This window comes from Pseudomonas silesiensis (assembly GCF_001661075.1).
GTDB classification, from domain to species: domain Bacteria; phylum Pseudomonadota; class Gammaproteobacteria; order Pseudomonadales; family Pseudomonadaceae; genus Aquipseudomonas; species Aquipseudomonas silesiensis.
Genome location: NZ_CP014870.1, coordinates 4903504 through 5826249 on the forward strand (window position 1 = coordinate 4903504; position 922746 = coordinate 5826249).

Here is a 922746-nt window from a genome sequence, read left to right on the forward strand (position 1 = left end):
AAAGAAACTTGAACCATATGACAATGGAGTTCATAGCCAAGCCCCACATATTTAGATCCGTGATCATCAGACAATTTGGCTCCACCCCTTCCGCAAATAAAGTACGTCCTCGAGCTTTTGAGGCTCCGTTTTAGAATTTTGTGTTTTCCAAACGTGAAGAACAGGTTTATGCGAAGATTTTTCAATGCCAGAGCCGGCCAGCCGCTTCAAGATCAAAAGATCGCAGCCTTCGGCAGCTCCACAGGTACTGCGACATCCTGTAGGAACGGCCAAAGGCGGCGACCTTTTTGACTTTAAACACCGATGTTTAATCGACATCTCCAGACACTTACAGAGCCTACACAAGCTTGCGCCGCAGCCTACGACTGCTTCAGAATCCGCCGGCTTGTGCGCCTGAGGGTCGGGCTCTATCGTTTCGTGGTCGCTGAAAACAGTGATCGGGTTTGGTAGCCCGCCGCTCACACATGGCGCACAGCGTCACCTTGTCCAAGTGCTTTATCGGCACTTGCTTTCATGGTGGCTGTGCGCAGGGTGCCCTCGGGCACGCCGGTTTTTCCATGTGGGCCGGTCTACCAACCTGCGTACGGCCGCCACCTTTCGTTTGGTAGCGAAGGTGATGGCTCTTCCAATACATATGGAGTTCCATCTATGTTCAAAGTAACGCCCAACCCGCCGGAAGCCGAAGACGTTTCCCCAGACACCTCAATCAAACCGCAAAAACTCCAAGAAGCCGCCGACCGCGCCCTCGACGAGTACATCAACCGTTGCGCCCAAATAAACGCCATCGCGCGAAAGCCCAGCACGATGTTCGTCGTTGCACCCGGCATCGATACCGAGAGCCTGTTGGCCCATGCCTGTGAATCCCTGGCGTCGGCCAGTGTGTTGGCCAGTGATTTCGCGGGAGGTCTGGAGGGGTCGCAGCGCAATACGATGTTGGCGATTCAGCAGGTCATCATGCTGGGAGAACTGGCGGTGAATCGAGCGCTGGATAACATTGATCCGCAGGGCTAGTTAAGGATTCAAGTAAGGCATAACTCATGTGGGAGCGAGCCTGCTTGCGAAGGCGATGTGCCAATCTAGATCTTTATCGGCTGGGATGGCCTCTTCGCGGGCAAGCCCGCTCCCACAGGTTTTGTGTGTTGGCTGATGTGGGAGTGAGGCTGCTCGCGAAAGCGGTGTGTCAGTTGAGATCTTTGTTGGCTGGGATTGCCTCTTCGCGAGCAAGCCCGCTCCCACAGGTTTTGTGTGTGGATTGGCTGACTGGGTTGGACTTGTCAGGAATCGCGGCGCAGATCCGGCGGAATCGGGAGGTCATCCTTGAGCGGATCCGGGCGCTTGCCCTTGCCTGCGCGGTGCTGGCGGATCTGGTAGACGTAGGCCAAGACTTGGGCAACGGCTAGATAGAGTCCGCCCGGGATCTCCTGCTCCAGTTCGGTGGAGTAGTAGATCGACCGCGCCAGCGCCGGGGATTCGAGCAGCATCACTTCGTTGGCCACGGCAATCTCGCGCATCTTCAACGCCAGGAAGTCGCTGCCCTTGGCCACCAGCATCGGTGCCCCGCCCTTGTCCGGGTCGTATTTGAGCGCCACGGCGTAGTGGGTCGGGTTGGTGATGACCACGTCGGCGTCCGGAATGGCGGCCATCATCCGCCGCTGGGACATCTCGCGCTGCAGTTGGCGAATCCGTTGTTTAACTTCTGGCCGCCCTTCCTGATCCTTGTGTTCGTCGCGAATTTCCTGCTTGGTCATCTTCAGTTTCTTGGCGCTTTCCCACAGCTGCACCGGAACGTCCACCGCGGCGATGATGATCAGGCCGCAGGCCATCCACAGCGTGCTCCAGCCGACCACTTGCAGGCTGTGGATGATGGCCATGTCCAGCGGTTCATGGGCGATGCGCTGCAGGTCGTCGATGTCCGAGGACAACACGGCCAGCGCCACGAACAGGATGATGAAAAACTTGGCCAGGGCCTTGAGCAGTTCCACCACGGCCTTGGACGAGAACATGCGCTTGAGGCCCGCACCGGGGTTCATGCGGCTGAACTTGGGGGCCATGGTGCCGGCGGAGAATAACCAGCCGCCCAGGGAAATCGGGCCGATCAATGCCGCCAGCAGCAAGGTGATCATCACCGGCTGGATCGCCAGCAAGGCAATCAGCCCGGAGTGCAGCAGGTAGGTGCCCATGGCACGCTGGTCCAGCACCACTTCCCGTGACAGCGAGAAGTTCATCCGCATCAGCTCCATCAACTCCTGAGCCAATGCGCCGCCGAAGATCAGCAGCGCGCTGGCACCGGCGAGCATGATCGCCAGGGTGTTGAGTTCCTTGGAACGGGCAATCTCGCCCTTCTCCCGGGCGTCCTTTTTCTTTTTCTCCGTGGGGTCTTCTGTCTTGTCCTGACCGCTTTCGCTCTCTGCCATGACTCAGCGCGCCCGTGCCAGTTCGCGTAACCACTGCAAGGCTTCGGAAGCCAGCGGTTGATACTGGTTGATGATGTCCGCCAGCCCGACCCAGACGATGAACAGCCCGAGCACCAGGGTCAGGGGGAAACCGATGGAGAAGATGTTCAGCTGCGGGGCGGCCCGGGTCATCACGCCAAACGCGATGTTGACCACCAGCAACGCGGTGATCGCCGGCAGCACCAGCAGCAGCGCAGCGCCCAGGACCCAGCCGAGCTTGCCGGCCAGCTCCCAGAAATGATTGACCACCAACCCGCTGCCGACCGGCAAGGTGGTGAAGCTCTCAGTGAGGATTTCGAACACCACCAGGTGGCCGTTCATGGACAGGAACAACAGCGTGACCAGCATGGTGAAGAATTGCCCGATCACCGCCACCGAAACGCCGTTGGTGGGGTCGACCATCGAGGCGAAGCCCATGCCCATCTGAATGGAAACGATCTGCCCGGCGATCACGAAGGCCTGGAAGAACAGCTGCAAGGCGAACCCCAGCACCGCGCCGATGAGAATCTGCTCGGCGATCAACAGCAGCCCGCTCAAGTCCAGCGCGTTGACCGGCGGCATCGGCGGCAGGCCCGGGACGATCACCACGGTGATGGCCAGCGCGAAGTATAGGCGCACACGCACGGGCACCAGGGTCGTGCCCACGATCGGCATCACCATCAGCAACGCCCCCACGCGAAACAGCGGCAACATGAAGGTCGCGACCCAGGTGCTGATCTGGGTGTCGGTCAGCTGCAACAGCGACATGGTCTAGCCGATGACCTGGGGAATACTGCCGTACAACTGCAGGATGTATTCCATGAAAGTCTGCACCAGCCACGGGCCGGCGACGATCAGCGTCACCAGCATCACCAGCAGGCGCGGCAGGAAGCTCAGGGTCTGTTCGTTGATCTGGGTCGCGGCCTGGAACATCGCCACCAACAGCCCCACCAGCAGGCTCGGGATCACCAGCACGGCCACCATCAGGGTGGTCAGCCACAGCGCTTCGCGGAAGATGTCGACCGCCACTTCCGGGGTCATGGCGACACACCGCCGAAGCTGCTGGCCAAGGTGCCGATGATCAACGCCCAGCCATCCACCAGCACGAACAGCATGATCTTGAACGGCAGGGAAATGATCAGCGGCGACAGCATCATCATGCCCATGGCCATCAGCACACTGGCCACGACCAGGTCGATGATCAGGAACGGAATGAAGATCATGAACCCGATCTGGAACGCGGTTTTCAGCTCAGAGGTGACAAAGGCCGGTACCAGGATGGTCAGCGGCGCCTGGTCCGGCGAGGCGATGTCGGTGCGCTTGGACAGGCGCATGAACAGCTCCAGGTCGCTGCTGCGGGTCTGGGCCAGCATGAAGTCCTTGATCGGCACCTGGGCCTTGGCCACGGCATCCTGGGCCGTGAGCTTTTCCGCCAGATAGGGTTGCAAGGCATCCTGATTCACCCGGTCGAACACCGGCGCCATGATGAACAGGGTCAGGAACAGCGCCATGCCCGTGAGGATCTGGTTCGACGGGGTCTGCTGCAGGCCCAGGGCCTGGCGCAGGATCGAGAAGACGATGATGATCCGGGTGAAACTGGTCATCAGCATGACGAACGCCGGGATGAAACTCAGCGCGGTCATGATCAGCAGGATCTGCAGGCTGACCGAGTATTCCTGGGCACCCTCGGCATTGGTGCCCAGGGTGATCGCCGGGATCGACAACGGGTCGGCGGCGTACGCCAGCGGCGCGGCCAGCATCAGGGCCAGCGTCAGGACGATGCGTAACGCAGCCATCACTTCTTATCCTTGTGATCCTTGCCCATCAGCTCCATCAGGCGCTGGGCAAATTCAGGGGTGGTCTTCTCGGTGCTCGGCACCTGCACCGGCTCCTTGAGCACATGCAAGGCGGTGATGCTGCCGGGGCTGAGGCCAAGCAGAATCTGCTCGTTGCCGACCTGCACCAGCATCAGCCGGTCGCGCGGACCAAGCGCGCGGGAACCGATCAGCTCGATCACCTGCCCCTTGCCGGCCGGCCCGGCCTGCTGCACCCGACGCAGCAGCCAGGCGAGGAAAAAGATCAAGCCCAGCACCAGCAGCAAACCGAACACCAGCTGGGTCAATTGCCCGGCCACTCCGCTGCTGACCGCCGGTGCCGCCGCCGCGGCGACAGTCGCCACCGGCTCGGCGGCCAGCACGCTGAACGGCAAGGCCAGCGCCAACCCTGGTAAAGCCATCAGAACCCTTTTCACTCAGCGCAGCTTCTTGATGCGTTCGCTTGGGCTGATCACGTCGGTCAGGCGGATGCCGAACTTCTCGTTGACCACCACCACTTCGCCGTGGGCGATGAGCGTGCCGTTGACCAGCACGTCCAGCGGCTCACCGGCCAGGCGGTCGAGCTCGATCACCGATCCCTGGTTGAGTTGCAGCAGGTTGCGGATGTTGATCTCGGTACTACCGACTTCCATGGAAATCGACACTGGAATGTCGAGGATCACATCCAGGTTCGGACCGTCGAGGGTGACCGGGTTGTTGTTTTTCGGCACGCCGCCGAACTCTTCCATCGCCAGGCGGTTGGACGGAGAGCTGGCGGCATCGGCGGCCAGCAAGGCGTCGATGTCGGCCTGCCCGTCGCCGGCTTCTTCGAGGGCCGCAGCCCATTCATCAGCCAGTGCCTGGTCGTCCTGGGTGTGCATATCGTTAGCCATCATGTGTCCTCGGCGGGCACCCCGTTCAACGGGGAGCCGTCAGTTAAAAGCGAATGTGCAACGCGCCGGTCAACGGCGCACGATCGGCTCGATCACTTGCAACGCGAGGTTGCCTTTGTGCGAGCCCATCTTGACCTTGAACGCAGGCACGCCATTGGCGCGCATGATCATTTCTTCCGGCATGTCCACCGGGATAATGTCCCCCGGCTGCATGTTCAGGATGTCCCGCAGGCGCAACTGGCGACGGGCAACCGTGGCCCCGATCGGCACGTCGACATCCAGCACGTCCTGGCGCAGGGCGTTGACCCAGCGCTCGTCCTGATCGTCGAGGTCCGACTGGAAGCCGGCGTCGAGCATTTCGCGCACCGGCTCGATCATCGAATAGGGCATGGTCACGTGCAGGTCGCCGCCACCGCCATCGAGCTCGATGTGGAAGGTCGACACCACAACGGCCTCGCTCGGGCCGACGATGTTGGCCATGGCCGGGTTCACTTCCGAGTTCATGTACTCGAAGTTCACCTCCATGATCGCCTGCCAGGCTTCCTTCAGATCGACGAAGGCCTGCTCGAGCACCATGCGCACCACGCGCAGTTCGGTCGGGGTGAATTCACGCCCTTCGATCTTGGCGTGACGGCCGTCGCCGCCGAAAAAGTTGTCCACCAGCTTGAACACCAGCTTGGCATCGAGGATGAACAGCGCGGTGCCGCGCAAGGGTTTGATCTTGACCAGGTTGAGGCTGGTCGGCACGTACAGCGAGTGCACGTATTCGCCGAACTTCATCACCTGCACACCACCGACGGCCACGTCCGCCGAACGGCGCAGCAGGTTGAACATGCTGATGCGGGTATAGCGGGCGAAGCGTTCGTTGATCATCTCCAGGGTCGGCATGCGTCCACGGACGATGCGATCCTGGCTGGTCAGGTCATAACTTTTGACAGTGCCGGGTTCGGCAGCGATATCGGTCTGTACCAGCCCATCGTCGACACCGTGCAACAGCGCGTCGATCTCATCCTGGGACAGCAGGTCCTGCACGGCCATGTCGTGTTCCTACTGCAGTACGAAATTAGTGAAAAGCAATTGTTCGATGACGACTTTGCCGAGTTCCTTGTGCGCCACTTCCTGGACGCTGGCCGTGGCTTTCTGCCGCAACATTTCCTGGCCGACCGGGGATGCCAGCGTGGCGAAGTCCTGCCCGGAGAACAGCATGACCAGGTTATTGCGGATCACCGGCATGTGCGCCTTGAGCGCGTCCAGATCGGCTTGATCGCGACCCTGCAGGGTGATGCTCACCTGCATGTAGCGCTGGCGGCCGTTCTGGTTGTAGTTGGCAATGAAGGCCGGAATCAGGGGCACGAAAACCGCCGGCTGTTTGCCGACAACCACGGTTTCCGGTGCGGCGGCTGGCTTGCTCTGGGGGCTGTGCATGAAGTACCAGGTGGCCCCTCCGGACAAGCCTATCGCCAGCAGCAGGGCGCCCGCTATCGCAATGATCAACTTGATCTTGCCTTTGGTTGCGGGGTCTTTAACTGCGTCGTCGCTCTTCGCCATGCCAATAATCCGTCACTAATCGGGGTTTCACGGTTGCAGGCTTGGGAAGAGCAAGTGTTATGCCAGAAATGTCATGGGGCCAGGGAGACGGCAGGCCCTCCTGTAGGAGCGAGGCTTGCCCGCGAAGCAGACAATGCGGTTTATCATTTAAACCGCGTTACCCTTCTTCGCGGGCAAGCCTCGCTCCTACAGGAAGGGTTGTGTTTGGTCAGGCGTAATAGTCGACGGCGCTGGAGCCGATGATGCTGGTCGTGCTGGCTGCCACTTCGGCGACTGTGGGCGCACTCTCGTCATCCATGGCGTCAAGGCGACCACCGCTGGAACCGGTGCGACCACTTTCCCCCTGCCTGGCCTGTTCCTGCCCCTGGCCCTGCCAGCCACGAGACTGATCGGACACATTGACATCAACCTGCCCCATGCCCTGCTGCGCAAACATCTCGCGCAAGCGATGCATCTGCCCGTCCAGCGCTTCGCGAACACCTGGATGCGCGCTCATGAAGGTGACCTGGGTCTGCTGATCCGGAACCATGTTCACGCGAATGTCGAGGCGTCCGAGTTCGGCCGGTTGCAACTGGATGTCGGCGGCCTTGAGGTTGGCGCTGGACAGGTACATGACCCGGTTTACCACTTCTTCGCTCCAGCCACTTTGATGCATGGCGATCGGCTGGTTCACCGGCAGCGCGTTAGCGGTTTTCGGCGTGGCCGCCTGGGTCAGCGCCGCCAGACGGCTGGCAAAATCGTCGACACGGGTATCGCTGCCGGCGGCCTTCAAGTCTTTCAAACCGTCATCGAGCAGGCCGCTGAAGGCCTTGTCACCGCTTTCGGCACTGTCCTTTTCGGCCTGCACGTCAAGCATGCCCGCCTTGCCGACGACCAGGTTTTGCGCTGCGGCCGGCTCGCCATCGGCCTTGGTCGAGGTCGAGGTCGGCAACGCGGGTGGCTGGGCCTGGCTGGAAGCGGAAACGTGCCCGCTTTGCTCCATGGCCATGCGCAAGGCTGGCAGGGCATCGAGGGGGTCGGCCTGGGGATCGAATCCGGCATCAGCGGTGACGGCGGCGGTCATTGCCACAAGAATCGGCTGCTCGTCTTGGGGTGGCACGGCATCTGCCACTGGTGGAGTTTGCGCACCGAGTGCGGGATCTGCAGCATCGGTGGTCGGGTCAACCGCCGCCTCGGTGACAGAGGTGACAGAGGTGTCAGCGGCATCCGCACCTTCGCTGGCAATCTTTTCATCGGCCGCCGGTTTATCAGCGGGCAAGGATTTGCCGCTATCGGCAACGGGCGGTTTCGCGGCGGCAGCCTTGTCGTGGCTGACGTCCTGTTTGACCGGCCCATGCGCTACGTTGTCGCGCATTGGCTTGACCGGTCTTTCGTTCACCGCCGAAGGGGTATTGCGAGCCTGATTGGCGTAGACATGAGCGAAGCCGGATGCCTTGCCCCCGGGCTCGGCGACCTGCGCCGGTGGATTGGCGAAAGCCGCTTTGGCCTTGGACCGGGCGGCGGCCTGGAGAAGAATATCGGGGGTTACGGGCATGGAACGGTCTCCGCCGCACTGGGATTGTAAGTACAGTGACGGAGATGAAAGCAAAGGTCGCGCCAGGTTTAGTACCAGGCGTTAAAAGCGTGGGACGATCGCCTTGGTCGGCGAACTACGCCGACATTCCGCCTCATACAGCGGCCGGACCAGGGCGAATTCACCGTCGATGTCACCGACCAGTTTTTCCACGCCCGAAAGGTTTTTATTCTTGGCACGCTGTTCCAGCTCATGGCAGAGCGCAGCCAGGCGAACGGCCCCCATATTGCTGCTGCTACCCTTGAAACTATGGGCAGCATTCATCAGCTCCAGGGCATCGTCAGCCTTGCGCAATAAAACCAGACGCTCTTCGGCATCGGCAAGAAAGGTCTCCAGCAACTCCGGATACCCATCCTCCATGACTTCTTGCAACGCGCTCAGCACGTCGCGGTCCAGATGTGTGTCAGCCACTTGCTCACTCCTTGATCAAGAATGCGTGGATTATGCCAGAGCCTCCCAGAAAAATTCCACGCGGGCACTTCGACCATCGTCGGACCAGCTGGCATTGCGGCTCAATTGACGGATCAGACCGACGCCACGTCCCGACAGCCGGACACCATCAGCGGGGCGCTGCATCACCCGTTCGACATCAAACCCCTTGCCACTGTCTTCGACGCGAACCGTCAGGCAACCGCCCTCGCCCTTCGGTGTCACCTGCAAATGTACCCGGATGAAGCCATCGCGCAATTCATCCAGGCGCGTATTGCGCTGTTGATAATAGCGGGCAAAACCCGACGCATCCCGTTTAAGGCCGGAGTCCAGGCCCAGTACGCCATGCTCCAGGGCGTTGGAGTACAGTTCAGCCAGCACCGTGTAGAGCGCCCCGCTCTGCGCCCGCAGCCCATGGACCTCCAGCAGCAACTGCAACAGATAGGGCAGCGGGTTGAAGCGTTTGAGCGTGGCCGCGCGAAACTCGAAACTCACCGACCAGTCCAGCGGACAGCACTGGCCACTGTCGGAATACACCAACGCCGGCGGGCTCACCTGCGCCGCCTCCAGCAAACTGACCTCGACCATGCTCACGTCGTCACGGGCTTCTCCGCGAAAATCGCGCAGCGCCTGCTCGATCTCTGCGAACAACGCATCAGGCTGACGATTGGCGGCAAACACCCGCTGCAGTCGCTCGACACCGAACAGTTGTTCGTTGGCATCGCAGGTATCGATCACACCGTCGGATAACAGAAACACCCGATCGCCGACCGCCATCGGCAACACGTCGGTGCGATCGTCAAAGGTTTGCGGGCTCAGTACGCCGAGGGGCAAGTGCTGAGCCTTGAGGGGCGTGCGCTTACCGCTGGCGATGGCGTGCAGGTAACCGTCCGGCATCCCGCCGTTCCACACTTCCACCGAGCGCCGCTGAAAACTCAGGCACAGCAGCGTGGCACAACAGAACATGTCCACCGGCAGGATGCGCTTGAGCTTGGCATTCATCTCGCGCAGGATTTCAGACAGACCGTAACCCTTGGCCGTCATGCCATAGAAGACTTCAGCCAGGGGCATGGCCCCGACCGCCGCCGGCAACCCATGGCCGGTGAAATCTCCGAGCAATACATGCATGTCGCCGGCCGGGGTGAACGCCGCCAGCAGCAAGTCGCCGTTGAACAGCGCGTAGGGCGATTGCAGGTAGCGGATATTCGGGGCACTCAGGCAACCGGAATGGGCCACCTTGTCGAATACGGCCTTGGCCACCCGTTGCTCGTTGAGCAGGTAATGGTGATGCCTGGCGATCTGGTCACGCTGCTGCAACACGGTGGCCTGCAAACGGCGCAAGCGGTCCATCGCCTTGATTTTGGCGGCGAGGATCACCTGGTTGTAGGGTTTTGCCAGAAAGTCGTCGCCCCCGGCTTCCAGACAGCGCGCCAGGGCTTCGCTTTCGGAGAGCGAGGTCAGAAAGATGATCGGCACCAGGGTTTCCCCGGCCAGTGCCTTGATCTGCTGCGCCGCCTCGAAGCCGTCCATCACCGGCATCATCGCGTCCATCAACACCAGTTGCGGGCGTTGCTGACGGAACGCTTCGACGGCCTCGGCGCCGTTGGCGGCCGTCAGCACTTCATGCCCCTGGCGCCGGACGATGCTCGACAGCAGCATGCGATCGGCCGCGCTGTCTTCGGCGATGAGGATCGTCAGTGATTCGAGCGGCGGCTGCATGGCCGTCACGCGACGTCGAAGATCTGTTCGAAGTTGGAAATGGCGAGGATCTTGCGCACATCTGGATTGGCGTTGGTCAGCGTGATCTCGGCATTGTCGCCGCCAGCGTGATCACGTAGCAGCAACAACATGCCGAGTGCAGAACTGTCGAGGTAGGTGGCGTCCTTCAAGTTCACTTCGAAGGAGTCGGGTTTTGGCTGAAGATTTTCATAGGACTCACGAAACTCCTGATGCTTGGCGAAATCGAATCGCCCCTTGATCGAAATCGTCAGCTTTTGCCCACCTTGGGATACTTCTGTCACGACTGGCATGAACGGCTTCCTTGTCATTGGGGAACGTACGTGTAGAAGGTTTAGCACTTGGCGAGGGTGGGGGCAAGGCTGGTAGTTGTGGTGGGGCCGAGGACGCCTTCGCGGGCAAGCCTCGCTCCTACAGGGTTTTGTGTCGTTCGTAATTTCCGTGAACGACTCAGCCCCTGTAGGAGCGTGCGGTGCGGCGATCCGACTTGCCCGCGAAGAACGATAACGCGGTCTCACTGACTCAATATGGATCCTGCCGCGGCAACCGCTGGGACAATTCATCCAGCAGCTTCTGCTCGCGCTTGTCTTCCAGTCGTCGCGCCTCATCCATGTAGCGCTGCACCAGCTTGCGCAACCCTTCGACCCGGGCATACGCCTGCTGCCAGGTTTCCCGCGCCTTGTTCAGATTGTTCTGATGCCAGGCGAGGCTTTGTCGCTGCTGATCAATGGCCGTGCCCAGCTGCGCCAGGAAGCCTTGATAACCCAACAACCATTGACCGGAAACGCCGCTGCTGCCGCGCACGATCCATTGCTCCTGATAGTCGAGCCGAAACGCTTCGAGGTCGGCGAGTTTACTTTCGGCCAGGCGGACCTGCCCCTGGAAGTGCCCAAGGCGCTGGACCGCGGTTTTCTCGACCTTTTCGGCCATGTCCACCACCGGTGCCAGGCGGGCTGCGCGACTCTGGGACATGGCCGGTTAACCGCCGGCCGCAGGCGCGAAGATCGAACCCAGGTAGGCTTCGCTTTCACCCAGGCTGATGCTGTCGTTCAGGCCCTGGCGCTGGTACTTGACCAACTGCGGTTGCAGGGCGATCGCCAGGTCGGTTTCCCGATCACCGCCGGCGACGTAGGCACCGACGCTGATCAGGTCGCGGCTTTGCTGATAACGCGACCACAATTGCTTGAAATACTGGGCGCGGGCCATGTGTTCCTTCGACACCACCGACGGCATGACCCGGCTGATGGACGCTTCGATATCGATCGCCGGGTAGTGACCTTCCTCGGCCAGGCGCCGGGACAGCACGATGTGCCCGTCGAGCACGCCCCGGGCCGAGTCGGCAATCGGGTCCTGTTGGTCGTCCCCCTCGGACAACACGGTGTAGAACGCCGTGATCGAACCGCCGCCCTTCTCGGCATTGCCGGCGCGTTCCACCAGTTTCGGCAATTTGGCGAACACCGACGGCGGATAGCCCTTGGTCGCGGGCGGTTCGCCGATGGCCAGGGCGATTTCCCGCTGGGCCTGGGCGAAACGGGTCAGGGAGTCCATGAGCAACAGCACGTTCTTGCCCTTGTCACGGAAATATTCGGCGATGCGCGTGCAGTACATGGCCGCGCGCAGACGCATCAGCGGCGCATCGTCCGCCGGTGAGGCCACCACCACCGAACGCTTGAGGCCTTCTTCACCGAGGATGTGCTCGATGAATTCCTTGACCTCACGACCGCGCTCGCCGATCAGCCCGACCACGATGATGTCGGCCTCGGTGAAGCGGGTCATCATGCCCAGCAGCACACTCTTGCCCACACCCGTACCGGCAAACAGCCCGAGGCGCTGGCCGCGACCGACCGTCAACAAGCCGTTGATGCATCGTATGCCCACGTCCAGCGGCTCGCTGATCGGTTCACGCTTGAGCGGGTTGATGGTCGGGCCGTCCATCGGCACCCAGTCTTCGGCCTTCATCCCGCCCTTGCCGTCCAGCGCCCGACCGGCGCCGTCGAGCACCCGCCCGAGCATGCTCATGCCCATCGGCAGGCGACCGGTATCCGCCAGCGGCACCACGCGCGCACCGGGGGCGATCCCGGCGACGCTGCCGACCGGCATCAGAAAGACTTTGTTGCCCGAGAAGCCCATGACTTCGGCTTCGACCTGCACCGGGTGATAACTGTCGTCGTTGATCACCATGCAGCGGCTGCCCATGGCGGCGCGCAAGCCTTCGGCTTCGAGGGTCAGGCCGACCATGCGCAGCAGGCGGCCTTCGAGGATCGGCGCGCCGGCCAGCGTCGCGGCCTCGGCGTAACTGCCCAGGCGCTTGGCGAAGCTGGTGCGGTCAAGGCGCATCGGGCAGGTCCGGTGCGGGGGCGGCTGCCGGAGTATTGCCTATCGGCAGTTCCAGGCTCAGGTCCGGCGCAGCCGGGTGTAGCGATTGTTCATGCAACTGATCGAACAGCTTGTCCATGACCCGCGCAATCCGGGTTTCAACCGTGGCGTCAATGCGACTGTGCTCGGTCTCGACCCGGCAACCTCCCGGTAACAAGGCCTCGTCTTCGACGATGCGCCAGGTTTCTTCATGCCGCTCGCGCAGGGCCTTGACCTGTTCGAAATCCTGCGGATTGATGTACAGCCGCACGTTGCCCACGCCCAATGGCAACAACTTGAGGGCATCGCGCATGACGTGTTCGAGCTGTGTCGAGTCGATGGCCAGTTCACGCTGGATCACCTGCCGGGTGATGTGCTGCACGAGGTCGACCAGGGACTTCTCGATCTGGGTGTCCTGCTCGGCAATGGGTTCCAGCAGGTGGCCCATGAGTTTTTCCAGGGCGGCAAGCTTCGCCGTCAGCGCCACTTCGGCTTCCTGGCGGACCTTGAGCGTGGTGCTGTGAAAGCCCTCCCGCTCGCCGGTGGCGAAGCCTTCGTTGTAGGCTTCCTGGCGAATGCTTTCGAGCTCTTCGAGGGTCAGCGGCTGGACGTCCTCCAGCGGCACTTCCTGCATTGACGGCGGCTCGGGTTCAGGCTCCGGCTCGGGCTCGGGCACGTACGGATCGAAACTGGGCAACGACCAGATATCGACACCCCTGACGTCCTTGGCACGGATCAGGTCGGACTGGGACTCATCATGTTCGGTCGCCATAGTGATATCAGATCATCTCTTCGCCGCCCTTCCCGCCGAGAACGATTTCTCCGGCTTCGGCCATACGGCGGGCAATGGTGAGGATTTCCTTCTGCGCGGTTTCCACGTCGCTGACGCGCACCGGGCCCTTGGCCTCGAGGTCGTCGCGCAACAGTTCGGCCGCCCGCTTGGACATGTTCTTGAAGATCTTTTCCTTGACGTTTTCGTCCGACCCCTTGAGGGCCAGCACCAGCACATCGGAGGACACTTCGCGCAGCAACGCCTGAATCCCGCGGTCGTCGACATCGGCCAGGTTGTTGAACACGAACATCAGGTCTTCGATCCGGCCGGACAGGTCTTCGTCGACTTCGCGGATCGAGTCCATCAACTGGCCTTCCATCGAGCTGTCGAGGAAGTTCATGATGTCGGCCGCGCGCTTGATGCCACCCAGGTTGGTACGCGAGGCGTTCGAGGCGCCGGAGAACTGCTTCTCGAGAATCTGGTTGAGTTCTTTCAGGGCGGCCGGCTGCACAGTGTTGAGCGAGGACACCCGCAAGATAATGTCCAGGCGCACCTTGTGATCGAAGTTGCCCAGCACCTCGCCGGCCTGGTCCGGGTCGAGATAGGCGACCACGATCGCCTGGATCTGCGGGTGCTCGTAACGGATCACGTCCGCGACGGCGCGCGGCTCCATCCACTTCAGGCTGTCGAGACCGCTGGTGTTGCCGCCCAGCAGGATGCGGTCGATCAGGCCGTTGGCCTTCTCCTCGCCCAGGGCCTGGGTCAGCATCTTGCGCACGTAGTCGTCGGAGCCGACGCCCAGGCTGGTCTGGTCGCCGACGATCTCGACGAACTCGCTCATCACCTGCTCCACCTGCTCGCGGTGCACGTTGCCCATCTGCGCCATGGCCACGCCCACGCGCTGAACCTCTTTCGGGCCCATGTGGCGCAACACCTGGGCGGCGTCGGTGGAGCCCAGGGACAGCAGCAGGATCGCGGCTTTGTCGACCTTGGACAGTTTCGCGGCAGCGGCTTTATCATTCATCTGCGTTAATCCACTCTTTCACGACCTGGGCCACGCGACCCGGATCTTCTGCCACCAGACTCTTGATTGCATTCAACTGGGCGTCATAGCCTTCGCTCGGGCTCGGCAACAGGATGCTTTGCGGCCCGCCGAGACTGACGCGATCGTTGGCCAGTTGGCCATCCAGACCGGCCATGCCACCCAATTCGACATCACTGCCGACCCCGACCAGCTGCTTGCCTTTGCCGCCATTGGTGATGTTGTTGAGGACCGGACGCAGCACACCGAAGACCAGCACCAGGATGAACAGCACACCCAGCACCTGCTTGATCACATCCCAGAACCACGGCAGGGAGTAGAACGGCACATCGGCGATCACTTCACCGCGCTCGGCGGAGAACGGCATGTTGATCACGCTGACGCTGTCGCCACGGCTGGCGTCGAAACCGACGGCGTCCTGCACCAGACGGGTGAAGCGCGACAACTCATCGGCGGTCCATGGCGCACGGCTGGTTTCGCCGTTGGCCGGGTTGATCCTGACCTGATCGTCCACCACCACCGACACCGACAGGCGATTCAAACGGCCCTGCTGCTGTTTGGTGTGGCTGATGGAACGGTCGAGCTCGAAGTTTTTGGTGGACTGTGAACGCTTGTCCGCCGGGTACGGGGCGAGCATCGGCTGGCCGGTGGCCGGGTCCATGATTTGCTGACCGTTGGCGTCGAGCAGTGGCTGGCCAGGTTGCACCATGCCGGCCGACGCGGTGCCGCCACCGGTGGTCGCCGGCGCGGAAGCCGGCGATGGCGGCTGGTTGCTCAGGGCACCCGGCACGCCTTGCGGGCCATTGCTGGTGGTGCGTTGTTCGTCCACCGATTGTTCGCTGCGCAACGCCGGCTGATCCGGGTTGAACTGCTCGGAGGTCGACTCGACGGCACTGAAATCCACGTCGGCCGAGACTTCGGCTTTGTAACGATCGTTGCCCAGCACCGGCTGCAGGATGTTGTGCACGCGCTGGGTGAGCATGCTTTCCATGCGGCGGCTGTAGTCGAATTGCTTGCCGGCCATGGTCAGCTCGGAGTTTTCCGCCTGGTCCGACAACAGGTTGCCCTTCTGATCGACCACGGTGACCTGGGATTTGCTCAGCTCAGGCACGCTGGTAGCGACCAGATTGATGATCGCCAGCACCTGGCCGGGCTCCAGGGAGCGGCCGGAATACAGCTCGATCAGCACCGATGCACTGGGCTTGCGCTCATCGCGCACGAACACCGAGCTTTTCGGAATGGCCAGGTGCACCCGGGCACCCTTGACGTTGTTCAGGCTGGAGATGGTCCGCGCCAGTTCGCCTTCAAGGCCGCGCCGATAGCGGGTCGCTTCCATGAACTGGCTCGTGCCCAGGCCCTGGTCCTTGTCGAGGATTTCAAAACCGATATTGCCGTCGCTGGGAGTGACACCAGCGCCCGCGAGCTTGAGGCGCGCGCGGGACAGGTCTTCGGCCTTGACCAGCAAGGCGCCGGAATTGGGTTCGACGGAGTAGGCAATATCGGCGGCCGCGAGGGTATCCATGACCTGCTTGGCGTCCATCCCGGCGAGGCTGCCGTACAGCGGCCGGTAGTCCGGTTGCTGGGACCACAACACCACGGCAAAGCCAATCGCCACGCTCGCCGCCAGACCGACCAACAGGCCCACCTGACGCAGCATGGTCATCTCGGAGAGATTTTCCAGAAAGGACAAACCGAACAGCGGCGGTTTGCCGCCTGCCGGAGTGGCCCTGGCCGGAACGTTATCAGCGCCTGGTTCTGCCATGACTCGCTATCGTCCTTTAAACCGGCATCTGCATGATGTCTTGGTAGGCCTGAACCAGCTTGTTACGGACTTGGGTGATCGCCTGGAAAGACACACCGGCTTTTTCCTTGGCAATCATCACGTCGGTCAAGTCGACACCGCTTTTGCCGATCTCGAACGCCGTGGACAACTGGCTGGAAGCCTGCTGGGTTTCATTCACTTTATTGACGGCCTGACCGAGCATGTCGGCAAAGCTGCTGCCCGGCAGTTGCGGGACGGCAGCCGTCGGTTTCGGCGCAGACATGGCGTCCATTTGCATGGCCCGCATATCCAGCATCAACCGATTGAATTCAATACCTTGGCTCATCGTCTACTCTCTCTGGCGACCCGCAATTTTTTGACGCTCACTCGGCGGGTAGTCAGGTGTTAGCAACAAGGGTGCCAGCTCCATGGCCCTGAAAAACAAAAGCCCCGAACGCTGATCGCGCCCCCTGTAGGAGCGAGCGGTGCGACGATTCGACTTGCCCGCGAAGAACGATGACGCGCAATGCCTGAAAAACCGCGGTGTCTGTTTCGCGGGCAAGCCTCGCTCCTACAGGGGGTTGTGTTGCGGCAGGATTGGGTGAATCAGGTCGCGAACAGACAGGCTTCCACATCCATCCCCGCATCGCGCATCTGCGCCAGCTTGTAACGCAAGGTGCGCGGACTGATGCCCAGGCGTTCGGCGGCTTCCTTGCGACGGCCACGCTCGGCGCGCAGGGTGTCGATGATCATCTGGAACTCACGGCGCCGCAGATCATCGCCCAAGCCCCCGGCGGATTCCGCTTCGACCTCCGGCGCGCGCACCGCGACAGGCGCCAGGGCCGGCAACGGCGCACAGGCCACCGGCCCGGCCAGGCAGAAATCCTGAGGCTGAATCAACCCGCCCTGCTGCAAAATCAGCGCCCGCTGAATCGCGTTATCCAGCTCGCGCACGTTGCCGGGCCATGGATAACCGATCAGGCACGCCTGCGCCTCGGGCGACAGGCGGGCCGCGGCATGCTTCATCTTGTGAACGTGCTTTGCCAGCAACCGCTCGGCCAGCGGCAGGATATCCGCCGTGCGCTCGCGCAACGGACGCCAGGCCAGCGGAAACACCGACAGCCGATAAAACAGGTCTTCCCGAAACCGCCCCGCCGCCACTTCAGCGGCCAGGTCACGGTTGGTGGTGGCAACCACGCGAATGTCGAGAATGATCGGCTTGCGCGCACCGACCCGCTCGACCTCCCGCTCCTGCAACACGCGCAGCAGCTTGGCCTGCAGGCCCAGGGGCATTTCGGAAATTTCGTCGAGCAGGATGGTCCCGCCGTCCGCCTGTTCGAACTTGCCGGCCTGCGCCGCGATGGCACCGGTGAACGAGCCCTTCTCGTGACCGAACAGCGTGGCCTCGAGCATGTTGTCCGGAATGGCGGCGCAGTTGATCGCAATGAACGGCTGACTGGCGCGATGGGAGTGCTGGTGGATGTACCGCGCCAGCACTTCCTTGCCGGTCCCGGACTCACCGGAGATCAGCACCGTGGAATCACTGCGCGCGACCCGCGCCGCCAGTTCCAGCAATTGCGCACTGGCCGGCTCGAACGCTATCGGCCCCTCGCCTTCGCTCGCACCAAGACTGCCAAGCGCATGCCGCGCGACCAGATCCAGCAAGGTCTTGGGCTCGAACGGCTTTACCAGGTAATCCGCCGCGCCTTGACGCATCGCATCGACCGCCCGCTCCACCGCGCCGTGAGCCGTCATCAGCAACACCGGCAATTGCGGCTGACGCGCCCGCAGCAATCCGAGCAGTTGATGGCCATCCATGCCCGGCATGTTGACGTCGCTGAGCACCAGGTTGAACGCCTCGACACTGACGGCAGCCAACGCCTCCTCTGCCGAACCGACCGCGGTGTAGGCGTGACCGCCGAGCAGCAGCGTATCCGCCAAGGCTTCGCGCAAGGCACGGTCGTCCTCGACCAGCAACACCTTGATCGCCACGTTGTTCATTGCGCCCCCTGAACGCTGGGCTTGTCCGCCGAAAAAAGCGGCAGGCTCACCAGCGCGCAGGTGCCGCGACCCAACCGCGAGCGCAGCTGCAATTGACCCTGATGGGCCCGCGCCACCGCCTTGACTACGGTCAGGCCGAGGCCGGTGCCGGTGGTCTTGGTAGTGAAAAACGGCTCGCCCAGGCGGGCCAGCACCTGGCTGTCGATGCCACTGCCGCTGTCACTGACCGCGACGCGCAAGCTGTCGTCGCGGGTATAGAGATGGACCTTCAAACGCACATCACCGGCACTGGCCTGAATCGCGTTTTCAATGAGGTTCAGGAGCGCGCCGACCAGGGTGTCGCGATTGCACAGCAGCTCGCCCGCATGGCTGTCGCACTGCCAGCGGATGGGCACATCCTGCACCTGGGTCAGCGCTGCCGCCTGCAGCGCCTGCAAGAGCATTTTCGGGGTGATGCGATCGGTCAGCGGCAGCTCGCCGCGGGCGAACACCAGCATGTCGCGCACTTGATGCTCGAGCTCATGCAAACGTTCCTTGAGGCGGCCGGCAAACCGTTGCTGGGTCTCGACCGGCAGCGCTTGCTCAGTCAAATGACTGGCATAGAGCAAGGCCGCGGACAAGGGCGTGCGAATCTGATGGGCCAGCGAGGCGACCATGCGCCCCAGGGATGACAGACGCTCATGGCGCGCCAGTTGATCCTGCAGGTGTCGGGTTTCAGTCAGGTCGTTGAGCAACACCAACTGGCCCGGCTCGGCATCCAGCGAACGGGTGGCGATCGACAGGCGCCGGCCATCCTTGAGGGACACTTCATGGCCATCGTCCTCCCGGGGCGCGAAGCACCGGGCAATGACCTGCCGCCACAACTCGCCTTCGAGGGGCAGCCCCAATAGCTCACAGGCCGCGGGATTGGCCTCGCGCACGATGCCCTGGGCATCGATGACGATCACGCCACCGGGCAACAGATCAAGGAGGTTTTGCAGGCGGTTGGCCAGGCGTTCTTTTTCCGCCAGTTCCTGCATGCGCTGGGCGCTGACCACTTCCAGCTCACCCTTGAGCTCGGTGACCCGGGCTTCGAGCAGGCTGTAGGAGTCGGTCAATTGGCTCGACATCTGGTTGAACACGGCAAACGACTGCTCAAGGCCAAGCCGGCTGGCCTGCTCTGCGGACGGGTACCCCGAAGCGTCAGGGACAGGAGAGATCTGGGCGGCTTGGGGCATCGTGTGCTCACTCGCTGGGCTGGACCGTCAGATAAACGGAACGTTGCGAGAGCTATAGCAATACCCGTGCCTGAAAACACCGGAAACTGTAGGAGCGAGCTTGCTCGCGAAAAACGCAAGGTCAACGCAGGCATCCTGGAAGAACGCGTTATCGTTAACGTCCATCGTCGGAACGCCGCCCGGAGCAAGCTCGCTCCTACAAGGGGGGGCAGAACAGGCGTCAATCCTCCGCCTGTTCATCACCCTCACGCCGGCTCATGCCGTACTTGCGCATCTTCTCCACCAGGGTGGTGCGACGAATACGCAGGCGTTCCGCGGCGCGCGCGACGATGCCATTGGCATCATCCAGCGCCTGCTGAATCAGCCCCTGCTCCAGACCACCCAGGTAGTCCTTCAAGTCCAGGCCTTCCGGCGGCAGCAGCGCACTGGCACTGAAATCCGGGGCATGCCCGTTGATGGCCACCCGCTCTTCGAGATCACTGCGCAGGCTGTCGACCAGCTGCTCGTCTTCATCGTCGACATAACGAAACTTCTTCGGCAACTCGACCACGCCAATCACCCCGTAGGGATGCATGATCGCCATGCGCTCCACCAGGTTGGCCAGCTCACGGACGTTGCCCGGCCAGCCGTGACGGCACAGCGACATGATCGCCGCGGAATTGAAACGGATCGAACCGCGCTTCTCGTGCTCCATGCGCGAGATCAACTCGTTCATCAGCAGCGGGATGTCTTCGACACGCTCGCGCAGCGGCGCCATTTCAATCGGGAATACGTTCAGGCGGTAATACAAGTCTTCACGGAACGAGCCGATCTCGATCATGCTTTCGAGATTCTTGTGGGTCGCCGCGATGATGCGCACATCGACGCTCTGGGTCTTGTTGCTGCCCACGCGCTCGAACGTGCGCTCCTGCAATACGCGCAACAGCTTGACCTGCATCGGCAACGGCATGTCGCCGATTTCATCGAGGAACAGGGTGCCGCCGTTGGCCAGCTCGAAGCGCCCGGCCCGACTGGTGATCGCCCCGGTGAAGGCGCCCTTCTCATGCCCGAACAGTTCGCTTTCCAGCAATTCCGCCGGAATCGCCCCGCAATTGACCGGCACGAACGGCGCGTCACGCCGCTTGGAGTGGTAGTGCAGGTTGCGCGCGACCACTTCCTTGCCAGTACCGGACTCCCCGAGGATCAGCACACTGGCATCGGTGTCGGCAACCTGCTGCATCATCTGCCGCACGTGCTGGATCGCCCGGCTGGTGCCGACCAGACTGCGGAAAAGATTCGGTTCGCGGTGTCGACCGCGCTCGCGCGCCTGGTCATACATCTCGCGATAGACCTGGGCACGGTGCAACGAGTCGAGCAATTTGCTGTAGCTGGGCGGCATTTCCAGGGTCGACAGCACCCGACGACGCAAGTCTTCGGGCAAGTCAACGGAAGAATTATCGCCCATTAACAACACCGGAAGGAACTCATCCCAGGTAGAGAGTGTCTTTAACAAGCCCAAAAGTGCACCAGGCGCATTGACCGTCCCGATGAGAACACAGATCACTTCACGACTTGATGACAACGAGCCGACAGCCTGCTGCCAGTCATGGCTGCCGCAGGGCAAATTTTCTTCACCAAGAAAATTCAAAATCACCGCCAGATCCCGGCGGCGAACGCTATCGTCATCGATCAGCAGAATTTTGGTTTCACGCCACATGCAATTGCAACTTCCCTAGTCAACTCGGTGCCCGAAATGAGTGGGCAAGCTAGACGCTCGCAGACCGAAAGGCCCGTAAACGCCTGAAATGTGCGAACAGCCACTAGTTAAGTCAAAAAACCGTGCACAGTCAAATTTATGGCGCACTGCATTGTGGACTGCCGGTTTTTCAACCGAACAGATGGTAAACCTTTGCCGCGCTCTTCGCTTGGGTGATCTGGGACATTTCGTCGACTATCGACTGGCGCTCGCCCGTCGTTACCTGTATCAGTTTCTGGTAAACCACCAGCAGGCTCTCCAACTTCTCCCGCACGGCGTTTTCGTCCACCGGTGCTTCGCTGAGCACTTCATCGATGCAGACGCGGCACGTCTCGTCCAGCTTGCCAATCGCATCCCAATCCCGATCGCTCAAAGCGCTGATCAGGGCTTCGCGGGTATCGTCAATCCGTTGCAGTGCATGGCTCATGACATCATCCTCGGCCGCCAGGCCTATTCAGCTACACCAATCGCATCCCAGCCACTTTTGACAGTGACCAGCAATCCCAATACCTCATCCATGATCGTGACGTCGTTCTTGACGTTGGCTTCCATCAAGCGATTGGTCATGTACACGTAGAGGCTTTCCAGTTGCTGCACGTACGCCGGGTCTTCGCTTTTCCCGGCATCCAGGCCGTCACGCAGTCCGATGATGATGTCGATCGCCTTACCCAGCATCAGGCCTTTTTCCGCGATATCACCCCGAGCCAGGGCGCCCTTGGCCTGGGCGATGCGATCCAGCCCGCCTTCCATCAGCATCTGCACCAGGCGATGGGGATTGGCTTCCGAGATCTGCGCATGGGAATTGACCTTCTGGTATTGGCGAAGGGCTCTCATGGGATTCATGTTTCTACCTCGTGACAGACAACAGCTTGAATAGGTGTGCTCTGATCTTTATGTCGACTGGTCGACAGAAAACTTTAATGCCGGACTCAGCCCCGGGAAAAAGCCAGGCGCTGTTTTGACAGCATCCCCGGGGTTTTCAAGCCGGACCTGGATCAGTCGTCTTTCGGATTGTTGAGCGCGTTGAGCGTGGTCATGATGCTGTCGCTTTGCGCACGCAGCCTGGCCACCAGGGAGTCCATGGCGTTGTACTTGGCCGACAGGCTGCTCTGCAACAGCGTCATGCGTTCATCCAGGGAGTCCTGCTGCTTTTTCAGGTCGTTCAAACTATCGCTCAGCGACTTCGTACGCTCCGCCAACGTGCCGGTACTCGCCTTGGAATAACCGTCCGTGGCCGTCGTCAGGCGCGCCAGCAGGCCGGTCTTGCCATTGAAGATACTGCCGACGTCCGCCGAATTGGTGGTAATCGCCTTGTCCCATTTCTTGTCGTCAAGCGTCAGCAGGCCCGTCGTCGAATCGGTACTGATACCAAACTGCGCCAAGGATTTCAGGGTGCCTGTACCGGACATCGCGTTCAATTCATTGCGGATCGAACTCACCAGGGTACGCATCGACGCATCACCGGTCAGCGCGCCCGCTGTCGGCGTGCCATCGGCGTTCATGGTGACTTTGGTCTCCGCGCTGATCGCCTTCATCAGCGCGTTATAGGTATCGACAAAACCTTTGACCCCGGACTTCATCACCGTGTTGTTGGTGCTCACCGCAATCGTGGTTGCCGTCGGCTCGGTGGCACCCGCTGCCGTTGGCGAGACCGCTACCAGCTTGATGCTCACGCCACTGACCGCTTCGGCGATTGTGTTGGTCTTGGATTCCATCGCGATTCCGTCGATGGTGTACTTGGCGTTCTTTGGTATCTCGACCACGGTTGAGCCGGTATTGATGCCGGAGTCGCCCGACATGGTCAGGTCCGAACCGACCCCGCCATTGGTAGAGGTCAGGACTAGGCGCGAACCCGTGGAGTCACTCAGGATGTTGGCGCTCAACCCAGCCGTGGAAAATTGAGTGTTGATCGAATCCCGCACTTGTTGCAGCGTCGCCCCAGGGGGCACACTCAAGTCGTAGTTTTTGCCGGATTGCGTAATTGTCAATGTGGTTGGGTTGGCGCTGGCATTAACCACCGACGAGGCACCACCGGTAAAGTTCCTGGTGGATAACTTAGAAGCGCTGGCCAACTGCGAGACCACTAATCTGAAGGTGCCCGTGGAAGCGCCATTGCCCGCCGTCATCGTTGCGACTTTTTCGTCGGTCGAAGAACCCGTCAATCCAGTGAAGCTGCTTCCAGTACTCATCGTCGTCAAGGCGCCACGGAAGGCATCCAGCGCCGCCTGGATCTTGCCGATAGACGATAGCGAGGTGGTTGCCTTGAGCGTCTGGGTGTTGATCTGTGCTTGCTTGGGCGCTTTTTCTGCGTCAACCAAGGACTTCACAATCGCTTGGGTATCGATGTTCGATCCAATACCGCTAACCGTTGAACCCGCCATCAGCTTTCTCCTAATCCATTGGCTGCCGCTTTCTTGACGAAGTGCGCCTTAAGCGCAGGACAGCAACAAAATTCATGCCAGCTCAGACTTTGTCATCAAGCAACAGACTGCTGACTTGGCTCAGGCTTTGCGCCAGTTTCAATGCGGTTTCCGACGGAATCTGGCGAATCACCTCACCGCTATCGGTGGCAATGACCTTGACCACGACCCGACCGCTGGAATCATCAATCGAAAAGTCCAGCTTGCGCTGGCTTGCTTGAACGAACTCGCGAATATCTGTGACGGCCTGTTCCAGTTCGTGACGCTTGGGTTCCGCCACGGGCTTTGCAATCGCTTCGACTCTGGGTTTGTCCGTCAGTTCGGCAGGTGCAGCCGGGCTTTGAGGTGCAAGCGTTGGATAAGACAAGTTCAACTTGATGTTCATATCCATGTCCAACTCTCCTCATCACGAAAAAAACGAAAGGGCACGTAAATGCGCCCTTCCGTTAGCGACCAAGTGCCGTTATTACTGAAGCAGTTTCAGTACAGAGGATGGCAGTTGGTTCGCTTGCGACAGGATCGCGGTCGAAGCCGATTGCAGAGTTTGTTGCTTGGTCAGCTCTGCGGTTTCAGCAGCGAAGTCCACGTCTTGAATGGTGCTTCGAGCAGCCGTGGAGTTCTTCTGGATGTTCTGCAGGTTGTCGGCAGTTGTGGTCAGACGGTTTTGGGTAGCACCCAAATTCGAACGAGTGCTGTCAATGGTGCCGATGGCCTTGTCAATTACGGCCAACGCGTTTTGGGCGTTGGTAGCGTCAGTCACGTTGGTATCCGAAATAGCAGTTTTGGCCGACGACACGGTAGCTTGGCCGAACAGACCGGTCACACCATCAGCGGTGCCCGCACCCAAGGCATAGCTTTTCGCGGAGTCTAAGGAAATCTGGCCAGTGACGATAGCATCGGTAGCAGCAGCCAAAGCCGTTGGAGTCTCCACGCCAGTTGTGGCATCAGCAGCGTACTTGCCTGAGCCATCTTTAACGTTTACAGAGATCGAGGCTGAGCCAGCCTCACCGGTAAATTTCAGATTTTCGCCCGTATCGGACTTGACTTCCAAGGTGCCTTTAGTCTCGTCGTAGTTAACGCTAATACCCAATTTGGCAGCGTTGGACTTCAACTGGTCAGCCAGGTCGGCTGTGCTGGTCACGCCGACAAAGCTGACCTCAGAACCATCACCCACGGTCAGTTTGAAGTTGGCCGGAACACCTGGAGTAGTAGTATCACCTTTGGTTACAGCTTCATCGACGGAGAATTTGACTTCGGTGCTGGCAGTAGCGCTCAGACCACCGACAGCGCCGTTCATTTTCTCTGCGATGGATTTCGCGGATGCGCCTATACCGTAGCTGATCGATTTGGTCTGACCGTTTCCAGTAATGGTGACATCACCAGCAGCCAAACCAGTGGTGCTAGGAGTGATCGCCGAACTCTTGAGCTGTTGCGAACCAATGTTGCTGGCCGCTACGTTTTCCAGACTCAGGTTGATGGTTTCGTTCGCGTTGGCGCCTACCTGGATGGCCTTGGTACCGTAAGAGCCATCCAACAACTTCTGACCGCCGAAAGTTGTGGTTTGCGAGATACGGGTCAGTTCCGAAGTCAGAGCTTGGTACTCGTCATTGTTCGACTTACGGTCGTCGGCGCTCAGGGAGCCAGTGGACGAGGACAGAGCCAAAGTACGCATTTTCTGCAGGATGTCGGTCGAGGCCTGCATCGCACCTTCAGCAGTTTGCGCGATGGAGATGCCATCGTTCACGTTCTTGACCGCTTGACCCAGGCCGTTGATCTGGCTGGTCAGACGGTTGGAGATCTGCAGACCGGCAGCGTCATCTTTAGCGCTGTTAATGCGCAGGCCGGAAGACAGGCGCTGCATAGAAGTGGCCAAGGCGCCGCTGGCTTTGTTCAGGTTGCCCTGAGTAGTAAGCGACGCGGAGTTGGTGTTTACGGTTAAAGCCATGACGAAATCCTCACTGGATGAATACTGCGGCTTCCGGCCCTGGCGACCGCCGGGTGTGGCCTAGAGAACCTTCGTAATAGTTATCGTCGTGAAAACGCTTTGCTTGAGGGTTTTTTTCGAAATGTTTAGTGGCAGGGTGCCAGTCCTTTCATTTTCAAGGGGTTAGTGGCACAACGCCGACGTCCTAAAACGCAAAACGCCCGGCAACTGAGGTTACCGGGCGTTTTTATGCAGATCGCTAAAGCGAAGTCAGTCAGCCGCGAAAGAGAATCGCCGAGCCCCAGGACAGGCCTACACCGAAACCACTGATGGCCACCCGCGTCCACTTCGAATCGAACACGTGGTTCTGCAGCAGCAGCGGAATGCTGGAAGACACCGTATTCCCGGTCTCGAGCATGTCCTTGATGAACTTCTCCGGCTCGCCTTCTTCGAAGCGCCGCGCCACGGCATCGACGATCGCCGCGCTGCCCTGGTGAATGCAGAAGGCATCGATGTCGCCGGCCTGCAAATTGGACTCGTCCAGCAGCTCATGCAAATGCGCCGGGACTTTCAACAGCGCGAAGTTGAACACCTGGCGCCCGTTCATGAAGAACACGCCGTCGGTGACCTTGAGGTGCGGTGCTCCGGAACCGTCGGTGCCGAACTTCGACTTGCCCAACTGCCAGACCGCGTTTTCGCCCATCCAGGTCGCGGTGGCGGCATCGCCGAACAGCATGGTGGTGTTGCGGTCTTCCGGGTCGACGATCTTCGAATACGGGTCGGCGGTGACCAGCAGGCCGTTTTTCAGCCCCGTCGCTTCCATAAACCCCTTGAGGGCATAGATGCCGTAGACGTAGCCGGAACAGCCCAGGGAGATATCGAACGCGGCCACGTGCGTCGGCAGGCCCAGTTTGTCCTGAACGATGGCAGCGGTGTGCGGCAAGCCTTCCTCATCACCGTTCTGGGTGACGACGATCAGGCAGTCGATGGATTCACGCTTGAGCTCGGGACTGGCGGCGAACAGCGCATTGACCGCTTCGACGCACAGATCGGAGGTTTCCTGGTCGGCGCTTTTGCGCGGCAGGAATGCCGAGCCGATCTTGCCAAGGATAAAGGTTTCGTCCTTGTCGAACTTTGCACCCTGGGCGTAGTTGTCAACCCCGGCTGTCGGCACATAACTCGCTATATTTTTTATGCCAATCATTATGGCTTCCCAATAATAAACAGCTGAATATCACCGCTCGCAGAAGCAAGGGCGTCTACAGTCAGGGCTTGGCCCCCATTGGAGGCACCGTCGGAACTCAAGGGTCCGCCACCTTCACCGCCCGCAGACAGGATACAGTGAAGATGCGCGTTTTGACCCACGGGTCACTTAGAGATCGCGGCTTTATTTGATTTTGTGCTCCAGCCCCTTCTCTTCCCTGCCAAAAAGAAGCAAAAAAAAGGCCAGCCTCCTTGACGGGGCTGGCCGCGAGCGGTCACGACCGACTCAAAGCTTGTTGAAAAGCCCCAGCTGGGAAATTTTCGAGAACGCCAGTTGCGCCGCTTGCAGCATGGTCTGTTGCAAGGTCAGGCGCGTCAGCACCTCCGCCGGGTCCGTGTCTTCGATCGAGGCCTGGGCGGCGGTATTGAGCAGGTTGCTGCTTTGGATCTGATCACGCTGCATAGCCATCACGTTGCCCCGGGCGCCGATCGCGCCACGCGCCAGATCAACCTGGTTTTTGGCATTACTCAGGTTGGAGATGGTAGAGGCCACCACATTATCCAGATTGCGCTGGGCAGCGGGATCGCCCTGGACCGGTGTCTCCAGGGCCTTGCGCAGCTGACTGAGCGTATCCAGCGGGCTTTGGGTCTGATGCGAGTTGACCGATACATCGAACTGATCGTTCGCCGCCGGCGCGCCATCCAGGGTAAAGCTGACACCGGCAGCCGTGGCCACGCCGCCGGCCACGGAACCGGCAGTGACCACCGGTACACTGTCAGGGGTCAAGGGACGAGCGTACAGGTCAAAGGTCGTCGGGCTGGTGAACTTCAGCACCGCCCCGCCCTCTGGGAAAAAGCTTTGGTATTGCGCCGCATTGGTCACCGAAGCCTGGCTGACCAGTGCGGTCGAGGTGTTGCCCGGTGCGCGGGTGCCGACGAAACTGTCCGGCTTGGCCGCCAACTGGAAGCTGTGACCGGTGATCACGGCATCGGCGTTGGCCGGTGTGTCGCCTGCCTGATAGGTGATATCCAGCGCAAACGTCACCCCGCGGAAAGTGATATCGGAACCGCCCTTCGCATCGGGATCGAACTTGCCGCCCTGGCTCGCCTCCGCGGTCACGTCATTGCCCGCGGCATCCTTGATCACGAACTGGGTGCTGCTGGTGAACGCCAGGGTATAGGGCTCGCCGCTGCGGAAGCTCGAATCAAAAGACGGGCCCGGGTTCACCACGCCGGGCGACAGCGAGACTCGCCCGTCATCGACCGCTGGCGCGGTCAGGGTGGTCGAACTGCGGCTGGCGTTGATCGCCTGCTGGAAAACCTCCCAGCCCGTATCGTTGAGCCCCAGCGCCATCGAGTCGCCGATCTTCAGTTGCAACTGGGTCTGGTCACCCTGATAGCTGTAGGTACCATCGCTATTGCGCGCAAAAGGCGGAGTGTTGTTGCTGGCGCCGGAAAAGATGTACTTGCCGTTGGCATCCTTGCTGTTCATCAAGTTCAGCAGTTGCTCTTCGGCCTGGCCGACTTCCGCGCCGATGGATTTGCGGTCATCGTCGTTCAAGGACGCGCTGCCAGCACGCACCGTCAGCTCGCTGACTTTCTGCAGCAAGTCGTTGATGCTGTCCAGTACGCTTTCTTCCTGGGCCTGGGCCGTGCCCAACGCGCTGATGTTGCTGGAGTACTGATCCAGCATCGATTTCTGCTGATCAAGCTGCAGCAACCGGGCCGCACCCACAGGATCATCCGCGGCCGTCGTCAGTTTCACACCGCTGCTGGCCTGCTCGGCCGATTTCATCAGGTTATTGAGGTTGCGCTGATAATTGGCGGCCGTCGTCGCATAGTACTGTGCAGTAGAAATACGCATGGTCTACGGCTCCTTAAAGGGCATTGAGCAGAGTGCTGAAGATTTCCTGCGCAGACTTGATGATCTGCGAAGAGGCCGAGTAGTACTGCTGGTATTTGATCAGGTTGCCGGTCTCTTCATCGAGGTCGACACCCGACAGCGAATCGCGCGAATCCCTGGCCTGGGTCAGGATGGCGCCGGTAGCGGTGGCGTCCATTTGACCCTGCTTGGTCTTGGAGCCGACCGACGACACCAGGCCGCCATAGGCGTCGGTCAAACTGATGCCCGGGCTGGTGGCCGTAGCACCGACCGTGGCCTTGGTTTGCAGGCCGAGCAGCGCTTGAGTGTTGCGGTTGTCGGTACTGCCGGGCGCGGTCATCGCGATATTGAAACTGTCGTCCCTGGCCGGGCTGCCACTGAGGGTCATGGCCACGCCAAAGGTTTTCGCCGCGCCGGAGCCGTCGGTGTAGGGCACCTGGATATTCAGGTCGTTGTTCTGGCCGGGCACGATGCTGCCGGTGCCGATGCTGGCACCCTTGGCGTCGAACACCTCATACGCGGTGCCGCTGGTCATCATCAGGCGAATCGGCATTGCGGCCTTGACCGCATTTTGCACTTCCTGACGCTGGACCGGATCATAGATGTCCAGGCTGGTGCTCAGGTTCGGCTGGCTGACGGTACCGGTGCCGTCATTGCCCTGGGCATTGGTGGACGTCAGTGGCGCGGCCGTGGCCAGGCGCTTGATGTCGGTCATGACGGTGGTCATGTCGGCTGCGGCACCACGGGTCGGGGTGATCTTGAAGGTGTCGCCGGCAGTCACCGGGCCGCTGTCGAGGCTGAGGCTGAAACCGTCGATCACCGGTGCGGGCGTCGCACCCAGGGTAAAACTGCCCATGTCGGAGTTGTCCGACAGACGCCGCACGCTGTAGCCCGTGGCGCTGGTGAAGGTCACCTGATAATCGCTGGCCGCCAGCTTGCCGGTGTCCTTGATGGTCACGTCCAGGTTGCCGGACGCCGGATTGTTGTGGGCACTGGCTATGCTGCGCTGGCTGATGGCGAGCGCACTGTTGATGTCGTTGAACAGTGCCGAGCCAAAATTGCCGCTCTGGTCCAGCCCCTGCCCCAACTGCTTGTTGACCTGGTCAGCCACCACCATGGCGATCCGGCCGAGCCCGTTGACCGCTGGCGTCAGGACGTCTTCGCGGTAACGCAACAGGCCGCCCATCTCGCCGCCGCTGACCACGCTGGTGATATCGATCGTGGAAGAGCCACGATCCATGATGATCGCGGAACGGGTCGGGTCAGCCTTGTCGGCCTCTACACGTAACGCGTTGACAGTATTGCCGATGACCAGCGGCTGGCCGCTGCCCAGGTAAATATCCAGGCTGCCATTGTTTTCGGTGACCTGGGTGCCGACCAGCTCGGAGAGCTGGCGCACGGTTTCGTTGCGCTGGTCCAGCAACTCGTTGGGCGTACCACCCGAACCGCTGACTTCGCTGATTTTCTTGTTGTAGGAGGCAACGGTAGCGGCCAGCTTGTTGACCTGTTCAGCCATCGAGCCCAACTGATCGTTGATGTACGAGCCCTGCTGAGTCAGTTGCTGCGAGATGGCATTGAAGCGGCTGCTCAACCCTTGCGCGTTGGTCAACAGCGCTTGCCGCGCGGCAGTGTCGTTGGCGTTGCCGGACAGCGTTTGCAAGGACGAGAAGAATGATTGCAGCGTCTTGGAGATGCCGGTGCTGCCGTCGGACAGCAGCTTGTCCACCTGCGTGGCCTGGCCCAGATAAGCCTGTGCATCACTGTTGAGCGAGGTGGTGGTCTGCAACTGCGCGTCGAGGTAGCTGCTGTAGACCCGACGCACGTCGGACAAGGTCGTGCCGGAGCCGATGAATACATTGCCGTACTGATTGGAGCCTTTGCTGCTCTGCACAGTTTGCTGGCGTGAATACCCGGCGGTGTCGACGTTGGCAATGTTATTGCCGGTCGTCAGCAACGAAGCATGGCCTGCAGCCAGACCCGACATCCCGATATTGAGCAAACTCATGATTCAGACCCTTATGCCTATATAGGCGTGGTGGAAACGCCCGCCGCAGCGTAGTTCTGGTAACTGGTCATCTGCCTGGCTATCTGCGAAATCTTGCTGGCGTAGTCCGGGTCGGTGGCGTAACCGGCCTTCTGCAACTCGCGCACAAATTGTTCCGGGTTATCGGCGGATTTCACGACGTCTTGATAACGATTGTTCGATTGCAGCAAGGTCACCAGGTCATGGAAGCTGTCCTTGTAGGACGCGTAGGAACGGAACTGCGCCGTCTCCTTGACCATGGCGCCATTTCTGAATTCGCTGGTGATCGCCCGCGCCGAGTCGCCCTGCCAGCTGCTGCCGGCCTTGATGCCGAACAGGTTGTGGCTGCTGCTGCCGTCCTGGGCGCGCATGACCGATTTGCCCCAGCCGGTTTCCAGGGCGGCCTGGGCCACCAGGTAACGCGGATCGACGCCGATGCGGTCGGCGGCTTCCTTGGCCATGGGCAGCATGGTGTTGACGAATTCGTCGGCGGAGCTGAACGCCTTTTTCGCCGGTGCCAGGGGGATTTGCGCCATGGCACGACCCTGGATCTGCAGGCGCCCGGTGGCGGCGGTATCGGTTTGCGCGGTCAGCCAATCGCCGTTGTACAGGGGGCCGGCCCCGGTTGGAGTGCTCGCCGTCACCGGGGCCTTGTTCAGTGCTGTGATGGCGGACGGCGCCGTGGTCGATGGCTTGGTCGATGCTGATGGCACCAGCCCGGCGAGCAAGCGGTCGGCCAGTTTCGGTGGCAGGGCCAGGCGCCGCTGATTGATCAGGGCCATGTCGTTGTGATGCGCACCCTCCCCCGCGCTCGCCGCCGATTTCACCGAGCGCGAAGCCCACAAGGGTCGCTCGCCATTGAGGCGCGACAACGGCCCTTGGGTGGCGACAGTGCCAGCGCCAATCGGTGTTTCCACCGCCGCTTTCGCTGCGGCCTGCTTGGCGGCGGACGCTGCTGCGGCTTCGCCCGGCGCCAGGGGTTTGTTCTTCGCCATCTGGCGCATCAACACGTCCGCCAGGCCGATGCCGCCGCCTTCGCGGGACATGGAAACGGCCAGTTGCTGGTCGTACATTTCCTGGTACTGCTTGGCCGCCGGGGTGTTGAGCGGATTGTCCTGGCCCAGCGCATCGGTGGCCGAGCGCATGGACTTGAGCATTTCGCCGAGGAACAGCGACTCGAATTCCTGCGCGACCTTACGCAGGTTGCCGTCGCTGTTCTTGTCGCCGACCTTGAGCTGGTTCAGGCGATTGAGGTCCGAATAAGACCCCGAATCGCTGCTGCTGACCCCCAATCCTTTGCGCATGTCCATGGTCGTTATCCTCAGATCACGATCAAGTCGGCTTGCAAGGCGCCGGCCTGTTTCAGTGCTTCGAGGATCGCCATCAGGTCACCCGGCGCGGCGCCGACCTGGTTCACCGCCCGGACGATTTCGTCGAGGGTGGTGCCCGGGCCGAACTTGAACATCGGCTTGGCTTCCTGCTCGGCGTTGACCCGCGAGCGCGGCACGACCGCCGTCTGCCCGTTGGACAGAGGGCCGGGCTGGCTGACGATCGGGTCTTCGGTGATGGTCACGGTCAGGCTGCCGTGGGTCACGGCGGCCGGGGACACCTTGACGTTCTGGCCGATCACGATGGTGCCGGTGCGGGAGTTGATGATGACTTTCGCCACCGCCTGGCCCGGGTCGACTTCGAGGTTCTCGAGGATCGACAGGTAGTCGACGCGCTGGCTCGGGTCCAGCGGCGCGCTGACCCGAATCGAGCCGCCGTCGATGGCCTGGGCGACGCCGGGGCCGAGCAGGTCGTTGATCTTGTCGACGATGCGCTTGGCGGTGGTGAAGTCCGAACGGTTGAGGTTCAGGGTCAGGCTGTTGCCCTGGTTGAAGCCGCTCGGCACCGAACGCTCGACCGAGGCACCGCCGGGGATGCGCCCGGCCGAGGGCACGTTGACGGTGATCTTGGAACCGTCGCGACCTTCGGCATCGAAGCCGCCGACCACCAGGTTGCCCTGGGCGATGGCGTAGACGTTGCCGTCGATGCCCTTGAGCGGGGTCAGCAGCAAGGTGCCGCCGCGCAGGCTCTTGGAGTTGCCGATGGAAGAGACAGTAATGTCGATCTGCTGACCCGGCTTGGCGAACGCCGGCAAGTCGGCACTGATCGACACGGCCGCGACGTTTTTCAATTGCACGTTGCCCGACCCCGGCGGCACCTTGATGCCGAACTGCGAGAGCATGTTGTTGAAGGTCTGCAGGGTGAACGGAGTCTGGGTCGTCTGGTCGCCGGTACCGTTAAGCCCGACCACCAGGCCGTAGCCGATCAATTGGTTGGAACGCACCCCGGAAATGCTGGCGATATCCTTCAGCCGCTCGGCCTGGGCGCTGGACGCTGCACACACCATCAAGGCCGCAACGATGAGACTTCTCAAATTCAACGTGGCCACCTAAAAAGGGAACAGCGGGCTGAGGAAGAAACGGTCGAACCAGCCGGGCTGACTCGCATCGGCAAAGGCACCGGTGCCCGAGTAAGTGATGCGCGCGTCGGCGACCCGGGTCGAGGACACGGTGTTGTCGGTGGCGATGTCATCGGCGCGCACCAGGCCGGCAATCCGCACAAGCTCGTCACCGGTATTGAGGGTCAGCCACTTCTCGCCGCGCACGGCGATGATGCCGTTGGGCAAGACGTCGGCGACGGTCACCGTGATCGAACCGGTCAGGCTGTTGCTCTGGCCGGACTTGCTGTCGCCCTTGGTCGCGCGGTCGCCGGCGTAACCGACGTCCAGGCTCAGGTTACCGCTGCCCACCGGGTCGTTGGTGCTCAGGCCGCCGCCGAAAAACGAACTCAGGCCGATGTCGGTCTTGCTGTTCTTGGCGGTTTGCGAATTGGCGTTCTTGCTGGCCTGGGTGCGCTCGTTCAGGGTGATGGTGATGATGTCACCGACCCGGAACGCCTTGCGGTCGCTGTACAGGTTCTGTTCGAAACCGGCCTGGTAGATCGAGCCGTTGTTGGCCGCAGCCGGCAGCGGCGTGCGCGGCAACACCGGGGCGTAGTAAGGGTCATTGGGCTTGGGCGGCGGGGCGACACAACCCGCGAGCGCGGTGATCGCACCCAGTGCCAGGACAGATATAAAGCGATTCATGACCCTACCTCACGGTGTTGCCGGCGACCTCGTGGCCGCCCCATGGACTTGATTACAGATTCTGCGTGACGAACGAGAGCATCTGGTCGGCGGTGGAAATCACCTTGGAGTTCATCTCGTAGGCGCGTTGAGTGGTGATCATGTTGACCATCTCTTCAACGGTGCTGACGTTGGAGGTTTCCAGGGTGTTCTGCAGCGTGGTGCCGAAACCGGCCAGGCCCGGGGTGCCGACTTGCGGCGCGCCGCTGGCGGCGGTTTCCAGGAACAGGTTGTTGCCCACGGCCTGCAGGCCGGCCGGGTTGATGAAGTCGGCGGTTTGCAGGTTGCCGATCACCTGGGCGGCCGGGTTGCCGGCAACGGTGATGGACACGGTGCCGTCGCGACCGACCGTGAAGGTCTGGGCGTCGTTGGGGATGACAATCGCCGGTTCCAGGGCGAAGCCGCTGGCGTTGACGATCTGGCCGTTGGAGTCGAGGTGGAAGGTACCGTCACGGGTGTAGGACGTGGTGCCGTCCGGTTGCAGGATCTGGAAGAATCCGCGGCCGTCGATGGCCATGTCCAACGGTTGCTCGGTGGTCTGCAGGCTGCCGGCGGTGAAGTTTTTCTGGGTGCCGACGATACGCACACCGGTACCCAGTTGCAGACCCGACGGCAGTTCGCTGTCCTGGGTCGACTGGGCGCCTGGCTGGCGCTTGATCTGGTAGAGCAAGTCCTGGAACTCGGCGCGGTCACGCTTGAACCCCGTGGTCGAGACGTTGGCCAGGTTGTTGGAAATGGTCGTCAGGTTGGTGTCCTGGGCGGACAGACCTGTTTTGGCAACCCATAGAGCCGGAAGCATTCGATTCTCCTCGTGCGCCTGTTTAACGGCGCGACGTTCTGATGATTATTAGATCTGCAAGACCCGAGCCATGGCCTGGTCGTCTTCTTTGGCGCTGTTCATCATCTTGACGTGCAGTTCGAACTGCTTGGCCAGGGCCAGCACCGAGGTCATTTCTTCCACGGCATTGACGTTGCTCGACTCGAGAAATCCCGACACCAGCTTTACGTTGGCATCGGCCTGCGCCGGCTGGCCGTCCTTGGTATGGATCGAACCGTCCAGGCCTTTGGTCATGTTCTTGAAGTCCGGGTTGACCAGTTTGATGCGGTCGACTTGCGCCATCACCCGCGGGCCCTCACCCATCGCGCGAATACTGATGGTGCCGTCCTCGCCGACTTCGATCTGCTGCTCGGGTGGCACGGCAATCGGCCCGCCATTGCCCAGCACCGGCATGCCGTTGCCGGCCCGCAGCACGCCGAGGGCGTCGACGTTCAGGCTGCCGGTGCGCACGTAGCTTTCGCCGCCGTCGGGGTTCTGCACCGCAATCCAGCCGTTGCCTTGCACCGCGACATCGAGGTCGCGGCCGGTCTCTACCAGCGCGCCAGGGGAAAAGTCAGTTGCCGGCCGCTCGGACAGGGCAAACGCACGCGCCGGAAAGCCGTCACCGAACACCGGCATCGAACGCGCCTGCTCCAGGTCTTTCTGGAAGCCGTTGGTGGAGATGTTCGCCAGGTTGTTCGCATGAGCCTTTTGCGCCAGTGCATTCTGGCTGGCGCCGGTCATTGCCACATAAAGGTACTTGTCCACACTCTTTCCTCTGCATGCCGGACGTTTGCCGCCCAGTGCTGTACTGCTGAGCGATAAGCAATTTGCAGACCAACTTTTTTCTGGCGGCGTGGGGGCCGGGAAACAAAGGGTTTGAGGGGTTCCGAGGGGATTGGGGAATGGGTTGGAGACGAAAAACCGGCGGTGTCATGCCGCTTTGAGGCAAGGCTTGGCGTGGGCGTTGGATGTTCCTGCCCCTTCGCGGGCAAGCCCGCTCCCACAGGGATCTTCAGGGTTCACACTATTCATGAACAACCGACAACCCTGTGGGAGCGGCGGTGCGACGATTCGACTTGCCCGCGAAGGGGCCGGCACCTCCACAACAAGAGTCAGCTATGACTCCGTCTTGCCCACCTCATACTCGCGCAACTTATTGGCAATGGTGGTATGCGAAACCCCCAACCGCTTGCCCAGTTGCCGACTGCTCGGATGCTCGGAATACAAGCGCTCCAGCACCGCCTTCTCGAAGCGCCCGACAATCGCATCCAACCCACCCTCCAGCGAGAAATCGCCAAGGGGCTGACGCACCCCGTAATCCGGCAGTCGAATGTGCTCGGCCTTGACCGTCCCGCCTTCGCACAACGAAACCGCCTGGAACAACACGTTCTCCAGCTGCCGGACATTGCCCGGCCAATGGTAGTGACTGAGCCGCTCCATCGCCGCCGGCGCCAGTTTCGGCAGCGGGCAACCGATCTGCCGGCTGGCCTGATCGAGGAAGTGTTCCACCAGCGGGGTCAACCCGTCGAGACACTCGCGCAATGGCGGGATGTGCAACGACAGCACGTTCAGGCGGTGATACAGATCCTGGCGAAACTCCCCGCGAGCGCACAGTTCGGACAGGTCGACCTGGGTTGCGCAGATCACCCGCACGTCCAGATAAACCTCTTCATCGCTGCCGACACGACGGAAGCAACCGTCCTGCAGGAAGCGCAGCAATTTCACCTGCAGGCGCGGGCTCATTTCCCCGACGCCATCGAGAAACAGCGTACCGCCCGCCGTCAGCTCCAGCAGCCCGAGTTTGCCTTCGGCCCGCGCCCCTTCGAAGGCACCGGGGCCGTAGCCGAACAATTCGGTCTCGGCCATGGATTCCGGCAGACCGGCGCAGTTGAGCGCCATCAGCGGTGACTGGCCACGGGGGCTCGCCAGGTGGCAGGCGCGCGCCAACAACTCCTTGCCGGTGCCGGTTTCGCCTTCGATCAATAGCGGCGCATCCAGCGGCGCCATGCGTCTGGCTTCGCGCACCACGGCCGCCATCACTTTGGAGCTCTGGAAGATGCTGTCGAACCCGCGCAGTTCCTGCTTGCGCACGTTATAAATGCGCTCACCCACCCGATCCGCGCGATGCAAAGTCAGTACCGCGCCGGCCATGGCTTCGCTGTCGTCATGCTCCGATTGCAACGGCGCAATGTCGGCGAGAAACACGTCGCCCTTGACCTTGACCCGCAGCCCATTGATTCGCGACTTGTTGGCGCGCACCAGTTCCGGCAAGTCGAAATCCTCGGCGTAGCGCGACAACGGGATCCCCGGCACCTCATCGACGCGCACCCCGAGCAACTGCGCCGCCGCGCGGTTGGCCGCGACGATCGAGCCGCCCATGTCGATCGACAGCACCGGAAATTCCAGCGCGCCGAGCAAGGCATTGAGCTCCATGTGCCGACGCTCGCTGGGCATCAGCCCTACACGCTTGACCCCGAAGACCCCGGCAATCGATTCGAATTTCGGCCGTAGCGCCTGGAACTGGATGTTGATCAGGTTCGGGCAATGCAGGTAGATGGCATTGCCATGCTCACCGCCGACCTCGCCGCGAGCGACGTTGATCCCGTACTCCACCAGCAGATTGAGAATGTCGCGCAGGATGCCGATGCGGTTCTGGCAGTGGACTTTGATACGCATATAAAGGCCCGAAAAAGCGGTGGATGGGTTGGATACCTAAAGTGCAGCCTGTGGGAGCGAGCTTGCTCGCGATGAGGGTGTGTCAGGCGACATTAATTGCGTGACCCACCGCTATCGCGAGCAAGCTCGCTCCCACAGGTTTCGCAGTGCTCCCGGCCCTATTTATTTGCCGAGGCGCTCAGATAGTCGTCAAGATTATGTGACACCTGGACGCCATTTCAAACCCGCAGATCTCAATACCTGCGCGACACCCGGGAAACCGTAACGAATACTTTACGAAAATCAAAGATTTTTCCTACGATCACGGCAAACCATCTGCTGCAACGCCGAACACCTTGGAGTATTTCTAAGTCCATAGCAGGACATAACAAGAACGAAATCCCCTAGCAGGAGAGCAGCATGAAGCAGACGCACTACGTGGCTCGCGAGCCCGATGCGCAAGGTTTTATCGACTACCCCGCCGAAGAACACGCGGTGTGGAACACGCTGATCACTCGCCAACTGAAAGTGATCGAAGGGCGTGCGTGCCAGGAATACCTGGACGGAATCGAAAAACTCGGTCTGCCCCACGACCGCATTCCGCAACTTGGCGAGATCAACAAGGTTCTCGGTGAAACCACCGGCTGGCAAGTCGCCCGGGTACCTGCACTGATTCCCTTCCAGACTTTTTTTGAATTGCTCGCCAGCAAGCAGTTTCCGGTGGCGACCTTTATTCGTACCCGCGAAGAGCTGGATTACCTGCAAGAGCCGGACATTTTCCACGAGATTTTCGGTCACTGCCCGCTGCTGACCAACCCCTGGTTTGCCGAATTCACCCACACCTACGGCAAACTCGGCCTGCAGGCGACCAAGGAAGAGCGCGTGTACCTGGCGCGTCTATACTGGATGACCATCGAGTTTGGCCTGGTCGATACGCCGCAAGGTATGCGCATCTACGGCGGCGGCATCCTCTCCTCGCCTAAAGAAACGGTGTACTGCCTGTCGGACGAACCTGAGCATCACACGTTCGATCCGCTGGAATGCATGCGCACGCCGTATCGCATCGACATTCTGCAGCCGCTGTACTTTGTCCTGCCGAACCTCAAGCGCCTGTTCGATGTGGCTCATGAAGACATCATGAGCATGGTCAAGCAAGGCATGCAGCTGGGCTTGCACACCCCGAAGTTTCCGCCGAAAGCCGCGTGATCCGCAGCTTTTAGAATCAAGTGAGCCTGTCCGGAACCCACGCTTTGGTTTAGCGTGGCGAGACTGACGGCCGATTTCCAATAATTCGATTTCAGGAACCCATCATGTCCACATTGAACCAAGCCCACTGCGAAGCCTGCCGCGCCGATGCCCCACAAGTCAGCGACGAAGAACTGCCGGTACTGATCAAGCAGATCCCTGACTGGAACATCGAAGTTCGCGACGGCGTGATGCAGCTGGAAAAAATTTTCCTGTTCAAGAATTTCAAGCACGCCCTGGCGTTCACCAACGCCGTCGGTGAAATCTCCGAGGCCGAAGGTCACCACCCGGGCCTGCTGACCGAGTGGGGCAAAGTCACCGTGACCTGGTGGAGCCATTCCATCAAGGGCCTGCACCGCAACGACTTCATCATGGCCGCGCGCACCGACGAAGTGGCCAAGGACGCCGAGGGCCGCAAATAATGCATTTCGACGCCATAGGTCGAGTACCCGGTGACCCGATCCTCGGCCTGATGGAGGCCTATGCGCTGGACCCGAACCCGCGCAAATTCGACCTCGGCGTGGGCGTCTATAAAGATGCCCAGGGCCTGACCTCGATCCCTCAGGCGGTGAAACTTGCCGAGGCGCAGCTGGTGGATCGCCAGGCCACCAAGACCTACATCGGCGGTCACGGCGACCCTGCGTTTGGCAAAGTCATCAATGAGCTGGTGCTGGGTGCCGACTCTGCGCTGATCGCCGAACAACGGGCCGGTGTGACGCAGACGCCGGGCGGCACCGGTGCGTTGCGCTTGAGCGCCGACTTCATTGCGCAGTGCCTGCCGGGCCGTGGCGTGTGGCTGAGCAGTCCGACCTGGCCGATCCACGAAACCATCTTCGCCGCGGCGGGCGTCAAGGTCAGTCACTACCCTTACGTGGGCAGCGACAACCGTCTCGACGTCGACGCCATGCTGGCGGCACTTGAAGCAGCGCCCAAGGGTGACGTCGTCCTCCTTCACGCCTGCTGCCACAACCCGACCGGTTTCGACCTGTCCCATGACGACTGGCGCCGGTTGTTGAAGGTGGTGCGCAGCCGTGACCTGTTGCCACTGATTGACTTTGCCTACCAGGGCTTCGGCGATGGCCTGGAACAGGATGCCTGGTCGACCCGGCTGTTCGCTGCAGAACTGCCGGAAGTGCTGATCACCAGTTCCTGCTCGAAGAACTTCGGCCTGTACCGCGACCGTACCGGCGCGTTGATTGTCTGCGCTAAAACCGCTGACAAGCTGGTGGATATCCGCAGCCAACTGGCCAACATCGCCCGCAACCTGTGGTCGACACCGCCGGATCACGGTGCCGCTGTCGTGGCGACCATCCTTGGCGATCCGCAGCTGAAAAGTCTCTGGGCTGATGAAGTGGAGACGATGCGCTTGCGTATCGCCCAGCTGCGCAGCGGCCTGGTGGAAGCGCTGGAGCCGCATGGATTGCGCGAGCGCTTTGCGCACATTGGCGTGCAGCGCGGGATGTTTTCCTACACCGGGCTGACGCCGGAGCAGGTTAAAAAACTGCGTGATCAGCACAGCGTGTACATGGTCGGTACTGGCCGGGCCAACGTGGCGGGGATCGATGCGTCGCGCCTGGATCTGCTGGCCGAGGCGATCGCTGACGTCTGCAAATAACTATCTGCCCCCCTTGTAGGAGCTGGCTTGCCAGCGAAGGCGGTGCGTCAGTCAATACATGTATTGGCTGATATAGCGTCTTCGCTGGCAAGCCAGCTCCTACACGGGGCGGTGTATCAGTCGATGTATGTATTGCCCAGCCGCGCAACGCAACAGACCTGTCTATACAACCCCATCCGTCGAAACAAATGGATATAAAAGTCTATTTGTCTTTTCTACTGCTGTATCCTTCCCAGGCTTTTTAAAAGCGCGGATCTACCCAGATCTATCAACAGACTTTGCGAGGAGCGCGATATGCACGAGATTCCTAATCTCCCCTTCCCAAGCCTGCACGAAACTGAGCAGACGACCACGCAACAAGCCGGTGCCCAACAGCCCGAGAAGGAAGAAGCAACTGAACGCCGCCAGGCCGACAGCGAAGACTGATACACCTGCAATACCAGACCGTGTGGAAAGCGCTAACATGCGCTTTCCACACCGCCTGAACCCCAGAGCCCCGCCCCATGACCAATGAATTCAACGAGAGCCAGGCCAGCGTCCTGATCGGCACCGCCGAGAAGATGATCGAGATCTGGAATCGCCTGTCCCCCGAGAAACAAGCCGCCTTGCTCGCCCGTTTCGGCAGCGAGGAAAACGCGCTGGCCGCCCTGGTCACGACGCAACTTGTTGCGCCGCAGACCCCTGAATAAGCCTCTACGGCAAATAGTTTTACTTTTTCACGGTCCGCGGCCGCTCGCGCCGCTATCATAAGCAGCCTATCTATCCTGCTTTACCGTGGACCTTTACCCCATGCCTGAAAACCCGCGCCCCCTGGCGGTCACGCTGCAAGTCGTCTCCATCGTCCTGTTTACCTTCATCGGCTACCTCAACGTCGGCATTCCCCTGGCCGTATTGCCGGGGTACGTCCACAGCGACCTGGGTTTCGGCGCGGTGATAGCCGGACTGGTGATCAGCGTGCAATACCTGGCCACCCTGCTCAGCCGGCCTTATGCCGGCAAGATCATCGATAACAAGGGCAGCAAACGCGCAGTGATGTACGGCCTCGCCGGTTGCGGCCTGAGCGGTGTGTTCATGCTGCTGTCGGCCTGGACCCAGAGCCTGCCGACCTTGAGCCTGATCAGCCTGTTGATCGGCCGACTGGTGCTTGGCAGCGCGGAAAGCCTGGTCGGTTCGGGCTCGATCGGCTGGGGCATCGGCCGGGTCGGCGCGGCGAACACCGCCAAGGTCATCTCCTGGAACGGCATCGCCAGTTACGGCGCGCTGGCGATCGGTGCACCGCTGGGTGTGTGGCTGGTCAGTCGACTGGGCTTGTGGAGCATGGGCGTGAGCATCATGCTGCTGGCGGCCTTGGGCCTGATGCTGGCCTGGCCGAAAACCGCGGCGCCCATCGTGGTCGGCGAACGGCTGCCGTTCATGCATGTGCTGGGGCGTGTGCTTCCCCATGGCTGTGGACTGGCATTGGGTTCCATCGGTTTCGGTACTATCGCAACCTTCATCACCCTGTATTACGCCACGCAACACTGGGATAACGCGGTGCTGTGCCTGAGCCTGTTCGGTGCCAGCTTCATCGGCGCGCGCTTGCTGTTCGGCAACCTGATCAACCGCCTTGGCGGCTTTCGCGTAGCGATCGCCTGCCTGTCGGTAGAAACCCTGGGCTTGCTGTTGCTGTGGCTGGCGCCGGACGCGAATTGGGCGCTGGCCGGCGCGGCATTGAGCGGTTTCGGTTTCTCGCTGGTGTTCCCGGCGTTGGGGGTGGAAGCGGTCAACCTGGTCCCGGCCTCCAGCCGCGGCGCGGCGGTCGGGGCTTATTCGTTGTTCATCGATTTGTCGCTGGGGATTACCGGGCCGTTGGCGGGTGCGGTTGCGGCAGGTTTCGGTTTTGCCTCGATCTTCCTGTTCGCCGCCCTCGCCGCCCTGAGCGGCCTGGCACTGAGCGTTTACCTGTACCGGCAGGCGCCAAAGCACTTTGATGAGAAGCATCGCGAACAGCGGGACGCGCGCTAGAAGTCGACCTTGCCACGCCCGGCCTTGATGCTGCCACGCTTGGTCTTGGATTCAAGCCGACGCTTTTTCGAACCGAGGGTCGGCTTGGTCGGACGGCGTTTCTTTTCGACCTTGGTGGCGCTGAGGATCAATTCGGTCAGGCGCTCCAGCGCATCGGCGCGGTTGGCTTCCTGCGTGCGGTATTGCTGGGCCTTGATGATCAACACGCCTTCGCTGGTGATCCGGCTGTCCCGCAGCGCCAGCAGCCGCTCCTTGTAGAAGTCGGGCAAGGACGAGGCCGGAATGTCGAAGCGCAGGTGCACCGCACTGGAGACCTTGTTGACGTTCTGCCCGCCCGCACCCTGGGCGCGGATGGCGGTCAACTCAATCTCGGCATCCGGCAGATGCACGTTGTTGGAAATCTTCAGCATCGGATTCTCACTCAAATTTTTCAAAGCTCGCCGCAGTAGGAAAACCCTTTTAGGGTAGGCCGTTAGCGACTGCCTTCCATTATCCTGCATTGACAGCGCTTGGCGGGGTTGGCTGCACACGAGAAAGCAATTAACCCATTTGCCAAAAATAACCTATTGGGTTAAATTCAGTTAATGGAAAAAAGAACCCCTCACTGCAAGCTATCTACCGTCAAAATCTTGATCGAGGAGGGTAAGGTACGCACAACGCAAGCGGCGCGAGTTGGAGCGAATGAGCTGGGGCTTGATCTGTCTGAAATGCTGAGGGTGGTAATGGCGCTCACACCAACTGATTTCTACAAAAGCATGACCACTCATGCCGATCACACGATTTGGCAAGACGTGTACCGCCCAAGCACACAAGCAGGCGACGTGTATCTGAAACTGACGGTTATTGATGACGTGCTGATCGTATCCTTTAAGGAGCTATAAACATGAAATGTCCTGTTTGCGGCGCCGCTGAACTCATCCATGACACCCGCGACCTGCCGTATACCTACAAAGGTGAAACCACTTTCATTGCGGCGGTGACTGGCGATTTTTGCCCAGCCTGTGCCGAGTCTGTCCTGGATGCAGTTGAGTCGGATCGTGTCATGCGTGAAATGCGTGGGTTCTCGAAGCAGATCAATGCGGCCATTGTCGACCCGGGCTTTATCACGACCGTGCGCAAAAAGCTCGATCTTGACCAGCGTGAGGCGGCAGAAATTTTCGGGGGCGGAGTTAATGCGTTCTCGCGCTATGAGAATGGCAAGACCAAGCCCCCATTGGCCCTGATCAAGCTGCTCAAGGTGCTTGATCGTCACCCCGAACTGTTGAACGAAGTCAGGATGGCATAAGCGTCTTAACCCGGTTGATATACCCCAACCGGGTTTCATGCTGAGCCCTGCCACGAAAGCGGATGAAGCACCTCACCAGCCATCGCGCCTGACTCTGTATCAGTATGAAGGTATTAAAGTCAGTATTGATCAATTACATCCTGGAACACAATCGAGGGAAGTACTCAAGGGTTTCACGTCTATCCTGAGCCGTGAAAAAAGTACCCGCTCAATCCTGGAGATCATTATCAATAATGAATATCTACATAGTGTGTGCACACCCGGAATCCGCATCGTTCAATAACAGTCTCGTCACTGCTGCCACCGTTTCTTTTGAAAACCTGGGACATAAAGTCAAAGTAACCGACTTGTATGCGCACGACTTCGATCCTTGCGAGCACGCCAGGCACTTTCACCCACGCAAGAACAGCCATCGGTTCGACGTACAGGCCGAACAGCGCTTTGGCTACGAAAATGACGCCCTGCCCGCGCAGGTGGAGAGTCAACTGGCGGCCATTCACTGGGCGGATCTGGTGATTGTGCAGTTTCCGCTGTGGTGGTTCGGCGCACCCGCGATGCTCAAGGGATGGATGGATCGGGTACTGGTGTACGGCGGCCTTTACTCCAGTGAACAGCGCTTCGAACAAGGCGTGTGTCGGGGAAAGAAAGTGCTTTTGTGTGTAACGACCGGCTCGTCGGCGGACGAATGCGCGCCGAACGGTCGCGAGGGCAACACCCACTTGCTGTTATGGCCGATCCAGTATGCCTTTCGTTATGTTGGTTTCGATGTGCTGCAGTCGTATCTGGTACACGGCATATGGGCAGACTGTACGGCATCGGGACGCGACTTGAACGAGGAACTGCTGCGCTACAGTTCGTTCTGCGCCGATATTGATCAAGCAGCGGTACTTCCATTTAATTCGCCCACCGATTGGGATGAGCACGGCCAGTTGAAACAGGGGGCACCCAGTTACACTCCTTTTATCCAGCACCCCGGCAATCGAGATTCAGCAACTACATTGATAGCGGAAAAGTAAATCCTACAGACAATATTGATAATTCCTACAAACAATAAACCCGGCCATCGCCGGGTTTATTGTTTTCAAGTTATATCTACTTCACGGCTGGAGCGGTATTCGTTACCTGCTGCGCGCTGCGCTTGTTCTTGATGCCGTAGCAGACCCACATGAACGCAACCCACACCGGAATTGCGTACACCGAGATCTGGATCCCCGGGATCAACAGCATCACGCCCAGAATGAACACCACGAACGCCAGGCACACATAGTTGCCGTACGGGTACCACAGGGCCTTGAACAGCGGCGTCTGTTTGGTTTTGTCCATATGCTGGCGGAACTTGAAGTGCGAGAAGCTGATCATTGCCCAGTTGATCACCAGGGTTGCGACCACCAGCGACATCAACAGCTCCAGGGCGCTATGGGGAATCAGGTAGTTCAGCAGCACGGCGATCAGCGTCACTGCCGCCGACGCCAGGATCGAACGCACAGGCACACCGCGCTTGTCGATCTTCGCCAGGGCTTTGGGCGCATCGCCCTGCTCCGCCATGCCCAGCAGCATGCGGCTGTTGCAGTAGGTGCCGCTGTTGTACACCGACAATGCCGCGGTCAGGACCACGAAGTTGAGGATGTGCGCGGCGGTGTCGCTGCCGAGCATCGAGAACACTTGCACGAACGGGCTGCCGCTATAGGAATCGCCAGAGGCGTTCAGGGTTGCCAGCAGGCTGTCCCACGGGGTCAGCGACAGCAGGATGACCAGCGCACCGATGTAGAAAATCAGGATGCGGTAGATCACCTGGTTGATGGCCTTGGGGATCACGGTTCTTGGCTGGTCGGCTTCTGCCGCAGTGAAACCGAGCATTTCCAGGCCGCCGAAGGAGAACATGATGATCGCCATGGCCATGACCAGACCGCTGACGCCGTTCGGGAAGAAGCCGCCGTGGGACCACAGGTTGGTCACCGACGCTTGCGGACCACCGTTGCCGCTGACCAACAGGTAGCTGCCGAGGGCAATCATGCCGACGATGGCCACGACCTTGATGATCGCAAACCAGAACTCGGCCTCGCCAAACACTTTGACGTTGGCCAGGTTGATCAGGTTGATCAGGACGAAGAACCCCGCGGCCGAGACCCAGGTCGGGATGTCCGGCGCCCAGTAATGGATGTATTTGCCGACTGCGGTCAGCTCCGACATGCCCACCAGGATGTACAGGATCCAGCAGTTCCAGCCCGACAGGAAGCCGGCGAAACCGCCCCAGTACTTGTGCGCGAAGTGGCTGAAGGAACCGGCCACCGGCTCTTCGACAATCATTTCGCCCAGCTGGCGCATGATCATGAAAGCAATGAAGCCGCAGATGGCGTAGCCGAGGATCATCGACGGGCCGGCGGATTTCAGTACGCCGGCCGAGCCGAGGAACAGTCCGGTACCGATCGCGCCACCGAGGGCGATCAGTTGAATATGGCGATTTTTCAGGCCGCGCTTCAGCTCGCCTGAATGCGAGTTTTGTCCACTCATGAAAAGGGTCTCACGCAAGGTTTGATGATGTTCGTTAGACGTTGCTGCTCGGTTACGGCTTCAAGCAGCGCCGATCAAACCCCAGCGCAGGCACCGGGAGTCCAGCGTTTTTACAACGGTCATGCGTCACCTGTTTGTTTTTATCTGTGACGAAATCGGACCCGACACGCTCGTGACGTGGCGGAGTGAACAAGGCGGATAACCTTGAGGTTTGCGCAGATGCGCAGGAGGTCACAGTTAAAACGCGGCGCATTGTACACCTGTAACCCCCTGCTGCCAGACACCGTTGGATCAACGTGTCGTTTGCCGGGATTGCCTGTGTCCGCCCCGAGTGTCTCGGGCGGCTGCAAAAAAAGAGTCAGACCTTTGCGGGTCATCGACGGAGGCGCCAGAAAAATCGCCCCGAGGGAAGAGATGGAATCGAGTCACGGCGTACATTGCGCCTCCTTCTTGTTATGCACCTGCACGACAGGCATGAGGCGCATCTGATCCTTGATGAGGCTTTGAAACAAGCGGGCCAGAGGGCTGGGAAGGGTTCGACATGGCAAGTGGATGGAAGCATTTCCTTACAGTGTCTGGACAATCCCGATTCCACAGGACTGAGCAGTAGATTTCGTAAGATTTTCGTTACAGGACGTAACGCTGGTTTTCCAGTCCGAGTCTGGTGGAGTTGCCACTGGCGTCTTCGTCGGAACGCCGCCCGGACCAAGCCCGCTCCCACAGTGTCCGGGGGTGCATGCGGACCTTGCGTACACCCGCTCACCCTGTGGGAGCGGGCTTGCTCGCGAAGAGGCCCTGACATTCACCACATCACTAACGCCAGAGAAAAAAAAACGCCAACCCGAAGGTTGGCGTTTTTGATGAAGCGTTTACCGCTTACTCAGGCTTGCGACGACCGAAACCCGGACGCTGGCCGGAACCGGCTGGCGCACCGCGGCGTTTGCCCGATGGCGCGTCCTTGTCGACCAGGACGATCCCCGGGCGCTTCTTCGGTGCCGGCTTGGCCGGACGCTTGGTGTCGGACGGACGGTCCGCCACTGGCGTACCGCGACTCGCATCACCACGAGGTTCACCACGACCTGCCGGGGCGCCGCGATCACTGCGACCACCGCTTGGCGCACCACGGCCTTCACCGCGCTCGGTGCGACCGTTGGCCGGACGTGGCGTGCGTGGACCGCGCTCGCCGTCAGCACGAGGTGCTGCTGGCTTGCGGGCTGGACGCTCGCCTTCGATTTGCGGTTCACGGGAGTCACGCGGCGTAGCAGCGGTCTGGTTACCGATGGCTGGACGCAACGAACGCACGCGCTCGGTCTTGCCCATCGGACGCGACGATTTACGCTGCATGCGATCGAGCTTGTCTTTGCTCTTGGCGTTCATCTGCGGCATGGCCACCGGCGTCAGGCCCACTTCAGCACTCAGAATGTCGACTTCGTACTGGCTCATTTCGCGCCAGCGACCCATCGGCAGGTCGGAGTTGAGGAACACCGGACCGAAACGCACGCGCTTCAGACGGCTGACCACCAGGCCCTGGGATTCCCACAGACGACGGACTTCGCGGTTGCGACCTTCCATGACCACGCAGTGGTACCAGTGGTTGAAACCTTCGCCACCCGGGGCTTGCTTGATGTCGGTGAACTTGGCCGGGCCATCTTCGAGGACGACGCCCGCCTTCAGGCGCTCGATCATTTCGTCATCGACTTCGCCACGCACACGAACTGCGTATTCACGGTCCATTTCGTAGGACGGGTGCATCAGGCGGTTGGCCAGTTCACCGTCGGTGGTGAACATCAGCAAACCGGTGGTGTTGATGTCCAGGCGGCCGATGTTGATCCAGCGACCTTCTTTCGGGCGCGGCATCTTGTCGAAAACGGTTGGACGGCCTTCCGGGTCGAGGCGGGTGCAGATTTCGCCGTCGGGCTTGTTGTACATGATCACGCGGCGTACCGACTCGGCGGCTTCTTCGCGCTTGATCACCTTGCCATCGATGGTGATGGCGTCGTGCATGTCGACGCGCAGGCCGAGGGTGGCGTCTTTGCCATTGACCTTGATGCGGCCGTGGCTGATCCAGGCTTCTACGTCACGGCGCGAGCCGACGCCGATACGGGCGAGGACTTTCTGCAGTTTTTCGCCTGCTGGGCCGATTTCCTGGTCGTCTTTCTGGTCTTTGATACTCATCTGGGCACCTCCCGGTGTGGTCTGTTCAGGCAGCCCTGAAGTGAGGGGCCTGAAGCGTGAAAGCTGGGCACTCGGGCGAAGGGATCGCCGGAGGGTCGCGAATCATACGCTCATGGAAGCATTCGCGCATCAGAGACTAGTCGATGAAGGCCAGGTTATTTGCTTTTCCGCCGGCCGGTGGCACCGAGCTTGATCAACCGCAACGCCGCCTCAGCCAGCACCGTGCGCTTGTCGACCTTGTCGAGTTTCTTCCAGGCCTTGATCTCGCGCTTGCTGCGGCCGCAGCCGATGCAGATGTCGTCGGTGAATTTGCAGACGCTGATGCAGGGGTCTTTGGTTGAGCTCATCGATAACTCCAAACAACACATGACCCCCTGTAGGAGCGAGCTTGCTCGCGATGGTGTGTCAGTTAACGTTGATTTGACTGACACACCATCGCGAGCAAGCTCGCTCCTACAGGGGATTTGGAGTGTCAGCAGAGTGTGGGTCAGTCTTCGAATTCTCGGCGTTCGGCTTCGATAGCTTCGGCGAGGGCTTTGGCTTCAGCCTCTTCGTCGGTCAATTCGGGCTCGGGATTCGCTTGTTCGAGCGCGGCAACAGCGGCCAGGAGTTTTTCGCGAGCTTCGGCGACGCCAAGCACATCATCTTCCCGCTCTTCTTCCTGCACTTCTTGCCGCGTTTCTTCCCGCTCTTCTTCAACTGTGGTCTCGGCCTCGACCTGAAGTTCAGCTTCGATCTCAGGCTGTTCCTCCACCTCTACGGAATCAGTCACCGCACCATCGCGCAGGATGTCGTCGAAATCGGTCTTGAGCCCCTCCTCCATCGTGTCCAGCTCCTGCAACAACGTATGGAAACTGGTTTCTTCCTTCGGCTCTTCCGGCTCGGCACTGGCGTCGGCCAATTCCTGCAACCCGGCAGGCACCGGGGCGTCGTCGAAATCCAGCACCGGATCAGGTTCCAGTTCGCGCAGCTCGGCAAGCGGTGGCAGATCGTCGAGGTTCTTCAGGTTGAAGTGATCGAGAAAGACTTTGGTGGTGGCGAACATCGCCGGTTTGCCGGGCACGTCGCGGTAGCCGACGATGCGAATCCACTCGCGTTCCAGCAGGGTCTTGACGATGTGAGTGTTGACCGCCACACCCCGTACGTCTTCGATTTCGCCCCGGGTAATCGGTTGGCGATAGGCGATCAGGGCCATGGTTTCGAGCATGGCGCGGGAATAGCGTTGCGGACGCTCTTCCCACAGACGCCCCACCCATGGCGAGAACTTTTCGCGGATCTGCAGGCGATACCCGGAAGCCACTTCCTTCAACTCGAAGGCGCGGCCGTCGCAGGACTTGGCCAGAATCGTCAGCGCTTTCTTGAAGACAGGCGGCTCCGGTCGTTCGGCCTCTTCGAAGAGTTCGAACAGGCGTTCAAGCGATTGCGGTTTTCCCGAGGCCAACAAAAAGGCCTCAAGCAGTGGCGCGAGCTCGCGGGGTTCACTCAGGTTCATGATTCAACTCGTTATTCGGCTCGGGCCCGGACGTGGATCGCCGCGAACGGCTCATTCTGCACCAGCTCGACCAGGGATTCCTTGACCAGTTCGAGGATCGCCATAAAAGTCACCACCACCCCGAGGCGTCCTTCCTCAGCGGTAAACAGCTCGACGAAGGGCACGAAACCGCCGCCCTTGAGCCGTTCCAGCACATCGCTCATGCGTTCGCGGGTGGACAATGCCTCGCGACTGACCTGGTGGCTTTCGAACATGTCGCCCCGGCGCAGGACCTCGGCCATGGACATCAGCAATTCTTCCAGACTCACATCCGGCAACAGCTTGCGCGCACGGGCCTCCGGGGCATCCAGCTTGGGCACCACCACGTCTCGGCCGACGCGACTCAAGCCATCGATGCCTTCAGCGGCCGCCTTGAAGCGTTCGTACTGCTGCAAGCGCCGGATCAGTTCGGCGCGGGGGTCGTCTTCTTCGGCTTCGATGGTTTCGGCACGGGGCAGCAACATCCGCGACTTGATTTCGGCCAGCATCGCGGCCATCACCAGGTATTCCGCGGCCAGCTCCAGGCGCACCGACTGCATCAATTCGACATACCCCATGTACTGACGGGTGATTTCCGCCACCGGGATGTCGAGGATGTTGATGTTCTGTTTGCGGATCAGGTACAGCAACAGGTCGAGGGGGCCTTCGAAGGCTTCGAGAAACACCTCGAGCGCGTCCGGCGGGATATACAAATCCAGCGGCATCTCCATGACCGCCTGGCCATAGACCATCGCGAAGGGCAGCTCTTGCTGGGCTCCGGCCTGATCGTCGACGGGTTCTACCGCGGACATCTAGGCTTCGGCCATGAAGGGCGCGGGGTCGCCACAACCGACGCGGATCACTTCCGGCTCGCCATCGGCGAGGTTGATCACGGTGGACGCCTTGATCCCGCCGAAACCGCCGTCGATGATCAGGTCGACCTGATGCTCGAGCAACTGGCGCATTTCGTAAGGATCGCTCATCGGGTCGGTGTCGCCGGGCATGATCAGGGTCACGCTCATCAACGGTTCGCCGAGCTCTTCCAGCAGTGCCAGGGCAATCGGATGGGCCGGCACGCGCAGGCCAATGGTGCGTTTTTTCGGGTGCAACAACAGGCGCGGGACTTCGCGGGTGGCGTTGAGGATGAAGGTGTAAGGCCCCGGCAGATGCGCCTTGAGCAGCCGGAAAGTGCCCGTGTCGATCTTGGCGAACAGCCCCAACTGCGACAGGTCGCTGCAGATCAGCGCGAAGTTGTGCTTCTCGTCCAGTTGACGCAAGCGGCGCACGCGCTCCACGGCGTTCTTGTCACCGATCTGGCAACCAATGGCGTAGGAAGAGTCTGTGGGATAAATCACCACCCCGCCTTTGCGGATGATCTCGACAGCCTGTTTGATCAGGCGCGCTTGCGGGTTTTCCGGATGAATCTGGAAAAATTGACTCACATTCTCTACCTGTTCAGACGGCGGCAATAATTGGCTCATGTTTGAATCGACACCACAATGGCGGCAGATCCTCCGGGAGCGGGCGATATTCACCGATCTCGGACCAGCCTCCAGGGCCATGAAAATCACTGCCGGCGCTGACCAGCAGACCGAACTCCCGGGCTAGAATCGCCAGGCTGCCCACTTGCTCGGCGGGCTGATGGCCATTGACCACTTCGATCGCGTGGCCCCCTGCTTGAATATAGTCGGCAATCAGCCGGCGACGTTTGCTGCGAGTGAAATCGTAATGCCAGGGATGCGCCAGGCTGACCCAGGCTTTCGCCGCGCGCAGGGTTTCGACGGTGTCTTCCAGGGTCGGCCAGTGTTGCTTGACGTCCCCCAGCTTGCCGGCACCCAGCCATTTGCGGAACGCCTCGGCGCGATCCTTGACGTAACCCTCGCGCACCATCCAGTCGGCGAAATGCGGACGGGCCGGCGCGTTGCCGCTGTCGCCCAGTTCCTGCTGAATGGCCCGGGCACCGTCCAGCGCTCCCGGCATGCCTTTCAACGCCAGCTTGCGGCTTATTTCTTCGGACCGTAGCCAGCGGCCATCGTGCAATCTGGCAATCGCCTCGACCAACGGTACTGCATTCACATCGAATCCGTAGCCCAGCACGTGGATGGTCGCGCCGCCCCAGGTGCAGGATAATTCGACGCCATTGACCAGTTGCATGCCCAGCGCGGACGCCGCGCTGCGGGCCTCATCAAGGCCCTCGAGGGTGTCGTGATCGGTCAAGGCCAGGACTCGCACGCCTTTTTCGAACGCACGCGCAACCAGGACCGCAGGCGCCAAGGCGCCATCGGAGGCCGTGCTGTGGCAGTGCAAATCAACATTCACGGGGATGTGTTACCTCAAATCAGCTGGCGCTATCGCGCGCCCATATGTTTGTTATTATGCCGCCACATCCTGCTTCTGGCTGCCACTGTGAAACAATTCATCGATTTCATCCCGCTTCTGCTGTTCTTCATCGTGTTCAAAATCGAGCCCCGGGTGGTCGATATCGCCGGTCATCAACTGACCGTCGGCGGTATCTACAGCGCCACCGCGATGCTGATCGTCAGCTCCCTGGTGGTCTACGGCGCGCTCTATATCAAGCAGCGCAAGCTGGAAAAGAGCCAGTGGCTGACCCTCATCGCCTGCCTGGTCTTCGGCAGCCTGACCCTGGCGTTCCACAGCGAAACCTTCCTGAAATGGAAAGCCCCGGTGGTCAACTGGCTGTTTGCCCTGGCGTTCATCGGCAGCCATTTCGTCGGTGATCAATTGTTGATCAAGCGCATCATGGGCCACGCACTGACCCTGCCGGAGCCGGTCTGGACCCGACTGAACATCGCCTGGATCGGGTTTTTCCTGTTTTGTGGCGCCGCCAACCTGTTTGTCGCGTTCACCTTCCAGAGCTACTGGGTCGACTTCAAGGTCTTCGGCAGCCTGGGCATGACCTTGCTGTTCCTGGTCGCACAGGGCATCTACCTGTCCCGCCATCTGCACGACGCCGATACCACAACGCCAAAAACCGAGGACTGACATGCTTTACGCAATCATTGCCACAGACGTCGCCAACTCCCTGGAAGCCCGCCTGGCCGCACGGCCTGCCCACCTTGAGCGCCTGCAAGTGCTCAAAGGCGAAGGTCGCATCGTACTGGCCGGGCCGCACCCGGCGGTCGACAGCAATGATCCGGGGGCCGCGGGTTTCACCGGCAGCCTGATCGTCGCCGAATTCGATTCCCTGAGCGCCGCCCAGGCCTGGGCCGACGCCGATCCGTATATCGCCGCAGGCGTCTACGCCAACGTGTCGGTCAAACCGTTCAAGCAAGTCCTCCCGTAATATCCCCTTCGCGATGAACCTTCCCGGTTCGTCGCGCTCTCAACGCTCATTATTCTCTTTCACCGGCCGACAACCTGCCCAGTACCCGTATTGGAACCAGGCGTCGCGATACGCAAAGGGCCGTTGTGTCTGATGCCGGTCATGTCAGCCACCCCCCAGTGCGCTGCCGCGTCCATTGACTGACCGGCAACAATGGTTCGTCATCGGTGCGGTTGGCCCTGCTCTGCGGTATCTTCGCCAGTGGTGCAAGCAGAACGTCGGCAATGGCTAAATTGAGTGATTCATGAGCGAGTTGTTATTAATTGATGATGATCAGGAGCTGTGTGAGCTCTTGAGCAGTTGGCTGAGCCAGGAAGGCTTCCACGTCCGCGCCTGCCACGATGGCCGCAGCGCACGTCGCGCGCTGGCTGAAACTTCGCCGGCGGCGGTGGTACTGGACGTGATGCTGCCGGACGGCAGCGGCCTGGAACTGCTCAAGCAACTGCGCAGCGATCATCCGGATTTGCCGGTGTTGATGCTCTCGGCCCGGGGCGAGCCCCTGGATCGTATCCTCGGCCTGGAACTCGGCGCCGACGATTACCTGGCCAAACCTTGCGATCCACGGGAACTGACAGCGCGCTTGCGTGCCGTATTGCGCCGCAGTCATCCGACAGCGGTGTCCAGCCAGCTGGAACTGGGCGACCTGTGTTTCAGCCCGGTGCGCGGCGTGGTCAGCATCGATGAACAGGAATTCACCCTCACGGTTTCCGAAAGCCGCCTGCTTGAAGCGCTGCTCAAGCAACCCGGTGAACCGCTGGACAAACAGGATCTGGCGCAGATTGCACTCGGCCGCAAACTGACCCTGTACGACCGCAGCCTGGACATGCACATCAGCAATCTGCGCAAAAAAATCGGCCCGCACCCCGATGGCCGGCCGCGCATCGTTGCCCTGCGCAGCCGTGGTTATTACTACAGTCTCTGAACCCCGCCCCTACAGGGCGACGGCGGTGTATCTCATACATCGCGTCGTCTGCTTCGCCGGCAAGCCTGGCTCCTACAGACCGCGTCGCCTGGTTCGCCGGCAAGCCGGCGTCTGCCGGAGGGGCTTTTGTCAGGACGGTACAAAATCGTCTTTACCCAAGCTTTACGCTTCGCTGACCGCCGCTGACCTTGATATGCGTAATCTGCACTCATCCGGAACGTACCGGGAACGAGACAAGGAGATTCACCATGCGCAAGACTCTTATCGCTCTGATGTTCGCTGCCGCTCTGCCAACCGTTGCCATGGCCATGCCTGAAGGCGCCGGCCCGATGGGTCCGATGGACGGCTCGCACCACGGCGGTCAGATGCACGGCATGCACGGCAAAGGCCCGTACAGCCAGCTGGACCTGAGTCGCGAACAGCGCGAACAGATCCGCAAGATCATGGGCGAGCAGATGCACGAGCGTAAGCAAGTGGTCGACAAGTACCTGGAAAAACTGTCGCCAGCCGACCAGAAAGCCATGAAAGACGAAATGGCCGCCAACCACAAGAAAGCCGAAGCCGACGTGCGTGCCCTGCTGAAACCGGATCAACAGAAGCAATTCGACGAGATCCAGAAGAAAAAGGCCGAGCGCCGCGCGGAATGGGCCGAATTCAAGGCCTGGAAGGCGCAACAACCGCAAAAAGCGCAATAATGCGCTAACCCCGGACCCAACGGCTGAACACCGTTGGGTCGATTCCCACTCAATCCAATGTAGGAGCGAGCTTGCTCGCGAAAAACGAACAGACGAAACGTGCTGCCTGATGCCGCTCGTTATCGTTGACGTCCATCGCGAGCAAGCTCGCTCCTACATTGGTTTTGTGTTTGTTCGAGGATTATCCGTGCGCTCATTGTTCTGGCGTATCCTGGCCAGTTTCTGGCTGGCCATCGCTCTGGTTGCGGGTTTATCGATTCTGCTCGGGCACATGCTCAACCAGGACGCGTGGATTCTCAGCCGCCATCCAGGCCTCAACACCCTGGCCGAACAGTGGACGCAAACCTACGAAGCCCAGGGAGAAGATGCAGCCCAGGATCTTCTGCAGCAGCGCAAGCGCCAGTACCACATCGACGTTCAGGTGCTCAACGAGAGCGGCGATCCGGTGGTGCGCGGCACCTTCCCCCGCCGCGCCGCCGCGTTTGAAGCGCGGCAGAACAACGACGATCGCCGCCTGCCATGGCGTCGCCTGACCGATGAATACACCAGCGCAAAAACCGGTGAAACCTACCTGCTGATCTATCGAATCCCGCACCCGGAACTGGATGCCTGGCACCGTGAAAGCCTGCTTTGGCCGTTGAGTGCATTAGGTATCGCGCTGGTGGTGCTGACCTTGTTCAGTCTGCTGGTGACCTTTTCGATCACCCGACCGCTGAGCCGCTTGCGCGGTGCCGTGCATGATCTGGGGCAAACCACCTATCAGCAGAACAGCCTGGTAAAACTGGCCAACCGACGCGATGAGTTCGGTGTGCTCGCGAATGATTTCAACCGCATGGGTGCCCGCCTGCAAAGTCTGATCGGCAGTCAGCGGCAACTGTTGCGCGATGTATCCCACGAACTGCGCTCGCCCCTCGCCCGACTGCGCATTGCGCTGGCACTGGCCGAAAGAGCCAACCCCGAGGAACGGGAAAAACTCTGGCCACGCCTGACCCGTGAGTGCGACCGGCTGGAAGCGCTGATCAGCGAAATCCTGGTGTTGGCCCGGGTCGATGCCGACAACGCCAGTGCCGAAGAGGTGGACCTGAATGCCTTGCTCAACACCCTGCAAAAAGATGCGCAGCTCGGTTCGCCGGAGCAGAACGTACGCCTTCAGGCCGAGCCGCAACTGAACCTCAAAGGCTGGCCGACCATGATCGAACGCGCGGTGGACAACCTGCTGCGCAACGCGCAGCGCTTTAACCCCGTAGGGCAATCGATAGAAATGCAGGCCTCACGCCAGGGCGAGCGCATTGTCGTCAGTGTGCGCGACCATGGCCCCGGTGTGGACGCCGAGCATTTGAGCCAGTTGGGGGAGCCGTTCTATCGGGCACCGGGACAGACGGCGGCGGGGCATGGCCTGGGGTTGGCGATTGCCCGTCGTGCGGCGGAGCGGCATGGCGGGAGCCTGGTGCTGGCCAATCATCCGCAGGGTGGGTTTATCGCCAGCCTCGAATTGCCGTTGGTGCCGGGGGCTGTGGTCCAACCCTGAACCCCTGTGGGAGCGGCGGTGCGACGATTCGACTTGCTCGCGAAGGCGGTGTGTCAGGCTAAGCATGTGTTAATTGACACACCGCCTTCGCGAGCAAGCCCGCTCCCACAGTTGATCAGTGTGGTCAGGACTTGCCCGGCCAGGCGCTGACAAACTCGGCCAGATCAACCTTCTCCGCCACCCGCGGCTCTTTCTGCGGCGTACCAAGGTAAAGAAACGCAATCACCTCTTCCCCTTCCGCCAGTCCCAACCCCTTGGCCACATGCGGCGAATAAGCCAGCTCACCGGTGCGCCATACCGCGCCGATCCCTTGCGCATAGGCCGCCAATAAAATCCCGTGCGCTGCGCAACCCGCCGCCAGCAGCTGTTCGGACTTTGGATATTTGACGTGGTCCTGCAAACGAGCGATCACCACGACCACCAATGGCGCACGCAGCGGACCGTTGCGCGCCTTGTCCAGTGCAGCTTCGGACACTTCGCTGTCCTGCAGCCTCGCCGCTTCGGCCAGCAATTCGCCCATCTGCTCGCGCGCCGCGCCTTCGACGGTCAGAAAGCGCCAAGGCTGCAGGTGGCCATGGTCCGGTGCCCGCATCGCGGCGGCAAACAGCACTTCGCGCTGCTCCGGGGTGGGTGCCGGTTCAAGCAGTCGTGGAACGGAAACACGGTTGAGCAACGCGTCGAGAGCCTGCATCGGCCACCTCCTGTAAAAATGATTGGCTATTCTAGCTGCAAGTGCGCAGACCCTGCCGGTTTACATGCCCTGCGTCGCAGGTAGAATGGCGCCCTTCCCTATTTCAGCCCGAGCGGACTTCATGGCGTTGCCGACCTTACGGACCATTGGTTTCATCATCGGCATCTTCCTGATCACGCTGGCCGTTGCCATGGTCGTGCCCATGGCCACGCTGCTGATCTTCGAGCGCACCGGCGACCTGCCGTCGTTCCTCTGGGCGAGCATGATCACCTTTGTCGCCGGTCTGGCCCTGGTCATCCCCGGGCGCCCGGAACATGTGCACCTGCGTCCGCGGGACATGTACCTGCTGACCGTCAGCAGCTGGCTGGTGGTGTGCATTTTCGCCGCGCTGCCGTTTCTGCTGACTCAACATATCAGCTACACCGACTCGTTCTTCGAAAGCATGTCCGGCATTACCGCCACCGGGGCGACGGTACTCAACCGCCTGGATGACATGTCCCCCGGCATCCTGATGTGGCGCTCGTTGCTGCACTGGATCGGCGGCATCGGGTTTATCGGCATGGCGGTAGCGATTCTGCCATTGCTGCGCATCGGCGGCATGCGCCTGTTCCAGACCGAATCGTCAGACCGTTCCGAGAAGGTCATGCCCCGCTCGCACATGGTGGCGCGCCTGATCGTCGCGGCCTACGTCGGCATCACCATTTTCGGCAGCCTGGCGTTCTGGTGGGCCGGGATGAGCCCCTTCGATGCGATCAACCACGCGATGTCGGCGATTTCCACCGGCGGATTCTCCACCTCCGACCAGTCCCTGGCCAAATGGACGCAACCGGCGGTGCACTGGGTAGCCATCGTCATCATGATTCTCGGCAGCCTGCCGTTCACCCTGTACGTGGCGACCTTGCGCGGTAATCGCCAGGCCCTGATCAAGGATCAGCAGGTGCAAGGCTTGCTCGGCATGTTGCTGGTAACCTGGCTGGTGCTCGGCACCTGGTACTGGTGGACCACACAGCTGCATTGGCTCGAGGCGCTGCGGCATGTGGCGCTGAACGTGACCTCGGTAATAACCACGACAGGCTTCGCGCTTGGGGACTACAGCCTGTGGGGAAATTTCTCGCTGATGCTGTTCTTCTATTTGGGCTTTGTCGGCGGCTGCTCGGGGTCGACCGCTGGCGGGATCAAGATTTTCCGCTTCCAGGTCGCCTATATCCTGCTCAAGGCCAACCTTAACCAATTGATTCACCCGCGCGCGGTGATCAAGCAGAAGTACAACGGTCACCGTCTCGACGAAGAGATCGTGCGTTCCATTCTGACCTTTTCGTTCTTCTTCGCCATCACCATCTGTGTGATCGCGCTGCTGTTGTCGCTGCTCGGCGTGGACTGGATGACCGCCCTCACCGGCGCGGCCGCCACGGTGTCCGGCGTCGGTCCGGGGCTGGGCGAGACCATCGGCCCGGCAGGTAACTTCGCGTCCCTGCCGGACGCCGCCAAATGGATTCTCTCGGTCGGCATGTTGCTGGGCCGACTGGAAATCATTACGGTATTTGTCCTGTGTATACCGGCGTTCTGGCGTCATTGACCGGGTTCGGCGTTTCCATCAGCCGCATCCGGTACTCGCCGGGAGTGGCATCGAACCAGCGTCGAAAAGCGCGGAAAAAGTTGCTCGGATCGGCGAACCCCAACAGGTAGGCAATCTCCAGCAGGGTCATGTTCGGCTGCGTCAGGTACTGCTCCGCCAGTTCGCGCCGGGTGTCGTCCAGCAGCGTCTGAAAGCTCGTGCCCTCTTCCTGCAGGCGGCGCTGCAAGGTTCGTTGCGACAGGTGCAGCGTCTGCGCCACGGTATCGCGCTTGGGTTCGCCCTGGGGCAGCAACCGGCACAACACCTGCCGCGCCTTGTGGGTCACCCGGCTTTCAGAAAAGCGCGCCAGGTATTCGCCGGCAAACCGGTCATGCAGCAGCGCCATCGCTTCGTTGGCCGTCGGCAGCGGCGCCTCCATATCGGCGCGCTCGAAGATCAGGGCGTCATACGGCGCGCTGAACTCCATCGGCGCGTGGAAGGCTTGTCTATAGGGTGCGAGGTCGATGGGTTCATCGCCCTGAAACAGCACCTTGCGCGGCTGCAGGATTCGCCCGGTCAACCAGCCACACAACGCCAGGGCACAGGCCAATGAAGCTTCGGCGCTCTGCCGGGTGGGCGGCAGATGGTCGCCATGGACCGTCAGAATCAGCGCGTAACCTTCATCCAGCAAGCGGAAGCTCAGGTCGGCACTTTCGGCGATGATCCGCTGATAACGCACCAGCCGCCGAAAACCCTCGGCCAGGGTCTGGCTGGACATCAGGGCATAGCCCGCCACATGGAAGGAGGCCGGCCGCACCACCTTGCCCATGTTCAGGCCAATCGCCGGGTTGCCGGACAGCTCGACCGCACGCTGCCACAGCCGCGTCATGGAATCCTGCGGAAAGCGCGCGTCCGGATCATCCAGCGCCGCATAGTCGAGCCCCAGCTGCTTGAACAGCATCCGGCAATCCAGGCCGTCCATTTCCAGTGCCTTGACAATCCCCATTGCCCAGCTTGCAGATGTCGTTCGTTCGCTCATGGCGTTTTCTTAAATGATGAGCCGCAGGCTACGGCGGCCGGTTTTCCGAAGGATACTAAAGTGGCGCCCATTGTCAGTGGCTGATGCCACTGTTCACTCTAGACTTAAATAAGCTACCCGCAGCACAACTTGCAGTCAGAACAATAACCACAGAGATCGCAGGCGTGGAAAACATCAGACGTTTCAATAGTTTCGCTGAGTTTTACCCGTATTACCTCAGCGAACACAGCAACAGTACCTGCCGACGACTGCACTTTATCGGCACGACGCTGGTGATCTTCATTCTGGGCCTGACGATCGGCAAAGGCGCCTGGCTGATGTTGCTGGCCTTGCCGCTGGCGGGTTACAGCTTCGCCTGGGTCGGGCATTTCTTTTTCGAAAAAAACCGTCCTGCGACCTTTCAGCATCCGCTTTACAGCCTGCTCGGCGATTTCGTCATGTACCGGGATATGATCCTGGGTCGCGTGCCGTTCTAGGGGCAATCCGTTATAAGAGGACAACCGATGAATGCCAACGCCCGTTTCACCCACATGAAGGACGGCACGCAGGAAGACTGGGCGATCATCGCCGCAGACTTCAGCGCCTACGCCCGACAACTGCCGACGCGGATCTTGGCGCACCTGAAATTGCTCGAGGGTGATTTCGGCGGCTTCCCGGTGGATCGCCTGACCCACTCCCTGCAAACCGCCACCCGCGCCTGGCGCGATGGTCGCGACGATGAATACGTGGTCTGCGCCCTGCTTCACGACATCGGTGACACCCTGGGTTCCTACAACCATCCGGACATCGGCGCGGCGATCCTCAAGCCGTTCGTCAGCGCCGAGAATTTGTGGATGGTGGAAAAGCACGGGATTTTCCAGGGTTATTATTTCTTTCATCACCTGGGCATGGATCGGCATTTACGCGAGCAGTTCAGCGGCCATCCGCAGTATCAGGCGACGATCGAATTCTGCGCCAAATATGATGCGGCGGCGTTTGACCCGGCGTATGACACGCTGCCGTTGAGCTTCTTCGAGCCGATGATGGAGCGGTTGTTTGCGCAGCCGAAGAATTCGATTTACAAGGCGGCGATGGCGGAGCATGCGCCAGCCTGATAAATCTGGAGTGTTCGGGCTGGCCCCATCGCGAGCAAGCTCGCTCCCACAGGGTTTTCTGGCGTTCACAAATTCTGTGTTCACCTCGCTCACTGTGGGAGCGGCGGTGCGACGATTCGACTTGCCCGCGATGGGGCCAGCCCGAACACCCTGACTTTCAGGCCGGCTCTGCGACTTCCACCGCCTTCAACTGCGCCTCCCGCGTCTGGGCATCCGCCAACCGATACAACTCGATCGAGCCGTCCCAATGCTCGATCAACGCCGTGCACGACTCCACCCAATCCCCGCAATTGAGGTAATCCACCTCGCCCACCTTGCGAATCTCGGCATGGTGAATGTGCCCGCACACCACGCCATGCAGTCCGCGCTTGACGCATTCGTGGGCAATGGCCTCTTCAAAATCGCTGATGAAACTGACCGCTGTCTTCACCTTGTGCTTGAGATACGCCGACAACGACCAGTAGCCATAGCCATAACGGGCGCGCCAATGATTGAGCCAGCGGTTGAGGGTCAGGGTGAATTCGTAGGCGGAGTCGCCGAGAAAGGCCAGCCAGCGATGGTACCGGGTGATCACGTCGAACTGGTCGCCATGGATCACCAGCAGATGGCGGCCATCGGCGGTGACGTGTACGGCTTCGTCCACCAACTGGATGTTGCCCAGAATCAGCTTCGAGTAACGGCGCAGGAACTCGTCATGGTTGCCGGTGACGTAGATCACCTCGGTGCCGCGCTTGCTCATGGTCAACAACCGGCGAATCACATTGGTGTGCGCCTGGGGCCAATACATGCCGCCACGCAGTTTCCAGCCGTCGATGATGTCGCCGACCAGGTAGACCTTGTCCGCATGGTAGCCCTTGAGAAACTGCGACAGATGTTCGGCCTGGCAATCCCGGGTACCCAGATGCACATCGGAAATCCACAAGGTCCGCACACGTTGCTTGCGACTGGGTTTGGCGAACTCGGCGCTGGTCATGGGCAACCCTCTGCGATTGTTTGGGCAAGCTTGCGCCGGCCGGATTAATTGCCCATGACAATGGCAAGTCAGTCCCGTGACAGCTAACGCCTATGCCCCCGGTGTAGACTGGCAGCCTAAATAGGGAGACCTGCGATGAGACCGATCCTCACGCTACGCCAGTACAGCCACGAGCTGATCGTCCACAGCCACGACCACGCGCAATTGGTGTTCGGGCTGTCGGGCGCGCTGGATTTCGAGGTCGACGGGCATGGCAGCCAGGTGGTTCAACAGAGTTTCGTGGTGGTGCCGTCCGGTTTTCATCATGCCTGTGGCAGCGCCAATGGCAGCCGTTGCCTGGTGCTGGATGTGCCCGGCGATGAGTGGGTCGTGCAGTCACTGGGCGATCATGCGCAAGCCAGCCGGCGTTTGCTCGACAACGCCGGGCGCTTGCCGCTGGATGCCGGGCAAAGCCAACTGGTGAACTGGCTGGCGGCCAGTCAGGTCAATGATCCAGTGATCGCGCAACAGGGTGCCGTGCTGTTGCTGGCCAGCCTCAACAATGCCCAACCGCAGGTCGTGGGTGGTCGGCGCCTGCCCTATGCGGCGCTCAATGCTCATATTGATCAGTATGCTGCCTACCCGCTGCAAGTCGCCGACCTGGCACGTATTGCCGGATTGTCCAGTGCCCGGTTGCATGCGCGGTTCGTTGCCGAATGCGGGCAGACCCCGATGGACTATATCCGTAGCCGACGACTGCACATGGCCGTAGGCATGCTGCGGGATTCGGCGTTGCCCATCGGCGAGATTGCCAGTCGGGTCGGCTACAGCTCGCAGAGTGCCTTCGCTGCCGCGGTATTGCGCGAATTTGGCGCCTCGCCTGGTAAGTTGCGGCGCGAGGCTGGCGACAAACAACGATAGTTTGCCGACAGACACAGCGGCCCTCACAGGGTTCAATGCAGGAACTGCCACAGGCGGCGCTCAGCGTTGATGAAGTCGTCCGCCGGGTTCAATACATTCATCAAGGATTGCAATGACTCCCCGTACCGCCCTTGGCGCCCTGCATATCGGCGCACTGATGTTTGGCCTGACCGGCGTGTTCGGCAAACTCGCCGCCGCCTCCCCCGCCGTCATCGTTTTCGGGCGTGCCGCGTTTGCCGTGCTGGCGTTGGCGTTTTTTGCGCGGTTCGCCAGCACTTCGCGCTGGCAGAAGCTCGAGGCCGTGGACTGGCGCCGGTTGTTGCTCAGCGGCTTGCTGCTGGCCGCGCATTGGGTCAGTTTTTTCATTGCGGTGAAGGTCGCCGGCGTAGCGATCGCCACCCTGGGCTTTGCCAGTTTCCCGGCGTTTACCGTGATCCTCGAAGGGCTGATCTTCCGCGAGCGGATTCGCGCCAACGAAATCCTGCTGGTCGTGCTGGTGAGTATCGGGCTGGTGCTGGTCACGCCGGACTTCGATCTGGCAAGTGGCGCCACCACCGGCCTGCTGTGGGCAGTGGCTTCCGGCTTGCTGTTCGCCCTGCTGTCGTTGACCAACCGCGCCAGCTCCGGGCGCATTCCGCCGGTGCAGGCGGCGCTGTGTCAGAACGTGGTGGTCGCGCTGTGCCTGTTGCCGGCGGCGGCACCGCAGTTGAGTGAAGTGCGCGCCCTCGACTGGCTGTGGATCGGTCTGCTCGGGGTGTTCTGCACCGGCGTCGCGCACAGCCTGTTCGTCGCCAGCCTGGCAGTGATCAAGGCGCGAACCGCGGCGGTGGTGTTCGCCCTGGAGCCGGTTTACGGGATCACCATGGCCTGGCTGCTGTTCGATGAAAATCCGACGTTGCGTATGTTGATCGGCGGTGCCTTGATCATCGTCGCCATTGTGGTATCCAGCCGGCTCTCGGGCGGTTCAAGCAAAAAGACCGTTGCGGTACAAGCCCCGTCTCACTGAGACCGGTCGTTGTGCCCCAGGTCGCGGTCCGGATCGATCCGGTCGCGGACCCGCTGCTTGAGCACCTTGGCCTCGGGAAAACCACCGTCGGTCTTGCGCTCCCAGATCTGCACCTCGTCACAAAAAATGTGAAAGACCCCGCCGGTGCCGGGCACCAGGGACACTTTGCCCAAGTCGTCGCCAAAGGTACTGAGCAGTTCCTGGGCCAGCCAGGCGGCACGCAACAGCCATTGGCATTGCGTGCAGTAAGTGATGACGATTTCCGGTTTGTGCGCGGTCATGATGGGCAGGATTCCTGAGCCAGAGGGCGTCGCTATCATAGCCGGCTCCTACAGATCTTTTGATCTTCAGCGGATGCCGGCCAACAAATTCCGGGCGGTTTGTCTGAGTGGCTCGTCTCCGTCCTTGAGCAGTTCGTTGAGCAGTTCGATGGCGCTGTCCAGGTCGCCGTCATCGATGCAGGTCTGGGCCTGTTCCAGTTTGCCTGCATTGCTCGGTTCGGACGGCTCAAGATCCATCGTTTCAATCTCCAGCGGTTCAAGCTCCAACGACCCGTCGACATCAGCGAATTCGTTGAGAAAGTCGTCATCCAGAGGCTGTGCATCAGGTTCGGCCACCCACTCGAACGCGGGTTCATCCAGCGTCGGCTCGTCAGGCATTTCGAAGACATCGGGCAAGACGTGCAGATTCGAGGCGAATTCAGGCTCGTCGGTGCGTGACGTCCGATTCGGAAATTCGGCAGCGGGCGGTGAAGGGTCGAAGGGGCTGATCAAGTCCCAGTTCGAATCCATCGACAGGTCATCCAGGTTCAACTGGAACTCATCGCTGGCGGCGGCTGCCTGGGGCTGCGCAACCGCGGGCGGCGTGATGGAGGGAGCGATGGCCAAGGCAGCGACAGTGTCCAGCTTGGGATACCGGTCACGCATCTCCTGAAGCTTCTGCAGGTCGAATCCAGCGTCACGCAGGCTGGTTTCCTGCGCTTCATAGGCGGATACGTCACCCTGTTTGCCCAGGACTTCCAGTAGCTGCACGGCCAGATCGGTACGGTTTGGCTCCTTGATCAACGCCTCCCTCAACAAACCGGCCGCTTCGGAAAAACGGCCATAGGCCAGATAGATGCCGACCCCTTCGAGCACGTCGCCCGCCGACGACTCTTCGCCCTGGCCGGATGCCGGAGCAGGCGGCTGCGCTTCCCGATTCAGCACCGGCTCATGCCGTAACGGTAAGACAGGTAACGATTCAGGTACTTCCTGGACCGGCTGTCGCTGACGGCGGACGAACAGTCCGAGCCACGCCAGGGCCACCAGCAACAGCACTCCGAAGATCAGCGGCCAGTGGGTCGTTTCGATCTTTTCATCCACAACCGGCGCTGAAGCCGCGACGTCTGGCGCGACAGGTTCCACCGAAGCCGAAGCCTGTTTGACTTGCGCCAATTGCGTCTGCAACTCGGTGACCTGTTTCTTCTGGCCGGCAATGTGTTCGTTTTGAGCCTGCAATTTTACATTCAGCTCATCGATCATGGTTTGCAGCGCCTGGTTCTTCAGGACGCTGACGGCCAGTTGCTCGGCAACAGCATCATTGACAGGCGCGGCAGCAGATTGATCGACGGGCGGGGTGGGCGGCTTTTTGCTCTTTACCGCAGGTGGCGCTGCAGCAGCCGGCTGGACGCTCGGGAATGCGGACGATTGGGTGCTGGCATCCGGTTCGTCAGCCACCGGCACAATCCCCGGCGAGCCCGGCGGGTCGATCAATACCGTGTATTCGCGCAGCACGCGTCCGTTGGGCTGATTGATCTGCACCAGGAAATTGAGAAAAGGTTCATTGACCGGCTTGTTGGAGCTGACCCGGATCAGCCTGCGGTCGCCCCGCAGGATCGGCGTGAACTTCAGATCGTTGAGGAAGAACACCCGATCGACGCCGGCGCGGCTGAATTCTTCCGCCGTGGCCAGGCTGACCGACAACTCGCCCTCCGCAAGGTCCGCGGCGTCCATCAGGGCGATGTCGGCCCGAAGCGGCTGATTCAGCGCCGAATGCAGGGTGATTTCCCCCAAGCCCAGCGCGGGCGCCGATGCCGACCAGGAAACAGCACCACCGACCAGCAGCAGCCTGGCGCAACACCGCAATACCACGTGCAAACTCTCGAGCATGAGCATCCCTTGGATAACCGCAACCAACCTTGTACGTGTTCGCACATCCGGTACGAACACGATATTGCCGACTAGTTCTTTATAGTCTGCCCAACGGGGTATCTCAAAGGACCGGTACGCGGTTATGCCTCAAGATTTTTCCAGGTTGGCCAGTATGTGTCCGTGGACCCGCATGCATATTTTCAGATCCGCTTCATCGACGCCATCGAACAGTTCGTGACGCAACTGGGTGGCAATGGTTTCAATTTGTTCGATCAGGGGACGAGCCGGGGCACAAAGAACGATTTTTTTCGCCCGACGGTCTTCCAGTACCGATTGACGTTGCACCAGCCCCTGGCTTTCCAGGCTGTCGAGCAACCGGGCCAGGGTCGGCCCTTCTACGCCGACGCTTTGTGCCAGTTCGCGCTGGGTAGGTGCATCGTCGAAACGCGCCAGGTGCAGTAGCACCAGCCAGCGTGCCTGGGACAATCCGAGGCCAGCCAGGCGGCGGTCCAGTTCGGCACGCCAGCCCCGCGACATCTGGGCCAGTTGCATGCCAAAGCGGTGTTGATCGGTAAACGGCATAAAACACTCATGATCAGCTGAAATAGAGAAATACTAATTATTAGTCAGCTAAGCATGCCCCTTGGCTATAGGCAAGGGTCGCCATGTACTGAATCGTTACATCTGTGTACCAGATCATTCAGATTTCAAATTCCGACTGCAGAGCGGCACGAACACAGTACAAAACACCTTCCGGCACTCGCCCGGCGAACAGCGCGGCAATCTCCGATACGGGTGGCAATTCACCCTCGCCGTCAAGGAACGCGTCCTGGACTTCGCCCATCAGGTCTTCGGGCAGATCCAGCGCCTGCTCCAGCGACAACTGCTGCTTGCCGATCGCTTCGGCGAGCATGGCGTAGACGTTCTTTTCCGAGCATTGCAGTTGACCGGCGATCTGCAGCGGCGTCATGCCGGCCCGCGCCAGGGTGATCAGCTCATGGCGTACGTCGGCCACCACGGTCGGCGCCTCGGCCCGACCGCCAAGCACTTCGAGGAAGGCCTGGCCATAACGTTCCAGTTTGCGTGCACCGACGCCGCTTACCGTGGCCATTTCCGCCAGCGAGGTCGGCTGGCTGCGCAGCATCTCCAGCAGCGTCGAGTCGGGGAAGATGACGTACGGCGGCACACCATGCTCTTCGGCGAGTTTGCGACGCAGGGCGCGCAAGGCTTCCCACTGTTCGCGCTCTTCGCCGCGAACCAGCTGGCTCGCCTGGCTCTTGCTGCTTTTGGCTGTGGTTTGCGGCTTGAGGTCGCGGCGCAGTTCCAGGGCCACTTCGCCCTTGAGCAATGGCCGGCAACTGTCACTGAGGCGCAAGCCGCCGTACCCTTCGAGGTCGATATCGGCCAGGCCGCGGGCAACCAGCTGACGGAACAGGGAGCGCCACTCGCCTTCGGCCATTGCCTTGCCGACACCGTAGACCGACAGGTGCTGATGACCGATGCTGCGGATCTTTTCGTTGTCCTTGCCCAGCAGTACGTCCACCAGATGCCCGACGCCATAACGCTGGCCGGTGCGGTAGATCGCCGAGAGCGCCTGGCGGGCCGGCTCGGTGGCGTCCCAGGTCTGCACGCCGTCGACGCAGTTGTCGCAATGGCCGCAGGGTTCGGGCATGTCTTCGTCGAAATAAGCCAGCAGCGTCTGGCGGCGGCAACGGGTTTCTTCGCAGAGCGAGAGCATGGCGTCGAGCTTGTGCTGCTCCAGACGCTTGTGGCGTTCGTCGCCCTCGGAGTTCTGCAACATCTGCTTGAGCATCACCACGTCTTGCAGGCCGTAGGCCATCCAGGCATCCGCTGGCAGGCCGTCACGGCCGCCGCGACCGGTTTCCTGGTAATAAGCTTCAAGGGATTTGGGCAAATCGAGGTGAGCGACGAAGCGCACGTTGGGTTTATCGATGCCCATGCCGAATGCCACGGTGGCGACCATGATCAGGCCTTCCTCGTTGAGGAAGCGTTTCTGGTGGTGGGCCCGGGTCTCGTTGGCCAGGCCGGCGTGATAGGGCAGCGCCGGGAACCCTTGTTCGCTGAGAAACACCGCAACCTCATCGACTTTCTTGCGCGACAGGCAATAGACGATGCCCGCATCGCTGCGCCGTTCGGCCAGGAACGCCAGCAATTGCTTGCGCGGCTGCTCCTTGGGCACGATGCGGTAGAAAATGTTCGGGCGATCGAAGCTCGAGAGGAAACGCTCGGCGTCCTGCAGATGCAGGCGATCGACGATTTCTTCCCGGGTGCGCTTGTCGGCGGTAGCGGTCAGGGCAATGCGCGGTACATGGGGAAACAGCTCCGCCAGCTGGCCCAGTTGCAGGTATTCACGGCGGAAGTCGTGGCCCCATTGGGAGACGCAATGCGCTTCATCAATGGCGAACAGGGCGATTTCAAGGCTTTGCAGGAACGCCAGCATGCGCGGCTGAACCAGGCGCTCGGGCGCGAGATACAGCATCTTCACTTCACCGCGCTTGATCCGGGCGGCCAGGTCCCGTTGCTGCTCGGCGCTCAGCGTGGAATTCAGTGCCGCCGCGGCAACACCCAGTTCTTCGAGGGTCGCGACCTGATCGTCCATCAGCGCGATCAGCGGCGAGACCACCACCGCCAGACCTTCGCGCAGCAGTGCCGGCACCTGGAAGCACAGGGACTTGCCGCCACCGGTAGGCATCAGCACCAGGGCGTCGCCGCCGCTGGCCACGCGCTCAATGATTGCACCCTGGCGGCCACGGAAACTGTCGTAGCCGAAGATGTCCTTGAGGACGCGTTGAGCCTGTTCGAGCATAAAAACTCCAGAAATCACCAAAAACATCCCTGCAAGACTGGTTCAGAACCACGCAGGCTGCACTGACGAATAGTAAGTGCACATTGCATGACGCTTCACATCTCAGCCGTGGCGCCAGCAGGGCATCACAAAACGCGCGAGTATACCCGAGCACAGTCCGGCGAAGGGCACCGCTGAGAAGACATACGAATGCCAATGCCATGCAAAACCTGTGGGAGCGAGCCTGCTCCGGGCGGCGTTCCGACGATAGCGGTGGGCCAGTCAATATTGATGTTGAATGTAACGCCGCCATCGCGAGCAAGCTCGCTCCCACAGGGAATGCGGTGTTCTGAGGCTTCAAATATGCCGCGCGGCTGGCCCAAGCGCTCAAGAAGGCCTAGAATTCCCGCATCTGTTTAATTCCCCAAGGTAGCCCTTTAATGTCCTTCGCTGAGCAACTAACCCGTTTGCAAGTCTTCCTCGACGCCGACGAACTGCATGACGAGGCGCTGGACTACGTGGCCGCCCACGGCTACCTCACCGCGCTGTCGATTTGCTCCGAAAGCGTTCCGGACCGTGAATGGATCGACGCGCTCTTCGCCGAAGAGCCGCATTACGCCGACGACACCGAGCGTGAAGCGATCGAATCCACCCTGCTGGCCCTCAAGGCTCATATCGCTCGCCAACTGGCGTCCGATGAAGAGTTCGAGCTGCCCTGCGACCTGGACCTGGGCGAAGAGCCGGATGATTCCGACCTGCGCGGCTGGTGCATCGGTTTCATGGAAGGCGTGTTCCTGCGCGAAGCGGCCTGGTTCGAAACCGCCGAAGACGAAGTCAGCGAAATGCTGCTGCCGATCATGGTCGGTTCGGGTCTGTTCGACGAACAGCCTGAGTTCGAAGACATCGCCAAAGACGCCAACCTGATGGACGACATGATCGTGCAGATCCCGGAAGCCCTGACCGCGCTGTACCTGCTGTGCCAGGCGCCAGACGAAAAACCGGCGATCCTCAAGCCTCGTCACCACTAAGGTTTTGCCTATGGACAACCCCATAGGCAACCGCTCCCTGATGTTGCGCTACGTACTGCTGGCCATCGGCTGGCTGAGCGTGGCGCTGGGGGTGATCGGAATTTTCCTGCCGGTGTTACCCACCACGCCCTTCCTGCTGCTGGCGGCAGCCTGCTTCGCCCGCAGTTCCCCGCGTTTTTACCATTGGCTGGTGGAGCACCCGCGGCTTGGGCCCTGGATTCGCAACTACCTCGACGGCAATGGCATCCCGCTCAAGGGCAAGGTCTATGCCATCGGATTGATGTGGGCGAGCATCCTGCTCTCCTGCTACCTGGTGCCCCTGCCTTGGGCTCGCGCGTTCATGCTGACCAGTGCGGTGCTGGTGACCGTTTATATCCTCCGGCAGAAAACCTTGCACAAACCCTGAAACATTCCAGTGCTCGCAGTCGACCCCCATCGCCTTTGGCACGGGCTTATCTCGTGTCGGGAATGGGGGGGGGTAGATAACGTCAAACACGCCGAGAATATTCTATACATCAACTGAAGATGCCGCCCGTCGTACCTGTCATTTATGACAGTAGGCAAACACATTATGATAAGCGTTGAATCCCTCCGATGGCCTCTGAACTAAAAAAATTTCCGGCCAAAGGAGCATTGACATGTACCGTTCTTCCGAGAGAAGCCGGAAAAACCTCACCCGATTCCGGGGTATCTGGTTAACACTCACTGTTAAATTCAAGGCGATTACAACACATAGCCAATCACTCGATCGTTCTCCATCTGGGCGGGCGCAAACACTCCATACATTATTTTTCTGCCTGTTTTTTCTTCCCCTTTCAAGTAATGCCGCGTCACCTGAAAGTACCCAAAGCGGGCCAGACACCGAATCCAATGCAATTGAATCGACACTCGGCGTAATGGCCGGCGTTACCAACTACGACAAACCATTCAATGAGTATACATGGGTCACTGCGCACAACGCTTACCTGGACAATATGCAGAGCCAGCTCGATCGTGGAGTACGAGCATTTATGCTGGATCTTTACCGCATTTACAAACCGCCACTCTTAACCTATGTGGGCATGTGTCACGGCAGTGGAGGAGCTGACCATTATTGCCCGCACGAAGGTACGACGAGATTTGCGGATGCGATGAACAATACATTTATTCCTTTCTTGAAAAGCCATCCCAATGAGGTCGTCACTCTGATTCTGGAGGCGTACGTTGACAAGGAAGCCTTTGTGAACGAACTGAAAGCGATTCCCGGCATTGAAAACATGATATTTCAGCCAACCGCTTTCTCACAAAAGGATAGTTGGCCTACCCTGCGGGAAATCATTTCCAGCGGACGAAGAATCATAATAACTTCCGCTGGATACTTGAACGGTGCATACACAATAAACGGTTCCACCTTTGAGGTTTTGAACGACGCAAATATTCAGATTCAGAATACATATGACCTCGGTGCGAATGCCTTGGATCACAACTGGGTATGCGAAACGCGATGGAAACCCGGTGTTGTTCCCGCCGAACCAGAAAAACCTTGTACAGGCCCGAATGAACCGGAAGGCTGCCCTATCCCGGCGATACCGGAAAGGCCATATCCAGGCGTTCCGCTGAAACGATCGCAAGCAACCGGCTCCATGGCCGGAAAGGAGCGGCTATTTGTCATGAACCAGATCCATGCATGGATGAAATCCGAAGCGGACGCCGGCAACATTGATAATAACCTGACTTACCTGGAGCGCCGCGTCGAACGCTACTGCAGGGCGACTGCCGGCGAGCGACTTGTACCTAATTTTATTGCTATCGACTATTCCAACGTAGGGGATGCTATTCCTTATGCGGCGGCGCTCAATAATGGCGGATACTATTTTTACGAAGATAATAATGCAAACACCGACCAAGACACTGTCTGCGTACTCCCGGCCGGCCAGGATTACAACATAAAGCTGGCATCACATGGCTGTGAAAACGACGAGGCCCGTTCGCTGGTGCTTCGCGGTATTGCCAGTGGCTCTCGATTAACCGTCTATGACAGCCCTGAAGGCAATCGACAAGATGACTATTCAATCATTGATGTCAAACGTGACATTGGCTTGAATGAAAGAATCGTAGTGAATAGCTTCGAACGGACACAGAACACAGATGATTACTCTGTTCGCCACTTCAATAACAATGGCCTGGACGGAAAAATATCGCGCATTCATATAGAAACACATCCAGCCGAATTTTCTGAAGCAGCCATTGTTTTGCACGAAGGTAATAATGGCAGCCAGAATATCGTGTGCTCGGTAGGGCTGACCCACGCCACCACGTTCGATTTTGGCGGCGACTGTGATAACGATGAAACACGATCTGCCACCCTCAGCACAGCCCGAGCGGGAACAATGATTACTGTCTATGGCAATTGGGGATCCAGCAATTGCGATCAGGGTTGCTCAACGATTGAAGTCAAGAGAAATATTACTTGGCCAAAAACCATTGGTACTTATGAAAACCATTATGAAGACGCGGATATCAAAGTTTCCCGTAGCGGTGGCACACAACAGCTTGATGGAAAAATTTCTTCCATTCGAGTAGCTTTCAAGCCTGACACAACTCCACCATCTTCGCCGGCAGTCAATCCAAGCCCTGTGAACCTGAGTGGCTCTTCGGCAACAGTGGAATGGGCTGCTTCCACCGACAATACATCAGTTACAGGCTATATGGTCTCTATCAATAACGCGCTTCCAGTCACTGCCAGTGGTACCCGTCATATTTTTACCGGCTTGAATGATTTCACCTTGTTCAATGGCGTGGTCACAGCGCAAGATGCTGCTGGAAACCATTCTGAACCAGCCTATTTTAGTTTCCGTACCCTGGACGAAACTGCCCCCACCCAGCCCGGCGCACCCGTTGCCAGCGATGTCACCGGCACATCTGCAACAATCAGTTGGCCCGCGTCCACTGACAATGCGGCAGTGACGGGCTATACGTTCTCCACTAATAACGAACCTCCAGCAAACATCACCAGTGCCCGTCAGATTCTTACAGATCTGAGTGAAACCACCTCATACACGGTCGAAATCAAAGCGCTCGATGCTGCGGGATACCAATCCACTCCAGCAATACTGAATTTCCAAACACGTGACGTAACTCCCCCGACAAAACCCGGAAATCTTCAAGCACGGAATGTCGGACTAAAAAATGCGACATTTAACTGGAATGTGTCGACCGATAACGTTGCAGTGACAGGATACAAAGTCTACCTCGAAGCTTCGCTTCTCGACACCGTAACTGATACTACGTACGCTTTAGCCGACTTGACCGTAGGTAAATCCTACACGTTAAGAGTTGTTGCATTGGACGCTGATAATAATGAATCAGAGCCAGCAACGCTTATCTTTAGCACATTATCTGACACAACCCCACCTGACAAACCGTCAGCGTTAAATGCCACTAACGTTTCCAGCAAGACTGCTTTGCTTCTATGGAATAGATCAACTGATGATGTAGGAATAAATCATTACGAAATATTGAGGGATGAGGTCGTTATAGGTCGAACAGAATCAAATGCTCCTGGCTATCTTGCGACTGATCTAACCGCGGCGACAAACTACAAATTTTCCGTGCGGGCACTCGATTCCGCAGGCAACCGCTCTGCACTCAGCGATCCTTTAGCGATCGAGACAAGCCTTTTTGGCCCGCCGACAAATCCCCGCGTCCTGAACGTAGGACGCAACCGCGTAGATTTTGCCTGGAACAGGCCTGTCGACGCAGGTGTCAGGATGCTCAGCTACAAAACCACTATTACAATGATCGGTGGGGGAGGCACAACGACTTATGATTTCCCTGCGCTGCAAGTGAACGCTTTAGGACTGAGAGCAGCCACTCGATACCTCGTGAGTGTCAGCGCTTATGATCTTTCCAGCACTTACTCCGCAGAACCTCTGGTTTTCGAAATAGCGACCGAAGGCGCCACGCAATAAAAAGATAAGAGTCTTACAGGTACAGAGGGAACCGCCCCTCGATTGATACAGTTGTACTACCAGCAGGGATGTTCAAGGGAGCGGCTTACGCCAGGATCCTTGCTGGTAGCTATTCGATATAACCGACCCTGCTTGTTACCATCGCTGTCCAACATTTTGATCGATCCAATTTCATCCACGCTCGGCGCGACCTCTCGTCATTTCACATAGCCAGGCAGGTGCTTTCCATCCCCCAACTAACTCGTAGTCAAACGATCTACCCTCCTCCACCGAAAACACCACCTAGACTTCTCCCATCTGCACCCGAGCAGCCCGACATGCCTCGTCGCCGGCGTAGTCCAGGATGGTCAAGGTTCCGGCTTCGGCTCGGCGGATGGCTGCTGCTGGGCAGTTTTCTGTTGGCCGGACCGGGCAGCATCCGGGCCGATCGCGATTTTGCGCTGATCCTGCAAACCGCCGAAAAACGCTACGGGCCACTCGGCCCGGCTCAGGGGCGGATCGAGGCCTGGAGCCAGATGCTGCACAGCGAACTCGACGCACCCGTGCGCGAGCAACTGAACGCAGTCAATCACTTCTTCAACCAGCAACTGACCTTTCAGAACGATACGCGCATCTGGCACCAGGCCGATTACTGGGCCTCGCCCGTCGAATCCCTGATCAAGGGTGCCGCCGACTGCGAGGACTATGCCCTGGCGAAGTATTTCAGCCTGCGTCACTTGGGCATTCCCAGCGAAAAACTGCGTATAACCTATGTCAAAGCCTTGAGCCGGAATCAAGCGCACATGGTGCTGACCTTCTACAGCAGCCCCACGGCCGATCCACTGGTCCTGGACAACCTGATTGGCGAAATCCGCCCCGCCTCCCAACGCCAGGACCTGTTGCCGGTGTACGCTTTCAATGCCGAAGGCCTGTACTTGCCGGAGCCAGCGGCGGCAAACCCGGCCGCGACCCGAAAAGCCTGTCGCGCTGGCAAGATGTGCTGAAAAAGATGCAAGCCGAAGGGTTCGCCATGGGCAGCGGCTAGTCGCCACAGCAAGGAGCGTGTTCATGTCACTGCGCAAACAATTGTTTCTCGCCATTTGCCTGTTCCTGCTGGTGGCGTTCAGCGGCAGTTTTTTTGTCGGCCTGGAAAGCTCCCGGGAACAGATACTTGGTCAGTTGCGCTCCCACGCCCAGGACACCGCCACGGCGCTGGGGTTATCGCTGACCGCGCAAATCAACGACCCGGCGATGATCCAGTTGATGGTCAGTTCGATTTTCGACAGCGGTTATTTCAGCAGCATCCGGATCATCGATATCGAGAATGAACAGGTGCTGGTTGAACGCAGCGCTGCGGCATTGGTCGAGGATGTTCCCGCCTGGTTTGTCAGTCTGGTCAACCTGCAGCCACAGGGGGGCGACGCACTGATCATGCGCGGCTGGGAACAGGCCGCGCGCGTCGAAGTGCTGAGCAATCCGAAGTTCGCCCTGACCAGACTCTGGGACAGCACGCTGGGCAGCCTGATCTGGTTGTTGTTGTGCGGATTGCTCAGCGCGGTATTCGGTGGCTGGTTGTTGCGCCGGCAATTTCGTCCGCTCGAGGCCATGGTCAGACAGGCCGAGGCCATCAGTAAACGCGAGTTCCTCAGCCTGCCAAAACTGCCGCGCACACCGGAACTGAAACGCGTCGTGCTGGCCATGAACCAGATGGTCGAGAAACTCAAGGCGCTGTTCACCGAAGAGGCCACCCGCAGTGAAAAACTGCGGGTGCAGTCCTATCAGGACAGCCTGACCGGCCTGGCCAACCGGCGCTTGCTGGATGAACGGCTGGCCGACCACTTGCTGGTTGGCGAGCAGAGCAGTGACGGCCATTTGCTGATGCTGCGGATCAACGATCTGGTCGGCCTCAACCAGCGCTTCGGTGGCCAGCGCACTAATGCCTTGATCAGCGCCGTCGGTGAATTGCTGACGCGTCTGACTCAAGTCCCGGAGCGTCGTACCTGGCTCGCGGCGCGTAATCGCGGTGGCGAATTCAGCCTCCTGACACCGGGTATGGACCGCCAGGATGCCGCACGCCTGGTGGCCGAAATCAGCGCCACTCTGGAAAACCTGCGACTGACCGGCGCCAGCGATTGCATGCCCGTGGCGCATCTGGGAATGGTCGCCTTCAAGCCCGGCGAATCGGCCAGTGATGTGCTTTTGCGCCTGGACCAGGCGCTGGCGCAGGCACAGCTCCATCCCGAGCGGCCATGGATACTCGCGAGCCTCAGCGATAGCGCGCCGGCCGCGTCCCAACACGACTGGCGAACCTGGATCGACGAGGCCCTGATCGAAGGCAAGTTGAAGCTGTACTTTCAACCCGTCGTAGAATGCGCCGACACCAGCCAGGTGTTGCATCACAAAGTCCTGGCGCGCCTGCTCGACCCACACGGCACGGCGATTGCCGCCGGACAATTCCTGCCATGGATCGAACGTTTCGGCTGGTCGGCACGATTCGACCTGGTCATGCTCGAAGCCACCCTCGACTATCTCTTGATCAACCGCTGGCCCCTGGCGTTGAGCCTGTCCGGCAGCACCCTGCGCGATCCGGCGCAACTGCACAAAATCCTCGACATGCTCGAATCGCTGCCTGAACTGGCCCCACTGCTGACCCTGGAAATCGACGAACGCCAACTGCCTCCTCCAGAGCAATTGCAGCGTCTGAGCCATGGTTTGCTCAACACCGGCTACCGCATCGGCTTGCAGCATTTTGGCGGCAACTTCAGCCAGATCGGCAACCTCACGCAACTGGGGCTGGCTTACCTGAAGATCGACGGGGTCTACATTCGGGGTATCGATGAACAGCAAGACAAGCGGCTGTTCATCGAGGCGATTTTTCGGGCGACGAACAGTATCGATTTGCCGCTGATTGCGGAAATGGTCGAGAGCAAGGGCGAGCTGGAGGTGATCAGGGAGTTAGGGGTGTTTGGCGTGATGGGACGGTTGATCGGGCCGCCGGAGCCGATGTGATTCATCAATTGAACCGAGTCATCGTTCTTCGCGAGCAGGCTCGCTCCCACAGTTGATCTGAGGTGTTCACACACAGTGAGTCCGGTGAGGTGGATCCGGTAAGTGGCGTCCGCCCATCGTGGCGAAACCAAGCGCGTCACTCGCAGGCAACCTGTGCGGACGGGATTAACCCGATGCAATCAACGGCATCGGAGTCCACTTGCGCAACAGCCTGCCTGCGAGTAATGCGTAACGGTGTTGAAGCACCAGAGTGACAAAAAACCGTCACCCTGAAACCGTCACGCCTCCCTCCCCTTCCAGCACTTTCCCGCCCTATGTCGATAAATGGATTGAACATTCTTCTAGCCCTGAGAAGCGCCCTAACGCTCCTGAATCAAGGGTTTTCGTAACAAACAATGTGCTGGATTTTGCAAACCGCATAAGTTTTTTTTGGCATAGGTTTTATGAGAAATCTTTCTTAGGTCGGCTCTGGAATGTTCTTAGCTTTTTTGATGCAAGCATAAGACGGCTTGGACGATAAAAGTCGTCAAGTATTTGGCGACTTACCAGCGCCATCCAGGACTTCAGGGATATGCAAATGCGCGTTTTGACCCCTCTTTGCAGCGCTATTCTTCTGGCCTTGGCCTGTACGGGTCAGGTGCAGGCGATGTCATTGACCGAAGCGATCCAGAGCACCATTGCGACTCACCCGGAGCTGGCATCCCGGGTGGACAGTCGCCTTTCGGCCGATGAAGACGTGAAAGTCGCCAGAGGGGGCTTTTATCCATCGGTTGACCTGAATGCCGCCTACGGGCGCGGGTACAGCGATAACACCAACACCAGGGCGTTCGGCAATCATCACAAGGAAATCCTCACCTATACCCAGTCGGAACTGCGTCTGCGCCAGATGCTCTTCGACGGTTTCAATACCGCCAATGAAGTCGAGCGCACCAAAGGCGTGGTCAACGCCCGGGCCTATTATGCCCAGGGCACCGCTCAGGACCTGGCCCTGCGCACCATCGAGGTCTACCTCGAAGTGCTCAAGCGCCGTGAACTGGTGACCCTGGCCAAGAACAACCTGCAAGCGCACCTGCGGGTCAACGACCAGATCGGCCTGCGCACCCAGCGCGGTATCGGCAGCAACGCCGACGCCGATCAGTCCACCGCCCGTCGGGCTCTGGCGGAGAACAACCTCGACACCGCCGAGGTCGATCTGGCCGATGCCGAATCGAACTTCTTCGCCGTCGTGGGCCGCATGCCCGATGAACTGGAAACGCTGCCGTCGATCCGCGGCGAATTGCCCCCCAGCCTGTCGGACGCCCAGCAGAGCATGGTGGATAACAACCCGTACCTGAAATCGGCCCAGGCCGATGTGCAATCGGCCGAAAGCCAGTACGAAGTCTCCAAGGCGCCGTTTTACCCGCGCTTCGATGCCGAAGCCGCGGTGGGCGCGAACAACAACGTGCAAGGCGAGGAAGGTCACGACAACGAATGGCGCGTCGGGATCGTGATGAACTACAACCTGTTCCGCGGCGGCAGCGACAAGGCCCGCCTGGCCGGCAACGCGCACCGGATCAATCAGGCGATGGATATCCGCAACAACGCCCTGCGCCAGCTCAACGAGAACATCCACCTGGCGTGGAACGCCATGGTCAATGCGAAGAAACAAACCCCGACCGCCCGCGAATACGCCGAGACCACCACCCGGGTTCGGGCTGCCTATCAGGACCAGTTCGGCCTTGGCCAACGGACCTTGCTCGATGTACTCGACAGTGAAAACGAGCTGTACAACGCCAACCGTCGCTACACCGAAGTGCGCTACGTCGAGGAGTACTCGATGTACCGCGTGCTGGCGAACATGGGCCAGTTGCTGAGCAAACAGCGTGTGGTGCTGCCCGCCGATGCGATCGCCCAGGCCGAAGTGAAAAACGAAGCTCGCCTGCCTGAACTGAGATAGCGCGATGGGGCCCGCACAGGCGATGATTATCTCGGCCCATGATTACGCTGAAAGGTCTCCTCCCCCATCGCCGCAATCTGCCCTTCGATCAACGCTTCGAACGGCTTTAACAACGGCTCAAAACTGACGGGCGCTTCCAGGATCTGCAACGCCTGCACGATCGCCTCCACCGTCGACAACGCTCCCGGCCCCGGCGCCTTGCGCAGCCGATACCGGGACACGCCACCCTCCGCCAGGGTCACTCTGGGCAACCCCGCCAACAATGGATTGAGGTGCAACATCTTGCGGGCCTTGCGCCAGGTGCCGTCCGGAACCACCAACAACAGCGGCTCCTCGGTTTCGGTGTATGCCTGCAACGGCTGCGCATCATCGGCAGGAAACAACAGCCGCGCCCGGTAGCCCGATTGATTCAACAACGCCGGCAAATCCTCGAACACTTCGCCCACGATCAACTCGGCATTGTTCAAGCCCAACGCGGCCAGGCGCGCAGTGTTCAACGCATGGTTCACCTCGCTGGGATGCTGCAACAGCAACACGCGGGTGCGGCTATCGATGCTCGGGATCAGCGGGCACAGGCAGTGACTGTGTGGCCGCAGGCAGCGCGGGCATTGGATTCTGGACATTTTCTCAAGCCTGATTCAGTTGTGCTTTAAGCAAGTCGCGAAAGGTCTGGATCAGCGGCTCGCGACTGCGGCCACGGCGCACGATCATGGAAAACGGCGCCTGATAACCGAAGGTCGCCGGCAGCAGCACCCGCAAGTCGCCCTTGTCGGCCCAGGCCTGGGCGTAGTGTTCCGGCAGATAACCGATGTAGGCGCCGGAGAGCACCAGAATCAACTGGGCTTCCATACTCTCCACGGTCGCCGCGCTGTGCTTGAAGCCGTGGCGCGCCAGTTCCGCCTGGCTCCAGTAACCTCGGCCGACCATGCGCTGCTGGGTGATGACCTGCTCGGGAATACGTCGCTCGGTGAACAGCGGATGCCGACTGCTGCAATACAACCAGTGCTGCTCACGGTACAGCGGCATGTAGACCAGCCCGCTCATGCGCGTGGAGAACGCGCCAATGGCCAGGTCGAGGCGATTGTCCTGCACGCCGAGCTGCAGTTCGTACGGGCTCATGACCGACAAGTGCAAATGCACGGCCGGGTGCTCCTGGGTGTAGGCGCCGATGGCTTCGGCGAACGGCAAGGCCTTGTCGCTGACGGTGGAATCGATCACCCCAAGGTTCAATGTACCGCGCAGTTCGCCCTTGAGGGCGGCGGCGTACTGCTCGAAACCTTCAAGCTCGCCGAGCAGACGCAAGGTTTCCTGATGGAACAGCTCACCCTTGCTGGTCAGGCTGAAGCCGCCGCGACCGCGATGGCACAGCACCAGGCCGAGGGCGGCCTCGAGCTGGCTCATGTAAGTGCTGATGGCCGAGGTCGAGAGGTTGAGCTCCTGCTGGGCGTTGGCGAACCCCTGATGGCGGACCACGCTGACGAAGATGCGCAACAGTTTCAGGTCGGGTAAAGCGTTGGCCATGGGGGGCTCCGATCTCGGGGTGACGCGCAGTGCTCGTATCAATGCAAAACCTTGTGGGAGCAAGCTTGCTCCGGGCGGCGTTCCGACGATAGCGGTGGGTCAATCAATGTTGATGTTGACTGTCACTCCCTCATCGCGAGCAAGCTCGCTCCCACAGGTATTGCACAAATCGACCCATCGCAGGATATGAGAGAAGTCTATCTCCGCAGTCGCCATTAGTTTAGAAAAATCTGAACTAAGTATTTGCCCGTAGCGATTCTTCCCGGCCACTACATTTCGCAGAATCGGCCCACAGCGGTGCCCGCCTCTCCCCGAGCGGAGCAACCGACATAAATAAAACAACGACGATGAGGCCTTACCCGTGGACAAGATTCTTCACCAACCACTGGGCGGCAACGAAATGCCGCGCTTCGGCGGCATCGCCACCATGATGCGACTCCCCCATGTGCCAACCGCTGCCGGTCTGGATGCTGCCTTCGTTGGCGTCCCACTGGACATCGGCACCTCCCTGCGTCCCGGCACCCGTTTCGGGCCTCGTGAAATCCGCGCCGAATCAGTGATGATCCGCCCGTACAACATGGCCACCGGCGCTGCCCCGTTCGACTCGCTGTCGGTGGCCGACATCGGTGACGTGGCGATCAACACCTTTAACCTGCTGGACGCCGTACGGATCATCGAAGAGTCCTACGACAATATTCTCGAACACAATGTGATCCCGCTGACCCTGGGCGGCGACCACACCATCACCCTGCCGATCCTGCGTGCCATTCACAAGAAGCACGGCAAGGTCGGCCTGGTGCACATCGATGCCCACGCCGATGTCAACGATCACATGTTCGGCGAGAAAATCGCCCATGGCACCACCTTCCGTCGTGCCGCCGAAGAAGGCCTGATCGACTGCGATCGCGTGGTGCAGATCGGTCTGCGCGCCCAGGGCTACACCTCCGAAGACTTCAACTGGAGCCGCAAACAAGGCTTCCGTGTGGTACAGGCCGAAGAGTGCTGGCACAAATCCCTGGCCCCGCTGATGGCCGAAGTTCGCGAGAAAGTCGGTGGCGGTCCGGTGTACCTGAGTTTCGACATCGACGGCATCGACCCGGCCTGGGCGCCCGGTACCGGCACCCCGGAAATCGGTGGCCTGACGACCATTCAGGCGATTGAAATCGTGCGCGGCTGCCAAGGCCTCGACCTGATCGGCTGCGATCTGGTAGAAGTCTCGCCCGCGTACGACACCACCGGCAACACCTCGCTGCTGGCCGCCAACCTGCTGTACGAAATGCTCTGCGTACTGCCGGGCGTGACCCATCGCTGAGGATCGGTCATGAACGAACGCGACCAGGTACTCAAGGCCGCTGCCGATCTGGTGGCCGCCTTTGCCCGTAACGATCGCGAAGCCTACTTCGGCGCATTCAGCGTTGATGCCAGCTTCGTGTTCTACACCCTCGAGCAGCCGCTGCTGTCACGCGATGCCTATCAGGCGTTGTGGGACAGCTGGCGGACCGAGGATGGCTTCGAGGTGCTTTCATGCACGTCGAGCAACGCCTTCGTCAGCCTGCAGGGTGACGTGGCGATCTTCATCCATGACGTGGCCACCGAGCTGCGCATGCAAGGGGAGCAACACTTCAGCCAGGAGCGCGAGACGATTGTGTTTCGCCGACAACAACAAGGCCCATGGCTGGCCTGCCACGAACATTTGTCCGCGATGCCGGAAGGGCTGCCACCCCCTTAGCCAAACAGGTGACGCTCACGCACGATGAGCGCGCCTTTATGATCGGAGCAGATCATGAATAACAACAACAACGACCAAAGCCTTACGCAAATTGAAACCCACGGGGTCGAACAGATCCCGGACAACGAACGCACCGCGGGCCCGACGGACTTGTTCCGGATGATCTTCGGCGGTTCCAACACCTTTGCCACCGCCGTGCTCGGCAGCTTCCCGGTGCTGTTCGGCCTGTCATTCCAGGCCGGCGTCCTGGCGATTGTGCTCGGCGTGCTGCTGGGTTCGCTGATCCTCGCGCCCATGGGCCTGTTCGGCCCGCTCAATGGCACCAATAACGCTGTGTCTTCCGGTGCGCATTTCGGCGTGCACGGGCGGATCGTCGGGTCGTTCCTGTCGTTGCTGACCGCCATCGCGTTCTTCTCGCTCTCGGTGTGGAGTTCGGGAGATGCGCTGATCGGTGGCGCCAAACGCCTGATCGGTCTTCCGGAAACCGACCTGACCCTGGGCCTGGCCTACGGTCTGTTCGCGATCCTGGTGCTGACGGTTTGCATCTATGGCTTCCGCTTCCTGCTGTGGGTCAACAAGATCGCAGTGTGGAGCGCCAGCCTGCTGTTTCTGCTGGGCATCTTCGCCTTCGCCGGGCCTTTCGATGTGAACTACGCCGGCACCGTCAGCCTGGGGCAACCGGGTTTCTGGGCGGCCTTCATCGGCGCAGCGCTGGTGGCGATGAGCAACCCGATTTCCTTCGGCGCGTTCCTCGGCGACTGGTCGCGCTACATTCCCCGTGACACCTCCAAGCGCCGGATCATGGCGGCGGTGGTGATCTCGCAGATCGCCACTTTCATCCCGTTCCTGTTCGGCCTGACCACCGCCACCATCGTGGCGATCAAGGCGCCGGACTACATCGCGGCCAACAACTACGTCGGCGGGCTGCTGGCGGTCTCGCCGAGCTGGTTCTTCCTGCCGGTGTGCCTCATTGCAGTGATCGGCGGCATGTCCACCGGCACCACTTCGCTCTATGGCACCGGGCTGGACATGTCCAGCGTGTTCCCACGGGTGCTGTCGCGGGTCAAGGCCACGCTGCTGATCGGCGTAATGTCGATTGCCTTCATCTTCATCGGGCGCTTCGCCGCGAACCTGGTGCAGAGCGTGTCCACCTTCGCCGTGTTGATCATTACCTGCACCACCCCGTGGATGGTGATCATGATCATCGGTCTGCTGGTGCGTCGCGGCTTCTACTGCCCGGATGACCTGCAGGTGTTCACCCGCGGCGAGAAAGGCGGTCGCTACTGGTTCACCCATGGCTGGAACTGGCGTGGGTTGGGGGCATGGATCCCGAGCGCACTGGTGGGTTTGTGCTTTGTGAACCTGCCGGGGCAGTTTGTCGGACCGCTGGGGAATCTGGCCGGCGGCATCGACATCAGCCTGCCGGTGACCCTGGGCCTGGCGTCGCTGGTGTACCTGGCGTTGTTGAGCCTGTTCCCGGAACCGGCCGCGGTGTTCGGCCCGAATGATTCACGCAGCAAGGGCACGGATTCGCTCGGTAAACCGGCGTTGGTGTAGGAGCGAGGCTTGCCCGCGAAGAACGATAACGCGATCGACCTGACCGACCGCGGTGCTTTTTTCGCGAGCAAGCATCGCTCCTGCACAAAAAATTGATTTTCGCCTCACCATAAAAAAGACAATCGGAGACACGCCATCATGGCTTTGGATTTATTCGTCGTACTCATCTACGCCGCCGCGATGCTGATACTCGGCTACTACGGCATGCGCAAGGCCAAGACCCACGAAGACTACCTGGTCGCCGGTCGTAACCTCGGCCCGAGCCTGTACATGGGCACCATGGCCGCCACCGTCCTCGGCGGCGCGTCCACCGTGGGCACCGTGCGTCTGGGTTACGTACATGGCATCTCCGGTTTCTGGCTGTGCGCGGCCCTCGGTTGCGGGATCGTCGCGCTTAACCTGTTCCTCGCCAAACCGCTGCTGAAACTGAAAGTGTTCACCGTCACCCAGGTGCTGGAAAAACGCTACAACCCGATGGCCCGTACCGCCAGCGCCACCATCATGCTGGCCTACGCCCTGATGATCGGCGTGACCTCGATCCTGGCCATCGGTACCGTGCTGGAAGTACTGTTCGGCCTGCCGTTCTGGATTTCCGTGCTGCTCGGTGGTGGTATCGTCGTGATCTACTCGAGCATCGGCGGCATGTGGTCGCTGACCTTGACCGACATCGTGCAGTTCGGTATCCAGACCGTCGGCCTGATGTTCCTGCTGCTGCCGATCTGCCTGTACCGCGTGGGTGGCTGGGATCAACTGGTAGCGCAATTGCCGGCGGCGAGCTTCAGCTTCACCAGCATTGGCTGGGACACCATCATTACCTACTTCATGATCTACTTCTTCGGCATCCTGATCGGTCAGGACATCTGGCAACGGGTATTCACCGCCAGGAGCGAAAAAGTCGCGAAGTATGCCGGTACCTCGGCAGGCATCTACTGCATCATCTACGGTCTGGTCTGCGCCCTGATCGGTATGGCCGCTCACGTGCTGATCCCGGATCTGGACAACGTCAACAACGCCTTCGCCGCTATCGTCAAAGTCTCGCTGCCGGATGGCATCCGTGGCTTGGTGATCGCCGCAGCCCTGGCCGCCATGATGTCCACCGCCAGCGCCGGCCTGCTGGCCGCGTCCACCACCTTGACCGAAGACCTGCTGCCGAAACTGCGTGGCGGCAAACAGTCGAACGTGACCATCAGCCGCTTGTTCACCCTGTTGACCGGTATGGTCGTGCTCGGTATCGCCCTGGTCGTCAATGACGTGATCAGCGCCCTGACCCTGGCTTATAACCTGCTGGTAGGCGGCATGCTGATCCCGCTGATGGGCGCGATCTTCTGGAAACGCGCCACCACCGCTGGCGCCATTGCCAGCATGGGCCTGGGTTTTGCCACCGCGCTGGTGTTCATGATCAAGGACGGTATGGACGCCAACACCCCGATCTACTACAGCCTTGGCGTCGGCCTGGTGAGTTTCGTCGTGGTCAGCTTGCTGTCCCGCCGTCCGGCACCGCTGGCGAGCTCTGTCTAAACTGAAAAGAATGGTTTAACTTTTTCTTCGACGAGTGTGGCGTCGGTTGCCACACTCGTTTTTTTTCGTCTGAAGGAAACTGCTTATGAAGATCGTCAGCCGCGATCAGTGGTTCGAGGTGAAACAGCTCAGTGACGGGATTCGCCTGATTCACGAGCCTTACATCCGCCCCTTCTATCGCTGCAATCTCTGGCACATCCAGGGCCGCGACAAGGACTTGCTGCTGGACAGCGGTTCCGGACTGGTGAGCTTGCGCGAGCAATTGCCGTGGATCACCGAGCGGCCGTTGGTCGCCGTGGCCAGTCATTGCCATTTCGACCATATCGCCGGCCATCACGAGTTCCCGGAACGCCTGGTGCACCCGGCTGAAGCGCAGATCCTCGCGGCGCCCGATGGTGAAAATACACTGAGCACGGCGTTCGTCGGTGATGACATGTTCGAGGCTCATCCCGACTGCCCGTTGTGCTATGTCGAATATCGGGTCAAGGCCGCACCGGCCACGGGAATGATTGAAGAAGGCGACGTGCTGGATCTGGGTAACCGCACGCTGCAGGTGCTGCACACACCCGGGCACTCACCGGGCGGCATCAGCCTTTACGAAGCGGCGACCGAGACACTGTTCAGTGGCGACATCATCTACGACGGGCCGCTGATCGAGGACGCTTATCACTCCAACCTCGACGACTACGCCCGCAGTCTGCAGCGCTTGCGTGCCTTGCAGATCCGCACCGTGCACGGCGGGCATTTCGGCAGTTTTTCCGGGGAGCATTTACGCACGATGATTGACGAGTGGCAGCGCTCCCATGGCTGAAGCCTGCTGTACTCAAGCGCAGGGACAACAACAAAAACGCCCTCGAAGAAAACCATGAAAAAAGCCGCCGTTCGTGCCGCCGTGCATCGCCTCATCAGCCGCCTGCTGGAGGGTCAGGATGACTTCGACGACAACACCAGCCTGGCGCAGTTGGGATTGGATAAGGAAGATATCGAAGAATTGATCTTCCATTTGGAAGATGAGTTGGATTTGACGGCGTTTACCGCCGAAGAAGATCACATGCTCAAGACTGCCAGGACGGTGAGTGACTTGAGCCGGTTTTTGCTGAAGATCGGGCGGCACTGACCGCCCGCATTGTCCAAGCGCGGCCCAAGCCTGCGGCAACGCCTACAACTGCGGATACACCCGCAGTCGCAGCATCTGCACAACGCCCTTCAGGCGCTGCCGAAGGCTGCGATCATTCGGGTTTTGACGCATTACCGGCGACGCGGCTGGCGTCGGCGCTGTTCGTCGTCAGTACGAATAGGCACAGGTTGCAGAGGCGGTTCGATCAAACCGAGTGCGACACCCAGGTCATGCAGCCAGTTTTGGATTTTCTCTTTCATGGTGCCCCCTTCAGGGTAGTGCCGAGCGGCTGAAAATTCTGTAGCCCCTTCGCACTGATAATAGTCCGAAGTCCTGCGCAATGCTCGCCAAATGTGGCAATGATCTGTTACTGAATTGATCCAAATACCTGACCGTTAGTTCAAGCAATCAAACGACCGCGAGTCGGGGCCGCCGGATAGACCGTCTGTCGGCGCTTGATCCACGCATTCGGATCGGCCTGCAGCACGGTCAGTCCTGCCCCAGTGCTTTGCGCAAACGACGGCGCACCCACTGCTCGGCACTGACAAAGGTGATGCCCAACAGCACCAGCACCGCGCCGACGATGAAGTTGAGACTCAATTCTTCACCCAGCAGCACCACGCCGAACGTGACGCCAAACAACGGCGTCATGAAGGAAAACACCGCCAGGTTCGCCGCCAGATAACGGCGCAGCAGCCAGAACCAGGTCAGGTAACTGAAGAACGACACCACCAATCCCTGGAACAGCACGCTGGCCACCGCCACCGTGGTGAGGCTGACGTGGCCAACCTGGCCACTGAGGATTGCGATCAGCAGCAGGCCGACGAAACCGACGATCAGTTGATAAAACAGGGTCAGGGTTACCGGAGCCTCCGACAGGCGCGAAGCGCGCACCACCACAGTGGTCGCCCCCCAGGACGCGCCGGCCAGCACACCCAATGCATCGCCCAGCAGCATGCGCCGATCGAGATTGTCCCAAGACACTCCACCGGCAAATGCGATGGCAATCCCGATGAAAGCCAGGAAAATGCCCAGCCACTGGACAGGTCTCAAGCGTTCACTCGGCAACAGCCAGTTGACACCCAACGCGGTAAAGATCGGCGCCGTGTAAAGGAACACCGACATGTGCGCGGCCGTGGTCAGTTGCAGGCCTTCGGAAATGAAGAGGAACTCGAGGCCGAACAGTGAACCGGCCAGCAAACCGCCGCGCCAGGTACTGCCGACCTGATCCCAGCCACCCTTCCAGCACAGCAAAAGGCCTACGAGCAACGCGGAGATACCCGATCGCCCCGCCGCTTGCATGACCGGGGCAATATCGGGCGCCGCCCATTTGATCATCACCTGCTGGACACCCCAGATCAGGCACAGCCCCATCATCACTTGCAGGGCAAACCCATCGGCGCTACGCCGGGTGGCGCTCACCGGAATACCTCGACAACACAATCCATGGCAGTGACTCGACAGTAAAAGCAAAGCCCCGGTTTTTTGCTGAGTAAGCGCCGGGGCGAAAAATCATGCTGCCGATTATTAACCAGATAGCCAGAAAATGCCGTCTGCCAGAGACCTTTGGCTTCCTGGTTGCGTCATTTTCTGGAAGTCATTGAGGGGGGCCGACGATTACCTGGAGGTGCCGCGCCGTTCAGCGTACGCGCCCTCCCCCTGTAGGAGCGAGCTTGCTCCGGGCGGCGTTCCGACGATGGACTTCAAGTCGCCGCGTTTAACCAGAAAACCCGCGTCATCGTTGACGACCATCGCGAGCAAGCTCGCTCCTACAGGGGGGGTCGACCGGGTCAGCTCAATTCGATGCGGTCGGCATGAATAACGATCTGGCCGTTCTTGTACAACGCACCAATCGCCTTTTTGAAGTTGCCCTTGCTGACGCCAAACATGCTGGTGATCACTGTTGGATCACTCTTGTCGCTGACCGGCAATGTGCCGTTGTTTTCGCGCAACCTGGCGAGGATCTTCGAGTTGAGGCTGGTGGCAGCTTCCTCGCCAACCGGTTGCAGGCTCAGGCTGATCTTGCCATCGGCCCGGACTTCTTTGATAAAGCCCTTTTCTTCTTTCCCGGCGCGCATGAACTTGAAGATTTCGTTCTTGTGGATCAAGCCCCAGTGCTTGTTGTTGATGATCGCCTTGAACCCCATATCGGTGGCTTCGGCAACCAGCAGGTCAACTTCCTGGCCCGGGGTGTAGTTGGCCGGGGTCTTGTCCAGGTAGCGGTCCAGACGCGCCGTCGCCGTGATGCGGCGGGTGTGTTTATCGAGGTATACGTGCACCACGACATATTCACCGGCGGTCATCTGGCGCTTTTCTTCGGAGTACGGCAGCAACAGATCCTTCGGCAAGCCCCAATCCAGGAAAACCCCGATGCTGTTGACTTCAACGACTTTCAAACTGGCGAATTCACCGACCTGCACTTTCGGCTTTTCGGTAGTTGCAATGAGTTTGTCATCGCTGTCCAGATAAATAAAAACGTTGAGCCAATCTTCATCTTCACTGGGAATATCTTTGGGAATATAACGATTGGGCAGAAGGATTTCCCCTTCCGCGCCGCCGTCCAGATATAAACCGAAGTTAGTGTGTTTAACCACTTGCAAACTGTTGTAACGCCCGACTAAAGCCATGTCCAATACCCTCATTGCGTGGGCAGCATTCTACCCGGTTTTGCGGATTGCGTTCGGCGGCCAGCCCGATGGCGCCGGAAAATCCTCTGAAGGCCTTAATTTTCCTGATTTTTTATCCTGCGTACCTGGCCACTCGTCAGGCCATACCGACGCTGTTCGCACCCGTCAGCCAGGCAAAAACCGCTAATTTCCTTCTGTACTTTTAAGTTAAAACAGCAGCTTAGGGGTATTTTCCGAATAATTACCCGCGATACACCACCGACTTGCGACTTGTATTTCGGGAGGATATTTATCAAGCAATTGTCAAGTATTTCCTGTACTATGCCTGGCCAAGTTAATTTCTACAGGTTAATGGCCGCCATGCGTGTAAAAGCATCCAACAGCAAAGCAAAGCCAGCTCCAGCCGTTGAAACCAGCGAATCGATCAACAATCAGATTGCTGCGTTCCTCAAGTCTGGCGGCGAGATCCAGCAAATTGCCAAAGGCGTCAGCGGCCAGACATTCGGCCCGTCCAAGCAGATCACCTTGGGCAAAAAGTAAGCTACAAGATCTCCCTGCGATAACTGGTCCCTAAGCGCTTTGAGCTTCGAAGCGCTTGGACTGGAACCTTCTGAAACACCCCGCCCAACATCCATCCATCAAAAATCGACGAACGGCCTTCGGCGCCGGACATTCGCCGGTATCCTTGCACACGTCTAGATCAAGCGTTTCAGCAGGTTTTTTTCCTGCTCCTCGCTGTTCATGGAGTGACGCATGCTCAAACCCTTTCTTTTCCTGCTCGCCAGCCTGCTGGCCTGTTCGGTCGCCAATGCGCAAATCTTCCAGCGTGAACTGGGTGACTTCGATCTCAAACTGGGCACCTCCCCCAGCCGCAGCATGGCCCAGGGCCTGGTCAAACCTTCCAGCACCGGCTCGTTCCACGGCGGTCTCGACCTGAGCCACGACAGCGGATTTTACGTCGGTCAATGGTCACCAAGCGTGGGCTTGAGTCCGGGTAACAACCTTGAAGTCGATTCCTACGTCGGTTTTAAACAGCCTTTCGATCACAGCCTCGGATACGAAGTGGGTATGATCCATTACAGCTACCCAACAGTGGAAACGCTCGACAGCCAGGAGTTTTTCGGTGGTCTGACCCTGCTGGGCAGCCGCTTCGGCGCGGCGTTCAGCAACGATCCGGACAAACAGAACAGCACTGTATTCGCCGACCTGAGCGGCAATCAGCCATTCGGTATCGGGGTCAGCATGAAATACACCACGCACCAGCTCAATGCCCCGGTATCTGTCGAAGGTGGCTATGTCGGCAGCTTCACCGACTGGTCAGTGACGCTCTCCCGTCCATTCATGGGCATCGACCTGGACCTGATCTACAGCGACTCCAGTCTCAGCGGCAGCGACTGCTCAGCCTATTCCGGGCATAACAGCCAGTGCGATGGCCTGGTCACCCTGAAGGCTCAACATGCCTTCTATTGATTGGCTGAACTGGCGGGCTCATCCCGCGTCCACATGAGAACCTACGCTTTCGCAAGGACTTGCCCATGTCGCGCTGGTTGAAGTGTCTCACCGTCGTTATCACCCTCTGTTTTGCCCTCGGCGCGTGCAGCCGCGTGGGCCTGGCCTATCGCAATCTCGACATGATCATCCCGTGGACGCTCAGCGATTACCTGAGCATGAACGGCGGGCAGAAAGACTGGTTCAACGAACGCCTTGCAGAGCACCTGAGCTGGCACTGCACCACGCAACTGCCGGGCTACCTCGACTGGCTGGACCGTTTGCAGGACATGGTCGAGCGCAACCAGGTGACCGACGCCGCGCTGCAGGCCCGCACGCAGGAAGCCAAACAAGCCATCGCCCAGACTGCCAGGGAAATCACCCCCTCAGCCATCGAGTTGTTGCAGGGGCTCGATGGCAAGCAAGTCGCGGAAATGAATGACGCCTTCGCCAAGGACCAGCGCAAACGCCAGGAGCAATACCTGAAACCGTCGCTTGATCAGCAAATCAGGGAGCGTGGCGAACGTATGGAAAAACGCTTGAATGACTGGCTCGGCCCGCTCAGCCCTGGCCAAAAGCAACGAGTGGTCGACTGGTCGAAAGCATTGGGTGATCAGAACACCCAGTGGATCGCTAACCGCGCCCATTGGCAAAAGCAATTCAGTGCGGCGGTTGCACAGCGCCAGAGTCCGCAATTCCCACAACGCATCGAGACGCTTCTGGTCAATCGAGAGACGTTGTGGACGCCGACCTATCGCCAGGCCTACGCCAACACCGAAGCCCAGGCAAGGTCGCTGTTCGTGGACCTGATGGCCGAGAGCACGCCGGAGCAACGGCAGCGATTGCTGAAGAAAATCGAGGGCGTGCGCAAGGATTTCAATGATTTGAAATGTTTGAAGGCGGCAAAACAAAGTTAAGCGTCCAACACAAATCCCCTGTAGGAGCCGGCTTGCCGGCGAATGCGACTTCAAGGCTTACACCGCCCATGAAGACGCCTTCGCCGGCAAGCCCTCCTACAGGGTGCGGCATCTGACCACAATCCATCGGTACGCCGGGGATCATCGGGGATCATGTAGATGCCGACGTAATGTTCAGGCTATCTGCGCCTTCGACGCCACTTCGTCAAACGTCACCTCGTCCAGCGCATCTTCCTGCTCATCCAGCACTTGCCGCGGATGGTCATTGCCCGGAATGCTGCTATCGATCAGGCTCAACAAACTCGAGCCCCGTGGCGTCAATATGTAGTTCGAGCCAGTGCCACCCTGTTCCTCGGGCCGAGGCTCGATATAGCCGCGCGCCAGCAGTAACTTTTCGTACTCGCCAGCCACCGCTTTCAGGTGATCCAGGTTTTCCGTCTGCTCGCCCTCGGTCGCCTTCTCTGCCGCGAATTGTTCGGCATAAGGCCGTGGCGTAAAGCTGCTGGCACCGTTTTGTACTTCGTGCAGCAAGCGTTCTATCAAATCCCAGTTATAAGTCGTCATCCTGATCAACCTCCAGCGCCCGTGAGTGAAATGGCCTACATAGGTTGTGACCTAAAGCGTGCGCAGCCGTTCAGCCCAGGTTTTGAACAGCACCGACCGGCGGTATGTCGAATTGGGCACAGACCGAACGACTAGCTATGTCAGTTACCTCCCAGCATCCCGCAGGAGAACACCAATGAACATTCACAACCATCCCGTCGTCTCCCAGGAAGAATGGCGCGCTGCCCGCAAACAACACCTGGCCAACGAAAAAGCCTTCACCCGGGCACGGGACAAGCTCAGCGCCGAACGCCGCGCCTTGCCCTGGGTGAAAATCGACAAGGACTACCGCTTTCAGGGCCCTGATGGCAAGTTGAAACTGGCCGATCTGTTCGGCGATCGCAGCCAGCTGGTCATTTACCACTTCATGTTTGCCAAAGGCTGGGACGAAGGCTGCTCTGGCTGCTCGTTCCTCTCGGACCATATCGACGGGGCCAACCAGCACCTGGCCCACCATGACGTGGCGGTGGTCGCGGTGTCCCACGCACCCTTCGCCGAATTCCAGGCGTTCAAACGGCGCATGGGCTGGAAATTCGATTGGGTCTCGTCCGAGGGCTGCGATTTCAACTACGACTTCGGCGTCTCGTTCCGAGCCGAAGATGTCGCCGCCGGCAAGGCGACCTACAACTACGAAAAATCCGACGGCGCCGAAGAAGAACTCCCCGGCCTGAGCGTGTTTTATCGCAACGAAGGTGGCGAAATCTTCCATACCTACTCCACCTACGCCCGCGGTCTCGACCTGTTGGTTGGTGCCTACAACTATTTGGACCTGACCCCGAAGGGCCGCAATGAAGAGCAAATCATGGAATGGGTGCAGCTTCATGATCGGTATGAAGAGAAGGCGTCATCCAGCTGCTGTCATAGGGGATAGATCGCGCAGATCGAGTCGCGGCGATCCGACAAGCCAGCTCCAGCTGCCAGAGGCGCTCTTAATAGGTCAGCTTGAAAGGGGCAATCTGCAATTGAGCGCTTGCGTCGCTGAACTTTTCCATGCTCGAGCCCTCAACCGGATAACCCGCCTTAACCGGAACTGAGGCTCGCCCTATGAAAACCCTGTTGAAACTCACCCTGGTTGCCACTTTCGCCTGCGCTCTTCCCGTTTGGGCTTGCACGCCCGAAGAAGCCACGGCCAAGCGCGAACAACTGGCCAGGGAAATCACCAAGCTCACCGAGCAGAATCCAGCCAAAGCCAAGGAGATCAACGACGAGCTGCAAAAGATGGACCTGGGCACCGCCAGCAAGGATTTGCCCGACAAGTGCCAGTTGATCGACCAGCGATTGAAGGAGCTGGGAACGGCTGAGAAGAAAGCCGAGGGTTGAAGGCACGATCAAAGGCGTGCAACGAGGCTGCGATCTTTTGATGTTAAAAGGCCAAACAGATTTCCAGGCATAAAAAAACCCGGACGCTGTCCGGGTTTTTTTATTGGATCGCTATGGCGCCTTACTCGGCAGCCGGCGCTTCCGGCTTGCGGCGCTTGAGCGGCGCCATGCCGTCCTTGCTGACCAACGACAGGGCGTCGGTCTTCGGGCGGTTGGCGATCTTGCGCTTGGTCGGGGCCTTGGCGCCGGTTTTCTTCTTGTCGCCCTTGGCGTCGACCTTTTTCTTCTTCACGCCGACCGCTTTACCCGAGGCCTTGACCTTTTTCGGTCCGCCGTAGGTGCCTTTGACTTCCTTGATGGTGCGGCGCTCGAAGCTCTGCTTGAGGTAGCGCTCGACGCTCGACATCAGGTTCCAGTCGCCGTGGCAGATCAGCGAGATGGCCAGGCCATCGTTGCCGGCGCGGCCGGTACGACCGATGCGGTGCACGTACTCGTCGCCGCTGCGGGGCATGTCGAAGTTGATCACCAGGTCCAGGCCGTCGACGTCCAGACCGCGAGCGGCGACGTCGGTGGCAACGAGGATTTTCACGCCGCCCTGCTTCAGGCGGTCGATGGCCAGCTTGCGGTCTTTCTGGTCCTTGTCGCCATGCAACACGAACGCTTTGTATTCCTGCGCCACCAGGCGGCCGTAGATACGGTCGGCCATGGCGCGGGTGTTGGTGAACACGATGGCTTTCTGATAGGTCTCGTTGGCCAGCAGCCAGTTCACGATCTGTTCTTTGTGCTGATTGTGGTCGGCGGTGATGATCTGCTGTCGGGTGGTCGCGTTCAGATCGCTGACGTTGTTCAGCTGCAGGTGCTCAGGGTTGTTCAAGACCTTGGCGACCATCTCGCGCAAGCCCGAACCCCCGGTGGTGGCCGAGAACAGCATGGTCTGCTGACGGTTGGTGCACTCTTGCACCAGGCGCTGCACGTCTTCGGCAAAGCCCATGTCGAGCATGCGGTCGGCTTCGTCGAGCACCAGCACTTCGACTTCTTTCAAGTCGAGGTTGCCGGCGTTCAGTTGTTCGATCATCCGGCCCGGCGTACCGATCAGGATGTCCGGCACCTTGCGCAGCATGGCGGCCTGGACCTTGAAGTCTTCACCGCCGGTGATCAGGCCGGACTTGATGAACGTGAACTGGGCGAAGCGCTCGACTTCCTTGATGGTCTGCTGGGCCAGCTCGCGGGTCGGCAGCAGGATCAGGGTCTTGATGCTGACGCGGACTTTGGCCGGACCGATCAAGCGATTGAGGATCGGCAAAACGAAGGCGGCGGTCTTGCCGCTACCGGTTTGCGCTGTCACCCGCAGGTCACGCCCTTGGAGCGCCAGCGGAATGGCCGCTGCTTGCACAGGCGTTGGCTCGACAAATTTAAGCTCGGCCACGGCTTTGAGCAGGCGTTCGTGCAGGGCGAATTGGGAAAACACGGGTGCTACCTCGAAGAAATACAAAAAAACAGCTGCATAGGGTAACGGTTTCGAGCGCGAAGGCCGAGTTTCTTTATACAAACGGCGCTAAACAGTGGTTTTTTTGTTGCGCCTTTTGTCATCAAACGTCATCCAACGCGTCTTAAATGCTCTAATCGCTCCGTCGCATCCAATAGAAGACCCCTTTTTGCCCATGGATATCAAACAGCTCTGGCTCAACGTCCAAGACCTTTGGGGTGCGCTCGATCAGCATCCGCTCCTGCATTCCAGCCTCGGGCTGCTGCTGTTGCTGGTGATTGCGCTGATCCTCGGACGAGTGGCGCGCTACCTCATTCTCCACACGACCAAATTGCTTGGCCGCCAGCCCGCGCTGCACTGGATCAACGATTTTCGTCATAACAAGGTATTTCACCGCCTGGCACAGATGACGCCCTCGCTGGTGATCCAGTTCGGCCTGCACCTGGTGCCTGAGCTGGGCAAGACCAGCCTGACATTTCTCGGCAACGTGGCGCTGGCGTTCACCATCCTGTTCCTGGTGCTGGCCATCAGCGCCCTGCTCAGCGCCCTGCTGGACATCTATGCCCGCACCGAGCATGCCCGCACCCGCTCGATCAAAGGCTACGTGCAACTGGCGAAAATGGTCCTGTACGTGTTCGGCGCGATCATCATCGTCGCGACATTGATCGACCGTTCGCCGCTGTTGCTACTGTCGGGTCTGGGCGCCATGTCAGCGGTGATTCTGTTGGTCTACAAGGATACCCTGTTGTCATTCGTTGCCAGCGTGCAGCTGACCAGCAACGACATGCTACGGGTCGGCGACTGGATCGAGATGCCGCAAGTCGGTGCCGATGGCGACGTAGTGGACATCACCTTGCACACGGTGAAAGTACAGAATTTCGACAAGACGATCGTTTCGATCCCGACCTGGCGCCTGATGTCCGAGTCGTTCAAGAACTGGCGCGGCATGCAGCAGTCCGGTGGCCGCCGGATCAAGCGCAGCCTGTTCATCGATGCCAGCGGCGTGCGCTTCATTCGCGACGACGAAGAGCAGAAGCTGGCCCAGGTGCATTTGCTGACCGATTACATCAGCCGCAAACAGGCCGAACTCAAGGCCTGGAACGCAGCCCAGGGTAACGTCGCGGCAATGTCGGCCAACCGGCGGCGAATGACCAATATCGGGACCTTCCGCGCCTATGCCCTGGCCTATCTGAAGAGCCACCCGGAAATCCAGCCGGACATGACGTGCATGGTCCGCCAGATGCAGACCACCGCCCAGGGTATTCCGCTGGAAATCTACTGCTTCACCCGCACCACCGCGTGGGCTGATTACGAACGGATCCAGGGGGATATCTTCGATTATCTGCTGGCGGTGCTGCCGGAGTTTGGCTTGAGCCTGTATCAGCAGCCCAGTGGTGGGGATCTGAGGGCCGGGTTACTCCCGGCGATACTGGGTGCAAGCCACATTCCCGAGCTCGAAAAACACGTAACGTAACATTACAGGTCCTTCGCGAATGGTTTGCATCAGAACGCGGTAAAGCGTTCCGGACTAGGCAAATCCAACTTGAACACTCAGAAATTCAAGCCAAGAAATTTAACTCGTAATCGAACGCCTCCATTTTGCATAAATGATGGCCAAGCTACCGAGTCACAGACGCATCCGGGAACATGGCGCAAGGCTAATACTCAACTGATTACAATTTTTAACTTTTTCCCGACAGCTCTGGGACGCGGATTATTGCAGCCTAACTCGCCTCCCTAAGAAGCCCCGGGTTGACGTAGAAAATAATATTTGTTACTCATTAGATTCTGATCAAGTCCAAGGTAGGCAAAAATGATAAGAACGCCCATATTCCGACATCGGCATGATATCTACTCCACAAGAAGCCCCCTCAACTTGTTTGAGATTGAAACCTCCCTACTCAACCGCCAAACAATCGCTATGGCTAGACCTTTGCGGCCATCGTAATTCAACCGCCCATTAAAGAACGACAACAAACTCCTCCGAAAAAATAAGAACCGGAACCTTGTGCAGCAGCGGGTTACTGATTTTCAAAGTTACCAGCCTACACATTACACCCCCCCAAAAAAAACCATAAACATAAGGATTAGTTTATGCTTCGCGCCACTCACCACGACTCAATTCTTGATCTCATATTAAAATTCTGCCACACCACCCCCAATAGTGTCGCGATCGTAACGGATGACAAAACCGTCAGCTATCAAACATTGGAACTCGAACTTTACAAGGTATCTGCCTACATCCAGAGCAAAGGCATAGAACCAGGCAGCGTCATTGCCATTATGCAAGATAACGTCAGCAGTGCACTAGCGTCATTGTTGGGATGCCTGCATGCGGGCTGCATTTACTGCCCGATAGACCCATTGATGACCCCGACAAAAATACAACGCACCCTAATCGTAGCTAACGTTGAACTCGTTCTATCAGCACCTGATCTTCCATACACCCGGCAAGACAACGATCCCGAATTTGTCCATTATAATGATCTATCTGCACCTGCCTTCGATACCTTCATCACACAACGGTATCACCCCTTGGCCTATATCATGTTCACTTCTGGTTCTACCGGAGATCCAAAAGGAGTAGCTATAGGCCACGTTAACCTAATTGAGACATTCAAGAGCTGGAATGACATCTATCAGTTGAACAGCATCAAAAAGCATCTGCAATTTGCCAGCCTTTCCTTTGATGTATTCGCGGGTGACTGGATTCGTGGGCTGTGTTCAGGCGCGTCCATCTTTGTGCCTACATCAGCCAAGAAGCACGTCGCTGGAAGCCTAGCCAACTTCATAGCTACTCACAAAATCGAATGCGCCGAATTTACACCGATCATTCTCAGAGAGCTTTATACCTACGCATTGAACAATGGAATCATTCTTAATAGTTTCAAATTGCTGATTGCCGGATCTGATGTAATGCGAGCCAGAGAGTTCAAGGATATCCGTAAAATTATTGGTGACGATTGCCGCCTGGTATTTTCTTACGGAACAACCGAAACAACCATTGACAGCACTTTCTTCGAACCAACCAAAGAAGACTTGGCAAATCTTCGCGATGATGCCCCTCTCCCTATTGGCGTTCCGTTCCCCAGCGCTCAGATTGCCATTCTGAAAAACGACGGCAAGCACGCCAATCAGCATGAGATAGGTGAGTTGTATATAGGGGGTGCTGGCGTGGGCCTAGGATACTTGCACCATGACAGCAGAACAGCAGGTCGATATCTGCGCCGACTGCCTCTCGGCCGCCATGAGCGATGGTATCGGACGGGTGACCTGGCTTCTTATGACGGCAAAAATTTCAGTCTCCATGGGCGAGCCGATGCACGGGTTAAGGTTCTTGGAAAACTGATCGATCTCACAGAATTGGAATCTCATTTGCGCGACCATGAAGACATATTAGAGTGCGTCGCCACTGCCACACTGCACGAAATAGACAAGAAAATAATACTACTGATAAAACTTAATACTCACTGCAAAGCACCCAACCACGAATCAATAGCTCGGCATATATCCCATCTTGATGATTACCCGGTCCACAACGACAATATTTACTTCATCAGAAATTTGCCGATGACCATGAGCGGTAAAATCGATCGCACGGAAGCAAACAAGATAGCCGTAAAATTGCTGGCAGGAGCGTCGAAATGAGAGTTCTACAAATTGGTGCCGGACCAACAGGCGTTTGCCTTTTCAACCAACTCTATTCTGAACTGGAAAAACGGAACCCGGCACTTGAGTACGTCATTGTCGACAGCCGAAAACCAGGCACAGGGCTAGCCTTCGGCACACATTATAAAAACCACCTTATTAATCTGCCCGCTTCAATCATGAGCATCAACCCCAATAACCCCCTAGAGTTTGTCGAATGGAGAGCAAAAAACCAGTCATTATGGTGGGAGGCATCCATCAACTATGAACAGGCATGGTCAGATTTCCCTCCAAGGAAACTATTTGGCATGTATGTTGGCCACCAGTTGCAAAATGCGTTAGACAATGCAATGCACGCCGAACTTATTAACGCTTCTGTGACCTGCGTTACGCCAATCAGGTCCGGCGGAAAATTCATCGTTGAATTTGATAACGGCACCAACGAGCTCTTCGACAAGGTGATTATCTGTATTGGGCACGCGCCTAAGGCACCATTATTAAGCAACACATCCAAAAAACTTTTCCACTCTCCCTACCAAGACATGGACATACCTGGCGATGCAACGGTAGGCATTATCGGCACTCGGCTTACCGCGATCGACGCAGTCCTGGCACTTCAGGAAAATGGCCATACCGGTAAAATAATCATGGCTTCCAGAGCGGGCAAGCTACCCAAGATCATCGCTGAACACTCCGGTTATGATTCGAGCGCGTTCCTCACCGCTCTGTTGGACGAACAGACTCAGACGCTGGAGTCGATACTTGCGCTCCATAAGAAAGAACTTGATATTGTCACCAACCATCGCATTGACTGGAACGGCTTCGGACAAACCGACGCAACACAAGCCGAGGAACTTGATCAAGAGCTCAAAAGCTGTTCACAATGCAATCATCTTTGGCAAAGCGTTTTGTTAGCCTCCTACACCATTGTGGATAAGCTCTGGACAAAACTAAGTACCGAAGATAAAGCCACCTTCATGACTAAATATCATGGACCCTGGATGACATATCTGGCGGCATTTCCTGCATTCAGTGCCGCGCGAATATTGCAGTTGATGGAATGTCAACAACTGCAAATTTTCTCTAATCTGCGAGGAATCGAAGCTACCGACCTGAGCTTTGACATTTATCATGGGCAAAACAATTGCCTGAGTGTCGACTATTTGATCGATGGGCGGGGTGTTGGTTATGAAGAGGCTGACCTCAAACAGTTGCCCCTGCTGAAGAATATGTTGGCAAACGGCTCGATTACGACTCACTCGCTAGGCGGGATTTCCATCAACACGTTAACCTATCAGGCACTTTCTAGCCGTCGCAGTGAAGTCACCGGACTTTTTATTGTCGGTGACCTGACAAAGGGCGAATTCCTGGCAACGACCGATGTAGTGCGTAACGTCATGCACAGCGTCGCTGCTGCATCCGCGATTCTTTCGAGAGACCAGTGACATGGGCGCGCCGATACAAAACGCTTCTCAGGTCCAAAAATCAGGGTTGGCTAGCCTCTCACAAGCCATCCTGGCGAGTCTGGATGTGCCTTCATTCAAGCCGGGCTTCAACCTGCAACCTGCAGACACGACAGTCGTTTTCATGGTTGACGGATTGGGGCATCTATTGCTCGACGAGCATCGCTCTCGAGCACCGTTCCTTCGAACACTGCTTGGTCACAGCCAGTTTTTCAGGGTCGGATTTCCAGCCACTACCGCGACCAGTCTGGCTTCCTTTGCGCTTGGCCGAGAAAGTGGCCAGCACGGTATTGTTGGCAGCCGTTTTGCGCTGGAGGGTCAGACCCCGTTTTCACCTCTGCCATGGATGATCGGTAATCGTTATCAAGATCAAACACCCACTCTTCCCCTCGTTGAACCACCGATTTTACCAACCGCAAAGACCGCTTGGGAGATTGCCGGTGAACGGGGTGTGAATGTCGAATGCATACTCCCAGCGAACATCGCGAACTCCCGCTACAGCAGAGAGATCTACCGAGGAGCCACAATCACGCCCTATGCAGACTACTCGCACTGCAGCCTGCAAATCAGTAGCGTCCTGAGCAAGTCACCGCGGCAGATGATTTACGTCTATCTGGGCGAACTGGATTATGCGGGGCATATCTACGGCACGGGGTCAGAGTCCTGGCTGAACAGCCTGCAGAATATCGACACTTTGATCTCAAAGACAGTTGGCATGCTTGCTCCAGGGACGAATCTGCTGATCACTGCCGACCACGGCATGACAACCCTGTTGCCTGAACTCACCTTCGACTTCGACACTAACCGATATCTGCAAGAGGGGGTCGCGTGGATTGCGGGCGATATCCGCGCGAGGCATGTCTACGTACAGGATGATCAAGTCAATAACGTACTGGAGCGATGGAGAAACACGCTCGGCGACGATTTCACGGTGCTCTCGCATGAGCAAGCGGTCAGCAACGGTTTGTTTGGTTGCGTCGTAGAAGCGATCTTCGAACAACGCCTCGGAGATCTGATTGTGTATCCGACAGGACGGGGCGGCATCGTGCAAAGCACCACGGAAAAACACCAGACGTCATGGAAAGGGCATCATGGCGCTTTGACAGAGGCGGATCAGCTTTCGCCGCTTCTAACCTGTTCCAACAGGTAAAATCACAGGCCGAGGCTCGTCTTCGGAGCTACAGACTATTCGATCAGAATTCGAATAACACATCCTGTAGCACCATCATTCCATATAGGAGCGAGCTTGCTCCGGGCAGCGTTCCGAAGATGGACTCCAGAGCACCGCATGTTATCCGGCAAACACGCGTTATCGTTGACGACCATCGCGAGCAGGCTCGCTCCCACGGGGGATTTGTGAACGGCACAGATCCCCCGTAGGAGCGAGCTCGCTAGCACAGGGTTCAGTGTGCGACTGCTGGTTGGCGTATACCCAACCGACTTATCCACACCGCCATCAGAATCACCGACCCGCCCAGGAACAACCGCCCCAGCTCTTCATCCTGATTCCAGATCAGCAAATTGATCAGCAACCCCACCGGCACGTGCAAATTGTTCATCACCGCCAGCGTCCCGCCGTTCACCAGGCACGCGCCTTTGTTCCACCAGTACAAGCCCAACGCCGTCGAGACCAGGCCGAGGAATAGCAGCACGCCCCATTGCAACGGTGCTTCCGGCAAAAAGTTCTGTTTGCCGAACAGCAGAAACGCCGGCAATGCCACCGCCAATGCGCCGAGGTAGAAGTAACCGAAGCGGCGGTAGTGCGGCAGGTCGCTCGGGTGACGGGCCACCAGGTGTTTATAGAGCACCTGCCCGGCGGCGTAGGTGAAGTTGGCCAGTTGCAACAGCAAAAAGCCCATGAAGAAGTCCGGGTTGATCCGGTCAAAGCGAATCACCGCCGCGCCCGCCACCGCCACCAGTGCCGCGATCAAGGCCCAGGGGTTGAAGCGCCGGCTCAGGGCGTCTTCGATCAGGGTCACGTGCAACGGGGTGAGTATGGTGAACAGCAACACTTCCGGTACCGTCAGTACCCGGAAGCTGAGGTACAGGCAGACGTAAGTCACGCCGAACTGTAACGCACCGATCAGCAGCATGCCGCGCATGAACGCCGGTTCCACCGAGCGCCAGCGTGTCAGCGGGATAAACACCAGGCCCGCCAGCACCACGCGCACCAGCACCGCGAAGTAACTGTCGACATGCCCGGCCAGATATTCGCCGATCAGGCTGAAGGAAAACGCCTGGATCAGCGTGACAAAAAGTAAATAGCCCATGCTCGCCTCGTTTTTGGATGGCGGCGACGATAGCGGGTTTTGCTCGTTATCGCGAACAGTCAGCCGTATACAAAACCCTGTAGGAGCGAGCTCGCTCGCGATGGACACAAGAGCGCCGCGTTTAACCAGCAAACACGCGATATCGGTTACGACCATCGTCGGAACGCCGCCCGGAGCAAGCTCGCTCCTACAGGTTGATGTGCACATCCATCAGATTGCACGCAAAAAAAAGCCCGATCTCGCTAAAGCGTTCAATCGGGCTACAGCACTCAGGAGCAACAAGTGCAAAAGGGAGGTTTGATGCGCGTTCAGGCTTGAGGGTTGCGCCAGGTCACTAGACCATCCAGCGATTATCTGGCGATTAACGTCTCAGGCGACCTGGGAAAGTTTGGCGTTGGCCTGGTTCAGGCCTTTCTCCTGGAAGTCACCGCCCAGGTTCATGCCTTCGGCGTGGATGAAGGTCACGTCGTGAATGCCGATGAAGGCCATGACCTGGCGCAGGTAGGGTTCCTGGTGATCTGCCGGACCGCCGGCATAGATCCCGCCGCGAGCGGTCAGCACGTAGGCACGCTTGCCGCTGAGCAGACCTTGCGGGCCGGTTTCGGTGTACTTGAAGGTCACACCGGCACGCAGCACGTGGTCGAGCCAGGCCTTGAGGGTGCTCGGGATCGCGAAGTTGTACATGGGCGCGGCCATGACCAGCACGTCGGCGGCCAGCAGTTCGTCAGTCAATTGGTTGGAACGTTCCAGCGAAGCCTGTTCGATGTCGTTGCGCTGTTCGGCGGGTTTCATCCAGCCCCCCAGCAGGTTGATATCCAGATGCGGCACCGGGTTGGCGGCCAGGTCACGCACGGTGATCTGATCGTTGGGGTGAGCGGCTTGCCACTGGCTGATGAATGTCTGGGTCATTTGACGGGAAACCGAGTCTTGCTGACGGGCACTGCTTTCGATGATCAGAACGCGGGACATGGGCTGTAGCCTCCATCTGAGAATGCTGTAGGTCGATGGAGTGAAGGTTAAACAGAACCATATCGATGAAAAAGCGCAAATAACTGCTATAACCCATCAATAAATTCGTTTATAAGCTGAGCATATCCTGCAGGAGGGGCTTGCTCCGGGCGGCGCTCCGACGAAGGCGGCGTATCAGTGAATGGCACACCGCATTCGTCGGAGCGCCGCCCGGAGCAAGCCCGCTCCCACAGGGGATATCGATATTATTTCGGGCTGCAACTCAGGTTGATGCGCATCTTGATGATGGTCCGGGTGAACTTGGCGGTGGCATTGGTGTGTTTGCCGGCAGGCACGTGGATCGTGCGGGTGCGCGGCGCTTCCGGACCGTTGTTGAACACCACCTTGCAGATCGCATCGGTCGTGCCGTAGTTGTTGACCTGAATGGACGCCATGTCGCTGTCGGTATCGTAGGCGTTGTAGTCGATGCTCAAGCCGTTCAACTGCTTTTGCACGTCGATCGGATAGGCAAACGCCGTCAGTGGCAGCAGCGCCAGCATCACACAACAGAATTTTTTCATTCAGCAGTCTCCAGAAGGGATTGCCAGCTTAGACAAGAGGAGCTGTTCATGAAAGCGCCCCGCGTGACCCTTGATCAATGGCGAACGCTGCAGGCCGTGGTCGACCACGGTGGTTTCGCCCAGGCCGCCGAAGCGCTGCACCGCTCGCAATCGTCGGTCAGCTACACCGTGGCACGCATGCAGGACCAGCTCGGCGTCCCGCTGCTGCGCATCGACGGCCGCAAGGCGGTGCTGACCGAAGCCGGCGGTGTGTTGCTGCGCCGTTCCCGGCAACTGGTGAAACAGGCCAGTCAGCTCGAAGACCTGGCCCACCACATGGAACAAGGCTGGGAGGCGGAAGTGCGGCTGGTGGTCGATGCCGCGTACCCAAGCGCCCGTCTCGTGCGCGCGTTGACCGCGTTCATGCCGCAAAGCCGCGGCTGCCGGGTGCGTCTGCGCGAGGAAGTATTGTCCGGCGTGGAGGAGGTATTGCTCGAGGGTGTGGCCGACCTGGCCATCACCGGTTTCAGCATTCCCGGTTACCTGGGCGCGGAATTGAGTGACGTCGAATTCGTCGCGGTGGCCCACCCCGACCATCCCCTGCACCGACTCAATCGCGAACTGAATTTCCAGGACCTGGAAAGCCAGATGCAAGTGGTGATCCGCGACTCCGGTCGCCAGCAGCCACGGGATGTCGGCTGGCTCGGTGCCGAGCAGCGCTGGACCGTCGGCAGCCTGGCCACCGCAGCCACCTTTGTCGGCAGCGGCCTGGGTTTTGCCTGGTTGCCGCGACACATGATTGAACGGGAACTCAAGGAAGGTACGCTCAAGCTGCTACCTTTGGATCAGGGTGGCAGCCGTAATCCGAGCTTCTACCTGTATTCGAACAAGGACAAACCCCTGGGCCCGGCGACACAGATCCTCATCGAATTGCTGCGCACCTTTGATACCGCGCCGCTGGATGCGCCGTTCGCCGCCCCTGAACAAGCCTGACACGGAGTGTGAACATGGCCTATTTCGAACATGAAGGTTGCAACCTGCACTACGAGGAATATGGCCACGGCGCGCCGTTGCTGCTGGTCCACGGCCTGGGTTCCAGCACCCTGGACTGGGAACAACAGATTCCGGCCTTGTCGACGCGCTACCGGGTGATCGTCCCGGATATACGCGGCCACGGTCGCTCCGATAAACCCCGCGAGCGCTACAGCATCGCCGGGTTCACTGCCGACCTGGTCGCGCTGATCGAACATTTGAACCTTGGCCCGGTGCACTATGTCGGCCTGTCCATGGGTGGCATGATCGGTTTTCAACTGGCGGTGGACCAGCCACAGCTGCTCAAGAGCCTGTGCATCGTCAACAGCGCCCCTGAGGTCAAATTGCGCAGCCGCGACGATTACTGGCAGTGGTTCAAGCGCTGGAGCCTGATGCACGTGTTCAGCATGGGTGCCATCGGCAAAGCCCTGGGCGCCAAGCTGTTTCCTAACCCCGAGCAGGCTCAATTGCGACAAAAAATCGCCGAGCGCTGGGCAAAGAACGACAAGCGTGCTTATCTCGCCAGCTTCGATGCGATCATTGGCTGGGGGGTTCAGGAACGACTTTCCAGGGTCGTCTGTCCAACCCTCATCATCAGCGCCGACCGTGACTACACACCGGTGTCGCTGAAAGAGGCTTACGTAAAACTGCTGCCCGATGCGCGGCTGGTGGTGGTCGCCGATTCGCGCCACGCCACCCCGCTGGATCAACCCGAACGCTTCAACCAAACCCTGCTCGAGTTTCTCATCGCAGTCGACACAAACCCAATCAGGATCACTGACCCATGCTGAAAAAAATCGCCCTCGTCGCCGGCTCCGTGCTGTTTGCCGCCAATCTGATGGCCGCAACGCCCGCCAACAAGGCGCCGCACGTGCTGCTGGAAACCACCAACGGCCAGATCGAGATCGAGCTGGACGCGGTCAAGGCGCCGATCAGTACCAAGAACTTCCTTGATTACGTCAATAGCGGTTTCTACAACAACACGATTTTTCACCGTGTGATTCCGGGCTTCATGGTCCAGGGTGGTGGTTTCACTCAACAAATGCAGCAGAAAGAAACCAAGGCACCGATCAAGAACGAGTCCAAGAACGGCCTGCATAACGTCCGTGGCACGCTGTCCATGGCCCGCACCTCTAATCCTGATTCGGCCACCAGCCAATTCTTCGTCAACGTCAAGGACAACGACTTCCTCGACAGCGGTGACGGCTATGCTGTCTTCGGTAAAGTCGTCAAAGGCATGGACGTGGTGGACATCATCGTCAACACGCCAACCACCACCCGCGGCGGCATGAAAGATGTGCCGGCCGACCCTGTGTTCATCAAGTCGGCCAAAGTCATCGACTAAGCTACACAGCAAGTATTGAGCGGCTGCCGGAGTGCGCCGCTCACACTGTTCAAGGGAGAGCCCGCGCGCGGGCGGAGAACTGATGCTTTATCGCCGTTTCGAGAAACTGATCGACATTTTCCGCGATGCACCGACGGCCGCTCCGCCGGATCGGGTTCTCCCCTTCTATACCTATTACCTCAAGCAGGTCTGGCCGAGTTTCGCCGTCCTGCTGATCGTCGGCCTGATCGGTGCGCTGATCGAAGTGGCGCTGTTCAGTTACCTGAGCCGCATCATCGATTTGACCCAGGGCACGCCGAACGTCAATTTCTTCAAGGACCATGGCATCGAACTGGCCTGGATGGCGGTGGTAGCCCTGGTTTTCCGGCCGATTTTTGTTGGCCTGCATGACCTGCTGGTGCACCAGACCCTGAGCCCCAGCATGACCAGCCTGATCCGCTGGCAGAACCACAGTTATGTGCTCAAGCAGAGCCTGAATTTTTTCCAGAACGACTTCGCCGGGCGCATTGCCCAACGCATCATGCAGACCGGCAACTCGTTGCGCGATTCAGCCGTGCAGGCGGTGGACGCGCTGTGGCATGTACTGATCTATGCCATCAGCTCGCTGGTGCTGTTCGCCGAAGCCGACTGGCGCCTGATGATCCCGCTGCTGACCTGGATCGTCGCCTTCATCAGTGCCCTTTATTACTTCGTGCCGCGGGTCAAGGAACGCTCGGTGGTGTCCTCCGATGCGCGCTCCAAACTCATGGGGCGCATTGTCGATGGCTATACCAATATCACCACCCTGAAGCTGTTCGCCCACACCAACTTCGAACAGCAATACGCCCGCGAAGCGATCAAGGAGCAAACCGAAAAAGCCCAACTGGCCGGCCGGGTGGTGACCAGCATGGACGTGGTCATCACCAGCATGAACGGCTTGCTGATCGTCTGCACCACCGGCCTGGCCCTGTGGCTGTGGACGCAGTCGCTGATCACCGTGGGAGCGATTGCGCTGGCCACCGGCCTGGTGATCCGTATCGTCAACATGTCCGGCTGGATCATGTGGGTGGTCACGGGCATTTTCGAAAACATCGGCATGGTCCAGGATGGTTTGCAGTCCATTTCCCAGCCGGTCAGCGTCACCGACCGCGAGCAGGCCAAGCCTCTGGTCGTACCCCGTGGCGAAGTCCGCTTCGAGCATGTGGATTTCCATTACGGCAAGAAGAGCGGGATCATCGGCGACTTGAACCTGACGATTAAACCCGGCGAGAAAATCGGCCTGATCGGCCCGTCCGGCGCCGGTAAATCGACCCTGGTCAATTTACTCCTGCGCCTGTACGACGTGGAGGGCGGGCGCATCCTCATCGACGGCCAGAACATCGCCGAGGTCGGCCAGGAAAGCCTGCGCGAGCGCATCGGCATGATCACCCAGGACACGTCCCTGCTGCACCGCTCGATCCGCGACAATCTGCTGTACGGCAAGCCCGACGCCACCGACGCCGAGCTGTGGGAAGCGGTACGCAAGGCCCGGGCCGACGAGTTCATCCCGTTGCTGTCGGACTCCGAAGGGCGCACCGGTTTCGACGCACATGTCGGTGAGCGCGGGGTTAAACTCTCTGGCGGCCAGCGTCAGCGCATTGCGATTGCCCGGGTGCTGCTCAAGGACGCGCCGATCCTGATCATGGACGAGGCCACCTCGGCACTGGACTCGGAAGTCGAAGCGGCAATCCAGGAAAGCCTCGAAACCCTGATGCAGGGCAAAACCGTGATCGCCATCGCCCACCGGCTCTCGACCATCGCCCGGATGGACCGGTTGGTGGTGCTGGAAAAAGGCAAGATCGCCGAAACCGGCAGCCACGCCGAACTGCTGGCCCATGGCGGGTTGTATGCGCGGTTGTGGCAGCACCAGACGGGTGGATTTGTCGGCATCGATTAATTGAATTCACCCCCAAACCTGTGGGAGCGAGCTTGCTCGCGATAGCGGTGTAACAGTCAACATTTATGTCGACTGAAACTCCGCTATCGCGAGCAAGCTCGCTCCCACATGGATCAACTACACCCCGATAACCGCCACAATCCTTTAACCACGGGCCCTGGCGGTTTTTTATGGCCACTGGAAATCCATCAAAACCCTGCTGTAATCAGCCAAGGTTCTGGAGATGAGCCTGTCGTAAATGTGCAGGATGCATCACTCGATACAGTCTCGATAGGAAGCCTATCAAGGACACTCTCATGTCTCTGTTCAAACGTTCAGTCACTGAGTTGTTAGGTACGTTCTGGCTGGTGTTGGGGGGTTGCGGCAGTGCGGTCCTGGCCGCGTCTTCTCCGCTGGGGATCGGGGTGCTGGGTGTGGCCCTGGCCTTTGGTCTGACGGTACTGACCATGGCATTCGCCATTGGCCATATTTCCGGCTGCCATCTCAACCCCGCCGTTTCGGTCGGTTTGTTCGTTGGCGGTCGATTCCCCGCCAAAGAGCTGCCCGCCTACATCATCGCTCAGGTCATTGGCGCGATTATCGCGGCGGCCTTGATCTACTACATCGCCAACGGCAAGGAAGGCTTCGAGCTCGCCAACGGTCTGGCTTCAAACGGCTATGGCGAGCATTCTCCCGGCAAATACTCGATGGCCACAGGCTTTGTCTGTGAGCTGGTGATGACGGCGATGTTCGTGCTGATCATCCTCGGCGCCACCGACAAGCGAGCCCCCGCCGGGCTGGCGCCGATCGCCATCGGCCTGGCCCTGACGCTGATTCACCTGATCTCGATTCCAGTCACCAACACTTCGGTGAACCCGGCCCGCAGCACTGGCCCGGCGCTGATCGTCGGTGGCTGGGCCATCGCGCAATTGTGGATGTTCTGGGTGGCGCCGCTGCTCGGCGCGGTGATCGGCGGCGTGACATATCGATGGTTAAGCAAGGAAGGCAGCTGAAGCCCAGGGCGAGGATCAGTCTTGCCGGTAAGGCAAGGCCGTCCTCGCTTCCTCGGCATACGCCAACACACCGACGCGCTCTTGCCGCAGGAAGTCTTTGACGGCCGCTTTCAGGCCGGGATGGCGCAAGTAGTGCCAGGAATGCGTGATCACCGGCTCGAACCCGCGAATCAACTTGTGCTCGCCTTGGGCACCGGCATCGAAACGCTGGAAGCCATTGGCAATCGCGTAGTCCATGCCCTGATAGAAGCAGGTCTCGAAGTGCAGCCGGTCGAACTCCGCCAGGCATCCCCAATAGCGACCGTAAAAGCTGTCGCCCCCCACCAGACTGAAGGCCATGGCCACCGGCCGTGAGCCTTGCTTGGCCAACACCACGCGAATCGCTTCCGGCATCCGTTCGGCCAGCAGACTGAAGAACTCTCGGGTCAGATAGGGCCGTTGCCGCCGCACTGCGTAAGTGTTGGCGTAGCAGGCATAGACAAAATCCCACTGCGCCTGATCCAGCTGCCGACCTTCAAGCCATTCGAAATCAATCCCCTGCCCCGCCACTTGCTCGCGCTCCTTGCGCATCTGCTTGCGCTTGCGCGAACTGAGGACGTCGAGGAAATCCTGAAAATCCCGATAGCCGCGATTCTGCCAGTGGTACTGACAGCCGATGCGCTGCAACCAGCCCGGCTGTTCGGCCAATGCGGCGTCGGTGAAGGGGTCGGTGAAGTTGATGTGCGCACTTGAGAGCTGTTCGATCTCAAGGTAGCCGGGCAGGCTTTGCAGCAGCTCGAAACCGTCCTCGACCCTGGCCGCCAGCAGGCGCGGGCCGCTGACCGGGCTAAACGGTACGGCGCTCAACAGTTTGGGGTAATAGTCGATGCCGGCGCGCTCGCAGGCATCGGCCCAGGCGTGATCGAACACGTATTCGCCGTAGGAATGCCACTTGCGGTAACCGGGCAACGCGGCGATCAGCCGATCACCGTCGACGTGCAGTAAATGTTCGGGCTGCCAACCGGAATGAGGCCCGATGCTGCCACTGTCCTCCAGCGCGCTCAGAAACGCGTGACGCAGAAAGGGCTGAGTCTCCGGAACCAGGGCGTCCCAGCGTGGCGCGGCAATTTGCGACAGGCTTTGCAGGCATTGCAACGGCATCACCATCCTCACTCATTCATGGTGTGAAAGCCTCGCGAGTATCGCCTATCGGTACCCGATTGCACACGAGCATTTTGCTGACAGCGCTCTAGTTCAATGGTTCGCAGCACCTTCGTATCGTCATCGACCTGACATCATCCTGCCACCACACTGAAATAATCCATCGCGATACTGGCGCCTGTTTTTAGAACGCCTGGATCTAACCAGGCCATTGTCGTTCCGTCCACCCCGATGGTCGGTTGTGCCCAGGATGGTTCAACCATCCACTCTTATCTTTCGGAGATTGATATGCGTCTTGCTTCCAAGAAAACTGCGGCGGCCCTGTGTGGCGGCCTGTTGTTGGCCATGAGTATTCCGGCCAATGCCGCAGTCGACGCCAAACTGCTCGACATGCTCAAGGCCAACGGTTCGATTTCCCCGGCGCAGTACGCTGAATTGCAGGCCGAACTGGCCAAGGATAAGAAGGAGCAGCAGATTGCGCGTCAGGCTCAGCAAGAAACCAATGAGCAGATCGCAGCGACGGCGAAGAAAACCAATGAACTGAGTACCTTCGACCAGAAACTGGCGTGGGCGGCCAAGACCCAGTTTAAAGGTGACGTCCGTTTCCGCCAGGAAACGGTCAAGAACGATGGCGTATCGAACACCGGCGACCAGGATCGTCAACGTATTCGTGCCCGCCTGGGTGCCTACACAGAAATCAATCCGCAGGTGGACACCGGCATTCGTATCGCCACTGGCAACAACAACGATGCTCGCTCCACCAACCAGAGCCTGGAAGGCAACTTCTCCAAGAAAGATATCTGGCTGGACCAGGGCTACGTCGACTACCACCCGACTGCCATCAAGAATTTGCACTTGATCGGCGGCAAGATGCCGCAACCCTGGGTGAGCATGGGCGACATTATCTGGGACAGCGACATCAGCCCGGAAGGTCTGGCTGTGACTTACAAATACCCGCTAGGCAGCTCGACCGAGCTGTTCGGTAGCGCCGGCCATTACACCCTCCAGGACAACGTCGACGGCGAAGGCAAGCAGTTCCGTCACGACTTGCGCCTGTACGCAGGCCAGTTGGGCGCACGCTTCGCAATCACCGACAACCTGAAAATGACGCTGGGTGGCAGTCTCTACGCTTACGACAATGACGAGGACACCGCTTCCCTGGCCATCAACGGAAACAGCCCGGGCGAAGAATTCAAAGTGTGGGAAGGCTTTGGTTCGCTCGACATCGGCGGTCTGCCAATGCCACTGTCGCTATACGGTCAAATCGTCAACAACGACAGTGCGAGCAACGATCAGGACATGGGCTGGCTGGCGGGCGTCAAGACCAAGTTCTACGGTTTCGGCCTGGACTACAACTATCGCGACATCCAGCGTAACGCCGTGGTCGGTGCTTTCACCGACTCCGACTTCGCCAACGGTTTCACCGGTTCGCGCGGCAGCAAGTTGAAAGTGAGCTACGAGATCGACAAGAACTTCGCCCTCGGTGCGACGTACTTCATGGCTGACTCCGACTACACCAACGCCACCCTGCGGGACTCGAAAATCAACACCCTGCAGCTGGATGCAGAAGCCAAGTTCTGATCCTGCGTTATACGACTCGGGCAAGGACGCCCGAGCGGCATTTTTTACAGCCTGGCGTTGCGGTATCGGTCCCCATCATCCGTCCGATACTGTAGCGCGAGTTTTTTATTGCCCTCCCCCTGAACCCTGTAGGAGCGAGCTTGCTCGCGAAAAACCTGAGAGCGCCGCGGGGTGTCAGGTTTCCAGCGTTATCGTTGACGACCATCGCGGGCAAGCCTCGCTCCTACAAAAGCGGATTCAGCGTTTGCGCAGAATCACGCTGCCAATCGAATAACCGGCGCCAAACGAGCTGAGCACCGCCAGCGAACCGGCCGCCAGATCATCCTGATGTTTGTGAAAGGCAATCACCGAACCGGCAGAGCTGGTGTTGGCGTAGGTGTCGAGAATCACCGGCGCTTCTTCTTCGGTCGCTTCGCGGCCCAGCAGTTTCCTGACGATCAAATGGTTCATGCTGAGGTTGGCCTGGTGCAGCCAGAAGCGCTTCACGTCGGTGACGTTGAGCTGGTTTTCTTCCAGATGTCTGGCGATCAGTTCAGCGACCATCGGGCAGACGTCCTTGAACACCTTGCGGCCTTCCTGGACGAACAGTTTGTCCTTGGCACCGATGGCTTCTTCCGCTGCGCGATTGAGGAAGCCGAAGTTGTTACGGATATTGTTGGAGAATTTGGTCAGCAGCTTGGTGCTGACCACGTCGAACTGGTACGGGGAGGTGGCCAGGTCGGCACGTTCGATGATCACCGCGGTGGCGGCGTCGCCGAAGATGAAATGGCTGTCGCGGTCGCGGAAATTCAGGTGACCGGTGCAGACTTCCGGGTTGACCATCAGGATCGCCCGGGCCTGGCCCAGTTGCACGCTGTTGGCGGCGGCCTGAATGCCGAAGGTCGCCGAGGAGCAGGCTACGTTCATGTCGAAGCCGAACCCCTGGATGCCCAGCGCCTCCTGGACTTCGATGGCGATGGCCGGGTAGGCGCGCTGCAGGTTGGAACAGGCGACGATCACGCCGTCGATGTCCGCGGCGGTCTTGCCCGCACGCTGCAGGGCTTGCTCGGCGGCGCCGATGGCCATCTGGCAGAGCACCGACCATTCGTCATTCGAGCGCTCCGGCAGGCGTGGCGCCATGCGTTGCGGGTCGAGGATACCGTCCTTGTCCATGACAAAGCGGCTTTTGATGCCAGAAGCTTTTTCGATGAACGCCGCGCTGGATTCGGTCAGCGCCTCGATTTCACCGCGGGCGATCGCTTCGGCGTTATCGGCGTTGAACTGCCCGACGTAGGTATTGAAAGACTGCACCAGCTCTTCGTTGGAAATGCTGTTGGCCGGGGTGTACAAGCCGGTGCCGCTGATGACGACGTTATGCATGGTCGTTTCTCTGATCTGTTCAGGCAGAAAGCGTTGGCACTGGCGTACCAACACGCAAAGGGTCTACTCCAGGTCCGGACGCAAAACCTGGTATCGCTTATTCCGGTCCGCCCGGGCCCGCGAAGGCTCAAAACCGCTGGGCTGGTGTTTATAGGCGCGAAGTTTGCCATAAACCTTGGGTTTTGGCGCCTTTTGCGAACCGGGCACCATCACGCAAACCCTGTAGGAGCCCGGCTTGCCGGCGAAAGCGTCTTCGAGGGCGATGCAAGGCTTGAGGCCGCTTTCGCTGGCAAGCCAGCTCCTACACGATCTCCGGTATGCAGATGGAGAGTGGTCAACGCCAATCCCTGTAGGAGCCCGGCCTGGCGAAAGCGTCTTCGCGGGCGATGCAAGGCTTGAGGCCGCTTTCGCCGGCAAGCCTGGCTCCTACAGTTCGACCTGGCTCCATTGCTTGCCCAGGCGCTTGTCGGAGATCGGCACCTTGGTTCCCAATTGCTGGGCGAACAACGAAACCCGGTATTCCTCCAGCCACCAGCGATACAGCTCCAGTTGCGGGTCGCGCTTGCCTTCCTGGGCGTGTTTGTTGGCGCGGGTCTGGTATTGGCTCCAGAGGCCGGACAACTCGCCGCTCCAGACCCGGTCCTTCTGTACCTGAGCGCCAAGTTTTTCGAAGCGTTGCTCGATGGCCTTGAGGTAGCGCGGCAGTTCCTTGAGCCACTGCATCGGCGTTTCACGCACGAACCCCGGATACACCAGCTGGCTGAGCTGCTGCTTGATGTCGTTCAGGGCCACGGCTTGCGCCAGGTCGATCTTGCCCTTGAAGCGCTTTTGCAAACCGTGCCACAGCTTGAGAATCTCCAGGGTCAGCTTCGCCAACCGCTCGGCGTGCTCGGTCCAGCCGCCACGCTTGCGCTCGGCCAGTGCCGCCAGTGCGGCGCCGTCGCGCGGCATCGGGTCTTCGCCGTCGAGGATGCAGCTGTCGAGGCTGGCCAGCAGAATATCTTCTACCAGGCTGTCGATACGCCCCATGTCGCGGTACATCAGGCCCAGCTCGGTCAGCCCCGGCAACTTGCCGCGCAGGAACTTCGCCGGCTCGGCCAATTGCTGCATCAGCAAACGCTGCAAGGCGCGGCGATGCTGGAATTCGGCTTCGGCCGGCGTCGAGAAACGCCCTTCCTTGACCGTACCGCCCTCTTCCACCAGCGCCGGATACACCGTCATCGACAGCCCGGCGATCTTCTGTTGAGTCTTTTCAGCGACGGCGGCAAAGACTTTCGCCTCCACCGGCTGCTGGCTTTTCGCGGTTTGCGGCACGGCCAGGGCTGCCTGGCTGGCCTCGGCAAAGCGGGCGGTCAACTCGGCCAGGTCCCGGCCTTCACCGAGAAACTTGCCCTGGCCGTCGACGATTTCCAGGTTCATCCGCAAATGGCTTTCAACCTGCTGCGCCGCTTCGGCCCAGGCTTCATCGCTGACCCGCGCCCCGGTCATGCGCAGCAATTCACGACCCAAGGCCTGGGGCAACGAGCCCTCGGCGAAGGTCATGCGCTGCAACGCGGCCTTGACGAAATCCGGCACTGGCACGAAGTTCTTGCGCAGGGCCTTGGGCAGGTTGCGCACCAGTGCAATGCACTTGGCCTCGATCACACCTGGCACCAGCCACTCCAGGCGTTCCGGCGGCAGCATCGGCAACAGCGGCGCCGGCACCCGCAGGGTGACGCCGTCCCGTGGATGGTTGGGCTCGAAGTGGTAACTCAGGGCCAGTTCCAGATCGCCGATGTGCAAGGTGTCCGGGTAATGCGCGGCGGTGACTTCACTGGCCTCGCGGGCCAGCACGTCTTCTTCGCGCATGATCAGCAGCTGCGGGTCTTTCTGGCTGTTGACCCGGTACCAGCTGTCGAAGGTCGCGGTCTGGTGAATCTCGGCCGGCAGTCGCGCGTCGTAGAAGGCGAACAGGGTTTCTTCGTCGGCCAGAATGTCGCGGCGACGGGCCTTGGCTTCGAGTTCGTCGAGCTGTTCCAACAGTTGTTTATTGGCAATCAGGCATTTGGCTTTGGACTGAATCTCGCCACGCACCAAGCCTTCACGAATGAACAACTCACGGGACGTCGCAGGATCGATCGGTCCGTAGTGCACCGGCCGGCGACCGACCACGATCAACCCGAACAGGGTGATCTGTTCGAACGCCACGACCTGGCCGCGCTTCTTCTCCCAATGGGGTTCGAAGTGGTTTTTCTTGATCAAGTGCCCGGCGAGCGGCTCGATCCAGTCGGCATCGATCTTGGCCACCATCCGCGCATAGAGCTTGGTGGTTTCCACCAGTTCGGCGGCCATAAGCCATTGCGGGCGCTTTTTACCCAGCCCGGAGGACGGGTGAATCCAGAAGCGTCGCTGGCGGGCACCCAGGTAATCGCCGTCTTCGGTTTTTTGCCCGATCTGGCTGAGCAGGCCGGAGAGCACGGCTTTGTGCAGCTTCGGGTAATCCGCCGGCTCTTTATTGAGGCTCAGCTGCATGTCGCGGCAGATCAGGCTCAACTGCCGGTGAGAGTCGCGCCACTCGCGCAGGCGCAGGTAATTGAGGAAATTCTTGCGGCACCAGTTGCGCAACGGACTCGCCGTCAGGGCCTGACGCTGTTCTTCAAAACCACGCCACAGGTTGACAAGCCCGGCGAAGTCCGAGTCGATGTCTTTCCATTGCGCGTGGGCCTGGTCCGCCGCTTGTTGACGCTCCGGCGGACGTTCGCGCGGGTCCTGAATCGACATGGCGCTGGCGACGATCAGCACTTCCTGCAGGCTGCCGAGCTTCGCCGCTTCCAGCAGCATGCGGCCCATGCGCGGGTCTACCGGCAACCGCGCCAACTGGCGACCGAGCGGGGTCAACTGGCTGTTGCGATCCACTGCCGAAAGCTCTTGCAGCAGGTTGAAACCGTCGCTGATGGCCTTGCCGTCCGGCGGCTCGATGAACGGGAAGTCGGTGATCTCGCCCAGGCGCAGGTGCAGCATCTGCAAAATCACCGCCGCCAGGTTGGTGCGCAGGATCTCCGGGTCGGTAAATTCAGGACGACCGATAAAGTCCTCTTCGCTGAACAACCGCACGCAAATGCCCGGCTCGACCCGCCCGCAACGGCCTTTACGCTGGTTGGCGCTGGCCTGGGAAATGGCTTCGATGGGCAGGCGCTGGACCTTCGCCCGGTAGCTGTAGCGACTGATGCGCGCGGTGCCGCTGTCGATTACATAACGAATGCCCGGCACCGTCAGCGAGGTTTCGGCGACGTTGGTTGCCAGCACCACGCGCCGGCCAGGGTGCGACTGGAAAATTCGCTGCTGCTCGGCGGGCGAAAGCCGCGCGTACAGCGGCAGGATTTCGGTGTGTTTGAGCTGGGCCTTACGCAACATGTCGGCGGCGTCACGGATCTCGCGTTCGCCGGGCAGAAACACCAGCACATCGCCCGGGCTCTTGCGCTCGCTGCGTTCGAACGCGGCGATTTCGTCGAGGGTGGCGAGGATCGCCTGATCCACCGTCAAGTCATCCTCGACACGGTTGCCCTCCTCGTCCTGCTCCAGGGTCAGCGGGCGATACCACGTCTCCACCGGGAAGGTGCGGCCGGAGACTTCGACGATCGGCGCGTCATCGAAGTGCTTGGAGAAACGCTCCAGGTCGATGGTCGCCGAGGTGATGATGACTTTCAGGTCCGGGCGACGGGGCAGCAGGGTTTTCAGGTAACCGAGCAGGAAGTCGATGTTCAGGCTGCGTTCGTGGGCTTCGTCGACGATGATCGTGTCGTAGCGTTCGAGGTAGCGGTCGTTCTGGGTTTCCGCCAGCAGGATGCCGTCGGTCATCAGCTTGATCAGGGTGTTGGCATCGCTCTGATCCTCGAACCGTACCTGATAGCCGACCAGCGCGCCCAACGGCGTGCCCAGTTCCTCGGCGACCCGACTGGCCACGCTGCGCGCGGCGATCCGACGGGGTTGGGTGTGGCCGATCAGGCCATGCTGGCCGCGACCGATTTCCAGGCAGATCTTCGGCAACTGGGTGGTCTTACCCGAACCGGTTTCGCCGGCGATGATCAGCACCTGGTGCTTGAGCAGCGCGGCCTTGATTTCATCGCGCTTGGCGGCGATCGGCAGGCTGTCGTCGTAACGCACCACCGGCAGGCTGGCACGCCGCGCCAGCACCTGATCGCAGGAGGCTTGCATGCGCGCCACCCACTGGGCCAGCTTGGCCTCGTCAGGTTTCTTGCGCAGCTCGAGCAACTGCCGCCGCAGCCGGTGGCGGTCGGCGAGCATGGCGTGATCGAGGTTTTTCAGCAGTTTGTCGATGGAAGGCGATTCGTCAGTCATCAGGTACGCAATAAGTCGTCTAGTGGCGCAGGGGGGCGATTGTCGCAGATTTGAAGGACTATTGTAGGAGCCGGCTTGCTGGCGAAGGCGGCGTAACAGTCACATCATCGGTGTCTGTCAGGCCACTTTCGCTGCGGTGCGGCGATCCGACAAGCCAGCTCCCACAGGGGTTAGCGGTGGGGCAGTTACGGTGTGGGTGTCTGCCGGGCCGCCTTCGCCAGCAAGCCGGCTCCTACAGGGGTCATTCGTTATCGAGGCCCTTGCGCCGGTACGGGAACACATCGATCACTTTGCCCGCCCGAATCGCCTCCTGCAGGCTTTTCCAGTAATCGGCGTTGTACAACTCGCCATGCAACTGATCGAACAACTTGCGCTGCCCGGCATCGGCAAACAGAAACGGCGGAAACTCTTCGGGAAACACATCCAGCGGCCCGATCGAATACCACGGCTCGGAGGCCATTTCGTCTTCCGGGGTTCGCGGTAGCGGAATATGGCGGAAGTTGGCCTCGGTCAGGAAGCAGATTTCGTCATAGTCATAAAACACCACGCGCCCGTGGCGGGTGACGCCAAAGTTCTTCAGCAGCATGTCGCCAGGAAAGATGTTCGCCGCCGCCAGTTGCTTGATTGCCAGGCCGTAATCCTCCAGCGCCTCGCGCACCTGCGCCGGGTTGGCATGTTCCAGGTACAGGTTCAGCGGTGTCATGCGCCGCTCGGTCCAGCAGTGACGAATCAGCACCGTATCGTCCTCCACCGACACCGTGGACGCGGCCACTTCGAGCAACTCTTCCAGGCACGCCGGCTCGAACTTGCTCAACGGGAAACGAAAGTCGGCAAATTCCTGGGTATCGGCCATGCGCCCGACCCGGTCGACGCTCTTCACCAGGCGGTACTTCTCGATCACGGTGGCGCGGTCGACGTTTTTCGACGGCGAGAAGCGGTCCTTGATGATTTTGAACACGGTAGTGAAACCCGGCAGGGTGAACACGCTCATGACCATGCCGCGCACGCCGGGGGCCATAATGAACTGGTCGTCGGTGTTGGCCAGGTGGTTGATCAGCGCCCGGTAGAACTCGGATTTTCCGTGTTTGTAGAAGCCGATCGAGGTGTACAGCTCGGCGATGTGCTTGCCCGGCAGGATGCGTTTGAGGAAACCGATGAACTCCGCCGGCACCGGCACATCCACCATGAAATACGAACGGGTGAAGGAGAAGATGATCGAGACGTCCGCTTCATCGGTGATCAACGCATCGATCTGAATCCCTCGGCCTTCGCGGTGCAGCAGCGGAATCACCAGGGGCCACTGCTCGTCCTGGGTGTAGATGCGCCCCACCAGGTACGCCCCCTTGTTGCGGTAAAGCACCGAGGAAAACAGTTCGACGCTCAGCTCCGGGTCCTTGCACACCCAGTCCGGCAGGTTCTCGCGCAATTGCGCTTCGAGACGGCGCAGGTCGGCGGGCAGGTCGGCGTACTCCTCGCTGAAGCGGTAATCGGCGAACACGCTGGCGAGCATGCCCGCCAGCTTGCCTTGAGGTTTGTAGGTGCGGGTTTGCGCGGCGCGGGCCCGGCGCAGGCTGGGCCGGGTGGTGTGGATGAACATGCAGCCATCGCTGATCAGGTCATGGCTGAACAGCCCGCAGAAAATCGAGTTGTACCAGGTCTCGGATAATTCATCGTCGAAGCGCAGGTCGATCAACGTGATGTAGGCGCTCTTGACCAGCGGCCAGCTACTGTCGTCCATCAATGTGTCGACTTCGAAGGATGAGCGCAGTCGCGCCACGGTTTCGCCGACTTTTTCTTCGTACAGATTGATCCGCGCAGCCGACGCGATTTGCGCCTCCTGCCACTTGGCCTGTTCGAATCGGGCTCGGGCGCCGTCAGTGATCTGACGGAAATGCTCGCGGTAATCGTCAAAGCCGTCGAGGATCATTCGGGCGATGTTGGCGGCTGGCCAATGCTGCGGCATAGGTAAAACCTCGGCGGCTGATGCTGATCTTTGGAGCCTGAGCTTAGTGGCCCTGTGTGACGCAACGCAACCATTGCCTTGCGCCCTGACTGGCGCGACACTTGCGCGCCAATCATGGAAGGAAAATGTTGTGAACCCCGTCGATACTCTGCGTTTGCTGGCCCTTGCCGCCATTTGGGGGGCGAGCTTCCTGTTCATGCGCATCATCGCCCCGGTCATTGGCACGATCCCCACGGCTTTTTTCCGCGTGTCGATTGCGGCGCTCGGGTTGCTGGTAATCCTGGGCCTGATGCGCATCAGCTGGGACTTCAAAGGCAAACTCAAGACGGTGATGCTGCTGGGGATGATCAACTCCGGGATTCCCGCGACCCTCTATTCGGTCGCCGCCCAAGTGCTGCCGGCCGGTTACTCGGCGATTTTCAATGCCACGACGCCGCTGATGGGGGTGTTGATCGGCGGTTTGTTCTTCCATGAAAAACTCACCGCCGCCAAGCTCGGCGGGGTATTTCTCGGCCTGTTCGGCGTCGGCATCCTGACCCGGGCCGGGCCGGTGGCGTTCGACATGGACCTGTTGATGGGTGCCCTCGCCTGCCTGCTCGCCACCACTTGCTACGGTTTCGCCGGGTTTCTGGCACGCCGTTGGCTCGACCAGGCCGGCGGTCTCGACAGTCGTCTTTCGGCGCTGGGCAGCATGCTGGGCGCGACGCTGCTGTTGCTGCCGCTGTTTGGCTACAGCGTGATCAGCCAGCCGCCGGTGAGCTGGGGCGGCTGGAGTGTGTGGCTGTCGTTGCTCGGGTTGGGCCTGGTGTGTACTGCGTTGGCGTACATCATTTACTTCCGCCTGCTCAGCTCGGTCGGGCCGGTGAAGTCGATGACCACGACCTTCCTGATTCCGCCGTTTGGAGTGTTGTGGGGCGCGATGTTGCTGGATGAGCCGTTGTCGATGGCTCACATTTATGGCGGGGTGTTGATTGCGGCGGCGTTGTGGTTGGTGTTGAAGCCTTCGGTGGTGAAGGCTTCAGCGGTGGCTGCCAAGTAGATTTTTGGTGCCGTTGATGACGCCTTCGCTGGCAAGCCAGCTCCCACAGGATCAAGTGTTGCACACAGAATCCGTGTACGACACCAGTGGGAGCGGCGGTGCGGCGATCCGACTTGCCCGCGATGGCGTCAGTCCAGACACGGACAATTACAAAGGCAGGTCACTCACCTCCCCATCCACCAACCGCCGAATCCCCAGCGGATTAGCGTCCTGCAACGCGTCGGGCAACATCGCATCCGGATAATTCTGGAAGCACACCGGCCGCAGGAACCGGTCGATCGCCAGGGTGCCAACCGATGTCCCGCGCGAATCCGACGTCGCCGGGTACGGCCCGCCATGCACCATTGCGTCGCAGACCTCGACCCCGGTCGGATAGCCATTGAGCAGAATCCGCCCGACCTTTTCCTGCAGTGATTCGGCCAGCCAGCGGTATTCCAGCAATTCATCCGCCTCGCCGATCAGTGTCGCGGTCAGTTGCCCGCGCAGGCCCTGCAGCGCCGCCGTCAGCTGCGCCCGATCCTCGACTTCAACGATGATGGTGGTCGGTCCGAAAACCTCTTCCTGTAGCAGCTCATCGCCCTTGAGCAACAAACTGACATCCGCCTGGAACACCTGCGGTTGAGCCTGACTGCCCTGTTGCGGCTTGCCCGCCAGATGCGTCAGCCCCGGATGTTCGTGCAGCTCGCCCAGGCCCTTGCTGTAGCTGTCCAGCGCGCCGGCGTTGAGCATGGTCTGCGGTGGTTGCTGGTTCATGCTGGCGCAAAACGTTTCGACAAAGGCGCTGAACTGCGGCGAGCGCAGGCCGATCACCAGGCCCGGATTGGTGCAGAACTGACCGCAACCCAGGGTCACCGAACCGGCCAGTTGCGCGGCGATATGCTCGCCACGCACCGCGAGGGCTTCGGGCAGCAGGAACACCGGGTTGATGCTCGACATCTCGGCAAACACCGGGATCGGCTGCGGCCGTGTCGCGGCCATGTGGCTCAGGGCATTGCCGCCCTTGAGCGAACCAGTGAAGCCCACGGCCTGGATCGCTGGGTGCTTGACCAGCCATTCACCGACGCCACCGCCGTAGATCATGTTGAACACGCCGGCCGGCATGTCAGTGCGCTCGGCGGCGCGGATGATCGCATCCGCCACCCATTCGGCGGTCGCCATGTGGCCGCTGTGCGCCTTGAACACCACCGGGCAACCGGCGGCCAGCGCGGACGCGGTGTCACCACCGGCGGTGGAAAATGCCAGCGGAAAGTTACTCGCGCCAAACACCGCGACCGGCCCTAAAGCGATGCGATACTGACGCAGGTCCGGACGCGGCAACGGCTGACGATCCGGCAGCGCCCGGTCAATGCGCGCGCCATAAAAATCACCCCGGCGCAGGACCTTGGCGAACAGGCGCATCTGGCCGCTGGTGCGCCCGCGCTCTCCTTGAATGCGCCCGGCCGGCAACGCCGTTTCACGGCACACGGTGGCGACGAAATCATCGCCCAAGGCATCGATTTCATCGGCGATGGCGTCGAGGAACAGCGCACGTTTTTCCGCGCTGAGGTTGCGGTAGATCGGGTACGCAGCGGCGGCAGCGTTGGCGGCCGCATCCACTTCGGCTTCGGTCGCCTGGAAGAAGCTGCCGGGCAGTGGTTCACCGCTGGCTGCGTCGAGGCTTTGCAGCTGCAGGGTGCCGTTGGCGCTGCGCCGGCCGCCGATGTAATTGTGTCCGAGTGGCGTGGTCATTTCAGATTCCTTGATCGATTGCGGACCTGTAGGAGCCGGCTTGCCGGCGAAGGCCATGGCAGGGCAAACATCAACGTCGCGTGCCAGATAGCTATCGCCGGCAAGCCGGCTCCTACAAGGTTCAGAGTGTGCGCACCTGGCCGATGGCCAATGGCTGGGCGCTTTCGCCGATGCCGTTTTCCAGTGGTGCGCCGAACTCATCGAGGCTGACCTGGAAACGATCCCCCGGCTGGGTTTTCACCCCGTCGGCGAACGACAGCGTGGCGGTGCCGAAGTAATGTACGTGGACATCGCCCGGACGCAGGAACTGCGCATATTTGAAGTGGTGGAATTCGAGATTGGCGAGGCTGTGGCACATGTTGTCTTCGCCACTGAGAAACTCTTTTTCCCAGATCGTTTCGCCGTTGCGCATGATGCGGCTGGTGCCCGCCAGGTGCCGGGGCAGTTCACCGACCCGCAGCTCCGGACCATAGGCACAGAAGCGCAGTTTCGAATGGGCGAGGTACAGGTAATTGCGGCGCTCCATCACATGGTCGGAGAACTCGTTGCCCAAGGCATAACCGACCCGATAGGGCTGGCCCTCGTCGCCGATCACGTAGAGACCGGTCAACTCCGGCTCTTCGCCAGCGTCCTCGGCAAACGGCGGCACGGGGAAGTCCGCGCCCGGGCGCACGACGATGCTGCCGTCACCCTTGTAGAACCATTCCGGCTGTGCACCGACTTGACCGGCCGCCGGTTTGCCGCCCTCCAGGCCCCACTTGAAAATACGCATGGTATCGGTCATGCCCGCTTCGACCGCACCCTCCTGCTGGTGCATCTTGTCCCGCGCCGAGGCGCTGCCCAGGTGAGTCAGGCCGGTACCGCTGATCAGGCAATGGGCCGGGTCTTCATGGTCCAGCGGCGGCAGCACCTTGCCCTGTTGCAACAGTTGCGTGTAATCCGGGCCCGGCTCGGTGCCGCGCAAGGCGACTTCTTCTTGCAGGCTGCGCTGGGCGCGGATCGCCGCGAGTGCCAGTTCACGGGTGCTGCGGGTATCGCGCAATACCTGGACCTGTGAACCCTCGACGAGTCCGACCTGGCGCTCCCCGGCAGTGTTTTCAAATTGAATCAGGCGCATGTCCGGCCCTCCAGAAAGTCGTGGATGGCGCCGTTGAAAAACGGCGCCTCAAGGTCACTCGATGATGTTGAAGTCGCTCAAGTACTCATCGGAGATTTCCAGGCCCAGGCCCGGCTTGTCGTCGTCGAGCTGGATGTAGCCGTTGACCGGTTGTGGCTCGCCCTTGAACACGTAGTAAAACAGTTCGTTGCCGACTTCGACGTCGAACACCGGGAAGAACTCGGCCATTGGCGAGGCGGTGGTGGACATGGTCAGGTGGTAGTTGTGCATCTGCCCGGCGTGCGGGATGACTGGCACCGACCAGGCTTCGGCCATGGCGTTGATCTTGCGCGCGGCGGTGATGCCGCCGACGCGGTTGGTGTCGTACTGGATCACGTCGATGGCGCGGCGTTCCAGCAGGTCCTTGAAGCCGTAGGAGGTGAACTCATGCTCGCCGCCGGAGATCGGCATGATCCCCATTTTTTTCAGCTCGATGTAGCCCTCGATGTCGTCGGCGATCACCGGTTCTTCGAGCCAGCGTGGTTCGAACTCGGCGAGTTTGGGCAACATGCGACGGGCATATTCCAGGGTCCAGCCCATGTAGCACTCGAGCATGATGTCGATGTCCGGGCCGGCCAGTTCACGCAGCGCCCGCACTTGTTCGATGTTCTTGCGCATGCCCGCGGGGCCGTCTTTCGGGCCGTAGCCGAAACGCATTTTCAGCGCGGTGAAGCCTTGGTTCAGATAGCCCTGGGCTTCTTCGAGGAACAGGTCGAGGTTGTCGTTGGCGTAGAGTTTGGAGGCGTAGGTCCAGATTTTTTCCTTGGTCCGCCCACCGAGCAGTTTGAACACCGGCTTGTTCACCGCTTTGCCCATGATGTCCCAGATGGCGATGTCGATCGCCGAGATCGCCGCCATGCCGATGCCTTTGCGGCCCCAGGCGTGGCTTTGGCGGTACATTTTCTGCCAGATGTATTCGTTGTCGAACGGGTCTTCGCCAATGGCGATCGGTGCCAGGTAGGTGTCGATGATTTCCTTGGCCACACGCGGCGCCAGGGCGCAGTTACCGATGCCGACAAGACCGGTGTCGGTCTCGACTTCCACCACCAGCCAGCCATGGAAACGGAACGAGCCCATGGCGTCGCCGCGCTCGAACAGGATGTCGCTGGCGTTGGTGCAGAAGTGCGCTTGCGGTGGGACGACTTTGCCTTTCCACTCGAAAACGCGGGTACGGATGGCTTTGATTTTCATGAATACAGTTCCTTGCGCTGCCGGCTTTTTGTCGTTGTCGGGTCGCTGCGCGGAGCCGCTCGTGTGGGTCGGCCCGGGCATTCGATGGAGCGACTTTAGCCAGCGCCTGGGGGTGGCGGATAATCACTTATGCGCATCCATCGATAACCTGGGGTGATAGCAAAAACCGGTTATCAGGTAGATCGGGTTATCAGCCACAACGCAAAAAACTGTGGGAGCGGGCTTGCTCACGAAGAGGCCGTGTCAGTCGACATTAATGCTGACTGACACACCGCCTTCGCGAGCAAGCCCGCTTGTATGCTAGGACTTGNAGGGAGGAGAAGGGACAAAGCCCGATTCTGACTGTTGACGCAGTACAGATCCGTGGGAGATTTCGCCCCTCCTCCTTTCACTCAAGCGCCGATAAAGAATGCATCAGGCTAAGACCGACGATAGGAACAAGCCTGCGCCCCTGGGTGAGCCCTTCAAGTGTTCAAAACCATATCTCGGGGGAATTTCAATGGCAATGCCAGTTTCTGTCCTGATGCCAATCGTTGGCGTCGATGTCGCCAAGAATGAGTTGGTGATCTTTCAAGCTGAGCTGGATCTGCTTGAGACGATTCCCAACAACAAGACGGCGATCAAGCAATGGCTGAAGGGCTTGCCAGGGGCTGTCGAAGTCGCCATTGAGTCCACCAATATCTATCACTTAGAGTTTGCCGATCTGGCCCATGAGGCCGGCTGCACGATCTACATGGTGGATGGCTATGAGCTGAGCCATTACCGCAAAGGCGTGAAAATTCGTGCGAAGACCGATGCGCTGGATGCCAAATTGCTCGCTCGCTACCTGAAGAACGAACACGAAGAGTTGCATCCATGGATCCCGCCTTCCCCCCTGTATCGCAGGCTTTTGAGTCTTTTTCGCCGTCGTTCTGCATTGGTTCAGGCCCGAGTTGGCTTGGTGCAAAGCTGGTCGAATGAACCGCTCCTCAAAACAGCCTTTGCCGCGCAAGTAGCATCAATGCAGAAGCTTGAGGTGCTGGTTGAAAAGATGATCAATGATCACTTGAAAGAGGCTGGCTTACTCGCTCAGTTAAAGCGCTGCATGAAAGTTGAAGGGATCGGATTTCTGACGGGCGCTCGCCTGATCGCGGCATTTCAACGAGGCGACTTCAGAAACGCGGACGCATTCATCGCTTTTCTAGGAATGGATTTGCGAGTCTCGAAATCAGGACAGAAAGACGGTCGAAGGAGCTTGACCAAACGTGGAGATCCCGAGGCACGCCGACTTCTGCACAACGCGGCCATGTCGGCCAGCCGTACGTCAACCTGGAACGGGTTTTACCAGGAGCAAAGGGATCGAGGATTCAGTACCACGCAAGCGCTGGTGATACTGGCTCGCAAACTCGCTCGAATCGTATTCGCCCTGCTGAAAGGGCAGAGCGAATACCAACCGAAAGCAGGTTGAGGCTTCCCCTCAACCATAGAATCTCCCACATTGGAGTTGTGTTGTTTTACAGATCGCGGATCAGTAGCTGTTGGCCCCCATCCGGCACGCAATCTCGAACGCTTGGCGGATCGCCCCGACATTCGCCTTACCCTGCCCCGCGATGTCGAACGCAGTGCCGTGGGCCGGTGTAGTGATCGGGATCGGCAACCCGCCCTGCACCGTCACGCCACGGGAGAAACCCATCAGCTGATCGCGATCTGCCCCTGGTCGTGATACATGGTCACCACCGCGTCGAAGGCGCTGGCGTCACCTTGCACCTTGAGGAAAATCGTATCGCCGGGATACGGTCCTTCAGCCGCAATCCCCAGCGCCTGAGCCGAGCGAACAGCCGGGCCGATGATGTCCAGCTCTTCGCGGCCGAACGAGCCGTTGTCTCCGTTGTGTGGATTCAACCCACACACACCGATGCGCGGTTTCTCCAGGCCGTTGCGCTTGAGCGCCGTGTCGATCAGCTGGATCGCTTCCACTACCCGCGCCTGGGTGAGCATGCCCGGCACATCGGCCAGGGCGACGTGGGACGTCACCCGGGAAGTCCAGAGGTTGTCGAGCACGTTGAATTCGCAGAACGGCCCGTGGAAATCCAGCAGCTCGGCGAACCAGTGCAGTTCGTCGCTATGGGCCATGCCGGCCATGTGTAATGAGGTCTTGTTGAGCGGCCCGAACAGCACCGCGTCGGTAGCGCCGGCCTCGGTCAGGCGCAAGGCTTTTTCCAGGGTGTCGAGACTGTAGCGGCCACCGATCACACTGGCTTCACTGCGCGCAAATTCGCCAATGGTGTCGCCACGAAAGTCATAGAACAGCGGCGTGTCATCGAGAAAATCCAACTGGTCCAGAGACTCCACCCGACGATACGGAAACTCTGTCCCGGCGATGCGCATGCCGCGGCGCAATTCCGCCTCGTCGGCAATCAGAATCACATTGGCCTGCCTGCGCACGTCGGGCTCGCCGAGCAGGCGGGCGATCAGTTCCGGGCCGATGCCCGCCGGGTCGCCCAGGACCATGGCGATGGTTGTCTTGTTCATGCTTCACTCCTCAAGGGTTCTGGCCGTGTCCGGTCAATGGCGCCAGGCTCGCAACGATAAACCCGCTGCGCGTTGCTGTAGAACAGTTGCTCCTGATCGGCCAGCGGCAGATCGGCAACGATGGATTTGAAACCGGTGTAAATGTCATTGAATGAGCCGCACAGGCCGTCCACTGGAAAGTTGCTGGCGAACATCACTCGACCGGGACCGTACATCGCGATCACTTCGCGCACGATCCAGGCATTGTCTTTGGCGCGCCATACCTGGCCGCGCTGACCAAGGCCGGAGATTTTCACCTGCACGTTCGGCCATTCGGCCAGCCGCGCCATCGCCAGTCGCCAACCTGCCAGCCCCTCGGCACTGCGATCACTTGGCAACCCGGCATGGTTGAGAATCAGCGTAGTGCCGGGAAAGTCCCTGGCAAGCCGTTCGGCTTCGTGCAGGTTCCACCAGGGTGTCTGCAAATCGAAATGCAGCCCCAATCCTTGCAGTGCAGCGTAACTGCGCCGCCAATGCTCGTCGCTCATCAGGCTGCGCACATGGCCTACCTGCGCAAGCGCGGTCGGGCCACCGGGTTTGTGGCGAACGCTGCGCACGCACTTGTAACTCGCTTGCTCGGTCATGACCGCGATGGCGTCGGGATGGTCCAGCCAGGCTTGCGCCACGATTGCATTCGGTACGCCGTAACGGGCGGCCAGTTGCTCGATGAAGCGGGTTTCGCCGATCGGGTCTTGCGGGTTCCATTCGGTCTCGATGTACACCGTCTTCACGACGTCATGACGACCGGCATCGGCGAAGTAATCCTCGGGAAAATAGCGACGCTTGAGCGCACTGTAGTCACCGTAGCGAAACGGGATGCTGGCCTCGGGCGCCAACCAGGGATGGTCATTGATCGACGGATCCCAGAAGTGATGATGGGCGTCGATGATCGGCCCACTCCACAGCTCACCCATAAGGCACCTCGTTGAGGTTAATGATCGGTACTGACGAGCACTATCGAAGGCACAGTGATAACCGTCCAATCAAAACTTGAAATAAGGCGATAGCCTTGGGTTATGTCAAACCCTGATTTCAGGTGGCTTGCGGGGTATTGCGCCTATGCCGACTTTCCACTCAAATGGCTCTGGCGCGGGACTCCTGGCGAGACAGGCGATTTAGATCGTGGCGACCTATAACCCCAGGCTATCGGCGTATGTATTGTTTTGACTAGACGCGCAGGCACTGTCTTCCCACACTCACTCCAGGCTTGCAGCTTTCACCACCGACAAGTCATTTATAACAACTACAAAAACGAGGCCCTTCCATGCGAAATGCATTCGTCCGTCGCACGTCCCGTCTGGCTCTTGGTTGCACACTGGTCGCAGCAGGGATCCTCCCGGCTCTGGCTCACGCCTGGCAACCGGACAAGAACGTCGAAATCGTCGTCGCCGGTGGCCCCGGTGGCGGTACCGACCAGCTCGGTCGCCTGATCCAGTCGATCATCACCACTCACAAGTTCCTCGACGTCAACACCATCGTCCTGAACAAAGGCGGCGGCAATGGCGCCGAAGCCTTTCTCGACCTGAAAATGAACAAGGGCGATCCGGAAAAACTGGTGATCGGCACCAACAACATCTACCTGTTGCCGCTGGTGTCCAAGCTCGGTTATCAATGGCAGGAACTGACCCCGGTAGCGGCCGTGGCCGAGGATGACTTCATTCTCTGGAGCTACAAAGGCGCACCGTGGAAAGATGCCAAGGGCTTCTACGAAGCCGCCAAGGCCGACCCGTCGAAACTGCGCATGGGCGGCAGCCAGTCCAAGGATGTCGACCAGACCCTGACCCTGCTGTTGAACCAGACCAACAACAGCAAACTGGTGTACATCCCGTTCAAGAGCGGCAGTGAAGCCGCGACCCAACTGGCCGGCAAGCACATCGCCGCCAACGTCAACAATCCCAGCGAAAGCATCAGCCAATGGCGTGGCGACCAGGTCGAGCCGCTCTGCGTGTTCAGTAAGGAGCGCATGAGTTATACCGAGAAAGTCGCCGGCGAAAAATCCTGGGCCGACGTTCCGACCTGCCATGAACAGGGCCTGGGCATCGATCAGTACCGCTTCCCGCGCACCGTGTTCATGCCCGGCGAAGTCACCGCCGAACAGCGCGCGTTCTATGTCGAGTTGATGCGTAAAGTCACCGAGACCCCGGAGTTCAAGGCCTACGTCAAGCAGAACGCGCTGGTGCCGACTTTCCTCGAAGGCGAGCCACTGACAGCCTACATCGAAAAAGACACCGCACGCGTTACCCCGGTGTTCAAAGAAGCCGGCTGGCTGAAAAACTGAGTTGACCGCGGCCGTCCGCCTGCGCACGGCCGCCACCTGCTGGAGGTGCTTTCATGTCCCAATCTTCGGATTCACCGGCGCTGGTCGGTACCCGCTGGGTCGAACTCGGTCTGACACTCTTCACCACGCTGATCGGCGTGGTGGTGATGTACGGCAGCGTCGAACAGGGTATCGGCTGGGGCGATTCCGGCCCCGAGCCGGGTTACTTCCCCTTTTACATCGGCCTGCTGTTAAGCGCCGCGAGTGTAGGCAACGGCGTATTGACCCTGGTGCGCTGGAAAGCGCTAAGCATCTCATTCGTCAGCCGCAGTGCGTTCAGGCAAGTGCTGTCGGTGTTCATCCCGATTGCGCTGTTCGTGGCGGCCATGCCGTTCACCGGTATTTACGTGGCCTCGGCCTGCTTCATCGCCTGGTTCATGTGGCATGACAAAACCCGCGTCAAACCCTATGGCAAGTTGATGATCGCTTCTATATCCCTCGGTGCAGTCCTCGCCAGCTACCTGATTTTCGCACTGTGGTTCAAGGTCCCGCTGGATGCCGGCCCTGTAGGCGACTGGATTGCCCTGGCCGGGAGACATTTCAAATGAGCGAGTTCGATTCCCTGCTGCAAGGCATGAACCTGATCCTGACCCCCGGCCATATCGGCCTGATGGTGATCGGCGTGCTGCTGGGCATTCTGGTCGGCGTATTGCCCGGCCTCGGCGCCCCCAATGGCGTGGCGTTGCTGCTGCCGCTGACGTTCACCATGTCGCCGGTGTCGGCGATCATCCTGTTGTCGTGCATGTATTGGGGCGCGCTGTTCGGCGGCTCGATCACCTCGATCCTGTTCAACATACCCGGTGAGCCCTCATCGGTGGCGACCACCTTCGATGGCTACCCGATGGCCCGCGAAGGCCGCGCCGCCGAAGCGCTGACCGCGGCCTTCAGCTCGGCGCTGATCGGTGCGCTGGCCGGGGTATTGTTGCTGACGTTCCTGTCGACGCGGATTGCCGAATTCGCCATGTCCTTCAGTTCGCCGGAGTTCTTCGCGGTGTACCTGTTGGCGTTCTGCACCTTCATCGGCATGAGCAAGAACCCGCCGCTGAAAACCGTGGTGGCGATGATGATCGGTTTCGCCATGGCCGCAGTCGGCATGGACACGGTCTCGGGCAACCTGCGCCTGACCTTCGACCAGCCGACCCTGATGACCGGCATCAGCTTCGAAGTGGCGGTCATCGGCCTGTTCGGCATTGGCGAAATCCTTTGCACGGTCGAGGAAGGCCTGGTGTTCCGCGGCGAGCATGCGCGCATCACCCCGATGGTCATCCTGCGTACCTGGGCCAAATTGCCCCGTTACTGGTGGACCATTGTGCGCAGCACCCTGGTCGGCTGCTGGATGGGCATCACCCCTGGCGGGCCGACAGCTGCATCCTTCATGAGCTACAGCCTGGCGCGACGTTTTTCAAAGAACCGCGAGAACTTCGGCAAGGGTGAACTCGAAGGTGTGATCGCCCCGGAAACCGCCGACCATGCGGCCGGGACCAGCGCGCTGCTGCCGATGTTGACCCTGGGCATTCCGGGTTCGGCCACCGCCGCCGTGATGCTCGGCGGGTTGATGATCTGGGGCCTGCACCCTGGCCCGACGCTGTTCGTCGAGCAACATGACTTCGTCTGGGGCCTGATCGCGAGCATGTACCTGGGCAACGTGGTGAGTCTGATCGTGGTGCTGGCCACCGTGCCGCTGTTCGCGTCGATCCTGCGCATTCCGTTCTCGATCATTGCACCGATCATCATCATGGTCTGCGCCATCGGGGCCTACTCGGTGCACAACTCGTTCTTCGACGTGGTATTGATGCTCGGCTTCGGTGCGCTGGGTTATCTGTTCAAGAAACTCGGTTACCCGATCGCACCGCTGGTTCTGGCCGCGGTACTGGGGGACAAGGCCGAAGATGCTTTCCGTCAGTCGATGCTGTTCTCCGACGGTCACATCGGGATCTTCTGGTCGAACCCGTTGGTGGGCGGCCTGACCACGGCAGCGCTGCTGATGCTGTTCTGGCCACTGATTTCCAAAGCGCTGCAAACCCTGATGGGCCTGCGCAAACCCCAGCTCGCCAAGCCAAAATCGGTGCTGTGATACAGCAATGCTGGCAACGCCTGACATTTGTTGTCAGGCTTGCCGCAGTCCTTTTTCGCGAGCGCGGCCATGACCCGAATTCCCGTTGCCAATGTGATCCACAGTCGCCTGCGTCTGCGCCAGCTACGGCTGATGCTGGCGTTGCAGGAATTCGGCTCGTTGCGCCGGGCCGCCGACCACATCGGCATGACCCAACCGGCAGCGACCAAGATGCTGCACGAAGCCGAGGACCTGCTGGGTGTGGAGCTCTTCGAGCGGCTGCCCCGGGGCATGCGCTCCACCCCGTTCGGAGAAACCGTCACCTATTACGCACGCATGGTGTTCGCCGAACTCAGCGGCATGCGTGAAGAGCTGGTCGCACTCGAATCTGGCAACCTGGGCCGGGTTGCGGTCGGCGCAATTCCGGCGCTGGCTTCAGGGTTGTTGACCCGCACCATTGCCACGTTGAAACAAAGTCATCCACGGTTATCCATGAGCATCCAGGTCGACACCAGCGACGTACTGGTGCAGGCGCTGTTGCAGGATCAACTGGATATCGTGCTGGGGCGGATTCCGGCGGGTGCGCGGGCCGAGGAATTACTGTTCGACAGCTTGGGTGAAGAAGCGCTCTGCGTGATTGCCGGTGCGCAAAATCCCCTGGCGAAAGAAAAGCAATTGAGTTGGGCGGAACTGCAGAACATGACATGGGTGCTGCAGCAGCATCCAAGCCCGATGCGCGCGATCATCAATCAGGTGTTCCACAACGCGCGGGTCGACATCCCCAGCAGCATTGTCGAAACCACCTCGATCATGACCTTGCTGTCATTGATTCAGCAGACCGACATGCTCGGCGTAACACCGGTGTCGGTGGTCGAGGACTATCCGGGCCGTGATCTGCTGGCCGTGTTGCCGATCAAGTTCGAAGCCCGGTTGCCGCCCTATGGGCTGATCACCCGGCGTCATCGCATTCAGTCGTCGGCGATGCAGGCGTTCATGAATTCAGTGCGGGCGGAACATGCGCGGGTGTTGGCGTAGGAGCGAGCTTGCTCCGGGCGGCGTTCCGACGAAAATTTCAAGGGCGACGCTCTGATTCAGGAATTACGCGTCATCGTTAACGTCCATCGCGAGCAAGCTCGCTCCTACAGGGGACCGTGTTTGATTCGGGAATATGCATCAACCAAACAACCAATACCCCAACAACGTCAAGACAACGACCGCCAATACTGGCCGCATTACGCGGTATGCCTTGGGGTTACGACGCTTCCACTGTCTGATCCCGCCACTGAACCTGTCACCGAAGTGCTTGGTCCGGGCATAGGCCTGGTTGATCCCGCCAACCCGTTCGTCATCCAGGTTCTGCGGTGCGGTGGCGCGGCCCAGAAAGCCACTGACCCAACGGTTGATACGGGTCATGAAGCGGTTACTCAGCGGACGTTCGACATCGCAGAACAGGATGACCCGGGGCATTTGCGTTTCGTTCTTGACCCAGTGCACATACGTCTCGTCGAACATCACGTCCTCGCCATCACGCCAGGCGTAAATCTGACCATCGACGAAAATGCGGCAGTCGTCGGAGTTAGGCGTCGACAGCCCCAAGTGATAACGCAGGGAGCCGGCAAACGGGTCGCGGTGCGGGTTGAGGTGACTGCCGCCCGGCAGCAAGGCAAACATGGCGCCTTTGACGATGGGAATGCCACTGAGCAGGGCCACGGTTTTCGGGCACAGGGTTTGTGCCGAGGGCAGCGGTTTGTCATACCACTTGAGATAGAAACGCTTCCAGCCCTTCTTGAAGAACGAGCCGAACCCCGCATCGTTGTTCTTCTTGGCAGCCCGGATGTAACCCTCGTCGAACAGGTGCATCGCTTCGTCGCGGATGACTTCCCAGTTGTCCTTGAGTACATCCAGTTCGGGGAATTTTCTGCGGTCCAGATAGGGTCTGGACGGCACGCTGGAGAACAGGTACATCAAGGCGTTATAGGGGGCAAACAGCGCCGAGTGGTTGACGAACTGACGCAGGACCGGCAACCGCGCCTTGCCGCGCAAATGCACATAAAGAGTACTGCCCAGAAACAGCAGCAACAGCGACGCCTTCGCGGCAAGGGAAAAGGTCATCAGCAACTCCTTGATAGTCGACAACTCTGCACAACGCCATTTACCCAGCGTTGCAGCCGGCATGATAAACACTACCGGCGTCGGGAAAACCTGCAAGAATCAACATTCACTGTTGAGGAATATGCAACAAAGCACTTCTAACACAAGGCTCCTGAACGGGGGCTGACCTGAGTCATCCCCCCCCTTTTCACAAGATTGAAAGATCGCAGCCTGCGATCGTTCGATTGTTACTGCTGAGTCTCCTGCTCGGTAAACAGATCACTGAACAACATGCTCGACAGGTAGCGCTCGCCGGAGTCGGGCAGGATCACCACAATGGTCTTGCCCTGCATTTCAGGGGTTTCTGCCAGTCGGACCGCTACAGCCATCGCCGCGCCAGAGGAGATCCCGCACAAAATCCCTTCTTCCTGCATCAAACGCAGGGCCATGGCCTTGGACTCTTCATCGCTGACCAGCTCGACCCGATCGACCATCGACAGGTCCAGATTTTTCGGCACGAACCCGGCCCCGATACCCTGGATCTTGTGCGGGCTTGGTTTGATCTCCTCCCCGGCCAGGGCCTGGGTGATGACCGGCGATGACACCGGCTCCACGGCCACCGAAATGATCGGTTTGCTCTGGGTATTCTTGATATACCGCGAAACCCCGGTAATGGTTCCACCTGTTCCAACGCCAGCCACCAATACATCGACCGCACCATCGGTATCGTTCCAGATTTCCGGGCCAGTGGTTTTCTCGTGAATGGCCGGGTTGGCCGGGTTGTCGAACTGCGCGGGCATGAAATAGTTGGACGGGGCGCTGGCAACAATTTCAGCTGCTTTCTCGATCGCACCCTTCATGCCCTTGGCCGGTTCAGTCAAGACCAGCTCTGCGCCGAGGGCCTTGAGCACTTTGCGTCGCTCGATACTCATGGAGGCCGGCATGGTCAGCATCAACTTGTAACCACGCGCCGCGGCAACAAACGCTAGCCCGATACCGGTATTGCCCGACGTCGGCTCGACGATGGTCATGCCCGCTTTGAGTTTGCCGGAGCTTTCGGCGTCCCAGATCATGTTCGCGCCGATCCGGCACTTGACCGAATAACCAGGGTTGCGCCCCTCGGTCTTGGCCAGGATGGTCACGCCGCGCGGGGCGATGCGGTTGATCTGCACCAGCGGCGTATTGCCGATGGAATGGGCGTTGTCAGCGAAAATACGGCTCATGGCTGGGTCCTTGTACAGCGTTGAATAAGCCCTCCAAGGTAAGCCTGTTGCCTGTGGTCGTCCAGTCAGTCGAACGTCCTGTTACAACAACAGTCAATGGCTTTACACCGCCAGAGATTTGCCATCATGAAACGGAGATACCGTTGGCCGCTGTGGATGCTAGCCGGCCTGGTCGTGCTGCTGGTTGCCCTGCATTTCGCCCTGCCCTACATGGTGCGCAACTACCTGAACGACAAGCTGGCGGACATGGGCGACTACCGTGGCCAGATCGTCGATGTAGACCTGGCCCTGTGGCGCGGCGCTTATAAAATCAACGGGCTGAAAATCGTCAAGGTCGACGGCAAGGTCCCGGTGCCCTTCGTCAACGCGCCGCTGATCGACCTCTCCGTCAGTTGGCACTCGCTCTGGTACGACCACGCGGTGGTGGCCGAGGTGCAGTTCATCAAGCCGGAAGTGAACTTCGTCGACGGCGGCGCCAACAAGCAAAACTCCCAGACCGGCCAGGGCACCGACTGGCGGGCGCAACTGGGCAAGTTGCTGCCGATCACCTTGAACGAAGTGCGCATCAACGACGGCAAGATCAGCTTTCGAAATTTCAATTCGAAACCACCCGTCAACATGAACGCCACCCAGGTCGACGCCAGTATCTATAACCTGACGAACGTGGCCGACACCGAAGGAAAACGCGACGCTCGCTTTGAAGGCAAGGCGATGTTGCTGGGACACGCGCCCCTGGAAACCACCGCCACCTTCGACCCGTTGAGCAATTTCGAAGACTTCGAGTTCCGGCTGCGGGCGAGGAACATCGAACTCAAACGCATGAACGACTTCGCTTCAGCCTATGGCAAGTTCGATTTCAACGCCGGTCATGGGGATGTGGTGATCGAGGCGCAGGCCAAAAAGGCAAAATTGACGGGTTACATCAAACCGCTGTTGAAGGATGTGGACGTGTTCAATTGGCAGCAGGACGTCGAGAACAAGGACAAGGGGATTTTCCGTTCCATCTGGGAGGCCATCGTCGGCGGCTCCGAAACCGTACTGAAAAACCAGGGCAAGAACCAGTTTGCAACCCGCGTCGAACTGAGTGGCAATGTGCATCGGCAAGATATCAGCGCGTTCCAGGCGTTTTTACAGATTTTACGCAATGGTTTCGTTCAGGCGTTCAACGCCCGGTATGAACGACCGAAGCCCGATGCGGGTTAAGGTTTGCGCGTGACGGTATAGCGACCGGTCTCCTCAGCCGCTCGCGCCGGGTCTCGCTGCTGCAGAAAATCCCAGCCCAGACACGCCAGGGCCAACGACCGCGGCACCGCTTCACGGCCACTGCTGTAGCGGGTGATGCTTCGTGCACTGACACCCAGCGCCTCGGCAGCCTGATTGAGCGCTAACCCGGTGCGAGCGCGCCAATCGATGAAAATCCGGGTGTTTTCGTCCGAAGCGTTTTGTGCCAGGGCATCCAGGTAGAGCGTGTCCGCGCCAATCTGGATATCCAGTTCAGGCCACTCGACACTCCAGCCATCATCGCCCAGGGTTGCACCTTCGAAAGCGCCGGACTCCAGCAAGGACTGCAAGCCTGGATAGGCGCGCAGGTCACGACTCAAATCGAGGGTCAGTTGCTGACCGTCGATAAAGGTCAGTGCGAGGCGATAATCTGGCAATGACTGCACGACCGACAGCCGCGGGCGTTTCATGGGTAACATCGTTTCCAGTCCTCCAACAATTGCACTTGATGAGCCCTTACCCACTCCAGCGCTTCCTTGATGATCAGCGGCGGCGCCTGGCCCACCAACACTTCGACGGTTTCCAGGCTCAACATCACATCCAGCCCGCCACCGGTAAGGTGGACATGGGGAGGCGGATGATCCTTCTCGCGCAACTGGATGCGGTACTTATCGCGAAATCGATATTTAGTAGACATGCCCGGCACGCTATCGCCAAAATGGCGATAGCTCAATACTGGCCCGGAGCCGAGACTGAGTCAAGATGTGACGCCCCATTCAGAGACTGAATAGGCCGTCTGCGTTCACAGTGGCCCGGGCACCGCGTTATAGTCGGGGTACTACACATTATTGCGCCCCGCCCTGCCTCGTTCAGGTCGGCGTTAACGTTCGAGGATTAGCAGATGAAGTTCGAAGGCACCCAGGCCTACGTTGCCACCGATGACCTGAAGCTGGCGGTCAATGCCGCCATTACCCTGGAGCGTCCGCTGCTGGTCAAGGGCGAACCGGGCACCGGCAAGACCATGCTCGCCGAGCAACTGGCCGAGTCCTTCGGCGCCAAGCTGATCACCTGGCACATCAAGTCCACCACCAAGGCGCATCAGGGCCTGTACGAGTATGACGCGGTCAGCCGCCTGCGCGATTCGCAGCTGGGCACGGAAAGGGTCCACGACGTTCGCAACTACCTGAAAAAGGGCAAGCTCTGGGAGGCTTTCGAGTCCGAAGAGCGGGTGATCCTGCTGATCGACGAGATCGACAAGGCCGACATCGAGTTCCCGAACGACCTGCTGCAAGAACTCGACAAGATGGAGTTCTACGTTTACGAGATCGACGAGACCATCAAGGCCAAGAAGCGTCCGATCATCATCATTACCTCCAACAACGAAAAAGAGCTGCCGGACGCTTTCCTGCGCCGTTGCTTCTTCCACTACATCGCTTTCCCGGATCGCGTCACGATGCAGCGGATCGTCGACGTGCACTACCCGAACATCAAGAAGGACCTGGTCAGCGAGGCGCTGGATGTGTTCTTCGACGTGCGCAAGGTGCCGGGCCTGAAGAAAAAGCCGTCGACCTCCGAACTGGTGGACTGGCTGAAGCTGCTGATGGCCGACAACATCGGTGAAGCGGTGCTGCGCGAGCGCGATCCGACCAAGGCCATCCCACCGCTGGCCGGTGCCCTGGTGAAGAACGAACAGGATGTGCAGTTGCTGGAGCGTCTGGCGTTCATGAGCCGTCGCGGCACTCGCTGATCCCTCTGTTTAACCAGATAGAGGGCGATAGCCATGCTGCTCAACCTGTTCAATGAAATGCGCGCAGCCAAGGTGCCGGTCTCGGTGCGCGAGCTGCTGGACCTGATCAACGCGCTGAAACACCGGGTGACGTTCGCCGACATGGACGAGTTCTATTACTTGTCCCGGGCGATTCTGGTGAAGGACGAAAAACATTTCGACAAGTTCGACCGCGCGTTCGGTGCCTACTTCAATGGCCTGGAAAAACTTGACGACCACCTTCAGGCCTTGATCCCGGAAGACTGGTTGCGCAAGGAATTCGAACGCTCCCTGAGCGATGAAGAGCGTGCGCAGATCCAGTCCCTCGGCGGCCTGGACAAGTTGATCGAAGAATTCAAGAAACGCCTGGAAGAACAGAAGGAACGCCATGCCGGCGGCAACAAATGGATCGGCACCGGCGGCACCAGCCCGTTCGGCTCCGGCGGCTTCAACCCGGAGGGCATTCGGGTCGGCGATGCCGGCAAGCGCCAGGGCAAGGCGGTCAAGGTCTGGGACCAGCGCGAGTACAAGAATCTGGACGATTCGGTGGAACTGGGCACGCGCAATATCAAGGTCGCTTTGCGTCGGCTGCGCAAATTCGCGCGCCAGGGTGCGGCGGAAGAGCTGGACATCGATGGCACCATCGACCACACCGCACGCGATGCCGGGCTGCTGAACATCCAGATGCGGCCGGAGCGGCGCAACACCGTCAAGCTGTTGCTGTTGTTCGACATCGGCGGTTCGATGGACGCCCACGTGAAGATCTGCGAGGAATTGTTCTCGGCCTGCAAGACCGAGTTCAAGCACCTGGAGTACTTCTACTTCCACAACTTCATCTATGAATCGGTGTGGAAGAACAACATGCGCCGGACTTCCGAGCGCACTTCGACCCAGGATTTGCTGCATAAGTACGGCGCCGACTACAAAGTGATCTTCATTGGCGACGCCGCCATGGCGCCCTATGAAATCACCCAGGCCGGCGGCAGCGTCGAGCACTGGAACGAAGAAGCGGGTTATGTGTGGATGCAGCGGTTCAAGGAGAAGTACAAGAAGCTCATCTGGATCAATCCGTATCCCAAAGATACCTGGGGGTATACGTCGTCGACCAATATCGTGCGGGAACTGATTGATGACCAGATGTACCCGTTGACGTTGCGGGGGCTGGAAGAGGCGATGCGGTTTCTTTCCAAGTAATCCTGGTTGTCTGGTCGGACGCCATCGCGGGCAAGCCCGGCTCCCACAGGGATTGATGTCGTTCACACAATATGTGAACCACCCCAGTCCCTGTGGGAGCGGGCTTGTCGGATCGCCGCACCGCCGCGATGCTTTTAGCTGTTTGAAAACTGCTGCAAATACTCGACTTGTTGGCGATGCGCCACCTCCTGCACCACCGGCCTCAATCTCACCTTTGATCCGGGCAAACACTGCGCCAGTCGCGCCAGCGCCAACGGCGATAACGCCCCCAACCGCGGATACCCGCCGATGGTCTGCCGATCATTGAGCAACACGATCGGCTGCCCGTCCGGTGGCACCTGGACCGCGCCCAGCGGGATGCCTTCGGAAATCATGGGTTTGCCCTGGTACTCCAACGCCGTTCCCAGCAAGCGAATGCCCATGCGATCGGCACGGCTGTCGAGGGTCCAGACGCTGTTGAACGCGTCGAACAGACTCTGCCCGCTGAACTCACCGATCTGCGCGCCGAGCACCAGGTCAAGCGGCGCAGCGAGATTGAGGTCCGGCCGCTGATCGGCAGGCAACTCCCGCAGCAGCATCAGCGAGCTCCCCGAATAACTCAACGACCGACCCTGGGTCAGCGGGCGCCCCATACCATCCTGACCGCCGAGCTCTTCGCGCACCACCGTCGCCCGGCTGCCCAGGACCTGGGGCGCGTCGAATCCCCCCGGTGCCGCCAGATAGGCCCGCGCGCCGAGTAACGGCTGGGTGAATTGCAGCCGTTGACCTTTGTGCAATCTGAAACTGCGCCACGGCGCCAACGCCTCGCCATCGATTTTCGCCCCCAGGTCTGCGCCACCCAGGGCCAGCACGCAATCCTCTTCGGCCAGCACGCTGAAACCGCCGAGGGTAATCTCGATCACCGGCGCATCCAGCGCATTGCCCAGCAACCAATTGGCCCAGGACATCGAGCGCCAATCCGCCGCGCCGCCCTGGGTCACGCCCAGATGCCGCACACCGAAACGGCCAGCGTCCTGCAACAGGCACAGCGGAGTACTCGTTTCTATCGATAGACGGCTCATGCCTGCGCCTCCAGTGGCGTGTCGTCACCGCCCAGGTTGATGAATTCGGCATGACTGACGGCTTCAAAGCGCACGGTATCGCCCGGTTGCATCAGGCTGTAGCCGTCGCGCTCGCGGTCGAACAATTTGGCCGGGGTCCGGCCGATCAGGTTCCAGCCACCCGGCGACACCACAGGGTAAGCCGCCGTCTGGCGTTCGGCGATGCCGACACTGCCGGCAGCGACCTTTTTACGCGGCGTGCCCAGACGCGGTGCGGCCAGCGCTTCTTCCACCAGGCCCATGAAGGCGAAGCCCGGCGCGAAACCCAAGGCGAACACCTGATACTCGCGTTCGCTATGGCGGCGGATCACTTCATCGACCGCCAATCCGCTGCGCCGCGCCAACAGGCTCAGCTCCGGACCGACACTCAAGTCGTACCAGACCGGCAGCACATGGCATTTGCCAGGGGTGCGGGCGTTGGGCGACAGATCGATCAAGGCTTCGGCAATCAGCTCCCGAGCCTGGGCCGGACTCAGCGCGGTCAGGTCGTAATGCACCATGATCGTTGTGTAGGACGGCACCAGATCGATCAGGTGCCCGGCGAACGCGGCGCGTAGACTCTCGCTGGCAGCGAGCAGCCACGGCATGTTGGCCTCGGCGATTTCATCGAACAGACGCACCATCAGGCAGTCCAGCGCGACCACTTCCACGCGCAGTTTCATGATGCGCCCTGCTGATCGAGTCGATAGCAGGCGATTCACGGTGAATGGAATGGCGGTGGTGTCGGGCGCACTCATGGCAAATCTCCACGCTGGTTTTTATTGGTATTGTTCTGAGCCCCGACGACGCCTATCGTGGGAACCGGATGGCCTGATTCTTGGGCGCAGGGCCCTGCCGCGTCCAACTAATAAAATCCCGCCCTAGACATAAGAAAACTTTATCCACGAGCTGATCCCATGAACCTGAAGTTTCTCGAGACCTTCGTATGGGTCGCCCGACTCAAGAGTTTTCGTCTGACGGCAGACAAGCTCTTCACTACCCAGGCCTCGATCTCCAGCCGAATCGCGGTGCTCGAAGGCGAGCTCGGCGTGAAGCTGCTCCTGCGCGACTCCCGCGGCGTGAGCCTGACGCCCGAAGGCCTGAAAGTGCTCGACTATGCCGAGCAGATGATGGACACCATGCAGGCGCTCAAACAGTCGATCGAGACGCGCTCGAGCAAGACCGGACGGGTGCGGATCGGCGTGATGGACACGGTGATTCACACTTGGCTGAGCCCGTTGGTGGCCCGGATGATGGATCACTATCCGCTGGTAGAGATCGAACTTGTGGCCGATACAGCGCTCAACCTCTGCGATCAGCTGCAAAAAGGTTTTCTCGATCTGATCCTGCAAACCGACCTGTTGCGCCAGGAAAGTGTGCGCAGCCTGGAGCTGGCCAGTCACCCGATGGGCTGGATCGTTGCCAGTAACTCGATCTACAACCGCGAGTATTCCGGCGTGGCCGATCTGGCGCACGAGCGGATCATTACCTATTCGAAGAACTCCCATCCGCACCAGGAGGTTCTCGCGTTGATGCAGGCCAATGGCGTGATGGCGCCAAGGCTGAACTGCGTGAATTCAGTGTCGGCGATCACCCGGTTGCTGCGCGACGGCTTCGGCATTGGCGCGCTGCCGCCGGTGTTGGTCGCGGAGGAACTGGCGCGGGGAGAACTGACCTTGCTGGCCATCGAGCAACGACCGCCGAATCTGCAGGTGGTGGTGTCGTGGCGAACCGGGGTGGAGTGGGTCGAGGAGATTGTGGCGTTGTGTCAGCAGGTGTTGGCGGCGTATGCCCGCAAGGTGGGAGAGGATTACGTCGTCCTGGCCAGATAGCTGCGGGTATGCAGGAAGCCTGGTGGCGAGGGGGCCTAAAGGCCCCGCACATCCCGGTCTTCAATCGGCCGGCTCTGGCGCAGGCGTTTGCCGCCCAGCACCACCCAGTCGATCAGCCGGAACAGGCATTCAATGCCAAAGGACAGCAACAGCGCGCCGCTCATGCCCCAGATCATCGCTTCGGGGGTCAGCAGGATCTGGTAGCTGTAGCCATTCCAGGTTTCCTTGCGAATATCCGGATCGGCCGCCAGGACCACCTGCAGGAAGCGGATATACCACGGCCCCTGCATGGCCTGGAACTGTTTATCGAGGGCCTGTCGACGGGTCAGCAGGGTGTTCAGGCTGTCGGCGTCACTGCGAAAAATCGGGTCTTCGCTGGCGCGGTAATGGGCCACCAGCGCCTGGATGTCACCCTTGAAAAACTGATTCGCCGTGCCCTGGAAACCGCTCAGGCCGGTCTGCGCCTCGATCAGGTGCGCTTCGACCCGTTTGGCGTAATCGCTGATGAACCCCGGCACCTGGACACCGATCAACAGGCCCGCCGCAAACAACACCAGCCGTAGGTAACTGAGCAACATGCTTGAGTGTCCTTATTCGGTCTTGCCCTGGCTGACGCATTCACCGCGCCGCCACAGGCTCCATTGGCCCGGTTCGTAGCGGGTCCAGGTTTCGTTTTCGGTCAAGGGTTCGGTGGCAATCACCGTGACCACGTCGTTGGGCGTGGTTTCGGCCTGGAAGTCGACGATCACATCGACATCCTTCAGGCGCGCCGGGCCGAACGGTGCGCGGCGGGTGATCTGCGCCAGTTTGGTCGAGCAATAGCAGAACAGCCAGTCGCCGTCGCTGAGCAGGCAATTGAACACCCCTTTGCTGCGGTATTCGGCGCACGCGGCCACCAGGTCCGGCAGCAGTTCTTCGACTTCCACCGGTTCCGGGAAGGCGGCACGCACCCGATTGAGCAGGTCGCAAAACGCCGCTTCGCTATCGGTATCGCCGACCGGGCGGTAGAAACTGGTGATGGGTTGAAAGTCCGCCAGTTGGCCGTTGTGGGCGAAACACCAGTTGCGCCCCCATAACTCGCGCACGAACGGATGGGTGTTGGACAGGCAGACCTTGCCGACGTTGGCCTGGCGGATGTGCCCGATCACCACTTCGCTCTTGATCGGATAGCGCTGCACCAGGTTCGCGACTTCCGATTCGCAGCTCGCTGCCGGGTCCTGAAACAAGCGCAGGCCTCGGCCTTCATAGAAGGCGATGCCCCACCCGTCGCGGTGCGGACCGGTGCGGCCGCCGCGCTGCATCAGCCCGGTGAAGCTGAACACGATATCGGTCGGGACATTGGCGCTCATGCCCAATAACTCACACATGTTCTGACTCTCGATTCAATGCAGGGGCAAGGTTACAAACGCGGTTCGACCCGCAAACGCTGAGGGTTGCTCGGCACCGGCGGGCGACCGTAACGATCGTCGCCGGCACCGCCGAAAGGCTGGTCTTCTTCAGGTTCGTCGGTCCTGGCCGCGGCTTGGGCGGCGGCCGCCTGGTCCTTGCGAGCGTTGGCGCTGCGCTCGATCATGAAACGGATCGCCACGAACACCAGGTAGAGGCCGAACGCGAGGATGCTATACATGAACAGGTCGGAAATCGCCCGCCAGGCGTTGTTGCCGACCTTGAACAACAGATCCAGGGCCGTGATGGCGATAGCCGGGGCGACCTTTTCCTTCACCGGGTCGATGATGGTCGGGCTGAACAGCAACACGACCATCAGCAGCCGCAGCGGCTCACGCAGCCAGCGCCACATCCAGCGGGTCATGCGCATCCACACTAACAGGCAGCCTAAAGCGGCGAAGGCGTAGAGGCCCCAAGCGATCAGATAGTCGTTCTCGGTCATGGTGTCCATGGCAAGGCAGGCAAAGAGGCGCTTATAGTAACGACTTTTCGCCCATCAGGCTTGCTCCCTGTAGGAGCGAGGCTTGCCCGCGAAGAACGATAACGCAGTGCGACAGATACACCGCAGCGCTCGGTTCGCCGGCAAGCCTGGCTCCTACAGGGGCTGCAGGGCACCAGACATTGCCCGCAAACCCTATTCCGCACATTGCACGAGAGCCCTTCATGCCCCTATCCGCCAACGTTTCCAACGCCCCGATCGCCCGCAAGGCCGAAGGCGATGACCCGTATGCCTGGCTCCAGGACCGCGACACCGACTCGGTGCTCGACTACCTGAAAGCGGAAAACCATTATCAAGAGGCGCAAACCGCCGATCAGGCCGGGCTGCGCGAGACCCTGTTCGAAGAGATCAAGGGCCGGATTCTCGAAACCGACCTGTCGCTGCCCTCCCCCTGGGGGCCGTACCTGTATTACACGCGCACCACGGCAGGTGACGAATACGCCCGTCACTACCGCTGCCCGCGCCCGGCCGACGACAGCCTGCAGCTCGACGAAAGCCATGAGCAACTGTTGCTGGACCCGAACGAACTGGCCAAGGGCGGCTTCTTTTCCCTGGGCGCGTTCAGTATCAGCCCGGACCACCAACGCCTGGCGTACAGCATCGACTCCACGGGCGATGAGATTTTCACGCTGTTCGTGAAGGAATTGTCCAACGGTCGTGTCAGCGAACTGGAATTCCAGGACTGCGACGGCAGCATGACCTGGGCCAACGACAGCCTGACGCTGTTCTTCGGCGAACTGGACGACACCCACCGCCCGCACAAACTGTACCGCTATCGACTCGATGGCACGGCGGCCGAAGAAGTGTTCCATGAACCGGACGGTCGATTCTTCATGCACTGCTACCGGTCCAGTTCCGAGCAGCAATTACTGCTGTCCCTGGGCAGCAAGACGACCAGCGAAGTCTGGGTGCTTGACGCGTTTCAGCCGCAGCAGGGCTTTGCCTGCGTAGCGCCGCGGGTTGAAGACCATGAATACGATGTCGACCATGGTGTGCTCGACGGTGTCTGGACCTGGTTCATTCGCACCAATCGCGACGGCATCAACTTTGCCCTGTACACGGCCGTCGATACCGGCGTCGCGCCAACCCTGGCCGACTGGCAGAACCTGATCCCCCACAGCGACACCACGATGATTGACGGCATGAGCCTGAATGCCGAGGCCATGACCCTGAGCCTGCGGGTCGGTGGCTTGCCGGTGATCGAAGTGCATCCGCAAGACCTGCCGAGCTACCGTGTGCAACTGCCGGATGCGGCCTACAGCCTTCACGTGCAGAACAGCCTGGAATTCGTCAGCGACAGGATTCGCCTGCGTTACGAAGCGTTGAACCGTCCGGCGCAAATCCGCCAGCTGGGACTGGCCACCGGCGAGCAGAAAGTCCTCAAGCAAACTCCGGTACTGGGCCCGTTCGATGCCGACGCCTATGTCAGCCAGCGTCTGTGGGCGACGGCGCCCGACGGTACGCAAGTGCCGATCAGCCTCGTCGTCAAACGCGAAGCCCTCGGAAAGCCGACGCCCCTTTATTTGTACGGCTACGGTGCGTATGGCGAAAGCCTCGACCCGTGGTTCTCCCACGCGCGCCTGAGCCTGCTGGATCGTGGCGTGGCGTTTGCCATCGCTCACGTGCGGGGTGGCGGTGAGCTGGGCGAAGCCTGGTATCGCGCCGGCAAACAGGAACACAAGCACAACACCTTCAGCGACTTCATCGCCTGCGCCGAGCACTTGATCGACAATGGCTTCACCACATCGAGGCAACTGGCGATCAGCGGCGGTAGCGCCGGTGGATTGCTGATCGGCGCCGTCCTCAACATGCGGCCGGAGTTGTTCGGCGCAGCGATTGCCGAAGTGCCGTTCGTCGACGTGCTCAATACCATGCTCGACCCGGATCTGCCGTTGACCGTCACCGAGTACGACGAGTGGGGCAATCCACAGGAAGCGGACGTCTATGAGCGGATCAAGGCTTACGCCCCGTACGAAAACGTCACCGCGCAGGCTTATCCGGCGACCCTGGTGATTGCCGGCTACAACGACAGTCGCGTGCAGTACTGGGAAGCGGCCAAGTGGGTGGCCAGGTTGCGTGCGACCAAAACCGACACCAATCCCCTGTTGCTCAAGACCGAATTGGGCGCCGGGCACGGCGGGATGAGCGGGCGGTACCAAGGGTTGCGTGACGTCGCACTCGAATATGCATTTGTTTTTAAAGTCTTGGGCATTGCCTGAGAAAACTGGCCCTGTTGCCCGATCTCGGACCAGGGCGGACGGCCAATCGTCCTCGCTTTAACCGCCCGGCGACTTGATCTTGGTGCCGTTCTGCTCAAGCCCCGGCAACGTCTGGTCCTTGGGCGGGTTGGGCATTTCGATCGGCGGCAACAACGGCGGACCGCCACTGCCGGGTCCGGCCTTGGGCACGCTGATCGGGGTGATTTGCGGGTATGGCGTCGGCGTCGCGGTGCCCGGCGACCCGGGCAATGGCCCGGGGCTGGTGGGAATGGTGGGTTGTTCCTGGGCCTGCACTGCAGTTATCGAGAGCGCGGCCAGGGCAATGACCGTTAGAATGGTGCGCTTCATCAATGGCTCCGTTGGCCTTGTGTCTTTTTGCAGGCTACTCTCAACCGCCGCTGTTTGCCTGCCCCTGATTGTCGAATTCCCCTCAAGAGTGCCCCAATGAAACGTTTCGTCCTGCTCGACACCACTCCGATTCCTGAAAATGGCGGTGCCTTGTGCCTGTTTGAATACGGTGAGGATTTCGTCATCAAGATTCAGGGAGGCGATGGCGGGCAGTTGATGAACACGCGCATGCACGGGTCCGAAGATGCACTGGCCGAGATCCCGTGCCGCAAGGTCGCCGGGCGGCCGGCTTCACGGGTGCTGATCGGCGGCCTGGGCATGGGCTTCACGCTCGCCTCGGCCCTCAAGCATCTGGGCAAGACGGCTGAAGTGGTGGTCGCCGAACTGGTGCCCGGTGTGGTTGAGTGGAACCGTGGCCCCTTGGGCGAGAAAGCCGGCAACCCACTGCTCGACCCGCGCACGGTGATCCGCATGGAAGACGTGGCCAAGGTGCTGCAAGCCGAGCCACAGGGCTTCGATGCGATCATGCTCGACGTCGACAACGGCCCCGAAGGCCTGACCCAGAAGGCCAACAGTTGGCTCTACTCCGCTGGAGGCCTGAGCGCATGCGCCAAGGCCCTGCGCCCCAAAGGCGTGCTGGCGGTGTGGTCGGCCAGCGCTGACCGGCAGTTTTCCGACAAGCTGAAAAAAGCCGGCTTCAAGGCCGAGGAAGTGCAAGTCTTCGCCCATGGCAACAAAGGCACCCGCCACACCATCTGGATTGCCGAGAAGCTCAAGGGCTGAGCTAAACTGGGCTCATAACCGTCATTAGTCTTTTTACAAAGGTGAACCCATGAGTTCGTCCACCCCAACCAATACATCGAAGCTGGACCGCATCCTCGCCGACAACCAGCGCGACAAGGAAATGGGTTACCGCGACAAGGCCCTGAAGATGTACCCGCATGTGTGCGGCCGCTGCGCCCGCGAGTTCTCTGGCAAGCGCCTGAGCGAACTGACCGTGCATCACCGCGACCACAACCACGACAACAACCCGCAGGACGGTTCCAACTGGGAACTGTTGTGCCTGTATTGCCACGACAATGAACACTCGCGGTATACCGACCAGCAGTACTTTGGTGAAGGCTCGCTGAGCTCGCCGAAGATCGCCAAGGCGACGCATAACCCGTTTGCGGCGTTGGCTGGGCTGATGAAGAAAGACGAGTAATATCTTCAGCGCCTGAACCGGCCCCTTCGCGAGCAAGCTCGCTCCCACAAGGTTCTGCGGTGTAAGCAAAATTTGTGATCCACATCAATCACTGTGGGAGCTTGCTCGCGAAGGGGCCGGTTCAGGCACCACAAGTTTCAATCTGACCACCCCTCCCCCAATCCCCGTATAATCGCGCTTTTTCCCCGAAGGCACCCCGCTCGTGGCAGACAAACGGTACAGCTGCATTGGTTTGTATAACCCCAAATCACCGGAAAACGTCGGTTCGGTGATGCGCGCCGCCGGCTGTTATGGCGCCGCGTCCGTGTTCTACACCGGCAAGCGTTATGAACGGGCCGCGGACTTCGTCACCGACACCAAGCGCGTGCACTACGACATTCCGCTGATCGGCATCGACGACCTGAAGAAAATCCTGCCCCTGGGCTGCGTCCCGGTCGCGGTGGAACTGGTCGAAGGCGCCCGTTCGCTGCCGGAATACACCCACCCGGATCGTGCGCTGTACATTTTCGGCCCGGAAGACGGCTCGCTGGATCAAGATATTCGCGACTGGTGCGAAGACGTGGTCTACATCCCGACCACCGGTTGCATGAACCTGGCAGCCACCGTCAACGTCGTGCTGTACGACCGGATGGCCAAGGGCCTCAACACCCGCTCGGGGCCTAAATTTCGTTGAATCACTGCACATCCGATGGAACAAGCCGCCCGCCTCGGCAGTCAGCTTAATTATCTATTCTTGAAGCAGCCAATCAGCCAGGAGACAGATCATGAGCGAACTGACACGCGTAGAGCGCATCGAATCCACCCCGTTCCAGACTCATTCCGACCATAACGTACAGGGCTGGGAGCGCATCGGCTCCGTGGCCGGTGGCGTGGTGATGGTCACCAAGGGCCTGCGTCGCGGCGGTGTGTTCGGGTTGATTCAAGTGGCGATCGGCGGCGTGGCGCTGGCGCGCGGGATTACCGGGCACAGTTCGGTCAAGAGCCTGCTGGAGAAAAGCCGCCAGGATATGAATAACGTGCGGGCGAAAATCGAGCGGGCCGGGGAAGAGTTGGGGCGGTTGAAGGCGAATGCCGAGGCGGCGACCAAGACGGCTACGGTGACGGGTAATGAATCTTTGACGTCGCCTAAGACCGGGGTTTGATCCCGGATTTGCGCTGAGGCACAGGGCCTCTTCGCGAGCAAGCCCGCTCCCACAGTATGCGCGGTGATCACATATTATGTGTGCACCGCCGAACCCTGTGGGAGCGGGCTTGCTCGCGAATGGCGGTATTACTGAAGCAACCCGATGTCGAGGACCTTGGAAGATTCGCCAATGACACTCTCGGCTAACTGAACGAACTCCTTGGTATCGACACTTTCCAAACGCATCGCCCCACGCATCACATCATCCAGCGAACGCTTGTTGCGGGTCTGCAGGCGAATCTCGCGATCCAGCTCTTGCAGCAACAACACCGCCTTGGAAACCTGTGCCGGGTTCACTTGCTCACCGCGCAATGTCGTCACCTTCTGGCTGGCCTTGACCAGTTTGCCGTGCAAACTCTCATAGCGCTCATCACTCATGCCACCCGCCCGGCGCATCAGTTCGATCGCGTAATACTCGGCAAAGCCTTCACTGATCCAGTCACTGCGCTGCCGGTCGTTGACCCGGCCGAACACCTGAGCCAATTCTCGCACCACCGCGCTGGTACCGCTTTCGCTGACCAGCGGCAGGCGTGTGTTCAGGTAAATCGACTCGCGCAACCCCAGGCTGCCGCGCCACATCGGGTCATTGGCACCGACGATCAGCAGCTTGGCGGGATGACGGGGGAACACCGCCTGCACTTGCGGCCAGACAAAGGTCAGCAACGTCAACACGTCCATGCGACGCATGCCCTGGCCGCGGGGCGAGGCGACCGTGACTTCGGTTTCCCCCAACCGCGTGCGACGGCTGCCAAGGTGGCCGGCGAGCATCCAGCCGGTGGGCCGGTCGAACAATCGGGAGACGTTATCGATGCGAAATTTATTCTTGCCGATCCGCGGCCAGGCGGTTTCGACGCTTTTCCAGCCGCCGGGCAATTCGAATTCCAGGCGTGAAACCAGTTCGATGCCGTCCTGCTGATCGAGTCGGGCGGCCGGCACCAGATCGTCGCCGCGCATCAACGCCCAGGTCGGGGTCATGCGGGTGTCGAAGCTGCCGCTCTTGCGGCCGTGGCTGACCCGCACGCGGTAGGTCAGGCTGGCCTTGTCGGTGGCGGGTTGCCAGACACCGCGCACCGGCTTGCCCGGCGTGAGTTGCCATTGGCCGTCAGCCTTGAAGTCGCTGTAGTGGCTACCATCGCCCAGGTCGAAATCCAGACTGCGCACCGCCGAGCCCTGGGCCAGGGTCAGGCGCACCTCGGCCTGATCGCTTTGCGGCAACAGGCGCACGTGATAATCCAGATCGACCTTCTTCGCCGCCCACACCGGCGAGCTCAGGGCCAGCAGCCCGATGGCCAACGCCCGGCGCAATCCCGTAGCCATACACGCTCCTTGGTGAAACCTTAACCCGCCCGGAAAATCAGATGGTCTTCCCAATCCTCTTCGGCCACGCTGCCTTCGGCGAGCATGCGCCCGGATTGTGAAATTCGTTCGTGGTGCACGGCGTCGCGATCGCCGCACACCAGGTGGTGCCAGAGCGGCAGGTCCTTGCCCTCGCTGACCAGTCGATAACCGCAGGTCGGTGGCAGCCATTTGAACTCGTCAGCCTTGCCTGGCGTGAGCTGGATGCAGTCCGGTACGAAGTCGCGGCGGTTGGGATAATCGGTGCACTGGCAGGTTTTCAGGTCCAGCAGTTTGCAGGCAATGCGCGTGTAATAAACCGAATTATCGTCTTCATCCTCAAGCTTTTGCAGGCAGCACAGGCCACAGCCATCGCACAGCGATTCCCATTCCTCTGGATCGAGTTGATCGAGGGTTTTGCGCATCCAGAACGGTTCGACTTTAGCGGCCATGGTTCAACATCGACATCAGGTGGTGAAAAGGCCGCCAGTCTAGTGCCAAGGCCCTTGCGGGCCAAGCATTGGCGACTGCCGGTCGACAGGGCTTGTCAGTTTTTGCGCCGCCCAGTAGCTTTGCCAGTCGCAAGGAGCCAGACCCGCGTGCCATTAACGCTCGACCGCGTTGCATTCAGGCGAACTGCCCAGGCTCTCGACAAACCTTAACGCTCAGCTCAACTGCGCCCGCAGGTTTCAGACGACCCTCATTTCCAACCGTAGCAAGGAACCTCTTGATGAGCGCTAATCCACGCGTTGCCGACCATGCCATCCATCCTCAGTTCACCGATCGCTGGTCGCCCCGCGCCTTCACCGGCGAAACCATTCCTGTCGAAACCCTGTTGAGCTTCTTCGAAGCGGCACGCTGGGCACCCTCGGCCTACAACTCGCAACCCTGGCGCTTTCTCTACGCGCGCCGCGACACGCCCAACTGGGAGCGTTACCTGGGCCTGCTGAACGAATTCAACCGCAGCTGGGCGCAACACGCCTCGGCGCTGGTGATCGTCATTTCGAAAACCACTTTTGTGGCGCCTGGCGCCAGCGAAGAAACCCCGGCCTTGTGGCACACTTTCGACACCGGTTCGGCCTGGGGCCATCTGGCGCTGCAAGCGAGCATCAGCGGCTGGCACACCCACGGCATGGCGGGTTTCGATCAGGAACTGGCCCGCAAAGAGCTGAACATTCCCGAAGGCTACGCGCTGCATGCAGCGGTGGCGATCGGCAAATTGGGCGACAAGGCAAGTCTGGCGGAGTACCTGCAAGCGCGTGAAGCGCCAAGCCCGCGTCGTCCGTTGAGCGAATTGGCGGCCGAAGGCGATTTCACCCTCTAAGCCACAAGGTAGAACCCCCTGTAGGAGCGAGCTTGCTCGCGAGGGTGTGTCAGTAAACGTCACCGTGTCTGACACACCCTCGCGAGCTTGCTCGCTCCTACAGGGGTTTTACACGCGGTCTCAATACCCGCGACTGAAATCCACTTCCCCGCGCAACGCCTCACCCGCCTGATACGCCCGCACATTCTCGACAAACAACTTCACCATCATCGGTGGCGAAGTCGGTGCCGAACTGTGCCCTGTCAGCAGCAAGCCCCAGGCGGTCCAGAACGGATGACGTTGCGGCAGCGGTTCCTGACGGCAGACGTCGATCACGGCGCCTGCCAGATGCCCTTCCTTCAAGGCCGCCACCAGATCCGCATCGACCACCGCCACGCCGCGTCCGGCATTGATGAACAAGCCGGTCGGCTTGAACAGCTTGAACAGCGCGGCGTCGTACAGATCATGGGTATTGGGCGTGTTCGGCAACAGATTGATCACGTAATCGACTTCACCGACCAGACGCGGCAAATCAGCTTGCGCCCCTACTTCGATAAACGGCGCCTGCTCACGGGCTTCGCTGGCGATGCCATACAGCTGCACGCCAAACGGCAGCAGGAACTGCGCCACGGTCTGGCCGATGTCACCGGTGCCGACGATCAACACCTTGCGCCCTGCCAGGCTCTGCCCCTGGCGGCTGTCCCACTTGCGCTCGACCTGGCTGACCAGTCGGGGCAGCACTTCGCGCTCGTGGCCGAGCATGTAGGTGAGCACGTATTCGGCCATGACCTGGCCGAAAATCCCCACCGCCCGGGTCAGGCGATAATGCCGTGGCAAGCCGTCGGCCAACAGCGGCGTGATACCGGCCCAGGTCGATTGCAGCCACTGCGGTTGGTGGCCCTGGCGCAACAGGGTCGCCAGCAAATCCGGCTGGCCCAGCCAGATCGGACAATCGGCGGCCTGGCTGGCCAGTTCGGCGGAATCGCCGCTGGTCAGCACTTCCAGGTCGGGCGCTGCCTGACGTAGCAGTTGGGCGTATACGGGGTGGTCGTGTTCAGCAATCAGAACGCGCATGGTTCAAACCTTTCGAAAACAGTGCAGACGACCGCCGATGAAGTAACGCTCCATCGCCCTGGCCCGCCAAATTCAATTCCAGTGATTCAAGAGCAGACTCTTCACAGGAGCTCTTCACAGACGCTTTGAACAGAAGCCCTGCCGATCACATCGGATCATTGCGTCGCAGCAATTCTTCCGGCAAATGTTCGATGTATTCGTCCTCGGCCGGCGGCATTTGCAGGTGATAGCCCTGCTTGTCGAGGTTTTCCAGAACCAGGGTGATGTCTTCGCGCGACAGTTTGCGCTCGGGGGTCAGCACCAGGTCGAAGGCGTGATGGGGTTTGCCGAAAGCAGCCATCAGGCTTTCCGGGACGCGTTCCAGTGCATCGCTTTTGAGCACGTAGAGATACATCTCGTTTTTCTTCAGGCTTCGGTAGATGGAGCAAATACGTTTCAAGGCTGTTCTCCGGCGGTGGCCAGGCTGTCGAGCAGCGCCTGGCCCATCAATTCGCGGCGCCAGCCACGCAGCGAATCAGGCAATTGATAGGGACCATTGGGGAAACCGCTCTTGAGCAGCGCTTCCAGGGTTTTCTTGCGCAGCATCAGTTCCGGCGCAATGTTCAGACGCTCGGCTTCGGCCTGGCCGATCGACCGCAGTTGCTTGACCAGCGCGGCGGCCTCCACCGGCAACGGCTCCGGCACGGCAGCCGGCCATTGATCCGGCGACACACTGCCAGAGCGCTTGATCAGATCAAGCAGAAACTCGCCGTCCTGACGCACGGTACGCGGGTGCATGTCTTCGATTTTCGCCAGCGCGCCCAGGTTGTCCGGCTGAGTTCGCGCCAGCGGCCACAGGGAGTGCTCACGGACAATGCGATTGCGCGGCAGATCGCGGGCGCGGGCCTCGCGCTCGCGCCAGGCGCAGAGTTCACGCAATACGGCGAGTTGGGCGCGGGACAGTTTCCAGGCCAGCTTGGCATCGCGATAGACCTCGTACGGGTCGATTTCGCGGCGCAGGTTGGCCACCAGCTCGGCGCCGTCTTCCAGAACCCAGGCGTACTTGTCGTCAGACAGCTTCGGACGCAACTGTACGAAAACTTCCGCCAGGTGCAGGGCATCTTCGGCGGCGTAGCTGATCTGAGTCTCGGAAAGCGGGCGTTGCAGCCAGTCGGAACGGGTCTCGCCCTTGGGCAGGTCGATACCGAGCACTTCCTGCACCAGCCGCGAATACCCCATGGAGAAACCCAGGTTCAGGTAAGCGGCGGCCAGTTGGGTGTCGAACAGCGACGCCGGCAGGCTACCGGTCAGGCGCAACAGGACTTCGAGGTCTTCGCTGCAGGCATGCAGGACTTTGACCACGGCCGGGTTTTCCAGCAACGCGGCCAGCGGCTGCCAGTCGTCGATGGTCAGCGGGTCAATCAGGTAAGCGCGTACGCCATCGCCGATCTGCAGCAGGCCTGCAATCGGATAAAAGGTGTCGACCCGCATGAATTCGGTGTCGAGGGCAACGAACGGCAGCTGCTGCCACTCGGTGCAAAACCGACCGAGGCTATCGTTGTCGCGAATCCAGTGAATATCGATGGCCACACGGCTCTCCCTTGAAGAATGGCGCGCAGTATATATCGCCACAGGCGATTTCCACGCATCCACTGAACAAGAGCTTTAGCGAAAATACCTACCTGTTAGCAAGAATTGTCTGACAAAGGGAGGTTATCTGGTCTTAGGCAGCACATGGACCCGCATCAAATCGATGGTGATCGAGAACCAGGCCCGGCTCGCCCGCCACCTTGAGCGCGTTGCGCACCCACTGCTCGTCGCGCCAGAACGTCCAGCGCCGCCCCAGGTCATGCGGGCGGCACCCGGCTCATGGCAGACAGATCCAAGGGTTCGACCTTGCTGTGGACCGGGCATCGAATGAAGCAGGTTGTCCTCAGGCCTGGTTCAGGTACCAGCGCCAATCCTGCTCACCAACCTCGCCCATGAACTGTCGATACTCGGCACGTTTCACCGCCAGGTACACGCCGAGAAACTCGCCGCCGAATGCGTCCCGCGCCCAGCTCGAACCTTCCAACGCCCGTAACGTCGTCAGCCAGTCCGTCGGCAACAGTTCCGTGGCCTGGGCGTAGCCATTGCCCTCCACCGGTGCGCCCGGGTCGAGTTGCTCGCGAATGCCGCGATGGATACCGGCCAGGATCGCCGCCGCCGCCAGATACGGGTTGGCGTCGGCGCCACAGATACGATGCTCGATATGGCGCGAGAACGCCGGCCCGCCGGGTACACGCAAACTCACGGTGCGATTGTCCACGCCCCAGGTCACCGCCAGCGGCGCGTAGCTGTTGCTCTGGAAACGGCGGTAAGAGTTGGCGTTGGGACAGAACAGCAACAACGAATCGAGCAAGGTGCCGAGCATCCCCGCCACTGCCTGTTTCAGCAGCGGCGTGCCATCCGGGGCTTCGCTGGCGAACAGGTTATTGCCGTCCTTGTCCGCCAGGCTGACGTGCATGTGCATCCCGGTGCCTGCCAGGTCATCGAAAGGTTTGGCCATGAAACACGCCACCATCCCGTGCTTGTGCGCCACGCCCTTGACCAGCCTTTTGTAACGCACCGCTTCGTCCATCGCCTGCAAGGCGTCAGTACGGTGTTCGAGGGTGATCTCCACCTGCCCCGGCGCGTATTCGGAAATCGCCGTGCGCGCCGGAATGCCCTGGAGTTTGCAGGCACTGTAGAGGTCGGCCAGGAACGGTTCGATCTGCTCCAGCTCACGCAAGCCGTAGACCTGAGTCGCACGTGGCCGCCCGCCATCGACATCCCGCGCCGGCTGTGGCCGGCCGTTGCTGTCGCGCTGCTGATCCAGCAAGTAGAACTCCAGCTCCGCGGCCATGACCGGGTAATAACCGTCGGCCTGCAAACCTTCGATCACTTTCGCCAGCAGATGTCGTGGATCGGCGACGGTCGCGGGCATGCCCTCTTTCGGGTGCATGCTGACCTGCACCGCCGCCGTCGGGATCAACCGCCATGGCATGCGCGTCAGACTGCCGCTGATCGGGTAGGCCCGGCAATCGATATCACCCACGTCCCAGACCAGCCCGGAATTTTCCACGTCATCGCCGTTGATGGTCAGGCCGAGGATAGTGCTTGGCAAAGGTCGCCCGCTTTCATACACAGCCAGCAACTCATCGCGGTGCAGCAACTTGCCCCGGGGTACGCCGTTGTTGTCGAGGATGAACAACTCGAACATCTCGATATCCGGGTTCTGTTCGAGAAAGGTCAGGGCTTCTTGCGTGGAGGCAAAGGAGGTCGTGGCACAACGCATGGGAATTCTCTTTTTCCGTGTCAGGAGGCGCGCAAAAGCACCCACACTTTAATCTCGCGCATCGCTTGAGATCTGTAAGGACAATCAGCAGGAAATGTAAGAATCCGGTGGGCGCGCGTGACGACAATGCCACAGCGCCCAGAAGGCGAGTTCGGAAGGGAGTGCGACTGGACAAACGTCCATAGAGAAGACCGCGTTAAACAGATGAGCAGCAGCGTCCCATGGGTGGTTGAGTCGTTAAATCGGGATTTGAAGAACTTTGGATGTGGGTTGGCTAAACATTCACAGATCATTGTAGGAGCGAGCTTGCTCCGGGCGGCGTTCCGACGATGGTCTTTAACGATAACGCGTGCTTACTAGCTAAACGCGGCGCCCTGTAGGAGCAAGCTTGCTCGCGATGGTCCTGAACGATAATGCGTATTCACTGGTTAAACGCGGCGCTCTTGAGTCCATCGTCGGAACGCCGCCCGGAGCAAGCTCGCTCCTACAGGGTGCTGTTTTCCCACAGTGGTATTTAGTTTTTAAATACCGTCCCGGACTTTCTGATTTGCAGCCCCCAGTCCTCCCGCGCCTAATTGATCCCTTGTCATCCAGGGCCCGATTGATGGAAAACGTCCGCGCAACATCCCGCCCTGCCTTCTGGCTGATGGCCGGCATCCTTCTCGTCGCCCTGAACCTGCGCCCCTCCATGGCCGCCGTGGGTCCATTGTTGTCCGCCATTCGCGGCGACATTGCACTGAGTTTCAGCCTGGCCTCGCTGCTGACCATGCTGCCCGTGATGGCGATGGGGCTGGCGATGTTCTTCGGTCTCGGGGTCAGCCAACGACTCGGGGAACAGCGCACCGTGACGCTCTCGTTGCTGATTATCGGCGTGGCCACCGTGTCGCGCCTGTTCCTTGATACGGCAGTCGAACTGATCCTCAGCGCCGTGCTGGCCGGTATCGGTATCGCGCTGATCCAGGCCGTGATGCCAACGCTGATCAAGTCTCGCTTCAGCGATCACGTATCCGTGTGCATGGGCCTCTACGTCACCTCGATCATGGGCGGTGCCGCCATCGCCGCTTCGTTTGCGCCGCTGGTGATGACCCGGACCGGGAGCTGGCGCGTGGGCCTGGCGATCTGGGCGTCGCTCGCGCTGATGGCGCTGCTGTTCTGGTACGGCCGACGCTTGGGGATGTCGACGCCAGTTTCGGCGTCATCACCTAACGAATCCTTCTTCGGCAATTCCCGCGCCTGGTTGCTGGCGATCTTCTTCGGTCTCGGAACAGCGTCCTACACCTGTGTGCTGGCCTGGCTGGCGCCGTACTACGTGGAAAAGGGCTGGAGCGAACAGAATGCCGGGTTGCTCCTGGGTTTCCTGACCGCCATGGAAGTGTTGTCCGGCCTGTTGACGCCGGCCATCGCCAACCGCAGCCGCGACCGACGCAGCGTGTTGGTGGCGTTGCTGGCACTGATCATGGCCGGGTTCTGCGGGCTGATTCTCTGCCCGCAACACCTGAGCCTGTTGTGGCCATGTCTGTTGGGGCTGGGCATCGGCGGGTTGTTTCCAATGAGCCTGATCGTGTCGCTGGATCACCTGGACAACCCCCGGCGAGCCGGTGGCCTGACCGCCTTCGTGCAAGGCATCGGCTACCTGATCGCCGGTCTCTCGCCGCTGATGGCCGGGATCATCCGCGATCGACTCGGCAGCTTCGAATGGGCCTGGTGGTCACTGACCGGCGTCATGGCGCTGATGATCCTGATGGTCCTGCGCTTCGATCCACGGCATTACGCCAGACACATCAGCTAATCTGGAACAGGCGATCGGGGTCATGCATTGGCACGCCGCCACTGTCGATGGCCAGGCGCCGCGCAGTGCTTGCCGCCGTTCAAAAGCTCAAAGCTTATGGCAACCGCCTCACAATTATCAGCGAAACTTCCCACAAGGCATTTTCCTGGCACCATCGTTCCGCTAGGATCTTGCGCACACGTTTGCGCATGTTCAGCGCAAAGAACGCAATGAGACGCAATGGATGCTGAACAGCAATTTGCTTAGAAAGCTCGACATGCAGGACCTCATGGTATTTGTCGCCGTGTACGAGCAAAGCAGCGTTACCGGTGTAGCCGAGACACTCTGCGTCAGCCAGTCCACCGTGAGCTACTGCCTGAAAAAGCTGCGCACCAGTTTTGAAGACGAGCTGTTCATCAATACCCGCGCGGGCATGTGCCCCACCTGCAAAGCCAGCACCATGTACACCCACGTGCTGAAGATTCTCGAAAGCATCAACCTGTGTCACGCCGGCACCCAGACGTTCGACCCGACCTTGCAGCCGGTCACATTCAACATCTGTGCCCCGGAGTACTTCGAGCAACTGATCTTGCCGCGCCTGCTGAAACGCTTCGATTTCGCCAGCCTGCCGGTGATGTTCAACATGCACAAGTTCGAAACCGACATCCCGGCCGAGGCACTGCGCGATGGCAGCCTGGACCTGCTGATTTGCTTCGGCCCCAACTTTCATCGCAGCCACAGCGACCTCAAATCCCGGGTATTGCTGGAGGATGACCTGGTCTGCGTCTTCGACAAGCGCGCCACACCGTTGGAGCCGCGTCTAAGCCTGCAAGCCTTCGTCGCGCGCCGCCATGTGTTCCCGACACCCTGGACATCCAACACCAACATGGTCGATGGCTGGCTGGCGCAGCAGGCGCAAAAAAGGCAAATCGTCGCCCGCGCCAACAGCTACAGTGCGGCGCTGAAAATGATCACCGGCACCGACTTCATCGTGACCTTGCCCCGACGCATCCAGCCGTTGCTGGCCAACGAGGCGATCTTCAAGCATTGCGAAGCGCCCAACGGCCTGCCGGGCTTCACCCTGGACATGCAGTGGACTCAAAGTGCCGATCAGGACAGCGCCAATACCTGGTTACGCGAGCAAGTGGCCCAAGCCTGCATCGAGGCCTGAAACTCAGTGACCGATGGCGATCTTGGTGTAGGACTCGCGATCGATATCGAGAATTTCCACGGCCAGCTGGACTTCAATGCCAGTTGGCCATTGATACTGTCAGCGTAACGCCTTGCGTCAATCCAAGCGGCGACACAGATAGGCCTGGGTTTGATACGGAAACTCAATAGTTTCACGCCCGCGCAACGACGGGTGGGTTTGGATCAGACTCTGCAACTGCTCGGTAACTTTCGCCTTTTCGGAGGGAGGGAGAGCTGCGATGAAACTCACCGACAGAATCCGGTCAATGATGACTTCCTTGGCACTACCAGAATGGGTGTGGCCAAAACAGGTCAGTTCAGGGTCAGAAAAGTAATGCCCCTTGAATGGCAATCGCCAGGCGCCGGTATGAAAGCGTGGGGTATCGCCTTCGTAGGGAGTAATGATGTCAGTGATGGCCGCCACCCAGTCCACCGACTCATCGCGTACGTTCCAAATCAGCCCCAGTCGGCCGTTCGGTTTGAGCACTCGATGGATCTCGGCTAGGGCTGTTTCATTCGCAAACCAGTGGAAGGCTTGGGCGCATATCAATGCTTGCGCCGTTCCTGACTCTACCGGGATAGATTCAGCCGTGCCCTTCAGGACTTTTATGTTCGGCAGATCCTTTGCAAACTCGGCTCGCATGGCATCGACGGGCTCGACCGCGACAACATCGCTCTCCATGGAGCTCAACAGTCGAGTGAATTTGCCAGTGCCGGCCCCCAAATCAATAACCGTTGCTCCCGTATGGATGTCCAGTGCATCTCTAAGCCAAGCTTGTAGTTCGATGGGATAGCTTGGGCGGCCCTTGGCATAGGTGCTGGCTTGCGATGAGTAGCCGAGTTGGGCAACTTTTTGAATACCTGCCATGAGTAGCGACCCGCGTAGTTAATTGAAGAGGAGCTGATCACCCTGACCAGCGAGGCGAAACAGGTCAGTGGTTAATAGCCGTCTTCACATAAGACTCGCGATCGATATCGAGAATTTCCACGGCCAGCTGGACCTCAACGCCCGTTGGCCACTGACACAGGTCCTGCAACACCGCCAGCAGGCTGTCCGACAACTGCTTCTTGATCTGCCCTGAGCGACCGCTCAACAACGCCAGCTTCACATGCACGAACGCCCGCTCAGCCATTGCAGTACCGACCTTGAACGTCTCGACCTTCACCGCCCGGCTCTTGATGTCGAATTCGGCAGCGAACTGACCGGAAGCCACCAGCGCATTGTTGAGCCGGATCAGGGCCACGTCGGCATTCAGCTCGGGCAGGTTGGCGGTGTATTCCATGTGCAGATGAGGCATTACGTTGCTCCTGAAAGTGGGTGAAAGGTTTTACATATAGCACAGCGGCGCCCTGCTCACTCGGGCAGCGGCAGCAACGCGCGCTCACTCATGAACGCCTCCAGTCGCGACCGCAACCAGCGCTCGGCCGGGTCGGTGTCGACATGGCTGAGCCAGACCATCGACAGGTCCAGGGTCGGCGTCTGGAACGGAAACGGTTCCCTGAATAACACCCCGGACGCTGCCATCGCTTCGGCGGTGTAATCCGGCAGGCTGGCGATCAGGTCAGTCCCGGCGAGCAAGGCCGGCAACGAACTGTATTGCGGCACCGAGAGCACTACATGGCGCGTGCGGCCAATTTCCGCCAGCCACTCATCGGCGTAGCCACTGACATTGGCGGTATGGGACACCAGCACGTGGGGACGCTGGCAATATTCATCGAGGGTCAGCGGCGTGTCGCAAGCATCGGCGCGCAACACATTGGGCTGGATATGCCGCAGCAACTTGCGCTTGGCATTGGCCGGCAGCCCGCGGGTCTGGCTGATACCCACGGTGATATCGCCGGACGCCAGCAAATCCGGAATCCGCCAGTAATCGACATGCTGCACCACGAACACCACTTTCGGCGCTTCCTGGCGCAAGGCCCGCAGCAACGGCGGCAGCAGGCCAAACTCGACATCGTCCGACAGCCCGATACGGAAGGTCATGGCGCTGCTGACAGGATCGAAATCATGGGTCAGGCTCAAGGCCACCGACAACGAATCCAGCGCCGGCGACAGGTGCCGAATGATCTCCTCGGCCCGCGCCGTCGGCTCCATGCGATGGCCGACGCGAATGAACAGCGGATCGTTGAACATCGTACGCAAGCGGTTGAGCGCCGAGCTGATGGTCGGCTGACCGAGGAACAGCTTCTCCGCTACCCGCGTGACATTGCGTTCGAGCATCAAGGTCTCGAACACCACCATCAGGTTGATATCGGCCTTGCGTAGTTCATTGCGATTCATCCACTGATCCCGATCCCTGTGTCTGCCGACAGTTTAGGTAGGTGTCGCAATCGGCGTCTATGCGGCGATGAGAATAGGCTGATGCGGTTGGCGCTTGAATTTCCGAAAAATGGCTGATGTCGGTTACTGATTTTTCCGCTGAGCTGGATCGTCGGCAGGCAGGGTCGGAGGAGATCCGGGCATCGGCGGCGCATCTTCCTCAGGTGTTGTTTGAGACTTAACCTCTGCTCTGGGGGTGACCGGATCAGGGAAAGGCAGGAAAAGTCGTGCAATCCATCCGATCACAGAGAGCAGTACGAAGGTAACGAAGCCGAAGATCAGCCCGACAACCAGAATGCTCAAAGGGTGAATTTGATCGGCGTCAGGGCTTTCCAGCATGTAGCGAGAAGCCAGGACAGCGACGTACAGGCAGACCGCCACGGCTGCCAGCAGCTTTACGACCAACCAAAGCCGTTGCCATCTGTTCATGCACTACCCCGTCAGCAGGTGATTTGCTCTGTATTGCATGATAGCTAATGAGCTGGATGCGCCTTCTCTTGATCTGAAAAACAACAAAACCCCATAACTTGTCCAGCTACGAGGCTTTTCTATGTATTACGTTATTCAGTCGTATCGACAATCGCCCGCAGGATCGGCTCGATACTGACGAGCATGGGAACTCCTCCCCTGGTATCGGGCCCGCTCAGGGATCGAAAACCCAAAGACTCGTAATACGAAACTGCATTCGGCGCCGCGTCCAGATACAAACCTCTGATAGGCACCTCGTTGTGAACCTTGGCCGCCTGGATGAATGTATGTCTCAGGATTTCCTGTCCAATTCCAAGCCCTTGATATCGACGGTCCACACCGAACATCACCATCCGCACCACGGGGGCCGAGGTGTGCAATGCAGCTTCAGATAAGCCTCCTTAGCTCTGGAACGACCGGATTCAAATTTGCAGTGTCCCCCTTACCAAGGCTTCCAGCCTGGGCAAAATGCTCGCTTCGTCATTGCCCAAAATGGCAATCGAAGAACCACGCAACCCTGCCGATGAAGCGGCGGCTGCGTCGCCGGCCAACGCCACTGGGCACGTAACGCCCATTTGAAGGGCACGCAGGCGCTGGTGCGCATCGGCCTGCAGTGGCACCTGGACCCATAACACCAGCGCGGCGGGCTGAATGGCCTTACACAGCAACGGCAGTTCTTCCAGGGGTTGCCCCGTGCCCAGCACCTCGATGCGCAGCTGGTCATTGCTCATCGACAAACCGGCACACAACAGCTCCAGTTCGCGCGCATGGCCCGAGCCGTCTGCCAGCAGCACGCAAGCACCGTTGCTCTGATTCATCTGCAGTCGCAATAACATCCGCGCACGCAAGAAGGTGTCCAGGAACAGCCACTGACTGCGGCGGCCGAAAGCATTGCCGGATACCAGGCTGCGCCAGACCGGCAGCAGAATGGCCTCCAGCACCGTAGCCTTCGGGTAGATGGTGAACAGTTGCCCGTGAAGGCGCTCCAACTCGGCGCCATCAAAAGCCTGGGTGGCGCGATGAACGGCCTCTTGCCATTGGACCAGGGGGGCTTCGGCCGAGCCTGATGCAGCGATACCGGGTGTGTTCTGCTGCTGGACGAGCAATGCGCCGATCTTGCTGATAGGCAGGCCCCGGCTGGTCCAGAGCATGATGCTGCGGATATGTTCGATGTCCTGTTGCGAATACAGGCGATGCCCGCCCACCGTGCGTACGGGTCGGATCAGCCCGTGGCGGCGCTCCCAGGCCCGCAGGGTGATCGGGTTGACGCCGGTCAGGCTGGCGACTTCCCGCATGGGGAGCAAAACGTCGTCGGAGGCGGATTCGATGGGCTCGGTCATTAAAAGTTGTTGCCTCCTGAGTGTGTCGGCATTCTAAACCAGGCATGACACGTTTTAACCAGCCTCCATCGATGTCCGGTCCCTGCGCCCTGCCATCTAGGCATGGCTGTCGCTGACGACTACGCTGTGGGGCAAACCTGCGAACCACAGCGAGCCCAGCCCATGATTGACGCCAAACTCCTGCAACTGATGGTCGAAGCCTCCAATGACGGCATCGTCGTGGCCGAGCAGGAAGGCGATGACAGCATCCTCATCTATGCCAACCCTGCCTTCGAGCGCCTGACCGGCTACAGTGCCGACGACATTCTCTACCAGGATTGCCGTTTCCTGCAGGCAGACGATCATGCCCAGGCCGGCCTGCAGGCCATCCGCGACGCCATCCGCCTCGGTCAGCCTTGCCGTCAGGTACTGCGCAACTATCGCAAGGATGGCAGTCCGTTCTGGAACGAGCTGTCGATCACGCCCGTGCACAATGAGGCCGACCAGTTGACCTACTACATCGGCATACAGCACGACGTCAGCGACAAGATTGCCGCCCTGGAAAGGATCCAGTCACTTGAGAGCGAAGTGGCTGAGCTGCGCCGCCAACTGGCCAAGACCGGTGGCTGATACCCGTTACGTTACGACCGGCACAAAAAGTGTACAAGAATATTGACTTGTACAATTTTCGACGTAGTCTTCAGGTAAACCTGTACAGTTTTCTCGACTTGTACAATTTTGCCTGGAGCCTGCCATGTCCGCGTATCTGCGCCATTTCGCTGACACGTTCGCAACGCTGAACGCTGATAGCCTGCACCGACTGGGCGAGCTCTACAGCAACGACGTGCAGTTTCGTGATCCCTTGCATCAGCTGGACGGCCTGCCGGCACTGCGCCGTTACTTTGAAAAGCTGTACACCCACGTCGAGGATATCCGCTACGACCTCCTTGACGTGGATGAAACCGCGCCTGGCCACGGTTACCTGCGCTGGAACCTGCATTTCCGTCATCCACGCCTGTCCCGCGGCCAGCCGATCAGTCTGCAAGGCTGCAGCCACCTGCGCTGGGCGCAACAGGTCTACCTGCACCACGACTACTTCGATGCCGGCGCCCTGCTCTACGAGCACGTCCCGGTTCTTGGCGGGGTGATCGGCTGGCTCAAGGGCAGGCTCGCATGAGCCGCTGCTGGCTGACAGGCGCCAGCAGCGGCCTCGGTGCGGCCCTGGCTGAACGGCTGCTGGAGCAAGGCCATGAAGTAGCCCTGGGTGGCCGGCGCCCGGAGGCACTGATGCCGCTGGTGCTGCGCTACCCCGGGGCCCTGCTCGCGATTGGTGATGTGACTGACCCACACCATGTTTCGGCCATCTGCGAGAACATCGAGCATGCGTGGGGCGCGCTGGACCTGGTGATCCTCAACGCCGGCACCTGCGAATATCTTGTGCCGGGCCTGTTCGAAGCCGAGACAGTCGAGCGTGTGATGCGCACCAACCTGCTGGGGGTCAGTTACTGCCTGCAGGCGGCCCTTCCCCTGCTGCGCCGCGGGCAACGACCACACCTGGTAGTGATCGGCAGCTCGGTGACCTGGCTGGCGCTGCCGCGGGCTGGAGCCTATGGCGCTTCCAAGGCGGCCCTGCGTTATCTGGTCGAATCCCTGCGCCTGGATCTATACGCCGAAGGCATCGATGTAACGCTGGTCAGCCCGGGGTTCATCGACACACCCCTGACCCGGCGCAATGCCTTTGCCATGCCCCAACTCTGGAGCGCCGACCGCGCCGCGCGGCATGTCCTCGCGCGCCTGACGCGACGTCCGCTGGAGATCAACTTTCCACGCCTCTTCATTCTCGTCCTGCGCCTGCTTGGCGCCCTGCCAGCGCGTTGGCGCCTGGCACTGGGCCGTCGCCTGGCGCGAACCGAACAGGAATAGCGTCACATGCGTATCGCCATCATCGGTAGCGGGATCTCTGGGCTGACCTGTGCCTATCTACTGTCACGTCGCAATGAGGTGACCGTGTTCGAAGCCGCTGACTGGATCGGCGGTCATACCCATACCGTCGACATCGAATGGCACGGCCAGCGCTATGCCGTGGACACCGGTTTCATCGTCTTCAACGACTGGACCTACCCCAACTTCATTCGCTTGCTGGATAGCCTGGGAGTCGTCTCGCGCCCCACTGAGATGAGCTTTTCCGTGAACGATCCGGACAGCGGCCTGGAATACAACGGCAATAGCCTGGACTCCCTGTTCGCCCAGCGCGGCAATCTGCTGTCGCCGGGCTTCTGGGGAATGTTGCGCGATATCGTGCGCTTCAACCGGCAGGCGGTGGCCGACCTTGACGGCCACCGCATCGAGCCCGGCATGGGTCTTGGCGACTACCTGCACACACGAGGCTACGGGCAGCGATTCATCCATCACTACATCGTCCCCATGGGTTCGGCCATCTGGTCGGTATCAAGGGCCGATATGCTGCGCTTCCCGCTGCACTTCTTCGTGCGTTTCTTTCGTAACCATGGCCTGCTCTCGATCAGCCGGCGGCCACAGTGGCGAGTGATCGAGGGGGGCTCGCGCAGCTACGTGGAGCCGTTGTGCAAGACCTTCAGCGAACGCATTCGGCTCAATTGCCCGGTGACGAGCGTCCGTCGGGACGACACCGGCGTGGTGATCACTAGCGCCGCAGGCCAGGAGCGTTTCGACAAGGTCGTGTTCGCCTGCCATAGCGACCAGGCTTTGGCCCTGCTGGAGAAACCGACGACCAGCGAGCACGAGGTACTTGGCGCCCTCGACTATGCCGCCAACGAAGTCTTGCTGCACACCGACACCCGCCTGCTGCCCAGCCGGCGCAAGGCCTGGGCCAGCTGGAACTATCGCCTCGGCGGACCCGCCCACGCTCCGGCGGCCGTGACCTATAACATGAACATCCTGCAAGGCCTCGACGCCCCGGTGACCTTCTGCGTAAGCCTCAATCAGGGCGATAGCGTGGACCCGTCGCAGGTGCTGGCACGCTTCAATTATGCCCATCCCCAATACAGCCTTGCCGCCATGGCGGCCCAGGCGCGCCAGGGTGAGCTACAAGGAAACCGGCACAGCTACTTCTGCGGCGCTTATTGGGCAAACGGCTTCCATGAGGATGGCGTGGTCAGCGCACTGGACGTGGCGCAACGGTTCGGGGAGCGCCTATGAACAGCAGCCTTTGCTACGGTTGGGTCAGCCACCGGCGCCTGGCGCCGCGGCTCCATGCATTCCGCTATCGCAGCGGCATGTTTTACCTGGACCTAGACGAACAGCAACAGTTGCTGGGCCTGTCCCCGCTGCTCGGTGCCTCTCGCCTGGCGCCGTTGTGCTGGCGAGAAACCGATTACCTGCCAGCCTGGACTCGTCGCGGCATGCCCTTGAAGGACGCGGTGCGCGAAGTGGTGGCCAAGGCCCTGGGCCAGTCGCCGTGCGGCGCCATTTATTTGCTGACCCAGCCGCGCAGTTGGGGGATTTCATTCAATCCGGTCAGTTTCTATTTTTGCCACGACAGCGACGGGCGCCTGGCGGCGATTGTGCTGGAGGTCCGCAACACACCCTGGCGTGAGCGCTTTCACTACGTGTTGCCGGTGCTGCCCGGTCAGCCCCGGCAATTCTCGGTCACCAAGGCCTTCCATGTCTCGCCGTTCCTGCCGATGGACATGCAGTACCACATGCGCTTCCACATCGATGGCGAGCACCTGCGCATCCACATGGAAAACCGCCGCGAAGGGCAAAAAGTCTTCGAGGCCGACCTGGCCCTGCGCCGCCAGCCACTGGATGCCGGCGCGCTACGACGGCACGTACTGGCCTTCCCCTGGATGAGCCTGCGCACCCTCGGCGCCATTTATTGGCAAGCCATGCGCCTGTTGCTCAAGCGCACCCCGCTCTACGCCCACACGACCCGTCAGAGCAGCCAAAACCCTGGCCACCCTGTCCACGAGGAGTCCGAGCATGTCCGATCCAACTCTGAGCGTTAGCAAATCCTTTGGCCTGGCGCCGTTGTTCGGCGGCCTGGCCAGAAGCGCCGTGCTCGCGCAACTTCGCAACCTGCGCCAAGGCCGTCTGCGCCTGATCTGCAAAGGCCGGCAGTGGCTGTTCGGCGATGCCGGCAGCGCACTGCATGCCGAGGTCGAGATCTTCGACGACGCAGCCTGGAGCATGGTGGCGGCCAACGGCTCGATCGGTGCCGGCGAAGCTTACATCCACGGCTACTGGCGCAGTCCGGACCTGGCCGCGGTCACCCGCCTCTTCGTTGCCAACCTTGAGGTGCTCGACGCCCTTGAAGGCGGGATCGCGCGCCTGGGCCGTCCGGTCCTGCGCTTGCTGCACTGGTTCAACCGCAACAGCCGGCGCGGCTCGCGGCGCAACATCCTGGCCCATTACGATCTGGGCAATGCCTTGTTCGAGCGGCTGCTGGACCCGACCATGATGTACTCGGCAGCCATGTTCGACAGCCTGGAGCAGAGCCTGGAGCAGGGCCAACTGAACAAGCTCGAGCGTATCTGCGACAAACTCGCGCTGCACCCCGACGATCATCTGCTCGAGATCGGTACCGGATGGGGTAGCCTGGCGATCCATGCCGCCACCCGCCACGGCTGCCGGGTGACCACCACCACGTTGTCCGAGGCGCAGTACGCCCATACCCTGCAGCGCGTCCGCGATCTTGGCCTGCAAGAGCGCATTACCGTCCTGCGCGAGGACTACCGCGACCTGGGCGGACGCTTCGACAAGCTGGTCTCGATCGAGATGATCGAGGCGGTCGGGCACCGCTATCTGCCGCTTTACTTTCGCCGCTGCGCCTCGCTGCTCAAGGATGACGGCTTGATGCTGCTGCAGGCCATCACCATCCGCGACCAGCGCTATGAGCAGGCCCAGCGGTCGGTGGATTTCATCCAGCGTCATATCTTTCCCGGTGGTGCCCTGCCCTCCTTGAGCGTCATGCTTCAGACTGCCAGTCGCCACACCGCGTTGAACCTGGTGCACATGGAGGACTTCGGCCTGGACTATGCGCGCACGCTCAAGCACTGGCGCGACAACTTGCGCCAGTCGCGCAGCGCCTTGGTCGAGCTGGGGTATGACGACACCTTTCAGCGCCTCTGGGAGTTCTATCTGTGTTACTGCCAAGGCGGTTTCGAGGAGCGCGCTATCGGCGTCGCGCAACTGCTCTGGGCAGCCCCGGCCGCCCGCCGCGCATCGCTGCCGGCCGCCTGACTTGAGCCGGGCCTGGTTGATCGGCAACGCGCTATGGATGCAGGCCGCCTGGTGGGCTTGCGTGCTGAGCGAACGGCATCCCTGGCTGCTACTGCCAGTGGTGGCAGGCCTGTTGGTGCATGTGGCTGCTTGCCCACGGCCGGGAGACGAAGCAACCGCACTGGTCTGCGTGGGGCTGACAGGCTGGATGCTGGATGCCGGCCTGGGTGCGCTGGGCGTCTTCGATTTTGCCCGGCAACCCCTGCCCCTATGGCTCGCCCTGCTCTGGTTGGTGCTGGCCAGTGGGCTTCGCCACAGCCTGGCCTGGGCTCGACGCCCTGTGTGGTACGGCGCGCTACTGGGCCTGTGCGGTGGACCTCTGGCTTACCTCGCCGGCGCACCGCTGGCCGGTGTCGGCCTGCCTTGGGACACCCTTGGCACGGCCCTGCTGCTCGCGCCACTGTGGGCGGTCTGGATGCCGCTCATCCTGCGAATGGCTGCGCCCCGCTCATGAATCTGTTTGCCCGGGAACGCAAACGCCTGCCTCGGCCCGTCATCGAGGGTCACGGAAGCGACTGCGGCTGGCGGCGGAAGAACAGGGTCACTTGTCCCAACTCGACGCCAAGCTTGCTCATGCTCGAGCGATTGATCATCGTGTCTTCGTCCATCAAGTACATCCAGTCGTCCAGATCAACTTCCCAATGCCTGCCGTCAACCGGCAGGTCAAGACGATAGCGCCAGCGCAGCGCGTTGCCAGCGACCTCGCCCCTGGCCTCTCCGATTACGTCGTCCGCACGACCACGCCAATGCCCGGCGCCGGCCGGTTCCAGCGTCCAGACGCGCCGCTGACGCGTGCCATCGCTGTAGAGAAAACGCTCGTCGAGGATCAGCTGCCGACCCTCGACGCGGCTTTCGATCCGGACATGGAAACGCTTGACCACCTCGCCCGAGCGATTCTGGAACATACCCCAGGCCTGTACCGGCCGGGAGAAGAACGCCACCAGATCCAGGGTCGGTCGCTCCCTTGCGTAGTGCTCCACGCCAATGTTGTTACAGCTGACCAGCAACAGGCTAACGAGCAGTACCAGTATTTGACGCATCTCAACCTCCTCACTCCGCCGGCCCGACTATCCCCAGCAGTTGTTGACGCAATTGCTGATCCCGGGTGCGCGGATCAAGCCAGATGTCGAAGAAGGCGCGGGCGAATGCAGGGTCCTCGACCCGCCGACGCAGCTGGCCGTCGACGAAGAAACTGCAGCCAAAGCCTGGATGGTAGACCCCGGTAATCCGCATTCCGGGCCGCACATCGACGAAGGCGCCACGCATTTCACTGGACCAGCGTTGGAGAGTTGAGTCCTCTGGACGAGCCCCTGCCATGCGACGCATTTCCTTGAGACTGGCCTCCACCAGCGTGTCCCTGGAAAAGGCACGGTGGTAAGTCAGTTCGAGTGCAAAGGGCTGATCCCAGGTCAGCGGCAACCCAGCGCTCCACAACCGCGCGGTGTATAGATTTACGCCGAACCAGGTGAAGTCGCCGCTGCCCACCAGACGCCCATCGGGCAGCGCGGGATTCCCATCCGCCCAGGCAGGTAAGGCCAGTACTAGCGCGAACAGCCAGCATCTCGACCGACGATGTACGAGAAAGCGTCTGGAATCAGCCACGTTCATCAACGTCTCGACCTTTTTTTGAAATACTATACAAGACTAGCTCAATGTATAGTTTTTGCGCGATAAATAGAGAACATGTACAGCTTTTTTGGGTATGCATTTAGTGCCCAGCCCAAGGCCCTCGGGCGTCTTCGCTGGCGCCATCGCAGGTCAGCGCTGCCGAGTGGAAGGCGACTTTTGCCCTGAAAATCCCTCAAACAAAACTAATAGAATCGGCATAGGGGCGATCTCATAGGCCACGTCCCTGCTACATCGCCCGGCATGCGGGTCCACACCGGTCGCCAAGGGAAGGATTTATACCCTGGGCATTTCGGGTCGAGACCACTGCGAAAACCCGGAGTGTCAAGCAGTTTGTGATATTCTTGCTATTCAACAGGAGCAGCACCGTGACTAAGCAAGCACAGAACGAACAACTGCCACCAACGGCAACCAAGAAATCGCCTGTCATCGCCCGCCGCGATGACGGTCGCTTTGTGGCTGTGTCTTCGCTCGCAAATGAAGTGGTGGAGCGACAAGCCGCAAAGGCTTTTGCCGGCAGTGCTCTGAGCCAAACGGGCGCATATAAAGCCCCTCGCGCTCCGCGAGTCCCGCATCTTCAGAATCTGGAGCGCGAGCTTCGCGATCTGAAAAAAGTCGTCGACGCACTCGCCGTCCGCTCCGTTGTGCACGATCAGTCGGCTCAGCTTTCCGACTCTGTTGATTTCGAGGGCATGACGGTGCTCGATGCTGATACTGCATACCAGATGCTCGACAATCCCCCTGAGCCCAACAAGGCGCTCCGCAACCTGCTTGCCTTGCGCTAAGGGTTTTCGATGGATTTCATCACTGTCGACTTCGATAAGTCGATTGATCGCACTGCGTTCGATTGCGAAGTGCATCCGGCCCTCAATGCATACATTGCCCAGCAGGCTAGCCAGGACGAAAAGCGTAACGTCTCCAGAACATTCATGTATCTGCAAGACGGCATTTTGCTGGGCTACTACACGCTGGCCAACGCCGCTGTAGCGCTCGATCAGCTCAGTGATGAGATGAAAAAGAGAATGCCCCGGTATCCGATGCCGGCAGTGCTGTTGAGCCGACTGGCCGTCGACAAGAGCATGCAGAAGAAGGGGCTTGGTCAGCGGTTGATGGCTGATTTCTTTCGCCGCGTGTACGCGGTGTCGAAGCATTCTGGCGTGGCTTTCATCGTTGTTGATGCGAAAGATGAGGCTGCTGCAGCTTACTACCAGAACCTGCAGTTCGTGCCCTCGAAGGACAATCCGCTACGCCTTGTTTTGTCTGCGTCTACGATCATCCAAGGGATGCGTGAGCAGGAAGCCAAGTAGACCTGATTGATTTTCAAAACAGCCGATTTGATTCGTATAGGGTAATTTTGTCGACCGCAAACATCTGTCAAGCAACGTAGCAAAGTCCTACATCACTCCCGGAAACCCCCTCCCCACCAATCCCTTGCACAGCCTTCGCCAGGCGGCTTATAGTCCGCCCGTCGCCCAAATGGCGACCGGGTTTGGCGACCCGCAGTGGGGTGCAAAAGCGTTTGCTTCGTTGCAGGCGTTTTTGCATCTGTAGAGTTGCCATTATGGCAGCTGTGCGCGGGAGACCTTCGGGTCTGCCGGCTTCCACTCCGGTTCGCCAACCTGCGCACAGTTGCCACCCTTTCGTTTGGCGACGTCAGGTTGGTAAACCTATAAAAGAGTGGAGTTTACCCATGAATGACTATATGGCTTTAACCAGCAACGCCGACGACCTTCCTTCTCTGTACGTGAATACCACGCAGCCTCTTCATTCATTGCTCAGTACGGCAAGATATCGAATTGGCGCCGTCACCCAAATTCTGGAAAATCTCGCAATGCGCGGTGATATCACCACTGACTCGGTGATCCTTAGCGACTTCGCATTGCTCTGCAGCATTCCGTTACGCGATGGCTACGATTTGCTGGATGTCATTGCACGACGATTGGATACGGAGCCTTGTCCCTCCAGCGACTCCAGAGCCCCGCACACGAGCGCAAATGAATTTACGCCCTCTTATGCAACATAGGCTTCCGGCAGAGAGAGCTAAGCCTTCCTGGCCCTCGTAGAAACGAAGCTATTAGCCATAGCGACAGAAACGAAAAAGCCCCGTAACTTTTCAGCTACGGGGCTTTTCTATGTAATGGCGGAGAGATAGGGATTCGAACCCTAGGTACCGGTGAAGGTACAACGGATTTCGAATCCGTCCCATTCGGCCACTCTGGCATCTCTCCAACGGCGCGCATCATAACAACACTTTCGCCGGAAGCGAACCCCCTAAGCGAAATATTTCTGTTCTTTCAGATGCTTGCGTCGATTAAAGCGGTACGCCCAGACGATTGGCGACTTCTTCGTAGGCTTCGATGACGTCACCGAGGCCCTGGCGGAAGCGGTCCTTGTCCATTTTCTTGCCGGTGGCCTTGTCCCACAGGCGGCAGCCGTCCGGGCTGAATTCGTCGCCCAGGACGATGGAGCCGTCGCTGAACACGCCGAATTCGAGTTTGAAGTCGACCAGCAGCAGGCCGGCGTCGTCGAACAGTTTGCTCAGGACTTCGTTGACCTTGAGCGACAGTTCTTTCATGCGAACCAGTTGCTCGGCGGTGCCCCAACCGAAGGCCACGACGTGGGATTCGTTGATGAACGGGTCGCCCTTGGCGTCGTCCTTCAGGAACAGTTCGAAGGTGTAAGGGTTGAGCTTCATGCCTTCTTCGACGCCCAGGCGCTTGACCAGGCTGCCGGCGGCGTAGTTACGCACAACGCACTCGACCGGGATCATGTCGAGTTTTTTTACCAGGCATTCGTTGTCGCCCAGCAGTTTGTCGAATTGGGTCGGCACGCCGGCCGCTTCGAGTTTCTGCATGATGAAGGCGTTGAACTTGTTGTTCACCATGCCTTTGCGGTCGAGCTGCTCGATGCGCTTGCCGTCGAACGCCGAGGTGTCGTTGCGAAACAGCAGGATCAAGCGGTCAGCGTCGTCGGTCTTGTAAACCGATTTGGCTTTGCCGCGGTAGAGTTCTTCACGTTTTTCCATGATGGGCTCCGCTTGCTAAGTAGGTGGGCTAGGCGATGTGTCGCCAGTCGAGCCCTGAATCTTGATCGGCCAGTTGCAGCCAGTCCGGGTCGCACCCGAGGGTGTCGACAAAACATTGCCGGGCCAGCTGCGGCAGGTTGTTCTTGCTGCTCAGATGGGCCAGGACCAGGTGTTGCAGGCCTTGCCAGCCCAACTCGGACACCAGGAATGCCGCCTGGTGGTTGTTCAAATGTCCCAGCTCGCCGCCCACCCGCTGCTTGAGAAAGTAGGGGTAGTGACCGCGAGCCAGCATGTCACGGCAATGGTTGGACTCGATCATCAATGCATCGAGGTCCCGATAGCCGTCCAGCACCTTGTTGCAATAGGAACCCAGGTCGGTCAGCAGGCCGAAGCGCCGCTCACCGTCACTGAAGACGTATTGCGTCGGCTCCTGCGCATCGTGGGCCACGGCAATGACACCGATGTTCAGGTTGCCGATCTGCAGTTGCTCGCCGCCCGCCAGGAGACCGGCCGGTTCAATCGGTTTGCGCATCCCGCGCAGTGTGCCGCGACTGAGGTAGACAGGCAGATTGTAACGCCGAGACAGCAAACCCACGCCATGCACATGATCGGCATGTTCGTGGGTCACGAGTATCGCGCTCAGTTGCGCCGGGTTTACACCCAGGCGCAACAGGCGTTTTTCGGTTTCCCGCAGGGAGAAACCACAATCCACCAGCACGTACGTGTCAGCGCTGGCTATCAGCGTGCCGTTCCCTTGGCTACCGCTGCCGAGAACGGCAAAACGCATGAGATCAGCCCAGGTTGTCCTGAATCACGCTCAACACTTTGCGCGCCACGTCAGCCGGCGCCACGGTGTTGATGTTCTTCTCGACGGTGACCTGGACGTTTTCGCCAACCTTGCTCAGGCGAACCTGATAACGCTCGGCACGGGCTTCGACGGCTTCCTTGTCCGGCGCGCTGCCGAACAGGCTGCTGAAGAAGCCAGGCTTGTCGTCTGCCTTCTCGGCTTTTTCCGCCAGGTTGATGTAGTACAGGCCCAGGCTGCGGTTGATGTCTTCAACCCGCCATTCGCCCTGCTCCAGCGCACGACCGACGCTTGACCAGGCACGATCCAGGTCCGTACCGACGTTCAGTACAGGGTTGCCGCTGCCGTCTTCGCTCAGGCTGACGCGACTTGGCGTATCGAAATCACGGGAAGCCAGCATGGAGACCGAACCGCCCTTCTCCGACGTACGGCTCATGCTTGCGAGCATGTCGTCGACCAGTGCCGCGTCCAGGCCAGTGTTGACCGAACGGTTGGTGAAGGCCACGTCGGCGGTGCTGCCGGCAGGACGCTGGGCGCTGACCACATAGACTTCACTGGTGTTGCGCTGAACGCCTGGCTCGATGCGGACCCGCACGCGGGTTTCGCCGTCAGTGCCGACACCGGCGGCGCTCAGGCGCTTGGCCATCGCAGCCGACAGTTCATCGGAATGTTGCCAGGTGGTGGTGAATTCACCGGTTTGCGGGCGCTGTTCGTCCAGACGGAAACCGTTGTCCTGGAAGAACTGCACGGCCACTGGCCAGACTTCGGCCGGCGGGCTCTGGGCCACGATCCAGCGCGTGTCACCGGTCTTCTGCAGCGAGTAGGCGCCAGCGGCGTCGGCTCCGGCGGTCAGCGGCTGTGGACGCGGCACGACGTATTCGCCCTTGGCGGTGTCGTCGGCCACGTTGCGCGGGATCGGCAGCAGTGGATCCAGACGTTTGGCGGTGGTGACGTCCGGCGGCAATTGCATCGGGGCAGTCTGTTGCGCTTCCAGGTAATCGCTGCCACGGTCACGGAAATAACCTTCCGGGCCCCAGACCCATCCACAGCCACTGGTGCTGGAGATAATCAAGGCAAGTGCGGAAAGTCCGGCCAATCGCTTCATGCGTAGTGCTTCCTCAATTAAACCAGGACGCCGGACTGGCGCATGGCCTGCCGCAGCGGTTCGTGACAGGCAGCACTGAGCCAGGTGAGCGGCAGACGGATACCGTCCGGCATCAAGCCCATTTCATGCAGCGCCCACTTCACGGGAATAGGGTTGGATTCGATAAACAGGGTTTTATTGAGCGGCATCAGCTTTTCGTGGATCGCGCGGGCGGTGACGGCATCGCCCTTCAGCGCGGCATTGCACATGTCGGCCATGTCGCGCGGCGCAACGTTGGCGGTCACCGAGATATTGCCTTTGCCGCCCAGCAGCATCAGCTCGACGGCGGTAGCGTCGTCGCCGGATACCACCAGGAAGTCCTTGCTGACGCCATCGATGATGGCTTTGGCACGGGACAGGTCGCCGGTGGCTTCCTTGATGCCGATGATGTTCTTCACGGTCGACAGGCGGATCACGGTCTCGGCCAGCATGTCGCACGCGGTGCGGCCAGGCACGTTATACAGGATCTGCGGGATGTCGACGGCTTCGGCGATCGCCTTGAAGTGCTGGTACAGGCCTTCCTGGGTCGGCTTGTTGTAATACGGCGTCACCAGCAGGCAGGCATCGGCACCGGCCATCTTCGCATTGGTGGTCAGCTCGATGGCTTCGCGAGTCGAGTTCGCGCCAGTCCCGGCGATCACCGGAATGCGCCCTGCAACCTGCTTCACCACGTAACGAATCACTTCGATGTGCTCGTTCACGTCAAGGGTGGCCGATTCACCTGTAGTGCCGACCGCCACGATGGCGTGGGTGCCGTTTTGCAGGTGAAAGTCCACCAGTTTGCTCAAGCTGTCCCAGTCGAGACGACCTTGTGCATCCATGGGTGTGACCAGTGCCACCATACTGCCCGCAATCATGCAACCGCTCCTGCCGGAAAAAGAGAGCGGTAATGGTACTGGCGCCAAGATGCTTGTACAAGCGAAGTACTGCGCTGCTGCCATTCCCCTTGGCGCTGCTTTTCGCTACCCTTCAGACTTTGATCGGTACTGATAAGCTCGCAAGCCGGGTTCCAGCCTCCATTTTCGGCATCACAAGCCCCGATCCAGCGTTGCCACCCCTCGCTCTTGCCACTCTGGAGCAGGTTGCAACCTTCCGGCTCGGGTTTTTTGAATTCGCATCCGCAGGCTCGCCCCGGCAAAAAAAGCCCATAAAAGTATCGACCGCTCATCGCTTTAGGAATGCTGCATGTCCACCCCCACAGTTCGCGAACAATTCCTTGTCATCAGTGCCCTCGGCGCCAACCCCATGGAGCTGACTAACGTCCTGTGCCGCGCCAGCCATGAAAACCGCTGCGCCGTGGTTACCTCTCGCCTGACCCGTCATGGCGAGTGCAGTGCGTTGGTCCTTGAGATCTCCGGCAGCTGGGACGCCCTGGCGCGCCTCGAAGGCAGCCTGTCGAGCCTGGCCAAGAAGCACGCCTTCACCGTCAATGTGGTGCGCAGTGCGGCGCTGGAGAATCGTCCCCAGGCGCTGCCGTACGTCGCTTATGTCAGCTCGGCCTACCGCTCGGACATCATCAACGAGCTGTGCCAGTTTTTCATGGACCACAACGTCGAGCTGGAAAACCTGACCTGCGACACCTATCAGGCACCCCAGACCGGCGGCACCATGCTCAATGCCACGTTTACCGTGACCTTGCCGGCCGGCGTGCAGATCAGCTGGCTGCGCGATCAGTTCCTGGACTTCGCCGACGCGCTGAACCTGGACGCCCTGATCGAACCGTGGCGCCCACAAAACCCAATGTAAGGAAGCTTTCATGGCCGTTGCCATCGACCAACCGGTTGCCGATTTCGAAGCATCCGCCACCAATGGGCAGACCGTCAGCCTCGCCAACCTGAAAGGCAAGCAAGTCGTCATCTACTTCTATCCGAAGGACAGCACGCCGGGCTGCACCACCCAGGGCCAGGGTTTTCGCGATCAGCTTGACGCTTTTAAAGCGGCCAATACCGAAGTCTTCGGCGTGTCCCGCGACAGCCTGAAATCCCACGAGAACTTCAAGGCCAAGCAGGCGTTCACCTTTGAGCTGATCAGCGACAAGGAAGAAGCGCTGTGTCAGCTGTTTGATGTGATCAAGTTGAAGAAGCTGTATGGCAAGGAATACATGGGGGTTGATCGCAGCACGTTCCTGATTGATAAGGATGGGGTGCTGCGTCAGGAATGGCGCGGGGTGAAGGTGCCGGGGCATGTGGATGCCGTTCTGGCGGCGGCGCAGGCGTTGAACGAGGCCTGATTATTTGGCGTCCTTTCGGACGCCTTCGCGGGCAAGCATCCAGCACAGCCTTGAACAACGTCGCCAGGGGAATCGCAAAGAACACTCCCCAAAACCCCCACAACCCGCCAAACAACAGCACCGCGCAGATAATTGCCACCGGGTGCAGGTTGACCGCTTCCGAGAACAACAACGGCACCAGCACGTTGCCGTCCAGGACCTGGATAATGCCGTAGACCGCCATCAAATAGATGAACTGATCGCTCCAGCCCCACTGGAACAGCGCGATCAGCAGCACCGGCACGGTCACCACCACGGCTCCGACATAGGGCACCACCACCGACACGCCCACCAGTAGCGCCAGCAGCGCCGCATAGTTGAGCCCCAGCACCACGAAACCGATGTAGGTCGCGCCGCCGCAAATGACGATCTCGATGCCTTTGCCGCGAATGTAGTTGGCGATCTGTCGGTTCATCTCCCGGGCAACGCGGGTGAGCAATGCCCGCTCGCGAGGCAGGTAACCGCGCACCCACTGGCCGATCATTTCCCGGTCCTTGAGAAAGAAAAACACCAGGATCGGCACCAACACCAGGTAGATCATGATGTTCACCAGCAGCGGCAGGCTCGACAGCGAGTACGTCAGCGCCCACTGGCCGAAATTGCCGATCTCGCCCCGCGCCACTTCGATGGCCCGCAGCACCTGCTCATCGGACACCAGATGCGGGTAACGCTCGGGCAGCAGCAATAACAGTGACTGCCACTTGGCGAGCATGCCGGGCAGTTCGTTGAACAAGGTGATCAACTGATGCCAGAGCAACGGCACCACGACCACGATGAACACCAGCAGCAGCCCCATGAATAACGCAAAGACCAGCCCGACCGCCGCGCCGCCCGGCACACGCAAGCGCTCCAGCGTCGCCACCAGGCCCTGCATCAGATACGCCAGCACCATCCCGGCGAGCACCGGCGCGAGCATGCCACCGAGCGTCAGTACCGCGGTGAACGCCAGCACCAGCAGCACGGCAAGCACCACGGCTTCTTCGTCGGAAAAATAACGCTGAATCCAGTCGCGTAACACCTTGAACATCAATAATCCCTTAGAAACGAACGCAGCGGGTTCAGGCTTTTTTCAACCAGTAGCGGTAAACACCCGCCTCATCTTCTTCGCGCAGCAGCGTATGACCGGCCAATCGGGCAAAGGTGCGAAAGTCGCGCTGCGAGCCCGCATCCGTGGCGATTACCTTGAGCACCGCGCCGCTGGCCATGCGATTGAGTTCCAGCTTGGCCTTGAGTAACGGTAGCGGGCAATTGAGGCCGCTGGCGTCGAGTTCGGCGTCATGGGCTACAGCGTCGGTCATTGCATCACTCCGGTCAGGTGGTTAAGGGGCTTAGAATATCTGGTCCCGAGCGTACTGTCCGGCTACAGTAAGGTCTTTGTCGACTAAGGCTTTGTGCATGACATTTCTGCGCCCTACCCTGCTGACGCTCGCTTGCCTGCTCGCCTCTCCGGGCTTCGCCGACGACCTGCCGTCACTCGGCGACGCCAGTTCTGCCATCGTCTCGCCGCAACAGGAGCACCAGTTGGGCCGGGCCTGGCTGGCGATGTTACGTAGCCAGGTGTCCCAGCTAAACGATCCACAGCTCAAGGACTACGTCGAATCCAGCGTCTACCGCCTGGTGGAGACCAGCCAGGTCAATGACCGGCGCCTGGAATTCATTCTGATCAACAGCCCGCAGCTCAACGCCTTCGCGGCACCGGGGGGCATTGTCGGGGTCAACGGCGGTTTGTTCCTCAATGCCCAGACCGAAGGCGAATACGCCTCGGTCATGGCTCACGAATTGGCTCACTTGTCGCAGCGCCACTTTGCCCGTGGCGTCGAAGCCCAACAGCGGATGCAGGTACCGATGATGGCCGCCCTGCTGGCCGGGATCGTGATTGCCGCTGCCGGCGCCGGCGATGCCGGGATCGCCGCCATTGCCGGTTCGCAGGCGGCGGCGATCCAGGAACAGCGACGCTTCTCGCGGCAGAACGAACAGGAAGCCGACCGTATCGGCATCCTCAATCTGGAAAAGGCCGGTTACGACCCGCGCTCGATGCCGACCATGTTCGAGCGCTTGTCGCGCCAATACCGCTTCGACGCCAAGCCACCGGAATTCCTGCTGACTCACCCGGTGACCGAATCGCGGATCGCCGACACCCGCAACCGTGCCGAACAGGCCAAGCCGGGCGGTATTGAAGACAGCATGCGTTACCAGCTGATTCGTGCCCGGGTCCAACTGATCTACGAAGAAACCCCGGGCCTGGGGGCCAAGCGCTTCCGTGCCCAGCTGGATGAAAATCCGAAAAACGATGTCGCGCGTTACGGCCTGGCAATCGCCCAGATCAAGGGTGGCCAGTTGAACGAAGCCCGGGAAAACCTGGCGTCGCTGCTGGCCAAGTCGCCGAACGAGATCATCTATAACCTGGCCCAGGTCGATCTGGACATCACCAACAATCGGCTGCCCGATGCTCAGTCCCGGGTGGACCGGATGTTGACCCAGTATCCGGGCAACTATCCGCTCAACTCAGTGCGTGTCGACTTGCTGCTCAAGCAAAACCGGGCGCCCGAAGCGGAGAAAGCCCTGGAGAGCCTGCTCAAGAATCGGCCGTACGATCCGGACGTCTGGTACATGGTGGCCGAGACCCGTGGTTTGTCGGGCAACATCATTGGCCTGCACCAGGCCCGCGCCGAATACTTCGCCCTGGTCGGCGACTACCGCCAGGCCATTCAGCAACTGGACTTCGCCAAGCGCAAGGCCGGCACCAACTTCCCGTTGTCGTCGCGGATCGACGCGCGGCAACGGGAGTTGATGGAGCAGGAGCGCATGATCAAGGACATGATGGGCTGACGCTTTTGCGAACGCGTAAAAAAACCGCCCTTTCGAGGCGGTTTTTTTATGCTGGCAACAACTGACATGTCTTGCCTTTTGTAGGAGCAAGCTTGCTCCGGGCGGCGTTCCGACGATGGACGTCAACGATAACGCGTTCTTTCTGCATGAACGCGTCGCCCTTGAGACCATCGCGAGCAAGCTCGCTCCTACATTCCTACATTCCTACATTCCGACAACCGGACTATTCAGCCAGCTTGAAGGTGATGAAGCTGGCGCGACCTTGACGCAGAACCCGCATCGATACCGAACGGTTCTTTGGCAGTGCCTCGGCGATGTCGGTGAACTCCTTGGTGGAGCCAATCGCCTGATTGTTCAGGTGAGTGATCACATCGCCAGGCTGCAAGCCGATCAGGGCAGCAGGACCGTCCTGAACTTCCTTGATGACCACGCCACCCTTGAGGTCGTAGGTTTTCTTCTGCTCGGCGGTCAGCTCGGCCACGGCAACGCCCAGGCGATTGCTGCTGCGCTCGACACTGGATTTTGGCAGGGCGTCCAGCTCTTTGCCCTCTTCGGGAATAGCGCCCACCGTCAGCTGGACATTCTTGCGCTTGCCTTCGCGGATCACTTCCAGATCAGCCTTCGAGCCGGACTTCAGCGCGCCGACCAGGTGCGGCAGATCGGCAGACATGACGATCGGTTGGCCGTTCATGCTCAGGATTACGTCGCCGACTTGCAGGCCACCCTTGGCCGCCGGGCCGTCATCCTGGATCTGCGCTACCAGCGCACCGGCAGGCTTCTCGAGACCGAACGACTCGGCCAGGTCCTTGTTCACTTCCTGAATGACCACGCCCAACCAGCCACGACTGACTTTGCCGCCGGTTTTCAGCTGGTTGGAAACGTCCATGGCCACGTCGATCGGAATCGCGAACGACACGCCCATGAAGCCGCCGGAACGGGTGTAGATCTGCGAGTTGATCCCTACTACCTCGCCCGCCAGGTTGAACAGCGGACCACCGGAGTTACCCGGGTTGATCGGCACGTCGGTCTGGATGAACGGCACATAGTTTTCGTTCGGCAGGCTACGACCGACGGCGCTGACGATGCCCTGGGTCACAGTGTGGTCGAAACCGAACGGCGAGCCGATCGCCACTACCCATTGGCCGGCCTTCAGGTCCTGGGATTTACCGAGCTTGAGCACCGGAAGGTCCTTGCCTTCGATTTTCAGCAGGGCCACGTCGGAACGCGGATCGGTGCCGACCAGCTTGGCTTTCAATTCGCTGCGGTCAGCCAGGCGGACGAGGATTTCGTCGGCATCGGCAATTACATGGTTGTTGGTCAGGATGTAGCCGTCGGACGAGATGATGAACCCCGACCCCAGGGACTGGGCTTCACGCTGACGATCACCCCGTGGCGTACGTGGTTGAGGCGGCATGCCGCGCTCGAAGAACTCACGCAGCATCGGCGGCAAGCCCTCAAGGTCGGGCATCTGCTCGTTCACTTTTCGGTCTGGCAGTTTCTGCGTGGTACTGATGTTCACGACCGCCGGCGAGGCCTGCTCGACCAACTGCGTAAAATCAGGCAGTTCGACCGCTTGCGCAGGAACCGCCTGGCCAAGCACCAGGACGGTGGCAACAACGGAGAGATAAGACTTCAAACTGAGTATCGACATACAGCTCCCATTACGACGAGCAGGGTTAAGCGATATGGAGCATAAAACACCGGTCACGACAGGTCGGCATTTTTGTTCCGGGAACAACAAACAAGGCCAGAGCCGAGATGCTCTGACCTATAAAAAATTTTCGGGATATTTGCAAATGAAAATGCTCAGCAAACATTTCGACGTCTGGCCGACGAAGTGAAAATCGCCGAAGTCAGTTCACTGCTTGCTGGTGGCAGCACTATCGCTACGCATGGACAGCGCAATGCGTTCAGCGGTGCCGGCGGGAATTTCACCGACCACGGTGACCATCATTTCGCCTTCAGAGGTACTCAAGCGTCGGGATACAGCCACGGTAGGGCCTAACTGGACGCGAGTATCGATGACGGTTGCGCCATTCAATGGCTCTAGAAAGACCGAGAAACGGGCAAGGCCGTCGCCATACATCAGGCTATTGACCTGCGCCTTGGTCTCGGGATCCTTGCGCGTGGTGCTGCTGGTCAGCTCGAAACCGGGCGGCAACCAGTCCGAATGCCAGGCCTGGGCAACCTTGGCGGCGGAGGCCTTGTCGCTAACGACAGCAACGGCCTTGCAGTCATCGCCCGGCTGCACGTCTTTGTCTGCCGGCATGTCAGTGGTATCGAGCTGCGTGAACTGGAATCGCTCCAGCAACTGCCCTTTGTCATTGAGCAACAATGACTTGAGAGGCAGGCCGGTTTCTTTATCCAGATGCAGTTCGAATCCATAGCGATGCTGGTCTCGAGGCGTCAGGGAAATGATCACTGCCGAACGCCCGGCCACACGCGACTTGCCAATGACGGCAAGGTCATACCAATTCTTGAGCTTTTGAGGATCGAGTGCACGAGCAGTGGAATTCGGGGTGTCCCCGAGTCCTGCAATCAGGGTGCCGCTGACGCATTGAGTCTGTCCATCAATGCGCACGACTTCCTGGGCCGAGCCATCGAGCTGGAGTAAACGCTCGTGGACCTTGCCATCCTGGACGCGGTGCCAGATGTTGTGGGTAGAAAAACTACCGTTACGCTCGTAGACGAATGTACCGTGAAAGCTTTGCTGTTGCTCGGCCTGGCCCAGACGGGTCAACCAGTCCTGGGCTTCATCGGCATGGGCTGGAACAATGAACCAGCCACCGAGCAGAAGCGTAAGTAGAGGTATGGAGCGCATGGTCCTCCTTAACGGTTTTCCAGACTTGCTGCACGAGCGTACGGCAACGCGCTTTCAGTACCTTTCAGTGCGGCCTGCTGAGCATGTTGGCGCAAGTAGCCTGGCAAACGCTGATCGTGCCAGCCTGGCTGGCCTTGCAATACGCCATTGGCCATGGGACCGGTGGCATCCGAACTCTCACTATAGCCTGCCAAAACAGCTGGACCCTTGACCTGAGGAGCGGCCAGGCCTTGCTGAGTGGATTGCTGGGCCAGTTCGACACCGGCGATCTCGTCCTGGTTGTACAGACGAACACCTGCCAATACTGCAACGGTGACCGAAGCGGCGACTGCCAGGCGACCCAGGCTGCGCCATGGACCACGGGAAGCTTTTGCCGGTACCGCTTCTTCCGCCAACGCAGCGGAAACTGCCGCGGCAATGTCCAGGCGTGGAAGCAGCAGATCCTTGTGCATCACTGCCCGAGCGATTTGATAACGAGCCCACGTTTCACGGGTTTCAACATCGTCAAAGGCATTCAGTACCCGACGCAATTCCAGTTCGTCCGCTTCGTTATCCATCACCGCGGACAGCGATTCCTGCAGGGCTTCACGACTCATGGCGTTCCTCTCTTGGCTATCGCCGCTGTCTTCAGTTTTCCTGCAACAACGGCTGCAGGGCTTTATCGATGGCTTCCCGAGCGCGGAAGATCCGGGAGCGCACGGTACCCACCGGACATTGCATGACGGCTGCAATGTCCTCGTAACTCAGACCATCGAATTCACGTAAAGTTAAAGCCGTACGCAAATCTTCTGGAAGTTGCTGGATGGTTCGATGGACAGTGCCTTCGATCTCATCGCGCAGCAATGCACGCTCTGGCGACTCGAGATCCTTGAGGCCATGATCGCCATCGTAGAACTCTGCATCCTCGGAACTGACATCGCTATCAGGCGGCCGGCGGCCGCGTGAAACCAGATAGTTTTTCGCCGTGTTAATGGCGATGCGGTAAAGCCACGTATAAAACGCGCTGTCTCCGCGAAAATTTCCAAGTGCACGGTACGCCTTGATGAAGGCTTCCTGTGCCACATCCTGGGCTTCATGGGTGTCGTGCACGAATCGCACGATCAACCCGAGAATTTTGTGCTGGTATTTCAGCACTAGCAGATCGAAAGCTCGCTTGTCGCCGCGCTGAACGCGTTCGACCAGCTGCTGATCCTCTTCCTGGGTTAGCATGAACACTCCTCGATAAGCTCGGAGGAGGCTTGCATGACTAAACGACCAGGCTTGCAAACATAGACTCGGGCTTTTCGCAAAAGTTCTCCCCCTCCAAGCAAGTTTCCTGCGGGCTCTGATTTGGCACGCACGAAAAGCGCAGCGCGAGTTAACCCGGCTGCGCGAATAATCTTGTCATCGGTTTCGCCGGTAAGGACCAGACCACGATCCAACACAGAAGCCGACACTGTCCCTTGATTCAGGCAACCGTCTATTGATCTTGGGCCTTTGGCAAAAGTTCAAATATTTATAGCCGTACCAACCCGACATTGTGCAACCGTGGAGCGAAAAAGAGTGTTAAATCCACGATACAGTGCCGTCGTCGCCGAACCGGAGGAGAAAGCATCCGACGAAGCGTCCCCTTTTTTACGTCACAGTAGTTTCACAATGCCATACAGGCTCGGCTATTGTGCCGCTCCCCCCCTCTATATACTAGTGGGCTGAGTGGCTGTCTTGACTCGCCGACCCCGGTGTCATGCGCCAACCCCGACCCGGGTCGCTTTGAGCGGAATCCTGAAATGAGCCAACAGTTTCAACATGATGTTCTGGTAATTGGCAGCGGCGCTGCCGGCTTGAGCCTTGCGCTGACCTTGCCCGATCATCTGCGCATCGCCGTCCTGAGCAAAGGCGACCTCGCCAATGGCTCGACGTTCTGGGCCCAGGGCGGCGTCGCAGCCGTCCTGGATGACACCGACACCGTTGAATCCCACGTCGATGACACGCTCAATGCCGGCGGCGGCCTGTGTCACGAAGACGCCGTGCGCTTTACTGTCGAGCACAGTAAAGAGGCGATTCAATGGTTGATCGACCAGGGCGTGCCGTTCACTCGCGACGAACAGTCAGGCACCGAGGACGGTGGCTTCGAGTTTCACCTGACCCGTGAAGGGGGTCACAGTCACAGGCGCATCATCCATGCCGCCGATGCCACCGGCGCCGCGATTTTCAGGACCTTGCTCGACAAGGCCCGGCAGCGACCGAACATCGAACTGCTGGAACAGCGGGTCGCGATCGACCTGATCACCGAAAAACGCCTGGGCCTTGAAGGCGACCGTTGCCTCGGCGCCTACGTGCTCAATCGGGGCACCGGAGAAGTCGACACCTACGGTGCGCGCTTTGTGATCCTCGCGTCCGGCGGCGCCGCCAAGGTCTACCTCTATACCAGCAACCCCGACGGCGCCTGTGGTGATGGCATCGCCATGGCCTGGCGTTCCGGCTGCCGGGTGGCGAACCTGGAATTCAACCAGTTCCACCCCACCTGCCTCTATCATCCGCAAGCCAAGAGTTTCCTGGTCACCGAAGCCCTGCGCGGCGAGGGTGCGCATTTGAAGCTGCCCAACGGCGAACGCTTCATGCAGCGCTTCGACCCACGCGCCGAACTGGCCCCCCGGGACATCGTCGCCCGGGCCATCGACCATGAAATGAAGCGCCTGGGTGTCGATTGCGTTTATCTGGACATCAGCCATAAGCCCGAAGCCTTCATCAAGGCTCATTTCCCGACGGTGTACGAGCGCTGCCTCGAGTTTTCCATCGACATCACCAAGCAACCGATTCCGGTGGTTCCGGCGGCGCACTACACCTGCGGCGGCGTGATGGTCGATCAGCAGGGCCGCACAGACGTGCCAGGCCTGTACGCCATCGGCGAGACCAGTTTCACCGGCCTGCACGGTGCCAACCGCATGGCCAGCAACTCCCTGCTGGAATGCTTCGTTTATGCGCGCTCGGCGGCGGCGGACATTCTTGAGCAATTGCCCCTGGTGTCGATTCCTGTCGCCCTGCCCGTCTGGGATGCGAGCCAGGTCACCGATTCCGACGAAGACGTGATCATTGCGCACAACTGGGATGAGCTGCGGCGATTCATGTGGGACTACGTGGGTATCGTGCGCACCAACAAGCGCCTGCAACGGGCCCAGCACCGTGTGCGACTGCTGCTGGACGAAATCGACGAGTTCTACAGCAATTACAAGGTCAGTCGCGACCTGATCGAGTTGCGCAACCTGGCCCAGGTGGCCGAGCTGATGATCCAGTCAGCCATGGAGCGCAAGGAAAGTCGCGGCCTGCATTACACCCTCGACTACCCGAACATGCTGCCAGATGCCCTGGACACTATTCTGGTGCCGCCCACCTACGTCGACTGAACTTGAGCCGGACCCGCAGGCGTCGGTGCAGATCCGCCGCCTGCGAGTCCCGGGGCACACAGATCGATCGGTCATACCGCTCACCCCGCAGGCGAAAACGCAGCACCACGATCAAGGGCAGCGCCAGGCTGTCCGGCCGCAGTTGCACCGGTTGCCAGCCCGCTGCCTGGTTCCACAGTTGCCAGCCATCCCCATCGCGACGCAAGCCGCGAAACGCCCGGGGATGCGTCAGCAGAATCTGCCGTGGCAACGCCCACACGCCATGAGCCACGCACAGCGAAGCGCCGAGCAGAGTGGCCCAGAGCGGTATAGACAGAAGAAACAACGCAGCCAGCGCGAACAGCTGGGCCGACAGATACACCGCCAGCAGCTGCCGTGAGGCCTGCCAGCGGCATTCGAACGAGTTACTTGGGCTGGACACGATCCAGGATCATGCGCACCATGCGCTGCAGCTCCGGATCTTCCGATTCGGCGCGTTCCATGAACCAGCCGAACATGTCCTGATCTTCGCATTCGAGCAGCCTGACGTAGCAGGCACGGTCAACTTCGTTGAGGTGCGGATAAACCTCTTTCACGAACGGCACCAGCAACACGTCAAGTTCAAGCATGCCGCGACGGCTGTGCCAGTAGAGGCGATTCAGTTCAACAGCTTCGACCATGGAGCGCTCCTCAAATAGGCGGCAAGTATACAGCCCCATGCTCGGTCGAACACTCGGCTTTGGTCGGGCAACAGGGTCTTTTGTGAACTACCCATTTCATGGGCGCCCCCTTATGATGTCCCCCAGACTCTTTATCCTGCGATGACCCATGGCCGATTCTGCTTTTTTCTGCACCCTGTCTCACGAAGGCGTTCTCGCGGTCCGCGGCGCGGATGCGGGTAAATTCCTGCAAGGTCAGTTGACCTGCAACCTTGACTACCTGGGCGACACCCGGGCCAGCCTTGGCGCGCGCTGCACGCAGAAAGGCCGGATGCAGTCGAGTTTCCGCATCCTGCTCGAAGGTGACGGCGTGCTGATGGCCATGGCCACCGAACTGCTGGAACCGCAACTGGCGGACCTGAAAAAGTACGCAGTGTTCTCCAAATCGAAACTGACCGATGAAAGCGCCGCCTGGGTGCGCTTCGGCATCGAGCAGGGCGATGCCGCACTGCGCGGCCTGGGCCTTGAGTTGCCGGCAGAAACCGACAGCGTCGTGCGCAATGGCGGGCTGGTTGCCATCCGCGTTTCCCCTGATCGCGTCGAACTCTGGGCCCCCGCCGATCAAGCGGACGTCCTCAAGGGCAAACTCTCGGCGCTGCTGGCCGAAGGCGATCTGAATCAGTGGCTGCTGGGCCAGGTCCGCGCAGGCATCGGTCAGGTCATGCCGGGCACGCGTGAACTGTTCATCCCGCAGATGCTTAACCTGCAGGCAGTCGGTGGTGTGAGCTTCAAGAAAGGTTGTTACACCGGCCAGGAAATCGTTGCGCGGATGCAGTACCTGGGCAAACTCAAGCGCCGCTTGTATCGCCTGAGCCTGGATGCCGGGGAATTGCCGCAACCCGGTACGCCGCTGTTTTCGCCGACCCATGGCAGCGCTATTGGCGAAGTGGTGCTGGCCGCCCGCACCGCGCAAAACATTGAACTCCTGGCGGTGCTGCAGGCCGAAGCAGCAGAAGGTGGCGATATTCATCTGGGCGCGCTCGAAGGGCCCGCCCTGCACCTGCTCGACCTGCCTTATCAACTGGATCGCGATCGCGAAATCCAGCGCTGAATGCAGCACTTGTCGCAATACCCAGAGATACGAAATGAGCAATCTGGCGGATAAGGTCCAACAGGATTTGGTTGCGGCCATCGATAACGATGACCTGGTTCTGCCAACGTTACCGGAAGTGGCCTTGCAGATTCGCAAGGCCGCCGAAGACCCGGAAATCAGCGTCAGCACCCTCAGTAAAGTGATCGCCCGGGATACCGCGTTGTCGGCGCGCCTGATCAAAGTGGTCAATAGCCCGCTGCTGCGCGCGACCCGGGAAGTCACTGACCTGCACACGGCGATCACTCGCCTGGGTGTCAATTACAGCAGCAACCTGGCGATCGGCCTGGTGATGGAGCAGATTTTCCATGCCCGCTCCGAGGTCGTGGAACAGAAAATGCGCGACGTCTGGCGCAAAAGCCTGGAAATCGCCGGGATCAGTTACGCGCTGTGCCGCCGTTACACCCAACTCAAACCCGACCAGGCCGCACTCGGCGGGCTGGTGCATCAGATCGGCGTGCTGCCGATCCTGACCTACGCCGAAGAACACAATGAACTGTTGTCCGACTCGATCAGCCTGAACCATGTGATCGACCAGATCCATCCATTGATCGGCGACAAACTGCTCAGGGTCTGGGAGTTTCCGGAGATGCTGATGCAGTTGCCCGGGAAGTACCTGGACTTCGAGCGCCAGTCGGTGCGGGTCGATTATGTCGACCTGGTGCAGGTGGCGTGCCTGTTTTGCTACAGGGGCACGGACCACCCGCTTGGCGGAATCGACGCGTCCAGCGTGCCGGCGCTCAAGAAGCTGGGAATCGATCTGGAGAACGAGGTGCAATGCAGGGCGCTGGAAGAATCGCGGTCGATGTTTTATTGATCGAGACCGCGTCGCGCCCTTCGTCGGAACGCCGCCCGGAGCAAGCCCGCTCCCACAATTAATCGCATTTCTCCAGGAGGAACTCTATCAATTGTGGGAGCGGGCTTGCTCCGGGCGGCGTTCCGACGAAGAGGCCGGCACAAACACCCTCAATCTCCGGCAATAAAACTCACCCGCACCTTCAACCCCGCCTGCTCGCCATCATGCAAGCTGATCTGCGCCAGATGTGCGCGGCAGATTTCGCCGACAATCGCCAGGCCCAACCCTGATCCGGCCACCTGCTGATTGCGTCGATAGAAACGCTCGAACACCCGATCGCGCTCTTCAAGCGGGATCCCGGGGCCATCGTCCTCCACCTCCAGCACGGCCGGCGCGGTCACCCGCAAAATCACATTGCCGCCCGGAGGCGTGTGGGCCAGGGCGTTATCCACCAGATTGCTGAGCAATTCATTCAACAGCGTCGGTTCTCCGCGCAGCCACACCGGTTCATCCGCTTCCAGCGCCAGTGCCACGCCACGCTTGTGCGCCAATGGCGCCATCGCCATGCCGAGTTCGCGCGCCAACTGGCTGAGGTCCAGCAGCTGTGCGCCGCCCTCGGCGATTGCCCGCGCGCCATTCTCCACCCGTGCCAGGGACAGCAGCTGGTTCGCCAGATGGGTCAAGCGATCCGTGCCTTGGGCCGCCGTTTCCAGGGTACTGCGCCAGGTCTGCGGCTCGGTCGAGCGCAGGCCCAGTTCGAGGCGGGCCTTGAGCGCCGCCAGTGGCGTACGCAATTCATGGGCCGCATCGGCAATGAACTGCGCCTGCCGCTCGAACTGCCCGCGCAGGCGTTCGGTGAAATGATTGAGCGCACGCACCAGCGGCCACAACTCGTGTTGCACTTCCACCAGCGGCAACGGCCGCAAATCATCGGGCTGACGCTCTTCCACCGCCGTGCGCAAGCGCTCCAGCGGGCGCAGGGCCGCGCTGACCGCGAACCACACCATTAACAACGCACCGATCGCCAGCATGCCCAGGCGCAGCAAGGTGTCCGCCGCCAGGCTGCGCGCCATGCTGACCCGCGCTTCGTCGGTTTCCGCGACGCGGATTTCCGCCATGCCGTTCATGTTCGGCTCGCTCACGGGCTTGAGCAGGCTGACCACCCGTACGTTCTGCCCCTGGTATTTAGCGTTGTAGAAGCGTGCCAGCGCCGGGTAGTCGTCCGTGCGCGGTGTACCCGGCGGCGGTGGCGGCAGGTTTTCGTAGCCGGAAATCAGCTTCTGGTTGATGTCGTTGACCAGGTAGAAAATCCGTCCCGCGCTGTCGTAGGCAAAGGTATCGAGGGCCACGTAGGGCACATCGGCACTGAGGCTGCCATCGCGCTGGGACACCCCGGCGGCGATGGTCCGGGCCGAGGCCAGCAACGTCCGGTCATAGGCGGTGTCGGCGGCTTCGCGACCGTTCCAGTAGGCACTCAAGCCACTGGCCAGCATCAACACCACCAGCAACAGCGCGAGGTTCCACAGCAACCGCCAGCGCAGGCTGCTGGGCTTATGCATCGCGGCTTTCCAGCAAATAGCCGAGACCGCGGAAGGTGACGATGGCGACCGGTTGCCCGTCGAGTTTCTTGCGCAGGCGGTGAACGTAGATCTCGATGGCGTCGGGGCTCGCTTCTTCGTCCAGGCCGAACACCTGGGCGGCCAATTGTTCTTTGCTCATCACCCGGCCGGGACGGGCGATCAGGGCTTCGAGCACCGCCTGCTCGCGGGAGGTCAGGGTCAGCAGTTCATCGCCGAGGGTAAAGCGCCGGGTGTCCAGGTCATAAGCCAGCACCCCGCAGGTCTGCTGACGTTCGCCGCCGAGCACACTGCGGCGCAGCAAGGCTTTGACCCGGGCTTCGAGTTCGGTCAGCTCGAAAGGTTTGGCCAGGTAGTCGTCGGCGCCGAGGTTCAGGCCATGAACCCGGTCCTTGACGTCGCTGCGGGCCGTCAACATCAGCACCGGCAGGTTCTTGCCCCGGGCCCGCAGGCGCGCCAGCACCTCAAAACCGTCCATGCGCGGCAGGCCGACATCGAGGATCGCCATGGCGTATTCCTCGCTGCTCAAGGCCAGGTCGGCCGCCACGCCGTCATGCAGCACGTCCACGGTCAGGCCAGTGCTCTTGAGCGCCTGGGCGACACTTTCAGCCAGCTGCAGATGGTCTTCGACGAGCAGAACACGCATGGATATTTACCTCATTCAGGGATGTTCGACGCCATTCTTTGGCGCGGAGTTTACAGCCGCATCCGCCACTGTGAAGCCCGAAAACCGTGAAAGCCCACTGAAAGGTTAGCGAAAGGTTCGACCGTTAGAGTCGGCCCACGGATGGTTTCGACAGGCCATCACATCGTGCTTTGAAATGTAGCTCTCGAAAAACGCCTTGATGCGTTTTCGCCAATAAGAACAATAACGAGGTACTGCACCATGCTGTCATTACAGCTCCAGGCTCACCCTCCCCTTCCTTTCCCATCGTTCACGCTCGCCAGCGCCAAACCCGGCTGCACGGCGCAACACCGTCGCTTCTGAAACATCCCCAAAAACAACAACTCCCGTGGAGACAAAAAAATGAATCGATCACTGCGCCGTATCGCCCTCGCCGCCGGCTGCATGCTGTTTGCCGGCCAACTGATGGCCGAGCCCAAACGCCCGGAATGCATCGCCCCGGCCTCGCCAGGCGGCGGTTTCGACCTGACCTGCAAACTGGTGCAAAGCGCGCTAGTGAACCAGAAGTTGCTGAGCAAACCGATGCGCGTGACCTACATGCCCGGCGGTGTCGGCGCCGTGGCGTACAACGCCGTGGTGGCGCAACGTCCGGCCGACGCCGGGACGCTGGTCGCCTGGTCCAGCGGTTCGTTGCTGAACCTGGCCCAGGGCAAATTCGGTCGCTTCGATGAAAACGCCGTGCGCTGGCTGGCGGCGGTCGGCACCAGCTATGGCGCCATCGCGGTGAAAAACGACTCGCCATACAAAAACCTCGACGACCTGGTCAAGGCGTTGAAGAAAGACCCGAGTACCGTGGTCATCGGCTCCGGCGGCACTGTCGGCAGCCAGGACTGGATGCAGACCGCCCTGATCGCCAAGGCCGCCGGGATCAACCCGCGGGACTTGCGTTATGTCGCCCTCGAAGGCGGCGGTGAAATAGCCACCGCGTTGCTCGGCGGCCACATCCAGGTCGGCAGCACCGACATCTCCGACTCCATGCCGCATATCCTGAGCGGCGACATGCGTCTGCTGGCGGTGTTCTCCGAGAAGCGTCTGGACGAGCCGGAAATGAAGGACATCCCGACCGCCAAGGAGCAAGGCTACGACATCGTCTGGCCAGTGGTCCGCGGGTTCTACCTCGGGCCAAAGGTCAGCGACGAAGACTACGCCTGGTGGAAAGACTCTTTCGACAAACTGCTGGCTTCCGACGAGTTCGCCAAGCTGCGCGATCAGCGCGAACTCTTCCCGTTCGCCATGACCGGCCCGGAGCTGGACACCTACGTGAAGAAGCAGGTAGCGGACTACAAAGTGCTGGCCAAAGAGTTCGGCCTGATCCAGTGATCGCCTCTGTCTAGCGGCCGCGGCCCCGGTTCTCGGGGACGCGGCCCAGGAGTTTCTCATGCTCTTACAACGCATTTTCGCTTCGGTGCTGTTGCTGGCCTGTATCGGCCTGGCACTGATGGCGTGGCCGTATCAAGCGGCTTTTTCCTACGAACCGGTGGGACCTCGGGCCTTTCCGCTGCTGATGCTCGGCCTGATGGGCCTTGGCCTGCTGTACATGGTGTTTCGCCCGACACCGATCATCCACAGTGATGACGACCCGAAACTGGACCGCGAAACCCTGACCAAAATCGGCATTTGTGTAGTGCTGTTGCTGATGTTCGCCGGGACTTTCGAACCCCTTGGTTTCATCGTCGCCAGCATTCTGATCGGAGTTCCCATGGCTCGCCTGTATGGCGGTCGCTGGCTGCCCAGTGCGGTGATTATCAGCGTGATGGCCGTCGGTCTTTATCTGCTGTTCGACAAAGTGATGGACGTGCCACTGCCGCTGGGCGTGCTCGACGTTCTGGAGAACTGATATGGATACTCTTGGCTATTTGGGTCAGGGCTTCGGCGTCGCGCTGAGCCCGTACAACCTGGTGACCGCGCTGTGCGGCACCCTCATCGGCACCGTCGTTGGCCTGCTGCCGGGCCTGGGCCCGATCAACGGCGTGGCGTTGCTGATTCCGATCGCGTTCGCCCTCGGCCTGCCACCGGAGTCGGCGCTGATCCTGCTGGCGGCGGTGTACCTGGGTTGCGAATACGGCGGCCGGATCAGCTCGATCCTGCTGAACATCCCGGGCGAAGCCTCCACCGTGATGACCACCCTCGACGGTTACCCGATGGCCCGCAAAGGCCTGGCCGGTGTGGCCCTGTCGCTGTCGGCGTGGAGCTCGTTCATCGGTGCGTTCATCGCCACCTGCGGCATGGTGCTATTCGCCCCGCTGCTGGCGAAATGGGCGATTGCCTTCGGACCGGCGGAATACTTCGTGCTGATGGTGTTTGCCATCGTCTGCCTGGGCGGCATGGCCGGTGATCGACCGCTGAAGACCTTTATCGCGGCGTTGATCGGGCTGTTTCTGTCGACCGTCGGCATCGATGCCAACAGCGGCGTGTACCGTTTCACCGGGGACAACATCCATCTGACTGACGGCATTCAGTTCGTCGTGCTGGTATTGGGCCTGTTTTCCATCAGCGAAATCCTCCTGCTGCTGGAAAAAACCCATCGCGGCCAGGAAGCGGTGAAAGCCACCGGGCGGATGATGTTCAACTTCAAGGAAGCCTCGGCAGTGTTCGTGGTGAACATCCGGTGCGGTTTGCTGGGCTTCATCATGGGCGTGTTGCCGGGTGCCGGCGCGACGCTGGCCAGTGCTGTGGCCTACATGACCGAGAAACGTATCGCCGGCGCCAAGGGCACGTTCGGACAAGGCGACATGCGTGGCCTCGCGGCACCGGAAACCGCCATCGGTGGTGCAGCCTGCGGCGCCCTGGTGCCGATGCTGACCCTGGGCGTCCCGGGTTCGGGCACCACCGCGGTAATGATCGGCGCACTGTCGCTGTACAACATCACCCCCGGCCCGCTGCTGTTCCAACAGCAACCGGACATTGTCTGGGGCCTGATCGCTTCGTTGTTCGTCGCCAACATCATGCTGGTGATCCTCAACATCCCGATGATCCGCATTTTCACCCGCATCCTCGCCGTGCCGAACTGGGCGCTGGTGCCGGTCATCGCCATCATCACCGGGATTGGCGTCTACGCGGTGCATGCCACCACCTTCGACCTGTTCCTGATGATCGGCATCGGCATCTTCGGCTACATCCTGCGCAAGCTGGACTTCCCGTTGTCGCCCGTGCTGCTGGGCTTCATCCTCGGCGGCCTGATGGAACAGAACCTGCGGCGCGCGCTGTCGATCTCCAACGGTGCGCTGGAAATCCTCTGGTCGAGCCCGATTACCTTCGGCGTCTGGATATTGACCGCGTTGATGCTGTTGATGCCGCTGCTGCGGATCTGGCGTAAGCGTTCGGTCGCCCGGCGCGCCCTCGCCGATGTCTGATCGAGTTCCGTTCAAAGCCTGGTGGGGAACCCCGCTGGTCGGTCTGCTGGGCGGTTACCTCGCCAGCCAGGTCGGCTGGCCGCTGCCGTGGATGGTCGGCTCGTTGCTGGCGATCATCCTGGTGCGGTGCTTGACCCCTTGGCAATTGGCGGAAATCCCTGGCGGACGCAAGGTCGGCCAGTGGATCATCGGCATCGGTATCGGCCTGCACTTCACCCCGGTGGTGATGGAGCAGGTGCTGAGTCACTTCGGCTTGATCTTCTTCGGTGCGTTGATCACCAGCCTGTCTGCGGTGGTCGGGGTCTGGTTGATGCGGCGGACCGGCGAAGATCGCGCCACGGCGTTCTTTTCCAGCATGCCCGGTGGCTCCGGGGAGATGGTCAACCTCGGCGCGCGTAATGGCGCGGTGCTCAGCCGCGTCGCTGCGGGGCAAAGCTTGCGGGTGTTGGTGGTGGTGCTGTGCGTGCCGGCTGCGTTCAAGTATTTGCTGGGCGATGGTGTACCGGTGTTCCATCCGGGCGCCGTCGACTGGCGGTGGCTGGCCTTTCTATTACCGGCAGGCGCGTTGGCTGCGTGGCTGTGGGAGCGTCTTCGTCAACCCAATCCGTGGCTGTTCGGGCCGTTACTGGTCAGCGCAGCGGTGAGCATCGGCTGGGATCTGCACATCGGCTTGCCCAATGGCGGCAGCCAGATCGGTCAATGGCTGATCGGCAGCGGGTTGGGGTGTCACTTCAATCGGCAGTTTTTCCGTCGCGCGCCGTCGTTCATGGGCCGGACATTGATCGGCACTGTGTTGACCATGTTGATCGCTACGCTGGCGGCGTTGGGATTGAGTGCGTTGACCCATCTGGATCTGCGTTCGCTGACCCTGGGCATGATGCCCGGCGGGATTGCGGAGATGAGCCTCACTGCTGAAACCCTGCAGCTGTCGGTGCCGTTGGTGACGGCGATGCAGGTGATGCGGCTGTTGTTTGTGTTGTTTCTGGCGGAGCCGTTGTTCAGGTATTGGAATCGGGAACCGGAGTCAGTCTAAAGACCGAGTCGACCCCATCGCGAGCAAGCTCGCTCCCACATTTGGAATGCATTCCCCTGTGGGAGCGAGCTTGCTCGCGATGGGGCCCTGCCAGTCAGCCCATCAAACCGGCGGCAACCGCCACTCGATCGGCGTCTCGCCATTCTGCTCCAGAAACTTGTTGGCCCGGCTGAAGTGCCCACAGCCGAGAAAACCGCGATAGGCGGACAACGGTGACGGATGTACCGAGGTCAGCACCAGGTGCTTGGTCGCATCGATCAGCTTCTGCTTGCTCTGGGCATGAGCGCCCCACAGCATAAACACCAGATGCGGCTGCTGCTGGCTGACCACTTCAATGATCCGGTCGGTGAAGTATTGCCAGCCCTTATCCTTGTGCGCATTGGCATTGGCGCGTTCCACCGTCATGGTGGTGTTGATCATCAGCACCCCCTGGTCGGCCCAGCTTTGCAGGCAACCGTGGCTCGGGATATCGATGTTCAAGTCGCGCTTCAACTCTTTATAGATGTTCACCAGCGACGGCGGTGCCGGCACGCCCGGTTGCACCGAGAAGCACAGGCCGTGGGCCTGGCCCGGGCCGTGATACGGGTCCTGGCCGAGGATGACCACCTTGACCTTGTCCAGCGGCGTCGAGTTGAGCGCGTTGAAAATCATCGGGCCCGGCGGATAGATCTCCTTGCCCGCCGCGCGCTCCTGTTGCAGGAAGTTGCGCAACTCTGCCATGTAAGGCTGGTCGAATTCCGCACGCAGTGCCTCCTTCCAGCTCGGTTCAAGTTTGATACGGTCGTCAGCAGTCATGGTTACATCCGGCAAAAACAATGGGGCGAACCCTAGGAAAGCCGACCATGCTTGTCAATTGATCTGACGCAGATCCGGCACTTTCCTGAACAGCGATCATACTGAACGCTCAAATTCCCGATCGAGGTCACGATGAATCTGCACTTCGAAGAACTCACCGGCACCGACGGCGCACGCATCGGCGTTGCCAGCCTGGATGCCGAAAATTCCCTCAACGCCCTGTCCCTGCCAATGATAAACGCCCTGCGCGATCAACTGGAGGCCTGGGCCAAGGAACCGCAAATCGTCTGTGTCGTGTTGCGTGGCAACGGCACCAAGGCTTTTTGTGCCGGTGGCGAGGTCCGCAGCCTGGTGGAAGCCTGTCGCGCTCAACCGGGTGAAGTGCCGCCCCTGGCCGCGCACTTCTTTGCCGCGGAATATTCCCTGGACTACATGCTGCACACTTACCCCAAACCGCTGATCTGCTGGGGGCATGGTTACGTGCTGGGCGGCGGCATGGGGCTGCTGCAAGGGGCGAGTATCCGCATAGTCACCCCGAGCAGCCGCCTGGCGATGCCTGAAATCAGCATCGGCCTGTACCCGGATGTCGGCGCCAGCTGGTTCCTGTCGCGGTTGCCCGGAAAACTGGGTTTGTTTCTCGGCCTGACCGGCGCCCAGATGAACGGTCGTGATGCGATCGATCTGGACCTGGCTGACCGTTTCCTGCTCGATGAACAGCAGGAAGAGCTGCTCCAAGGCTTGCTGCAGTTGAATTGGCAGGAACAGACGGCCATGCAACTCAACAGTCTGCTCAAGGCCTTGCAGCAGGAGGCGATCGCGCAGATGCCCGAAGCCCAATGGTTGCCCCGTCGACAGCAGATCGACGAGTTGCTGGATGTCAGTGACGTGTGCTGCGCCTGGAAAGCCATCAGCTTGCAGCGCGACAACACCGACCTGCTACTCAGTCGCGCAGCGAAAACCATGAGCGAAGGCTCGCCCGTGACCGCTCATCTGGTGTGGGAGCAGATCACCCGCGCCCGGCACATGTCCTTGGCTCAGGTCTTTCAGATGGAATACACCATGAGCCTCAACTGCTGTCGTCATCCGGAATTCAGCGAGGGGGTGCGGGCGCGGTTGATCGACAAGGATCAGAAACCGCACTGGCACTGGCCGGACATCAACAATGTGCCTGATGCGGTGGTGGATGCGCATTTTCACAAGGCTTGGGAAGGCCGGCATCCCTTGGCAGATCTGTAGGATCGCCAAACAACTGTGGGAGCGGGCTTGCTCGCTAAGAGGGTGTGTCAGATGACATTAATGCCGTCTGACACACCGCCTTCGCGAGCAAGCCCGCTCCCACAGTGATTGCGTTTAACGTCTATTAACGGTGGCCACCCCGGTCACCGTGTTCGCCGCGGCCGACGTGTTCGCCTCGCCCGCCTCGGTTGTCGCGCCCGCCACGGCTGCGATTGTCGTTGTCCCGACCGCCGCGGTTACGACCGTCCCAACCGCCCCGACTGTGTCCCTCCCAACTGCGACTCTGATGAGCCCGGTAGTCGGCTCGCGGCGCCGACTGGTAATAACGCGGTGCTGGCTGATACACCCGCGGCTGATGGTAATACCGCGGCGTTGGCTGATAGTGCCGTGCGGGCGGCGAATAATACCGGCGCGGCGCCGTGTAATAACCGCCGTTGGAATAGTAAGGCCCGCCCCCGGAGTAATACGGCGCAGGGGATGTGTAGACCTCGGACCGGTAGTAGCTGGCTCCTCCATCGGAATAGGGTACGCACGCACCAAGAGACAATCCCGATAAAGCAATCAGCAGAATCTGGCGGAGCTGTTTTCGACAGAGCATGGCGGCCTCCTGGACCGCGAGTGAGCCACACCAGCGACGCTGGCAGGCGACAGTCAATTATTCGGTGACTGTCGAGAGATCAGACATCGAATTCGAAATCTGGTGCGTTTGTGAAACACATTGAAACAAGTGGCCGATGAAAGGTTTTTCATTTCTGACCTGCAGATCAAGGGTGCCAGCGGTGATAGCCACTCCGATAATGCGGACCATGGCCGCCAAGGTACCAGCCAATCCGTTCCATTGCGGTGCACTCACGCACCATCACAAGGCAACCCTTTACCTTTTCCTGCAACGACTGCAGCTGTTTCCTGCGACCTAGAGCGCTTGCGCCAACTTGGCACGGCTCTCGCTTTAGCAAAGGCGTGCAGGAGTCATCACAGGTTCGCGGCACCACAATTTGCAATGGCTGACTAGGGTTCCGGCTCGCTAAGGCGAGTGGCTGGTCCGAGAGTTGGCGACCTCCAGTTGAGGTTACACGGCGGGACAAAAGCCCGGGAGACAAGCCACCGTTCGCGGTGCCGCGTTGACTCCTGCCCGCCCCTGATCAACTGGAGAACCATCCCATGTCCCGACTTCGATTACCCGCCCTGCTCGCCGCTGCCTTTGCAGCCCTCATGAGCGTCTCCTCCCAGGCCGCCCAGAAAGATCACTTCAGCGTCTGCTGGACCATCTACGCCGGCTGGATGCCCTGGGAATACGCCGGCAGCCAAGGCATCGTCGACAAATGGGCGAAAAAGTACGGCATCCAGATCGATGTGGTGCAGCTCAACGATTACGTCGAATCCATCAACCAATACACCGCTGGCCAGTTCGACGGTTGCACCATGACCAACATGGACGCACTGACCATTCCGGCGGCCGGTGGCGTCGATAGCACCGCACTGATCGTCAGCGACTTTTCCAATGGCAACGACGGCATCGTGCTCAAGGGCGCCGGCAAGAAAGTCGGCGACCTCAAGGGCATGGACGTCAATCTGGTGGAGTTGTCGGTGTCCCACTACCTGCTGGCCCGGGCCCTGGATTCGGTGGACCTCACCGAAAAAGACCTGAAAGTGGTCAACACCTCCGACGCCGACATCTCGGCCGCCTTCAACACCGATCAAGTCAACGCCGTTACCACCTGGAACCCGATGCTGTCGGACATCAAGGCCAAGCCCGGCGTGACCGAAGTCTTCAACTCCAGCCAGATCCCCGGCGAAATCATGGACATGATGGTGGTCAACAGCGCCACCCTCAAAGACAACCCGGCCCTGGGCAAGGCACTCACCGGCGCCTGGTTCGAAGTGGTCGAGTTGATGAACGCGAAAAACGCCGCCAGCAAAGCCGCCCTGGAACACATGGCCAAAGCCTCGGGCACTGATCTGGCGGGTTTCCAGGCGCAACTCGACACCACCCGATTGTTCGCCACGCCCAAAGAAGCCCTCGTGTTTGCCACCAGCCAGCAACTGCCGGAAACCATGCGCAAGGTCGCCGAGTTTTCCTTCCAGCATGGCTTGCTCGGTGAAGGCGCCAAGGACACCAGCGCCGTCGGCATGGCCTTCGCCAACGGCGTCACCAGCGGCGACAAGGGCAACCTCAAGCTGCGCTTCGACCCGACCTTCGTGCAGATGGCTGCCGACGCCAAGCTGTAAACAGGAGGACTGGCCATGCGCCTGATCAATCGCCACCCGGATCGCCCGAGTCGCCTGCTGTTGGTGATCCTGCCATTCGCCCTGGTGCTGTTCGCCTACTTCATGGGTTCCGCCGAGCGACTGGCGGACAATCCCAACGACAAGCTGCTGCCCAGCGCGGTGCAGATGAGCGACGAAGTGAAACGCCTGGCGTTCACCGCCGATACCCGCACCGGTGACTACCTGCTCTGGCAAGACACTGCTTCCAGCCTGCGCCGGCTGGCCATCGGTCTGGGCATCAGCGCGTTGGCCGGGCTGTGCCTGGGCATCGCCGCCGGGACCCTGCCGCTGTTCGGCGCGCCGTTGTCGCCGTTGTTGACGGTGCTGTCGATGGTGCCGCCGCTGGCGATCCTGCCGATTCTGTTCATCGTGTTCGGACTGGGGGAGTTGTCGAAAGTGATGCTGATCGTGATCGGCATCACCCCGTGCCTGGCGCGGGATCTGGAACAGCGCGCCCGGGAGATTCCGGTCGAGTTGCTGATCAAGGCCCAGACGCTCGGGGCTTCGACCTGGACCTTGATGCTGCGGGTGGTGCTGCCGCAATTGTTGCCGCGCCTGTTGATTTCGCTACGACTCATGCTCGGCTCGGCCTGGTTGTTCCTGATTGCCGCCGAAGCCATTGCCTCCACCGACGGCCTTGGTTACCGGATTTTCCTGGTGCGCCGGTACCTGGCGATGGACGTGATTTTGCCCTACGTGGTGTGGATCACCCTGCTCGCCTGGCTGATGGACTGGGGCCTCAAGCGCCTGACCCGACGGACCTTCCCCTGGTACGAAGGTGCCCCTAAATGAGTGATGAAGGAGCGCGGGCATGAGTTTTATCACGGTAAAAAACGTCTGGCAGCAATACGCCGATCAGGTGGTGCTCGAAGGGCTCAACCTGAACGTCAACGAGGGCGAGTTCTGCACGCTGGTCGGCGCTTCCGGTTGCGGCAAATCGACCTTCCTGCGCCTGCTGCTTGGCCAGGAACGCGCCAGTCGCGGCGAGATTCTGCTCGATGGCCAGGCGTTGGCCGGCGAGCCGGATGCCAGCCGTGGCGTGGTCTTCCAGCGCTATTCGGTGTTCCCGCACCTGAGCGTGCTGGACAACGTCGCCCTCGGCCTGGAACTGCCGCGTTCGCCATGGCTCGGACGGTTATTCGGCAGCGCCAAAAAAGACGCACGGGAACAGGCCTCGGTGCTGCTGCACAAGGTCGGCCTCGGCCATTCGCGGGACAAGTACCCGGCGCAGTTGTCGGGCGGCATGCAGCAACGGCTAGCCATCGCCCAGGCGCTGATCATGAAACCCCGGGTGCTGCTGCTCGACGAGCCGTTTGGCGCCCTCGATCCAGGTATCCGCAAGGACATGCACGGCCTGCTGCTGGAACTGTGGCGCGAGACGCAACTGACGGTGTTCATGGTCACCCACGACCTGTCCGAAGGCTTCAGCCTCGGCACGCGCCTGCTGGTGTTCGACAAGGTCCGCCTCGACCCGCACACCCCCGGCGCCTATGGCGCGCGCATCACCTACGACATCCCGCTGAACAGCGACCGCCACATCAATCGCGCGGCCGTCGACGCCCTGCCGGCTCAGCAGGCGGGCACGCTTCGCATCGCTTAGGAGTTCTGAAATGACTGATTCGACCCAACTGTTCCCGCCCTTCGCCGAAGAAATGCTCCCCGGCGGCGGTCATCGTTCTTTCGTATTGAAGCGCGGCCAATTGCTGCGCCTGACCGACCTGCGCGGTGGCGCCAACGTCAGCCTGACGCTGCTCAATGCCAACGAAAAAACCGAGCGCCTGAACCTGCCCGACAGCCTCAAATGCCAACACACCGCCAAGCTCACCACCGGCCATTGCCTGTACTCGGACATGGGCCGGGTGCTGGCTGCCATCACCGCCGACACCTGCGGCTGGAGCGACAGCCTCGGCGGCGTGCTGTGCGCTGAAGAGGTCGCACAAAAATACGGGCAGGGCCGCTATCAGGAACTGCGCAACGGTTTCTTCCGCAACGGCACCGACAACCTGCTGGTGGAACTGGGCAAGTGGGGGCTGGGCCTGTCCGATCTGTTGATGACGCTCAATTTGTTCAGCCGGGTGAACGTCGATGAGGGCGGACGTTTTCACTTCGTCGAAGGCAACTCCAGGGCCGGCGATTACATCGAGTTGTATGCGCCAATGGACACGCTGGTGGTGCTCACCGCCCTGCAACACCCGATGGACCCGTCGCCGCAATATGCCCCCCAACCCCTGAAGCTCAGCTGGATGAACGCCGACGCCAGCGTCGCCGAACACTGCCGCACCTCGCGCCCGGAAAACGAGCGCGGCTTCATCAACACCGACCGCCTGTTCGCCTGAGGATCGCTGCCATGTCACTCGCCATCGCTACCGCTGCCGCTTCTGATGACAATGCCGCAAACAGGCAGCCAGACACCGCGGTCTACCGCGCCACCATTCCCGCCGGCGAACCCTGGCTGACGGAGGTCAAGGCCGGCCAGACCTTGCGCATTCTCGACCTGGAAGGCAACCAGGCGATCGACACCCTGTTCTACAGCGTCGCCAACCCCAAGGAACGCTACGACGTGCAACGCACCTTGCGCCGGCAGAACAGCGTCTACCTGAGTACCGGCAGCGTGCTCTATTCCAACCTCGGGCAACCGATGCTGACCATTGTCGCCGACACCTGTGGCCGGCATGACACCCTCGGCGGCGCCTGCGCCCAGGAGAGCAACACCGTGCGTTACGCGCTGGAGAAACGCTACATGCACAGTTGTCGCGACAACTACCTGCGTGCCTGCGTCCACGACGGGCGATTGGGTAAGGGTGACATCGGACCGAACATCAACTTCTTCATGAACGTGCCGGTCACGGCCGAGGGTGGGTTGACCTTTGAAGACGGGATCTCGGCACCGGGCAAATACGTTGACCTGCGGGCGGAGATGGACGTGATCGTACTGATTTCCAATTGTCCGCAACTGAATAACCCATGCAACGCCTACAACCCTACGCCGGCGGAGGTGTTGGTATGGAACTGAAAATGGCGCGATTGCGGCGGTGGTTGTTTGCCCTGTGTCAGGCCCGTTCCGGCCAGTGCCTCAAACAGTAAGAACACCACAGCCCTAATGTGGGAGCGGGCTTGCTCGCGAAGGGGCCAGCACATTCAACATTGATGTCGACTGACACTCCGCTTTCGCGAGCAAGCCCGCTCCCATAGGGGTCAGCAGTGGTTTCAAGTTCAGTGATTCTGCCGCCGGGGACGACCCCGGCGCCCATCGAAAAACTGCGGGACGGCCCGCAACCCAGGTCGAGGCTGATGCGTTATCGCCTCCGGGGATTTTGCCATGTTCGAAAAAGTCCTGATTGCCAACCGTGGCGCCATCGCCTGCCGCATCCTGCGCACCCTGCGCCAATTGCAGGTCCAGGGTGTCGCCGTGTATTCCGAAGCAGATGCCGCCAGCCTGCACATCCTGCAGGCCGACGAAGCCCACAGCCTGGGTGACGGCGCCGCGGCCGGCACCTATCTGATGGTCGACAAGCTGCTCGCCATCGCCAGATCCACCGGCGCGACGGCGATTCATCCCGGCTACGGTTTTCTCTCGGAAAACGCCGCGTTCGCCGAAGCCTGCGAAGCGGCCGGTATCGCCTTCATCGGCCCGACGCCGCAACAGCTGCGCGTGTTTGGCCTGAAGCACACCGCCCGTGCCCTGGCCAGACAACACGGGGTGCCGCTGCTCGAAGGCACCGAACTGCTCGACAGCCTCGACGCCGCCCTGATTGCCGGGGAACAGGTCGGCTACCCGGTGATGCTCAAAAGCACCGCCGGTGGTGGCGGTATTGGCATGCGCGTATGCCGCAGCGCGGCGGAACTGATTGAATCCTTTGAAGCGGTCAAACGCCTCGGCCAGAACAATTTCAGCGACGCCGGGGTGTTCATCGAGAAGTACATCCAGCGTGCCCGGCACCTGGAAGTCCAGGTGTTCGGCGACGGCCACGGTGAAGTGATTGCCCTGGGTGTACGTGACTGCTCGGTACAACGCCGTAACCAGAAGGTCCTCGAAGAAACCCCGGCGCCGAACCTGCCCGACGGCATGGCCGAAGCACTTTGCGCGGCGGCGATCAAACTGGCGCAGGCGGTGAACTACCGCAGCGCCGGGACTGTGGAATTCGTCTTCGACAGTGAAGATCAACGCTTCTACTTTCTGGAAGTGAACACCCGCTTGCAGGTGGAGCACGGCGTCACCGAGCAAGTGTGGGACGTGGACCTGGTGCGCTGGATGGTGCAACTGGCGGCCGGTGAGCTGCCACCGTTGAACGAGTTGAGCCGAGAGTTGAAAGCTTGCGGTCATGCGATTCAGGCGCGGCTGTATGCCGAAGATCCGGGCCGGGATTTTCAACCGAGTCCCGGCCTGCTCACGGCCGTGGATTTCCCTGTCGCCGATGGCAAACATTTAAGGATCGACACCTGGGTCGAGGCCGGTTGCGAGATCCCGCCCTACTTCGATCCGATGATCGCCAAGGTCATCAGTTGGGCCCCGAGCCGCGAACAGGCCCGCGCCGATCTGCACCAGGCCTTGGGCGACAGCCTGCTCTACGGGGTGGAGACCAACCGCGATTACCTGCGCCAGATTCTGCTCGACGCCCCCTTCGCCAGCGGCCAGGCGTGGACCCGTTGCCTGGAAGGCCTGGTCTATCGGGCCAACACCTTCGAAGTGCTCAGCGCCGGCACCCAGACCAGCGTTCAGGACTATCCCGGCCGCCTCGGCTACTGGGCGGTGGGCGTGCCGCCGTCGGGGCCGATGGACAGCCGCGCGTTGCGCCTGGGCAACCTGTTGCTGGACAACGACGAAGGGGCGGCAGCGCTGGAAATCACCATGAGCGGCCCGTTGCTGCGCTTCAATTGCGAGGCGGTGGTAGCGGTGACCGGGGCGGTGATTCCACTGACGTTGGACGGTGAAACCGTCGCCATGAATACGGCGTTGCGGATTCCGGCAGGCGCCACGTTAAGCCTCGGCACCATTACCGGGGCTGGTGCCCGCAGCTATCTGTGCCTGCGCGGCGGTCTGCAAGTGCCGGCGTATCTGGGCAGCAAAAGCACCTTCACCCTGGGTCAATTCGGTGGGCATGCCGGTCGGGCGTTGCGCGCTGGGGATGTGCTGCATGTTCCGGCCTTGAATGACGTTGGCGCCGGGCAACAACTGACTGACGAGCAGGTCACCGAGTTGCCCGCCGTGCGGCAAATCCGGGTGATCTACGGCCCCCATGGCGCTCCGGAATACTTCACCGAAAACTACATCGCCACCTTCTTCGCCACCCAGTGGGAAGTGCATTTCAACTCCAGCCGTACCGGCGTGCGATTGATCGGGCCGAAGCCGGAATGGGTCCGCGCCGACGGTGGTGAGGCGGGTTTGCATCCGTCGAATATTCATGACAATCCCTACGCTATCGGCGCGGTGGATTTTACTGGAGACATGCCGGTGATCCTCGGCCCCGACGGCCCGAGCCTGGGTGGGTTCGTCTGCCCCGTGACAGTGATCGAGGCGGATCTTTGGCAGCTGGGGCAGCTCAAGGCTGGCGATAAAGTGCAGTTCCTCCCCGTCGACCTGAAGACCGCCCGCAAACTCGCCTTGAAATGGAATCACTGTGGGAGCGAGCTTGCTCGCGATGACGGCGGCACATCCAGCATTGATGTGACTGACACAAAGCTATCGCGAGCAAGCTCGCTCCCACAGGGGATTGTGTCGCCTGTGGTGTTGGATTTGGGTCAGGGGGATACGCGGCTGGTCGCAAGACTGTCCGGCGACACTCATCTGCTGCTGGAAATCGGCGCCCCGGAACTGGATCTGGTCCTGCGCTTCCGCGCCCACGCCCTCATGCAGGCCCTGGAAAGCAAAAACCTCCACGGCGTCATCGACCTCACCCCAGGCATCCGCTCACTGCAAGTCCACTACCAACCCGAACAACTGCCACTGGCCGATCTGCTCGGCATCGTCGCCGGCGAATGGGACGCGGTGTGCGCCGCCAGGGACCTGCAAGTGCCCTCGCGCATCGTTCACCTGCCACTGTCCTGGGACGACCCGGCGTGTCAGTTGGCGATCGAGAAATACATGACCACCGTGCGCAAGGACGCGCCCTGGTGCCCGAGCAATCTGGAGTTCATCCGCCGCATCAACGACCTGCCGAACCTCGACGAAGTGCAGCGCACGGTGTTCGACGCCAGCTACCTGGTGATGGGCCTGGGGGACGTCTACCTCGGCGCACCGGTCGCCACCCCGCTCGACCCACGGCATCGCCTGGTCACCACCAAGTACAACCCGGCCCGCACCTGGACTGCGGAAAACTCCGTGGGCATCGGTGGCGCCTACATGTGCGTGTACGGCATGGAGGGCCCGGGTGGGTATCAGTTCGTCGGTCGTACCTTGCAGATGTGGAATCGCTACCGAGAGGTCGCGGCGTTCGACGGCAAACCGTGGCTTCTGCGCTTCTTCGACCAGATCCGGTTTTATCCGGTGAGCGCCGATGAGCTGCTGCGCATTCGCCGGGATTTCCCCCTGGGGCGTTTCGATTTGAACATCGAGCACAGTCAGCTGAATCTGGCGGATTACCAGGCCTTCCTGAACAAAGAAGCCGAGACCATTGCCGCGTTTCGCGATCAGCAACAAGGCGCGTTCAACGCCGAGCGCGAGCGCTGGATCGCCAGCGGCCAGGCACATTTCGACAGCGAAGAACCGACCCCGGAGGTCACCGCAGACGCACCACTGGCCGATGGTCAACAGAGCGTCGACAGCCACATCGCCGGCAACCTCTGGCAGGTGCAGGTAGAGGCCGGCAGCCGGGTCGCCGCCGGTGATGTGCTGGTGATTCTGGAGTCGATGAAAATGGAAATCCCCCTGCTCGCGCCCATGGCCGGCGTGGTCCGGGAAATTCGCGTACAGCCGGGGTCGCCCGTGCGTGCCGGCCAGCGCGTCGTGGTGCTGGAACTCGAGTGAACCCATTTCAACAAGGATTAAACGCCATGAACATCAATCTGCAACTCGACGCCCTGCGCAGCGCCTACCGCGACGGCAGCATCACACCCCGGCAACTGCTGTTGAGCCTGCGCGATAAAGCCGCAGCGTTGAACCCGGACTATCACCTGTTCATCCACTTGCTCAGCGTCGAGGAACTGGAACCCTACCTCGCCGCCCTCGACGGTCGCGACCCGGACAGCCTGCCGCTGTACGGCGTGCCGTTCGCGATCAAGGACAACATCGACCTGGCGGGCATTGCGACCACGGCGGCGTGCCCGACGTTTGCCTACGTGCCGCAGTCTTCGGCGACCATCGTCGAGCAGTTGCTCGCCCTGGGCGCGATTCCGCTGGGCAAGACCAACCTCGATCAGTTCGCCACTGGCCTCAACGGCAGTCGCTCACCCTATGGTGCGTGTCCGAACAGCGTGTTGCCGGATTATCCCTCGGGTGGTTCCAGTGCCGGTTCTTCGCTGGCGGTGGCGTTGGGTGTCGCGAGCTTTTCGCTGGGCACGGACACGGCAGGTTCCGGGCGAGTGCCGGCGGCCTTGAATAATCTGGTCGGGTTGAAAGCGACCAAAGGGTTGATCTCCACGGCGGGCGTGGTGCCGGCCTGCCGCACGCTCGATTGCGTCACGACCTTCACCGCCACCGCCCGGGAAGCCAGCCAACTGCTGGCGCTCACTGCGCAACTCGATCCTCGGGATGAATACAGTCGAAGCAATCCGCTGTGGAATGACGGCTCGGCGTTCGGTACACCGCGTCCGTTCCGTTTCGGTGTGCCGCGCACCCAAGACCTGGAGTTCTTCGGTTGCCCTGAAGGTCCGTCGTTATTCGCCGGTGCCGTCGATCAGCTCACCGCGTTGGGTGGTGAGGCGGTGACGCTGGATTTGTCGCCGTTTTTGGAAGCGGCGCGACTGCTCTATGAAGGGCCTTGGGTGGCCGAGCGCTACAGCGTCGCCGGCGAGTTGATGGAGCAAAATCCCGACGCCGTGTTGCCGGTGATTCGTGCGGTGCTGGCCAAGGCGCCGGCGGTGAGCGGCGTGAAAACCTTCCGTGCCCAGTATCGCCTGCAAGCCTTGAAGGCCCTGTGCGACCAGGCGCTGGACGGACTCGATTGCGTGCTCACCCCAACCATCGGCCGCCCGGTGACCCTGGCGGAACTGGCGGCCGAACCGGTACTGCGCAACTCGGAACTGGGCTACTACACCAACTTCATGAACCTGCTCGATTACGCCGCCGTCGCCGTGCCCGCCGGCTTCATGAGCAACGGCCTGCCGTGGGGCGTGACGCTGTTTGGCCGGGCGTTCACCGATCAGTATTTGTTGGGGGTGGCGGATGCGTTGCAACGTCGGCAAGGTTTGGCGGCCTCTGCACCCACCACCGTCGCGCGCAATGATCGTGCGCGGCTGGTGGTGTGCGGTGCGCATCTGGACGGGTTGGCGTTGAACTGGCAACTGAAGCGGCGCGGGGCGCGGTTGATCGAGACGACGTTCAGCTCACCTGACTACCAGCTGTATGCATTGGCCGGCGGCCCACCGCTGCGCCCAGGGATGGTTAGGGTGAAGGAAGGTGGTGTCGCAATCGCCGTGGAAGTCTGGGAACTGCCGAGCAGTGAACTGGGTTCGTTCCTGACCGGCATTCCGGCACCGCTGGGGTTGGGCAAGGTGCAGCTGGCGGATGGGCGCTGGGAGAGCGGGTTTATCTGCGAGGCGTATGGGTTGGAGGGGGCGGTGGATATCAGTCATTTGGGCGGGTGGCGGGCGTATCTGAAAGATCGGCGTTGATCTTACGATTCGCTGGCAAGCCAGCTCCTACAGAGGACCGCGCTCCCCCTGTAGGAGCGTGGCTTGCCCGCGATGGCGCCCGCCCAGACGCCACCGCCCCTGATCCATACCGATTCACCCCACAAATCCCGCAGTTATTTCCGCAAAGTGCCACTAGAATGCTTGCATCGGATTACTGCAACGGAATCGCCATGCCGCTTCGCTCGCCGCTGTATTCGCAACGTTCGTTGGTGCTCACGCTGATCGCGCTGCTGGGCGCGGGGTTTCTGGCCACGTCCCTGCTCAGCTACTACGCCTCGCGGGCGTCGATCCGCGACAATATCGTCAATACCGAATTGCCGCTGACCTCGGACACGGTCTACTCGGAAATCCAGAAAGACCTGGTCAGACCGATCCTGATTTCCTCGATGATGTCCCGCGACACCTTCATGCGCGACTGGGTGGTCAACGGCGAAAACGACCCCGGGCAGATGACCCGCTACCTCGACGAGGTCATGACCCACTACGGCGCCTACACCGCGTTTTTCGTCTCCAACGGCACGCTCACCTACTACCACGCCAAAGGCGTGCTCAAGCAGGTCAAGGTCGATGAGCCCCGCGACGCCTGGTACTTCCGCGTACGCGACATGGCCGATCCCTATGAAATCAATGTCGACCCGGACCTGGCCAACAAGGACAACCTGACCTTCTTCATCAACTACAAGGTCTACGACTACAACAACCGCTTCATCGGCGCGGCGGGTGTCGGCCTGACGGTTGACGCGGTGATCAAGCTGATCGACAAATACCAGCAGCGCTACCAGCGCAGCGTGTATTTCGTCGACACCTTCGGGCGCCTGGTGCTCACCGGCGCCGAGGGTGGCCCGCAAGGCGCCCAGGTCGGACAGACCCTCGGCGAACTCGACAGCATGAAAAGCCTGGTCAGCCAACTGCCCAAACCCCACAGCGGCAGCTACGAGTATTCTGGCCAGGGCCAGGGCCACTTCCTCAACGTGCGATTCATTCCGGAGCTGAACTGGTACCTGTTCGTCGACAAGCGCGAAGATGGCGCCCTCAGCGAGATCCGCCAGTCGCTGTACCTCAACCTGCTGATCTGCCTGATCGTCACCCTGACCGTGCTGGCCCTGCTCAACCGGGTGATCAAGCGCTATCAGGGCAAAATCCAGACTCAGGCAACCCTCGACAGCCTGACTGAATTGCCCAACCGGCGCGGTTTCGACCTGCTGGCCGCGCAAGCCATGCACGAAGCCCAGCGCGAGCCAAGGCCGCTGACCGCGCTGCTGCTGGACCTGGACCACTTCAAGGCGCTGAACGACACCCACGGTCACCTCGCCGGCGATCAGGTGCTGATTGGCTTCGCACGGGACCTCGAGAGCTGCCTGCGGCACTCCGACATCGTCTGCCGCTGGGGCGGTGAAGAATTCATCGTGCTGCTCAAGGACACCGACGGTGACAACGGCAAGATGATCGCAGAGAAAATTCGCCGACATGTCGAAAAGCAGCGTTATGCCTACCATGGCAAGCAACTGCAAGTGACGGTCAGCATCGGCCTGACCACCCTGCAAGCGGATGACACCTTGCACACACTACTGTCCCGGGCCGACCAAGCGATGTATCGTGCCAAGCATTCCGGGCGCAACCGCACCTGCGTGGAAATGCCTCACTCCAGTTATGCATAGTCCTACATGAACAAGCCAGAATTCTGCCCGGCCTGCGGCGCCTCCAACGACTGCACCCTGGCCGACCCTCGAACCGCCGATCGGGCCTGCTGGTGCTACGGCGTCAGCATCGACCCGGCGGTGCTCGAAGCGCTGCCGCCGGAACTGCGCGACACATCCTGCCTGTGCCCGCGCTGCGCCCAGGTCGAGGCGCAGTTGTAAAAGCAACCGCGCGACCAATCACGTAAGATGCGCACCCCATTTCCCCCACCGACCTCCTGTCATGCGCGTTGACCGTTTCCTCAGCAACCTGCCCCGCTTCAACCGTCAGCAGGTGCGCCTGTTGCTGGTGGAAAAGCGCGTCAGGATCGACGGCAACATCGTCAGCGCCCCCCACGCCGAGGTCTCGGTGTTCAGTCGCGTCGAGGTCGACGAGGACGTACTGCAAGTCGGCAAGCCCGCCCGCTACTTCATGCTGCACAAGCCGGCCGGCTGCGTCAGCGCCACCCGCGACCCGGAACACCCGACCGTACTCGACCTGATCCATGAACCGGACAAGCACGAGCTGCACATCGCCGGGCGCCTGGATTACAACACCACCGGCCTGATGCTGATCACCAATGACGGCAGTTGGTCACGACGCCTGACCCAACCGCAGACCAAACTGCCCAAGGTCTATTACGTCGAGACTGAACAGGACATCGGTCCCGACTACGCGATCACCTTCACCGAAGGCCTGTACTTCGCATTCGAAGACCTCGTCACCCAACCCGCCGAACTGGTGGTGCTCGGGCCGAAATCCGCGCGCCTGAGCATCGTTGAAGGCCGGTATCACCAGGTGAAGCGGATGTTCGGCCACTTCGACAACAAGGTGCTGCGCCTGCACCGCGAAAGCATGGGGCCGCTGGCGCTCGACAATGCCCTAAAACCGGGCGAGTACCGCGCGTTGTGCACCGAAGAGATTCTTTTGTTCTAAGCAGACGACCGCTCAGCAGAAGTTGTCGAACAATTTACGAATGATACTTGCGCGCAGACGTGACCCCTGCTTGAATCAGGACGTCGGCCGAAATGTGACCGGCGAGTCACAACATACTTCTAAGAAACTTTTTGCCGGTAGAGAACCCTCAGGTTCCGCTGTCCCCCGGCAAACTGCCCGCCAATAACAATACCCGTCGACCGGACTGTACAGGATCGACATGGGCTCCAGAATTCCAGGCGTATGCCTACCTGTCATAAAGCTCGTGCAATCTCAGTTGCGCGCATACCCGCTTGCTTGGAGTCTGATGACATGAGGCCAGAAATCGCTGTGCTGGATATACAGGGTCAGTATCGGGTTTACACGGAGTTCTATCGCGCAGACGCCGCAGAGAAGACCATTATCCTGGTCAACGGCTCACTGGCCACGACTGCGTCGTTTGCACAAACCGTGAAAAACCTTCACCCGCAGTTCAATGTGGTCTGCTACGACCAGCCCTACGCGGGCAAGTCAAAAGCCCACAACCTGCATGAGCAATCGCTGACCAAGGAAATCGAAGGGCAGATCCTCCTGGAGCTGATCGATCACTTCGCCGCCGAACACGTGCTGTCGTTTTCCTGGGGTGGCGCCGCGACCCTGGTCGCCCTGGCCCACCAGCCACGGCGCATCGAAAAAGCCGTGATCAGCTCGTTCTCGCCGGAGATCAACTCGCACATGCTCGACTACCTCGAGCGCGGGATCGACTACCTCGGCAGCCGGGATGGCGACCGGGTCGGCAACCTGGTGAACAGCACCATCGGCAAACACCTGCCGACCCTGTTCAAGCGCTTCAACTATCGGCACGTCAGTTCCCTGGCCGAACATGAATACGGGCAGATGCACTTCCACATCAGCGACCTGCTGCACAGCGATCGCCAGTGCTTTTTCAAAGCGGCTGAAAAGATCAACGTACCTGTGCTGTTCATGAACGGCGAATGGGACGAATACACCGCCACCGATGGCGCCCGGTTATTCGCCAACCACGTGCAAGACGCCACCTTCAGCACCCTGCAGGCCACCGGTCACTTTCTCGACATGGAACACAAAGCCGCCTGCCGAGACAGCCGCAACGCACTGCTGGGCTTCCTGAAACCGGCGCCACAGTCGAGCCGACCGCGGTACCACTACGTCCAGGACCAACATGCACTGTCCATCTGAAACAGCGTCATCGCGAGCACGCCCCGCCCTACAACGTTAAACGCATCCTGTAGGCGCGAGGCTTGCCCGCGAACGACCGTCCCGCGGTCCCTGTTTTTGCTTTATCCGCTGCTAAATGCAACGCGCACAAAGAAAAACTTCAAATTCATGCGCACATCTGGTACAAAGTCAGCCGCTCTGAGCGGGTGTCGTATAATGGCATTACTCCAGCTTCCCAAGCTGATAACGAGGGTTCGATTCCCTTCACCCGCTCCACTATTTTCAAGGCCTGCAGCGTTGTTCACCCTTTACCACCTTCCTCTGGGGGACGTAGTGGGGGACGTCTGATGCGAGCCGACGCAACAAGCTACAAAGCCTGATCCCAGCCCCCATCCAGGTGCCAATCCTGAATCCTTGGGGGTCCGAAAAAGTAATATCAGCAATATCCCCAGCCAAAAAACGCTACAGCCCTCGCAGATCAAGGCTTCCATCGGCGTTGTGGAAAAGCGATAGTTGAGCGAAAGGAAGGCGAGAGTATTACCTTTCTAGAAAGCTATATTTCTATTCCTTAAGACCCAATGAATTCGGGGCTTTGGGAGAAATACTACTTTCCATATCGCTTAATATTACTTCGCCATGACGGAGTCATCGATGAACCCCAGCATTTTGTATGCGCTGGCCGCCGCTGCGTTATTTGGTGCCAGCACGCCGCTTGCCAAGCAGCTTGGCGTCAACGTCTCCCCTGTATTGCTTGCAGGCCTTCTGTATCTAGGTAGTGGTCTGGGTCTGACAGTTGTCCGCTTTGTGCGTGACCATGGATGGAAAAAGGTAGGCATCGCTTCGTCTGAATGGCCTTGGCTTATCGGCGCCATCGCGTTCGGGGGCGTCCTTGGGCCCGTTGCGTTGATGTTTGGATTGACTAGAACGTCCGGCGCAACCGCTTCTCTGATGCTGAACCTGGAAGCAGTGCTTACTGCGTTATTGGCTTGGGTCGTGTTCAAGGAGAACGCTGACCGTCGCATCGTGGGGGGTATGGTTGCGATCATTGCCGGAGGTGTGGTCTTGGCATGGCCTCAACAAACCACCCAAACTCATGACTTGCTGGGGCCGTTGGCGGTCTCGCTGGCCTGTTTGTGCTGGGGCATCGATAACAACCTGACACGCAAGGTGTCCGCGTCAGACGCGGTCTTTGTGGCCGGTTTCAAAGGCTTGGTCGCCGGGCTGGTCAACTGTTCGCTGGCACTGCTTCTGGGCGCCAGGTGGCCTGATTTCTCGGTACTTGCCCCAACGCTGGTGCTTGGTTTTGTGGGCTACGGCATCAGCTTGGTGCTCTTTGTCCTGGCTCTGCGAGGCCTCGGTTCAGCGCGTACAGGGGCGTATTTTTCAACCGCACCGTTCTTGGGGGCGGCCATCGCAATCCTGGCCCTGGGCGAGCCTGTGTCATTGTCGTTCTGGGCCGCCGCCGTATTGATGGGCATAGGGGTCTGGCTGCACCTTACCGAAAGCCACGCGCATGAGCACCAGCACTTACCGATGACCCATGAACATCGCCACGTTCACGATGAGCACCACCAGCACGAACACTCGTTTGAGTGGAACGGGACAGAAGCACACAGCCATGTTCATGACCATGCGCAGATCCAACACAGCCATCCACACTTTCCGGATATCCACCACAGGCATACACATTAGGTGCTCGGCTGAAAATCTTAATTGATTTCAAGCGAAGCCTTTGGGCGGCACTGTGCAACCGCGGTTCATTTTCTTCGCAAAACTTTGCACTAAGCACCCTGCCCTGCCTGCGCTCTTGCCGAAGCGAAGATCCTGACGCTTCCATCTACCAATACGTGCGGGAGCAAATCAGCGCGAAGACGCCGCCAGATCCTCTTCGACGAAGCGCAGCATCGCCTCCGCCAGCGCCTCGCGCGGGTAGGCATTCTGTGTCACCAATAGTGAACCGAGGGTCGAATGCGATCGGGCGATCGGCACTGCCAGTGCCCAATGATCGGCGTTGATATAGCCCATCAGGCGGCTGCCAGGCACAACCTGATCGTAGAAGATCACTTGGCTGTCGTTGCGGGCATCGATGCGCGCCAGCTTGTTGTAACTCGATTTCAGCACGGCCGAGATGTGATCCGGCTGCGGGAAGGTCACGAGCGAATAGTAGTTCAGTTCGGACGGCAGCTGGTTCTGCGCCAGCCAGTTCTTGCGCGTTGCGGGTCGAAGGCTGTGGATCGCGCCACCGTCACCCGAATCGCAGGTCGCACCGGGAAAGTGCCGCAACAGGTCCGCCTGGTACTGCTCGGCATCGTTGGCCAGCGCCGAGCCGCCGACCGAGCCGGCTGCGCTGATCACTGCCGCCACGCGGCCGCGGACTTCCGGGTAAGCGACCATCGCTTCGAGGATGTCGGGCGCTCCCTTCGAATAGCCGATGAGGACGAGGCGCGGCGGTCCGGCGTCGGCGGGCATCGCCATGATCGCGTCGCGTATTTGCCGAGCGTTCTTTGCGGAACTCGATAAGGCATCGACCTTGATCTGCACCAGGTCATATCCGAACTGGCGCAGATGAACCGCTACGCTGCCCGGCGCTTGCAGCCATTGCTCGAAGCATTCGTAGCCGACGCCGGCCACCACAGCGCCAACCAGACGGCGTTTCGATTGACCGAGATCGACGGGTTTGCCGGTGCCACCCGGTTCGCTACCGACGCGCGTCAATGCCTCCTCGCAAGGGCGACTATCGGGCAGGACGCTTCCTCGGGTGTCGAGGATCGAGCAGAAAATCTCGCGAAAGCGCCCCCGCTGGTCCTTCACGCCGGCCTGCGACGCAGGGACCAGCACCAGCGGCGGTGTGTCCGTCGAGTAGGCAATCAGCGGCGCGGGGGTGCAGGCGGTGAGCGCATGGCAGCCAGCGATCATCAGCCATGCCATGCCAGCGCTGCACAACAATGGGTGGGTACCGCACAAACGGCCGGCCGAGCCATCCGGCCTGCCGAACAGGTCACTTGCGGGCATCGTCGACCTCCTTTTGTGCAGGCGAGTCGCGCCGGTCCAGATACGGTTCCCAATCGAGCATCTGCACCTGCGACAGGCTGAGCGGCCGCGTCGCAAAGAACATGACCGCACGCAGACCGTCGCTGAAGTAATGGGCGCCGCTGAACGTCGTTCGCGAGTGTGCCTGGGACGCGGGACCGACGCCGGTGACGAACCCGAGCTTGTCCAGACCGGCCGAATACATCATGTCCTGGATCAGGAGATTTCTCGCCTCATCGACATCTTCGTGCAAGACGAGGTTTTGCGAATCGCGCGGTGCAAAGCGTCCGCCGGTCGGTCTTGCGACCTGCGCGAGATAGACGGAGTGACCTTCGAAGCGCATTGGCGTGTTCCACACGCGCACCCAAGTCGCCGGCGCTCCGGCTTGCGATCGCTTGCGAACCACGGCATCGGGCATGCGGCCGAACACACGTTCGGCCGCATCCGCGGGGTTCGCGGCACGCCGGTAGCCGCGACGCACAAATGCGGCGGCGATATCGGCGAACTCGCCGACGAGAATGGCATTGATCGGATCGCCGGACGCCTTGCCGTTCGCGTCAGTGGCGCAGCAGGGAAGGCGCTCCAACGCGGAACGCAACGCGGCCAGATCGTCATAGTCCTTGATCTCGGAACCCTGATGCTGGAACAAGCCTTCGGCAAACCATTTTTCCCCGGCATCGTCCGGCACCCGCAAGAAGAGGGAGAACGGGATCAGCGTCTTTCTCTGCAGCAGATCGATATTCAGCAGCCGCGTAACGCGCTCCGGGTTGATGAACAGCACGCCCGCTTTCGTTTCGCCAGGCAGGACGGGATTCTTGAACCCCAATTGGTCCAAGTGTGCATTGATGCGCGCGTTCGCTGCCGGGGCGAATATCCCGTGCATGGTCCAGGCGACTTCGAGTGGCGAGAAATAGTCGGGATCGGTGCCCGGTCGCAGCAACAAGAGCGGATCGGCAGTCTGGTTCTGGACTTCGACCCACACGGGCTGCACGCGTGTCTTGTCCAACTCCACACCCAGCATGCGCTGCCTGTCTTCGGCACTGAGCACGGCGGCGCTGACGCGCACCTGGTGCCTGGTGGCCGTCTGCGCACGTTCACGCAACTCGGTAGTACTGAAATCGGCAGGTGCCTGCCAGGTCGTACAAGCAACGACGAGCGCAAGAATCGCTGCACAACCCAGGGTGCACAAGCCGCGCATTGCACACCGCAGAGTCCCCCTGGCGGGTGGCGCCGACGGCAAGCGGCTCATGGCTTGACCCGCCCCGGTGATTGTCCGTCATTCTCATAGATGCCCTTCGATAGAAAGAACTCTATTTGCGCCAGGGAGGTGTGCGTGGGATCGAATACCAGGACACAGCGCAGCCCATCCGTGTAGTAAGGATCAGTCGTCAGGTTCTCGCGCGGCGCGCTCTTGGGCGCGGCCCCCACACCCTTCACGAATCCGAACTTGGCCAGCGTCACCGAATACGCCATATCCTGTGTCAGCGCACTGCGCGCTTCGTCGACATCAGGGTCGATCTTGTGCGTCGTCAGCGTCGCGGTATGCACGGTCAACCGGCTGCCGATATCACGGCTGATCTGTCCGATCCACACCTTCTTGCCGTGATATTGCATCGGACTCAGCCACAGCCTCAGATGATTACGCTGGTGGACGTTGTCACGCGCCTTTTGCAAGGCAAGGTCCTGGGCTCGCCCGAACAGATAGAGATCGCTCACCGGCGCATAGGGATAGCGCTCGCCGGCAAGCGCCGAATGAACCATTTTCATGATCGCCCCCGACCACTTTTCCTCGGTTCCACGCCAGCCGCGACGCGCGAATGCGGGGAAAGCATCATCGAGGCCGCCGACGATCACCAGGTTCAGCGGATCGCCGTTCCTGGAACCCTCCTCGTTGGTGACGCAGCACGGCAGCGCCTCCAGCGCCGCCTGGAAACTGGCGTCATCGGTGTAGTTCACAATGTCTTCGGGCGGATAGATGCCCTGCCTGAACACTTCGCTGATGTGGTAATCGGTGCGCAGGCCCGGCACGATGGCCAGGACAGAGAAATGCCTCGACCGCCCGTCGGCCACCAGATCGAGGTTAACGAACTTGAACCCCTCGTCGAGATTGGTCAAAACGAAGCCCGAAGTTGTCGCGCCAGGTGCGACAGGGTTGCGGAAGGCCAGCCGACGAAAGTGCCGGTCGAGCGCCGTCCGCTCGTCCTGCGTGCCCCCCGGGAAAAATGCTTCGGCCGCCTCGGATGCAGGGAAGAAATTTGGATCGAGGCCCGGCGAAAGCAGATAGTAGGCGCGGTCTTCCCGATTTTTGACCTCGACCCAGACGGGCTGTATCGATTTATTCGCCAGAGGCACGCCGTAGACCGCTTCGCTTTCCGCGGCCGACAGTACGGCGGTCGACACCCCCAGGCCGCCATCGCTGCGCGTCACGGCGCGGCTTTTGTAGTCAAGGCTCGTCGTTGATTGAGGCTGGGAGGCGCAGCCGACGAGCGCGGCTGCGATGGCCATTGCTGCGAGCGCGTGTCTCACCATGCGATGCATCGCGTAACCTCATCAACTGAGCTTCGCTGCCCTGCCTGGGTAATCCGTGGCTACTGCGCACATCAGTTTCCATGTCTCAGCCTTTCATTATGAACCGCCCCGGGAATTGCGCAGGTTTTTTGTATCTGTAGCAGGGACGCTGTCATCTACACTGAAGTCTGTTAGCGTTTTTTTCACAAATCACGGATTTAGTATCAAATTTCATCCAGCATTAGCGTTTTCACAGCTACGAAAATTATCGTTTTCGTATAAAACTGCTGTTTTGTTAGCGTTTTTCTTGCCTCAGTAAAGGATTTCGTCAATGCAAGTCGGTTTCAGGCACCTTGCGAACCGTTACGACATCGCACTGGTTAAGAAAAGGCTATCCGCAGCTTGAAGATGGGGGCATGGCGAAACGCGTCGTGGAGGCCGTGCGTTCCGTTCGAGAATCGGGAGATGGGGGCCGACGAAGAGTGATTTTCGGCGGATCCGGGTAAGGCGTTCAACGGCAGCTCGGCTTCATACGATTCGTCGGCACCCGCGCCCAGTACGATTAGATCAATGTAGAGACCGTGTGATGAACATTAAGCCTATTCGCAGCCAAGAAGACCTGACCGCTGCTATTGCTCGAGTTGAGCAGCTGTGGGAGGCAGACATCGGTTCGCCTGAAGGCGATGAGCTGGAAATTCTGACGCTGCTCATCGAAAAATATGAAGACGAGCATTACCCGATGCCGCCCTCCGATCCGGTTGAGGCCATTAAATTTAGAATGGATCAGCAAGGCCCATTTTCAGGTCCTTTTCAGAACGGTTTAGACGGGAGACATTAGATAAAAACCGCTCCATTGTTACCGGATTTTGGAGCGGGATTGGGTTGGTCTAGCCACAGAATTATCTGGCAGAGCTCAGTCGAATCCTGAACGGATGTGCATTTTAGCCGGGAGGGGAAGCCTGGATCAGGTTGTCGGAGCTGCGGCCCGTGCGGCTTTGATAGCCTCTGCTTTCTGTATGACATCACGTTGAGAGGCATTAGCCTTGCTAATTACGCCCATCAAGATCTCTCGCCTGGTCTCGGCAGGCGTGTTGGAGAAAAACTCAGTCAAAGCGCTGATTTTCTCGACCTTAGCTGTACTCATTGATTTCCTGCCTCTGTTAACAGCTCAACGAGCTGAACCTGATCATAGGTCCGGGGGATCAGAGCGTCAATCATATCGCCACTTGCGTCTAGCTCTACCCATTGGCTGCCGCCATCAAGGTTTTTGATCAGCAAATCAATATGGATTTGGTTATCGTACAATCGCTTGAGCTCAATGACATTCTTTCTCGCTGCGATGAACTGTCTGGCGAACTCCTCCAACGGAATATTCCTGCCCTCGGTGAGCTCCCTAGCCTGAACAAATTGCCAGGCGAGTTCTGGCCGCTGGTAAACGTACATAATCTGAGCGTTCCTGCGGCTTCCCAAGACCCGATCAATATTGCGCTTCGCAACATCAAAATTGGCCATTGTTCCGTCCAGAATAAACGACAGGCGTTTTTCAAACGCCCGATCCAGAACCTTTTCCAGAATCTTGGTAACCGCGCGCTGGAACAAGTACGAGTTACCTCCTACATAGCCGGGGATCAAACTTCTAAAATCATCAGGATCAATACGAAGCACGCGCTTCGCTTGAAGGCTCATGCTCCTCTCATCCAAATCCTCAGCAATGGCTTTAGATACTTCCGTCTTGCCAGCTCCGGGCGAGCCTGCCATGAACACCGTAAATGGTTTCTCCTCACTGAAGTACACTGCGATATCTGCGATCTGCCGGGCTAAAGACGCCCGATTCGCTCTGGCGAACTCAAAGGCGATTCGCTCGATTGTCTTCTCTTCTGGCGTCATACCTGACTCAGCCCATGCTTTGCTGGGCTCAAGATTACAACATAACTGTGGCCATACTGGATTTGGAACGGCGCCAATTCTCAAAAAAGGCAACGTCCTACACTACTCTGGGAATTTTCCGTAGACTTGCGCATTGCCGTGCCTTTGTCACGAGGCCTATAGTCCGATCCGCGTCCACATGACGTATCGGGTTTGGCGACTCGATGACAACGATTCAGAAAGCTCCGAGTTTATTCGGAGCTTTCTGACTGCACTTTGCTGCGCTTTTTTGGTGGCTGTGCGTGGGAGACCTTCGGGTCTGCCGGTTTTACCGTTGTCCGGTTCGCCAACCTGCGTACAGCTACCACCCAATTGTTTGGCGACGATTGAGTGGTAGGTCTTCAACCTACAAACGGTAAATCACTCATGAAAGAATATATGGCTTTAACCAGCAACGCCGACGACCTTCCCTCGCTGTATGTAAACACCACCCAGCCGCTGCATTCACTGCTCAGCACCGCCCGTTACAGAATTGGTGCGGTGACACAGGTCCTGGAAAACCTGGCAATGCGCGGCGACATTTCCACGGACTCGGTGATACTCAGTGACTTCGCCTTGCTTTGCTGTATCCCCTTGCGCGATGGCTGCGATGTTCTGGATATCGTTGCGCGACGGATGGATGCGCAACCGTCTTGATGTCATCACGCGACAATTAATGCGATAAAACCCAAAAAAGGGCAGATGACCTTTAGCGTCACCTGCCCTTTTTTGCATCAGCGAGTCGAGACGGTAACCAACCGCGGGAATGGCACGATCAGAACCAGGTTTCCATCTGTATGCCGTACTGCCATACACCGCCGGCATTGAAGTCCGACTTGCCGAAGTTGTCTGTGGAACTGTATCTGTCCAGATCCGAAGACCAGTCCATGAGACTTGCAAACACTCGCAATTCGGGGCGTGTGAGGAGGTCTCCAACGTCGGGTTTGAATGTCGGGGCGATCGTGAATTTCCAGAAGTTACCGTCGACCGCATTACGTTGCATGTAGCCCTTGGGGTCGAGGTCCATGGTTTGCCAGCTCATCTCGTAGGCCATCTCGAAATTGCTGTTGATTGCATTGGCCAACCGCACGTTCAGGGTCATCCAGCGGTAGTCGTCACCCTTTACGTATCTGTCCTTGCTCTGTTCTGCCAACAAGCTGGGGCCGATGCGCCAGCCGGGTGCAATGGGTGTCTCACCGTAAAGCGCCAGGCGCAGCGCGCGCGCATCGTCGATCAGTTCGCCATCCGAGCCGATGTTCTTGACCTCGGCTCCCAGACCTTGACCATAGAGCAGTGCCGTCTTGAAGAAGCCTTCCCTGCCGAAAAAGTCTTTCTGGTGATTGGCCAGCATGCTGTGCAAACCAGAATCCGCAGGCGTCAGCCCCGCTTCATTGGTGCGGGTGCCGATATCGTTTTTCTTTGAGCCAATGCCATTGAACATCCACTGCCACTGACCACTGTCGAAGAACTGGTTGGAGGTCAGGATGTAGCTTTCCACATCGGCATTGATACCGCCCTCACTAAAGTCCCCGTAGTTACGCCCGACCAAGGAGTAGTTCGAGCGCCAGTTCTTGTTCATCTGCACATCGTAGATTCCACCCCCGGTGCCGGCCAGAAAGACGACATCCGAGTCCAGCCAGTGGATATCGAAATTGTCCCTATCGAATCGCTTGCCTGCCCACAGCGTGGAATTTTCGAACACGGAGTTACCCTTGAAGGCGGCGAGATGATCGAGTTCGGTAAATACCTGACGCACGTTCAGGTTGCTCTCGTCGGCCGTCCAGTCATTGGAGCTCTCCACACCGTCGGCGATGGACACCGTGAATTTGGAGCGGGTGCCGTTCTGCGCAAGGATTTCTTTCGAGAGATCGATGCGCATGTAGGTGTCGTCTTCGTTACCGAGGCGCCCGACTGCACCACCGACTGAACCGGCAGGGGTTGTGTAAGGGCCGCCACGACCACCACCCAGCTCATCATTCATCAGCAATCCGGAACGCGCGTAGCCCTTGAAGCTGAAGCCGTCAGTCAGGTGTCCGCTGCTGCCCTGCTTTTCGATGCTTTGCTGACGGGCTTCGATTTTTGCCAGTCGGGTGTCCAAAGCTGGTGCCGATATAACCGCTGCAGTAGACGCAGCGGGCTGCAAGGCGGGGGTGGACAGTTTGATCTGCTGCAATTCCCTGGCGAGTGCCCGGGTTTGCTGTTCGGCTAGGGCTGCACGATTTTCCGCTGCGCTGGCACGGGCTTCAAACGCGGCCATGCGTTCTTCCAGAGTCGCGGCCTGAGAGGTCGCCGCCGATGTGCCGAGCACGCCTGCGAGTAGCCAGCTTGATGCTTTTTGCATGTGGATTTCCTGTTTTGTTTTTATTGTGTTGTTCCCGCGACCGGCCATTTTTCGTGAGTTGCGAATTGTCGCAATCGACGAAAAAAAGGGTGCCACATCGCAAATACGCTGCTACATTTGGCGATGTTAACGTTAACTTTTCTAAAAACAAAAATAAAGGGGGCTCTATGAAACAGCTGAAATCTCTCCTTCCAGCAGTACTGCTCACCCTCTGTGCCGGACTTCCATCCGTGTCGAGCGCGGTGGATTTGACGATCTCGTGCGGTGCGGTGGGTGCGGAGCTGCAGCTCTGCAAGGAGGCTGTCGAGGCGTGGTCGAAACAGACCGGCCACAACGTCGAGGTGGTTTCCACGCCTAATTCGGCGACCGAGAGGTTGTCGTTTTACCAACAGATCCTCAGTGCGCAGTCCGCCGACATCGACATCATTCAAATCGATATGGTGTGGCCGGGAATGCTGGCCAAACATCTGATGGATCTGCGCGAGGTGCTTCCCGCCAACGCTACCCAAGGCTATTTCCAGGCACAGGTCGATAACGCCACGGTGAACGGTCGGCTGGTGACGATGCCGTGGTTCACCGATTCAGGCCTGCTGTACTACCGCAAGGACTTGCTCGATAAGTACGACAAGCAGGTTCCCCAGACCTGGGAGGAAATGACCGCGACCGCCAGGGATGTTCAGCAAGCCGAGCGCAACGCCGGGAACACCAATGTGTGGGGTTACATCTTTCAGGGACGCGCCTACGAGGGCCTGACGTGTAATGCGCTGGAGTGGATCAGCAGCCAACCGGAAGGCGGACTGGTCAATCCACGAGGAGACATCGTGGTCAACAGTCAGGCCTCAAGGGCTGCTTTGACCCTGGCGAAAAGCTGGGTGGGTGACATCTCCCCGCGCGGCGTACTCAATTACACCGAGGAAGAAGGACGTGGCGTATTCCAGTCGGGAAATGCGCTGTTCATGCGTAACTGGCCTTATGTCTGGGCCCTGGTGCAAAGCCAGGACAGTGCCGTAAAAGACAAGGTCGGGGTCGCTCCCCTGCCCCGGGGCGGCACGACCGGCACCCATGCTTCCACCCTCGGTGGGTGGGGCCTGGCGGTGTCGCGTTACAGCGCCCATCCAACACTTGCCGCAGAGTTGGTGAGCTACCTGACCAGTGCGCAACAGCAAAAACATCGTGCTCTGGTTGCCGCCTATAACCCGGTGATCGAGTCGCTGTATCAAGATCCCGAGCTGCTCGCGGCAATGCCTTATTACAGTCAGCTCCACAGCATTCTCAACGATGGGGTGATGCGCCCCGCCTCAATCACCGCCGATCGCTATCCAAGGGTCTCCAATGCGTTCTTCGATCGAGTGCATGGCGTGCTGGCGGGCGAGTTGCCTGTCGATCAGGCGCTGGCCGAACTGGAAAGCGAACTCACGCGCATCAAACGCCGGAACTGGTAAGCCACAAGGAAGGAAATCACCATGTCTGTCTCTACTACCCACGCCCCCTGCGACGAGCGCCTGCTCACCAGGGAAACGCCTGTACAGCGTCGCCGAGTACGCGCCGCCTGGCTGTTTCTGACACCGATGTTGCTGTGTCTGGCCCTGGTGGCGGCCTGGCCGCTACTGCGGACATTCTGGTTCAGCCTGACCGATGCCAACCTGGCGGACACCCGTGGCGGATCCTTTGTAGGCTTGAGCAATTATCTGTTCCACAACGGTTCCAGCTGGTCGGGCATCCTGGTCGATCCACAATGGTGGAACGCTGTGCGCAACACCTTGCATTTCACCGTGGTGTCGGTGGGACTGGAAGTCGTCCTGGGACTGCTGGTGGCGTTGCTGCTGAATATCAGGTTCACCGGCCGTTCCCTGGTGCGTGCGTTGATTCTGATTCCCTGGGCGATTCCTACCATCGTCTCGGCGAAGATCTGGTCATGGATGCTGAACGACCAGTTCGGCATCATCAATCACATGATGCTGAGCGTCGGCCTGATTGATGCCCCCCTGGCCTGGACGGCAGATGCGGATCTGTCGATGTGGGCGGTGATCATCGTCGACGTCTGGAAGACCGTACCTTTTGTCACGCTACTGATGCTGGCTGCCTTGCAGATGTTGCCGAGCGATTGCTACGAAGCCGCCAGGGTCGATGGCATTCATCCGCTGAAAGTGTTCTGGCGTGTCACGCTTCCACTGCTGATGCCTGCATTGTTGGTGGCGGCGATCTTCCGCATCCTCGATTCCCTGCGGGTATTCGACGTCATCTATGTGCTGACCTCGAACTCTTCGAGCACCATGAGCATGTCGGTCTATGCCCGCCAGCATCTGGTGGAGTTCCAGGATGTGGGCTATGGCAGCGCGGCCTCGACCCTGCTGTTTCTGGTCGTTGCGGTGATCGCCATGCTTTATCTCTACCTCGGACGCCGTCAACTGGAGGTTCGCTCATGAACCAGCGCCTACTCAAAAAAGCGCTGTTGCGCATCGGCTTCTGGTGTCTGATCGGGGTTTTGCTGCTGTATGCGGTCTTCCCTTTCTATTACGCCATCGTGACTTCGCTGAAGCCGTCCAGTGCCTTGTTCGAGGTGAGCTACTGGATCGCAAGCCCCGACTTCTCCAATTACGCGGCGATACTCCACCAAGCCTCATTCCTGCGGGCTATCAGTAACTCGCTGTTGGTTGCGCTGTGCGTGGTGACGCTGGCGCTGTTCCTGAGTGTGACTGCCGCCTATGCCTTGGGAAGGGTGAAGTTCCGTGGGCGTGGCACGGTGTTGATGATGGTTTTAGGCGTGTCGATGTTTCCCCAGGTCGCTGTGCTGTCGGGGCTGTTCGAAGTGATCCGCGCCCTGGGACTGTACAACACGTCTTTGGCGTTGATCCTGAGCTACACGATTTTCACCCTGCCCTTCACCGTCTGGGTGCTGACCACGTTCATGGGACAACTGCCCCATGAACTGGAAGAAGCGGCAATCATGGATGGCGCTTCGCCTTGGGTCACGCTGACCCGGGTGCTACTGCCGCTGCTCTGGCCCGCACTGGTCACCACGGGCTTGTTGGCCTTCATCGCCGCATGGAACGAGTTCCTGTTTGCCCTGACCTTCACCCTCACCGACACGCAACGCACGGTGCCGGTGGCCATCGCCTTGATTTCCGGTGGGAGCCCCCATGAGCTGCCTTGGGGGCTGTTGATGGCCGCATCGGTGGTGGTCACCGTCCCACTGGTGATTCTGGTGCTGATCTTCCAGCGCCGAATCGTTTCCGGTCTCACTGCCGGCGCGTTAAAGGGTTGATGCCCAACAACTACAAGGAACAGCATCGTGATCAAGTTGAAGCTAGACAACGTGAACAAACAATTGGGCGGCGCGCGGATTCTTCGCGACGTCAGCCTGGAGATCGCCGCGGGTGAATTCGTGGTGTTCGTTGGTCCTTCGGGCTGCGGCAAGTCGACGCTGCTGCGACTGATCGCCGGACTGGATTCGATCTGCGGCGGCGACCTGCTGATCGACGGGCGACGGGTCAACGACCTGGAGCCGCGCGAGCGTGGCGTCGGCATGGTGTTTCAGTCTTATGCGCTGTACCCGCACATGAGCGTCTACGACAACATCAGCTTTGGTCTCAAACTGGCCAAGACGGAAAAGAGCAGCCTGCGCGAGCGCGTGCTGAAAACGGCGCAAATCCTGCAGTTGGACAAACTGCTGCAACGCAAGCCAAAGGAACTGTCTGGAGGGCAGCGTCAGCGCGTGGCCATGGGCAGAGCCATGGCGCGGGAACCGGACATTTTGTTGTTCGATGAGCCGCTTTCCAACCTGGATGCGTCCTTGCGCGTGCAGATGCGCAACGAAATTGCCCGGCTGCATGCCCGACTGGGCTCGACCATGATCTACGTCACCCACGATCAGGTCGAAGCCATGACCCTGGCCGACAAAATTGTCGTGCTCAACGGTGGTCGCGTAGAACAGTTCGGCTCACCGCGCGAACTCTATGAACGTCCGGCCAGCCGCTTTGTCGCCGGTTTTCTCGGTTCGCCCCGGATGAATTTTCTGCCGGCACGCCTGCAAGCGCCAGGCGAAACCAGCCTGGTCGATACCCTCGTATGGGGTATCACGCCCCTGCCCTTCGACAGCTCGAAGCTGGCGGCAGGTACGCAGCTGACCTTGGGGATTCGCCCAGAGCACCTGTCGCTCAAGGCGGCGGATGGAACCGCCGGCGTGGTCGTGACCGCCGTCGAATACCTGGGCAGCGAAACCTATGTGCACCTCGAGACAGGTCAGGACGAGTCACTGATCTGTCGTTGCGAGGTCAGCGCCGGATGGCAGGCAGGCGATCGGGTCGAGCTGCAGCTGGACATCGACAACCTGCACCTGTTCGACGCCGACGGCATGGCCTTGAAGCGCCACCCACAAGCCATTGAGATCCTGCCGGATGGCGTCTCTGCGCGCCCGGTACGAGCACGCGCCCTATGACCTTGTCTTTGAATACCATGAGCGATCCAATGCCTTCTTCCCTTGACCTGGCCCAACGTGCGCTGAGTGACGGCCTGTCTCGCGTCATCCACGATTATCGACCCGGTTATCATCTTGCCCCTCAAGTGGGCTGGATGAACGACCCTAACGGGGTGGTGTACTTTCGTGGCGAATATCACGTTTTCTATCAACATTACCCCTTCGAAGCGAAATGGGGCCCGATGTATTGGGGGCACGCCAAGAGTGCCGATCTGGTTCATTGGCAGCACCTGCCCATTGCGCTGGCACCCGGCGATGACTTCGACCGTGACGGTTGTTTTTCCGGTAGCGCGGTGGTGTGTGGAGATACCCTGGCACTGATCTACACCGGACACACCTGGCTGGGGGACGTGGGGGACGAACGCTCGATCCGTCAAGTCCAGTGCCTGGCCACCAGCGTCGACGGCATCCGGTTCGTCAAGCATGGCGCAGTCATCGAGACCGCGCCGCAAGACACGATCATGCACTTTCGTGACCCCAAGGTATGGCAGGAGGATGACTATTGGTACCTCATTGCCGGCGCACGTCTGGGCGATATGCCGCTGCTCCCGCTGTACCGTTCCACGGATCTGCACGTCTGGGAGTTCCTTGACTATGTGTCCAGCGGCAGCGAGGGCGATGGCTATATGTGGGAGTGTCCGGATCTGTTTCGACTGAACGGACGCGATGTGCTGCTGTACTCCCCCCAAGGCATGCCACCCCAAGGTTACGATCGGCTCAACAAGTACCAGACGGGTTACCGGGTGGGCCGACTCGACAACGAGTGGCACTTCACTGGCGGGCCGTTTATCGAGCTGGATAACGGCCACGATTTCTATGCAGCGCAGACGCTATTGGCCGCCGATGGTCGGCGCCTTGTGTGGGCGTGGCTCGACATGTGGGAAAGCCCGATGCCGAGCCAGGCCCATCACTGGTGCGGCATGCTCGGTTTGCCGCGCGAACTTGAACTGCACGCCGATCGTCTTTGCGTGTATCCGGCACGGGAACTTACCGATCTGCGCAAGGCGCCATTGCCGAGCACGCCGTGGTGGGAGGAGTCGGGAACCCGGTGGGTGCCGGAAGTGAATGGCGATATGCTCGAAATCCATGTGCACCTGGATGTGCTCGGCTGCACCGACGGCCACCTGGGAATCGCCTTGCGCTGCAGCGACGATGGCCATGAACAAACCCTGCTCTACTACGATGCGGCGTTGCAGCGCCTGGTACTTGACCGCAGCCGCTCGGGTGCGCAAGTCACAGGTCAGCGCAGCGTGTCGATAGACCCGACACAAGAGCGACTGGCACTGCGTGTGTTCCTCGATCGCTCGTCCATTGAGGTGTTCGACGAAAACGGGCGCTTCAGCCTCAGCAGTCGCCTCTATCCGCGGCCCGACAGTCTGGGCGTGAAGCTGTTTAACCACGGGAGTGGCGGGCGTGTCTCGATTCCCAAGGCATGGCCTCTCGACTCTGGATGGTTGTGAGCGGTGGATGGCTGTGAGCGGTGGATGGCTACGAGCAGCGTCATTCGAGTCGCGAGAAGCCCGGGCCCTGTGTCATGATCCTGCGTCAACCTGACCGGCCTTGCCTCGCATGACTTCAGTGAAAGACGTTGCACAGCTGGCCGGCGTGTCCCTGATGACGGTTTCTCGAGCGCTCAACAATCCGGAAAAACTGAGCCCCGAAACCCTTCAGCGGGTGCGTCGCGCCATTGATGAACTGCAATTCGTACCGAGCCTGTCGGCGCGCAAGATGCGCGGCGACAACCTCCAGTCGCGCACCATCGGTGTGTTCGCGCTGGATACCGCGACCACACCGTTCGCGGTCGAGTTGCTGCTGTCCATCGAACAGACCGCGCAGCAAGCTGGCTGGAATGTCTTTATCCTTAACCTCTTGAGCAACCCGCCCACCGACCAGAACATCGACCTGATGTTGTCGCACCGTCCCGACGGGTTGATCTTCAGCGCCATGGGTTTTCGCCAGGTGTGCATTCCCGAGCGCTTGAAGAGCAAACCCCTGGTACTCGCCAATTGCCTGGCCGATGACAGTAGCCTGGTGAGTTATGTGCCAGACGACGAAACGGGGCAGTATCGAGCCGTACATCACGCGTTGAGCCAGGGCTATCGGCGGCCTCTGTGCATCAATCTGCCAAAACAGAGTCTGGCCTGGGATCTGCGACAAAAAGGCCTGCAGCGTGCCTGTAAGGCATTCGGACTGGCGCCTGACGCGCTCCTGCAATACGACCTTTCCGATCATGACGCCTATGGTGAAACCGCAGCCATCCTCGACCGGCACATCATTGATGGTCGCCCCCAATTCGATATTCTGATCTGTGGAAACGACCGCATTGCCTTTTGTGCCTATCAGCTGTTGTTGGGCCGTGGCCTGAAAATTCCCGACGATGTCGCCGTGCTCGGCTATGACAACATGATCGGTATTGCCGAGCTGTTCATCCCGCCGCTGACCACGGTGCAACTGCCGTACTACGAGATCGGTCGCCAGGCTGCCCGGCACCTGATCGAGACCCTCGCCGTATCCGGAGCCCAGCCAGTTGATTGTCCATTGGTGGTCAGGGCATCGCTATAAGATTTGGTTGATTCTGCGTGACGAGTGGCCTTCACCCACGCCACTCCATTTTCAGTCACATCTCAGGATGGTTTTGACGGTCCTTTCGCGTCACCTGTCCTTTTTTTGCATAAGCGAATCACGACGGTAAACAACCGCGGGAACGGTAGCAGTCCCAAGCCATCGTCCTACTTCTGAACCGTGTCGCCTCTGGTAACAAGTTACTTTGGTGAGGGTGTATCAGGTTTGACATAATTTTGACTCATAGAAATAGAAGGCCTTGTAGCCAGGGCTTTCGGCGCATGTTTTGGGAGTGGGTGGGTGTCACAAAGCACTACGGCTGTAAGCGAAAAAATTGAATTTGCGGTGGATGACGTTTATTGCATATCTCTCAGGGATCGCTCGGATCGACGGGAATTGTTCAGGCAATCAGTGCAAAGCCTGATTAAAAACCGGGTGACCTTTCACGTCGTGGAAAAGCATCCTGACCCTGTTCGTGGCTGCTATGAGTCGCACCAAGCGCTGGCCAGGCTTGCCCTGGAGCGCGGACTGGCCAGGATTTTGATCTTTGAAGACGACGTAGCACCGTATGAGTTGAAGTCTGCACCTGTGCGCTGGATCAACCGATTCATACTGACCCGCCGTTTCCAGGCGCTGCACTTGGGCTACAGCATGGGCCGAACCTGGCTGACCTGGTTCCCGTTCATCGCCCGAGGACGCGTTGTGGCTCTGCACGCTTACATCCTCTCGCGGGAAGGTTGCCAAGTCTTGGTGGACACGCCCTACAGCGGCATGCCCGTTGATGTGATGTTCAAGAAGCGCATCAAGCAGCACTGCGCGTTTCCCATGTTATTTCGTCAGCATGGCGCGGCCCGGACGGGTAGCGACATCGAGACTGAGGTGAAAAACGAGGATGAATGGTGGCAGCGTAATTGGGACAAGCATCGGGTATCGCCTGTTAAAAACTTTTGGCGAACGATGCTCAGATTGAATTTTTGATGGTTGATGTAGGAGCGGTATCAACGGGTCGCGACGATAAACAATCGCGGGAACGGCAGTAGCACCGAGCCATCGGCCAGCGCCGGGTAAGCCCGCTCGATGGCCGCCTGATATTGCTTGAGGTACTGCGCCCGCTCCACCTCATTCAGCGGCTCGAGAAACGGCCGCAAACCGCTGCCCTTGAACCACTCGACCACACCAGAAGCGCCGCCCGCGAGCGGGTGGTGGTACGTCGTGCGCCACACATCGACCCGGGAACAATGAGGTCGCAGCATCGAGTAGTAATCGCTGGCACTTTCCATTTCCGCCCGCTGCCCGGCGACGCCCGCCAGTTTGCCGACCCAGGGGCCATCGGCTGCGACTTCGCGCATCAAGTGGTGGGAGGGTTCATTGAGGTTGTCCGGCATCTGGATCGCCAGGCTGCCACCGGGCGCCAGTTTGTTCACCAATGCCGGCAGCAGCTTCCCGTGATCCGGCAGCCATTGCAGCACTGCGTTGGCAAAGATCACATCGAAGGGGCCACTCTCGCTCCAGGTATCAATGTCAGCGGTATCGAATTGCACCTGCGGCAAACGCTGGCGGGCGGCCTCGATCATGTCGGTCGAACTGTCCAGCCCGCGCACCGTGGCGTTGGGGAAGCGTTCCACCAGCAATTCGGTGGAGTTACCGGGGCCGCAACCGATGTCGATGGCCGAGCGCACGCCAGTGCCGGGAATGGCAGCCAGCAGGTCACGGGCCGGGCGCGTGCGTTCATCTTCAAAAGCGACGTATTGTTTGGCGGACCAACTCATTGCGTTCTCCTGACGGTGCGTTTCTGCAAAACGGGGTCACCAAGATACAGCGCTCCCGTCGATCTGACCTCCCCTGAAGATGTATGGGTTGATTGCAAGGCGCGCCATCGCGCCCGGCCATTCAGTTTGAAAAAACCGGCCTGATGGGCTGGTCTTGCAGTTCGTCGCGATTGATCGCTCTGACGCGATGAGCGTGGAGGCCTTTGGGAAACCGATTTGGACGAACGAGAAATGTAAGCAGAATTTTCAGCATGCCGGCGCTGTCACAAAATCAGGCGCATCCCTATAAGGAACACGGCAATGAAATTCGCAAAAATCTCGCAGAAACTCGCTCTGTGGGCCGGTAGCCCCAAGACCTTCATGGGCGCGTTGATCCTGATTGGTCTGTGGGGTCTGAGTGGGCCGATTTTCGATTACAACGATACCTGGCAACTGATCATCAACACCTCCACCACCATCATCACGTTCCTCATGGTGTTTCTGATCCAGAACACGCAGAACCGTGACACCGACATCCTGCACCTCAAAATCGATGAGTTGTTGCGGGTCAACAAGGAAGCGCGAAATGCGATGCTGGGGCTCGAATTGCTCGATCTCAAGCAACTGGAAGCGTTGCGCAAGCACTATCGCGCCATGGGCGAGAACGAAGTCTTCGAGCTGGAGGGCCTCGTCTCCAACCGCAAGCAAAAGCCGAAGTGGGATGAATGCTGAGCAACAAAAAAACGGCGCCTGACCTGAGTCACGCGCCGTTTATGTTTAACACTGCCAACTCTTAGCGACTGGCTTGCAGTGCCCTGGCCATCTGCAGATGGTTTTGCAGCTTGGGCAGGGTTTCTTCAGCAAAGGCTTTGATTTGCGGCACGTCGGTCGTTTGCGCAGCCTGCTGCAGCTGCTCGATGGCTTCCTGGGTGGTTTTCACCTGACTGGCCGCGTAGGCCTGGTCGAAGCTTGCGTCAGCCTTCACTTCCGGCATCAAGGCCTTGGCCTTGTCGACCACTTCTTCGCGCGGGGCCACAGGCAAATCCAGTTGCTTGGCGATTTTCGCCAGATGCTGGTTGGCGGTGGTGCGGTCGTTGATGACGACGATGGTGTAATCCTTGACCTGTTTGGACTCGGACAACTGGTGCGCCAGGCGACTGGCTTCGATGTCGGCCATGCCTTTGGCCGAGGCATCATTGATGAATTCGGCAGGGGACTGGGCAAACGCACTGCTGGCGAACAGGCCCAGTAACGTGGCAAAACTGGCATTACGTAATCGGGTGGCCATCCGGCTCATGGTCGCGCCCTCCTCTTGAAAAATTCAAGCGGGAGCTTGCGCCCCCGCCTCTCGATCAAAACTACCTCAGCGACTATTTCGATTTCTGACCGCCTTTGCGGCCCATATCGGGTTTCGCAGGGTCTTTTTCGACAGTCGTAGTGGTAGTTTTCCCACCTTTGCGACCCGCTTCAGACGCCTTCGTTCGATCGTTGGCGAAGTTTCCCGAGTTCGAGTTTCTTGAGTTAGGCATGATTCTCTACCTCTTTTGATGAGCGCAACGAGCAAAAGCCCGCCTAGAATCAGAATTTCGAACACCGCAAAGGTTTAGAAAACATAAGATCGCCGCGACGAACGGTGGTGAATGCTCACTCACCGAGTCGCAGGTGCTGCTGGCGTTTGGCGCTGTACATCGCCTCGTCGGCATGCCTGAACAACTGGCTTTCTTCGGTGCCATGCTCGGGGTAGTGCGCAACGCCGATGCTCGGCTGGATATTCACGCTGTGCCCGTCCAGGCGCAAAGGCTGTGAGAGGACCTGGCGGACTTTTTCCGCCACGCTGCCGGCGTCTTCGCTGGCGTGGATGCTGTGCAGCAATACGACAAACTCATCACCGCCGATGCGCGCCACGGTGTCGGTTTCGCGCACGCAGTGCGTGAGCCGATTGGCGACCGCTTGCAGCAGCATGTCGCCCACCGCGTGGCCGTGGGTGTCGTTGACTTCCTTGAAGCGGTCGAGATCGATGTACAACAATCCCATCAGGCCGCCGTCTGCGCGGGCCAGGGCCAATGAAGCCTTGAGCCGCTCACGGAGCAACTCGCGATTGGGCAACTGGGTGAGTTGATCGTACTGGGCCATGCGCTGCAGCCGGGCATGCAATTGCTTGCGTTCGATGGCTGTCGCGACCTGGGCGCAAACGTACTGCAGCAGTTCCTTGTCCTGTTCCGTGTAACGCTCGCCACCGGGCACGCTTTTGACGATCAGCGCACCGATGGTGCCGTTTTGCGAGCTCAACGGCACGCCCAGCCAACAGGACGATTGCTGGTTCGCGACCAGCGCCTCGTACCCGTCAGGCACATTGTCCAGTTCCGGGGTCAGCAGGATCGGCTGACCGCTGCGAATGACTTCGGCGCACAGGCGCCCGGTGATGGTTCCGGGTTGTTCGGGTTGCAGTTCGTGGTCGTCGACGTGATAAGGAAAATTCAGCTGCCCGCAGTGTTCGTCATACAAGGCGACCGAGAAATTCAGTGCCGGCAGCCATTCGCCGATCAGCAAATGGATACGCTGGAACAGCGCCAGCAAATCTTCCGTGGCGTGGGCGGCTTCGGAAATCGCGTACAGCGCCGCTTGTCGGGCTTCGGCCTGTTTGCGTTCGGTAATGTCGCGGGCCACGGCGATACGCAGCTGGTCGACTTCCGACCAGCGGGCCGACCAGAGGATGTGCACCACCTGGCCATCCTTGCGCAGGTAGCGATTCTCGAAGTTGAGCTTGGGCTCGCCGTCCATGATTTCCCGAGCGGCATCGAGGGTGCGCTGCCGATCGGCGGGATGCACCAGATCGATCATCGGCTGCCCGATCAACTCGTCGGGGGTATAGCCGAAAATGCGCTCGCAGGCTGCGCTGACAAAAACGAAGCGACCTTGTTTGTCGACCGCACAGACGGCGTCCAGCAAGAGATCGATGTAGCTCGCCTGGGGCGCTGAATTTCTGGTTGCCATGGTGCGGTGGGCGCTTCCGGACAATGCAGCAATAAAAAACCATCCCTGACCGATCATTACCGCTGACGCGTCCGTGCAATCAGCCTCACGCCTTGTTCGGCATCAGCCCCGGCAATGCATGCACCAGGGCGTTGATGGCGAAACCGATGAACATTACTCCGCACAACCGGGTGATTGCCAGTTCATGCCGTTGATACAGGCTGCGCACCTGCCGCGCGCCGACGATGCCAATGAGGATAGCGTAGGCCATGAGGCCGCCGATGAAGCTCAGGACAATCAACCACGGCAACATTGACCAATGCAACAGTTCTGCCCGGCTCGAGAGCAGCGCGGTAAACGTCGCCACCGCCACCGGATAGGCTTTCGGATTGGTCAGGCCAAACAGAATGCCATGCCAGAACGGCTGCCGCGCCGGGCCTTGAGGCGCTTCGACATGACTGCGACGAGCACGCACCGCGCGCACGCCGAGCCAGAACAGATAGAGGCCGCTGAGCACGCCCAACACATCGAAGGCTGTACTGCCGATTTCCCGCGCACCGACAATCGCGATCAATGCGGTACTGCACCAGACCACATCCCCCAGCAAATGCCCGCAGAGAAACCCTGCCCCGGCCCGCCGGCCATGCGCCGCACCGATGCCGAATACCGCCAGCACCCCCGGCCCTGGCGTAATGCCATAGATAAAGCCCGAGGCGAGAACGGCCATTAGTAGCGATGGGGTCATGGGAAGTCCTTGTCGAGCCTGGATGAATGCGCGCCAGTCTATCTCAGGTCTCCGGGACGGTGGGGCGTTCCTCAAGGTCGGTCTTGACCTGGGGATGCCGCTCGGTTGAACCGAGGGAGATCGGAGGTGTGGTCGTAGGGGTTACAGCGGGGATACGTGCGGTCGAGCGGTCAGGTCGATGCCAAGGGCTCGCATAACGACCAACATGGTTTTGAGCGTGGGATTCCCTTCTTCGCTGAATGAGCGATAAAGCTGCTCACGGGAAAGACCGGTTTCGCGGGCCAACTCGCTCATGCCTTTGGCGCGTGAACGAATAAAAAATTGGCCGGTTCACCGGTCGGCGGCGCGTATGCGATGGCGTTGAGCGGTTTCATTCACCAACTGATGGCTGCGGTCATCGGCGGGATCGCCAGCTTGATCGCCTGGCCGCAGGCCTGGCCACTGTCGTTGTTATGCACCTTGTTGGCGGTGGGCGCGATGCTCTGCGTGGTGCTCGCGCCCAGGGGTAAATCCATCTAGAACGCGCTGCGGAAGATCTCCTCGATCTGCCGCTGATCCGCCACCCGCGGATTGGTCAGGCCACAGGCGTCTTTCAAGGCATTGCTGGCAAGGAGCGGGATGTCGTTGAGTTTGGCACCGAGTTCACGCAAACCGGCGGGGATTTCCACGTCCCTGGACAGGCTGCGGATGGCTGCTATGGCGGCTTGAGCACCCTTTTCCGGGCTGAACCCATGGGTGTCGACGCCCATTGCCCCGGCAACATCGGTCAGGCGATCGGCGCACACCAGCGCGTTGAAGCTTTGCACATGAGGCAAGAGTACGGCGTTGCAGACCCCATGGGGCAAGTCGTAGAAGCCGCCCAGCTGGTGAGCCATGGCGTGGACGTAGCCCAGCGAAGCGTTGTTGAACGCCATGCCGGCGAGGAACTGTGCATACGCCATGTTTTCCCGTGCCGCCAGGTCGCTGCCATTGCTGACGGCCAGGCGCAGGTTGTTGCTGATCAAAGTGATGGCCTTGAGTGCGCAGGCATCGGTGATCGGGTTGGCGGCGGTGGAGACGTAGGCTTCGATCGCATGGGTCAACGCATCCATACCGGTGGCCGCGGTCAGGCCTTTGGGCATGGCGACCATCAGCGCCGGGTCGTTGACCGACAGCAGTGGCGTGACGTTGCGGTCGACGATGGCCATTTTCACGTGTCGGGATTCGTCGGTGATGATGCAGAAGCGGGTCATTTCGCTGGCCGTGCCGGCGGTGGTGTTGATGGCGATCAGCGGCAGTTGTGGTTGGGTGGACTGATCGACGCCTTCATAGTCGCGGATCTGTCCGCCGTTGGTCGCACACAAGGCGATGCCTTTGGCGCAATCATGGGGCGAGCCGCCACCGAGGGACACCACGAAATCACAGCGGCTTTCCTTGAGCAGCCCCAGACCCAGCTCGACGTTGGCGATGCTCGGGTTAGGCTTGGCGCCATCAAAGATCACCGAGTCGATGTCCAGCATCGCCAGCTTCCCGGCAATCATCTTCGCCACGCCGGCCTTGGCCAAGCCGGTATCGGTGACGATCAGCGCCTTGCGAAAGCCGTATTTGCCGATGGCGACCATGGCTTCGTCGAGGCAATCGATGCCCATGATATTCACGGCGGGGATGAAAAACGTGCTGCTCATGAGCGAGTCTCCAGGCTGGGGCCGAATCGGAGGGCCGATCCAGCGGGTACCCACAGGATCGACCCTTCGGTCGCGCAGTAACTTGATCTGGCTCAAGTCCCGGTCGTGATAAAGTCGCCACCCATCAGACCTTTTGCTTTGAGACGCCGAATTGCAATGACCGATTTCCAGGATGTCGACGCCCAACTTGAAGACTGGAACGCCTTGCGCGGCACCGGCTCGTTCAGCGGCCTGCTGGTGGGCAATGGCGCCAGCCGCGCAGTGTGGGATGACTTCGGTTATGACTCGCTGTTTGAAAACGCCCGCACCGTCGAAGAAAAACCGATGAGCCAGTCCGAACTGAGCGTGTTCGACGCCATGCAAACGCGCAGCTTCGAGCAGGTGCTCAGTGCGTTGAAAATCACCAGCCGGGTCAACAAGGCCCTGGCCGTCAGCTCTGCCGCGCCGCGTAATCGCTATTACGCGATCAAGGAAGCGCTGATCAATACCGTGCATGCGGTGCACATTCCGTGGCGTTTGGTGGTGCCTTCGACTCTGGCGACGATCAATCGGGAGCTGGGCAATTATCGGACGGTATTCACCACCAACTACGATTTGCTCAATTACTGGGCGATCCAGCACCAGCCGGATGCAATCACTGATCTGTTCCAGGGTGCCGAGCCAAGATTCGACCTGAGCGTCACGGCCACCGATAAAACCCGGCTGCTGTACCTGCACGGGGGCCTGCATCTGGTGCGTAACCAGGACGGCACGGCACGCAAGCTGATGTCGACCGAGGGCACCCTGCTCGGCAGTTTCGCCATCAACAACACGATCAAGACCCTCGACGATGTGCCGCTGTTCGTCAACGAAGGGCCGGCTCAGGACAAGCTCAAGACCATTCGCAGCTCGGATTATCTGTCGTTCTGCTATGACCAGTTACTGGGGCATGGCGATGGGTTGTGCATCTTCGGCCATGCGTTGGGCGAGCAGGACAGCCACATCATCCATGCGTTGCGTCAGGCGAAACCGAAGCGCGTGGCGGTTTCGATTTATCCGCGCAACAAGGCGTTCATCCAGCATCAGAAGCGGCATTACGCGAAGGTGTTCGAGGGGACGGGGGTTGAGTTGCGGTTTTTTGATTCGAAGACCCATGCGCTGGGGAGCCCGAAGCTCACGGTTCCAGTCGAAGTTTAGCGGCGACGCGGCTGCCCCGGCAGGCGCTGGTTTGTCGGATCGCCGCATCGCAGAGAAGGCGATCTTTAGATCACCGCAAAATCCAGCGGCCTCTTCGCCGGCAAGCCGGCTCCTGCAGAAGGATTGTGGGGTAGTTAGAGCACCGGCAACGTCTTGTCCTTGATCACCTTGGTGGAGCCATTGGCCTTCACACTGGCGATGCCTTTTTCCATCGCGGCATCGGAAGGGTAAGCCTCGCTGCTGCCAATCGTCTCGTGGTTAGCGGCCTTGAGATTGAAGTAAGGATGGCCATCCCGGGTGGTTTTCTTTTCGTAGCGTTCATCCAGCGGGCTATTGGCCTGAACGGATGCGATACCTTTGTCGGCAGCGGCGTGGGTGGTGTACAGCTCGCTGGTCAGAATGGTTTCGGCGTTGGCGGCCTTCAGGACAAATTTGAACTGACCATTGCTGCTTTTGCTCACTTCGTACCATCCAGACATGTTCGTGCTCCTTGGTGATTGAGAGGTTTCGCGTTTCAGAGTAAAGACCAGGCCAGGATTTTTGTCGCCTGTACCGACGCCTTCGCGGGCAAGCCCGCTCCCACAATGACCGGCGTACACAAATCTACTGTGGGAGCGGGCTTGCCCGCGAAAGGGCCGGCATGGTCACCGCAAAACCACCCTACTTCACCCCCGCCCGCACCACCGACAACGCCGGCACCTGCCCCCGTCGCTGACTCAGGTATCGCGTACAGCTCACCCGCAAAAACGAAGCAAAATTGACCACCTCACCGCGATAATCCATCACCTCTTCATACAGTTTGGCGATCAACTGATTGGTGGTCATGCCGTCGACCTCGGCGATTTCGCTGAGGATGTCCCAGAACTGATTCTCCAGGCGCAAGGTGGTGACCACCCCACGGATACGCAGCGAGCGGGAGCGCGATTCGTAGAGAATCGGATCGGCTTTGACGTAGAGCTCGCACATGCACAGGTTCCTCGTTACAGCGTGATTTTGGTGCCCAGCAATCCGAGAAAACCGGCCAGCCAGCTCGGGTGGGCCGGCCAGGCCGGGGCGGTGGCCAGATTGCCTTGAACATGACCTTGAGTCACCGGGATATCGATGAACGTACCGCCCGCCAGCCGCACTTCCGGGGCGCACGCCGGGTAGGCGCTGCATTCGCGACCTTCCAGAATGCCCGCCGCCGCCAGCAACTGCGCGCCGTGACACACGGCAGCGATCGGTTTGCCGGCCTTGTCGAACGCTCGCACCAGTTCCAGGACTTTTTCGTTCAGGCGCAGGTACTCCGGCGCACGACCGCCCGGTACCAGCAGGGCGTCGTAATCGGTTTCGGCCACCTTGGCAAAATCGAAGTTCAGGGCAAACAGGTGGCCGGGTTTTTCACTGTACGTCTGGTCGCCTTCGAAATCATGGATGGCTGTGCGCACGGTCTGGCCGGCGGTTTTGTCCGGGCAAACGGCGTGCACCGTATGACCGACCATCAGCAGTGCCTGGAAGGGCACCATCACTTCATAGTCCTCGACGTAATCGCCGACCAGCATCAGGATTTTCTTGGCAGCCATGGGGTGAACTCCTCTGGGGAACAGGTGGGTTTGCAGGAGTATTCAAGGTAGTCCTTATCCGGGGGGGTGGGTAATAACCAGCTACTACCTGATAGACCGCGTTATCGCTCTTCGTCGGATCGCCGCCCGGACCAAGCCACGATCCCACAGGTTTTGCATCGGCCGTAAGAACGACACAGAACCTGTGGGAGCGTGGCTTGCCCGCGATAGCGTCCTCAAACTGTACGGATAATTCCGCGTTCAGCTGTAACAGAGCAACGTCCTTGGTTTATGGCTAGATGAAGGCCTTCCCGCCCCCCTGAATTCTGGTCGCCATCATGTCCTCGCGCGAAAATACCGGCATGGCCCTCGGCCTGCTTGGCGTTGTGATCTTCAGCCTCACTCTGCCCTTCACACGGATCGTCGTGCAGGAACTCCATCCGTTGCTCAACGGCCTGGGCCGTGCACTGTTCGCGGCGGTTCCGGCGGCGATGCTATTGCTGTGGCGTCGGGAACAATGGCCCACATGGAAACAGGTCAAGGGGTTGAGCCTGGTGATTGCCGGAGTGATCCTCGGCTTCCCGGTTCTCTCGGCCTGGGCCATGCAGACCTTGCCGGCGTCCCACGGCGCGCTGGTCAATGGTTTGCAACCGCTGTGCGTGGCGCTGTATGCCGCCTGGTTGTCCCATGAACGACCGTCGAAAGCCTTCTGGGCCTGCGCCGCACTGGGCAGCGCGCTGGTGCTCGGGTATGCGTTGATCAGCGGAGCCGGCAGCATTCAGGCCGGTGATTTGCTGATGCTGGGGGCGATCGCCGTGGGTGGCCTGGGGTATGCCGAAGGCGGCCGGTTGGCCAAGGAGATGGGCGGCTGGCAGGTGATCTGCTGGGCACTGGTGCTGTCGACCCCGCTGCTGATCGGCCCGGTGCTGTACCTGGCGCTGCAACATCAGGGCGAGATTTCGACCAGGACCTGGTGGGCGTTCGGTTACGTCTCGCTGTTTTCGCAGTTCATCGGCTTCTTTGCCTGGTACGCCGGGCTGGCCATGGGCGGCATTGCCCGGGTCAGTCAGATCCAGCTGTTGCAGATCTTCTTCACCATCGCGTTTTCGGCGTTGTTCTTCGGGGAGCACGTCGAGCCGATTACCTGGCTGTTTGCCGCGGGGGTGATCTTGACCGTGATACTGGGGCGCAAGACGGCAATCAAACCTGCCCGGATTGCCACCGCATGATCCTGGAGCCGGCCTGGCGAAGGCGATCGGCGCGGACACCTTTGCCAGGCCCGCTCCTACAGGGTCAGAGGTAGCCGTCAGCCCGCAACAGGGATTCCAGGCAATGCTCGCTGATGTGATAGAAATCCTTCAGTTCCTGAATCTTCACCAACAGCTGAGCCGGGTCCACCGGTTCGGCGCGCTTGACCGCCAGGATCATCTTGTTCTTGTTGGTGTGCTCCAGTGAAATGAACTCGAAGACCTTGGTTTCATAACCGCAGGCTTCCAGGAACAGCGCACGCAAACTGTCGGTGACCATTTCCGCCTGCTGGCCCAAGTGCAGGCCGTATTGCAGCATCGGCTTGAGCAGCGCCGGGCTCTGGATCTGCAGGCGGATCTGCTTGTGGCAACACGGCGAGCACATGATGATCGAGGCCCCGGAACGAATGCCGGTGTGGATCGCATAGTCGGTAGCGACGTCGCAGGCATGCAGCGCGATCATCACGTCCAGTTCGCTCGGCGCAACGCTGCGCACATCACCGCATTTGAACACCAGACCCGGATGCTCCAGCCTTGCAGCCGCGGTGTTGCACAGGGTGACCATGTCTTCACGCAACTCGACCCCGGTCACCTCGCCTTCGGCTTTCAAGGTATTGCGCAGATAGTCGTGGATCGCGAACGTCAAATAACCCTTGCCCGAACCGAAATCCGCAACGCGAACCGGCTTGTCCAGCGCCAGGGGCGACGAAGTCAGCGCGTGGCTGAAGACTTCGATGAATTTGTTGATCTGCTTCCACTTGCGCGACATCGCCGGGATCAGCTCATGTTGCTTGTTGGTCACGCCGAGGTCGGCAAGGAAGGGTCGGCTCAGGTCGAGGAAGCGGTTTTTCTCGCGGTTGTGCTCGGCGGACGGCACTTCGCGTAATTGCTGAGGTTTGCTCTTGAATAGCGAAGACTTGCCCTTTTTGCTGTATTCGAGCTGGACTTCGTCAGTCAGTGCCAGCAAATGCGCATTTTTGAACGAGGCCGGCAGCAACCCGGCGATGGTCGCGATGCCTTCGGCAAGCGCCAGGTTCTTGGTGATGTCGCGGGTCTTGTAACGGTAGACGAACGACAGGCAGGGCTGATCCTTGACCATCAATTGCTTGATGATCAGCCGCTGCAGGTCTGTCTCGGTGCCAACGTACTTGGCCAGCACCAGCTTGATGAAAGCGTTCTGCTTCAGACTGGTCGCCAACAGGTCGATAAACTGCGCGTGATGATCCTGCGTGAGGCTGGCGGTAACGGACATGTAAAAGACGTCTCGGCGTGGAAAATCGGGGAATGAACGGCATTTTAAGGGGGATAGGGGTTTTCGGCACGGGGTTATTTTGCGACAGGTCCCGGCCACGCCCTCCAGGACCTGAACTCCCCCACTGAACCCTCAGGGTTCCACCAACCGCAGTTTACGGTTGGCGGGCGAGTTGATGACGTACTTGACAATCAACCCCACCGGTACCGCCCAGGTCAGGCCGTTGGCCGGATCGGTGACCACGGCGACGGTTTCGGAGCTGGCCGAGATGTCCAGACGCCGGCGATCATGGCTGGACTTGAGCACACCATAGGCATGGCTGACCAACCTTTGCGCCAAATGCATTGGCACGTCGATACTTACCAGGTGCTTCACCGCACGACAGAACAGCACCTGATCATCGATCCATCCGTCGCCCTCATGGCGGGCCAGAAATGCCTGGGCGATGGCCAGCAACTCCTCATTCAAGGCCTGGCTTTCATCGCCTTCCTTCATGCCAGTGACTCCTGTGGCGTTTCCGCCAGCGGGGTCGTCTCCGCGACAGGCCGGGCGGCGCGACGCAGGTCGGCCCCCGCGCAGGGCAAGTGCACGGCCGGATTGGGCATGCCACTGGGCGAAAGTTCATGGGTCATTTCGAACTCGGCCCGAACCGACCAGCCGCACGCCTCCGACGTACATTGTAAATACGCCACCCGCAGGAAAATATGACGCCCCTCACTGGTACGAATACGCATCCGGCTCAAGCAGTGCGGACACACCATTTTATAGGTACTCATGCTTGACTCCCGGCGGTGATCGGGTGGCAATCAACAGGAGCAGACGCAATACTGCTTGAAACATTGATCACCCCGCCCCGATCTTGCAAATAACGACGGCCAGACAAAAGGAAGTGCGATAAGCGGCTCCGTATCAGGCACGAGTCAAGCTCGTAGGAAATCACCCTGATACCATTAGGAAGTTTCGACATCGTATTGTTCTGATTCATAGTTGACAATTGAACACTCACAAGAAAAAAAGTACGCACTATGCGTAATCTAGACACTCAAAATGCATGTGTCAAAAGGAAGAGGCTAGAATTGAGTAGCAAAAAATCACAAGATGTCCTGACTCGTCTGAAGCTGATAACCGGCACCAAAACCGATGCCTCATTATCTACCGCGCTGCAGGTCAGCCCTCAAACACTGAGTAGCTGGAAAGGACGCGACAGCACACCATACTCATTATGCGTAGATATCGCACAAACGCGCGGCATCTCGCTGGATTGGCTGTTACTGGGTGAAGGCCCCATCCTGCGACATACACTGGCCGCTTCCGCCGATGACACTCAAGAAAGCAAAACCCGGGAAAACACTATTCTCGCGCTCTGGCGATTGCTCGGCGAAGATGATCGCTGCGCCATACAACATGCACTGGAAGAAAAATGGCGACTGCGCGATATGGAGCTCAAACTGTCGGAAATGACCTCCATCCTCGCCGCACTACAGCATTCGAACGACGCATGAAGCCCCCCTGTAATCCGCCATTTCGCTACGTCAAGGCATCCCACAACAGCATGATGTCGTCACGCTGATAACTGGCAAACCTGAACGCGCTCAGCAATTGAGCCACACCGATGACGAAGACCAGCGCGATCATTTCATCCCCCATCATCGCCGTCCTCGCAAGTGTCGAATGATTTCGCCGATACCGGCCCCGTCAACCCACTGCATCAGCTTGACGCTGATCGGGATGACGATCAGTGCGCAGAAAAAGGCGGTCACGCCTTCGGTCAAGAACGGGGCCAACTGCAATGCAACAGGGGTGAACAGATAGCCGACGCCCGCCGACAGCAACCAGGAGCCTAGACGTTGCCAGGACTTGAAATGGCTCCCGGTCGTTGTGACAAGCCATGCGCCCAGCGCCGCACCGAACAGCGCTTCGCCATCGATCGAGGGCAGCGTCGCGATGCCCAATCCCAGCATGAGCCCACTGAGGCTGTTGTAGATCGAGTCAGTGAGGTTCATGGGCGCCTCGCGAATTGATCTCTTCGATAACAATGACGCCTGTCTCGATGGCTTTGAGCAAAGCGGTCCTGCGTGAGCTGACGGAAAATTTGCGGCGGATATTGGAGAAGTGAAAATTGATCGTGGATACCGAGCAATGCTGAATCATGGCGATCTCCCAGGAAGTTTTCCCTTGGTAGCACCAGATCAGGGCTTGCTTCTCTTTTGCGGTCAGTCGGGCCGATGGGTCATTACCTGCGCCACCGGGTACTGCACAGTTAAAAGAGTCGAACGGTTGATGTGTTGACATGACAAGAACTCCCTCTATGTCAGAACACCCGTTACCGGGCGCTCACTGTTAGAGAGAGATGTTGAAGATTGGCCTGCACTCAAACAACTTGCCGGGGTTGTAGCGTCGCGCGCTACACAAACGGACCTGCGCAGGTCCTCAGCCAAGCACCACCAACCGGTTGGGCAACTCATTGCGCACATGGGTCACCGGCACATGCACCTTGAGCAATTCGCCGCAGGCGTCGACGCAGGTGACAAACCCCTGCAAGGTCTGCCCCTGTTTCACCTGCTCAGTGAACGCCGTCACAATCGTGTCCCAGTTCGAGTTATCCAGGCGCTTCGAAATGCCCTCATCCACCAGAATCTCGACATAGCGCTCGGCCTCCGAGACAAAAATCAACATGCCGGTGCTGCCCAGTGTGTGGTGCAGGTTTTGCTCAAGGAACTGCCGACGGGCCAGGTTCGAGGCGCGCCAGTGACGCACCGAGCGCGGGATCAGGTGCGTAGTGACTTTGGGAATCCGAAACAACAGGCACAGCACGATGAAGGAGCCCCATTGCACCAGCAGCAGGCTGTGCAGGGTCAGCCATCCGGTCAGGTAGTGCACGACACCGGGCACCACCAGCGCCAGCAGACTGGCCCAGAGCAACGGGATGTAGGCGTAGTCGTCGGCGCGGGCCGCGAGCACTGTCACCAGTTCGGCGTCGGTGTCGCGCTCGACCCGGGCAATCGCCTCGGCGACTTTGCGTTGTTCGTGTTCGGTCAGTAATGCCATGTTGAAAATGCCTGCTCGCTAATGTTTTTTACCGCCAGCGTCATCACCAGCCGCCCGACGAACCGCCGCCGCCGAAACTGCCCCCACCGCCACTGAAGCCCCCGCCGCCGCCACCAAAACCGCCACCGCCACCGCCAAACCCGCCTCCCGAGCTGCCTCGGCCACCACCGCCACCACTGGGCAGGATACCGAGCATCTGGCAGACGAAAATCGTCAGGATGAACAGCATCACCAGAAACACCAACAACCCCGGATGCCGCGAAACGAAGTCGCTGTCCTGATCGCCCCGGGGTTCAAAGACCGTGGACGGCTCATCCAGCGGGTTACCCCCCAACACCACCAGCATCGCCGCGACCCCGTCGCTGATACCCTTGCTGAAGTTGCCGGCCTTGAACGCCGGGGTGGTCACCTGATTGATGATCACCGAACTCTGCGCATCGGTCAGGCGCTCCTCCAGACCATAACCGACCTCGATGCGCAATCTGCGCTCGGCCCGGGCGACGATCAGCAACGCGCCGTTGTTCTTGTCCTTCTGGCCGATTCCCCAGTGGCGCCCGAGCTGATAACCGAAGTCCGCGATGTCAGTGCCCTGCAGATCCGGCAACGTGACCACCACCAACTGCTCACCGGTAGCCTTTTCATGGGCGTCGAGCTGCTGGATGAGCTGTTCGCGCACCGACGGCTCGATCATTGCGGCGTTGTCCACCACCCGCCCGGTCAGTTGCGGAAACTTCAATTCGGCCTGGGCCGTCAGGGCCAGCACCCAGAGCAACAGCACCAGGCCAACTTTCATCAAACGCATTGGCAACCTCATCCATGGTGACGCACCCAACCTGAACCGGCGCTTACTGGAATTTCACTTCCGGCGCTTTTTGCGCATCGGCGCTGGTGGCCTCGAAGGTCTCGCGCACAGGTAGGTCGCTATACATCACCGTGTGCCACAGGCGACCAGGGAAGGTGCGAATTTCGGTGTTGTACTTTTGCACCGCCAGAATGAAATCCCGTCGGGCCACGGCGATGCGGTTCTCGGTGCCTTCAAGCTGCGATTGCAACGCGAGGAAGTTCTGGTTGGCCTTGAGATCCGGATAGCGCTCGACGACCACCATCAAACGACTCAATGCGCCGGTCAGCTGATCCTGGGCCTGCTGGAACTGTTTAAGTTTCTCCGGGTTGTCCAGGGTGTTGGCATCGACCTGAATCGAAGTCGCCTTGGCCCGGGCTTCGACCACCGCGGTCAAGGTCTCCTGTTCATGCTGCGCATAGCCCTTGACCGTTTCCACCAGGTTGGGGATCAGGTCGGCGCGGCGCTGGTACTGGTTCTGCACCTGGCCCCAGGCGGCTTTGGCCTGTTCGTCGAGGGTCGGAATATTGTTGATGCCGCAGCCGGCCAGCAAGGCGCTCAGCAACATCAAGGCTGCCAGCTGCAGGCGGGTCCGATAGTGGTGTCGTACGTTCATCTGGTTGACGCTCCCTTGCACATTCCGTTGAAAAAACAACCTGCGAACTTTGAAGACGGCTCTTGGGGCATAATCTGCGCCGCCACTGGATTGCATCGAGCCAATGGGCTAAAAGATGCCCCAGCGCTAAAACACTATAGAACTGTGCTGCATTTACCTGAACAACAATAGTCGCTCCCTAAATTTTGGCTGACCGGCGCGTATTCACTGCCGTTTAGGCTTTAGAGAAAACCATTCATGAAGAAGCTGTGTTTGCTGGGCCTGTTCGTCAGCCTGGCCAGTCATACCGTATTGGCCGCCACGACGCCCGCACCTCTGGAGAACAAGGACGCCTTCGTCAGCAACCTGATGAAGCAAATGACCCTCGATGAAAAAATCGGCCAGCTGCGCCTGATCAGCATAGGCCCGGAAATGCCCCGGGAGCTGATCCGCCAGGAAATCGCCGCCGGCAACATCGGCGGCACGTTCAACTCGATCACCCGCCCGGAAAACCGTCCGATGCAGGACGCGGCCATGCGCAGCCGGCTGAAGATCCCGATGTTCTTCGCCTACGATGTGATCCACGGCCACCGCACCATTTTCCCGATTCCGATAGCCTTGGCGTCGAGCTGGGACATGGACGCCATCGGCCTGTCCGGGCGCATCGCCGCCAAAGAAGCCGCGGCGGACAGCCTCGACATCACCTTCGCGCCGATGGTCGACATCTCCCGCGACCCACGCTGGGGCCGCACCTCCGAAGGCTTCGGCGAAGACACTTACCTGGTGTCGCGCATCGCCGGCGTCATGGTCAAAGCCTTCCAGGGCGCGGGCGCAAACGCGGCCGACAGCATCATGGCCAGCGTCAAGCACTTTGCCTTGTACGGCGCGGTCGAGGGCGGTCGCGACTACAACATCGTCGACATGAGCCCGGTCAAGATGTACCAGGACTACCTGCCGCCGTACCGCGCCGCGATCGACGCCGGAGCCGGTGGGGTGATGGTTGCGCTGAACTCGATCAACGGCGTGCCGGCCACCGCCGACACCTGGCTGATGAATGACCTGTTGCGCCAGCAATGGGGCTTCAAGGGCCTGGCCGTCAGCGACCACGGGGCGATTTTCGAACTGATCAAGCACGGCGTAGCCCGTGACGGTCGAGAAGCCGCGAAGCTCGCCATCAAGGCCGGCATCCACATGAGCATGAACGACACGCTCTATGGCAAGGAACTGCCAGTGTTGCTGAAGGCCGGCGAGATCCAGCAGAGCGACATCGACAATGCCGTGCGTGCCGTGCTGGGGGCCAAATACGACATGGGCCTGTTCAAGGACCCGTACCTGCGCATCGGCAAGGCCGAGGATGACCCGGTCGACACCTACGCCGACAGCCGCCTGCACCGCGCAGAGGCCCGCGACGTTGCGCGCCGCAGTATGATATTGCTGAAGAACCGGGGCGAAACCCTGCCCCTGAAGAAAACCGCGAAAATCGCCCTGGTCGGCCCGCTGGCCAAGGCGCCGATCGACATGATGGGCAGCTGGGCGGCCGCGGGCCGGCCGGCTCAATCGGTGACCCTGTTCGACGGCATGACCCATGCGTTGGGCGCACAGTCGACGCTGATCTATGCCCGTGGCGCCAACATCACCAGCGACAAGAAAGTTCTCGACTACCTGAACTTCCTGAATTTCGATGCCCCGGAAGTGGTAGACGATCCACGCTCGGCGCAAGTGCTGATCGACGAGGCCGTGAAGGCCGCCAAGGATGCCGATGTCGTCGTCGCGGCAGTGGGCGAATCCCGTGGCATGTCCCATGAATCGTCGAGCCGTACCGACCTGAATATTCCGGTCAACCAGCGCGAGCTGATCAAGGCATTGAAAGCCACGGGCAAACCGCTGGTACTGGTGTTGATGAACGGCCGGCCGCTGTCGATTCTCGAAGAAAAGGAACAAGCTGACGCGATCCTGGAAACCTGGTTCAGCGGCACCGAAGGCGGCAATGCCATCGCCGACGTGCTGTTCGGCGACTACAACCCGTCGGGCAAATTGCCGATCACCGTCCCGCGCTCGGTGGGTCAGATTCCGACCTACTACAACCACCTGAGCATCGGCCGGCCGTTCACGCCGGGCAAACCGGGCAACTACACCTCGCAGTATTTCGATGACACCACAGGCCCCCTGTTCCCGTTCGGTTTTGGCTTGAGCTACACCGACTTCAGCCTGACTGACATGGCCTTGTCCTCGACCACGCTGAACAAGACGGGCAAGCTCGACGCCAGCGTCATGGTGAAAAACACCGGCAAGCGCGACGGCGAAACCGTGGTGCAGTTGTACATCCAGGACGTGACCGGCTCGATGATCCGACCGGTCAAGGAATTGAAGAATTTCCAGAAAATCATGCTCAAGGCCGGTGAACAGAAAGTCGTGCGTTTCACCATCACCGAGGATGACCTGAAGTTCTTCAACGCCCGGCTCAAGTACGCAGCGGAACCGGGCAAGTTCAATGTGCAGATCGGCCTGGATTCCCAGGATGTGACGCAGCAGAGTTTTGAATTGCTGTAACCGTCCAAACACTGCAAAAACCTGTGGGAGCGAGCTTGCTCGCGATGAGGCCGTAACATCCAACATCTATGTTGACTGTTACACCGCCATCGCGAGCAAGCTCGCTCCCACAGTGATTCTGGGGTGTTGCGGAAATTGGGTCAGCCCCGCCGATCCAGCACGTTCACCACCAACCGATCCACCCACCCCCACACCCTCTGCTTCACCCGGCGCCACAATGGCCGGCGTTGCCACGCCTCGAGGCTGACCTCCTGGCTCAGGGCAAAGTCCTGCTCGAAACTCGCCGCCACCGCACGTGTCAGCCCTGCATCCAGTGCTTCAAGGTTGGCTTCCAGGTTGAAACGCAGATTCCAGTGATCGAAATTGCACGAGCCGATACTCACCCAATCATCGACCAGCACCATTTTCAGGTGCAGGAAACACGGCTGGTATTCGAAGATTTTCACCCCGGACTTGAGCAATCGCGGGTAGTAGCGATGCCCGGCGTAGCGCACCGATGGGTGATCGGTACGCGGCCCGGTCAGCAGCAGGCGCACATCGACGCCGCGGGCGGCCGCCCGGCGCAGTGAGCGACGGACTTTCCAGGTCGGCAAGAAATAAGGGGTGGCCAGCCAGATCCGCCGCTGGCCACTGTTCAGTGCGCGAACCAGCGATTGCAGGATGTCCCGGTGCTGACGGGCGTCGGCATAAGCGACCCGGCCCATGCCCTCGCCCATGGCCGGCACGCGCGGCAAACGCGGCAAGCCGAAGTTCGACGCCGGTTTCCAGGCACGGCGATGACGGTTGGCAATCCACTGACGATCGAACAGCAACTGCCAGTCGATGACCAGCGGGCCGCTGATTGCCACCATCACTTCATGCCATTCGCTGGTGTCTTCTCCCGGCGTCCAGAATTCATCGGTGACACCAGTGCCGCCGACGACCGCCAGACACTGGTCGACCAGCAACAGCTTGCGGTGATCGCGGTAGAAATTGCCGACCCAGCGTCGCCAGCTCAGACGATTGTAGAAACGCAGCTCGACACCCGCCGTCGTCAGCCGCTGTCGCATGGTCAGCGTGAACGCCAGACTGCCGTAATCATCGAACAGGCAACGTACCCGCACCCCACGCTCGGCGGCCTGGACCAGCGCCTGGACCATGGCCTCGGCACAGGCGCCCGCCTCCACCAGGTACAGCTCCAGTTCTACCTGTTCTTCGGCGCGGGCAATCGCCACCAGCATCCGGGGGAAAAACTGAGGGCCGTCGATCAGCAGTTCAAACGCATTGCCTTCACGCCAGGGGAAAATTGCGCCGGCCATGTCAGCGCGCCGTGAAAATCAGTACCGCACCCACCGGCACCGACAGACTGATGGCCGACAACCCGGCGACCTTGCGCAAGCTTTCCAGGCCAGGTGCCAGGTCGAAATCTTCGGCGTTGATCACCAGCGGTTCGAGGGTCACGACCTGAAAGCGTCGATCATCGAGGCGGGTCGCCAGCAGTTCGGCGCTGTATTGGTGTTGCTTGCCGTGCAGATTGACCGTCAACGGCAAACGCAATTCCAGTTGCGCACCGGGCGCGAGATCGTTGATCGGGCGCAGATCGATTTGCGTGGTGATCAGCGCTTCGGGGAATGTCTGGATCTGGAACAGCTCCTTGCGCATGCGTTCGTCGCGCAAGGGGATGCCGCTGTTCACCGACTCCAGTTCGACTTCCACCTCGGCCAGGCCCGTGGGGCTGACCTTGCCGTGCAGTACCAGAAAGCGTTGCACTTCGGAGATGTTGGCGTTTTTGGTGCTGATGAACGACAGCCGCGAGGATTCGCCGTCCAGGTACCAATTGGCCCGGGCCGATAACGAGGCGCCAGCCAGGAGCAGGATAGCGAGGGTTTTGAACAGGGAGCGGTTGAGCATAAAGACTCGTGGGGGCAAATAAACCTGAGCGAACCTTAACCGCCCGTGAGCCAGATGCAAACTGTCCGTTACTGACACTCGCCACAAAAGATCGTCATCGTATTCAAGGTTGCAGGCGGCAGCCCAGGCGTTCACCGACCCACACTGCGCTATTGCTGCGCCCCATGCCGCTGACCGTCACGCGCCTGCTCGCCGCGTCATCGGTAAACCCGCTGACCGGCATCCACTGCTTCACGTAACCGAGGCAATACTCGGCGTCGTTAGCCATCACGTACCGGCATGAGCAATATTCCTTGGCGGTGTAGGCGCTGATGATGTCCGGGAACGCCCACAGTGCCACCCGCTCCTGCCAGGCCCAGCCGAGCAACACGATCAACAGGACCCACCACACCGTGTAGAACGGTCGGCGATGAACAAAACCGTGGCGGTTCATGGCTGCACCTTCGCGACAAAGGCCTTGAGCGCGAGCTTGAGCAATTCGTTGTGTCGATAGCTGCCATCGCGATCATCGCCGTAGCGCACGATTACCAGGTTTTCGCCGGGAATCACGTACATCGCTTGCCCCCAGTGACCCAGGGCGGCGAACGTGTCGGCGGGAGCGTCGGGCCAGGGCGTTGCGCTACCCGCTATCGAGCGATTGAGCCACCAATGGCCGCCGGGCACCGCTTCGTCCTGGCTGGCCTGATAGCGGGCGAAAGGTTCGCGGTTGAATGCGACCCAGTCCTTGGGCACCACTTGTCGATCACCCCAGCGTCCGTCGCGGGCCATCATCAGGCCAACGCGTGCCAGGTCCCGGGCGGTGAGGTAGGCATAGGACGAGGCGACGAAGGTGCCGCTGGCGTCGGTTTCCCAGACTGCGTGGCCAATCCCCAAAGGTTCGAACAGCGCGACCCATGGATAGTCCGGGTAGCGGGTCGGACCGACGATGGTTTTCAATGCCGCCGACAGCAGGTTGGTGTCACCACTGGAATAACGGAATGCCTGGCCAGACTGGGCGTAGTCGTCGTGGTCTGCGGTGAACGCGGCGGTATCCCGGTGGCCCCGGGTGTAGAGCATGGCCACCACCGACGACTTCAACGGTGCGTATTCATAGTCTTCCTGCCAGTCCAGCCCCGACGCCCAGTGCAGCAGGTCGGCCATGGTCAGGGTGGGATGCCTGTGCAGCGGCGGATAAAACTTCACCACCGGGTCCTGCAGGTTGAACCGGCCCTCGCCATAGGCCACGCCGAGGACCGTGGCCATCAGGCTTTTGCTGATGGACCAGGTCAGGTGCGGGGTATCGGCGGTGGTCGGGCCGGCGTAGCGTTCGTAGATCAATTGACCGTCGCGGATCACCAGCAAGGCATCGGTGCGAATGCCTTGGCGGGTGGTGTCGTCGCGGGGCGGGAAGGCGTAAGCCTCCAGGGCTTGAAGTGCCGGGCCGGTGGCTGCCGGGCCGGTTGACCATTGAGCGCCAGGCCAGTTTTCGGCGTGGGCCGGGAGGCTGAGCAGCAGCAGGAAAAGCAGGGGCAAGCCTTTGAACATGATGGGGGCTCGAGGGATTGGCCTGCTGAGCCTAGTCGAGGTTGATGACAGTTCTGAATATGTGCGGGCCGGGAGGCCGCCTTCGCGGGCAAGCCCGCTCCCACAGGATTTGCGTAGTACACAATATTCTGCACACCAGAGATCCCTGTGGGAGCGGGCTTGCCCGCGATGGGGCCCGTCAACTCAGCGAAGATCCGGTAAGTGCCTTGGCCAGTCGCTTTCCCCTTGCCCCCGCCGCCAAATCCATCACCGCCCGGTCCCGCTGCCACATCGCCGCCCACTGCGGCGGGCCATCGGCCAGTGCCTGATCCACCTCGACCTTGAGCCCATCGAACTGCGCAAACAATCCGCCAAGCAACACATGCCCGGCCAGGTTGTTGGGGGCCTGGCGGCTGGCTTCCGCGCACCCGGCCAGCAGCGCCAGCAAGCGCAATTGCAGCGATTGCGGCCAGTCGCTATCGTGGCCGACGCCATACAGCCAGGCCGTCATTGCGCTTAATACGTAGACGTCTTCGAGGGTGCGGAAGGGTTTGACGTAAGCATCCCAGCCATCCCCGGCCAGCAATTCGCATGACGCGCCATCGAGCATCAACCGGCCGTGGCTGATATCGGGCATCAGAGGAATCGCCGGCAGTTTTTCCAGGCGCACGCCCGGTTCATCGGGATAGACCACTGCCAGGCTCAGGCGCGGTGTTTCGCCGCTGTCTTCACTGCGGGCCGCCACCAGCAACCAGTCGGCCGCATCCCCAGCGGTGACGAAATCCTTGCGCCCGCTCACGCGCAGGCCACTCAGGCGGGTCTGCATGTCCGCCACCCGCAGGCTGCGCTGTTCCGTCGCGCATAACGCGCCGAGGCTCGGCGGCGCGCTGGGCCAGAGCATGCGCAAAGCCGCCTGATACCCCACCAGAAATGCCAGCCCCGGTGTTGCCATCAGGCGCCCGCCAAGCACTGCCAACTCAAATGGCGTCACCGCGCCGAGCCTGTCCTGCAAGTGCGCGAATCCTTCGCCCAGATCCGGGTTGGCGAGCAAGCGATCGCGGTGGTTCAACAGGGTTTGCCAGGGCATAAGAGGCTCCTTGTGGGCTGTCATATAAGCATCACCAAAGCTTCATGGCGATGACACCGGGGCTACATAGCCTGACTTTGCACAACACGGCTGCATAAAGAAAGTCGATCGGCTGCAACCCACGACGGGTGAACAGCCCGTACGGAGACTCGCAATGACTCAGATCGCCCGCATCAGCGACACCGGCAATGAACGCCGCCTGCAAGCCGAACGCCTGGTGGGCGCCGAGGCCTTGCAGGAAGCCCAGGCCCTGCGCTTCAACGTGTTCAGCGGCGAATTCAACGCCAGGCTCAAAGGCGCGGAGCTGGGACTGGACATGGATGACTATGATGTTCACTGCGCCCACATCGGCGTGCGTGACCTGAACAGCGGGCGCCTGGTGGCGACCACCCGTTTGCTCGACCATACAGCCGCCAGCACGCTGGGCAAGTTCTACAGCGAAGAAGAATTCAGCCTGCATGGACTGGTCCATCTGAAGGGGCCGATCCTGGAAATCGGCCGCACCTGCGTCGACCCGGCGTACCGCAACGGCGGCACCATCGCCGTGCTCTGGGGCGAACTGGCCGAAGTGCTGAACCAGGGCGGCTACAGCTACTTGATGGGGTGCGCGAGCATCCCGATGCAGGACGGCGGCATCCAGGCCCACGCAATCATGCAGCGCCTGCGCGAACGTTACCTGTGCACCGAACACCTGCGGGCCGAACCGAAAAAACCACTGCCGAGCCTGGACATCCCGTCCAACGTCATCGCCGAAATGCCGCCGCTGCTCAAGGCTTATATGCGCCTGGGCGCGAAGATCTGCGGTGAGCCGTGCTGGGACGAAGACTTCCAGGTCGCCGACGTTTTCATCCTGCTCAAGCGCGACGAACTTTGCCCGCGTTACGCCAAGCACTTCAAGGCGGCCGTGTGATGAGCCGGTTGCGGGTGTACGCGCGGATTGCGCGAGTGTTGGTGGTGGTGGCGCTGGGGTTGACCATGGCCGGGGTGTTCGGGCTGTTCGAACGCCTGGGGATCGCCCATTCGATGGTCCGCCGCCAGCGTTGGTCGCGGTTCTTCATGGCGCGCCTGGGCAATGCCCTGCCCTTTCGCGTGACCGTGCACGGTGAATTGCCGAAAGCGCCGATGCTCTGGGTCAGCAACCATGTGTCCTGGACCGACATCCCGTTGCTGGGCATGCTCACGCCACTGTCATTCCTGTCCAAGGCAGAAGTGCGCACCTGGCCCGTAGCGGGCTGGTTGGCGGCCAAGGCCGGCAGCCTGTTCATCCGTCGCGGGTCGGGCGACAGCCAGTTGATCCGCAAACAGATGACCCGCCATCTGGCGCAGGAACATCCACTGCTGATGTTTCCGGAAGGCACCACCACCGATGGCCGCTCGTTGCGCACCTTCCACGGGCGATTGCTGTCGGCGGCGATCGATTCGCAAGTGAAGCTGCAGCCGGTGGCAATTCGTTATCTGCGCGCCGGCGAGCTCGATTCCCTGGCCCCCTTCATTGGCGATGATGATTTGCTCTCGCACTTGATGCGTTTGTTTGCCAATGATCGGGGCGAGGTGGAGATTCATCTGCTCGAGCCGATCGCTTGCGAAGGTCGCGAGCGGGCCGCACTGGCGTTTGAAGCGCAGCAGGCGGTGCAGAAGGCGTTGTTTGGCGAAGTGGCGAGACCGGCAGAACCGCGGCGTGCGGGCGAACTGATCGCCGCCTGAATCTGCTTCTGGCGAACTCACCACCGCGTAACGCCGCAATCCGTAGGAGCGAGGCTTGCCCGCGAAGAACGATAACGTGGTGCATCAGATACACCGCGGCGTTCCCTTCGCGAGCAAGCCTCGCTCCTACAGAGATTGTGTCAGCCGATCGTGTAACCGGTTCTGTGCGAAATCCTGAAGCTGCGGATAGAACAACCGGAAATCCTCGCTCAACGGCTCATACAACACCCGCAACTCCTGCATCGCCGCCGCCAGCTCCTCCGGCCGCGTCAGCCTCCGCGAAATCCCCCGCAACACCTGCTCCAACACTGCGAATTCCCGATAAGACCCCAACCAGTCATTGGCCACCATGTGCGGCGCGATCATCGCCAGGCGTTCCGGCAGCTGCGGCTCAGCCGACAGTACCCGATACACATTCGATGTGAATTGCTCGAGCGGCCGATCAGCGTAAAGCGTCCAGTCCCGCGCCAGGCAATGGTCGAAAAACACGTCGAGCACGATCCCGGCGTAACGCCGACGAGTCATGGAAAATCGCGACAATGAGATATCCACCAACGGATGGCGGTCGGTAAAGACGTCAATGCGGCGATGCAGCTGGATGGCCGCCTCGATCTCCGGATCGAACGCCCCTTGCAGCCGTCCCTTGACGAAATCGCCATACAGGCTGCCGAGCAATTGACCGGGGCGCTGGCCACCGAGGTGCAGATGTGCGAGATAATTCATGGACGCAGCTTAGCACTGCGGCTTTACATCTGGACAACCAACATATCGTTATAACCCGATATACCGATTTACGCGGTCGTCAGACCAAAATCATATTGGTATATCGCGAAGTACCGATTTAAAGTTCGCCTCATCGCGATATAGCGTTTTACTCATCACGAGCCCAAACCCATGACCATCGACCTCGACGAAATAATAAAAGCGCTGGCACACCCAGTACGCCGAGACATCCTCATCTGGCTGAAAGATCCCAAAGCGCAGTTCCCGGAACAGCTGCACAACCACGAGTACGGCATTTGCGCCGGACAGATCGACCAACGCTGCGGCCTGTCGCAGTCGACCGTGTCCGCCCATTTGGCGACCTTGCAGCGGGCGGGACTGATCAGCAGCCAGAAAGCCGGTCAATGGCACTTCTTCAAACGCAACGAGGACGTGATCCAGGCGTTCCTCGACGCCATCGTCAAAGAGCTCAGCGCTCCGACAAGGAACTGAAACAATGCCCCTCTCGCTACTCATCCTGGCCTTGAGCGCCTTCGCCATCGGCACCACCGAGTTCGTCATCATGGGCCTGCTGCCCGAGGTGGCGGCCGACCTCGGCGTGTCGATCCCCGGCGCCGGCTGGCTGGTGACCGGTTACGCCCTGGGCGTGGCCATCGGTGCGCCGTTCATGGCAATGGCCACTTCCCGGCTGCCACGCAAGGCCGCCCTGGTAGCGTTGATGGGCATCTTCATCGTTGGCAACCTGCTCTGTGCAGTGGCCAGTGACTACAACGTGCTGATGTTCGCCCGGGTGGTCACTGCCCTGTGTCACGGTGCGTTTTTCGGCATCGGTTCGGTGGTGGCGGCTGGCCTGGTGCCGGCGAACAAGCGCGCTTCGGCCGTGGCCTTGATGTTTACCGGCCTGACCCTGGCCAACGTGCTGGGCGTTCCACTGGGTACCGCGCTCGGCCAGGAAGCCGGCTGGCGCTCGACGTTCTGGGCCGTGACCGTGATCGGTGTGATCGCGCTGATCGGCTTGATCCGCTTCCTGCCGGCCAAGCGTGACGAAGAGAAGCTCGACATGCGCGCCGAACTGCGCGCCCTCAAGGGTGCCGGGATCTGGCTGTCCCTGAGCATGACGGCATTGTTCGCGGCGTCCGTGTTCACCCTGTTCACCTACGTCGCCCCGCTGCTCGGCGAGGTCACCGGGGTCTCGCCCAAAGGCGTGACCTGGACCCTGATGCTCATCGGCCTTGGCCTGACCGTCGGCAATATCATCGGCGGCAAGCTGGCTGACAAAAGCATGGCTGCAACGCTGATTGGTGTCTTCATCTCAATGGCGGTGATCTCTACCGTGCTGACCTGGACCAGCGTCGCGCTGATCCCCACCGAAATCACTTTGTTCCTCTGGGCTACCGCGTGCTTTGCCGCCGTACCCGCCCTGCAAGTGAACGTCGTGACCTACGGCAAGGCCGCGCCGAACCTGGTGTCGACCTTGAACATCGGCGCTTTCAACGTCGGCAACGCATTGGGTGCCTGGGTCGGCGGCAGCGTCATCGCCCACGGTTTCGGCCTGACCCGCGTGCCGCTCGCGGCAGCCGCACTGGCGGTACTCGCCCTGCTGGTGACCCTGATTACGTTCCGTCAGCGCGGCAATCCCGAACTGGCCCCTGCTACCTACTGATCAACTGATACCTCACGAGGGTTGTATTTTCATGACGACTATTTTCGATCCGATCAAACTGGGCGACCTCGAGTTGGCCAACCGCATCATCATGGCGCCGCTGACCCGCTGCCGCGCCGACGAAGGCCGGGTGCCGAACGCACTGATGGCCGAGTACTACGTGCAACGTGCCTCGGCCGGCCTGATCCTCAGCGAGGCCACCTCCGTCACGCCGATGGGCGTCGGCTACCCGGACACCCCGGGCATCTGGTCCAACGACCAGGTGCGTGGCTGGACCAACGTGACCAAAGCGATCCACGGCGCAGGCGGCAAGATCTTCCTGCAACTGTGGCACGTCGGCCGGGTTTCCCACGCGTCGTACCTGAATGGCGAAGCGCCGGTCGCACCGAGCGCCATCCAGCCCAAGGGGCACGTCAGCCTGGTTCGTCCACTGGCCGACTACCCCACCCCGCGCGCCCTGGAAACCGCTGAAATCGCCGACATCGTCGACGCTTACCGCGTCGGTGCCGAAAATGCCAAGGCCGCCGGTTTCGACGGCGTGGAAATCCACGGCGCCAACGGTTACCTGCTCGACCAGTTCCTGCAAAGCAGCACCAACCAGCGCACCGACCACTACGGTGGCTCCCTGGAAAACCGTGCGCGCCTGTTGCTGGAAGTGACGGATGCCGCGATCGAAGTCTGGGGCGCCGGCCGCGTCGGCGTGCACCTGGCCCCGCGCGCCGACTCCCATGACATGGGCGACGACAACCTGGCCGAAACCTTCACCTACGTCGCTCGCGAACTGGGCAAGCGCGGTATCGCCTTCATCTGCTCGCGCGAAAAAGAAGCCGGCGACAGTCTCGGCCCACGCCTCAAGGAAGCCTTCGGCGGCCCGTACATCGCCAACGAACGCTTCACCAAGGACAGCGCCAACGCCTGGCTGGCCAGCGGCAAGGCCGATGCGGTCGCCTTTGGCGTGCCATTCATTGCCAACCCGGACCTGCCCGCTCGCTTGAAGGCGGATGCACCGTTGAACGAGGCCCGCCCTGAATTGTTCTACGCCAAGGGGCCGGTCGGTTACATCGACTACCCAGTGCTGTAAGCGCCAGTCTCTGCAACGCAAAAAGCCCCGACTCGAAAGAGCCGGGGCTTTTTTTGTGGTTATTCACCCAATCCCGGGGAACACTGACCTGTAGGAGCCAGCTTGCTGGCGATGGACTCAAGTGCGCCGCGTTTAACCAGATCGCACGCGTTATCGTTAACGATCATCGCGAGCAAGCTCGCTCCTACAAGTCAGAGTTTGAGTACCATCTCATGCCATTCCATTCCGCCATGGTCGGAGGCGGAAGGCTTGATGTAGGCGAAGCCAAAACCGGCGTAGAACGGAATATGCCGCTCCTTGCACATCAGGTTGACGCTGGCCTTGTTCAACGTGCGCATCCGCTCGATGAACTCAGCCATCAAACGTTTTGCCACGCCTTGCCCCTGGAAATCCGGATGCACCACCACGGACATGATCACCACGTGCGGGCCGGCCGGGTCGTGGCCGATCAGCTCCTTGAACGCCTCGTCCGACATTTGCACTTCAAATGCCGCCCCGGAGTTGATGAAACCGGCGACGACGCCGTCCACTTCGGTCACGATAAACCCCTCGGGCCAGGTGGCGATGCGGGTGGCTATTTTCTCCCGGGTCGCGGCTTCGTCACCTTCGTAGGCAAGGGTTTCGATGGTGTAGCAGCGGTCCAGGTCAGCGGGGGTGACGTGGCGAATGACGGTGTTCATGTCGGCTCGGATCAGCGGGGGGAAAGACAGGGGATCATAAAGCAGCGTCAGCTCGACAGCGAGAGGCGAATCGCCGATCCGCCTCTCGGTCCAGCCTTTACGCCTTGAGCGGCAACCAGATTTCCAGCACGCCGGTGTTGAGCTTCGGGTTGAAGTCTTCGCTGTAGCGTTCGAACTCCGGGGCATCCGCCGCCTGATAACCGGACTGTGGCAGCCAGGTTTTCCAGATGTACTGGAAGGTCTGGGGCAAGGTGTCCAAGGCTCCCTTGTGCTCGAATATGGCGTAGTGCTGAGGCTGAACCTCCACCCAACGATATTTGTCAGGCAGGTCGTCGAGTTTGCTGATTTCGACGCCGGCGATGTACTCGAAACCACCCTTGCCATCCGGGTTGCAGCAGATGCCGTAAGTCACTTCGCTTTTTTGACCAGGAATTTTGCCGATCTCGGGAATGAATTGCTCCCAGAGCGCGGGGATCCCACCCGTAGTGGAGGCGGTAAATCGCCCGCCAAACCCTGCAATGAGCAGGAAGTGACCGTTTTCGAAGCGTGGCTCGACCGGTTTGACGCCTGTTTGCTCATCCATGACTCGACTCCTGATACAAAAAGTGGGTTCGGCTGGGAGTATAGAAGCCAATCCCGATTCGCCCAATTACAGTGCGTGAAGCTGTTCGACGGCGCCAGACCCGATGAACTCGTTGTAACCAGATAGAATCACGTAGACCGCGAAATAGCAGAAGATCGCTGCAGATGCCAGGTACGAGTAACGCAGCAGTTTGTCGCCCAGCAACTTGCCACCATGGCTCGCCGCGAAGCACAAGCCAACGCACCAGAGCACCCCGGCGCAGAGAAAACCACCGAGAAACAGCGCCGAACTCAGGGCACCACCACCGCCGGAACGCGCAATCAATGTGCCGCCCACGGCAGCGAACCAGAGAATGGCGCTGGGGGACGACATGGCGAGGAATATTCCGCGGAAAAACTCCTTGCGATGGGAGTTGTGCCCGACCTCGGCAGTCTCGGCCAGCAGCGCCTCGTGGTGAATCGCCGAATAGATCATCTTCGCCGCGAAGTACACCAGCAATACCGAACCACCGATCCACAGCACCCAGCGAACAGTCTCGTACTGCAGCAAAACCGTCATGCCCGCCAGCGCCAGCACCGCATAGATCAGGTCACCGACGCAGGTCCCCAACCCCAGGGCAAAGCCCTGGAAATAGCCGCGCTGCATCGCCAGGGTGATCATCGCGATATTGGCCACGCCGATATCCAGGCACAGCGAAAGGCTCAGCAAAAAACCACTGGTAAATTCCATCAACCGATTTCCTTCGGACAAATTTGTTTACATAGACGCTGGACAGTGTGCCACAGCTGCCCGTACATTCCGCCACAGGCCACCGCAGTGGCCAGCGTCGCTCGGACGGTTCCGGGCGCTCACGTTATCCGAGGCAACAATGGCTAACCCAGGTTCGCCGCGCCGCTTTGCGCGCATAGATCGACTCCCCCCTTACGTATTCAACATCACTGCCGAGCTGAAGATGGCCGCCCGTCGTCGTGGCGAAGACATCATCGACTTCAGCATGGGCAACCCCGACGGCGCGACACCGCCGCACATCGTCGACAAACTTGTCACCGTCGCCCAGCGCGAAGACACCCACGGTTATTCCACGTCCAAGGGCATCCCGCGTCTGCGCCGGGCGATTTCCAACTGGTACAAGGATCGCTACGAGGTCGACATCGACCCGGAAAGCGAAGCCATCGTCACCATCGGTTCCAAGGAAGGCCTGGCGCACTTGATGCTGGCGACCCTCGACCAGGGCGATACCGTACTGGTGCCGAACCCGAGCTACCCGATCCACATCTATGGTGCCGTGATTGCCGGCGCCCAGGTGCGCTCGGTGCCGCTGATTCCGGGCGTGGACTTTTTCGCCGAACTGGAAAGCGCGATTCGCGGTTCGATCCCGAAACCGAAAATGATGATCCTCGGCTTCCCGTCCAACCCCACCGCCCAGTGCGTGGAGCTGGATTTCTTCGAGCGGGTGATCGCCCTCGCCAAGCAGTACGACGTGCTGGTGGTGCACGACCTGGCCTATGCCGACATCGTCTACGACGGCTGGAAAGCCCCGTCGATCATGCAAGTGCCCGGCGCCAAGGACATCGCGGTGGAGTTTTTCACCCTGTCCAAGAGCTACAACATGGCCGGCTGGCGCATCGGTTTCATGGTCGGTAACGCCGAACTGGTCAACGCCCTGGCGCGGATCAAGAGCTACCACGACTACGGCACCTTCACCCCGCTGCAAGTCGCCGCCATTGCCGCACTGGAAGGCGATCAACAGTGTGTCAAAGACATTGCCGAGCAATACCGCCAGCGGCGCAATGTGCTGGTCAAGGGCCTGCATGAACTGGGCTGGATGGTGGAAAACCCTAAAGCCGCGATGTACGTCTGGGCCAAGATTCCCGAGGCCTATGCGCACTTGGGCTCTCTGGAGTTTGCCAAGAAAATGCTCGCCGAGGCCAAGGTCTGCGTCTCGCCGGGTGTAGGGTTCGGGGAGTATGGGGATGATCACGTGCGATTTGCGCTGATCGAAAACCAGGACCGGATTCGTCAGGCCGTGCGCGGGATTCGCGCAATGTTCCGGGCTGATGGGCTGGCCGCCAAATCCAACGCCTGACACAAAAACCTGTGGGAGCGAGCTTGCTCGCGATGAGGGCTTAACATTCAACGAAGAGGTTGGATGTTAGTCAGTCATCGCGAGCAGGCTCGCTCCCACATTTGTTTCGTGGTGAACACAAGAGCTGTGTCACCACCTGTGTTTTGCAGTGTGCTTAGACGAACATCGACAACAACAGGATAAAGCCCAGCGCCACGATGGACAGGATGGTTTCCATCGCCGTCCAGGTCTTGAAGGTTTCGGCTACGGTCATGTTGAAGTACTGCTTCACCAGCCAGAAACCCGCGTCGTTGACGTGGGACAGGATCAACGAACCGGCACCGGTGGCCAGCACCAGCAGCTCACGGTTCACACCCGGAATCATCCCTACCACCGGCACCACGATGCCTGCGCCGGTAATGGTCGCCACGGTGGCCGAACCGGTCGCGATACGGATCACCGCCGCCACCAGCCACGCCAGAAGGATTGGCGAAATCTGCGCTTCAACCGCCATGTTACCGATGACATTACCAACGCCGCTGGTCACCAGCATCTGCTTGAAGCCACCACCGGCACCGATGATCAGGATGATTGCGGCGGTTGGCGCAAGGCTGGCATCCAGCCATTTGAGCATCTGGTTGGAGCCAATGCCCTGCTTGTAACCGAAGGTGTACAGCGACAGCAGCAACGCCAGCAGCAGTGCCGAGATCGGATGACCGATCAGGTCCATGAAAGTGCGGAAGAAGTTGCCTTCCGGCAGCACCACATCGGCAAAGGTCTTGAGCAGCATCAGGAACACCGGCGACAGCACGGTAATCAAGGTGATGGCGAAGCTCGGGAGATCGGCTGAATCGTTATCACGCGCCAGTTGATCGACCAGTTCCTGATTAGGATGACCCGGAATGTACTTGGCAATGAACGTGCCGTAGATCGGGCCGGCGATGATGGCGGTCGGCAGCGCAACGATCAGACCGTACAGAATGGTTTTACCGATGTCGGCACCGAACACGCCGATTGCCAGCAGCGGGCCCGGGTGTGGCGGAACCAGGCCGTGCACGGCGGACAGACCGGCCAGCAGCGGGATACCGATCTTGATGATCGACACGCCGGTACGCCGGGCGACGATGAACACCAGCGGGATCAGCAGCACGAAGCCGATTTCGAAGAACAGCGGAATGCCGACCAGGAAAGCGGCGAACATCATCGCCCACTGCACCTTGTCCTTGCCGAAGGCTCGAATCAGCGTCTGGGCAATCTGATCCGCCCCGCCCGATTCGGCCATCATTTTGCCGAGCATGGTCCCCAGCGCCAGGATGATCCCGACGAAACCGAGCACCCCACCGAAGCCGTCCTGGAACGCTTTGATGATGGTGCCGATCGGCATGCCGGAGGTCAGCCCGAGGAAAGCTGCGGCGATGATCAGGGCAATGAAGGGGTGGAACTTGAACTTGGTGATCAGGACGATAAGCCCGATCACCGTGACCACTGCATCGAGCAGCAGGAACGTCTCGTGGGACATGCCAAACATTAGGGGTGTCTCCTGGTTGTTGTTGTTATTAAAGCGGGTAACTCGCGAGCCATCAGGACAGCGCTATCTTTTCGAGGCAAATTCATACGGCGCGTTTCAGGCCATGCGCCTGCCACCAGTCATGTGCTTGTTTCGCCAATTGGTCGACGCTGTGGTTCGAAGCGTCCAGAGCCAGGGTCAGGGGCTCACCAACGGGTGATTCAAGGGTCGCGAACTGACTGTCGATCAACGTTGACGGCATGAAGTGGCCCGGACGATGAGAGACACGATCGGCGGCGACTTCAGGCGTCAGCTCCAAGAATACGAAGCCCAGGCCCGGCAAAGCGCTGCGCAGACGTTCACGGTAAATGTGTTTGAGAGCCGAGCAGGTGAGTACCGGGCGTTCGCCCTTGGCGTCAATGCGGCGCAGCTCGGCGCACAGGCTGTCGAGCCAGCCGGCACGGTCTTCGTCGTTCAGAGGGATACCTGCGCTCATCTTTTCGATATTGGCGGCAGGGTGAAAGGAGTCGCCTTCAATGGCGGTCGCGCCGCTGAGCTGGCACAAGGCCTCGCTGACGCACGTCTTGCCGCAACCGGCAACGCCCATGATGACCAGGGCTGTGATGGGATGATTCATGTAACACCTCAGCGCGCAGACAGCGCTACCTTTGCTGGTTATGACACTGGAGCAAAAGCAGAAGTTGCCGACGCCTTCTTGTCATTTTTGTGGGTTGCAGCATGTTCGTTCCCAATGCCAAAAAACGGAAATCAGGCAGACCCCGCTCACGCATTTGCAGCTGCATCGAGACAGCGCTACCTTAGTGCCTTGAATTTTGTTTGGCAAGCCGCCCGATGACCTCTCCTAAAAACGATAAAAATACCCGCACCACTGGCCGCCCTACCCTCAATGAAGTCGCACGCCTGGCCGGTGTCAGCCCGATAACCGCGTCCCGCGCCTTGCGCGGCGTCAGTACGGTGGCCACCGAACTGGTGGAAAAAGTCCAGAAAGCCGCCCTTGAGCTCAACTACGTGGTCAACCCCGCTGCCCGCGCGTTAGCCTCGGCCCAGAGCCATTCCGTGGTGGTTCTGGTGCCGTCGCTGTCCAACTTGCTGTTCATCGAGACGCTGGAAGCCATTCATCAGGTTTTACGCCCAAAGGGCTTCGAAGTACTGATCGGCAACTTCCACTACTCGCGCGACGAAGAAGAAAACCTGCTGCGCAATTACATGGCCTATCAACCACGCGGCTTGCTGCTGACCGGGTTCGATCGCACCGAAAGTTCGCGACGGATGATCGAGGCGAGCAACATTCCGTGCGTGTACATGATGGAACTGGACAGCGCCGCCGGGCTCAACTGCGTCGGTTTCTCGCAGCTCGCGGCCGGTGAAACGGCGGCGGAACATTTGCTCTCTCGGGGTCGCAAGCGCCTGGCCTACATTGGCGCGCAGCTGGACCAACGCACGTTGCTGCGCGGGGAAGGTTTTCGCAAAGCCCTGCAAAAGGCCGGTTTGTATGACCCGGACCTTGAAGTACTGACTCCGCGCGCCTCCTCCGTCGGTTTGGGCGGCGAGTTGTTCCTGCAGCTGATGGCCAGTCACCCGGACGTCGACGCAATCTTCTTCGGCAACGACGACCTGGCCCAGGGCGCATTGCTCGAAGCGATGCGTTGCGGGATCAAGATTCCGCAGCAGGTAGCAATCCTCGGCTTCAACGATTTGCCGGCCTCGGCCCATATGGTCCCGCGGCTGAGCAGCATCAGCACACCTCGCGAAGCCATTGGCCGGCGTTCGGCGGAGTTGATGCTGACCCTGCTGGCTGGCAACCCGGTGGCCAAACCGGTGCAGGACATGGGGTTTGAGTTGAAGGTGCGCGAGAGTACCTGACCGTTTTCTGACTTGATGTCTCCCGTTGGCAGGCACACTATTAGATCCCCGAAGCCTTGATCCGCTAACGGAGTAGCCCGATGGAACATTCACTGAAAATCCTGGGTAAAGCTTCATCAATCAACGTCAGAAAAGTCCTGTGGACCTGTGAGGAACTGGGCGTTGCCTACGAACGCGAGGATTGGGGCGGCGGTTATGCCTCGACTCACGCGCCGGAGTTTCTCCGGCTCAATCCCAACGCGCTGGTGCCGGTAATCATCGATGAGGCCGGCGTGCTGTGGGAATCCAACACCATCTGTCGTTATCTGGCCGGCAAACACCAGAACACCGATCTGCTGCCGCACGACCCGGCTGCCCGCGCCCGGGTGGAGCAGTGGATGGATTGGCAAGCCACCGAACTCAATGCGGCCTGGAGCTATGCGTTCACGGCGCTGGTGCGCAAGGATCCGGAGTTCCAGGACCCCCATCACATTGCCGCCGGCGTGCGCGGCTGGAATCAGAAGATGGGCATCCTCGAGCATCAGCTCGCGACCACCAAGGCTTATGTCGCCGGACCACGATTCACCCTGGCCGACATTGTCATCGGGCTGTCGGTCAATCGCTGGCTGATGACGCCGATGGATCGACCCGATTACCCGGCCATCGACGAGTACTTCCAGCGTTTGGCACAACGTCCGGGGTTCTTGAAATACGGCTGCAACGGCCTGCCTTGATGCCATGCCTGGCGTCGACCGCTGCCGGCCGGCGGCAAAAGGTTTCCCGCAAACCGGCAGCGACCGCCTGCCAGGTACAACTTAACTGATTTTCCCGTTCGCCAATGCCCCCTTGGCCCCGTTTCGTAAACGTGCCTGACAACATCCTTTATTAATTGCCCGGGACGCTTTTCTAAGTACTCTAGCATCATGCGCGTTAATAACGACTGACTCAAACGACACCTGTTACTTCTGCCAGTAGATATCTTCATAGCTCCGAGCGATTATTTGCTCAGATGTTTCATGTTTCTCAATAAACGCGTGACGTGCGCTTCATGTCCTTTAAGACAATCGCTCAACAGAACGATGAAGAGGCATCGCTTGCCACTTATTTATCGAATTTCATTTCAAGGAAGACCGGAGCAGTATATGAAAAGAGTACCCATGATTTGTAAAATTGCATCGAGCGTCATGGCCATCACCAGTATGGTCATGCCCCTGATCGGTGTAGCGCAAGAGCCCAAAGTATCAAGCAAGTACACTTTATTTGCTCCATCGATGAACAAGCAGCAGACAATCGACATTCAGAAAAAAATCGACACGCAGTTACTTCTCAAAACTGGCGGCCAGCAAATCAGCCCTACTCAGGTTGCCTATGACAATGGGGGCGCGGTGATCACATTTGCTGTAACAAGCACCCCAAACACGACTTGCGACTTTGGTTATGTGTGTTTCTGGGAGCATAATAATTACGTGGGAAAAAAATTGTCACTTAGAAGCCACCCGACTGCAATCACTGTGAACCTCGCGCAATACGACATGAGCAACAAAATTTCATCCTGGAGACATAATAACAATTTGTTCTACGTAGCCATCGGTGGAGCATCGCAGGCAAATGGCGGAGGTCAAATGGTCATGGCCAACACCATGGATGACTATCTTGGAGGCGGGTGCTGCCCATTTGCTATCGAGCACTCAACCCGGCATGCAACACCACCGGAGTTTTACTTTCGGCCGTCATTGAAATATGACAATGCAATGGTAAGCGTCGTCTTTAAGCCCTATCCATGGTAGTCAATCGCTGCCCTTGAACGGTGCGGACATGAAAAGGCCAGCTACTGGGCAACCAAAATAAACAAGGGCGAAAAAGCGACGCTGACTATCCTGTCGTTGTGCTCGACCAGCCTGCTCTGGGCATTGAGTTCGGTCCAGGTACCTTTGGTGCTGGCCTGTTCGGGAATGCTGAACGGACAGCAGCCCCTCCCGAGGACGATTTCTTTGATATTGCTCATGACCATGTTGCCCTTCGCGCCTGGCCCATCTACTCCGAACACCTTCACGGCGTGAGCTTTATTATTATGCTGCCAGGATGACACCTGATGGCTCATGTTGTAGTCCGCCAGGTTAACGGGACGGCTGACCGGTGTGCTGGCCAGCGACAATTTCCTGCCCGTGTAATCCCAGCCATCCCAGACACAAAAATAACCATAGTCACACACGGGGTCAGTTGGATTGGCGTCACCGGGCACCGGAAATGTCATCACGACGGCACCGTTGTCATAAACCACTTGAGTGGCACTGACCTGGCGTCCGGCGGGCTTTCGACTGAGTTGTTGATCGATCTGCAGCTGAATAGCTGCTGTTTGTTCGGCAGTCATCGCGGGAATGAACAATGCGTACCCGCTCTGCTTGCCCGACGCCTGATTGGCATAAAAATAGAACAGCGCGCCCAGGCCAAGGCATAACGCAATGCAGTCAACGAACCCTATGGCTTTCATGAAAAAAACTCCGTCCCTGAAAGCGCTGAGAAGACCCAGCGCGAGCACGAACAGAGTTCAGTTTTTGCCATGGCCTGTCTACTGACAGAAATGACAGGTTCGACCATCGGCGCAGTCAGGCTTGCCCTTCAGTGCAATGGCGCAGGAAAATCTTGCAGCTTATTTTCGGTTAGATGATCGCCGCATATCAGTGCCCGAACACATCCACCTTCTTGGCCTTCTTGTCCGCACGCTTTTCATCGGCGGTTTTCGCCGGTTTCTTCTTTGCCGCTTTTTTTGAATCCATGCCTTTGGCCATGATACGTACTCCACTCATACGGGATGTGAGATCAGGTATACACCTATCCTCACGCGCGCGTTCTTTTATAATCGCCCGCTTTGCGCACCGACAGTCGAAGACCATGCCCAACATCCAGTACACCTTGCTCGCCGAGCCCTTATGGCCGTTGATGAACAAGTTCTATCGCGCCCATCAATCGTCGATGAAAGCGGTCCGCGATGCTCGGCTGTGGGTCGCCAGACGCGACGACATCGTGGGTGCGCTGTGTTTGCGGCCGGTCTCGGGCGGGCATTGGTTGACGGGGTTGTTCGTGGATCCGGCCTGCCGGGAACAGGGCATCGCCGCCGCGTTGATCGCCGAAGCGGTCAAAGGCCTCGACAGCCCGGTGTGGTTGTTCTGCCATCCGGACTTGCGGGGTTTTTATGAGCGGCGTGGTTTTACTTTCGACCCGCCTATGCCTTACGCCATGGTCGAACGGTTGAGCCGCTATGCGCGCAGCAAACCGATGATTGCCATGGGCCTGGAGGTGGATGGTTTTGTGGTGGATTCGGTTTAATCGTCCGCAGCGGGATCAAGCTCCGGAAACATCACTTCGGTAAATCCGAACTTGCGGAAATCGGTAATGCGCGACGGATACAACCGACCGATCAGGTGATCGCATTCATGCTGCACCACCCGTGCATGGAACCCCTCGGCGATGCGCAAAATCGGCTGCCCCTTGGGATCGACACCTTCGTAGCGAATCTGCTGGTATCGATCCACCGCGCCGCGCAGGCCGGGTACCGACAGGCAGCCTTCGAATCCCTCTTCGAGGACAGGGCTCAACGGCGTGATCAGCGGATTGATCAGAATGGTCTGCGGCACCGCTTCGGCATCCGGATAGCGTTCGCTGTGCTCGAAACCGAAGATCACCAATTGCAGGTCGACGCCGATCTGCGGGGCCGCCAGGCCGACGCCGCCGACGCTTTCCATGGTCTGGAACATGTCGTCGATCAGTTGCCACAACTCGGGGCTGTCGAACATTTCTGCCGGTACCGGCGGGGCGATGCGCAGCAGGCGCTCGTCGCCCATTTTCAGAATTTCACGGATCATTTGGTGACTTCGTCTGTGCTCGGCTTGATCGAGTGATCCCGACCCAGTCCCGAAACGTGGTGTTTGGGCTCCGGCTCGCCGGCGACTTTTTCGCCAGCATTCTTGCCTTCGGTCGACATGTGTTCGATCACCGCATTCATTTCAGCACCGAGCAGCAACACGGCAGCGGAAATATAGAAGTACAGCAACAGCACGATGATCGCGCCGATACTGCCATACATGGCGTTGTAGTCGGCAAATGTTTTGACGTACAGGCCGAAGCCTACCGATGCGAGGATCCACACCACCACCGCCAGCACCGAACCCGGCGTGATAAAGCGAAACTCCTGTTTAACGTCGGGCATGACGTAATAGATCAGCGCCACCGCCACCATCATCAGGATCACGACCACCGGCCAGCGGGCAATGGTCCACACCGTGACGATGAATTCCTCGACGCCGACTTGCGCAGCGATCCAGCCCATCACCTGCGGCCCGAGCACCATCAATGCGGCAGCGACCAACAGCATGCCGGCAATGCCAATGGTATAGATAATCGACAGCGGGAAACGCTTCCACGCCGGACGACCTTCAACCACATCGTAGGCGGCGTTCATCGCACTCATCATCAATCGCACGCCGGCGGACGCGGTCCACAGCGCGATCACGATACCGATCGACAGCAAGCCACCCGTGGACTGCTGGAGTTGATCAATCACCGGGTTCACCTGCTCCAGTGCCTGGGGTGGCAGGACCAGTTCCGATTGCAGGCGCAGCCAGGAGAAGAAGTCCGGCAGGTGCAGGAAACCGATCAGGGCAATCAGGAACAGGATGAAGGGGAACAGCGAGAACAGCATTTGATAGGCCAGCGCCGAGGCATAGGTCGACATCTCGTCGTCGATGAACTCGGTGACCGTGCGCACCAACACACGATGAATGGGCAGACCTTTCATGTCCGGGAAAATCATACGCGTCTCCTTTCGCCGCAAAATTGGTGAAGTCGTGGCGACTCAGGGGCCGTTTTTTACATCAAAGTAACCGACTTGGCGACTTTGAAACAATTTTCAGGCTCAAGTTCAGGCTGACACAAAAACGGCCATCCGTGGATGGCCGTTCCTGACAGTCAGCAAAGGCCCGATCAAGCCTTGTCGACACCTTTCTTCACCGCGTCCTTGACCTTGCCCACTGCTTGCTGTGCTTCGCCTTTCTTTTCCTGCACCACGCCTTCGGCGCGCATTTTGTCGTTACCGGTGGCCTTGCCGACGCCTTGCTTGACGTTGCCGACGGCTTCGTTGGCCATGCCTTTTACTTTATCGCCAGTGCTGCCCATGGTGTTTCTCCTGTGAACAATTGAACGGGAAAAGTAGTTACACAAGGATTGACCGGGGTCGTTTGCGCGGAGTTTCATTTATTTTCACCGCGACATTTCATCGTTCAGTGCAGGTTGGGCTTTATGTTTGCCAAACAACCCCCGAGAATGCGCAACGTATTCAGGCCATGGCGCTGAAGATCCAATCCCGTAGGAATGTTATGAAACTCGATAAAAAGCAGGCCATTGCCCGCAGAAACCAGGAACTCGGCGGTGCTGTGCTTGGCGTCAACAACTGCCACTTCACCGAATTGAACCGCAACCGCAACATCTGGTGGTTCGATATCCCGGTGGCACGCCTGGCCGTCGGTCAGTACGAATGGGTTCACCTGCTGATGCACACTCCGGATACCGACGAACTGCTGCATTTGAAAGTGCCGACAGTGTTCCTGCGCGAGAAGCTCGAAGGCCTGGTCGTGCGCAACCAGGGCAAGCGCAAGGCGGCGTTGAGCCTGGAACTGAGTGCGGACAAGGACTCGTACTTGCAGGACATGCGCCCGGCGGGGACCAACGTCAATTTCGCGCAGTTCCGCCTCTAAAGGCAAAAGCTTCGTCGGAGCGCCGCCCGGAGCAAGCCCGCTCCCACAGGTGACCGTTTTCCTTCAGAAAAAACGCGGTCACTGTGGGAGCGAGCTTGCTCGCGATGGCGGCATGACAGGCGCCGAACATTTCCAGCCTGATAAAAAAAGCCCCGCATCCGCGGGGCTTTTGTTTGTTATGCGCTGACCTTCTTCGCAGCCAGCTTCTTCAGCTCTTCATCGCGCAACTCGCGGCGCAGGATCTTGCCCACGTTGGTGGTCGGCAGCGCATCGCGGAACTCGACAGACCGAGGAACCTTGTAGCCAGTGACATTGGCGCGCATGTGCTCCATCACCTGCTCCTTGGTCAGGGTCACACCCGGTTTGGCGACGATGAAAATCTTGATCGCCTCGCCCGATTTCTCGTCCGGTACGCCGATAGCCGCGCATTGCAGCACACCCGGCAGGGTCGCCAGCACGTCTTCGAGCTCGTTCGGGTACACGTTGAAGCCGGACACCAGGATCATGTCTTTCTTGCGATCGACGATGCGCATATAGCCATCAGGCTGGATCACCGCGATGTCACCCGTCTTCAACCAGCCTTCACTGTCGAGAATTTCGTCGGTGGCTTCCTGGCGCTGCCAGTAGCCTTTCATGACCTGCGGACCTTTCACGCACAGTTCGCCGATTTCGCCCAAGGGCAGTTCAACGCCGGCGTCGTCGATGATCTTGCACAAGGTCGACGGCACGGGAATGCCAATAGTACCGATCTGGATGTTCTGGATCGGATTGACCGTGGCCACCGGGCTGGTTTCGGTCATACCGTAACCTTCGCAGATGGCGCAGCCGGTGACCGCTTTCCAGCGCTCGGCTGCAGCCAGTTGCAAGGCCATCCCGCCCGACAGCGTGATTTTCAGCGCAGAGAAATCCAGCTTGCGGAAGCCTTCGTTGTTGCACAGGGCGACGAACAGCGTGTTCAGCCCGACAAAGCCGCTGAACTTCCACTTCGACAGTTCCTTGACCATCGCCGTCAAGTCACGCGGGTTGCTGATCAGGATGTTGTGGTTGCCGATCAACATCATCGCCATGCAATGAAAGGTGAAGGCATAGATGTGGTACAGCGGCAGCGGCGTGATCAGGATCTCGCAGCCTTCGTTGAGGTTGGACCCCATCAGCGCCTTGCACTGCAACATGTTCGCCACCAGGTTGCGATGGGTCAGCATCGCGCCCTTGGCGACGCCGGTGGTGCCGCCGGTGTATTGCAGCACCGCGACGTCGCTGCTGGCCGGGTTGGCTTCAGCCACTGGCTGGCCGTGGCCCTTGCGCAGCACGTCGTTGAACTTGATGGCCTTGGGCAAGTGATACGCCGGGACCATTTTCTTCACGTACTTGATGACGCTGTTGACCAGCAAACGCTTGAGCGGCGGCAACAAGTCGGCCACCTCGGTGACGATCACGTGCCTGACACCGGTTTTCGGCACGACGGCCTGGGCCAGGTGCGCCATGTTGGCCAGGCAGACCAGCGCCTTGGCACCGGAGTCGTTGAATTGGTGTTCCATTTCCCGCGCGGTGTACAACGGGTTGGTATTGACCACGATCAGCCCGGCGCGGATGGCGCCGAAGACGGCGACCGGGTATTGCAAGACGTTGGGCAGTTGTACGGCGATTCGATCGCCTGGCTGCAAGTCGGTATGCTGTTGCAGGTAAGCGGCAAAGGCACCGGACAATTCGTACAGTTCACCATAGGTGATTGTCTTGCCCAGATTGCTGAATGCCGGTTTGTCGGCAAAGCGTTGGCAGGACTGCTTCAATACCGCCTGAATATTCGGATACTCGTCGGGATTGATCTCGACAGCAATCCCGGCAGGGTACTTATCCTTCCAAAAGTCTTCGATCATGGAAGCCCACTCCTCAGCAACGCGAATTCATCACCGCATTTGATGCGATTATTATTGGTGTGTGTTTTTGGTGTCTATTGTGTTGGTGAGTCTGGCATTTTTCTAAGGCCGAGATGTCACAAAGCGGGCCGAGAGTAGCAGCTTTGCCGAGGGTCGACTAGAGCCAAAAGCAGGCTCTACGGTCACATTAGTGACTCAAGACCTACAACCAGTCATTTTAGAGCAAAAAACCTAAAAGTCACTGAAAGCCCCGTAAATCGTGGCGTTAGGCGAAGCCTGTAGGAGCGAGCTTGCTCGCGAAAAACCAGAGGCCGCCGCTGGGCATCTGGTTTTACGCGTTATCGTTCACGACCTTCGCGAGCAATCGAGCGTCGACCGGCTGCTCCTACAGGGGATCCATGCGCAGCGCGGTGATTACCACTCAGGCAATATCGCGCAACTCCCGCCGCAAAATCTTGCCCACCGGCGTCATAGGCAACGACTCACGCAACACGATGTGCTTGGGCACCTTGTACGCCGTGAAGTTTTCCTTGCAGTAGGCCTTGAGCTCTTCAAGGCTGACCCCCGTTTCCCGGGCCACCACGAACAGCTTCACCGCCTCCCCCGACCGCTCGTCCGGCACGCCGATCACCGCACAGTTGGCGACTTTCGGGTGGGCCATCACCACGTCCTCGATCTCGTTCGGGTACACGTTCAAACCCGAGACGATGATCATGTCTTTCTTGCGGTCGACGATGCGCACGAAACCGTCCGGGTCGATCACCGCAATGTCGCCGGACTTGAACCAGCCCTCGGTATCCAGCACTTCGGCGGTGGCTTCGGGTTTCTGCCAATAACCCTTCATGATCTGCGGGCCCTTGATGCACAGTTCGCCGCGCTCGCCCAAGGCCTGCTCGACGCCGTCATCGTTGATCACTTTCAATGTGGTGCCCGGCACCGGTAGGCCGACCGTGCCGATGCGCGATTTGTCGCCGTACGGATTGGTGCAGGCCACCGGCGAGGTTTCGGTCAGGCCGTAACCTTCGGTGATGCGGCAACCGGTCAGCTGTTCCCAGCGTTCGGCCGTGGCCTTGACCAGCGCGGTACCGCCGGAGTTGGTGAGTTTCAGGCTGGAGAAATCCAGGGTCTTGAAGTCGGGATGGTCCATCAGCGCGACGAACAGCGTGTTGAGCCCCAGCAGCGCCGAAAACCGCCAGTTCTTCAGCTCCTTGATGAAACCGCCGATATCCCGTGGATTGGTGATCAGCACGTTATGGTTACCGGTCACCATCATGCACATGCAGTTCGCCGTGAAGGCATAGATATGGTACAGCGGCAATGGCGCGATCATCACCTCCTGCCCTTCGCGCAGCAGGGGTTGACCATCGGTGCCGAACTGCCCCAGGCAGGCCCGCGCCTGCTGCATGTTGGCGACGAGGTTGCCATGGGTCAGCATCGCGCCCTTGGCCAGGCCGGTGGTGCCGCCGGTGTATTGCAGCACTGCGATGTCGTCCAGACCGGCATTCAGCGGCTTGATGCCCAGGCCCCGGCCCAGACGCAGCGCGCTCTTGAAGGAAACGGCCTGGGGCAAGGCGTAGGCCGGGACCATTTTCTTGACCTTGCTCACCAGGGTATTGACCAGCCAGCCCTTGGCCGCGGGCATCAGGTCGCCCATCTTCGCTTCGATCAGGTACTGGATGTCGGTGTCGGCCAGCACTTCCTGGACCTTCTGCCCGAACATGTTCAGGTACACCAGCGCCCGGGCACCGGAGTCCTTGAATTGATGGCGCATCTCCCGAGCGGTGTACAGCGGGTTGGTGTTGACCACGATCAGCCCGGCACGCAAGGCGCCGAACACGGCAATCGGGTAATGCAGGACGTTGGGCATCTGCACCGCGATGCGATCACCCGGCACCAGGTCGGTGTGGGCTTGCAGGTAACCGGCGAACGCGGCGCTGTAGCGTTCCAGTTCGGCGTAGGTCAGGGTGATGCCCATATTGCTGAAGGCCGGGCGGTCGGCAAATTTCTTGCAGGAACGCTCGAACACCTCGATCACCGACTGATAGGCCCCTTGGTCGATGTCCAGGGGCACGCCGGCCGGGCGTTTGTCATTCCAGAAATCAGGTTGCATTGTTCTTGTCCTCTTTACCTGAGCCTATCCGGGGACCGCTTTGTGCCGCTTCTGAAAACAAACAGCGAAAAGCGGAGCTCCCCGGACACTAGCAGCTATGACGAAACAGGCAAATATGCCAATAGCCGTCATTGACCGTATGAATCTTCCTGCAGTGGTGTGGGCTGTTCGGACGGCAAGCGACGGATGCGCTATACAATGCAACGACGCCCATGCCACATGCAGCCCTATGCAAAGGAATCGCCATGATCCACGACACTTTCTGGCTGACCGCGAGTGACCACAGTCGACTCTTCGTCAACCAGTGGCTGCCCATCGCGCCTTTGAAAGCCGTGATCCTGCTGGCCCATGGCATGGCGGAACACAGTGCCCGCTACGCCCGCCTGGCGGAAAAATGCTGTGAGCAGGGCTACGGTGTGTATGCCCCGGACCTGCGTGGACATGGCAAAACTGCCGAAAACGGGACCCTGGGGCATTTCGCCGACGACGACGGCTGGTGCAAGGTGGTCGGTGATCTCGCCAGCCTCAACCAGCACATCGGTCAACACCATCCCGGCATGCCGATCGTCTTGCTGGGGCATAGCATGGGCAGCTACCTGGCCCAGGCGTATCTGCTGCACCACAGCGCCAGCCTGCACGGCGCCATACTCAGCGGTTCCAACTTCCAGCCGGGGGCGCTTTATCGAGCGGCCCGCCAGATCGCCCGGCTCGAACGGTTGCGCCAGGGCCCCAAGGGCCGCAGCGCCCTGATCGAATGGTTGTCCTTCGGCTCGTTCAACAAGAAATTCAAACCGGAGCGCACACCGTTCGACTGGCTCAGTCGCGATCCGGCCGAGGTCGACAAGTATGCCAATGACCCGCTCTGCGGCTTCCGTTGCACCAATCAGTTCTGGATCGATCTGCTGGGCGGCTTGCAGCAAATCAGCAAAGCGTCCAATCTCGCTCAGATCGATCCGGGCCTGCCGCTGCTGGTGATGGGCGGCGAATGTGATCCGGTGAGTGAGGGCAAGCGTCTCAAGGATCTGGCTCATGCTCTGCGCGCCGCCGGTAGCCAGAACCTGCAACTGAACATTTACCCGCAGGCACGGCATGAACTGTTCAATGAGAGCAACCGCGATGAAGTGACCGCCGATGTACTGAACTGGATCGCCCAGGCGCTGAGCCATCGACGGCCACCCCGATCCGAATAGTTTTTTTGTGGATTTTTTAGTTCGTCACAGGAATCGAGACAGATGACCCAGGTTACCAACACCCCTTACGAAGCCCTCGAAGTCGGCCAGACCGCCAGCTACAGCAAGACGGTCGAAGAGCGCGACATTCAGTTGTTCGCCGCGATGTCCGGCGATCACAACCCGGTACACCTGGACGCTGAATACGCCGCCGGCACCATGTTCAAGGAACGCATCGCCCACGGCATGTTCAGCGGCGCGCTGATCAGCGCGGCCGTGGCTTGCGAGCTGCCTGGGCCGGGGACGATTTATATCGGTCAGCAGATGAGCTTTCAGAAGCCGGTGAAGATTGGCGACACCCTGACCGTACGCCTGGAGATTCTCGAGAAGCTGCCCAAGTTTCGTGTGCGGATCGCCACTCGCGTGTTCAACCAGCGCGATGAGTTGGTGGTGGATGGCGAGGCGGAGATTCTGGCGCCGCGCAAGCAGCAGACTGTGACATTGACGACCCCGCCGGCGATCAGCATCGGCTAGGATCGCCGGTCTGTAGGAGCCAGACTTGCCGGCGAAGGCGTCCTTGAGATCGCCTTCGCCGGCAAGCCTGGCTCCTACGGGTGTACACAAAACCCTGAGCTGCCGCAGGCTGCGATCTTTTGATCTTACGGCCCTTCCTGCACCTGCACACTCGCCGTCATCCCCGAACTCATATTGATCCCCTCCGGGATCTTGTCCAGTTTGATCCGCACCGGAATCCGCTGGGCCAGCCTGACCCAGTTGAACGTCGGTTCCACCTCCGCCAGCAACTGCCCATCCGGTGTGGTGTTGCGGTCGGTAATCCCGCGACTGATGCTTTCCACGTGCCCCTCCAACGCCTCCCCGGCGCTCATCAACCAGACCTTCACCGGGTCGCCGATGCGAATCCGCGGCAGTTTGGTTTCCTCGAAATAGGCCTGCACATAAAACGTCGAGTCGTCGATCAGCGCCATCACCGGTTGCCCGGCGTTCACGTAGTTGCCCTGGGCCAGGCGCAGGTTGGTGATGTGGCCACTGCGCGGCGCATGGACCTGGCTGCGGTCCAGGTTGAGTTGCGCGACCTTGGCTTCGGCCTGGGCTTCACGCAGTTCGCCACGGGCGATGCCGGCGTTGATTTGCGCATTTTCACGCAGCTCGGCACTGATCGCCTGCGGCCCGAGGCTGGCGCGGCGGCTGGCCTCGTGCTCTCGCAGATTAAGTTGTTGCTGGCGGGTGTGGACCACCGCTTGCGCTTTCTCCAATGCTGCTTCGAAGCGGTCGCGGTCAATGCTCAACAACAGATCGCCGGCCTTGACCTGCTGGTTGTCGAAAGCCTTGAGCTCACGCACCCAGCCCGACACATCAGGGGCGATGACCACCACGTCGGCCCGGATCCGCGCGTCGCGGGTCCAGGGCGTTAACATGTAGTACTGCCACAAGTGGAAACCGGCAAAGATCGCCACCGCCACCAGGCACAGGGTGACGCCTACACGTACAGGTGTACGCATGTTCAACTCCTTATAAAGGTCCGAGGACGACGGTGATCAGGGTCAATACACAGACGTACAAGGCGCAATCGAATAATGCTTCGTGCCAGATCCAGCGGCCGACCGGGGTCAGGCGCAACAACAGGCGCAAGCCGCCGGTCACCAGCAGTGCCAGCAACACATAAATCAGAAACGGGCTGAGCAGCACGCCACCCACCGACCACTCACGCAAGCCCATGAGGCTCCTCCTGCTGACGACACCAGGCACGCCAGCTGCTCTGCAATTGCAGCACCGCACCCTGGGCCAGTTTCACCGCATCGCTGGCGGGCAACGCGTACAAGGTTTTCAAGAATTCTTCGCTGGGGTGTTCCAGTGCATCGGCACGACTGCCGGCCGGGCCTTGCTCGAGGACTGTCTCCAATTGATCGAGATAACGCCGTTGCGCCGCACTGACGGGTGTCTGCGCCACCGCCATGCTCAAACGTAAATGCAGCAGTTCGTCGCCGATGTCCAGACCCAGCAACCCGTCGTCCCAGCGGCTGCGCGCCGGTTCAGGCAATTCGGGATAGTGCCGCGCCAGTTGCAGCAAACGATCGGCCATCCGCCCACCGAACCAGCTTTCGGCACCGCGCAGATTGCGCCGGGTCAGGCGCACCAGATCATGGAGTGTCGCCACCAGCAGGCGGCGGCCATGCCACGCCGGATTGCGCAGGATCAACAGCCGGAACGCCAGGACCGCCGCGCCCACGCCGATTACCATCGCCTGGGCACTGTTGAAGAAATTGGCAACATCGAACTTCATCGCGTTGAGCGGCGAAATCAAGACAATGAAGTGCAGGCAGAACGAGGTCGCCGTGGCACCGATCTGCGGATTGGCCATGCCCAGCGCACCGAAGAATAAAGGCACGCCCATCCCGAGGCAGAGCAAGGCAAAGCTGCTCCATTGCGGCAACAGGATCTGCCCGACGAAAAACGCCGCCGGAATCGCCAGGAAAATCCCGCGCATAAAACTCATGCCGATCTGCGCACCGTTTTCGCGGCTGGCAAACAGGCTGCACACCACACAGGTCAGTAGCAATGCGCCCGAGGCGGCGGGCCAGGCAGTCGCCAGCCAGAAGCATGACACCACCAGAAATGCCAGGGCGCTGCGGGCACCGAATACCAGCGCCAATGACAGGTCGCGATGCGGGGCCAGGGTTCGCGGCGGATCGACCGTTTCCTTGCCCTCCTCCACCGCTTTCAGTGCCGCGCTCGCCGCCAGGGCGGTATCGAGCAGCAAGGTAAAACGCGCCAGGCAGAAACTCTGCGCGGAACTGATCAGCGGGTCATGGCTGGCATCGAGCAACCGCGGGCGCAGGGCTTGCAGGGTCGCGTTATCCGGACTGGCGAGCGCCTCCTGGACTTCGCTCATCCACGGCCTCAGTTGCTCGGCCTCTCGCGGTTCCAGCTGCTTCCACTGGCGGCGCACCGAACGGGCGATGCGCAGCAACATCAACAGCTTCTGGCTCAGGCCACTGATGGACCGCGCGCGCTGGCGGCCAAGACTGCCTTCGAACCAGGCATGTTCGCGCTGGGCATCCACCGCGACGATCCTGCCGAGGATCTCCAGCAGGCCTTTGCGCGCCTGGCCGTCGCCGGCCAAGGTCGCTCGTGCGGCATTCATCCCGCTCTGCCATGCCGCCCGCGCCTGATCCGCCAGTTGTTGCTCGACCCGCATCGGCCACAGCAGCGCACTGGTGGCGGTGGCGCACAGAATGCCCAGGCAGATTTCCGTGCAGCGAGCCACGGCTTGATCAAACACTGTCAGCGGATGGGCAAGGGCCGGCAAGGCGATGATCGCCACCGTATAGCCGGCCAGCACGAACGAATAGGACCAGGCACTGCGCAACATCGTCGAACTGGCCGTACACAGACCGAGCCACAACGCCAATGCCAACAGAAACAGCCACGGTGTCTGGGCAAACAACCCCATGAACACCACCGACATGATTGTCCCGACCAGGGTCCCCAGCAAACGTGCCAGCCCCTTCTGAACCACCATCCCGGACAGAGGTTGGGCGACGATGAAGGCGGTCATCAGCGCCCAGGCCGGTTGCTCCAGTCCCCAACGCAATGCCAGCCACAGCGCCAGGCCGCCGCCGAGCAAGGTCTTGATCGCGAACTGTAGGGCGCGGCGGTCAGGCGCAAACAAAGCCTGCAAGGTGATAGGCACGTAAAACACTCTAATAAGGACGATTTAACGATAGACGTGATCGGTGAGGTAACTTCGAGAACAAATTATTAGCTAGCTAACTATATGACGTCCAGCACTCATTCCCAGACACAAAAAAACGCCAGACTGGCTGGCGCTTTTGACAGGCAACGGGCGTTTACGAGCGCGCGCGAGCCTGATTACGCAGGGCTTTCACCTGATCGTGGTTACGTTGCACGCCGTGGTACTGACGCTCAACCACGTCACGAATGCCCACCAGGTTGTGCTTGGTGATTTTTTCCAGGGCTTCTTTGTAAGCCTTCAGCGCATGGTCTTCACCGCGCTCGGCTTCGTTCAACACGGCTTCTTCATCCTTGCCGGTGAACATGGACTTAACGTCGACCCAGCGACGGTGCAGGTCACCGCTGACACTGGTGGAGGTTTCCGGATCGCCGCCCATCGAACGCACGGCTGCTTGCAGTTCGGCCGCTGCGGCGGCGCAGTCGGCGGAACGCTGCACGAACAGCGTTTTCAGTTCCGGATTCTTGATGTCTTCAGCGCAAGTCTTGAACCCTTCCTGACCGTCTTTGCTGGTTTCAATCAGGTCGTTGAGTACAGAGATGGCTTCTTTATTCATGTCGGTCATTTTCAATTCCTCGCGGGTTGATGAAAGATGCAGTAGCTATTGCACCCTGCATGCCAGCTTTGAATTGACAACTTAATCCTTATATTTCATATAGTTATGTTTAATCCGCAAATCTGTATCCGCGTTTTTTGCATGATCTGTCATTTGGCCTGCATGCAGAATGCCTGTATTTTCCAGATTGATTGAATCCAGACGGCTGATAGATGAATCCTGAAAAGCTCGAATTGCTGGTCACCCGTGAGATGCCCTTCGGCAAATACAAGGGTCGAATCATTGCCGACCTGCCCGGCCAATACCTGAACTGGTTCGCCCGGGAGGGTTTCCCCCGCGGTGAACTGGGTGGCTTGCTGGCCCTGATGCAGGAAATCGATCACAACGGCCTGTCGGAGTTGCTCGAACCGCTGCGCGCCAAACATGGCAAACCCGCCCCTCGCCACTGAACCACCCCTCACCTGCCCCTGATGAGTAGCCCATGCCCGATAATACCCGCCGCGCCCGTGATGAAGCCTTCTGGCTGACCTTTGCCGACCGCTACGCTATCGAACCCGGCCCGGTCAATCTGGAGAACGGTTACTTCGGGCGCATGTCGCGCACGGTGGTCGAGGAGTATCAGCGCAACATCGAATTGATCAACCGCAGCAACTCGGTGCACGCACGCCAACGCTTCGATCGGGACGAAAGCCTGGAAATCCGTGCGCAAGTGGCCGGGCTGGTTGGCGTCTGCGCGGACGCCGTCGCCCTCACCCGCAACGCTTCGGACGGCTTGCAGTCGCTGATCCGCAACTACAACCGGCTCAAGCCGGGCGATCAGGTCCTGATCTGCGATCTGGAATACGACACGGTCAAAAGTGCCATGCGCTGGCTGGCACGCTATCGCGGGGTCGAGGTGATCGAGATCGAACACGGCCACCCTGCCAGTTTCGACAGTTTGCTGGCCACTTACCGCGACGCCTTCGTGCGTTATCCGCGCCTCAAACTGATGGCTCTGACCCACGTCACCCATCGCACTGGCCTGGTGATGCCGGTGAAGGCGATTGCCGCCGCGGCCAGGGAACATGCCGTCGATGTGATCCTCGACGGCGCCCATGCATTGGGCCAGATCGAGTTCGATTTCGAGGACCTGGGTGTCTCCTTCGCGGGTTACAACCTGCACAAATGGATCGGCGCGCCGCTGACTTTGGGGTTTATCTACATCAACCCCGAGCGCCTGGCCGACATCGACCCGGACATGGGCGAGATGCACTTCCCGACCACCGACATTCGCGCCCGCACGCCACACAGCACGCCGAACATTCCGGCGCTGCTGACCCTGCCGCTGGTATTGGAGGAACACCGGACCATGGGCGGTTCCGCCGCCAAGGGCGCACGCCTCAACTACCTGCGCAACCGCTGGGTCCGCGCGGTACGCGAACTGTCGGGCGTCGAAGTCATGACTCCGGATGACCCGCGCCTGTATTGCGGCATCACTTCTGTGCGTTTTACCCGGCATGCCGATCAACAGGCGATGGCCGAGCGGTTGCTCAAGGACTACAACCTGTTCACCATTGCGCGCAGCGGCGCCGCGAGCGGTCCGTGCATTCGCATTACGCCGGGCCTCACCACCACCGCTGCGGACATTGATCTGTTGATTCGGGCGCTGAACGAGCTGCGTTGACGTCACACGGTAAACTTGTCGAAGTCTTCGGGCTTGATCTGCGTCGACACCGCGAACGTGTCGATGCCGATGGTCATCTGCCCGAAGAAGCCATCTTCTTTCGAGTCTCGACCGAGCGTGTGAACGTTCAGCGTTGAAGCTTCACCGCCCATGGTTTCATAGAAAAAATCCTCACCGTTGGTCAGCGGCGAAACGGATCGACCGCTGTATTCCCTGGCGTTGAGAACCGAGCGCGAGGCCACTTCGGGCAGGTACAGCTGACCGACCCAGGCGACGTGTCGCTCTTGCAGATAGTTATTGCCGGCCGTGATGCGGATGGCGACATGAATGTGCAGGGCCCGGCCGGCATAAAACCCCGGATAGATCGTGGTAAACCGAACGATGCCCTTCTTGTCCGTAAATTGCCCGCCACGCAGGTAGGTATCATCGTCGGTGCGCTGGATCGAGCCGATGCGGTCGACGTCGACCTCTTTGTCCGGATCGATCTTGCTCCAGCCTGAATAAGCCCCGCGGGCATTGCAATGCCAGATATCCACCAGCGCATCAGGCACCGGCCGGCCCGTCGTTGCATCGACTACCGTCAGCCTCAGCACCAGGGGGATGCCATCCATCCCTTCGCTGATGTTTCTTCTGATCAGTTTCGGATTGCGGAAATACGGGCCGGCGATCTGTTCGGGTGACAGCAGATAAGCCGGTGTCGAGGGTACTGCTGAGGTGTTGTCGTCCATGACGTTCTCTCTTGGATAGGAAGAACGCAGGTTAACGCTGGGCGAGGGGTGAGAGGCGGTAACTATGTATCGCATGGTTTCCCGTAGGGGTTTCTGGCGGGCAAAAAAAAACGGTGCACCGACCAAGCGCACCGTAAAGCCGTAGAACACACAACGAGGTGTTTGGTGAAAGCCGATCAGTCCAGCAGCGCCAGTGCCTCGGCGGTGCATTCCTGAATGCGGGCCCAGTCGCCGTTCTTGATCCACTCGGGATCAAGCATCCAGCTACCGCCCACGCACATGACGTTTTTCAACGCCATGTAGCTCTTGATGTTGGCCGGGCTGACGCCGCCGGTCGGGCAGAATTTCACTTCGCCGAACGGGCCGCCCAGGGCCTTGATGGCTGCCACGCCGCCGCTGACTTCCGCCGGGAACAGCTTGAAACGGCGATAACCCAGGCCATAGCCTTCCATGATGCCCGAGGCATTGCTGATGCCTGGCAACAGCGGGATCGGGCTGTCGACGCTAGCTTCGAGCAGATCACGGGTGATGCCCGGCGTGACGATGAACTGCGAACCTGCGGCTTCGGCCGCCGCCAGCATCCTGCGATCAAGCACCGTACCGGCACCGGTCACCAGCTCCGGACGCTGTTCGCGCAGAACCTGGATGGCCTTGAGGCCGAATTGCGAACGCAGGGTCACTTCCAGGGCGGTCAGGCCACCGGCCGCGAGGGCGTCGGCCAGCGGCAGGATGTCCTGTTCGCGAGCGATGGTGATCACCGGCAGGATCCGCGCCTTGGCGCAGAGACTGTCGATCAGGGCAACTTTGTCCGCCATGGAAACGGTCGGGGATGTGTTTGTCATAGCGGCTGATCCTTGGCTCATGGGCACCAGTAAATCTCTAACGTAGGTTGCAGAAACGCGCGAATCGGCATGGCGGCGACATCGTCACCGGCCAATGCGGCACTCAGGGTGGTCAGTTTGGACTGACCGGAAATCGATAAAACGGTGTTCGTCGCCGAAGCCAGCAGCGCGCGACTCATGGTCAGGCGCTGATGCGGCACGGTCGGCGCCAGCATCGGCCAGCAGCGCCGGCTGCCATCGACTTTCAAGGCATCGGCCAGGTTCGGGCTGTTCGGGAACAGCGAAGCGGTGTGGCCATCGTCGCCCATGCCCAGGATCAGCACGTCGATCGGTGGCAACTCACCCAACAAGCGATCAGCCTGCTCGGCCGCCTGTTCGAGATTGGCGGTGGCGCTATAGAGGCTCAAAAACTGAGCCTTGGCCGCCGGGCCTTGCAACAGGTAGCGCTTGAGCAGACCGGCATTGCTGTCGGCGTGTTCCACCGGCACCCAACGCTCGTCCGCCAGGGTCACCACGACGTTGGACCAGTCCAGTGTCTGCTTGGCCAGGTGCTGGAAGAACGCCACCGGGCTGCGACCGCCAGAGACCACCAGCGTTGCGGTACCCCTGGCATCGATCGCGTCGCTCAATTGCCTGGCCACTTTCAGCGCCAGGCCTTCGGCGAGCAACACCGGGCTCTTGAACTCATGGGCGCTGACGCCCTGAGGCAGTTTCAATTCAGATATCGCCATACCACGACCTCCCGTCCCGCGTGATCAGTGCAATGGAGCTCATCGGTCCCCAGGACCCGGCCGCGTACGGCTTGGGCGCGTCACCGGATTTTTTCCACCCGGCGATCAACTGGTCACACCAATTCCACGCGGCTTCGATTTCATCTTTACGGACAAACAGGTTCTGATTGCCGCGCATCACTTCCAGCAACAACCGCTCGTAGGCATCGGGAATCCGTGCGCTACGATAAGTGTCGGAAAAATTCAGCTGCAACGGACCGCTGCGCAGCTGCATGCCCTTGTCCAGGCCTTGTTCTTTGGTCATCACCCGCAATGAAATGCCTTCGTCCGGTTGCAGGCGGATGATCAGCTTGTTGCTGATCTGCAAGCGCTGCTCGGGCGCGAAGATGTAGTGCGACGGCTCCTTGAAGTGGATGACGATCTGCGACAGCTTCTGCGGCATGCGCTTGCCGGTGCGCAGGTAGAACGGCACACCGGCCCAGCGCCAGTTGCGAATGTCGGCACGCAGGGCAACGAAGGTTTCGGTGTCGCTCTGGGTGTTGGAGTTCGGCTCTTCCAGGTAACCGGGGACCGATTTGCCTTCGCTATGGCCGGCGATGTACTGGCCGCGCACCACTTGCGTGGTCAGGCCTTCCGGGCTGATCGGCGCCAGGGCCTTGAGGACTTTGACTTTCTCGTCACGAATGCTGTCGGCGGACAGGTCGGCCGGCGGGTCCATGGCGATCAGGCATAGCAGTTGCAGCAGGTGGTTCTGGATCATGTCCCGCAGCTGACCGGCCTTGTCGAAGTAGCCCCAGCGACCTTCGATCCCGACTTTCTCGGCCACGGTAATTTCCACGTGGGAGATGTAGTTCTGGTTCCACTGGGTCTCGAACAGGCTGTTGGCAAACCGCAGGGCGATCAGGTTCTGTACGGTTTCCTTGCCCAGGTAGTGGTCGATGCGGTAGGTGCGGTTCTCCGGGAAGAACTGCGCTACGGCGTCGTTGACCTTGCGCGAGGATTCCAAGTCCGAACCGATGGGTTTTTCCAGCACCACGCGGGTGTTTTCAGTCAGACCGACCTTCGACAGGTTCTCGCAGATCGCGCCGTAAACCGCTGCCGGTGTCGCGAAGTAGGCGATCACGCGCTGGGCGCTGCCGGCCCTTTCGGCCAGGGCGACGTAGTCGTCAGCCTTGAGGAAATCGACGTGCAGGTAGCTCAGGCGAGCCAGGAAGCGTTCGACGACCGCTTCGTCCAGCTCTTTGTCATTGACGTACCGACGCAGCTCGGCGGCGATGAACGCCAGATGCTGCTGCTCGCTGCCGGGTTCACGGGCCAGCGCGATGATGCGCGTATCCTCATGAAGCAGGCCCGCGCCATCGAGTTGATAGAGGGCAGGAAACAGCTTGCGCAGGGCCAGATCGCCGAGGGCGCCGAACAAGGCAAAGGTGCACGGTTCAACCGTAATCGAAGGCATGATGTTTGTTCTTTTATCAAGTTAAGCTACAAATACCTTTTTTCAAGGCATGATTCAAGGGAAAATGTAGTAATAACCACAACATTTTACCAAAATAGAGATTCCGAGTGGTGGTCGGTCGGAGCCATCAGTAGGATAGGCCACCGTGACGGGCCCGATCAAAGTCCCAATTTGCATTAGCCCGGGCCCTTATTTGCATTGCTCTCTTGTTTGCAGAGCCAAGGAACCTATATGGACCGCGTGCGAAATTTACTGGAGCAGATCCAGAATCGCCTTGAAGACCTGAACAAGGCAGAACGTAAAGTCGCCGAAGTGATCCTGCTCAACCCACAGCAGGCCACCCGGTTCAGCATCGCCGCCCTCGCCCAGGCCTCGAAGGTCAGCGAGCCGACGGTCAACCGTTTTTGCCGGTCGTTCGGTGTCAGCGGTTACCCCGAACTGAAACTGCAGCTGGCCCAGAGCCTGGCCAGTGGCGCGGCGTATGTCAGCCGTGCGGTCGAGGCCGATGACAACCCTGAAGCCTATACCAAGAAGATTTTCGGCAGTGCCATCGCCTCATTGGACAGTGCCTTGCAGGCGCTGGATCCGAACCTGATCAGCCGCGCCGTCGACCTGTTGATCCAGGCCCGGCAGATCCACTTCTTCGGCCTCGGCGCCTCGGCTCCGGTGGCGCTGGACGCGCAGCACAAGTTCTTCCGCTTCAACCTGGCCGTCACCGCCCATGCGGACGTGCTGATGCAGCGCATGATTGCTTCGGTCGCCCATACCGGCGAGTTGTTCGTGATCATTTCCTACACCGGCCGCACCCGGGAACTGGTGGAAGTGGCGCGCCTGGCCCGGGAAAACGGCGCTTCGGTGTTGGGCCTGACCGCTGAAGGTTCGCCATTGGCCAAAGCCAGCACCTTGAGCCTGAACATTCCGTTGCCGGAAGACACCGACATCTATATGCCGATGACGTCGCGGATCATTCAACTGACCGTGCTGGACGTGCTGGCGACCGGCATGACCTTGCGCCGGGGGGTGGATTTCCAGCCGCATTTGCGCAAGATCAAGGAAAGCCTGAATGCCAGTCGGTATCCGATTGGGGATGAGTTTAACTAGGCCAACATTTTCACTGCCTGTTCGGGCCTCATCGCGGGCAAGCCGCTACACCGCAAGCCTTGAGCTAAACTCCAACCCGCGCCTGCAAACTCAAATGCGCTTTCTGCCCCGGCGCCAGGCTCAGGCTGTCGGTCCCGCCGCTCGCCGCTTCGACACAGACAAACTCGCCCATTTCGTTCCAGCTCACCCCCAGCAACGGCCGTGACCCGGGATGCCAGACCACCGTGTCCGCATCGTCGCCGGTGTCGATGCACAACGCCCGCTGCCAGGCGTGATCCTTGAGCTGCAACTCCCCTTCCTGCTGAAACACTCGCTGACAGCCGCCCTCGACTCGCAACTCGCCATCCTGCTGGCAAACCTGGCGGTTCAAATGGTCGTAGCCGTGCGCCCCGTCAAGGCCAGACAGCGCTACCTCACCAACGTCGCCAATACGCCAATACGCGTGCAACGCCTGACTCAACTGGCACGGCAGGCTGTCCTGATGCTCGGTGCACAGGCGCAACTCCATGCGCTCCCCCAGGTGCGCATGCAAGTCCACTTGCCAGTCACACAACTGCAGTTGCCAGTGCAGACGTACGCCGTCGTCGTCACTGCTACTGTCCAGCAGCTTCCAGTCGAGCAGCCGGGCCCAGCCATGGGACGGCCAGGCGTTTTCGCTCGGATGGCGACCATACCAGGGCCAGCACACCGGTACCCCGCCGCGAATCGCCCCGACATGCGGCCATTTTGCCGCGCACCAGAGCCAGGGTTTCTGGTCCCGGGGCTGAAAGTGCAACAATTGCGCGCCCTGCCGACTGAACACCGCCTGACACAGCGGATGATCGATCACCAGCACATCGCGCATCTGATAGCGCTCCCACGCGAATACCGGCCGTTTGCGCAAGGATTTGTAGAAGCGTTGTAGCGGATGCTCATGCATGTGCCACGGTCCTGAAAATCATCCTGTTCCCCGGGGTGCGCCGCCCCCAAAAAAAAGCGGACAGCCTTGGCCGTCCGCAAAAATGCGCATATGGAGAGGAGCTTATCGCAACAACGTTAGAACACCGACTGAATTTTCAAGCCGGCCACCAGCGCATTGTCCACTTCGTCCACACCGCCCGGGTGAGTAATGTATTGCAGGTTAGGTCGCACGGTCAGCCAGTTGGTAACGTGGAAGCCGTAGTTGATCTCGTAGTTGTACTCGGTGCTACGCAGCGGCGAGAACAGTGGATCCTCGTACTCGGTAACACCATTGGAGGCGTTGACCAGCTCGGCGTTTTTCTTCACGTCATCATTGACATGGATACGGGCGAAACCGATACCCATGTCATCTTTTGGACGTGCATCGAACGGGCCTTTGTACACAAACATCAGCGACTGGTAGTTGTCGACGAAGTTGGTGTCCTTGTCGTGAAAAGTGGCGTTCGCTGCGATGTTCAGACCGCGGGACGCGTCACCGTTGTGGCTGGTGAGTTGTTGCTGCGCCACGAACCAGTAGCCGTGCTTGCTATCGTGGCTGCGATAGGCGTTACCGCTGGTTGCTGCATCATTGCCGTCGGCATCTTTACGGACGTCATCGGCATTGGCCGTACTTTTGTAGTAACCGACACGGTATTCGCCCGGCAGGTTGCCAGGGTTCGGCAACCAGACCAGTTCCACCGGCAAGACGGTGCCCTCGGTACCACTGCCGCTCAGCTTGAAACCGTTACCGTGCTCCAGTTGCGAGGGGTTCTGGTTGTACGCGCCGATCTGCGCATACCACTCGGGCGAGATGTTGTACTTCACGCGGACCGCAGCTTGCATGACCGGCCAGTTGTACCAGATGTTGGTCGCCCAGTTACCCACCTGGGACCCGCAGAACGCCAGGTTCTGGAACTCGCAGGGGAAGGTGTTGAAGTCTTCGCCTTCGCCGAAGTAACCGGCCTTGACGTCCAGTTTATTGTCGAGGAACTGGTGCTTGATCCACAACTGGGTCAGACGGACCATATGGCCACGGCCGTAGACTTCCTGGGAGGAACTCAAGGTACCGGCACGCGGGTCGCCGACACGGTCATTGGAGATGTTCTCGCCATTACGGTTGGTGAGCTGGAACTTGGCCTGGGTGTTATCCCAGCCCCACAGCTTTTGCAGGTCCAACGCCACGCCCAGGCCAAACTGGTCGGCGTAACGCGCCGTCTTGTCGTCGTTGTAGCCGCCATGGAGGTTGCCACCCACTTCGCCGACGTAGTCCATCTTGATGTCGATACCCTGCTCGATCAGCCGGGTCCGCTCACCACCCCAATCACCGGTCATCCATTCGGAATCGGCGCTGAACGCGTCAGCCGCCTGCACACTGCCGGCCAGCGTCATTGCCGCAATCGCTGATAACTGGCAGATAAGCTGAGCGTTGTTGTTCTTCTTCATCCCTACATCCTCGTTTTATTGTTATTAACTTTTTTTATCTAACGCGGTGACATCGGTTGCGGTGGACGACAGGCTGTCCGCCGCATATCCCCTTGTAGGAGCCAGGCTTGCCGACGAAGGCGTCCGTGAAATCGCCTTCGCCGGCAAGCCTGGCTCCTACGGGCGAAGGCGTCACTGAAAGCGCGTTCGCCGGCAAGCCTGACTCCTACAGTTTTGATCTTCAGCGGCCTTTGAATTGGGCTACGTTGGCAGTGTGGGCCTCGGTTTTCGGCAGGACGGCCACCCCCAGCCGCTCACCGGTTTTCGCATCGAACAGCAACACTTTCGATGGGTCGAACTGCAGGGTCAGGGTCTCGCCCACGGCCGGCGCGACGTCCGGCGCAAGGCGGCAGCAGACCTTGGTTTCGTTGAGGTTGACGAACACCAGGGTGTCGGGCCCGGTCGGTTCGGTGACCTGGACTTCGGCGCGGATGGTCGGCAACCCGTTCGGCTCGCTGCCCGCCAGCACGATCTGCTCCGGGCGCATGCCGAGGATCACTTCGCGGTCTTCGAGCCCGGCGTCCTGCATGCCCAGCGGCAACTCGCAACGCGCCTGGCCACTGTCGAGCAGCGCCACCAGACGACCGTCCTTGCGCTGCAGACGCAGGGGGATAAAGTTCATCGGCGGCGAACCGATGAAGCTCGCCACGAACAGGTTGGCCGGGTTGTTGTAGATGTCTTTCGGCGTGCCGAACTGCTGAATGATCCCGTCCTTCATCACCGCCACCTTGTCGCCCAGGGTCATGGCTTCGATCTGGTCGTGGGTCACATAGACCGTGGTGGTTTTCAGGCGCTGGTGCATCAGTTTCATTTCGGTGCGCATCTCGACCCGCAGCTTGGCGTCGAGGTTGGACAGCGGTTCATCGAACAGGTAGATCTTCGGCCGCCGCGCCAGGGCCCGGCCCATGGCCACACGCTGTTGCTGGCCGCCGGAGAGCTGTCCGGGCTTGCGGCTGAGCAGGTGTTCGATCTGCAGCAGCTTGGCGACGCGGGCGACTTCTTCGTCGATCTCGGCGGCGGGCATCTTGCGAATCTTCAGGCCGAACGCGATGTTGTCGCGCACGCTCATGGTCGGGTACAGCGCGTAGGACTGGAACACCATGGCGATGTCGCGATCCTTCGGGCTCATGCCGCTGATGTCGGCGTCGTCCACCAGGATCGCCCCGCCGCTGATGTTTTCCAGACCGGCGATGCAGTTCATCAGCGTGGATTTACCGCAGCCCGAGGGGCCGACCAGGATCAGGAACTCACCGTCATCGATCTTCAGTTCGATGTTCTTCAGGGTGTCCGGCAAACCGGCGCCGTAGGTCTTGTTGACGTTGCGTAATTCGAGAGTTGCCATGTTTTACCCCTTGACCGCGCCGGACGTCAGCCCACGCAGGAAATACTTGCCAGCGAATATGTAGACCAGCAGTGTCGGCAGCCCGGCGATCATCGCGGCGGCCATATCAACGTTGTATTCCTTGGCCCCGGTGCTGGTATTGACCAGGTTGTTCAGGGCCACGGTAATCGGCTGGGCGTCGCCACTGGCGAAGACCACGCCGAACAGGAAGTCATTCCAGATCTGGGTGAACTGCCAGATCAGGCAGACCATCACGATCGGGATCGACATCGGCAGCAGGATCTTCCAGAAAATCGTGAAGAAGCCTGCGCCATCCAGGCGTGCGGCCTTGACCAGTGCATCCGGGATGCTCACGTAATAGTTGCGGAAGAACAGCGTGGTGAACGCCAGGCCGTAGACCACATGCACCAGCACCAGGCCAGTGGTGGTATTGGCCAGGCCGATCTTGCCGAGGGTGAACGAGGCTGGCAGCAGGACAGTCTGGAACGGCAGGAAGCAGCCGAACAGCAACAGGCCGAAGAACAGTTGCGAACCGCGGAAGCGCCACATCGACAGCACGTAGCCGTTCATTGCACCGATGAAGGTGGAGATCAGGACGGCGGGCACCGTGATTTTCACCGAGTTCCAGAAATAGCTGCCGACACTGTCCCAGGCCTTGATCCAGCCGATGCCGTCGATCACTTGCGGCCAGCTGAGCAAGTTGCCGGTGCGGATGTCTTCCGGGGTCTTGAAACTGGTCAGCAGCATCACCACCAGCGGGATCAGATAGACCGCAGCGGCCAGCAGCAACGTGGCGTAGATGGCGACGCGGCTGAAACTCAGGGCCGGTTTGCCAAGTTGATTACTCATGGCGTTTGCCTCGCAATTCGGAGTACAGGTACGGCACCAGAATCGCCAGGATCGCGCCGAGCATCATCATGGCGCTGGCCGAACCAATGCCCATCTGGCCCCGGCTGAAGGTGAAGGAATACATGAACATCGCCGGCAGGTCGGACGAGTAGCCAGGGCCGCCCGCCGTCATGGCCGCCACCAGGTCGAAGCTCTTGATCGCGATGTGCGCGAGGATCATGAAGGCGCTGAAAAACACCGGGCGCAGGCTCGGCAGCACGATCTTCAAATAGATGGTCGGCAGGCTCGCGCCGTCGACTTGCGCGGCACGGATAATCGACTGATCGACACCGCGCAGGCCGGCAAGGAACATCGCCATGACAAACCCTGAGGCTTGCCACACGGCGGCGATCACCAGGCAGTAAACCACACGATCCTGATCCACCAGCCAGTCGAGACGAAAGCCTTCCCAGCCCCAGTCACGCAGCATCTTGTCCAGGCCAAGGCCTGGGTTGAGCAGCCACTTCCACGCGGTGCCGGTGACAATCATCGACAGCGCCATCGGGTACAGATAGACGGTGCGGATGAAGCCTTCCTTGCGAATGCGCTGGTCCAGCAGCACGGCAAGGAACACCCCCAACACCAGGCTGATGCCGATGAACATGCCACCGAAGAGCGCGAGGTTCTTGCTCGCGACCCACCAGCGATCGTTGTCCATCAGGCGGATGTATTGCTGCAGGCCGACCCATTTGTAGCTCGGCATGAAGCTGGAATTGGTGAAGGACAGTACGAATGTCCAGATGATGTAACCGTAGAAGCCAACCAACACGATCAGCATGCTCGGCGCGAGTACCAACTTGGGTAACCAGCGTTGCAGCGCATCGAACGGTGAGGCTTTGCTGAAAACCGCCACAGAGCTCATCGGGATAATCCAGTTGAAGAGGAATCGGATCCGCACGGCGATCCCTTGTAGGAGCGAGGCTTGCCCGCGAAGGCGGTGTAACGGGTGACAAATGTGTTGAATGTCAGATTGCTTTCGCGGGCAAGCCTCGCTCCTACAGGGGAACGCGTTCAGATATGTACCGCAGATTACTGGGCAGCTTTCACAGCCGATGCCAGTTGCGCGCTGGCCTTGGCCGGGTCAGCGTTCTTGTCGTTCATGAAGTTGGTGACGACGTCGAAGATCGCGCCTTGCACGGCCAGGGAGGTCGCCATGTTGTGCGCCATGCTCGGCTGCAGGCCGCCGGTCTTCTCGTCCGCCAGGAAGTCCTTGGCCGCGGCTTGCGCGCAAGCATCGAAGCCCAGGCCGCTCATGTCGTTGAGCATGTCGGTGCGCACCGGGATCGAGCCTTTGTTGATGCTGAAGATTTTCTGGAAGTCTTTACCCAAGGCGACCTTGGCCAGGTCTTGCTGGGCGGCGATGTCGCCTTTGCGGTCAGCCTTGAGCTTGAACACGGCCAGCGAGTCGATGTTGTAGGTGAAGGCTTTTTCGGTGCCCGGGAACGGCACGCACTCGTAGTCCTTGCCCGCGACTTTCTTCGCCGCGGTCCATTCGCTCTTGGCCCAGTCGCCCATCATCTGCATGCCGGCCTTGCCGTTGATGACGTCGGCGGCGGCGATGTTCCAGTCACGACCGGCGCGGTTGGGGTCCATGTAGCCGGTGAGTTTTTTCAACTCGGTGAAGGCCTTGGTCATTTCGGCACCCGAGAGGGTTTTCTGATCCAGGTCTACCAGGGCTTTTTTGTAACCGTCGGCGCCCATGACCGAGAGCACCACGTCTTCGAACACGGTGCTGTCCTGCCAAGGCTGGCCACCGTGGGCGAGCGCGATAAAGCCTGCGGCCTTGAGCTTGTCGCCGGCGGCATAGAATTCTTCGAGGGTGGTGGGGGCTTTGTCGATCCCGGCTTTCTTGAACACTTGCGGGTTGATCCACAACCAGTTGACGCGGTGGATGTTCACCGGCACCGCAACGTAGTCACCTTCGTATTTTACGGTGTCGGAGACTTTCGCAGGCAGCAGGCCATCCCAGTTTTCCGACTTGGAAACGTCTTTCAGCGCATCAGTGCTGAGCAGGCCCGTGCTGCCCCACTCCTGGATGTCGGGGCCCTTGATCTGGGCGACGCCTGGCGGGTTACCGGCAACGGCGCGGCTTTTCAGCACGGTCATGGCCGTGGAGCCGCCACCACCGGCGACGGCGCCGTCCTTCCAGGTGAAGCCGTCTTTTTCGACTTGAGCCTTGAGCACATCGACTGCTGCCTTTTCACCACCGGAGGTCCACCAGTGAACGACTTCCACCGAGCCTTTGGCATCGGCGGCAAGGGCACTCAGCGGGAATGCAGACAGGGGAAGCAGTGAAGCGAGAGAAATGACAGTAGCGAGGCGAGAAATCGCATTCATCTGGAAGTACCTTTCTTGTTGTTATGCATGCAAGTCTGGTGCTTGCGCTGCATGGATTTTAAACAGGAGTCATGCCTTCGCAGGTAACGAAGGGACGCAGGAATGTCACCACATGGTTACACAGGAGCGCTCTGGGACAACTGCCCCAGCGCAGTGGCCATGCTGGGCGCCAGCGGCAGGCGCGGGATCAGCACGGCTTGCCAGGCGTGATACAGGTCGGGTTTGCCAGCCCAGATATCGGCACTCGGGCGGTTCTGTGGATCGAGTTCGTGATACCAGCTGCCGTCGCGACGGTCGATGAAATGACTGTCACAAAACTCCCAGAACAGCCGGTACCAGTGCTCGTAGCGTTCGTCGCCCGTGCGCTTGAGCAGAGCGCTGGCGGCGGCGCTGGCTTCGCAATGGGTCCAGTGCAGGCGATGACGAACCACGGCGCGATTGTCCCAGTCGAGGGTGTAGACAATGCCCGGCGCACCGTCGACGTTCCATCCGTCACGGCAGTTGTTGTCGAACAGTTTTTGCGCATCCGTGGCGAGCCAGCCTGGCGCCGGCATCCCGGCCCGGACCCGCGCCGCTTCGAGGTGCAGCAACAGCCGCGCCCACTCGAAACCGTGGCCGGGCGTGGTGCCGTAGGGGCGGAACCCGTCGGCCGGATGGTCGTGGTTGTACTCGAGCAGCGGTTGCCAGTCGCGATCGAAATGCTCGACCACCAGAAAGTCATTGGCGGCGGCGTGCGTATGGATGACGCGCTCGACGATGCGCTGGGCGCGGACCAGCCAGCGGTTGTCACGGGTGACGTCGGCCAGGGCGAGGAAGGCTTCGGTGGCGTGCATATTGCTGTTGGCGCCGCGATAGGCTTCCTCGACGTGCCAGTCGCGATTGAAGGATTCGCGCATAGCGCCTTCCTCTTCGCTCCAGAAATACGTGTCGATGATGTGGATGGCGTCATCGAGCAAGGCCAGGGCGCCGGGGCGTTGCGCAACGACCGCGGAACTGGCGGCCAACGCGACGAACGCGTGCAGGTAAGCCGCCTTGCCGGTATCGCCATCGCGATGATGGGCGGTGGCGAACCAGCCACCGTGCCCGGCGTCGCGCAGCGGACCGCCGAGGGCTTTGACACCGTGATCCACCAGCTCAGCAAAACCCGGCAGCCCCTGGATGTGGGCCATGGCGAAACTGTGGGTCATGCGCGCGGTGTTCATGGTTTCGGCGCGGGCGTTGGCCGGCAGGCGGCCCTTTTCATCCAGGTTGCCGAAGCCTTCGGGAAGCTTTGCGGCCTTGGCGAACGCCAGCAGGCGCAGACCTTCGGCGGCGAGCCATTGCTGATGGGCAGGTGCATTCAGCCAACTGCTGAAGGCGGGTTGGAAGGTGTCCATGGGGGGCCTTTTTTTGTTGTTATGACTGAGGGCAGTCTAAACAACGGGCGGGGGCGGGCTTGTAACGAAGGGGGTGGGTTATGTCACCAACCTGTGACATTTGCCTTGAGATATGTGTTGAATGGTCTGACGCCATCGCGGGCAAGCCCGCTCCCACAAGGTTCTGCACATATTTTCAGAAGGTAGGTAATCCTGTGGGAGCGAGCTTGCTCGCGATGGGCGCGACGCGGTCTGACTAATCAATACTGCGAGGCAATTGAAGGGTCACGCGCAACCCGCCTTCACGCAGGTTTTGCAGGCTGACTTCACCGCCATGACTATGGGCAATATTGCGCGCAATCCCCAACCCCAACCCATAACCCTGCTGCTGCCCCGCCAACCTGAAGTGCGGCTCGAACACCTGCTCCAGCCGCTGCTCCGGCACCCCCGGCCCTTCATCATCGACATGCAGGACAAACGCGCTGTCATCGTCATCGATGTGCAGGTGCGCGTTCTGCCCGTACTTCAACGCATTGTCGATCAGGTTGCCAATGCAGCGCTTGAGCGCCAACGGCTTACCCGGATAAGGCGCCAGCGCCCGTCCTTGCTGGGTCACCCGGCCATTGCCATTGGGCGCCAGGTACGGTTCCACCAGACAATCGAGCACATGATTGAGGTCCACCGGCTCGATATTCTCGTGAATGTCGGTGTCTTTCACGCATTGCAGCGCGCCTTTGACCAGCAACTCCAACTCATCCAGATCGCGCCCGAACTTGGCTTGCAGTTGTTCGTCCTCCAGCAGTTCGACCCGCAGGCGCAAGCGGGTAATCGGCGTACGCAGGTCATGGGAAATCGCGCTGAACAACTGGCTGCGTTCGGTGAGATAACGGCTGATGCGCTCGCGCATGGCGTTGAAGGCACGGCCCACTTCGACCACTTCACTGCCACCGCCCTCTGCCACCGGTTCGACTTCGGCCCCCAGCGACATATCGCGCGCCGCCCGTGCAAGACGTTTGAGCGGTCGGCTCTGCCAGTGCACCAGCAGGCCGATGAACAACAGCAAGAAGCCGCTCGTGAGCACGATGAACCAGACCTGCTGCGCCGGCAGCCCCTGTTCTTCAAGGCTGGTGTAGGGCTCGGGCAACAGCGAAGCGATGTACAGCCATTCCCCCGGCGCCATCTGGATCTGGGTGACCAGCACCGGCGGATTGACCGGTTCCAGGGTCAGCGCGTAATGCGCCCAGGAGCGAGGCAACTCGTCGAGTTTGAGGCCGCCGTTGAAAATCCGCAGGTCTTCGGGGCTGACAAAGGTCACCGAGATATCCGTGTCCTGGCCCAGGGACTGGCGCAGCACTTCGTCAACCGCTTTGAGCACTGCCGCTTTGCGCGGGGTAATCGGCAGCACTTCCATGCCCAGGGGCTTATCGTTGAGGGTCACCACGAACCGGGTGCCGCCCATGCTGCGCAACTGATCGAGCACCAGCGGCCGGAACGCCACCGGCAATGAACGGAAGTAACTGACGCTGGCGGTCATCGAATGCGCAAGGCTGCGGGCGCTGGTGACCAGCCCTTCGAGCTGGGTCGCGCGCAGCTGCGAGACCCAGATCACGCTCGACAGCGCCTGGGCGAACAGCACCGCCAGCAAGGTCAGCAGCAACATCCGTCCCAGCAGCGAACGCGGCACGGGCACCTTGGCCGCGAGCTGGCGGAAAAACTCAGTGGCCATTACTGGCAACCACGGTGGCTGCCAGTTGGTAGCCGCTGCCGCGCACGGTACGGATCAGCCGCGGCGGTTTTTCGGTGTCGCGCAGACGCTGACGCAGGCGGCTGACGGCCATGTCGACGATGCGATCCAGTGGCATCAGATCGCGGCCACGGGTGGCATTGCCGATGGTGTCGCGGTCGAGGATTTCCTGAGGGTGATCGAGGAACAGTTTCAGCAGGGCGAAATCGGCACCGGAGAGAATCACTTCTTCGCCGTCGATGTGGAACAGGCGGTGGCTGACCATGTCCAGGCGCCAGTCATCGAAGGCCAGCACTTCACCGCCGGAGCGTTCCTGGCCGAATTGCGCGCGGCGCAGCAGTGCTTTGATGCGTGCTTGCAGTTCACGGGGACTGAAGGGTTTGCCCAGGTAGTCGTCGGCGCCCAGTTCCAGGCCGATGACCCGGTCGGCCTCGTCGGAACTGGCGGTGAGCATGATGATCGGCACCTGGGCCTGACGCGGGTGCTGGCGAATCCAGCGGCACAGACTGAAACCGTCTTCGTCGGGCAGCATCACGTCGAGAATCACCAGATCGCTGGGTGCCTCGTTCATGGCCTGGCGAAAGCCTGCGCCATCGGGCGTGGTCCGGACCTGGAAACCGGCACGGGTCAGGTAGGTGTCCAGCAACTCGCGTATCTCTTGATCGTCATCGACCAACAAAATCGACTTGTTGACTGAGCTCACGGGAGGCGTCCTTGTTATTTGAGTTGGGACGGATTATGCCTGATCGATCAAAGATCTATGTTGTCTGTGAGGGCCTCATCGCGGGCAAGCCCGCTCCCACAAGGTTATGCGCACATTTTCAGAATCTAGGTCCCCCTGTGGGAGCGTGGCTTGCCCGCGATGAAGGCGACGCGGTTTCAAGCCTGATCCAGCGCCACCCCCGCCCCCATCAGCCCCGGATACGGCGCCGTCACCAGCCACACCGGAATGCCCTTGAAGTAATCGCTCATGCAGCCCTTGTCGGCAAAGCACCGCGCAAAACCGCTTTCGATGAAGAAGTCGGCAAACCGCGGAATCACCCCGCCCACGATGTACACGCCACCGCGCGCACCGGTGGTCAGCACGTTGTTGCCGGCCACACGACCGAGCCAGCAGCAGAATTGCTCAAGCACTTCCAGGGCAATCGGATCCCCCGCCAGACCGGCCGCCGTAATCGACTCCGGGGTATCGAGCACCGCCTCGTGGCCGTCCACCGCACAGATCGCCCGATAAACCCGCGGCAAGCCACTACCGCTCAATGCCGTTTCAGCGCTGACATGCCCGATCTCGTTGAAGATGTGTTGCCACAGTTGGGTTTCGCGCAGACTGCTCAGGGGCAAATCGACGTGACCGCCCTCCCCTGGCAATGCGGCGAACCGGCCTTCACCCAGATCCAGCAACGTGCCAACGCCCAAACCTGTGCCGGGGCCGATCACCACCGCGGGGCGCAAGGGTTCCGGGGTGCCTTCGCAGACCACCCGGAATTCGCCCGGCTGCAACCGGGTCATGCCCAACGCCATCGCAGAGAAATCGTTGACCAGCAGCAGTTGGTCGACCTGCAAGATCTCGCAAAACTCTTTGCGACCGAGCCGCCAGTGATTGTTGGTGAACTTGAATTCATCGCCGCTCACCGGGCCCGCCACCGACAGGCACACCGAGCCGATCGAACCCGGCGCCAGGCCGAGTCCGCTCAGGTAGAGGCCGATCGCGTCGATCGGGCTCGCATGGTCTGCCGTCGCCAGCACCTGGATCGATTCCAGCTGCTGGTTTTTCCACAACGCGAAACGGGCGTTGGTCCCTCCGATGTCACCGACCAAAGCCAGTTTCAATTAAGCGTCTCCAGGGCAGAAGTAAAGGCGCTGGCGCCCTGCTCTGCGGAGCTGAAGGCCATGCGCATGAAACCGAACAGTTCGCGACCGCTGCCGATGTTATTGGCCAACAGGCCCTTGGCAGGTTCGCGCGCTGCAAATTCCTCGGCGTCCACCTTAAGCTCCAGAGTGCCGGTGACGCCATCGACGCGGATGATATCGCCCTCTTGCACCCGTGCCAAAGCGCCGCCCACATAAGCTTCGGGGCTGACGTGAATCGCCGCCGGGATTTTCCCCGACGCGCCGGACATGCGCCCGTCGGTCACCAGTGCGACTTTGAAGCCACGATCCTGCAGCACGCCGAGGAATGGCGTCATCTTGTGCAGTTCCGGCATGCCGTTGGAGCGCGGGCCCTGGAAGCGCATCACGGCGACGAAGTCCTTCTCCAGCAAACCGGCCTTGAACGCATCGGCCAGGTCCTGCTGATCCTGGAACACCATGGCCGGCGCTTCGACGACCTGATTTTCCAGGGCCACCGCCGAGACTTTCATCACTCCGCGACCGAGGTTGCCTTCCATCACGCGCAAACCGCCCTCTGGCGAGAACGCCCGAGCGACCGGGCGCAGGATGGCTTCGTCGAGGCTTTCGATCGGGCCTTCGCGCCAGACCAATTCGCCGTTATCGAGGAAAGGTTCCATGGTGTAGCGGCTCAGGCCGTGGCCCAGCACCGTGTTGACGTTTTCGTGCAGCAGCCCGGCCTCCAGCAGTTCGCGGATCAGGAACGACATGCCGCCCGCCGCCTGGAAGTGGTTGATGTCGGCTTTGCCGTTTGGGTAGACGTGGCTCAGGGTCGGCACCACCTCGGAGAGGTCGGCCATGTCCTGCCAGGTCAATTGAATGCCCGCCGCCATGGCGATGGCCGGCATGTGCAGGGTGTGGTTGGTCGAGCCGCCGGTCGCGTGCAGCGCCACGATCGAGTTGACCAGCGAACGCTCGTCGACGATTTCGCCGATCGGCATGAAGTTGCCGTTCTGCTTGGTCAGGCGCGTGACCTGATGCGCCGCTTCACGGGTCAGGGCATCGCGCAACGGGGTGTTCGGGTTGACGAAAGAGGCACCCGGCAAGTGCAGGCCCATGACTTCCATCAGCAACTGATTGGTGTTGGCGGTGCCGTAGAAGGTGCAGGTGCCGGGGCTGTGGTAGGACTTCATTTCCGATTCCAGCAACTCTTCGCGAGTCGCCTTGCCTTCGGCGTAGCGCTGACGCACGTCGGCTTTCTGCTTGTTGGAAATGCCGGAGACCATCGGCCCGCCCGGGACGAAGATCGTCGGCAAGTGACCGAAACGCAGGGCGCCCATCATCAGGCCCGGCACGATCTTGTCGCAGATGCCCAGCATCAGCGCACCGTCGAACATGTTGTGGGACAGGGCCACGGCGGTGGACAGCGCGATCACTTCCCGGCTGGGCAGGCTCAGCTCCATCCCCGGCTCGCCCTGGGTCACGCCATCGCACATGGCCGGGGTACCACCGGCGAACTGGCCGACGGAGCCGATTTCGCGCAGGGCTTTTTTGATCTGTTCAGGGAAGACTTCGTACGGCTGATGCGCCGAGAGCATGTCGTTATATGACGAAACAATTGCGATGTTGGCGGCATTCATCATCCGCAGGCTGTGCTTGTCATCGCTGCCGCAACCGGCCACGCCGTGGGCGAAGTTGGCGCACTGCAGCTTGCCGCGCATCGGCCCGTCGCTGGCGGCACCACGGATCAGTGCAAGGTAAGCCTCACGTGTTGCACGGCTGCGGGCGATAAGCCGTTCGGTGACCTCAAGGACGCGGGGATGCATGTGTAGAACTCCAGGCTAACGGATGTGGCGACCTGATTGTCTATGCAGAACAAGGACCGTTGTCGATGGGATGACAGACGGTTTTCTTGATCGGTTGGACCAGTTGATTCAGGTCGCTCGTTGTAGATTAAACAAAATATTGCCATTAAAAAGGCTTGTTTTCTATTTTTATGCGAATAATCTTGTAATTCCAACAACAAAACGACGGCGGCCCTGTTAAATGACTCTTCGAATCGCAATCAATGGTTTTGGCCGAATTGGCCGTAACGTGCTTCGTGCACTGTATACCCAAGGCTATCGCCAGGACCTGCAGATCGTTGCCATCAATGATTTGGGCGACAGCGCGATGAATGCTCATCTGCTCAAGTACGACACTGTTCATGGCACGTTCGACGCGCAAGTGCAGCACGATCAGGAAAGCCTGACCGTCAACGGCGACCGCATCTCGGTCAGTGCCATTCGCAACCCGGCCGAGCTGCCCTGGGCGGCGGAAAAGATCGATGTGGTATTCGAATGCACCGGCCTGTTCACCGACCGGGAGAAGGCCGCCGCGCATATTACCGCCGGTGCGCGCAAAGTGATCATCTCGGCCCCGGCCAAAGGCGCCGACGCAACGGTGGTGTATGGGGTCAACCACGATATCCTGCGTCAATCGCATCAGATCATTTCCAATGCTTCATGCACCACCAACTGCCTGGCCCCGGTGGCCCAGGTGCTGCATCGCGAGCTGGGTATCGAAAGCGGCTTGATGACCACGATCCACGCCTACACCAACGACCAGAACCTGACCGACGTCTACCACAGCGACCCGTACCGCGCCCGTTCCGCCACCCAGAACATGATCCCGAGCAAGACCGGCGCCGCCGAAGCGGTTGGCCTGGTGCTGCCGGAGCTGGCGGGGAAACTGACCGGCATGGCCGTGCGTGTACCGGTGATCAACGTATCGCTGGTGGACCTGACCGTGCAGCTCAAGCGCGAAGCGTCGGCGGCTGAAGTGAACGCCTTGCTCAAGGAAGCCAGCCGGCATTCGAAGATTCTCGGTTACAACACCCTGCCGCTGGTTTCCAGCGACTTCAATCACAACCCGCTGTCGTCGATCTTCGACGCCAACCACACCAAGTCCAGCGGCAAGCTGCTCAAGGTCCTGGCCTGGTACGACAACGAATGGGGTTTCTCCAACCGCATGCTCGATAACTGCCTGGCGTTGTGCAACGCGGAATAACCCATGATCGGTATCAGCTTTACGCAAAAGACCCTGGCGGCGCGCAAGCGGATCGCCCTGGTCGCCCATGACCACTGCAAGGTGTTCCTGCTGGACTGGGCCGAGCGGCACAAAGACCAGCTTGCACAACACGAACTGGTCGCCACCGGCACCACCGGATTGTTGTTGCAACAGCGTCTGGATTTGCCGGTGGAGAGCATGATCAGCGGCCCGCTGGGTGGCGACCAACAGCTCGGCGCGCGGATCGCCGAGCAGCGGGTCGACATGCTGGTGTTCTTCTGGGACCCGTTCGAACCGCAGCCCCATGACCCGGACATCAAGGCACTGCTGCGGGTCGCGGCAGTCTGGAACATTCCTGTCGCGTGCAACGAATGCAGCGCCGATTATCTGCTGAGCAGCCCGCTGATGGATCAGGCGCACCCGCACCGGATCCCGGATTACGCCACCTATCTGCTGGGCCGCGCATAAACCTTCACAAATGAGTCCTTGACCACTCGAGCGGATGATAAGCATTATCATTCGCTCGACATGGATCAGGTCCTCCCGTGAGTCAATCGCGCTTCAATCACGTCTTCATCGCCCAGCGAGTCTCTCTGCTGCGCACCCTGGAGCGGATGGTCAACAATCACAGCACCGCCGAAGACCTCCTGCAGGAGACCTACCTGCGCGTCACCCGGGCGCTCGGTGAACGGGCGATCGATCACCTCGAACCCTTTGTGTTCCAGACCGCCCGCAACCTGGCGCTGGACCATTTGCGTGCGCGTCGCATCCACTCGCGCACCCTGCTCGATGACGTGCCGCTGGACGTGGTGCAGGCCGTCGCCTCCCCCGTGAGCAGCGCCGAGGACGCCGCCCACGCCGAACAATTGCTGGAGCGTTTGAACGTGAGCCTCAACCGACTCAGCGCCCGCCAGCAGCAGATTTTCATGCTCAGCCGCCTGCACGGGCACAGTTATCTGGAGATTGCCGAGAAGCTCGGCGTGTCGTTGAGCACCGTGCAGAAGGAACTGAAGCTCATCATGGCGATCTGCATCGGTGTTGCACAAAGGCACGACGGCAGCGGTAAGCCCTAAGCTGCAAGCTAAACGCCGAACCGAGCTTGAGCTTGCAGCTTGTGGCTTGAAACTTGAAACTGCTTCACCTGCCACTGCCGAGGAAACACCGTGACGGACACCCACCGCTCCCCTGCGCCCTCCCCGGCACAGGACCCCGCCAGCGCAATGGACCAGGCTTTGGACTGGCTGATCGTGCTGGGCAGTCCGAGCGAGGAACAGACCCGACAATTCCATGCCTGGCTCGCCACCGATCCCAAGCATGCCGAAGCGTTTGCCAGGGCCCAGGCGATCTGGGACGGCCCGCAAATGCTGCAATGTGCGCAAAACCTGGCCACCCGACCGCCAAAGGTGACGGCCCTGTCGCGCCTGCAATCGCACTGGAAACCCTTGGCCACCGCCGCCGTGCTGATCCTCGGCATGTTCAGCTTCAGCAACCTGCCAATGCGCCTGCAGGCCGATCACTTGACCGTGGTCGGTGAGCGCCAGCGCCTGCAGCTGGAAGACGGTTCGACAGTCCTGCTCAATACCAATTCGGCCTTCTCCAGCACCATCGACGATCGGCAGCGCGTGGCCCGTTTGTATCAGGGCGAGGCCTTTTTCGACGTGTCGGCCAATCGCAGCCAGCCGCTGCAGATCGACGCCGGCCCGGTCAAGGCCAGCGTGCGCGATACCGCGTTCGCGGTGCGCTACCTCGATGGCGTGGCCCAGGTACGTGTGCAGCGGGGCGATGTCGACCTGCAGGCAACCCGCAGCGATGCGCGGGTCCGTTTGTCCGCCGGGGAAAGCATCCGCATCGGGCCCAACGGGTTCGATCGCCCGGCGAAACTCGATGCCGCCACCGACCTGGCCTGGGTCCAGGGCCGGCTGGTGTTCGAAAACTGCCCGCTGAATCAGGTGCTGGCAGAGCTGCGTCGCTACTATCCCGGCTGGATCATCAACAACAACGAGCAGTTGGCCAACGTGGCAGTGACCGGTAATTACCGCCTCGATCAACCCCTGGATGTCGTACGCTCGCTGGCCCACATCACTTCGGCACGGCTCCAGGAATTCCCGGCGCTGGTGATACTTAACTAGGGGCCGTTCTCAATCAGTTTCCCCGGCGCAGCGGGGAAACCAATTGAGAACGCCCCCTGAATGAGAATTATTTTTACTCGATAGCTGAAGGTCGTTCGTCTCGTTATAGCCAATGCAATTGATTCGCATCTCGACATGCCAATCAGCACCTATAAAGATTCGTGCGACACGGAGCGCTATCGATGTCCCCTCGCCTTTCCCGCCAGTCCTCTTCACCGTCCGGCATGCTGTCGCTGCTGACCGCCGCCATCCTGATGGCCGGCAGCGTCCCGCTCATGGCGGCTGCCGCCGACGGGCAGCCGGCCCGCAACATGGGTGACTACTCGTTCGCCATTCCCCAGCAGTCACTGGTGTCGGCGCTTAATGCGTTTACCGCGGTGACGGGCTGGCAGGTCGGCTTACCGGCCGAATTGGCGCAAGGTGTGGCTTCGCCGGGTGCGCGCGGCTCCCTGCCACCGGAAAAAGCCCTCGATCGCCTGTTGGTGGGGACCAACCTGAGCTATCGCAAACTGGGCGACAACAACATCGTCCTGGAAAAGCGTAGCACCGGCAGCGCCATCAACCTGCAACAGATGACCATCAGCGCCACTCGCCAGGAACAGAGCGTGGAAAGCGTGCCGGGCACCGTCACCGTTCACACCCGTGAAGAACTGGACCGCAACAACGTCAACACCATCAAGGATCTGGTGCGTTACGAACCGGGTGTGTCGGTGGGCGGTGCAGGTCAGCGCGGCGGGATCAGCGGCTACAACATTCGTGGCATCGACGGCAACCGGATCCTGACCCAGGTCGACGGCGTCGAAATCCCCAACGGATTCTTCAACGGCCCTTACGCCAAGACTCAACGCAACTACGTCGACCCGGAAATCATCAAGCGCGTGGAAATCCTCCGCGGCCCGGCCTCGGTGCTCTACGGCAGCAACGCCATCGGTGGCGCGGTCAGTTACTTCACCCTCGACCCGGACGACATCATCAAGCCGGGCCAGGACGTCGGCGCACGCCTCAAGACCGGTTACAGCTCCGCCGATGAAAGCTGGCTCAAGTCCGCCACCGTCGCCGGTCGGGCCGAGCGGTTCGACGGCTTGCTGCATTACAGCCAGCGTGACGGTCACGAAACCGAGTCCTACGGCAGCAACAATGGCACCGGCCTGGCACGCACCGCGGCCAACCCGGAAGACGTGCGCGCCAGCAACGTGCTGGCCAAAATCGGCTGGAACTACAACGACGATTCGCGCGTGGGGCTGACTTACGAGAAGTACAAGGACGACCGCGACAGCGATCTGAAAAGCGCGTACGGCGGTCCATTCTTCAACGGCCAGCCGACCATTCCCGACCGCATCCTCCCGGGTGGCATGTACCAGTGGCGCACCGGTAACGACACGGTGACCCGCGAGCGCTTCGGCCTGGAACACCGCTTCGCCCTCGACAGCCTTCTGGTGGACAACGTCAAGTGGAGCCTGAATCACCAGGTCGCCAAAACCGATCAGAGCACCGCCGAGTTTTACTACCCTGTCTCCCGCCAGGTGCTGCGAACCCGCGAAACGCTCTATGAAGAGAAGCAGTGGGTCGTGGATGCGCAACTGGATAAAGGCTTCAGCCTTGGCGATACCGAGCACCTGTTCACCTATGGCACCACCCTCAAGCAGCAGAAGGTCACCGGCTCGCGCAGCGGCAACGGCACCTGCCTTGCGGTGTTCGGCAGCTGCCGGGTTATCGGTGCGGTCAGCCCGAGCGATGTGCTGCGAAAGTCCAGTGACTTCCCGGACCCGACCATCAACACCTACAGCCTGTTTGCCCAGGATCAGATCAGTTGGGACAAATGGACCTTCCTGCCAGGTGTGCGCTACGACTACACGCAACTCAAGCCGCATATTACCCAGGAGTTCCTCAACACCGTGGCCGCCGACGGTCTGGGCACCGTGAGCGATAAGAACAAAACCTGGCACAAGGTCTCACCCAAGTTCGGCCTGACCTATGCCCTGACCGATCATTACACCTGGTATGGCCAGTACGCCGAAGGCTTCCGTACGCCGACCGCCAAGGCGTTGTACGGGCGCTTCGAGAACACCACCCCCGGCTACACAGTGGCGCCGAACCCGGACCTGGAACCGGAAAAAAGCAAAACCTACGAGACCGGACTGCGCGGCAACTTCGAATCCGGTTCATTCGATGTGGCAATGTTCTATAACAAGTACCGCGACTTCATCAACGAAGATGCGATCACACCCGGCGACAACGAGCTGACCTTCCAGAGCCACAACATCAAGCACGCCACCATCAAGGGCGCGGAGATCAAGGGGCGCTTGAACCTCGATGCCTTCGGTGCGCCACAGGGGCTCTATACCCAGGGTTCGGTGGCCTACGCCTACGGCCGCAACGACGACACCGGTCAACCGCTCAACAGCATCAACCCGCTGACCGGCGTGTTCGGCCTCGGTTATGACCAGGACAACTACGGCGGATTGCTCAGCTGGACCTTGGTGAAGAACAAGGATCGCGTCGACGACAGCAACTTCAAATCGCCGGATGGCGTCAGCAGCCAATTCAAGTCGCCCGGTTTTGGCGTGCTGGACCTGACCGGTTTCTACAAAGTCACCGACGACGTCACCGTCAGCGCCGGCCTCTACAACCTGACCGACAAGCAGTACTGGCTGTGGGATGACGTGCGCGGTTATGACGGCGTGGGCGAGGCAGCCGTGATCAACCCGGCCAACCTCGATCGCCTGACCCAGCCAGGTCGCAATTTCGCAGTCAATCTGATCTGGGACATTTGAACCTCTGTGCCTCGCTGCGCGGTTGTTCATCGCCGCACAGCGAGGATTTTTTACTGTCCGGCGCCTGCCCGTTCGTCTCGTTACCAGGCGCCTCTTTTTTATCAAGGATTCCTCATGACCACCCAGGACACCGCTCAACGCCCTGCTCTGCGTTCGCAACGCTTGAACCAGATCACCCACGAGCCTCATGGCAAACTCGATGCGCTGGTCAAAACCCACGCACCGTTCGCAACCCAGGCCAACTTCGCCCGTTTCGTGGTGGCGCAGTATTTGTTCCAGTCGGAGTTGGTGGCGCTGTACAACGATACCGAGCTGACGGCCATCGTCCCGGACCTGCCGGATCGCTGCCGCGCTGAAGCCGCCAGGGCCGATTTGGACGATCTGGAAGCCGAATTGCCGGAACCGGTCGCCGGTGCGGTGAAGAATCCAACCAAAGCCGAGGCCCTGGGATGGTTGTTTGTTTCCGAAGGTTCAAAGCTTGGCGCCGCGTTTCTGATCAAGCGCGCCGTTGGCCTGGGCCTGAGCGAAACCTTCGGCGCCAGGCACCTTGGTGAACCCGCCGGCGGCCGTGCTGAAGGCTGGAAAAGCTTTGTGAAAACCCTCGACGGTCTGGCGTTCACGGCACAGGAAGAAGCCGAAGTGGAAAAGGCGGCGGTCGATGCGTTCAACCGGTTTACCGTGTTGCTGGAACAGGCTTACGCCCCTGAACTCGCCTGAAGGAATGCGATCCCCTGTGGGAGCGGGCTTGCTCGCGAAGGCGTAGGGTCAGTCGACATAAATGTTGCCTGTCACACCGCTTTCGCGAGCAAGCCCGCTCCCACAAGGACTATGTCAGCCTGCAAGATCTCCTTATAGACTCCAGTCATTCATCCAAAACCCATGCCTCAACCAGCCACCTCCAGACTCGCCCGCATCCTCTTCGGCCTGCTGGCCTACATCAGCCTCGGCATTGGCCTGATCGCCATTGTCGTACCGGGCCTGCCGACCACCGAGTTCATCATCCTCGCCGCCTGGGCCGCGACTAAAAGCTCTCCGCGCTTGAGCGCCTGGCTGGAAAACCATCGGCTATTCGGGCCGATCCTGTGCAACTGGCGCAACGGCAAAATCATCGCCCGTCGAGCCAAGGTCAGCGCCACTGTCAGCATGCTGCTGTGCGCCGGCTTGATGTTGTTCATGCTCGATCATGGCTGGCCGATTTACCTGGCCATCGCCGGCATGAGCCTGGGGAATGCGTGGATCTGGTCACGACCGGAAAGCTTATCCAATCCATCCTGACAGACCGCATCGCCAGCCTTCGTCGGAACGCCACCCCGGACCAGGCTCGCTATCTTCAGCGAGCACAGAATCCATGTAATGTGGGAGCGAGACCGGCTTGCCGGCGAAGACGCCAGCCCAGGCACCATAAAACCCGCGCAAACGCTCGCGACTACCATCCGTCGGCTTGTCCTCATGCAACCCTGCCCCGCGCCGATGGTTCAGGATTGGCGCTGAATGGACTTGGCGAACCGGGTCTACCCCCCGACCCGCAGCCAACACCTCATCCATTCGCGAGTTCGCCCTATGTTCGACGCTCTCTCCATCCGCCTCAAAATCGTCTTGTTGTCTGGCCTGTGTCTGCTGGGCGTGGTCCTCCTGATCGTCGGCATGAACATCTACCAGACCAATCAGAACGACCAGTTGGTCAGTGCCTCCAGCAGTAAAATGCTCACCGCCAGCGTGCAGGATCTGCTCCAGGCCAAGGCGGCCGGGCAAGCCGTGCGGGTGCAGAAGACTTTCGGCGAAAGCCTGCTGGTGGTGACCGCCCTGGCCGATCAGATCAAGGACATGCGCAGCATGGCCGCCAAGCGTTCGCTGGAGGCCGGCGCCCTGCGTGAAGAGTTGAACCAGAGCCTGAAAACCGCCTTCGAGCGCAACAGCAAAGTGCTGGGGATCTGGCTGGCCTTCGAACCCGATGGCCTGGACGGCAAGGACAGCGAATTCGCTAACGATGCGGCGCGTCAGTCCAATGAGACCGGTCGTTTCGCCAGCTACTGGAGCCGTGCCGGCGGTACCGGGATCAACACGATCATGGTCGAAGCCGACATGACCAAGACCACCTTGAGCCTCAGCGGCACGCCTTATAACAGCTGGTACACCTGCCCCCGCGACAGCAAGCGCACGTGCCTGCTGGATCCGTATGCCGACACCGTCGCCGGCAAGGAAATGCTGATGACCACCATTGCCGTACCGCTGCTGGTGGATGGCAAATCCATCGGTGTGGTCGGGGTGGATATCGCCCTCGACGCCTTGCAAGCGGCGTCTGTCGAATCACAACGCGAGCTGTTCAATAGCGCCGGGCACATGCTGATCGTCTCCGGCAGCGGCGTACTTGCTGGCTACAGCGTGGACGCGAGCAAGGTCGGCAAAAGCATCGGCGACACCCTGGGCGCAGACGGCAAGGACGTTCTGCAATTACTCAGCGGTGGGACGCCGAAAATTCTCGAACAGGGCGACCTGATCCGTGCGGTGTACCCGGTCAGCCCGATTGCCGACGCCAAAGCCTGGGGCGTGGTGATCGACCTGCCGAAAAAAGTGTTGCTGGCCGACTCGGTGAAATTGCAAGCGGTGCTCGATGATGCCCAGCACAGCGGCACGATCAAGGCGGTGCTGGTGGCGGTCATTGCCGGCCTGATCGGCCTGGTGCTGATCTGGCTCACCGCGTCCGGCGTGACCCGACCGATCAATAGCGTGGCCGAAATGCTCAAGGCGATTGCCAGCGGCGACGGCGATCTGACTCAACGCCTGCACTACAGCAAAAAAGACGAATTGGGCGAGCTGGTAAGCTGGTTCAACCGCTTCCTCGACAAGCTGCAACCGACCATCGCGCAGATCAAACAGAGCATCACCGACGCCCGCGGCACGGCCGACCAATCCTCGGATATCGCCCGCCGGACCAGCGAAGGCATGCAGGTGCAATTCCGCGAAATCGACCAGGTCGCCACCGCGTCCAACGAAATGAGCGCCACCGCCCATGACGTCGCCAACAGTGCGTCCAATGCCGCGAGCGCAGCCAAAGGTGCCGATCAGTCGGCTCGCGATGGCCTGTCGATCATCGAGCGCAGCACCCGCGACATCAATCAGCTCGCCGAGGAAGTCAGCAAGGCCGTGACTGAAGTTGAAGCCCTGGCGGTCAACAGTGAACAGATCGGCTCGGTACTGGAAGTGATCCGCAGCATCGCCGAGCAAACCAACCTGCTGGCGCTCAACGCGGCAATCGAAGCGGCCCGTGCCGGCGAGAGCGGTCGCGGGTTTGCGGTCGTGGCCGACGAAGTGCGCAACCTGGCCAAACGCACGCAAGACTCGGTGGAAGAAATCCGTCAGGTGATCGAGCGCATCCAGAGCGGCACCCGCGGCGTGGTGGCCACCATGCACTCGAGCCAGACCCAGGCCCACAGCAACGCCGGACAGATCCAGCAGGCGGTGCAGGCCTTGAGCAAAATCAGCGACGCAGTCACCGTGATCAGCGACATGAACCTGCAAATCGCCAGCGCCGCCGAACAGCAAAGCGCCGTCGCCGAAGAGGTCAATCGCAACGTCTCGGCCATCCGCACCGTTACCGAAACCCTGACCGGCCAAGCCACCGAATCGGCGCAGATCAGCAGCCACCTCAACGCCCTGACCACCCAGCAGATGAAATTGATGGATCAGTTCCGCGTTTAAAGCTGCACCGCAGATCCCCTGTGCGAGACCGGCTTGCCGGCGAAGCATTGTCACATCCGATAAAGATGTTGACTGAAACGCCGTCTTCGCCGGCAAGCCGCTCTCGCTCCCACAAGGGGATTTCATCCGGCTTGCACTTTTTTGATTTATGCTCGGCTCTCGCTCCGGAGGGCCTTCGATGACTGATCTACTCACGTCCATTCAAGCCGCACTCGGCTTGCCTCACACCAGGATTTCGTTCACCTCCAGTGGCGCGCTGCCCTCGGCGTTTGCCGTGACTGACCTGGCGTGTGCCAGCATTGCCGCCGCCGGCCAGGCCATCAGCGAATTACTTAATCAGCAAACCGGGCGCTTGCCCCACCTTGAAGTCGACCGGCGCCTGGCGTCCTTCTGGTTCTCGACGTCGATTCGCCCGGTGGGCTGGAGCGTGCCACCGCTGTGGGACCCGGTCGCGGGCGATTATGCGACCAAGGATGGCTGGATCCGCCTGCACACCAACGCCCCCCATCATCGCGCCGCCGCTGAACGCGTGCTCGGTGTCTGCGCCGACCGCGCAGCAATGGCGAGCAAGGTGGCTCAATGGGCCAAAACCGACCTGGAACAGGCGGTGGTCGACGCCGGAGGCTGCGCCGCCGAAATGCGATCCTGGGCGCAGTGGCAAGCCCATCCCCAGGGGCAGGCCGTAAATGCCGAACCGCTGATTCAGTTCGCTGCCAACAGGAGGCAAAACGCAAAGCAGTGGCAAGGTTCGGTGGCGCAACCCCTGGCCGGGATCAAGGTACTGGATTTGACACGCGTACTCGCGGGACCGGTCGCCAGCCGTTTTCTCGCAGGGCTCGGCGCCGACGTACTGCGTATCGATCCACCGACCTGGAACGAACCGGGCGTGGTGCCTGAAGTCACCCTTGGCAAACGCTGCGCGCGTCTGGACCTGCAGGTCAAGGCCGATCGCGAGCTGTTCGAAGGCCTGCTCAAGGACGCCGACATCCTGCTGCACGGTTATCGCGCCGATGCATTGGAGCGCCTGGGTTATGGCCTCGCCGAACGCCAGCTATTGGCCCCCGGACTGATCGACGTCTGCCTGAACGCCTACGGCTGGAGCGGCCCGTGGCAGAACCGCCGCGGCTTCGACAGCCTGGTGCAGATGAGCAGCGGCATTGCCGAAGCCGGCATGCACTGGCAGCACGCGGACAAACCGACGCCCCTGCCCTTGCAAGCGCTGGATCATGCCACCGGGTATTTGATGGCGGCCAGCGCGATCAAGTTGCTGGTGCAACGGTTGAGTGACGGACTCGGCGGCTCGGCGCGATTGTCGCTGGCGCGGACGGCGAAGTTGTTGATCGAGGCTGGCGCCGGGACGGATGAGCCGTTGAGAGCGGAGGAAGAAAGCGATCAGGGGTTGTTGGTTGAGCAGACGCCCTGGGGGCCGGCGCATCGGTTGCAGGTTCCTTTGAGAATTACCGGGACGCCACTGCAGTGGGCGATTCCGGCTGGGGAACTGGGTTCACATCGACCGTTGTGGTGGTGACGATACCGGCCCCTTCGCGAGCAAGCCCGCTCCCACATTAGTACGCGTTCGTCCAGGTAAACTCGATCTCCTGTGGGCGGGCTTGCTCGCGAAGGCGGCGGCCCAGTCAATATCGATATCGCCTGACACACCGTTTTCCGAGCAAGCCCGCTCCCACAGGTCCAGCGCTCTCCACCCTTAAGTCCTGCGCAGGATTTCATCATTGGTCCGCGCCAAGGCATACTTGCCACCCTCCGCACGCCAGAACCAAAAACCGCCCCATGCGTATCCACGTCAGCTTTATCGACCGCGTCGGCATTACCCAGGAAGTCCTGGCCTTGCTCGGCGGGCGCAATCTCAACCTGGATGCGGTGGAAATGGTGCCGCCCAACGTCTACATCGATGCCCCGACCCTGAGCCCGCAAGTTCTCGAAGAGCTGCGCGATGCCTTGTTCAATGTACGTGGCGTGCAAGCGGTGACGGTGGTCGACATCCTACCCGGGCAGCGTCGGCATTTGCAGCTCGATGCATTGCTTGCGGCAATGACCGACCCGGTGCTGGCGCTGGACAGCGCCGGCAAGGTGCTGCTGGCCAACCCGGCGTTGATCGCCCTGTACGGTCGGGAACCGGCCGGTGAAAGCGTCGCCGACCTGTTCGCCGACGCGGCACTGCTGGATGCCTTGCTGGAAAACGGCTTTCGTTTGCCGCTGCGCGAGGTCACTGTCAACGGCCAGACCCTGTTGCTGGACGCCACCCCCATCACCGACGCCGGCGCCCTGCTCACGCTGTATCAACCGAACCGCATCGGCGAACGCCTCTCGGCGCTGCACCACGACCATGCCGAGGGCTTCGATGCGTTGCTGGGCGAGTCGCCGACGATTCGCACGCTCAAGGCCCGCGCCCAACGGGTCGCGGCGCTCGATGCGCCCTTGTTGATCCAGGGCGAAACCGGCACCGGCAAAGAACTGGTGGCCCGTGCCTGTCACGCCATCAGTGCCCGGTACAGTTCACCGTTCCTGGCGCTGAACTGCGCGGCATTGCCGGAGAACCTCGCCGAAAGCGAGCTGTTCGGCTACGCCCCCGGCGCGTTCACCGGCGCGCAGCGGGGCGGCAAGCCGGGGCTGATGGAGCTGGCCAACCAGGGCACGGTATTTCTCGATGAGATCGGCGAGATGTCACCTTACTTGCAGGCGAAACTATTGCGCTTCCTCAATGACGGCAGCTTCCGCCGTGTGGGGGGTGATCGTGAGGTCAAGGTCAACGTGCGGATTCTCAGCGCGACCCATCGGGACCTGGAAAAGATGGTCAGCGAAGGTTCCTTCCGCGAAGATCTGTTCTATCGCCTCAACGTCCTGAACGTCGAAGTCCCGCCGCTACGCGAACGCGGCCAGGACATCCTGCTGCTGGCGCGCTATTTCATGCAGCAGGCCTGCGCGCAGATCCAGCGCCCGGTCTGTCGCCTGGCGCCGGGCACCTACCCGGCACTGCTGGGTAACCGCTGGCCGGGCAATGTGCGGCAACTGCAGAACGTGATTTTCCGCGCCGCAGCGATTTGCGAAAGCAGTGTGGTGGACATTGGCGACCTCGACATTGCCGGCACCTCCGTGGCGCGTCAGAGCGACAGTGAAGTCGATAGCCTCGAGCAAGCCATGGAAGAGTTCGAGAAGACGCTGCTGGAAAAACTCTACGTCAGTTATCCCTCGACTCGGCAGCTGGCCAGCCGTCTGCAGACGTCCCACACCGCGATTGCCCATCGGTTGCGCAAGTACGGGATTCCCAACAAGCCGTAAGGCTGAGAATACGACTTAACTACCCATACAAATCCCCCTGTGGGAGCGAGCTTGCTCGCGATAGCGGTCCTTCAGTCGACAACTATGGTGAATGTCAGACCGCTATCGCGAGCAAGCCCGCTCCCACAGGTTTTTGTGTCCAGTCTGCAAACCGCTTCAAAAGCGACCTCCACCTGTACGGAAAGCGCTACAGCGGAACGATATCGCTACACCCTCCTCTGATCGCCGCTGTGCAAGGCTTTGATCCACCTAGGCTTTTTTCTTCGCCTCCAGCTGTAGCGATTTCGCTACAGCCATAGGATGCCTTCGCCTCAAAAAACAACATAACTATTTGATTTATAAGGAATAAACGACATTGGCAGCAAACTTGCTTAGTAACCACTCATAAAACAGGGCATTGCCCCAGCATTCCAACCGCGTCCACCAGACGAGTCTGGCCCCCTTAGGAGTTTCCATGAGCGAATTGCGTTTTACTGAAGATCACGAATGGCTGCGCACCGAAGCTGACGGTAGCGTCACAGTTGGCATCACCGCTTTCGCACAGAACGCCCTGGGCGACGTGGTTTTCGTACAACTGCCTGAGCTGCAGTCCTACGCCAAAGGCGCTGAAGCCGCCACCGTGGAATCGGTGAAAGCCGCCAGCGGTGTGTACATGCCACTCGACGGTGAAGTGTTGGAAGTGAACCCGGCACTCGACAGCAGCCCGGAACTGGTCAACGAAGATCCCCTGGGCGAAGGCTGGTTCTTCCGCTTCAAGCCAACCGACGCCTCGGCTGTCGGCCAACTGCTGGATCAAGACGCCTACGACCGCCTGATCATAGCCGCCGAAGCCTGAGGAGCGCTGACATGACTCAAGTACCTTCTGTCAATGTGACAACCGCCAACGAATTCATCGCCCGCCACATCGGCCCGCGCGCAGGCGACGAGCAAGCCATGCTCAACAGCCTCGGTTTCGATTCCCTGGAAGCCCTGAGCGCCAGCGTCATTCCGGACAGCATCAAAGGCACCAGCGTCCTGGGCCTCGAAGACGGCCTGAGCGAAGCCGATGCACTGGCCTTGATCAAATCCATCGCCAGCAAGAACCAGCTGTTCAAGACCTACATCGGCCAGGGCTACTACGGCACCCACACGCCGTCGCCGATCCTGCGCAACCTGCTGGAAAACCCGGCCTGGTACACCGCCTACACCCCGTACCAGCCGGAGATTTCCCAGGGCCGTCTCGAAGCGCTGCTGAACTTCCAGACCCTGATCAGCGACCTGACCGGCCTGCCGATCGCCAACGCCTCGCTGCTGGATGAAGCCACCGCCGCCGCCGAAGCCATGACCTTCTGCAAACGCCTGAGCAAGAACAAGGGCAGCCACGCGTTCTTCGCGTCGGTGCATTGCCACCCGCAAACCCTCGACGTGCTGCGCACCCGTGCCGAGCCGCTGGGCATCGACGTGGTGGTCGGCGACGAGCAGGAACTGACTGACGTGACGCCGTTCTTCGGCGCCCTGCTGCAATACCCGGCGAGCAACGGTGATGTGTTCGACTACCGCGAACTGACCGAGCGCTTCCACGCCGCCAACGCCTTGGTCGCGGTCGCCGCCGACCTGCTGGCCCTGACCCTGCTGACCCCGCCGGGCGAATTCGGTGCCGACGTGGCCATCGGCAGTGCGCAACGCTTCGGCGTGCCGCTGGGCTTCGGTGGCCCGCACGCGGCGTACTTCTCCACCAAGGATGCGTTCAAGCGCGACATGCCGGGCCGTCTGGTCGGCGTCTCCGTGGACCGTTTCGGCAAGCCGGCCCTGCGCCTGGCGATGCAGACCCGCGAGCAACATATCCGTCGCGAGAAAGCCACCAGCAACATCTGCACCGCCCAGGTGCTGTTGGCCAACATTGCCAGCATGTACGCCGTCTACCACGGCCCGAAAGGCCTGACGCAGATCGCCCGGCGCGTGCATCACCTGACCGCGATCCTTGCCAACGGCTTGAGCGAATTAGGTCTGACTGTCGAGCAAGCCAGCTTCTTCGACACCCTGACGGTCAAGACCGGCGCGCAAACCGCTGCCTTGCACGACAAGGCCCGCGCCCAGCGCATCAACCTGCGCGTGGTAGATGGCGAGCGTCTGGGTCTGTCCCTGGATGAAACCACCAGCCAGGCCGACGTTGAAACCCTGTGGAGCGTGCTGGCCGACGGTAAGGCGCTGCCGGACTTCGCTGCCCTCGCCGCCTCGGTCGACAGCACCCTCCCAGCCGCGCTGGTTCGCCAGTCGCCGATCCTCAGCCACCCGGTGTTCAACCGTTACCACTCGGAAACCGAGTTGATGCGCTACCTGCGCAAGCTCGCCGACAAGGACCTGGCACTGGATCGCACCATGATCCCGCTGGGTTCCTGCACCATGAAACTCAACGCCGCCAGCGAAATGATCCCGGTGACCTGGGCCGAATTCGGCGCCCTGCACCCGTTCGCCCCGGCCGAGCAAAGCGCCGGTTACCAGCAATTGACCGACGAGCTGGAAGCGATGCTCTGCGCCGCCACCGGTTACGACTCGATCTCGCTGCAACCAAACGCCGGTTCCCAAGGTGAATACGCCGGTCTGCTGGCGATTCGTGCCTATCACCAGAGCCGTGGCGAAGACCGTCGCGACATCTGCCTGATCCCGTCGTCCGCCCACGGCACCAACCCGGCCACCGCCAACATGGCCGGCATGCGCGTGGTCGTCACCGCTTGCGATGCCCGCGGCAACGTCGACATCGAAGACCTGCGCGCCAAGGCCATCGAGCACCGCGAGCATCTCGCGGCATTGATGATCACCTACCCTTCGACCCACGGCGTGTTCGAAGAAGGCATCCGTGAAATCTGCGGCATCATTCATGACAACGGCGGCCAGGTGTACATCGACGGCGCCAACATGAACGCCATGGTCGGCCTCTGCGCACCAGGCAAGTTCGGCGGCGACGTGTCGCACCTGAACCTACACAAGACCTTCTGCATTCCCCATGGCGGTGGCGGCCCGGGCGTCGGCCCGATCGGCGTCAAGTCGCACCTGACCCCGTTCCTGCCGGGCCACGCCCAGATGGAACGCAAAGAAGGCGCGGTCTGCGCCGCACCGTTCGGCAGCGCGAGCATTCTGCCAATCACCTGGATGTACATCCGGATGATGGGTGGCGCGGGTCTCAAGCGTGCTTCGCAACTGGCGATCCTCAACGCCAACTACATTTCCCGTCGTCTCGAAGAGCATTACCCAGTGCTCTACACCGGCAGCAACGGTCTGGTGGCGCACGAATGCATCCTCGACCTGCGTCCGTTGAAAGACAGCAGCGGCATCAGTGTCGATGACGTCGCCAAGCGCCTGATCGACTTCGGATTCCATGCCCCGACCATGTCGTTCCCGGTCGCCGGCACGCTGATGATCGAGCCGACCGAAAGCGAATCCAAGGAAGAACTGGATCGCTTCTGCGACGCCATGATCCGCATCCGCGAAGAAATCCGCGCGGTGGAAAACGGCACCCTGGACAAAGACGACAACCCGCTGAAAAACGCCCCGCACACCGCGGCGGAGCTGGTGGGCGAGTGGACGCACCCGTACAGCCGCGAGCAAGCGGTATACCCGGTCGCGTCGCTGATCGAAGGCAAGTACTGGCCACCGGTCGGCCGGGTCGACAACGTGTTTGGCGATCGCAACCTGGTTTGCGCCTGCCCGTCGATCGAAAGCTACGCTTAAACGAATAAGGGGGCGGGTTCGCTCGCCCCCCATTTCAAGAACACCACAAAACCCTGTGGGAGCTGGCTTGCCTGCGATGGCGGTGGATCAGCCAACCGAGATGCTGACTGACCCACCGCCATCGCAGGCAAGCCAGCTCCCACAGGATCGGATTTAGTCAAAAGATTTTCGCCAATTCCCATAACAAGAAAACCGGAGAACAACCATGGCTTTAAGCGTGTTCGACCTGTTCAAGATTGGCATCGGCCCCTCCAGCTCTCACACCGTCGGCCCGATGCGCGCAGCTGCACGTTTCGCCGAAGGCCTGCGCCGTGAAGGGCTGCTGGCCGCGACCACTTGCGTCAAAGTCGAACTCTACGGATCCCTCGGTGCCACCGGCAAAGGCCACGGCAGCGACAAGGCGGTGCTGCTCGGCCTGGAAGGCGAACACCCGGACACCGTGGACACCGAAACCGTCGCGGCTCGCCTGCAAGAAATTCGCGGCAACGGGCGCTTGAACCTGCTCGGCGAACACAGCATTGCCTTCAACGAAAAAGAACACCTGGCGATGATCCGCAAACCACTGCCGTATCATCCCAATGGCATGATTTTTCGCGCGTTCGACGCCGCTGGCCTGCAGATCCGCAGCCGCGAGTACTACTCCGTCGGGGGCGGTTTCGTCGTCGATGAAGACGCCGCCGGCGCCGACCGGATCGTCGAAGACGCAACAAATCTGACCTTCCCGTTCAAGAGTGCCAAGGACCTGCTCAGCCATTGCAGCACCTACGGCTTGTCGATCAGCCAGGTGATGCTGACCAACGAAAGTGCCTGGCGCCCGGAAGCGGAAACCCGCGCCGGCCTGCTGAACATCTGGCAAGTCATGCAGGACTGCGTCGCTGCCGGTTGCCGCAACGAAGGCATCCTGCCCGGCGGCCTGAAGGTCAAACGCCGGGCGGCGGCGCTGCACCGGCAGTTGTGCAAGAACCCGGAATCGTCCTTGCGCGACCCGCTCTCGGTGCTGGACTGGGTCAACCTGTACGCCCTGGCGGTCAACGAAGAAAACGCCAACGGCGGGCGTGTGGTCACGGCGCCCACCAACGGCGCGGCGGGGATCATCCCGGCCGTATTGCATTACTACATGCGGTTTATTCCCGGCGCGAATGACGATGGCGTCGTGCGTTTTCTGCTGACCGCCGCCGCCATCGGCATTTTGTACAAGGAAAACGCCTCGATCTCCGGCGCCGAAGTCGGCTGTCAGGGTGAAGTCGGCGTGGCGTGCTCGATGGCGGCCGGCGCCTTGTGCGAAGTGCTCGGCGGTACCGTGCAGCAAGTGGAAAACGCCGCCGAAATCGGCATGGAACACAACCTCGGCCTGACCTGCGACCCGATCGGCGGCCTGGTGCAAGTACCCTGCATCGAGCGCAATGCCATGGGCTCGGTCAAGGCCATCAATGCGGTACGCATGGCCCTGCGCGGCGACGGCCAGCACTTCGTCTCCCTCGACAAGGTCATCCGCACCATGCGCCAGACCGGCGCCGACATGAAAAGCAAATACAAGGAAACCGCCCGTGGCGGTTTGGCGGTCAACATTATCGAGTGCTGATGCCCACGCGCATCCGCACACTTTTTCAGGAGCTGAATATGTCCACCGAACCATTGCTGAAAACCCCGCTGCACGCCCTGCACATCGAACTCGGCGCGCGCATGGTGCCGTTCGCCGGCTATGACATGCCGGTGCAATATCCGCTGGGCGTGATGAAAGAACACCAGCACACCCGTGAGCAGGCCGGGCTGTTCGATGTCTCGCACATGGGCCAGATCCGCCTGACCGGCGCCAATGCCGCCAAGGCTTTGGAAACCCTGGTTCCGGTGGACATCATCGACCTGCCGGTGGGCATGCAGCGCTACGCCATGTTCACCAACGAGACCGGGGGCATTCTCGACGACCTGATGGTCGCCAACCTGGGTGACGACGAACTGTTCCTGGTGGTCAACGCGGCCTGCAAGGATCAGGACCTGGCGCACCTGCAACAGCAGATCGGCGACCAGTGCACGATCGAGCCACTGTTCGAAGAGCGTGCCCTGCTCGCCCTGCAGGGCCCGGCTGCCGTCACCGTGCTCGCACGCCTGGCGCCTGAAGTTGCGAAAATGACATTCATGCAGTTCGCCCGCGTGAAGCTGCTGGGAGTGAATTGCTTTGTCAGCCGTTCGGGCTACACCGGCGAAGACGGGTTCGAAATTTCCGTGCCGGCTGCCAGTGCCGAAACCCTGGCTCGCGCCCTGCTTGCCGAACCTGAAGTGGCAGCCATCGGTCTTGGCGCCCGCGACTCCCTGCGCCTGGAGGCCGGCCTGTGCCTCTACGGCCACGACATGAACACCGAGACCACCCCGATCGAGGCGAGCCTGTTGTGGGCGATCTCCAAGCCTCGCCGTGCCGATGGCGCGCGGGCCGGTGGTTTCCCTGGCGCTGAAAACGTATTCGCCCACCAGCAAGCCGGTGTCAGCCGCAAGCGCGTGGGTCTGCTGCCGCAGGAACGTACGCCCGTGCGCGAAGGCGCAGAGATCGTCAACGAGGCAGGTGACATTATCGGTACCGTTTGCAGCGGCGGTTTCGGGCCGACCCTGGGTGGCCCGCTGGCCATGGGTTACCTCGACCAGGCTTATACCGCTCTCGATACTCCGGTATGGGCGATTGTGCGTGGGAAAAAGGTGCCTTTGCTTGTAAGCAAAATGCCATTTGTTCCACAACGCTACTACCGCGGCTGATTGACTGTTTCTATAAGTAACGCGGTTGCGTTAATAGTGCACTAATGTGTAACGCAACCGCCATAAAACAGTGCACCTGCGCTGCTCTAAGCTTCGTTTATGAACCTTGCTTATAACGTTTGAAAACAACTGAACACCTCTAACGCATAAGCCAGCACTAGTTGCGCCCCATACGGGTCGACGCTAGCAAATCCGGGCCCTTCACAGGGCTTGTTTTTTCTCCCGTAGTTGGCGTAGAGTTTGTTCACTGTGTTTGCATGGGTCGCTTGGAATCGTGACCTGGGCAGTAGCCTACAAGTTAGCTACATCCCGTTCGACGTCTTCTTACTCTCCTGCAACCAGCCCCAGTACTCTTTCATGAGAAGGAGACTGTCATTAATTTTTTGCGTCAAGGAAATAAGAAATGTCCCAACGTCAGAGCGGTACCGTCAAGTGGTTTAACGACGAGAAAGGTTTTGGTTTTATCACTCCTGAAAGCGGTCCGGATCTGTTCGTGCATTTCCGCGCCATCCAGGGCAACGGCTTCAAGAGCCTGAAAGAAGGCCAGAAAGTGACTTTCGTTGCTGTGCAAGGCCAGAAAGGCATGCAGGCTGACGAGGTACAGGCAGAAGCCTGATCTTCTGTAACGAAAAAGCCCCTGATGGTGACATCAGGGGCTTTTTTGTGCGCATAAATCCGTAAAATGGCTTCTTTTTTCCGCCGAGAGCCCTGTCATGTCGAAACACCTGCTCAAACCCCAAGGCGAGTTTCCCGCCGCTGGCCTGGGGCGTCGCCTGGCAGCGATGTTCTATGATTTCCTGCTGTGTACCGCCCTGCTCATCGTCACCAGCGGCGTTTACAAGATCATTCAGATGGCAATTATCGGCGAAGACAGAATGCGCGCCTTGACCGAAGCGGGCGCACTGGACGGTGACCCGCTGCTGTCGACGGTGCTGCTGTTCGTGCTGTTCGGCTTCTTCGCCAAGTTCTGGACCTGGTCCGGCCAGACCCTGGGCATGCAGGTCTGGGGCATCCGCGTGCAGAACGTCGACGGCACATCCATCAGCCTGTGGCAGGCGCTGTTGCGCTTTGTGGTGTCGATTGCATCCTTGCTATGCGTCGGGCTGGGGTTCTTCTGGTCGCTGTTTGACAAGCGCAAGCGCAGCTGGCATGACATGTATTCCGACACGCAGCTCGTTCGTATCCCGAAGAAGACCAAGTAATTCAGCCATACAAAAACCACTGTGGGAGCGGGCTTGCTCGCGAAAGCGGTGTGTCAGTCGACTTTGAAGTTGTCTGACACACCGCTTTCGCGAGCAAGCCCGCTCCCACAGGTTCTGTGACTTGTCTGACAGATCTCAGGCGTTACCGGCCAACTTCATCCGCGCAGCCTGGGTAAAGTCGAGCATCCGCTTCAACGGCCGAATCGCCTGGGGAATCAACGCCGGATCGACAAAGATCTCGTTCGTCCCCTCCTTCAAGCTCTTCAGCGTGCGCTCAAGGGTGTTCATCGCCATCCACGGACAATGTGCGCAACTGCGGCACGCTGCGCCGTTACCGGCCGTTGGCGCTTCGATAAAGACCTTGTCCGGGCACAGCTGCTGCATCTTGTAGAAGATGCCGCGGTCGGTGGCGACGATGAGGGTCTTGTTCGGCAGGCTTTGCGCCGCCGCGATCAGCTGACTGGTGGAACCGACGGCATCCGCCAGTTCGATCACCGCGGTCGGCGATTCCGGATGCACCAGGATCGCAGCATCCGGGTACAGCGCCTTCATGTCTTCCAGCTGCTTGGATTTGAACTCCTCGTGAACGATGCAGGCACCGTCCCACAGCAACATGTCCGCACCGGTCTGGCGCTGGATGTAGGTGCCCAGATGCTTGTCCGGGCCCCAGATGATGGTTTCGCCGTTATCCATCAGGCTTTCGACGATCTCCAGGGCGCAGCTGGACGTCACCACCCAGTCCGCCCGCGCCTTGACCGCCGCCGAGGTGTTGGCATACACCACCACAGTGCGTTCAGGGTGCTGATCGCAGAACGCCGAGAACTCGTCCACCGGGCATCCCAGGTCCAGGGAGCAGGTGGCTTCCAGGGTCGGCATCAGGATGCGTTTTTCAGGATTGAGGATCTTGGCCGTCTCGCCCATGAACTTGACACCGGCGACCACCACGGTCTTGGCCGGATGAGCATTGCCGAAGCGGGCCATCTCCAGCGAGTCGGAGACACAGCCACCGGTTTCTTCGGCCAGGGCCTGAATCACCGGATCGCAATAGAAATGCGCAACCAGCACCGCGTCCTGAGCCTTGAGCTCGGCAGCAATGGCAGTGCGATAGTAGGCCTCTTCCTCGGCCGTCAGCGGCTTGGGCTGCTTGGCATCGAGGTGGGCTTGAACCAGAAGGCGTTCGGAAATCTGCGTCATGTTCGCAAGACCTGCAGGCGCTTTCGCGCGAAAGTCGAGTATACACCCGGCTCCGGACCCTTCAGGGTACCGCCGGGAGAGTGAGTGTCATCAGGCATGGACAACGTAGAAGCTGCGCAAGGCTACAGAATATCCCGTGGATGCAAAAGATGATTCTGACATGTGTTACACGGTGCAGCCCGGACCGAGCCGAACTCAAATCGCGGGCAAAAAAAAATCCGGAAATCCTCACTTGCGTGGGCCTTCCAGACTTTTAAAACTGCTACAAAAATGGTGGGTCGTGTGGGATTCGAACCTACGACCAATTGGTTAAAAGCCAACTGCTCTACCAACTGAGCTAACGACCCGCTGTGTGGTGGCGCGTATAATACTGATTTTTAAGGACTATTCAACACCTAATTTAAAATAAATCAAAAATAAGGGGTTGGGTCGCTGATACCGGCCGCCGCGAAGCCTTCTGCACGCAGGCGGCAGCTGTCGCATTTGCCGCAGGCACGGCCATTATCGTCGGCCTGATAGCAGGAAACCGTCAGGCCATAATCGACACCCAACTTCACGCCAGCCTTGACGATCTGTGCCTTGCTCAAGTTCTGCAGGGGTGCCTGGATACGGAAACCGTTCCCTTCTACACCGGCCTTGGTCGCCAGATTAGCCATGCGCTCGAAGGACTCGATGAACTCGGGACGGCAATCCGGATAGCCGGAGTAATCCACGGCGTTCACACCGATAAAGATGTCACGCGCGCCGAGCACTTCAGCCCAACCCAGTGCAAGGGACAGAAACACCGTGTTGCGCGCCGGCACGTACGTTACCGGGATGCCCTCGCCCGCCACTTCCGGCACGTCGATGCTGCTGTCGGTCAGTGCAGAACCGCCGATACCGTTCAGGTTCAGGCCGATCACCTTGTGTTCGACCACACCCAGGTCGCGAGCCACACGCTCTGCGGCATAGAGCTCTGCATGGGACCGCTGGCCGTAGTCGAAGCTCATGGTGTAGCAGCTGTAGCCTTCAGCACGCGCCATCGCTACGACAGTGGCCGAGTCCAGGCCGCCGGACAGCAGGATGACCGCACGTTTTTCCGTAGTGTTCAGTTGCTCAGTCATTTCAGCGCCCCGGCTCGTCATTCCAAAGATATTTATGCAGCTGCAATTGCAGGCGCACTGGCAGGTTGTCCGCCACCACCCAGTCCGCCAGGTCCCTGGCGTTCAGGTCATGATGGCTTGGTGAGAACAGCACTTCGCCGGCACGCTGATCCAGACCGTACTGAATCAGCTTGGACACGGCCCAGTCATAGTCTTCCCGCGAGCAGATGACAAACTTCACCTGATCGTTGCGAGTAAGCAGTTCGATGTTCTCGTAGCGGTTGCGGTGTGCTTCTTTCGAACCCGGGGTTTTCAGATCGACGACGCGACTGACCCGCGGATCGACCGCCGAGATATCCAGGGCGCCGCTGGTTTCCAGCGACACCTCGTAACCGGCGTCACACAACTGCTTGAGCAAAGGGATGGCATTGGGCTGTGCCAACGGCTCGCCACCGGTGACACACACGTAGCGCGGCCGAAAACCGGCCACTTGCTCGAGGATGTCATCGAGCGGGCGAACGGTGCCGCCCGTGAACGCGTAGGCGCTGTCGCAGTATTGGCAACGCAATGGGCAACCGGTCAGGCGCACAAAAACAGTGGGCAGCCCGGCAGTCCGCGTTTCACCCTGCAACGAGTAGAAAACTTCGGTGATTCTCAATGTGTCTTGCATAGTCGCCACGGGCATGACAGCTAAACAGGCTGTCCGCCTCCGTCAGGCACTTCAAGGAACCCCGCCAACGCGCAGATCCCAAAAAGCGTGTTTCATAAAAAGGGCGTGAATTCTAACGAAAAAACCCGCGGCAAGCGCGGGTTTCTTCGAAACAGGTCAAGCAGCCTTACATTTTCTGCAGATCGCGCTGGGCCAGCTGAGCAGCGGAAGTGCCCGGAAACTGCGACACAACCTGTTGCAAAATGCCTTTGACCTTGTCGGGATGACCAAGGCGACGTTCCACATCAGCGAGCTTGTACAGCGAATCAGGCACTTTGTTGTGCTTTGGGTACAGCTGCGAAACCTTGGCAAATGCCTGGCCAGCGCCTTGCAGATCGCCTTTGGCCAGGTTCACTTCGCCCAACCAGTACTGGGCGTTGCCCGCGTACTGGCTGTTCGGGTATTTGCGCAGGAATGCGGCAAAAGCCTGGCTGGCCTTGTCGAAATCCTTGGCCTTGATCAGGTCGAAGGCTGCATCGTAATACAGTTTTTCCTTCGCCGGATCCGCCGGTTCGCTGCCCGCCGCTGGCGCTTGAGCAGCCGCTCCCGCACCTGCGCCGGCTGCTGCACCGGGGGCGTTCAAATCGCCACCGGTGGAAGAATTATCAGGAGTCGCGGCTGGTGCAACGCCGGATCCTATGCGCCGATCAAGATCCTGATATCGCTCCAGGCTTTCTTGCTTCATGCGCGCTACATCATTTTGCAGAACTTCGATGACGCCTTGTTGGCGCGAGATCTGCTCCTGCATCGATTGCAGTTGGTTGAACAGCTCGCCCTGTGCCGAGACAGGGGCCGAAACCCCTCCCCCGGCATAGGCGCCGTTCGTACCGTAACCTGCAGGCGGATAACTGCTCCCGCTATTGTTATAGCCGGAGTTGTCCTCGACCACAGGAACCGCAGCCCACACCGCAAGCGGGGCGAGGCTGAGAGCCAAGACAGTTACAGCACGACGGCACGTTCGCATGGCGAATTACTTACGCAGTTCGACGCGACGGTTTTGAGCCCAGGACTGCTCGTCGTTGCCGGTAGCAACTGGACGCTCTTCGCCGTAGGAAACCAGTTCCAGCTGAGCTGGGGAAACGCCTTGCAGTACCAGGTAACGCTGAACGGCTTTCGCACGACGCTCGCCCAGTGCCATGTTGTACTCACGAGTACCACGTTCGTCGGTGTTGCCTTCCAGAACAACGCGAGCGCCGTTTGCTTTCAGGTCCTTGGCGTGAACGTCCAGAGCGCGCATGGCTTCTGGCTTCAGGTCCGAACTGTCGTATTCGAAGTAGAAAGTGGTGATGGCGCGCAGAGCAGCTTCTTCGCTCAGGGAACCATCAACGGCACCGGTGTTTGCGCCGTAACCAGCGTTTGGATCAACAGCCACTGCGCCTTCACCGGCATTGTCGCCGCCTTTGGACGAGCAACCAACGGCTACGGACAAAGCCAGTGCCAGAGCAGCAAACTTACCAAACTTCAGCATTTCCATCGTGAAACTCCTAATGAACCCCAATGTGTTAAGTACAACGTGTAGCGCCGCGTCAGTTCAGGTAAGGGGACCAGGACGGTTCTCTGACTTCGCCTTGTGCGGTAGGAAGCGGGAGCCTCACGCGTCCATTAATGGACACGAGCATCAAGACTCCCCGGCCCTGCTGGCGGGTGGCGTAGATTACCATGGTGCCGTTGGGCGCAACAGTAGGCGACTCGTCCAGAGTGCTATCAGTGAGTATCTTTACACTGCCGCGCTGCAAATCCTGGGCCGCCACCTTGAAATTGGTGAAGCCTTCCTGGCGATGGATCATGACCAGGGTCTTTTCGTCTGCCGACAGTTTAGGGTTGGCGTTGTAGTTACCGATGAAGGTCACACGCTCCGCACCACCGCCACCGGCGCTGGTCTTGTAGATCTGCGGCTTGCCGCCACGGTCGGAGGTGAAGTAGATGGTCGAACCATCCTTGCCCCAGAACGGCTCGGTGTTGATGCCCGGACCATTGGTGACACGGGTGATCTGGCGCGAACCCAGGTTCATCACGTAGATGTCCGGGTTACCGTCCTTGGACAGTACGAACGCCAGGCGATTGCCATCCGGCGACCAGGCTGGCGCACCGTTCAGGCCTTCGAAGTTGGTGATCTGCTCACGGCGACCGGTGTCGATGTTCTGCATGAAAATGCGCGGACGCTTCTGCTCGAACGAGACATAGGCGATGCGCTTGCCATCCGGTGCGAAACGCGGCGACAGGATCGGCTCGCGCGACTGCAGCAGGGTCACGGCGCGTGCACCGTCATAGTCCGAACGTTGCAGGGTGTAGCGCGTGTTCTTCTCGGAGAAGCGCTCGGCGGTCACGTACAGCAGACGCGTCGAGAACGCACCTTTGATACCGGTGAGTTTTTCGAACGACTGGTCGGCGATGTAGTGCGACATGTCGCGCAGTTGATCGACGCTGCCCGAGACGCTGCCGGTCAACACTTGCTGTTCGGTGGCGACGTTGAACAGTGCGTATTGAACCTGCAGGCGACCGCCCGCCGGTGCAACGCTGCCGACCATGACGTACTGGGCACCCAGCGCCTTGAAGTCACGGAAGATGATTTCGCTGGCCTGGCTCGGCTGGCTGATCATGTTCTGCTTTGGAATCGGCGAGTAATACCCCGAGTTGCGCAGGTCGTTACCGATGATTTCAGCCATGTCGTCCGGCAGCAAGCTGCCGCCCTGGTTGCCGAATGGAACGACGGCGATCGGAGTAGCCCGATCGCTGCCGCTGGTAACCAGAATGTTTTTTTCATCTGCTGTCGCCATACCTGCCAGGCAGCAGATAACGACAAGCATTCCTCGAAGAAGGTTTCTCACAAGGCTAGATCCTCAGGTGTGAATGTCATCTTGAATGAACGATAGGGAGCGAAATCGCTCGGTTTCATTCCCTGCATTTCTGTCAAACGTCCAATATTCTTGACCGCTGCAACCGCCGAAGCGTCGAACGGACCATCGCCGCTGGACCTGGCCACGCTGACCGTCGCCAATGTGCCGTCCGGCAACATGCCGATTTGCAACACGACCGTCATGCCTTTGCGCGCCGAAGGTGGACGAGCCCAGCCTTCCGCTGCACGAGCACGAATCAGGTCATCGAAACTGCCGGCGACTTCGTCACCCTGCTCATCCGCCAAGGCCTGCTGACGCTGCGGCGTGTCGGAAAGCAAATCTGCCAAGGCCTGGGCCTTTTTGTCTTCGGCGGACTTGCGCGCCGCTTCCTGCGACTTTTTCTTCGCCGCATCGGCAGCAGCAGCTTTCTTCTTCGCGTCTTCGGCGACTTTCTTCTTCGCCTCTTCAGCTTCGGATTTTTTCTTGGCGTCTTCCGCGGCTTTCTTCTTCGCGTCTTCGACGATCTTTTTCTTGGCTTCTTCAGCGGCCGCTTTCTTGGCCTCTTCTTCAGCCGCTTTCTTGGCTTCTTCTTCAGACTTCTTCTTGGCTATATCAGCCAATTGTTTCTCTTCGGCCTTTTTGGCTTCGGCGGTCTTCTTCGCTTCATCGGCTTTCTTGGCTTCATCGGCTTTCTTGGCCTCATCAGCCTTTTTTGCCTCTTCCGCTTTCTTCGTCTCGTCGGCCTTCTTGGATTCTTCGGCTTTTTGAGCGGTGTCTTCCTTCTTTTGTTCCGCGGCCTTGATCGCTTCCTGCTCGATCTTTTTCTGTTCCATCTGTTCGACTTCGGTCTGGCGCGCGGCGGATTTCTTCGCCTCACCCGCAATCTTCTGATTGGTCTGGGTGGTCGCCTGACTTTTCGATTTCAATTGGTACAGGGTCGCCTGGACAATAGGCTTGGCCGGCGGCAGTTCCGGTGTGAAGGCAAAACTGACGAACAGCATGCCAAAAACCAGCACGTGCAAGACCAGCGCCCAGACACTAGGCCAGAAATAGCTTTCCGAGGCGGACGGCTCTCGCATTTGCTGCATCAGGGTGCCTCGGTAATCAAGCCAACATTACCGACCCCGGCTTTCTGCAGCCCGCCCATGGCACCCATGACGGCACCGTAATCGACAGTCTTGTCGCCACGAATGAACACCTGGGTACGCTTGCCGTTACTGTTGCCGGCGCTGATGATCTTGGTCACCGCGCTGGTCATCTGCGGCAAGGTCATGGCCTTGTCCTGCTGCTTTTCGGTGTCGACTTCGCTGCCAAGGTTCCAGTAATAGGTCTTGTCAGCCTTGATCGAAATGGTCAGGACCTGGGTGTTGTTGTCCTGCGGCAAGGCTTCGCTGGAAACCTTGGGCAGATCAACTTTCACGCCCTGATTGAGCATCGGCGCGGTCACCATGAAGATGACCAGCAGTACCAACATCACGTCGATGTAGGGCACCACGTTCATCTCGGCGACCGGCTTGCGCTTTTTGCGAGCTCGAGCGATTAAAGCCATTGGAAATTACCTGCTTATTCTTCGCTGGTGTGCACTTTGCGGTGCAGGATCGCCTGGAATTCATCGGCGAAGGTGTAGTAACGGCCCAGCAGGGTTTCGCTGCGGGCAGCAAAACGGTTGTAAGCGATAACGGCCGGGATCGCGGCGAACAGACCGATCGCGGTGGCGATCAGTGCTTCGGCGATGCCTGGCGCGACAGTTGCCAGGGTCGCTTGCTGGGCAGTGGCCAGGCCACGGAAGGAGTTCATGATGCCCCAGACCGTACCGAACAGACCGATGTACGGGCTGACGGAGCCGACGGTGGCGAGGAACGGCAGGCTCTGCTCGAGCTTTTCTTCTTCACGGGAAATGGCGACGCGCATGGCACGGGCCACGCCTTCCATGACCGCTTCCGGATCGACGCCAGCCTGTTGGCGCAGACGGGAGAACTCCTTGAAACCGGCGCGGAAGATCTGCTCGACGCCCGAATCCGGGTCAGGGTTGCTGCCCGCCTGGCGGTAGAGTTTGGACAAGTCGATGCCCGACCAGAAACGCTCCTCGAAGCTCTCCAGGGCACGTCGACCGGCGCGCAGCAAGTTGCTGCGCTGAAAGATCATGATCCATGAAGTCACCGATGCGGCTACCAGGATCAGCATTACCAGTTGCACCACGATACTGGCATTGCTGACCAGGCTCCACATGGAGGAATGGTCGACGACGTTAGCTTCCACGCTTTATCTCCTGCTTTGAGTGTGTACCCGCGCCGCTCACGACGGCAAAGGCCGTACGTAGAGCTTCGGGAATGGCCCGGGGTTTTAAACTGTCAGTGCGCACACAGGCCACCAGAAACTGCCCTTCGCAGAGCAGCACATTATCCGTAGCCCGCCTGACCTGCTGCTTGAAGCGCAAGCTGGCACGGTTCAATTCGATTACCTCGGCGCTTACCAGCAGTTCGTCGTCCAGTCGCGCCGGCGCGTGGTAACGCGCTTCGCTGGAATGCACGACAAACAACAGGTCCTCACCTGCCAGCGCCGACTGGGCAAAGCCCAGCTCCCGGAGCCGCTCGGTTCGAGCCCGTTCCATAAACTTGAGGTAATTGACGTAATACACGATGCCGCCCGCATCGGTGTCCTCGTAATAAACGCGACAACGAAATGCGAAAGGCCCAAGCCCGTTTTGCGCGCGCATACTCTAGTGCTTACTCCTCAGGTTGCCAATCCGGCCAGGCAACTGTTTTTCATTGTTCTGCGGCTTTCTCGCGAAAGTACGGTCCTAGGACAGCACAATGCCCGAAAATTCAGCGCGCAAAAGTTAATTAATCGTCCACGGCATCGAGGAATTCGTCTACCACGGGCATCTCGCCCAATCGTGACGGAATGTTTAAGCCGAAATGCAGGTATGCATGCCGCGTCACCACCCGCCCCCGCGGTGTGCGCATGATGTAGCCCTGCTGGATCAGGTAGGGCTCCAGCACGTCTTCGATGGTGTGGCGCTCTTCGCTGATCGCCGCGGCGAGGCTATCGACCCCGACCGGGCCACCGTCGAACTTCTCGATCATGGTCAACAGCAGACGCCGGTCCTGGTGATCGAAGCCACGTTCGTCGACATCCAGCAGGTTCAACGCCAGGTCGGCGATCGGCTTGGTGATGTGGCCCTTGGCGCGAACCTCGGCAAAGTCCCGCACCCGGCGCAGCAGGCGATTGGCGATCCGCGGGGTGCCGCGGGCACGGCGGGCGATTTCAAAGGCGCCTTCCGGGTCCAGCGGCAAGCCGAGGATGGTCGCCGAGCGGCTGACAATCGTTGCCAGGTCGGCCGTGTTGTAGAACTCCAGGCGCTGGACGATACCGAAACGGTCACGCAACGGATTGGTCAGCATCCCGGCCCGCGTCGTCGCACCGACCAGGGTGAACGGCGGCAGATCGAGCTTGATCGAACGCGCGGCCGGCCCTTCGCCGATCATGATGTCGAGCTGGAAATCTTCCATTGCCGGGTACAGCACTTCTTCGACGATCGGCGAGAGCCGATGGATTTCGTCGATGAACAACACATCGTGAGGCTCAAGGTTGGTCAGTAGCGCGGCCAGGTCACCCGGGCGTTCAAGCACGGGCCCCGAAGTGCTTTTGATCGACACCCCCATTTCCTGGGCGATGATGTTGGCCAGGGTGGTTTTACCCAGGCCCGGCGGGCCGAAAATCAGCGTGTGGTCCAGGGACTCCTTACGTCCACGGGCCGCCTGGATGAACAACTCCATCTGCTCGCGAACAGTCGGCTGGCCAATGTATTCGGCCAGGCTGACGGGGCGAATGGCCCGGTCCTGGACTTCCTCGCGGTCACGGGGAACACCCGTGGCGGCGATCAGACGATCGGCTTCAATCACTTAAATCATTCCCTTCAGGGCACGACGAATCATGTCTTCACTGCTCAAACCTTTCTCCTTGATCGCAGAAATCGCCTTGCTGGCTTCCTGCGGCTTGTAGCCCAGGGAAATCAGCGCGCTGACCGCGTCATTTTCGGCGGTGGCGACCGGAGCCGCGTCTGGCCCGCCCGGCTGGTTTGGCACCAGGGCGAACATCGCCGGTACCGTTTCCCAGGCCTTGAAGCGGTCCTTGAGTTCCACCAGCAAGCGCTCGGCGGTCTTCTTGCCCACGCCAGGCACCTTGGTCAGGGCCGAGGTGTCCTGGGACTGCACGCAACGCACCAGCTCGTCGACTTCCAGACTCGACATCAAGGCCAGGGCCAGCTTCGGGCCTACACCATTGAGACGAATCAACTCGCGAAAAAAGTCTCGCTCACGCTTGCCGAAGAAGCCATAGAGTAACTGCGCGTCTTCGCGTACGACTAAATGGGTGTGCAAGGTCAGCGGTTCACCGACCGACGGCAAGCGATACAGCGTGGTCATGGGCACTTCCAGCTCATACCCCAGACCATTTACATCCAGAATCAGGTGCGGCGGCTGTTTCTCAGCCAGTGTGCCGCGCAAGCGTCCAATCACGTTTCAGATCCTTGAGCGTTGGCCAGATCAGTGCTGGCGACTGACAGAACAAGGGGTTTGCGCCGACGACCCAGGCGCAAAACCCTCACTCCATAAAAATGATTGCTGATGCTATCAGAGACGCAGGCGCCCGCCACGACTGCGTGCGGCGCCCAGGCCATGGGGTAACAGGCTGGAACGGGTGTGAGCATGGCAAATGGCAATGGCCAGGGCGTCCGAGGCATCGATTTGCGGCTTGCTGGTCAACTTCAGCATGTGCATGACCATCATCTGCACCTGCTCTTTATTCGCAGCGCCGGTGCCGGTCACGGCCTGTTTGACCTGGGTGGCGGTGTATTCGGCGATCTCCAGGTTTTCTTCGGCGCCGGCAACGATAGCTGCGCCGCGGGCCTGGCCGAGCTTTAACGCCGAGTCGGCGTTGCGGGCCATGAACACCTTTTCGATGCCCATGGTCACCGGGCCGTAGGTCTGGATGACTTCGCGCACGCTGCGATAGACGATTTGCAGGCGCTCGTGCAACTCGCCAGAACCGGTGCGGATGCAACCCGACGCCACGTATACGCAGCCACGGCCGGTATCGGATACCACGCCATACCCGGTAATGCGCGAACCGGGGTCGATACCAAGAATTAAAGTCATAACGCCTGCGGGTTCAGAAAAAACACGGTATTCAATACACGAATAACAAATGTGGGAGCGGGCTTGCTCGCGAATACGGTTCCACATTCAGCAACAATGTTGCCTGAAAATCCGCATTCGCGAGCAAGCCCGCTCCCACATTGAATAATAGTTGCCCTTATCCGAGCTGTGCGGCCACTGACTCTGGAATGTCGGCATTGGAATAGACGTTCTGCACATCATCCAGGTCTTCAAGCATGTCGATCAGCTTGAGCACCTTCTCGGCGCCCTCCAGGTCCAGTTCGGCACTGGTGGTCGGCAGCATGACGATTTCCGCGTCATCACCTTTGAACCCGGCGGCTTCCAGGGCGTTACGCACCGAGTAGAAACCGGCGAACGAGGTGAACACGTCGATGGACCCGTCTTCGTGGGTAACCACGTCATCGGCGTCGGCCTCCATGGCCGCTTCCATCAGCGCGTCTTCATCGACGCCCGGCGCGAAGGAGATCTGGCCCTTGCGCTCGAACAGGTAAGCCACCGAACCGTCGGTACCAAGGTTGCCGCCGCACTTGCTGAACGCATGGCGAACAGCGGCTGCGGTGCGGTTGCGATTGTCGGTCATGCACTCGACCATCACCGCCACGCCACCCGGGCCGTAGCCTTCGTAGGTCAGTTCGACCATGTCGTCGGTGTCGGCAGCACCGGCGCCGCGAGCCACCGCACGGTCGATGATGTCCCGGCTCATGTTCGCGCCAAGGGCCTTGTCCAGCGCCAGTCGCAAACGCGGGTTGGAACCCGGATCGCCGCCACCCTGACGGGCGGCGACAGTCAGTTCACGAATCCACTTGGTGAAAATCTTGCCTTTCTTGGCATCCTGACGTTCTTTGCGGTGCTTGATGTTCGCCCACTTGGAATGACCCGCCATAACTCGCTCCGAATTCTCTTTGAAACATTGCCCGCCGCGCCATGATGCGCCAGCCGGCAAACAAAAATCTCGACCTGTCTAAAAAGAAAGGGCGCATCCGAAGAGGCGCCCTTCAGGTCAGCCTTACTCAGCTTTTGGCGTTTCGCGCAGACGAATGTGCAATTCGCGCAATGCCTTGGCATCCACCAGACCCGGAGCCTGAGTCATGACGCAAGCCGCGCTCTGGGTTTTCGGGAAGGCGATCACTTCACGGATCGACTGGGCGCCGGTCATCAGCATCACCAGACGGTCCAGACCGAAGGCCAGGCCACCGTGCGGCGGCGCGCCGTATTTCAGGGCGTCGAGCAGGAAGCCGAACTTCTCTTCCTGTTCCGCTTCGCTGATACCCAGCAGACGGAACACCGACTGTTGCATTTCCTTGCGGTGGATACGGATCGAACCGCCACCCAGTTCGGTGCCGTTCAGCACCATGTCGTAGGCACGGGACAGCGCGGTCGCCGGGTTGGCTTCCAGTTCTTCCGGCGTGCACTTCGGCGCGGTGAACGGGTGGTGCAATGCAGTGAAGCTGCCGTCGTCGTTCTCTTCGAACATCGGGAAGTCGACCACCCACATCGGGGCCCACTCGCAGGTCAGCAGGTTCAGGTCGTTACCGACCTTGATCCGCAGCGCGCCCAGGGCTTCGCTGACGATCTTGGCTTTGTCGGCACCGAAGAACACGATGTCGCCGTCAACCGCGCCAACGCGATCCAGGATCACATTGAGGTTGGCTTCAGGGATATTTTTGACAATCGGCGATTGCAGCCCCTCGACGCCCTTCGCGCGCTCGTTGACCTTGATGTACGCCAGGCCCTTGGCACCGTAGATGCCGATGAACTTGGTGTAGTCGTCGATCTTGCTGCGCGGCATGCTTGCCGCACCTGGAACGCGCAGAGCGGCAACGCGGCATTTCGGGTCGTTGGCAGGGCCGCTGAACACCTTGAAGTCGACTTCTTTCAGTTGATCGGCAACGTCAACCAGTTCCAGCGGGTTACGCAGGTCCGGCTTGTCGGAACCGTAACGACGCATAGCCTCTTCGAAGGTCATGTGCGGGAAGTCGCCGAACTCCAGGTCCAGCACTTCCTTGAACAGGTTGCGGATCATTTGTTCGGTGATGCCCATGATCTCTTTTTCATCGAGGAAGCTGGTCTCGATGTCGATCTGGGTGAATTCCGGCTGACGGTCGGCGCGCAGGTCTTCGTCGCGGAAGCACTTGGCGATCTGGTAGTAACGATCGAAACCGGCAACCATCAGCAGCTGCTTGAACAGCTGTGGCGATTGCGGCAGGGCGAAGAAGCTACCGGCGTGAGTACGGCTCGGCACCAGGTAGTCGCGAGCGCCTTCTGGCGTGGCACGGGTCAGAATCGGCGTCTCGACATCGAGGAAGCCGTTCTCGTCCAGGAAGCGACGGATGCTGGTGGTCATGCGCGAGCGCAGACGCAGTTTCTCGAGCATTTCCGGGCGACGCAGGTCGAGGAAGCGATAACGCAGGCGGGTTTCTTCGCCGACGTCGGAGAACTCGTTGAGCGGGAACGGCGGGGTTTCCGCTTCGTTCAATACTTCCAGCTCGTAGCCCAGCACTTCAATCATGCCCGACGCCATGTTGGCGTTGGTGGCACCGGCCGGACGCAGGCGAACCTTGCCGGTGATCTTGACCACGTATTCGCTGCGCACGCGATCGGCGGCGGCGAAGGATTCGGCGCGGTCCGGGTCGAACACCACCTGGGCCAGACCGTCACGATCACGGATATCGAGGAAAATCACCCCACCGTGGTCACGGCGTCGGTGAACCCATCCGCAAAGGGTAATTTCCTGGCCTTCCAGGCTTTCGTTCAGTTGGCCGCAATAATGGCTGCGCATCATGGTAGTGGTTTCGCTTCTCGTAATTCGAAATTCGTTTGGAGACCTTGCTCATATCCGCCCTTGTGAAAGGTGCCAGAGGGTGCAAGAGCTCACGCGTAGTCGTTCAACTCAGGTCTTGAACCCTAGTCAGCTTTGTCGCCGCCGGCCAGGTTCTTCTTCGAACCGGTCTTGAAATCGGTTTCGTACCAGCCGGTGCCGCTGAGGCGGAAGCCCGGCATGGACAGCATCTTCTTGAGCTCTGGCGCCTGGCAGGCAGGGCAGTCGACCAGCGGTGCTGCGCTGATCTTTTGAATGGCTTCCAACTGATGACCACAGGAAGCACATTGATAGTCGTACATCGGCATGGGGGTTGTCTCGGCGATCAGATTGCTACCGCACACGCTGGGTTTTGCGGCAAAGAGCGGGATTATATCCATTAAATGCAGCCTGTGCAGCCGTAAGACTGCACAGATCGACACTCGACGCGTTCCACCGCCACCGTCAGGCCGTAACCGGGCAATTCCCCTCCTTCAAGCTGTGTACCACACAGACAACCCGCACCAGCGCGCTGAAATTCTTCACCCCGCCGTGCCGCAAATGCACTTGACGGTCCACGTGAGACAGCAGCGCACTGACCGAACAGCGATTGACCTTGGCCATTTCGCCTAAAATATCCCAATAAACCTGTTCAAGCCGCAAACAGGTCGCAAAACCATTCAAACGCACTGACCGGGATAATGGCTGGGCCAGCCCCATGTCAAACTCGCTGACAAACGGATCGATCCTTATATCCTTGGATGGAGGACCATCCCTTACCTCGCTTTGCCTGCCTTCATTAACCATACCGTTGACACTCCTTTGCCATGCCGGGTTTTTTTAAGAGCCCTGTTGCGATTCTTATAAAAACGCAGGTGCAAAGTTATCTCCAGATGACTTTATGACCATCGACGTAGGATAAGCCAACAGATGAAGACAGATCATGGAGTTTGTCTTGGTCAGAACCTTTTCCCACACAACCTGGTGCCGAATCATTCAAGCGCGAACGACACCTGCCCGATATCGATTGCCATGCGAGCCCCTATAAGGTGGTGAAATCCATCCGACAGCTGCAGCATCACGCTCAAGCCCGTCGCCACGCCGCAGCCCTGGATGTCCCGGCGATCTGCGACAAATCGTCCCCGATCGACCACCGGACTCCTTGATTTGAGTAGCCTGCAGCTTTGCTGTTAAATAGGCAGTGTGTCGTCGGCCTCTATTTTTCCGGGTGCTGCGCATAGGCTGATAGCGGGTACGTGTCCAACGCCTCTTATTGTTCTGAAGCGAACCGTGCTTCGTCAGCTCTTCCTTGTGATCCGTCTTAACGTGAGTTAATCAAAATGTTGAAAATCGTCCACCTGCTAATGGGCGCAGCGGCCCTGCTGCTGTCCTTCATCCCTAGCCTGCAACCCGAAGCTGTTCCTTACCTGCAACAACCCGATGCGCTGTACCTGGCCTTTTTCGGCCTGCTCAACCTCACCCTCGCACCTGTCATTCCTTACTGGAACAAAGGTGCGCGTCATCAGTTGCAAAACCTGGTCAGCGCCCTGTTGGTGCTGGCTGTCGTCTTGCAAACCCTGACGCTGATCGCGAAGATGCCTGTCATCGCCGGTCAACCTGCCGTTCTGTTCAGCCTGATCGCTGCCCTGATCGCCGTTCTTCTGCACCTGGCCATCAGCTTTTACAAATCGTCACCGGCCGCCGCGACGCCAAGCTATGACATGAGCAACCGCGATACGGGTACCGTCAAGTGGTTCAACACTTCCAAAGGCTTCGGCTTTATCTCCCGTGACTCCGGCGATGATATTTTCGTGCATTTCCGGGCTATTCGGGGTGAAGGCCATCGTGTCCTGGTCGAAGGCCAGCGCGTTGAGTTTTCTGTCATGAATCGTGACAAGGGCCTGCAAGCCGAAGATGTGATCGCCGCTTTGCCGCGACGCTGATCCAAGGCTGAAAAAAACCGCGAACAGCCAGGCTGTTCGCGGTTTTTTATTGCGCACCCATTGGGCCCCGCGGGTTCAATAGTGCGGTGGTGGCGCTTCTTCTTCGAAGGATTCGAACTGGCCGACCATTTCCTCCTGGCGCTTGAGCAACGCCTCCATCTGCAATTGCAGGCGCTCAACAACCCGCTGCTGTGCCGCCAGCACATCATTCAATGCCTGGATGGTGTCATCCTGAAACGCCATTTGGCTCTCCAGATCGGTAACGCGTGCTTCCAGGCTCATGATTCAGCCCTCCAAAAACGTGAAATCATCGGTTAAAACCAGACGCAGCCGTTCACGTATCACCGCGATCTGCTCTGCACTGTAAGGCAACGCCGGGTGCTTGCCCCAGACTGGAGCTGGCCACGCGGCGTCCTCACGCTTGCGCACGATCACATGCATGTGCAGCTGACTGACGACGTTACCCAGGGCCGCGACGTTCAATTTGTCCGCGTCGAACGAGTCCTTGAGCGTTTCCGCCAGCGCAGTCGTTTCCTGCCACAGCTGCTGTTGATCTGCGACATCCAACTGAAATATCTCGCTGATATCCTCGCGGCGTGGCACCAGGATGAACCAGGGATAGTTCGAATCGTTGGACAACAGCAGCCGGCAGAGAGGGAAATCCCCGATCGGTAGCGTGTCTTGTTGAAGTCGTGGATCTAAAGCGAACATCGCGCGCACTCCCGCCTGGTCATTCATTTTCAGCTTAGCGCCCGCCCCGTGAGACGGCGCACCAAGCGACAGGACGGCAGCATACCTGCGATCGGCGCGGGCTTCACGCCGAACCCCGCCAAGCGAGCCAGAACATGAACAAGAGACCCATCTTGGAACATTTTTCATCGAGCCGCACCAACACAGAACCAGCTTGAATGAAAAAACGCCGAAATGACTGATTAACAAGAATGTGTTCAAATTTTCCCGAGGGCGGCACTGTGTGAAATCAGTACAGCTAGAAGATTTTTTGCACCAAAACCGCACAGTGCGTCTACGCTGAGTGCGACGGGCATCCGCCGTTTACTCAACGGCGGGGTGAACCGGTAACGTTTTTGGTTTCACGCAGTCGGCCAGGGTGACGCAACACCATGCGTACCATGGCGTCAAGGCCTCACAAAACAGGCTTGAACCCCAGGTTTCATGAGGTTTTTATTGCGACAGGCTGGTTTTCAGAAAAAAACCGCAACAGATTTCTGATTTGTGCACGCTTGTTGCATTCACACCCACATCGCCTCTGAAGCGTCCGCTGGAAGCGGAAGCCTTCAAGGCACATAAAAACAGTGGCAGGGTTGCCCGATGGAGATTCAAACGTTTCACCAGGGACTCTTTTTACCGATACTCAAGCCCGGAAAAACGACGCTGAAGTTGTCATTCCACTTGCGTCGGGGCTGTAAATTTGCGACATCTACCAAGCCATTTGCGACAGGGCCGTAAAGAAGCTGAAAGGTGGGGTACGCAAGTATCGCCAACATGGTCGGCGTGATATAAGTTTGCGCCGACACAAAAAGAAAGAGCCGCCCAGATAATAAAACAGGTGGGACGGCAGTACTCTTCTAAAACCAAAGGAGCAAATCACGATGCGCGTGATGAAGTGGAGCATGATCGCACTGGCAGTTGCAGCAGCAGCCAGTACTCAATTGGCAACAGCCGCACCTTTCGTAGGCGACCAGGCCGAAGCCAAAGGTTTTGTTGAAGACGCAAAATTCGACTTGCTGCTTCGCAACTACTATTTCAACCGTAACAAGAAAGATGGCGCAGTCGACGATAAAGACTGGACCCAGGGTTTCCACGGTGTATTCAGCTCCGGTTACACCCAAGGCCCAGTAGGTTTTGGCGTTGACGCCTTCGGTTACCTGTCGGTCAAACTGGACGGTACCGACGAGCACTCCGGTTCGGGCAACCTGAGCACTAACGCTGCTGGCGAAAACAATGACAGCCAGGGCAAGGCAGGCGGCGCAGTCAAGGCTCGCATTTCCAAAACCGAACTGAAATTCGGTGAAATGCAGCCGAGCACCGCACCAGTATTCGCTGTTGGCGGCTCCCGTATCCTTCCGCAAACTGCTACCGGTTTCCAACTGCAGAGCAGCGAAATCAAAGACCTTGACCTCGAAGCCGGTCACTTCTACTCGGCAAGCAGCCAGGACAAAAACTCCAGCAAAGGTGGCTTGTACGCCAACTACGCAGGCGTTGAAGCCAACAATATCGATTATTTCGGCGGCAAGTACGGCATCACTGAAAACCTGAGCGCATCGCTGTACGGCGCCCAGCTGCAAGACATCTGGGACCAGTACTACGCCAACCTGAACTACACCATCCCGATGGGTGAAGATCAGTCGATCAACCTGGACGGTAACATCTACCGCACTGACGATTCCGGCGACGCTGAAGCGGGCGACATCAGCAACACCACGTTCTCGCTGGCAGCCGCTTACTCCTTCCTGAAAGCGCACACCCTCACCGTCGGCTTCCAGAAAGTCAACGGCGACACTCCGTTCGACTACATCGGCGTGGGCAAGAACAACCGCGGCGGCGACTCGATCTTCCTCGCCAACTCCATCCAGTACTCCGACTTCAACGGTCCGAACGAAAAATCTGCACAAGTTCGTTATGACCTGAAAATGGCCGAGTACGGCGTTCCGGGCCTGAGCTTCATGACCCGCTACGTGAAAGGCTGGGATATCGACGGCTCCAGCACTTCGACCAACAGCGCCTACGCGGGTCTGTATGGTGAAGATGGCAAGCACCACGAAACCAACTTTGAAGCCAAATACGTAGTGCAGACTGGCCCGGCCAAAGATCTGTCCTTCCGTATCCGTCAAGCATGGCACCGCGCCAACACTGACCAGGGCGAAGGCGATATCGACGAGTTCCGTCTGATCGTCGACTACCCGATTTCGGTCTTGTAATCGAAAGCAGTTAGTTTGCGCTAATAAAAAGGCCCATCTTCGGATGGGCCTTTTTTATTGCCACTGCAGTGTGCTTAACGAACCGGGTTCTCGTGTACACCCCTGACCGAAGGGTCAAACATGAACTGAACCGTTCATTTACGCCGTTGCGGAGTCCTGAACGACTCGAATAACCCGCTGTGGAAACGGAATATCGATCCCCGCTGTTTTCAGACGATCACGGGATTGTTCATTGAACATGAACATCACACTCCAATAATCGGCAGTTTTCACCCATACGCGCAGGGAAACAGTGATCGAACTGTCGCCCAAGGTGGAAATGACGGCTTCCGGAGCAGGCTCGGTCAATACACGCGGGTCCTTCGCCAGTTCCAACAGTACTTCACGGGCTTTCTGCAAGTCCGCTTCGTAATCCACACCCACATCAAACACAACCTTGCGGGTCGGCTGACGGTTAGTGTTGGTGATGATGCCGTTCGACAGATTGCCGTTAGGGACGATAATGGTTTTGTTATCGCCGGTGCGCAGCACGGTATGGAAAATCTGGATGCTGTCGACGGTGCCGGCCACACCCTGGGCCTCGATCCAGTCGCCAATGCGGAACGGACGGAACAACAGAATCAGCACGCCGCCGGCGAAGTTCGCCAGGCTGCCCTGCAACGCCAGGCCGATGGCCAGACCGGCCGCACCGATGGCGGCAACGAACGAGGTAGTTTCCACACCGATCATCGAGGCCACGCTGACAATCAGCAGCACCTTGAGAATGATGTTCGCCAGGCTGCTGATGAAGCCTTGCAGCGCCAGGTCGGCGTTACGCAGCGCCAGCAGTCCGCCGAGCTTTTGCGTCACCTTGTTGATCAGCCACCAGCCGATGGCCAGGGTGATGATCGCCAGCAGCACACGACTGCCATATTCCATGATCATCGGAATCCAGGCTTGGGATGCCTTGACCAGATTGTCCACTTCAGCATTCAAATCCATCTTCTTTCTCCTGATTCCCGGCTACCCGGCACGCGAAAAATGAGCGGCAGAAAAGACGCGCCCGATGCGGGCTCACCGTTTCTGCCATCGGGCCTCGGACGCCGAAAACGCCGATAGGTTCCCGCTTGAAAGTCAGTCGCGGAAGTTGTTGAACTGCAGCGGCATGTCGAAAGTTTTAGCGCGCAAGGCGGCAATGGCTTCTTGCAGGTCGTCACGCTTCTTGCCGGTGATGCGCACCTGCTCGCCCTGAATCGCAGCCTGGACCTTGAGCTTGGCGTCCTTGACGTGAGCGACAATCTTCTTTGCCAGCTCTTTGTCGATGCCTTCCTTGAGGACCGCTTCCTGCTTCATCAGCTTGCCGGAGGCATAGGCATCCTTGACTTCAAGGCACTGCACGTCGATTTTGCGCTTGACCAGGGCCAGTTTGAGGATCTCAATCATCGCTTCAAGCTGGAAATCGGCCTCAGCGGTCAGGTTGACCGTCAGCTCCTTTTCCTTGAACTCGAAGCTGCCTTTGCCTTTCAGGTCATAACGACGATCGAGTTCCTTGACGGCGTTCTCGACCGCGTTGGTGACTTCGTGTTTGTCCAGTTCGGATACCACGTCGAACGACGGCATGTAATCTCTCCAATAAAAGGGCGCGCTTGATCACGATGGAGCACGCCTGGCTTGCGGTTAAAATCCGCGCTGATTATAACGGGTCTTTCCCATCATTCACTGCGAGCGTCCCATGCACGCCTTAAACAGAGCAAAAAGCTGATGCCCACCACCTGGCATGTTCTGGGCGCCGGCAGCCTCGGCACCTTATGGGCTACCCGCCTGGCGCGAGCCGAAGTACCGGTTCGGCTGATTGTGCGCGACGCCGCGCGCCTGCAGGCCTATGGAGTGGCAGGCGGATTGACCCTGGTCGAGCACGGTGAATCCCAATGCTACCCCGTACCCGCCGAGACGCCCGACAGCGGCGAGCCGATCAATCGACTGCTGGTGGCCTGCAAAGCCTACGACGCCGAGCAGGCCGTGGCCCGAGTGGCGCCGCGCCTGGCCCCTGGCGCAGAGCTGATTCTGTTGCAGAATGGTCTTGGCAGTCAGGATGCCGTGGCGGCACAGGTGCCGCAGGCACGTTGCATTTGCGCTTCGAGCACCGAAGGTGCCTTTCGCGATGGCGACTGGCGCGTGATATTCGCCGGACATGGTTACACCTGGCTGGGGGACGCCGGACATCCGGTGGCACCGATCTGGCTGGACGATCTGGACGCCGCGGGCATTCCCCACCAATGGAGCACTGACATTCTGACCAGGCTGTGGCGAAAACTGGCGCTCAACTGTGCGATCAATCCGTTGACCGTGCTGCACGATTGTCGCAACGGCGGTCTGCAGGACCATCATTGCGAAGTCGCCACCCTCTGCGGCGAACTGACGGAACTGCTCGAGCGTTGCGGACAACCGGCAGCCGCCGAGGACCTGCAATCGGAAGTCGAGCGGGTGATCCACGCCACTGCCGCCAATTATTCGTCGATGTACCAGGACGTCAACCACCGCCGTCGGACCGAAATCAGCTACCTGCTGGGTCACGCCTGCAAAGTGGCTTCCCGGCATCAGTTGAACCTGCCGCACCTCAATCAACTTCAGCAACGGTTGAGGACCCATCTGCATAGCCTTGGATTGCCCAGCGACTGAGCAGCGGCTACGCTGGCCACTTGTTCCTGATCAGCGATGAACCTGATGCCATTGCGCCAGCGCCTCGAAAACCTTCCCGTCGGCCAGAAATTGCTGGCCGCCCTGCTGGTGCTGTTGACCACAGTCCTGCTGGTCGCCAACCTGACGTTTATCAGCGCCGCGTACTACATTTCCCAGGAAAGCATGGCCCCCCAGGCCTTGCAGACCATCGGCCGCCTGGTGTCCAACCCGAGCCTGGTGTCCGACGCCCTGAAGTCGCCGCAAAGCGCCGAACGCCTGCTCAACGAACTCAACAGCTATTCCCCCCTGCGCGCAGCGGCCCTTTATGACGGCAAGGGCGAGCGACTGGCGCAGCTGCAGCATGGTGAAAATCTGAAGCTGCCAGAGCGCTACCGGCACATCGAATCCTGGCAGGCCACCGAGTTTCGCAGCAATCAAGTGATCACCCTGCCCCGCCCGGGCACTGCGCCAGGGCACCTGCTGCTGGTGGCCAGCAGCGAATTGCCGATGGCGTTCTACACCGGCACCCTGACCGCCAGCCTCGGGATCCTGATCTTCAGTGTGCTCTTGTGGCTGGTGATTGCCCGGCAGATCAAACGGTTGATCACCCGGCCGATCCATCAACTCGAAGAATTGTCCCGGCAAGTGACCCGGGAGGAGAACTACGCCCTGCGCGCCTCTCGCGGCAACCATGATGAAATCGGTAGCCTTGCCGAGGCGTTCAACACCATGCTCTCGCGCATCGAGGCCAGGGAACAGCAACTCAAACGGGCTCGGGACGATTCCCAGGCCGCGTACGACCAGGCCCAGGGCCTGGCCGAAGAAACCCGTCATACCAATCGCAAGCTGGAACTGGAAGTCCAGGTGCGCAGCAAGATCGAAAAGAAGCTCACCGGATTCCAGAACTACCTCAACAGCATTATCGACTCCATGCCCTCGGCATTGATTGCTCTCGATGAACAACTCTATGTCACCCAGTGGAATCAGGAGGCCAGCGCCCTGTCCGGCACGCGCCTGGACGAGGCCTTGAACCAGCCGATCTTCCTCGCCTTCGAACCGCTCAAGCCGTTTTTGCCACAGCTCAAGCTAACCGTCGAACAGCATACGGTGGCCAAGATCGAGCGCGTGACCTGGTTCAAGGACGAAGAACCCAGGCACTACGCCCTGACGTTCTATCCGCTGATGGGCGGCGCCGGGCGTGGCGTGGTGATCCGGATCGACGACATCACCCAGCGCCTGTCCCTGGAAGAAATGATGGTGCAGTCGGAAAAAATGCTGTCGGTTGGCGGTCTCGCCGCCGGCATGGCCCACGAGATCAACAACCCGTTGGGGGCGATCCTGCACAACGTGCAAAACATTCGTCGACGCCTGTCCCCCGACCTGCCGAAAAACCTTGAACAGGCCGAGCAAATCGGCGTTCAACTGGAAACGGTCAACCGGTACCTGCAAGCGCGGGAAGTGCCGCAGTTGCTCGATGGCATTCAACAGGCGGGGGCCCGGGCGGCGAAGATCGTTACCCACATGCTCAGCTTCAGCCGCCGCAGCACCCGGCAGATGGCGCCGTGCGACCTGCCGGCGTTGATCGATCAAGCGGTGGAAATTGCCGGAAACGACTTCGACCTGGCGATCGGTTTCGATTTCAAGGGCCAGGCGATCATCCGCCAGTTCGATCCGCAACTCGGCCCGGTACCCGGCACCGCCAACGAACTGGAGCAAGTGTTGCTCAACCTGTTGAAAAACGCCGCCCAAGCGATTCACCAACGCGAAGACGACCGGGAACCGGGGCGGATCATTTTGCGCACCCGGCTGAATCCTCCCTGGGCGGAAATCCAGGTCGAGGACAATGGCATCGGCATGAGCGAGAGCGTTCGCAAGCGTACCTTCGAGCCATTCTTTACCACCAAGGAAATCGGCCAGGGCACCGGCCTTGGCTTGTCGGTTTCATATTTCATCATCACCAATAACCACAAGGGCCAGATGGAAGTGCAATCGACCCTGGGCCAAGGCACCTGCTTTACCTTGCGCCTGCCCTTGGCGGGCACCCCGCTCGTCTCTCAAGAACTCAATCAGCTATCGAGGTAACCATGGGCTTTCGCTTGTCGAAGATTTACACCCGCACCGGCGACAAAGGCGAAACCGGACTGGGCGACGGTCGCCGCGTGCCCAAGGACCATCCGCGGATCGAGGCCATTGGCGAAGTCGATACGCTGAACAGTCAGGTCGGCGTGCTGTTGGCCGGGTTGGCGGCGGAAAGTGACGTATATCCTGGGTTGAACGAGGTCATCGAGGTCTTGGCGCCTTGCCAGCATCGCTTGTTCGACTTGGGTGGCGAACTGGCGATGCCGGTGTATCAGGCATTGAATCTGGCGGAGATCGAGCGGCTGGAAACGGCGATCGACCTGTGGAATGAAGAGCTCGGGCCGCTGGAGAACTTCATCTTGCCAGGTGGCTCGGCGTTGATAGCCCAGGCCCATGTCTGCCGCAGCCTGGCGCGCACGGCCGAGCGGCGGTGTCAGCAGTTGAATGCGGTCGAGCCGTTGGCCGGCGTCGGGCTGGCCTATATCAATCGGTTGTCGGATTTGTTGTTTGTGGTGGCGAGGTTGATTGCGAAGCGGCAGGGGGTGGCGGAAATCCTTTGGCAGCCCGCGGCGAAACCAGGGGGTTTAGTCGACGCCTGACAGGCCGCCATCGCGAGCAAGCTCGCTCCCACAGTGGATCGCATTTCTTCAGGAAGAACTCGGTCCACTGTGGGAGCGAGCTTGCTCGCGATGAGGCCGGCAGCCTCACAGCAGGATCAAGCCCCAGGCCAGAACGCCCGAATCCCCGCCACACCCTGCGCCCCGGCTTCCCAGGCTTTCTGTTGCTCCGCGGGGCCAACACCACCGAGCAAGAACACCGGCCTGCTGAAACCTTCGATCAACGCCGAGGCCTGTTCCCAACCCAACGGCAGTGCATCCGGATGGGTCATGGTCGGCTGCACCGGCGACAGGGTCACAAAGTCCACCCCCATCTGTTCGGCCAACGCCAGTTCTTCAGCGTCATGGCATGACGCCGCCAACCAGCGCGATGCCGGTAGCGGGCGGCCCGCCGCCGCGTACTTGCGCAGTTGCTTTGAGGTGATGTGCCAGCCGGCAGACGGAAAATCGCCCAGCCATTCGAACGGCCCCTTGATCATCAACTGCGCCTTGCCGGCACAGAGCCCTGCAGCATCTACCGCCAGATCGCGGTACTTCGGATCGTAGCCGTTGGGTGCCCGCAGCTGGATCAGCTTGATGCCGCTCGCAATGGCTTTCTGGATGCCCCGCAGCAGCGCCGGCGTTTCCAGGTTTTCAGGGGTGATCAGGTACTGCGCCGGAAGCCGTGCCGCGGCAACGATTGGCTGGTTGGCCGCCGGGAACTCGTAGTTCGGCAGGTCGCGGGGCGCTACCCATTCCAAGGGCTGGCCTTCGGCGCCGTGAGGCTCCCCGGAAAAGCCCGAGACTTCCCAGACATCCAGCAACACCTGCTTGTCGGGGTAATCGTGCCGCACCTTGATCAACGGGCGCGCCACGCTGACCACGATGCCCAACTCTTCATGGAGTTCGCGGGCCAGGGCAATTTCAACGGATTCGTCGTCCTCGACCTTGCCACCTGGAAACTCCCACAGCCCACCCTGATGCTGGGTATCGGCACGGCGGGCGATGAGGATCTTGCCGCTGCTATCGCGGATGACGGCGGCGGCTACGTGCACTCGCTTCACTGACCGACCTCCTCCAGACCTGCTTTCTGCCACGCCTTGAAGGCTGGCCATTGGTAGATCGTGTTGATGTAGGTTTCATCCGCGGGGGGCAGCTTCACCCGATAAGTGCGCAGGCGTACCGCGATCGGCGCAAAAAACGCGTCGGCCAGGGTCGCGCCGCCAAACAGGAATGGACCGGTTTCGGCCGCGACGGCGCGGCATTCGGCCCACAACGCCAGCATGCGTTCGATGTCTGCCTGCACGTCCACCGGCATCGGCGATAGCGGGGCGTCGTGGCTCAGGTCGAATGGCATATGGTTGCGCATGGCGAAGAACCCGGAATGCATCTGCGCACACGCCGAACGCGCCTGGGCGCGGGCGGCGGTGTCTTTGGGCCAGAGCCCGGCGTCGGGGAACTGTTCGGCCAGGTATTCGGCAATCGCCAGGGAATCGGCGATGGTGCCGTGCTCGGTTTTCAGCAGCGGCACTTTCGCGGTGGGCGAATGCTTGAGCAGGCGTTCACGGGTGTCTGGTTGGTTGAGCTTGATCAGTTCTTCGGTGTAGGGGGCGCCGGCCAGGTCGAGGGCCAAGGCGCCGCGCAGGGACCAGGAGGAATGCAGTTTGTCGCCGATGATCAGGTGGAGGCTCATGTTCGGGACCTTTTGATGAGGGGTACGGGCCAGAAACTTTGTGTCTGGTCGTCCGCCTTCGCGAGCAAGCCCGCTCCCACATTTTGACCGAGTTCCTCCAGAAGAAATGCGATCGAATGTGGGAACGGGCTTGCTCGCGAATGGAGCGACTCGGTCTAGAGAGTATTAAGTGCGGTACTCAGCGTTGATCTTGACGTACTCGTGGGACAAATCAGTGGTCCAGATGGTTTCGCTGCAATCGCCGCGACCCAGTTCGATGCGGATGGTGATTTCTTCCTGCTGCATCACCGCCGCGCCCTGGGCTTCGGTGTAGGTCGATGCGCGGGCGCCATGGCTGGCAATGCACACTTCGCCGAGGAACACGTCGATCTTGCTCACGTCCAGGTCCGGAACCCCGGCACGGCCGACGGCGGCCAGGATACGGCCCCAGTTAGGGTCGGAGGCGAACAGCGCGGTCTTGATCAACGGCGAGTGAGCCACGGTATAACCGACATCCAGGCATTCCTGGTGATTGCCGCCGCCGTTGACTTCAACGGTCACGAACTTGGTCGCACCTTCGCCGTCGCGGACGATGGCCTGGGCGACGTCCATGCACACTTCGAACACCGCCTGTTTCAGCTTGGCGAACAATTCTCCGCTGGCCTCAGTGATTTCCGGCAGCGCAGCCTGACCAGTGGCAATCAGCATGCAGCAGTCGTTGGTCGAGGTGTCGCCATCGATGGTGATGCGGTTGAACGACTTGTTGGCGCCGTCCAGCATCAGGTTTTGCAGGACCTCACGCGCGACTTTGGCGTCGGTGGCGATGTAGCCGAGCATGGTCGCCATGTTCGGACGGATCATCCCCGCGCCTTTGCTGATGCCTGTGACGGTGATGGTCACGCCGCCATGCTCGAACTGGCGGCTTGCGCCTTTTGGCAACGTATCGGTGGTCATGATGCCGATGGCGGCAGCTTCCCAGTTGTTGACCGACAGATCATCCAGCGCAGCCTGCAAGGCGCCTTCGATCTTCTCGACCGGAAGCGGCTCGCCGATCACGCCGGTGGAGTACGGCAGCACCTGGCTGGCATCGACGCCGGTCAGCTCAGCCAGTTTGGCGCAGGTGCGCTCGGCGGCGGCCAGACCGGGCTCACCGGTACCGGCGTTGGCATTGCCGGTGTTGGTCAGCAGATAACGCACCGGACCTTGCACTCGCTGCCTGGCCAGGATCACGGGCGCCGCGCAAAACGCGTTCAGGGTGAACACGCCTGCCACGGTGGAGCCTTCGGCACAGCGCATGACCACGACATCCTTGCGCCCGGGGCGCTTGATGCCGGCCGAAGCGATACCGAGTTCAAAACCGGCAACCGGGTGCAACGTTGGCAAAGGACCAAGACCAACAGCCATGAAAGCGCTCCTTAAAAATGATGTCTTCACCGCTTTCAGGAAGACGGTGGTGTTAAATGGCAAAACGCCGCGACGGCTGAAGCCGGTCGCGGCGCGGGTATTTCAGCGTACAAACGGGTGTTACTGGATCTGCCCGTGGCAATGCTTGAACTTCTTGCCCGAACCGCAGTAGCACAGTTCGTTGCGGCCCAGCTTCTGTTCGTTGCGGACCGGCGCGGTGGCGAGGGCTACATCGACCTCTTCACCCAGCAGTTGCGGCTGCTCGAGACCCGGTGCTTCGTCGTGCTGGAACTGCATGCGCGCCGCCAGTGCCTCGGCTTCCTGACGCAGGCGTTGTTCTTCTTCGATCGGGTCTTCGCGGCGCACCTGAACGTGGGACAGCACACGGATCGAATCGCGCTTGATCGAATCCAGCAGCTCGGAGAACAGCGTGAACGACTCGCGCTTGTATTCCTGCTTCGGGTTCTTCTGGGCGTAGCCACGCAAGTGGATGCCATGACGAAGGTGATCCATGGTCGACAGGTGGTCTTTCCACAGGTCGTCGAGCACGCGCAGCACGATCTGCTTCTCGAAGGTGCGCAGTGCCTCGGCACCGGCCTGGTCTTCTTTCTCGTTGTACGCCGCGATCAGCTCGTTCAGCAGTTTCTCGCGCAGGGTCTCTTCATACAGGTGATCGTCTTCGTCGAGCCATTGCTGGATCGGCAATGCCACGCCGAAATCGCTCTGCAGTGCCGCTTCCAGACCGGCCACATCCCACTGCTCAGGCAGCGATTGTGGTGGAATGTGCGCACTGACCGTGGCGCTGAGCACGTCCTGACGGAAGTCGGAGATGGTTTCGCCGATGTTGTCCGCGGCCAGCAACGTATTACGCATGTGATAGATCACTTTACGCTGTTCGTTGTTGACGTCGTCGAACTCGAGCAGTTGTTTACGAATGTCGAAGTTGCGACCTTCAACCTTGCGCTGTGCCTTCTCGATGGCGTTGGTCACCATGCGGTGCTCGATCGCTTCACCGGACTGCATGCCCAGGGCCTTCATGAAGTTCTTCACCCGGTCCGAGGCGAAAATACGCATCAGGCTGTCTTCCAGCGACAGGTAGAAACGGCTGGAACCGGCGTCGCCCTGACGACCGGCACGACCACGCAACTGGTTGTCGATGCGGCGCGATTCGTGACGCTCGGAAGCGATCACCTGCAAGCCGCCCGACTCCAGCACTTGCTGGTGACGTTTCTGCCAATCGGCCTTGATCTGGGCGATCTGCTCAGGGGTCGGGTTTTCCAGGGACGCCACTTCCACTTCCCAGTTGCCGCCCAACAGGATGTCGGTACCACGACCGGCCATGTTGGTGGCGATGGTCAGTGCGCCCGGACGACCGGCCTGAGCGATGATCTCGGCTTCTTTTTCGTGGAACTTGGCGTTCAGAACCTTGTGCTCGATGCCTTCCTTGTCGAGCAGATCGGACATGTGCTCGGACGTTTCGATGGTTGCAGTACCCACCAGCACCGGACGGCCCTGGGTCATGCATTCCTTGATGTCGTTGATGATTGCCGCGTATTTCTCTTCGGCGGTCAGGAACACCAGGTCGTTGTAGTCTTTACGCGCCAGCGGCTTGTTCGGCGGGATCACCATGACCTGCAGGCCGTAGATCTGGTGGAACTCGAACGCTTCGGTATCGGCGGTACCGGTCATGCCGGACAGCTTGTTGTACAGGCGGAAGTAGTTCTGGAAGGTGGTCGAGGCCAGGGTCTGGCTTTCGGCCTGGATGTTCAGGTTTTCCTTGGCTTCGATGGCCTGGTGCAGGCCTTCGGACAAACGGCGACCCGGCATGGTACGACCGGTGTGTTCGTCGACCAGGACCACCTGGCCATCCTGCACGATGTATTCGACGTTGCGATTGAACAGTTTGTGCGCGCGCAGACCGGCATAGACGTGGGTCAGCAGGCCCAGGTTGTGGGCCGAGTACAGGCTTTCGCCCTCGGCCAGCAGGCCGACGCCGGTGAGCATGTCTTCGATGAACTGGTGACCGGCTTCGTTGAGTTCGACCTGGCGGGTCTTCTCGTCGACGGTGTAGTGGCCGGCCTTGGTGACTTCGCCCTCGACTTCTTCGACGTGCAATTGCAGCTGCGGGATCAGTTTGTTGATCTCGATGTACAGCTTGGAGCTGTCCTCGGCCTGACCGGAAATGATCAGCGGGGTACGGGCTTCGTCGATGAGGATGGAGTCGACTTCGTCGATCACGGCAAAATTGAGTTCGCGCTGGAACTTTTCTTCCATGCTGAACGCCATGTTGTCGCGCAGGTAGTCAAACCCGAATTCGTTGTTGGTGCCGTAGGTGATGTCGGCGGCGTAAGCGGCGCGCTTCTCTTCCGGCGGCTGGAATGGGGTGACCACGCCGACCGTCATGCCGAGGAATTCGTAGAGCGGACGCATCCAGTTGGCGTCACGGCGGGCCAGGTAGTCGTTCACCGTCACAACGTGCACGCCCTTGCCGGACAGCGCGTTGAGGTAAACGCCCAGGGTCGCCACCAGGGTCTTGCCTTCACCGGTACGCATTTCCGCGATCATGCCTTCGTGCAAGGTCATGCCGCCGATCAGCTGGACATCGAAGTGGCGCATACCCATGACGCGCTTGCCGGCTTCGCGGGCGACCGCAAAGGCTTCGGGCAGCAGCTTGTCGAGGGTTTCCCCTTTGGCGATGCGGGCCTTGAACTCGTCGGTCTTGGCACGCAATTGATCGTCCGAAAGGGCCATCATTTGCTCTTCGAAGGCATTGACGAATTGCACCGTCTTGAGCATGCGTTTGACTTCACGCTCGTTCTTGCTTCCAAAAAGTTTCTTTAACAAAGGCGCAAACATATCGGCAGGATCTTCCACACTAAAGGGATGGAGGGCGGCCCCGTGAGTCGCCCGTGCAGCCCTCATGGCCGCATGCGAACGAGCATTCTACCCGGAAACGATGGTGAGGAAAGTGGCGTTATTCCACGATGCCGGCACAGCGCTGTGACGGGGCTCCCTTAAAATAAGGGCTTTTTGCTGAACTTCAAGCCGTTCACCACATAAGTTACTCGTTGATTTAATGGGTAAAGCGCTCGCAACGCAATGGCTCGGGCGCATGCGGCGCTTTCTGCTACCATGGCCGCTCTGTTACTTCAGGTGTCTGATCATGGCATTTCGCCCTCTTACGGCCAGAGCACCCGCCGTTCTGCTTCGCGAAGCCAAACCGCTCAAAGCCATCTTCGGCCACGCTCAACGCCTGGGTCATTTGCAACGCCTGGTGGAAAGCCAGTTGCAGCCCGCGGCTCGCGAACACTGCCATGTGGCGTCGTGGCGCGAAGGCAGTTTGTTGCTGATTGTCACCGACGGTCACTGGGCCACTCGTTTGCGTTACCAGCAAAAGCGTCTGCAACGGCAATTGCAGCTGTTCGATGAGTTCGCCAGCCTGACGCGGATTCTGTTCAAGGTGCAGCCGCCCACGACTCAGCAAGGCGCGGCCGGCCATACCATCAGCTTGTCAACCGATGCGGGCGCGACCATCCAGGCCACGGCCGACGGGATCACTGATCCGAATTTGCGGGCAGCGCTGGAGCGCCTTGCGGCCCACGCCAAACCAAAAACCTGAAATCGACCCCCTCTATGCAGGAGCGAGGCTTGCCCGCGAAGATGGCAGCGCGGTTTAACTGAATGACCTCGTTATCGTTCTTCGCGGGCAAGCCTCGCTCCTACAAGGGGGGGTATCCAATGATTTTATCGGCGTTTGCTGCCGCCGAGCAATGAGCCCATCAACCCGCGTACCAATTGTCGGCCCAGCTGATTCGCCGCCTGTCGCATCGCCGATTTCAGTGCCTGCCCTGCCGCCGTGCCGAGGAATTCCCCGGCCTTGTCGGTGAAGCTCGGCTCCTCGGGCACGGGTTTGCCGGGTGCCGCGTCCGGCTCTGGCGCCAGCCCCTTACGCCCCATCAATACTTCATACGCCGATTCGCGATCGATCGGTTTGTCGTAGCGCCCCTTGAACGGAGAACCGGCGATCAGCAGCGTGCGTTCGGCCTCGGTAAGCGGTCCGATCCGCGATTGCGGCGGTGCAACCAGGACACGCTGGACCATTCCCGGCGTGCCCTTGTCTTGCAGGGTACCGACCAGCGCCTCGCCGATGCCCAACTCCGTCAACACCGACAAGGCGTCGAATGCCGGGTTCGGCCGGAAGCCATCGGCCACCGCGCGCAGGGATTTCTGCTCCTTGGCCGTGAACGCGCGCAAGCCATGCTGGATGCGCAGGCCCAACTGAGCCAGGACGTTATCCGGCAAGTCGCCCGGCGATTGGGTGACGAAATACACCCCGACACCTTTGGAGCGAATCAGCCGCACGACCTGCTCCAGTCGGTCCTGCAAAGCCTTGGGCGTACCGGCGAACAACAGATGCGCCTCATCGAAAAACAGCGCCAACAGGGGTTTGTCAGCATCCCCGCGCTCCGGCAGTTGCTCGAACAGTTCCGCCAGCAGCCACAACAGGAACGTTGCATAGACCTTCGGCGCTTCGTGGACCAGACGACTGGCATCGAGCAGGTGAATACGCCCGCGACCATCGGCGCCCGGCTGCAGGATATCTTCGAGTTGCAGCCCCGGCTCGCCAAACAACGCTTCCGCCCCCTGTTGCTCCAGGGTCGCCAGACGCCGCAACAGGGCCTGGCTGGAACCGGTGGTCATCAGCGCGGCGTCGTCGCCCAGCAATTGAGGTTGATCACGCAGGTGATTGAGCAGCGCCTTCAAATCCTTCAGGTCCAGCAGCAACAGCCCTTCGCGGTCCGCGACCTTGAAGGCGGCATACAGCGCCGACTGCTGGCTGTCGGTCAATTCCAGCAGGCTGCCCAGCAGCAACGGCCCCATTTCACTCAAGGTGGTGCGCAAGGGATGCCCGGACTCACCGTGAATATCCCACAGGGTCACCGGATACGCCTGGGGCCTGTGGTTCAGCCAGGGCATCCCGGCGATCCGCTCGGCGACCTTGCCCTGAGGGGTTCCGGCAGCGCCAAGGCCGCACAGGTCGCCTTTGATATCGGCCGCAAACACCGCCACGCCGGCATCGCTGAAGGCTTCGGCCAGGCGTTGCAAGGTGACGGTCTTGCCGGTGCCGGTGGCGCCCGCCACCAGGCCATGACGGTTGGCCAGGCGCATGGCCTGGGCGATCGGCTGTCCCGTGAGATCGGCACCGATAACGAGTTGCAGTGAATCAGGCATTTTGTCACCCCATGATTAATCTTTGATCCTTCACGGCCGATATAAAAGACTGAAAAGCGTCGGTAATTCCCTAAGGAGAGTACGGAAATATCAGCTTGTTTTCACTGCCGCCCATTGTGCGCTCCTTAATAAAAGCACGCCTTTGGCACCAAGACCTAAGCGGAACCCCAAGCCATGAACAAAAACCTGCGTTTCAGCCATAAAATCCTGCTTGCCGCCGCCCTCATCGTCATGGCCGCCTTCGCCTCGTTCACGCTGTACAACGACTATTTACAGCGCAACGCCATCCGCGAAGACCTGGACAACTATCTCAATGAGATGGGGGATGTAACCGCCAACAATATCCAGACCTGGCTGACCGGTCGGATCTTGTTGATCGACAATCTCGCGCAGAACATCGCGATCAATCCTGAACAGTCCACCGTCGCCAGCCTGCTCGAGCAGAAAGCCCTGACGTCGACCTTCATGGCGTCTTACCTGGGCGACGCCACCGGCAGCTTCACCATTCGTCCCGACGCCAAAATGCCCGCCGGTTTCGACCCACGGGTGCGCCCTTGGTACAAAGGCGCCGAAAGCAGCAGCACCGCGACCCTGACCGAACCTTATATCGATGCGGCCACGGGCCAGACCATCATTTCCATCGCCAGCGCCTCGAAAAAAGCCGGGCAAAGCGTCGGCGTGGTGGGTGGCGACCTGAGCCTGCAAACCTTGATCGATACCCTTGGCGCCCGCAACTTCGACGGTATGGGGTACGCCTTCCTGGTCAGTTCCGACGGCAAGATCCTGGTTCACCCGGACAAAGCCCTGGTGATGAAGACCCTGAGCGAGGCGTTTCCGGACAGCACCCCGCGGATCAGCGGCGACTTCAGTGAAGTACAGGTCAACGGCCAGACCCGCATCGTCACGTTCACCCAAATCAAGGGCCTGCCCTCGGTCAACTGGTACATCGGCCTGTCCGTGGACAAGGACAAGGCCTTCTCGATGCTGACCGAGTTCCGCGCCTCGGCGGTCATCGCGACCCTCATCGCCGTGGCCATCATCATCGCCCTGTTGGGCATGCTGATCCGGATCCTGATTCAACCGTTGCATGTCATGACCCGCGCCATGGCTGACATCGCCGACGGTGAAGGTGACCTGACCAAACGCCTGACCATCCAGAGCAACGACGAATTCGGCGTTCTCGGCACCGCATTCAACCGCTTCGTCGAGCGTATCCATGGCTCGATCCGCGAAGTGTCCTCCGCCACCGGGCAAGTCAACGAAGTGGCGTTGCGCGTGGTAGCAGCCTCGAACTCGTCGATGTTCAACTCCGACCAACAGGCTTCCCGTACCAACAGCGTCGCCGCGGCCATCAACCAGCTCGGCGCCGCCGCCCAGGAAATCGCCCGCAACGCCGCGCAAGCGTCGAGTCAGGCCAGCGATGCCCGCAGCCTGGCTGAAGATGGCCAGCAAGTGGTGGAGCGCAGCATTGCCGCGATGAACAAGCTGTCGAGCATGCTCAGCGCCTCGAGCACCAACATCGAATCGCTCAACAGCAAGACCGTGAACATCGGGCAGATTCTGGAAGTGATCACCAGCATTTCCCAGCAAACCAATCTGCTGGCGCTCAACGCCGCCATCGAAGCGGCGCGCGCCGGTGAGGCCGGTCGTGGTTTTGCGGTGGTGGCCGATGAGGTCCGCAACCTCGCCCACCGTACGCAGGAGTCGGCGCAGCAGGTGCAGACCATGATCGAGGAACTGCAAGTCGGCGCCCGCGAATCCGTCAGCACCATGAGCGACAGCCAGCGTCACAGCCAGGACAGCGTGGAAATCGCCAACCTGGCGGGCGAGCGCCTGAACAGCGTGACCTTGCGCATTGGCGAAATTGACGGCATGAACCAGTCGGTGGCGACGGCGACCGAGGAACAGACGGCGGTTGTGGAATCGATCAACGTCGACATCACCGAGATCAATACGCTGAACCAGGAAGGCGTGGAAAACCTGCAATCGACCTTGCGTGCGTGCGCCGACCTGGAACAGCAGGCGGTGCGCTTGAAGCAGTTGGTGGGCAACTTCCGGATTTAGTGACGGTAACGACGCCTTCGCGAGGCTCGCAGATACAGCTGGCAGGCAGTATGCCAGCCAACATCTCGAGCCGGTTTTTTGGCCTGTCGGCAGCTTTCACGCTCGCGGACGCTCACGAATGGAAAATGAGCGTCCCTCCGGCAGGATCGTTGCCTTCGCCAAGGCTTCAATTCGACACCCGTCAAAAAAAGGGGCAAACAACCAATGCCAGTCAGTTAATAGAATGCGGCACCTGTAGGAGCGAGCTTGCTCCTACAATTTCCTTAACTGACTGGCATTAGGCAAACAACGCATTTGCGGTACCGCTACAGGGCGTAAAGCTCGGTATCGCAACATGTAGTATAGGTTCCAGGAACAACGCCCAAGCCCCCGGGATCAGTGCGTAAATGAGGCGAAAAATTTCTTGTAACGCTACTGCAGTCGATCTAAAAACAATACTTGCTTAACATGACCACCGGATAACGGCACCCAACACCTGGCGTCAGACGAACAAGTGCACTCCATCTCCAACCCCTCTGATACGCCTGACTTATTGATCATTGGCAGTGACGTTACGATACAAAGCAACATTGGCAAACAAAAATTGTTCAACGCGCATTTAGCTTGAATGCGGCAGCACGACCTGACCGCTCTATTTATGAATCGCACGCCCAATAACCGAAACAGCCTGATGATATTGATGGGTATTTCATTACCTGTTCGCTCACCGTGAAGGCCACGCCACTCGCCAGGAGGTCATAATGAAGGAAATCTCTGGAGTATCCGAACACCCCTACCGCTACGACTCTGTCAGCCGGGGCCTGCATTGGTTGATGGCACTGATGTTTGCCTGGATTTATTGCTCGGCTGCTGCCCATTACCTGCTTTCTGACTCAGTGCTGGATAAAACCCTGTGGCCTTATCACAAACCCGTGGGGTTGTTATTGCTGGGGCTGTTTGCGCTGCGTGCCAGCTGGAGCTTGCTGAACCGGCAACACCGTCCGCCGAGCATGAATGTGGCCGCCAGCGTAGGACATGGGACGCTCTATGGGTTGATGTTACTGATTCCCCTGATCGGTTTGTTACGTCAGTACGGCTCCGGTCGGGCCTTTTCGGCGTTTGGTGTACCGGTAATGGATGGGTTCGAAGGGGAGAAGATCCAGTGGATGATTGACCTGGGTAGTAACTTTCATAGTTTGCTGGGCTGGACGATGCTGGTGTTGATCGTGGGCCATATCGGAGCGGTAGTCTTGCATCATCGACAGGGCAATTCGCAAGTGTTGCGACGCATGACTGGAAGAACCCACAAGGTTTAAAGACCGCCAACGGGCCACAAAACCCAGCCGAACATCTATCCTTCATAAAGGTCAACCAAGGGAGAACAAACGACCGGAGGGATGTTCATCGTGCATATCGCTGACATAACCATGTTCTACGCCCCTGCCAGCGGTGGCGTGCGCACTTATCTGGACGCCAAGCACCGTCGCCTGGGCAACAAGCCGGGCATTCGCCACAGTTTACTGATCCCCGGCTCCTCCTTGAGTGAGCAGGATGGCGTTTACACGGTTCCAGCACCTGCCCTGCCCTTCGGCAAAGGCTATCGTTTCCCCCTCCGCCTCGCGCCCTGGCGCAATGTCCTGCAGGATCTACAGCCCGACCTGATCGAAGTCGGCGACCCCTACCTCACGGCCTGGGCCGCGCTGGATGCCCGCAGGCAACTCGATGTTCCGGTCATCGGCTTTTATCATTCCGACCTTCCGCTGCTGGTCAGCAATCGTATGGGCAACTGGGTCACGACCAATGTCGAAGCCTATGTCCGCAAGCTCTATGGCAACTTCGACCGGGTCCTTGCGCCGAGCCGGGTGATGGCCGACAAGCTGATCGGGCTCGGGGTCAGAAACGTTTTCGTGCAACCCCTGGGCGTCGACTTGCAAACCTTCCATCCCTCGGCGCGGGACCCGGGTCTGCGGGCTGAACTGGGGATCGATGAAAACACTCACTTGCTGATCTTCGCCGGTCGCGGTTCCAAGGAAAAAAACCTGCCGGTCCTGCTCGACTGCATGAAACGACTTGGTCGGCGTTATCACCTGCTGCTGGTGGGTTCGTCGATGCCGGCCCTGGTGCCGGATAACGTCACCGTGGTCGATGAGTTCTGCCCGGCGCCGCAAGTCGCCCGGCTGATGGCCAGCGCCGATGCGCTGCTGCATGCCGGCGATCAGGAAACCTTCGGCCTGGTGATTCTTGAAGCCATGGCCAGCGGCATTCCGGTGGTGGCCGTGGCGGCCGGGGCCTTTCAGGAAATCGTCACCGAGCAATGTGGCCTGTTGTGCCCGCCGAACAACTCAATGGCGATGGCCAACGCCGTACGCGAACTGTTCGGTTCGGGAAGCGCCGTCCTGGGCAGACAGGCCCGCCGCCATGTCGAGCAGCATTACTCCTGGGATACCGTGGTCAACAGCTTGCTGGGGCACTATCACGCCGTGCTCGGCAGCCATTGGCCGCTGACGGCCAATGGCTGAGCCCATGAACCGGCCCAGCCTGTTACTGGTGCTGCACGACGTGGCGCCACAAACCTGGGCCGACTACCAACCCTTTGTCGCCGCCGTCGACGCCTTGGGCGTGGTGCCGATGACCTGGCTGGTGGTGCCCGATTTTCATAAACACAATAATCTGGACGCCCATCCGGAATTTCGACGTATGCTCGCCGGCCGGGTCATCCGTGGCGACGAACTGGCGCTGCACGGCTACTTTCACTGCGATGAAGGCCCTATGCCCAGCACGCCACGAGACTGGTTCATGCGCCGGATCTACACCCACGAAGGCGAGTTCTACAGCCTGTCCCAAGATGCCGCCCTCGCCCGACTTCGCGCCGGCATCGAGGTGTTTCGCCGTTACGACTGGCCACTGGCAGGTTTCGTCGCCCCGGCCTGGCTGATGAGCGAGGGCACGCGCCAGGCCTTGCGCCAACTGCCGCTGAGTTACACCAGCGATCCGCAACATTTGTACCGACTGCCTGATTTCGCTGCGGTCGACGCCCCCGGGCTGGTCTGGAGTGCACGCAGTGCGTGGCGTCGGGGCTTGTCGAAACTGCTCAGCGAGCAACGCGAACGACGCTGGCGGCAGGCACCCGTGATTCGCCTCGGCCTGCACCCGGTGGACATGCGCCATGAGTTTTCCCGTCATTACTGGCTGCAGACGCTCAAGCGCCTGCTCGACGAGGGGCGCATACCGATGACCAAGGCGCATTGGCTGTCGTTGCGCGCCGACCGTGTCGGATGCGCCGCATGAGTCGCGGGATACTGCTGCTCCTCGCACTGCTCGCGGCGGTGTTGATTCCGTCACTGCTGGGCGGCAACGAAACCTGGTCTCGACTGCAAAAATTTCCGCTGCAATGGCTGCTGATCATGTTCGGCATGATCCTGCTGTGCTGGGTGCTGAATACGATGCGCTTGCGACTGTTGCTGGGGGATCAGCGCGACAAGGTCGGCCGGGTCAAAAGCCTCGGAGTGGTCATGGCCGCCGAGTTCGCTTACTGCGCCACGCCCGGCGGCAGCGGGGGGCCGCTGACCATCATGGCGTTGCTGGCGCGCCATGGCGTGCGTCCGGCCAGGGGCAGTGCCGTGTTCGCCATGGACCAACTGAGCGATCTGCTGTTTTTCCTCTGCGCACTGAGCGGGATTCTGATTTATGCCCTGTTCCAGCACTTGAGCGAACGCATGGAGTGGCTGCTGACCGTCAGCGCGGTGTCGATGTTTGGCGGCTTGCTGACCTGTGTGGTGGTGGCACGCTATCACCGTTTACTGATTCGTCTGAGCGGTCGCCTGCTCGTGCGTCTCAATGTCAAAGGCGCCACACGCGTGCGCTGGGCGCGAAAACTCCTGCACTTCCTGGCAGCCTTCACTGACACCTTGAAGTTGCCTTTTCAGACATTGATCACGGTGTTTGCCCTGACTTGCCTGCATTGGCTCCTGCGCTATAGCGTGCTGTACCTGGCGTTGCGCGGGCTCGGAGCGGATTTGCAGTGGGCCTGGAGTTTTCTGATCCAGATGCTTTCATTGAGTGCCGGGCAATTCAGCCTGTTGCCCGGTGGTGCCGGGGCGGCGGAGCTGACCTCGGCGGCGTTGCTGGCGCCGATGGTGGGTAAATCCACGGCGGCGGCGGCGATTCTGATCTGGCGGGCGGTGACTTATTACTTCTATTTGCTGGTCGGCGGGCCAGTGTTTCTGTTGATGCTTGGGCGACCGTTGTTGAAGAAGTTATTGAATTTCAGGCAGGCGTGAAGGCTGAGGCCCTGTGCAAGATTTGACGGCCCCTTCGCCGGCAAGCCGGGCTCCTACAGGAGGTGCAAGATTTGACGGCCCCTTCGCCGGCAAGCCGGGCTCCTACAGGAATCTTCAGCGTGCCGCCCATTCAGGTCCGCCCCCGATCGATTGGATCTCCTCAGGTCAGAAGCGGCGAAGGGCCTGAAGCGCTTGAACGCCCAGGCCCTTCGGATTTCAACCGCGCACTATCGCTGTCAGAACACAACGGTCTTGTTGCCGTGCACCAACACCCGATCTTCCAGGTGATAACGCAGGCCCCGGGCCAATACCATCTTCTCGACGTCGCGGCCGAAACGCACCATGTCTTCGATGCTGTCGCTGTGGCTGACGCGCACCACGTCTTGTTCGATGATCGGACCGGCGTCCAGCTCTTCGGTCACGTAATGGCAAGTGGCGCCGATCAACTTCACGCCACGCAAGGATGCCTGGTGATACGGCTTGGCACCGACAAACGACGGCAGGAAGCTATGGTGAATGTTGATGACCTTATGGGCATATTCGCTGCACAACGCGGGCGGCAGGATCTGCATGTATCGGGCGAGCACCACCACTTCGGCGTCGTGCTGTTTGACCAGGCGCGAGACTTCGGCGAATGCCGGTTCTTTATCCTGCGCATTGACCGGTACATGGTAGTAAGGAATACCGTGCCACTCGACCATGCTGCGCAAGTCGTCATGGTTGGAAATCACACAGGAAATTTCGCAATCCAGTTCGTCGCTGTGCCAGCGATGCAGCAAATCAGCCAGGCAGTGAGATTCGCGACTGGCCATCAACACCACGCGCTTCTTCTGTTCGGTATCAGTGATGCGCCAGTCCATCGAGAACTCTTCGGCAATAGGGGCAAACGCTTCGCGAAAGGCCTCGATACCGAAAGGCAGTGAATCGGCACGAATTTCGTGACGCATGAAGAACCAGCCACTGAGATTGTCCGAGTGGTGGCTCGCTTCAGTGATCCAGCCATTGTGTGACGCCAGAAAGTTACTGACTTTAGCAACGATGCCGACGCGGTCCGGGCAAGCAATCACCAGCCGATATGTGCGCATGAGGGTCAAACTCCAGAACTTCGCAAAGGCCGCCATTCTAGCGATTGCGCAGCAAAACTGCAGTATTGATGACGCCCTGCGTTGCGCGAAGGTAGCGAATACGATTCTCGCGGCAACCGCTTCCCGCGCGATGGTGATCTTATAGCCATTCTTCAAGTGCCAAAATGTGACTGTCTGTGATGCCCGGTTGACGATCATTACACTGCGCCTCCAATCCGGCCCCGTTCAACGCAACTAAATTAAATAAACTCCGGTTAAATGTTTACTTGATGAAACAGCCTGACTATTATTGCCGCACTGTCACCTGCACCCCGCGTCCAACATAAGGTAGTCCTCATGTCCTTGATCAACGAATATCGTGCCACCGAAGAAGCTATCAAAGAGCTGCAAGCCCGTTTGAAGAATCTGTCCCAAGACGACAAACTGCAAACCGAGCTGGAATTCGAAGGCAAACTGCGCACCCTGATGGGCGAGTACTCCAAGTCCCTGCGTGACATCATCGCGCTGCTGGATCCTGAGTCCAAAACCAAAGCCCCACGCGCTGGCGCAGTAAAAACTACCGGCACCAAACGTGCTCGCAAAGTTAAACAATACAAAAACCCGCACAACGGCGAAGTCATCGAAACCAAAGGTGGCAACCACAAAACTCTGAAAGAGTGGAAAGCCAAGTGGGGCGGCGACGTGGTTGAGGGTTGGGCTACCCTGCTGGGCTAAGCCGCAGCGTTTTGTCAAAGACTCGTCCGCGACAAAAGATAACGCCAGCAAATGCTGGCGTTTTTTATGCCCGACTTTCAGGCTAAAGATATTTTCGTTTTCAAAGATTCAAACGTTGGCGTAATTCCTGAACATAATTATGCCAATCATTCAACACCCCTCGCTGAAAGGATGTAGCAGTAGCGCTCAATTGGGCTGCGGCTTCTACGAAAGTTTCCAGGGTATTGGGCGCCCCCCACTCGGGGGCTGACAGACGTTTCTGACAGAATATTCTCCACCGCTGTTGCTCTTCGGAACTCAACGTATCGGGGAAGTTACGTGCGCGATAACGAAACAATAATTCTGGCAAGCGTTCATCATCGAAAGGCCACTGTGCTTGTGCCAATTGTGCCGGGTCCGACGCCCGGACTTGCTCACAAAGACGCCGATCGCGATCACCGATAAAACCATCGTATAACTGTTGCTCGGGATCCTGGCTCGGCGTGAATTCCTCGCTGGCATAAATGGCCTGAACTTTATCTCGCCAGACTGATTGTGCGTCACTGAGTCGCAGCGCGCGCGCCTGGTAGAGCGCCATGTCCAGTCCCAGGCGTTGCTGATCTTCGGGACGCAGCACCGACAGCGGCGCCACCACGGGACATTTATTGATGTGGATGAGCTTGAGCGGTGCAGGCAACTCGCCATCGGCCAGCTCATCGCGACGGGTATACAACCGCTGGCGCAAGGCTTCGGCACTCAGGTCAAGCAAGCCCTGGGGATCCATGTGCAAGTCGCAGACAATCAGGGCGTTCTTGTTGCGCGGATGCCATGCCAGGGGCAGCACCACCCCGACATAGTTGCGCGCGGCCGAAAAGCGTCCGGAGATATGTACGATCGGCTGCAACAGTCGAATCTGATCCATCACCTTCTGTTTACCGCGCAATTGAAACAGCCAGTCGTATAACTTCGGCTGCTTCTCGCGGATCAGCCGCGCAAGGGCGATCGTGGCGCGAACGTCCGACAGCGCTTCATGGGCATGGCCGTGATCGATTCCGTTGGCGGCGCTCAGGCGCTCCAGCTTGAGCGTCACCCGGCCCTCGTCGTCCGTCGGCCAAACGAGGCCATCGGGGCGCAAGGCGTAAGCCGCACGCACCACATCGATCAGGTCCCAGCGGCTGTTGCCGCCTTGCCACTCACGCGCGTAGGGGTCGAAAAAATTGCGGTACAAGCTGTAACGGGTCATCTCGTCGTCGAAACGCAAGGTGTTGTAGCCGGCCCCGCAGGTGCCGGGCGCAGCCAGCTGGGCGTGCACCCGGGTCATGAAATCGGCTTCGCTCAAGCCCTGCCCGGCCAGTTGGCTCGGCGTGATCCCGGTGATCGCGCAGGCGGCGGGGTGAGGCAGGATGTCATCACTGGGCTGACAGTAAAGATTGACTGGCTCGTCTATTTCATTGAGTTCAAAGTCAGTGCGAATGCCCGCCACTTGCAGCGGACGGTCGCAACGGGGGTTGATGCCAGTGGTTTCATAGTCGTACCAGAAGATGGAGGTCACGGGCTGTTCCTGAACTGAAGATCGGCGAAGTCCAGGCGTTCGCATCCCGCCCGGCCCCATCATCTTGCCATTCAATCACCTCGGCTGCTTAATCGTGCCATACATAGTTATGTCGTATTCCCCCGGGAGGCTGCTAGCATCACACGGACAGAGACTCCCGATCAGGCCACATCATCAGGTTGCCCATGCTCGAGACCACAGCACGGCCACGGAACGCGACGCTGTCCCCGCCACTGGATACGCGGTACCCGATCGAAACGCCGGAAGGCATCGACTTGCCAGTGCGCCCGGCCGGGTTGATGGTGCGGGCGCTGGCGTTCTCCATCGACCTTGGCCTGCGCGGACTGATCCTTGGCCTTCTGTTTATGGTCCTGGCATTTCTCGGCAAGCTCGGCGCCGGTCTTGGCTCGATCCTGCTGTTCGTGGTGAGCTGGTGGTACATGGTGCTGTTCGAGGTGCTCAATCAGGGCCGCTCGCCAGGCAAGCAGTGGATGGGGCTGCGGGTGGTCCATGACGATGGCACGTCCGTCGGCTGGTCTGCTTCGTTGCTGCGTAACCTGCTGCGAGTTGTCGACATGTTGCCGTTTGGCTATTTCCTGGGGGCCATCAGTTGCCTGCAGCATCCCAACTTCAAGCGTCTCGGCGACCTGGCCGCCGGCACGCTGGTGATCTACCGCGAACAACCGCTCTCCCGCCCCCAGTTACCCGCCGCCGAGCCGCGGCGCCCGGCTTTTGCCCTGGCGCTGGCCGAGCAACGCGCCATCCTCGGGTTTGCCGAACGCCAGGGTGAACTCTCCGAGGCGCGGGTGGCTGAACTGGCGGCCATTCTCGCGCAACCCTTGCAGCTTTCAGCGCCTCAGGCGGTCGCCGAGCTCAACGGGATTGCCCGCGGCTTATTGGGCCCCGCATGAAGCAAAGTCTTTTCGAGAGTCGCCACAAGGCCGAATGGGCGCAGTTTTCCCTCCTGCTTGAAAGACTGGAACGAAACAGAGAAGCCTCGCGTGCCGCCAGTTTCCCCGGTGATTATCGACGTCTTTGTCATCACCTGGCCTTGGCCCGGGAGCGCGGTTACAGCAGCTTCCTGATCGACTCATTACAGCAACATGTCCTGCGCGGGCACCAACAGCTTTATCGGCATCGCAGCCGACCGGGTGCCGGGGCATTGAGTTTCATCCTCGCGGACTTCCCCCGACTGGTGCGAGAACAGTGGCGCTTCGTGCTCGCGGCCGGCCTGATGTTTTTTGGCAGCCTGATCGGCATCGCCCTGCTGGTGATGCTGTTTCCGGACCTGGTCTACAACCTGATCCCGGCCGAGCAGGTCAGCGAAATGCAGAGCATGTACGACCCCAACGCCGGTCACCTGGGGCGCTCGGCGGAACGGGCGGCCAGTGAAGACTGGGTCATGTTCGGCTACTACATCATGCACAACATCGGCATTGCCTTTCAGACCTTCGCCAGCGGCCTGCTGTTTGGCCTGGGCAGTGCGTTTTACCTGTTCTACAACGGCTTGATGATTGGCGCGGTGGCCGGACACCTGACGCAAATCGGCTACGGCCAGACCTTCTGGTCGTTCGTGATCGGCCATGGTGCCTTCGAACTCAGTGCCATTGCCCTGGCGGGTGCCGCCGGCCTGCAACTGGGCTGGGCATTGATCGCGCCGGGGCGCCTGCGGCGCGCCGAGGCCTTGCGATTGGCGGCGCGTAAAAGTGTGCTGCTGATTTGTGGAGTGATGGTGTTTCTGCTGATTGCAGCGTTTATCGAAGCCTATTGGTCGTCAATGACCGGGGTCGCGCCGATGACCAAATACCTGGTCGGCGCAGCGCTCTGGTTACTGGTGGCGGTGTACCTGCTGTTTGCCGGACGGACCCGCCATGCGCCTGAGTGACGCCTGTGTGGCGATTCGCCCGCGCCTCGGTTGGGAAGCCATGGACATGGGCGTTCTGCTGAGTCAGCGCCACCGACGCCTGCTGATGACCAGTTGGGCCATCGTGACCCTGCCGGTCTTCGCCCTGCTCAGCCTGCTGCTATGGGATTCACCCTCCCTCGCCGTGTTTATTTTCTGGTGGCTGAAGCCGGCGTTCGAACGCCTGCCGCTGTTCATTCTGTCCAAAGCCATGTTCGGCGAAACACCGACTTTGCAACAGGCGTTGCGCCAATGGCCGCGCTTGCTCAAGCCGCAACTGCTGGCCAGCCTGACCTGGCGACGCCTGAGCCTGAGCCGCAGCTTCCTGATGCCGGTCATGCAACTTGAAGGCCTCGAGGGCGACGCGCGGGAGCAGCGTTTGCAGGTGCTGTTGCAGCGTAACGCCGGCGCCGCGAAATGGCTGACGATCATTGGCGTGCATCTGGAGGTCGCCCTGTGGATCGGCCTGATGGTGCTGTTCTACCTGTTCCTGCCGCAACAGGTAGAACTCGACTGGAGCTGGCAGACACTGATCACCGCTGCCACACAGGACTGGCGCTGGCTGGAACACCTGACCAACCTGTTTTATGCACTGGTGCTGGTGATCTGGGAACCGGTCTATGTGGCTTGCGGTTTCAGCCTTTACCTGAACCGGCGCACCGTGCTGGAGGCCTGGGATATCGAGCTGGCGTTCCGCCGCCTGCGCCAACGCCTGGGCAGCGCCGCGGTCACGCTGATATTGGCGGCGTTCCTGCTGGCACCCACCGCACAAACTGCCTGGGCTGCGGAGCCGATGGCCTCACCCGAAAGCCCGCGTCTGCTGGATCAGTCCCTGACCAGCCAGGCGTCCCGGGACAGCATCAAGGCGATCCTCGACCAGCCTCCATTCAAGAACAGGGAAACGGTCACGCGCTATCGTTTTGGCGAAGACACGCCGAGTGCCGTCGACCCGCGCAGTGACCGAACACCTGAATGGCTGATGGCGTTGCTCAACCTGTCGACCTGGCTGATCGAGGGGGTGTTGTGGGGGATAGTGATCGGCGCCATCGGTTTTTTGATCTGGCATTACCGGGACTGGCTGCAGGCCTTCGTCAGTCGTCGCCCGCGGTTGAACAGTAAAGTCCCGCGACCGTTACCACGGCAGGCGTTCGGCCTGGACCTCGACTGCGAAACCCTGCCCGCCGACATCGCCGCCAGCGCCGAACGCCTCTGGCAGACCCATCCTCGCGAAGCCCTAGGCTTGCTCTATCGCGCCCTGCTCAGCCACTTGCTGCATGACTTCAACATGGCATTGAAACCCGCGGACACCGAAGGTCAGGTACTGGAACGCGTCGAACGATTGCAACGGCCCGAGTTGCTGGCCTTCAGTAAAAAGCTGACCGGACACTGGCAAAACATGGCCTACGGACATCGCCTGCCCCCCGCGCCCGCGCAACAGGAACTCTGTGACGGCTGGCGTGCCTTGTTCGACCAGGGAGCGGTCCATTGAACCGACGGTACTGGCTTGCGGCCAGTGTCTTGTGCGCGGTGCTACTGGGCGCGCTGAGTATTTATCTGTACCTGAAGGCGACGCCCTATCAGCAAGTGATCGACCACGGCCCCGCGCCCGAGGTCCAGGCCAATCCTTATCTGGCCGCCGAGCATTTCCTGCGCAAACAGGGCCTGACCGTCAGGCATGCCAACGGTCTGGACGTCTTGCCGTCGATCGAGCCGCGCCAGCACAGCCTGTTATTGCTCGGTGACCGGTCCGACATGACACCACGCCAGATCGATCAAGTGATGAACTGGACCCGGGCCGGCGGGCGCCTGTTGTTCGTGGCCCAGTCGCTGTGGGATGAAAAACTAGGTCAGAGCAGTGACCTGCTGCTCGACCGGGTCCAGCTGCATCAGTTGCTGAGCAAAAATCTCAAGGGCCCGCCACCCGACAGCAGGGCCGACTCCTACCCCAGGTTGACCAAGCTGTACCTGGAAGACGAAGACGCGCCAGCCTACGCCGGCTTCGACACCGCTTTCCATCTGGAAGACCCGAATAACCTCGCCCAGGCCTGGGCCAACAGCGCCAAGGCCACCCACATGATGCAGCTCAATCACGGGCTCGGTTCGATCATCGTGGTCACCGACGCCGACCTGTGGAAAACCCCGGCCATCGACCAGTACGACAACGCCTGGCTGCTCTGGTACCTGACTGCGGATACCCACGTGACCCTGTTGTTCAACACCGATCACGACAACCTGCTGACCTTGCTGCTGCGCTATTTCCCCCAGGCGCTGGTAGCGCTGATCGCCCTGATCGGTGCCTGGTTCTGGCAGGTTGGCGTGCGCCATGGCCCGGCGCTGGAACCGGTGCCGCGAGCCCGTCGGCAACTCCAGGAACACCTGCGCGCCAGTGCCGATTTCCTGTTTCGGCGCAAGGGTCGGGACCACCTGCTGCACGTCTTGCAACTGGACATACTGCGCCGCGTGCGGCGCCGTCATCCCGGCTTTGAACAACTCGGCATCGCCGAACAATGGCAGGTGCTCGCACGCCTGACCGGCCAATCCACACGCGCTATCAGCCAGGTCATGAGCCCGCGACCGAAGCAACGGCTTTCCAGCGGTGAATTCAGCCGTCAGGTCGCCCACCTGCAAATCTTGAGGAACACCTTATGAGTGAACAGATCGAGCCCGACGCCGCCAGCCACGCCGACCAGCAACGCCAGCGCGCCAGTCGGTTGGCCCAGGCGGTGCGTAGCGAATTGCAGAAGGCGGTCATCGGCCAGGACGCGGTGATCGACGACGTGCTCACGGCCCTGATCGCCGGTGGCCATGTGCTGCTCGAAGGCGTGCCGGGGCTGGGCAAGACCTTGCTGGTGCGGGCGCTGGCGCGCTGCTTCGGCGGCGAGTTCGCGCGCATCCAGTTCACCCCGGACCTGATGCCCAGCGATGTCACCGGGCACGCGGTGTACGACTTGCAGACCGAGCAATTCAAGCTGCGCAAGGGGCCGTTGTTCACCAACCTGTTGCTCGCCGACGAAATCAACCGCGCCCCGGCGAAAACCCAGGCGGCGCTGCTCGAAGCCATGCAGGAACGGCAAGTGACCCTCGAAGGCCGCGCCCTGCCCATCGCGCAGCCATTCATGGTGCTTGCCACGCAAAACCCCATCGAACAGGAAGGCACCTACCCGCTGCCGGAAGCCGAACTGGATCGCTTCATGCTCAAGGTCCGCATGGATTACCCCGACGACGACCAGGAGCTGGACATGGTCCGCCAGGTCACTCGCTCGACCCGGGCCGACATGCTCGACGTGCAACCGCTGCGCACGGTGTTGCAGGCCAAGGACGTGCTGGCCTTGCAACGCATCGCCAGCGATTTGCCGCTGGACAATCAGGTCCTCGACTATGCCGTGCGCCTGGCCCGCACCACTCGCAACTGGCCCGGGCTGACCCTCGGCGCCGGGCCCCGGGCCTCGATCGCGCTGGTGCGTTGCGCCCGGGCGCGGGCGCTGTTGCGCGGTGGCGCGTTCGTGATTCCGGATGACATCAAAGGGTGTGCCCTGGCGGTGTTGCGTCATCGCGTACGCCTGGCGCCGGAGCTGGACATCGAAGGGCTCGAGGTCGATCACGTGCTGCGCCAACTGCTCGATCAAGTGCCGGCGCCGCGGTTGTGAAACCCTCGCGCCTGCTGTTGATCTGGCTCGCGATCCTGCTGGCCATCGGCATCGTCCTGGGCTCTTTGCGGGCGCTGGGCATCGCGATGCCAGCGAGTCTGCCGTCGATCACCTGGGGTTTACTCCTGGCACTGCCGGTCCTGGCGATAATCGACGCCATTCGTCTCAAACGCCTGCCCTCGCCCCGCCTGCAACGACAAATGCCCGGCAGCCTGGCGCTGGGCCGTTGGGGCGATGTGCGATTGGAGGTCGAGCATGACTTTGCCCAACCCCTGACCATTCAGCTGTTCGATCACGTCCCCCACGGCCTGAGCTTCGACAACCTGCCCCTGTCGGTCGAACTGCAACCCGGCCTGCGCAGCCAGATCGGCTACCGCCTGCGCCCGCTCAAGCGCGGCCACTTCAGTTTCGAACGCTGCGAAATCAACCTCCCCAGCCCCTTTGGCCTGTGGTCCGACAAACGCCTGCTAAGCGTGACCGACGCGACCCGCGTCTACCCCGACTTCGCCCGCCTCTACGGCGGCCAGCTGCTGGCGGTGGACAACTGGCTCAGCCAACTCGGCGTACGCCAGCGCCAGCGACGCGGCCTGGGCCTGGAGTTTCATCAGCTACGAGAATTTCGCGAAGGCGACAGCCTGCGCCAGATCGACTGGAAAGCCACCGCCCGCCAGCGCACGCCGATTGCGCGGGAGTATCAGGACGAGCGAGACCAGCAGATCGTTTTCATGCTCGATTGCGGCCGGCGCATGCGCAGTCAGGACGATGAACTGTCGCACTTCGACCATGCGCTCAATGCCTGCCTGTTGCTGAGCTATGTCGCCCTGCGCCAGGGGGATGCCGTAGGCCTTTGCACCTTTGCGCACGAGCAGCCGCGCTACCTCGCCCCGGTCAAAGGCGCCGGGCAACTCAACCGACTGCTCAACCAGGTCTATGACCTCGACAGCGGCCAACGCAGTGCCGACTACCAGGGCGCTGCAACCGAGCTCTTGGCTCGACAGAAACGCCGGGCACTGGTGGTCGTGGTCACCAATCTGCGGGACGAAGACGACGAAGAACTGCTCACCGCCGTCAAACGCCTGGGCAAGTCACATCGGGTGTTGGTCGCCAGCCTGCGCGAAGACGTGCTCGACCGCTTGCGTCAGGCACCGGTGCAGACCTTTGCCGAGGCGCTGAACTATTGCGGCACCGTGGACTTCCTCAATGCCCGGGCCGAACTTCATGAGCGATTGAACGCCCATGGGGTGCCGGTGGTGGATACGACTGCTGTCGGGTTAGGTGCCGCATTGGTGACGCGCTATCTGGAATGGAAGAAGGCCGGGGTGTTTTAGTGGCTGGATGCGCAGCACCCGCGTACAGCCTTTAATTATCAGTTGCTTGATCAGACGCTTTCGCGAGCAAGCTCGCTCCCACAGTGGATTTGCTGTGAACACACCATTTGTGATCACCACCAATCTACTGTGGGAGCGAGCTTGCTCGCGAAAATGATCGCCTGGGCGCCGCAGACTTCAGGCCGAAGCCGGCAACGGTTGAAAACTGAAGTATTGCTTCAACGCATCGACCAATTGCCCATACTCCGGCGGTGCCCGTTGCAGGCAAAACCCGGCGTCGTAATGGTGGGGGGTGGTGTCTTCATGGCACCACAGGCAGCAGGCATTGAGGTCGATCACCTGGTGGCAGCCACCGGCCATAGGGATTTTCAGGCGCAAATCGAAATCGGCACCGATCATCATCGGCAACTGGCTGATGAGCATCAGCCCGTCTTCGGAGACGTTACCCAGAAAGCCAATGGGTTTGTCGGTAACGCTGTTGAACACTCGAAGAAAATACGGCAGTTGATGCCGCTCGATACGGCGGACGGTGAACATGTTGAATTCGCTACGCAAGGCCCTTAAGCAGAGCCGCACTAATGCTTCGGAACGGGCCTCCCACTATAAAGAAAGACACGCTCTCCCTGATCCTGGTGCGACAGTCTTTGAACCGCTGCCGCTTACTCCTGCCGATCACAGGTGTTTCCCCGGTTTAGAGGCACGGCTCTAAAACCGATCCATTCGACTATAGCTCACCACCGCCGCTGATCCAGTCTTCAATATAGCGACCGCCATCAGAACCGGGTCGGGCGAACGACCTCGGCACTGCGCAGCGGATAATGACCCAGCGATTGCAAGGTTTCCAGCCGGGCGCTCGCGCGAAAGGCGTATTCACTCTGCGGGTACGACGCGATGATGAACTGATAAGTCTGAGCGGCATCAACGAACAGTTTCTGACGTTCAAGACACAAACCGCGCATCATCGACACTTCCGGCCACACATAGGGCCGCGCCCTGCTTGCGCGTTCGACTTTGGACAGTTCGAGCATCACCTGCTCGCAATTGCCGCGATCATAGGCGCTGTAGGCGTTATTCAAATGATGGTTCATCGACCAACGGGTGCAGCCCGTGACACTGAGGGCAAGGGCGGCCATGAGCACGAATCGCATGAGGAGTCTCCTGTCTTGAGCCCTGTATCGACCCGCTGACGGAAATCTTCAGGAATGTTCGATTTAAAGAAACAAGCGAATCACAAAGTTCTTCACAAAAAGTAGTGCACACGAACAATGACTACACCTGCAGAGCATAGTAGCCTCACTCAGCGCTTGAACTCAGGAGTCTTTGCATGTCCGTCCGTCGTACCAAAATCGTCGCTACCCTTGGCCCGGCCAGTAACTCGCCGGAAGTTCTCGAACAGCTGATTCTGGCTGGCCTGGACGTCGCCCGTCTGAACTTCTCCCACGGCACCCCCGACGAGCACAAGGCTCGCGCGAAGCTGGTGCGTGACCTGGCAGCCAAGCACGGCCGTTTCGTCGCCCTGCTGGGTGACTTGCAAGGCCCGAAAATCCGTATCGCCAAATTCACCAACAAGAAGATCGAGCTGAAGATCGGTGATCAGTTCACCTTCTCCACCAGCCATCCCCTGACCGAAGGCACCCAGACCGTGGTCGGCATCGACTACCCGGACCTGGTCAAGGATTGCGGTGTGGGCGACGAGCTGCTGCTCGATGACGGTCGCGTGGTCATGCGCGTCGACACCGCCACGGCAACCGAATTGCACTGCTCAGTACTGATCGGTGGCCCGCTGTCGGACCACAAAGGCATCAACCGTCGCGGCGGTGGCCTGACGGCACCGGCGCTGACCGAAAAAGACAAGGCCGACATCAAGCTCGCCGCAGAAATGCAGGTGGACTACCTCGCCGTGTCCTTCCCCCGTGACGCCGCCGACATGGAATACGCCCGTCAACTGCGCGACGAAGCCGGCGGCACTGCCTGGCTGGTGGCGAAGATCGAACGCGCCGAAGCCGTGGCCGATGACGAAACCCTCGACGGCCTGATCCAGGCTTCCGATGCGGTCATGGTTGCCCGGGGTGACCTGGGTGTGGAAATCGGCGACGCCGAGCTGGTGGGCATTCAGAAGAAGATCATTCTGCACGCGCGCCGCCACAACAAGGCCGTGATCGTGGCGACCCAGATGATGGAGTCGATGATCCAGAACCCGATGCCGACCCGCGCCGAAGTGTCCGATGTGGCCAACGCCGTGCTCGACTACACCGACGCCGTGATGCTGTCGGCCGAAAGTGCCGCCGGTCTGTATCCGCTGGAAGCTGTGCAGGCCATGGCCCGCATCTGCATCGGCGCTGAAAAGCACCCGACCGGCAAGACCTCCAGCCACCGCATCGGCAAGGAATTCACCCGCTGCGACGAGAGCATTGCGCTGGCAACCATGTACACCGCCAACCACTTCCCTGGCGTGAAAGCGATCATCGCATTGACCGAAAGCGGCTATACCCCGCTGATCATGTCGCGCATCCGTTCTTCGGTGCCGATCTATGCGTTTTCGCCGCACCGTGAAACCCAGGCGCGCGCAGCGATGTTCCGTGGCGTGTACACCGTTCCGTTCGACCCGGCCTCGCTGGAGCCACACGAAGTCAGCCAGAAGGCGATCGACGAGCTGGTCAAGCGCGGCGTCGTGGAGAAAGGCGACTGGGTCATCCTGACCAAGGGCGACAGCTACCACACCACCGGCGGCACCAACGGCATGAAGATTCTGCACGTGGGCGACCCGCAGGTCTGAGTGATCGGCTGTTGAAAAACAAAAGCCCTGCCATGTGAATGGCGGGGCTTTTTGGTTTCTGGTCCGGTAGATGTATTGGCTGGGCGGACGCCTTCGCTGCGGTGCGGCGATCCGACAAGCCAGCTCCTAAATTGGTCGGAGTCGTTCACAGATCCCCTGTAGGAGCTGGCTTGCCAGCGATGAGGCCGGACGATTCAGCGAAGATTCAATGCCGGTTGATAAACCCCGACAACGCCGCAATCGCTTCCGGCGAACGCAAACGCTGAGTGAACAATGTGCCCTCTTCTTCTATGGCCTTGCGCAATTGCTCCCGGTCCGGGGCTTTCATCAATTGCTTGCTGATCCGTACCGCTTCCGGTGGCAACTTTTCAAACCGCAACGCCATCTCCCGCGCCTTGGCCAACGCCGCTTCACCACTGTCCAGCGCTTCGGTCGCAATGCCCCATGCGGCCGCTTGCTCACCACTGAAACCTTCGCCCAGCAGCAACAATTGCGCGGCTTTGGCCTGCCCCAGCAACCGCGGCAGGATCAGGCTGGAACCGAATTCCGGGCACAAACCGAGGTTGACGAACGGCATGCGCAAGCGCGCATCCGCGCTGATGTACACCAAATCGCAATGCAGCAGCATGGTCGTGCCAATGCCCACCGCAGCACCGGCCACGGCGGCAATCACCGGTTTGCGGCATTCGAGCAGGCTGAGCATGAAATGAAACACCGGGCTGTCGAGACTGGTCGGCGGTTGCATCAGGAAATCGGCGATGTCGTTGCCGGCGGTGAAACACTCGGCAGACCCGGTGATCAGCACGGCGTTGATTTCCGGGTCCCTGTCGGCCTGTTCCAGCGCTTCGGCCAGGTGGCTGTACATGGCGCGGGTCAGGGCGTTTTTCTTGTCGGGGCGGTTCAGACGCAGGGTCAGCAGGCCGCGTTCGCGCTCAAGTTGGATGGCATTGGTCATGGAGGTCTCGCGTCCGAAAAAATCAGCGCTCAACCGCGCGGCAGAAAAACATCGGCCAGCAGTTGATTGCGCGGCAGTCCCGCCAGGTACAGGCGCCTGGCAAAGGCGTCGACACTGTCGGGGGCCCCGCAGAGTAAAGCCTGGGTTTGCCGGGAAACAAGCCTCAGTTGCGCCAAAGCCGCGGGCAACTCGGCAGGGGTCCACAGTTCGACGCTGAGGTTCGCGCGATTGGCGGCCATGGCTTGCAGGGGTTTGGCCAGATAATGCTCATCGGCATCATGGGCCAGGTGAATGACACGGATCGCGCCCTGGTGGTCCTGACGCAACGCTTCACGCAAGATGCCGAACAACGGACCCAGCCCGGTACCGGCGGCCATCAGCCACAACGGCCGGGTGTTCCAGTCCACATCGTAATGCAAGGCCCCGCCGCGCAACTCGCCGAGACGGATCCCATCGCCGATCTTCAATAGACGGGCCGCATCGCTGAATTCCCCAGGCTGGCGACAGTCGAGGTGAAACTCCAGGAAGCGGTCCTCTTCCGGCAGGCTGGCGAGGGAATAGGGCCGCGCGACGTTGCCCGCCCACAACACCAGATGCTGCCCGGCGCTGTAGCGCAAAGGACGTTCGGGGGTCAGGCGCAAACGCAATACACTGTTGCTCAACCAATCAACGGCGGCCACCTGGGCCGGTCGTCCGTCCTGCTGCGGGTCGAAGGTGTGTACCTGCAAGTCCTCGACCACCTGACACTGGCACGCCAGGCGCCAGCCTTGCTGACGCTGGTCCGCGGTCAAGGCGTCGGGACGGCTATCGCTCGGCAGCCCTTGTACACACTGCACCAGGCAGGCATGACAGCTACCGGCGCGGCAGCTGTAGGGCACTGCCACACCGTTGCGATTCAAGGCATCGAGCAGATTGCTACCGGCCGCAACCGACCATTGGCGCGCGCCGACTCGTAATTCAGGCATCCACATTCTCCTATGCCGTCGGCATCAATAACACATCCCTTACCCCGCTGTAGTGTACCTATGCGACCAACGTTTGACCGAGCAGGCGTGTGCAGGGCATCGAGGCGCGGTATACTGCCGCGCCTTTTTAGCGTCGCGCCAGCTTGCCCGGCGTGCCTTGAAAGGTGCTTGCAACCGACCGATGCACCCAAGCTGCAAGCACCTTATTGAATGTTCCCGTCTTTTAGAGGAGCGCGACTCATGACCGTGATCAAGCAAGACGACCTGATTCAGAGCGTTGCCGACGCCCTGCAGTTCATTTCCTATTACCACCCCGTCGACTTCATCCAGGCGATGCACGAAGCCTACCTGCGCGAAGAATCGCCAGCGGCCCGTGACTCCATGGCGCAAATCCTGATCAACTCGCGCATGTGTGCCACCGGCCACCGCCCGATCTGCCAGGACACCGGCATCGTCACCGTCTTCGTCCGCGTGGGCATGGACGTGCGTTGGGATGGCGCCACCATGGGCCTGGACGACATGATCAACGAAGGCGTGCGCCGGGCTTACAACCTGCCGGAAAACGTCCTGCGCGCTTCGATCCTCGCCGACCCGGCGGGCGCTCGCAAGAACACCAAGGACAACACCCCGGCCGTTATCCACTACTCCATCGTTCCGGGCAATACCGTGGAAGTGGACGTGGCGGCCAAGGGCGGCGGTTCCGAGAACAAGTCGAAAATGGCCATGCTCAACCCGTCCGACTCGATTGTCGACTGGGTGCTGAAGACCGTCCCGGAAATGGGCGCCGGCTGGTGCCCACCGGGCATGCTCGGCATCGGCATCGGCGGCACCGCCGAGAAAGCCGCAGTGATGGCCAAGGAAGTGTTGATGGAATCCATCGACATTCATGAGCTGAAGAAGCGCGGCCCGTCCAACCGTATCGAAGAGATGCGCCTGGAGCTGTTCGAGAAGGTCAACCAACTGGGCATCGGCGCCCAGGGCCTGGGTGGCCTGACCACCGTGCTCGACGTGAAAATCATGGATTACCCGACACACGCAGCTTCGTTGCCGGTGTGCATGATCCCGAACTGCGCCGCCACCCGTCACGCGCACTTCGTGCTGGATGGCTCCGGTCCGGCCTCCCTGGAAGCGCCACCGCTGGACGCCTACCCGGAAATCGTCTGGGAAGCAGGCCCGTCGGCCCGTCGCGTCAACCTCGATACCCTGACCCCGGAAGACGTGCAGAGCTGGAAGCCGGGCGAAACCGTCCTGCTCAACGGCAAGATGCTCACCGGTCGCGACGCTGCGCACAAGCGCATGGTCGAGATGCTGAACAAGGGTGAAACCCTGCCGGTGGACCTCAAGGGTCGCTTCATCTACTACGTCGGCCCGGTTGATCCGGTGCGCGAAGAAGTAGTGGGCCCTGCCGGTCCGACCACCGCGACGCGGATGGACAAGTTCACCCGTCAGATCCTCGAGCAAACCGGCCTGCTGGGCATGATCGGCAAATCCGAACGCGGCCCGACCGCGATCGAAGCGATCAAGGACCACAAAGCCGTCTACCTGATGGCGGTCGGCGGCGCGGCTTACCTGGTGGCGCAAGCCATCAAGAAATCCCGCGTGGTGGCTTTCGCCGAACTGGGTATGGAAGCGATCTACGAGTTCGACGTGAAAGACATGCCGGTAACCGTTGCGGTGGATAGCAAGGGTGAATCGGTGCACATCACCGGTCCTGCCATCTGGCAGAAAAAGATCAGTGAAAGCCTGGCAGTAGAAGTGCAGTAAGCGCTTCGACTGACAAAGAAAAGGCGACAGGAGCAGGCTCCTGTCGCCTTTTTTTTTGCCACGCATCACCCTGTAGGAGCGAAGCTTGCTCGCGAAGGACGTGAACGACTACGTGTTTATTCTGATTTGACGCGTCGCACTCAAGTACTTCGCGAGCAAGCTCCTACAGGAGGCACGGTGCTCATGTTATGGTGCGCGCCCTCCGTATACATTGTGTAATGCCCCGCATGTTCGAGTCTTCCCGCCCCCTGCGCCTGACGCTGTACGTCTTTTTAATCCTGGCTGGCGCAGTCCTCGCAGCCACCCTGGCCATACGTCACGCCGAACGCCAGGCCCTGGTGGAAGACGCTGCCCGCGCGAACCAGCAATTGGGTCTCTATGCCACATCGCTGCACACCCTGATCGAACGCTACCGCGCCCTGCCCGTCGTGCTCGCCCTGGACCCGGAACTGCGTTCGGCGCTCAAGGGCCCGCTGAGCCCTGAGCAGCAGGATGCGTTGAATCGCAAACTGGAACAGATCAACGGCGCAGCCCAATCCTCGACCCTGGAACTGCTCGATCACACCGGCCTTGCCATCGCCGCGAGCAATTGGCGCTTGCCCAGCAGTTACGTCGGCCACAACTACAGTTTTCGCCCCTATTTCAGCCAGACCCGCACCCAGGGCACCGGGCGCTTTTATGCGGTGGGGGTGACCAGCGGCATTCCAGGTTACTTCCTGTCCAGTGCGGTCACCGATGACGATGGCCGGTTTCTCGGCGCGATGGTGGTGAAGCTTGAATTTCCGGAGCTGGAACGCGAATGGCGTCAGGGCAGCGACACGCTGCTGGTCAGTGACGCCCGCGGAATCATTTTCATCGCCAATCAGCCGGGCTGGCGCTATCGCCTGTTGCAACCGTTGAGCGATAGCGATCACGCCGAGTTGAAAGCCACCCGCCAATACGACAAGCAGCCGCTGACCCCGTTGAAGTTTGAATCGCTGCACCGCTTCGATGACAACAGTGACCTCGCCCGAGTCGAGGGTCCGGAGGGCAACGCCGACTATCTGTGGGAATCCCTGCCGCTGACGGCCGAAGGCTGGACCTTGCATCTGTTGCGCCGCCCGCAAGTCGCGTTCGAAGACATTCGCAACGCCGCGCTCGCCGCTGCCGGTTCGTGGCTGGCACTGGTGTTCCTGCTGCTGTTCCTCAACCAGCGCTGGCGTCTGGCAAAAATGCGCCAGCGCAGCCGCGAAGAGCTCGAACAATTAGTCGAAGAACGCACCCGCGACCTGCGCACCGCCCAGGACGGCCTGGTGCAATCGGCCAAACTCGCCGCCCTCGGCCAGATGTCCGCCGCATTGGCCCACGAAATCAACCAACCGCTGACCGCGCAACGCATGCAGCTTGCCACGCTGCGACTGTTGCTCGATCACGGCCGGGTCGACGACGCTTACAAGGCGCTCAAACCGGTGGATGACATGCTGACGCGCATGGCCGCCCTCACCGGTCATTTGAAAACCTTCGCCCGCAAAAGCCCAAGTGGCTTGCGCGAACGCCTCGACCTGGCGGCGGTGGTGGACCAATCCCTTGAGCTGCTCGATACCCGGCTGCGCGATGAGCAGGTCAGCACCGTGCTGCACCTGACACGTCCGGCCTGGGTACGCGGTGATGCGATCCGCCTGGAACAGGTGCTGATCAATCTGCTGCGCAACGCCCTCGACGCGATGCGGGACAAACCCTGCAAACGCCTGGAAATCCGCCTCGAAGCAGACGAACAACAGTGGCGTCTGAGCGTGATCGACAATGGCACTGGCATCGCCGAGGAAAATCTGGCGAAGGTGTTCGATCCGTTCTTCACCACCAAACCGGTGGGCGATGGCCTGGGCATCGGTCTGGCGGTATCCTTCGCCATCGTGCACGAATCGGGTGGACGCCTGAGTGCCGATAATCACGTCAACGGCGCGGTATTCACCCTCACCTTGCCGATCGATCCAGAGGCCAATGGCGCATGCTGAATTCAGTGATAGTGGTCGACGATGAAAGCAGCATCCGCGACGCCGTCGAACAATGGCTGAGTCTGTCGGGTTTCGAGGTGCAGCTGTTCAGCCGTGCCGATGAATGCCTGGCGCAGTTGCCGGAACATTTCCCCGGGGTGATCCTCAGCGACGTGCGCATGCCCGGCATGACCGGCCTGGAACTGCTGGCCGAAGTGCAGCGCCGGGATGCCGATCTGCCGGTGATCCTGCTGACCGGCCACGGCGATGTGCCGATGGCGGTCGAAGCGATGCGCGATGGCGCCTACGATTTCCTCGAAAAGCCCTTCAGCCCCGAGACCCTGCTGGGCAGCCTGCGGCGCGCGCTGGACAAGCGCCGGCTGGTCCTGGAAAACCGGGCCCTGCACGCGCAGGCAGACAATCGCGCCAGACTCGATGCCACGTTGCTGGGTGTATCCCGGAGCCTGCAGACCTTGCGTCGACAGGTGCTGGACCTGGCGGCGCTGCCGGTCAACGTGCTGATCCGCGGTGAAACCGGCAGTGGCAAGGAGCTGGTTGCCCGTTGCCTGCATGATTTCGGACCACGAGCAGCCAAGCCCTTTGTGGCGTTGAACTGCGCGGCGATTCCCGAACAGTTGTTCGAGGCCGAGCTGTTCGGTCATGAAAGCGGCGCGTTCACCGGCGCTCAGGGCAAGCGCATCGGCAAACTCGAATACGCCGATGGCGGCACGCTGTTTCTCGATGAAATCGAAAGCATGCCCCTGGCCCAGCAGGTGAAATTGCTGCGGGTGTTGCAGGAGCAGAAGCTCGAGCGACTGGGCTCCAACCAGAGCATCCGCGTGGATTTGCGGATCATTGCCGCGACCAAACCCGACTTGCTGGACGAAGCGCGGGCCGGACGTTTTCGTGAGGATCTGGCCTATCGCCTGAACGTGGCCGAATTGCGCTTGCCACCGTTGCGCGATCGGCGCGAAGACATTCCACTGTTGTTCGAGTCGTTTGCGCACAGCGCCGCCGAGCGCCTGGGGCGCACCTTCCCCCCGTTGAGCGGGCCGCAGTTGAGCCATCTGCTGAGCCACGACTGGCCGGGCAACGTGCGTGAACTGGCGAATGTCGCCGAGCGGCAGGTGCTGGGACTGGACGAGCCGGAACCACCGGGCGTCGAGCCCGGGCAATCGCTGGCGGCGCAGCAGGAAGCGTTTGAGGCGCACTGCCTGCGCGCGGCATTGACCCGGCACAAAGGTGATGTGAAAGCGGTGCTCGAAGAACTGCAACTGCCGCGCCGAACCTTCAATGAAAAGATGCAGCGGCATGGTTTGACCCGCGAGATGTTTGTGCCCGACAGCTGAGTTTTGTGGCGCCTGTACCGGCCCTTTCGCTGGCAAGCCAGCTCCCACAGGTATTGTTTGTGAACACAAAATTTGTGGTCGACAACAATCCCTGTGGGAGCGGGCTTGCCCGCGAAGAGTCCGGTACAGGCAGAATAAATCCCGCCCCCCTGATAAGCAATTTTCCGCTCACACCCTCTCTGCGATGAGCGGATTTCCGCTCATATAGTCCTGCAAACCCCTCTAAACCGGCCCTCCCCCAATTGGCACAGCTCCTGCTATAGCCCCTGCAGGCCGCGTTTAATCGCGCTCCACAAAAACAATTAAACGAAGGATCCTTCAATGGATAACTCCAATACCCTGCCCCTTGGGTCGGTTGCCGCGCCGGTCAAAGCAAGAACCACCGCCAGCCGCATCAAGTCGATCTTCAGCGGCTCTGTGGGCAACATGGTCGAGTGGTATGACTGGTATGTCTACGCTGCCTTCTCCCTGTACTTCGCCAAGGCCTTTTTCCCCAAAGGCGACACCACCGCCCAGCTTCTGAACACGGCCGCCATCTTCGCCGTGGGCTTCCTGATGCGCCCGATCGGCGGCTGGCTGATGGGCCTGTATGCCGACAAAGTCGGGCGCAAAGCCGCGTTGATGGCGTCGGTCTACCTGATGTGCTTCGGCTCGCTGCTGATCGCCCTGAGCCCCGGCTATGAAACCATCGGCATCGGCGCGCCGATCCTGCTGGTGTTTGCCCGCTTGCTGCAGGGCCTGTCGGTCGGTGGCGAGTACGGCACCTCGGCGACTTACCTCAGCGAAATGGCCACCAAGGAACGTCGCGGCTTCTTCTCCAGCTTCCAGTACGTGACCCTGATCTCGGGTCAGCTCATCGCGCTGGGCGTGCTGATCGTGCTGCAAAACACCCTCACCACCGAAGAGTTGTACGCCTGGGGCTGGCGCATTCCGTTCGCCATCGGCGCGCTGTGTGCCGTCGTTGCGCTGTACCTGCGTCGCGGCATGGAAGAAACCGAGTCGTTCACCAAGAAAGAGAAGGCCAAGGAAAGCGCCATGCGCACCTTGATGCGCCATCCGAAGGAACTGATGACCGTGGTCGGCCTGACCATGGGCGGCACCCTGGCGTTCTACACCTACACCACCTACATGCAGAAATACCTGGTGAACACGGTCGGCATGAGCATCTCCGACTCCACCACCATCTCGGCTGCCACGCTGTTCCTGTTCATGTGCCTGCAACCGCTCGTTGGCGGGCTGTCGGATAAAATCGGTCGTCGGCCAATCCTGATTGCCTTCGGCATCCTGGGGACGCTGTTCACCGTGCCGATCCTCACCACCCTTCATACCATCACCACCTGGTGGGGCGCGTTCTTCCTGATCATGGCGGCACTGATCATCGTCAGCGGCTACACCTCGATCAACGCGGTGGTCAAAGCCGAACTGTTCCCGACGGAAATCCGTGCGCTGGGCGTTGGTTTGCCGTACGCACTGACCGTGTCGATCTTCGGCGGCACCGCTGAATACATCGCGCTGTGGTTCAAGAGCATCGGTATGGAAACCGGCTACTACTGGTATGTCACTGCGTGCATTGCCGTGTCGCTGCTGGTCTACATCACCATGAAAGACACCCGCAAGCATTCGCGGATCGAGACGGACTGATCCTGATGTAAACAAACTGTCACACAAGCGCGAAGCCGGATTAATCGTCGGTTAATGCCCTCCATGGACCCTCCAGGTGTCTGATTTATAAGCACCTGGAGTGCCCCATGAAAACCAAACTGTTCCTCTCCCTGATCCTTGCCGTTCTGGCAGCCAACACCTACGCCGCCGACGGTTACGACAAAACCGGCTCGGCCGCCTTCACCGCCCAGGCCCACACCCCCGCGGAAAGCACCCGGTCGGGCACTTATGCAGTTGAAGATTCAGTTAACACCGACAAAGCAAAAGCCAGCGACGGATAATGGATGGAAGGTTCACAGCCCGGCTTCGGCCGGGTTTTTTCATGTCTGGAGGAACACAAAACTCCAGGCTCAACGCATCCTCGTAGGAGCGAGGCTTGCCCGCGAAGGCGGTATGTCTGGCAATAAATAGTTGGATGAAATGGCCTCTTCGCGGGCAAGCCTCGTTCCTACAAGGGCACGTCGACTGGAAATAACGCGCTCGTCCTTGCACTATGGCCCGGTCCGCGAATCAGCCTCCAGGAACCCTCTCCATGCCCGACGACATCCACTTCTACGAACCCGCCAATGGCCACGGCCTGCCCCACGATCCGTTCAATGCGATCGTCGGCCCGCGCCCCATCGGCTGGATTTCTTCACAGGATGCCAGCGGCCATTTGAACCTGGCCCCCTACAGCTTCTTCAACGCCTTCAATTACATTCCGCCGATCATTGGTTTTTCCAGCGTCGGGCGCAAAGACAGCCTGAACAACATCGAACAGACCGGCGAGTTCGCCTGGAACCTGGCGACCCGGCCACTGGCCGAGCAAATGAACCAGAGCTGCGCCATGGTCGCGCCAGAGGTCAATGAGTTCGAACTGTCCGGATTGACGCCCGCCGCCTCGAAAATCATTCAGGTACCACGGGTAGCGGAAAGTCCGGTGTCGTTCGAGTGCAAGGTCACCCAGATCATTCAGTTGCAGCGGGCCGACGGAAACGTGGTGCCCAGCTGGTTGATCCTTGGCGAAGTGGTCGCCGTGCATATCGCCAAATGGTTGTTAAAGGACGGGGTGTACGACACCGCCGCGGCAGAACCGATTCTGCGCGGTGGCGGGCCAGCGGATTATTTCCAGCTGGGGCCTGAGGCATTGTTCAAGATGTTCCGCCCGGGGGCGGTCAAATAATTACCAGATCAGGTCGCCGTCTTCGCTGACGTCCCTGAGACGGGTCAGCTCTTTGGCTGCGGCCTCATCGGCTTCATGGGCAGTTTTGAAGGTCTGTTCTTCGAGCAGTTTGTGAAAGCGCGGTGCACCCGAACCACCGATGGCCTTGGTGGCGATTGCGGCGTGATAACCGCCTTCACGGGGTACTACGGCAGATACGGCTTCGAAGGTTTCAAAGGCTTTGCGTGCCATGTCGCGGATCCTGGCTGAATGGAGAATTGAGCCATTAAACCCTCAACCGGCCAGTTTGTGTACCGGTGCCTGTGGGTGGCTGAGCGCCTGGCCCACCGAGACGTCCTTAAAGGTATGGAAATCCAGGCTGTTGACCACCATCTCCTGAACCAGCTCGGCAAAAATATCCATGGCCGGGCTACTGAAATAGGCCGTCATGGCCTGCTGATTAACCCAGAAACCGGACACCAGCCACAACTCGGGATCGCATTGCGAATGCTGCAAGGCAAAGCTCAGGCACCCCGGTGCGCTGCGTGATGGCTCGATCAAGGCACTCAGGCGCGCACCGAGTTCTGCCGAACGACCGGCGCGGGCGCGGACAAAGGCCATATGACTGACGGGGATCTGCGTAGACATGTTCAACCCTCCCAGGTAGTCGACCGCAGCCGTGGGACGGGCTGCGACAGGATCCAAGGTTAAGCGCCCGGGCGCCGCCCCGTTAGTCGATTCCTGCCGGCTTGTTGCACAATCCTGCGCGGCTGCATCCGGCACCTGTAACAACGTGTAAAACACGTCACAGGGCTGTCATACGACTTTCAAGCAAGTTTTACAGGCATTGAACGGACATGGCAGCGCACCCTCTCCAGCCCGTGCAGAATCAGGCAAGCTTTTCGCAGGATGTGTCTACCGCAGTGTCTTGCACAAACTTAAGCTTTGCTCATTACCCACGCCTCAAAGAGGATGCCTGCATGTCGTCACTCGATCAGTTTCAGGCTCCGCTGGACGCCGACATGGAAAAGCAGCGTACGGAACTGGCCGCCATCATCCGCCGCAACACCCAGGACGATGGCACGTATGCCACGGCCGTCGGCTCGCTGTTCATGTCGCGCCACAGCCAGTCCCATGAGTTTGCCCCGGTGCTGGCGCAACCGGCGTTGTGCATCATGGCCCAGGGGCGCAAGGAAGTACGGCTGGCCAACGAGTTCTTCAACTACGACCCGCTGAATTACCTGGTGGTGTCGGTGTCGATGCCCTTGAGCGGACGGGTGGTGAATGTGTCCCCCGAGGAACCCATCCTCGCCGTGCGGCTGGATATCGACCCGGCGCAAATCACCGCCCTGATTGCCGATGCAGGCCCGCTTGGCGTGCCCACACGGCCCACGGGGCGCGGCCTGTATGTCGAACGGATAGACACGGCGATGCTTGACGCCGTATTGCGCCTGGCTCGCCTGCTGGACACACCGAAAGACATCGCCATGCTCGCACCGCTGATTCGCCGGGAAATTCTCTATCGACTGTTGCGCAGCCAGCAGGGCCATCGACTGTACGAAATTGCCATCGCCAACAGCCAGAGCCATCGCATCAGCCAGGCGATCAAATGGCTCAACGGCAACTATGAGCAACCGCTGCGCATCGATGACCTGGCCAAGGAAGTGAACCTGAGCGTGTCGACCTTGCATCATCGGTTCAAGGCCATGACGGCGATGAGTCCGTTGCAGTATCAGAAGCAGTTGCGCTTGCAGGAGGCGCGGCGGTTGATGCTGGCCGAAGGGCTGGAAGCGTCGGCGGCGGGGTATCGGGTGGGGTATGAAAGCCCCTCGCAATTCAGCCGGGAGTACAGCCGGTTGTTCGGGGCGCCGCCGTTGAGGGATCTGGCGCGGTTGCGGTTGACGGTTTGATCTGATTCACACACGACCCTAATGTAGGAGCGAGCGGTGCGGCGACCCGACTTGCCCGCGAACGGTCCGCCGCGGTCTGTCTGAATAACCGCGTTATCGTTCTTCGCGGGCAAGTCGGGTCGCCGCACCGCTCGCTCCTACAGCGTCAGGCGCCGAGCACGCGGCACGCCTCAGCCGGCAAGGTCACCGACACCGGATTGCCGATGCTCAACCCAAATCCCTGGCACGGCGTGCTCAACGCCGTAAACGACACCCCGGAACACTCCACGGTGGTTTCAATCGTCGCGCCGATATCACGCACGAACGTCACCTTGCCCAGCAACCGATTGCCCGCCGTCGCTTGCGGCTGCGACAGTTGCAGGTCTTCAGGGCGGATCAGCATCCTGACCTTCTCCCCCACCACGATGCTGCTGCAGATCGGCACTTGCAGCGCATCGCCACCCGGCAAGCTCACCCTGCCATTGCCCAGCGCGGTGGCCGGGAAAATGTTGCCCGAGCCGATGAAGTCCGCGACGAATTCGTTGGCCGGATGGCGGTAGATCTCGATCGGCGTCCCCACTTGCTGCACGCGATGCTCGCCCAGCACGACGACGATATCCGCCATGGTCATGGCTTCACGCTGATCATGGGTCACCATGATGGTGGTGATGTTGAGGCGCTGTTGCAGTTGGCGGATTTCCACCTGCATGGATTCGCGCAGCTTGGCATCCAATGCCGACAACGGTTCATCGAGCAACAGGATTTTCGGGTGATTGGCAATCGCCCGGGCAATCGCCACGCGCTGGCGTTGGCCGCCGGAGAGTTTCGACACCGGGCGGTCGATCATTTCCTGCAGTTGAATCAGTTGCAGCAGCTCCACCACCCGCGCCTGCTGCTCAGCCTTGCCGACCCCGCGCAGTTTCAGCGGATAGGCGATGTTTTCCCCCACGGTCATGTGCGGGAACAGCGCCAGGGATTGAAACACCATGCCGAAATTGCGCTGGTGCGCCGGGGTGTGGCCGATGTCTTCACCGTCCAGGCGAATCTCGCCACCGCTCAGGGTTTCAAGCCCGGCGATCATGCGCAGCAAGGTGGTTTTGCCGCAGCCCGACGGGCCGAGGAAACACACCAGTTTGCCCTCGGGCAAATGCAGGTTCACATCCTTTACCGCGCAGGCCGAGCCGTAATGTTTCTCGACGTTTTCCAGAATCAGACCAGACATATGAATCACCTCAAGAAATCAGAACGAAACGCCGCCTTCACCGACCAGCTTCTCCAACGCCCAGATCAGGACGAAGTCGATCAGCACGATCAGCACGGCAAACGAGAAAACGGTAGGGTCGAGCGAAGACACGGTGCGGCTGTACATCCAGATCGGCACGGTCATGACGTCGATGGTGTAAAGGAAATAGGTCACGGTGAATTCGTTGAACGAGACGATGAACGCCAGCAGCATCCCCGCGAGGATCCCCGACTTCATCAACGGCACCACCACATCGACAATCGCCCGCAGCGGTGAAGCGCCGAGCATTTGCGCGGCCTCTTCGACTTCGCTGCCGATGGAGAGCATCGCGGCGGTGCAGTTTTTCACCACGAACGGCAACGCCAGGATCACGTGGGCAATCACCAATCGCGAGGTGGTCATCTGGAATGGCAGGCTGTCGAACACCAGCAGCAACGCCAGGCCCAACACCACCATCGGGAACACCAGGGGCAACGACATCAGCTGCAGTGCGACGGCCTTGCCGCGGAACTCGCAACGGGTCAGCGCATAAGCGGCCGGCACCGCGACAATGGTGGCGAAGACCATGGTCAGGCAAGCGACCATCAGGCTGGTGCTCATGGCCTTGCCCAGGCTCAGCACATCGCTGGAGTCCGGCGAGACAAAGGTGTGCCAGGCGGCCTTGTACCATTGCAGGCTGTAGCTGCTCGGCGGGAAGTCGAGGTTCGACGCTCCGCTGAACGACATCACGATCATGGTCAGGATCGGCAATACCGCCAGCAGCAGGATGAAGCCCGACAGGATGCCGGCAAACTTGCCGGTCTCCCCGGGCAGCAGCCCATAACGTTTCTTGGTCAGGGTGCTCATTGGGAAGCCTCCAGCATGCGCCGACGACGGCCGGTGATAAATTCGGACAAGGTCATGATCGCGAGCGTGGTGACGATCAACACCACACCGGCAGCGGAGGCGGCAGGCCAGTTCATCAGCGGGGCGATCTGGTCATGCACCATCACCGCCAGCATCGGCACGCGCCGGCCACCGAGCAGCAGCGGTACCACGAAGCTGCTGGCGTTGTAGGCGAAGACCAGCGTCGCGCCAGTGATGATCCCCGGCATGCTCATCGGCAACACCACTTGACGGAACACCTGCCAGCGGCTCGCACCCAGGGTTGCAGCGGCTTCTTCATAAGTACGGGCGACGCCGCGCATGGCGCTGGCAATCGGCAGCACCGCCAGCGGGAAGGCCGTCTGCACCAGGCCCATCAGCACGCCATTCTGGTTGTACAGCAGCATGATCGGCCGCTTGATCAGGCCCAGGCCCATCAGCGCCTGGTTGAGCATGCCGCCAGGACCCAGGATCACCAGCCAGCCATAGCTTTGCAGCAGCAGGTTGACCAGCAACGGCAACAGCACCGCCGCGAGGAAGATCCGGCGCGCAAAGGGCGAGGTCAGCCGCGACATGGTGTAGGCCACCGGGATCGCCAGCACCACCGCGATCACCGCGCTGATCAGGGCCAGGCGCAGGGTCAGCAGCAAGGATTTGAGGTAATAGGGTTCCAGCAGCTGGGCGTAACTGGCCAGGCTGAACCCGGTCCATTCCGCGCCCTTGGTGCCCACGCTCATGCGCAGGACCAGCAGGCTGGCGGCAATCAGCACGCCCAGAAACAGCATCGACGGCGAGAGGAATAACCAGGCGCGGGTCGTCGGCGAAACGCCCCGGTTGATGCGCACAGGTGCCGCGCTTATCGGGTGTGTCAGAGGTTGGTGTTCCATGGCAGTGGTCTCGTCAATGGAAAGCAGCTGGCAAACACAGCCCTCAAAACCACTTCGGCCCCTGTGGGAGCGAGCTTGCTCGCGATAGCGGTGTATCAGTCGACATCAATGTTGAATGACAGTCAGCAATCGCGAGCAAGCTCGCTCCCACAGGGGATCTTCGGTGGTTGAAGATCCTGTGTTCGCCACTCGATCAGGAAGAAAAGATTTCCGTATAACGACGAATCCATTGGTCATGCACGGAGGCCAGGAAGGCGTTGTCGTGCATGATCGCCTTCTCGGCAATCTGCTCCGGCGTGAGGATGTACGGGCTCTTGCGCGCTTCGGCGGAGATGATTGCCTTGGCATTGACCGGACCGTTGTAGATGTCCTCGGCCATCTTGCCCTGCACCAGCGGGTCCAGGGAGTGGTTGATGAAGGCGTAGACCAGGTCGGTATCGCCCGGGCGATTCTTCGGCATCACCGACAGCATCAGGTCGGTGTAGAAGCCTTCCTTCATGCCAAAGGTGGCGCCCAGACCGTAAGCCGGATCGCGGATCTGTTTCGGGAAAAACGCCGGTGCGTACAACCCGCCCATGTCCAGGGAACCGGTGCGGAACAGCTCGGCGATCTGGTTCGGGTTTTCACCCAGGGTCACCACGCGATCCTTGAGTTCGGCGAGCTTCTTGAAGCCCGGCTCGATGTTGTGTTCGTCACCACCGGCCAGTTTGGCGGCGATGATGATCAGGTCCATCGCCTCGGTCCAGTTCGGTGGCGGCAGGAAGATGTTCGGCGACAGGTCCGCGTCCCACAGGGCGGCATAGCTCTGCGGCGCCTCCTTCACGGTGCGGGTGCTGTAGACCAGGCTGTTGCACCACAGCAGGTAACCGATGCCGTGGCCACTGGCGCCGGTGCGGTATTTCTCCGGCACGTCGACCAGGTTGGGAATGCGGTTGAGGTCGGGTTTTTCCAGCAGCCCGGCGGCGGCCAGGCCTTCGGCGCCGACGCCGGCCAAGGTGATGACGTCGTACTGTGGACGATCACCGGCAGCCTTGAGTTTGGCGACCATTTCCGAGGTGCTGCCGGTGCGGTCGGCGATGACCTTGCAACCGTACTTGTCTTCGAAGGTGGCTGCGATGTTGCGCAGTGCGGCCAGGCCGGTGTCGTCGGACCAGGTCAGCAGGCGCAAGGTCTTGCCCTGGAAGCGCGTGTCGCTGGCATTGGCCCGGACGAAGGGCAGGCTCATGGCCGCGGCGGCTACGGACGCCACACCCACGGTTTTGATGAATTGACGTCGGTTCAGATCATGCTCGCCCATGAAGGACTCCCTTTGTTTTTGTAAGTATGAGGTGGGTCGCAACCCTTGCATCCGCGCGGTCGGAGCTGCTTGAAGCCCCCGGTTTCAAAGGGCAAGGGCGGCGCCGACAGCTTCATCCTGAGGTCGTGCAAAACAGCTGACTATCGATAAAAACTCATTGAAGCCATGACGCCAGTGCATGCCTCATCACGAGGCATGCACTGACCGTTTTCGAGCCGTCAGAGCGCCCGAATCACGTGTTTGATTTCCTGAAAGGCCTGCAAGCCCCACGGGCCCAATTCACGGCCAATGCTGCTCTGCTTGTAGCCACCCCAGGCGGTCTGCGGGAAGATCACTTGTGGCGCGTTGATCCACACCAGCCCCGCCTGCAAGGCATTGGCGACCCGATCCGCAGCCTCGGTGTCGCGAGTAACGACACTGGCCACCAGGCCGAACTGGCTGTCATTGGCCAGGGCAATCGCCTCGGCTTCGCTGGCAAAACTGCGCACGCAGATCACCGGACCGAAAATCTCTTCACACCACAGCGCACTGTCCAGGGGCACATCGCTGAAAATCGTCGGCTGCAAAAAATAGCCGCGCGGCAGGTCCGCCGGACGATTGCCGCCGCAAATCAGTTTGGCGCCGGCACTCAGACCGCGATCGATGTGACCGAGCACCCGCTGGTATTGCGCCTGATTGACCAGTGCGCCCATTTCCACGTTCGGGTCGAACGGATCCGCCACACGAATCGCTTCGGCGCGGGCTTTCAGTTTCGACAGGAACTCATCGGCCAATTCATCGGCGACCAGCACCCGGCTGGTGGCCGAACACATCTGCCCGGCGTTGAAGAAACCGCCGCCACAAGCCACTTCCACGGCCAGTTCGAGATCGGCATCGGCGAGCACCAGCAGCGAGGATTTACCTCCCAGTTCCAGGCTGACGCCCTTCACCGTTTCCGCTGCCCGTTGCATCACTTGCACACCGACCGCGTTACTGCCGGTGAAAGAAATCTTGGCGATGCGCGGATCAGCCGACAGCGGCGCACCGACCGCCAGGCCCGTGCCGCAGACCAGGTTGAACACGCCCTTGGGCAGGCCCGCCCCGGCGATGATCGCCGCCAGTTCCAGCTCCGGCAGAGGGGTGACTTCCGAGGGTTTGAGCACCACGCAGCAGCCAGCGGCCAACGCCGGGGCGAGTTTCCAGGCGGTGGTGACCATCGGGAAATTCCACGGCACGATCAGGCCGACCACACCGCAGGGTTCGCGACGCAGGCGGGCGCTGAAATCGTCGGTAGGCAACTCGACCGCACTGTCCTGTTTCCCGTCGAGGGCTTCGGCCAGCCCGGCGTAATACTCGAACGTGGCGATCACGTCATCGACGTCGATGGCCGCTTCGAACAGTGGCTTGCCGTTGTTGCTCGACTGCAAGTGCATCAACTGCTCGCGACCGGCCTGCACGCCCGCGGCGATTTTGCGCAGGATCGCACCACGCTCGGCGCCGGTGGTGGTCGACCAGCCCTTGAAGGCTTCGGTCGCCGCGCTGACGGCTTGATCGACAGCGCGTTCATCGCCGCCGTTGACGGTGGTCAGCAAGGCTTCGGTCGCGGGATTGATCACCCGCAGATGTTCGCTGCCGGCCGACCATTGGCCATTGATGTACAGGCCATCGAGCGTCGTAGGAAAACTCATTTCGACACCGCCTGCATCCACTGGGCCTGGTCGATTTCGATCAGCGTCGGGCCTTGGCGATCGGTGGCGACGCGCAGTGCGCTGCGCAGCTGCTCGACCCCGTTGACGGCTTCGGCGGCACAACCCAGCGCCTTGGCAACGCCAATGAAGTCCGGGGTATAGATGTCCACACCGACCGGCTCGATGGCGCGGTTGACCATGTATTTCTTGATCTCTTCGTAGCCCTGGTTATTCCACAGCAGGACGATCACCGGGGTGCGCGCTTCAACGGCGCTGGCCAGTTCCGGCAGGGTGAATTGCAGGCCGCCGTCACCGATCAGGCACACCACCGGGGGGCGAACACCCTTTTCAACACTGCCGCCGAGCCAGGCGCCAATCGCCGCTGGCAACGCATAGCCGAGGGTGCCGTAGCCGGTGGACGAGTTGAACCAGCGACGCGGACGCTCCGGGTTGAAGGTCAGGTTGCCGGTGTAGACCGGTTGGGTCGAATCACCGACAAAAACGGCGTCCGGCAGTTCATGCAGGACGGTTTCCAGGAACCGGGTCTGGGCCAGGGTCGGCGCGTCCCAGCTGGCGGCGAGTTCTTCGCGCAAGCGTGCGGCACGGACCTGTCCCCAATCGTTGCGGCGCTCGGCCAGCGACTTGTGGGACAGTGCGCTCAGCAAGGCCTGGGCCGCATTTCGCGAGTCCGATACCAGCGCCACGTGCGGCGGATAGTTGCGCACGGTCTGGTCCGGGTCGATGTCCACCCGCAGCAATTTGCCAGGAATCTCGAAACCACCGGCGAAGGTGATGTCGTAGTCGGTCTCGGCCAGTTCGGTGCCGATCGCCAGCACGACATCGGCCTCTGCCACCAGGGCGCGGGTCGCGACCAGGCTCTGGGTCGAACCGATCAGCAACGGGTGGTTGGATTCGAGCATGCCTTTGGCATTGATGGTCAGGGCCATCGGCGCGTCCAGCAGCTCGGCCAGTTCAGTCAGTTCGGCAGCCGCATCGATGGCGCCGCCACCGGCGAGAATCAACGGGCGCTTGGCACCGGCGAGCAACTCGGTCATGCGGCTGATCGCGCTCGGCGAAGCACCGGCGCGGTCGATGTTCACCGGCACGCTGGCGAGCAGGTCATCGGCTTCTTCGACCAGCACGTCCAACGGGATTTCGATGTGCACCGGACGCGGACGACCGGCCTGGAACAGGGCAAAGGCACGGGCCAGCACGCCCGGCAACTCGGACGCCGACATCAGGGTGTGGGAAAACGCCGCGACACCGCCAACCAGGGCGCTCTGGTTCGGCAGCTCATGCAGCTTGCCGCGACCGCCGCCCAGCTGGTTGCGGGTCTGTACGCTGGAGATCACCAGCATCGGGATTGAATCGGCGTAGGCCTGGCCCATGGCGGTGGTGATGTTGGTCATGCCAGGGCCGGTAATGATAAAGCACACGCCCGGCTTGCCGCTGGTACGCGCATAGCCGTCAGCCATGAAACCGGCGCCCTGTTCGTGGCGCGGCGTGACGTGGTTGATGCTCGAACGGGCCAGCCCGCGGTACAGCTCCACGGTGTGAACCCCGGGAATGCCGAACACCTGCTCCACCCCATAATCTTCGAGTAATTTGACCAATACTTCGCCGCACGTCGCCATGTCATTGCCCTTCTTGTTCGTTTGAGACGCCGGGCCTGCGCAGTGTTTATGATGGATCGGCAGGTCCAGGGATGGCCTCATTGGAACGGGCGACACCTAGCCGCAACAATGGATAAAAAGTCATACTAGCCATGACCTCACGTCATACCTTGGATCCCAATGAAACGATTGCCACCCCTGCCGGCACTGCACACTTTTCTGATCACCGCGCAGTGCTGCAACTTCACCAGGGCCGCCGAGCAGCTGTACATCACCCAGGGCGCGGTCAGTCGGCAGATCGCCGGGCTGGAAGATCATCTGGGTTATGAACTGTTCATTCGCCAGGCCCGGGGTCTTGATCTCACGGCCGAAGGACGGGAGTGGCTGCCCCGGGTGCAGCAGATTTTCGGCTTGATCGACGCGGCGGTGGAGCAGATCGGCGAGAAACGCGAAACCCTGCAACTCAAGGCCCCGACCTGCGTCATGCGCTGGTTGTTGCCGCGCCTTTTACAGTGGCAAAGAGAGCGTCCGGATGTGCCGGTGGAGTTGACCACTACGGTCAAGCACGGCGTGGATTTTCATCGCGAGCAGTTCGATGCGGCGGTGATGTACGGAGCGCCGCCCGACAGTGCGCTGGCCTCCTGTCACCTGTTCGATGAGCAACTGACGCCCGTCTGTTCCCGGCCGATGCTGGAAGGGCCGATGGCCTTGCAGACACCTGCCGATCTGCAACACCACTTGCTCCTGCACCCCACCCGCGATGAGCGCGACTGGAACGCGTGGTTGAAAGCAGCGAATCTTCAGTTGGGCAACGTCAGCAAAGGGCAGCATTTCGAAACGCTGGACCTGGCGATGTCGATGGCGTCTCAGGGAACTGGCGTGGCGATTGGCGATTGGTCGTTGATTGGCGACGACCTGAGCGCCGGAAGGCTGGTCATGCCGTTTGAATTGAAGGTGAAAACCGGGCTGGCGTATTACCTGGTTTTCCCCGACAAGCCCGGGCCTTCGCCGAAATTGCGCGAGTTGATGGGCTGGCTGGTGGAGCAGGCTCAGGCGCGCTGAGCCCGAAGGCTTGGCGCACAACCCTGTGGGTGGCACCAATGATTGCGATCTTGTTCATGACGTTCTCCAGTTGGATTTTGGTGAGTCAGTACAAATCTGGATGATGAAAGGACATTACTCATTCACCCCACTTCATCTCGCCCTTGGCGACTTTGGCACTCAGTTCAAGCGAGCTTTCTTCGCCCAGCTTCGGGTAGCGTTTTTTCATCGCGGCTATCAGCGCGGCAGCGTCCTTTGCCTTGGCGGTTTCTTCATCGAACGCCTTGATGTAATCGGCGGTGAACTGCACGGCGGCCAGCGAACGGGCGCTCTCACCGAGGTAATGACCCGGCACGATGGTTTTCGGTTTCAAGCTTTCGATGGCGTGCAATGTGGTCAGCCAATCGGCGTGGGACTGCGGCGTCTGGGTGTCGGCCATCCACACGTGGATGTTTTCCGCGACGACGACGCCACCGACCACAGCCTTGATCGACGGAATCCAGACAAAGGCGCGATCCGGCTGCTTGCCGTCCAACCCCACCACCTGCAACTTCTGCCCTTCGAGCATCAGGCTGTCGCCTTTGAGTACCTGCGGCACGATGGTTTTGGCCGGTACGTCGGCGCCCATTTTCGGCCCCCAGAACGCCAGTTTGCCGTCGACGGTTTTCTGGATGTGATCCACGGTCGGCTGTGAGGCGAGCACTTTGGCGTTGGGAAATGCGGCGGTCAGGGTGTCGAGGCCGAAGTAGTAATCCGGGTCACCGTGGCTGATGTAGATGGTGGTCAGTTGCTTGCCGCTGGCGCGGATCTTCTCGACCACTTGCTCGGCCTGGGATTTGCCAAATTGTGCATCCACCAAAATCGCTTCTTTCTCGCCGCTGACCAATACCGAGGTCACCGGGAAGATCGCCTTGTCGCCCGGGTTGTAGACATCCAGGGTCAGTGTCGATGCAGCCGCTGCGTGGGCGGCGAAACCGAGGGTGGCGGTGGCCAGCAAAATACGTTTAAGCGAGGTGAAGCCGATCATCTGTTGCTCCGTTGTCCGAATGCCGTGCTTGGCGATGGGACAGAGCTTAGTTGCATGACTCAGTACAAAAAATGCGATGCTGGAACATAGTTTGTTTCTGAAAGCGGGCAAATGATGGATCGTCTACAAGCAATGCGGGTGTTCGTCACGGTGGTTGACCTCGGCAGCCAGTCCGCCGCCGCCGATCACCTGGACCTGTCACGGCCGGTGGTTTCGCGCTATCTGGCGGAGCTGGAGGATTGGGTCGGCGCACGCCTGATGCACCGCACCACGCGCAAGCTGAACCTGACAGCCGCCGGCAGTGAAATCCTGCCTCGATGTCGGCAGATGCTCGACCTGTCCACTGACATGCAAGCCGCCGTCAGCGAACCGGACGAGGCACCGCGCGGCCTGTTGCGGATCAGCGTCAGCACTTCGTTCGGTCAGGCACAACTGGCGGATGCCATGGCCGCCTACGTCAAACGTTATCCCGGCGTGAGCATCGACATGCAGATGCTCGACCGCACGGTGAATCTGGTGGATGAGCGCATCGATCTGGCGATCCGCACCAGCAACGACCTGGACTTGAACCTGATCGCGCGGCGGCTGACGGTCTGCCGCTCGGTGATCTGCGCCTCCCCCGCTTATCTGCTCGAACACCCGACGCCGCTGCGGGTCGAGGATCTGAGCCAGCACAATTGCCTGACCCACTCTTACTTCGGCAAAAGCCTCTGGCATTTCGAGGAGGACGGTGAGCAGGTTTCAGTGCCGGTGCAGGGCAACATCAGCGCCAACGAAGCCAGCACGTTGTTGCGCGCGGCGATGGCCGGCGCCGGGGTGGCGATGCTACCCAGCTATCAGGCCGGCGTGCATATCCATAGCGGCGACCTGATCCGCCTGCTGCCCCATGCCGAACCCCGACAGATGAACATCTACGCAGTGTATGCCTCACGCAAACACATGCCGGCGGCGTTGCGCAGCATGCTGGATTTTCTGGTGCTCAGATTTCCCGAGGAGCCGGAGTGGGATATCGGACTTTAAGGTGACCCCTGTGGGAGCGAGCTTGCTCGCGATAGCGGTGGGTCAGGCAACACCGTTATTGAATGATCAACCGCTATCGCGAGCAAGCTCGCTCCCACAGGGGGTATCAGCGTGCTGAATACCGGGTTACATACAAATGCCGCTTTGGTGGCAACTCACTGGCGCTGACCTATGCTCAAAGTAATACCGAAGGGTATTCGTTCAGAGGTCAACGCCATGAACATCAAAACAAGAAGATACCTCGCTATTTTCATCACCTGCGCGGCCACGCTCGCGCTATATGGCACAGCAGCCTGGCGGGTCGAGCAGTTGCGTCAGTTGCCCCGTGAAGCCGCGAGTTGCAACTTCGAGCGCTGCATACCCCACAACACGACCTTCAACGCCCTCCGTTGACGAAGAGGATCAGGTCTCGTTGCCCTGATCGGCCTTCAAGCGGTCGCGAAAAGCCTTGGGCGAGATCCCTACCCGGCGTCGGAACAGGCGCGTGAAGTTGGTCGGATCGGAAAACCCCAACACGTCGGACATTTCATAAATGGTCATGCTGGTATAGGTCAGCAAGCGCTTGGCCTCCAGCAACTGACGCTCGTGCATGATCTGCAACGCCGGTTGCCCCGCCAGTTCACGACACGTGCCGTTAAGGTGGGACACGGAGATCCCCAGACGATGCGCCAGGTCTTCGACCTTGACGTGCTGGCGATAGGTTTCTTCCACCAACTGGATAAAACCGTTGAGGTATTCCCGGGCTCGCTGGGGGCGCTGGCTGGCGGAGCGGCGTTGGATCACCTGACGGCTGACCCACACCATGATCACGCTGACCAGCGAATGCATCAGCATTTCCCGGGCCGGTTGATGGCCGGTGTACTCGTTTTGCAGCGCGGCAAACAAGCTGTTGAGGTACTCGCCTTCCTTGCCCGCCGGATAACTTTCAGCCTCGGCCAGGGCATTCACCGAGTTGCCCAGTTGCGCCTGCAGATGGGCGACCAGCGGCGCGGCCAGGGTCACGACAAAACCTTCGACATCTTCAGAAAACCGAAAGCCGTGCACCGATAACGGTGGCAGGATCTGGATCGCCGGCTCGGTCAGTTGCGTACGTTTACCTTCGATTTCAAGCTCTGCCTGACCTTTGAATACGAAGAGCAACTGGCATAAATCGGCGTGACGGTGGGGTTTGATTTCCCATTGGTGTTCGCGGCTGCGGTTGGAGATGGTTTCACAGTGCAGCAAGTCCGGGGTCGGCCAGTCCAGGCTTTCACCGTAGAGCTTGAACACTGGAATCGAACGCAGGTCAGGCTTGTTCATCACTTCAATCCAGGCCTCAGGGGGTGGCGGAAGATAATCGCACCGATTCGCAGAATGTACAGGTTTCGCGCAGTTTTCACCTTCAATTGACCGACCCGCAAGTGAAAAATGCAAGTACTCGGTCCATAAAAATCATCAGCGCATCGCCGAGCCGGAACCCCGGTCTTATATCGGGGCCGAAGCGCGTCGAACAACCCTTTCATAAAATGACGCCGGACTTCCGTACGAGGCTATCGAATAGCCTACTACCGACTTACACTGGCGAGCACTGACCCGCTCGCCTCGCGCCTGGCGGGTGTCCATCACTGCCCGCAGGTTATACCGTGACCAACCTCAACCAGCCTGATACGCCCAAGCCGGCCATTCGCAGCGTGTTGATCGCCCTGATGCTGGCCATATTTCTCGGCGCGCTGGACCAGACTATCGTCGCCGTTTCAATGCCCGCCATCTCCGCGCAATTCAAGGACGTCAGCCTGTTGGCCTGGGTCATTTCCGGCTACATGGTGGCAATGACAGTGGCAGTGCCGATCTACGGCAAATTGGGCGACCTGTACGGGCGCCGCAGGTTGATGCTGTTCGGCATGGGCTTGTTCACGCTGGCTTCGTTGTTTTGCGGCCTGGCGCAGAGCATGGAGCAGTTGGTGCTGGCGCGGATTTTTCAGGGTATTGGTGCCGGCGGGATGATTTCGGTCAGCCAGGCAATCATCGGCGACATCGTGCCACCCAGGGAACGCGGTCGTTATCAGGGCTATTTCAGCAGCATGTACGCGGTCGCCAGCGTCGCCGGTCCGGTGCTCGGGGGTTATATGACCGAATACCTGTCATGGCGCTGGGTGTTCCTGATCAATCTGCCACTGGGCCTGGGCGCGTGGCTGGTGGCCCATCGCACACTGGTGGGGCTGCCGGTGCCGCAACGCAAACCGATCATCGATTACGTCGGCACGTTATTGATGATCATCGGCTTGACCGCCTTGTTGCTGGGCATTACCGAGGTCGGCCAGGGCCATGCCTGGCGCAGTGCCGAAGTGTTGGGCCTGCTCGCCTGCTCGGTCGTGGTCCTGGGGTTGTTTGTCTGGCATGAGCGTCGGGCGCGGGAGCCGTTGCTGCCGATGCATCTGTTCGCCAACCGCAATGCGGTCCTGTGCTGGTGCACGATTTTCTTCACCAGTTTCCAGGCGATTTCGCTGATTGTGCTGATGCCGCTGCGCTTTCAGAGCGTCACCGGTGCCGGGGCCGACAGCGCCGCGCTGCATCTGCTGCCATTGGCCATAGGCTTGCCGATCGGGGCGTACTTCGCCGGTCGCCGGACCTCGGTGACCGGGCGATACAAACCGATGATCCTGACCGGTGCCGTACTGATGCCGGTGTCGATTCTGGGCATGGCGCTCAGTCCGCCCCAGGCCTTTGTGCTGAGCAGCCTGTTCATGCTACTCAGCGGTATAGCTTCAGGCATGCAGTTTCCGACTTCGTTGGTGGGGACGCAAAACGCGGTGGATCAGCGGGACATCGGTGTGGCCACCAGCACTACCAACCTGTTCCGCTCATTGGGCGGTGCTGTGGGCGTGGCGATGATGTCGGCGCTGTTGCTGGCGCTGTTGCAGGATTCCGGTTTCGCCCACCTGGCGGGCTCGTCGATGGTTGCCGAGGGCAGTTCGGGGAATGTCTTGCTGGATGGTTTGAACGCTGCGCCGGGGGAGGCACAGAATGCCTTGCGGGCGGAGTTGTTGCTGACTTTCAGGCATTTGTTGATGGTCAGTGCGGCGGTGTCGCTGCTGGGGCTGGCCGCGGCGATTGTCATGCCGAACAGGGTGTTGCGGGGGCGGGAGGATAAGGTTCGGTAGTAGGAGCCAGGCTTGCCGGCGAAGAGCGATGACGCGTATTACAGAGATACCGCAGCGCCTGGTTCGCGGGCAAGCCTCGCTCCTACAGGCGAAGAACAATGACGCGGGACAACAGATACACCGCGGCGCCTGGTTCGCCTGTAGGAGCCAGGCTTGCCGGCGAAGAGCGATGACGCGGTGCAGCAGATACACCGCAGCCCCTGGTTCGCGGGCAAGCCTCGCTCCTACAGGCGAAGAACAATGACGCGGGACAACAGATACACCGCGGCGCCTGGTTCGCCTGTAGGAGCCAGGCTTGCCGGCGAAGAACGATGACGCGGTGCAGCAGATACACCGTAGCGCCTGGTTCGCGGGCAAGCCTCGCTCCTACAGGCGAAGAACGATGACGCGTATTACAGAGATACCCGGCGCCTGGTTCGCTACAGCCTCGCTCCTACGGCCGGGCGCGCAGCTGCTGCGCCAGCGTCTGAATCTGCGCCTGCAGGGTGTTGATGTTGCGCGTGACCTGGCCACGGAAGGCGTCGAATTCGGCAGTGGTGGCGCCTTGTGCCGCACCCGGACGATTGTCCTGCTGGCTTTTCAGGACAAGCACGTCTTGCTCCAGACGATCGATGGCAGCACTCGGATTGCCTTGCTTCTTCAGCGCGGCGATGTCGGCGCCGAGGCTTTTCAGCTGAGCGTCAAATTTGCTGGTGTCGGTCGGGGCACTTTTCAGTGCAGCCAATTCACCGTTCAAGGCTTTGACCTGCGCCTGCAATTGCGTATCAGTGCTCTGTTGTTCAGTGTTCTGGGTGGTCAACTGCGCGAGTCGCTTATCCACCTCGGTGGTTTGCGCGGTCATCTGCGCCAGCCGCTTATCCAGCTCGGTGGTTTGCGCAGTCATCTGCGCCAGACGCTTGTCCAGCTCTGAGGTCTGGCCGACGACACCCTGCTGCTGCTTGCCCTGATCCTGAAGCTTGCTTTCCAGCTGTTTGATCTGCAGTTTCAGGGCTTCGCTGTCGCTGCTGACGTTGGTCTGGCTGGCGACCACCTTGCCGGAGATGTCCTGCAGGCGCCCCGCCGCGTCCTCACTGATACGGGCGAAGCTTTCCTGGGTCGCCACCAGTTGCTGCTCCATCAGCGAAATCTGCTGAAAGCTCCACCAGGCAAGGCCGGCGAACGCGAAGAACAAGGCGCCGACCAGCGCCCACAACGGGCCGGTGCTCGGGCCTTTGACCTTGACCACCGGCGTCGAGCGCGAACGCACCGCAGTGCGGGTGGTGGGCACAAAATCATCGTCATCGAGGCTGTCGGCACGCAGGCTCGGTACATCGTCGAAGTCGTCGTTGGCATCGTTACGCATGGACATTGAGTCAACCTTTGTGGAACGCGGTGATGGCTTGATGCGGCGAGTATAACCTCCACTGCCGCACCGATTGACCCTGAACCCCCGGACTCGGTTCATTACCGGCTTTTTCAGTGGATGTCCTGAGCCTTCCACCAGCCACAGAACTCGTCCAGCGCCGTCCAGAGACTGACCTTGGGATCGTAATCCAGATAGTGCCGTGCCCGGCTGATGTCCAGGGTGAAATTTTTGTTCATGACCTGCATGCCCAGCCGCGAGAGGGTCGGCTCGGGACGACCCGGCCACAGTTTGCACGCGCCTTCGTTGAGCGCCGCCACGGTGTAGGCCAGACCGAAGGAACGGTAGCGGGTGACCTGTGGCACGTCCATCTTGCGCATCACGTAATTGACCACATCCCATAACGGCACCGGGGCACCGTTGCTGATGTTGTAGGCCTTGCCCAAGGCTGAGCCCGTCGCCAGCAAGCTGCTGAGCAACGCCTCGTTCAGGTTCTGCACGCTGGTGAAATCCACCTTGTTCAAACCGTTGCCGATGATTGCCAGGCGACCTTTGCGTTGCATGTTCAGCAACCTTGGGAAAATACTCATGTCGCCGGCACCCGTCACGAAGCGCGGGCGCAAGGCCAGGGTTTCGAGGCCGAATTCCTGGGCACCGAAGACCTTTTGTTCGGCCAGGTATTTGGTCGCCGCGTAGGGGTGCCTGAAGCGCTTGGGCACCTGTTCTTCGGTCAGGCCCAGATGGTCGCGGCCATCGAAATAGATCGATGGCGACGACAAGTGCACCAGCCGCCGAACCCGCTGTTTCAGGCAGGCTTCGACCACGTTTTCGGTGACCTGGACGTTGCCCTGATGAAAGTCCTGGTAGCGTCCCCACAACCCGACAGCGCCAGCGCAATGGACCACCGCTTCGACGTCGCGGCACAGGTCACGCGCCAGTTGCGGGTCGCTCAGGTCGCCCTGAATGAACTCGGCGCCACGGCGCACCAAATGCTCGACACTCTCGGCCCGGCGACCGTTGACCCGCACGTCCAGGCCCTGTTCCAAGGCAAAACGCGCAAAGCGCCCGCCAATGAAACCGCTGGCGCCGGTAACCAGAATCTTCATGAATTGCTCCGAATATTTCGTTTTGCGTAGTGCGTGAGGTCTTGACGCTGGCCATCAGTCCAACGGCACCAGCCATTGCTTCGATGAGCGCACCAATTGATCGGTGAGCAACCCCAACAGCTGCCCGCCATTGCGCCAATGATGCCAGTACAGCGGCACATCGATCGGCTTATCTGGCAAAAGCTCGCGTAAAACACCTCGCTCCAGTTGATCGCGCACCTGCAGCTCAGGCACCAGCCCCCAACCCAGGCCCGCCTCCGTGAGACGGATAAAGCCTTCGGACGATGGACATAAATGGTGCTCGAAACCGCCGTCCACCCCCAGAGAGGCCAGGTAGCGATGCTGCAGGAAGTCGTCCGGACCGAAGACCAGCGCCGGGGTCCGGGCCAACTGGTCGGCTCGCACACCTTCGGGAAAATGCCGGGCAATGAAGGCCGGGCTGGCCAGCGCGCGGTAACGCATCGCCCCCAGCAACTCACTGCGCGCGCCAGCCACCGGGCGCTCGCTGGCGCAGACGCAGGCCGCCACCTCGCCTGCGCGCATGCGCTTGAGGCCGACGGTCTGGTCTTCGACCACCAGGTCCAGCAACAGATGGTGTTCGGCACAGAAGTCGCCCACCGCCACCGCCCACCAGGTGGCCAGGCTGTCGGCGTTCAGGGCGATGCGCAGGCGTTCCGGCAGCCCTTCCTCGTCCAGGGCCGGTACCAGGGTCTGCAGATCGCGCTCAAGCAAACGCACTTGCTGCACATGGTTGAGCAGCCGTCGGCCGATGTCCGTCGGGGCCGGTGGCGACACTCGTACCAACACCGGCTGGCCAACCCGCGCCTCCAACAACTTGATGCGCTGGGAGATGGCCGATTGGGACAGACCCAGCACCTGCGCCGCACGTTCGAATCCGGCCTGCTCGACCACCGCAGCCAGGGCAGAAAGCAATTTATAGTCGAACATCAGTTTTCCTAATGGGCGATCAGCATTATTGGTTTTTCTTATACAACGATGCACCGCAGAATTGCCAGCAAGCACTTTGAACAAGGAACATCGACATGGCTGGCGAAACTTCACTGGCAACCCTGCTGCGCAGCATGAGCCCGCAACTCAACGCTGGCGAATACGTGTTCTGCACCCTGCGCGACGGCAAATTGCCTGGTGGCCTGGAGATCGTCGGCAGTTTCCGCGAACAGGAAGGACTAACGGTGATTCTCGAACGCTGCCACGCCGAGAAGGCCGGCTTCAGTTTCGACTACCTCGCGGCCTGGATCACCCTGAACGTGCACTCGGCCCTCGAAGCCGTCGGCCTGACCGCCGCGTTTGCCAGCGCATTGGGCCAGGCCGGGATCAGCTGCAACGTGATCGCCGGCTACTACCACGATCACCTGTTCGTCGGCCTGGCCGATGCCGAACGGGCCATGCAGGTACTGCGCAATCTTGCGGCCAACGGGGAGTAAACCTTATGTGGCAAAGCTATGTGAACGGCCTGTTGGTGGCCGCGGGGCTGATCATGGCGATCGGCACCCAGAACGCCTTTGTGCTGGCCCAGAGCCTGCGCCGCGAACATCACCTGCCAGTGGCCGCGCTCTGCGTGACCTGCGATGCCTTGCTGGTGGCCGCCGGGGTATTCGGCCTGGCGACGGTGCTGGCGCAGAACCCGACCCTGCTGGCCTTTGCCCGTTGGGGTGGCGCGGCGTTTCTGCTGTGGTACGGCAGCCTGGCGCTGCGTCGGGCCTGCTCGAAACAGAGCCTGCAACAGGGCGAAAACCAGACAGTCCGCTCACTTCGGGCCGTCATGCTCAGCGCTCTGGCCGTGACCTTGCTCAACCCCCATGTCTATCTGGATACCGTGCTGCTGATCGGCTCCCTTGGTGCCCAACAAACCGAACCTGGCGCTTATGTAGTAGGCGCGGCGAGCGCTTCGTTGCTGTGGTTTTTCACCTTGGCGCTCGGTGCTGCATGGCTGGCGCCGTGGTTGGCGCGACCGAGCACCTGGCGAATTCTTGACCTGTTGGTGGCCGTGATGATGTTCACCGTAGCGTTCCAGTTAATCAGCGCCGGCTGATTTATTCCAAAAGGCTCTGGAACCTCTATTCCACACAGTTGTTGCGTGGTTATGCCGCACCCCCGGTGCTATGATCCGAACCCTGCGCCGCAAAGAGTACAAACTCCCCGGCGCATGTTTGGCCGCCCGTGATCGGCCTTGCGCTCACCGCAACTGACCTGATTAGGAGAATCATCATGGCTTTCGAATTGCCGCCGCTGCCGTACGCACACGATGCCCTGCAGCCGCACATTTCCCAGGAAACCCTGGAATTTCACCACGACAAGCACCACAACACCTATGTCGTGAACCTGAACAACCTGGTGCCAGGCACCGAGTTCGAAGGCAAGACCCTGGAAGAAATCGTCAAGACTTCCTCGGGCGGCATCTTCAACAACGCCGCTCAGGTCTGGAACCACACCTTCTACTGGAACTGCCTGGCGCCAAACGCCGGCGGTCAACCAACTGGCGCACTGGCTGAGGCAATCAACGCTTCCTTCGGTTCGTTCGACAAGTTCAAGGAAGAATTCAGCAAGACGTCCATCGGCACCTTCGGTTCCGGTTGGGGCTGGCTGGTGAAAAAAGCTGACGGTTCCCTGGCCCTGGCCAGCACCATCGGCGCCGGCAACCCGCTGACCAGCGGCGACACCCCGCTGCTGACCTGCGACGTCTGGGAACACGCCTACTACATCGACTACCGCAACCTGCGTCCGAAGTATGTTGAAGCGTTCTGGAACCTGGTCAACTGGAAGTTCGTGGCTGAGCAGTTCGAAGGCAAAACCTTTACTGCTTAAGATCGATGCCAGTCAGAAAACCCGGCTTATTGGCCGGGTTTTTTATGTGCGAATCTTGAGTCACCCCATCTGACCGTATTATCCGCCGCAAACAAAGCGTCGATTAACGTCCGGTAGAGCTCGTAAAATTCACTCTCTCTGAAAAAACGATTATCCGGTTTCGTTACAATCACAATGATCTAATTAAGGGTTCGCACTGAATCTCAAAATTGACGGAATTGGCCAAAAAGCACTCACGGTGAGCCTGTTCATGTAGTTTACTGGCGAGCATTCTGTCTGAATTCAAAGTAATCTCAACTTCCGGATGCAATATCACCTTGGTGAAATGCCCTTTACGAGTAGGGTGTTCATCCACCATGAAGCCCACCGCGTTATCAACGTAACCAGTGACTACAATCTTATTGATGGCACATAAATGCAAATACCATAACTTGTGGCAAGCAGAAATCGACGCTACCAGCATATCTTCTGGATTCCATTTGGCGGGATTGCCCAAAAATGCTGGGTCTGACGATCCTTGCAGGACAGGTTTGCCTTTGGATGTGACGGTATAATCTCTATCGTAAGCGCCATAAGCAGACGTGCCCTCGCCGCGATTGCCGGTCCAGCGGATTTCGACTTGGTAGCTGTGTTCACTCATGTAGTGCTCTCTGGCGGGTCAACATTTGGAACTGGTTTAGGCGATTTTTTGGTTCCGCACCGATTAAACATAGTATCAGAGTAGCTATAAAATACTGCAAGCCTATGATTTTTTTCAAACCCGCCCTGCAAGTATTTTTAAACATTTACATCATTAAGTGCAAAATCAATAATAGGCGTAACTGGAAGTAGGTCAATCGAAATCCTCGTAAGACATTTCGCACAATTGTGTAGTTCAACTCCTACAGATTAGCCATCCAAAAGCAAACAATTAATAAAGGCAAGGTTTACGCTCGAACAACTGAAGGGTACGCTGATTCTAGTAGGTCCGATTTCACAAGAAAGTCGGACCGGTAAAGACGATAACGGGTCAAGCAGACTTTATGCTTACCCCTGCGGATCGATGTTATCCAGCGCCCGATTCACCGCCAGCTCCGCCAACATGATGATCTGCGCGATGGCTAGCGCAGTATTGCGTTGGGGGCCGCTCAAGTAGGTGGCGAAATCACTGGCGATGACGTTGGCTGAAGCTAATGACTCGCAGGCATGGGCGAGGAGGGATTCGGTGTCCGTGTCGGGGACGATCATGAACAGGGTGTTGGGGCTGTAGGGTTTGGTGGTGTTGCAGGGGGGATCGGGGATTAACTTATTCACTGAAATATTCCTATGCATGCGGTGGGTGCCACCCATTGCCGTTTCTCACACGGCGAAGAGGTGGCAGCTATGTGCGAGGTGAGAAAACCGGTCATAGGTACCCGGCCAGACAAAAGTCTGCCCGCACACAGCCGCCATAACGCATTTACAGACAGCGGATAGGCTGGCGGCAATTATGCGGATACTGGCACTGGATGACTATGACCTGCCGGGTTCTCACGCCCGATCGCTGAGTATTCAGCGACAGTAAGAGGCTATTGAGTCCGCTTCCGACGGGCAACCTGAAAACTGTGTGGGAAAGATCTGGTGTTTTTACATGTGCTTAAACACGTAAAAGCGGGATGCGGAGCGTCCTTTGCGGCTTTGCCATGCGGGAAGGTGGCTATGTGATCAATCGGGTACAACGGGAATTGATTGGTCGGCCTTCAGGCCGTCATCGCTGGCAAGCCAGCTCCCACAGGGTTTTGGGTACATCTGCAGAATCAAGTCGGCTGGCAGGCCGTCTTCGCGGGCAAGCCTCGCTCCTACAGGGGGTTTCGTGTACATCTGCAAAATCAGTGCGGTGGGCAAGCCTCAATGCCGGTCAGGAAATTGTAGGAGCGAGCTCGCTCGCGATGGACTCAAGAGCGCCGCGTTTAACCAGTAAACAAGCGTTATCGTTCACGACCATCGCGAGCAAGCTCGCTCCTACAATGGATCGGCGTACACCGATGCCCTTCACCACTCATCAGGCCGAGCGTTAGCTCGCCTGCAGTTCTTGATCTTGATCCACCCGCCCCTATATCGGGAGGCTGAGTGGAGGTGTTCATCCGGGGAGTGGCGCGCAGCGCCGTTCGACGCAGTCGAACACGCTGCATGTAGGTCGTCGCGAAGCCAACCTGCGGGCTGTGTCCCCGGATGAATACCGGAGCGAAGGAACGCCGAGCCTTAGCGAGGGGCCGGACGCTGGGGCGAGACCTTTTGGTTCCTTTTGGGCTGGGCCGGCACTCCGGCGTTTGCCAAAAGGGACTCGCCGTAAGGGCGAAACCATAGGCGGCCGTTACCGCAGCAACGGATATGTTCACAATCAACAAGGAACCTGGTCGGCTACCAGGCCGCCAAGATCAAAAGCTCGAAGCCTCGGGAAAAAACCACGCCAATTTCCCACAATGAAACCAGCATTCCCCCCCTTGCCCCAGCGCCACAGCCGTCTAACATCAACCAAAAGGAAAATAAGTCAAAATCCCCCCTCAAGTTGAAGGACTCAACAACCGACACAGTACCAATAGGCAAAATATCGCCCGGCAACAGCATTTCGGCCAAGCCACAGGCAAATACCCCTGTGCTTGATTGTCCCTTTGACTGCCATCACCGGATTGCCAATACTCGTGGCAACTTGATGCTACCCGCACGGAACAAGGAATGACTCTTTGAAGCTGGAACTCAAGAACAGCTTGTCGGTGAAGTTGCTCCGGGTCGTGCTCCTGTCGGCATTGATCGTCGGCGTGGTCTTGAGCTGCGCGCAGATCGTTTTCGATGCTTATAAAACCCATCAGGCCGTGGCCAGCGATGCCCAGCGCATCCTCGACATGTTCCGCGACCCCTCGACCCAGGCCGTCTACAGCCTGGACCGGGAAATGGGCATGCAGGTCATCGAAGGCCTGTTCCAGGACGCCGCCGTGCGCCAAGCCTCCATCGGCCATCCCAACGAGGCCATGCTCGCGCAAAAGTCCCGCGAGTTGCAGCAATCCAACAGTCGCTGGCTGACCGACCTGATCCTTGGCAAGGAACGCACCTTCACCACCCAACTGGTGGGTCGCGGCCCCTACAGCGAATATTACGGCGACCTGAGCATCACCCTCGACACCGCGACTTACGGCCAGGGGTTTATCGTCAGTTCGGTGATCATCTTCATCTCAGGCGTATTGCGCGCCTTGGCCATGGCGCTGGTGCTGTACCTGGTCTATCACTGGCTGCTGACCAAACCGCTGTCGCGAATCATCGAGCACCTGACCGAAATCAATCCGGATCGTCCCAGCGCCCACAAGATCCCACAGCTCAAGGGCCACGAGAAAAACGAACTGGGGCTCTGGATCAACACCGCCAATCAGTTGCTCGAGTCCATCGAACGCAACACCCATCTGCGTCACGAAGCGGAAAACAGCCTGCTGCGCATGGCCCAGTACGACTTCCTCACCGGTCTGCCCAACCGTCAGCAATTGCAGCAACAACTGGACAAAATCCTGGTCGACGCCGGCAAATTGCAGCGCCGGGTCGCGGTGCTCTGTGTCGGCCTCGATGATTTCAAGGGCATCAACGAACAGTTCAGCTACCAGACCGGCGACCAACTGCTGCTGGCCCTGGCCGATCGCCTGCGGGCCCACAGCGGTCGTCTCGGCGCCCTCGCCCGCCTGGGTGGCGACCAGTTCGCCCTGGTTCAGGCCGATATCGAACAACCCTACGAAGCGGCCGAGCTGGCCCAAAGCATTCTCGATGACCTGGAAGCGGCGTTCGCCCTCGATCATCAGGAGATCCGCCTGCGCGCGACCATCGGCATCACCCTGTTCCCCGAGGACGGCAACAGCACCGAGAAGCTGCTGCAAAAGGCCGAGCAGACCATGACCCTGGCCAAGACCCGCTCGCGCAACCGGTATCAGTTCTATATCGCCAGCGTCGACACCGAGATGCGCCGCCGTCGCGAACTGGAAAAAGACCTGCGCGACGCCCTGGCCCGTAACCAGTTCTTCCTCGTCTACCAACCCCAGATCAGCTACCGCGATCACCGGGTGGTGGGCGTCGAGGCGTTGATTCGCTGGCAGCATCCCGAGCACGGGTTGGTGCCACCGGACCTGTTCATCCCACTGGCCGAGCAGAACGGCACCATCATCGCCATCGGTGAATGGGTCCTGGATCAATCCTGCAAGCAGTTGCGCGACTGGCATGACCAGGGTTTCGCCGACCTGCGCATGGCGGTCAACCTGTCCACCGTGCAGTTGCACCATGCCGAGCTGCCGCGGGTGGTCAACAACCTGCTGCAGATGTATCGCCTGCCGCCTCGCAGCCTGGAGCTGGAGGTCACCGAAACCGGCCTGATGGAAGACATCAGCACGGCCGCCCAGCACTTGCTGAGCCTGCGTCGCTCCGGCGCACTGATCGCGATCGACGACTTCGGCACCGGTTATTCGTCACTGAGTTATCTGAAAAGCCTGCCGCTGGACAAGATCAAGATCGACAAGAGCTTCGTGCAGGACCTGCTCGACGATGACGACGATGCGACCATCGTTCGGGCCATCATCCAGTTGGGCAAGAGCCTGGGCATGCAGGTGATTGCCGAAGGCGTGGAAACCGCCGAGCAAGAGGCCTACATCATTTCCGAAGGCTGCCATGAAGGGCAGGGTTATCTTTACAGCAAACCCTTGCCGGCGCGGGAGTTGAGCGCTTATCTCAAGCAGGCTCAGCGCAGTAACGCGGCTATCTTGTAGGAGCAGCCGGTCGACGCTCGATTGCTCGCGAAAAACCTGCAGGCGATGCGTTCTTTCAGGCAGCACGTGTCATCGGTCACGTCCTTCGTCGGAACGCCGCCCGGAGCAAGCTTGCTCCTACAGGCAGGGTTCGATGGTCGTGTGAATAAGAAATATTTCCAGGTACAACCCTTTACACATAATGCGAAAGATTTGCATTATGTCGCAGTTTTGCGCCTTTATTGCGCCATTCCACCCCCTCTCGAAGCAGGATGTTCGCCATGATTCGTATGCCTCTGGCTACCGCCAGTCTGTTGGCCATCGCTATTTCCCTCGCCGGCTGTGGCGAAGGCAAAGACAAGGCTGCCGCTCCGCAAGCACCTACTCCAGCCGCCACCACCACGGCGCCGGCGCCGGCTGTTGCGCCTGCTGCTACGGGTAAAGTCGACGAAGCCGCTGCCAAAGCCGTTGTCGCGCATTACGCCGACATCGTCTTCGCCGTTTACAGCGATGCCGAATCCACCGCGAAAACCCTGCAAACCGCCGTCGACGCCTTCCTCGCCAAGCCGGACGCCGATACCCTGAAAGCCGCCAAGGCCGCCTGGGTCGCTGCTCGCGTTCCTTACCTGCAGAGCGAAGTGTTCCGCTTCGGCAATACCATCATCGACGACTGGGAAGGTCAGGTGAACGCCTGGCCACTGGACGAAGGCCTGATCGATTACGTCGACAAATCCTACGAACACGCACTGGGTAACCCGGGCGCCACGGCCAATATCATCGCCAACACCGAAGTCCAGGTCGGCGAAGACAAGATCGACGTCAAGGACATCACCCCGGAAAAACTCGCCAGCCTGAACGAGCTGGGCGGTTCCGAGGCCAACGTCGCCACCGGTTACCATGCCATCGAATTCCTGCTGTGGGGTCAGGACCTGAACGGTACCGCCCCTGGGGCCGGCAACCGTCCGGCTTCCGACTACCTGGAAGGCACCGGCGCTACCGGCGGCCACAACGAGCGTCGTCGCGCTTACCTGAAATCCGTGACCCAACTGCTGGTCAGCGACCTGGAAGAGATGGTCGGTAACTGGAAGCCGAACGTGGCCGACAACTACCGCGCCACCCTGGAAGCGGAACCGGCTGAAAGCGGCTTGCGTAAAATGCTGTTCGGCATGGGCAGCCTGTCCCTGGGCGAACTGGCGGGCGAGCGCATGAAGGTTTCCCTGGAAGCCAACTCCCCGGAAGACGAACACGACTGCTTCAGCGACAACACCCATAACTCGCAGTTCTACGACGCCAAAGGCATCCGTAACGTCTACCTGGGCGAATACACCCGTGTCGACGGCACCAAGATGGCCGGCGCCAGCCTGTCCTCCCTGGTGGCCAAGGCCGACCCGGCTGCCGACACCGCACTCAAGGCCGACCTGGCGGCGACCGAAGCGAAGATGCAGGTCATCGTCGATCACGCCAACAAGGGTGAGCACTACGACCAACTGATCGCCGCCGGCAACACGGCCGGCAACCAGATCGTCCGTGACGCTATCGCCTCCCTGGTCACGCAGACCGGCTCGATCGAAGCGGCCGCCGGCAAACTGGGCATCAGCGACCTGAACCCGGACAACGCCGATCACGAGTTCTGATCACCGCTGGCTGAACAAAAGGCGACCTCCGGGTCGCCTTTTTCATGCCTGCCTGATGCGGTCCCTTGTGGGAGCGAGCTTGCTCGCGATAGCGGTCGTACACTCAACATCAATGCCAAATGTGATGACGCCATCGCGAGCAAGCTCGCTCCCACATTGGATTGTGGTCCACAGGGGATCACCGTGGCCAAGGAAACCCTGCCCCACATCAACCAAACGATAATTCCTCTTATTCAATCCCCCCTGCCCTGTTAGACTTTGCGCCCTTGTTTTGCTCGTCTTGCAGGATGTCTGATGCCCTCGCTGCCTCTTCGCTTGTCCGCACTGTTGCTGGCCTTGGGCCTGAGTGCCTGCGATGACGCCCCGAAGTTCACTCAGGCCGAACCCGGTGAAGCCCGCTCCGGTGGCAGCGCGACCGTGCGCAAGACCGATCAGAATGCATTTTCCCTGCCCTCCGCCAACCTGCCGCCCTCCCGGCGCGTGGACTTCAGCGTCGGCAACAGCTTCTTTCGCAACCCGTGGGTGATCGCCCCGTCGACCACCACCGCCCGGGACGGCCTCGGCCCCTTGTTCAACACCAACGCCTGCCAGAACTGCCACATCAAGGACGGCCGCGGTCATCCGCCCGCGCCTGACGCGCCCAATGCCGTGTCGATGCTGGTGCGCCTGTCGATTCCCGACGCGCCGGCCTACGCCAGGGTCATCGAGCAGCTCGGCATCGTCCCGGAGCCGGTCTACGGTGGGCAATTCCAGGACATGGCCGTGCCCGGCATCGTTCCGGAAGGCAAGGTGCGGGTCGAGTACACGCCGGTGCCAGTTCGCTTCAAGGACGGCACCGAAGTCGAGTTGCGCAAACCGACGCTGCAGATCACCCAACTCGGCTACGGCCCGATGCACCCCGACACGGTTTTTTCGGCGAGGGTGGCGCCGCCGATGATTGGCCTGGGTTTGCTCGAAGCGATTCCAGAAGAGGCAATCCTGGCCAACGCCGAGGCCCAGGCCCGCGAGAAAAACGGCATCGCCGGGCGCCCGAACCGGGTCTGGGATGACGCGCAGCAGAAAACCGTCTTCGGGCGCTTTGGCTGGAAGGCTGGCCAACCGAACCTCAACCAGCAGAATGTGCACGCGTTTTCCGGCGACATGGGCCTCACGACCAGCCTGCGCCCTGTCGATGACTGCACCGACGGGCAGACCGCTTGCAAGCAGGCGCCCAATGGCAACGGCCCGGATGGCGAGCCGGAAGTCAGCGACAACATTCTGCGCCTGGTGCTGTTCTACAGCCGAAACCTCGCCGTACCGGCGCGCCGCGATGTCGGTGCGCCTGAAGTGCTGGCCGGCAAGAATCTGTTTTTCCAGGCGGGCTGCCAGTCCTGCCACACCCCCAAGTACACCACCGCCGCCAACGCCGCCGAACCTGAACTGGCCAATCAAGTGATTCGCCCGTACAGCGATCTGCTGCTGCATGACATGGGCGACGGCCTGGCGGATAACCGCACCGAGTTCCAGGCCGGCGGCCGCGACTGGCGTACGCCGCCGTTGTGGGGCATCGGCCTGACCCAGGCGGTCAGCGGCCACACCCAATTCCTGCACGACGGCCGCGCCCGCAACCTGCTCGAAGCCGTGCTCTGGCATGGCGGCGAAGCCAAGGCGGCGCAGCAACAGGTTTTGTCTTTCGATGCCGGGCAGCGTGCTGCGTTGCTGGCGTTTCTGAATTCCCTTTAATACCTATTCCTCAAGCGGGAGCCCGACATGTTTCGTCCCAAATTGTTGTTCACCAGCCTTGCCGCGCTAGCCCTGGGCGCCTGTTCGCCCCAGGACCCGCAGGCCGTCACCTCGGCGGCCATCGCCAAGTCGGTGATCCTGCCCACCTACACGCGCTGGGTCGAAGCCGACCGCCAACTGGCCGTCAGTGCCCTGGCCTACTGCGAAGGCAAGGCCAACCTCGACACCGCCCGCGCCGATTTCCTGCATGCGCAAAAAGCCTGGGCCGAGTTGCAACCGCTGCTGATCGGGCCGCTGGCCGAAGGCAACCGTGCCTGGTCGGTGCAGTTCTGGCCGGACAAGAAAAACCTGGTTGGCCGTCAGGTCGAGCAACTGGTCACCGCGCAGCCGCAGATCGACGCCACCGCACTGGCCAAATCCAGCGTCGTGGTCCAGGGCCTTTCCGCCTACGAATACATCCTGTTCGACAGCAAGCCCGACGTGGCCAACGACGCGCAGAAGTCCCGGTATTGCCCACTGTTGATCGCGATTGGCGAACATCAGAAACAACTGGCCGAAGACATTCTCAAAGGCTGGAACAACACCGACGGCATGCTCGCGCAGATGAGCAAGTTCCCGAACCCGCGCTACGCCGATTCCCACGAAGCCATCGCCGACTTGCTGCGGGTGCAGGTCACCGCCCTCGACAGCCTGAAGAAAAAGCTCGGCACGCCGATGGGCCGCCAGAGCAAGGGTGTGCCGCAACCGTTCCAGGCCGATGCCTGGCGCAGCCAGTCTTCCCTGACGGGCCTGGAAGCCAGCCTCGCCGCGGCCCGGACTGTGTGGGAAGGGGTCGACAACAAAGGCTTGCGCGGCCTGTTGCCGAGCGAGCAGAAACCTTTGGCCGACAAGATCGACGCCGCTTACGCCGCGTCCCTGAAACTGTTCGCCAGCAACCAGCGTTCGCTGACTGAAATGCTCAACGACGATGCCGGGCGCCAGCAACTCAACGATATCTACGACAGCCTCAACGTCGTCCATCGCCTGCACGAAGGCGAACTGGCCAAGGCGCTGGGCATCCAACTGGGCTTCAACGCCAACGACGGTGACTGATGAGGGCAAGTGCCATGCTGCGACGACAGGCGCTGACGTTAGGGAGTTTGCTGCTGGGAGCAGTGACATTGGGCGGCTGGACGCTGTTCAGGCAGAAGGACAAGAGCCCGCTGCTGCTCTCGGCGCGGGACGATGGCGACGGCAAGCACTTCGCCGTCGGTTATCGGCTGGATGGCACCCGGGTGTTCGCCACCCGGGTTGGCCAGCGCTGCCACGACATCATCAATCACCCGACGCTGCCGATGGCATTGTTCGTCGCCCGCCGCCCGGGCACCGAGAGTTACCTGGTCGACCTGCGCGACGGCACGCTGCTGCAAACCGTGGCCTCGCAGCCGAACCGGCACTTCTACGGTCATGCGGTGATTCACCAGAGCGGCGACTGGCTGTACGCCACCGAGAACGACACCTCCGATCCGGGGCGTGGCTTGCTCGGCGTGTACAGGTTCGAAGGTGAACGGCTGGTGCACAGCGGCGAGCTGTCGACCCATGGCATCGGTCCGCATCAGGTGTCGTGGATGCCCGATGGCGAAACGCTGGTGGTGGCCAACGGCGGCATCCGTACCGAGGCCGAAAGCCGGGTCGAAATGAACCTCGACGCCATGGAACCGAGCCTGGTGCTGATGCAACGCGATGGCACATTGTTGAGCAAGGAAACCCTGGCCCAGCCGATGAACAGCGTGCGCCACCTGGGGATCGCCAGCGACGGCACTATCGTCGCCGGTCAGCAATTCATGGGGCCGTCCCACGAATCCTCGGAACTGCTGGCGATCAAGCGGCCGGGGCAGCCGTTCGTGGCCTTCCCGGTGCCCGAGCACCAATTGCAGGCCATGGGGCATTACACCGCCAGTGTCGCGGTGCATAGCGAACTGCGGCTGGTCGCCTTGACCGCGCCACGGGGCAATCGGTTTTTCATCTGGGACCTGGACAGCGGCGAGGTGCGCCTGGATGCGCCCCTCCCCGATTGCGCCGGGGTCGGTGCGGTGGCTGACGGGTTTGTCGTGACCTCGGGTCAAGGACGGTGCCGGTACTACGATTGCCGTCAGACAGATCTGGTTGCCAAACCGCTGGAGCTGCCTGCGGGGCTTTGGGACAACCACCTGCATCTGATGGCGTAACGCCGCGCCCACGGCGTGCGCATTCCCCTGTAGGAGCAGCCGGTCGACGCTCGATTGCTCGCGATGGACGTCAACGATAACGCTGGATGCCTGGCACCCTGCGGTATTCTCAGGTTCTTCGCGAGCAAGCTCGCTCCTACAGGGGGTCGGGGTGACCCGGAAACATCCATTGGAATCAACTGCGCACTCGGAGTAATGTTCCAGACTGAATGCCCTGATTTTCTCCAAGGAAGTGGAAATATGCTGCGTCGCCGCATGTTGATCATGTTGGGTGTTGTTCTGCTGATCGTGCTGGTCCTGGCCGGTTACAAAGCCTTCTCCATCTACACGATGATCCAGGGCTTTTCCGCGCCGAAACCGCCGATCAGTGTCGCTGTGGCCACGGCCACCGAACAGCCGTGGCAAGCCCGACTGCCCACCGTTGGCACGCTCAAGGCGTTGCAAGGCGTGGACTTGAGCCTGGAGACCGACGGCACCGTCATCGATTTGCAGTTCGAGTCAGGCCAGAAGGTCAAGGCCGGTCAGCCTCTCCTGCGACTCGACAGCGCCGTGGAAAGTGCTTTGCTGGAAACGGCTCTGGCCGACCTTGGGCTGGCCCAACTCGATTACGGTCGCGGTAGCCAACTGGTCGGCAGCCAGGCCATTTCCAAAGGTGAATTCGACCGACTTTCAGCGGTGCAGAAAAAGAGCAAGGCCTCGGTCAATCAACTCAAGGCTGCGCTCGGCAAAAAAAGCATCGTCGCGCCCTTCAGTGGGACCATCGGCATTCGTCAGGTGGACATCGGTGACTATCTCGCCAGCGGCACCATGATTGCCACCCTGCAAGACCTCAGCAGCCTCTATGTAGACTTCTTCGTGCCCGAGCAATCGATACCGAAGATCGCCCTCGGCCAACCGGTGCAGATCGTTGTCGCGGCCTACCCAACACAAACCTTCCCCGGCACCATCAGTGCGATCAATCCGAAAGTCGAAAACAGCACGCGCAACGTTCAGGTCCGCGCCACACTGGCCAACCCCGATGGCAAGCTGCTGCCAGGGATGTTCGCCAGCCTGCAGGTGATGCTGCCCGACCCTCAGCCGCGCATTGTCGTGCCGGAAAGTGCAATCACCTACACGCTGTACGGCAATTCGCTCTACGTCGTCGCACAGAAAAAAGCCGAAGACGGCAGCCTCGAAAAAGACGACAAGGGCCAGCCGATCCTGATCGCTGAACGGCGCTTCATTGAAACCGGTGAGCGCCGTGATGGGCAGGTGATGATTATCAAAGGTCTGCGGAACGGCGAAAAAGTGGTCACGGCCGGCCAGATCAAACTGGACAACGGCGCCCACATTGCCATCAGCGACGACAAGACTTTAGCCGAGAAGAACAGTCCGCCGCCCGTGGACTGATCAAGGAACCCCCATGGCTTTTACCGACCCGTTCATCCGCCGTCCGGTGCTCGCCACCGTGGTCAGCCTGTTGATTGTGCTGCTGGGCTTCCAGGCCTGGAGCAAACTGCCGCTGCGCCAATACCCGCAAATGGAAAACGCCCTGATCACGGTGACCACCGCTTACCCCGGAGCCAACGCCGAAACGATCCAGGGCTACATCACCCAACCGATGCAACAGAGCCTGGCCAGCGCCGAAGGTATCGACTACATGACCTCGGTCAGTCGCCAGAATTTCTCGGTGATCTCGATCTACGCGCGCATCGGCGCCAACAGCGACCGCTTGTTCACCGAGCTGCTGGCCAAGGCCAACGAGGTGAAAAACCAGTTGCCCCAGGACGCCGAAGACCCGGTACTGAGCAAGGAAGCCGCCGACGCCTCGGCGCTGATGTACATCAGCTTCTTCAGCAAGGAGTTGAGCAATCCACAGATTACCGACTATCTGTCACGGGTCATCCAGCCAAAACTGGCAACCCTGCCGGGCATGGCCGAGGCCGAAATTCTCGGCAACCAGGTGTTCGCCATGCGCCTGTGGCTGGACCCGGTAAAGCTCGCCGGTTTCGGCCTGAGCGCCAGCGACGTCACCGACGCCGTGCGCCGGTACAACTTCCTCTCCGCCGCCGGCGAAGTGAAAGGCGAATATGTGGTCACCAGCATCAACGCCAACACCGAACTCAAATCCGCCGAAGCCTTCGCCGCGATTGCGCTCAAGGTCGACGGCGACAGTCGGGTGCTGCTCGGCGATGTGGCGCGAGTTGAAATGGGCGCGGAAAACTACGACTCCGTCAGCTCCTTCGGCGGCACGCCCTCGGTGTACATCGGCATCAAGGCCACCCCCGGCGCCAACCCCCTGGATGTGATCAGGGAAGTGCGCAAGATCATGCCGGACCTGGAAGCCCAGCTGCCACCGAACCTCAAGGGTGAAATCGCCTACGACGCCACGCTGTTCATCCAGGCCTCGATCGACGAAGTGGTGAAAACCCTGTTTGAAGCGGTGCTGATTGTGATCGTGGTCGTATTCCTGTTCCTCGGTGCGCTGCGCTCGGTGGTCATCCCGGTGGTCACCATCCCGCTGTCGATGATCGGCGTGATGTTCTTCATGCAGATGATGGGTTACTCGATCAACCTGCTGACCCTGCTGGCAATGGTGTTGGCCATCGGCCTGGTGGTGGACGACGCCATCGTGGTGGTGGAAAACATTCACCGCCACATCGAAGAGGGCAAGACGCCGCTGGATGCGGCCATCGAAGGCGCCAGGGAAATCGCCATGCCGGTGGTCTCGATGACCATCACCCTGGCGGCGGTCTATGCCCCGATCGGCTTCCTGACCGGGCTCACCGGGGCGTTGTTCAAGGAATTTGCGCTGACCCTGGCCGGGGCGGTGGTGATTTCCGGCATCGTAGCGCTGACCCTGTCGCCGATGATGTGCGCCTTCTTGTTGCGCCACGACGAAAACCCCAGCGGCCTGGCCCATCGGCTGGACCGGATTTTTGAAGGACTCAAGCGCCGTTACCAGCGGCTGCTGCACGGCACGCTCAACACCCGGCCGGTGGTGCTGGTGTTCGCGGTGATCGTGCTGTGCCTGATTCCGGTCCTGCTCAAGTTCACCAAGTCGGAACTGGCCCCGGATGAGGACCAGGGCGTCATTTTCATGATAGCCAACGCCCCGCAAACGGCCAACCTCGACTATCTGAGCGCTTACACGGATGAATTCATCGACATCTTCAAGGCGTTTCCCGAGTACTACTCCTCGTTCCAGATCAATGGTTTCAACGGTGTGCAGTCGGGAATCGGCGGCTTCCTGCTCAAACCGTGGAACGAACGCAGCCGAACACAGATGGAAATCCTGCCCGAGGTCCAGCGCAAACTGGAGAGCATTTCCGGGTTGCAGATCTTCGGCTTCAACCTGCCCTCCCTGCCCGGTACCGGTGAGGGGTTACCGTTCCAGTTCGTGATCAACTCCGCCAACGATTACGAGTCGCTGCTGCAAGTGACCGACCGGGTGAAAAAGCGCGCGATGGAATCCGGCAAGTTCGCTTTCGTCGACCTCGACCTGGCGTTCGACAAGCCCGAAGTGGTGGTGGATATCGATCGCGCCAAGGCCGCGCAGATGGGCGTGTCCATGCAGGATCTGGGCGGCACCCTGGCGACCCTGCTCGGTGAAGCGGAGATCAACCGGTTCACCATCGAAGGACGCAGCTACAAAGTCATCGCGCAGGTCGAGCGGCCATTCCGGGACAACCCCGACTGGCTGAACAACTATTACGTGAAGAATACCCAAGGTGAACTGCTGGCCCTGTCGACCCTGATCACCGTGACCGACCGCGCGCGTCCACGGCAGCTGAACCAGTTCCAGCAACTCAACTCAGCCATTCTTTCCGGCGTGCCGCTGGTCAGCATGGGTGAAGCCATCGATACCGTGCGCCAGATTGCCCAGGAGGAAGCGCCGGTGGGTTATGCCTTCGACTATGCCGGTGCATCCCGGCAATACGTCCAGGAAGGCAGTGCGCTGTGGGTCACCTTCGCCCTGGCACTGGCGATCATTTTCCTGGTCCTGGCCGCCCAGTTCGAAAGCTTCCGCGATCCGCTGGTGATTCTGGTCACCGTGCCGCTGTCGATCTGCGGCGCGTTGATTCCGCTGTTTTTGGGCTGGTCGAGCATGAACATCTACACCCAGGTCGGCCTGGTGACCTTGATCGGGTTGATCAGCAAACACGGGATCCTGATCGTCGAATTCGCCAACCAGTTGCGCAAGGACAAAGGCCTGACGGCGCGCGAGGCGGTTGAGCAAGCCGCAGCCATTCGCCTGCGTCCTGTGTTGATGACGACCGCAGCCATGGTGTTCGGCATGGTGCCGCTGATCATCGCCACCGGTGCGGGCGCGGTCAGCCGGTTCGACATCGGCATGGTGATCGCTACGGGCATGTCGATCGGGACATTGTTCACGCTGTTTGTGTTGCCGTGCGTGTACACATTGCTGGCAAAACCCGACAAACCTGAAGAGCACCCGTAACCCCCTGTAGGAGCGAGCTTGCTCGCGATGGTCGCCAACGATAACGCGTGTTTGCTGGATAACACGCGGTGTTCTTGGATCCATCGCGAGCAAGCTCGCTCCTACAGGGGGTGGCACAAGTTTTGAGACACGGGAATAAAAAAGGCCTCGCATTTGCGAGGCCTTTTATTTGGGCTTCAATCTGATCAACTCTTTGGCCTCAGTCCTTGAGAAAGTCCGAACATGAACAGCAATAAATCATGATCGGGTTGGGTAACCACGGTTGCCTTGGCAACCCGTGGCAATGGACAACGCGCATCCGCGTTAATCGAACTGAGGACGCGCGGGCGAGGCTGCTCCCAAACCGCCAGCGCCAGTGAGGCAACTGCCAAGGCTCCTATCAAAAACAAACCTCGTGCAATTTCGAGTTTCATTACTATAAACCCTTGATAGCGCTGCCAAACGCCTTGTCATAAAAGTAGACGAGTTTTTGCCAGTCCGTTGTGCTGAACGACGAGTGGCGACGCAATTGCTTCAGGTCATGCACTGCCGCATAACGGGCGGTCAACCGTTGGCGGCACTTCTCCAGATCGATCAAGGCAACCTCGACCCTGGCCGCATCGCCTTCACCGGTTACACGGACGAAGACGTGCTTGCTGTAGAGACAGCTGTGCTGCCAACGCCCCTTGTGCATGCGGGCCAGATTCTCGGCCAGCTCCTTGAGCACGCGGTCATGTATCGACTCACCGTGACGTTCGCGACCGCCACCGGCGTACCAGTGGTCGATTTCCTCGAATCCGTCCAGCGACTTGGTCACCAGCAAGGCGCGCCACTGGTGCTCGGGATCGCGTTGTGCGCCGCAGTAGATTATGTCCGGAACGCTGACATCGATCAGGCGCAGGCCGATCAGAGCGTCACGCTCGCGCAACACCGTCGGCCGCCCGAACGGGTACCGCAAGCTGCGATAGATATGCCCGACCTGACGTTTGGTGTAGAGCAACTGCCCATCGCTGCCCATGACGCGCTCCACGCCACTTTCTCCACCGCGGCGGACATTGGGTTCTTCAACCCATTCCCCGCGCAGGTTCCAGAAGTAGTCGAAACGATCCTGGGACACGACATCTGTTTCTGCCGCACAGTGCGCTGCCATCCGTTACCTCTTGCGTAATACGTAAACTCGCCACATGGCATAGAACGGTAAGAAATCCAGGCGTTGCTGGATGCGGAACCCCGCCTGCTCGAACTCCTTTTCGACGGTAGCAGCCGGTAACACAAATCTGTTTTGGTAACTTTCATGCCCGCGGTGTCCCTCGAGCCGCTTGCGTTTCCAGGCTTTGAAGTTGCCGTCCACCCACAGTGAAAGAATCACGCTGTCGCGGGTGACGCGCTCGAATTCACGAAAAATGGCCAATCGATGTTCGGCTTCACCGATGTGGTGGAGTAAGCGCATGCAGAAAATGCTGTCGACCGCGTTATCGGGCAGAGCGATCTCGAAAGCAGAAGTGTGCAAGGGTTGTACCCGTTTCACCACGTCGGCGGGTTGCGCCTGCAGGGCCGTCGCGATCATCGACTCGGAGTTGTCGGCCCCGATGATGGCGCGATTGGCTTTTTCCGCCAGCAATGGCCAGAAACGCCCCGCCCCACAGGGTAAATCGAGGACCAGCCCCGGTTCCCCAACCAGCTTGAGCGCCTGTCGCGCCAATTGCTCGTCACGCCAGTGCGACAGGCGGCGAGCGAAGCTAGCCTGATGTTTGCGCAAGTAGCGCTGAGCGTGTTCATCGTCGTACTTTTTCGAAAAATCGAGTTTGATCGGGCCATCCATCATCAGGTCTCCAGAACATCTGATGGACCTACGATAGGCAGTGCCGTGTCGGCGTCAGGTCATGCCTTTGTGAAAAAATCGTCATGTAAAACGTAAAATTATTTCGAGATTTTACATGATGGCAGCGCTAGCACTGGGCCACCACGGAAACCCTTGATCAAATCGCGCTCCGGCTCAATTCCACTTGAAAGCGGCAGCCATTGGGTTCCATGTTCGTCAGGCTGACGGTCCAGCCCTGGTTTTCGCAAATCCGCTGCACCAGCGAAAGCCCCAGCCCCAGGCCTTCGCCGCGCTTCTCGTTGCCCCGCACGAACGGCTGGAACATCGCTTCGCGTTTTTCCTCGGGAATGCCGACGCCGCTGTCCTCGACCACGAAACCGGTGGTCGTCAGGGTCAAGCGAATGAACCCTTGTTCGGTGTAATGCAGGGCGTTACGCAGCAAATTGCCCATGACCGCTTGCAGAAGGGTGGCGTTGTAGCAGGTGGCTGCCGGCTCCCCCGCGTCGAAGATCAGGCTCAACCCCTTGGCCTCGATCGGCTCGCGCCAGATCTGGAGCAGTCCGTCGGCCACCTGGCTCAGGGTTTGCTGCGGTGAGACGCTGGCGTCGTCACGTTGCGCGCGGGCCAGCATCAGGAATGTTTGCACCAGCTCACGCATTTCTTCGCAGGCTCGGGCGATTCGCTCGACCTGAGCACGACCCCGTTGATCGATACCAGGATTTTCCAGCAACAACTCACAGGAACTGGCCAGCACCATCAACGGCGTACGCAGTTCATGGCTGACGTCACTGGTGAACAAGCGCTCGCGGGACAACGCCTGGCGCAAACGCCCCAAGGTAGCGTCGAAAGCGACGGCCAGCTCCCCGACTTCATCGGCGGCGTAATCCGGTGCCAGCGGTGGTGCCAGCCCCAACAACTGGTCGCGGTGACGGACCTGACGGGCCAGCCGCACCACCGGCGCCATGACCTTGCGCGCCAGTACCCAGCCGAGAAATACCGCCAACGCCAGGCTCAGCACGAAACCCACCAGTACCACGGCAAACAGCACCCGCTCGCGCTCCTCGAAATCGCTCTGGTCCTGCATCAGCACGTAATGTCGGCCGTCGACGACCTCGACCATCGCGTGGTACGACAGCTGCTCGCGAAACACTTCGTGAAAACCAGGCGCCAGGGGGCGCAGATCCTTGGGTAATTCGAAGTCACCCGGCCCGCCACTGAAATAGAACAGCTGGTCCGGCTCCGGGCGATGGCTCCAGTCCGACACACTGTCCATCAGCAACAGGCGTTGCAGATCACCGCCCAGACCCGCCGAAATCAGTTTTTCTTCCACCAGGTGCACGGTCGCCACAATGCCCATGGCGAAGGCCCCTGCCACCAATGCGCTCATCAGCGCAAAGGCGATGATGATCCGTTGCGCAAGGCTCTGTCTAAACTCCATCACGGCCCTCGGCCAACCGATAGCCCACACCGTGCACGGTGTGCAGCAAGGGCTTGGCGAACGGTTTGTCGATCACCTGGCGCAATTGGTGGACATGGCTGCGCAAGCTGTCGCTGTCCGGGCAGTCGTCGCCCCACAGCGCTTCTTCGAGAATTTCCCGGCGAAGGACGTGAGGACTTTTCTGCATCAGCACGGCCAGCAACTTCAGGCCTACCGGATTGAGTTTCAGCAACCGCCCTTCGCGGGTGACTTCCAGGGTGTCGAGGTCGTAGCTCAGATCGCCAACTTGCAGGGTGCGGCGACCGCCACCCTGGGCCCGCCGCATGACCGCTTCGATGCGCGCCGCCAGTTCGGACAGGGCAAAGGGTTTGATCAGGTAATCGTCGGCACCGGACTTGAAGCCTTGCAGGCGGTCGTCCAGTTGATCGCGAGCGGTGAGCATGATCACCGGTGTGTCGCGGCGGGCGTCTTCGCGCAGGCGCTTGCACAGGGTGTAGCCGTCGATGCCGGGCAACATGATGTCGAGCACGATCAGGTCGTAATGCTCGGTGGCCGCCAGGTGCAGACCTGACAATCCGTCCTGCGCGCAATCCACGGTATAACCCTTGAGCCCCAGGTAATCGGCCAGATTGGCCAGGATATCGCGGTTGTCTTCAACCAATAGAATTCTCATGGGAACCTCCTGCGTACACAGTAACAGCCGTCTTGGCCCGCGCAGCTTAAGGCCAAGCGAGGCGCAGGGCCAGAACTGCGTGCAGATGAAAATCCCGCGGCGCATCGGTGCGACCACCAAAAACCGGACAATAAAAAACCCCGCCTGCTTTCGCAGGCGAGGTTTTCATATACGGGGTAAGGCTGGCTTACATCATGCCGCCCATGCCGCCCATACCGCCCATGTCTGGCATACCGCCGCCAGCTGGGCCGTCTTCCTTGATCTCGGCGATCATGGCTTCGGTGGTGATCATCAGGCTGGCAATCGACGAAGCCGCTTGCAGAGCCGAACGAGTCACTTTGGCCGGGTCCAGGATACCCATTTCGATCATGTCGCCGTATTCGCCGGTCGCAGCGTTGTAACCGTAGTTACCCGTACCCTGCTTGACCTTGTCGACAACTACGCTTGGCTCGTCACCGGAGTTGGCAACGATCTGGCGCAGTGGCGCTTCAACAGCGCGACGCAGCAACTGGATGCCCACGTTCTGGTCATCGTTGTCGCCTTTGAGCTCGGAGATAGCCTGCAGAGCGCGAACCAGTGCCACGCCGCCGCCAGGTACCACGCCTTCTTCAACGGCTGCACGGGTAGCGTGCAGGGCGTCTTCAACGCGGGCTTTCTTCTCTTTCATTTCAACTTCGGAACCGGCGCCAACCTTGATCACTGCAACGCCGCCGGACAGCTTGGCCAGACGCTCTTGCAGTTTTTCACGGTCGTAGTCGGACGAAGTATCAGCCACTTGCTGACGGATCTGCAGAACGCGAGCCTGGATGTCAGCCTCAACGCCGGCACCGTCGATCACGGTGGTGTTTTCTTTGGACAGGATCACGCGCTTGGCATTACCCAGGTGTTCCAGGGTAGTGCTTTCCAGGCTCAGACCGATCTCTTCGGAGATAACGGTACCGCCAGTCAGAACAGCGATGTCCTGCAGCATGGCCTTGCGACGGTCGCCGAAGCCTGGCGCCTTGACGGCTGCGACTTTAACGATGCCACGCATGTTGTTCACAACCAGCGTCGCCAGGGCTTCGCCTTCAACGTCTTCAGCCACGATCAGCAGTGGACGGCCGGCTTTGGCAACGGCTTCCAGCACTGGCAGCATTTCGCGGATGTTCGAGATCTTTTTGTCGACCAGCAGGATCAGCGGACCGTCCAGCTCGGCAGTCATGGTCTCTGGCTTGTTGACGAAGTACGGGGACAGGTAGCCACGGTCGAACTGCATGCCTTCAACGACCGACAGTTCGTTTTCCAGGCCCGAGCCTTCTTCAACGGTGATCACGCCTTCTTTACCGACTTTTTCCATGGCTTCGGCAATGATGTCGCCGATGGAGGTGTCGGAGTTGGCCGAGATGGTGCCGACCTGAGCGATGGCCTTGGTGTCAGCGCAAGGCTTGGACAGGGCTTTGAGCTCTTTGACGATCGCGATGGTCGCTTTGTCGATACCGCGCTTGAGGTCCATCGGGTTCATGCCGGCAGCGACGGCTTTCAGGCCTTCGTTGACGATCGATTGAGCCAGAACGGTAGCGGTGGTGGTGCCGTCGCCTGCGTCATCGTTGGCACGGGAGGCAACGTCTTTGACCAGCTGCGCGCCCATGTTTTCGAAGCGGTCTTTCAGCTCGATTTCTTTGGCAACGGACACGCCGTCCTTGGTGATGGTCGGAGCGCCGAAGCTCTTCTCGATGATCACGTTACGGCCTTTAGGGCCCAGGGTCGCTTTTACTGCGTCAGCCAGGACGTTGACACCGGCGAGCATTTTCTTGCGGGCGGAATCGCCGAATTTAACTTCTTTAGCAGCCATGATCGATATTCCTTAAATACTTTGTAGTAGCGGGAAAATGAGCGGGGATTCAGCCTTCGATAACAGCGAGAATTTCGCTCTCGCCGATGACCAGCAGGTCTTCGCCGTCGACTTTGACGGTGTTGCTGCCGGAGTACGGGCCGAACACAACCTTGTCACCCACTTTCACGGCCAGTGCGCGCACTTCACCGCTATCCAGTGCTTTGCCCGGACCTACGGCGAGGACTTCACCCTGGTTTGGCTTTTCAGCAGCCGAACCTGGCAGGACGATACCGCCAGCGGTTTTCTTTTCTTCTTCGCTGCGACGGACGACGACGCGGTCATGCAGAGGACGAAGCTTCATTGTCGATCTCTCCTAATTGTGGTTTTCATCGGCCGGTGTAGTCCCGGCGGGTTTAACAAATCCGGCGACGCCGGGTGCGGTTCGGCAAGCGAACCGCGGAAGTCTGTCTGGCGTAATTGCCAGAAACCTTGCGGTGACAGTTACATAAGGGCGGGCAAGCCTATTACAAGGGCGGGGGTCAAAAATTTTTCACGTTGCCGCACCGAAAACGAACACGGCACCCGAAGGTGCCGTGTGCTGAAACGACTACTTGGGATCGCGGTGTTCGAACTCGCCTTCGATCACGTCCGGTTCACGCCCCAGTGGCTGACGCGGGGCCGGACCGCCGCGGGGTTGCAGGTCATCGGCGAACGCACGCTGGCGGATCGCCTGCTCCTCGGCTCGCTGGCGCATCTTGTTGGCCAGCAACCGACGCGAGATCGGCAACAGCATGATCAAACCCAGCACGTCAGTGACGAAGCCCGGCAGGATCAACAGACCGCCGGCCAGGGCCAGCATCAGGCCTTCGAGCATGGTCTGGGCCGGCAGCTCGCCGCGGTTCAGGCTTTCACGGGCACGCAGTGCAGTGGCCAGACCGGCGACACGCAGCACGAACACGCCGAACATCGAGCCGAGAATGACCAGCAGCAGGGCCGGGAAAAACCCGATCGCCCCGCTCACCTTAACGAATACGAACAGCTCCAACACCGGAAACAGTACAAAGAGCAATAAAAAAGGGCGCATCAAATGGTTCCTCAACGCAAGAATGCCTTGCCAGTCTTCCCTAGATGACGTCGCCGTTTCGTGAATTCAAGCGTCGGCCACTGCATTTTTCGGCCAATGCTCGGCGTGAGCCAGGAAAACCAAGGCTTCCCGGACTTGTGTCGGCGTATTACACGGCGTCTGGAACGGCAGCCAGTACAGCCCCTGGCCGATGCGCAGGTGCATGCCTTCGGTGTCGATACCCGCCAGTTGCGCCGGTTCGGTCTTGGGCAGACCGGCCAGTTCGACGTAGTGGGCGATGGCCTTGGCGTGATCGGCATTCATGTGCTCGACCATGCTCACCTCGGCCTTGCCGGCGAACGGGTTGGCCAGGGTCAACTGGTCGACCCAGTGAATAGCGCCGAAACCGCCGATGTAACGGTGACGCACAGGCTTGAGTACCCAGAAATCGAAATCGTGAGCCTTGTGGTAGCTCTGCGAATCCGGGAAATAACGATAGTAACGGACAGCCGCGGCTTCGATCGCAGCCTCATCCTCGAGCTTTTCCGCTTCGGCGAGGTAGGTCAGGCGACCAACGGCTTGCACGTCTTCAGCCCCACGCTCGCCCACGAACAGTGAGCATTTTGGGTCTTTCTGCAGATTGTGGGTGTGCTGGGCGATACGGCTGATAAGGATCAGCGGCCAGCCCTGTTCATCCAGACAGTACGGAACCACGGAGCCAAACGGGAAACCGGGCATCGCCTTGGAATGCGTCGAGAGCACTCCACGGTATTCCTTGAGAAGCAATTGTCGTGCATTCTTGGCCGCTTCAACGCTCAATTTATGACTCCTTATATAGAATCCGTCAAAAAAAACGGACGGGCACCTGGGGTAAGTCCCAGCACGCCATCGGGCCGTTCTCATGTGCAACCAGGCCACATCAGGTGCAATTCGAGAGGGCCTCCAGGGAGGAAAACCACTCTGACTGCTATTGGGGCATACGAATGCAACTCACTGACAAAGTAATCATTATCACGGGCGGTTGCCAGGGTTTAGGCCGCTCCATGGCCGAGTATTTCGCCGGCCTTGGCGCGAAGCTGGCGCTGGTGGACCTGAACCAGGAAAAACTCGACGACGCCGTTGCCGCGTGCCAGGCCAAGGGCGTCGAAGCCCGCGCCTACTTGTGCAACGTCGCCAACGAAGAGCAGGTGACGCACATGGTCGCCCGGGTGGCCGACGACTTTGGTGCGATCCATGGCTTGGTCAACAACGCCGGGATCCTGCGCGACGGTCTGTTGGTCAAGGTCAAGGACGGCGAGATGACCAGGATGAGCCTGGCTCAATGGCAGGCGGTCATCGATGTCAACCTGACCGGCGTGTTCCTGTGTACCCGGGAAGTCGCGGCGAAAATGATCGAGCTGAAGAATAGCGGCACGATCATCAATATTTCGTCGATCTCACGTGCCGGCAATGTCGGCCAGACCAATTACTCCGCCGCCAAGGCCGGGGTGGCTGCGGCGACCGTGACCTGGGCCAAGGAGCTGGCGCGTTATGGCATTCGCGTGGCGGGCATTGCACCGGGCTTTATCGAAACCGAAATGACCTTGAGCATGAAACCGGAAGCGCTGGAGAAGATGACGTCAGGGATTCCGCTCAAGCGCATGGGCAAGCCTGACGAGATCGCTCATTCGGCGGCGTATATTTTCGAGAACGATTACTACACCGGGCGGATTTTGGAGCTGGATGGCGGGATGCGCATTTAAGCAACACCCAAAACAACTGTGGGAGCGAGCTTGCTCGCGATGAGGCCATAACATTCACCATTGATGGTGACTGTTACACCGCTATCGCGAGCAAGCTCGCTCCCACAGGTTTCAGTGTTGATTGATAGATATCAATCGTCGCTGATGGTGATGTTCGGCATCGCCGGCGATACCGCTTCCTGCAGCACGATCCGTGCGCCGACATGACGGGCCAGTTCCTGATACACCAGTGCAATCGGACTGTCCGGCTCGGCGATCACCGTTGGCTTGCCGCCATCGGCCTGCTCGCGGATGGCCATCGCCAGTGGCAACGAGGCCAACAGTTCGACGCCGTACTGGTTGGCCAGCTTCACACCACCGCCCTCCCCGAACAGATGCTCGGCATGTCCGCAGTTGGAGCAGATGTGCACGGCCATGTTTTCCACCACGCCCAGCACCGGGATGTTGACCTTGCGGAACATCTCCACACCCTTGCGCGCGTCGAGCAATGCCAGGTCCTGCGGCGTGGTCACGATTACCGCACCGGCCACCGGGACTTTCTGCGCCAGGGTCAGCTGGATGTCACCGGTGCCTGGCGGCATGTCGATGACCAGGTAATCCAGGTCGCCCCAGGCCGTTTGAGTGACCAGTTGCAACAACGCACCGGAGACCATCGGCCCGCGCCAGACCATCGGCGTGTTGTCGTCGGTCAGGAACGCCATGGACATCACTTCGACGCCATGGGACTGGATCGGCACGAACCATTTCTGATCCTTGATCTGGGGTCGGGTGCCTTCGGGGATACCGAACATGATGCCCTGGCTCGGACCATAGATGTCCGCGTCGAGAATTCCGACCCTGGCGCCTTCGCGGGCCAGGGCCAGGGCCAGGTTGGCGGCGGTGGTGGATTTGCCCACGCCGCCCTTGCCGGACGCCACGGCCACCACGTTCTTGACGTTGGCCAGGCCCGGAATCTGTGCCTGGGCCTTGTGCGCGGCGATCACGCTGGTGATGTCGACACGGGCAGTGGTCACGCCATCCAGGCCTTCGATGGCCATTTGCAGCATCTGTGCCCAGCCACTTTTGAACAGGCCGGCGGCATAACCCAACTCCAGCTGGACGCTGACGCGATCGCCCTGGATGTCGATATTGCGCACGCACCCGGCGCTGACCGGGTCCTGGTTCAGGTAAGGGTCGGTGTATTGGCGAAGGACGGCTTCCACCGCTGCGCGATTGACGGCGCTCATGGGCAACTCCGATAGCAAGACTGGAAAATCAGGCGGGTATCGTACCTGTTCTGATGGTCTGGCGGGATGCCCAAACCGTCACGCTCTTTGTTGGAGCCGGCTTGCTGGCGAAGGCGCCCCTTTGTAGGAGCGAGCTTGCTCGCGATGGTCGTTAACGATAACGCGTGTTTGCTGGGTAAACGCGGCGCTCTTGATTCCATCGTCAGAACGCCGCCCGGAGCAAGCTCGCTCCTACAAAGGGCCCCTCCGCCGGCAAGCCCTGCTCCTGCAAGTTACATCCAATGAAACAGGCTCACGGGGTGAAAAATATCCGCCAGCGCTTTATAGTGGCCGACCTCCGTTTCATCAAGTAGCCGAGCCCCATGTCCGAGCCACGCAAGATCCTCGTCACCAGCGCCCTGCCCTATGCCAATGGTTCGATCCATCTTGGCCACATGCTGGAATACATCCAGACCGATATGTGGGTGCGTTTCCAGAAGCACCGCGGCAATCAATGCATTTATGTCTGCGCCGACGACGCCCACGGTTCGGCCATCATGCTGCGCGCGGAAAAGGAAGGCATCACCCCGGAACAACTGATCGCCAACGTCCAGGCCGAACACAGCGCCGACTTTGCCGAGTTCCTGGTGGACTTCGACAACTTCCACTCCACTCACGCCGAAGAAAACCGTGAGCTGTCGAGCCAGATCTACCTGAAGCTGCGCGACGCCGGGCACATTGCCACGCGCTCGATCACTCAGTACTTCGACCCGGAAAAGAAAATGTTCCTGGCCGACCGCTTCATCAAGGGCACCTGCCCGAAATGCGGCACCGAAGACCAATACGGCGACAACTGCGAAAAATGCGGTGCGACCTACGCGCCGACCGACCTGAAGGATCCGAAGTCGGCCATCTCCGGCGCCACCCCGGTGCTCAAGGATTCCCAGCACTTCTTCTTCAAGCTGCCGGACTTCCAGGAAATGCTGCAAGCCTGGACCCGCAGCGGCACCCTGCAAGACGCCGTGGCCAACAAGATCGCCGAATGGCTCGATGCCGGCCTGCAACAATGGGACATTTCCCGTGATGCGCCGTACTTCGGTTTCGAGATCCCAGGTGAGCCGGGCAAGTACTTCTACGTCTGGCTGGACGCGCCGATCGGCTACATGGCCAGCTTCAAGAACCTCTGCGACCGCACGCCGGAGCTGGATTTCGACGCGTTCTGGAACAAGGACTCCACCGCCGAGCTGTACCATTTCATCGGCAAGGACATCGTCAATTTCCACGCGCTGTTCTGGCCAGCCATGCTCGAAGGTGCGGGTTTGCGCAAACCGACCGGCATCAACGTGCACGGCTACCTGACGGTCAACGGTCAGAAAATGTCCAAGTCCCGGGGCACCTTCATCAAGGCCCGGACCTACCTCGATCACCTGTCGCCGGAATACCTGCGCTACTACTACGCGGCCAAGCTCGGCCGTGGCGTCGACGATCTGGACCTGAACCTCGAAGACTTCGTGCAGAAGGTCAACTCCGACCTGGTCGGCAAGGTCGTCAACATCGCCAGCCGTTGCGCCGGTTTCATCCACAAAGGCAATGCCGGCGTGCTGGTGGAAGGCAATGCCGCACCGGAGCTGACCGAAGCGTTCCTCGCCGCTGCGCCAAGCATCTGCGACGCCTATGAGGCTCGCGACTTCGCCCGTGCCATGCGCGAGATCATGGGCCTGGCCGACCGCGCCAACGCCTGGATCGCCGACAAGGCGCCGTGGTCGCTGAACAAGCAGGAAGGCAAGCAGGACGAAGTCCAGGCCATCTGCGCCCTGGGCATCAATCTGTTCCGCCAGCTGGTGATCTTCCTCAAGCCGGTATTGCCGCTGCTGGCCGCCGATGCCGAGGCGTTCCTCAACGTCGCGCCGCTGACCTGGAACGACCACGCGACCTTGCTCAGCAACCATCAGCTGAACGAGTTCAAGCCGTTGATGACCCGTATCGATCCGGTAAAAGTGCAAGCCATGACCGACGCTTCGAAGGAAGACCTGACCGCCAGCCAGACCGACACCGGCGATGCGGCACCTGCCGGCAACGGCGAACTGGCCAAGGATCCGCTGTCGCCGGAAATCGAGTTCGATGCCTTTGCCGCGGTCGACCTGCGCGTCGCCCTGATCGTCAAGGCCGAACACGTGGAAGGTGCTGACAAGCTGCTGCGCCTGACCCTGGACATCGGTGACGAGCAACGCAACGTGTTCTCCGGGATCAAGAGCGCTTACCCGGATCCGTCGAAGCTGGATGGTCGCCTGACCATGATGATCGCCAACCTCAAGCCACGGAAAATGAAGTTCGGCATCTCCGAAGGCATGGTGATGGCCGCCGGTCCTGGCGGTGAAGAAATCTATCTGCTCAGTCCTGACAGCGGTGCCAAGCCGGGCCAGCGCATCAAGTAAGGTTCTGCTGTAAATCGATCCCACAGTCGTGCCTGGCGCGCCTGTGGGATTTTCATGTCTGGCCCACCCTTCGTCCTTGCCGGATAATGCCTAACCTTGTTAGACAGCTCCATTGGAAAGCCCCGTTCTTACCGGCACGATCATGACCGAGATACTGCTTACGCTTATCAGCGCCGCCCTGATCAACAACCTCGTGTTGCACTGGCCCCTGGGCGTCGATCCGCTGCTGGGCACCGAGCGCCGCCAGGTGCATGCGCTGGGTATTGCGACGACGAGCCTGATGCTGATTGTCGGCATGGCGAGCTACGCGCTTTACCACGGGTTGCTGGTTCCTTTTGGGCTGACGCCGCTGCGCCTGTTCGTGTTTCTGCCATTGAGCGTGCTGTTGATCGCACCCTTGTTGAAGTTGCTTGCCCGGTTGCTTAAGAAGCTTTCGTTCGAAGGCCTCTGGCCGCTGCTGCTGGGCAACGCCGGCGTGCTCGGCCTGGCGCTGATCAATGTTCAGAACGACAAGGGATTCTTCCACACCACGGCGGTGAGCCTGGGTGCCGGGTTGGGTTTCTGGCTGGTACTGAGCCTGTTCAGCGACTTGCGCCAGCGCACTCTTGATAACGATGTCCCCCTGCCCTTTCGCGGCCTGCCGATCGATCTGATCGGCGCCGGTCTGATCGCAGTGGCTTTTCTCGGATTCAGCGGGCTGATCAAAACATGAGTCTGATTCAACGCATCGACGCCCTCCTGCCGCAGACCCAATGTGGCAAGTGCGGCCATCCTGGATGCAAGCCCTACGCCGAAGGCATCGCCAGCGGTGAGCCGATCAACAAGTGTCCGCCGGGCGGCAGCGAAACCATCGCGGCCCTGGCTGAACTGCTGAAGGTGCCGGTGCTGGAGCTGGACGTGAGTCGCGGTGCGGCGCCCGCGCAAATCGCCTTTATCCGCGAAGCCGAGTGCATCGGCTGCACCAAATGCATCCAGGCGTGCCCGGTGGACGCCATCGTCGGCGCAGCAAAGCTGATGCACACCGTCATCGTCGATGAATGCACCGGTTGCGACCTCTGCGTAGCGCCCTGCCCGGTGGATTGCATCGAGATGCGACCACTGCCGCTGTCTACGGTAGTGCCGGTGGTCGGCGGCCTGGCGTTCAGTCTTGAACAGCAACAAGCTCGTGCCGCCAAACGCAATCACGCACGGCGCCGGTTCGAACGGCGCAACGACCGCCTGCGTCGTGAAGAAGAACACAAACTCGCCGAGCGCCAGGCCCGGGCGCTACGCGCCGCGTCGCAGCACAGTGACGCGGCGCTCGACCCGGTGCAGGCAGCCCTTGAGCGCGTGCGCGCGCAAAAGGCCGCCAATGCCGATGCGGCGTTGAAAAAGGCGAAGATCGATCTGGCGATGAGCCGTGCGCAACTGAACAAATCACTCAAGGCTTTCGGGCATCCGCCGACGTTCGAGCAGCAATCGCAACTGATCGTGTTGCAACAGCAGTTCGAAGCAGCCGAGCAGGCTTTGGTCAAACTGGAAAGCAGTGCGCCAGCAGTTCCGGCGCCTGCTGCCCCGATGAAACATGCAGATCTGAATCGGGCCAAGATCCAGTTGGCCATGCGCCGCGCCGAACTCAAGAAAGCTCAAGCCAGCGAAGCTCCAGCCGAACACATTGCCGCACTGGAGCGTGCTGTCACTGAAGCCGAGCATCAGGTGGACGCCCATGCCACTGCCTGAATCGGTCGACGAACGCCTTCAGCAGGCCATGAAACAGGTATTGCTGGCCACAGTGCCGGGGCTGCTGGTGTTGTTCTGGTGGTATGGCTGGGGCGTCTTGATCAACCTGATTCTGACGGGTGTGACCGCACTGACGGTTGAAGCGCTGGTGTTGCAGCTGCGCAAGCGCCCCATCCAGCCAACCTTGAGCGATGGCAGCGCCCTGGTTAGTGCCACGCTGCTGGCACTGGCGTTGCCCCCTTATTGCCCATGGTGGCTGACGGTCAGTGCTGCCGCTTTCGCGCTGTTGTTCGGCAAGCACTTGTATGGCGGCGTCGGCAAGAACCCTTTCAACCCGGCCATGCTCGGTTTTGCCATGGTGATGGTGACCTTTCCCCAACAGATGACCCACTGGCCGTCATCCCATGGCATGGACCTGCTCGGTGGTTTGCAGCAGGTGTTCGGGTTCAGTCTCGACCAGACGCCGGATGCCTGGGCTCAAGCCACGGCGCTGGACAGCCTGCGGATCAACAACAGCCTGACCATGGACGAACTCTTCGCCGGCAACCCGGCGTTCGGCCAGTTCGGCGGGCGCGGTATGGAATGGGTCAACCTGGCCTTTTTGGCGGGCGGCGCGTTTCTGCTGCAACGACAGGTATTCAGCTGGCATGCGCCGGTCGGCATGCTGGCCAGCCTGTTTATCATCAGCCTTCTGTGCTGGAACGGCTCCGGCTCCGATTCCAATGGCTCACCCCTGTTTCATCTGCTGACCGGTGCGACCATGCTGGGTGCATTTTTCATCGTCACTGAACCGGTGTCCGGCGCAAAAAGTCCCGTCGCCAAGCTGCTGTTCGGCGCGGGCGCGGGATTGCTGACGTATGTGATTCGCACATGGGGTGGCTATCCGGACGGCGTGGCCTTTGCCGTACTGCTGATGAATCTCTGTGTACCGACCCTGGAGCGGTACAGCGCCTCCAGGCAGGAGCGGGCTGCGTCATGAATCGTGCGCCTGGCGTGGTGATCCTGGTGTTGCTGACGGGTCTTGGGATCGGCGCGACATACTTCGTGCAGCACATCAGTGCGCCGCGCATTGCCGCCGAACAGCGCTTGATCGACAGCCGCAACCTGCTCGACCTGCTTCCCCCCGACAGCTACGACAATCAGCCTCTGGAACAGCCACTGGGCCTGGCCGGCATTGTCTTGCCCAGCAGCACACTGCTGGGTGGCTACCGGGTGACCAAGTCGGGCCAACCCAGCGCCGTATTGCTGCGCAGCCAGACCCTGGGTTATGAAGGTTCGATCGAGCTGCTGATCGCCATCGGCGCAAATGGCCGGTTGCTGGGCGTCAAAACCCTCAGACAATCGGAAACGCCGGGGTTGGGTGGCAGGATTGCCGACTGGCCAAACGCCTGGCTTCAGGTCTTTGCCGGCAAATCGCGAGCCGAACCCGGCGATGCAGGCTGGGCCCTGAAAAAAGATCAGGGAGCATTCGATCAGATCGCGGGCGCGACCATCACTTCAAGAGCGGTGATCCACGCCATTCATGACGCGTTGAGCTACTTCGATGAACACTCGCAACAGCTGATCGGGAGCAGTGCCCATGAATAACTCATCGACGCTGCAAAATTCGCTGATGCTGGCACCCCTGATCGGCGCGACGGACTCACTGATGAAGGCGCTGGGCCTGTGGCTGATGTTCATCGTGGTGAGCAGTGTCTTTGGCCTGTGCATGGCCGCCTTGCGCGCTCGACTGATGCCCGCGGCACAGGTAGTGGCTGGCGTCGTGCTGGCGGCAACGCTGACCAGTTGCGCCGAACTCGGCGCGCAGGCCTGGTCGCTTCAATGGCATCAACATATGGGGATCTATGCAGGATTGATCGCCCTGCAATGCGTCGTCATGGACCAAACCGGTTTTTTCCAGCGTACAGGCCCTGATCGCCTGCGCCTGTGCGCCCTGTTCGGCGCGTTGTTAACGGGTATGGGCCTGCTGCGAGAGCTGATCGGCAGCGGCACACTGGGCAACCACCTGCCCTGGCTGGCTGGCGCCACATCACCGGACTGGCAAGGCTGGGTCCTGACCGCCGACGGTGGCATGCGCCTGGCTATCCTGGCGCCCGGCGGGTTCATTCTGCTCGGGCTGCTGCTCGCCGCCTGGCAGGCCTGGGCGCGCCCGACGCCTTCACACTGACTGTCCTCGAGGAAACTCACTGCCCATGAATGCTGCAAAACGCCGGGAAATTTTCCGCAGGTTTCACGAAGACAACCCGGAACCGAAGACCGAACTGGCCTACTCGTCGCCGTTCGAATTACTGATCGCCGTGATCCTTTCGGCACAGTCGACCGATGTCGGCGTCAACAAGGCCACCGCCAAGCTCTATCCGGTGGCCAATACGCCGGCTGCGATTCATGCCTTGGGCGTCGAAGGCTTGTCGGAATACATCAAGACCATCGGCCTGTTCAACAGTAAAGCGAAAAACGTGATCGAGACCTGTCGTTTGCTGCTGGAGCGTCATGGCGGCGAAGTGCCGCAAACCCGCGAAGAGCTGGAAGCGCTGCCCGGCGTCGGTCGCAAAACGGCCAACGTGGTGCTTAATACCGCATTCCGTCAGCTGACCATGGCCGTGGACACCCACATCTTCCGGGTCAGCAACCGAACCGGGATTGCTCCGGGCAAGAATGTGGTCGAGGTTGAAACAAAACTGATGAAGTTCGTGCCGAAGGAATACCTGCTCGATTCCCATCACTGGCTGATTCTCCACGGTCGCTACGTCTGCCTGGCTCGCAAGCCCCGCTGTGGCAGTTGCCGGATTGAAGACCTCTGCGAATACAAGCACAAGACTTCGGACGATTGAGGCGCTATTAGGTTTATTGATTTATCGATTGAAAAAATCTTTTTTACCCGCCGCTCGAATGTCGATATAAGGGGCCCCAAAGGCAGTCTTAGCCTGGAGTTGACCCTATGAGTACTGGCAAAGAGCAATTGGACGTAGAAGACGACTTCACCCCCGTTGAGGCTGATGACGCCGAACCTGTGGTTGAAGTGGCAAAGACCAACCTCAGCAAACGCCGCACCATTGACAATCTGCTGGAGGAGCGCCGACTGCAAAAGCAATTGGCCGATTACGATTTTGACCTATGACACCTTAAAAGCCTCCCTAAACGGAGGCTTTTTACCAAGCGCCGCCCCCGATAAACGCCTCTAACGCTTAACGTCAACGCTGCCGCCGTTACACCAGACCATTGCGTTGCGCCAATTCGATCAGATCAACCAGGGAGCGCGCATTGAGCTTCAATAACAAGCGAGTCTTGTAAGTGCTGACGGTTTTGTTGCTGAGGCACATTCCATCGGCAATCTCCTTGTTGGTTCTTCCCTGGGCCAATTGCTGCAACACCGTCATTTCCCGCCCCGACAGACGATCCACCATATCGGACTCACTGGCATTCCCCAGACTGCAACGCACAGTGTGCAGGGCTTGATTCGGGAAATAACTGTAGCCTGACAACACGGCCTTTATTGCACTAAGCAACTCCGTGAGATCCTGTTGCTTGCAGACATATCCGGCTGCCCCCGACTGCATGCAACGCATGGAGAAATGACCCGGTGCCTGGGACGTCAATATCAATACTTTCATTGGCATTGCCGCCGATGTCAGACGTGCAATGACTTCCAACCCATCGAGTTTCGGAATGCCAATATCGAGAATGACAATATCGGGCAGGAGTTCGCGAGCAAGTTGTAACGCATCCACGCCATTATCTGTTTCTGCAATGACTTCGTAGCCATGACGTTCCATCAGCATACGTACCGCGAGACGAATGACGGGGTGATCATCCACGATCAGCACTTTATTCATGGGCAAGTCCAATTTCGCTGTTCGAATTTTTAGAGCCCGCACAATAGCCTAGTCGTTTCACCCATGGCATGCCGCCCCCCCCGGCCACCCACAGCAAGAGACATTCCCTACACACAACACAGATTATTCCTACAAAAATTCTTCGAATACACTGCTTCCGAAAACTCATCAGCTGCCCGATCTGTCACGCCTCGACAGTTTTTTGTATCTATATGCGACCACATAACAAACGAAAAGACTCAGGAGCCAAAAATCAGGCCTGCAACGATACTTGAACTATCTTGAAAAGTAACCGATATTTTCCAAACCAGAGCGCACATCAAAAACCATATCTTTCCAACCCCCCATTCACACAGCCAAATAACAATAAAGAACCTAATATAATGTAACAGATATACCCGAAACACTAATAAGCAGTTACCCTCTTGAGTAGCAGACCTAAACCTTTCCCACAAACCCATGAGCAAAGACAAACTTAAATGAGAATAAAACATGGAAAATATCAAACAAAGGATCACCAACCCCCTGACACTCATTGCGATATTCGCAACACTGTCTGAAACTTCAGCGGCTATCTCCCTGCCCTTCCTTGATGATGAAGAAAGAGATACCTACATCTGGTTCTTGATCAGCTTTCCTTTTTATTTGCTCTTTCTTTTCTTTGCCACACTCAACTTCAATTATCGGTCGCTTTATGCACCCTCCGATTTTGAAAACGGCGAACACTTCATCAAAGCCATGAACAATGCCGATCGCCCGGGCAAGACCGACTCCAGGCTGACATCAAAAAAAACGGCACGAAGGCAACCGAAGATTGATCCCGACCCCACACCCCCACCCTGTTGCGCACAGGACCTTCCAGGGACGGATCTGCAAACTGCGGCGGAGCACCACGTCCGCCTGCCGGAGCGGTTCAAAGACCTGTACATCGTCGATGTACGCGGGATGAGCCAAAAAATCGAGCTGGGCGCCTCGGTGGAGAAGATTCAACAGGAACAGGGAAAACCTGCGCACGCAATCGTGTTCATCACCTGTACTGAGTCAGAGAAACTACTGAAGGAGAGCTCATTCAAACAGGTAAAAAACACAAAGAAGCACAGTGGTGCGTCGCTCTATGTTGCTTACAATTTGAATTCAAATGGCGTGACGGTCATTGATCAAACGCGTCCCTGACGCAGAGCGGTCAATGGCGAATGAAAACCGGTAGAGGACTGGCAGGAAAGTCAGCACGCTGCATCGCAATGTCAGGCAGAACATCCCCCATTCAGAACTGTGGCCTTGTCGACGACAAGGCCACAGATTCAATCACGGCGCAGCAGCAAGCGCTCTGACATCTCAGAACAGCTTGCGGCCTTTGTTCGCCGCAATACGCATGCGCAAGGCGTTGAGCTTGATGAAGCCCGCCGCATCGGCCTGGTTGTAGGCGCCGCCATCTTCCTCGAAGGTCGCAATGTTGGCGTCGAACAACGATTCGTCGGACTTGCGGCCAGTGACGATCACGTTGCCCTTGTACAGCTTCAGGCGCACGACGCCGTTCACATGGGCCTGGGAGGCATCGATCATCTGTTGCAGCATCAGACGCTCAGGGCTCCACCAGTAACCGGTGTAGATCAGGCTGGCATATTTAGGCATCAGCTCATCCTTGAGGTGAGCCACTTCGCGGTCCAGGGTGATCGATTCGATCGCACGGTGAGCGCGCAGCATGATGGTGCCGCCCGGGGTTTCATAGCAGCCGCGGGACTTCATGCCGACGTAGCGGTTCTCGACGATGTCGAGACGGCCGATACCGTGTTCGCCACCGATACGGTTCAAGGTCGCCAGCACGGTGGCCGGGGTCATTTCGACGCCGTCCAGCGCGACGATGTCGCCGTTGCGGTAGGTCAGTTCCAGGTACTGCGCCTTGTCAGGAGCCTTCTCCGGGGAGACGGTCCATTTCCACATGTCTTCTTCGTGCTCGGTCCAGGTGTCTTCCAGCACGCCGCCTTCATAGGAGATGTGCAGCAGGTTGGCATCCATCGAGTACGGGGATTTCTTCTTGCCGTGACGCTCGATCGGGATGTTGTGCTTTTCAGCGTAATCCATCAGCTTTTCACGGGACAGCAGGTCCCATTCGCGCCACGGCGCGATGACCTTCACGCCTGGTTTCAAGGCGTAGGCGCCCAGTTCGAAACGCACCTGGTCGTTACCCTTGCCGGTCGCACCATGGGAAATGGCGTCGGCGCCGGTTTCGTTGGCGATTTCGATCAGGCGCTTGGCGATCAACGGACGGGCGATGGAAGTACCCAGCAGGTACTCGCCTTCATAAACGGTGTTGGCGCGGAACATCGGGAACACGAAATCACGCACGAATTCTTCGCGCAGATCGTCGATGTAGATTTCTTTTACGCCCATGGCCTGAGCCTTGGCGCGGGCCGGTTCGACCTCTTCGCCCTGACCCAGGTCAGCGGTGAAGGTCACGACTTCACAGTTATAAGTATCCTGCAGCCACTTGAGGATCACCGAAGTGTCCAGGCCGCCGGAATACGCCAGAACGACCTTGTTTACGTCCGCCATGCCATCACTCCACGGGGTTCTACGGAAAGCCGTCAAGTCTACCGGTCATGCAGAATAATTTACAGGGGCGCGACAGCTTATGACGACGAAGCGACAGATTATGTCAAGCGAGCGACTATGGCAGCGTTCTCAGGACGTCGATGCCGCGCTCACCGTCGCCGTGGCGCGAGGGGCCGGCTTTTCGGTCGGCGCCATCCGCGCGAGGTGGACATTGACCCGACGGTTTTTCGCCCGGTTGGCGGCAGTGGTGTTGGGCGCCAAGGGGTAACGTTCGCCGTGGAAGCGCAGGGTGATCTGCGACTCCTGGATACCGTTGGCCTTGAAGAACTCCATGACCGCCAAGGCCCGGCGTCGCGACAGGTCCCGGTTGGTCAGGCGGTTGCCGCTGTTGTCGGAGTGACCGTCGAGTTCGATGTGATTGACCGTCGGGTCGGCCTTCATGAACTCCAGCATCTCCTGCAATTGGGCCTTGGCCTGCCCATCGAGATCGATGCTTTGGCCGTGGAAGCCGATCCGGGATTGTTTGACCTGTTCGAAATTCTTCGGCAACAGCCTCGCTACACAGCCCTGATATTCGCTGAAGGCCTTGCTGAACTTGACCGGCAACAGACGCACTTCCGATACCCGGCCATCGCCCGAAGAGTGCCGCAGAACCGGACTGCGGCCATCCATCAAGCCATTGATCAAGCGAGCGGCCTGCACTTGCGAACTCCTGAACAGCACATTGCCGCTACCGATTTGCACGGCACCGAGATTGATGTCGCCACGCCCCGGCTGCCATGGCGCCGCAGCCGCCAGCAAGGTCGCCGAACCACCGCCGATGATCGCGTTATAAGCCTTCAGTCGAAATGTTGCCTGCTCACCGGCGCGACGCACGAACTCACCCGCGCCAAAATCGGTGATCGGCTGACTCAGGCGGCATTCGAACTTGTCACCTTCGACCGTCCACTCGATGCTCTCCAGGCGAGTCTGGAACGTGAGCGCCATCGCAGGAAGGCTGGCAAACACACTGAGCAAGGCTAAATACCACTGGCGCACGGGAGGCTCCACAGACTTCCACAACAAAAAAGACCGACACACAAATGTTCACGGCATACCCGTTGAATATCGGAAGCTTCCCGTAAAACTTGATAGCGAGTGCCTGAAAGTGTCTTTTCCGGTAGCATTCCCCAGAGTTTGACCCGCCTGGAATCCCCTCATGTCCGACCGCCTGACCCTGCTGCGTCCCGACGACTGGCACATTCATCTTCGCGATGGTGCCGTGTTGACCAATACCGTTGCGGATGTTGCGCGCACCTTTGGTCGCGCCATCATCATGCCCAACCTGGTACCTCCGGTGCGCAACGCCGCTGAAGCCGACGGCTATCGCCAGCGGATTCTCGCTGCACGCCCGGCTGGCAGTCGTTTCGAACCATTGATGGTGCTTTACCTGACCGACCGCACCCAGCCCGAAGAAATTCGCGAGGCCAAGGCCAGCGGTTTCATTCACGCCGCCAAGCTGTACCCGGCCGGCGCGACCACCAATTCGGACTCTGGCGTCACCAGCATCGACAATATCTTCCCTGCACTCGAGGCCATGGCCGAAGTCGGGATGCCCTTGCTGGTCCACGGTGAAGTCACCCGTGGCGATGTCGACGTGTTCGATCGCGAAAAAATCTTCATCGACGAGCACATGCGTCGTGTGGTCGAGCGTTTCCCTACGCTCAAAGTGGTGTTCGAACACATCACCACCGCTGACGCCGTGCAGTTCGTCAATGAGGCCTCGGCCAACGTCGGCGCGACCATCACCGCCCATCACCTGCTGTACAACCGCAACCATATGTTGGTGGGCGGGATTCGGCCGCATTTCTACTGCCTGCCGATTCTCAAGCGCAATACGCACCAGGAAGCGCTGCTCGACGCCGCCACCAGCGGTAGCGACAAGTTCTTCCTCGGCACCGACTCGGCGCCCCACGCCCAGCATGCCAAGGAAGCCGCGTGCGGCTGTGCCGGTTGCTACACCGCTTATGCCGCGATCGAGATGTACGCCGAAGCCTTCGAACAGCGTAACGCGCTGGACAAGCTCGAAGCCTTTGCCAGCCTGAACGGCCCGCGTTTCTACGGCCTGCCGGTGAACACCGATCGCATCACCCTGGTCCGCGAAGAGTGGACCGCCCCGACCAGCCTGCCCTTTGGCGAGCTGACTGTAATCCCGCTGCGCGCCGGTGAAAAACTGCGCTGGCGCCTGCTGGAGGAACACGCGTGAGTGAAGACCATTTCGACGACGAACAGGACGGTCAAGGCGGCGGAGGTGGTTCGCGCCACCCGATGGCTGAGCGCTTCCGTGGGTACCTGCCAGTTGTTGTCGACGTTGAAACCGGGGGTTTCAACTCTGCCACTGACGCCTTGCTGGAAATTGCCGCAACTACCATCGCCATGGATGAAAAAGGGTTTGTTTACCCCGACCACACCTACTTCTTTCGCGTCGAGCCGTTTGAAGGCGCGAACATTGAAGCAGCGGCCCTGGAATTCACCGGGATCAAGCTCGATCACCCGCTGCGCATGGCTGTGAGTGAAGAAGCGGCGCTGACCGATATCTTCCGCGGCATCCGCAAGGCCCTGAAGGCCAACGGTTGCAAGCGGGCGATTCTGGTCGGGCACAACAGCAGCTTCGATCTGGGCTTCCTCAACGCGGCGGTTGCGCGTCTGGACATGAAGCGCAACCCCTTTCATCCGTTCTCCAGCTTCGACACGGCAACCCTGGCTGGCCTGGCTTACGGCCAAACCGTACTGGCCAAGGCCTGTCAGGCAGCCGATATCGATTTCGACGGTCGCGAGGCCCACTCGGCTCGTTATGACACCGAGAAGACGGCCGAGCTGTTCTGCGGCATCGTCAACCGCTGGAAACAGATGGGCGGCTGGGAAGACTTCAACGACTGACCGTAACGACCATAAAAAAACCGGCCTCCAGGGCCGGTTTTTTTATGCCTCGAACCTGCCTTACAGCGCAGCAGCGTTCTCGGTCAGGTAAGCCGCAACGCCTTCGGTCGAAGCGGTCATGCCCTTGTCGCCTTTTTTCCAGTTGGCAGGGCAAACTTCGCCGTGCTCTTCGTGGAATTGCAGAGCGTCGACCAGACGGATCAGCTCTTCGATGTTACGGCCCAGCGGCAGGTCGTTGATGATCTGCGAGCGGACAACGCCTTTATCGTCGATCAGGAACGCGCCACGGAATGCCACGCCGCCTTCGGACTCAACGTCGTAGGCCTTGGCGATTTCGTGCTTCAGGTCGGCTGCCATGGTGTAACGGACTTCGCCGATGCCACCATTGTTGACCGGGGTGTTGCGCCAGGCGTTGTGAGTGAAGTGCGAGTCGATCGAAACGGCGATCACTTCAACATTGCGTGCCTTGAAGTCGGACATGCGGTTGTCCAGCGCGATCAGCTCGGACGGGCAAACGAAGGTGAAGTCCAGTGGGTAGAAGAACACCAGGCCGTATTTGCCTTTGATGGCCGACGACAGGGTGAAGCTGTCTACGATTTCGCCATTGCCGAGTACGGCCGGTACGGTGAAGTCAGGGGCTTGCTTGCCTACGAGTACGCTCATTGGATATCTCCTGGTGTAAAAACGTGAAGTTCCGGGTTTGCGCCAGCCTGCCACCGTCAGGCGACAGCCCTGTGACACGCACCCGCTTCATAAGGACCGGCCATCATACACTGCGTTTTTGAGCTGTCCTTAACGGTTTTTCGCAGACAGGTTAAAATGCTTCCCGGCGCTTACTGGCACATTGCTTTGGAAAAAACCGTTCGTCGGTCGCGCGCCCTCATAACGCGAAGCTGTCAGAAACCACTTTGACAATCATTCTCGTTAACATTAAGATCCATCGCAATTGAGTCACAACCAGCGACGGTTTTCACTTATGTATGTCTGCCTCTGCACTGGCGTCACCGACGGCCAAATCCGCGATGCAATCTATGAAGGATGCTGTAGCTACAAGGAAGTCCGCCAGGCTACCGGTGTTGCCAGCCAATGCGGCAAATGCGCCTGCCTTGCCAAGGAAGTGGTCCGCGAAACCCTGACCAAAATACAATCGGCCCAGGCTGCGATTCCTTATCCTGTAGAATTTACCGCTGCATAAATACCGTATTTCAAAGAACCGGACAGATGTCCGGTTTTTTTATGCCTGAAAATCAATCAGTTACGCTCTAGACGCGGAATACAAACATTCTTATTCCGATTAATTTTCACTTAACTTTCAATAACTTAGGTTTGACACTCTTACTTGTGCGGCTCAAACTCTGACTTATAGACAGCTAATACAGGGCAGGACCCCATCATGAAAGGCGACATTACAGTCATCCAGCATCTCAACAAGATCCTTGCCAATGAGCTGGTCGCGATCAATCAATACTTTCTGCATGCGCGCATGTACGAAGATTGGGGTCTGAACAAGCTCGGCAAGCACGAATACCACGAATCCATCGACGAGATGAAGCACGCGGACAAGCTGATCAAGCGCATCCTGTTCCTCGAAGGTTTGCCTAACGTCCAGGACCTGGGAAAGCTGCAGATCGGCGAACACACCCAGGAAATGCTTGAGTGCGACCTGCGTATCGAAAAAACCGGGCATGCCGATCTCAAGGTGGCGATCGCGCATTGCGAAACCGTTGGCGACTTCGGTAGCCGTGAACTGCTCGAAGACATTCTTGAGTCCGAAGAAGAACATATCGACTGGCTGGAAACCCAACTGGGCCTGATCGATAAAGTCGGTCTTGAGAACTATCTGCAATCGCAGATGGGCGAAGAGTAAACCAGCGCCCCCGCTCTTGCTCCTACAGCCAAAAAAAGCCCCGCTCTCTTTTAAAGAGGCGGGGTTTTTTATGCCTGCTCTTGTAGGAGCGAAGCTTGCTCACGAAGAACGATGACGCAGTATTTCCTGTAGAACGAGGCACCCTGTTCGCGGGCAAGCCTCGCTCCTACAGGAGGGACCGGATCAGGCTTCGCTCTTGTTCGCAGCAGCAGCTTCGACAGCAGCCTTGATCGTGGCCTGCAACGAACCGTCTGCAGCCATCTCGGTCATGATGTCGCTACCGCCGACCAGCTCACCACCGACCCACAGTTGCGGGAAGGTTGGCCAGTTGGCGTATTTTGGCAGGTTGGCGCGGATTTCCGGGTTCTGCAGGATATCCACGTACGCAAACTTTTCGCCACACGCCATCACGGCCTGCGCGGCTTTCGCGGAGAAGCCACACTGCGGGGCATTCGGCGAACCTTTCATGTAAAGCAGAATGGTATTGTTGGCAATCTGCTCTTTAATCGTTTCGATGATATCCATGGAGCACCTCGGCTGAACTTTCCGACTCGATGGTCGGCACGGTGGCGCATTGTAACGGAAACCCGAGCGCCATGCTCGGCCTCCCCGACAGACTTGATCAAGCCGCCGCCACGGTGACAGGCACACCGTTCAACGCCGCATTGCCCGACAACTCGTCGAGCTGACATTCATCCGTCAGGTCGTTGGCACTGGCGCCTGGCTGGCCACTGGCGATCGTCATCTGCACGCCCGGCCGCGCATGGCCCCAACCGTGAGGCAGGCTGACCACGCCTTTCATCATATCCAGGCTGCCCAGCACTTCAACTTCGATGACACCGACCCGCGAACTGACCCGAACTCGTTGCCCGTCGTTGAGCCCACGACTGGCCAGATCGTCCGGGTGCATCAGCAACTGATGGCGCGGCTTGCCCTTCACCAGACGGTGATAGTTATGCATCCACGAGTTGTTGCTGCGAACATGACGGCGGCCGATCATCAGCAGCTCATCGAAGGCCGGGACTTGCAAGGCGGCGAAACGCGCCAGGTCGGCAAGGATCGCCGCCGGTGCAGCCTGAACTCGCTGGTTGGCGGTTTTCAGACGTGGAGCCAGGTTGGATTTCAGCGGCCCGAGATCGACACCATGCGGATGATCGAGCAGGGTCGCCAGCGACAGCCGGTGTTGCGACGCATCGCCATACAGCCCCGCCCGCAAGCCGCGATCGATCATCTGCGCTGGCGGGATCGTCGGTTTCAGTTCCTTGCCGGTCTTCGCGGCAAACGCCTTGGCCAGCCCGACGAAAATCTCCCAGTCATGCAACGCACCTTCCGGTTTGGCCAGAATCGCGCGGTTGAAGCGCGTCACGTTACGTACCGCAAACATATTGAAGGTGGTGTCGTAGTGATCGTTTTCCAGCGCCGAGGTCGACGGCAGGATCAGGTCGGCATACCGCGTGGTTTCATTGATGTACAGGTCGACGCTGACCATGAACTCCAGCCCGTCGAGCGCCTGTTCCAGTTGCCGGCCGTTGGGGGTGGAGAGCACCGGATTGCCCGCCACGGTGATCAGCGCCCGAACCTGCCCTTGCCCTTCGGTGAGCATCTCTTCGGCCAGCGCCGACACCGGCAGTTCGCCAGCGTATTCGGGACGCCCGGACACCCGGCTCTGCCACAGATTGAAATGCCCGCCCGAAGTCGAGGCCACCAGGTCCACGGCAGGCTCGGTGCACAATGCCCCGCCCACTCGATCAAGATTGCCGGTCACCAGATTGATCAGCTGCACCAGCCAATGGCACAGGGTGCCAAACGCCTGGGTCGAAACGCCCATGCGCCCGTAGCAGACCGCTGTCGGCGCCGCCGCGAAGTCCTGCGCCAATTGACGGATCTGTTCAGCCGGTACGGCGCACAGCGGGCTCATGGCCTCGGCAGTGAACCCCTTCACCGCTGCACGCACCTCCTCCAGACCGTCTACAGGCAAATGACTGTCGCGGGTCAGGCCCTCAGCGAACAGGGTATTGAGTAACCCGAACAGCAACGCCGCATCGCCACCCGGACGCACGAACAGATGCTGATCGGCCATCGCCGCCGTTTCGCTGCGGCGCGGATCGACCACCACCACTTTGCCGCTCCGGGCCTGAATGGCCTTCAGGCGTTTTTCCACGTCCGGCACGGTCATGATGCTGCCGTTGGACGCCAGTGGATTGCCGCCGAGGATCAGCATGAAATCGGTGTGATCGATGTCCGGGATCGGCAATAGCAAACCGTGGCCGTACATCAGGTGACTGGTCAGGTGATGGGGCAACTGGTCGACCGATGTCGCAGAAAAGCGGTTGCGGGTTTTCAACAGGCCGAGAAAGTAGTTGCTGTGGGTCATCAACCCGTAGTTGTGCACGCTGGGATTGCCTTGATAGACCGCCACCGCGTTCTGCCCGTGACGCTCCTGAATCGTCGCCAGGCGTTCGGCGACCAGGTTGAAGGCGTCTTCCCACTCGATAGGCAGCCATTCGCTGCCGACCCGCCGCATCGGCTGCCGCAGGCGATCCGGATCATTCTGAATATCCTGCAGCGCAACGGCCTTGGGGCAGATATGCCCGCGGCTGAACGTATCCTGGGCATCACCCTTGATCGAGGTGATCTGCACGCGGCCTTCGACCTCGGTGGTTTCGATGGTCAGGCCGCAGATGGCTTCACACAGGTGGCAGGCACGGTGATGGAGAGTCTTGGTCATGGCCAGTCTCTGTCTTGTTCTGGGCGGGCATTGTCGGCCGCGGGAACAAAACTATGGCGCGTGCCCCGTCGCTACGCCAGCGACGTTCGTCTTGTGAATCGGCAGCCATCAGGCCAGCCGATGGCTGCCCCGAATCAGTTGGGCGGGGGGCCAGGCGGGGCCTGCAATTGAATTTCCTGAACGGTTTCGATCTGCTCCTGGGCAAGATGCACGCCAGTCAGCTCGCCGATCAGTCGCCAGTGCTCGTCGAGGCCGGTGCTGATGGTCGCCATGCGGTCGATCATCCGCCGGCCGGCGCCCTTGGTGACTTCATCGTTACTGCGCATCAACTCGAAGGACATCGAGGTCATGGACGCGGTGAGATGGGTCAGGGAGCGGGCCGTGAGGCTGAGTAATTCCATTAACTGCTGTTCTTTCGATTCCATTCCAAAGCCTTCCCTGCGTCGCTTGAACCTTAGTTATAACCCAGCCCTCTGCTTTATCAAATGTTTCAGACCGCCAAAGCTCGACTGGAGGCCAGAAACCGACCGTCGCCCTGCCCTCGCCGCCCGGTTTTATTGCAAAGCCCTGCAAGCCCAGTGTACAAATGACGGGCTGCTGTCAGGAAACCGGCTTCAAAAGCGCTACTGCGGTCACCCCGTAGCCCCTCTGAAATCCCCGTACACCGTAGCCCATTGGAAAAACGCGACATTTAATGTCAATATCGCGCCTTCCCCTATTTCGTCGCCCCGTGCGGCTTACGCCGCAGGTCTCGCCCGTTTTTTTAATTAAACAAGGCTTTGAGTATCTGCGGTCTGTTGCAAAAAGGTAGTCAATGATGAGCGCAAGGCACTTTCTCTCCCTGATGGATTGCACGCCCGAAGAGCTGGTCAGCGTGATCCGTCGAGGCGTTGAGCTCAAAGACCTGCGTAACCGCGGCGTACTGTTCGAGCCCCTCAAAAACCGCGTGCTCGGGATGATTTTCGAGAAATCCTCGACCCGCACCCGTATTTCGTTCGAAGCCGGCATGATCCAGCTCGGTGGCCAGGCGATCTTTCTGTCGCCGCGCGACACGCAACTGGGCCGTGGCGAGCCGATCGGCGACTGCGCCATCGTGATGTCGAGCATGCTCGATGCCGTGATGATCCGCACCTTTGCCCACAGCACCCTGACCGAATTCGCCGCCAACTCGCGCGTGCCGGTGATCAACGGCCTGTCCGACGACCTGCACCCCTGCCAGTTGCTGGCGGACATGCAGACGTTCCTCGAACATCGCGGCTCGATCCAGGGCAAGACCGTGGCCTGGATCGGCGACGGCAATAACATGTGCAACAGCTATATAGAAGCGGCGATCCAGTTCGACTTCCAGTTGCGTGTCGCGTGCCCGGAAGGCTTCGAGCCCAATCCGGAATTCGTGGCCAAGGCTGGCGATCGGGTGACCATCGTCCGCGATCCGAAGGATGCCGTGCGCGGCGCCCACCTGGTGAGCACCGACGTCTGGACCTCCATGGGCCAGGAAGAAGAAACCGCCAAGCGCCTGAAGCTGTTCGCGCCGTTCCAGGTGACCCGCGCCCTGCTCGACCTGGCTGCCGAGGACGTGCTGTTCATGCACTGCCTGCCCGCTCACCGTGGCGAGGAAATCAGCCTTGATGTGCTCGATGACAAGCGCGCCGTCGCCTGGGATCAAGCGGAGAACCGTCTGCACGCACAAAAGGCCCTGCTCGAGTTTCTGGTCGAGCCGGCGTATCACCACGCATGAGCCATCCCTTACTGCTTAACCTGCGCAACCTCGCTTGCGGCTATCAAGACCAGCGGGTGGTACAGAACCTCAACCTGCATTTGAATGCCGGCGATATCGGTTGCCTGCTCGGCTCTTCGGGCTGCGGCAAGACCACCACCCTGCGGGCGATTGCCGGTTTCGAACCGGTGCACGAAGGTGAAATCCAGCTGGCCGGGGAAACCATATCCCGGCCCGGCTTCACCCTCGCTCCGGAGAGGCGCCGGATCGGCATGGTGTTCCAGGACTACGCGCTGTTTCCGCATTTGAGCGTGGCCGAGAACATTGCCTTCGGGATCCGCAAGCATCCGCAGAAGAATCGCGTCATCGAAGAGCTGCTGGAACTGGTCAACCTGAAAAACCTCGGCAAACGCTTCCCCCATGAGCTATCCGGTGGCCAGCAGCAACGTGTCGCCCTGGCCCGTGCCCTGGCGCCGGAGCCGCAACTGCTGCTGCTCGACGAACCCTTCTCCAACCTCGATGGCGAACTGCGACGCAAGCTCAGCCACGAGGTGCGCGACATCCTCAAGACCCGTGGCACCAGCGCGATCCTGGTGACCCATGACCAGGAAGAAGCCTTCGCGGTGAGCGACCATGTGGGGGTTTTCAAGGAGGGTCGCCTGGAACAATGGGACACGCCCTACAACCTGTATCACGAACCGCTGACGCCTTATGTCGCCAGTTTCATTGGTCAGGGCTATTTCATTCGCGGTCAGCTGAACAGCCCGGAGTCGGTGCAGACCGAGCTCGGCGAGCTGCGCGGCAACCGGGCCTACACCTGGCCGATCGGGGGGGCCGTTGACGTGCTGCTGCGTCCGGATGACATCGTTTATGCACCGGACAACGGCTTGAAGGGGAAAATCGTCGGCAAGTCGTTCCAGGGGGCGTCGACCTTGTATCGCCTGCAGATGCCGACGGGGGCGCAGCTGGAGTCGATTTTCCCCAGCCATGCCGATCATCAGGTGGGTGACGAAGTCGGCATTCGTGTTGCGGCTGAACACCTGGTGCTGTTTCAGGCCACCGGCAGTATCGCGGCGCAGATTCCGGCCAGCGAATCTGGTGTCCGTCGGTACAGCGCTGCCAGTTGAAATCTGAAATCTGACATGGAATTGGAGATCTGTAGGAGCGAGGCTTGCCCGCGAAGGCGTCAGTCCAGCCACTGATGATGTCGCCTGACACGACGTCTTCGCCGGCAAGCCGGCTCTACAGGGATCGGAGTCAACCCAGGATCAGCGTGCCGCTCGCAACAAGCGTCGCATCCCCGCCAATCTTCACCCGACCCCCTTCCAGCCGGCAGAACAACTGCCCTCCCCGCGCCGAACATTGGTAAGCCGTCAGGTCCGACTTGCCCAAACGTTTCGACCAATAAGGAATCAGGCTGCAATGGGTCGATCCGGTCACCGGGTCTTCGTTGATGCCGATCGCCGGGGCGAAGTAACGGGAAACGAAATCGTGCTTGTTGCCCCGTGCGGTCACAATGGCGCCCAGCCATGGCAGTTTCGCCAGGGCGACCATGTCTGGCTGGCAATCGAGCACCGCTTGTTCCGACTCCAGCACCACAAACAATTCATTCGAACCCAGCACATCGACCGCTTCAACTCCGAGCGCACGCTCGACGTCCAGGGTCACGCCCACTTCCGACGGGAAGATGGCGGGGAAATCCAGCCATAAGCGCCGACCCTCACGGCTGACACTCAACGGGCCGGACTTGCAGATGAAGTCCAGACGCTCGACCGGCTCCCTGTAGATCTCAAACAGCACGTAAGCGCCGGCCAACGTCGCGTGACCGCACAACGGTACCTCGGTACTCGGGGTAAACCAGCGGATGTGCCAGTGCTGCCCTTCACGCACCACAAAGGCGGTTTCGGCGAGATTGTGCTCGGCGGCGATCTTCTGCATCAACTCGTCGGCGAGCCAGGCATCGAGCCGATAAACCATCGCCGGGTTGCCACTGAACAGTCGATCACTGAACGCATCGACCTGATGAAACTCAAGCTGCATAACCACCTCCCTTTGTTTGTTTACCAAGCATGCAACCGCGGGAAACCAGGCGCCAGTGACAGAGCCGGGCAATTTTCACCAGACAGCGCCTGTCGGATTGCCCTGCTCAGGCGCGGCCGATATCAGCGAACTGCGCCCGGGTGTGTTCGGCCAGCACGGCAGGTGCCAATTCGACTTCCAGCCCCCGTCGACCGGCGCTGACAAAAATGCTCGCGAAAGGCTGGGCCGATTTATCGATAAAGGTGCGTAAACGTTTTTTCTGCCCCAGCGGACTGATCCCACCCAACAGGTACCCGGTAGATCGTTGTGCCGCCGCGGGATCCGCCATTTCGACTTTTTTGACGCCCGCCGCATGCGCCAACCCCTTCAAATCGAGACTTCCGACGACCGGCACCACCGCCACCAGCAATTCACCCTTTTCACTGGCTGCCAGGAGTGTCTTGAACACCTGCGCCGGGTCCAACCCCAATTTCTCCGCTGCCTCCAGCCCATAGGACGCTGCCTTTGGATCATGTTCGTAACTGTGCACGCGATGTTCGGCACGAACTTTTTTCAACAAATCCAACGCAGGGGTCATGGCAGCTCCAGGCTTGTCGACAGAGGAAAAATACTGCGCTGGATTCTAGGACATTGCTCGACAAATGGCTCTATTGCAGTGGTGTTTCACCTGTTTGGTGCAGGCTTGTGCCGTTCGTCCATGTTCAGCCCGCAGCGTGAACGATGTGGTCATTCATGTGACTAACAGTTCGATTGTGACTGACGGTTCACTTTCGACCTTTGACAGCAGCGTTTCTTGTCTATATTTTTTCGAATACGAATACGGTACAAATGTCCCATCGCTGTACCCAGCAGCAGGCCGAGAACAGGATGGGGATCCTGCCTTGGTGAAAATCGCGCTTTATGAAAAAGCGCCAGACAACAACAAAAACGAGGTTTTCAATGACAACTGCTTTACAACAACCGTCGCTCTCGAGCCAATGCATGGCCGAATTCCTGGGTACTGCGCTACTGATCTTCTTTGGTACGGGTTGCGTTGCCGCGCTCAAGGTCGCGGGCGCCAGCTTTGGCCTTTGGGAAATCAGCATCATCTGGGGTATTGGCGTGAGCATGGCGATCTACTTGACCGCCGGTGTTTCCGGGGCGCACCTCAATCCTGCCGTCAGCATTGCCCTGAGCATTTTCGCCGATTTCGAAAAGCGCAAACTGCCTTTCTATATGCTCGCCCAGATCGCTGGCGCTTTCTGTGGCGCGTTGCTGGTGTACACGCTGTACAGCGGTTTATTCTTCGATTATGAACAAACCCACCATATGGTGCGTGGCACTCAAGCCAGCCTCGAATTGGCGTCAGTGTTCTCAACCTTCCCCAACCCGGTCTTGACCACGGCTCAAGCCTTCCTGGTGGAAGTGATCATCACCGCCATCCTGATGGGCGTGATCATGTCCCTGACCGACGACAACAATGGCCTGCCGAAAGGCCCGCTGGCCCCATTGCTGATCGGCCTGCTGATTGCCGTGATCGGCAGCTCGATGGGACCGCTGACCGGTTTCGCGATGAACCCGGCACGTGATTTCGGCCCCAAGCTGATGACTTTCTTCGCGGGCTGGGGTGAAATTTCCCTCACCGGCGGACGCGATATCCCGTATTTCCTGATTCCGATTTTTGCACCGATTGTCGGTGCCTGCCTCGGTGCTGGCGCCTATCGCGGGCTGATTGCCCGTCATCTGCCCAGCCCCATGCCTGGTACAACGGACGCAGCACCCGCCATTGACGGCAAACCAAGAACTTCTTGATAGCGTTGGCGTGCGATCCTGCCCACTTCGATCCCGCGCCTGATCCCACTCCCTTATTTCGTCCAAGGCAATCGACATGACCGACATTCAGAATAAGAACTACATCATTGCCCTCGACCAGGGTACGACCAGCTCCCGCGCGATCATTTTCGACCGTGACGCGAATGTGGTCTGCACCGCACAGCGCGAATTCGTCCAGCATTACCCCCAGCCCGGCTGGGTCGAACACGACCCGATGGAAATCTTCGCCACCCAGAGCGCGGTGATGGTCGAGGCCCTGGCTCAAGCCGGCCTGCATCACGACCAGGTAGCGGCCATCGGCATCACCAACCAGCGTGAAACCACCGTGGTCTGGGACAAGATCACCGGCCGCCCGATCTACAATGCGATCGTCTGGCAGTGCCGGCGCAGCACCGAAATCTGCCAGCAGCTCAAACGCGATGGTCATGAGCAATACATCAACGACACCACCGGCCTGGTCACTGACCCGTACTTCTCCGGCACCAAGCTCAAGTGGATCCTCGATAACGTCGAAGGCAGCCGCGAGCGCGCACGCAAAGGCGAATTGCTGTTCGGCACCGTCGACAGCTGGCTGATCTGGAAATTTACCGGCGGCAAGGTGCACGTCACCGACTACACCAACGCCTCGCGCACCCTGCTCTTCAACATCCACACCCTGGAGTGGGACGCGAAGATGCTGGAGGTACTGGATATTCCGCGTGAAATGCTGCCGGACGTTAAGTCCTCGTCCGAGATCTACGGCCACACTAAAAGCGGGATTGCCATCGGCGGTATCGCCGGCGACCAGCAAGCCGCCCTGTTCGGTCAGATGTGCGTCGAGCCGGGCCAGGCGAAAAACACCTACGGCACCGGCTGCTTCCTGCTGATGAACACCGGCGATAAAGCCGTGAAGTCCAAACACGGCATGTTGACCACCATCGCGTGCGGCCCCCGCGGCGAAGTGGCTTATGCGCTGGAAGGTGCCGTGTTCAACGGCGGCTCAACCGTTCAATGGCTGCGTGACGAACTGAAGGTCATCAACGACGCCCATGACACCGAATACTTCGCCAACAAGGTCAAGGACAGCAACGGCGTGTACCTGGTACCCGCCTTCACCGGCCTGGGCGCGCCCTACTGGGATCCGTATGCCCGCGGCGCATTGTTCGGCCTGACTCGCGGCGTGCGCGTGGATCACATCATTCGTGCCGCATTGGAGTCGATTGCCTACCAGACCCGCGACGTACTCGATGCCATGCAACAGGACTCCGGCGAACGCCTCAAGTCCCTGCGTGTGGACGGCGGCGCAGTGGCGAACAACTTCCTGATGCAGTTCCAGGCCGACATCCTCGGCACTCAGGTCGAGCGTCCGCAAATGCGCGAAACCACGGCATTGGGCGCCGCCTACCTGGCCGGCCTGGCCTGTGGCTTCTGGGGCAGCTTGGACGAGTTGCGCGGCAAGGCGGTGATCGAGCGCCAGTTCGAACCGACCCTGGAAGAAAGCGCCAAGGAAAAACTCTACGCCGGCTGGAAAAAAGCCGTCAGCCGCACGCGCGATTGGGAACCGCACGAAGGCGCCGAATAAGCCAACCCGGGTATTCGTATCGGTATGTAACTGGCAGGGAGCAGATTCCTCCGGCATCATGGGCAAATTTTGCACGGCAGCCCAAAGGACGCCCCATGAATCTGCCTCCCCGTCAGCAGCAAATCCTCGAACTGGTCCGCGAACGCGGCTATGTCAGCATCGAGGAAATGGCCACGCTGTTCGTCGTTACACCGCAAACCATCCGCCGCGATATCAATCAGCTCGCGGAAGCCAATCTGTTGCGTCGCTACCACGGCGGCGCAGCCTACGACTCCAGCGTCGAAAACACCGCCTACGCCATGCGTGCCGACCAGATGCGCGATGAAAAACAGCGTATCGGCGAAGCCATTGCCGCGCAAATCCCCGATCACGCCTCGTTGTTCATCAATATAGGCACCACGACCGAATCGATTGCCCGGGCGCTGCTCAATCACAATCACCTCAAAATCATCACCAACAACCTGCACGTGGCCTCGATGCTCAGCGCCAAGGACGATTTCGACGTGCTGCTGACGGGTGGCAATGTGCGGCGTGACGGCGGTGTGGTCGGCCAGGCCAGTGTCGACTTCATCAACCAGTTCAAGGTCGACTTCGCCCTCGTGGGTATCAGTGGTATCGATGAGGACGGCAGTCTGCTGGACTTCGACTACCAGGAAGTACGGGTTTCCCAGGCGATCATCGCCAATGCGCGCCAGGTGATTCTGGCGGCAGACTCCAGCAAGTTCGGGCGCAATGCCATGATTCGTCTGGGGCCGATCAGTCTGATCGATTGCCTGGTGACCGATCAGCAGCCGGTGCCGGCGCTGGCGCAGTTGTTGAGCCAGCACAAGATTCGGTTGGAGGTCGTTTAACCGCGAAAGCGGTTAAACGACCTGTAGGAGCCAGGCTTGCCGGCGAAGGCATCCTCGAGTACGCCTTCGCCGGCAAGCCTGGCTCCTACAAAGATTGCGTGAAACCTGTGGGAGCGGGCTTGCCCGCGATGACGATCGCCTACGCAATACACCTCTTGCGCCTTATCGCGCACTTAAATGTTCGAAAATTTTCCTTTCCTAGCCCTTCGATTAGTATTTTCAATCGAAGTTAACTGGCTGTGGGCGACTTTATGGGCTACCATTTTCGCAAATGAACATTAATGTTCGAAATCAAATACCGAAAATAAAGCCCGAGGCCAGCCGATGCCCACTTCTACCTTGCCTACGCCCCCTCTCGCCGAGGTTTACGATATCGCCGTCATCGGCGGCGGAATCAATGGCGTGGGGATCGCAGCGGATGCCGCCGGTCGCGGTCTTTCGGTGTTCCTTTGCGAAAAGGATGATCTGGCCAGCCACACCTCGTCGGCCAGCAGCAAGCTGATCCACGGTGGCCTGCGCTATCTCGAACATTACGAATTCCGCCTGGTGCGCGAAGCCCTGGCCGAGCGCGAAGTGCTGCTGGCCAAGGCGCCGCACATCGTCAAGCAGATGCGCTTCGTGCTGCCGCACCGACCGCACCTGCGTCCAGCCTGGATGATCCGTGCCGGCCTGTTCCTTTATGACCACCTGGGCAAACGGGAAAAGCTCGAAGGCTCGAAGAGTCTCAAGTTCGGCCCGGACAGCCCGCTGAAAAGCGAAATCACCAAAGGCTTCGAATATTCCGATTGCTGGGTCGACGACGCGCGCCTCGTGGTGTTGAACGCCATGGCCGCCCGCGAGAAAGGCGCCCACGTTCACACCCAGACCCGTTGCGTCAGCGCTCGTCGCACCAAGGGTCTGTGGCACCTGCATCTGGAACGTGCCGATGGCAGCCTGTTTTCGATCCGCGCCAAGGCACTGGTCAATGCGGCAGGCCCGTGGGTCGCCAAGTTCATCCGTGACGACCTGAAAATGGAATCGCCGTACGGCATCCGCCTGATCCAGGGCAGCCACCTGATCGTGCCGAAACTGTATGAAGGCGAACACGCGCACATCCTGCAAAACGAAGATCAGCGTATCGTGTTCACCATTCCGTACCTGAACCATTTCACCCTGATCGGCACCACCGACCGCGAGTACACCGGCGATCCGGCCAAAGTGGCGATCACCGAGGGCGAAACCGATTACCTGCTCAAAGTGGTCAACGCTCACTTCAAGAAACGCATCAGCCGCGACGACATCCTGCACAGTTATTCCGGCGTTCGTCCGCTGTGCAACGACGAATCCGATAATCCGTCGGCCGTGACCCGCGACTACACCCTGGCATTGTCGGGCACTGGCGAGGAAGCGCCGCTGCTGTCGGTGTTCGGCGGCAAGCTGACCACCTACCGCAAACTGGCCGAGTCGGCGCTGGCGCAGCTGGCTCCCTACTTCAGCCAGATCAAGCCAAGCTGGACCGCGACGGCCACCCTGCCCGGCGGCGAAGACATGACCACCCCGCAAGCCTTGTGCGCGAAGATCCGCGACACGTTCGACTGGGTGCCGACCGAGATCGCCCGCCGCTGGGCCACCACCTACGGTAGCCGTACCTGGCGCATGCTTGAAGGTGTGCAGAGCTTGACTGATCTGGGCGAACACATCGGCGGCGGTCTCTATACCCGCGAAGTCGATTACCTGTGCAGTGAGGAATGGGCGACCACCGCGCATGACATTCTGTGGCGTCGCAGCAAGCTCGGCTTGTTCACCACACCGGCAGAACAGCAGAAGCTGGCGGACTATCTGAGCAAGGTCGAACAGAACCGCAGCAAGATCGAAGCGGCCTGATCGGCAAGCCGGTTGAAGCAAAGCCCCTGAATCCTGCGATTCAGGGGCTTTTTTTGCATGCTGGATGACTCCAGCGCCCCCCTGTAGGAGCGAGGCTTGCCCGCGAAGGGATCGCCGCGGTCTGCCTGAATATCCGCGTCATCGTTCTTCGCGGGCAAGCCTCGCTCCTACGGGGGCGCGTTGCGTTCGCATTCGGTTTTCCGAACGCGACCTGCCGGTCAATTCGGTTTACCGGATCTTCGGCCACAGAAAACCATGCCATTAATATTTAATACCCTTATAAATCAATAGGTTGACCTGTAGCGCCTGGCCTGGCACGAGTCATGCTCTACACTCTTGGACGAATGCCTGTTGCGCGGACTCTTCAGTAGCCGGCAGCCATTCGAAGCACAAAAGGGCCGATGAACTGGCTCCATAAAAAAAACAATGTCGAGGAAAATTTGATGCGCATCGTTCCCCATATCCTGGGCGCAGCCATTGCTGCCGCTCTGATTAGCACTCCAGTTTTTGCTGCCGAACTCACCGGCACACTGAAGAAGATCAAGGAGTCCGGCACCATCACCCTCGGGCATCGTGACGCTTCCATCCCGTTTTCCTATATCGCGGACGCTTCCGGCAAGCCAGTTGGCTACTCCCACGATATCCAGTTGAAAATCGTTGAAGCCATCAAGAAAGACCTGGACATGCCCAACCTCCAGGTCAAATACAACCTCGTGACTTCGCAAACCCGTATCCCGCTGGTGCAGAACGGCACCGTGGACGTCGAGTGCGGCTCCACCACCAACAACGTCGAGCGCCAGCAGCAGGTCGACTTCTCTGTCGGCATCTTCGAAGTCGGTACTCGCCTGCTGTCCAAAGCCAATTCGGAGTACAAGGACTTCGACAATCTGAAAGGCAAGAACGTCGTGACGACCGCCGGCACCACGTCCGAGCGCATCCTCAAGTCGATGAACGCCGACAAGCAGATGGGCATGAACGTGATCTCCGCCAAGGACCATGGCGAGTCCTTCCAGATGCTGGAGACCGGCCGCGCGGTGGCCTTCATGATGGATGACGCCTTGCTGGCCGGTGAAATGGCCAAGGCCAAGAAGCCTGCCGACTGGTCTGTGACCGGCACTGCCCAGTCCTACGAAATCTACGGCTGCATGGTCCGCAAAGGCGACGCACCGTTCAAGAAGGCGGTCGACGACGCGATCATCGCCACCTACAAGTCGGGCGAGATTAACAAGATCTACGAAAAATGGTTCATGCAGCCAATCCCGCCTAAAAACCTGAATCTGAACTTCCCCATGAGCGACAAGATCAAGGAATTGATCGCCAACCCGACCGATAAAGCGGCTGACGAAAAGAAATCCTGATTTCTGACTAACCTTATCTCCTGAGAGGGCCGCTGCCCTTTCAGGGATGGTCACTCCCTGCTGGCATTTTCTGGAAACACTCGAACCGGTGGCTGTCGAGCCGCTCGTGTGTGCCTGATCTTTAGATCGGGCGGGAACGGAGCTTCCCCTGGCGGGCATTTGTACATCGATCGAATCCGAGGGGAGACCCTAATGAATTACAACTGGGACTGGGGCGTATTCTTCAAGTCCACCGGCGTGGGCAGCGAGATTTATTTCGACTGGTACCTCTCCGGCTTGGGCTGGACCATCGCCATCGCCGTCGCCGCCTGGATCATCGCGCTGCTGCTGGGCTCGATCCTGGGTGTCATGCGCACGGTGCCGAACCGCATCGTGTCGGGCATCGCGACCTGTTACGTCGAACTCTTCCGTAACGTGCCGCTGCTGGTGCAGCTGTTCATCTGGTACTTCCTGGTACCCGACCTGCTGCCGCAAAACCTGCAGGACTGGTACAAACAGGACCTGAACCCGACCACGTCGGCCTTCCTCAGCGTCGTCGTGTGCCTTGGCCTGTTCACCTCTGCTCGCGTTTGCGAACAAGTGCGTACCGGTATCCAGGCGTTGCCTCGCGGCCAGGAATCCGCTGCCCGTGCCATGGGCTTCAAGCTGCCGCAGATCTACTGGAATGTGCTGCTGCCCCAGGCTTACCGGATCATCATTCCGCCGCTTACCTCGGAATTTTTGAACGTGTTCAAGAACTCCTCCGTGGCCTCGCTGATCGGCCTGATGGAACTGCTGGCGCAAACCAAGCAGACCGCCGAGTTCTCCGCCAACCTGTTCGAAGCCTTCACCCTGGCGACGCTCATCTACTTCACCCTGAACATGGGCCTGATGTTGCTGATGCGCGGTGTCGAGAAGAAAGTTGCCGTACCGGGCCTGATCTCCGTAGGGGGTAAATGATGGAATTCGACTTCTCGGGCATCATCCCGTCCCTGCCGGGTTTGTGGAACGGCATGGTCATGACCCTGCAACTGATGGCGCTGGGCGTCGTCGGCGGGATCATCCTCGGCACTATCCTTGCGCTGATGCGCCTGTCCCACAGCAAACTGCTGTCGAACATCGCTGGCGCCTACGTCAACTACTTCCGTTCGATCCCGCTGCTGCTGGTCATCACCTGGTTCTACCTGGCGGTGCCGTTCGTGCTGCGCTGGATCACCGGCGAAGACACGCCGATCGGCGCGTTCGCCTCGTGCATCGTGGCGTTCATGATGTTTGAAGCAGCGTACTTCTGCGAAATCGTCCGGGCCGGCGTGCAGTCGATTCCCAAGGGCCAGATGGGTGCTGCCCAGGCGCTGGGCATGAACTACAGCCAGATGATGCGCTTGATCATCCTGCCACAAGCGTTCCGCAAGATGACCCCGCTGCTGCTGCAACAGAGCATCATCCTGTTTCAAGACACCTCGCTGGTGTACGCGGTCGGCCTGGTGGACTTCCTCAATGCCTCCCGTGCCAGTGGCGATATCATCGGGCGCTCCAACGAGTTCCTGATCTTCGCCGGTTTCACCTACTTCATCATCAGCTTTGCCGCCTCGCAGCTGGTCAAGCGTCTGCAAAAAAGGTTCGCCGTATGATCTCTATCAAGAACGTCAACAAGTGGTATGGGGACTTCCAGGTACTGACTGATTGCAGCACCGAGGTCAAAAAAGGCGAGGTGATCGTGGTGTGCGGGCCGTCCGGCTCCGGTAAATCCACCCTGATCAAATGCGTCAACGCCCTGGAACCCTTCCAGAAAGGCGATGTGGTGGTCGATGGGACTTCCATCGCCGACCCGAAGACCGACCTGCCGAAACTGCGCTCGCGCGTCGGCATGGTGTTCCAGCATTTCGAACTGTTCCCGCACCTGAGCATCATGGATAACCTGACCATTGCGCAGATCAAGGTGTTGGGGCGGAGCAAGGACGAGGCCTCCAAGAAAGCCCTGCAATTGCTTGAGCGCGTCGGTCTTTCGGCCCACGCCAAAAAGCATCCCGGGCAACTCTCCGGCGGTCAGCAGCAGCGCGTGGCGATTGCCCGTGCGCTGGCGATGGACCCGATCGTCATGCTGTTCGACGAACCGACTTCGGCGCTCGACCCTGAAATGGTCAACGAAGTGCTGGACGTGATGGTGCAGCTGGCCCACGAAGGCATGACCATGATGTGCGTGACCCACGAAATGGGCTTTGCCCGCAAAGTGGCGGATAGGGTGATCTTCATGGATCAGGGCAAGATCATCGAAGACTGCAAGAAAGAGGAGTTCTTCGGCGACATCAACGCGCGTGCCGAACGGACGCAGCACTTCCTTGCCAAGATCCTGCAGCACTAGAAAGGGCACCGCTCCCCCCCTGTAGGAGCTGGCTTGCCAGCGAAGGCGGCTTCAAGCCTTGCGGCGCCCATGAAGACGCCTTCGCCAGCAAGCCGGCTCCTACAAAAGCGGAAACGGTTTGTCTGGCACACCGCGTCGTCTGCTTCGCCAGCAAGCCGGCTCCTACAAGGGAATGTGTTGTGGTTGACCCAAGGCATCTGTGATGAAATGCGACCCCACTCTTTACCGCGCCGCGCCGCCATCACTCGCCGTGAAACCTCGTCTGATTCGCCATCTGTTCCTGCCGCCGCTGGTCATCGCCCTGATGATCGGCTTGGGTTACCTCGGCTTCTGGATCAGCGAGCACTACGGGATCCGCAGCCTCAGCGAGAACGGCCAGCGACAGCTGGAATTGCACGCCCGCGCCGTCGAGAGCGAGATCAGCAAGTACACCTACCTGCCCAGCCTGCTGGAACTCGAATCCAGCGTTTCCAGATTGCTGGCCGACCCGTCAGCCGAACACCGGCAAACGGTCAACGAATACCTCGAAGGCCTGAACCGGCGCAGCCGCAGTCGGGCCATCTATGTGATGGACACCACCGGCCGCGTCATGGCCACCAGCAACTGGCGCGACGTCGACAGTTACCTGGGCGAAGACCTGTCCTTTCGCGCCTACTTCCAGAACGCCGTTCGTGGTCAGCCGGGACGCTTCTATGGCATCGGCAGCACCAGCGGCGAGCCGGGTTATTACCTGGCCCACGGCCTGGAAGAACGCGGCAAGATCATAGGCGTGGCGGTGGTCAAAGTCCGCCTCGAAGCCATGGAAGAACGCTGGCAGCGGGCACGCCTGGAGGCCTTCGTCAGCGACGAGAACGGCATCATCATTCTTTCCAGCGATCCGGCGCGTCGCTTGAAATCGGTGATACCGCTCAGCGAACAGACCAAGGAAAAACTGGCCCGCAGCCTGCAATACTACTGGTTCCCGCTGAACGAGCTGCAACCGCTGGCCCGGGAAAAACTGGCCGAAGGCGAAGAAAAACTGACCTTTCCGGCCAACAGCGAGCTGGAGTCCGAAGAAGAAAACATCAGCTACCTGTCGCAAACCCGCCCGCTGAGCGACACCCCGTGGAATTTCACCCTGCTCACCCCCCTGCAGGATTTACGGCGTGAAGCGATCAATCAGGGGATTCTGGTGGCGGTGGCATTTGCCCTGGTGGCGTTCCTGCTGATCGCCTGGAACGAGCGGCGCAAAGTGATCGCCACCCGCCTCGCTGCCCGGGAAGCCTTGCAGGAAGCCAACAATCAACTGGAGCGTCGGATTACCGAACGCACCACCGACCTGCGCGCCAGCAACGAACGGCTCAAGGGCCAGATCCGCGAACGCCGGCAGGCCGAAGAGACCTTGCGCCGCGCCCAGGATGAACTGGTGCAGGCCGGCAAACTCGCCGCCATCGGCCAGATGTCCACCAGCATCGCCCACGAATTGAACCAGCCGCTTGCCGCCCTGCGGACCTTGTCCGGCAACACCGTGCGGTTTCTCGAGCGCGGTCAGCTGGACGTTGCCAGCACCAACCTCAAGACCATCAACGAACTGATCGACCGCATGGGCCGGATCACCGCCAGCCTGCGTTCCTTTGCCCGTCGTGGCGACGACAAAGGCCAGGCCAGCGTCGGCAAGGCGGTGGACGCGGCCCTGCAAGTGCTTGGCAGTCGGGTGGAAGGCGCGCACCTGCAACTGCACAGCGACTTCGCCGACAGGCAGGTGCAGATCGACCAGACCCGACTGGAGCAGATCCTGGTCAACCTGATCGGCAACGCCCTCGATGCCATGCAGGCCCAACCCTTGCCGGAGTTGTGGCTCGAAGGCGAAGTATTCGATGGCAAATACCGCTTGCGCGTGCGCGATAATGGCCATGGCATCGACGCCGAGGCGCGCAAGCATCTGTTCGAACCCTTCTTCACCACCAAACCCGGCGAACAGGGCCTGGGCCTCGGCCTGACGCTGTCGGCGAGCCTGGCCGCGGCCACCGGCGGCCACCTGGGCGTCGAACACCCGGCCAGCGGTGGTACCACCTTTGTCCTCAGTTTACCGTTGGTAAGCCCCCTTCACGCCGAGCCAATATGAATAACGACCTGAGTGTGCTGATCGTCGAAGACGACCCCCATGTGCTGCTCGGCTGCCAGCAGGCGCTGACCCTGGAAGACATTCCCTGCGTAGGTGTCGGCAGCGCCGAAGAAGCGCTGGAGCGCGTCGGCGATAACTTTGCCGGGATTGTCATCAGCGACATCCGCCTGCCGGGCATCGACGGCATGGAGCTGCTGACCCGGCTCAAGGCCCGTGATCGCAGCCTGCCGGTGGTGCTGATCACCGGTCACGGCGACATTTCCATGGCCGTCGGCGCCATGCAGAAAGGCGCCTACGACTTCATGGAGAAACCCTTCTCTCCCGAACGTCTGGTGGATGTCGCCCGCCGTGCGCTGGAACAACGCAGCCTGGCGCGGGAAGTCTCGTCGTTGCGCCGGCAACTGGCGGAACGCGATTCCCTGGAAGGCCGCATCATCGGCCGCTCGCCGGCCATGCAGAACCTGCGGGAACTGATCGCCAACGTCGCCGATACCTCGGCTAACGTGCTGATCGAAGGCGAAACCGGCACCGGCAAGGAACTGGTCGCGCGCTGCCTGCATGATTTCAGCCGCCGACATACCAAGCAGTTCGTGGCGCTGAACTGCGGCGGCCTGCCGGAGAACCTGTTCGAAAGTGAAATCTTCGGCCATGAAGCCAACGCGTTCACCGGCGCCGGCAAACGGCGGATCGGCAAGATCGAACACGCCGACGGCGGCACGCTGTTCCTCGATGAAGTGGAAAGCATGCCCCTGCCGTTGCAGATCAAACTGCTGCGTGTGTTACAGGAACGCACCCTCGAACGCCTGGGTTCGAACCAGAGCGTGGCGGTGGATTGCCGGGTGATCGCGGCGACCAAGTCCGACCTGGACGAATCGAGCAAGGCCGGCGAATTCCGCAGCGACCTGTATTACCGCCTGAACGTGGTAACCCTGGAACTACCACCGCTGCGCGAGCGCCGCGAAGACATCCTGCAACTGTTCGAACACTTCCTGCAGCAGTCGTCCCTGCGCTTCGATCGCGTCATGCCGGAGCTGGACAACCAGACCCTGTCGAACCTGATGAGCCACGACTGGCCAGGCAACGTGCGCGAACTGCGCAACGTCGCCGAGCGTTTCGCGCTCGGCCTGCCGGCCTTCAAGAAATCCGGTAACAGTGGCAACAATCAGGGCCTGGCCTTCGCCGAAGCGGTGGAAGCCTTCGAACGTAACCTGCTGGTCGACGCCCTGCAACGCAGCGGCGGCAACCTGACCCAGGCCAGCCAGGAACTGGGGATGGCCAAGACCACGCTGTTCGACAAGGTGAAGAAATACGGGTTGAGTCACTGAGGGAGCTGAGCCGCGGCCGTAGCTGGCTTGTCGGGGGTACACAAAAATCCAATGTGGGAGCTGGCTTGCCAGCGAAGAGGCCGGCACATTCAATATCATTGTCGCCTGACACGCCGCCTTCGCTGCGGTGCGGCGATCCGACAAGCCAGCGCCTACAGAGGGTTCAGGGGGTTCAGGGGGTTACAGGAGATTTGGCGCCGGCAGCGGATCAATCTGCGCCCAATGCGAAGTATCTTCGCGGTGGGCCTGCAAGTACGGCAACACCGCTCCCAGCAACGGCGCCTTGAACGCTTCCTGGAATCGATGGGCCAGGCCCGGAATCAGCTTCAACCGACTGCCGCGGATATGCGCCGCCAAGTGGACGCCATGCATCACCGGCAACAGCGGATCGGCAGTGCCATGCACCACCAACGTCGGTACCCGTAACCGATTGAGCAGCGTCACCCGGCTCGGCTCCGCGAGGATCGCCATGATCTGGCGCTCCACGCCCTGGGGATTGAACGCCCGGTCATAAGACTGCGCCGCCTGATCCAGCAAAGCCTGTCGATCATCGCTGACCGTCGGGCTGCCCAGTGCTGCCAGCAGATCGGCCTGCTGCTCGAGCGCCACTTCGCGATTGGGCGCGCTTCGGCGTGAAAGGAGCTGCACCAGCGCCGCACTCGGTGCCGGCAAACCTTCGGCACCGGAGCTGGTCATGATCAGGGTCAGGCTCTCGACCCGCTTTGGCGCCATGGCCGCCATATGCTGGGCGATCATGCCGCCCATGCTGGCGCCCAGCACGTGGAACTGCTCGACGCGCAAGGCATCCATCAGCCCGAAGGCATCGTCGGCCATGTCGGTCAGGGTATAGGGCGCCGCCACCGGCAGACCGAGTTTGTAGCGCAGCACTTCGAAAGTCAGGTTGGCATCGACGGGCGTTTGCCGCCAGGTTGAGAGGCCGACATCGCGATTGTCGTAGCGGATCACCCGAAAACCCTGCTGACACAACGCGACCACCACCTCGTCCGGCCAGTGGATCAACTGCCCGCCCAGGCCCATGACCAACAACAATGCCGGATCCGATGCACGGCCGATGCTCTGGTACGCCAGGCTCACCTGCGCCAGATCGACCCGTTCGGTTGGAACGTTCACCTCACAACGAGACGCCGCCAAGGAAGGCAGGCTGAACAACGCGGCCAGAAATACGGCCGCCGACAGAAACAAAGCATGCATGAAAAAACACCAAAACGCAGAACCCCAGTAGAGCGCGAGTCTGATGATATTCGTTCAATCGCGCTGCCACAGTTGCGTGACAGTTTGATGAATGTCGCCGAATGGTCGGTGCGGTAACTATGTAGTGCCTATGCCCCGCCGGACTTGCCTTAAATGGCTCGCTCAAGGAGTGGAAACCGCCGCTCCACCACTGTGAGCCCTATTGCCATGACCGAAAGACTGCTCTTCGACGACCCCTTTGCGTCACCGACTGTCCTGCCATCCTTCTCCCCATTGCCGTCCCTCCCCGACGAAAGCCTGTTTCTAAAGGCCTGCGCACGCTGGCGCGAAAGCAGCCAAGGCTTGCGTGAGCTGATGGCCGACAGCCCGGGCATCCGCGACACGCTCGAGCAACGGCTCAAACAGCAACTGGATCTGGGCGGGCAACACGCCGGCTTGCTGTTTGCCGCCACCGATCAGCAGCCGCAACGATTTGTCAGCTTTACCCAGGCCTGCGCCTTCGTTCTGCAACACCCGACACTGGAGACCACGCTGGATCAGGACTGCACTGTGACCGGCCTGAATCAAAGCCACGCCTTGTCGTCCCTGACCCCGCTGCAAATACTCGAACGACTGAAGACGCTTGACCCGGTACAGGCACACAGCGAACGCTGGACAACCTTCTGGGAGCAGCGTGCTCCCGGCACGGCAGTGTCGCGAAAAGAGCGGGCCACGCAGCTGTACCGTCAGCATTTCGAAGCGGCCGCCCACCTGGCTCTGGCCCGAAAATCTCTGACCGCAGAACAGTTCAAACCCCTGCAGTTGCTCCTCGACCCGCCCGTTGGCGCGCTGACGCTGGACAACCAGCCCGTCCACACCGAGCAACTGGCGCTGATCTTGAGCAACGGCAGCAGGATCAAACCCAAAGGCGCGTGGGTCATCAGCGTGGGAGACCCGGCAACGGTCGCCCAATGGCTGTATCTGCCCAGCCGGCCCGTCGCCATCCAGCGATTCGACACCCGCAGCGACATGGAAACCTGGCTGTCCCGGCAGACCCTCGTCCCTACCGGCTTGCCCACCGACAACATTCGCTATGAATACACCGTCAGCACCGACCCCATGACCGTGGGTGCCAGCGAGCTGTTTGCGGATCGGTCGCAATCCCAGGTCACCAGCCTGCGTCATGGAACGCCCGGCCAATCCGGGCTGGCGGCGCATGGCGCGCAATCGCTGGTCCAGGCCGACCGGATAGACCAACAGCGCAGCCACCTCACCGTCTTCGCTTCCCCTCCCAAGCTGGAAGCTGCCGATGGCAGTACCGGAACCGATCAAGCATCGCTGTTCGGCAGCCTGTATGCCGATATCCCCTGGTCGTTGCGTCAGGCGGCACTGAAACAACAGCGCGATGCACTCGAAACACTGGTGGAAGAAGTGGGTGAAAGCGCGGCCCTGCAACAGATCAAGGCTTCCCTTGGCGCGTTGGAAACCGCCGAACAAGCCGCTGACAAGGCTGCTTCCGGATTACTCAATCGGTCGCGAGTAGCGGATCTGGTCACTTTCCAGAGCGAATTCACCGCCCTGCACAGCGCCCACAAGACCGGACTGCACGCCGAGGCCGCACTGCAATTGGCGCTCAAACAACTGGATGAGGATGAGTACACGCTGCTCAAGGCCCTGCTGGATACCCCCGACGATCCCGGCCCGGACGCGGTAGCGGCCAGTGTGACCCTGTCGATGAGTCAACAGGACGGCGACAAGACCACGCTCAATACCCAGGAACTCAACGGTGTATTTATCGTGACCCACGCGGATGCGCTCGCCGATGCCAACGCGCCGCACAGCGTGCTGCTCTACTGGATCGGCACCGGTGGTGGCTTGCAACGGTTCGCCAACCGTCGCGAGCTGGAGCGCCAGATATTCAAGATCCACGATCAGAACAACGGATTGACGGTGCGGGCGAAAAAAATCACCGGCGACGCGCTTTTGTATGGCCTGGATCAATTGACCAGCGACTTCGAAGAACAAGCCGGTGCAATACGCCAGCGTCACGCCGCGGCGACCGCGGACGCCCAGCGTGACGAACAACTGGACATTCTGCGCAAACGCGCACTTGCCACCTTGCAGGTACCGGTGCATGCCGCCAGAGGCTTGGCCCTCGCTCATTTGCTGGAGCAGAACCGCAGTGGCACCCTCGCTTCCAACCTGCCCGACTGGCTCGGAAAATTGAGCCAGGCTGACCGAACCGGGCTCAAAAGCCTGGTCGAGGCCTACATTGTGGCGATGCGCCAAAGCCACGCGCTCATGACCATCGCCCTGGAACCGCGTGACGACTTCACCCGCAAGCACCTGCACGCCCGTCTGAGCAAAGATTTCTCGCTCAAGGGCCATTTCGACGTGCACCTGCAACTGCCCGATTCCGTCTCGTGGGAAAAGCAATACAGCTCGACGCCAACCGGGGTGCAGGAAAATTCAGTCATGGTGCCCGGCACCAAGTCCAGCCAAATGTCACTTGCGGACCTGGCCCAACTCAATATCGACAACGTTAAATCGGTGCAACAGGATCCGCTGTCGCAGCGTTTGGTCTTCATGCAGCTGCAGGTCACGGCAGCGAATCGAAAAGAACGTAATGCCTTGCTGAGTGGAATCAATCTGACCTATTTGCGCAAAACCCTACCCGATCTGGATTTGCCCAAGGTCTACGAACAACTGATCCGCGACGCCTTTGTGGGCAAGTTCAGCGAACCCGCTTTCGTAAAAGAACATCGCCGTGAAAGCCTGATCGAGCCTTGGCGCCTGATGCTCAAGTTGCAAGCAGAATGCGCACGCCTGCAAAAACAGCTCGGCAGCGACGCATTGAGCGTGCTGAACATCGCCATCGACGCCAACACGGCTGACGCCTGGCGCGCCGATAACAAACGCATCGTCATGCTTGCCGCCTACCTGGGAGTGGGCGGCAAGGATACGCCCAACAATGGCCCCGTCAGCTTGTCCGGTGTGACCTTCATCGAGGAGCAAGTCAGCGGGCTGACACTGCTGTATTTGCCAGACAGCCCTGATGGGCAATTTGTGCGTCGCTACGACAGCCTGGAAGCCGCGCGCAAGGGCCTGTACAACCTGTGCGGCAATGACAAGTGGGTGAGCTATCTGGCCGGCCGAGCCTTGCAGGGTAACGTGCGGTCACATGTAAGCCGCATCAATCAGGCTGTGGAAAAGTACTTCGATGCCGTGATCGGTATTGGCGAACGTTGGCCGGCCACCACTTCGCTGGCCGCGCATTTGCTTGATGCGCATATGGGGCGCCTGATTGAAGCCCATCGCGATACCTCCCGCTCCAACGATGCGCTGTACATGGAGCGGTACGCCTTGAAAGGCCCGCGCGCCTTCAACTATATAAAAATGGCCATGGGGATGGTGCCATTTGTCGGTACGGTGCTCGCTCTTTACGATGCCTGGACCGCCGCGAACCAGGCAACGGCGGCGTTTTTACGCGGCGAGGTGGGCGACGGCCTGGCCGAACTCAAATCGATGCTGTTGTCATTGATCGATGCGGCCATGGACCTGCTTCCCGGCGAAGCGATTACCTCGCAGCTTTCCCGGACGGCCCGTACCCTGACGCGCACCCGCCAGGCTCATCAATTGCTCAGCAATGTCGCTGCACTGCAGGGCGTCTCATTGCGTGAGGCTCGGCATATCGTGAAACGCTTCAGCGGTTACGAGTACGAAAAACCGATCTCCCTGTCCGCCTTGCAACCCGGCGATCAAGGTCTCTACCGAGGCATCTACCGCCACGCCGACGGTAACTTCATTGTCCGCCAGGGACGCATCTTCCAGGTGGAACTCAGGGACGCCCGCAGCTGGCGTTTGTATGGCAATTCCCGAAAAACCTACAAGCAGCCCATCGCCCTGGATGAAACAGGCCATTGGGACACCTGGTACGGCGTTTATGGGACGACCCTCGAAGGCGGCGTACTCGGTGGCGGGCAGGTATTCGGGCGCTTGGCCGATGCACTCGATCCCGTATGGCCGCTGGTTATCCGCGAACGGTTGCCAAGCTGGTGGGCCGATCGGGTCGTACGCCGCACTGGTCAGTTGGAAAACACAAGTAATGATCTTCGGCGTCTATATAACACCCATGGTCCGCAAACCAATGCGGCAATCACAAAGTTCAATGAAACCAATGAAGCTTACACCCTTGCCCGTGGAAAAAACCCTGCTACCGGTGCTCCACTCAGGCCACTTACCGAAGCTCAGCGAACAGATCTTTCCAAACTTGCACAGGCTGCCGACACCAGGTGCGTTCGCGATATCGAACTGAGCATCCAGCGATACAAAGCATCGGAGGAGTTGCGAGGCCTGGCCAGCGGCGATACAAGAAACCAAGCGATCCGCGCGCAAAACGAGTGCGCCTGGGTGGCGGCTGACCGGTTCCATTTGCGCATATTCTTTGCCGGTAAACGCATAGAATCATTGGCGGATGAGGCTGCAGATCTGTCGCGCAAACTGGACAACTTGCCGGAAGGGTCAGGTCAATATTTTGTCGTTCGAGAGGAGGTGCGCAAGATACGAATAAAAATCGTGAGTGAACAAGACCAGATCGAGGAATTGATAGAGCAAGCGAAACAATGGTTCCGTAAGATCACCCCCCCCCAAAAAAACGCGAAAACCCCAACGTCTGACCAAATAAATTTCGAAGAACTGCGAGAGAAAATTGAATATTCGAGTCAAGCCAGTGGTCTCAATGCAGAAGTTGTGAAAACGGGCCATCTGTTAGAAATAATGAAACGTGTTGACATTACCAGCGACAGGTCCTGGCTCGATCTGCAACAGCAGACGAAAAGCCTGCGCGTGAAGTTCGAAGAAGCTGTATTTACTCATTATGATCTGCCGGAAGTCAGGGCTACGCGAAGGGAGCGTGAACGGATGCTGCGCGATTGCCTCACTGTTTACACGCAATTCCATCGCGAACTGCAGGCCTGGTCCACCAGTTTTCCTCAACATTTCCATCTGGAAGCCATTGACCCGCTGCTGACCACTATCAATAAGCTGGCCGAGCGAGCGCGCGAAGGCATTGCCAAGCCTACGGTCGCCAAACCGATCAGGCAGAGCACAAAAAAAATCTTCACCACCGAAGACGATCGACTACTCATCGGGACTGAGCGATGGGAAAACACCACTCAGAAGCGACAATACGTCATGAGTGGGCTGGGTGGCACCGAGATAGTCCTGGAGCAAGGCAGCAACGGCAAATTCAGACTGCTGAACCCGCCCGCCGAGGCCCCGGTGCCGACTCAAATAGACCTTGCGACCTTGGTGAGCGATGCCGAGAAGCGCATGAAAGACCTGCCGTCACACCAGGCCAGGGTTCAGCAGTATGCCAAACCGGCCAGCGCTCCCGTCGAACAGGAAGAGATGATGACATTCGAAGCGGACGTGTTGACCCGTATCGCTCTGCAAATCGAAACGTTGGATGCTGCCAACCCGACCATCCGGAAACTGCGCACCAAGGCCGCCGAACATCGACGAGAGGGCCGGAAAATGCGTACCGCGCACTCTCTGGTCAATACCAATCCTACCGACGGCATGCTGGATGACCTGATCGGCCAAAACGCAGTGGAAATCCGTAAACGCGCGCCGATCCAAAATTTGACCAAGCCAAAAAAGCGAACCGACTATATGCAGGAATACGAAGTCTGGGACATAACGCAAACATCACCCGAGCTGCTGTGGTACGCCCACTTCCATTACACCACGGCCACACCCGCGTTCCGCACATTCGAGAAAGGCCACTTGAAGCTAAAGAAACACCGCGGGCTGACCCATGCTGACGACCCCAGCCTGCCTCTTGGGGACATCGGTAAAAAATCGGTGGTGCTGCCGCACTTCGAAAATCTCTGATGTTGCGACATGGGCGGGTTTGCCTGACGCCATGAGGCAAGCAGGACCTGTGGGAGCGAGTTCGCCCCACAGGTTTTGCACTTCAACCGCCACGCCTGGAGTGACCCGCCGCGTTGCGGTGCTTTACGCCAGCTGACTGCGCAACTGCCGCGCCGCCGCCACCATGTTCACCAACGCGGCCTCCGTCTCAGGCCATGCGCGGGTTTTCAAGCCGCAATCCGGATTCACCCATAACCGCTGCGCCGGGATGCGCTTCACCGCTTTTGTCATCAACTTGACCATTTCGGCCGTGTCCGGCACCCGTGGCGAGTGGATGTCGTAGACGCCCGGGCCGATGTCGTTCGGGTAGTCGAAGGCTTTGAAGGCCTCGAGCAATTCCATGTCCGAGCGCGAGGTTTCGATAGTGATCACGTCGGCGTCCATCGCTGCGATGGCCTTGATCACGTCGTTGAATTCGCTGTAGCACATGTGGGTATGGATCTGGGTTTCGTCCCGTACGCCGGACGCGGTCAGCCGGAAGGCTTCCACTGCCCAGTCCAGATACTCCTGCCATTGTGCCTGGCGTAGCGGCAGGCCTTCGCGGAACGCGGCTTCGTCGATCTGCACGATCTTGATGCCGGCGGCTTCCAGGTCCAGCACTTCATCACGCAGGGCGAGCGCCAGTTGTTGCGCCTGGATTTTGCGCGAGACGTCTTCCCGGGGGAACGACCACATCAGCATGGTCACGGGCCCGGTCAGCATGCCTTTCATGACTTTGTCGGTCAGGCCCTGCGCGTAGGTGATCCAGTCGACAGTCATGGCGGCGGGCCGGCTCAGGTCGCCATAGATGATCGCCGGTTTGACACAGCGCGAGCCGTAGCTCTGGACCCAGCCGAACCGGGTGAAGGCATAACCATCGAGCTGCTCGGCGAAGTACTCGACCATGTCGTTGCGCTCGGCTTCACCGTGCACCAGCACGTCCAGTCCCAGGCGTTCCTGGACTTGCACCGCGTGACGGATTTCGCTGTGCATCGCGTCGGTGTAATCGTTGGCCGACAGTTTGCCTTGCTTGAACGCCTGACGCGCCAGACGGATCGAAGCGGTTTGCGGGAACGAGCCAATGGTCGTCGTCGGGAACGCCGGCAGTTTCAGCCGGGCACGCTGCTGCTCGATACGTTCGGCAAACGGCGTATGGCGTTGGCTGTCCGCGGCGCCAATGGCGTTGATGCGCGCTTGCACCTCGGCCTTATGGATACGCGGCGACTCGGCACGACTCGCCTGAACGGCGCGGCTTTCGGCCAGCGCGGCTTGCACCTTGGGTGATTGCGGATCGTTGAGGGCATCACGCAGCACCGAAATTTCACCGCATTTCTGCACTGCAAACGCCAGCCAGCTTTTCAGCTCCGGGTCGAGTTTATCTTCGCGCTCCAGATCCACCGGACTGTGCAGTAGCGAGCAGGAACTGCTGACCCACAGGTTGTCGCCGAAACGTTCCTGGGCAAATTGCAGTTGCGCCAGCACCGGCTCCAGCTCGCACCGCCAGACGTTGCGCCCATTGACCAAGCCTACCGAGAGAGTCTTGTAGGTCGGCAGGCGATCGAGCACGTGCAGCAGCTGGTCGGGGGCACGCACCGCATCGATGTGCAGGCCTTGCACCGGCAGGCCGACCGCCAGGCCGAGGTTGTCTTGCAGACCGCTGAAGTAGGTCGCCACCAGCTTTTTCAGCGGCGAGTATTGCAGGATGTGATAGGCGCGCTCGAAGGCGTTTTTCCAGTCCTGGGGCAGGTCGAGGGTCAGGATCGGCTCATCGATCTGTACCCATTCCACACCTTGCCCGGCGAGGCGGCCGAGGATTTCGTTGTAGACAGGCAGCAAACGTTCCAGCAGGTCGAGTTTGTCGAAGTCGTCGCCTTTGGCCTTGCCCAGCCACAGGTAAGTCAGCGGGCCGATGATCACCGGTTTGACGTTGTGACCGAGGGCTTTGGCCTCATCGACCTCATCGAACAGCTGCTCCCAGCTCAGTTTGAACTGCTGATCAACGCTGAATTCCGGGACCAGGTAGTGGTAGTTGGTGTCGAACCACTTGGTCAGTTCCTGGGCGTATTGCGCTGTGGCATGTTCGCCGCCGCAGCAGCTGGCGGTAGCGCCACGGGCCATGGCGAACAGGGTATCGAGCGTCGGCAGGCCGCGTTCATTTCGGGTGCTGTCGAAACGCTCGGGGACCACACCGAACGTCAGGGAATGGGTCAATACCTGGTCGTACCAGGCAAAGTCGCCCACTGGCAGCAGGTCGATCCCGGCGTCTTGCTGCACTTGCCAGTGGTTGGCGCGCAGCTGGCGGCCGACGCTTTTCAGCGCATCCTGGTCGAGATCGCCCTTCCAGTAGGCTTCAAGGGCTTTTTTCAGTTCGCGATCAGCGCCGATGCGCGGGAAACCCAGTGTATGTGCCAAGGCCATGTTGAAATTCTTCCTATAAAGATTCGGTAAAACATGGCGCTATTGTCGACAGCCAACCCAACATGAGACAAACTCAACCTTTTCGTGTTGATCACAAGTTTTCCTCATGGAGCCCCCGGTGCTTGAAATCCGTCACCTGAAGACCCTGCATGCCTTGCGCGAAGCTGACAGCCTGGTCGATGCCGCCGATCGGCTGCACCTGACCCAGTCGGCTCTGTCCCACCAGTTCAAGGAGCTGGAGGAGCGCATGGGCATGCCGCTGTTCGTGCGCAAAACCAAACCGGTGCGCTTCACCAGCGCCGGATTGCGCCTGCTGCAGTTGGCCGATGCCACCCTGCCGCTATTGCGTGGCGCCGAGCGCGACATCGCGCGGCTGGCCGGTGGCACTGCCGGGCGCTTGCACATGGCGATCGAGTGCCACAGTTGCTTCCAGTGGCTGATGCCGACCATCGATCAGTTCCGCGATGCCTGGCCGGAAGTCGAACTGGACCTGGCCTCGGGCTTCTCCTTCGCCCCGCTGCCGGCCCTGGCCCGGGGCGACCTGGACCTGGTAGTGACCTCCGATCCGCTGGAACTGGCCGGGATCACCTATGTGCCGCTGTTCACCTATGAAGCGATGCTCGCGGTCGCCAACCAGCACCGATTGGCGGGCAAGGCCTACATCGTTCCTGAAGATCTGGTGACGGAAACCCTGATCACCTACCCGGTGGAGCGTGACCGGCTGGACATCTTCACCCGCTTCCTCGAGCCGGCCGACATCGAACCGGCCCAGGTCCGCACCTCGGAACTGACGGTGATGATGATGCAACTGGTGGCCAGCGGACGCGGAGTGTGCGGCATGCCGCATTGGGCGCTGCATGAATACAGCTCACGGGGTTATGTGAAGGCCAAGCGCCTGGGTGAGAAAGGGTTGTTCGCGACCTTGTATGCGGGGATTCGCGCCGACATGCTGGATGCGCCGTATATGCGCGACTTTTTGCTGACGGCCAAGGACACGTCGTTTTCGACCCTGGATGGCGTCAGCGCCGTTCGCTGATTCCCCTGTAGGAGCAAGCTCGCTCCTACAAGGGGTCGGTGGTGTTTCAGATCTCGCGCCACATGTGGAGCTTGTCGAAATACACCTCGCCTACCCGCACAGCCATCGGTTCGAGGCCGAACTGGATGAAGCCGCAACGCTTGTACAGGTTGATCGCCGCACCGTTGCCGGCGGTCACGGTCAGTTGGACCAGCCTCAAGCCCTGACGGTCCTGTGCTTCAGTCAGTGCCGCCTGGACCAGCTTGTAACCCAACCCGCGCCGGCGGGCGCTGCCGGACACATACATGCCAAACAATGTCGCCTTGTGCCGGGCCTTTTCCCTGGGTTCGAAGGCCAGGCCGACGATGCCCGCCAGACCGCCCTCTTCGAACGCGCCGAACATCGCGTCGAGTTTGCCGGTCAGGCGCGATTCCCACCAGCCCAACGGCATCACCGCACGCTCGCGCACGGTGGAGGTAAAGGCCTGGGGATGCAGGTCATAAGCTTCGAGCATCAGTGCCCGATAAGCCAGGGCATGCCTGGTATCCAGCCGTTCAATCCACACGATCAAGCCACCCTGCGTTGCTCGAGCATCAGCCGCACCGCCAACGCGGATAGCACGAAGCCCATGAAATAACGCTGCAGCGCCAGCCAGGTCGGGTTATTCACAAACCATGACGCAATGCCGGCCGCGAACAGGGCGATAAGCAGGTTGACGCAGAAACTGACGCTGATCTGGGTCAGGCCCAGGATAATGCTCTGGGTAAACACCGAGCCATGCTCAGGCGTAATGAACTGCGGAAACACCGACAGGTAAAACACGGCGATCTTCGGATTCAGGGCGCTGGTCAGAAAGCCCATGGTAATCAGTCTGCGCGACGAATCCGGCGGCAACTGCTGCGCCTCGAAGGGCGATCGCGCCCCGGGCTTGATCGCCTGCCAGGCCAGCCACATCAGGTACAGCGCGCCGGCCCACTTCAGCACTTCGTAAGCCATTGGCACCGCGAGGAACACGGCGGTCAACCCGGCAGCTGCCGCGAACAGGTGCACGAAGAATCCCGCAACCACGCCAAGCAACGACGTCACTCCGGCCTTGCGCCCCTGGCAGATCGAACGGGAGATCAGGTAAATCATGTTCGGCCCCGGCGTCAGCACCATCAGCAACGCGGCGGCGGCGAAAATCAGCAAGTCTTGAAGCGGGATCATGGCAGTTCCCTGGCGTGAATGATCAGGCGATCGCGGTCAGCGAGGCTCGATAAAACGGCAGGATCAGGTCCCGTGTCAATGGCGCCAGGATGAGTTCGCCGTCGGTGGCCGGATCGATCCAGCGCACCTCTTCGATCTCCGCCGCCGGGGACACGTTTGAGTCAATGGTCAGCTGGAAGAGTTCGGCCTGGACGACAAAACCCGGCTCGTTGGCGGCCGGTGCCGAAAATTGCCCCAGCCAGGTGGCGTGCGCCGGATCGATGACCAGGCCCAGCTCTTCATCCAGTTCACGGGCCAGGGCGTGGACCGGTTGCTCATGGGCTTCGATCTTGCCGCCCGGTTGCATGAAGGCTTCGGTGCCGCGCTTGCGGACCAGCAGGGTGCGGCCGTCGGGGCCGATCAACAGGGCGGCGGCGATGCGGATGAGACGGGGCGAGACGCTGGCTAGGGTCATGGGGCGGATCTGGCCTTGGGTAAAAAGGTGCAAGGATCACATGACGGCCGAGGCGTCGTCACGCGGAAAAACATCTGCAGAGCACTGCTGCCCATCTGTAGGAGCGAGCTTGCTCCGGGCGGCGTTCCGACGATGAACGCAAGGGCGCCGCGTTCATCCAGACAGCGCGCGTCATCGTTCACCACCATCGCGAGCAAGCTCGCTCCTACAGGGGGTCAATGCAGGGCTGGGGCAACCTTGTCCGCCTCGAGAGTTGCGCCGTTCAGATCCTCAGGCACCGTCACAAAAATAGCGTACTTCGCGCCTTCCATGGCTTCGAAAGCGATCAACTTTTCCACCAGTGCCCCGTTCAACACCTTGCCGGCATTGAGCAGCAACATGCCATTGTCGGCATTGAGATTGCGCGCCAGGATCATGCCCGCCGCCACATCCCGGGTGGTCAGCACCTTGACCGAAGGATCGGCCAACGAGACATCGCTCAGGTACGCCGCACAGACCTGGATGAAATCCTCCACCATCCCGGGATCATAGAGCCGCCCGGCATAATTGCGGATATAGACCAGTGCTTCATCGCTGTTCATCTGCCGCTCGAGAATCAGCCCACGCTGCAACTCGATGAAATCCACCGCCAGTTTCAGCAGCCGTGCACCGAACGGAATCGCCTCGCCCTTGAGCCGGTCGGGAAAGCCGTTGCCATCCCAGCGCTCCTGATGGTGAAGAATGAGCCGCGCCGCATCCTTCATCGGCTCGAGCGTCATCAACAGCGACTCGCTCTGTTTCGGATAACCGCGGTAGCGCTCCCGATCGTTGTGATGCAGCAGGTCCGCCGGCGCGGTCATCATGCGGTCGGTCCAGCTCAGCTTGCCAATGTTGTAGAGCGCCGCGGCCATGGTCAGGTCACGACCGGTGCCTTCATCCAGGTGATGCCGTTGGCAGTAGACCCGCACCAGCTCGATGATCTGGCGGTTGGTTTGTTTGGGCGGCGGCAGCCGCAGGTTGGCCAGTAGCGAGAACACCTCGGTGCTGGTGACGTAGCTGTGCTTGAGTTCTTCGTAGGCCAGGTCGAGCATGTCCGCGGTCTGCTGCAGCTCGGCGGTCCGGGAGGCGACGTGTTTCTCGAGGGTGGCATTGAGCAGCTTCAATTGCTCGTTCTGATCCCACGCCTGCTGCACCAGACGCAAGCGTTCACGCTCGGAGTGCTGGTAGGCCAGGGATTGTCGCAACGTCAGCAGCATGTCCTCATCGTGCCAGGGTTTGCTGATGTAACGATGAATCTGTCCCTCATTGATGGCTTTGATAATGACCGACGGATCGGCGTAACCGGTCAGCATGATCCGGGTGGTGTCGGGGTAGCGCTGATGGACATGGGCCAACAGCGTGGCGCCGTCCATATTGGGCATGCGCGCATCGGTCATCACCAGGTCGATGGGCTGTTGCGCCATGATTTCCAAGGCCTGGGCACCGCTGGTGGCCAGTAGCACGTCGTAGGGTTGGCCGCGCAACAGGCGACGCAGGCTGTTGAGGATCGACTCCTCATCATCGACCAGCAGCACCTTGGGTTTATCGTTCTGTGGCGTGGGGAGTTGCTCTTCCATGGCGTCACCTCAAGTGAAACGACTGTATCGCGGCCAGGATCCGGACAAACATCCCCTATTGTCGGAGCCTGACCTTCAGGCTAGATGATTTTGCGCATGATCCGGAAATGATTCGGTTCATTCAATCGCGCGAAGTGCTGGACAGAGGTCTATGCTCAGCTGACTCGGATCCATTATCTGTACGTTCGGCCAGGTGATCAGGGAAAGGATGCCCCCTATGAACACACTCCACCCTAAAGCCGCCGGTCCCGGGGCATGTCGATGAATTCATTGCTGGCGCGGACCAACCGGCGGATTCTGATCGTCGACGATACCGCCTCGATTCATGCCGACTTCGCGAAGATCCTCAGCCCGCCCTCGTTAGACGACGACAGTCTGATCAGCGCCGAACAGGCCCTGTTCGGCACCTCCGCGGCCATTTCACTGCAAAGTTTCCTCCTCGATTCGGCGTTTCAGGGCCTGCAGGCACTGGACAAGGTCGAGACGGCACTGGCCAACGACCTGCCCTACGCCATGGCCTTCATCGACATGCGCATGCCACCGGGCTGGGACGGGCTGGAGACCATCGAACGGCTCTGGCAAGTCGATCCCAAGCTGCAAGTGGCGCTCTGCACCGCCTATTCCGACTATTCCTGGGAAGACATCGACGAGCGCCTGGAGCTGGGCGATCGCTTGCTGATTCTGAAAAAACCCTTCGATGCCATCGAAATCCGCCAGATGGCGAGCGCGTTGACCGCCAAATGGCAGATGACCGAAGACGCGGCATTGAAAATGTCGCTGCTGGAGCAGGCCGTCGAGGAACGCACCCGGGAGCTGTCCGATGCCAATATCATCGTGCAGAACAGCCCGACCATCCTGTATCGGTTGCGGGGCGAGCCGTCGTTTCCGTTGATGTACATCTCCCACAACATCACCAAATACGGGCACATCGCCGCAGCCCTTGTGGCGTCGGCCAACTGGGCCCAGGAACTGATCCATCCAGACGATCAATCGAAGGTCGACACCGCCATGGCCCGGGTGCTCGACCGCCATGCGGCAGGCGCCTCCATCGAATTCAGGATGCGCACCGGCAATGGCGCCTGGCGCTGGGTGGAAAACCGCTACATCCCGGTGCGCGACAATGAGGGCCGCTTGCTGGAAGTCGAAGGCATCATCATCGACATCACCGAGCGCAAACTGGCCGAGGAGAAAATCGCCCTGCTGGCCCGCACCGACGGGCTGACCGGGCTGGCCAACCGCGCGACGCTGATCGAGCGGCTGCACCAGGCGTTCGCTGCCGCGCGACGGGGCGCGGCCACCTTTGCCATGTTTTACCTGGACCTGGATCACTTCAAACGCATCAACGACTCCCTGGGTCACCCGGTGGGCGACCTGCTGCTGCAAGAGGTCGCCCGCCGGATCAAGGCCTGTGTGCGGGAAAACGATGTGGTCGCACGCCTGGGCGGTGACGAGTTCGCGATCCTGCAACTGGATGTCAGTGACCCGACCCAATCCGCAGGGCTGGCCGCCAAGGTCCGGGATGCGCTGGTGCTGCCCTACTCCCTGGCCGACAATGATGTGCGGGTCTCGGTCAGCATCGGCATCAGCAGTTACAGCCCCGCTAGCACCAGCGCCGACGGCCTGCTGACCCAGGCCGACATGGCGCTGTATCGCTCCAAGGAAAAGGGGCGCAACCAGTACCACTTCCACTCCGAGGAGATCAATCAGGAGGTGGTCGAACGCATGGCCATCGCCAGCGACTTGAGGGCCGCCATCGAACACGGGGAACTTGAACTGCATTACTGGCCGGAAGTGGACCTGAGCAGTGGCAGGATCCTCGGCATGGAAGCGCAGGTCAGCTGGAACCACCCCGAGCGCGGACTGCTGGAAGCTTCGGCGTTTTTGCCCGCAGCGGAAAAGACCGGCACCATCGTCGCCCTCGGTCACTGGGTACTCGATCGTGCCTGCCGGCAAATGCGCCAGTGGCGCGACGAAGGCATGGCACCTCCGGTAGTTGCAATCAAGCTGTCCCTGGCCCAGCTCAAGAGCGGTCCCGAATTGATCTACGACGTGCTGCGCACCACCGCACGCTGGGAACTGTGCCCCTGGGACCTGCGCTTCGACGTCACCGAAGCGACGCTGGCCCAGACCAAATGGACCCATAACGATGTGTTGCCACGCCTGCGTGAGCTGGGGGTGAAGATCGCCATCGACGACTTCGGCACCGAATATTCCTCCTTCGACTACCTCAAGACCTACCAGGTCAATCACCTGAAACTGGCCCAGGCGTTCATCGACACCGCGGCCCGCGACCCGGCCAGCGCGAACACCTTGCGCGCCATCATCAACTTCGCCCGGGAGGTAGGGATCGGCATCATTGCCGAGGGCGTCGAAACCCAGGAGCAGCGCAGCTCGCTGATGGCCACCGGTTCGCCGATGAACGCCCAGGGCCATTACTTCAGCAAAGCCGTCAGCAGCCAGCAGGCCGCCGAGTTGCTGAAGGCAGGCAGCATCGCGCCCGCGAGCCATGATATCGGGCCGATGCTGGACAATCCGCAACGCTCCTCGGGGGACAAAGGATGAAAACCCCTTTTGTGCGAACCAACCGGCGCATTCTGATCATCGACGATACGCCCTCGATTCATGAGGATTTTCGCAAGATCCTTGGCGCGCAAAGCGAAGATGATCAGAGCCTGGCCGGCACCGAAGCAGCCCTGTTCGGCACCGTGCAGCAAGATCGACTGTCGTTTCAGCTCGACTCGGCCTACCAGGGTTCGGAAGCACTCGAACGGGTCCAGTGCGCACTGGCCGAAGGTCGACCTTATGCCATGGCCTTCATCGACATGCGCATGCCACCGGGCTGGGATGGCCTGGAGACCATCGAACAGCTGTGGAAGGCCGACCCGCACCTGCAAATTGCCTTGTGCACCGCCTATTCCGATTACAGTTGGGAAGACATGGCGGAGCGGCTGGAATTCGGCGACCAACTGCTGGTGCTGAAAAAACCCTTCGACAGCCTGGAAATCCGGCAGATGGCCAGTGCCCTGACCTGGAAATGGCAGATGACCCAGGACGCGGCCATGAAAGTCCTGAGCCTGGAGCAAACCATCGAGGCCCGGGTCCACGAACTGCTCAAGGTTTCGCATCTGTTGCAGTACGACGTCCTGACCGAGCTGCCCAACAGTACGTTGCTGGGTGACCGTTTGAACCAGTCACTGGCGCTGTCCCGGCGCAATGACAAACAACTGGCGGTGATGTTTCTGGGGCTCGATCGCTTCAAACGCATCAACAACGCCCTGGGCCATCCGGCCGGTGACCAGATGCTCAAGCAGGTCGGGCGCAATCTGCTGGCCTCGGTGCGTGAGTCCGATTCGGTGTTTCGCTACGGCTCGGACGAATTCGTGGTGATCCTCGCCGACATCCGCCACCCCCAGCAGACCAAGGGCATCGCCGAAAAGCTCCTGAAGGCCATCCGTGAGCCCCAGCACATCGCCGGCCACGATCTGAGCGTCACCGCCAGCCTGGGTATCAGCGTTTATCCCGACGACGGCTTCGATGCCATCTCGCTGATCAAGAAAGCCGAAACCGCGATGCGCAACGTCAAGGAAAGCGGCCCGAACGACTTCAGTTTTTTCATCGACGAAATGAACCAGCGGGCCCGGGACCAGCAAAGCATCGAGACCGGTATTCGCCTGGCGCTGGAGCGCAACGAATTTGTCCTGCATTACCAACCCAAACTGGACTTGCGCAGCGGTCAGGTGGTCGGCGCCGAGGCCTTGATCCGCTGGCATAAACCGGGGCATGGCTGCGTCTACCCCTCGGATTTTATCGGGGTGGCCGAAGACAGCGGCCTGATCGTCCCGTTGAGCAAATGGGTATTGGCCCAGGCCTGTCGACAAGCCTGTGCGTGGCAGGCGGCCGGGCTGCCGAAGATCTGCATGTCGGTGAACGTATCGGCCATCGATTTTCGCCAATGGGACTTTGTCGACGGCATCGAGCAGATACTCAAGGACACCGGTCTGGACCCGGCCTTGCTCGAGCTGGAAATCACCGAAGGGGTGCTGATGCAAAACATCGATGCCACCGTCACCGCCCTGAACCGGATCAAGGCATTGGGGGTGCGACTGGCCATCGATGACTTCGGTACCGGTTATTCCAGCCTGAGTTACTTGCGGCGTTTTCCCGTCGACGTGCTGAAAATCGATCAATCGTTCATTCGCAGCCTGGGCAGCGACAGCAATGACGCCGCGCTGGTCAGCGCCATCATCAGCCTGGGCCGCAGCCTCAAGCTGACCATCATTGCCGAAGGGGTCGAAACCCTGCAACAGCTGGATTTTCTCAAGGCCCATCAATGCGAGGAAGGCCAGGGTTACTACTTCAGCAAAGCCGTGGAGCCGGAGGCATTCGTCCGGTACCTGCGGTCGGTGCAGCCCTCCTCATCCGTCGCCACGTGAACGATGCGCAAAGACACTCAGGCCTCAGGCCAAGGAATCATCAGATGTCGCCCTTCTTTCACCGCCTGATTCTGGTGCCGTTGTTCGGGCTCTGTCTGAGCGCCGGTGCCGCCCCTTTGGATGAACCGCTCAAACCATTGCCGGCGGCGCCCAAACAGAACCCGCTGCGGGTCGAACTCGGGCGTCAGTTGTTCAACGAACCACGCCTGTCGGTCAACGGCTCGATATCCTGTGCAAGCTGCCACCAACTGGACAACGGCGGTGCCGACAAGCTGGCATTTTCCATCGGCTTCGCCGGTCTTCCGGTGGCGATCAACACCCCCAGCGTATTCAACGCCAGCCTGAATTTCAGGCAATTCTGGAACGGTCGGGCCGACACCCTCGAAGCCCAGATCCACGAAGTGGTGCAGAGCCCCAGCGAAATGGGCAGCAACTGGCAGCACGTGGTGCAGACGCTGTCCGCCGATCCGGCTTATCAAGCCTCATTCGCCAACGCCTACCCGGACGGCGTGACCATGACCAATGTGCAAAACGCCCTGGCCACCTACGAACGCACGCTGCTCAGCAGCAACTCACGCTTCGACCAATACCTGCTGGGCGATACCGATATTCTTACCAGGGAGGAGAAATACGGTTACCAGCGCTTCAAGGAATACGGCTGCATCGCCTGTCATCAAGGGGTGAACATCGGCGGCAACATGTTCCAGAAGTTCGGGGTGATGGGCGATTACTTTCAGTTTCGGGGCCTGGCGGTGGAGTCCGATCTGGGGCGATATCTGGTGACCCGGGACGAGGAGGATCGCAACGTGTTCAAGGTGCCCAGCCTGCGCAACGTCGCCGTGACCGCACCGTACTTTCACGATGGCTCGGCCAGAACCCTCGAAGACGCGGTGGACGTGATGTTCAAGTTCCAGCTCGGGCGTATTCCTTCCTCCGAGGATAAAACCCTGATCATCAAATTCCTCAAGACCCTGACCGGTGAATGGGGAGGCAAACCCTTATGAGGATCTCTCACCGCCGCAACCTGGCGCTGTTGGGCATCGTCGCCGTGATGCTGGCCTCGACGCTGCTGTTCCTGTACCTCAAGTCCAACTCGAACCAGACCACCACCTACGCCGAGTCCCGGGACCTGATCGGGCGGATCAAACAGTTGAATGCCCAGTGGGAAACCGAGATCCTCAAGGCCAGGATCGCCATCAGCCACAACTACGACCCGCTCGTCACGCCGCTGACCGAGATGACTGACCTGTGGCAACGGTTCGATACGATGGAATCCAGCCACGGCCGCAACGACTCGCCCACCTGGCGTGCCAGCCATGATGCCTACCAGAAAACCCTCCAGGAAAAGACCCGGCTGGTGGAGCAGTTCAAATCGCACAACGCGGTGCTGCGCAACTCCCTGGCCTTCCTGCCCACTGCCGAGGACGACATACAGGAACAGCTGGCGCAGATGGTGGACGGCGACAAGCTGCAACTGCAGAACATCGCCACCGACACCTACGATTTGTTGCTGAGCAGCCTGGAGTTCGCCCAGGTCACCTCCGACGACAAGGCGGCCGACATCCTGCTCGGGCTGAGCAAACTGGCGGTCAATAAAGAACGTCTGCCTGAACAGTTCCACAGTCCGATCGATGTTCTGAGCAATCACATTTCCCTGATCCTGCGCGAGCAACCGGTGGTCAATCGGCTGCTGCAGAATATCGAAGCCATTCCGGTGTCAGAACGCCTGGACGACATTACCAACCTGCTGAACACGGACCAGCAGCGGGCCGACGCGGTCGACCAGCGCTATCACTTCTACATGCTGGTGTTTTCAGTCCTGCTGGTGCTGTTGCTGGTGTACCTGGCCATTCACCTGATGCGCAGTTTCACGGTGATCCAGCGCGTCAACAATGCCCTGCAAACCGCCAACGACGATCTTGAATTGCGGGTGGAAGAGCGCACCCGCGAACTCAAGGACACCCAAAGCGAACTGCTCGACACCGCGCGCCAGGCCGGCATGGCCGAAATCGCCACCAACGTGTTGCACAACGTCGGCAACGTGCTCAACAGCGTGAATATTTCCGCCGACCTGGTCAGCCGCAAACTGCGCGCCAGCAAGGCCCAGGGCCTGGGCAAGGCCATGCAATTGATCAACGGGCATCCAGGCGACCTCGGTACCTTTCTCACCCAGGACGAGAAAGGTAAATTGCTGCCCGGCTACCTCAATCAACTGGTGGACGCGATTGCCCTGGAACAACAAGGCATGACCGAGGAACTGGCGCAGCTGAGCAAAAGCGTCGACCACATCAAGGACATCGTCGCCACCCAGCAATCCTATGCCGGCGCCAACAACCTGATGGAACCGCTGCACATCAGCGAATTGCTCGAAGACGCCCTGCGCATGAATGCAGGCGCCTTGACCCGGCATCACGTCAAGGTGATCAAGGAGTACAGCGAGGTGCCGCAGGTCATGGGCGACAAGCACCGGCTGCTGCTGATCCTGATCAACCTGATCAGCAACGCCAAGTACGCCATGTCCGATCTGGGCAATCGCCCGCGGCAAATGACCCTCGGGGTGAAAATAATCGAGGATTCGATCCTGCAAGTCAGCGTCAAGGACGATGGCGAAGGCATCGCCGAAGAGAACATGACGCGCATCTTTGCCCACGGTTTCACCACCCGCAAGGAAGGTCATGGCTTCGGCCTGCACAGCTGCGCCCTGGCCGCGATCGAGATGAACGGTCACCTCACCGCCCATAGTGACGGCCCGGGCAAGGGCGCGCTGTTCACCTTGCAGATCCCGCTTAAAACCGTCCCGGAGCCTGCATGAGCGAGCGTTCAAACCGGCGCATTCTGCTGATCGACGATACACCGTCCATCCATGTGGATTTTCGCAAGATACTCATGCCGGCACCGGTACTGACCGGCGAACTGGACGAGATGGAAGCGGCGCTGTTCGGCAGTGAAATAAAAACCGCCAGCGCCCTGTTCGAGCTGGACTCGGCGTATGGCGGGCAGGAAGGGTTGGGCAAGCTCAAATGGGCGATGCAGCAAGACCGTCCTTACGCCCTGGCCTTCGTCGACATGCGCATGCCCGAAGGCTGGGATGGCGCGCAGACCATCGAACATTTATGGCAGCACGACCCGCGCCTGCAAGTGGTGGTGTGCACCGCCTATTCCGATTATTCCTGGGATGAGCTGCTCGATCGCTTGCAGGCCCATGATCGCTTGCTGATTCTGAAAAAACCGTTCGACAATATTGAAGTGCAGCAGATGGCCAACACCCTGCTGACCAAATGGGACATGACCGAACGGGCCAGTATGCAGGTCGACCAACTGGCGCAGATGGTCGAACGCCGAACCCGGCAGCTCACGGAAACCAGCGTTGAGCTGCAGCGGGAAATCGACGAACGCAAACAGCTTGAATCGCAGCTGGTGCAATCGGAAAAACTTGCTTCACTGGGGCAACTTGCGGCGGGCGTCGCCCATGAAATCAACAATCCCATCGGCTTCATTTCTTCCAACCTTGGCACCCTCGATGGCTACTTCAAGCAGTTGCAGGAAATGCTCGACGCCTATCGGGATGCTGAAAAAGCGATCGGCTCCAGCGAGCTGGTCGAATGTTTGCAACAGCTGCGCGAACGGGTCGAACTGGAGTTCCTGCGCGACGACATTCCGTTGTTGATCAAGGAATCCAAGGACGGCATCAACCGGGTCGGGCAGATCGTCAAGGACCTCAAGGATTTCTCCCGCGTGGACTCCAATCAGGAATGGCAGTGGGTCAACCTGCAACAGGGCATCGAATCGACGCTGAACATCGTCGCCAACGAACTCAAGTACAAGGCCGATGTGATCAAGGAATATCAGGAGCTGCCCGACATCGAATGCCTGCCTTCGCAGATCAACCAGGTGATCATGAACCTGATCGTCAACGCCTCCCAGGCCATCGGCCCCGAACGCGGCACCCTCACCCTGCGCACCGGGAATGAAGTTGAAAAGGTGTGGATCGAGGTGCAAGACACCGGCGCCGGCATCGCGCCGCAAACTCTGCAGAAAATCTTCGACCCGTTCTTCACCACCAAACCGGTGGGCCAGGGGACGGGGCTGGGTTTGTCGCTGTCCTATGGCATCGTGAAGAAGCACCGGGGGGAGATTTCGGTGCGTAGCGAGGTGGGCGCAGGGACCACGTTCAGGGTTGAGTTACCCATACACCAGACGAAACCGGCGGCCTGAAACACGATCCCGGCTTGCCCGCGAAGACGTTATAGGCCGTGTCATTGTCACGGACCGGCAATTGGGCGAGTTTGACTTTCATACGGGGTCCTTATTCCAAGCACCTCCCCGGAAAAGATTGCCCGGTCGGTGTCTGCGCGCCAGTATGCGCAGCAAGCCATCGCAGGGAAATCACTCCGCTTGGGTCCTGCCGCAAGAGGGGCTGGTGCTGCATCGAGAATGAATAGACTGGCTTCGACTCCCCCCCCATCAAGTCTCAACGTTTGTTTCCAGTGTTTTGGAAACAATCTGGCGTGGTTTGCGTTGACCTTGCCTGTAACCCACCAGATCCTCCCGGCATTGAGTTTTAAAGTAGAAATATCATCGAAATACCTTCCGGCCCCGCGCTGAAGGGCCAGAGCCCAACCTCCAAAACTGTAGGGTTCCCTGGATTCGTCGGTCGGGTATCTATAAACATAAATTCTTGGCTGGATGCCAGTCGCGTTGTAATACTTGAATGGTAAATACCAAAACATACCGTCGACAACTATCTCGTCATCCGGCCGGACCTCTCGAGCAATTCTCGCCGCCAGTATGTCCAGTCTGGTCTCTCGGCGAACGGCAGTACCATTCAATCCGTCTGTTTGTTGATAAACCGCTAATAGTCCTTGCGTTTCTCCCACGAGAAAAAAAAACATGGCAGCAACGGTGAGGACGCGGCGACGTATTCCCCATGCATCCAAAGCCACCGCAACTATCAATGGCAAACCGACCGCCGCGAACGTCAGGTATCTGGCGCTGAATATCGGAACCCACAAAGAGAGTATATAAACAATCAGTACTGGCACAAAAAAATAGCCGACTAGCAGAATGTTGTATCCGCGCTCTTTCGGGTCTTTCACCAGTAGCGTTGCTGCACAAACAAGGATTAATAGTGTCGGCACCACGCGCCACCAAGATGTCACCGGCACTGAATCGTTCATCACAGTAAACGGCCAAACGGTATTTAGCACTGTTTGCCATGTAAGGGGCGGTATCCAATCTAGACCGTCCCTCCTCTGCAATTGTCGAATGAAGTGTGACATCCAAGGCAGGAACAGCACGACAATTGCACTATTAGCCAATACCCATGCACGAACGGGCAATACCGCTGCCCGGACATGGCGCACTCGAAACCAAAACAGCCAATGCACCAATACACACAGAGCAGCGAAATAATGCGTATAGAAAGCAGCCGTCATCAGCAGCACGTAAAGAGTAGCAAAACGCTTTTTATCGGGGGCCTTGACCCAGCACACCAGCGCCACAGTCGCGCCCATCAGCCAAAAGCTGACCATGGTGTACATCCGAACTTCCTGACTGTAGCGAATCGAAATCGGTAGCAATGCCAATAGCAACGCAGCTATCCAGGTCGCCCTTCGCGTCGCCACCAGGCTCATTAGTTTAATGCTCAGCAATAACGTGCCAACATCCGCCAGAACACTCAGGGACCTAGCGGACAAAACATCATCACCTACCAACAGCATCCAGTAATGCAACAAGACATAGTAAAGAGGTGGATGAACGTCCCGTGCAGTAATCGGCCAAATCTCCCACGGTGTTTCCCTGGCAAGCAGCAGACTGAAAGCCTCGTCATACCAGACGGCCGGTATGGTGATAGCATGAAATCGCATCAATAGAGCAAGGATGACCACCGCGATCAATCCAACAGTGTCAATGAGCAGGCTCGATGATCCGATGCGGTCTGCGCAGTGACGGTTCATCTTTAAATTTTCCTTTTCAAACAACTCGGCTCGCCGTGCTGAGGGGGGCGCGCCTCAATACTTCTGATCACATACCTGGGGCGGTGTTTGGATTCCAAATAGATCCGACCGATATACTCCCCCAATATTCCGATGCCAATCAGTTGCACCCCCCCCAAAAACAAAACGGTGGCAATCAGGGACGGATAACTTGGCACTTCGTTACCATACAGAAGTTTGTCCAGCATCATATAGGCCGCATAGACCAGAGCCGGCAGCGAGATGGCACCACCGATATAGCTCCACACCCGCAACGGCACAGTGCTGAACGAGGTAATGCCTTCCAGCGCCAGATTCCATAGCTTCCAGCCATTGAACTTGCTCTGGCCGGCGGCACGTGGGGCACGGTCGTATTCGATGGTCACGCTGTTAAACCCAGCCCAAGACAACACACCTTTCATGAACAATTGCTGCTCCGGCAATTGCTTTATGACATCCACCACTTTGCGATCCATCAAACGAAAATCGCCGACGTTTTCTTCAATACGGGTGTAGGCAATTTGGTTCAGCAGGTGGTAGAACATCGACGCACATTGACGTTTTAGATAGCTGTCGGACGAGCGATCGCGACGCTTGGCCAAGACCACTTCCGCACCGTTCTCCCATTCGCTGATGAAACGTGGTATGACGTCTATCGGGTCTTGCAAGTCCACATCCATGGGGATGACGACATCGCCACTGGCATATTCCAGTCCTGCAAATAACGCCGACTCCTTGCCGAAGTTGCGAGAGAAGTTGATCAGCAACACGTCGCTATCAACCAGCGTAATGGCTTGGGTGAGATCCGCCGTTCTGTCCGTGCTGCCATCGTTGATGAACACGATCTCGATCTGGTAACTACGCAAGGATGGCTCCTGACGCACTGTCTGATAGAAACGCCTGATAGCCAACTCTTCATTGAGCACCGGAACAACCAACGAAATCTTCATGCCTCACCCTCGCGAAACACGACAAACCTCGAGAAAAAGAACCCGCAAAACAGGCTTAGAAGTGAAAACGAAGCAACTGTCAGCAACCCATGAATTTGCCACCAATCAGCGAAGAGCCCGACGCCGAAGCTCAATACGCCCATAAATCCCACAAAGAGCAGGTATTGGCGTACCGACAACCCGGTATCAAACGTATAAAGCGCATTCGCATAGAAGGAAAACGATGCGGCGACGCAAAATGCCGCTAAATTACTGGCCGCCTGACGGAGGTGGGCAGCGGTGGTGAGCACGAAAAAAATCTGCCAATGAATGAGCGTATTAGCCACTCCAATCATTGTGTAGCTAAAGAATCCTTTCCATAAAGCTTTCATGCCGGCACCTTCCAAAAAATCCCTATTTCAGGCGCCTTTCAAACTATGTGATGCTGGGGTAACGGTCTACTGTCACAAATAACAGGTAACCCGCTAATCCCGACAAATGGTCCGGTGAGTGATCATTTACCAGTGAACTTTAATGGTCGGCACAGGCTCTTTCATGACGATAAAACCGTAGTCGCCCAGCAGATAAATCCGGTAGTACTGATTCTCCAGGAACGGTGGGTAACCCTGATACCCCACCCTGGTTGCGTTGCGTCGATCCCTCTCGGATACCACGTTGGTGATGCCCAGTTTCGGCAGGTTTTCCGCCAATACCAAAAAGTCGATGTTCAGCAGGTAGTGCAACACCGGCATCTGCTTGAACGAGCCTGCAGCGCCCACCAGCCAGCGATCGGAATAGGTCACCGACAGGTAGATGCGCTTGGCCTCGCGCAATTCCTTACGGGATGCAATGTCGTACGCCATGCTGGATGCCGCGCTGGCAGCGAAGACTTTTTGCACCGTCTGCACCCGACCGTAGGCATACGACAACGACAGCATCGCCAACAGGGGAATCACCAGCAGCAACGGCAGCCGCTCGTGGATGTGTGCCAGCGCCAGGTGGCTCAAATAGAACAACAGCAGCAACAGGACCGCGAAGCCCATCAGCGTCCTGGCCCCTTCATTGAAATCGCGGAAAAACAGCGCCATCCCCGACACCAGCAGAGTCAGCGCCGGCACTGTCAGCACACAGACCAGGCCGATCAGCAGATTCTTCCCCGGGCTGTCCTGACGCGCCGCGACCTTGAACCCCAGCCGAATCGCACCGGCCACGGCACACAGCAGCAACCCGGCGAACACCCAGGTCAATCCACCATGAAACAGCAGCACGACTTTCTCCAGCACCCGGCCGATGTTGATGTGCAGTTGCAGCAGCGGCTCCGCCGACCAGTTCAGCAAGGACGTACGATTGTATTGGATGAACGGATAAGCGCTGACGGCGTAAATCAGGCAGCCAAGGATCGCCTGCGCCAGTTTCCAGCCGAGCAGACCGCACCACTGCGGCCAGGCCAGTTTGTCATTGGCGCCTTTGAGTGCCTCCAGGCAACACAACCCGAGAAACACATTGAAACTCACTTGATACAGCCCTAGCGCCAGGGCAATCAGGAAGGACGGCACCAGCCACTGCACAATGCGCGAGGGGTGCCGAAAGGTGATCGCGTAGATCACCGCCACCAGGCTCAAGGTCATGGCGGGAGCGTCGTATTGATAGGACAGGTTTTGCAAAAAGAAGGGGTTGTACCAGAGCGGTAACACCACCAGGCAGCAGGCAAGCGTCGGCTGCGGGTAGTAATGAAATGTCAGGCGGGTCAGCGCCGCGGCCATGGCCAGCGTGGCAATCAACAGCGGCAATGGAAATATGTACGGCGCGCCGCTGCTGAACGTCAGCAGGTTGTAAAACAGTTCGGTAAACAATCGCCCCTGCTCCGCCCAGGCCATACCCGCCGAGAGCGAACGCCAGTTATCGTCGATATACGGATAGTCGGCGAGGATCAGCGGCAGGACATACACCAGGAGTGCGAGCAGAAAAAACAACCAGACCTGGCGACCTCCAAGTTCTTCGCTGACCAGTCGCTTGAACCGGCCCATGCTAAAGCCCGAGCCGGTTTTTGCCGCCGACGATGTCCTTGACCACATAGCGCGGCCGATGCTTGGCTTCGATGTAGATGCGGCCCACGTACTCGCCGAGGATGCCGATGCCGATCAGTTGTACGCCGCCGAGAAACAGAATCGCGGTCATCAACGATGGATAACCGGGGACGCTGTTTCCGAAGAAAATCTTATCCAGCACCATGTACACCGCGTAGAGCACCGCGAAGATCGAAATGCCGCCACCGATATAGGTCCACAAACGCAACGGCACCGTGCTGAAGGAAGTCACGCCTTCCAGCGCCAGGTTCCACAGTTTCCAACCATTGAACTTGCTGCGCCCCGCCACTCGCCCGGCCCGCTCATACTCCACGACCACCGTGGTGAACCCGGCCCACGACAGCACCCCCTTCATGAACAACTGATGTTCCGGCAGTGCGCGAATCACATCGACCACCTTGCGGTCCATGAGTCGGAAATCACCGACGTTTTCTTCGATCCGGGTGTAAGCGATCCGGTTGAGCACCTGGTAGAACAGCGCCGCGCTGAGGCGTTTCAGGATGCCGTCGGCGGTGCGATCGCGGCGCTTGGCGAGCACCACATCGGCGCCCTTCTGCCATTGTTCAATCAACCGCGGGACGACGCTGATCGGATCCTGCAGGTCAACATCCATCGGGATCACCGCATCGCCGCTGGCATATTCCAGGCCTGCGAACAGTGCCGGCTCCTTGCCGAAATTACGTGAGAAGTTGATCAGCAATACCTGCTCATCGGTTCGCGCCAGCGCCTTGATCTGCTCGGCCGTGTGGTCGGAACTGCCATCGTTGATGAACACGATCTCGAACTCGACCTGTTCCAGTTGCAACTCACGCCGCACCGCTTGATAAAACAGGTCGATCGCCTGTTCCTCATTGAATACCGGGACGATCAACGAGATTTTCATTGCTCACGCTCGCGAAACACCACGTATTTCGAAAACAGGAAACCCAGCACCAGGCTCAAGACCGAAAACAGGGCCACTGTCAGCAGGCCATGAAACCGCCACACGTCACCGGCATGGCCGATGGCCAGACTCAGGGCCCCCATGGCTCCCAAGAATAGAAGATAACCGCCGACCGACGCCCTGGTATCGAAGGTGTACAACGCGTTCATGTAGAAGGAAAACGAGGCGGCAACGCAGAAGGCTGCCAGGTTGCTCAGGGCCTGACTGAAGCCGGCGGCCTCACTCAGCAGGAAGAAAATCTGCCAGTGGATCAGCGTATTGGCGACCCCGACCACCGTGTAACTGGAAAATCCTTTCCATGAGAGCCTCATGGTGCCCCTCCGTTTCACGTCATAAAGCTTTGAGCCTGTCTACTGTCAGAAATCACAGGCCTGACGTTCTTTCGGACCAGCGGTTGCCGGGTCAATGATTGCAGCCTGCGTTTGCAGGGCTGCCGCAGGCTGCGACCTTTTGATCCTCCTTGAATGCAAAAAGCCCCGATCTCTCGATCGGGGCTTTTTGCATTTCATGCATTACGACTCAGGAAGCCGAACGCACCGCGCCTTGCGACACATTGGTCGGTTGCAGCTTGAACACGTAGAACAACACCGTCAGCAACACCAGGAACGCAGGTCCCACGTAGAGTGCCACGCGAGTATCCGGGAAGTACGCCATCAGCCCGACCACCAGCACCAGGAACGCCAGCGCCAGGTATGAGCTGACCGGGAACAGCCACATTTTGTATTTCAGGCCGGCACGTTCGCTGGCGCTCAGGCCTTGGCGGAACTTGAGCTGGGCCAGCAGGATCATCACCCAGGTCCAGATCGCGCCGAAGGTGGCAATCGCGGTGACCCAGACGAAGACCTTCTCCGGCACCAGGTAGTTGAGCAGCACACCCAGCAGCAAGGCACCGATCGACAGCAGCAGCGCACGGCGCGGCACGCCGTTGCTGGAGGTCGTGGCAAAACCGGCCGGGGCCTGGCCGTTCTGCGCCAGGCTGTAGAGCATGCGCCCGGTACTGAAGATGCCGCCGTTGCAGGACGACAGAGCGGCAGTGATCACCACGAAGTTGATGATGCCGGCGGCTGTCTTGATGCCCAGACGCTCGAAGGTCATCACGAACGGGCTGCCCTGAGTGCCGATTTCGTTCCACGGGTAGATCGACAGGATCACGAACAGCGCGCCGACGTAGAACAGCAGAATCCGCCAGAACACCGAGCCGATCGCGTTGGGAATGGTCTTCTGCGGGTTCTTCGCTTCACCGGCGGTCAGGCCGATCATCTCGACGCCGAGGTAGGCGAACATCACCATTTGCAGGGACATCAACACGCCTTGCACGCCGTTGGGCATGAAACCGCCATGGGCCCAGAGGTTGGAAATCCCCAGTGCCACGCCGTCGTTGCCGAAGCCGAACGCGATCACACCGATACCGCCGATCACCATCGCAACGATGGTGACGATCTTGATCAGGGCGAACCAGAACTCGAACTCACCGAAGGCTTTCACCGCGATCAGGTTGATCGAGCCCATGCTGATCAACGCCGCGAGCGCCCAGATCCAGCGCGGCACGTCGGGGAACCAGACGCCCATGTACACCGCCACCGCCGTGATTTCCGCGACGCAGGTCACCAGCCACAGGAACCAGTAGTTCCAGCCGGTGAGGAAGCCCGCCAAGGGGCCGAGGTAGTCTTGGGCATAACGGCTGAAGGAGCCGGCGACCGGGTTATGCACCGCCATCTCGCCGAGGGCGCGCATGATCACCAGGATCGCCAGACCGCCGATGATGTAGGACAGCATGATGGCCGGGCCGGCCATTTCGATGGCCTTGGCCGAACCGAGGAACAGGCCGACGCCAATACAGGCACCGAGCGCCATCAAGCGAATATGCCGTTCGCCGAGTTCGCGTTTAAGCGGGCCGCCCTGAGCGGTCTCGCCGTGGGGCAGGTGATTGCCGACTGGCATAGGGGTTCAACCTCGTCTTGTTATTGGATATGACCACCGAGCCTCCAAGCGCTGGCCGGTGAGCCATTGCTTGTTTGAAACCGGACCTGCTTCGTGAGCAGAACCGTCTTGCAGGGTCAAACCTGCAAGATCCGCGGGGCGTGCAGTATAAAAAGCTTCCGACAGGGGTTTTCACTCTATAAACCACAACATTCAGCGAGAACTCTCGGGAAAGCCGCGGTTTGCGGAGGGGCATTACCTGGTTTACGTAGGATTATTCGCCGAGGAAACGGGCGCGCAGTATTGCACGGTAATGGTGCATCGTCATGTTCACCCGGCTTGTAGACCGGGTGAACGATGCGCTGGGGAGAGGTACGAAACTTGTAATCGCGTTCACTGCACGTATGCCGCAACAGTGTTTACAGGCCTGTCAGGTCAACTGATATCAGCCGAGCCTTCAGAGAATGCCTGCGTCATCAGTCCCATTTATAAGTTGGACCATAATCAAGAAGTAACTCTTCGCCCTTTTGTATGTCTTGCCAGGCAACAAAGAAGGTCATGTATCGGCCCACATTGATCGTGGCCACGTTTTCATGTCCAAAAGGCTCGCCACGGGTATAATAGCTGTTAACCAGGCTCAGGACATTACCGCTACCATGGGCACTCAAGGTTCCATCATTGGAGAACGTGGAAAACGAGAAACTTTCGACAGCCTTGTAACCTTTGTTATTAAGTTCTTTAGTCAGCGTTGAATTGCCACGGTGCAACTTGCCAGAATACGGGCCCAGTACTTCGAAGCGACGGATATCACGATTGGCCACCACCGACAAACCTCTTTCCGGCCCGGCCTTGAGCTTTTCAACCTTCAGCAATTGATCGAACCGGAAAGCCAGATTGTCTTCGTTTCTGATCCAGTCGCGCACCTCCGCAACGATGGCGTCCGCCCATTCCAACCGTTCGATGGCAGGCTCGATATCATCAAGTAATCTATTCCAGTACGTCACCTCGATTTCGTTGATGTTTGCTGGCGGGCCACCCACGCCTTCCGGCCCTTCTGCCGACAAAGTGAGGCTGCGAGTGACATCGTTCGGATCCTGCAGAATCGGTAACCTGTTGTCGATTTGATGACCAAATTGAGGCGAATGTTCGCCCATGGTAGAACCGGACACCGTCGCGCGGTCATCGAGGCGGCGACGCTTATTATGCTCGGCCGCGTCGTCCTCTGCAGTGCGCTTGTCGCCAACACGCCTTCGTAAGGACTTGCGCGCCATTGGGGGCTTGGGTGACGTCGCATTCGCGCGATTTACCGATGCAGATTCGTCGAAATCCCCAAATATGAGTCGATCGGTCCCGGATGGAGTGAAACGCCCGTCTTCGTTGACGTAATGCGCCCATTCCAATGGATCAATCTTGCTAAACTCAAGGAAATTGTTCATCCCGATGCCAACGTCAGGGTCGTGATAAATATCCCACCATCTTTTCAGATGTTCATTGGTAACAGGCGTGAACTCATCGAGCCCGAGTACCAGTACATTATTGCCAGCCACTGTAAAATTCCCATTGGGCTTTACATAGCGCTCCCAGAGCAAAGGATTAAGGTTGTTTCGCTCAACGTAGTCCATCATCGCAATGTCGTTATCCGGCAATTGAGCCAGGGTGTACCAGTCCTGCAGATGTTCTTCGGTGATTCTGTTGAATCGCTTTCCTGCGAGCGCCTTTCCTGCCAGGTCGAGCGTGCCATCCTGCTTCACATGTTTCATGAACGACTCGGTGTCGAGCCGGTGGCGGTTGGCGAACCCTTCACGCGTCAACTCATGACGCTGTCGCGCGCTCAGCCGCTCCCACTCTGACAGATGTGCCGCGGTGACCTTGTTTCTTGATCCGTTGCCGCTGGCGAGGAAGTCGGCGCCTTCAGCGGTAATGGTTCCATCCGCCAATACATAACGCTCCAACGTTTTAAGGAAGAGCCCGCGCTCCTTGGCAAATGAGTTCAAGGTTATTTTTTGCCGGCTTTGAGCTGGCAAGCGGTTCCAATCCCGAACATCCGCTGTCTTGATGAGCCTGCGTTCGCTGGCGCCGCCTTTCAAGGACAGTGGCTGCCATTGATCAGGCCCGGCCCGCCACAGCCACAGAGGCGAATAGGCGTCATTGCCAGGATCAACGACATTGACATCCACTGTGTCGGCAGTGAGATTGAACGAGTCTCTGATCCGATAGACCGCTGTCGTGCCCGACTCATCGATATTGCGGATATAAAACCGTTGTCCGTCGAGGCTTCGATAAATGCCTTTTACGGGGCTCAATCCAGCAATCACTGACTCCTGAGTGGCATACCGGACATAGGTGATATTGCTGAACCCCTCGAATGTCGCAGATGAAGGGTCAAATGGATCCTCGCTCCGAGTCATCGATTCGCCGACAGGGTCTTTATCCCTCAGGGCATGAGGGGTGTCAGTGCCAGAGTTTTCCAACGCCGCTCCACTCACATGCTTGTCCAGCGTGTGGCGCCAGACGCCTCTGCTGCTTTCCTCAAGCACCGGCTGATAGACTGCCGCGTTGGTCGGGTGTGCGACTCTCCATTGACCCGTCAACGGATCAAGGCGCGTCTCAAAGAGATCGCCGTCAATCCTTACATAATGCCTGTCGGCAATCGGGTACTGCCCTCGGGAATTGGGTTCGATGCCCTCCAGAGACACTTCACTGCGGTAAGGGCAAAGGTCAGGTTTCCACAGGCGCTTCCCCCCGTTGGTGAGTTCTATCGGGATGAAATCCGGATGTACAAGGGCGAACACCGGAGCGGTCTCTGCACCAGCTCTAATGTTCTGCAACACATCAGTAATATGCTGCCAACCGGCTTCTTTATCACCCAGACTGAGGTCGTCAAGCCCCTCCACAACCTCATACATCAGCTGTACAGCCGCGACACCCAGCATCACCGCGCCCAAGGGCGGAACTGCAAAGGAGAGCAGATTAAGGGCTGTCAGGCCACTGTCCAACAGATCGGCGATCAACACCCGGCGCTCATTGGCATCCGCATCCTCTGTGGAAACTGCCTGGCTGCGGGCATCCCGTAACAGCCCGTCCCGGAACTCCTGGTAAAGCGTGCTCCAGATATCAAAATGCTGTTGCCAAGGCTCTCCCGACGGATCCAGTACTCTGAACTGCAGCAGAAAATCAGGCGCCTCCTTTTGACGACGCTCGATATAGTGAATGTGACGACGCGCCTCTTGCGCAGGGGTCGGAACTTGTTCGGTGAAACTGTAGAAATACTTCGCCCGGCCCTTATGTCGTACGAAACGGCTGAAGAACCGTTGATAGACAGTGGGGGCGCCCGGTGAGTCGCCCGCATTTTTTTGTACGAACTGGCTGATCAGGCGAGCTTTGAACTCGGCGACCGTTGCGTAATGTTTCACTGGGTGATCGGGATCATCGGGAATGTAGGCAATGAAATCGCCTTTGGATTGACCATCGACTGTTGGCCAAAGTTTATCCAGGGCGTTTTCTAGAATATTATCGTTATTCGGGTCGGCCATTTCGAAAACGATACAGCCGTGCAACGGCATCCTCATGAAACTCAACCCGCGACACCACACAGGTTTCCCGTCGACGCGTACTGTCTTGCTCCCGGAAATAATTTGCAGAATGGCGCGTTGGTGCTTCAGTTCAATATCGCCTTTGCGCAGAGCGATATACGTTGACGCTTTCAAAGCGGCTTTTTGACAGCTGACGAACACTTCGCGTAGTTTGTCTTGTGCGGCCGCATCATCCCATTTCAAACTATTCTTTATGTGTGCCTGATACTGCTTGCCGATGTCCAGTTCCCGGCACAACTTGGCGAAACGCTCAACATCGAGCGCAATCTTCGATGAAACGGAGTCAACCCTATAGGCGTAGGTTTCAGAATCCAAAAAGCGTTCCGATCTACCGAAGTTGTGAAGGGCCGCCTCCAAAAGACTGAGATATCGGGACTTCCTTGCTAAAAACCCCTGCGACTCAGTGAGTCTGACGCGCGTACCATTGACATCAAGCTCCATCCCAAACACGTCACTGATTTTTTTCTTCAGCAGCGGTTCGGCAAATTCAACAAGCTCCGTCATTCCCGCCATCGCTTCGCTCAGTGCCGTATGCGCAGTCACACTCGCCTCGACAAGTCGCCTTGCTTCGGCGCGCTGCTCTTGCGAAGCGATCCTCAACCAATCGGGCAAAGCGGGGGTAAAACTTTTCAACGTGGCGTGATTATGCTTCGACATATTCAACAGTGCCGGAGGCGTTGCCGCCTTGATGATTTCCAGATATTGATCACCCCTCGCGTTGAGGGTGTCGACGGACGCCGGACCGGCATTTTTTATTGAAGTGGACTGATCAGCCATAACATCATCCTTGATGTAAAAAAAGTAATTCGAGTAAATACCCTCCTTGCCGAGACAGACAGTCCTGGATGATTACCAAATATTATTCATCCGTTTTTTGACTGATGATTGACGCCAGCAGCATCCCCGTTGGACTTGAATATTGATTGTTTGCCAAACAGAATGTCGAACGAAGGCTATCCAGTCGTTGTCGAGCCGGCAACGCCTCCCTCGTGACCTCCACGTTTCGATCCCGACGCCGGCCCCCGCCTTTTTCCCCCACGCGCCGGATCGAAAAAAATCGACAACGCTCACAATTTTTTCACCAACGCCAACCACCGTCTAAGCTTCAATCAAGTCAGATCAATCTGCGGGAATGGATCAGTCGACTATGGGTGTTTTATGGCAAACCGATTCGAGTAAAACTGTGGTTCCGACTGAACGAGTGGATGAAGCGCCTTTACCTGAAAAACCTGGTCGTTCCCGGCACGGCTGGGGGGCATTTTGGTTGTTGCTGCTAATTATCGCGATTGTCGTGGGGTTGGCTGCCGCCAAGGAAATGCGCACCTCGAAATTTCAATCCCGGGAAGTCAGCAAATTTGCCGCGTCCCTGACATACGGCATGCAACCCGGCCCCAGCAACGCCATTCACTACCCTGGCGCAGGCCCGTTCGACCTGCGTCTGGGCTACAGCTCGCTGGATGAGTTCCTGCCACGGCTGCTCAAGCGCGACTACGTGATTGCCTCGCAGACCCGCTTTTCCGATGCGCTGATGAACTACAGCGACAAAGGCTTTTTCGTGCCCTATCCAGAGAAGATTCAAGCTGGATTGTCGATCACCGATTGCCGTGCGGCGCCGCTTTACCAGTACAACTACCCGCAACAACTGTACTCAAGCTTTGAGGCGATCCCGCCAGTGGTGGTGAACAGCCTGCTATTCATTGAAAACCGTTTCCTGCTCGACCCCCGTCAGCCCCAGGCCAACCCCGCGGTGGATTGGCCTCGGTTCGGCATGGCGGCCTGGTCCCAGGTCGCTAAATTGCTGCACCTGCCGGGCCAGTCGGCGGGGGGCAGTACCCTGGCGACGCAACTTGAGAAATACCGGCACTCGCCCGATGGCTTGACCGTTTCGGGCGCGGAAAAAATTCGCCAGATGATTTCCGCCAGCGTGCGCGCCTATCAGGACGGACCGGATACCCTCGTGGCCCGGCAGAAAGTGGTTCGCGATTACCTCAACAGCGTGCCCCTGTCGGCCGTACCGGGTCACGGTGAAGTGCATGGCATGGCCGAAGGTTTGCGCGTCTGGTACGGCGCCGACTTCAATGAGGCCAACGAGCGGCTGAACAGCGCCGCGACAGACCCGAAAAGCATGGCGGAAAAAGGTCTGGCCCTGCGTGAAATGCTGTCACTGATGATTGCCCAGCGCCGCCCTTCCCATTATCTGACCAAGGGCCATGATGAATTGGCCAGCCTTACCGACAGCCACCTTCGCCTGCTGGCCCAGAATGGCGTGATCGATGCGCCCCTCGCGAAAGCGGCATTGGCCAGCCAGGTGACCTACCGCGACTGGCTGACCCAACCCACTATCCAGCCGATCGAAACCAACAAGGGCATCAGTGTGGCGCGCAGTCGTCTGGCCGGATTGCTCAATCGTCCGCTGTACGATCTCGACCGCCTCGATCTGTCGGCGACCAGTACCTTGCAAGGCGAGCTGCAAACCCAGGCCACCGAGTACCTCAAGCGCCTGGCCGACCCGGAGTTCGCGGCACAGACCGGCTTGATCGGCGAACGCCTGCTGACCCCCACCAGCACCACGCAGGTGCGCTACAGCTTCACCCTGTTCGAGCTGACACCGGACGGTTCGCGGGTGCGGGTGCAGACCGACAGCACCGACCAGCCGTTCGACATCAACGAAGGCAGCAAGCTGGAACTGGGCTCCACGGCAAAAATGCGCGTGCTCACCACTTATCTGCAGATCATTGCCGAACTGCACGATAAATACGCCACGATGAGCGTCCCGGAATTGAAGAAAGTCGATGTCCCGGACCAGGATCGCCTGAGTCGCTGGGCGGTCGATTACCTGATCCAGAATAAAGACCGCAATCTGTCGGCCATGCTCGGCGCCGCGCTCGACCGCAAATACTCCGCAAGCCCCGGGGAAGCTTTTTTCACCGGTGGCGGGCTGCACACCTTCGTCAACTTCCGCAAGGAGGACAACGGCCGCCTTCCGACGCTGCGCGATGCCCTGCGTGAGTCGATCAACCTGCCGTTCATTCGGCTGATGCGTGACGTGGTGCGCTACACCACTTATTCAGGTCCCAACAACAGTGCCGAACTGCTCAAGGACGATCACGACCCGCGACGACAGGAATACCTGGCCTCGTTCGCTGACCGAGAGGGCTCCTCGTTCCTGCTGAAATTCTGGAAGAAGTACAAGAACAAGGACACTCGCGCGCGGCTCGAGACGTTTCTTGACGGCATGCGCCCGACCCCGATTCGCATGGCCGCCGTGCATCGTTATCTATTCCCACAGGCCGACCAGGCAAGCTTCAACAGCTTCGTGCGCTCGCACCTCAAAGGCGCCAAGCTCACCGAAAAACTCACCGACGAACGTCTTGAGCGGCTGTACCTGAGTTACGGGCCCGGCGCCTATGACCTGCCGGACCAGGGCTTCATTGCCAAGGTGCACCCGCTGGATTTGTGGCTGATCGGCTACCTGTTGAATCATCCCGACGCCAAGTTCAGCCAGGTCGTCAAAGCCAGCCAGTTCGAACGCCAGGAAGTCTACAGCTGGCTGTTCAAAAGCCGGCACAAGGGTGCCCGCGACAGTCGCATCCGCACCATGCTGGAAATCGAAGCGTTCCTCGACATTCACCAGCGCTGGCAGAAAGTCGGCTACCCCTTCGATCACCTGGTGCCGTCACTGGCCACCGCCATCGGCAGCTCGGGCGATCGCCCGGCGGCGTTGGCCGAACTGATTGGCACCATTCTCAACGACGGGGTACGGATGCCGACACTGCGCATCGACAGCCTGCACTTCGCGGCGAACACCCCGTATGAAACCAAGCTGATCAGTAATCCGGACGCCGGCAAACGGGTGATGCCGTCCGAGGTGGCCACGGCCATGCGCGAAGCCTTGTCGCAGGTGGTGGACGCCGGCACGGCCAAACGTGTCTCCGGCAGTTTCATCACGCCCGATGGCAAACCGTTGGCCATGGGCGGCAAGACCGGCACCGGCGACAACCGCATCGAAGCCATCGGTTCCGGCGGGCGGATTCTCAGCTCGAAATCGATCAACCGCACCGCGACCTTCGTGTTCTTCATCGGCGATACACACTTCGGCACCATGACCGCGTTCGTGCCCGGGCGCACGGCCGAAGCGTTCAAGTTCACTTCGGCGTTGCCGGTGCAGGTGCTCAAGGGCATGGCGCCGATTCTGACGCCATATCTGCAACCGGGCAGCGCTTCAAATTGCCGCCCGGTGGAGGGTTCGTCCCTGGCGGCGGCCGGTGCGAAACCGCAACCCTGAGTTTTTCTTGCCGAAGGCGGTAATTAATTATTTTTCAGATTCGAATATTCAAAGGTTTACCCGCAAAAGACGCCGATTGAGCGCAGTTATTCAGACTTTTTTTTTGAGCGTCGTCCGATAGGCTGGTCATCCTTAAAACCAATCAAGGATGATTGTCATGACCGACACCACCACGCCTGCCCAAAACACCGATAAAGGCCGGCACTACGCGTTCATCAAGAACACCACCAGCGACCACTTCAAAACCGCTACCCTCGGCAGGGGGCTGGCTCTGGCGGCCACCCCACTGGCAATGCCGTCGTGGTACACCACAGCGCCCGCCTCCCACCATGACAAGCTCAAAGCCGCCAACCTCAAGGCGTGGGCCTCGCAAAACCAGGTCGACAAACTGTTCGGGAATCTGCAGGACGTCCATTCGTTCGCGGCGCCCCTGCTCCAGGCGAAACTCAAGGAACGCTACGGGATCGAGCATGACGTCAGCACGACCTACCTGCGCCTGTACCTGCCCGCGAAATTGCCTTGGTATGCGATTGATGTCACGGGCGGCGCCACCCTCCGGACCGTCTCCCTGCTGGAGGCGGCACTGCACAACTTCGCCAAGTCCGAAACGGTCCTTGCCGACTCGCAATACATCACCAAACCCGACGATCTCGGGCACTTCGATGTCATTGCGATCAAAGACAAAATGACCATCAGCCAGTTCCAGGCGCTGTGCCGTGAGCTGGACATCGGCGCGTTGTACAAGAAACATCTCGAAAGCTTTCTGCTTCCCGGCGAACCCGTAGCCGAAGCCGTCATCAAACTCAGGGTCACCGAAAGCCAGAAAGACGCCCTCATCGTCGCCGCGCAATTGGCGTTGACCCTCGAGGATATCCAGTACGACGCCTACAAGCTGATGCTGAGCCTTGCCCAGGATGAAGCACCTGAGCTGCTGCTCAATGGCAGAAAAATGCTGTGCTGCGACCTGTCGTTGATGGAGACCCGTCTGACCGGCATTCTCCTGCTGACTCCTGCCGTGAAGGACAGCCGAGGGATTCAGCGCCTTATTGCCTACGTGCCCCATGACCCGGATCACCCGCTCAAGGAATACGACTCCACCAAAGCGTTCATGGATGAATTGTCGCGTCAGCTGCGCGAAGACAAGGTCGGCGCCTCATCGAAGCAGCGTTATCGACAATTTTTCAGTCAATTCGTCGATCAGCAGCAACGCGGGCATTTTTTCGCCGATCTCGATCAACGCCTGGTGACGGTCAGGTGGCATGAGCAAGAGGATACGACGGATCAACGCCCCACCTGGCGCGAAGACCCTGTGTCCAGCCCGCACCTGCAGTTCCAGGCCCTGCCGGTGTCACGGGATTACTGGACACATGCCTACCGGCAAAAGCTCAACAAGATTCTTAACGACGCACGGGAAATCGCCGTGTCCACCGCCGACACGGACAGCAAGGCGCGTTGGGCCTGGTGGGACAACTTCAAGAAAATCGTCTCGGACATCTTCAATGTCGCGCTGTTGGTTGCCACACCGTTCGTGCCGGGGTTGGGCGAGCTGATGATGGCCTACACCGTTTACCAGATGACCACTGACGTCATCGAAGGCATCGTCGATCTGGCCGAAGGCCTTGGCCTTGAAGCCGCCGAACATGTGATCGGTGTGGTCACGGACGTGATTCAACTGGCGGCGTTTGGTGCGGGCGCTGAAATAGGCAACGCTTTCAAGCTGAAACTGTCACCGCTGGTCGACGGCATGAAACCGGTCAAGTTGCCTGACGGCAAACAAACCCTGTGGCACCCGGATCTCGCCCCTTACGAACAAAAAAACCTCACCCTGACGCCCGATTCGAAACCCAACGAACACGGCCTGCATCAACACGCCAATCAGCACATCCTGCCACTGGACGACAAACTCTACTTCGTCGACAAGGCGTCGCCAGAGCCGACCATCACGACTCACCGTGTCAAACATCCCACTCGCTCCAATGCCTATTCGCCCGAAGTCGAACATAACGGTCACGGCGCCTGGGTACACGAGGCGGAAAATCCGGGTGACTGGGAAGGCGAAACATTGATGCGTCGCCTTGGTCACAGTGTCGATCGCTTTACGCCCACGGAACGGGAGCAGATCCGCATCAGCAGCGGCACCGACGACAATGCGCTGCGCCGTATGCATGTCGAGAACGCTGCGCCTCCCCCCATGCTGACCGACACCATCAAGCGCTTCAGTGCTTATGACGACGTCGGGATCGCGAGTGCCAATATTCGCAAAGGGCAGCCCATCGATGCCTCCTCCAATTGGTATGAAACGATACTGACGGCGTTGCCAGGCTGGCCTTCCGAGCGGGCACTGGAGGTGTTTGAAAGCGCTGACCTGACAGGGATGTCGCACAGGTATGGCAACGCCGATGCAACCCCTGCCAATACATTGAGCATCAGTGTCGCCGAGCTCACCTCAGGCAAACTGCCTGAACGTGTGCTGGGCTTTTTGAATGAAAGCGAGATCAACGCCTTGCTGGCCGACGCTCCGGACGCCGAACGTACCCAGGCATTGCGAGATCGATTGGCCGACGCCGTCGACGCCCGTAAAGGCGAGATATCAAAACGCATGTATCAGGCCAAGGAAAGGTCTGGCAAGGCGCAGGTCCGCCTGCTGCGGCAACCCTTCCCGGACATGCCGCTCACCCTCGCTGAAACTGTTCTGGCTAATGCCAAGGCCGATGAGCAAAAGATAATGGCCGATGAAGATCGCCTGCCGCTGCGCTTGAAAACCCAGGCCCGCGAATTCAATTTCGAAGCCTCGACCGCCCGCGCTTACGACGGTTTCTATCACGACAAGCTCGTGACCCCGGATACCGAACGGCTTGCACTCAACACCCTCAAATTCAACACCGACACGTTCAGCGACCTGCGCATCGAAGTGCGTGACGACACCTATGACGGCACATTGCGTTGCAGCGCAGGCCCGGATGACGCCGCAACGGTTCGCCGACTGATCAGGAATGAACAGGGCCAATACGAGGTGCTCGACAGGGACAATAAGCAACTGCACAAAGCCGACGACTTCTACGAATCGATCCTGCGCGCCCTGCCTGAAGACAAACGCGCGGCATTGGGTTACCAACGCGGTCAGGGTCATCCGTTCAAAGTCTGGATCATGGAGAAATCCGCGGCACCTGCCGAACGCCGCACGGCGCTGGCAGAACCGCCTATTCGTGCCGTGGCGGACATTGAAACCGTTAAACTGCTGCGTGGGCCGTCGAGCTCCAAAAACGCGGCAACGCCGCAAGAAAGAGTCATGAATCTGTATACCGACTTTAGCGAACAGCAAGCGCAAGCCTTCGTCGAGGCCTTACGGGCCAAGGGCGATCCTGATCAGGCAATTGACAGGCTTAGGGATGAACTCCAGGCATTGCGCGAAACGTTACGCGACTGGAGTTATAACTATCATCCCAGCCTGGAGACCGTGGATGCACTCAACTCCAACAGTGATTGGCATGACTTCAAGTTCAACGGCGGCAGCTTCATTCAAGAACGATTGATTGATTGCTTCGAACGCAAAGGCCAGGCATTCGGTGAAAGCAGCATCCATCCGGAAAACGGCTACACGCTGGACTTGTCGTCCGACCTGATGGGCCCCCAGCTCGATCGTTGGTGGGCAGACCTGAAAAAACAGCCAAAAATCAAAAAATACCTCGACCAGGTCACCGTGCTGAATCTGGACAACGCGCGTTTTTCCACCGACGCCGGGGGCCTGCTGAGCGACTTCTCCAATGTTCGTCACTTGAGCGCCCGGTACAGCGATCTGAACGCCCTGCCGCCCGCTATCGGCAAGATGCATCTTCTCGAAACCTTGCGTTTGTCCAACAACAGAATCCGGTTGACGCCCGACTCCGCCAGACAACTGGGAGGCCTGACCCGCCTTGAAACGTTGAGACTGGATGGCAATCCCTTGATGCAGCCGTTGGATGTCGGCCGCATGCCTGGATTGCGAGTGTTGAGCCTGAGGACAACGGGGCTTGATACCTGGCCGGAACGCCTGTTCATGGACGGCGTATTCAGAAAGTCCCGCCCACGCGGTTTTTCTCTCGACCTGCGGGGCAGCCCGATCACCACCGTCCCTGACGTAGTGCCTGGCTCGGACCATGCGCTCATCGTGGCACGTGCGCGCCTCGACGCGACGAAGCTTTCCGATCTCGACCGACTTCGCTTGGGAACGTACCGCGAGTCCGTGGGCCTGGCCGCTCAACAGGTTTATGAGCCGGCGGCGACCGATGAAATCAAGCACTGGAGAATGTTACCTGACGACACGGCACCTTACAGTGCCTCGACGGGAGTCGGCACCTACAGGGATGAATCGTGGCACGACCTGGCGTCCGAGCCTGGCGCTGCTGATTTTTTCAGAGTCATCAGAAAGCAAAGAGAAAGCCAGGATTATCAGTACAGTGACTCACGCCAACAACTGACGAAACGGGTCTGGGAAATGGTCGATGCCGCCGCTCTGGACGCCGACCTGCGCGTAGAACTGTTCCAGCTGGCCAGCCAACCCGATACCTGCGGTGACGCCGGGTCGCAACTGTTCAACAGCATGGGACTGAAAGTACTGGTATCGAAGGCGCGCACAGAGTCGACGTCGGCTCTGGAACTGGAAAACCGACTGGTCAAATTGGCCAAAAGCACTGCTCGCCTGGAAAAGGTTGGAGACATTGCCAGAGAGGAGATTCTCGCTCAGCGCGACATGAGTCAACGTGTTCCGCCCATACCGGATTACCACGCACCCGATGAAGTGGAAGTTCACCTGGCGTACGAAACGGGGCTGGCCAAGCGACTGGATTTACCTTGGCAGTCTGACGGCATGTTGTATCAGGGTACCTCGCGGGTGACCCCGAGCATGATTGACGCGGCCTATAAGAAAATCATCGCCGATGAAGCAGGCGACGGACTGGTCAACTCAATGATTAACTCCTTCGAAAATCCGTTTTGGGAACGCCATTTAAAAAGTACTCATCCTGGCGAAATCGAGGCTGATGAACGCTCTTTCGCGTCAAAACACCTTGATCTGGAGTCTTTGCGCGAGGCCCAAAACGATTTGGCGAACGAAACGGACCCGATGCAATTGGCCTCACGCCAGAAAACGCTGGAGGACTTGGCCAATAAGATGAATATTGCTCACACCGACGTCTTTACCGGGGAAGAAATGAGCAACGACTTCTATGATCCGCTGATCTTTGAGTTGGAAAAGGAGCGAAACCAGGTAGCCAGAAAACTGACCCGCGAAGCAATGGCCAGAGCCGGGCTCTGACCTAGACTGCCTCAGCGTGAGGTCAGCCAGCCCCTGCAAGGGCTGGCTGACCGGCAACACGACCATCCCGCTTTCTGCCTGATGCGTTCACACTTGCGCATCCCAAATCACGGTGATGTCGCCTTTGTAAGGTCTGTCTTTGGCGTTTTTTATCAACCAGTCTAGAGTGAACAACGCTGGGGGCGCAGGAACCATCATGCGTCCGGCGCTGTTGCGTTGAAGAACAGGAACACGTTGCCGTGGTAATCCCCGGCTCGGTAACCACCGAGCGGCTTGACCGGATCGATTTGAAGCGGCACGCGCTTGCCCGTCGCCGCCTCTTCCCGGGAGAGCACTTGTTGGGCCGAGGTCTGCAACTCCACACCATTGAAGCTGACCCGCAACTGGATCTCTTCCCCAGGCCGGCCATTGGTCAAGTAAGGCATGGCGTCCAGACGCGCTTCAATGGCGCTGCTCTCATGCCGTACATCGAAGTTTTTTTGCACACTGCCCATAGTTGCAGTGGGGTAATCCCATTCCAGCCGCTGAGGGCGGTGAATCCAGTCCGGCTCCGCCGGGATGACGTAAAACGGGCGGCTGGGGATGGTCAGGGACACCTCGAAGGTGTGCTCTTCCCGGGCTGCCCACGCCACAGCGCCGGTCAGGCCGGTGGCAGCCAGCAGCGCGACGGCGGTGCATTGCTTGATCATGTTGGTTACCCGATGCGTCAATGGAAAACAGACCTAACGGCTGGCGGTCTTCAGGACTTTTTTATCGGTGCCCTCGATCAGGAAGAAGCGATACTCGCGGCCCTTCTCCTTGTCGAAGGCGAATGTCTTGCCCGCCAGCACATGGTGTTTGGTGGTCGCGCCACAATCGGTTTCTTTGGTCAGCGAGCAGCTTTTGAACTCGTCGACGATCACCACCGTGTTGCCGTTGTTGCGTAGCTCGTAGCGATTGTCGGTGTCATTGATGACTGTGGCGAAACGTGCGTCTTTGGGCCGCACGAAGAAAATCGTGCCGAAGCCGGTCATCACGTTGACCCCTGCTGTCAGTGACTTTTTGTACTCTTCACGCTCTTCGCCGCTGACCACAAAATCGTCTTCCTGTTCGGGCACGACCGGGACGAAACGCACGCGAAAATAACGTTCGCGATCACGCTCGCCCATGTACAACAGGCGGGTGCCCTGCATGCCCTGGGCCGGTACGATCAGACGTGCCGGGCTGGCCATCAAGCCGTTGCGCGAGGCACCGTCGGCGGCGTTTTCGACGGGAATTTCCTGCGGTGTACCATCGGTACCGTAGACAATTTCCAGCACGTTGACCTTGACGAAAGCGGTGCTGTCGCCGCTGTTGAACACCCGCTTGAGGTAGGTGCTTTTATCGGCATCCAGATAGTCGTATACGGTGCCGACATTGATCTGTGGACCGGCCTGCGCCGTCAGGCACAACACGCTGAGCACGCCCAGCAGAAAACCACGGTTCATCGTCTTCAACTCCCTGAGTATTGGAAATGGCTTGTGCGCAGCGATCATGCTTCCGAGTCCCAAATAATGGTGATGTTGCCGCTCAGCCTGTCGGCCATGCCGGGACGAAGGAGAAAATCGATAGAAAACGGGGTCATCTCGAAAAGCAGCGATCCGGCCTTGCGGTCAACATACAATCCTGGCTGGAAAGGTCCGGCCCAGTTGTTGTAGCGCAATGGAAGTCTAGTGACGTTGCCGTCGGGGCCGCCGGGGCCGGAGATACCCGCAGGTAAGGTAAGGAAGACTTCGACCCCCGTGGTATTACCCTTCGGGCTGCCCAGCTTGCATTCCGTACCACCCGTTGAATTGCACAGCATCAGCACCTTGAAGCGTGACGACGCAGAGAGGTAGAACGGTTGTTCGCGGTAGATCCTCGTAGGCTTTCGCCCGCCTTCGATCCAGCGCGTCCATCCGCCTTCGGGTTCCAGCGCCACTTTGTTACCACCCGGCGGCAGATCGACCTTCAAGGTGTGCTGCACATCCAGGACAAAGTCGAGGGTCAGGTTGGCGTCATCCGGTGTCATCAGCGGCCCCAGATCGAAATCGCCGAGAGATCCAAGGGTGTAGGGCATAGAGCCGGTATAAAGGCCAGAAGACATGCCCAACGGGTTGGGCGTACGCAGCTCATAGGCGAAATCGAGGGTCTCGAAATACATCGACGGAATGGGGTAAGCCGTTCGCTTGACACAAGATTCCTCTGCCGGTGTTTTCCAGAAAAACCGGTAGCGTTCAGGGCCGTATGCCCCGACGCCGCTGTACTGGCAGGGTGCGGGCGCATAGACCCAACTGCTGCTGGTCCATAACTTACGATGGCCCTCAATGACGTCGCTGATCCCCACCAGCTCGTGAGCCGGATGACTCAGAACATAATTCGAACCGATGCCGGTGATGCGCACTTCAACGGTTTCCGTTTCCTGCGTTTCAGCATTGGTCACCGTCAGTCGCCGCCAGTTGGCGGGAACCTTGATCGGGATCACTTCACCTTGATAGAGCGCGCGCGTGGAACTGAAACGAACAGGCAGTTGAATACTGAACATATTGTGTTGCTCGCATTCGCCCGGATAGGTCGCGCAATAACCACTGTTCGGCGTTTTGTTGATAAACACGTTTTTGCTCGGCTGCGCCGGATCCGGCTGAAAAGTCGCGCGGATTTCCCGATTCACCGCCTCAACGTCAGGCACGATCAGCGCAAGGAACAACCCCAGGGAACACATAGACTTTTTCATAGGGTCAGCCCGCCGTCCGTTCAATATTCATCACATCCGCCAGGGTGTCCGGCGTGCAGCGCAGATCCCCGATCATCAACACGTTGTTTTCACTGCGATGTCGGCTGGCATCGAGACGGAACTGGCACAGCAACTGATTGCCCTGGCGCACTTCCAGCGTCGGTGAGCCGGCATTCATTTCCATTGAAAAGAAACCATCGACTTCCGTCACCCCGCGACTGGCGTGGTTGATCACGTGATGGCCCTTGAGCGGCTGCCCTTTGGCATCGACCAGCCGGCCGAGCACGGTCAGGGTTTTCATCACGCGGACCTTGCGGTACTCCACCCCGCCCTTGTTCAGGTGATAGCGGGTACGCGCCGGTTCGATGGTCGCCGCCGGAACGTGGTTACCCTCGAAGTCGAAACTCACCGAACTGTTCTGATACGCGGTGATCGGGATGAAGTTGCGTCCGGGCTTCAACGCCGCACCGCCGCCGCTGTAGTCGTCTGCGCGCAGGATGATGTCATCGATGTCCGACTCCACATCGACAATCAGTCCCGCGCCGCGCATCTCATGCTGACTGGTCAGCATCATTTTCTGTGCGCCGATGGCCAGCGTGCTGTCCAGGTTCAGGCCACCGGTGTAGTTGCCGTTGTAGGACGAACGCTGGACAAAAGCATCGCCATTGATTTGATCGGTGCGAAAATTCGCCAGGCTGGACATGCCGACACCGTAGGTGTCGGTCAGCGCGGTCACCGATACGTTTTGCAGTACATGGTCTTTGAGATCCTTGCGCCAACCGATCGAGCCATTGTTGTCGCGGCTGCCATCGCGGGCCGTGCGCGAACCGATGCTGCCGGTGATCTGCTGGCCGGGCGCGCCCACTGCCAGGTTGACGCTCAGGTCCACCCCACGATTGCGCGCACTGCCACTGCTGTAGCTGCCCGGCCGGTCGAACACCGACAGTCGCCAGTTGCCATCGCTGCCAAACAGCGTGGTGCGCTGGTTCCAGCCCAGGTCCAGGCCGACGCCTTCGACATTGCCCTCGCTGTGTGAAACCCGGGCGTTGATCGAGCTTTTGCTGTTCAGCCGATGGTTGAGCGCCAGGGATGAGTTGCTGGTCTTGCCGACGAACACATTTCGCTGGCGTATCCGCGTGCCGTCCGGCAGGGTTTCATAGAGGTCCGTGGTGTCCAGCCAGCTGCGGTTGTGGCTGACCACCAGGCTACCGGATCCATAGTTGAAGAGGCTTTGCAGATCCACGCCGGTGCCATGATCCTGCGTCTGGTACACGTTGGCGAACAGGCTGATGTGATTGGCCAGGGTCCAGTCGATGGAGCTGCCGTATTGCAGTTTTTCGCGAATCTGCCGCGCCGACAGCCCGAGAATCACCCGAGGGTGCATCAGGTAATTGACTGCGGCGCCTGGGCACTACGTAGAAACCGTTGGTCGGCACGTGCGCAATGACGCTGATCGAGTGAGCCGCTTCACCGGCAGCAAATGCCCCGGACGAACCCAGTGCCAGAAGAGCCAGAGGAGCAGCGATTGCGAATTTCTTGAACATTGTTAAGTACCTGTTTTTTAGTGGGATCGATTCATTGAAAGTTGAAACGTGCCGCCTCTGGTCGGGCCGCTTTATTTCAACTTTCAACGCCGGTGCATCTTCGGCTACACGACCCGGAAAGTAAGCAGGCAACTTCCGATGAGCGCGTAGTTCAACCGCCTCACGACTGGAAGGAAAAAGATACAAAAAAACCAAATACTAAAAGATGACTGTAAGTTGCGACCTACAGACAGTTTGGTAGAAAAAACCATACAGCAGTTTGCACTATATAACATAGTAACCTGGCGACTTTTAGAATACTAACTCTAAACCTATTAGAGTAATAACTTCAACTTTCCAGAAAAATCCTTCCGTGCGAAATATCCTGCCGGCCCCTTCTAATTTCCATCGGTTGGTGCAGCGCCGCTGGTCAGCTGACGTCGGCGTTGCTGAAAAAACGTCTTCCGCCTCGATAAGATATATCTTACGCTGTATCTAAAAACGACACAGAGAAGGAAAAAATGAGAGACCATCATTCCCCCCACCGCGAACACGGTGACGGCCGCGACGGCTTTGAGAAACGCCCGGGCCGCGAACGCGGTGGACGCGGCCCGCGGGTATTTGCCCCCGGCGACCTGAAATTGCTGCTGCTGGCGCTGATTGCCGAACAGCCGTGCCACGGCTACGACCTGATCCGCCAGATCGAGGGCATGTTCGACGGCGCCTACAGCCCCAGCCCCGGTGTGATCTACCCGACCCTGACCTTTCTGGAAGAAAGCGAAATGATTCAGGGCGACGCCGAGGGCGGGAAAAAATGCTACCGCGTGACCGACGCCGGTCGCGTTTCCCTGGAGGAGCAAGCCATTGCCCTGGAGGGCGTACGCATGCGCATTGACGTCAGCAAACGTTCATTGCGCGGCTATGACCGCCCGGCCGAGATCCACGAAGCCGTGCATAACCTGCGGCATGCCCTGCAACTGCATCACGGGCGCTGGAGCGCGGAAGAAATCCACCGGGTGGCCGCCTTGCTCAATGACACCGCCAAAGCCATCGTCGACGGCCCCGCCGTTGTCACTGCATCGGAGAAAAGCGAATGACTGAAGTGATCGCGCACACCATTCACCGCGTCATGCATGAAATCAAACGTCGTCGCCTGGAAGTAGTGCGGGTGGTCGACCTGACCCCGAGGATGCGCCGGATTACCTTGGGCGGCCCTGAGCTGGCAGGTTTCGTCAGCCTCGGCACGGACGATCACGTCAAACTGTTTTTTCCACAGAACGCAGCGGAGCAGGCGACGCTGGAAACCCTGGTGATCGGCGCCGGCAAAGACAATGGACCGATGCCAGCGATGCGCGACTACACCCCGCGGCGCTACGACCTTGACACGCTGGAGCTGGACATCGACTTCGTGCTGCACGGCGACGGCCCGGCCGCCACCTGGGCCGAGCAAGCCAGGCCCGGTCAGTTCCTGCACATCGGCGGGCCACGGGGTTCGATGATCGTGCCGGATATGTTCGACAGCTACCTGCTGATCGGCGACGAAACCGCCCTGCCCGCCATTGCCCGGCGCCTGGAAGGCCTGGCGGCCAACCGGCGGGCACTGGTCATTGTGGAAGTGGAGAACGGCGCCGAACAGCAAAAACTCGAAAGCCCGGCGCAGGTCAATGTGATCTGGGTCTTGCGCGAAGGCGGCCGGAATAACCTGCTGACCACGGTGAAAGAACTGCAAGTGCCCAGTGGCAATCTGTACGCCTGGGTGGCGACCGAAAGCAAAGTGTCGCGGCAGATTCGCCGGGTGCTGCTGGATGAGCATGGGCTGGACGAGCCGTTCGTCAAGGCGGTCGGCTATTGGCGGCTGGACGACACCACCGAAGAATAAACCCGCCCCCCCCTGTAGGAGCGAGCTTGCTCCGGGCGGCGTTCCGACGATGGTCGTCAACGAAAACGCTGGGAAACTGACACCCCGCGGCGTTCTCAGGTTTTTCGCGAGCAAGCTCGCTCCTACAGGGGCCTTGGTGATTCAGGGATTACGCCGCCACCGATCCAGGCCAACCACCAGCAAGCCAATCCCCACAAACCCCACCAGCAATCCCCCCGCATTGATGAACACCTGTGGATAACCCAGCTTGTCGACATTGATGAACGGATACGGATACGCGGCCAGCATATGCCCACGCAGCAACGCATAAGCGAAGTACACCAGCGGATAAATCAACCACAGCACGATGTGCCACAGACGCAAGGTGCCTTTGGGCACACAGCACCACCACCAGCCCAGAAACAGCAGCGGCATCACATCATGCATCAACTCGTCAGCCAGGAATTGCCAGCCTTCGGGGTGCCATAAATGGCGCAACAACAGGCTGTAGGCCAGCCCCACCAAAGCCATGCTCACCGCTATGCCACTGCTCACCCCCGGCAGCAAAAACCAGCGTCGCGCCGCCGACTCGCGGGACGTCAGCTCACAGGTCAGCACAGTGGCCACCAGCGTGTTGGTCAGCACCGTGAAATAGCTGAAGAAACTCATCAACCCGCCCAGCAGGCTGGCTTCGATACTCCAGCGCAGGTAGAGAATCAGGTACAACTGAATGCTCAATCCCGCCCAGCCGAGGAAGGCCGCCACGGCAACGAAACGACGTCGCGCAACGGAGGGTTTGAGCATGCTCAGACCGGGCGCTTGGTGCGCATCAATTTCACGTACAAGCGTTCGACCTTCTCCCGTGCCCAAGGGGTTTTGCGCAGAAAGGTCAGGCTCGATTTAATGCTCGGGTCGCTTTTGAAGCAGCGGATATCGATGCGCTCGGCCAGCCCCGGCCACTCATAGTGCTCAACCAGGGCATTGAGGATCTGCTCCAGCGTCACGCCGTGCAGCGGGTTGTTGTTCTGTTCGGTCATGCCAGGCCTTCGAGCGAAGTGGGAATTGGAAGCCGCGCACATTAGCCGAGGGCTTCGTTGGGGGGAAGCGATGTGTGTCCGTCTGTTAAATGTAGTCCGATCCAACATCATTCAACTGTAGGAGCGAGCCTGCTCGCGAAAAATCTGCAGGCGGCGCGGTCATCCAGACAGCACGCGTCATCGTTCACGCCCATCGTCGGAACGCCGCCCGGAGCAAGCTTGCTCCTACTGTTACCAATTCCGAAACGCTGCATGTCAGTAAAAGCCCTTTCTCTATTTGTAACAGGACATTATCCTTACACCCGCCAAGCTGAAACGCTTCTGCCGCCCGCTTCATCCTGCTGCTTTCAGTTCATCCCCAGAAAAAGATCAAGAATTCCTTCTCTATGCCTTATTTTCAATCTACGCGAGACAGCGCTGTCTGCACGACTGTTGCCAGCCGAAAAGTCCTGAACCTGATGGGCGGTTTCGCCGCTTTAAGCCTCGCTACCTGCGTCCAGGCTGCCCCGGCTTTCGACAGTGACTCACCGTGGATGCTCGGCGACTGGAACGGCACGCGAACCGAGCTATCGGAAAAAGGCTACGACTTCAAAGTCGATTACACCGGTGAAATGGGCAGCAACCTGCACGGCGGCTACGACCACGATCGCACCGCCCGCTACAGCGATCAGTTCGGCTTCGGCACCCATCTGGACCTGCAGAAAATCCTCGGGTGGGACGACGCCGAATTCCAGCTGACGATCACCGAGCGCAGCGGCAACAACATCAGCAACGACCGGATCAATGATCCACGGGTCGGCGGCTTCACTTCGGCCCAGGAAGTCTGGGGCCGTGGCCAGACCTGGCGCCTGACGCAGATGTGGTATCAGCAGAAATTCTTCGACCAGAAGCTCGACATCAAGGTCGGCCGCTTCGGTGAAGGCGAGGACTTCAACAGCTTTCCCTGCGATTTCCAGAACCTGGCGTTCTGCGGCTCCCAGGTCGGCAACTGGGTCGGGGGCATCTGGTACAACTGGCCGGTCAGCCAGTGGGCGATGCGGGTCAAATATCACCTGACACCCGAGCTTTACGCACAGATCGGCGCTTACGAGCAAAACCCGTCGAACCTGGATCGCGATAATGGATTCAAGCTCAGCGGCAGCGGCACCCAGGGTGCAATCCTGCCGGTGGAGCTGGTGTGGTCGCCGAAGCTCAATGGCCTGCCGGGGGAATACCGCGCCGGTTACTACTACAGCAACGCCGACGCCACTGATGCCTACAAGGACAGCAATGGCCAGCCGGCCGCCCTGAGTGGCGAGGCTTACCGCAGCGCATCCAGCAAGCATGGCGTGTGGCTCGGCGTGCAACAGCAGCTGACCAGCCGCGCCAGCGACCATTCTCGCGGCTTGAGCGTGTTCGCCAACGGCACGATGCACGACAAGAAGACCAACGCCATCGACAACTATGTCCAGGCCGGCGTCGTCTACAAAGGCCTGTTCGATGCCCGCGCCCGGGACGATATCGGTTTCGCCCTGGCCCGCGTCCACGTCAACCCGGCCTACCGCAAGAACGCCGAGGCGACCAACCAGGCGCGTGCGGTATCTGATTACAACGACCCGGCGTTCCTGCCACCGCAAGACACCGAATACAGCGCCGAACTCTATTACGGCGTGCACGTCACGAACTGGCTGACCGTGCGCCCGAACCTGCAATACATCCGCCACCCCGGTGGCGTGGACCGGGTCGATGACGCGCTGATTGGCGGGATCAAGGTCCAGTCATCGTTCTGATCCACACGAAACCCCTGTAGGAGCTGGCTTGCCAGCGAAAGCGGTGTGTCAGCCAGCGCAGATGTCGACTGACAGTCCGCTTTCGCTGGCAAGCCAGCTCCTACAGGAGGCCGCATTCAACCGAAGCATTTTTATATGAACCCTGCCCGCACAGGATCGTCATCTACAGTGAACTTGCGCGGGACTACTTGAAACGTCACGGAGAACCACACTATGAGCACTGATGGTGCTTTGAGTCGAAGCCGTCTGCTGCCGAGCCTGCTCGGCATCCTGCTTCTGCTAATGGGCCTGGCCATGCTGGCCGGGGGAATCAAGCTGAGCCTGCTCGGCGGCTCGCTATATTACCTGCTGGCCGGCATCGGCCTGGCACTCACCGGCGTGCTGCTGATTGCCGCGCGCCGCGCTGCGTTGGGCCTGTACGCACTGGTGCTGTTCTCCAGCACGGTGTGGGCCCTGTGGGAGGTCGGCCTCGACTGGTGGCAACTGGTGCCGCGCCTGGCCATGCTGTTTGCGCTGGGCATCGTCATGCTGCTGCCATGGTTCCGTCGTCCGCTGTTGCGCGCAGGCGCCGCGCCGATGGGCACCGGCGCACTGAGCGTGGCCGTGGTGCTCGCAGGTGCCACTGCATTGGCCAGCCAATTCAGCAACCCCGGTGAAATCAAAGGCCAACTGGACCGCGACAGCGTGCCGGGCATGACCAACACCGCCCCGGCCATGCCGGACGGCGACTGGAATTCCTACGGCCGCAGCGCCCACGGCGATCGTTACTCGCCCCTGGCCCAGATCACCCCGCAGAACGTGAACAAACTGGTACCGGCCTGGACCTACCGCACCGGCGACCTGCCAGGGCCGAACGACCCGGGTGAAACCACCGCCGAAAACACCCCGCTGAAAGTCAACGGCATGCTTTACGTGTGCACGCCGCACAGCCAGGTGATCGCCCTGGACCCGGACACCGGCAAGGAAATCTGGCGTTTCGATCCGAAGCTCTCCACCCAGAACGCGGAGAACTTCAAGGGTTGGGCGCACATGACCTGCCGTGGCGTGACCTATCACGATGACGCCGTCTACGCCTCCGAGCAGAGCCCGACCGGCACCGCCAGCACGACGCCCGTCAGCACCGTCTGCCCACGTCGCATCTTCCTGCCGACCGCCGATACGCGCCTGATCGCCCTCGACGCCGACACCGGCAAGATGTGCGAAGACTTCGGTGACAAAGGCCAGGTCGACCTGCGCGCCAACATCGGCGGCTTCACCGCAGGCGGTTACTACTCCACCTCCCCTCCAGCGGTCACCAAAGACCTGGTGGTGATTGGCGGCCACGTCACCGACAACGTCTCCACCGACGAGCCCAGCGGCGTGATCCGCGCGTTCGACGTGCACACCGGCAAGCTGGTGTGGAACTGGGACAGCGGCAACCCGGACGACACTACCCCTATCGCTGCAGACGAGGTCTACACCCGCAACTCGCCGAACATGTGGTCCATGTTCGCGGTCGACGAAAAGCTCGGCATGCTCTACCTGCCGATGGGCAACCAGACCCCGGATCAGTTCGGTGGCGATCGTACGCCTGAATCGGAACTGCATGCCGCGGGCCTCACCGCCCTCGATATCGCGACCGGCCAGGTGCGCTGGCACATGCAGTTCACCCACCATGACCTGTGGGACATGGACGTCGGTGGCCAGCCCACCCTGATGGACCTGAAAACCGCCGACGGCGTGAAGCCGGCGGTACTGGCGTCCACCAAGCAAGGCAGCATCTACGTGCTGGACCGCAGCACCGGCGAACCCATCGTGCCGATCCACGAAGTGCCGGTGCCACAAGGCGCTGTCGAAGGCGATCGCACCTCGCCGACCCAGCCGAAATCCGAGCTGAACCTGATGCCGCCGCCGCTGCAAGAGCGCGACATGTGGGGCGTTACGCCGTTCGACCAGTTGATCTGCCGGATCGACTTCAAGTCCATGCGCTACGACGGCCCGTTCACCCCGCCATCGCTGCAAGGCTCGATCGTGTATCCCGGTAACTTCGGCGTGTTCGACTGGGGCGGCATCGCGGTTGACCCGGTGCGCCAGATCGCTTTCGTGAACCCGAGCTACATGGCGTTCAAATCGAAAATGATCCCGGCATCGGAAATCGCCGCCCAAGGCCCGCGCAAGAGCGAAACCGAAGGCGTGCAGCCAAACAAAGGCGCGCCATACGGCGTGGTCCTCGAAGCACTGCTGTCGCCCATGGGCCTGCCATGCCAGGCGCCAGCCTGGGGTTACGTGGCGGCGATCGACCTGACCACCAGCAAAACCATCTGGATGCACAAGAACGGCACCGTGCGCGACAGCTCACCGGTTCCAATCCCCCTGAGCATGGGCGTGCCAAGCCTGGGCGGGACCGTCACCACCGCCAGTGGCGTGGGCTTCCTCAGCGGTACGCTTGACCAGTACCTGCGTGCCTATGACGTGAAAAACGGCAAGCAGTTGTGGGAAGGCCGCCTGCCAGCCGGCGCACAAACCACGCCGATGACTTACACCGGCAAGGACGGCAAGCAATATGTGCTTGTGGTCGCCGGCGGTCACGGGTCGCTGGGCACCAAGCAGGGTGACTATGTGATTGCGTACAAACTGTCCGAGTAAGTTTTAGCGGCAGTCAAATCAAAGGCGACTCCTGCGAGGGAGTCGCCTTTTTTATGAACTCAATTTTTTGCCACACTGCCGAATTAATGTGGGAGCGGCGGTGCGGCGATCCGACTTGCTCGCGAAAGCGGTGTGTCAGCCAACTCAGATGCGGAATGTTAAACAGCCTTCGTCGGAACGCCGCCCGGAGCAAGCCCGCTCCCACATTTGATCGTGATCGGCTCGAAATAATTTGCGCACGTCCTACAGATTTAGCGGTTACCGGGAAGTATTCCGACAACTTCTATCGGTTGCCGCGTCGGAAGTCGGCGAGATAGGCTTTGGAAGTCGCTGAAAATCAGCGACCGGGCGTCGCGGCTCGAATTAGCTTACTTGGTGCATAATCACCCACCCCAATCGACAATCCTTCAATGCTTGTCGTTTGGTCTTATGGTGGCTGTGCGTGGGATACCTTCGGGTATGCCGGGTTTTCCAAGTAGCTCGGTCCGCGAACCTGCGCACAGCTGCCACCTTTGATTGCGTCGCGGCGATCAATGGCAGCTCCATTACCTACTTGGAGCTTCACCATGTTCAAACCCTCCCCGAATCCCCCCGAAAACGACGCCGTCTCCCCCTACGCCGCCGATTCGAACAAACTCAACGAAGCCGCCGAACGCGCCCTCGATCTCCACTTCCCGTCGACTGCCGACATCAAAGCCACCCCGCGCACGCCCAACACCCTGTTCACGGTGGACCCAAAGGCCACGACCGAAACCCTCGTGGTTTATCTGGTCGAGACGCTGGCATCGGTCGATGTGATGGTCCATCACCTGGTGGATCATCTGGACGGCGGATCGCGCAATGCTCTTCTGGGTATTTCAAATAGCATCATGCTCGCGGAGATCACGGCGAATCGGGTGCTGGATCAGATCGAGTCACCTGCATCGGCACGGTGACAATAACCAGTTTTTGCCGCTTCTAATTTGAATGATTTGCTGCCCTTATGTAGGAGCGAGACCGGCTTGCCGGCGAAGGTCGTCAACGATAACGCGTCGTGCCTGATACCCCGTAGCGTTCTGACGTTTTTCGCCGGCAAGCCGGTCTCGCTCCCACATTTGTACGTGATCCGTCTGAAAAATTTGCGCACGTCCTACAGATTTAGCGGTTACCAGGAAGGATTCCGACAACTTCTATAGGTTGCCGTGTCGGAAGTCGGGAGGATAGGCTTCGGGGTCGCTGCAAATTCAGCGAACGGGTTTGGTCGCCCAGGTTTAGAATGGCGCACTTTTCGTGCTTGCTTCATGGCGAGCTGTGCGTGGGAGGGCTTCGGCCCTGCCGGGTTCCATTCCCTGGTCGACCAACCTGCGTACGGTTCGCCACCCAACTGCTTGGTCGCAGTCGTGGCGAACTCTCTTTCTTCGAATGGAGCTTCACCATGTTCAAACCAACCCCGAATCCCCCCGAAACCGACGCCGTCTCCCCCTGCGAATCCGCCGATTCAAACACACTCAACGAAGCCGCCGAACGCGCCCTCGATCTCCATTTCCCGTCGACTGCCGACATCAAAGCCACCCCGCGCACGCCCAGCACCCTGTTCACGGTGGACCCAAAGGCCACGACCGAAACCCTCGTGGTTTATCTGGTCGAGACGTTGGCATCGGTCGATGTGATGGTCCATCACCTGGTGGATCATCTGGACGGCGGATCGCGCAATGCTCTTCTGGGTATTTCAAATAGCATCATGCTCGCGGAGATCACGGCGAATCGGGTGTTGGATCAAATTGATCCATCGCAATAAGCGTTCAATAACCAATCGATCTAAAAAACTGGCAACAATGACAGTAGCTGTCGTCTGCGCCCCCAAGGAAGATCCATAGCAAGCGCACAACCGTTCGCACTCGCTGATCCTCGGAGCCCGCCATGTCCCACACCCAATTTCGCACTCATTGGACAGAGGCGTTGGTCAAGGGTGATATCGGCTTGCACCAGTTGCCTGCGACGCTGTCACGCAAGGAAGCCTCACGCGTGCGCCGTGAGGCTTTGCAACGTATCACCGGATCGCCGCTCGGCACGATCGGTGACTACACCTTCGATCCGCAGTCCGCCAAGTGCGAGAACTTTATCGGTGCCATCCAGATTCCCGTGGGGGTCGCCGGCCCCCTGCGGGTCAATGGCCGGGCCATCACCGCTCGAGAACCGGTCTTTGCACCGCTTGCCACCACCGAAGGCGCGTTGATCGCCAGTGTTTCCAGGGGGTGCAGCGCGTTGCGTGCTGCCGGCGGTGCGGTAGTCCGGGTCGACGATGTCGGGATTACTCGAGCACCGGTCTTTCGCTCCAGCGGCATCATCCAGACCCAGGCTTTCCTGGCGTGGGTACACACCCACTTCGACGAGATCAAACAACTGTGCGAGCGGGACAGCCATCACTTGACGTTGCAGGACATCGCACCGGCTACGGTTGGCTGCACGATCTACCTGCGTTTTCGCTTCAACAGCGTCGATGCAATGGGCATGAATATGGCGAGCATCGCTTGCGACAGAGCCATTACTGAACTGATCAGCCCGGCAACGGGCGTACCCTGCATCAGCATCTCGGGCAATTACTGCACCGACAAAAAACCCGCCATGGTCAACTTCCTCAATGGTCGGGGCAAACGCATTTATGCCGAAGCCTGCCTGAGCGCCGACATCGTGCGCGACATCCTGAAAACCGATGCCGCATCGCTGTGTGAAGTCCAGTACCGCAAGAACTTGCTCGGTTCGGCCATGGCGGGTGCGATTGGCTGTAACGCCCATCATGCAAATATTCTTGCAGCCTTTTTTATCGCCACCGGACAAGACGTTGCCCAAGTGGCGGAAAGTGCCATGGGCATTACCTGCATCGAAGACAGGGGAAACGGGGCCCTGTATGCGTCGATCCTGTTGCCGGATACGCCCCTGGGCACCGTCGGAGGCGGCACCGGCCTCGGGACTCAACGAGAAGCGCTGGCGTTGATGGGGATCGTCCCCGGGGCCAAGGCGCCGGGCGTCGACACCTTGCGCCTGGCCGAAATACTCGGCGCGCTGGTGTTGGCCGGGGAACTGTCGATCATGGCGGCCCAGGCGTCTCATCATCTGGTCCAGGCCCATGTGCAACTGGGCCGCTGAACAATGACATCGATGACCATCCAGGCGCGCGCGCCCGGCAAGATAATCCTGATGGGCGAGCACGCCGTCCTGCATGGATGCCCTGCCATTGCCACTGCGCTGGGCCTGTATTGCACGATCAAGGTGCAACCGCGCGGGGACGGGCAGATAGAGCTGCAATTGCCCGACCTCAACCTTCATCGGTGCTACACCTTTCAAACCCTGCTCGACTACGTGGGGCGCGTGCGCCAATCGTCCGCACAGGGTTTTGCCTATGAAGTGGCCACCGACGCCGACCATCTGATCAAATGCGCCATCGGCGAACTCCTGCTCAGGCTGGCGCCTGAAGACTGGCGAGGTTTTTCTCTTCGAGTGGAATCGAGCATTCCGGCCAACGCCGGATTCGGCAGTTCGGGTGCATTGGCCGTCAGCCTGGCAGCGGCGCTGTTGCGTTTTTTCAACCTGAAACCGCCCCGGCACCCGCTGGAGCCGCTGGCGATGAGTATCGAACGCTACCAGCACGGCCAACCGTCGGGGATCGATCACAACACCAGCCTCCGAGGTTCGACAATCGAACGGCGCCCCATGGCAAATGGCAGTTTCAAGCTGATTTCCTGGCCCAAAAGTGCGGCGTGGCTGCAACTGCGCGACGTCGAGCTCTACGACACCGGTCCCGCTCGCGAGAGTACGGGACAGGTGATCGCCGCCACCCGCTACCGGCTCGAAGGCCCCGACAATCCGCTGCTGGAAAGCATGCGCCACAGTGCCGAACGCTTTCGAAGCCTGTTGCAACGGCCCGTCCTGATGCCCGAAACCCTCAAGCACCTGCTACGTGACTATGAACAGGCGCTGGAGTGTCTTGGCGTGGTGCCGAAGAAGATTGCCAAGGTCATTCGGGCCATCGAAAGGGTCGGCGGTGCGGCAAAAATCTGCGGCGCCGGTGCACTCTCCGGCGACCAGGCGGGCGCGCTGCTGGTGATCGGCGCACCGGCCCTTCCGGAACTGGCGCAATTTCGCAGAATCAACGCGCCACTGGCCGTCGATGGTTTGGAGGTCTGCGAAACATGAATAAGGTGAGCGTGTCCTCGCCCAGCAATATTGCGCTGATCAAATACTGGGGCATGAGCGATGCCCAACGGACTTTGCCCAACAATGCCTCTCTCTCGATGACCCTGAACCAGTGCGTCAGCTATTGCACGTTAGCGCGACAAACGAGCGGCACGAGCGATGAGATTTTGTGGAAAACAGCCAGCGGTTCACTGATACCTGCTCAAGCGTCCATGCGCCGCGGGATCGAACAGCATCTACAGCAATTGCGTCAACACTTCGACGATTGGCAGCCGTTGCGCATTGCAACCGTCAACAGCTTCCCGACCGGTGCGGGCATTGCCTCATCGGCCTCCGGGTTCAGTGCGCTGGCACTGGCGTTCGCGTTGCGTTGCGGGCAATCGTTCAACAGTCCCGACCTCAGCCAACTGGCACGTCTGTCCGGCTCCGGCTCGGCAGCGCGCTCGGTCATAGGCGGGTTCGTGCAGTGGCCAGGCCATCCTGGCCAACTGCACTGCCCCGCAGAACAGTTCGCACCCGCGCAGCATTGGCCCCTGCATGACCTGATCGCTGTCGTCGATGCCGGGCACAAAAACATCAGCTCCCGAGAAGGCCATCGCCTCGCCGCCAGCAGCCCTTTTTACGCGGCTCGCCTGACCCAGTTGCCCGAGCGACTCAATACCCTGCGCGAAGCCATCCTGAACCGCGACTTCGACACATTGGCCGATACCGTGGAGCGCGAAGCCGTGGAAATGCACATGATCGCCATGACTTCAAAACCCGCGATCTTTTACTGGCAACCGGTGACGCTGGAGATTCTGGCGCGGGTTCGACAACTGCGGCGCGACGGCTTGCAAGTGTGCTCGACGGTGGATGCCGGCCCTAACGTGCATGTGCTGTGCACGTTGCAAGATGTCTCGGCTGTCTACACGGCCTTACGAAAATTGCCGGGGGTGGAGCAATGGATCTTCGATCAGGCGGGCGATGGCCCGAGGCAACTGGCACGCCATCTGTTTTGAACCCGCCACACCGACGATTGACGACCTGTCCAAACCCTGAACAGAGCGCACGAATTGCCCCTGCCATTGAAACCACCCTCCACCTGCCCCATCTAAGACCCATACTCCATTGCGCAGGTGCCCCATGAGCGACCAGCAAGAATTCCCTGAAGACCCCAGCGAATACGCCGACCCGGAGAACGTTGAACATCATTCCACCGGCAAAGGCCTCGCCCTGCCAGGCCAGAACCTGCCGGACAAGGTCTACATCATCCCGATCCACAACCGCCCGTTCTTCCCGGCCCAGGTACTGCCGGTTATCGTCAATGAAGAACCCTGGGCTGAAACCCTGGATCTGGTGAGCAAATCCGATCACCACTGCCTGGCCCTGTTCTACATGGACACGCCCCAGGAAGATCCGCGCCATTTCGACACCTCGGCCCTGCCGCTCTACGGCACGCTGGTCAAGGTGCACCACGCCAGTCGCGAAAACGGCAAACTGCAATTCGTCGCCCAGGGCCTGACTCGTGTACGTCTCAAGACCTGGCTCAAGCACCATCGCCCGCCGTATCTGGTGGAAGTCGAGTACCCGCACCAGCCCACCGAGCCGACCGACGAGGTCAAGGCCTACGGCATGGCGCTGATCAACGCGATCAAGGAGTTGCTGCCGCTCAACCCGCTGTACAGCGAAGAGCTGAAGAACTACCTCAACCGCTTCAGCCCCAACGACCCGTCGCCGCTGACCGACTTCGCCGCCGCGCTCACGTCGGCAACAGGCAGCGAACTGCAGGAAGTGCTCGACTGCGTGCCGATGCTCAAGCGCATGGAAAAAGTCCTGCCCATGCTGCGCAAGGAAGTCGAAGTCGCGCGCCTGCAGAAAGAGATTTCCGCCGAGGTTAACCGCAAGATCGGCGAGCATCAGCGCGAATTCTTCCTCAAGGAACAACTCAAGGTCATACAGCAAGAGCTGGGGCTGACCAAGGATGACCGCAGCGCCGACATCGAACAGTTCGAGCAACGTCTGGAAGGCAAAGTGTTGCCGGCCCAGGCGCAGAAACGCATCGACGAGGAAATGAACAAGCTGTCGATCCTCGAGACCGGCTCGCCGGAGTACGCGGTGACCCGCAACTACCTCGACTGGGCGACTGCAGTACCGTGGGGCGTGTACGGCGAGGACAAACTCGACCTCAAGCATGCGCGCAAGGTGCTGGACAAACACCATGCCGGTCTCGACGACATCAAGGACCGCATCCTCGAATTCCTCGCGGTGGGTGCCTATAAAGGCGAGATCAGCGGTTCCATCGTGCTGTTGGTAGGCCCGCCGGGCGTGGGCAAGACCAGCGTCGGCAAATCCATCGCCGAATCCCTGGGCCGGCCGTTCTACCGCTTCAGCCTCGGCGGCATGCGCGACGAAGCCGAGATCAAGGGCCATCGCCGCACCTACATCGGCGCGCAGCCGGGCAAACTCGTCCATGCGCTGAAAGACGTCGAAGTGATGAACCCGGTGATCATGCTCGACGAGATCGACAAGATGGGCCAGAGCTATCAGGGCGACCCGGCCTCCGCGCTGCTGGAAACCCTGGACCCGGAACAGAACGTCGAATTCCTCGACCACTACCTGGACTTGCGCCTGGACCTGTCGAAAGTGCTGTTCATCTGTACCGCCAACACCCTGGATTCGATCCCGGGCCCGTTGCTGGACCGGATGGAAGTGATTCGCCTGTCGGGTTACATCACCGAAGAAAAAATCGCCATCGCCAAGCGACACCTGTGGCCCAAGCAGCTTGAAAAAGCCGGCGTGTCCAAAGGCAGCCTGGCCATCAGCGACAGTGCGTTGAAAGCCTTGATCGATGGCTACGCCCGTGAAGCCGGGGTGCGCCAGCTGGAAAAACAACTGGGCAAACTGGTGCGCAAGGCCGTGGTCAAGCTGATCGACGACCCGAAAGCGGTGATCAAGCTCGGACCGAAAGACCTCGAAGCGTCCCTCGGCCATCCGGTGTTCCGCAACGAGCAGGTACTGTCGGGCACCGGTGTCATCACTGGCCTGGCCTGGACCAGCATGGGCGGCGCGACCCTGCCGATCGAAGCGACGCGGATTCATACCTTGAACCGTGGTTTCAAACTCACCGGGCAGCTGGGTGATGTCATGAAGGAGTCGGCGGAAATCGCCTACAGCTACGTCAGTTCCAATCTGAAGTCGTTTGGCGGTGATCCGAAATTCTTCGACGAAGCCTTCGTCCACCTCCACGTTCCTGAAGGCGCCACCCCGAAAGACGGCCCGAGCGCGGGCGTGACCATGGCCAGCGCCCTGCTGTCCCTGGCCCGTAACCAGCCACCGAAAAAAGGCGTGGCCATGACCGGCGAACTGACGTTGACCGGGCATGTGCTGCCGATTGGCGGGGTGCGCGAGAAGGTGATTGCGGCGCGGCGGCAGAAGATCTTTGAGTTGATCTTGCCGGAGCCGAACCGTGGCAGTTTCGAGGAATTGCCGGATTATCTTAAGGAAGGGATAACCGTGCACTTTGCCAAGCGCTTTGCGGATGTGGCGAAAGTGTTGTTCTAAGCCGGCAAACCCGACACTAAAAAGGCCAGGCTATTGCCTGGCCTTTTTTTGCCTTGAACAATACCCTGCAAACTGAAACATCCTTACGTACAACCTGTTAATTCCAATAGTATTCCGGATTCATCATTGACGGTAAATTCAAGGCTCCAACGATCCTTGAAAGAGATGAACCCCATGAATATCCAACTACGAAGAAGCCTTGTCGATCAGTGCATCAATGACGAAAGAGCGTTCCACCGTTGCTGCCAGAAAAACTATTTGAGTGCCACCGTTCAGGACCGTGGCCCATTCGACTCTGAAGAGTTTTACAGCAGCGTCGGCTCCCGGGAAATCCTGGCTATTTTCAAAGCCGGTGAAAAATACACCCCTGAAGATCGTGCCTTAGATATTTACCTGCCGAAGAACATTGAAACCGGCACTTACCCATTAAATTCGCCCGATCAATTGATCGAGATCGCTTTTACAGAGTTCCTGCCGCCTTATACCAGCTACTGGGCATCTGAGGGTGTCATGAACCTGTCCGTGAACGCTGACACGCGAGAATATGCCGGCACATTCGACGTCAAATTCAAAGACAGACAAAATCATGAGTTTGTAGCCGAAGGCACGTTTTGTTTCTGCCTGGAAAACTAACCAAGTTATTTTCCACCTCTATCGAAATTGCCACTTCGCATAAAAACCGGCAAATTACCGAAATTTAAATATAAAAAACTAGCACAATTGACAGTATCCATTCAAAAAGAGTGATGCTAAATTTTCAATTCAAACTTAATTCCTATTTATTCACAGGCCCACTCATGACCCACCTAAAACCGACGACTCGATCACAGGCTACCGGTTACTTCAAAGCCAAAAGAAACGATCAAGAATTCTTCAATTCCGAGATGGTTTTCGCAAGCCGCTCTGGCAAATGGATTGTCATTGAGGCGCATGTCAACCCAGGCTTTCCAGACGGGATGTCTTTCGAGTTGGATATCGATGAAGCCACGCCAGGCGGAGAACAAAACTTTGTGCGTGAAGGGTATTTGCGTTCCGTTAAGTATTACAGCGGCAGCATGATGCAATCCGCGTACGCCGGAACGTTCACCGCCACCTTAAACAATGCCACTAAAAGGTATCAACTAACGTTTAACCTGAAGTTCTATAGCCCGGACAACCTCGAGATTGAAGGCGAGCTCGACATTACGGGCTAAATGCTTAATCAGCTCCACAGTTTCCCCCGCTCCAGAGCCTGATCCACCAGCATTCTCTTCCAAGGCTCTGGTCACACTTTGTATCGTCTTAAGCTATGCTCGCCGTTCGTCGTGAACGCCGGAGCTGCTGACTTATGTCCCCTACCCGCTTGTTAGTTCCCCTCGCCCTCACCCTGCTGGCCGCTTGCGCCACGCAACCGGCCCAAAACGTGACCGTGGAGAAACAAAGCGAATGCCCGGTGCAACTGCACAGTGGGCAAAATTTGATCGTGATCCTGCCGAGCAACCCGACCACGGGTTACCGCTGGGCGATACAGGATTCCGCCGGTGGCGTGTTGCGCTCACTGGGGCCGGAGGTATATCGGAACCCGGAGGATGCGGGCGTTGTCGGTGCCGCCGGTGTGTCGACCTGGCGCTTTCAGACATTCGCTACCGGCACGGGACGCTTGCGTTTGACCTCCCAGCAGCCCTGGGCGCCGGAAGTATTGCCGGTGGAAACCTTCGACTGCGCGATCTCGGTTAACTGATTGTGGGCTGGCTGATTCTGGCGTTGATGGGCGCGATAACGTTTCTTTACGGCCTGAGCGTGCACGCCACCTTGATGTGCCTGTTGGTGAAGCCGCTGCCGGTACTCGCCTTGCTCGGCTGGCTGCACGACGCACCGCCTGGCGAGTATCGACGCTGGATCAGCCTTGGCTTGATGTGCTCCCTGCTCGGCGATGTGCTGCTGGCGTGGCCGGGGGATTTGTTTGTGTTCGGCCTCGGTGCGTTTCTCCTGGCTCACCTGGCGTATCTGAAAGCCTACTTGAGCGATTGTCGGCGGTTGGCGGTGGTGCCGCTGATCCTGGCGCTGGTTGTCGGTGCAGCACTGCTGGGGGTTCTGATTGCTCACGGGTTGGGGACATTGCTGATCCCGGTGATCATCTATGGCCTGGCCATCACTGCAATGCTCTGGAGGGCGCTGGCCCGACTCGGCAGCGACGTACCCCAACGCTCGGCGCTGCTGGCGGCGGCGGGCGCGGTGGCGTTTGTGTTTTCTGACAGCGTAATTGGCATAGACAGGTTTGTCGCGCCGTTCCATTCGGCGCCTTATGTGATCATCCTCAGCTATTGGCTGGGGCAATGGGGAATCACAGCGTCGGCGTTCACTCAGAAACCGCGCTGAAGGGTAAACACGGTTTATCAGACAACCCGCGCATCCCCGCGCCAAGTTGGCTAAAATGCCGGCCTTTTCCACCTACGCCGCTGGAACCGCCGTGAGCAAAGAACCCGATCGCCTATTCGCCCAGCCTTTGGCCCAGGTGCCCGACTTCGCCTTTAACGAGGACGTGGTGCGGGTGTTCCCGGACATGATCAAGCGCTCGGTGCCGGGTTATCCGACCATCGTCGAAAACCTCGGTGTGCTCGCCGCGCAGTTCGCTCAGCCGAACAGCGTGCTTTACGACCTGGGTTCGTCCCTCGGTGCCGTGACCCAGGCCTTGCGCCGCCATGTGCGCACAGACGGTTGCCGGGTGATCGCTGTGGATAACTCCGCCGCCATGGTCGAGCGCTGCCGCGAGTATCTCAACGGCCAGGACTCGATGTTCCAGGAGTTGCTGCCCGTCGAAGTGATCGAAGGCGACATCCTCGCCCTGCAATTCCAGCCAGCCTCGGTGGTGGCGCTGAACTTCACCCTGCAATTCATTGCCCCGGACCAGCGCACCGCGTTGCTCGCGCGCATCCGCCAGTCGCTGCTGCCCGGCGGCGCGCTGATCCTTTCGGAAAAGCTGCGTTTCAATGATCCGCAAGAGCACGCGCTGCTCACCGAGTTGCATGTCGCCTTCAAACGCGCCAACGGCTACAGCGAACTGGAAATCGCCCAGAAGCGCAGCGCCATCGAAAACGTCATGAAGCCCGACAGCCTCGAAGAACACCGCGAACGCCTGCTGGCGGCCGGGTTCTCGAAAGTCGTGCCGTGGTTCCAGTGTCTTAACTTTGCCTCGTTGATTGCCTTGCCATGATTGATCTGTCCCCCCTCGCCCGCCGACTGGCCGGTACTCCCCTGGCTGCCTGGGCCAACACCCTGCAAGCGCAACTCGACAAGAAAATGGAAAAGGGTCATGGCGACCTGGAGCGTTGGCAGAGCGCGCTGGACGCCTTGCCGAAGATCCAGCCGAGCGAAGTCGATTTGTTGAACGGCTTGACGCTGGACACCGATTGCGACGTTGAAACCCGCACGCAGATGCGCACGGCCTTGATGGGTTTGTCGCCCTGGCGCAAGGGGCCGTTCGATCTGTTTGGCGTGCATGTCGACACCGAATGGCGCTCGGACTGGAAGTGGTCCCGGGTCGCGCCGCACTTGAACCTCAAGGGCAAACGCATCCTCGATGTCGGTTGCGGCAACGGCTATTACATGTGGCGCATGCTCGGTGCCGGGGCTGACAGCGTGATCGGCGTCGATCCGAACTGGCTGTTCTTCTGCCAGTTCCAGGCGGTGCAGCGCTACCTGTCCGAGCCCAACGCGTGGCACCTGCCGTTTCCCTTTGAGGATCTGCCGGCCAATCTGGAAGGCTTCGACACGGTGTTTTCCATGGGTGTGTTCTACCACCGCCGCTCGCCGATCGAGCACTTGCTGGCGCTGAAGGATTGCCTGGTCAAGGGTGGCGAACTGGTGCTGGAGACGCTGGTGATCGAAGGTGATCGGCAGCAGGTGCTGGTACCGGAAGATCGGTATGCGCAGATGCGTAATGTGTGGTTCCTGCCGTCGGTGCCGGCGCTGGAGTTGTGGTTGCGACGTGCCGGGTTCAGCGATGTGAAGTGCGTGGATGTCAGCGTGACCACGGTCGAGGAACAGCGCGGGACGGAGTGGATGAAGTATCAGTCGTTGAGCGATTTCCTGGATCCGCAGGACCACAGCAAGACGATTGAAGGGCTGCCGGCGCCGATGCGGGCGGTGATTGTCGCCCGCAAATAAATTCAGCACCCCAGACACTGAAAAACCCTGTGGGAGCGAGCTTGCTCGCGATGGCGTCCCGTCAGTCAACGATGATGTTGAATGCCAGTCCGCTATCGCGAGCAAGCTCGCTCCCACAAGGGTTTGGTGTTCAGTCTGCGGGTTTTGCGCGGCGGGCCTTGAAGAACTCGCTTAGGGCCGCCCCACACTCCTCCGCCAACACCCCGCCTTCAAACAGCACCCGATGATTCAAAAACCCTTGGGTAAAAAACTGCCCCTGGCTCTGCACAATCCCCGCCTTGGGCTCCAGCGCGCCATACACCACCCGCGCGATCCGCGAATGCACGATCAACCCGGCGCACATGCTGCACGGTTCAAGCGTCACGTAGAGCGTGCTGCCCGGTAAACGGTAATTGCTCGCGGCCTGGGCGGCGGCGCGGATCGCGACCATCTCGGCGTGGGCGCTGGGATCGTTGCCGCTGATCGGGCAGTTGAAGCCGCGACCGATGATCTTGCCGTCCTGCACCAGCACCGCGCCCACCGGCACTTCGCCCAGCGCTGCGCCTTGGGCGGCGAGCGCCAGGGCTTCACGCATGAAATCACGATCACGGCTGCGATCGATGATCGCCACGGGACGAATCTGCCGCATCACGCCACCTCGATAGCGGCCATGAGGCCGGTTTCCATGTGGTCGATCACATGGCAATGGAACATCCACACCCCCGGATTATCCGCCACCAGCGCCACCTGGGCGCGTTCGTTCTTGCCCAGCAGGTAGGTGTCGGTGAAGTACGGAATCACCTTGTGCCGGTTCGAAGCGATCACTTTGAAACTCATGCCGTGCAGATGAATCGGGTGCTGGTACTGAGTCATGTTCTTCAATTCGAAAATGTAGCTCTTGCCCTTTTCGAGCTTGGCGATCGGGCGGTCGGCGCAGGTCTTGTCCGTAATGTCCCAGGCCTTGCCGTTGATCTGCCACAGGCTCGGCGGCCGGCCATTGTCGACGTTCACCGATACCGAGCCCACCCATTCGAAATTGAAGTTGAGTTTCTCCGCATTGGCCAGGTCCGGCTCGGCCACCGGGTTGGCGGGCAGCGCCGGTGGCCATGCGGTCGGTGCATCGGTGTTCGCCACCGAACGCAAGGTGCCCAGGCGTACCGGGCCGTTGCGCAGGGACAGTTCTTCACCGGCTGGCGGCGCCTTGATCGCCAGGCAAATGCGCATGCCGGGGCCAAGCCAGTATTCCTTGCCCAGTGGCCGCGGCTCGATGGGGTTGCCGTCCAGCGCGTAGATCTGCGCTTCAACCCCAGGGATGTTGAGGCGGTAAGTCAGGGTGTTATCGAGATTGAGCAGACGCACACGGGTGATCTGCCCGGCGGGCAAGTCGATCACCGCTTGCGACACGCCATTGATCGTCGACAGACGCCCCGCCGTACCGCCGCGGGCCGCTTCGCGAGGAATGCTGAACGCGACGAACGCGCCCGCTTCATCGACGTGCCAGCTCTTGAGGCTCAAGGTCTTCTCGTACTTGAAACCGGTGGGCTCGCGCTCTTCGACGATCAGCGGACCGACCAGCCCGCGACCCAGTTCTTCGCTGCTGTTCACATGCGGGTGATACCAGTAGCTGCCGGCGTCGGGCACGCGGAATTTGTAGTCGAAGTATTCCCCCGGCAACACTGGCAGCTGCGACACGTAGGGCACGCCGTCCATTTCCAGCGGCAGGCGGATGCCGTGCCAGTGGATGGTGGTCGCGACCGGCAGGTGGTTGATGAAACGCACCCGCAGCCATTCACCCTGACGCACGCGCAACTCGGTGCCCGGCGCCGACGGGCCGAACGCCCAGGCTTGGGTTGTGTGCCCGGCCACCAGTTCGACGTCCAGCGGTGCCGCGATCAGCTCATAGTCATGACCCGCGTCGGCGTCGGCCATTTTGCCCAGCCAGTACCGCGACGCGCCCCCCGCTCCGACGCCTACGACAACAAGACCGGCCAGGCCACCGAGGATTTGGCGACGGGTAAAGGACATGAACTCAACTACCTCACGTATCAGCGACAGGCGCGGGGCCTGTAAAAGGCGAATACGATACACCTGCGGATGAGAAACAGTAAGGGTGGCGCGGCGGTTGGTCACATCACGTCATGGCAGATGCCCGGTGGGAGCGAGCTTGCTCAGGGCGGCGTTCCGAGGATGGCGTCTTCGGGAACACCAAAAGCATCGCGAGCAAGCTCGCTCCTACAGGAATACCTTATGCTTGCAGGCCGGTGATCAGATGCACGACACCGCCGTCCAACGTCATCACCCCCGGTATCCCCGCCGCCGTCAAAGCCTGCCGATCCACCCGCGCCACATCCCGCAACTCCACCCGAACCCGGGTCAGCGCCACGGCCTTCTGCGACTTGAGGTTATCCACACCGCCCAGCGCCGCCACGATGTTTGCGGCCAACCCGGCAACCGATTGCGGTATCACCTTGGGCTCGTCCACCACCAGATCCGGGGTCAACGCCTTCCAGAACGCCCGCTGCATTTTCTCGAACATGTTCAGTTCTCCAGAACCAGTGAAGTATCGACCGTTGCCTCGTGGTACAACCGCAGCGCCTCGCGCACCTGCTGGGCGCTCTCCAGGCCCAGCACCTGCTGGGCGATGGCCTGGCAGTCCACCAGGTCCACTTCGCGAACCGCGGCCTTGATCGCCGGAATCAACGGCACGCTCACCGACAGTTCGTCCACCCCAAGGCCCAGCAACAACGGCACCGCCAGTGTCTCGGAAGCCATGGCCCCACACACGCCGACCCATTTGCCGTGGGCATGGGCGGCCTTGACGGTGCTGGCGATCAGGCGCAGCACCGACGGATGGAAGCTATCGGCCTGAGCGGCCAGCCGTGGGTGATCGCGGTCCATGGCCAGCGTGTATTGGGTCAGATCGTTGGTACCGATCGAGAAGAAATCCACCTCCGGCGCAAACAGGTCGGCCATCAGCGCCGCAGCCGGTACCTCGATCATGATCCCCAGCTTCGGCAGTTCAGCGAGCCCCAATGCCATCGCCTCTTCCTCAAGCAGCTGCCGGGCCAGTCGCAGCTCCGACAGCTGCGTGACCATCGGCAGCATGATGTGCAGTTGCGCCAGCCCTGCGCAGGCAAGGATGGCCTTGAACTGATCGCGCAACAGTTGCGGACGCTCCAGACACAAGCGAATGCCACGCATGCCGAGGAACGGGTTGGTTTCGGCGTCCATCGGTACGTAGGCCAGAGGTTTGTCGCCGCCAACATCCAGGGTGCGCACTACCAGGCTGCGAGTGGGTCCCAGGGCACGCGCGATGGCGCTGTAGGTGGAGGCCTGTTCTTCATGGCTCGGCGCGTGGTTGCGATCCAGATACAGAAACTCCGAACGCAACAGACCGACGCCCTCGCCGCCCAGGGACATGGCCTGCTCGGCCTCGCCCAGCGAGGCGATGTTGGCCGTGACTTCGACGTGATGACCATCTCGGGTGCAGGCGGCCAGCGTTGCGTGCGCCAGGACATGCTGATGGCGTTGCTCCTGGCGCTGGCGATCGACCCGCAGTTGCTCGATGGCGGCCAGTTCCGGGTCCAGGTGCAGTTCGCCCTTGTCGGCGTCGAGCAACACCAGGCTGCCGTTCCTCAGCGAGAGTACCTGGATGGGCAAGCCGCAGATCGCCGGCAAACCGGCAGCCCGTGCCAGAATCGCGACGTGACTGGTGGCACCACCACCGACCGTGGCAAAACCCAGGACCTTGCGGGTATCGAGCCCGGCGGTCTGGGATGGCGTCAGTTGATCGGCGATCAGAATCGCCCCTTCGGGCAGCTCGATCGCTTGATCCTGCACGCCAAGGATCAGCTTCAGCACCCGCTGGCCGACATCCGCCAGGTCCGCCGCCCGCTCGGCCAGCAACGCACTGCCCAGACCTTTGAACAAGGCTGCCGTCGCCTCGGTCGCGGCGCGCCAGGCAAACGCCGCGCTCTTGCCTTCGCTGATCAGCACATTGGCCTGATCCAGCAGGCTCGGGTCTTCGAGCAATTCCTGATGGGCCTTGAAGATCTCTACCTGGGCATCCCCGGTAGCCTTGTCACGCAAAAGCTGCAAAGCCAGATCCGCTTGGGCCAAGGCACGCGAGAGTTGCTCGCGCTCAACCTGCGCCCCTCTGCCGGGCTCGCTCACCTCAAGCCGCTGTTCAGCGATCTGCACCACCTGACCAAAGGCCGACCCCGGTGACGCACACACGCCGCGCAACACCTTCGAGGATGAAGGCTCCAGCGCCTCGACTTGCGCCGACACCGACACTGTTTCCCCACAGCCAGAGGTCAGCAATTTCTCCAGCGTATCGATCGCCTTTTCAGCATCCTGGCCCGCCGCGCTGACTTGCACGGTGTCGCCAAAAGCCGTCTGCAACGCCATGATTGCCACCAGGGATTTGGCGTTGGCGCTCTCCTGCTGTTTATGCAGATAAATGCTCGCCGAAAAACCTTTGGCAGCCTGGGCGAACACTGCGGCGGGACGGGCATGCAAGCCATTTGGATTGGCCAGCGTCACGGTCCTGGAGAACAGCGCCTCGCCCTCTTCCGGTGCCGGCTCATCGGCTATCTGCTCGACGCAATGCAAGCTCAGCAGCGGCTGGCCCCCGTCCACCATGCCGGTTTCAGGCGATAACCACGCAAAGGGCTCACCGCTGACCACCAGCATCAAGGTCAACAGACTACGGGCGTGCAAGGCGATGTAATCGGCATCGAATTCGATCAGCGCCTGCCCTGCCTCAACCCGCTGGCCTTCCTCCACCAACCGGGTAAAACCCTTGCCGGCCAGGTTCACCGTGTCGAGCCCGATGTGCATCAACACCTGCACGCCATTGTCGTCGGTGATGCTGATGGCATGCCCACTGGCCTGGACATTGCTGATCACCCCGGCCAGCGGCGCACTAAGGGTTTGCGAGGTTGGGTCGATGCACAGGCCGTCGCCGATCACCCGGGTCGAGAATACCGGGTCCGGTACCTGATCCAGTGGCATCAGCACGCCGGACAAAGGTGCCAGCAGTTGTAATAGTTGGGGTGTAGCCATGACGTCACCTGCTGTTTGTTCTTTATAAAAGACTGGCGGTTGCGGGTAGGCGGCCTTCAGTTCCACCAGTATTCGACCTGCAATCCCACATTCGCACCGTGTCGCGCCGTGCCAAAGGCGCCGGTGTCCGACAAGGCCGACCCCTTCGCCAGCTCATTGGCTGCCCGTTTGGCCGCCTGGTTCCAGCTGGCATAGGTGTAATACAGCCGCACTTCGGGCCGCGCCCAGAATTCCGGCCCCTTGGGCGACCAGGTCGGGGCGAAGGTGAACTTGCTCAGCTTGCGCGTGCCGCCCATGGCGTCCACCTGATCGTGTCCCAACTCGGTGACCAGTTTGAACTGCTCGGTGAGCGCGTAGGCCGGACGAACACCCACGGACATCCAGTTCTGATCCCTGCCATCCGGACGCACATCTTTCTGGTAAACGGCCTGGACCTGGCCGCCAAACCGCGGCGTCACTTGCCAGTCGAAGAACTCCACGACCCGGTAGCTTTTGTTGCTGTCATCGAGCTGTACGTTACCGGTATAGCCCAACCCGGTGCCGGGGCCTTCGCCGTACTGGAAGGCCAGTTTGTTCTTGCCGCCCAGAAAACCTTGCTGCACATGCTGGGTGGCGATGGCCCAGCCACGGTGTGCGTCGCGACTGTCGGGTTTGTCGATGTAGCTCAGGCCGAACTCCAGTTCACCGCCGGGGTTGGTGTCGAAGCCGGCGACATTGAAATCGTGACGGTTGATGTAGTCCTTCTGGTACAGGTTGTCTTTGCGCGAGAAGGCGTAACTGTATTTCAGGTCGCCGATCAACACGTCCTCGATCCCGCCGCCGGTGGCGCTCTGGTTCCAGTAGTAGAAGTCGGAAATATGAATATCGTTCCGCTTGTAATAACGCCGACCGGCCCATAGCGAACCGCCGTTCAGGCTGGGCAGATTCGACCATTGCGCGTACAGCTGCGGCAGGCGCACCGAACCGTTATCGCCCTTGAATGTCAGGCGGCGATCGTACTTGTTATACAGCGAGGCCATGCCGTCGACGCTGAGCACCGACCCGTCGTCCAGGGTGAACAGATCCTGACGCAACTCCAATTCTCCATATTGCTCACATTCGTTACCCAATCGATATTTCGTTTGTGCACCCGGCAACTGGAAACACGATTGGGAACTGCTGTTAACCGAAGTACCAACGCCGCTGCGCAAGTAACCGCCGAACTCCAGCGCCTGGGCTGAAAGAGGCAATGCCAGGCATACGCACGCCAGCGCAAGACTGCGATTTATTATTGTTTTCAAGAGCCACCCCATTATTTTTATTGTGTGCAGCCACAAAAACGGCGCGCAAAAATCCCCCGCGCAGCGTTCTGCGTGTTTTTTAAAACCGGTGTTTTTTTAGCGGTCGGTCAGTCGGTCAGGTGTAAAACCAGCGACTCATAAGGCCGCAAAGAGACCTGCCGGTTTCGCGGCGGACAGTCCGGGTAGTTGCTGATGACCAGACGCTGGGCCATCGCCTCGCTGATCACTTCATCCGGCAGCAGGACTTCGCAGGACGTGCCGTAGAAGTTGTTCAGCACCAGTAAACGCTCGCCCTGGCCTTCACGCAGATACACCCAAAGTTGCGGATGTTCCGGTAACAATTGCCGGTAGATGCCATCGGATATCAGCGCTTCGGTGCGACGCAAGGCGATCAGCCGACGGTAGTGATGCAGCACGGAATCGGGGTCATCGAGTTGGCTGGCGACGTTGATCTGTGCCGAGTTGGCCGGCACGCCGATCCAGGGCTCGGCCGCACTGAAGCCTGCGTTCGGCTCGGCGTTCCAGTGCATCGGCGTACGGCCGTTGTCCCGGGACTTCTGCATGATCGCCGCCATGTTGTCGGCGTCACTGGCACCCGCCTCACGCTTGAGCCGGAAGATATTCAGCGTCTCGACATCACGGTACTGATCGATGTGATCGAAGCCCGGATTGGTCATGCCCAGCTCTTCGCCCTGGTACACGAATGGCGTGCCCTGGAGGAAATGCAGCGCGGTGCCGAGCATCTTCGCCGACATCACCCGATATTCGCCGTCATGGCCAAAACGCGAGACCACCCGTGGCTGGTCGTGGTTACACCAGAACAGCGCATTCCAGCCACCGCCGGCCTGCATGCCGGTCTGCCAGTCAGAGAGGATGCGCTTGAGTTCGAGGAAGTCGTAGTCGGCGCGAATCCACTTCTGCAGGTTCGGGTAATCGACCTTCAGGTGATGAAAGTTGAAGGTCATCGACAGTTCTTTCGACTCCGGCCGCGAGTAACGAATGCAGTGTTCCAGGCTGGTGGACGACATCTCGCCGACGTTGATCAGGTCATGGCCCTCGAACACTTCGCGGTGCATTTGCTGCAGGTATTCATGGACGTTCGGGCCGTCGGTATAGAAGCGTCGACCATCGCTGTCGTCGTCGGGGAAGTCCGCCGGTTTCGAGATCAGGTTGATCACGTCCAGGCGGAATCCGCCGACGCCCTTGTCCCGCCAGAAACGCATCATCTTGAAGACTTCGGCGCGCACCTGGGGGTTGTCCCAGTTCAGGTCGGCCTGGGTGTGATCGAATAGGTGCAGGAAGTACTGACCGGTCTGGGCCTCGTACTCCCAGGCCGAACCGCCGAACTTGGATTCCCAGTTGTTCGGCTGGTCGCGCCAGATATAGAAGTCACGGTACGGGTTGTCGAGGCTGCTGCGGGCCTGCTGGAACCAGCTGTGTTCGATGGAGGTGTGGTTGACCACGATATCGAGCATCAGCTTGATCCCGCGCTTGCCGGCCTCGGCGATCAGCAACTCGCAGTCGGCCATGGTCCCGTAGCTCGGATCGATGGCGTAGTAATCACTGATGTCGTAACCGTTGTCGCGCTGGGGCGAACGCAGGAACGGGGTGATCCACAGGCAATCGACGCCCAGCCAGCGCAGGTAGTCGAGCTTGGCCACGACACCGAGCAAATCACCCGTGGGGTTGCCGGCGTGGCTGTGGAAGCTTTTCGGGTAGATCTGGTAGATCACCGAACGTTGCCAGTCTTGCATGGGGCTATTCCTTCAGTAAGTTTTGTATCGGCCTTGGGGCCTCTTCGCGAGCAGGCTCGCTCCCACAGGTGATCGCATTCCCATGTGGGAGCGAGCTTGCTCCGGGCGGCGATCCGACGATTGCGATCTATCAGGCGACGCGATAGCCAGGTCGGACAATCTTCATGCTCAACCCACAGGTCAAAACAAACGGTACGACCATGGCAATCACCATCCCGATCACGAACACCGGAATGAACTGCGGAATGATCGAGATGAAACCCGGTAACCCGCCAACGCCGATCGCCGAGGCCTGGACCTTGTTCAGCGACAGGAAGATGCTTCCCAGGGCCGAGCCGATCAGCGCGGCATAAAACGGGAACTTGTAGCGCAGGTTGACCCCGAACATGGCCGGTTCGGTAATGCCGAAGTAAGCGGAAATCGCCGAGGTCGAGGCCATGCTCTTGTCCCGCACATTACGGGTCATGTAGAACACCGCCAGTGCCGCGCTGCCCTGGGCGAGGTTGGACATGACGATCATCGGCCAGATGAACGTGCCGCCCTGGGTGGAGATCAGCTGCAAGTCGACCGCGAGAAACATGTGATGCATGCCGGTGATCACCAGCGGCGCATAGAGCAGACCGAAGATCGCGCCACCAACCATCGGCGCCAGGTCGAACAGCATGACCACCCCTTCGGTGATGAGGATGCCCAGGTGTCGCGTCACCGGGCCGATAACAGCCAGCGCCAGCACACCGGTGACGACGATGGTGGTGATCGGCACCACCAGCAATTGCACCGCGTTCGGCACCCGCGCCCGCAGCCATTTCTCGATGACGCTCATGACGTAGGCGGCCAGCAGGATCGGCAGGATCTGCCCCTGATAGCCGACCTTCTCGATCTGGAACAATCCGAGGATGTCGAAGTACGGCAGGCTCTGCCCTTCCAGCCCGGCCACCGCCTTGCCGTAGTTCCAGGCGTTGAGCAGGTCTGGATGCACCAGCATCAGGCCGAGCACGATGCCGAGGATTTCGCTGCCGCCAAACCGCTTCGCCGCCGACCAGCCCACCAGCGCCGGCAGGAACACGAACGAGGTGTTGGCCATCAGGTTGATCAGGCTCCATAGCCCGTCAAGTTTCGGGTAGGCGTCCAGCAGGGTCTGACCCTCGATGAACATGCCCCTGGCGCCGATCAGGTTGTTGATGCCCATCAGCAGGCCGGCAATGATCAGCGCCGGCAGGATCGGCATGAACACATCGGAAAACACCCGAACCAACCGTTGCATGGCGTTGATCTTGTCGGCGCTTTTCTGTTTGACGTCGGCGATGGTCGAGGCTGCGAGACCAGTTTGACGGCGCAATTCGGCGTAGACCTTTTCCACCTCGCCGGGACCGATGACCACCTGGAACAGCCCCCCGGTAAAGAACGACCCCTTGACCAGGTCAATCCGGTTCAGCGTGGCGCTGTTGACCAGGCTCGGGTCCTTGAGGGCCAGGCGCAGCCGTGTGACACAGTGCGCGGCCTGCTCGAGGTTGTCGCTGCCACCGAGGCTGTGCAGCAGCTCGGTGACGATGTTCGGATAGTCGTGGCTCATGCTTGATCTTCCGCTGTAGTTTTTTGTTATTGGCAGCACGCCGAGATGAAAAGTACTCGTCTGTACGAGTTAAAGCAACAACTCGTACAGACGAGTTTCAATTTGTTTAAAATCCCCCAAGCCTACAGACCATGAAATTTCCTACGCCCGAAAGGGATGAAATCCAAACCCGCATGGACAATTCCCTACCCTACCCTTAAGGTTCAAACCCTTGAGCATTGCGGCACAGAGCCATCCCCATGAGTAAATACAACCAGATCTACAGCGATCTGCTTGCCAGTATCACCACCGAACGCCTGGAACGCGGCGCCCGCTTGCCTTCCGAAACCGAATTGATGGACAGCTACCAGGCCAGTCGCGGCACCGTGCGCAAGGCCATCGAACAACTTCAGGAGCGCGGTTTCGCCCAGAAGGTCCACGGCAAAGGCACCTTCGTGCTGTCGACCAACCCGATCGAATTTCAGCTCGGGGGCATCGTCAGCTTCCAGGAGACCTACCCGCGGCTGGGCAACGACGTCAGTACCGAGGTGGTGGAATTCACGCAGTTCCCTCTTGAAGGTACTCTGCTGGAACACATCCAGGCTGAAGAAGGCAGCCTGATCACCCGGATCAAACGCGTGCGGCGGATCGACGGCAAACGGGTGATCCTCGACATCAACCATTTCGTCAGCGACGTGATCCCCGGCCTGTCCCGCGACATCGCCGAGCACTCGATCTACGCCTTCATCGAGCAGACCCTGCAACTGCAAATCGCCTATGCCCAGCGCACCATCGAAGCGGTGCCGCGGAGCAAGGATGACCAGCAACACCTGGACCTGGATGGCCAGAGTCATGTGATCGTGGTCAGCAACCAGACGTTTTTGCAGGATGGCAGGCAGTTCGAGTACACCGAATCGCGGCATACCCTGGACAAGTTCTACTTTTCGGATGTGGCACGGCGCTGAGAGGGTGACCTCAAACCAGGGCCTGCCACTCGGCGCCCAGGGCGACGACCCGGCGCGATTCCTTGACGAGATTGACGCTTTGCGCGATACGGGCGACCTCGATGACCGGTTGCTCAAGGTTGTAGCCGCCCTTGGCATCCAGCCAGCTCAGTACCTCAGCCAGGTGCCAGACCGAGGCCTTGCCCTCATGCACGGCCAACGGGAAGCTGCTGCCGTGAGTGAGCATCAGTTTGCGCATGTTCTGTCGCGAAACGCCGACGATGTCGGCAATGTCCGTCAGACCGACGAAGTCCGGCGCTACCTCCACCAGACGCGCGTCAGGAATGATGCGCTTGATGTCCATCAGCGCGCTCAACAGCGCCGCCTCGGCAGTCGCGGCCTCGCGGGTAAACTCCAACGCCAGTCGGCCGGGTAAACCGACACCGACCAACGCGTCATCGCATCCTTCGGTGTATAGGCGTTCGACCAATACGTCAGGATCGCTATCGCCCTGGGCGAGTTGATATTTGAGGGTGAAAATGTAGTCCATTGAATTACTCCTTGAGCCGAGGTGCCGACTTCCCGTCAATCACCTGCTGCGTCGTACAGTTATCGACCACTCGCCGTAGTGCCCTCGCGTGGTTGAAAGGATTCCTCGGCGTGCTGCACACACTGGTGATACAGAATTCGCCACAGCGACAAAGGTCATGCCTGAAAGGGCAGTAGATCTTTCCCCAGGCGTGACTGCCGCCAACTTCTATCCGCCAGCCTCGTTCTTCGGCGTGACGCAGGGCCATTTCGATTTCTTTTTTCGGGTGAGATGCACGAGCCATCCATAGCCTCCAGTCTCCGCAGTATTTCAATGGTTGTCAACTGACAACCTTGAACAAAAAATCCACCTGCCTTCCTCGGACGGCAACGGCAGTCCGGACAGGCCAGGAAGATTGTCCCGAAGAGAGTACAGACGAGGCTGCGAATAGGGATGACGCATGTCTTTCAGGGCATTGCCAAGGTATTTTCTGCTTACACATAACCGAGTCTAGTGCCTGATTTTTGCCTGACCGACAAAACAAAACCCCGGCCTGAGCCGGGGTTTTGTGTGTCGGTTAACGACCTGTTTGCCAGGGCGTCAGCGCGGGATCACTCCCACTCAATGGTCGCTGGCGGCTTGCTCGACACGTCATAAGTGACGCGGGAGATGCCTTCGATTTCATTGATGATCCGGCCGGAAACAGTTTCCAGCAGTTCGTAAGGCAGGTGTGCCCAACGCGCGGTCATGAAGTCGATGGTTTCCACGGCACGCAGGGCCACGACCCAGGCGTAACGACGGCCGTCGCCGACCACGCCAACCGATTTCACCGGCTGGAACACCACGAAGGCCTGGCTGACCTTGTGGTACCAGTCGGCCTTGCGCAGTTCTTCGATGAAGATGTGGTCGGCGCGACGCAACAGGTCGGCGTATTCCTTTTTCACTTCACCGAGGATCCGCACGCCCAAGCCCGGGCCTGGGAACGGGTGACGGTAGACCATGTCGTACGGCAGGCCGAGTTCCAGGCCCAGACGACGGACTTCGTCCTTGAACAGCTCGCGCAGGGGTTCAACCAGCTTGAGGTTCATTTCTTCCGGCAGGCCACCCACGTTGTGGTGCGACTTGATCACGTGGGCCTTGCCGCTTTTGGCGCCAGCCGACTCGATCACGTCCGGGTAGATGGTGCCCTGGGCGAGGTACTTGATGTTGTCCAGTTTGTTGGACTGGGCATCGAACACGTCGATGAAGGTACGGCCGATGATCTTGCGCTTCTTCTCCGGGTCGGACTCGCCGGCCAGGTTGTTCAGGAACTGGTCTTCGGCGTTGGCACGGATCACCTTGACGCCCATGTTCTCGGCGAACATGGCCATCACTTGCTCGCCTTCGTGCAGTCGCAGCAGGCCGTTGTCGACAAAGACGCAGGTCAACTGGTCGCCGATGGCTTTGTGCAGCAGTGCGGCGACCACCGAGGAGTCAACGCCACCGGACAGGCCGAGCAAGACGTTGTCGGTGCCCACTTGGGCGCGAATATTGGCGATGGCGTCTTCAGCGATCTTCGACGGCGTCCACAGCGCTTCACAGCCGCAGATATCGAGGATGAAGCGCGACAGGATGCGACCGCCCTGCTTGGTGTGGGTCACTTCCGGGTGGAACTGCACGCCGTAATAGCCGCGGGCATCGTTGAACATGCCGGCAATCGGGCAGCTCGGGGTGCTGGCCAGGATGTGGAAGTCTTCCGGCATCTTGGTGACCTTGTCACCGTGACTCATCCACACGTCGAGGCCGAACAGGCCGTCGGCGTCGATGTGGTCTTCGATGCCGTCGAGCAGGCGGCTCTTGCCGACCACGTCGACACGGGCGTAACCGAACTCACGCAATTCGGAACCTTCGACCTTGCCACCCAGCTGTTCAGCCATGGTCTGCATGCCGTAGCAGATACCGAAGACCGGTACGCCCAGGTCAAACACCGCTTGCGGGCAGCGCGGGCTGTCGGCGACGTGCACGGACTCGGGGCCGCCGGCGAGAATGACGCCTTTGGGAGCGAATTCGCGAATCGCTTCGTCATCCATATCGAACGGATGCAGTTCGCAGTACACGCCGATTTCACGCACGCGGCGAGCGATCAGCTGGGTGTACTGGGAACCGAAGTCGAGGATCAGGATGCGGTGGGCGTGAATGTCGAGGGCCATGATTCAGTCTCGTCTAGAAATTCAGAAACAGTCGTGATTCAGAAACAACTCGGGGCTGAATAGAACAGCCCCGGTTGCTTGATGATTTGCTTGAAGCCTCAACCTACGCGGTAGTTTGGCGCTTCCTTGGTGATCTGTACGTCGTGGACGTGGGACTCGGCCATGCCGGCACCGGTGATCCGCACGAACTCAGGCTTGGTGCGCATTTCTTCGATGTCGGCGCTGCCGGTGTAACCCATCGAGGAACGCAGGCCGCCCATCAGCTGATGGATGATCGCACTCAGGCTGCCCTTGTACGGAACACGCCCTTCGATGCCTTCCGGAACCAGCTTCTCGGCACCCGCGGAGGAGTCCTGGAAGTAACGGTCGGAGGAACCCTGGGCCTGGGACATGGCGCCCAGCGAACCCATGCCGCGATAAGCCTTGTACGAACGACCCTGGAACAGTTCGATTTCACCTGGCGCTTCTTCGGTACCGGCGAACATCGAGCCCATCATCACGCAGGAAGCACCGGCCACGATGGCCTTGGACAGGTCACCGGAGAAACGGATGCCGCCGTCGGCGATCAACGGCACGCCCGTGCCTTCAAGGGCAGCGGCAACGTTGGCAATGGCACTGATTTGCGGGACGCCGACACCGGCGACGATACGGGTGGTGCAGATCGAGCCCGGGCCGATACCGACCTTGACTGCGTCGGCGCCGGCTTCGGCCAGGGCCTTGGCGGCAGCGCCGGTGGCGATGTTGCCGCCGATGACCTGCACTTCAGGGAAGTTCTGCTTGACCCAGCGCACGCGGTCGATCACGCCTTTGGAGTGGCCGTGAGCGGTGTCGACCACCACCACGTCAACACCGGCGCTGACCAGGGCAGCGACGCGATCACCGGTGTCTTTGCCGGTACCGACTGCAGCACCAACGCGCAGACGACCTTGATCGTCCTTGCTGGCCAGCGGGTAAGCCTTGGCTTTTTCGATGTCGTTGACGGTCATCATGCCTTTGAGGGCGAATTTGTCGTCGACGATCAGCACGCGTTCGATGCGGTGCTTGTGCAGCAACTCGCGAACGTCGTTCTTGTCGGCGCCTTCCTTGACCGTGACCAGGCGCTCTTTAGGCGTCATCACGTCACGGACGGTGGCTTCCAGACGGTTTTCGAAACGCACGTCACGGGAAGTGACGATGCCGACCAGGTCGCCATTGTGCAGCACCGGAACGCCGGAGATGTTGTGCTGGCGGGTCAGTTCGAACAGTTCACGCACCGTGGCGTCAGCCTCGATGGTGATCGGGTCCTTGACCACGCCGGCTTCATAACGCTTGACCTTGCGCACTTCGGCAGCTTGCTGCTCGATGGTCATGTTCTTGTGGATGATGCCGATGCCACCTTCCTGAGCCATGGCGATTGCCAGACGGGCTTCAGTAACGGTGTCCATGGCGGCAGAAACCAGAGGAATATTCAGCTCGATGCCACGGGTAAGGCGGGTCTTGAGACTGACTTCGTTAGGAAGCACCTCGGAATAACCGGGCACTAGGAGAATGTCGTCGAATGTCAGAGCTTCTTGGCTGATACGCAGCATCGCGGGGGCTCCCGAGCGGGAAAATGGAAGCGCGCCATTATAGTCAGACACCCCCTCGGGTTCAATGTAAAACTCTGGCTAATATCAATACGGTGATCGACGGGGATTTTGTTATACAAATCCCGTAGGAGCGAGGCTTGCCCGCGAAGGCGTCATCACTGGCGCTAAAAGCTTCGCGGGCAAGTCGGATCGCCGCACCGCTCGCTCCTACGGGTTTCGGTTTCGGTTTCGGTTTCGGTTACGGTTACGGCGACGGTTACGGTATCGCTATCGGCATCGGTTTCGCCTTCGGTTTCGGTTTCCGTTACAACTCGACCTTAACCCAACTCACCGGCTGATCCAGCCAATCGGCAAACTCGTCGATAAAGCTCTTCTTGAACCCGGCCTCGGCCCAATTGTTGAAAATGAACCCCAGGTTGGAAAAGCCGCACTCCTGCAGGAACAGGAAGCCGTTGATGTCGTCTTCATGCCCGCACTCGGGGCAGGTGAAATTATCGGTGCGCCCCGGCATCCAGTCTTCCAGGCTTTCGAACAACGCTTCGCCGACTTCCTTGCGGCACTCGGCGCAGCCGGCTTCTTCGAGGAAGCCCTTGGCCGGTGTATAGATGCAGCGCTTGGTGATGATCTCCAGGCCATTGATCGGCTCGCCGAACGGCAGGGCTTGCGGATGCAGCACCACGGCGCGGGCGCCGTCCGCGATGGCGTGGGCCATGCGGTTGCCGGTGCGGCCGCAGGTGGTCAGTTCTTCCTTGATGATGTTCTTGCGCACCAGCCAACGCACGACCGCCCGGGCCCGGGGTTCGTGCACCGGCAGCGTGGAGATTTTCGGGACGATGATGCTTTGAGAGTTCATGGTGCAAGCCTACTGCATAAAATGGATGTTTCTGCGGTGTGTCGTTTGACGCCTTCGCGGGCAAGCCCGCTCCCACAGGATCTCGGTCGTACACGCGGGTGTGCTCACCTGAGATCCCTGTGGGAGCGGGCTTGCCCGCGAAGGCGCCAGGGCGGCCGGCAGCTTAATCCCTGACGAAATCCGGTCAAGTGCTCAAATACCGCCCGATCAAGGCAATCCCGCTGGCAAGCACCAACCAGGTCACCAGCCGCACGAACGCCTCGCGGGACAACCTCATGGTCAACCGCCGACCGATCCACAGCCCCACTGCCATGGCCGGCAACAAACACAGCGCCAGTACCAACAAGGGTAGCTCGGCATACACACCCGCGACGGCAAACAGGCTCAAACGCACCACGGTGCTGCAACTGATCAGCGCGCTCTGCGTCGCCCTCGCCGCCTCCTTGGGCAGCCGGCTGTTCAAATAGATCGCATATAAAAAGCCGCCACTGCCAAACAACGCCCCGAACATCCCGCCCACCGTCCCCATCGGCACCGCCCAGGCGACAGACAGTTGCGTCGGACGGGTTTTGACCCACAGGCTGTAAATCGCATAGGCGCTGATAAACAACCCCATCAACAGCAGCAGCACATCGGAATGCAGGTTCAGCAGGAAAATCACCCCCAGGGTGCAGCCCACTGCCATGCAGGGCAACAAACGCAGCAACTCGGGCCTGGCCACATCCCGCCGTGAGGGCAGCAGGTTGCCAAAGGCCGCGACGAAATCCAGCAGCACCAGCAGCGGCACGATCTTCGACAGCGGCATGAACAGGATCAGTATCGGCCCCGCCACCAGTGCGGTGCCAAAACCGGCGATGCCGAACACGATATAGGCCAGGGCGATGCCGAGGCCGATCACCAGCCAGTCGGTGGCGCCGAAGGGCCATTGGTGCAACAGTTCAAACACGTCCATTCCCGATCTTCCTTGAATTCAGCGCCTGACTGTATCCCTTGTAGGAGCGAGCTTGCTCGCGAAGGTGTGTCAGCCAGATCAGTGTCAACTGACACACCTTCGCGAGCAAGCTCGCTCCTACAAAGGGATTTGCGTTGACTCATGGAGATTCAGCGCCGAATGCCTTTAAACTGCGCCCCATGATTAAAGATCCCTTTGCAAGACTCGGCCTGGACCGGGAAGTCCTGACTGTCAGCCAGCTCAACGGCCGCGCGCGGGTGTTGCTCGAAGACGTGTTCAGCAATATCTGGGTCGAAGGCGAAATCTCCAACCTCGCGCGCCCGGCGTCCGGCCATGTGTATTTCACCCTCAAGGACAGCGGCGCCCAAGTGCGTTGCGCGCTGTTCCGGCAGAACGCGGCGCGGGTGCGCCAGGCGTTGAAGGACGGCCTGGCGGTCAAGGTGCGCGGCAAGGTCTCGCTGTTCGAGGGCCGTGGCGATTATCAGCTGATCCTCGACACCGTGGAGCCGGCCGGCGACGGCGCACTGCGCCTGGCCTTCGATGCGCTGAAGGAAAAGCTCAGCGCCGAGGGCCTGTTCAGTGCCGAGCGCAAGGTGCCGCTGCCGGCGCATCCGCAACGCATCGGCATCATCAGTTCACCCACTGGCGCAGTGATCCGCGACATCATCAGCGTGTTCCGCCGCCGCGCGCCGCAGGTGCAACTGACATTGATCCCCACCGCCGTACAAGGCCGCGAAGCCACCGCGCAGATTGTCCGCGCGCTGAAACTGGCGGATGCCCGTGGCTTTGACGCACTGATCCTGGCCCGTGGCGGCGGTTCGCTGGAAGACCTCTGGTGTTTCAACGAAGAAGCCGTGGCCCGCGCCGTGGACGCTTGTGTGACGCCGATTGTCAGCGCCGTCGGCCATGAAACCGACGTGTCGATCAGCGACTTCGTGGCCGACGTTCGCGCCCCGACGCCTTCCGCTGCCGCCGAACTGCTCGCGCCGGACTCCAGCGACCTGGTGCGTCGGGTGGAGAGCCTGCATCGACGGCTGGTGATGCGTATTCGCGACCGCTTGATGCGTGATCGGCTGCGCCTGGAAGGCATGTCCCGCCGCCTGCGACATCCTGGCGAACGCCTGCGTCAGCAAGCGCAGCGCCTGGACGACCTGGACATGCGCCTGCGCCGCGCGTTCGAACGCAGCCTCAATACCCGTCGCGAACGCCTGATCCGCCTGGAAACCCGCCTGGCCGGGCAACATCCCGGTCGGCAGCTGGCGATGCTGCGCCAACGCCTCGACAGCTTTGCCGAGCGCCTGCCCCGGGCCATGCGCGAAGGCCTCAAAAGCCGCCGCTTGCAACTGCAAAGCCAGATGCAGACGCTGCATGTGGTCAGCCCGCTGGCGACCCTCAGCCGTGGCTATAGCATTCTGCTGGACGAGCGCGGCAACGCGATCCGCAACGCTGCGCAAACCCACACTGGCCAGCGCCTCAAAGCCAGATTGGGCGAAGGCGAACTGCAAGTCCGGGTGGAAGACAATCACCTGACGCCTGTCACCCTCTCTTTACTGGATTGATCCATGCCGCGCTTTCTCGCTCCGCTGCTGTTGCTGTGCCTGACCTTCAACGCCCATGCCGACAGCTACATCACCCGCCTGTTGAACAAACCGGTGCCGGGGGGCGTGGCGGTCGTGGATCTGGGCTCCGCCGCCCAAGCGCCGAAGGCCAGCTATCAGGGCAAACCGGTATTAGTGGTCAAGGAACAGAACAATTGGCTGGCGATTGTCGGCGTGCCGTTGACGGTCAAACCGGGCACGCAGCAAATCAGCAGCGGTCATCGCAATCTGAGTTTTACCGTTGGCAACAAGAAATACCCGGAACAGCGCATCACCCTGAAGAACAAACAGCAGGTCAATCCGGACCCGGACAATCTCAAGCGCATCGAGGGCGAGCTGGCCGAACAGCTCCAGGCCTACCGCAGTTTCAGCCCGAACACCCCGAGCAACCTGTTGCTGGACAAACCGGTCAACGGGCCGTTGTCGAGCAAGTTTGGCGTGCGCCGCTTTTTTAATGGTGAAGAGCGCAATCCCCATGCGGGCCTGGACTTCGCGGTGCCGGCGGGTACGCCGATCAAGACCCCGGCGGCGGGCAAGGTGATTCTGGTCGGCGACTACTTTTTCAATGGCAACACGGTGTTTGTCGATCATGGGCAGGGCTTTATCAGCATGTTCTGCCATATGTCGAAGATTGATGTGAAGGTTGGGCAGCAGTTGGCGCGCGGTGGGGTGGTCGGGAAAGTCGGGGCCACCGGGCGGGCGACCGGGCCGCATATGCACTGGAATGTCAGCCTGAATGATGCGCGGGTGGATCCGGCGATCTTTATAGGTGCGTTTCAGCCCTGAATGTTGAGTGAAGCGGCTGGCCTCTTCGCGAGCAAGCCCGCTCCCACAGTTGATCTTTGGCGTTCACAAAATTTGTGCTCACAGAAGATCAACTGTGGGAGCGGGCTTGCTCGCGAAGGCGGCCTCATTAGCGCCGTTTATTCCGCCTCCAGATCCTCGATCCCATGAATTTCCCTATGCGCCAGACACTCCTCGATCCAGGCCCGGGTTTCCTCGGAGAAGCCAGCCAGTTCCTCAGAGGTGATCAGCTCATGCGTACACAACCCCAGCAAATGAGCCGGCGCTTCACTGCGTGAATGACTGAAAACCCCAAACGCCCAATACAGCTCCTGCTGACCGGCCTTCAGCCTCTCCTCACTGGCTTCGATACGCTCATAAGGCGTCAGGCTTTTATCCAGCACCATACGCTCGACCTCTTCCATGATCCGGATGCACATCCGCTCATGAGCCACCGGACGCAGCGCGCTATATAACTTCCAATCCGATTCGTTCATTGCCGACCCCGTGCTTTCCAAGTCGCCTGATTCAGGCTTTAAGCATAGCTGCGTCGACTGGAACAAAAGGTTGAAACTTTCAATTGCGCATCGCTCAAACCTCGCGCAAACATCAATACGATCAGCATCATTTGCCGCAATAAAATCTTGATAAGCTCACCTTTTCGAGTATTCCTCTCAATTTTTTCCCACTGCTTGCCATCCTTTCTTCCCGCGGTTAGGGTTGAAGACATGAAAACCTCTCACACCCTCATTCAGCGTCGCCAGCACCGCAGCCTGTGCCTTGTCAGTGCACGACTGCCGGGCTGAATCGCGGTGCCTCGCCCCACGCTTTCCCCAAGAACATTTTGATCCACCGGCAGGCCGCCTCTTTTCGGCCCACACAACAAGGATTTCCCGATGAGCATGCTCAAAGACCCGTCTTCGAAATACCGCGCGTTCCCGACCATCGACATCCCGGACCGCACCTGGCCGTCGAAAACCATCACCGCGGCGCCGATCTGGTGCAGTTCCGACTTGCGTGACGGTAACCAGTCGCTGATCGAGCCGATGGACGCGACCAAGAAGCTGCGTTTCTGGAAAACCCTGGTGCAAGTGGGCGTGAAAGAAATCGAAGCCTCGTTCCCGGCCGCTTCGCAAACCGACTTCGACTTCGTGCGCAGCCTGATCGAAGGCGGCCACATCCCGGACGACACCACCATCCAGGTGCTGACTCAAGGCCGAGAAGACTTGATCGAGCGCACCTTTGAATCCCTGCGCGGGGCGAAGAAAGCCATCGTTCACCTGTACAACGCGACCTCCCCTTCCTTCCGCCGGATTGTCTTCAATCAGGACAAGGACGGGATCAAGGCCATTGCCGTGGACGCGGCCAAGCTGTTCGTCAAATACGCCGCCCAGCAGCCGGACACCGAGTGGACTTTCGAGTACTCGCCGGAAACCTTCAGCGCCACTGAACTGGAGTTCGCCAAGGAAGTGTGCGACGCGGTGATCGAAGTCTGGAACCCGACGCCCGAGCACAAGATGATCCTCAACCTGCCGGCTACCGTCGAATGCGCCACCCCGAACATCTACGCCGACCAGATCGAATGGTTTGGCCGTCACATCAACCGTCGTGACAGCGTGATCATCAGCCTGCACACCCACAACGACCGTGGCACCGGCGTTGCCGCCACCGAGCTGGGCCTGATGGCCGGCGCCGACCGTGTCGAAGGCTGCCTGTTCGGCAACGGCGAGCGCACCGGTAACGTCGACCTGGTGACCGTGGCCCTGAACCTTTACACCCAGGGCGTGCACCCTGAGCTGGACTTCTCCGACATCGACGGCGTGCGCAAAGTCGTCGAAGAGTGCAACCAGATCCAGGTGCACCCGCGTCATCCGTACGTCGGCGACCTGGTGCACACCGCGTTCTCCGGTTCGCACCAGGATGCGATCCGCAAGGGCTTCGCCCAGCAAAAACCGGACGCCCTGTGGGAAGTGCCATACTTGCCGATCGACCCGGCCGACATCGGCCGCAGCTACGAGGCGGTGATCCGCGTCAACAGCCAGTCGGGCAAGGGCGGCATCGCTTACTTGCTGGAACAGGAATACGGCATCAGCCTGCCGCGTCGCATGCAGATCGAGTTCAGCCAGGTCGTGCAGCGTGAAACCGATCGTCTGGGCCTGGAAATGACCGCCAAGCAGATCCACTCGCTGTTGATCAGCGAATACCTGCAAGCCAATACCCCGTACGCGCTGGTCAGCCATCGCCTGCAGGAGGAAAACGGCAACAGCGCCGTCGAAGTGGAAGTGGCCAGCAAAGGCCAGGGCGAAACCAACCTGCACTGGCGCGGCAAGGGCAATGGCGCCCTGGAAGCACTGGTGGCCGGCCTGCCGATCCCGGTGGAAATCATGGACTACAACGAACACGCCATCGGCGCGGGCACCAATGCCAAGGCCGCGGCCTACATTGAACTGCGAGTGAACGGTGAGCGTGCGGTGCATGGTGTGGGGATCGATGAGAACATCACTACCGCCAGCTTCAAGGCGCTGTTCAGTGCGCTGAACCGCTCGTTGAGCCAGCCGGAAGCGAAAGCGGCGTAAACACCGTCACTGAAATGCAAAAGGCCCCTTGGTGAAAACCTTGGGGCCTTTTTGTTTGCCTGCGGGTTTGTATTGGCTGTCAAGGCCTCATCGCGAGCAAGCTCGCTCCCACAGTTGATTGGTGTGAACCCAGATCTTGTGTACACACAAGATCCACTGTGGGAGCGAGCTTGCTCGCGATGACGGCAGATCAGACAACGAAGGCTTCAGGTGAACTCAAAGGTATCGGCATCCAGATTCGCCGGAAACCGCGTACGGTAGGCTTGCAGATCCGCCGCATTGAGCACCACCTGAAACACCCCATCCGCCTCCCCCGCACTCAGCAACGTCTCACCCTGGAAATCCAGCACCTGACTGTCGCCGGTATACGCAAAACCTTTGCCATCAGTCCCTACGCGATTCACCGCCGCCACATAGCACAGGTTCTCGATCGCCCGTGCCGGCAGCAACCGGTTCCAGTGCTGACGTCGCGCCCCCGGCCAGTTGGCGGTGTACAGCAGCAGGTCGGTGTCCTGGGCGTCGCGGCTCCACACCGGGAACCGCAGGTCGTAGCAAATCAGCGGCCGGATGCGCCACCCCTTGAGCTCGAACTGCACTTGGCGCTCGCCGGGGGTGAAGTGGTTATGCTCGCCGGCCATGCGGAACAGATGGCGCTTGTCGTAGTGCAACACCTCCCCGTCCGGCCGCGCCCACAACAGGCGATTGCGATGACTGCCGTCGGCGGCCTGGACGATAAGGGTGCCGGTGATTACCGCGTCGAATTTCGCCGCCTGCACCCGCAGCCATTTGCTGGTCGGACCGTTTTCTGGCTCGGCCAATGTTTCCGAGTCCATGGAGAAACCGGTGGTGAACATTTCCGGCAGGATGATCAGGTCGGCACCGCGAGCCTGTTCCAGCAACTGCTCGAAATGCTCCAGGTTGGCCTGGCGGTCGTGCCAGGCCAGGGTTGTCTGGATCAATGCAATGTTCAGATTGGGCAGTGCACTCAGATCACGCATAATTTTTCCGCTGCTTCACGCAGGGTCTCCTCGCGTTTGGCGAAGCACAGGCGCACCAGGCGCTGGCCGACCGGTGGAGTCTGGTAGAACACCGAGATCGGGATGCTCGCCACGCCGTGCTCGCGGGTCATCCACAGCGCCATCTCGACGTCATTGAGGTCCGGGCGGATCTGCGAATAATCGACCAGCTGGAAGTAAGTGCCAACCACTCGGGTGAAGCTGAAGCGCGATGGCGTCAGCAGGTCGCAGAACAGATCACGCTTGGCCTGATAGAAACCCGGCAGTTCGTCCACATGTTCCGGGTGTTCGGCCATGTAATCGGCCAAGGCGTATTGCAACGGCGTCACGCCGCAGAAACTGACGTACTGGTGCACCTTGCGCAGTTCGGCGGTGAGGGCTGGCGGTGCGACCACATAGCCGGTTTTCCAGCCGGTGACGTGATAGGTCTTGCCGAAGGAGCTGACCACGAATGCACGCTGATACAGCTCTTCATGGGCCAGCACGCTGGCGTGCGGCACGCCGTCGAACACCAGGTGTTCATAGACTTCGTCGCTGACCACATAGATGTCACGGTCGCGGATCAAGGTCGCCAGCCGATCCAGCTCGGCATGACTGATCAGTGCACCGCTGGGGTTGTGCGGGGTATTGAGAATGATCATCCGCGTGCGCGGTGTGATGGCTTCGGCAAGTTTCTGGAAGTCGATGGAGAAGTCCTTCAGGCCCAGCTGTACATGCACGCAACGACCACCGGCCAGCTCCACCGAAGGCTCATAACTGTCGTAGGCTGGATCGAACACGATCACTTCGTCGCCGCTGTGGATAACTGCCTGAATGGCACAGAAAATCGCCTGAGTCGCGCCGGGCGTGACCGTCACTTCCTCGTCGGCATCGACCTCGACGCCATAGCTGCGGGCAATCTTCGCCGCAATCTGCTGGCGCAATACCGGCAGGCCGGTCATCGGTGAATACTGGTTGTGGCCAATGGCGATATGCCGGCCGACTGCATCGCGCAGGGCCTGCGGGCCATCGAAATCGGGGAAACCCTGGGACAGGTTCAACGCTCCGGTCTGCGCCGCGAGCTGAGACATCTGCGTGAAGATAGTGATGCCGACATTCGGCAGCTTGCTGGTGATCATCGGTAGCCCCTTGCAGGTGAGCTGCAAGTTTCAAGCTGCAAGCTGCAAGTGGTCAAGCAGCAAACCATCAGACACAAAAAAGGGTCCCTGACAGGACCCTTTATTGCTTTAGCTTGAAGCTTGCAGCTTAAAGCTGCTTCTATTTCTTGTCGCGGCGCTTTTTGTCGGCCTTCTTGTGGTGCGACATCATGCGGCGCTTCTTGTTGACCTGACGGTCGGTGAGCGAGTTCTTGTTGCCTTCGTACGGGTTCTCGCCACCCTTGAACTCGATGCGGATCGGCGTACCGACCAGCTTCAAGACACGACGGTAAGTGTTTTCCAGATAACGGACGTACGACTTCGGCACTTTTTCGATCTGGTTACCGTGGATCACGATGATCGGCGGGTTCGCACCACCCAAGTGGGCATAGCGCAGCTTGATCCGGCGGTTGTTGACCATCGGTGGCGCGTGCTCACCAACCGCATCTTCCAGAATCGTGGTCAGGCGGTTGGTTGGCCAACGGGTGACCGCAGACTTGAACGAGTTCTGTACGGAGGCGTAGAGGTTGCCCACGCCCGTGCCGTGCAGGGCCGAGATGAAGTGAATGTCGGCGTAATCAACGAAGAACAGTCGACGTTGCAGCTCGACCTTCACGAAGTCGCGCTCGCTCGGCGTCATGCCGTCCCACTTGTTGATCGCGATCACCAGCGCACGACCCGACTCAATGGCGAAGCCCAGCAGGTTGAGATCGTGATCGACCACGCCTTCGCGGGCGTCCATCACGAAGATCACCACGTTGGCGTCTTTGATCGCCTGCAGGGTTTTGACCACGGAGAATTTTTCGACTTCTTCGTGGATCTTGCCGCGCTTGCGCACGCCGGCGGTGTCGATCAGCGTGTACTTCTCGTCGTTACGCTCGAACGGGATGTAGATACTGTCGCGGGTGGTGCCGGGCTCGTCATAGACGATTACCCGGTCTTCACCGAGCATGCGGTTGACCAGGGTCGACTTGCCGACGTTCGGGCGACCGATGATGGCGATCTTGATCCCGTCTTTTTCGCTCGGGCCAGGAATGCGCTTGGCTTCCTCGCCTTCGGCAACGATCTCTTCCTCGCCTTCTTCCAGTTCGTCATCGTCTTTCGGGAAGTCGCTGAGGGCGATTTCCAGCATCTGGGTGATGCCACGACCATGGGCACCGGCGATCGGGATCGCGTGGCCCATGCCCAACGGGGCGAATTCGGCGCGGGCCATTTCCGGGTCGATGTTGTCGACCTTGTTGGCAACCACGTAGGAGCGCTTGTTACGTTTGCGCAAATGCTCGGCGATCATCTGGTCGGCGGCGGTGAAACCGGCCTTGGCATCTACCAGGAACAGAACGACATCCGCTTCTTCAATGGCCAGCAGCGACTGCTCGGCCATTTTTTCGTCCATACCGTGCTCGTCACCGGAGATACCGCCGGTGTCGACCAGAATGTAGGAACGCCCTTGCCACTTGGCCTCACCGTACTGGCGATCACGGGTCAGACCGGACAAGTCGCCGACGATGGCGTCGCGAGTCCTGGTCAGGCGGTTGAACAAGGTGGACTTGCCGACGTTCGGTCGGCCCACCAGGGCGATTACGGGAACCATGCGGCTCTCCACTTCGTTATTTCAGAAAATACAAAAGCCGCTGCTAGGCAGCGGCTGGTGCTCGGGGCAATCACCATGGGGCTTTTTGTGGGAGCGAGCTTGCTCGCGATAAACGCATAGGCACCGCGTTCATCCAGGACGCAAACGTAATCGTTGACGTCCTTCGCGAGCAAGCTCGCTCCCACATTAATACCCACAAGTGAAGCCGCTTGGGGGTTAAACCCCAAGCATAGTTGTTACTTGATGGTCAGGGCTTCCAGTTTGCCACTGTTGCCATATACATAAATCATGTCACCCACCACCAGCGGACGGGCGCGCAGGCCGTCGCTGTCGATGCGTTCGCGGCCGACGAAACGACCGTCCACCTGACTCAGCAGGTGCAGGTAACCTTCCAGGTCACCGACTGCCACGTAGCTGGAGAACACCTCTGGCGCCGACAGTTGACGGCGAGCCAGCGAATCGTTGCTCCACAAGGCTGTGGTGGAACGTTCGTCGATGCCTTCAACAGTGCCCGAAGACAGGCTCACATAGACGCTGCCAAACCCCTGGGCGACACCGGCATAGCTGGAAGCATCACGCTGCCAGAGCTGACGACCGCTATCGAGGTCCAGTGCCGCAACGCGACCCTGGTAGCTGGCGACATACAGCGTACTGCCGGACAACAGCAGCCCACCGTCGATATCGACCACACGTTCCAGTTCCGAACGGCCTTGCGGGATCGCTACACGCTGTTCCCACACCGGCACGCCGTTGGAAATATCCAGAGCGACCACTTTACCAGTCGACAGGCCAGCCACCGCAAGGCGATTGGTGACGATCGGCGCACTGGTGCCGCGCAGGGTCAGGACCGCTGGCGTGCTGTCATACAACCAGCGTTGGGTGCCGGTAGCGGCGTCCAGGCCGATCAGACGGTCGTCCTGAGTCTGGACCACCACCACGTCGCCGTTGTTGGCCGGCGGCGCGAGCACTTCACTGGACACGCGTGCGCGCCATTTCTCTTCGCCGCTGCTGGCGTCCAGGGCAACGATTTCACCCTTGAGCGTGCCGATCGTGAGCAACCCGTAAGCCACGCCAACGGCGCCGGAAACAGGCAGATCCAGATCTTTCTCCCATTTGACGTCGCCATTGCTGCGATCCAGCGCCATCACCTCACCGGTGACGTCGGCGGCATAGATGGTATCGCCATCGATCGCCGGAACCAGCATGTTGTAGGTTTCGCCCTGACCGTCACCGATCGAACGACTCCACTGCTTTTGCAGAACCACTTCTTCCTTGAAGTCGGTCAACTCGGCCGGCGGCAGTTCTTTCTTGCTGTTGCTGCTGCAACCCGCGGCCAGTACGGCCAGAGCCAGCAATGCTGCATGTTTCCAACGAATCACGTCACGCATCCCCTTTGGCCAGATCGTCCAGCTTGATTTGCAGGCCGCCTACCGCCGCTTCATCCGACAGTGCCGCCTTGGCTTTTTGATACGCCGCGTTCGCTTCGTCGGTACGACCCAACTGCACCAGCAGGTCGCCCTTGAGTTCCTCGCGAGTAGCCAGGAAAGCGGTATCGGCATCGCCTTCGAGCAGTTTCAGGGCTTCATCGGCCTTGTCCTGCGCAGCCAGCACCTGCGCCAGGCGCTGACGGGCGATTTCGCCCAGTGCCGGGTTGGCCGGTTTGGCGACGATGGCTTTCAGCTCGGTGGCGGCATCGTCCAGCTTGCCGCTGTCGACCGCGACTTTCGCCACGAACAGGCTGCCATACTGCGCGTAAGCGCTGCCGCCGAACTCGCTGTTGAGCTTGCCGGCCAGGTCCGAAACTCGGGCGGCATCGGGCTTGCCGCTTGGCGTCAGCGTGGTTTCCAGCAACTGTTGATAGAGAATCGAGGCGCCTTGCGACTGATTGCTCTGATATTTCTGCCAGGCCTGCCAGCCGAACACGATGACCAGCGCCAACAGGCCGCCAGTAACCAGGGGCTTGCCGTTGCGTGTCCACCAGTCCTTCAAATCCGCCAGCTGTTCGTCTTCGGTACTCGACACCCCAATACTCCTTAATCGCTAAATCGGCTGTTTGACAGCTTCAACCCTGCACGATGCAGGTGGCCAGGTGTGCAGCAAGCGCATCCCAGGCAATGCTTTGTTGTTCGCCCTGGCCACGCAGGGGTTTGAAACCTACCACTTGCTGGGCCATTTCGTCGTCACCGAGGATCAGCGCATACAGCGCACCGCTCTTGTCGGCTTTCTTGAACTGGCTTTTGAAGCTGCCGGCGCCGGCATTGACTTGCAGGCGCAGGTTGGGCAATTGGTCACGCACCCGCTCGGCCAAAGCCAGACCGGCCAGTTCGGCGGCTTCGCCGAAAGCGCACAGATAAACGTCGACCTGCCGGGAGATCTCTTCCGGGATCTGCTCCAGGGTTTCCAGCATCAGCACCAGGCGCTCGATGCCCATGGCGAAACCGACGCCCGGGGTCGGCTTGCCGCCCATCTGCTCGACCAGGCCGTCGTAGCGACCACCGGCACACACGGTGCCCTGGGCGCCCAGCTTGTCGGTGACCCATTCGAAAACGGTCTTGCTGTAGTAATCCAGCCCGCGAACCAGCTTCGGGTTGATCACGTAAGGAATGCCGACCGCATCGAGGCGAGCCTTGAGGCCCTCGAAGTGCAGGCGGGATTCTTCGTCGAGGTAGTCGGCCATTTTCGGCGCGTCTGTCAGGATCGCCTGGGTATCGGCGTTCTTGGTGTCCAGGACCCGCAACGGGTTGGTTTTCAAGCGGCGCTGGCTGTCTTCGTCCAGCTTGTCCAGGTGCGTGGACAGGAACGCGACCAGCGCTTCGCGATAGCGCCCGCGGGATTCGCTGGTGCCGAGGCTGTTGAGTTCGAGCTTGACCGCATCACGGATGCCCAGCTCGCCCCACAGGCGCCAGGTCAGCACGATCAGCTCGGCGTCAATGTCCGGACCGTCGAGGTTGAACACCTCCAGGCCGATCTGGTGGAACTGGCGATAGCGGCCTTTCTGCGGACGTTCGTGGCGGAACATCGGGCCGACGTACCAGAGTTTCTGTACCTGGCCACCGCCGGTGATGCCATGTTCCAGCACCGCACGCACACAGGCCGCCGTGCCTTCGGGGCGCAGGGTCAGGGAGTCGCCGTTGCGGTCGTCGAAGGTGTACATCTCTTTTTCGACGATGTCGGTCACTTCACCGATCGAGCGCTTGAACAGCTCGGTGAACTCGACGATCGGCATGCGGATCTGCTTGTAACCGTAGTTATCCAGCAGACGCGCGACGGTGCCTTCGAAATGACGCCACAGGGGTGTCTGTTCGGGCAGGATATCGTTCATGCCACGGATGGCTTGCAGGGACTTGCTCACTTTAAATCCTTAAATTCGTTCGGCGCTTCAGTCGGGCTTAGCCACGCGCGATAACGGCTGCGTCGGCTTCGACCTTTTCGGCCGCTTTCTGGCGGATCAAGCGTTCAAGCTCATCCACCAGATTGTCATTGGTCAGTTTCTGCGACGGCTTGCCGTCGATGTAAATCAGGTTGGGCGTGCCGCCGGTCAAGCCGATATGGGCTTCCTTGGCTTCGCCCGGCCCGTTGACCACGCAACCGATGACCGCGACATCCAGCGGCACCAGCAGGTCTTCGAGGCGCCCTTCCAGCTCGTTCATGGTCTTGACCACATCGAAGTTCTGCCGCGAGCAGCTCGGGCAGGCGATGAAGTTGATGCCACGGGAACGCAGATGCAGGGACTTGAGAATGTCGTAGCCGACTTTCACTTCCTCGACCGGGTCGGCCGCCAACGAGATGCGGATAGTATCGCCAATCCCTTCGGCAAGCAGCATACCGAGGCCCACGGCGGATTTCACCGTGCCTGAACGCAAACCACCGGCTTCGGTGATCCCCAGGTGCAGCGGCTGGACGATTTCCTTGGCCAGCAAGCGGTAAGCGGCGACGGCCATGAACACGTCGGACGCCTTCACGCTGACCTTGAAGTCCTGGAAGTTCAGGCGCTCCAGGTGCTCGACGTGACGCAAGGCGGACTCGACCAGCGCGGCCGGGGTCGGCTCGCCGTATTTCTTTTGCAGGTCTTTTTCCAGGGAACCGGCGTTGACGCCGATACGGATCGGAATCCCGCGATCGCGGGCCGCGTCGACCACCGCGCGCACACGGTCTTCGCGACCGATGTTGCCCGGGTTGATCCGCAGGCAGTCGACGCCCAGTTCGGCTACGCGCAAAGCGATCTTGTAGTCGAAATGGATGTCGGCCACCAGGGGCACCTTGACCAACTGCTTGATCTTGCCGAACGCTTCGGCGGCGTCCATATCCGGTACGGAAATCCGCACGATATCGACGCCCGCGGCTTCCAGGCGGTTGATCTGGGCCACGGTGGCGGCCACGTCATTGGTGTCGCTGTTGGTCATGCTCTGCACAGCGATAGGCGCATCGCCGCCCACAGGCACGTTACCGACCCAGATCTTGCGGGATTCGCGACGTTTGATTGGAGATTCGCCGTGCATGACTTATTGACCCAACTTCAGGCGAGCAGTCTCGCCACTGGTGAACGGAGCGGCATCGACCACCTGCCCGTTGTAACTGACCTGCGCGCCACGGGCATAGCCCAGGCGCACGGTGAACGGCGGCTTGCCACTGACGGAAACGTTTTCGCCTTTGCGCTTGAGACCACTCAACAGCACCTTGCCGGTACCGTCGGTGACTTGGGTCCAGCAATCGGCGGTGTAACGCAATTGAACCTGGCCCTGCCCGGCCACTGGAGCCGCGGCGGCTGGCGCCGGAACGGTCGGCGCCACCGGCGCGGTGACCACCGGTGCCGGCACCGCGGGAACAGCCGGCGCTGGCGTTGCCGGCGTAGCGACAACCGGCGCGGCGCTGCGTGCCGGTGCGGCAGGCGCTTGAGCAGCGGGGGCGGTAGCTTCAGCGGCGGTCGAAGTGTCAGTCGACGTCTCGGCCTGCGGCAAGGCGAGCGCGGTGGCGCCTTCGGCCTGGCCCTGCGCGACGGCCTGGTCTTCCGGCTCGTCCAGCGGATGAATCTGGGTCGTGCCGTCGGCGCCTTCGACTTCCACGTGTTCCGGGCTCAGCGTGACCGGCTCCTTGGTGCGCGAGGACGTCTGATCCTGCCACCAGATGAAACCGCCACCGATCACCGCGATCAGCAACAGCAGGCTGACGATCCGCAAAATGGTGTGGGACACCCGAACCGGCTCTTCGATACGACCCAGGCTGTGGACGTCGCTGCCCCGGGAGTCGGAGCCGGTGGACTGGTCGAACTGTTGCACCAGCACGGTTTGATCCATGCCCAGCAATTTGGCGTAGGCGCGGATGTAACCGCGGGCGAAGGTATGCCCCGGCAGCTTGTCGAACGCGCCGGCTTCCAGATTGCTCAGGGAATTGACGGTGAGGTTGAGCTTGAGGGCCACTTCGGCCAGCGACCAGCCATTGCTTTCGCGAGCCTGGCGCAATGTCTCACCGGGATTAACGCGATTCGCTGCTACAACTTCGGGATGCGCCGCTTTCATCATTGCTCCGACAGGTATTGCTGATATTCCGGCGTACCGGGATAGAGTCGTTTTAGTTGCAGGCCAAAACTGGCAGCCTTGTCGCGATCTTCGAACACTTTTGCCAGCCGGACGCCGAGCAATAGACTACGTGCATTTTGCTCGGTGAGCTGGCTGAAACGGTCGTAGTAGTCACGCGCGGGCACATAATGCCTGTCTTCGTAAGACAACTCAGCCATTTCCAGCAAGGCACGTGGCTGTTGGCGGTTCAAGCGCAGGGCTTTTTCCAGTTGTTGCTGGGCCAGATCACGCTGGCCAAGCTTGGAAGCGGTCATGCCCAGGTTTTCGAATACTCGCGAACGCTCAGGATACAGGGTATCGGCGGCGGCCTGCTCGAAGCGTTCGTAAGCCTCTTTGTAACGTTTCTGTTCGAAAAGAAAACTGCCGTAGTTATTGAGGATTCGCGCATCGTCGGGACGGCCGGACAGCGCCTTGCGAAAATGCTGGTCGGCCAGTTCCGGCTCCATCTCCGCCTGGAACACCAGACCCAGCGCCGCGTTGGCGTCGGGGTCCGAGCTGTCCAGCTCCAATGCCTTCTTCAATGGCACCTTGGCGCGTTCGGTCATGCCCTGTTGCAGGTAGCCGAGCCCCAATTGCACGTAGGCGACCCGCGCTTCATCACGGCCCTTGCTGGTCTTCATCGGGTTGAAATCGCCCGACAGGACACAACCAGTACACAGACTGGCCAGCAGCAACAGCAGCGCTAAGCGCAGGGACATAGAGATCCTCTCTTAATTATTGTTCGCAGCGTTCTGTGCAATATCGTTTTCGGCGCTCAACTCGCGCACGGCGATATAACGTTCGCTACGACGGGTGCGATCCAGCACCTGCCCTACCAATTGGCCACACGCGGCATCGATGTCTTCGCCGCGGGTGGTGCGCACGGTGACATTGAAGCCGGCATGGTGAAGCTGATCCTGGAAACGACGAATCGCGTTATTGCTCGGACGCTCGTAACCGGAATGCGGGAACGGGTTGAACGGGATCAGGTTGATCTTGCACGGGATGTTCTTGAGCAGCTCGATCATTTCGACCGCGTGCTCGACCTTGTCGTTGATGTCCTTGAGCAAGGTGTACTCGATGGTCAGCACGCGCTTTTCGCCCAGGGACGACATGTAGCGCTGGCACGACTCAAGCAGCATCTTCAGCGGATACTTCTTGTTGATCGGCACCAACTGGTTACGCAATGCGTCATTCGGTGCGTGCAGGGACAACGCCAGGGAGACGTCGATGTGCTTGGACAGCTCATCGATCATCGGCACCACGCCCGATGTGGACAGAGTCACGCGGCGCTTGGAGATGCCATAGCCCAGGTCATCCATCATCAAATGCATGGCGGCCACGACGTTGTCGAAGTTCAGCAGCGGCTCACCCATGCCCATCATCACCACGTTGGTGATGGCACGGTCGGCGGTCGCCGGGATGCTGCCGAACGATTTATTGGCAATCCACACCTGGCCGATGACTTCGGCGGCGGTGAGGTTGCTGTTGAAACCTTGCTTGCCGGTGGAGCAGAAACTGCAATCCAGGGCACAGCCTGCCTGGGACGAAACGCACAATGTGCCGCGCTTGCCCTGGGGAATGTACACGGTCTCGACGCAGCTGCCGGACGCCACGCGCACCACCCACTTACGGGTGCCGTCGGTGGAAATGTCCTCGCTGACGACTTCAGGACCGCGAACCTCGGCAATGACCTTGAGCTTGTCGCGCAAGGCCTTGCTGACGTTCGTCATGGCGTCGAAATCATCGACGCCAAGGTGGTGAATCCATTTCATTACCTGACCGGCACGGAAACGCTTCTCCCCGATCGAGTCGAAGAATTTTTCCATTTCCTGTTGAGTCAGACCCAGCAGGTTGGTTTTTACAGTCGATGTAGTCATGGATTCACCTTCACTCTTTAAGCCAATGCTTAGCGAGTGGTTACTTCAGTAGCTGCGAAGAAGTACGAGATTTCGCGAGCGGCAGCGGCTTCGGAGTCCGAACCGTGTACAGCGTTGGCGTCGATCGATTCAGCGAAGTCAGCACGGATGGTGCCGGCAGCAGCTTCTTTAGGGTTGGTAGCGCCCATCAGCTCACGGTTCAGAGCGATAGCGTTTTCGCCTTCCAGAACCTGAACGACTACTGGGCCGGAGATCATGAAAGCAACCAGATCGCCGAAGAAACCGCGCTCTTTGTGCTCAGCGTAGAAGCCTTCGGCTTCGGCTTTGGACAGTTGCTTCAGTTTCGAAGCTACAACGCGCAGGCCTGCTTTTTCGAAACGAGTGGTGATCTCGCCGATAACGTTTTTAGCAACAGCGTCAGGCTTGATGATGGAGAAAGTACGTTGAACAGCCATGGTGTAACTCCAGAAACGGTAATTTGTGAAAAATTAAACCCGCGAATTATACGCGGGTTCTTGGGTATTGCCTAACTGCGTACGGTGCAGAATCAATCTGCTTCTTCGATCCAGGCGGCCTGAATGGCTTCAAGCACCTTCTCGCCACCGCGTGTCGGATCATCGCTGAACTCCGGCAATGCCAGCACCCATTTGTGCAGATCGACGAAGTTCACGTAACGCGGGTCCACATCCGGCTTGGATTCAGCCAGCTGGATCGCGATTTCCAGCACATCAACCCATTTCAGACTCATGTCGGTTCCCTTGAATCAGTGCGGCGCTTCGGCTGCATGGTTGAGCGAGTACTTCGGAATTTCGACCGTCAGGTCTTCAGTCCCGACGATCGCCTGACAGCCTAGACGCGATTGCGCTTCCAGGCCCCAGGCCCGATCGAGAAAGTCTTCTTCCAGTTCATCCGCCTCTTCCAGCGAGTCAAACCCTTCGCGGATGATGCAATGACAGGTGGTGCAGGCACAGACGCCGCCACAGGCGCTTTCCATCTCGATATGGTGTTCATGGGCCAGCTCGAGAATGGAGATACCCGGCTCAGCCTCCACAACCATGCCGTCCGGGCAAAACTTCTCGTGAGGCAGAAAAATGACCTGCGGCATCAGATATCCTCGATTTCATTCAGGTTGCGCCCCGACAGAGCGGCTTTCACCGTCAAATCCATGCGGCGGGCAGCAAAGGCATCGGTCACTTGCGACAGACGCTTGGTCTGCTGCTCGATGGCGTAGCCATCGGAACCTTTCATCAGTTCGGCCAGTTCCTGCATCTGCAACTCGATGACCATGCGCTCTTCGGCGTCGAGCAGGCGCTCGCCGTCGACATCGAGGGCAGCCTGCACCGCTTCGATCAGGCGCTGGGCATCGACCTGCTGTTCACGCAGGACACGGGCGACCTTGTCGTCATTGGCGTGCTGGAACGAATCCTTGAGCATCTTGGCGATTTCGCCGTCGGTCAGGCCGTAGGACGGCTTGACCTGGATGCTCGCTTCAACGCCCGAACCCAGCTCACGGGCCGCGACACTGAGCAGACCGTCAGCATCGACCTGGAAGGTCACGCGAATCTTCGCCGCACCGGCCACCATCGCCGGAATGCCGCGCAATTCGAAACGTGCCAGGGAGCGGCAGTCGCTGATCAGCTCGCGCTCGCCCTGCAACACATGGATCGCCATGGCCGACTGGCCGTCTTTATAGGTGGTGAAGTCCTGGGCGCGGGCAACGGGGATGGTGGTGTTGCGCGGAATCACCTTCTCCATCAGGCCGCCCATGGTTTCCAGCCCCAGGGACAACGGGATCACGTCAAGCAGCAGCAATTCGTCACCGTCGCGCTTGTTGCCGGCGAGGGTATCGGCCTGGATCGCGGCACCAATGGCCACCACTTGATCCGGATCGATTTCGGTCAGCGGTTGGCGACCGAAAGCTTCAGCGACGGCTTCGCGAACACGAGGTACGCGGGTCGAGCCGCCGACCATGACCACCGCATGCACTTCTTCGAGCTCGATGCCGGAATCGCGCACGGCGCGGCGGCAGGCCTTCAGGCTGCGCGCAACCATCGGCTCGATCAGCGCATTGAAGGCTTCGCGGGTCAATTCGGCTTTCCAGTCGCCATACGTCACTTCAACGGACGAGGCGTTAGTCAGGGCTTCCTTGGCCGCACAGGCGGTTTGCAACAGATTGCGCTGCACACCCGGGTCCAGATCGTCCGACAGGCCAACGCCCTCGATGATCCAGCGAGCGATCGCGTGGTCGAAATCATCGCCACCCAGGGCGCTGTCGCCACCGGTAGCCAGGACTTCGAACACACCGCCGGTCAGGCGCAGGATCGAAATATCGAAGGTGCCGCCACCCAGGTCGTAAATCGCCACCAGGCCTTCGGCATGCTGGTCCAGGCCATAAGCCACAGCGGCAGCGGTCGGCTCATTGAGCAGGCGCAGCACGTTCAGGCCGGCCAGCTTGGCCGCGTCCTTGGTGGCTTGCCGCTGGGCATCGTCGAAATAGGCCGGAACGGTGATCACCGCGCCGACCAGTTCGCCGCCCAGCGCAGCCTCCGCGCGCTGACGCAGCACCTTGAGGATATCGGCGGAAACTTCGACCGGGCTTTTCGGGCCTTGCACGGTGTCGATGAACGGCATGTGCGACTCGCCGCCGACAAAGCGGTACGGCAGTTGATCGCCCAGCTGCTTGACGTCGGACAGACCACGACCCATCAAGCGCTTGACCGACAACACGGTGTTCAAGGGATCGGTGGCGGCAGCCAGTTTGGCCGACTCGCCCACTTCGACGCGATCAGCGTGGTAGCGCACGGCAGACGGCAGGATGACCTGCCCTTCTGCGTCGGCCAGAGGCTCGGAAAGACCACTGCGCAATGCAGCGACCAGCGAATTGGTAGTGCCCAAGTCGATCCCCACAGCCAGGCGACGCTGGTGCGGTTGAGGACTTTGGCCGGGTTCGGCGATCTGCAGTAGGGCCATCGTTATCAGGACTTATCTGTATATCAGGCGTGCGACCGGAGCGGCACTGGGTTAATCGTCGAGGCGCTCTTCTAACTGGCGCACTTCGTAGGTGAGCTTGTCGAGGAACTGCATGCGTCGCATCAGGCGTTCGGCCTGTTCACGCTGCACTGCATCATCCCAACAGGCTGCGAAGCTTTGGTTCAGTTCATCCTGAGCGGTTTTCAGGCGACGCTTGAACGCTGCAATACCGGCCATGTCGGCGCTGTCTTGCAGGTCTTCGAGCTCTTCGCGAAGTTCCATCTGCTGCAACAGGAACTCCGGGTCATGCACCGTGACCTCCAGCGGCAACTCGCCACCATTCAAGGCGAGCAGGTAACGCGCGCGCTTGGGGGGACTCTTGAGCGTCTGGTAGGCCTCGTTGAGGCTCGCGGATTGCTCTAGCGCCAGCCGCTGCTCTCGCTCGGAAGCGTCGGCAAAGCGGTCTGGATGAACACCGCGCGCCAACTCACGGTAGCGCGTGGCCAGCTGGTCGAGGTCCAGATTGAAACTCGGCTGCAGCTCAAATAAAGCGTAATGACAAGGAGTACCCACAAGAAGCCTCAGATATTGAAGCTTTCGCCGCAGCCACATTCACCGCGCACGTTGGGGTTGTTGAACTTGAAGCCTTCGTTCAACCCTTCCTTGACGAAATCGAGCTCGGTGCCGTCCAGGTAGGCCAGGCTTTTCGGGTCGATGATCACTTTCTCGCCGTGACTTTCGAACACCTGGTCCTCTGCAACCACCTCGTCGACGAACTCCAGCACGTAGGCAAGGCCGGAACAGCCTGTGGTGCGCACACCCAGACGAATCCCTTCACCTTTGCCGCGCCCGTTGAGGGAGCGTCGCACGTGTTGAGCTGCCGCTTCTGTCATGCTGATAGCCATCGGTGACTCCTTACTCGTCGCCAAAACTTGAAAGTCAGATCAAGCCTTTCTTCTGCTTGTAGTCGCGAACGGCCGCCTTGATGGCGTCTTCGGCAAGTACGGAGCAGTGGATTTTCACTGGCGGCAAGGCCAGTTCTTCGGCCAGCTGAGTGTTCTTGATCGTCTCTGCTTCATCCAGAGTCTTGCCTTTCATCCACTCGGTCGCCAGGGAGCTGGAGGCGATGGCCGAACCGCAACCGTAGGTCTTGAACTTGGCATCTTCGATGATGCCGGCTTCGTTGACCTTGATTTGCAGACGCATCACGTCGCCGCACGCCGGAGCGCCGACCATGCCGGTGCCGACATCAGGATCTTCCGCGTCCATCTTGCCGACGTTGCGCGGGTTTTCGTAGTGGTCGATGACCTTTTCGCTGTAAGCCATGATTCTTAATCCTCACTCATCAGAGAGTCGCTCTTGAAGCCCTGTGCCCGAAGGTTGCAGGGCTGTTTTGCGGCGACTTGAAATCAGTGTGCCGCCCACTCGATTTTCGAAATGTCGACACCGTCTTTGTACATGTCCCACAGCGGCGACAAGGTGCGCAGCTTGGTAACGGCCTCGCAGACTTTCTGCGCGGCGTAGTCGATTTCTTCTTCGGTGGTGAAACGGCCGAAGGTGAAGCGAATCGAGCTGTGTGCCAGTTCGTCGTTGCGGCCCAGGGCGCGCAGTACGTACGAAGGCTCAAGGGACGCCGAGGTGCAGGCCGAACCGGACGAAACCGCCAGATCCTTGAGCGCCATGATCAGCGACTCGCCTTCGACGTAGTTGAAGCTCAGGTTCAGGTTGTGCGGGACGCGGGCGGTCATGCTGCCGTTGACGTACAGCTCTTCCAGGTCTTCGACCTGCTTGAAGAAACGGTCGCTCAGGGCTTTGATGCGCACGTTCTCGGCAGCCATGTCTTCCTTGGCTACACGGAAGGCTTCGCCCATGCCGACGATCTGGTGGGTCGCCAGGGTGCCGGAACGCATGCCACGTTCGTGACCGCCGCCGTGCATGGTCGCTTCGATGCGAACACGCGGCTTGCGGCTGACGTACAGCGCGCCGATGCCTTTGGGACCGTAGGTCTTGTGGGCAGAGAACGACATCATGTCGACTTTCAGTTTCTGCAGGTCGATCTCGACCTTGCCGGTGGACTGAGCAGCGTCGACGTGGAACAGAATGCCCTTGGAACGGAGCAACTCGCCGATGGCGGCGATGTCGTTGATGGTGCCGATTTCGTTGTTCACATGCATGATCGAAACCAGGATGGTGTCGTCGCGCAGGGCGGCTTCGACCATCTCAGGCGTAACCAGACCATCGGTGCGAGGCTCGAGGTAGGTCACTTCGAAACCTTCACGCTCCAGTTGGCGCATGGTGTCCAGGACAGCCTTGTGCTCGATCTTGGTGGTGATCAGGTGCTTGCCTTTGGTGGCATAGAAATGTGCCGCACCCTTGATTGCCAGGTTGTCGGATTCGGTGGCACCGGAGGTCCAGACGATTTCACGCGGGTCGGCATTGACCAGGTCAGCGACCTGGCGACGGGCGTTTTCGACGGACTCTTCAGCTTTCCAGCCGAACACGTGGGAACGGGACGCCGGGTTACCGAAGTTTCCGTCGACCAGCAGGCATTCACTCATCTTTTGCGCGACACGCGGATCAACCGGGGTGGTCGCAGAGTAATCAAGGTAAATCGGCAATTTCATGGACTATCTCCTAAATCAGGCTGGCTGGCGTTCCGCTAGCTCTTTGGCTGTCATTCGACGGCGGACGCTTCAATCTTGTCCAGGCGTGGCACCTTGCTGTTGCAACGGCGCTGATCCTGACGCTGGGCTACTTCTTGTACCTCACGGCGAGTGACAAGGTCAGCCAAGCTGATACCGCTCAGAAATTCGTGAATCTGCAGGCTCAGGTCGCACCACAAATGGTGGGTCAGGCAGGTATCGCCGTGATGGCAATCGCCCTGGCCCTGGCACTTGGTGGCATCGACCGATTCGTTCACCGCATCGATCACCTGGGCGACCTGGATGCCCTGCATGTCGCGCGACAGCTGGTAGCCGCCGCCCGGACCGCGGACGCTGGAGACCAGGTTGCTGCGACGCAGCTTGGCAAACAGCTGCTCGAGGTAGGACAGGGAGATGCCTTGGCGCTCGGAGATATCGGCCAGGGACACCGGCCCGTGCTGCGCGTGCAACGCCAGGTCAAGCATGGCGGTCACGGCGTATCGGCCTTTTGTAGTCAGTCGCATGGACAATTACCACGGAGTTCGGAATGGGGCGAGTATGCAATTCCCGAGTATTTAAGTCAACTATAAGACCTAGTGATTTACTCGGGATTACCCGCGAAAGAGCGGCCGCATCATAGCAAAGGCTGGCGGCGTACAGCCAGTAGTACCGCGTTATCGTTCTTCGCGGGCAAGCCTCGCTCCTACAGGAGCGAGGCTTGCCCGCGAAGGCGTCGGCACGGTCTAGCTGGCCTGACTCTGATCCTTATCCTTCACACACGCAAAATCCTCCTCGCGCAGCTCAGGCAGATCCTTGGCACAGTAATTACTGCCCAGATCCTTCAACGCCCCGCACATCCCCTCCAGACGCCCATCGACTGCCTGCAGGTGATCGAGCAACTGGTTGATGGCGCGCGCCACCGGGTCCGGCATGTCTTCGCCGACGCCATAGGCATCAAAACCGATCTTCTCGGCCATGGCCTTGCGCTTGGCGTCCTGCTCTTCGTCGGACTTGACGATGATCCGCCCAGGAATGCCGACCACAGTCGCCCCGGCAGGCACCGCCTTGGTCACCACGGCATTGGAACCGACCTTGGCCCCCGCCCCCACCGTGAACGGGCCGAGCACCTTGGCGCCCGCGCCGACCACCACACCATCTTCCAGTGTCGGGTGACGCTTGCCTTTATTCCAGCTGGTGCCGCCGAGCGTCACACCTTGATAAAGGGTGACGTCGTCGCCGATCTCGGCCGTTTCACCGATGACAATGCCCATGCCATGGTCAATGAAAAACCGTCGACCCACCTTGGCCCCCGGATGAATCTCGATCCCGGTCAACCAGCGACCGAAGTTCGACACCAGCCGCGCCAGCCATTTCAGCTCGGCGCGCCATAAGGCCGCCGACAGCCGATGGATCCAGATCGCGTGCATCCCGGGGTAGCAGGTCAGCACTTCAAAGGCATTACGTGCCGCCGGGTCTCGGTGGAAAACGCTCTGGATATCTTCACGCAAACGCTCGAACATCATCAATCCTTCCGATTTAGAAGCTCGCCACGGGCCGCTTTCTGGGTTTCCGTGAGGATGCCACGCAATATATTCATTTCCGCCCGGCTGACCGAGCTGCGTCCGTACAACCGGCGCAGGCGCGCCATCAAGTGCCGCGGTTTTTCCGGATCGAGGAATTCGATGGCCACCAGGGTCTGCTCCAGGTGCTCATAGAATCGCTCCAGCTCATCCATGGTCGCCAGTTCACCACTTTTGGTGGACGCCACTTCATCCTTCTCGACCTTGCTCGGCTGGCCTTGAGCCGCGAGCCAGGACATGCGCACTTCATAACTCAACACCTGCACCGCCGCCCCCAGGTTCAGCGAACTGAACTCGGGGTCTGAGGGGATGTGCACGTGATAATGACATCGCTGCAGCTCGTCATTGGTCAAGCCGGAATCTTCACGACCGAACACCAGGGCAATCTCGGTGCCTTGCGCGGCCTCCTCGACCACCCTCGTCCCGCATTCGCGCGGATCGAGCAATGGCCAGGGAATCCGCCGATCGCGGGCGCTGGTGCCCAACACCAGCGTGCAGCCCACCAGGGCATCTTCCAGGGTGGCGACGACTTGCGCGTTTTCAAGGATGTCACCGGCACCGGAAGCACGGGCATCGGCCTCGTGGTGCGGGAACAACCGCGGTTCGACCAGTACCAGCCGCGACAGGCCCATGTTCTTCATGGCACGCGCAGCCCCGCCGATATTCCCGGGGTGGCTGGTATTGACCAGGACGACACGAATGTTTTGCAGCAAGGGAGGCACTCTCGAACACGTCAAAGGGGAGCAAATCTTACAGTTCCTCCTACCGTTAAGCTATGAAAGCGCACACTGTCCTTCACCTGCAGAAACTTTCTGATAGAATGCCCGGCTTTCTTTAACAACCTTAGGTGACACATCCATGCAGCCCATGCTGAATATCGCGCTGCGCGCCGCCCGCAGCGCCAGTGAATTGATCTTCCGCTCCATCGAGCGCCTGGATACCATCAAGGTCGACGAAAAAGACGCCAAGGATTACGTATCCGAGGTGGATCGCGCCGCCGAGCAGAAAATCATCGACGCGCTGCGCAAGGCCTACCCGAACCACTCGATCATGGGTGAAGAAACCGGCATGCACGCCGGCAACGGGATCGAAGGCGAAGAATACCTGTGGATCATCGATCCGCTGGACGGCACCACCAACTTCCTGCGCGGCATTCCTCACTTCGCGGTCAGCATCGCTTGCAAATACCGCGGTCGCCTGGAGCACGCAGTGGTTCTGGACCCGGTTCGCCAGGAAGAATTCACCGCCAGCCGTGGTCGCGGCGCTCAACTGAACGGTCGTCGCCTGCGCGTCAGCGGTCGCACCAGCCTGGACGGCGCCCTGCTGGGTACCGGCTTCCCGTTCCGTGACGACCAGATGGACAACCTCGACAACTACCTGGGCATGTTCCGCGCCTTGGTGGGCCAGACCGCCGGCATCCGCCGCGCCGGTTCGGCGAGCCTGGACCTGGCCTACGTGGCTGCCGGCCGTTTCGATGCATTCTGGGAGTCGGGCCTGTCCGAGTGGGACATGGCCGCAGGCGCCCTGCTGATCCAGGAAGCAGGCGGCTTGGTGAGCGATTTCACCGGCGGTCACGACTTCCTTGAGAAAGGCCATATCGTTGCTGGTAACACCAAGTGCTTCAAGGCAGTGCTGACGGCGATCCAGCCGCACCTGCCGGCCTCGCTGAAGCGCTAAGCGAGCCGCCACAGAAAAAAGCACCCTCCGGGGTGCTTTTTTTATGCCTGGAATACGGGTTCGAACTCACCACAAGACCCTGTGGGAACGGGCTTGCCCGCGATGGCGTCATCACCCGCACCATCAATGGAGACTGATACACCGCTATCGCGGGCAAGCCCACTCCCACAGGGTGATGTGGTGATTTGAGGAAGTGGGTTTCAGGCATAAAAAAAACACCCCGCAGGGTGCTTCTTTTGGAATTTGAATGTCAGCTCTTACTGAGCCGGCTCATTCTGCGACAGGATCAACTTGCCTTCCTTGTCCACCGGAATCTGATTACCCGGATCCCGATCCATCCGCACTTTACCTTCCTTGCCATCCAGCGAATAACGCACGTCGTACCCTACGACCTTGTCACTGATGTCATTCACCGTGTTACAGCGGGTCTGGGTCGTGGTGTAGGTATCGCGATTCTGCATACCTTCCTGCACCTTGTTGCCCGCGTAACCGCCACCGACCGCACCGGCCACCGTGGCAATTTTCTTGCCCGTGCCGCCGCCGACCTGGTTACCGAGCAAACCACCCGCAACGGCACCGATGGCGGTACCGAGAATCTGGTGTTGATCTTTGACCGGCGCCTGCCGGGTCACCGCTACATCCTTGCAAACTTCACGTGGCGTCTTGATTTGTGTCTTGACCGGTTCAACGGCCAGTACTTGCGCATATTCAGGGCCGCTTTTAACCAGCTTGTAGGTGGCCACAGCACCCCCGGCAGTCACACCGACAGCACCCAATACCGCACCAACCAGCATCGACTTGTTCACATGAACCTCCTGACCATCACATGCGGGACACGCCCGCGCTTCTCCCAGCCTTGGAGCATAAAAAAAGGCGCGAGTTCAACTCGCGCCTTTTTGGCTGACATCACTGGAGGACTGCCGTGGAATCGAGAGCCCCCTTCAAGGACGGTCGTCGATTTCCTTGTCGGTAGCTACCGGCGGAATCAGGTCTTCGGTACTCAGGTTCAGCCAGATCAACACCACGTTGGCGATGTAGATCGACGAATAAGTACCCGCCATCACCCCGACGAACAGCGCGATGGAGAAGCCCCACAGGTTGTCGCCACCGAAGATCAACAGCGCGCCGATCGCCAGCAAGGTGGAGATCGAAGTGGCCATGGTCCGCAGCAGGGTTTGCGTGGTCGAGATGTTGATGTTGTCGATCAGGGTCGCCTTGCGCAGCACCCGGAAGTTCTCGCGAACCCGGTCGAATACCACGATGGTGTCGTTCAACGAGTAACCGATGATCGCCAATACCGCGGCCAACACCGTCAAATCGAAGGTGATCTGGAAGAACGAGAGGATCCCCAGGGTCACGACCACGTCGTGGATCAGCGAAACGATGGCACCGACCGCAAACTTCCACTGAAAGCGGAACGCCAGGTAGAGCATGATGCCGCCCAGCGCCATCAGCATGCCGAGGCCGCCCTGGTCGCGCAGCTCTTCACCGACCTGCGGGCCGACGAATTCGACGCGCTTGACCACGGCCGGGTTGTCGCCACCGGCCTTCTGCAAGGCTTCAGCCACCTGGTGACCCAGTTGCGGGTCTTCGCCAGGCATGCGCACCAGCAGATCGGTGGTCGCGCCAAAGCTCTGCACGATGGCGTCGTTGTAACCCGACGTCGCCAGCTGCTCACGCACCTTGGTGACATCGGCCGGACGCTCGTAGGTCAGCTCGATGAGCGTACCGCCGGTGAAGTCCAGGCCGTAGTTCAGGCCCTTGCTGAACCAGCTGAACAACGCCAGAACCGTAAGGAGCAATGTGACGCCGAACGCAACGTTGCGAACGCCCATGAAGTTGATTGTACGTAACATGGCAGCCCCTTAAATCCACAACTTCTTGAAGTCACGACCGCCGAAGATCAGGTTGACCATCGCGCGGGTCACCATGATGGCCGTGAACATCGAGGTAAAGATCCCGAGGGACATGGTCACTGCGAAGCCCTTCACCGGGCCTGTGCCCATGGCGAAGAGAATCCCGCCGACCAGCAAGGTGGTCAGGTTGGAGTCGAGAATCGCGGTGAAAGCCCGGCCGAAGCCTTCGTTGATTGCCCGTTGCACGGTCATGCCCGCGGCAATCTCTTCGCGTATCCGCGAGAAGATCAGCACGTTGGCGTCGACCGCCATGCCCATGGTCAAGACGATACCGGCAATACCCGGCAGGGTCAGCGTGGCACCCAGCAGCGACATCAAGGCCAGCAGCAACACCATGTTCACCGCCAGCGCGACGGTGGCGATGATGCCGAAGAAGCGGTAGATGGCGATGATGAACAGCGAGACGAACAGCATGCCCCACAGCGATGCATCCACGCCCTTGACGATGTTGTCGGCACCCAGGCTCGGGCCAATGGTGCGCTCTTCAGCGAAGTACATCGGCGCCGCCAGACCGCCGGCACGCAGCAGCAGCGCCAGCTCGGACGACTCGCCCTGGCCGTTCAGGCCGGTGATACGGAATTGAGCACCCAGGGGCGACTGAATGGTCGCCAGGCTGATGATCTTCTTCTCTTCCTTGAACGTCTGAACCGGTACGTCTTTTTCGACGCCGTTGACCACTTGTTTGACGTAAGTGGTCACCGGGCGCTGCTCGATGAAGATCACCGCCATGCTGCGACCGACGTTGCTGCGAGTCGCGCGACTCATCAGCTCGCCACCATGGCCATCCAGGCGGATGTTCACTTCCGGCGTGCCCTGCTCGCCGAAACCAGCCTTGGCGTCGGTCACCTGGTCACCGGTGATGATCAGGCCACGCTCGATCTGCGCCGGAGGACGATTGCCTTCGCGGAACTCGAAGGACTCGGAAGTGGCTTTCGAAGCACCCGGCTCGGCGGCCAGGCGGAACTCGAGGTTGGCCGTCTTGCCGAGGATACGCTTGGCTTCTGCGGTGTCCTGCACGCCCGGCAGCTCAACCACGATGCGGTTGGCGCCCTGGCGCTGAACGATAGGCTCGGCAACACCCAGCTCGTTGACGCGGTTACGGACCGTGGTCAAGTTCTGCTTGATGGAGTATTCGCGGATTTCCGCCAGCTTGGCCGGGGTCATCGCCAGACGCAGCACCGGCTGGCCATTGAGGTCGGCCGGAACAATGTCGAAATCGTTGAAGTTCTTGCGAATCAGGGTGCGGGCTTGCTCGCGGGCGGCTTCATCGGTGAAGCCCAGCTGAATGGAACCTTCGAATTGCGGCAGGCTGCGATAGCGCAGTTTCTCTTTACGCAACAGGCTCTTGACGTCGCCTTCGTAGACTTTCAGGCGTGCATCGAGGGCTTTGTCCATGTCCACTTCCAGCAGGAAGTGCACACCACCGGACAAGTCCAGACCCAGCTTCATCGGGTGCGCGCCAAGGCTGCGCAGCCATTGCGGGGTGGTTTGCGCCAGGTTCAGTGCAACGACATAGTCATCACCCAATGCCTTGCGCACAACGTCCTTGGCCGGCAACTGGTCTTCAGCCTTGGTCAGGCGCAGCAGACCGCCCTTGCCGTTTTCCGCCAGCGTGGCCGCCTTGACGTTGATCCCGGATTCCTTGAGCGCTGCGCTCACGCGATCCAGATCAGCCTGAGTGACCTGCAGCGAAGTGCTTGCACCGCTGATCTGAATAGCCGGGTCATCAGGGTATAAATTGGGAGCGGAATACACCAGACCGATCGCCAGCACCGCCAGGATCAGAATGTATTTCCACAGAGGGTATTTGTTCAGCATCACGCCGCCCGCTTATGACGCGGGGCGCCTTGCGCGCCCCGTCGATTGAGTAGAAGTTGAAACTTAGATCGCTTTGAGCGTGCCTTTTGGCAGCGTGGCGGCGATGGCGCCTTTCTGGAATTTCATTTCGACGGTGTCGGAAACTTCCAGAACCACGAAGTCGTCGGCCACTTTGGTGATCTTGCCGGCGATACCACCGGTGGTCACCACTTCGTCGCCTTTTTGCAGGCTGCTCAGCAGGTTTTTCTGCTCTTTGGCGCGCTTGGCCTGTGGACGCCAGATCATCAGGTAGAAGATGACCAGGAAACCGACCAGGAAAATCCACTCAAAGCCGCCGCCCATAGGGCCTGCAGCAGGTGCAGCAGCATCAGCCATGGCGTTAGAGATAAAAAAGCTCATTTAGCACTCCAGTTGCAAATGTTGAATCTTGGGGTCAGAAAACTCAGTCCAAAGGCGGAACGGGAAGTCCGCGTTTGGCGTAGAAGGCATCGACAAAGGCGGCCAATGTACCCTGTTGAATAGCCTCGCGCAAACCAGCCATAAGCACCTGGTAATGGCGCAAATTGTGGATGGTATTCAACATGCTACCCAGCATTTCGCCGCACTTGTCCAGATGGTGCAGATAAGCACGGGAGAAGTTCTGGCAGGTGTAGCAATCGCAGGTTGGATCCAGTGGCGAATCATCATGGCGATGGAACGCGTTACGGATCTTCAGCACGCCTGTATCAATGAACAGATGCCCATTGCGGGCATTACGGGTTGGCATCACGCAATCGAACATGTCCACACCGCGGCGCACACCCTCCACGAGATCTTCCGGTTTGCCAACGCCCATAAGGTAACGAGGTTTGTCAGCCGGCATCTGGCCCGGCAGGTAATCCAGCACCTTGATCATCTCGTGCTTGGGCTCGCCCACCGACAGACCGCCGATGGCCAGGCCATCGAAGCCGATCTGGTCGAGGCCTTCCAGGGAGCGCATGCGCAAATCCTGGTGCATGCCGCCCTGCACGATGCCGAACAGCGCCGCCGTGTTGTCGCCATGGGCCTCTTTCGAACGCTTGGCCCAACGCAACGACAGCTCCATCGACACCCGCGCGACATCTTCGTCGGCCGGGTACGGCGTGCATTCGTCGAAAATCATCACGATGTCCGAGCCCAGGTCACGCTGGACCTGCATCGACTCTTCCGGGCCCATGAACACCTTGGCGCCATCGACCGGAGAAGCGAAGGTCACGCCCTCCTCCTTGATCTTGCGCATCGCCCCCAAGCTGAACACCTGGAAACCGCCGGAGTCCGTCAGAATCGGGCCTTTCCACTGCATGAAATCGTGCAGGTCGCCGTGCTTCTTGATCACTTCGGTGCCAGGACGCAGCCACAAGTGGAAGGTGTTGCCCAGAATGATCTCCGCGCCGGTTGCGGTGATATCCCGCGGCAGCATGCCCTTGACCGTACCGTAGGTGCCCACGGGCATGAAGGCAGGGGTCTCGACGGTACCGCGCGGGAAGGTCAAACGACCGCGACGCGCCTTGCCGTCGGTGGCCAGCAGTTCAAACGACATACGACTCATACTGTTTCCTCTGGGCCGCGCGGCGCCGGATTACGGGTGATAAACATCGCATCACCGTAGCTGAAAAAGCGGTAACCATGCTCGACGGCGGCTTTGTAGGCGGCCATGGCTTCGGGATAACCGGCGAACGCCGAAACCAGCATCAACAGCGTGGATTCGGGCAAATGAAAGTTGGTGACCAGGGCATCGACCACATGGAACGGCCGGCCCGGGTAGATAAATATGTCGGTATCGCCGCTGAACGGCTTGAGCACGCCATCGCGCGCCGCGCTTTCCAGGGAACGCACACTGGTCGTCCCCACCGCCACCACCCGACCGCCACGAGCGCGACAGGCGGCCACCGCATCCACCACGTCCTGGCCGACTTCCAGCCATTCACTGTGCATGTGGTGGTCTTCGATCTTCTCGACCCGCACCGGCTGAAAGGTCCCCGCACCCACGTGCAAGGTCACGAACGCCGTCTCGACGCCCTTGGCGGCAATCGCCTCCATCAGCGGCTGATCGAAATGCAGCCCCGCCGTCGGCGCCGCCACCGCACCCAGACGCTCGGCGTACACCGTCTGATAACGCTCGCGGTCCGAACCCTCGTCCGGGCGGTCTATATAAGGCGGCAACGGCATGTGCCCGACGCGATCCAGCAGCGGCAACACCTCTTCGGCGAAGCCCAACTCGAACAACGCATCATGACGCGCCAGCATCTCGGCCTCGCCACCGCCGTCGATCAGGATCTTCGACCCAGGCTTGGGCGACTTGCTGGAACGCACATGCGCCAGCACCCGATGGCTGTCCAGCACCCGCTCCACCAGGATTTCCAGCTTGCCGCCGGAAGCCTTCTGGCCAAACAGCCGCGCCGGAATCACCCGGGTATTGTTGAACACCATCAAATCGCCCGGGCGCAAATGCTCGAGCAAATCAGTGAATTGACGGTGTGCCAGGGCGCCGCTGACCCCATCCAGGGTCAACAGACGACTGTTGCGTCGCTCGGCCAAAGGGTGGCGGGCGATCAGCGAATCAGGGAGCTCGAAGGTAAAGTCAGCAACGCGCATGATGGGGTTCGTCTAGCAGGGCCGCAAAGTCTAGCGGAAACCTCAAAAATTTTCCATGAAAGCTGATTGACCAACGGTAATCTCATCTCTATACTTCGCCGCCATTGAGCCCTGATGGCGGAATTGGTAGACGCGGCGGATTCAAAATCCGTTTTCGCAAGAAGTGGGAGTTCGAGTCTCCCTCGGGGCACCAAAATTAAGAAAGGTCTTGCTTTGCAAGGCCTTTTTTTTCGCCTGCGATAAAGTGGCTGACACCCCGCCGACCTGTAGGAGCCGGCTTGCTGGCGATGCTTTTGATCCTGCTTTCCACACCACCCGCACCGCTGGAACATTTCACGAGGATTCCCCCTATGGAATTGCTGCTGGAAACCGTTGCCCTGTTCTCACTCAAGCTTGCTTATGAGGCGGAAGATTCGAGTCCGATTCTGCGGGATGATTTGGTGATGAGTGATTATGAGCGGGAGGTTTTTGGGTTGTTGGTGCGTCGGGGGGATGTTGAGGCGATTCAGGTGAAAGTGGATGAGTGTGTGGGGTTGGCGCTGGAAGCCGTTGGTGGTGGGGACAAGCCGCTGGGACGTGAATTGCAGAGACTCGCAGCCGAATTTGCCAGTAGCCAGACGATCGAGCAGCTTGATGCCCCGCTCATCGCGCTCAACGATTATCTAAAAGATATTCAATAAATGAAAGCGAGGAGCCTGAGAATGGTAGTGCCCGATAGCCAAACCGACGTTGGTCGCTCGTCTTAACCGATAAAAATTCTGTCCCCTTTTCCTTTTCCGCCCCCTTTTTCCACGTCTCCTTTCCCCAGTTTTTTACTGTCTACCAGCGTTTTCCAAGTCTACTTCCGGCCAGAAGCTGACGTCGGCTCATGACAAGCTAACGGCAAATAGTAGACATTTGGTCCACCAGCCAAGCCTAGGAAACCAACTGATGTTACTGGCTATTGTCCATATCAAAAGTCAAAGCCATACTGCGGAAGATAAGGAGGCCTTAAAGTAGATGGCTTACCAGAAAAAAGGAGACTTCAGTGCTGACCGAGCTACGGGTACAAAATTTCAAAGCCTGGAATGATACAGGCAAAGTGCGTCTCGCCCCATTGACAGTTATTTTTGGAACTAACAGCTCGGGCAAGTCTAGTCTTGGACACTTGCTATTAGCGCTTAAACAAACCGTGCAGATGGCCGATCGCAAACGAGCTTTTCAACTGGGCGATGATCATTCTTTAATTGACCTAGGTACTTTTGCCGATTGCTTGCATGGCCACGATTTATCGCGAGAACTGGGAGTTAGCCTAAGCTGGAAACTGCCCCGTGCCATTACTGTAAAAAATGCCTCAGTCCATGGAGAAATTTATAGCGGAAATGAACTCTCGCTGTCTGCAGCGTTGGTAGCGGATCGCTCTGGTCAGCCGCGGACGAAAGAAATTCGCTATATCCTGACTCAAGATGGCGAAAAGACACTCGATGTTTTACACACAGGTACTGGTTCACGTGGGAATCTCGAATGCTCTCCAATGCGCTTGGTCCATGCGAGTGGCCGAAAGTGGCCAGCTGAACCACCTGAGAAATTTTATCGTTTTGCTGACCGCACACTTCTGCGTTATCAAAATGCTGATTTTCTAGCTGAATTTGCATTGGAAACAGAACGAGTCCTCGATGCACTGTATTATTTAGGCCCATTGCGCAGCCCGGCGAAAAGAGTTTATCAATGGTCAGGGGACACTCCACCGGACGTCGGAGCTCAAGGTGAATCGAGTATTGCCGCGCTTCTAGCAGCGACTGAGCAAAAAAGAGAACTTAACCGAGGTTACCGGAAACATCGACAGCGCTTTGATAGCTTTGTCGCTGGCTGGTTAGTTGATCTAGGAATTATAAAAGAATTTCGTGTAAAGGCCGTAGCTAGGGGCCGGAAAGAATACGAGGTGCTGGTGCGCACCTCTACGGACTCCCCCGAAGTGAAATTGACTGATGTGGGGTTTGGGGTGTCTCAAGTATTACCCGCACTTGTTCAAGCATTCTACTGCCCGCCAAATTCAACCCTATGGATGGAGCAACCAGAAATACACTTGCATCCGATGGCGCAATCAAATCTAGCCGACGCCATGATAAGTGCAGTTCAGTCTTATGAAAACGGACAACCTCGCGGCACTCAACTTATAATCGAAACACATTCAGAACACTTTCTCAATCGCCTACAACGACGAGTAGCCGAACGAATAATACCAGCCGAGGATATTGCGGTATATTTTGCCAAGAACAAAAAAGGAGGAGCTGAGCTTGAGGAGTTGAAGCTAGACAGTTCAGGTGAAATTCTTAACTGGCCTGATAACTTTTTTGGCGACGAAATGGGTGACATCGTAGCTCGAACACTTGCGGCGATTCAGAACTCAGACACAGGAGTCCAATGAATGCCCGCAACTGTAATTGATACAAATGTGTTGCTTGTCGCCAACGGTAGTCATGCTGATGTTTCAAATGCTTGTCGAGTAGAATGCATTTCTCGATTGCAAGCACAGCAGCATGGTGTAACTGTAATTGATGACAAGGGTTTAATACTTCGGGAATATCATAATAAAACACAACCTAACCAACCCAAGGGGGTCGGTGATGTTTTCCTAAAATGGTTATTGCGAAACCAACGAAATACTAAGTATGTGCATCAAGTAAGTATAACCGAGCAAGCGGGCAACACTTTCGCTGAGTTCCCATGTGTTTCTTTGCAAGCTATATTTGATCCGCCTGACCGTAAGTTTGCTGCGGTCGCCAACGCACACCCTCAGAAACCCGTAATCTGGCAAGCTGCGGACTGTAAGTGGTTAGACTGGTGGAAGGAGTTAAGCAAGTCTGGTATAAAAGTTGAATTTTTATGTGCCGATGATGTATGTCGATTCTATAAAAATAAATTTCCAACGAAGAAACAGCCAGAACTACCAAAATCATGAGAGATTTTTTCAGATTTCCGCACACACCTCATTTAAAGTGGCTGGCTCCAGGGATCCCCCGTGGAGATAAGGTATTAAGTGATACTGCCCTCGACTTCTTGTTGGAAAAAATCGTAATTATTGAGGAAAAGCTTGATGGGGCGAATTTAGGAATCTCCCTAGCGTCGGACGGTCAGTTTCAAATTCAAAACCGAGGTCAATATCTAGTGCCTCCCTACACCGGTCAATTCTCTCGACTGCCTGGCTGGCTGATGCAACACGGCGAAAAAATTCGAGATGCATTAAAGCCCGGCCAGATAATTTTTGGTGAGTGGTGCGCCGCTAGGCACTCTTTAGATTACACGAGACTACCAGATTGGTTTTTGGTTTTTGATATATTTGATAATTCGGCGAATCAATTCCAGAGCTGCGTTAAGCGCAATAACACGGCATCGAAAATTGGCTTGTATACTGTGCCTTGCTTATTTACTGGCCATGTTAATATTAAACAGCTTGAAAAGATTCTTATGAGTGAGAGGAGCAGATTCCGGCATGGAAAGGTCGAGGGCTTGATAGTTCGCCGAGATTCAGAGGAATGGTGCGAGGCTAAAGCGAAACTGGTACGACCTGATTTTACTCAAGCCATAGAAGAACACTGGCGCACAAGGCCAATTGAATGGAATTCCATCTCCCGCTGAATGAAGTGGACGTAGTTTTTGAGGGAGGGGGGAAGGAAGGGAAAAAGGGAAAAAGGGAAAAGGGACGGATTTATTTTCCGGACCACCCAATAAATCCGCCCCATCCCCCCCATAACAACTAAGGACAAATTTTCGATGCTGAGTACTGGAGTTTTTCTTTTCGCCATTTTCATATATGGAACGCTGGCGTACATCGTCAAACGTAGAATTTACAACTCTCTGAAAATTGAACGATGCCAATCTTTCGACTGGGAACCTGGACATGAATGGGCTCTAATTTTAAGCCCCGATTTTTGGTGGGCTATTCGTTTCAAATCACGCATAAAATCCTTATGCGCGGAATATTCGAAAGAAAAGCTTAAGACATTCGTCACACTCAGCAACACCTACAATTTTTGGTTTAGTCTAGCATTTGGGGTAGTAACCCTAATTTTTGCAAGTCACTTTCCCACTTCATATACCGCACACCTCCTATTATCACTGGCGGTCATACGCTTTGTATCTCGTAGCCTTGAAATCACCTATGCCTTTGTCACAGATGCATTTCAAGACTCAGAATCGACTACTGGCCTTACCAGCAAAGAACGAATCATTTTGGCCATGAAGAGCTATGTAGAGATATATCTCTACTCTGCACCTGCCTACCTTATTTTCACGAAGTGCAATGATGCATGGGCAGCGATAAGCCTTTCAATGAACGTTGGCACATTAACAAACGTAGGCCAAGCATTTGGAATGGTTGGTATGGGTTTCGAAATTAACATGGTTTTCATCCAGATTTTTACAACATTGAGCCTAGTAATTCTTAGTCTAGCATCGTACCTATCCAGATCGGACAGAATTAAATAGCACCGTTAAAAAAAAGGAAAAAAAGGGAGACGGATTTATTGTAAAATTTACGGAATTTGAACGAAAAATAATAAATCTGCCCCATTTCCAGCCCCCATTTCCACTCCCGTTTCTCCCCCAAATGACTTTAGTGTCTGTAGCACTTGGACGGAGATGCGTTCACGAGGTGCTAACCTCCATGCTTGCAATCGCTTTGGGATCGCAGAAAGGGGCGATCTCATAGAAGCTCACCCATATCCTCTGCTCTCCTTCTGCATAGCAGGCAATCCTGTACTCCGGAAAGGTAAACGTGAGGCCGTGTTGCTCTATGTTGAACAGAGAAAAGTTTTCCAAAGTCGGTTCGGTTCCCGTGATCAGCCAGTCTGTCTTGTAGCGACCGGTGTCTGCCAATTTTTGGCGGATGTGGTCAGCTAGACTTGGTAGGCGGGTAATGTCGCCAAGCACATACTCCAAGGTGATTGGATTGAATGGCTTTAACAAATAGTTGAGTACTCGGGTACTTCGTCCTCCATGTGCTGCACCTGAGTAATAGTAGTCAATGGTGTACCGGATGCTGATAATCCGATCATCTCGGCGAATAACTTGATAATGACCATCCAACAGGTTTTTTAAATGGGATAGCGGATAGTCAGCAGCTGACGCGTCGGAGTCATCACTCTCCTGAGCTTCTTGAAAGGAGGCGAGAAGCTCACACCCCCAAGCCTCAATGTTTCTTGAGACTATGCGCTCTACCACAGACGGAAAGTCAGGAAAGTCAAATTGAAAAGAAAAACCAGGAGTACCGTGGTTCTCCTCCTTCATTCGACGCCGGAGTTCGATAACACCTGCTTGAAAAGTACCGTTATCGTGTATACCAAACTCCTTGGCAAGATTTTCCTTGTAAATCATTAGAGATTTGCGATCAATGTCCCCATTGTGAGCTCGACGATGGCAAATAGGGCAAAGCGCAATCAGGTTCAAGTATTCGTGGGTTTGGCAGGTTTCCCAAGGCACGATGTGGTGTATATCGAGTTCAGTCTGGTTGCATCGGGGTATGGCACAGCGGTGGCCACATTCGACTAAAACAGCGCGCCGGATTTCTGCGGGTATGGCGGGTCTAGCCAAGGGATGCCTCTCTGAAAAAAGCGACGAAACATTGAATTGAGGGTACCGAAGGAAAATACGCCTTCCCTCAGAGGCTGTCGAGATCGGGCGATAGCTCTATAAAAAAGGTGGCAGACTACGTTTTCTGATCGTACAGATGATGAGAAGGTGGTCTATTCCCTTACTTCTGCCACATTCGCCACTATGGACACCACACGAACCATTAGTGGAGAGCAACCTCTTTCATTGCATGCAGCATCGTTGGCTTTTCGAGCCTTCGCTGGATGCAGGACTAGTGGCAGAGAGGGAGAGGTCGAGCGATTCCGAAATAACGGTGGAGTTATTTTCTGCGATGCCCAAAGGAGGCGATTGTCAGCCGCAGAACTTGAACGTGGGGCTGCAAATGTTGCAGGAGCGGGATCTGCAAGATACTCTCCCACCGTCGCTGCCAATTCAGCGACCGGGTGTGGTAACCCGAGTTATTCAAGGCGCTACAGCGCCCCATCACGTCTGCCGGCGCTTTTTTTATGCCAGCGGCGTGAGTTATGGCAGCTGTGCGTGGGACGCCTTCGGGCGTGCCGGTTTCCTTGATTCCCGGTTTACCACCCTGCGCACAGCTGTCACCCATTCGTGTGGTAACGAACGTGGCAGCTCCTCATATCAAGGAGTCTGATAATGCGCAGCATCAATCCGTACAAAATTTGGGTTTTCCCTCAACGCGACTTCCAGTTGCGTAACGCCCCACCATTCACCCTCACCCTCCGCCTCTCCGTTATCGGAGGTGGCCAATGACCGAACAATCAGAGCTGAAAACAATCGGCTTAACACCCGCCATCTACCGCTCCGATCAACCGCTATTCCATGTCACCCGCGGAGTTCCTCTAGCCGATGCATTATCCATGGCGTCCGATTTTCTATTCTTGGCCAAAACGCTCACCGAAGATGCCGCCTACGCCACAAACACTGACCGTCACGCCTGGGCTGCGCATTATTTGACGGCGATGAGCAAGGCGCTGGTTGATGATGCGGTGAAGGTGCTTACGCGGGACCGGAATGTTGCGCCGATGTCCAAGCGTTCAGCGGAGGCTCAAGGCTAGCTTCCGGGGTTTAGGCGTCAGGTATAACGCTTGTTGGGACGGGTTTGGTCGCGGTGGGCTTGGGCATTCAGCGGAGTGGTGGTTGCCTTAGGTTTTTCGCGAGCAAGCTCGCTCCTACAGGGGGTGGTTTGGAAGGTTTTGGAAGAGTTGGCTTGGGCTACTTCCATGTTCCATAAACAAGAAGGCCCGAACGTAATGCCGGACTGAGCCAGCACCAGAGGATCGGGCGCGATTGGGGTAAATCGCTGCCGAAGCCAAATGACCAAGTCAATGTGTACGGCACATAAAGCGCCGCGGTGACGGTGCTTACACGAGGCCACGCTTCTGCACCGACAGCTATGCGGGCGGCGGCGCAGTCTGAAGAGTAGTGGTTGGAAAATGGGGGATGGTTCTGATGCTGGTTGGTGAGGTATGACGCCTGGGGCAGCGGGTTGCTTGGGATGATCGCAGGGCTTTCATATTGATGTTGGCTGGTCTGGCGCTTTCGCTGGCAAGCCAGCTGCTACAGGGGTTGAGGTGAGCGACTGGTATTGTTTGCCCCGATTTTTCGGGGCTTTTGATCATTCGGTTCAGAGCACGTGCTGGGAAATCAGCTTCGATATTTCTACCATCGATGTCCTGCCGGTGAATTCGAATTTCACCTTGCCCAACGACGAAAAATAGATCTCCAGCTCGGAATCCAGGTCGAACGTCCCCGAGGTTTCCACCGAGTAGGCCACGATGTTTTTGTACGGCAACGAGGTGAAGTCTTTCTTGCTGCCGGTGAGGCCCTGCAGGTTGACGGCGATGATGCGTTTGTTGGTAAACACTACGCCGTCGCGCATGGATTTGTACGAGTCGATGACCTGTTCCCCGTCGAGCAATAGGGCGGAAACGCGTTCGGCGTATTCTTCGTTTTGCTTGAGCTTGAAGAATCCCTTGTTGTTGAAATCAATCATTTGCCGCTCCTGGTTTTAAATGCACTTCAACGCTTAAAGACGCCTCAACGGCTACTCAATCTGAATCGGCCCCTTGGTCCCGGCATCGCTGTCCATCCAGTAGTCTTCATTCTGCAGTCGCCGATCGCCCTGAATGGTGAAGAGGACCTTGCCCTGGCGAAACTGCAGCGTGCCGTCGGTGCGCTTGGCGTCGACCCGTTGGCCGTTGACCCAGACTTGTTCCTTGGCATCGATGCGGATGGTGGCTACGGTGTCGCCTGAATCGCTCTTGGCCACCCACTGTCCGGCATAGGGGGTCTGGGTGGTTGCGCTGTCCGCGGCGGGATTGGTGAAGCCGGCCTTGGCGTTTTCCGCCTTGGTCTTGTGGATATCGCAGCCTTGGGTTTCGCTGACCTGGGTGCAGCCGGATTGTTCGAGTTGCTGGCGGTATTTTTCGTTGATGGCGTACGCCGGGGACTGGGTCGCGATCAAGATGGCCAGCGCCGGCAGGATGAGTCTATTCATGTGGGCTCCTTTGCGATCTGTATCGAACGGCATCGCACGTTCACTGTAGCTGGCTGATCACGTCCTTCACAGCACCTGTGGATAACTCTACCAGCGCTGCGGCACGCCTTGCTCATCCGGACCAGGCATGACTTCACGCCGTCGGCTTATCCGACTCGTCCTGCCCCGCCGCCCGCACTGCTATCTCAATCGCCCGAACACTGATCGCCGCAAATATCGCTGTCATCAGCACCCCGTTGAACCCCAGAAAAATCGCCAGAACCCGCGAAACGCCAAGTTTCGGCACGAGTTCTCCATAACCAATGGTCAAACCGGTCACGAAGCCGAAATAGATGCCGTCAAAAGGATCCCATCCCTCCAAGTGGCTGATGATGAGGCCGATCAGCACGATCAGAAAAAGCAGTATGGAAAAGATCGGCCAGACAACGCGAAAGTAAAACCCGACTGCTTTGTAGAATTCTCGACGGACGTGCGACGCATGACTGGGGTTCATGGCATGAGCTTCCTGAGGTTTGTCTGAGCGGCAGGCGTATTGACCCTCCATCAGCTTGGCACAAGCGCTGGAAACTGGTGGCCAACTGATCCACTCCCCGTCCGTCTTGTTCACATTCTTGATGCGGTCCTTGAATTTCACCCCTCCCATGGCGTCGGCCAGTCGGCGCGGTGCATCCGCAGCAGGTTTGGGGTGGTTCGAACTTTATTCGCGATAGCGCTGAACATAGCGCCCCGACCATTCAGGGACGACGCCTCGGGCCGCACTCTTCTAGACTCAATAGAAGGTCGTGGAAAGAACCGGGCACGTCGCTTTGGTGCAGATGAATTGAAAGCCCCGTGGCAAGCTGATTTATGCCCTTTAAGAGGTGCGGCAAAGACCGCGCCGGGCAATAAGATGCCCGCTCAGGGTGCCCTGGCCAACGGTCCGAGAATGCCACGATACCGTGACGTGGTGTGAATGCCGCAGCCGACACTTTCGGACGACCGACAACCGCCTGGTTTGTCCGTGACCGTGAGGATTGCTGAATGCCTGATGAGACGTTGCACCTGCCGATGGTCAACAGCCTGTTGGAGCGCCACAAGGGCACTCCCGGCGCACTGTTGCCCATCCTTCATGATATTCAGGAACGCATCGGCTATATCCCCGATGCGGCCATCCCCGAGATTGCTCACGCGCTGAACCTGAGTCAGGCCGAGGTTCGCGGGGTGATCAGCTTTTACCATGATTTTCGTACCGCGCCGCCGGCGCGGCATATCCTGCGGCTGTGCCGGGCCGAGTCCTGCAAGAGTCGTGGCGCCGAGCAGTTGGCCGCCCAGTTGCGCGAGCGTCTGCAACTGGATGATCACGGCAGCAGCGCCGACGGCAGCATCAGTTTGCGTCCGGTGTATTGCCTGGGTGCCTGCGCCTGTTCGCCCGCGCTGGAGCTGGACGGCCGGGTGCATGCGCGGCTCAGTGCCGAGCGCCTGGATGCCTTGCTTGACGCTTGCCGGGAGGATGCATGATGTCGGCTCTCTATCTGCCCTGTGATTCGCTGGCCCGTGCCGTGGGGGCCGATGAGGTGGCGATGGCCCTGATCACTCAGGCCCGTGAGCGCAATCTGCCCCTGGAGCTGCAGCGCACCAGCTCGCGCGGCCTGTATTGGCTGGAACCGCTGCTGGAAGTGGACAGCCCCCAAGGCCGTATCGGTTTCGGCCCGCTGACCGCGGCCGATGTGCCATCCGTGCTCGAAGCGCTGCAAGGCGAGCCGTCCGCGCATCCACTGGCCCTGGGCCTGGTGGAAGAATTGCCGTATCTGAAGACTCAACAACGCCTGCTGTTCGCCCGGGCCGGTATTACCCGGCCGCTGTCGCTGGACGATTACCGGGAGCACGGCGGTTTCGAGGGTTTAACAAGGGCCGTCAACATTGGCGGCGAGCAGACCGCGACGGAAGTGTTCGATTCCGGCCTGCGTGGCCGTGGCGGCGCGGCTTTCCCGGCCGGGATCAAATGGCGCACGGTGCGTGCCACCCAGGCGGCGCAGAAATACATCGTGTGCAACGCCGACGAAGGTGACTCCGGCACCTTTGCCGATCGCATGTTGATGGAAGGCGACCCCTTCCTGCTGATCGAAGGCATGGCCATTGCCGGCATCACCGTCGGCGCCAGTTACGGCTACATCTATGTGCGCTCGGAATATCCAGACGCCGTGGCCATTTTGCGCCAGGCGCTGAACATCGCCCGATCCGCCGGTTACCTGGGCGCCAATGTCGGCGGCAGCGGCCAGGCTTTCGATATGGAAGTGCGGGTCGGTGCCGGCGCGTACATCTGTGGTGAGGAAACCGCGCTGCTGGACTCCCTCGAAGGCAAGCGCGGCGTCGTTCGCGCCAAGCCGCCGATCCCTGCCTTGAAGGGCCTGTTCGGCCTGCCGACCCTGGTGCACAACGTGCTGACCCTGGCCTCGGTGCCGCTGATCCTGGCAAAAGGTGCGCAGTTCTATCGCGATTACGGCATGGGCCGCTCCCTGGGCACCATGCCCTTCCAGCTGGCGGGCAATATCCGTCACGGCGGCCTGGTGGAACGGGCCTTTGGCCTGACCCTGCGGGAACTGGTGGAAGACTACGGCGGAGGTACCGCCAGTGGCCGGCCGCTGAAGGCTGCGCAGATTGGCGGGCCTTTAGGCGCCTGGGTGCCGCCAAGTCAATTCGACACGCCGCTGGATTACGAAGCCTTCGCCGGCATCGGTGCGATGCTAGGTCACGGCGGTGTGGTGGTGGCTGACGACAGCCTGGACATGGCCCATATGGCGCGCTTCGCCATGCAGTTCTGCGCCGAGGAATCCTGCGGCAAATGCACCCCATGCCGCATCGGTTCCACCCGTGGCGTGGAGGTGATCGACCGTCTGCTGGCCGCGCCGGACCAGAGCGGTCGCGATGAGCAGGTCATCATCCTCAAGGACCTGTGCGACACCCTGCAATACGGTTCGCTGTGCGCGTTGGGCGGCATGGTCTCGTTTCCGGTCGCCAGCGCCCTCAAGCACTTCCCCGCCGACTTCGGCTTGCAGCCCTCGGAGGCCGAGCAATGATCACCCTCTTCGACCCGAAAACAGACATCGACCTTGGAACGCCTGCCCGCGACAGCCAGGTGCAGGTCACCCTGAACATCGATGGCCGCAGCATCAGCGTGCCCGAAGGCACCTCGGTGATGCGCGCCGCCGCGCTGCTGGGCACCACCATTCCCAAACTCTGTGCCACCGACAGCCTGGAAGCCTTCGGCTCCTGCCGCATGTGCCTGGTGGAGATCGACGGGATGCGCGGCTACCCGGCGTCCTGCACCACGCCGGTCACCGAAGGCATGAGCGTGCACACCCAGACGCCCAAGCTCGCGACCCTGCGCCGCAACGTCATGGAACTGTACATCTCCGATCACCCGCTTGACTGCCTGACCTGCTCGGCCAACGGCAATTGCGAGTTGCAAACCGTCGCCGGCCAGGTCGGCCTGCGGGAGGTGCGTTACGGCTATGAAGGCGACAACCATCTGGCCGACGTCAAGGACACCTCCAACCCCTACTTCGACTTCGACCCGAGCAAGTGCATCGTCTGCAACCGCTGCGTGCGCGCCTGCGAAGAAACCCAGGGCACCTTTGCCCTGACCATTACCGGGCGCGGTTTCGAATCCCGGGTGGCCGCCGCCGGTGGCGATAACTTCCTCGAGTCGGAATGCGTGTCCTGCGGCGCCTGCGTGCAAGCCTGCCCCACCGCGACCCTGATGGAAAAAAGCGTGGTCGAACTGGGCCAGCCGGAACGCAGCGTGATCACCACCTGTGCCTATTGCGGCGTGGGCTGCTCGTTCCGCGCCGAGATGAAAGGCGACAAGCTGGTGCGCATGGTGCCGGACAAGAATGGCCAGGCCAACCACGGCCACTCCTGCGTCAAAGGTCGCTTTGCCTGGGGCTACGCCACCCACCCGGATCGCATCACCAAGCCGATGATCCGCAAAAACATCAACGACCCGTGGCAGGAAGTCAGCTGGGATGAAGCGGTGACCTACGCCGCCAGCGAATTCCGTCGGCTGCAGCAGACATACGGCCGCGATTCCATTGGTGGCATCACCTCCAGCCGTTGCACCAACGAAGAAACCTACCTGGTGCAGAAACTGGTGCGCGCCGCCTTTGGCAACAACAACGTCGACACCTGTGCGCGGGTCTGCCACTCGCCGACCGGCTATGGCCTGAAACAAACCCTGGGCGAGTCCGCCGGCACCCAGAGTTTCGACTCGGTGATGCAGGCCGACGTGATCCTGGTGATGGGCGCCAACCCCAGCGACGCCCACCCGGTGTTCGCCTCGCAGCTCAAACGCCGCCTGCGTGAAGGCGCGCGGCTGATCGTCATCGACCCACGCCGCATCGATCTGGTGGACTCGGTGCACGCCCGCGCCGAAGTGCACCTGGCCCTGCGCCCGGGCACCAACGTCGCCATGCTCAACGCCCTGGCCCATGTCATTGTCACCGAGGGCCTGCTCGACCAGGCGTTTATCGACGCCCGTTGCGAGGGTAACGATTTCGCCCGCTGGAGCGAGTTCGTCAGCCGCGCAGAAAACTCACCGGAAGCCCTGGGCACCATCTGCGGCGTAGACCCTGCCGACATCCGCGCCGCTGCCCGCCTGTATGCCACCGGCGGCAACGCGGCGATCTACTATGGCCTGGGTGTCACCGAGCATAGCCAGGGCAGCACCGCGGTGATGGGCATAGCCAACCTGGCCATGGCCACCGGCAACATCGGTCGCGAAGGCGTGGGCGTTAACCCGCTGCGGGGGCAGAACAACGTTCAGGGCTCCTGCGACATGGGCTCCTTCCCCCACGAGCTGCCCGGCTACCGGCATATCTCCAACGAGGTGGTACGGACGCAGTTCGAACAGGCCTGGAACGTCACCTTGCAACCCGACCCGGGCCTACGCATTCCCAACATGTTCGAAGCGGCCCTGGGCGGCAGCTTCAAGGGCCTGTATTGCCAGGGCGAAGACATCGTCCAGAGCGACCCTAATACCCAACACGTCACCGCCGCGATGTCGGCCATGGAGTGCGTGGTGGTGCAGGACATTTTCCTCAACGAAACCGCCAAGTTCGCCCATGTATTCCTGCCAGGCTGCTCGTTCCTGGAAAAAGACGGCACCTTCACCAACGCCGAGCGACGCATCTCCCGGGTGCGCAAGGTCATGGAGCCACTGGGTGGCAAGGCCGACTGGGAAGGCACCATTGCACTGGCCAACGCCCTGGGTTACCCGATGAACTACCGGCACCCATCGGAAATCATGGATGAAATCGCCCGCCTGACGCCGACCTTCACCAACGTCAGCTACGCCGAACTGGATCGCCACGGCAGCCTGCAATGGCCGTGCAACGCCGAGGCACCGGACGGCACGCCGACCATGCACATCGAGGAGTTCGTGCGCGGCAAGGGGCGCTTCATGCTCACCGGTTACGTGCCCACCGAGGAAAAGGTCAACAACCGCTATCCTCTTCTGCTGACCACCGGGCGCATCCTCAGCCAGTACAACGTCGGCGCCCAGACCCGGCGCACCGACAACGTCGCCTGGCACGCCGAAGACCGCCTGGAAATCCACCCGACCGACGCCGAGAGCCGTGGCATCAACGAAGGTGACTGGGTCGGCATCGGCAGCCGCTCCGGCCAGACCGTACTGCGTGCGCGAATCACCGAACGGGTCGCCCCGGGCGTGGTGTACACCACCTTCCACTTCCCGGAATCGGGGGCCAACGTCATCACTACCGACAACTCCGACTGGGCCACCAACTGTCCGGAATACAAGGTCACCGCCGTGGAAGTCAGCCGCGTCTACCACCCTTCGGAGTGGCAAAAACGCTACCAGAGCTTCAGCGAGGAACAGGACCGTCTGCTCAAGGAACGCCGTCAGGCCCGTGGCGCTCAAGTGGAGGTACGCCGATGAGCACTGCCAACCTGATCAAAATGGCCAACCAGATCGCCCAGTACTTCGCCAGCGAACCGGACGAGCAACTGGCGGTGCTCGGCGTGCGTAATCATCTGCAACTGTACTGGGCGCCGACCATGCGCAAGGAGTTGCTGGCCTGGCAGACCGAGCATCAGGGGGCCGACTTGCACCCGCTGGTGCAGGCGGCGGTCAGTGGGGCGGGTTGGGAGGCTTAGGTTCGCACGAGCGTGATAATTGCTGGGTAATCGCGCCTGAACCTCTGGTGCTGGCTTGGTCCGGCACTATGTTCGGGCCTTCTTTTATCCGGTATTCGGACCGTTGCAAGACAAGTGCAAGAACCCGACATAAGTCAGCAACGATTCATTTACACCAGCTGCGTTATCATCCGGCGTTTCTGCACCTCGAGTCTTGAAACGGATGCCCATGTCTTCACCCTTGTCTGACGCTGATCAATCCCTGCCCCCTGTCCTCGTCGGCCCGCTGTTGCGGCGTCTGGAGCCCACGCGGCTGGTGTTGTGGCTAGTGGGGTCGAGGGCGTTGTCGCTGACGTTGCGGCTGCAGGATGTCGGCGATATCCGCCTGGACGATACGCAGTGCACGGTGGTCCCGGTCGGCACTCACGCCTTCGTGCATTTGATCGATGTGCCACTGGACAGCCCCCTGCCCTGCGACACGCTGATCGACTACGACCTGTTGATCGATGACGATGGCACCGAGTCAGGCATCGCCGACTGGGCCCCGCACTTGCTGTACGGCGAGGCCGGTTGCCCGAATTTCGTCCTGCGTTCACAAGTCGATCAACTGTTGCACGGTTCCTGCCGCAAGCCGCACTTCCCGGCGCCGGATGGTCTGCTCTGTGTCGATCGCTTGCTGGAGGCCGAGCCGGAGGCAGAGAAACGACCAGCGCTGTTGATGATGAGCGGCGACCAGGTGTACGCGGACGATGTCGCGGGGCCGACGTTGCGGGCCATTCATGCCTTGATCGAGCGGCTGGGACTGTTCGAGGAGTACCTCGAAGGGGCGGTGGTCAGCGACAGCGCCAAGCTCTATAACCACCCGGCCAGTTACTATCATCGGGCGGATCTGTTGCCGGCGCTGCAAAGCAACGACACCCTGCGTGACCGGTTTTTCGGCGGCGCGCGCAAGCCGATTTTCACCAGCAGCAGCGCCGACAACCACCTGGTGACCTTCGCCGAGGTCATGGCCATGTACCTGCTGGTGTGGTCGCCGACGCCCTGGACCCTGATCGCGCCGAAACCGCCGAAATTGATCCCCGAACGGCGCGAGCGGTATGCGCTGGAGCAGACCCGGATCGATGGCTTCAAGGCCGGTCTCGGCAACGTGGCCCGAGCGCTGGCGCATCTGCCGAGCCTGATGATTTTCGACGATCACGACATTACCGATGACTGGAATCTTTCCGCGCAGTGGGAGGAAACGGCCTACGGCCATCCGTTCTCCAAGCGCATCATTGGCAATGCGCTGATTGCGTACATGCTGTGCCAAGGCTGGGGCAATAATCCGGATGCATTCGGCGAGGTGCTGGAAAAGACCCGATCGTTGAGTGCCACGGGGCAGGATCACTACCTCGACAGCGATGTCCAGGACGCGTTGATCGACGAGCTGTTGAGGTTCCAGAACTGGCATTTCGTGCTACCCACCACCCCGGCAATCGTGGTGCTCGACACCCGCACCCGGCGCTGGCGCAGCGAGATGACGCTCAAGCAGCCATCGGGTCTGCTGGATTGGGAAGCACTCAGCGAACTGCAACAGGAACTGCTGGATCATCCCTCGGCGATCATCGTTTCGCCGGCACCGATCTTCGGCGTCAAACTGATCGAAACCGTGCAGCGCGTCTTCAGCTGGTTCGGCTACCCCTTGCTGGTGGACGCGGAAAACTGGATGGCCCATCGCGGCGCGGCGCAGGTGATCCTGAACATTTTCCGACACTCGCGTACACCTGGTAACTACGTGGTGCTGTCGGGCGATGTGCATTATTCCTTCGTCTATGAAGTGCTGATCCGACATCGCAAGGCGGGGCCGCGGATCTGGCAGATCACCAGCAGCGGCATCAAAAACGAATTTCCGCCGCGCCTGCTCGAGTGGTTCGACCGGCTCAACCGCTGGCTCTATTCGCCACGCTCGCCGTTGAACTGGCTGACCAAACGCCGGCAGATGCGCATTGTTCCGCACGTACCCGAGGATGCCGAAGCCGGTGAACGGCTGTGGAATTCGGCGGGGATCGGGCAGGTGTTCTTTAATGAAAAAGGACAGCCGCAGGAGATTTATCAGTTGAATGCGGATGGCGCGCCGAAGACGCGGATGGTGGCGCCTGAGGAGAGTGACTGACCGGGTGGGACAGAGTCGCCTGCTTCGTCGGAACACCGCCCGGCGCCGGCTCGCTCCTTCCGTTGAGATTGGCTCTGCGAAACGTTTGATCGGTGTCACTTATGGACTTCACCAGAACCCTGATCATTGGCAATTCCGGTTCCGGCAAGAGCTGGCTGGCCGAGCGATTGGCCAGGCATCTGCAAGTGCCGTGGGTTGATCTGGATTCGATTCACTGGTTATCCGACGAACACAGTATCGCGCGGCCCCGGGGCGAGGCATTGGCGATGGCGCGGATTGCGGCCAGTGAAGAGCGCTGGGTGATCGAGGGGGTTTACGGCTGGATGGCCAGCGAACTTGTCCACCGGGCCACGGCGCTGATCTGGCTGTGTATTGAAGATGAGGAATGCCTCGTCAATATTCGCCAGCGAGAAGCCGGGCGCGATGATAAGGATGAGTTGTTGATCGCCCTGCTGGACTGGGCCGGCAGTTATCGGATGCGCGATGACTCCAGTGGATTTGCCGTGCATCAGCGACTGTTCGAGGGGTTTACCGGTTCGAAACTTCAAATGAAGGACCGCACTGAGGTGATGGCTTTCGCGAGTACGATGCGACGAACCAACTGATATCACCGCCCTTACCCTTTTATGGCCGGAGCTTGGCCAATATTTCGCACCTGCACTAATGTCCGGCGTTTAAATCGGATCGGGATTACAACGTTCACGGAAAAGTCTTCTGGAAAACGGATCCATACTGCACGCCTATCGGAATGCGGAGAAGAGGATGCGAACCATGAAACAACCAGATAGCGACCACCTTGGAAAAGGCTCTGCGGCCAATTCCAAAGCATTTGATGAAACCGCATACCTCTTGAGTTCAAAAGCCAACGCGCATCGATTGCTCAAGTCGATCGCTAACCTACGGGCAGGAAAACTGACGACACTGAAGGAGACACCAATCCTGTAGATACCGTCTTGAACCTCACCGGGCAAGCACTAACCGGCCCGACAGGCCTTGAACCATGGGTGCCATGCCTCTGCCTGCTCACATCCCCGCCTTCACCAACACCGGTTTTTCCTGATACCGATCCGGATACAGCCGCTTCAACTGCGCCACCTTCGGCAGGTCGTTGATCACGATGTAGGGATAGGTCGGGTGCTCGGTCAGAAAGTCCTGATGCTCCTCCTCCGCCGGGTAGAAACCGTTGTAGCTTTCCAGCCGGGTCACAATAGGTTTTTTGAAGGAGCCGGCGGCGTCGAGCTGGGCGATGTAGGCCTGAGCCACCCGCTGCTGCTCGCTGCTTTGCGGGAAAATCGCCGACCGATACTGGGTACCGGTGTCAGGCCCCTGACGATTGAGTTCGGTCGGGTCATGGGCCACCGAGAAGTAAATCTGCAGCAAGGTGCCATAGCTGACCTGGGTCGGATCGAAGGTCACTTCGACGGACTCCGCATGGCCGGTATCACCTTCGCCGACCCGCTCATATCGAGCCGTGTCGGCTGTACCGCCAGCGTAGCCGGAGACGGCCTGCTTCACGCCTTTGACATGCTGGAACACACCCTGCACGCCCCAGAAGCAGCCGCCGGCAAGGACTGCGGTTTCGCTACGGGCCTGGGTAGTTTCGTCCAGGGCCGGAGGAGGAATGAGCACCGCCTCTTCAGCGGCCCCGAAAGAGAACGCCGCGCATTGACCGATGACGCCAGCGGCGGCTAGCCCTAGCAAGGCGCGACGCCAGGTGAAGAGGATTTTCATGAGGCTGACTCCTGGGTGAATGGATGGCAGGCTGCACAGGCGGTTGAGAAAAAGAATCAGGCCACCTGCGGCTTGAAGGTCAGCGCCAGACCGTTCATGCAGTAACGCAGGCCGGTGGGCTTGGGCCCGTCATCGAAGACATGGCCCAGGTGGCCGCCGCAGCGTCGACAGTGAACCTCTTCGCGCAGTACGCCGTAGGAGCGGTCCTGACGGGTGGCCACGGCTTTGTCCAGCGGCGCCCAGAAGCTCGGCCAGCCGGTGCGGCTGTCGAACTTGGTCGAGGAGGAAAACAACGGCAGATCGCAGCCGGCACAAACAAACATGCCGTCACGGTGTTCATTGTTCAGCGGGCTGCTGTAAGCCCGTTCGGTGCCTTCTTCACGCAGGATTTCGTACTGCTCGGCGCTGAGCATGGCGCGCCATTCGCTGTCGCTGTGGACCACCTCGAAGACCTGCGCCGCGCTGGCATCACTGATGATTGCGGAACTTGCGGCAAATTTTGGCAATACACCGATCACCAGGGCTGCAGCCCCCAGCCCGCCGCTCGCTACGAGAAACTGGCGCCGTGAAAACATGATCTTCTCCGATTAATTCAGGTGCCTGACATGGAACACAGCGTAGGCTTGGTTTGATCGCCGAATCCTCACGCAGAGTTAAACAATTCGTGATAACTCCAGACGAGGAAAAACCGCACAATGCACCTATTGCGCCGAAGGGTTGAGATTGATGGAACAAACCAAACGGGTCCTCGTGGTTGAGGATGACCTGCACATCGCCGACCTTATCTGCCTGCATCTGCGCGATGAGCAGTTCGAGGTGGTGCACTGCGCCGATGGCGACGAGGGCATGCGCCTGCTGCAGCAAGGAAGCTGGGATGCGCTGATCCTCGACCTGATGCTGCCGGGAGTCGACGGCCTGGAAATCTGCCGCCGCGCCCGCGCCATGGCCCGCTATACACCGATCATCATCACCAGTGCGCGTTCGAGCGAAGTCCATCGGATTCTCGGCCTCGAACTCGGTGCCGACGACTATCTGGCCAAACCTTTTTCCATCCTTGAGCTGGTCGCCCGGGTCAAAGCCCTGCTGCGACGGGTCGACGCCATGGCCCGCAACCTGAAGATGGACGCCGGCAGCCTGCTTGTCGACGGCCTGGCCATCGACCCGATTACGCGCGAGGCGTCCCTTAAGGGCACCCGCCTGGACCTCACGCCACGGGAGTTCGACCTGTTGTATTTCTTCGCCCGCCAGCCCGGCAAAGTGTTCTCGCGCATGGAATTGCTCGACGCCGTATGGGGTTATAGCCACGAAGGCTACGAGCACACGGTCAACACGCACATCAACCGCCTGCGTGGGAAAATCGAGAAGGAGAATCAACCACCGGCACGCATCCTCACGGTGTGGGGTCGTGGCTACAAGTTCGCGGCGAAGGAGTAATGGCGCTCATGAGGCTGACCCTGACGCAACGCCTGTCCCTGGTGTTCGCCGTGCTGTTGATGCTGTGTTGCGGCACCTCGGCATGGCTGCAGGTGCGCTCCAGCCAGATGCATGAACTGGAGGTGGTGCAGGGTTTGTCGCGCAATCTGGCGCAGCATATTGCCCACGACACGGTGCTGATGGATGCGAATGGCCTGATGCCCGATGCCGTGCGCGAGCTTTTCGGCAAACTGATGCAAGTCAACCCTAGCGTCGAGGTCTATCTGCTGGACACCGAAGGCACGATTGTCGGCAGCGCGGCACCCGAGGGGCGGATACGCCGGCAGCAGGTCGACCTGGCGCCGATCCAGCGTCTGCTCAGGGGAAATGCCTTGCCGATTCTCGGCGATGACCCGCGCAGCGCCGATGGCCGCAAGGTGTTCAGCGCCGCGCCGTTGCAGGTCAACGGTAAACCGGCCGGCTACCTGTATGTGGTGTTGCTCGGCGAAGAGCGCGACCGCCTTGCCGAACAGGGCGCCACCAGCGCAGCGCTCAATACCGCCCTGTTGTCCATCGCGCTGGTGGCGCTGCTATGCCTGATCGCCGGCCTCACGGCTTTCGCCCTGATCACCCGCCCCTTGCGACGTTTGACCGAGACAGTCAGCCAGTTCGACATCGACGCAGTACCGGTCTCACCAACCGCGCCCGCCCCGGTAGAAAAAGCTGCCAGCCACGATGAAATCGCGGTCCTCGACGCCGCCTTCCGGCAGATGCAGGCACGCCTCAGCGAACAATGGCGCTCACTGACCCGCCAGGATCAGGAACGCCGCGAACTGGTGGCCAATATCTCCCACGACCTGCGCACGCCCTTGGCCTCGCTCCACGGCTACCTGGAAACCCTGTCGCTCAAGGATGCCACCCTGTCCCCCACCGACCGTCGCCGCTACCTGGGCATCGCCCTGGATCAAAGCCGCAAGGTCGGCGGCCTGGCGCAGTCGCTACTGGAACTGGTGCGCCTGGAACACGGCTTCGTGCAACCGGTGCTGGAGTGTTTCTCCCTGACCGATCTGGTGCAGGATATTTTCCAGAAGTTCGAACTGACGGCCGAGGCGCGCCGGGTCGAACTCAAAGCCAGCTTTACCCCCAATGTGTCGACCGCCTGCGCCGACCTGGGGTTGATCGAACGAGTGCTCACCAACCTGTTCGACAACGCACTGCGACATACCCCACCCGGTGGAGAAATCGAACTCAGCCTGCGGCCTCACGGGTCCTTGGTCGAAGTCACCGTCAGCGATACCGGCCCCGGCATTGCACCTGAACTGCGCGAGGGCCTGTTCCTGCGTCCGTTCAATATGGGGGGCGCGCGGCGCGATGGCGGGCTTGGGTTGCGCATCGTCCATCGGATCCTGCAGTTGCACGGTCGCGACATTCAGCTGATCGACAGTCCCGGAAGAGGCGCGAGCTTTCGCTTTTCGCTGGCGATGGATGAGCGAACCGCGTCCGCCATGGCGGTGCACTCAATGAACCTGAATACACCGGGACAAGCGTGAAGGACCGTGGCGCCTGCATCGTTGTAATTTGAAAGAACGTGCCCCTCTTCAATCAAAAAAAATCCCTCAAACTGTCAACTTTGACAGTATCACGCCCCTGAAAACCCACGTTCAATGGCAAGTGACAGCTGTGGCCCGATGAGGGCAGTAAGCACAACGCTTCGAACTGCCCCCATCCGCTTCGTTCTCTGCATCTCTTCCACAAGGAAGCGGCAAAATGCTCAACACCCTGCAAAACACCCCGCTGTGGGTCTACGCAATATTTCTGCTGCTGTGTTACTTCGGCACCAGGGCCCTCTACCCAACCCGCGAAAGTAAAACATCGTTGTTGATCACTCCGCCGATTTTGCTCGGCTGGTCGCTGTATTCGCTGGGACTGACCATCAATCCGCTGCTATCGATCAGTTGCTGGATGGCCGCGGTGATGTTCGGCAGCATTGTCGCGCTGGTGATTTTTTCCCGCGAAGGGGTCGAGCTGGATAACACGGGAACCGGGTTGATCCTGCCGGGCACACTCAATACCCTGGTGCTCTATCTGATGTTTTTTGCCGTCAGTTACTACTTTGGCTACGCAGCCGAGGTTGACCCGGACCATGCGGCGACGCTTCCGATGGTGCTGCTCAAGGCCTGTGCGTCAGGCCTTGCCTGTGGTTTGTTTTGCGGACGTTCGGCGAGGTTCTATCAGATTTTCCTGTCCCTGAAGACGGCTCCCCTTGCAGGAGCGAGCTCCGGACGGCGTTCCGACGAGGGTCGTCAACGATGACGTTACAGGCCTGACACCCCGCGGTGTTCTCAGGTTTTTCGCGAACGAGCTCGCTCCTGCAGGGGTATCCGCTCGCCTATTCATCCGTGACAACGCAGCGCAGGTCCAATAGATTAGGCGACCTGAAAAGGCCCTGTGCTTTCTCGCCTCAACCCAAGTTAAAAGAAGTAGTGAAATTTCAATGTCCGATTCCAACACCGCTGAATCCGTAGTCACCTTGTCGTCCAAAGCGGAATACGAAAACTCCATCAATCTTTCACAGCATGTACCCCAGGCCAAAACCATCAGCGAAATGGTCCTGGACGCGTTCCAGTCCACCCGGGAAAGCGACCAGATCCGCGAGCTGCGCGCCGCGATTCGCCAGGCTCACGACCGTTTCGACGACGACAAAGCCTACGAACTGATGGGCGAACTCAAGCAACTCAAGGACGCCGAAGCCGCCGATATCGCGGCCCTGGAAGACCTGAGCAGCAAATTCCCGATCAGCCGGATTCTCTCCAGCTTCAAGGACGATCCGGCCTTCCAGGAAATCGTCTATGGCCTGGCGCTGAAGGTGCTGAACCAGACTCACCAGGCCATCAGCAACCCGACCAGTGGCAAGAGCAAGGCAGCCCGGGCCAAGAAAGAAGGCGAAGTGTTCACCATCAGCAAGGACGGCGTAAGCGTCACGCTGCCGTTGCGCACCCCGCGTTCGCGTCTGAACGTAGACCGTAAAGCCCTGGAGTTCCTGGGCCTGACCTTCGTCGGCGAAGGCGATGAGGCAGAGCTGGAAAACGAGACCTTCCTGGACAATGCCGGGGCCGAGCAAGCGGTCAACCGTAAAAACATCATCACCGCGCTTCAGCAGCAAACCGCGTTCGATGGTTACAGCATCGCCGCCCAGTAACACCCCCTGCCAGCGGCGCTTCAGACGCCGCCGAGCCAAGAGCCTCACCCAGGAGCCCCGCCCTAGAGCGGGGCTTTTTATTGCCCGCGACTCCAGCAAAAGCACGATTACTCTCTCAGTATCGACACCAGAAAAAACACTTCCCTTAACCCTTGAACACCACGGGTCCGCCTGCGGGGAGCGTCAACTCACTTTCCAGCCCAAGACTTCAGTGGTGCGATTGCTGAGGTCATCATGCACACGCCCCCCTTGTACCGTCAGTTAGCCGACCACTACCTCGATGCGATCCGCAGCGGCACCTTGAAAACCGGGGAACGGTTCCCCTCCATTCGGCTGATGATGGAAAAACACGCCGTCAGCCTGTCGACCGCGGTTCAGGTCTGCCGGGAACTGGAGGACTGCGGCGTGCTGGAAGCCCGTCCGCGCTCCGGCAACTACATTCGCCAGCCTGACGACTTGCCCAAGCCTGGCGCTCTCCCCCCTCCCGCGCCCGTCGACACCGATGTGTATGTCGGCATCCACGAAAAGGTGTCGTGGGTACTCAGGGCCAGCCAGCGTGCGACGATCAAGGTCAACTTCGCCAGTGCCTACTGCGCCCCGGAACTTTATCCGCTGAAGACGTTGCAGGACCATATGATCAAGGCGCTGCGCCAGAATCAGCATCTGCTCGGCGCGCAAGGGCCGAACTGCGGTCACAGCGCATTGCGTAACATCCTTGCCCGCCGGGCGCTGACCGCCAAGGCCAACCTCCCCGCAGAGCGGATTGTCATCACCAACGGTGCGACCGAAGCGCTCAACCTGGCCTTGCGCGCAGTGACCCGACCCGGCGACACCGTGGCCGTGGAATCGCCGACCTTTTACGGCCTGTTGCAAATTCTCGAAAGCTTGAACCTGCGGGTGCTGGAGATCCCGGCGACGGCGCATGCCGGGATCAATCTGCTGGCCCTCGAACAACTCTTGCAAGGCGCCGAGCGAATCCAGGCGCTGATCGTCACTCCCAACCTGCAAAACCCGTTGGGCAGCATCATGCCCGACGCCAACAAGTCCCGGCTGGTGCAGCTGTGTGCGCAGCACACTACCGTGCTGATCGAAGACGACACCTATGGCGACCTGGTGGATACCGAACAGCCGTTGTCCACGCTCAAACACTGGGACCGTACCGACAACGTGATCTATTGCGCGTCGCTGAACAAAACCCTGGCACCGGGCATGCGCCTGGGCTGGATCAGTGCGGGAAAATGGCACGAGCGCGTGGAAATGCTCAAGCACACCCAGTCCCGTGGTTGCGAAGCCTTGTCGCAACTGGCGGTCAGTGCGTTCATGAAGACTCCGTCCTACGAACGTTACCTGCGCCGCTTGAGGAAAATCCTGACGCAACAACGCCAGCAGATGAGCGCGGGGATCGCCCGTTACTTTCCCCCGGGCACCTGCGTGACCACCCCACAGGGCGGGACATTGCTGTGGGTGGAACTGCCCCGCCACCACTCGTCCCTGGCGCTTTTCCATGAAGGGCTGAAGGCAGGCATCCAGATTTCACCTGGGGATATCTTTTCCAATACCAGACGCTTCGATCACTTTGTGCGCATTGGTTGCGGCGCGCCGTATTCACCCAAGATCGACGAAGCACTGGCGACCCTCGGCCAATTACTGAAAAACCAGGGCTAAGCAATTCCTGTGGGAGCGTGGCTTGCCCGCGATGGCGGCGTATCAGATACATTAGTGCTGGATGTGCTGACGTCATCGCGGGCAAGCCACGCTCCCACAGGGAATTGTCAGTGAACAAAAATCGGTGTTCGACCGCTCCCACCGGGGTGAATCGTCAAGCTGGGCGTTGGTGCAGACAGATGATGTGCGGATCATCACTCCAGCGTGGGAAACGTTCGGCGATCAGCGGGTCGTGGCCAGGAATGACGTGGTCTTCGCTGTCGGCCAGACGATCGATTTCGATGAACGCTTCCAGCGTCTGCGACAGATCATCCAGGATCGGAAACGGACTGCGCTGGCGGATATTGGCCCACAAATGCGCAGCATCCGAAGCCAGGACAATCCATCCCCGTTCGGTGTTCACCCGCACCACCTGGCTACCCGGCGTATGCCCGCCCACCGGGTGCAAGGTCACCCCGGGAATCACCTCGACAACACCGTTATGCAAACGCATCCGCCCTTCGAACAGCGGTGGCAGCGCCGACATCACATCATCGACCTCGTAGGTTTTGTTTACCGTGCGATGGGCCATTTTCGGCCCGGTACAGAAGCGCAATTCCGCTTCCTGCAGATGCACGGTGGCCTTCGGAAACAGCCCGAGGTTACCGGCGTGGTCCCAATGCAAATGGGTGAGGATCAGGTTGTCCACATGCGCCGGATCGATGTCCAGCTGGCGCAGGGACTCTTCCGGCAGGCGATACATCTGACGGTTGCGCCGATCCGCCGTGGCCGGTTGAAAACAGGTGTCGACCACAATCACCTGCTGCGCGTTTCGGATGACCCAGAAGTAGTAATCCAGCGGCATGGATGCATCGGGATCACCGCAGCAGGCATCGTAGAGAAAATTCTCCCGGGCGGTGCGCTGGGCATTGGCGCCGACACGGATGGCGAACACTTCGTACACGGGAACGGACATATTCACCTCCTGATTCAAGCCGCCGCGGGGGCGTTGAGAGTCGGACGAAAATCGAAATCGATCTCGTCGCTGATGCCCAGGTCCTGGGCCAGACGATGCAGGCCGCTGTAGTCACGCATGATCGTGGCGTTCTTGTTGCTCTCCCGGGTGTCGGCCATGATCAGCGCGGCGTCCTCGACCCCGAGCTGCGTCAGAATCGCCTCCCACATCGAGTAGTCCTGGGCGACAAAGGCACTCAGCGCTACCGACAAGGTCTGTGCGAAAAACGTCCGCTGAACCGGCTGCATGTTGGCGTACATGACCTTGGCCACTTCGGCGAGAATCTTGCTGTGGGCATACTCGTCGCGATTATGCAGTTCGGCCACCCGACGGTTTTGCGGCTGAATGCTCTGATCATCGGCCAGCAAATCCAGGTAGGCGTTGACGCTGATCTCGGCCACCACTGCAAAGGTGATCGCCGCCAGATCCCGTTGCCATTGCTCGGGCAGTTCTTCATGCAGGGCAAGCAGGCGCAGGTAGGTCACCGACGGCGGCAAGTCCAGATCCTGATCCAGTGCACGTTCCTCCCTGGTTCGCTCAATGGCCCGCAGGTGCATGAGCGTGTGGTAGTGCTCGTCGATCAGTGTCTGCTGCATGGCCTCGCGAAAATGCCAGTCGTTCTTGCCCAGGTATTGATTGGCAATGACGCTCAGCGCCGGGTTCACCACATGTTCTTCGGCGGTCACCGTGCGCAGGTTGTAGCCGATCCAGCCCCAGGTCACCACGGTGCTCTTGAGCTCATCGCTCAGGGCCTGGAACTTCGGATGATGGAAAAACGGCACCATGGACTCGGGATAATCCGGACGCGTCGGATCGAACGCTTCGCTGGCCCCGGCCTTGTCCGGTGCACACACCGTGGCTCTTTTGGTCCAGGCCTGATTGAGCCGCACGACCAGTTGATGATCGACCTTGGCGATCTCGATTGCTGTTTGCATGACGCGATACCTGTAGGACGCGTACCCGCCAAGGGGTACGCAAAAGGAATAATGGGGGACGGATGAATCAGGCCAGCCAGTAGCGGGTCAGGTTGCGCGCGGGGTCAGTGTATCGACTGCGGGCGTGGATCATTCGCCAGTTGTCCCAAATCAGCATGCACCCGTCGGGAATCAGCACCGGGGTGTTGTGCTGCACGAAATACGCTTCGCCCAGGATCGCGAACCTGGCCAGCGGCGAAGAACTGTTCGCGACCTTCGATTGCTGCAGATCCTCCCTGGAAGGGTTCACGTCGCCGTAGTGGAACTGGTTGTAGCTGAAGCGGAAAATGTCCCCGTCTTCGGTAGGCGTCAGGATGTATTCCTTGACCCGCCGCTGTGCCGCCTCGCCGGGTTTGGCGGTGGCGACGAATTCGACAGGGGTGTCGTCGATCCACTCGCGCAGTTCGGGATCGGTACGTTCGAGGTGCGCCAGCAACTCGTATCCGTCCACCAACCCCGTATGCCCGCCACCGCACGTGGCCTGTCGATGACAATGCAACGCCAGGTAGCGCGGGGGCGGCCCATAGACCGGCGCTTCGGTGTGCGGGCCGATCCCGTTCATGCTCTGGGAATACGGCAAGTCTTCGTACCCCGGCTTGCGGGTGATGGCGAAGGCGGTCTGCCCATTGAATTGCGGAATGACCGGGCCGAACTCATGCAGCGTGCCGAGCACATCGTAGGCGAATTCGTCCGGCGTCAGCACCGTCCAGCCGCGCGCAGACAACTCCTCATGGCGGTGGCCCAGTGAAACGTAAGGTGTAGACGCAACAATCCCTTGATCTGACATGGTGAGGTTCCTGGTTGTTTATCAGGCGTTGACGGTTGAGGTGTAAGCGGCAATGAAGTCGCGGCAGGCGCGGCCCGGTCGATAACGCTGCTGATCGATGCTTTGCACCGGGGTGATTTCGGCGGCAGTACCGGTAAGAAAACACTCGTCGAAGTCACCAAGCTCCGTAGGAAGAATGGTGCGTTCGATGACCTGGTAATCCAGTGCCCGGGCCAGCTCGATGACGGTCTGGCGGGTGATGCCGTTGAGGAAGCAATCCGGCAGCGGTGTGTGCAGTGTCCGGTCTTTGACGAAGAACACATTGGCGCTGGTGGCCTCGGCGACGTGGCCCCGCCAGTCGAGCATCAGCGCATCGTGAAAGCCGTTGTTTTCCGCGTCGTGCTTGCTCAGTGTGGCAATCTGGTAATGCCCGGACGCCTTGGCTTCGAAGGGGCTGCAGCTCGGAGGTGGACGGCGCCACTCGGCGGTCTTCAAACGGATGCCGGCCATGTGCCCGGCCGGGTCGAAGTAGTTCGGCCACTGCCAGCAGGCAATCGCCACATGCACCCGATTGAAGCGCGCCGAGGTGGAAATCATTTCACTGCCGCGCCACGCCACCGGGCGCAAATAACCCTCGACCACGCTGTTGCGTTGCAGCAGTTCGACACTGGCCGCTTCCAGCTCGGCCAGCTCATAGGGAATGACAAAATCCATCAATTGCGCCGAGCGGTACAACCGCTCGCTGTGTTCACGCAGTTTGAAAATCTTGCCGTTGTAGACGCGCTCGCCCTCATACACCGTGCTGGCGTAATGCAGACCGTGGGTCAGCACATGCAGCCGCGCCTGGGACCACTCGACGAACTCGCCGTCGAGCCAGATAAACCCTTCTCGCTGATCAAACGCAATACCGCTCATATCCCTATCTCCTGAAGAATCGTCCTACGCTGTCTCGAGCAGGACCGGTATCAATTCGGGCGCTGCCACAGGCTCCGGCTGAAAGAAGAACGAGCGCTCGCCAAACGCCGGCCTCAAGTCGTCGAACCAGGTCGCCTGCGCATCGAATCGCGCATAGAAGGTGCGCAACACCCATTGCGGGTTACGGGCCTGGAGGAACTGCAACACGAAGACCTTTTCCCCGGCCACGGTTTCGATGCCGTTGATCAACACCTTGCCGTAGAAGGTGCTCATGGACGGCCCGCGCACCGTGCGGGCCAGCCCGGAGACCGTGCGATAGGCCGCCTGGAAAATCTCGAACGCCCGGGCCAGCGGCATCGCGAAGTAATGGCTGGGCCCGGTGTCGCGCTCGACGAACATGTAATAAGGCACGGCCCCCAGCCGCACGCCTTCGGTCCAGAGCGCCGCCCAATCCGCAGGGTTCTCGTTGATGTGCCGGATCACCGGCGCCTGCATGCGCAGAGTGGCCCCGGTGGAGCGAATGCGTTCGACGGCCTGGCGGGCAATCTCCTGGCGGATTTCCACCGGGTGGCTGTAATGCCCCATGATCGACAGGTTTTTCCCCGCCGCGACAATCCGTCTGAACAGTTCGAGCAGCTCGGGCGCATCCTTGTCGCTGACAAAGCGTTGCGGCCAATACGCCACGGACTTGGTGCCGATGCGAATGCTTTTCAGGGCAGGCAATTGCAGCAACGGTTCGATGTAGCCGGCCAGCGAGCGCGTATTCATGATCATCGGATCGCCGCCGGTGATCAGCACATCGGTGACCTCGGGGTGCACCCGCAGGTAGCTCACCAGCTCCTGGGATTCACGGGCATTGAACTTGAGCTCTTCCTCACCGATGAACTGCGCCCAGCGGAAACAGAAGGTGCAGTACGCGTGACACGTCTGACCGGCACCGGGGAAAAACAGCACGGTCTCGCGGTACTTGTGCTGAATGCCCGACAGGACTTTTCCGTCGAGGGTCACGCCGTTGTGTGTCAGTTGCCCGGCCGGATGGGGGTTCATGCGCAGCCAGATCGCCTCGATCCGGCGCTTGATGGCGACGGCGTCATCCTGCTCGATCAGTTGCTTGAGCGAGGCGTACTCGTCCGGCAACAACATGTCCTTGTGGGGAAAGGTCATGCGAAAAATCGGATCGTCAGGGATGTTGTTCCAGTCGATCAGCGTGCTCAGCACGTATTCATTGGTGCGAAACGGCATGACCCTGGCGACCACGGTCATGGCCTCTTGCAGCGCTGGCGTCAGTTTCTGCCAGTACGGCGTGTCGCGGATGGTGCGTGAATTATAGGGTTTGTATCTTTCCTGCTCCGACAGTCCCTGCATGGCAGCGCTCCTGGTGATTGCCTGGCGGTGGCTTTGGACATTTCAGGGTGCGATGGCCGGCGCTACGCGCGCCATGTCCATCCACGCCCGAACGCTGTCGCGATCCCATTGGCGGCGCACATACGCCGCGAGTCGCGCAGGCACCTGATCGCCATTGGCGAGCAGACGGTTGAGCATGATTGCCAGGTCGGTGTCGGCAATGCTCCAGTCGCCGAACAGGTGATCGGCGCCCTCTTCCAGCAACCGGTCAGCCACGAAGAACAATCTGCCGACAGCGGCCAGGGCCTCGTCGGACAGCGGGTTATCTTTTTTGCCGAAGTAGATGAGGTCCGCCGGACGCTCCTTGCGTATCACCAGCAGATCGCTGCGCAGCCAGGCCTGGAGTTGACGAGCGCGGGCGCGCTGCCTGATGTCCAGCGGGAATAATTTGTTATGCCCCGGTATAACTTCCTCCAGGTATTCGGCAATGGCCGAAGATTCCGACAGGGCAAAACCTTCGTGAACCAAGGTGGGAATCTTGCAAGTCAGCGATACATCACGATAACTGGCCTGATAGTTTTCTCGCGCCTTTAAATCCAGCGTGACAAGATCAAATGAAAGTTGCTTTTCTTTTAGCGCCACAAATGCCGACATTGCAAAAGCACTGACAAAATCCGCGCCAACATACAGTTTAAACCTGGTACTTTCCATAGAACGCTCCCTTGCATCAAGCCCATTAATCCGTTGCCTTGGAAGTTATCCTAGTTAGTTGCCCAGGCGCTGAACAGATACAGAAATTCTCTGTTTCTATCGATACAGAAACTCGAAAATACGGATGACCGGGAGGATTCGGCTGGGGCAGCAAAAAAGAAAAAGGGAGTCAGCAAATGCGGACTCCCTTTTTGTGAAGCAGAGGGAAAATGACGGCGGGCGGGTGATCAGGCCATGGCTGAACCGGCGAGCAGTTCCATCTGCGGCATGTTGCTCATGTTCAGCATGGCCAGCGGTTCGGTGGCGCTGGTGTTGACGAAGCCGTGGCGGGTCCAGGCCGGCACCAGCAACACGTCGCCGGTGCTGACGCCCACTTCATCGGCCTCGCCCAGGGTCAACGCGCCGCTGCCGGACTGTATGATGAACAGGTGCCACCAGGCATGAACGTGGCCGTTCAACACCGTACCGGGTTTCAACCATTGCATGGACACCGCCATGCCCGGCGTGAGCTTGCAACCTTCGATAGTTCTTTCATGGGCCAGCGCGACAATATCGACTTCGCTGCTCTCGAGACTCTGGCGCACCCCTGCAAGTTCGGCCGCCTTCCATACCCGTGCACTGGCCGGCGGCTGGTGCAAACTCTGGCGAAAGTCCTTATATGAAAAAAACGCACCTTGAACGTTATTCATCCGCGAGTTCCAACTTGTTTGGTCGACTTGAATGACCGAACCTTAGGCCAACCCCTCAGGACTGTAAAGCCGCCGACCCCATACTTATAACACCGAGGGTCTCAGGGCTGCGATCATGTCAACTTCCACCGCGGCATTCTTTGGCAATTGATAAACACCCACAGTCGTTCGAGTATGTTTACCGGCGTCCCCCAGGACATGGCTGAATACATCCGACGCACCGTTGGCCACTTCGCTCAGGTCTACAAAATCCGCCGTGGATTTCACATAGACCGTTATCCGTATCAGCGACTTGATCTTATCCAGCGAACCAATGGCGTCGACTATCAGCGCCAGCCCGCGCATCGCGCTGATACTGGCGGCCGATTGCGCATCCGTCAGGCTGAGCTCCAGCCCGACTCTGCCCGGATACTGCATCTTTCCGTTCATGCGCGGCACCAGGCCACTGACGTACAGTTCGTCATGATGCCGAACCAGCGGAGCATAATGCCCACCGGCGGTGTTCTCGCCATAGATGTCGTAGCCGAGTTCTTTTGCCAGGGCGATGAAACGTTCATCACAGCTCATGTGCTCAATCATTTACCAACCCTCATGCTCAATAATGCAAACAACATCGATGCCGACGGCTCAGCCCACCGCTCTCGACGGCGCTGCCAGGCAGGTGACCTCGACGCGTGACTCGATCGCTTCTGCCAAACGCAGCAGATTGGCACTGAGCTGCCCGTAGTCCTCGCTGAACAACACGATGTGGCCGATGAACGAGGTGTTGTCTTTCACCAATGCCGTTACCGAATCCGTGAGGCGCTTGGCGTACACCGCTTCCACCAGCTTGATATCGAGTTCCCGGGCCAGGGACTCGATGTCCGGCACGTAGCGCAACAGACCGCCGGCCGGGGCGCGGAGCAGACGAATACCGCAAAAGCCCCGGGCGACGGGGTCGTGATGGTCGGTCTTGCCCTCCACCGCCCATCGAACCCAGCGCTCCCAGGGGTCGAAGTCGACAAAGGCCAGGCGGGCCAGGTCCCAGATGTGCATGCCGCCAGGGCGCATGTTGGTTTCCACCGCCGAGGTCAGGCCGTCGCTGCGCAGGAAAATTTCGTTGTGGTAAGCGCCGTTATCCAGCGAAACCAGGCCGGACATATGCTGGCCGGCTGCCGCCAGGCGCGCCTGCACCTCAGTCGTCAAGGGTGCGGGCACCACTTGCTGGATTTCCGCGCGATAGGCACCTTCGGTGGTAGTTTTCTCGGTCACCCAGGTGCTGCCGGCCACGTAGTCCCAGCTGTATTCCCGGGCGTTCTGGATCAGTTCTTCGAGGACGATGCCACCTTCGCGGTAGGGCTTGAGCGCCAGCCACGCCTCATCGCATTCGGACGGATGACGGATGACCCGGCAGCCTCTGCTCGCGCCTTCGCAAGCAGGCTTGATGAAGGCTCGGCCGCCGAGCTCGACGACCCGCTGGCGCAATTCGCCCAGGCTTTCGATCCGGGCGGAAAACACCGGTCGGTAGTGATCTGGCGACGTACGCGCCGTCGCTTCCAGATGGCGAAAAATCTGTTTATCCAGCCCCGCCCGAGCCGCGCCGGGGGTGATGCCGGGCAAGCCGTAGTAGGTCGCCAGCGCCGCGCCCAGCAGCACGCCACGATCGGAAAAGGGCAGCACCCCGATCAACTTCCAGCGGTCTGCTGCCAGGCAGCCCGCCACCAGTTCGAGCGAGTCCGCCACATCGTCCGGCGCCAGGGAGGTGCAACACACGTGATCCGCCACCTGATCGTCATCCGGCTGAATCTGCTCGACCAGCAAAATCAACCGCGCGTTATAGCGCTTTCGGCAAAGGTCGCGCAGCTTCTGGATATCGTGAACCCGATTGCCGTTGTACCCGACCACTACCACGCAAGACGTCGTATTCATGAAACACCCGACCAGTGAAGAAAAAAACGGACACGCGATGACTCAGTCCTGCAGCGACGCGTTGGATTTACGGTTGAGCCAGTACCAGGCCAGAATCCCGCCCGCGCCGATGGCGGCCAGCACCAGGGCGTTGTACGGCGCCGGCACAACCCGCATGATCAGCACCGTCAGGCCGGCACCGACGCCCAGGGATACTTCCTTGACGAACATGTTGTTCTGCTTGACCGAGAAGTAATCGAGGTAGCTGAACGCACATTCGGCGACGGACAGCAGCGCCACCCAGATCAACGCGCCAACCAGGGTCTCGACGTGGAAGGCGGCCGGGGACGACAGCACGGCGAAGCCGCCGATGATGATCCCGATCACCGCCACCACCTTGAAGCGCCCGGTGCGTTCGATCAGCTTCATCACCGGCACCTGGGCAAATACCACCACCGCGCTGTTGAGGATCAGCATCAAGCCGTACCAGGCCGGCAACTCACCGGTCTCGAGCAGGATCGCCTGGGGCAGGATCGAGAACACGCCAAACAGCTTGATCCCCATGATGATGCCGGCAATCGCCCATGGCAGTTTATTGCGCCAGCCACTGCCGTCGTGGGTTGCCGGACGGGCCACGGCCGATTCGGTGGTGAAGGTGGCGCCCATGGCGATGGGCAGGCACAGCAGGACGAAACTCGCGGCGCCAAGGAAAAACATGGTCGGAGTCAGCAGCGGCGACAGCAGGATCAGCCCCGCCAGCAGGCTGCCCATGTTCATGGCGACCCGGTTGTAGGCCGCACCTTCCTTGGTCTGGGCCGCTTCGCTCTTGATCAGGTAACCGGCGATGGCGATGCCATAGGCAAACAACGCCGCGGCGAACATCACCATGCCCTGATTGCTGGTCACCGCCAACAGCACCAGCCCGAGGGCGGCGCACAACAGCGTGACGCTCAGGGAGCGACGGCCGAGCACCAGCAACGTCAGGGGCAAAAGCAACAACAAGGCCCGATAACCGAGGGCGAGAATGCTGTTGGTGGCGGTGTCGAGCCACACGTTGGCCTTGCCCAGCACGGCAAACAGCGACACGGCGGTGATGATCCTGATCGTGAACAGGCGGATGTTGATCACCGGTTTGGCGACGGCGACCGTTGTTTGAACACTCATGCAACACCTCTGGAACCAGGCGATCGCCAGGGCCAAAAGGCGCCGACAATCCGGAAAGTCTGTAAGGTGATGGTAGAGATGAAGGCTTGTTCTGATCAGGGCAAGTTCGTATAGAATCAAACGAACTTTACTGTCGGAGAGACCAGTAAAATGCAGGTTCAACGCGCAGTCATCGCCGCCATCGAATTCCAGCCCGGCGCACCGCTGGTGCAGCAGATCGTCGATCAACTGACCGCTGCGATCAGCCAGGGCGGCCTGCCCCACGGCTCCAGGCTGCCGCCGATTCGCGAACTCTCCGATATGATGAACGTCGGCAAGTCCACGGTGGTCGATGCCCTGGACCGCTTGCGGGCCAAGGGATTGGTGGTGTCACGCCAGGGGTCGGGGCATTACGTGCACCGCTCCAGCATCCCGACCCAGACCGATGCCGGCCCCGACCTGCAACCTCAAGACACACTCAGCGTGGTCCGCCGCGCGGTGTTGCTGGACAATGGCGCGCTACGCCCTGGCGCCGGTTTCCTGCCTTCCTCGTGGTTGCCGGCCGACGAGTTGCTTAAAGCCGTGCGCGGCACCCTGCGCGCAGCCTCCCTGCGTATGGGCGAATATGGCGTTGCCGGCGGCTACCTGCCGCTGCGCGAGGCGTTGCGGGTGAAGCTGTCGACCCACGGCATCGAAGTCCCGGTGGACCAGATCATCACCACGGCCAACACCGTGCAGGCCATCGACATGCTGATGCGCCTGCTGCTCAAGCCCGGCGACACGGTGCTGCTCGACGACCCCTGTTACTTCACCATGCACGCCAACCTGGCCTTGCACGGTGCCAAGGTCATCACCATTCCCCGGGATTGCGACGGCATGGACCTGGACGCCTTCGAGCAATTGCTGATCGCCCATCGTCCCGTTCTCTACATGACCAACAGTACCCTGCACAACCCGACCGGGCACTCATTCTCCCCCGCGCAGGTTTATCGCCTGCTGGAGTTGAGCCATCGTTACGGTTTCCACATCCTCGAAGACGACTTGTATTGCGACATGCAGCAACGCATGACGCCACGCCTGGCAGCGGGTGGCCTGGATAATGTCAGTTACGTGTCCGGTTTCTCCAAGACCCTGACGGCTAACAGTCGGGTCAGCTATGCGGTGCTTTCGCCACAACTGGCCGCACGGATGATCACCCTGAAAATGACCTGTGGCGGCATGACGTCGGAACTGGCGGAGCAGATTATCTGCACGATGCTCAGTGATGGCAGCTACGCCAAACATACCCGGCGCACGGTGGATCGGCTTTACGAGTCCAGCAGCCGGGTGACCAGCTGGCTGCTGGAGGCCGGTTGCTCGGTGTCATCGCTGCCCCATGAAGGGTTGTTTATCTGGACGCGTTTGCCGGAAGGGCATCATGCCGAAACTTTAGCGAGGAAAGGTCTGGAGATCGATCTGGTGCTCGCACCCGGCACGTTGCTCAGTAAGGCGCCGGATGCGAGCCACTACCTGCGCTTCAACGTCGCTCACAGCGATAACACCCAGGTGCGCGAGCGGTTCTTGCGATTGCTCGACAGCTGACACCCCCTGTCGACGCTAGAGATTGTCCAGATAGGCTGTTGGTGATTGCCCCAATATTCTACGAAACATTGTTGAAAACGCAGCAGGGCTTTCATACCCAAAATCAAGGGCTATCCGTGTAATGGACGCTCCGGCGGACAACCTTGCCAATGCAAGGACAACGCAGGCACGCTGACGCCACTGACCGAAGCTCATCGTAGTCTGCTCGCGGAACAGACGGCTGAACGAGCGCTCACTCATATATAGGTCACGCGCCCAGTCTTGCGGCGATTGATGAATGTCGGGCACCTGAAGAAATGCCTGGCAACGGGACAATAAACGCGGATCAATCGGTAGCGGGATATGAAAAGGTAATTCTGTGGCCCGGGCCAATTCATGTAGCAAAAGACTCATCAACGCGCCATCCCGGCCCTGTTCTTCATATTCAAGCGGCACGTCTACGGACTCCATCAGCAACTGGCGCAGCAACGGTGAGACGCTGATGACCTGGCAGTCGGTTCTGGTTGAAGGAATGGAAGCGGGTTCAATATAGAGGCTTCTGGTACTCACCCCAAAGTACAGCACCTCATGCGCAACCTGCGGCGGAATCCACACTGCACGCTGGGGTGGAACGATCCAGTTGCCACCCTTTGTCACGACCTTCATTACCCCTTTGGCGCCATAGAGGAGCTGTGCGCGCCGATGAGTATGGCTGGGGTGCAAAAATCCATCGGGATAGTCGGATCCGATGGCAACAACGGAGCGAGGGGTAGCATCCAGCACGTGGATCGGAATGTTTCGCATGGGATGTCTTATCAGAAAGTGGCCGAAACTCAAACATAGTTGGCTCGAATGCTCAAGCCGCTCGCAATCGAGTGACCTATCTTACGCCGCGATTCTTATTGGATTAAGCGTAATGAGCTATATTCTGCTGGGTTTTTTTGGTTGTTTTGCAGGCGTCACCACCGTTTTATTCGGATTTGGGGGCGGTTTTGTAATAGTGCCTGTCCTCTATCGGGTTTTGTTAGCCATGCATGGTGCCGATGACATGATCGCCCAGTCAGCAATGCATATTGCTGTGGCTACCTCTACCTGCGTCATGATCGTGAATGCATCCATCAGTACAAGAAAACATGCGCGTTCCGGTACTCTATTAATGCCCTATCTGTGGCCTCTTGCCGGGTACATTGGTCTCGGGGCAATTGCCGGAGCTATTACCGCGGAACTGTTTGATAGCGAAATGTTACGCATGGCATTCGTTATATATTTAGCGATTACTATTGTTGATTGCCTGTTTCGCCGCGGTTTCATTGAGCAAATAGCAAATAACCAACCCAAAGGGCTAAGCAAACTCGCCACGATACCGGGCGGCATGAGCATTGGAGCCATTGCAACCGTCCTCGGGGTCGGCGGCAGTGTCATGACGGTTCCCTTGCTTCGGCGCTGCGGCTTGAGTATGACTCAGGCCACCTCAATGGCCAATCCACTTAGTTTACCGGTAGCGCTGGCAGGAACAGTGACATACATACTGGTAGCGGAAGTTGGAGGTTACGACTTTGGAGCCGGATACCTCGGGTATGTCGATCTTCTCGCGTTTGCTATATTAACGCTGGGGGCTGTGTTTGGCATCCGGCTGGCGACCCCATTGATCGGGAAGACGCCGGATCGAATTCACGCGATTGTGTATATAAGTCTCCTCGTGCTTGTCCTGTTGAGCATGGTATTTAAGTAATGTAATTACACGCTCCGAACATTTAACGTCGAGCACAGCACTTGCTCGCAAAATTCACGTGCGCGACAAACACGAAAATCAATTCTTGATGGAATTCCAAGTCTGGGGATCCACGCACATCATTGAAAAAGGCATAGAGCATGAGCCACATCAGACCTCAGATTTTACATCTACTGGATCAACTACAACAGTTGAACATCGCCCACCTTCCCATTGAAGAGCGGATTGGAAAACTGGTCGAACTAAAAATCCATTCGCTTCCCGTTACTTTTCACAATATGACGGCCGAAGAATACCTGGCTGTGATTGCGAATCTGGCGCAATTGGATGCATCGTCTGCCCTGAGCCTATCCATGCATCTTTATACGTTATGGGGCATCGCCACGCGCCAGGGAGAAACATTCTCCAGCGTCCTCGATGATGTATCAACTCATGGACATCTGATGGGCTCGCTAAACGAGCCAGGTTTGTATTTTTTGACGCCTGGTCAGTTGAACATAGAAACGTACCCCATTAGGGCCAGAAAAGTCGAAGGCGGGTATCGAGTAACGGGGTTAAAGAAATTTGTATCGCTGGAGCCCTTTGTTTCTTACCTGCCAGTGTACTGCATGGTCGAAAACTACTCGGGGAACGACCTTGGTGTCATTGCGTTGATGTTAAGCAAAAATGGCGAGGGTGTTTCAGTTCTTGAGGACTGGAACAGCGTTGCCATGCAGGATACTCACAGCAATAGTGTGAAATTTGATAACGCATTTTGTCCTGATGCGTTTGTAATCTGTAACGAAAACACCCCTATATCCACGCTGGCCGTCCAAGGCTACCTGTTCCGTTTTAACGTGTGCTGCGTGTATCTCGGCATCTCGCGTCAAGTACTCGACTTGGCAATCAATACAGCCAGCACAAAACGCCCACCCAACGGAAACAATGTCCTGGCGAAGTACCCGGGCGTGCAATTCTCAATAGCGGAAATGCTGATTTCAATGGAAGTAATGGAGTCGCAGATGCGCTCCTTCTGTTCGGTGCTGGATGATTTCCTGGCCAGCAAGGAGGATGTAGATTTAAACGTCAACAGAATCAGTCTCATTGCCAAGGAAGTCATCGCCCGCGAGTCAGAGCTGTTAGTTTCAAGCGCCATGAAAATAACCGGGATCAACAGCCTGTCAAATGAAAATCCATTATCAAGCATCTTCAAGGATATAAAAGCTGCGCAATTTCATCCACCACAACGCGATGTAACGTATGAAATCCTGGCCAAAGAAAAACTCGGCGTAATATCTTACAAACAACGGTGGATGTAAAAATGAATATGTTTGCAAAGCAGATTTCAAGCAGCGACTTGAACCAAATAAAAGCGGCATTACCCGCTAAAATCATGAATGGGCGACTGAGTGAGTTGCTGGAGCGCATTCCGTACATCAGCGAATCGGTGAAAAGTGTTAAATACCTCGAAGGTGAGCACGCCACACTAATCGATATTGACACTCAAGATCTGGCAGAACGGGACAAGATCAACGTTGATCTGGACGAACTCATCGACGCTTTGCTGGTTTCGAAAATATCTGCTCAAAAAAAATTAAAAGTCCATGCGCGCCCGAATGGCCAATCCCAGGCAACATACCCTGACAACTCCGCAGCCTATTACGATGGAAATGATGTACGCCTGATGGAGGCCATAGACAGGTTACTGCTTGAAGTAGCGGTTCGTCACGGCGCCCATGTGCGGGATTATGCATCGATTTATACAGCCGACATAATGGAAAGAAATGGCTACCATAAAAATTTCCCTCAGAACGTTTATGGCGTCACGCAAATACCCCATAACTACACCCTGATTAAAGAAATTCGCGAATCTCAGTCATCGACCATTCCTGCTAATTTATTCCAAAATCATGGCGCCTTCTTACAGCCATGTGTTTGCTACCACTGTTACGCAGAAATCCAGGAAACCGTGCAATCGGAAATCATGTTTACGTTGAAGGGGCGATGCTTTCGACATGAAATTCAGTGGCGACTCAACACCTTCCGTCGCAACGAGTTCACCATGCGTGAAATAGTGTTCATGGGCAGCCAAGCGTATGTGGAAAGCAAGCGACTGGGCATCATGGATGAAATTTGGGACCTTTTTTGCTCGCTTGGTCTTTATGGTCAGGTCGTGACCGCTCGCGATCCCTTTTTTCATTATGACGACATGAAAACCAAAGGTGCGGTGCAATTAATGGCGGACGCAAAGTACGAACTGGAATTCATTTCTGCCAACGGCAACGCGAGTTCCATAGCTTCGTTCAACAATTGCCAGGATACGTTATGTGAAAAATTTGAAGTCACGAATGATGAAAAAAGCTTTTTGCATTCTGGCTGCGTAGCTTTCGGAATTGATCGGTGGCGTGCAGCTTTGTATGAACAGTATGGTCCCGATAATCGTAACTGGCCTGAAAAACTAAAAAATGCGTAACGCCATCTAAACAGGAACATCGTGCAATGGACTTAATTCAAGAAACCGTATTCCGGGTCATCGGCAACGTTATAGGTTCTGAGCTGACGGTCGATATGGATTCGTCCCTATCCGAAATGCGGGTCAACTCTATAAAAATCATCCAAATCATTGCCATGCTGGAGAACGAACTCAACTTCGAACTCGACGAGGAGGATTTGCTCATGAGCAATTTTGCTACACCTCGGCAAACAATCAACTTGCTTCGCGAAAAATACGGCTCGGTAGAATCAGCATGACCTGTCGCATCGCCTACATATGCGGAGTACAGGGATTGTCATTGGTCCCCCTCTTACGGGGCATCACTGAGCCTGAAGACCTGATGGTTTTTGCCTCGCAATCTGCCTTTAACGAATGGGAGGGTGATACCCAAAATATAGAGCCTATTGAGTGCGCCGAGATGTTAAGAGCGGCCTTAGTGACTTTCCGCCCTGACATAATTCTTGTAATGACTTATCTTTCGAAATTAGATGTATCACTTTCGAAATCAAGCAAGTACGGCATGGTTAACATCCACCCTTCCCTGTTACCTGAATATCGCGGAGGAGCACCGATTTTTTATGCACTGAAAAATGGAGAAGAACACGTAGGCGTGACTTATCATTTCATGACCGAGGTGTTTGACCAAGGCGATATTATTGAACAAGCATCCATAAAAGTAACCCCCACGGACTGTGCCAGCTCGGTGTGGTTAAAGGTGATAAAGAAGATATTCGCTGGCCTGCCAAAGATTATTGAAAATCGAAGCCAGTGGACTTCAATGGCAAGAAAGCAGGATGAAAACATTGCCACTTCGATAGGATTTCCTTCGCTGGGGGAACGAAGTTTAAGCAAACTAAAAACCGTATCAGAGAACCTTAGCATCATCAGAGCGTGTGGGCGAGCTACGGGTGCACGTTTATCCCTGGAAGGCCATATAGTTTTTGTCACCGAAGCAAGTGTGGCGCCGGCAAACGCCGCATTGAATGAAAGCCCAGAGAGCTGGATAGAAAATGAAAGTACGCTTCTATTCAAGGTGCTGGACGGCTGGCTGGAAATTAACGCAGCGAAGCTCGACGGAATAACAATTTCTTCGTGGAGGTTTTTGATGGAAGCATTAGCCCATGGCGCTTAATCAGGACACATTGAACATCGAAAGTCAGCCATTCCCCTACGACACTGAACATTATGACAGGCGTTTTCTGGATTGCTGGCGAAGGCAAGCCGTCGTATTTCTGGAGAAGTGTGGCGCCGACGTCGATCTGCTATTTTATAATTCACTTGCTTCGACAGACCGGATTTTTGAAGACCATATTCTGAATCACAAACCCAAGTATGCTTTTTTGACGCCCTCAATAGATAACGAGGGACTGTCTTTGACAGGCTGGCAACAAAGCCTGAAGACATACGAAACGTTCGAGTTGGCGGGCGACGACCTAAGTGAGCACTTGGAGAAGATTCCATTTGCCATCGTCATGGGCAGTGTATTTTATTTACCACATTGCCCCGAATACCAAATGGAACATCTTAACCACTCGATTGTGCTATCCGGACAATGCGCTCACTCCGTTTGGGAGGTGATTGATGATGACCCCTCCTCTATATTGAGAACGTATCGCTACGATCAAAGCTACATCGAGAGATATTTCAACAACAATGGCGCACGCCTGATCAGATATTTCAAGCCGATCGAGATCGACACAACTGAGAGCGGACGTGACATTGCCATACAAAAGTGTGCAACTTACTTATCCTCAATGGAGGACAGTTACAAACTGCTTACTGAAATAGAATGGATTGCGAACAACCCATACGAATCCGTTAGCATTCGCGCAAAAAAAATACATGAGGCATTTTCAATATACTCCGGCTCGCGAAGTTTGTTTTCAAGATTTGCCGAACGTGTCTTGGGCGATCAAGTCGCTGCTTCCCACTTAAATGACATCGCTGCTGAGGCAATGGTCATAAAATACGCCATGGCCAAGGCTGAAATCACACACCGCATAAATGTCGGATCAATCGTATCAAGATGCGAAAAGCTGGCAGTTCATGAACGCCGCACCCTTTCGCTGTTAAGAAAAAACCTGGGATGTTCCTAAATGGCTTTAGACATAGAACTGGAAACGGACGAGTTAAGTTACAGAAAGCTTCTTGGACAACCGAACTTCACAAGATTTTTTCTAAGCCAGGTCCTGGTAAGCGTTGGCGACGGCTTTTTTGGAGTGCTGGTAACATTTTTAGCGCTGTCGATGGGAGCGTCAGCAAGTACATTGGGTATCGTTGCGTTCTGTGTGACGTTTCCAAGAGGTATCTTGGGCATTTTAGGCGGCGCGGTTGCCGACCAATATGATCGCAGAAAACTGATGGTATTTTGTGATGTAGTCCGTGGGTCAGGTGTACTGATTCTAGCGTTGCTTTTGTTCATGAATGCTCTGGACATCTTCTTTCTTACGCTCATTGGCGCCGTTGTGACATCCACCTATGCGCTGTCGAAACCGGCGAGCAAAGCCTATGTTCCCAGTATTGTGGAAAAGAAAGAGTTAATACTCGCCAATGGGCTGGTGCAAAGTGTGCTTTGGCCTTGTTTTTTTCTGGGAGCTGGTTTAGTAGGCGTTTCAGGCGCGCTAAATGTAGCGCCGGCCAACGCCCTGATTGTCTGTGCGTTAATATTCTTTTTCTCGCAAATGTCCCTGACGAGCATCAAGGGGCACGTGACGCGCACTGCCGCTCGAACTGCATTTTCCATGCTGCAACAGTTACGCAGTGGCTGGGAAGAGTTACTCACGCATCGAGCGTTAATGGTAAGAATCACCAGCTATTTTCTTTACACAGTGTCCTGGCGCGGCACCCTGCAAATAGCACTCCCACTGTATGCAGTCAATACACTGAATCAACCCGCTACATTTTATAGCAGCCTGATGGTAGCTTGTGGGATTGGAGAGCTTATTAGTTCGTTGATAATAGGTAAATTGCGGATCTCGAATAACTTGAGACTGGCGTTCTGCGGAGAAATCATTCTTGCTCTGGCACTTATCATTCTCGTCGTTAATTCTTTTACTGGTCTGCCTGCTTTGGTACTGGCGCTTATTGCCAGCCTATTGATAGGGCTCTCAGCTACTGTCATTGACATACCCCTGATCACAGCCATTCAGCACGAAATAGACGACGACAAATCCGGAAAAATATTTAGTTACTGGAGCGCGCTAGGTGCACTAGGAGGAAGCGTAGGCACCTTGATAGTCAGTGGACTCATCTATTTTATTGGTCTTCAAAATGCAATTATTTTCATGACGGCCTGGCTGACGCTCTCAGCAGTGGTCGCTTATGGAATTGCTTATACCAAGGTGCGCGGTGAGGGAAAGCAATAAACTCACGCTTCCAGCGCGCGAACTACCGCTCATTTGGCATCAACCACTAAACACCTCTATGCCTGACCTGAATTTATTCGCAGTAGCCGCCCCCACTTTCAAGCTCAAGCACTGCGGCTTGCCCTCGCATCTGGAATCGCTTTTATCAGATGATGAGTTGCTTCGAGCCCATGGCATCAAAGACGAAACAAGCAAAACAGAATTCATGCTGGGAAGAGCCCTCCTTCGCAGTGTGATAGCCAGTTTACTCAGCTTGGTGCCGCGCCATTTACCCATTCTTATCGAACGAAATGGCAGGCCCTATTTAGATGGGTACAGCCTGGAGTTCAGCTTGAGTCATGCTTGTGGGTACGTCTGTGTTGCAGCGTCAAGGAACAGCAGGATTGGCGTCGATATCGAGGGCGGGGGTCTGTTGGAAGGGAGCGGTGTTTTGAGCAAGTATCTTCGCAAGACATTCCTTGACGACGAGGGCTCATGCCTGACCTCAGCCGACTGCGATATCGTAGGCCATTGGTGCATGTGCGAAGCCTACGCCAAGTGTTCAGGCCAGGACATGCTTACCGCAATGCGTTCTCAAGAGTTACGTAAACTGATCCGGCAGCCACCCAGGTCTAATTGGCATGTCGGTTCGAATCACTCAATATGCCTGACGTCCGTTGCTAATGGCCAAATACCGCTCGCCCTGTGTGTGGATGCACTTCCAATGCCTTTCAGCGTTCTGGAAATTGACCTATCCGATGAGTTGTTCTTGAGCAAGCTACATCAGGAGTTGCACCAGACGGCGTAATATTTATTCACAGTCCCACTGAACGAAAACGCGTCCCTCGCCATGCGCTTGTCCCACCAGCCTTTAGAAATAAAAAAACCCGCACGTTTTTCGATGCGCGGTTTTTTAACGAACCCGAGCTATCAATTCAGCCATTACAGATCAGCAATCTTGGCCCCTTCCTTTTCCTCTTTCTGATCCCGAAGCATGGTCTGCGTGACCTGCTCAATGTAATCAAACACTTCCTCCTGAACCGAATACTTGTACTGCTTGCGCCGGTGCTTCGAGACCGTGCCATTTTGCGACAGACACATCATTACCAGATTGGCCAAGTCACTGCCTCGGACGTCGTAGCGCTCATCAACCGCCTTGACGATCTTGTCGTAATTTTGGAGAAAAACTGTCTCTTCACGAAGCTCCACTTCAAGAGCTCGCTTGGCCATCTCCAGAGTGAATCGCACACCTGGCGTGGCATCCCAGAAGCGGTATATTGCCGGATGCCCCGTGAAGTTGAAGGACATGTTTCCCTGGTCAATCCAGCGCACGTCCCAGAATTCACGCGCTGGCCGAGAGAACTCCTGCAGGGTTTCCAGATACAGACGCTCCTCGCGCTTCATTGCCACCGACACCGGAAGCAGCAAGCCATTTTCCAATGCCCCCGCACGGCAAAGTGTCTGGTGTATGAGGAAGCGGGAAAGGCGACCATTCCCATCCATGAAAGGGTGAAGGAAGACGAATCCAAATGAAATGATCCCGGCGGCGATCAGAGGGTCAATACGCTTTACCGCGTCATTCCCCAATGCCATCAGCTGTTCCATCAACTCCCGACATAAGTCCGGTGCAGGTGGGACATACGTTACACCTGCGGCACCATGCAGACCGCTTGCCAAATGGTTCTGTTCATGGCGGAACGCAGCAGCCATATCGTATGGATTGGAGATCGTTGCATTCTGGAGGGTCACCAAGTAATCCTCACTCAATGGAATGCGTTCATGGGCCTGCCGGAGCAGCTGAATGAAACGCCGGGACTTGTCTTCGCTTGGCGACTCTTTCTCGATGGCGAATGAGTCCTGGGCTTCGCTCAGATAGGCCCAGTTGATTGCCCGATCCATCATTCCTGATGGCAGGTTCTGAATGAATTGCTGCGCACGCGCCAAGATATCGTGTTGTAGCAACACCATAATCTGAGGTGTTCGTTCAACGGTGGCGCAGTAAGCTAGTGTTCCAATACCATTGAACTCAATCCGCCAGCGGGAATTACGTTCCCCTGGCATCGTCAAGTACTGCTCCGGGTCAAACAAGGGGATGAAGCCTCCCTTCACGGGGGAGTGTTGGGTCAGCTCCTCACCATTGAATGCTTCGTAGAGAAAGCAGGCCTTGCGGATGTAGATCCCGTTTGGAGCTTTTCGCAATTCGGCTTCGAGCGCTTGTGCCGGAATTCGAGGTAACGCCTGAGCTAGAATGGTGAGATTGATCCCTTCATGCTTCAACGCGAAGAGGACATGCCCGAGCAGATCATCTGGCGCAGGTGCAATTGCAGGCGGGACTGCCAATATGTCGCCGATTCTTTCAAGCCGTGTAACAGGCTGAACTCTGGCAGGTTGGCGCAGAGGAAACGCTGAAAGCTGCAGTGCATCTTGCAGACAGGCATATCCAGCTGAGTTCATCGCGCAAATCCTCATTTTTGAGCAGGCCACGCGATTTTTCTTTAGCGGTCCAATAAAATCTTAAGATTCTTAGAATATCTCGATTTTTTCTTAACTGACCAGTGCTATCTCGTTACTCGTAGTTATAGTGATTTACCCCTATAACTGTTGATAACTTCGTATGAGTTCAGACGCGGCGGGATGGCAGAACAGAATTGAACGTGCTCCAGCGCCAGCAATAAAAAACCCCGCTCTTCTGTCGAAGGCGGGGTTTTTTTGATGCAGCGTCTAAAGCCTATGGCGCGTAAGTCAGCAACAACTCACTCGGCACCTTGAAATCCAGCGACATCATCACGCTCAACGCGGTAATGGTGAAGATCGAGAACACGAACAGCTTGCGTGCCCAGACCCTGTCATCCACTGCCTTGTAGCCGGTCCAGGCCATGTACAGCCAGTACATGCCCATGGCCGCGGCGACGGCGAGGTAGCTCATGCCGGCGTAGCCGCTGAAGGTCAGCATCAAGGTCGCCACGAGGAACGCCAGGATGTAGAGCAGGATGTGCTTCTTCGCCACTTCAATCCCGCGCTTGACCGGCAGCACCGGAATCGATGCAGCCAGGTAATCGTTGAAGCGAAAGATCGCGATGGCGTAGGAATGCGGCATCTGCCACAGGCTGAACATCACCAGCAGCGTCAGTGCGGCCATGTCGAAGCTGTTGGTCACAGCGACGTAGCCAATCACCGGCGGCATGGCGCCCGACAGACTGCCCACCAGCGTGCCGTGAACCGACTTGCGCTTGAGGTACAGACTGTAGAAGCCGACGTAGATGACGAAGCCGATCACCGCGAACAAAGCGGCCAACGGGTTGGCCACCTTGTACAACAGTGCAACGCCGAAAACACCCAGAATGGTCGCAAAGGCCAGGGCCAGTTTCAGGGAGATCAAGCCCTGGACCAGCACCCGGTTCTTGGTGCGTTCCATCTTCAGGTCGATGTCGCGGTCGATGCAGTTGTTGAACACGCAACCGGAAGCCACCACCAGGGACGTGCCGATCATCGCAGCCAGGAAGATGGCCAGATCGACATGCCCTTTGGAGGCCAGGAAAAATCCGCCTGCCACTGAAAGCACGTTACCGAAAATGATCCCCGGTTTGGTGATTTGGATAAAGTGCTTCAAGGACATCCGGACTTACCTCAGTGCGCCATCATGTTGGTGTGGATGCTGAACATGATCCACAACGACAGGCCTACCAACAGGACGATTACCAGTGCGGCGAAAACAAACGCGATCACGTTGTTACGCTGGGCGGCGGAGCGGTCCAGGTGGAGGAAGTACACCAGGTGCACCAGCACCTGGATCACTGCAAAGATCAGGACGATCCACAGGGTCATGGCTTTCGGCAGCGACGGGTACATCACCAGGCCAAAAGGAATGACGGTCAGGATCACCGACAGAATGAAACCGATGGCGTAGGACTTGACGCTGCCATGGTTCGCATCGTGGGTATCGTGGGCATGAGCGTTAGCCATTTACATAGTCCCCATCAGATAAACAACGGTGAATACGCAGATCCACACCACGTCCAGGAAGTGCCAGAACAGGCTCAGGCAGCTCAGACGGGTCTTGTTGGTCGCCGTCAGGCCGTTTTTCTGCACCTGGTACATCATGATCGCCATCCAGATCAGACCGCTGGTCACGTGCAGACCGTGGGTGCCGACCAGGGTGAAGAACCCGGACAGGAAGCCTGAGCGGCTAGGGCCGAAGCCCTCGGAGATCAGCAGGTGGAACTCGTTGATCTCCATGGCGATAAAGCCGGCGCCAAGCAGGAAGGTCATGCCCAACCAGGTCAGCACGCCCTTCTTGTTACCCTTGAACAACGCCAGCATGGCGAAGCCGTAGGTGATCGAACTGAACAACAGCAGAGCGGTTTCGCCCAGCACGTAAGGCAGTTCGAAGATGTCGGCTCCCGATGGGCCGCCCGCTACGTTGTTAACCAGTACCGCGTACACCGCGAAGATCGACGCAAACAGGATGCAGTCGGTCATCAGGTAGAGCCAGAAACCGAATACGGTCATCTCGCCCGAGTCGTGGTGATGGTCATCGTGCCCATGTCCATCGACATGGGTGTGTCCAGCATTGGTCACTAAGTTCGACATGGTTTAAGCCTGTTCCAACGAGGTTTCAACACGGGTGGCGTTGGCTGGGACTTTCCCGGCCGCTACCAGACGTTTGTGCTGCTCGGCTTCGATGCGCTCGATGACATCCACCGGCACCATGTAGCCCTGATCGTCACGGGCGGCATGGATGGTGAAATACACCACGGTGCCGACCAGGCCGACGATGGCCAGCCACCAGATGTGCCAGATCATCGCGAAACCGAACACGGTCAACAGTGCGCCCATGACCACACCGGTCGCGGTGTTGTTGGGCATGTGGATCGGCTCGTACCGGGCCGGAGCCTTGTACGCGGTGCCGTCTTCCTTGGCTTCGGTGAACGGGTCGATGACGTCGGCTTTCGGCAGCACGGCAAAGTTGTAGAACGGAGGTGGCGACGAGGTCGACCATTCCAGGGTATGGGCATTCCACGGGTCGCCGTGTTCGCACATGTTCTCTGGCTTGTTGCGGTCACGCACGCTGACGTACAGCTGGATCAGCTGGCAGGCGATACCGACGGCGATCATCACCGCACCGAACATGGCGACGTACAGGTACGGCACCCACTCAGGGTTGGTAGTAGCGTTCAAACGACGGGTCATGCCCATGAAGCCCAGGACATAGAGCGGCATGAACGCGACGAAGAAGCCGGTGATCCAGAACCAGAATGCGGCCTTGCCCCAGCCTTCGTGCAGCTTGAAGCCGAACGCTTTCGGGAAGTAGAACGCAAAGCCTGCGATGTAGCCGAATACCGCGCCGCCGATGATCACGTTATGGAAGTGCGCGATCACGAACAGGCTGTTGTGCAGAACGAAGTCAGCACCCGGGATGGCCAGCAGTACGCCGGTCATGCCGCCGATGGCGAAGGTCACCATGAAGCCCAGGGTCCACAGCACCTGGCTGGTGAAACGCAGACGGCCCTGGTAGATGGTGAACAGCCAGTTGAATAGCTTCACCCCCGTCGGGATCGAAATCAGCATCGTCGCCAGGCCGAAGAAGGCGTTGACGCTGGCACCCGACCCCATGGTGAAGAAGTGGTGCAGCCAGACCATGAAGCCCAGGATCGAGATCGCGCCGCTGGCGTAGATCATCGAGTGGTGGCCGAACAGTTTCTTGCCGGTGAAGGTCGAGATGACTTCCGAGAAAATGCCGAACGCTGGCAGGATCAGGATGTACACCTCGGGGTGACCCCAGGCCCAGAACAGGTTGACGTACATCATCGGATTGCCACCAAGTTCATTGGTGAAAATGTGGAAATCCATGTAACGGTCAAGCGTCAGCAGTGCCAGGGTAGCGGTCAGGATCGGGAACGAAGCCACGATCAGGACGTTGGCCCAGGTGCAGGTCCAGGTGAAGATCGGCATGTCCATCAGCTTCATGCCCGGGGTACGCATTTTCAGCACGGTGGCCAGGAAGTTGACCCCCGTCAGCGTCGTACCTAGCCCGGATAGCTGTAGCGCCCAGATGTAGTAGTCCATCCCCACGCCCGGACTGTATTGCAGGCCCGACAACGGCGGATAGGCAACCCAACCGGTCTTGGCGAATTCGCCAACGCCCAGGGACAGGTTGATCAGCACCACGCCCGACACCAGCAGCCAGAAGCTCAGGGAGTTCAGGAACGGGTACGCAACGTCACGGGCACCGATCTGCAGCGGCACTGCCAGGTTCATCAGGCCGGTGAAGAATGGCATCGCCATGAAGATGATCATGATCACACCGTGGGCGGTGAAGATCTGGTCATAGTGTTCAGGTGGCAGGTAGCCAGGCGAACCCTCGGTGGCCATGGCCAGCTGGGTACGCATCATGATGGCGTCGGCAAAACCGCGCAGCAGCATGATCATGGCGACGATGATGTACATCACGCCGATTTTCTTGTGGTCGACCGACGTCAGCCACTCGGTCCACAGGTAGGTCCACTTCTTGAAGTAGGTGATTGCAGCGAACAGCGCCAGACCACCGAGTGCGATCATGGCGATGGTTATCATCACGATCGGTTCGTGGAACGGGACCGCTTCCCAACTTAATTTACCAAACATCGTTTACTCCTCTGCCCCGGCAGCTGAATGCGAACTCATGTCCATCCCTTCCATATGGGCCACTTCTTTCTCTTTCTTCTCGTGGTGCATCGGCTTGCCCGGTTTCATGCCTTCGTACTTGTCGACGATGATCTGGAACAGGTTCGGCGTGACCGAGGAGTAGAGCTCGACTGGGTTGTTCTGGCTTGGCTTGGTAAGGGCTTCGTATTCAGCTGATTCCAGCTGTTTAGGTGCCTTTTTGACTTCGCTTACCCAGGCGTCGAAATTTTCCTGAGAGGTTGAGATCGCTTTGAATTTCATGCCGGTAAAACCTGCGCCGCTGTAGTTGGCGGAGATGCCTTCCATTTCAGCGTCACGGTTGGCAATCAGGTGCAACTTGGTCTGCATGCCGGCCATCGCGTAGATCTGGCCGCCCAGGCCCGGGATGAAGAACGAGTTCATCACCGAGTCCGACGTTACCTTGAAGTTGACCGGTGTATTGGTCGGGAACACGATCTTGTTGACGGTGGCGATGCCCTGTTCCGGATAGATGAACACCCACTTCCAGTCCAGCGAGACCACTTCGATGGTGATCGGCTTGACGTCGGATTCCAGCGGACGGTACGGGTCCAGTTCGTGGGTCGACACGTAAGTGACGTAACCCAGGGCAATGATGATCAGGATCGGAACGGTCCACACCGCGATTTCAATCTTGGTGGAGTGGTTCCATTTCGGGGTGTAGGTCGCGTTGGTGTTGGACGCGCGGTATTTCCAGGCGAACAGGAAGGTCATGACGATGACCGGGATCACGACCAACAGCATCAGCAGCGTCGCGGTGATGATCAGGTTTCGCTGCTCCAGGCCGACCTGGCCCGTAGGATTGAGCAAGGTCATGTTGCAGCCTCCCAGCAACAACGTGCCGAGCAGCGGCACTATGCCTAGTAGTCTTGGGTACCTGTTTTTACTCATCTCACGACCTCTAAAGCAGCTTGCGCAATGCAGTTGGTTTTTGATCGCCAACACTTCACCCTGCCAAGGGTTGGCATTTTTCTTGGATTGAATAAGGGCTGCCCGTCGCGCGTCAGACGCTGTTCGACAAATCCTGGGACAGCGGTGAGTTCTTATTCGAATTCGTGGTCAAAGGCCTTGTTAAAGACCAATTCCATTTGGTGCGGATAGTGGAAGGCACCGACACCTGGGAGTCGCATGAAGCCATCCGGCCTCTCGACGCCCTATTCCTGCTCGTGCACCTGTGTAAGGGTGAGCAGTGCCGGGAATTCAGTGCGGGCGATTGTAGTGACGTAGCGATTCATAAACCATGTCTCATCCCGAAATAATTTTTATCCATTTCAGCAACAATCAATCACGAATTTCGCAAAAGTCCGGCATGTTATCGAAATTAATTCTCAACAAAAACACCAAAAATAGTAGGTCTACCGCACGCGGTTCAGACAGTATCGAAGGCTCTACACCCTCCTTCGACCCGGCCCAAGCCCCTATGCGACAAGGGCTCCGCCAATTCGCCAGGCCCTGTTAAAACTGCCTGTTCGGGTGTTTCAGGGTCTAAGCCGCCCGCCATTGAAAAAGCCGCTTTTTGTTGCGTAGAGGGGCGCGAATTCACGGCTTTGAAATGCCCTGCGACACTCGCGCTGTGACAACGTGTCGCACATGTGTCGCCCCCCGACTTGTCGCGCATCAAGGTCTTTTTACCCGCCCCCTGCCATGCAAAACGCCCCGGTGCTCTCAACGAGGACCGGGGCGTTTTTTGCTTTACACGGGAGGCGCGAGATGGGCTCAGCGCAGCGCTTTGCGATTACGCGAAGTGAGCAGCGGCACCAGGATGACCACCAGTACAAAGGCGACCAGCGCCCATTGGGCGAGGGACAGACCGAGAATCGGCGGGTACGGCGTCGAGCAGAAACCGTCGACCTGGAAGCCCAGCGGGAAGATCTTCGCCAGCGGCAAGCCGTCGACTATCGGTTGCAACACATCGATGCCGCAGCTGACGGTCGGATAGAACTGGGTGTAGACGTGATGCCCTGCCACTCCGACGCCTGCCACGGCGCAGATCACCACCAGGGTTTCAAACACCGTGATGCTGCGGCGGGTGCGCATGGCCGCGCCGATGAAGGCGAAGATCGCAATCAGCAGCAAGGCGTAGCGTTGCAGGATGCATAGCGGGCACGGCGCCTCGCCCAGGACGATTTGCATGTACAGCGCGCCGCCGATCAGCGCCAGGCAGATGGCGCCCAGTAACACCAGGTAGCGCCGTTCACGACCCAACCGCATTGTTTCCTCGCTCATTGCGTTTCCCTTCTGAATATCGATTGCCCAAAGTCTACACGCTGGCCCGGACCTTGGAGAGTCTGGCGCGCGTGGGTGGGTATCGGGGAATAGACGATAAGCGGGTTAAGAAGGGATTAAAATTTCGGCGATCGGGTTGAATTTTGACCAGGCCGATGGCGTCTTCGTCGGAACACCACCGGGAGCCGGCTCACACATTTTCCATGGGCTTTGTGAGCGCCGCGGCCCCCCTGTAGAAGCTGGCCTGTCGGATCGCCGCACCGCAGCGAAAGCGGTCCATCAGTCAACACTTCTACTGAATGTGCCGCCGTCTTCGCCAAGCCGGCTCCTACACGAAATCAGCGTCGTTCACCGACTTGGCGCGTTCGATCAGTCGCCGTAGATATCAGACTTGAAGTACTTCTCGGAAATCTTCTGGTATTCACCACTGGCGCGAATGCCGTCGATGGCCGTGTTCAGTTGGGTCACCAATTCGGTGTTGCCCTTGCGCACCGCGATCCCGGCGCCCTCCCCCACGTATTTCGGATCCTTCAGCTCCGGCCCGACAAACGCATAGCCTTTGCCACGGGGCATCATCAGAAAGTCATTCAGCGGAATGGTGTCGGCAAAAATCGCATCGAGGCGACCGGCCGCCAGATCCATGTAGATCTCTTCGTTGTTGCTGTAACGCTTGACGTTAACGCCCTTGGGTTCAAACACCTCGGTGGCATAACGATCAGTAGTGGTGGCACGTTGCACGCCGATCGTCTTGCCTTTGAGGCTGGCGTACTGGTCATCCACCACCGCCCCTTCCTTCATCACCAGGCGCGATGAGGTGAAGTAGTACTTGTGGGTAAAATCCACCGACTTCTTGCGGTCTTCGTTGATGGTCATGGACGACAGCGCCATGTCGATTTTCTTCACCTTCAGGGAAGGAATCAGGCCATCGAACTCGCCTTCAACCCACTGGCACTTGACCTGCATCTGCGCGCACAGGGCATTGCCGATGTCGTAGTCGAATCCGACAATCTTGCCGTCCGAGCTTTTCGAGGCGAACGGCGGGTACGCCGCCTCGATGCCGATGCGCAGGGTCTTCTCGGCGGCGAACAGGGTGCTGCACGCCAACAGGCTCAGGGCCAGACCGGTAATGAGGGGGAATTTCTTCATGTTCGTTCTCTCGCGGGTTGTTGTTGGTTTGGCAAGACAGAAGAAAGAGCTGAAACGGGGGCGGCCTTTTTTTGTACTTATAAATCCATACTGGACTTTTATGTATGAGTCGTCAATCCGGGGCGAATGAGATGGGTCGGCCGGCGGTCGGGAGGTGGGTCGGGGAGATTTTGGGTGTAGCGGATGGCCTCTTCGCGGGCAAGTCGGATCGCCGCATCGCTCGCTCCTACAGGGTTCTGAGTCGTTCACACAACATATGCATGCACAGAACCGTAGGAGCGAGGCTTGCCCGCGAATGCCTACTTGAATGCGCCGCAGGAATCACTGCTTCCAGCGATCCGCCGCCGCATGATCACTGTCGCGCCCTTCCACCCAGCGCGCACCATCGCTGGTGTTCTCTTTCTTCCAGAACGGCGCGCGGGTTTTCAGATAGTCCATGACGAAAGAGCAGGCGTCGAACGCCGCCTGGCGGTGGGCGCTGGCGGCGCCGACGAAGACGATCGGCTCACCCGGCTCCAGGGCGCCGATGCGATGCAGCACTTCCAGCTTGAGCAACGGCCAGCGTTGCTGCGCCTCAACGGCGATTTTGCCGAGGGCTTTTTCGGTCATGCCCGGATAGTGCTCCAGAAACATCCCGGCCACTTCGAGCCCGTCATTGAAGTCGCGCACATAGCCGACAAAACTCACCACCGCACCGACGCCGACATTGGCCGCATGCATGGCGTTGACCTCGGCACCCGGATCGAACGCAGTGGACTGCACACGAATCGCCATGGCTCAGCCTCCGGTCACAGTCGGGAAAAAGGCGACTTCATCGCCATCGCTCACCGGCTCGTCGAGCTGGCACAGGTCTTCATTGCGGGCGCACATCAGGTTCTGTTCGCTCAGCACCTCGGCGCCGTCGCGTTGAGCCAGCAACGCGCGCACGTCATCGACGGTCGCGAAATCCCCTTCAACCTTCACCAAGTCGACGCCGAGCGCTTCCCGGTAACGGGCAAAAAACTTCACGGTGAGGTTCATGGCTGATCCGCCTGGAAATGGCCGCTCTTGCCCCCAAGTTTCTCCAGCAGCCGCACGCTTTCGATGGTCATGCCGCGATCCACGGCCTTGCACATGTCATAGATCGTCAGCGCCGCGACGCTGGCCGCGGTCAGGGCTTCCATTTCGACGCCGGTCTGTCCGGACAACTTGCAGCGCGCGACGATGCGCACGGTATCGTCGCCTTCGGCACTGAGTTCGACCTTGACGCCGGTGAGCAGTAATGGATGACACAGGGGAATCAGATCGCTGGTTTTCTTCGCCGCCTGAATGCCGGCGATACGCGCCACGGCAAACACATCACCCTTGGGATGACCGCCGCTGACGATCATTTGCAGGGTGTCGGGCAGCATGCGCACCAGCGCCTGGGCCGTCGCTTCGCGGAACGTCACGGCTTTTTCGGTGACGTCGACCATGTTGGCGCGACCTTGGGAATCGAGATGAGTCAGCACAGGGATACTCCTGATCAGGAGCCTCGATTGTAAACCTGTGGGTCAGATTTCCGCACGCTTCATTATCGGATCATCACAGCCCCCTGTAGGAGCGAGGCTTGCCCGCGAAGCTTTTGGCGCACTTGAGGACGCCTTCGCGGGCAAGCCTCGCTCCTACAAAGGCGGGGATTTATGTTGGACATAAAAAACCGGGCAGCTTTGGGCAGCCCGGTTTTATGAGGGCTACAAATGCGATTCGGCGTATTCGGCCAGAATCGAACGCGGTACCCCTTGCAGGGTGATGTGCACACCGTTGGGGAAATCCTTGAAGCGTTCGGTCAGGTACGTCAGCCCGGAGCTGGTCGCGGACAGGTAAGGGGTGTCGATCTGCGCCAGGTTGCCCAGGCACACCACTTTGGATCCGGCGCCGGCACGGGTGATGATGGTTTTCATCTGGTGCGGCGTGAGGTTCTGGCATTCATCGATCAGGATCAGGCTCTGTTGGAAACTGCGGCCCCGAATGTAGTTGAGGGATTTGAACTGCAGCGGCACTTTGCTGAGGATGTAGTCGACGCTGCCATGGGTGTTTTCGTCATCCATGTGCAAGGCTTCGAGGTTGTCGGTGATGGCGCCCAGCCACGGCTCCATTTTTTCCGCTTCGGTGCCCGGAAGGAAGCCGATCTCCTGATCCAGGCCTTGCACGCTACGGGTGGCGATGATTCGCCGATAGCGCTTGCTGACCATGGTCTGCTCGATGGCCGCCGCCAGGGCCAGGATGGTTTTACCCGAGCCGGCGGCGCCGGACAGGTTGACCAGGTGGATGTCCGGATCGAGCAAGGCGTACAGCGCCAGGCTCTGGTAGATGTCACGGGGTTTCAGGCCCCAGGCCTCCTGGTGCAACAGGGGTTCCTGGTGCAGGTCGAGAATCAGCAGCCGGTCTTCCTCGATTTCCTTGATCCAGCCGACAAAACCCTGTTCGTCGATGATGAACTCATTGATGTGCACTGCCGGCAGGTTGTCGATCAATTGCACCTGGTGCCAGGTGCGACCGTGGTCCTGACGGGTTTCGACATTCTTCACGCGGTCCCAGAAGGAGCCGTCCATGTTGTGATAACCATTGGGCAGCAGCGAGACGTCGTCTACCAGTTGGTCGGTGCTGTAGTCCTCGGCCGCGATCCCGCACGCCCGGGCCTTGAGGCGCATGTTGATGTCTTTGGTGACCAGCACCACGGGCAGCTTGGGCTCGCGCGCATGCAGGTCGATCAGCTGGTTGATGATGATGTTGTCGTTCAGGTGCTCAGGCAGAATGATGTTCGGTTCGGCACGCTTGCTCATCAGGATCGACAGCAAACCCTTGGGCCCGCTTTTGCCCCGCTGGATCGGCACACCCAGTTCAACGTCTTCAGGGCTGGCGTCGCCCAGGGTCTTGTCGATCAGGCGAATGGCCTGGCGGCATTCCGCAGCCACGCTGTGATGCCCGCTCTTGAGCTTGTCCAGCTCCTCAAGCACGGTCATCGGGATGGCGACGTGGTGTTCTTCGAAGTTAAGCAGGGCGTTTGGATCGTGGATCAATACGTTGGTATCGAGTACATAAAGGATTGGCTGGTTGGAGGAAAAACTACGTCCGTGATCATCCATACTCGGTCACCTTTGTGGGAGCCAGTCGACGCAATACCGTGACAGTGCTGCGCCTCGAAGTGGCCACCGAATTCACCTGCGAGGGTTCAAGTGAACTTGCACACAAATGGGAGTCTTGGAAGACGCCACCTGTCTGCAGGTTTCGGCGGTCTGTCTTCGTAATACTCCAAAACCTGTGACAGGAAAAAGTACTTTGACGCTTTTTTGAAGTTTATTTTTCAGAGTGACGAATAGCCCTTGGCGTGCAGGCAATGTGCCGTTAAAGTCGGAAGTCCGCCTGTACCGAATTCTCCCCCGAAATCGCCCCTCGCCCAATGTTTACGGCCTTTGGCCATTTTCAGCGAAACCCGTCCTGACAGTCCTCCCAACCGATCCCGCTTTGCGCCGTTTGCGTGATGAGCCAGGGCATCGCCGTTTTCACTCCATCCTGCTTGATGTTGAAGTTGATCACGCCGTGGCGCCATAACAGCATCAGGGTCAATACGCGTTGCGCGCTTTGGTCGGGCTGGAGCTTGCCGGCGCCATCCTGGGCATCGATGTCCCACAGCGCCACTTGCAGGCCCTGGGCCCTGAAGAAGCTTTCGGCGTCCCCACGACGCTGACCGTCGGGCGGCCGAAACAACGGCATGTAATTCTCCGGCAATTTGCCTTTGACCCGTTCGACGCTGCGTCGTACCGAGTCCTGCCAGTCCAGCCAGTGGCTGTGGGAACGGAACTCCCAACCTTGCACGCCGATGCACTGCATTGAATACGTGGCTTGCAGGCTGGCGACTGAGCGTTCATTCAAACGTGCCTGAATGTCCTTGCCGAGGACAAAGAAGGTGCCGCTCATCTTTGCCTTGCGCAGGTATTCAGCCACCCAGGCGGTGTTGTCCGGAGTGGCATTGGCGGCGCTGTCGAAGGTCAGCAGGAACAGCCGGTCATTCATCGTGGCGCCGTTGCGTTCGTGGTCGCCAAAACGATCGACTTCGCTGCTCGATTGTGGAAACAGCGCGGCCTTGCGCAATTGCTCGTCCAGGTACCGGGCATGGAACAAGCGACTCGGCTCTGCCCACTTGATGTAGTAGCTGTCGTCACTGAGCTGAAACTTGGCCGCCTGCTGGCGCAAGGTGTCCATGTCCTCGACCAGGAAACAGAAGGAAGCGTCTTGATCGCAGCTTCGCTGGGCGAAGCTGTAGTTGCTCAGCAGACGTTGCCACAGGCGTTGGCGCAGGTTGTTGACCGCCTCCAGGTTGATCGTGCGCAGGCCCAGTCGTTGGGCCAGGCTCGGTTCATCCAGGGATTCGCTGGCCAGCAGGACTCGGGCGAACATCAGGATTTCGGCGCGCGACGCGACGTCGAACAGGGTCGGGCTGTCGAGCTGTTCGGGCCAGGTACTGCGGTCGAGCGTCGCCACCTCGCCCGGTGCGGCCAGGGCACCGAAACTCAAGAGCCAGGTCGCGAATAGAAAAGCGATGCGCAATGGGATGTCTCCATAACAAAACCCGGGCGGCACTATAGCTGATGCTGCCATGATTTCTGTAGGAGCGAGGCTTGCCCGCGAAAGCGCTGTATCAGGCAGATTGATGTTGGATGCGCCGCCTTCGCGGGCAAGCCTCGCTCCTACGAGTTTTGCGGATAGCCACCGATCACCTATCACACCCATAGCTGGAGTCAACACAGACAACCCCCTAGAATCGCCCCCACGATTAAAGGAGACGACTTCATGCTGATGGTGATTTCCCCCGCCAAGACCCTCGACTACGAAACACCGCCGGCCACCCAGCGCTTCACCCAGCCGCAATACCTTGACCATTCCCAGGAGCTGATCCTGCAACTGCGCGAGCTGAGCCCGGCGCAGATCAGCCAGTTGATGCATGTCTCCGACAAGATCGGCGGGCTCAATGCCGCCCGTTTTGGCAGCTGGACGCCGGCCTTTACCCCCGCCAACGCCAAACAGGCGCTGCTGGCGTTCAAGGGCGACGTGTACACCGGGCTGAATGCGCAAACCTTCAGCGAAGCCGACTTTGACTACGCCCAGCAGCATTTGCGCATGCTGTCGGGCCTCTATGGCCTGTTGCGTCCACTGGACCTGATGCAGCCGTACCGGTTGGAAATGGGCACCCGGCTGGCCAACGCCCGCGGCAAGGACCTGTATGCCTTCTGGGGTACGCGAATCAGCGAATGGTTGAACGAAGCCCTGGCCGAACAGGGCGACGACGTGCTGCTGAACCTGGCCTCCAACGAGTACTTCTCGGCGGTCAAGCGCAACGCCCTGAACGCGCACATCATCAATACCGAGTTCAAGGACCTGAAGAACGGCCAGTACAAGATCATCAGCTTCTACGCAAAAAAAGCCCGGGGCATGATGAGTCGGTTCGTCATTGAAGAGCGGGTCAACGACCCGGCAACCCTCAAGCAGTTCGACGTGCAGGGCTATCGCTACAACGCTGAGCAATCCTCGGCGGACAATCTGGTCTTCCTGCGCGATCACGCGCCAGAGCAGTGACCCGGTCGGCGCATGACCCTTCAAGACGTCTCATGCGCCGACGTCCGATCGTCGAACAATTCCTCGCCTGCATCGACGTCTTATTGACGCCATAAATCCAGCACTCAATTTGCTAACTTTAGTTTCACTCGACTTCGCTGATTTTTTTCAGTAGTGGCACCGAAAATTTTAAACAGTAGTGGCACATTCCTATCTTTCACGCCCATACCCCCATGTATCAAGGGTGAAACAGACGTTGCTATCAATATGAAAGCAGTGCCATCTTTGCCAATATTTCAAGAAATTTCAGGATTCGCGATGAGCGGGCCGGAACTATGTCCAAATGCGTAGTTCATACCACCGGTAACGATTCTCACGGAGCATGTGCGAGATAACTTACGCAGAGAAGCGATTCACGTAGCAAAGTTGTCACACGAAACTTGCGCTACTAATCCCTGATTTGGGCAGCACCTGAAGGACAGGAGATAACGCATCAATACTATCCCCTGCCAGGCCAAGGCCACGCCCCTATAAACGTGCTCATCTGAGCACCCAACCGCTTGATTTACGGGCTTTTTGCCTGGCATCGAGCGCGCAAGACCCTTGCACCCGTGACTTCCACAGAGAAGCTCGGCTGCAAGACAGGGCAAATCATAATAACAAGGCCTAGTTGCGCACATCCTGAGTGCACTTATATAGACACTCGGAACTTATTATGCCTGCGCGCTGCATTTTGGCGTCTGCAAGGCCGCACTTGCGAGTGCATTACGACCGCATAACACCATTAATTCCGGCCATGTAATGGCTTGATGAAACAGACTTGATTAACTGAGAGGTAAATGCGATGCGCATCAGCATATTTGGTTTGGGTTACGTCGGTGCAGTCTGTGCCGGTTGCCTGTCTGCACGGGGCCATGACGTCGTTGGCGTCGATGTCGCCAAAGACAAGATCGATATGATCAATGCCGGCAAATCGCCGATCGTTGAACCGGGTCTGGGCGAACTTCTGCAGAAGGGCATCGAGACTGGCCGCCTGCGCGGTACGACCAACTTCGCCGAAGCGATTCGCGACACCGACCTGTCGATGATCTGCGTCGGCACGCCGAGCAAGAAGAACGGCGACCTGGAACTGAACTACATCGAAGCCGTGTGCCGCGAGATCGGTTTTGTCCTGCGTGACAAGACCACCCGCCACACCATCGTGGTTCGCAGCACCGTGCTGCCGGGTACCGTAGCCAATGTCGTGATCCCGATCCTCGAAGACTGCTCCGGCAAGAAAGCCGGCGTTGATTTCGGTGTTGCGGTGAACCCTGAGTTCCTGCGTGAAAGCACCGCGATCGCCGACTACGACCTGCCACCGATGACCGTCATCGGCGAGTTCGACAAGGCTTCCGGCGACGTTCTGCAATCGCTGTACGAAGAACTCGACGCACCGATCATCCGCAAGGACATCGCTGTTGCCGAAATGATCAAGTACACCTGCAACGTGTGGCACGCCACCAAGGTGACCTTCGCCAACGAAATCGGCAACATCGCCAAGGCTGTCGGCGTCGATGGTCGTGAAGTGATGGAAGTGGTCTGCCAGGACAAGACGCTGAACCTGTCCCAGTACTACATGCGTCCTGGTTTCGCGTTCGGCGGCTCTTGCCTGCCAAAAGACGTGCGCGCCCTGACCTACCGCGCCGGTTCCCTGGACGTGGAAGCGCCGCTGCTCAACTCGCTGATGCGCAGCAACGTGTCCCAGGTGCAGAACGCCTTCGACATCGTTTCCAGCCACGGCAAACGCAAAGTCGCCCTGCTGGGCCTGAGCTTCAAGGCCGGCACCGACGACCTGCGCGAAAGCCCGCTGGTTGACCTGGCGGAAATGCTGATCGGCAAGGGCTACGACCTGAGCATCTACGACGCCAACGTCGAATACGCCCGCGTTCACGGTGCGAACAAGGATTACATCGAGTCGAAGATCCCTCACGTCTCGTCCTTGCTCAACGCCGATTTCGACAGCGTGATCGACAACTGCGACGTGATCATCCTCGGCAACCGTGACGAGAAGTTCCGTGCACTGGCCCAACAGGCGCCACAGGGCAAGCAAGTGATCGACCTGGTCGGTTTCATGTCCCAAGCCACCAGCGTCAGTGGCCGCACCGAAGGCATCTGCTGGTAACACACCTTCCCATAGGAGCCAGGCTTGCCGGCGAACCAGACGACGTGATGTGTCAGGTACGCCGCCTTCGCTCCTGTAGGAGCCAGGCTTGCCGGCGAACCAGGCACACCGCCTTCGCGGGCAAGCCTCGCTCCTACGGTTTTTATGCCTGCCTTAACCCCATCGGGCCACCCCACAGGCTCGCCCGAGATAGAGACGGATGCAGATTATGCACAGGCTAAAGCACGGCCTACTTCAGGCCGCCGGTTGGCTGTTTTACCTAAGTTTATTGATGGGCATCGCCATGGCGTTGCCTGCGTCCACGTTCGACTCCGAGTCGAGGGACTTTATCTTCCTGATCGGTATCGTCGGTATCTGGCGCTACTCGATGGGTGCCACGCACTTTCTGCGCGGCATGCTGTTTCTGTACGTGGTCTATCCGCACCTGCGGCGCAAAGTGCGCAAGCTGGGTAAAGCGGCAGACCCGTCCCATGTGTTCCTGATGGTCACCAGTTTCCGTATTGACGCGCTGACCACCGCCCAGGTCTACGCCTCGGTGATTCGCGAAGCGATCGACTGCGGCCTGCCGACCACCATGGTCTGCTCCATCGTGGAAATGTCCGATGAGAAGCTGGTGAAAAGCCTGTGGTCGCGGATGAACCCACCGGACCGCGTCAAGCTCGACTTCGTGCGCATTCCCGGCACCGGCAAGCGCGACGGCCTGGCCTACGGTTTCCGCGCCATCTCCCGCCACTTGCCGGACGACCGCGCCGTGGTTGCAGTGATCGATGGCGACACCGTGCTGGCCGAAGGCGTCGTGCTCAAGACCGTGCCGTGGTTCCAGCTGTTCGGCAATGTCGGCGGCCTGACCACCAACGAGTTCTGCGAAGTGCGCGGCGGCTACATCATGAGCGAATGGCACAAACTGCGCTTCGCCCAGCGTCACATCAACATGTGCTCGATGGCCTTGTCCAAGCGCGTACTGACCATGACCGGCCGGATGTCGGTATTCCGCGCCTCCGTGGTCACCAACCCGGACTTCATCGCCGACGTTGAAAGCGATTCGCTGCAACACTGGCGCCTGGGTCGCTTCAAGTTCCTCACCGGTGATGACAAGTCGAGCTGGTTCAGCCTGATGCGCCTGGGCTATGACACCTTCTATGTGCCGGACGCTGCGATCCACACCGTGGAACACCCGCCGGAAAAAAGCTTCATCAAAGCCAGCCGCAAACTGATGTTCCGCTGGTACGGCAATAACCTGCGCCAGAACTCCCGCGCCCTGGGCCTGGGGATGAAACGTCTCGGCCTGTTTACTTCGGTGGTGCTGTTCGACCAGCGCGTGTCGATGTGGACGTCGCTGCTCGGCCTGACCGTCGCGCTCATCGCCACCTTCAAGTACGGCGCCGCGTTCATCCTGGTTTACCTGCTGTGGATCGGCATTACCCGCCTGATCCTGACCGTGCTGCTGTCGTTGTCCGGTCACACGATCGGCCCGGCCTACCCGGCGATTCTCTATTACAACCAGATCGTCGGCGCCCTGGTGAAGATCTACGTGTTCTTCCGCCTCGACCGACAGTCCTGGAGTCGCCAGCCCACTTCCCTGACCCGTGATCTCGCCAGCTTTCAAGGTTGGTTCAACACTTGGTCGTCTCGGACCATGACCTTCTCCGCCGGCAGCATTTTTGTTGCCGTGCTGCTGCTGATGGTCTGACCGAACTCGCCTGAATTAACTAGGAAAACGTCTATATGAATACCGCCGTCAACGCCAACGTAGTGCATGAATCAGAAGCCCAGCGCCAACACGCCCGAGTGAAAATCCCGGCCAAGCTGCGTTTCTTCGGTCCTGACCGGACTCCGGTTGAAGCCCGGGTCATCGACCTCTCCGCTGGCGGCCTGGCCTTCAACGCCGGTCAGTTGCCACTCAAGGTCGGCGAGGTTTACAAGGCTCGCCTGCAATTCGTCATCGACAACCTCGGCCTGGCCATGGACGTGGAGCTGCAAGTACGCTCCTTCGATCGCGAGACCGGCCGCGCCGGTTGCCAGTTCCAGAACCTGGAACCGCGGGACATTTCCACCCTGCGCCACCTCATCACTTCGCACCTGGCCGGCGACATCGTCAGCGTCGGCGAGATGCTGGCGACCCTGCAGCGCGACAACTTCACCAAGGCGCGCAAGGTCAAGGATGGCGGACACGGCATGACCGCGTTCGGTCGTCTGCGCGCAGTGACCTTCAGCCTGGCGATTTTCCTCGTCGGCCTGGTGGCCTTCGGTTTCATCTTCAAGTCGGTGTACGGCATGTACTTCGTCAGCCACGCCCAGGCCGGCCTGGTCAGCGTACCGGCGATGAACATCACCATGCCGCGCGACGGCACCGTGCAGAGCCTGATCAAAGACGACGGCGTTGCTGCAAAAGGCGCCCCGCTGGCGACCTTCAGCACCAGCATGCTCGACGTGCTCAAGGGCCATCTGGACGACAATCAGCTGCAGCCAGCCAAGGTTGAAGAGCTGTTCGGCAAGCAGATGACCGGCACCCTGACCTCGCCATGCGATTGCACCGTGGCGCAGCAACTGGTTGCCGACGGTCAGTACGCCAGCAAGGGTGACGTGATCTTCCAACTGGTGCCGCGCAACAGCGAAGCCAACGTTGAAGCGCGCTTCTCCTACCGCCAGTTCGGCGAAGTACTGCCAGGCAGCACGGTCAGCTTCCAGATCGCCGGCGAAGACAAAATCCGCAGCGGCAAGATCGTCAGCAGCACCAGCCTGAACAGCGCCGACCTGTCGTCCGACATCCGCGTACAGATCAAGCCTGACGAGCCGCTGAACAGCGCTTTCGCCGGTCGCCCGGTTGAAGTGAACAGCACCCGTGGTCCGAACCTGAACTGGCTGATCGACAAAGCCATGGCCGCCGGTCTTTAAACAGAGGACATGCCCGTGACGACTCCAAATATCCTCAGCACACCGCATACCCTGTGGGAGCGAGCTTGCTCGCGATGGGATCGGCGCGGTCTGTCTGAAGCACCGAGCCGGTCGAGCGCGACCCCGGCTGATCGCGAGCAAGCTCGCTCCCACACTGGTTATGCATTCTGTGCAATCGCGTTGGCAGTCAGCCTCAGCGGTTGCGCCGGCCTGCCCGACCAGCGCCTGGCCAACGAAGCCCTCAAGCGCGGCGATACCGCGCTGGCGGCGCAGAACTACAAGCAACTGGCAGACCTGGGTTACAGCGAAGCCCAGGTCGGTATGGCCGATATCCAGGTCGACAGCCGTGACCCGGCGCAGATGAAACAGGCCGAGGCGACTTACCGCGCCGCGGCCAGCGTCTCGCCGCGGGCTCAGGCACGCCTGGGTCGTCTGCTGGTAGCCAAACCCGGCTCCACCGAAGCCGAACAGCAGGAAGCCGAAGGCCTGTTGAAGAAAGCGTCCGCCGCCGGAGAAGGCAATACCCTGATCCCGTTGGCGATGCTGTACCTGCAATACCCCCACAGTTTCCCCAACGTCAACCCACAGCAGCAGATCAGCCAGTGGCGCGCCGAAGGCAAGCCGGAAGCGGGCCTGGCCCAGGTGCTGCTGTATCGCACCCAGGGCACTTACGACCAGCATCTGGACGAAGTGGAAACCATCTGCAAGGCCGCGCTGGCCACCACCGACATCTGCTACGTCGAGCTGGCCACGGTCTATCAGAAGAAAGCTGCGCCTGAGAAACAGGCCGAGCTGATCAAGCAAATGCAAGCCGCCCAGGCTCGCGGTGCGGTGTCCGCTCAGCGCGTGGACAGCGTGGCTCGCGTTCTGGGTGATGCTTCCCTGGGCACGACCGACGAGAAAACCGCGCAGTCGCTGCTCGAAGGCATCGCACCGGGCCACCCCGCTTCCTGGGTCAGCCTGGCGCAACTGCTCTACGACTTCCCGGAACTCGGCGACGTCGACACCATGATGAAGTACCTGGACAACGGCCGCGCCGCCGACCAGCCCCGCGCCGAACTGTTGCTGGGCAAGCTCTACTACGAGGGCAAGATGGTCCCGGCCGATGCCAAGATCGCCGAAGAGCACTTCAAGAAAGCCGTCGGCCGGGAAGTGGCCGCCGATTACTACCTCGGCCAGATTTACCGCCGCGGTTACCTGGGCAAGATCTATCCGCAGAAAGCACTGGATCACTTGCTGACCGCTGCGCGCAACGGCCAGAACAGCGCCGACTTCGCGATCGCCCAATTGTTCTCCCAAGGCAAGGGCATCAAGCCCGACCCGCGTAACGCTTATGTCTTCAGCCAATTGGCCAAGGCCCGGAACACCCCGCAAGCCATCGAGCTTGCACAAACACTCGAAGCCCAGCTGCCGCCTGCCCAGCTTGCCGAGGCCCAACGCCTGTTGAAACAAGAACAGGCCGTTCGTGGTGCCTCGAGCCAGAACACCCTGGAACTGCATGCCCTGGAAGAAGAAGACGGCGAGGAATCCCTATGAAGTTGAATCCATTCGTTAAGGCCGGCATCGGCCTGTCGTTCGCCCTGTTGTGGTCGTGCCCGACCCTGGCAGCCTTGACCGAAAGCAAGAACTACGGCCTTGACGTGAAAGTCACCGCCCAGTCCGAAGACGATACCGACCTGGGTACGGCGAGCGGCGGCGACGTCAATGGCGTCGGCCTCGACCTGCGTCCATGGATCTATGGCGAGAGCGGCGCGTGGAGCGGTTACGCCATGGGTCAAGCCGTGACGTCGACCGATATCATCGAGACGGACACCCTGCAACAGTCCGACAGCGACGGCACCCAGGCCACCGACAGCGGTGATCGCAAGAGCAAGAAAAACTACCTGGCGATGCGTGAGTTCTGGGTCGGCTACAGCGGCCTGACGCCCTACCCCGGCGAGATCCTCAAGCTCGGTCGTCAACGCCTGCGCAATGACGACGGCCAATGGCGCGACACCAACATCGAAGCCCTGAACTGGACCTTCGACACCACACTGTTGCGCGCCAACGCCGGTGTGGCCGAACGCTTCAGCGAATACCGCACCGACCTCACCGAACTCGCACCCAAGGACAAGGATCGCCTGCACGCTTACGCCGATGCGGCGTATCAGTGGACCCCGGGAAACTGGGTCGGCATTCGCGGTCATCACACCCACGATGACGGCAAGCTGGACTACGCGCAGCCGGGTGTCGCCGCCGACTCCCTGGACAAGCAAGAGAACGGCGACCTCAGCTGGATCGGCCTCACCGCCGATAGCGATGCCTACAACTGGCGTAACACCAACACCGTCAACTACTGGGGCAGCATCACCGGCATGACCGGCGACCGCGACAAGGTCAACCCGCTCAACGCCGACGGCACCGCGCCGGCACAAGCCAAGACCGGCAACGACGTCGATGGCTGGGCCACTGACCTGGGCGTGCGCCTGCGCCTCGATCCGCAATGGCAAGTCGGTGCAGCCTATGCCCGCGCCAGCGCCGATTACGAACAGAGCGGCCTGCAAAGCAACCGCTCGAACTACACCGGTACCCGCTCGCGTGTGCACCGTTACGGCGAGGCCTTCCGTGGCGAAATGAACAACATGCAGAGCGCTACCCTGTTCGGTTCGTGGATGCTCAACGACGAATACGATGCCAGCGTGATCTACCACAAATTCTGGCGCGTCGACGGCAACAAGCCGGTCGGCAGCAACGGCATCAACGCCGTGCAGAACGATACCGATGACGTGACCGGCGCCGTGCTCTCCAGCACCTCGCTGCCGCTGGAAGATGGCAACAAAGACCTCGGCCAGGAAATGGACGTGGTCGTCACCAAGTACTTCAAGCAGGGCCTGCTGCCCGCCGCCTTGAGTCAATCGATCGATGAGCCTTCGGCCCTGGTGCGTTTGCGTGGCGGTGTATTCAAGCCGGGCGATGCCTACGGCAAAGGCGTCGACTCGTACATGCACCGTGCGTTTGTCGACGTGATCTGGCGCTTCTGATGCGAACCGCGAAGGGAGTTCCTCACATGAACAGTCCGAAGAGAGGCTCGATCACCTTGCTGGCCGGCGCGATGCTGCTGGCAAGCTCGGCGGCCTTCGCCCGCGTGGAGCCGGCAACCCCTCCACAAGGGAAGCCGGCCACCGTGGCCAAGGAACTGCAACAGGCCAGGACGTATACCGTCAACAGCGCACCCACTGCGCCGCTGGAGATGGAAAAGCCGAAACTGCCGGACACCTCCGGCTACACCGCCGAAGCCATCGCCGCGAAAATCGTGCGCACCAAGCCAGGCAAAATCAGCGTGCGCCGGATGATGCAGGAAGACGCGCTGAAGGACTTCATCGGCGGCGACAACAAGATGGCCGAATGGGTGGTGCGTCAGCACGGCATCCCCCAGGCGATCTTCATCGACGACGGCTACATGAACCTCAAGGACCTGGTCAAAAAGGTGCCCAAGCAGTACTTCAGCGAAACCTCGCCGGGCGTGTTCCTGGCGAAGTTGCCGATCGTGGTCGGGAACAAGGGCATCCTGGAAATCGACAAGCAGACCCAGGAATTGCGCCTGTCCCAGGAGGCCGGTTCGTTCCTGGTCAACGACGGCCAGCTGTTTGTGCGCGACACCAAGATCACCGGCTGGCGCGAGAAGGAAAACGGCCCGGCGACCTTCAAGTCGGCGAATGAATTCCGTCCGTTCCTGCTGTCCTGGGGCGGCACCCAGACCTACATCGCCAACAGCAAGATGGCCAGCTTCGGCTACGCCAACAGTAAGTCCTACGGCGTGAGTATCTCCCAGTACACGCCGAACATGGCCAAGGTGCTCAAGCGCCCTGAACCGACCGGCTGGATCATCGGTTCCGAGTTCTCGGACATGTGGTACGGCTTCTACTGCTACGAAACCGAAGACTTCGTGGTCAAGGGCAACACCTACAAAGACAACATCGTCTACGGCATCGACCCCCATGACCGCTCGCACGGTCTGATCATCGCCGACAACACGGTGTACGGGACCAAGAAGAAGCACGGGATCATCATTTCCCGTGAGGTCAACGACAGCTTCATCTTCAACAACCGCAGCTACGACAACAAGCTCTCGGGCCTGGTGATCGACCGTAACAGCGTGAACAACCTGGTCGCTTACAACGAGATCTACAAGAACCACACCGACGGCATCACCCTCTACGAGAGTGGCAACAACCTGCTGTGGGGCAACAAGGTGATCAGCAACCGGCGCCACGGCATCCGGATTCGTAACAGCGTGAACATCCGCCTCTACGAAAACCTGTCCATCGCCAACGGCCTGACCGGCGTCTACGGCCACATCAAGGATCTGAGCGACACCGACCGGGACATCGACCTCGATCCGTTCGACGCCCAGGTGTCCCTGATCATCGTCGGTGGCGAACTGGCCGGCAACGGCAGCGGACCGCTGTCCATCGACTCGCCGCTGAGCGTCGAGTTGTATCGCGTGTCCATGCTCGCGCCGACCAAATCCAGCGGCATCAGCTTCAACGGGATTCTTGGCGAGCGCCAGGATGAAATTCTCGACCTGCTGGTGCGCCAGCAGAAAGCCGTGCTGATCGACCCTGTCGAACGCCAGACCGAAATGCAGGACTGAGGATAATTTTATGCGCCCACACTTGATCAAATTACTCAGCCTGTCGGCCCTGACCGCCGGCATTCTCGCGGCCAGCGGCGGCGTTCGCGCGGACGAAGCCAAGGCGCCCGCTTTCAGCGCCGAGCCTTGCTGCAACCTGTGCCCGGAAGCCCACGACGCCAAGAACTACACCACGCGCTACCAGCAGAACTTCACCACGCTGGTACAGGCCCAGGGTGACTGGCTGTTCCGGACCCAGGAAGACTTGCGCACCGAATTCGATACCACCCCCGCCGGCTACAAACGCATGAAAGAGCTGCACGATGCGTTCAAGAGCAAAGGCGTGGAGCTCGTTGTCGTTTATCAACCGACTCGAGGCCTGGTGAACCGCAACAAGCTCAATCCGCAAGAGAAAGCGCAATTCGATTTCGACAAGGCGCTGAAGAACTACAAGACCATGCTCGGCCGCTTCGCGCAGATGGGTTACGTCGTTCCAGACCTGTCGCCACTGACCAACGAATCGCTGCCCGACACCCTGCCCGCCCACGACTTCTACTTCCGCGGCGACCAGCACTGGACACCGTATGGCGCCCAGCGCACGGCGAAGATCGTGGCCGATAAGGTCAAGCAGATTCCGGGCTTCGCCGACATTCCCAAGCGTGAATTCGAGACCCATAAGTCGGGTCGCATGGGCAAGACCGGAACATTACACAATATGGCCGGTCAACTCTGTGGCACCAGCTACGCGATCCAGTACATGGATCAATTCACCACCGAGCCCAAGGGCGAAGCCGGCGATGGCGATCTGTTCAGTGATGCCGGCAATCCGGAGATCACCCTGGTCGGCACCAGCCACAGTGGCAAGAACTATAACTTCGCCGGTTTCCTCCAGGAGGCCATCGGCGCCGACATCCTCAACGTGGCGTTCCCCGGCGGTGGCCTGGAAGGTTCGATGCTGCAGTACCTGGGCAGCGAAGAGTTCCAGACCAAGCCGCCGAAGATCCTGATCTGGGAATTCTCGCCGCTTTATCGCCTCGACCAGGAAACCACCTACCGCCAGATGATGGCGCTGCTGGACAACGGTTGCGAAGGAAAGGATGCACAGATGACCGGCAGCACCACGTTGAAACCGGGCAAGAACGAATTGATGGTCAACACAAAGAACCTGAACCTGCAGAACAGCAGCCACCAGGTTGATATCCGTTTCGCCGATCCGTCGGTGAAAACCCTGCAAGCCACCCTCTGGTACATGAACGGTCGCCACGAGGACATCAAGATCGAAAAACCGGAAACCTCCGACACCGACGGGCGTTTCGCCTTTGAGTTGCGCACGGACGAAGACTGGGGCTCGCAGAACCTGCTGGCCGTCGAAGTCCAGGGCCCTGAAGCAGGTGCCGCGCCGCAGAAAGTCGAAGCGAAGATATGCAAACGCAACGTGTTCCCTGGCACTGGGCAGCGTACCGCTCAAGCCGGGCAATAGAGGCAACTATGCAAACCCGAACTTTGAAAAGATTGATCGCACCGTCCCTGTTGACCCTGGCCATGTTTGCCGGGGCGACTCAGGCCGCCGCGCCCCTGCGTCCACCCCAGGGTTATTTCGCGCCGATCGAAAAAGTCAAAACCGGTGACAAGAGCGAAGGCTGTGATGCAACGCCAACGCCCTACACCGGCTCACTGCAATTTCGCAGCAAGTACGAAGGCTCCGACAAGGCCCGTTCGACCCTGAACGAGGCCTCGGAAAAAGCCTTCCGCGACACCACGGCCGACATCACCAAGATCGAGCGCGCCACCAGCAAGCACGTGATGCAGTACATGCGTGACGGGCGTCCGGAACAGCTGGAATGCACCCTGAACTGGCTGACCGCCTGGGCCAAGGCCGATGCGTTGATGTCCAAGGATTTCAACCACACCGGCAAGTCCATGCGCAAATGGGCGCTGGGCAGCCTGGCATCGTCCTATGTCCGCTTGAAGTTCTCAGACTCTCAGCCGTTGGCGAACCATCAGCAGGAATCGCAACTGATCGAAGCCTGGTTCAGCAAGATGGCTGATCAAGTGGTCAGCGATTGGGACAACCTGCCGCTGGAAAAAACCAACAACCACTCGTACTGGTCCGCCTGGTCGGTGATGGCAACCTCCATCGCCACCAACCGCCGCGACTTGTTCGACTGGTCGGTGAAGGAATTCAAGGTCGGCGCCAATCAAATCGACGCCGAGGGTTTCCTGCCGAACGAGCTCAAGCGCCAGCAACGTGCCCTCGCCTATCACAACTATGCCCTGCCGCCGCTGGCGATGATCGCCAGCTTCGCCCAGGTCAACGGTGTGGACTTGCGTCAGGAAAACAACGGCGCGTTGAAACGTCTGGCTGACCGGGTGCTCGCCGGGGTTGAAGACCAGGACGAGTTCGAAGAGAAGAGCGGCAAGGAACAGGACATGACCGACCTCGAGGTCGATTCGAAATTCGCCTGGCTCGAACCGTTCTGCACGCTCTACACCTGCTCGCCGGATGTGCTCGAGAAGAAACACGAGATGCAGCCGTTCAAGACCTTCCGCCTCGGGGGTGACCTGACCAAGGTCTTCGACCCGGCTTACGAGAAAGGCAAAGGCTCTTAGAGCAAACACACCCCTGTAGGAGCGAGGCTTGCCCGCGAAGAACGATGACACGGTTCATCCGTTCAACCGCGTAACGGCCTTCGCGGGCAAGCCACGCTCCTACAGGGTCAGTGAAAGATTTGAGTTGAGTGTTATTCCCCCGTTTTCTGGTGGGGGGTTTGGGGGGGCTGCGGCCCTTGACTGTTGGTTAAACACGGAGAGATCGGGATGGTATTTTCGTCCAATGTATTCCTGTTTTTGTTCTTGCCGATCTTTCTCGGCCTGTACTACCTGAGCGGAATACGCTATCGCAACCTGCTGCTGCTGCTCGCCAGCTATATGTTCTATGCCTGGTGGCGTGTGGACTTCCTGGCGCTGTTCGCCGCCGTCACGCTGTGGAACTACTGGATCGGCCTGAAAGTCGGTGCGGCAGGCGTCAGGACCAAACCGGCACAGCGCTGGTTGCTCCTGGGCGTGGGCGTCGACCTGTGCATTCTCGGCTACTTCAAGTACGCCAACTTCGGCGTCGACAGCATCAACGCGATGATGACATCGGTCGGCCTGTCGCCGTTCATCCTGACCCACGTGCTGTTGCCGATCGGGATCTCGTTCTACATCTTCGAGTCCATCAGCTACATCATCGACGTCTACCGTGGTGACACCCCGGCGACCCGCAACCTGATCGACTTTGCGGCGTTCGTGGCGATCTTCCCGCACCTGATCGCCGGCCCGGTATTGCGTTTTCGCGACCTGGCCGATCAGTTCAACAACCGCACCCACACCCTCGACAAGTTCTCCGAGGGCTGCACGCGGTTCATGCAGGGTTTCATCAAGAAGGTCTTCATCGCCGACACCCTGGCGGTGGTGGCGGACCATTGCTTCGCCCTGCAGAACCCGACCACGGGCGATGCCTGGCTCGGCGCCCTGGCCTACACCGCGCAGCTGTATTTCGACTTCTCCGGCTACAGCGACATGGCCATCGGCCTGGGCTTGATGATGGGTTTCCGCTTCATGGAAAACTTCAAGCAGCCGTACATCAGCCAGTCGATCACCGAGTTCTGGCGTCGCTGGCACATCAGCCTGTCCACCTGGCTGCGTGACTACCTGTACATCACCCTCGGCGGTAACCGTAAAGGCACGCTGATGACCTATCGCAACCTGTTCCTGACCATGCTGCTCGGTGGTCTGTGGCACGGCGCGAACATCACCTACATCATCTGGGGTGCGTGGCACGGCATGTGGCTGGCGATCGAAAAGGCCCTGGGCCTGAACACTTCGCCGCGCAGCATCAACCCGATCCGCTGGGCGCTGACGTTCCTGCTGGTGGTGATGGGCTGGGTGATCTTCCGCGCAGAAAACCTGCACGTCGCCGGCCGTATGTACGGCGCGATGTTCAGCTTCGGCGAATGGTCGCTGTCGGAACTCAACGCGGCCAGCCTCACCGGCCTGCAAGTGGCGACTCTGATAGTGGCGTACGCAACCCTGGCGTTCTTCGGCATCCGTGATTTCTACAGCAACCTGCCACCGGAAAAAACCAAGCCGGCCGTGGACGTCGAGGCCAATGGCCCGGCCACTGCACAGCCAGGAATGATCAAGGCCGTACCGGGCGACAACCCGGCCAGCATCCATGAACCGGGTTACACCGTCGGCGTTGAAGCGACCGTGCAACCGGCCTACTGGACCGCCAACTGGTCGCGTTATGTGATGCGCGCCCTGGTCCTGCTGCTGTTCATTGCCTCGATCCTGAAACTCTCGGCGCAAAGCTTCTCGCCGTTCCTTTACTTCCAGTTCTGAGGGATCTGACCATGACCCGCTCATTACGCATTTTCTACATCGCCCTGTTCATGCTGACCCTGTTGGCATTGGGCCTGTGGTCTACGCGCAGCTTCCTCGGTTTCAGTACCAACGCCGATGCGACGGTGCTCAACGGCCGCTGGTCCAAAGCCGTGGAAACCCACTACGACGAAGAGTTCCCGATCAAGCGCCTGGGCACCAACCTCTGGGCCGCGCTGGATTTCAAACTGTTCAACGAAGGTCGTCCGGGCGTCGTGCTCGGTCGCGACCAGTGGTTGTACAGCGATGAGGAATTCAACCCGATCGTCAACGAAGAGCTGAACCTGCAAGGCAACTACGCGCTGGTCGAAGGCGTGCGCCAGACCCTGAAAGAGAAAGGCGTGAAACTGGTGATGGCGATCGTGCCGGCCAAAACTCGCCTGTACCCGGAGCACTTGGGTGAGGTGAAGCCTTCGAGCATCCACGCCAACCTCTATCAGGACTTCCACGCCCAGGTCGCTGCCAACAAGGTGATTGCCCCCGACCTGCTCGGCCCGATGCTCAAGGGCAAGCTGGACGGTCAGCAAGTGTTCTTGCGCACCGACACCCACTGGACTCCGGAAGGCGCGCAAATCGCTGCCCAGACCCTGGCCAAGACCATTGCCGACAAGACGCCGCTGAGCGGTGAGCCGCAAAACTTCGTGACCGAACCTGCGGAAAAGGTCACGCACAAGGGCGACTTGCGTCTGTTCCTGCCGCTGGATCCGCTGTTCGAAAACATGATGCCGGCCACCGAGCCGTTGCAGAAGCGCAACACCGTTGTTGCCGATGATCAGGCGGGCGGTGATGACGCACTGTTTGCCAACACTGAAGTACCGGTGGCCCTGATCGGCACCAGCTACAGCGCCAACCCTAACTGGAACTTCGTCGGTGCGCTCAAAGAAGCCCTGCACAGCGACGTGGTCAATTACGCCGAAGACGGCCACGGCCCGATTCTGCCGATGCTCAGCTATCTCCAGAGCGATGCTTTCAAGAACAGCCCGCCACAGGTGCTGATCTGGGAGTTTCCTGAACGTTATCTGCCTGTGAACAACGAAATCGGTGACGCCGACCCGAAGTGGGTCGCAGAGCTCAAAGAAGCCGGCGTTCGCCAACAAAACGTAGCCGCAAACACTAAATCCGAGACGCCCGACCGGGCGCAAAACTGAAAGAGAGGTAACTTCCATGACTTTCACTACTACTCCTCGCCGTCTCGCCAAGACTTTCGCACTCGTCGCTGGCATGAGCGTGTTGTCGATGCAGGCTTTCGCCGGTGACGCCGCGCTCTACGGCCCGACCGCGCCAAAAGGCTCCAGCTTTGTGCGGGTCTACAACGCCGCCAACGCTGAAGTCAGCGCCACGGTCGGCAGCACCAACCTGGCCGAAGTCGCACCGCTGTCCAGCACCGACTTCAGCTTCATGCCTGGCGGCGACTACAGCGCCAAGGTCGGCAGCCAGACCCTGCCGGTGAAACTGGCCGGTGATCACTATTACACCCTGGTCAACAACGCCAGCGGCGCGCCGCAATTGATCGAAGAGCCGCCATTCAAGAACAAGCAGAAGTCCCTGGTTCGCGTACAGAACCTGAGCGACAAGGCCCTGACCCTGAAAACCGCCGACGGCAAGACCGAAGTGGTGCCGAACGTGGCCGCCAAGGGCCGTGGCGAGCGTGAAATCAACCCGGTCAAAGTCAGCCTGGCGCTATACGATGGCGCCAAGAAAGTCGGCGACGTGAAGCCGGTTGCCCTGGAACGCGGTGAAGCCGCCGTGCTGTACGTCACCGGCACCGGCAGCAGCCTGTCGCCAGTCTGGGTAAAACGCCCGGTTTCGACGCGCTAATCAATTTTCCCGGTTGACCCCGCCTCCTGTGGGAGCCGGGCTTGCCCGCGATGCAGGCGACTCGGTGTATCAGATACACCGAGGTGATGCCATCGCAGGCAAGCCAGCTCCCACAGGGACCGAGGTGTCAGTTGGGACACGAAACAAGAAAAAGAGTGAAACGACAGAACGCAGTAGCTCTGACCCAAACGATTTTCAAGGAGTAACAACATGATTCCGGTGATCTTGTCAGGCGGTAGCGGCTCACGTCTTTGGCCGCTTTCGCGTAAGCAGTTCCCCAAGCAATTCCTCGCCCTGACCGGCGAACACACGCTGTTCCAGCAAACCCTGGAACGCCTGGTGTTCGAAGGCATGGACACCCCGATCGTGGTCTGCAACAAGGACCATCGCTTTATCGTCAACGAGCAGCTGGAGGCCCGTAACCTGGACACCCAGCGCATCCTGATGGAACCCTTCGGCCGCAACACTGCGCCGGCGGTGGCCCTGACCGCGATGATGCTGGTCAATGAAGGTCGCGATGAATTGATGCTGGTGCTGCCGGCCGACCACGTGCTCGAAGACCAGAAAGCCCTGCAACGCGCCCTGGCCCTGGCCACCGTCGCTGCCGAAAACGGCGAAATGGTGCTGTTCGGCGTACCGGCCACTAAACCGGAAACCGGCTACGGCTACATCAAGTCGACCAACGACTCGCTGCTGCCCGAAGGCGTCAGCCGTGTCTCGCACTTCGTCGAAAAACCGGACGTGAAACGCGCCACCGAGTTCGTCCAGTCCGGCGGTTACTTCTGGAACAGCGGCATGTTCCTGTTCCGCGCCAGCCGCTTCCTCGAAGAGCTGAAAAAACACGATCCGGACATCTACGACACCTGCGTCCTGACCCTGGAACGCAGCCAGCAGGATGCCGACACCGTCGACATCGATTCCGCGACCTTCGCCTGCTGCCCGGACAATTCCATCGATTACTCGGTGATGGAAAAAACCCAGCGCGCCTGCGTCGTGCCGCTGACCGCGGGCTGGAGCGATGTCGGCTGCTGGTCGTCGCTGTGGGAAGTGAACAAGAAAGACGCCAACGGCAACGTCACCAAAGGCGACGTGGTCATCCAGGACAGCAAGAACTGCATGATCCACGGCAACGGCAAGCTGGTGTCGGTGATCGGCCTGGAAAACATCGTGGTCGTCGAAACCAAGGACGCCATGATGATCGCCCACAAGGACTCGGTCCAGGGCGTGAAACAGATGGTCAACACCCTCAACGCGCAGGGCCGCAGCGAAACCCAGACCCACTGCGAAGTCTATCGTCCGTGGGGCTCCTACGACTCGGTGGACATGGGCGGCCGCTTCCAGGTCAAGCGCATCTCGGTCAAGCCGGGCGCCTGCCTGTCCCTGCAGATGCACCACCACCGCGCCGAACACTGGATCGTGGTCAGCGGCACCGCCGAAGTGACCTGCGACGAGAACGTGTTCCTGCTGACTGAAAACCAGTCGACCTACATCCCGATCGCTTCGGTCCACCGCTTGCGCAACCCGGGCAAGATTTCACTCGAGATCATCGAAGTGCAATCGGGCAGCTATTTGGGCGAAGACGATATCGAGCGGTTTGAAGATATCTATGGTCGTTCCAACCCGATCGAGCGTGGCGTGTCGGTGAAAACCATCGCGCAGTGATTGATCGGCAATACTGCTAAACAAGAAGCCCTCCTCCAGTCGTTGCGTACCTATCCGCAATGGATTGGTTGGAGGGCTTTTTCGCTAGCCGAGTCAGTTTTTGGAAATATTATTCCTGGCCAACGCTTTCCATTTAGTTAGCGATTGATCGGGCATCGGTTTCAACTTACCTGTTCCAAAATAAGCATTCACCAATTCATGTTCCCCAACATGACCTGAATCAATCATAAATTTCGCCATATTTCCTCCCCACTGTACAAACCCCCCATCCAGATTTTTTGTAAAGTAGCCGGTTTTATAGGTCGAGCCGGGATACATTGCATTAAATACTTTTTCGGCAAGATAATCGGTCACATACTCATCATAGTTACTATTGGTTATAGCTGTATCTGTTCCAGCTTGGAACCCAACATGCTGATGGGAAAAAAAATGTAAACTTTCATGAACAACTGTAGAGCGAATTTTATCTACATCCAAACTACCACCCTCAGAGTAATCCGGCGCGGTCACTCCCATATAAACCACGCCTTTAGGCGACGTCCAAGCAGCTGGATGTTCACTGCGCTTCTCCTTATCGAATTTTATTTCGCCTTGCCCAGTGTAAGAATTTATTTTTTCAAAAAGCGCTTCATGCGATACGTCCGCTATAACAATGGGTCTCTCAGGCACTCCAAACATGTGACTGATGGTGTTGGCCAATTTTCCGATATCTACGTAGTCCGTTGACTTCCAAGCTTGTGAGGGTTCATTGCCTGGTAGGTTGGGAGGACTCAATACGATAGGTGAAAATTGATACTGGGCAAGCGACTCTTGAACCTTTCCAGACGAAAACTGCGGTGATCTATCCAGTTTGGATGGCGGTGGAGGTGGAGGTGGCGGTGGAGGTGGCAACGACAATGCAACTGGTTTAGTTGGCGCCAACCCATCGCTATCAATCAACGTTAATGGGTTATTTCTAACCATGCGAAACAGGTTTAACCCATCAATTGTCCCCGCTGGATCAGGACTTGCCCACCGCTGCAACCACGGCACGTAATACCTGAACCCATAATAATAAAGCCCCGTCGCATCCCGCTCCTTGCCCGAGTACCTCAGCGTCTTATAACCGACCTCAACCTCCCCTCTTTCAGCAAACCACGCCGTCGTGCCAAAAGGGTGATAACCCTCCTGGCTGATCACCTCGCCCGCGCTGTCGAGTTCCAGGCTGCAGGAGCCCAGATGATCATTCAGGCTGTAGCGGTATTGATCGCTGACCGTGGCCCTGGAAGGCGCTTGTTCCCAGTGCAGCACCCGTATAGTGCTGCGCCCGGCCTGGACGCTGATCACCTGCAACACTTCACCCGTGCCGCTGTGGGTGCGCAGTTCCAGGTTGGGGAGATAACGCACCTCGGCGCGCAGTGTGAGCGCGTTGGTTTGCGTCAAACTCACTTTGCGCACGCGCATGCCGTCGGCACCGTAGACATAACATTCAACGTCATCAGGACCGGCGTCGCGCGCTACCGGTCGCACTTCGCGCAACTGGTTGCGCAGGTCCCAACTCAAGACTTGCCCCGGTTGCAGACTTAGCAAGTTGCCATTGGCATCAAAGCCTCGGTGAAAATCTTCTTCACCCGGTTCCACACCCTCGTGCACCGGCAAACAGCGATTGCTGTGGACCTGCGCGACCAAGCGATGGCCATGGCTTTGCGGGCCTTCGTGAATCAACTCCAACAAATTTCCGCCCGCATCGTAATGGTAGGTCTGACGGTAATTGGCACGGGGGGCAGGATCGTTAAACGACGAAAACCCTGGACCTCGATTAGCCTCCCCCGCCTCCCACCCTGTGGCTTCGACCAACTGGTACAGGCTGTCATAGCCATACCGGCTGACGGGCTCGATACGCTGGTTGGCGAAGTAGCGAATCGGTTGGGCGGCGTCTTCGATACTCAGCACATTGCCTGCCGCGTCGTACTCATAGCGCAGGTCTTGCAGGGGGGTGTTGCCACGCTTGGCTAGAAGCCGGCTCAGGCGACCGTCCTCGGGCGCGTAGTCCAGCGTGGTGATCACGCCATTGCCGGCGACTTCCCGTGCGGTCTGGCCGTGGGCGTTGTACTCAATGGAGCTGACCAAGGTGATCGGTGCCGTTTCGCTCGCCACTTGCAGGCGAACCTCGCGTAACTGACCGGCGATGGTCTGACTGAACAACTGCCGGTTGTCTTTGGCATCGGTCTGGGCAATCACTTCGCCCAGCCCGTTGTAGCTCGACCGGGTCATTGCCTCTGTGTCGGGTTCCAGCAAGGCGTCGCGATCCGTCTCCCGTTCAGGCCAGTCGGGGGACGCCAGGTCACGCAGCAATTGTCGGGTTTGCTGCAACACCCCGCCGATCACACCATACTCCGCGAACAACTGCGTACCCGCCGGATCGTCGTGACGAATCAATTTTCCGCACTGGTTGTGCGAAGCGCAGGCAGGATCAGCGCCGCCATAGCGGTATCGCTCCGTGCACACGCGCGGGTCATCAGCCCTCTGCTCGAACACTGCTTGCGCACGTAATTGTTCGTCGTATTCCATCCAGCGCTGGCTGCCTCTGCCATCCCAATCCTGCACGGCCTGATCCGCTTCACCCAACAGACTGACACGCCACCCCGCATCAACGCTGGTCGTGCTCAGTACCTTGCCGGACAGGGAGTAACTCGTGGCCAGGTTGGCGGGGGCCGAAGCGTCCGTCACCAACCGCGGGTCCTGCTGGGCAATCGCTCGCCCCGCGGCGTCATGCTGCCGGACAGTCACCCGCGCCTCCGGAAGCAGACTGGTATCCCGTCGCCAGTACGCCACCTGACGTACCGGCAGGCTGCGATTGTCGATGACCGCCAGTCGTGGAGTATGTGAATGAATGCATGGGTTTAATGACTGCATGACGGGCTCCGTTTCTGGAGCGGTGGCTCAAACAGATCATTCTCATCGAAGGCGACGCTGCACCAGACCCAATACCAAGTCTCTCGACGCAACGGTTTCAATTGCGGCGCAGTTCCTTGCAGCATTTGCCTGGCCAATATCGTTTCGGTCGGACGGCCTGCCGCGTCATAAAACTGCTGGTCGTGACAGGCACGTTCGCGCATCGACCGGTCGTTGACGTAACGCGGTTGGTCGGAGAAGTACGGCCTGTAGATCCGCACTTTCTGTCCCTTGTTGTTGTACTCGACCGGTTCACTGATCCGCCAGCGACGCGGCACGTCAGCCTCCTGAGGCGTACCGTCGGGATTGAGCATCAGCTCGCCGTTGTCATCGACCAGCCATGCCATGCCCGGTTCGACTTCATGCCTGGTTTGCAGCACCCTGCCAAAACCATCCAGGCACGAAATGCTCATCCGGACTTGCCGCTCATCGTCGCCGCAGTATCGGTCAGCCAACAGGCCAACGGCGTACACCGGTTCCCGATGCGCCGCGTCGATCTGCGCTTTGAGGACCTGCTCATTCGCATCCGGGTTTTGCAAACCTTCACAATGAAGCCGGGCCCGGTTACAGAGGTGTCCGCTGGGCAACACAAAGCCCTCGGTCCTGGCCCAGACCAACCACTCGGGCGACGGGGGTGCCGTTTGGGAAATGCGGCCCATCCAGCTGAACGTATCCCAGAAACTGGCGCTGGCGAATGGGCCGATGGCGGCTTCAGGATCGGCAATGGCGAGCGCGGGGTCGCGGTTGTCTGGCGGCAAGTACAGGCGCAATGATTTGAAACCGACCGGTTCTCCCAGTTCTGTACCGTAGAAACTGGTTACCTGGGGTTCACCGAATGCGCTGTAACGAGCTTCCTGAACAGTGTGGTTGGCGTCTTCGATGGCAGTTGGCAACAGTGAACGGTAGTCGATGCCGAGGGTGTGGGTGGTGCAGCCGTCTGGCAAGGTGAGCGCCTTGACCAGGCATACGTAGTCATCATAGGTAACCCGGGTAACGCCGTGGGTTTGGGTTTCTTGGAACTGCTTGATGTTAAAAAAACCGTCCAACCCATGGTAAACGGGGAAGCCTCGGTAGACGGACCACAAGTAGTCTTTGGCATCCTCCGGGTTCAGGCGCCCCGTTTCCCCGTCGGGAAGGAACAGCTCCATGATGTGGTAACCCACCTCTTCAAGCTTTTCCTTGAGGTTGAAAGGCGGGTCTTCACGGACGACCCGTTGTGCCAGCACAGCCTCAACCTTGAATGGGACGAGTACGGCAACGTCATCCATGGTGTCGTCGTGCACTACGCCAGGCGTAAAACTGCCGACGACCCGCCGCCCTTCAGTGACGACTTCCAGAAAACCTGGTGGCGGGATGCCCATGACCCCGCTCAACAACACTGGTATCTGACGCAAACCAAAGTGCGCCACATACACCACCTCGGCGAGGATGCACCGAATCCTCAGGCTTGGCGCCTCGGCCTGCCATACCAGCAGCGCACCAATGCACTGGTGCTGGAGAACAAAGCCGCGTTGAGCCCGAACGCCATTCATCATGAAACCATTCTCGAGCGATTCAACGAAGGCGGGGAATGGGCAGCAAAATCGACGCTGACGGGTTTGTCCTTGCAGCGCTACATGGACTCCATCAGCGGTCAGGTCCTGGCCCCGGGCAAGGCGACGTTCGAAGCGTTACCCGCGTATGTGGAAATGGCGGAACTGGACGAAGTTGCGCTGAGCGCTTACGACAGGCTCAAAAACGATGAGGGAGAGGGGCTCGTACTGATAATCGATCGACTCCAGAACCATGGGCTGAAGTACGGCATAGGGCTGATACGTACCACTGGGGTGCAACACGCGCACCAGATAGCGATGCTCTTTGACGGTGTAGGGCACGGCAGTGACCGGATCGTCATCCGCTGCATAGACTTCGGTGCGCAATACCCTGCCACTCAGGGCACGGGCTATTTCGCGGCGGGTTTGCTCGCTGGGTGACAGAAGTGTCTGCGCGGTGCGGTCGTTGAAGTGGTAGTTCTGCAGCAAGGTCGGTCTGAGCGCAATGGCTGAAGGATCGAGCGCGAAGTAACCGTCCCTCGATCCCTCCACGGACTCGCCCGTATGGAACCAGGTCTTGCTCAGGATCGGTGCGGTGAAGCCGGTGCTCGCGCGTTCGGCATGCGTACCTTCCGTATCGGTCTGTGCCAGAAGGTGAAAGCCCCGAAACTCTCGTTCGAAACGGTCGTAATAACCGCCTCGGTATTTGAAACCCTGGGTCAGTCGGTTGCCGGTGATGTCATCGACCTGGGTTTGTCGACTCACCAGATGCATGGCGAACGGCAGATGAGAGACAGGTTGTTCCACTCCATCATCAATTTGCTCCTGCTTCTCGTCCAGCCATTCCTGCGCCGAGCTGCGATAGCTCACGCTGCTGCTGGCGCCCATGTTGTTGCAGGTTCCGTTAAGCAGATAGGGCTTGGCCTCAACGAAATCGTAACGCCAGTGCCGAGGCGTCATGTGGGGCACCGTCAGGATCAGACTGGAACAACCCAGCCCTTGCAGGTCGGCCGTGCTGACCTGGCAGAGCCTGTCGTACCTCACACCTTCTGGCCAGGGAAGATCGACGGAGGTCGGGGGTTTTCCATTCCCGCCGTGGTTGTCGTAGCCGTGACCGGGATGGTTCATGAACACCCGCAGGCGATCGGGTTCCAGATAAATCAGATCGGCCGCACCCGAACCATCGAGATCAGCCAGCAGCACCTGTGAGGCATTGAATTCGGCGTATGCAAAAGGTAAGGCACACAATTTGAAGCCCTTGCCAAAACGCCCATGGCCCAGGTTTGGCCAACATTTGACTTCGTTGTAACGGATGCGCACCAGGTGCTGCTGTCCGCTGCCGATCACATCGGCAAAAGCCACCAGTTCGGTGGGCGTGTTGCTCAGCAGCGGCAGATCATCTTCATCCCGCTCGGCCGATATTCCCCGGCGAGGCACATCGATGCCATCGGCAAATCCTGCTGAGCGACGGTTGGCGTACAGGCGCACGCTGCGAGTACCGATCAGCGCCATGTCACTCAGGCCATCTCCGACCAGGTCGGCCATGCGCGCCATGGGGTGAAAGAACTCGCTGGGGAACGCATCGAAACTCACGAAACCGGACCAGTTGCGGTCCGGGTCGAGCGTGAAAAATCCGCTCAGCCCTGGCCGGGCGATCAGCCAGTCCAGCTTGCCGTCGCCGGTCAGGTCGGTCAGCGACTGGTGAGCGGGCTGGCGGCTGTCAGCCACTGGAATAGACTCCAGCCGTTTCCAGTCGCTGTAACCGACCCCGTCGCCACCCTGCGCGCTGCGCAAGGGTTCGCGGTAGTACCAGGCCTGGTCATATCGACACAGCATTCCGGGCATACCTTCGCCGTACAGGTCCACCATCTGGTATTGCTGCCCATCGTTGAGCCCGGGCATGTCCGGGAACTGCGTGAATCCCCGGTGCGGTGGGTCGAGGTCGAACGCGTTATAGCTGAACTCCATCGGCGGTCGGCTTTCGACCTGGCCCAGGCCGTCATAAGCCTGAACGTGGGCGGCCGTGAGGTGACTGTAGCCCAATGGGCTGGCCCTGAATTCCAGTAACAGGCGCTGAACCAGCACCGGTGTTTCCCCCAATTCGCTGGGGAAATGATGGAACATCAGCACCTGTCGGCACAGGCGCCGGGTGCCCAGTTCGAACCCGTAGGCACAATTCCAGAATACGTCGCTGCGCGGGGTCCACGCTTGGGTTTCCTCGAAAGACGGCGCCGTCTCGAGCTCACCGGGCACCAACACGGTCAAAGTTGTGCAAACCGTGAACGGAATGACTTCCGACCCGAGCGAGCTTTGCACATTTGCAGCGAAACCGCCCCTTCCGGAAATCGATCACCCTGAATATATGGAAGTCACCGACCCTACGACGACGGCTTCAGGTACCGGCCTCGCTGGCGCGACGTTGACACTAACGGTCGATACAGAAGAAGTGTTATCCACTGAAGTGTGTCCCGACGGCACCTGGTCCGGGGTCACTAAACCCCTGCCTCCGGGGTGGTGCGCAATGCCTGTCGTTCAGACCCTGAACGGGCAGTCATCCGACGCGCTCGGGCGTGTTCGCAATTTCAAGGTCAAACCGCCCAAACCATCGATCACCGCTCCCACCGACCCCGTCGCAGCGGATGACCCACTGACCATTACCGGTGTTTATAACGGCACCGTCGCCCTGCAAATGCGCAGTGCGACAGGTACCGAGATACCCGGCTTCTTCAGTCCCACAGGCGATACCCGCACCTTCACGCCGGAAGAGGAATGGGCGCCGGGCACCAACAGGGTCACGGTTGTGCAAACCGTGAACGGCGCGACGTCCGATCCAAGCGATGAATGCATCTTCACTGTCGAAGAAGGGGATAAACCCGAAGCGCCCCGATTCGAGCTGCCTTACGCACACACCAAAACCTCGACACGTCCGACCATCAAGGTTACCGGCCTGCCGCTTGCGCTGATAACCGTTCGGCTCGCGGACGCAGCAGTGCTGCACTCAGAGGCTGCGGATGCCGATGGCATCCTCGAGTTCAGGGTCGATCCGCCCTTGATACCTGGCGATAACGCTCTTGAGGTCAAACAGAAAGGTAATGGCCCGGAATCCCACTGGAGTGAACCTCATCCGTTCATCGTAAAAGAGCCGCCGAGCATTCCCGTGATCAAAGCGCCGGGAAATGGCCAGTCTACCCCGCGTAAACCTGTGATCAGAGGCGAAGGTGAAACGCGAGGGCACATACTCCTGCGCCATGAGAATGACCCCGAGAACCTGATTGACACCATCGTTGGCCGGCGTAACTGGACCTGGACGGCCAAGGAGGCTTGGCCCGTCGGTGATTACTCCATTCAGGTCAAGCAGACAGACGACGGTGACAGTTCTGAATGGTCGCTACCGCGCAAGTTCAAAGTCGTCCAGGCTCTGTTCGGGATTGGCGACGCCGGCCCGGTCCTCGGCCAGCCCGTGGTGGGCACCGGACAGAGCACGCTGTTGCGGGTTCAGGTAATAGTGGGTGACACCGGTGCGGTGGCCGGAGGAGTGACGGTCGAATGGCGCATCAGCGGCGAGCAGGACGTCATCGCGACGACAGAGACCGACCAACAAGGCTGGGCCCGTTATCTCTACACGCCTGACGCCGCCGGCAAACACGAAGTGCTGGCCGATATCACCACTGCGAATCAGGGCGTGGTAATGACACAGCTCTTTGAAGTGACCGCCTTGGCGCAAGACGCGTGGGCGCAGGAAGCTCAGCTTTATCTGGACGGTGAACGGGTTGATTTGGCCATGGGAGACCTGGTTCTGTTAAGGGGCAAATCCAGTGAGCTGGAGCTGAGGGTCAACACTGGCAGCCGGCTGATTGGCTCCAGTGTCACGCTGCAGGACCTGTGGGGCGCGGCGGAACTGGACCTCAAATGTGTTCCGGAGCTGGGAGCGCCGCAGCCGGTAGAGGAAGGGAAACCCGTACGTTGGTCCATTGTGTCCGAAGCGCGGGAAAGCGGCTTTTTCGGCTTGAACCTGACCAGCCCTGCCCTGCCGGACTGGCAGTTGCCGGGGCGGGTGGAAACTGGAGACTTTGCGCAAGCCCTGGATGTTGAGTTTGATACGTTCCCTGCGGCGTTCGGAGGCGATCCGGTCTATCCCTGCCACGGTGCGACGCATACCTTTATTGTGCAGCCTAAAAGCGGCAGTCCATTGCTTGGCAAACATGTGACACTGGAATTGACTCAAGAAACCGCGGATCTCGGGGTCATTGTGAGCCCTGGGCCGGACGCGCCTCAAGAGGTGGGTGCAAACGGAGTCAGCTGGACGCTGGATTGCGTCGGTAGCAGTAATAACGGCGACTTTGCAGTGCGCTTGAAGGTACAGGAGTGGGATTTCAGCTCTTCAGCGTTGCCAATGTCTCTGGGGCATAACAAAGTAAAAATAACTGAAAGGTTTGGCCCTAAGGAGATGGGAGGGGCTGCGGGTTACTGGAGGTATGGCATTCGTGCAACGTCAACATTTACGGGGGTGCCGGCAGCGCGTGTACCGGTAACGATCCTGTCGTCAGATGGCCCTCCGACCGAAACTGTTACTAACAGCAATGGTTGGTGTTACATCAACTATTACAAAGAGGCACCCAAGTCTTTGAAAATTACTAACCGGTATGACGGAAGTACCGCCTGACCATCGCTACAGCCCTGAAACAATTAGCGCCCTTTTCGCAAGACAAGGGCGTTTCTTTTTAATGGTCAATAGCGACTGCGCTTGGGTAGGATGACTGTCTCCCTCTCGAGGTTTCGCGTCATGTTCATCGGCGTCCTGCTGGTCATCACCTGGCTGATCCTGTTACTGCGCTATCCGGCCAAGGCCTTGCCTGTCTCCGTGGCCGCCGCCATCGGATTGGGCGTGGTGGCCACCTGGGTGATCTGGGCGGACAACCGCGAGGTCAAGCAACTGGCGAGGCTGGAGTTGCGCATCACCTACGCGCCTGAACAGTGCCCGGCGGATCGTCCGCTGAAGCTGACCATGAACAATGGCAACGACGTGCCCCTGACCGAGTTGCGCTGGCGTGTTGCGGCTTACGCGCCGGGCGATACGGTGAACCTGGCCGACAATCAATACGCCGCGCCCCGCTATCGTGGGCCTGGGGAACTGCAGGCTGGTGCAAGCTGGGACGATTGCTTGCCGATCCCGCCATTGCGCCCCGGCTATCGCCCGCAAACCCTGGAGTTTCGCGCCGAGCGCTTGCAGGGTAATTTTGCTGACTGATCGCATTATCGTTCATCGCGAGGTCGGATCGCCCGCGCCTGCACATCACACCTTTCTATTGCACAAGGACCGCGCCATGCCCGTTGCGTTGATTACCGGATGTTCCAGCGGCATTGGCCGCGCCCTGGCCGATGCCTTTAAAGGTGCCGGTTACGAAGTCTGGGCCAGCGCCCGCAAGGCTGAAGACGTCGCGACTCTGGCGGCGGCCGGGTTTACCGCCGTGCAACTGGACGTCAACGATGGCGCGGCACTCGAACAGTTGGGCAAACGGATCAACCAGCAACGTGGCGGTCTTGACGTGCTGATCAATAACGCCGGTTACGGCGCGATGGGCCCGCTGCTCGATGGCGGTGTGCCGGCCATGCAGCGCCAGTTCGAAACCAATGTATTCGCCATTGTCGGCGTGACCCGCGCGATGTTCCCGGTGCTGCGTCGCGCCAAAGGATTAGTCGTGAATATTGGCAGTGTGTCCGGGGTTCTGGTGACGCCATTCGCCGGTGCTTACTGTGCGTCAAAAGCCGCCGTGCATGCCTTGAGCGATGCACTGCGCATGGAACTGGCGCCCATGGGTATTCGCGTCATGGAAGTTCAACCGGGGGCTATCGCGTCCAGTTTCGCCAGGAATGCCGGGCATGAAGCCGAGCAATTGATCAGCGAACAATCGCCGTGGTGGCCCCTGCGTGAAGGCATACGGGCACGGGCCAAGGCGTCCCAGGACAACCCGACCCCGGCGGGTGAATTTGCCGCCGGTTTGCTCAAGGCTGTGCAGCAAGGCAAACCGCCAAGGCTGGTGCGCCTGGGCAATGGCAGCCGGGCGTTGCCGTTGTTGGCGGGGTTGGTGCCCAAGGGGCTGCTGGAGTCGGGGTTGATGAAGCGGTTCGGGTTGAGGGGGCAGCTCTGAGACCGAGTCGCCGCCATCGCGGGCAAGCCCGCTCCCACAAGGTTCTGCTGGATGGCACAGATAGTATTACCACCAAAGATCCCTGTGGGAGCGGCGGTGCGACGATTCGACTTGCCCGCGATGGGCGCGACTCGGTCTACCGGTTATGCACCATCGCCTTGCTTGACCACCACCGTACACGTAATCCCCGCCGCCAACAGCACCCCCTCCGGCACTTGATCGATGTGAATCCGCACCGGCACTCGCTGGGCCAGGCGCACCCAGTTGAAGGTCGGGTTCACATCCGCGATCAGCTCACGGCTCTCAGGGTTATCACGGTCATAGATGCCCCGGGAAATACTCTCCACGTGTCCTTTCAACACTTCTCCGCTCATCAACTGCATGTCGGCCTTATCGCCCACTCGCACGTGGGGCAATTTGGTTTCCTCGAAGAAGCCATAGACCCAGAACGAATTCATATCGACCACGGCCATTTTCGCTTCACCGATGCGCGCGTAATCGCCGCGATGCACGTTGAGGTTGGTCACGTAGCCGTCCACCGCGGCGCGCACTTCGGTGCGTTTGAGGTTCAATTGTGCGGCTTCGAGCTGGGCCTGGGCGTGTTGGTAATCGGCCAGGGCCGAGTCGGCGATGTTGCTGGCGTCGTCGCGGTTTTCCCTGGAGATCACCAGGTTGTCCATGTCGGCACGGCGATGGGCGTTGACCTTGCGCATTTCCCAGGTCGACTTGCGTGAGGCCACCAGGGACTGCGCCTGTTTCACCGCAATGCGGTAGTGCTCGGGATCGATGCGCATCAGCAGATCGCCCTTCTTCACCAACTGGTTATCGCGCACCGGTACATCCACCACTTCCCCGGTGACGTCGGCGGCGACGTTGATGATGTCGGCGCGTACCCGGCCATCACGGGTCCATGGCGTATTCATGTAGTGCTCCCACAGGGTGCGGCCGATCCAGATCGCGAGGACCAGCACCAGCAAGGTGGCGAGCAGGCTGAAAAGCTTTTTCATCAAGGCCTTCTTCAGTGATAGAGAGTCAACGGTAGACAGTCAGCGCCAGGGCGCCGAACAGACAGGTAAACAGGCTCAGGCGCAGCAGTGCCGGGTGCCAGAAGAAGCGGTACAGATCGAACCCGGACAGGAATCGGTCCAGCGCCCAGGCCAGCGCCGCGGCGATGAAGAACATCAGCGTCATGGTCGGCATGTAGACGCCGTGGAAGGCGATTTCACGGGGCATGTTCAAGTCCTTGAGGCGGGGTGCTGGCGTAAGCCGCGAGCGGCGATTGCGGATCGAGCAGCGAGGTGCGGATGAAGTGCAGGTAGCTCTTTACCCGGCGCAATGCCGAAGTGTCGAAGTGCGGGGCGAAGGGTTCGTCGGTGGCTTGCACGCGGCTGATGGCGTGGTCCACGGCGATCAACCCGCGTTGCAGATTGCTCTGGCTCGGTTGCAGAAACAGCCGCACCAGCGAGCGGCCCATCACCCGGATCGCCTGACGCCACGGCTGCGATTCGGCGTAGGCAGGATGCACCGGCAGAATTGCCTGCTCCTTGCGCAACTCGATGATTGCGTGACCGACTTCCAGCACCACGAACATCCAGCGCAGCAAGTCCCGTTGCACCTGCGGCTGACCCGTGGCGAGACCATAGGCCTGGTGCAGCAAATCCCGCGTGCTGCTTTCAAAACCCGACGCCAGGCCTTTGAGCTTGCCGCTGATCGCATACACCACTTGCCCGCGCAGATCCTGCTCCAGCCGACGCCACAACCAGCGGCTGTTGGGCGGCAGGATGATCGCCCCGGCTGCGGCGCAGACCAGCATGCCGAGCACCATGGCGATGTAGTCGTTGATAAAGGCGTAGGGGTTGTAGACGGTGAGGTTGTCCGGCACCGAACCGGTGCTGAAGAAGATCAACAAACCCAGACCGACACCGGCGTATTGCGGCCGCGACGACAGGAACGAACCCAGCACAATCACCGGTGCGAGCATCACGCACAGCAAGGGAAAACCATCGATCCACGGGAAGATGAAAAACATCTCGACGAAGCCGATCAGCGCCCCCAGGAAGGTGCCGCAAGCCATCTGGAACGCCATGCGTTTCGGGTTCGGTGTCGCGGCGGACAGTCCGACCGTAGCCGCCGCGATGAGGGTCATGGTCGCCCCGCTCGGCCACGCCGTCGCCACCCAGTAACTGCCCAGCACCACCAGAATGAACGCCGCGCGAATCCCCGATGCGGCGGATGCCAGCCAGTTGGTTTGCGGGGTGAACGGTTCGTCCCATTGTTCCCGTTCATGGGTGTGATCGGCCAGGGAGGCATGGGTCTGTGCATAACCGTGCAGATCGTCGACGAAGCGATAGAGCAGTTCGTAGGCGGTGTGAAAATCCAGCTGCTCGGCGTCGCTCGGATCGCTCTGCTGAAACGTCGCTCGCAGGCTGCGGACTTTCGCCGGCAAGTCTGCCTTGTAACTCGTCAATGCAGATGTCAGCCGTGCGGCGTCGGGACTGGTCAGGGCGCGCCCGCTGAAACCGTCGAGCAATTCGGCGAGGTCCTGCAGACCCGGCTTGATCGCCGCGACCACGTGATCGGTGCCATTGCTGCGCAAGCGTTCGAGCAATTGGTGCAGAGCGTTGAACCGGGTGGTGATACCCATGAACTCACTGTTCAAGCGACTGAGCCGACCGTTGCGCCGACGCATGTGCGGATCTTCGAAAACCGTGACGCTGCGCAGCCCTTCCAGGCCTACAGCCTCGGCGATAAAGCGCACGTTGCTCGCTTCGAACGCGTCGCGCTGGCTGCGCCCGCGCAAGCCATCGGTGACGAACAAGGCGAACACGCCGAAGCGCTGATACAGGGCATTGCGCATCGCGGCGCTGGCGGTTTGCGGCAGGATCGCGGCGCTGACCACGGTGGCGCAGAGAATCCCCAGGGAGATTTCCAGCACCCGCCACACGGCGGCCATGAACGCGCCGTCCGGGTGTGCCAGCGCAGGCAGTCCCACCATCGCGGCGGTGTACCCGGCGAGTACAAAACCATAGGCGCGAAAGTTGCGATAACGCGCCGCGCCAGCCGAGCAAATGCCCACCCAGATCGCCAGCGAACCGAGGAACAATTCAGTGTTTTGCGCGAACAAGGCAATCAGCGCAACCATCACCGCCGAGCCGGTCAATGTGCCGAGGAAACGATAGAAACTCTTGGCGAACACCTGGCCGCTTTGCGGCTGCATGACGATGAACACGGTGATCATCGCCGTGCGCGGTTGCGGCAATTCCAGGCGCATGGCCAGCCACAACGTCAGGAACGCCGCCAACAGCACTTTGAAAATGTACACCCAGGTCACGCCATCGCTGCGTGCCCAGTCGAAAAAGCCCCGGCGCCATTCCAGGGAATACAGCCAGCGCAAGGGTGCGGGCAAGGGGGTCATCAGATCCTGCTTATTGGACGAGGTTTATGCGGCGAAAACAGATCCCCTGTAGGAGCTGGCTTGCCAGCGAAGGCGGTGTGTCAGTCGATACATGTTTCAACTGACACACCGCTTTCGCTGGCAAGCCAGCTCCTACAGGGACTATGTTCAATTCGAGAGGCTCTTAAGCAGGGCCGGGGTTTTCGGTGCGGCGGTCTGGCTGTCTTTCGGCACGTCGTTACCCGCGCCCAACCCACCGCCGAGCGCTGTCACCAATTCGGCATGGGCGCTGAGGCGCGAGGCCTGGACCTGTTGTTGGACTTGCTGCTGCTTGAACAACAGGGTCTGGGCGTTGAGCACGTTGAGGTAATCGGTGAGCCCGCGTTGGTAAGCGATCATCGCGATGTCATAGGTCTTCTGCGCGGCGGCCACCGATTCGGCGGCGAAGCTTTTCTGCTTGTCCATGGACTCGCGGCGGATCAACTGGTCGGAGATGTTCTTCAGCGCATTGACCAGCGTCTGGTTGTACCTGGCCACGGCGATGTCATACCCGGCCGAAGCTTCGCCCAGCTCCGAGCGCAACCGACCGCCATCGAAGATCGGCAACGAGATCGCCGGGCCGACGCTGTAGTTGAGTTTCTTGCCGGTCAAAAACTCCAGCGCCCCGCCGCCGGTGGCCATGTAGCCGAGGCTGCCAACCAGGTCGACGTTGGGATAGAAGCCGGCATGGGCGACATCGATACCCCGCGCCTGGGCCGCCACTTGCCAGCGGCTGGCGACCACGTCCGGACGCTGTCCGAGCAGTTGCGCCGGCAACGACGACGGCAGTTTCAGCGCCGCGCCCAACGACAGCGTCGGCCGTTGCAACTGCGCGCCCTCGCCCGGCCCTTTGCCAGCCAAGGCGGCCAGTTGATTACGGCTCAGGGCGATTTCCTCGTCCAGCGCATCGATCTGGCGATGGGTTTCCGGCAACGGCGTTTCAGCCTGGCTGACTTCGAAATGCGTGCCGATGCCGCCGTCCAGGCGTTTTTGGGCGAGGTCGAGAATTTGCTGCTGCTGTTTCAGCGTCGCGGCGACGATGTCCCGTTGCGCGTAATGCAATGAGAGTTCGATGTAGGCGCGCACCATGTTGTTCTGCAGTTCGAGCCGGGCCAGGCGCGCTTCGGCGGCACTCATGTGGGCCAGGTCCACGGCGCGTTCGGTGGCATTGCTTTCGCGCCCCCAGAGATCGAGTGCGTAACTGAAGCCCAGCGCCGCATTGTTGTCCCAGGTGGTGGTGTCGGCCAGGTCGCCGGGGCCGTAAAACTGATCGGTGGGCCAGTTGTGGCGCTTGAGGGTGGACTCGCCATTGACCTGCAGCGACTCGGCGGACTGCGCGATACCTGCCAGGGATTTGGCCTGACGCACCCGGGCAGCGGCCATGGCGATGGTCGGGCTGCCTTGCACGGCGAGGTCGATCCAACGGTTCAGTTGCGGGTCGCCATACGCCTGCCACCATTGCGCGGTGGGCCAGTGAGCGTCCTGCGCAGCGCTCTGGATGGCTTCGTCGGTGGCCAGTGAGTCGGCCTCCAGTGCCTTGCCCTGGGGGGCAATACCTCCGGTTCCGATGCAGCCACTGATTGCCAGGGTTAAAGCCAAAACACTGAGCGTCTTTAGCGCTCTGTTGATGCGACGGGGCACTGCTGCGATTTCCTGAAAGAAGAGGGTGCCCCTGTAGGAGCCAGGCTTGCCGGCGAAGAACGATGACGCGGTGCATCTGTTGTACCGCGTCATCGTTCTTCGCCGGCAAGCCTGGCTCCTACAGAAGCAGGCGCAATTCTAGGGTGCGGCGGGAAAGGCGATAAGTCGGGATTCTTGCGAATCTTTGTTACCGTTAACGCGATAATCCCTTTGTCGGGGTCTCAGCCACTGAAACTTCGTGTCACAATTTGCCATCGAACCCGAGAGCACCCCATGGACACTTTGCAAAACATGCGCGCCTTCAGTTACGTGGCCGAGGCCGGCAGCTTCACCGCCGCCGCCGTGCAACTCGACACCACCACGGCCAACGTCTCGCGCGCGGTCTCCAACCTGGAAGCCCACCTGCAAACCCGCCTGCTCAACCGCACCACTCGCCGCATTGCCCTGACCGAAGCCGGCAAACGCTACCTGTTGCGCTGCGAGCAGATCCTGGCCTATGTCGAAGAAGCCGAAGCCGAAGCCAGCGACGCCCACGCGCGCCCGGCCGGGCAACTCAAGGTGCACACCATGACCGGCATCGGTCAGCACTTCGTGATCGACGCCATCGCCCGCTACCGCAAGACTCACCCGGACGTCACCTTCGACCTGACCCTGGCCAACCGCGTACCGGACCTGTTGGACGAGGGCTACGACGTGTCCATCGTCCTCGCCAGCGAACTGCCGGATTCGGGTTTCGTCTCCCAACGCCTGGGCATCACCTACAGCATCGTTTGCGCCTCGCCGGCCTATGTAAAAGCCAACGGCTGCGCCCATAAACCCAGCGACCTGCTCAACCACGCCTGCCTGCGCCTGGTCAGCCCGGTGATCCCTCTGGAAAAATGGAGCTTCGACGGCCCGGAAGGCCAGGAAATGGTCACCATCAATAGCTCGCCGTTTCTGGTGAACTCCGCCGACGCGATGAAAACCGCGATCACCAGCGGCATGGGGGTTGGCGTGTTGCCGGTGTATGCGGCCATTGAAGGGCTGCGCAATGGCACGCTGGTGCGGGTGATGCCGAACTACCGCTCCCAGGAATTGAACCTGTATGCGATCTACCCGTCGCGACAGTACCTGGATGCGAAGATCAAGACCTGGGTCGAGTACTTGCGCGGGTCGTTGCCGGAGATATTGGCGGCGCATCAGGCGGAACTGGCGGCGTATGAGTTGAGTGGGAGTCTGGGTGGGGTTCGGTTGGCGAATTGACCACCGATTACTGTCGTACTGACCACCGACTACTGGCGTACTGACCACCGACTACTGGCGTACTGACCACCGATTACTGTAGGAGCGAGCTTGCTCGCGAAGGACGTCAACGATGACGCGGGTAGTCTGAATGCACGCGGCGCCCTTGCGTTTTTCGCGAGCGAGCTCGCTCCTACAAAAGGTGTGGTGTCCTAGGATGTTTCCGACACGTTCTGTCGGTTGCCGGGTGGGAAGCGAAATCGGTAGGCTTTGGGGGTCGCTGACGAATCAGCGACCGGGTCTGGAAAACCCGAATTTGGATTGCAGCACATGACATAATGCGGCGCTTTTTGCTTCGTAGTTGTAAGTCATGGCGGCTGTACGTGGGAGACCTTCGGGTCTGCCGGGTTCTATCCTTCTCGGTTTTTCCAGTCCGCGTACAGCTGCCACCCTTTGTCTGGAAAACGAAAAGTGGCAGCTCCTAGTCTCTAAGGATATTTGCCATGAAAAAGCCATCACCTAATCCGCCAGATGCAGAAATCACCTCGCCCCAAAAACCACTCACCCTAAAAGCCTCCATCCCGCCCCACACACCCAGCCATCTATTCGTCGTTGCCCCCAACATCAACACCGAAACCCTATTAGTTCACGCCACCGAATCCCTCGCCTCGGCCAGTGTCATGGCCAGTGACCTCGCCGGATTCCTCGAAGGCCCGCATCGCAATACCCTGTTGGGCATCCAGCAGGTGATCATGCTGGGTGAACTGGCCGTCAATCGCGCGCTGGACAATGTCGATCCGCAGGATTAAAAATCCGCGTCAGACCCTGTAGGAGCCGGCTTGTCGGATCGCCGCACCGCAGCGAAGACGGCGGCACATCCAGCATTGATGTGACTGACAGGACGCCTTCGCTGGCAAGCCAGCTCCTACAGTTGATTTTCAGCGAACATAAAATCGCTAAACAACACCAATCCCCTGTAGGAGCCGGCTTGCCGGCGAAGGCGTCATCACGGCCGCCACAAGACTCAAGGACGCCTTCGCTGCGGTGCGGCGATCCGACAAGCCAGCTCCTACAGGGAATGCGTACATCCGACGCATTCAGGTACTCGCACAACGTCCGGGAAGAATGTTAGCGTGCTTGGCATTCACCAAGCCCGACGAGCCCTTCCCCCCATGAAAAAGACCGTCCTCGCCTTCAGCCGCGTCACCCCGGCAATGATCGAACGCCTCAAGCAGGACTTCGACGTCATCGTGCCGAATCCGAAAAACGGCGACATCAATGCCCAGTTCAACGAAGCCCTGCCCCACGCCCACGGCCTGATCGGTGTCGGTCGCAAACTCGGTCGCGCCCAGCTGGAAAATGCCGCCAAACTGGAGGTCGTCTCCAGCGTCTCGGTCGGCTACGACAACTATGATGTCGCCTACTTCAACGAACGCGGGATCATGCTCACCAACACCCCCGACGTCCTCACCGAAAGCACCGCCGACCTGGCCTTCGCCCTGCTCATGAGCAGTGCCCGGCGCGTTGCGGAACTGGACGCCTGGACCAAGGCCGGCCAATGGCAAGCCACCGTCGGCGCGCCGTTGTTCGGATGCGATGTACACGGCAAGACCCTGGGCATCGTCGGCATGGGCAACATCGGCGCCGCCATTGCCCGCCGCGGGCGCCTGGGCTTCAACATGCCGATCCTCTACAGCGGTAACAGCCGCAAGACCGAACTGGAACACGAATTGGGCGCACAGTTTCGCAGCCTGGACCAATTGCTGGCCGAAGCCGATTTCATCTGCCTGGTGGTGCCGCTCAGCGAAAAGACCCGACACCTGATCAGCCACCGCGAACTGGCGCTGATGAAACCGAGCGCCATTCTGGTCAACATCTCGCGCGGTCCGGTCGTCGACGAGCCGGCGTTGATCGAAGCCCTGCAGAACAACCGTATTCGGGGCGCGGGGCTGGATGTCTATGAGAAAGAACCGCTGGCCGAATCGCCGCTGTTCCAATTGAAGAACGCTGTCACGTTGCCGCACATCGGCTCTGCGACCCATGAAACCCGCGAAGCGATGGCCAATCGGGCCCTGAGCAATTTGCGTAGCGCCTTGCTGGGTGAGCGCCCGCAGGACCTGGTCAACCCACAGGTCTGGAAGGGCTGAAAACACCACGGCACGTCCGGATGGACGTGCCATCTCCATAATGGCCACTTCAATGCTTGGCAACTGACAACGACCTCCCCAGTCGATTTCTCGGCGATGTAGCGATATCCATCGCCAGAAGACATAACTTGCAACTGAGTTCCTTATTGGACTTATTCACAAACGTTATAAACTTGGAAAAATATGGAAGCAGTACCCAAACGGATATTTGGAGATCACTTGAATGAATCATTTCACCACTGTCTGTGCCATCAGACGGAGCAAAGTACTGATTGTCTTGATGGCGGCGCTCTTCGGTATAGCCACCCTTATCAATAACTTTACCGACTATGCGGCATACACAGAGTACATCGGGCGAATCATCAGTATGAGCGATACTGTGGGCAATGATTCCCGACGTTACAGGGCTGTCACTTCGACCCTGTTCCACCACCGTTTTTACTGGGCGATCATAACGCTTGAGGTCATATTCACATTCAGTTGTCTGTACGGGACTTTTCATCTTTATAGGAAAATCAATGCGCCACGCAACGACTTTCACGAGGCCAAAAAGTTCGCCATAGTCGGTTTGACCACCGCCATTTTCGTTTACTACATTTTGTACGTCATCATACTTAACGAATGGTTCGACGTGGAGTATTCCGCTCAGCGCAATGCCTTTGACTGGGCACGAAGCAACATTCAATACATGTTCTTCGCGCTGATATACCTGGTACTGCCAAATGATAAATAATCACTGTCGGCTCACGCCAACTTGCCCGTCATCGGTTTGCCTCTCGCATCGGGTTTGCGAAAAACCAGTACGTTCCCCAGCATAACCATCACCAGGCCTGCCAGCGCCGGGGCGGTCCACTGATAACCCTCGACAACAGCCGACACATTGAGCGCCACCACCGGGAACAGCACCGTGCAATAGGCGGCCCGCTCCGGGCCCATGCGCCCGACCAGCGTCAGATAGGCAGTGAAACCGATGACTGAACCGGGAATCACCAGGTACAACAACGAGCCGATGTAACGGGCATTCCACTCCATATCGAATGGAATGCCTTTGACCAGGCACCAGGCCGAGAGCATCGCTGCGCCATAGGCCATGCCCCAGGCATTGGTGGTCAGCGGCTTCAGGCCGGCTTTCTGCTGCAGGCTCGACAGCATGTTGCCGGCCGAAAAACACAGGGTGCCGAACAAGGCCAGACCCAGCCCGAGCAAGGTTTCCGGGCTGGCGGTATGACCGGCGAGTTCAGGCCAGAACAACAGGCCGAGCCCGAGCAACCCGAGCGCACCGCCCATCAGCACATTGCGCGCGATTTTCTGGCCAAAGAACACCCGCGCATTGAAGGCGTTCCACAGCGTCGCGGTGGAAAACACCACCGCCACCAGGCCGCTGGGGATCCACTGGCTGGCGGTGAGGAAACACATGAAATTGATGCAGAACAGACACAGCCCCTGCGCCACGCAGATCAGATGCCCGCGGCGATTCATCACTTGCAGCTTGCGGCTGAGCAGCAACATCACAAACAGCACCAGCGCGGCGAGGCCGAAGCGATAGACAATCGACACCGGGATGGCCACCACGCCCAGTTGCCATTTCAGGGCAATCCAGGTGGTGCCCCAGATCAGCACGGTCAGCAAGTACAACGAAAGGTTCATGACAAAGGCTCCGGGGTGGGGCAACGCTGTTCGCTTCTGGGCGAGCGAGCAAGCTCCCTCGCCACAGGTCATTGCCTGGTCAGGTGCCCCAGTGTCCTGCGCCAAACCTTTTCGCACTTGCATAAACTTGCGCTTTTATCGGCCCACGGGCTGGCAGGTCAACCTCTACGGAGTAGGATGCAAGGCGTTGGAGAGAACCGATCATGCCCGCACTGGAAAGCCTGCACGTGTTTCAAGCCCTCAACCGCTCGCCCAATGCTCGCCTCGAGCACAGCGCCGAGCTCGGTGACGGCATGGCTGCAGCCTTGTGGAGCAACCATCACGACGCTCAGGATTACGAAGCGCCGAGCCACCACACGCTGTCGTGCTATATCGCTGGCGGCACCGGCACTTATCGCCGCGACCGGCCCGGTACCAAGGGCGGCCCGGACAAGCTGTGCATCCTGCCGGCCGAACACCGGTCAGCCTGGGTGATCAACGGCGACATTCGCCTCGCCCATGTTTATTTCAGCCCTGAGCAGTTTGCCCTCGGCTGCGTCACGCTGCTGGACCGTGAACCGCGCGAACTTCAGCTACGGGAAAGCACCTTCCTTGATGACCCACAACAAGCCCGACGCTTTCGGCAGTTGATCACGCTCAATTGGCAGGAGCCCGGCGAACGCCTGCTCACCAGCAGCCTGGCCCATGAGATGCTCAGTCACGTGTTGCTCGGCCAGGTCGGCATGCGCGAGGGCTTGCGGCTCAAGGGTGGATTGGCGGCGCATCAGCGTCGGCAGTTGGTCGAGTTCGTCGACAGCCAACTGGCAGAAGCCATCAGCCTGGGGCAACTGGCGGGGTTGTGCGCGCTGTCGGAGTATCACTTTGCGCGGATGTTCAGGGAGAGTTTCGGCTTGCCGCCGCATCAGTATGTGTTGGCTCGCCGACTGAACCGGGCGCAGGAGTTGTTACGCACAACATCACAGCCGTTGGGGGACATCGCGTTGGCGTGCGGGTTTGCCAGTGCCAGTCATTTTACCAACCGGTTTCGTCAGGCGCTGGGCGGGACGCCTGGGGAATATCGGCAGGCGTTTTTGCGCTAGACCCAGGATTTTCGGCGCCTGTCAGGCCGCCTTCGCGGGCAAGCCTCGCTCCTACAGTGATCGCATTCATTCAAACAACCCGGTCGTTTGTAGGAGCGAGGCTTGCCCGCGAAGAACGATGACGCGGTCTACCGTCAGAATTCCAGGGTGCTGGACAACGTCACCTGCCGCGCATCCCCCATCGACACAAAAAACCGGCTCGCCGCCGAGGTGTAATAAGTACGGTCAAACAGGTTCTTCACATTCAGCTGAAACTTGACCTTCTGCCCTTCAACCCTGGTGTCGTAGCTGGCAAATGCATCGGCCACCGTGTAGCTCGGCAGGTCGAAATCGTTCACCGCGTTACCCGCCCGCTCTCCCACATACCGCGCACCCGCGCCGACCCGCAGCTGATCACCACCGATGACAGTGCCGAAGTCATAGACCGCCGACAGCGAGCCAGTGTTTTTGGCGACGTTCTGTAGTTTCTTGCCTTTGTAGGTCGGGTCTTGCGTGACCTCGGCATCGGTATAGGCATAGCTGCCGATCATGCTCCAGCGGTCGCTCAGCTGGCCGGTCAAATCGACTTCCAGGCCACGGGAACGTACTTCGCCGGCCGCGCTGTAGAGCGTCACCGGGCCTTCGGAGTTGGCCACCAGCACATTGCGCTTCTTGATGTCGAACAGCGCGACGTTGCCGGTCACCCGGCCAGGGATATCGAGCTTGGCCCCCACTTCCCAGGACTTGGCTTCTTCCGGTGCGATGCTGCCGTCGAGCACGGTAGTGCTGCCACTCAGCGGGGCGATGGTCGAGTTGGGCTTGAAGGATTCGGTGTAGCTGCCGTAGAACGACAACTCATCGGTGTAGCGATAAACCAGGCCGGCGCGCGGTACCCATTTCTGCCCATTGCTGTCGGTGTTGGCCTGGAACGGTACGCCTTTGCCGGCGTACTGGTCGTATTCCTGGAAGCGTGCGCCAGCCACCAGGATCCACTGGTCGGTGAGGTGGATCGAGTCCTGCACGAACACCGAATCGCTGCGCAGCTTATCAGTCTGGGCGCTGTCGGCCGGGCTGACGGTGGTGCCGGCGACCTCGCGGCCGTAAACCGGGTTGGTGTAGCTGAAGGTGCTCAGGCTTTTCTGGCGGATCAGGTCTTCGCGGTAAATCTTGCGGTACTCGTCATCGATGCCGAACACCAGGTCATGCTGCATGCCCGCAACCTTGACCTTGCCTTCGAGGCTGACGGTGGTGAAGCGGTCGGTGCTGATGGCGTTCTGCGTGCCATCCATGCTCCGGGTCAGCGTGCCTGCGTTGGTGTCGATGGCCGTGATGCGCACCTGGCTGGCATCGTAGGTTTCGCGGTTCCAGCTGTAGCCGAAGTGGGCGTTCCAGTCATCGTTGAGCGCGTGATCGGCCTCGAAGTGATACAGGTCCGAACGCCCTTCCATGTTGTTGAACGGCTCATCCAGGCGACGATCACGGGAGATGTCCAGCGGATGGTTGTCACGCGGATCGATGACCGTGCCACGGTCGAACGGGGTCAGGAACTCGCGGTGTTCATAGGCGAACAACAGCGTGGTGCTTTCACCGAACCAGGCCAGGGACGGCGCCACCAGCGTCTCGCGATGGGTGCCGTAGTTGCGCCAGTAATCTTCGTCCTCATGGTCCAGGATCATGCGATACGCCAGCCCGGTATCGCCCAGGGCGCCGGTGCTGTCGAGGCCGCCACCGCTGCCGTTTTTGCCTTCACCATAGGTCGAGCCGCGCAGGGTCACTGCGTTGTATTGCTCTAGCTCGGGCTTCTTGCTGACCATGTTCACCACACCGCCCGGGTCCTGGATGCCGTAGAGCAAGGACGCCGGGCCCTTGAGCACTTCAATGCGCTCGACACTGGCATTGAGCCCACGGCCCTGCACCACCGGCATGCCGTCGCGCATGATCGAGCCGTTGCGGTTGTCGCCGAAGCCGCGGGTCATCACCGAATCCTGGGTGCTGCCCAAGGTATTGCCCTGGGTGATGCCGCTGACGTTGGCCAGCGCATCGTCCAGGTTACGGGGAGCCTGATCGCGAATGACCTGGGCCGGGATCACGTTGACGGTCTGGGGGATTTCCTGGAGCAAGGCCGAGGAGCGCATCACCGAACTGGTGGGCGGCGGCTGGTAGCTCATGGATTGATCCATCACCGAGGTGATGGTGGTCGCGTCCAGGTTCAGGGTGCCTTCGCTGGGCAAGGGTTCCAGGACCAGGGTGTGGCCGTCGGTGCGACGGAAGGTGAAACCCGAGCCGCCGAGCAATCGCTGCAGCGCCTGCTCGGCACTCATCTGCCCGCTGACGGCCGGCGCGGTGATGGCGTAGGGCGCCTCATCGGTGTAGACCACGCTGATGCCGGTGACCCGGCTGAAATCGCTCAAGGCCTGGGGCAGTGGTTTGGCGGCCAGCGCAAAGCTGAATTGGGTACGCTGCTGGTCAGTGCCGGCCTCAGCTGCCAGCGCCACGCTCAACGGCAGCAACGCCAGCGTCGAAAAGCTCAACGCAGATACACCCAACCATTGTTTGACCAAACCCGATTTTGCCCTGGACTTCATTGCTCATGACCTGTGTGGAACCTACGGGATGCGAATGAATCGCAGTTTCAGTCACTACACGGATTGGGATCGGGTTTACCTCACAAGAAAGTTGAAAATATTTTTATTGGAGAGATATGGTGTTTGATCCGACGTCTTCGTCGGAACGCCGCCCGGAGCAAGCCCGCTCCCACATTTGGACCGCATTCCTCTGAGAGAACTCGGTCAAAATGTGGGAGCGGGCTTGCTCCGGGCGGCGTTCCGACGAAGAGGCCAGCAGTCTCACCGCAAAATGATCAGTTGCCCCAAAGTGTGCTGCTCAAACCCCAACACCCCCTGCAACGAACTCAACACCGCCTGCGGGTCCTTGCTCGGAAAACTGCCACTGACCCGCCGTGCCGCCAGTTCATCGTCAAGCAACAGGATCCGCCCCGGGTAATAACGCCCCAGGTCCTGCACCACCTCGGCCAGTGTCGCCTTGTAGTAATTGAGCCAACCCTGACGCCAGGCCAACTGTGCTTCGCTGTCGACGCTGTGGAGTTTTTCCGCCAAACCATCGCCATAAGCCACTTGCTGGCCGGCCGTGAGAATCTGTTGCCCGGCCTGTTTATCCGCCGTGACGCCAACCCGCCCGGACAACACCGTGACCTGCGCGCCGTGGGGTTGCAGGCGGACTTCGAACTGCGTGCCCAGCACCCGCGCCTGCCCCTTTTCAGCGTCCACCACAAACGGATCGCCAGTGTGCGTTACGTTGAAAAATCCGGCACCGCGACGCAACTGGACATGCCGCTCGCCACGACTGAAATCCACGGCAATCGCACTGTCGGCATCCAGGGTGACTTGCGACTGATCCGCCAGGGTGACGGTGCGGATTTCCCCCGGCGCCGAGACATAGTCTGCCCCCAGGTCATCCACCCAGCGCGACGGCTGCCAGCCCGCGCCGAGGCTGATCATCAACACCAGGCACGCCGCCATTGCCAACGCACCGGACCAACGCCGCACGCCGGGCCGGCGCGAGCGGTTCATGGCGTTGAGGTAACCCTGCAAGGCCAGGGCGTCTTCATCGGCCAGGGTTCTCGCCGGTGCTTCGGTCAGCTCCCACATCACTTGTACCTGGGCATACGCCTCGGCATGGGCGGGGTCCGCCTGCAACCAGTGGCTGAAGGCGGCCTGATCGCTACTGTCGGGCTGGTCATGCAACAGACTCAGCCAGGCCAATGCCGCCTGCTCCTGAGCCGGCGTCGGGGTGACGCGTTCGATAGTGTTCACGGTGCTTTCCCTGGCGTGCGCGGTGGGGGTTCGCGAAGGCTGGCCTTGCAGGCTTCGAGGGCGCGCATCATATGTTTTTCCACGGCGCTTTGGGACAAACCCATGGCCTTGGCGATTTCCGCGTATTTACGCCCGTGGATGCGGTTGAGCAAAAAGATCTGGCGGGTGCGCTCGGGCAAGGCGCGCAACGCGGCTTCGACGTGACGCAAATCGTTGCCCGCCTCGAGTGCGGCTTGCGGTTCACTGCCGTGACTGTCCGGCGCATCCGGCCTCCAGCCTTCGTTGACCCGTACCCGCGTGCCTTCGCTGCGCAAATGGTCGATGGCGATGTTGCCGGCGCACCGCAGCAGGTAGGTGCTGAGTTCTTCGACCTGCACCAGCGGCCGGCGCCAGAAGCGCAGGAACAAATCCTGCACCAGGTCCGCCGCCGTCGCCCGACAACCGACGCGCCGACTCACCAGCGCTTCCATTTGCGAGCGCTGGGATAGAAAAACCTGGAGGAAATGCGCACGGGCGCCCCGATGCTCATCATCGCGGGATTCCGGAGGGCGGGTGATCATCCGGTCAGTACTGCGCAAACGCGGCAACGGGGCTGGCGAGCAGGCTCACCCCGGCCAACGACAGGGCCAGGCGCGGGCGATACGGCAGCAACAGCACCAGCAGCAACCCACTGAGCATCAGCACCGCAAACCATTGCACCAGCCCCAGTCCCCAACCCGCCGCCGATACCGCCGCCCACAAGGACAAGGCCAGTAACAGCCAGCCAGTGATGCGCATGCCTTGGCGGCGTCGGAACGAGGGTGTGCGGCCCAGCAGTTCGGTGTGATGCCGATCCATCGACAAACAGAGCGCGGTGAACCCGCCATAGCAAAGCAAAAAGCCCAGCAACATCAGTGCGCCCCTCGCTCAAGGGCGATCGATTGCCCACGCGGGGTTCGGATAACACTTCGAACGTGCCCCGAGCGCTGCATTTTCCACGCAGCCCAGGCGAGAAATACCCCGCTGCCCAGGCACGTCAGATCAAAACCGGCCAAGGCCCAGTCACCCTGCGCCAAGGTGACAGCCAAGTGATAGGGCGTGGTCATGGCGTTCAACAGCGGCACCGCGCAAAACAGCAACGCTGCCAGCGCCAATTGATCGACCCACGCCGCACGACCACGGCGAGCCATGGCATGCAGCACGCTCAAGCCCCAGACAATGAAGAAACTGTTCACCTCCCAATCCGCGCGCCCCGCCATGTCGACCGGCAGCAAGCGATTGGCCCAGAAGAACGCCGCCACCGCGAGCAACAGCCCCGACATGCTGGCAATGTTCAGCACTTCCACCAGCCGCAACTCGAAGGGCATCACCGCGCTTTTCGCATGTTTGAGCTGACGCTTGCCGAGCCAGATCACCAGCCCGGTGCCGATCATCGCCGTGCCTGCCAGCCCGCAAATGAAGTACAGCCAGCGCAAGACCGGGCCGGCGAAGTGGCCCATGTGCAAACCGTAAAAGGCTCCGGAGATCGCCATGGGCAACCGCTGTTCCGGCGTCGAGCCAAGGATCTGGCCGGTGACGCCATTGAAGGTCAGCGCACTGCCGAAGTCGTGGACCACGCGGTCGGCGCCATCCCGGAAAAGCACGACCGTGGCATTCGCATCCCCCGGATTATTGACCGTCAGCCGCCCCACCCCACCGCCCGACCATAATTCGCGGGCCTGTTCCAGCAGTGGCGCCATCGCTGCCAACTGACCCGGTTTACCCGCGGGCTCAGGCGTATTGGCGGCCGGAAATACCTCATCGTAAAACACCCGCACATCGCCCTTGTACGAAGCAAGAATGCTTGCCGGCATCACCATCGCCATGAAAATCACCAGACTGCTGTAGGTGATCATCAGGTGGAACGGCAACACCAACACCCCCACGGCGTTGTGCCCGTCGAGCCAGGAACGCTGGCCTTTGCGCGGGCGGAAGGTGAAGAAGTCCTTGAAAATTTTCTTGTGGGTGATGATCCCGCTGATCAATGCGACGAACATCACCATGGCGGCGATGGTCGACAACCAACGGCCCCATGGGTACGGCATCTGCAGCTGGAAATGGAAGCGATAGAAGAAGTCGCCGCCCCTGGTTTCCCGGCCCTGCACTTCGGCGCCGGTTTGCGGGTCGAGGCGTTTCTCGGTGAACTGACCCCGCTCGCCACGTTTGGCCGGGGCTTGCTGCCACCGCACCGAAAGGCCGGGCTCCCGCGCATCGGGCAAATCGATGAGCCAGCGCGAAGCACTGGCGGCGTGCTGCTGCAGATACTGCTGGGCCAGCGTCAGGCTGGCCTCGGATGTCACGGAGCGGGCGGGAATTTCCGGTTGCATCCAGTGACTGATCTCATCCTTGAAATAGGCCAGGGTGCCGGTCAGGAAAATGGCGAACAGCAGCCAGCCGAAGATCAACCCGGCCCAGGTGTGCAGCCAGGCCATGGCCTGGCGAAACCCCTCTTTCATCAATGGCCCACCCAATACGCCAGGCCCGACAACGCTGCCAGCACCAGGCTCGGCACGATCAGTCCCAGCCAGGCCTGCCATGCGCTGCGACAGGCAAAACACCACAGCACCGAGACGAGGTAGGCCAGAAACGAGGTCATCATCCCGATCACCACGGCTTCGGCGCGGGCCATGGGCAACCACAGGCCCAGGCTGACACTGGCCAGCGCAGCCACGACGTAACCGCCCAGCACCGCGGCCAGCACCCGCGAAGTGACCGCCAGTCGATAGGAAACGGGGAGACTTTTGCCTTTCATGTATCGACCTTGGAGCGAGGGTGGGATCGCGTGAAGTCACGGGACCTGCAAGGTCGCAATATTAATGATAAATATTCTCATACGCAAAACAGATCCGATGAGATCGTCACTCTCGATCAGCGGAGCCTAGGCGTTTTGAAAGACAAGTCACGATCATGCAGGGCGCACAAACGCGAACGGGCCTGCATTAGCAGGCCCGTTCTGTGTGGGACGGTAAAAGTGAATCAGGCTTCAGCCGTTTTGCGCAGCCTGTTCGTTCTCGAGAAACTCTTCTTCCAGAAGCACATCTGCGTGTGCCCCCCTCTCGAACGGCACCACCGCGGCACGTGGTTTGCCCCGCAGTTTGCCGAACAGGTGATCCAGCGCATGTTCCAGTTTGGTGGCCGCCCCGTCGATCGCCAGTTCCAGGGAGTCGGCTTTATGGGTTACGGAAATCGGTTGGTGGCCTTTTGGCCGCGCTTCCAGCTGGCAGCGCATGTCGTGCGGTCCGGGCTTGTCGCCGTTTTCGTCCCGCAGGTGGACCTCGACACGGGTCAGGTCCTCTTCATAACGTTCGAGCGTGCTCTCAATGGTAGTACGTACCCACTCCTCCAGTCGGATGCTGCTTTGAATATGGTTATCACTGTTGACTTGGATTTGCATAGTTCATCCCTTATTTCAGCTAGCTCGCGAGAGGCACATCGGCTGGCCCTTGGGCGTCATCACCGTGACCTCTTACTTACACAATCGGTGTGCGCGCGAAACAATTCAACCCCTGAATAAAGATAAATATGGATTTGCAAAAAAAGTCGGACAACCGGTAAAAGCGCTGCTAAGGTCGGGAGTTGGGTCGCGTCGCTCCGATGTCCCGAACGGCTCACACCTGCCCCTCCCCCAGCGGGTGCAGGCTCCGAAACATCCCCGCCTCTTCCACCAGCCAGTCATGCACCGCACGCACGCCCGGATGACTCAGCGCGCCCGGCGCATAGAGCAGCACGTACCGCTTGTGATTGGGCACCGCCAGGCCAAACGGCACGATCAGCGTCCCGCGCTCCAGCTCATCGTTGAGCAGCGTTCGCCGCGCAATCGCCACGCCCATGCCGGCAATCGCCGCCTCGATGGTCAGGTGATTGCGATTGAAGGTATGCCCGCGCCGGACGTCCGCGCCTTCAAAACCGATGGCATTGAGATAGAACTCCCATTCCGCGTACTCGTAGCTGCCGCGCCAGGCGGTGATGTCGTGCAGCAACGGAAAGTGCACCAGGTTCGCCGGGCCATGCAGCGGCGGGCGACCACGCAACAAACCCGGGGCACAGACCGGAAAGATCTGCTCGTCGAGCAGGGTTGTGGATAACAAGCCGGGATAACTGCCGTCGTTCAGGTCGATGGCCAAATCGAAGTCGCCCTCGTGCAAGGGCACGCTGCTGTCCTCGGCCACCAGGCGTAATTGAATATCCGGGAAACGCTGCTGCAAACGCGGCAACCGCGGAGTCAGCCACTTGCTCAGGAAGGAGGGGATCGAGCGCAGCCGCAAAATCCCGCTGATCATTCCCGCGTCCAGTCGGCGTAATTCCGCATCGATGCTGCCGTAAGCCTCGTTGACGGTGATGGCCAGTCGCTGGCCTTCGGCGCTCAATTCCACCCCGCGCGCACGACGATGGAACAGGCGAAAACCCAGCCGCTCCTCCAGCTGTCGGATTTGCTGACTGACCGCACCCGGTGTGATGTGCAGTTCTTCGGCGCATCGGGTGAACGACAAGTGCCGCGCGGCACAAGAAAACACGTGCAGCCAGACATAAGTCTGGGCGTGTAATTGACGACTCATCGTTTAGTCCTGCTAAAGGCTGTCTTAGGAAGTTTCGTTGGTCATGTAGGACCGAGGGAGGCAGTATCGCCGAGATTGCGCTTGTCCTACAAAAATGGCAGCGATTTCTCCTCCATTGCTTGTATAGGCTTTAGCATGGCTATCAGTGTTTTTGATCTTTTTAAAGTTGGCATCGGTCCGTCCAGTTCCCATACCGTCGGTCCGATGCGCGCCGCCGCGACCTTCGCCCAGGCCCTGATTGACCAGCATTTGCTGAACGACGTACGGCGGGTAGAAATTCGTCTTTATGGCTCCCTGTCGGCGACCGGCGTCGGTCACGCCACCGACCGCGCCTGTGTCATGGGCCTGATGGGCGAATGGCCCGACAGCATCGATCCCGCGTCCATTGATAGCCGGATCCAGACCCTGCGCGAAACCGGCGAGCTAAACCTGGCCGGCAAAACCACCATCGACTTCAGCTGGCAGCATGATCTTTTGTTGCTGGACGAGAGCCTGCCCTATCACCCCAACGCCATGTCCCTGACCGCCTTCGGCGACACCGGAGAGCTGTGGGAGCAAACCTATTACTCGATCGGCGGCGGTTTCATCATCGAGGCGGCCGAAGCCGAATCCGGCATTGCGCCGGCCAGCGATGTCGTGCTGCCCTACGATTTTTCCAGCGCCGCCGAACTGCTCAAGCTCTGCAACCAGCATGGGTTGCGGGTTTCCGAGTTGATGATGGCCAATGAATTGGCCTGGCGCCGCGAAAGCGAAATCCGCCAGGGCCTGCTGCACATCTGGTCGGTGATGCGCGAGTGCGTCGAGCAAGGCTTGATTCATGAAGGCATCCTGCCCGGCGGTCTGAATGTCCCGCGTCGCGCCGCGAAACTGCATCGCAGTCTGTTGGAAATCGGCAAGCCGAATGTCATCACCTCGACCCTGTCGGCCATGGAGTGGGTCAACCTGTTCGCCCTCGCCGTGAACGAAGAAAACGCCGCCGGCGGACGCATGGTCACGGCTCCGACCAACGGCGCGGCCGGGATCATTCCGGCGGTGCTGCACTACTACATGAAATTCAACCCGGACGCGTCGGACGACGACGTGGTCGCATTCTTCCTGGGCGCTGCCGCGGTCGGCATCCTCTGCAAGAAAAACGCGTCGATCTCCGGCGCCGAAGTCGGCTGCCAGGGCGAAGTCGGCTCGGCTTGCGCGATGGCCGCCGCCGGCCTGGCAGACGTGCTTGGCGCCACCCCGGAACAACTGGAAAACGCCGCCGAAATCGGCCTGGAACACAACCTCGGCCTGACCTGCGATCCGGTCGGCGGCCTGGTGCAGGTGCCCTGCATCGAGCGCAACGCAATCGCCGCGGTCAAGGCGATCAACGCCACGCAAATGGCCCTGCGCGGCGACGGCAAACACTTCATTTCCCTGGACCGGGTGATCCGCACCATGCGCGATACCGGCGCCGACATGCATGACAAATACAAAGAGACTTCACGGGGCGGTTTGGCGGTGAGCTGGGTGGAGTGCTGAGGCGCATTCCCTGACCGTCCGTAACGCGTGAGCCCGAGCAAGAACAATAACGAGGCCTGAACGATGACCGATGTACGTACACCTGCTGCCGATAATCCCGCTGTAGACCTGACACGCAATACCGAAATCACCCACAAGGGCTGGACCAAACACGACACCACCTGGATGCTCGGACTCTACGGCACGGCCATTGGCGCCGGTACGCTGTTCCTGCCGATCAATGCCGGAGTCGGTGGTTTCTGGCCCTTGCTGATCCTGGCTGTCCTTGCATTTCCGATGACCTTTTTCGCCCACCGCGGCCTGACCCGTTTCGTGTTGTCCGGTCGTTCCGGAGACATCACCGACGTGGTAGAAGAGCACTTCGGCGTCGGCGCCGGCAAACTGATCACCCTGCTGTACTTCTTCGCCATCTTCCCGATCCTGCTGGTGTACAGCGTGGCGCTGACCAACACCCTGAGCAGTTTCATGGAGCATCAGTTGCACATCGCCCCGCCACCGCGAGCGATTCTGTCCCTGGGGTTGATCCTCGGCCTGATGGCCATCGTTCGTTGCGGCCAGGGTGTCATCGTCAAATGCATGAGCGTGCTGGTCTACCCGTTCGTTGCGGCGTTGCTGCTGCTCGGCCTGAGCCTGATCCCGAACTGGAACGGCGCCTTCTTCGCCACCGCCAGTGAAGGCATGCCGCTGCCGATGTTCTTCCAGACGCTGTGGCTGGCGATCCCGGTGATGGTGTTCTCGTTCAACCACTCGCCGATCATCTCCGCCTTCGCCGTCGATCAGAAGCAACGCTATGGCGAACAGGCCGAGCGCAAAAGCAGCGGCATCCTGGCCATCGCCCACGGGATGATGGTCGTCACCGTGATGTTCTTCTGCTTCAGCTGCGTGCTGGCGCTGTCCCCGGCCGACCTGGCCGCCGCGAAGGCACAGAACATCTCGATCCTGTCGTACCTGGCCAACCACTTCCAGACCCCGGTGATTGCTTACGCCGCACCGCTGATTGCGCTGGTGGCAATCACCAAATCCTTCCTCGGCCATTACATCGGTGCCAGCGAAGGCTTTCAGGGCCTGATCGTGAAGAGCCTGCGCGGCCGTGGCCGGGTGATGTCGTCGAGCTGGCTGAACCGGGTGACGGCGCTGTTCATGATCCTCAGCTGCTGGGCCGTGGCGACCTTCAACCCGAGCATCCTGGGCATGATCGAAACCCTCGGCGGGCCAATCATCGCGTGCCTGTTATTCCTGATGCCGATGTACGCCATCCGTCGTGTGCCGGCATTGCGCCAGTACTCGGGCCAGGCCTCGAACGTGTTCGTGGTGCTGATCGGTTTGATTGCACTGTCTGCGATCATTTATTCATTCATGCCCTGAAACGGGCAGCCCCCCTGTAGAAGCGAGCTTGCTCGCGATGGACGTTAACGATAACGCGTTACTGCTGAATAAACGCGTCGCCCTCTAGTCCATCGCGAGCAAGCTCGCTCCTACAGTGGTGTCAGCGACAGTCCCTCCCACATTCATTGTCCGACAATGTTCCCGGCATGCCCCTTGCTTTGCTTCATGGCCATGGGATGCCAATGGTCTGGTGTTGCGAACCAATCCGATCACGGCAGGTCAACCACTGCACGTTCAATCAGGCGGTAACGCATCATGGACAACCCTTTTCAGCTCATTACCGATGCCTTTGCACCGGATTACCAGATCAACCTGAGCATTCAGGGGCTGGACGGCAGCATCATGCTGACCCTGTCCAACAACGGCCACGTGGTTGCCAAACGGATGATCAGCGCCGATCAACGCAATGACCCCAAGCGCCTTAAACGCCTGGTGGAAAGCATTCAGTTCGGCATCGCCATCGAACAGGGTCACAGCGCCGTGGCCATCCTCGAAGCCATGACCGACGGCGATAATCGCAACCTGCCGCCACCCCAGGTCAAAAGCCACGGCCGGCCGGCCATGGGGCTTTAAATCTCGCCCTTCTCCACCTCGGGATGCTCACCGGAACCCGCACCGATCTTGCGTTGCGGGTGTTCGATCTTCACCGAAGGGAATTGCGACGAGGCATAACGCACCACCAGGATCGAAAACGCCAGCAGCAGAATCCCGCCACACAGGTAGATGATCCCCACGTCGGGCGGATTGTGGTGAGAGACATTGGAGATCAGCAGTCGCGTCAGCGCGGTGATCGCCACATAGATCAAAAAGCGCACCGGCATGTGGTTGGTCTTGAAGTAAATCCCGACCATCGCCCCGAGCTCCAGGTAGATGAACAGCAGCAAGATGTCATCGATCTTGATGTGCCCTTCTTCGAGCATCCCCAGAAACTCCATCACCGCCGCCCACGCGGTCACCGCACCGATGGCGAACAGCGCCAGGTAGTGGAAGGTCTCGACGAACAGATTGCCCAGGGACTCGGCCAGTTGATGCACGTTCTGCCGCAGCTTCTCGGCCCAGTTGATTTTCACGGTGATTCTTCCTTAGCTCGGTTCGAGCGGATAATGCGGGTTGGACGTGACAGTTGTTCTGCATGCAGAAAAAAGGCCAGAGGCCTTGGGTGAGATGATGGCTGCGGGAAATGAGGCACGTCTGTGGTGTCTGGACGGACGCCTTCGCTGTAGGAGCGAGGCTTGCCCGCGAACCGCTTGACGCGGTTTACCTGAAAAACCCTGAATCCGGTCTAAATTGAAAAGTCACTACCCAAAGCGACGGGATTCGCTTATCCTTTCGCTGTATATAGATACAGTAGTCGATACAGACAACTTAATGTGAAGGCATGTGAGGTGGTGAATGGCCGTCGAAGTGGTATACCGCAGCAGCCGAGATCTGGAGCGTTTGTTCATGGATAAAGCCGAAGCTGACCGTCATGACAAAATGCTCGAACTGGCTGAGTTGCTGGCCGAGGTGTTGCAGAAAGCCGTTCCGTCCCTGACTGAACAGCAAGTGGAAGAAGCCGGGATCTACATGGCGAAAAATCGCGACGTGTTCGCCAAGGCATTCAAGAGCCAGCCGGATGCGTTGTCCGAATTGCTGAATGCGCCTGCTGAAGTCGTTGAGCCTGATGAAGTGACTGCACCTGTTGAAGCGGCTGCACCGGTCGAAGTGCCGAGCGCTGCGCCGACCAAGCCAGCCAAAGCTGCCAAGACGCCGAAGTAACCAGCGCCCGAATTGAATAGGCCCTGAATCGAATGATTCAGGGCCTTTTTCATGCCCATAAGATCAAAATTTTCAGCGGTACAACACTTTCTCCGCCAACTCATCCGCCACCCGCGCCGGGGAGCGTTTTTCCGCCTGGGCATGGGCGAAGACTTCGGTCAGGCGCGAGCTGATTTTCGACAGGTGCGCGGTGATGGTCGCCAGCGCTTCGCCGCGGTGCTTGAGCGAAACGTAGATCAGCCCACCGGCATTGATGACATAGTCCGGCGCATACAGGATGCCCCGCCGTTCCAGTTGATCGGCGACATCCAGATGGGTCAGTTGGTTATTGGCGGACCCGGCCACCGCAGCACAGCGCAGTTGCGTCACACTGTTGCTGTTAAGCACCCCGCCCAGGCCGCAGGGCGCAAGGATGTCGCACGGCGTGCTGAGCAATGCGTCGTTGGCGATCGGGTGCGCACCCAGTTGCTCCATCGCCAGCTGTACCTTGCCGTGATCGATGTCGCTGACCAGCAGTTCGGCACCGGCGGCATGCAGCTGCTCGGCCAGGGCAAACCCCACATTGCCCAGCCCTTGAACCGCCACGCGCAGGCCTTCGAGGTTATCGCTCCCCAGGCGGGCCATGGCGGTGGCACGAATGCCGGTGAATACGCCCATGGCCGCATGGGGCGCCGGGTCACCCGCCGAGGTGGTGCTGGTGACGTGCTGGGTCTGTTGGGCGATGCAATCCATGTCCGCCACCGAGGTGCCGCTGTCGATGGCCGTGATGTAGCGGCCATCGAGCTGATTGATGCAGCGGCCGAATGCCTCGAACAACGCGGCGCGGTTTTCCACATGCACCGGGCGCATGATCACCGCCACGCCGCCGCCCTGAGCCAGGCCAGCGAGCGCGGCCTTGTAACTCATGCCTTGCGCCAGTCGAACAGCGTCCTCGACAGCGGACTCGTCGTTAGGATAGGCCAGGTAACGACAGCCGCCCAAGGCAGGTCCGAGACGACTGTTATGAATGGCAATCACCGCCTTCAACCCGGTGACCGGGTCGACGCTCAAATGCAGCGATTCAAGGCGAGTGCTTTGCATGAGAGCGAACATCGCAGGGCTCCCGAATGACTACTCGTAGTCGCCAGTATAGGCTTGCGCTCAAAAATTGCAGAAGCGCGCCGGAATAAGCGCAGTCGCCAAACAGGCTTTCGGAAATAACCGCAAAGCGCTTGCGCGGGGTACTGGACGAATGTCGCAGACGAGGCTAAAACGAGGCATACCCCGGAGATTTTGATGACCCCGCGCCAATGCTTTTTTGCCTGTCTGCAACGATCACCGCCCGCGCTGTTCGAGGCGGCAGTGTGGATCGCTGCCGAACACGAAAAAGAGGTGAATACCGAGGCGGTCCTGAAAAATTTCAAGGACCTGCAGCAACGAGTCAGTTATGGCTTGCCGATGTTGCCGGTCAGCGAATTGGCCCAGCCACTGTTGCGGCGCATGAATGACCTGGGCTTCGCCCAGGACGACTTCACCCCCTTGCGCCCGCACGTGGCCTTGGTCAACAAAGTGCTGGAACGCCGGCGCGGCCAGCCGCTGGCACTGGGGTTGATTGCGCTGGAGTTGGCCAGAGGGCTGGAAATTCCCCTGGTCGGGGTCAACTTCCCCGGGCATTTCCTGCTGCGCGTACCGGGTGCCGATCACCTGCTCGACCCCTGCGGTGGCCGTCGCCTGTACCCCAATGATTGCCGGGAACTGCTGCAACGCCAGTACGGCCCAAACATGAAACTCAACGCCGAGCACTTGCTGACCGCCGAGCCGGTGCAAATGCTGCAACGGCTGTCGCGCAACCTGCGTCAGTTGCACCTCTCCAACGATGACTACATCGGCGCCCTGATCGATGCCGAGCGAGTGCTGGAATTGGGCAACGCCAGCGCCGCCGATTACCTGGCTCGGGCCAGCCTTTATCAACGACTGGACTGCCCGAACGCCGAACGCTTCGACCTTGAGCATGCGTTGCTGCTCAGCGACGACCCGATCCAGCGAATCCGGCTGACGGAGCGGTTGGGGCATCTTCCCCCTAACTCCATCGTGCATTGATCACCGGCCTCCTGTGGGAGCGGGCTTGCCCGCGATTCAGGCGATGCGGTTTATCAGGTAAACCGCGTTATCGTTCATCGCGGGCAAGCCCGGCTCCCACAGGGTTCGTGGTGAGGCGCTTCAAGGGGTGTCGGGCTGGTTTGCCGGATGCGCCTTGATGAATGCCGGGTGTGTCGCGGCGAGTGCCGCCACTCGACGAATCCGCGGATACGCCTCAAGCGAGATGTTGAAGCGCTCCGCCGCGTACAACTGCGGAATCAGGTAGGTATCCGCCAATCCGGGCTGCGGACCGAAGCAATAACCCTCATCGCCGATCAACTGCTCCACCGCCGCCAGCCCCTGGCTGATCCAGTGGCCGATCCACTCGACCACCTGGGTTTCATCGTGGCCCAGTTGCCGCAGCTTGTTGAGCACGCTGACGTTGTGCAACGGGTGCACGTCGCAACCGATCAGTGACGCGACGCCACGTTCACGGGCGCGTGCGGCGAAGTCTTTGGACAGCAGCGGCACCTGTGGATAACGTTCTTCCAGGTACTCGATGATCGCCGGTGACTGGATCAACAGGTCACCTTCATCCGTGCGCAACGCCGGCACCCGGCCTTGCGGATTGATGTCCAGGTATTGAGGTTGTCGGTGCTCGCCACCCGGCGGGGCGATCAGGTTGATCGGCAGCGCCCGATAGTCCAGGCCCTTGAGCGCCAACGCGATCCGTACCCGATAGGACGAGGTCGAACGGTAATAGGTATAAAGTTCCATGAGCCGATCCTCTTAGCGCGCCGGCAGCACTTTGCCGCGGCATTCGCCGAAACCGATCGAAGCAACGCCCTCGCGGCTGCAGCGGGCGCGCAGGATGATTTCGTCGCCGTCTTCGAGAAATTTACGCACCTCGCCCGACGCCAGTTCAATCGGCTTTTTGCCACCCTCGGTGATTTCCAGCAGGCTGCCGAACTGACCGCTTTCCGGTCCCGACAAGGTGCCCGAACCAAACAGGTCACCGGCCTGCAGCTGGCAGCCGTTGACGCTGTGGTGCGCGACCAGTTGCGCCACGGTCCAGTACATGTGCCGGGTGTTGCTCAGGGTCAGGCGATGGGCCGGCAGGTTCTGCTCGCGCATGGCTTCGGTGAGCAGCAGCACTTCCAGTTCGATGTCGAAGGCACCGGCGGCTTGATCGCGTTTGTCAAACAGGTAGGGCAGCGGCTGCGGATCGCCTTCGGGACGGGTCGGTTGCTCGCGACGGAACGGCTCCAGCGCTTCGGCGGTCACCACCCACGGCGAAATGCTGGTGATGAAGCTTTTCGACAGGAACGGCCCCAGTGGCTGGTATTCCCAGGCCTGGATGTCCCGCGCCGACCAGTCGTTGAGCAGGCAGAAACCGGCGATGTGATCGGCGGCGTCGCCGATGGCGATCGCATCGCCCATCTCGTTGCCCTGGCCGATCCAGATACCCAGTTCCAGTTCGTAATCCAGGCGAGCGCAGGGGCCGAAGGTCGGCTCTGTCTGACCGGCCGGCAGGGTCTGGCCTTTCGGACGGCGCACGTCGGTGCCGGACGGGCGAATGGTCGAGGCGCGGCCGTGGTAACCAATCGGCACGTACTTGTAGTTCGGCAGCAGCGGATTGTCCGGACGGAACAGTTTGCCGACGTTCTGCGCGTGCTCGATACCGACGTAGAAGTCGGTGTAATCGTTGATTTTCGCCGGCAGGTGCATGTCGCAATTCGCCGCCAGCGGCAGCAGTTTCGAGCCTTGGGCTTCGATCTTGCCGTGCAGGGTGCTGCCTTCGGTGAACAGTTCCAGCAGACGTTCGCGCAGGGCAACACGAGCGTCACGGCCCAGTTCGAAGAACGCATTCAATTGACCGCCGCGGGTGGCTTCGACTGCAGTCTTCGCCGCGCCGTCGAACAGACCGGCATCGAGTGCCGCTTCCAGATCGAAAATATGCTCGCCGATGGCCACACCACTGCGGGGGGCCGCGCCCTTCACGCTGAACACGCCCAATGGCAGATTCTGCAGCGGGAAATCAGCATGGCCGTTGGCGGAGGCAACCCAGCTACGAGTGATGGAAGTCTGAGTCATGGCTTATCTCCGGGTCGGATCGAAAGTGGCGGGCAGCGTGGCCCAGCAGGCATCGTAAGTGGTTTGCAATTGCGCGCAGTCCAGGGCGAAACGGCTCGGGCGCAGCACCTGGCTGGTCTCGAACATGAAGGCCATGGTGTTGTCGATTTTCGCCGGGGCCAGGTTGGCGTTGATCGCCCTGGTGCAGGTTTCGCCGTCCGGGCCGTGGGCGCTCATGCAGCTGTGCAACGACGCGCCGCCGGGCAGAAAGCCTTCAGCCTTGGCGTCGTATTCGCCCTGGATCAGGCCCATGAACTCGTTCATCAGGTTACGGTGGAACCACGGTGGACGGAAGGTGTTCTCGGCGACCATCCAGCGTGGCGGGAAGATCACGAAGTCGAGGTTGGCCAGGCCGTGCACGCTGGTAGGCGAGGTCAGGACAGTGAAGATCGAAGGGTCCGGGTGATCGAAACTGACCGTACCGATGGTGTTGAAGCGGCGCAGGTCATATTTGTACGGCACGTTATTGCCATGCCAGGCGACCACGTTCAGCGGCGAATGATCGAGCTCGCAACCCCACAACTCGCCGAGGAATTTCTGCACCAGGGAGGTCGGTTGCTTCAGGTTTTCGTACCGGGCGACCGGGGTCAGGAAGTCCCGCGCATTGGCCAGGCCGTTGCTGCCAATCGGCCCCAGGTCCGGCAGGCGCAGCGGCGCGCCGTGGTTCTCGGCGATGTAGCCGCGGGCTTGCGGGTCGAGCAGCTCGACACGGAATTTCAGGCCACGCGGCAACACGGCGATTTCCAGCGGTTCCAGTTCCAGTACGCCCAGCTCGGTGGCGATGCGCAGGCGCCCCAATTGCGGCACCAGCAGCAGTTCGCCGTCGGCGTTGAAGAACACCCGCTCCATGGAACGGTTGGCGCGGTAGCTGTAGATGCTGATCCCGGACGGTTTTTCCGCGCCCGAGTTGGCCGCCATGCTCACCAGCCCGTCGATGAAATCGGTGGGCTCGCTCGGGATATCCAACGGGTTCCAGCGCAGGCGGTTGGGGGTGACTTCACCCAAGGGGCCGCCGGCCAGTTGCCGATCCAGTTTGACGAACGCCGGGTGGTTGGCCGATGGCTGAATGCGGTACATCCAGGTGCGCCGCGCTTCGCTACGAGCCATGGTGAACGCCGTGCCGGAGAACAATTCGGTGTAAAGGCCATAGGGGGCTTTCTGCGGGGAGTTTTGGCCGACGGGCAGTGCGCCGGGCAACGCCTCACTGCTGAATTCATTGCCGAAGCCTGACTGATAAGCCAGCGCGGGCGCCGTTGAATCGAGGTTCATGGAGCCTCCTGAACAGGGAGAGGGCAGTCGTCCGTCGCTCCGTTGAAGAGGTCTCGGCGCGCCCGGGTTATTTTTATCGTAATTCGATTACGCATAACGTAATTTGATTGGTATTGACCGTCAAGTTATAAAGACGTCCATTTGTAACGGGATCACCTCGATGGGCAGCGAAAGCAACGGCAAACAGAAAGTCCGCTCGGCCGAGGTGGGGACCGACATCCTCAAGGCATTGGCGCAATTGTCACCCTCGACGTCCCTTTCGCGCCTGGCCGAACATGTGCAGATGCCGGCGAGCAAGGTCCACCGCTATCTGCAGGCCTTGATCGCCAGCGGGTTTGCCGAGCAGAACACCACCACCAACCATTACGGCCTGGGCCGCGAAGCCTTGCGCGTCGGGTTGGCCGCCCTCAACAGTATGGACGTGCTCAAAGTCGCCGCCCTGCCCTTGGCCGAGTTGCGCGATGAACTGAACGAAACCTGCTTTCTGGCGGTATGGGGCAATCAGGGCGCAACCGTGGTGCATATCGAGCCTGCGGTGCGCGCGGTGACGGTGGTCACGCAATTGGGCTCGGTGCTGCCATTGCTCAGCTCATCGACCGGGTTGGTCTTCGGCGCTTTCCTGCCCAAGCGGGAAACCGTGGATTTGCGCGAGCAGGAACTGCAAAACGACAGCGCTCACGCCCTCGCCGACGATCAGACCTATGAAACCCTGTTCGGGCAGATCCGTGACCGCGGCCTGCATCATGTCCATGGATTACTGATGCCCGGTGTCGATGCGCTGTCGGCACCAGTGTTCAACGCCGTCGGGCACGTGGCGGCAGTGATCACCATTGTCGGCCCGGCCTCGTTGTTTCATGCCGATGAAAACGGTCCGGCGGCCCGGCGATTGCTGGCGGCGACGCAGGCCGTGAGCTGGCGGATGGGCTATGAGTCACCCGCCGTCAAATGACAATGCCCAATACTTTCGCCCTGGCCACCGCTTGAGTCCTGCGTTCCACCCCCAACTTGCCGTTGATGCGTCGCGCGTGGGTTTTCACCGTATGCAACGAGATGAATAACAGATCGGCAATTTGCTGGTTCGAATTGCCCTGTGCCACCAGGGTGAGTACTTCGATTTCACGTTGACTCAGTGGGTTCTGGATGGCACCCGCCACCTCGCAATAATGACCCGGCTCCGCGCGCCCGATGGCTTGCGGCAACCGTGGCTGACGCAACTGCAAATCGCGCAAGGCTTGTTGCAGGTTGCAACGCTCGACCAGGGCCAGGCCTTCATGCATCGATTGCCGGGCAGCTGTCGAGTTGTCGGTCAGCCAGGCGACTTCGGCCAGGGCCAGGTGCAATTGCGCCTGCAGCGCCGACATCCCCCGTTGTCTTGCCCACTGCAATTGCGCCTCGAGCCGGGCCAGAGGCATCTGCGCCCGGCCCAGATAAACGTCGGCCAGTACCAGCAGATATTCCAGGACCGGAATCAGCTCCAGCGTGGCCGGTGGAGGCTGTCGCCCGTGGGGCCCTTGATAATGGCGCAGCACCCGGGTCAGGGCTTCGTGGGCCAATTGCGCCCGTCCCTGCTGCAGCCAAAAGTGGCAGCTCATTTGCAGCAGGACACTGCGGTACACCGTGTCTGGAATTCGCCGTTGTTGCATCAACCGTTCGGCGTCACGCAGCAGCACAAAAGCCTGAGCGTAATCCAGCCGATTGGCCGCCAATTGTGCCAGGCCGAGGAACCCATACAGCGCGCGTTTATCCTGGTTGCGCAGGCAGATCTGCAGACCGGTCTCGAAGTGCGCCGCCGCTTGCATTTCCCGGCCCTGACTCAAGCTCAGACGCCCACGATGCAGGGCAATCCGTCCCAGCAAGGGTTCGGCCAGCGGTTGCTGCCGGCCGAGCAGGTCGTCCATGTTGGCGAGCAAGTGCTCGGCTCTGCCGCAGGCGCCCCGTTGTTCGAGCAACTGCGCGTGATCGAGCTCCAGCAGGCCTTCAAACACCAGCGAGCCTTGCGCCCGGGCCAGGCACAACGCGTCTCGGTTGAGCGCCTGTGCCACTTCGAGTTCGCCCCGGACCAGGGCCTGTTGCGTCAAACCGGACAGGCACATCAACCGGGCGGGCCAGAACTGCGGACCCAGCTCGTCGAGCGCTTCAAGAAAGTGTGCCCGTGAGGCGTCCATGCGCCCCTGTAAATGCAGCAACCAGCCTTGCTGCGCCTGCCAACGCGCGATCAATTGTCGTTGATGAAACGCGCAGGGTTGCGGCAGGAAGCGGGACAAATGGGCGATGCACTCACCCGCCTGCTCGAAGCGTCCGGCAAACAACAAGGCCGCGGTGATCAGTCCGACCAGTTGCGGCGAGCCGAGCATCAACTCCTCGGCTTGTTGCTCATGCAGTCGCAACAACAGCACGACGGTCTGCTCTTCGAACAACTGCTCGAAACTGAAATGCTGCAACAGGCTGACGGCAACCTCGTACTCTTCGGCCAGCAGGGCCTGTTCGAACGCGGCCTTCCAGTCCAGTTCGGCGGCGAACCACTGACAGGCACGTCGATGCCAGGAGCGCCCGGCCGGCCATTGCTCGTCGCGCATCAACCGGGTCAGGGGAGCGAAAATCTGCAGCCAGTCTGCCGAATCTTGCCAGGGCTCGATGAAACAGCCCAATTCCTGCAGCGTGCTCAAGCATTGAGCGCCCTCCCCCGCGCCGAACAGGTGATCGCAGAGCCGGGCATTGAAGCGTGGCAAGTGGGCCAGCACCCGCCAGGCTTCGGCGAGCTCCGGGGTCAGGTGGGCGAAGAGCTCATGTTCCAGGTAATCGTGCAGGGTGTCCGGCCGAGCGGGGAGCTTGTCGTTGCGTGACCAGTCGCATTTTTGCAGCAGCGCGATCCGTACCGCGGCACACCAGCCACCACTGCGCCGAAAAATCATCTCGGCAGCTTTCGCAGCCTGGGCTGGTTCCAAGTGATGCAACAGCTGCGCAATTTCAGCTTGATCGAACGCCAGCGTGGCGCGTTCGCAGTCGTACAGTTCGTCATCCAGCAGCAGACGCGGCCAATTGCATTGCGGACGGCGCCGACCACTCAACCACCAGGTGACACGCGGGCTGCTGATGGCCAGCAACCGGTCGAGCAACTGATCCAGATCCGGATGGGGAATGCGGCAATAGTCATCGAGAAACAGCCAGGTAGCTGTCTGCAGCCGAGCCAGATACTCCAGCAATGCCGGCTCATCCGATGCTGGCAGCCCCAGGGTTTGCGCCAGGCGCTGGCGAAAATCGACCACACTGATCGCCTCCCCCGCCAACGGCAGCCAATGGACCTGACACTGCGCGGGCGCCTGCAGCAGGCATTCGACGAGCAGCGCACTTTTGCCACTGCCCGCCGGTGCGCAAAGCAATTTCACCCGCGCCGTCGATATCAGCAAGGGTTCGATCAACCGGTCGCGCGACTGGTGGTGGCAAGACAAACGGGGCAGGAATCCAGGACGGTCCAGACACAGCGTCATGGCAGTCATAGTGGTGCGCCTTTTTATAATTGTGGCGCCACCCTAGCCCTGTCCTGACAGCTTATTGAAGAAGTATTCAACACACTGATCGACACGTATAAAAAAGGTGACCTTATGTCACCTTTTTCTGTAGGAGCACTGTAGGAAAGTTACCTCACCCCCGTACTCCGCAAGGCTGCCGGCGTGTAGTCCCCTGCTTTGGCGACAACACCGAACTCGAAGCTGCGTTTCTCCTCGTTCTTCATCCCCAGGGCAATGTAGCGCCCGGCAATCAGGTCATACAGCGCTTCGACGGTATAGGCTGGAACCTGGTGATCGTAGTAGAACTGCGCGTGCCCTTCGGCGACACGCCACAGCTGGCCGCGACCGTCGTAGTGATCGGCCAGCGCGACTTGCCAGCTGTCTTCGTCGATGTACATGTGACGTTTGGCATACACGTGCCGCTCGTTCGGCTTGACCGTCGCGACCACCTCCCAGACGCGGTGCAATTCATACCGGGTCAGGTCCTGGTTGATGTGCCCGGCCTGGATCACGTCGGTGTACTTGAGCTTGGGCGAGTCAAGCTTGTAGCTGTTGTACGGGATGTACATTTCTTTCTTGCCGACCAGTTTCCAGTCGTAGCGATCCGGTGCCCCGGAAAACATGTCGAAGTTGTCGGTAGTCCGCAGCCCGTCGGACGAGGTGCCCACGCCGTCATAGGCGACTTGCGGCGCACGGCGCACACGGCGCTGGCCGGCGTTGTAGATCCAGGCCTTGCGCGGTTCCTGGACCTGGTCGAGGGTCTCGTGAACCAGCAATACGTTGCCCGCCAGCCGCGCCGGTGCGGTGACTTCCTGCTTGAAATAGCTGAGCACGTTCTCATCGCTGCCCGGTTTCAGATCCCCCAGCAGCGAGGGCACGGCGACCTCGTCCTTGAACCGGATGACGGTGAAATCACCATTGGACTGGGGCGTTGCCTGGGTGATGGTGCGGCGCAGGTTACCGCCGTGGTAACGGGTGACGTGGTTCCAGATCACCTCGACACCGTTCTTCGGGATCGGAAAGGCGTAGTAGCGATTGCCGGTGAAATTGGCCAGGCCGTTACCGTCATTGATCGGTGTCACGTTCAGGGCGCTGCGCTTGGCCGACTCGTTGATATCCGCCGGTACGGCCACGGTTCGGTGGGTTGGATAAACCGGGATTTTATACGTCTCGGGATAGCGCTTGAACATCGCTATCTGGCCATCGGAGAGTTTGTCCTTGTACTGGTCCACGGTCGCCGCGGTGATGGTGAACAACGGCTTTTCATTGGCGAACGGGTCCGCCAGGAAACCCTTGCTGTCCACGGCTCCGGCGTTTTTCGGCAGGCCACCGGTCCAGGCCGGGATCGAGCCATCGGCATTGCCGGCCTTCTCGCCGCCCAGCGGGGTCAGGCTGGTGCCGAGCTTGTTCGCCTCTTCCGGCGACACCGCAGCCATGACGTTGACAGCCAGCAGGCTCAGGGCCAGGGCGCCGCATTGCAGAATCGTCTTGCGCATTGATTTCATCCTCTCAGCCAGATCAGAAGTTCACGCCAAAGCTCAACGCCATGAAGTCGCGGTCTTCCAGGGTGTTGTAGTCACCGCCGAAAAAATCGGTGTAACTCAAGCTCGCGGTATAGGTATTGCGGTAGTCGGCATCGACGCCGACGCTGATCGCCTTGGCGCCTTCGTTGAACAGCCCGTTGGGGCCGTAACCGGCGACGTCATGGGACCAGGACAGGTTGGGTTTGAAGTTGATCCCGGCGATGACGTTGTTGTAGTCAAGGATGGCGCGGGCGCGGTATCCCCAGGAGGTCGACGTGACGAAGCCGTCGGTATCGCCGCCGAAACCGTATTGGCCGTACACCGAGTCGCGGCCGTAGCGCAGCCTGGAGCGACCCTCCAGCCCGCCAACGTGGACAACCGCCGCTTCACCCACCAGGGTCAGTCGGTCCGCACCCATCACCTGGTCGACGAAGTGGGTCAGGGTGCTCTGGATCTGCGTCACTTCCTTGCGGCGATAGCCTTTGTTGTCAGCCCCGGGCGTCGTCGCGATCGGCGATGCCGCGCCACCGGCGATCGGGTTGAGCATCGCCAGCGTCAGGTCGGTGCTGTTGAGCTGCACCGGCGCATTGGGGCGATAGCTGATTTCGCCGGTCCACGCGGTGCCGGTCGGCAAGGTGGTAGAGAAGCTCGCGCCATAGAGGCGAATGTCTTCCGGATACTCGAGATAGTATTGGCCGCGACCAAGCATCACACTCTGGGCCAGCGCCGATCCGGTGCCGGGCGCAATAGCGTTTGCAGCACCGACGATGCCCGGGATTTGCGACAACGTGCCCAGGCCGGCCGTGGTGGTGCCGCCGTTCGGCGTGCGGCTGTGGTAGTTCATGAAGTACAGGCCGTATTCGGTATCGTCGCCCAACCAGCGCAGCGCCGTACCCCATTGCCCGGAGTCACGGGCGTCGCGGTCGCCGCCCCGGGGCACGATCACCCCTTCCTTGCCGACCTGGAAGCCCTGGCCAAACGCGGCGGCGATCGGTTGCAATGGCGCGATGGCAGGGCTGCCCACGGTGTAGCCCGTGGTGCAACCGTCTGCAGCGACGTCACCGCCGAAGAAGGTGCCGCAGTTGTCGAGAACGGTCTGGTCCCACTCCAGTTGATAGAAGCCTTCCACCGTGAGTTTGTCGGTCAGGCCCTGGGAGGCGAACAGCATGTTCACCGGGATCAGGCCTTCCTTGATCTCGGCCCCAGGGCGGCGGAACGCCGACACATCGACCGGGTTGATGCTGTTGATCGAGTTGCCGATGAAGGTGCTTTCGCCCCAGCTGACCACCTGCTTGCCGGCACGCACGGTGCCCGGCAGGTCGGAGATGGAATAGTTGTGATAGACGAAGGCGTCGAGTATCTGCGCACCGGCAGACTTGGAACCTTCCTTGCGATTTTTATCGCTGATCGGCTTGAACTCGCGGCCCTCGTCCTTCAGTTCGAAGTCGTACCAATACTTGCCTCGGACAAACACCCCGGTGTCGCCATACTTCAGTTCGAGATCGTGGATCCCCTTGAAGATCTTGGAGAAGGTTTCGCCCTTCTTGAAGTTCAGCCGCCCGTCGTCACCGGTCGACGCCTGGCCGGTCCCGCCATTGACGGTGCCCACCAGCGCCTTGTCGGCATCGCGCATGCCCCAGCTCGCGCCGACGGACAACGAGGAGTCGAAGGTCCCCTCGATTTCGCCGATGTTGAATGAAACGGCCTGCGCCTGGGCGCAACAACCCAAGGCCACCGCGGCGGCCAGGGCCTGCGGTGTGAAGATGGCGCGCATTGTTGTTTTTGTCATGCGTCTTCCCCGGTGAGTGACAGAAGGCCACACCCTACTGCTGCATGACAGGGGCGATAAGCGCACCAAGGAGGTATTCGCGGTGTCGCTCTAAAGGATGAATGGCCGCACCAGGCGGGGGGTCTGCTCGCAATATGGATGAACTGGATGGAGGATCATCAGCGCAAGGCATGGCGCAGCGGCGAGCAGGTAATGACTGTTACTCAATTCGCAACAGTTCATGCCTGAAATCACTATTTTTCCTATGCGGCCAAAGGCTTATTCTTGTCGGGCTTTCACGGCGAACAGCCTGAAAGCAGACCAATGGCCTGTGATCGATCCATTCCATTGGCGACGGATTTCAGATGAATTGAAGATTTTCGACTCGTCACCCTGTGTTCACTGACGTTGATTTGTTGCTCCTTGATCCAACGTCTTACTTTGGCCGCTGCGTTTGCAGCGGCCTTTTTTATGGGCGTAAATTGTAGGAGCGAGCTTGCTCGCGATGGACTCAAGGGCGCCGCGTTTAACCAGTAGACTCGCGTTATCGTTAACGACCATCGTCGGAACGACGCCCGGAGCAAGCTCGCTCCTACAGGGGTCAGCATTCGCTTTCACCTACGCAATTTCCAGAAAGTGACTACATGAATCGGTAAACATACGAAGCACCCGATGATTAAAGGTATTAGCTGCAGGCACTCATCTGCGTCGCACGCTACTTCAACTTTTATTCATCAAGAGCGTTTCCTTATGATACCTACCGATGCCACTACCTATCGCTCCATCAAGGGCTTTAACAGCCGGGTCCGCTTTCTGATTCTTCATTACACAGCCGGCAACTTCTCCAGTTCGGTCAATGCGCTGATTGGCCCGGATGTCAGCGCCCATTATCTGGTGCCCGACATTACCGATCAGAGTTATATAAAGGCAGGTCATACCCATCAGGTAATATTCAATCTCGTCGACGAAACCCAGCGCGCGTGGCATGCGGGCGTCAGCCAATGGGGCAATCGGAGCAATCTGAATGACACTTCTATCGGCATAGAGATCGTCAACGTGGCTTCTTTCAACCAAGGGAAGTTTACTTTTCCACCCTATCATCCAAAACAAATCACGGCGATTGAAGAGCTGGCGCTGAACATCCTTGAACGCTATCCCGATATCACCCCGACCCAAGTCCTGGGCCACTCCGATATTGCGATCGGCCGCAAGACTGACCCGGGGCCACAATTTCCGTGGCATGCACTGTACTTGAAAGGTATCGGTGCCTGGTTCGACGATCCCACTCGAAATGCCATTGAGCAGCAATATGTCAAATCCGGCATTCCTGCCCGCACGGAACTGCTGAAGTTGTTCAAGACTTACGGGTACGACGTGTCCGGCGCGACGACCGAACAAGGCTTCAACCAGCTTGTCCGGGCATTTCAGTTGCACTTTCGGCCGGAAAAATATGATGGGGTAATTGACGCGCAAACGGCAGCGAATCTGGCGGCGTTGGTGCGTAAGTATTTTTCTTGATAGCCCTGACCTGGCCGCTGAGTTCGCTGCGGCCATTCTCTGGCATTTGTGAATGCATCGATAGCATGAGCAACAAAAAATGACACCCCAAGCCGTGTTCAACGGCTTGGGGTATCACAGTCTTTAAAGCGAATACCTCTGCAAATTCCCCATCATCTCCTTCAACGCCTCAATATTGTCCTTCGGATGCGCCGCCCCCTCGAAATCACAAATCTGCTGCCAATGCGCCGCCACATCCTCCGGTGAGAACCCCACCCGCGGATCAAACCCGGCGCCCAGGCTGCGTTCCCAGCGGACCTTGCCCATCCAGCCGCCACCGACCTCAAACAGCCCGGAGGTTTCCTGGCAGTTTTCGCTGCCCAGGTACACCACCAGCGGGCTGACCAGTTCCGGTTTGAGTTGTTCGAACACCTGCGGCGGGATCAGGCCTTCGGTCATGCGGGTGCCGCCGGTGGGGGCGATGGCGTTGACCAGGATGTTGTTCTTGCGGCCTTCGATGGCCAGGGTGCGGGTCAGGCCGTAGAGGCCGAGTTTGGCCATGCCGTAGTTGGACTGGCCAAAGTTGCCGTAGATACCCGAGGTCGATGCGGTGAAGATCACCCGGCCGTAGTTTTGCTCGCGCAAGTGCGGCCAGGCGGCGCGGGTGACCTTGTAGGCGCCTTCGACGTGGACCCGGTAAACCAGGTCCCAGTCGCCATCGTCCATTTTATGGAAGGTCTTGTCCCGCAGGATCCCGGCATTGTTGACCACGACGTCGACCCGGCCAAATGCGTCGAGGGCGTTCTGGACGATTTTGTCGCCGTCGGTGACGGAGTCATGGTTGGCCTCGGCAATGCCGCCCGCCTCGCGGATTTCGGCCACCACACGGTCCGCCGCCGAGGCGTTTGCGCCTTCGCCCTGGGTCGAGCCACCGAGGTCGTTGACCAGCACTTTGGCGCCTTGTTTTGCGAACAACAGCGCATGCGCCCGTCCCAGGCCGCCACCTGCACCAGTGATGATCACGACTTTATCTTCGAAACGCACAGATTCGTTCATTGGGGGGACTCCAGCAGGCCAGGGACAATGGAGCCGAGTGTCAGGCACGGCGATGCTGGTCACAATGAACACGGGGGAGGCTGAATGGTGTGCGATAAGGCTGGGGGATGATGAGTGCGTCAGCCGGTTGGCGAGGGAGCTTGCTCCCTTGCCACAGTAGACATCAGGAACATGCCACCTTACGCGGCGGCGACACCTGCTGATCGCGAAATTCCAGATAGTGCTTGAGCACCAGCCCCGGCGCTTCGGTCTGCGGGTAGTGGCCGATGCCGGGCAACAGGACCGTGTCCGGGTTCGGGATCAGCTGCCGATAGCGCTCGACCATATGCGCGCCGGAGACCGGATCGACTTCGCCATCGATCACCCGTAGCGGCACTTCACCGCGCTGCATCGCGTCGACCCAGCGCTCACGCTGCACACGCCGCTCGGGAATATAGTTGATCAACTTGTGCATGATCCGTGTCCCCTGATTGGTCTCGATCAGGCTCCAGAAATCATCCATCTCGCTCTCGGTGGGACGGCTCTGCGGGCCGAATATCTGGTGGAAACTCTTCACCAGGCCGTCGCGGGAAAAGGCTCGCCCGATCATCCAGCCCAAGGGGCTGAGCAATAGTTTTTGCATCAGGACCGGGCGATGGGTTTCGGGAAAAAGGCCTCCGTTGAGGAATACGCAACTGGCGATATGAACGCGCGTTTCGTAATGCCTGGCCAACAGTTCCTGGGCGACACTGTCACCATAATCGTGTGCGAGCACATGTACCGGCTGCTCGACGTTCAAATGAGCCAGCAACGCCTGCTGCAGATCAGCCTGCTCGAGCAGGCTGTATTCATGGTCCAGCGGTTTGGCGGAGTCGCCAAAGCCGAGCATGTCGCAGGCAATCACTCGATACCGCTGGACCAGGGGTTGCCACAGGTAATGCCAGTCCCAACTGGCGGTCGGGAAGCCATGGATGAGCAACAGCGGCTCACCCTGCCCCGCCGTCCAGTAACGGATGGTCTGGCCACGGAATACCAAGGTTTGGGCGCGCTTGCGCCAGACACAGAGGGGGATCTCGGCGAGAGGCATCAAAGTTTATAACCCGGGTCGAGTTTATCGAGTTTGCGCAGCAACGCTGGCCCTTTGACACTGGAGGATGAATGCACGGGGGTTACGCTCACGGCAAGGAACCTCGACTTTTTATTATGGAGTGTTACCAATGACTACCGAGTCTAGTCACCCTCTAGAGATCGTGTAGTTGCATTGGCAGCCAGCTTGATGGCCGAGCGAGTCAGGGTGCTGGCAGGCTGAATAAAGTCAAAGTACCTTGCTGTGCGAGCGGCCGGTCAGCCCCGCAGGGCGCTGACCAACTCCGCCAGCCAGGGCTCGGCGTCGGTTTCCGGAGTGACGCTTTCGCTGGCGTCCAGGCGCAGCATGGGCAGGACTTCGCGAATGCCCAGTTCGCCGAACAGTTCACGCATCAGCTCACCACCGCCACAGAAGGTGTCGCCGTAGCTCGCATCGCCCAGACCGATCACGGCGCCCGGCAAGCCACGCCAGGCCGCCGGCAACTGGTCGCGAATGGTGAAATACAACGGCTGCAGGTTGTCCGGCAGCTCGCCCATGCCAGTGGTCGAGGTCACCGCCAGGAAGGCCTCGGGGCCAAAAGCCTGAACATCGGCGAGGCTCGCCCGCGGGTTATGGAAGGTTTCGAAGCCTGCTGTCTTCAAAATGTTCGCAGCGTGGCGGGCGACTTCTTCAGCCGTGCCGTATACCGAGCCGGAAAGGATGGCGACTTTCATCAATCTGATCCTGAAGGTGAGTAAAAAGAGTGGGATATTAACAGCCGCAGCAAAAAAGCTGCGATTAGCTCTCATTCAGCCTTGATGGCCGCTAGAGTTCTTTTAGAATGCTGCGCTCAATCAATCTGGAAAGGATCCTCCGATGATCAACGCTCAACTGCTGCAAATGGTGATCAACGCTTCCAACGACGGCATCGTGATTGCCGAAAAGGAAGGCGAGCAAGATAACATTCTGATCTACGTCAATCCGGCATTCGAGCGGCTGACCGGTTATACCAGCGAAGAAATCCTCTACCAGGATTGCCGTTTTCTTCAGTCCGGGGACCGCGATCAGGAAGCCCTGCCATTGATTCGAGAGGCACTGAACAGTGGCGGTTCCTGTCGGGAAATCCTCAGGAATTACCGCAAGGATGGCACACCGTTCTGGAACGAACTGTCGCTGTCGACGGTGAAGAATCCGAGCGACGGGCAGACTTATTTTGTCGGTGTGCAGAAGGACGTCAGCGTTCAGGTCAGGGCGCAGCAGCGCGTAGCGCAGTTGGAGGCGCAATTGGCTGAGGTCCAGGCCGAGCTCGCCGCACTCAAAGCGACGAACGGCGAAAACAAAACCGCGAATTAATGGTCAGTTACTACAATCACCGATGACTATGTAACTATTTCCTTCGAGCAGATCATGCAGCGCGACGCACTCCTGACGCAGGATGAACTGGATTTTATCCAGACCATGCAGCATAACCCTCAGCTAAATGTGCGGGATGCAACGTCGAGCCTGCTCGTCAACGGTGGTTCGCAGATCCGTGACTTGCTCACGCGCCTTGCCGCCCATGAGCAAGTCACCCTCCAGGCCACGTTCGAAAACCAGCAGATGACCTTTCCGCTGCAATTGGTGGAAGACGAGTTTCACGCGCTGCATTTACGTCTCGGCGTGCCCAGCATCTATGAAGACGGACCCAAGGTGCGGCCCTGGCGCCTGGTGCTCGATGAGCCGGTCGCGCTGGAAAACGCCCGCGGCCATCCTGGCCCGATGCGGGTACACGAAGTGTCGTTCAAAGGGGTGTTGCTGGAAGTTCGCAACAAGACCAAACCGCCCAGGCATTTCGCCTTGTGGTTCAGCCCGTCAGGCTATGAGCGGATTGCGTTGCGCGGCACCTTCGAGAAAGAAACCGAAAACGGCCTCTATGCCTATCAGTTGAACCAGGACGCCAAGGACGAAACCGAACGTCTGCGCCAATTCATCCTGCAACAGCATCGGCTGACTCATCCCGCCCTGCATCAGTGACTCAAGTATCGAGATTGCCGGCCAGGAACTGCTTCAACCGCTGGCGCATCACCGTTCCCTCGCTACCCAAAATACCGATCGACGATCCGGACAGGCTCTCCTGCGCCAGATCAGACGCCCCCCCAGCCAGCATCAACTGACAATCCAGGCTCATGGCCAGGCGATTCAAGCGTCGTGGCAACTCGGGAGCTGGCATATGATTGGAAAACAGCACCAGCGCCTGGGGCTGGATCCTTTCGCAGACCAGGGTCAATTCATCGAACGGCTGACCCAGCGCCAGCACTTGAATGGCCGAATCGACACTGCTTAGAAACAGCGCCGTGACCAGCAGCTCGAGCTCCCGGCACTGATCGTTCAGCGGGCAGACAATCACGCGTCGCGGTTGCATGACCCGCGCCAGCAGCAGACGTTGCAACACGCGAGACCGCAGAAAACCATCCAGGAACAGCCATTCGCTGGCCTGGCCAAAGGCATCCTGGCGGTGCAGGAGCAGCTTCCACAGCGGCAGCAGGATGCTCTGAAACACCACGGTCAGCGGGTAACTGGAAAAAATCTGCCCATAGATCTGCTCCAGGAGAGCCTCATCAAAGGCACTGACCGCCGCCTGGACTTGCTCCTGCCACTGCGCGTAGTCCGCTTGCACCAACTCACTGGGGATAATGTGCGACAACGCCTGAAGCGGTGCGGTCTTGGCCAGTATCTTGCCGACCTTGCTGACCGCAACGCCGCGCTCGATCCAGCCGAGAATATTTTGAATCCGCTCGATATCGTTCATTGAATACAAACGATGCCCACTGTCGGTGCGCGTAGGCTGAATCAGGCCATAACGTCGTTCCCAGGCGCGTAGCGTGATCGGATTGACACCGGTCAGACGCGCCACTTCACGAATCGGAAACAGTTCTTCCCGTTCAAGCGAGGCGGCGCCTTGAACAGTCTGGACAACGTCTGTCAACACTGGCATGTACAGGTTACGTCCATGTTATTTGGATCCCATTGTACCGCGCTTGCCCTATCTGTATTCAAGACCTGCGCAAGACACTCCCGTAATAGATGTAGGCGCCCCGTTCGCTGGTATAGTTTTGCTCACACCACGACGCGAGCCGTTCATGACCTCTTCCACCGCCCCGATCCTGATCACCGGTGCCGGCCAGCGAGTCGGCCTGCACTGTGCCCGGCGCCTGCTCGAAGATGGCCACCCGGTGATCTTCAGCTACCGCAGCGAACGCCCCGGCGTGCAAACCCTGCGCGACCTGGGGGCGACAGCGGTGTTTGCGGACTTTTCCACCGAAGCCGGGATCTTCGCCTTCATCAGCGAACTGAAAACCCACACCGACAGCCTGCGGGCGATCGTCCATAACGCCTCCGAATGGCTGGCCGAAACCCCGGACACCGACGCTAGCGCCTTTACCCGCATGTTCAACGTCCACATGCTGGCGCCCTACCTGATCAACCTGCATTGTGCCGACTTGCTGGAACGCTCATGCCCCGCCGATATCGTGCACATCGGCGATGATGTGACCCGCAAGGGCAGCAGCAAGCACATCGGCTATTGCGCCAGCAAAGCCGGGCTCGATAGCCTGACCCTGTCGTTCGCCGCCAAATACGCGCCGACCATCAAGGTCAACGGTATCGCGCCAGCCCTGCTACTGTTCAACCCCGACGATGACGACGCGTACCGCGCCAAGGCATTGGCCAAGTCCGCGCTGGGCATCGAACCTGGCAGCGAAGTGATCTATCAAAGCGTGCGTTATCTGCTCGACAACCCTTATGTCACCGGCACGACCCTGACCGTCAACGGCGGACGGCACCTCAAATAGGTGCCCCCGCGAGGATGTACCATGACGTTATCCCTGTCCCAGAGCTATCGCGAGATCCTCATCGGTCTCGGTGAAAACCCCGATCGTGAAGGCCTGCGCGACACCCCGGTGCGCGCAGCCAAGGCCATGCAGTACCTCTGCCATGGCTATGAGCAGAGTGTCGAAGAGATCGTCAACGGTGCGCTGTTCATGTCCGACAACGATGAAATGATCATCGTCGACAACATCGAGCTGTACTCGCTGTGCGAACATCATATGTTGCCCTTCATCGGCAAGGCTCATGTGGCTTATATTCCAACGGGTAAGGTGCTGGGCCTGTCGAAGATTGCGCGGCTGGTGGACATGTTCGCCCGTCGCCTGCAGATCCAGGAAAACCTCACCCGGCAAATCGCCGAAGCCGTGCAGCATGTGACCGGCGCGGCGGGCGTCGCGGTGGTCATCGAAGCCCGGCACATGTGCATGATGATGCGCGGCGTCGAGAAACAGAATTCGACCATGAACACCTCGGTGATGCTCGGCGCCTTCCGCGAGTCGAGCAACACCCGCCAGGAGTTTCTGCAATTGATCGGACGGAGCAAGTAGCAATGCCACAACTTCAACCAGGAATGGCGCGCATCCGGGTCAAGGACCTGTGCCTGCGCACCTTCATCGGGATCAACGAGGATGAAATCCTCAACAAGCAGGATGTGCTGATCAACCTGACCATCCTTTATGCCGCCCAGGAAGCGGTGCGTGACAACGACATCGATCACGCGCTCAACTACCGGACCATCACCAAGGCGATCATCGCCCACGTGGAGGGCAATCGCTTCGCCCTGCTCGAACGCCTGACCCAGGAAATTCTCGACCTGGTCATGGCCAACGAGTCGGTGCTGTATGCCGAGGTCGAAGTCGACAAGCCCCATGCCCTGCGTTTCGCCGAGTCGGTGTCGATTACGCTAGCGGCGAGCCGCTAAGCTTCAAGCTTCAAGCTTCAAGCGGTAAGCTAGAAGCCACCGCAATCCAACCTGCAGCTTGAAGCTTGCCGCTTGAAGCTGTCTCGCAGAGACCCCCATGACCGATCAACAACGCCTGGAACTCGAAGCCGCCGCCTTTCGCCGGCTGGTCGCCCACCTGGACAGCCGCAAGGATGTGCAGAACATCGACCTGATGAACCTCTCCGGTTTCTGCCGCAATTGCCTGTCCAAGTGGTACAAGGCCGCAGCCGACGAACGCCAGATCGAGGTCAGCCTCGATGACGCCCGCGAAGTGGTCTACGGCATGCCGTACGCCGAGTGGAAAGCCCAATACCAGCAAGAAGCCAACGCCGAACAACAAGCGGCGTTTGCCAAAGGAAAACCCAATGAGTGATTTGAACACCCTGCGCGCCAGCCTCAAGGGTGGCGAACATGTTTTTGCCGATACCCTGGCCTTTATCGCCGCCGGCTACGACTATCAACCTCAGGCATTCAACAATGGCGGCGTGGAAAACGCCGCCGGGCAGAACGAAGGTTCGTGCAAGACCCTGGGTCTGGCACTGCTGGAAGGCCTGAGCGATGAAGAAGCGCTGCTGGCGTTTGGCGAGCATTACCGTTCGGTGGTGGCGACGCCTGAAGGCAGTGATCATGGCAATATCCGCGCGTTGATTGCGCATGGATTGGCTGGCGTCAAGTTCACACAGCAACCACTGACCCGCCGGTAACCCCCCTTGTAGGAGCGAGCTTGCTCCGGGCGGCGTTCCGACGATGGACGTTAACGATAGCGCGGGCTGTCTGAATATACGCGGCGCCCCTGCGTTTTTCGCGAGCGAGCTCGCTCCTACAGTTGTTTGAGCGCACATCTCGACACCTGAGATTGACCCGGTGACCTTATTTCGTTGCCGGCTGCCGCTGCTCACAACCCTCCTGAAAAGCAAACTACGATCAGGGACTGACGTAGCGAATTATGTTCGCTTGCGGTCCCCGATTTTGCGCCGTAATACTGGCCAAAGACTTTGATGCCGAACGGTTAAAGGAGCCCCGTAGGAGCCAGGCTTGCCGGCGAATGCGTCCTCAAGACCGCCTTCGCCGGCAAGCTTGGCTCCTGTAAAAAGCGTTCACCTGACCGTTCGGATTAACCCCTTTCATGAAGCGAGATCACTGCCACCTACACGCCTGAGGTCGTCATGTATCACGACAATATAATTTATAAGAAAAAGTCCAACGATCCTCAATTCCTGCTTGGCGTCGCCGTGGTGTTGTTTCTCGGCTCCTACCTGATGAACCTGGGTAACAGCGCCCTCAGTCACTTCCTGCACCCGCTGCTGGGCAATGCCCCGGACAGCCTGACCGCACGCAACATCGCCATCGGCCTGGGCATCGCCGCACTGGGCACGCTGAACTTCCACGTCCTCGGGCGCTTGAAGTTCAAGGTGCAGACCACTGTGGTCTGGATCGAACTGTTGATCCTGTTCCTGGCGTTCTTCGACACCTTCGACCTGTCCTACAGCTTCATCCTCGACAAGATCGGCTTCCTGATCATCCAGGGCGCTGCCACCACGCTGTACATTTCCGCCATCGCGATTGTGATTGCCTTCGTCCTGGCGTTGATCGGTGCCGTGGCCAAGCTGTCGAACAATGGCCTGGCCAATGCCATCGCCTCGTTCTACACCTCGTTCTTTCGCGGTGTGCCGCTGCTGATCCAGATCTACCTGATTTACCTGGGACTGCCGCAACTGGGTTATGTGGTCGACGCGGTGCCGGCCGGCATCCTCGCATTGTCGTTGTGCTACGGCGCCTACATGACCGAGATTTTTCGCGCGGGCATCCAGAGCATTCCGGTAGGCCAGTGGGAAGCTTCACGGGCGCTGGGCATCAACCCGTTCAAGACCCTGAGCCGGGTGATCATGCCGCAAGCCTTGCGGGTGATCATTCCGCCCACCGGCAACCAGTTCATCGCCATGCTCAAGGACAGTTCGCTGGTGTCGGTGATCGGCGTCTGGGAACTGATGTACCTGGCCAAGACCCAGGGCCGCGCGGACTTCCGTCACCTGGAAATGCTGATCACCGCCGCGATGATCTACTGGGCCCTGTCGTTCATCCTCGAACGGGTGCAGGCGCGGATCGAAAAACGGGTCAATCGATCCATTGCAAGGGGTTGATGGCTGATGACTCGGACCAATACCGCGCAACTACCGGACCTGGCACCTGCTGCGCAGACCAGCCCTTCAATGATTTCGATCATCGGTTTGAACAAGTGGTACGGCAATTTTCACGCCTTGCGCGATGTCGACCTGAACGTTGCCACCGGTGAAATCCTCGTGGTGTGCGGGCCATCCGGCTCGGGCAAGTCGACGATGATTCGCTGCATCAACCACCTGGAAAACTTCCAGAAAGGCCAGATCAAGGTCAACGGCATCACCCTCACCAGCGAGGCCGAAAGTGTCAGCGCCGTGCGCAGGGAAATCGGCATGGTGTTCCAGAGCTTCAACCTGTTCCCGCATTTGAGCGTGATGGACAACCTGACCCTGGCCCCGCAACTGGTGCAAGGCGTGTCGTCCGCCGAGGCAAAAAAACGCGCTCAGGTGTACCTGGAGCGCGTGCGCATCGCCGAGCATGCCGACAAGTACCCGTCGCAATTGTCGGGCGGCCAGCAGCAACGCGTGGCAATTGCCCGGGCGCTGTGCATGAACCCCAAGGTCATGCTGTTCGACGAACCGACCTCCGCCCTGGACCCGGAGATGGTCCACGAAGTGCTGGACGTGATGGGCGAATTGGCCACCGATGGCATGACCATGATTTGCGTGACCCACGAGATGGGTTTTGCCAGCAAGGTCGCCGACCGCGTGCTGTTCATGGACCAGGGCCAGGTTATCGAGCAAGCCACCCCCGCCGAATTTTTCAACAACCCGCAGACCGAACGCGCACAACAGTTCCTGTCACAGATCATTGGTCACTGAGCACCGCTTTGCCGCCCCAAAACAATAACGATAAGTGGAGATGGACATGATCAGCAAAAAACACCTGTTAGCCGCCGCTCTCTCGCTGGCGTTCGTCGGCGCCGCCAACGCCGGAGCCGTCCTGGACAAGATCCAGAGCAGCAAAACCATGACCGTCGCCACGTCGGCGACCTGGCCGCCCCAGGGTTTTATCAACGACAAGAATGAAATCGACGGGTTCGATATCGACGTCTCCAAGGAGATCGCCAAGCGTCTCGGGGTCGAGGTCAAGTTCATCACCCCCGACTGGGACGTGATCACCGCGGGCAAGTGGAACGGGCGCTGGGACATGTCGGTGGGCTCGATGACCGCCACCAAAAGTCGCGCACGGATCCTCGACTTCCCCGCGACCTACTACTACGTGCCGTATGTGTTTGCGGTCCATACCAAATCGGCGCTGACCGACCACAAAGCCCTCAATGACAAGACCATCGGCGTCGAAGGCGGCACCACCTCCGAGGACTATTTCAGCCAGTCGCTGGCCATCGAAACCACTGACGTGCCACCTGTGGTTTATGACGTGCAGACCAAAAAAATGAAAACCTATGCCGGCTCCCTCGGCCCGCTGGACGACTTGCGTCTGGGCGACGGTGTTCGTCTTGACGGCATCCTCACGCAACGCAGCACCCTGGAAGCGGCGATCAAGAAAAATTACCCGCTGCGCGCCGTCGACAACAGCATCGTTTTCTACGAACCGCTGGCGATCGCTACCGATAAAGGTGACCCGGAGTTGAAGGCCAAACTCGGTGAAATCATCGGCGCGATGCACAAGGACGGCACGCTGAGCAAGCTGTCGAACAAGTGGTATGGCGTGGATTACTCGACCATCAAGTAAACACGTGCCCCCTGTAGGAGCGAGCTTGCTCGCGAAGGACGTCAACGATGACGCGGGCAAGCCTGAATGCACGCGGCGCCCTTGCGTTTTTCGCGAGCGAGCTCGCTCCTACAGATACCGCCCTGTGTAGGAGCAAGCTTGCTCGCGATGGACGTGAACGATGACGCGGGCAACCTGAATACACACGGCGCCCTTGCGTTTTTCGCGAGCGAGCTCGCTCCTACAAAGGATTGACCATGTCTTTCCCCACCACCTGGTACTCCAAAACCTCGCTGCCCCGCGCAGCCAGGCCTGAACTGAACACCGATGAAACCTGCGACGTCTGCATCGTCGGCGCCGGGATTGCCGGCCTTACCGCCGCCCTGGAACTGACCCGTCGCGGCAAGCGCGTGATCATCCTTGAAGCCCAACAGGTCGCCTGGGGCGCGTCCGGGCGCAATGGCGGCGTGGTCTCCCCGGGCTGGGCCGAAGGCTCGGGGGCGATCCGCAAGAAGCTTGGACTGGAACACGCCAAGGCGCTGTTCCTGATGTCGGTGGAAGGCGTGGACATCGTCCGGCACAATATCGCCGAACTGGCCCTGCCCGGCTGCGCCCCATCCGCCGGTACGATTCGGGTCAAGCGTTACGACGACAGCGCGGGCGTGAAGAACCACATCGATAGCATGCGTCGCGACTTCGGCTATGCACTCAACTACCTCGACACCGCCCAGGTCCGCGAACGGGCGCACACCTTGCGCTATTTCCAGGGTGTCGAAGACCCGAACGCCCTGCACTTCCACCCGCTGAATTATTGCCTGGGCCTGGCGCTGGCCATCGAAGCGATCGGCGGACGGATTTTCGAGCAGTCAAAAATGCTGGCCTGGCGTCGCGAAGGCGCCGACAAGATCGTCCAGACCGCCCAGGGTAGCGTGCGCTGCCAGGATCTGGTGTTCTGCGCCGGCGGCTACGGCGGCCCGGAGCTGCAAAAACTCAGCCGCGCCTACCTGCCCATCGCGACCTACGTGGTGCTGACCGAACACCTGGGCGACTCGATCAAAACCGTACTCGACTCCGGTGCCGCGTTTTCCGACGACCGCCGCGCTTCGGACTACTATCGCATCGTCGAAGGCGATCGCCTGTTGTGGGGCGGACGCATCACCACCCGCAACGAACAGAACGAACAAGCGCTGGCGGCGATGCTCAAGGCGGACATGGTCGCGGTCTATCCGCAACTGGTATCGGTAAAGATCGAACTGGCCTGGTCCGGCCTGATGGGCTATTCCACCAACAAAATGCCCAACCTGGGAGGGCTCGAACCGGGCGTCTGGGCCTGCACCTCGTTTGGTGGCCATGGTTTGAACACCGGCTCGATTGGCGGACGGGTGATTGCCGAGGCAGTGTGCGGGGAAAGCGCTCGGCATGAATTGTTCAAGCCGTACTTGCTGGACTGGAACGGGGGGCCATTCGGCCGGGTTGCGGCGAATGCGATCTATCAGTCGTTGAAGGTGATGGATTTTGTCCAGGAGCGGTTGCGCGGTTGATCGCAATCCAGTGCGGCCACCGCAAACCCTGTGGGAGCGAGCTTGCTCGCGATAGCAATTTATCATTCAACCTATATGTCGACTGACCCACCGCTATCGCGAGCAAGCTCGCTCCCACAGGTTTTTTGATCGACCATTAAATCGCGCGCACAAAAAAACCGGCCGAGGCCGGTTTTTTCATGGCGACGAAATCAGAACTTGGCGTTCTGCAGATCGTCCAGGTAACGCTCGGCATCCAGTGCCGCCATGCAACCGGCGCCGGCCGAGGTGATGGCCTGACGGTAAACGTGGTCAGCCACGTCACCGGCGGCAAAAATACCTTCGAGGCTAGTGGCCGTCGCATTGCCGTCACGGCCGCCCTGCACCACCAGGTAACCGTCTTTCAAGGTCAGCTGGCCTTCGAACAACGAGGTGTTCGGGGTGTGGCCGATGGCGATGAACACACCATCGACTGTCAGCTCGTCGAAGCTGCCGTCGTTGTTCTTCAGGCGAGCACCGGTCACGCCCATGTTGTCGCCCAGCACTTCGTCCAGGGTCGCGTTCAATTTCAGGATGATCTTGCCTTCGGCAACCCGGGCATTGAGCTTGTCGATCAGGATCTTCTCGGCGCGGAATGTTTCGCGACGGTGGATCAAGGTCACGGTACTGGCAATGTTGGCCAGGTACAGGGCTTCTTCCACAGCGGTGTTGCCGCCACCGACCACGGCCACTGGCTTGTTGCGATAGAAGAAACCGTCGCAGGTCGCGCAGGCGGAAACGCCTTTGCCCATGAACGCTTCTTCCGACGGCAGGCCCAGGTAACGAGCGCTCGCACCGGTGGCGATGATCAGCGCGTCGCAGGTGTAGGTCGCGCTGTCACCGGTCAGGGTGTACGGCTTGGCAGCGAAGTCCACGGCATTGATGTGGTCGAAGACGATCTCGGTTTCAAAGCGCTCGGCGTGCTCTTTCATGCGTTCCATCAGCGCCGGGCCGGTCAGGCCATGGACATCGCCCGGCCAGTTGTCGACTTCAGTGGTGGTGGTCAGTTGACCGCCGGCCTGCATGCCGGTGATCAGCAAAGGCTTGAGGTTGGCACGGGCGGCATAAACGGCGGCGCTGTAACCGGCAGGGCCGGAACCGAGAATAATCACTCGCGAATGACGGACTTCAGACATGACCTGCTCCTGTTGACCGGCCTGGAATACCTGGCGCGGAACGCCGGATTGCCGGCGGGAATAAAAAAGGACTATGGAAAGCACTTGGGGAAGGCTTGGGCTCGACAGTCCTGTAAAAAGATTGGGTGCAGCGTATCGAGGGGGCGAAGATTAAGGAAATACGGTTTAACAATCCAGCTCATAGGCAGTCTCTATTCGATCGCGTTGGATACCTGAGCGCCTTTGTTACAGTTAATGTCGATACCGCTGCCGCGCTTTCGCCTGTCAGGCAAAGCCGGTAAGGTCGGCGCGTTTCCCTTTGCTTGGAGCACGTTATGCCCGCCCCCGTTCTGTCCGGCCCGCAATACCTGCGCGAAGGCCTCAGGCTGGTCCTCACCCCAAGCCTGCGTTTGTTCGTATTGTTGCCGCTCGCGATCAACCTGGTGCTGTTCGTCGGATTGATCTATTTGGCCAGCCATCAATTCAGCCTGTGGGTCGATACCTTGATGCCGTCCCTGCCGGAATGGCTGAGCTTCCTCAATTACGTCCTCTGGCCGCTGTTCGTGGTGCTGGTGGTGTTGATGGTGTTCTTCACCTTCACCATGCTCGCCAATGTCATCGCCGCACCGTTCAACGGCTTCCTGGCGGAGAAAGTCGAAGTGGTGGTGCGCGGCACTGACGACTTCCCGGCCTTCAGTTGGGGTGAACTGATTGCCATGGTTCCCCGCACCTTCGCCCGGGAACTGCGCAAGCTGGGCTACTTCCTGCCCCGCGCCATCGGTTTGTTCATCCTCTCGTTCATTCCGGTGGTCAACATCATCGCCGCGCCGCTGTGGCTGCTGTTCGGGGTATGGATGATGGCAATCCAGTACATCGACTACCCGGCGGATAACCACAAGCTGGGCTGGAACGAAATGCTCGCCTGGCTGCGGCAGAAACGCTGGCAGAGCCTGGGTTTCGGCGGCAGTGTGTACCTGGTGCTGCTGATTCCGGTGGTCAACATCCTGATGATGCCGGCGGCCGTGGCGGGAGCGACGCTGTTCTGGGTCCGTGAGCGCGGCGCGGAAAACCTGGTGGTCCAGCGCTGAACGGGTCATAAATCCATCATCAAACTGCCACAATGACGACATGGCCCCAGCCGATACTGGGGTCATGACGACAACTCTGCATATCACTCTGATCACCGAAACCTTTCCTCCGGAAATCAACGGCGTGGCCAACACCCTCGGCCGCTTGTGCGACGGCCTGCGCGCGCGCGGGCACCAGGTGGAACTGGTGCGGCCACGACAGGTGGGCGACGAGCAGCTGGGCAGCGACGATGAATTGCTGTTGTGTCGGGGCTGGCCGCTGCCGGGTTATCCCGGTTTGCAATGGGGTCAGTCATCGATGCACAAGTTGCTGCGACGCTGGAAACGCCATCGACCGGACGTGCTGTACATCGCCACGGAGGGACCGTTGGGACTGTCCGCATTGCGCGCGGCACGGCGCCTGGGGATCTCGGTGGTCAGTGGCTTTCACACCAATTTCCAGCAATACACCAGCCAGTACGGATTGGGCTTGCTGACGCGCCTGCTGACCCACTACCTGCGCTGGTTTCACAACCGTTCGACCCTGACCCTGGTGCCGAGCATCAGCCAGCGCCTGGAACTGGAGCGCCGGCATTTCGAGCGCCTGGCGTTACTGTCGCGAGGTGTCGACAGCCAGTTGTTTCATCCGGCCAAACGGCTGCAGTCACTGCGCGAACAGTGGGGACTGGCCGAGAACGACATCGCCGTCATCCACGTAGGACGCCTGGCACCGGAGAAGAATACCGGGTTGCTCAGGCGCAGTTTCGATGCGCTGAAAGCGGCTTATCCACAGCGTACGATCAAGTTGATCGTGGTGGGTGACGGTCCGCAACGCGTGGTTCTGGAGAAAGAACTGCCCGAGGCGATTTTCTGTGGCTCGCAACGCGGCGAAGCCTTGGCCAGTCACTATGCGTCGGGGGATCTTTTTCTGTTTCCGAGCCTGACCGAAACCTTCGGCAATGTGGTGCTTGAGGCGCTCGCTTCGGGGCTGGGGGTGGTGTCCTACGATATGGCCGCGGCCGCTCAGCATATTCGCCATGGCTACAATGGCGTGCTGGCGATGCCGGGGGATGAAGAGGCGTTTTGCGAAGCAGCGGTGTGGTTGCTGGAGAAGGAAGAGACCTTGCGCTGCGTACGGCTCAATGCGCGCCAGCATGCGAGTCGCCAGGGGTGGGCGGCGATTATCGAGCAGTTCGAGGGGCAGTTGCGGGGGGCTTGTGTGGGGGAGGTGGTGGTGCCGAATGCACCGATCGTGCCCTGAATCTTTGCTGACCTTGAGGCCGTCTTCGCTGGCAAGCCAGCTCCCACAGGGTTCCGGGGTGTTCACATATCATGTGATCACCACAAAACCTGTGGGAGCGAGCTTGCTCCGGGCGGCGTTCCGACGATGAGGCCAGTGCAGGCGCCGCTTAAACCAACGTCATCAACGCCTCACGACTGAACGGCAAAATATCTCCCTCACGCCCATCTCGCACTTTCTGCGCCCAATCCGGATCCACCAGCAACGCACGCCCCACCGCCACCAGGTCGAATTCATCGTTGTTCAACCGCTCCAGCAGTTTTTCCAGACTGGCCGGCTGGGCGATCTTGTCGGTGTTGACCATGAACTGCAGGAATTCGCCGTCCAGGCCAACACTCCCGACCGTGATGGTCGGCTTGCCGGTGAGCGTGCGCGTCCAGCCCGCCAGGTTCAGTTCGGAACCGTCGAATTCCGGCTCCCAGAATCGGCGCGTCGAGCAGTGGAAAATGTCCACGCCAGCCTCGGACAACGGCTTGAGGAACTCGCCCAAGGCTTCTGGTGTTTGCACCAGACGCGCGGTGTAATCCTGCTGCTTCCACTGGGAGAAACGGAAGATGATCGGGAACCCTTCACCGACCGCAGCCCGCACCGCCTGAATCAGTTCGATGGCGAAACGCGAACGGTTAGCCAGGCTACCGCCGTATTCGTCAGTGCGCTGGTTGCTGCCTTCCCAGAAGAACTGGTCCACCAGATAACCGTGGGCGCCGTGGATCTCCACGCCGTCCATGCCGATGCTTTGGGCATCTTTGGCCGCCTGGGCGAACGCAGCGATCACGTCCTGGATGTCCTGGCGGGTCATGCCGTGAACCACGACCTGACCGTCCTTGAGTTTTTCCGACGGGCCATAACCCGGCACGCTGGCATCCGGCTCGGTACCGATGCGGCGTACGCTGCCGACATGCCACAGCTGAGGCACGATCTTGCCCCCTTCGGCGTGGACAGCGTCGACGACTTTCTTCCAGCCGGCCAGTGCGGCTTCACCGTAGAAGTGCGGCACGTTGGGATAGCCGTTGGATGCTTTGTGCCCGACGGTGGTGCCTTCGGTGATGATCAAGCCAACGCCGGCGGCGGCGCGGCGACGGTAGTACTCGATCACTTTGGAATTGGGCACCCCACCCGGTGAAAACGAACGGGTCATTGGGGCCATGACGACGCGGGTCGGCAGTTCGAGGGTGCCGAGGTGGAACGGTTTGAACAGGGCTTTGACGGGCATGGGGGCGCTCCACGGGAATAGACTATATGACGGGGATAATATGGAGCGCGCGACGGATTGAACAGCACTATTGATTGCGGTGATTAAGGTCTAAAAGGTACGCAAAACCTGTAGGAGCCCGGCTTGCCGGCGATGGCGATTTAAAGGACGCCTTCGCGGGCAAGCCTCGCTCCTACAGAGGAGGTGTCAGCCCAGGGCTTTTTCGATCGCCTGGATGACCGCAGGATCTTCCGGCAGTGTACGCGGCGAGAACCGCGCCAGTACGCGTCCATCCTTGCCGAGCAGGAATTTCTCGAAGTTCCAGGTGATGTCACCCGGGAACTCGGCGCCCTCGCCCGCCAGCAGACGGTACAACTGATGGCGCTCATGTCCGTTGACTTCCATTTTGCTGGACAACGGAAAGGTCACGCCATAGTTCAGGCTGCAAAACTCCTGGATTTCTTGCCCGGTGCCCGGTTCCTGCCCGGCAAACTGGTTGCACGGCAAGCCCAGCACGCTGAAACCCTTACCCTTGTATTTCTGATAAAGGTTTTCCAGCGCCGCATACTGTGGGGTCAAGCCACATTTGGAGGCGACGTTGACCACAAGCACGACGTGCCCCTTGAGGGGTGCCAGCGGTAGCTCCTGACCATCCAGGGCTGTCAATTTAAGGTCGTGAAAAGCACTCATGACGAACTCCAGATTCCCGTTCTTCTCAAAACAGCCACTTGGCGGTGCCCTCAAGGACGGCCGCGGACTAAAAAGGCGCCCTCGGGCGCCTCTCCAGTTCTCGAAAGCTTAGCGCAGAAAATCAGTGGTGATGGCCACCTTCGCCATGGACGTGGCCATGGGCAACTTCTTCCTGGCTGGCTTCACGGATGTCGATGATCTTGACCTGGAAATTCAGGCGCTGACCGGCCAACGGGTGGTTGCCGTCGACGGTGACGTCGTCGCCGTCCAGATCGCGAATGGTGACGATCTGCATCTGGCCGTCCGGAGCGGAAGCGTGGAACTGCATGCCCACTTCCAGCTCGTCGACGCCTTCGAACATGCTGCGGCTCAGGGTGCTGACCAGTTCGGCAGCGTACTCGCCGTAGGCATCTTCAGGTTCTACGGCGACGGTCAGTTCGTCACCGACGGCCTTGCCTTCCAGTGCCTTTTCCAGGCCCGGAATGATGTTGCCTGCGCCTTGCAGGTAGACCAGCGGCGCGCCGCCGGCGGAGCTGTCGATGACCTCACCAGCGTCGTTGGTCAGGGTATAGTCGATGGAGACAGCCTTATTGGCGGCGATCAGCATGGGGCGAGACCTTTTGCATAAGAATATTGAAAGACCCAGTTTAGCGAAGCCATCGCCCGAAAGCGAACACAACCCGGACAGACGGAACGCGGCGAAAGGCTCGACGGTGACAGGGTTTCATCAGGACGAAGACGGCCACTGGGTCGCCGAGCTTTCCTGCGGGCACACTCAGCACCTGCGCCATCAGCCACCGTGGCAGTCCCGGGCCTGGGTACTGAACCCTTTGCTACGCAATGAAAAAATAGGGCAGCCCTTTGCTTGCGGTTGGTGTGCACAAGGCTCGGTTAGCGATAACCTTGGCGACTGAAATTCGGTAGACGACCCGTCATAAGTTGTCACCATTGCCATGCCCCCCCAGAGAATCCGCATGCAGACTTTTTTTATCGCACCCACCGATTTTGGTGTGGGTCTGACCTCCATCAGCCTCGGGCTGGTGCGTACCCTCGAGCGGGCCGGCCTCAAGGTGGGCTTTTTCAAACCGATCGCCCAGCCCCATCCGGGTGATACCGGGCCTGAGCGCTCCACCGAACTGGTGGCCCGTACCCACGGCTTGAAACCGCCGCAGCCCTTGGGCCTGGCCCATGTCGAGCGCATGCTCGGCGACGGCCAGCTCGACGAGCTGCTCGAAGAAATCATCACCCTGTATCAGCAGGCGGCCATCGGCAAGGACGTGCTGATCGTCGAAGGCATGGTCCCGACCCGTAGCGCCAGTTACGCCGCGCGGGTCAATCTGCACCTGGCCAAAAGCCTCGACGCCGACGTGATCCTGGTCTCGGCCCCGGAAAACGAAGTGCTGGCCGAACTGTCCGGCCGTGTGGAATTGCAGGCGCAATTGTTCGGCGGGCCGAAAGACCCGAAAGTCCTCGGCGTGATCCTCAACAAGGTCAAGACCGACGAAAGCATGGAGGCCTTCGCCTCGCGCATGAAGGAACACTCGCCCTTGCTGCGCAGCGGCGATTTCCGCTTACTGGGTTGCATCCCCTACCAGCCGGAACTGAACGCGCCGCGCACCCGCGACGTCGCCGACCTGATGGGCGCACAGATCCTCAATGCCGGCGATTACGAAACCCGGCGCATGACCAAAATCATCATCTGCGCCCGCACCATGCGCAACACCGTGGAGCTGCTAAAGCCCGGCGTGCTGGTGGTGACCCCCGGCGATCGCGACGACATCATCCTCGCGGTCAGCCTCGCGGCCATGAATGGCGTGCCCCTGGCCGGCCTGCTGCTGACCAGCGACACCCTGCCCGACCCGCGCATCATGGACCTCTGCCGCGGTGCGTTGCAGGCCGGCCTGCCAGTGTTGTCGGTGAGCACCGGCTCCTACGAAACCGCCAATCAGCTGAACGGTTTGAACAAGGAGATCCCGATCGACGACCGCGAACGTGCGGAGATCATCACCGATTTCGTCGCCAGCCACCTCGACGCCAACTGGCTACACCAGCGCTGCGGCACGCCACGGGAAATGCGCCTGTCGCCAGCGGTGTTCCGCTATCAACTGATCCAGCGCGCCCAGGCCGCGAACAAGCGCATCGTCCTGCCCGAAGGCAGCGAGCCGTTGACCGTGCAAGCCGCGGCGATCTGCCAGGCCCGTGGCATTGCCCGCTGCGTATTGCTGGCCAAACCCGCGGACGTCGAAGCCGTGGCCCGTGCCCAAGGCATCGAGCTGCCACCGGGGCTGGAGATTCTCGACCCGGACCTGATCCGCGAGCGGTACGTCGAGCCGATGGTGGCGCTGCGCAAGAGCAAAAGCCTCAACGCGCCGATGGCCGAGCAACAACTGGAAGACACCGTGGTGATCGGCACCATGATGCTGGCGCTGGATGAAGTCGACGGCCTGGTGTCCGGAGTCATTCACTCCACCGCCAACACCATCCGCCCGGCGCTGCAGTTGATCAAGACCGCGCCGGGCTGCACCCTGGTGTCGTCGGTGTTCTTCATGCTGTTCCCCGAAGAAGTGCTGGTCTACGGCGACTGCGTAATGAACCCGCACCCGAGCGCCAGCGAACTGGCCGAGATCGCCCTGCAAAGCGCCGATTCGGCCGCGGCATTCGGCATCACCCCGCGCGTGGCGATGATCAGCTACTCCAGCGGGGAATCGGCCAGCGGCGAAGAAGTCGAGAAGGTGCGCGAGGCCACATTGCTCGCCCATGAACAACAGAACTCGCTGCTGATCGACGGCCCGCTGCAATACGACGCCGCCGCCAACGAAAACGTGGCCCGGCAACTGGCGCCGAACAGCCAGGTGGCCGGTCGCGCCACGGTGTTCGTGTTCCCCGACCTCAACACCGGCAACACCACCCACAAGGCCGTGCAACGCAGCGCCGACTGCGTCAGCCTCGGGCCGATGCTGCAAGGCCTGCGCAAACCGGTGAACGACCTGCCCCGCGGCGCTCAGGTCGATGACATCGTCTACACCATCGCGTTGACCGCGATTCAAGCGGCCAACCGACCTGTGGACCTTTAAATGCTGGATTTCCTGCCCGCCGCCGTACGCGGCGTGATTGCATCATTGCTGCTGGCACTCAATACCATCCTGCTGTGCTCGTTCCTGTTCTGCGTGGCGATCTTCAAGGTATTGCCCTTCGCCCTCACCCAGCGCTTCACGCGCTGGTTGATGAGCCACACCCACGAAGCCTGGATCAGCAACAACAAAGCCTGGATGGACCTGGTCTGCCGCACCCGCTGGCACCTCAGCGGTCTGGAAAGCCTGGACTATCGCCACTCGTACCTGATCACCAGCAATCACCAGAGCTGGGTCGACATCATGGTGCTGCAATACGTGCTCAACCGTCGCATCCAGCCGCTGAAGTTTTTTCTCAAGCAGGAGCTGATCTGGGTGCCGGTGATTGGCCTGGCCTGGTGGACCCTGGGCTTTCCGTTCATGAAGCGCTACTCCAAGGCCTACCTGGAAAAGCACCCGGAAAAGAAAGGCAAGGACCTGGAAACCACGCGCAAAACCTGTGCGAAATTTCGCCATGACTCGGTGGGGATCTTCAACTTCGTCGAAGGCACGCGCTTTACCGAAGGTAAGCATACGCAGCAGAAATCACCGTTCAAGTATCTGCTCAAGGCCAAGGCGGGTGGCATCGCGTTTGTGCTGGATGCGATGGGTGAGCAGCTGGAGTCGATCGTCAACGTGACGATTCACTACCCGGGCGGGCGTCCGGGGTATTGGGATTTGCTCTGCGGGAATGTGAAGGATGTGGTGGTGCATTTCCAGGAGCTGAAGATTCCGCCGGAGTTCATTGGCAAGAATTACGACCAGGATGGGGAGTATCGAGTGCAGTTCCAGGGGTGGATCAATCAGTTGTGGCTGGATAAGGATGCGCTGCTGGAGCAGATGCATCGGGAGTATCCAGCGAAGTAATCAGGTGGCTGTACCGGCCCTATCGCGAGCAAGCCCGCTCCCACAGGAATCGAGTCGTACGCAGTAGCTGTGCACACTACAAAACCCTGTGGGAGCGGGCTTGCCGCGAAGGCGTCCGACCAGACACAAAAACCCGCCGACGAACACTCATTGGCGGGTTTTTATCTTCTACTCAGGCAGCACTCGCCACCAGAACCGGGTGCACCGACCTTGGCTCCATCGGCATGAACGACAACCCAGCAGCCTCCTGCGGCGCAAACATCGCCATCGCCTGAACCAGCGCGTCAGCCCGGTATTGCTGCGCGAACGTGGCCGAATCGCCTGCCTGATTGCCCGTGGAAACCCCCTCGGCCGAAAAATCGCCCGATGGGGTGCTCAGCAACTGTTCAGCAACCGGCAGGCGTTCCGCCATTGGATTGAGGATTGGCACGGCCCCAGGGCGAGCGAATATGAAGTCGGAGGCACTCAACTGAGATACTTCCAAAGCATCCAGATACAGCAGTTTGATCGTCGAATCCGGATCTGCTGCGCCAGTACTGATCTCCACGCCATGAACCAGCACAATATCGTTGATCGTGGAACGGTTCACCTTACTGATCGTCAAGGCGCTGAAATCAGTGATGCCGGTCTGACTCAGATCTATCTTGTCGGCACCTTGCCGAAAGCCACGCAACGCATTCTTGTAGTTCGACACACCCTCTTGCTTCGCCACGACAAAGACATTGCTTGCTTCGCCATCGTGGCTATACACCTTGCCCGACAACGAGGCGACAAAGCGTCCGGTGGCATCCGATGAAAGGCTTATACCTCCTGCGCCACCGTTCAAGGTCACTGTGCCTGGCACGTCTTGCACAATCCCGGGAGTAACGGGAGGCGGGTCAATGGTCGGTGTTTCAGTCAGGACGACCGGTGGAATAAAGGTAGTCTGGAACTTGAAGTGGCTTGCGCCTATCGCGGTCGTCAGTTGATTTTTCAGCAGAAGACTTTGCCCATCGCCCAGCTCCACCAACACGTCCGCCTCTTGCTGGGTGAGCCGCAGATCGCCGAATTTTTTACCTTTGAAGCCGACCAGGTTGATCACCTCGGCGCGGGCGGGATCAAAATTGACCAACGTGTCGAGCCCACTGCCACGCCGGTGCACGACGAACAAGTCTTTACCTGCGCCACCAACCAGGGTGTTGTTGCCACGGCCGCCGTTGAGCAGGCTGTCGGAGGGCCCGGCTATCAGCGTGTCATTGCCGTCGCCGCTGAGCAGATTGTGGATCGCTTGAGCATTGTTCACCGTCAACGCGACACCGCCGATCACCGCCGCGCCTGTACTCAGATCAACCGAGACATCGCCGCTGACGGCTGCCGCATTGATCGTATTGCGTCCCGATCCGTCATTGAGAACGGCGCGTTCCGCCTGACGCTTGACCGAGTCGGCAAATTCATCGGTATAGAAGTAGCTGTCGTGACCCGTCGCATCGGCACCGAACAGGCGCAACGACCAGTTATTGAGCGTAACAGGCAAGCCATTGGCCGTATTGGTCACCTGTAGTGTCCAGTCGCCCGCCATGTCTTCACCCCAGGCATGAGTCGACATAAAGGTGTATTTGAAGGTGCCCTCCTGGGTGCCGCCAACGTCCGCGTCGCTGGCTCCCGGTGCGGTCAGCGGAACCTTTCCCGCCCGGTCAAGCAGCACGCTTTGAGTGCCGTTGGGCGAAATCAGTCTGACCACTAGATCGCCTAACCGCCCGACCTGTGCGTCGAAATCGATTTCCACATGCTCGATGTCCAACCCTCCGGGCATCGCCAGTTTGGGCGCGATACTCTCGCCAGCACCGGCAACCTGTCCAAGCGCACCGCTGGACGCTGAAACGGTCATCAAATTGTCTGCCGTACTTTGCGTCATCCAGCTTTCAGCCAGGCGCACAGCCGCCCGTGCATCCACTTTGCCGAAGCCATAATCGTGACTGGCGTGCATCCCTCCCCCATTCCAGTTCCGCGCGCCGTTGTCGTTCCATTGCGTGGCCCCACCCTCGACCTTGCGCGCGGACACCGCGAGTATCTGTTGCACATCGCGGTAACCCAGGTTCGGGTTGGCCTGCAGCATCAAGGCAATCACCCCGGAAACGATCGGTGCGGCGAAGCTGGTCCCCTTCATGGCGCTGTAGTCATTGCCAAAAGTCGAGCCGCGTTCGGTTTCCAGCTTGTAACTGGTGGACCAGACGTTACTGCCAGGCGCCGAAACCAACAGGCTCGCGCCGGGGTTGGAAAAAGGCGCCGAACCCGTCTCCAGCGTCGACAGATCCCCTTGGGCATTGATCGCGCCGACCTGAATCGAAAAGCGGTTGTTGTTGAGCAACGAGCCTTGAGCGCTGCCGCCGGTCGCACGCTCGTTCCCACCGGCCGTGACGATCACTGTACCCAGCCCCCCTCGACCGCTGTCCGCGGCATACTGGGCATTGGTCATCAACGCACTGGCGGTGTTGACCAACCCGCCTTGCAGATTGCTCAGGGCGAAGTCCTTGCTGAAGCCCCAGCTATGGTTGGCGATGTCATAGCCGAGCATTTTGCCCAAGCCGGTCAGGTCGGCACCGCTATTGGTCAGGTAGTGGCCGCCGAGGGTCGCCTCATGGGCGATTCCGATGCCGCCCAACTCGTTTTTTGCCGCCACCATGACGCCCGCGACCATCGTTGCGTGATCAGAAGCCAGCGCCGGCAACGTCTGGCCTTGCGCCTGCAGCCAGGGTTGATCGACATTCGGCGCCAGATCCGGGTGCCGAATATCGAAAATTTCTGGAGCGGTGGAAAACTCCCCACCAGGTTCGAACTGACCGATGCGCACGCCCTTGCCGGTGTAGTCCTTCCAGACCGGCAGTACATTGATGTCGCTCAGATACCACTGCTGTGCAGTCAATGGATCGTTCGGCACGTCCGGGGTGAGCAGCGTGACCGTCGCCCGCAGGGGCGCCAGTTCACCGGTCTGCAAGTCCACCACCGAGGCTGCCGGGTGACCGGCTGCGTCCACCAGCCCGTACTTGAAACTGGCAATACCAGTGAAGCGCGGATCAGGGGTAAACAGCACATCGCCTTGTTCAGTCAGGCTCACACTGCCGCCCAGCGAGTCGCCAACCGAAGCAATACGCAAATCGCCCTGACTGTTGAGCCGCTGGTCGTTGGCCAGGATGCTGGCGGCTGAAATCAACTGAGGCTGAGTACGATCAAAGGCATTCCCCGCTTGATTGACCCGCAATGCATCCGCCACGGGCATCGCGTTGGGCTGCTCCAGGCTTACCGCTGAAATATCGGCGAAATTCAATTTCTGGATCCGGCTCAGGGTCAAGGTACCATCGCGGCCCGCCACCGCGTCCGAGACGGTGTAACCGGTCTCGGTGCGAGTGATTTTGTAGTCGCCATACTTACCGTGCAGCGTCACCAGGTTGACCCCTGCGCCGCCGTCGATGATCGCGTCGCCGTGACCGGCTTCGATCACATCATGACCGGCACCGCCATAAATCCGGTCCACACCGGCCCCGGCGTGAATGATGCTGCCCCCGGCCGATGCCATGATCGCGTCACCCTTGGGCCCGGCGTAGATAACCGCCTTGCCGCTGCCACCGATGATGTTATTGCGCCCCGTGCCGCCGACCAGCACGTCGTTGCCTGCGCCGCCAATCAGCGTCGAACCGCCAGACCCGCCCTTGATGAAGACACTGGAGTGCCCGCCGCCGACAATGTAGGCATAACCGCGGCCACCCTGGGCGATCGTCAGCCCGGCCTTGGCCATGTTCAGCGCCATGCCCTCATCGCCGACGATGATCGCGGTATCGCGCCCGCCATTGCCATGGATATTGTTCGGATTGTCACTGGCGCTGACCACAAACACATCGTCACCGGCCCCACCGTTATACGTATTGCTGCCGGCGCCACCCACCAGCCAACTGCCGGTCGCCGCAGCGGTCAGGGAGTCGTTGCCGCTGCCTGCATACACATTCGTCACACCCAACTGGCCCGCATCGAGGGATTCGTCGGCGGTGCTGCTACTGGCGTATGCAGTGGTGGTGGTCGCGCCGGTCGTCGACACCACTTTGCTGCCGCTACCTTCGACCGTCAGCGTGCTGCTGACCGGATCGCCGAGGAAATTCACCGCCAGGGCTTCGCGCGTCGCGCCATTGATCACAAAGGAGCCACGAGCGATCACGCTGTTACCTTGGCGCACATCACCGCTGACCGGAGTTGCCGCGACATTGATCTGCGTGATGCCAAGCTCGGCCAGCGTCTTGAGTTCGCCGGCATCGCTTTTACCGTCGTGAGACGCATCGACCCACACCCGCAACTGACTCCAGATGGCATCACTCGCATCGATCACCTTATCCGCATTGCCATCCACACTGGCCAGCGCCGCAAACCCGTCCTTGTACAACACCTCCCCCGCCTGTCCATTCCCCCCCAAAGCCCCCCGGAAATACTCGGAGAACATCTGGCTGACATCCTTGATCTGCCCGCTGCCATCATCGACCACCAACATCCCGGTACTTCGATCCGCCCAACCGCTGCGCTTGAGCGTGCCGCTGTGATCGGTGTCGAACAGCACGCCATCGCTGATGGGTGTCATCTGCACGCCGTTGCCGGTCAGGTCCAGCAGCAAGGGATCGACGTAGGTATTGACGGTGGTCAGTGCTGCCAGACCGTTCAAGGTCACTGCATTGCGCAAACTGAAATCCGGCTCGCTGCTGCTCGGGCTGTCGAGGTAGAACTGCGACAGGTACTCGTTCGGGCGCACATTGGGATCAAGCTGGATTTCACCGGGGCGGATGCCGCCGGTGGCCAGGGTGCCAAGCTGGACGGAGGTGAAGTCGGTGTTGTTCAGGGTTGGGTCGGTGAAGAACACGCGGTGGGTGGAGGCGTTTTGGGTGAAGCCGTTGGAAACGTCTTCGCGGGCCTGGTTTTCGCCGGGAATTTGTTGTTGGGGTTGGGGGTCGGGGGTGATTTCGATTTGGATTAGGTTGTTGGTGTTGGTGTTTTCTACACCATTAATAATGTTCCGTATTTGTTCGGAAATAGTTTCTTCAATTAGCGATCTTGCAGCTGGGCCAGCAAAGCCCAACACACTTTCCCCTAAACTACCGCCTTCACTTCTTAACGAAGAAGATTTATCACGAACATACTTCCTGAATTCACCCATGGTAGCATGCCATTCATCTAGGGAAGGCGAGGCCCCATAATCTCGCTCTCTTATTTTTTTAACCTCGACATCAACTGAACCTATAAGGTAGAGCAACCTATCCAAGGCTTCCTTATTACCCTCCTCACCACTAAAAAAACTCAATAAATATTTCCACGCACTAATACCATTATCCAACAGGACGTCGAACGGGCCGAGATTAAGATCCTTGACCGACTCCAAAAATTGTTGATCCGCCTCAGTACTACTGCCTTTAAACTCATCAGAAAACAAGTAAGCTATACGCCCTTGAGCCACTGTTAATCCCAATATTCGGTCGAGACGACCGACAATGGTTTGATCAATGCCGCTTGTTTTACTGAGCAAATCCATATACGACCTGACTTTATTAATTTCATCAAGCTTTTCAGGAGTGCTCTTCTCCAAAATACCACTTTGCGATCCGGCTTGAGACTTACCCATATCAAAACCTCGCTTTTATTTAACATTCAAATGCTTACTTGGCATGACCGCCAACGTTGACTGTATACTTCGCATAGCTCCTAAGTACCTCCATGATGCCGCAAACCTCCCCTCTGCAACTTCCATTAAAAACGTAAGATGCCCAATATACCCTCTAGCAAAATAGGGCTTCTTCCGGAAAAATCTCTTACATGCCGGAGTATCCAATGAATAAATCAGCCCTCCATCCTCCTTGATTTTTTTCATCTTCTCTCGCGCGACAGCCCGAGCTTTCCTGGCAGAAAGCTCACGAAGTGCAACCACCTCTTTTACAACCATTGTTGTTTCCAATACAATCGGGCACCCTCCTTCAAAAAAATTGACATCCGCTTCATATTTCCCAAAAAAATCATCCATATAGTCCAGTACTACACCTGTTTTATTAAGATGTAGATTAATTACTGCAGAATCAAGCTGCATACAGTATTGATTAAAATCCAAGCATGGTTCACGAGCTTCTAAAAACCGTACGACATCCTGCTGAGGCTTTAAATAGAGCGACCTCATATAAATACGATCAATCCCCTCTGGAGAGATGCTTTTATCGTTTATTACCTCCATCCCACCAAATCGCTCTACAACCCACCAAGCTTCTTTGGCTTCAGAAGCAAACCAATACACCCCGTATAAAATCACAAGCAAACAAACCGCGATAAAACAAAGTATATTTTTGATCAACGGAACGATCATCCAATACCTCCTAATTATTACATTCAGACCACTAGCAACTCTTCAAACGTTACCAATCACACCTCCCTATATTCACGCAGCCAATTTCCGACAATTACCAACGAGAGAACATCATAAAAACAGTATCCCCTCTGCTTCTCCGTGCGAGCTCCAACCAAGTGAGGAACCGTGAATTTTTCTTCGTTAACTTACGTGCACAGATACAAACTGTAATAGACACAGCATTCATTTAGATGCTTGGATAGATTTCATTGACCGATCATAGATACCGAACCAAACACTTGAATTTGTGCCAATTCGGATGAGGCGGTCGTGAGAGTCAACAACATTTTTCGTGCCGTTTTTGGAAGTGACAATTCGTAAGAAATAGTTTGTATTTTTCCGTTTAAGTCTGTTTGCGCTTGCTCGTTTTTCACTTGCTTTGCAGTGATCGGCGCGGGCGGGGTCGCGAACAACTCAGTAAAGAATTTAATTGCGGTCTCAGTACTTGCCTTGCGAGCATGCACTGCGCAAAAACTCTTCCCAATCGGAAGGATCAGCACAAACTTTCCATTTTTGTCTGGAATTGGCCAAGCGTCTCCTGGATAACCTGCCAGAAACATTGCAGCCTGTTCAGGAGGAAGCTTTGGCATAAGCTTCATCTTTTGTCGAAAAACCTCAAGGTTTAAAATATTCTCAAGGCAAAGCGACGTGTAAACTTTAAAAAACGAGTGGGTTTGATCGTCACCTTCGCTACCAAAGCAAACGTTTGACGTCAGGATGAGCACAAATATAACGGCGATAATTCTGGGCATGGAAAATCTCCGTAAATCTAACAATTAAGCTAAGGACGACCCCAACGTTTACTAATGCAGTGCCACATAAAGAACATAATTTTCATACTACTACCAACCATACAAAAGTCATCAATCACACTTCCTACAATTACGTAGGCCTCTTCTGATAATCGGCCCCAATCCCGTAGGAGTCTTCGCACAATTATTCACAAAAATAATAACTATCATTGAAGGGCGACCCGTTTTTACTATCAAATAATTTCAGACTGGCATTATCTGCGCGCTACTATCGTGGACGCCACTGCTACGCTGAAGCGATCCGCATGACTGCTGTGTCGCTGATGCTCAGGCTATCCAGATAAAACTGCGCCAATTTATCACTGGGTGGGACATTCGAATCTAGCTGCACTCCGGCCGCCGAATTCGGAAAAACGTACGCCAACATGCAGTTAAACGTGTCGCACAGTTCCGTTTGATCACTGGGTAAGACTTCATTGACGGATGACCGCCGCCGAACCCAGCACTTGAAGTTCTGCGGAATCGGATGGGGTTGTCGAGAGAGTGAACAACAATTTTAGCGGCGCGCCTGGAGTTGACCACTCGTAGGAAACAGTTTGTACTGGCCCATTTACGACGTCTTGTGTTTGTTCGTTTTTCACTTGCGTTGCGATGAGCGGATACGGCGCGTCTGCGACCAGGCTAGTGAACCTCTTTATTGCAGTCTCAGTACTTGCCCTGTGAGCATGCACAGCGCAAAAATTCTTGCTGCTATGAATGGTAAGCACAAACTTTCCATGTTTGTCTGGAACAGGCCAAGCGTCGCCGGGACGCCCCCCCAAGAATGGCGCTGCCTTTTCAGGAGGAAACTGTGGCATAGGTTTCAACTGTTCTCGGAGCGCCTCAAGATTTAAAAGATTCTTCATGCAAAGCAATGCGTAGATATTAGCGAACGAATTGGCTTGAGCGTCACCTTCGCTGCCAAGACAAACATTCGACGTCAGTGCAAGCATAAGTATAACGACGATAAATCTCGGCATTGAAAATCCCCCCAAGGCCCAAAATTCAAGATAAAAATGATCCGAAGAAGCTATCATTCAAAACACATTACCCATCTGCGCGACAGGCCAACGACTTCACGAAAACAAGTACTTTCAGATTAATTTTCGAGCTAATAAACCGAAAAAAGGTCAAGACCCAACGAATCCCGGCAAAATCAAGCCCATACCTTATCCAAAACTTGATCATGTAATGCCTCCTCAAATATCAGACAACGAAAACCTTCACATTGGTGACATAACAATCAGATTACTAGCAACTCACCAAATGTCATTACTCACGCTTCCCACAATCTTGTAGGCATCATCCGATAATTATTGCCACTTGTAGGACGTGCCTTACATGTGCGCTCCAACAAATGCAATCACTGCCCCACCCGAAAAAACAATCTCTTTTCCAGCCTGAAAACTCACCGCTCCCTCAAACTCTCATTCGCGTACTGCTGCAACGGACTCAAGAAATACTCAATCACCCTCCGCTCATCCGTCTTCACTTCAGCCGTCACAGACATCCCAGGAGACAACGAGACCTTCTCCCCTCTAACGATCAGATGATCCGCCTTCAGCCGTATCCGACTGCCATACACACGCCCCTTCTTCTCATCCTCAATCGCATCACTTGAAACGCTGACAACCTCGCCCTCCACCGTCCCATACTTGGTAAAAGTGAAGGTCTCCACCTTGACCGTGACGGCCTGCCCCGCTCGAACGAATCCGACGTCCTTGTTCTCCAGGAACGCCTCGACTTCCACCGGCTGGTTATCCGGAACGATCACCATCAGTGGCTGGGCCGCGGTGACTACGCCGCCGACGGTGTGAATCGCCAGTTGCTGAACGGTGCCCGCTACCGGAGCGTTGAGCAGGGTCAGTGATTCCTGGTAGCGGGCCTTGGCCAGTTCCTGTACCAGTCGTGCGACTTTTTGATCGGCCTGTTGCTGCAGGTCGAGCATGGCCCGGCGGGTCTGGGCGACGACGCCTTCACGGCGGCGCTGGGCTTCTGCCCGGGCGGCGGAGTATTGCAGCACGCTGGCCTGTTGCACCCGCAGGTGGCGCTGCAGGTCCAGGCGGGCCTGTTCTTTTTCCAGGTATTCGTGACGGGCCACGTATTGCTCGGTGAGCAAGCGTTGATAGTCTTCGGCCAGTTGGGTGGCGATCGGCAGGGTTTTCAGCAGGTTCGAGACCTGCGCCCGGGCGGCCTGTATTTCGGCGCTGCGCTGGAGGATTTCCGCATCGACCAGCTCGAGGCTGCTGCGGTATTCCTGGTATTGCCCTTGGAGCCAGCGCTGTGCGGCCAGCACTTGCTCGGGGTTGGCGTGCTCGATGGCGCCGATCAGGGAGTCCGGGGGCTGGCGGTGGTTGATCGCATCGAGCATTGCCGTGCCCCGGGCGCTGTCGATGCGCGCGGCCAGCAGGTCGCTCTGGATGAGTTTGACGTCGGCATCGGCGGACGTCGGATCGAGTTCGACCAGGCGCTCACCGACCCTGACTGTCTGGCCGTCGCTGACATGGATGGCTTTGACCACGGCGGTTTCGCTGGATTGAATCAACTTGATTTTACCGCTGGGGACGATCTTGCCCGGTGCGATCGCGACCACTTCTATCTTGCCGATCGAGGCCCACAGCACTGTCAGCATGGCGAAGGCCATGATGCTCCAGAGGAAGACCCGGGGAGCCGGGTGCACGGGCTTGTCCTGGAGCGCCAGGGCCGCGGGTAGAAACTGGATTTCATGGGGCAGGCGCCCCGCCGGCGCGTCCATCTGTCGGCGCTGGCGCCAGGACTGACGCCAGGCGTCGCGGTAGCGCTGCAAAAGATCAAGGCTTGCGGTCATGTGACAATCACTCCGTGAGTCAACAACAGGCGGGGTCGGCGATGCTTCAGGTGGCTGGTCGTTCAGCCTTGCTGCAGGCGGTGCAGCCGGCAGTAGTGCTCCGCCTGTTGGGCGATGAGTTCGGCATGTGAGCCCTGTTCGACGATTTGCCCGCGATCCACCACGAGGATGCGATGGGCATCCCGCACGGCGGACAGTCGGTGGGCGATGATGATCACGCTGCGCCCCTGGCAGATGGTCTGCATGTTCTGCTGGATGATCCGCTCGGACTCGTAGTCCAGGGCGCTGGTGGCTTCGTCGAAGATGAGGATGCGGGGGTCGCCCATCAGCGCCCGGGCGATGGCGATGCGCTGTCGCTGGCCGCCGGACAGCGAAGCGCCGTGTTCGCCGACGACGGTGTCGTAGCCTTCCGGCAATTCGAGGATGAAGGCATGGGCACCGGCCATTTTTGCGGCCTCGATCACCGCTTCGAGGGGAGCGCCCGGGTCGCTCAGGGCTATGTTTTCGCGGATGCTGCGGTTGAACAGCATGCTGTCCTGCAACACCACGCCAATCTGCCGGCGCAGGGATGAAACATCGGTCACCGCCAAGTCCATGCCATCGACCAGCACCCGGCCACGCTCGGGGACGTACAAGCGCTGGAGCAGGCGAGTCAAGGTGCTTTTGCCGGAACCGGACCGACCGACAACCCCGATCACTTCACCGGCTTCGACCTGCAGGTTTACCCCACGCAACACTTCGGAGCCATCGGTGCGATAGCGAAAATGCACCTGGTCGAACTCGATATGGCCTTTGAGCGGCGGCAGCGTGCTGCGGGTGCCCTGGGTCAACTCGGTGGGTGTATTGAGAATGTCACCCAGGCGCTGGACCGAAACACCCGTCTGCTGGAAGCTGGTCCAGAGCTGCGCCAGGCGCATGATCGGTTGCGATACGCGCCCGGCAAGCATGTTGAAAGCAATCAACTCACCCACCGACAACTGGCCGTCGATGACCAGCTGGGCACCCAGCCACAGTGTTGCCACGGTGACCAGTTTGCCAATCAGGGACACGCTTTCGTTAGCGATAGCGGACAGGTTCTGGGTCTTGAACCCGGCCGCGACATAGGCCGCCAACTGGTTGTCCCACTTGCGCATGATCTGCGGCTCGACCGCCATCGACTTGAGCGTATCGATACCGTTCACCGTCTCCACCAGAAACGCCTGGTTCTCGGCACCGCGCGCAAAACTGTCTTGCAGCCTCGATCTCAACAACGGCGTGATCAATAGCGAGACCAGCACATACAGCGGTAACGACAGGAGCACGATCAAGGTCAACCAGCCGCTGTAACAGAACATCACGACGATGAAGGCTACTGAAAACAGCACGTCCAACAGCAAGGTGATGGCATTGCCCGTGAGGAAGCTGCGGATGTTTTCCAGTTCACGCACACGGGCCACCGAGTCGCCCACGCGCCGCGCCTGAAAATAAGCCAAGGGCAAGCCGATCAAATGGTGGAACAGGCGTGAGCCCAGTTCCACATCGATGCGGCTGGTGGTGTGGGCAAATACGTAGCTGCGCAAACCGCTGAGGGCGGACTCGAAGACCATCACCGCCAGCAAGCCGGAGGCGATGACATCCAGGGTGGTCAAGCCCTGATGCACCAGCACCTTGTCCATGACCACCTGGAAGAACAGCGGTGTCACCAGTGCGAACAGTTGCAGGACAAAGGAAACCACCACGATTTCGCCCAGCAGCTTTCGGTGTTTGACGATGGCCGGGATGAACCAGGTGAAGTCGAAGCGCGAGTTCTCCCCGGGCAGTGCGGATTCGGAACGAACCAACAGCAACCCCCCGCTCCATCGAGCTTGCAGCTGGTCAAGGCTGATCACCTCGGGTCGGCTGGCGCGAGGATCCTGGATCAGGGCTTTTCCCTCATCCAGTTTGGCGATGATAAAAAAGCCGCCGTCACGATCCGTTGCAATCGCCGGTAGCGGGGTACGGTCAAGACGGGCAATCGTTGTTTTCACCGACTTGGCCTTGAAGCCCGACTTGCGCGCAGCCAAGAGCAATTCGGATTGTCCGAGCGCTTGCCCTTGGGTAGAAAACAGGTAGCTAAGGTGTTCGGTCGACGCCGCCACATTATGGAAGCGGGCCAGCATGACCAGGCAGGCAACACCGCTGTCGATGTCCGCAGTGGATTCAATCTTTTCTTCTTCGCTCATGAGACATCCTGGTCAATCGGAATGAAGCACTGAATGAGATAAAAACTGCCGATGTATCACCGGATCAAGTTCGCGCGGGACTATCGGGAGGAAGGAAATCCTGTTCAAAATCATAATTCCCGGACAGATAACTGTTCAGGCTTACAAGATCGTCCGGACTTAACAGTCCCGCCGCCTGTTTCAGTTTCAGGGTATTGATGATGTAGTCATAGCGCGCGTTGTTGTACTCCCTGACGACGTTATAAAGCTGGCGTTGCGCATTAAGAACATCCGCAAAGTTTCGAGACCCCATCTCCCAACCTACCTGGTTTGCCTGTACCGACGCTCGACTGGACTGAATGGACTGGCGTCTGGCTATTACCTGTTCGATATCGGAATTGACGGTGCGATGCAGATTACGAGTCACCAGCACTGTTTCCCGAAGCCGGTCTTCTTTTTCATATTGGCTTCGCGTCAACTGCTCGGTGGCTTCGCGCACTTGCGAACGGACCATGCCGCCTGAATACAAGGGAATATTAAGTTCAAGTGCGATGCTGCGTTGGGTAATATCATCCCGGTAGTTAGCGCCGCTCGTGACTTCACTGTTGCCTTTGCGATAGGAGACCACCGCATCCAGGGTGGGGGCGAATCCGGCCTTGCGTTGCCGCAAGGTATGTTCCGCCGCGACTACCGAAAATTGGCTGGCTTGCAGATTCAGGTTTTGTTGTACCGCCTGATTGACCCAGGCGTCCGCTTGCCCGGGTGCTGGCGCCACAATGGGCAGCCGGTGCTGGAGACCTTCAATCGCCGAATAGTGTCTGTTGGTCAGACGAGACAAGTCCCCGAACGCATCATGCACCTTGCGCTCCGCCAGCTTGCGGTTGGCGTTGGCATTGTCGTACGCCGCCTTGGCATCCAACAGGTCGGTGATGCTGGCCGCCCCCCTGGCAAGTCGGCCCTGGGCCTGCTGTAGTTGACGCTGCAGAGCGGTTTCCTCTGCCTTGGACGCTGCCACCCTGTCCAGTGCTCGCAAGGTTTCGAAATAAGCTTGTGCCACGTTGAGGATCAGTAATTGTTCTTTTGCCAGCAGCTCGAATTGATCTTTGCTCAGCGTCGCTTGCGTGGCGTCCAGCTGGAACCAGCGATCGGCACGAAACAACGGTTGAATCAAGTTGGCCTGAAGGGTTGAATCATTGCGAGAACGACTTGGAGAAGATCCGGTTTGGGTAACGGCAGCGGAGCGTGCCGAGGAGTTCAGGGTTGGTAATAACCCGGCGCGCGCCTGGGGTACTTTTTCCTTGAGGGATTCATAATGATGCCTGGCGGCCAACAACTGGGCATCACTCATTAACGCTTCTTCATAAACAGACATCAGGTTCGCGCGACCAGCATCTACATCTGCTCGCAGCGAAGATGGAAATAGTGAAAGCAAGACGACAAGTCCGATGATCTTCATCAGTACAATGTGTGCGCTCCAATTTCTAGCCCTCTCCCTCGGCATACTTTGACCCCCACTGGTTAAAACGTTATCTGAGTTGAATCCGTGCGATGGACACAAGGTGTTTCATCTGCTGACAAGATTACCCAGACGCTTGAATTAATGTGAGATACCGACTTCCGAGGCAGTTGTAATACTCATCCGGTAAATGATGATCAATTGGATAGTCACGTATAGGAAAAGTTACAAATGGAGTTTTCCTACAATGTTGAAATATTCGGACTACTTTTGGTTGGGGAAGGTTGGGGGATTGCGACAGGTGCAGTGTGAGTATTCTGGGTATTGAGTTGTTTGTGCCGGCCTCTTCGCTGGCAAGCCAGCTCCCACAGTGTTCTCTATGGAATGCAAATTTTGTGTTCACTGAAACAGTGTCGGAGCGGGTTTGCTCCGGTCGGCGTTCCGACGAAGGCGTCCGACCAGACACAAAAAAACCCGCCGATAATCACTCATCGACGGGTTTTTTATTAACGGCTAACGCTTAGATCGCGCCACGCTGACGCAGCAGGTCCAGCACTTGCTTGACGCTTTCTTCCAGGGACAGCGACTGGGTGTCGACCACGAGGTCGGCGTCCAGCGGCACGTCGTACGGGAAGGAATCGCCCGGGATGTTATCCCCGGCCGCCGCGTACAGGCCTTGCGGATCACGCTCGGCACAGACCGTCGGCGAGGCCTGGACGTAGACCGTCAGCAGACGCTCCTTGCCGATCAGTTCCCGGGCCTGCTCACGACCTTCGGCACTTGGCGCCACGAAGGCTGCCAGGGTCACCAGACCGGCTTCGTTGAACTGACGCGCCACGTGGGCGGCACGACGCCAGTTCTCGGTACGCCCGGCGCGATCCTGTGGCAGACCTTTGTTCAGGTCGTGACGCAGGTTCTGGCCATCGAGTACAAACACCGCACGGCCCATGTCGAACAGCTTACGTTCAACCGCGTAGGCCAGGGTGCTTTTGCCGGCGCCGGACAAACCGCTGAACAGCACGGTGGCCGGTTGCTGGCCGAAGCGCTGGGCGCGTTCTTCGGTGGCGACGTGGGCCAGTTTGCCGTGGTGGGTGCTGCTGCCATGGCTCAACGGCTGAGCGATGATCATGCCAGCGGCGACGGTGCCATTGGTCAGACGATCGATGACGATGAACGAACCGGTGGTGCGGTTGCTCGCGTAACCGTCCAGCGCGATGGCCGCGTCGAGGCTGACCTTGACCCGACCGATCTCGTTCAGTTGCAACGAACTGGCCGGGCCTTCTTCCAGGGTGTTCACGTCAACGCGGTTGACGATGCTGGTGATCGAACCCGGTACGTAACTGGTGGCGCGCTTGATGTCGTATTTCTTGCCCGGCAGCATCGGCTCTTCCGCCATCCACACCAGCATGGCGTCGAAGGCGTCGGTCACTTGCGGCTGGTTGTCGGCGTGCACCAGCAAGTCGCCGCGGGAGATGTCGATCTCGTCTTCCATGGTCAGCGTGACAGCCTGACCGGGACCTGCGTGTTCCAGTTCACCTTCGAAGGTGACGATGGATTTCACGCGGCTGCTCTTGCCCGACGGCAGGACGACGACTTCATCGCCCTTGTGCACGATGCCGCTGGCCAGGGTGCCGGCAAAACCACGGAAGTTCAGGTTCGGACGGTTGACGTACTGCACCGGGAAACGCAGGTCGGTGTAGTTGCGGTCGCTGGCGATTTCGACGGTTTCAAGGATTTCCATCAGCGACTGGCCGGTGTACCACGGCGAGCGCTCGGACTTGTTCACCACGTTGTCGCCTTTCAAGGCCGACATCGGCACGAAGGCCATGGTGCTCGGCTTGAAGGCGATACCGTCGGCGAACTTCAGGTAATCGGCCTTGATCGACTCGAAAACTGTTTCGTCGAAGCCGTTGAGGTCCATCTTGTTGATGGCGACCACGATGTGCTTGATGCCCAGCAACGAGGCGATGAAGCTGTGGCGACGGGTCTGGGTCTGCACGCCGTAGCGGGCGTCGACCAGGATGATCGCCAGGTCACAGGTGGACGCACCGGTGGCCATGTTGCGGGTGTACTGCTCATGGCCGGGGGTGTCGGCGATGATGAACTTGCGCTTGGCGGTGGAGAAATAGCGGTAGGCGACATCGATGGTGATGCCCTGCTCCCGCTCGGCCTGCAGGCCGTCGACCAGCAAGGCCAGGTCGACGTCTTCACCGGTGGTGCCGACTTTTTTCGAGTCGCGGGTGATGGCTTCCAGGTGATCTTCGTAGATCATCTTGGAGTCGTGCAGCAGGCGCCCGATCAGGGTGCTCTTGCCGTCGTCGACGTTGCCACAGGTCAGGAAGCGCAGCATTTCCTTGCGTTCGTGCTGGCCCAGGTAGGCGAGGATGTCCTCGCTGATCAAATCAGATACGTGCGACATGACAACCCCTTAGAAATAACCCTGACGTTTCTTTTCTTCCATCGAGCCTGCGCCATCGTGGTCGATGACCCGGCCCTGGCGTTCGGAAGTTCGCGTCAGGAGCATTTCCTGAATGATGTCGGTCAGGCTGGTAGCCTCGGACTCGACCGCACCGGTCAACGGGTAGTCGCCGAGTGTACGGAAGCGGACCTTCTTCTTGACGATGCGCGCCTTGTCTTCATCGCTCAGGTGATTGAGCAGGCGTTCGTCGTCGATCATGATCCAGGTGCCATTCATCTCGATGACGTCGCGTTCGGCGGCGAAATACAGCGGCACGATCGGGATGCCTTCGAGGTAGATGTACTGCCAGATGTCCAGTTCGGTCCAGTTCGACAATGGGAACACACGAATGGATTCGCCCTTGTTGACGTTGCCGTTGTAGACGTTCCACAACTCCGGGCGCTGGTTTTTCGGATCCCAGCGGTGCTTGGTGTCACGGAAGGAGTACACGCGCTCTTTGGCACGGGATTTCTCTTCGTCGCGACGGGCACCGCCGAACGCGGCATCGAAACCGTACTTGTCGAGGGCCTGCTTGAGGCCTTCGGTTTTCATGATGTCGGTGTGCTTGGCACTGCCGTGGGTCAGCGGGTTGATGCCTTGTGCCACGCCCTCGGGATTGACGTGCACCAGCAGGTCCAGGCCGAGCTCTTCGACCATGCGGTCGCGGAACGCGTACATTTCCTTGAACTTCCACTGGGTGTCGACGTGCATTACCGGGAACGGCAGTTTGCCCGGGAAGAATGCCTTGCGCGCGAGGTGCAGCATTACGGCGGAGTCTTTACCGACGGAGTACAGCATCACCGGGTTATCGAACTCGGCGGCGACCTCGCGGATGATGTGGATGCTTTCGGCCTCCAGCTGTTTCAGATGCGTCAGTTTGTCGACCATGGCTACTCACGAAAACGATCTTATGGACGGCCAGCGGGCCGTGTTCGAGCGGGGAATCCTAGCACAGCGACCTCTTCTAATCAGGACGCCGGCTAGATCGAAAGGGTATATGAATATACCCCCTCGTTTGGGCGCTACGGACCCGTAGGAGCGAGGCTTGCCCGCGAAGAACGTTAACGCGGTGTACCTGATCAAACCGCGTTATCGTTCTTCGCGGGCAAGCCTCGCTCCTACGGGGGAGAAATCGGGGGTATTCAAATCGGATTCGGGCAATCGATGAAGATGTGTTCCAGGGCAAAACGCCGCGCCAGGTAATCGCCCAACGCCTGCACACCATAACGCTCGGTGGCGTGGTGACCGGCGGCAATGAAGCTGATGTCATTTTCCCGGGCGCTGTGGAAGGTTTGTTCGGAGGCTTCACCGGACAGGTACAGATCGACGCCGGCCAGCACCGCCTGGTCAATGTAACCCTGACCGCCACCGGTGCACCAACCCACCCGACGAATCATCTCGCTGCCTTCGATCAACAACGGCTCACGGCCCATGACTTCCTGCACCCGGCGCGCGAAATCCCGCGGGGTCACCGGTTCGTTCAATGAGCCGACCAGGCCGACCACCTTGAGGTTGTCCGGGTCCAGCGGGCCTTCGACGGTGATGTCCAGTTGACGCGCCAGCTGCACGTTGTTCCCGACTTCGGGGTGCAGATCCAGCGGCAGGTGGTAGGACAGCAGGCTGATATCGTGCTTGAGCAGGGTCTTCAAGCGACGCTGCTTCATGCCGGTGATGCACGGATTCTCGCCTTTCCAGAAGTAGCCATGATGCACCAGCACCAGGTCGGCGCTGGCTTCCACGGCGGCGTCGAGCAACGCCTGGCTGGCGGTGACGCCACTGACGATGCGCATCACCTGCGGCCGGCCTTCAACCTGCAAGCCGTTGGGGCAGTAATCGGCAATCCTGGCGCTGTTGAGGTAACGGTCGGCTTCTTCGACCAGGGTGCTCAAGGCGACGGCCATAAAAGACTCCTAAATATCCCGTTCAGAGGCACGCTTGGCCTCGTATAATGCGCGACATTATGGGCGGTCTCATACCGCCTGCAACCTCTCAGGACGTGCTTAATGCTCAAGGCGCTGCGTTTTTCCGGCTGGCCGCTGTTGGCCGGCGTGCTTATCGCTCTGTTGATCATCCAGCGTTACCCGCAGTGGGTCGGCCTCCCGAGCCTCGACGTCAACCTGCAGCAAGCACCGCAAACCACCATCATGCAACAGGGCCCGGTGTCCTACGCCGATGCGGTGACCACGGCCGCGCCGTCGGTGGTCAACCTGTACACCACCAAGGTCATCAACAAACCGAACCATCCGCTGTTCGAGGATCCGCAGTTCCGCCGCTTCTTCGGCGACAACTCGCCCAAGCAGAAGCGCATGGAGTCGAGCCTCGGCTCGGGCGTGATCATGAGCCCGGAAGGCTATCTGCTGACCAACAACCACGTGACCAGCGGCGCCGACCAGATCGTGGTCGCCCTGAAGGACGGCCGGGAAACCCTGGCCCGGGTGATCGGCAGCGACCCGGAAACCGACCTCGCGGTGCTGAAGATCGACTTGAAGCATCTGCCCTCGATCACCGTCGGCCGTTCCGACAATATCCGCATCGGCGACGTGGCCCTGGCCATCGGCAACCCGTTCGGTGTCGGCCAGACCGTGACCATGGGCATCATCAGCGCCACCGGGCGCAATCAGTTGGGCTTGAACAATTACGAAGACTTTATCCAGACCGATGCCGCGATCAACCCGGGCAACTCCGGCGGGGCACTGGTGGATGCCAACGGCAACCTGACCGGCATCAACACGGCAATCTTTTCCAAATCCGGCGGTTCGCAAGGCATCGGTTTCGCGATTCCGGTCAAGTTGGCCATGGACGTGATGAAGTCGATCATCGAACACGGCCAGGTGATTCGCGGGTGGCTGGGGATCGAAGTGCAGCCGTTGACCCAGGAACTGGCGGAGTCCTTTGGTCTGTCCGGGCGTCCGGGAATCGTAGTGGCGGGGATTTTCCGTGATGGCCCGGCGCAGAAGGCTGGCCTGCAATTAGGCGATGTGATCCTCGCCATCGATGGCGAACCGGCTGGCGATGGTCGCCGTTCGATGAACCAGGTGGCGCGGATCAAGCCGACCGACAAGGTCACGATTGAGGTGATGCGCAACGGCAAGGAGCTCAAGCTCGTGGCGGAAGTCGGACTGCGTCCGCCGCCTGCGCCGGCGCCGGCCAAAGAGAAAGAACAAGAGTAAGCAGCAACACAAAACCCTTGTAGGAGCGAGCTTGCTCGCGATAGTCGTCAACGATAACGCTGTTGGCCTGACACCCCGAGGCGTTCTCAGGTTTTTCGCGAGCAAGCTCGCTCCTACAAGGACCGCGGCGTGGTTTAGAGGTCGGCCAGGCCGTCGATCAGCGCCTGATTCTGCTCTGGCGTACCGATGCTGATCCGCAGGAACTGGGCAATCCGCTCCTGCTTGAAGTGCCGGACGATCACACCCTGCTCGCGCAACTTCGCCGCCAGGCCCGCCGCATCGTGCTGCGGATGACGCGCGAAAATGAAGTTCGCCGCCGACGGCAACACTTCAAAGCCCTTCGCCTCCAATTGCCCGACCACCTTGTCGCGACTCTCGATCACCCACCGGCAGGTCTTGTCGAAGTGCTCGCGATCCTCGAACGCCGCCGCCGCGCCGACAATCGCCAGGCGATCCAGCGGATAGGAGTTGAAGCTGTTCTTGATTCGCTCCAGAGCTTCGATCAGGTCCGGATGGCCCACTGCCAGCCCCACGCGCAAGCCCGCCAGCGAGCGGGACTTGGACAACGTTTGAGTGACCAGCAGATTGGGATAACGGTCCACCAGCGTGATCGCCGTCTCGCCACCAAAGTCGATGTAAGCCTCATCCACCACGACCACCGTATCCGGGCTGGCCTTGAGGATTTGCTCCACGGCGTCCAGCGCCAGCAGGCAGCCGGTCGGTGCGTTCGGGTTAGGGAAAATGATCCCGCCGTTCGGCCTGGCGTAGTCCGCCGGATCGATCTGGAACTGCTCGTCCAGCGGTACCGCGTCGAAGGCGATTCCGTACAAGCCGCAGTAGACCGGATAGAAGCTGTAGCTGATGTCCGGGAACAGCAGCGGCTGATCGTGTTGCAGCAGACCGTGGAAGATGTGCGCCAGGACTTCATCGGAACCGTTGCCGAGGAACACCTGATTGGTCTGTACGCCGTAGTAGTTGGCGACTGCGTTTTTCAGCAGATCGCTGTTCGGGTCCGGGTACAGGCGCAGGTTGTCGTTCAGTTCGGTCTGCATCGCCGCCAGGGCCTTGGGCGATGGACCGTACGGATTTTCATTGGTATTGAGCTTCACCAGCTTGGCCAGTTTCGGCTGTTCGCCGGGCACGTAAGGCACCAGGTTCTTGACGAACGGGCTCCAGAATTTACTCATGTTCAGTTCCCCTGCCCTTGTGGAAAGTCTTCGTCAACGATGCGGTATTCGGCACTGCGCGCGTGCGCGGTCAACGACTCGCCACGGGCCAGCACGGAAGCGGTCTTGCCCAGTTCGGACGCCCCCTGCTCGGAGCAGAAGATGATCGACGAGCGTTTCTGGAAGTCGTACACCCCCAGCGGCGAGGAGAATCGCGCGGTGCCGGAAGTCGGCAGCACGTGGTTCGGGCCGGCGCAGTAGTCGCCCAGGGCTTCGGAGGTGTGACGGCCCATGAAGATCGCACCGGCGTGACGGATCTGCGGCAGCCAGGCTTGCGGATCGGCGACCGACAATTCCAGGTGCTCCGGCGCGATGCGGTTGGCCACTTCGATGGCCTGATCCATGTCGCGGACCTTGATCAGCGCGCCACGGCCATTGATCGAGGTTTCGATGATCTCGGCGCGCTCCATGGTCGGCAGCAGTCTGGCGATGCTGGCGGCGACCTGGTCGAGGAACCCGGCGTCCGGACTGACCAGGATCGCCTGGGCGTCTTCGTCGTGCTCGGCCTGGGAGAACAGGTCCATGGCGATCCAGTCCGGATCGGTCTTGCCATCGCACACCACGAGGATTTCCGAGGGGCCGGCGATCATGTCGATACCGACCTGGCCGAACACGTGGCGCTTGGCAGTGGCGACATAGATGTTGCCCGGCCCGACCACCTTGTCGACCTTCGGCACGCTTTCGGTGCCATACGCCAGCGCAGCGACCGCTTGCGCGCCACCGATGGTGAACACGCGGTCGACACCGGCGATGCAGGCCGCAGCCAGCACCAGCTCGTTGATTTCACCGCGCGGGGTCGGCACGACCATGACCACTTCGGTCACGCCGGCCACCTTGGCGGGAATCGCGTTCATCAGCACCGAGGACGGGTACGACGCCTTGCCGCCCGGGACGTACAGGCCGGCGCGGTCCAGCGGCGTGACCTTCTGGCCGAGCACGGTGCCATCGGCTTCGGTGTAGCTCCAGGAATCCTGTTTCTGCTTTTCGTGGTAGCTGCGCACACGGGCCGCGGCTTTTTCCAGGGCTTCGCGCTGGGGCACGGTGATCCGCGTCAGGGCCAGTTCCAGGCGTTCACGCGGCAGGATCAGGTCGGCCATGGAGGCAACGTCCAGGCCGTCGAATTGCCGGGTGTAGTCCACCAGCGCCGCATCGCCACGCTCGCGCACGGTCTTGATGATGTCCAGCACGCGCTGATTGACCGAGTCGTCGGACACACTTTCCCAGCTCAGCAGATGATCCAGATGATGTGCGAAATCCGGGTCAGCAGCGTCGAGTCGGCGAATTGCAGTCGGTGCGGTCATAGCGAGAGCCTCATAGAATTGGCAAAAACTCAGGCGCCCTAACTTAGCAGTCGTTTCCGCTTGGGCACCTGAGAATTCTGGCTATGAGGCGGATAGACGGGCGCGACTCAGCGTCGCGCAGGTGAATCAGCCGCGGTGTCGAGACTCCACTGCCTTGCGCAGGGTGTCGATCAACGCCTGGATACGGGCGTGCTGCATTTTCATCGAAGCCTTGTTGACGATCAGGCGGGAGCTGATGTCGGCGATGAAATCCTGGGGTTCCAGGCCATTGGCGCGCAGGGTGTTGCCGGTGTCGACCACGTCGATGATCTTGTCTGCCAGACCGATCAGCGGCGCCAGTTCCATCGAGCCGTAGAGCTTGATGATGTCGACCTGACGGCCCTGTTCGGCATAGTAGCGTTTGGCAACGTTGACGAACTTGGTCGCCACCCGCAAACGGCCCTTGGGCTCGACATCGCCAACACGGCCAGCGGTCATCAGCTTGCAGAGGGCAATCCGCAGATCCAGAGGTTCGTACAAACCCTGGCCGCCATATTCCATCAGCACATCTTTACCGGCGACACCGAGGTCGGCGGCGCCATGCTCGACGTAAGTCGGCACATCGGTGGCGCGCACGATCAGCAGGCGGACATCGGCCTGGGTCGTGGGGATGATCAGCTTGCGGCTCTTGTCCGGATTCTCGGTCGGCACGATGCCCGCTTCAGCCAGAAGCGGCAAGGTGTCGTCAAGGATGCGGCCCTTGGACAGTGCGATGGTCAACATGGGAAACGTCAGTCCTTATCAGGCTACTGATGCCCGGTCGCAAATGGCGCCGGACACACATCGAGCCTGAAACAGGCTCGACTTGAAACGAAACCAACGGGCACGTCCCTGTGCCCATGCAACAGAAACTAGCCCGGTACGCGGCGGATCTTGGCGCCGAGCATCTGCAGCTTCTCTTCGATGCACTCGTAACCACGGTCTATGTGGTAGATGCGGTCGATCAGGGTGTCGCCTTCGGCGATCAGCGCCGAGATGACCAGGCTGGCTGATGCACGCAGGTCGGTGGCCATCACTGGCGCGCCCTTGAGCTTCTCGGTCCCGGTAACGATGGCAGTGTTGCCCTCGACCTGGATCTTGGCGCCCATGCGGTGCAGTTCGTACACGTGCATGAAGCGGTTTTCGAAGATCGTCTCGATCACGGCACCGGTGCCTTCGGCAATGGCGTTGAGGGAGATGAACTGCGCCTGCATGTCGGTCGGGAACGCCGGGTACGGAGCCGTGCGCACGTTGACGGCTTTTGGCCGCTTGCCGTGCATGTTCAGTTCGATCCAGTCTTCGCCACAGGTGATTTCGGCACCCGATTCACGGAGCTTTTCCAGGACGGCTTCGAGGATGGTCGGATCCGTGTCCTTGACCTTCACCCGACCGCCGGTGACCGCCGCGGCCACCAGGTAGGTGCCGGTCTCGATACGGTCGGGCATTACCTTGTAGGTGGTCGGGTGCAGACGCTCGACGCCATCGATGGTGATGGTGTCGGTGCCGGCGCCAGTGATCTTGGCGCCCATGGCGTTCAGGAAGTTCGCCAGGTCGATGACTTCAGGCTCGCGAGCGGCGTTTGCCAGCACGCTGCGGCCCTTGGCCAGTGCGGCGGCCATCATGATGTTTTCGGTGCCGGTCACGCTGACGGTATCGAAGAAGAAGTGCGCACCGCGCAGGCCGCCTTCAGGCGCCTTGGCCTTGATGTAGCCGCCTTCGACGTCGATGATGGCGCCCATGGCTTCAAGACCGCGGATGTGCAGGTCAACCGGACGCGAACCGATGGCGCAACCGCCAGGCAGTGCGACTTCGGCTTCGCCGAAACGGGCAACCATCGGGCCCAGCACCAGGATCGACGCACGCATGGTCTTGACCAGTTCGTACGGGGCGATCAGGGTCTTGATGGTGCGCGGGTCGATTTCGACGCTGAGCTTCTCGTCGATCACAGGCTCGATGCCCATGCGACCGAACAGCTCGATCATGGTGGTGATGTCGTGCAGGTGCGGCAGGTTGGCAACGGTCACCGGGCCATCGCACAGCAAGGTGGCCGCCAGGATCGGCAGGGCAGAGTTCTTTGCCCCGGAGATGCGGATTTCGCCATCAAGACGAACGCCACCGGTAATTATCAATTTATCCATAAGAATCTCGACGCCCTTGGGCTCAGGTGCGCTCGGCCCAGGCCGCGCTGCTGAAAAATTTCATAGTGACCGCATGGATGCTGCCATCGGTGATCCATGGGTTCAAATGGGCATAGATCTGCTGCTGACGCTTGACCGGGCTCAACGCCGCCAGTTCATCGCTAATCACGTTCAGCTGAAAGTTGCAGCCTTCGCCCTCAACTTCTACCAGCGTTCCGGGCAGCTTTCCTTCAAGGAAGCTCTTCACTTCTACGGCCTGCATGCTCAACCTCAATCGGCGCCCTGTGCGCGCGGGTCGGACATCATACAAAAAAGCCCCGCGCCTGCGAACCCCGCGAAGCAGGACTCTGACGGGGGGCTTGTTCATAGATGCTGGTTAGGGTTGCGCCAACAGCTCGGTCAATTCGCTGACCTGAGCGATTTCACGCATGTCTTCGGGCATTCCACGGATGCTCCACGCCTTGCCGGCCGCCTCTGCATCACGCATGAAGCACAGCAACAGCGACAAGCCGACACTGCTGGACTTCAACACGGCCGAACAATCGACCACCAGCGTAGCGGCCTTGCTGGACTTGATCAGCGCCTGGCCCTGCTTGCGCAGGCCGGGACCGGTGCGGTAGTCCAGCATGCCGCTGAGCAGCAGCTCGCCGGCGTCGCTCATGCGAATGGCCGACACACTCATTGAGTTTGCTTCTCGGCGGCTTTTTCCGTGGTTTCCTTGGCTTTGGCGACTTCTCCGGCCCAATTGTCGATGGTCTTGTCCAGGTCGTTGCCATTGCGCTGCATCGCATCAGTGAACTGATCGCGGAACAGCTTGCCGATGTTGATGCCGTTGATGATCACGTTGCGCACCTTCCACTCGCCGTTGATTTTCTCGAGTGTGTAGGACACAGGATAGATCGAACCGCTGCTGCCCCTGACCTGCATGTCGACGCTGGTCCGGGTGCCGCTTTCGTCCTTGGCCGGCGAAACGGTGATGCCCTGGTTGTTGTATTCGAGCAACGCGTTGCCATAGAACTGCATCAGGCTGCGCTTGAAGTTTTCCTGGAAGCGCTGCATTTGCTCGGGCGTGGCCTTGCGCGAGTACTTCACGGTCATGATGCTTCTGGATATCCCCTCGGCATCGACCACCGGCCCGACGATACCGTTCAGCGCATCGTAGAAGTCCTTCGGGCTTTGCTTGTATTTTTCCTTGTTGGCAGCCAGGTCGGCCAGCAACCGGGTAGTCGTGTCCTGAATCAGTTCGTGCGCCGACGGCGCCGCCACAGCGTTAGCCATCAACGGCACGGCCGCGAGCAATATCAACAGGCCACGTCGCAGGATAGAGATCATTCAAAAACTCCTTATTTGGCTTCTTTGCTAACGGTATTGAGCAGGAATTTACCGATCAGGTCCTCGAGCACCAGCGACGACTGGGTGTCGTGGATGGTCCCACCCTCCTTGAGCAAGCCTTCTTCGCCGCCCACGCTGATACCGATGTACTTCTCGCCCAACAGGCCAGCGGTCAGGATAGATGCGGTGGAATCGGTCGGCAGATTATCTACCGTCTTCTCCAGCTGCATGGTCACCCTGCCGGTGAAACTGTCGCGGTCCAGATCGATCGCCGTGACCTTGCCGATGGTCACACCGGCCATGGTCACTTTAGCTCTGACCGTCAAACCGGCGATATTGTCGAAATAGGCATAAAGTTTATATGTATCGGTCGTTGCGCTCGGGGACAGGCCACTCACCCGCAACGCCAGCAACAGCAAAGCCAGGATGCCAGCCAGCAAGAAAAGGCCGACACCGATTTCCAGGGTGCGGTTTTGCATCAGAAATCTCCAAACATCAAGGCGGTCAGAATAAAGTCCAGGCCGAGCACTGCCAAAGAGGCATACACCACGGTCTTGGTAGTGGCACGACTGATCCCCTCGGAAGTGGGCTCGCAGTCGTAGCCTTGGAACACGGCGATCCAGGTCACGACAAAGGCGAAGACAATGCTTTTGATGATGCCGTTGAGCACATCGTCGGCAAAGGTCACGCTGTTCTGCATGTTCGACCAGTAGGAGCCTTCATAGACACCCAGCCAGTCGACGGCCACCCACGAACCGCCCCAGATACCCACCACGCTGAAAATCATCGCCAGCACCGGCAGGGAAATGAAGCCGGCCCACAGGCGCGGGGCAATGATGTACTTGAGCGGGTCGACACCGATCATTTCCAGGCTGGACAATTGCTCGGTGGATTTCATGTTGCCGATTTCGGCCGTCAGGGCCGAACCTGCGCGCCCGGCGAACAGCAAGGCGGTGACCACCGGCCCCAGTTCACGCAGCAACGTCAGCGCAACCATCTGCCCGACCGCCTGCTCCGATCCATAGCTGGACAGGATGTTGAAGCCTTGCAGCGCCAGCACCATGCCGATGAACACTCCGGAGACCACGATGATCACCAGGGACATCACGCCCACCGAATGCAGTTGCTTGACCAGCAGCCCGAAACCGCCGCCAATGCCGCCACGGCCGAACAAGGCATGAAACAGGAATATCGCCGAACGACCGAACACTGCCAGCACGTCAATTCCGGAGTGGCCGAAACGGCGCACTCTTTCTATCAGTGAAATCTTGCGCATCAACGCTTCCCCAGAAGATCTGCGCGGAAATCCGTCGCTGGAAAGTGATAGGCGACCGGACCGTCGGGTTCGCCGGTCATGAACTGGCGAATCCGTGGCTCCTGGGAGTTCATCAGTTCCTCGGGCGTGCCCTGCCCCAATACCTGCCCTTCGCCCACCACATAGATGTAGTCGGAAATGCTCGCGGTCTCGGCCAGGTCGTGGGACACCACGATGCTGGTGATGCCCAGCGCATCGTTGAGCAGGCGGATCAGGCGCACCAGCACGCCCATGGCGATCGGATCCTGACCGACAAAGGGCTCGTCATACATGAGGATCTGCGGATCGAGGGCAATCGCCCGGGCCAGCGCGACACGGCGCTTCATGCCGCCGGACAGCTCGTCAGGCATCAGGTCGATGGCGCCACGCAAGCCCACGGCCTGCAATTTGAGCAGGACGATGTCCCGGATCATTTCTTCCGGAAGCTCGGTATGAACCCGTAGCGGAAAGGCGACGTTCTCGAACACATCGAGATCGGTGAACAGCGCGCCGCTCTGAAACAGCACGCCCATGTGCTTGCGCGCATCGAACAGGTCGCTGCGCGACAGCTTCGGCAGGTTCTGACCGTTGACCCAGACCTCGCCCTTGGTCGGGCGCAATTGGGCGCCCATCAAACGCAACAGCGTGGTCTTGCCACACCCGGAAGGCCCCATTATGCCGGTGACCTTGCCGCGCGGTATACGGATATCGACGTTATTGAAAATGCTGCGCGCACCGCGCTTGAAGGTCAGTCCCTTCAGCTCGACCGCGTAGGCGTTATCGGCACTCATCTAAACTCCTTGCGATGCAGCCTCTCACTCGGACGCCTGACTTTCTTGCGAAAGCACATGCCTCCCCGGGCAGGGCCGAACTGGCGGCGAACTATATCACTGCAAAGGCCAAGCGCCCAAGGCCCACGCCGGTTCATGTTCCGCAACATGACAGGGCAAAAGCGTGTATTTGCAGGGATTAAGTAACAGGGAGTGACAAAGCGCGACGAACTTGCGTGAGGCTTTCGATCATAACCGTTATAATCGCCGCCTTTTCATCAGGCTATACGATTTCCGACATGAGCCAATCCAGCGACCTGATTCAGTCTGCACAACGCACCGTCCGCCTCGAACTGGAAGCCGTCACCGGCTTGTTGCCCCGTATCGACGCGGATTTCGTACGCGCTTGCGAGATGATTCTGGCCAGCAAGGGCCGCGTGGTCGTGGTCGGCATGGGCAAGTCAGGGCACATCGGCAACAAGATTGCCGCCACCCTGGCGAGCACCGGCACCACGGCTTTTTTCGTGCACCCGGCCGAAGCCAGCCACGGCGACATGGGCATGATCACCCGCGACGACGTCATTCTGGCGCTGTCGAACTCCGGCTCGACCAATGAAATCGTGACCCTGCTGCCACTGATCAAGCGCTTGGGCATCCAGCTGATCAGCATGACCGGCAACCCCGACTCCCCGCTGGCCAAGGCTGCCGAGGTCAATCTCAACGTGCACGTCGAACACGAAGCCTGCCCGCTGAACCTGGCACCGACGTCGTCGACCACTGCGGCCCTGGTCATGGGCGATGCCCTGGCCGTTGCGCTGCTCGAAGCCCGGGGGTTTACCGCTGAAGATTTCGCCTTTTCCCATCCCGGCGGCGCCCTTGGCCGACGCCTGCTGCTGAAAGTGGAAAACGTCATGCACGCCGGGCAGGAACTGCCGCAGGTGCAGCGCGGCACCCTGCTCAAGGACGCGCTGATGGAAATGACCCGTAAAGGTCTGGGCATGACGGTGATCCTGGAAGCCGATGGTAAACTCGCCGGGATCTTCACCGACGGCGATTTGCGCCGCACCCTGGACCGCGCCATCGACATCCATCACGCCACCATCGACCAGGTCATGACCGTGCATGGCAAGACGGCTCGCCCTGAAATGCTGGCCGCCGAGGCCCTGAAAATCATGGAAGACCATCGAATCAACGCACTGGTGGTGGTGGACAAGGAGGACCGTCCGATCGGCGCCTTCAACCTGTCCGATCTGCTGCGTGCAGGAGTAATGTAATGAGCACCGATCTGCTGGAACGCGGCAAGAACATCAAGCTGGCGATATTCGACGTCGATGGCGTACTGACCGACGGACGCCTGTATTTCCTGGAAGACGGCAGCGAATTCAAGACGTTCAACACCCTCGACGGCCAGGGCATCAAGATGTTGATGGCAGCCGGCGTGCAGACCGCTATCATCAGCGGACGCAAGACCCCGGTGGTCGAGCGACGGGCGAAGAACCTCGGCATTCCACACCTGTACCAGGGTCGCGAAGACAAACTGGTGGTGCTCGACGAGCTTCTGGCGCAACTCGACCTAAGCTATGAACAGGTCGCCTACCTCGGCGACGACTTGCCGGACCTGCCGGTCATTCGCCGCGTCGGCCTGGGCATGGCGGTGGCCAGTGCCGCCAGTTTCGTGCGTGAACACGCCCACGGCATCACCCTGGCCCGTGGCGGCGAAGGTGCCGCTCGCGAATTCTGCGAATTGATCCTGCGCGCCCAGGGCCGTCTCGATGCGGCCAACGCCGCGTACCTGTGAGCCCACTATGCTGAGCAAAACGATTCGCAAATTCCTGGTGTTCGGGTGCATCGCCGCCATTTTCGCGGCGGTCGGTTACTGGAACATCAGTCCGGAGCGCTTCCTCGACAAGCCGGCCGCCAAGGCCGATGAAACCCGGATCGACTGGTACGCGACCAACACCCATACCGTGCAGTACCTGCCAGATGGCAAATTGCAGTACGACATGACGTCCGACAAGGTCGAACACCTCAAGGCCACTGACGTGACGCTGGTCAGCAAGCCGGACCTGAACATGTTCCGCGGCACCGAGTTTCCGTGGCACGTGCAGAGCGAACGCGGCGAAGTCAATTCCGGCGGAACCGAAGTCGAACTGATCGACTCGGTACGTATCGCCCGCACCGACGAAAAAAAGCGCACGACCATTATTACCAGCACTCGCATGACCGTGTTCCCGCAGCGGCAATATGCGCAGACCGAGCAACCCGTTAGAATCGACGGCGCGGGTGGTGTGTCGACCGGCACGGGCATGAAAGCGTATTTGAAAGAAAGCAGGATACACCTGCTATCGAACGTAAGAGGACAGTATGAGGCTCGTTAAAACCCTCCCTATTTTGCTCAGTCTGGGCGCAGCACTGGGAAGCGTGAGCGCCTGGGCTCTGCCGAACGATCAAGAGCAGCCTATCCGCATTCAAGCCGACGATGCCCAACTGGACGACAAGAATGGCGTTGCCACCTACAAGGGCGACGTGATCATCACCCAGGGTTCGATGAAGGTCACCGGCAACACCGTGACCATCACCCGCACCCCGGCCGGCGATATCGACGTGGTGACCTCGGTGGGCAACCTCGCCTACTTCGAGCAACTGCAGACCGCCGGCGACACCAAGCCGGTTCAGGGCTATGGCGTCACTATCCAGTACCACGCCTCGCAAAACCGCGTCGTGCTGATCGATCGCGCCAAAGTCATCGACAAGGACAACAACGTCACCCAGGGCGAGAAAATCGTCTACGACACAGAGAAGAAACTGGCGAGCGCCGGTCGCGCTACAGGCAACAAGGTGACCGAGTCGCGCCCGCGCATCGACATGGTGATCCAGCCGAAAAAGAAAACCGACGAGCAAAAGGCCCAGTAATGGCAACTCTGAAAGCTCAGCATCTGGCCAAGAGCTACAAGAGCCGCCAGGTCGTGCGCGACGTCAGCCTGTCGATCGACAGCGGTCAGATCGTCGGCTTGCTCGGCCCTAACGGCGCCGGCAAAACCACCTGCTTCTACATGATCGTCGGCCTGGTACAGGCCGATCAGGGCCGCGTACTGATCGATGATCTGGATGTCAGCCATCAGCCGATGCACGGTCGCGCGAAAGCCGGTATCGGCTATCTTCCGCAGGAAGCGTCGATCTTCCGCAAGCTCTCGGTGGCCGATAACATCCTGGCGATCCTCGAGACCCGCAAGGAGCTCGACAAGGCTGGTCGTCGCAAGGAGCTGGAAAGCCTGCTGCAGGAATTCCATATCCACCACATCCGCGACAACCTCGGCATGAGCCTGTCCGGTGGTGAGCGCCGCCGCGTGGAAATCGCCCGGGCACTGGCCACCAATCCGAAATTCATCCTCCTCGACGAACCCTTCGCCGGCGTGGACCCGATTTCGGTAGGCGACATCAAACAGATCATCCATCACCTCAAGGCCAAGGGCATTGGTGTGCTGATCACGGACCACAACGTCCGCGAAACCCTGGATATCTGCGAAACCGCCTATATCGTCAACGATGGCCAACTGATCGCCGAAGGCGACTCCGACACCATCCTGGCCAACGAGCTGGTCAAGGAAGTGTATCTGGGCCATGAGTTCCGCCTGTAGGCGCTGAGGTGTCCAGCTGTCGCTCAAGCGCTTGTCTCGATAAAAAATCAACACTTTTTTATTGTTACAACGCTCTAGGCAAACGCTAAAGTTTCGGGCATATAATTTGCTTATGTTTGGCGCTCCGGCGCCCTGTAGTGGATGGCGCATGTGCGCCGGCGAATAAGGTGTTAAGCCCCTGCCATGAAACCATCGCTAGTCTTGAGAATGGGCCAGCAGCTGACGATGACACCGCAGCTGCAACAGGCCATCCGCCTGCTCCAATTGTCGACCCTGGACCTGCAACAGGAAATCCAGGAGGCCCTGGAGTCCAATCCGATGCTCGAACGCCAGGAAGAAGGCGACGACTTCGATAACGCCGACCCCTTGGCCGACAAAGCCGAACAGCAACCCAACGCCGATGTGACGGAACCCTCCTACCAGGAAACCGCCCCGACGGTGGATAACCTCGAGGAAGGTGACTGGAACGAGCGCATTCCCAACGAACTGCCGGTCGATACCGCCTGGGAAGACGTTTACCAGACCAGCGCCAGCAGCCTGCCGAGCAACGATGACGACGAGTGGGACTTCACTACCCGTACATCGGCCGGTGAGAGCCTGCAAAGCCATCTGCTGTGGCAACTGAACCTGGCACCGATGTCCGACACCGATCGCCTGATTGCCGTGACCCTGATCGACTGCATCAACAATCAGGGCTACCTGGACGAAACCCTCGAGGAAATTCTCGAAGCCTTCGACCCGGAACTGGACATCGAACTGGACGAAATAGAAGCCGTCCTGCATCGCATCCAGCAATTCGAACCCGCCGGCATCGCCGCCCGCAACCTGGGCGAATGCCTGTTGCTGCAATTGCGCCAATTGCCCGCCAAGACCCCGTGGCTGGCCGAGGCCAAGCGTCTGGTCAGCGATTACATCGACCTGCTTGGCAGCCGCGACTACAGCCAGCTGATGCGCCGCATGAAGCTCAAGGAAGATGAACTGCGCCAGGTGATCGAGCTGGTGCAGAGCCTCAACCCGCGTCCTGGCTCGCAGATCGAGTCCAGCGAAGCCGAATACGTCGTCCCCGATGTCATCGTGCGCAAGGACAACGAGCGCTGGCTGGTGGAGCTGAACCAGGAATCGGTGCCACGGCTGCGGGTCAACGCCCAATACGCCGGTTTCGTGCGCCGCGCCGACACCAGTGCCGACAACACCTTCATGCGCAATCAGTTGCAAGAAGCCCGCTGGTTCATCAAGAGCCTGCAGAGCCGCAACGAAACCCTGATGAAGGTGGCCACCCAGATCGTCGAGCATCAGCGCGGCTTCCTGGAGTACGGCGACGAAGCCATGAAGCCGTTGGTGCTGCATGACATTGCCGAGGCGGTGGGCATGCACGAGTCGACGATTTCCCGGGTGACCACGCAGAAATTCATGCATACCCCCCGGGGCATCTATGAACTGAAATACTTTTTTTCCAGCCACGTCAGCACCTCGGAAGGCGGTGAATGCTCGTCCACGGCGATCCGCGCGATCATCAAAAAACTGGTTGCAGCGGAAAATCAGAAAAAGCCGTTGAGTGACAGCAAGATCGCTGGTTTACTGGAGGCACAAGGCATTCAGGTGGCTCGCCGCACCGTCGCCAAGTACCGCGAATCCCTCGGGATCGCGCCTTCGAGCGAACGCAAGCGGTTGATGTAGAGCCACGCCACAGCGTTCCAGTGGCAGGCATTTCTGCCTGCCGCTTTATGCACTGGCAACGAAGGAGAAGCTGTATGCAAGTCAACATCAGTGGACACCAACTGGAAGTGACCGAACCTCTTCGCACCTACATCGGCGAAAAACTCGAACGATTGGAGAGGCACTTCGACAAGATCACCAACGTGCAGGTCACGATGACGGTCGAAAAGCTGAAGCAGAAAATCGAAGCCACGCTGCATATTCCCGGCAATGAAGTCGTCGCCAACGCGGAACATACCGATATGTACGCGGCCATCGACGCATTGACCGACAAGCTGGATAAACAACTCAAAAAGCATAAGGAAAAGACCCAGAGCCTCCTCCAGGGCGCGACCGGTCGTTAACACTCCCAACCCATGATCCGACTTGAAAGCATCCTGACCCCCGGCCGTTCCCTCGTGAACGTGCCGGGCGGCAGTAAAAAGAAAGCCCTCGAGCAAATTGCCAACCTCATCCATAAAGAAGTGCCGGATCTGGAGATGCAAGATGTCTTCGAGGCTCTGATTGCCCGTGAAAAACTCGGCTCGACCGGTTTTGGCAACGGCATCGCCATCCCCCATTGTCGGCTCAAGGGCTGCACCTCACCCGTCAGTGCCTTGATGCATCTGGACGCTCCCATCGATTTCGACGCCATCGACGGTGCCCCGGTTGACCTGCTGTTCGTGCTGCTGGTCCCGGAAGCCGCTACCGATGCGCACCTGGAGCTGCTGCGCCAGATCGCCAGCATGCTCGATCGCAAGGAAGTACGCGATAAGCTGCGCAGCGCCCCGAGCAATGAAGCCTTGTATCAGGTTGTCCTGGACGAGCAAAACGGTCATTAATCATGCGCTTGATCATCGTCAGTGGCCGTTCCGGCTCAGGTAAAAGTACCGCGCTCGATGTTCTCGAGGACAACGGCTTCTACTGCATCGACAACCTGCCTGCCGGGCTTCTGCCGGAGCTGGCCGAACGTGCGTTGATCCACACCGAGCTCGCCCAGCCGCTGGTTGCCGTGTCCATCGACGCGCGTAACTTGCCGAGCCACCTTTCACGCTTTCCCGAGCTGCTGGAAGAAGTCCGCAGCCGGCATATCCAGTGCGATGTACTGTATCTGGACGCCGACGAAGAAACCTTGCTCAAACGTTTTTCGGAGACCCGCCGGCGTCACCCGCTGAGCAATGCCAACCGTTCACTGGCGGAGGCGATCAGCGATGAGAGCATGCTGCTCGGGCCGATTGCCGACCTCGCCGATCTCAAGGTCAACACCACCAACCTGAACCTGTATCAGTTGCGCGATACCATCAAGCTGCGTTTGCTGAATCAACCGGAACCCGGTACGGCGTTCCTGGTGGAGTCGTTCGGTTTCAAGCGTGGCATGCCGGTGGACGCCGACCTGGTATTCGACGTACGTTGTTTGCCGAATCCCTACTGGAAGCCGGAATTGCGCGAACAGTCCGGGCTCGATAAGCCGGTCGCCGACTACCTGGCAGCACAGCCGGACGTCGAAGAAATGTTCCAGGACATTTCTACCTACCTGCTCAAGTGGCTGCCCCGCTTTGCGGCCAGCAATCGCGCTTACGTCACCATCGCCATTGGCTGCACCGGCGGGCATCACCGCTCCGTCTACCTGACCGAACGCCTGGGTCAGGCCCTGCAAAATACCCTGAAGAACGTCCAGGTTCGCCACCGCGACCTCAGCTAAAGGATTCACATCGCGATGCCTGCTCTGGAAATCGAAATCATCAACAAGCTGGGCCTGCACGCCCGTGCTTCCGCCAAATTTGTCGGGGTTGCCGGTCAGTTCAAGGATTGCACGATCAGGGTGGGACGCACCCCGGACTCGGTAGTCGATGGCAAAAGCATCATGGCGATGATGATGCTCGCGGCTGGCAAGGGCACCAGGATTCATTTGAGTACCGAAGGCGAGCAGGCCGATGAGGCGCTGAATGCGCTGGTGTCGCTGATCAATAACTACTTCGACGAAGGTGAGTAAACTCGCCCTTGTAGGAGCGAGGCTTGCCCGCGAAGAACGATGACACGGTTCATCAGTTCCACTGCGTAACGGCATTCGCGGGCAAGCCTCGCTCCTACACAGGCCGTATTACGCCAAAGCCGTATCCATCACCATCATCAAACAAAACCCGATCAACAATCCAAGACTGGCCAGCTTGTCATGACCGTGTCGACGCGACTCGGGAATGACTTCATGGGTCACCACCAACAGCATTGCCCCCGCCGCCAACGCCAAGCCCAACGGCAACAGCATCTCGGCCAGGCTGACCAGCCAGGCGCACAACAGCGCAAAGACCGGCTCGACCAACCCTGACGCCGCGCCAATCAGGAATGCCTTGACCCGGGACATCCCCGCCCCGGCCAACACCAATGCAATCACCAGCCCTTCCGGCACATCCTGCAAGGCGATGCCCATGGCCAGGCTGTCGGCCTCTGGCATCCCGCCACCGGCCGAGACGCCCACTGCCATGCCTTCCGGAATGTTGTGGGCAATGATGGCAAACACGAACAGCCAGATTCGCGGTGGAATCACCGGATGTTCGACGGTACCCACGAGCATTTCCGACGACGCACCGGACACCTTGCGATCCACCAGGAACAACCCTAACGCACCGAGCATGATGCCGAAACTGATCATGCCGCTGGCTGCCCAAGGTGTCAGCCCCAGGTTTTCCGCGGCGGTGATCCCCGGAACGATCAGTGAAAACGCCGTCGCCGCGAGCATTACCCCGGCTCCGAAGCCCAGCAGCGTATCGCTGACAGTCTGGGGCATGCGTCGAATCACCAACACCGGCACCGCGCCCAAAGCCGTGCCCAGGGCACAGATTGCCCCGCCTTGCAGCGCACGCATCAGTTTCGGTTCCAGCTCCAGCCAAACCAGCCCCTGGGCACCCAACAAGGTCATGCCCGCCAGCAGTAACAGCGATCCCAGCGCGTAACGAAACATTCGTCCGTTTCCGATCGCCAGTGTTTCAGTGCCCATAATCAGCCTTGGAAGATTTTATAGAAGACTCAAACCAGTGCAGCTTGATAGCGCGCGCTGACTTCTGGCCAATTGATCACGTTGTAGAACGCATTGATGTATTCCGGGCGGCGGTTCTGGTATTGCAGGTAATAGGCGTGCTCCCAGACGTCGAGGCCGAGAATCGGCGTATTGCCGTTCATCAACGGGCTGTCCTGATTGCCACTGCTTTCAACGATCAGTGTCTGTTGCGGCGTGACGCTGAGCCATGCCCAGCCGCTGCCGAATCGGGTCAGTGCGGCTTTGGTAAAGGCCTCCTTGAAGCTGTCCAGGCCACCCAGTTGCTGATCGATCGCCTTGGCCAGCGCACCTTCGGGGTGACCACCGCCGTGAGGCGCCATCACTTCCCAGAACAACGAATGATTGGCGTGGCCGCCGCCCTGATTGATCACCGCCGCGCGCAGTTTTTCCGGCAGCTGCTGGATGCTTGCCACCAGTTTCTCCACCGGCCACTCGGCGTACTCGGTGCCTTCCACTGCGGCATTGAGGTTGTTGATGTAGGTCTGGTGGTGCTTGGTGTAGTGGATTTCCATGGTCTGCGCATCGATGTGCGGTTCCAGGGCATCGTAGGCGTAGGGCAAGGCAGGCAGGGTAAAAGCCATGTTCAATGGACTCCATGATGAAGAGGTGCAGGCGAGGCCGCATCCATGTGCAGCAAACGATGGGTACGCGGGTACTCGCCGTGCTCGCTGATGAAATTCAGCAGTTCGACGTAGGTCTTGCTGCTCTGTCGCAATGCCGCTTCACGCAAGGCCGGCGCCAGGCGCGGGTCCTGCATGGTCTGCAATAACCGCTGATGGATGGCGCACAAATACTCGGCGCTCTCCTCCGGCTGGTTCAGCCGCAGATGCAGGTCTGCCAGGTTGTGGTGGGAAATCACGCAGGCCGCCACCGCTTCATCGGCATCCGCCCAGCGCTCGAACAACACCTGGGCCAGGGCCAATGCCTGCAAGTAAGCTTCGCGGGCATCGACCAGTTCGCCCAGCATGAAACAGCGATTTGCTCTTTCGATCGTGCGTTTCCAGTGCTCCATGACGAGCCTCCAAAGCGTTGGCGGTGACTACACGCCGCCTGCGGTGAGTTTTTCCGGATCAAGCAAAACCTCAAGCTGGCTACGAGTGAGGTCGGTGTGCTCCAGGGCGACATCGATCACCGGTCGCCCCTGCTGATAGGCCTTCTTGGCAATCTCGGCGGCTTTTTGGTACCCAATGATCGGGTTGAGTGCGGTGACCAGAATCGGGTTGCGGGACAGCGCTTCCTTGATCCGGGCCTCGTTGACCTTGAAGCTGGCAATGGCCTTGTCACCCAACAGACGGCTGGAATTGGCCAGCAACTCGATGCTGCTCAGCAGGTTCTGGGCGATGATCGGCAGCATCACGTTCAGTTCGAAATTGCCCGACTGACCGGCAATGGTGATGACGGTGTCGTTGCCGATGACTTGCGCGGCTACCATGGCGGTGGCTTCCGGGATCACCGGATTGACCTTGCCCGGCATGATCGAAGAACCCGGCTGCAAGGCCTCGAGCTCGATCTCGCCGAGACCGGCCAGAGGGCCGGAGTTCATCCAGCGCAGGTCGTTGGCGATTTTCATCAGCGAGACTGCCGTGGCTTTAAGCTGCCCGGACACTGCAACCGCGGTGTCCTGGGAGCCGATCAGCGCAAACAGGTCCTTGCCCGGCGTGAACTGCACCTGGGTCAGGCGGGTCAGTTGTTGACTGAAACGCGCCGCAAACTGCGGATGTGCATTGATCCCGGTGCCCACCGCCGTGCCGCCCTGAGCCAGGGATTGCAGGCTCGGCAGCAGGTCCTGCAGATGGCCAATGTTCGCCTTGAGCTGTTGCGCCCAACCGTTGAGCACCTGGCTCATGCGCACGGGCATGGCGTCCATCAAGTGCGTGCGCCCGGTTTTGACATGGTGATGAACCTCCTCGGCCTTGCACTCGATCACCTGCACCAGATGCACCAGCGCGGGGAGCAATTGCTCGTGCAACGCCAGCGCCGCGCTGACATGGATGGTGGTCGGGATAATGTCGTTGCTGCTCTGGCCGCAATTGACATGATCGTTAGGGTTCACCGGCTCGCCGAGCAGACGGCTGGCCAGGGTGGCGATCACTTCGTTAGCGTTCATGTTGGAACTGGTGCCGGAGCCGGTCTGGAAGATGTCCACGGGGAAGTGCTGCATGAAGTCCCCTTCGAGCAGGCTTTGGGCCGCATCGACAATGGCCTGGCCCTGGGACGCGCTGATTTGCTTGAGCTCGACGTTGGCCCGGGCGGCGGCAGCCTTGGCCAGAATCAACGCACGGATGAATTGCACCGGCATCGGCTTGCCGCTGACAGGGAAGTTGTCCACCGCCCGTTGGGTCTGCGCGCCGTAGAGCGCGTCTACCGGGACCTGGAGTTCGCCCATGCTGTCGCGCTCAATACGTGTCTTGGTCATCTGAAAATCCTTGCATCAGTTCTATAAGAGGAATCGAGGGGTGCAACTCGCAGGTCGCCAGTTGCCAGGTGTAGCTCTGCCAGCGCTTGAGGCGGCATTTGCACAGCGAGAGACGCTCCAGTTCGCGCAGCGGACGCCAGGCCTGATCCAGGCAATAGGTGCGCCAGTGCCACGGCAGCGCGACGTCGGCGGCGGTGTCGAGCAATAAGCGCAAGGAAGTTTCGGCGATGGTCCAGGCTGAAGTCGCCGTGCAACACGCCAGGTACCGGCCTTCAGCCAGGTAGTGATCGATCAGGCGTGGCTCGTCGGGGTCCATCGCGCAACGGATCTGGCGACTCATCCAGCGCCAGCTTTCGAGGTAAGGCTGCTCGTGCAAGGCAGAACTCATGATCCGGGCCCGTTCGGTAATGAGATTTATTATTAGATAATAATGAGAACCAACACAACCCCAGAGATAGGCACTGATCCATGTGGGAGCGGGCTTGCTCGCGAAAGCGGTTTAACATTCAACAATGATGTCGACTGACACTCCGCTTTCGCTAGCAAGCCCGCTCCCACAGGGGACTTGTGCAATGCATATAAAAAAAGGCGCGCCACCCGATTGGGTGGCGCGCCTTTTTGTGTAGCGGCCGGGGTTTAGCTACCCGCCACCATCATCTTCTCGATCAACACCGACCCGGTGCGAATATTGCTGCGCAGCTCCAGGTCATTACCCACCGCGACGATCTGCTTGAACATGTCGCGCATATTGCCGGCAATGGTCACTTCCTGGACCGCAAACTGAATTTCGCCGTTTTCGACCCAGTAACCGGCCGCACCACGGGAGTAATCGCCGGTGACCATGTTCAGGCCCTGCCCCATCAGTTCGGTCACCAGCAGGCCACGCCCCATGCGCCGCAGCAGGGCAGCCTGATCCTCGTCGCCATGGGTGACGAACAGGTTGTGCACGCCGCCGGCGTTGGCGGTGCTCGGCATACCGAGCTTGCGCCCGGAATAGGTGCCCAGGATATAGGACACCAACTCGCCTTTTTCGACGAACGGCTTGGCATAGGTCGCCAGGCCATCACCATCGAACGCCGCGCTGCCCAGCGCGCGCATCAAGTGCGGACGCTCATCGATGGTCAGCCATTCGGGGAACAGTTTCTGCCCCAGCGTGCCCTCGAGGAAGGACGATTTGCGGTACAGGCTGCCGCCGGAAATCGCCGAGAGGAAACTGCCGAACAAACCACCGGCCAGCTCCGCGGAAAACAGCACCGGCACTTCGCAGGTGGGCACCGGGCGGGCGCCAAGACGGCTCGCCGCCCGCTGCGCGGCATGCTGGCCGATGCTCACCGGGTCGGCCAGCAGGTTGCCCTGGCGGTTCACGTCGTACCAGTAATCGCGCTGCATTTGACCGTCGGCCTCGGCGATCATGACGCAGCTGAGGCTGTGACGAGTCGATGCGTAACCACCGACAAACCCATGACTGTTGCCGTACACGCGGCAACCTTGGTGGGTACTGAGGCTGGTGCCATCGGCGTTCCTGATCCGGCTGTCGGCGGCAAACGCCGCCGCTTCACAGGTCAAGGCCATCTCGATGGCTTGTTCCGGGGTGATGTCCCACTGGTGGAACAGGTCGAAATCATGCAGGTCCTTGGCCATCAGCGCGGCATCGGCCAGGCCCGCGGCTTCGTCTTCCGAGGTGTGTTTAGCGATGGCCAGCGCCGCGGCAACGGTTTCGCGAATCGCCTCAGGGCCACTGGCCGAGGTACTCGCCGAACCTTTGCGCTGGCCGACATACAGCGTGATGCCAAAACCCTGGTCGCGGTTGAATTCGACGGTTTCGACTTCACGCTGGCGCACGGTCGTGGACAGGCCCTGCTCCAGGGACACCGCCACTTCACAGGCACTGGCACCCTGGCGCTTGGCTTCAGCGATGATCTGCTCGACTTGTTCTTGCAGTGCCGGCAACGCTTGTGGGCCGACGCTTTCAACTGCACTCATGCTGTTCTCCACTCAAATTCTGCTTTCGGTAAGGCCTTCGAGCGACCGGGCCGGACAAGCGGCCCCCGACTGGTTATCATGGCGGCGTTTCTTTGCGGACGGCCACCATGGTTGATTCTTACGACGACTCCCTCGATACGGGAGAAAAAAGCAAATCCCAGGTCAAACGCGAGCTGCATGCTCTGGTTGACCTCGGCGAGCGCCTTACAACGCTCAAGCCTGACTTGCTGGCAAAACTGCCGTTGACCGACGCCATGCGCCGGGCCCTGGCCGATGCGCCCAAGCACACCGCGAATATCGCGCGTAAACGGCACCTCATGTTCATCGGCAAACTGATGCGCGATCAGGACACTGACGCCATTCTGACTCTGCTCGATCAACTCGATGCCTCCACTCGACAGTACAACGAACGTTTCCATGGCCTGGAACGCTGGCGCGATCGCTTGATCGCAGGCGACGACGGCGTCCTGGAGAAGTTCGTACTCGACTACCCGGAGGCTGATCGTCAGCAATTGCGCTCCCTGATCCGTCAGGCCCAGCACGAACTGGCGACCAACAAGCCACCGGCATCGAGCCGTAAAATCTTCAAGTACATCCGTGAGCTGGACGAGACTCAACGCGGCCTGCGTTAAGTCCCGAATCGGGTGAGTTGCCACGCAACTCACCCGAAGCTCCATTTCTTACGATCCTGTGCCACCCACAGTGATCGCATCGATTTTCAGCGTTGGCTGGCCGACACCCACCGGCACCGACTGCCCATCCTTGCCACATGTCCCCACACCGCTGTCCAGCGCCAGGTCGTTACCGACCATCGACACCTTGCTCATCGCTTCCGGGCCGTTACCGATCAAGGTCGCGCCTTTGACCGGAGCGGTAATCTTGCCGTCTTCGATCAAATAGGCTTCGCTGGTGGAAAACACGAACTTGCCACTGGTGATGTCGACCTGGCCGCCGCCGAGGTTGGCGCAGTAGATGCCCTTCTTCACCGAGGCGATGATTTCCGCCGGGTCGCTTTCGCCCGCCAGCATGTAGGTGTTGGTCATGCGCGGCATCGGCAGGTGCGCGTAGGATTCACGGCGACCGTTACCGGTGCGGGCCACGCCCATCAGGCGGGAGTTGAGCTTGTCTTGCATGTAGCCTTTGAGCACGCCGTTTTCGATCAGCGTGGTGCACTCGGTCGGGGTGCCTTCATCGTCGACGCTCAGCGAACCGCGACGGCCGGCCAGCGTGCCGTCATCGACGATGGTGCAGAGCTTGGAGGCAACCATCTCGCCCATGCGCCCGCTATAGGCAGAGCTGCCCTTGCGGTTGAAATCGCCTTCCAGACCGTGCCCGACCGCTTCGTGCAGCAGCACGCCGGACCAGCCCGAGCCCAGCACCACCGGCAAGGTCCCGGCCGGCGCCGGAATGGCTTCAAGGTTGACCAGTGCCTGGCGCAGCGCCTCACGGGCGTAGCTCATGGCACGGTCTTCGGCGAGAAAATAACGGTAGTCGGTACGCCCGCCACCGCCATGACCGCCGCGCTCGCGGCGACCGTTCTGCTCGACGATCACGCTGACGTTGAAGCGCACCAGCGGCCGCACATCCGCCGCCAGGCCACCGTCGGTGGACGCCACCAGAATGCGTTCCCAAACGCCGGCCATGCTGACGGTCACTTGCTGGATGCGCGGATCGAGAGCGCGGGTCGCGACGTCGATGCGCTTGAGCAACTCGACTTTCTCGGCGCGGGTCAGCACTTCCAGTGGGTTGTCCGGCCCGTACAACTGGGCAACGTCCTGGGTGGTGAACGCCTGTACCGTGCCGTTCTGACCGGCGCGGGAGATCGAGCGCGCTGCGCGTGCCGCCGCACCCAGGGCTTCCAGGGTGATTGCATTACTGTAGGCAAAACCGGTTTTTTCACCCGATTGCGCCCGCACGCCGACACCTTGGTCGAGGTTGAAACTGCCTTCCTTGACGATGCCGTCTTCCAGCGCCCAGGACTCGGAAATCTGCCCCTGGAAATACAGGTCGGCCGCATCGATGCCTGGACCGGCCAGGTCGCCGAGCACCCCTTGCAGGCTCTCGATCGTTACGCCACCGGGCGCCAGGAGGTGTTCACTGACTGAGGACAACAACTCGCTCATATGCTTTACGCCTTAAATTCGTCGTTCCGGGCAGGTCGCTGTGCGCCCTGCGAGAAAAAGCGCCGGTGACTGGACACCGGCATCCGCGCCCTGATGGACGCCTGTTCGCTGCTATCGCGTTCGGCCAGCAGCACGGCCTCGCCTTGATCCTGTTGTGCCAGCACTCGCCCCCAAGGGTCGATGATGGCGGCATGCCCCCAGGTTTCCCGCGGCCCCGGATGGGTCCCACCCTGGGCGGCCGCGAGCACATAACATTGAGTCTCGATGGCCCGTGCGCGAATCAGCACCTCCCAATGGGCCGCGCCCGTCACCGCGGTAAAGGCCGACGGCGCGGTAATCAACTCCGCGCCGGCGGCACGCAATTCACTGTACAGCTCTGGAAATCGCAAGTCGTAACACACCGTCAGGCCGACTCGACCGACGGGTGTGTCCGCCACCACCACACCACTGCCATAAGCATAGTCATCGGATTCGCGATAACGCCCACGATTATCCGCCACATCCACGTCGAACAGATGCAGCTTGTCGTAGCGCGCCACCGTTTCGCCGCAGTCGTTCACCAGCAACGAGCAGGCGTGCACTTTCGCCGTCGGTTGATCCACAGGCGGCAGCGGCAATGTGCCGGCCACTATCCATAAGTTGAGGTCGCGTGCGGTCTGTTTCAACCATGGCAGGATCGGCCCTTCGCCCATGGCCTCGGCGCGGCCGATGTCGGCAACGTCGCGGCGGCCCATGGCGGCGAAGTTTTCCGGCAGCACGGCCAGCTTTGCGCCACCGGTCGCCGCTTGTTCAAGCAGATGACGGGCCCGGGCCAGATTGGCCAGCACATCGCTCTGGCTGACCATTTGAATTACCGCTACAGACATGGTTTTTTTCCTGATCTGGAATCAACGCATACCTGTAGGAGCGAGCTTGCTCGCGATGGACGTGAACGATGACGCGTGTTATCTGAACAAACGCGTTGTCCTCACGTTTTTCGCGAGCAAGCTCGCTCCTACAGGGATTGCGTCGCTTCGGCCATGCTACTCCATCGAGCCAGGGACGTGATTTCAAAACGGCTTGTCGAAGGTGATTTTCGGATCTTTCCACGGCCCTTTGACGCTGTACTGCACACTGGCAAAACGCGCCACCCGATCACCGATCAGCTTGTCGATCAGGAACAGCGCTCCGCCAATGGCCGGTGCGCCAACGATCAGTGCGGCAATCGGCAAGTTGTTGGTCACCGGCAAGGTCACCAGCAGCTTGGCATCCACCCTGTCCCCTACCAGGTCCAGGGTGCCGTTGAGTTCAATATTGCTCGACGGACCGGTCAACCGGATGGGTTCACGGGTGACGTACACGCCGTTGGTCGCCACCAGCAGGCCTTTGACGCGGTCGTAACTCAGGCCTTTGCCAAACAGGTCGGAAAAGTCCAGGCGCAGACGGCGGCCAATGGAGTTGAAATTGAGCAGGCCAAAGACCCGCAACGCCTGTGCGCTGCCCTCGACCTCAACGAACTGACCTTTATTCAGCGAAGCATCCAGGGTTCCGGAAAAGCGCTTGGTGGCCAGCCACGCCGGCGAACCAGGCCAGCGACCGTCGACGTCCATATGGAAATTTTCACTGGTGACGCTCGGTGCAAAGCCCCAGCCTTTGAGCACATCGGCGAGGTTCTTGCCGCTGGCCCGGCCTTTGAACCAGCTGCTGCTGGAACCGGGAATGCCTTCCCAGCCACCGCTACCTTGCAGGAGGATGCCCTTGAGGCCCAGGTCCAGCGTATTGAAGGCGATGCCCTTGGCAGTCGGACGCACTTTCAGCGACCAGCCGCCCACCAGATCCTTGCCCTGGAACAGTTGATTGATGATGATATCCAGCGCCGGGATTTTCGTCGGGTCTACCGCTGCCAGCGGATCAGGCGAGTTTTCGTCAGCCAGCACTGTCGGATCCGGCGCGGGTAAACGCACGTATTGCAGATTGACCGCAATCGGCGCGGCTTTGGCATCGGGAACGCTGGCGCCCCCTTTGACCTGCTGACTGTCGAGTTGCAAGGCCCACGCGCTCGGTTTGCGGTTCAGCTGAATGTCAGCCTGATCCAGGGTGGTACCGACCCCGCTGAGCTTGCCGACCTTTAAATCCACGCTACTGAGCAACTGTTTGGCGTTACCGCCCGGATCCTGGCCGGCGTATTTGTCCAGCAGATCCTTCCACGGGCCGACATCCAGCTCCGCCAGCGCGCCACGCACTCGCAGGCCTTTGGCAACGGGCAGCACGGCACTGCCGCCACCGAGGATCAACTCACCGCGACCGTCGGCAAAATTGCCGGGCGGCGCCGCAAAGGTGAAGTTGGCCAGCTGGCCATGGTTGACCCAGTAGCGCCGCTCCGGACCTTGCAACGTCATACGAAAGGTAGTGTCACGCCCCACATCGGCGGCCAGGCCGAACGGCGCGGGCAAATCGAGCGCCACGCCCCTGAGACTGGAACTGACCATCAATTGACTGTTGTCACCCTCAAGATTCAATTGCAGCTGATAGGGAATCAGGCCGGACACCGGCAACGGCTGGGTGACGCTCAACCAGTCCGTGAGTTTCTTGACCTCGACCTGACCCGAGGCGGCCACACGGGTCTTGAGGTTGCCCGGGCTGCCATCGGCGAAAATCTGGGCGCTGACCGGTTTGTCGAAGGCGCGGGCGGTGATGTTCTGCCCGCTCAAGCCCCTGGCGCTGTCGAAACGGAAGTCGCCCTTGAGCTGGGTCAGTTCCAGGGTCGGCTCGGCCAGCTTGAGGCGGGCCTTGGCGGTCTTGAAGTCGACGAGGATCTTCGGCTGCTCGCCTTTGGCCAACGGAATGTCCAGCTTCAGCTTGCCCTGCAGATCGCCCTCGCCTTCCCAGCCGGCAAAGGTCTGGGCCGTGCCGATCGGTGCTTGCTGAAGAATTTTCAGGCCATCGCCCAACCCGCCGGCGAACGCGCCGTCGAGAAACAAGCGGCTGGTTTTACCGCTCGCCACGTGGGGAATATTGACGTAGATGTCGCGAACCTGGGTGTCGAGCAACTGGCCCTTGCTGGCCAGGATGCGCACGCCGCTGTCTTCGACGAACACGTCACCCGTGACCTTGCTGACATGTGGCCAGCCTGGCTGGAAGGCCAGTTCGGCATCGTGCACCTTGAAGAACAGGCTGATGCTGCGATCCGCGTCCGCCGCGCCCTTGTTCAACGAACCCTGATACTGGAAGAAGCCCTGGTCCACTGCGCCTTTGAGAATCGCCGTACGCAGCCATTCGTCCAGCGCCGGGCTGAGCATTGTCGGCAAGTACTTGGCGGTGTACTTGCCATCGCCGTCCACCAGGCCGACCCGCAGGTCCATATAATCTTCCTGCGTGCGATCGAAATGCAGGCGGATCAGGAAATCGCCGGCGATCTTGCCCTCTTCGCCCAGCACCTTGAGATAGGGCGCAATCAGGGTGAAGCCTTCTTTATCAAGCTTCCAGTTCAAGGTTGCGTTGGCCTGGAGGTATTGCCAGGGCTTGGCGAAGATCGGGTCCAGGTGCAGGGAAAAATCCTTGCTGTCCATGCGCAACTCACCGCGACCAAGGTCACCGCTGATACTGCCGCTGACGTTACGCGCCGCCGGCGCGCCGTGATAGGCGTCGAAGCCGACCCGGTCCAGGTTGGCGGCAAAGCTGAACTTGCTGTCGTCGGTGGCGTTGGGCCGGAAATCGATCAGTACATTGCGCAAGCCACCGGTCACCTTCAGCCGCTCCACCGCCGTGGAAACACCTTGGGGCAGCGGCCCCAAGGCATTCAGCAGAGGCGTGAGCGCGGTGAGGTCGAGGCGGTCGGCCTGTAGATGCCAGAGCTCTTCAGTCTTGTCGGTGGCCGCGCTCCCCCTGAGCTGCAAGCGCGATTCCCAGCGTGTTTCACCAAGGTTCATGGCCAGGGAATCCAGGCTCGCGAGGAAGCCTTCGGCACTGCGCTGGAAATAACCGTTGAGCGCCAGATTGTTGATCTGGATCGGCTTGCGCTCGGCGTAGGCGCCCTTGAGTTGCGGGGCATTCAAACGCACTGCAGCGCTTTGCAGGGCACCCTTGTTCCAGTTCAGCCAAAGCTCGCCGCCCGCCTTGATCTCGGAGAAATTCCACTGCTGGGTGAGGCGCTCCGGCAGCCATTTCGACCAGTCGCTTTGCGGCAGGCTCAGGTAGGCATCCGCCCCGCCGTCCTTCCACTCGCTGGCGCGGATACGCGTGCGCAGGCTCATGGCCACCGGCTGACCGTCGGGCAGGGTCAGGCGGGCGTCGAGTCGCTGGCGGTAGGCGCCGGTTTTCAGGTTCAAGCCGACGTAAGTCAGGGTCAGCGGTGGCTGATCCAGTGACTGCAAGGTGATCTGGCTGTCGAGCACCGACAGCTGCTGGACCATTTGCATGCGATTGAGCAGCTGCTGCGGATCAAGCGGCTGATCCTGCTGTACCGGCAGGCCTTCCAGCGCCCAGTGGCCGTCTGCGCCTTCCTTGAGGCTGATCTTCAGGCCATTGAGTTCCAGGTGAGCGATGCGCACTTCCCGTGCCAGCAGGCTGGCCCAGAGATCCGGCACCGCGCGCACCTGATCCAGGCGCAGGGCATTGGCGCCCTCGCCGACCATTACATCGTGAGCGAGCAGAACCGGCGCGAAGCCGCTCCAGTTGCCTTCCAGTTCGCCGATATGCAGCGGCATGCCCAAGGCCGCCGCCGCTTTGGTTTCGACGTCGGCCCGGTATTCGGCCACCAGGGGTGTCAATTCCCGGCCAAGACTGACATAGAGCGCCATCAGCACCAGGACCAACGCGCACAGGCCCAGACCCCAGCGGGTCAGTGCGGCCAGTATGCGTGTCAGACGGTCCATGTCAGTTGGCTCCCATGGCAGTAACAATGCAAAAAGCTGAGGCCAGCTGTTCTAGTCGGGTTGAAACACAGCGATTCAGAGCAGCACCACGTCGTATTGTTCCTGGGAATACATGGTTTCCACCTGGAACCGAATGGTGCGTCCGATAAAACCTTCCAGCTCGGCGACATTGCCCGACTCCTCATCGAGCAAACGGTCGACGACTTTCTGGTTCGCCAATACACGATAGCCTTCGGCCTGATAGGCGCGCGCCTCGCGGAGGATTTCGCGGAAAATTTCGTAGCAAACGGTTTCCGGCGTCTTCAGCTTGCCACGGCCCTGGCAGCTGCTGCAGGGTTCGCACAGCACTTGCTCCAGGCTTTCGCGGGTACGCTTGCGGGTCATCTGCACCAGGCCCAACTCGGTGATACCGATGATGTTGGTCTTGGCGTGATCGCGCTCCAGCTGTTTCTCCAGGGTGCGCAGTACCTGACGCTGGTGCTCTTCGTCTTCCATGTCGATGAAGTCAATGATGATGATCCCGCCCAGATTGCGCAGGCGCAGCTGACGGGCGATAGCGGTGGCGGCTTCGAGGTTGGTCTTGAAGATGGTTTCTTCGAGGTTGCGATGACCGACGAAGGCCCCGGTGTTGACGTCAATGGTGCTCATGGCTTCCGCCGGATCCACCACCAGGTAGCCGCCGGACTTGAGCGGCACTTTACGCTCAAGGGCCTTCTGGATTTCGTCTTCGACACCGTACAGGTCGAAGATCGGCCGCTCGCCTGGGTAATGCTCCAGGCGATCGGCGATTTCCGGCATCAGTTCGGCGACGAACTGCGTGGTTTTCTGGAAGGTCTCGCGGGAATCGATGCGGATCTTCTCGATCTTCGGGCTGACCAGGTCACGCAAGGTGCGCAGCGCCAGGCCCAGGTCTTCGTAAATCACACTCGGCGCGCTGATGGTCTTGATCTGGTCGTTGATCTGGTCCCAGAGCCGGCGCAGGTAGCGGATGTCCATGAGGATTTCATCGGCACCGGCACCCTCGGCGGCGGTGCGCAGGATGAACCCACCGGCTTCCTTGATGCCCTCCGCGGCTACGCAATCGGTGACTACTTGCTTGAGGCGGTCGCGCTCGGCTTCGTCTTCGATCTTCAGCGAAATGCCAACGTGGGCAGTGCGCGGCATGTACACCAGATAACGCGATGGAATCGACAGCTGAGTCGTCAGGCGTGCGCCTTTGGAGCCGATCGGGTCCTTGGTGACTTGCACCACCAGGCTTTGGCCTTCATGGACCAGCGCGCTGATGCTCTCGACCGTCGGGCCTTCGCGCAGGGAAATTTCCGAAGCGTGAATGAACGCCGCGCGGTCCAGGCCGATATCGACGAAAGCCGCCTGCATGCCGGGCAATACCCGCACGACCTTGCCTTTGTAAATGTTGCCGACGATGCCGCGCTTTTGCGTGCGTTCGACGTGAACCTCTTGCAGGACACCGTTTTCAACCACCGCCACGCGCGATTCCATCGGCGTGATGTTGATCAGGATCTCTTCACTCATGGCAGGGTCTCGTTCAGGCATATTCACGATAATGGCCGCATCTTGTCAGTACGACGCTCAGCGCGCGTTAAGGGTTTGCCAACAGGGTATGCCGAAATGGCCGAGCAGCTCCGAGGTTTCGCACAGCGGCAATCCGACCACCGCCGAATAGCTTCCATTCAGTTGGGCGACAAACACCGCGCCCAGCCCTTGAATGCCATAACCGCCCGCCTTGTCCCGCGGTTCGCCGCTGGCCCAGTAGGCCGCTGCTTCCTCGCGACTGATGGGGCGAAAACGCACCAGACTGCGCACAACCCGTGACTCGCAACGCTCACCGTCAAGCACGGCAATGGCGGTCAGCACTTCATGGTCCTGGCCTGCCAACATCATAAGCATGGCGCACGCGTCAGCTTCGTCCACTGGTTTGCCAAGAATTTTCCCATCGAGCACCACGGCGGTATCGGCACCCAGCACGCAAAAATCTGCATCGGACACCACCAGCCGGCGCCCGGCTTCGGCCTTGCCACGCGCGAGGCGTTCGACATAGGCCGATGGCGACTCAGGATTCAAAGGGGTTTCATCGATGTCCGCACTGATGGCGGAGAACGGCACGCCGATCTGCGTGAGCAGTTCACGCCGACGCGGCGAGCCAGAGGCGAGGTACAGCTGTTTCATCAAGACATCTCCCTGTTTAGCGCCCTGCCGCACACATACTGTTCCTTGGCAGGGCACCGGTACGGGCCGATGCCTGACCGAATCAATTGATTCTGTAACGTCGACGCAATCCGCGCAAACCGTAGCTGACCCAAGGCCAGAGCAACGCACTGACCAGTGCCGGCAAGACCAGCGCCAGCGTTGGCTGACGATTGCCGGTCAGGGCGCTGAGCCATAATTGAACCAGCTGCGCGAGGCCGAAGATCACCAGGATCACCAGGCTCTGCTGCCACATCGGGAACATCCGCAGGCGTTGTTGCAGCGCCAGCACCAGGTACGTGATGAGCGTCAGGATCAACGCATTCTGGCCCAGCAGCGTGCCATAGAGCACGTCTTCGGCCAGGCCCAGGCACCATGCGGTCACCATGCCGACTTTCTGCGGCAATGCCAACGCCCAGAATGCCAGCAGCAAGGCGAGCCACAAGGGGCGCAGGATTTCCATGAATTGCGGCAACGGCGAAACGCTGAGCAGCAGGCCGATGGCAAACGTCAGCCAGACTATCCAGCCGTTTCGGGAGGCGGTAATACCGACCATTATTCTCTTCCCCCAGGGGTGGCCGGCGCGGAGACAGGCGGTTTGGCGGCAGGCCTCACGGCAGCGGGCTGAGCCGTCGGTGGCTTGGCGGCGGGCGGCTTGGTGGCGGCAGGTTTGGCGGCGACAGGTTTGGCCGGGGTGGTCGCGGCAGCAGGCGCGGTCGCCGGGGCAACCGGAGCGGCTGGAGCAGCGACGGCGGCCGGGATCACAGCTGCAGGTCTGGGCACGGTCGCAGGAATGATCGGTCCACCGCCGTGCTGATCCAGTGCTTCCTGGGCCTGGGCGGCATCGTTGGCGCGTTCTTCGGCCGTGCGGCTATCCGTGAATACCAACAACAGATAACGGCTGCGGTTCAAGGCGGCGGTCGGCACGGCGCGAACAATGGCGAACGGCTGGCCTGAATCGTGGATCACTTCCCTGACCGTGGCCACCGGGTAACCCGCCGGGAAACGCTGGCCGAGACCCGAGCTGACCAGCAGGTCGCCTTCCTTGATGTCGGCCGTGTCGGCCACGTGACGCAGCTCCAGGCGCTCCGGGTTGCCGGTGCCGCTGGCAATCGCCCGCAGGCCGTTGCGGTTCACCTGCACCGGGATGCTGTGGGTGGTGTCGGTCAGCAGCAGCACGCGGGAGGTGTAGGGCATCAATTCGACCACCTGGCCCATCAGGCCGCGGGCGTCGAGCACCGGCTGACCCAGCACCACACCGTCGCGCTCACCCTTGTTGATGATGATGCGGTGGGTGAAGGGGTTGGGGTCCATGCCGATCAGCTCGGCCACTTCGACCTTCTCGTTGACCAGTGCAGAGGAGTTGAGCAACTCGCGCAGCCGCACGTTCTGCTCGGTCAAGGCGGCAAGCTTTTGCATGCGGCCCTGCAACAACAGGTTTTCGGTCTTGAGCTTTTCGTTTTCCGCGACGAGTTCGGTACGGCTGCCAAACTGGCTGGCCACACCTTGCCATAGCCGCTGCGGCAGGTCGGTGATCCAGTAAGACTGCATCAGCACCAGCGACATCTGGCTACGCACCGGCTTGAGCAGTGTGAAGCGGGCATCGAACACCATCAGCGCGACCGATAGCACGACCAGCACCAACAAGCGCACGCCCAGTGAAGGCCCTTTGGTGAAAAGCGGTTTAATAAGCCGCTCCTCCCAGGCAAATGTTCTCGTTATTCATAGGCAGACCGGCCTGGATGCAGACTGACAGAAGATAAACGCAACAGGCAGCACTGCAAAGTGCTGCCTGCGCGCCAACAGCATAGATGCAACCGGCGATATCACTCGCTGGAAAGCAGGTCCATGGTGTGTTTATCCATCATTTCCAAGGCTCGGCCACCGCCGCGAGCGACACAGGTCAGCGGGTCTTCGGCAACGATCACTGGCAGACCGGTTTCCTGGGCCAGCAACTTGTCGAGGTCGCGCAGCAAGGCGCCACCACCGGTCAGTACCAGGCCACGCTCGGCGATATCGGAAGCCAGTTCCGGCGGCGATTGCTCCAGCGCACTTTTGACCGCCTGAACGATGGTGGCCAGGGACTCTTGCAGCGCTTCCAGCACTTCATTGGAGTTCAGGGTGAATGCCCGTGGAACGCCTTCGGCCAGGTTACGGCCGCGAACGTCGACTTCACGAACTTCGCCGCCCGGGTAGGCGGTACCGATTTCCTGTTTGATGCGCTCGGCGGTGGACTCGCCGATCAGGCTGCCGTAGTTGCGACGCACGTAGGTGATGATCGCTTCGTCGAAGCGGTCGCCGCCAACCCGTACGGATTCGGCGTAAACCACACCGTTCAGGGAGATCAGCGCGATTTCGGTGGTACCGCCACCGATATCGACAACCATCGAGCCGCGAGCTTCTTCAACCGGCAGACCGGCACCGATCGCAGCCGCCATCGGCTCTTCGATCAGGAAGACTTCACGGGCACCGGCACCGAGGGCCGATTCACGGATGGCACGACGCTCAACCTGGGTGGATTTGCACGGGACGCAAATCAGTACACGAGGGCTGGGCTGCAAAAAACTGTTTTCGTGAACTTTGTTGATAAAATATTGCAGCATCTTTTCACAGACACTGAAGTCAGCGATCACGCCGTCTTTCATCGGACGAATGGCAGCAATGTTACCTGGCGTACGGCCCAGCATGCGCTTGGCCTCGGTGCCAACGGCAACGACACTTTTCTGGTTACCGTGTGTCCGAATGGCCACAACCGATGGCTCATTCAGAACGATTCCGCGCTCGCGCACGTAAATAAGGGTGTTGGCAGTGCCCAGGTCAATGGAGAGATCGCTGGAAAACATGCCACGCAGTTTCTTGAACATGGGGAAAGGACCCTAGGCAACGCGTGGGTAAAAAAGTGCGGCAAACTCTAACAACGACAGGGATTTTGGGCAAGGCGCCAATATGTTAAATTGGCCGCTTTTCCGTGCACCAAGCCCCACAATCGCGGCCATATGACCGTAGAAATGCGGTAGTGTTCCGACCAATCTAACACACGGACGCCGTCCGTTCTGTTTTCCACTGGAGATTCCCATGGCGCTTGAACGCTCCGACGTGGAAAAAATCGCTCATCTGGCCTGCCTTGGCCTCAATGATGCCGATCTTCCACACATCACTTCGGCCCTGAACAGCATTCTCGGGCTGGTCGACGAAATGCAGGCGGTCAATACTGACGGTATCGAGCCGCTTGCCCATCCACTGGAAGCCAGCCAGCGCCTGCGCGCAGACGTCGTGACCGAGACCGATCATCGCGAGGCCTACCAGTCCATCGCACCAGCGGTCGAAAACGGCCTGTACCTGGTTCCGAAAGTCATCGACTAAAGGGAAAGAGCCTGCAATGCATCAATTGACTCTGGCCGAGATCGCCCGCGGTCTCGCCGACAAAAAGTTTTCTTCCGAAGAGCTGACCAAGGCCCTGCTGGCGCGCATCACCCAGCTCGATCCACAGCTCAACAGCTTCATCAGCCTCACCGAAGACCTGGCGCTCCAGCAGGCTAAAGCCGCTGACGCCCGCCGGGCCAATGGCGAGAACGGTGCCCTGCTCGGCGCGCCGATCGCCCATAAAGACCTGTTCTGCACCCAGGGCATCCGCACCAGTTGCGGCTCGAAGATGCTCGATAACTTCAAGGCGCCGTACGACGCCACCGTGGTGGCCAAACTGGCCGCTGCCGGCGCGGTGACCCTGGGCAAGACCAACATGGACGAGTTCGCCATGGGTTCGGCCAACGAGTCGAGCTACTACGGCGCGGTGAAAAACCCGTGGAACCTGGAGCACGTGCCCGGTGGTTCGTCGGGGGGTTCGGCCGCCGCCGTTGCCGCTCGCCTGCTGCCGGCCGCCACCGCGACCGATACCGGCGGCTCGATCCGTCAACCCGCCGCATTCACCAACCTGACCGGCCTGAAACCGACGTACGGTCGTGTTTCGCGCTGGGGCATGATCGCTTACGCTTCCAGTCTCGATCAGGGCGGCCCGCTCGCCCGTACCGCCGAAGACTGCGCGATATTGTTGCAAGGCATGGCCGGCTTCGACCCGCAGGACTCCACCAGCATCGACGAGCCCGTGCCGGATTACAGCGCCAGCCTCAACGGTTCGCTGAATGGCCTGCGCATCGGCGTCCCGAAGGAATACTTCAGCGCCGGTCTCGACTCGCGTATCGCCGATCTGGTCATGGCCAGCGTCGAAGAACTGAAAAAGCTCGGCGCCGTGGTCAAGGAAATCAGCCTGCCGAACATGCAGCACGCCATTCCTGCGTACTACGTGATCGCCCCGGCAGAAGCCTCTTCCAACCTGTCGCGTTTCGACGGCGTGCGCTTCGGCTACCGCTGCGAAAACCCGAAAAACCTGATCGACCTGTACAAGCGCTCCCGCGGTGAAGGTTTCGGCCCGGAAGTGCAACGCCGGATCATGGTCGGTGCCTATGCCCTGTCGGCCGGTTACTACGACGCCTACTACCTGAAGGCGCAGAAGATCCGCCGCCTGGTGAAGAACGACTTCATGGCCGCCTTCACCGAGGTCGATATCATCCTCGGCCCGACCACGCCAAACCCGGCCTGGAAGCTCGGTGCCAAGAACAGCGACCCGGTTTCTGCGTACCTGGAAGACGTCTACACCATCACCGCCAACCTCGCCGGCCTGCCGGGCCTGTCCATGCCCGCAGGTTTCGTCGATGGCCTGCCGGTCGGCGTGCAGTTGCTCGCCCCGTATTTCCAGGAAGGTCGCCTGTTGAACGTTGCCCATCAGTATCAGCAGAACACTGACTGGCACACCCGTACCCCAACCGGCTTCTGAGGAGAAACACATGCAATGGGAAGTCGTGATCGGGCTGGAGATTCATACCCAGCTCACTACCCGGTCGAAAATCTTTTCCGGTAGTTCCACCACCTTCGGTTCCGAGCCGAACACCCAGGCCAGCCTGGTCGACCTGGGCATGCCCGGTGTACTGCCGGTGCTGAACCAGGAAGCGGTGCGCATGGCGGTGATGTTCGGCCTGGCCATCGATGCCGAGATCGGCCAGCACAACGTGTTCGCCCGCAAGAACTACTTCTACCCGGACCTGCCCAAGGGCTACCAGATCAGCCAGATGGAGTTGCCGATCGTTGGCAAGGGCCACCTGGATATCGCCCTGGAAGACGGTACGGTCAAACGCGTCGGCATCACTCGCGCGCACCTTGAAGAAGACGCTGGCAAGAGCCTGCACGAAGAGTTCACCGGCGCCACCGGCATCGACCTGAACCGCGCCGGCACGCCCCTGCTGGAAATCGTTTCCGAGCCGGACATGCGCAGCGCCAAGGAAGCCGTGGCTTACGTCAAGGCTGTCCACGCGCTGGTGCGCTACCTGGGCATCTGCGACGGCAACATGGCCGAAGGCTCGCTGCGCTGCGACTGCAACGTGTCGATCCGTCCGAAAGGCCAGGTTGAATTCGGCACGCGCTGCGAGATCAAGAACGTCAACTCGTTCCGCTTCATCGAGAAGGCGATCAACACCGAAGTGCAGCGTCAGATCGAGCTGATCGAAGACGGCGGCAAAGTGATCCAGCAGACCCGCCTGTACGATCCGAACAAGGACGAAACCCGTCCGATGCGCAGCAAGGAGGAAGCCAACGACTACCGTTACTTCCCCGATCCGGACCTGTTGCCGGTGGTCATTGAAAACTCGTTCCTCGACGACGTGCGCGCCACCCTGCCGGAATTGCCACCGCAGAAACGCGAGCGCTTCCAGGCGCAGTTCGGCCTGTCGGTCTACGACGCCAGCGTCCTGGCCACCAGCCGCGAGCAAGCCGATTACTTCGAGAAAGTCGTGAGCATCAGTGGCGACGCCAAGCTGGCGGCCAACTGGGTGATGGTCGAGCTGGGCAGCCTGTTGAACAAACAAAGCCTGGACATCGACCAGTCGCCGGTCTCGGCCGAGCAACTGGGCGGCATGCTGCTGCGCATCAAGGACAACACCATCTCCGGCAAAATCGCCAAGGTGGTGTTTGAAGCCATGGCCAACGGCGAAGGCAGCGCGGACGAGATCATCGACAAGCGCGGCCTCAAGCAAGTAACCGACAGCGGCGCCATCTCGGCAGTGCTGGACGAGATGCTCGCGGCCAATGCCGAACAGGTCGAGCAGTACCGCGCGGCAGACGAAGCCAAACGCGGCAAGATGTTCGGCTTCTTCGTCGGCCAGGCGATGAAAGCGTCCAAAGGCAAAGCCAACCCGCAACAGGTCAATGAACTGCTGAAAAGCAAGCTCGAAGGCTGATGTGCATGGAGCCAGCATTCAAAACTGGCTCAAATCCCTGTGGGAGCGGCGGTGCGACGATTCGACTTGCTCGCGAAAGCGGTGTGACATTCAACATTGATGTTGAATGTGATGGCCTCTTCGCGAGCAAGTCGAATCGTCGCACCGCCGCTCCCACATTTGTTTTGGGAAACCATTGAATGAAGCGTCTACTCAGCGCCTGCGCACTGCTCTCCCTGCTGGCCGGTTGTTCCAGCACCGACATCATCGACCCCCACGGCTACGACAAGACCGGCACCGCCTCCTGGTACGGCGCCAGACACCAAGGCAAACGCACCGCCAGTGGCGAGCGTTTCAACAAAAATTCCCTGACCGCCGCCCACCGCCAGCTACCCTTTGGTACACGGGTGAAGGTCACGAACCTGAATAACGACAAGTCCTGTGTGGTGCGCATCAACGATCGCGGGCCACATACCCGCGGGCGCTTGATCGATGTTTCACACGAGGCCGCCGAGCGACTGGGTATGCTCAGAAGCGGCACCGCACGGGTTCGCGTGCAAGCCCTCGACTGACCGACGGAGCCTCGACCATCTTCGGACTTGCCGATTTACCCCTGCTCAGCGTGATTGAACTGCTCAGCGGCCTGTTGTTACTGATCGCCGGTGCCGAACTGATGGTGCGCGCCGCCGTGCGCCTCGCCGCACGGTTGCATGTTCGACCGTTGATCATCGGCCTGACCATCGTCGCCCTCGGCAGCAGCGCACCGCAGATGGCAGTCAGCCTGCAGGCGACCCTGGCGCAAAACGCCGACATCGCTGTCGGCAGCGTTATTGGCAGCAGCATCTTCAACATCCTCGTCACCCTCGGGCTCTCGGCGCTGATAATCCCGCTACGGGTATCGCGGCAACTGGTGCACCTGGATATTGCGCTGATGATCGGCGCCAGCCTGCTGGTGTTCATATTGGCGTGGAATGAAGAACTGACCCGGGTCGACGGCGTGCTGCTGCTGGCAGCGCTTGTGCTGTATCTGGGCTTGCTGCTGCGCCAGTCGCGGCATTCGGCCCGCCCGCAGTCGTCTGCCCAAGATGTGGTGCAGGCCCCCTGGTTCAGCAGCCTGATGATGATCGCCGTCGGGCTGGGGATGCTGATATACGCCGGGCACTTGCTGTTGGGCGCCGCGGTGTCGGTCGCCACCGATCTGGGGCTTTCCGAGCGGATCATCGGCCTGACCATCGTTGCCGTCAGCACTTCCCTGCCGGAACTGGCCACCTCGTTGATCGCGGCGTTGCGCGGAGAACGGGAGATCGCCGTGGGCAACGTGGTCGGCAGCAACCTGTTCAATCTTCTGGGTGTGCTCGGTTTTACCGCACTGGTCGCGCCGTCACCGCTGTCGGTGTCGCCCAATGCCCTGGATTTCGATTTGCCGGTCATGCTCGGCGTCGCAGCGCTGTGCCTGCCGGTGTTCTATTCCGGCTACCGGATGACACGGGCCGAAGGCCTGCTGTTTCTGGGGCTGTACCTGGCGTACGGCCTGCATGTGGTGTCATTCACCACCGGCATGCCGCTGGCAGGCAAGCTCGAACACCTGATGCTGTTTTTTGTCCTGCCGGCACTGGTGGCGTATTTGCTGTTCACGTCGCTGCGCGCCTGGCGTCGCCAACACCACAAGAGGGAATTGCCATGACCGAAAATAAAAAGCCTGGCGTTGAAGTCCGCCGCCAAGTGATGGGCGACGCTTTCGTCGACCGTGCGCTGGGCAATGCCACCGAGTTCACCCAGCCCCTGCAGGATTTCGTCAACGAGCACGCCTGGGGCAGCGTCTGGAACCGCGAAGGTCTGCCACTGAAAACCCGCAGCCTCATCACCCTTGCCGCGCTGACAGCGTTGAAGTGCCCGCAGGAATTGAAAGGCCACGTGCGCGGTGCGCTGAACAACGGCTGCACTGTGGAAGAGATTCGCGAAGCGCTGCTGCATTGCGCGGTGTATGCCGGCGTGCCGGCGGCGATCGATGCGTTTCGGGCGGCGCAGGAAGTGATTGATAGCTACAAGAAGCCGGAGTAATCGTCGGTATTGGTGGTGATCGTTCGGCCGTCTTCGCGAGCAAGCCCGCTCCCACATTTGACCGAGTCGTACCCAAATTTTGTGTTGGTGGAGATCAAATGTGGGAGCGGGCTTGCTCGCGAAGAGGCCCGATAAAACACAACAAATCCAGAAGCTAGATCCACCCACCCCACTGCAACAAAAAGATCCCTACGTTGGTGGTGACCGCCGCCATCAAGGTGGTGATCACGATGATCGCGGCGGCCAGTTCATGATTGCCATTGGCCTGACGGGCCATGACAAAGCTGGCCGCGGCGGTCGGGCTGCCGAAGTACAGGAACAGAATCCCCAGCTCCGCACCGCGAAAACCCCAGAGCCAGGCTCCCAGCGTCGCCAGGATCGGCAGGCTGATCATCTTCACCAGGCTTGAACTCAGCGCCATCGAGCCGCTTTTGCGCATTGCCGCCAGCGACAGGGTGCCGCCGATGCAGATCAGCGCCAAGGGCAACGTGGTCTGCGCCAGGTACTGGCCGGACTTCTCCAGCCATCCCGGCAAGCCGATGTTGAAGTAGGCGAACGGTGCCGCCGCAAACACGCTGATGATCAGCGGATTGATCATCACGCTTTTAAAGATGCTCCATGGGTCCGACTTGATCACCGGGCTGTACACCGCCAGCACGATGGTCGAAAGCGTGTTGTAGAACAGGATCACCAGTGCCGCGAGAATCGCTCCGAGGGAAATCCCGTAGTCACCGTACATGCTCGCTGCCAGCGCCAGGCCGATGACACCGTTGTTGCCGCGAAACGCGCCCTGGGTGTAGATCCCCCGGTCTTCCCGCGGGCATTTCCAGATCGCCCAGCCCCAGGCAATGGCGAAACAGACCAGGGTGGCGATAGAGAAGTAGATCAGCAGCGCCGGTTGCAATGCGGCGTGCAGGTCGGCGTGCAGGATGCCCAGGAACAACAGCGCCGGCATGGTGACATTGAACACCAGGGCCGATGCGGTGTGGATGAAGTTGTCGTTGATCCAGTCGATGCGCTTGAGCAGCACCCCCAGAAACAGCATGGCAAACACCGGCGCGGTGATGTTCAGGGTTTCGAGGAAGATAGCCAGCATGCCGGGGGTAACCTTGGGTGGGCGTCGGTAGGGGGCTAATGATAAGCCACGGAGGACGTTGGCGTCTGGTAGAACGCCTTCGCGGGCAAGTCGGATCGCCGCACCGCTCGCTCCTACAGTTTCAAGTCGTTCGCGCAAATACGTACGACACGGACCTGTAGGAGCGAGCGGTGCGGCGATCCGACTTGCCCGCGAAGAACAATAACGGGGTATCAGGTGATAGGCGCAGGGTTGAACAAGGTGATGTCGTTATGCAGCTTGTGCCGCTCCGCCCACGTCTGCTTTTTGCCGCTGGCCACATCCAGGTAGTAGTGGAACAACTCCCACCCAAGGTCCTCGATCGAAGCCCGCCCGGTCGCGATCCGTCCGGCATCGATGTCGATCAGGTCCGGCCAGCGCTGCGCCAGTTCGGTCCGGGTCGAGACTTTCACCACCGGCGCCATCGCCAAACCATAGGGCGTGCCGCGACCGGTAGTGAACACATGCAAGTTCATCCCCGCCGCCAGCTGCAAGGTTCCGCAGACAAAATCACTGGCCGGTGTCGCACAGAAAATCAGCCCTTTGCGCTTGAAACGCTCCCCAGGGCCAAGCACCCCATTGATCGCGCTGCTGCCGGATTTGACGATCGAGCCCAACGATTTCTCGACAATGTTCGACAACCCGCCCTTCTTGTTCCCAGGCGTAGTGTTGGCACTGCGATCAGCTTCACCCTTGGCCAGGTAACGGTCGTACCAGTCCATTTCCCGCACCAGTTCCTGGGCCACTTCCTCGGTTTCGGCGCGGGACGTCAGCAGGTAAATTGCGTCGCGGACTTCGGTGACTTCGGAAAACATCACCGTCGCGCCAGCCCGCAGCAACAGGTCCGAGGCATAACCCAGCGCCGGGTTGGCAGTGATCCCGGAAAAGGCATCGCTGCCGCCGCATTGCATGCCGAGGATCAGCTCGGACGCCGGCACGGTTTCCCGGCGACGTTGATCGAGCTTCTTCAAGCGGGCCTCGGCCAGTTCCATGATCTGCTCGATCATCTCGGTGAAGCCATGACTGGAATCCTGCAAGCGATACAGCCACGGTTCGCTCAAGTCCACCGAACTGTCGTTCTCGTGCATCACCTGCCCGGCCTGCAATTTTTCGCAACCCAGGCCGATGACCAAGGCTTCGCCACCCAGGTTCGGGTTGCGCGCCAGGTTGCGTACGGTGCGGATCGGGATGTACGCGTCCGTCGCGGTAATCGCCACACCGCAGCCGTAGCTGTGGGTCAGTGCCACCACGTCATCGACGTTCGGGTACTTGGGCAGCAATTCGTCCTTGATGCGCTTGACCGCGTGGTCCAGCACACCAGTGACGCACTGCACGGTGGTGGTAATGCCGAGGATGTTGCGCGTGCCGACAGTGCCGTCGGCGTTGCGATACCCCTCGAACGTAAAACCCTCCAGCGGCGCCTGTGCCGCCGGCACCTCGGTGGACAGCGGCAAGCTGTCCAGTGGTGGCGCGGTCGGCATGCGCAGTTGATCTTCCTTGACCCAACTGCCGCGTGGAATCGGTTGTAATGCGTAGCCAATGGTCTGGCCGTAACGAATCACCTGACCACCCTCGGGAATATCCTCAAGGGTGACCTTGTGGCTCTGCGGCACAAAGTCCAGGGTGACCAGGCCGTCCGGAAACTCGGTGCCGGCGGGCACCCCCTGATCGTTGACCACGATGACCACGTTGTCCCGCTCGTGCAGGCGGATGTAGCGCGGCGAGTCGGAATGTTCAATCAACTGCATGACGCCGCTCCTCAGGAATGCGCTTGAGACAATTTGCTATTGGTTTCAGGACCGCTGACTGGCGGTTCCTTGAGCACCACACGTTTGATCGGGCCAACGATCACCAGATAGCTGAACACCGCGACCAGTGCGTTGCAACCGACGAACACCAGCGCCCATTTGAACGAACCGGTGGAGCTGATGATGTAACCGATCACGATCGGGGTGGTGATCGACGCGATGTTGCCGAAGGTGTTGAACAGGCCACCGCTCAGACCGGCGATCTGCTTCGGCGAGGTGTCGGACACCACGGCCCAGCCCAACGCACCCACGCCTTTGCCGAAGAACGCCAGGGCCATGAAGCCGACGACCATCCATTCCACGTCCACGTAGTTGCAGGCCACGATGCTGCTGGAAACCAGCAAGCCGGCAATGATCGGCGCCTTGCGGGCGAAGGTCAGCGAGTGGCCCTTGCGCAGCAGGTAGTCGGAGATTACCCCGCCGAGCACACCACCGATAAAGCCGCAGATCGCCGGCAACGAGGCGATGAAACCAGCCTTGAGGATGGTCATGCCGCGTTCCTGCACCAGATACACCGGGAACCAGGTCAGGAAGAAGTAGGTGATGCCGTTGATGCAATATTGACCCAGATACACGCCGAGCATCATGCGGTTGGTCAGCAGCTGGCGAATGTAGTCCCACTTCGGACCGTCGGCCTTTTTGCCTTTGCCTTTGTCCTGGTCCATGTCGACCATGCCGCCGTTGTCGGCGATGTGCTTGAACTCGGCTTCATTGATCCTCGGGTGTTGGCGCGGGCTGTAGATCACCTTCAGCCAGATCCCGGAGAAGATGATACCGATCACACCCATGACGATGAACACGTGCTGCCAGCCGTAGCTGTAGACGATCCAGCCCATCAGCGGGGCAAACAACACGGTGGCAAAGTACTGCGCCGAGTTGAAGATCGCCGAGGCCGTACCGCGCTCTGCCGTCGGGAACCAGGCCGCCACGATGCGTGCGTTACCGGGGAAGGATGGCGCTTCGGCCAGGCCCACCAGGAAGCGCAGCATGAACAGCGCAACCACCGCGGTGGACATGCCGAATTCACCGACATAGCCCTGCAGCACGGTGAACAGCGACCAGGTGAAAATGCTCAGCGCGTAGATTTTTTTCGAACCGAAACGGTCCAGCAGCCAGCCACCGGGAATTTGCCCGGCCACGTAGGCCCAACCGAATGCGGAGAAGATATAGCCGAGGGTGACCGCGTCGATGCCGAGGTCTTTTTGCAGGCTGGAGCCCGCGATGGCGATAGTGGCCCGGTCGGCGTAGTTGATGGTGGTCACCAGGAAAAGCATGAGCAAAATCAAATAGCGGACGTGGGTTGGCTTGGTCGCTTGCATGTAGATGTACTCCCACTGATTATTTTTATGCGGGTAATAGCTATGTAGGAGCGAGCTTGCTCGCGATGGAGGCCAACGATGACGCGGGGCATCAGGCAGAACGCCGCGACCTCGAGACCATCGCGAGCAAGCTCGCTCCCACAGGTATTGCGTGTATCAGGAGCCGATGTAGCTGGTTTTCACCACGGTGTAGAACTCTTGCGCGTAGCGACCTTGCTCGCGAGAGCCATAGGATGAACCTTTACGCCCGCCGAATGGAACGTGGTAATCCACGCCCGCCGTCGGCAGGTTGACCATCACCATCCCGGCCTGGGAATGGCGCTTGAAGTGGTTGGCATGCTTCAGCGATGTGGTGGCGATGCCCGCCGACAGACCGAATTCGGTGTCGTTGGCCATGGCCAGCGCAGCGTCGTAATCGGCCACGCGCACGATGTTGGCCACCGGGCCGAAGATCTCTTCGCGGCTGATGCGCATCGCGGCTTCGCTGTCGGCAAACAGGGTTGGCGCGAGGAAGTAGCCTTCGGTGTCGCAGGTCACCAGACCACCGCCGCTGACCAGGCGCGCACCTTCGGACTGGCCGATATCGATGTACTTCATGTCCTGTTCAAGCTGGGCTTGCGAGACGACCGGACCGATATCGGTGCCGGTTTTCAGCGCGTGGCCGACCTTGATCGACTTCATGCGCTCGGCCATCGCCTCGACGAACTTGTCGTGAATCCCGGCAGTGACGATGAAGCGGCTCGAGGCGGTGCAACGCTGGCCGGTGGAGTAGAACGCGCTCTGCACCGACAGTTCGACCGCTTGCTTGAGGTCGGCGTCGTCGAGAATGATCTGCGGATTCTTGCCGCCCATTTCCAGCTGCACCTTGGCCTGGCGCGAGACGCAGTTGACGGCGATCTGACGCCCGACACCCACGGAGCCGGTGAAGCTGATGCCGTCGACTTTCGGGCTCTGCACCAGCGCATCGCCAATCACTCGACCACTGCCCATCACCAGGTTGAACACGCCGGCCGGGAAGCCCGCGCGGGAAATGATTTCAGCCAGGGCCCAGGCGCAGCCCGGTACCAGATCCGCCGGTTTCAGTACCACGCAGTTGCCGTAGGCCAGAGCCGGGGCGATTTTCCACGCCGGGATTGCGATCGGGAAGTTCCACGGGGTGATCAGACCGACCACGCCCAGCGCTTCGCGAGTCACTTCAACATTCACGCCCGGACGCACCGAGGGCAGGTAGTCGCCGGACAGACGCAGGCATTCGCCGGCGAAGAATTTGAAGATGTTGCCGGCGCGGGTCACTTCGCCGATGGCTTCGGGCAGGGTCTTGCCCTCTTCCCGGGCCAGCAGAGTGCCAAGCTCTTCGCGACGGGCGAGGATTTCGGTGCCGACTTTGTCCAGTGAATCGTGGCGAGCCTGAATGCCTGAGGTCGACCAGGCCGGGAACGCGGCGCGCGCAGCATCGATGGCGGCGTGGACCTGAGCCAGATCGGCCTTGGCGTATTCACCGATGGTGTCGGTGAGCTCGGACGGGTTGATGTTGGCGGAGTAATCGCTGCCCGCTACCCATTCACCGTTGATGTAGTTATCGAAACGCTTCGTATCAGCCACAACCTTTCTCCTAAACATAAGAGTCTTTACGCAAAAGGCCGCTGATTGCTCAGCGGCCTTTCTCAATCGGTTTTTTACTGCGCGCCCTGCTTGTCGATCAGCGCGGCCAGAGCTTCGTACTCTTCTGGCAGCAGATCGGTCAGCGGTGCACGCACAGGACCTGCGTCATAGCCGGCAATTTTTGCCCCGGCCTTGACGATGCTCACCGCGTAACCGGCCTTGCGGTTGCGGATGTCCAGGTACGGCAGGAAGAAGTCGTCGATGATCTTGCCGACGGTAGCGTGATCTTCGCGGGCAATGGCGTGGTAGAAATCCATCGCGGTTTTCGGGATGAAGTTGAACACCGCGGACGAGTAAACCGGTACGCCCAATGCCTTGTAGGCCGCGGCGTAGACTTCGGCGGTCGGCAGGCCACCCAGGTAGCTGAAGCGGTCGCCGAGGCGGCGACGGATCGACACCATCAACTCGATATCGCCCAGGCCATCCTTGTAGCCGATCAGGTTCGGGCAGCGCTCGGCCAGACGTTCCAGCAGCGGCGCGGTCAGGCGGCAGACGTTACGGTTGTAAACCACCACGCCGATTTTCACCGATTTGCACACGGCTTCAACGTGAGCAGCCACGCCGTCCTGGCTGGCTTCGGTCAGGTAATGCGGCAGCAGCAACAGGCCCTTGGCGCCCAGACGCTCGGCTTCCTGCGCGTATTCGATGGCTTGACGGGTCGAACCGCCAACACCGGCCAGGATCGGCACGCTGGTTTCGCAGGTGTCGACGGCGGTCTTGATGATTTCCGAATATTCGCTGGCCGCCAGAGAGAAGAACTCACCGGTGCCACCCGCGGCGAACAGCGCCGAGGCGCCGTATGGGGCCAGCCATTCGAGACGCTTGATGTAGCCAGCGCGATGGAAATCGCCCTGGGCATTGAAATCGGTAACCGGGAAAGACAGCAGACCGGAAGAGAGGATGGACTTCAGTTCTTGTGGATTCATTCTTCGAACACCCTGGGTAGCGACGTTTATGTTGTTGAGAAAACATTCAGCTTTCGGCTGGTTGTAGGTCATCGTACAACTTAAAATAGAATCGTCAACTGCATTTCATCGCGCCGGGTGATTCTGTAAGAGAGAGACCCACTACGCTTCACTGAAAACGCCGTGGACAAAGGATTTCGGCTGCTTTTCGAGGAAACGGCTAATCGATCAAGGATCGATCAAGCGGCCACAGTGATTTATGAAGTCATACGTTGTCGTAAGCCTTTCTTCGAAAAGCACGAGCAAACAGAGACCCGCCGCCGCTCGTCGTGACTGTTATTTCTAACAGTTACCGATGAAACGTACATAGGCGATAACAGGCTCCCACGCCCTCAACCTGTGGCCAGGCTCGACGCCAGAAGGAGGTTCACCATGACGCATCCAGCACCCAGTCTTAAAGGATCCGCTACCCAGGTGGTAGCGCTGTCGGACCTGGAGGGCTCACTGCACATCAGCATCCCGGATTCGGCCGACATACGCCCGGAGCACGATGTCCGCGCCATTCTTGGGGAGAATGATGAAAAACCGGACTGGCCTGGCGCCTACGTCCAGATTGGACGATGGAATGATGAAACCGAAGAGGTGGAAAGAGCGCAGGATTTTAGTGTGGAGGTGCCCAAGGAAGCGCTTGAGGAATACGTGAACATGACCGTAACGGTGCGCTATCAAAGCCGCAACGAGTCGAGTGACGTGACCAGTTCGGAACCTCTGCGGCTTCGCATTGAGCCCTAGCTCACACGGCCAGCTTCAAACCCGCTGCGCCTCAGCCTCTTCATGGGCATGGCGCAGCCGCTCGCGGCTGTTGGTCAGGTGCAAGCGCATGGCCGCCCGTGCCGCATCGGAATCCTGGCGGGCAATCGCGTCGTAGATCTCTTCGTGCTCGCGACTCAGGCGATTCATGTAATGCTGCTGGTCATCATGGGCCAGGCGCGCCGAATTGAGTCGCGTACGCGGGATGATGCTGGTGCCCAGGTGGGTCATGATGTCGGTGAAGTAGCGGTTGCCGGTCGCCAGGGCGATTTGCAGGTGGAACTGGAAGTCCGACGCCACGGCATCACTGGCGTGGGAGACACTTTCATTCAACGCGTCCAGCGCCGCTCGCATCAACGCCAACTGCTCGGGGCTGCGGCGTTGGGCGGCAAGGCCGGCGGACTCCACTTCGAGGCTGATGCGCAGTTCGAGAATCGCCAGCACGTCACGCAGGGTGACCACGGTCGCCGGATCGATGCGAAAACCACTCGGGCTCGGGGTGTCGAGCACGAAGGTGCCGATGCCATGACGGGTTTCCACCTGCCCGGCCGCCTGCAACCGCGAAATCGCCTCGCGCACCACCGTACGGCTGACGCCATGGGCATCCATGATCGCCGATTCGGTGGGCAATTTGTCGCCGCGCTTGAGTTGACCGTCGCGAATCTGCTCGGACAGCACCGTCACCAATTCCTGTGCGAGGCTGCGGCGCTTGCGAGGGAGGCGTGGCGTGTCGATCGGGTTTTCCATGGTGAACGTCATTCTCGAAAAATTCGGCTGAATCCGCATCATAGCTCAACGCGGTTGTACGATCACCTACCACCCCCTGTAGGAGCGAGGCTTGCCCGCGAAGAACGATGACACGGTTTCTCAATGGAACCGTGTAACGGCTTTCGCGGGCAAGCCTCGCTCCTACAGGGGGCCGTGGTGTTTATGCGGTTACAGCCTGGTCCACCAGATGCCCATTCTCGATACGGATGTGCCGTGGATGGAAACGCTTCAGGCTGCTGCGATGCCCGACGCTGACGATGCTCAAGCCTGGTATTTCGTCGATCAACGCTTGATACAGCGACGCCTCGTCCTCCTCATCCATCGCCGAGGTGGCTTCGTCCATGTACAGCCATTGCGGTGCATAGAGCAGCGCGCGGGCGAAAGCCAGACGTTGCTGTTCACCCGGCGACAGCATGCGCTGCCAATGATTGGCTTCGTCCAGGCGAGCAACGAGGTGCGGCAAGCGGCAAGTTTCCAGCACGTGAACATAGCGCTCGTGCGGATAGGTATCCCCAGCCTGTGGATAACTCAGCGCCTCGCGCAGGGTGCCGATCGGCAGATAGGGTTTCTGAGGCAGGAACAGATACCGCGCCGCCGGCAGACGGATACTGCCATGACCCGCCGGCCACAAATGCCCCATGGCCCGCAGCAAGGTCGATTTGCCGCTGCCGGAACGACCGCTGAGCATGACGCGCTCGCCCTCCTCCACGGTCATGTCGGCGTTGGTCAGCAAGTGACGACCGTCAGCCAGGTCGAGGCCCAGGTTGTGCACCTTCAACTCCGAGCCCGAATTTTGCACATCGATCATCGGCGCGCGCTCTTCGTTATCGGTCATCGCCTGGCGGAAACTCAGCAGACGATCACAGGTGGCGCGCCAGGAGGCGAGGCTCTGATATGCACTGATAAACCAGCTGAAACTCTCTTGCACGTTGCCGAATGCCGAACTGATCTGCATCAGCTCACCCAGTTCGATCTTGCCCGCGAAGTAACGCGGCGCGGCGACAATGAACGGAAAGATAATGGCTGCCTGGTTATAACCGGCGGTAAAGAACGTCAGGCGCTTGGACACCTTCATGATGTCCCAGAAGTTGTGCCAGACCAGGCCAAAACGACTGCTCAAGCGACGGTTTTCATTCGGCTCACCGTTATAAAGAGCGATGCTTTCGGCATTCTCGCGAATCCGCACCATGGAGAAACGCAGGTCAGCTTCGAAGCGTTGTTGCTGGTTGTTCAAGCCGATCAGGCGACGACCGATCAAATGCGTCAGCCAGCTGCCGATCACCGCATAGACCAGCACACACCAGAACATATATCCGGGAATGGTAAAACCGTAGACATCAATACTGCCCGACACACCCCACAGGATGATCGAGAACGACACCAGGCTGACAATATTGCGCAGCAGTCCAATGCCCAGTTCCAGGGTGTTTGAGGTGAAGTTGTTGAGGTCTTCGGAGATCCGCTGATCCGGGTTATCGGTGTAACCGCCTTGCTCAAGCTGGTAATAATTCTTGTTGCCTAACCAGCGGGCGAAATGCTTTTCGGTAAGCCATGCCCGCCAACGGATGGTCAGCATCTGGGTCAAGTACAGCCGGTATACCGCGCCGACAATCGCTACCGCCGCAATCCCGCAGAAATACAGGATCAACCGCCAGAACGCAGCCTCATCCTTTTGCTGCAGGGCATTGTAAAAATCCTTGTACCAGGTGTTGAACCACACCGAAATTCCCACGCTGACCAGCGACAATACGATCACCGCGATCAGCAACGTCCAGGCCTTGCCCTTCTCTTCGCTGCGCCAGTAAGGCGTGGTCATCGCCCAGACTTTGCGAAAAAACTGCCCGCGCACAGCATCATTGACCGCGGAATATTCAGCGTTCTGATTCATGGAAAAGGCTCATTGGAGAAAAGAACGACACACGAACCGATCATAGATGATCAGTTCGTGTTGTAACGCGCTGGGACAACAATTGTTCAGCACCGGTTCAGCGACGGACCGGGCGCTTCTGCAGTTTGCGCTGCAGGGTGCGACGGTGCATGCCCAAGGCACGGGCCGTGGCGGAGATGTTGCCTTCGTGTTCGGTCAACACGCGCTGGATGTGTTCCCATTGCAAACGGTCCACGGACATCGGGTTTTCCGGCACCAGGGTGTCGAGGTCGGCATGCTCGGAAAGCAAAGCGGCCAGCACGTCATCGGCGTCCGCCGGTTTGCACAGGTAATTGCAGGCGCCGCGCTTGATCGCTTCGACGGCGGTGGCAATGCTCGAGTAACCGGTGAGGATCACCACGCGCATTTCCGGGTCCAGCTCCAGCAGCTTGGGCAACAGGACCAGGCCGGAATCGCCGTCCATCTTCAGGTCCAGCGCGGCGTAGTCCGGCAAATCGGCCTGGGCGATTGTCAGGCCTTCTTCGGCGGAACCGGCGGTGCTGACGCGAAAGCCGCGGCGGGCCATGGCGCGGGCCATGACCCGGGTAAAGGTTGCGTCGTCGTCGACCAGCAGCAAATGTGGCAGTTCTTCGCCTTCGCCTTCGACCTGGATATCGTCACTCATGTTCGTCTCCTCGGGCGACACGGGGCAGGCGCAGCTCGGTGAGCGTGCCGCCTTCCTCATGACTGTAGAGTTTCACTGAGCCGCCGGCGCGTGTCACGCTGGCCTTGCTCAAAAACAGGCCCAGGCCGAAACCTTTGCCCTTGGTGGTAAAAAACGGCTTGCCGATCTGCTCGGCGATGGCCAGCGGCACACCGGCACCGTGGTCGCGGATGCTGATGGTCAAGTCTTCGGCATCCCAGTCCAGGGTCACTTGCAGCCCTTCGGGGCAAGCATCGGCGGCGTTGTTGAGCAAATTCAACAGTGCCTGGGTCAGGTCCGGCGGCGGCGCCATCCGTGGCACGGTGCCTTGGCCGAGGCGCTGGAAGCGATAACTGGCTTCCGGACGCATCAGGTGCCAGCGGTTCAGCGCTTCGTCGAGCCAATCGGTGACGTCCTGCATCTCCACCGCCAACCGGCGATTGGCCTCCGCCGCCCGGACCAGCTGCTGCAAGGTTTCCTTGCAGAGCTTGACCTGATCCTGCAGCACACTCAGATCGTCCTGCAACATCGGGTCGTGATGGTCCTGGCGCATTTCCTTGAGCAATACGCTCATGGTCGCCAAGGGCGTGCCCAGTTCATGGGCGGCGCCGGCCGCCTGGGTCGCGACGGCCAGCAGCTGCTGATCGCGCAGGCCCTCTTCGCGACGAATGGCACGCAGCTCTTCCTGACGGCGCAGCTCCTCGGCCATGCGCGCGGCAAAAAAGGTAATGACCGCCGCGGCCAGGGCGAAACTCAGCCACATCCCGTACACCTGCAGGTTTTCCCGAGCGATCGGGAAGGTCTGCAGCGGGTAGAAGCGCGCCAGCAACAGGGTGTACATCGTCAACGCAATACCGGACAGAATCACCGAATACCGCCACGGCAAGGTCACTGCGGCGATGGTCAGCGGCACCAGGTAATAGGAGACGAAGGGGTTGGTCGAGCCGCCGGAGAAATACAGCAAGGCACTGTGGATAAACAGGTCGCACGCCAGTTGCACGGCGTACTCAAGCTCGGTGACCGGCCACGTGGTGCGCAGGCGAATCGCCGTGAACGCACACAGCAGCATCGAACAGCCAAGCGTCGCGGCCAGTTGAAACCAGGGCAGCGGCAGCAGATCGAGCCAGTAAGCCAGGCCCACGGAACCGGCCTGGGCAGCCAGCACCAAAGTGCGGATGAATGTCAGCCGCCAGAGATTCTGGCGAGTCGCGGAAGTGATTTGAACGGGGGCGAGCATGAGCTCTCCTGATGAGCGCTCCAGGCGGATCGCAGGGAGTATAACCAAGCACGGGGGCTGGCAGGCGAAAGTGCGGCAAACGGCCACAGGGATCAGGGGTTTACTGCGTCTACAAAAATGCCTTCGCGGGCAAGCCTCGCTCCTACCGGATCGCGTCGGTTAAATCTTGTGGAATCGACACTGACCTGTAGGAGCGAGGCTTGCCCGCGATTGGTCGCGAAGCGGCCACCTGCGAACGATCTGTATAGAAGTTGTAACTGTGCGAACCAGATCATTAAAGCTAGAGTCTGATGGTTTCACGCAGGCTCGGACCTAACCCCTGCGCATCGCCCAAGGAGTTTTCATGCACACATTTCGCCGCAGCGCCGCCCTTCTTGCCCTTAGCGTGAGCGCCGTTGCCAGCCTCCCGGCCCTGGCCGCCGACGAGCTGCATTACAACCAGATCGCCCTGCGCGCCGAAGTCAGTCAGGAAGTGGCCCGCGACCTGATGATCGTGACCCTCTACACCGAAGAACAGAACAGCGACCCGGCCAAACTCGCCGCCGACGTCAGCACCACCATGAACAAGGCGCTGGCCCAGGCCAAGCAGGTCAAGGACATCACCCTGCGCCAGGGCAGCCGCAACAGTTACCCGATCTACGACACCAAGGGCCAGAAAATCACCGGCTGGCGTGAACGCGCCGAACTGCGCCTGGAAAGCTCGGACTTCGCCGCCCTGTCGAAATTGACCGGCGAACTGCTCACCGACCTGAAAATGGGCGGCATGGACTTCGCTATCGCCACGCCAACCCGCAAGGCCAGCGAAGACGCGCTGCTCAAAGACGCGGTCACCGCCTTCAAGGCCCGCGCCCAATTGGCCACCGACGCGCTGGGCGGCAAGGGTTACAAAATCGTCAACCTGAACCTCAACAGCAACGGTTACCCGCAGCCGTACATGCGTGGGCCGATGATGATGAAAGCCGCGAGCATGGACAGCGCGCCGGTGACACCGGAAGTTGAAGCGGGTACCAGCCAGGTCAGCATGACGGCGGATGGCGCGATTGAAGTACTGATGCCTTGATTGGATAAACCGTACAAATGACGGCGATCATCAACGTGATCGCCGTTTTTTTTGCCAGGCCAAAACCCGATGAGTGCCTACACTATGAGTTGGGTATAAATAAGTAACACCGCGCGCCAACCGGGTGCACCAGACACTGCGCTCGCCCGGTACAGGTGCGCTTGTTGCACCGAAAAAACCCTGCGCAAACGATCAAATGCGCGGGTAATTACACATATGCGACATTAAGGTACGTTCGTGCCACTGTTTAAGGCTTGTTGCTTATCCGGATCTTGCATTGGGTATGGCCCCTGCATAAGTATCCGCAGGCACGACTCACGAGGTCGTCCTCTAATTCCAAAAATGACAACAAATCATGAGGCCACCATGCTTAAACACGCGGTCATTCCGTTTTTAGTCGGCGCGAGCTTGTTAGCCAGCGCACCTTTCGCCCAAGCGGCGACTAACCTGGTGTTTTGCTCCGAAGGGAGCCCGGCCGGTTTTGATCCCGGTCAGTACACCACCGGAACCGACTTCGACGCCTCTGCAGAAACCATGTTCAACCGCCTGACTCAATTCGAGCGCGGCGGCACCGCCGTTATTCCTGGCTTGGCGACCAGCTGGGACATTTCCCCGGACGTGCTGACCTATACCTTCCACCTGCGTGAAGGCGTCAAGTTCCACACCACCCCGTACTTCAAACCGACTCGTGAGTTCAACGCCGACGACGTGCTGTTCACCTTTAATCGCATGATTAACAAGGATGACCCGTTCCGCAAAGCGTACCCGACCGAATTCCCGTACTTCACCGACATGGCCATGGACACCAACATCGCCAAGGTCGAGAAGGTTGACGATCGCACTGTCAAGTTCGTCCTCAACAGCGTTGACGCAGCCTTTATCCAGAACCTGGCCATGAGCTTCGCCTCCATCCAGTCCGCCGAGTACGCGGCCCAGCTGCTCAAGGAAGGCAAGCCCGGCGACATCAACCAGAAGCCGATCGGCACTGGCCCGTTCGTGTTCAAGAGCTACCAGAAAGACTCCAACATCCGCTACACCGGGAACAAGGACTACTGGAAGCCTGAAGACGTCAAGATCGACAACCTGATCTTCGCCATCACCACCGACCCGTCGGTGCGTATTCAGAAGCTGAAGAAAAACGAATGCCAGATCACCCTCTTCCCTCGCCCTGCCGACCTCAAGGCACTGCGTGAAGACAAGACCCTGAAGCTGCCTGAACAGGCCGGGTTCAACCTGGGCTACATCGCCTACAACGTGATGCCCGTGCTCAAGGGCCGCACCGACAACAACCCGTTGGCCGACCTGCGGGTCCGCCAGGCGCTGGACATGTCGGTGAACAAGGCGCAGATCATCGATTCGGTGTATCAGGGCGCCGGCCAGCTGGCCGTCAACGCCATGCCGCCCACCCAATGGTCCTATGACACCACCATCAAGGATGCCAAGTACGACCCTGAGAAAGCCAAGGAGCTGCTCAAGGAAGCCGGCATCAAGGAAGGGACCCAGATCACGCTGTGGGCCATGCCGGTTCAGCGTCCGTACAACCCGAACGCCAAGCTGATGGCTGAAATGCTGCAGTCGGACTGGAAGAAAATCGGTCTGAACGTCAACATCGTCAGCTACGAATGGGGCGAGTACATCAAGCGCTCCAAGGGTGGCGAGAACCAGGCGATGATCATCGGCTGGAGTGGCGACAACGGTGACCCGGACAACTGGCTCAACGTACTGTTCGGTTGCGACTCGCTGAGCGGCAACAACTTCTCCAAATGGTGCGACAAGGACTTTGACAAGCTGGTCAAGGAGGCCAAGAAGACACCTGACCAGGCCAAGCGCACCGAACTGTACAAGCAGGCGCAACACGTCCTTAAAGATGCCGTTCCAATGACACCTATCGCTCACTCGACGGTGTTCCAGCCCATGCGCGCCAACGTGCAGGATTTCAAGATCAGCCCATTCGGCTTGAACTCCTTCTACGGCGTCAGCGTCAGCAAATAAGGTGGTGCAACGGCGACGTTTTTTGACGTCGCCGTTGCGCTATCTACCGAGAAAGTAGGAATTTGCCTACATCCTGATCCGCTGCGTACTACAGCAGCGGTTTCAGACGTGTCGCCTTTTCCCACAAGTCTTTCGGATTTTTCGCATTTACTGCCGGACCTAAGGTTCATACCGTCGGGATCTGACCAGTTAGTCCGTGGGCTCTCGGTTATTGCTGCACGTCATGGCTTGAGACCAGTGAGGCCTACACGTCCTGAAGGACGGGAAAGTCTCATTGTCAAAAACACTAAACAAGAGCGAGCGTCATGCGCCATTCCTTGGTTTTTTCCGCATTGCTGGGCACCGGCCTGTTGGCCGCCACTTCCATCAGCCAGGCCGCCAACAACAGCCTGGTGTTCTGTTCCGAAGGCAGCCCCGCTGGCTTCGATACCGCGCAGTACACCACCGCGACCGATAACGACGCTGCCGAGCCGCTGTACAACCGACTGGCAGAGTTCGAAAAAGGCGCCACCAACGTAGTCCCGGGCCTGGCAACCCGTTGGGATATTTCCGAGGATGGCCTCCAGTACACTTTCCACCTACGCGAAGGAGTGAAATTTCACACCACTGCGTACTTCAAGCCGACCCGTGACTTCAATGCCGACGATGTGCTGTTCACGTTCAATCGCATGCTCGATCCGCAGCAACCCTTCCGTAAGGCTTACCCGACCGAATTTCCGTACTTCAACGGGATGAGCCTGAACAAGAACATCGCCAAGGTCGAAAAAACCGGGCCGCTGACCGTGGTCATGACGCTTAACAGCGTGGACGCCGCGTTCATCCAGAACATCGCCATGAGCTTTGCCGCCATTCTGTCGGCCGAATACGCCGACCAGTTGCTGGCGACCGGCAAGCCGAGCGACATCAACCAGAAGCCGGTCGGCACTGGCCCGTTCGTGTTCAAGAGCTACCAGAAAGATTCCAATATCCGCTACACCGGCAACAAGCAGTACTGGGACCCGAGCCGGGTCAAACTCGACAACCTGATCTTCGCCATCAACACCGACGCTTCGGTGCGGGTGCAGAAGCTCAAGGCCAACGAGTGCCAGATCACCCTGCATCCGCGCCCTGCCGATGTAACCGCGCTGAAGAACGATGCCAGGCTCAAGCTGATCGAGAAGCCCGGTTTCAACCTCGGCTACATCGCCTACAACGTGCGTCACAAGCCGTTCGACCAGCTCGAAGTGCGCCAGGCACTGGACATGGCGGTGAACAAGCAAGGCATTCTCAACGCCGTCTACCAGGGCGCCGGGCAACTGGCGGTCAACGCCATGCCGCCGACCCAATGGTCCTACGATGAGACCATCAAGGACGTCGCCTACAACCCGGAAAAAGCCAGGGAACTGCTCAAGGCCGCCGGCGTGAAGGAAGGCACCGAAATCACCCTCTGGGCCATGCCGGTCCAGCGCCCCTACAACCCCAACGCCAAATTGATGGCCGAGATGCTTCAGGCCGACTGGGCGAAGATCGGGCTCAAGGTCAAGATCGTCAGCTACGAATGGGGCGAGTACATCAAGCGCACCAAGAATGGCGAACACGACGTCAGCCTGATCGGCTGGACCGGGGACAACGGCGACCCGGACAACTGGCTCGGCACGCTTTACAGCTGCGACGCCATTGGCGGCAACAACTACTCCATGTGGTGTGATCCGGCTTACGACAAGCTGATCAAGCAGGCCAAGGTCGTCACCGACCGTGACCAGCGCACCGTGCTCTACAAACAGGCTCAGCAATTGCTCAAGCAGCAAGTGCCGATCACGCCTGTCGCCCACTCGACGGTCAACCAGCCGTTAAGCGCCAAGGTCGAAGGATTCAAGGTGAGTCCTTTCGGCCGCAACGTGTTCTCGGGTGTCAGCCTGGAAAAATAACCGATTAGCCAGAACCGCTGGGGGCGCTTGCGCCCCCACGCAAGCGTATTGCCGCAATTCGCCGAATCGACCAGCAGCAAACGTTTGCCATGCCTTGAAAGTGTTGTAACCAATAGCCGGATCACCAAAAAAAGACCGGCATAAAAAAAAGAAACGAAGGAGCTTCACCCATGAAACTGAGCAGCACCGCGTTATTGGCCCTGGCCATCAGCAGCGTCACCGCCACGGCCTACGCAGAGTCCCAAAGCCAGGCGTTCACCCCGGTTACCGTGAAAGAGAAAAGTGCCCAGAGCGCAGCCACCGGCTTCGTCGAAGGCCAGTCGATCAGCGGCACCACGCGTAACTGGTATGCGAACGAGCAACTGAAACGGGGCGGCCAGTTCGCTTACAAGAAAAATGGCATCTCGACCGACACGGATCGTCGGATCAACTGGGTGCAAGGCACCATCATCAAGTACAACTCCGGTTTCACCGAAGGCCCCGTGGGCATCAGCACCGAAGTGGCGGCGTACAACGCCATTGCCCTGGATCGTGATCGCAAGGACCTGGCGTCCAACAACGGCGGCGCACCGGGCACGCGTCCAGGCGCGGGCAACAACCGTACCCTGACCGAAGAAGGCGGCGACGCCGTCGGCCAGTGGAGCAAGCTCGGCCTGGCCAACGTCAAGGCCCGTGTCTCCAACACCACCCTGACGGCCGGTCGCCAGAACTTCAGCAGCCCGATGGTCGATGTGATCGGTAACCGTGCGCTGCCTTCGAGCTTCGAGGGTGTGAGCCTGCACAGCGAAGAGCTGGAGAACCTGTCCTTCGACGTCGGCACCTTCGATCGCAACTCTCCGCGTACGGAACAGAGCCAGCGCAAGTTCCGCACCGAATACGCCAACGGCATCGTTGAAACTGATCACGTCCACACCGCGGGCATCACTTACACGCCATTTGCCAGCCTGACCACCAGCCTCTGGGCCACCCAGGCCGAAGACATCTGGAACCAGTACTACTTCGGCGCCTCCCACGTATTGGGCGACAGCTCGATCCTGAGCCTGACCACCGGCCTGAACTACTACAAGACCCAGGAAGAAGGCAAAGCGCTGATCGGCAATATCGACAACGACACCTACTCCCTGTCCTTCGGACTGACCCACCAGGCCCACAGCCTGACCTTCTCGTACCAGGAAATTAACGGGGACGAGTACTTCGACTACCTGCACGAAACCAACGGCATCTACCTGGCCAACTCCCTGCTGTCGGACTTCAACGGCCCGAACGAGAAATCCTTCCAGGTGGCCTATGGTCTGAACATGGCCGAATACGGCGTGCCCGGCCTGAAGTTCAACATCTACAGCGCCCGGGGCTGGGGGATCGACGGTACTCACTACAAGGGTAACGAAGGCGTGGCCGGTAAAGGCTACGACGGCATCCAGGCCCAGGATGGCGAACATCACCAGGAATACGGAATCGGCGCAGCGTACGCGGTGCAGAGCGGCCCGCTGAAAGCCACTGCGATCCGCGCGACCTACACCACTCACCGCGCCAGCGAAAACCAGGCGGATGGCAGCATCAACGAGTTCCGTCTCGTGACCACCATCCCGTTCAACATTCTGTAAAAACGCCAGCCAGACGGCTGACTCGTCACGGGTCGGCCACCTGGATGCGGTCTTTTAACCGATTGCAGAGGGTTCTTGATGAAAATGCTTCCCCTACGTGCAGCCATCGCTGCCGCGCTGCTGAGTGTCGCTGTTGGCGTCTCGGCCAAACCCCTGGTGGTCTGCACCGAAGCCAGCCCCGAAGGCTTCGACATGGTCCAGTACACGACTGCAGTCACCGCCGATGCAGTGGCCGAAACCATCTTCAATCGCCTGGCCGACTTCAAGCCCGGCACCACTGACGTGATTCCGGCACTGGCAGACGCTTGGGACATCAGCGAGGACGGTCTGACCTACACTTTTCACCTGCGCAAAGGCGTCAAGTTTCACACTACCGACTACTTCAAGCCGACCCGTGACATGAATGCCGACGATGTCGTCTGGAGCTTCCAGCGTCAGCTGGACCCGAAACACCCGTGGCACGACAAGTCGAGCGTAGGCTTCCCGTACTTTGAAAGCATGGGCTTCAAGGAACTGCTCAAAAGTGTCGAGAAGCTCGACGACAGCACAGTGAAATTCACCCTGACCCGTCGCGAAGCACCGTTCCTGGCCGACATCGCCATGGCCTTCTCCTCGATCTACTCCGCCGAGTACGCCGACCAACTGCTCAAGGCCGGCAAAACCGGCGATCTGAACAACAAACCGGTCGGCACCGGCCCGTTCGTTTTCCAGCGCTACAACAAGGACGCCCAGGTTCGCTTCAAGGCCAACCCGGACTACTTTCGCGGCAAGCCACCGGCAGACGCACTGATCTTCGCCATCGCCACCGACAACAACGTGCGCCTGCAGAAACTCAAGGCCAACGAGTGCCAGGTCGCGCTGTATCCGAAGCCGGATGACATCCCGAGCATCAAGAAAGATGCCCAGCTGAAAGTCGATGAGATGAACGCGATGACCGTCGCGTACATCGCCCTCAACACCACTCACAAATATTTGAGTGATGTGCGGGTGCGCAAAGCCATCGATATTGCTTTCGACAAGGAAGCGGCAGTCAACGCGCTGTTTGGTAAAGGCAATGCGACGGTGGCGGTCAATCCGTACCCTGACACCTTGCTGGGCTACAACCGTAGCCTGAACAACCCGCCTCGCGACCTGGACAAGGCCCGCGCCCTGTTGAAGGAAGCAGGCGTTCCGGAGGGCACCGTGTTTACCCTGTTCACCCGCAATGGCGGTGGCGCGACCAACCCGAACCCGATGCTCGGCGCGCAAATGATGCAGGCCGACCTCGCCAAGGTGGGGATCAAGATCGACATCCGCGTCATGGAATGGGGCGAAATGCTCAAGCGCGCCAAAAACGGCGAACACGACATGGTGTCCGCCGGATGGGCGGGCGATAACGGCGACCCGGATAACTTCCTGACGCCTATGCTCAGTTGCGAGGCCGCAAAAAACGGCGAAAACTACGCACGCTGGTGCAACCAGAAGTTCCAGGCCCTGCTCGATGAAGCCCGGGCCAAAGTGAACCCCGACGAACGCGCGGCGCTCTATGAGCAAGCCCAGGCGATTTTCAACCAGGACCAGCCATGGATCAGCATCGCGCATACCCGTATGTTCACCGCAATGCGCAACAACGTAGAGGGCTATCAGATCAGCCCGCTCACCACCAATAACTTCGCCACCACTCAGGTGAAGTAGATAAGAAAATTCCCGGTGTCCCTGACCCCAGGGACGCCGGGCACGCCTAACCGGCTGATGAGGTACACCACACGATGTTTAGTTTTATTGCCCGCCGACTGGGGTTGTTGATCCCTACGTTCTTCGGCATCACCTTGCTGACTTTCGCGTTGATTCGCATGATTCCGGGCGACCCCGTGGAAGTGATGATGGGTGAACGTCGGGTCGACCCCGAAATGCATGCTCAGGCAATGGAACGCCTTGGTCTGAACAAACCCCTGTATGCCCAATACCTGGATTACATCGGCAAACTGGCCCAGGGCGATCTCGGCGAATCCCTGCGCACCCGGGAAAGCGTCTGGACCGAGTTCAGCTCGCTGTTCCCCGCGACCCTGGAACTGTCCATGGCCGCCCTGCTGTTCGCCGGCATCCTGGGCCTGTTGGCCGGGGTGATCGCGGCACTCAAGCGAGGATCCCTGTTCGACCACGGGGTGATGGGCATCTCCCTGGCGGGATATTCGATGCCGATCTTCTGGTGGGGCCTGATCCTGATCATGTTCTTCTCGGTGTCCCTGGGCTGGACCCCGGTGTCCGGGCGGATCGACCTGCTCTACGACATCGAGCCGCGCACCGGCTTCATGTTGATCGACACGCTGCTGGCCGATGACGTCGGAGCGTTCTTCGATGCCCTGCATCACCTGATCCTGCCGGCCATCGTGCTCGGCACTATCCCGCTGGCGGTGATTGCGCGGATGACCCGCTCGTCGATGCTCGAAGTGCTGCGTGAGGACTACATCCGTACCGCCCGCGCCAAAGGCCTGTCGCCGTCGCGCGTGGTGTTCGTCCACGGCCTGCGTAACGCGCTGATCCCCGTGCTGACCGTGGTCGGCCTGCAAGTCGGCACATTGCTGGCAGGTGCGGTCCTGACCGAAACCATCTTCTCCTGGCCCGGCATCGGCAAATGGCTGATCGAAGCCATTGGCGCACGGGATTATCCCGTGGTGCAGAACGGCATCCTGTTAATCGCCTGCCTGGTGATTCTGGTCAACTTCGTGGTGGACATCCTCTACGGCTTTGCCAACCCACGCATCCGTCATCAGCGCTGAGATCATCATGACCATGACCACTCCAGCTTCAACTTCAAATCAAGCGGTAACAGTCGATCAAAGCCTGCTGTACCCGTCGCCGTACAAAGAATTCTGGCACGCCTTCTCCCGCAACAAAGGCGCCGTTGCCGGCCTGATGTTCATGCTGCTGATCATTTTCTGCGCGATCTTCGCGCCGTGGGTTGCCCCGCATAACCCGAGCGAGCAATACCGTGACTTCCTGCTGACCCCGCCAGCCTGGCTGGAAGGCGGGCAGATCCAGTTCCTGCTCGGCACCGATGAACTGGGTCGCGACCTGCTGTCGCGGCTGATCAACGGTTCGCGCCTGTCCCTGCTGATCGGCTTGTCGTCGGTGGTGATGTCGCTGATCCCCGGGATCCTGATGGGGCTGTTCGCCGGGTTCTTCCCGCGGATTCTGGGCCCGACCATCATGCGTCTGATGGACATCATGCTGGCCCTGCCGTCCCTGCTGCTGGCCGTGGCGATTGTCGCCATCCTCGGCCCTGGCCTGATCAACACCATTATCGCCATCGCCGTGGTTTCGTTGCCGTCCTATGTTCGCCTGACCCGCGCCGCGGTGATGGGCGAATTGAACCGCGACTACGTGACCGCCGCGCGCCTGGCCGGTGCCGGTCTGCCACGCCTGATGTTCGTCACCGTGCTGCCCAACTGCATGGCACCGCTGATCGTTCAGGCAACCTTGAGCTTCTCCTCGGCAATTCTCGATGCCGCGGCACTGGGCTTCCTCGGCCTTGGCGTACAACCGCCAACGCCTGAGTGGGGCACCATGCTGGCTTCGGCTCGCGACTACATCGAACGCGCCTGGTGGGTCGTCAGCCTGCCTGGCTTGACCATTTTGCTCAGCGTGCTGGCAATCAACTTGATGGGCGACGGCCTGCGCGATGCGCTGGACCCGAAACTCAAGAACGCCGCCTGAGGAGATTCACATGTCACTGTTGGAAATCAAGAATCTCAACGTTCGCTTCGGCGACAAGAACGCCGTTCCGGTGGTCGACGGGCTCGATATCACCGTGGACAAGGGCGAAGTGCTGGCCATCGTTGGCGAATCGGGTTCCGGTAAATCCGTGACCATGATGGCGCTGATGGGCCTGATCGAACATCCAGGGATCGTCACCGCCGACGCCCTGAATTTCGACGGCAAGAACATGCTCAAGCTGAGCAACCGCCAGCGCCGGCAAATCGTCGGCAAAGACCTGGCCATGGTGTTCCAGGACCCGATGACCGCGCTGAACCCGAGCTACACCGTCGGTTTCCAGATCGAAGAAGTGCTGCGCCTGCACCTGAAAATGTCTGGCAAGCAAGCCCGCGCCCGCGCCATCGAACTGCTGGAAAAAGTTGAAATACCCGGCGCCGCCAGCCGCATGAATGCCTACCCGCATCAACTGTCCGGCGGCATGAGCCAGCGCGTTGCGATCGCCATGGCGATTGCCGGCGAACCGAAACTGCTGATCGCCGACGAACCGACCACGGCGCTGGATGTGACCATTCAGGCGCAGATCATGGACCTGCTGCTGGCCCTGCAGAAAGAGCAGAACATGGGCCTGGTGCTGATCACCCACGACCTCGCGGTCGTGGCCGAAACCGCCCAGCGCGTGTGCGTGATGTACGCGGGGCAAGCGGTGGAAGTCGGTCAGGTGCCACAACTGTTCGACATCCCGGCACACCCGTACAGCGAAGCACTGCTCAAGGCGATTCCGGAACACAGCCTGGGCGCCGCGCGCCTGTCGACACTGCCGGGCATCGTCCCCGGTCGTTACGACCGACCGCAAGGCTGCCTGCTGTCGCCGCGCTGCCCGTACGTGCAGGAGAACTGCCGCACGCAACGTCCGGCCCTTGACCCGAAAAGCCACAGCCTCGCCCGCTGCTTCTACCCGCTGAATCAGGAGGTGGCGTAATGGCCGTCGTACTTACCGCCCGCAACCTGACCCGTCACTACGAAGTGTCCCGCGGACTGTTCAAGGGCCACGCTACCGTGCGCGCCCTGAACGGAGTGTCGTTCGAACTGGAAGCCGGCAAGACCCTCGCCGTCGTCGGCGAATCGGGTTGCGGCAAATCCACCCTGGCCCGTGCCCTGACCCTGATCGAGGAGCCGTCCTCCGGTTCCTTGAAAATCGCCGGCCAGGAAGTCGCCGGCGCCGACAAGGCCCAGCGCAAGCAATTGCGCAAAGACGTGCAGATGGTGTTCCAGAGCCCGTACGCCTCGTTGAACCCGCGGCAGAAAGTCGGTGATCAGCTGGCCGAACCGCTGCTGATCAATACCAATCTTTCAGCGGCTGAGCGCCGTGAAAAAGTCCAGGCGATGATGAAGCAGGTGGGCTTGCGTCCTGAGCACTACCAACGTTATCCGCACATGTTCTCCGGCGGTCAGCGCCAGCGGATCGCCCTGGCCCGGGCGATGATGCTGCAACCGAAAGTGCTGGTGGCGGACGAACCGACTTCGGCGCTGGACGTGTCGATCCAGGCCCAAGTGCTGAACCTGTTCATGGACCTGCAGCAGGAGTTCAACACCGCCTACGTGTTCATCTCCCACAACCTGGCGGTGGTGCGGCACGTGGCCGATCACGTGATGGTGATGTACCTCGGCCGCCCGGTGGAAATGGGCCCCAAGGAAGACATCTACACCCGTCCTCTGCACCCCTATACCCAGGCGCTGTTGTCGGCGACCCCGACCATTCACCCGGATCCGGACAAGCCGAAAATCAAGATCGTCGGCGAATTGCCCAACCCGCTGAACCCACCGTCAGGCTGTGCTTTCCATAAGCGCTGCCCTTACGCGACCGAGCGTTGCAGCACTGAAGAGCCAGCCCTGCGCCTGCTGGACAGCCGGCAGGTAGCGTGCCACTACGCCGAGCAATTCCTCGACGGCGCGGCATAAGCAAACCTGGAACCGACACAAAAAACTGTGGGAGCGAGACCGGCTTGCCGGGGAAGGAGGAGGATCAGTCAATGAAAGTATCAACTGACACACCGCTTTCGCCGGCAAGCCGGTCTCGCTCCCACAGGGGTAATTGATCGGCTCACGAAACTCCTCTACTTCGACTGCGCTTCAGTCGGGGGAGAAGGGGTTTTCTTTTGTTTGCGTTTTGCATTTGGCTATCGCCGTCGAAGTCCGTTTCGTCGTTGAATCGTCATCGCCGTCACCCGGTAGTAGTTCGTCTTCCCCCACTCCCAACAAGCGAGTCGCCTGATAAACAAGTGGTATGGAGAACAACGCCAGGGCCGCGCTTGCGAACCAGACGCTATGCCCGCCGAAATGACCATACAACTGGCCTCCGAGCGTAGGCGATAGCAGCACACTCGCACTCCAGAACATGGAAAAAAGACCGAAGTAGTGGCCACTTTTTCCTGCTTGCGCACGCTGCATAACCAACACGTTCAGGGTGGGCATGAAAAGAATTTCGCCCAGCGTCCAAACCGTAGTCGACAGGCAGACATAAAATATCCCGGAACCCAAGGGCAACATTCCAAGTCCGCAAGCCAGCAACACGCTGCCTGCCATCAGTTGCCGACGCGCGCCCCACTGCTCACTCCAATGAGATAGCGGAATTTGCAGTAGCACTACCAACACTGCATTGAGTGCAAATTGCCACCCGATGGCTTCATTATCCAACCGATAGTAATCGAGCAGATAGTTGCCCAGCATGCTGTAGACCGGTTCAAAGGCAAGGCCGAGTACCACCGAAGCTGCCAATAACCAGAGAAAAGGCTTGTCCCTGGTAGTGACAGATGGGCCCGAGGGCGTATTAAGGGCTTCATCCCGTATTAAAACATCACGATGAAAAGTTGCCTGAATAAACCAGACCAGGGCCAACAGCGTCATGCCTGCGCTGACGAAAAACACCCAACGAAAATCAGTCTGCGCCAGGACTCCACCTACGGCCCCTGCTACCGCCATACCCAAGTTGCTCGCGACACGACTCAACGACTGCGCACGAACGCGCTGCGCAACCTGGCAATACTCCATGATCAAACGCTGGTGCAGCGTACGAATCGCCCCATCGAGTGCACCGCTGATCAGCAGCAATCCAGCCAGTAAAGGCACCTCGGTGACCAGCCCCAACAGAACCAATACCCATGCCGAGCCAAAAAACAACAAAGCGGTGAGCCGCGCCGTTGAAAAATGGTCGCTCAGCAGGCCACCACCCATCGATCCAATCAGCAAGCCGGCCCCGTAACCAGATAACAGCCAGCCAACGGTTTCAATCGCAAGCCCCAACTCCTGACGCAGGTACAACGCCATGAACAGTTTGACCATGGCGCTCAGCCGACTGATGAAGATCAGCGCAGCAAGCATCCAGGCCATTGGACAGAAATAGCCGTTTAGCCGAATAAAATGAATGAGCCGACTAGTCATCCCATTCATCCAGGTTGTGACTCACCTGGCTATGAATACCTTTTGAAGCGAAAGGAATGTCCGAACGGATCTCGTGATTTGCATCGAAAAAATACTGCGCTTGTAGCCGTCCTTCAGCATCCAGACCTATCAGAGGATTGTTTACCAAGAATTGTCTGGTTGAAGGACAAAGCGTCGGCGCTCGAATCAATAATCGCCATTGGCCAAAAGCGTTACCTGGAATAACAGCCCGTGCCCCAAAGCGTTTTTTGTATTGGAAAGTACCTTTACTCAAAAACGGCTCACACCCTTGGAAGTCGACACAATCAATGAACGATTGACTGGACGCCCATTTCAGAATTGCGTGATAGACAAAGTTCTGCGCTCCATTTGCTCGATGAATGGCGGCACCACCGTCCACCCCAATCAATCGTGCATTCAGGGTGCGTGTTGACGTATCCATCTGCGAAATACTCCCAGCCACCCATTCATCATTCAAATGGACGCGGAACAGCATTCCACGCTTGAACAATTGCGAATAAGCCGCTTGCTCTTGCACACTTCTTGCCAATGTCCCATAACGAGCGTTCATGGTCGGGACATGCATGGAACGGTAAAAGGAGAAGAAATGCTCATCATCCAGTGACACATCGAAACAAAAGCCTTTTTCGACCAATTGAGCATGGCGCTTGCTCTCTCGATTAGAGAACTGCCCCAACACAGCCCTCCAGTTTTTGGAAACATCAACTTTCTGGTGAATTCTGCTGAGCCCAATAATATCGCCTGGCCTCTGGCATTGCCGAATCACATCCAACGAAGTCATTAATAAAATTATACCGGCTCGATTTTGGCTAATAAAAACCTCAAGCTGCTTCCATTCCAACGTACCTTCTTGCTCTACGAATGAATGTTCAAAAAAACATTGATCCACAAAAGGTGCAATGTAGAGAAGTCCTTCTGCCATTCCGACGTAGACAAGACGCGTCGGTATCCCAGCTTTGGAGCTTCCCTTGTAGATGCGAAAATGGCAAAGTGACTCCGGATTCATTAGAAGATCAGCGCTCATGGTTCGCAGTGACTGCGAAGTATCTCCATCATCTCTTCAGCATTGCTAACGAATGTCAGTCCATCAGTAGGGATGACTTCATAGTCCCCTCGGCAATAGGAACCCGATGCATGAATGGTGCAACCGTCCATTCCCACCAGTAACTGTCGGTCAATCGCATTCAAGCAACCTGTCATGGCCATCACCAATGACCATTCTTTCAGATCCCTGGGGTCTGCGGGCAATCTGACGGGTGTATCAGCCAGCAACTGGGCACATTCACTGTAGCGCTGCATGCACTCATAGAGCGAAACGACTATTCCCGAGCCCCCATTGGCTTTGACCAATCCGCTCATTTCTACGGCGGTAGGCGGAAGGTGCGTATAAAAAGTAGGTTCAAGAATTTCGTCGGGGCTCCAGGTCGCGGCAGGAAAATGCGGTGACTCCAGCTGAACCCATAAACCATTGGATGCCTTTGTGTAACTTGGCGTAGAAGCACCCTCGAAATTTCCATCAAGTAAATGCAGTACCATGTCACTGGTTGCCAGATGCTGAACCAAGAGAAATGAAGGCGTGGAAACCTGTTTCTTGTGTTGTTTCAGTACTTCTACGCCAGAGCAATATCCTAAAAGACCATATGCACTCGACACTGCATGCACATGAACGGTCTTGCGATCAGTGTCCCAAGCATCACCATACTCGAAGTCGAAAAACGCCCGAGTTTGATCAGAGAATCGGTAATTTTCAAGCCGAAGGGAATGCCATAACTTCAACTCACCCATTGGATTATGGCTGAAAAGCGACTTGAACTGCTGCCCAACAACCTTCACTGCTTCCGGCGAGGCTGTATCTAAAACGAACACAGGGTTCAATGCACGCAACCGAACATCATCGTAAAGTTCGGTTCTACGAACTTTACCGATCGTCTGCGCAGGCGTCAGCGTGACAATGCGCAATTGCTCCGGATGAACCAATTTTGCTTTCAACGCACGTAGAACCGCGTCACGGAGTGCAATGGCTTTGTTACCGGACGAAGGAGAAAACAACAGAATGCTGTCCCCGGTCTCCTGAATATGGCGAATGGCACGTGCAACGATCAGTGTCGAAGCCAAGGTCTTTGTCGTTTGAGTATTCGCATTTTGCCTCAAATCGAATAATCGTAACGGTACCCCGCGGTAATTGCCCATCTCAAAAAATTGCGCAGTAGCAACAGAAAGAAAGGACTGCATGCGAGCATCCAGCGGAGGTAGCTTCATGGCTGGTTCAAATGCATCGCTGCAGTGGTCAAATTCAAAATCGGCGACACTACTGACGATCAGATCGTAGTAGCGCTCGATTACGGAAGTGGGAGTTTGAGCTCGCTGTGTCGCCTGCGCGGCTGAACCGGTTTTAATCACGTCCATTTGTCTTTTGCTCCCACTGCTGAATAGGTGCTGAGTGCGATGTCCTCTGAAAGCTAGGCGTTCACGGCTTGGTTGTCGCGGGTAAAAAAGAGTCGATAACGCAAAAGCAGAACCAAGCTACGAGATCAGGAAAAAAATCCTACAGAAAGACCTCACTTTCTATCGACATGGGGCTCTCCGACAATTCGACTTGCCCGCGATGGCGGTGTATCAGTTAATGAATCGCTGAATGACACTTCGCAATCGCGGGCAAGTCGAATCGTCGCACCGCCGCTCCCACAGAGACTGCGTTTCACCCGGGGTTAAGTGATAACCCAACCTCTTCCACCGCGATCACACATCAGTCAGGCAGAAGAGGATCTTGTGTTGGCGATCGACGTCTGGCTGTCGTCCTCGCCCTCGTCACCTTCCATAGAATCGTCCTCATCCGTGCTGCCAGCCAGCAGCAGGTCACCCGGCTCTGATCCGGATTGGGCAATCATCGTCTCGCTCTGCGTGCCCTGCCAATTCCAGGCCTGCTTTTCATGGTCCTGACATTCCGCCCATGCTGCCGACGAACCGAGGGACAGTAGGACCAACACCTTCAGCAACAACACACCGCGTAGAAACATGCTCATAGCCAACGCCCTCCTGCCCACGACGAACCCGGGTGCCGTGGCGTTTGTGCGAGATCCAGTTGTAATCGAGCGGGTTCTCAAACCAGGACGTTGATGATCGCCGGGAAATGCCATGGGTGCAGAGAATGGTTTTGCATAATCGCTATGGCGAATGGTTATTTAACAGCCCACAGATGCCCCCTGTAGGAGCGAGCTTGCTCGCGATGGTGGATCAGTCAACACTTGCCTAGCTGACACTCCATCGCGAGCAAGCTCGCTCCTACAGGTGAAAACTGTCGGCCAAAGAAAAACCCCGCAGCTTTCGCAACGGGGTTTTGGATGTAACCAATCAGCGCTTAATGATGCTCACGGGTCGCGCGGAATTTCACGTCCGGCCAGCGCTCTTCCATCAGTGCCAGGTTGACCCGGGTCGGGGCCAGGTAGGTCAGGTGACCGCCGCCGTCGACCGCGAGGTTTTCCACGGCCTTGACCCGGAATTCCTCGAGTTTCTTCTTGTCGTCGCAATCGATCCAGCGCGCGGAGTACACGGTGATCGGCTCGTAGGAGCACTCGACCTTGTATTCCTCTTTCAGGCGGCTGGCGACCACATCGAACTGCAGCACACCGACGGCGCCGAGGATGATGTCGTTGCTGCGCTCGGGGAAGAACACCTGGGTCGCGCCCTCTTCCGCCAGCTGCTGCAGGCCCTGGCGCAGTTGCTTGGACTTGAGCGGATCACGCAGGCGCACGCGGCGGAACAATTCCGGGGCGAAGTGCGGGATGCCGGTGAAGCCCAGGACTTCGCCTTCGGTGAAGGTGTCGCCGATCTGGATGGTACCGTGGTTGTGCAGGCCGATGATGTCGCCGGCAAAGGCCTCTTCCAGCTGTTCACGCTCGGAGGAGAAGAACGTCAGGGCATCGCCGATCCGCACGTCTTTGCCGGTGCGCACGTGGCGCATCTTCATGCCTTTTTCGTACTTGCCGGAGCAGATACGCATGAAGGCGATACGGTCGCGGTGTTTCGGGTCCATGTTCGCCTGGATCTTGAACACGAAGCCGGCGAATTTCTCTTCGACCGGTTCCACGGTGCGCTCGTTGGCCACACGGGCCAGGGGTTTCGGCGCCCAGTTGACCACGGCGTCGAGCACGTGATCGACACCGAAGTTGCCCAGTGCGGTACCGAAGAATACCGGGGTCAGTTGGCCGTCGAGGAATTCCTGCTGGTTGAATTCGTGGCAGGCGCCCTGCACCAGTTCCAGCTGATCGACGAAGCGATCGTACTCGTCGCCCAAGTGCGCGCGGGCTTCATCGGAGTCGAGCTTCTCGATGATTTTCACATCGGTGCGCTCGTGGCCGTGACCGGCGGTGTAGACGATGATGTAGTCGTCGGCGAGGTGATAGACGCCCTTGAAGTCACGGTAGCAACCGATCGGCCAGGTGATCGGCGCGGCCTTGATCTTCAGGACGGCTTCGATTTCGTCGAGCAGTTCGATCGGGTCGCGAATGTCACGGTCGAGCTTGTTGATGAAGCTGACGATCGGCGTGTCGCGCAGACGGCAGACGTCCATCAACGCAATCGTACGTGGCTCAACGCCTTTACCGCCGTCGAGGACCATCAAGGCCGAGTCCACCGCCGTCAGGGTGCGGTAGGTATCTTCGGAGAAGTCTTCGTGGCCCGGGGTGTCGAGCAGGTTGATCATGTGGTCGCGATACGGGAACTGCATGACCGACGTGGTAATGGAAATACCCCGTTGTTTTTCCATTTCCATCCAGTCGGAGGTGGCATGGCGGTCGGATTTACGAGATTTCACCGTACCGGCTACCGCAATCGCCTTGCCCATCAGCAAGAGCTTCTCGGTGATGGTGGTTTTACCGGCATCGGGGTGGGAAATAATGGCGAAAGTGCGGCGTTTCGCGACTTCGGCGGCCTGTTTGGTCATGGGAAATCGCCTGGCAGGTGATTCAAAAAAGGGCGCAGATTATAGCCCAACTTGAGTCAATAACCGAACCGTTGAGCACATTAGGGGTGGCCAAATGCTGCTTCAGATGGGAACCTTTCAGACCGTGGAGGCGTCCACTCCCCTGTTACGACTATTCGTCAGGGTTGAAAAATCAGCAAGTTAGCCTGACGAGGCTGCGCTTATGGCTCGATTTCATGCGGTTCCACCAGCATGAAGAGCTGCTTCTCGCGAACGTTGTTTTCCCGGCAGCCAGGAATGGCATGCCACACGGGACTGCGTCCGCCGACTGAACAAAAGGAGTCCGCCTGTGGCTATTCGCTATGGCAAGGGGCTGATAGGAGGTGCGGTTGTCGTCGCCCTCCTGGCCCTGCTGGTCCACTGGATTGGCATCAACACGATCGAACATTACCGCGACGATTTGTTGTTTTACCTGCAAGCTCATTTGATTCTCGTCCTCGTTTCCATGCTGGCCGCCCTTGTTGTGGGCATACCCGCCGGTATCTTCCTCAGCCGCCCGACCATGGTTGGACGCGCCGAACGCTTCATGCAGATCTTCAACATCGGCAACACCGTGCCGCCTCTCGCCGTGCTGGCCATCGCCCTGGGTGTCCTCGGCATCGGCAGCGGCCCCGCAATCTTCGCCCTGTTCCTCGCCTCGCTGTTGCCGATCGTGCGCAACACCTATGAAGGCCTGAAAAACGTCCAGGGTTCGCTCAAGGAAGCGGCCGTCGGCATCGGCATGACACCGACTCAGGTGTTGTGGCGGGTCGAACTGCCGAACGCCGTGCCGATCATCATCGGTGGCGTGCGCGTGGCGCTGGCGATCAACGTCGGTACCGCACCCCTGGCGTTCCTGATCGGCGCCAACAGCCTGGGCAGCCTGATTTTCCCCGGCATCGCCCTGAACAATCAGCCGCAACTGATGCTCGGCGCGGCGTGCACCGCCCTGCTGGCCTTGCTGCTCGACGGCCTGGTGACACTCGCCAGCCGCCTCTGGCTCGAACGCGGGCTGCGCCCGTCTTAAGCCTCGGCAAAGGAATCGATATGAAAAAACTATGCTTATTTTTAGGCTGCGCCCTGCTGTTCGCAGGATTTGCCCAAGCCGCTGAAAAACCTGTAATCCGCATCGGCGCCCGGGTGTTCACCGAACAAACCCTGCTCGCGGAAATCACCTCCCAGTACCTGCGCACCAAGGGTTACGACACCCAGGTGACCGGCGGTCTGGGCAGCACCCTCGCTCGCAGCGCTCAAGAAAGTGGGCAACTGGACCTGATGTGGGAATACACCGGCGTGTCGCTGGTGGCTTACAACCATGTCACTGACAAACTCGACAGCGCTCAGTCCTACGCCCGGGTGAAAGAACTCGACGCGAAAAAAGGCCTGATCTGGCTCACCCCGTCGAAGTTCAGCAACACCTACGCCCTGGCGCTGCCGGAAAAGACCGCGAAGGCTTATCCGCAGATCAACACCATCAGCGAGCTGAACACGGTGATGCAGGCCGAGGCGAAGACCAACCACCTCGTCGCCCTAGACACCGAGTTCGCCAACCGTTCCGACGGCATGGCCGGCATGGTCGACCTCTACGGCATGAACCTGACCCGTAAAAACACCCGCCAGATGGATGCCGGGCTGGTCTACACCGCCCTGCGCAATGGTCAGGTGTTTGCCGGCCTGGTCTATACCACCGACGGTCGTTTGAACGCCTTCAAGCTCAAACTGCTGGAAGACGACAAGCACTACTTCCCCGACTACACCGCCGCGCCGGTCGTGCGCCAGGAGTACCTGGACGCCCATCCGACACTGGCGGAAGACATCAAACCGCTGGCCGAGCTGTTCGATGACGCCACCATGCGTGCGCTGAATGCGCGGGTCGATGTCGATCACGAAAGCCCTTCATCCGTTGCCGCAGATTTCCTGCGCCAGCACCCTATCAACTGAGGAGGAAAAGACATGGAATTTTTGAACGCCTTTTCCCATCTCGACTGGGCGCAGGTCGCGCAATTGACCTGGCAGCACATCACCCTGGTCGGCATTGCCGTGACATTGGCGATCCTCGTTGGCGTGCCGCTGGGCATCCTGATGACGCGCTTCCCGACACTCGCCGGTCCCTTGCAAGCCAGCGCCACGGTGCTGCTGACCGTGCCGTCGATTGCCCTGTTCGGCCTGCTGCTGCCGTTCTACTCGAAATTCGGCCAGGGCCTGGGCCCGATGCCGGCGATCACGGCAGTGTTCTTGTACTCGCTGCTGCCGATCATGCGTAACACCTACCTCGCCCTGACCGGCGTCGAACCCGGCATTCGCGAAGCCGCCCGCGGCATCGGCATGACCTTTGGCCAGCGCCTGCGCATGGTCGAGCTGCCGATCGCCGTGCCGGTGATCCTCGCCGGTGTGCGCACCGCCGTGGTCATGAACATTGGCGTCATGACCATCGCCGCGACCATCGGCGCCGGTGGCCTTGGTGTACTTATTCTCGCTTCAATCAGCCGCAGCGACATGTCGATGCTGATCGTCGGCGCCGTGCTGGTCAGTCTCCTGGCCATCTTCGCCGACCTGCTTCTGCAATGGCTGCAACGCACGCTGACTCCAAAAGGACTCCTGAAATGATCGAACTTCAAAACCTCAGCAAGACCTTCCAAAGCAACGGCAAAGATGTGAAAGCCGTGGACTCGGTAAGCCTGACCGTCAATGAAGGCGAGATCTGTGTGTTCCTCGGGCCATCGGGCTGCGGCAAAAGCACCACGCTGAAGATGATCAACCGTCTGATCAAGCCGACCTCGGGCAAGATCCTGATCAATGGCGAAGACACCACCGACCTCGACGCCGTGACCCTGCGCCGCAATATCGGTTATGTGATCCAGCAGATCGGTCTGTTCCCGAACATGACCATCGAGGAAAACATCACCATCGTTCCGCGCCTGCTGGGCTGGGACAAGCAGAAATGCCACGACCGCGCCCGGGAGTTGATGAGCATGATCAAGCTCGAGCCCAAGCAGTACCTGACTCGCTACCCGCGTGAGTTGTCCGGTGGCCAGCAACAGCGGATCGGCGTGATTCGCGCCCTGGCGGCCGATGCGCCGTTGCTGTTGATGGACGAACCGTTCGGCGCGGTCGACCCGATCAACCGCGAGATGATCCAGAACGAGTTCTTCGAGATGCAGCGGGCGCTGAACAAGACGGTGATCATGGTCAGCCATGACATCGACGAAGCGATCAAGCTGGGCGACAAGATCGCGATCTTCCGCGCCGGCAAGCTGTTGCAGATCGACCACCCGGATACGTTGCTGGCGCATCCGGCGGATGACTTTGTCAGCAACTTCGTCGGCCAGGACAGCACGCTCAAGCGGCTGTTGCTGGTAAAAGCCGAAGATGCGGCGGACAACGCGCCGTCGGTGAGCCCGGAAACCCCGGTGGCCGAAGCGCTGGAATTGATGGACGAACTGGACCGTCGTTATGTGGTGGTCACGGATGGTGAGAATAAGGCGCTCGGTTATGTACGACGTCGCGACCTGCACCGTCAGACCGGCACTTGCGCGCAATACCGGCGCGAATTCAACGCCACGGCGGCGTACGACGAGCATTTGCGCATCCTGCTGTCGCGCATGTACGAGTTCAACCGTTCGTGGCTGCCGGTGATGGATGCCGAGCGGGTGTTCCTCGGTGAGGTGACCCAGGAGTCGATTGCCGAGTACCTGAGTTCCGGTAAGTCCCGTGGCGGCAAGACCAGCATTGTTTCGCCGGCTGAAACTGCGGTCGCCTGATCGGACGCCTTCGCGGGCAAGCCCGCTCCCACAGTGGTTTCCGTCGTATACAAAAATTTGTGTACACCAGAAACCCTGTGGGAGCGGGCTTGCTCGCGAATGGGGCACCACAAATCCCGCCTGAAACATCTCAAATCTCCCTCCTACGGGAACATCACACTGTCATGCAGGTCCGTTACATCAGTAGATGTCCGGGACCGCACGACGGAAGCGTGCAATAACGCGACATTTTTTGTTGATCTCAAGGCCCTCACGCCCTAAAGTTCGCGCCGAACGTCCATGCTGGAAACGATCCATCCGGCTCAAGTACTGACGACGAGACAGCAAGGCCAAGGGAAAGCACCGCCTCCCGTGGCCTTTTTGCTTTCGGCGACATGCCTTGGGAAGTAGGCGAACCAAAGTGGGGATACGGAGGACGTTCATTTGCACCCATTGTTAATTTCAGTTTGCCCTTAGGAGTCTCCAGCATGTCGATCAACGTCGAAGATTATTTCGAGCGCGCTACCTTTGACAAAATGAAGGCGTTCGCCGACAAGCAAGAAACCCCGTTCGTGGTGATCGACACCGCGATGATCAGCCAGGCCTACGATGACCTGCGCGCCGGTTTCGAATTCGCCAAAGTCTATTACGCGGTAAAAGCCAACCCGGCTGTCGAGATCATTGACCTGTTGAAAGATAAGGGGTCGAGCTTCGACATCGCCTCGATCTATGAGCTGGACAAGGTGATGGACCGCGGCGTCAGCGCCGACCGTATCAGCTACGGCAACACCATCAAGAAATCCAAAGACATCCGTTATTTCTACGAGAAAGGCGTGCGCCTGTTCTCCACCGACTCCGAAGCCGACCTGCGCAACATCGCCAAGGCGGCGCCGGGCTCGAAAGTCTACGTGCGTATTCTCACCGAAGGCTCGACCACGGCTGACTGGCCTTTGTCGCGCAAATTCGGCTGCCAGACCGACATGGCCATGGACCTGCTGATCCTGGCCCGCGACCTCGGTCTGGTGCCTTACGGCATTTCCTTCCACGTCGGCTCGCAACAGCGCGACATCAGCGTCTGGGACGCGGCGATCGCCAAGGTCAAAGTGATCTTCGAGCGCCTGAAGGAAGAAGACGGCATCGTGCTCAAGCTGATCAACATGGGCGGTGGCTTTCCGGCCAACTACATCACCCGCACCAACAGCCTGGAAACCTACGCCGAAGAAATCATCCGTTTCCTCAAGGAAGACTTCGGTGACGACCTGCCGGAAATCATCCTGGAACCTGGCCGTTCGCTGATCGCCAACGCTGGCATTCTGGTCAGCGAAGTGGTGCTGGTTGCGCGTAAATCCCGCACCGCCGTCGAGCGCTGGGTGTACACGGACGTGGGCAAATTCTCCGGTCTGATCGAAACCATGGACGAAGCCATCAAGTTCCCGATCTGGACCGAGAAGAAAGGCGAAATGGAAGAAGTGGTCATCGCCGGCCCGACCTGCGACAGCGCCGACATCATGTACGAAAACTACAAGTATGGTTTGCCGCTGAACCTGGCCATTGGTGATCGTATGTACTGGTTGTCGACCGGTGCCTACACCACCAGCTACAGCGCCGTTGAATTCAATGGCTTCCCGCCGCTGAAATCGTTTTACGTTTAATTAGTAATCGTCCATAAAAAACCCGTGAATTTCACGGGTTTTTTTATGGCTAATTATTGGCACCAATGTCCTGCACTCCGATTTCATAATGAGTTACAGACCAATCATATAAAAGCATCCAAAAACAAGGTTACTCTGCGACCTCACTCCATTATTTTAAAAGGATTTAAACCATGGAACATAATGCCGCACCTGTTGCATCCCCACCGATCATTACCAAAAGCGACATTACACGTATCAAAGAGTACGTCACCACCGCACATGCACTTCCAATCACCCTGAGTGAGGTTCAACAATTTCTCAAAGGTGAAGAAAACGGAATCGCAGGTCTGGAGCCGTATGAAATTGCCAGCACTTTTGCCAAAATCGTAAGCAACGCGAACAGCTGGAACGACATCGAATTATCGATGAAAAAAGTTGCCGGCAGTCTTAACGCCTTCCATGCGGACCTGACTTCCTTCGGCAACGACATTATCGATGCCGTTGTGACAATGCCAGGTTATAAAAACTACCTGGGCACTCTTGAAAGACTGTCCGAGGAAGAAATCGCCCTGCTGCCGCCTTTGCAGGTGGGACAGGAAGAGAAAAACAGATTCCCGACAATCAAGGACTCCATCCAGTTCATTGCCAGATCCATCGAACAAAAAAGGATGAGCAGCACTGACATTGAGCTACGCCTTCGTATCTTCAAAAAGGAGTTGAACAATGAAATATCGGTAATGATCAGCAAAAAGCTGAAGCTGGCCGACCCTCATGAAGTGTCCGCAGAAATCAGCCAGCTCAACGCCGAAATCGATGCAGCCCAACAATTGGTGGACAAAAAAACCAAGGCGTACGAATCAAATATTTACGATAAGATCTTTTCATTCCACCCCACCCTGTTTGTGATCGAGCGTACCAAAGAGGTAGCTAAGATAATTGAGGTAGACCCTTTGATCCGTCGCCGGAACGAGCTCACCGAGCAAGTCCGCCAGAAGTACATTCTTACGGGGACCCTGCAAACACTGCATAACCGTCTATCCGTCATAGATACTTTTATCAATGACGCTATCAGCAGTGTGGCTCTGGTGGAAACCTTGTGGATCACTATTTCCGAGTATATTGACTCGTCAAAAAACAAAGTGGACGGGATTCACGAGTTCCTGACGCTAAGAGCATTTGTTACCAGCCTGCGGGCAGTTCTCGAAGACTGGCAAAAAGTGGATGCGAATGCCAGAGCCCTGACAAGGGCGCTAGATTGAATCTGCTCATTTCTGCACTTGGTAGAACCATTTATAAATAAACAGTCAAGTCACTTGTTTAGCGAGTTGCGACGCACGCTGCTGATACTGTAGAGCCATCGCTCGAATGACGGGGTGCGGGGCGTTGAGTAACGCCTCACCACCCACTCGCAGAAAATTCTGGTTACCGCCAGCCAATGCCCGGCGCAACCAGGACAACGCTTCGTCAACCTGCCCCTCATCGGCCAACAGCGCCGCATAACTGAACTGGCCTCGAAAATCCCCACCTTCGGCCGATCGTCGATACCAACACCTTGCCGCCGATGGATCGGCTGGACAAATCTGCCCTTCTTCCAGATAACGCCCCAGTAGGTTCATCGATTTTGCATGCCCCAGTTCTGCGGCCTGTCGATACAGGCTCAACGCTTGAAACGGGTCCATCACCACCCCGCGCCCGGTCGCCAGCAGATTGGCGTAGTTGTACATCGCCCAATCGAGGCCAGCTTCGGCGGCGACGCGATAATGCAAGGCAGCAACCGCCGCATCGGCAACACATCCCCAGCCATGCTCATGACAACGACCGAGCATGTTGCGCGCCATCAGATGACCTCCCTGCGCGGCGATTGCGAACCAGCGCACGGCCAGCGGCTGATCCTGCGCGATCCCTCGGCCATCCAGCAGAATCTGCCCGAGCAAGGCCTGGGCGTCGAGCACGCCTTCCCGGGCCGCAATCAGAATCGCCTGGGCCGCGCGAGCGGGGCTTTCATTGAGCATGGCTTTGAGGCGATCGCCGTCGAGCACTTCTTCGCGGCGCAATTGAAAACTCATACCTCGACCCAGCGACGCAGCAGGTTGTGGTAAGTGCCGGTCAGGCGGATCAGCGAAGGGTGATCGGGCATATCTTGCATCAACTGCTGGATCGCCCCGTCCATCTCGAACAGCAAGGCGCGCTGGCTGTCTTCTCGGACCAGGCTTTGGGTCCAGAAGAACGAGGCAAAGCGCGAACCGCGGGTGACGGCGTTGACCTTGTGCAGGCTGGTGCCGGGGTACAGGACCATATCGCCCGCGGGCAACTTCACCCGTTGGGTGCCGAAGGTGTCCTGGATTTCCAGCTCGCCACCGTCATAGTCCTCGGGCTCGCTGAAAAACAACGTTGCCGACAGATCGGTGCGCACCCGCTCAATGCTGTTCTTGGGCTGGCGCACGGCGTTGTCGATGTGGAAATCGAAGCTGCCACCGGCCGTGTAACAGTTCAGCAACGGCGGGAAGACCTTGTGCGGTAGCGCGGCCGACATGAACAGCGGATTTTTCCACAGCCGCTCCACCATCGCCGCGCCAACCTCCTTGGCCAATGGATGACCTTCCGGCAGTTGCAGGTTGTGCTTGGCCTTGGCCGACTGATAACCCGCGGTGATCTTGCCATCCGCCCAATCGGCCTGTTCCAGAGCCTCACGAATGCGCCGCACTTCTTCTTTAGCGAACAAGTCGGGAATGTGCAGCAGCATGGGGAAGCACCTGAAGGCAAAAGGATGGCAATGGTATTGATTCTTATTGCCTGTGTAAAACCCTGGCGACGAATGAAACATCAAAAACCGTAAGGGTAAATTGTAAAGAATGTAAATTCAGTGCGAATAGTAATGTTTCGCAATTGATACGAATACTTGTTTACCCTATATTCCGCGGCCTCAAATCCTTGGGGAGGGGAATGCTCATGTCACGCCAACACTCACAATTACCGGTCAGTTCACCGCGTTTGCTTGCGTCTGCAATTGGCGTGGCGATCACTGCCGGCTCCGCTGGCCATATGGTTTTCGCTGCCGAGAAGACCGACGAGAAAGCGCCGGGCAATGCGATTTCCCTCGACGCCACTGCGATTAACGGCGAAGCCCAGGACGCGACGACCTACAACGTTGAAAACGCCTCCTCGCCCAAGTACACCGCGCCGCTGGTCGACACGCCGCGCTCGATTACCGTGATCCCGCAACAAGTCCTCAAGGACACCGGCGCCCTCAACATGCAGGACGCCCTGCGCACCGTTCCCGGCATCACCTTCGGTGCCGGTGAAGGCGGTAACCCACAGGGCGACCGTCCGTTCATTCGCGGCTTCGATGCCCAGGGCGATACCTACCTGGACGGCGTGCGCGACACCGGTTCGCAAAGCCGCGAGATCTTCGCCGTCGAATCGATTGAAGTCAGCAAAGGCCCTAACTCGGCCATCGGCGGCCGTGGCGCTGCCGGCGGCAGCATCAACCTGGTCAGCAAGAAAGCCCACCTGGGCGACTCGCTCGACGGTGGCTTCACCTGGGGCTCGGACCAGACACAGCGCTATACCCTCGACGGCAACTACCAGTTCACCGACACCGCCGCTGGCCGTCTGAACCTGATGAGCCACGAAAGCAACGTCGCCGGCCGGGACAAGGTCGATTACGACCGTTGGGGCATCGCCCCATCGCTGGCCTTCGGCCTGGGCACCGACACTCGGGTGAACCTCGATTACTACCACCTGGAAAGTAACGACACGCCGGATTCGGGCATTCCGTACACCATTCCTGCCGGCCTTGCTGCCGCCCGCACCAAGTCCAATCCGGACAAGCCTTACGCCGGTGGCGATGACAGCAACTTCTACGGTCTGGACCGCGATTTCCGCAAGGGCCGCACCGACACCGCGACCTTCGCCATCGAGCACGACCTGAACGATGCGTTGACCGTCAAGAACACCCTGCGCCACGGCAGCAGCATGCAGGATTACATCCTGACCCAGCCGGACGACTCCAAGGGCAACGTCAACAATGGCAGCGTCTGGCGTCGGGCCAACACCCGTGTCAGCAACACCACGACCACCACCAACCAGACCGATCTGTTTGGTGATGTGTACATCGCCGGCTTCAAGAACAGCTTCGCCACCGGTATCGAGCTGAGCCGCGAGGAAGGCAAGAAGTCCTCGTACACGGTCAACACCGACACCACGCCGGGTACCGCCGCCGCGACCACCAACTGCACCCCGGCCCTGATCGGCGCTGCGAGCAACTACAACTGCACCTCGCTGTCCAACCCGAACCCGAACGACCCATGGGACGGCTCCATCTCGCGCAACTACGCCGGCACCGACACCAAGGCCAAGACCTATGCGCTGTACGTGTTCGACACCCTGGAGCTGTCCGATCAGTGGCTGGTGAACATGGGCCTGCGTTACGACCATTTCGATACCGACTACAAGACCTACAACGCCGCCGGCACCACCACGTCCAAAGGCGATGACGTCAGCGAATTCGTCACAGGCCAATTCGGCGTGGTCTACAAGCCGGCTGAAAACGGCAGTATCTATGCCTCGTATGCCACGTCCGCCACGCCACCGGGCAACACCCTGGGTGAAGGTCAGGAAGGCAACCCGCTGGGCGGCACCCCGGATCGCAACGGCAACCTGCTGAAAAGCGACATGGAGCCGGAAACCACCAAGAACTACGAGATCGGTACCAAGTGGGACCTGCTGAACGATCGCCTGTCCCTGACCGCCGATATCTTCCGCACCGAGAAAGACAACGCACGTGTTCAAGTGGACACCACCTCGTACGAAAACGCCGGTAAAACCCGCGTTCAAGGTGTCGAACTGTCGGCCACCGGCAAGATCACCGACAAATGGCAAGTCTTCGCCGGTTATGCCTACATGGACAGCGAACAAGTCGACGGCGGCCCGTTGGGCGCGGCCAACGACGGCAACGAGCTGCCTAACACGCCGAAAAACAGCGCCAGCCTCTGGACGACCTACCAGGTCACGCCGAAGCTGACCATCGGTGGCGGCGCGTTCTACGTCGACGACGTATTCGGCAGCGTGGCCAATACCACCATGGTGGATGACTATGTACGTTACGACGCGATGGTGGCCTACAAGCTGACCAAAAACGTCGACCTGCAGCTGAACGTGCAGAACCTGACCGACGAAACCTACTACGACAAAGCGTTCTCGACCCACTTCGCCAACCAGGCGGCAGGCCGTACCGCGTTGCTGAGCACCAACTTCCACTTCTGATAGAGAACTGTAGGAGCGAGCTTGCTCGCGATGGTCGTCAACGATGACGCGGAAAACCTGACGCCCCGCGTCGCTCTCGGGTTTTTCGCGAGCGAGCTCGCTCCTACAGTATTGGCGTTGGGCCAGGCCCCGTTCATCCTGATGAACGGGGCCTTTGTGCGTAAAAAAGAATGCTTCTCGACCACCCACGGCATAATGCGCGCCGTGATGATTATTTTCGAACGAACAAGGCGAGCGACGTGTTGAAGAAAACCCTGTTCCAGTTGCACTGGTTTTTCGGCATCAGCGCCGGGCTGGTCCTGGCCCTGATGGGCATCACCGGGGCCACGGTATCGTTTCAGGATGAAATCCTGAGCGTGCTGAACCCTTCTGTGCTGCAGGTCGAGAAGCAGGTCGCCGGCGTCCTGCCACCCGCCGAGCTGGTGGAAAAAATCGAAGGGGCCTCGGGCAAGAAAGTGGCGATGCTCTGGGTCGAGACCGATAGCGCAAACGCCGCGCGAGTGTCCTTTACCCCACCACCGGGTGAGCGCCGCGGCGAGATGCGCTACTTCAACCCATACACCGCCGAATTCATGGGCAATGCCGTCGGCCAGGACTTCTTCGGCTTCATGCTGCAGCTGCACCGTTTCCTCGCCATGGGCGATACCGGTCGGCAGATCACCGGCGCCTGTACGCTGATCCTGGTGTTCTTCTGCCTGTCCGGCCTCTACCTGCGGTGGCCGCGCCAGTGGAACAGCTGGCGCGCCTGGCTGACCTTCGACTGGAAGAAAAAAGGTCGCAGCTTCAATTGGGACCTGCACTCGGTGGCGGGCACCTGGTGCCTGTTGTTCTACCTCCTGGCGGCGCTGACCGGGTTGTCCTGGTCCTATGAGTGGTACAACAAGGGCCTGACGCGGCTGCTTTCCGATTCACCGCAGAATGAGCGTGTTCGCGGCGGCCGTGGTCCCGCACCAGCCGGCCCGGCACCGACCGCCGATTACGCGGCAATGTGGAGCAGCATCTACAGCGCCGCCGGCCCGGCCCTGAGTGCCTACAACATTCGTATGCCGCCAGTGGCCGGGCAACCGGCAACCGTGTTCTATCTGTTGAACAGTTCGCCCCATGACCGCGCACTGAACCAGATCAGCCTCGATCCGGCCACCGGCATCGTCAAGCGCCATGACCGCTACAGCGACAAGAGCCTCAAGGCGCAGTTGCTGACCAGCATCTACGCGCTGCACGTCGGCAGCTATTTCGGAATCATCGGGCGGATCATCCTGACGCTCAGCGCGCTGACCATGCCGCTGTTCTTCGTCACGGGCTGGCTGCTGTACCTCGATCGTCGACGCAAGAAAAAGCAGATCAAGGATGCCCGCCAAGGCCTCGCACAATCAGACAGCAATGCGCCGGCCTGGCTGATCGGCTTCGCCAGCCAGAGCGGGTTTGCCGAGCAATTGGCGTGGCAGACCGCCGGGCAATTGCAGGCCGCCGGCCTGCCGGTGAAAGTTCAGCCTCTGGCGGAGGTCAGCGAGCAGGATCTGCGCGATTCCAGCAACGCACTGTTTGTGGTCAGCACTTTCGGCGACGGTGAAGCGCCGGACAGCGCCCGGGGCTTCGAACGCAAGGTGCTGGGCCAGGCGCCGAGCCTGGAAAGCCTGAACTATGCGGTGCTCGGCCTCGGTGATCGGCAGTACCAACACTTCTGCGGTTTCGCCCGACGCTTGCACACCTGGCTGGGCATGCACGGCGGCAAGACCCTGTTCGCCCCGGTGGAAGTCGACAGCGGCGACCCCTACGCCTTGCGTCACTGGCAGCAGCAACTCGGCCTGGTGACCGGACAGGCGCCTGTGGACACCTGGCAAGCGCCCGGCTATGACCACTGGACTCTGATCCGCCGGGATTTGCTCAACCCTGACAGCAGCGCCTCGGGCGTGTACTTGCTGGGCCTCGCCGCCCCTACCACCAGCAGCTGGCTGGCCGGGGACCTGGTGGAAGTGCTGCCGCGCAATTGCCCGTGGGCGATCGAGCACTTCCTCGATGGCCTGGGCATCGACGGTCGAGCCACGGTGACGCTCGACGACCTGTCGCAACCGCTGGAGCAAGCTCTCGCCAGTCGACAGTTGCCCGAGAACCGGACCCATCTGGTCGCTCTGCACGCGCAAGCGCTGGTGGACGCCCTGATACCGTTGGCCATGCGCGAATACTCCATCGCCTCGATTGCCGCCGATGGCGTACTGGAACTGATCGTGCGCCAGGAACTGCACCCCGACGGCAGGCTCGGCATCGGCTCCGGCTGGCTGACCGAACATGTGCCGGTGGGCGGCACCGTCAGCCTGCGGGTACGCCGCAACAGCGGTTTCCATCTGCCGACCGAGCCGGTACCGATGATTTTGCTGGGCAACGGTACAGGGCTGGCGGGGCTGCGCAGTCTGCTCAAGGCGCGGATTGCCGACGGGCAGCAGCGTCATTGGCTGTTGTTCGGCGAGCGCAATCGCGAGCACGACTACCTGTGCCGCGATGAACTTGAAGAGTGGCTGATTTCGGGCGATCTGGAACGGTTGGACCTGGCGTTCTCGCGGGATCAGGCCGAAAAGATCTACGTGCAGGATCGACTGCGCGAGTCGGCCTCGGAACTGAAGAAATGGCTGGCGGAGGGCGCGGTCATTTACATCTGCGGCAGCTTGCAGGGGATGGCTTCAGGGGTGGATCACGCGCTCAATGAAGTGCTCGGAATCGAGGAGGTTGACCGCCTTATCGAGCAGGGTCGCTACCGCCGCGACGTCTACTGACCCACCAAAATCCCATGGGGGTGTCCCATTCCACGACCATCCGCGCGGGACGGTCGCTGCGACTCCAGACCATCGCCCGGTCGCCCGGCAGGTCGCCGGACTGCACGCCATCGGTGAGTTGCGGACGGTCCTTGACCGAGGCGATCACCGCCGGCGCGACGCAGGGAAGCAACAGCCCGGCGCCGACGGCTTGCATGACACAACGGCGACCTAGGTCGAAATCGCTCATGGGGTTCTCCCTTTAAAGGGAAAAACCAAAGCACATACGCATGACGCTGGCGTGAAATGCAATCCCTGTGGGGCTGGCTTGCCAGCGATCGCGGTACAACAGTCGCCGAATGAGTTGGATGTTAAGCCGTCATCGCGGGCAAGCCCGCTCCCACAGGGGTTGGGGTGTGTCAGGGATTTGGGTGGTCAGGCCTTGGCGGGTTCCAGCGCCATCTCCACCACTTCCGGCCGTTTGAGCAGCGCATACGCCACCGCCGTCAGCAAACTCCCGGCCACAATCGCCAGCAGATACAACAAGGCATGGTTGATCGCATTCGGAATCGCCAGCACGAACAACCCACCATGGGGCGCCATGAGTTTGCAGCCGAAATACATCGACAACGCCCCCGTCAGCGCACCACCGGCAATGCTCGCCGGGATCACCCGCAACGGGTCTTTCGCGGCAAACGGAATCGCGCCTTCGGAGATAAAGCACAGCCCCAGTACCAACGCCGCTTTACCCGCCTCGCGTTCCGCCTGGGCAAACTTGCGCCGGGCGATGAACGTGGCGATACCGAGGCCGATCGGCGGCACCATGCCCGCGGCCATGGTCGCGGCCATCGGTGCATAACTCTGTGACGCCAGCAGCCCCACCGAAAAGGCGTAGGCGGCCTTGTTGATCGGGCCGCCGAGGTCAACGCACATCATGCCGCCGAGCAACACACCAAGCAGGATCGCGTTGGTGGTACCCATGCTGTCGAGGAAGTGCGTGAGCCCGGTGAGCATCCCGGCCACCGGTTTGCCGACCACGTAGATCATCACCAGGCCGGTGAACAGGCTCGCCAGCAACGGGATGATCAGGATCGGCTTCAGCGCTTCGAGACTTTGCGGCAAGCGCGCATAGCGATTGATCGCCTGCGCCGCATAACCGGCGATAAAGCCGGCAATGATCCCGCCGATGAAACCGGCGCCCAGGGTGCTGGCCAGCAGACCACCGATCATCCCCGGTGCCAGGCCGGGACGGTCGGCGATCGAGTAGGCGATATAACCCGCCAGTAACGGCACCATCAGCTTGAACGCGGTCTCGCCTCCGATCTGCATCAGTGCCGCCGCCAGCGTGCCCTCCTCCTTGAACGCGGTAATACCGAACACGAACGACAAGGCAATCATCAGGCCGCCCGCCACCACCATCGGCAGCATGAACGACACCCCGGTCAGCAGGTGTTTATAAACGCCGGTCTTCTCTTGCTTGACCGGGCCTTTGCCGCCGGTGGCTGCCGTTTCCTGCTTGCCTTCGGCCAGGGCCTTGTTCAGCGTCGCTTCGGCTTGCTTGAGCGCAATGCCGGTGCCGCAACGGTAAATTTTCTTGCCGGCGAACCGCTCGGTGGCGACCTCGATGTCCGCCGCCAGCAACACCACGTCGGCATCGGCAATGGCGTCGGCGCTCAACGGATTGCGCGCGCCGACCGAGCCCTGGGTTTCCACTTGCAGGTCGTAGCCCAGGCGCTTGGCGGCCTGCTGCAAGGCTTCGGCGGCCATGAAGGTGTGCGCGACACCGGTCGGGCAGGCGGTCACTGCCACCAGGCGTGGTGCGTTTTTAACGACAGCAACAGGCTCGGCGACCGCTTCGGGAGCGACGTACACCTCGGCTTCTTCAGCGCCACGGCGCAGTACCGCCTCGACATCCTGCAGGGCCTGGGCCGGCGTGCTCTGGAACACACGCTTGCCGACGAATCGCGACATCTCCACCGGGGCGCTGGTCACCAGCAACACCCACTCGGCGGCTTCGATCGTGGCCGCCGACAATTGGCGTTCCGGATGCGCGGCGTCGGCGACTTCGACGCTGGTGCTCCAGCCCTGACGCTGGGCCGCGGCATCGAGCAGCCGGGCGCACAGCACACTGGTGACCATGCCGTTCGGGCACGCCGTAACAATGGCTAACTTCATGACAATCCCTCTTATTGTTCTGTCAGGGGGCGTATGCGCACACCCTGTTCGAGCCGCGCCAATTGCGCGACGTCGCCGATGCCGAAACCGATCTGGGTGACCGCCATCGCGGCAATCGCCGTGGCGGTGCGCAGGGTCTGTTCAGGGGTGTCGGCGCTGAGCAGACCGTGGAGCATGCCGGCCAATAACGAATCGCCGGCACCCACGGTGCTGACGACGCTGACCTTGGGCGGCGTGGCATGCATGGCAGACCCGACGCTGAACCAGTTCACACCCTCTGCCCCGTGAGAAATCACCACGTGTTCGATGCCCTGAGCGTGCAAGCGGCTCGCGGCTTCGGCCTGGGCCGCGACCGACACCACTTCGCAATCCAGCACGTCGGCCAGCTCTTCGGTGTTGGGCTTGATCAGCCACGGTGCGGCCTTGAGCCCGGCACGCAAGGCTTCGCCGCTGGAGTCCAGCGCCACGTTCAGCCCGAGGCTCTTCAACCGCACAATCAACGCCTGCAGCCACTCGGGGCTGATGCCTTGGGGCAGACTGCCGGCCACGACAACCGCATCATGACCGGGCGCCAGTTGCTCCAGTCGATCGAGCAACGCCTGCTGCGCCGCTTCACTGACCAGAGGGCCGGGACCGTTGATGTCGGTAATGCGCCCATCGCTTTCCGCCAGTTTGATGTTGCTGCGGGTTTCGCCGGGGACGCGAATGAAAGCGTCGACAAAACCGCGCCTGGCGAACAGGGCTTCGAACGCCTGGGGATTGTCTTCTCCGAGGAAACCGCTGACCGTGAGCTGATGCCCGAGATCCGCCAGTACCTGCGCCACGTTCACACCCTTGCCGGCAGCGTGGGTGTGCATCTCGTCGCTACGATTCACCTGGCCGGGTTCCAGGCGCGGCAACTGGACGGTGAGGTCCAGTGCCGGATTGAGGGTCAGGGTCAAGATTCTGGCCATTACAGGGCCTCCACTAATGCGCGCACTTCGTTTGCGCTGCCCACGGCCAAGGCCTGTTGGGCAAGGGTTTGAGTCTGGGTCAGGCTGAGTTCGCGGATGCGCGCCTTGACCTCGGCAATGCTGCGGCCCGACACGCTGAGTTCATCCACACCCAGCCCGACCAGCACCGGCACCGCCAGCGGGTCGGCCGCCAGTTCGCCGCACACGCCGACCCACTTGCCATGGGCATGGGCTGCCCGCACGGTGATGTCGATCAGTTGCAGCACTGCCGGGTGCAGGCCGTCAGCCTGGGCCGACAAGGTTGGATGACCACGGTCGATGGCCAGGGTGTACTGGGTCAGGTCGTTGGTGCCGACGCTGAAAAAGTCGACTTCCCTGGCCAGCACTGGCGCCAGCAAGGCCGCCGAGGGCACTTCGATCATGATCCCCAGTTGCAGATCGGCCACGGGGATTTCCAGGCGCAGGCGTTCAGTCATGTCCCGGGCCTGGCGCCACTCATCGACGCTACCGACCATCGGAAACATGATGCGCAGCGGACGGTTATCGGCCGCGCGGAGCAAGGCGCGCAATTGCGCTTCCATGATGAGCGGGCGTTGCAGGGTCAGGCGAATGCCGCGCACGCCCAGGAAGGGGTTTTCCTCTTTGGCGATCGGCCAATACGGCAGCGGTTTGTCGCCCCCGACATCGAGGGTGCGCACCACCAGCGGCCGACCGGCCAGTCCATCGAGCACGCGACGGTATTCGACTTCCTGCGTGGCTTCATCCGGCGCTTGGGAGTGGGCCATGAAAATCAGTTCCGTGCGCAGCAGGCCAATGCCTTCGGCGCCCTGCTCCACCGCGCTGGTGACGCCGGCGCTTTCGCCGATGTTGGCGAACACTTCCACGGCGTGGCCGTCGGTGGTCAATGCCGGTTGATGGCGTTGTTCGGCGGCCGCCTTCAGGCGTTGCTCGCGGGTGTCACGTTCTTCGATGGCGCGCTGCAAGGTTGCGGCATCGGCGTCCACGTGCAGGCGACCGCGCTGGCCATCGATCAGCAACGGTGTGCCCGGCGCCAGCAGCAATACCGCCGCGCCCGCGCCCACCAGCGCCGGAATGCCCAGTGCCCGGGCGACGATGGCGCTGTGGGCGGTGGCGCCACCGCGGGCGGTGAGAATGCCGGCGACGCGGGTCGGGTCGAGACGGGCAACGTCCGACGGACCGACTTCATCCATCACCAGAATGTACGGTTGCTCGGGCTCGCTCGGGGTTTCGACGCCACAAAGTTGCGCCAGCACCCGACGACCGATATCGCGCAAGTCGGCGGCACGTTCGGCGAGCAAGGCGTCCTGCAGCGATTCCTGCTGTTTGGCAGCCGCTTCAATCACCGCCATCCACGCCGCTTCGGCGCTTTCGCCTTGCTTGAGGCGGGTGTCGACTTCATCGGTCAATTCCGGGTCGTCGAGCATTTCCTGGTGGGTAATGAAGATCTCGCGAATCGCCTTGGATTTGCTGCGCTCGATCAAGCCTTCGATGTCGCGGCGCACCTGCGTCAGCGCCTGCTGGAGACGCTCGCGCTCGATGGCGGCGGATTCTCCGCGCAGCGGGTAATCGATAGTCTGCAGCACTTGAATATGCGCCGGGCCAATGGCGATGCCCGGTGCCGCCGCGATGGCCTGAACCAGGCTGCCGGAGATGGGTGCAAGCAACACTTCGGCGATCTCGGTGAGTACTTCGCGCTGCTGGCTTACGGCCGGCAGCGGCTCGACCTCTTCACCGAGGCCTTCTTCGATCGCCGCCAGCAACGCCGGCAAGGCATCGGCGGCAATGCTCGGCTCGGCAATGAACTCCAATACCTGACCGCGCCGGGCGCCGAGGCTGAGCAGCTTGCTCAAGCTCTTTACCGACACCGCGCTGTCCTGGCCATCGACGATGCGCACACGAATTTCGCCTTCGAAACTTTTCGCCAGCTGCGCGAGGATTTTCGCCGGACGCGCATGCAGCCCATGGGCGTTCGCCAGGGCGATGCGCGCGCTCGGCCAGTCCGCCGGCAGTTCACCACCGAGCACTTCGAGGACTTTGCGGCTGCTGGTTGCGCGACCCAATTCATGGCCCCGACCTTCGATCAGCAATGCACAAAGCCGCTCCAGCAACGCCTGATGGGCTTCACCGAGGCTGGCCAGGCAGAACAGACCGCTCAATGGCTGGCCGAGATAGCGCATCGGCTTGTCCGGGGTAACGAAAGCCAGGCCCGGACGCTTGACCGTTTGCTCACTGTGCAACCACCACAGGCCATCGCCCAGCGGCAGCGCTTCGACCTGTTGCAGCACCGCGGAAAAACCGTTGCTCACGCAGTCGGCCTGACGCAATAAACGCGCACCGCGCCAGACCAGCTCTTCGAAATCATCGGCAGACACACCGAGGCCGATCATCTGGGCATCCAGCGCCAGCTCTTGCGGCGCGCCTTGCAGCAGCTTCAACAAGGCCTCGGCGGAACTGGCCCGGCGCAACGCCTGGCCCAGATCGGTCTCGCCCAGGGCGCGGGTCAGCAGTTGCAACAGGCGCAGGTGTTCGTCGGATTTGGCCGCAATGCCGATCGCCAGGTACACGATCTGACCGTCGCCCCAATCCACGCCCTCGGGAAATTGCATCAGCCGCACCCCGGTGGAAAACACCTGGTCGCGGGTCTCCGGGGTTCCGTGGGGGATGGCAATACCTTGACCGAGAAAGGTCGAGCCCTGGGCTTCGCGCGCCTGCAAACCGGCGAGATAACCCTCGGCCACCAGGCCATCGGCGACCAGGTGCCGGGCCAGTAAATTCAACGCTGTGGACTTATCCACAGCCGACTGGCCCATGGAAATCTGCTCTATGGTGAGCTCGAGCATACTTTCTCCTTTTTGGTGCCTGGGCACCAGGTATTGTTTTAGATGATTCCAGCTTAGGCGCTTGGTAGAACCTTTTCAGGAGCAGTTTCGGCAGTTTCGTGGCAGAACCAACCAAAGGCGTCTTAGCGTAGAAAATACGCTTGCTGAAACGTTTAATCTAGAATGATTGGCACGTTACTCGATAATGTCTCATCCTTGAAGCCCAACTTGTCGGATGCGTTGAGACAAGGGTCGTCTGGCTGAATCGGTTAGGATTGGCGTACATGTCGCGGCAAGCTCGAAAAAACAAGGAATTCCCGGGTTGAAACTCAGTGATATTGCACAGTTGGCCGGTGTGTCCGTTACCACCGCCAGTTATGTCATCAACGGCAAGGCCGAGCAGCAACGCATCAGCAGTGCCACCGTCGAACGCGTGCGCGCGGTCGTCGAACAACATGGCTTCACGCCCAATCCCCAGGCGGCCGGATTGCGCAGTCGACACACGCGCACCCTGGGCTTCATTCTGCCGGACCTGGAAAACCCCAGTTACGCGCGGATCGCCAAACTGCTGGAACAAGGCGCCCGGGCGCGTGGTTATCAATTGTTGATCGCCAGCTCCGACGATGCCCCGGACAGCGAACGGCAGTTGTTGCAACTGTTCCGCGCCCGGCGCTGCGACGCGCTGATCGTCGCCAGTTGCTTGCCGGCGGGTGATGACAGTTACCGCCAGTTGCAAGCCAAGGGCATTCCTATCATCGCCATCGACCGGGTGATGGAGCCTGAGTATTTCTGCTCGGTGATCAGCGACGACCGCGAGGCCAGCCTGCAGCTTACGCGCAGTCTGCTTGAGCCGTTGCCCAAGCAGATCGCGCTGATCGGTGCCCGCCCGGAACTGAGCATCAGCCAGGAACGTGCGGCGGGTTTCAAAGAGGCGTTGGCCGGGTTCGACGGCGAAATCCTGATCGAACACGGTGAATCGTTCAGCCGCGAGTGCGGTAAACAATTGATGGACGAATTGCTCCAGCGCCTGGGACATTTGCCGGATGCGCTGGTGACCACGTCTTATGTGCTGCTGCAAGGCGTGTTCGATGCCTTGCACGATTTCCCGCTGAAGTCCCGCCCGCTGCGCCTCGGCACCTTTGGCGACACGCAGTTGCTGGACTTCTTGCCACTGCCGGTCAATGCCATGGCCCAGCAGCATCAACTGATTGCCGACAAGGCCCTGGCCCTGGCGCTGGCCGCCATCGAGCAGTCCGATTACCAACCCGGCGTGCAGGCCATCGCGCGGACCTTCAAACAGCGTATTCGTCAGGACTGAATCGTGGAGCTGATCGACACCCACACCCATCTGGATTTTCCGGACTTCGACGAGGACCGTCAGGCACTGCTGGCCGAGTGCCGCGCCCTCGGTGTGCGGCGGATGGTGGTGCTGGGGGTGTATCAGGGCAACTGGCAGCGGGTCTGGGATCTGGTGCAAAGCGATCCTGACCTGCATGCGGCATTCGGTTTGCACCCGGTGTATCTGGATGATCACCGCCCTGAAGACCTGACCGAACTCGGCGACTGGCTGACTCGGCTGGCCGGTCATCGGCAGGTGTGCGCGGTGGGCGAGATCGGCCTGGATTACTTCATCGAGACCCTCGATCGCGAGCGTCAGCAGGTGCTGTTCGAGGCGCAGCTTGGGCTGGCGAAGGACTTCGACCTGCCGGCGCTGATCCATGTGCGGCGCAGCCATGCGGCGGTGATTGCCACGCTCAAACGGATCAAGTTGAAACCCGCGGGAATCATCCATGCCTTTGCTGGCAGCAAGGAAGAAGCCCGCGAGTACATCAAGCTGGGTTTCAAACTCGGACTCGGTGGCGCCGCGACCTGGCCACAGGCATTGCGCATGCACCGGGTCCTTGCCGAACTGCCGCTGGAGTCGGTGGTACTGGAAACCGACTCACCGGACATGGCGCCCGCCATGTTTCCCGGCCAACGTAACAGCCCGGCGCATTTGCCGGCGATCTGCGAGGCGCTGGCGGGGATCATGGCGGTTAGTCCGGAGCAACTGGCAGCCGCCAGCACCGCCAATGCCTGCGAGTTGTTCAACTGGTAACTCACTGACTCACACAACACCTGTGGGAGCGGGCTTGCTCGCGAAGAGGGACTCACATCCGACATCTAGGTTGACTGACAGACCGCTTTCGCGAGCAAGCCCGCTCCCACAATTATCCGCGGTGTGTCATTAAACGCGGAACGCGCTGATCAGCTGCTTGAGCTCCACCACCTGAGCCGACAACGCACGACTGGCATCCTCGGTCCGGTGCGCACCTTCGGCGGTCCGCTCGCCGGCGCGGTTGATCTCGACGATGTTCTGGTCGATATCGTGCGCCACGGCGGTTTGCTGCTCCACCGCGGCAGCGATCTGCTGGTTCTGGTCGACGATCATGCCAACGGCGCCGAGAATGTTGTCCAGCGCCTGCTGGACCTTTTCCGATTGCCCCACGGTGCCGCTGGCCATCTGATGGCTGGCGCCCATGGCCTTCACCGCAGCGCCGACACCACTGTGCAGCCGGCCGATCATCTGCTCGATTTCTCCGGTCGATTGCTGGGTGCGCTTGGCCAGGGTCCGGACCTCATCCGCCACCACCGCAAAACCCCGGCCTTGTTCACCGGCCCGGGCGGCTTCGATGGCGGCGTTGAGGGCCAGCAGATTGGTTTGCTCGGCGATGCTTTTGATCACTTCCAGTACACGGCTGATGGACTGGCTGTCGGTGGCCAGTTGATTGATCACACGCACCGACTGCTCGATCTCGTTGGCCAGTGCAGCGATGCTGCCCTGTTGGGACTCCACCAGCCCGCGACCGCTGACGGTCTCGTCGTTAACGCTGTGGGCGCTGCTGACCGCCGCAGCGGCACTGCGCGCCACCTCCAGAGAAGTCGCCGACATCTGGTTCATGGCCGTGGCGACCTGCTCGATCTGCGAACGCTGCCCGGCCACTGCCTGGCTACTCTGGGTGGAGACGTTTTCGACTTGCCCGGCCTGGCGCTCGACCTCGCCGACGGTCTGCCCCACCCGCTCGATCAAATCATGGATTTTCTTCACGGTGCCGTTGAACACCTCGCCCAACTCGCCCAATTCATCGCGACTGTTGGCATTGAAGGTCACCGTCATGTCGCCGGCCGCCACCTTGTCCATCATCGCACCAAGGCGTTTGAGCGTGGTGCGGGTCGACGCGTAAAAGCCGCCGTAAAGGTAAAAAATCAACACAAACACCACCGACAACGCCACGGCCTGCAACACCATGTGAGTGCGGTTCTGATCCAGCCGCTGCTGCAATTGGGTGCCCAGAAACGTCAGGGTGGCTTCGTTGAGTCGATAGGTCTGATCCATCAGGCCCGTGACCTGATCATAAAAGGCCTGCCAGGGCGCATCGAGGGTGTCGGCCATCACCACCTGCTCTTCGAACAGTTCGATGGCTTTTTTCAGCGACGCTTTACTGAGCTCAGCCTGACCGGCCAGGGTTTGCTGTGCCGCGCTGCTTGAATCCAGCGCATCTTGCAACTTCAGGCCGTATTCGGCGTGCAGCTTTTCGATCTGTGCCAGCAGCTCGTCGAAACGGGTGCTCGAGGATGAATTGAGAAAGCCCTGCCCCAGGGAGTAAGCACCCATGGCCCGTCCATCGCCCAGGGTCTGGGTGATGAGGGGTGTGACGTTGGTGATGAGTTCGCTCAACTGACGCATGTCACTTTGGTTGTCGCGGCTGAGCCCGGCCTGACTGGCGATGATCTGGCTGAAAATTTGTGCGTTGCCCAGAAGCTTGCCGATCAGCGCACTTTTGCTTTGCATGGAGGTTTCCGACTGCTGGGACTTGAACGCAGCAATCATTTCATCGCGCTTGGCGTCGAATACGATGATTTGCTCCGGATCGGTGGCCATCGCCACCAGTCCCTGCAAACGCGCGAGGACGCTTTGCTCCAAGGCATCGATTTTGCCTTCGACATTGCTGGCCTTGCCGGATTGACCCAAGGTGACGTAGATCTGCACCAGGTTGTTCAGGGTCTCCAGATCGCGCCGCAACGTCAGGCTGCTGCCCAGCAGGTCCAGGCTTTGCAGTTCGACCCGGGTGCCCTGGAATTCGCGATAGGAATCGCGTACCAGATAAAAGTTGGTCACCAGCATCGGCACGAGGAACAGCACGCTGATCAGACTGAACTTCATGCCGAAACTCAACCGGTTCATCAGCGCGACGGCGGGATAGAGCAAGCTCTTCACGGGTAGTCTCCCTTGGATTTCTTATTGTTATTCAGGCGCGGATCGAGAGCAGATTGCCACTATTCGGGCGCTGTCCCTGTATAACTTAAATCGGCGGGGGGTTTTGTAACTTAAGGTTAACGGCGGGGCTGTTCATCGAACAGGTGATGTCTTCGGACGACCGATACCTTTCGGGTGAGGGGGCTCGCCCCAATGACATTCAGTCCGGCTTACTGTAGGAGCGAGCTTGCTCCGGGCGGCGTTCCGACGATGGACTTTAGGGCGACGCGTTTATTCAGTAGAAACGCGTAATCGTTAACGACCATCGTCGGAACGCCACCCGGAGCAAGCTCGCTCCTACAACGCTACGGCAGCACGGTCCACAACGCAAAACCCGCATACCAGAGCACCGCCGCGCGCAGCAGCAGTTCCCAGATCCGGTCAAGGCTGTTGATGCCATCCGGTCCGACCACCGGCGCCGGAATTTCACCCGCCACCAGTCCGACCTTCTCGATCAATCGGGCGGCGCTGATGTTCCAGTTCAGCAGCTCGTGCAACATCACCCGGCCGACCGCGACAAAGTTGCCGACCAACGCAAAACTCGCCGCCAGCAACCGCACCGGCACCCAATCGAACGCATGACGCAGTTGTGCCGCGCGCTCGACCACGGCCGGGTTCTGCCCGTGCTCTTCGGCCAGCGCCAGCAGTCGATAGCTCAAGGCAGCGACCGGCCCGAGCAGGAAATACCAGAAAATCACCGCGAAGAAGCTCTGGTAGGCTTCCCACAACAGATGCCCCTGGACCCGCTCCAGCAGCTGGTCAGCGCTGTCGGCGCAGATTCCCAGGTCACGCTCCGCCACGTGGGCGGCGGCCTGCAGGTCTTCCCGGCGCCAGGCATCGCGAAACGGACCAAGGCCGGCCAGCAGATCGCCGCGCCCCAGACTGTAGATCACCACCAGCAGATGCACTGGCAACGCCAGCAGGCCGTAAGCCACGGGCTCCAGCACCAGCAACAGCAAGCCCAGCAGCGCCACGGGCAACAACACCAGCACCACCAGGATCAGCCATGGCCGATTGACCAGGCGCGGGCTGGCCTCAAGCTTGTGCAGCTCGCGTACCCAACCTTCATCACGCTGGACCCGATGGCGCAGGGCCGAGAATTTCTCGATCCAGACCGCCAACAGCAACACCAGAAAACTCATTGTCGTTCCTCTTTTTCCAGAGCGGCGCGATAGCGTGCCCAGTCGAATGCCGGCCCCGGATCGGTCTTGCGACCGGGAGCGATGTCGCTGTGCCCGCAGATACGCTGCGCGGTAATGGCCGTGAAGGTGCTTTGCAGCTGTCGGGTCAGGGCCGTCAACGCGTCATATTGCACGTCGGTGAACGGCAGATCATCCGTGCCTTCAAGCTCGATGCCCACGGAAAAATCGTTACAGGTTTCCCGACCTTCAAAACTCGAGACCCCGGCATGCCAGGCGCGCTCAAGACAAGAGACAAACTGAGTGACAATGCCGTCACGTTCGATCAGAAAATGCGCAGACACACGCAGGTCCGCAATCCCTTCAAAGTAGGGATGCTCCGTGACATCCAGACGATTCTGAAAAAACTCCTGCACCTTGCCGGTGGCAAATTGTGCCGGGGGCAGGCTGATGTTGTGGATCACCAGCAGGGAAATTTCGCCCAGGGGGCGCGCATTGAAGTTGGGCGATGGGCATAAACGCACACCCTGACACCAACCGCTCGCGGGGTCCAACTGCATACAGATTCCTTCAACGACGACTGTGTTGGCGCCCAGTATGCCGCGATAGACCCTCCGGGCGCGATCACTTGCCGCGATTGAGCCGTTGCAGCGTGCCGATCACTGACGCCAAGGCCCGGTCGATCCGGCGAATCGATCAAATGCGGCTTTCAAAACGATGGCAAAGACGCTGATGCCTTGGGTTGCTCCCCGCCATGGCCCTATAATCGAACCACTTTGTTTGTGGAGTCCGTTATGCCGAATCTACGTCTCGCCGATCTGACCGCCGAAATCGAAGCCAACGTGCGCCGTGCGTTGCGCGAAGACATCGGCAGCGGCGACATTACCGCACAGCTGATCCCGGCCGAACGCCTGGCCAAAGCCACCATCATTACTCGCGACGCCGCTGTCATTGCCGGCACCGCGTGGGTCGATGCGGTTTTCCTGCAACTGGACCCCCGGGTTGCCGTGCATTGGCAAGTGCGAGATGGCGAACGGGTGAAACCCAATCAGGTGCTGTTCCACCTCGAAGGCCCGGCACGCTCGCTGCTGACCGGCGAACGCAGCGCGTTGAACTTCCTGCAATTGCTTTCAGGGGTTGCCACCCGTGCGCAGGATCTGGCGGATTTCGTTGCCCAGACTCAGGTGAAACTCCTGGACACCCGCAAGACCCTGCCCGGACTGCGCCTGGCCCAGAAGTACGCCGTGACCTGCGGTGGGTGCCACAATCACCGCATCGGCTTGTATGACGCCTTCCTGATCAAGGAAAACCATATCGCTGCTTGCGGTGGCATTCCCGAGGCCATCAATGCCGCGCACAAGATTGCCCCGGGCAAACCGGTGGAGATCGAAGTGGAAAGCCTGAGTGAGCTCAAGGAAGCGCTGGCGGCCGGTGCCGACATCATCATGCTCGATGAGTTGAGCCTGGATGACATGCGCGAAGCGGTGCGCCTGAATGGCGGCAAGGCAAAACTGGAGGCCAGCGGCGGGATCAACGAAAGCACGCTGCTGCCGATTGCGCAGACCGGGGTGGATTACATTTCGATTGGTGCAATGACCAAGGATGTGAAGGCTGTGGACCTGTCGATGCGGCTCAGCCTCTGATCCGCGAAGCAAATCTGTAGGAGCCCGGCTTGCCGGCGATGGCGATCTCAAGGACGCTGCAAGGCTTGAGGCCGCCTTCGCTGGCAAGCCAGCTCCTACAGGGTCAGACCACCAGATTATTCATCTCGCAGTACTCTTCCCACTCGACGCCCAACACCTCGGCCGCCTCCTTGTGCAGCACCAGGCGCGCCGCCTCGAACTCTTCAGGGGTTGAGGTGTACTTGAGCGTCAGCTCCCACGGCTGCAGGCCCTGGGATTCCGCTTCATCCTCGAACGCCCACTGAATCTGGTCTTTCTGATCATCGGCTGGCAAGTCCTTGATCTCTTCAGCGAGCTGGGGGGAGTCCAGCAAGTATTTTTTCAGCGCTTCTTCGTGACGGGCTTCTTGAGTCAATTCTTTAACGGTCATGGCGTTCTCTCTGATCTTGGGGAATGGAAGATGGATCTGGATCATCAAGGATCTCTCTGACGCAAAAAACCGCGTAAACCCGGTTTATCTGGCCTTCAGAACCATTCGGGATCATCTGAAAACAAAGTGTCGCTGGTGCCCGAGACAGGAATCGAACCTGCGACCTTCGCGTTACGAGTGCGCTGCTCTACCGGCTGAGCTACACGGGCGGTGGGCTAAACCTAGCACTGACCATGGAGTCAGGCAACTGACTGCACCACAAAAAAATGCCCCACCGTTTTCACGGCGAGGCATTTTCCAGAACGTTGAATCGGTCAGGCGTGGGGGGTGATTAAACGCCCGAAGCCTTGGCCGCTGCTACGTCTTTGATGGACAGCTTGATACGGCCGCGGTTATCCACGTCCAGTACCAGTACTTCCACTTCTTGGCCTTCCTTGAGGATGTCGGTCACTTTCTCAACGCGAGCGTCGCTCAGCATCGAGATGTGAACCAGACCGTCCTTGCCAGGCAGGATGTTGACGAATGCGCCGAAGTCGACGATGCGCTCAACCTTGCCGACGTAGATCTTGCCGATCTCGGCTTCAGCGGTGATGCCCAGAACGCGCTGACGTGCTGCTTCAGCCGCTTCCTTGGTTTCGCCGAAGATCTTGATCGAACCGTCGTCTTCGATGTCGATCGAAGCCTTGGTTTCTTCACAGATCGCACGAATGGTCGCGCCGCCTTTACCGATGACATCACGGATTTTGTCGGTGTCGATTTTCATCGCGATCATGGTCGGAGCGTTTTCCGACAGCTCGGTACGCGACTGGCCAATGATCTGGTTCATCTGGCCGAGGATGTTCAGGCGCGCTTCCAGGGCTTGGCCCAGAGCGATCTCCATGATTTCTTCGGTGATGCCTTTGATCTTGATGTCCATCTGCAGCGCGGTCACGCCTTTGGCGGTACCCGCTACTTTGAAGTCCATGTCGCCCAGGTGGTCTTCGTCACCCAGGATGTCGGTCAGGACGGCGAATTTCTCGCCTTCTTTAACCAGACCCATGGCGATACCGGCAACCGGTGCCTTCATCGGAACGCCGGCATCCATCAAGGCCAGGGAAGCGCCGCAGACCGAAGCCATGGAGCTCGAACCGTTGGACTCGGTGATTTCCGACACCACACGGATGGTGTACGGGAACACGTCGGCAGCAGGCAGCATGGCTGCAATCGAACGACGGGCCAGACGGCCGTGACCGATTTCGCGACGACCGGCGCCACCCATGCGACCACACTCGCCTACCGAGAACGGAGGGAAGTTGTAGTGCAGCATGAACGGGTCTTTTTTCTCGCCTTCCAGGGTGTCCAGCAGCTGCGCGTCACGGGCAGTACCCAGCGTTGCAACGACCAGAGCCTGGGTTTCGCCACGGGTGAACAGTGCCGAACCGTGGGTCTTTGGCAGAACGCCGACTTCGATGTTCAAAGGACGTACGGTCTTGGTGTCGCGGCCGTCGATACGTGGCTTGCCGTTTACGATGTTTTCGCGAACGGTGCGGTATTCGATTTCGCCGAAAGCAGCTTTGACTTCGCTGGAAGAAGGTTGGCCTTCTTCACCGGACAGCTTGGCAACGACCTGGTCTTTCAGTTCGCCCAGGCGAGCGTAACGGTCGGCCTTGATGGTGATGGTGTAAGCCTGGGAGATCGCGTCGCCGAATTCGGCACGGATAGCGCCCAGCAGCGCGGTGGCTTCTGGCTGAGGAGCCCAGGTCCAGGTCGGCTTGGCAGCTTCAGCGGCCAGTTCTTTAACGGCGTTGATCACAACCTGGAACTCGTCGTGAGCAAACAGTACCGCGCCCAGCATCTGGTCTTCGGTCAGCTCTTTGGCTTCCGATTCAACCATCAGTACGGCTTCCGACGTACCGGCAACGACCATGTCCAGGCTCGAGGCTTTCTGTTGTTCGTAAGTCGGGTTCAGCAGGTAGCCGGTGCTTTCGTGGAAAGCAACGCGGGCAGCGCCGATCGGGCCATCAAACGGGATGCCGGAAATGGCCAGGGCAGCCGAGGTACCGATCATCGCAGCGATGTCCGGATCGGTCTTCTTGCTGGTGGAAACGACGGTGCAGACAACCTGCACTTCGTTCATGAAGCCTTCCGGGAACAGCGGACGGATCGGACGGTCGATCAGTCGGGAAGTCAGGGTTTCTTTTTCGGAAGGACGGCCTTCACGCTTGAAGAAACCGCCAGGGATCTTACCGGCGGCGTAAGTCTTTTCCTGGTAGTGAACGGACAGGGGGAAGAAGCCCTTGCCTGGATCGGCTTGCTTGGCACCGACGACAGTCACCAACACGCTGACGTCGTCGTCAACGGTGACCAATACTGCACCGGAGGCCTGACGGGCGATACGGCCAGTCTCGAGGGTAACGGTCGACTGACCGAACTGGAATTTTTTGATAACCGGGTTCACGGTGTCCTACCTTCTTTTGTGGCTCTTGGGGAACTTGTCTTCTTGCGAAATTCTTGGGCAACGCCGGGAATCGGCCCGACTTTCATTGTCCAGGTGCTGTCTGTCAGATAAAACAGGTGTCCAGATAAAACTAGAGGCTGGGAGCCTGCCATGCGCCTGCGGGAAACCCGCCGACACACGGCAAACAACCAACCTCATAGTGCAATCGCTGATTAGCGACGCAGACCCAGGCGACCGATCAGCGAGCTGTAACGGCTCACGTCTTTGCCTTTCAGGTAGTCCAGCAGCTTACGACGCTGGTTAACCATGCGGATCAGACCACGACGGGAGTGGTGATCTTTACCGTTGATCTTGAAGTGACCTTGCAGTTTGTTGATGTTGGCGGTCAGCAGTGCAACTTGCACTTCTGGCGAACCAGTGTCACCAACAGCTTGCTGGTAGTCAGCAACGATTTGAGCTTTTTCTTGAACGTCGAGAGCCATGAGGCAATCCTTTTATCAGGAAACTGTTTCAGAAAAACAGTTTCAACAGGCCAGGGACAAATCCCTGTATCTAAAAATGAGTAGTGACCGTGCCTGTTAACAGCCACCCTCGTCCGGTCATTCTGACCGAATCAGTCGACGTGGCGCGATGCGCCCGTCTTCGCTCACTTCACCGATACCGATGAAACGACCGTTGTGATCCTGTACCCGTACCATGCCGAACTTCGGTGCATCCGGGGCGCGTACCGGCTGGCCGTTAAGCCAGTAGAACGAGCTGTGCTCCGAGAACTGCAGCAGCGGCCAATCCAGCAGGCCGCTGTCCGATGGCATCAGGAAGCGATCGACCGCTTCGTTGCCGCCTTCGGCATGTACCGCTTCCAACTCTTCAAGCGTGACCGTCTGCGCCAGGGTGAAAGGCCCGGCCTGGGTACGTCGCAATTCAGCAACGTAAGCGCCACAACCGAGTTGCTCACCGATATCCTCCACCAGGGTGCGGATATAGGTGCCTTTGCTGCAATCCACCGCCAGCCGCGCAGTATCACCTTCAAAAGCCAGTAATTCCAAGCGCGCAATAGTAACAGAACGCGGTTCGCGCTCCACTACTTCGCCTGCACGGGCCAGCTTGTACAGAGGCTGGCCATCACGCTTGAGTGCCGAGTACATCGGCGGTATCTGACTGATTTGCCCACGAAAACCGGGCAGTACCGCTTCGACATCGGCGCGACCAACGGTCACCGGCCGCTCCAGCAAAACTTCACCTTCGGCATCGGCCGTGGTGGTGGTCTTGCCCAGTTGCGCCAGGGTTTCATAGGCTTTGTCGGAATCGAGCAGGTATTGCGAGAACTTGGTGGCCTCGCCGAAGCACAACGGCAATACTCCGGTGGCCAGCGGATCGAGACTGCCGGTGTGCCCGGCTTTCTCGGCGTTCAGCAGCCAGCGAACCTTCTGCAACGCGGCGTTGGAGGTAAACCCCAGCGGTTTGTCGAGCAGAATGATGCCACTGACGTTACGACGGATACGTTTGACCTGAGCCACCGATTACTCCTTGGTGTCTTCGGCTTCAGCCGCAACCGGGCGCTGACTGTCTTCAGCGACCGCGCGCTCGATCAAGGCCGATAGGTGCGCGCCACGCACGACGCTTTCGTCGTAGTGGAAGTGCAACTGCGGAACGCTGCGCAACTTCATTTCGCGGGCCAACTGCATGCGCAGGAAACCGGCGGCGGAGTTGAGCACCTTGATGCTTTGCGCGATGTCTTCGGCGTTGTCCTGACCCATCACGGTGATGAAGATCTTGGCGTGACCGACGTCACGGCTGACTTCAACAGCGGTAATGGTGACCAGGCCGACGCGCGGGTCTTTGACTTCACGACGGATCAGCTGTGCCAGCTCACGCTGCATCTGATCGCCGATACGTTGGGTACGGCTGTATTCTTTTGCCATGTCTTGTTACCTGTTACTGCCACACGGTGAAACCCGTGGGGTCTGAAAGCGGCAAACGCCCGGCCTGACAAAAGCCAGACCGGGCGTTGCGTTTAGAGTCCTGACGCTGTGCCGCGCATCTGCATGCGGCGGCTCACCGTGGCCCTTGAAGTGCGCGAGTCAGAGGCTGCGAGCAACCTGGACCTTCTCGTAGACTTCGATCTTGTCGCCAGCTTTGACGTCGTTGTAGCTCTTGACGCCAATACCGCATTCCATGCCGGCACGTACTTCGGAAGCGTCATCCTTGAAGCGGCGCAGGGATTCCAGCTCGCCTTCGAAGATAACGATGTCTTCACGCAGTACACGGATTGGACGGTTACGGTGAACAACACCTTCGATCACCATGCAACCGGCGATCGCGCCAAACTTCGGCGAACGGAACACGTCACGCACTTCGGCCACACCCAGGATGTTCTCGCGAACATCGCTGCCCAGCATACCGGTGAGGGCTTTCTTGACGTCTTCGATGATGTCGTAGATCACGTTGTAGTAACGCATATCCAGACCTTCCTGCTCGACGATCTTGCGAGCGCCGGCATCGGCACGCACGTTGAAGCCGAACAGTACAGCGTTGGAGGCCAGTGCCAGGTTGGCGTCGGACTCGGTGATACCACCGACACCGCCACCGACAACACGCACTTGCACTTCGTCGTTACCCAGGCCGTTCAAGGCGCCGTTCAACGCTTCCAACGAACCACGGACGTCAGATTTGAGGACGATGTTGAGCGTCTTCTTCTCTGCCTGACCCATGTTTTCGAAGATGTTTTCCAGCTTGCCGGCGTGAGCGCGAGCCAGTTTGACTTCGCGGAACTTGCCTTGACGGAACAGAGCCACTTCACGGGCTTTCTTCTCGTCCGACAGCACGCTCATCTCGTCGCCAGCGTCCGGGGTACCGTCCAGGCCGAGGATCTCGACAGGGATGGAAGGACCGGCTTCCTTGATTGGCTTGCCGTTCTCATCGAGCATGGCACGTACACGGCCATAGTTCGAACCGACCAGCACCATGTCGCCTTGGCGCAGGGTACCGTCTTGAACCAGAACGGTAGCAACCGGGCCACGACCTTTGTCGAGACGCGATTCAACCACGACGCCACGGCCTGGAGCCGAAGGCGTTGCTTTCAATTCCAGAACTTCAGCTTGCAGCAGAACAGCTTCGAGCAACTCGTCCACGCCAGTACCGACTTTCGCCGAAACCGATACGAACGGAGTGTCGCCGCCCCACTCTTCCGACGTCACGCCGTGAACCGACAGTTCGCTACGGATGCGATCGAGATCGGCGCCCGGCTTGTCGATTTTGTTCACTGCAACAACCAGTGGAACACCAGCGGCCTTGGCGTGCTGGACAGCTTCAATGGTCTGCGGCATCACGCCGTCGTCCGCTGCAACTACCAGGATCACGATGTCGGTCGCCTTGGCACCACGGGCACGCATTGCGGTAAACGCGGCGTGACCAGGGGTGTCGAGGAAGGTGACCATGCCGCGCTCGGTTTCAACGTGGTACGCACCGATGTGCTGGGTGATCCCGCCGGCTTCGCCAGCAGCTACCTTGGCACGACGGATGTAGTCGAGCAGCGAAGTCTTACCATGGTCAACGTGGCCCATTACGGTCACAACTGGCGCACGGGAGAACGTCTCACCTTCAAACTTCAAGGACTCGGCCAGGGAATCTTCCAGGGCGGTGTCGCTGACCAGGGTCACTTTGTGGCCCAGTTCTTCGGCTACCAGCTGAGCAGTTTCCTGATCAAGCACCTGGTTGATGGTCGCTGGAGTACCCAGTTTGAACATGAACTTGATGATTTCAGCAGCCTTGACCGACATCTGATTGGCGAGATCGCCAACAGTGATGGTCTCGCCGATCTGCACATCACGCACGACAGGGCCGGTTGGGCTCTGGAAACCGTGGGCGTTGCGCTTCTTCAGCTTGGCCTTGCCGCGACCACCACGACGGAAGCCATCGCTTTCTTCGTCGGTAGTACGTGGAGCAACGCGTGGAGCAGGCGCTTTTTCCTTGACCGAAGCACGATGCGGAGCGTTTTTGCGCTCGCCATCGCCACTGCCACGACGACTGTTATCGTCGGCACGTGGTTTGTCCGGACGGCGCTGTTCGTTCTGCTTGTTGCGAACGTCAGCAGACGGCGCTGGAGCAGCGGCGACAACCGGCGCGCTTTCGCGTACAGGTTCGGCAACTGCAGCAGGTGCTGCAACGGCGTTGCCAGTAGCGGTTTGCGCAGCAGCAGGCTGGCGACGCGCTTCTTCTTCGGCGCGACGCTTGGCTTCTTCTTCAGCCTTCTGGCGTGCAGCATTTTCTACTGCGCGACGTTCATCCAGTTCGCGTTTGCGCTCGGCTTCGATTTCTTCCGGGCTGCGCTGTACGAAGACTTTCTTCTTGCGTACTTCAACGCTGATGCTTTTGCTGCCAGCAACACGCAGGGTGCTGGTGGTTTTGCGCTGCAATGTAATCTTGCGCGGTTCTTCCACTTTCGCCTTGTGGCTGCTCTTCAAGTGAGTCAGCAAAGACTGCTTCTCACTATCGCTCACACCTTCATCGGCGGCGGTGTGCGGCAGACCTGCCTCACGCATCTGCTGCAACAGGCGCTCTACCGGTGTTTTGACCTCATCGGCCAGTTGTTTCACCGTGACTTGCGTCATGCACTTCTCTCCTCAGGCCGCGCCTAATTACTCGAACCAGTGGGCTCGGGCGGCCATGATCAACTTGCCGGCACGATCATCGTCAATGCCGTCGATGTCGAGCAGATCGTCAATAGACTGCTCGGCCAGGTCTTCGCGGGTAATTACGCCGCGCACCGCCAGTTCCATCGCCAAATCCTTGTCCATACCCTCAAGCGAGAGCAGGTCTTCGGCCGGATGGGCGTCTGCCAGCTTTTCCTCAGTAGCGATGGCTTTGGTCAACAAACGATCCTTGGCACGAGCGCGAAGCTCGTTGACGGTTTCTTCGTCAAAGCCGTCGATGTTGAGCATTTCTTCCAACGGTACGTAGGCAATCTCTTCCAGGCTGGTGAAACCTTCATCTACCAGCACCTGTGCGAGGTCTTCGTCGACTTCCAGCTCGTCGATGAAGTTGCGCAGGATGTCGCCGGTTTCTGCTTGCTGCTTAGCCTGGATGTCCGATTCGGTCATCACGTTCAGGGTCCAGCCAGTCAACTGGCTGGCCAGACGCACGTTCTGACCTCCGCGACCGATGGCCTGAGCCAGATTGTCTGCGCCAACGGCGATGTCCATGGCATGGGCATCTTCGTCAACGATAATAGCCGCCACTTCAGCCGGCGACATTGCATTGATCACGAACTGCGCCGGGTTATCGTCCCACAGGACGATGTCCACACGCTCGCCGCCCAACTCGCCCGACACTGCCTGGACGCGCGAACCGCGCATGCCGATGCAAGCGCCTTGCGGGTCGATGCGTTTGTCCTTGGAGCGGACCGCGATCTTGGCACGCGAACCCGGGTCACGGGAGGCGGCCATTACTTCGATCAGGCCTTCGGCAATTTCCGGCACTTCGATGCGGAACAACTCGATCAGCATTTCCGGCGCGGTACGCGACAGGATCAGCTGCGGGCCGCGGTTCTCGGTGCGGATCTCCTTGAGCAGCGCACGCAGGCGCACGCCAACCCGGAAGGTTTCGCGAGAAATGATGTCTTCGCGGGCCAGCAACGCTTCTGCGTTGTTACCCAGGTCGACGATCACGTTGTCGCGGGTCACTTTCTTCACGGTGCCGGAGATGATTTCTCCCAGGCGCTCGCGATAGGCATCAACGACTTGAGCACGTTCGGCTTCGCGAACTTTCTGCACGATGACTTGCTTGGCAGTCTGTGCGGCGATGCGGCCGAATTCGATGGATTCGATCTTTTCTTCGACTACGTCGCCAACCTTGGCGCCAGGATGCGTTTCTGCAACCTTGCTCGGCCAGGTTTCGATGGCCGGATCGTCCAGGTCTGCTTCTTCGACGACCGTCCAGCGACGGAAGGTCTCGTAAGCACCGGTGTGGCGATTGATTTCCACACGCAGATCGACTTCGTCCTCGAAACGTTTTTTGGTGGCAGTGGCCAGAGCCAGCTCCAGCGCTTCAAAAATTACGTTTGCCGGTACGCCCTTTTCATTGGATACCGACTCAACAACCAGCAGTACTTCTTTGCTCATCGTACGCCTCGCCTTTCGCAAGCCATTGGATCCGCGGGATCCGCGTCTCAGTCAAAACTGGGAATAATGTTGGCCTTGTCGATCATATCGATCGGCAACAGGAATTCATGGTCTTCAACCTGCACCACGACGTCCTGCTCTTCTACACCGCGCAGAAGGCCCTGAAAGTTGCGTCGCCCTTCAAAAGGCGAGCGCAGCTTGATCTTCACTTGTTCACCGGCAAATTTTGCAAACTGCTCAATAGTGAACAGCGGGCGTTCCATGCCAGGCGAGGAAACTTCAAGGGTGTATTCAACGGCGATCGGATCTTCAACATCCAGGACACCGCTGATCTGACGGCTGACGATGGCGCAATCGTCCACCAGCACACCGCCTTCTTTATCAATATAAACGCGCAACATTGAGTGGCGACCCTGAGCCGAAAACTCAATACCCCAGCATTCATAGCCCAGGGCCACGACCACCGGGGCCAACAAGGCCTGCAACTCTTCTAGCTTGCTCGACACCTGAACCCCCTCGTGCATGTATGTGCATGCTATGCAAAATAAAAAAATGGGCGAAACGCCCATCCTTGAAACGCCGTCGAACAGCGGCGTAGAAAGTGTCCAGCTAACAAAAAGCCCCTGAAAAGGGGCTCCTGAAACTGGTTGCGGGGGCCGGATTTGAACCGACGACCTTCGGGTTATGAGCCCGACGAGCTACCAGACTGCTCCACCCCGCGACAAAGCTGGGGCGGAAGTATACGACCGATCCCTCACAGGGTCAATGTAACCTTCCACCTACAAGAAAGCCCGCAACAGCGGGCTCTCCTGATAATTGGTACCGAGAAGGGGACTCGAACCCCTACACCCTATGGGCACAACCACCTCAAGGTTGCGTGTCTACCAATTCCACCACCTCGGCAATACTACGTTTGAAACCCTTCTTACTTCTGCTCTTGAGCTGGAGGCACGTCAGTCGCTGGAGTAGCCGACTTTTGCTCTTGAAGCACCGGGACATCATCAGAAGCCGGTTGCTGCTTTGGAACTTCCAACACTGCTGGATTTGGCAAACCTACTTGAGTCAGCTGGTGAGCTTTCTCTTTAGCAAAGTAACCTAACCCTAAGCTGGTTATGAAGAAACCTGCGGCAAGTATAGCAGTAAACTTACTAAGAAAGGTAGAGGAACCTTGGCTTCCGAACACAGTATTTGAAGCACCTGCTCCGAAAGACGCGCCAGCATCCGCACCTTTACCCTGCTGCAGCAAAACCAGAGCAACTACGCCCAATGCACCCAGCAGATGAAAAACGACTACGACTGTTTCCAGCATTTTTTCAGTTTCCCGCGGCGCGACAGATCGCACCGAACTCATCTGCATTCAGGGACGCTCCACCAATGAGCCCCCCATCGATATCCGGCATGCCGAACAGTTCGACCGCATTGGCCGCCTTCACGCTGCCGCCGTATAGAAGCCGCACACCTTGCGCGACTTCAGAATTCTTTTCCGCCAACTGGGCGCGAATGGCTGCATGCACATCCTGCGCCTGTTGCGGCGAAGCAGTCAGCCCGGTGCCAATGGCCCAGACCGGCTCGTAAGCGATGACTGCCTTGGCAAAGACACCGACACCCAGCTCCTCGATGATGCTGTCCAGCTGACGCCCGACAACCTCAAGCGTTTTCCCGGCTTCGCGCTGCTCAAGGGTTTCCCCTATGCACAACACCGGAATCAAGCCACATGCCTGTGCCGCTGCGAACTTGCGGATCAGCATATCGTCCTGCTCGCCCATGATCTGGCGGCGTTCGGAGTGCCCGACAAGTACCAGGGAACAACCTGCATCCACCAACTGACTCGGTGCAACTTCACCGGTCAATGCGCCTTGCATGGATTCCACCGCAGAGTTCTGCGCGCCGATCGAAATCGACTGACCTTTCAAGCTATCAATCACTTGATTGATATGCAGGCAAGGCGGGAATACCGCAACGTCAACATCGCTCGGCAAGTCCAGACGGCGGAGGCCGTCAATCAGCTCAGCGACGCTGGTGCGGGTACCGTGCATCTTCCAGTTACCAGCTACCATAGGGCGACGCATGCTGTACCTCGTCGGTCAAAGTGGGCGCAGATGTTACCCAACACAATCATGGCTGGCAAGCCGAATTCAGGCAGAAACTTCAGTAACCAGGTTTGCCAGCTCTTCGGCGTGGCCGCGAACCTGTGTTTCGTCCTCGCCTTCGACCATTACCCGCACCAACGGCTCCGTCCCGGACTTGCGCAACAGCACACGCCCGCGCCCGGCCATGGCCTGGGTAACGCGCTCGCTGGCCGCCTTGACCGCCGGATGATCGAGGGGGCTTGCACCGCCGCCGAAACGCACATTGATCAGCACCTGAGGGCACTTGCGCAACGCCTGACGCGATTGCGCCAGCCCTTCGGAGCGTCTCTTCAGCGCCATCAGTACCTGCAAGGCCGCAATGATCGCGTCACCGGTGGTGGTATGACTGAAGCAGACAATGTGCCCCGAGTTTTCACCACCCACCAGCCAATCGCGCTCCTGCAACTCGGAGATGACGTAACGGTCGCCGACATTGGCCCGCACAAAAGGAATGCCCAGGTCCGCCAGGGCCAGCTCCAGCCCCAGGTTACTCATCAACGTACCGACCACGCCGCCCTGCAGCTTGCCACGCTCCTGCAGATCGCGAGCAATGATGAACAGCAATTCGTCACCGTCGACGACAGCACCGGTGTGATCGACCATCTGCACCCGGTCGCCATCACCGTCAAAGGCGATGCCCAAATCGGCGTGCTCGGCCAATACGGCAGCCTGCAACGGCCCCATATGGGTCGAACCGCAGTTATCGTTGATATTCAGGCCATTGGGATGGGCAGAAAGCACAACGACATCGGCGCCCAGCTCACGGAACACACTCGGCGCCACCTTGTAGGTCGCACCGTGAGCGCAGTCGATCACAATCTTCAAGCCCGCGAAGCTGGTACCGGCCGGGACGCTGCCCTTGCAGAATTCGATGTAGCGGCCCGACGCATCGTTGATGCGCGAGACCTTGCCGATCTTGCTCGACTCGACCACGGTCATCGGGGTGTCGAGCAGTTCTTCGATCATATGCTCGACTTCATCCGGCAGCTTGGTGCCCTTGCCGGAGAAAAACTTGATGCCGTTATCGTCATGCGGATTGTGCGAGGCGCTGATCACGATGCCCGCTTCGGCATGGAAGGTGCGCGTCAGATAGGCGATGGCCGGTGTCGGCATCGGGCCCAGGAGCATGACATCGGCACCCGCCGACGTCAGTCCGGCCTCAAGCGCCGATTCGAACATGTAGCCGGAAATCCGGGTGTCCTTACCCACCAACACTTTGCAGGCGCCCATTTTGCGGAACGCCATACCCGCGGCCCAACCGAGCTTGAGCATGAAATCAGGCGTGATCGGGTATTCGCCGACGCGACCACGAATGCCGTCGGTACCAAAGTATTTTTTAGTCATAAGCGCTCCATCCTTCTTATTCGGCTGATTCCACTGCGGCGATCATCCGCAGCACATCGACTGTTTCGGCCACATCATGGACGCGCAATATACGCGCTCCCTTGAATGAGGCCAGCGCCGCGAGCGCGAGACCGCCATTCAGGCGTTCTCCGACCGGGCGATTCAAGGCCTGACCTATCATGCTTTTTCGCGAAACCCCGACCAGCAACGGCCGACCCAAGGCATGCAAGGCTTCCATATGCTTGAACAAGCTTAGATTGTGTTGCAGGGTTTTGGCGAAACCGAAGCCTGGATCCAGAATGATCCGCTCGGCGGGTATGCCTGCCGATACACATTTCGCCATGCGCCCGGCAAGAAACTCGCCCACTTCCCGGGTCACATCCTGATACTGCGGATTGTCCTGCATGTCGCCCGGCTCACCGAGCATATGCATCAGGCAGACGGGCAAGCCGGTGGCCGCAGCCGCATCCAGCGCACCATCGCGCTGCAGCGAGCGCACGTCATTGATCAACCCGGCGCCCAACCGTGCGGTTTCGCGCATGACCGACGGGGTAGAAGTATCCACCGAGATGATCACATCCAGTTCGCGATGAATGCGCTCGACGATGGGCGCTACACGCTCGAGCTCCTCCAGCGGGGAAACCGCCCTGGCTCCGGGCCGGGTCGATTCGCCACCGACATCGATCAGCGTCGCGCCGGCCGCCACCATGGCTTCGGCGTGGCGCATGGCCGCATCGAGCTGGCTGTATTGGCCACCGTCGGAAAAGGAATCTGGAGTGACATTGAGAATGCCCATGACATGCGTCAGGGCCAAATCAAGAACCCGGTTGCCGCAAGGCAACCGGGTCGAGGACTGAACAGAAGTCATTTCAAACCTTAAACGTCAGCAGCCGGACCGCCGATAGGTGTTTCCGGACGCTCGCCCTGCACTGCCGGAGGTGTTCCGGACGTACCGGTACCACCGGACCAGTCGCGAGGTTCGCGAGGCGTACGACCGGCCATGATGTCATCGATCTGATCGGCATCGATCGTTTCGTACTTCATCAAGGCATCGGCCATGGCGTCGAGCTTGTCACGGTTATCCGTGAGGATCTGCTTGGCGGTGCCGTAGCACTGGTCGATGATGCTGCGCACCTCGGAGTCGATCAGCTTCGCCGTCTCGCCGGAGAAACTGGCGCCTTGACCGCCGCCGCCGCGACCGAGGAACACTTCACCCTCTTCTTCGGCGTACATCAACGGACCGAGTTTTTCCGACAGGCCCCACTTGGTCACCATGTTCCGTGCAATCTGGCTGGCACGCATGATGTCGTTGGATGCACCGGTGGTGACACCATCGAAGCCAAGGGTCATTTCTTCAGCGATACGGCCGCCGTACAGCGAGCAGATCTGGCTGATCAACGCACGCTTGGACAGGCTGTAGCGGTCTTCTTCCGGCAGGAACATGGTCACACCCAGCGCGCGACCGCGGGGGATGATCGACACCTTGTAGACCGGGTCATGCTCAGGCACGACGCGACCGACAATGGCGTGGCCGGCTTCGTGATAAGCGGTGTTCTGCTTCTCTTTCTCGGACATGACCATGGATTTGCGCTCGGCACCCATCATGATCTTGTCTTTGGCCAGTTCGAACTCTTTCATTTCAACGATGCGCTTGCCGGCACGGGCGGCGAACAGCGACGCCTCGTTCACCAGGTTCGCCAGGTCGGCACCGGAGAAACCAGGGGTACCACGGGCGATCACGGCCGGAGCGACGTCGTCACCCATCGGCACTTTGCGCATGTGGACCTTGAGAATCTGCTCACGGCCGCGGATGTCCGGCAGACCGACCACGACCTGACGGTCGAAACGGCCTGGACGCAGCAGCGCCGGGTCCAGTACGTCCGGACGGTTGGTGGCGGCGATGACGATGATGCCGTCATTCATTTCGAAGCCGTCCATCTCTACCAGCAACTGGTTGAGCGTCTGTTCGCGCTCGTCGTGACCGCCACCCATGCCGGCACCACGATGGCGACCGACGGCGTCGATTTCATCGATGAAGATGATGCATGGCGCGTGCTTCTTTGCCTGCTCGAACATGTCGCGAACACGGCTGGCACCGACACCGACGAACATTTCGACGAAATCGGAACCGGAAATGGTGAAGAACGGCACTTTGGCTTCGCCGGCAATCGCCTTGGCGAGCAAGGTTTTACCGGTACCCGGAGGACCGACCATCAGTACGCCGCGAGGAATGCGACCGCCCAGGCGCTGGAACTTGCCCGGGTCACGCAGGAACTCGACCAGCTCGCCGACTTCTTCCTTGGCTTCGTCGCAACCGGCAACGTCACCCAGGGTGGTTTTCACCTGATCTTCGGAGAGCAGGCGCGCCTTGCTCTTGCCGAAGCTCATCGGTCCGCCCTTGCCACCGGCTCCGCCCTGCATCTGCCGCATGAAGAACATGAACACGGCGATGATCACCAGGATCGGGAAGCTTGCCACCAGGAGCTGAGTCCAGATGCTTTGCTGTTCAGGCTGTTTGCCTTCGACCACGACGTGGTTGTCCACGAGGTCGCCGATCAGACCATTATCCTGGATTGCCGGACGGATGGTCTTGAAGCTGTCGCCATCGTTGCGCTTGCCGGTAATCACATAGCCATCGACGGCTACGCGTTCGACCTTGCCATCCTTGACCTGCTGGATGAAGTCGGAATAGTTGAGGGTCTGCGGCTCGTTAGGGCTGGAGAAGTTGTTCATCACCGTCACCAGGACTGCCGCGATGATCAACCACAGGATCAGATTCTTTGCCATATCGTTCAATTAACTACCCTCTGAAGCAAGCGCCGCTGATGGCGCGCGCTTCGCATGATATTCACCGGCCTAACTTACTACATTACCGACGACTCTGGCAGGCGTCGTCTGTAACCCTTTGTGAAACACTTTCTACACAATATTCGCTAATGCTCACGGGGCGAAATACGAAAATCCTATCGACCCGCAAAAAAACCTCGATTTACTCACTACGGCCGCGGTAGCCCCAAGCCAGCATGTATTGCTCGCGGGAACTGCCACGGGAAGAGTCCGGCTTGATCATCTGGACCTTGTCGAATTTCTGACGAGCGTCCTTCACGTAAGCATCAAACCCTTCGCCCTGAAACACCTTGATCACGAAATTACCACCCGGCTTGAGTATCCGAGCCGCCAGATCAAGAGCCAGCTCACATAGAAACATGGCTTTCGGCATGTCCACCTCAGGCGTACCACTCATATTGGGGGCCATATCGGAAATCACAAGGTCCACCTGCGAATTACCCACGGCTTCAAGGATCTGAGCGAGCACTTCGTCCTGGGTGAAGTCACCCTGGATGAAAGTCACATCCGGAATGCTGTCCATTTCCAGGATGTCCGAGGCGATCAGACGCCCCTGACCACCGATCAGCCGACTAGTGACCTGCGACCAGCCGCCGGGCGCCGCACCCAGGTCGACAACGCTCATACCCGGACGGATCAGCTTGTATTTCTCCTGGACCTCCAGAAGCTTGTAACTCGCACGCGAGCGGTAACCATCCTTCTGCGCCTGCTTCACATAGGGATCATTGACATGTCTTTGCAGCCATTTAAGGCTTGTCTTGGAACGGGCCACGGGCCACCTCAAAAATAAAACGGGTCGTGATTAACTGGGCGGTCCCGGACTCGCTCGGGTAAACTGGCCGCCGCTTTTTACAAGATCAGACGCAGGGGTCAGATTATGCCGCTCACTCAAGAGCAGAAGAAACAGTACAAATCCATTGGCCACCATCTGAAACCGGTTTTGATTGTGGCTGACAACGGTTTGACTGAAGGTGTGTTAGCCGAACTTGAACGCGCTTTGGCGGATCACGAGCTGATCAAAATCAAGCTCAACATCCTCGATCGCGAGTCGCGCCTGGCGAACATTGCAGAACTGTGCAAGGTCGGCAAAGCGGACCTGGTTCAGGTCATAGGCAAGATGGCACTGATTTACCGCAAGAACTTCAGCGTCAACAAGCAGCTGTCGAACGTTCATCGCTTCAAGTGATGACAAGGGTCAAGGGTGTGCTTCGCGCACCCTGCCACTCCATCCCGGCACCGGCTGCAACACCAGCACCAGCCCGGAAAACCCCAGGACAAGAAAGCTGAACACGTGCCAGCGCACCGCATCCGGCCAACCGAAGCGCACCGCGTAGTACATCGCACACGCATACAGCGCCGTCATCAGCAGTTGCCCGCGAATATCGCGCCATAGACTGGCAAGGCCCTCGGCCTGAACCAGCACCAAAACCTGAAAAATCACACACACTGCGGCGAATCCCACCATCAGTGTATTCAGCACGTCTACGATTTCGTCGATCAGCAGCGGCGCCAGGCCGATATGACCCAGCACCGGCAGCAGACCGATATGCAACAGCCACAGGCCGCCCACCCACAACATCTGGGTCAGCTGCCAAAGCATGGCGCCCGCATGCAGCGGGCGCCTTCTCTCAGATGTGGCGAACTTCGACAATCTCGTACTCGATAACGCCGCCAGGCGTTTTCACGGCAACTACATCGCCCTCTTCCTTGGCAATCAAGGCGCGGGCCAATGGCGAACCCACCGAAATCTTGCCGAGTTTGAAGTCCGCCTCATCCTCACCCACGATGTGGTAAGTGACGCGGTCATCAGTCTCGACATTGGCGATTTCAACGGTGGTACCGAAAATCACTTTGCCGGTGTGTGGAATGCTCGTGACATCGATGATGACCTGGTTCTGAATCCGGCCTTCGATGTCACGAATCCGCGCCTCGACCATCCCCTGCTGCTCGCGGGCAGCGTGGTATTCGGCGTTTTCCTTCAAGTCACCCAGTTCGCGGGCCGTACCGATGTCCTGGCTGAGCTTCGGACGGACGACCTTGGTCAGGTGAGCGTGTTCTTCTTCCAGGGCTTTGGCGCCCTGGACGGTCATTGGGTATTTGATCATGCCTTCAATCCTGCGTGTAGATCCTGCAAGCGGCGCACGGTCTTCTCGGGACCGAACTTCAGCGCTTCGCAAATAGCTTCGCCAGCAGCAATGGTGGTGGTGCAGTAGATCTTGTGCTGCAAGGCATTACGACGAATGGAGTACGAATCGGCGATCGACTGACGGCCTTCGGTGGTGTTGATGATCAAGGTGACTTCGTCGTTCTTGATCATGTCGACCACGTGCGGGCGACCTTCGGTCACCTTGTTCACGCGACGCACTTTCAGGCCTGCAGCTTCGATCAGCCTGGCAGTGCCGGCAGTAGCGACCACGTCGAAGCCCAAGTTGATCAGATCACGGGCCACGCCTGCAACCAGTGGCTTGTCGTCGTCACGTACGCTGATGAACGCGGTACCGCCGGTCGGCAACACTTCGCTGGCGCCCATCTGGGCCTTGGCGAATGCTTCACCGAAGGTGTCGCCCACGCCCATCACTTCACCGGTGGACTTCATCTCAGGGCCCAGGATCGGGTCCACGCCAGGGAATTTGGCGAATGGGAACACCGCCTCTTTCACACTGTAGAAGTTCGGGATGATTTCCTTGGTGAAGCCGATTTCCTTCAGGGTTTTACCGGCCATCACGCGAGCGGCGATCATGGCCAGGGAAACACCGATGCACTTGGACACGAACGGTACGGTCCGGGAAGCGCGCGGGTTGACTTCGATGACGTAGATGTCTTCGCCTTGCAGCGCCAACTGCACGTTCATCAGGCCGACCACGCCCAGCTCCAGGGCCATTTTCTTGACCTGTTCGCGCATCTCGTCCTGGATGTGCGCAGGCAGCGAATACGGCGGCAGGGAGCACGCGGAGTCACCGGAGTGAACGCCGGCCTGCTCGATGTGCTGCATGATTGCGCCGATCACCACGTCGGTGCCGTCGCAGACCGCATCCACGTCCATTTCGATGGCGCAATTGAGGAAGTGGTCAAGCAGCACCGGGCTGTCGTTGGACACTTTCACTGCATCGCGCAGGTAGCGCTTGAGTTCTTCTTCTTCGTAGACGATTTCCATCGCACGACCGCCCAGTACGTAGGACGGACGCACCACCAGCGGGTAGCCGATCTTGCTGGCGGCACGAATCGCTTCGTCTTCGCTGCGCACGGTAGCGTTTGGCGGCTGACGCAGGTTCAGGCGCTCGACCATCTGCTGGAAGCGCTCACGGTCTTCGGCACGGTCGATGGCGTCAGGGCTGGTGCCGATGATCGGCACGCCGGCTTCTTCCAGGGCACGGGCCAGTTTCAGCGGAGTCTGGCCGCCGTACTGGACGATCACGCCTTTTGGCTTCTCGACGCGGCAGATTTCCAGCACGTCTTCCAGGGTCACTGGCTCGAAGTACAGGCGATCGGAGGTGTCGTAGTCGGTGGAAACGGTTTCCGGGTTGCAGTTGACCATGATGGTCTCGTAACCGTCTTCGCGCAGGGCCAATGCCGCATGGACGCAGCAGTAGTCGAACTCGATGCCCTGGCCGATACGGTTGGGACCGCCGCCGAGAATCATGATCTTGTCGCGGCCCGACGGCGCGGCTTCGCACTCTTCCTCGTAAGTCGAGTACATGTAAGCGGTGTCGGTGGCGAACTCGGCCGCGCAGGTGTCAACGCGCTTGTAGACCGGGTACACCTCGAGCTTGTGACGGTGGCGACGCAGTGCCTTCTCGGTCACGCCCAGCAACTTGGCCAGACGCATGTCGGAGAAACCTTTGCGCTTGAGCTTGAACATCAGGTCGCGGTCGATGCTGGCCAGACCCAGGGTCTTGACCTTCTCTTCTTCCTTGATCAGATCTTCGATCTGCACCAGGAACCACGGGTCGATCATGTTCATGCCGAAGATGTCTTCGACCGACAGGCCGGCGCGGAAGGCGTCAGCCACGTACCAGATGCGCTCGGCACCCGGCACGGTCAGTTCGCGCTTGAGGACGCTCATGCTTTCCGGGTTGCTCAGGTCGAGCTTCTCGTCCAGGCCGCAAACGCCTACTTCCAGGCCGCGCAGGGCTTTCTGCAGGGATTCCTGGAAGGTCCGGCCGATGGCCATGACTTCACCGACCGACTTCATTTGCGTGGTCAGGCGCGCGTCGGCTTTCGGGAATTTCTCGAAGGCGAAGCGTGGCAGCTTGGTGACGACGTAGTCGATCGACGGCTCGAAGGATGCAGGAGTAGCGCCGCCGGTGATTTCGTTTTGCAGCTCGTCCAGGGTGTAGCCGATCGCCAGCTTGGCAGCGATACGCGCAATCGGGAAACCAGTGGCTTTCGAGGCCAGTGCCGAAGAGCGGGATACACGCGGGTTCATCTCGATCACGACCATACGGCCAGTGTCCGGGCAGATGCCAAACTGAACGTTGGAGCCGCCGGTTTCCACGCCGATCTCACGCAGTACCGCCAACGAGGCGTTACGCATGATCTGGTATTCCTTGTCCGTCAGGGTTTGTGCCGGAGCAACGGTGATCGAGTCACCGGTGTGCACGCCCATCGGGTCAAAGTTTTCGATCGAGCAAACGATGATGCAGTTGTCCTTCTTATCGCGGACAACCTCCATCTCGTACTCTTTCCAGCCGATCAGCGATTCGTCGATCAGCAGCTCTTTGGTCGGCGACAAATCCAGGCCGCGGGCGCAGATTTCTTCGAACTCTTCACGGTTGTAAGCGATACCGCCACCCGTGCCGCCCATGGTGAAGGACGGACGAATGATGCACGGGAAGCCGAGCTTTTCGAGAACGGCGTTGGCCTCTTCCATGCTGTGGGCGATACCCGAACGCGGGCAGTCCAGGCCGATGGATTTCATCGCCTTGTCGAAGCGCGAACGGTCTTCAGCCTTGTCGATGGTGTCGGCATTGGCGCCGATCATCTCTACGCCGAACTTCTCCAGGACGCCTTCGCGCTCCAGATCCAGTGCGCAGTTCAGAGCAGTCTGGCCGCCCATTGTCGGCAGCAGCGCGTCCGGGCGCTCTTTCTCGATGATCTTGGCCACGGTCTGCCACTTGATCGGCTCGATGTACGTGGCGTCAGCCATGTCCGGGTCGGTCATGATGGTGGCCGGGTTGGAGTTCACCAGGATGACGCGGTAACCCTCCTCGCGCAGGGCTTTGCAGGCCTGGGCGCCGGAGTAGTCGAATTCGCAGGCCTGGCCGATCACGATCGGGCCAGCGCCGAGAATCAGGATGCTTTTAATGTCTGTACGTTTTGGCATGGGTTGTCACTCAAATCCGCAGGTCAGTCGGCAAGCCGTCTTGTTCAATCTTTGAAGGCCCGAGGGGGTCACCGGTGTCGGGACCGCCCTCAAGCCCTGCTCCATCAAGGCGAGCGATCAGCGTCGCTTGGCCATTTCGTTGATGAAGCGATCGAACAATGGCGCTACGTCGTTCGGGCCAGGGCTGGCTTCAGGGTGACCCTGGAAGCTGAAGGCGCTCTTGTCGGTCAGCTCGATGCCTTGCAGGGTGCCGTCGAACAGCGATTTGTGGATCGCGCGGACGTTGCCTGGCAGGGTGGTCTCATCTACCGCGAAGCCGTGGTTCTGGCTGGTGATCATCACCACACCGCTGTCCAGGTCCTGGACCGGGTGGTTGGCACCGTGGTGGCCGTGGCCCATTTTCAGGGTCTTGGCGCCGGCGGCCAGGGCCAGCAGTTGGTGACCGAGGCAGATGCCGAACACCGGGATGTCGGTTTGCAGCACGTCCTTGATCGCCTGGATCGCGTAATCACAAGGCTCGGGGTCACCAGGACCGTTCGACAGGAACACGCCATCAGGGTTGAGCGCCAAGGCTTCAGCGGCGGGCGTTTGCGCCGGCACCACGGTCACGCGGCAACCGCGCTCGACCAGCATGCGCAGGATGTTCAGCTTGACGCCGTAGTCGTAGGCAACCACGTGGTATGGCAGCTCGGAGGCTTCGATGGTCGCGTGGCTGTCGGTTTTCAGATCCCAGACAGTCGAGCGCCATTCGTATTGCTTCTTGGTGCTGACGACTTTCGCCAGGTCCATGCCTTTCAGGCCAGGGAACTCTCGCGCCGCGGCAATGGCCGCTTCTTCGGAAATGTTGTCACCGGCCATGATGCAGCCGTTCTGCGCGCCTTTCTCACGCAGGATGCGCGTCAGGCGGCGGGTGTCGATACCGGCGATTGCCACCACATTGTTGGCTTTCAGGTAGTCGGACAGCGACAGCTTGTTGCGCCAGTTGCTCGCGACCAGCGGCAGGTCACGGATGACCAGGCCAGCGGACCAGACACGATCGGACTCGGCATCTTCCGGTGTGGTGCCGGTATTGCCGATGTGCGGGTAAGTCAGGGTAACGATCTGTTGGGCGTAGGAAGGATCGGTAAGGATTTCCTGATAGCCGGTCATGGCGGTGTTGAACACCACCTCACCAACGGTCTGACCGTCGGTTCCAATGGCTTCGCCGCGAAAAATGCTGCCATCAGCAAGGGCGAGTATGGCTGGCTTAGTCAAGAAGACCTCCCGTAAATAAAGCCTGAAAGGGCGATCGCAGGTTGTAAAAAAGCGGAGTGACGTATGGACACGTCACCCCGCTTCTTCACCGAATAATTCTGCGCGCTTTTAGTGGACACACTAAAGCTGTAGCTTACAGAAAAAGGCATTTTTGGTCTACCGCCAATGAGCCCTAAAGGCCGGAGAATGCGACAGGACGTCGCTTGGCGGGATAAAACCGGGTCCAAACACTGGGTTCGAACCCGATTTCGGGCGCATCTTAGCGCAGATCGAGCACGTCTTGCATGTCATAAAGGCCTGGCTCACGCTTGTCCAGCCACAACGCCGCACGAACCGCGCCCTTGGCGAAGGTCATGCGACTGGAAGCCTTGTGCGTGATCTCGACACGCTCACCGTCGGCGGCGAAGAGCACGGTGTGATCCCCCACGATGTCACCGGCACGCACCGTGGCGAAGCCGATGGTGTCGCGAGCACGGGCGCCGGTCTGGCCTTCACGACCGTAAACCGCCACCTTCTTCAAATCACGACCCAGCGCATCGGCAATCACTTCACCCATTCGCACGGCAGTACCGGACGGCGCATCGACTTTATGCCGATGGTGGGCTTCAGTGATTTCGATATCGACGTCATCACCCAACACCCGGGCAGCGGTGTCGAGCAGCTTCAGGCACAGATTGACACCAACGCTGAAGTTGGCGGCGAAGACGATCGGAATATCCTTGCCCGCCTCGGCCAGCAGCTGTTTCTCTTCAACGCTGAAACCGGTGGTGCCGATGATCATCGCCTTGTGATGCTTGCGGCAGAACGCAAGATTCTTCAGGGTCACAGTCGGGTGCGTGAAGTCGATCAGCACGTCGAACTCGTCAGCCACCCGATCCAGATCACCGGACAATGGCACACCGATACGACCCAGCGCCGCCAACTCACCGGCATCCGCGCCGACCAGCGAACTGTCGGGGCGATCGATGGCAGCCGTCAGACCGGCGCCAGGCGTCTGCTGCACGGCTTCGATCAGGGTTTTGCCCATGCGCCCGGCGGCGCCCATCACTGCAATACGTCGCATGCCTGTCTCCTTACAAATCGCCGAAGAAGCGCTTTACGCCTTCGAACCAGCCGGTGGTTTTTGGCGAATGACTGTTATCGTCCGCCAGCGAGCTGCGGAATTCCTCCAGCAATTCGCGCTGGCGACGACCCAGATTGACCGGGGTTTCGACCGCCACACGACACATCAGGTCACCGGCACCGCCACCACGCACTGGCGCAACGCCTTTGCCGCGGACACGGAACTGCTTGCCGGTCTGGGTGCCTTCGGGAATCTTCAGTTTGACCCGGCCATCGAGGGTCGGAATCTCCAGCTCGCCACCCAGCGCCGCATCGACAAAGCTGATCGGCACTTCGCAGAACAGGTGCTTGCCGTCGCGCTGGAAGATCGCGTGCTCGCGCACATTGATCACCACGTACAGGTCGCCGGTCGGACCACCCTGGGCACCCGCCTCGCCTTCGCCGGACAGGCGAATGCGGTCACCGGTATCAACGCCGGCCGGCACTTTCACCGAGAGCGTCTTGTACTCTTCGACACGACCTTCGCCGCGGCAGGAATCGCACGGATCGGAAATGATCTTGCCCTGGCCATGGCAACGCGGGCAGGTCTGCTGCACCGAGAAGAAGCCCTGCTGCATGCGAACCTGGCCGATACCGCCGCAGGTCGGGCACGTGACAGGCGAAGAGCCCTTCTTGGCCCCCGAGCCGTCGCACGGCTTGCAGTTGACCAGTGTCGGAACGCGGATATTCACGGTGGTACCGCGCACCGCCTCTTCCAGGTTCAGCTCCAGGGTGTAGCGCAGGTCGCTGCCACGCTGGGCGCCGCCACGGGCACCGCCGCGACCGCCACCGAAGAAGTCACTGAACACATCACCAAAGATGTCGGAGAAGTTCTGGCCGCCAAACCCGGCACCGCCGCCACCCATGCTCGGATCGACACCGGCATGGCCGTACTGGTCGTACGCCGCGCGCTTGCTGGAGTCGGACAGCACTTCGTAGGCCTCGTTGGCCTCCTTGAACATCTCTTCCGACGATTTATCATCGGGATTACGGTCCGGGTGGTGCTTCATCGCCAGGCGACGGTAGGCCTTTTTCAGGTCCGCTTCGCTTGAGCCGCGCTCAACACCCAATACTTCGTAATAGTCACGCTTTGCCATAAGTCTTTGCACTCTTAAGGACGTTCGGCAAACCCCTCCTGAGCCTCGCCAAACTCGTTGAGCCCCAATACAGGCCCGGACCCAACTCACGTCAATTCAACGATCCTGGTCTTTGATTCAAATCGGTACTTTCGGCTCGAAAAGCAGGAGCATTTCCGGCCATACCCTCAGCATCCGAGCAGTTGTCGCATGCTGTAAAAATTCGCTAACTCCAGACACGCCAACGCGGGAGCAAGCTCCCGCGCGGCGACATCCTACCAGTCACCGCCTGAAGGCAGTCAACCGGGCGACCAACAACTTACTTGTGGTCTTTGACTTCTTCGAACTCAGCGTCCACGACGTCGTCGGCTTTTTGAGCTTTTTCGTCGTTTGGTGCAGCGCCTTCAGCAGGCTGAGCCTGTTCGGCGTACATTTTCTGAGCCACTGGCGCGGAGACTTTGGACAGCTCTTCAACCTTGGCGTCGATCGCCGCCTTGTCGTCGCCTTTGATGGCGGCTTCCAGGGCAACGACTGCAGCTTCGATTGCAGTCTTCTCTTCAGCGCTCACTTTGTCGCCGGCATCAGCGACCATTTTGCGCGTCGAGTGAACCAGGGCGTCGCCTTGGTTGCGGGCGCTGGCCAGCTCTTCGAACTTGCGGTCTTCTTCGGCGTTCACTTCAGCGTCACGAACCATCTGCTGAATTTCTTCCTCGGACAGACCGGAGTTGGCCTTGATCACGATCGACTGAGTCTTGCCGGTGGCTTTGTCTTTCGCGCCGACGTGCAGGATGCCGTTGGCGTCGATGTCGAAGGTCACTTCGATTTGTGGCACGCCACGTGGTGCTGGTGGAATCTCGGCCAGGTCGAACTTGCCCAGGGACTTGTTCTGTGCGGCTTGCTTGCGCTCGCCCTGCAGCACGTGAATGGTCACTGCGCCCTGGTTGTCATCGGCGGTCGAGAACACTTGCGATTTCTTGGTAGGAATCGTGGTGTTTTTCTCGATCAGCGCAGTCATCACGCCGCCCATGGTTTCGATACCCAGGGTCAGCGGGCTGACGTCGAGCAGCAGAACGTCTTTCACGTCACCGGCCAATACGGCGCCCTGGATGGCAGCACCCATGGCAACGGCTTCGTCAGGGTTGACGTCTTTACGGGCTTCTTTACCGAAGAAATCGGTGACCAGCTTCTGAACCAGTGGCATACGGGTCTGACCGCCGACCAGGATCACGTCGTTGATCGCGCCAACCTCGATACCGGCGTCTTTCATCGCGATGCGGCAAGGCTCGATGGTGCGTTGAACCAGGTCTTCAACCAGTGCTTCCAGCTTGGAGCGCGAGATCTTCACGTTCAAGTGCTTTGGACCGGTAGCGTCTGCAGTGATGTACGGCAGGTTCACGTCGGTCGACTGGCTCGAGGACAGTTCGATCTTGGCTTTTTCAGCCGCTTCTTTCAGACGCTGCATCGCCAGCGGGTCACCTTTGAGGTTCATCCCGCTTTCTTTCTTGAATTCGTCGACGAGGTAGTCGATCAGACGAATGTCGAAGTCTTCACCACCCAGGAAGGTGTCGCCGTTGGTGGCCAACACTTCGAACTGGTGCTCGCCATCGACTTCAGCGATTTCGATCACGGAAACGTCGAACGTACCGCCACCCAGGTCGTAAACGATTACGGTGTGATCGCCCTTGGCCTTGTCCATACCGTAAGCCAGCGCGGCTGCGGTCGGTTCGTTGATGATACGTTTAACGTCCAGGCCCGCGATGCGACCGGCGTCTTTAGTAGCTTGACGCTGGCTGTCGTTGAAGTAGGCCGGAACGGTGATCACCGCTTCGGTCACTGGCTCGCCGAGGTAGTCTTCGGCGGTCTTCTTCATTTTCTTCAGGATTTCAGCCGAGATTTGTGGCGGCGCCATTTTCTGGCCGTTCACTTCAACCCAGGCGTCGCTGTTGTCAGCCTTGACGATCTTGTAAGGGACCATCTGGATGTCTTTCTGCACGACTTCTTCGTCGAAACGACGACCGATCAAACGCTTCACCGCGTACAGGGTGTTGTGCGGATTGGTCACTGCCTGACGCTTGGCCGACTGGCCAACCAGGATTTCGCCATCGTTGGCATACGCCACGATCGAAGGGGTGGTACGCGCGCCTTCGGCGTTTTCGATGACTTTGGCTTTGCCGTTTTCAAGAATGGAGACGCAGGAGTTGGTAGTCCCCAGGTCGATACCGATAATTTTGCCCATGTTCACTCTCCCGAAATTTTGGATTTGGATGCCGCAGCAGTGGTGGCTAACTGCGGTAGCACTTAAACGCTTGACTTCTAAATGGGGGCCTTGCGGCTAATTTCAAGCCTGCTCGTCAATCGAAGGCGCAACTGGCGCACTGGCCTTGCTGACCACGACCATGGCCGGGCGCAGCAGACGACCGTTGAGCTGATAGCCCTTCTGGAACACCTTGAGCACGCTGTTCGGCTCGACATCGGCGCTTTCCTGCATGGCCATGGCCTGATGCTGGGATGCATTGAAGGGCTCGCCTTCAGGGTCGATCACTTCCAGCTGATAACGCTTCAGGGTGTCCTGGAACATTTTCAGGGTCAGTTCGATCCCTTCGCGCATCGGACGAATGTTTTCGTCGTCCGGGCTGGACAACTCCAGGCCACGCTCGAGGCTGTCGATGATCGGCAGCAGGTCGCCGGCGAACTTCTCCAGGGCGAACTTGTGAGCCTTCTCTACATCCTGCTCGGCGCGACGGCGGACGTTCTGCAGATCAGCCGCTACACGCAAAGCCTGATCATGGGCGCCAGCCAATTGCTCTTCGAGCACTTGCACACGAGCCGCCAGCTCATCACCCTCCTGGGCAGCTTGATCGGCGTCTAGATTTTGCGTATCCACTGTCTGTTCGTCAGCCATAGATTTCTCCTTTCAATATCGTCCGCGAGCTCAACTCGCGCTTCTGTCCCGGTATATGGGGCCGCAAAATCGAGCTTCAAGGGCCGCTTGTTGATTAACCCTACAAAAAACAGCTGCATTGTCATTCCCTGGCGCACTAAGGATTTCGTCGGATCAAGCAAATCGAGCTAAGAAGGGGCATTGTCAGCTCGATTAAAAACACTGTATAAATAACCAGACCTAAAGCCTGGGAGCGGCCTTTATGCTGGTGCACCTGTCCGTACACAACTACGCCATCGTTGAACATCTCGATCTCGAACTCGATCGCGGGATGAGCGTGATCACAGGGGAAACGGGCGCCGGCAAGTCGATCATGCTCGACGCGCTGGGCCTGACCCTGGGCGATCGCGCCGACAGCGGTGTGGTCCGCCCCGGTGCCGACAAGGCCGACATCCTGGCCACCTTCGACCTGGTCGACATCCCGGAAGCCAGCGCCTGGCTGGCCGAGCGCGACCTGGAGAGCGACGGCCCGTGCATCCTGCGTCGGGTGATCACTGCCGAAGGGCGCTCCCGCGGCTATATCAACGGCACGCCCTGCCCGCTTGGCGACCTCAAGGCCCTGGGCGAGTTGCTGATCGACATCCACAGCCAGCACGAACACCAATCCTTGCTCAAGACTGACACCCATCGCCGCCTGCTCGACGAGTACGCCGGCGCAACGGACCTGGCACGTCAGGTGCAACTGGCCGCCCAACGCTGGCGCCAGACCCGCCAGGAACTGGATCGCCTTTCCAACTCCGGCGACGAGCAACGCGCCCGCCATCAGCTGCTCAGCTATCAGCTCGAGGAGCTGGAAAATCTCGGCCTCGGTGAAAACGAGCTGGAGCAGCTTGAGCATGAGCACAAGAACCTGACCAATGCCGAAACCTTGCTGGGCATCTGCCGGCAAGTGGTCGAACAATGCAGCGAAAGTGATTCCGGTAATGTCCTGAATGCGCTCACCGCCAGCCTCAACCGCCTGTCGAGCGTGAACAATTCGATCGGCGCCCTGGGCGAAGCCAGCAGCCTGCTGACCAGTGCGCAGATCCAGGTCGAGGAAGCCGTGGGCGAACTGAATCGCTTCCTTGATAATTTCGACGCCGACCCGGCGCGCCTTCAATATCTGGAAGAACGTCTGGACGCGATTTACACCATGGCGCGCAAACATCGCATTCAACCGACCGAGGTCGCCGAGATGCAACAGCGCCTGCTGGATGAAATCGAGACCCTGAACGCCAACGACGAATCCATCGAACGACTGAGCGATGAACTGGCGTCCTACGCCCGTCATTATCAGGAGAAAGCCCGGGAACTGAGCGACCTGCGCCATCAAGCCTCAAGCAGCCTGGCGAGCGCCGTGGAGCAGGAAATCCAGCGACTGGGCATGCCGGGCGGGCGCTTCACCATCGAACTGCGCCCTAACAGCAGCGATGAGTTACTGCCCAATGGTCTCGAACAGGTAGAACTGCTGGTGAGTGCCAACCCGGGGCAGCCGCTCAAAGCCCTGGCGAAGGTGGCCTCCGGTGGCGAGCTGTCACGAATCAGCCTGGCGATTCAGGTCATCACCGCGCAAACCTCGCGCGTACCGACCCTGGTCTTCGACGAAGTGGACGTGGGGATTGGCGGCCCAACTGCCGAAATTGTCGGCCAGTTGCTACGTCGTCTCGGCGAACGCGGGCAGGTGCTGACAGTGACCCACTTGCCGCAGGTAGCGGCGCAAGGTCACCAGCATCTATTTGTGCACAAGGTGCGCGGCGAGGACGCAACCCGTACGGCCGTCTCCAAGCTGAACAAGAATGATCGTGTCGAAGAAGTGGCGCGAATGCTGGGCGGCATCGATCTGACCAAGGAATCCTTGGCTCACGCCAAGAAGATGGTGATTACCGCAAAAACCTGACAACGTCAGACAGCACGAAGGCGACCCTGGGGTCGCCTTCGTTCGTTTCGCGAACCTCAAGTTCGCGCGACATGCTTACTTTTTCTTGCGCACGTACAGTACAAGGTTGTGGTCAACCATCTCGAAGCCATACTTGTCGACGATTGCCTTCTGCAGTCGCTCAATTTCTTCATCGAAGAATTCGATCACTTCGCTGGTCTCGACATTGACCATATGGTCGTGATGCTTGCCGTCATCCAGCTCGAAGACCGCATGGCCTCCGTCGAAGTTGTGCCGCACCACAAGGCCAGCTGCCTCGAATTGGGTAAGGACACGGTAAACCGTGGCCAGACCGACGTCCTCACCAGCTTCCATCAGCGCCTTGTAGACGTCCTCGGCGCTCATGTGGCGTTGCGCGGCGGAGTCGAGCATTTGCAGAATCTTGACCCGTGGAAGGGTCACTTTGAGGCCGGCTTTGCGTAGTTCGCTATTTTCAACCATGGTCAGCTTTCTCGCGATGCTGCTTCGCAGCTTCTCTTAATGCGGGTATGATCGGCGTTTACGTTGTCCCAGCCAAGATAGTGGAAGTCGCCCACCGATGCAAAACACCAAGCTCTTGCTAACCAGTTTCACCTTTGTGGGACTGCTCGCACTCGCCGGTTGTTCATTCCCCGGGGTTTACAAAATCGACATCCAGCAGGGCAATGTCGTCACGCAGGACATGATAGACCAGTTACGCCCGGGAATGACCCGTCGGCAAGTACGGTTTATCATGGGCAACCCCCTGCTGACTGACACGTTCCATGCCGATCGCTGGGATTATCTCTACAGCCTGCAACCCGGTGGCGGTGAACGCCAACAGGAACGCATTAGCGTTATCTTCAACCCAAATGACCAACTTGTCAGCCTCTCTGGTGATTTCATGCCAGGCATGAGCCGGGACGAGGCCATTCTCGGCAAGGACAGCGGCACCAGCGTGACCGCACCGGCAGAAAACGTCGAGAAGCCGAAACCGGAAAAACCGGTCAAGCCAGGTTCGTTGCTGGATCAGATTCAGAAGGACGTCGACGGGGTAGAAACCGTTCCGGTCCCGAGCCCAGAACCTCTGGACACCTCGCCGCAGTAATAATGTGCGGCGCCATAAAAAACCCGGCATGTCCGGGTTTTTTATGGCCTGTCTTTTGTTCACATCACTGGTTTCGCGCCTTAGCCTCGACGGCCTTGGCGGCGCGCAGCCGGCGAACTTCTTTCGGATCGGCCAGCAGCGGCCGGTAAATCTCGATGCGATCTCCCGCCTGCACTGCCCGAGTGTCCGGATCGAGGATCTGCTTGGCGAAGATCCCCACAGGACAATCGGCCAGGTCCAGTTCCGGAAACGCCTGACCGATACCCGACTGCTGCACAGCTGCTCGCACTGTCGTCCCCGCAGGCACCGTCACAGTGAGAAGCACCTGACGATCGACGGTGGCATACACCACCTCGACCTCGATCATTGCCTCAACCATGTATCTGCCTGGCCCGCTGGCAGAACGCATCCACCAGCGTATTGGCCGCCTGATTGAACAACGGCCCCAAGGTGGCACGAATGATCGGCCCGGCGTAATCGAACGACAGGTCCAGGCTGATCTTGCACGCCTTCTCACCCAGCGGCTTGAACAACCACACGCCGTGCAGCTGAGTGAACGGACCTTTTTCAAGGTTCATTTCGATCGACTGTCCGGGCACCAGGGTATTGCGCGTCACGAAATGCTGACTCAGCCCGCCTTTGGCTACGCCCACACTGGCGCGCATGTGCTCGGGGGAGCTTTCAAGGACTTCCGCCGAGGAGCACCACGGCAGAAACTCCGGATAACTCGCTACGTCGTTGACCAGGTCATACAGCGCTTGCGCGGGGTACGGCAGCAGGGCCGAACGTTGAATGTGTGTCGTCATGTCAGCGTCACTTCCACAGCTGGGCGGCAAACACTACGAGAATGCCGATGGGCGCCACATAGCGCATCAAGAACAGGGACAGGGCGAACAAGATCGGGCTGCGGATCGACAATTCGTCGCGTACCGTTTCCCGACCCATCACCCATCCCGCAAACACCACGAAACATAAACCACCGAGTGGCAACATGATTCGCGAGGTGAAGAAATCGATCACACCGAAGAAGTCCAGGCCACCGGCCGCACCCCATTGATAGAGATGGAACATCCCGCCTTCGTTCACGAAAAACTTGGCTTGCTTCCATATATTGAAGGAAAAGACCGTACCCAGACCGACAAACCAGCAAGTGAATGCCAACCAGAACGTCACCCAGGCGCGACTGACCCTGGTGCGTTCAACCAGGTAAGCCACCATCGGTTCGAGCAGGGAAATCGCCGAGCTCCAGGCGGCAATCGCCACCAGTACGAAGAACACTACGCCCATCAACTGGCCGAACGCCACGTTGCCAAAGGCAAATGGCAGGCTGACGAACATCAGGCCCGGGCCCTCGCTTGGGTTCAGGCCCGCGGCAAACACAATCGGAAACAATGCCAGGCCCGCAACCAGGGAAACGAACGTATCCAGCAGCGCCACGCCGACGATGGTGCCGGAAATCGACGAATCCTTCGGCATATAGGCGCCGTAGATCATGATCGAACCAACGCCAACGCTCAGGGAAAAGAACGCGTGCCCCATGGCCGGCAGCAAGCCGTCCAGGACCTTTTCCGGGTGGAAGTCGAACATGAAATGCACGCCTCCCATGAAATGGCCGGTGGTCATGCTGTAGCCCAGCAACACCAGGATCATCACGAACAGCAGCGGCATCATGATCCGCAGGCTGCGCTCAAGGCCGGCCACCACGCCCTTGGCGATCACGATGGCGGACAGCAGCATGAAAATCGTGTGCCAAAGTGTCAGGCGCCAAGGATCGGCGATCACGTTGCCGAAATACGCGCCAACCTGGTCTGCCGTCACCCCCTGGAAGTCACCTCGCCCCATGTCGATGATGTAATCCAGCGACCAGCCGCCGACCACACTATAGAAAGACAGGATCAGCAGCGCCGTGATCATCCCGGCAAAAGCCCCCCAGGACCACTTCGCCGAATGCCCCGCCTCCAGCGCCAACACCTTCAAGGCGTTGGCTGGACTCTGCCGGGCGCGACGGCCGATCAGGGTTTCCGCCAGCATGACCGGCACCCCGATCAGCGCGATACAGGCCAGGAACATCAGCACGAAGGCGCCGCCGCCATAGACGCCGACCATGTACGGGAATTTCCAGATACTACCCAGACCCACGGCCGAACCGGTCGCGGCGAGTATGAAGACCCAGCGGCTAGCCCAACTGCCGTGGACAGAAACCTTGTCTGTCGACATCGTTATCACGCCCAAGCGTTCGAAAAAGAGGCCGCATTGTCCGGGATTCAATCAACCTGCTCAAGCACGTAGCGAGACCGTAGCCGACTAGCTTGTAACTCCCTATAATGCCGCCCCTATGGCTAAACAGAAGAAACACCCAACAGGGACCATCGCGCAAAATAAAAAGGCGCGACACGATTACTTCATCGAACATAAGTTCGAGGCTGGTCTGGTCCTGGCCGGCTGGGAAGTAAAAAGTCTGCGGGCAAGCAAGCTGCAACTGGTTGACAGTTATGTGCTGCTCAAGGATGGCGAAGCCTGGCTGCTCGGCAGCCACATTACGCCGCTGATGACCGCGAGCACCCACGTCATCGCCGATCCGACCCGCACCCGTAAATTGCTGCTCAACCGACGCGAGCTGGAAAAGCTGGCCGCTGCGGTGCAGCAAAAAGGCTACGCCTGCGTATGCCTGTCCTGGTACTGGAGCAAGCACATGGTCAAGTGCGAGATCGCTCTGGGCAAGGGCAAGAAGGAATACGACAAGCGCGATACCGAACGCGAACGCGACGCCGGTCGCGAGTTGCAGCGCGCGGTGCGGAACAAGGGCAAGGAAGATTAATTCTCTTTTTGCCTGAGACCGCCATCGCGAGCAAGCTCGCTCCCACAGGTTCCGTAGATGCCGACATTTTTACGGCAAACCTGGAACCTTGTGGGAGCGGGCTTGCCCGCGATGCGATCGCATAAACAATACAAAACCCACTGACTACATCCCCTTGCGCCGCTCCGCCCGAGCCACCCGCTGCACTTCCTGACGCACCTCCTCCAGCACTTCCTGCACATACAAAATATGTCGGCTGGAGACTTCCCGCGCCTGCTCCGCCCTGCCTTCGATAATCGCCAGGTACAACTCCCGGTGCTGTGAAATCAGCATGTCGCGGGTTTCGGTGCGTTGCTTGTACATCCCGCCGATGTTGGTCACCACATTGCGCTTGAGCAGATCGAACAGCCCGCGAATGGTGTGCAGCAACACCGCGTTGTGACTGGCTTCAGCGATCGCCAGGTGGAATTTCGCATCCGCTGCGCCCTCTTCCGCACGGCTCACCTCATCGTGGCGCGTGTAGCAGTCCTGCAATTCGTTGAAAGCGGTGGTCAGTCGTTCGCGATCGACATCCGTCGCACGCATTGCCGCGTAATAGGCACAAGACGCTTCCAGGGTGTGGCGAAACTCCAGCAGGTCGCGCTGGGCTTCAGGGTTGCTTTCCAGCAGATGCAGCAGCGGATCGCTGAACGTCGTTCCCAGCGACTCCACCACATAATTGCCGCCACCCTGACGACTGACCAGCAAGCCCTTGGCCGCCAGTTTCTGAATGGCCTCGCGCAACGAAGGGCGTGACACGCCAAACTGCTCGGCCAACGCACGTTCGGCCGGCAGACGCTCACCGGCCTTCAGGGTGCCCTCGAGAATCATTCCCTCGAGTCGCTGGACAATATCGTCAGACAAACGGCGCTGACGTATCTGATTAAACCCCATAACTCACTTCTCCACGGTCCCGACGGCTCGCCGGGCCTTCTATTCTGGCCGATCCGCGCCGCGCCAGCACCCGTATCAGCATGCGCGGGTTCGACCGCATCAGACCACCCACGCACCGCCTATTCGACAAAAGTTGCAGGGTGACAAATTGACACGCTGCCCATAAGGCTTTTACCCTAGCCAACAGCGATTGTAAATTGGTATTACCAATTAACCAAGCACGCTGACCAGTGCCTGACCAACAACAATTAGGGGCCACCCCATATGCAAACCTGGCAACAGCTCTATAGTCCGCTCGGCAGTCTCGGCCTTTCCGCGCTCGCGGCCGTCATTCCCATCGTGTTTTTCTTCCTGGCCTTGGCCGTGTTCCGCCTCAAGGGGCATGTGGCCGGCAGCATCACACTGGCCTTGTCCATCGCAGTGGCGATCTTCGCGTTCCAGATGCCTGTCGACATGGCGTTCGCTGCCGCCGGCTACGGGTTCGCCTATGGCCTGTGGCCGATTGCCTGGATCATCGTCGCGGCGGTGTTCCTCTACAAACTCACGGTCAAGAGCGGCCAGTTCGAAGTGATCCGCAGCTCGGTGCTGTCGATTACCGATGACCAGCGCCTGCAAGTGCTGTTGATCGGCTTTTGCTTCGGTGCGTTCCTGGAAGGTGCCGCCGGTTTCGGTGCGCCGGTCGCGATTACCGCCGCACTGCTGGTGGGACTGGGCTTCAACCCGCTGTACGCCGCAGGCCTGTGCCTGATCGCCAACACCGCACCGGTCGCCTTTGGTGCCCTGGGGATCCCGATCATCGTCGCCGGGCAAGTCACCGGCATCGACGCGTTCAAGATCGGCGCCATGACCGGCCGTCAATTGCCGCTGCTGTCGCTGTTCGTACCGTTCTGGCTGGTGTTCATGATGGACGGCCTGCGCGGCGTGCGGGAAACCTGGCCGGCAGCGCTGGTGGCGGGCCTGAGCTTTGCCATCACCCAGTACTTCACCTCCAACTTCATCGGCCCGGAACTGCCGGACATCACCTCGGCCCTGGCCAGCCTGATTTCCCTGACCCTGTTCCTGAAAGTCTGGCAGCCGAAACGTGCCGCAGGCCAACACATCGTCGGCGCCGTCTCGGCTTCGGTGGTGAGCGCCAGCGCCGGCGGTTTCGGCCTGCCGCGCAGCACCGTGGCGTCGCCCTACAGCTTCGGTGAAATCCTCAAGGCCTGGTCGCCGTTCCTGATCCTCACCGTGCTGGTCACCATCTGGACCCTGAAACCGTTCAAGGCAATGTTCGCCGCTGGCGGCTCGATGTACAGCTGGGTGTTTAACATCGCCATCCCGCACCTCGATCAATTGGTGATCAAGGTCGCACCGATCGTGACCGCCCCGACAGCCATCCCGGCGGTGTTCAAACTCGACCCGATTTCCGCGACCGGTACAGCGATCTTCTTCTCGGCGCTGATCTCGATGCTGGTGCTGAATATCAATGTCAGAACTGGTCTGACCACTTTGAAAGAGACCTTCTACGAGCTGCGCTGGCCGATTCTGTCCATCGGCATGGTGCTGGCATTTGCCTTCGTCACCAACTACTCGGGCATGTCCTCGACCATGGCCCTGGTGCTGGCCGGCACCGGCGCAGCGTTCCCGTTCTTCTCGCCGTTCCTCGGCTGGCTGGGCGTGTTCCTGACCGGTTCCGATACCTCGTCCAACGCATTGTTCAGCTCGCTGCAAGCGACCACCGCGCACCAGATCGGCGTCAGCGATGTGTTGCTGGTAGCGGCGAACACCAGTGGCGGCGTGACCGGCAAGATGATCTCGCCACAATCGATCGCCGTGGCCTGCGCCGCGACCGGTCTGGTGGGCAAGGAATCGGATCTGTTCCGCTTCACGCTCAAGCACAGCCTGTTCTTTGCAACGATTGTCGGCTTGATCACCTACGCCCAGGCCTACTGGTTCACCGGCATGCTGGTGCACTGAGAACGATAAGAAAAACCGACGCCGGACCACGACTCCGGCGTCAGCTATTCACCACCCGGTCTGCAAGGCTGCTGAAAGCTTTCCACTCTATATTCAGCAGCCTCAGCGGACGGATAACCGGGACCACCCGGAGACACGCCTGATGAGCGAGCTTTTTTACAACGCTGTGCCGAACGCGACCCGCGTCGCCCCGCCACTGCCCGAGCCCCGGCAATACCCCACCGAGAAACCGTCACGGGTCTACTTGTTCGGCACCTGCGTCGTGGATCTGTTCTACCCCGAAGCCGGGATGGACGCGATTCACCTGCTGGAACGCGAAGGCATCCGTGTCGACTATCCGCAAGGGCAAAGCTGCTGCGGGCAACCGGCCTACACCTCGGGTTATACCGAACAGGCCCGGACCGTGGCGCGCTCGCAACTGGCGCTGTTTGCCGGGGATTACCCGGTGGTGGTGCCGTCGGGTTCTTGCGCGGGCATGTTGCGCGAACATTACGCCGACTTGTTCAAGGACGAGCCGCAGACGTTGAAACAGGTTCAGGCCCTGGCCGCCCGGACCTATGAACTGGCCGAGTTCCTGCTGTTTGTCTGCAAGGTACAGCTCAAGGACAGCGGCGATCCGGTGAAAGTGGCGTTGCACACCTCGTGCTCGGCACGCCGCGAGATGAACACCCACCTGCACGGCCGCGAACTGTTGGCGCAACTGGGCAACGTGGAGCGAGTCGACCACAGCCACGAAAGCGAATGCTGTGGCTTCGGCGGGACTTTCAGCGTCCGTATGCCAGACATTTCCGGCGCAATGGTGGCTGACAAGACCCGATCGTTGAAGGAATCCGGCGCACACCAGGTACTCAGTGCCGACTGCGGTTGCCTGATGAACATCAACGGCTCGCTGGAGAAACAGCGGGAAGCGTTGCGCGGCCAACACCTGGCCAGCTTCCTCTGGCAGCGAACTGGAGGCGCCCGATGAACGCTTCCGCGATTATTCCTACGGTTGCCGTAGAAGAAGACTTCCGTGCCCGGGCTCACGAGGCGTTGGGTGACAAGCAACTGCGAAACAACTTTCGCACTGCGATGGATTCACTGATGACCAAACGGGCAGCGTCCTTCAGCGATGCCCATGAAAGAGAACATCTGCGAGTGCTGGGCAATGCTGTCCGCGCCCGTGCGTTATCCAAGTTGCCCGACCTGCTCGAGCAACTTGAACAGAACCTGACCCGCAACGGTGTGACAGTGCACTGGGCGGAAACGGTGGACGAGGCCAATGGCATCGTCCTGTCGATCATCCGCGCTCACGAGGGGCGGCAAGTGATCAAGGGCAAATCGATGGTCAGCGAAGAGATGGAGATGAACCACGTCCTCGCTGAACAGGGCATTGAATGCCTGGAATCGGACATGGGCGAGTACATCGTCCAGCTCGACCACGAGAAGCCTTCACACATTATTATGCCGGCGATCCACAAGAATGCCGGTCAGGTCGCGTCCTTGTTCCACGACAAACTTGGCGTGGAATACACCAAGGACGTTGACCAACTCATTCAGATCGGTCGCAAAGTCTTGCGACAGAAATTTTTCGAAGCGGACATCGGCGTCTCCGGCGTCAACTTCGCCGTGGCCGAAACCGGCACCCTGCTGCTGGTGGAAAACGAAGGCAACGGGCGCATGACCACTACAGTGCCGCCGGTGCACATCGCCGTCACCGGCATCGAAAAAGTCGTGGAAAACCTGCGCGACGTGGTGCCGCTTTTGTCGCTGCTGACTCGCTCTGCGCTGGGCCAGCCGATCACCACCTACGTCAACATGATCTCCGGCCCGCGCAAGGAACATGAACTCGACGGCCCGCAGGAAGTGCACCTGGTACTGCTCGACAATGGTCGCAGCCAGGCCTTCGCCGACAGTGAACTGCGCCAGACCCTGAACTGCATCCGTTGCGGCGCCTGCATGAATCATTGCCCGGTCTACACTCGAATCGGCGGTCACGCCTATGGCGAGGTTTACCCGGGGCCCATCGGAAAAATCATCACCCCGCACATGGTCGGCCTGGCGAAAGTCCCGGATCACCCGAGTGCTTCGTCACTGTGCGGTGCCTGTGGTGAAGTCTGCCCGGTAAAAATCCCGATTCCCGCCTTGCTGCGACGTCTGCGGGAAGAGAACGTCAAAGCGCCGGACAGCCCGCACCAAGTGATGCGCGGCCAGGGCAGCAAATATTCGCGCAAGGAACGCTTTATCTGGAACGCCTGGGCCAGGCTCAACAGTTCGCCGACGCTCTATCGCCTGTTCGGCTTTTTCGCCACCCGCTTGCGGGCCCTCGCGCCGAGCAATGTCGGGCCGTGGACACAAAATCACAGCGCACCGAAACCCGCTGCCCGCTCACTGCATGACATGGCCCGCGAGCATCTGGCCAAACAGGGAGACCGTTGATGAGCGCCAAGCAAAATATCCTCGCCAAGCTGCGCAAAAGTCTGACAGGCACTACACCAGTGCCTGACGAGTTCAACGTCGAACTGGTGACCCAGCCCTACACCTACACGCCCGAACAACGCATCCCGCAACTGCGCAAACTGATGGAAGCGGTGCACACGGAAATCCATCTGACGTCCGGCGCCAGTTGGCCCGAGTTGCTGGCCCAATTGCTGAGCGATCGTCAGCTGCCGAGCTTGCTGATTGCACCGACTACGCCACACGGTCAACGTGTCACTCAACACTGGGCGAAAAATCCCGGACTACCGGCACTCAAAACCTACGAGCGACCGGTTGAAGAATGGAAAGCCGAGCTGTTCAACGACACCCCGGCCAGTCTCACGACCACCCTCGGCGCCATCGCCGCGACAGGCAGCCTGATTCTCTGGCCAACGCGGGAAGAACCGCGCCTGATGAGCCTGGTGCCGCCGGTGCATTTTGCCCTGCTCAAGGCCAGTGAAATCCGCGACAACTTCTTTCAGGTGCAGCAGGAATTCGAATGGGCCCAAGGCATGCCGACCAATGCGTTGCTGGTGTCCGGCCCGTCGAAAACCGCCGACATCGAGCAGGTTCTGGCTTACGGGGCTCACGGTCCGAAAGACCTGGTGGTTCTGATCCTGGAGGACCAATGAGTCTACCGACGGCTTTCCTGCGAGATGCGCAGCAATTGATTCCCCAAGAGCGCCGTTTCGACGACCCGCTCTCGACCCTGGCCTTCGGCACTGACGCCAGTTTCTATCGACTGATTCCGCAACTGGTGATTCGTGTCGAGTCCGAAGATGAAGTGGTGGCGCTGCTCAAACTCGCGCAACGGGATCAGGTCCCGGTGACCTTCCGCGCGGCCGGCACCAGCCTTTCCGGACAGGCGATCAGCGATTCGGTACTGATCGTTCTGGGGGATAACTGGAACGGTCGCGAAATCCGTGATCAGGGCCTGCAAATCCGCCTGCAACCAGGCGTGATCGGCGCTCAGGCCAACGCCTGGCTGGCACCGTTCGGCCGCAAGATCGGCCCGGACCCGGCCTCGATCAACGCCTGCAAAATCGGCGGCATCGTCGCCAACAATGCCAGCGGCATGTGCTGCGGCACCGCGCAAAACACCTATCACACCCTGGCCGGCATTCGTCTGGTGCTGGCCGACGGCAGTCGTCTCGATACCGAAGATGCAGCCAGTGTTGCGGCGTTTCGCGACAGCCACGCTGCGCTACTTGAACGTTTGGGGGCCTTGGGCCGCGAGACCCGCGCCAATGCCGAACTGGCTGCGAGAATCCGCCACAAATACCGTCTGAAAAATACCACTGGCCTGTCACTCAACGCCCTGGTGGATTACGACGAGCCTGTGGATATTTTGAGCCACTTGCTGGTGGGCTCCGAAGGCACCCTCGGCTTCATCAGCGCGGTGACCTACGACACGGTGATCGATCACCCGAACAAAGCGTCGGCGCTGATTGTATTCCCGGACGTGGAGACCTGCTGCAACGCGGTCACGGTGCTGAAAAGCCAGCCGGTATCGGCCGTGGAATTGCTCGATCGTCGCAGCCTGCGCTCAGTGCAGGACAAACCCGGCATGCCGGCTTTCGTACAGCACCTGTCGAACAATGCCTGCGCCCTGCTGATCGAATCCCGCGCTGCATCGTCCACCTTGCTGCAGGAACAGCTGACGCAAATCATGGCGTCGCTGACCTCGTTCCCCGTAGAGAAACAAGTCGACTTCACCGAAGACCCGGTGGAAAACGCCCGGCTCTGGGCGATCCGCAAGGACACCTTCCCCGCCGTCGGCGCCGTGCGCAAAACCGGGACCACGGTGATCATCGAAGACGTGACCTTCCCGGTGGAACAACTGGCGGCCGGCGTAAACCGCTTGATCGAACTGTTCGACAAACATCATTACGACGAAGCGATCCTTTTCGGACACGCCCTGGAAGGCAATCTGCACTTCGTCTTCACCCAAGGCTTCAACAACCCGGAAGAAGTCGCACGCTATCAGGCGTTCATGGACGACGTCGCACAGTTGGTGGCAGTGGAATTCGGCGGTTCGCTGAAAGCCGAACACGGCACCGGCCGCAACATGGCGCCCTTCGTCGAACTGGAGTGGGGCAGCGACGCCTACCAATTGATGTGGCAGCTCAAACGCCTGCTCGACCCCAACGGCATTCTCAACCCGGACGTGGTGCTCAGCGAGGATCCGCAGATCCACCTCAAGCATTTGAAACCACTGCCGGCCGCCGACGAGATTGTGGACAAGTGCATCGAGTGCGGCTTCTGCGAGCCGGTCTGCCCGTCGAAAGGCCTGACCCTGAGCCCGCGCCAGCGCATCGTGATCTGGCGCGACATCCAGGCGAAGAAACGCGCCGGGGTGGACACCACAGAACTTGAAGCGGCTTACGAATACCAAGGCATCGACACCTGCGCCGCGACCGGCCTCTGCGCCCAACGTTGCCCTGTAGGAATCAATACCGGCGACCTGGTGAAAAAGCTGCGCAGCCGTAACGCGACCCATACGAAAACCGCCAACTGGCTGGAAGGCAATTTCGCCACCGCACTGCAAGGCGCCCGTTTCACCCTGCACGTGGCCAACGGCGCGCGGATGCTGTTGGGCGCGCCGCGACTGGCGAAACTCTCGGCCACCCTGACGCGATTATCCAAAGGCCAGGTCCCGCAATGGACCAACGCCATGCCGCAACCGGAAAAGGCCATTCGCTTCAGCCCGAGCGTGTCGGACCAGCGCCCCCGGGTGGTATACCTGGCGGCCTGCGTGTCACGAGCAATGGGGCCGGCGGCGGGTGATAAAGAGCAAATGTCGCTGTATGACAAAACCCGCGGGCTGCTGGAAAAGGCTGGTTACCAAGTGGTCTTCCCGGACAATCTGGACAGTCTCTGCTGCGGCCAGCCGTTCGCCTCCAAAGGCTACGCCGAGCAGGCCGAACACAAACGCCAGGAACTGATCGGCGCCTTGCTGCACGCCAGCCGTGGCGGGCTCGACCCGATCTACTGCGACACCAGCCCCTGCACCTTGCGCCTGGTTCAGGACCTGGGCGAAGTTCGGCTGGACCTGTACGACCCGGTGCGTTTCATCCGCACACATCTGATGGATCGCCTGGACTTCACCCCCCAGGAAGCGCCGATCGCGGTGCATGTCACATGCAGCACCCAGCACCTGGGCGAAAGCCAGGCACTGATCGACCTGGCGCGCAAATGCAGCAAGAACGTGGTCATTCCCGAAGGTATTCACTGCTGCGGATTTGCCGGTGACAAGGGCTTCAGCACACCGGAGTTGAACGCCCATGCCTTGCGTACGCTCAAGGATGCCGTGCAGCAATGCAGCGAAGGGATTTCCACCAGCCGCACTTGCGAAATCGGCCTGACCCAACACGGCGGAATCGACTACCACGGCCTGGTGTATCTGGTGGATCGGGTCACCCGGGCGAAGGCGATGTAAAAAAAAACAGAACCCTGACGAACCGCCGCAGTCCACTGATCAAGCCCCGCAAAACGCGGGGCTTCCCTACACTCGGCAGCCCGTCCTGATGGCCAGCGATGCCTGGACCCTCAGTTCAAGGAGATACACATGAAACGTTCTGTACTGTTAGGTCTGTTCGTTACTGCCTCGCTGATGGCGTCCGCCTCGTTTGCCGCTGAAGACCTCTGTGCGGTCAACTTGAAAACCATCGAAAATGCCAAGTCACAGATTTCTCCAGAGATGTCTGAGCAGGTGGCGGCCTCCGTCGAGAAAGCCAAAGCCGATCACGCATTGGGCACTAAAAAAGGCACTGAAGATTGCATCGCCGAGACTACGCAGACCATTCAGGCTATTCAGAAGTCCAGTGACGGTGGCAAGCAATAATAGCCCCAGCAAACGCCAACCTTCGGGTTGGCCTTAGGGGAATTGTTGGCGTATAGGCTCCACCCGATACGAAGCAAACCAAGACCCGCCACGTGCGGGTTTTGTTGCATCTGAGGGTTGGGTAATCCTCTATAATGCCAATGCTTCTATCAAACCGCTTTCTCATAGCATTTTTTGCAAAAAACGAATTCCTGCGCGGCATCGGAGTCTTTTATGTAGACCCCCATCAATCGTGGCCGGTTTTCCGACCTCGGCCGAGCCGCCCGCCCATACGGCAGCACCGAGACCATCAGTCCAAGGAGATACCCATGAAACGTACCGCACTCGCTGGTCTGTTCATTTCTGCTGCAATGTTGGCCTCTCCCGTATTTTCTGCGGACAACGACCTTTGTACGAGCAAGCTGCAAGAGCTCAAAAACAAAGTGACTTCACTGCCAGCGAGCTCCAACAGCACCACAATGGAGATCAAGCGACTGATGTCCAGCGCCGAAGCGTCCCAAGCCGCCGGGGATGACACAAAATGCGTCACCGAGGCCACCCAGGCATCGTCACTCGCCGACCAAGTGCGCAACCAACCCACCCCATAATCTGTGGCGGCCAACCTTCGGGTTGGCCTTCTCGCGCGTGTTGGCGTACACTACGCAGGCTTGTTGCTCACCATGATTCACAGAGCAACAGGCTCGGGGCCGTTTAGGATTCGACGCCGGTTGCGAAACTTTAGGTGCATGCCGAGTTGGTAACAGAACTCGTAAATCCACTGTTGCAACTTTCTATAGTTGCCAATGACGAAACCTACGGGGAATACGCTCTCGCTGCGTAAGCAGCCTTAGCCCTTCCCTCCTGGTACCTTCGGGTCCAGCAATCATCAGGGGATGTCTGTAAACCCAAAGTGATTGTCATATAGAACAGAATCGCCGTGCAGTACGTTGTGGACGAAGCGGCTAAAACTTACACAACTCGCCCAATGCACCCTGCCCGTCGGGTCGCTGAGGGTTAACTTAATAGACACGGCTACGCATGTAGTACCGACAGCGGAGTACTGGCGGACGGGGGTTCAAATCCCCCCGGCTCCACCACTTCATCATCTAAAGACGTCCACGGACGTCTTTTTTTGTACCTGAAATCCAGCAAAATCAAGGGTTTAAGGGCTTCCGGGTGCCAACGAGGCATTTGGAGTTCCAGACAGTTTGGTATCCCAGGTGGTATCCAGAGCTACCCGGTGCTATTTTTAGGATACCAAAACGGTGCCCGAGGTAGCTCCCATGCCTACTCAAGCAACCCGTCTCTCCGATCGCCAGCTCAAGGCGGTCAAGGCAACTGGTAAAGACTTCGTCCTTAGCGACGGCGACGGCCTACAGCTTCGAGTACGCGCCAGCGGCTCGATGATGTGGAATTTCAATTACCGCGAACCGTTGACCAGAAGCCGTATCAATATGGCACTCGGCCCATACCCCGACCTCTCGTTAGCCAACGCCCGGAAGAAAGCCGCAGAAGCGCGTGAGTTGCTCGCTCTGGGCATTGATCCCAAAGCTCAACGCGATGAGGTAAGGCAAGCCAAACTCGCTGAGACCGAGCACACCTTCGAGAAGGTGGCCACCGCCTGGTTCGAGCTAAAGAAGGACTCCGTGACGCCGGCATATGCCGAAGACATTTGGCGCTCGCTAACGCTGCATATTTTTCCCGACTTGAAAACAACGCCTCTCTCGCAGATCAGCGCCCCGATGGTCATCAAGCTCCTTCGCCCCATCGAAGCCAAAGGCAGTCTCGAGACAGTGAAGCGACTGAGCCAACGACTCAACGAGATCATGACCTACGGGGTAAACTCCGGGCTGATTTTCTCTAACCCCCTCAGTGGTATTCGAGCGGTATTCAAGAAGCCCAAAAAAGAGAACATGGCCGCGCTACGACCCGATGAGCTTTCCGAGCTCATGATCGAAATCGCGAATGCCAGCATCAAGCGGATCACCCGCTGCCTGATCGAATGGCAACTGCACACCATGACCCGTCCTGCCGAAGCGGCTACCACCCGATGGGCAGATATCGACTTCGACAAACGCATCTGGATCATCCCGCCGGAGCGCATGAAAAAGCGTCGTCCGCACACCATCCCACTGACCGAACAGGCACTCGCGTTACTGGAGGCGCTCAAGCCCCACAGTGGTCACAGGGAATACGTGTTCCCGGCAGATAGAAATCCGCGCACCCACGCCAATAGCCAGACCGCCAACATGGCGTTGAAACGCATGGGCTTCCAGGACCGCTTGGTCAGCCACGGCATGCGCTCCATGGCTAGCACCATCCTGAACGAGCATGGGTGGGATCCGGAGCTGATCGAAGTCGCGCTGGCGCATGTCGACAAGGACGAAGTTCGAAGCGCTTACAACCGAGCGGACTACATCGAGCGCCGGCGTCCGATGATGGCTTGGTGGAGTGAGCACATCCAAAAAGCGGCCACTGGCAACCTGTCGGCATCTGCGATCAATCAAACCAGGGACCACAACGTCGTGCCAATACGGTGAGAGCTCACCGGTCGCCGCCGGTAACCGAAAATGACGCCTCAGATGGAGTGATGGTTGATTTGGCGACAGCAGCGACACCGGCGACAACCCGCGCAATACCTGGCCTGCAGCATGGCGACAGAAGTGGCGACTGTCGCCATTGCAAACCTCATTCTTGAGGCTTTCTCGGCCAAGCCCACGCGAGGGGGAAGGCTCCGCATTCCCACTCGCATGGGCTCCACGTAATTGAATCTCACTTGACCACCTAATTGGATTGCCACTGACCAGTTGTTTGCATTCGCGCTGACCAGCCGTTTGCAGTTGATGGGTGTCAGCGGGTGCCACTCAGCGCGAGTGTGTCAGCCAAGCACTGAAGAACTGCAACCGACCGATTGTGTTGAAAAAGTCGGCCGTGTTTTCGAAAGCAGAAAAGTACGCGTCGGAGATTGAAATCCTGAATGTCCGCAGAGCCTTCTAGGTGTTGCCGCTGACCGAAAACTGACCCAGTAAAGGCTGTTCTGCCGAAGAAAACCCAGTGCGAGTGGTCGACGTTTCGTAGATGAACTCGCGGGTGCACTTGGGTTTGTAGGTGTTGATCCTGCTGCAACGGGGTGTCCGGCCTAACCTTCCCGCAATCTTGTTGAAGATCTATATCTACGGCTATCTCAATCGGATTCATTCCAGTCGCAGGCTTGAACGTGAGGCCGAGTGCAACGTCGAGTTGATGTGGCTGACGGGGCATTTGGCTCCTGATTTCAAAAGCATCGCCGACTTTCGCAAAGACAACGGCAAATCCATTCGCAGCGTCGCCGTCAGTTCAGGCAACTCTTCTACAATCCTGACGTGCCTAAAATCATCGAGCCAGAGGGCATGCGCTTGTATAATAATTGTGCCCACCGGTTCGCCGTGAATGCCACGGTATCAGCCATTTCTAATGGCGAACCGTCTGCCGCCGGGACGGATCTATCTAAAGAGCTACATCACTAGCAATATGACCTTTTCGGTTGTTAAATAGCGCCGAAAGGTAGCCATAAGCAAACATCCCCAGAATCAGTAGCTGGAGCCAAATCCCTGAACCCGGCTCGCCATTGGTTAGTAGATGAAAATTCACTGTCGTCATGAGCGTAAAACCAGCGATGCCGATAAGAGCAAGCAGTGGGCATACGGTAGTTTTGAAGCTAAAAGCTCTACGCTTGATAAAAAAGTAAAGAACCGCGCCGCTAGTCAAACTCATAAGAATAAGCATTGCATATGTACCAACACCACCAACTTGGGCGTACAGGACAGAGGGGTCGGCTTTGATAAAAATCGTGGTAGCAATCGCCCAGCCCACTGTGCATGTTAAACTAGCTACGTGAGGTGACATGTGCTTAGGATGGACTTGGCTAAATTTACGGTGGATCGCACCGTTTCGACTTAACGAATAGATGTAGCGGGCTAACGCATTGTGCAGCGAAAGCAAACAGGCTATCGCAGAAAGGATAAGTACACCTCGTGTGATGTCGACGCTAGTTTTGCCCATATAGGTAGCCATGGCATTCAGAAATAGGCTTGATGCATCTTTAGATGCGGCAGACATAACCTCCTCTGTCCCATACGCCGCAATCGTCATCCAAGCGCTAAAAGCGTAGAAAATACCGATAAATAGTACCGCAGCATAAGTAACGAAGGGAATCGTCTTTTTGGCGTTATGTACTTCATCTCGGTAGACAGCTGTCGATTCAAAGCCAATAAAAATGATAATTGAAAATAGGAAGGCCACAGTAAAGTCCCCATCAAATAGGTGGGTAGGCGAAAGCGGCGCCAAAGAAATATTGGTTACTCCTTGTGTGATAGGGACAATCAAATTAAACGCAAGGACCAATGCAATCTCTACGAACATGGTAATAGTTAGCACCTTTGCGGATAGGTCAATCCGGAGGTAGGATAATACACCGCTGGATGCAAAGGCGAGTACGCTGCCTATATACCAAGGTATACCTGTAATGCCAAATACGTCAGAAAGAAAACTCGAAAGCACTGGGCCAATTAGGGCAATGGTACAGAAACCTAGCGCAAAATAAGCAAATATGGCGACGAACGCCGTACCTTGTCCTATATTGACCCCGCATGCATGGGTCACATAAGCATAGAAAGCTCCAGGCCTATAAACATATCCAGACATCGCTACAAAACCAATACTAAACATCAGCATTAAGACTGTAGCGGCAAGAATGAGAGCGGGGGCGCCGGTTCCGCCGCCTTGGATTACAAATGGAATCAAGCTGGTTACCGAAGTTACCGGTGCGGCAAATGCCAGAACTGAGCAAAGCAGCTCCCAGCTCGACATCTTTCCTTTTAGCTGCTTAGTCTCAGGTGCGTATTGTTCACGCTCTGCCATTGCATTTATGGGCAGTCTGGTCCCGTCTGAAGTTGTCATTAGCATCACCATCGATTATGCACGAAAACTGGCAGCGTTGGTATGTGGAGTAAACCGCTTTAGAAGAATAGTTGTATAAGCGAACCATCATGCCGTCAGATGACTATCCGTGATTTTGCTCTACGCCACATCAACCTTAGGGATGAGATGACTTACAAGATGACCTATCCAGCTAGCGCTGCCCATTTTCTATTGCCTACAGCCGTACAGGCATTCAACTTCATTGCACACCGCTTAACAGTGCAATTGCCTTAGCTCTACTTTCAACTTGAAGTTTTTGAAATATGTGCAATACATGCGTTTTTGCCGTTGGCAACTCCATATCAAGCCGGGAAGCTATAGCTTTATTCGGCTCGCCCGCAACCATCAACTCGGCTACCGCCCTCTCTTTAGGTGTAAGCTTATATCGTAACTCCAGCTCACTATTTAAATTTAAGAGCCGGACTGCTGGCAGAATGGAAAAGGTATACTGTAGATAATTGTAGACCTCTCTAAGATATGGGGGATTCAATCTGTGCCCATCCTCTTGTTGAAGCAACGCAGCGGAAGCAACGGCTGTTCCGCCGGCCCAGAAAATTAAATCCATTTCCTCATGGATGTTATATTTATGAAGAAATGGCTGATATTCTTCTAGAAGATATTGATCGTGGGTTGTTTTGGCATTGGAAAGCGTTTCAAAACAGCTGGAGCTCTGAATTAATAATTCTGCACGGAGAGGATCTGCGCCGTGGTAGCGATCATAATACTCGGTGATCATGCGTTCGTCAGCACCAGCTTGCACATGTGGGGGCTTGGTTTTGTGATTTTCATACCAAGTAAAGACGACGGCGGTGCAGCCACTTGTGTTCTTTAGGAAAGAGACAGTTTTCTGAGCAAAATCATGACATCTTGTACCGAACTCTGCCTTCTGCATTCTAACACCTCAATATATTGCACGGTTTTGGGGCGCAGCGTAAGCGCTTGCCTTATTATGGAGCTTAAACGCTGCGTTATGTATTGCAGTCTTTAGCTTATGAAGGTAAGCACAACCCGTGCCATTCGACGAGTATTAATATTGCCTCCTCATCCTTTAGGTTGATGTATCACGCAACATGTTCACATAGGCTTAACAACAGCTTATGTGAAAATTCAAATATACGTCATTTTTAGAACTTCGGAGAAGTTATGCCTCTTATCCACCTCCCTGCAAACTGCTCCATTGATGAAGTAATAAACTGTTTAGATTCGGATGGGTATTGCATTATCGACAATGCCGTAAGCGATGAAATCGTAGATACAGTTAATGATCAAATCCAGCCGTATCTAGAACGCACACCCGAGGGAGAGAATAATGCTGTAGGCAAACTCACGCGTCGCTGCGGTGCCGTTCCTGGAAGATCAACAGCATCTCACGCGATGGTCATGCACCCCACCGTACTCGGCGCAACTAGGAAATTTTTGTGCAGAAACTCGTCTAACATCCAACTCAATCTCACACAGGTCATTTGCATAGATCCTGGACAGAAAGCGCAGTTTTTGCACCGAGATGAGGGCGCGTGGGACTGGTATGATCATTTTCCTGTGAACTTCCATATTGAAGTAAGTACAATCTGGGCGATGGACGATTTCACTGAGGAAAATGGCGCCACCCGGGTTATACCAGGTAGCCACAAGCATAATTTGCTTCCACTTAGTTTCACACAAGCCGACTCGCTTGCTGCCGAGATGAAGAAAGGCTCTGTATTGGTTTATACCGGTAAAACTATTCACGGGGGCGGAGAAAACAAATCCAAGGCAAGCCGCCGAGCGCTGAACATTGATTACTGCGTCGGCTGGGTTCGTCAAGAGGAGAACCAATATCTTTCAATCCCAATAGAGGTTGCTAAGACCTTTCCCGATGACCTTCAGCGATTAATTGGCTACGAAATGGGTGCGGCAAGTATGGGCTACGTTAGGGAGTTTGAGGATCCGCGTGTAGCGCTTTATCCTGAAGAACCGTTTGATCAGAAATTTTTTATTGAACTTCTGGAAAAAAGCTCACATTTTTCTAACATTGCGAAAAGCGTATATAATTACGTTAAAAAATAAGCAGTCGTTAGTGACGGTAGCGCCGGTTAAATGTGGCATGGCAATAAGCTCGGGGGTATAAGTCCCCCATTTTAGCTCGACGGTAGCGAGCGCTCGCAGATCCCCTGGAGATGGTTTCAATTCGGGGTATTGATGTGCTGAATTACACTTGGTTTTGGCGAAGAAATCTCGCGTTTCCGACCTCAATTCACCGAGCTAATGCGCGGGCCATCGGCCTCGACGTGCATGACATGGATGTCGGTGCTTGGTGCAATGTTGTAGCGTTGGATATTGACCTCTTCATTTTGATGCCACTTGGAAGCGGGTCGGAAGATCATTGTTGAACGGCTGGACGAAGCCGCACTTCCTCTACCGCTTTTCATTGGCTGCATCCTTACGCAGCCTTCCCATCGTGTACAAGGCACGGCGGTGTTTCTTACGGCCAGGGCCGAAGCCGTTCCGCATGCGCTGCTGCACAACCGGCTTCATAACCAGGTTTTGCAGGAGCAAGTGGTGTCGCTCACTCTGATGTCTGAAGACAGCCCTCGTGTCAGTGCTCACCGTCGGTTTGAGGTTGAAACGTATGGCGAAGGGTTCTTACGGGTCAGTCTGCACTTTGGCGTTATCGAGGAGTCCGATGTCCCCTTGGCGTTGAGTCTCTGCCCCTTGGCTGAACTGGACTTCGGTCCGATGCGCACGACCTACTTCCCTCAGTCGAGAAGCGGTGATCCCGACCAAGCGCGTCGGTATGGCCCGCTGGCGAGAAAGCCTGTTCGCCTTTTTACTCAAGAACGCCAACAGCGACCTGAAGTACTTCAATTTGCCGTTGAATCAGGTGATAGAACTGGGCACACAGGTCGAAATGTAAGGAACTGACAAGGCCGCACTGGTGGTCTTGTTTGTACGCAGAGCAAGAGGCATGAAGACCACTGTGATCAGCATCTGTTTCATCAGTTGATCCCGGCCATTATGAATGTCAACTCCTGGCCCGTTCTCCGCCGGTCGTCACTACGGCGTGTGCTGGTCAGGTCGAATGTAATTCGACTGGTCAGTGACAATGCAAATGGTCAAGTCCATGCAACTACGCAGGCTCACATTAAAAACCGACGAACGACCACCTGACCATGGAAAGCCACCGGATTCCAAGGTCTTCTAGCACTACCGATTGGCGCAAGAGTCGCCCCTAAAATACTGTTGACCGCGAGCAGAACGAGCGCTAAACCAGAACTGTACAAGCGCTGTCCTCGACAGCACCCAGGTAGCCAGAACCTTTGAGGCTACGCCACATTGTGGTGGTTCACCCCAAGTGCGATTAGCGTTCGGCGGCTCGCACGGTCACAGCCATGTGATGGATGCCACTTCTTCCAGAATGCCCACTGCGGCAACTCATGTCCCCTCCTGGCTGCTCTGCAGCAACTTATCGACTTGGCCATTTCTTGCGCCAACCTTTTGCCCGTCTCTTTGCCCCCTAAAGAGACGGGCGCTCGTACGGTTGCTGCAGCCCAACTCGTACAAGGCTTTGCGGCATTCCCCCTCGTGACAATCGGCGTGACAAACACCGAAGTCACCAGCAACAGCGATGCCGATGACGGTGCCGCAGCCCAAGGAATGGACTGCACCTGACTGACAGTCAGGCATGCCCCGGTCATCGCCTCACTGCCTTCACCCGACTCAGGATCTCGCCGCACCGGTCTCGTCAGCCAGTGCAGCCTCCACCCGCCCACTTCTTCGGAAGTGCTTAGGAGGCCAGATCATGAGATGCCCAAGCTCTCGGTCGTAAGGAGCCGTCAGTCCCGCGCTAGCGGACAACCCTCACAGGTCGCAGGGGCCTTGATCCCTGATAACACTCAACAACCGTGGCGGGATGAGTGAGGACGAAGTCGATAATCTCAGGAGAATAGCGATGCAACTGTGCGAAGCGTTCGAGCCACCACAACCCTTGCTGGAGTACCAGCAGGCACCACTGCCCTACCCGGTCGAAGCACTCGGGGATCTGTTGGGTCTTGCGGTCGAACGACTGGCCGAGGTGATCGGCGTGCCCTGCGCCATGGCTGCACAATCGGTGCTGGCCAGCGCTGCCCTGGTAAGCCAGGGTCATGCCAATGTTCAACTCGACGGTCGAACCTATCCGCTGTCCCTCTACCTACTGACGGTGGCGTCCTCGGGTGATCGCAAAAGTGCAGTGGATCAGCTCGCACTGAAAGCGGCGCGCGACTGGGAACGACAGCAGTGGGCCCTGTATGCGGAAAAGCTCAAAGCTTATCGCGCAGCCAGCAGCATCATGGCCAAACCCACAACCGCAAAGAGACACGCGGCGGCGGAAGGCAGCGAACTATCCGAGCCGGTACCGCCAAGGCTGATCATTGCCGAGCCCACCATTGAGGCCCTAATCAAAAGTCTGTGCCATGGCTTGCCCAGCATGGGCTTGTTCAATGATGAAGGCGGCCAGTTCTTGGGCAGTAGCACCATGGGCAAAGAGAATCTGCTCAAGGCAATCACCACCTTGTCGCTGCTGTGGGACGGCAGCCCGATCGACCGGGCCCGCTCCATGGCCGGCGAAAGCCTACGGGCCTATGATCGCCGCCTCAGCCTGCATCTGATGCTGCAGCCCTACCTGGCCAACCAGCTGCTCAAAGACCCGGTGATCAATGGTCAAGGCATTCTGGGCCGTTGCCTGATCAGTTGGCCCGAGCGCCTGGCCGGCCAGCGACTCTACAAGGCGATCGACCTGACCCGGGATGCCCGAGTCCAGCGCTACCAACAAAGGATCACGGCCTTGCTGCAAAAGCCCTGGTCGCTTCACCAGGATGGCTCACTCAATCCAGCAACACTGGAGCTGACTGCCCGGGCCCGTCGTGCCTGGATTGATATTCACGACACCATCGAGTGCCAGTCCGGCGAGTTCGGCGAACTGGCCGGCGTCCAGCCGGTCGCGAGCAAGGCCGCGGCGAATGTACTGCGTATCGCGGGCGTGCTGGCCATGGTTGAAGAGGCCAGTGCGTTGGACGAAGCACACATCCAGCGCGCCTCCACGTTGATGGATTACTACCTGGCCGAGATACAGCGCTTGACCGAACAAGCGCCGGTCAATAGCCGACGCGAGGAAGCGGATCGGCTGCTGCGCTGGTTGGTGCAGAAAGGCTGGACCCACTTCACCGTCCGCGACGTCAATCGCAATGGTCCTCGTTTTGCCCGCAAGAGCGCTGACCATACCGCCTCTTTATTGGTCGAGCTGATCACGCATCGCTGGCTGAACAGCCGCGACGGAAAAACGTTCGAGGTCCGCCATGTTTCGCCTCAATGACGCGGTGCGCCGCTACCAGGCACAACATCAATTACAGCCAGAATCGCGGCGTGTCGCCACCGCTGTCGCCACCCTGTCGCCCCGCGCCAGGCCAGAAACGACGCGGGTTGTCGCCACTGTCGCCGCTGTCGCCACATCACCCCTGGACCCTACCCACATCGCCCGACTGATCGAGCAATTGCGTGGGGAAGGAGCACTGCTGCAACACCATGAGAACACCCTCCTGGTCCGCCCGACACATTGGCAGCAGGTGGACAGGCTCAGCCCCCACTGGAAAGCCCTGCTGCTCTTTCTACAAACAAACGAAAACGGTGATGAAGATGGCTCTGATCGGTCGGCGTGAGGGTCGCAACTTTGGTTACGGCCGCCAGCTAAGCTACGCCGGCCCACAAGCGCTCAAGGATCTGTTTGCCGGCGGCCACTTCGCCACGGTCAAAGCGCATAGCGATCGCTGGCAAGCATTCGTGCGTTGGTGTCGGTCAGAGGACGGTCCGGGTTACAACGATGCACGCCAGATCGATCGACACACGCTGCACGACTACGCCGCGTATCTGCGCCAGCAGATCCAACAAGGTGAACTGGGCATCGCCACCGCGCAGAACCGCCTGAGCAGCGTCAACCGCACCCTCGCTGCGCTGCGCGGTGATCAGGACGTGAGGATCGCCAGTCCGAGCCAGGCGTTAGGACAGCAGCGCTCGAGCGTACGCACCCGCGCACCGGATGGCCAAGACCACCAACAGGTGCGGCGAGTACTCGAGGCGCTTGGCGAACAGCAACACGAGCGGGTGGCCGCGATTGTCCTGTTGGCCCGAACAACCGGTATGCGCTTGCGCGAAGCAATCCTGGCTGACCTGCCACGCTTGCACCGCGAAGCCGAACACTTAGGCCGCATCAACATCCAGGACGGCACCAAAGGCGGCCGTTCAGGGGCATCGGCGCCGCGATGGGTTGTGGCCAATGAAGCGGTGAAAGCGGCCCTGCAGTTGGCTCGTCAGGCGTCGCCGCCCCATAGCCGCAACTTGCTGGCCCGCGACGAAAGCTATGCCGCGTTCCTGCAACAGACCGTGCTCCCTGCCCGCGAAACGCTGCATGAACACGGGCTGAAGGGCTTTCATGAACTGCGCGCGGCCTACGCCTGCGAGCGTTATGAGCAGCTCACTGGCCACGCCGCACCGGTCAATGGGGGTCACTGCTATCGCATTGACCGCGACCTGGATCAACAGGCGCGGCAACAGATCAGCCTTGAGCTCGGTCATAACCGGATTGATGTGGTTTCGGCCTACATTGGAGGTCGAGCGTGACCAAGCCCTTCGATATGACGCTGTTCCTGAGCGGCGTACTGACCGGCTCAAAGGTCACGCAGCAACGCCACCTACGCCAAGCCCGAGTCATGCAAGCGGCCATTCAACAACGATGGCAGCGAGACAATCCCTGGACCTGGCAGCTCAAGCATGTGCGCTGGTTTTTCACCCAGCACCTGAAGGACCATTCCGACGCCACCCGGTATTACTATCGGCTCACCGCCCTATTGGTCTGGAAGCGATTAGGGAATGACCGAGAAATGCTGATCGGCGCTCGAATCGTGGGTAGACAGCCTTCCAGGCTCACTAATCGGCCTTTATCTATCTCTGCGAGGAGAAAGGCGGCGACGCTGCTTAACCACGCAAGGTGTGTTGGGCGGATGCTTCCACTTAACACCCTGCCCTAGACCCTATACGCTTTCCAGCTCCCAACTCAACTTACAGAGCCCTCATGTCCCTGGACTCTCTCGTCGACGAACTCTACGCCGACCCCAACGTGCAGCGCATGCTCGCGCTGTCCACTCACAGCGAACCACTCCAGATCTGTTACCCCAAGGAAGTCAACGTATCTCGCTTCCTGGCTTGGCTGCTAGACCCCAGCCAAGGTCACGGGCTGGGTGACCAGGCAATAAAATCTCTGCTGACCCGTGCGGGCGTTTCCGCGCACCAAGCCAATCTAACGCTCAATGACCGGCGTTTTCTCGCGGCGGCGAATATCCACACCCTGGCGTTTTCGTCGATCATTGTCGTCACAGAAGCAGAGTTGGGACTGCCCGGCGAAGCCCGATACATCGATGTGCTGGCGGTCGACCCTGCTGCGAAACTTTACGTAGCCATCGAAAACAAGTTTGGCTACCGCGAAGGCAAAGACCAGACTAAGACCTACTTCAATGCGCTGCGCAAATTGTTCCCGACTTATCGTGGTATCCACCTGTACCTGGATAGCAACGATAGTGAGCCGGAGGACGATCACTGGATTTCGATTAACTACACCTGGCTCACGGAATTTCTCGGCCACACCGAACAACTGAGCTGGGTTGCTCCACATGTCAAAGCCACCATGGCTCAGTTCCGCCAAGCCGTTCAGGAGGAAGACGACGTGGCCGAGGGCAGCGTCCTAGGCAAGCTGGTGACCCATGTGGCAAGCCAGCATGGGAGCTCGCTGGACGCACTGCACAAAATTCTGACGCCCAACGCGCCCCGGTCCAGGGCCAAAGACCTAGCCGAGCTTGTCAAAGGTATGGCCTCAGGCAACGAGGCCAAGGCGAATATTCGCTTGTTTCAGCTGTACTGCCGTCGACCAAACATCTGGGACCGTTGCCTGAAGGAACGCAAATTCGCCAGGTTTTACCGCGTGCTGGGTGAGCAGTTCAGCCACCTAGTAGCCGACCCCCGCCGAGTAGTCACCTACTTCAGCCTGAAAGAATTTGAGCGGCTGCTGGATCCGGAGCTGGGCACTGCCTGGGCCGCAGCCATTCGCATACGCCAAGATGGCGAGCATTTCTGTGTCACGACATACGTGTCTCTGAGCTGTGTGAAGACTCAACTTCGCACTCAGCTGCTACACATCGTTAACGCGGAGCGCACTCGAAACGCCATCCGCCAGGCCCAGCAAGACGACGGCAATCTCACCATACGTCGCGGCATCAGCCTGCCTCCTGTCAAGGCCGCCGAGGACGCCGCAGAACAGCTCAAAGCCCTTCGCACTCTGCTCAAGGGCCTCGGCTAAGCGAGGACGGCACCAAAGGCGGCGCTGCAGTTGGCTCGTCATGCGTCGCCGACTGGCAGCCGCAACTTGCTGGCCCGAGACGAAGCTACGCCGCGTTCCTGCAACAGACCGTGCTTCCCACCCGCGAAACGCTGCATGAACACGGGCTGAAGGGCTTTCATGAACTGCGAGCGGCCTACGCCTGCGAGCGTTACGAACAGCTCACTGGCCACGCCGCACCAGTCAATGGTGGCCACTGCGATCGCCTTGAACTCGGGCATAACCGAATCGATGTGGTGTCGGCCTACATTGGAGGCAGAGCGTGACTAAGCGCCTTCGATATGGCGCTGTTCCTGAGCGGAGTACTGACTGGCTCGAAGGTCATGCAGCAACGACACCTACGCCAAGCCCGAATCATGCAAGCAGCCATTCAACAGCGATGGCAGCGAGACAATCCCTGGACCTGGCAGCTCAAGCATGTGCGCTGGTTTCTCACTCAGCACCTAAAAGACCACTCCGACGCCACCCGGTATTACTATCGACTCACCGCTCTATTGGTCTGGAAGCGATTAGGGAATGACCGAGAAATGCTGATCTAACGCTCGAGTTGCGGATAGGCAACCCTCTAGACTCGCTTGCCCGCCTTCATCTATCTCAGCGTGGATATTCTCTTGCGGATGAACCTGCTCGAAAAATACCGCCGCAATGGCGCAAAACAACCCAAAGCGGTTAGTCGTGACGGGCCGATAACGGCCGATTGTGTTGAAAAAGTCGGCGTCGGTTTCCACCGCAGAAAAGTACGCGCCTGAGATTGAAATCTGTAATTTACGCAGAGGGTTCAGGGCCCATATTTAGCGTAGCAGCGTGCAAAAAAGGCATTTTCACCGCTCAATGTATGGGTGGCCAGGCGGCTCGACTTTTTCAACACAGTCGGCCAGAAGGACTGTCGGAATAAGCAGCCGTCGACCTGCATCTGCATGGGCCTCACTTGTGAGATTTATCAGTCAGCAAGATGGCTGCACAGCGCTGCCATATGTTTAGCTCACAGCCATCCGATGGCAAACGAGGTGCGTTGGCAGAGGCCCACGATGCGGCAGCATGAAGGAAAGCAGTAATGGAGCCTTTATCCCACCGCGCCCCCCCCTGACCGTAGGGAAATGGAGGAGATTTTTTCCAATGCACGTTCATTAGCGAAATCCCGAGCTAGGGCTTCAACGAGCCATCACGACTTGGGATGGCCAGCCAGCTCAGAACGGCGCAGCAATTGTCGTGTGCGGTGACAAAGCCTTGCACAGTCAATTGATTGAGGATCTACGTTACGCACAGTGAAGCTGCGACCCATTCTGCGAAGGTCACAAGTGACAGTCGACCGTTGCAAAGTTGCGCGCTTCCCTGCAAATTCCGGTAAAGGCATGTTTCAGATAACAATGAGCCAAGATCCAACTAACCAGTGACCAATCCCAGCCCGGGCGCTGGATACAGCATGATGTGATGGGACCGGCGTGCCCTCAACCTTAATGGTTCATCGGGTTCATGTGCCGAAACAAGGGAAATCGTACAGACATCAACCAGCAAATTAAGAGATCAGTACGCGCGCCACTATTTCATCGCTGCACTTTTCAATCACAATCACGCATCAAAACCCTGGAGAGCGGTATGACGTTTAAACCTGGCGATGTTGTACAACTGAAATCCGGCGGCCCGCACATGACCGTAGAGCAGATTGGCGAGGCTGCAATGACAGGTGAAAGCACCGTTTGGTGTGTATGGTTTGAGAGAGTTGGAGGCCGCCAAACACGACACGAAGCGACCTTTCGACCGACCTCGCTTGAAAATACGTCAATGTCTTTCGAAATCACCAGTATTTAAAGGGTAGCACTATGATGCGTGCCGCGTTCCTAGGGATTGATAGGTATCACGATCCGTTAGTGGGTGATCTGACAGGGGCGGCGCGAGATGCGACGGCACTGTGGGCCGTCATGTCGGATTCAATAGAAGGCTTGGATGCCCAATTGATTACCAACGAAGATGCCACTGTAGATGCGATGAGGGCGGCGATAGAGGCCACCTTGAGTGCAGCCAACGAGGATGATGTCGTCATGTTTGGCTTCGCGGGGCATGGGACACCGGACCATCGGCTCGTACTGCACGACACAGAAGTCGATAATTTACCTGGAACAACACTTGGGATGGACGAACTCGCGCGATGGTTTCGCGACTCGAAAGCGCGGGCCGTCATTCTTCTTTTGGATTGCTGCTTCAGCGGCGGAGCGTCCGCGCGGGTTCTCAACATAGGGTTGATACCACGCAATGCTGTTGCTTTCCCATTAGTCGAAGTGGCTGGCCAGGGTCGCATTTTGTTTGCCGCCTCATCCGCAGATCAGGAAGCAATGGAAGATCCACAGTCACGCCACGGCCTGTTCACAAAGGCGATTATTGACACTCTATTGACTGCGGACGCCCCCCTTGGGATGCTAGAGTTGGTGGATAAAGTCACGCGGCTTGTCAGTGTCAACGCGCAGCGCTATGGGTATGTACAGTCGCCCACCATGTTTGGTCAAACACAAGGAGAGGTCCTAATACCACCGGGTCGCGTAGGCGACCGTTATCGTGCCGCTTTCCCAGAATATGGAAATTTTCAAACGAACGGCGAGATTCTCGAACTCACGAAGGCAGGCATTCCTAACGAAGCGGCGGATGCTTGGAATGAGCGTTTCCCAGCTGGCCTTAATACCTTGCAGATTGATGCGATCAACGACAAGGGCGTGCTGAGTGGCCAATCCCTTATGGTCGTAGCTCCAACCAGCGCAGGAAAGACTTTCATAGGCGAACTGGCCGCAATTAAAGCCATCGCAGCGGGGAAAAAAGCCGTTTTTCTGCTGCCTTACAAGGCGTTAGTAAACGAAAAATTTGAGGATTTTTCGGCACTTTATGGTGATCGGTTAGGTCTGCGGATCGCCCGGTGTAGCGGCGACTGGCAGGACCAAGTAAGCACCGTTCTGCGGGGCAAGTACGACATTGCCTTCTTTACCTATGAGAAATTTTTAAGCCTGTCAGTTTCTTCATCCCATATGCTCAATCAGATAGGGTTAGTGGTCTTGGACGAGGCTCAATTCATCACCGAGCCTGGACGAGGCATGGTGGTAGAGTTATTGCTTACCAGCATAATCAGCGCTCGGCGCCGGGGCGTGTGCCCTCAGCTCATCACGCTAAGCGCCGTCATAGGCCACGCCAACAGCATGGACAGCTGGCTCGGTTGCGGATTGCTTCAAACGAATTATCGCCCCGTGCCTTTGATCGAAGGTGTGATGGATCGAAGCGGCGCTTTTACTCGGCTTGGACCGAATGGGCCGGAAACAGTGCAGTTAATCGCCGGTCACGAAATCCGGCAGCGCCGCCAAAAATCATCCTCACAAGACATGATCGTGCCCCTCGTACGCAACCTCATAGAAGCAGGGGAAAAAGTTATAATTTTTCGTAACGCGCGTGGACCGGCGAGTGGTTGCGCCGAATATCTCGCAAGTGAACTTGGGCTGGAGGCGGCACAAGACGTAATTGACGCACTGCCCGAAGGCGATCCCTCCGCAATGTCCCAAAGTCTGCGTCGTGCTCTAGCTGGCGGCGTGGCATTTCACAATGGCGACTTGACACGCGACGAGCGAGTGGCGGTTGAACGCGGCTTTCGAGAGCCCAATGGACTAATCAAAGCCCTTGTGGCGACGAGTACCGTAGCAGCTGGAGTAAACACACCTGCATCAACCGTCATCATTGCCGAAACAGACTTCCCCGGCCGAACCCGCACCCCCTACACAGTCGCGCAGTACAAAAATATGGCCGGACGTGCTGGTCGCCTTGGCTATGAAGCCGAAGGACGATCAGTCCTTCTCGCCGAAACACCCATGGAGCGAAACCAGCTCTTTCGAACGTATGTGCAAGGAACGCCCGAAGCGATTACCTCATCTTTTGATTCAGCTCAGCCCGGCACCTGGACTATTCGTCTTCTAGCACAAGTCCGAGAGATTCCGCGTGATGCGGTCATTGACCTAATCGCAAACACCTACGGAGGTTTCCTTGCCGCGCTGCACTATCCCAATTGGCGGGATCGTATGGCCAGCTCGCTGGAACAGCTCCTTAACCGAATGATTGATCAAGGTCTGATTGACCAAGAAGGCGAAAACCTCCGCCTGACCATGCTTGGACGTGCATGTGGCGAATCACCTTTGGCTCTGGAATCTGCTCTACGATTGGTAGAGCTAGTACGTCGTCTCACCCCTGCCGATGCAACACTGGAGAATCTGCTCGTTCTCGTAGAGGTCCTTCAAGAGCGTGATGAAGATTACACGCCACAGAGCGGCCGAAACGGAGAACCACGATGGCAGCAAGAAGCTATTGTTCGGTTTGGCCCCATTATTGGCCATGGATTGGCTCACAGAGCAGAAAGCGATTCAGCGTTTTATGCTCGGTGCAAACGCGCACTCATTGTGAATGACTGGATCGCAGGCGAACCGATAACCGATATCGAAGCCCATTACTCGGCCAATGCTTACTCTCGCGTGGGACACGGTGATATCCGAGGGTATGCTGATGGCTCACGTTTCATCTTAGAGTCAGCATTACGCATTGCTGCCATTCTGCTAGGTCGGGCCGAGGATGAAGAAGCCACGGCGCTGCTATTCACCCGGCTCGACCATGGCTTACCTGCCGAAGCCCTACCATTGTTAGCAGGCCCCTTCACTTTAACGCGTGGGGAGGCTCTGGCTCTCTACCGTGCTGGACACAGAAGCTTTGATGCGATCTCAACGCTGGGGGAGCAGGCGCTAACGGCAATTGTCGGGCGCCGTGGTAGTAAATTGCTCGCGTTACTCAATCCGTAGGATTTTAAACATGGAAACCGAGCAATGGATGATCTGAGCATCTGCGGGACCACCGAAGCCCCGTAGATTGCTCAATACTGTTTTTATAGGCGGGAAATGAAGCCAGCTAAAGCTAGCCCCCTCAACCCTTTTTCGAAGGGTGTGGCGGAGGCGGATCACGCCGTGGTAACGGAACATCACCTCTAACGTTACGCATAGGAGGGGGCGGTGGTGGTGGCGGCTTCTGATCGGACATTACATGTTTCCTAAGTCAGCGATGATGTGTAGGTCGGTACGAACGCAATAATGGACGCTACGACCGCATAAATCACATATTTCGAGCACTGGTCGAGCTGGCTGCTACGCCTGTCATTATTCTTAGCATTTCGCGTTGCGCCCATAATGTAGTAATCCATCATGATCTGCATGAACCAGCCATTGGCTTCAACAATGTCACCATCATAGTAGGTAATCAGGAACCTGCGGTGAGATTCAAGATCCTCGGCCGTGGGTATCGCTAGATCATCAAGGCGTACCCGCCATCCTTGTGAGAAATGCGCCATTGCCACCAGTACGAAGACGACAGCCATTAAGTATGAAATCCAAAAATACACTCCGGCGGTAACCGCTACCGGAGGTGCCTTCGACAGTAGATAAGACAAAAAGCTGAGGACCGCTACAATCATTGCAAGGGGTAGGTTAAGACGCCCCATCAACTTCTCTTTCCTATCCGCCTCCGCGAGATAGATTTTTTCGTAAAGCTTGTACTCTTCGTCATCTGACTTCATGTATGAATGGCCACCTCAGGGCTGACATTCTCGTTGAACACACTTTTAATGAAATTCTCAAATCGCGCTTGAGTGCTCCGCTCCATCTGCTTGGCGACTTCTGCACTCAATAGCTGAATCCCTTCAAATCCTGCTGTGAGTAAACCACCGCCTGGCAACAGCCCGATACCTGCTTTCGTCGCAATCGTTATTAGCTTGGACAATGGGTGTTCTTGATCATCGGTCATCTGAATCATCTTCCGTCATATGTCTGGTGCGATCATCATCCAAGTCGTCACCAGTTTCTACCGACTCTGGCAATCTTATTACAACCATGATCCCTAACGGAGGCCGGGGACATGAGGAGTCTTGTCGCACGGCTGGACTCGCTCATTCATTTCGGTCCGTACCACAGCGCACTGTATCGCTTCGTCAAGATGCGCGCGCCTGCTTCGGCGGCCTCACCCGGTCTGTGACCTCACGTCTCTACCTCACCCAAAGACACCATGGGTGACCCTAGGATGTGAGTCCGCCAAGTTGGCGAACAATTCGACATCCTTCTATACAGTGGCCAAGCTCTGAAACGCCGCGGTACAGGAGAAAGTCGGTCGGAGACCGGCTATTAGCTCGGCACTCAGTTGGTCGTTCCGTCTGTGCAGACTGGCCGCTTTGGGCAGTTCACTGCCAATCATGGTTACGAAGCGTGCTGGTGAGATCGAATGCAAGCGGGAGGTCAAGTGGAGTGCAGTATTCCAATTGGTATTCCAACTAAAAACTAAAATAGTTATTAATGTTATAAATCAATAATTTACCAAACCGATTCAAATTACCCCGGCCCGCCAGATTTGACGGTGGGGTCATCGCTGGATCGCACGGGTGGTTTGGGAGTGAGGCTTTTCAAGCACACCGTGACCCTGGATGAACTACTGCAGATCTAGTGTCGGGATGCTTGGCGCTACCCCCTCTATGCTGCTTTCTCATCTGCATGGACAACGTCACCGAACAGAAGCATTGAGGAAGATGTACATGATTGCCCGTATTTCAGCCGCCTTCGCCGTTATGGTTTCTTTGGTTGCCAATGCCAACGCAGGGGTCGCACCTCGTGTCGAAATCGCCTTCAATAACGGCGCCGAAACCGTGACGGCTAACCATTCCATCAAAGAACCGCTCGCAGCGCAGCACCTGTCATCGAGACTTGTCGATGATGCCAAGAACAGCATCCAGCCGTTCGACCAAACGCTCGAATTGCAGGGCATTCGTTTTCATGTGACGACGGCGTTGATCGATGGAAATCCCGTGCTCTACATCACACCCCAAGGGCTGGAAATCGATAACTCGAAGGTGACTCACCCACTTACCGGCAACATCGTTCGCGCGGAGGTCGCAGATCTTGATCGCGATGGCTCACCCGAGGTTTACGTCTTTATCAGATCATCGGGGCGCGGGATGGCGGGTGAGCTCGTTGCCTACTCCGCTAACCGCAAGAAATCGCTCAGCGAGATTTATCTACCACCTGTCAGTGACAACCCGAAAACTGCAGAGGGTTACCAAGGCGAGGATGAGTTTGCTGTGACGGAAAATGCGTTGGTGCAGCGGTTTCCGGTTTACGACGGAGCTGACGCTGGTTCGGGCCGGACGGAAAAAATGCGGCAGGTTCAGTACAGGTTGATCCCAGGGGAAGCCGGATGGGTGTTGAGGGTTTCTAAGGTGACGGAAGACTGAGGTATTTTTTTAGCTCCACAGAAATGACCACCCCTGATCCGTTAACTGCTAGGCAAGCGCGTAGTAACAGTCCTAGGAAATTTCCTGCAAGTTGTAGCGCCTTCCATGAACTGGCGGACGCATCCACTGACCGATAATTTTCTCTCTTCGCTGTAACCCAGCGAACGGTTTTGACAGGCCGAAAAAGCGTGGGGTCCCGAAACTATTGGAGTCTTCCATGAAAAACAACATCCCAAATTCGCTTGAAAAAGCGAGCCTTGCAGAATCAGAAACCCTCGACCTGGCCGAACTCTCCAAAATCACCGAACGACGCGTCAGTGCCCGCCTCCGCAATCCCAATCACCTTGACCCCGTCAGCCACGTATTCACCATCCTCCCCGACATCGACACCCCGTCCCTGCTCGCTCACGCCTGCGAAACCCTGGCCTCGCTCAACGTCATGAGCACGGACCTTGCCTGCGATCTGGAAAGCTCTCGCCGTAACGTAGCGCTGGCGATCCAGCAACTGGCGGTGGTGGCCGAACTGTTGGTAAACCGGGCGCTGGACAACCTGGACCCACCCGATGGATTGCCAGAGATCCCGTCCACCAACCACCCCTGAGTGACGGCGTGCCTTTGTTACCGACTGGAGGTTTTTGTCATGGATCGATACATGCCGGTCACCCGCATCAATTGCAGCATTGCGGCGCTGTTGATCGACACCGAAGCGCCGCTGGACGTAATGCACGAAACCGCAGCCTACCGCATCCGCACGGCAACCCAATTGTTGGAGAGCTTCGCCGTAAACGAAAATGTTCACAGTGAACTGGCGCGGTGCTGGTCACTTCACTGCGTGACGACTGCGATTTGTTGGACGTCGTCGGGCGGCGATTGCAGGCGCAGGTATTGATGTAGAAAGAAAATGGGCGACCGCTGAGGTCGCCAATTTTTAGACTGTTATAAATCAATAACTTAATGAACAAATTCAAATTACCCCGGCCCACCACTTCATCATCTAAAGACGTCCACGGACGTCTTTTTTGCGCCTGAAATCCAGCAAAATCAAAGTTTCCCAACGCTCCTGCCGCCCACCATGGCTTCTTCAGTGTTATCTACTCATCCACCAAGCGCGATAATCGCGGTGATGAGAACCGCGCCAGTGACTGCCAATGCAATTGCGCCTTGCCACGGTTTTGCACCCGCGTATCGTGCAAGCATCCAACCGGCGATGAACAGCACGGCGAGTCCGACCAAGTTGGAGACGCGTACGGCAAGCGCTGTCTGGTCGAGTAACAGAAACGGTACTACCAGTGGGAATGTCGAGACCACTACCAACAGGAAAACGCCTGCGGCCCCCTTGAAGTCATCCCAGCCGAGGCGTGGCGGCAAGGGCGTGGATGAATACTCGATCACGCGGCGACGCAGCGACTCCAGCTCATCCGTACCGACCACTGCCGCAATACGCGGTGGTAGCGCATCGGCAATCAGCGCTTGTCCGGTGGCTGCGTCAGTCGCGCCGCACAGGTTTGCGCGGAGCGTGCGGTTGCGGGTGTGCTCGATCAGGGTTCGCAGTAAATACATTATTGCATCGGCGAGTCCCCAGGCGAGGTTGCAACCCAGCGCAGCGATCATCATCGTACGTTCCTCTTCCTGGCCCGACGTCGCTACGCTGATGGTGCCAGTGAAGGTCATTGCCATGAGCAGGCCAAAGATCACTTCCGTAATACGCTCGACCGGATCCAGCACGCGTGCCCGCTTTCGCTCCTCTGTGCCTTGCATGCTGTCATCCTCGCCACGGCTGAGTCAGCCTGTTGTCCTTTGACCCGGTCCACGGTTTCATTGCGGTATCGAGCGAGAGGGTGAATTGCTCACGCTGAGGTGCCTGAGGGGACGGTTTTTCCTCGACGGCGGCATAACCAGCTCCGGTGAACAGAGCCAGCGCGAGCGCCGCAACGGCCCGGATGATCAGCGCTGAGCGTGCAGGAAAAAGCTTAGTTCAGACTTGACCTGTTACAACGCAATACATCGACAACGACGACGCTTTTTCTATTTAAAGGCTGCATCGGCAATTGACCCGCGAAGGCGAGACTTTTTCTACGTTTTCTTCCTCTCGCGACAGACGGGAAGCGACTGCCTTGTAGGACTGCCAATGTCGTTCTATCGTTAAATCCCACACTTCGAGTAACGTTTCAGGTTTTCGCGGGACAACAGCCCCAGTTGACCGCGTGCGGTAAATAGGTAGGGGCTAGAAGTGATCGAATACTCTGCAAGGAGAATGATCATGATCCGCAGGTATTATCTGACCGCCCTGACCACTCTGGCCATTGCAGCTGGCGGCTACTGGGTGCCGACGCAGGCTTATGCCACCAATCAGGCTGACCAGCGACAAGAGTCGCGCGATACCAAGCAGGAGGGGCGCGACGCTTCCCGGGAAACCAAGGAAGAATGCAAGGAAGGCGACGAAAAGAGCCGCGCCGAATGCCGCCAGGACAAGCGCGACACCAAACAGGACACGCGTGACACCGCTCGTGACATCAAATACTAATAACGTACATCTCACCCCCGCACTTCGCTGTGGGGCCAGGAAGGTTGATCCTTTCGGCAATCGGTTGTAGCTGCGCGGCGTCTTGACACCAGGGGCGTGCACTGCAACTGCAGAGAACGATCAAGGGGCGCGGCCCGATTCCGCCAATCCCGACAAAGGCAGTGCATATGAAAGCGGCACTCGCGTACTTCGCCAAACGGGTAGTTGCAGGTTTACTCGTTATCGTCCCCATCTACCTCGCCATCCTGGTGTTGCTCAAGGGCATGAAGTCACTGGGACAACTGGTGCGACCCTTTTCCAAACTGTTGCCGGAATGGCTGCCTGCCGAGCAATTCTTATCGTTGATTCTGGTTTTGCTGATCTGCTTTTTCATTGGCGCCGCTTTGCGTACACGTTTGGGCGAACGCACCCGCACGCGGGTGGAAAGGGGGGTGTTTGAAAAAATCCCCGGCTACGGCCTGTTTCGTAGTCTGACCCAGCAAGTGGCGGGAGATAGCCGGCAAAATGTATGGAAGCCCGCCTTGGTCGAAATCGAAGATGCTCTCGTGCCGGCTTTCATCATTGAGGTGTTCGAGGATGGCCGCTACACCATCTTCGTCCCTTCAGTGCCCACGCCATTGGCCGGCGCCATCTACGTGCTGGAAGCGAGCCGCGTGCATCCTCTGGATGTCTCCTTCACTGATGCCTTTAAAGTCATCACCAAATGGGGCTTGGGTGCCAAGGATCTGGTGGCGGCCATGGAAGCCGGGACCAACCGGAGAGAGGTCCCGATGCTGGTAAGCAAGGCTGATGGCGCGCCTTAATTAAAACGGCCTGTTCAAGTAGCTCACCAAGATGCCGGTAGAGCGGGCCCTTCAAACCGAAATGACCGAACACCTGGACATAAAATGGGCGACCTTACTGAGGTCGCCCGTTTTTAAGCTGTCATCCAAGGCTTCATGCACAACGACTCAACAAAAGGTTTCACTTTATGTAACTTTCTGTTGAGTCGGCTTCCTCACATCGCGCGCAGATGAATTTTTCTTCACCCCACCGCCCCTCTCCAACCGGTACATTGCACTCGCTCTTCAAGAAACTACGGTTTGCCCGCCCTCCCGCGGGCTTTTTTTTTGCCTTTTGAACGGTCAGCTTCATTCAGTCATCCAATAACCGCCCTCATCTGTCGCAATTCCCTCCCGATAGCCTTATTCGGTGTACCATCGAAAACTGTCAATCAGATATCAGTTAGCCATGTCCACGCTAAGCGAAGAGAGCCGTCAGATCGTAGCTTCTCTGACGCACCGCGTTGGCCCCAACGCTGACATTGCAACCATCGCACAAGCGATCGCTTCAATATTGCAGGATATGGACGCCGCCCTCACGCCCATCCTGGGCCAGCAAGGGGTAGCCGCGCTTTATCGCCGCAGCCTGCATCTATGCGCTGCCAACCATCCGCGCCTGGCCGGCACCTATGACAGTGTGCAGGCCTCCCTGGACCTCACAGCCCTCAAGTCCGTACTCGTTGAGCAAAGCGCAGCCGATGCCCTGTTTTTCGGTGAAGTGTTGCTAAGCACTTTCTACCAGCTGCTGACCACGCTGATCGGGCCCTCGCTCACCGCACGTTTGCTTCGTGGCGTGTGGGAACCTTCTTTGAGCGACACCCCTTCGCAGGAAACTTCGCCATGAGCACCAAAGTGACTATCAACCGCCTGGCCACCGGCGTGCCAGGACTGGACGAGGTACTGGGCGGAGGTTTACCGGAGTTTTCGTTCAACTTGATCGCAGGCCCTCCCGGCTGCGGCAAGACCACCCTCGCTCACCAGATGATGTTTGCCCTGGCAACGCCTGAGCGCCCGGCACTGTTCTTTACCGTGCTTGGCGAGCCTCCGCTGAAGATGCTGCGTTATCAGCAACAATTCGATTTTTTCGACAGCGAAGCGATCAATCAGTCGATCCGCTACATCAACCTGGCCGACGACACGCTCGCTGGCAATCTGGACGAAGTATTGCGGCGCATTGTCAGCGAGGTGGAGGCGCATTCACCGGCGCTGGTGTTCGTCGACTCGTTCCGCTCGGTAGTACTGGCCAGCCAGACCCAGGACAACCCGAACAACAACCTGCCGCAGTTCATTCAACAACTGGGCATGTTGATGACCACCTGGCAGGCGACGACCTTCCTGATTGGCGAGTACTTCACCGAAACCGACACCAACCCGATTTTCACCGTCGCCGACGGCCTGATCTGGCTGCGCCAGAGCGTCCAGCGCAATTCCATGGTGCGCAAGATGGAAATCATGAAGATGCGCGGTCAGCCGACACTTCCGGGGCTGCACACCTTCCGCATCGCGACGTCGGGCATCAAGGTCTTTGCGCCCGCAGCACTCAACCCGGTTGAAGCGCCGCAGGAATTCCCCGTCAAACGCCTGAAGATGGGCGTCGCGCAACTCGACGAGATGCTCGGCGGCGGTCTGCCCCGTGGGTATTCCTTGCTGGTGGCCGGGCCGTCGGGCTCGGGCAAAAGTATTCTGGCCGCGACTTTCCTCGCTGAAGGCGCACGCAATGGCGAAACCGGGGTAATCGCGGTGTTCGAGCAGCGGCCCAATCACTCCCAGAACGCGACCCTCGCCCGCCTGATCCAGAGTGGTCAGGTCGGTCTGGTGGACAGCCGCGCTCCGGACCTGTCCATCGACGAAATCGTGCAGTTGCTGCTGAGCGAGATCACCCGGCTGAAAGCCACCCGCGTCGTGATCGATTCGCTGTCGGGTTTCGAACTGGCGCTGGCGCCCACTTTCCGCGAAGACTTCCGTGAGTCGCTGTCGCGCATGGTCACTGCCCTGACCAGCGCCGGCGTCAGCGTATTAATGACCTCCGAGCTGGAAGACCGTTACACCGATCTGCGTTTCAGCCCTTACGGCACGGCGTTCCTCACCGACGCCATCATCGTTCAGCGCTACATTGAAGTGCAGAGCCGCCTGCTGCGCATCATGGCCGTGGTCAAGGTCCGGGCCAGCGCCCATTCCGATGAATTGCGCCTGTACCGCATCGACGATCAAGGTTTACAGATCGGCGAGATGTTACCGGAGCAGGAAGGATTGCTGGGTGGTCGGCCAACCCGGCAGCACGCTGACAAAGACCAGGGATGAACGAACCATCATGAATGAGGCTAACAGCAAGAACGAACAAGCAATGGCCACCGCCGCTCGCGAATTGTTCCTGCTCGGCCAGAAAACCGTCGAGGCGCGTGCCGTACTGGCGGCGCTGCAAAAGGAGCTGAGCGAGGCCAACACCCAGCTCGTCGATAGCCAACAGGTCGAGCAACTGATCGAGGCCAATCAGCAATTGGTCCTGGCGATTCTGCTGGCGCAGTCGGATGCGGAAAAACCCCAACGCTCAGCCGAAGAACACCAGCGTTACCTGGAGATGCGCGACACCAACGAACAATTGGTGCGTGCCGTGCTCAGTGCGCAACATCTGCAAGCCTCGGCCGAGCACAGCCTGACCCAGCAACAAAATATCCTCACGCTGGTGGCTCACGAGCTGCGCAATCCTTTGACCCCCATCAGCATGATCGCCGGCCGACTGGTGCGGGTGCCGAAAGAAGAGCTGCCCCGAATGCAGGCACTGATCGAAGGCCAGGTGCAGCACATGTCACGACTGGTGGATGACCTGCTCGACGTCTCCCGCGCCAGCACCGGCAAGTTGCGCCTGGATCGTCGAATCGTCGATATGGTGCAAATCATTCAGGACGCCATCACCGTATGCAGCCCGGTCATGGCTGCTCGTCATTTGCACTTCACCGCAGAGTTGCCTGAAGAGGCGCTCGCGGTGAACGGCGATCCGGTACGGCTCACGCAAATCCTCGGCAACCTGCTGGGCAACGCGGCCAAGTACACCCAGGCGAGCGGCACGGTTACGCTGTCGGTGACCGGCGAAGACAATCTGCTGCAGATGAGCATTGCCGACAATGGCATCGGTATTTCTGCCAAGGCGCTGCCTTTTATCTTCGAGCCCTTCGTGCAGGATCTTCATGCCGTGGATTTCAACCGTGCAGGCCTGGGCATTGGCCTGACCGTGGTTCGTGAACTGGTCGAGGCCCATGGCGGCACGGTTATCGGCATGAGTGACGGCGACGGCAAGGGCAGTACCTTTATTGTGACCTTGCCGTTGGCGGTTTGAGTTTTTCACTAACCGCCATGCAACACGACACGCCCTGGTCACGGCGCGTGTGACACGTCCTACAAGCGAATAAAACCAGAAGAAAAATCCCACAGGTCTTTAAGGTTGTCGGTCGGAAGTCCGCTCAATAACCTTTGGCAGTCGCTGAAAACTCAGTGATCGGGTGTGAGATCCCGGCAAAAAGTATGCATCTAGCGCCAGTGTCTTCATAATTGGCGCCAGCTTATCCGCTGCCATGGAATGCGTTATGGCGGCTGTGTGCGGGCAGACTTCGGTCTGGCCGGGTGCCTACTACCGGTGATCTCACACTGCACATAGCTGCCACCTCTTTGCCGCTTGAGATCCGGCAAGTGATGGCTCCCATTTCAGTAGGAGTTTTCACATGGATAAATTAACCCCCGATCCCCCCTTCGAAACCGCCAGACCCTATCGCCCCCACAGCCTCTTCATGGTCGTCCCGGACATGGACACCGAAAGCCTTCTGGCCCATGCCTGCGAGTCATTGGCTTCAGCCAACGTCATGGCCAATGATTTCGCCACCTACCTGAACGGTCCGCAGCGCAACACCGCGTTGGCCATTGCGCAGATCATCATGCTGGCGGAATTGGCCGTGAACCGGGCATTGGATAACGTCGATCCGCAGGGGTAGGCAGGCGTTCATTCAGGTGTACGGCGTTATCGCTCATCGCGAGCAAGCTCGCTCCCACAGGGGCATCGTCGTCCACGGATTCGGTGTACGCCATCGATCACTGTGGGAGCGAGCTTGCTCGCGATGACGCCCGACCTGTCGATGGAGAGGTCGTCTGCCCCACCGCTTTCGCGAGCAGGTTCGCTCCCACATTTGATCTGCGACAACAAAAACCCACCTCAATTGACGGGCTGCGGCTGAGCCGCCAACGCGGGTTCTTCATGCTTTTGCAAAACCGGCAACTCCAGCCGCGCTCGCCCATAGAACGCCAGCGCCGTCAGCAAACACGCCAGCCACACGAAGATCCCGGCCCAGAAAGTGTGGGACATGTAGTGCCAGCCTTGCAGGACCCGCGTCGTGCCGTAGACGAAACCGAGCGCCAGCGAGCCGTACATCACCGCTTTGGAATGACGCCAGCGGTAGCGGCGCGCGACGAAGTACAACGCCAGCAGGGTAAAACCACCCGAAGCATGACCGCCCGGCCAGCAGCGCCCATCCCCGGCAACGCTCAGCAGATCGAAATTCTGGTACCACTCCTTGTGTTCGACCTTCCCCCCGTACTGGGTCGTTTCGATCGGGCAATACACACTGGTATGACCCTTGAGGTAGTGGATGACGCCCGTGCTGATGGAAAACGCGAACACCACATACAGGAAGTCACGGCGGTGCCTGCTGGCAAACCGTATCACTGGCGCGACCTTGATCTTTTCCAGGAACGCGATGATTTTCGAATGTTTTTCAGCCTTCAGACGTGGCCAGAGAAACGACAGCAAGGCGCCGACGATGGCTATCTCGCCGGTCCAGTTCGGGATGATCCGCGCCCATTTGTGAGTGATCTTTTCGAATAGATGGACATGATCCAGCGGGAACACTTTCGCGACCGGATCATAAAAAAGATCGTTGAAGGCGATGTCGATTCTGGTCAGGTCGAACAGCAGGAAAACCACGACGGCACAGGCCAGCGGGATACCGAAGTTCACCCAGTAAAAACGCGAGTGGGAGGAGGTCATCATTGAGCGCCCGGATCGAAAAAGTGAAGTCATTCGCCGGTCACCGAGCGCCAGTCCGAGGCTTCGATGAAGCCGAGCATGCGCGGTGCCTGTAACGATTCGGCAGAAATGAACAAGGAAGCGCCGTAACCCAGGGTCGAGCCTGGCAACTCGAGGTCGGTCATGAGTTGCGACATGCATTCGCTGTGGGTGACCAGGATCAGATTGCGTCCGGCCACTTTGTGCGCCAAGGCGTCACGCAACATGGTGCCCTTGCAGTTGATCAACCAGTCTTCATCGAAACTGATCTTGTTGAACATATAGCCGGCGGTCTGCGCGGTCCGCATGACCGGGCTGTTGTAGATGTCGGCCTTATTCAAGCCCAGTTGCTTGAACTGCGCACCCACCGCCACTGCCACGCTACGGGAACGATCGGTGATGCCGTCATTGCCGCTCAGGCAGGCTGCCGAGGAGTGATCGCAACGCTCGACGTGGCGCACCAGCACGATCATGTCACCTTTGGCCCAGCCGGCTGCCAACGCACGGGCGCCGGCCACATTGCCGTCGGCCAGGTCCGGCACGGCGGCAGGGCGCAACAGCCATAACGTCAACGGGATCACCAGCAGCGCCGAGGCCAGCACCACAGCCCCGTTGCGATAGCGGGCCAGACGGTTCAGGTCGAGGGCGCGTTTATTCCCGAACAGTCTGAGTCTCAATTCCACATCAAGCCGCCCCGCCGGCATGCATCACTTTCATTCGATGCCGCGAGGGTAGAGAGGCGCGCGTTGACTGGAAGTGAAACGGTTGTGAAAAAAAGCTTAAGAACAACGGCAAAGATAGCAGCCTGCGGCAGCGCCTACATCGGAACGCGCCCCCCCTTTAGGAGCTGGCGATCTCTTGATCTCCCTACAGTTCCCAGCCTCGCTGCCGATACACACCTGCTTCCCACCTTGCTGGCTCCCAAAAACAACAATCTTCCAGCCACCGACGATCAAGAAACACAACGTTCCTGGAGGAATTTGATGAATAGCTGGTTCGGCAACATCAGCGTGAACCTGAAACTGGGCCTGGGGTTTGGCCTGGTCCTGGCACTGACCTGCATCCTCGCCCTGACCGGCTGGACGAGCCTGGGCGGTTTGATTGACCGCAGCAACTGGATGAGCGATATCACCCAGCTCAATGCCGGCCTGACCAAACTGCGCGTGGTGCGCCTGCAATACATGCTGACCAACGGCGACGAAACCGCCGCGCAAAACGTACAGACCACCCTGGACGCGTTCTCCGCCCAGCAACAAGCGCTGCTGGCGAAATTCAAGAGCCCGGATAACCTCAAGCTGCTCAGGGAACAAGGCGCCGTCATCGAGGCCTACAAGTCGTCCTTGAATAAAATGCGCAGCGCCTACCGCACCGGTAACAGCGCCCGGGATGTCATGGGCAGTAACGCCGATACCGCCAGCAAACTGATCGATACCCTCTACAGCGGCGTGCAGCAAATGCCCTCGAGTGATCAGCGCTTCGAACAATTCCAGGCCATCACCGCCGCCAAGGAAGCTTTCTTGCTGGCTCGCTACGAAGTGCGCGGCTACACCGCCACCACCAATGCCGAGACCGAGCAAAAAGCCGTCGGCCAGCTGGACATGGCGATTGCCGGCCTGAAGTCCCTGGGCGTGCACTTTACCGAGACTCAGCCAGACGCCCTGCGTCAACTGGAAACCGCGCTGAGCAACTACCGCAGTGCCTTGCAGGCTTATAAAAACGCCAGCAACGACGCGGTGCAGGCGCGCAAGGAAATGACCGAACAGGGCGCTGCCATCGTGTCCCTGAGCGATCAGCTGTATCAGATCCAGCTCGACCGCCGTGACGTCGAAAGCGCCCAAGCTCGTACGCTGCAACTGATCAGCACCCTGCTGGCATTGTTGGTGGGCATCATTGCTGCCGTCATCATCACCCGCCAGATTACCGGCCCGTTGCGCGACACCCTGGCCGTGGTCGAGCGCATTGCCGGTGGCGACCTGTCCCACGATGTCAAGGTGACTCGCCGCGATGAACTCGGCGTATTGCAGCAAGGCATTGCGCGCATGGGCGTTACCCTGCGCGATTTGATCAGCGGCATTCGCGATGGCGTCGCCCAGATTGCCAGCGCCGCCGAAGAGTTGTCGGCCGTGACCGAACAAACCAGTGCCGGGGTCAACAGCCAGAAAATCGAGACCGATCAGGTGGCCACGGCCATGCACGAGATGACAGCCACGGTGCAGGAAGTCGCGCGCAATGCAGAGCAAGCGTCCCAGGCCGCGGCTGCCGCTGACGGTGAAGCTCGTGAAGGCGACAAGGTGGTCAACGAAGCCATCGCCCAGATCGAACGCCTGGCCAGCGAAGTGGCACGTTCAACCGAAGCCATGAATGTGCTGCAGCAGGAAAGTGACAAGATCGGCAGCGTCATGGACGTGATCAAGGCGGTCGCCGATCAGACCAACCTGCTGGCGCTCAACGCCGCCATCGAAGCGGCCCGTGCCGGTGAAGCCGGTCGTGGGTTTGCCGTGGTGGCCGACGAAGTGCGTGGCCTGGCCCAACGTACGCAGAAATCCACCGAAGAAATCGAAGGCCTGGTCGCCGGTCTGCAGAACGGCACCCAACAGGTGTCGGCGGTGATGAACAACAGCCGGACCCTGACCGACAGCAGCGTGGCGCTGACCCGCAAGGCCGGCTTGTCACTGGAAAACATCACCCGCACGGTGTCCAACATCCAGTCGATGAACCAGCAGATCGCGGCCGCCGCCGAGCAGCAAAGCGCCGTGGCCGAGGAGATCAGCCGCAGCATCATCAACGTGCGCGACGTGTCTGAACAGACGGCTGCCGCCAGCGATGAAACGGCTGCGTCGAGTGTGGAGCTGGCGCGGTTGGGTAATCAGTTGCAGATGATGGTGAGTCACTTTCGAGTGTAGACGGCAACGTCTATTGAATCCCGCTGAAGGTGTCTGTGGAAACACACACCAGCCATTAACTTACTTGCAGCAAACGTTAAACACGACAAACCCCGCAATTAGCCCAATGCTGTTCAGTTAAGGCTTAACTGAATAACATTGCGCAATTAGCGGGGTTTGTTGGTTTTCGGGCGCAATGGCAATGGAGCACATCGATATACAAGCACTCTAGGGCTGTTCAAGGGCAGCCAACACATGCCCAGGGTCATTGTGTATGGCGCGCAACAATGCTCTAGCAGGACCTTCAGGCTCCCGCCGACCTTGCTCCCAGTTCTGGAGCGTTCCCAGCGCAACATCAATCGCTTTGGCAAATCGCGCCTGTGGGAGCGGCGGTGCGGCGATCCGACTTGTCCGCGATGGCCATATGACAAACAACCTACATACCCGCTCTATCGAGCAGGCAAATCCAACTCAACTCCTCCCTCGGCTCTGAACCGACTGCTGATTCGAGTCCCCAGACCTCCTGCACAATCGTTCTGCTGGAACGCCTGCATCAGTATCAAGCGAGCTTCGTCCTCCATCGAACGACCATTGCGGTCTGCTGAGATGTGCAGTAGCTCAAAGAGCTCTGGGTCAAGATTGCCAACGGTAATACTCGACATAGGCAACTCCTGTGCTCGTAGAATTGATCCGATGAACCTATCACGAGATTCTGGATTTCTCTGAACAAACAACGCCGTTGTGCCTCGTGCGAACGGTAACAGACAAGGAATATCAATGAAGTTTGCTATCAGTGCAGGTTTGCTGCTGACTTTAAGCGGCTGTGTAACGATGTCGGGTGAGTATCAGGTCAGTGGCCAGGATGCTTCGGGAGCGCCACTGAAGATGGGCACCGTGACCACTCAAGGGCGCGGCATCTACACCGTGCGTAATGCCCTGTGCCAGGCGTCACCCGGTGCGACCGTGATCATTCGTGACAACGCGACAGGCAAGGAACTGAGCGGCGAGAGCCCTTATCAGTGCCGCTGAAGCGATCGGCTTTTCGTCTGGAGCAAGGGATCTTTCCATGAGAACACTACTGGTTGCGGCTATTGGGTTGACGTTGAGCGGCTGCGGTAACCTGGCCAACGTGCGTTCCTATTCCACACCCTACGCGGAGCCGACGTCCGGCGACACGGCGCGCATGCGAGTGATCACCAACGGCATGGCGCGCGGAGTGCCGGCGCGGGACTGCGTCGACTGGAACAGTCCCGGTGCCGGGGTCATGGCAGTGGCGCAGTCGGGGTTCGCCAGTCGCAACGGACAAAACCTGGGCATGCCGGTCAGTCAGACCCGGGTGCAAGCCGCGGATCTGGTGCGCACGGAACTCAAGGTCCCGGCCAATCAGCCGTTCACGGTGAACTTCCAGAGCCAGGGAAGCGTGTCCAACGGGTATTCCTACAGCTGCCAGCAAAGCTTGCGTTTCACCCCGCAGGCCGGCAAGGACTATGAGCTGATCATGCTCGAAAGCGGCCAGTGCCTGATGTCGCTGCAACGTCTGGACACCACCGGTAACCCATCGCCAGTGGCGGTGGAACCGGCCCGATTGTGCAACGCCTCAGACGCCCTGTAGCCGTGCGGATCAAGCGAGTTCGCCCCCTGCCCGCTTGAGCATTTGCTTGCAGCGCTCGGACAGGTGAAACACGTGCAGATGTTTGCCAGCCTTGGCGTAGCGCTCACGCAGGGTTTTCAGCGCGGCGATCGCCGAGTAATCGACGAATCTCAGGTGACGACAGTCCAGGGTCACGTGCGCAGGGTCGTTGGCAGGGTCGAACTGATTGAGAAAAGGTGCAGTCGAGGCGAAGAACAGCGTGCCATGCAGGTGATACAGCTTGCTGCCGTCGGCTTCGATATGAGCGTCGGCGTAGAGCTCGCGAGCCTGTTGCCAGGCGAAGTTGAGCGCGGCAATGATGATCCCGCAGAGCACGGCGGTGGCCAGATCGGTGAACACCGTAATCACCGTGACGGCGATGATCACCAACACGTCGTTCAGCGGGACTTTGTTCACCACCCGCAACGAAGCCCAGGCAAACGTCTGCTGCGACACCACGAACATCACCCCGACCAGTGCCGCCAGCGGGATGCGCTCGATCAGCGGCGACAAAAACAGGATGAACAACAGAATCAGCACACCGGCCACCACCCCGGACAGTCGGCCACGACCACCGGAGCTGAGGTTGATCACTGTCTGGCCGATCATCGCGCAACCGCCCATGCCGCCGAACACACCGGAGACGATGTTGGCCGCTCCCAGCGCCACGCATTCGCGATCCGGATAGCCACGGCTTTCGGTGATCTCGTCGGTGAGGTTCAGGGTCAGCAGGGTTTCCAGCAGGCCGACCAGCGCCATCAAGATCGCGTAAGGCGCGATGATGTGCAGGGTGTGCAGATTCCAGGGGATGTCCGGTAGCGCAAACGTCGGCAAGCCGCCGGCGATGTGGGCCATGTCGCCCAGGGTGCGGGTTGGCAGGCCGAGCAGATAAACCGCGAGGCCAACGCCCAGGATCGCCACCAGCGCCGGCGGCACGGCACGGGTCAGGCGCGGTAGCAGGTAAACGATGGCCATCGTCAGGGCCACCAGCCCCGTCATCAGGTACAGCGGCGCGCCGCTCAGCCAGGCGTCACCGTTCTTGAAGTGCTCCAGCTGGGCCAGGGCAATGATGATCGCCAGGCCGTTGACGAAGCCCAGCATCACAGGGTGCGGCACCATGCGCACCAGTTTGCCCAGCTTCAGCAGCCCGAACGCCAGCATGATCAGCCCACCCAGCAGCACAGTGGCCAACAGGTACTGCACACCGTGCTGCACCACCAGCGCGACGATCACCACCGCCATCGATCCGGCTGCACCGGACACCATGCCGGGCCGCCCGCCGAAGAGCGCGGTCAGGGTGCAGATGATGAACGCGCCGTATAGGCCCATCAATGGATTGAGGTGGGCCACCAGGGCGAAGGCGATGCATTCGGGGAGCAAGGCGAAAGAGGTGGTGAGCCCGGCCAGGACATCGGCGCGCAGAGGTTTTGGTTTCATGACTTACCCAAAAATTTTGGCCGCAGGGAATGGCCAGCAAAGAGGGTGCGGATGTTACGGAATTGGGGGCAGCCCGGCCAGTTATGGGGTTGCTGAAAACGCTTTCGCGAGCAAGCTCGCTCCCACAGGGTTATGTGCCGTTCGCCGATTTCGTGAACGACACATTACCTGTGGGAGCGAGCTTGCTCGCGAAGGCAGCGACGCGGTCTAGAGCGAACTCACACCATCTCGTCCCGAATCCACTCAACCACCGAAGTCCGCTTCGGCGCCCAGCCCAGCAGTTCACGCGCATGCTTGCCGCGAACCCGGCTGTTGGAGCCCAGGCCATAGTTGGCCATTTCATAACCCCACTCGGCTTCGGCCTCTTTCAGCGGCCAGTCCTGTGGCGCTCCCAGCTTCAGCGCCTGGGCAATCGCAGTGGTCATCTCGATGAACGATGCCTCGCCGCTTTCGACAAAGTAGAAGGTGCCTGGAATGTTTTTGGTCAGCGCCAGCAGGTACAGGGACACCACGTCTTCGATGTGCACGTTGGACCAGATGTTATGGCCCGGGCCGACATGCCGGACCACACCACTTTTGCGTGCCTGTTTGAGCAAGCGCGGCAACTGCACGCTGTCGCGATTGACACCCAGGCTGTGACCGTAGATCAGCGTATTGCAGATGACGGCCGAGTTCACGCCGTCTTTGGCGGCGGCGAGGATCAGGTTATCGATGGCCACGCGCGCAGCCTTGTCGACCGTCGGCTCCGGCAGGCTGTCTTCGTAGTAGACGACGTCGCTGGATTTACCGCCCGACGCATCGCCGACGATGCTCGACCCGCTGGTATGCAGGAACACTTTGTTGGAACCGCGCAGCGCATTGAGCAAGGCGTCCACTGCGCCGCGGTGGTCGCTGCTGGCGGCATTGATGACGGCATCGGCAGCCCGGGCCTGTTCGGCCAGCAGTGCGCTGTCGTCCAGCGTGCCGATGACCGGGGTGATGCCCAGTGCGCTCAGTTCATTGGCTTGTTCGGCGCTGCGCACCAGGCCGCTAACCTTGTGACCTGCCCGGACCAGACCGGTGGCGATGGAGCCGCCAATAAAGCCGGCAGCGCCGGTAATGAATACGTTCATGGAGAAACTCCCTGCGTCAGTAAGTGATGCAACCAGTATCGAGCAGCGATGCCTGGGGAAACAGGCGGCGCAGCCCAATTCACTCTTGCGCAGGGATCACGAATCAGCCCGAGAAGTCCGCTATCGCGTAATCCGCCAATTTACCCTGGATGAAGTCCAGGAAGCACTGGATGCGCAGGGCCAGCTGCGAGTTACGGTAGTACACCGCGTTGATCGGCTGACGATAGCCGCTGTTGAACTCCGCCAGCAGCACCTGCAGACGCCCGGCGCGGATGTCCTCGATCGTCATGTAATGGGACAGGCTGGCGATGCCCTGGCCTGCCAGTGCCAGGTGCCGGATGGTCTCGCCGCTCGAGGCGCTGATCGACGCCTCGATCGGCCAGCGATCACCATGCACATAACGCAGCGGCCATTGATTCAAGCCTTCGTTCTGGGTAAAGCCCAGCAGCGTGTGCCCGGATAAATCCGCCACCTCAACCGGTACGCCGTGTTTTTCCAGGTACGCCGGGCTGGCGACGATGTGCAGCGGGCTGCAGCCCAGGGAGCGGGCGTGCAAGGTCGAGTCGGCCAGCGTGCCGATACGGATGGCGATGTCGGTGCTTTGCTCGAGCAGGTCGATGATCAGGTCGTTGCTGTTGAGTTCCAGCTGGATGTCCGGATAGAGACGGCGGAACTCATCGATATACGGCACGATGGCGTGCAGCATGAACGGCGAGGCCGCGTTGATCCGCAGGCGCCCGGACGGGGTTTGCTGGCGTGAGGTCAGGCGCTCTTCCAGTTCGTCCATCTGATCGAGAATCAGCTTGGCGTGCTCGAAGAAGTACTTGCCCTCCTCGGTCAGGTCCATGCGCCGCGTGGTGCGGTTGATCAGGGTGGTATCGAGCTTGGCCTCCAGCCGCGACAGCGTACGACTGACCGCCGATGGCGTTTGCCCCACCTGCTCGGCCGCAGCGGAAATCGACCCGCACTCAATCACGCAGACGAAAATCTGCAATTCATCGGATCTGGCTTTCACGTGTGTCCTCTTTGACGAATGGGCGTGACATGAATCGCCAAGATCGCAGCCTTCGGCAGCGCCTACAAGAATTGCGCCTCCCCGAATCCTGGGTGTACGCCATCTGTAGGAGCTACCGCAGGCCGCGATCTTTCCCGCCGTTGCGACGGATACTAGCCGGAAAAATTCAGGCAGGCAGACCAAACACCTCAGCCAAATGCTGCTCGTAACGCGCTACGTCGGCTTCGACATTCGGGCGCTTCATCACATCAACGCACAGGAACGTCGGCAAGCCGGTCATGCCGAGGAAGGTATTGGCCTTGTGGAACGGAAAGTACACCGCGTCCACACCCTTGGCTTCGAAGAAGTCGGTCGGGTCATCGAACGCTTGCTGCGGCGCGTTCCAGGTCAGCGACAGCATGTACTGCTTACCCTGCAGCAGACCGCCGCTGCCGTACTTCTGCGAGGCGTCGGAACGAGTGCGGCCGTCGCTGGCGTAGAGGCTGCCATGGCCTTCGGTGAAGACTTCGTCGATATACTTTTTCACGGTCCAGGGTGCGCCCATCCACCAGCCGGGCATCTGGTAAATGATCACGTCGGCCCAGAGGAATTTGGCGACTTCTTCGGCGACGTCGTAGCCCTCGTCGATGAAGGTGGCTTTCACATCCACGCCGCCGCGATCCAGCACACTCAGCGCGGCGTCATGCAGGGTGGCGTTGTAGCGGCCATCGGAGTGGGCAAATTTTTTGCCGCCATTGAGCAACAGAACTTTTTTCATGGAAGGTCTCGGAAGGTTGGAATTCGATGGCGGCAGCGTATCGATCTGCCTCACGCGGAATAAGCACTGAATTCGCAAATATCATTTGACCAACGCGCACGAATCAACAGGGGATTGTTGCCATAAACTACTGCGAATTCTTAACTTGAAGACATTTCTGATGAGTGAAATCCAAGGCTTCATCCTGCATGCCAAAACCCGCCCGGGAAAATCCGCTGCCTTCGAAGCGCTTTTCAGCGGCTATGTGCAAGCGAGTCGCGCCGAGCCCGGCTGCATCGAATACCACATGCTGCGCGACAAACAGGACCCGACGCTGTTTATCTTCTACGAGATCTGGCAGTCCCAGGCCCACCTGGACGTGCACTCGAACCTGCCACACATGAAGCAGTTTCTCGAGCAACGCATGGAGTACCTGGAGCGGGATTTCGATATCCGCGCCATCGACATGCTCAGCCCGTCGTCCGCTACCCGCTGATCAGCAAGTGGCCGCCGAGCACGCCAAGGCCAATGAAGAACACGCGCTTGAACAGCACGGCGCTGATTCGCTGGCGCAGCCATTGCCCAAGCAACATCCCGAGCATCGCCGGGATCAGCGCCAGCAACGACGCACTCAACTCGCCACCGCCGAGGGCGCCGCGCCATGCCAGGCCCGCGGCCAGTGCCAGGGTCGAGACGGTGAATGACAGGCCCAGGGCCTGCACCAGTTCATCCTTGCTCAAGCCCAGCGCTTGCAGATACGGTACCGCCGGAATCACGAAGACCCCGGTGGCCGAGGTGATAACCCCCGTCACCAGGCCGCAAAGCGGAGCGAGCCAGCGTTCGCTGCTACCGCTGACGCGCAAGGACGGCAGAAACAGACCGCTCAACGCGTAGAGCAACAACGCCGCTCCCAATCCCCGCACGACCCAGTGACCATTCGCCATGCCGATCCACACCGTACCGGCAGCGGTGCCGATGAAGATCGCCAGCAGCATTGGCCACAGCCTTTTGACCAACCCCGGTAAATGCCCGCCGAAGGCCAATTGCCAGAAGTTGGTGAGGGTCGCGGGGATGATCAACAATGCGGCAGCCTGCGACGGCGCCATAGCCAGACCGAGCAGGCCCATGGCGATGGTGGGCAGGCCGAGGCCGATGACGCCCTTGATCATGCCGGCCAGCAGGAAGGTGGCGATGACCAGCAGGGAAAGGGTCAGGCCGAGGTTCTGGTAGAAGGTTGCGAGTGTATTCATGGGCTTATCCTGAGCCTGGATTGGGCGCCTGAAAATCTGTCATATACTGAGGGTGCCTCTTGATGTGGTAGAGGCTGAAGGTTTCGCTGGGGCTACTGACGTTTTCGCGGGCAAGCCTCGCTCCTACAGGGATTGTGATGTTCATCCGGGTGACCGCGTACCTGTAGGAGCGAGGCTTGCCCGCGATGGCGCCCGCCCAGACAACAACATCCAAAGGCCGTACCCATGCACTTCGACTTCACCGACCTGCGCCTCTACCTGAACATCCTCGACAGCGGCAACATCACCGCCGGCGCTGCCCGCAGTCATCTGTCCCTCGCCGCAGCCAGCGCGCGCATCCGCGCCATGGAATCCTCACTCGGCATCGATTTCCTGGAACGCGGTCGTCGCGGCGTCACCCCCACTCCCGTCGGCAAGGCCTTGGCGCAACATGCTCGCGTCCTGCTGCAACAAGCCGAACGCATGCAGCAGGACCTGGCCGACTACGCCAAAGGCGTCAAGGGCCAGGTTCGGCTGTTGTGCAACACCACGGCGATCACCGAGTACCTGCCAGAGCTGCTCGCAGACTTTCTGCGCGGCAACCCAAACCTCGACATCGACCTGCAAGAACTGCCCAGCACCCGCATCACCCACGCCTTGCGCCAGGGTGCGGCAGACCTCGGTATCGTGTCCGACGCCGTGGACACCGAACACTTGCAGACCCGCCCGTTTCGCGACGATCCGCTGGTGCTGATCATGCCGCGCGATCACCCCTTGGCGGACGCCGGATCCGTGAGCTTCACCAACACATTGCACCACGACTACGTCGGCCTGAATGCCAACAGCGCCTTGGCGGTATACCTTGAAGAACAGGCACTGCACGCAGGCTCACGGCTGCTGATCCGGATTCGCGCCGACGGCTTCGACGGGGTGATGCGCATGGTCGCCCGTGGCGCGGGGTTGGCCATCGTGCCCCTGGCGGCGGTCGAACGCTGGCCCGGCGAAACCTCCTTCAAGAGCCTGGCCCTGCAAGAACCCTGGGCCCAGCGCAAACTCCTGCTATGCGCCCGGGACTTCACAACGTTGCCCGCTTATGCCAAGGCCTTGCTGCACGCCTTGACTCTCCCCTGAGGGGCAGACTTTACCCTTGGCATTTGCGCTTCCAGGACAGAGACGATGGGCAAGCGAATTCTGGTGATTCTCGGTCATCCGTCGAGCAACAGCTTCTGTGCTGCGCTCGCCGAGCGTTACACACAAGCGGCGTTGCACGCCGGGCACGAGGTGCGTCAATTATTTCTGGGCCGCATGGACTTTGATCCGGTGCTGCGTGAAGGCTATCAGCAGGTTCAGCCACTGGAAGCCGACTTGCTTCGCGCCCAGGCGGACATCCTGTGGTCCGAACATCTGGCGTTGATTTATCCGATCTGGTGGGGTGGAGTGCCGGCCTTGCTCAAAGGCTTTTTCGATCGAGTGTTCCTGCCCGGTTTCGCCTTCAAGTATCGCGAAGGCAAAGCCTTTCCCGAGAAGTTACTGCACGGTCGCAGTGCGCATCTGCTGGTGACCATGGACACACCACCCTGGTACTACCGCTGGGTCTATCGCATGCCCGGATTGCACCAGATACGTAAAACCACCCTCGCCTTCTGCGGCATCGAGCCACAACGCACGCTCACGTTCGGCCCGATTCTCGGCGCAAGCCAACGACAGCGTGAAGCCTGGCTGTTGCAAGCCCAGGCTATCGCCAGCCGCTGAGTCTGCCGATAATGCGCCGGGCTGTACCACGGCAAAAAGGGACTTTTCATGTACATCGGCCAAGCCGCGCAACGCTCCGGAACCACGATCAAGAGCATCCGCCATTACGAATCGATCGGCTTGCTGCCGGTTGCCCGGCGACTGGGAAAATACCGCCTCTATGATCAGCAAAGCGTCGATCTGCTGATCTTCATCAAGTGCGCTCAGCAGCTGGGGTTCCGGCTCAAGGAGTTGCAGGCGATCTTTGCCGGGCATCAAGGCCAGGCCATGCCCTGGGCACTGGCGCAGCAGGCCATCGAGGCCAAGAAGCGCGAAATAAGCGAGCGGATGGCCACGCTCGCGCACCAGCACGCGCAATTGGTCGAGTTCGAGGGCAGTCTCCTGCAAGCCCGGATCAATTGCCCGCTGGAGAGTCTTTGAGGGTATGGCGCGTTTCTGGGCAGTTCGATGTCGACCCCAGACAACTGACCGGCGAGCCGACGCTATAGGGTGCGTCTTCAGTTCTCGAACGCTACTTCAATAGCTCAAGGCCCGGAGTCCACATGACCGCACCTATTACCGTTCTTCGCGACACTCACCCGCTGCCGGTACTCGACGCCTGCAAATGGGAAAAACTCGAAGGCGACCCGCACACCGTCAACCTCAACGCCTACACCAGCGAAGACGGCAGCAAGATCATGGGCACCTGGATCTGCACGCCGGGCAAGTGGTATGTGGAATACGTGAAGTGGGAATACTGCGATTTCCGCGAGGGGTACTGCATCATCACCCCAGAGGGCAAGGAGCCGATCCATCTGCGCGCCGGTGATATTTTCGTCATCGAGCCGGGCATGAAAGGCACGTGGGAAGTGGTTGAGACCGTGCGCAAGTATTTCGTGTTTGCCTGATGTAAAAAACCGGGAGATCACCCGACGTGATTTCCCGGTAAATGTCCTTGGGTACATACAATCCCAGTGGGAGCGAGCTTGCTCGCGATGGCGGTGGATCAGTCACATCAGTGTGAATGTTCCGGCCCCATCGCGAGCAAGCTCGCTCCCACAGGGTTTACACAGGTTTTACAGTGGTTTGCGATAGCTGTTGATGATCGCCGAGAAGTCCTTCCCTCCTTCCCCACGTTGACTCATCGCCTGATACAACTGCTGCGCCACCGCGCCCAGCACCACCGGTTGGTGGGCCTGACGCGCCGCTTCCGTGGCCAGCCCCAGATCCTTGAGCATCAACTCGGCACCGAAACCGCCGGTATAGCCGCGCGAGGCCGGCGCCGTTTCGACAATGCCCGGCCACGGGTTGTACATCTCCGAACTCCAGCAACGTCCGGTGGAACTGTTGATGACGCCCGCCAGCACGGTGCTGTCGATCCCTAGGGCTTCGCCCAGGGCCATGGCTTCGCTGACGCCGACCATGGAAATCCCCAGCAGCAGGTTGTTGCAGATCTTGGCGATTTGCCCGGTGCCGACTTCGCCGCAACGGACGATGTTGCGGCCCATCTGCGCCAGCACCGGTTGCAGGGTGGCGAACAGTTCCGGGGTGGCACCCACCATGAAGGTCAGGGTCCCCGCCGCTGCACCGCCGGTACCGCCGGAAACCGGCGCATCGGCCATGGCCACGCCTTGTTTGGCGGCGGCCGCGGCCACATCACGGACAGTCTGCGGATCGATGGTGCTGCAATCCACGGCCGGCACGCCCTTGCCGATACCCGCCAGCACGCCGTCTTCACCCAGCCAGACGCTGCGCACATGCACCGCGGCAGGCAGCATGGTGATCACCAGTTCGGCGTCTTGAGCCGCTTCACGGGCCGAAGCGCTGATGCTGCCGCCCAGTTGCTCCAGCTCCGCCAGTACGGTTTTGTTCAGGTCGACCAAGCGCAGCGAATGGCCAGCCTTGATC

General features: G+C 59.5%; 836 protein-coding genes, 7 tRNA genes, 1 other RNA gene, 27 pseudogenes and 1 riboswitch (2 of these 872 cut by a window edge). Of the genes and pseudogenes, 403 read left to right on the top strand and 468 right to left on the bottom strand.

Annotation, left to right across the window (positions count from 1 at the left end; all coding sequences use genetic code 11):
• On the top strand, positions 1-134 hold the 3' portion of the coding sequence (locus PMA3_RS31050; RefSeq protein WP_082930392.1) for an RHS repeat-associated core domain-containing protein. Its footprint begins 964 nt before the window's first position; 134 of the gene's 1098 nt are visible here — the last part of the coding sequence; its start codon lies beyond the left edge, outside the window; its stop codon occupies positions 132-134.
• Positions 135-648: 514 nt separating this feature from the next.
• Positions 649-1011 carry a DUF6124 family protein gene (locus tag PMA3_RS21645; RefSeq protein WP_064679098.1) on the top strand — a complete coding sequence of 121 codons (363 nt, stop codon included), beginning with the start codon at positions 649-651 and terminating at the stop codon, positions 1009-1011.
• A gap of 263 nt (positions 1012-1274) precedes the next feature.
• Here PMA3_RS21645 and flhB read toward each other — a convergent pair whose 3' ends face one another.
• The 35 genes from flhB to PMA3_RS21820 all read right to left on the bottom strand — a co-directional run bounded on the left by flhB (position 1275) and on the right by PMA3_RS21820 (position 37430).
• Entirely contained in the window at positions 1275-2414 is a 1140-nt protein-coding gene (flhB, locus tag PMA3_RS21650; protein ID WP_064679099.1) for a flagellar biosynthesis protein FlhB, read from the bottom strand.
• Between the two features lie 3 nt (positions 2415-2417).
• Positions 2418-3200, bottom strand: coding sequence for a flagellar biosynthetic protein FliR (gene fliR, locus PMA3_RS21655; RefSeq protein WP_064679100.1), 783 nt, complete (start codon positions 3198-3200; stop codon positions 2418-2420).
• Between the two features lie 3 nt (positions 3201-3203).
• Positions 3204-3473 carry a flagellar biosynthesis protein FliQ gene (gene fliQ, locus PMA3_RS21660; protein WP_046816911.1) on the bottom strand — a complete coding sequence of 90 codons (270 nt, stop codon included), beginning with the start codon at positions 3471-3473 and terminating at the stop codon, positions 3204-3206.
• Positions 3470-4228, bottom strand: coding sequence for a flagellar type III secretion system pore protein FliP (fliP, locus tag PMA3_RS21665; RefSeq protein WP_064679101.1), 759 nt, complete (start codon positions 4226-4228; stop codon positions 3470-3472). The genes fliQ and fliP overlap by 4 nt, the downstream gene beginning before the upstream one ends.
• Positions 4228-4683, bottom strand: a complete 456-nt coding sequence (gene fliO, locus PMA3_RS21670; RefSeq protein ID WP_064679102.1) for a flagellar biosynthetic protein FliO — start codon at positions 4681-4683, stop codon at positions 4228-4230. Before fliO ends, fliP begins: the two co-directional genes overlap by 1 nt.
• Entirely contained in the window at positions 4684-5139 is a 456-nt protein-coding gene (gene fliN, locus PMA3_RS21675; RefSeq protein ID WP_064679103.1) for a flagellar motor switch protein FliN, read from the bottom strand.
• A gap of 69 nt (positions 5140-5208) precedes the next feature.
• Positions 5209-6177, bottom strand: coding sequence for a flagellar motor switch protein FliM (fliM, locus tag PMA3_RS21680; RefSeq protein ID WP_064679104.1), 969 nt, complete (start codon positions 6175-6177; stop codon positions 5209-5211).
• A gap of 9 nt (positions 6178-6186) precedes the next feature.
• Positions 6187-6687 carry a flagellar basal body-associated protein FliL gene (gene fliL, locus PMA3_RS21685; protein ID WP_064679105.1) on the bottom strand — a complete coding sequence of 167 codons (501 nt, stop codon included), beginning with the start codon at positions 6685-6687 and terminating at the stop codon, positions 6187-6189.
• A 208-nt stretch (positions 6688-6895) separates the two neighbouring features.
• The gene (locus PMA3_RS21690; protein ID WP_064679106.1) at positions 6896-8221 is read right to left on the bottom strand and encodes a flagellar hook-length control protein FliK; all 1326 of its coding nucleotides are present in this window, start codon (positions 8219-8221) and stop codon (positions 6896-6898) included.
• A gap of 81 nt (positions 8222-8302) precedes the next feature.
• Entirely contained in the window at positions 8303-8671 is a 369-nt protein-coding gene (locus PMA3_RS21695; RefSeq protein ID WP_064679107.1) for an Hpt domain-containing protein, read from the bottom strand.
• A gap of 30 nt (positions 8672-8701) precedes the next feature.
• On the bottom strand, positions 8702-10408 hold the full coding sequence (locus PMA3_RS21700; protein WP_064679108.1) for an ATP-binding SpoIIE family protein phosphatase: 1707 nt from the start codon (positions 10406-10408) through the stop codon (positions 8702-8704).
• A 5-nt stretch (positions 10409-10413) separates the two neighbouring features.
• Positions 10414-10719 carry an STAS domain-containing protein gene (locus tag PMA3_RS21705; protein ID WP_064679109.1) on the bottom strand — a complete coding sequence of 102 codons (306 nt, stop codon included), beginning with the start codon at positions 10717-10719 and terminating at the stop codon, positions 10414-10416.
• Positions 10720-10948: 229 nt separating this feature from the next.
• Complete coding sequence (fliJ, locus tag PMA3_RS21710) at positions 10949-11398, bottom strand: flagellar export protein FliJ (protein WP_064679110.1); 450 nt, start codon at positions 11396-11398, stop codon at positions 10949-10951.
• A gap of 6 nt (positions 11399-11404) precedes the next feature.
• Complete coding sequence (gene fliI / locus PMA3_RS21715; RefSeq protein ID WP_064679111.1) at positions 11405-12763, bottom strand: flagellar protein export ATPase FliI; 1359 nt, start codon at positions 12761-12763, stop codon at positions 11405-11407.
• On the bottom strand, positions 12753-13553 hold the full coding sequence (fliH, locus tag PMA3_RS21720) for a flagellar assembly protein FliH (RefSeq protein ID WP_064679112.1): 801 nt from the start codon (positions 13551-13553) through the stop codon (positions 12753-12755). The genes fliI and fliH overlap by 11 nt, the downstream gene beginning before the upstream one ends.
• Positions 13554-13560: 7 nt before the next feature.
• Positions 13561-14577 carry a flagellar motor switch protein FliG gene (fliG, locus tag PMA3_RS21725; protein ID WP_064679113.1) on the bottom strand — a complete coding sequence of 339 codons (1017 nt, stop codon included), beginning with the start codon at positions 14575-14577 and terminating at the stop codon, positions 13561-13563.
• Positions 14570-16357 carry a flagellar basal-body MS-ring/collar protein FliF gene (gene fliF / locus PMA3_RS21730; RefSeq protein WP_064679114.1) on the bottom strand — a complete coding sequence of 596 codons (1788 nt, stop codon included), beginning with the start codon at positions 16355-16357 and terminating at the stop codon, positions 14570-14572. Before fliF ends, fliG begins: the two co-directional genes overlap by 8 nt.
• 16 nt (positions 16358-16373) lie before the next feature.
• Entirely contained in the window at positions 16374-16703 is a 330-nt protein-coding gene (gene fliE, locus PMA3_RS21735; protein ID WP_064679115.1) for a flagellar hook-basal body complex protein FliE, read from the bottom strand.
• Between the two features lie 260 nt (positions 16704-16963).
• Complete coding sequence (locus PMA3_RS21740) at positions 16964-18349, bottom strand: sigma-54-dependent transcriptional regulator (protein ID WP_064680777.1); 1386 nt, start codon at positions 18347-18349, stop codon at positions 16964-16966.
• Positions 18350-18354: 5 nt separating this feature from the next.
• On the bottom strand, positions 18355-19575 hold the full coding sequence (locus PMA3_RS21745; protein WP_064679116.1) for a sensor histidine kinase: 1221 nt from the start codon (positions 19573-19575) through the stop codon (positions 18355-18357).
• Positions 19576-19795: 220 nt separating this feature from the next.
• Positions 19796-21271 carry a sigma-54 dependent transcriptional regulator gene (locus PMA3_RS21750; protein WP_064679117.1) on the bottom strand — a complete coding sequence of 492 codons (1476 nt, stop codon included), beginning with the start codon at positions 21269-21271 and terminating at the stop codon, positions 19796-19798.
• A gap of 169 nt (positions 21272-21440) precedes the next feature.
• A complete protein-coding gene (gene fliT, locus PMA3_RS21755) occupies positions 21441-21737 on the bottom strand; it encodes a flagellar protein FliT (RefSeq protein WP_064679118.1) in 297 nt (98 codons plus the stop codon).
• A 23-nt stretch (positions 21738-21760) separates the two neighbouring features.
• Positions 21761-22153, bottom strand: coding sequence for a flagellar export chaperone FliS (fliS, locus tag PMA3_RS21760; protein ID WP_064679119.1), 393 nt, complete (start codon positions 22151-22153; stop codon positions 21761-21763).
• A gap of 152 nt (positions 22154-22305) precedes the next feature.
• Positions 22306-23691 (bottom strand): flagellar filament capping protein FliD, encoded by a 1386-nt coding sequence (gene fliD / locus PMA3_RS21765; RefSeq protein ID WP_064679120.1) that lies wholly within the window; start codon positions 23689-23691, stop codon positions 22306-22308.
• Positions 23692-23773: 82 nt separating this feature from the next.
• Positions 23774-24121, bottom strand: coding sequence for a flagellar protein FlaG (locus tag PMA3_RS21770; protein ID WP_064679121.1), 348 nt, complete (start codon positions 24119-24121; stop codon positions 23774-23776).
• Positions 24122-24196: 75 nt separating this feature from the next.
• Positions 24197-25675, bottom strand: a complete 1479-nt coding sequence (locus PMA3_RS21775) for a flagellin N-terminal helical domain-containing protein (protein WP_064679122.1) — start codon at positions 25673-25675, stop codon at positions 24197-24199.
• Between the two features lie 253 nt (positions 25676-25928).
• Positions 25929-26858 (bottom strand): ketoacyl-ACP synthase III, encoded by a 930-nt coding sequence (locus tag PMA3_RS21780; RefSeq protein ID WP_064679123.1) that lies wholly within the window; start codon positions 26856-26858, stop codon positions 25929-25931.
• A gap of 285 nt (positions 26859-27143) precedes the next feature.
• Positions 27144-28721, bottom strand: coding sequence for a flagellar hook-associated protein 3 (locus PMA3_RS21785; protein WP_064679124.1), 1578 nt, complete (start codon positions 28719-28721; stop codon positions 27144-27146).
• Between the two features lie 13 nt (positions 28722-28734).
• Positions 28735-30744 (bottom strand): flagellar hook-associated protein FlgK, encoded by a 2010-nt coding sequence (flgK, locus tag PMA3_RS21790; RefSeq protein WP_064679125.1) that lies wholly within the window; start codon positions 30742-30744, stop codon positions 28735-28737.
• Positions 30745-30761: 17 nt separating this feature from the next.
• Positions 30762-32072 (bottom strand): flagellar assembly peptidoglycan hydrolase FlgJ, encoded by a 1311-nt coding sequence (gene flgJ / locus PMA3_RS21795; RefSeq protein ID WP_064679126.1) that lies wholly within the window; start codon positions 32070-32072, stop codon positions 30762-30764.
• 11 nt (positions 32073-32083) lie between these two features.
• Positions 32084-33157: a flagellar basal body P-ring protein FlgI gene (locus PMA3_RS21800; protein ID WP_162493656.1), complete on the bottom strand. Its 1074-nt coding sequence runs from the start codon at positions 33155-33157 to the stop codon at positions 32084-32086.
• Positions 33158-33199: 42 nt separating this feature from the next.
• Entirely contained in the window at positions 33200-33895 is a 696-nt protein-coding gene (gene flgH, locus PMA3_RS21805) for a flagellar basal body L-ring protein FlgH (RefSeq protein ID WP_064679128.1), read from the bottom strand.
• A gap of 52 nt (positions 33896-33947) precedes the next feature.
• Complete coding sequence (flgG, locus tag PMA3_RS21810; protein ID WP_047532060.1) at positions 33948-34733, bottom strand: flagellar basal-body rod protein FlgG; 786 nt, start codon at positions 34731-34733, stop codon at positions 33948-33950.
• A gap of 48 nt (positions 34734-34781) precedes the next feature.
• Positions 34782-35519: a flagellar basal body rod protein FlgF gene (locus PMA3_RS21815; protein ID WP_064679129.1), complete on the bottom strand. Its 738-nt coding sequence runs from the start codon at positions 35517-35519 to the stop codon at positions 34782-34784.
• 351 nt (positions 35520-35870) lie between these two features.
• Positions 35871-37430, bottom strand: a complete 1560-nt coding sequence (locus PMA3_RS21820) for a sigma-54-dependent transcriptional regulator (protein WP_064679130.1) — start codon at positions 37428-37430, stop codon at positions 35871-35873.
• A 399-nt stretch (positions 37431-37829) separates the two neighbouring features.
• Between PMA3_RS21820 and phhA the strand changes: the two genes are divergently transcribed.
• From phhA to PMA3_RS21845, 6 genes are all read left to right on the top strand, one after another.
• The gene (gene phhA / locus PMA3_RS21825; protein ID WP_064679131.1) at positions 37830-38615 is read left to right on the top strand and encodes a phenylalanine 4-monooxygenase; all 786 of its coding nucleotides are present in this window, start codon (positions 37830-37832) and stop codon (positions 38613-38615) included.
• 104 nt (positions 38616-38719) lie between these two features.
• Entirely contained in the window at positions 38720-39076 is a 357-nt protein-coding gene (locus tag PMA3_RS21830; protein WP_064679132.1) for a 4a-hydroxytetrahydrobiopterin dehydratase, read from the top strand.
• Positions 39076-40269: an amino acid aminotransferase gene (locus tag PMA3_RS21835; protein ID WP_064679133.1), complete on the top strand. Its 1194-nt coding sequence runs from the start codon at positions 39076-39078 to the stop codon at positions 40267-40269. Before PMA3_RS21830 ends, PMA3_RS21835 begins: the two co-directional genes overlap by 1 nt.
• A gap of 294 nt (positions 40270-40563) precedes the next feature.
• Entirely contained in the window at positions 40564-40695 is a 132-nt protein-coding gene (locus PMA3_RS33430; RefSeq protein WP_257784578.1) for a hypothetical protein, read from the top strand.
• Between the two features lie 77 nt (positions 40696-40772).
• The gene (locus PMA3_RS21840; RefSeq protein WP_064679134.1) at positions 40773-40958 is read left to right on the top strand and encodes a hypothetical protein; all 186 of its coding nucleotides are present in this window, start codon (positions 40773-40775) and stop codon (positions 40956-40958) included.
• Positions 40959-41058: 100 nt separating this feature from the next.
• A complete protein-coding gene (locus PMA3_RS21845) occupies positions 41059-42273 on the top strand; it encodes an MFS transporter (RefSeq protein WP_064679135.1) in 1215 nt (404 codons plus the stop codon).
• Here PMA3_RS21845 and arfB read toward each other — a convergent pair.
• Positions 42270-42683 (bottom strand): alternative ribosome rescue aminoacyl-tRNA hydrolase ArfB, encoded by a 414-nt coding sequence (arfB, locus tag PMA3_RS21850; protein ID WP_064679136.1) that lies wholly within the window; start codon positions 42681-42683, stop codon positions 42270-42272. The two genes, PMA3_RS21845 and arfB, sit on opposite strands and share 4 nt — an antisense overlap.
• A gap of 174 nt (positions 42684-42857) precedes the next feature.
• On the opposite strand from arfB, the gene PMA3_RS21855 reads away from it, so the two are divergent.
• From PMA3_RS21855 to PMA3_RS21865, 3 genes are all read left to right on the top strand, one after another.
• Positions 42858-43154 carry a type II toxin-antitoxin system MqsR family toxin gene (locus PMA3_RS21855; RefSeq protein WP_064679137.1) on the top strand — a complete coding sequence of 99 codons (297 nt, stop codon included), beginning with the start codon at positions 42858-42860 and terminating at the stop codon, positions 43152-43154.
• 2 nt (positions 43155-43156) lie between these two features.
• A complete protein-coding gene (locus PMA3_RS21860; RefSeq protein ID WP_064679138.1) occupies positions 43157-43558 on the top strand; it encodes a type II toxin-antitoxin system MqsA family antitoxin in 402 nt (133 codons plus the stop codon).
• Positions 43559-43791: 233 nt separating this feature from the next.
• Entirely contained in the window at positions 43792-44574 is a 783-nt protein-coding gene (locus tag PMA3_RS21865; RefSeq protein WP_064679139.1) for an NAD(P)H-dependent oxidoreductase, read from the top strand.
• Positions 44575-44650: 76 nt separating this feature from the next.
• On the opposite strand, the gene PMA3_RS21870 is transcribed toward PMA3_RS21865, so the two are convergent.
• The 7 genes from PMA3_RS21870 to PMA3_RS21900 form a co-directional block, all read right to left on the bottom strand.
• The gene (locus PMA3_RS21870; RefSeq protein WP_064679140.1) at positions 44651-46069 is read right to left on the bottom strand and encodes an amino acid permease; all 1419 of its coding nucleotides are present in this window, start codon (positions 46067-46069) and stop codon (positions 44651-44653) included.
• An 876-nt stretch (positions 46070-46945) separates the two neighbouring features.
• Positions 46946-48244 carry a 23S rRNA pseudouridine(2605) synthase RluB gene (gene rluB, locus PMA3_RS21875; RefSeq protein WP_064679141.1) on the bottom strand — a complete coding sequence of 433 codons (1299 nt, stop codon included), beginning with the start codon at positions 48242-48244 and terminating at the stop codon, positions 46946-46948.
• A gap of 155 nt (positions 48245-48399) precedes the next feature.
• Entirely contained in the window at positions 48400-48591 is a 192-nt protein-coding gene (locus PMA3_RS21880) for a DUF1289 domain-containing protein (protein ID WP_064679142.1), read from the bottom strand.
• A gap of 140 nt (positions 48592-48731) precedes the next feature.
• Positions 48732-49736: an SMC-Scp complex subunit ScpB gene (scpB, locus tag PMA3_RS21885; protein ID WP_064679143.1), complete on the bottom strand. Its 1005-nt coding sequence runs from the start codon at positions 49734-49736 to the stop codon at positions 48732-48734.
• 11 nt (positions 49737-49747) lie between these two features.
• On the bottom strand, positions 49748-50506 hold the full coding sequence (locus tag PMA3_RS21890) for a segregation and condensation protein A (protein WP_191626226.1): 759 nt from the start codon (positions 50504-50506) through the stop codon (positions 49748-49750).
• A gap of 60 nt (positions 50507-50566) precedes the next feature.
• Complete coding sequence (locus PMA3_RS21895) at positions 50567-51196, bottom strand: L-threonylcarbamoyladenylate synthase (RefSeq protein ID WP_064680778.1); 630 nt, start codon at positions 51194-51196, stop codon at positions 50567-50569.
• Between the two features lie 13 nt (positions 51197-51209).
• The gene (locus PMA3_RS21900) at positions 51210-52073 is read right to left on the bottom strand and encodes a PHP domain-containing protein (protein ID WP_064679145.1); all 864 of its coding nucleotides are present in this window, start codon (positions 52071-52073) and stop codon (positions 51210-51212) included.
• A gap of 87 nt (positions 52074-52160) precedes the next feature.
• On the opposite strand from PMA3_RS21900, the gene PMA3_RS21905 reads away from it, so the two are divergent.
• From PMA3_RS21905 to PMA3_RS21925, 5 genes are all read left to right on the top strand, one after another.
• Positions 52161-52757: a septation protein A gene (locus tag PMA3_RS21905; RefSeq protein WP_064679146.1), complete on the top strand. Its 597-nt coding sequence runs from the start codon at positions 52161-52163 to the stop codon at positions 52755-52757.
• A gap of 1 nt (position 52758) precedes the next feature.
• A complete protein-coding gene (locus PMA3_RS21910; protein WP_008156126.1) occupies positions 52759-53058 on the top strand; it encodes a YciI family protein in 300 nt (99 codons plus the stop codon).
• 283 nt (positions 53059-53341) lie between these two features.
• Complete coding sequence (locus PMA3_RS21915) at positions 53342-54019, top strand: response regulator transcription factor (RefSeq protein ID WP_064679147.1); 678 nt, start codon at positions 53342-53344, stop codon at positions 54017-54019.
• A 248-nt stretch (positions 54020-54267) separates the two neighbouring features.
• Positions 54268-54714: a Spy/CpxP family protein refolding chaperone gene (locus PMA3_RS21920; protein ID WP_064679148.1), complete on the top strand. Its 447-nt coding sequence runs from the start codon at positions 54268-54270 to the stop codon at positions 54712-54714.
• Between the two features lie 187 nt (positions 54715-54901).
• Positions 54902-56242, top strand: a complete 1341-nt coding sequence (locus PMA3_RS21925) for a sensor histidine kinase (protein ID WP_064679149.1) — start codon at positions 54902-54904, stop codon at positions 56240-56242.
• Between the two features lie 124 nt (positions 56243-56366).
• On the opposite strand, the gene PMA3_RS21930 is transcribed toward PMA3_RS21925, so the two are convergent.
• Positions 56367-56933, bottom strand: a complete 567-nt coding sequence (locus PMA3_RS21930) for an NAD(P)H nitroreductase (protein WP_064679150.1) — start codon at positions 56931-56933, stop codon at positions 56367-56369.
• A gap of 121 nt (positions 56934-57054) precedes the next feature.
• Here PMA3_RS21930 and PMA3_RS21935 point away from each other — a divergent pair, with 121 nt between their 5' ends.
• Positions 57055-58509: a TrkH family potassium uptake protein gene (locus tag PMA3_RS21935; protein ID WP_064679151.1), complete on the top strand. Its 1455-nt coding sequence runs from the start codon at positions 57055-57057 to the stop codon at positions 58507-58509.
• On the opposite strand, the gene PMA3_RS21940 is transcribed toward PMA3_RS21935, so the two are convergent.
• Complete coding sequence (locus PMA3_RS21940; RefSeq protein ID WP_082930394.1) at positions 58466-59527, bottom strand: AraC family transcriptional regulator; 1062 nt, start codon at positions 59525-59527, stop codon at positions 58466-58468. The genes PMA3_RS21935 and PMA3_RS21940 overlap by 44 nt on opposite strands.
• A 164-nt stretch (positions 59528-59691) precedes the next feature.
• Between PMA3_RS21940 and PMA3_RS21945 the strand changes: the two genes are divergently transcribed.
• Together PMA3_RS21945 and PMA3_RS21950 are read left to right on the top strand one after the other, a co-directional pair.
• Positions 59692-60003: an Mpo1-like protein gene (locus PMA3_RS21945; RefSeq protein ID WP_064679153.1), complete on the top strand. Its 312-nt coding sequence runs from the start codon at positions 59692-59694 to the stop codon at positions 60001-60003.
• 27 nt (positions 60004-60030) lie between these two features.
• On the top strand, positions 60031-60621 hold the full coding sequence (locus PMA3_RS21950; protein WP_064679154.1) for an HD domain-containing protein: 591 nt from the start codon (positions 60031-60033) through the stop codon (positions 60619-60621).
• A gap of 157 nt (positions 60622-60778) precedes the next feature.
• On the opposite strand, the gene PMA3_RS21955 is transcribed toward PMA3_RS21950, so the two are convergent.
• Positions 60779-61594, bottom strand: a complete 816-nt coding sequence (locus tag PMA3_RS21955) for a UDP-2,3-diacylglucosamine diphosphatase (protein ID WP_064679155.1) — start codon at positions 61592-61594, stop codon at positions 60779-60781.
• 135 nt (positions 61595-61729) lie between these two features.
• On the opposite strand from PMA3_RS21955, the gene PMA3_RS21960 reads away from it, so the two are divergent.
• Entirely contained in the window at positions 61730-62494 is a 765-nt protein-coding gene (locus PMA3_RS21960) for a helix-turn-helix transcriptional regulator (RefSeq protein ID WP_064679156.1), read from the top strand.
• Positions 62495-62606: 112 nt separating this feature from the next.
• On the top strand, positions 62607-63500 hold the full coding sequence (locus PMA3_RS21965) for a DMT family transporter (RefSeq protein WP_064679157.1): 894 nt from the start codon (positions 62607-62609) through the stop codon (positions 63498-63500).
• On the opposite strand, the gene PMA3_RS21970 is transcribed toward PMA3_RS21965, so the two are convergent.
• From PMA3_RS21970 to recQ, 4 genes are all read right to left on the bottom strand, one after another.
• Entirely contained in the window at positions 63494-63781 is a 288-nt protein-coding gene (locus tag PMA3_RS21970) for an Rdx family protein (protein WP_064679158.1), read from the bottom strand. The genes PMA3_RS21965 and PMA3_RS21970 overlap by 7 nt on opposite strands.
• Positions 63782-63847: 66 nt before the next feature.
• On the bottom strand, positions 63848-65647 hold the full coding sequence (locus PMA3_RS21975; RefSeq protein ID WP_064679159.1) for a motility hub landmark protein FimV: 1800 nt from the start codon (positions 65645-65647) through the stop codon (positions 63848-63850).
• A gap of 129 nt (positions 65648-65776) precedes the next feature.
• Positions 65777-66211 carry a MarR family transcriptional regulator gene (locus PMA3_RS21980; RefSeq protein ID WP_064679160.1) on the bottom strand — a complete coding sequence of 145 codons (435 nt, stop codon included), beginning with the start codon at positions 66209-66211 and terminating at the stop codon, positions 65777-65779.
• A gap of 118 nt (positions 66212-66329) precedes the next feature.
• Positions 66330-68456 carry a DNA helicase RecQ gene (gene recQ, locus PMA3_RS21985; protein ID WP_064679161.1) on the bottom strand — a complete coding sequence of 709 codons (2127 nt, stop codon included), beginning with the start codon at positions 68454-68456 and terminating at the stop codon, positions 66330-66332.
• A gap of 419 nt (positions 68457-68875) precedes the next feature.
• On the opposite strand from recQ, the gene PMA3_RS21990 reads away from it, so the two are divergent.
• The 6 genes and pseudogenes from PMA3_RS21990 (at position 68876) to PMA3_RS22020 (ending at position 78337) form a co-directional block, all read left to right on the top strand.
• Positions 68876-69463: a UPF0149 family protein gene (locus PMA3_RS21990; RefSeq protein WP_030130067.1), complete on the top strand. Its 588-nt coding sequence runs from the start codon at positions 68876-68878 to the stop codon at positions 69461-69463.
• A 10-nt stretch (positions 69464-69473) separates the two neighbouring features.
• Positions 69474-69869, top strand: coding sequence for a YbaN family protein (locus tag PMA3_RS21995; protein ID WP_064679162.1), 396 nt, complete (start codon positions 69474-69476; stop codon positions 69867-69869).
• Between the two features lie 232 nt (positions 69870-70101).
• Positions 70102-73413, top strand: coding sequence for a fibronectin type III domain-containing protein (locus PMA3_RS32350; protein ID WP_109413300.1), 3312 nt, complete (start codon positions 70102-70104; stop codon positions 73411-73413).
• Positions 73414-73730: 317 nt separating this feature from the next.
• A pseudogene (gene lapG / locus PMA3_RS22010) lies at positions 73731-74437 on the top strand (cysteine protease LapG).
• A gap of 23 nt (positions 74438-74460) precedes the next feature.
• Positions 74461-76401 carry a cyclic di-GMP receptor LapD gene (gene lapD / locus PMA3_RS22015; RefSeq protein ID WP_064679165.1) on the top strand — a complete coding sequence of 647 codons (1941 nt, stop codon included), beginning with the start codon at positions 74461-74463 and terminating at the stop codon, positions 76399-76401.
• Between the two features lie 577 nt (positions 76402-76978).
• A complete protein-coding gene (locus PMA3_RS22020) occupies positions 76979-78337 on the top strand; it encodes a TolC family outer membrane protein (protein WP_064680779.1) in 1359 nt (452 codons plus the stop codon).
• Positions 78338-78363: 26 nt separating this feature from the next.
• Here the strand turns inward: PMA3_RS22020 and PMA3_RS22025 are convergent, their stop codons facing one another.
• Positions 78364-78960 carry a tRNA-uridine aminocarboxypropyltransferase gene (locus PMA3_RS22025; protein WP_064679166.1) on the bottom strand — a complete coding sequence of 199 codons (597 nt, stop codon included), beginning with the start codon at positions 78958-78960 and terminating at the stop codon, positions 78364-78366.
• A 4-nt stretch (positions 78961-78964) separates the two neighbouring features.
• The gene (locus tag PMA3_RS22030) at positions 78965-79858 is read right to left on the bottom strand and encodes a LysR family transcriptional regulator (protein WP_064679167.1); all 894 of its coding nucleotides are present in this window, start codon (positions 79856-79858) and stop codon (positions 78965-78967) included.
• Positions 79859-80219: 361 nt separating this feature from the next.
• Between PMA3_RS22030 and speB the strand changes: the two genes are divergently transcribed.
• From speB to PMA3_RS22060, 6 genes are all read left to right on the top strand, one after another.
• Complete coding sequence (gene speB / locus PMA3_RS22035) at positions 80220-81170, top strand: agmatinase (protein WP_064679168.1); 951 nt, start codon at positions 80220-80222, stop codon at positions 81168-81170.
• A gap of 9 nt (positions 81171-81179) precedes the next feature.
• Positions 81180-81587: a YybH family protein gene (locus PMA3_RS22040; RefSeq protein ID WP_064679169.1), complete on the top strand. Its 408-nt coding sequence runs from the start codon at positions 81180-81182 to the stop codon at positions 81585-81587.
• A gap of 54 nt (positions 81588-81641) precedes the next feature.
• Positions 81642-83144: a purine-cytosine permease family protein gene (locus tag PMA3_RS22045; protein WP_064679170.1), complete on the top strand. Its 1503-nt coding sequence runs from the start codon at positions 81642-81644 to the stop codon at positions 83142-83144.
• A 138-nt stretch (positions 83145-83282) separates the two neighbouring features.
• Positions 83283-84662, top strand: coding sequence for a sodium:solute symporter family protein (locus tag PMA3_RS22050; RefSeq protein ID WP_064679171.1), 1380 nt, complete (start codon positions 83283-83285; stop codon positions 84660-84662).
• Between the two features lie 85 nt (positions 84663-84747).
• Entirely contained in the window at positions 84748-85473 is a 726-nt protein-coding gene (locus PMA3_RS22055) for an MBL fold metallo-hydrolase (RefSeq protein WP_064679172.1), read from the top strand.
• 54 nt (positions 85474-85527) lie between these two features.
• Positions 85528-85779, top strand: a complete 252-nt coding sequence (locus tag PMA3_RS22060) for a hypothetical protein (protein WP_064679173.1) — start codon at positions 85528-85530, stop codon at positions 85777-85779.
• Between the two features lie 131 nt (positions 85780-85910).
• On the opposite strand, the gene PMA3_RS33435 is transcribed toward PMA3_RS22060, so the two are convergent.
• From PMA3_RS33435 to PMA3_RS22070, 3 genes are all read right to left on the bottom strand, one after another.
• Positions 85911-86039, bottom strand: a complete 129-nt coding sequence (locus tag PMA3_RS33435; RefSeq protein ID WP_003184145.1) for a PA1414 family protein — start codon at positions 86037-86039, stop codon at positions 85911-85913.
• Between the two features lie 229 nt (positions 86040-86268).
• Entirely contained in the window at positions 86269-87201 is a 933-nt protein-coding gene (locus PMA3_RS22065; protein ID WP_064679174.1) for a DMT family transporter, read from the bottom strand.
• Between the two features lie 368 nt (positions 87202-87569).
• Positions 87570-88406, bottom strand: a complete 837-nt coding sequence (locus PMA3_RS22070) for a CvfB family protein (RefSeq protein ID WP_064679175.1) — start codon at positions 88404-88406, stop codon at positions 87570-87572.
• Positions 88407-88757: 351 nt separating this feature from the next.
• Between PMA3_RS22070 and PMA3_RS22075 the strand changes: the two genes are divergently transcribed.
• From PMA3_RS22075 to PMA3_RS22085, 3 genes are all read left to right on the top strand, one after another.
• The gene (locus PMA3_RS22075) at positions 88758-88946 is read left to right on the top strand and encodes a hypothetical protein (RefSeq protein ID WP_017337097.1); all 189 of its coding nucleotides are present in this window, start codon (positions 88758-88760) and stop codon (positions 88944-88946) included.
• Positions 88947-89159: 213 nt separating this feature from the next.
• Positions 89160-89876 carry a TorF family putative porin gene (locus PMA3_RS22080; protein ID WP_064679176.1) on the top strand — a complete coding sequence of 239 codons (717 nt, stop codon included), beginning with the start codon at positions 89160-89162 and terminating at the stop codon, positions 89874-89876.
• 65 nt (positions 89877-89941) lie between these two features.
• Positions 89942-90811 carry a DUF6279 family lipoprotein gene (locus PMA3_RS22085; protein ID WP_064679177.1) on the top strand — a complete coding sequence of 290 codons (870 nt, stop codon included), beginning with the start codon at positions 89942-89944 and terminating at the stop codon, positions 90809-90811.
• A gap of 174 nt (positions 90812-90985) precedes the next feature.
• On the opposite strand, the gene PMA3_RS22090 is transcribed toward PMA3_RS22085, so the two are convergent.
• Positions 90986-91375, bottom strand: coding sequence for a hypothetical protein (locus PMA3_RS22090; protein ID WP_064679178.1), 390 nt, complete (start codon positions 91373-91375; stop codon positions 90986-90988).
• A gap of 175 nt (positions 91376-91550) precedes the next feature.
• Between PMA3_RS22090 and PMA3_RS22095 the strand changes: the two genes are divergently transcribed.
• Positions 91551-92285 (top strand): DUF899 domain-containing protein, encoded by a 735-nt coding sequence (locus tag PMA3_RS22095; RefSeq protein ID WP_064679179.1) that lies wholly within the window; start codon positions 91551-91553, stop codon positions 92283-92285.
• 173 nt (positions 92286-92458) lie between these two features.
• A complete protein-coding gene (locus PMA3_RS22100; RefSeq protein ID WP_064679180.1) occupies positions 92459-92734 on the top strand; it encodes a hypothetical protein in 276 nt (91 codons plus the stop codon).
• Between the two features lie 121 nt (positions 92735-92855).
• On the opposite strand, the gene PMA3_RS22105 is transcribed toward PMA3_RS22100, so the two are convergent.
• Positions 92856-94202: a DEAD/DEAH box helicase gene (locus PMA3_RS22105; protein ID WP_064679181.1), complete on the bottom strand. Its 1347-nt coding sequence runs from the start codon at positions 94200-94202 to the stop codon at positions 92856-92858.
• Between the two features lie 193 nt (positions 94203-94395).
• On the opposite strand from PMA3_RS22105, the gene PMA3_RS22110 reads away from it, so the two are divergent.
• The 4 genes from PMA3_RS22110 to PMA3_RS22125 all read left to right on the top strand — a co-directional run bounded on the left by PMA3_RS22110 (position 94396) and on the right by PMA3_RS22125 (position 100481).
• Positions 94396-95694 (top strand): mechanosensitive ion channel family protein, encoded by a 1299-nt coding sequence (locus PMA3_RS22110; RefSeq protein WP_064679182.1) that lies wholly within the window; start codon positions 94396-94398, stop codon positions 95692-95694.
• Positions 95695-96314: 620 nt separating this feature from the next.
• Positions 96315-97868: an AMP-binding protein gene (locus PMA3_RS22115; protein ID WP_064679183.1), complete on the top strand. Its 1554-nt coding sequence runs from the start codon at positions 96315-96317 to the stop codon at positions 97866-97868.
• Positions 97865-99313: an FAD/NAD(P)-binding protein gene (locus PMA3_RS22120; protein WP_064679184.1), complete on the top strand. Its 1449-nt coding sequence runs from the start codon at positions 97865-97867 to the stop codon at positions 99311-99313. The genes PMA3_RS22115 and PMA3_RS22120 overlap by 4 nt, the downstream gene beginning before the upstream one ends.
• Position 99314: 1 nt before the next feature.
• Positions 99315-100481, top strand: a complete 1167-nt coding sequence (locus tag PMA3_RS22125; protein ID WP_064679185.1) for an alkaline phosphatase family protein — start codon at positions 99315-99317, stop codon at positions 100479-100481.
• Positions 100482-100734: 253 nt separating this feature from the next.
• Here the strand turns inward: PMA3_RS22125 and PMA3_RS22130 are convergent, their stop codons facing one another.
• The 3 genes from PMA3_RS22130 to PMA3_RS22140 all read right to left on the bottom strand — a co-directional run bounded on the left by PMA3_RS22130 (position 100735) and on the right by PMA3_RS22140 (position 103130).
• Positions 100735-101601 carry a carboxylate/amino acid/amine transporter gene (locus PMA3_RS22130; protein ID WP_064679186.1) on the bottom strand — a complete coding sequence of 289 codons (867 nt, stop codon included), beginning with the start codon at positions 101599-101601 and terminating at the stop codon, positions 100735-100737.
• A gap of 369 nt (positions 101602-101970) precedes the next feature.
• Positions 101971-102570 (bottom strand): FMN-dependent NADH-azoreductase, encoded by a 600-nt coding sequence (locus tag PMA3_RS22135; protein WP_064679187.1) that lies wholly within the window; start codon positions 102568-102570, stop codon positions 101971-101973.
• Between the two features lie 245 nt (positions 102571-102815).
• On the bottom strand, positions 102816-103130 hold the full coding sequence (locus PMA3_RS22140) for a hypothetical protein (RefSeq protein ID WP_064679188.1): 315 nt from the start codon (positions 103128-103130) through the stop codon (positions 102816-102818).
• Between the two features lie 48 nt (positions 103131-103178).
• Here PMA3_RS22140 and PMA3_RS22145 point away from each other — a divergent pair, with 48 nt between their 5' ends.
• The 5 genes and pseudogenes from PMA3_RS22145 to aqpZ all read left to right on the top strand — a co-directional run bounded on the left by PMA3_RS22145 (position 103179) and on the right by aqpZ (position 108393).
• Positions 103179-104102, top strand: a complete 924-nt coding sequence (locus PMA3_RS22145) for a PA3225 family LysR-type transcriptional regulator (protein ID WP_064679189.1) — start codon at positions 103179-103181, stop codon at positions 104100-104102.
• A gap of 14 nt (positions 104103-104116) precedes the next feature.
• A pseudogene (locus tag PMA3_RS22150) lies at positions 104117-104922 on the top strand (alpha/beta fold hydrolase).
• A gap of 3 nt (positions 104923-104925) precedes the next feature.
• Positions 104926-105486 carry a peptidylprolyl isomerase gene (locus PMA3_RS22155; RefSeq protein WP_064679191.1) on the top strand — a complete coding sequence of 187 codons (561 nt, stop codon included), beginning with the start codon at positions 104926-104928 and terminating at the stop codon, positions 105484-105486.
• Between the two features lie 82 nt (positions 105487-105568).
• Positions 105569-107401 carry an ABC transporter ATP-binding protein gene (locus tag PMA3_RS22160; protein ID WP_064679192.1) on the top strand — a complete coding sequence of 611 codons (1833 nt, stop codon included), beginning with the start codon at positions 105569-105571 and terminating at the stop codon, positions 107399-107401.
• 296 nt (positions 107402-107697) lie between these two features.
• A complete protein-coding gene (gene aqpZ / locus PMA3_RS22165) occupies positions 107698-108393 on the top strand; it encodes an aquaporin Z (RefSeq protein WP_064679193.1) in 696 nt (231 codons plus the stop codon).
• 15 nt (positions 108394-108408) lie between these two features.
• Here the strand turns inward: aqpZ and PMA3_RS22170 are convergent, their stop codons facing one another.
• The gene (locus PMA3_RS22170; protein ID WP_064680780.1) at positions 108409-109533 is read right to left on the bottom strand and encodes a GNAT family N-acetyltransferase; all 1125 of its coding nucleotides are present in this window, start codon (positions 109531-109533) and stop codon (positions 108409-108411) included.
• A gap of 288 nt (positions 109534-109821) precedes the next feature.
• On the opposite strand from PMA3_RS22170, the gene PMA3_RS22175 reads away from it, so the two are divergent.
• Positions 109822-111114 (top strand): putative porin, encoded by a 1293-nt coding sequence (locus tag PMA3_RS22175; protein ID WP_064679194.1) that lies wholly within the window; start codon positions 109822-109824, stop codon positions 111112-111114.
• A gap of 237 nt (positions 111115-111351) precedes the next feature.
• Here PMA3_RS22175 and PMA3_RS22180 read toward each other — a convergent pair whose 3' ends face one another.
• The 3 genes from PMA3_RS22180 to aceK form a co-directional block, all read right to left on the bottom strand.
• Positions 111352-112473, bottom strand: coding sequence for a beta-ketoacyl-ACP synthase III (locus PMA3_RS22180; protein ID WP_064680781.1), 1122 nt, complete (start codon positions 112471-112473; stop codon positions 111352-111354).
• 426 nt (positions 112474-112899) lie between these two features.
• Positions 112900-116811 (bottom strand): ATP-dependent RNA helicase HrpA, encoded by a 3912-nt coding sequence (hrpA, locus tag PMA3_RS22185; RefSeq protein ID WP_064679195.1) that lies wholly within the window; start codon positions 116809-116811, stop codon positions 112900-112902.
• A gap of 241 nt (positions 116812-117052) precedes the next feature.
• Positions 117053-118774 (bottom strand): bifunctional isocitrate dehydrogenase kinase/phosphatase, encoded by a 1722-nt coding sequence (gene aceK, locus PMA3_RS22190; protein WP_064679196.1) that lies wholly within the window; start codon positions 118772-118774, stop codon positions 117053-117055.
• A 130-nt stretch (positions 118775-118904) separates the two neighbouring features.
• Between aceK and PMA3_RS22195 the strand changes: the two genes are divergently transcribed.
• Positions 118905-119813, top strand: coding sequence for a DMT family transporter (locus tag PMA3_RS22195; protein ID WP_064679197.1), 909 nt, complete (start codon positions 118905-118907; stop codon positions 119811-119813).
• A 147-nt stretch (positions 119814-119960) separates the two neighbouring features.
• On the opposite strand, the gene PMA3_RS22200 is transcribed toward PMA3_RS22195, so the two are convergent.
• From PMA3_RS22200 to PMA3_RS22210, 3 genes are all read right to left on the bottom strand, one after another.
• Complete coding sequence (locus PMA3_RS22200; RefSeq protein WP_064679198.1) at positions 119961-121541, bottom strand: aldehyde dehydrogenase (NADP(+)); 1581 nt, start codon at positions 121539-121541, stop codon at positions 119961-119963.
• A 121-nt stretch (positions 121542-121662) separates the two neighbouring features.
• On the bottom strand, positions 121663-122658 hold the full coding sequence (gene araD1 / locus PMA3_RS22205) for an AraD1 family protein (RefSeq protein ID WP_064679199.1): 996 nt from the start codon (positions 122656-122658) through the stop codon (positions 121663-121665).
• A 54-nt stretch (positions 122659-122712) separates the two neighbouring features.
• Positions 122713-123888, bottom strand: a complete 1176-nt coding sequence (locus PMA3_RS22210; RefSeq protein ID WP_064679200.1) for an L-rhamnonate dehydratase — start codon at positions 123886-123888, stop codon at positions 122713-122715.
• Between the two features lie 499 nt (positions 123889-124387).
• Between PMA3_RS22210 and PMA3_RS22215 the strand changes: the two genes are divergently transcribed.
• Positions 124388-125335, top strand: a complete 948-nt coding sequence (locus PMA3_RS22215) for an IS110 family RNA-guided transposase (RefSeq protein ID WP_064680598.1) — start codon at positions 124388-124390, stop codon at positions 125333-125335.
• A 60-nt stretch (positions 125336-125395) separates the two neighbouring features.
• On the opposite strand, the pseudogene PMA3_RS22220 reads toward PMA3_RS22215, so the two are convergent.
• Together PMA3_RS22220 and PMA3_RS22225 are read right to left on the bottom strand one after the other, a co-directional pair.
• A pseudogene (locus PMA3_RS22220) lies at positions 125396-126399 on the bottom strand (4-hydroxythreonine-4-phosphate dehydrogenase PdxA).
• The gene (locus tag PMA3_RS22225) at positions 126396-127352 is read right to left on the bottom strand and encodes an amidohydrolase family protein (protein WP_064679201.1); all 957 of its coding nucleotides are present in this window, start codon (positions 127350-127352) and stop codon (positions 126396-126398) included. Before PMA3_RS22225 ends, PMA3_RS22220 begins: the two are co-directional and overlap by 4 nt.
• A gap of 350 nt (positions 127353-127702) precedes the next feature.
• Between PMA3_RS22225 and PMA3_RS22230 the strand changes: the two genes are divergently transcribed.
• From PMA3_RS22230 to PMA3_RS22245, 4 genes are all read left to right on the top strand, one after another.
• Positions 127703-128716 (top strand): Bug family tripartite tricarboxylate transporter substrate binding protein, encoded by a 1014-nt coding sequence (locus PMA3_RS22230; protein ID WP_064679202.1) that lies wholly within the window; start codon positions 127703-127705, stop codon positions 128714-128716.
• A gap of 53 nt (positions 128717-128769) precedes the next feature.
• Positions 128770-129303, top strand: coding sequence for a tripartite tricarboxylate transporter TctB family protein (locus PMA3_RS22235; protein WP_064679203.1), 534 nt, complete (start codon positions 128770-128772; stop codon positions 129301-129303).
• Complete coding sequence (locus PMA3_RS22240) at positions 129300-130829, top strand: tripartite tricarboxylate transporter permease (protein WP_064679204.1); 1530 nt, start codon at positions 129300-129302, stop codon at positions 130827-130829. Before PMA3_RS22235 ends, PMA3_RS22240 begins: the two co-directional genes overlap by 4 nt.
• Before the next feature lie 69 nt (positions 130830-130898).
• Positions 130899-131843, top strand: coding sequence for a LysR family transcriptional regulator (locus tag PMA3_RS22245; RefSeq protein ID WP_064679205.1), 945 nt, complete (start codon positions 130899-130901; stop codon positions 131841-131843).
• 138 nt (positions 131844-131981) lie between these two features.
• Here the strand turns inward: PMA3_RS22245 and PMA3_RS22250 are convergent, their stop codons facing one another.
• Both PMA3_RS22250 and cysK read right to left on the bottom strand, forming a co-directional pair.
• On the bottom strand, positions 131982-132920 hold the full coding sequence (locus tag PMA3_RS22250; protein WP_064679206.1) for an aspartyl/asparaginyl beta-hydroxylase domain-containing protein: 939 nt from the start codon (positions 132918-132920) through the stop codon (positions 131982-131984).
• 227 nt (positions 132921-133147) lie between these two features.
• On the bottom strand, positions 133148-134122 hold the full coding sequence (gene cysK, locus PMA3_RS22255; RefSeq protein ID WP_064679207.1) for a cysteine synthase A: 975 nt from the start codon (positions 134120-134122) through the stop codon (positions 133148-133150).
• 96 nt (positions 134123-134218) lie between these two features.
• On the opposite strand from cysK, the gene PMA3_RS22260 reads away from it, so the two are divergent.
• On the top strand, positions 134219-135325 hold the full coding sequence (locus PMA3_RS22260; protein WP_448145309.1) for a DUF748 domain-containing protein: 1107 nt from the start codon (positions 134219-134221) through the stop codon (positions 135323-135325).
• Here PMA3_RS22260 and PMA3_RS22265 read toward each other — a convergent pair.
• On the bottom strand, positions 135322-135822 hold the full coding sequence (locus tag PMA3_RS22265; protein WP_064679209.1) for a DUF2442 domain-containing protein: 501 nt from the start codon (positions 135820-135822) through the stop codon (positions 135322-135324). The two genes, PMA3_RS22260 and PMA3_RS22265, sit on opposite strands and share 4 nt — an antisense overlap.
• Positions 135810-136040 (bottom strand): DUF4160 domain-containing protein, encoded by a 231-nt coding sequence (locus tag PMA3_RS22270; protein WP_064679210.1) that lies wholly within the window; start codon positions 136038-136040, stop codon positions 135810-135812. The genes PMA3_RS22265 and PMA3_RS22270 overlap by 13 nt, the downstream gene beginning before the upstream one ends.
• 204 nt (positions 136041-136244) lie before the next feature.
• Here PMA3_RS22270 and PMA3_RS22275 point away from each other — a divergent pair, with 204 nt between their 5' ends.
• Entirely contained in the window at positions 136245-137090 is an 846-nt protein-coding gene (locus PMA3_RS22275; protein WP_064679211.1) for an AAA family ATPase, read from the top strand.
• A gap of 33 nt (positions 137091-137123) precedes the next feature.
• Entirely contained in the window at positions 137124-138302 is a 1179-nt protein-coding gene (locus PMA3_RS22280) for a vWA domain-containing protein (RefSeq protein WP_064679212.1), read from the top strand.
• Between the two features lie 134 nt (positions 138303-138436).
• Here the strand turns inward: PMA3_RS22280 and PMA3_RS22285 are convergent, their stop codons facing one another.
• Together PMA3_RS22285 and pxpB are read right to left on the bottom strand one after the other, a co-directional pair.
• Positions 138437-139363: a 5-oxoprolinase subunit C family protein gene (locus tag PMA3_RS22285; protein WP_064679213.1), complete on the bottom strand. Its 927-nt coding sequence runs from the start codon at positions 139361-139363 to the stop codon at positions 138437-138439.
• On the bottom strand, positions 139360-140064 hold the full coding sequence (gene pxpB, locus PMA3_RS22290; protein WP_064680782.1) for a 5-oxoprolinase subunit PxpB: 705 nt from the start codon (positions 140062-140064) through the stop codon (positions 139360-139362). Before pxpB ends, PMA3_RS22285 begins: the two co-directional genes overlap by 4 nt.
• Positions 140065-140298: 234 nt before the next feature.
• On the opposite strand from pxpB, the gene PMA3_RS22295 reads away from it, so the two are divergent.
• A complete protein-coding gene (locus tag PMA3_RS22295; RefSeq protein WP_064679214.1) occupies positions 140299-141213 on the top strand; it encodes a LysR family transcriptional regulator in 915 nt (304 codons plus the stop codon).
• A 35-nt stretch (positions 141214-141248) separates the two neighbouring features.
• On the opposite strand, the gene PMA3_RS22300 is transcribed toward PMA3_RS22295, so the two are convergent.
• From PMA3_RS22300 to PMA3_RS22310, 3 genes are read right to left on the bottom strand one after another with little or no spacing between them, the layout of a single operon-like run.
• Positions 141249-141791 (bottom strand): DUF2937 family protein, encoded by a 543-nt coding sequence (locus PMA3_RS22300; RefSeq protein ID WP_064679215.1) that lies wholly within the window; start codon positions 141789-141791, stop codon positions 141249-141251.
• 12 nt (positions 141792-141803) lie between these two features.
• Positions 141804-142580, bottom strand: coding sequence for a class II glutamine amidotransferase (locus tag PMA3_RS22305; RefSeq protein WP_064679216.1), 777 nt, complete (start codon positions 142578-142580; stop codon positions 141804-141806).
• Positions 142581-142612: 32 nt separating this feature from the next.
• Positions 142613-143110, bottom strand: coding sequence for a hypothetical protein (locus PMA3_RS22310; protein ID WP_064679217.1), 498 nt, complete (start codon positions 143108-143110; stop codon positions 142613-142615).
• A gap of 212 nt (positions 143111-143322) precedes the next feature.
• Here PMA3_RS22310 and PMA3_RS22315 point away from each other — a divergent pair, with 212 nt between their 5' ends.
• Positions 143323-145377 (top strand): S9 family peptidase, encoded by a 2055-nt coding sequence (locus tag PMA3_RS22315; protein WP_064679218.1) that lies wholly within the window; start codon positions 143323-143325, stop codon positions 145375-145377.
• 57 nt (positions 145378-145434) lie between these two features.
• Here the strand turns inward: PMA3_RS22315 and PMA3_RS22320 are convergent, their stop codons facing one another.
• Positions 145435-145725 (bottom strand): hypothetical protein, encoded by a 291-nt coding sequence (locus tag PMA3_RS22320; protein ID WP_064679219.1) that lies wholly within the window; start codon positions 145723-145725, stop codon positions 145435-145437.
• 96 nt (positions 145726-145821) lie between these two features.
• Between PMA3_RS22320 and PMA3_RS22325 the strand changes: the two genes are divergently transcribed.
• From PMA3_RS22325 to PMA3_RS22340, 4 genes are all read left to right on the top strand, one after another.
• Positions 145822-146508 carry a spermidine synthase gene (locus PMA3_RS22325; protein ID WP_064679220.1) on the top strand — a complete coding sequence of 229 codons (687 nt, stop codon included), beginning with the start codon at positions 145822-145824 and terminating at the stop codon, positions 146506-146508.
• Positions 146509-146557: 49 nt separating this feature from the next.
• Positions 146558-146929, top strand: a complete 372-nt coding sequence (locus PMA3_RS22330) for a YajD family HNH nuclease (protein WP_064679221.1) — start codon at positions 146558-146560, stop codon at positions 146927-146929.
• Positions 146930-147131: 202 nt separating this feature from the next.
• A complete protein-coding gene (locus tag PMA3_RS22335) occupies positions 147132-147602 on the top strand; it encodes an RNA methyltransferase (protein WP_064679222.1) in 471 nt (156 codons plus the stop codon).
• 91 nt (positions 147603-147693) lie between these two features.
• The gene (locus PMA3_RS22340) at positions 147694-148071 is read left to right on the top strand and encodes a YgaP family membrane protein (RefSeq protein ID WP_064679223.1); all 378 of its coding nucleotides are present in this window, start codon (positions 147694-147696) and stop codon (positions 148069-148071) included.
• 128 nt (positions 148072-148199) lie between these two features.
• Here PMA3_RS22340 and PMA3_RS22345 read toward each other — a convergent pair whose 3' ends face one another.
• Positions 148200-149429 carry a hypothetical protein gene (locus PMA3_RS22345; RefSeq protein WP_064679224.1) on the bottom strand — a complete coding sequence of 410 codons (1230 nt, stop codon included), beginning with the start codon at positions 149427-149429 and terminating at the stop codon, positions 148200-148202.
• A gap of 20 nt (positions 149430-149449) precedes the next feature.
• Positions 149450-149899, bottom strand: a complete 450-nt coding sequence (locus PMA3_RS22350; protein ID WP_064679225.1) for a YcgN family cysteine cluster protein — start codon at positions 149897-149899, stop codon at positions 149450-149452.
• A gap of 278 nt (positions 149900-150177) precedes the next feature.
• Between PMA3_RS22350 and PMA3_RS22355 the strand changes: the two genes are divergently transcribed.
• Complete coding sequence (locus tag PMA3_RS22355; RefSeq protein WP_064679226.1) at positions 150178-150771, top strand: nitroreductase family protein; 594 nt, start codon at positions 150178-150180, stop codon at positions 150769-150771.
• 120 nt (positions 150772-150891) lie between these two features.
• Here PMA3_RS22355 and PMA3_RS22360 read toward each other — a convergent pair whose 3' ends face one another.
• The 5 genes and pseudogenes from PMA3_RS22360 to PMA3_RS22375 all read right to left on the bottom strand — a co-directional run bounded on the left by PMA3_RS22360 (position 150892) and on the right by PMA3_RS22375 (position 155119).
• On the bottom strand, positions 150892-151824 hold the full coding sequence (locus tag PMA3_RS22360; RefSeq protein WP_064679227.1) for a D-2-hydroxyacid dehydrogenase: 933 nt from the start codon (positions 151822-151824) through the stop codon (positions 150892-150894).
• Between the two features lie 145 nt (positions 151825-151969).
• Positions 151970-152263 carry a YcgL domain-containing protein gene (locus tag PMA3_RS22365; protein ID WP_064679228.1) on the bottom strand — a complete coding sequence of 98 codons (294 nt, stop codon included), beginning with the start codon at positions 152261-152263 and terminating at the stop codon, positions 151970-151972.
• On the bottom strand, positions 152260-153393 hold the full coding sequence (rnd, locus tag PMA3_RS22370) for a ribonuclease D (protein WP_064679229.1): 1134 nt from the start codon (positions 153391-153393) through the stop codon (positions 152260-152262). Before rnd ends, PMA3_RS22365 begins: the two co-directional genes overlap by 4 nt.
• A 169-nt stretch (positions 153394-153562) precedes the next feature.
• Positions 153563-153643, bottom strand: a pseudogene (locus PMA3_RS33245) (SAM-dependent methyltransferase); the annotation flags it as partial.
• A 93-nt stretch (positions 153644-153736) separates the two neighbouring features.
• On the bottom strand, positions 153737-155119 hold the full coding sequence (locus PMA3_RS22375; RefSeq protein WP_064679230.1) for a glutamine synthetase family protein: 1383 nt from the start codon (positions 155117-155119) through the stop codon (positions 153737-153739).
• A 604-nt stretch (positions 155120-155723) separates the two neighbouring features.
• On the opposite strand from PMA3_RS22375, the gene PMA3_RS22380 reads away from it, so the two are divergent.
• Positions 155724-156908, top strand: a complete 1185-nt coding sequence (locus PMA3_RS22380; RefSeq protein ID WP_064679231.1) for a cyanate transporter — start codon at positions 155724-155726, stop codon at positions 156906-156908.
• 223 nt (positions 156909-157131) lie between these two features.
• The gene (locus PMA3_RS22385) at positions 157132-158058 is read left to right on the top strand and encodes a LysR family transcriptional regulator (RefSeq protein ID WP_064679232.1); all 927 of its coding nucleotides are present in this window, start codon (positions 157132-157134) and stop codon (positions 158056-158058) included.
• Between the two features lie 3 nt (positions 158059-158061).
• Here the strand turns inward: PMA3_RS22385 and PMA3_RS33250 are convergent.
• The 7 genes and pseudogenes from PMA3_RS33250 to PMA3_RS22415 form a co-directional block, all read right to left on the bottom strand.
• A pseudogene (locus PMA3_RS33250) lies at positions 158062-158151 on the bottom strand (5-carboxymethyl-2-hydroxymuconate Delta-isomerase); the annotation flags it as partial.
• 24 nt (positions 158152-158175) lie between these two features.
• Positions 158176-158946: a class I SAM-dependent methyltransferase gene (locus PMA3_RS22390; RefSeq protein WP_064679233.1), complete on the bottom strand. Its 771-nt coding sequence runs from the start codon at positions 158944-158946 to the stop codon at positions 158176-158178.
• A gap of 64 nt (positions 158947-159010) precedes the next feature.
• Positions 159011-159376 carry a 5-carboxymethyl-2-hydroxymuconate Delta-isomerase gene (locus tag PMA3_RS22395; RefSeq protein WP_064679234.1) on the bottom strand — a complete coding sequence of 122 codons (366 nt, stop codon included), beginning with the start codon at positions 159374-159376 and terminating at the stop codon, positions 159011-159013.
• A 56-nt stretch (positions 159377-159432) separates the two neighbouring features.
• Positions 159433-160359: a LysR substrate-binding domain-containing protein gene (locus PMA3_RS22400; RefSeq protein ID WP_064679235.1), complete on the bottom strand. Its 927-nt coding sequence runs from the start codon at positions 160357-160359 to the stop codon at positions 159433-159435.
• A gap of 123 nt (positions 160360-160482) precedes the next feature.
• Positions 160483-160827 (bottom strand): hypothetical protein, encoded by a 345-nt coding sequence (locus PMA3_RS22405; protein WP_064679236.1) that lies wholly within the window; start codon positions 160825-160827, stop codon positions 160483-160485.
• 131 nt (positions 160828-160958) lie between these two features.
• Complete coding sequence (locus PMA3_RS33690) at positions 160959-161219, bottom strand: GNAT family N-acetyltransferase (RefSeq protein ID WP_420848703.1); 261 nt, start codon at positions 161217-161219, stop codon at positions 160959-160961.
• A 69-nt stretch (positions 161220-161288) separates the two neighbouring features.
• On the bottom strand, positions 161289-162206 hold the full coding sequence (locus PMA3_RS22415; RefSeq protein ID WP_064679238.1) for a MerR family transcriptional regulator: 918 nt from the start codon (positions 162204-162206) through the stop codon (positions 161289-161291).
• Positions 162207-162368: 162 nt separating this feature from the next.
• Here PMA3_RS22415 and PMA3_RS22420 point away from each other — a divergent pair, with 162 nt between their 5' ends.
• The 7 genes from PMA3_RS22420 (at position 162369) to PMA3_RS22450 (ending at position 167898) form a co-directional block, all read left to right on the top strand.
• Positions 162369-162815: a PAS domain-containing protein gene (locus PMA3_RS22420; RefSeq protein ID WP_064679239.1), complete on the top strand. Its 447-nt coding sequence runs from the start codon at positions 162369-162371 to the stop codon at positions 162813-162815.
• A gap of 124 nt (positions 162816-162939) precedes the next feature.
• Complete coding sequence (locus PMA3_RS22425; protein ID WP_064679240.1) at positions 162940-163362, top strand: nuclear transport factor 2 family protein; 423 nt, start codon at positions 162940-162942, stop codon at positions 163360-163362.
• On the top strand, positions 163359-164108 hold the full coding sequence (locus PMA3_RS22430) for an SDR family NAD(P)-dependent oxidoreductase (protein ID WP_064679241.1): 750 nt from the start codon (positions 163359-163361) through the stop codon (positions 164106-164108). Before PMA3_RS22425 ends, PMA3_RS22430 begins: the two co-directional genes overlap by 4 nt.
• Before the next feature lie 6 nt (positions 164109-164114).
• Complete coding sequence (locus tag PMA3_RS22435; protein ID WP_064679242.1) at positions 164115-165362, top strand: NAD(P)/FAD-dependent oxidoreductase; 1248 nt, start codon at positions 164115-164117, stop codon at positions 165360-165362.
• Complete coding sequence (locus PMA3_RS22440) at positions 165359-166171, top strand: DUF1365 domain-containing protein (RefSeq protein ID WP_064680783.1); 813 nt, start codon at positions 165359-165361, stop codon at positions 166169-166171. The genes PMA3_RS22435 and PMA3_RS22440 overlap by 4 nt, the downstream gene beginning before the upstream one ends.
• A complete protein-coding gene (locus PMA3_RS22445; RefSeq protein WP_064679243.1) occupies positions 166146-167405 on the top strand; it encodes an SAM-dependent methyltransferase in 1260 nt (419 codons plus the stop codon). The genes PMA3_RS22440 and PMA3_RS22445 overlap by 26 nt, the downstream gene beginning before the upstream one ends.
• 1 nt (position 167406) lies before the next feature.
• Positions 167407-167898 carry a DUF2878 domain-containing protein gene (locus PMA3_RS22450; protein WP_064679244.1) on the top strand — a complete coding sequence of 164 codons (492 nt, stop codon included), beginning with the start codon at positions 167407-167409 and terminating at the stop codon, positions 167896-167898.
• Between the two features lie 49 nt (positions 167899-167947).
• On the opposite strand, the gene PMA3_RS22455 is transcribed toward PMA3_RS22450, so the two are convergent.
• Together PMA3_RS22455 and PMA3_RS22460 are read right to left on the bottom strand one after the other, a co-directional pair.
• Positions 167948-168484 (bottom strand): DUF3833 domain-containing protein, encoded by a 537-nt coding sequence (locus tag PMA3_RS22455; protein WP_064679245.1) that lies wholly within the window; start codon positions 168482-168484, stop codon positions 167948-167950.
• Between the two features lie 10 nt (positions 168485-168494).
• Positions 168495-169052: a chalcone isomerase family protein gene (locus tag PMA3_RS22460; RefSeq protein WP_082930396.1), complete on the bottom strand. Its 558-nt coding sequence runs from the start codon at positions 169050-169052 to the stop codon at positions 168495-168497.
• Positions 169053-169438: 386 nt separating this feature from the next.
• Here PMA3_RS22460 and PMA3_RS22465 point away from each other — a divergent pair, with 386 nt between their 5' ends.
• From PMA3_RS22465 to PMA3_RS22475, 3 genes and pseudogenes are all read left to right on the top strand, one after another.
• The gene (locus tag PMA3_RS22465; protein ID WP_064679246.1) at positions 169439-169855 is read left to right on the top strand and encodes a hypothetical protein; all 417 of its coding nucleotides are present in this window, start codon (positions 169439-169441) and stop codon (positions 169853-169855) included.
• A gap of 9 nt (positions 169856-169864) precedes the next feature.
• Positions 169865-170377 carry a GNAT family N-acetyltransferase gene (locus tag PMA3_RS22470; protein WP_064679247.1) on the top strand — a complete coding sequence of 171 codons (513 nt, stop codon included), beginning with the start codon at positions 169865-169867 and terminating at the stop codon, positions 170375-170377.
• A gap of 383 nt (positions 170378-170760) precedes the next feature.
• Positions 170761-171024 (top strand): annotated as a pseudogene (locus PMA3_RS22475) (short-chain dehydrogenase); the annotation flags it as partial.
• 184 nt (positions 171025-171208) lie between these two features.
• On the opposite strand, the gene PMA3_RS22480 reads toward PMA3_RS22475, so the two are convergent.
• The 5 genes from PMA3_RS22480 to dapA all read right to left on the bottom strand — a co-directional run bounded on the left by PMA3_RS22480 (position 171209) and on the right by dapA (position 174901).
• Positions 171209-171298, bottom strand: a tRNA-Ser gene (locus tag PMA3_RS22480).
• Between the two features lie 83 nt (positions 171299-171381).
• A complete protein-coding gene (gene purC / locus PMA3_RS22485) occupies positions 171382-172095 on the bottom strand; it encodes a phosphoribosylaminoimidazolesuccinocarboxamide synthase (protein ID WP_007898671.1) in 714 nt (237 codons plus the stop codon).
• A 28-nt stretch (positions 172096-172123) separates the two neighbouring features.
• Complete coding sequence (locus PMA3_RS22490; RefSeq protein ID WP_064679248.1) at positions 172124-172882, bottom strand: MBL fold metallo-hydrolase; 759 nt, start codon at positions 172880-172882, stop codon at positions 172124-172126.
• A 4-nt stretch (positions 172883-172886) separates the two neighbouring features.
• Positions 172887-174005, bottom strand: coding sequence for an outer membrane protein assembly factor BamC (gene bamC / locus PMA3_RS22495; protein WP_064679249.1), 1119 nt, complete (start codon positions 174003-174005; stop codon positions 172887-172889).
• Positions 174006-174022: 17 nt separating this feature from the next.
• A complete protein-coding gene (gene dapA, locus PMA3_RS22500) occupies positions 174023-174901 on the bottom strand; it encodes a 4-hydroxy-tetrahydrodipicolinate synthase (protein WP_064679250.1) in 879 nt (292 codons plus the stop codon).
• Positions 174902-175229: 328 nt separating this feature from the next.
• Here dapA and PMA3_RS22505 point away from each other — a divergent pair, with 328 nt between their 5' ends.
• On the top strand, positions 175230-175790 hold the full coding sequence (locus PMA3_RS22505) for a glycine cleavage system transcriptional repressor (RefSeq protein ID WP_019692529.1): 561 nt from the start codon (positions 175230-175232) through the stop codon (positions 175788-175790).
• A 10-nt stretch (positions 175791-175800) separates the two neighbouring features.
• Complete coding sequence (locus PMA3_RS22510; RefSeq protein WP_064679251.1) at positions 175801-176274, top strand: peroxiredoxin; 474 nt, start codon at positions 175801-175803, stop codon at positions 176272-176274.
• 16 nt (positions 176275-176290) lie between these two features.
• Here PMA3_RS22510 and PMA3_RS22515 read toward each other — a convergent pair.
• Together PMA3_RS22515 and PMA3_RS22520 are read right to left on the bottom strand one after the other, a co-directional pair.
• A pseudogene (locus PMA3_RS22515) lies at positions 176291-177340 on the bottom strand (AI-2E family transporter); the annotation flags it as partial.
• A gap of 31 nt (positions 177341-177371) precedes the next feature.
• The gene (locus PMA3_RS22520; RefSeq protein ID WP_028621876.1) at positions 177372-177611 is read right to left on the bottom strand and encodes a sulfurtransferase TusA family protein; all 240 of its coding nucleotides are present in this window, start codon (positions 177609-177611) and stop codon (positions 177372-177374) included.
• Positions 177612-177708: 97 nt separating this feature from the next.
• Here PMA3_RS22520 and PMA3_RS22525 point away from each other — a divergent pair, with 97 nt between their 5' ends.
• The gene (locus tag PMA3_RS22525) at positions 177709-179142 is read left to right on the top strand and encodes a M48 family metalloprotease (protein ID WP_064679252.1); all 1434 of its coding nucleotides are present in this window, start codon (positions 177709-177711) and stop codon (positions 179140-179142) included.
• A gap of 223 nt (positions 179143-179365) precedes the next feature.
• On the opposite strand, the gene PMA3_RS22530 is transcribed toward PMA3_RS22525, so the two are convergent.
• The 4 genes from PMA3_RS22530 to rpoE all read right to left on the bottom strand — a co-directional run bounded on the left by PMA3_RS22530 (position 179366) and on the right by rpoE (position 183172).
• A complete protein-coding gene (locus PMA3_RS22530) occupies positions 179366-180793 on the bottom strand; it encodes a DegQ family serine endoprotease (protein WP_064679253.1) in 1428 nt (475 codons plus the stop codon).
• Positions 180794-181000: 207 nt separating this feature from the next.
• Positions 181001-181963 (bottom strand): MucB/RseB C-terminal domain-containing protein, encoded by a 963-nt coding sequence (locus PMA3_RS22535; protein ID WP_064679254.1) that lies wholly within the window; start codon positions 181961-181963, stop codon positions 181001-181003.
• 8 nt (positions 181964-181971) lie between these two features.
• Positions 181972-182559: an RseA family anti-sigma factor gene (locus tag PMA3_RS22540; RefSeq protein WP_064679255.1), complete on the bottom strand. Its 588-nt coding sequence runs from the start codon at positions 182557-182559 to the stop codon at positions 181972-181974.
• Between the two features lie 31 nt (positions 182560-182590).
• A complete protein-coding gene (rpoE, locus tag PMA3_RS22545) occupies positions 182591-183172 on the bottom strand; it encodes an RNA polymerase sigma factor RpoE/AlgU (protein ID WP_007944079.1) in 582 nt (193 codons plus the stop codon).
• A 557-nt stretch (positions 183173-183729) separates the two neighbouring features.
• On the opposite strand from rpoE, the gene nadB reads away from it, so the two are divergent.
• Positions 183730-185346, top strand: coding sequence for an L-aspartate oxidase (gene nadB / locus PMA3_RS22550; protein ID WP_064679256.1), 1617 nt, complete (start codon positions 183730-183732; stop codon positions 185344-185346).
• On the opposite strand, the gene PMA3_RS22555 is transcribed toward nadB, so the two are convergent.
• Both PMA3_RS22555 and PMA3_RS22560 read right to left on the bottom strand, forming a co-directional pair.
• Positions 185315-185767 carry a protein YgfX gene (locus PMA3_RS22555; RefSeq protein WP_064679257.1) on the bottom strand — a complete coding sequence of 151 codons (453 nt, stop codon included), beginning with the start codon at positions 185765-185767 and terminating at the stop codon, positions 185315-185317. The genes nadB and PMA3_RS22555 overlap by 32 nt on opposite strands.
• Positions 185751-186005, bottom strand: a complete 255-nt coding sequence (locus PMA3_RS22560) for an FAD assembly factor SdhE (RefSeq protein ID WP_064679258.1) — start codon at positions 186003-186005, stop codon at positions 185751-185753. Before PMA3_RS22560 ends, PMA3_RS22555 begins: the two co-directional genes overlap by 17 nt.
• Positions 186006-186153: 148 nt before the next feature.
• Here PMA3_RS22560 and ygfZ point away from each other — a divergent pair, with 148 nt between their 5' ends.
• Complete coding sequence (gene ygfZ / locus PMA3_RS22565; protein ID WP_064679259.1) at positions 186154-187095, top strand: CAF17-like 4Fe-4S cluster assembly/insertion protein YgfZ; 942 nt, start codon at positions 186154-186156, stop codon at positions 187093-187095.
• 34 nt (positions 187096-187129) lie between these two features.
• Positions 187130-187951, top strand: coding sequence for an HDOD domain-containing protein (locus PMA3_RS22570; RefSeq protein WP_064679260.1), 822 nt, complete (start codon positions 187130-187132; stop codon positions 187949-187951).
• Positions 187952-188100: 149 nt separating this feature from the next.
• Here PMA3_RS22570 and PMA3_RS22575 read toward each other — a convergent pair whose 3' ends face one another.
• Entirely contained in the window at positions 188101-189489 is a 1389-nt protein-coding gene (locus PMA3_RS22575) for a sensor histidine kinase (RefSeq protein WP_064679261.1), read from the bottom strand.
• On the bottom strand, positions 189482-190153 hold the full coding sequence (locus PMA3_RS22580) for a response regulator (protein WP_064679262.1): 672 nt from the start codon (positions 190151-190153) through the stop codon (positions 189482-189484). The genes PMA3_RS22575 and PMA3_RS22580 overlap by 8 nt, the downstream gene beginning before the upstream one ends.
• A 381-nt stretch (positions 190154-190534) precedes the next feature.
• On the opposite strand from PMA3_RS22580, the gene PMA3_RS22585 reads away from it, so the two are divergent.
• Genes PMA3_RS22585 through PMA3_RS22600 form a run of 4 tightly spaced genes read left to right on the top strand, consistent with a single transcriptional unit; the run spans position 190535 to position 194578 of the window.
• On the top strand, positions 190535-191512 hold the full coding sequence (locus PMA3_RS22585) for a Bug family tripartite tricarboxylate transporter substrate binding protein (RefSeq protein ID WP_064679263.1): 978 nt from the start codon (positions 190535-190537) through the stop codon (positions 191510-191512).
• Between the two features lie 58 nt (positions 191513-191570).
• A complete protein-coding gene (locus PMA3_RS22590) occupies positions 191571-192029 on the top strand; it encodes a tripartite tricarboxylate transporter TctB family protein (RefSeq protein ID WP_064679264.1) in 459 nt (152 codons plus the stop codon).
• A gap of 1 nt (position 192030) precedes the next feature.
• Positions 192031-193545: a tripartite tricarboxylate transporter permease gene (locus PMA3_RS22595; protein ID WP_064679265.1), complete on the top strand. Its 1515-nt coding sequence runs from the start codon at positions 192031-192033 to the stop codon at positions 193543-193545.
• Positions 193538-194578 (top strand): AbrB family transcriptional regulator, encoded by a 1041-nt coding sequence (locus PMA3_RS22600; protein ID WP_064679266.1) that lies wholly within the window; start codon positions 193538-193540, stop codon positions 194576-194578. The genes PMA3_RS22595 and PMA3_RS22600 overlap by 8 nt, the downstream gene beginning before the upstream one ends.
• A gap of 102 nt (positions 194579-194680) precedes the next feature.
• Here PMA3_RS22600 and ung read toward each other — a convergent pair whose 3' ends face one another.
• Positions 194681-195373, bottom strand: coding sequence for a uracil-DNA glycosylase (gene ung / locus PMA3_RS22605; protein WP_064679267.1), 693 nt, complete (start codon positions 195371-195373; stop codon positions 194681-194683).
• 132 nt (positions 195374-195505) lie between these two features.
• Between ung and PMA3_RS22610 the strand changes: the two genes are divergently transcribed.
• Complete coding sequence (locus PMA3_RS22610; protein ID WP_064679268.1) at positions 195506-196609, top strand: enoyl-CoA hydratase/isomerase family protein; 1104 nt, start codon at positions 195506-195508, stop codon at positions 196607-196609.
• 124 nt (positions 196610-196733) lie between these two features.
• Here PMA3_RS22610 and PMA3_RS31065 read toward each other — a convergent pair whose 3' ends face one another.
• Positions 196734-197207 carry a hypothetical protein gene (locus PMA3_RS31065; RefSeq protein ID WP_082930397.1) on the bottom strand — a complete coding sequence of 158 codons (474 nt, stop codon included), beginning with the start codon at positions 197205-197207 and terminating at the stop codon, positions 196734-196736.
• Positions 197208-197606: 399 nt separating this feature from the next.
• A riboswitch (guanidine-I (ykkC/yxkD leader) is annotated at positions 197607-197707 on the top strand.
• Positions 197708-197770: 63 nt separating this feature from the next.
• On the opposite strand from PMA3_RS31065, the gene PMA3_RS22615 reads away from it, so the two are divergent.
• The 13 genes from PMA3_RS22615 to PMA3_RS22675 all read left to right on the top strand — a co-directional run bounded on the left by PMA3_RS22615 (position 197771) and on the right by PMA3_RS22675 (position 213148).
• Positions 197771-198838: a putative urea ABC transporter substrate-binding protein gene (locus PMA3_RS22615; protein WP_064679269.1), complete on the top strand. Its 1068-nt coding sequence runs from the start codon at positions 197771-197773 to the stop codon at positions 198836-198838.
• Positions 198839-198853: 15 nt separating this feature from the next.
• On the top strand, positions 198854-199669 hold the full coding sequence (locus tag PMA3_RS22620) for an ABC transporter permease (protein WP_064679270.1): 816 nt from the start codon (positions 198854-198856) through the stop codon (positions 199667-199669).
• A 19-nt stretch (positions 199670-199688) separates the two neighbouring features.
• A complete protein-coding gene (locus PMA3_RS22625; protein ID WP_064679271.1) occupies positions 199689-200477 on the top strand; it encodes an ABC transporter ATP-binding protein in 789 nt (262 codons plus the stop codon).
• A 10-nt stretch (positions 200478-200487) separates the two neighbouring features.
• Positions 200488-201213: an urea amidolyase associated protein UAAP1 gene (locus PMA3_RS22630; RefSeq protein WP_064679272.1), complete on the top strand. Its 726-nt coding sequence runs from the start codon at positions 200488-200490 to the stop codon at positions 201211-201213.
• An 11-nt stretch (positions 201214-201224) separates the two neighbouring features.
• Positions 201225-201890: an urea amidolyase associated protein UAAP2 gene (locus tag PMA3_RS22635; RefSeq protein WP_064679273.1), complete on the top strand. Its 666-nt coding sequence runs from the start codon at positions 201225-201227 to the stop codon at positions 201888-201890.
• Between the two features lie 306 nt (positions 201891-202196).
• Positions 202197-205841, top strand: coding sequence for an urea carboxylase (uca, locus tag PMA3_RS22640; RefSeq protein WP_064679274.1), 3645 nt, complete (start codon positions 202197-202199; stop codon positions 205839-205841).
• A gap of 26 nt (positions 205842-205867) precedes the next feature.
• On the top strand, positions 205868-207646 hold the full coding sequence (gene atzF / locus PMA3_RS22645; RefSeq protein ID WP_064679275.1) for an allophanate hydrolase: 1779 nt from the start codon (positions 205868-205870) through the stop codon (positions 207644-207646).
• Between the two features lie 191 nt (positions 207647-207837).
• Positions 207838-209325, top strand: coding sequence for a sensor domain-containing diguanylate cyclase (locus tag PMA3_RS22650; RefSeq protein WP_064679276.1), 1488 nt, complete (start codon positions 207838-207840; stop codon positions 209323-209325).
• Positions 209326-209331: 6 nt separating this feature from the next.
• On the top strand, positions 209332-209526 hold the full coding sequence (locus PMA3_RS22655) for a cysteine-rich CWC family protein (RefSeq protein ID WP_064679277.1): 195 nt from the start codon (positions 209332-209334) through the stop codon (positions 209524-209526).
• Positions 209527-209587: 61 nt separating this feature from the next.
• Positions 209588-210280, top strand: a complete 693-nt coding sequence (locus PMA3_RS22660; RefSeq protein ID WP_064679278.1) for a pseudouridine synthase — start codon at positions 209588-209590, stop codon at positions 210278-210280.
• Positions 210281-210592: 312 nt separating this feature from the next.
• A complete protein-coding gene (locus PMA3_RS22665) occupies positions 210593-211477 on the top strand; it encodes an alpha/beta fold hydrolase (RefSeq protein WP_064679279.1) in 885 nt (294 codons plus the stop codon).
• 181 nt (positions 211478-211658) lie between these two features.
• A tRNA-Gly gene (locus PMA3_RS22670) sits at positions 211659-211732 on the top strand.
• A 375-nt stretch (positions 211733-212107) separates the two neighbouring features.
• Positions 212108-213148, top strand: coding sequence for a DMT family transporter (locus tag PMA3_RS22675; RefSeq protein WP_064679280.1), 1041 nt, complete (start codon positions 212108-212110; stop codon positions 213146-213148).
• A 168-nt stretch (positions 213149-213316) separates the two neighbouring features.
• Here PMA3_RS22675 and PMA3_RS22680 read toward each other — a convergent pair whose 3' ends face one another.
• The 3 genes from PMA3_RS22680 to PMA3_RS22690 are packed head-to-tail and all read right to left on the bottom strand — an operon-like array spanning position 213317 to position 217024.
• The gene (locus PMA3_RS22680; RefSeq protein WP_202970119.1) at positions 213317-214468 is read right to left on the bottom strand and encodes a lipase family protein; all 1152 of its coding nucleotides are present in this window, start codon (positions 214466-214468) and stop codon (positions 213317-213319) included.
• Positions 214455-215684 (bottom strand): LssY C-terminal domain-containing protein, encoded by a 1230-nt coding sequence (locus PMA3_RS22685; protein ID WP_064679281.1) that lies wholly within the window; start codon positions 215682-215684, stop codon positions 214455-214457. The genes PMA3_RS22680 and PMA3_RS22685 overlap by 14 nt, the downstream gene beginning before the upstream one ends.
• Before the next feature lie 47 nt (positions 215685-215731).
• Complete coding sequence (locus tag PMA3_RS22690) at positions 215732-217024, bottom strand: LssY C-terminal domain-containing protein (protein WP_064679282.1); 1293 nt, start codon at positions 217022-217024, stop codon at positions 215732-215734.
• 556 nt (positions 217025-217580) lie between these two features.
• Between PMA3_RS22690 and PMA3_RS22695 the strand changes: the two are divergent.
• Positions 217581-217787, top strand: a pseudogene (locus tag PMA3_RS22695) (helix-turn-helix domain-containing protein); the annotation flags it as partial.
• Between the two features lie 347 nt (positions 217788-218134).
• Here the strand turns inward: PMA3_RS22695 and PMA3_RS22705 are convergent.
• Positions 218135-218881 carry a zeta toxin family protein gene (locus PMA3_RS22705; RefSeq protein WP_064679284.1) on the bottom strand — a complete coding sequence of 249 codons (747 nt, stop codon included), beginning with the start codon at positions 218879-218881 and terminating at the stop codon, positions 218135-218137.
• Positions 218882-219286: 405 nt separating this feature from the next.
• On the opposite strand from PMA3_RS22705, the gene PMA3_RS22710 reads away from it, so the two are divergent.
• Complete coding sequence (locus PMA3_RS22710; RefSeq protein WP_064679285.1) at positions 219287-219556, top strand: hypothetical protein; 270 nt, start codon at positions 219287-219289, stop codon at positions 219554-219556.
• Between the two features lie 118 nt (positions 219557-219674).
• Here PMA3_RS22710 and PMA3_RS22715 read toward each other — a convergent pair whose 3' ends face one another.
• The gene (locus PMA3_RS22715; protein ID WP_064679286.1) at positions 219675-221240 is read right to left on the bottom strand and encodes a carbohydrate porin; all 1566 of its coding nucleotides are present in this window, start codon (positions 221238-221240) and stop codon (positions 219675-219677) included.
• A gap of 167 nt (positions 221241-221407) precedes the next feature.
• Here PMA3_RS22715 and PMA3_RS22720 point away from each other — a divergent pair, with 167 nt between their 5' ends.
• From PMA3_RS22720 to PMA3_RS22750, 7 genes are all read left to right on the top strand, one after another.
• Positions 221408-222682, top strand: coding sequence for an ABC transporter substrate-binding protein (locus PMA3_RS22720; RefSeq protein ID WP_064679287.1), 1275 nt, complete (start codon positions 221408-221410; stop codon positions 222680-222682).
• Between the two features lie 21 nt (positions 222683-222703).
• Positions 222704-223666 (top strand): carbohydrate ABC transporter permease, encoded by a 963-nt coding sequence (locus PMA3_RS22725; protein WP_064679288.1) that lies wholly within the window; start codon positions 222704-222706, stop codon positions 223664-223666.
• The gene (locus tag PMA3_RS22730) at positions 223663-224505 is read left to right on the top strand and encodes a carbohydrate ABC transporter permease (protein ID WP_064679289.1); all 843 of its coding nucleotides are present in this window, start codon (positions 223663-223665) and stop codon (positions 224503-224505) included. The genes PMA3_RS22725 and PMA3_RS22730 overlap by 4 nt, the downstream gene beginning before the upstream one ends.
• Positions 224506-224532: 27 nt before the next feature.
• Positions 224533-225678, top strand: a complete 1146-nt coding sequence (locus PMA3_RS22735) for an ABC transporter ATP-binding protein (protein WP_064679290.1) — start codon at positions 224533-224535, stop codon at positions 225676-225678.
• Positions 225675-227177, top strand: a complete 1503-nt coding sequence (locus PMA3_RS22740; RefSeq protein WP_064679291.1) for a glycoside hydrolase family 32 protein — start codon at positions 225675-225677, stop codon at positions 227175-227177. Before PMA3_RS22735 ends, PMA3_RS22740 begins: the two co-directional genes overlap by 4 nt.
• A 109-nt stretch (positions 227178-227286) precedes the next feature.
• Positions 227287-228279, top strand: coding sequence for a LacI family DNA-binding transcriptional regulator (locus tag PMA3_RS22745; RefSeq protein WP_064679292.1), 993 nt, complete (start codon positions 227287-227289; stop codon positions 228277-228279).
• A gap of 300 nt (positions 228280-228579) precedes the next feature.
• Positions 228580-229257: a glycosyltransferase family 25 protein gene (locus PMA3_RS22750; protein WP_237140659.1), complete on the top strand. Its 678-nt coding sequence runs from the start codon at positions 228580-228582 to the stop codon at positions 229255-229257.
• A 20-nt stretch (positions 229258-229277) separates the two neighbouring features.
• Here PMA3_RS22750 and tam read toward each other — a convergent pair whose 3' ends face one another.
• Complete coding sequence (gene tam / locus PMA3_RS22755; protein WP_064679293.1) at positions 229278-230048, bottom strand: trans-aconitate 2-methyltransferase; 771 nt, start codon at positions 230046-230048, stop codon at positions 229278-229280.
• Between the two features lie 300 nt (positions 230049-230348).
• Between tam and PMA3_RS22760 the strand changes: the two genes are divergently transcribed.
• Entirely contained in the window at positions 230349-230759 is a 411-nt protein-coding gene (locus PMA3_RS22760; RefSeq protein WP_064679294.1) for a low affinity iron permease family protein, read from the top strand.
• Between the two features lie 61 nt (positions 230760-230820).
• Here the strand turns inward: PMA3_RS22760 and PMA3_RS22765 are convergent, their stop codons facing one another.
• The 5 genes and pseudogenes from PMA3_RS22765 to PMA3_RS22780 all read right to left on the bottom strand — a co-directional run.
• Complete coding sequence (locus PMA3_RS22765) at positions 230821-231324, bottom strand: DUF4142 domain-containing protein (RefSeq protein ID WP_064679295.1); 504 nt, start codon at positions 231322-231324, stop codon at positions 230821-230823.
• A gap of 73 nt (positions 231325-231397) precedes the next feature.
• Complete coding sequence (locus PMA3_RS31075; RefSeq protein WP_082930399.1) at positions 231398-231556, bottom strand: KGG domain-containing protein; 159 nt, start codon at positions 231554-231556, stop codon at positions 231398-231400.
• A gap of 115 nt (positions 231557-231671) precedes the next feature.
• Positions 231672-233021, bottom strand: a complete 1350-nt coding sequence (locus PMA3_RS22770; RefSeq protein WP_064679296.1) for a sensor domain-containing protein — start codon at positions 233019-233021, stop codon at positions 231672-231674.
• An 85-nt stretch (positions 233022-233106) separates the two neighbouring features.
• Positions 233107-233745, bottom strand: coding sequence for a LysE family translocator (locus tag PMA3_RS22775; protein WP_064679297.1), 639 nt, complete (start codon positions 233743-233745; stop codon positions 233107-233109).
• 141 nt (positions 233746-233886) lie between these two features.
• A pseudogene (locus PMA3_RS22780) lies at positions 233887-234054 on the bottom strand (addiction module antidote protein); the annotation flags it as partial.
• Between the two features lie 18 nt (positions 234055-234072).
• Here PMA3_RS22780 and PMA3_RS22785 point away from each other — a divergent pair.
• Positions 234073-234264, top strand: a pseudogene (locus tag PMA3_RS22785) (MFS transporter); the annotation flags it as partial.
• On the opposite strand, the gene yiaY reads toward PMA3_RS22785, so the two are convergent.
• Positions 234261-235409 carry an L-threonine dehydrogenase gene (gene yiaY / locus PMA3_RS22790; protein ID WP_064679299.1) on the bottom strand — a complete coding sequence of 383 codons (1149 nt, stop codon included), beginning with the start codon at positions 235407-235409 and terminating at the stop codon, positions 234261-234263. The pseudogene PMA3_RS22785 and the gene yiaY overlap by 4 nt on opposite strands.
• A 156-nt stretch (positions 235410-235565) precedes the next feature.
• Here yiaY and PMA3_RS22795 point away from each other — a divergent pair, with 156 nt between their 5' ends.
• On the top strand, positions 235566-236585 hold the full coding sequence (locus tag PMA3_RS22795) for a DUF4917 family protein (RefSeq protein WP_064679300.1): 1020 nt from the start codon (positions 235566-235568) through the stop codon (positions 236583-236585).
• A 134-nt stretch (positions 236586-236719) separates the two neighbouring features.
• On the opposite strand, the gene PMA3_RS22800 is transcribed toward PMA3_RS22795, so the two are convergent.
• The 3 genes from PMA3_RS22800 to PMA3_RS22810 form a co-directional block, all read right to left on the bottom strand.
• Positions 236720-237064 carry a YegP family protein gene (locus PMA3_RS22800; RefSeq protein ID WP_064679301.1) on the bottom strand — a complete coding sequence of 115 codons (345 nt, stop codon included), beginning with the start codon at positions 237062-237064 and terminating at the stop codon, positions 236720-236722.
• Positions 237065-237245: 181 nt separating this feature from the next.
• Positions 237246-237551 carry a ribbon-helix-helix domain-containing protein gene (locus PMA3_RS22805; protein ID WP_064679302.1) on the bottom strand — a complete coding sequence of 102 codons (306 nt, stop codon included), beginning with the start codon at positions 237549-237551 and terminating at the stop codon, positions 237246-237248.
• Positions 237552-237565: 14 nt separating this feature from the next.
• On the bottom strand, positions 237566-238147 hold the full coding sequence (locus PMA3_RS22810) for a DJ-1/PfpI family protein (protein WP_064679303.1): 582 nt from the start codon (positions 238145-238147) through the stop codon (positions 237566-237568).
• Between the two features lie 317 nt (positions 238148-238464).
• Here PMA3_RS22810 and PMA3_RS22815 point away from each other — a divergent pair, with 317 nt between their 5' ends.
• Positions 238465-239355: a DMT family transporter gene (locus tag PMA3_RS22815; RefSeq protein WP_064679304.1), complete on the top strand. Its 891-nt coding sequence runs from the start codon at positions 238465-238467 to the stop codon at positions 239353-239355.
• 64 nt (positions 239356-239419) lie between these two features.
• On the opposite strand, the gene PMA3_RS22820 is transcribed toward PMA3_RS22815, so the two are convergent.
• The 3 genes from PMA3_RS22820 to PMA3_RS22830 form a co-directional block, all read right to left on the bottom strand.
• Positions 239420-240625 carry a class I SAM-dependent methyltransferase gene (locus tag PMA3_RS22820; protein WP_064679305.1) on the bottom strand — a complete coding sequence of 402 codons (1206 nt, stop codon included), beginning with the start codon at positions 240623-240625 and terminating at the stop codon, positions 239420-239422.
• 132 nt (positions 240626-240757) lie between these two features.
• Entirely contained in the window at positions 240758-241120 is a 363-nt protein-coding gene (locus PMA3_RS22825; RefSeq protein ID WP_064679306.1) for a hypothetical protein, read from the bottom strand.
• A complete protein-coding gene (locus tag PMA3_RS22830; protein WP_064679307.1) occupies positions 241117-241401 on the bottom strand; it encodes an Ogr/Delta-like zinc finger protein in 285 nt (94 codons plus the stop codon). Before PMA3_RS22830 ends, PMA3_RS22825 begins: the two co-directional genes overlap by 4 nt.
• Before the next feature lie 300 nt (positions 241402-241701).
• Between PMA3_RS22830 and PMA3_RS22835 the strand changes: the two genes are divergently transcribed.
• Positions 241702-242127 (top strand): helix-turn-helix domain-containing protein, encoded by a 426-nt coding sequence (locus PMA3_RS22835; RefSeq protein ID WP_082930401.1) that lies wholly within the window; start codon positions 241702-241704, stop codon positions 242125-242127.
• Between the two features lie 144 nt (positions 242128-242271).
• Here the strand turns inward: PMA3_RS22835 and PMA3_RS22840 are convergent, their stop codons facing one another.
• The 5 genes from PMA3_RS22840 to PMA3_RS22855 form a co-directional block, all read right to left on the bottom strand.
• Entirely contained in the window at positions 242272-242628 is a 357-nt protein-coding gene (locus PMA3_RS22840) for a putative holin (protein ID WP_064679308.1), read from the bottom strand.
• On the bottom strand, positions 242615-242917 hold the full coding sequence (locus PMA3_RS31080; RefSeq protein WP_082930402.1) for a helix-turn-helix domain-containing protein: 303 nt from the start codon (positions 242915-242917) through the stop codon (positions 242615-242617). Before PMA3_RS31080 ends, PMA3_RS22840 begins: the two co-directional genes overlap by 14 nt.
• A 138-nt stretch (positions 242918-243055) precedes the next feature.
• Positions 243056-243673 carry a TPM domain-containing protein gene (locus tag PMA3_RS22845; RefSeq protein ID WP_064679309.1) on the bottom strand — a complete coding sequence of 206 codons (618 nt, stop codon included), beginning with the start codon at positions 243671-243673 and terminating at the stop codon, positions 243056-243058.
• 43 nt (positions 243674-243716) lie between these two features.
• Complete coding sequence (locus tag PMA3_RS22850) at positions 243717-244475, bottom strand: TPM domain-containing protein (RefSeq protein WP_064679310.1); 759 nt, start codon at positions 244473-244475, stop codon at positions 243717-243719.
• Between the two features lie 43 nt (positions 244476-244518).
• Positions 244519-245130 (bottom strand): LemA family protein, encoded by a 612-nt coding sequence (locus PMA3_RS22855; protein WP_064679311.1) that lies wholly within the window; start codon positions 245128-245130, stop codon positions 244519-244521.
• Between the two features lie 237 nt (positions 245131-245367).
• On the opposite strand from PMA3_RS22855, the gene bglX reads away from it, so the two are divergent.
• Complete coding sequence (bglX, locus tag PMA3_RS22860; protein ID WP_064679312.1) at positions 245368-247659, top strand: beta-glucosidase BglX; 2292 nt, start codon at positions 245368-245370, stop codon at positions 247657-247659.
• Positions 247660-247799: 140 nt separating this feature from the next.
• Here the strand turns inward: bglX and PMA3_RS22865 are convergent, their stop codons facing one another.
• The 5 genes from PMA3_RS22865 to PMA3_RS22885 form a co-directional block, all read right to left on the bottom strand.
• Positions 247800-248957, bottom strand: coding sequence for a phospholipase D-like domain-containing protein (locus tag PMA3_RS22865; protein ID WP_064679313.1), 1158 nt, complete (start codon positions 248955-248957; stop codon positions 247800-247802).
• A gap of 1 nt (position 248958) precedes the next feature.
• The gene (locus PMA3_RS22870) at positions 248959-249549 is read right to left on the bottom strand and encodes a YceI family protein (RefSeq protein ID WP_064679314.1); all 591 of its coding nucleotides are present in this window, start codon (positions 249547-249549) and stop codon (positions 248959-248961) included.
• 103 nt (positions 249550-249652) lie between these two features.
• Positions 249653-249982 carry a hypothetical protein gene (locus tag PMA3_RS22875; RefSeq protein ID WP_064679315.1) on the bottom strand — a complete coding sequence of 110 codons (330 nt, stop codon included), beginning with the start codon at positions 249980-249982 and terminating at the stop codon, positions 249653-249655.
• The gene (locus PMA3_RS22880; protein WP_064679316.1) at positions 249979-251073 is read right to left on the bottom strand and encodes a serine hydrolase domain-containing protein; all 1095 of its coding nucleotides are present in this window, start codon (positions 251071-251073) and stop codon (positions 249979-249981) included. Before PMA3_RS22880 ends, PMA3_RS22875 begins: the two co-directional genes overlap by 4 nt.
• A 178-nt stretch (positions 251074-251251) precedes the next feature.
• Complete coding sequence (locus PMA3_RS22885; protein ID WP_064679317.1) at positions 251252-252139, bottom strand: acyl-CoA dehydrogenase family protein; 888 nt, start codon at positions 252137-252139, stop codon at positions 251252-251254.
• Between the two features lie 154 nt (positions 252140-252293).
• On the opposite strand from PMA3_RS22885, the gene olsB reads away from it, so the two are divergent.
• Both olsB and PMA3_RS22895 read left to right on the top strand, forming a co-directional pair.
• The gene (olsB, locus tag PMA3_RS22890) at positions 252294-253049 is read left to right on the top strand and encodes an L-ornithine N(alpha)-acyltransferase (RefSeq protein WP_064679318.1); all 756 of its coding nucleotides are present in this window, start codon (positions 252294-252296) and stop codon (positions 253047-253049) included.
• A complete protein-coding gene (locus PMA3_RS22895; protein ID WP_064679319.1) occupies positions 253049-253843 on the top strand; it encodes a lysophospholipid acyltransferase family protein in 795 nt (264 codons plus the stop codon). The genes olsB and PMA3_RS22895 overlap by 1 nt, the downstream gene beginning before the upstream one ends.
• A gap of 126 nt (positions 253844-253969) precedes the next feature.
• On the opposite strand, the gene PMA3_RS22900 is transcribed toward PMA3_RS22895, so the two are convergent.
• Positions 253970-254566 (bottom strand): acyl carrier protein phosphodiesterase, encoded by a 597-nt coding sequence (locus tag PMA3_RS22900; RefSeq protein WP_064679320.1) that lies wholly within the window; start codon positions 254564-254566, stop codon positions 253970-253972.
• A gap of 171 nt (positions 254567-254737) precedes the next feature.
• Between PMA3_RS22900 and PMA3_RS22905 the strand changes: the two genes are divergently transcribed.
• From PMA3_RS22905 to PMA3_RS22915, 3 genes are read left to right on the top strand one after another with little or no spacing between them, the layout of a single operon-like run.
• Positions 254738-255058 carry an ArsR/SmtB family transcription factor gene (locus PMA3_RS22905; RefSeq protein WP_064679321.1) on the top strand — a complete coding sequence of 107 codons (321 nt, stop codon included), beginning with the start codon at positions 254738-254740 and terminating at the stop codon, positions 255056-255058.
• A gap of 4 nt (positions 255059-255062) precedes the next feature.
• Entirely contained in the window at positions 255063-256229 is a 1167-nt protein-coding gene (locus PMA3_RS22910) for an MFS transporter (protein ID WP_064679322.1), read from the top strand.
• A 31-nt stretch (positions 256230-256260) separates the two neighbouring features.
• Positions 256261-257310, top strand: a complete 1050-nt coding sequence (locus PMA3_RS22915) for an alkene reductase (protein WP_064679323.1) — start codon at positions 256261-256263, stop codon at positions 257308-257310.
• Positions 257311-257501: 191 nt separating this feature from the next.
• On the opposite strand, the gene PMA3_RS22920 is transcribed toward PMA3_RS22915, so the two are convergent.
• From PMA3_RS22920 to PMA3_RS22930, 3 genes are all read right to left on the bottom strand, one after another.
• Complete coding sequence (locus tag PMA3_RS22920) at positions 257502-257990, bottom strand: GNAT family N-acetyltransferase (protein ID WP_064679324.1); 489 nt, start codon at positions 257988-257990, stop codon at positions 257502-257504.
• A 97-nt stretch (positions 257991-258087) separates the two neighbouring features.
• The gene (locus PMA3_RS22925) at positions 258088-258573 is read right to left on the bottom strand and encodes a GyrI-like domain-containing protein (protein WP_064679325.1); all 486 of its coding nucleotides are present in this window, start codon (positions 258571-258573) and stop codon (positions 258088-258090) included.
• Between the two features lie 66 nt (positions 258574-258639).
• Positions 258640-259302, bottom strand: coding sequence for a LysE family translocator (locus tag PMA3_RS22930; protein ID WP_064679326.1), 663 nt, complete (start codon positions 259300-259302; stop codon positions 258640-258642).
• 139 nt (positions 259303-259441) lie between these two features.
• Here PMA3_RS22930 and alaC point away from each other — a divergent pair, with 139 nt between their 5' ends.
• Entirely contained in the window at positions 259442-260659 is a 1218-nt protein-coding gene (alaC, locus tag PMA3_RS22935; protein ID WP_064679327.1) for an alanine transaminase, read from the top strand.
• A 154-nt stretch (positions 260660-260813) separates the two neighbouring features.
• Here alaC and PMA3_RS22940 read toward each other — a convergent pair whose 3' ends face one another.
• A complete protein-coding gene (locus tag PMA3_RS22940) occupies positions 260814-262166 on the bottom strand; it encodes a GntP family permease (protein WP_064679328.1) in 1353 nt (450 codons plus the stop codon).
• Positions 262167-262248: 82 nt separating this feature from the next.
• Positions 262249-262782, bottom strand: a complete 534-nt coding sequence (locus PMA3_RS22945; protein WP_064679329.1) for a gluconokinase — start codon at positions 262780-262782, stop codon at positions 262249-262251.
• A 215-nt stretch (positions 262783-262997) separates the two neighbouring features.
• On the opposite strand from PMA3_RS22945, the gene gntR reads away from it, so the two are divergent.
• The 3 genes from gntR (at position 262998) to PMA3_RS22960 (ending at position 265795) form a co-directional block, all read left to right on the top strand.
• Positions 262998-264029 carry an HTH-type transcriptional regulator GntR gene (gene gntR / locus PMA3_RS22950; protein WP_064679330.1) on the top strand — a complete coding sequence of 344 codons (1032 nt, stop codon included), beginning with the start codon at positions 262998-263000 and terminating at the stop codon, positions 264027-264029.
• An 80-nt stretch (positions 264030-264109) separates the two neighbouring features.
• Complete coding sequence (locus PMA3_RS22955; RefSeq protein ID WP_064679331.1) at positions 264110-264742, top strand: glutathione S-transferase family protein; 633 nt, start codon at positions 264110-264112, stop codon at positions 264740-264742.
• A gap of 408 nt (positions 264743-265150) precedes the next feature.
• Positions 265151-265795 carry a peptidase inhibitor family I36 protein gene (locus PMA3_RS22960; RefSeq protein ID WP_161491155.1) on the top strand — a complete coding sequence of 215 codons (645 nt, stop codon included), beginning with the start codon at positions 265151-265153 and terminating at the stop codon, positions 265793-265795.
• Between the two features lie 41 nt (positions 265796-265836).
• Here PMA3_RS22960 and PMA3_RS22965 read toward each other — a convergent pair whose 3' ends face one another.
• Positions 265837-266499 (bottom strand): peptidase inhibitor family I36 protein, encoded by a 663-nt coding sequence (locus tag PMA3_RS22965; RefSeq protein WP_064679333.1) that lies wholly within the window; start codon positions 266497-266499, stop codon positions 265837-265839.
• Positions 266500-266900: 401 nt separating this feature from the next.
• Here PMA3_RS22965 and PMA3_RS22970 point away from each other — a divergent pair, with 401 nt between their 5' ends.
• On the top strand, positions 266901-267335 hold the full coding sequence (locus PMA3_RS22970) for a GNAT family N-acetyltransferase (protein WP_064679334.1): 435 nt from the start codon (positions 266901-266903) through the stop codon (positions 267333-267335).
• On the opposite strand, the gene def is transcribed toward PMA3_RS22970, so the two are convergent.
• The 3 genes from def to PMA3_RS22985 form a co-directional block, all read right to left on the bottom strand.
• A complete protein-coding gene (def, locus tag PMA3_RS22975) occupies positions 267332-267871 on the bottom strand; it encodes a peptide deformylase (RefSeq protein ID WP_064679335.1) in 540 nt (179 codons plus the stop codon). The two genes, PMA3_RS22970 and def, sit on opposite strands and share 4 nt — an antisense overlap.
• Complete coding sequence (locus tag PMA3_RS22980; protein ID WP_064679336.1) at positions 267868-268818, bottom strand: YihY/virulence factor BrkB family protein; 951 nt, start codon at positions 268816-268818, stop codon at positions 267868-267870. The genes def and PMA3_RS22980 overlap by 4 nt, the downstream gene beginning before the upstream one ends.
• A 170-nt stretch (positions 268819-268988) precedes the next feature.
• Complete coding sequence (locus PMA3_RS22985) at positions 268989-269180, bottom strand: CsbD family protein (RefSeq protein ID WP_064679337.1); 192 nt, start codon at positions 269178-269180, stop codon at positions 268989-268991.
• Positions 269181-269380: 200 nt separating this feature from the next.
• Between PMA3_RS22985 and PMA3_RS22990 the strand changes: the two genes are divergently transcribed.
• Complete coding sequence (locus tag PMA3_RS22990; protein ID WP_064679338.1) at positions 269381-269758, top strand: hypothetical protein; 378 nt, start codon at positions 269381-269383, stop codon at positions 269756-269758.
• Between the two features lie 176 nt (positions 269759-269934).
• On the opposite strand, the gene fadD1 is transcribed toward PMA3_RS22990, so the two are convergent.
• Together fadD1 and fadD2 are read right to left on the bottom strand one after the other, a co-directional pair.
• Complete coding sequence (gene fadD1 / locus PMA3_RS22995) at positions 269935-271635, bottom strand: long-chain-fatty-acid--CoA ligase FadD1 (RefSeq protein ID WP_064679339.1); 1701 nt, start codon at positions 271633-271635, stop codon at positions 269935-269937.
• 421 nt (positions 271636-272056) lie between these two features.
• The gene (gene fadD2 / locus PMA3_RS23000) at positions 272057-273745 is read right to left on the bottom strand and encodes a long-chain-fatty-acid--CoA ligase FadD2 (RefSeq protein ID WP_064679340.1); all 1689 of its coding nucleotides are present in this window, start codon (positions 273743-273745) and stop codon (positions 272057-272059) included.
• Between the two features lie 245 nt (positions 273746-273990).
• Between fadD2 and PMA3_RS23005 the strand changes: the two genes are divergently transcribed.
• Both PMA3_RS23005 and PMA3_RS23010 read left to right on the top strand, forming a co-directional pair.
• Entirely contained in the window at positions 273991-274935 is a 945-nt protein-coding gene (locus tag PMA3_RS23005) for an alpha/beta hydrolase (RefSeq protein WP_064679341.1), read from the top strand.
• 42 nt (positions 274936-274977) lie between these two features.
• Entirely contained in the window at positions 274978-275448 is a 471-nt protein-coding gene (locus tag PMA3_RS23010; protein ID WP_064679342.1) for a MaoC family dehydratase, read from the top strand.
• Between the two features lie 125 nt (positions 275449-275573).
• Here PMA3_RS23010 and PMA3_RS23015 read toward each other — a convergent pair whose 3' ends face one another.
• From PMA3_RS23015 to PMA3_RS23030, 4 genes are all read right to left on the bottom strand, one after another.
• Positions 275574-276434, bottom strand: a complete 861-nt coding sequence (locus tag PMA3_RS23015) for an efflux RND transporter periplasmic adaptor subunit (protein ID WP_064679343.1) — start codon at positions 276432-276434, stop codon at positions 275574-275576.
• Positions 276435-276444: 10 nt separating this feature from the next.
• A complete protein-coding gene (locus PMA3_RS23020; RefSeq protein WP_064679344.1) occupies positions 276445-276651 on the bottom strand; it encodes a DUF1656 domain-containing protein in 207 nt (68 codons plus the stop codon).
• Entirely contained in the window at positions 276638-278626 is a 1989-nt protein-coding gene (locus tag PMA3_RS23025) for an FUSC family protein (RefSeq protein WP_064679345.1), read from the bottom strand. Before PMA3_RS23025 ends, PMA3_RS23020 begins: the two co-directional genes overlap by 14 nt.
• 157 nt (positions 278627-278783) lie before the next feature.
• Positions 278784-279251 (bottom strand): PA2169 family four-helix-bundle protein, encoded by a 468-nt coding sequence (locus tag PMA3_RS23030; protein ID WP_064679346.1) that lies wholly within the window; start codon positions 279249-279251, stop codon positions 278784-278786.
• 203 nt (positions 279252-279454) lie between these two features.
• Between PMA3_RS23030 and PMA3_RS23035 the strand changes: the two genes are divergently transcribed.
• Both PMA3_RS23035 and PMA3_RS23040 read left to right on the top strand, forming a co-directional pair.
• Positions 279455-279691, top strand: a complete 237-nt coding sequence (locus PMA3_RS23035; protein ID WP_064679347.1) for a DUF3820 family protein — start codon at positions 279455-279457, stop codon at positions 279689-279691.
• 32 nt (positions 279692-279723) lie between these two features.
• The gene (locus PMA3_RS23040) at positions 279724-280905 is read left to right on the top strand and encodes an aminotransferase class V-fold PLP-dependent enzyme (protein WP_064679348.1); all 1182 of its coding nucleotides are present in this window, start codon (positions 279724-279726) and stop codon (positions 280903-280905) included.
• Between the two features lie 2 nt (positions 280906-280907).
• On the opposite strand, the gene PMA3_RS23045 is transcribed toward PMA3_RS23040, so the two are convergent.
• The 4 genes from PMA3_RS23045 to zwf all read right to left on the bottom strand — a co-directional run bounded on the left by PMA3_RS23045 (position 280908) and on the right by zwf (position 284662).
• On the bottom strand, positions 280908-281633 hold the full coding sequence (locus PMA3_RS23045) for an intradiol ring-cleavage dioxygenase (RefSeq protein WP_064679349.1): 726 nt from the start codon (positions 281631-281633) through the stop codon (positions 280908-280910).
• A gap of 176 nt (positions 281634-281809) precedes the next feature.
• Positions 281810-282475, bottom strand: coding sequence for a bifunctional 4-hydroxy-2-oxoglutarate aldolase/2-dehydro-3-deoxy-phosphogluconate aldolase (locus PMA3_RS23050; RefSeq protein WP_064679350.1), 666 nt, complete (start codon positions 282473-282475; stop codon positions 281810-281812).
• Positions 282476-282492: 17 nt separating this feature from the next.
• Positions 282493-283206 carry a 6-phosphogluconolactonase gene (gene pgl / locus PMA3_RS23055; protein WP_064679351.1) on the bottom strand — a complete coding sequence of 238 codons (714 nt, stop codon included), beginning with the start codon at positions 283204-283206 and terminating at the stop codon, positions 282493-282495.
• A complete protein-coding gene (zwf, locus tag PMA3_RS23060) occupies positions 283193-284662 on the bottom strand; it encodes a glucose-6-phosphate dehydrogenase (protein ID WP_064679352.1) in 1470 nt (489 codons plus the stop codon). Before zwf ends, pgl begins: the two co-directional genes overlap by 14 nt.
• A gap of 240 nt (positions 284663-284902) precedes the next feature.
• Between zwf and PMA3_RS23065 the strand changes: the two genes are divergently transcribed.
• Positions 284903-285763: a MurR/RpiR family transcriptional regulator gene (locus PMA3_RS23065; protein WP_178084775.1), complete on the top strand. Its 861-nt coding sequence runs from the start codon at positions 284903-284905 to the stop codon at positions 285761-285763.
• A gap of 64 nt (positions 285764-285827) precedes the next feature.
• Here PMA3_RS23065 and PMA3_RS23070 read toward each other — a convergent pair whose 3' ends face one another.
• The 11 genes from PMA3_RS23070 to edd form a co-directional block, all read right to left on the bottom strand.
• A complete protein-coding gene (locus PMA3_RS23070) occupies positions 285828-286682 on the bottom strand; it encodes a D-hexose-6-phosphate mutarotase (protein ID WP_064679354.1) in 855 nt (284 codons plus the stop codon).
• A 116-nt stretch (positions 286683-286798) separates the two neighbouring features.
• Positions 286799-288145 carry a carbohydrate porin gene (locus PMA3_RS23075; protein WP_064679355.1) on the bottom strand — a complete coding sequence of 449 codons (1347 nt, stop codon included), beginning with the start codon at positions 288143-288145 and terminating at the stop codon, positions 286799-286801.
• Between the two features lie 220 nt (positions 288146-288365).
• Positions 288366-289526 carry an ABC transporter ATP-binding protein gene (locus PMA3_RS23080; protein WP_064679356.1) on the bottom strand — a complete coding sequence of 387 codons (1161 nt, stop codon included), beginning with the start codon at positions 289524-289526 and terminating at the stop codon, positions 288366-288368.
• 3 nt (positions 289527-289529) lie between these two features.
• Positions 289530-290375, bottom strand: coding sequence for a carbohydrate ABC transporter permease (locus PMA3_RS23085; protein WP_064679357.1), 846 nt, complete (start codon positions 290373-290375; stop codon positions 289530-289532).
• Positions 290368-291276 (bottom strand): carbohydrate ABC transporter permease, encoded by a 909-nt coding sequence (locus tag PMA3_RS23090; RefSeq protein WP_064679358.1) that lies wholly within the window; start codon positions 291274-291276, stop codon positions 290368-290370. Before PMA3_RS23090 ends, PMA3_RS23085 begins: the two co-directional genes overlap by 8 nt.
• 167 nt (positions 291277-291443) lie before the next feature.
• A complete protein-coding gene (locus PMA3_RS23095; protein WP_064679359.1) occupies positions 291444-292751 on the bottom strand; it encodes an ABC transporter substrate-binding protein in 1308 nt (435 codons plus the stop codon).
• A 116-nt stretch (positions 292752-292867) separates the two neighbouring features.
• Positions 292868-294127, bottom strand: a complete 1260-nt coding sequence (locus tag PMA3_RS23100) for a D-mannose isomerase (protein WP_064679360.1) — start codon at positions 294125-294127, stop codon at positions 292868-292870.
• A gap of 235 nt (positions 294128-294362) precedes the next feature.
• Entirely contained in the window at positions 294363-295790 is a 1428-nt protein-coding gene (locus PMA3_RS23105; RefSeq protein ID WP_420848705.1) for an ATP-binding protein, read from the bottom strand.
• Positions 295791-295821: 31 nt separating this feature from the next.
• On the bottom strand, positions 295822-296553 hold the full coding sequence (locus tag PMA3_RS23110) for a response regulator (RefSeq protein ID WP_064679362.1): 732 nt from the start codon (positions 296551-296553) through the stop codon (positions 295822-295824).
• 176 nt (positions 296554-296729) lie between these two features.
• Positions 296730-297680, bottom strand: a complete 951-nt coding sequence (locus PMA3_RS23115; RefSeq protein ID WP_064679363.1) for a glucokinase — start codon at positions 297678-297680, stop codon at positions 296730-296732.
• Positions 297677-299503 carry a phosphogluconate dehydratase gene (edd, locus tag PMA3_RS23120; protein ID WP_064679364.1) on the bottom strand — a complete coding sequence of 609 codons (1827 nt, stop codon included), beginning with the start codon at positions 299501-299503 and terminating at the stop codon, positions 297677-297679. The genes PMA3_RS23115 and edd overlap by 4 nt, the downstream gene beginning before the upstream one ends.
• A 220-nt stretch (positions 299504-299723) precedes the next feature.
• Here edd and gap point away from each other — a divergent pair, with 220 nt between their 5' ends.
• The 17 genes and pseudogenes from gap (at position 299724) to PMA3_RS23200 (ending at position 320279) form a co-directional block, all read left to right on the top strand.
• Complete coding sequence (gene gap, locus PMA3_RS23125; RefSeq protein WP_064679365.1) at positions 299724-300725, top strand: type I glyceraldehyde-3-phosphate dehydrogenase; 1002 nt, start codon at positions 299724-299726, stop codon at positions 300723-300725.
• Between the two features lie 3 nt (positions 300726-300728).
• Positions 300729-301193, top strand: a complete 465-nt coding sequence (locus PMA3_RS23130; protein ID WP_064679366.1) for a methylglyoxal synthase — start codon at positions 300729-300731, stop codon at positions 301191-301193.
• Between the two features lie 77 nt (positions 301194-301270).
• Complete coding sequence (locus PMA3_RS23135) at positions 301271-301798, top strand: RNA polymerase sigma factor (RefSeq protein ID WP_064679367.1); 528 nt, start codon at positions 301271-301273, stop codon at positions 301796-301798.
• Between the two features lie 90 nt (positions 301799-301888).
• Positions 301889-302854 (top strand): FecR family protein, encoded by a 966-nt coding sequence (locus tag PMA3_RS23140; protein WP_064679368.1) that lies wholly within the window; start codon positions 301889-301891, stop codon positions 302852-302854.
• A 182-nt stretch (positions 302855-303036) separates the two neighbouring features.
• The gene (locus PMA3_RS23145) at positions 303037-305628 is read left to right on the top strand and encodes a TonB-dependent receptor (protein WP_064679369.1); all 2592 of its coding nucleotides are present in this window, start codon (positions 303037-303039) and stop codon (positions 305626-305628) included.
• Positions 305629-305742: 114 nt separating this feature from the next.
• A complete protein-coding gene (locus PMA3_RS23150; protein WP_064679370.1) occupies positions 305743-306345 on the top strand; it encodes a biliverdin-producing heme oxygenase in 603 nt (200 codons plus the stop codon).
• Between the two features lie 162 nt (positions 306346-306507).
• Positions 306508-306903, top strand: coding sequence for a YbaN family protein (locus PMA3_RS23155; protein WP_064679371.1), 396 nt, complete (start codon positions 306508-306510; stop codon positions 306901-306903).
• Positions 306904-307461: 558 nt separating this feature from the next.
• Positions 307462-308469, top strand: a pseudogene (locus tag PMA3_RS33695) (methyl-accepting chemotaxis protein); the annotation flags it as partial.
• Between the two features lie 327 nt (positions 308470-308796).
• Positions 308797-309327: pseudogene (locus PMA3_RS33700) on the top strand (methyl-accepting chemotaxis protein); the annotation flags it as partial.
• Between the two features lie 178 nt (positions 309328-309505).
• Entirely contained in the window at positions 309506-310855 is a 1350-nt protein-coding gene (locus tag PMA3_RS23165; protein WP_064679372.1) for a CoA transferase, read from the top strand.
• A 260-nt stretch (positions 310856-311115) separates the two neighbouring features.
• The gene (locus tag PMA3_RS23170) at positions 311116-312624 is read left to right on the top strand and encodes a sigma-54-dependent transcriptional regulator (RefSeq protein ID WP_064679373.1); all 1509 of its coding nucleotides are present in this window, start codon (positions 311116-311118) and stop codon (positions 312622-312624) included.
• Positions 312625-313078: 454 nt separating this feature from the next.
• The gene (gene gcvH / locus PMA3_RS23175; RefSeq protein ID WP_064679374.1) at positions 313079-313459 is read left to right on the top strand and encodes a glycine cleavage system protein GcvH; all 381 of its coding nucleotides are present in this window, start codon (positions 313079-313081) and stop codon (positions 313457-313459) included.
• A gap of 11 nt (positions 313460-313470) precedes the next feature.
• A complete protein-coding gene (gene gcvP, locus PMA3_RS23180) occupies positions 313471-316332 on the top strand; it encodes an aminomethyl-transferring glycine dehydrogenase (RefSeq protein ID WP_064679375.1) in 2862 nt (953 codons plus the stop codon).
• A 205-nt stretch (positions 316333-316537) separates the two neighbouring features.
• Positions 316538-317914 (top strand): L-serine ammonia-lyase, encoded by a 1377-nt coding sequence (locus tag PMA3_RS23185; protein ID WP_064679376.1) that lies wholly within the window; start codon positions 316538-316540, stop codon positions 317912-317914.
• A gap of 38 nt (positions 317915-317952) precedes the next feature.
• Positions 317953-319077 carry a glycine cleavage system aminomethyltransferase GcvT gene (gene gcvT / locus PMA3_RS23190; protein ID WP_064679377.1) on the top strand — a complete coding sequence of 375 codons (1125 nt, stop codon included), beginning with the start codon at positions 317953-317955 and terminating at the stop codon, positions 319075-319077.
• Positions 319078-319480: 403 nt separating this feature from the next.
• Complete coding sequence (locus PMA3_RS23195; RefSeq protein ID WP_003175786.1) at positions 319481-319693, top strand: cold-shock protein; 213 nt, start codon at positions 319481-319483, stop codon at positions 319691-319693.
• Between the two features lie 97 nt (positions 319694-319790).
• Positions 319791-320279, top strand: coding sequence for an RDD family protein (locus PMA3_RS23200; RefSeq protein WP_064679378.1), 489 nt, complete (start codon positions 319791-319793; stop codon positions 320277-320279).
• 135 nt (positions 320280-320414) lie between these two features.
• Here the strand turns inward: PMA3_RS23200 and nadA are convergent, their stop codons facing one another.
• The 18 genes from nadA to PMA3_RS23290 all read right to left on the bottom strand — a co-directional run bounded on the left by nadA (position 320415) and on the right by PMA3_RS23290 (position 334885).
• Complete coding sequence (nadA, locus tag PMA3_RS23205) at positions 320415-321473, bottom strand: quinolinate synthase NadA (protein WP_064679379.1); 1059 nt, start codon at positions 321471-321473, stop codon at positions 320415-320417.
• Between the two features lie 271 nt (positions 321474-321744).
• Positions 321745-321820, bottom strand: a tRNA-Lys gene (locus tag PMA3_RS23210).
• Positions 321821-321883: 63 nt separating this feature from the next.
• A complete protein-coding gene (queC, locus tag PMA3_RS23215; protein ID WP_064679380.1) occupies positions 321884-322576 on the bottom strand; it encodes a 7-cyano-7-deazaguanine synthase QueC in 693 nt (230 codons plus the stop codon).
• A 1-nt stretch (position 322577) separates the two neighbouring features.
• On the bottom strand, positions 322578-323225 hold the full coding sequence (gene queE / locus PMA3_RS23220; protein WP_064680789.1) for a 7-carboxy-7-deazaguanine synthase QueE: 648 nt from the start codon (positions 323223-323225) through the stop codon (positions 322578-322580).
• Between the two features lie 166 nt (positions 323226-323391).
• Positions 323392-324228, bottom strand: coding sequence for a tol-pal system protein YbgF (gene ybgF / locus PMA3_RS23225; RefSeq protein ID WP_064679381.1), 837 nt, complete (start codon positions 324226-324228; stop codon positions 323392-323394).
• Between the two features lie 6 nt (positions 324229-324234).
• Entirely contained in the window at positions 324235-324738 is a 504-nt protein-coding gene (gene pal, locus PMA3_RS23230) for a peptidoglycan-associated lipoprotein Pal (protein WP_064679382.1), read from the bottom strand.
• A 52-nt stretch (positions 324739-324790) separates the two neighbouring features.
• A complete protein-coding gene (gene tolB, locus PMA3_RS23235) occupies positions 324791-326041 on the bottom strand; it encodes a Tol-Pal system beta propeller repeat protein TolB (protein WP_420848535.1) in 1251 nt (416 codons plus the stop codon).
• Between the two features lie 47 nt (positions 326042-326088).
• Positions 326089-327189, bottom strand: a complete 1101-nt coding sequence (gene tolA / locus PMA3_RS23240) for a cell envelope integrity protein TolA (RefSeq protein WP_064679384.1) — start codon at positions 327187-327189, stop codon at positions 326089-326091.
• Positions 327189-327641, bottom strand: coding sequence for a protein TolR (gene tolR, locus PMA3_RS23245; protein WP_162493657.1), 453 nt, complete (start codon positions 327639-327641; stop codon positions 327189-327191). Before tolR ends, tolA begins: the two co-directional genes overlap by 1 nt.
• Before the next feature lie 23 nt (positions 327642-327664).
• Entirely contained in the window at positions 327665-328360 is a 696-nt protein-coding gene (gene tolQ, locus PMA3_RS23250) for a protein TolQ (RefSeq protein ID WP_052964284.1), read from the bottom strand.
• Positions 328350-328817, bottom strand: coding sequence for a tol-pal system-associated acyl-CoA thioesterase (gene ybgC, locus PMA3_RS23255; protein ID WP_064679386.1), 468 nt, complete (start codon positions 328815-328817; stop codon positions 328350-328352). The genes tolQ and ybgC overlap by 11 nt, the downstream gene beginning before the upstream one ends.
• 127 nt (positions 328818-328944) lie before the next feature.
• On the bottom strand, positions 328945-330006 hold the full coding sequence (gene ruvB / locus PMA3_RS23260) for a Holliday junction branch migration DNA helicase RuvB (RefSeq protein ID WP_064679387.1): 1062 nt from the start codon (positions 330004-330006) through the stop codon (positions 328945-328947).
• Positions 330007-330621, bottom strand: coding sequence for a Holliday junction branch migration protein RuvA (ruvA, locus tag PMA3_RS23265; RefSeq protein ID WP_064679388.1), 615 nt, complete (start codon positions 330619-330621; stop codon positions 330007-330009).
• A gap of 114 nt (positions 330622-330735) precedes the next feature.
• Entirely contained in the window at positions 330736-331260 is a 525-nt protein-coding gene (gene ruvC, locus PMA3_RS23270; protein WP_064679389.1) for a crossover junction endodeoxyribonuclease RuvC, read from the bottom strand.
• Positions 331261-331417: 157 nt separating this feature from the next.
• A complete protein-coding gene (locus tag PMA3_RS23275) occupies positions 331418-332164 on the bottom strand; it encodes a YebC/PmpR family DNA-binding transcriptional regulator (RefSeq protein ID WP_008072427.1) in 747 nt (248 codons plus the stop codon).
• 123 nt (positions 332165-332287) lie between these two features.
• Entirely contained in the window at positions 332288-334063 is a 1776-nt protein-coding gene (gene aspS, locus PMA3_RS23280) for an aspartate--tRNA ligase (protein WP_064679390.1), read from the bottom strand.
• A gap of 122 nt (positions 334064-334185) precedes the next feature.
• On the bottom strand, positions 334186-334407 hold the full coding sequence (locus PMA3_RS23285; RefSeq protein WP_010457489.1) for an FmdB family zinc ribbon protein: 222 nt from the start codon (positions 334405-334407) through the stop codon (positions 334186-334188).
• Positions 334408-334543: 136 nt separating this feature from the next.
• Positions 334544-334885, bottom strand: a complete 342-nt coding sequence (locus tag PMA3_RS23290; RefSeq protein ID WP_064679391.1) for a ribbon-helix-helix domain-containing protein — start codon at positions 334883-334885, stop codon at positions 334544-334546.
• 533 nt (positions 334886-335418) lie between these two features.
• Between PMA3_RS23290 and PMA3_RS33455 the strand changes: the two genes are divergently transcribed.
• Entirely contained in the window at positions 335419-336021 is a 603-nt protein-coding gene (locus PMA3_RS33455) for a cold-shock protein (RefSeq protein ID WP_064679392.1), read from the top strand.
• Positions 336022-336096: 75 nt separating this feature from the next.
• Here PMA3_RS33455 and PMA3_RS23300 read toward each other — a convergent pair whose 3' ends face one another.
• The 3 genes from PMA3_RS23300 to PMA3_RS32715 all read right to left on the bottom strand — a co-directional run bounded on the left by PMA3_RS23300 (position 336097) and on the right by PMA3_RS32715 (position 337371).
• The gene (locus tag PMA3_RS23300) at positions 336097-336303 is read right to left on the bottom strand and encodes a SlyX family protein (RefSeq protein ID WP_064679393.1); all 207 of its coding nucleotides are present in this window, start codon (positions 336301-336303) and stop codon (positions 336097-336099) included.
• Positions 336304-336306: 3 nt separating this feature from the next.
• Positions 336307-336732 (bottom strand): HIT family protein, encoded by a 426-nt coding sequence (locus PMA3_RS23305; RefSeq protein ID WP_064679394.1) that lies wholly within the window; start codon positions 336730-336732, stop codon positions 336307-336309.
• Positions 336733-337203: 471 nt separating this feature from the next.
• A complete protein-coding gene (locus PMA3_RS32715; RefSeq protein ID WP_161491156.1) occupies positions 337204-337371 on the bottom strand; it encodes a hypothetical protein in 168 nt (55 codons plus the stop codon).
• A 260-nt stretch (positions 337372-337631) separates the two neighbouring features.
• Here PMA3_RS32715 and PMA3_RS23310 point away from each other — a divergent pair, with 260 nt between their 5' ends.
• Complete coding sequence (locus tag PMA3_RS23310) at positions 337632-338960, top strand: OprD family porin (RefSeq protein WP_064679395.1); 1329 nt, start codon at positions 337632-337634, stop codon at positions 338958-338960.
• Between the two features lie 138 nt (positions 338961-339098).
• Here the strand turns inward: PMA3_RS23310 and PMA3_RS23315 are convergent, their stop codons facing one another.
• Complete coding sequence (locus PMA3_RS23315) at positions 339099-339941, bottom strand: mechanosensitive ion channel family protein (RefSeq protein WP_064679396.1); 843 nt, start codon at positions 339939-339941, stop codon at positions 339099-339101.
• Between the two features lie 132 nt (positions 339942-340073).
• A complete protein-coding gene (locus PMA3_RS23320; RefSeq protein WP_007933288.1) occupies positions 340074-340559 on the bottom strand; it encodes a YajQ family cyclic di-GMP-binding protein in 486 nt (161 codons plus the stop codon).
• Between the two features lie 141 nt (positions 340560-340700).
• Between PMA3_RS23320 and PMA3_RS23325 the strand changes: the two genes are divergently transcribed.
• Genes PMA3_RS23325 through PMA3_RS23335 form a run of 3 tightly spaced genes read left to right on the top strand, consistent with a single transcriptional unit; the run spans position 340701 to position 344296 of the window.
• Positions 340701-341618 carry a putative 2-dehydropantoate 2-reductase gene (locus PMA3_RS23325; RefSeq protein WP_064679397.1) on the top strand — a complete coding sequence of 306 codons (918 nt, stop codon included), beginning with the start codon at positions 340701-340703 and terminating at the stop codon, positions 341616-341618.
• A 45-nt stretch (positions 341619-341663) separates the two neighbouring features.
• Positions 341664-343700 carry a sensor histidine kinase gene (locus PMA3_RS23330; RefSeq protein ID WP_064680790.1) on the top strand — a complete coding sequence of 679 codons (2037 nt, stop codon included), beginning with the start codon at positions 341664-341666 and terminating at the stop codon, positions 343698-343700.
• Positions 343701-343702: 2 nt separating this feature from the next.
• Positions 343703-344296 (top strand): cob(I)yrinic acid a,c-diamide adenosyltransferase, encoded by a 594-nt coding sequence (locus PMA3_RS23335; protein ID WP_064679398.1) that lies wholly within the window; start codon positions 343703-343705, stop codon positions 344294-344296.
• 116 nt (positions 344297-344412) lie between these two features.
• Here the strand turns inward: PMA3_RS23335 and PMA3_RS23340 are convergent, their stop codons facing one another.
• From PMA3_RS23340 to secA, 4 genes are all read right to left on the bottom strand, one after another.
• Positions 344413-345357, bottom strand: a complete 945-nt coding sequence (locus PMA3_RS23340) for a Nudix family hydrolase (RefSeq protein ID WP_064679399.1) — start codon at positions 345355-345357, stop codon at positions 344413-344415.
• Positions 345354-345986 (bottom strand): glutathione S-transferase family protein, encoded by a 633-nt coding sequence (locus PMA3_RS23345; RefSeq protein WP_064679400.1) that lies wholly within the window; start codon positions 345984-345986, stop codon positions 345354-345356. Before PMA3_RS23345 ends, PMA3_RS23340 begins: the two co-directional genes overlap by 4 nt.
• Before the next feature lie 165 nt (positions 345987-346151).
• On the bottom strand, positions 346152-347369 hold the full coding sequence (gene argJ / locus PMA3_RS23350) for a bifunctional glutamate N-acetyltransferase/amino-acid acetyltransferase ArgJ (RefSeq protein ID WP_064679401.1): 1218 nt from the start codon (positions 347367-347369) through the stop codon (positions 346152-346154).
• 120 nt (positions 347370-347489) lie between these two features.
• Positions 347490-350225 carry a preprotein translocase subunit SecA gene (secA, locus tag PMA3_RS23355; RefSeq protein WP_064679402.1) on the bottom strand — a complete coding sequence of 912 codons (2736 nt, stop codon included), beginning with the start codon at positions 350223-350225 and terminating at the stop codon, positions 347490-347492.
• Between the two features lie 307 nt (positions 350226-350532).
• On the opposite strand from secA, the gene PMA3_RS23360 reads away from it, so the two are divergent.
• Positions 350533-350988: a DUF721 domain-containing protein gene (locus PMA3_RS23360; RefSeq protein WP_064679403.1), complete on the top strand. Its 456-nt coding sequence runs from the start codon at positions 350533-350535 to the stop codon at positions 350986-350988.
• Between the two features lie 125 nt (positions 350989-351113).
• Here the strand turns inward: PMA3_RS23360 and PMA3_RS23365 are convergent, their stop codons facing one another.
• Complete coding sequence (locus PMA3_RS23365) at positions 351114-352601, bottom strand: helicase HerA-like domain-containing protein (RefSeq protein ID WP_064679404.1); 1488 nt, start codon at positions 352599-352601, stop codon at positions 351114-351116.
• Between the two features lie 174 nt (positions 352602-352775).
• Here PMA3_RS23365 and PMA3_RS23370 point away from each other — a divergent pair, with 174 nt between their 5' ends.
• The 5 genes from PMA3_RS23370 (at position 352776) to PMA3_RS23390 (ending at position 358924) form a co-directional block, all read left to right on the top strand.
• Positions 352776-354665 (top strand): methyl-accepting chemotaxis protein, encoded by a 1890-nt coding sequence (locus PMA3_RS23370; RefSeq protein WP_064679405.1) that lies wholly within the window; start codon positions 352776-352778, stop codon positions 354663-354665.
• 740 nt (positions 354666-355405) lie between these two features.
• Entirely contained in the window at positions 355406-355960 is a 555-nt protein-coding gene (locus PMA3_RS23375) for a cytochrome b (RefSeq protein WP_064679406.1), read from the top strand.
• An 81-nt stretch (positions 355961-356041) separates the two neighbouring features.
• Positions 356042-357163 (top strand): N-acetylglucosaminyl phosphatidylglycerol synthase, encoded by a 1122-nt coding sequence (locus PMA3_RS23380; protein WP_064679407.1) that lies wholly within the window; start codon positions 356042-356044, stop codon positions 357161-357163.
• Entirely contained in the window at positions 357156-357932 is a 777-nt protein-coding gene (locus PMA3_RS23385) for an N-acetylglucosaminyl phosphatidylglycerol deacetylase (protein ID WP_064679408.1), read from the top strand. The genes PMA3_RS23380 and PMA3_RS23385 overlap by 8 nt, the downstream gene beginning before the upstream one ends.
• Positions 357929-358924, top strand: coding sequence for a glucosaminyl phosphatidylglycerol flippase (locus tag PMA3_RS23390; protein ID WP_064679409.1), 996 nt, complete (start codon positions 357929-357931; stop codon positions 358922-358924). Before PMA3_RS23385 ends, PMA3_RS23390 begins: the two co-directional genes overlap by 4 nt.
• 236 nt (positions 358925-359160) lie before the next feature.
• On the opposite strand, the gene purU is transcribed toward PMA3_RS23390, so the two are convergent.
• The gene (gene purU / locus PMA3_RS23395; RefSeq protein WP_064679410.1) at positions 359161-360009 is read right to left on the bottom strand and encodes a formyltetrahydrofolate deformylase; all 849 of its coding nucleotides are present in this window, start codon (positions 360007-360009) and stop codon (positions 359161-359163) included.
• A gap of 336 nt (positions 360010-360345) precedes the next feature.
• On the opposite strand from purU, the gene mvaT reads away from it, so the two are divergent.
• Positions 360346-360723 (top strand): histone-like nucleoid-structuring protein MvaT, encoded by a 378-nt coding sequence (mvaT, locus tag PMA3_RS23400; RefSeq protein ID WP_064679411.1) that lies wholly within the window; start codon positions 360346-360348, stop codon positions 360721-360723.
• Positions 360724-360823: 100 nt separating this feature from the next.
• On the opposite strand, the gene sbcB is transcribed toward mvaT, so the two are convergent.
• Positions 360824-362254: an exodeoxyribonuclease I gene (gene sbcB / locus PMA3_RS23405; protein ID WP_064679412.1), complete on the bottom strand. Its 1431-nt coding sequence runs from the start codon at positions 362252-362254 to the stop codon at positions 360824-360826.
• 185 nt (positions 362255-362439) lie between these two features.
• Between sbcB and PMA3_RS23410 the strand changes: the two genes are divergently transcribed.
• The 6 genes from PMA3_RS23410 to PMA3_RS23435 are packed head-to-tail and all read left to right on the top strand — an operon-like array spanning position 362440 to position 369132.
• Entirely contained in the window at positions 362440-363165 is a 726-nt protein-coding gene (locus PMA3_RS23410) for an RDD family protein (RefSeq protein WP_064679413.1), read from the top strand.
• The gene (locus PMA3_RS23415; RefSeq protein ID WP_064680791.1) at positions 363162-364139 is read left to right on the top strand and encodes a stage II sporulation protein M; all 978 of its coding nucleotides are present in this window, start codon (positions 363162-363164) and stop codon (positions 364137-364139) included. Before PMA3_RS23410 ends, PMA3_RS23415 begins: the two co-directional genes overlap by 4 nt.
• Positions 364126-365646, top strand: coding sequence for a DUF4129 domain-containing protein (locus PMA3_RS23420; RefSeq protein ID WP_064679414.1), 1521 nt, complete (start codon positions 364126-364128; stop codon positions 365644-365646). The genes PMA3_RS23415 and PMA3_RS23420 overlap by 14 nt, the downstream gene beginning before the upstream one ends.
• Positions 365643-366806 carry a DUF4350 domain-containing protein gene (locus tag PMA3_RS23425; protein WP_064679415.1) on the top strand — a complete coding sequence of 388 codons (1164 nt, stop codon included), beginning with the start codon at positions 365643-365645 and terminating at the stop codon, positions 366804-366806. The genes PMA3_RS23420 and PMA3_RS23425 overlap by 4 nt, the downstream gene beginning before the upstream one ends.
• Entirely contained in the window at positions 366803-367804 is a 1002-nt protein-coding gene (locus PMA3_RS23430) for an AAA family ATPase (protein WP_064679416.1), read from the top strand. The genes PMA3_RS23425 and PMA3_RS23430 overlap by 4 nt, the downstream gene beginning before the upstream one ends.
• The gene (locus tag PMA3_RS23435) at positions 367801-369132 is read left to right on the top strand and encodes a DUF58 domain-containing protein (protein WP_064679417.1); all 1332 of its coding nucleotides are present in this window, start codon (positions 367801-367803) and stop codon (positions 369130-369132) included. The genes PMA3_RS23430 and PMA3_RS23435 overlap by 4 nt, the downstream gene beginning before the upstream one ends.
• Positions 369133-369309: 177 nt before the next feature.
• On the opposite strand, the gene PMA3_RS23440 is transcribed toward PMA3_RS23435, so the two are convergent.
• Together PMA3_RS23440 and PMA3_RS23445 are read right to left on the bottom strand one after the other, a co-directional pair.
• Positions 369310-369669, bottom strand: a complete 360-nt coding sequence (locus PMA3_RS23440) for a PilZ domain-containing protein (RefSeq protein ID WP_064679418.1) — start codon at positions 369667-369669, stop codon at positions 369310-369312.
• Positions 369670-369905: 236 nt separating this feature from the next.
• Positions 369906-370280: a tetratricopeptide repeat protein gene (locus PMA3_RS23445; RefSeq protein ID WP_064679419.1), complete on the bottom strand. Its 375-nt coding sequence runs from the start codon at positions 370278-370280 to the stop codon at positions 369906-369908.
• A gap of 176 nt (positions 370281-370456) precedes the next feature.
• On the opposite strand from PMA3_RS23445, the gene pyk reads away from it, so the two are divergent.
• The gene (gene pyk, locus PMA3_RS23450; protein ID WP_064679420.1) at positions 370457-371908 is read left to right on the top strand and encodes a pyruvate kinase; all 1452 of its coding nucleotides are present in this window, start codon (positions 370457-370459) and stop codon (positions 371906-371908) included.
• Between the two features lie 205 nt (positions 371909-372113).
• Here pyk and PMA3_RS23455 read toward each other — a convergent pair whose 3' ends face one another.
• Positions 372114-372863, bottom strand: coding sequence for an enoyl-CoA hydratase-related protein (locus PMA3_RS23455; RefSeq protein ID WP_064679421.1), 750 nt, complete (start codon positions 372861-372863; stop codon positions 372114-372116).
• Between the two features lie 29 nt (positions 372864-372892).
• A complete protein-coding gene (locus PMA3_RS23460) occupies positions 372893-373828 on the bottom strand; it encodes an iron-sulfur-binding ferredoxin reductase (protein ID WP_064679422.1) in 936 nt (311 codons plus the stop codon).
• 240 nt (positions 373829-374068) lie between these two features.
• Here PMA3_RS23460 and PMA3_RS23465 point away from each other — a divergent pair, with 240 nt between their 5' ends.
• From PMA3_RS23465 to PMA3_RS23490, 6 genes are all read left to right on the top strand, one after another.
• Positions 374069-375592 (top strand): fumarate hydratase, encoded by a 1524-nt coding sequence (locus PMA3_RS23465; RefSeq protein ID WP_008156025.1) that lies wholly within the window; start codon positions 374069-374071, stop codon positions 375590-375592.
• A 227-nt stretch (positions 375593-375819) separates the two neighbouring features.
• On the top strand, positions 375820-377586 hold the full coding sequence (locus PMA3_RS23470; RefSeq protein WP_064679423.1) for an ATP-binding protein: 1767 nt from the start codon (positions 375820-375822) through the stop codon (positions 377584-377586).
• Entirely contained in the window at positions 377580-378914 is a 1335-nt protein-coding gene (locus PMA3_RS23475) for a sigma-54-dependent transcriptional regulator (RefSeq protein ID WP_064679424.1), read from the top strand. The genes PMA3_RS23470 and PMA3_RS23475 overlap by 7 nt, the downstream gene beginning before the upstream one ends.
• A gap of 321 nt (positions 378915-379235) precedes the next feature.
• Entirely contained in the window at positions 379236-380555 is a 1320-nt protein-coding gene (locus PMA3_RS23480; RefSeq protein ID WP_064679425.1) for an MFS transporter, read from the top strand.
• A 107-nt stretch (positions 380556-380662) separates the two neighbouring features.
• Positions 380663-380857 carry a hypothetical protein gene (locus PMA3_RS23485; RefSeq protein WP_064679426.1) on the top strand — a complete coding sequence of 65 codons (195 nt, stop codon included), beginning with the start codon at positions 380663-380665 and terminating at the stop codon, positions 380855-380857.
• A gap of 251 nt (positions 380858-381108) precedes the next feature.
• A complete protein-coding gene (locus PMA3_RS23490) occupies positions 381109-381738 on the top strand; it encodes a flavin reductase family protein (protein ID WP_064679427.1) in 630 nt (209 codons plus the stop codon).
• On the opposite strand, the gene PMA3_RS23495 is transcribed toward PMA3_RS23490, so the two are convergent.
• A complete protein-coding gene (locus tag PMA3_RS23495; protein ID WP_008156042.1) occupies positions 381739-381969 on the bottom strand; it encodes a hypothetical protein in 231 nt (76 codons plus the stop codon).
• 42 nt (positions 381970-382011) lie between these two features.
• Positions 382012-382365, bottom strand: coding sequence for an antibiotic biosynthesis monooxygenase family protein (locus PMA3_RS23500; protein WP_064679428.1), 354 nt, complete (start codon positions 382363-382365; stop codon positions 382012-382014).
• Positions 382366-382697: 332 nt separating this feature from the next.
• Here PMA3_RS23500 and PMA3_RS23505 point away from each other — a divergent pair, with 332 nt between their 5' ends.
• Positions 382698-383627, top strand: coding sequence for an AraC family transcriptional regulator (locus tag PMA3_RS23505; protein WP_064679429.1), 930 nt, complete (start codon positions 382698-382700; stop codon positions 383625-383627).
• Between the two features lie 145 nt (positions 383628-383772).
• On the opposite strand, the gene PMA3_RS23510 is transcribed toward PMA3_RS23505, so the two are convergent.
• The 6 genes from PMA3_RS23510 to PMA3_RS23535 all read right to left on the bottom strand — a co-directional run bounded on the left by PMA3_RS23510 (position 383773) and on the right by PMA3_RS23535 (position 391198).
• Positions 383773-384828, bottom strand: coding sequence for an ABC transporter ATP-binding protein (locus PMA3_RS23510; protein WP_064679430.1), 1056 nt, complete (start codon positions 384826-384828; stop codon positions 383773-383775).
• 18 nt (positions 384829-384846) lie between these two features.
• Positions 384847-385695: an ABC transporter permease gene (locus PMA3_RS23515; protein ID WP_064679431.1), complete on the bottom strand. Its 849-nt coding sequence runs from the start codon at positions 385693-385695 to the stop codon at positions 384847-384849.
• Positions 385692-386600: an ABC transporter permease gene (locus PMA3_RS23520; RefSeq protein ID WP_064679432.1), complete on the bottom strand. Its 909-nt coding sequence runs from the start codon at positions 386598-386600 to the stop codon at positions 385692-385694. Before PMA3_RS23520 ends, PMA3_RS23515 begins: the two co-directional genes overlap by 4 nt.
• A 193-nt stretch (positions 386601-386793) precedes the next feature.
• Positions 386794-387897, bottom strand: coding sequence for an ABC transporter substrate-binding protein (locus PMA3_RS23525; RefSeq protein ID WP_064679433.1), 1104 nt, complete (start codon positions 387895-387897; stop codon positions 386794-386796).
• Between the two features lie 218 nt (positions 387898-388115).
• Positions 388116-389564, bottom strand: coding sequence for an aldehyde dehydrogenase family protein (locus PMA3_RS23530; protein ID WP_064679434.1), 1449 nt, complete (start codon positions 389562-389564; stop codon positions 388116-388118).
• On the bottom strand, positions 389561-391198 hold the full coding sequence (locus PMA3_RS23535) for a 5-guanidino-2-oxopentanoate decarboxylase (protein ID WP_064679435.1): 1638 nt from the start codon (positions 391196-391198) through the stop codon (positions 389561-389563). The genes PMA3_RS23530 and PMA3_RS23535 overlap by 4 nt, the downstream gene beginning before the upstream one ends.
• Before the next feature lie 159 nt (positions 391199-391357).
• On the opposite strand from PMA3_RS23535, the gene PMA3_RS23540 reads away from it, so the two are divergent.
• Positions 391358-392239 carry a LysR substrate-binding domain-containing protein gene (locus tag PMA3_RS23540; RefSeq protein WP_064679436.1) on the top strand — a complete coding sequence of 294 codons (882 nt, stop codon included), beginning with the start codon at positions 391358-391360 and terminating at the stop codon, positions 392237-392239.
• Between the two features lie 118 nt (positions 392240-392357).
• On the opposite strand, the gene PMA3_RS23545 is transcribed toward PMA3_RS23540, so the two are convergent.
• Positions 392358-393245 (bottom strand): MBL fold metallo-hydrolase, encoded by an 888-nt coding sequence (locus PMA3_RS23545; RefSeq protein ID WP_064679437.1) that lies wholly within the window; start codon positions 393243-393245, stop codon positions 392358-392360.
• Between the two features lie 114 nt (positions 393246-393359).
• Between PMA3_RS23545 and PMA3_RS23550 the strand changes: the two genes are divergently transcribed.
• Positions 393360-394265, top strand: a complete 906-nt coding sequence (locus tag PMA3_RS23550; protein WP_082930490.1) for a LysR family transcriptional regulator — start codon at positions 393360-393362, stop codon at positions 394263-394265.
• Positions 394266-394436: 171 nt separating this feature from the next.
• Positions 394437-394658, top strand: a complete 222-nt coding sequence (locus PMA3_RS23555) for a hypothetical protein (protein WP_064679439.1) — start codon at positions 394437-394439, stop codon at positions 394656-394658.
• Positions 394659-394667: 9 nt separating this feature from the next.
• On the opposite strand, the gene PMA3_RS23560 is transcribed toward PMA3_RS23555, so the two are convergent.
• Entirely contained in the window at positions 394668-395564 is an 897-nt protein-coding gene (locus PMA3_RS23560; RefSeq protein WP_064679440.1) for a helix-turn-helix domain-containing protein, read from the bottom strand.
• A 323-nt stretch (positions 395565-395887) separates the two neighbouring features.
• Between PMA3_RS23560 and PMA3_RS23565 the strand changes: the two genes are divergently transcribed.
• Positions 395888-397405: an MDR family MFS transporter gene (locus PMA3_RS23565; RefSeq protein ID WP_064679441.1), complete on the top strand. Its 1518-nt coding sequence runs from the start codon at positions 395888-395890 to the stop codon at positions 397403-397405.
• A 433-nt stretch (positions 397406-397838) separates the two neighbouring features.
• On the opposite strand, the gene PMA3_RS23570 is transcribed toward PMA3_RS23565, so the two are convergent.
• The 3 genes from PMA3_RS23570 to PMA3_RS23580 form a co-directional block, all read right to left on the bottom strand.
• On the bottom strand, positions 397839-398753 hold the full coding sequence (locus PMA3_RS23570; protein WP_064679442.1) for a hypothetical protein: 915 nt from the start codon (positions 398751-398753) through the stop codon (positions 397839-397841).
• Between the two features lie 107 nt (positions 398754-398860).
• Positions 398861-399853 (bottom strand): NAD-dependent epimerase/dehydratase family protein, encoded by a 993-nt coding sequence (locus tag PMA3_RS23575; protein WP_064679443.1) that lies wholly within the window; start codon positions 399851-399853, stop codon positions 398861-398863.
• Positions 399854-399907: 54 nt separating this feature from the next.
• Positions 399908-400801 carry a LysR family transcriptional regulator ArgP gene (locus tag PMA3_RS23580; RefSeq protein ID WP_064679444.1) on the bottom strand — a complete coding sequence of 298 codons (894 nt, stop codon included), beginning with the start codon at positions 400799-400801 and terminating at the stop codon, positions 399908-399910.
• 95 nt (positions 400802-400896) lie between these two features.
• Here PMA3_RS23580 and PMA3_RS23585 point away from each other — a divergent pair, with 95 nt between their 5' ends.
• The 3 genes from PMA3_RS23585 (at position 400897) to PMA3_RS23595 (ending at position 402679) form a co-directional block, all read left to right on the top strand.
• Positions 400897-401298: an ACT domain-containing protein gene (locus tag PMA3_RS23585; RefSeq protein WP_064679445.1), complete on the top strand. Its 402-nt coding sequence runs from the start codon at positions 400897-400899 to the stop codon at positions 401296-401298.
• A gap of 5 nt (positions 401299-401303) precedes the next feature.
• Positions 401304-401906 (top strand): LysE/ArgO family amino acid transporter, encoded by a 603-nt coding sequence (locus tag PMA3_RS23590; RefSeq protein WP_064679446.1) that lies wholly within the window; start codon positions 401304-401306, stop codon positions 401904-401906.
• Positions 401907-402082: 176 nt separating this feature from the next.
• Positions 402083-402679, top strand: a complete 597-nt coding sequence (locus PMA3_RS23595; protein WP_064679447.1) for a superoxide dismutase — start codon at positions 402083-402085, stop codon at positions 402677-402679.
• 169 nt (positions 402680-402848) lie between these two features.
• Here PMA3_RS23595 and PMA3_RS23600 read toward each other — a convergent pair whose 3' ends face one another.
• Positions 402849-403319: an OsmC family protein gene (locus PMA3_RS23600; protein WP_064679448.1), complete on the bottom strand. Its 471-nt coding sequence runs from the start codon at positions 403317-403319 to the stop codon at positions 402849-402851.
• Between the two features lie 386 nt (positions 403320-403705).
• On the bottom strand, positions 403706-403972 hold the full coding sequence (locus tag PMA3_RS23605) for a DUF6124 family protein (RefSeq protein WP_064679449.1): 267 nt from the start codon (positions 403970-403972) through the stop codon (positions 403706-403708).
• Between the two features lie 1409 nt (positions 403973-405381).
• On the opposite strand from PMA3_RS23605, the gene PMA3_RS23615 reads away from it, so the two are divergent.
• The 7 genes from PMA3_RS23615 to PMA3_RS23645 all read left to right on the top strand — a co-directional run bounded on the left by PMA3_RS23615 (position 405382) and on the right by PMA3_RS23645 (position 417416).
• On the top strand, positions 405382-407433 hold the full coding sequence (locus PMA3_RS23615; protein WP_064679451.1) for a putative bifunctional diguanylate cyclase/phosphodiesterase: 2052 nt from the start codon (positions 405382-405384) through the stop codon (positions 407431-407433).
• Between the two features lie 260 nt (positions 407434-407693).
• On the top strand, positions 407694-409046 hold the full coding sequence (locus tag PMA3_RS23620) for an imelysin family protein (protein ID WP_064679452.1): 1353 nt from the start codon (positions 407694-407696) through the stop codon (positions 409044-409046).
• A 294-nt stretch (positions 409047-409340) separates the two neighbouring features.
• Positions 409341-410768: a di-heme oxidoreductase family protein gene (locus tag PMA3_RS23625; protein ID WP_064679453.1), complete on the top strand. Its 1428-nt coding sequence runs from the start codon at positions 409341-409343 to the stop codon at positions 410766-410768.
• A 27-nt stretch (positions 410769-410795) separates the two neighbouring features.
• Positions 410796-411860: an imelysin family protein gene (locus PMA3_RS23630; protein ID WP_064679454.1), complete on the top strand. Its 1065-nt coding sequence runs from the start codon at positions 410796-410798 to the stop codon at positions 411858-411860.
• Between the two features lie 14 nt (positions 411861-411874).
• On the top strand, positions 411875-412975 hold the full coding sequence (locus PMA3_RS23635) for a DUF1513 domain-containing protein (RefSeq protein ID WP_064679455.1): 1101 nt from the start codon (positions 411875-411877) through the stop codon (positions 412973-412975).
• Positions 412976-413215: 240 nt separating this feature from the next.
• Complete coding sequence (locus PMA3_RS23640; RefSeq protein WP_064679456.1) at positions 413216-414364, top strand: efflux RND transporter periplasmic adaptor subunit; 1149 nt, start codon at positions 413216-413218, stop codon at positions 414362-414364.
• A gap of 13 nt (positions 414365-414377) precedes the next feature.
• Positions 414378-417416, top strand: coding sequence for a multidrug efflux RND transporter permease subunit (locus PMA3_RS23645; protein WP_064679457.1), 3039 nt, complete (start codon positions 414378-414380; stop codon positions 417414-417416).
• Positions 417417-417601: 185 nt separating this feature from the next.
• Here the strand turns inward: PMA3_RS23645 and PMA3_RS31090 are convergent, their stop codons facing one another.
• From PMA3_RS31090 to PMA3_RS23685, 9 genes are all read right to left on the bottom strand, one after another.
• Positions 417602-417829 carry a hypothetical protein gene (locus PMA3_RS31090; RefSeq protein WP_082930404.1) on the bottom strand — a complete coding sequence of 76 codons (228 nt, stop codon included), beginning with the start codon at positions 417827-417829 and terminating at the stop codon, positions 417602-417604.
• Positions 417830-417831: 2 nt separating this feature from the next.
• Positions 417832-418545: a lipopolysaccharide kinase InaA family protein gene (locus tag PMA3_RS23650; RefSeq protein WP_064679458.1), complete on the bottom strand. Its 714-nt coding sequence runs from the start codon at positions 418543-418545 to the stop codon at positions 417832-417834.
• Between the two features lie 3 nt (positions 418546-418548).
• Positions 418549-419217 (bottom strand): class I SAM-dependent methyltransferase, encoded by a 669-nt coding sequence (locus PMA3_RS23655; protein WP_064679459.1) that lies wholly within the window; start codon positions 419215-419217, stop codon positions 418549-418551.
• 157 nt (positions 419218-419374) lie between these two features.
• A complete protein-coding gene (locus PMA3_RS23660) occupies positions 419375-420655 on the bottom strand; it encodes a sensor histidine kinase (protein ID WP_064679460.1) in 1281 nt (426 codons plus the stop codon).
• Positions 420645-421328: a two-component system response regulator ColR gene (gene colR, locus PMA3_RS23665; protein ID WP_064679461.1), complete on the bottom strand. Its 684-nt coding sequence runs from the start codon at positions 421326-421328 to the stop codon at positions 420645-420647. The genes PMA3_RS23660 and colR overlap by 11 nt, the downstream gene beginning before the upstream one ends.
• 187 nt (positions 421329-421515) lie before the next feature.
• On the bottom strand, positions 421516-423159 hold the full coding sequence (gene groL / locus PMA3_RS23670; RefSeq protein ID WP_064679462.1) for a chaperonin GroEL: 1644 nt from the start codon (positions 423157-423159) through the stop codon (positions 421516-421518).
• A gap of 49 nt (positions 423160-423208) precedes the next feature.
• On the bottom strand, positions 423209-423502 hold the full coding sequence (locus PMA3_RS23675; RefSeq protein ID WP_030128183.1) for a co-chaperone GroES: 294 nt from the start codon (positions 423500-423502) through the stop codon (positions 423209-423211).
• Between the two features lie 246 nt (positions 423503-423748).
• Entirely contained in the window at positions 423749-424225 is a 477-nt protein-coding gene (locus PMA3_RS23680; RefSeq protein ID WP_064679463.1) for an FxsA family protein, read from the bottom strand.
• A gap of 66 nt (positions 424226-424291) precedes the next feature.
• Entirely contained in the window at positions 424292-425023 is a 732-nt protein-coding gene (locus PMA3_RS23685; RefSeq protein WP_064679464.1) for a HugZ family pyridoxamine 5'-phosphate oxidase, read from the bottom strand.
• A 164-nt stretch (positions 425024-425187) separates the two neighbouring features.
• Between PMA3_RS23685 and PMA3_RS23690 the strand changes: the two genes are divergently transcribed.
• A complete protein-coding gene (locus PMA3_RS23690; RefSeq protein WP_064679465.1) occupies positions 425188-425946 on the top strand; it encodes an SDR family oxidoreductase in 759 nt (252 codons plus the stop codon).
• A gap of 131 nt (positions 425947-426077) precedes the next feature.
• Here the strand turns inward: PMA3_RS23690 and apbC are convergent, their stop codons facing one another.
• The gene (gene apbC, locus PMA3_RS23695) at positions 426078-427172 is read right to left on the bottom strand and encodes an iron-sulfur cluster carrier protein ApbC (RefSeq protein ID WP_064679466.1); all 1095 of its coding nucleotides are present in this window, start codon (positions 427170-427172) and stop codon (positions 426078-426080) included.
• A gap of 362 nt (positions 427173-427534) precedes the next feature.
• On the opposite strand from apbC, the gene metG reads away from it, so the two are divergent.
• The 8 genes from metG to PMA3_RS23735 all read left to right on the top strand — a co-directional run bounded on the left by metG (position 427535) and on the right by PMA3_RS23735 (position 434423).
• Positions 427535-429586: a methionine--tRNA ligase gene (gene metG / locus PMA3_RS23700; protein ID WP_064679467.1), complete on the top strand. Its 2052-nt coding sequence runs from the start codon at positions 427535-427537 to the stop codon at positions 429584-429586.
• Positions 429587-429728: 142 nt separating this feature from the next.
• A complete protein-coding gene (locus tag PMA3_RS23705; RefSeq protein WP_064679468.1) occupies positions 429729-430298 on the top strand; it encodes an electron transport complex protein RnfA in 570 nt (189 codons plus the stop codon).
• Entirely contained in the window at positions 430295-431305 is a 1011-nt protein-coding gene (gene rsxB, locus PMA3_RS23710) for an electron transport complex subunit RsxB (protein WP_064679469.1), read from the top strand. Before PMA3_RS23705 ends, rsxB begins: the two co-directional genes overlap by 4 nt.
• Positions 431292-432284 carry an RnfABCDGE type electron transport complex subunit D gene (locus tag PMA3_RS23715; protein ID WP_064679470.1) on the top strand — a complete coding sequence of 331 codons (993 nt, stop codon included), beginning with the start codon at positions 431292-431294 and terminating at the stop codon, positions 432282-432284. The genes rsxB and PMA3_RS23715 overlap by 14 nt, the downstream gene beginning before the upstream one ends.
• A complete protein-coding gene (locus PMA3_RS23720; RefSeq protein WP_064679471.1) occupies positions 432281-432892 on the top strand; it encodes an RnfABCDGE type electron transport complex subunit G in 612 nt (203 codons plus the stop codon). The genes PMA3_RS23715 and PMA3_RS23720 overlap by 4 nt, the downstream gene beginning before the upstream one ends.
• Positions 432885-433472, top strand: a complete 588-nt coding sequence (locus PMA3_RS23725; RefSeq protein ID WP_064679472.1) for an Rnf-Nqr domain containing protein — start codon at positions 432885-432887, stop codon at positions 433470-433472. Before PMA3_RS23720 ends, PMA3_RS23725 begins: the two co-directional genes overlap by 8 nt.
• A 25-nt stretch (positions 433473-433497) precedes the next feature.
• A complete protein-coding gene (nth, locus tag PMA3_RS23730) occupies positions 433498-434136 on the top strand; it encodes an endonuclease III (RefSeq protein WP_064679473.1) in 639 nt (212 codons plus the stop codon).
• A gap of 107 nt (positions 434137-434243) precedes the next feature.
• A complete protein-coding gene (locus tag PMA3_RS23735) occupies positions 434244-434423 on the top strand; it encodes a PA3496 family putative envelope integrity protein (RefSeq protein WP_007898493.1) in 180 nt (59 codons plus the stop codon).
• 88 nt (positions 434424-434511) lie between these two features.
• On the opposite strand, the gene PMA3_RS23740 is transcribed toward PMA3_RS23735, so the two are convergent.
• Positions 434512-435138, bottom strand: a complete 627-nt coding sequence (locus tag PMA3_RS23740; RefSeq protein WP_064679474.1) for a response regulator transcription factor — start codon at positions 435136-435138, stop codon at positions 434512-434514.
• A 492-nt stretch (positions 435139-435630) separates the two neighbouring features.
• Between PMA3_RS23740 and PMA3_RS23745 the strand changes: the two genes are divergently transcribed.
• Entirely contained in the window at positions 435631-436311 is a 681-nt protein-coding gene (locus tag PMA3_RS23745; protein ID WP_064679475.1) for a hypothetical protein, read from the top strand.
• Positions 436312-436473: 162 nt separating this feature from the next.
• Here PMA3_RS23745 and PMA3_RS23750 read toward each other — a convergent pair whose 3' ends face one another.
• Together PMA3_RS23750 and PMA3_RS23755 are read right to left on the bottom strand one after the other, a co-directional pair.
• On the bottom strand, positions 436474-437691 hold the full coding sequence (locus tag PMA3_RS23750; protein ID WP_007898502.1) for an argininosuccinate synthase: 1218 nt from the start codon (positions 437689-437691) through the stop codon (positions 436474-436476).
• Positions 437692-437820: 129 nt separating this feature from the next.
• Positions 437821-438729: a flagellar protein MotY gene (locus tag PMA3_RS23755; protein ID WP_064679476.1), complete on the bottom strand. Its 909-nt coding sequence runs from the start codon at positions 438727-438729 to the stop codon at positions 437821-437823.
• Between the two features lie 160 nt (positions 438730-438889).
• On the opposite strand from PMA3_RS23755, the gene pyrC reads away from it, so the two are divergent.
• Both pyrC and rnt read left to right on the top strand, forming a co-directional pair.
• Positions 438890-439936, top strand: coding sequence for a dihydroorotase (gene pyrC, locus PMA3_RS23760; RefSeq protein WP_064679477.1), 1047 nt, complete (start codon positions 438890-438892; stop codon positions 439934-439936).
• Positions 439933-440610, top strand: coding sequence for a ribonuclease T (gene rnt, locus PMA3_RS23765; RefSeq protein ID WP_064679478.1), 678 nt, complete (start codon positions 439933-439935; stop codon positions 440608-440610). The genes pyrC and rnt overlap by 4 nt, the downstream gene beginning before the upstream one ends.
• A 60-nt stretch (positions 440611-440670) precedes the next feature.
• Here the strand turns inward: rnt and PMA3_RS23770 are convergent, their stop codons facing one another.
• Positions 440671-441273, bottom strand: a complete 603-nt coding sequence (locus tag PMA3_RS23770; protein ID WP_064679479.1) for a peroxiredoxin — start codon at positions 441271-441273, stop codon at positions 440671-440673.
• Between the two features lie 313 nt (positions 441274-441586).
• On the opposite strand from PMA3_RS23770, the gene PMA3_RS23775 reads away from it, so the two are divergent.
• Both PMA3_RS23775 and bfr read left to right on the top strand, forming a co-directional pair.
• Complete coding sequence (locus PMA3_RS23775) at positions 441587-441805, top strand: bacterioferritin-associated ferredoxin (RefSeq protein ID WP_064679480.1); 219 nt, start codon at positions 441587-441589, stop codon at positions 441803-441805.
• Positions 441806-442003: 198 nt separating this feature from the next.
• Positions 442004-442477 carry a bacterioferritin gene (bfr, locus tag PMA3_RS23780; protein ID WP_064679481.1) on the top strand — a complete coding sequence of 158 codons (474 nt, stop codon included), beginning with the start codon at positions 442004-442006 and terminating at the stop codon, positions 442475-442477.
• 183 nt (positions 442478-442660) lie between these two features.
• On the opposite strand, the gene grxD is transcribed toward bfr, so the two are convergent.
• The 3 genes from grxD to PMA3_RS23795 form a co-directional block, all read right to left on the bottom strand.
• Positions 442661-443002, bottom strand: coding sequence for a Grx4 family monothiol glutaredoxin (gene grxD / locus PMA3_RS23785; RefSeq protein WP_064679482.1), 342 nt, complete (start codon positions 443000-443002; stop codon positions 442661-442663).
• A gap of 97 nt (positions 443003-443099) precedes the next feature.
• On the bottom strand, positions 443100-445205 hold the full coding sequence (locus PMA3_RS23790) for a molybdopterin oxidoreductase family protein (RefSeq protein WP_064679483.1): 2106 nt from the start codon (positions 445203-445205) through the stop codon (positions 443100-443102).
• Positions 445206-445339: 134 nt separating this feature from the next.
• Positions 445340-445630 (bottom strand): hypothetical protein, encoded by a 291-nt coding sequence (locus PMA3_RS23795; RefSeq protein WP_064679484.1) that lies wholly within the window; start codon positions 445628-445630, stop codon positions 445340-445342.
• Between the two features lie 392 nt (positions 445631-446022).
• On the opposite strand from PMA3_RS23795, the gene argF reads away from it, so the two are divergent.
• Complete coding sequence (argF, locus tag PMA3_RS23800) at positions 446023-446943, top strand: ornithine carbamoyltransferase (RefSeq protein ID WP_064679485.1); 921 nt, start codon at positions 446023-446025, stop codon at positions 446941-446943.
• Complete coding sequence (locus PMA3_RS23805; RefSeq protein ID WP_064679486.1) at positions 446940-448049, top strand: ABC transporter ATP-binding protein; 1110 nt, start codon at positions 446940-446942, stop codon at positions 448047-448049. The genes argF and PMA3_RS23805 overlap by 4 nt, the downstream gene beginning before the upstream one ends.
• Positions 448050-448179: 130 nt before the next feature.
• Here the strand turns inward: PMA3_RS23805 and PMA3_RS23810 are convergent, their stop codons facing one another.
• Both PMA3_RS23810 and ybaK read right to left on the bottom strand, forming a co-directional pair.
• Entirely contained in the window at positions 448180-448962 is a 783-nt protein-coding gene (locus tag PMA3_RS23810; protein ID WP_064679487.1) for a PhzF family phenazine biosynthesis protein, read from the bottom strand.
• Positions 448963-449068: 106 nt separating this feature from the next.
• Positions 449069-449539, bottom strand: a complete 471-nt coding sequence (ybaK, locus tag PMA3_RS23815) for a Cys-tRNA(Pro) deacylase (RefSeq protein WP_064679488.1) — start codon at positions 449537-449539, stop codon at positions 449069-449071.
• A 362-nt stretch (positions 449540-449901) separates the two neighbouring features.
• On the opposite strand from ybaK, the gene PMA3_RS23820 reads away from it, so the two are divergent.
• The 10 genes from PMA3_RS23820 (at position 449902) to aauR (ending at position 462177) form a co-directional block, all read left to right on the top strand.
• Entirely contained in the window at positions 449902-450753 is an 852-nt protein-coding gene (locus tag PMA3_RS23820; RefSeq protein ID WP_064679489.1) for an MIP/aquaporin family protein, read from the top strand.
• 76 nt (positions 450754-450829) lie between these two features.
• Entirely contained in the window at positions 450830-452335 is a 1506-nt protein-coding gene (gene glpK / locus PMA3_RS23825) for a glycerol kinase GlpK (RefSeq protein ID WP_064679490.1), read from the top strand.
• Between the two features lie 95 nt (positions 452336-452430).
• A complete protein-coding gene (locus PMA3_RS23830; RefSeq protein ID WP_007916700.1) occupies positions 452431-453186 on the top strand; it encodes a DeoR/GlpR family transcriptional regulator in 756 nt (251 codons plus the stop codon).
• A 324-nt stretch (positions 453187-453510) separates the two neighbouring features.
• Positions 453511-455049, top strand: coding sequence for a glycerol-3-phosphate dehydrogenase (gene glpD, locus PMA3_RS23835; RefSeq protein WP_064679491.1), 1539 nt, complete (start codon positions 453511-453513; stop codon positions 455047-455049).
• A gap of 443 nt (positions 455050-455492) precedes the next feature.
• A complete protein-coding gene (locus tag PMA3_RS23840; RefSeq protein ID WP_064680792.1) occupies positions 455493-456407 on the top strand; it encodes a glutamate/aspartate ABC transporter substrate-binding protein in 915 nt (304 codons plus the stop codon).
• 192 nt (positions 456408-456599) lie between these two features.
• On the top strand, positions 456600-457346 hold the full coding sequence (locus tag PMA3_RS23845) for an amino acid ABC transporter permease (RefSeq protein WP_064679492.1): 747 nt from the start codon (positions 456600-456602) through the stop codon (positions 457344-457346).
• Positions 457346-458017, top strand: a complete 672-nt coding sequence (locus PMA3_RS23850; RefSeq protein ID WP_064679493.1) for an amino acid ABC transporter permease — start codon at positions 457346-457348, stop codon at positions 458015-458017. Before PMA3_RS23845 ends, PMA3_RS23850 begins: the two co-directional genes overlap by 1 nt.
• Positions 458014-458748 (top strand): amino acid ABC transporter ATP-binding protein, encoded by a 735-nt coding sequence (locus tag PMA3_RS23855; RefSeq protein ID WP_064679494.1) that lies wholly within the window; start codon positions 458014-458016, stop codon positions 458746-458748. The genes PMA3_RS23850 and PMA3_RS23855 overlap by 4 nt, the downstream gene beginning before the upstream one ends.
• A gap of 202 nt (positions 458749-458950) precedes the next feature.
• Positions 458951-460852, top strand: coding sequence for a two-component sensor histidine kinase AauS (gene aauS / locus PMA3_RS23860; protein ID WP_064679495.1), 1902 nt, complete (start codon positions 458951-458953; stop codon positions 460850-460852).
• Positions 460849-462177 carry a two-component response regulator AauR gene (aauR, locus tag PMA3_RS23865; protein ID WP_064679496.1) on the top strand — a complete coding sequence of 443 codons (1329 nt, stop codon included), beginning with the start codon at positions 460849-460851 and terminating at the stop codon, positions 462175-462177. The genes aauS and aauR overlap by 4 nt, the downstream gene beginning before the upstream one ends.
• A gap of 180 nt (positions 462178-462357) precedes the next feature.
• Here the strand turns inward: aauR and PMA3_RS23870 are convergent, their stop codons facing one another.
• Positions 462358-463374 (bottom strand): alpha/beta fold hydrolase, encoded by a 1017-nt coding sequence (locus tag PMA3_RS23870; protein ID WP_162493658.1) that lies wholly within the window; start codon positions 463372-463374, stop codon positions 462358-462360.
• 369 nt (positions 463375-463743) lie between these two features.
• On the opposite strand from PMA3_RS23870, the pseudogene PMA3_RS33705 reads away from it, so the two are divergent.
• A pseudogene (locus PMA3_RS33705) lies at positions 463744-464373 on the top strand (dermonecrotic toxin domain-containing protein); the annotation flags it as partial.
• A 417-nt stretch (positions 464374-464790) separates the two neighbouring features.
• Positions 464791-469263, top strand: coding sequence for a dermonecrotic toxin domain-containing protein (locus tag PMA3_RS23875; protein ID WP_237140661.1), 4473 nt, complete (start codon positions 464791-464793; stop codon positions 469261-469263).
• 123 nt (positions 469264-469386) lie between these two features.
• Here PMA3_RS23875 and metE read toward each other — a convergent pair whose 3' ends face one another.
• Complete coding sequence (gene metE, locus PMA3_RS23880; RefSeq protein ID WP_064679499.1) at positions 469387-471699, bottom strand: 5-methyltetrahydropteroyltriglutamate--homocysteine S-methyltransferase; 2313 nt, start codon at positions 471697-471699, stop codon at positions 469387-469389.
• A gap of 118 nt (positions 471700-471817) precedes the next feature.
• On the opposite strand from metE, the gene metR reads away from it, so the two are divergent.
• Positions 471818-472735: a transcriptional regulator MetR gene (gene metR / locus PMA3_RS23885; RefSeq protein ID WP_064679500.1), complete on the top strand. Its 918-nt coding sequence runs from the start codon at positions 471818-471820 to the stop codon at positions 472733-472735.
• 46 nt (positions 472736-472781) lie between these two features.
• Here metR and PMA3_RS23890 read toward each other — a convergent pair whose 3' ends face one another.
• The 4 genes from PMA3_RS23890 to nosR form a co-directional block, all read right to left on the bottom strand.
• Positions 472782-473279: a GNAT family N-acetyltransferase gene (locus PMA3_RS23890; protein WP_064680793.1), complete on the bottom strand. Its 498-nt coding sequence runs from the start codon at positions 473277-473279 to the stop codon at positions 472782-472784.
• Between the two features lie 2 nt (positions 473280-473281).
• On the bottom strand, positions 473282-473920 hold the full coding sequence (locus tag PMA3_RS23895; RefSeq protein ID WP_064679501.1) for a LysE family translocator: 639 nt from the start codon (positions 473918-473920) through the stop codon (positions 473282-473284).
• Positions 473921-473942: 22 nt separating this feature from the next.
• Positions 473943-474374, bottom strand: coding sequence for an NUDIX hydrolase (locus PMA3_RS23900; protein WP_064679502.1), 432 nt, complete (start codon positions 474372-474374; stop codon positions 473943-473945).
• 215 nt (positions 474375-474589) lie between these two features.
• Complete coding sequence (gene nosR / locus PMA3_RS23905) at positions 474590-475969, bottom strand: response regulator c-di-GMP phosphodiesterase, NosR family (RefSeq protein WP_064679503.1); 1380 nt, start codon at positions 475967-475969, stop codon at positions 474590-474592.
• Positions 475970-476224: 255 nt separating this feature from the next.
• On the opposite strand from nosR, the gene PMA3_RS23910 reads away from it, so the two are divergent.
• The 5 genes from PMA3_RS23910 to PMA3_RS23930 are packed head-to-tail and all read left to right on the top strand — an operon-like array spanning position 476225 to position 484617.
• Entirely contained in the window at positions 476225-478531 is a 2307-nt protein-coding gene (locus PMA3_RS23910; protein ID WP_064679504.1) for a GGDEF/EAL domain-containing response regulator, read from the top strand.
• Positions 478528-480402 carry a putative bifunctional diguanylate cyclase/phosphodiesterase gene (locus PMA3_RS23915; protein ID WP_064679505.1) on the top strand — a complete coding sequence of 625 codons (1875 nt, stop codon included), beginning with the start codon at positions 478528-478530 and terminating at the stop codon, positions 480400-480402. The genes PMA3_RS23910 and PMA3_RS23915 overlap by 4 nt, the downstream gene beginning before the upstream one ends.
• Before the next feature lie 44 nt (positions 480403-480446).
• Positions 480447-481406: a cytochrome-c peroxidase gene (locus PMA3_RS23920; RefSeq protein WP_064679506.1), complete on the top strand. Its 960-nt coding sequence runs from the start codon at positions 480447-480449 to the stop codon at positions 481404-481406.
• A complete protein-coding gene (locus PMA3_RS23925; RefSeq protein ID WP_064679507.1) occupies positions 481403-483214 on the top strand; it encodes a DAHL domain-containing protein in 1812 nt (603 codons plus the stop codon). Before PMA3_RS23920 ends, PMA3_RS23925 begins: the two co-directional genes overlap by 4 nt.
• On the top strand, positions 483211-484617 hold the full coding sequence (locus PMA3_RS23930; RefSeq protein WP_064679508.1) for an ATP-binding protein: 1407 nt from the start codon (positions 483211-483213) through the stop codon (positions 484615-484617). Before PMA3_RS23925 ends, PMA3_RS23930 begins: the two co-directional genes overlap by 4 nt.
• Positions 484618-484664: 47 nt before the next feature.
• Here the strand turns inward: PMA3_RS23930 and PMA3_RS23935 are convergent, their stop codons facing one another.
• From PMA3_RS23935 to PMA3_RS23970, 8 genes are all read right to left on the bottom strand, one after another.
• Positions 484665-486383: a glycosyltransferase family 39 protein gene (locus PMA3_RS23935; protein WP_420848538.1), complete on the bottom strand. Its 1719-nt coding sequence runs from the start codon at positions 486381-486383 to the stop codon at positions 484665-484667.
• Positions 486362-487327 (bottom strand): glycosyltransferase family 2 protein, encoded by a 966-nt coding sequence (locus PMA3_RS23940; RefSeq protein WP_064679510.1) that lies wholly within the window; start codon positions 487325-487327, stop codon positions 486362-486364. Before PMA3_RS23940 ends, PMA3_RS23935 begins: the two co-directional genes overlap by 22 nt.
• On the bottom strand, positions 487324-487698 hold the full coding sequence (locus PMA3_RS23945) for a GtrA family protein (RefSeq protein WP_064679511.1): 375 nt from the start codon (positions 487696-487698) through the stop codon (positions 487324-487326). The genes PMA3_RS23940 and PMA3_RS23945 overlap by 4 nt, the downstream gene beginning before the upstream one ends.
• 126 nt (positions 487699-487824) lie before the next feature.
• Positions 487825-489333 (bottom strand): glucosyltransferase domain-containing protein, encoded by a 1509-nt coding sequence (locus PMA3_RS23950; RefSeq protein ID WP_064679512.1) that lies wholly within the window; start codon positions 489331-489333, stop codon positions 487825-487827.
• 1 nt (position 489334) lies between these two features.
• Complete coding sequence (locus PMA3_RS23955) at positions 489335-490276, bottom strand: glycosyltransferase family 2 protein (RefSeq protein ID WP_064679513.1); 942 nt, start codon at positions 490274-490276, stop codon at positions 489335-489337.
• Positions 490273-490647 carry a GtrA family protein gene (locus tag PMA3_RS23960; protein WP_064679514.1) on the bottom strand — a complete coding sequence of 125 codons (375 nt, stop codon included), beginning with the start codon at positions 490645-490647 and terminating at the stop codon, positions 490273-490275. The genes PMA3_RS23955 and PMA3_RS23960 overlap by 4 nt, the downstream gene beginning before the upstream one ends.
• Before the next feature lie 208 nt (positions 490648-490855).
• On the bottom strand, positions 490856-492277 hold the full coding sequence (locus tag PMA3_RS23965) for an amino acid permease (RefSeq protein WP_064679515.1): 1422 nt from the start codon (positions 492275-492277) through the stop codon (positions 490856-490858).
• A gap of 455 nt (positions 492278-492732) precedes the next feature.
• A complete protein-coding gene (locus PMA3_RS23970; protein WP_064679516.1) occupies positions 492733-496626 on the bottom strand; it encodes an SET domain-containing protein in 3894 nt (1297 codons plus the stop codon).
• Between the two features lie 370 nt (positions 496627-496996).
• Between PMA3_RS23970 and PMA3_RS23975 the strand changes: the two genes are divergently transcribed.
• Both PMA3_RS23975 and PMA3_RS23980 read left to right on the top strand, forming a co-directional pair.
• On the top strand, positions 496997-500134 hold the full coding sequence (locus tag PMA3_RS23975) for a transglycosylase domain-containing protein (RefSeq protein WP_064679517.1): 3138 nt from the start codon (positions 496997-496999) through the stop codon (positions 500132-500134).
• A 157-nt stretch (positions 500135-500291) separates the two neighbouring features.
• The gene (locus PMA3_RS23980; RefSeq protein WP_064679518.1) at positions 500292-505427 is read left to right on the top strand and encodes an NEL-type E3 ubiquitin ligase domain-containing protein; all 5136 of its coding nucleotides are present in this window, start codon (positions 500292-500294) and stop codon (positions 505425-505427) included.
• A gap of 194 nt (positions 505428-505621) precedes the next feature.
• Here PMA3_RS23980 and PMA3_RS23985 read toward each other — a convergent pair whose 3' ends face one another.
• The 5 genes and pseudogenes from PMA3_RS23985 to PMA3_RS33265 all read right to left on the bottom strand — a co-directional run.
• Complete coding sequence (locus PMA3_RS23985; protein WP_064679519.1) at positions 505622-506116, bottom strand: CS1 type fimbrial major subunit; 495 nt, start codon at positions 506114-506116, stop codon at positions 505622-505624.
• A gap of 33 nt (positions 506117-506149) precedes the next feature.
• Positions 506150-506893: a hypothetical protein gene (locus tag PMA3_RS23990; RefSeq protein ID WP_064679520.1), complete on the bottom strand. Its 744-nt coding sequence runs from the start codon at positions 506891-506893 to the stop codon at positions 506150-506152.
• Positions 506894-506937: 44 nt separating this feature from the next.
• A complete protein-coding gene (locus PMA3_RS23995; protein ID WP_064679521.1) occupies positions 506938-508158 on the bottom strand; it encodes a hypothetical protein in 1221 nt (406 codons plus the stop codon).
• 4 nt (positions 508159-508162) lie between these two features.
• Positions 508163-509563, bottom strand: a pseudogene (locus PMA3_RS24000) (CS1-pili formation C-terminal domain-containing protein); the annotation flags it as partial.
• 1 nt (position 509564) lies between these two features.
• Positions 509565-509702, bottom strand: a pseudogene (locus PMA3_RS33265) (CS1 type fimbrial major subunit); the annotation flags it as partial.
• Between the two features lie 500 nt (positions 509703-510202).
• Here PMA3_RS33265 and PMA3_RS24005 point away from each other — a divergent pair.
• Both PMA3_RS24005 and PMA3_RS24010 read left to right on the top strand, forming a co-directional pair.
• Positions 510203-510778 carry a PadR family transcriptional regulator gene (locus tag PMA3_RS24005; protein WP_064679522.1) on the top strand — a complete coding sequence of 192 codons (576 nt, stop codon included), beginning with the start codon at positions 510203-510205 and terminating at the stop codon, positions 510776-510778.
• The gene (locus PMA3_RS24010; RefSeq protein ID WP_064679523.1) at positions 510775-511560 is read left to right on the top strand and encodes a siderophore-interacting protein; all 786 of its coding nucleotides are present in this window, start codon (positions 510775-510777) and stop codon (positions 511558-511560) included. The genes PMA3_RS24005 and PMA3_RS24010 overlap by 4 nt, the downstream gene beginning before the upstream one ends.
• Positions 511561-511701: 141 nt before the next feature.
• On the opposite strand, the gene PMA3_RS24015 is transcribed toward PMA3_RS24010, so the two are convergent.
• Positions 511702-512343 carry a Pr6Pr family membrane protein gene (locus PMA3_RS24015; RefSeq protein ID WP_064679524.1) on the bottom strand — a complete coding sequence of 214 codons (642 nt, stop codon included), beginning with the start codon at positions 512341-512343 and terminating at the stop codon, positions 511702-511704.
• 2 nt (positions 512344-512345) lie between these two features.
• The gene (locus PMA3_RS24020) at positions 512346-512576 is read right to left on the bottom strand and encodes a VF530 family protein (protein WP_064679525.1); all 231 of its coding nucleotides are present in this window, start codon (positions 512574-512576) and stop codon (positions 512346-512348) included.
• Positions 512577-512962: 386 nt separating this feature from the next.
• On the opposite strand from PMA3_RS24020, the gene PMA3_RS24025 reads away from it, so the two are divergent.
• From PMA3_RS24025 to cmoB, 14 genes are all read left to right on the top strand, one after another.
• Positions 512963-514345: a carbohydrate porin gene (locus PMA3_RS24025; RefSeq protein ID WP_064679526.1), complete on the top strand. Its 1383-nt coding sequence runs from the start codon at positions 512963-512965 to the stop codon at positions 514343-514345.
• Between the two features lie 213 nt (positions 514346-514558).
• Entirely contained in the window at positions 514559-516970 is a 2412-nt protein-coding gene (locus PMA3_RS24030) for a glucose/quinate/shikimate family membrane-bound PQQ-dependent dehydrogenase (RefSeq protein ID WP_064679527.1), read from the top strand.
• 566 nt (positions 516971-517536) lie between these two features.
• On the top strand, positions 517537-517905 hold the full coding sequence (locus PMA3_RS24035) for a DUF6124 family protein (RefSeq protein WP_064679528.1): 369 nt from the start codon (positions 517537-517539) through the stop codon (positions 517903-517905).
• A gap of 479 nt (positions 517906-518384) precedes the next feature.
• The gene (locus tag PMA3_RS24040) at positions 518385-518747 is read left to right on the top strand and encodes a DUF6124 family protein (RefSeq protein WP_064679529.1); all 363 of its coding nucleotides are present in this window, start codon (positions 518385-518387) and stop codon (positions 518745-518747) included.
• Between the two features lie 122 nt (positions 518748-518869).
• Positions 518870-520096 carry a hydroxymethylglutaryl-CoA reductase gene (locus PMA3_RS24045; protein ID WP_064679530.1) on the top strand — a complete coding sequence of 409 codons (1227 nt, stop codon included), beginning with the start codon at positions 518870-518872 and terminating at the stop codon, positions 520094-520096.
• A 3-nt stretch (positions 520097-520099) separates the two neighbouring features.
• A complete protein-coding gene (locus PMA3_RS24050) occupies positions 520100-521143 on the top strand; it encodes a mevalonate kinase family protein (protein WP_082930407.1) in 1044 nt (347 codons plus the stop codon).
• Positions 521140-522141, top strand: coding sequence for a diphosphomevalonate decarboxylase (gene mvaD / locus PMA3_RS24055; RefSeq protein ID WP_064679532.1), 1002 nt, complete (start codon positions 521140-521142; stop codon positions 522139-522141). The genes PMA3_RS24050 and mvaD overlap by 4 nt, the downstream gene beginning before the upstream one ends.
• Before the next feature lie 124 nt (positions 522142-522265).
• Entirely contained in the window at positions 522266-524683 is a 2418-nt protein-coding gene (lon, locus tag PMA3_RS24060) for an endopeptidase La (protein ID WP_064679533.1), read from the top strand.
• Between the two features lie 174 nt (positions 524684-524857).
• The gene (locus PMA3_RS24065; RefSeq protein ID WP_064679534.1) at positions 524858-525316 is read left to right on the top strand and encodes a hypothetical protein; all 459 of its coding nucleotides are present in this window, start codon (positions 524858-524860) and stop codon (positions 525314-525316) included.
• Between the two features lie 164 nt (positions 525317-525480).
• Positions 525481-525876 carry a YdgA family protein gene (locus PMA3_RS24070; RefSeq protein ID WP_152032280.1) on the top strand — a complete coding sequence of 132 codons (396 nt, stop codon included), beginning with the start codon at positions 525481-525483 and terminating at the stop codon, positions 525874-525876.
• A 134-nt stretch (positions 525877-526010) separates the two neighbouring features.
• Positions 526011-526403 carry a protease inhibitor I42 family protein gene (locus PMA3_RS24075; RefSeq protein ID WP_064679536.1) on the top strand — a complete coding sequence of 131 codons (393 nt, stop codon included), beginning with the start codon at positions 526011-526013 and terminating at the stop codon, positions 526401-526403.
• Positions 526404-526405: 2 nt separating this feature from the next.
• On the top strand, positions 526406-527041 hold the full coding sequence (locus PMA3_RS24080) for a lysoplasmalogenase (protein WP_064679537.1): 636 nt from the start codon (positions 526406-526408) through the stop codon (positions 527039-527041).
• 55 nt (positions 527042-527096) lie between these two features.
• Positions 527097-527876, top strand: a complete 780-nt coding sequence (gene cmoA, locus PMA3_RS24085; RefSeq protein WP_191637754.1) for a carboxy-S-adenosyl-L-methionine synthase CmoA — start codon at positions 527097-527099, stop codon at positions 527874-527876.
• Positions 527873-528829 carry a tRNA 5-methoxyuridine(34)/uridine 5-oxyacetic acid(34) synthase CmoB gene (gene cmoB / locus PMA3_RS24090; protein ID WP_064679538.1) on the top strand — a complete coding sequence of 319 codons (957 nt, stop codon included), beginning with the start codon at positions 527873-527875 and terminating at the stop codon, positions 528827-528829. Before cmoA ends, cmoB begins: the two co-directional genes overlap by 4 nt.
• 130 nt (positions 528830-528959) lie before the next feature.
• Here the strand turns inward: cmoB and tadA are convergent, their stop codons facing one another.
• From tadA to treP, 7 genes are all read right to left on the bottom strand, one after another.
• Positions 528960-529457: a tRNA adenosine(34) deaminase TadA gene (tadA, locus tag PMA3_RS24095; protein ID WP_064679539.1), complete on the bottom strand. Its 498-nt coding sequence runs from the start codon at positions 529455-529457 to the stop codon at positions 528960-528962.
• Positions 529457-530833 carry a multicopper oxidase family protein gene (locus tag PMA3_RS24100; RefSeq protein WP_064679540.1) on the bottom strand — a complete coding sequence of 459 codons (1377 nt, stop codon included), beginning with the start codon at positions 530831-530833 and terminating at the stop codon, positions 529457-529459. Before PMA3_RS24100 ends, tadA begins: the two co-directional genes overlap by 1 nt.
• Positions 530834-531053: 220 nt before the next feature.
• Positions 531054-531344: a PTS sugar transporter subunit IIB gene (locus PMA3_RS24105; protein WP_064679541.1), complete on the bottom strand. Its 291-nt coding sequence runs from the start codon at positions 531342-531344 to the stop codon at positions 531054-531056.
• Positions 531345-531346: 2 nt separating this feature from the next.
• Positions 531347-533875, bottom strand: coding sequence for a phosphoenolpyruvate--protein phosphotransferase (gene ptsP / locus PMA3_RS24110; protein ID WP_064680795.1), 2529 nt, complete (start codon positions 533873-533875; stop codon positions 531347-531349).
• Between the two features lie 56 nt (positions 533876-533931).
• Positions 533932-535155 carry a maltoporin gene (locus PMA3_RS24115; RefSeq protein WP_064680796.1) on the bottom strand — a complete coding sequence of 408 codons (1224 nt, stop codon included), beginning with the start codon at positions 535153-535155 and terminating at the stop codon, positions 533932-533934.
• Between the two features lie 107 nt (positions 535156-535262).
• A complete protein-coding gene (gene treC, locus PMA3_RS24120; protein ID WP_064679542.1) occupies positions 535263-536909 on the bottom strand; it encodes an alpha,alpha-phosphotrehalase in 1647 nt (548 codons plus the stop codon).
• 130 nt (positions 536910-537039) lie between these two features.
• On the bottom strand, positions 537040-538482 hold the full coding sequence (gene treP, locus PMA3_RS24125) for a PTS system trehalose-specific EIIBC component (protein ID WP_064679543.1): 1443 nt from the start codon (positions 538480-538482) through the stop codon (positions 537040-537042).
• A gap of 239 nt (positions 538483-538721) precedes the next feature.
• Here treP and treR point away from each other — a divergent pair, with 239 nt between their 5' ends.
• Positions 538722-539426 carry a trehalose operon repressor gene (gene treR / locus PMA3_RS24130; RefSeq protein ID WP_064679544.1) on the top strand — a complete coding sequence of 235 codons (705 nt, stop codon included), beginning with the start codon at positions 538722-538724 and terminating at the stop codon, positions 539424-539426.
• Between the two features lie 10 nt (positions 539427-539436).
• Here treR and PMA3_RS24135 read toward each other — a convergent pair whose 3' ends face one another.
• The 4 genes from PMA3_RS24135 to guaB all read right to left on the bottom strand — a co-directional run bounded on the left by PMA3_RS24135 (position 539437) and on the right by guaB (position 543691).
• The gene (locus tag PMA3_RS24135; protein WP_064679545.1) at positions 539437-539955 is read right to left on the bottom strand and encodes a helix-turn-helix transcriptional regulator; all 519 of its coding nucleotides are present in this window, start codon (positions 539953-539955) and stop codon (positions 539437-539439) included.
• Positions 539956-539959: 4 nt separating this feature from the next.
• Positions 539960-540238, bottom strand: a complete 279-nt coding sequence (locus PMA3_RS33275) for a hypothetical protein (protein ID WP_082930408.1) — start codon at positions 540236-540238, stop codon at positions 539960-539962.
• 307 nt (positions 540239-540545) lie between these two features.
• Positions 540546-542123 carry a glutamine-hydrolyzing GMP synthase gene (gene guaA / locus PMA3_RS24140; protein WP_064679546.1) on the bottom strand — a complete coding sequence of 526 codons (1578 nt, stop codon included), beginning with the start codon at positions 542121-542123 and terminating at the stop codon, positions 540546-540548.
• Positions 542124-542221: 98 nt separating this feature from the next.
• Positions 542222-543691, bottom strand: a complete 1470-nt coding sequence (gene guaB / locus PMA3_RS24145; RefSeq protein ID WP_064679547.1) for an IMP dehydrogenase — start codon at positions 543689-543691, stop codon at positions 542222-542224.
• 137 nt (positions 543692-543828) lie between these two features.
• Between guaB and PMA3_RS24150 the strand changes: the two genes are divergently transcribed.
• Complete coding sequence (locus tag PMA3_RS24150) at positions 543829-544029, top strand: hypothetical protein (protein WP_064679548.1); 201 nt, start codon at positions 543829-543831, stop codon at positions 544027-544029.
• Here the strand turns inward: PMA3_RS24150 and PMA3_RS24155 are convergent.
• Positions 543996-544544: a hypothetical protein gene (locus PMA3_RS24155; RefSeq protein ID WP_064679549.1), complete on the bottom strand. Its 549-nt coding sequence runs from the start codon at positions 544542-544544 to the stop codon at positions 543996-543998. The two genes, PMA3_RS24150 and PMA3_RS24155, sit on opposite strands and share 34 nt — an antisense overlap.
• A 184-nt stretch (positions 544545-544728) precedes the next feature.
• A complete protein-coding gene (locus PMA3_RS24160) occupies positions 544729-545496 on the bottom strand; it encodes a sulfite exporter TauE/SafE family protein (protein ID WP_064679550.1) in 768 nt (255 codons plus the stop codon).
• A 179-nt stretch (positions 545497-545675) separates the two neighbouring features.
• Between PMA3_RS24160 and xseA the strand changes: the two genes are divergently transcribed.
• Together xseA and PMA3_RS24170 are read left to right on the top strand one after the other, a co-directional pair.
• Entirely contained in the window at positions 545676-547055 is a 1380-nt protein-coding gene (gene xseA / locus PMA3_RS24165; protein WP_064679551.1) for an exodeoxyribonuclease VII large subunit, read from the top strand.
• Positions 547056-547058: 3 nt separating this feature from the next.
• Entirely contained in the window at positions 547059-547880 is an 822-nt protein-coding gene (locus PMA3_RS24170) for a peptidoglycan DD-metalloendopeptidase family protein (protein WP_064679552.1), read from the top strand.
• Positions 547881-548017: 137 nt separating this feature from the next.
• Here PMA3_RS24170 and PMA3_RS24175 read toward each other — a convergent pair whose 3' ends face one another.
• Both PMA3_RS24175 and PMA3_RS31110 read right to left on the bottom strand, forming a co-directional pair.
• Positions 548018-548374: a hypothetical protein gene (locus PMA3_RS24175; protein ID WP_064679553.1), complete on the bottom strand. Its 357-nt coding sequence runs from the start codon at positions 548372-548374 to the stop codon at positions 548018-548020.
• A gap of 38 nt (positions 548375-548412) precedes the next feature.
• The gene (locus tag PMA3_RS31110; RefSeq protein WP_082930409.1) at positions 548413-548607 is read right to left on the bottom strand and encodes a hypothetical protein; all 195 of its coding nucleotides are present in this window, start codon (positions 548605-548607) and stop codon (positions 548413-548415) included.
• 166 nt (positions 548608-548773) lie between these two features.
• Here PMA3_RS31110 and leuA point away from each other — a divergent pair, with 166 nt between their 5' ends.
• Positions 548774-550453 (top strand): 2-isopropylmalate synthase, encoded by a 1680-nt coding sequence (leuA, locus tag PMA3_RS24180; protein ID WP_064679554.1) that lies wholly within the window; start codon positions 548774-548776, stop codon positions 550451-550453.
• A 206-nt stretch (positions 550454-550659) separates the two neighbouring features.
• On the opposite strand, the gene PMA3_RS24185 is transcribed toward leuA, so the two are convergent.
• The 21 genes from PMA3_RS24185 to trmJ all read right to left on the bottom strand — a co-directional run bounded on the left by PMA3_RS24185 (position 550660) and on the right by trmJ (position 569536).
• On the bottom strand, positions 550660-551451 hold the full coding sequence (locus PMA3_RS24185) for an amidohydrolase (RefSeq protein WP_064679555.1): 792 nt from the start codon (positions 551449-551451) through the stop codon (positions 550660-550662).
• On the bottom strand, positions 551439-552587 hold the full coding sequence (locus PMA3_RS24190) for a pyridoxal phosphate-dependent aminotransferase (RefSeq protein WP_064679556.1): 1149 nt from the start codon (positions 552585-552587) through the stop codon (positions 551439-551441). The genes PMA3_RS24185 and PMA3_RS24190 overlap by 13 nt, the downstream gene beginning before the upstream one ends.
• 139 nt (positions 552588-552726) lie before the next feature.
• On the bottom strand, positions 552727-554196 hold the full coding sequence (gene der, locus PMA3_RS24195; protein WP_059403392.1) for a ribosome biogenesis GTPase Der: 1470 nt from the start codon (positions 554194-554196) through the stop codon (positions 552727-552729).
• A 236-nt stretch (positions 554197-554432) separates the two neighbouring features.
• Positions 554433-555584, bottom strand: a complete 1152-nt coding sequence (gene bamB / locus PMA3_RS24200) for an outer membrane protein assembly factor BamB (RefSeq protein ID WP_064679557.1) — start codon at positions 555582-555584, stop codon at positions 554433-554435.
• Complete coding sequence (locus PMA3_RS24205; RefSeq protein WP_064679558.1) at positions 555577-556218, bottom strand: tetratricopeptide repeat protein; 642 nt, start codon at positions 556216-556218, stop codon at positions 555577-555579. The genes bamB and PMA3_RS24205 overlap by 8 nt, the downstream gene beginning before the upstream one ends.
• A gap of 40 nt (positions 556219-556258) precedes the next feature.
• Complete coding sequence (gene hisS, locus PMA3_RS24210; RefSeq protein WP_064679559.1) at positions 556259-557548, bottom strand: histidine--tRNA ligase; 1290 nt, start codon at positions 557546-557548, stop codon at positions 556259-556261.
• Positions 557549-557585: 37 nt separating this feature from the next.
• A complete protein-coding gene (gene ispG, locus PMA3_RS24215) occupies positions 557586-558695 on the bottom strand; it encodes a flavodoxin-dependent (E)-4-hydroxy-3-methylbut-2-enyl-diphosphate synthase (RefSeq protein WP_010457850.1) in 1110 nt (369 codons plus the stop codon).
• A gap of 3 nt (positions 558696-558698) precedes the next feature.
• Positions 558699-559712: a RodZ domain-containing protein gene (locus tag PMA3_RS24220; RefSeq protein ID WP_064679560.1), complete on the bottom strand. Its 1014-nt coding sequence runs from the start codon at positions 559710-559712 to the stop codon at positions 558699-558701.
• Positions 559712-560470: a type IV pilus biogenesis/stability protein PilW gene (pilW, locus tag PMA3_RS24225; RefSeq protein WP_064679561.1), complete on the bottom strand. Its 759-nt coding sequence runs from the start codon at positions 560468-560470 to the stop codon at positions 559712-559714. Before pilW ends, PMA3_RS24220 begins: the two co-directional genes overlap by 1 nt.
• Positions 560471-560482: 12 nt before the next feature.
• The gene (gene rlmN / locus PMA3_RS24230; protein WP_046054692.1) at positions 560483-561631 is read right to left on the bottom strand and encodes a dual-specificity RNA methyltransferase RlmN; all 1149 of its coding nucleotides are present in this window, start codon (positions 561629-561631) and stop codon (positions 560483-560485) included.
• Between the two features lie 29 nt (positions 561632-561660).
• Complete coding sequence (gene ndk, locus PMA3_RS24235) at positions 561661-562086, bottom strand: nucleoside-diphosphate kinase (RefSeq protein WP_007964426.1); 426 nt, start codon at positions 562084-562086, stop codon at positions 561661-561663.
• A 92-nt stretch (positions 562087-562178) separates the two neighbouring features.
• On the bottom strand, positions 562179-562379 hold the full coding sequence (gene iscX, locus PMA3_RS24240) for a Fe-S cluster assembly protein IscX (RefSeq protein ID WP_008147746.1): 201 nt from the start codon (positions 562377-562379) through the stop codon (positions 562179-562181).
• A gap of 15 nt (positions 562380-562394) precedes the next feature.
• Positions 562395-562736, bottom strand: coding sequence for an ISC system 2Fe-2S type ferredoxin (fdx, locus tag PMA3_RS24245; protein WP_054057275.1), 342 nt, complete (start codon positions 562734-562736; stop codon positions 562395-562397).
• Positions 562736-564601, bottom strand: a complete 1866-nt coding sequence (gene hscA, locus PMA3_RS24250) for a Fe-S protein assembly chaperone HscA (RefSeq protein ID WP_064679562.1) — start codon at positions 564599-564601, stop codon at positions 562736-562738. Before hscA ends, fdx begins: the two co-directional genes overlap by 1 nt.
• A 51-nt stretch (positions 564602-564652) precedes the next feature.
• Entirely contained in the window at positions 564653-565174 is a 522-nt protein-coding gene (gene hscB / locus PMA3_RS24255; protein ID WP_064679563.1) for a co-chaperone HscB, read from the bottom strand.
• Positions 565175-565182: 8 nt separating this feature from the next.
• Positions 565183-565506: an iron-sulfur cluster assembly protein IscA gene (gene iscA, locus PMA3_RS24260; RefSeq protein ID WP_007903589.1), complete on the bottom strand. Its 324-nt coding sequence runs from the start codon at positions 565504-565506 to the stop codon at positions 565183-565185.
• Positions 565507-565540: 34 nt separating this feature from the next.
• Positions 565541-565927: a Fe-S cluster assembly scaffold IscU gene (gene iscU, locus PMA3_RS24265; protein ID WP_028620148.1), complete on the bottom strand. Its 387-nt coding sequence runs from the start codon at positions 565925-565927 to the stop codon at positions 565541-565543.
• A gap of 83 nt (positions 565928-566010) precedes the next feature.
• Positions 566011-567225 (bottom strand): IscS subfamily cysteine desulfurase, encoded by a 1215-nt coding sequence (locus PMA3_RS24270; protein ID WP_064679564.1) that lies wholly within the window; start codon positions 567223-567225, stop codon positions 566011-566013.
• A gap of 50 nt (positions 567226-567275) precedes the next feature.
• The gene (gene iscR / locus PMA3_RS24275) at positions 567276-567767 is read right to left on the bottom strand and encodes a Fe-S cluster assembly transcriptional regulator IscR (RefSeq protein WP_064679565.1); all 492 of its coding nucleotides are present in this window, start codon (positions 567765-567767) and stop codon (positions 567276-567278) included.
• A 219-nt stretch (positions 567768-567986) separates the two neighbouring features.
• Positions 567987-568763, bottom strand: coding sequence for a serine O-acetyltransferase (cysE, locus tag PMA3_RS24280; RefSeq protein ID WP_064679566.1), 777 nt, complete (start codon positions 568761-568763; stop codon positions 567987-567989).
• A 2-nt stretch (positions 568764-568765) separates the two neighbouring features.
• Positions 568766-569536 carry a tRNA (cytosine(32)/uridine(32)-2'-O)-methyltransferase TrmJ gene (gene trmJ / locus PMA3_RS24285; protein WP_064679567.1) on the bottom strand — a complete coding sequence of 257 codons (771 nt, stop codon included), beginning with the start codon at positions 569534-569536 and terminating at the stop codon, positions 568766-568768.
• Between the two features lie 145 nt (positions 569537-569681).
• On the opposite strand from trmJ, the gene suhB reads away from it, so the two are divergent.
• Entirely contained in the window at positions 569682-570500 is an 819-nt protein-coding gene (gene suhB / locus PMA3_RS24290) for a type III secretion system regulator SuhB (RefSeq protein WP_064679568.1), read from the top strand.
• A 257-nt stretch (positions 570501-570757) separates the two neighbouring features.
• On the opposite strand, the gene PMA3_RS24295 is transcribed toward suhB, so the two are convergent.
• The 6 genes from PMA3_RS24295 to queA all read right to left on the bottom strand — a co-directional run bounded on the left by PMA3_RS24295 (position 570758) and on the right by queA (position 576847).
• Complete coding sequence (locus tag PMA3_RS24295; protein ID WP_064679569.1) at positions 570758-571306, bottom strand: glycine zipper 2TM domain-containing protein; 549 nt, start codon at positions 571304-571306, stop codon at positions 570758-570760.
• 135 nt (positions 571307-571441) lie between these two features.
• Positions 571442-572356 carry a protein translocase subunit SecF gene (gene secF, locus PMA3_RS24300; protein ID WP_064679570.1) on the bottom strand — a complete coding sequence of 305 codons (915 nt, stop codon included), beginning with the start codon at positions 572354-572356 and terminating at the stop codon, positions 571442-571444.
• Between the two features lie 9 nt (positions 572357-572365).
• A complete protein-coding gene (secD, locus tag PMA3_RS24305; RefSeq protein WP_064679571.1) occupies positions 572366-574234 on the bottom strand; it encodes a protein translocase subunit SecD in 1869 nt (622 codons plus the stop codon).
• A 63-nt stretch (positions 574235-574297) separates the two neighbouring features.
• The gene (gene yajC / locus PMA3_RS24310; RefSeq protein WP_007982729.1) at positions 574298-574633 is read right to left on the bottom strand and encodes a preprotein translocase subunit YajC; all 336 of its coding nucleotides are present in this window, start codon (positions 574631-574633) and stop codon (positions 574298-574300) included.
• Between the two features lie 43 nt (positions 574634-574676).
• Entirely contained in the window at positions 574677-575792 is a 1116-nt protein-coding gene (tgt, locus tag PMA3_RS24315) for a tRNA guanosine(34) transglycosylase Tgt (protein WP_128870527.1), read from the bottom strand.
• Between the two features lie 5 nt (positions 575793-575797).
• Entirely contained in the window at positions 575798-576847 is a 1050-nt protein-coding gene (queA, locus tag PMA3_RS24320) for a tRNA preQ1(34) S-adenosylmethionine ribosyltransferase-isomerase QueA (RefSeq protein WP_064679573.1), read from the bottom strand.
• Positions 576848-576955: 108 nt separating this feature from the next.
• Here queA and PMA3_RS24325 point away from each other — a divergent pair.
• The 5 genes from PMA3_RS24325 to PMA3_RS31125 all read left to right on the top strand — a co-directional run bounded on the left by PMA3_RS24325 (position 576956) and on the right by PMA3_RS31125 (position 580465).
• Positions 576956-577040: transfer RNA gene (locus PMA3_RS24325), tRNA-Leu, on the top strand.
• A gap of 157 nt (positions 577041-577197) precedes the next feature.
• Positions 577198-577527 carry a hypothetical protein gene (locus PMA3_RS24330; RefSeq protein WP_064679574.1) on the top strand — a complete coding sequence of 110 codons (330 nt, stop codon included), beginning with the start codon at positions 577198-577200 and terminating at the stop codon, positions 577525-577527.
• A 347-nt stretch (positions 577528-577874) separates the two neighbouring features.
• On the top strand, positions 577875-579254 hold the full coding sequence (locus PMA3_RS24335; protein WP_064679575.1) for an AAA family ATPase: 1380 nt from the start codon (positions 577875-577877) through the stop codon (positions 579252-579254).
• The gene (locus PMA3_RS31120; RefSeq protein WP_082930410.1) at positions 579255-579788 is read left to right on the top strand and encodes a hypothetical protein; all 534 of its coding nucleotides are present in this window, start codon (positions 579255-579257) and stop codon (positions 579786-579788) included.
• Positions 579785-580465, top strand: a complete 681-nt coding sequence (locus PMA3_RS31125; protein WP_082930411.1) for an RNA ligase family protein — start codon at positions 579785-579787, stop codon at positions 580463-580465. Before PMA3_RS31120 ends, PMA3_RS31125 begins: the two co-directional genes overlap by 4 nt.
• A gap of 1008 nt (positions 580466-581473) precedes the next feature.
• On the opposite strand, the gene PMA3_RS24345 is transcribed toward PMA3_RS31125, so the two are convergent.
• Positions 581474-582418: a DUF3298 domain-containing protein gene (locus PMA3_RS24345; protein ID WP_202970120.1), complete on the bottom strand. Its 945-nt coding sequence runs from the start codon at positions 582416-582418 to the stop codon at positions 581474-581476.
• Positions 582419-583185: 767 nt separating this feature from the next.
• On the opposite strand from PMA3_RS24345, the gene PMA3_RS24350 reads away from it, so the two are divergent.
• Entirely contained in the window at positions 583186-583494 is a 309-nt protein-coding gene (locus tag PMA3_RS24350) for a DUF3077 domain-containing protein (protein ID WP_064679578.1), read from the top strand.
• Positions 583495-584063: 569 nt separating this feature from the next.
• Here PMA3_RS24350 and PMA3_RS24355 read toward each other — a convergent pair.
• From PMA3_RS24355 to PMA3_RS24365, 3 genes are all read right to left on the bottom strand, one after another.
• Positions 584064-584432 carry a PH domain-containing protein gene (locus tag PMA3_RS24355; protein ID WP_064679579.1) on the bottom strand — a complete coding sequence of 123 codons (369 nt, stop codon included), beginning with the start codon at positions 584430-584432 and terminating at the stop codon, positions 584064-584066.
• 51 nt (positions 584433-584483) lie between these two features.
• Positions 584484-584936 carry a hypothetical protein gene (locus tag PMA3_RS24360; protein WP_064679580.1) on the bottom strand — a complete coding sequence of 151 codons (453 nt, stop codon included), beginning with the start codon at positions 584934-584936 and terminating at the stop codon, positions 584484-584486.
• 133 nt (positions 584937-585069) lie between these two features.
• On the bottom strand, positions 585070-585429 hold the full coding sequence (locus PMA3_RS24365; protein WP_064680797.1) for a potassium channel family protein: 360 nt from the start codon (positions 585427-585429) through the stop codon (positions 585070-585072).
• A 527-nt stretch (positions 585430-585956) separates the two neighbouring features.
• On the opposite strand from PMA3_RS24365, the gene PMA3_RS24370 reads away from it, so the two are divergent.
• The 7 genes from PMA3_RS24370 (at position 585957) to PMA3_RS32720 (ending at position 594165) form a co-directional block, all read left to right on the top strand.
• Positions 585957-586433 (top strand): formate dehydrogenase subunit gamma, encoded by a 477-nt coding sequence (locus PMA3_RS24370; protein ID WP_064679581.1) that lies wholly within the window; start codon positions 585957-585959, stop codon positions 586431-586433.
• Entirely contained in the window at positions 586430-587992 is a 1563-nt protein-coding gene (locus PMA3_RS24375) for a formate dehydrogenase beta subunit (protein WP_193408117.1), read from the top strand. The genes PMA3_RS24370 and PMA3_RS24375 overlap by 4 nt, the downstream gene beginning before the upstream one ends.
• On the top strand, positions 587989-590871 hold the full coding sequence (gene fdhF, locus PMA3_RS24380; protein WP_064679583.1) for a formate dehydrogenase subunit alpha: 2883 nt from the start codon (positions 587989-587991) through the stop codon (positions 590869-590871). The genes PMA3_RS24375 and fdhF overlap by 4 nt, the downstream gene beginning before the upstream one ends.
• Positions 590868-591089 (top strand): formate dehydrogenase subunit delta, encoded by a 222-nt coding sequence (locus PMA3_RS24385; protein WP_064679584.1) that lies wholly within the window; start codon positions 590868-590870, stop codon positions 591087-591089. Before fdhF ends, PMA3_RS24385 begins: the two co-directional genes overlap by 4 nt.
• Positions 591090-591291: 202 nt before the next feature.
• The gene (locus PMA3_RS24390; RefSeq protein WP_064679585.1) at positions 591292-593220 is read left to right on the top strand and encodes an alkaline phosphatase D family protein; all 1929 of its coding nucleotides are present in this window, start codon (positions 591292-591294) and stop codon (positions 593218-593220) included.
• Positions 593221-593321: 101 nt separating this feature from the next.
• Entirely contained in the window at positions 593322-593825 is a 504-nt protein-coding gene (locus PMA3_RS24395; RefSeq protein WP_064679586.1) for a P-loop NTPase family protein, read from the top strand.
• Positions 593826-593991: 166 nt separating this feature from the next.
• Positions 593992-594165 carry a type II toxin-antitoxin system Phd/YefM family antitoxin gene (locus PMA3_RS32720; RefSeq protein ID WP_161491157.1) on the top strand — a complete coding sequence of 58 codons (174 nt, stop codon included), beginning with the start codon at positions 593992-593994 and terminating at the stop codon, positions 594163-594165.
• A 78-nt stretch (positions 594166-594243) separates the two neighbouring features.
• On the opposite strand, the gene msrA is transcribed toward PMA3_RS32720, so the two are convergent.
• Both msrA and msrB read right to left on the bottom strand, forming a co-directional pair.
• On the bottom strand, positions 594244-594951 hold the full coding sequence (gene msrA, locus PMA3_RS24400) for a peptide-methionine (S)-S-oxide reductase MsrA (protein WP_064679587.1): 708 nt from the start codon (positions 594949-594951) through the stop codon (positions 594244-594246).
• 56 nt (positions 594952-595007) lie between these two features.
• Positions 595008-595526 carry a peptide-methionine (R)-S-oxide reductase MsrB gene (gene msrB, locus PMA3_RS24405; protein ID WP_064679588.1) on the bottom strand — a complete coding sequence of 173 codons (519 nt, stop codon included), beginning with the start codon at positions 595524-595526 and terminating at the stop codon, positions 595008-595010.
• A gap of 151 nt (positions 595527-595677) precedes the next feature.
• Between msrB and PMA3_RS24410 the strand changes: the two genes are divergently transcribed.
• From PMA3_RS24410 to PMA3_RS24430, 5 genes are all read left to right on the top strand, one after another.
• Entirely contained in the window at positions 595678-596385 is a 708-nt protein-coding gene (locus PMA3_RS24410; RefSeq protein ID WP_064679589.1) for a response regulator transcription factor, read from the top strand.
• 8 nt (positions 596386-596393) lie between these two features.
• On the top strand, positions 596394-597914 hold the full coding sequence (locus PMA3_RS24415) for a sensor histidine kinase (RefSeq protein ID WP_064680798.1): 1521 nt from the start codon (positions 596394-596396) through the stop codon (positions 597912-597914).
• Positions 597915-598131: 217 nt separating this feature from the next.
• Positions 598132-598677 carry a hypothetical protein gene (locus PMA3_RS24420; protein ID WP_064679590.1) on the top strand — a complete coding sequence of 182 codons (546 nt, stop codon included), beginning with the start codon at positions 598132-598134 and terminating at the stop codon, positions 598675-598677.
• Positions 598678-598858: 181 nt separating this feature from the next.
• Entirely contained in the window at positions 598859-599563 is a 705-nt protein-coding gene (locus PMA3_RS24425) for a hypothetical protein (RefSeq protein WP_064679591.1), read from the top strand.
• Between the two features lie 234 nt (positions 599564-599797).
• Positions 599798-601228, top strand: coding sequence for an aminotransferase-like domain-containing protein (locus tag PMA3_RS24430; RefSeq protein WP_064679592.1), 1431 nt, complete (start codon positions 599798-599800; stop codon positions 601226-601228).
• Positions 601229-601382: 154 nt separating this feature from the next.
• Here PMA3_RS24430 and PMA3_RS24435 read toward each other — a convergent pair whose 3' ends face one another.
• The 10 genes from PMA3_RS24435 to PMA3_RS24480 all read right to left on the bottom strand — a co-directional run bounded on the left by PMA3_RS24435 (position 601383) and on the right by PMA3_RS24480 (position 610672).
• Complete coding sequence (locus tag PMA3_RS24435; RefSeq protein ID WP_064679593.1) at positions 601383-602183, bottom strand: N-acyl homoserine lactonase family protein; 801 nt, start codon at positions 602181-602183, stop codon at positions 601383-601385.
• Between the two features lie 14 nt (positions 602184-602197).
• The gene (locus PMA3_RS24440) at positions 602198-603157 is read right to left on the bottom strand and encodes a diiron oxygenase (protein ID WP_064679594.1); all 960 of its coding nucleotides are present in this window, start codon (positions 603155-603157) and stop codon (positions 602198-602200) included.
• A gap of 67 nt (positions 603158-603224) precedes the next feature.
• Positions 603225-603983, bottom strand: a complete 759-nt coding sequence (locus PMA3_RS24445) for a TauD/TfdA family dioxygenase (protein ID WP_064679595.1) — start codon at positions 603981-603983, stop codon at positions 603225-603227.
• Between the two features lie 21 nt (positions 603984-604004).
• Positions 604005-604877 carry a branched-chain amino acid aminotransferase gene (locus tag PMA3_RS24450; RefSeq protein WP_064679596.1) on the bottom strand — a complete coding sequence of 291 codons (873 nt, stop codon included), beginning with the start codon at positions 604875-604877 and terminating at the stop codon, positions 604005-604007.
• A gap of 24 nt (positions 604878-604901) precedes the next feature.
• Entirely contained in the window at positions 604902-606242 is a 1341-nt protein-coding gene (locus tag PMA3_RS24455; protein WP_064679597.1) for a KamA family radical SAM protein, read from the bottom strand.
• A 42-nt stretch (positions 606243-606284) separates the two neighbouring features.
• The gene (gene yfcF / locus PMA3_RS24460; protein ID WP_064679598.1) at positions 606285-606932 is read right to left on the bottom strand and encodes a glutathione transferase; all 648 of its coding nucleotides are present in this window, start codon (positions 606930-606932) and stop codon (positions 606285-606287) included.
• Positions 606933-607159: 227 nt separating this feature from the next.
• On the bottom strand, positions 607160-607621 hold the full coding sequence (locus PMA3_RS24465; RefSeq protein ID WP_064679599.1) for a cupin domain-containing protein: 462 nt from the start codon (positions 607619-607621) through the stop codon (positions 607160-607162).
• 84 nt (positions 607622-607705) lie between these two features.
• Entirely contained in the window at positions 607706-608200 is a 495-nt protein-coding gene (locus PMA3_RS24470) for a RidA family protein (RefSeq protein ID WP_064679600.1), read from the bottom strand.
• Positions 608201-608248: 48 nt separating this feature from the next.
• Positions 608249-609529: an ATP-grasp domain-containing protein gene (locus PMA3_RS24475; protein ID WP_064679601.1), complete on the bottom strand. Its 1281-nt coding sequence runs from the start codon at positions 609527-609529 to the stop codon at positions 608249-608251.
• 42 nt (positions 609530-609571) lie between these two features.
• Positions 609572-610672, bottom strand: coding sequence for an MFS transporter (locus PMA3_RS24480; protein ID WP_064679602.1), 1101 nt, complete (start codon positions 610670-610672; stop codon positions 609572-609574).
• A 150-nt stretch (positions 610673-610822) separates the two neighbouring features.
• On the opposite strand from PMA3_RS24480, the gene PMA3_RS24485 reads away from it, so the two are divergent.
• The gene (locus PMA3_RS24485) at positions 610823-612232 is read left to right on the top strand and encodes an aminotransferase-like domain-containing protein (RefSeq protein WP_064679603.1); all 1410 of its coding nucleotides are present in this window, start codon (positions 610823-610825) and stop codon (positions 612230-612232) included.
• Positions 612233-612247: 15 nt separating this feature from the next.
• Here the strand turns inward: PMA3_RS24485 and PMA3_RS24490 are convergent, their stop codons facing one another.
• Positions 612248-613015 carry an AraC family transcriptional regulator gene (locus PMA3_RS24490; RefSeq protein ID WP_064679604.1) on the bottom strand — a complete coding sequence of 256 codons (768 nt, stop codon included), beginning with the start codon at positions 613013-613015 and terminating at the stop codon, positions 612248-612250.
• A 112-nt stretch (positions 613016-613127) separates the two neighbouring features.
• Between PMA3_RS24490 and PMA3_RS24495 the strand changes: the two genes are divergently transcribed.
• The 8 genes from PMA3_RS24495 to PMA3_RS24530 all read left to right on the top strand — a co-directional run bounded on the left by PMA3_RS24495 (position 613128) and on the right by PMA3_RS24530 (position 620568).
• On the top strand, positions 613128-613943 hold the full coding sequence (locus PMA3_RS24495) for a sulfite exporter TauE/SafE family protein (protein ID WP_064679605.1): 816 nt from the start codon (positions 613128-613130) through the stop codon (positions 613941-613943).
• A 140-nt stretch (positions 613944-614083) separates the two neighbouring features.
• Positions 614084-615241: an acyl-CoA dehydrogenase family protein gene (locus tag PMA3_RS24500; RefSeq protein ID WP_064679606.1), complete on the top strand. Its 1158-nt coding sequence runs from the start codon at positions 614084-614086 to the stop codon at positions 615239-615241.
• Positions 615242-615243: 2 nt separating this feature from the next.
• Positions 615244-616395, top strand: coding sequence for an aminoacyl--tRNA ligase-related protein (locus tag PMA3_RS24505; protein ID WP_064679607.1), 1152 nt, complete (start codon positions 615244-615246; stop codon positions 616393-616395).
• A gap of 26 nt (positions 616396-616421) precedes the next feature.
• On the top strand, positions 616422-616673 hold the full coding sequence (locus tag PMA3_RS24510; protein WP_064679608.1) for an acyl carrier protein: 252 nt from the start codon (positions 616422-616424) through the stop codon (positions 616671-616673).
• Positions 616670-617548 (top strand): formyl transferase, encoded by an 879-nt coding sequence (locus PMA3_RS24515; RefSeq protein WP_064679609.1) that lies wholly within the window; start codon positions 616670-616672, stop codon positions 617546-617548. The genes PMA3_RS24510 and PMA3_RS24515 overlap by 4 nt, the downstream gene beginning before the upstream one ends.
• Entirely contained in the window at positions 617538-618512 is a 975-nt protein-coding gene (locus PMA3_RS24520) for a hypothetical protein (RefSeq protein WP_064679610.1), read from the top strand. Before PMA3_RS24515 ends, PMA3_RS24520 begins: the two co-directional genes overlap by 11 nt.
• Complete coding sequence (locus PMA3_RS24525) at positions 618513-619781, top strand: MFS transporter (protein WP_064679611.1); 1269 nt, start codon at positions 618513-618515, stop codon at positions 619779-619781.
• A gap of 58 nt (positions 619782-619839) precedes the next feature.
• Positions 619840-620568 carry a 4'-phosphopantetheinyl transferase family protein gene (locus PMA3_RS24530; protein WP_064679612.1) on the top strand — a complete coding sequence of 243 codons (729 nt, stop codon included), beginning with the start codon at positions 619840-619842 and terminating at the stop codon, positions 620566-620568.
• Positions 620569-620702: 134 nt separating this feature from the next.
• Here PMA3_RS24530 and PMA3_RS24535 read toward each other — a convergent pair whose 3' ends face one another.
• From PMA3_RS24535 to PMA3_RS24595, 13 genes are all read right to left on the bottom strand, one after another.
• A complete protein-coding gene (locus PMA3_RS24535; RefSeq protein WP_064679613.1) occupies positions 620703-622214 on the bottom strand; it encodes a Fic family protein in 1512 nt (503 codons plus the stop codon).
• Between the two features lie 274 nt (positions 622215-622488).
• Complete coding sequence (gene cyoE / locus PMA3_RS24540; protein WP_064679614.1) at positions 622489-623376, bottom strand: heme o synthase; 888 nt, start codon at positions 623374-623376, stop codon at positions 622489-622491.
• Between the two features lie 11 nt (positions 623377-623387).
• A complete protein-coding gene (gene cyoD, locus PMA3_RS24545; protein WP_064679615.1) occupies positions 623388-623723 on the bottom strand; it encodes a cytochrome o ubiquinol oxidase subunit IV in 336 nt (111 codons plus the stop codon).
• Positions 623724-624350 (bottom strand): cytochrome o ubiquinol oxidase subunit III, encoded by a 627-nt coding sequence (locus PMA3_RS24550; protein WP_064679616.1) that lies wholly within the window; start codon positions 624348-624350, stop codon positions 623724-623726.
• 3 nt (positions 624351-624353) lie between these two features.
• Positions 624354-626384, bottom strand: coding sequence for a cytochrome o ubiquinol oxidase subunit I (gene cyoB, locus PMA3_RS24555; protein WP_064679617.1), 2031 nt, complete (start codon positions 626382-626384; stop codon positions 624354-624356).
• Positions 626385-626387: 3 nt separating this feature from the next.
• Positions 626388-627332 carry a ubiquinol oxidase subunit II gene (gene cyoA / locus PMA3_RS24560; protein ID WP_064679618.1) on the bottom strand — a complete coding sequence of 315 codons (945 nt, stop codon included), beginning with the start codon at positions 627330-627332 and terminating at the stop codon, positions 626388-626390.
• A gap of 825 nt (positions 627333-628157) precedes the next feature.
• The gene (locus PMA3_RS24565; protein WP_064679619.1) at positions 628158-628667 is read right to left on the bottom strand and encodes a disulfide bond formation protein B; all 510 of its coding nucleotides are present in this window, start codon (positions 628665-628667) and stop codon (positions 628158-628160) included.
• A gap of 369 nt (positions 628668-629036) precedes the next feature.
• Positions 629037-629813, bottom strand: coding sequence for an ABC transporter substrate-binding protein (locus PMA3_RS24570; RefSeq protein WP_064679620.1), 777 nt, complete (start codon positions 629811-629813; stop codon positions 629037-629039).
• A 321-nt stretch (positions 629814-630134) separates the two neighbouring features.
• Positions 630135-630587, bottom strand: a complete 453-nt coding sequence (moaE, locus tag PMA3_RS24575) for a molybdopterin synthase catalytic subunit MoaE (RefSeq protein ID WP_064679621.1) — start codon at positions 630585-630587, stop codon at positions 630135-630137.
• Positions 630588-630590: 3 nt separating this feature from the next.
• Positions 630591-630833 carry a MoaD/ThiS family protein gene (locus PMA3_RS24580; protein ID WP_064679622.1) on the bottom strand — a complete coding sequence of 81 codons (243 nt, stop codon included), beginning with the start codon at positions 630831-630833 and terminating at the stop codon, positions 630591-630593.
• On the bottom strand, positions 630830-631303 hold the full coding sequence (gene moaC / locus PMA3_RS24585) for a cyclic pyranopterin monophosphate synthase MoaC (protein WP_064679623.1): 474 nt from the start codon (positions 631301-631303) through the stop codon (positions 630830-630832). The genes PMA3_RS24580 and moaC overlap by 4 nt, the downstream gene beginning before the upstream one ends.
• A gap of 222 nt (positions 631304-631525) precedes the next feature.
• A complete protein-coding gene (locus PMA3_RS24590) occupies positions 631526-632920 on the bottom strand; it encodes a PhoH family protein (RefSeq protein WP_064679624.1) in 1395 nt (464 codons plus the stop codon).
• Between the two features lie 337 nt (positions 632921-633257).
• On the bottom strand, positions 633258-634382 hold the full coding sequence (locus PMA3_RS24595) for a polysaccharide deacetylase family protein (RefSeq protein WP_064679625.1): 1125 nt from the start codon (positions 634380-634382) through the stop codon (positions 633258-633260).
• 243 nt (positions 634383-634625) lie between these two features.
• On the opposite strand from PMA3_RS24595, the gene yaaA reads away from it, so the two are divergent.
• The 13 genes from yaaA (at position 634626) to PMA3_RS24660 (ending at position 652957) form a co-directional block, all read left to right on the top strand.
• Positions 634626-635408 (top strand): peroxide stress protein YaaA, encoded by a 783-nt coding sequence (gene yaaA / locus PMA3_RS24600; RefSeq protein ID WP_064679626.1) that lies wholly within the window; start codon positions 634626-634628, stop codon positions 635406-635408.
• An 823-nt stretch (positions 635409-636231) separates the two neighbouring features.
• On the top strand, positions 636232-637548 hold the full coding sequence (locus PMA3_RS24605; RefSeq protein WP_064679627.1) for a nucleotide sugar dehydrogenase: 1317 nt from the start codon (positions 636232-636234) through the stop codon (positions 637546-637548).
• Between the two features lie 208 nt (positions 637549-637756).
• On the top strand, positions 637757-639238 hold the full coding sequence (alg8, locus tag PMA3_RS24610; RefSeq protein ID WP_420848540.1) for a mannuronan synthase: 1482 nt from the start codon (positions 637757-637759) through the stop codon (positions 639236-639238).
• A gap of 35 nt (positions 639239-639273) precedes the next feature.
• Positions 639274-640443, top strand: a complete 1170-nt coding sequence (locus PMA3_RS24615) for an alginate biosynthesis protein Alg44 (RefSeq protein WP_064679629.1) — start codon at positions 639274-639276, stop codon at positions 640441-640443.
• Positions 640444-640458: 15 nt separating this feature from the next.
• Positions 640459-641979 carry an alginate biosynthesis TPR repeat lipoprotein AlgK gene (gene algK / locus PMA3_RS24620; protein WP_082930491.1) on the top strand — a complete coding sequence of 507 codons (1521 nt, stop codon included), beginning with the start codon at positions 640459-640461 and terminating at the stop codon, positions 641977-641979.
• Positions 641976-643463 carry an alginate export family protein gene (locus PMA3_RS24625; RefSeq protein ID WP_064679630.1) on the top strand — a complete coding sequence of 496 codons (1488 nt, stop codon included), beginning with the start codon at positions 641976-641978 and terminating at the stop codon, positions 643461-643463. Before algK ends, PMA3_RS24625 begins: the two co-directional genes overlap by 4 nt.
• Positions 643464-643489: 26 nt before the next feature.
• Positions 643490-645076, top strand: coding sequence for a mannuronan 5-epimerase AlgG (gene algG, locus PMA3_RS24630; RefSeq protein WP_064679631.1), 1587 nt, complete (start codon positions 643490-643492; stop codon positions 645074-645076).
• A 10-nt stretch (positions 645077-645086) separates the two neighbouring features.
• Positions 645087-646535: an alginate O-acetyltransferase gene (locus PMA3_RS24635; protein ID WP_064679632.1), complete on the top strand. Its 1449-nt coding sequence runs from the start codon at positions 645087-645089 to the stop codon at positions 646533-646535.
• A gap of 8 nt (positions 646536-646543) precedes the next feature.
• Complete coding sequence (locus tag PMA3_RS24640) at positions 646544-647665, top strand: mannuronate-specific alginate lyase (protein ID WP_064679633.1); 1122 nt, start codon at positions 646544-646546, stop codon at positions 647663-647665.
• 207 nt (positions 647666-647872) lie between these two features.
• Positions 647873-649438 (top strand): MBOAT family O-acyltransferase, encoded by a 1566-nt coding sequence (locus PMA3_RS24645; protein WP_064679634.1) that lies wholly within the window; start codon positions 647873-647875, stop codon positions 649436-649438.
• Between the two features lie 11 nt (positions 649439-649449).
• Positions 649450-650625 carry an alginate O-acetyltransferase gene (locus PMA3_RS24650; protein ID WP_064679635.1) on the top strand — a complete coding sequence of 392 codons (1176 nt, stop codon included), beginning with the start codon at positions 649450-649452 and terminating at the stop codon, positions 650623-650625.
• Positions 650626-650641: 16 nt separating this feature from the next.
• Positions 650642-651295, top strand: a complete 654-nt coding sequence (locus PMA3_RS24655; protein WP_064679636.1) for an alginate O-acetyltransferase AlgF — start codon at positions 650642-650644, stop codon at positions 651293-651295.
• Between the two features lie 210 nt (positions 651296-651505).
• On the top strand, positions 651506-652957 hold the full coding sequence (locus PMA3_RS24660) for a mannose-1-phosphate guanylyltransferase/mannose-6-phosphate isomerase (RefSeq protein ID WP_064679637.1): 1452 nt from the start codon (positions 651506-651508) through the stop codon (positions 652955-652957).
• 93 nt (positions 652958-653050) lie between these two features.
• On the opposite strand, the gene PMA3_RS24665 is transcribed toward PMA3_RS24660, so the two are convergent.
• Together PMA3_RS24665 and PMA3_RS24670 are read right to left on the bottom strand one after the other, a co-directional pair.
• Entirely contained in the window at positions 653051-655852 is a 2802-nt protein-coding gene (locus PMA3_RS24665; protein ID WP_082930414.1) for an RHS repeat domain-containing protein, read from the bottom strand.
• Positions 655840-656835: a hypothetical protein gene (locus PMA3_RS24670; protein WP_152032282.1), complete on the bottom strand. Its 996-nt coding sequence runs from the start codon at positions 656833-656835 to the stop codon at positions 655840-655842. Before PMA3_RS24670 ends, PMA3_RS24665 begins: the two co-directional genes overlap by 13 nt.
• 105 nt (positions 656836-656940) lie before the next feature.
• On the opposite strand from PMA3_RS24670, the pseudogene PMA3_RS33280 reads away from it, so the two are divergent.
• A pseudogene (locus tag PMA3_RS33280) lies at positions 656941-657294 on the top strand (toxin TcdB middle/C-terminal domain-containing protein); the annotation flags it as partial.
• Positions 657295-657561: 267 nt separating this feature from the next.
• On the opposite strand, the gene PMA3_RS33460 reads toward PMA3_RS33280, so the two are convergent.
• Positions 657562-659682 carry a toxin TcdB middle/N-terminal domain-containing protein gene (locus tag PMA3_RS33460; RefSeq protein WP_476748392.1) on the bottom strand — a complete coding sequence of 707 codons (2121 nt, stop codon included), beginning with the start codon at positions 659680-659682 and terminating at the stop codon, positions 657562-657564.
• A 10-nt stretch (positions 659683-659692) separates the two neighbouring features.
• Between PMA3_RS33460 and PMA3_RS24680 the strand changes: the two genes are divergently transcribed.
• The 3 genes from PMA3_RS24680 to PMA3_RS24690 all read left to right on the top strand — a co-directional run bounded on the left by PMA3_RS24680 (position 659693) and on the right by PMA3_RS24690 (position 663572).
• Positions 659693-662086 (top strand): hypothetical protein, encoded by a 2394-nt coding sequence (locus PMA3_RS24680; protein ID WP_152032283.1) that lies wholly within the window; start codon positions 659693-659695, stop codon positions 662084-662086.
• Positions 662087-662206: 120 nt separating this feature from the next.
• Positions 662207-662671, top strand: a complete 465-nt coding sequence (locus PMA3_RS24685; RefSeq protein WP_064679641.1) for a hypothetical protein — start codon at positions 662207-662209, stop codon at positions 662669-662671.
• Between the two features lie 76 nt (positions 662672-662747).
• A complete protein-coding gene (locus tag PMA3_RS24690; protein WP_064679642.1) occupies positions 662748-663572 on the top strand; it encodes an SDR family oxidoreductase in 825 nt (274 codons plus the stop codon).
• Positions 663573-663715: 143 nt separating this feature from the next.
• Here the strand turns inward: PMA3_RS24690 and PMA3_RS24695 are convergent, their stop codons facing one another.
• The 4 genes from PMA3_RS24695 to PMA3_RS24710 form a co-directional block, all read right to left on the bottom strand.
• Positions 663716-664579 (bottom strand): efflux RND transporter periplasmic adaptor subunit, encoded by an 864-nt coding sequence (locus tag PMA3_RS24695; RefSeq protein ID WP_064679643.1) that lies wholly within the window; start codon positions 664577-664579, stop codon positions 663716-663718.
• 25 nt (positions 664580-664604) lie between these two features.
• Positions 664605-664805, bottom strand: a complete 201-nt coding sequence (locus tag PMA3_RS24700; RefSeq protein WP_007896379.1) for a DUF1656 domain-containing protein — start codon at positions 664803-664805, stop codon at positions 664605-664607.
• Complete coding sequence (locus PMA3_RS24705) at positions 664795-666987, bottom strand: FUSC family protein (RefSeq protein WP_064679644.1); 2193 nt, start codon at positions 666985-666987, stop codon at positions 664795-664797. Before PMA3_RS24705 ends, PMA3_RS24700 begins: the two co-directional genes overlap by 11 nt.
• Positions 666988-667134: 147 nt before the next feature.
• Positions 667135-668646 (bottom strand): efflux transporter outer membrane subunit, encoded by a 1512-nt coding sequence (locus tag PMA3_RS24710; protein ID WP_064679645.1) that lies wholly within the window; start codon positions 668644-668646, stop codon positions 667135-667137.
• A gap of 273 nt (positions 668647-668919) precedes the next feature.
• Between PMA3_RS24710 and PMA3_RS24715 the strand changes: the two genes are divergently transcribed.
• The 4 genes from PMA3_RS24715 to PMA3_RS24730 all read left to right on the top strand — a co-directional run bounded on the left by PMA3_RS24715 (position 668920) and on the right by PMA3_RS24730 (position 672747).
• Complete coding sequence (locus tag PMA3_RS24715; RefSeq protein ID WP_064679646.1) at positions 668920-669888, top strand: LysR family transcriptional regulator; 969 nt, start codon at positions 668920-668922, stop codon at positions 669886-669888.
• 482 nt (positions 669889-670370) lie between these two features.
• Positions 670371-670676, top strand: a complete 306-nt coding sequence (locus tag PMA3_RS24720) for a DUF6124 family protein (RefSeq protein ID WP_064679647.1) — start codon at positions 670371-670373, stop codon at positions 670674-670676.
• Positions 670677-671039: 363 nt separating this feature from the next.
• A complete protein-coding gene (locus tag PMA3_RS24725) occupies positions 671040-672014 on the top strand; it encodes a 2-hydroxyacid dehydrogenase (protein WP_064679648.1) in 975 nt (324 codons plus the stop codon).
• A 223-nt stretch (positions 672015-672237) separates the two neighbouring features.
• Entirely contained in the window at positions 672238-672747 is a 510-nt protein-coding gene (locus tag PMA3_RS24730) for a DUF2165 family protein (protein ID WP_064679649.1), read from the top strand.
• An 11-nt stretch (positions 672748-672758) separates the two neighbouring features.
• On the opposite strand, the gene PMA3_RS24735 is transcribed toward PMA3_RS24730, so the two are convergent.
• The gene (locus tag PMA3_RS24735; protein WP_064679650.1) at positions 672759-673661 is read right to left on the bottom strand and encodes a DMT family transporter; all 903 of its coding nucleotides are present in this window, start codon (positions 673659-673661) and stop codon (positions 672759-672761) included.
• A gap of 203 nt (positions 673662-673864) precedes the next feature.
• Here PMA3_RS24735 and PMA3_RS24740 point away from each other — a divergent pair, with 203 nt between their 5' ends.
• Entirely contained in the window at positions 673865-674740 is an 876-nt protein-coding gene (locus PMA3_RS24740) for an AraC family transcriptional regulator (protein ID WP_064679651.1), read from the top strand.
• A gap of 134 nt (positions 674741-674874) precedes the next feature.
• Here the strand turns inward: PMA3_RS24740 and PMA3_RS24745 are convergent, their stop codons facing one another.
• From PMA3_RS24745 to PMA3_RS24780, 8 genes are all read right to left on the bottom strand, one after another.
• Positions 674875-677304 carry a TonB-dependent siderophore receptor gene (locus tag PMA3_RS24745; protein ID WP_064679652.1) on the bottom strand — a complete coding sequence of 810 codons (2430 nt, stop codon included), beginning with the start codon at positions 677302-677304 and terminating at the stop codon, positions 674875-674877.
• 261 nt (positions 677305-677565) lie between these two features.
• Positions 677566-678552, bottom strand: coding sequence for a FecR family protein (locus tag PMA3_RS24750; protein WP_064679653.1), 987 nt, complete (start codon positions 678550-678552; stop codon positions 677566-677568).
• Positions 678549-679112, bottom strand: a complete 564-nt coding sequence (locus PMA3_RS24755; protein ID WP_064679654.1) for an RNA polymerase sigma factor — start codon at positions 679110-679112, stop codon at positions 678549-678551. The genes PMA3_RS24750 and PMA3_RS24755 overlap by 4 nt, the downstream gene beginning before the upstream one ends.
• 4 nt (positions 679113-679116) lie before the next feature.
• Positions 679117-679443: a DUF3325 domain-containing protein gene (locus tag PMA3_RS24760; RefSeq protein ID WP_064679655.1), complete on the bottom strand. Its 327-nt coding sequence runs from the start codon at positions 679441-679443 to the stop codon at positions 679117-679119.
• Entirely contained in the window at positions 679443-681026 is a 1584-nt protein-coding gene (locus PMA3_RS24765; RefSeq protein ID WP_064679656.1) for a PepSY-associated TM helix domain-containing protein, read from the bottom strand. Before PMA3_RS24765 ends, PMA3_RS24760 begins: the two co-directional genes overlap by 1 nt.
• Positions 681026-681322, bottom strand: a complete 297-nt coding sequence (locus PMA3_RS24770) for a DUF3649 domain-containing protein (protein WP_064679657.1) — start codon at positions 681320-681322, stop codon at positions 681026-681028. The genes PMA3_RS24765 and PMA3_RS24770 overlap by 1 nt, the downstream gene beginning before the upstream one ends.
• Before the next feature lie 231 nt (positions 681323-681553).
• Positions 681554-681964 carry an HPF/RaiA family ribosome-associated protein gene (locus tag PMA3_RS24775; RefSeq protein WP_059403312.1) on the bottom strand — a complete coding sequence of 137 codons (411 nt, stop codon included), beginning with the start codon at positions 681962-681964 and terminating at the stop codon, positions 681554-681556.
• Between the two features lie 214 nt (positions 681965-682178).
• Positions 682179-683126: a LysR substrate-binding domain-containing protein gene (locus PMA3_RS24780; RefSeq protein ID WP_064679658.1), complete on the bottom strand. Its 948-nt coding sequence runs from the start codon at positions 683124-683126 to the stop codon at positions 682179-682181.
• A 135-nt stretch (positions 683127-683261) separates the two neighbouring features.
• Between PMA3_RS24780 and PMA3_RS24785 the strand changes: the two genes are divergently transcribed.
• From PMA3_RS24785 to PMA3_RS24795, 3 genes are all read left to right on the top strand, one after another.
• Positions 683262-684638, top strand: coding sequence for an L-serine ammonia-lyase (locus tag PMA3_RS24785; RefSeq protein ID WP_064679659.1), 1377 nt, complete (start codon positions 683262-683264; stop codon positions 684636-684638).
• Between the two features lie 63 nt (positions 684639-684701).
• Positions 684702-686003, top strand: a complete 1302-nt coding sequence (locus PMA3_RS24790) for a serine/threonine transporter (protein ID WP_064679660.1) — start codon at positions 684702-684704, stop codon at positions 686001-686003.
• A 276-nt stretch (positions 686004-686279) separates the two neighbouring features.
• Positions 686280-686597, top strand: coding sequence for a DUF3509 domain-containing protein (locus tag PMA3_RS24795; protein ID WP_064679661.1), 318 nt, complete (start codon positions 686280-686282; stop codon positions 686595-686597).
• On the opposite strand, the gene PMA3_RS24800 is transcribed toward PMA3_RS24795, so the two are convergent.
• Complete coding sequence (locus tag PMA3_RS24800; protein WP_064679662.1) at positions 686594-687094, bottom strand: phosphate-starvation-inducible protein PsiE; 501 nt, start codon at positions 687092-687094, stop codon at positions 686594-686596. The two genes, PMA3_RS24795 and PMA3_RS24800, sit on opposite strands and share 4 nt — an antisense overlap.
• Positions 687095-687416: 322 nt before the next feature.
• Between PMA3_RS24800 and PMA3_RS24805 the strand changes: the two are divergent.
• Positions 687417-687671, top strand: a pseudogene (locus tag PMA3_RS24805) (YebG family protein); the annotation flags it as partial.
• Between the two features lie 183 nt (positions 687672-687854).
• Here PMA3_RS24805 and PMA3_RS24810 read toward each other — a convergent pair.
• Positions 687855-688874 (bottom strand): Glu/Leu/Phe/Val dehydrogenase family protein, encoded by a 1020-nt coding sequence (locus PMA3_RS24810; protein WP_064679664.1) that lies wholly within the window; start codon positions 688872-688874, stop codon positions 687855-687857.
• Between the two features lie 183 nt (positions 688875-689057).
• Between PMA3_RS24810 and PMA3_RS24815 the strand changes: the two genes are divergently transcribed.
• Positions 689058-689861 carry a SirB1 family protein gene (locus PMA3_RS24815; RefSeq protein WP_064679665.1) on the top strand — a complete coding sequence of 268 codons (804 nt, stop codon included), beginning with the start codon at positions 689058-689060 and terminating at the stop codon, positions 689859-689861.
• 120 nt (positions 689862-689981) lie between these two features.
• Here the strand turns inward: PMA3_RS24815 and maiA are convergent, their stop codons facing one another.
• The 3 genes from maiA to hmgA are packed head-to-tail and all read right to left on the bottom strand — an operon-like array spanning position 689982 to position 693242.
• On the bottom strand, positions 689982-690617 hold the full coding sequence (maiA, locus tag PMA3_RS24820) for a maleylacetoacetate isomerase (RefSeq protein ID WP_064679666.1): 636 nt from the start codon (positions 690615-690617) through the stop codon (positions 689982-689984).
• A 12-nt stretch (positions 690618-690629) separates the two neighbouring features.
• Entirely contained in the window at positions 690630-691934 is a 1305-nt protein-coding gene (gene fahA / locus PMA3_RS24825; protein ID WP_064679667.1) for a fumarylacetoacetase, read from the bottom strand.
• A gap of 3 nt (positions 691935-691937) precedes the next feature.
• On the bottom strand, positions 691938-693242 hold the full coding sequence (hmgA, locus tag PMA3_RS24830; RefSeq protein WP_064679668.1) for a homogentisate 1,2-dioxygenase: 1305 nt from the start codon (positions 693240-693242) through the stop codon (positions 691938-691940).
• A 160-nt stretch (positions 693243-693402) separates the two neighbouring features.
• Here hmgA and PMA3_RS24835 point away from each other — a divergent pair, with 160 nt between their 5' ends.
• Positions 693403-694191, top strand: coding sequence for an IclR family transcriptional regulator (locus PMA3_RS24835; protein WP_064679669.1), 789 nt, complete (start codon positions 693403-693405; stop codon positions 694189-694191).
• Here the strand turns inward: PMA3_RS24835 and PMA3_RS24840 are convergent.
• From PMA3_RS24840 to PMA3_RS24850, 3 genes are all read right to left on the bottom strand, one after another.
• On the bottom strand, positions 694184-696739 hold the full coding sequence (locus tag PMA3_RS24840; protein ID WP_064679670.1) for a LuxR C-terminal-related transcriptional regulator: 2556 nt from the start codon (positions 696737-696739) through the stop codon (positions 694184-694186). The two genes, PMA3_RS24835 and PMA3_RS24840, sit on opposite strands and share 8 nt — an antisense overlap.
• Positions 696740-696879: 140 nt before the next feature.
• Positions 696880-698247 carry a DUF1329 domain-containing protein gene (locus PMA3_RS24845; protein WP_064679671.1) on the bottom strand — a complete coding sequence of 456 codons (1368 nt, stop codon included), beginning with the start codon at positions 698245-698247 and terminating at the stop codon, positions 696880-696882.
• Between the two features lie 22 nt (positions 698248-698269).
• A complete protein-coding gene (locus PMA3_RS24850) occupies positions 698270-700063 on the bottom strand; it encodes a DUF1302 domain-containing protein (protein ID WP_064679672.1) in 1794 nt (597 codons plus the stop codon).
• Between the two features lie 729 nt (positions 700064-700792).
• On the opposite strand from PMA3_RS24850, the gene PMA3_RS24855 reads away from it, so the two are divergent.
• Entirely contained in the window at positions 700793-701560 is a 768-nt protein-coding gene (locus PMA3_RS24855) for an N-acetylmuramoyl-L-alanine amidase (protein WP_064679673.1), read from the top strand.
• Between the two features lie 123 nt (positions 701561-701683).
• Here the strand turns inward: PMA3_RS24855 and PMA3_RS24860 are convergent, their stop codons facing one another.
• From PMA3_RS24860 to PMA3_RS24870, 3 genes are all read right to left on the bottom strand, one after another.
• Entirely contained in the window at positions 701684-702595 is a 912-nt protein-coding gene (locus tag PMA3_RS24860; protein ID WP_064679674.1) for an SDR family oxidoreductase, read from the bottom strand.
• Between the two features lie 163 nt (positions 702596-702758).
• Positions 702759-703661: an alpha/beta fold hydrolase gene (locus tag PMA3_RS24865; protein WP_064679675.1), complete on the bottom strand. Its 903-nt coding sequence runs from the start codon at positions 703659-703661 to the stop codon at positions 702759-702761.
• A gap of 257 nt (positions 703662-703918) precedes the next feature.
• Complete coding sequence (locus tag PMA3_RS24870; RefSeq protein WP_064679676.1) at positions 703919-704374, bottom strand: flavodoxin; 456 nt, start codon at positions 704372-704374, stop codon at positions 703919-703921.
• 142 nt (positions 704375-704516) lie between these two features.
• Here PMA3_RS24870 and PMA3_RS24875 point away from each other — a divergent pair, with 142 nt between their 5' ends.
• The gene (locus PMA3_RS24875; protein ID WP_064679677.1) at positions 704517-704993 is read left to right on the top strand and encodes a PAS domain-containing protein; all 477 of its coding nucleotides are present in this window, start codon (positions 704517-704519) and stop codon (positions 704991-704993) included.
• A 54-nt stretch (positions 704994-705047) separates the two neighbouring features.
• Positions 705048-705653 (top strand): hypothetical protein, encoded by a 606-nt coding sequence (locus PMA3_RS24880; protein ID WP_064679678.1) that lies wholly within the window; start codon positions 705048-705050, stop codon positions 705651-705653.
• A 1-nt stretch (position 705654) separates the two neighbouring features.
• On the opposite strand, the gene PMA3_RS24885 is transcribed toward PMA3_RS24880, so the two are convergent.
• Positions 705655-706614 carry a MerR family transcriptional regulator gene (locus PMA3_RS24885; protein WP_064679679.1) on the bottom strand — a complete coding sequence of 320 codons (960 nt, stop codon included), beginning with the start codon at positions 706612-706614 and terminating at the stop codon, positions 705655-705657.
• A gap of 145 nt (positions 706615-706759) precedes the next feature.
• On the opposite strand from PMA3_RS24885, the gene folM reads away from it, so the two are divergent.
• From folM to PMA3_RS24930, 9 genes are all read left to right on the top strand, one after another.
• Entirely contained in the window at positions 706760-707470 is a 711-nt protein-coding gene (gene folM, locus PMA3_RS24890) for a dihydromonapterin reductase (RefSeq protein ID WP_064679680.1), read from the top strand.
• Positions 707471-707491: 21 nt separating this feature from the next.
• A complete protein-coding gene (gene folE, locus PMA3_RS24895) occupies positions 707492-708052 on the top strand; it encodes a GTP cyclohydrolase I FolE (protein WP_064679681.1) in 561 nt (186 codons plus the stop codon).
• A gap of 2 nt (positions 708053-708054) precedes the next feature.
• Positions 708055-708426 carry a dihydroneopterin triphosphate 2'-epimerase gene (gene folX, locus PMA3_RS24900; protein WP_008026970.1) on the top strand — a complete coding sequence of 124 codons (372 nt, stop codon included), beginning with the start codon at positions 708055-708057 and terminating at the stop codon, positions 708424-708426.
• Between the two features lie 97 nt (positions 708427-708523).
• Positions 708524-708820, top strand: a complete 297-nt coding sequence (locus PMA3_RS24905) for a DUF1244 domain-containing protein (protein WP_008150700.1) — start codon at positions 708524-708526, stop codon at positions 708818-708820.
• Complete coding sequence (locus PMA3_RS24910) at positions 708813-709151, top strand: HopJ type III effector protein (protein ID WP_064679682.1); 339 nt, start codon at positions 708813-708815, stop codon at positions 709149-709151. Before PMA3_RS24905 ends, PMA3_RS24910 begins: the two co-directional genes overlap by 8 nt.
• A 462-nt stretch (positions 709152-709613) precedes the next feature.
• The gene (locus PMA3_RS24915; protein WP_064679683.1) at positions 709614-710588 is read left to right on the top strand and encodes an amino acid ABC transporter permease; all 975 of its coding nucleotides are present in this window, start codon (positions 709614-709616) and stop codon (positions 710586-710588) included.
• A 6-nt stretch (positions 710589-710594) separates the two neighbouring features.
• A complete protein-coding gene (locus tag PMA3_RS24920) occupies positions 710595-711386 on the top strand; it encodes an amino acid ABC transporter ATP-binding protein (RefSeq protein WP_064679684.1) in 792 nt (263 codons plus the stop codon).
• A 46-nt stretch (positions 711387-711432) separates the two neighbouring features.
• Entirely contained in the window at positions 711433-712260 is an 828-nt protein-coding gene (locus tag PMA3_RS24925) for a transporter substrate-binding domain-containing protein (RefSeq protein WP_082930492.1), read from the top strand.
• Between the two features lie 236 nt (positions 712261-712496).
• A complete protein-coding gene (locus tag PMA3_RS24930; RefSeq protein ID WP_064679686.1) occupies positions 712497-713780 on the top strand; it encodes an NAD(P)/FAD-dependent oxidoreductase in 1284 nt (427 codons plus the stop codon).
• A 191-nt stretch (positions 713781-713971) separates the two neighbouring features.
• Here the strand turns inward: PMA3_RS24930 and trxB are convergent, their stop codons facing one another.
• Positions 713972-714934 (bottom strand): thioredoxin-disulfide reductase, encoded by a 963-nt coding sequence (gene trxB, locus PMA3_RS24935; RefSeq protein WP_064679687.1) that lies wholly within the window; start codon positions 714932-714934, stop codon positions 713972-713974.
• Between the two features lie 314 nt (positions 714935-715248).
• Between trxB and cysZ the strand changes: the two genes are divergently transcribed.
• Positions 715249-716001, top strand: coding sequence for a sulfate transporter CysZ (gene cysZ, locus PMA3_RS24940; protein WP_064679688.1), 753 nt, complete (start codon positions 715249-715251; stop codon positions 715999-716001).
• A 40-nt stretch (positions 716002-716041) separates the two neighbouring features.
• Positions 716042-717241, top strand: coding sequence for a glycosyltransferase family 4 protein (locus PMA3_RS24945; RefSeq protein ID WP_064679689.1), 1200 nt, complete (start codon positions 716042-716044; stop codon positions 717239-717241).
• A 148-nt stretch (positions 717242-717389) separates the two neighbouring features.
• On the opposite strand, the gene PMA3_RS24950 is transcribed toward PMA3_RS24945, so the two are convergent.
• The 3 genes from PMA3_RS24950 to PMA3_RS24960 all read right to left on the bottom strand — a co-directional run bounded on the left by PMA3_RS24950 (position 717390) and on the right by PMA3_RS24960 (position 719769).
• Positions 717390-718493 (bottom strand): NADH:flavin oxidoreductase, encoded by a 1104-nt coding sequence (locus PMA3_RS24950; RefSeq protein WP_064679690.1) that lies wholly within the window; start codon positions 718491-718493, stop codon positions 717390-717392.
• Positions 718494-718679: 186 nt separating this feature from the next.
• Positions 718680-719162, bottom strand: coding sequence for a glutathione peroxidase (locus PMA3_RS24955; protein WP_064679691.1), 483 nt, complete (start codon positions 719160-719162; stop codon positions 718680-718682).
• Between the two features lie 121 nt (positions 719163-719283).
• Positions 719284-719769, bottom strand: coding sequence for an FKBP-type peptidyl-prolyl cis-trans isomerase (locus PMA3_RS24960; RefSeq protein WP_064679692.1), 486 nt, complete (start codon positions 719767-719769; stop codon positions 719284-719286).
• Here PMA3_RS24960 and PMA3_RS31155 point away from each other — a divergent pair.
• From PMA3_RS31155 to PMA3_RS24970, 3 genes are read left to right on the top strand one after another with little or no spacing between them, the layout of a single operon-like run.
• A complete protein-coding gene (locus PMA3_RS31155) occupies positions 719738-720076 on the top strand; it encodes a DUF3565 domain-containing protein (RefSeq protein ID WP_082930493.1) in 339 nt (112 codons plus the stop codon). The genes PMA3_RS24960 and PMA3_RS31155 overlap by 32 nt on opposite strands.
• Positions 720077-720136: 60 nt before the next feature.
• Entirely contained in the window at positions 720137-722236 is a 2100-nt protein-coding gene (pta, locus tag PMA3_RS24965) for a phosphate acetyltransferase (RefSeq protein ID WP_064679693.1), read from the top strand.
• Positions 722237-723139, top strand: coding sequence for an acyltransferase (locus PMA3_RS24970; RefSeq protein ID WP_064679694.1), 903 nt, complete (start codon positions 722237-722239; stop codon positions 723137-723139). It abuts the gene before it with no gap.
• A gap of 172 nt (positions 723140-723311) precedes the next feature.
• Here the strand turns inward: PMA3_RS24970 and PMA3_RS24975 are convergent, their stop codons facing one another.
• The 10 genes from PMA3_RS24975 to PMA3_RS25020 form a co-directional block, all read right to left on the bottom strand.
• Positions 723312-728771 carry a S8 family serine peptidase gene (locus tag PMA3_RS24975; RefSeq protein WP_237140662.1) on the bottom strand — a complete coding sequence of 1820 codons (5460 nt, stop codon included), beginning with the start codon at positions 728769-728771 and terminating at the stop codon, positions 723312-723314.
• Positions 728772-728786: 15 nt separating this feature from the next.
• Positions 728787-729500, bottom strand: a complete 714-nt coding sequence (locus PMA3_RS24980) for a hypothetical protein (RefSeq protein WP_064679696.1) — start codon at positions 729498-729500, stop codon at positions 728787-728789.
• A 248-nt stretch (positions 729501-729748) separates the two neighbouring features.
• Positions 729749-730294: an NMCC_0638 family (lipo)protein gene (locus PMA3_RS24985; RefSeq protein ID WP_064679697.1), complete on the bottom strand. Its 546-nt coding sequence runs from the start codon at positions 730292-730294 to the stop codon at positions 729749-729751.
• 473 nt (positions 730295-730767) lie between these two features.
• On the bottom strand, positions 730768-731370 hold the full coding sequence (locus PMA3_RS24990; protein WP_082930418.1) for an NMCC_0638 family (lipo)protein: 603 nt from the start codon (positions 731368-731370) through the stop codon (positions 730768-730770).
• Positions 731371-731741: 371 nt separating this feature from the next.
• Positions 731742-733160 carry an HlyD family type I secretion periplasmic adaptor subunit gene (locus tag PMA3_RS24995; RefSeq protein WP_064679698.1) on the bottom strand — a complete coding sequence of 473 codons (1419 nt, stop codon included), beginning with the start codon at positions 733158-733160 and terminating at the stop codon, positions 731742-731744.
• 62 nt (positions 733161-733222) lie between these two features.
• Complete coding sequence (locus PMA3_RS25000; RefSeq protein ID WP_064679699.1) at positions 733223-735361, bottom strand: type I secretion system permease/ATPase; 2139 nt, start codon at positions 735359-735361, stop codon at positions 733223-733225.
• A 64-nt stretch (positions 735362-735425) separates the two neighbouring features.
• On the bottom strand, positions 735426-736799 hold the full coding sequence (locus PMA3_RS25005; protein WP_420848706.1) for a TolC family outer membrane protein: 1374 nt from the start codon (positions 736797-736799) through the stop codon (positions 735426-735428).
• A 517-nt stretch (positions 736800-737316) separates the two neighbouring features.
• Positions 737317-739215: a sulfate adenylyltransferase subunit CysN gene (cysN, locus tag PMA3_RS25010; RefSeq protein WP_064679701.1), complete on the bottom strand. Its 1899-nt coding sequence runs from the start codon at positions 739213-739215 to the stop codon at positions 737317-737319.
• 9 nt (positions 739216-739224) lie between these two features.
• On the bottom strand, positions 739225-740142 hold the full coding sequence (gene cysD / locus PMA3_RS25015; protein ID WP_064679702.1) for a sulfate adenylyltransferase subunit CysD: 918 nt from the start codon (positions 740140-740142) through the stop codon (positions 739225-739227).
• A 254-nt stretch (positions 740143-740396) separates the two neighbouring features.
• Entirely contained in the window at positions 740397-741155 is a 759-nt protein-coding gene (locus PMA3_RS25020; protein WP_064679703.1) for a Nif3-like dinuclear metal center hexameric protein, read from the bottom strand.
• Between the two features lie 102 nt (positions 741156-741257).
• Here PMA3_RS25020 and algW point away from each other — a divergent pair, with 102 nt between their 5' ends.
• Positions 741258-742424, top strand: coding sequence for a Do family serine endopeptidase AlgW (gene algW, locus PMA3_RS25025; RefSeq protein WP_064679704.1), 1167 nt, complete (start codon positions 741258-741260; stop codon positions 742422-742424).
• A 134-nt stretch (positions 742425-742558) separates the two neighbouring features.
• Here the strand turns inward: algW and hisC are convergent, their stop codons facing one another.
• From hisC to PMA3_RS25075, 10 genes are all read right to left on the bottom strand, one after another.
• A complete protein-coding gene (hisC, locus tag PMA3_RS25030) occupies positions 742559-743611 on the bottom strand; it encodes a histidinol-phosphate transaminase (RefSeq protein WP_064679705.1) in 1053 nt (350 codons plus the stop codon).
• 2 nt (positions 743612-743613) lie between these two features.
• The gene (gene hisD / locus PMA3_RS25035) at positions 743614-744951 is read right to left on the bottom strand and encodes a histidinol dehydrogenase (RefSeq protein WP_064679706.1); all 1338 of its coding nucleotides are present in this window, start codon (positions 744949-744951) and stop codon (positions 743614-743616) included.
• A 126-nt stretch (positions 744952-745077) separates the two neighbouring features.
• Complete coding sequence (hisG, locus tag PMA3_RS25040) at positions 745078-745713, bottom strand: ATP phosphoribosyltransferase (protein WP_007901570.1); 636 nt, start codon at positions 745711-745713, stop codon at positions 745078-745080.
• Positions 745714-745841: 128 nt separating this feature from the next.
• A complete protein-coding gene (gene murA, locus PMA3_RS25045; RefSeq protein WP_064679707.1) occupies positions 745842-747107 on the bottom strand; it encodes a UDP-N-acetylglucosamine 1-carboxyvinyltransferase in 1266 nt (421 codons plus the stop codon).
• A 22-nt stretch (positions 747108-747129) separates the two neighbouring features.
• Positions 747130-747369 (bottom strand): BolA family protein, encoded by a 240-nt coding sequence (locus tag PMA3_RS25050; RefSeq protein WP_007912386.1) that lies wholly within the window; start codon positions 747367-747369, stop codon positions 747130-747132.
• 114 nt (positions 747370-747483) lie between these two features.
• On the bottom strand, positions 747484-747789 hold the full coding sequence (locus tag PMA3_RS25055; protein ID WP_064679708.1) for an STAS domain-containing protein: 306 nt from the start codon (positions 747787-747789) through the stop codon (positions 747484-747486).
• The gene (locus PMA3_RS25060; RefSeq protein ID WP_064679709.1) at positions 747786-748439 is read right to left on the bottom strand and encodes an MlaC/ttg2D family ABC transporter substrate-binding protein; all 654 of its coding nucleotides are present in this window, start codon (positions 748437-748439) and stop codon (positions 747786-747788) included. Before PMA3_RS25060 ends, PMA3_RS25055 begins: the two co-directional genes overlap by 4 nt.
• Before the next feature lie 11 nt (positions 748440-748450).
• A complete protein-coding gene (gene mlaD / locus PMA3_RS25065; RefSeq protein WP_064679710.1) occupies positions 748451-748918 on the bottom strand; it encodes an outer membrane lipid asymmetry maintenance protein MlaD in 468 nt (155 codons plus the stop codon).
• Positions 748918-749715 carry a lipid asymmetry maintenance ABC transporter permease subunit MlaE gene (gene mlaE, locus PMA3_RS25070; RefSeq protein WP_064679711.1) on the bottom strand — a complete coding sequence of 266 codons (798 nt, stop codon included), beginning with the start codon at positions 749713-749715 and terminating at the stop codon, positions 748918-748920. The genes mlaD and mlaE overlap by 1 nt, the downstream gene beginning before the upstream one ends.
• Positions 749715-750524, bottom strand: a complete 810-nt coding sequence (locus tag PMA3_RS25075; RefSeq protein WP_064679712.1) for an ATP-binding cassette domain-containing protein — start codon at positions 750522-750524, stop codon at positions 749715-749717. Before PMA3_RS25075 ends, mlaE begins: the two co-directional genes overlap by 1 nt.
• A 278-nt stretch (positions 750525-750802) precedes the next feature.
• Here PMA3_RS25075 and PMA3_RS25080 point away from each other — a divergent pair, with 278 nt between their 5' ends.
• The 10 genes from PMA3_RS25080 to PMA3_RS25125 all read left to right on the top strand — a co-directional run bounded on the left by PMA3_RS25080 (position 750803) and on the right by PMA3_RS25125 (position 757829).
• Entirely contained in the window at positions 750803-751777 is a 975-nt protein-coding gene (locus PMA3_RS25080) for a KpsF/GutQ family sugar-phosphate isomerase (RefSeq protein ID WP_064679713.1), read from the top strand.
• Positions 751777-752301 (top strand): KdsC family phosphatase, encoded by a 525-nt coding sequence (locus tag PMA3_RS25085; protein ID WP_064679714.1) that lies wholly within the window; start codon positions 751777-751779, stop codon positions 752299-752301. Before PMA3_RS25080 ends, PMA3_RS25085 begins: the two co-directional genes overlap by 1 nt.
• Before the next feature lie 7 nt (positions 752302-752308).
• Positions 752309-752881, top strand: a complete 573-nt coding sequence (gene lptC, locus PMA3_RS25090; protein WP_064679715.1) for an LPS export ABC transporter periplasmic protein LptC — start codon at positions 752309-752311, stop codon at positions 752879-752881.
• Positions 752868-753416 (top strand): lipopolysaccharide transport periplasmic protein LptA, encoded by a 549-nt coding sequence (lptA, locus tag PMA3_RS25095; RefSeq protein WP_064679716.1) that lies wholly within the window; start codon positions 752868-752870, stop codon positions 753414-753416. The genes lptC and lptA overlap by 14 nt, the downstream gene beginning before the upstream one ends.
• A complete protein-coding gene (gene lptB / locus PMA3_RS25100; protein ID WP_064679717.1) occupies positions 753416-754141 on the top strand; it encodes an LPS export ABC transporter ATP-binding protein in 726 nt (241 codons plus the stop codon). Before lptA ends, lptB begins: the two co-directional genes overlap by 1 nt.
• Before the next feature lie 183 nt (positions 754142-754324).
• The gene (locus tag PMA3_RS25105; RefSeq protein WP_064679718.1) at positions 754325-755818 is read left to right on the top strand and encodes an RNA polymerase factor sigma-54; all 1494 of its coding nucleotides are present in this window, start codon (positions 754325-754327) and stop codon (positions 755816-755818) included.
• A 74-nt stretch (positions 755819-755892) separates the two neighbouring features.
• Positions 755893-756201 carry a ribosome hibernation-promoting factor, HPF/YfiA family gene (gene hpf / locus PMA3_RS25110; protein WP_007941242.1) on the top strand — a complete coding sequence of 103 codons (309 nt, stop codon included), beginning with the start codon at positions 755893-755895 and terminating at the stop codon, positions 756199-756201.
• A gap of 12 nt (positions 756202-756213) precedes the next feature.
• Entirely contained in the window at positions 756214-756678 is a 465-nt protein-coding gene (gene ptsN, locus PMA3_RS25115) for a PTS IIA-like nitrogen regulatory protein PtsN (protein ID WP_064679719.1), read from the top strand.
• A gap of 2 nt (positions 756679-756680) precedes the next feature.
• On the top strand, positions 756681-757538 hold the full coding sequence (gene rapZ, locus PMA3_RS25120; RefSeq protein ID WP_064679720.1) for an RNase adapter RapZ: 858 nt from the start codon (positions 756681-756683) through the stop codon (positions 757536-757538).
• Positions 757539-757553: 15 nt separating this feature from the next.
• Positions 757554-757829, top strand: coding sequence for an HPr family phosphocarrier protein (locus tag PMA3_RS25125; protein ID WP_064679721.1), 276 nt, complete (start codon positions 757554-757556; stop codon positions 757827-757829).
• 108 nt (positions 757830-757937) lie between these two features.
• Here PMA3_RS25125 and PMA3_RS25130 read toward each other — a convergent pair whose 3' ends face one another.
• From PMA3_RS25130 to pmbA, 6 genes are all read right to left on the bottom strand, one after another.
• Positions 757938-758831 carry a ZIP family metal transporter gene (locus PMA3_RS25130; protein ID WP_064679722.1) on the bottom strand — a complete coding sequence of 298 codons (894 nt, stop codon included), beginning with the start codon at positions 758829-758831 and terminating at the stop codon, positions 757938-757940.
• A gap of 29 nt (positions 758832-758860) precedes the next feature.
• Positions 758861-759472 carry a superoxide dismutase gene (locus PMA3_RS25135; RefSeq protein WP_064679723.1) on the bottom strand — a complete coding sequence of 204 codons (612 nt, stop codon included), beginning with the start codon at positions 759470-759472 and terminating at the stop codon, positions 758861-758863.
• A gap of 2 nt (positions 759473-759474) precedes the next feature.
• On the bottom strand, positions 759475-759903 hold the full coding sequence (locus PMA3_RS25140) for a hypothetical protein (protein WP_064679724.1): 429 nt from the start codon (positions 759901-759903) through the stop codon (positions 759475-759477).
• A 27-nt stretch (positions 759904-759930) separates the two neighbouring features.
• Complete coding sequence (locus PMA3_RS25145; protein WP_064679725.1) at positions 759931-761307, bottom strand: class II fumarate hydratase; 1377 nt, start codon at positions 761305-761307, stop codon at positions 759931-759933.
• Entirely contained in the window at positions 761288-761695 is a 408-nt protein-coding gene (locus PMA3_RS25150) for a hypothetical protein (RefSeq protein WP_064679726.1), read from the bottom strand. Before PMA3_RS25150 ends, PMA3_RS25145 begins: the two co-directional genes overlap by 20 nt.
• 248 nt (positions 761696-761943) lie before the next feature.
• Positions 761944-763290, bottom strand: a complete 1347-nt coding sequence (pmbA, locus tag PMA3_RS25155) for a metalloprotease PmbA (RefSeq protein WP_064679727.1) — start codon at positions 763288-763290, stop codon at positions 761944-761946.
• 107 nt (positions 763291-763397) lie between these two features.
• Here pmbA and yjgA point away from each other — a divergent pair, with 107 nt between their 5' ends.
• Positions 763398-763922, top strand: a complete 525-nt coding sequence (gene yjgA / locus PMA3_RS25160) for a ribosome biogenesis factor YjgA (RefSeq protein WP_064679728.1) — start codon at positions 763398-763400, stop codon at positions 763920-763922.
• A gap of 48 nt (positions 763923-763970) precedes the next feature.
• Here the strand turns inward: yjgA and tldD are convergent, their stop codons facing one another.
• The 8 genes from tldD to mreB form a co-directional block, all read right to left on the bottom strand.
• Entirely contained in the window at positions 763971-765413 is a 1443-nt protein-coding gene (gene tldD / locus PMA3_RS25165) for a metalloprotease TldD (protein WP_064679729.1), read from the bottom strand.
• A 5-nt stretch (positions 765414-765418) separates the two neighbouring features.
• Positions 765419-766279 (bottom strand): carbon-nitrogen hydrolase family protein, encoded by an 861-nt coding sequence (locus tag PMA3_RS25170; RefSeq protein WP_064679730.1) that lies wholly within the window; start codon positions 766277-766279, stop codon positions 765419-765421.
• 183 nt (positions 766280-766462) lie between these two features.
• Complete coding sequence (locus PMA3_RS25180) at positions 766463-770266, bottom strand: YhdP family protein (protein WP_064679732.1); 3804 nt, start codon at positions 770264-770266, stop codon at positions 766463-766465.
• Between the two features lie 75 nt (positions 770267-770341).
• The gene (rng, locus tag PMA3_RS25185) at positions 770342-771799 is read right to left on the bottom strand and encodes a ribonuclease G (RefSeq protein WP_064679733.1); all 1458 of its coding nucleotides are present in this window, start codon (positions 771797-771799) and stop codon (positions 770342-770344) included.
• A gap of 57 nt (positions 771800-771856) precedes the next feature.
• A complete protein-coding gene (locus tag PMA3_RS25190; protein WP_064679734.1) occupies positions 771857-772453 on the bottom strand; it encodes a Maf family protein in 597 nt (198 codons plus the stop codon).
• Between the two features lie 82 nt (positions 772454-772535).
• Positions 772536-773027, bottom strand: coding sequence for a rod shape-determining protein MreD (gene mreD, locus PMA3_RS25195; RefSeq protein WP_064679735.1), 492 nt, complete (start codon positions 773025-773027; stop codon positions 772536-772538).
• Positions 773027-774160 (bottom strand): rod shape-determining protein MreC, encoded by a 1134-nt coding sequence (gene mreC / locus PMA3_RS25200; protein ID WP_082930419.1) that lies wholly within the window; start codon positions 774158-774160, stop codon positions 773027-773029. The genes mreD and mreC overlap by 1 nt, the downstream gene beginning before the upstream one ends.
• 137 nt (positions 774161-774297) lie before the next feature.
• Positions 774298-775335, bottom strand: coding sequence for a rod shape-determining protein MreB (mreB, locus tag PMA3_RS25205; RefSeq protein WP_002555108.1), 1038 nt, complete (start codon positions 775333-775335; stop codon positions 774298-774300).
• A gap of 211 nt (positions 775336-775546) precedes the next feature.
• Here mreB and gatC point away from each other — a divergent pair, with 211 nt between their 5' ends.
• The 6 genes from gatC (at position 775547) to PMA3_RS25235 (ending at position 780798) form a co-directional block, all read left to right on the top strand.
• The gene (gene gatC, locus PMA3_RS25210; protein ID WP_045061473.1) at positions 775547-775834 is read left to right on the top strand and encodes an Asp-tRNA(Asn)/Glu-tRNA(Gln) amidotransferase subunit GatC; all 288 of its coding nucleotides are present in this window, start codon (positions 775547-775549) and stop codon (positions 775832-775834) included.
• A 16-nt stretch (positions 775835-775850) separates the two neighbouring features.
• Positions 775851-777302, top strand: coding sequence for an Asp-tRNA(Asn)/Glu-tRNA(Gln) amidotransferase subunit GatA (gatA, locus tag PMA3_RS25215; protein WP_064679737.1), 1452 nt, complete (start codon positions 775851-775853; stop codon positions 777300-777302).
• Between the two features lie 10 nt (positions 777303-777312).
• Positions 777313-778758 carry an Asp-tRNA(Asn)/Glu-tRNA(Gln) amidotransferase subunit GatB gene (gene gatB / locus PMA3_RS25220; RefSeq protein WP_064679738.1) on the top strand — a complete coding sequence of 482 codons (1446 nt, stop codon included), beginning with the start codon at positions 777313-777315 and terminating at the stop codon, positions 778756-778758.
• A 179-nt stretch (positions 778759-778937) separates the two neighbouring features.
• A complete protein-coding gene (locus tag PMA3_RS25225) occupies positions 778938-779309 on the top strand; it encodes a septal ring lytic transglycosylase RlpA family protein (protein WP_064679739.1) in 372 nt (123 codons plus the stop codon).
• Between the two features lie 50 nt (positions 779310-779359).
• On the top strand, positions 779360-780421 hold the full coding sequence (locus tag PMA3_RS25230) for a calcium/sodium antiporter (protein WP_064679740.1): 1062 nt from the start codon (positions 779360-779362) through the stop codon (positions 780419-780421).
• Positions 780418-780798, top strand: a complete 381-nt coding sequence (locus tag PMA3_RS25235) for a carboxymuconolactone decarboxylase family protein (RefSeq protein WP_064679741.1) — start codon at positions 780418-780420, stop codon at positions 780796-780798. Before PMA3_RS25230 ends, PMA3_RS25235 begins: the two co-directional genes overlap by 4 nt.
• 154 nt (positions 780799-780952) lie before the next feature.
• Here PMA3_RS25235 and PMA3_RS25240 read toward each other — a convergent pair whose 3' ends face one another.
• From PMA3_RS25240 to kdgD, 5 genes are all read right to left on the bottom strand, one after another.
• The gene (locus PMA3_RS25240; RefSeq protein WP_064679742.1) at positions 780953-781894 is read right to left on the bottom strand and encodes an AEC family transporter; all 942 of its coding nucleotides are present in this window, start codon (positions 781892-781894) and stop codon (positions 780953-780955) included.
• A 212-nt stretch (positions 781895-782106) separates the two neighbouring features.
• Complete coding sequence (gene garD, locus PMA3_RS25245) at positions 782107-783660, bottom strand: galactarate dehydratase (RefSeq protein ID WP_064679743.1); 1554 nt, start codon at positions 783658-783660, stop codon at positions 782107-782109.
• Positions 783661-783671: 11 nt separating this feature from the next.
• On the bottom strand, positions 783672-785039 hold the full coding sequence (locus PMA3_RS25250) for an MFS transporter (protein ID WP_064679744.1): 1368 nt from the start codon (positions 785037-785039) through the stop codon (positions 783672-783674).
• Between the two features lie 156 nt (positions 785040-785195).
• Complete coding sequence (locus tag PMA3_RS25255; RefSeq protein WP_064679745.1) at positions 785196-786641, bottom strand: aldehyde dehydrogenase family protein; 1446 nt, start codon at positions 786639-786641, stop codon at positions 785196-785198.
• A gap of 74 nt (positions 786642-786715) precedes the next feature.
• A complete protein-coding gene (kdgD, locus tag PMA3_RS25260) occupies positions 786716-787627 on the bottom strand; it encodes a 5-dehydro-4-deoxyglucarate dehydratase (protein ID WP_064679746.1) in 912 nt (303 codons plus the stop codon).
• Positions 787628-788038: 411 nt separating this feature from the next.
• On the opposite strand from kdgD, the gene PMA3_RS25265 reads away from it, so the two are divergent.
• A complete protein-coding gene (locus PMA3_RS25265) occupies positions 788039-788398 on the top strand; it encodes a hypothetical protein (RefSeq protein ID WP_064679747.1) in 360 nt (119 codons plus the stop codon).
• Positions 788399-788413: 15 nt separating this feature from the next.
• On the opposite strand, the gene PMA3_RS25270 is transcribed toward PMA3_RS25265, so the two are convergent.
• The 4 genes from PMA3_RS25270 to PMA3_RS25285 form a co-directional block, all read right to left on the bottom strand.
• On the bottom strand, positions 788414-789163 hold the full coding sequence (locus PMA3_RS25270) for a FadR/GntR family transcriptional regulator (RefSeq protein ID WP_064679748.1): 750 nt from the start codon (positions 789161-789163) through the stop codon (positions 788414-788416).
• 181 nt (positions 789164-789344) lie between these two features.
• On the bottom strand, positions 789345-791072 hold the full coding sequence (locus PMA3_RS25275; protein WP_064679749.1) for an ABC transporter ATP-binding protein/permease: 1728 nt from the start codon (positions 791070-791072) through the stop codon (positions 789345-789347).
• A gap of 97 nt (positions 791073-791169) precedes the next feature.
• Complete coding sequence (locus PMA3_RS25280; protein ID WP_045061485.1) at positions 791170-791736, bottom strand: response regulator transcription factor; 567 nt, start codon at positions 791734-791736, stop codon at positions 791170-791172.
• Positions 791729-792991 (bottom strand): ATP-binding protein, encoded by a 1263-nt coding sequence (locus PMA3_RS25285; protein ID WP_064679750.1) that lies wholly within the window; start codon positions 792989-792991, stop codon positions 791729-791731. The genes PMA3_RS25280 and PMA3_RS25285 overlap by 8 nt, the downstream gene beginning before the upstream one ends.
• Before the next feature lie 343 nt (positions 792992-793334).
• On the opposite strand from PMA3_RS25285, the gene PMA3_RS25290 reads away from it, so the two are divergent.
• From PMA3_RS25290 to PMA3_RS25330, 9 genes are all read left to right on the top strand, one after another.
• Entirely contained in the window at positions 793335-794051 is a 717-nt protein-coding gene (locus PMA3_RS25290) for an SIMPL domain-containing protein (RefSeq protein WP_064679751.1), read from the top strand.
• 366 nt (positions 794052-794417) lie between these two features.
• Positions 794418-796043 (top strand): ABC transporter substrate-binding protein, encoded by a 1626-nt coding sequence (locus tag PMA3_RS25295; RefSeq protein WP_064679752.1) that lies wholly within the window; start codon positions 794418-794420, stop codon positions 796041-796043.
• A 305-nt stretch (positions 796044-796348) separates the two neighbouring features.
• Positions 796349-797950 carry an ABC transporter substrate-binding protein gene (locus PMA3_RS25300; RefSeq protein WP_064679753.1) on the top strand — a complete coding sequence of 534 codons (1602 nt, stop codon included), beginning with the start codon at positions 796349-796351 and terminating at the stop codon, positions 797948-797950.
• A 170-nt stretch (positions 797951-798120) separates the two neighbouring features.
• Positions 798121-799554, top strand: coding sequence for an OprD family porin (locus tag PMA3_RS25305; protein WP_064679754.1), 1434 nt, complete (start codon positions 798121-798123; stop codon positions 799552-799554).
• A gap of 78 nt (positions 799555-799632) precedes the next feature.
• Complete coding sequence (locus PMA3_RS25310) at positions 799633-801228, top strand: ABC transporter substrate-binding protein (RefSeq protein ID WP_064679755.1); 1596 nt, start codon at positions 799633-799635, stop codon at positions 801226-801228.
• A gap of 74 nt (positions 801229-801302) precedes the next feature.
• Complete coding sequence (locus PMA3_RS25315; RefSeq protein ID WP_064679756.1) at positions 801303-802313, top strand: ABC transporter permease subunit; 1011 nt, start codon at positions 801303-801305, stop codon at positions 802311-802313.
• A gap of 13 nt (positions 802314-802326) precedes the next feature.
• Complete coding sequence (locus PMA3_RS25320) at positions 802327-803250, top strand: ABC transporter permease subunit (RefSeq protein WP_064680801.1); 924 nt, start codon at positions 802327-802329, stop codon at positions 803248-803250.
• Positions 803251-803260: 10 nt separating this feature from the next.
• A complete protein-coding gene (locus PMA3_RS25325; protein ID WP_064679757.1) occupies positions 803261-804229 on the top strand; it encodes an ABC transporter ATP-binding protein in 969 nt (322 codons plus the stop codon).
• On the top strand, positions 804229-805209 hold the full coding sequence (locus PMA3_RS25330; protein ID WP_064679758.1) for a peptide ABC transporter ATP-binding protein: 981 nt from the start codon (positions 804229-804231) through the stop codon (positions 805207-805209). The genes PMA3_RS25325 and PMA3_RS25330 overlap by 1 nt, the downstream gene beginning before the upstream one ends.
• Positions 805210-805380: 171 nt before the next feature.
• Here the strand turns inward: PMA3_RS25330 and PMA3_RS25335 are convergent, their stop codons facing one another.
• The 5 genes from PMA3_RS25335 to PMA3_RS25355 all read right to left on the bottom strand — a co-directional run bounded on the left by PMA3_RS25335 (position 805381) and on the right by PMA3_RS25355 (position 811651).
• Positions 805381-806688, bottom strand: coding sequence for an MFS transporter (locus tag PMA3_RS25335; protein ID WP_082930421.1), 1308 nt, complete (start codon positions 806686-806688; stop codon positions 805381-805383).
• Complete coding sequence (locus PMA3_RS25340) at positions 806681-807733, bottom strand: hypothetical protein (RefSeq protein WP_064679759.1); 1053 nt, start codon at positions 807731-807733, stop codon at positions 806681-806683. Before PMA3_RS25340 ends, PMA3_RS25335 begins: the two co-directional genes overlap by 8 nt.
• Positions 807730-809115 (bottom strand): DUF6002 family protein, encoded by a 1386-nt coding sequence (locus PMA3_RS25345; RefSeq protein ID WP_064679760.1) that lies wholly within the window; start codon positions 809113-809115, stop codon positions 807730-807732. Before PMA3_RS25345 ends, PMA3_RS25340 begins: the two co-directional genes overlap by 4 nt.
• 344 nt (positions 809116-809459) lie before the next feature.
• Positions 809460-809732: a hypothetical protein gene (locus PMA3_RS25350; protein WP_064679761.1), complete on the bottom strand. Its 273-nt coding sequence runs from the start codon at positions 809730-809732 to the stop codon at positions 809460-809462.
• Positions 809733-810067: 335 nt separating this feature from the next.
• The gene (locus PMA3_RS25355) at positions 810068-811651 is read right to left on the bottom strand and encodes a peptide chain release factor 3 (protein WP_064679762.1); all 1584 of its coding nucleotides are present in this window, start codon (positions 811649-811651) and stop codon (positions 810068-810070) included.
• Between the two features lie 328 nt (positions 811652-811979).
• On the opposite strand from PMA3_RS25355, the gene PMA3_RS25360 reads away from it, so the two are divergent.
• The 6 genes from PMA3_RS25360 (at position 811980) to PMA3_RS25385 (ending at position 818302) form a co-directional block, all read left to right on the top strand.
• Positions 811980-812696: an ABC transporter permease gene (locus tag PMA3_RS25360; protein ID WP_064679763.1), complete on the top strand. Its 717-nt coding sequence runs from the start codon at positions 811980-811982 to the stop codon at positions 812694-812696.
• A gap of 20 nt (positions 812697-812716) precedes the next feature.
• Positions 812717-813610, top strand: coding sequence for a glycine betaine ABC transporter substrate-binding protein (locus PMA3_RS25365; RefSeq protein WP_064679764.1), 894 nt, complete (start codon positions 812717-812719; stop codon positions 813608-813610).
• Positions 813611-813622: 12 nt separating this feature from the next.
• A complete protein-coding gene (locus PMA3_RS25370; RefSeq protein ID WP_064679765.1) occupies positions 813623-814276 on the top strand; it encodes an ABC transporter permease in 654 nt (217 codons plus the stop codon).
• Entirely contained in the window at positions 814273-815430 is a 1158-nt protein-coding gene (locus PMA3_RS25375; protein ID WP_064679766.1) for an osmoprotectant ABC transporter ATP-binding protein OsmV, read from the top strand. The genes PMA3_RS25370 and PMA3_RS25375 overlap by 4 nt, the downstream gene beginning before the upstream one ends.
• A 467-nt stretch (positions 815431-815897) precedes the next feature.
• A complete protein-coding gene (locus PMA3_RS25380) occupies positions 815898-817061 on the top strand; it encodes a type III PLP-dependent enzyme (RefSeq protein WP_064679767.1) in 1164 nt (387 codons plus the stop codon).
• Between the two features lie 173 nt (positions 817062-817234).
• Entirely contained in the window at positions 817235-818302 is a 1068-nt protein-coding gene (locus tag PMA3_RS25385; protein WP_064679768.1) for an alpha-xenorhabdolysin family binary toxin subunit A, read from the top strand.
• Between the two features lie 45 nt (positions 818303-818347).
• On the opposite strand, the gene PMA3_RS25390 is transcribed toward PMA3_RS25385, so the two are convergent.
• Both PMA3_RS25390 and PMA3_RS25395 read right to left on the bottom strand, forming a co-directional pair.
• Positions 818348-819109, bottom strand: coding sequence for a tetratricopeptide repeat protein (locus PMA3_RS25390; RefSeq protein WP_064679769.1), 762 nt, complete (start codon positions 819107-819109; stop codon positions 818348-818350).
• Positions 819106-819786 (bottom strand): Fe2+-dependent dioxygenase, encoded by a 681-nt coding sequence (locus PMA3_RS25395; RefSeq protein ID WP_064679770.1) that lies wholly within the window; start codon positions 819784-819786, stop codon positions 819106-819108. Before PMA3_RS25395 ends, PMA3_RS25390 begins: the two co-directional genes overlap by 4 nt.
• A gap of 206 nt (positions 819787-819992) precedes the next feature.
• Between PMA3_RS25395 and PMA3_RS25400 the strand changes: the two genes are divergently transcribed.
• From PMA3_RS25400 to PMA3_RS25410, 3 genes are read left to right on the top strand one after another with little or no spacing between them, the layout of a single operon-like run.
• Positions 819993-822308 carry a TonB-dependent receptor gene (locus tag PMA3_RS25400; RefSeq protein WP_064679771.1) on the top strand — a complete coding sequence of 772 codons (2316 nt, stop codon included), beginning with the start codon at positions 819993-819995 and terminating at the stop codon, positions 822306-822308.
• A gap of 30 nt (positions 822309-822338) precedes the next feature.
• Positions 822339-822554, top strand: coding sequence for a hypothetical protein (locus tag PMA3_RS33710; RefSeq protein WP_064679772.1), 216 nt, complete (start codon positions 822339-822341; stop codon positions 822552-822554).
• The gene (locus PMA3_RS25410; RefSeq protein WP_064679773.1) at positions 822548-825076 is read left to right on the top strand and encodes a sulfite reductase flavoprotein subunit alpha; all 2529 of its coding nucleotides are present in this window, start codon (positions 822548-822550) and stop codon (positions 825074-825076) included. The genes PMA3_RS33710 and PMA3_RS25410 overlap by 7 nt, the downstream gene beginning before the upstream one ends.
• A 19-nt stretch (positions 825077-825095) precedes the next feature.
• Here PMA3_RS25410 and PMA3_RS31165 read toward each other — a convergent pair.
• The 4 genes and pseudogenes from PMA3_RS31165 to ptsP (PMA3_RS25425) form a co-directional block, all read right to left on the bottom strand.
• Positions 825096-825305: pseudogene (locus PMA3_RS31165) on the bottom strand (alkaline phosphatase D family protein); the annotation flags it as partial.
• A gap of 185 nt (positions 825306-825490) precedes the next feature.
• A complete protein-coding gene (locus PMA3_RS25415; RefSeq protein ID WP_064679774.1) occupies positions 825491-827230 on the bottom strand; it encodes a PTS fructose-like transporter subunit IIB in 1740 nt (579 codons plus the stop codon).
• A gap of 11 nt (positions 827231-827241) precedes the next feature.
• Positions 827242-828183, bottom strand: a complete 942-nt coding sequence (gene pfkB, locus PMA3_RS25420) for a 1-phosphofructokinase (RefSeq protein WP_064679775.1) — start codon at positions 828181-828183, stop codon at positions 827242-827244.
• Complete coding sequence (gene ptsP, locus PMA3_RS25425) at positions 828183-831044, bottom strand: phosphoenolpyruvate--protein phosphotransferase (RefSeq protein WP_064679776.1); 2862 nt, start codon at positions 831042-831044, stop codon at positions 828183-828185. The genes pfkB and ptsP (PMA3_RS25425) overlap by 1 nt, the downstream gene beginning before the upstream one ends.
• Positions 831045-831345: 301 nt before the next feature.
• Here ptsP (PMA3_RS25425) and cra point away from each other — a divergent pair, with 301 nt between their 5' ends.
• A complete protein-coding gene (gene cra / locus PMA3_RS25430; protein ID WP_064679777.1) occupies positions 831346-832341 on the top strand; it encodes a catabolite repressor/activator in 996 nt (331 codons plus the stop codon).
• Between the two features lie 3 nt (positions 832342-832344).
• Complete coding sequence (locus PMA3_RS25435; RefSeq protein ID WP_064679778.1) at positions 832345-833121, top strand: TatD family hydrolase; 777 nt, start codon at positions 832345-832347, stop codon at positions 833119-833121.
• Between the two features lie 129 nt (positions 833122-833250).
• On the opposite strand, the gene PMA3_RS33715 is transcribed toward PMA3_RS25435, so the two are convergent.
• The 4 genes and pseudogenes from PMA3_RS33715 to ampD all read right to left on the bottom strand — a co-directional run bounded on the left by PMA3_RS33715 (position 833251) and on the right by ampD (position 837019).
• Complete coding sequence (locus PMA3_RS33715) at positions 833251-833964, bottom strand: methyl-accepting chemotaxis protein (protein ID WP_420848707.1); 714 nt, start codon at positions 833962-833964, stop codon at positions 833251-833253.
• 144 nt (positions 833965-834108) lie between these two features.
• Positions 834109-835248: pseudogene (locus PMA3_RS33720) on the bottom strand (HAMP domain-containing protein); the annotation flags it as partial.
• Positions 835249-835625: 377 nt separating this feature from the next.
• Positions 835626-836462, bottom strand: coding sequence for a regulatory signaling modulator protein AmpE (ampE, locus tag PMA3_RS25445; RefSeq protein WP_064679780.1), 837 nt, complete (start codon positions 836460-836462; stop codon positions 835626-835628).
• Complete coding sequence (gene ampD, locus PMA3_RS25450) at positions 836459-837019, bottom strand: 1,6-anhydro-N-acetylmuramyl-L-alanine amidase AmpD (protein WP_064679781.1); 561 nt, start codon at positions 837017-837019, stop codon at positions 836459-836461. Before ampD ends, ampE begins: the two co-directional genes overlap by 4 nt.
• 234 nt (positions 837020-837253) lie before the next feature.
• Here ampD and nadC point away from each other — a divergent pair, with 234 nt between their 5' ends.
• Positions 837254-838102, top strand: coding sequence for a carboxylating nicotinate-nucleotide diphosphorylase (gene nadC, locus PMA3_RS25455; RefSeq protein WP_064679782.1), 849 nt, complete (start codon positions 837254-837256; stop codon positions 838100-838102).
• A gap of 103 nt (positions 838103-838205) precedes the next feature.
• Here nadC and PMA3_RS25460 read toward each other — a convergent pair whose 3' ends face one another.
• From PMA3_RS25460 to rlmE, 17 genes are all read right to left on the bottom strand, one after another.
• Positions 838206-838511, bottom strand: a complete 306-nt coding sequence (locus PMA3_RS25460) for a DUF6388 family protein (RefSeq protein ID WP_059403417.1) — start codon at positions 838509-838511, stop codon at positions 838206-838208.
• A gap of 133 nt (positions 838512-838644) precedes the next feature.
• Positions 838645-838720: transfer RNA gene (locus tag PMA3_RS25465), tRNA-Thr, on the bottom strand.
• Between the two features lie 122 nt (positions 838721-838842).
• Positions 838843-840948 carry a polyribonucleotide nucleotidyltransferase gene (gene pnp, locus PMA3_RS25470; RefSeq protein WP_010463478.1) on the bottom strand — a complete coding sequence of 702 codons (2106 nt, stop codon included), beginning with the start codon at positions 840946-840948 and terminating at the stop codon, positions 838843-838845.
• Positions 840949-841160: 212 nt separating this feature from the next.
• Entirely contained in the window at positions 841161-841430 is a 270-nt protein-coding gene (gene rpsO / locus PMA3_RS25475; protein ID WP_064679783.1) for a 30S ribosomal protein S15, read from the bottom strand.
• A 117-nt stretch (positions 841431-841547) separates the two neighbouring features.
• Positions 841548-842465, bottom strand: a complete 918-nt coding sequence (gene truB, locus PMA3_RS25480; RefSeq protein ID WP_064679784.1) for a tRNA pseudouridine(55) synthase TruB — start codon at positions 842463-842465, stop codon at positions 841548-841550.
• A 3-nt stretch (positions 842466-842468) separates the two neighbouring features.
• Positions 842469-842870, bottom strand: coding sequence for a 30S ribosome-binding factor RbfA (gene rbfA / locus PMA3_RS25485; protein ID WP_064679785.1), 402 nt, complete (start codon positions 842868-842870; stop codon positions 842469-842471).
• Between the two features lie 159 nt (positions 842871-843029).
• Positions 843030-845558 carry a translation initiation factor IF-2 gene (gene infB, locus PMA3_RS25490; protein ID WP_064679786.1) on the bottom strand — a complete coding sequence of 843 codons (2529 nt, stop codon included), beginning with the start codon at positions 845556-845558 and terminating at the stop codon, positions 843030-843032.
• A gap of 27 nt (positions 845559-845585) precedes the next feature.
• On the bottom strand, positions 845586-847067 hold the full coding sequence (nusA, locus tag PMA3_RS25495) for a transcription termination factor NusA (protein ID WP_007900474.1): 1482 nt from the start codon (positions 847065-847067) through the stop codon (positions 845586-845588).
• A gap of 47 nt (positions 847068-847114) precedes the next feature.
• On the bottom strand, positions 847115-847573 hold the full coding sequence (rimP, locus tag PMA3_RS25500; protein ID WP_010463487.1) for a ribosome maturation factor RimP: 459 nt from the start codon (positions 847571-847573) through the stop codon (positions 847115-847117).
• Positions 847574-847711: 138 nt separating this feature from the next.
• A tRNA-Met gene (locus PMA3_RS25505) sits at positions 847712-847788 on the bottom strand.
• 96 nt (positions 847789-847884) lie between these two features.
• Positions 847885-847970: transfer RNA gene (locus tag PMA3_RS25510), tRNA-Leu, on the bottom strand.
• Between the two features lie 22 nt (positions 847971-847992).
• Entirely contained in the window at positions 847993-848376 is a 384-nt protein-coding gene (gene secG / locus PMA3_RS25515; protein ID WP_017336473.1) for a preprotein translocase subunit SecG, read from the bottom strand.
• Positions 848377-848380: 4 nt separating this feature from the next.
• A complete protein-coding gene (tpiA, locus tag PMA3_RS25520) occupies positions 848381-849136 on the bottom strand; it encodes a triose-phosphate isomerase (RefSeq protein ID WP_064679787.1) in 756 nt (251 codons plus the stop codon).
• Between the two features lie 66 nt (positions 849137-849202).
• Entirely contained in the window at positions 849203-850540 is a 1338-nt protein-coding gene (gene glmM / locus PMA3_RS25525) for a phosphoglucosamine mutase (protein ID WP_064679788.1), read from the bottom strand.
• 16 nt (positions 850541-850556) lie between these two features.
• A complete protein-coding gene (gene folP, locus PMA3_RS25530) occupies positions 850557-851408 on the bottom strand; it encodes a dihydropteroate synthase (RefSeq protein ID WP_064679789.1) in 852 nt (283 codons plus the stop codon).
• 8 nt (positions 851409-851416) lie between these two features.
• Entirely contained in the window at positions 851417-853327 is a 1911-nt protein-coding gene (ftsH, locus tag PMA3_RS25535; RefSeq protein WP_064679790.1) for an ATP-dependent zinc metalloprotease FtsH, read from the bottom strand.
• A gap of 202 nt (positions 853328-853529) precedes the next feature.
• Complete coding sequence (gene rlmE / locus PMA3_RS25540; RefSeq protein WP_008005470.1) at positions 853530-854159, bottom strand: 23S rRNA (uridine(2552)-2'-O)-methyltransferase RlmE; 630 nt, start codon at positions 854157-854159, stop codon at positions 853530-853532.
• A gap of 105 nt (positions 854160-854264) precedes the next feature.
• Here rlmE and PMA3_RS25545 point away from each other — a divergent pair, with 105 nt between their 5' ends.
• Positions 854265-854573 (top strand): YhbY family RNA-binding protein, encoded by a 309-nt coding sequence (locus tag PMA3_RS25545; protein WP_008057408.1) that lies wholly within the window; start codon positions 854265-854267, stop codon positions 854571-854573.
• Positions 854574-854582: 9 nt separating this feature from the next.
• Here the strand turns inward: PMA3_RS25545 and PMA3_RS25550 are convergent, their stop codons facing one another.
• From PMA3_RS25550 to grpE, 8 genes are all read right to left on the bottom strand, one after another.
• Positions 854583-854987 carry a hypothetical protein gene (locus tag PMA3_RS25550; protein ID WP_064679791.1) on the bottom strand — a complete coding sequence of 135 codons (405 nt, stop codon included), beginning with the start codon at positions 854985-854987 and terminating at the stop codon, positions 854583-854585.
• Positions 854988-855015: 28 nt separating this feature from the next.
• Positions 855016-855492, bottom strand: coding sequence for a transcription elongation factor GreA (gene greA, locus PMA3_RS25555; protein ID WP_064679792.1), 477 nt, complete (start codon positions 855490-855492; stop codon positions 855016-855018).
• Entirely contained in the window at positions 855489-858710 is a 3222-nt protein-coding gene (carB, locus tag PMA3_RS25560) for a carbamoyl-phosphate synthase large subunit (RefSeq protein ID WP_064679793.1), read from the bottom strand. The genes greA and carB overlap by 4 nt, the downstream gene beginning before the upstream one ends.
• 117 nt (positions 858711-858827) lie before the next feature.
• Entirely contained in the window at positions 858828-859964 is a 1137-nt protein-coding gene (gene carA / locus PMA3_RS25565; RefSeq protein ID WP_064679794.1) for a glutamine-hydrolyzing carbamoyl-phosphate synthase small subunit, read from the bottom strand.
• Positions 859965-860223: 259 nt separating this feature from the next.
• Positions 860224-861027, bottom strand: a complete 804-nt coding sequence (gene dapB, locus PMA3_RS25570) for a 4-hydroxy-tetrahydrodipicolinate reductase (protein WP_064679795.1) — start codon at positions 861025-861027, stop codon at positions 860224-860226.
• Positions 861028-861037: 10 nt separating this feature from the next.
• On the bottom strand, positions 861038-862162 hold the full coding sequence (dnaJ, locus tag PMA3_RS25575) for a molecular chaperone DnaJ (RefSeq protein ID WP_064679796.1): 1125 nt from the start codon (positions 862160-862162) through the stop codon (positions 861038-861040).
• 298 nt (positions 862163-862460) lie between these two features.
• Positions 862461-864377 (bottom strand): molecular chaperone DnaK, encoded by a 1917-nt coding sequence (gene dnaK, locus PMA3_RS25580; RefSeq protein ID WP_064679797.1) that lies wholly within the window; start codon positions 864375-864377, stop codon positions 862461-862463.
• A 102-nt stretch (positions 864378-864479) separates the two neighbouring features.
• On the bottom strand, positions 864480-865043 hold the full coding sequence (gene grpE, locus PMA3_RS25585; protein ID WP_064679798.1) for a nucleotide exchange factor GrpE: 564 nt from the start codon (positions 865041-865043) through the stop codon (positions 864480-864482).
• 241 nt (positions 865044-865284) lie between these two features.
• Here grpE and recN point away from each other — a divergent pair, with 241 nt between their 5' ends.
• On the top strand, positions 865285-866958 hold the full coding sequence (gene recN, locus PMA3_RS25590) for a DNA repair protein RecN (protein WP_064679799.1): 1674 nt from the start codon (positions 865285-865287) through the stop codon (positions 866956-866958).
• Between the two features lie 75 nt (positions 866959-867033).
• On the opposite strand, the gene fur is transcribed toward recN, so the two are convergent.
• Positions 867034-867438 (bottom strand): ferric iron uptake transcriptional regulator, encoded by a 405-nt coding sequence (gene fur / locus PMA3_RS25595; RefSeq protein WP_064679800.1) that lies wholly within the window; start codon positions 867436-867438, stop codon positions 867034-867036.
• Positions 867439-867535: 97 nt separating this feature from the next.
• On the opposite strand from fur, the gene PMA3_RS25600 reads away from it, so the two are divergent.
• A complete protein-coding gene (locus PMA3_RS25600; RefSeq protein ID WP_064679801.1) occupies positions 867536-868063 on the top strand; it encodes an outer membrane protein assembly factor BamE in 528 nt (175 codons plus the stop codon).
• A 64-nt stretch (positions 868064-868127) separates the two neighbouring features.
• On the opposite strand, the gene PMA3_RS25605 is transcribed toward PMA3_RS25600, so the two are convergent.
• Genes PMA3_RS25605 through PMA3_RS25615 form a run of 3 tightly spaced genes read right to left on the bottom strand, consistent with a single transcriptional unit; the run spans position 868128 to position 870280 of the window.
• Entirely contained in the window at positions 868128-868442 is a 315-nt protein-coding gene (locus PMA3_RS25605) for an RnfH family protein (RefSeq protein ID WP_064679802.1), read from the bottom strand.
• Positions 868435-868869, bottom strand: a complete 435-nt coding sequence (locus tag PMA3_RS25610) for a type II toxin-antitoxin system RatA family toxin (RefSeq protein ID WP_064679803.1) — start codon at positions 868867-868869, stop codon at positions 868435-868437. Before PMA3_RS25610 ends, PMA3_RS25605 begins: the two co-directional genes overlap by 8 nt.
• 7 nt (positions 868870-868876) lie before the next feature.
• Complete coding sequence (locus PMA3_RS25615; RefSeq protein ID WP_064679804.1) at positions 868877-870280, bottom strand: sodium-dependent transporter; 1404 nt, start codon at positions 870278-870280, stop codon at positions 868877-868879.
• Between the two features lie 118 nt (positions 870281-870398).
• Between PMA3_RS25615 and smpB the strand changes: the two genes are divergently transcribed.
• Entirely contained in the window at positions 870399-870881 is a 483-nt protein-coding gene (gene smpB, locus PMA3_RS25620; protein WP_007900551.1) for an SsrA-binding protein SmpB, read from the top strand.
• 144 nt (positions 870882-871025) lie between these two features.
• On the opposite strand, the gene PMA3_RS25625 is transcribed toward smpB, so the two are convergent.
• Entirely contained in the window at positions 871026-871793 is a 768-nt protein-coding gene (locus tag PMA3_RS25625) for a GntR family transcriptional regulator (RefSeq protein WP_064679805.1), read from the bottom strand.
• A gap of 264 nt (positions 871794-872057) precedes the next feature.
• On the opposite strand from PMA3_RS25625, the gene PMA3_RS25630 reads away from it, so the two are divergent.
• From PMA3_RS25630 to PMA3_RS31170, 10 genes and pseudogenes are all read left to right on the top strand, one after another.
• On the top strand, positions 872058-873752 hold the full coding sequence (locus tag PMA3_RS25630; protein WP_064679806.1) for a lactate permease LctP family transporter: 1695 nt from the start codon (positions 872058-872060) through the stop codon (positions 873750-873752).
• Positions 873753-873894: 142 nt separating this feature from the next.
• Entirely contained in the window at positions 873895-874719 is an 825-nt protein-coding gene (locus PMA3_RS25635) for a (Fe-S)-binding protein (RefSeq protein WP_064679807.1), read from the top strand.
• On the top strand, positions 874716-876170 hold the full coding sequence (locus tag PMA3_RS25640) for a LutB/LldF family L-lactate oxidation iron-sulfur protein (protein WP_064679808.1): 1455 nt from the start codon (positions 874716-874718) through the stop codon (positions 876168-876170). Before PMA3_RS25635 ends, PMA3_RS25640 begins: the two co-directional genes overlap by 4 nt.
• On the top strand, positions 876170-876841 hold the full coding sequence (locus tag PMA3_RS25645; RefSeq protein WP_064679809.1) for a LutC/YkgG family protein: 672 nt from the start codon (positions 876170-876172) through the stop codon (positions 876839-876841). Before PMA3_RS25640 ends, PMA3_RS25645 begins: the two co-directional genes overlap by 1 nt.
• A complete protein-coding gene (locus tag PMA3_RS25650) occupies positions 876838-879648 on the top strand; it encodes an FAD-binding and (Fe-S)-binding domain-containing protein (RefSeq protein ID WP_064679810.1) in 2811 nt (936 codons plus the stop codon). Before PMA3_RS25645 ends, PMA3_RS25650 begins: the two co-directional genes overlap by 4 nt.
• A gap of 129 nt (positions 879649-879777) precedes the next feature.
• Positions 879778-880053, top strand: a complete 276-nt coding sequence (locus PMA3_RS25655) for a hypothetical protein (protein WP_064679811.1) — start codon at positions 879778-879780, stop codon at positions 880051-880053.
• A 308-nt stretch (positions 880054-880361) separates the two neighbouring features.
• Positions 880362-880640, top strand: coding sequence for a hypothetical protein (locus PMA3_RS25660; protein WP_064679812.1), 279 nt, complete (start codon positions 880362-880364; stop codon positions 880638-880640).
• Positions 880641-880735: 95 nt separating this feature from the next.
• Positions 880736-881129, top strand: a transfer-messenger RNA (tmRNA) gene (gene ssrA / locus PMA3_RS25665).
• Between the two features lie 186 nt (positions 881130-881315).
• Positions 881316-882572: an integrase domain-containing protein gene (locus PMA3_RS25670; RefSeq protein ID WP_064679813.1), complete on the top strand. Its 1257-nt coding sequence runs from the start codon at positions 881316-881318 to the stop codon at positions 882570-882572.
• A gap of 499 nt (positions 882573-883071) precedes the next feature.
• Positions 883072-883359 (top strand): annotated as a pseudogene (locus PMA3_RS31170) (transposase); the annotation flags it as partial.
• A 159-nt stretch (positions 883360-883518) separates the two neighbouring features.
• Here the strand turns inward: PMA3_RS31170 and PMA3_RS25680 are convergent.
• Positions 883519-884970, bottom strand: a complete 1452-nt coding sequence (locus PMA3_RS25680; protein ID WP_064679815.1) for an APC family permease — start codon at positions 884968-884970, stop codon at positions 883519-883521.
• A 220-nt stretch (positions 884971-885190) separates the two neighbouring features.
• Entirely contained in the window at positions 885191-885883 is a 693-nt protein-coding gene (locus tag PMA3_RS25685) for a response regulator transcription factor (protein WP_064679816.1), read from the bottom strand.
• 251 nt (positions 885884-886134) lie between these two features.
• On the opposite strand from PMA3_RS25685, the gene PMA3_RS25690 reads away from it, so the two are divergent.
• The gene (locus tag PMA3_RS25690; protein WP_082930423.1) at positions 886135-887037 is read left to right on the top strand and encodes a phytanoyl-CoA dioxygenase family protein; all 903 of its coding nucleotides are present in this window, start codon (positions 886135-886137) and stop codon (positions 887035-887037) included.
• Between the two features lie 182 nt (positions 887038-887219).
• Here PMA3_RS25690 and PMA3_RS33725 read toward each other — a convergent pair whose 3' ends face one another.
• Positions 887220-887399 (bottom strand): hypothetical protein, encoded by a 180-nt coding sequence (locus PMA3_RS33725; protein WP_420848710.1) that lies wholly within the window; start codon positions 887397-887399, stop codon positions 887220-887222.
• Here PMA3_RS33725 and PMA3_RS31175 point away from each other — a divergent pair.
• The 11 genes and pseudogenes from PMA3_RS31175 to PMA3_RS25730 all read left to right on the top strand — a co-directional run.
• Positions 887359-887884 (top strand): annotated as a pseudogene (locus PMA3_RS31175) (KUP/HAK/KT family potassium transporter); the annotation flags it as partial. The gene PMA3_RS33725 and the pseudogene PMA3_RS31175 overlap by 41 nt on opposite strands.
• Positions 887885-888919: 1035 nt before the next feature.
• Positions 888920-890320, top strand: a complete 1401-nt coding sequence (locus tag PMA3_RS25695; protein WP_064679818.1) for a YfjI family protein — start codon at positions 888920-888922, stop codon at positions 890318-890320.
• Positions 890304-890663, top strand: coding sequence for a hypothetical protein (locus PMA3_RS25700; protein ID WP_064679819.1), 360 nt, complete (start codon positions 890304-890306; stop codon positions 890661-890663). Before PMA3_RS25695 ends, PMA3_RS25700 begins: the two co-directional genes overlap by 17 nt.
• Positions 890641-891621: an integrase domain-containing protein gene (locus PMA3_RS25705; protein WP_064680802.1), complete on the top strand. Its 981-nt coding sequence runs from the start codon at positions 890641-890643 to the stop codon at positions 891619-891621. Before PMA3_RS25700 ends, PMA3_RS25705 begins: the two co-directional genes overlap by 23 nt.
• Positions 891618-891890, top strand: a pseudogene (locus PMA3_RS25710) (hypothetical protein); the annotation flags it as partial. The gene PMA3_RS25705 and the pseudogene PMA3_RS25710, both read left to right, overlap by 4 nt.
• 182 nt (positions 891891-892072) lie before the next feature.
• Positions 892073-893350: a PDDEXK-like family protein gene (locus PMA3_RS25715; protein ID WP_064679820.1), complete on the top strand. Its 1278-nt coding sequence runs from the start codon at positions 892073-892075 to the stop codon at positions 893348-893350.
• Positions 893351-893655 (top strand): annotated as a pseudogene (locus tag PMA3_RS33305) (integrase domain-containing protein); the annotation flags it as partial.
• 15 nt (positions 893656-893670) lie between these two features.
• A complete protein-coding gene (locus PMA3_RS33310) occupies positions 893671-893928 on the top strand; it encodes a hypothetical protein (protein WP_064679822.1) in 258 nt (85 codons plus the stop codon).
• Between the two features lie 36 nt (positions 893929-893964).
• The gene (locus tag PMA3_RS32725; RefSeq protein ID WP_161491158.1) at positions 893965-894138 is read left to right on the top strand and encodes a hypothetical protein; all 174 of its coding nucleotides are present in this window, start codon (positions 893965-893967) and stop codon (positions 894136-894138) included.
• Between the two features lie 847 nt (positions 894139-894985).
• Positions 894986-895198, top strand: coding sequence for a YodC family protein (locus PMA3_RS31195; RefSeq protein ID WP_082930424.1), 213 nt, complete (start codon positions 894986-894988; stop codon positions 895196-895198).
• An 11-nt stretch (positions 895199-895209) separates the two neighbouring features.
• Positions 895210-898203 carry a DEAD/DEAH box helicase gene (locus PMA3_RS25730; protein WP_064679823.1) on the top strand — a complete coding sequence of 998 codons (2994 nt, stop codon included), beginning with the start codon at positions 895210-895212 and terminating at the stop codon, positions 898201-898203.
• Positions 898204-898448: 245 nt separating this feature from the next.
• On the opposite strand, the gene PMA3_RS25735 is transcribed toward PMA3_RS25730, so the two are convergent.
• Entirely contained in the window at positions 898449-898970 is a 522-nt protein-coding gene (locus tag PMA3_RS25735; protein ID WP_064454200.1) for a hypothetical protein, read from the bottom strand.
• Positions 898967-899197 (bottom strand): hypothetical protein, encoded by a 231-nt coding sequence (locus PMA3_RS25740; protein WP_152032285.1) that lies wholly within the window; start codon positions 899195-899197, stop codon positions 898967-898969. The genes PMA3_RS25735 and PMA3_RS25740 overlap by 4 nt, the downstream gene beginning before the upstream one ends.
• Before the next feature lie 594 nt (positions 899198-899791).
• Between PMA3_RS25740 and PMA3_RS33315 the strand changes: the two are divergent.
• The 4 genes and pseudogenes from PMA3_RS33315 to PMA3_RS25755 all read left to right on the top strand — a co-directional run.
• Positions 899792-899887: pseudogene (locus PMA3_RS33315) on the top strand (hydrolase); the annotation flags it as partial.
• Between the two features lie 88 nt (positions 899888-899975).
• Complete coding sequence (locus PMA3_RS25745) at positions 899976-900671, top strand: hypothetical protein (RefSeq protein WP_064679825.1); 696 nt, start codon at positions 899976-899978, stop codon at positions 900669-900671.
• Between the two features lie 217 nt (positions 900672-900888).
• Positions 900889-901272 carry a DUF6124 family protein gene (locus PMA3_RS25750; RefSeq protein ID WP_064679826.1) on the top strand — a complete coding sequence of 128 codons (384 nt, stop codon included), beginning with the start codon at positions 900889-900891 and terminating at the stop codon, positions 901270-901272.
• A 39-nt stretch (positions 901273-901311) separates the two neighbouring features.
• A pseudogene (locus PMA3_RS25755) lies at positions 901312-901565 on the top strand (hypothetical protein).
• Positions 901566-901766: 201 nt separating this feature from the next.
• On the opposite strand, the gene PMA3_RS25760 reads toward PMA3_RS25755, so the two are convergent.
• Positions 901767-902429 carry a VIT1/CCC1 transporter family protein gene (locus tag PMA3_RS25760; RefSeq protein ID WP_064679827.1) on the bottom strand — a complete coding sequence of 221 codons (663 nt, stop codon included), beginning with the start codon at positions 902427-902429 and terminating at the stop codon, positions 901767-901769.
• Between the two features lie 502 nt (positions 902430-902931).
• On the opposite strand from PMA3_RS25760, the gene PMA3_RS25765 reads away from it, so the two are divergent.
• The 6 genes from PMA3_RS25765 to PMA3_RS25790 all read left to right on the top strand — a co-directional run bounded on the left by PMA3_RS25765 (position 902932) and on the right by PMA3_RS25790 (position 907999).
• Positions 902932-903195, top strand: a complete 264-nt coding sequence (locus PMA3_RS25765; protein ID WP_082930425.1) for a hypothetical protein — start codon at positions 902932-902934, stop codon at positions 903193-903195.
• Positions 903196-903362: 167 nt separating this feature from the next.
• The gene (locus PMA3_RS25770) at positions 903363-903998 is read left to right on the top strand and encodes a DUF502 domain-containing protein (RefSeq protein WP_064679829.1); all 636 of its coding nucleotides are present in this window, start codon (positions 903363-903365) and stop codon (positions 903996-903998) included.
• Between the two features lie 427 nt (positions 903999-904425).
• Complete coding sequence (locus PMA3_RS25775) at positions 904426-904860, top strand: hypothetical protein (protein WP_237140663.1); 435 nt, start codon at positions 904426-904428, stop codon at positions 904858-904860.
• Positions 904857-906317, top strand: a complete 1461-nt coding sequence (locus tag PMA3_RS25780) for an ATPase domain-containing protein (protein WP_064679831.1) — start codon at positions 904857-904859, stop codon at positions 906315-906317. The genes PMA3_RS25775 and PMA3_RS25780 overlap by 4 nt, the downstream gene beginning before the upstream one ends.
• Before the next feature lie 10 nt (positions 906318-906327).
• Positions 906328-907350 carry a sensor histidine kinase gene (locus PMA3_RS25785; protein WP_064680803.1) on the top strand — a complete coding sequence of 341 codons (1023 nt, stop codon included), beginning with the start codon at positions 906328-906330 and terminating at the stop codon, positions 907348-907350.
• Between the two features lie 382 nt (positions 907351-907732).
• On the top strand, positions 907733-907999 hold the full coding sequence (locus tag PMA3_RS25790) for a DUF6124 family protein (protein WP_064679832.1): 267 nt from the start codon (positions 907733-907735) through the stop codon (positions 907997-907999).
• Between the two features lie 218 nt (positions 908000-908217).
• Here the strand turns inward: PMA3_RS25790 and PMA3_RS25795 are convergent, their stop codons facing one another.
• Together PMA3_RS25795 and pmrG are read right to left on the bottom strand one after the other, a co-directional pair.
• On the bottom strand, positions 908218-909051 hold the full coding sequence (locus PMA3_RS25795; RefSeq protein ID WP_064679833.1) for a phosphatase PAP2 family protein: 834 nt from the start codon (positions 909049-909051) through the stop codon (positions 908218-908220).
• Between the two features lie 26 nt (positions 909052-909077).
• A complete protein-coding gene (gene pmrG / locus PMA3_RS25800; protein WP_064680804.1) occupies positions 909078-909749 on the bottom strand; it encodes a lipopolysaccharide core heptose(II)-phosphate phosphatase PmrG in 672 nt (223 codons plus the stop codon).
• Between the two features lie 435 nt (positions 909750-910184).
• Here pmrG and PMA3_RS33730 point away from each other — a divergent pair.
• Positions 910185-911111: pseudogene (locus PMA3_RS33730) on the top strand (methyl-accepting chemotaxis protein); the annotation flags it as partial.
• Between the two features lie 144 nt (positions 911112-911255).
• Positions 911256-911969 carry a methyl-accepting chemotaxis protein gene (locus PMA3_RS33735; protein ID WP_420848708.1) on the top strand — a complete coding sequence of 238 codons (714 nt, stop codon included), beginning with the start codon at positions 911256-911258 and terminating at the stop codon, positions 911967-911969.
• Between the two features lie 207 nt (positions 911970-912176).
• On the opposite strand, the pseudogene PMA3_RS33320 reads toward PMA3_RS33735, so the two are convergent.
• Together PMA3_RS33320 and PMA3_RS33325 are read right to left on the bottom strand one after the other, a co-directional pair.
• Positions 912177-912344: pseudogene (locus PMA3_RS33320) on the bottom strand (helix-turn-helix domain-containing protein); the annotation flags it as partial.
• Positions 912345-912397: 53 nt separating this feature from the next.
• Positions 912398-912610 (bottom strand): FitA-like ribbon-helix-helix domain-containing protein, encoded by a 213-nt coding sequence (locus PMA3_RS33325; RefSeq protein ID WP_064679835.1) that lies wholly within the window; start codon positions 912608-912610, stop codon positions 912398-912400.
• Between the two features lie 115 nt (positions 912611-912725).
• Here PMA3_RS33325 and PMA3_RS25815 point away from each other — a divergent pair, with 115 nt between their 5' ends.
• A complete protein-coding gene (locus PMA3_RS25815) occupies positions 912726-912977 on the top strand; it encodes a hypothetical protein (protein WP_064679836.1) in 252 nt (83 codons plus the stop codon).
• 37 nt (positions 912978-913014) lie between these two features.
• On the top strand, positions 913015-913560 hold the full coding sequence (locus PMA3_RS25820; protein WP_064679837.1) for a hypothetical protein: 546 nt from the start codon (positions 913015-913017) through the stop codon (positions 913558-913560).
• 9 nt (positions 913561-913569) lie between these two features.
• Here the strand turns inward: PMA3_RS25820 and PMA3_RS25825 are convergent, their stop codons facing one another.
• From PMA3_RS25825 to mdaB, 4 genes are all read right to left on the bottom strand, one after another.
• A complete protein-coding gene (locus tag PMA3_RS25825; RefSeq protein WP_064679838.1) occupies positions 913570-915015 on the bottom strand; it encodes a SulP family inorganic anion transporter in 1446 nt (481 codons plus the stop codon).
• 218 nt (positions 915016-915233) lie between these two features.
• The gene (locus PMA3_RS25830) at positions 915234-916127 is read right to left on the bottom strand and encodes an NAD-dependent epimerase/dehydratase family protein (RefSeq protein WP_064679839.1); all 894 of its coding nucleotides are present in this window, start codon (positions 916125-916127) and stop codon (positions 915234-915236) included.
• 103 nt (positions 916128-916230) lie between these two features.
• The gene (locus PMA3_RS25835; protein ID WP_064679840.1) at positions 916231-917142 is read right to left on the bottom strand and encodes a LysR family transcriptional regulator; all 912 of its coding nucleotides are present in this window, start codon (positions 917140-917142) and stop codon (positions 916231-916233) included.
• Positions 917143-917308: 166 nt separating this feature from the next.
• Positions 917309-917899 carry an NADPH:quinone oxidoreductase MdaB gene (gene mdaB / locus PMA3_RS25840; RefSeq protein WP_064679841.1) on the bottom strand — a complete coding sequence of 197 codons (591 nt, stop codon included), beginning with the start codon at positions 917897-917899 and terminating at the stop codon, positions 917309-917311.
• Positions 917900-918059: 160 nt separating this feature from the next.
• Here mdaB and PMA3_RS25845 point away from each other — a divergent pair, with 160 nt between their 5' ends.
• Positions 918060-918374: a putative quinol monooxygenase gene (locus PMA3_RS25845; protein ID WP_064679842.1), complete on the top strand. Its 315-nt coding sequence runs from the start codon at positions 918060-918062 to the stop codon at positions 918372-918374.
• On the opposite strand, the gene PMA3_RS25850 is transcribed toward PMA3_RS25845, so the two are convergent.
• Positions 918364-919128, bottom strand: coding sequence for a sulfite exporter TauE/SafE family protein (locus PMA3_RS25850; RefSeq protein WP_064679843.1), 765 nt, complete (start codon positions 919126-919128; stop codon positions 918364-918366). The two genes, PMA3_RS25845 and PMA3_RS25850, sit on opposite strands and share 11 nt — an antisense overlap.
• Before the next feature lie 225 nt (positions 919129-919353).
• On the opposite strand from PMA3_RS25850, the gene PMA3_RS25855 reads away from it, so the two are divergent.
• The 4 genes from PMA3_RS25855 to PMA3_RS25870 all read left to right on the top strand — a co-directional run bounded on the left by PMA3_RS25855 (position 919354) and on the right by PMA3_RS25870 (position 921746).
• Positions 919354-920238 carry a LysR substrate-binding domain-containing protein gene (locus PMA3_RS25855; RefSeq protein ID WP_064679844.1) on the top strand — a complete coding sequence of 295 codons (885 nt, stop codon included), beginning with the start codon at positions 919354-919356 and terminating at the stop codon, positions 920236-920238.
• Positions 920239-920283: 45 nt separating this feature from the next.
• On the top strand, positions 920284-920859 hold the full coding sequence (locus PMA3_RS25860) for an NAD(P)H-dependent oxidoreductase (RefSeq protein ID WP_064679845.1): 576 nt from the start codon (positions 920284-920286) through the stop codon (positions 920857-920859).
• Between the two features lie 48 nt (positions 920860-920907).
• On the top strand, positions 920908-921279 hold the full coding sequence (locus tag PMA3_RS25865; protein ID WP_064679846.1) for a MerR family transcriptional regulator: 372 nt from the start codon (positions 920908-920910) through the stop codon (positions 921277-921279).
• 122 nt (positions 921280-921401) lie between these two features.
• Positions 921402-921746 (top strand): cupin domain-containing protein, encoded by a 345-nt coding sequence (locus PMA3_RS25870; RefSeq protein ID WP_007946320.1) that lies wholly within the window; start codon positions 921402-921404, stop codon positions 921744-921746.
• A 168-nt stretch (positions 921747-921914) separates the two neighbouring features.
• Here PMA3_RS25870 and mmsB read toward each other — a convergent pair whose 3' ends face one another.
• Positions 921915-922746 carry the 3' portion of a 3-hydroxyisobutyrate dehydrogenase gene (gene mmsB, locus PMA3_RS25875; RefSeq protein WP_064679847.1) on the bottom strand. The gene runs 56 nt beyond the window's last position, so 832 of the gene's 888 nt are visible here — the last part of the coding sequence; the start codon falls outside the window, past its right edge; its stop codon occupies positions 921915-921917.

Excerpts from the sequence above, each read along its gene's own strand:
- cysD (WP_064679702.1), bottom strand. The coding sequence starts at position 740,142 with ATGGTCGACAAACTGACGCATCTGAAACAGCTGGAGGCCGAAAGCATC.
- bamC (WP_064679249.1), bottom strand. The coding sequence starts at position 174,005 with ATGAAGCGATTGGCCGGACTTTCCGCACTTGCCTTGATTATCTCCAGC.
- PMA3_RS22815 (WP_064679304.1), top strand. The coding sequence starts at position 238,465 with ATGTCCTCGCGCGAAAATACCGGCATGGCCCTCGGCCTGCTTGGCGTT.
- PMA3_RS25395 (WP_064679770.1), bottom strand. The coding sequence starts at position 819,786 with ATGCTGCTGCACATTCCCGACTTGTTCGCTAAAGAAGAAGTGCGGCGC.
- aauR (WP_064679496.1), top strand. The coding sequence starts at position 460,849 with ATGAATAACGACCTGAGTGTGCTGATCGTCGAAGACGACCCCCATGTG.
- PMA3_RS22725 (WP_064679288.1), top strand. The coding sequence starts at position 222,704 with ATGTCTGTCTCTACTACCCACGCCCCCTGCGACGAGCGCCTGCTCACC.
- PMA3_RS24740 (WP_064679651.1), top strand. The coding sequence starts at position 673,865 with ATGCCCGCACTGGAAAGCCTGCACGTGTTTCAAGCCCTCAACCGCTCG.
- PMA3_RS21865 (WP_064679139.1), top strand. The coding sequence starts at position 43,792 with ATGAATATCTACATAGTGTGTGCACACCCGGAATCCGCATCGTTCAAT.
- PMA3_RS22820 (WP_064679305.1), bottom strand. The coding sequence starts at position 240,625 with ATGTCCGTTACCGCCAGCCTCACGCAGGATCATCACGCGCAGTTTATC.
- flgH (WP_064679128.1), bottom strand. The coding sequence starts at position 33,895 with ATGAATCGCTTTATATCTGTCCTGGCACTGGGTGCGATCACCGCGCTC.
- PMA3_RS22930 (WP_064679326.1), bottom strand. The coding sequence starts at position 259,302 with ATGGAATTTACCAGTGGTTTTTTGCTGAGCCTTTCGCTGTGCCTGGAT.
- PMA3_RS22210 (WP_064679200.1), bottom strand. The coding sequence starts at position 123,888 with ATGAAAATCAAAGCCATCCGTACCCGCGTTTTCGAGTGGAAAGGCAAA.
- secG (WP_017336473.1), bottom strand. The coding sequence starts at position 848,376 with ATGCTGGAAACAGTCGTAGTCGTTTTTCATCTGCTGGGTGCATTGGGC.
- PMA3_RS24745 (WP_064679652.1), bottom strand. The coding sequence starts at position 677,304 with ATGAAGTCCAGGGCAAAATCGGGTTTGGTCAAACAATGGTTGGGTGTA.
- suhB (WP_064679568.1), top strand. The coding sequence starts at position 569,682 with ATGCAGCCCATGCTGAATATCGCGCTGCGCGCCGCCCGCAGCGCCAGT.
- PMA3_RS21750 (WP_064679117.1), bottom strand. The coding sequence starts at position 21,271 with ATGTGGCGTGAAACCAAAATTCTGCTGATCGATGACGATAGCGTTCGC.
- aauS (WP_064679495.1), top strand. The coding sequence starts at position 458,951 with ATGAAATGCGACCCCACTCTTTACCGCGCCGCGCCGCCATCACTCGCC.
- PMA3_RS22985 (WP_064679337.1), bottom strand. The coding sequence starts at position 269,180 with ATGGGCAGCACTGGCGATAAAGTAAAAGGCATGGCCAACGAAGCCGTC.
- PMA3_RS22980 (WP_064679336.1), bottom strand. The coding sequence starts at position 268,818 with ATGATTTTCCCGGACATGAAAGGTCTGCCCATTCATCGTGTGTTGGTG.
- araD1 (WP_064679199.1), bottom strand. The coding sequence starts at position 122,658 with ATGCGCCTGATTCAATTTGAAAACACTGCCGGGGAGCGCCAGGTCGGA.
- PMA3_RS22305 (WP_064679216.1), bottom strand. The coding sequence starts at position 142,580 with ATGTGTGAGTTATTGGGCATGAGCGCCAATGTCCCGACCGATATCGTG.
- PMA3_RS25785 (WP_064680803.1), top strand. The coding sequence starts at position 906,328 with ATGAATGAGGCTAACAGCAAGAACGAACAAGCAATGGCCACCGCCGCT.
- recQ (WP_064679161.1), bottom strand. The coding sequence starts at position 68,456 with ATGCTCGAACAGGCTCAACGCGTCCTCAAGGACATCTTCGGCTACGAC.
- PMA3_RS23460 (WP_064679422.1), bottom strand. The coding sequence starts at position 373,828 with ATGCCTGAATTACGAGTCGGCGCGCGCCAATGGTCGGTTGCGGCCGGT.
- PMA3_RS25735 (WP_064454200.1), bottom strand. The coding sequence starts at position 898,970 with ATGAAGTCAGATGACGAAGAGTACAAGCTTTACGAAAAAATCTATCTC.
- PMA3_RS25275 (WP_064679749.1), bottom strand. The coding sequence starts at position 791,072 with ATGAATCAGAACGCTGAATATTCCGCGGTCAATGATGCTGTGCGCGGG.
- PMA3_RS24930 (WP_064679686.1), top strand. The coding sequence starts at position 712,497 with ATGTCTTTCCCCACCACCTGGTACTCCAAAACCTCGCTGCCCCGCGCA.
- PMA3_RS24880 (WP_064679678.1), top strand. The coding sequence starts at position 705,048 with ATGCAGCGCGACGCACTCCTGACGCAGGATGAACTGGATTTTATCCAG.
- PMA3_RS25085 (WP_064679714.1), top strand. The coding sequence starts at position 751,777 with ATGAGCACCGATCTGCTGGAACGCGGCAAGAACATCAAGCTGGCGATA.
- PMA3_RS23980 (WP_064679518.1), top strand. The coding sequence starts at position 500,292 with ATGACCGACACCACCACGCCTGCCCAAAACACCGATAAAGGCCGGCAC.
- PMA3_RS25830 (WP_064679839.1), bottom strand. The coding sequence starts at position 916,127 with ATGAACGTATTCATTACCGGCGCTGCCGGCTTTATTGGCGGCTCCATC.
- PMA3_RS25605 (WP_064679802.1), bottom strand. The coding sequence starts at position 868,442 with ATGGTTGAGGCAATGATCGAGGTCGAGGTGGTGTATGCCACCGTCGAT.
- PMA3_RS24100 (WP_064679540.1), bottom strand. The coding sequence starts at position 530,833 with ATGTCCTTTACCCGTCGCCAAATCCTCGGTGGCCTGGCCGGTCTTGTT.
- PMA3_RS25775 (WP_237140663.1), top strand. The coding sequence starts at position 904,426 with ATGTCCACGCTAAGCGAAGAGAGCCGTCAGATCGTAGCTTCTCTGACG.
- PMA3_RS25600 (WP_064679801.1), top strand. The coding sequence starts at position 867,536 with ATGCAAAACACCAAGCTCTTGCTAACCAGTTTCACCTTTGTGGGACTG.
- PMA3_RS25650 (WP_064679810.1), top strand. The coding sequence starts at position 876,838 with ATGAGTCTACCGACGGCTTTCCTGCGAGATGCGCAGCAATTGATTCCC.
- PMA3_RS22360 (WP_064679227.1), bottom strand. The coding sequence starts at position 151,824 with ATGCGCGTTCTGATTGCTGAACACGACCACCCCGTATACGCCCAACTG.
- PMA3_RS24395 (WP_064679586.1), top strand. The coding sequence starts at position 593,322 with ATGGACTTCACCAGAACCCTGATCATTGGCAATTCCGGTTCCGGCAAG.
- PMA3_RS24075 (WP_064679536.1), top strand. The coding sequence starts at position 526,011 with ATGTCCCCTACCCGCTTGTTAGTTCCCCTCGCCCTCACCCTGCTGGCC.
- PMA3_RS22080 (WP_064679176.1), top strand. The coding sequence starts at position 89,160 with ATGCTCAAACCCTTTCTTTTCCTGCTCGCCAGCCTGCTGGCCTGTTCG.
- PMA3_RS23530 (WP_064679434.1), bottom strand. The coding sequence starts at position 389,564 with ATGAGTTTTCCTACGACGCTCGATGGCCTGTACATCAATGGCCAATGG.
- PMA3_RS21965 (WP_064679157.1), top strand. The coding sequence starts at position 62,607 with ATGACTCCCCGTACCGCCCTTGGCGCCCTGCATATCGGCGCACTGATG.
- PMA3_RS24720 (WP_064679647.1), top strand. The coding sequence starts at position 670,371 with ATGAAAAAGCCATCACCTAATCCGCCAGATGCAGAAATCACCTCGCCC.
- PMA3_RS23515 (WP_064679431.1), bottom strand. The coding sequence starts at position 385,695 with ATGAGCACCCTGACCAAGAAACGTTATGGGCTGCTGCCCGGGGAGACC.
- PMA3_RS22460 (WP_082930396.1), bottom strand. The coding sequence starts at position 169,052 with ATGAACGTGGCTGATTCCAGACGCTTTCTCGTACATCGTCGGTCGAGA.
- ampE (WP_064679780.1), bottom strand. The coding sequence starts at position 836,462 with ATGAGTTTTCTGGTGTTGCTGTTGGCGGTCTGGATCGAGAAATTCTCG.
- hscA (WP_064679562.1), bottom strand. The coding sequence starts at position 564,601 with ATGGCCCTACTGCAGATCGCCGAACCCGGCCAAAGTCCTCAACCGCAC.
- bglX (WP_064679312.1), top strand. The coding sequence starts at position 245,368 with ATGAAGAAGCTGTGTTTGCTGGGCCTGTTCGTCAGCCTGGCCAGTCAT.
- carB (WP_064679793.1), bottom strand. The coding sequence starts at position 858,710 with ATGCCAAAACGTACAGACATTAAAAGCATCCTGATTCTCGGCGCTGGC.
- PMA3_RS24450 (WP_064679596.1), bottom strand. The coding sequence starts at position 604,877 with ATGAGCGGTATTGCGTTTGATCAGCGAGAAGGGTTTATCTGGCTCGAC.
- PMA3_RS22865 (WP_064679313.1), bottom strand. The coding sequence starts at position 248,957 with ATGGCCGGCGCAATTTTCCCCTGGCGTGAAGGCAATGCGTTTGAACTG.
- PMA3_RS22170 (WP_064680780.1), bottom strand. The coding sequence starts at position 109,533 with ATGCCGTTGCAATGCCTGCAAAGCCTGTCGCAAATTGCCGCGCCACGC.
- PMA3_RS24640 (WP_064679633.1), top strand. The coding sequence starts at position 646,544 with ATGCAAACCCGAACTTTGAAAAGATTGATCGCACCGTCCCTGTTGACC.
- PMA3_RS23075 (WP_064679355.1), bottom strand. The coding sequence starts at position 288,145 with ATGAAGAAGAACAACAACGCTCAGCTTATCTGCCAGTTATCAGCGATT.
- PMA3_RS33715 (WP_420848707.1), bottom strand. The coding sequence starts at position 833,964 with ATGAACCAGATGTCGGCGACTTCTCTGGAGGTGGCGCGCAGTGCCGCT.
- PMA3_RS24010 (WP_064679523.1), top strand. The coding sequence starts at position 510,775 with ATGACTGAAGTGATCGCGCACACCATTCACCGCGTCATGCATGAAATC.
- iscX (WP_008147746.1), bottom strand. The coding sequence starts at position 562,379 with ATGAGTCTGAAATGGGTTGATGTGCTGGAAATCGCGATCCAGCTGGCT.
- PMA3_RS22560 (WP_064679258.1), bottom strand. The coding sequence starts at position 186,005 with ATGGTCGAAGCTGTTGAACTGAATCGCCTCTACTGGCACAGCCGTCGC.
- PMA3_RS24955 (WP_064679691.1), bottom strand. The coding sequence starts at position 719,162 with ATGAGTGCTTTTCACGACCTTAAATTGACAGCCCTGGATGGTCAGGAG.
- PMA3_RS22715 (WP_064679286.1), bottom strand. The coding sequence starts at position 221,240 with ATGCAAAAAGCATCAAGCTGGCTACTCGCAGGCGTGCTCGGCACATCG.
- PMA3_RS23490 (WP_064679427.1), top strand. The coding sequence starts at position 381,109 with ATGCCCGACGACATCCACTTCTACGAACCCGCCAATGGCCACGGCCTG.
- PMA3_RS21975 (WP_064679159.1), bottom strand. The coding sequence starts at position 65,647 with ATGCTCGAGAGTTTGCACGTGGTATTGCGGTGTTGCGCCAGGCTGCTG.
- pfkB (WP_064679775.1), bottom strand. The coding sequence starts at position 828,183 with ATGGCCAGAATCTTGACCCTGACCCTCAATCCGGCACTGGACCTCACC.
- PMA3_RS25415 (WP_064679774.1), bottom strand. The coding sequence starts at position 827,230 with ATGAAGTTAGCCATTGTTACGGCGTGCCCGAACGGCATGGTCACCAGT.
- PMA3_RS23015 (WP_064679343.1), bottom strand. The coding sequence starts at position 276,434 with ATGCGTACACCTGTACGTGTAGGCGTCACCCTGTGCCTGGTGGCGGTG.
- der (WP_059403392.1), bottom strand. The coding sequence starts at position 554,196 with ATGGTTCCCGTAATCGCCCTGGTGGGCCGACCGAACGTCGGCAAGTCC.
- PMA3_RS23145 (WP_064679369.1), top strand. The coding sequence starts at position 303,037 with ATGTCCCCTCGCCTTTCCCGCCAGTCCTCTTCACCGTCCGGCATGCTG.
- dnaJ (WP_064679796.1), bottom strand. The coding sequence starts at position 862,162 with ATGGCAAAGCGTGACTATTACGAAGTATTGGGTGTTGAGCGCGGCTCA.
- PMA3_RS24945 (WP_064679689.1), top strand. The coding sequence starts at position 716,042 with ATGGCCCCAGCCGATACTGGGGTCATGACGACAACTCTGCATATCACT.
- PMA3_RS24635 (WP_064679632.1), top strand. The coding sequence starts at position 645,087 with ATGCGCCCACACTTGATCAAATTACTCAGCCTGTCGGCCCTGACCGCC.
- arfB (WP_064679136.1), bottom strand. The coding sequence starts at position 42,683 with ATGCTGAAGATTTCCAACAACGTGCATCTGCCGGATGCCGAGATTGAG.
- PMA3_RS24695 (WP_064679643.1), bottom strand. The coding sequence starts at position 664,579 with ATGAAAAAGCTTTTCAGCCTGCTCGCCACCTTGCTGGTGCTGGTCCTC.
- PMA3_RS22470 (WP_064679247.1), top strand. The coding sequence starts at position 169,865 with ATGGATTTCATCACTGTCGACTTCGATAAGTCGATTGATCGCACTGCG.
- tgt (WP_128870527.1), bottom strand. The coding sequence starts at position 575,792 with ATGTCGTTTGAACTGCTGGCCACCGACGGCAAGGCGCGTCGCGGTCGT.
- PMA3_RS25105 (WP_064679718.1), top strand. The coding sequence starts at position 754,325 with ATGAAACCATCGCTAGTCTTGAGAATGGGCCAGCAGCTGACGATGACA.
- PMA3_RS22575 (WP_064679261.1), bottom strand. The coding sequence starts at position 189,489 with ATGCATAAGCCCAGCAGCCTGCGCTGGCGGTTGCTGTGGAACCTCGCG.
- PMA3_RS25615 (WP_064679804.1), bottom strand. The coding sequence starts at position 870,280 with ATGTCGACAGACAAGGTTTCTGTCCACGGCAGTTGGGCTAGCCGCTGG.
- PMA3_RS24515 (WP_064679609.1), top strand. The coding sequence starts at position 616,670 with ATGACCTGTCGCATCGCCTACATATGCGGAGTACAGGGATTGTCATTG.
- PMA3_RS23940 (WP_064679510.1), bottom strand. The coding sequence starts at position 487,327 with ATGAAGATTTCGTTGGTTGTTCCGGTGCTCAATGAAGAGTTGGCTATC.
- groL (WP_064679462.1), bottom strand. The coding sequence starts at position 423,159 with ATGGCTGCTAAAGAAGTTAAATTCGGCGATTCCGCCCGCAAGAAAATG.
- PMA3_RS21950 (WP_064679154.1), top strand. The coding sequence starts at position 60,031 with ATGAATGCCAACGCCCGTTTCACCCACATGAAGGACGGCACGCAGGAA.
- gcvH (WP_064679374.1), top strand. The coding sequence starts at position 313,079 with ATGAGCGAATTGCGTTTTACTGAAGATCACGAATGGCTGCGCACCGAA.
- PMA3_RS21880 (WP_064679142.1), bottom strand. The coding sequence starts at position 48,591 with ATGAGCTCAACCAAAGACCCCTGCATCAGCGTCTGCAAATTCACCGAC.
- PMA3_RS31120 (WP_082930410.1), top strand. The coding sequence starts at position 579,255 with ATGCCCGCAACTGTAATTGATACAAATGTGTTGCTTGTCGCCAACGGT.
- PMA3_RS24755 (WP_064679654.1), bottom strand. The coding sequence starts at position 679,112 with ATGATCACCCGCCCTCCGGAATCCCGCGATGATGAGCATCGGGGCGCC.
- PMA3_RS31080 (WP_082930402.1), bottom strand. The coding sequence starts at position 242,917 with ATGTCAACACATCAACCGTTCGACTCTTTTAACTGTGCAGTACCCGGT.
- PMA3_RS22630 (WP_064679272.1), top strand. The coding sequence starts at position 200,488 with ATGACTGATTCGACCCAACTGTTCCCGCCCTTCGCCGAAGAAATGCTC.
- PMA3_RS22520 (WP_028621876.1), bottom strand. The coding sequence starts at position 177,611 with ATGACCGACGCTGTAGCCCATGACGCCGAACTCGACGCCAGCGGCCTC.
- PMA3_RS22200 (WP_064679198.1), bottom strand. The coding sequence starts at position 121,541 with ATGACCACGCCACTCGGACACAATTACATCGGCGGCCGGCGCAGCGCC.
- PMA3_RS22490 (WP_064679248.1), bottom strand. The coding sequence starts at position 172,882 with ATGCGTTTTGCCGTTCTCGGCAGCGGTAGCCAAGGGAACGGCACGCTG.
- flgG (WP_047532060.1), bottom strand. The coding sequence starts at position 34,733 with ATGCTTCCGGCTCTATGGGTTGCCAAAACAGGTCTGTCCGCCCAGGAC.
- PMA3_RS31090 (WP_082930404.1), bottom strand. The coding sequence starts at position 417,829 with ATGAAACTCGAAATTGCACGAGGTTTGTTTTTGATAGGAGCCTTGGCA.
- PMA3_RS22160 (WP_064679192.1), top strand. The coding sequence starts at position 105,569 with ATGCTTTATCGCCGTTTCGAGAAACTGATCGACATTTTCCGCGATGCA.
- PMA3_RS22690 (WP_064679282.1), bottom strand. The coding sequence starts at position 217,024 with ATGCATCGCATGGTGAGACACGCGCTCGCAGCAATGGCCATCGCAGCC.
- aqpZ (WP_064679193.1), top strand. The coding sequence starts at position 107,698 with ATGTCTCTGTTCAAACGTTCAGTCACTGAGTTGTTAGGTACGTTCTGG.
- PMA3_RS23130 (WP_064679366.1), top strand. The coding sequence starts at position 300,729 with ATGATCGGTATCAGCTTTACGCAAAAGACCCTGGCGGCGCGCAAGCGG.
- PMA3_RS31075 (WP_082930399.1), bottom strand. The coding sequence starts at position 231,556 with ATGCCTAACTCAAGAAACTCGAACTCGGGAAACTTCGCCAACGATCGA.
- trxB (WP_064679687.1), bottom strand. The coding sequence starts at position 714,934 with ATGTCTGAAGTCCGTCATTCGCGAGTGATTATTCTCGGTTCCGGCCCT.
- PMA3_RS23570 (WP_064679442.1), bottom strand. The coding sequence starts at position 398,753 with ATGTCCATGCGTAACGATGCCAACGACGACTTCGACGATGTACCGAGC.
- PMA3_RS31110 (WP_082930409.1), bottom strand. The coding sequence starts at position 548,607 with ATGTCTTCAACCCTAACCGCGGGAAGAAAGGATGGCAAGCAGTGGGAA.
- mlaD (WP_064679710.1), bottom strand. The coding sequence starts at position 748,918 with ATGCAAAACCGCACCCTGGAAATCGGTGTCGGCCTTTTCTTGCTGGCT.
- PMA3_RS22040 (WP_064679169.1), top strand. The coding sequence starts at position 81,180 with ATGAACGAACGCGACCAGGTACTCAAGGCCGCTGCCGATCTGGTGGCC.
- PMA3_RS24455 (WP_064679597.1), bottom strand. The coding sequence starts at position 606,242 with ATGCAGGGACTGTCGGAGCAGGAAAGATACAAACCCTATAATTCACGC.
- PMA3_RS25640 (WP_064679808.1), top strand. The coding sequence starts at position 874,716 with ATGAACGCTTCCGCGATTATTCCTACGGTTGCCGTAGAAGAAGACTTC.
- PMA3_RS25860 (WP_064679845.1), top strand. The coding sequence starts at position 920,284 with ATGGGCAAGCGAATTCTGGTGATTCTCGGTCATCCGTCGAGCAACAGC.
- fliS (WP_064679119.1), bottom strand. The coding sequence starts at position 22,153 with ATGAATCCCATGAGAGCCCTTCGCCAATACCAGAAGGTCAATTCCCAT.
- PMA3_RS22770 (WP_064679296.1), bottom strand. The coding sequence starts at position 233,021 with ATGGCAACCAGAAATTCAGCGCCCCAGGCGAGCTACATCGATCTCTTG.
- dnaK (WP_064679797.1), bottom strand. The coding sequence starts at position 864,377 with ATGGGCAAAATTATCGGTATCGACCTGGGGACTACCAACTCCTGCGTC.
- PMA3_RS24735 (WP_064679650.1), bottom strand. The coding sequence starts at position 673,661 with ATGAACCTTTCGTTGTACTTGCTGACCGTGCTGATCTGGGGCACCACC.
- PMA3_RS24030 (WP_064679527.1), top strand. The coding sequence starts at position 514,559 with ATGAGCACTGATGGTGCTTTGAGTCGAAGCCGTCTGCTGCCGAGCCTG.
- PMA3_RS22795 (WP_064679300.1), top strand. The coding sequence starts at position 235,566 with ATGACCGATTTCCAGGATGTCGACGCCCAACTTGAAGACTGGAACGCC.
- PMA3_RS21870 (WP_064679140.1), bottom strand. The coding sequence starts at position 46,069 with ATGAGTGGACAAAACTCGCATTCAGGCGAGCTGAAGCGCGGCCTGAAA.
- PMA3_RS22965 (WP_064679333.1), bottom strand. The coding sequence starts at position 266,499 with ATGAAAGCCATAGGGTTCGTTGACTGCATTGCGTTATGCCTTGGCCTG.
- PMA3_RS23430 (WP_064679416.1), top strand. The coding sequence starts at position 366,803 with ATGAGTGAACAGATCGAGCCCGACGCCGCCAGCCACGCCGACCAGCAA.
- PMA3_RS23820 (WP_064679489.1), top strand. The coding sequence starts at position 449,902 with ATGACAACTGCTTTACAACAACCGTCGCTCTCGAGCCAATGCATGGCC.
- lapD (WP_064679165.1), top strand. The coding sequence starts at position 74,461 with ATGTCACTGCGCAAACAATTGTTTCTCGCCATTTGCCTGTTCCTGCTG.
- PMA3_RS23965 (WP_064679515.1), bottom strand. The coding sequence starts at position 492,277 with ATGCCAGTCGGCAATCACCTGCCCCACGGCGAGACCGCTCAGGGCGGC.
- PMA3_RS24485 (WP_064679603.1), top strand. The coding sequence starts at position 610,823 with ATGCAGGTTCAACGCGCAGTCATCGCCGCCATCGAATTCCAGCCCGGC.
- argF (WP_064679485.1), top strand. The coding sequence starts at position 446,023 with ATGAGCGCAAGGCACTTTCTCTCCCTGATGGATTGCACGCCCGAAGAG.
- PMA3_RS25855 (WP_064679844.1), top strand. The coding sequence starts at position 919,354 with ATGCACTTCGACTTCACCGACCTGCGCCTCTACCTGAACATCCTCGAC.
- PMA3_RS22925 (WP_064679325.1), bottom strand. The coding sequence starts at position 258,573 with ATGGATGAGCAAACAGGCGTCAAACCGGTCGAGCCACGCTTCGAAAAC.
- PMA3_RS23745 (WP_064679475.1), top strand. The coding sequence starts at position 435,631 with ATGGAAAATATCAAACAAAGGATCACCAACCCCCTGACACTCATTGCG.
- PMA3_RS23070 (WP_064679354.1), bottom strand. The coding sequence starts at position 286,682 with ATGCATGAGCATCCGCTACAACGCTTCTACAAATCCTTGCGCAAACGG.
- PMA3_RS23035 (WP_064679347.1), top strand. The coding sequence starts at position 279,455 with ATGAATCCTGAAAAGCTCGAATTGCTGGTCACCCGTGAGATGCCCTTC.
- tolA (WP_064679384.1), bottom strand. The coding sequence starts at position 327,189 with ATGCAGCAAATGCGAGAGCCGTCCGCCTCGGAAAGCTATTTCTGGCCT.
- lon (WP_064679533.1), top strand. The coding sequence starts at position 522,266 with ATGAGCGACCAGCAAGAATTCCCTGAAGACCCCAGCGAATACGCCGAC.
- PMA3_RS22055 (WP_064679172.1), top strand. The coding sequence starts at position 84,748 with ATGAAGATCGTCAGCCGCGATCAGTGGTTCGAGGTGAAACAGCTCAGT.
- PMA3_RS22940 (WP_064679328.1), bottom strand. The coding sequence starts at position 262,166 with ATGTTTGGCATGTCCCACGAGACGTTCCTGCTGCTCGATGCAGTGGTC.
- PMA3_RS22425 (WP_064679240.1), top strand. The coding sequence starts at position 162,940 with ATGTCCGCGTATCTGCGCCATTTCGCTGACACGTTCGCAACGCTGAAC.
- alaC (WP_064679327.1), top strand. The coding sequence starts at position 259,442 with ATGGCTAACCCAGGTTCGCCGCGCCGCTTTGCGCGCATAGATCGACTC.
- nosR (WP_064679503.1), bottom strand. The coding sequence starts at position 475,969 with ATGGAAGAGCAACTCCCCACGCCACAGAACGATAAACCCAAGGTGCTG.
- gcvT (WP_064679377.1), top strand. The coding sequence starts at position 317,953 with ATGTCCACCGAACCATTGCTGAAAACCCCGCTGCACGCCCTGCACATC.
- PMA3_RS23550 (WP_082930490.1), top strand. The coding sequence starts at position 393,360 with ATGGATCGTCTACAAGCAATGCGGGTGTTCGTCACGGTGGTTGACCTC.
- PMA3_RS22905 (WP_064679321.1), top strand. The coding sequence starts at position 254,738 with ATGACCATCGACCTCGACGAAATAATAAAAGCGCTGGCACACCCAGTA.
- PMA3_RS24445 (WP_064679595.1), bottom strand. The coding sequence starts at position 603,983 with ATGTCAGATCAAGGGATTGTTGCGTCTACACCTTACGTTTCACTGGGC.
- PMA3_RS25365 (WP_064679764.1), top strand. The coding sequence starts at position 812,717 with ATGAAAAAACTATGCTTATTTTTAGGCTGCGCCCTGCTGTTCGCAGGA.
- PMA3_RS21995 (WP_064679162.1), top strand. The coding sequence starts at position 69,474 with ATGGACAACCCCATAGGCAACCGCTCCCTGATGTTGCGCTACGTACTG.
- PMA3_RS25000 (WP_064679699.1), bottom strand. The coding sequence starts at position 735,361 with ATGAGCGAAGAAGAAAAGATTGAATCCACTGCGGACATCGACAGCGGT.
- PMA3_RS24480 (WP_064679602.1), bottom strand. The coding sequence starts at position 610,672 with ATGAGTGTTCAAACAACGGTCGCCGTCGCCAAACCGGTGATCAACATC.
- dapB (WP_064679795.1), bottom strand. The coding sequence starts at position 861,027 with ATGCGACGTATTGCAGTGATGGGCGCCGCCGGGCGCATGGGCAAAACC.
- PMA3_RS22825 (WP_064679306.1), bottom strand. The coding sequence starts at position 241,120 with ATGAAGGAAGGCGATGAAAGCCAGGCCTTGAATGAGGAGTTGCTGGCC.
- PMA3_RS22885 (WP_064679317.1), bottom strand. The coding sequence starts at position 252,139 with ATGCCCTGGCAAACCCTGTTGAACCACCGCGATCGCTTGCTCGCCAAC.
- PMA3_RS24425 (WP_064679591.1), top strand. The coding sequence starts at position 598,859 with ATGTCCGATTCCAACACCGCTGAATCCGTAGTCACCTTGTCGTCCAAA.
- PMA3_RS21835 (WP_064679133.1), top strand. The coding sequence starts at position 39,076 with ATGCATTTCGACGCCATAGGTCGAGTACCCGGTGACCCGATCCTCGGC.
- PMA3_RS23600 (WP_064679448.1), bottom strand. The coding sequence starts at position 403,319 with ATGAGTGAACACAGCTACCAAGTCGAAATCCGCTGGACCGGCAATCGC.
- PMA3_RS23735 (WP_007898493.1), top strand. The coding sequence starts at position 434,244 with ATGAGTACTGGCAAAGAGCAATTGGACGTAGAAGACGACTTCACCCCC.
- PMA3_RS22325 (WP_064679220.1), top strand. The coding sequence starts at position 145,822 with ATGAAACGTTTCGTCCTGCTCGACACCACTCCGATTCCTGAAAATGGC.
- rbfA (WP_064679785.1), bottom strand. The coding sequence starts at position 842,870 with ATGGCAAAAGAATACAGCCGTACCCAACGTATCGGCGATCAGATGCAG.
- cmoB (WP_064679538.1), top strand. The coding sequence starts at position 527,873 with ATGATTGATCTGTCCCCCCTCGCCCGCCGACTGGCCGGTACTCCCCTG.
- rsxB (WP_064679469.1), top strand. The coding sequence starts at position 430,295 with ATGAGTCTGATTCAACGCATCGACGCCCTCCTGCCGCAGACCCAATGT.
- PMA3_RS25060 (WP_064679709.1), bottom strand. The coding sequence starts at position 748,439 with ATGATCTCTATCCTGCGACGTGGCCTGTTGATATTGCTCGCGGCCGTG.
- PMA3_RS23170 (WP_064679373.1), top strand. The coding sequence starts at position 311,116 with ATGCGTATCCACGTCAGCTTTATCGACCGCGTCGGCATTACCCAGGAA.
- PMA3_RS23650 (WP_064679458.1), bottom strand. The coding sequence starts at position 418,545 with ATGGCAGCGCACTGTGCGGCAGAAACAGATGTCGTGTCCCAGGATCGT.
- PMA3_RS22600 (WP_064679266.1), top strand. The coding sequence starts at position 193,538 with ATGTCTGATCGAGTTCCGTTCAAAGCCTGGTGGGGAACCCCGCTGGTC.
- PMA3_RS24070 (WP_152032280.1), top strand. The coding sequence starts at position 525,481 with ATGACCCACCTAAAACCGACGACTCGATCACAGGCTACCGGTTACTTC.
- fliI (WP_064679111.1), bottom strand. The coding sequence starts at position 12,763 with ATGCGCCTTGACCGCACCAGCTTCGCCAAGCGCCTGGGCAGTTACGCC.
- PMA3_RS24050 (WP_082930407.1), top strand. The coding sequence starts at position 520,100 with ATGACATCGATGACCATCCAGGCGCGCGCGCCCGGCAAGATAATCCTG.
- PMA3_RS22355 (WP_064679226.1), top strand. The coding sequence starts at position 150,178 with ATGAGCGCTAATCCACGCGTTGCCGACCATGCCATCCATCCTCAGTTC.
- nadA (WP_064679379.1), bottom strand. The coding sequence starts at position 321,473 with ATGACGCAGATTTCCGAACGCCTTCTGGTTCAAGCCCACCTCGATGCC.
- PMA3_RS24725 (WP_064679648.1), top strand. The coding sequence starts at position 671,040 with ATGAAAAAGACCGTCCTCGCCTTCAGCCGCGTCACCCCGGCAATGATC.
- PMA3_RS33325 (WP_064679835.1), bottom strand. The coding sequence starts at position 912,610 with ATGTCGAGTATTACCGTTGGCAATCTTGACCCAGAGCTCTTTGAGCTA.
- PMA3_RS21935 (WP_064679151.1), top strand. The coding sequence starts at position 57,055 with ATGGCGTTGCCGACCTTACGGACCATTGGTTTCATCATCGGCATCTTC.
- PMA3_RS24385 (WP_064679584.1), top strand. The coding sequence starts at position 590,868 with ATGAGCACTGCCAACCTGATCAAAATGGCCAACCAGATCGCCCAGTAC.
- PMA3_RS22580 (WP_064679262.1), bottom strand. The coding sequence starts at position 190,153 with ATGCGTGTTCTGCTCGTCGAAGACCATCTGCAGCTGGCTGAAAGTGTC.
- PMA3_RS22140 (WP_064679188.1), bottom strand. The coding sequence starts at position 103,130 with ATGAAAAAATTCTGTTGTGTGATGCTGGCGCTGCTGCCACTGACGGCG.
- PMA3_RS22875 (WP_064679315.1), bottom strand. The coding sequence starts at position 249,982 with ATGAACCGCCACGGTTTTGTTCATCGCCGACCGTTCTACACGGTGTGG.
- PMA3_RS22915 (WP_064679323.1), top strand. The coding sequence starts at position 256,261 with ATGACGACTATTTTCGATCCGATCAAACTGGGCGACCTCGAGTTGGCC.
- PMA3_RS25050 (WP_007912386.1), bottom strand. The coding sequence starts at position 747,369 with ATGCAGGCCGTAGAAGTGAAGAGCTTCCTTGAAGGAAAGCTGCCCGGA.
- PMA3_RS24185 (WP_064679555.1), bottom strand. The coding sequence starts at position 551,451 with ATGCGTGATCTGAGTGCACTGCCCAATCTGAACATTGCATTGATCCAG.
- PMA3_RS24700 (WP_007896379.1), bottom strand. The coding sequence starts at position 664,805 with ATGCCCCGTGAAATCGCCTTCCACGGCGTCTACATGCCGACCATGACG.
- pmbA (WP_064679727.1), bottom strand. The coding sequence starts at position 763,290 with ATGAGTGCAGTTGAAAGCGTCGGCCCACAAGCGTTGCCGGCACTGCAA.
- PMA3_RS22115 (WP_064679183.1), top strand. The coding sequence starts at position 96,315 with ATGCTTCGCGCCACTCACCACGACTCAATTCTTGATCTCATATTAAAA.
- PMA3_RS24420 (WP_064679590.1), top strand. The coding sequence starts at position 598,132 with ATGCTCAACACCCTGCAAAACACCCCGCTGTGGGTCTACGCAATATTT.
- PMA3_RS23645 (WP_064679457.1), top strand. The coding sequence starts at position 414,378 with ATGGCTTTTACCGACCCGTTCATCCGCCGTCCGGTGCTCGCCACCGTG.
- queE (WP_064680789.1), bottom strand. The coding sequence starts at position 323,225 with ATGCAAGACACATTGAGAATCACCGAAGTTTTCTACTCGTTGCAGGGT.
- PMA3_RS21785 (WP_064679124.1), bottom strand. The coding sequence starts at position 28,721 with ATGCGTATTTCTACTGCACAGTACTATGCGACGACGGCCGCCAATTAT.
- PMA3_RS25305 (WP_064679754.1), top strand. The coding sequence starts at position 798,121 with ATGAAACTGAGCAGCACCGCGTTATTGGCCCTGGCCATCAGCAGCGTC.
- PMA3_RS22030 (WP_064679167.1), bottom strand. The coding sequence starts at position 79,858 with ATGGCCAACGCTTTACCCGACCTGAAACTGTTGCGCATCTTCGTCAGC.
- PMA3_RS25055 (WP_064679708.1), bottom strand. The coding sequence starts at position 747,789 with ATGAGTGTGTCGGCCATTCGCATGAGCGACGCCGGCGAGCTGCTGCTC.
- PMA3_RS22525 (WP_064679252.1), top strand. The coding sequence starts at position 177,709 with ATGACATTTCTGCGCCCTACCCTGCTGACGCTCGCTTGCCTGCTCGCC.
- PMA3_RS22845 (WP_064679309.1), bottom strand. The coding sequence starts at position 243,673 with ATGGCATTACTGACCGAACACGAACAACGCAAAGTCGCCGAGGCGATT.
- PMA3_RS22125 (WP_064679185.1), top strand. The coding sequence starts at position 99,315 with ATGGGCGCGCCGATACAAAACGCTTCTCAGGTCCAAAAATCAGGGTTG.
- PMA3_RS24005 (WP_064679522.1), top strand. The coding sequence starts at position 510,203 with ATGAGAGACCATCATTCCCCCCACCGCGAACACGGTGACGGCCGCGAC.
- PMA3_RS24885 (WP_064679679.1), bottom strand. The coding sequence starts at position 706,614 with ATGCCAGTGTTGACAGACGTTGTCCAGACTGTTCAAGGCGCCGCCTCG.
- PMA3_RS23910 (WP_064679504.1), top strand. The coding sequence starts at position 476,225 with ATGTCGATGAATTCATTGCTGGCGCGGACCAACCGGCGGATTCTGATC.
- PMA3_RS25750 (WP_064679826.1), top strand. The coding sequence starts at position 900,889 with ATGAAAAACAACATCCCAAATTCGCTTGAAAAAGCGAGCCTTGCAGAA.
- yjgA (WP_064679728.1), top strand. The coding sequence starts at position 763,398 with ATGGTTGATTCTTACGACGACTCCCTCGATACGGGAGAAAAAAGCAAA.
- ftsH (WP_064679790.1), bottom strand. The coding sequence starts at position 853,327 with ATGGCAAAGAATCTGATCCTGTGGTTGATCATCGCGGCAGTCCTGGTG.
- PMA3_RS24155 (WP_064679549.1), bottom strand. The coding sequence starts at position 544,544 with ATGAACTCTCAAAGCATCATCGTCCCGAAAATCTCCACGCTGCCGGTG.
- PMA3_RS22775 (WP_064679297.1), bottom strand. The coding sequence starts at position 233,745 with ATGACCCCATCGCTACTAATGGCCGTTCTCGCCTCGGGCTTTATCTAT.
- PMA3_RS22850 (WP_064679310.1), bottom strand. The coding sequence starts at position 244,475 with ATGCGTTTGATGAAAGTTGGCCTGGTGCTGTTGCTCTGGGTGCTGGCC.
- fadD2 (WP_064679340.1), bottom strand. The coding sequence starts at position 273,745 with ATGCAACCTGATTTCTGGAATGACAAACGCCCGGCCGGCGTGCCCCTG.
- PMA3_RS25390 (WP_064679769.1), bottom strand. The coding sequence starts at position 819,109 with ATGAGTTTTCAATTGCGCCGCGAAGAAGTGCTCGACGGCGATCGCCTC.
- PMA3_RS21645 (WP_064679098.1), top strand. The coding sequence starts at position 649 with ATGTTCAAAGTAACGCCCAACCCGCCGGAAGCCGAAGACGTTTCCCCA.
- PMA3_RS25700 (WP_064679819.1), top strand. The coding sequence starts at position 890,304 with ATGTTTCGCCTCAATGACGCGGTGCGCCGCTACCAGGCACAACATCAA.
- PMA3_RS24520 (WP_064679610.1), top strand. The coding sequence starts at position 617,538 with ATGGCGCTTAATCAGGACACATTGAACATCGAAAGTCAGCCATTCCCC.
- bfr (WP_064679481.1), top strand. The coding sequence starts at position 442,004 with ATGAAAGGCGACATTACAGTCATCCAGCATCTCAACAAGATCCTTGCC.
- PMA3_RS25020 (WP_064679703.1), bottom strand. The coding sequence starts at position 741,155 with ATGGCCGTCGCCTTGAGCACCCTGGTCGAAGAAGCCGACCGTTACCTC.
- PMA3_RS21980 (WP_064679160.1), bottom strand. The coding sequence starts at position 66,211 with ATGCCGTTTACCGATCAACACCGCTTTGGCATGCAACTGGCCCAGATG.
- PMA3_RS31125 (WP_082930411.1), top strand. The coding sequence starts at position 579,785 with ATGAGAGATTTTTTCAGATTTCCGCACACACCTCATTTAAAGTGGCTG.
- PMA3_RS24175 (WP_064679553.1), bottom strand. The coding sequence starts at position 548,374 with ATGAACGAATCGGATTGGAAGTTATATAGCGCGCTGCGTCCGGTGGCT.
- PMA3_RS25285 (WP_064679750.1), bottom strand. The coding sequence starts at position 792,991 with ATGCTCGCCCCCGTTCAAATCACTTCCGCGACTCGCCAGAATCTCTGG.
- PMA3_RS25625 (WP_064679805.1), bottom strand. The coding sequence starts at position 871,793 with ATGGGGTTTAATCAGATACGTCAGCGCCGTTTGTCTGACGATATTGTC.
- tldD (WP_064679729.1), bottom strand. The coding sequence starts at position 765,413 with ATGAGCGAGTTGTTGTCCTCAGTCAGTGAACACCTCCTGGCGCCCGGT.
- PMA3_RS24985 (WP_064679697.1), bottom strand. The coding sequence starts at position 730,294 with ATGCCCAGAATTATCGCCGTTATATTTGTGCTCATCCTGACGTCAAAC.
- PMA3_RS22810 (WP_064679303.1), bottom strand. The coding sequence starts at position 238,147 with ATGGCTGCCAAGAAAATCCTGATGCTGGTCGGCGATTACGTCGAGGAC.
- PMA3_RS22660 (WP_064679278.1), top strand. The coding sequence starts at position 209,588 with ATGCGCGTTGACCGTTTCCTCAGCAACCTGCCCCGCTTCAACCGTCAG.
- PMA3_RS24780 (WP_064679658.1), bottom strand. The coding sequence starts at position 683,126 with ATGAGTCGTCAATTACACGCCCAGACTTATGTCTGGCTGCACGTGTTT.
- PMA3_RS23510 (WP_064679430.1), bottom strand. The coding sequence starts at position 384,828 with ATGTCTGGTCTGATTCTGGAAAACGTCGAGAAACATTACGGCTCGGCC.
- PMA3_RS23740 (WP_064679474.1), bottom strand. The coding sequence starts at position 435,138 with ATGAATAAAGTGCTGATCGTGGATGATCACCCCGTCATTCGTCTCGCG.
- queC (WP_064679380.1), bottom strand. The coding sequence starts at position 322,576 with ATGACTGAGCAACTGAACACTACGGAAAAACGTGCGGTCATCCTGCTG.
- PMA3_RS23975 (WP_064679517.1), top strand. The coding sequence starts at position 496,997 with ATGGGTGTTTTATGGCAAACCGATTCGAGTAAAACTGTGGTTCCGACT.
- PMA3_RS25315 (WP_064679756.1), top strand. The coding sequence starts at position 801,303 with ATGTTTAGTTTTATTGCCCGCCGACTGGGGTTGTTGATCCCTACGTTC.
- PMA3_RS23960 (WP_064679514.1), bottom strand. The coding sequence starts at position 490,647 with ATGAGGCTCTCATGGAAAGGATTTTCCAGTTACACGGTGGTCGGGGTC.
- PMA3_RS23850 (WP_064679493.1), top strand. The coding sequence starts at position 457,346 with ATGGAATTCGACTTCTCGGGCATCATCCCGTCCCTGCCGGGTTTGTGG.
- PMA3_RS25310 (WP_064679755.1), top strand. The coding sequence starts at position 799,633 with ATGAAAATGCTTCCCCTACGTGCAGCCATCGCTGCCGCGCTGCTGAGT.
- PMA3_RS25460 (WP_059403417.1), bottom strand. The coding sequence starts at position 838,511 with ATGACCGTTAAAGAATTGACTCAAGAAGCCCGTCACGAAGAAGCGCTG.
- PMA3_RS24770 (WP_064679657.1), bottom strand. The coding sequence starts at position 681,322 with ATGAAAGGCAAAAGTCTCCCCGTTTCCTATCGACTGGCGGTCACTTCG.
- fdhF (WP_064679583.1), top strand. The coding sequence starts at position 587,989 with ATGATCACCCTCTTCGACCCGAAAACAGACATCGACCTTGGAACGCCT.
- PMA3_RS24705 (WP_064679644.1), bottom strand. The coding sequence starts at position 666,987 with ATGACCCCCTTGCCCGCACCCTTGCGCTGGCTGTATTCCCTGGAATGG.
- atzF (WP_064679275.1), top strand. The coding sequence starts at position 205,868 with ATGAACATCAATCTGCAACTCGACGCCCTGCGCAGCGCCTACCGCGAC.
- PMA3_RS21845 (WP_064679135.1), top strand. The coding sequence starts at position 41,059 with ATGCCTGAAAACCCGCGCCCCCTGGCGGTCACGCTGCAAGTCGTCTCC.
- PMA3_RS24765 (WP_064679656.1), bottom strand. The coding sequence starts at position 681,026 with ATGAAAGAGGGGTTTCGCCAGGCCATGGCCTGGCTGCACACCTGGGCC.
- murA (WP_064679707.1), bottom strand. The coding sequence starts at position 747,107 with ATGGATAAATTGATAATTACCGGTGGCGTTCGTCTTGATGGCGAAATC.
- PMA3_RS22405 (WP_064679236.1), bottom strand. The coding sequence starts at position 160,827 with ATGAACAGATGGCAACGGCTTTGGTTGGTCGTAAAGCTGCTGGCAGCC.
- PMA3_RS25550 (WP_064679791.1), bottom strand. The coding sequence starts at position 854,987 with ATGCTTTGGCAGCTGACCCAGATGTTGTGGGTGGGCGGCCTGTGGCTG.
- PMA3_RS25660 (WP_064679812.1), top strand. The coding sequence starts at position 880,362 with ATGAAACGTACCGCACTCGCTGGTCTGTTCATTTCTGCTGCAATGTTG.
- PMA3_RS23520 (WP_064679432.1), bottom strand. The coding sequence starts at position 386,600 with ATGGAACACCAACCTCTGACACACCCGATAAGCGCGGCACCTGTGCGC.
- PMA3_RS21745 (WP_064679116.1), bottom strand. The coding sequence starts at position 19,575 with ATGCCCCAAGCCGCCCAGATCTCTCCTGTCCCTGACGCTTCGGGGTAC.
- PMA3_RS22730 (WP_064679289.1), top strand. The coding sequence starts at position 223,663 with ATGAACCAGCGCCTACTCAAAAAAGCGCTGTTGCGCATCGGCTTCTGG.
- PMA3_RS22295 (WP_064679214.1), top strand. The coding sequence starts at position 140,299 with ATGAACCTGAAGTTTCTCGAGACCTTCGTATGGGTCGCCCGACTCAAG.
- PMA3_RS24925 (WP_082930492.1), top strand. The coding sequence starts at position 711,433 with ATGATCAGCAAAAAACACCTGTTAGCCGCCGCTCTCTCGCTGGCGTTC.
- PMA3_RS33430 (WP_257784578.1), top strand. The coding sequence starts at position 40,564 with ATGCACGAGATTCCTAATCTCCCCTTCCCAAGCCTGCACGAAACTGAG.
- PMA3_RS23680 (WP_064679463.1), bottom strand. The coding sequence starts at position 424,225 with ATGCGCCCTTTTTTATTGCTCTTTGTACTGTTTCCGGTGTTGGAGCTG.
- PMA3_RS21800 (WP_162493656.1), bottom strand. The coding sequence starts at position 33,157 with ATGGTGTGTGCAGCGTCCAGCGCCCAGGCCGAGCGGCTGAAGGATATC.
- PMA3_RS22740 (WP_064679291.1), top strand. The coding sequence starts at position 225,675 with ATGACCTTGTCTTTGAATACCATGAGCGATCCAATGCCTTCTTCCCTT.
- hpf (WP_007941242.1), top strand. The coding sequence starts at position 755,893 with ATGCAAGTCAACATCAGTGGACACCAACTGGAAGTGACCGAACCTCTT.
- PMA3_RS24960 (WP_064679692.1), bottom strand. The coding sequence starts at position 719,769 with ATGCTGATCGCCGCCAATAAGGCTGTCTCCATCGACTATACCCTGACC.
- PMA3_RS24850 (WP_064679672.1), bottom strand. The coding sequence starts at position 700,063 with ATGACAAAAACAACAATGCGCGCCATCTTCACACCGCAGGCCCTGGCC.
- PMA3_RS22680 (WP_202970119.1), bottom strand. The coding sequence starts at position 214,468 with ATGCCCGCAAGTGACCTGTTCGGCAGGCCGGATGGCTCGGCCGGCCGT.
- PMA3_RS22800 (WP_064679301.1), bottom strand. The coding sequence starts at position 237,064 with ATGTCTGGATGGTACGAAGTGAGCAAAAGCAGCAATGGTCAGTTCAAA.
- PMA3_RS32720 (WP_161491157.1), top strand. The coding sequence starts at position 593,992 with ATGAAACAACCAGATAGCGACCACCTTGGAAAAGGCTCTGCGGCCAAT.
- PMA3_RS24410 (WP_064679589.1), top strand. The coding sequence starts at position 595,678 with ATGGAACAAACCAAACGGGTCCTCGTGGTTGAGGATGACCTGCACATC.
- PMA3_RS22100 (WP_064679180.1), top strand. The coding sequence starts at position 92,459 with ATGAAAACCCTGTTGAAACTCACCCTGGTTGCCACTTTCGCCTGCGCT.
- gap (WP_064679365.1), top strand. The coding sequence starts at position 299,724 with ATGACTCTTCGAATCGCAATCAATGGTTTTGGCCGAATTGGCCGTAAC.
- PMA3_RS24330 (WP_064679574.1), top strand. The coding sequence starts at position 577,198 with ATGGAATTGCTGCTGGAAACCGTTGCCCTGTTCTCACTCAAGCTTGCT.
- hmgA (WP_064679668.1), bottom strand. The coding sequence starts at position 693,242 with ATGAACCTCGATTCAACGGCGCCCGCGCTGGCTTATCAGTCAGGCTTC.
- ung (WP_064679267.1), bottom strand. The coding sequence starts at position 195,373 with ATGACTGCTGACGACCGTATCAAACTTGAACCGAGCTGGAAGGAGGCA.
- PMA3_RS23345 (WP_064679400.1), bottom strand. The coding sequence starts at position 345,986 with ATGAGCCTCCACCTGATCATCGGCGACAAACTGCATTCCTCCTGGTCC.
- PMA3_RS23845 (WP_064679492.1), top strand. The coding sequence starts at position 456,600 with ATGAATTACAACTGGGACTGGGGCGTATTCTTCAAGTCCACCGGCGTG.
- cysZ (WP_064679688.1), top strand. The coding sequence starts at position 715,249 with ATGCCCGCCCCCGTTCTGTCCGGCCCGCAATACCTGCGCGAAGGCCTC.
- PMA3_RS22675 (WP_064679280.1), top strand. The coding sequence starts at position 212,108 with ATGAACCCCAGCATTTTGTATGCGCTGGCCGCCGCTGCGTTATTTGGT.
- PMA3_RS25865 (WP_064679846.1), top strand. The coding sequence starts at position 920,908 with ATGTACATCGGCCAAGCCGCGCAACGCTCCGGAACCACGATCAAGAGC.
- mreB (WP_002555108.1), bottom strand. The coding sequence starts at position 775,335 with ATGTTCAAGAAACTGCGTGGCATGTTTTCCAGCGATCTCTCCATTGAC.
- PMA3_RS21910 (WP_008156126.1), top strand. The coding sequence starts at position 52,759 with ATGCTTTACGCAATCATTGCCACAGACGTCGCCAACTCCCTGGAAGCC.
- PMA3_RS23630 (WP_064679454.1), top strand. The coding sequence starts at position 410,796 with ATGTTTCGTCCCAAATTGTTGTTCACCAGCCTTGCCGCGCTAGCCCTG.
- PMA3_RS23640 (WP_064679456.1), top strand. The coding sequence starts at position 413,216 with ATGCTGCGTCGCCGCATGTTGATCATGTTGGGTGTTGTTCTGCTGATC.
- PMA3_RS24980 (WP_064679696.1), bottom strand. The coding sequence starts at position 729,500 with ATGATCGTTCCGTTGATCAAAAATATACTTTGTTTTATCGCGGTTTGT.
- PMA3_RS22445 (WP_064679243.1), top strand. The coding sequence starts at position 166,146 with ATGTCCGATCCAACTCTGAGCGTTAGCAAATCCTTTGGCCTGGCGCCG.
- PMA3_RS24715 (WP_064679646.1), top strand. The coding sequence starts at position 668,920 with ATGGACACTTTGCAAAACATGCGCGCCTTCAGTTACGTGGCCGAGGCC.
- PMA3_RS25680 (WP_064679815.1), bottom strand. The coding sequence starts at position 884,970 with ATGACAACTTCAGACGGGACCAGACTGCCCATAAATGCAATGGCAGAG.
- PMA3_RS22025 (WP_064679166.1), bottom strand. The coding sequence starts at position 78,960 with ATGTCCAGAATCCAATGCCCGCGCTGCCTGCGGCCACACAGTCACTGC.
- fliH (WP_064679112.1), bottom strand. The coding sequence starts at position 13,553 with ATGGCGACCGAACATGATGAGTCCCAGTCCGACCTGATCCGTGCCAAG.
- PMA3_RS23300 (WP_064679393.1), bottom strand. The coding sequence starts at position 336,303 with ATGAGCCTGGAAGCACGCGTTACCGATCTGGAGAGCCAAATGGCGTTT.
- cyoD (WP_064679615.1), bottom strand. The coding sequence starts at position 623,723 with ATGGCTAACGCTCATGCCCACGATACCCACGATGCGAACCATGGCAGC.
- PMA3_RS23660 (WP_064679460.1), bottom strand. The coding sequence starts at position 420,655 with ATGGAGTTTAGACAGAGCCTTGCGCAACGGATCATCATCGCCTTTGCG.
- PMA3_RS24910 (WP_064679682.1), top strand. The coding sequence starts at position 708,813 with ATGAGTGATTTGAACACCCTGCGCGCCAGCCTCAAGGGTGGCGAACAT.
- nth (WP_064679473.1), top strand. The coding sequence starts at position 433,498 with ATGAATGCTGCAAAACGCCGGGAAATTTTCCGCAGGTTTCACGAAGAC.
- msrA (WP_064679587.1), bottom strand. The coding sequence starts at position 594,951 with ATGAAAATCCTCTTCACCTGGCGTCGCGCCTTGCTAGGGCTAGCCGCC.
- PMA3_RS24860 (WP_064679674.1), bottom strand. The coding sequence starts at position 702,595 with ATGAACGAATCTGTGCGTTTCGAAGATAAAGTCGTGATCATCACTGGT.
- PMA3_RS25845 (WP_064679842.1), top strand. The coding sequence starts at position 918,060 with ATGAGTGAAATCCAAGGCTTCATCCTGCATGCCAAAACCCGCCCGGGA.
- PMA3_RS23285 (WP_010457489.1), bottom strand. The coding sequence starts at position 334,407 with ATGCCGATGTACGACTATCAATGTGCTTCCTGTGGTCATCAGTTGGAA.
- fliQ (WP_046816911.1), bottom strand. The coding sequence starts at position 3,473 with ATGACCCCGGAAGTGGCGGTCGACATCTTCCGCGAAGCGCTGTGGCTG.
- PMA3_RS25685 (WP_064679816.1), bottom strand. The coding sequence starts at position 885,883 with ATGCAGAAGGCAGAGTTCGGTACAAGATGTCATGATTTTGCTCAGAAA.
- lptB (WP_064679717.1), top strand. The coding sequence starts at position 753,416 with ATGGCAACTCTGAAAGCTCAGCATCTGGCCAAGAGCTACAAGAGCCGC.
- PMA3_RS21915 (WP_064679147.1), top strand. The coding sequence starts at position 53,342 with ATGAGCGAGTTGTTATTAATTGATGATGATCAGGAGCTGTGTGAGCTC.
- PMA3_RS22225 (WP_064679201.1), bottom strand. The coding sequence starts at position 127,352 with ATGGGTGAGCTGTGGAGTGGGCCGATCATCGACGCCCATCATCACTTC.
- grpE (WP_064679798.1), bottom strand. The coding sequence starts at position 865,043 with ATGGCTGACGAACAGACAGTGGATACGCAAAATCTAGACGCCGATCAA.
- PMA3_RS22960 (WP_161491155.1), top strand. The coding sequence starts at position 265,151 with ATGAAAAGAGTACCCATGATTTGTAAAATTGCATCGAGCGTCATGGCC.
- PMA3_RS23325 (WP_064679397.1), top strand. The coding sequence starts at position 340,701 with ATGCCCACCACCTGGCATGTTCTGGGCGCCGGCAGCCTCGGCACCTTA.
- PMA3_RS24660 (WP_064679637.1), top strand. The coding sequence starts at position 651,506 with ATGATTCCGGTGATCTTGTCAGGCGGTAGCGGCTCACGTCTTTGGCCG.
- PMA3_RS24785 (WP_064679659.1), top strand. The coding sequence starts at position 683,262 with ATGGCTATCAGTGTTTTTGATCTTTTTAAAGTTGGCATCGGTCCGTCC.
- PMA3_RS23985 (WP_064679519.1), bottom strand. The coding sequence starts at position 506,116 with ATGATCAAGCAATGCACCGCCGTCGCGCTGCTGGCTGCCACCGGCCTG.
- ampD (WP_064679781.1), bottom strand. The coding sequence starts at position 837,019 with ATGCAGTTGGACCCCGCGAGCGGTTGGTGTCAGGGTGTGCGTTTATGC.
- PMA3_RS23370 (WP_064679405.1), top strand. The coding sequence starts at position 352,776 with ATGAACAAAAACCTGCGTTTCAGCCATAAAATCCTGCTTGCCGCCGCC.
- fliR (WP_064679100.1), bottom strand. The coding sequence starts at position 3,200 with ATGTCGCTGTTGCAGCTGACCGACACCCAGATCAGCACCTGGGTCGCG.
- lptC (WP_064679715.1), top strand. The coding sequence starts at position 752,309 with ATGCTGAGCAAAACGATTCGCAAATTCCTGGTGTTCGGGTGCATCGCC.
- PMA3_RS25705 (WP_064680802.1), top strand. The coding sequence starts at position 890,641 with ATGGCTCTGATCGGTCGGCGTGAGGGTCGCAACTTTGGTTACGGCCGC.
- PMA3_RS23720 (WP_064679471.1), top strand. The coding sequence starts at position 432,281 with ATGAATCGTGCGCCTGGCGTGGTGATCCTGGTGTTGCTGACGGGTCTT.
- flgK (WP_064679125.1), bottom strand. The coding sequence starts at position 30,744 with ATGAGTTTGCTCAATATCGGGATGTCGGGTCTGGCTGCAGGCCATGCT.
- PMA3_RS22970 (WP_064679334.1), top strand. The coding sequence starts at position 266,901 with ATGCCCAACATCCAGTACACCTTGCTCGCCGAGCCCTTATGGCCGTTG.
- PMA3_RS23335 (WP_064679398.1), top strand. The coding sequence starts at position 343,703 with ATGGGCTTTCGCTTGTCGAAGATTTACACCCGCACCGGCGACAAAGGC.
- PMA3_RS22705 (WP_064679284.1), bottom strand. The coding sequence starts at position 218,881 with ATGACGCCAGAAGAGAAGACAATCGAGCGAATCGCCTTTGAGTTCGCC.
- PMA3_RS22315 (WP_064679218.1), top strand. The coding sequence starts at position 143,323 with ATGCCCCTATCCGCCAACGTTTCCAACGCCCCGATCGCCCGCAAGGCC.
- xseA (WP_064679551.1), top strand. The coding sequence starts at position 545,676 with ATGATTAAAGATCCCTTTGCAAGACTCGGCCTGGACCGGGAAGTCCTG.
- PMA3_RS25545 (WP_008057408.1), top strand. The coding sequence starts at position 854,265 with ATGCCGCTCACTCAAGAGCAGAAGAAACAGTACAAATCCATTGGCCAC.
- PMA3_RS22070 (WP_064679175.1), bottom strand. The coding sequence starts at position 88,406 with ATGGCTTTAGTCGGGCGTTACAACAGTTTGCAAGTGGTTAAACACACT.
- PMA3_RS23945 (WP_064679511.1), bottom strand. The coding sequence starts at position 487,698 with ATGAAAGCTTTATGGAAAGGATTCTTTAGCTACACAATGATTGGAGTG.
- PMA3_RS22235 (WP_064679203.1), top strand. The coding sequence starts at position 128,770 with ATGTCCCAATCTTCGGATTCACCGGCGCTGGTCGGTACCCGCTGGGTC.
- PMA3_RS22280 (WP_064679212.1), top strand. The coding sequence starts at position 137,124 with ATGCTGCTCAACCTGTTCAATGAAATGCGCGCAGCCAAGGTGCCGGTC.
- metE (WP_064679499.1), bottom strand. The coding sequence starts at position 471,699 with ATGGCCTTGGCACATACACTGGGTTTCCCGCGCATCGGCGCTGATCGC.
- yfcF (WP_064679598.1), bottom strand. The coding sequence starts at position 606,932 with ATGGAAAGTACCAGGTTTAAACTGTATGTTGGCGCGGATTTTGTCAGT.
- PMA3_RS21820 (WP_064679130.1), bottom strand. The coding sequence starts at position 37,430 with ATGCGTATCAAAGTCCACTGCCAGAACCGCATCGGCATCCTGCGCGAC.
- lptA (WP_064679716.1), top strand. The coding sequence starts at position 752,868 with ATGAGGCTCGTTAAAACCCTCCCTATTTTGCTCAGTCTGGGCGCAGCA.
- PMA3_RS23470 (WP_064679423.1), top strand. The coding sequence starts at position 375,820 with ATGTTCGAGTCTTCCCGCCCCCTGCGCCTGACGCTGTACGTCTTTTTA.
- PMA3_RS22870 (WP_064679314.1), bottom strand. The coding sequence starts at position 249,549 with ATGCTCAACCGCTCCCTGTTCAAAACCCTCGCTATCCTGCTCCTGGCT.
- PMA3_RS22990 (WP_064679338.1), top strand. The coding sequence starts at position 269,381 with ATGAAACTCGATAAAAAGCAGGCCATTGCCCGCAGAAACCAGGAACTC.
- PMA3_RS32350 (WP_109413300.1), top strand. The coding sequence starts at position 70,102 with ATGTACCGTTCTTCCGAGAGAAGCCGGAAAAACCTCACCCGATTCCGG.
- PMA3_RS22340 (WP_064679223.1), top strand. The coding sequence starts at position 147,694 with ATGAGCGAACTGACACGCGTAGAGCGCATCGAATCCACCCCGTTCCAG.
- greA (WP_064679792.1), bottom strand. The coding sequence starts at position 855,492 with ATGATCAAATACCCAATGACCGTCCAGGGCGCCAAAGCCCTGGAAGAA.
- PMA3_RS22110 (WP_064679182.1), top strand. The coding sequence starts at position 94,396 with ATGGATATCAAACAGCTCTGGCTCAACGTCCAAGACCTTTGGGGTGCG.
- PMA3_RS25815 (WP_064679836.1), top strand. The coding sequence starts at position 912,726 with ATGAAGTTTGCTATCAGTGCAGGTTTGCTGCTGACTTTAAGCGGCTGT.
- PMA3_RS23830 (WP_007916700.1), top strand. The coding sequence starts at position 452,431 with ATGAATCTGCCTCCCCGTCAGCAGCAAATCCTCGAACTGGTCCGCGAA.
- smpB (WP_007900551.1), top strand. The coding sequence starts at position 870,399 with ATGGCTAAACAGAAGAAACACCCAACAGGGACCATCGCGCAAAATAAA.
- PMA3_RS33310 (WP_064679822.1), top strand. The coding sequence starts at position 893,671 with ATGGCGCTGTTCCTGAGCGGAGTACTGACTGGCTCGAAGGTCATGCAG.
- fadD1 (WP_064679339.1), bottom strand. The coding sequence starts at position 271,635 with ATGATCGAAGACTTTTGGAAGGATAAGTACCCTGCCGGGATTGCTGTC.
- PMA3_RS24815 (WP_064679665.1), top strand. The coding sequence starts at position 689,058 with ATGACCCCGCGCCAATGCTTTTTTGCCTGTCTGCAACGATCACCGCCC.
- PMA3_RS25325 (WP_064679757.1), top strand. The coding sequence starts at position 803,261 with ATGTCACTGTTGGAAATCAAGAATCTCAACGTTCGCTTCGGCGACAAG.
- PMA3_RS22650 (WP_064679276.1), top strand. The coding sequence starts at position 207,838 with ATGCCGCTTCGCTCGCCGCTGTATTCGCAACGTTCGTTGGTGCTCACG.
- ptsP (WP_064679776.1), bottom strand. The coding sequence starts at position 831,044 with ATGCTCGAGCTCACCATAGAGCAGATTTCCATGGGCCAGTCGGCTGTG.
- PMA3_RS25655 (WP_064679811.1), top strand. The coding sequence starts at position 879,778 with ATGAAACGTTCTGTACTGTTAGGTCTGTTCGTTACTGCCTCGCTGATG.
- PMA3_RS25795 (WP_064679833.1), bottom strand. The coding sequence starts at position 909,051 with ATGATGACCTCCTCCCACTCGCGTTTTTACTGGGTGAACTTCGGTATC.
- PMA3_RS22260 (WP_448145309.1), top strand. The coding sequence starts at position 134,219 with ATGGCTTTACACCGCCAGAGATTTGCCATCATGAAACGGAGATACCGT.
- PMA3_RS21855 (WP_064679137.1), top strand. The coding sequence starts at position 42,858 with ATGGAAAAAAGAACCCCTCACTGCAAGCTATCTACCGTCAAAATCTTG.
- PMA3_RS22530 (WP_064679253.1), bottom strand. The coding sequence starts at position 180,793 with ATGTCGATACTCAGTTTGAAGTCTTATCTCTCCGTTGTTGCCACCGTC.
- glpD (WP_064679491.1), top strand. The coding sequence starts at position 453,511 with ATGCCCACTTCTACCTTGCCTACGCCCCCTCTCGCCGAGGTTTACGAT.
- PMA3_RS21830 (WP_064679132.1), top strand. The coding sequence starts at position 38,720 with ATGTCCACATTGAACCAAGCCCACTGCGAAGCCTGCCGCGCCGATGCC.
- PMA3_RS21775 (WP_064679122.1), bottom strand. The coding sequence starts at position 25,675 with ATGGCTTTAACCGTAAACACCAACTCCGCGTCGCTTACTACTCAGGGC.
- PMA3_RS23410 (WP_064679413.1), top strand. The coding sequence starts at position 362,440 with ATGCTCGAGACCACAGCACGGCCACGGAACGCGACGCTGTCCCCGCCA.
- PMA3_RS24135 (WP_064679545.1), bottom strand. The coding sequence starts at position 539,955 with ATGGACTACATTTTCACCCTCAAATATCAACTCGCCCAGGGCGATAGC.
- guaB (WP_064679547.1), bottom strand. The coding sequence starts at position 543,691 with ATGCTGCGTATCAGCCAAGAAGCTCTGACATTCGACGACATTCTCCTA.
- PMA3_RS25350 (WP_064679761.1), bottom strand. The coding sequence starts at position 809,732 with ATGAGCATGTTTCTACGCGGTGTGTTGTTGCTGAAGGTGTTGGTCCTA.
- pxpB (WP_064680782.1), bottom strand. The coding sequence starts at position 140,064 with ATGAAACTGCGCGTGGAAGTGGTCGCGCTGGACTGCCTGATGGTGCGT.
- PMA3_RS23690 (WP_064679465.1), top strand. The coding sequence starts at position 425,188 with ATGCAACTCACTGACAAAGTAATCATTATCACGGGCGGTTGCCAGGGT.
- PMA3_RS22620 (WP_064679270.1), top strand. The coding sequence starts at position 198,854 with ATGCGCCTGATCAATCGCCACCCGGATCGCCCGAGTCGCCTGCTGTTG.
- PMA3_RS23580 (WP_064679444.1), bottom strand. The coding sequence starts at position 400,801 with ATGTTCGACTATAAATTGCTTTCTGCCCTGGCTGCGGTGGTCGAGCAG.
- PMA3_RS24970 (WP_064679694.1), top strand. The coding sequence starts at position 722,237 with ATGCTGGATTTCCTGCCCGCCGCCGTACGCGGCGTGATTGCATCATTG.
- PMA3_RS23625 (WP_064679453.1), top strand. The coding sequence starts at position 409,341 with ATGCCCTCGCTGCCTCTTCGCTTGTCCGCACTGTTGCTGGCCTTGGGC.
- PMA3_RS24440 (WP_064679594.1), bottom strand. The coding sequence starts at position 603,157 with ATGCAAACAGCAATCGAGATCGCCAAGGTCGATCATCAACTGGTCGTG.
- PMA3_RS23655 (WP_064679459.1), bottom strand. The coding sequence starts at position 419,217 with ATGGATGGCCCGATCAAACTCGATTTTTCGAAAAAGTACGACGATGAA.
- PMA3_RS22415 (WP_064679238.1), bottom strand. The coding sequence starts at position 162,206 with ATGACCGAGCCCATCGAATCCGCCTCCGACGACGTTTTGCTCCCCATG.
- treP (WP_064679543.1), bottom strand. The coding sequence starts at position 538,482 with ATGAGCCACGACTATCCGAACATCGTCACCGAGCTGCTGCACAGCCTC.
- PMA3_RS25825 (WP_064679838.1), bottom strand. The coding sequence starts at position 915,015 with ATGAAACCAAAACCTCTGCGCGCCGATGTCCTGGCCGGGCTCACCACC.
- PMA3_RS23155 (WP_064679371.1), top strand. The coding sequence starts at position 306,508 with ATGCCTCAACCAGCCACCTCCAGACTCGCCCGCATCCTCTTCGGCCTG.
- PMA3_RS22310 (WP_064679217.1), bottom strand. The coding sequence starts at position 143,110 with ATGGACACCATGACCGAGAACGACTATCTGATCGCTTGGGGCCTCTAC.
- PMA3_RS23895 (WP_064679501.1), bottom strand. The coding sequence starts at position 473,920 with ATGATCCCGCTTCAAGACTTGCTGATTTTCGCCGCCGCCGCGTTGCTG.
- ndk (WP_007964426.1), bottom strand. The coding sequence starts at position 562,086 with ATGGCTGTTCAACGTACTTTCTCCATCATCAAGCCTGACGCTGTTGCT.
- PMA3_RS22510 (WP_064679251.1), top strand. The coding sequence starts at position 175,801 with ATGGCCGTTGCCATCGACCAACCGGTTGCCGATTTCGAAGCATCCGCC.
- PMA3_RS25385 (WP_064679768.1), top strand. The coding sequence starts at position 817,235 with ATGGAACATAATGCCGCACCTGTTGCATCCCCACCGATCATTACCAAA.
- PMA3_RS23635 (WP_064679455.1), top strand. The coding sequence starts at position 411,875 with ATGCTGCGACGACAGGCGCTGACGTTAGGGAGTTTGCTGCTGGGAGCA.
- PMA3_RS23990 (WP_064679520.1), bottom strand. The coding sequence starts at position 506,893 with ATGAACCGTGGTTTTCTGCTGGGCGTGCTCAGCGTGTTGTGCCTGACG.
- PMA3_RS24370 (WP_064679581.1), top strand. The coding sequence starts at position 585,957 with ATGCCTGATGAGACGTTGCACCTGCCGATGGTCAACAGCCTGTTGGAG.
- PMA3_RS24375 (WP_193408117.1), top strand. The coding sequence starts at position 586,430 with ATGATGTCGGCTCTCTATCTGCCCTGTGATTCGCTGGCCCGTGCCGTG.
- fliL (WP_064679105.1), bottom strand. The coding sequence starts at position 6,687 with ATGGCGAAGAGCGACGACGCAGTTAAAGACCCCGCAACCAAAGGCAAG.
- PMA3_RS23485 (WP_064679426.1), top strand. The coding sequence starts at position 380,663 with ATGAAAACCAAACTGTTCCTCTCCCTGATCCTTGCCGTTCTGGCAGCC.
- fliT (WP_064679118.1), bottom strand. The coding sequence starts at position 21,737 with ATGAGCCATGCACTGCAACGGATTGACGATACCCGCGAAGCCCTGATC.
- PMA3_RS24655 (WP_064679636.1), top strand. The coding sequence starts at position 650,642 with ATGACTTTCACTACTACTCCTCGCCGTCTCGCCAAGACTTTCGCACTC.
- PMA3_RS23365 (WP_064679404.1), bottom strand. The coding sequence starts at position 352,601 with ATGCCTGATTCACTGCAACTCGTTATCGGTGCCGATCTCACGGGACAG.
- PMA3_RS24040 (WP_064679529.1), top strand. The coding sequence starts at position 518,385 with ATGTTCAAACCAACCCCGAATCCCCCCGAAACCGACGCCGTCTCCCCC.
- PMA3_RS24920 (WP_064679684.1), top strand. The coding sequence starts at position 710,595 with ATGACTCGGACCAATACCGCGCAACTACCGGACCTGGCACCTGCTGCG.
- fliP (WP_064679101.1), bottom strand. The coding sequence starts at position 4,228 with ATGGCTGCGTTACGCATCGTCCTGACGCTGGCCCTGATGCTGGCCGCG.
- PMA3_RS23195 (WP_003175786.1), top strand. The coding sequence starts at position 319,481 with ATGTCCCAACGTCAGAGCGGTACCGTCAAGTGGTTTAACGACGAGAAA.
- PMA3_RS21940 (WP_082930394.1), bottom strand. The coding sequence starts at position 59,527 with ATGAGCGAACGAACGACATCTGCAAGCTGGGCAATGGGGATTGTCAAG.
- PMA3_RS21890 (WP_191626226.1), bottom strand. The coding sequence starts at position 50,506 with ATGGTCTATGGCCAGGCGGTCATGGAGATGCCGCTGGATTTGTATATC.
- purC (WP_007898671.1), bottom strand. The coding sequence starts at position 172,095 with ATGGAAAAACGTGAAGAACTCTACCGCGGCAAAGCCAAATCGGTTTAC.
- queA (WP_064679573.1), bottom strand. The coding sequence starts at position 576,847 with ATGCGCGTTGCTGACTTTACCTTCGAGCTCCCTGATTCGCTGATCGCC.
- PMA3_RS24390 (WP_064679585.1), top strand. The coding sequence starts at position 591,292 with ATGCCCATGTCTTCACCCTTGTCTGACGCTGATCAATCCCTGCCCCCT.
- PMA3_RS23955 (WP_064679513.1), bottom strand. The coding sequence starts at position 490,276 with ATGAAAATCTCGTTGATCGTCCCGGTATTCAATGAGGAACAGGCGATC.
- PMA3_RS23790 (WP_064679483.1), bottom strand. The coding sequence starts at position 445,205 with ATGACCAAGACTCTCCATCACCGTGCCTGCCACCTGTGTGAAGCCATC.
- PMA3_RS25130 (WP_064679722.1), bottom strand. The coding sequence starts at position 758,831 with ATGGGCACTGAAACACTGGCGATCGGAAACGGACGAATGTTTCGTTAC.
- PMA3_RS23620 (WP_064679452.1), top strand. The coding sequence starts at position 407,694 with ATGATTCGTATGCCTCTGGCTACCGCCAGTCTGTTGGCCATCGCTATT.
- PMA3_RS24465 (WP_064679599.1), bottom strand. The coding sequence starts at position 607,621 with ATGAATAACGTTCAAGGTGCGTTTTTTTCATATAAGGACTTTCGCCAG.
- nusA (WP_007900474.1), bottom strand. The coding sequence starts at position 847,067 with ATGAGCAAAGAAGTACTGCTGGTTGTTGAGTCGGTATCCAATGAAAAG.
- PMA3_RS25190 (WP_064679734.1), bottom strand. The coding sequence starts at position 772,453 with ATGAAACAGCTGTACCTCGCCTCTGGCTCGCCGCGTCGGCGTGAACTG.
- PMA3_RS22430 (WP_064679241.1), top strand. The coding sequence starts at position 163,359 with ATGAGCCGCTGCTGGCTGACAGGCGCCAGCAGCGGCCTCGGTGCGGCC.
- PMA3_RS33690 (WP_420848703.1), bottom strand. The coding sequence starts at position 161,219 with ATGGTGATGTTCGGTGTGGACCGTCGATATCAAGGGCTTGGAATTGGA.
- PMA3_RS24875 (WP_064679677.1), top strand. The coding sequence starts at position 704,517 with ATGATCAACGCTCAACTGCTGCAAATGGTGATCAACGCTTCCAACGAC.
- PMA3_RS23920 (WP_064679506.1), top strand. The coding sequence starts at position 480,447 with ATGTCGCCCTTCTTTCACCGCCTGATTCTGGTGCCGTTGTTCGGGCTC.
- PMA3_RS22215 (WP_064680598.1), top strand. The coding sequence starts at position 124,388 with ATGGCAATGCCAGTTTCTGTCCTGATGCCAATCGTTGGCGTCGATGTC.
- PMA3_RS25140 (WP_064679724.1), bottom strand. The coding sequence starts at position 759,903 with ATGGAGCACTGGAAACGCACGATCGAAAGAGCAAATCGCTGTTTCATG.
- PMA3_RS24435 (WP_064679593.1), bottom strand. The coding sequence starts at position 602,183 with ATGTCCGTTCCCGTGTACGAAGTGTTCGCCATCCGTGTCGGCGCCAAT.
- PMA3_RS23930 (WP_064679508.1), top strand. The coding sequence starts at position 483,211 with ATGAGCGAGCGTTCAAACCGGCGCATTCTGCTGATCGACGATACACCG.
- PMA3_RS25180 (WP_064679732.1), bottom strand. The coding sequence starts at position 770,266 with ATGGACCGTCTGACACGCATACTGGCCGCACTGACCCGCTGGGGTCTG.
- PMA3_RS23090 (WP_064679358.1), bottom strand. The coding sequence starts at position 291,276 with ATGAGCTCTGTGGCGGTTTTCAGCAAAGCCTCACCGTTCGATGCGCTG.
- PMA3_RS22610 (WP_064679268.1), top strand. The coding sequence starts at position 195,506 with ATGAATCTGCACTTCGAAGAACTCACCGGCACCGACGGCGCACGCATC.
- PMA3_RS22320 (WP_064679219.1), bottom strand. The coding sequence starts at position 145,725 with ATGAAGCGCACCATTCTAACGGTCATTGCCCTGGCCGCGCTCTCGATA.
- cmoA (WP_191637754.1), top strand. The coding sequence starts at position 527,097 with ATGCCGGCCTTTTCCACCTACGCCGCTGGAACCGCCGTGAGCAAAGAA.
- PMA3_RS25745 (WP_064679825.1), top strand. The coding sequence starts at position 899,976 with ATGATTGCCCGTATTTCAGCCGCCTTCGCCGTTATGGTTTCTTTGGTT.
- PMA3_RS22120 (WP_064679184.1), top strand. The coding sequence starts at position 97,865 with ATGAGAGTTCTACAAATTGGTGCCGGACCAACAGGCGTTTGCCTTTTC.
- PMA3_RS23545 (WP_064679437.1), bottom strand. The coding sequence starts at position 393,245 with ATGATCGGCTTCACCTCGCTTAAACGTATTTTGCTGGCCACCGCCACC.
- garD (WP_064679743.1), bottom strand. The coding sequence starts at position 783,660 with ATGCAGTTGATTGAACATTCCGACTCGCCGCGCTACATCCGCCTGCAC.
- PMA3_RS22085 (WP_064679177.1), top strand. The coding sequence starts at position 89,942 with ATGTCGCGCTGGTTGAAGTGTCTCACCGTCGTTATCACCCTCTGTTTT.
- PMA3_RS23500 (WP_064679428.1), bottom strand. The coding sequence starts at position 382,365 with ATGTCTACGCAGATCCCCGTCAGTCATATGGCCTTTGTCCGCGCCCGC.
- rapZ (WP_064679720.1), top strand. The coding sequence starts at position 756,681 with ATGCGCTTGATCATCGTCAGTGGCCGTTCCGGCTCAGGTAAAAGTACC.
- PMA3_RS24490 (WP_064679604.1), bottom strand. The coding sequence starts at position 613,015 with ATGCGAAACATTCCGATCCACGTGCTGGATGCTACCCCTCGCTCCGTT.
- fdx (WP_054057275.1), bottom strand. The coding sequence starts at position 562,736 with ATGCCGCAGGTCATTTTTCTGCCTCACGAGAAGTTTTGCCCGGACGGC.
- PMA3_RS22395 (WP_064679234.1), bottom strand. The coding sequence starts at position 159,376 with ATGCCTCATCTGCACATGGAATACACCGCCAACCTGCCCGAGCTGAAT.
- secA (WP_064679402.1), bottom strand. The coding sequence starts at position 350,225 with ATGTTTGCGCCTTTGTTAAAGAAACTTTTTGGAAGCAAGAACGAGCGT.
- PMA3_RS23505 (WP_064679429.1), top strand. The coding sequence starts at position 382,698 with ATGTCGTCACTCGATCAGTTTCAGGCTCCGCTGGACGCCGACATGGAA.
- PMA3_RS21700 (WP_064679108.1), bottom strand. The coding sequence starts at position 10,408 with ATGCAGCCGCCGCTCGAATCACTGACGATCCTCATCGCCGAAGACAGC.
- iscU (WP_028620148.1), bottom strand. The coding sequence starts at position 565,927 with ATGGCTTACAGCGAAAAGGTCATCGACCACTACGAAAACCCGCGCAAC.
- PMA3_RS25125 (WP_064679721.1), top strand. The coding sequence starts at position 757,554 with ATGCCTGCTCTGGAAATCGAAATCATCAACAAGCTGGGCCTGCACGCC.
- grxD (WP_064679482.1), bottom strand. The coding sequence starts at position 443,002 with ATGGATATCATCGAAACGATTAAAGAGCAGATTGCCAACAATACCATT.
- PMA3_RS22385 (WP_064679232.1), top strand. The coding sequence starts at position 157,132 with ATGCTGAACAGCAATTTGCTTAGAAAGCTCGACATGCAGGACCTCATG.
- PMA3_RS23705 (WP_064679468.1), top strand. The coding sequence starts at position 429,729 with ATGACCGAGATACTGCTTACGCTTATCAGCGCCGCCCTGATCAACAAC.
- PMA3_RS24045 (WP_064679530.1), top strand. The coding sequence starts at position 518,870 with ATGTCCCACACCCAATTTCGCACTCATTGGACAGAGGCGTTGGTCAAG.
- tadA (WP_064679539.1), bottom strand. The coding sequence starts at position 529,457 with ATGCGGCAGATTCGTCCCGTGGCGATCATCGATCGCAGCCGTGATCGT.
- scpB (WP_064679143.1), bottom strand. The coding sequence starts at position 49,736 with ATGAACCTGAGTGAACCCCGCGAGCTCGCGCCACTGCTTGAGGCCTTT.
- kdgD (WP_064679746.1), bottom strand. The coding sequence starts at position 787,627 with ATGAATCCACAAGAACTGAAGTCCATCCTCTCTTCCGGTCTGCTGTCT.
- PMA3_RS23805 (WP_064679486.1), top strand. The coding sequence starts at position 446,940 with ATGAGCCATCCCTTACTGCTTAACCTGCGCAACCTCGCTTGCGGCTAT.
- flgJ (WP_064679126.1), bottom strand. The coding sequence starts at position 32,072 with ATGGACATGCGCAAAGGATTGGGGGTCAGCAGCAGCGATTCGGGGTCT.
- PMA3_RS24475 (WP_064679601.1), bottom strand. The coding sequence starts at position 609,529 with ATGAATACGACGTCTTGCGTGGTAGTGGTCGGGTACAACGGCAATCGG.
- rluB (WP_064679141.1), bottom strand. The coding sequence starts at position 48,244 with ATGAGTATCAAAGACCAGAAAGACGACCAGGAAATCGGCCCAGCAGGC.
- PMA3_RS22135 (WP_064679187.1), bottom strand. The coding sequence starts at position 102,570 with ATGTCCCGCGTTCTGATCATCGAAAGCAGTGCCCGTCAGCAAGACTCG.
- PMA3_RS25370 (WP_064679765.1), top strand. The coding sequence starts at position 813,623 with ATGGAATTTTTGAACGCCTTTTCCCATCTCGACTGGGCGCAGGTCGCG.
- PMA3_RS24975 (WP_237140662.1), bottom strand. The coding sequence starts at position 728,771 with ATGGGTAAGTCTCAAGCCGGATCGCAAAGTGGTATTTTGGAGAAGAGC.
- PMA3_RS22300 (WP_064679215.1), bottom strand. The coding sequence starts at position 141,791 with ATGTTGCTCAGTTACCTACGGCTGGTGTTGTTTGCGGCGGGCCTGTTG.
- PMA3_RS31195 (WP_082930424.1), top strand. The coding sequence starts at position 894,986 with ATGACGTTTAAACCTGGCGATGTTGTACAACTGAAATCCGGCGGCCCG.
- uca (WP_064679274.1), top strand. The coding sequence starts at position 202,197 with ATGTTCGAAAAAGTCCTGATTGCCAACCGTGGCGCCATCGCCTGCCGC.
- PMA3_RS22585 (WP_064679263.1), top strand. The coding sequence starts at position 190,535 with ATGAATCGATCACTGCGCCGTATCGCCCTCGCCGCCGGCTGCATGCTG.
- PMA3_RS25645 (WP_064679809.1), top strand. The coding sequence starts at position 876,170 with ATGAGCGCCAAGCAAAATATCCTCGCCAAGCTGCGCAAAAGTCTGACA.
- PMA3_RS24795 (WP_064679661.1), top strand. The coding sequence starts at position 686,280 with ATGGACAACCCTTTTCAGCTCATTACCGATGCCTTTGCACCGGATTAC.
- PMA3_RS24665 (WP_082930414.1), bottom strand. The coding sequence starts at position 655,852 with ATGCAGTCATTAAACCCATGCATTCATTCACATACTCCACGACTGGCG.
- infB (WP_064679786.1), bottom strand. The coding sequence starts at position 845,558 with ATGACGCAAGTCACGGTGAAACAACTGGCCGATGAGGTCAAAACACCG.
- PMA3_RS24790 (WP_064679660.1), top strand. The coding sequence starts at position 684,702 with ATGACCGATGTACGTACACCTGCTGCCGATAATCCCGCTGTAGACCTG.
- PMA3_RS23150 (WP_064679370.1), top strand. The coding sequence starts at position 305,743 with ATGACCACCCAGGACACCGCTCAACGCCCTGCTCTGCGTTCGCAACGC.
- PMA3_RS31155 (WP_082930493.1), top strand. The coding sequence starts at position 719,738 with ATGGAGACAGCCTTATTGGCGGCGATCAGCATGGGGCGAGACCTTTTG.
- PMA3_RS25170 (WP_064679730.1), bottom strand. The coding sequence starts at position 766,279 with ATGTCTGTAGCGGTAATTCAAATGGTCAGCCAGAGCGATGTGCTGGCC.
- PMA3_RS22075 (WP_017337097.1), top strand. The coding sequence starts at position 88,758 with ATGGCCGCCATGCGTGTAAAAGCATCCAACAGCAAAGCAAAGCCAGCT.
- cyoB (WP_064679617.1), bottom strand. The coding sequence starts at position 626,384 with ATGTTTGGTAAATTAAGTTGGGAAGCGGTCCCGTTCCACGAACCGATC.
- PMA3_RS22765 (WP_064679295.1), bottom strand. The coding sequence starts at position 231,324 with ATGAGCCGGATGGCCACCCGATTACGTAATGCCAGTTTTGCCACGTTA.
- rlmN (WP_046054692.1), bottom strand. The coding sequence starts at position 561,631 with ATGACTACATCGACTGTAAAAACCAACCTGCTGGGTCTGACTCAACAG.
- PMA3_RS23925 (WP_064679507.1), top strand. The coding sequence starts at position 481,403 with ATGAGGATCTCTCACCGCCGCAACCTGGCGCTGTTGGGCATCGTCGCC.
- PMA3_RS24025 (WP_064679526.1), top strand. The coding sequence starts at position 512,963 with ATGCCTTATTTTCAATCTACGCGAGACAGCGCTGTCTGCACGACTGTT.
- ygfZ (WP_064679259.1), top strand. The coding sequence starts at position 186,154 with ATGGCCGATTCTGCTTTTTTCTGCACCCTGTCTCACGAAGGCGTTCTC.
- PMA3_RS25355 (WP_064679762.1), bottom strand. The coding sequence starts at position 811,651 with ATGACCAAACAGGCCGCCGAAGTCGCGAAACGCCGCACTTTCGCCATT.
- PMA3_RS24365 (WP_064680797.1), bottom strand. The coding sequence starts at position 585,429 with ATGAACCCCAGTCATGCGTCGCACGTCCGTCGAGAATTCTACAAAGCA.
- PMA3_RS25280 (WP_045061485.1), bottom strand. The coding sequence starts at position 791,736 with ATGAGTGACGATATCCAGGTCGAAGGCGAAGGCGAAGAACTGCCACAT.
- fliE (WP_064679115.1), bottom strand. The coding sequence starts at position 16,703 with ATGAGCCAAGGTATTGAATTCAATCGGTTGATGCTGGATATGCGGGCC.
- PMA3_RS25080 (WP_064679713.1), top strand. The coding sequence starts at position 750,803 with ATGAGCCAATCCAGCGACCTGATTCAGTCTGCACAACGCACCGTCCGC.
- PMA3_RS22590 (WP_064679264.1), top strand. The coding sequence starts at position 191,571 with ATGCTCTTACAACGCATTTTCGCTTCGGTGCTGTTGCTGGCCTGTATC.
- gatA (WP_064679737.1), top strand. The coding sequence starts at position 775,851 with ATGCATCAATTGACTCTGGCCGAGATCGCCCGCGGTCTCGCCGACAAA.
- PMA3_RS23675 (WP_030128183.1), bottom strand. The coding sequence starts at position 423,502 with ATGAAGCTTCGTCCTCTGCATGACCGCGTCGTCGTCCGTCGCAGCGAA.
- PMA3_RS23020 (WP_064679344.1), bottom strand. The coding sequence starts at position 276,651 with ATGGGCTTGCGTGAGTGGTCGGTGGGTGGCGTGCTGCTCAGCCCGTTT.
- PMA3_RS22250 (WP_064679206.1), bottom strand. The coding sequence starts at position 132,920 with ATGACCTTTTCCCTTGCCGCGAAGGCGTCGCTGTTGCTGCTGTTTCTG.
- ptsN (WP_064679719.1), top strand. The coding sequence starts at position 756,214 with ATGATCCGACTTGAAAGCATCCTGACCCCCGGCCGTTCCCTCGTGAAC.
- ybgC (WP_064679386.1), bottom strand. The coding sequence starts at position 328,817 with ATGCGCGCGCAAAACGGGCTTGGGCCTTTCGCATTTCGTTGTCGCGTT.
- PMA3_RS24625 (WP_064679630.1), top strand. The coding sequence starts at position 641,976 with ATGAAGTTGAATCCATTCGTTAAGGCCGGCATCGGCCTGTCGTTCGCC.
- treR (WP_064679544.1), top strand. The coding sequence starts at position 538,722 with ATGAGTAAATACAACCAGATCTACAGCGATCTGCTTGCCAGTATCACC.
- PMA3_RS22045 (WP_064679170.1), top strand. The coding sequence starts at position 81,642 with ATGAATAACAACAACAACGACCAAAGCCTTACGCAAATTGAAACCCAC.
- PMA3_RS23315 (WP_064679396.1), bottom strand. The coding sequence starts at position 339,941 with ATGGATTTGAATGCTGAAGTGGACAATCTGGTCAAGGCATCCCAAGCC.
- nadB (WP_064679256.1), top strand. The coding sequence starts at position 183,730 with ATGAGCCAACAGTTTCAACATGATGTTCTGGTAATTGGCAGCGGCGCT.
- ptsP (WP_064680795.1), bottom strand. The coding sequence starts at position 533,875 with ATGGCTACACCCCAACTATTACAACTGCTGGCACCTTTGTCCGGCGTG.
- PMA3_RS22880 (WP_064679316.1), bottom strand. The coding sequence starts at position 251,073 with ATGTTCAAAGGCTTGCCCCTGCTTTTCCTGCTGCTGCTCAGCCTCCCG.
- PMA3_RS24835 (WP_064679669.1), top strand. The coding sequence starts at position 693,403 with ATGGGCAGCGAAAGCAACGGCAAACAGAAAGTCCGCTCGGCCGAGGTG.
- pilW (WP_064679561.1), bottom strand. The coding sequence starts at position 560,470 with ATGTCCCTGCGCTTAGCGCTGCTGTTGCTGCTGGCCAGTCTGTGTACT.
- folM (WP_064679680.1), top strand. The coding sequence starts at position 706,760 with ATGACCTCTTCCACCGCCCCGATCCTGATCACCGGTGCCGGCCAGCGA.
- PMA3_RS24500 (WP_064679606.1), top strand. The coding sequence starts at position 614,084 with ATGAGCCACATCAGACCTCAGATTTTACATCTACTGGATCAACTACAA.
- PMA3_RS22745 (WP_064679292.1), top strand. The coding sequence starts at position 227,287 with ATGACTTCAGTGAAAGACGTTGCACAGCTGGCCGGCGTGTCCCTGATG.
- leuA (WP_064679554.1), top strand. The coding sequence starts at position 548,774 with ATGAGCATGCTCAAAGACCCGTCTTCGAAATACCGCGCGTTCCCGACC.
- PMA3_RS23770 (WP_064679479.1), bottom strand. The coding sequence starts at position 441,273 with ATGAGCGTACTCGTAGGCAAGCAAGCCCCTGACTTCACCGTACCGGCC.
- PMA3_RS22710 (WP_064679285.1), top strand. The coding sequence starts at position 219,287 with ATGAAAGAATATATGGCTTTAACCAGCAACGCCGACGACCTTCCCTCG.
- ispG (WP_010457850.1), bottom strand. The coding sequence starts at position 558,695 with ATGCACGGCGAATCTCCAATCAAACGTCGCGAATCCCGCAAGATCTGG.
- PMA3_RS24915 (WP_064679683.1), top strand. The coding sequence starts at position 709,614 with ATGTATCACGACAATATAATTTATAAGAAAAAGTCCAACGATCCTCAA.
- PMA3_RS23390 (WP_064679409.1), top strand. The coding sequence starts at position 357,929 with ATGAGTCGCGGGATACTGCTGCTCCTCGCACTGCTCGCGGCGGTGTTG.
- yajC (WP_007982729.1), bottom strand. The coding sequence starts at position 574,633 with ATGAGCTTTTTTATCTCTAACGCCATGGCTGATGCTGCTGCACCTGCT.
- maiA (WP_064679666.1), bottom strand. The coding sequence starts at position 690,617 with ATGGAACTTTATACCTATTACCGTTCGACCTCGTCCTATCGGGTACGG.
- pal (WP_064679382.1), bottom strand. The coding sequence starts at position 324,738 with ATGGAAATGCTGAAGTTTGGTAAGTTTGCTGCTCTGGCACTGGCTTTG.
- folE (WP_064679681.1), top strand. The coding sequence starts at position 707,492 with ATGACGTTATCCCTGTCCCAGAGCTATCGCGAGATCCTCATCGGTCTC.
- pyrC (WP_064679477.1), top strand. The coding sequence starts at position 438,890 with ATGTCCGACCGCCTGACCCTGCTGCGTCCCGACGACTGGCACATTCAT.
- PMA3_RS24525 (WP_064679611.1), top strand. The coding sequence starts at position 618,513 with ATGGCTTTAGACATAGAACTGGAAACGGACGAGTTAAGTTACAGAAAG.
- PMA3_RS22595 (WP_064679265.1), top strand. The coding sequence starts at position 192,031 with ATGGATACTCTTGGCTATTTGGGTCAGGGCTTCGGCGTCGCGCTGAGC.
- PMA3_RS21990 (WP_030130067.1), top strand. The coding sequence starts at position 68,876 with ATGTCCTTCGCTGAGCAACTAACCCGTTTGCAAGTCTTCCTCGACGCC.
- PMA3_RS25715 (WP_064679820.1), top strand. The coding sequence starts at position 892,073 with ATGTCCCTGGACTCTCTCGTCGACGAACTCTACGCCGACCCCAACGTG.
- PMA3_RS25270 (WP_064679748.1), bottom strand. The coding sequence starts at position 789,163 with ATGGAAAACCCGATCGACACGCCACGCCTCCCTCGCAAGCGCCGCAGC.
- PMA3_RS24530 (WP_064679612.1), top strand. The coding sequence starts at position 619,840 with ATGCCTGACCTGAATTTATTCGCAGTAGCCGCCCCCACTTTCAAGCTC.
- PMA3_RS23050 (WP_064679350.1), bottom strand. The coding sequence starts at position 282,475 with ATGACAAACACATCCCCGACCGTTTCCATGGCGGACAAAGTTGCCCTG.
- tam (WP_064679293.1), bottom strand. The coding sequence starts at position 230,048 with ATGAGTTGGTCCGCCAAACAATACGTCGCTTTTGAAGATGAACGCACG.
- PMA3_RS24775 (WP_059403312.1), bottom strand. The coding sequence starts at position 681,964 with ATGCAAATCCAAGTCAACAGTGATAACCATATTCAAAGCAGCATCCGA.
- PMA3_RS23810 (WP_064679487.1), bottom strand. The coding sequence starts at position 448,962 with ATGCAGCTTGAGTTTCATCAGGTCGATGCGTTCAGTGATCGACTGTTC.
- phhA (WP_064679131.1), top strand. The coding sequence starts at position 37,830 with ATGAAGCAGACGCACTACGTGGCTCGCGAGCCCGATGCGCAAGGTTTT.
- PMA3_RS22840 (WP_064679308.1), bottom strand. The coding sequence starts at position 242,628 with ATGAACCTCACTGACTCGATCTACAACAGCCTCAGTGGGCTCATGCTG.
- PMA3_RS21955 (WP_064679155.1), bottom strand. The coding sequence starts at position 61,594 with ATGACCAGCGCCGAGTTCGCCAAACCCAGTCGCAAGCAACGTGTGCGG.
- fliG (WP_064679113.1), bottom strand. The coding sequence starts at position 14,577 with ATGAATGATAAAGCCGCTGCCGCGAAACTGTCCAAGGTCGACAAAGCC.
- PMA3_RS23795 (WP_064679484.1), bottom strand. The coding sequence starts at position 445,630 with ATGGAATCGAAAGAACAGCAGTTAATGGAATTACTCAGCCTCACGGCC.
- PMA3_RS23525 (WP_064679433.1), bottom strand. The coding sequence starts at position 387,897 with ATGGGCGAGCATGATCTGAACCGACGTCAATTCATCAAAACCGTGGGT.
- PMA3_RS23555 (WP_064679439.1), top strand. The coding sequence starts at position 394,437 with ATGCTCAAAGTAATACCGAAGGGTATTCGTTCAGAGGTCAACGCCATG.
- aspS (WP_064679390.1), bottom strand. The coding sequence starts at position 334,063 with ATGATGCGCAGCCATTATTGCGGCCAACTGAACGAAAGCCTGGAAGGC.
- PMA3_RS23040 (WP_064679348.1), top strand. The coding sequence starts at position 279,724 with ATGCCCGATAATACCCGCCGCGCCCGTGATGAAGCCTTCTGGCTGACC.
- PMA3_RS23005 (WP_064679341.1), top strand. The coding sequence starts at position 273,991 with ATGATCCACGACACTTTCTGGCTGACCGCGAGTGACCACAGTCGACTC.
- PMA3_RS24870 (WP_064679676.1), bottom strand. The coding sequence starts at position 704,374 with ATGAAAGTCGCCATCCTTTCCGGCTCGGTATACGGCACGGCTGAAGAA.
- PMA3_RS23750 (WP_007898502.1), bottom strand. The coding sequence starts at position 437,691 with ATGGCGGACGTAAACAAGGTCGTTCTGGCGTATTCCGGCGGCCTGGAC.
- PMA3_RS22175 (WP_064679194.1), top strand. The coding sequence starts at position 109,822 with ATGCGTCTTGCTTCCAAGAAAACTGCGGCGGCCCTGTGTGGCGGCCTG.
- PMA3_RS23465 (WP_008156025.1), top strand. The coding sequence starts at position 374,069 with ATGACCGTGATCAAGCAAGACGACCTGATTCAGAGCGTTGCCGACGCC.
- PMA3_RS23995 (WP_064679521.1), bottom strand. The coding sequence starts at position 508,158 with ATGAAAAAGTCTATGTGTTCCCTGGGGTTGTTCCTTGCGCTGATCGTG.
- PMA3_RS22505 (WP_019692529.1), top strand. The coding sequence starts at position 175,230 with ATGTCCACCCCCACAGTTCGCGAACAATTCCTTGTCATCAGTGCCCTC.
- bamB (WP_064679557.1), bottom strand. The coding sequence starts at position 555,584 with ATGCGTGACGTGATTCGTTGGAAACATGCAGCATTGCTGGCTCTGGCC.
- glpK (WP_064679490.1), top strand. The coding sequence starts at position 450,830 with ATGACCGACATTCAGAATAAGAACTACATCATTGCCCTCGACCAGGGT.
- PMA3_RS23420 (WP_064679414.1), top strand. The coding sequence starts at position 364,126 with ATGCGCCTGAGTGACGCCTGTGTGGCGATTCGCCCGCGCCTCGGTTGG.
- colR (WP_064679461.1), bottom strand. The coding sequence starts at position 421,328 with ATGAGAATTCTATTGGTTGAAGACAACCGCGATATCCTGGCCAATCTG.
- PMA3_RS21860 (WP_064679138.1), top strand. The coding sequence starts at position 43,157 with ATGAAATGTCCTGTTTGCGGCGCCGCTGAACTCATCCATGACACCCGC.
- PMA3_RS24810 (WP_064679664.1), bottom strand. The coding sequence starts at position 688,874 with ATGTTCGCTCTCATGCAAAGCACTCGCCTTGAATCGCTGCATTTGAGC.
- PMA3_RS22180 (WP_064680781.1), bottom strand. The coding sequence starts at position 112,473 with ATGCATAACGTCGTCATCAGCGGCACCGGCTTGTACACCCCGGCCAAC.
- ybaK (WP_064679488.1), bottom strand. The coding sequence starts at position 449,539 with ATGACCCCTGCGTTGGATTTGTTGAAAAAAGTTCGTGCCGAACATCGC.
- PMA3_RS23440 (WP_064679418.1), bottom strand. The coding sequence starts at position 369,669 with ATGTTCACCGTCCGCCGTATCGAGCGGCATCAACTGCCGTATTTTCTT.
- PMA3_RS22270 (WP_064679210.1), bottom strand. The coding sequence starts at position 136,040 with ATGTCTACTAAATATCGATTTCGCGATAAGTACCGCATCCAGTTGCGC.
- flhB (WP_064679099.1), bottom strand. The coding sequence starts at position 2,414 with ATGGCAGAGAGCGAAAGCGGTCAGGACAAGACAGAAGACCCCACGGAG.
- alg8 (WP_420848540.1), top strand. The coding sequence starts at position 637,757 with ATGCACAGGCTAAAGCACGGCCTACTTCAGGCCGCCGGTTGGCTGTTT.
- PMA3_RS23560 (WP_064679440.1), bottom strand. The coding sequence starts at position 395,564 with ATGAACAAGCCTGACCTGCGTTCGATTCCAGTGTTCAAGCTCTACGGT.
- PMA3_RS21840 (WP_064679134.1), top strand. The coding sequence starts at position 40,773 with ATGACCAATGAATTCAACGAGAGCCAGGCCAGCGTCCTGATCGGCACC.
- PMA3_RS24590 (WP_064679624.1), bottom strand. The coding sequence starts at position 632,920 with ATGGATGATCACGGACGTAGTTTTTCCTCCAACCAGCCAATCCTTTAT.
- PMA3_RS24570 (WP_064679620.1), bottom strand. The coding sequence starts at position 629,813 with ATGAAGAAATTCCCCCTCATTACCGGTCTGGCCCTGAGCCTGTTGGCG.
- PMA3_RS25400 (WP_064679771.1), top strand. The coding sequence starts at position 819,993 with ATGTCACGCCAACACTCACAATTACCGGTCAGTTCACCGCGTTTGCTT.
- mdaB (WP_064679841.1), bottom strand. The coding sequence starts at position 917,899 with ATGAAAAAAGTTCTGTTGCTCAATGGCGGCAAAAAATTTGCCCACTCC.
- PMA3_RS25770 (WP_064679829.1), top strand. The coding sequence starts at position 903,363 with ATGAAAGCGGCACTCGCGTACTTCGCCAAACGGGTAGTTGCAGGTTTA.
- PMA3_RS25730 (WP_064679823.1), top strand. The coding sequence starts at position 895,210 with ATGATGCGTGCCGCGTTCCTAGGGATTGATAGGTATCACGATCCGTTA.
- secD (WP_064679571.1), bottom strand. The coding sequence starts at position 574,234 with ATGCTGAACAAATACCCTCTGTGGAAATACATTCTGATCCTGGCGGTG.
- PMA3_RS24470 (WP_064679600.1), bottom strand. The coding sequence starts at position 608,200 with ATGATTGAGCACATGAGCTGTGATGAACGTTTCATCGCCCTGGCAAAA.
- cysN (WP_064679701.1), bottom strand. The coding sequence starts at position 739,215 with ATGTCGCACGTATCTGATTTGATCAGCGAGGACATCCTCGCCTACCTG.
- gntR (WP_064679330.1), top strand. The coding sequence starts at position 262,998 with ATGACCTCTCCTAAAAACGATAAAAATACCCGCACCACTGGCCGCCCT.
- secF (WP_064679570.1), bottom strand. The coding sequence starts at position 572,356 with ATGTTACGTACAATCAACTTCATGGGCGTTCGCAACGTTGCGTTCGGC.
- metG (WP_064679467.1), top strand. The coding sequence starts at position 427,535 with ATGTCCGAGCCACGCAAGATCCTCGTCACCAGCGCCCTGCCCTATGCC.
- PMA3_RS25635 (WP_064679807.1), top strand. The coding sequence starts at position 873,895 with ATGAGCGAGCTTTTTTACAACGCTGTGCCGAACGCGACCCGCGTCGCC.
- PMA3_RS22945 (WP_064679329.1), bottom strand. The coding sequence starts at position 262,782 with ATGAATCATCCCATCACAGCCCTGGTCATCATGGGCGTTGCCGGTTGC.
- hisG (WP_007901570.1), bottom strand. The coding sequence starts at position 745,713 with ATGTTGACCATCGCACTGTCCAAGGGCCGCATCCTTGACGACACCTTG.
- dapA (WP_064679250.1), bottom strand. The coding sequence starts at position 174,901 with ATGATTGCGGGCAGTATGGTGGCACTGGTCACACCCATGGATGCACAA.
- gatB (WP_064679738.1), top strand. The coding sequence starts at position 777,313 with ATGCAATGGGAAGTCGTGATCGGGCTGGAGATTCATACCCAGCTCACT.
- PMA3_RS23900 (WP_064679502.1), bottom strand. The coding sequence starts at position 474,374 with ATGACCCTAGCCAGCGTCTCGCCCCGTCTCATCCGCATCGCCGCCGCC.
- PMA3_RS22390 (WP_064679233.1), bottom strand. The coding sequence starts at position 158,946 with ATGGCAGGTATTCAAAAAGTTGCCCAACTCGGCTACTCATCGCAAGCC.
- PMA3_RS24840 (WP_064679670.1), bottom strand. The coding sequence starts at position 696,739 with ATGACTGCCATGACGCTGTGTCTGGACCGTCCTGGATTCCTGCCCCGT.
- PMA3_RS21770 (WP_064679121.1), bottom strand. The coding sequence starts at position 24,121 with ATGGATATGAACATCAAGTTGAACTTGTCTTATCCAACGCTTGCACCT.
- PMA3_RS22685 (WP_064679281.1), bottom strand. The coding sequence starts at position 215,684 with ATGCGCGGCTTGTGCACCCTGGGTTGTGCAGCGATTCTTGCGCTCGTC.
- PMA3_RS23385 (WP_064679408.1), top strand. The coding sequence starts at position 357,156 with ATGGCTGAGCCCATGAACCGGCCCAGCCTGTTACTGGTGCTGCACGAC.
- PMA3_RS22635 (WP_064679273.1), top strand. The coding sequence starts at position 201,225 with ATGTCACTCGCCATCGCTACCGCTGCCGCTTCTGATGACAATGCCGCA.
- PMA3_RS23585 (WP_064679445.1), top strand. The coding sequence starts at position 400,897 with ATGGCTGGCGAAACTTCACTGGCAACCCTGCTGCGCAGCATGAGCCCG.
- yiaY (WP_064679299.1), bottom strand. The coding sequence starts at position 235,409 with ATGAGCAGCACGTTTTTCATCCCCGCCGTGAATATCATGGGCATCGAT.
- PMA3_RS22760 (WP_064679294.1), top strand. The coding sequence starts at position 230,349 with ATGAAATTCGCAAAAATCTCGCAGAAACTCGCTCTGTGGGCCGGTAGC.
- PMA3_RS25135 (WP_064679723.1), bottom strand. The coding sequence starts at position 759,472 with ATGGCTTTTACCCTGCCTGCCTTGCCCTACGCCTACGATGCCCTGGAA.
- PMA3_RS24350 (WP_064679578.1), top strand. The coding sequence starts at position 583,186 with ATGACCGAACAATCAGAGCTGAAAACAATCGGCTTAACACCCGCCATC.
- PMA3_RS25375 (WP_064679766.1), top strand. The coding sequence starts at position 814,273 with ATGATCGAACTTCAAAACCTCAGCAAGACCTTCCAAAGCAACGGCAAA.
- PMA3_RS24760 (WP_064679655.1), bottom strand. The coding sequence starts at position 679,443 with ATGTTGCTGGGCTTTTTGCTTTGCTATGGCGGGTTCACCGCGCTCTGT.
- PMA3_RS25265 (WP_064679747.1), top strand. The coding sequence starts at position 788,039 with ATGACGCATCCAGCACCCAGTCTTAAAGGATCCGCTACCCAGGTGGTA.
- PMA3_RS24020 (WP_064679525.1), bottom strand. The coding sequence starts at position 512,576 with ATGACCGAACAGAACAACAACCCGCTGCACGGCGTGACGCTGGAGCAG.
- PMA3_RS22805 (WP_064679302.1), bottom strand. The coding sequence starts at position 237,551 with ATGTGCGAGCTCTACGTCAAAGCCGATCCGATTCTCTACGAATCGCGC.
- PMA3_RS23305 (WP_064679394.1), bottom strand. The coding sequence starts at position 336,732 with ATGTTCGCTTTAGATCCACGACTTCAACAAGACACGCTACCGATCGGG.
- PMA3_RS33710 (WP_064679772.1), top strand. The coding sequence starts at position 822,339 with ATGGTCGTCAACGATGACGCGGAAAACCTGACGCCCCGCGTCGCTCTC.
- gatC (WP_045061473.1), top strand. The coding sequence starts at position 775,547 with ATGGCGCTTGAACGCTCCGACGTGGAAAAAATCGCTCATCTGGCCTGC.
- yaaA (WP_064679626.1), top strand. The coding sequence starts at position 634,626 with ATGCTGATGGTGATTTCCCCCGCCAAGACCCTCGACTACGAAACACCG.
- rpsO (WP_064679783.1), bottom strand. The coding sequence starts at position 841,430 with ATGGCTCTCGACGTTCAAGAAAAAGCTCAAATCGTTGCTGACTACCAG.
- PMA3_RS25850 (WP_064679843.1), bottom strand. The coding sequence starts at position 919,128 with ATGAATACACTCGCAACCTTCTACCAGAACCTCGGCCTGACCCTTTCC.
- moaE (WP_064679621.1), bottom strand. The coding sequence starts at position 630,587 with ATGGCGATTCGTGTGCAGTCCACTGCGTTCGATCCGGGTGCCGAGGTC.
- PMA3_RS23595 (WP_064679447.1), top strand. The coding sequence starts at position 402,083 with ATGGCTTTCGAATTGCCGCCGCTGCCGTACGCACACGATGCCCTGCAG.
- PMA3_RS24730 (WP_064679649.1), top strand. The coding sequence starts at position 672,238 with ATGAATCATTTCACCACTGTCTGTGCCATCAGACGGAGCAAAGTACTG.
- rpoE (WP_007944079.1), bottom strand. The coding sequence starts at position 183,172 with ATGCTAACCCAGGAAGAGGATCAGCAGCTGGTCGAACGCGTTCAGCGC.
- PMA3_RS23915 (WP_064679505.1), top strand. The coding sequence starts at position 478,528 with ATGAAAACCCCTTTTGTGCGAACCAACCGGCGCATTCTGATCATCGAC.
- PMA3_RS24645 (WP_064679634.1), top strand. The coding sequence starts at position 647,873 with ATGGTATTTTCGTCCAATGTATTCCTGTTTTTGTTCTTGCCGATCTTT.
- PMA3_RS25225 (WP_064679739.1), top strand. The coding sequence starts at position 778,938 with ATGAAGCGTCTACTCAGCGCCTGCGCACTGCTCTCCCTGCTGGCCGGT.
- PMA3_RS21960 (WP_064679156.1), top strand. The coding sequence starts at position 61,730 with ATGAGACCGATCCTCACGCTACGCCAGTACAGCCACGAGCTGATCGTC.
- def (WP_064679335.1), bottom strand. The coding sequence starts at position 267,871 with ATGATCCGTGAAATTCTGAAAATGGGCGACGAGCGCCTGCTGCGCATC.
- gcvP (WP_064679375.1), top strand. The coding sequence starts at position 313,471 with ATGACTCAAGTACCTTCTGTCAATGTGACAACCGCCAACGAATTCATC.
- PMA3_RS22655 (WP_064679277.1), top strand. The coding sequence starts at position 209,332 with ATGAACAAGCCAGAATTCTGCCCGGCCTGCGGCGCCTCCAACGACTGC.
- PMA3_RS23950 (WP_064679512.1), bottom strand. The coding sequence starts at position 489,333 with ATGGGCCGGTTCAAGCGACTGGTCAGCGAAGAACTTGGAGGTCGCCAG.
- olsB (WP_064679318.1), top strand. The coding sequence starts at position 252,294 with ATGACTCAGATCGCCCGCATCAGCGACACCGGCAATGAACGCCGCCTG.
- PMA3_RS22440 (WP_064680783.1), top strand. The coding sequence starts at position 165,359 with ATGAACAGCAGCCTTTGCTACGGTTGGGTCAGCCACCGGCGCCTGGCG.
- PMA3_RS25320 (WP_064680801.1), top strand. The coding sequence starts at position 802,327 with ATGACCACTCCAGCTTCAACTTCAAATCAAGCGGTAACAGTCGATCAA.
- PMA3_RS22245 (WP_064679205.1), top strand. The coding sequence starts at position 130,899 with ATGACCCGAATTCCCGTTGCCAATGTGATCCACAGTCGCCTGCGTCTG.
- PMA3_RS22920 (WP_064679324.1), bottom strand. The coding sequence starts at position 257,990 with ATGAACACCGTCATTCGCCACGTCACCCCCGCTGACCTGGACCGCTGC.
- aceK (WP_064679196.1), bottom strand. The coding sequence starts at position 118,774 with ATGCCGCAGCATTGGCCAGCCGCCAACATCGCCCGAATGATCCTCGAC.
- PMA3_RS23100 (WP_064679360.1), bottom strand. The coding sequence starts at position 294,127 with ATGGACACCTTCCAACCCGCCTTCAGCAGTTGGCTGAATGCACCTGCC.
- PMA3_RS24160 (WP_064679550.1), bottom strand. The coding sequence starts at position 545,496 with ATGGACGTGTTTGAACTGTTGCACCAATGGCCCTTCGGCGCCACCGAC.
- PMA3_RS21970 (WP_064679158.1), bottom strand. The coding sequence starts at position 63,781 with ATGACCGCGCACAAACCGGAAATCGTCATCACTTACTGCACGCAATGC.
- PMA3_RS24360 (WP_064679580.1), bottom strand. The coding sequence starts at position 584,936 with ATGAATAGACTCATCCTGCCGGCGCTGGCCATCTTGATCGCGACCCAG.
- fliJ (WP_064679110.1), bottom strand. The coding sequence starts at position 11,398 with ATGTCCCAGAGTCGCGCAGCCCGCCTGGCACCGGTGGTGGACATGGCC.
- PMA3_RS25340 (WP_064679759.1), bottom strand. The coding sequence starts at position 807,733 with ATGAGCGCTGATCTTCTAATGAATCCGGAGTCACTTTGCCATTTTCGC.
- PMA3_RS23360 (WP_064679403.1), top strand. The coding sequence starts at position 350,533 with ATGGCATTTCGCCCTCTTACGGCCAGAGCACCCGCCGTTCTGCTTCGC.
- PMA3_RS23095 (WP_064679359.1), bottom strand. The coding sequence starts at position 292,751 with ATGAATGCGATTTCTCGCCTCGCTACTGTCATTTCTCTCGCTTCACTG.
- PMA3_RS22330 (WP_064679221.1), top strand. The coding sequence starts at position 146,558 with ATGAGTTCGTCCACCCCAACCAATACATCGAAGCTGGACCGCATCCTC.
- hisD (WP_064679706.1), bottom strand. The coding sequence starts at position 744,951 with ATGACCGCACCGACTGCAATTCGCCGACTCGACGCTGCTGACCCGGAT.
- PMA3_RS22020 (WP_064680779.1), top strand. The coding sequence starts at position 76,979 with ATGCGCGTTTTGACCCCTCTTTGCAGCGCTATTCTTCTGGCCTTGGCC.
- PMA3_RS25740 (WP_152032285.1), bottom strand. The coding sequence starts at position 899,197 with ATGACCGATGATCAAGAACACCCATTGTCCAAGCTAATAACGATTGCG.
- PMA3_RS22910 (WP_064679322.1), top strand. The coding sequence starts at position 255,063 with ATGCCCCTCTCGCTACTCATCCTGGCCTTGAGCGCCTTCGCCATCGGC.
- pta (WP_064679693.1), top strand. The coding sequence starts at position 720,137 with ATGCAGACTTTTTTTATCGCACCCACCGATTTTGGTGTGGGTCTGACC.
- PMA3_RS22155 (WP_064679191.1), top strand. The coding sequence starts at position 104,926 with ATGCTGAAAAAAATCGCCCTCGTCGCCGGCTCCGTGCTGTTTGCCGCC.
- PMA3_RS22240 (WP_064679204.1), top strand. The coding sequence starts at position 129,300 with ATGAGCGAGTTCGATTCCCTGCTGCAAGGCATGAACCTGATCCTGACC.
- PMA3_RS24690 (WP_064679642.1), top strand. The coding sequence starts at position 662,748 with ATGCCCGTTGCGTTGATTACCGGATGTTCCAGCGGCATTGGCCGCGCC.
- PMA3_RS23455 (WP_064679421.1), bottom strand. The coding sequence starts at position 372,863 with ATGACCAATGCCATCCAACTTGAGCGCGAACGCGGCCTGCTGACCCTG.
- PMA3_RS24580 (WP_064679622.1), bottom strand. The coding sequence starts at position 630,833 with ATGAACCTCACCGTGAAGTTTTTTGCCCGTTACCGGGAAGCGCTCGGC.
- PMA3_RS22830 (WP_064679307.1), bottom strand. The coding sequence starts at position 241,401 with ATGAGTACCTATAAAATGGTGTGTCCGCACTGCTTGAGCCGGATGCGT.
- PMA3_RS25330 (WP_064679758.1), top strand. The coding sequence starts at position 804,229 with ATGGCCGTCGTACTTACCGCCCGCAACCTGACCCGTCACTACGAAGTG.
- PMA3_RS24905 (WP_008150700.1), top strand. The coding sequence starts at position 708,524 with ATGACCGATCAACAACGCCTGGAACTCGAAGCCGCCGCCTTTCGCCGG.
- PMA3_RS22535 (WP_064679254.1), bottom strand. The coding sequence starts at position 181,963 with ATGCGCTCCATACCTCTACTTACGCTTCTGCTCGGTGGCTGGTTCATT.
- PMA3_RS22420 (WP_064679239.1), top strand. The coding sequence starts at position 162,369 with ATGATTGACGCCAAACTCCTGCAACTGATGGTCGAAGCCTCCAATGAC.
- hrpA (WP_064679195.1), bottom strand. The coding sequence starts at position 116,811 with ATGACTGACGAATCGCCTTCCATCGACAAACTGCTGAAAAACCTCGAT.
- zwf (WP_064679352.1), bottom strand. The coding sequence starts at position 284,662 with ATGCCTTCGATTACGGTTGAACCGTGCACCTTTGCCTTGTTCGGCGCC.
- PMA3_RS25610 (WP_064679803.1), bottom strand. The coding sequence starts at position 868,869 with ATGACGACACACATTCAACGTTCGGCCCTGCTGCCGTACCCCGCGCAA.
- PMA3_RS22455 (WP_064679245.1), bottom strand. The coding sequence starts at position 168,484 with ATGCGTCAAATACTGGTACTGCTCGTTAGCCTGTTGCTGGTCAGCTGT.
- PMA3_RS22540 (WP_064679255.1), bottom strand. The coding sequence starts at position 182,559 with ATGAGTCGTGAAGCCCTGCAGGAATCGCTGTCCGCGGTGATGGATAAC.
- algW (WP_064679704.1), top strand. The coding sequence starts at position 741,258 with ATGCTCAAGGCGCTGCGTTTTTCCGGCTGGCCGCTGTTGGCCGGCGTG.
- PMA3_RS23445 (WP_064679419.1), bottom strand. The coding sequence starts at position 370,280 with ATGCGATTCGTGCTCATGGCCGCCCTTGCCCTCAGTGTCACGGGCTGC.
- PMA3_RS24685 (WP_064679641.1), top strand. The coding sequence starts at position 662,207 with ATGTTCATCGGCGTCCTGCTGGTCATCACCTGGCTGATCCTGTTACTG.
- iscR (WP_064679565.1), bottom strand. The coding sequence starts at position 567,767 with ATGCGACTGACTACAAAAGGCCGATACGCCGTGACCGCCATGCTTGAC.
- PMA3_RS22895 (WP_064679319.1), top strand. The coding sequence starts at position 253,049 with ATGAGCCGGTTGCGGGTGTACGCGCGGATTGCGCGAGTGTTGGTGGTG.
- PMA3_RS22570 (WP_064679260.1), top strand. The coding sequence starts at position 187,130 with ATGAGCAATCTGGCGGATAAGGTCCAACAGGATTTGGTTGCGGCCATC.
- PMA3_RS24035 (WP_064679528.1), top strand. The coding sequence starts at position 517,537 with ATGTTCAAACCCTCCCCGAATCCCCCCGAAAACGACGCCGTCTCCCCC.
- PMA3_RS23725 (WP_064679472.1), top strand. The coding sequence starts at position 432,885 with ATGAATAACTCATCGACGCTGCAAAATTCGCTGATGCTGGCACCCCTG.
- PMA3_RS22435 (WP_064679242.1), top strand. The coding sequence starts at position 164,115 with ATGCGTATCGCCATCATCGGTAGCGGGATCTCTGGGCTGACCTGTGCC.
- PMA3_RS23855 (WP_064679494.1), top strand. The coding sequence starts at position 458,014 with ATGATCTCTATCAAGAACGTCAACAAGTGGTATGGGGACTTCCAGGTA.
- PMA3_RS22625 (WP_064679271.1), top strand. The coding sequence starts at position 199,689 with ATGAGTTTTATCACGGTAAAAAACGTCTGGCAGCAATACGCCGATCAG.
- algG (WP_064679631.1), top strand. The coding sequence starts at position 643,490 with ATGAACAGTCCGAAGAGAGGCTCGATCACCTTGCTGGCCGGCGCGATG.
- PMA3_RS24105 (WP_064679541.1), bottom strand. The coding sequence starts at position 531,344 with ATGTTCGAGAAAATGCAGCGGGCGTTCTGGAAGGCGTTGACCCCGGAT.
- PMA3_RS22615 (WP_064679269.1), top strand. The coding sequence starts at position 197,771 with ATGTCCCGACTTCGATTACCCGCCCTGCTCGCCGCTGCCTTTGCAGCC.
- mlaE (WP_064679711.1), bottom strand. The coding sequence starts at position 749,715 with ATGCGCAAGATTTCACTGATAGAAAGAGTGCGCCGTTTCGGCCACTCC.
- PMA3_RS23415 (WP_064680791.1), top strand. The coding sequence starts at position 363,162 with ATGAAGCAAAGTCTTTTCGAGAGTCGCCACAAGGCCGAATGGGCGCAG.
- glmM (WP_064679788.1), bottom strand. The coding sequence starts at position 850,540 with ATGACTAAAAAATACTTTGGTACCGACGGCATTCGTGGTCGCGTCGGC.
- PMA3_RS22060 (WP_064679173.1), top strand. The coding sequence starts at position 85,528 with ATGAAAAAAGCCGCCGTTCGTGCCGCCGTGCATCGCCTCATCAGCCGC.
- PMA3_RS33725 (WP_420848710.1), bottom strand. The coding sequence starts at position 887,399 with ATGAAAAGCGGTAGAGGAAGTGCGGCTTCGTCCAGCCGTTCAACAATG.
- mreD (WP_064679735.1), bottom strand. The coding sequence starts at position 773,027 with ATGGTCGGTATTACCGCCTCCCGAAACGGCTGGATAGTCTGGCTGACG.
- PMA3_RS23030 (WP_064679346.1), bottom strand. The coding sequence starts at position 279,251 with ATGACCGACATGAATAAAGAAGCCATCTCTGTACTCAACGACCTGATT.
- PMA3_RS23375 (WP_064679406.1), top strand. The coding sequence starts at position 355,406 with ATGAAGGAAATCTCTGGAGTATCCGAACACCCCTACCGCTACGACTCT.
- argJ (WP_064679401.1), bottom strand. The coding sequence starts at position 347,369 with ATGGCTGTTGGTCTTGGTCCTTTGCCAACGTTGCACCCGGTTGCCGGT.
- PMA3_RS24550 (WP_064679616.1), bottom strand. The coding sequence starts at position 624,350 with ATGTCGAACTTAGTGACCAATGCTGGACACACCCATGTCGATGGACAT.
- mvaD (WP_064679532.1), top strand. The coding sequence starts at position 521,140 with ATGAATAAGGTGAGCGTGTCCTCGCCCAGCAATATTGCGCTGATCAAA.
- PMA3_RS23275 (WP_008072427.1), bottom strand. The coding sequence starts at position 332,164 with ATGGCGGGTCATTCCAAGTGGGCGAACATCAAGCACCGCAAAGAACGT.
- PMA3_RS22375 (WP_064679230.1), bottom strand. The coding sequence starts at position 155,119 with ATGCGTTGTGCCACGACCTCCTTTGCCTCCACGCAAGAAGCCCTGACC.
- PMA3_RS25690 (WP_082930423.1), top strand. The coding sequence starts at position 886,135 with ATGCCTCTTATCCACCTCCCTGCAAACTGCTCCATTGATGAAGTAATA.
- PMA3_RS23165 (WP_064679372.1), top strand. The coding sequence starts at position 309,506 with ATGACTGATCTACTCACGTCCATTCAAGCCGCACTCGGCTTGCCTCAC.
- PMA3_RS23330 (WP_064680790.1), top strand. The coding sequence starts at position 341,664 with ATGCCATTGCGCCAGCGCCTCGAAAACCTTCCCGTCGGCCAGAAATTG.
- PMA3_RS21690 (WP_064679106.1), bottom strand. The coding sequence starts at position 8,221 with ATGCCCGTAACCCCCGATATTCTTCTCCAGGCCGCCGCCCGGTCCAAG.
- PMA3_RS23535 (WP_064679435.1), bottom strand. The coding sequence starts at position 391,198 with ATGGCGACGTGCGGCGAAGTATTGGTCAAATTACTCGAAGATTATGGG.
- PMA3_RS23185 (WP_064679376.1), top strand. The coding sequence starts at position 316,538 with ATGGCTTTAAGCGTGTTCGACCTGTTCAAGATTGGCATCGGCCCCTCC.
- folP (WP_064679789.1), bottom strand. The coding sequence starts at position 851,408 with ATGACTTCTGTTCAGTCCTCGACCCGGTTGCCTTGCGGCAACCGGGTT.
- PMA3_RS33275 (WP_082930408.1), bottom strand. The coding sequence starts at position 540,238 with ATGGCTCGTGCATCTCACCCGAAAAAAGAAATCGAAATGGCCCTGCGT.
- PMA3_RS22275 (WP_064679211.1), top strand. The coding sequence starts at position 136,245 with ATGAAGTTCGAAGGCACCCAGGCCTACGTTGCCACCGATGACCTGAAG.
- ruvC (WP_064679389.1), bottom strand. The coding sequence starts at position 331,260 with ATGACTTTAATTCTTGGTATCGACCCCGGTTCGCGCATTACCGGGTAT.
- PMA3_RS23045 (WP_064679349.1), bottom strand. The coding sequence starts at position 281,633 with ATGGACGACAACACCTCAGCAGTACCCTCGACACCGGCTTATCTGCTG.
- treC (WP_064679542.1), bottom strand. The coding sequence starts at position 536,909 with ATGCAAGACTGGCAACGTTCGGTGATCTACCAGATCTACCCGAAAAGC.
- PMA3_RS24535 (WP_064679613.1), bottom strand. The coding sequence starts at position 622,214 with ATGAACTCAGCTGGATATGCCTGTCTGCAAGATGCACTGCAGCTTTCA.
- tolB (WP_420848535.1), bottom strand. The coding sequence starts at position 326,041 with ATGGCGACAGCAGATGAAAAAAACATTCTGGTTACCAGCGGCAGCGAT.
- PMA3_RS22380 (WP_064679231.1), top strand. The coding sequence starts at position 155,724 with ATGGAAAACGTCCGCGCAACATCCCGCCCTGCCTTCTGGCTGATGGCC.
- msrB (WP_064679588.1), bottom strand. The coding sequence starts at position 595,526 with ATGTTTTCACGGCGCCAGTTTCTCGTAGCGAGCGGCGGGCTGGGGGCT.
- PMA3_RS25790 (WP_064679832.1), top strand. The coding sequence starts at position 907,733 with ATGGATAAATTAACCCCCGATCCCCCCTTCGAAACCGCCAGACCCTAT.
- PMA3_RS25630 (WP_064679806.1), top strand. The coding sequence starts at position 872,058 with ATGCAAACCTGGCAACAGCTCTATAGTCCGCTCGGCAGTCTCGGCCTT.
- PMA3_RS23475 (WP_064679424.1), top strand. The coding sequence starts at position 377,580 with ATGCTGAATTCAGTGATAGTGGTCGACGATGAAAGCAGCATCCGCGAC.
- PMA3_RS22050 (WP_064679171.1), top strand. The coding sequence starts at position 83,283 with ATGGCTTTGGATTTATTCGTCGTACTCATCTACGCCGCCGCGATGCTG.
- PMA3_RS22095 (WP_064679179.1), top strand. The coding sequence starts at position 91,551 with ATGAACATTCACAACCATCCCGTCGTCTCCCAGGAAGAATGGCGCGCT.
- PMA3_RS22855 (WP_064679311.1), bottom strand. The coding sequence starts at position 245,130 with ATGAACGTACGACACCACTATCGGACCCGCCTGCAGCTGGCAGCCTTG.
- PMA3_RS23010 (WP_064679342.1), top strand. The coding sequence starts at position 274,978 with ATGACCCAGGTTACCAACACCCCTTACGAAGCCCTCGAAGTCGGCCAG.
- PMA3_RS22090 (WP_064679178.1), bottom strand. The coding sequence starts at position 91,375 with ATGACGACTTATAACTGGGATTTGATAGAACGCTTGCTGCACGAAGTA.
- edd (WP_064679364.1), bottom strand. The coding sequence starts at position 299,503 with ATGCATCCCCGCGTCCTTGAGGTCACCGAACGGCTTATCGCCCGCAGC.
- nadC (WP_064679782.1), top strand. The coding sequence starts at position 837,254 with ATGCCGAATCTACGTCTCGCCGATCTGACCGCCGAAATCGAAGCCAAC.
- iscA (WP_007903589.1), bottom strand. The coding sequence starts at position 565,506 with ATGGCTATCAGCATGACAGAAGCGGCAGCTCAACACGTGCGACGCTCC.
- PMA3_RS33735 (WP_420848708.1), top strand. The coding sequence starts at position 911,256 with ATGCACGAGATGACAGCCACGGTGCAGGAAGTCGCGCGCAATGCAGAG.
- PMA3_RS23715 (WP_064679470.1), top strand. The coding sequence starts at position 431,292 with ATGCCACTGCCTGAATCGGTCGACGAACGCCTTCAGCAGGCCATGAAA.
- PMA3_RS25250 (WP_064679744.1), bottom strand. The coding sequence starts at position 785,039 with ATGCAAGCGACCAAGCCAACCCACGTCCGCTATTTGATTTTGCTCATG.
- PMA3_RS24015 (WP_064679524.1), bottom strand. The coding sequence starts at position 512,343 with ATGCTCAAACCCTCCGTTGCGCGACGTCGTTTCGTTGCCGTGGCGGCC.
- recN (WP_064679799.1), top strand. The coding sequence starts at position 865,285 with ATGCTGGTGCACCTGTCCGTACACAACTACGCCATCGTTGAACATCTC.
- PMA3_RS25380 (WP_064679767.1), top strand. The coding sequence starts at position 815,898 with ATGTCGATCAACGTCGAAGATTATTTCGAGCGCGCTACCTTTGACAAA.
- PMA3_RS22145 (WP_064679189.1), top strand. The coding sequence starts at position 103,179 with ATGAAAGCGCCCCGCGTGACCCTTGATCAATGGCGAACGCTGCAGGCC.
- fahA (WP_064679667.1), bottom strand. The coding sequence starts at position 691,934 with ATGACTCAGACTTCCATCACTCGTAGCTGGGTTGCCTCCGCCAACGGC.
- cyoE (WP_064679614.1), bottom strand. The coding sequence starts at position 623,376 with ATGTCCTTGAAGCACTTTATCCAAATCACCAAACCGGGGATCATTTTC.
- PMA3_RS24615 (WP_064679629.1), top strand. The coding sequence starts at position 639,274 with ATGAATACCGCCGTCAACGCCAACGTAGTGCATGAATCAGAAGCCCAG.
- cysE (WP_064679566.1), bottom strand. The coding sequence starts at position 568,763 with ATGTTCGAGCGTTTGCGTGAAGATATCCAGAGCGTTTTCCACCGAGAC.
- PMA3_RS25300 (WP_064679753.1), top strand. The coding sequence starts at position 796,349 with ATGCGCCATTCCTTGGTTTTTTCCGCATTGCTGGGCACCGGCCTGTTG.
- PMA3_RS24415 (WP_064680798.1), top strand. The coding sequence starts at position 596,394 with ATGAGGCTGACCCTGACGCAACGCCTGTCCCTGGTGTTCGCCGTGCTG.
- PMA3_RS25335 (WP_082930421.1), bottom strand. The coding sequence starts at position 806,688 with ATGACTAGTCGGCTCATTCATTTTATTCGGCTAAACGGCTATTTCTGT.
- folX (WP_008026970.1), top strand. The coding sequence starts at position 708,055 with ATGCCACAACTTCAACCAGGAATGGCGCGCATCCGGGTCAAGGACCTG.
- PMA3_RS23590 (WP_064679446.1), top strand. The coding sequence starts at position 401,304 with ATGTGGCAAAGCTATGTGAACGGCCTGTTGGTGGCCGCGGGGCTGATC.
- PMA3_RS22720 (WP_064679287.1), top strand. The coding sequence starts at position 221,408 with ATGAAACAGCTGAAATCTCTCCTTCCAGCAGTACTGCTCACCCTCTGT.
- fliD (WP_064679120.1), bottom strand. The coding sequence starts at position 23,691 with ATGGCGGGTTCAACGGTTAGCGGTATTGGATCGAACATCGATACCCAA.
- fliN (WP_064679103.1), bottom strand. The coding sequence starts at position 5,139 with ATGGCTAACGATATGCACACCCAGGACGACCAGGCACTGGCTGATGAA.
- PMA3_RS24505 (WP_064679607.1), top strand. The coding sequence starts at position 615,244 with ATGAATATGTTTGCAAAGCAGATTTCAAGCAGCGACTTGAACCAAATA.
- pgl (WP_064679351.1), bottom strand. The coding sequence starts at position 283,206 with ATGGCGATATCTGAATTGAAACTGCCTCAGGGCGTCAGCGCCCATGAG.
- PMA3_RS23495 (WP_008156042.1), bottom strand. The coding sequence starts at position 381,969 with ATGGCACGCAAAGCCTTTGAAACCTTCGAAGCCGTATCTGCCGTAGTA.
- apbC (WP_064679466.1), bottom strand. The coding sequence starts at position 427,172 with ATGAGCGCCGTCAATCGCGCAGCGGTGGAAGCCGTCCTTCGCCAATAC.
- PMA3_RS23775 (WP_064679480.1), top strand. The coding sequence starts at position 441,587 with ATGTATGTCTGCCTCTGCACTGGCGTCACCGACGGCCAAATCCGCGAT.
- PMA3_RS24990 (WP_082930418.1), bottom strand. The coding sequence starts at position 731,370 with ATGATAGCTTCTTCGGATCATTTTTATCTTGAATTTTGGGCCTTGGGG.
- PMA3_RS24065 (WP_064679534.1), top strand. The coding sequence starts at position 524,858 with ATGAATATCCAACTACGAAGAAGCCTTGTCGATCAGTGCATCAATGAC.
- PMA3_RS24190 (WP_064679556.1), bottom strand. The coding sequence starts at position 552,587 with ATGATCACCAGCAAGCTGCCGAATGTCGGCATCACTATCTTCACGCAG.
- PMA3_RS21705 (WP_064679109.1), bottom strand. The coding sequence starts at position 10,719 with ATGCCAGTCGTGACAGAAGTATCCCAAGGTGGGCAAAAGCTGACGATT.
- PMA3_RS25345 (WP_064679760.1), bottom strand. The coding sequence starts at position 809,115 with ATGGACGTGATTAAAACCGGTTCAGCCGCGCAGGCGACACAGCGAGCT.
- PMA3_RS23290 (WP_064679391.1), bottom strand. The coding sequence starts at position 334,885 with ATGGTTAATGAAGGCAGGCAAAGCGAGGTAAGGGATGGTCCTCCATCC.
- fliM (WP_064679104.1), bottom strand. The coding sequence starts at position 6,177 with ATGGCCGTGCAGGACCTGCTGTCCCAGGATGAGATCGACGCGCTGTTG.
- PMA3_RS21920 (WP_064679148.1), top strand. The coding sequence starts at position 54,268 with ATGCGCAAGACTCTTATCGCTCTGATGTTCGCTGCCGCTCTGCCAACC.
- PMA3_RS22130 (WP_064679186.1), bottom strand. The coding sequence starts at position 101,601 with ATGGGCTATTTACTTTTTGTCACGCTGATCCAGGCGTTTTCCTTCAGC.
- PMA3_RS24865 (WP_064679675.1), bottom strand. The coding sequence starts at position 703,661 with ATGCCTCTCGCCGAGATCCCCCTCTGTGTCTGGCGCAAGCGCGCCCAA.
- PMA3_RS24510 (WP_064679608.1), top strand. The coding sequence starts at position 616,422 with ATGGACTTAATTCAAGAAACCGTATTCCGGGTCATCGGCAACGTTATA.
- guaA (WP_064679546.1), bottom strand. The coding sequence starts at position 542,123 with ATGGCCCTCGACATTCACGCCCACCGCATCCTGATCCTCGACTTCGGT.
- PMA3_RS22665 (WP_064679279.1), top strand. The coding sequence starts at position 210,593 with ATGAGGCCAGAAATCGCTGTGCTGGATATACAGGGTCAGTATCGGGTT.
- PMA3_RS23540 (WP_064679436.1), top strand. The coding sequence starts at position 391,358 with ATGAAACGATTGCCACCCCTGCCGGCACTGCACACTTTTCTGATCACC.
- PMA3_RS25295 (WP_064679752.1), top strand. The coding sequence starts at position 794,418 with ATGCTTAAACACGCGGTCATTCCGTTTTTAGTCGGCGCGAGCTTGTTA.
- tpiA (WP_064679787.1), bottom strand. The coding sequence starts at position 849,136 with ATGCGTCGCCCTATGGTAGCTGGTAACTGGAAGATGCACGGTACCCGC.
- PMA3_RS22265 (WP_064679209.1), bottom strand. The coding sequence starts at position 135,822 with ATGTTACCCATGAAACGCCCGCGGCTGTCGGTCGTGCAGTCATTGCCA.
- PMA3_RS24650 (WP_064679635.1), top strand. The coding sequence starts at position 649,450 with ATGACCCGCTCATTACGCATTTTCTACATCGCCCTGTTCATGCTGACC.
- purU (WP_064679410.1), bottom strand. The coding sequence starts at position 360,009 with ATGCGCACATATCGGCTGGTGATTGCTTGCCCGGACCGCGTCGGCATC.
- PMA3_RS24845 (WP_064679671.1), bottom strand. The coding sequence starts at position 698,247 with ATGCGCAAGACGATTCTGCAATGCGGCGCCCTGGCCCTGAGCCTGCTG.
- PMA3_RS21780 (WP_064679123.1), bottom strand. The coding sequence starts at position 26,858 with ATGATTGGCATAAAAAATATAGCGAGTTATGTGCCGACAGCCGGGGTT.
- PMA3_RS22955 (WP_064679331.1), top strand. The coding sequence starts at position 264,110 with ATGGAACATTCACTGAAAATCCTGGGTAAAGCTTCATCAATCAACGTC.
- cyoA (WP_064679618.1), bottom strand. The coding sequence starts at position 627,332 with ATGAGTAAAAACAGGTACCCAAGACTACTAGGCATAGTGCCGCTGCTC.
- PMA3_RS22230 (WP_064679202.1), top strand. The coding sequence starts at position 127,703 with ATGCGAAATGCATTCGTCCGTCGCACGTCCCGTCTGGCTCTTGGTTGC.
- PMA3_RS25765 (WP_082930425.1), top strand. The coding sequence starts at position 902,932 with ATGATCCGCAGGTATTATCTGACCGCCCTGACCACTCTGGCCATTGCA.
- PMA3_RS25075 (WP_064679712.1), bottom strand. The coding sequence starts at position 750,524 with ATGAGTGCCGATAACGCCTACGCGGTCGAGCTGAAGGGACTGACCTTC.
- PMA3_RS23080 (WP_064679356.1), bottom strand. The coding sequence starts at position 289,526 with ATGGCAACTCTCGAATTACGCAACGTCAACAAGACCTACGGCGCCGGT.
- PMA3_RS25820 (WP_064679837.1), top strand. The coding sequence starts at position 913,015 with ATGAGAACACTACTGGTTGCGGCTATTGGGTTGACGTTGAGCGGCTGC.
- PMA3_RS25235 (WP_064679741.1), top strand. The coding sequence starts at position 780,418 with ATGACCGAAAATAAAAAGCCTGGCGTTGAAGTCCGCCGCCAAGTGATG.
- PMA3_RS21930 (WP_064679150.1), bottom strand. The coding sequence starts at position 56,933 with ATGCAGGCTCTCGACGCGTTGCTCAACCGTGTTTCCGTTCCACGACTG.
- PMA3_RS22900 (WP_064679320.1), bottom strand. The coding sequence starts at position 254,566 with ATGAATTATCTCGCACATCTGCACCTCGGTGGCCAGCGCCCCGGTCAA.
- fur (WP_064679800.1), bottom strand. The coding sequence starts at position 867,438 with ATGGTTGAAAATAGCGAACTACGCAAAGCCGGCCTCAAAGTGACCCTT.
- PMA3_RS24495 (WP_064679605.1), top strand. The coding sequence starts at position 613,128 with ATGAGCTATATTCTGCTGGGTTTTTTTGGTTGTTTTGCAGGCGTCACC.
- PMA3_RS33455 (WP_064679392.1), top strand. The coding sequence starts at position 335,419 with ATGTTGAAAATCGTCCACCTGCTAATGGGCGCAGCGGCCCTGCTGCTG.
- PMA3_RS24605 (WP_064679627.1), top strand. The coding sequence starts at position 636,232 with ATGCGCATCAGCATATTTGGTTTGGGTTACGTCGGTGCAGTCTGTGCC.
- PMA3_RS23320 (WP_007933288.1), bottom strand. The coding sequence starts at position 340,559 with ATGCCGTCGTTCGACGTGGTATCCGAACTGGACAAACACGAAGTCACC.
- PMA3_RS24355 (WP_064679579.1), bottom strand. The coding sequence starts at position 584,432 with ATGATTGATTTCAACAACAAGGGATTCTTCAAGCTCAAGCAAAACGAA.
- PMA3_RS22285 (WP_064679213.1), bottom strand. The coding sequence starts at position 139,363 with ATGAGCCGTCTATCGATAGAAACGAGTACTCCGCTGTGCCTGTTGCAG.
- PMA3_RS24950 (WP_064679690.1), bottom strand. The coding sequence starts at position 718,493 with ATGCCCGTCAAAGCCCTGTTCAAACCGTTCCACCTCGGCACCCTCGAA.
- PMA3_RS25670 (WP_064679813.1), top strand. The coding sequence starts at position 881,316 with ATGCCTACTCAAGCAACCCGTCTCTCCGATCGCCAGCTCAAGGCGGTC.
- PMA3_RS25780 (WP_064679831.1), top strand. The coding sequence starts at position 904,857 with ATGAGCACCAAAGTGACTATCAACCGCCTGGCCACCGGCGTGCCAGGA.
- PMA3_RS22345 (WP_064679224.1), bottom strand. The coding sequence starts at position 149,429 with ATGGCTACGGGATTGCGCCGGGCGTTGGCCATCGGGCTGCTGGCCCTG.
- PMA3_RS23480 (WP_064679425.1), top strand. The coding sequence starts at position 379,236 with ATGGATAACTCCAATACCCTGCCCCTTGGGTCGGTTGCCGCGCCGGTC.
- PMA3_RS25870 (WP_007946320.1), top strand. The coding sequence starts at position 921,402 with ATGACCGCACCTATTACCGTTCTTCGCGACACTCACCCGCTGCCGGTA.
- PMA3_RS25290 (WP_064679751.1), top strand. The coding sequence starts at position 793,335 with ATGCACACATTTCGCCGCAGCGCCGCCCTTCTTGCCCTTAGCGTGAGC.
- rng (WP_064679733.1), bottom strand. The coding sequence starts at position 771,799 with ATGAGTGAAGAGATCCTGATCAACATCACGCCGATGGAATCGCGCGTG.
- PMA3_RS25760 (WP_064679827.1), bottom strand. The coding sequence starts at position 902,429 with ATGCAAGGCACAGAGGAGCGAAAGCGGGCACGCGTGCTGGATCCGGTC.
- PMA3_RS31065 (WP_082930397.1), bottom strand. The coding sequence starts at position 197,207 with ATGCTCTGTCGAAAACAGCTCCGCCAGATTCTGCTGATTGCTTTATCG.
- PMA3_RS22400 (WP_064679235.1), bottom strand. The coding sequence starts at position 160,359 with ATGAATCGCAATGAACTACGCAAGGCCGATATCAACCTGATGGTGGTG.
- PMA3_RS24220 (WP_064679560.1), bottom strand. The coding sequence starts at position 559,712 with ATGAAAGCGGCGCATCCCGAAGTTGTAGCAGCGAATCGCGTTAATCCC.
- PMA3_RS24430 (WP_064679592.1), top strand. The coding sequence starts at position 599,798 with ATGCACACGCCCCCCTTGTACCGTCAGTTAGCCGACCACTACCTCGAT.
- PMA3_RS23380 (WP_064679407.1), top strand. The coding sequence starts at position 356,042 with ATGTTCATCGTGCATATCGCTGACATAACCATGTTCTACGCCCCTGCC.
- PMA3_RS23310 (WP_064679395.1), top strand. The coding sequence starts at position 337,632 with ATGCGCGTGATGAAGTGGAGCATGATCGCACTGGCAGTTGCAGCAGCA.
- ybgF (WP_064679381.1), bottom strand. The coding sequence starts at position 324,228 with ATGCGAACGTGCCGTCGTGCTGTAACTGTCTTGGCTCTCAGCCTCGCC.
- PMA3_RS24170 (WP_064679552.1), top strand. The coding sequence starts at position 547,059 with ATGCCGCGCTTTCTCGCTCCGCTGCTGTTGCTGTGCCTGACCTTCAAC.
- PMA3_RS23970 (WP_064679516.1), bottom strand. The coding sequence starts at position 496,626 with ATGGCTGATCAGTCCACTTCAATAAAAAATGCCGGTCCGGCGTCCGTC.
- PMA3_RS25150 (WP_064679726.1), bottom strand. The coding sequence starts at position 761,695 with ATGAGTTCTGCCTTGCACGAGCAGCCTTACCTCGAAAGCTGGCGCTGG.
- pyk (WP_064679420.1), top strand. The coding sequence starts at position 370,457 with ATGTCCGTCCGTCGTACCAAAATCGTCGCTACCCTTGGCCCGGCCAGT.
- PMA3_RS23200 (WP_064679378.1), top strand. The coding sequence starts at position 319,791 with ATGTCGAAACACCTGCTCAAACCCCAAGGCGAGTTTCCCGCCGCTGGC.
- PMA3_RS25145 (WP_064679725.1), bottom strand. The coding sequence starts at position 761,307 with ATGACCAAGACACGTATTGAGCGCGACAGCATGGGCGAACTCCAGGTC.
- PMA3_RS25695 (WP_064679818.1), top strand. The coding sequence starts at position 888,920 with ATGCAACTGTGCGAAGCGTTCGAGCCACCACAACCCTTGCTGGAGTAC.
- PMA3_RS23085 (WP_064679357.1), bottom strand. The coding sequence starts at position 290,375 with ATGAGTAATCAACTTGGCAAACCGGCCCTGAGTTTCAGCCGCGTCGCC.
- PMA3_RS25240 (WP_064679742.1), bottom strand. The coding sequence starts at position 781,894 with ATGCTGGCTATCTTCCTCGAAACCCTGAACATCACCGCGCCGGTGTTT.
- cysK (WP_064679207.1), bottom strand. The coding sequence starts at position 134,122 with ATGAGCCGTATTTTCGCTGACAACGCCCATTCCATCGGCAATACGCCG.
- mvaT (WP_064679411.1), top strand. The coding sequence starts at position 360,346 with ATGTCCTTGATCAACGAATATCGTGCCACCGAAGAAGCTATCAAAGAG.
- PMA3_RS23575 (WP_064679443.1), bottom strand. The coding sequence starts at position 399,853 with ATGAAGATTCTGGTTACCGGCGCCAGCGGTTTCATTGGCGGGCGCTTT.
- fliF (WP_064679114.1), bottom strand. The coding sequence starts at position 16,357 with ATGGCAGAACCAGGCGCTGATAACGTTCCGGCCAGGGCCACTCCGGCA.
- PMA3_RS33435 (WP_003184145.1), bottom strand. The coding sequence starts at position 86,039 with ATGAAAGAGAAAATCCAAAACTGGCTGCATGACCTGGGTGTCGCACTC.
- hisC (WP_064679705.1), bottom strand. The coding sequence starts at position 743,611 with ATGAGTAAATTCTGGAGCCCGTTCGTCAAGAACCTGGTGCCTTACGTG.
- PMA3_RS23840 (WP_064680792.1), top strand. The coding sequence starts at position 455,493 with ATGCGCATCGTTCCCCATATCCTGGGCGCAGCCATTGCTGCCGCTCTG.
- PMA3_RS24270 (WP_064679564.1), bottom strand. The coding sequence starts at position 567,225 with ATGAAATTGCCGATTTACCTTGATTACTCTGCGACCACCCCGGTTGAT.
- PMA3_RS24855 (WP_064679673.1), top strand. The coding sequence starts at position 700,793 with ATGATACCTACCGATGCCACTACCTATCGCTCCATCAAGGGCTTTAAC.
- PMA3_RS22350 (WP_064679225.1), bottom strand. The coding sequence starts at position 149,899 with ATGGCCGCTAAAGTCGAACCGTTCTGGATGCGCAAAACCCTCGATCAA.
- PMA3_RS24995 (WP_064679698.1), bottom strand. The coding sequence starts at position 733,160 with ATGACCGCAAGCCTTGATCTTTTGCAGCGCTACCGCGACGCCTGGCGT.
- PMA3_RS24565 (WP_064679619.1), bottom strand. The coding sequence starts at position 628,667 with ATGAGCGAGGAAACAATGCGGTTGGGTCGTGAACGGCGCTACCTGGTG.